Annotated in this window: 696 protein-coding genes, 4 tRNA genes, 2 other RNA genes and 12 pseudogenes (1 of these 714 cut by a window edge); 346 read left to right on the top strand and 368 right to left on the bottom strand. The window is 61.8% G+C overall.

Features of this window, described 5'->3' with window-relative positions; all coding sequences use genetic code 11:
- Positions 1–57: 57 nt before the first annotated feature.
- Positions 58–1,092, bottom strand: a complete 1,035-nt coding sequence (gene xylF, locus ACXYMS_RS06040) for a D-xylose ABC transporter substrate-binding protein (protein WP_458904518.1) — start codon at positions 1,090–1,092, stop codon at positions 58–60.
- 226 nt (positions 1,093–1,318) lie between these two features.
- Here xylF and ACXYMS_RS06035 point away from each other — a divergent pair, with 226 nt between their 5' ends.
- From ACXYMS_RS06035 to ACXYMS_RS06020, 4 genes are all read left to right on the top strand, one after another.
- Positions 1,319–2,551, top strand: a complete 1,233-nt coding sequence (locus tag ACXYMS_RS06035) for an ROK family protein (RefSeq protein WP_458904517.1) — start codon at positions 1,319–1,321, stop codon at positions 2,549–2,551.
- A 206-nt stretch (positions 2,552–2,757) separates the two neighbouring features.
- Positions 2,758–4,185, top strand: coding sequence for a mannose-1-phosphate guanylyltransferase/mannose-6-phosphate isomerase (locus ACXYMS_RS06030; protein WP_458904515.1), 1,428 nt, complete (start codon positions 2,758–2,760; stop codon positions 4,183–4,185).
- A 25-nt stretch (positions 4,186–4,210) separates the two neighbouring features.
- Positions 4,211–5,110, top strand: coding sequence for a UTP--glucose-1-phosphate uridylyltransferase GalU (galU, locus tag ACXYMS_RS06025; protein WP_458904514.1), 900 nt, complete (start codon positions 4,211–4,213; stop codon positions 5,108–5,110).
- Between the two features lie 214 nt (positions 5,111–5,324).
- Positions 5,325–5,400, top strand: a tRNA-Thr gene (locus ACXYMS_RS06020).
- An 81-nt stretch (positions 5,401–5,481) separates the two neighbouring features.
- Here the strand turns inward: ACXYMS_RS06020 and ACXYMS_RS06015 are convergent.
- From ACXYMS_RS06015 to cysD (ACXYMS_RS06005), 3 genes are all read right to left on the bottom strand, one after another.
- Complete coding sequence (locus ACXYMS_RS06015; protein WP_458904513.1) at positions 5,482–5,652, bottom strand: hypothetical protein; 171 nt, start codon at positions 5,650–5,652, stop codon at positions 5,482–5,484.
- Positions 5,653–6,109: 457 nt separating this feature from the next.
- Complete coding sequence (cysN, locus tag ACXYMS_RS06010) at positions 6,110–7,999, bottom strand: sulfate adenylyltransferase subunit CysN (protein WP_458904512.1); 1,890 nt, start codon at positions 7,997–7,999, stop codon at positions 6,110–6,112.
- Between the two features lie 11 nt (positions 8,000–8,010).
- Positions 8,011–8,919 carry a sulfate adenylyltransferase subunit CysD gene (cysD, locus tag ACXYMS_RS06005; RefSeq protein ID WP_458904510.1) on the bottom strand — a complete coding sequence of 303 codons (909 nt, stop codon included), beginning with the start codon at positions 8,917–8,919 and terminating at the stop codon, positions 8,011–8,013.
- A gap of 1,108 nt (positions 8,920–10,027) precedes the next feature.
- Between cysD (ACXYMS_RS06005) and ACXYMS_RS06000 the strand changes: the two genes are divergently transcribed.
- The 4 genes from ACXYMS_RS06000 (at position 10,028) to ACXYMS_RS05985 (ending at position 15,245) form a co-directional block, all read left to right on the top strand.
- Positions 10,028–12,169: a Wzz/FepE/Etk N-terminal domain-containing protein gene (locus tag ACXYMS_RS06000; RefSeq protein ID WP_458904508.1), complete on the top strand. Its 2,142-nt coding sequence runs from the start codon at positions 10,028–10,030 to the stop codon at positions 12,167–12,169.
- A gap of 196 nt (positions 12,170–12,365) precedes the next feature.
- Complete coding sequence (locus tag ACXYMS_RS05995) at positions 12,366–13,040, top strand: hypothetical protein (RefSeq protein WP_458904507.1); 675 nt, start codon at positions 12,366–12,368, stop codon at positions 13,038–13,040.
- A gap of 10 nt (positions 13,041–13,050) precedes the next feature.
- Complete coding sequence (locus tag ACXYMS_RS05990) at positions 13,051–14,460, top strand: O-antigen ligase family protein (RefSeq protein WP_458904505.1); 1,410 nt, start codon at positions 13,051–13,053, stop codon at positions 14,458–14,460.
- 2 nt (positions 14,461–14,462) lie between these two features.
- Complete coding sequence (locus ACXYMS_RS05985; protein WP_458904504.1) at positions 14,463–15,245, top strand: metallophosphoesterase family protein; 783 nt, start codon at positions 14,463–14,465, stop codon at positions 15,243–15,245.
- Between the two features lie 161 nt (positions 15,246–15,406).
- Here ACXYMS_RS05985 and ACXYMS_RS05980 read toward each other — a convergent pair whose 3' ends face one another.
- The 3 genes from ACXYMS_RS05980 to ACXYMS_RS05970 form a co-directional block, all read right to left on the bottom strand.
- Positions 15,407–16,033, bottom strand: a complete 627-nt coding sequence (locus tag ACXYMS_RS05980) for a sugar transferase (RefSeq protein WP_458904502.1) — start codon at positions 16,031–16,033, stop codon at positions 15,407–15,409.
- Between the two features lie 512 nt (positions 16,034–16,545).
- Positions 16,546–16,893 carry a hypothetical protein gene (locus ACXYMS_RS05975; RefSeq protein WP_458904501.1) on the bottom strand — a complete coding sequence of 116 codons (348 nt, stop codon included), beginning with the start codon at positions 16,891–16,893 and terminating at the stop codon, positions 16,546–16,548.
- Between the two features lie 322 nt (positions 16,894–17,215).
- Positions 17,216–17,782, bottom strand: a complete 567-nt coding sequence (locus tag ACXYMS_RS05970; protein WP_458904499.1) for a transglutaminase-like cysteine peptidase — start codon at positions 17,780–17,782, stop codon at positions 17,216–17,218.
- 292 nt (positions 17,783–18,074) lie between these two features.
- Here ACXYMS_RS05970 and ACXYMS_RS05965 point away from each other — a divergent pair, with 292 nt between their 5' ends.
- Complete coding sequence (locus ACXYMS_RS05965; RefSeq protein WP_458904497.1) at positions 18,075–18,836, top strand: NAD kinase; 762 nt, start codon at positions 18,075–18,077, stop codon at positions 18,834–18,836.
- Positions 18,837–18,880: 44 nt separating this feature from the next.
- Here the strand turns inward: ACXYMS_RS05965 and ACXYMS_RS05960 are convergent, their stop codons facing one another.
- The 4 genes from ACXYMS_RS05960 to ACXYMS_RS05945 all read right to left on the bottom strand — a co-directional run bounded on the left by ACXYMS_RS05960 (position 18,881) and on the right by ACXYMS_RS05945 (position 21,952).
- Positions 18,881–20,080 carry a DUF2336 domain-containing protein gene (locus tag ACXYMS_RS05960; RefSeq protein WP_458904496.1) on the bottom strand — a complete coding sequence of 400 codons (1,200 nt, stop codon included), beginning with the start codon at positions 20,078–20,080 and terminating at the stop codon, positions 18,881–18,883.
- 122 nt (positions 20,081–20,202) lie between these two features.
- Positions 20,203–20,355 (bottom strand): hypothetical protein, encoded by a 153-nt coding sequence (locus ACXYMS_RS05955; RefSeq protein WP_458904494.1) that lies wholly within the window; start codon positions 20,353–20,355, stop codon positions 20,203–20,205.
- Between the two features lie 116 nt (positions 20,356–20,471).
- The gene (locus ACXYMS_RS05950) at positions 20,472–21,284 is read right to left on the bottom strand and encodes a lysozyme family protein (protein WP_458904493.1); all 813 of its coding nucleotides are present in this window, start codon (positions 21,282–21,284) and stop codon (positions 20,472–20,474) included.
- A gap of 62 nt (positions 21,285–21,346) precedes the next feature.
- Positions 21,347–21,952, bottom strand: a complete 606-nt coding sequence (locus ACXYMS_RS05945) for a nitroreductase family protein (RefSeq protein ID WP_458904491.1) — start codon at positions 21,950–21,952, stop codon at positions 21,347–21,349.
- 189 nt (positions 21,953–22,141) lie between these two features.
- Between ACXYMS_RS05945 and ACXYMS_RS05940 the strand changes: the two genes are divergently transcribed.
- Positions 22,142–23,110 carry a hypothetical protein gene (locus ACXYMS_RS05940; protein ID WP_458904489.1) on the top strand — a complete coding sequence of 323 codons (969 nt, stop codon included), beginning with the start codon at positions 22,142–22,144 and terminating at the stop codon, positions 23,108–23,110.
- Positions 23,111–23,885: 775 nt separating this feature from the next.
- On the opposite strand, the gene ACXYMS_RS05935 is transcribed toward ACXYMS_RS05940, so the two are convergent.
- From ACXYMS_RS05935 to ACXYMS_RS05920, 4 genes and pseudogenes are all read right to left on the bottom strand, one after another.
- Entirely contained in the window at positions 23,886–24,266 is a 381-nt protein-coding gene (locus ACXYMS_RS05935) for a PIN domain-containing protein (RefSeq protein ID WP_458904487.1), read from the bottom strand.
- Entirely contained in the window at positions 24,266–24,478 is a 213-nt protein-coding gene (locus ACXYMS_RS05930; RefSeq protein ID WP_458904486.1) for an AbrB/MazE/SpoVT family DNA-binding domain-containing protein, read from the bottom strand. Before ACXYMS_RS05930 ends, ACXYMS_RS05935 begins: the two co-directional genes overlap by 1 nt.
- 376 nt (positions 24,479–24,854) lie before the next feature.
- A pseudogene (locus ACXYMS_RS05925) lies at positions 24,855–24,998 on the bottom strand (MFS transporter); the annotation flags it as partial.
- A gap of 205 nt (positions 24,999–25,203) precedes the next feature.
- Complete coding sequence (locus ACXYMS_RS05920) at positions 25,204–26,193, bottom strand: fatty acid desaturase (protein WP_458904484.1); 990 nt, start codon at positions 26,191–26,193, stop codon at positions 25,204–25,206.
- Positions 26,194–26,369: 176 nt separating this feature from the next.
- Here ACXYMS_RS05920 and ACXYMS_RS05915 point away from each other — a divergent pair, with 176 nt between their 5' ends.
- Both ACXYMS_RS05915 and ACXYMS_RS05910 read left to right on the top strand, forming a co-directional pair.
- Positions 26,370–27,119 (top strand): glycosyltransferase family 32 protein, encoded by a 750-nt coding sequence (locus ACXYMS_RS05915; protein WP_458904483.1) that lies wholly within the window; start codon positions 26,370–26,372, stop codon positions 27,117–27,119.
- A gap of 365 nt (positions 27,120–27,484) precedes the next feature.
- Positions 27,485–27,988 (top strand): hypothetical protein, encoded by a 504-nt coding sequence (locus tag ACXYMS_RS05910; protein ID WP_458904481.1) that lies wholly within the window; start codon positions 27,485–27,487, stop codon positions 27,986–27,988.
- Here the strand turns inward: ACXYMS_RS05910 and ACXYMS_RS05905 are convergent.
- The 3 genes from ACXYMS_RS05905 to ACXYMS_RS05895 are packed head-to-tail and all read right to left on the bottom strand — an operon-like array spanning position 27,972 to position 31,439.
- Complete coding sequence (locus ACXYMS_RS05905) at positions 27,972–29,291, bottom strand: ABC transporter ATP-binding protein (RefSeq protein ID WP_458904479.1); 1,320 nt, start codon at positions 29,289–29,291, stop codon at positions 27,972–27,974. The genes ACXYMS_RS05910 and ACXYMS_RS05905 overlap by 17 nt on opposite strands.
- Positions 29,291–30,586 (bottom strand): ABC transporter ATP-binding protein, encoded by a 1,296-nt coding sequence (locus ACXYMS_RS05900; protein WP_458904477.1) that lies wholly within the window; start codon positions 30,584–30,586, stop codon positions 29,291–29,293. Before ACXYMS_RS05900 ends, ACXYMS_RS05905 begins: the two co-directional genes overlap by 1 nt.
- Positions 30,576–31,439 (bottom strand): ABC transporter permease, encoded by an 864-nt coding sequence (locus tag ACXYMS_RS05895; protein WP_458904475.1) that lies wholly within the window; start codon positions 31,437–31,439, stop codon positions 30,576–30,578. Before ACXYMS_RS05895 ends, ACXYMS_RS05900 begins: the two co-directional genes overlap by 11 nt.
- Before the next feature lie 130 nt (positions 31,440–31,569).
- On the opposite strand from ACXYMS_RS05895, the gene ACXYMS_RS05890 reads away from it, so the two are divergent.
- From ACXYMS_RS05890 to ACXYMS_RS05880, 3 genes are read left to right on the top strand one after another with little or no spacing between them, the layout of a single operon-like run.
- Entirely contained in the window at positions 31,570–32,937 is a 1,368-nt protein-coding gene (locus ACXYMS_RS05890) for a glycosyltransferase family 4 protein (protein WP_458904473.1), read from the top strand.
- Positions 32,938–32,944: 7 nt separating this feature from the next.
- Entirely contained in the window at positions 32,945–33,700 is a 756-nt protein-coding gene (locus tag ACXYMS_RS05885) for a hypothetical protein (protein WP_458904471.1), read from the top strand.
- Positions 33,694–36,570: a non-ribosomal peptide synthetase gene (locus ACXYMS_RS05880; RefSeq protein ID WP_458904470.1), complete on the top strand. Its 2,877-nt coding sequence runs from the start codon at positions 33,694–33,696 to the stop codon at positions 36,568–36,570. Before ACXYMS_RS05885 ends, ACXYMS_RS05880 begins: the two co-directional genes overlap by 7 nt.
- On the opposite strand, the gene ACXYMS_RS05875 is transcribed toward ACXYMS_RS05880, so the two are convergent.
- Entirely contained in the window at positions 36,545–37,804 is a 1,260-nt protein-coding gene (locus ACXYMS_RS05875) for a cytochrome P450 (protein WP_458904468.1), read from the bottom strand. The two genes, ACXYMS_RS05880 and ACXYMS_RS05875, sit on opposite strands and share 26 nt — an antisense overlap.
- Positions 37,779–38,912, bottom strand: a complete 1,134-nt coding sequence (locus ACXYMS_RS05870; RefSeq protein WP_458904466.1) for an amidohydrolase family protein — start codon at positions 38,910–38,912, stop codon at positions 37,779–37,781. The genes ACXYMS_RS05875 and ACXYMS_RS05870 overlap by 26 nt, the downstream gene beginning before the upstream one ends.
- 187 nt (positions 38,913–39,099) lie before the next feature.
- Between ACXYMS_RS05870 and ACXYMS_RS05865 the strand changes: the two genes are divergently transcribed.
- The 3 genes from ACXYMS_RS05865 (at position 39,100) to ACXYMS_RS05855 (ending at position 40,908) form a co-directional block, all read left to right on the top strand.
- Positions 39,100–39,714 (top strand): CDP-alcohol phosphatidyltransferase family protein, encoded by a 615-nt coding sequence (locus ACXYMS_RS05865; protein ID WP_458904464.1) that lies wholly within the window; start codon positions 39,100–39,102, stop codon positions 39,712–39,714.
- A 7-nt stretch (positions 39,715–39,721) separates the two neighbouring features.
- Positions 39,722–40,177 carry a phosphatidylglycerophosphatase A family protein gene (locus ACXYMS_RS05860; protein ID WP_458904462.1) on the top strand — a complete coding sequence of 152 codons (456 nt, stop codon included), beginning with the start codon at positions 39,722–39,724 and terminating at the stop codon, positions 40,175–40,177.
- Between the two features lie 77 nt (positions 40,178–40,254).
- Positions 40,255–40,908, top strand: coding sequence for a polysaccharide deacetylase family protein (locus tag ACXYMS_RS05855; RefSeq protein ID WP_458904461.1), 654 nt, complete (start codon positions 40,255–40,257; stop codon positions 40,906–40,908).
- Here the strand turns inward: ACXYMS_RS05855 and ACXYMS_RS05850 are convergent.
- Entirely contained in the window at positions 40,905–41,753 is an 849-nt protein-coding gene (locus tag ACXYMS_RS05850) for an SDR family NAD(P)-dependent oxidoreductase (protein WP_458904460.1), read from the bottom strand. The two genes, ACXYMS_RS05855 and ACXYMS_RS05850, sit on opposite strands and share 4 nt — an antisense overlap.
- On the opposite strand from ACXYMS_RS05850, the gene ACXYMS_RS05845 reads away from it, so the two are divergent.
- The 6 genes from ACXYMS_RS05845 to ACXYMS_RS05820 all read left to right on the top strand — a co-directional run bounded on the left by ACXYMS_RS05845 (position 41,724) and on the right by ACXYMS_RS05820 (position 46,285).
- Positions 41,724–42,773 carry a phosphatase PAP2 family protein gene (locus tag ACXYMS_RS05845; RefSeq protein WP_458904459.1) on the top strand — a complete coding sequence of 350 codons (1,050 nt, stop codon included), beginning with the start codon at positions 41,724–41,726 and terminating at the stop codon, positions 42,771–42,773. The two genes, ACXYMS_RS05850 and ACXYMS_RS05845, sit on opposite strands and share 30 nt — an antisense overlap.
- An 88-nt stretch (positions 42,774–42,861) precedes the next feature.
- Positions 42,862–43,959: a hypothetical protein gene (locus tag ACXYMS_RS05840; protein ID WP_458904457.1), complete on the top strand. Its 1,098-nt coding sequence runs from the start codon at positions 42,862–42,864 to the stop codon at positions 43,957–43,959.
- Complete coding sequence (locus ACXYMS_RS05835; protein WP_458904456.1) at positions 43,943–44,263, top strand: phosphopantetheine-binding protein; 321 nt, start codon at positions 43,943–43,945, stop codon at positions 44,261–44,263. The genes ACXYMS_RS05840 and ACXYMS_RS05835 overlap by 17 nt, the downstream gene beginning before the upstream one ends.
- Positions 44,260–45,471: a beta-ketoacyl-[acyl-carrier-protein] synthase family protein gene (locus ACXYMS_RS05830; RefSeq protein WP_458904455.1), complete on the top strand. Its 1,212-nt coding sequence runs from the start codon at positions 44,260–44,262 to the stop codon at positions 45,469–45,471. Before ACXYMS_RS05835 ends, ACXYMS_RS05830 begins: the two co-directional genes overlap by 4 nt.
- Positions 45,471–45,869 carry a hypothetical protein gene (locus ACXYMS_RS05825; RefSeq protein ID WP_458904453.1) on the top strand — a complete coding sequence of 133 codons (399 nt, stop codon included), beginning with the start codon at positions 45,471–45,473 and terminating at the stop codon, positions 45,867–45,869. The genes ACXYMS_RS05830 and ACXYMS_RS05825 overlap by 1 nt, the downstream gene beginning before the upstream one ends.
- Positions 45,866–46,285 (top strand): MaoC/PaaZ C-terminal domain-containing protein, encoded by a 420-nt coding sequence (locus ACXYMS_RS05820; protein WP_458904451.1) that lies wholly within the window; start codon positions 45,866–45,868, stop codon positions 46,283–46,285. The genes ACXYMS_RS05825 and ACXYMS_RS05820 overlap by 4 nt, the downstream gene beginning before the upstream one ends.
- Here ACXYMS_RS05820 and ACXYMS_RS05815 read toward each other — a convergent pair.
- From ACXYMS_RS05815 to ACXYMS_RS05800, 4 genes are all read right to left on the bottom strand, one after another.
- Complete coding sequence (locus ACXYMS_RS05815; RefSeq protein ID WP_458904449.1) at positions 46,230–47,402, bottom strand: LptF/LptG family permease; 1,173 nt, start codon at positions 47,400–47,402, stop codon at positions 46,230–46,232. The two genes, ACXYMS_RS05820 and ACXYMS_RS05815, sit on opposite strands and share 56 nt — an antisense overlap.
- Complete coding sequence (locus ACXYMS_RS05810) at positions 47,399–48,562, bottom strand: LptF/LptG family permease (protein ID WP_458904448.1); 1,164 nt, start codon at positions 48,560–48,562, stop codon at positions 47,399–47,401. The genes ACXYMS_RS05815 and ACXYMS_RS05810 overlap by 4 nt, the downstream gene beginning before the upstream one ends.
- Positions 48,563–48,568: 6 nt before the next feature.
- A complete protein-coding gene (locus ACXYMS_RS05805) occupies positions 48,569–49,825 on the bottom strand; it encodes an aminotransferase class I/II-fold pyridoxal phosphate-dependent enzyme (protein ID WP_458904446.1) in 1,257 nt (418 codons plus the stop codon).
- Positions 49,826–49,896: 71 nt separating this feature from the next.
- Positions 49,897–50,973 carry an inositol-3-phosphate synthase gene (locus ACXYMS_RS05800; protein WP_458904619.1) on the bottom strand — a complete coding sequence of 359 codons (1,077 nt, stop codon included), beginning with the start codon at positions 50,971–50,973 and terminating at the stop codon, positions 49,897–49,899.
- Between the two features lie 196 nt (positions 50,974–51,169).
- Between ACXYMS_RS05800 and ACXYMS_RS05795 the strand changes: the two genes are divergently transcribed.
- The 9 genes from ACXYMS_RS05795 to ACXYMS_RS05755 all read left to right on the top strand — a co-directional run bounded on the left by ACXYMS_RS05795 (position 51,170) and on the right by ACXYMS_RS05755 (position 61,491).
- Positions 51,170–52,072 (top strand): lysylphosphatidylglycerol synthase domain-containing protein, encoded by a 903-nt coding sequence (locus ACXYMS_RS05795; protein WP_458904444.1) that lies wholly within the window; start codon positions 51,170–51,172, stop codon positions 52,070–52,072.
- Positions 52,069–52,821, top strand: a complete 753-nt coding sequence (lptB, locus tag ACXYMS_RS05790) for an LPS export ABC transporter ATP-binding protein (RefSeq protein WP_458904443.1) — start codon at positions 52,069–52,071, stop codon at positions 52,819–52,821. Before ACXYMS_RS05795 ends, lptB begins: the two co-directional genes overlap by 4 nt.
- Positions 52,822–52,847: 26 nt before the next feature.
- Positions 52,848–54,050, top strand: a complete 1,203-nt coding sequence (locus ACXYMS_RS05785; RefSeq protein ID WP_458904441.1) for a glycosyltransferase family 4 protein — start codon at positions 52,848–52,850, stop codon at positions 54,048–54,050.
- A gap of 524 nt (positions 54,051–54,574) precedes the next feature.
- Entirely contained in the window at positions 54,575–55,699 is a 1,125-nt protein-coding gene (gmd, locus tag ACXYMS_RS05780; RefSeq protein ID WP_458904439.1) for a GDP-mannose 4,6-dehydratase, read from the top strand.
- Positions 55,700–55,703: 4 nt separating this feature from the next.
- Positions 55,704–56,657 (top strand): GDP-L-fucose synthase, encoded by a 954-nt coding sequence (gene fcl / locus ACXYMS_RS05775; RefSeq protein ID WP_458904438.1) that lies wholly within the window; start codon positions 55,704–55,706, stop codon positions 56,655–56,657.
- Entirely contained in the window at positions 56,654–57,925 is a 1,272-nt protein-coding gene (locus ACXYMS_RS05770) for a WcaI family glycosyltransferase (RefSeq protein WP_458904436.1), read from the top strand. Before fcl ends, ACXYMS_RS05770 begins: the two co-directional genes overlap by 4 nt.
- Entirely contained in the window at positions 57,922–59,247 is a 1,326-nt protein-coding gene (locus ACXYMS_RS05765; protein WP_458904434.1) for a flippase, read from the top strand. The genes ACXYMS_RS05770 and ACXYMS_RS05765 overlap by 4 nt, the downstream gene beginning before the upstream one ends.
- Before the next feature lie 56 nt (positions 59,248–59,303).
- Positions 59,304–60,179 carry a sulfotransferase family protein gene (locus tag ACXYMS_RS05760; protein WP_458904433.1) on the top strand — a complete coding sequence of 292 codons (876 nt, stop codon included), beginning with the start codon at positions 59,304–59,306 and terminating at the stop codon, positions 60,177–60,179.
- A 55-nt stretch (positions 60,180–60,234) separates the two neighbouring features.
- The gene (locus ACXYMS_RS05755) at positions 60,235–61,491 is read left to right on the top strand and encodes an O-antigen ligase family protein (RefSeq protein ID WP_458904617.1); all 1,257 of its coding nucleotides are present in this window, start codon (positions 60,235–60,237) and stop codon (positions 61,489–61,491) included.
- A gap of 179 nt (positions 61,492–61,670) precedes the next feature.
- Here ACXYMS_RS05755 and ACXYMS_RS05750 read toward each other — a convergent pair.
- A pseudogene (locus tag ACXYMS_RS05750) lies at positions 61,671–62,210 on the bottom strand (IS3 family transposase); the annotation flags it as partial.
- 88 nt (positions 62,211–62,298) lie between these two features.
- Between ACXYMS_RS05750 and ACXYMS_RS05745 the strand changes: the two are divergent.
- Positions 62,299–62,664 (top strand): transposase, encoded by a 366-nt coding sequence (locus ACXYMS_RS05745; protein ID WP_458904431.1) that lies wholly within the window; start codon positions 62,299–62,301, stop codon positions 62,662–62,664.
- Positions 62,661–62,978, top strand: coding sequence for an IS66 family insertion sequence element accessory protein TnpB (tnpB, locus tag ACXYMS_RS05740; RefSeq protein ID WP_458904429.1), 318 nt, complete (start codon positions 62,661–62,663; stop codon positions 62,976–62,978). The genes ACXYMS_RS05745 and tnpB (ACXYMS_RS05740) overlap by 4 nt, the downstream gene beginning before the upstream one ends.
- Here tnpB (ACXYMS_RS05740) and ACXYMS_RS05735 read toward each other — a convergent pair.
- Positions 62,968–64,179 (bottom strand): annotated as a pseudogene (locus ACXYMS_RS05735) (IS256 family transposase); the annotation flags it as partial. The gene tnpB (ACXYMS_RS05740) and the pseudogene ACXYMS_RS05735 overlap by 11 nt on opposite strands.
- Before the next feature lie 48 nt (positions 64,180–64,227).
- Between ACXYMS_RS05735 and ACXYMS_RS05730 the strand changes: the two are divergent.
- Positions 64,228–64,566: pseudogene (locus tag ACXYMS_RS05730) on the top strand (IS66 family transposase); the annotation flags it as partial.
- A gap of 21 nt (positions 64,567–64,587) precedes the next feature.
- Here ACXYMS_RS05730 and ACXYMS_RS05725 read toward each other — a convergent pair.
- Both ACXYMS_RS05725 and ACXYMS_RS05720 read right to left on the bottom strand, forming a co-directional pair.
- Positions 64,588–65,150: pseudogene (locus ACXYMS_RS05725) on the bottom strand (transposase); the annotation flags it as partial.
- Between the two features lie 58 nt (positions 65,151–65,208).
- Complete coding sequence (locus ACXYMS_RS05720) at positions 65,209–66,021, bottom strand: sulfotransferase family protein (RefSeq protein WP_458904428.1); 813 nt, start codon at positions 66,019–66,021, stop codon at positions 65,209–65,211.
- A 418-nt stretch (positions 66,022–66,439) separates the two neighbouring features.
- Here ACXYMS_RS05720 and ACXYMS_RS05715 point away from each other — a divergent pair, with 418 nt between their 5' ends.
- A complete protein-coding gene (locus tag ACXYMS_RS05715; protein ID WP_458904426.1) occupies positions 66,440–67,612 on the top strand; it encodes a glycosyltransferase in 1,173 nt (390 codons plus the stop codon).
- A gap of 363 nt (positions 67,613–67,975) precedes the next feature.
- On the opposite strand, the gene ACXYMS_RS05710 is transcribed toward ACXYMS_RS05715, so the two are convergent.
- The 11 genes and pseudogenes from ACXYMS_RS05710 to ACXYMS_RS05660 all read right to left on the bottom strand — a co-directional run bounded on the left by ACXYMS_RS05710 (position 67,976) and on the right by ACXYMS_RS05660 (position 78,797).
- Positions 67,976–68,248, bottom strand: a complete 273-nt coding sequence (locus tag ACXYMS_RS05710; protein WP_458904424.1) for a hypothetical protein — start codon at positions 68,246–68,248, stop codon at positions 67,976–67,978.
- Positions 68,249–68,299: 51 nt separating this feature from the next.
- Entirely contained in the window at positions 68,300–69,844 is a 1,545-nt protein-coding gene (tnpC, locus tag ACXYMS_RS05705; protein WP_458904422.1) for an IS66 family transposase, read from the bottom strand.
- A gap of 69 nt (positions 69,845–69,913) precedes the next feature.
- Positions 69,914–70,237 (bottom strand): annotated as a pseudogene (gene tnpB / locus ACXYMS_RS05700) (IS66 family insertion sequence element accessory protein TnpB).
- 26 nt (positions 70,238–70,263) lie between these two features.
- Positions 70,264–70,653 carry an IS66-like element accessory protein TnpA gene (gene tnpA, locus ACXYMS_RS05695; protein WP_458904420.1) on the bottom strand — a complete coding sequence of 130 codons (390 nt, stop codon included), beginning with the start codon at positions 70,651–70,653 and terminating at the stop codon, positions 70,264–70,266.
- A 75-nt stretch (positions 70,654–70,728) separates the two neighbouring features.
- Positions 70,729–71,117: pseudogene (locus ACXYMS_RS05690) on the bottom strand (transposase); the annotation flags it as partial.
- 59 nt (positions 71,118–71,176) lie between these two features.
- A pseudogene (locus tag ACXYMS_RS05685) lies at positions 71,177–71,891 on the bottom strand (IS630 family transposase); the annotation flags it as partial.
- 90 nt (positions 71,892–71,981) lie between these two features.
- A complete protein-coding gene (gene cysN, locus ACXYMS_RS05680) occupies positions 71,982–73,856 on the bottom strand; it encodes a sulfate adenylyltransferase subunit CysN (protein ID WP_458904418.1) in 1,875 nt (624 codons plus the stop codon).
- 11 nt (positions 73,857–73,867) lie between these two features.
- Positions 73,868–74,776, bottom strand: a complete 909-nt coding sequence (gene cysD / locus ACXYMS_RS05675; protein WP_458904417.1) for a sulfate adenylyltransferase subunit CysD — start codon at positions 74,774–74,776, stop codon at positions 73,868–73,870.
- 15 nt (positions 74,777–74,791) lie between these two features.
- A complete protein-coding gene (gene cysQ, locus ACXYMS_RS05670; RefSeq protein WP_458904415.1) occupies positions 74,792–75,592 on the bottom strand; it encodes a 3'(2'),5'-bisphosphate nucleotidase CysQ in 801 nt (266 codons plus the stop codon).
- A 224-nt stretch (positions 75,593–75,816) separates the two neighbouring features.
- On the bottom strand, positions 75,817–77,592 hold the full coding sequence (locus ACXYMS_RS05665) for an SLC13 family permease (RefSeq protein WP_458904413.1): 1,776 nt from the start codon (positions 77,590–77,592) through the stop codon (positions 75,817–75,819).
- 242 nt (positions 77,593–77,834) lie between these two features.
- Complete coding sequence (locus ACXYMS_RS05660; protein WP_458904411.1) at positions 77,835–78,797, bottom strand: endonuclease/exonuclease/phosphatase family protein; 963 nt, start codon at positions 78,795–78,797, stop codon at positions 77,835–77,837.
- A gap of 369 nt (positions 78,798–79,166) precedes the next feature.
- Here ACXYMS_RS05660 and ACXYMS_RS05655 point away from each other — a divergent pair, with 369 nt between their 5' ends.
- Both ACXYMS_RS05655 and ACXYMS_RS05650 read left to right on the top strand, forming a co-directional pair.
- Positions 79,167–79,538, top strand: a complete 372-nt coding sequence (locus tag ACXYMS_RS05655) for a hypothetical protein (RefSeq protein WP_458904410.1) — start codon at positions 79,167–79,169, stop codon at positions 79,536–79,538.
- 2 nt (positions 79,539–79,540) lie between these two features.
- A complete protein-coding gene (locus ACXYMS_RS05650) occupies positions 79,541–80,485 on the top strand; it encodes a tyrosine-type recombinase/integrase (RefSeq protein ID WP_458904408.1) in 945 nt (314 codons plus the stop codon).
- Positions 80,486–81,386: 901 nt separating this feature from the next.
- Here the strand turns inward: ACXYMS_RS05650 and ACXYMS_RS05645 are convergent.
- Together ACXYMS_RS05645 and ACXYMS_RS05640 are read right to left on the bottom strand one after the other, a co-directional pair.
- Positions 81,387–82,232: a hypothetical protein gene (locus ACXYMS_RS05645; protein ID WP_458904407.1), complete on the bottom strand. Its 846-nt coding sequence runs from the start codon at positions 82,230–82,232 to the stop codon at positions 81,387–81,389.
- A complete protein-coding gene (locus ACXYMS_RS05640; RefSeq protein ID WP_458904405.1) occupies positions 82,229–82,723 on the bottom strand; it encodes a hypothetical protein in 495 nt (164 codons plus the stop codon). The genes ACXYMS_RS05645 and ACXYMS_RS05640 overlap by 4 nt, the downstream gene beginning before the upstream one ends.
- A gap of 116 nt (positions 82,724–82,839) precedes the next feature.
- Here ACXYMS_RS05640 and ACXYMS_RS05635 point away from each other — a divergent pair, with 116 nt between their 5' ends.
- Positions 82,840–83,787 carry a hypothetical protein gene (locus ACXYMS_RS05635; RefSeq protein WP_458904403.1) on the top strand — a complete coding sequence of 316 codons (948 nt, stop codon included), beginning with the start codon at positions 82,840–82,842 and terminating at the stop codon, positions 83,785–83,787.
- Between the two features lie 265 nt (positions 83,788–84,052).
- Complete coding sequence (locus ACXYMS_RS05630; protein WP_458904402.1) at positions 84,053–85,252, top strand: hypothetical protein; 1,200 nt, start codon at positions 84,053–84,055, stop codon at positions 85,250–85,252.
- A 492-nt stretch (positions 85,253–85,744) separates the two neighbouring features.
- Here ACXYMS_RS05630 and ACXYMS_RS05625 read toward each other — a convergent pair whose 3' ends face one another.
- From ACXYMS_RS05625 to ACXYMS_RS05615, 3 genes are all read right to left on the bottom strand, one after another.
- On the bottom strand, positions 85,745–86,488 hold the full coding sequence (locus ACXYMS_RS05625) for a hypothetical protein (RefSeq protein WP_458904400.1): 744 nt from the start codon (positions 86,486–86,488) through the stop codon (positions 85,745–85,747).
- Positions 86,489–87,075: 587 nt separating this feature from the next.
- Entirely contained in the window at positions 87,076–89,079 is a 2,004-nt protein-coding gene (locus tag ACXYMS_RS05620) for an AAA family ATPase (RefSeq protein ID WP_458904399.1), read from the bottom strand.
- 93 nt (positions 89,080–89,172) lie between these two features.
- Positions 89,173–90,363, bottom strand: a complete 1,191-nt coding sequence (locus ACXYMS_RS05615) for a hypothetical protein (RefSeq protein WP_458904397.1) — start codon at positions 90,361–90,363, stop codon at positions 89,173–89,175.
- A gap of 259 nt (positions 90,364–90,622) precedes the next feature.
- On the opposite strand from ACXYMS_RS05615, the gene ACXYMS_RS05610 reads away from it, so the two are divergent.
- Entirely contained in the window at positions 90,623–90,871 is a 249-nt protein-coding gene (locus ACXYMS_RS05610) for a hypothetical protein (RefSeq protein WP_458904395.1), read from the top strand.
- A gap of 14 nt (positions 90,872–90,885) precedes the next feature.
- Here the strand turns inward: ACXYMS_RS05610 and ACXYMS_RS05605 are convergent, their stop codons facing one another.
- The 3 genes from ACXYMS_RS05605 to ACXYMS_RS05595 are packed head-to-tail and all read right to left on the bottom strand — an operon-like array spanning position 90,886 to position 92,645.
- A complete protein-coding gene (locus tag ACXYMS_RS05605) occupies positions 90,886–91,683 on the bottom strand; it encodes an FG-GAP-like repeat-containing protein (protein ID WP_458904393.1) in 798 nt (265 codons plus the stop codon).
- Positions 91,684–91,685: 2 nt separating this feature from the next.
- Entirely contained in the window at positions 91,686–92,090 is a 405-nt protein-coding gene (locus ACXYMS_RS05600; RefSeq protein ID WP_458904391.1) for a hypothetical protein, read from the bottom strand.
- Positions 92,091–92,111: 21 nt separating this feature from the next.
- On the bottom strand, positions 92,112–92,645 hold the full coding sequence (locus ACXYMS_RS05595) for a peptidoglycan-binding domain-containing protein (RefSeq protein WP_458904389.1): 534 nt from the start codon (positions 92,643–92,645) through the stop codon (positions 92,112–92,114).
- A gap of 158 nt (positions 92,646–92,803) precedes the next feature.
- Between ACXYMS_RS05595 and ACXYMS_RS05590 the strand changes: the two genes are divergently transcribed.
- Entirely contained in the window at positions 92,804–94,594 is a 1,791-nt protein-coding gene (locus ACXYMS_RS05590; protein WP_458904388.1) for a hypothetical protein, read from the top strand.
- Positions 94,595–94,621: 27 nt separating this feature from the next.
- Here the strand turns inward: ACXYMS_RS05590 and ACXYMS_RS05585 are convergent, their stop codons facing one another.
- From ACXYMS_RS05585 to ACXYMS_RS05550, 8 genes are all read right to left on the bottom strand, one after another.
- Positions 94,622–96,043 carry a phosphohexomutase domain-containing protein gene (locus ACXYMS_RS05585; protein WP_458904386.1) on the bottom strand — a complete coding sequence of 474 codons (1,422 nt, stop codon included), beginning with the start codon at positions 96,041–96,043 and terminating at the stop codon, positions 94,622–94,624.
- The gene (locus tag ACXYMS_RS05580) at positions 96,044–97,051 is read right to left on the bottom strand and encodes an SDR family NAD(P)-dependent oxidoreductase (protein WP_458904384.1); all 1,008 of its coding nucleotides are present in this window, start codon (positions 97,049–97,051) and stop codon (positions 96,044–96,046) included.
- A gap of 20 nt (positions 97,052–97,071) precedes the next feature.
- Entirely contained in the window at positions 97,072–98,415 is a 1,344-nt protein-coding gene (locus tag ACXYMS_RS05575) for a UDP-glucose dehydrogenase family protein (RefSeq protein WP_458904383.1), read from the bottom strand.
- 160 nt (positions 98,416–98,575) lie between these two features.
- Positions 98,576–99,007, bottom strand: a complete 432-nt coding sequence (arfB, locus tag ACXYMS_RS05570; protein ID WP_458904381.1) for an alternative ribosome rescue aminoacyl-tRNA hydrolase ArfB — start codon at positions 99,005–99,007, stop codon at positions 98,576–98,578.
- Between the two features lie 8 nt (positions 99,008–99,015).
- The gene (locus ACXYMS_RS05565) at positions 99,016–99,246 is read right to left on the bottom strand and encodes a hypothetical protein (protein ID WP_458904379.1); all 231 of its coding nucleotides are present in this window, start codon (positions 99,244–99,246) and stop codon (positions 99,016–99,018) included.
- Entirely contained in the window at positions 99,246–101,237 is a 1,992-nt protein-coding gene (gene thrS / locus ACXYMS_RS05560; RefSeq protein ID WP_458904378.1) for a threonine--tRNA ligase, read from the bottom strand. The genes ACXYMS_RS05565 and thrS overlap by 1 nt, the downstream gene beginning before the upstream one ends.
- A gap of 344 nt (positions 101,238–101,581) precedes the next feature.
- Positions 101,582–101,893: a membrane protein insertion efficiency factor YidD gene (gene yidD, locus ACXYMS_RS05555; protein ID WP_458904616.1), complete on the bottom strand. Its 312-nt coding sequence runs from the start codon at positions 101,891–101,893 to the stop codon at positions 101,582–101,584.
- Entirely contained in the window at positions 101,893–102,345 is a 453-nt protein-coding gene (locus tag ACXYMS_RS05550) for an iron-sulfur cluster assembly scaffold protein (protein WP_458904376.1), read from the bottom strand. The genes yidD and ACXYMS_RS05550 overlap by 1 nt, the downstream gene beginning before the upstream one ends.
- 151 nt (positions 102,346–102,496) lie before the next feature.
- On the opposite strand from ACXYMS_RS05550, the gene folE reads away from it, so the two are divergent.
- The 4 genes from folE (at position 102,497) to hisI (ending at position 105,170) form a co-directional block, all read left to right on the top strand.
- Entirely contained in the window at positions 102,497–103,120 is a 624-nt protein-coding gene (gene folE / locus ACXYMS_RS05545; RefSeq protein WP_458904375.1) for a GTP cyclohydrolase I FolE, read from the top strand.
- 48 nt (positions 103,121–103,168) lie between these two features.
- The gene (locus tag ACXYMS_RS05540; protein ID WP_458904373.1) at positions 103,169–103,747 is read left to right on the top strand and encodes a putative immunity protein; all 579 of its coding nucleotides are present in this window, start codon (positions 103,169–103,171) and stop codon (positions 103,745–103,747) included.
- A gap of 39 nt (positions 103,748–103,786) precedes the next feature.
- Positions 103,787–104,623: a helix-turn-helix domain-containing protein gene (locus ACXYMS_RS05535; RefSeq protein ID WP_458904372.1), complete on the top strand. Its 837-nt coding sequence runs from the start codon at positions 103,787–103,789 to the stop codon at positions 104,621–104,623.
- 94 nt (positions 104,624–104,717) lie between these two features.
- A complete protein-coding gene (gene hisI, locus ACXYMS_RS05530) occupies positions 104,718–105,170 on the top strand; it encodes a phosphoribosyl-AMP cyclohydrolase (RefSeq protein WP_458904370.1) in 453 nt (150 codons plus the stop codon).
- Here the strand turns inward: hisI and ACXYMS_RS05525 are convergent.
- Complete coding sequence (locus tag ACXYMS_RS05525; protein WP_458904368.1) at positions 105,167–105,901, bottom strand: rhomboid family intramembrane serine protease; 735 nt, start codon at positions 105,899–105,901, stop codon at positions 105,167–105,169. The genes hisI and ACXYMS_RS05525 overlap by 4 nt on opposite strands.
- Positions 105,902–106,080: 179 nt before the next feature.
- Between ACXYMS_RS05525 and ACXYMS_RS05520 the strand changes: the two genes are divergently transcribed.
- The 3 genes from ACXYMS_RS05520 (at position 106,081) to ACXYMS_RS05510 (ending at position 108,252) form a co-directional block, all read left to right on the top strand.
- Positions 106,081–106,734: a PAS domain-containing protein gene (locus tag ACXYMS_RS05520; RefSeq protein WP_458904367.1), complete on the top strand. Its 654-nt coding sequence runs from the start codon at positions 106,081–106,083 to the stop codon at positions 106,732–106,734.
- Between the two features lie 109 nt (positions 106,735–106,843).
- Positions 106,844–107,476 (top strand): PilZ domain-containing protein, encoded by a 633-nt coding sequence (locus ACXYMS_RS05515; RefSeq protein ID WP_458904365.1) that lies wholly within the window; start codon positions 106,844–106,846, stop codon positions 107,474–107,476.
- Between the two features lie 161 nt (positions 107,477–107,637).
- Positions 107,638–108,252, top strand: coding sequence for a transglutaminase-like cysteine peptidase (locus tag ACXYMS_RS05510; RefSeq protein ID WP_458904363.1), 615 nt, complete (start codon positions 107,638–107,640; stop codon positions 108,250–108,252).
- 105 nt (positions 108,253–108,357) lie between these two features.
- On the opposite strand, the gene ACXYMS_RS05505 is transcribed toward ACXYMS_RS05510, so the two are convergent.
- The gene (locus ACXYMS_RS05505; RefSeq protein ID WP_458904362.1) at positions 108,358–108,678 is read right to left on the bottom strand and encodes a DUF6949 family protein; all 321 of its coding nucleotides are present in this window, start codon (positions 108,676–108,678) and stop codon (positions 108,358–108,360) included.
- 113 nt (positions 108,679–108,791) lie between these two features.
- Here ACXYMS_RS05505 and ACXYMS_RS05500 point away from each other — a divergent pair, with 113 nt between their 5' ends.
- Positions 108,792–109,472 (top strand): hypothetical protein, encoded by a 681-nt coding sequence (locus tag ACXYMS_RS05500; RefSeq protein WP_458904361.1) that lies wholly within the window; start codon positions 108,792–108,794, stop codon positions 109,470–109,472.
- 6 nt (positions 109,473–109,478) lie between these two features.
- Here ACXYMS_RS05500 and ACXYMS_RS05495 read toward each other — a convergent pair whose 3' ends face one another.
- The 3 genes from ACXYMS_RS05495 to ACXYMS_RS05485 all read right to left on the bottom strand — a co-directional run bounded on the left by ACXYMS_RS05495 (position 109,479) and on the right by ACXYMS_RS05485 (position 111,493).
- Positions 109,479–109,697 (bottom strand): DUF3126 family protein, encoded by a 219-nt coding sequence (locus ACXYMS_RS05495; RefSeq protein ID WP_458904360.1) that lies wholly within the window; start codon positions 109,695–109,697, stop codon positions 109,479–109,481.
- A gap of 116 nt (positions 109,698–109,813) precedes the next feature.
- Positions 109,814–110,641, bottom strand: a complete 828-nt coding sequence (cysE, locus tag ACXYMS_RS05490; RefSeq protein WP_458904358.1) for a serine O-acetyltransferase — start codon at positions 110,639–110,641, stop codon at positions 109,814–109,816.
- An 81-nt stretch (positions 110,642–110,722) separates the two neighbouring features.
- Positions 110,723–111,493, bottom strand: a complete 771-nt coding sequence (locus ACXYMS_RS05485; protein WP_458904356.1) for an alpha/beta fold hydrolase — start codon at positions 111,491–111,493, stop codon at positions 110,723–110,725.
- 133 nt (positions 111,494–111,626) lie between these two features.
- Between ACXYMS_RS05485 and ACXYMS_RS05480 the strand changes: the two genes are divergently transcribed.
- From ACXYMS_RS05480 to ACXYMS_RS05465, 4 genes are all read left to right on the top strand, one after another.
- Positions 111,627–111,872 carry a zinc-finger domain-containing protein gene (locus ACXYMS_RS05480; RefSeq protein ID WP_458904354.1) on the top strand — a complete coding sequence of 82 codons (246 nt, stop codon included), beginning with the start codon at positions 111,627–111,629 and terminating at the stop codon, positions 111,870–111,872.
- Between the two features lie 9 nt (positions 111,873–111,881).
- Complete coding sequence (locus tag ACXYMS_RS05475) at positions 111,882–113,066, top strand: FAD-dependent monooxygenase (protein WP_458904352.1); 1,185 nt, start codon at positions 111,882–111,884, stop codon at positions 113,064–113,066.
- A gap of 104 nt (positions 113,067–113,170) precedes the next feature.
- The gene (locus ACXYMS_RS05470; RefSeq protein WP_458904350.1) at positions 113,171–114,508 is read left to right on the top strand and encodes an MFS transporter; all 1,338 of its coding nucleotides are present in this window, start codon (positions 113,171–113,173) and stop codon (positions 114,506–114,508) included.
- Positions 114,480–114,968 carry a GNAT family N-acetyltransferase gene (locus ACXYMS_RS05465; RefSeq protein WP_458904348.1) on the top strand — a complete coding sequence of 163 codons (489 nt, stop codon included), beginning with the start codon at positions 114,480–114,482 and terminating at the stop codon, positions 114,966–114,968. Before ACXYMS_RS05470 ends, ACXYMS_RS05465 begins: the two co-directional genes overlap by 29 nt.
- Here ACXYMS_RS05465 and ACXYMS_RS05460 read toward each other — a convergent pair.
- A complete protein-coding gene (locus tag ACXYMS_RS05460; protein ID WP_458904346.1) occupies positions 114,965–115,258 on the bottom strand; it encodes a hypothetical protein in 294 nt (97 codons plus the stop codon). The genes ACXYMS_RS05465 and ACXYMS_RS05460 overlap by 4 nt on opposite strands.
- 72 nt (positions 115,259–115,330) lie before the next feature.
- Positions 115,331–116,749, bottom strand: coding sequence for an NADP-dependent phosphogluconate dehydrogenase (gene gndA, locus ACXYMS_RS05455; protein ID WP_458904345.1), 1,419 nt, complete (start codon positions 116,747–116,749; stop codon positions 115,331–115,333).
- A 214-nt stretch (positions 116,750–116,963) separates the two neighbouring features.
- Here gndA and ACXYMS_RS05450 point away from each other — a divergent pair, with 214 nt between their 5' ends.
- Both ACXYMS_RS05450 and ACXYMS_RS05445 read left to right on the top strand, forming a co-directional pair.
- On the top strand, positions 116,964–117,737 hold the full coding sequence (locus ACXYMS_RS05450) for an SDR family oxidoreductase (RefSeq protein ID WP_458904343.1): 774 nt from the start codon (positions 116,964–116,966) through the stop codon (positions 117,735–117,737).
- Positions 117,706–118,269 carry a gluconokinase gene (locus ACXYMS_RS05445; RefSeq protein ID WP_458904341.1) on the top strand — a complete coding sequence of 188 codons (564 nt, stop codon included), beginning with the start codon at positions 117,706–117,708 and terminating at the stop codon, positions 118,267–118,269. The genes ACXYMS_RS05450 and ACXYMS_RS05445 overlap by 32 nt, the downstream gene beginning before the upstream one ends.
- A 6-nt stretch (positions 118,270–118,275) precedes the next feature.
- Here the strand turns inward: ACXYMS_RS05445 and ACXYMS_RS05440 are convergent, their stop codons facing one another.
- The 5 genes from ACXYMS_RS05440 to ACXYMS_RS05420 form a co-directional block, all read right to left on the bottom strand.
- Positions 118,276–118,659 (bottom strand): DUF1622 domain-containing protein, encoded by a 384-nt coding sequence (locus ACXYMS_RS05440; RefSeq protein WP_458904339.1) that lies wholly within the window; start codon positions 118,657–118,659, stop codon positions 118,276–118,278.
- Between the two features lie 72 nt (positions 118,660–118,731).
- A complete protein-coding gene (locus ACXYMS_RS05435; RefSeq protein ID WP_458904337.1) occupies positions 118,732–119,643 on the bottom strand; it encodes a DMT family transporter in 912 nt (303 codons plus the stop codon).
- 75 nt (positions 119,644–119,718) lie between these two features.
- Positions 119,719–120,492: a MerR family transcriptional regulator gene (locus ACXYMS_RS05430; RefSeq protein ID WP_458904335.1), complete on the bottom strand. Its 774-nt coding sequence runs from the start codon at positions 120,490–120,492 to the stop codon at positions 119,719–119,721.
- A 37-nt stretch (positions 120,493–120,529) separates the two neighbouring features.
- On the bottom strand, positions 120,530–121,015 hold the full coding sequence (locus ACXYMS_RS05425; RefSeq protein WP_458904333.1) for a CYTH domain-containing protein: 486 nt from the start codon (positions 121,013–121,015) through the stop codon (positions 120,530–120,532).
- A gap of 2 nt (positions 121,016–121,017) precedes the next feature.
- Entirely contained in the window at positions 121,018–121,554 is a 537-nt protein-coding gene (locus ACXYMS_RS05420; RefSeq protein WP_458904331.1) for a methylated-DNA--[protein]-cysteine S-methyltransferase, read from the bottom strand.
- A 111-nt stretch (positions 121,555–121,665) separates the two neighbouring features.
- On the opposite strand from ACXYMS_RS05420, the gene ACXYMS_RS05415 reads away from it, so the two are divergent.
- Positions 121,666–122,325, top strand: a complete 660-nt coding sequence (locus ACXYMS_RS05415) for a pseudouridine synthase (protein WP_458904329.1) — start codon at positions 121,666–121,668, stop codon at positions 122,323–122,325.
- Positions 122,326–122,333: 8 nt separating this feature from the next.
- Here the strand turns inward: ACXYMS_RS05415 and ACXYMS_RS05410 are convergent, their stop codons facing one another.
- Complete coding sequence (locus ACXYMS_RS05410; protein WP_458904328.1) at positions 122,334–122,618, bottom strand: ASCH domain-containing protein; 285 nt, start codon at positions 122,616–122,618, stop codon at positions 122,334–122,336.
- Positions 122,618–122,998, bottom strand: coding sequence for a RidA family protein (locus ACXYMS_RS05405; RefSeq protein ID WP_458904326.1), 381 nt, complete (start codon positions 122,996–122,998; stop codon positions 122,618–122,620). Before ACXYMS_RS05405 ends, ACXYMS_RS05410 begins: the two co-directional genes overlap by 1 nt.
- 77 nt (positions 122,999–123,075) lie before the next feature.
- Between ACXYMS_RS05405 and ACXYMS_RS05400 the strand changes: the two genes are divergently transcribed.
- Both ACXYMS_RS05400 and ACXYMS_RS05395 read left to right on the top strand, forming a co-directional pair.
- Positions 123,076–123,160, top strand: a tRNA-Leu gene (locus tag ACXYMS_RS05400).
- 24 nt (positions 123,161–123,184) lie between these two features.
- Positions 123,185–123,844 (top strand): chemotaxis protein CheW, encoded by a 660-nt coding sequence (locus ACXYMS_RS05395; protein WP_458904324.1) that lies wholly within the window; start codon positions 123,185–123,187, stop codon positions 123,842–123,844.
- 166 nt (positions 123,845–124,010) lie between these two features.
- Here the strand turns inward: ACXYMS_RS05395 and ACXYMS_RS05390 are convergent, their stop codons facing one another.
- From ACXYMS_RS05390 to ACXYMS_RS05380, 3 genes are all read right to left on the bottom strand, one after another.
- A complete protein-coding gene (locus ACXYMS_RS05390; protein ID WP_458904323.1) occupies positions 124,011–124,196 on the bottom strand; it encodes a hypothetical protein in 186 nt (61 codons plus the stop codon).
- A gap of 70 nt (positions 124,197–124,266) precedes the next feature.
- Positions 124,267–124,764, bottom strand: a complete 498-nt coding sequence (gene gpt / locus ACXYMS_RS05385) for a xanthine phosphoribosyltransferase (protein WP_458904321.1) — start codon at positions 124,762–124,764, stop codon at positions 124,267–124,269.
- Between the two features lie 77 nt (positions 124,765–124,841).
- Positions 124,842–125,615 (bottom strand): competence/damage-inducible protein A, encoded by a 774-nt coding sequence (locus tag ACXYMS_RS05380; RefSeq protein ID WP_458904319.1) that lies wholly within the window; start codon positions 125,613–125,615, stop codon positions 124,842–124,844.
- Positions 125,616–125,730: 115 nt separating this feature from the next.
- On the opposite strand from ACXYMS_RS05380, the gene map reads away from it, so the two are divergent.
- The 10 genes from map to ACXYMS_RS05330 all read left to right on the top strand — a co-directional run bounded on the left by map (position 125,731) and on the right by ACXYMS_RS05330 (position 132,720).
- Positions 125,731–126,564: a type I methionyl aminopeptidase gene (gene map, locus ACXYMS_RS05375; protein ID WP_458904317.1), complete on the top strand. Its 834-nt coding sequence runs from the start codon at positions 125,731–125,733 to the stop codon at positions 126,562–126,564.
- Positions 126,564–127,001, top strand: a complete 438-nt coding sequence (locus ACXYMS_RS05370) for a UPF0758 domain-containing protein (protein WP_458904316.1) — start codon at positions 126,564–126,566, stop codon at positions 126,999–127,001. The genes map and ACXYMS_RS05370 overlap by 1 nt, the downstream gene beginning before the upstream one ends.
- Positions 127,002–127,081: 80 nt before the next feature.
- Entirely contained in the window at positions 127,082–127,342 is a 261-nt protein-coding gene (locus ACXYMS_RS05365) for a hypothetical protein (protein ID WP_458904315.1), read from the top strand.
- Complete coding sequence (locus tag ACXYMS_RS05360; protein WP_458904314.1) at positions 127,320–128,843, top strand: AAA family ATPase; 1,524 nt, start codon at positions 127,320–127,322, stop codon at positions 128,841–128,843. The genes ACXYMS_RS05365 and ACXYMS_RS05360 overlap by 23 nt, the downstream gene beginning before the upstream one ends.
- Before the next feature lie 268 nt (positions 128,844–129,111).
- Positions 129,112–129,960: a hypothetical protein gene (locus ACXYMS_RS05355; protein ID WP_458904313.1), complete on the top strand. Its 849-nt coding sequence runs from the start codon at positions 129,112–129,114 to the stop codon at positions 129,958–129,960.
- A gap of 92 nt (positions 129,961–130,052) precedes the next feature.
- Positions 130,053–130,583 (top strand): hypothetical protein, encoded by a 531-nt coding sequence (locus ACXYMS_RS05350; RefSeq protein ID WP_458904312.1) that lies wholly within the window; start codon positions 130,053–130,055, stop codon positions 130,581–130,583.
- Positions 130,583–131,140 carry a hypothetical protein gene (locus ACXYMS_RS05345; protein WP_458904311.1) on the top strand — a complete coding sequence of 186 codons (558 nt, stop codon included), beginning with the start codon at positions 130,583–130,585 and terminating at the stop codon, positions 131,138–131,140. Before ACXYMS_RS05350 ends, ACXYMS_RS05345 begins: the two co-directional genes overlap by 1 nt.
- Before the next feature lie 185 nt (positions 131,141–131,325).
- Positions 131,326–131,874 carry an HK97 family phage prohead protease gene (locus tag ACXYMS_RS05340; RefSeq protein WP_458904309.1) on the top strand — a complete coding sequence of 183 codons (549 nt, stop codon included), beginning with the start codon at positions 131,326–131,328 and terminating at the stop codon, positions 131,872–131,874.
- Between the two features lie 244 nt (positions 131,875–132,118).
- Positions 132,119–132,457 (top strand): P27 family phage terminase small subunit, encoded by a 339-nt coding sequence (locus tag ACXYMS_RS05335; protein WP_458904307.1) that lies wholly within the window; start codon positions 132,119–132,121, stop codon positions 132,455–132,457.
- Positions 132,457–132,720 (top strand): hypothetical protein, encoded by a 264-nt coding sequence (locus ACXYMS_RS05330; protein ID WP_458904306.1) that lies wholly within the window; start codon positions 132,457–132,459, stop codon positions 132,718–132,720. The genes ACXYMS_RS05335 and ACXYMS_RS05330 overlap by 1 nt, the downstream gene beginning before the upstream one ends.
- Before the next feature lie 329 nt (positions 132,721–133,049).
- Here the strand turns inward: ACXYMS_RS05330 and ACXYMS_RS05325 are convergent, their stop codons facing one another.
- The 6 genes from ACXYMS_RS05325 to ACXYMS_RS05300 all read right to left on the bottom strand — a co-directional run bounded on the left by ACXYMS_RS05325 (position 133,050) and on the right by ACXYMS_RS05300 (position 136,114).
- Complete coding sequence (locus tag ACXYMS_RS05325) at positions 133,050–133,661, bottom strand: DUF3800 domain-containing protein (RefSeq protein WP_458904305.1); 612 nt, start codon at positions 133,659–133,661, stop codon at positions 133,050–133,052.
- 144 nt (positions 133,662–133,805) lie between these two features.
- A complete protein-coding gene (locus tag ACXYMS_RS05320; protein ID WP_458904303.1) occupies positions 133,806–134,417 on the bottom strand; it encodes a type VI secretion system-associated protein TagO in 612 nt (203 codons plus the stop codon).
- Positions 134,414–134,677 (bottom strand): excalibur calcium-binding domain-containing protein, encoded by a 264-nt coding sequence (locus tag ACXYMS_RS05315; RefSeq protein ID WP_458904302.1) that lies wholly within the window; start codon positions 134,675–134,677, stop codon positions 134,414–134,416. Before ACXYMS_RS05315 ends, ACXYMS_RS05320 begins: the two co-directional genes overlap by 4 nt.
- Positions 134,674–135,156: a CC0125/CC1285 family lipoprotein gene (locus ACXYMS_RS05310; RefSeq protein ID WP_458904300.1), complete on the bottom strand. Its 483-nt coding sequence runs from the start codon at positions 135,154–135,156 to the stop codon at positions 134,674–134,676. The genes ACXYMS_RS05315 and ACXYMS_RS05310 overlap by 4 nt, the downstream gene beginning before the upstream one ends.
- Positions 135,157–135,320: 164 nt before the next feature.
- Positions 135,321–135,653, bottom strand: coding sequence for a hypothetical protein (locus tag ACXYMS_RS05305; RefSeq protein ID WP_458904299.1), 333 nt, complete (start codon positions 135,651–135,653; stop codon positions 135,321–135,323).
- Between the two features lie 11 nt (positions 135,654–135,664).
- Entirely contained in the window at positions 135,665–136,114 is a 450-nt protein-coding gene (locus tag ACXYMS_RS05300; RefSeq protein ID WP_458904297.1) for a hypothetical protein, read from the bottom strand.
- 115 nt (positions 136,115–136,229) lie between these two features.
- On the opposite strand from ACXYMS_RS05300, the gene ACXYMS_RS05295 reads away from it, so the two are divergent.
- Entirely contained in the window at positions 136,230–136,442 is a 213-nt protein-coding gene (locus ACXYMS_RS05295; RefSeq protein ID WP_458904295.1) for a hypothetical protein, read from the top strand.
- A complete protein-coding gene (locus ACXYMS_RS05290) occupies positions 136,442–138,286 on the top strand; it encodes a hypothetical protein (protein WP_458904293.1) in 1,845 nt (614 codons plus the stop codon). The genes ACXYMS_RS05295 and ACXYMS_RS05290 overlap by 1 nt, the downstream gene beginning before the upstream one ends.
- Before the next feature lie 829 nt (positions 138,287–139,115).
- Here the strand turns inward: ACXYMS_RS05290 and ACXYMS_RS05285 are convergent.
- The 5 genes from ACXYMS_RS05285 to ACXYMS_RS05265 all read right to left on the bottom strand — a co-directional run bounded on the left by ACXYMS_RS05285 (position 139,116) and on the right by ACXYMS_RS05265 (position 142,015).
- Complete coding sequence (locus ACXYMS_RS05285) at positions 139,116–139,307, bottom strand: hypothetical protein (RefSeq protein WP_458904291.1); 192 nt, start codon at positions 139,305–139,307, stop codon at positions 139,116–139,118.
- Between the two features lie 1,009 nt (positions 139,308–140,316).
- Positions 140,317–140,646 carry a helix-turn-helix transcriptional regulator gene (locus tag ACXYMS_RS05280; RefSeq protein ID WP_458904289.1) on the bottom strand — a complete coding sequence of 110 codons (330 nt, stop codon included), beginning with the start codon at positions 140,644–140,646 and terminating at the stop codon, positions 140,317–140,319.
- A 15-nt stretch (positions 140,647–140,661) separates the two neighbouring features.
- Entirely contained in the window at positions 140,662–140,919 is a 258-nt protein-coding gene (locus ACXYMS_RS05275) for a helix-turn-helix domain-containing protein (RefSeq protein WP_458904287.1), read from the bottom strand.
- Positions 140,920–141,179: 260 nt separating this feature from the next.
- Positions 141,180–141,515, bottom strand: a complete 336-nt coding sequence (locus ACXYMS_RS05270) for a hypothetical protein (RefSeq protein ID WP_458904285.1) — start codon at positions 141,513–141,515, stop codon at positions 141,180–141,182.
- 206 nt (positions 141,516–141,721) lie between these two features.
- Positions 141,722–142,015: a helix-turn-helix domain-containing protein gene (locus ACXYMS_RS05265; RefSeq protein ID WP_458904283.1), complete on the bottom strand. Its 294-nt coding sequence runs from the start codon at positions 142,013–142,015 to the stop codon at positions 141,722–141,724.
- Positions 142,016–142,110: 95 nt separating this feature from the next.
- On the opposite strand from ACXYMS_RS05265, the gene ACXYMS_RS05260 reads away from it, so the two are divergent.
- The 3 genes and pseudogenes from ACXYMS_RS05260 to ACXYMS_RS05250 form a co-directional block, all read left to right on the top strand.
- Positions 142,111–142,362 carry a hypothetical protein gene (locus ACXYMS_RS05260; protein WP_458904281.1) on the top strand — a complete coding sequence of 84 codons (252 nt, stop codon included), beginning with the start codon at positions 142,111–142,113 and terminating at the stop codon, positions 142,360–142,362.
- 218 nt (positions 142,363–142,580) lie between these two features.
- Positions 142,581–143,561 (top strand): hypothetical protein, encoded by a 981-nt coding sequence (locus tag ACXYMS_RS05255; protein WP_458904280.1) that lies wholly within the window; start codon positions 142,581–142,583, stop codon positions 143,559–143,561.
- An 80-nt stretch (positions 143,562–143,641) separates the two neighbouring features.
- Positions 143,642–143,941: pseudogene (locus ACXYMS_RS05250) on the top strand (JAB domain-containing protein); the annotation flags it as partial.
- On the opposite strand, the gene ACXYMS_RS05245 reads toward ACXYMS_RS05250, so the two are convergent.
- The gene (locus ACXYMS_RS05245) at positions 143,927–145,168 is read right to left on the bottom strand and encodes a GNAT family N-acetyltransferase (protein ID WP_458904278.1); all 1,242 of its coding nucleotides are present in this window, start codon (positions 145,166–145,168) and stop codon (positions 143,927–143,929) included. The pseudogene ACXYMS_RS05250 and the gene ACXYMS_RS05245 overlap by 15 nt on opposite strands.
- A gap of 160 nt (positions 145,169–145,328) precedes the next feature.
- Positions 145,329–146,069, bottom strand: coding sequence for a cytochrome c biogenesis CcdA family protein (locus ACXYMS_RS05240; RefSeq protein ID WP_458904276.1), 741 nt, complete (start codon positions 146,067–146,069; stop codon positions 145,329–145,331).
- 241 nt (positions 146,070–146,310) lie between these two features.
- Between ACXYMS_RS05240 and ACXYMS_RS05235 the strand changes: the two genes are divergently transcribed.
- The 5 genes from ACXYMS_RS05235 (at position 146,311) to ACXYMS_RS05215 (ending at position 147,958) form a co-directional block, all read left to right on the top strand.
- Complete coding sequence (locus ACXYMS_RS05235) at positions 146,311–146,538, top strand: DUF378 domain-containing protein (RefSeq protein WP_458904274.1); 228 nt, start codon at positions 146,311–146,313, stop codon at positions 146,536–146,538.
- A gap of 369 nt (positions 146,539–146,907) precedes the next feature.
- Positions 146,908–147,114 carry a cold-shock protein gene (locus tag ACXYMS_RS05230; RefSeq protein ID WP_458904272.1) on the top strand — a complete coding sequence of 69 codons (207 nt, stop codon included), beginning with the start codon at positions 146,908–146,910 and terminating at the stop codon, positions 147,112–147,114.
- Positions 147,115–147,173: 59 nt separating this feature from the next.
- The gene (locus tag ACXYMS_RS05225; protein ID WP_458904271.1) at positions 147,174–147,428 is read left to right on the top strand and encodes a hypothetical protein; all 255 of its coding nucleotides are present in this window, start codon (positions 147,174–147,176) and stop codon (positions 147,426–147,428) included.
- Positions 147,425–147,673, top strand: a complete 249-nt coding sequence (locus tag ACXYMS_RS05220; protein WP_458904269.1) for a hypothetical protein — start codon at positions 147,425–147,427, stop codon at positions 147,671–147,673. The genes ACXYMS_RS05225 and ACXYMS_RS05220 overlap by 4 nt, the downstream gene beginning before the upstream one ends.
- Positions 147,674–147,706: 33 nt before the next feature.
- Complete coding sequence (locus ACXYMS_RS05215; protein ID WP_458904267.1) at positions 147,707–147,958, top strand: hypothetical protein; 252 nt, start codon at positions 147,707–147,709, stop codon at positions 147,956–147,958.
- Positions 147,959–147,966: 8 nt separating this feature from the next.
- Here the strand turns inward: ACXYMS_RS05215 and rpsU are convergent, their stop codons facing one another.
- On the bottom strand, positions 147,967–148,218 hold the full coding sequence (gene rpsU / locus ACXYMS_RS05210; RefSeq protein ID WP_458904265.1) for a 30S ribosomal protein S21: 252 nt from the start codon (positions 148,216–148,218) through the stop codon (positions 147,967–147,969).
- 773 nt (positions 148,219–148,991) lie between these two features.
- Positions 148,992–149,444, bottom strand: coding sequence for a hypothetical protein (locus tag ACXYMS_RS05205; protein WP_458904263.1), 453 nt, complete (start codon positions 149,442–149,444; stop codon positions 148,992–148,994).
- Positions 149,445–149,674: 230 nt separating this feature from the next.
- Here ACXYMS_RS05205 and ACXYMS_RS05200 point away from each other — a divergent pair, with 230 nt between their 5' ends.
- The 6 genes from ACXYMS_RS05200 to ACXYMS_RS05175 all read left to right on the top strand — a co-directional run bounded on the left by ACXYMS_RS05200 (position 149,675) and on the right by ACXYMS_RS05175 (position 154,664).
- Positions 149,675–150,226: a methanogen output domain 1-containing protein gene (locus tag ACXYMS_RS05200; protein ID WP_458904262.1), complete on the top strand. Its 552-nt coding sequence runs from the start codon at positions 149,675–149,677 to the stop codon at positions 150,224–150,226.
- Complete coding sequence (locus tag ACXYMS_RS05195) at positions 150,226–151,224, top strand: sensor histidine kinase (RefSeq protein WP_458904260.1); 999 nt, start codon at positions 150,226–150,228, stop codon at positions 151,222–151,224. The genes ACXYMS_RS05200 and ACXYMS_RS05195 overlap by 1 nt, the downstream gene beginning before the upstream one ends.
- Before the next feature lie 9 nt (positions 151,225–151,233).
- A complete protein-coding gene (locus ACXYMS_RS05190; protein WP_458904258.1) occupies positions 151,234–151,710 on the top strand; it encodes a response regulator in 477 nt (158 codons plus the stop codon).
- 191 nt (positions 151,711–151,901) lie between these two features.
- Complete coding sequence (gene rpe / locus ACXYMS_RS05185; RefSeq protein WP_458904256.1) at positions 151,902–152,585, top strand: ribulose-phosphate 3-epimerase; 684 nt, start codon at positions 151,902–151,904, stop codon at positions 152,583–152,585.
- Between the two features lie 199 nt (positions 152,586–152,784).
- Positions 152,785–154,116, top strand: coding sequence for an adenylosuccinate lyase (gene purB, locus ACXYMS_RS05180; RefSeq protein WP_458904254.1), 1,332 nt, complete (start codon positions 152,785–152,787; stop codon positions 154,114–154,116).
- Entirely contained in the window at positions 154,113–154,664 is a 552-nt protein-coding gene (locus ACXYMS_RS05175) for an RBBP9/YdeN family alpha/beta hydrolase (protein ID WP_458904252.1), read from the top strand. Before purB ends, ACXYMS_RS05175 begins: the two co-directional genes overlap by 4 nt.
- Positions 154,665–154,720: 56 nt before the next feature.
- Here the strand turns inward: ACXYMS_RS05175 and ACXYMS_RS05170 are convergent, their stop codons facing one another.
- On the bottom strand, positions 154,721–155,044 hold the full coding sequence (locus tag ACXYMS_RS05170) for a DUF1476 domain-containing protein (protein WP_458904250.1): 324 nt from the start codon (positions 155,042–155,044) through the stop codon (positions 154,721–154,723).
- 204 nt (positions 155,045–155,248) lie between these two features.
- Between ACXYMS_RS05170 and purC the strand changes: the two genes are divergently transcribed.
- Together purC and purS are read left to right on the top strand one after the other, a co-directional pair.
- Positions 155,249–156,013: a phosphoribosylaminoimidazolesuccinocarboxamide synthase gene (purC, locus tag ACXYMS_RS05165; RefSeq protein WP_254674147.1), complete on the top strand. Its 765-nt coding sequence runs from the start codon at positions 155,249–155,251 to the stop codon at positions 156,011–156,013.
- 17 nt (positions 156,014–156,030) lie between these two features.
- Entirely contained in the window at positions 156,031–156,273 is a 243-nt protein-coding gene (purS, locus tag ACXYMS_RS05160) for a phosphoribosylformylglycinamidine synthase subunit PurS (RefSeq protein ID WP_458904248.1), read from the top strand.
- Positions 156,274–156,456: 183 nt separating this feature from the next.
- Here the strand turns inward: purS and ACXYMS_RS05155 are convergent, their stop codons facing one another.
- From ACXYMS_RS05155 to ACXYMS_RS05145, 3 genes are read right to left on the bottom strand one after another with little or no spacing between them, the layout of a single operon-like run.
- Positions 156,457–157,905: a hypothetical protein gene (locus ACXYMS_RS05155; protein ID WP_458904246.1), complete on the bottom strand. Its 1,449-nt coding sequence runs from the start codon at positions 157,903–157,905 to the stop codon at positions 156,457–156,459.
- Entirely contained in the window at positions 157,906–158,595 is a 690-nt protein-coding gene (locus ACXYMS_RS05150; protein ID WP_458904244.1) for a class I SAM-dependent methyltransferase, read from the bottom strand.
- On the bottom strand, positions 158,592–159,569 hold the full coding sequence (locus tag ACXYMS_RS05145) for a glycosyltransferase family 2 protein (RefSeq protein WP_458904243.1): 978 nt from the start codon (positions 159,567–159,569) through the stop codon (positions 158,592–158,594). Before ACXYMS_RS05145 ends, ACXYMS_RS05150 begins: the two co-directional genes overlap by 4 nt.
- A 207-nt stretch (positions 159,570–159,776) precedes the next feature.
- Between ACXYMS_RS05145 and ACXYMS_RS05140 the strand changes: the two genes are divergently transcribed.
- Entirely contained in the window at positions 159,777–160,847 is a 1,071-nt protein-coding gene (locus ACXYMS_RS05140) for an acyltransferase family protein (RefSeq protein ID WP_458904241.1), read from the top strand.
- A 54-nt stretch (positions 160,848–160,901) separates the two neighbouring features.
- On the opposite strand, the gene ACXYMS_RS05135 is transcribed toward ACXYMS_RS05140, so the two are convergent.
- Positions 160,902–161,057 (bottom strand): hypothetical protein, encoded by a 156-nt coding sequence (locus ACXYMS_RS05135; RefSeq protein WP_458904239.1) that lies wholly within the window; start codon positions 161,055–161,057, stop codon positions 160,902–160,904.
- A 175-nt stretch (positions 161,058–161,232) separates the two neighbouring features.
- Here ACXYMS_RS05135 and purQ point away from each other — a divergent pair, with 175 nt between their 5' ends.
- The 11 genes from purQ (at position 161,233) to ACXYMS_RS05080 (ending at position 170,601) form a co-directional block, all read left to right on the top strand.
- Positions 161,233–161,901: a phosphoribosylformylglycinamidine synthase subunit PurQ gene (purQ, locus tag ACXYMS_RS05130; RefSeq protein ID WP_458904237.1), complete on the top strand. Its 669-nt coding sequence runs from the start codon at positions 161,233–161,235 to the stop codon at positions 161,899–161,901.
- Between the two features lie 10 nt (positions 161,902–161,911).
- A complete protein-coding gene (locus ACXYMS_RS05125; protein ID WP_458904236.1) occupies positions 161,912–162,544 on the top strand; it encodes a Pr6Pr family membrane protein in 633 nt (210 codons plus the stop codon).
- 27 nt (positions 162,545–162,571) lie between these two features.
- Positions 162,572–164,797, top strand: coding sequence for a phosphoribosylformylglycinamidine synthase subunit PurL (purL, locus tag ACXYMS_RS05120; RefSeq protein WP_458904235.1), 2,226 nt, complete (start codon positions 162,572–162,574; stop codon positions 164,795–164,797).
- 88 nt (positions 164,798–164,885) lie between these two features.
- Positions 164,886–165,482, top strand: coding sequence for a hypothetical protein (locus ACXYMS_RS05115; RefSeq protein WP_458904233.1), 597 nt, complete (start codon positions 164,886–164,888; stop codon positions 165,480–165,482).
- Between the two features lie 91 nt (positions 165,483–165,573).
- Positions 165,574–165,807 carry a BolA family protein gene (locus tag ACXYMS_RS05110; protein WP_458904231.1) on the top strand — a complete coding sequence of 78 codons (234 nt, stop codon included), beginning with the start codon at positions 165,574–165,576 and terminating at the stop codon, positions 165,805–165,807.
- A 2-nt stretch (positions 165,808–165,809) separates the two neighbouring features.
- A complete protein-coding gene (locus ACXYMS_RS05105; protein ID WP_458904229.1) occupies positions 165,810–166,130 on the top strand; it encodes a DUF6665 family protein in 321 nt (106 codons plus the stop codon).
- Positions 166,127–166,756 (top strand): HAD family hydrolase, encoded by a 630-nt coding sequence (locus ACXYMS_RS05100; RefSeq protein ID WP_458904227.1) that lies wholly within the window; start codon positions 166,127–166,129, stop codon positions 166,754–166,756. Before ACXYMS_RS05105 ends, ACXYMS_RS05100 begins: the two co-directional genes overlap by 4 nt.
- A 40-nt stretch (positions 166,757–166,796) precedes the next feature.
- Positions 166,797–167,339: a hypothetical protein gene (locus ACXYMS_RS05095; protein ID WP_458904226.1), complete on the top strand. Its 543-nt coding sequence runs from the start codon at positions 166,797–166,799 to the stop codon at positions 167,337–167,339.
- Positions 167,340–167,443: 104 nt separating this feature from the next.
- Positions 167,444–167,779, top strand: a complete 336-nt coding sequence (gene grxD, locus ACXYMS_RS05090; protein ID WP_458904224.1) for a Grx4 family monothiol glutaredoxin — start codon at positions 167,444–167,446, stop codon at positions 167,777–167,779.
- Positions 167,780–168,019: 240 nt separating this feature from the next.
- Positions 168,020–169,237, top strand: coding sequence for an MFS transporter (locus ACXYMS_RS05085; protein WP_458904222.1), 1,218 nt, complete (start codon positions 168,020–168,022; stop codon positions 169,235–169,237).
- A 107-nt stretch (positions 169,238–169,344) separates the two neighbouring features.
- On the top strand, positions 169,345–170,601 hold the full coding sequence (locus ACXYMS_RS05080; protein ID WP_458904220.1) for a multidrug effflux MFS transporter: 1,257 nt from the start codon (positions 169,345–169,347) through the stop codon (positions 170,599–170,601).
- A gap of 3 nt (positions 170,602–170,604) precedes the next feature.
- On the opposite strand, the pseudogene ACXYMS_RS05075 reads toward ACXYMS_RS05080, so the two are convergent.
- The 6 genes and pseudogenes from ACXYMS_RS05075 to ttcA form a co-directional block, all read right to left on the bottom strand.
- Positions 170,605–171,231 (bottom strand): annotated as a pseudogene (locus ACXYMS_RS05075) (ATP-dependent Clp protease proteolytic subunit).
- Positions 171,232–171,275: 44 nt separating this feature from the next.
- A complete protein-coding gene (locus tag ACXYMS_RS05070) occupies positions 171,276–171,623 on the bottom strand; it encodes an SRPBCC domain-containing protein (RefSeq protein ID WP_458904219.1) in 348 nt (115 codons plus the stop codon).
- Positions 171,620–171,934, bottom strand: a complete 315-nt coding sequence (locus tag ACXYMS_RS05065) for an ArsR/SmtB family transcription factor (protein ID WP_458904218.1) — start codon at positions 171,932–171,934, stop codon at positions 171,620–171,622. The genes ACXYMS_RS05070 and ACXYMS_RS05065 overlap by 4 nt, the downstream gene beginning before the upstream one ends.
- A 42-nt stretch (positions 171,935–171,976) precedes the next feature.
- Positions 171,977–172,267 (bottom strand): DUF4287 domain-containing protein, encoded by a 291-nt coding sequence (locus tag ACXYMS_RS05060; RefSeq protein ID WP_458904217.1) that lies wholly within the window; start codon positions 172,265–172,267, stop codon positions 171,977–171,979.
- A gap of 60 nt (positions 172,268–172,327) precedes the next feature.
- A complete protein-coding gene (locus ACXYMS_RS05055; RefSeq protein WP_458904215.1) occupies positions 172,328–173,140 on the bottom strand; it encodes an inositol monophosphatase family protein in 813 nt (270 codons plus the stop codon).
- Between the two features lie 4 nt (positions 173,141–173,144).
- Positions 173,145–174,014, bottom strand: a complete 870-nt coding sequence (gene ttcA, locus ACXYMS_RS05050; RefSeq protein WP_458904214.1) for a tRNA 2-thiocytidine(32) synthetase TtcA — start codon at positions 174,012–174,014, stop codon at positions 173,145–173,147.
- 167 nt (positions 174,015–174,181) lie between these two features.
- Here ttcA and sbmA point away from each other — a divergent pair, with 167 nt between their 5' ends.
- Positions 174,182–175,477 carry a peptide antibiotic transporter SbmA gene (gene sbmA / locus ACXYMS_RS05045; protein ID WP_458904212.1) on the top strand — a complete coding sequence of 432 codons (1,296 nt, stop codon included), beginning with the start codon at positions 174,182–174,184 and terminating at the stop codon, positions 175,475–175,477.
- 109 nt (positions 175,478–175,586) lie between these two features.
- Here sbmA and rpsD read toward each other — a convergent pair whose 3' ends face one another.
- The 6 genes from rpsD to ACXYMS_RS05015 all read right to left on the bottom strand — a co-directional run bounded on the left by rpsD (position 175,587) and on the right by ACXYMS_RS05015 (position 180,795).
- On the bottom strand, positions 175,587–176,204 hold the full coding sequence (rpsD, locus tag ACXYMS_RS05040; RefSeq protein WP_458904210.1) for a 30S ribosomal protein S4: 618 nt from the start codon (positions 176,202–176,204) through the stop codon (positions 175,587–175,589).
- A 201-nt stretch (positions 176,205–176,405) separates the two neighbouring features.
- Positions 176,406–177,323 carry a DMT family transporter gene (locus ACXYMS_RS05035; RefSeq protein ID WP_458904209.1) on the bottom strand — a complete coding sequence of 306 codons (918 nt, stop codon included), beginning with the start codon at positions 177,321–177,323 and terminating at the stop codon, positions 176,406–176,408.
- A gap of 20 nt (positions 177,324–177,343) precedes the next feature.
- Positions 177,344–178,582, bottom strand: coding sequence for an MFS transporter (locus ACXYMS_RS05030; protein WP_458904208.1), 1,239 nt, complete (start codon positions 178,580–178,582; stop codon positions 177,344–177,346).
- A gap of 54 nt (positions 178,583–178,636) precedes the next feature.
- On the bottom strand, positions 178,637–179,443 hold the full coding sequence (locus tag ACXYMS_RS05025) for an RNA methyltransferase (RefSeq protein WP_458904207.1): 807 nt from the start codon (positions 179,441–179,443) through the stop codon (positions 178,637–178,639).
- A gap of 59 nt (positions 179,444–179,502) precedes the next feature.
- Positions 179,503–180,099 (bottom strand): GNAT family N-acetyltransferase, encoded by a 597-nt coding sequence (locus ACXYMS_RS05020; protein ID WP_458904205.1) that lies wholly within the window; start codon positions 180,097–180,099, stop codon positions 179,503–179,505.
- A gap of 117 nt (positions 180,100–180,216) precedes the next feature.
- Positions 180,217–180,795, bottom strand: coding sequence for a GNAT family N-acetyltransferase (locus tag ACXYMS_RS05015; protein ID WP_458904203.1), 579 nt, complete (start codon positions 180,793–180,795; stop codon positions 180,217–180,219).
- Here ACXYMS_RS05015 and ACXYMS_RS05010 point away from each other — a divergent pair.
- The 6 genes from ACXYMS_RS05010 (at position 180,784) to ACXYMS_RS04985 (ending at position 186,024) form a co-directional block, all read left to right on the top strand.
- On the top strand, positions 180,784–181,332 hold the full coding sequence (locus tag ACXYMS_RS05010; protein ID WP_458904201.1) for a GFA family protein: 549 nt from the start codon (positions 180,784–180,786) through the stop codon (positions 181,330–181,332). The genes ACXYMS_RS05015 and ACXYMS_RS05010 overlap by 12 nt on opposite strands.
- Positions 181,329–181,664 carry a TfoX/Sxy family protein gene (locus ACXYMS_RS05005; RefSeq protein WP_458904199.1) on the top strand — a complete coding sequence of 112 codons (336 nt, stop codon included), beginning with the start codon at positions 181,329–181,331 and terminating at the stop codon, positions 181,662–181,664. Before ACXYMS_RS05010 ends, ACXYMS_RS05005 begins: the two co-directional genes overlap by 4 nt.
- A gap of 121 nt (positions 181,665–181,785) precedes the next feature.
- Positions 181,786–182,997, top strand: coding sequence for an NADP-dependent isocitrate dehydrogenase (locus tag ACXYMS_RS05000; protein WP_458904198.1), 1,212 nt, complete (start codon positions 181,786–181,788; stop codon positions 182,995–182,997).
- Positions 182,998–183,170: 173 nt separating this feature from the next.
- Complete coding sequence (locus tag ACXYMS_RS04995) at positions 183,171–183,905, top strand: head GIN domain-containing protein (RefSeq protein WP_458904196.1); 735 nt, start codon at positions 183,171–183,173, stop codon at positions 183,903–183,905.
- Between the two features lie 150 nt (positions 183,906–184,055).
- Positions 184,056–185,066 (top strand): glycerophosphodiester phosphodiesterase family protein, encoded by a 1,011-nt coding sequence (locus tag ACXYMS_RS04990; protein ID WP_458904194.1) that lies wholly within the window; start codon positions 184,056–184,058, stop codon positions 185,064–185,066.
- Between the two features lie 73 nt (positions 185,067–185,139).
- Positions 185,140–186,024 (top strand): DMT family transporter, encoded by an 885-nt coding sequence (locus tag ACXYMS_RS04985; protein ID WP_458904192.1) that lies wholly within the window; start codon positions 185,140–185,142, stop codon positions 186,022–186,024.
- 214 nt (positions 186,025–186,238) lie between these two features.
- On the opposite strand, the gene alaS is transcribed toward ACXYMS_RS04985, so the two are convergent.
- Together alaS and recA are read right to left on the bottom strand one after the other, a co-directional pair.
- Positions 186,239–188,878, bottom strand: coding sequence for an alanine--tRNA ligase (gene alaS / locus ACXYMS_RS04980; RefSeq protein ID WP_458904190.1), 2,640 nt, complete (start codon positions 188,876–188,878; stop codon positions 186,239–186,241).
- A gap of 174 nt (positions 188,879–189,052) precedes the next feature.
- Complete coding sequence (gene recA, locus ACXYMS_RS04975) at positions 189,053–190,126, bottom strand: recombinase RecA (protein ID WP_458904188.1); 1,074 nt, start codon at positions 190,124–190,126, stop codon at positions 189,053–189,055.
- A 276-nt stretch (positions 190,127–190,402) separates the two neighbouring features.
- Here recA and araD1 point away from each other — a divergent pair, with 276 nt between their 5' ends.
- From araD1 to ACXYMS_RS04955, 4 genes are all read left to right on the top strand, one after another.
- Complete coding sequence (araD1, locus tag ACXYMS_RS04970; RefSeq protein ID WP_458904186.1) at positions 190,403–191,398, top strand: AraD1 family protein; 996 nt, start codon at positions 190,403–190,405, stop codon at positions 191,396–191,398.
- Positions 191,399–191,596: 198 nt separating this feature from the next.
- Positions 191,597–192,616 (top strand): aldo/keto reductase, encoded by a 1,020-nt coding sequence (locus ACXYMS_RS04965; RefSeq protein ID WP_458904185.1) that lies wholly within the window; start codon positions 191,597–191,599, stop codon positions 192,614–192,616.
- 59 nt (positions 192,617–192,675) lie between these two features.
- Positions 192,676–193,029: an ArsR/SmtB family transcription factor gene (locus ACXYMS_RS04960; protein ID WP_458904183.1), complete on the top strand. Its 354-nt coding sequence runs from the start codon at positions 192,676–192,678 to the stop codon at positions 193,027–193,029.
- A 59-nt stretch (positions 193,030–193,088) separates the two neighbouring features.
- Entirely contained in the window at positions 193,089–193,532 is a 444-nt protein-coding gene (locus ACXYMS_RS04955) for an SRPBCC domain-containing protein (protein WP_458904614.1), read from the top strand.
- A 4-nt stretch (positions 193,533–193,536) separates the two neighbouring features.
- Here the strand turns inward: ACXYMS_RS04955 and ACXYMS_RS04950 are convergent, their stop codons facing one another.
- From ACXYMS_RS04950 to flgB, 8 genes are all read right to left on the bottom strand, one after another.
- The gene (locus ACXYMS_RS04950) at positions 193,537–193,932 is read right to left on the bottom strand and encodes a DUF2237 family protein (RefSeq protein WP_458904181.1); all 396 of its coding nucleotides are present in this window, start codon (positions 193,930–193,932) and stop codon (positions 193,537–193,539) included.
- Between the two features lie 93 nt (positions 193,933–194,025).
- Entirely contained in the window at positions 194,026–196,596 is a 2,571-nt protein-coding gene (gene cckA, locus ACXYMS_RS04945; RefSeq protein WP_458904179.1) for a cell cycle histidine kinase CckA, read from the bottom strand.
- A 351-nt stretch (positions 196,597–196,947) separates the two neighbouring features.
- Positions 196,948–198,036 carry a flagellar biosynthesis protein FlhB gene (gene flhB, locus ACXYMS_RS04940; protein ID WP_458904177.1) on the bottom strand — a complete coding sequence of 363 codons (1,089 nt, stop codon included), beginning with the start codon at positions 198,034–198,036 and terminating at the stop codon, positions 196,948–196,950.
- Positions 198,037–198,039: 3 nt separating this feature from the next.
- Positions 198,040–198,807 (bottom strand): flagellar biosynthetic protein FliR, encoded by a 768-nt coding sequence (gene fliR, locus ACXYMS_RS04935; protein ID WP_458904176.1) that lies wholly within the window; start codon positions 198,805–198,807, stop codon positions 198,040–198,042.
- A 2-nt stretch (positions 198,808–198,809) separates the two neighbouring features.
- On the bottom strand, positions 198,810–199,076 hold the full coding sequence (gene fliQ / locus ACXYMS_RS04930; RefSeq protein WP_375597031.1) for a flagellar biosynthesis protein FliQ: 267 nt from the start codon (positions 199,074–199,076) through the stop codon (positions 198,810–198,812).
- 170 nt (positions 199,077–199,246) lie between these two features.
- Complete coding sequence (locus ACXYMS_RS04925) at positions 199,247–199,582, bottom strand: flagellar hook-basal body complex protein FliE (protein ID WP_458904174.1); 336 nt, start codon at positions 199,580–199,582, stop codon at positions 199,247–199,249.
- Positions 199,583–199,603: 21 nt separating this feature from the next.
- Positions 199,604–200,014 carry a flagellar basal body rod protein FlgC gene (flgC, locus tag ACXYMS_RS04920; RefSeq protein ID WP_458904172.1) on the bottom strand — a complete coding sequence of 137 codons (411 nt, stop codon included), beginning with the start codon at positions 200,012–200,014 and terminating at the stop codon, positions 199,604–199,606.
- 31 nt (positions 200,015–200,045) lie between these two features.
- The gene (gene flgB / locus ACXYMS_RS04915; RefSeq protein WP_458904170.1) at positions 200,046–200,453 is read right to left on the bottom strand and encodes a flagellar basal body rod protein FlgB; all 408 of its coding nucleotides are present in this window, start codon (positions 200,451–200,453) and stop codon (positions 200,046–200,048) included.
- 221 nt (positions 200,454–200,674) lie between these two features.
- Between flgB and ACXYMS_RS04910 the strand changes: the two genes are divergently transcribed.
- Together ACXYMS_RS04910 and fliP are read left to right on the top strand one after the other, a co-directional pair.
- Entirely contained in the window at positions 200,675–201,304 is a 630-nt protein-coding gene (locus ACXYMS_RS04910; RefSeq protein ID WP_458904168.1) for a FliO/MopB family protein, read from the top strand.
- Positions 201,267–202,058 (top strand): flagellar type III secretion system pore protein FliP, encoded by a 792-nt coding sequence (gene fliP, locus ACXYMS_RS04905; protein WP_458904166.1) that lies wholly within the window; start codon positions 201,267–201,269, stop codon positions 202,056–202,058. The genes ACXYMS_RS04910 and fliP overlap by 38 nt, the downstream gene beginning before the upstream one ends.
- Here the strand turns inward: fliP and ACXYMS_RS04900 are convergent.
- The 5 genes from ACXYMS_RS04900 to ACXYMS_RS04880 form a co-directional block, all read right to left on the bottom strand.
- Positions 202,055–205,342, bottom strand: coding sequence for a hypothetical protein (locus ACXYMS_RS04900; protein WP_458904165.1), 3,288 nt, complete (start codon positions 205,340–205,342; stop codon positions 202,055–202,057). The two genes, fliP and ACXYMS_RS04900, sit on opposite strands and share 4 nt — an antisense overlap.
- Positions 205,343–205,589: 247 nt before the next feature.
- On the bottom strand, positions 205,590–206,555 hold the full coding sequence (locus ACXYMS_RS04895; RefSeq protein WP_458904164.1) for a MotE family protein: 966 nt from the start codon (positions 206,553–206,555) through the stop codon (positions 205,590–205,592).
- Positions 206,552–206,980 carry a DUF6468 domain-containing protein gene (locus tag ACXYMS_RS04890; protein WP_458904162.1) on the bottom strand — a complete coding sequence of 143 codons (429 nt, stop codon included), beginning with the start codon at positions 206,978–206,980 and terminating at the stop codon, positions 206,552–206,554. Before ACXYMS_RS04890 ends, ACXYMS_RS04895 begins: the two co-directional genes overlap by 4 nt.
- Positions 206,980–208,170, bottom strand: a complete 1,191-nt coding sequence (fliM, locus tag ACXYMS_RS04885; RefSeq protein ID WP_458904160.1) for a flagellar motor switch protein FliM — start codon at positions 208,168–208,170, stop codon at positions 206,980–206,982. The genes ACXYMS_RS04890 and fliM overlap by 1 nt, the downstream gene beginning before the upstream one ends.
- Positions 208,170–208,667, bottom strand: a complete 498-nt coding sequence (locus ACXYMS_RS04880) for a flagellar basal body-associated FliL family protein (RefSeq protein WP_458904158.1) — start codon at positions 208,665–208,667, stop codon at positions 208,170–208,172. The genes fliM and ACXYMS_RS04880 overlap by 1 nt, the downstream gene beginning before the upstream one ends.
- A gap of 287 nt (positions 208,668–208,954) precedes the next feature.
- Here ACXYMS_RS04880 and flgF point away from each other — a divergent pair, with 287 nt between their 5' ends.
- From flgF to ACXYMS_RS04840, 8 genes are all read left to right on the top strand, one after another.
- Positions 208,955–209,692: a flagellar basal-body rod protein FlgF gene (gene flgF / locus ACXYMS_RS04875; protein ID WP_458904612.1), complete on the top strand. Its 738-nt coding sequence runs from the start codon at positions 208,955–208,957 to the stop codon at positions 209,690–209,692.
- 18 nt (positions 209,693–209,710) lie between these two features.
- Positions 209,711–210,496: a flagellar basal-body rod protein FlgG gene (gene flgG, locus ACXYMS_RS04870; RefSeq protein WP_458904156.1), complete on the top strand. Its 786-nt coding sequence runs from the start codon at positions 209,711–209,713 to the stop codon at positions 210,494–210,496.
- 11 nt (positions 210,497–210,507) lie between these two features.
- Complete coding sequence (gene flgA / locus ACXYMS_RS04865) at positions 210,508–211,455, top strand: flagellar basal body P-ring formation chaperone FlgA (RefSeq protein ID WP_458904154.1); 948 nt, start codon at positions 210,508–210,510, stop codon at positions 211,453–211,455.
- Positions 211,456–211,472: 17 nt separating this feature from the next.
- Positions 211,473–212,219: a flagellar basal body L-ring protein FlgH gene (flgH, locus tag ACXYMS_RS04860; protein WP_458904152.1), complete on the top strand. Its 747-nt coding sequence runs from the start codon at positions 211,473–211,475 to the stop codon at positions 212,217–212,219.
- Between the two features lie 238 nt (positions 212,220–212,457).
- Positions 212,458–212,628 (top strand): hypothetical protein, encoded by a 171-nt coding sequence (locus ACXYMS_RS04855; protein WP_458904151.1) that lies wholly within the window; start codon positions 212,458–212,460, stop codon positions 212,626–212,628.
- Between the two features lie 50 nt (positions 212,629–212,678).
- The gene (locus ACXYMS_RS04850) at positions 212,679–214,175 is read left to right on the top strand and encodes a carboxypeptidase M32 (RefSeq protein ID WP_458904149.1); all 1,497 of its coding nucleotides are present in this window, start codon (positions 212,679–212,681) and stop codon (positions 214,173–214,175) included.
- The gene (locus ACXYMS_RS04845; RefSeq protein ID WP_458904147.1) at positions 214,172–214,708 is read left to right on the top strand and encodes a hypothetical protein; all 537 of its coding nucleotides are present in this window, start codon (positions 214,172–214,174) and stop codon (positions 214,706–214,708) included. Before ACXYMS_RS04850 ends, ACXYMS_RS04845 begins: the two co-directional genes overlap by 4 nt.
- Before the next feature lie 161 nt (positions 214,709–214,869).
- Entirely contained in the window at positions 214,870–215,292 is a 423-nt protein-coding gene (locus tag ACXYMS_RS04840; protein ID WP_458904146.1) for a YciI family protein, read from the top strand.
- 64 nt (positions 215,293–215,356) lie between these two features.
- Here the strand turns inward: ACXYMS_RS04840 and dksA are convergent, their stop codons facing one another.
- Positions 215,357–215,773, bottom strand: coding sequence for an RNA polymerase-binding protein DksA (gene dksA, locus ACXYMS_RS04835; RefSeq protein ID WP_458904145.1), 417 nt, complete (start codon positions 215,771–215,773; stop codon positions 215,357–215,359).
- 166 nt (positions 215,774–215,939) lie between these two features.
- Positions 215,940–216,359: a flagellar assembly protein FliX gene (locus ACXYMS_RS04830; protein ID WP_458904143.1), complete on the bottom strand. Its 420-nt coding sequence runs from the start codon at positions 216,357–216,359 to the stop codon at positions 215,940–215,942.
- 245 nt (positions 216,360–216,604) lie between these two features.
- Here ACXYMS_RS04830 and ACXYMS_RS04825 point away from each other — a divergent pair, with 245 nt between their 5' ends.
- The 8 genes from ACXYMS_RS04825 to flaF all read left to right on the top strand — a co-directional run bounded on the left by ACXYMS_RS04825 (position 216,605) and on the right by flaF (position 223,786).
- The gene (locus tag ACXYMS_RS04825) at positions 216,605–217,729 is read left to right on the top strand and encodes a flagellar basal body P-ring protein FlgI (RefSeq protein WP_458904141.1); all 1,125 of its coding nucleotides are present in this window, start codon (positions 216,605–216,607) and stop codon (positions 217,727–217,729) included.
- Positions 217,729–218,067: a rod-binding protein gene (locus tag ACXYMS_RS04820; protein ID WP_458904140.1), complete on the top strand. Its 339-nt coding sequence runs from the start codon at positions 217,729–217,731 to the stop codon at positions 218,065–218,067. Before ACXYMS_RS04825 ends, ACXYMS_RS04820 begins: the two co-directional genes overlap by 1 nt.
- Positions 218,064–218,531, top strand: a complete 468-nt coding sequence (locus ACXYMS_RS04815; RefSeq protein ID WP_458904138.1) for a flagellar protein FlgN — start codon at positions 218,064–218,066, stop codon at positions 218,529–218,531. The genes ACXYMS_RS04820 and ACXYMS_RS04815 overlap by 4 nt, the downstream gene beginning before the upstream one ends.
- A gap of 97 nt (positions 218,532–218,628) precedes the next feature.
- On the top strand, positions 218,629–218,970 hold the full coding sequence (locus tag ACXYMS_RS04810) for a hypothetical protein (RefSeq protein ID WP_458904136.1): 342 nt from the start codon (positions 218,629–218,631) through the stop codon (positions 218,968–218,970).
- A 156-nt stretch (positions 218,971–219,126) separates the two neighbouring features.
- Positions 219,127–220,956, top strand: a complete 1,830-nt coding sequence (locus ACXYMS_RS04805) for a flagellin N-terminal helical domain-containing protein (RefSeq protein ID WP_458904134.1) — start codon at positions 219,127–219,129, stop codon at positions 220,954–220,956.
- 189 nt (positions 220,957–221,145) lie between these two features.
- Positions 221,146–222,921: a flagellin N-terminal helical domain-containing protein gene (locus tag ACXYMS_RS04800; protein ID WP_458904132.1), complete on the top strand. Its 1,776-nt coding sequence runs from the start codon at positions 221,146–221,148 to the stop codon at positions 222,919–222,921.
- A gap of 114 nt (positions 222,922–223,035) precedes the next feature.
- Positions 223,036–223,461, top strand: coding sequence for a flagellar biosynthesis repressor FlbT (gene flbT / locus ACXYMS_RS04795; RefSeq protein WP_458904130.1), 426 nt, complete (start codon positions 223,036–223,038; stop codon positions 223,459–223,461).
- Entirely contained in the window at positions 223,412–223,786 is a 375-nt protein-coding gene (gene flaF, locus ACXYMS_RS04790) for a flagellar biosynthesis regulator FlaF (protein WP_458904128.1), read from the top strand. Before flbT ends, flaF begins: the two co-directional genes overlap by 50 nt.
- Positions 223,787–223,969: 183 nt before the next feature.
- On the opposite strand, the gene ACXYMS_RS04785 is transcribed toward flaF, so the two are convergent.
- The 3 genes from ACXYMS_RS04785 to ACXYMS_RS04775 all read right to left on the bottom strand — a co-directional run bounded on the left by ACXYMS_RS04785 (position 223,970) and on the right by ACXYMS_RS04775 (position 229,666).
- Positions 223,970–225,970: a hypothetical protein gene (locus tag ACXYMS_RS04785; protein WP_458904126.1), complete on the bottom strand. Its 2,001-nt coding sequence runs from the start codon at positions 225,968–225,970 to the stop codon at positions 223,970–223,972.
- Positions 225,971–225,984: 14 nt separating this feature from the next.
- Positions 225,985–227,823 carry a flagellar hook-associated protein FlgK gene (gene flgK / locus ACXYMS_RS04780; RefSeq protein ID WP_458904124.1) on the bottom strand — a complete coding sequence of 613 codons (1,839 nt, stop codon included), beginning with the start codon at positions 227,821–227,823 and terminating at the stop codon, positions 225,985–225,987.
- Positions 227,824–227,890: 67 nt separating this feature from the next.
- Positions 227,891–229,666, bottom strand: a complete 1,776-nt coding sequence (locus tag ACXYMS_RS04775; RefSeq protein WP_458904122.1) for a flagellar hook protein FlgE — start codon at positions 229,664–229,666, stop codon at positions 227,891–227,893.
- Between the two features lie 246 nt (positions 229,667–229,912).
- On the opposite strand from ACXYMS_RS04775, the gene ACXYMS_RS04770 reads away from it, so the two are divergent.
- Positions 229,913–230,779, top strand: a complete 867-nt coding sequence (locus ACXYMS_RS04770; RefSeq protein WP_458904121.1) for an ATPase — start codon at positions 229,913–229,915, stop codon at positions 230,777–230,779.
- 70 nt (positions 230,780–230,849) lie between these two features.
- Positions 230,850–231,761 carry a homoserine O-succinyltransferase gene (locus ACXYMS_RS04765; protein ID WP_458904119.1) on the top strand — a complete coding sequence of 304 codons (912 nt, stop codon included), beginning with the start codon at positions 230,850–230,852 and terminating at the stop codon, positions 231,759–231,761.
- A gap of 48 nt (positions 231,762–231,809) precedes the next feature.
- On the opposite strand, the gene ACXYMS_RS04760 is transcribed toward ACXYMS_RS04765, so the two are convergent.
- Positions 231,810–233,792: a PhoX family protein gene (locus ACXYMS_RS04760; RefSeq protein ID WP_458904117.1), complete on the bottom strand. Its 1,983-nt coding sequence runs from the start codon at positions 233,790–233,792 to the stop codon at positions 231,810–231,812.
- A 168-nt stretch (positions 233,793–233,960) separates the two neighbouring features.
- Between ACXYMS_RS04760 and ACXYMS_RS04755 the strand changes: the two genes are divergently transcribed.
- Positions 233,961–235,412, top strand: coding sequence for a YcjX family GTP-binding protein (locus tag ACXYMS_RS04755; RefSeq protein ID WP_458904115.1), 1,452 nt, complete (start codon positions 233,961–233,963; stop codon positions 235,410–235,412).
- Positions 235,409–236,428 (top strand): YcjF family protein, encoded by a 1,020-nt coding sequence (locus ACXYMS_RS04750; RefSeq protein ID WP_458904113.1) that lies wholly within the window; start codon positions 235,409–235,411, stop codon positions 236,426–236,428. Before ACXYMS_RS04755 ends, ACXYMS_RS04750 begins: the two co-directional genes overlap by 4 nt.
- Here the strand turns inward: ACXYMS_RS04750 and ACXYMS_RS04745 are convergent.
- The 6 genes from ACXYMS_RS04745 to cysG form a co-directional block, all read right to left on the bottom strand.
- The gene (locus tag ACXYMS_RS04745; protein WP_458904111.1) at positions 236,425–236,745 is read right to left on the bottom strand and encodes a 2Fe-2S iron-sulfur cluster-binding protein; all 321 of its coding nucleotides are present in this window, start codon (positions 236,743–236,745) and stop codon (positions 236,425–236,427) included. The genes ACXYMS_RS04750 and ACXYMS_RS04745 overlap by 4 nt on opposite strands.
- Before the next feature lie 114 nt (positions 236,746–236,859).
- Positions 236,860–237,885 (bottom strand): NAD(P)/FAD-dependent oxidoreductase, encoded by a 1,026-nt coding sequence (locus tag ACXYMS_RS04740; RefSeq protein ID WP_458904110.1) that lies wholly within the window; start codon positions 237,883–237,885, stop codon positions 236,860–236,862.
- A gap of 142 nt (positions 237,886–238,027) precedes the next feature.
- Entirely contained in the window at positions 238,028–239,302 is a 1,275-nt protein-coding gene (locus ACXYMS_RS04735; protein WP_458904108.1) for a phosphoadenylyl-sulfate reductase, read from the bottom strand.
- Positions 239,289–240,947, bottom strand: coding sequence for a nitrite/sulfite reductase (locus ACXYMS_RS04730; protein ID WP_458904107.1), 1,659 nt, complete (start codon positions 240,945–240,947; stop codon positions 239,289–239,291). Before ACXYMS_RS04730 ends, ACXYMS_RS04735 begins: the two co-directional genes overlap by 14 nt.
- Positions 240,934–241,257 (bottom strand): DUF2849 domain-containing protein, encoded by a 324-nt coding sequence (locus ACXYMS_RS04725; protein WP_458904106.1) that lies wholly within the window; start codon positions 241,255–241,257, stop codon positions 240,934–240,936. The genes ACXYMS_RS04730 and ACXYMS_RS04725 overlap by 14 nt, the downstream gene beginning before the upstream one ends.
- 2 nt (positions 241,258–241,259) lie before the next feature.
- Positions 241,260–242,630 carry a siroheme synthase CysG gene (gene cysG, locus ACXYMS_RS04720; protein ID WP_458904104.1) on the bottom strand — a complete coding sequence of 457 codons (1,371 nt, stop codon included), beginning with the start codon at positions 242,628–242,630 and terminating at the stop codon, positions 241,260–241,262.
- 222 nt (positions 242,631–242,852) lie between these two features.
- On the opposite strand from cysG, the gene ACXYMS_RS04715 reads away from it, so the two are divergent.
- On the top strand, positions 242,853–243,305 hold the full coding sequence (locus ACXYMS_RS04715) for a hypothetical protein (RefSeq protein WP_458904102.1): 453 nt from the start codon (positions 242,853–242,855) through the stop codon (positions 243,303–243,305).
- On the opposite strand, the gene ACXYMS_RS04710 is transcribed toward ACXYMS_RS04715, so the two are convergent.
- The 6 genes from ACXYMS_RS04710 to ACXYMS_RS04685 form a co-directional block, all read right to left on the bottom strand.
- A complete protein-coding gene (locus ACXYMS_RS04710; RefSeq protein ID WP_458904100.1) occupies positions 243,306–243,626 on the bottom strand; it encodes a 2Fe-2S iron-sulfur cluster-binding protein in 321 nt (106 codons plus the stop codon).
- Positions 243,627–243,648: 22 nt separating this feature from the next.
- The gene (locus ACXYMS_RS04705; RefSeq protein WP_458904098.1) at positions 243,649–244,818 is read right to left on the bottom strand and encodes a class I SAM-dependent methyltransferase; all 1,170 of its coding nucleotides are present in this window, start codon (positions 244,816–244,818) and stop codon (positions 243,649–243,651) included.
- Positions 244,815–246,416 carry a peptide chain release factor 3 gene (locus ACXYMS_RS04700; RefSeq protein WP_458904096.1) on the bottom strand — a complete coding sequence of 534 codons (1,602 nt, stop codon included), beginning with the start codon at positions 246,414–246,416 and terminating at the stop codon, positions 244,815–244,817. The genes ACXYMS_RS04705 and ACXYMS_RS04700 overlap by 4 nt, the downstream gene beginning before the upstream one ends.
- 145 nt (positions 246,417–246,561) lie before the next feature.
- Complete coding sequence (locus ACXYMS_RS04695) at positions 246,562–247,161, bottom strand: outer membrane protein (protein WP_458904094.1); 600 nt, start codon at positions 247,159–247,161, stop codon at positions 246,562–246,564.
- A 78-nt stretch (positions 247,162–247,239) separates the two neighbouring features.
- Complete coding sequence (locus tag ACXYMS_RS04690; protein ID WP_458904092.1) at positions 247,240–248,034, bottom strand: nucleotidyltransferase domain-containing protein; 795 nt, start codon at positions 248,032–248,034, stop codon at positions 247,240–247,242.
- A gap of 203 nt (positions 248,035–248,237) precedes the next feature.
- Positions 248,238–248,627 (bottom strand): Hpt domain-containing protein, encoded by a 390-nt coding sequence (locus ACXYMS_RS04685; RefSeq protein WP_458904090.1) that lies wholly within the window; start codon positions 248,625–248,627, stop codon positions 248,238–248,240.
- A gap of 355 nt (positions 248,628–248,982) precedes the next feature.
- Here ACXYMS_RS04685 and ACXYMS_RS04680 point away from each other — a divergent pair, with 355 nt between their 5' ends.
- Positions 248,983–254,295: an apolipoprotein A-IV repeat region-like domain-containing protein gene (locus ACXYMS_RS04680; protein ID WP_458904088.1), complete on the top strand. Its 5,313-nt coding sequence runs from the start codon at positions 248,983–248,985 to the stop codon at positions 254,293–254,295.
- A 139-nt stretch (positions 254,296–254,434) separates the two neighbouring features.
- Positions 254,435–254,686, top strand: coding sequence for a hypothetical protein (locus ACXYMS_RS04675; protein ID WP_458904086.1), 252 nt, complete (start codon positions 254,435–254,437; stop codon positions 254,684–254,686).
- A gap of 611 nt (positions 254,687–255,297) precedes the next feature.
- On the opposite strand, the gene ACXYMS_RS04670 is transcribed toward ACXYMS_RS04675, so the two are convergent.
- The 4 genes from ACXYMS_RS04670 to acs all read right to left on the bottom strand — a co-directional run bounded on the left by ACXYMS_RS04670 (position 255,298) and on the right by acs (position 260,727).
- The gene (locus ACXYMS_RS04670) at positions 255,298–256,497 is read right to left on the bottom strand and encodes an MFS transporter (protein ID WP_458904085.1); all 1,200 of its coding nucleotides are present in this window, start codon (positions 256,495–256,497) and stop codon (positions 255,298–255,300) included.
- A gap of 135 nt (positions 256,498–256,632) precedes the next feature.
- The gene (locus ACXYMS_RS04665; protein WP_458904083.1) at positions 256,633–257,433 is read right to left on the bottom strand and encodes a UDP-2,3-diacylglucosamine diphosphatase; all 801 of its coding nucleotides are present in this window, start codon (positions 257,431–257,433) and stop codon (positions 256,633–256,635) included.
- Between the two features lie 91 nt (positions 257,434–257,524).
- Positions 257,525–258,607, bottom strand: coding sequence for a glycoside hydrolase family 3 N-terminal domain-containing protein (locus tag ACXYMS_RS04660; protein WP_458904081.1), 1,083 nt, complete (start codon positions 258,605–258,607; stop codon positions 257,525–257,527).
- Between the two features lie 170 nt (positions 258,608–258,777).
- Entirely contained in the window at positions 258,778–260,727 is a 1,950-nt protein-coding gene (gene acs / locus ACXYMS_RS04655) for an acetate--CoA ligase (protein ID WP_458904079.1), read from the bottom strand.
- A 194-nt stretch (positions 260,728–260,921) separates the two neighbouring features.
- On the opposite strand from acs, the gene ACXYMS_RS04650 reads away from it, so the two are divergent.
- On the top strand, positions 260,922–261,485 hold the full coding sequence (locus ACXYMS_RS04650) for a hypothetical protein (protein ID WP_458904077.1): 564 nt from the start codon (positions 260,922–260,924) through the stop codon (positions 261,483–261,485).
- 3 nt (positions 261,486–261,488) lie between these two features.
- Here ACXYMS_RS04650 and ACXYMS_RS04645 read toward each other — a convergent pair whose 3' ends face one another.
- From ACXYMS_RS04645 to ACXYMS_RS04625, 5 genes are all read right to left on the bottom strand, one after another.
- The gene (locus ACXYMS_RS04645) at positions 261,489–262,814 is read right to left on the bottom strand and encodes a lipopolysaccharide biosynthesis protein (RefSeq protein WP_458904076.1); all 1,326 of its coding nucleotides are present in this window, start codon (positions 262,812–262,814) and stop codon (positions 261,489–261,491) included.
- Positions 262,811–263,986 (bottom strand): lipid II:glycine glycyltransferase FemX, encoded by a 1,176-nt coding sequence (locus ACXYMS_RS04640; protein WP_458904075.1) that lies wholly within the window; start codon positions 263,984–263,986, stop codon positions 262,811–262,813. Before ACXYMS_RS04640 ends, ACXYMS_RS04645 begins: the two co-directional genes overlap by 4 nt.
- A 181-nt stretch (positions 263,987–264,167) precedes the next feature.
- Entirely contained in the window at positions 264,168–264,866 is a 699-nt protein-coding gene (locus ACXYMS_RS04635; protein ID WP_458904073.1) for a YjbE family putative metal transport protein, read from the bottom strand.
- A gap of 344 nt (positions 264,867–265,210) precedes the next feature.
- Positions 265,211–265,286, bottom strand: a tRNA-Lys gene (locus ACXYMS_RS04630).
- Positions 265,287–265,442: 156 nt separating this feature from the next.
- Complete coding sequence (locus ACXYMS_RS04625; RefSeq protein ID WP_458904071.1) at positions 265,443–265,640, bottom strand: hypothetical protein; 198 nt, start codon at positions 265,638–265,640, stop codon at positions 265,443–265,445.
- A 288-nt stretch (positions 265,641–265,928) separates the two neighbouring features.
- On the opposite strand from ACXYMS_RS04625, the gene ACXYMS_RS04620 reads away from it, so the two are divergent.
- Entirely contained in the window at positions 265,929–267,038 is a 1,110-nt protein-coding gene (locus ACXYMS_RS04620; RefSeq protein WP_458904069.1) for a pyridoxal phosphate-dependent aminotransferase, read from the top strand.
- On the opposite strand, the gene ACXYMS_RS04615 is transcribed toward ACXYMS_RS04620, so the two are convergent.
- The 11 genes from ACXYMS_RS04615 to ACXYMS_RS04565 all read right to left on the bottom strand — a co-directional run bounded on the left by ACXYMS_RS04615 (position 267,023) and on the right by ACXYMS_RS04565 (position 276,488).
- The gene (locus ACXYMS_RS04615; RefSeq protein WP_458904067.1) at positions 267,023–267,967 is read right to left on the bottom strand and encodes an endonuclease/exonuclease/phosphatase family protein; all 945 of its coding nucleotides are present in this window, start codon (positions 267,965–267,967) and stop codon (positions 267,023–267,025) included. The genes ACXYMS_RS04620 and ACXYMS_RS04615 overlap by 16 nt on opposite strands.
- A 146-nt stretch (positions 267,968–268,113) precedes the next feature.
- On the bottom strand, positions 268,114–269,667 hold the full coding sequence (locus ACXYMS_RS04610) for a 2-isopropylmalate synthase (RefSeq protein WP_458904065.1): 1,554 nt from the start codon (positions 269,665–269,667) through the stop codon (positions 268,114–268,116).
- Between the two features lie 118 nt (positions 269,668–269,785).
- The gene (locus ACXYMS_RS04605; RefSeq protein WP_458904064.1) at positions 269,786–269,914 is read right to left on the bottom strand and encodes a hypothetical protein; all 129 of its coding nucleotides are present in this window, start codon (positions 269,912–269,914) and stop codon (positions 269,786–269,788) included.
- Between the two features lie 102 nt (positions 269,915–270,016).
- On the bottom strand, positions 270,017–270,445 hold the full coding sequence (locus ACXYMS_RS04600) for a hypothetical protein (RefSeq protein ID WP_458904063.1): 429 nt from the start codon (positions 270,443–270,445) through the stop codon (positions 270,017–270,019).
- A gap of 65 nt (positions 270,446–270,510) precedes the next feature.
- Positions 270,511–271,392, bottom strand: a complete 882-nt coding sequence (locus tag ACXYMS_RS04595; RefSeq protein WP_458904061.1) for a PhzF family phenazine biosynthesis protein — start codon at positions 271,390–271,392, stop codon at positions 270,511–270,513.
- Complete coding sequence (locus ACXYMS_RS04590) at positions 271,389–271,886, bottom strand: heme-degrading domain-containing protein (RefSeq protein ID WP_458904059.1); 498 nt, start codon at positions 271,884–271,886, stop codon at positions 271,389–271,391. The genes ACXYMS_RS04595 and ACXYMS_RS04590 overlap by 4 nt, the downstream gene beginning before the upstream one ends.
- 3 nt (positions 271,887–271,889) lie before the next feature.
- Positions 271,890–272,354 (bottom strand): GFA family protein, encoded by a 465-nt coding sequence (locus ACXYMS_RS04585; RefSeq protein WP_458904058.1) that lies wholly within the window; start codon positions 272,352–272,354, stop codon positions 271,890–271,892.
- Between the two features lie 272 nt (positions 272,355–272,626).
- On the bottom strand, positions 272,627–273,649 hold the full coding sequence (gene ilvC, locus ACXYMS_RS04580) for a ketol-acid reductoisomerase (RefSeq protein WP_458904056.1): 1,023 nt from the start codon (positions 273,647–273,649) through the stop codon (positions 272,627–272,629).
- 32 nt (positions 273,650–273,681) lie between these two features.
- Positions 273,682–274,329, bottom strand: a complete 648-nt coding sequence (locus tag ACXYMS_RS04575; protein WP_458904055.1) for a TetR/AcrR family transcriptional regulator C-terminal domain-containing protein — start codon at positions 274,327–274,329, stop codon at positions 273,682–273,684.
- An 843-nt stretch (positions 274,330–275,172) separates the two neighbouring features.
- Positions 275,173–276,036: a hypothetical protein gene (locus ACXYMS_RS04570; RefSeq protein WP_458904054.1), complete on the bottom strand. Its 864-nt coding sequence runs from the start codon at positions 276,034–276,036 to the stop codon at positions 275,173–275,175.
- Between the two features lie 146 nt (positions 276,037–276,182).
- Positions 276,183–276,488, bottom strand: coding sequence for a TM2 domain-containing protein (locus ACXYMS_RS04565; RefSeq protein WP_458904052.1), 306 nt, complete (start codon positions 276,486–276,488; stop codon positions 276,183–276,185).
- A 143-nt stretch (positions 276,489–276,631) separates the two neighbouring features.
- Here ACXYMS_RS04565 and ACXYMS_RS04560 point away from each other — a divergent pair, with 143 nt between their 5' ends.
- Positions 276,632–276,820 (top strand): hypothetical protein, encoded by a 189-nt coding sequence (locus ACXYMS_RS04560; protein ID WP_458904050.1) that lies wholly within the window; start codon positions 276,632–276,634, stop codon positions 276,818–276,820.
- On the opposite strand, the gene ACXYMS_RS04555 is transcribed toward ACXYMS_RS04560, so the two are convergent.
- Positions 276,817–277,701, bottom strand: coding sequence for an alpha/beta hydrolase family protein (locus tag ACXYMS_RS04555; protein WP_458904048.1), 885 nt, complete (start codon positions 277,699–277,701; stop codon positions 276,817–276,819). The two genes, ACXYMS_RS04560 and ACXYMS_RS04555, sit on opposite strands and share 4 nt — an antisense overlap.
- Before the next feature lie 150 nt (positions 277,702–277,851).
- On the opposite strand from ACXYMS_RS04555, the gene ACXYMS_RS04550 reads away from it, so the two are divergent.
- Positions 277,852–278,973: an NADH:flavin oxidoreductase/NADH oxidase gene (locus tag ACXYMS_RS04550; protein ID WP_458904047.1), complete on the top strand. Its 1,122-nt coding sequence runs from the start codon at positions 277,852–277,854 to the stop codon at positions 278,971–278,973.
- A 107-nt stretch (positions 278,974–279,080) separates the two neighbouring features.
- Positions 279,081–279,512 carry a hypothetical protein gene (locus ACXYMS_RS04545; protein WP_458904045.1) on the top strand — a complete coding sequence of 144 codons (432 nt, stop codon included), beginning with the start codon at positions 279,081–279,083 and terminating at the stop codon, positions 279,510–279,512.
- Between the two features lie 34 nt (positions 279,513–279,546).
- On the opposite strand, the gene ACXYMS_RS04540 is transcribed toward ACXYMS_RS04545, so the two are convergent.
- The 5 genes from ACXYMS_RS04540 to ACXYMS_RS04520 form a co-directional block, all read right to left on the bottom strand.
- Positions 279,547–281,469, bottom strand: a complete 1,923-nt coding sequence (locus ACXYMS_RS04540) for a potassium transporter Kup (RefSeq protein ID WP_458904044.1) — start codon at positions 281,467–281,469, stop codon at positions 279,547–279,549.
- Positions 281,470–281,627: 158 nt separating this feature from the next.
- Entirely contained in the window at positions 281,628–282,245 is a 618-nt protein-coding gene (locus tag ACXYMS_RS04535) for an NADPH-dependent FMN reductase (protein WP_458904042.1), read from the bottom strand.
- Between the two features lie 242 nt (positions 282,246–282,487).
- Positions 282,488–283,228, bottom strand: coding sequence for a pyridoxine 5'-phosphate synthase (locus ACXYMS_RS04530; protein WP_458904040.1), 741 nt, complete (start codon positions 283,226–283,228; stop codon positions 282,488–282,490).
- Between the two features lie 91 nt (positions 283,229–283,319).
- Positions 283,320–283,874, bottom strand: a complete 555-nt coding sequence (gene ilvN / locus ACXYMS_RS04525) for an acetolactate synthase small subunit (protein ID WP_458904038.1) — start codon at positions 283,872–283,874, stop codon at positions 283,320–283,322.
- A 24-nt stretch (positions 283,875–283,898) separates the two neighbouring features.
- A complete protein-coding gene (locus ACXYMS_RS04520) occupies positions 283,899–285,668 on the bottom strand; it encodes an acetolactate synthase 3 large subunit (protein WP_458904037.1) in 1,770 nt (589 codons plus the stop codon).
- A 381-nt stretch (positions 285,669–286,049) separates the two neighbouring features.
- Here ACXYMS_RS04520 and ACXYMS_RS04515 point away from each other — a divergent pair, with 381 nt between their 5' ends.
- Positions 286,050–287,555 (top strand): inorganic phosphate transporter, encoded by a 1,506-nt coding sequence (locus ACXYMS_RS04515; RefSeq protein WP_458904035.1) that lies wholly within the window; start codon positions 286,050–286,052, stop codon positions 287,553–287,555.
- Positions 287,556–287,561: 6 nt separating this feature from the next.
- On the opposite strand, the gene ACXYMS_RS04510 is transcribed toward ACXYMS_RS04515, so the two are convergent.
- The 3 genes from ACXYMS_RS04510 to ACXYMS_RS04500 all read right to left on the bottom strand — a co-directional run bounded on the left by ACXYMS_RS04510 (position 287,562) and on the right by ACXYMS_RS04500 (position 288,937).
- Complete coding sequence (locus ACXYMS_RS04510) at positions 287,562–288,020, bottom strand: NUDIX hydrolase (protein ID WP_458904033.1); 459 nt, start codon at positions 288,018–288,020, stop codon at positions 287,562–287,564.
- 106 nt (positions 288,021–288,126) lie between these two features.
- A complete protein-coding gene (locus ACXYMS_RS04505; RefSeq protein ID WP_458904032.1) occupies positions 288,127–288,342 on the bottom strand; it encodes a cold-shock protein in 216 nt (71 codons plus the stop codon).
- 319 nt (positions 288,343–288,661) lie between these two features.
- Positions 288,662–288,937, bottom strand: coding sequence for a hypothetical protein (locus tag ACXYMS_RS04500; RefSeq protein ID WP_458904030.1), 276 nt, complete (start codon positions 288,935–288,937; stop codon positions 288,662–288,664).
- Positions 288,938–289,122: 185 nt separating this feature from the next.
- Here ACXYMS_RS04500 and ACXYMS_RS04495 point away from each other — a divergent pair, with 185 nt between their 5' ends.
- Positions 289,123–290,535: an MATE family efflux transporter gene (locus ACXYMS_RS04495; RefSeq protein WP_458904029.1), complete on the top strand. Its 1,413-nt coding sequence runs from the start codon at positions 289,123–289,125 to the stop codon at positions 290,533–290,535.
- Here ACXYMS_RS04495 and miaA read toward each other — a convergent pair.
- On the bottom strand, positions 290,532–291,425 hold the full coding sequence (miaA, locus tag ACXYMS_RS04490; RefSeq protein ID WP_458904027.1) for a tRNA (adenosine(37)-N6)-dimethylallyltransferase MiaA: 894 nt from the start codon (positions 291,423–291,425) through the stop codon (positions 290,532–290,534). The two genes, ACXYMS_RS04495 and miaA, sit on opposite strands and share 4 nt — an antisense overlap.
- Positions 291,426–291,452: 27 nt before the next feature.
- Between miaA and serB the strand changes: the two genes are divergently transcribed.
- Positions 291,453–292,325: a phosphoserine phosphatase SerB gene (gene serB / locus ACXYMS_RS04485; protein ID WP_458904025.1), complete on the top strand. Its 873-nt coding sequence runs from the start codon at positions 291,453–291,455 to the stop codon at positions 292,323–292,325.
- 75 nt (positions 292,326–292,400) lie between these two features.
- Here serB and hflC read toward each other — a convergent pair whose 3' ends face one another.
- The 7 genes from hflC to ACXYMS_RS04450 form a co-directional block, all read right to left on the bottom strand.
- On the bottom strand, positions 292,401–293,522 hold the full coding sequence (gene hflC / locus ACXYMS_RS04480) for a protease modulator HflC (RefSeq protein WP_458904024.1): 1,122 nt from the start codon (positions 293,520–293,522) through the stop codon (positions 292,401–292,403).
- 3 nt (positions 293,523–293,525) lie between these two features.
- Positions 293,526–294,626 (bottom strand): FtsH protease activity modulator HflK, encoded by a 1,101-nt coding sequence (gene hflK, locus ACXYMS_RS04475; RefSeq protein WP_458904023.1) that lies wholly within the window; start codon positions 294,624–294,626, stop codon positions 293,526–293,528.
- Positions 294,627–294,689: 63 nt separating this feature from the next.
- Positions 294,690–295,211 (bottom strand): dihydrofolate reductase, encoded by a 522-nt coding sequence (locus ACXYMS_RS04470; protein WP_458904021.1) that lies wholly within the window; start codon positions 295,209–295,211, stop codon positions 294,690–294,692.
- Between the two features lie 246 nt (positions 295,212–295,457).
- The gene (locus tag ACXYMS_RS04465; RefSeq protein WP_458904019.1) at positions 295,458–296,693 is read right to left on the bottom strand and encodes a PRC-barrel domain-containing protein; all 1,236 of its coding nucleotides are present in this window, start codon (positions 296,691–296,693) and stop codon (positions 295,458–295,460) included.
- A gap of 430 nt (positions 296,694–297,123) precedes the next feature.
- Positions 297,124–297,663, bottom strand: a complete 540-nt coding sequence (locus ACXYMS_RS04460; RefSeq protein ID WP_458904017.1) for a GNAT family N-acetyltransferase — start codon at positions 297,661–297,663, stop codon at positions 297,124–297,126.
- An 82-nt stretch (positions 297,664–297,745) separates the two neighbouring features.
- The gene (locus ACXYMS_RS04455; RefSeq protein ID WP_458904016.1) at positions 297,746–298,756 is read right to left on the bottom strand and encodes a DUF4424 domain-containing protein; all 1,011 of its coding nucleotides are present in this window, start codon (positions 298,754–298,756) and stop codon (positions 297,746–297,748) included.
- Positions 298,757–298,871: 115 nt separating this feature from the next.
- The gene (locus ACXYMS_RS04450) at positions 298,872–299,666 is read right to left on the bottom strand and encodes a thymidylate synthase (protein WP_458904014.1); all 795 of its coding nucleotides are present in this window, start codon (positions 299,664–299,666) and stop codon (positions 298,872–298,874) included.
- 117 nt (positions 299,667–299,783) lie between these two features.
- Here ACXYMS_RS04450 and ACXYMS_RS04445 point away from each other — a divergent pair, with 117 nt between their 5' ends.
- Positions 299,784–300,065 (top strand): YdeI/OmpD-associated family protein, encoded by a 282-nt coding sequence (locus ACXYMS_RS04445; RefSeq protein WP_458904012.1) that lies wholly within the window; start codon positions 299,784–299,786, stop codon positions 300,063–300,065.
- 2 nt (positions 300,066–300,067) lie between these two features.
- Here the strand turns inward: ACXYMS_RS04445 and ACXYMS_RS04440 are convergent, their stop codons facing one another.
- Both ACXYMS_RS04440 and ACXYMS_RS04435 read right to left on the bottom strand, forming a co-directional pair.
- Positions 300,068–300,640 carry a CxxCxxCC domain-containing protein gene (locus ACXYMS_RS04440; protein WP_458904010.1) on the bottom strand — a complete coding sequence of 191 codons (573 nt, stop codon included), beginning with the start codon at positions 300,638–300,640 and terminating at the stop codon, positions 300,068–300,070.
- Between the two features lie 58 nt (positions 300,641–300,698).
- Positions 300,699–301,247, bottom strand: coding sequence for a thermonuclease family protein (locus ACXYMS_RS04435; RefSeq protein WP_458904009.1), 549 nt, complete (start codon positions 301,245–301,247; stop codon positions 300,699–300,701).
- A 65-nt stretch (positions 301,248–301,312) separates the two neighbouring features.
- Between ACXYMS_RS04435 and ssrA the strand changes: the two genes are divergently transcribed.
- The 3 genes from ssrA to ACXYMS_RS04420 all read left to right on the top strand — a co-directional run bounded on the left by ssrA (position 301,313) and on the right by ACXYMS_RS04420 (position 302,505).
- Positions 301,313–301,671: a transfer-messenger RNA gene (gene ssrA, locus ACXYMS_RS04430) on the top strand.
- A 112-nt stretch (positions 301,672–301,783) separates the two neighbouring features.
- A complete protein-coding gene (locus ACXYMS_RS04425) occupies positions 301,784–302,272 on the top strand; it encodes an SspB family protein (protein ID WP_458904007.1) in 489 nt (162 codons plus the stop codon).
- Positions 302,273–302,298: 26 nt separating this feature from the next.
- Entirely contained in the window at positions 302,299–302,505 is a 207-nt protein-coding gene (locus ACXYMS_RS04420) for a ribbon-helix-helix domain-containing protein (RefSeq protein ID WP_458904005.1), read from the top strand.
- Between the two features lie 81 nt (positions 302,506–302,586).
- Here ACXYMS_RS04420 and ACXYMS_RS04415 read toward each other — a convergent pair whose 3' ends face one another.
- Positions 302,587–306,225 carry an AsmA family protein gene (locus ACXYMS_RS04415; protein WP_458904003.1) on the bottom strand — a complete coding sequence of 1,213 codons (3,639 nt, stop codon included), beginning with the start codon at positions 306,223–306,225 and terminating at the stop codon, positions 302,587–302,589.
- A gap of 140 nt (positions 306,226–306,365) precedes the next feature.
- Positions 306,366–308,549, bottom strand: coding sequence for an esterase-like activity of phytase family protein (locus ACXYMS_RS04410; protein ID WP_458904001.1), 2,184 nt, complete (start codon positions 308,547–308,549; stop codon positions 306,366–306,368).
- A 206-nt stretch (positions 308,550–308,755) separates the two neighbouring features.
- Here ACXYMS_RS04410 and ACXYMS_RS04405 point away from each other — a divergent pair, with 206 nt between their 5' ends.
- On the top strand, positions 308,756–311,092 hold the full coding sequence (locus tag ACXYMS_RS04405; protein WP_458904000.1) for a UvrD-helicase domain-containing protein: 2,337 nt from the start codon (positions 308,756–308,758) through the stop codon (positions 311,090–311,092).
- 116 nt (positions 311,093–311,208) lie between these two features.
- Here the strand turns inward: ACXYMS_RS04405 and ACXYMS_RS04400 are convergent, their stop codons facing one another.
- Positions 311,209–311,499 carry a putative quinol monooxygenase gene (locus tag ACXYMS_RS04400; RefSeq protein ID WP_458903998.1) on the bottom strand — a complete coding sequence of 97 codons (291 nt, stop codon included), beginning with the start codon at positions 311,497–311,499 and terminating at the stop codon, positions 311,209–311,211.
- 116 nt (positions 311,500–311,615) lie between these two features.
- On the opposite strand from ACXYMS_RS04400, the gene ACXYMS_RS04395 reads away from it, so the two are divergent.
- Complete coding sequence (locus tag ACXYMS_RS04395; RefSeq protein WP_458903996.1) at positions 311,616–312,485, top strand: 50S ribosomal protein L11 methyltransferase; 870 nt, start codon at positions 311,616–311,618, stop codon at positions 312,483–312,485.
- A gap of 192 nt (positions 312,486–312,677) precedes the next feature.
- Here ACXYMS_RS04395 and ACXYMS_RS04390 read toward each other — a convergent pair whose 3' ends face one another.
- Both ACXYMS_RS04390 and ACXYMS_RS04385 read right to left on the bottom strand, forming a co-directional pair.
- The gene (locus ACXYMS_RS04390) at positions 312,678–312,809 is read right to left on the bottom strand and encodes a hypothetical protein (RefSeq protein WP_268905699.1); all 132 of its coding nucleotides are present in this window, start codon (positions 312,807–312,809) and stop codon (positions 312,678–312,680) included.
- 118 nt (positions 312,810–312,927) lie between these two features.
- Positions 312,928–313,059, bottom strand: coding sequence for a hypothetical protein (locus ACXYMS_RS04385; RefSeq protein WP_269467981.1), 132 nt, complete (start codon positions 313,057–313,059; stop codon positions 312,928–312,930).
- A 121-nt stretch (positions 313,060–313,180) separates the two neighbouring features.
- Between ACXYMS_RS04385 and ACXYMS_RS04380 the strand changes: the two genes are divergently transcribed.
- The gene (locus ACXYMS_RS04380; RefSeq protein WP_458903994.1) at positions 313,181–315,004 is read left to right on the top strand and encodes an aminopeptidase P family protein; all 1,824 of its coding nucleotides are present in this window, start codon (positions 313,181–313,183) and stop codon (positions 315,002–315,004) included.
- Positions 315,005–315,034: 30 nt separating this feature from the next.
- On the opposite strand, the gene ACXYMS_RS04375 is transcribed toward ACXYMS_RS04380, so the two are convergent.
- From ACXYMS_RS04375 to ftsZ, 7 genes are all read right to left on the bottom strand, one after another.
- Positions 315,035–315,508: a DUF3828 domain-containing protein gene (locus ACXYMS_RS04375; RefSeq protein WP_458903992.1), complete on the bottom strand. Its 474-nt coding sequence runs from the start codon at positions 315,506–315,508 to the stop codon at positions 315,035–315,037.
- Positions 315,509–315,560: 52 nt separating this feature from the next.
- The gene (locus ACXYMS_RS04370) at positions 315,561–316,814 is read right to left on the bottom strand and encodes a hypothetical protein (protein WP_458903990.1); all 1,254 of its coding nucleotides are present in this window, start codon (positions 316,812–316,814) and stop codon (positions 315,561–315,563) included.
- A gap of 28 nt (positions 316,815–316,842) precedes the next feature.
- Complete coding sequence (gene ligA / locus ACXYMS_RS04365; RefSeq protein WP_458903989.1) at positions 316,843–319,017, bottom strand: NAD-dependent DNA ligase LigA; 2,175 nt, start codon at positions 319,015–319,017, stop codon at positions 316,843–316,845.
- Between the two features lie 95 nt (positions 319,018–319,112).
- Positions 319,113–320,783 carry a DNA repair protein RecN gene (gene recN / locus ACXYMS_RS04360; RefSeq protein WP_458903987.1) on the bottom strand — a complete coding sequence of 557 codons (1,671 nt, stop codon included), beginning with the start codon at positions 320,781–320,783 and terminating at the stop codon, positions 319,113–319,115.
- Positions 320,784–320,950: 167 nt separating this feature from the next.
- Positions 320,951–321,796 carry an outer membrane protein assembly factor BamD gene (locus tag ACXYMS_RS04355; protein WP_458903985.1) on the bottom strand — a complete coding sequence of 282 codons (846 nt, stop codon included), beginning with the start codon at positions 321,794–321,796 and terminating at the stop codon, positions 320,951–320,953.
- Positions 321,797–321,892: 96 nt separating this feature from the next.
- Entirely contained in the window at positions 321,893–322,849 is a 957-nt protein-coding gene (gene lpxC / locus ACXYMS_RS04350; protein ID WP_458903983.1) for a UDP-3-O-acyl-N-acetylglucosamine deacetylase, read from the bottom strand.
- A 108-nt stretch (positions 322,850–322,957) separates the two neighbouring features.
- Positions 322,958–324,622 (bottom strand): cell division protein FtsZ, encoded by a 1,665-nt coding sequence (gene ftsZ, locus ACXYMS_RS04345; RefSeq protein ID WP_458903982.1) that lies wholly within the window; start codon positions 324,620–324,622, stop codon positions 322,958–322,960.
- Between the two features lie 233 nt (positions 324,623–324,855).
- On the opposite strand from ftsZ, the gene ACXYMS_RS04340 reads away from it, so the two are divergent.
- Entirely contained in the window at positions 324,856–325,137 is a 282-nt protein-coding gene (locus tag ACXYMS_RS04340) for a hypothetical protein (protein WP_458903980.1), read from the top strand.
- An 18-nt stretch (positions 325,138–325,155) separates the two neighbouring features.
- Here the strand turns inward: ACXYMS_RS04340 and ACXYMS_RS04335 are convergent, their stop codons facing one another.
- The gene (locus ACXYMS_RS04335; RefSeq protein WP_458903979.1) at positions 325,156–326,097 is read right to left on the bottom strand and encodes a LysR family transcriptional regulator; all 942 of its coding nucleotides are present in this window, start codon (positions 326,095–326,097) and stop codon (positions 325,156–325,158) included.
- 96 nt (positions 326,098–326,193) lie between these two features.
- Between ACXYMS_RS04335 and ACXYMS_RS04330 the strand changes: the two genes are divergently transcribed.
- The gene (locus tag ACXYMS_RS04330; protein ID WP_458903977.1) at positions 326,194–327,219 is read left to right on the top strand and encodes a zinc-dependent alcohol dehydrogenase family protein; all 1,026 of its coding nucleotides are present in this window, start codon (positions 326,194–326,196) and stop codon (positions 327,217–327,219) included.
- On the opposite strand, the gene ftsA is transcribed toward ACXYMS_RS04330, so the two are convergent.
- The 13 genes from ftsA to rsmH form a co-directional block, all read right to left on the bottom strand.
- The gene (ftsA, locus tag ACXYMS_RS04325) at positions 327,177–328,490 is read right to left on the bottom strand and encodes a cell division protein FtsA (protein ID WP_458903975.1); all 1,314 of its coding nucleotides are present in this window, start codon (positions 328,488–328,490) and stop codon (positions 327,177–327,179) included. The two genes, ACXYMS_RS04330 and ftsA, sit on opposite strands and share 43 nt — an antisense overlap.
- Positions 328,487–329,368, bottom strand: coding sequence for a cell division protein FtsQ/DivIB (locus ACXYMS_RS04320; protein WP_458903974.1), 882 nt, complete (start codon positions 329,366–329,368; stop codon positions 328,487–328,489). The genes ftsA and ACXYMS_RS04320 overlap by 4 nt, the downstream gene beginning before the upstream one ends.
- The gene (locus ACXYMS_RS04315; RefSeq protein ID WP_458903972.1) at positions 329,356–330,276 is read right to left on the bottom strand and encodes a D-alanine--D-alanine ligase; all 921 of its coding nucleotides are present in this window, start codon (positions 330,274–330,276) and stop codon (positions 329,356–329,358) included. Before ACXYMS_RS04315 ends, ACXYMS_RS04320 begins: the two co-directional genes overlap by 13 nt.
- Positions 330,273–331,691: a UDP-N-acetylmuramate--L-alanine ligase gene (murC, locus tag ACXYMS_RS04310; protein WP_458903970.1), complete on the bottom strand. Its 1,419-nt coding sequence runs from the start codon at positions 331,689–331,691 to the stop codon at positions 330,273–330,275. Before murC ends, ACXYMS_RS04315 begins: the two co-directional genes overlap by 4 nt.
- Positions 331,688–332,806 carry an undecaprenyldiphospho-muramoylpentapeptide beta-N-acetylglucosaminyltransferase gene (gene murG / locus ACXYMS_RS04305; RefSeq protein ID WP_458903968.1) on the bottom strand — a complete coding sequence of 373 codons (1,119 nt, stop codon included), beginning with the start codon at positions 332,804–332,806 and terminating at the stop codon, positions 331,688–331,690. The genes murC and murG overlap by 4 nt, the downstream gene beginning before the upstream one ends.
- Positions 332,803–333,963, bottom strand: coding sequence for an FtsW/RodA/SpoVE family cell cycle protein (locus tag ACXYMS_RS04300; protein ID WP_458904610.1), 1,161 nt, complete (start codon positions 333,961–333,963; stop codon positions 332,803–332,805). The genes murG and ACXYMS_RS04300 overlap by 4 nt, the downstream gene beginning before the upstream one ends.
- 205 nt (positions 333,964–334,168) lie before the next feature.
- Complete coding sequence (locus ACXYMS_RS04295) at positions 334,169–334,918, bottom strand: DUF4394 domain-containing protein (RefSeq protein ID WP_458904608.1); 750 nt, start codon at positions 334,916–334,918, stop codon at positions 334,169–334,171.
- 146 nt (positions 334,919–335,064) lie between these two features.
- On the bottom strand, positions 335,065–336,150 hold the full coding sequence (mraY, locus tag ACXYMS_RS04290; protein WP_458903966.1) for a phospho-N-acetylmuramoyl-pentapeptide-transferase: 1,086 nt from the start codon (positions 336,148–336,150) through the stop codon (positions 335,065–335,067).
- A gap of 26 nt (positions 336,151–336,176) precedes the next feature.
- Complete coding sequence (locus tag ACXYMS_RS04285) at positions 336,177–337,574, bottom strand: UDP-N-acetylmuramoyl-tripeptide--D-alanyl-D-alanine ligase (RefSeq protein ID WP_458903964.1); 1,398 nt, start codon at positions 337,572–337,574, stop codon at positions 336,177–336,179.
- Between the two features lie 159 nt (positions 337,575–337,733).
- A complete protein-coding gene (locus tag ACXYMS_RS04280) occupies positions 337,734–339,170 on the bottom strand; it encodes a UDP-N-acetylmuramoyl-L-alanyl-D-glutamate--2,6-diaminopimelate ligase (protein WP_458904607.1) in 1,437 nt (478 codons plus the stop codon).
- Between the two features lie 30 nt (positions 339,171–339,200).
- Positions 339,201–340,910 carry a peptidoglycan D,D-transpeptidase FtsI family protein gene (locus ACXYMS_RS04275; protein ID WP_458903962.1) on the bottom strand — a complete coding sequence of 570 codons (1,710 nt, stop codon included), beginning with the start codon at positions 340,908–340,910 and terminating at the stop codon, positions 339,201–339,203.
- On the bottom strand, positions 340,910–341,293 hold the full coding sequence (ftsL, locus tag ACXYMS_RS04270) for a cell division protein FtsL (protein ID WP_458903961.1): 384 nt from the start codon (positions 341,291–341,293) through the stop codon (positions 340,910–340,912). Before ftsL ends, ACXYMS_RS04275 begins: the two co-directional genes overlap by 1 nt.
- Positions 341,290–342,291: a 16S rRNA (cytosine(1402)-N(4))-methyltransferase RsmH gene (rsmH, locus tag ACXYMS_RS04265; protein WP_458903959.1), complete on the bottom strand. Its 1,002-nt coding sequence runs from the start codon at positions 342,289–342,291 to the stop codon at positions 341,290–341,292. Before rsmH ends, ftsL begins: the two co-directional genes overlap by 4 nt.
- A gap of 204 nt (positions 342,292–342,495) precedes the next feature.
- Between rsmH and ACXYMS_RS04260 the strand changes: the two genes are divergently transcribed.
- Genes ACXYMS_RS04260 through ACXYMS_RS04250 form a run of 3 tightly spaced genes read left to right on the top strand, consistent with a single transcriptional unit; the run spans position 342,496 to position 345,470 of the window.
- Positions 342,496–343,992, top strand: coding sequence for a sensor histidine kinase (locus ACXYMS_RS04260; RefSeq protein WP_458903958.1), 1,497 nt, complete (start codon positions 342,496–342,498; stop codon positions 343,990–343,992).
- Complete coding sequence (locus ACXYMS_RS04255) at positions 343,989–344,432, top strand: response regulator (RefSeq protein WP_458903956.1); 444 nt, start codon at positions 343,989–343,991, stop codon at positions 344,430–344,432. Before ACXYMS_RS04260 ends, ACXYMS_RS04255 begins: the two co-directional genes overlap by 4 nt.
- A gap of 6 nt (positions 344,433–344,438) precedes the next feature.
- Entirely contained in the window at positions 344,439–345,470 is a 1,032-nt protein-coding gene (locus tag ACXYMS_RS04250; RefSeq protein ID WP_458903954.1) for a histidine kinase dimerization/phosphoacceptor domain -containing protein, read from the top strand.
- Here the strand turns inward: ACXYMS_RS04250 and ACXYMS_RS04245 are convergent.
- The 3 genes from ACXYMS_RS04245 to ACXYMS_RS04235 all read right to left on the bottom strand — a co-directional run bounded on the left by ACXYMS_RS04245 (position 345,467) and on the right by ACXYMS_RS04235 (position 347,205).
- On the bottom strand, positions 345,467–346,459 hold the full coding sequence (locus ACXYMS_RS04245; RefSeq protein ID WP_458903952.1) for an NAD(P)-dependent alcohol dehydrogenase: 993 nt from the start codon (positions 346,457–346,459) through the stop codon (positions 345,467–345,469). The two genes, ACXYMS_RS04250 and ACXYMS_RS04245, sit on opposite strands and share 4 nt — an antisense overlap.
- Positions 346,460–346,534: 75 nt before the next feature.
- Positions 346,535–346,771: a helix-turn-helix transcriptional regulator gene (locus ACXYMS_RS04240; protein ID WP_458903951.1), complete on the bottom strand. Its 237-nt coding sequence runs from the start codon at positions 346,769–346,771 to the stop codon at positions 346,535–346,537.
- 5 nt (positions 346,772–346,776) lie between these two features.
- Positions 346,777–347,205 (bottom strand): hypothetical protein, encoded by a 429-nt coding sequence (locus ACXYMS_RS04235; protein WP_458903949.1) that lies wholly within the window; start codon positions 347,203–347,205, stop codon positions 346,777–346,779.
- A gap of 273 nt (positions 347,206–347,478) precedes the next feature.
- On the opposite strand from ACXYMS_RS04235, the gene ACXYMS_RS04230 reads away from it, so the two are divergent.
- The gene (locus ACXYMS_RS04230) at positions 347,479–347,892 is read left to right on the top strand and encodes an MAPEG family protein (protein WP_458903947.1); all 414 of its coding nucleotides are present in this window, start codon (positions 347,479–347,481) and stop codon (positions 347,890–347,892) included.
- A 731-nt stretch (positions 347,893–348,623) separates the two neighbouring features.
- Here ACXYMS_RS04230 and ACXYMS_RS04225 read toward each other — a convergent pair.
- The 8 genes from ACXYMS_RS04225 to ACXYMS_RS04190 form a co-directional block, all read right to left on the bottom strand.
- Complete coding sequence (locus ACXYMS_RS04225) at positions 348,624–349,910, bottom strand: saccharopine dehydrogenase family protein (RefSeq protein WP_458903946.1); 1,287 nt, start codon at positions 349,908–349,910, stop codon at positions 348,624–348,626.
- A gap of 44 nt (positions 349,911–349,954) precedes the next feature.
- Positions 349,955–351,055: a carboxynorspermidine decarboxylase gene (locus ACXYMS_RS04220; protein ID WP_458903944.1), complete on the bottom strand. Its 1,101-nt coding sequence runs from the start codon at positions 351,053–351,055 to the stop codon at positions 349,955–349,957.
- Positions 351,056–351,214: 159 nt separating this feature from the next.
- Complete coding sequence (locus ACXYMS_RS04215) at positions 351,215–351,367, bottom strand: hypothetical protein (protein WP_458903943.1); 153 nt, start codon at positions 351,365–351,367, stop codon at positions 351,215–351,217.
- Positions 351,368–351,495: 128 nt separating this feature from the next.
- Positions 351,496–351,881, bottom strand: an RNA gene (gene rnpB / locus ACXYMS_RS04210) — RNase P RNA component class A.
- Between the two features lie 32 nt (positions 351,882–351,913).
- Complete coding sequence (locus ACXYMS_RS04205) at positions 351,914–352,690, bottom strand: TerB family tellurite resistance protein (RefSeq protein ID WP_458903941.1); 777 nt, start codon at positions 352,688–352,690, stop codon at positions 351,914–351,916.
- A gap of 60 nt (positions 352,691–352,750) precedes the next feature.
- Positions 352,751–353,527, bottom strand: a complete 777-nt coding sequence (locus ACXYMS_RS04200) for a hypothetical protein (RefSeq protein WP_458903939.1) — start codon at positions 353,525–353,527, stop codon at positions 352,751–352,753.
- 126 nt (positions 353,528–353,653) lie between these two features.
- Positions 353,654–354,547 (bottom strand): methylenetetrahydrofolate reductase [NAD(P)H], encoded by an 894-nt coding sequence (gene metF, locus ACXYMS_RS04195; protein ID WP_458903937.1) that lies wholly within the window; start codon positions 354,545–354,547, stop codon positions 353,654–353,656.
- On the bottom strand, positions 354,540–355,511 hold the full coding sequence (locus ACXYMS_RS04190; protein WP_458903936.1) for an ArsR/SmtB family transcription factor: 972 nt from the start codon (positions 355,509–355,511) through the stop codon (positions 354,540–354,542). Before ACXYMS_RS04190 ends, metF begins: the two co-directional genes overlap by 8 nt.
- A 155-nt stretch (positions 355,512–355,666) precedes the next feature.
- Here ACXYMS_RS04190 and ACXYMS_RS04185 point away from each other — a divergent pair, with 155 nt between their 5' ends.
- From ACXYMS_RS04185 to ACXYMS_RS04170, 4 genes are all read left to right on the top strand, one after another.
- The gene (locus ACXYMS_RS04185) at positions 355,667–356,020 is read left to right on the top strand and encodes an ArsR/SmtB family transcription factor (RefSeq protein WP_458903935.1); all 354 of its coding nucleotides are present in this window, start codon (positions 355,667–355,669) and stop codon (positions 356,018–356,020) included.
- Between the two features lie 2 nt (positions 356,021–356,022).
- Entirely contained in the window at positions 356,023–356,493 is a 471-nt protein-coding gene (locus tag ACXYMS_RS04180; RefSeq protein ID WP_458903934.1) for an SRPBCC family protein, read from the top strand.
- 138 nt (positions 356,494–356,631) lie between these two features.
- On the top strand, positions 356,632–357,057 hold the full coding sequence (locus ACXYMS_RS04175) for a DoxX family protein (protein ID WP_458903932.1): 426 nt from the start codon (positions 356,632–356,634) through the stop codon (positions 357,055–357,057).
- 35 nt (positions 357,058–357,092) lie between these two features.
- Entirely contained in the window at positions 357,093–357,719 is a 627-nt protein-coding gene (locus ACXYMS_RS04170) for an MBL fold metallo-hydrolase (protein ID WP_458903931.1), read from the top strand.
- A 216-nt stretch (positions 357,720–357,935) separates the two neighbouring features.
- Here the strand turns inward: ACXYMS_RS04170 and ACXYMS_RS04165 are convergent, their stop codons facing one another.
- The 5 genes from ACXYMS_RS04165 to katG all read right to left on the bottom strand — a co-directional run bounded on the left by ACXYMS_RS04165 (position 357,936) and on the right by katG (position 365,418).
- Positions 357,936–359,603, bottom strand: a complete 1,668-nt coding sequence (locus ACXYMS_RS04165) for an ABC transporter permease (RefSeq protein ID WP_458903929.1) — start codon at positions 359,601–359,603, stop codon at positions 357,936–357,938.
- A gap of 35 nt (positions 359,604–359,638) precedes the next feature.
- Complete coding sequence (locus ACXYMS_RS04160) at positions 359,639–360,667, bottom strand: extracellular solute-binding protein (RefSeq protein WP_458903927.1); 1,029 nt, start codon at positions 360,665–360,667, stop codon at positions 359,639–359,641.
- 146 nt (positions 360,668–360,813) lie between these two features.
- Positions 360,814–361,866 (bottom strand): ABC transporter ATP-binding protein, encoded by a 1,053-nt coding sequence (locus ACXYMS_RS04155; RefSeq protein WP_458903926.1) that lies wholly within the window; start codon positions 361,864–361,866, stop codon positions 360,814–360,816.
- 56 nt (positions 361,867–361,922) lie between these two features.
- Positions 361,923–363,047 (bottom strand): DUF2336 domain-containing protein, encoded by a 1,125-nt coding sequence (locus ACXYMS_RS04150; protein ID WP_458903924.1) that lies wholly within the window; start codon positions 363,045–363,047, stop codon positions 361,923–361,925.
- A gap of 187 nt (positions 363,048–363,234) precedes the next feature.
- Entirely contained in the window at positions 363,235–365,418 is a 2,184-nt protein-coding gene (katG, locus tag ACXYMS_RS04145; protein ID WP_458903922.1) for a catalase/peroxidase HPI, read from the bottom strand.
- Positions 365,419–365,510: 92 nt separating this feature from the next.
- Between katG and ACXYMS_RS04140 the strand changes: the two genes are divergently transcribed.
- A complete protein-coding gene (locus tag ACXYMS_RS04140; protein WP_458903921.1) occupies positions 365,511–366,407 on the top strand; it encodes a hydrogen peroxide-inducible genes activator in 897 nt (298 codons plus the stop codon).
- A 45-nt stretch (positions 366,408–366,452) separates the two neighbouring features.
- Here the strand turns inward: ACXYMS_RS04140 and rarD are convergent, their stop codons facing one another.
- A complete protein-coding gene (gene rarD, locus ACXYMS_RS04135; RefSeq protein ID WP_458903919.1) occupies positions 366,453–367,397 on the bottom strand; it encodes an EamA family transporter RarD in 945 nt (314 codons plus the stop codon).
- A gap of 196 nt (positions 367,398–367,593) precedes the next feature.
- Here rarD and ACXYMS_RS04130 point away from each other — a divergent pair, with 196 nt between their 5' ends.
- Entirely contained in the window at positions 367,594–368,043 is a 450-nt protein-coding gene (locus tag ACXYMS_RS04130) for a host attachment protein (protein ID WP_458903917.1), read from the top strand.
- A 160-nt stretch (positions 368,044–368,203) separates the two neighbouring features.
- Here the strand turns inward: ACXYMS_RS04130 and ACXYMS_RS04125 are convergent, their stop codons facing one another.
- The 5 genes from ACXYMS_RS04125 to ettA all read right to left on the bottom strand — a co-directional run bounded on the left by ACXYMS_RS04125 (position 368,204) and on the right by ettA (position 373,161).
- On the bottom strand, positions 368,204–369,046 hold the full coding sequence (locus ACXYMS_RS04125) for an alpha/beta fold hydrolase (RefSeq protein WP_458903915.1): 843 nt from the start codon (positions 369,044–369,046) through the stop codon (positions 368,204–368,206).
- A gap of 5 nt (positions 369,047–369,051) precedes the next feature.
- Positions 369,052–369,390: a hypothetical protein gene (locus ACXYMS_RS04120; RefSeq protein WP_458903913.1), complete on the bottom strand. Its 339-nt coding sequence runs from the start codon at positions 369,388–369,390 to the stop codon at positions 369,052–369,054.
- A gap of 128 nt (positions 369,391–369,518) precedes the next feature.
- Positions 369,519–369,887 carry a response regulator gene (locus ACXYMS_RS04115; protein ID WP_458903912.1) on the bottom strand — a complete coding sequence of 123 codons (369 nt, stop codon included), beginning with the start codon at positions 369,885–369,887 and terminating at the stop codon, positions 369,519–369,521.
- Positions 369,880–371,322: a sensor histidine kinase gene (locus ACXYMS_RS04110; RefSeq protein ID WP_458903911.1), complete on the bottom strand. Its 1,443-nt coding sequence runs from the start codon at positions 371,320–371,322 to the stop codon at positions 369,880–369,882. The genes ACXYMS_RS04115 and ACXYMS_RS04110 overlap by 8 nt, the downstream gene beginning before the upstream one ends.
- Before the next feature lie 183 nt (positions 371,323–371,505).
- On the bottom strand, positions 371,506–373,161 hold the full coding sequence (gene ettA, locus ACXYMS_RS04105; protein ID WP_458903910.1) for an energy-dependent translational throttle protein EttA: 1,656 nt from the start codon (positions 373,159–373,161) through the stop codon (positions 371,506–371,508).
- Between the two features lie 141 nt (positions 373,162–373,302).
- Between ettA and ACXYMS_RS04100 the strand changes: the two genes are divergently transcribed.
- Entirely contained in the window at positions 373,303–374,934 is a 1,632-nt protein-coding gene (locus ACXYMS_RS04100) for an alpha-amylase family protein (RefSeq protein WP_458903909.1), read from the top strand.
- A 134-nt stretch (positions 374,935–375,068) separates the two neighbouring features.
- Positions 375,069–377,222, top strand: a complete 2,154-nt coding sequence (locus tag ACXYMS_RS04095) for an AI-2E family transporter (protein ID WP_458903907.1) — start codon at positions 375,069–375,071, stop codon at positions 377,220–377,222.
- Here the strand turns inward: ACXYMS_RS04095 and ACXYMS_RS04090 are convergent.
- Positions 377,219–379,396: an FdhF/YdeP family oxidoreductase gene (locus tag ACXYMS_RS04090; RefSeq protein ID WP_458903906.1), complete on the bottom strand. Its 2,178-nt coding sequence runs from the start codon at positions 379,394–379,396 to the stop codon at positions 377,219–377,221. The two genes, ACXYMS_RS04095 and ACXYMS_RS04090, sit on opposite strands and share 4 nt — an antisense overlap.
- Positions 379,397–379,527: 131 nt before the next feature.
- Between ACXYMS_RS04090 and ACXYMS_RS04085 the strand changes: the two genes are divergently transcribed.
- On the top strand, positions 379,528–380,052 hold the full coding sequence (locus ACXYMS_RS04085) for a superoxide dismutase family protein (RefSeq protein ID WP_458903904.1): 525 nt from the start codon (positions 379,528–379,530) through the stop codon (positions 380,050–380,052).
- 36 nt (positions 380,053–380,088) lie between these two features.
- Here the strand turns inward: ACXYMS_RS04085 and ACXYMS_RS04080 are convergent, their stop codons facing one another.
- The 6 genes from ACXYMS_RS04080 to ACXYMS_RS04055 form a co-directional block, all read right to left on the bottom strand.
- On the bottom strand, positions 380,089–380,904 hold the full coding sequence (locus ACXYMS_RS04080; protein WP_458903902.1) for an ABC transporter permease: 816 nt from the start codon (positions 380,902–380,904) through the stop codon (positions 380,089–380,091).
- Entirely contained in the window at positions 380,901–381,692 is a 792-nt protein-coding gene (locus ACXYMS_RS04075; protein ID WP_458903900.1) for an ABC transporter ATP-binding protein, read from the bottom strand. The genes ACXYMS_RS04080 and ACXYMS_RS04075 overlap by 4 nt, the downstream gene beginning before the upstream one ends.
- A 149-nt stretch (positions 381,693–381,841) precedes the next feature.
- On the bottom strand, positions 381,842–382,873 hold the full coding sequence (locus ACXYMS_RS04070; RefSeq protein ID WP_458903898.1) for an ABC transporter substrate-binding protein: 1,032 nt from the start codon (positions 382,871–382,873) through the stop codon (positions 381,842–381,844).
- Positions 382,874–383,013: 140 nt separating this feature from the next.
- Positions 383,014–383,478 carry an Lrp/AsnC family transcriptional regulator gene (locus ACXYMS_RS04065; protein ID WP_458903896.1) on the bottom strand — a complete coding sequence of 155 codons (465 nt, stop codon included), beginning with the start codon at positions 383,476–383,478 and terminating at the stop codon, positions 383,014–383,016.
- 425 nt (positions 383,479–383,903) lie between these two features.
- The gene (locus tag ACXYMS_RS04060; protein ID WP_458903895.1) at positions 383,904–384,833 is read right to left on the bottom strand and encodes a response regulator; all 930 of its coding nucleotides are present in this window, start codon (positions 384,831–384,833) and stop codon (positions 383,904–383,906) included.
- Positions 384,820–388,191 carry a hybrid sensor histidine kinase/response regulator gene (locus tag ACXYMS_RS04055; RefSeq protein WP_458904605.1) on the bottom strand — a complete coding sequence of 1,124 codons (3,372 nt, stop codon included), beginning with the start codon at positions 388,189–388,191 and terminating at the stop codon, positions 384,820–384,822. Before ACXYMS_RS04055 ends, ACXYMS_RS04060 begins: the two co-directional genes overlap by 14 nt.
- 237 nt (positions 388,192–388,428) lie before the next feature.
- Here ACXYMS_RS04055 and urtA point away from each other — a divergent pair, with 237 nt between their 5' ends.
- The 5 genes from urtA (at position 388,429) to urtE (ending at position 394,235) form a co-directional block, all read left to right on the top strand.
- Positions 388,429–389,730: an urea ABC transporter substrate-binding protein gene (gene urtA / locus ACXYMS_RS04050; protein ID WP_458903894.1), complete on the top strand. Its 1,302-nt coding sequence runs from the start codon at positions 388,429–388,431 to the stop codon at positions 389,728–389,730.
- Positions 389,731–389,916: 186 nt separating this feature from the next.
- On the top strand, positions 389,917–391,536 hold the full coding sequence (urtB, locus tag ACXYMS_RS04045) for an urea ABC transporter permease subunit UrtB (RefSeq protein WP_458903892.1): 1,620 nt from the start codon (positions 389,917–389,919) through the stop codon (positions 391,534–391,536).
- A gap of 37 nt (positions 391,537–391,573) precedes the next feature.
- A complete protein-coding gene (gene urtC, locus ACXYMS_RS04040; RefSeq protein WP_458903890.1) occupies positions 391,574–392,779 on the top strand; it encodes an urea ABC transporter permease subunit UrtC in 1,206 nt (401 codons plus the stop codon).
- A 5-nt stretch (positions 392,780–392,784) separates the two neighbouring features.
- The gene (gene urtD / locus ACXYMS_RS04035; protein ID WP_458903888.1) at positions 392,785–393,534 is read left to right on the top strand and encodes an urea ABC transporter ATP-binding protein UrtD; all 750 of its coding nucleotides are present in this window, start codon (positions 392,785–392,787) and stop codon (positions 393,532–393,534) included.
- Positions 393,531–394,235 (top strand): urea ABC transporter ATP-binding subunit UrtE, encoded by a 705-nt coding sequence (gene urtE, locus ACXYMS_RS04030; protein WP_458903886.1) that lies wholly within the window; start codon positions 393,531–393,533, stop codon positions 394,233–394,235. The genes urtD and urtE overlap by 4 nt, the downstream gene beginning before the upstream one ends.
- Positions 394,236–394,286: 51 nt before the next feature.
- On the opposite strand, the gene ACXYMS_RS04025 is transcribed toward urtE, so the two are convergent.
- Positions 394,287–394,679, bottom strand: a complete 393-nt coding sequence (locus ACXYMS_RS04025) for a hypothetical protein (protein ID WP_458903884.1) — start codon at positions 394,677–394,679, stop codon at positions 394,287–394,289.
- Positions 394,680–394,796: 117 nt separating this feature from the next.
- On the opposite strand from ACXYMS_RS04025, the gene ACXYMS_RS04020 reads away from it, so the two are divergent.
- The 12 genes from ACXYMS_RS04020 (at position 394,797) to ACXYMS_RS03965 (ending at position 402,443) form a co-directional block, all read left to right on the top strand.
- Positions 394,797–395,600, top strand: coding sequence for an urease accessory protein UreD (locus ACXYMS_RS04020; protein ID WP_458903882.1), 804 nt, complete (start codon positions 394,797–394,799; stop codon positions 395,598–395,600).
- Between the two features lie 9 nt (positions 395,601–395,609).
- Positions 395,610–395,912 carry an urease subunit gamma gene (locus ACXYMS_RS04015; protein WP_458903880.1) on the top strand — a complete coding sequence of 101 codons (303 nt, stop codon included), beginning with the start codon at positions 395,610–395,612 and terminating at the stop codon, positions 395,910–395,912.
- Positions 395,913–395,924: 12 nt separating this feature from the next.
- On the top strand, positions 395,925–396,503 hold the full coding sequence (locus ACXYMS_RS04010) for a HupE/UreJ family protein (protein WP_458903879.1): 579 nt from the start codon (positions 395,925–395,927) through the stop codon (positions 396,501–396,503).
- An 11-nt stretch (positions 396,504–396,514) separates the two neighbouring features.
- A complete protein-coding gene (locus ACXYMS_RS04005) occupies positions 396,515–396,823 on the top strand; it encodes an urease subunit beta (protein ID WP_458903877.1) in 309 nt (102 codons plus the stop codon).
- A gap of 256 nt (positions 396,824–397,079) precedes the next feature.
- Positions 397,080–397,469 (top strand): hypothetical protein, encoded by a 390-nt coding sequence (locus ACXYMS_RS04000; protein ID WP_458903875.1) that lies wholly within the window; start codon positions 397,080–397,082, stop codon positions 397,467–397,469.
- 93 nt (positions 397,470–397,562) lie between these two features.
- Positions 397,563–399,272: an urease subunit alpha gene (ureC, locus tag ACXYMS_RS03995; RefSeq protein ID WP_458903873.1), complete on the top strand. Its 1,710-nt coding sequence runs from the start codon at positions 397,563–397,565 to the stop codon at positions 399,270–399,272.
- An 84-nt stretch (positions 399,273–399,356) separates the two neighbouring features.
- Positions 399,357–399,776, top strand: a complete 420-nt coding sequence (locus tag ACXYMS_RS03990) for an MliC family protein (RefSeq protein WP_458903871.1) — start codon at positions 399,357–399,359, stop codon at positions 399,774–399,776.
- Between the two features lie 16 nt (positions 399,777–399,792).
- Entirely contained in the window at positions 399,793–400,266 is a 474-nt protein-coding gene (locus tag ACXYMS_RS03985; protein WP_458903869.1) for an urease accessory protein UreE, read from the top strand.
- Positions 400,263–400,919, top strand: a complete 657-nt coding sequence (locus ACXYMS_RS03980; protein ID WP_458903868.1) for an urease accessory protein UreF — start codon at positions 400,263–400,265, stop codon at positions 400,917–400,919. The genes ACXYMS_RS03985 and ACXYMS_RS03980 overlap by 4 nt, the downstream gene beginning before the upstream one ends.
- The gene (locus ACXYMS_RS03975; protein WP_458903866.1) at positions 400,916–401,347 is read left to right on the top strand and encodes a DUF3995 domain-containing protein; all 432 of its coding nucleotides are present in this window, start codon (positions 400,916–400,918) and stop codon (positions 401,345–401,347) included. Before ACXYMS_RS03980 ends, ACXYMS_RS03975 begins: the two co-directional genes overlap by 4 nt.
- Entirely contained in the window at positions 401,344–401,973 is a 630-nt protein-coding gene (ureG, locus tag ACXYMS_RS03970; protein WP_458903864.1) for an urease accessory protein UreG, read from the top strand. The genes ACXYMS_RS03975 and ureG overlap by 4 nt, the downstream gene beginning before the upstream one ends.
- A gap of 2 nt (positions 401,974–401,975) precedes the next feature.
- On the top strand, positions 401,976–402,443 hold the full coding sequence (locus tag ACXYMS_RS03965; protein WP_458903862.1) for a GNAT family N-acetyltransferase: 468 nt from the start codon (positions 401,976–401,978) through the stop codon (positions 402,441–402,443).
- A 22-nt stretch (positions 402,444–402,465) separates the two neighbouring features.
- Here the strand turns inward: ACXYMS_RS03965 and glgX are convergent, their stop codons facing one another.
- The 8 genes and pseudogenes from glgX to ACXYMS_RS03925 all read right to left on the bottom strand — a co-directional run bounded on the left by glgX (position 402,466) and on the right by ACXYMS_RS03925 (position 416,928).
- Positions 402,466–404,469, bottom strand: coding sequence for a glycogen debranching protein GlgX (gene glgX / locus ACXYMS_RS03960; protein WP_458903860.1), 2,004 nt, complete (start codon positions 404,467–404,469; stop codon positions 402,466–402,468).
- Between the two features lie 12 nt (positions 404,470–404,481).
- Complete coding sequence (locus tag ACXYMS_RS03955; protein WP_458903858.1) at positions 404,482–406,116, bottom strand: alpha-D-glucose phosphate-specific phosphoglucomutase; 1,635 nt, start codon at positions 406,114–406,116, stop codon at positions 404,482–404,484.
- Positions 406,097–407,557, bottom strand: coding sequence for a glycogen synthase GlgA (gene glgA, locus ACXYMS_RS03950; RefSeq protein WP_458904604.1), 1,461 nt, complete (start codon positions 407,555–407,557; stop codon positions 406,097–406,099). Before glgA ends, ACXYMS_RS03955 begins: the two co-directional genes overlap by 20 nt.
- The gene (glgC, locus tag ACXYMS_RS03945) at positions 407,557–408,828 is read right to left on the bottom strand and encodes a glucose-1-phosphate adenylyltransferase (RefSeq protein ID WP_458903857.1); all 1,272 of its coding nucleotides are present in this window, start codon (positions 408,826–408,828) and stop codon (positions 407,557–407,559) included. The genes glgA and glgC overlap by 1 nt, the downstream gene beginning before the upstream one ends.
- 57 nt (positions 408,829–408,885) lie before the next feature.
- A pseudogene (gene glgB / locus ACXYMS_RS03940) lies at positions 408,886–411,081 on the bottom strand (1,4-alpha-glucan branching protein GlgB).
- Between the two features lie 102 nt (positions 411,082–411,183).
- Entirely contained in the window at positions 411,184–413,655 is a 2,472-nt protein-coding gene (locus ACXYMS_RS03935) for a glycogen/starch/alpha-glucan phosphorylase (RefSeq protein ID WP_458903855.1), read from the bottom strand.
- Positions 413,656–413,752: 97 nt separating this feature from the next.
- Entirely contained in the window at positions 413,753–415,609 is a 1,857-nt protein-coding gene (locus ACXYMS_RS03930) for a monovalent cation:proton antiporter-2 (CPA2) family protein (protein ID WP_458903853.1), read from the bottom strand.
- Positions 415,610–415,677: 68 nt separating this feature from the next.
- The gene (locus tag ACXYMS_RS03925) at positions 415,678–416,928 is read right to left on the bottom strand and encodes an AI-2E family transporter (protein ID WP_458903852.1); all 1,251 of its coding nucleotides are present in this window, start codon (positions 416,926–416,928) and stop codon (positions 415,678–415,680) included.
- A gap of 132 nt (positions 416,929–417,060) precedes the next feature.
- On the opposite strand from ACXYMS_RS03925, the gene ACXYMS_RS03920 reads away from it, so the two are divergent.
- Both ACXYMS_RS03920 and ACXYMS_RS03915 read left to right on the top strand, forming a co-directional pair.
- The gene (locus ACXYMS_RS03920) at positions 417,061–418,008 is read left to right on the top strand and encodes a nucleoside hydrolase (RefSeq protein ID WP_458904602.1); all 948 of its coding nucleotides are present in this window, start codon (positions 417,061–417,063) and stop codon (positions 418,006–418,008) included.
- Positions 418,009–418,337: 329 nt separating this feature from the next.
- Positions 418,338–418,691, top strand: a complete 354-nt coding sequence (locus ACXYMS_RS03915; RefSeq protein WP_458903850.1) for a hypothetical protein — start codon at positions 418,338–418,340, stop codon at positions 418,689–418,691.
- Positions 418,692–418,741: 50 nt separating this feature from the next.
- On the opposite strand, the gene ACXYMS_RS03910 is transcribed toward ACXYMS_RS03915, so the two are convergent.
- On the bottom strand, positions 418,742–420,319 hold the full coding sequence (locus ACXYMS_RS03910; protein ID WP_458903848.1) for an ABC-F family ATP-binding cassette domain-containing protein: 1,578 nt from the start codon (positions 420,317–420,319) through the stop codon (positions 418,742–418,744).
- A 183-nt stretch (positions 420,320–420,502) separates the two neighbouring features.
- Between ACXYMS_RS03910 and ACXYMS_RS03905 the strand changes: the two genes are divergently transcribed.
- From ACXYMS_RS03905 to ACXYMS_RS03895, 3 genes are all read left to right on the top strand, one after another.
- Positions 420,503–421,114, top strand: coding sequence for a LysE family translocator (locus ACXYMS_RS03905; protein ID WP_458903846.1), 612 nt, complete (start codon positions 420,503–420,505; stop codon positions 421,112–421,114).
- Between the two features lie 60 nt (positions 421,115–421,174).
- A complete protein-coding gene (locus ACXYMS_RS03900) occupies positions 421,175–421,396 on the top strand; it encodes a hypothetical protein (RefSeq protein ID WP_458903844.1) in 222 nt (73 codons plus the stop codon).
- A 148-nt stretch (positions 421,397–421,544) separates the two neighbouring features.
- Positions 421,545–421,730 (top strand): hypothetical protein, encoded by a 186-nt coding sequence (locus ACXYMS_RS03895; protein WP_458903842.1) that lies wholly within the window; start codon positions 421,545–421,547, stop codon positions 421,728–421,730.
- A gap of 97 nt (positions 421,731–421,827) precedes the next feature.
- Here the strand turns inward: ACXYMS_RS03895 and ACXYMS_RS03890 are convergent, their stop codons facing one another.
- The 6 genes from ACXYMS_RS03890 to ACXYMS_RS03865 form a co-directional block, all read right to left on the bottom strand.
- On the bottom strand, positions 421,828–422,349 hold the full coding sequence (locus ACXYMS_RS03890; protein ID WP_458903840.1) for a DUF2087 domain-containing protein: 522 nt from the start codon (positions 422,347–422,349) through the stop codon (positions 421,828–421,830).
- A gap of 208 nt (positions 422,350–422,557) precedes the next feature.
- Positions 422,558–423,760 (bottom strand): mandelate racemase/muconate lactonizing enzyme family protein, encoded by a 1,203-nt coding sequence (locus ACXYMS_RS03885; RefSeq protein WP_458903839.1) that lies wholly within the window; start codon positions 423,758–423,760, stop codon positions 422,558–422,560.
- Positions 423,761–423,768: 8 nt separating this feature from the next.
- On the bottom strand, positions 423,769–424,095 hold the full coding sequence (locus ACXYMS_RS03880) for an NIPSNAP family protein (protein ID WP_458903837.1): 327 nt from the start codon (positions 424,093–424,095) through the stop codon (positions 423,769–423,771).
- 4 nt (positions 424,096–424,099) lie between these two features.
- Positions 424,100–425,461 carry a mandelate racemase/muconate lactonizing enzyme family protein gene (locus ACXYMS_RS03875; RefSeq protein ID WP_458904600.1) on the bottom strand — a complete coding sequence of 454 codons (1,362 nt, stop codon included), beginning with the start codon at positions 425,459–425,461 and terminating at the stop codon, positions 424,100–424,102.
- A complete protein-coding gene (locus ACXYMS_RS03870; RefSeq protein WP_458903835.1) occupies positions 425,458–426,627 on the bottom strand; it encodes a mandelate racemase/muconate lactonizing enzyme family protein in 1,170 nt (389 codons plus the stop codon). Before ACXYMS_RS03870 ends, ACXYMS_RS03875 begins: the two co-directional genes overlap by 4 nt.
- A 52-nt stretch (positions 426,628–426,679) precedes the next feature.
- Positions 426,680–427,393, bottom strand: a complete 714-nt coding sequence (locus tag ACXYMS_RS03865; protein WP_458903834.1) for a GntR family transcriptional regulator — start codon at positions 427,391–427,393, stop codon at positions 426,680–426,682.
- A 198-nt stretch (positions 427,394–427,591) separates the two neighbouring features.
- Between ACXYMS_RS03865 and ACXYMS_RS03860 the strand changes: the two genes are divergently transcribed.
- The 6 genes from ACXYMS_RS03860 (at position 427,592) to ACXYMS_RS03835 (ending at position 434,048) form a co-directional block, all read left to right on the top strand.
- On the top strand, positions 427,592–429,073 hold the full coding sequence (locus ACXYMS_RS03860; RefSeq protein ID WP_458903832.1) for an ABC transporter substrate-binding protein: 1,482 nt from the start codon (positions 427,592–427,594) through the stop codon (positions 429,071–429,073).
- A 74-nt stretch (positions 429,074–429,147) separates the two neighbouring features.
- Positions 429,148–430,107: a carbohydrate ABC transporter permease gene (locus ACXYMS_RS03855; RefSeq protein ID WP_458903830.1), complete on the top strand. Its 960-nt coding sequence runs from the start codon at positions 429,148–429,150 to the stop codon at positions 430,105–430,107.
- Entirely contained in the window at positions 430,104–430,985 is an 882-nt protein-coding gene (locus tag ACXYMS_RS03850; RefSeq protein WP_458903829.1) for a carbohydrate ABC transporter permease, read from the top strand. Before ACXYMS_RS03855 ends, ACXYMS_RS03850 begins: the two co-directional genes overlap by 4 nt.
- 12 nt (positions 430,986–430,997) lie before the next feature.
- Complete coding sequence (locus ACXYMS_RS03845) at positions 430,998–432,095, top strand: ABC transporter ATP-binding protein (RefSeq protein ID WP_458903827.1); 1,098 nt, start codon at positions 430,998–431,000, stop codon at positions 432,093–432,095.
- Positions 432,096–432,118: 23 nt separating this feature from the next.
- Positions 432,119–433,279 (top strand): mandelate racemase/muconate lactonizing enzyme family protein, encoded by a 1,161-nt coding sequence (locus ACXYMS_RS03840; protein ID WP_458903825.1) that lies wholly within the window; start codon positions 432,119–432,121, stop codon positions 433,277–433,279.
- A 25-nt stretch (positions 433,280–433,304) separates the two neighbouring features.
- The gene (locus tag ACXYMS_RS03835) at positions 433,305–434,048 is read left to right on the top strand and encodes a ribonuclease activity regulator RraA (protein ID WP_458903824.1); all 744 of its coding nucleotides are present in this window, start codon (positions 433,305–433,307) and stop codon (positions 434,046–434,048) included.
- A gap of 50 nt (positions 434,049–434,098) precedes the next feature.
- Here the strand turns inward: ACXYMS_RS03835 and ACXYMS_RS03830 are convergent, their stop codons facing one another.
- From ACXYMS_RS03830 to ACXYMS_RS03770, 13 genes are all read right to left on the bottom strand, one after another.
- Positions 434,099–435,256 (bottom strand): mandelate racemase/muconate lactonizing enzyme family protein, encoded by a 1,158-nt coding sequence (locus ACXYMS_RS03830; RefSeq protein WP_458903822.1) that lies wholly within the window; start codon positions 435,254–435,256, stop codon positions 434,099–434,101.
- Positions 435,257–435,765: 509 nt separating this feature from the next.
- Positions 435,766–436,473, bottom strand: a complete 708-nt coding sequence (locus ACXYMS_RS03825) for a hypothetical protein (RefSeq protein WP_458903820.1) — start codon at positions 436,471–436,473, stop codon at positions 435,766–435,768.
- Between the two features lie 365 nt (positions 436,474–436,838).
- The gene (locus ACXYMS_RS03820) at positions 436,839–438,056 is read right to left on the bottom strand and encodes an acetyl-CoA C-acetyltransferase (protein ID WP_458903819.1); all 1,218 of its coding nucleotides are present in this window, start codon (positions 438,054–438,056) and stop codon (positions 436,839–436,841) included.
- Positions 438,053–438,709, bottom strand: a complete 657-nt coding sequence (locus ACXYMS_RS03815) for a 3-oxoacid CoA-transferase subunit B (protein WP_458903817.1) — start codon at positions 438,707–438,709, stop codon at positions 438,053–438,055. The genes ACXYMS_RS03820 and ACXYMS_RS03815 overlap by 4 nt, the downstream gene beginning before the upstream one ends.
- Positions 438,709–439,422, bottom strand: a complete 714-nt coding sequence (locus tag ACXYMS_RS03810) for a CoA transferase subunit A (protein WP_458903815.1) — start codon at positions 439,420–439,422, stop codon at positions 438,709–438,711. The genes ACXYMS_RS03815 and ACXYMS_RS03810 overlap by 1 nt, the downstream gene beginning before the upstream one ends.
- Positions 439,423–439,433: 11 nt before the next feature.
- On the bottom strand, positions 439,434–440,402 hold the full coding sequence (locus ACXYMS_RS03805) for a branched-chain amino acid ABC transporter permease (protein WP_458903813.1): 969 nt from the start codon (positions 440,400–440,402) through the stop codon (positions 439,434–439,436).
- Between the two features lies 1 nt (position 440,403).
- Complete coding sequence (locus ACXYMS_RS03800; RefSeq protein WP_458903811.1) at positions 440,404–441,291, bottom strand: branched-chain amino acid ABC transporter permease; 888 nt, start codon at positions 441,289–441,291, stop codon at positions 440,404–440,406.
- Between the two features lie 75 nt (positions 441,292–441,366).
- A complete protein-coding gene (locus ACXYMS_RS03795; protein ID WP_458903809.1) occupies positions 441,367–442,563 on the bottom strand; it encodes an ABC transporter substrate-binding protein in 1,197 nt (398 codons plus the stop codon).
- A gap of 41 nt (positions 442,564–442,604) precedes the next feature.
- Positions 442,605–443,336 (bottom strand): ABC transporter ATP-binding protein, encoded by a 732-nt coding sequence (locus ACXYMS_RS03790; protein ID WP_458903807.1) that lies wholly within the window; start codon positions 443,334–443,336, stop codon positions 442,605–442,607.
- Entirely contained in the window at positions 443,329–444,087 is a 759-nt protein-coding gene (locus tag ACXYMS_RS03785; protein WP_458903805.1) for an ABC transporter ATP-binding protein, read from the bottom strand. The genes ACXYMS_RS03790 and ACXYMS_RS03785 overlap by 8 nt, the downstream gene beginning before the upstream one ends.
- On the bottom strand, positions 444,084–444,869 hold the full coding sequence (locus ACXYMS_RS03780) for a 3-hydroxybutyrate dehydrogenase (protein ID WP_458903803.1): 786 nt from the start codon (positions 444,867–444,869) through the stop codon (positions 444,084–444,086). The genes ACXYMS_RS03785 and ACXYMS_RS03780 overlap by 4 nt, the downstream gene beginning before the upstream one ends.
- 171 nt (positions 444,870–445,040) lie before the next feature.
- Complete coding sequence (locus tag ACXYMS_RS03775; protein ID WP_458903801.1) at positions 445,041–446,450, bottom strand: sigma-54 interaction domain-containing protein; 1,410 nt, start codon at positions 446,448–446,450, stop codon at positions 445,041–445,043.
- Between the two features lie 25 nt (positions 446,451–446,475).
- The gene (locus ACXYMS_RS03770) at positions 446,476–447,033 is read right to left on the bottom strand and encodes a helix-turn-helix transcriptional regulator (protein ID WP_458903800.1); all 558 of its coding nucleotides are present in this window, start codon (positions 447,031–447,033) and stop codon (positions 446,476–446,478) included.
- A gap of 215 nt (positions 447,034–447,248) precedes the next feature.
- Here ACXYMS_RS03770 and ACXYMS_RS03765 point away from each other — a divergent pair, with 215 nt between their 5' ends.
- The 7 genes from ACXYMS_RS03765 to ACXYMS_RS03735 all read left to right on the top strand — a co-directional run bounded on the left by ACXYMS_RS03765 (position 447,249) and on the right by ACXYMS_RS03735 (position 453,899).
- Complete coding sequence (locus ACXYMS_RS03765; protein WP_458903798.1) at positions 447,249–448,439, top strand: substrate-binding domain-containing protein; 1,191 nt, start codon at positions 447,249–447,251, stop codon at positions 448,437–448,439.
- A 71-nt stretch (positions 448,440–448,510) separates the two neighbouring features.
- Positions 448,511–449,281, top strand: coding sequence for an ABC transporter ATP-binding protein (locus ACXYMS_RS03760; RefSeq protein ID WP_458903796.1), 771 nt, complete (start codon positions 448,511–448,513; stop codon positions 449,279–449,281).
- Positions 449,281–449,997, top strand: a complete 717-nt coding sequence (locus tag ACXYMS_RS03755) for an ABC transporter ATP-binding protein (protein WP_458903795.1) — start codon at positions 449,281–449,283, stop codon at positions 449,995–449,997. Before ACXYMS_RS03760 ends, ACXYMS_RS03755 begins: the two co-directional genes overlap by 1 nt.
- A 7-nt stretch (positions 449,998–450,004) precedes the next feature.
- A complete protein-coding gene (locus tag ACXYMS_RS03750; protein ID WP_458903793.1) occupies positions 450,005–451,024 on the top strand; it encodes a branched-chain amino acid ABC transporter permease in 1,020 nt (339 codons plus the stop codon).
- 13 nt (positions 451,025–451,037) lie between these two features.
- Entirely contained in the window at positions 451,038–452,159 is a 1,122-nt protein-coding gene (locus ACXYMS_RS03745) for a branched-chain amino acid ABC transporter permease (RefSeq protein WP_458903791.1), read from the top strand.
- A complete protein-coding gene (locus ACXYMS_RS03740; RefSeq protein ID WP_458903789.1) occupies positions 452,156–452,995 on the top strand; it encodes an alpha/beta fold hydrolase in 840 nt (279 codons plus the stop codon). Before ACXYMS_RS03745 ends, ACXYMS_RS03740 begins: the two co-directional genes overlap by 4 nt.
- Positions 452,996–453,491: 496 nt before the next feature.
- A complete protein-coding gene (locus ACXYMS_RS03735; RefSeq protein ID WP_458903787.1) occupies positions 453,492–453,899 on the top strand; it encodes a hypothetical protein in 408 nt (135 codons plus the stop codon).
- Between the two features lie 297 nt (positions 453,900–454,196).
- Here the strand turns inward: ACXYMS_RS03735 and ACXYMS_RS03730 are convergent.
- Positions 454,197–454,272, bottom strand: a tRNA-Ile gene (locus ACXYMS_RS03730).
- Positions 454,273–454,421: 149 nt separating this feature from the next.
- Here ACXYMS_RS03730 and ACXYMS_RS03725 point away from each other — a divergent pair.
- From ACXYMS_RS03725 to ACXYMS_RS03680, 10 genes are all read left to right on the top strand, one after another.
- On the top strand, positions 454,422–455,177 hold the full coding sequence (locus ACXYMS_RS03725; RefSeq protein ID WP_458903786.1) for an IclR family transcriptional regulator domain-containing protein: 756 nt from the start codon (positions 454,422–454,424) through the stop codon (positions 455,175–455,177).
- A 310-nt stretch (positions 455,178–455,487) separates the two neighbouring features.
- Positions 455,488–456,525, top strand: a complete 1,038-nt coding sequence (locus tag ACXYMS_RS03720; RefSeq protein ID WP_458903784.1) for a substrate-binding domain-containing protein — start codon at positions 455,488–455,490, stop codon at positions 456,523–456,525.
- A gap of 63 nt (positions 456,526–456,588) precedes the next feature.
- Positions 456,589–457,968, top strand: a complete 1,380-nt coding sequence (gene pstC, locus ACXYMS_RS03715) for a phosphate ABC transporter permease subunit PstC (protein WP_458903782.1) — start codon at positions 456,589–456,591, stop codon at positions 457,966–457,968.
- A 10-nt stretch (positions 457,969–457,978) separates the two neighbouring features.
- The gene (pstA, locus tag ACXYMS_RS03710; protein ID WP_458903780.1) at positions 457,979–459,262 is read left to right on the top strand and encodes a phosphate ABC transporter permease PstA; all 1,284 of its coding nucleotides are present in this window, start codon (positions 457,979–457,981) and stop codon (positions 459,260–459,262) included.
- A gap of 97 nt (positions 459,263–459,359) precedes the next feature.
- A complete protein-coding gene (pstB, locus tag ACXYMS_RS03705) occupies positions 459,360–460,142 on the top strand; it encodes a phosphate ABC transporter ATP-binding protein PstB (RefSeq protein ID WP_458904598.1) in 783 nt (260 codons plus the stop codon).
- Positions 460,143–460,167: 25 nt separating this feature from the next.
- On the top strand, positions 460,168–460,878 hold the full coding sequence (phoU, locus tag ACXYMS_RS03700) for a phosphate signaling complex protein PhoU (RefSeq protein WP_458903778.1): 711 nt from the start codon (positions 460,168–460,170) through the stop codon (positions 460,876–460,878).
- A 92-nt stretch (positions 460,879–460,970) separates the two neighbouring features.
- A complete protein-coding gene (gene phoB / locus ACXYMS_RS03695; RefSeq protein ID WP_458903776.1) occupies positions 460,971–461,672 on the top strand; it encodes a phosphate regulon transcriptional regulator PhoB in 702 nt (233 codons plus the stop codon).
- 49 nt (positions 461,673–461,721) lie between these two features.
- Positions 461,722–462,450 (top strand): phosphotransferase, encoded by a 729-nt coding sequence (locus ACXYMS_RS03690; protein ID WP_458903775.1) that lies wholly within the window; start codon positions 461,722–461,724, stop codon positions 462,448–462,450.
- Positions 462,451–462,533: 83 nt separating this feature from the next.
- Positions 462,534–463,019 carry a DMT family transporter gene (locus tag ACXYMS_RS03685; protein WP_458903773.1) on the top strand — a complete coding sequence of 162 codons (486 nt, stop codon included), beginning with the start codon at positions 462,534–462,536 and terminating at the stop codon, positions 463,017–463,019.
- A gap of 3 nt (positions 463,020–463,022) precedes the next feature.
- On the top strand, positions 463,023–463,445 hold the full coding sequence (locus tag ACXYMS_RS03680; RefSeq protein WP_458903772.1) for a DMT family transporter: 423 nt from the start codon (positions 463,023–463,025) through the stop codon (positions 463,443–463,445).
- Positions 463,446–463,506: 61 nt separating this feature from the next.
- Here ACXYMS_RS03680 and ACXYMS_RS03675 read toward each other — a convergent pair whose 3' ends face one another.
- Together ACXYMS_RS03675 and ACXYMS_RS03670 are read right to left on the bottom strand one after the other, a co-directional pair.
- A complete protein-coding gene (locus ACXYMS_RS03675; protein WP_458903770.1) occupies positions 463,507–464,946 on the bottom strand; it encodes an aldehyde dehydrogenase family protein in 1,440 nt (479 codons plus the stop codon).
- 55 nt (positions 464,947–465,001) lie between these two features.
- A complete protein-coding gene (locus ACXYMS_RS03670; protein ID WP_458903768.1) occupies positions 465,002–466,150 on the bottom strand; it encodes a fumarylacetoacetate hydrolase family protein in 1,149 nt (382 codons plus the stop codon).
- A 192-nt stretch (positions 466,151–466,342) separates the two neighbouring features.
- Between ACXYMS_RS03670 and ACXYMS_RS03665 the strand changes: the two genes are divergently transcribed.
- Entirely contained in the window at positions 466,343–467,059 is a 717-nt protein-coding gene (locus tag ACXYMS_RS03665; RefSeq protein ID WP_458903766.1) for an SIMPL domain-containing protein, read from the top strand.
- A 353-nt stretch (positions 467,060–467,412) separates the two neighbouring features.
- Here ACXYMS_RS03665 and ACXYMS_RS03660 read toward each other — a convergent pair whose 3' ends face one another.
- Positions 467,413–468,243 (bottom strand): sulfite exporter TauE/SafE family protein, encoded by an 831-nt coding sequence (locus ACXYMS_RS03660; protein WP_458903765.1) that lies wholly within the window; start codon positions 468,241–468,243, stop codon positions 467,413–467,415.
- Between the two features lie 2 nt (positions 468,244–468,245).
- Positions 468,246–468,665: a secondary thiamine-phosphate synthase enzyme YjbQ gene (locus ACXYMS_RS03655; RefSeq protein WP_458903763.1), complete on the bottom strand. Its 420-nt coding sequence runs from the start codon at positions 468,663–468,665 to the stop codon at positions 468,246–468,248.
- A gap of 258 nt (positions 468,666–468,923) precedes the next feature.
- Between ACXYMS_RS03655 and ACXYMS_RS03650 the strand changes: the two genes are divergently transcribed.
- The 3 genes from ACXYMS_RS03650 (at position 468,924) to ACXYMS_RS03640 (ending at position 472,720) form a co-directional block, all read left to right on the top strand.
- The gene (locus ACXYMS_RS03650; protein WP_458903761.1) at positions 468,924–471,095 is read left to right on the top strand and encodes an OmpA family protein; all 2,172 of its coding nucleotides are present in this window, start codon (positions 468,924–468,926) and stop codon (positions 471,093–471,095) included.
- 293 nt (positions 471,096–471,388) lie between these two features.
- Positions 471,389–471,796, top strand: a complete 408-nt coding sequence (locus tag ACXYMS_RS03645; protein ID WP_458903759.1) for a hypothetical protein — start codon at positions 471,389–471,391, stop codon at positions 471,794–471,796.
- 171 nt (positions 471,797–471,967) lie between these two features.
- On the top strand, positions 471,968–472,720 hold the full coding sequence (locus ACXYMS_RS03640) for a tellurite resistance TerB family protein (RefSeq protein WP_458903757.1): 753 nt from the start codon (positions 471,968–471,970) through the stop codon (positions 472,718–472,720).
- A gap of 190 nt (positions 472,721–472,910) precedes the next feature.
- On the opposite strand, the gene ACXYMS_RS03635 is transcribed toward ACXYMS_RS03640, so the two are convergent.
- Together ACXYMS_RS03635 and ACXYMS_RS03630 are read right to left on the bottom strand one after the other, a co-directional pair.
- Positions 472,911–473,222 carry an SRPBCC family protein gene (locus tag ACXYMS_RS03635; RefSeq protein ID WP_458904596.1) on the bottom strand — a complete coding sequence of 104 codons (312 nt, stop codon included), beginning with the start codon at positions 473,220–473,222 and terminating at the stop codon, positions 472,911–472,913.
- The gene (locus tag ACXYMS_RS03630) at positions 473,186–473,356 is read right to left on the bottom strand and encodes a hypothetical protein (protein ID WP_458903755.1); all 171 of its coding nucleotides are present in this window, start codon (positions 473,354–473,356) and stop codon (positions 473,186–473,188) included. The genes ACXYMS_RS03635 and ACXYMS_RS03630 overlap by 37 nt, the downstream gene beginning before the upstream one ends.
- A gap of 108 nt (positions 473,357–473,464) precedes the next feature.
- On the opposite strand from ACXYMS_RS03630, the gene ACXYMS_RS03625 reads away from it, so the two are divergent.
- Positions 473,465–474,688 carry a helix-turn-helix domain-containing protein gene (locus ACXYMS_RS03625; RefSeq protein ID WP_458903753.1) on the top strand — a complete coding sequence of 408 codons (1,224 nt, stop codon included), beginning with the start codon at positions 473,465–473,467 and terminating at the stop codon, positions 474,686–474,688.
- A gap of 34 nt (positions 474,689–474,722) precedes the next feature.
- Positions 474,723–475,364, top strand: a complete 642-nt coding sequence (locus ACXYMS_RS03620; protein ID WP_458903752.1) for an NHL repeat-containing protein — start codon at positions 474,723–474,725, stop codon at positions 475,362–475,364.
- Here ACXYMS_RS03620 and ACXYMS_RS03615 read toward each other — a convergent pair whose 3' ends face one another.
- From ACXYMS_RS03615 to dnaG, 5 genes are all read right to left on the bottom strand, one after another.
- Positions 475,365–475,586, bottom strand: coding sequence for a hypothetical protein (locus ACXYMS_RS03615; protein ID WP_458903750.1), 222 nt, complete (start codon positions 475,584–475,586; stop codon positions 475,365–475,367).
- 78 nt (positions 475,587–475,664) lie between these two features.
- Complete coding sequence (locus ACXYMS_RS03610) at positions 475,665–475,955, bottom strand: HlyU family transcriptional regulator (RefSeq protein WP_458903749.1); 291 nt, start codon at positions 475,953–475,955, stop codon at positions 475,665–475,667.
- Between the two features lie 12 nt (positions 475,956–475,967).
- Positions 475,968–476,258 (bottom strand): DUF2442 domain-containing protein, encoded by a 291-nt coding sequence (locus tag ACXYMS_RS03605; protein WP_458903747.1) that lies wholly within the window; start codon positions 476,256–476,258, stop codon positions 475,968–475,970.
- A 9-nt stretch (positions 476,259–476,267) separates the two neighbouring features.
- Positions 476,268–478,325 carry an RNA polymerase sigma factor RpoD gene (rpoD, locus tag ACXYMS_RS03600; RefSeq protein ID WP_458903745.1) on the bottom strand — a complete coding sequence of 686 codons (2,058 nt, stop codon included), beginning with the start codon at positions 478,323–478,325 and terminating at the stop codon, positions 476,268–476,270.
- Positions 478,326–478,516: 191 nt separating this feature from the next.
- Positions 478,517–480,457: a DNA primase gene (dnaG, locus tag ACXYMS_RS03595; RefSeq protein ID WP_458903744.1), complete on the bottom strand. Its 1,941-nt coding sequence runs from the start codon at positions 480,455–480,457 to the stop codon at positions 478,517–478,519.
- A gap of 58 nt (positions 480,458–480,515) precedes the next feature.
- On the opposite strand from dnaG, the gene ACXYMS_RS03590 reads away from it, so the two are divergent.
- From ACXYMS_RS03590 to ACXYMS_RS03580, 3 genes are all read left to right on the top strand, one after another.
- Complete coding sequence (locus ACXYMS_RS03590) at positions 480,516–480,908, top strand: hypothetical protein (RefSeq protein WP_458903742.1); 393 nt, start codon at positions 480,516–480,518, stop codon at positions 480,906–480,908.
- Between the two features lie 319 nt (positions 480,909–481,227).
- Positions 481,228–482,418: an MFS transporter gene (locus tag ACXYMS_RS03585; protein ID WP_458903740.1), complete on the top strand. Its 1,191-nt coding sequence runs from the start codon at positions 481,228–481,230 to the stop codon at positions 482,416–482,418.
- Positions 482,419–482,544: 126 nt separating this feature from the next.
- The gene (locus ACXYMS_RS03580) at positions 482,545–483,684 is read left to right on the top strand and encodes a GGDEF domain-containing protein (protein ID WP_458903738.1); all 1,140 of its coding nucleotides are present in this window, start codon (positions 482,545–482,547) and stop codon (positions 483,682–483,684) included.
- 4 nt (positions 483,685–483,688) lie between these two features.
- Here ACXYMS_RS03580 and ACXYMS_RS03575 read toward each other — a convergent pair whose 3' ends face one another.
- The gene (locus ACXYMS_RS03575) at positions 483,689–484,141 is read right to left on the bottom strand and encodes a GatB/YqeY domain-containing protein (RefSeq protein WP_458903736.1); all 453 of its coding nucleotides are present in this window, start codon (positions 484,139–484,141) and stop codon (positions 483,689–483,691) included.
- Positions 484,142–484,291: 150 nt separating this feature from the next.
- On the opposite strand from ACXYMS_RS03575, the gene carA reads away from it, so the two are divergent.
- Genes carA through ACXYMS_RS03560 form a run of 3 tightly spaced genes read left to right on the top strand, consistent with a single transcriptional unit; the run spans position 484,292 to position 486,590 of the window.
- Complete coding sequence (gene carA, locus ACXYMS_RS03570; protein ID WP_458903734.1) at positions 484,292–485,542, top strand: glutamine-hydrolyzing carbamoyl-phosphate synthase small subunit; 1,251 nt, start codon at positions 484,292–484,294, stop codon at positions 485,540–485,542.
- Between the two features lie 30 nt (positions 485,543–485,572).
- On the top strand, positions 485,573–486,292 hold the full coding sequence (locus ACXYMS_RS03565) for an AzlC family ABC transporter permease (RefSeq protein ID WP_458903732.1): 720 nt from the start codon (positions 485,573–485,575) through the stop codon (positions 486,290–486,292).
- Complete coding sequence (locus tag ACXYMS_RS03560; protein WP_458903730.1) at positions 486,285–486,590, top strand: AzlD family protein; 306 nt, start codon at positions 486,285–486,287, stop codon at positions 486,588–486,590. Before ACXYMS_RS03565 ends, ACXYMS_RS03560 begins: the two co-directional genes overlap by 8 nt.
- A gap of 71 nt (positions 486,591–486,661) precedes the next feature.
- Here the strand turns inward: ACXYMS_RS03560 and ACXYMS_RS03555 are convergent, their stop codons facing one another.
- The 3 genes from ACXYMS_RS03555 to ACXYMS_RS03545 all read right to left on the bottom strand — a co-directional run bounded on the left by ACXYMS_RS03555 (position 486,662) and on the right by ACXYMS_RS03545 (position 489,786).
- The gene (locus tag ACXYMS_RS03555; RefSeq protein WP_458903728.1) at positions 486,662–487,174 is read right to left on the bottom strand and encodes a cupin domain-containing protein; all 513 of its coding nucleotides are present in this window, start codon (positions 487,172–487,174) and stop codon (positions 486,662–486,664) included.
- Between the two features lie 51 nt (positions 487,175–487,225).
- Positions 487,226–488,149: a KPN_02809 family neutral zinc metallopeptidase gene (gene ypfJ / locus ACXYMS_RS03550; RefSeq protein ID WP_458903727.1), complete on the bottom strand. Its 924-nt coding sequence runs from the start codon at positions 488,147–488,149 to the stop codon at positions 487,226–487,228.
- A gap of 164 nt (positions 488,150–488,313) precedes the next feature.
- Positions 488,314–489,786: a mannitol dehydrogenase family protein gene (locus tag ACXYMS_RS03545; RefSeq protein ID WP_458903725.1), complete on the bottom strand. Its 1,473-nt coding sequence runs from the start codon at positions 489,784–489,786 to the stop codon at positions 488,314–488,316.
- Positions 489,787–489,918: 132 nt separating this feature from the next.
- Between ACXYMS_RS03545 and ACXYMS_RS03540 the strand changes: the two genes are divergently transcribed.
- Together ACXYMS_RS03540 and ACXYMS_RS03535 are read left to right on the top strand one after the other, a co-directional pair.
- Positions 489,919–490,827, top strand: coding sequence for a sugar kinase (locus ACXYMS_RS03540; RefSeq protein ID WP_458903723.1), 909 nt, complete (start codon positions 489,919–489,921; stop codon positions 490,825–490,827).
- Positions 490,828–491,063: 236 nt separating this feature from the next.
- A complete protein-coding gene (locus ACXYMS_RS03535) occupies positions 491,064–493,049 on the top strand; it encodes a bifunctional 2',3'-cyclic-nucleotide 2'-phosphodiesterase/3'-nucleotidase (protein WP_458903721.1) in 1,986 nt (661 codons plus the stop codon).
- Between the two features lie 62 nt (positions 493,050–493,111).
- On the opposite strand, the gene ACXYMS_RS03530 is transcribed toward ACXYMS_RS03535, so the two are convergent.
- Together ACXYMS_RS03530 and ACXYMS_RS03525 are read right to left on the bottom strand one after the other, a co-directional pair.
- Positions 493,112–493,309, bottom strand: a complete 198-nt coding sequence (locus ACXYMS_RS03530; RefSeq protein ID WP_458903719.1) for a hypothetical protein — start codon at positions 493,307–493,309, stop codon at positions 493,112–493,114.
- 132 nt (positions 493,310–493,441) lie between these two features.
- Entirely contained in the window at positions 493,442–493,882 is a 441-nt protein-coding gene (locus tag ACXYMS_RS03525) for a MarR family winged helix-turn-helix transcriptional regulator (protein ID WP_458903717.1), read from the bottom strand.
- A gap of 101 nt (positions 493,883–493,983) precedes the next feature.
- Between ACXYMS_RS03525 and ACXYMS_RS03520 the strand changes: the two genes are divergently transcribed.
- From ACXYMS_RS03520 to ACXYMS_RS03505, 4 genes are all read left to right on the top strand, one after another.
- Entirely contained in the window at positions 493,984–494,418 is a 435-nt protein-coding gene (locus ACXYMS_RS03520; RefSeq protein WP_458903715.1) for an organic hydroperoxide resistance protein, read from the top strand.
- A gap of 74 nt (positions 494,419–494,492) precedes the next feature.
- Positions 494,493–495,245: an ABC transporter ATP-binding protein gene (locus ACXYMS_RS03515; protein ID WP_458903713.1), complete on the top strand. Its 753-nt coding sequence runs from the start codon at positions 494,493–494,495 to the stop codon at positions 495,243–495,245.
- Positions 495,242–496,819, top strand: a complete 1,578-nt coding sequence (locus ACXYMS_RS03510) for a permease (RefSeq protein ID WP_458903711.1) — start codon at positions 495,242–495,244, stop codon at positions 496,817–496,819. Before ACXYMS_RS03515 ends, ACXYMS_RS03510 begins: the two co-directional genes overlap by 4 nt.
- Positions 496,782–497,249, top strand: coding sequence for a GNAT family N-acetyltransferase (locus ACXYMS_RS03505; protein ID WP_458903709.1), 468 nt, complete (start codon positions 496,782–496,784; stop codon positions 497,247–497,249). Before ACXYMS_RS03510 ends, ACXYMS_RS03505 begins: the two co-directional genes overlap by 38 nt.
- Before the next feature lie 21 nt (positions 497,250–497,270).
- On the opposite strand, the gene ACXYMS_RS03500 is transcribed toward ACXYMS_RS03505, so the two are convergent.
- Positions 497,271–497,444 (bottom strand): DUF1328 family protein, encoded by a 174-nt coding sequence (locus ACXYMS_RS03500; RefSeq protein WP_458903707.1) that lies wholly within the window; start codon positions 497,442–497,444, stop codon positions 497,271–497,273.
- Positions 497,445–497,581: 137 nt separating this feature from the next.
- Between ACXYMS_RS03500 and ACXYMS_RS03495 the strand changes: the two genes are divergently transcribed.
- Positions 497,582–499,906, top strand: a complete 2,325-nt coding sequence (locus tag ACXYMS_RS03495; protein ID WP_458903705.1) for a putative bifunctional diguanylate cyclase/phosphodiesterase — start codon at positions 497,582–497,584, stop codon at positions 499,904–499,906.
- Positions 499,907–500,023: 117 nt separating this feature from the next.
- Here ACXYMS_RS03495 and ACXYMS_RS03490 read toward each other — a convergent pair whose 3' ends face one another.
- Positions 500,024–500,944, bottom strand: coding sequence for a flagellar motor protein MotB (locus tag ACXYMS_RS03490; RefSeq protein ID WP_458903704.1), 921 nt, complete (start codon positions 500,942–500,944; stop codon positions 500,024–500,026).
- 55 nt (positions 500,945–500,999) lie between these two features.
- Entirely contained in the window at positions 501,000–501,863 is an 864-nt protein-coding gene (motA, locus tag ACXYMS_RS03485) for a flagellar motor stator protein MotA (RefSeq protein ID WP_458903702.1), read from the bottom strand.
- A 178-nt stretch (positions 501,864–502,041) separates the two neighbouring features.
- Here motA and ACXYMS_RS03480 point away from each other — a divergent pair, with 178 nt between their 5' ends.
- Both ACXYMS_RS03480 and ACXYMS_RS03475 read left to right on the top strand, forming a co-directional pair.
- Entirely contained in the window at positions 502,042–502,491 is a 450-nt protein-coding gene (locus ACXYMS_RS03480; RefSeq protein ID WP_458903701.1) for a hypothetical protein, read from the top strand.
- A 144-nt stretch (positions 502,492–502,635) separates the two neighbouring features.
- A complete protein-coding gene (locus ACXYMS_RS03475) occupies positions 502,636–504,621 on the top strand; it encodes a glycoside hydrolase family 43 protein (RefSeq protein WP_458903699.1) in 1,986 nt (661 codons plus the stop codon).
- A 15-nt stretch (positions 504,622–504,636) separates the two neighbouring features.
- Here ACXYMS_RS03475 and ACXYMS_RS03470 read toward each other — a convergent pair whose 3' ends face one another.
- The gene (locus ACXYMS_RS03470) at positions 504,637–505,029 is read right to left on the bottom strand and encodes a YciI family protein (protein ID WP_458903698.1); all 393 of its coding nucleotides are present in this window, start codon (positions 505,027–505,029) and stop codon (positions 504,637–504,639) included.
- A 184-nt stretch (positions 505,030–505,213) separates the two neighbouring features.
- Positions 505,214–506,080, bottom strand: a complete 867-nt coding sequence (gene yghU, locus ACXYMS_RS03465; protein WP_458903697.1) for a glutathione-dependent disulfide-bond oxidoreductase — start codon at positions 506,078–506,080, stop codon at positions 505,214–505,216.
- A gap of 146 nt (positions 506,081–506,226) precedes the next feature.
- On the opposite strand from yghU, the gene ACXYMS_RS03460 reads away from it, so the two are divergent.
- The 3 genes from ACXYMS_RS03460 to ACXYMS_RS03450 all read left to right on the top strand — a co-directional run bounded on the left by ACXYMS_RS03460 (position 506,227) and on the right by ACXYMS_RS03450 (position 508,241).
- Positions 506,227–507,336: a THUMP domain-containing class I SAM-dependent RNA methyltransferase gene (locus ACXYMS_RS03460; protein ID WP_458903696.1), complete on the top strand. Its 1,110-nt coding sequence runs from the start codon at positions 506,227–506,229 to the stop codon at positions 507,334–507,336.
- A 229-nt stretch (positions 507,337–507,565) separates the two neighbouring features.
- Positions 507,566–507,934 carry a response regulator gene (locus ACXYMS_RS03455; RefSeq protein WP_458903694.1) on the top strand — a complete coding sequence of 123 codons (369 nt, stop codon included), beginning with the start codon at positions 507,566–507,568 and terminating at the stop codon, positions 507,932–507,934.
- A gap of 106 nt (positions 507,935–508,040) precedes the next feature.
- Positions 508,041–508,241 (top strand): CsbD family protein, encoded by a 201-nt coding sequence (locus ACXYMS_RS03450; RefSeq protein ID WP_458903692.1) that lies wholly within the window; start codon positions 508,041–508,043, stop codon positions 508,239–508,241.
- Positions 508,242–508,299: 58 nt separating this feature from the next.
- On the opposite strand, the gene ACXYMS_RS03445 is transcribed toward ACXYMS_RS03450, so the two are convergent.
- The 5 genes from ACXYMS_RS03445 to ACXYMS_RS03425 form a co-directional block, all read right to left on the bottom strand.
- Positions 508,300–509,523 carry a PQQ-dependent sugar dehydrogenase gene (locus ACXYMS_RS03445; RefSeq protein ID WP_458903690.1) on the bottom strand — a complete coding sequence of 408 codons (1,224 nt, stop codon included), beginning with the start codon at positions 509,521–509,523 and terminating at the stop codon, positions 508,300–508,302.
- Between the two features lie 80 nt (positions 509,524–509,603).
- A complete protein-coding gene (locus tag ACXYMS_RS03440; RefSeq protein ID WP_458903688.1) occupies positions 509,604–509,996 on the bottom strand; it encodes a VOC family protein in 393 nt (130 codons plus the stop codon).
- A gap of 156 nt (positions 509,997–510,152) precedes the next feature.
- Positions 510,153–510,473, bottom strand: a complete 321-nt coding sequence (locus ACXYMS_RS03435; RefSeq protein WP_458903686.1) for an ArsR/SmtB family transcription factor — start codon at positions 510,471–510,473, stop codon at positions 510,153–510,155.
- Between the two features lie 105 nt (positions 510,474–510,578).
- Positions 510,579–511,529: a CAP domain-containing protein gene (locus tag ACXYMS_RS03430; protein ID WP_458903684.1), complete on the bottom strand. Its 951-nt coding sequence runs from the start codon at positions 511,527–511,529 to the stop codon at positions 510,579–510,581.
- A gap of 11 nt (positions 511,530–511,540) precedes the next feature.
- Positions 511,541–511,867: a hypothetical protein gene (locus tag ACXYMS_RS03425; RefSeq protein WP_458903682.1), complete on the bottom strand. Its 327-nt coding sequence runs from the start codon at positions 511,865–511,867 to the stop codon at positions 511,541–511,543.
- A gap of 100 nt (positions 511,868–511,967) precedes the next feature.
- Here ACXYMS_RS03425 and ACXYMS_RS03420 point away from each other — a divergent pair, with 100 nt between their 5' ends.
- Positions 511,968–512,318, top strand: a complete 351-nt coding sequence (locus ACXYMS_RS03420) for a DUF2200 domain-containing protein (RefSeq protein WP_458903680.1) — start codon at positions 511,968–511,970, stop codon at positions 512,316–512,318.
- A 198-nt stretch (positions 512,319–512,516) separates the two neighbouring features.
- On the top strand, positions 512,517–512,999 hold the full coding sequence (gene greA, locus ACXYMS_RS03415; protein ID WP_458903678.1) for a transcription elongation factor GreA: 483 nt from the start codon (positions 512,517–512,519) through the stop codon (positions 512,997–512,999).
- 108 nt (positions 513,000–513,107) lie between these two features.
- On the opposite strand, the gene ACXYMS_RS03410 is transcribed toward greA (ACXYMS_RS03415), so the two are convergent.
- Both ACXYMS_RS03410 and ACXYMS_RS03405 read right to left on the bottom strand, forming a co-directional pair.
- Entirely contained in the window at positions 513,108–513,404 is a 297-nt protein-coding gene (locus ACXYMS_RS03410; RefSeq protein WP_458903677.1) for a helix-turn-helix domain-containing protein, read from the bottom strand.
- The gene (locus tag ACXYMS_RS03405) at positions 513,401–513,739 is read right to left on the bottom strand and encodes a type II toxin-antitoxin system RelE/ParE family toxin (protein ID WP_458903675.1); all 339 of its coding nucleotides are present in this window, start codon (positions 513,737–513,739) and stop codon (positions 513,401–513,403) included. Before ACXYMS_RS03405 ends, ACXYMS_RS03410 begins: the two co-directional genes overlap by 4 nt.
- A 535-nt stretch (positions 513,740–514,274) precedes the next feature.
- Here ACXYMS_RS03405 and ACXYMS_RS03400 point away from each other — a divergent pair.
- Both ACXYMS_RS03400 and carB read left to right on the top strand, forming a co-directional pair.
- Positions 514,275–514,616 (top strand): DUF6968 family protein, encoded by a 342-nt coding sequence (locus ACXYMS_RS03400; protein WP_458903673.1) that lies wholly within the window; start codon positions 514,275–514,277, stop codon positions 514,614–514,616.
- Positions 514,617–514,795: 179 nt separating this feature from the next.
- Complete coding sequence (carB, locus tag ACXYMS_RS03395) at positions 514,796–518,107, top strand: carbamoyl-phosphate synthase large subunit (protein ID WP_458903671.1); 3,312 nt, start codon at positions 514,796–514,798, stop codon at positions 518,105–518,107.
- Positions 518,108–518,210: 103 nt separating this feature from the next.
- Here the strand turns inward: carB and ACXYMS_RS03390 are convergent, their stop codons facing one another.
- The 4 genes from ACXYMS_RS03390 to ACXYMS_RS03375 all read right to left on the bottom strand — a co-directional run bounded on the left by ACXYMS_RS03390 (position 518,211) and on the right by ACXYMS_RS03375 (position 522,290).
- On the bottom strand, positions 518,211–518,810 hold the full coding sequence (locus ACXYMS_RS03390; protein WP_458903669.1) for a TetR/AcrR family transcriptional regulator: 600 nt from the start codon (positions 518,808–518,810) through the stop codon (positions 518,211–518,213).
- A 9-nt stretch (positions 518,811–518,819) separates the two neighbouring features.
- Entirely contained in the window at positions 518,820–519,635 is an 816-nt protein-coding gene (locus ACXYMS_RS03385; protein WP_458903667.1) for an SDR family NAD(P)-dependent oxidoreductase, read from the bottom strand.
- A gap of 191 nt (positions 519,636–519,826) precedes the next feature.
- A complete protein-coding gene (locus tag ACXYMS_RS03380; protein ID WP_458903665.1) occupies positions 519,827–521,131 on the bottom strand; it encodes a lipopolysaccharide biosynthesis protein in 1,305 nt (434 codons plus the stop codon).
- The gene (locus tag ACXYMS_RS03375; RefSeq protein ID WP_458903664.1) at positions 521,124–522,290 is read right to left on the bottom strand and encodes a GNAT family N-acetyltransferase; all 1,167 of its coding nucleotides are present in this window, start codon (positions 522,288–522,290) and stop codon (positions 521,124–521,126) included. Before ACXYMS_RS03375 ends, ACXYMS_RS03380 begins: the two co-directional genes overlap by 8 nt.
- A 212-nt stretch (positions 522,291–522,502) precedes the next feature.
- Here ACXYMS_RS03375 and ACXYMS_RS03370 point away from each other — a divergent pair, with 212 nt between their 5' ends.
- Entirely contained in the window at positions 522,503–523,018 is a 516-nt protein-coding gene (locus ACXYMS_RS03370; RefSeq protein WP_458903662.1) for a hypothetical protein, read from the top strand.
- Between the two features lies 1 nt (position 523,019).
- Here the strand turns inward: ACXYMS_RS03370 and ltaE are convergent, their stop codons facing one another.
- Together ltaE and ACXYMS_RS03360 are read right to left on the bottom strand one after the other, a co-directional pair.
- The gene (ltaE, locus tag ACXYMS_RS03365) at positions 523,020–524,036 is read right to left on the bottom strand and encodes a low-specificity L-threonine aldolase (protein WP_458903660.1); all 1,017 of its coding nucleotides are present in this window, start codon (positions 524,034–524,036) and stop codon (positions 523,020–523,022) included.
- 49 nt (positions 524,037–524,085) lie between these two features.
- Positions 524,086–525,063, bottom strand: coding sequence for a methyltransferase (locus ACXYMS_RS03360; RefSeq protein ID WP_458903659.1), 978 nt, complete (start codon positions 525,061–525,063; stop codon positions 524,086–524,088).
- A gap of 497 nt (positions 525,064–525,560) precedes the next feature.
- Between ACXYMS_RS03360 and ACXYMS_RS03355 the strand changes: the two genes are divergently transcribed.
- The 6 genes from ACXYMS_RS03355 (at position 525,561) to ACXYMS_RS03330 (ending at position 532,452) form a co-directional block, all read left to right on the top strand.
- A complete protein-coding gene (locus tag ACXYMS_RS03355) occupies positions 525,561–525,770 on the top strand; it encodes a cold-shock protein (protein ID WP_086470158.1) in 210 nt (69 codons plus the stop codon).
- Between the two features lie 353 nt (positions 525,771–526,123).
- Positions 526,124–526,597, top strand: coding sequence for a transcription elongation factor GreA (gene greA, locus ACXYMS_RS03350; RefSeq protein WP_458903656.1), 474 nt, complete (start codon positions 526,124–526,126; stop codon positions 526,595–526,597).
- A 237-nt stretch (positions 526,598–526,834) separates the two neighbouring features.
- Positions 526,835–527,785 carry a thioredoxin-disulfide reductase gene (gene trxB / locus ACXYMS_RS03345; protein WP_458903654.1) on the top strand — a complete coding sequence of 317 codons (951 nt, stop codon included), beginning with the start codon at positions 526,835–526,837 and terminating at the stop codon, positions 527,783–527,785.
- A 114-nt stretch (positions 527,786–527,899) separates the two neighbouring features.
- Complete coding sequence (locus ACXYMS_RS03340; protein WP_458903652.1) at positions 527,900–528,793, top strand: LysR family transcriptional regulator; 894 nt, start codon at positions 527,900–527,902, stop codon at positions 528,791–528,793.
- A gap of 300 nt (positions 528,794–529,093) precedes the next feature.
- Entirely contained in the window at positions 529,094–529,801 is a 708-nt protein-coding gene (locus ACXYMS_RS03335) for an HAD family hydrolase (RefSeq protein ID WP_458903650.1), read from the top strand.
- A gap of 1,529 nt (positions 529,802–531,330) precedes the next feature.
- Complete coding sequence (locus ACXYMS_RS03330) at positions 531,331–532,452, top strand: hypothetical protein (RefSeq protein ID WP_458903649.1); 1,122 nt, start codon at positions 531,331–531,333, stop codon at positions 532,450–532,452.
- Position 532,453: 1 nt separating this feature from the next.
- Here ACXYMS_RS03330 and ACXYMS_RS03325 read toward each other — a convergent pair whose 3' ends face one another.
- On the bottom strand, positions 532,454–533,656 hold the full coding sequence (locus ACXYMS_RS03325) for a pyridoxal phosphate-dependent aminotransferase (protein ID WP_458903647.1): 1,203 nt from the start codon (positions 533,654–533,656) through the stop codon (positions 532,454–532,456).
- A gap of 130 nt (positions 533,657–533,786) precedes the next feature.
- Positions 533,787–534,848, bottom strand: a complete 1,062-nt coding sequence (locus ACXYMS_RS03320; protein WP_458903645.1) for a LacI family DNA-binding transcriptional regulator — start codon at positions 534,846–534,848, stop codon at positions 533,787–533,789.
- 145 nt (positions 534,849–534,993) lie between these two features.
- On the opposite strand from ACXYMS_RS03320, the gene ACXYMS_RS03315 reads away from it, so the two are divergent.
- Positions 534,994–535,191 carry a hypothetical protein gene (locus tag ACXYMS_RS03315; RefSeq protein WP_458903643.1) on the top strand — a complete coding sequence of 66 codons (198 nt, stop codon included), beginning with the start codon at positions 534,994–534,996 and terminating at the stop codon, positions 535,189–535,191.
- On the opposite strand, the gene ACXYMS_RS03310 is transcribed toward ACXYMS_RS03315, so the two are convergent.
- Entirely contained in the window at positions 535,188–535,604 is a 417-nt protein-coding gene (locus ACXYMS_RS03310; protein ID WP_458903641.1) for a DUF4864 domain-containing protein, read from the bottom strand. The genes ACXYMS_RS03315 and ACXYMS_RS03310 overlap by 4 nt on opposite strands.
- Positions 535,605–535,792: 188 nt before the next feature.
- Between ACXYMS_RS03310 and ACXYMS_RS03305 the strand changes: the two genes are divergently transcribed.
- Together ACXYMS_RS03305 and ACXYMS_RS03300 are read left to right on the top strand one after the other, a co-directional pair.
- Positions 535,793–536,050 carry a hypothetical protein gene (locus ACXYMS_RS03305; RefSeq protein ID WP_458903639.1) on the top strand — a complete coding sequence of 86 codons (258 nt, stop codon included), beginning with the start codon at positions 535,793–535,795 and terminating at the stop codon, positions 536,048–536,050.
- A gap of 134 nt (positions 536,051–536,184) precedes the next feature.
- Complete coding sequence (locus tag ACXYMS_RS03300) at positions 536,185–536,613, top strand: CBS domain-containing protein (RefSeq protein WP_458903637.1); 429 nt, start codon at positions 536,185–536,187, stop codon at positions 536,611–536,613.
- Positions 536,614–536,618: 5 nt separating this feature from the next.
- Here ACXYMS_RS03300 and ACXYMS_RS03295 read toward each other — a convergent pair whose 3' ends face one another.
- Complete coding sequence (locus ACXYMS_RS03295; protein ID WP_458903635.1) at positions 536,619–537,005, bottom strand: GNAT family N-acetyltransferase; 387 nt, start codon at positions 537,003–537,005, stop codon at positions 536,619–536,621.
- Between the two features lie 123 nt (positions 537,006–537,128).
- Between ACXYMS_RS03295 and ACXYMS_RS03290 the strand changes: the two genes are divergently transcribed.
- The 3 genes from ACXYMS_RS03290 (at position 537,129) to ACXYMS_RS03280 (ending at position 540,150) form a co-directional block, all read left to right on the top strand.
- Positions 537,129–537,749, top strand: coding sequence for a Spy/CpxP family protein refolding chaperone (locus tag ACXYMS_RS03290; RefSeq protein WP_458903633.1), 621 nt, complete (start codon positions 537,129–537,131; stop codon positions 537,747–537,749).
- A 170-nt stretch (positions 537,750–537,919) separates the two neighbouring features.
- Entirely contained in the window at positions 537,920–539,152 is a 1,233-nt protein-coding gene (locus tag ACXYMS_RS03285; protein WP_458903631.1) for an aminotransferase class V-fold PLP-dependent enzyme, read from the top strand.
- Between the two features lie 92 nt (positions 539,153–539,244).
- Positions 539,245–540,150: a DMT family transporter gene (locus ACXYMS_RS03280; RefSeq protein WP_458903629.1), complete on the top strand. Its 906-nt coding sequence runs from the start codon at positions 539,245–539,247 to the stop codon at positions 540,148–540,150.
- Here the strand turns inward: ACXYMS_RS03280 and ACXYMS_RS03275 are convergent.
- Positions 540,147–540,536: a DUF2147 domain-containing protein gene (locus tag ACXYMS_RS03275; RefSeq protein WP_458903627.1), complete on the bottom strand. Its 390-nt coding sequence runs from the start codon at positions 540,534–540,536 to the stop codon at positions 540,147–540,149. The two genes, ACXYMS_RS03280 and ACXYMS_RS03275, sit on opposite strands and share 4 nt — an antisense overlap.
- A 355-nt stretch (positions 540,537–540,891) precedes the next feature.
- Here ACXYMS_RS03275 and ACXYMS_RS03270 point away from each other — a divergent pair, with 355 nt between their 5' ends.
- The 5 genes from ACXYMS_RS03270 to ACXYMS_RS03250 all read left to right on the top strand — a co-directional run bounded on the left by ACXYMS_RS03270 (position 540,892) and on the right by ACXYMS_RS03250 (position 544,261).
- The gene (locus ACXYMS_RS03270; RefSeq protein WP_458903625.1) at positions 540,892–541,485 is read left to right on the top strand and encodes a thymidine kinase; all 594 of its coding nucleotides are present in this window, start codon (positions 540,892–540,894) and stop codon (positions 541,483–541,485) included.
- A gap of 3 nt (positions 541,486–541,488) precedes the next feature.
- Entirely contained in the window at positions 541,489–541,878 is a 390-nt protein-coding gene (locus ACXYMS_RS03265; RefSeq protein WP_458903623.1) for an acyl-CoA thioesterase, read from the top strand.
- A gap of 228 nt (positions 541,879–542,106) precedes the next feature.
- Positions 542,107–542,772 carry an SH3 domain-containing protein gene (locus tag ACXYMS_RS03260; protein WP_458903621.1) on the top strand — a complete coding sequence of 222 codons (666 nt, stop codon included), beginning with the start codon at positions 542,107–542,109 and terminating at the stop codon, positions 542,770–542,772.
- Positions 542,773–542,881: 109 nt separating this feature from the next.
- On the top strand, positions 542,882–543,454 hold the full coding sequence (locus ACXYMS_RS03255; RefSeq protein WP_458903619.1) for a peptidase inhibitor family I36 protein: 573 nt from the start codon (positions 542,882–542,884) through the stop codon (positions 543,452–543,454).
- Positions 543,455–543,619: 165 nt separating this feature from the next.
- Positions 543,620–544,261, top strand: coding sequence for an SH3 domain-containing protein (locus ACXYMS_RS03250; RefSeq protein WP_458903617.1), 642 nt, complete (start codon positions 543,620–543,622; stop codon positions 544,259–544,261).
- A gap of 73 nt (positions 544,262–544,334) precedes the next feature.
- Here ACXYMS_RS03250 and ACXYMS_RS03245 read toward each other — a convergent pair whose 3' ends face one another.
- The 3 genes from ACXYMS_RS03245 to ACXYMS_RS03235 all read right to left on the bottom strand — a co-directional run bounded on the left by ACXYMS_RS03245 (position 544,335) and on the right by ACXYMS_RS03235 (position 548,034).
- Entirely contained in the window at positions 544,335–544,853 is a 519-nt protein-coding gene (locus ACXYMS_RS03245; RefSeq protein WP_458903615.1) for a hypothetical protein, read from the bottom strand.
- On the bottom strand, positions 544,853–546,955 hold the full coding sequence (locus tag ACXYMS_RS03240) for an autotransporter domain-containing protein (protein WP_458903613.1): 2,103 nt from the start codon (positions 546,953–546,955) through the stop codon (positions 544,853–544,855). Before ACXYMS_RS03240 ends, ACXYMS_RS03245 begins: the two co-directional genes overlap by 1 nt.
- Before the next feature lie 98 nt (positions 546,956–547,053).
- Positions 547,054–548,034 carry a helix-turn-helix transcriptional regulator gene (locus ACXYMS_RS03235; RefSeq protein WP_458903611.1) on the bottom strand — a complete coding sequence of 327 codons (981 nt, stop codon included), beginning with the start codon at positions 548,032–548,034 and terminating at the stop codon, positions 547,054–547,056.
- A 210-nt stretch (positions 548,035–548,244) separates the two neighbouring features.
- Between ACXYMS_RS03235 and ACXYMS_RS03230 the strand changes: the two genes are divergently transcribed.
- Positions 548,245–548,619: a hypothetical protein gene (locus ACXYMS_RS03230; RefSeq protein WP_458903609.1), complete on the top strand. Its 375-nt coding sequence runs from the start codon at positions 548,245–548,247 to the stop codon at positions 548,617–548,619.
- A gap of 24 nt (positions 548,620–548,643) precedes the next feature.
- Here ACXYMS_RS03230 and ACXYMS_RS03225 read toward each other — a convergent pair whose 3' ends face one another.
- Positions 548,644–549,144: a hypothetical protein gene (locus ACXYMS_RS03225; protein WP_458903607.1), complete on the bottom strand. Its 501-nt coding sequence runs from the start codon at positions 549,142–549,144 to the stop codon at positions 548,644–548,646.
- Entirely contained in the window at positions 549,134–549,700 is a 567-nt protein-coding gene (locus tag ACXYMS_RS03220) for a response regulator (RefSeq protein WP_458903606.1), read from the bottom strand. The genes ACXYMS_RS03225 and ACXYMS_RS03220 overlap by 11 nt, the downstream gene beginning before the upstream one ends.
- 211 nt (positions 549,701–549,911) lie before the next feature.
- On the opposite strand from ACXYMS_RS03220, the gene ACXYMS_RS03215 reads away from it, so the two are divergent.
- From ACXYMS_RS03215 to ACXYMS_RS03195, 5 genes are all read left to right on the top strand, one after another.
- Positions 549,912–550,937, top strand: coding sequence for a TRAP transporter substrate-binding protein (locus ACXYMS_RS03215; protein WP_458903604.1), 1,026 nt, complete (start codon positions 549,912–549,914; stop codon positions 550,935–550,937).
- A gap of 77 nt (positions 550,938–551,014) precedes the next feature.
- On the top strand, positions 551,015–551,596 hold the full coding sequence (locus ACXYMS_RS03210; protein ID WP_458903602.1) for a TRAP transporter small permease subunit: 582 nt from the start codon (positions 551,015–551,017) through the stop codon (positions 551,594–551,596).
- 1 nt (position 551,597) lies between these two features.
- Positions 551,598–552,911, top strand: a complete 1,314-nt coding sequence (locus ACXYMS_RS03205; protein WP_458903600.1) for a TRAP transporter large permease — start codon at positions 551,598–551,600, stop codon at positions 552,909–552,911.
- 72 nt (positions 552,912–552,983) lie between these two features.
- A complete protein-coding gene (locus tag ACXYMS_RS03200) occupies positions 552,984–555,797 on the top strand; it encodes a class I SAM-dependent DNA methyltransferase (RefSeq protein ID WP_458903598.1) in 2,814 nt (937 codons plus the stop codon).
- Positions 555,764–556,303 (top strand): hypothetical protein, encoded by a 540-nt coding sequence (locus ACXYMS_RS03195; protein ID WP_458903596.1) that lies wholly within the window; start codon positions 555,764–555,766, stop codon positions 556,301–556,303. The genes ACXYMS_RS03200 and ACXYMS_RS03195 overlap by 34 nt, the downstream gene beginning before the upstream one ends.
- Before the next feature lie 9 nt (positions 556,304–556,312).
- Here the strand turns inward: ACXYMS_RS03195 and ACXYMS_RS03190 are convergent, their stop codons facing one another.
- Complete coding sequence (locus ACXYMS_RS03190) at positions 556,313–556,624, bottom strand: ArsR/SmtB family transcription factor (protein WP_458903594.1); 312 nt, start codon at positions 556,622–556,624, stop codon at positions 556,313–556,315.
- 78 nt (positions 556,625–556,702) lie between these two features.
- Here ACXYMS_RS03190 and ACXYMS_RS03185 point away from each other — a divergent pair, with 78 nt between their 5' ends.
- From ACXYMS_RS03185 to ACXYMS_RS03165, 5 genes are read left to right on the top strand one after another with little or no spacing between them, the layout of a single operon-like run.
- The gene (locus ACXYMS_RS03185) at positions 556,703–557,128 is read left to right on the top strand and encodes a YeeE/YedE family protein (protein ID WP_458903592.1); all 426 of its coding nucleotides are present in this window, start codon (positions 556,703–556,705) and stop codon (positions 557,126–557,128) included.
- Position 557,129: 1 nt separating this feature from the next.
- Positions 557,130–557,576 carry a DUF6691 family protein gene (locus ACXYMS_RS03180; protein WP_458903591.1) on the top strand — a complete coding sequence of 149 codons (447 nt, stop codon included), beginning with the start codon at positions 557,130–557,132 and terminating at the stop codon, positions 557,574–557,576.
- Positions 557,577–557,588: 12 nt separating this feature from the next.
- The gene (locus ACXYMS_RS03175) at positions 557,589–558,491 is read left to right on the top strand and encodes an MBL fold metallo-hydrolase (protein WP_458903589.1); all 903 of its coding nucleotides are present in this window, start codon (positions 557,589–557,591) and stop codon (positions 558,489–558,491) included.
- Between the two features lie 25 nt (positions 558,492–558,516).
- Positions 558,517–558,840: a protein tyrosine phosphatase family protein gene (locus tag ACXYMS_RS03170; RefSeq protein WP_458903587.1), complete on the top strand. Its 324-nt coding sequence runs from the start codon at positions 558,517–558,519 to the stop codon at positions 558,838–558,840.
- Positions 558,841–558,860: 20 nt separating this feature from the next.
- Complete coding sequence (locus ACXYMS_RS03165; protein ID WP_458903585.1) at positions 558,861–559,646, top strand: sulfite exporter TauE/SafE family protein; 786 nt, start codon at positions 558,861–558,863, stop codon at positions 559,644–559,646.
- 56 nt (positions 559,647–559,702) lie between these two features.
- On the opposite strand, the gene ACXYMS_RS03160 is transcribed toward ACXYMS_RS03165, so the two are convergent.
- Entirely contained in the window at positions 559,703–560,074 is a 372-nt protein-coding gene (locus ACXYMS_RS03160) for a DoxX family protein (protein ID WP_458903583.1), read from the bottom strand.
- Between the two features lie 227 nt (positions 560,075–560,301).
- Here ACXYMS_RS03160 and ACXYMS_RS03155 point away from each other — a divergent pair, with 227 nt between their 5' ends.
- The 4 genes from ACXYMS_RS03155 to ACXYMS_RS03140 all read left to right on the top strand — a co-directional run bounded on the left by ACXYMS_RS03155 (position 560,302) and on the right by ACXYMS_RS03140 (position 563,162).
- Positions 560,302–560,976, top strand: a complete 675-nt coding sequence (locus tag ACXYMS_RS03155) for a polyamine aminopropyltransferase (protein WP_458903581.1) — start codon at positions 560,302–560,304, stop codon at positions 560,974–560,976.
- Between the two features lie 287 nt (positions 560,977–561,263).
- Positions 561,264–561,467, top strand: a complete 204-nt coding sequence (locus ACXYMS_RS03150; protein ID WP_458903579.1) for a hypothetical protein — start codon at positions 561,264–561,266, stop codon at positions 561,465–561,467.
- A 517-nt stretch (positions 561,468–561,984) separates the two neighbouring features.
- Positions 561,985–562,500 (top strand): PepSY domain-containing protein, encoded by a 516-nt coding sequence (locus tag ACXYMS_RS03145; protein WP_458903577.1) that lies wholly within the window; start codon positions 561,985–561,987, stop codon positions 562,498–562,500.
- The gene (locus ACXYMS_RS03140; RefSeq protein ID WP_458903575.1) at positions 562,500–563,162 is read left to right on the top strand and encodes a response regulator transcription factor; all 663 of its coding nucleotides are present in this window, start codon (positions 562,500–562,502) and stop codon (positions 563,160–563,162) included. The genes ACXYMS_RS03145 and ACXYMS_RS03140 overlap by 1 nt, the downstream gene beginning before the upstream one ends.
- On the opposite strand, the gene ACXYMS_RS03135 is transcribed toward ACXYMS_RS03140, so the two are convergent.
- Positions 563,116–563,304: a hypothetical protein gene (locus tag ACXYMS_RS03135; protein WP_458903573.1), complete on the bottom strand. Its 189-nt coding sequence runs from the start codon at positions 563,302–563,304 to the stop codon at positions 563,116–563,118. The two genes, ACXYMS_RS03140 and ACXYMS_RS03135, sit on opposite strands and share 47 nt — an antisense overlap.
- On the opposite strand from ACXYMS_RS03135, the gene ACXYMS_RS03130 reads away from it, so the two are divergent.
- The 7 genes from ACXYMS_RS03130 (at position 563,213) to ACXYMS_RS03100 (ending at position 572,502) form a co-directional block, all read left to right on the top strand.
- Positions 563,213–564,496, top strand: a complete 1,284-nt coding sequence (locus ACXYMS_RS03130) for a sensor histidine kinase (RefSeq protein ID WP_458904595.1) — start codon at positions 563,213–563,215, stop codon at positions 564,494–564,496. The genes ACXYMS_RS03135 and ACXYMS_RS03130 overlap by 92 nt on opposite strands.
- A 657-nt stretch (positions 564,497–565,153) precedes the next feature.
- The gene (gene uvrB / locus ACXYMS_RS03125; protein ID WP_458904593.1) at positions 565,154–567,529 is read left to right on the top strand and encodes an excinuclease ABC subunit UvrB; all 2,376 of its coding nucleotides are present in this window, start codon (positions 565,154–565,156) and stop codon (positions 567,527–567,529) included.
- A gap of 1,063 nt (positions 567,530–568,592) precedes the next feature.
- The gene (locus ACXYMS_RS03120) at positions 568,593–568,949 is read left to right on the top strand and encodes a hypothetical protein (RefSeq protein ID WP_458903572.1); all 357 of its coding nucleotides are present in this window, start codon (positions 568,593–568,595) and stop codon (positions 568,947–568,949) included.
- The gene (locus ACXYMS_RS03115; protein ID WP_458903570.1) at positions 568,946–569,392 is read left to right on the top strand and encodes a hypothetical protein; all 447 of its coding nucleotides are present in this window, start codon (positions 568,946–568,948) and stop codon (positions 569,390–569,392) included. Before ACXYMS_RS03120 ends, ACXYMS_RS03115 begins: the two co-directional genes overlap by 4 nt.
- 365 nt (positions 569,393–569,757) lie before the next feature.
- Positions 569,758–570,048 carry a hypothetical protein gene (locus ACXYMS_RS03110; RefSeq protein WP_458903569.1) on the top strand — a complete coding sequence of 97 codons (291 nt, stop codon included), beginning with the start codon at positions 569,758–569,760 and terminating at the stop codon, positions 570,046–570,048.
- 1,184 nt (positions 570,049–571,232) lie between these two features.
- Positions 571,233–571,712: a DUF421 domain-containing protein gene (locus ACXYMS_RS03105; RefSeq protein WP_458903567.1), complete on the top strand. Its 480-nt coding sequence runs from the start codon at positions 571,233–571,235 to the stop codon at positions 571,710–571,712.
- A gap of 421 nt (positions 571,713–572,133) precedes the next feature.
- A complete protein-coding gene (locus ACXYMS_RS03100) occupies positions 572,134–572,502 on the top strand; it encodes an SH3 domain-containing protein (RefSeq protein ID WP_458903565.1) in 369 nt (122 codons plus the stop codon).
- Positions 572,503–572,690: 188 nt separating this feature from the next.
- Here ACXYMS_RS03100 and hemH read toward each other — a convergent pair whose 3' ends face one another.
- From hemH to ACXYMS_RS03085, 3 genes are all read right to left on the bottom strand, one after another.
- Positions 572,691–573,713 carry a ferrochelatase gene (hemH, locus tag ACXYMS_RS03095; RefSeq protein ID WP_458903563.1) on the bottom strand — a complete coding sequence of 341 codons (1,023 nt, stop codon included), beginning with the start codon at positions 573,711–573,713 and terminating at the stop codon, positions 572,691–572,693.
- 82 nt (positions 573,714–573,795) lie between these two features.
- Positions 573,796–575,394, bottom strand: a complete 1,599-nt coding sequence (locus tag ACXYMS_RS03090; protein ID WP_458903562.1) for a HoxN/HupN/NixA family nickel/cobalt transporter — start codon at positions 575,392–575,394, stop codon at positions 573,796–573,798.
- Positions 575,395–575,403: 9 nt separating this feature from the next.
- Complete coding sequence (locus ACXYMS_RS03085) at positions 575,404–576,303, bottom strand: LysR family transcriptional regulator (RefSeq protein WP_458903561.1); 900 nt, start codon at positions 576,301–576,303, stop codon at positions 575,404–575,406.
- A 146-nt stretch (positions 576,304–576,449) separates the two neighbouring features.
- On the opposite strand from ACXYMS_RS03085, the gene ACXYMS_RS03080 reads away from it, so the two are divergent.
- Both ACXYMS_RS03080 and ACXYMS_RS03075 read left to right on the top strand, forming a co-directional pair.
- Positions 576,450–576,872 (top strand): hypothetical protein, encoded by a 423-nt coding sequence (locus ACXYMS_RS03080; RefSeq protein ID WP_458903559.1) that lies wholly within the window; start codon positions 576,450–576,452, stop codon positions 576,870–576,872.
- Positions 576,873–576,982: 110 nt separating this feature from the next.
- Positions 576,983–577,444, top strand: coding sequence for an SH3 domain-containing protein (locus ACXYMS_RS03075; protein ID WP_458903558.1), 462 nt, complete (start codon positions 576,983–576,985; stop codon positions 577,442–577,444).
- Between the two features lie 60 nt (positions 577,445–577,504).
- On the opposite strand, the gene ACXYMS_RS03070 is transcribed toward ACXYMS_RS03075, so the two are convergent.
- From ACXYMS_RS03070 to ACXYMS_RS03060, 3 genes are all read right to left on the bottom strand, one after another.
- Positions 577,505–577,948 carry a hypothetical protein gene (locus ACXYMS_RS03070; protein WP_458903556.1) on the bottom strand — a complete coding sequence of 148 codons (444 nt, stop codon included), beginning with the start codon at positions 577,946–577,948 and terminating at the stop codon, positions 577,505–577,507.
- A gap of 82 nt (positions 577,949–578,030) precedes the next feature.
- Complete coding sequence (locus tag ACXYMS_RS03065) at positions 578,031–578,954, bottom strand: DMT family transporter (protein ID WP_458903555.1); 924 nt, start codon at positions 578,952–578,954, stop codon at positions 578,031–578,033.
- Positions 578,955–579,021: 67 nt separating this feature from the next.
- Positions 579,022–579,342, bottom strand: a complete 321-nt coding sequence (locus ACXYMS_RS03060; RefSeq protein WP_458903554.1) for a hypothetical protein — start codon at positions 579,340–579,342, stop codon at positions 579,022–579,024.
- A gap of 182 nt (positions 579,343–579,524) precedes the next feature.
- Between ACXYMS_RS03060 and ACXYMS_RS03055 the strand changes: the two genes are divergently transcribed.
- From ACXYMS_RS03055 to ACXYMS_RS03005, 11 genes are all read left to right on the top strand, one after another.
- Positions 579,525–580,313, top strand: a complete 789-nt coding sequence (locus ACXYMS_RS03055) for an SDR family oxidoreductase (protein ID WP_458903552.1) — start codon at positions 579,525–579,527, stop codon at positions 580,311–580,313.
- An 11-nt stretch (positions 580,314–580,324) separates the two neighbouring features.
- Positions 580,325–582,193 carry an excinuclease ABC subunit UvrC gene (uvrC, locus tag ACXYMS_RS03050; protein ID WP_458903551.1) on the top strand — a complete coding sequence of 623 codons (1,869 nt, stop codon included), beginning with the start codon at positions 580,325–580,327 and terminating at the stop codon, positions 582,191–582,193.
- A gap of 73 nt (positions 582,194–582,266) precedes the next feature.
- Entirely contained in the window at positions 582,267–582,695 is a 429-nt protein-coding gene (locus ACXYMS_RS03045) for an ion channel (RefSeq protein ID WP_458903550.1), read from the top strand.
- A 70-nt stretch (positions 582,696–582,765) separates the two neighbouring features.
- Complete coding sequence (locus ACXYMS_RS03040) at positions 582,766–583,770, top strand: ABC transporter ATP-binding protein (protein WP_458903548.1); 1,005 nt, start codon at positions 582,766–582,768, stop codon at positions 583,768–583,770.
- A 129-nt stretch (positions 583,771–583,899) separates the two neighbouring features.
- Complete coding sequence (locus tag ACXYMS_RS03035) at positions 583,900–584,184, top strand: ABC-2 family transporter protein (RefSeq protein ID WP_458903546.1); 285 nt, start codon at positions 583,900–583,902, stop codon at positions 584,182–584,184.
- 2 nt (positions 584,185–584,186) lie between these two features.
- A complete protein-coding gene (locus ACXYMS_RS03030; protein WP_458903545.1) occupies positions 584,187–584,987 on the top strand; it encodes an ABC transporter permease in 801 nt (266 codons plus the stop codon).
- Between the two features lie 87 nt (positions 584,988–585,074).
- Positions 585,075–585,578, top strand: a complete 504-nt coding sequence (locus ACXYMS_RS03025) for a pyridoxamine 5'-phosphate oxidase family protein (protein WP_458903544.1) — start codon at positions 585,075–585,077, stop codon at positions 585,576–585,578.
- Between the two features lie 296 nt (positions 585,579–585,874).
- Positions 585,875–586,948 (top strand): 3-deoxy-7-phosphoheptulonate synthase, encoded by a 1,074-nt coding sequence (locus ACXYMS_RS03020; protein ID WP_458903543.1) that lies wholly within the window; start codon positions 585,875–585,877, stop codon positions 586,946–586,948.
- A 212-nt stretch (positions 586,949–587,160) separates the two neighbouring features.
- Complete coding sequence (gene pgsA, locus ACXYMS_RS03015; protein WP_458903542.1) at positions 587,161–587,727, top strand: CDP-diacylglycerol--glycerol-3-phosphate 3-phosphatidyltransferase; 567 nt, start codon at positions 587,161–587,163, stop codon at positions 587,725–587,727.
- Positions 587,724–587,975: a MoaD/ThiS family protein gene (locus ACXYMS_RS03010; protein ID WP_458903541.1), complete on the top strand. Its 252-nt coding sequence runs from the start codon at positions 587,724–587,726 to the stop codon at positions 587,973–587,975. Before pgsA ends, ACXYMS_RS03010 begins: the two co-directional genes overlap by 4 nt.
- 59 nt (positions 587,976–588,034) lie before the next feature.
- The gene (locus ACXYMS_RS03005) at positions 588,035–588,481 is read left to right on the top strand and encodes a molybdenum cofactor biosynthesis protein MoaE (RefSeq protein ID WP_458903540.1); all 447 of its coding nucleotides are present in this window, start codon (positions 588,035–588,037) and stop codon (positions 588,479–588,481) included.
- Between the two features lie 209 nt (positions 588,482–588,690).
- On the opposite strand, the gene ACXYMS_RS03000 is transcribed toward ACXYMS_RS03005, so the two are convergent.
- Complete coding sequence (locus ACXYMS_RS03000; protein WP_458903539.1) at positions 588,691–589,581, bottom strand: branched-chain amino acid aminotransferase; 891 nt, start codon at positions 589,579–589,581, stop codon at positions 588,691–588,693.
- A gap of 134 nt (positions 589,582–589,715) precedes the next feature.
- On the opposite strand from ACXYMS_RS03000, the gene ACXYMS_RS02995 reads away from it, so the two are divergent.
- Both ACXYMS_RS02995 and ACXYMS_RS02990 read left to right on the top strand, forming a co-directional pair.
- Positions 589,716–590,231 carry a MarR family winged helix-turn-helix transcriptional regulator gene (locus ACXYMS_RS02995; RefSeq protein ID WP_458903538.1) on the top strand — a complete coding sequence of 172 codons (516 nt, stop codon included), beginning with the start codon at positions 589,716–589,718 and terminating at the stop codon, positions 590,229–590,231.
- A 114-nt stretch (positions 590,232–590,345) separates the two neighbouring features.
- Complete coding sequence (locus tag ACXYMS_RS02990) at positions 590,346–590,822, top strand: hypothetical protein (RefSeq protein WP_458903537.1); 477 nt, start codon at positions 590,346–590,348, stop codon at positions 590,820–590,822.
- Between the two features lie 9 nt (positions 590,823–590,831).
- Here ACXYMS_RS02990 and proC read toward each other — a convergent pair whose 3' ends face one another.
- From proC to ACXYMS_RS02970, 4 genes are all read right to left on the bottom strand, one after another.
- Entirely contained in the window at positions 590,832–591,656 is an 825-nt protein-coding gene (gene proC, locus ACXYMS_RS02985) for a pyrroline-5-carboxylate reductase (protein ID WP_458903536.1), read from the bottom strand.
- Positions 591,656–592,156: a type III secretion system chaperone family protein gene (locus ACXYMS_RS02980; protein ID WP_458903535.1), complete on the bottom strand. Its 501-nt coding sequence runs from the start codon at positions 592,154–592,156 to the stop codon at positions 591,656–591,658. The genes proC and ACXYMS_RS02980 overlap by 1 nt, the downstream gene beginning before the upstream one ends.
- Before the next feature lie 405 nt (positions 592,157–592,561).
- Entirely contained in the window at positions 592,562–593,161 is a 600-nt protein-coding gene (locus ACXYMS_RS02975) for a metallophosphoesterase family protein (protein WP_458903534.1), read from the bottom strand.
- A gap of 4 nt (positions 593,162–593,165) precedes the next feature.
- Entirely contained in the window at positions 593,166–593,417 is a 252-nt protein-coding gene (locus ACXYMS_RS02970) for an accessory factor UbiK family protein (RefSeq protein WP_458903533.1), read from the bottom strand.
- A 353-nt stretch (positions 593,418–593,770) separates the two neighbouring features.
- Between ACXYMS_RS02970 and ACXYMS_RS02965 the strand changes: the two are divergent.
- From ACXYMS_RS02965 to ACXYMS_RS02955, 3 genes and pseudogenes are all read left to right on the top strand, one after another.
- Positions 593,771–593,959, top strand: a pseudogene (locus tag ACXYMS_RS02965) (hypothetical protein); the annotation flags it as partial.
- Positions 593,960–594,313: 354 nt separating this feature from the next.
- On the top strand, positions 594,314–595,102 hold the full coding sequence (locus tag ACXYMS_RS02960) for an alpha/beta fold hydrolase (RefSeq protein ID WP_458903532.1): 789 nt from the start codon (positions 594,314–594,316) through the stop codon (positions 595,100–595,102).
- Positions 595,095–596,270, top strand: a complete 1,176-nt coding sequence (locus ACXYMS_RS02955) for a PAS domain-containing sensor histidine kinase (protein ID WP_458903531.1) — start codon at positions 595,095–595,097, stop codon at positions 596,268–596,270. The genes ACXYMS_RS02960 and ACXYMS_RS02955 overlap by 8 nt, the downstream gene beginning before the upstream one ends.
- 27 nt (positions 596,271–596,297) lie before the next feature.
- On the opposite strand, the gene ACXYMS_RS02950 is transcribed toward ACXYMS_RS02955, so the two are convergent.
- Positions 596,298–596,426: a hypothetical protein gene (locus ACXYMS_RS02950; RefSeq protein WP_458903530.1), complete on the bottom strand. Its 129-nt coding sequence runs from the start codon at positions 596,424–596,426 to the stop codon at positions 596,298–596,300.
- On the opposite strand from ACXYMS_RS02950, the gene lgt reads away from it, so the two are divergent.
- The 7 genes from lgt to ACXYMS_RS02915 all read left to right on the top strand — a co-directional run bounded on the left by lgt (position 596,420) and on the right by ACXYMS_RS02915 (position 602,611).
- Positions 596,420–597,244 carry a prolipoprotein diacylglyceryl transferase gene (gene lgt / locus ACXYMS_RS02945; RefSeq protein ID WP_458903529.1) on the top strand — a complete coding sequence of 275 codons (825 nt, stop codon included), beginning with the start codon at positions 596,420–596,422 and terminating at the stop codon, positions 597,242–597,244. The genes ACXYMS_RS02950 and lgt overlap by 7 nt on opposite strands.
- Complete coding sequence (locus ACXYMS_RS02940; RefSeq protein WP_458903528.1) at positions 597,241–598,332, top strand: class I SAM-dependent methyltransferase; 1,092 nt, start codon at positions 597,241–597,243, stop codon at positions 598,330–598,332. The genes lgt and ACXYMS_RS02940 overlap by 4 nt, the downstream gene beginning before the upstream one ends.
- Entirely contained in the window at positions 598,329–599,096 is a 768-nt protein-coding gene (pgeF, locus tag ACXYMS_RS02935; RefSeq protein ID WP_458903527.1) for a peptidoglycan editing factor PgeF, read from the top strand. Before ACXYMS_RS02940 ends, pgeF begins: the two co-directional genes overlap by 4 nt.
- 111 nt (positions 599,097–599,207) lie before the next feature.
- Positions 599,208–600,140 (top strand): ribose-phosphate pyrophosphokinase, encoded by a 933-nt coding sequence (locus ACXYMS_RS02930; RefSeq protein ID WP_458903526.1) that lies wholly within the window; start codon positions 599,208–599,210, stop codon positions 600,138–600,140.
- A 147-nt stretch (positions 600,141–600,287) separates the two neighbouring features.
- Positions 600,288–600,914: a 50S ribosomal protein L25/general stress protein Ctc gene (locus tag ACXYMS_RS02925; RefSeq protein ID WP_458903525.1), complete on the top strand. Its 627-nt coding sequence runs from the start codon at positions 600,288–600,290 to the stop codon at positions 600,912–600,914.
- 69 nt (positions 600,915–600,983) lie between these two features.
- Positions 600,984–601,691: an aminoacyl-tRNA hydrolase gene (pth, locus tag ACXYMS_RS02920; RefSeq protein WP_458903524.1), complete on the top strand. Its 708-nt coding sequence runs from the start codon at positions 600,984–600,986 to the stop codon at positions 601,689–601,691.
- A 536-nt stretch (positions 601,692–602,227) separates the two neighbouring features.
- A complete protein-coding gene (locus ACXYMS_RS02915) occupies positions 602,228–602,611 on the top strand; it encodes a hypothetical protein (RefSeq protein ID WP_458903523.1) in 384 nt (127 codons plus the stop codon).
- On the opposite strand, the gene ychF is transcribed toward ACXYMS_RS02915, so the two are convergent.
- Positions 602,563–603,660, bottom strand: coding sequence for a redox-regulated ATPase YchF (ychF, locus tag ACXYMS_RS02910; protein WP_458903522.1), 1,098 nt, complete (start codon positions 603,658–603,660; stop codon positions 602,563–602,565). The genes ACXYMS_RS02915 and ychF overlap by 49 nt on opposite strands.
- Positions 603,661–603,830: 170 nt before the next feature.
- On the opposite strand from ychF, the gene ACXYMS_RS02905 reads away from it, so the two are divergent.
- The 7 genes from ACXYMS_RS02905 to ACXYMS_RS02875 all read left to right on the top strand — a co-directional run bounded on the left by ACXYMS_RS02905 (position 603,831) and on the right by ACXYMS_RS02875 (position 607,904).
- A complete protein-coding gene (locus ACXYMS_RS02905) occupies positions 603,831–604,310 on the top strand; it encodes a MaoC family dehydratase (protein WP_458903521.1) in 480 nt (159 codons plus the stop codon).
- A complete protein-coding gene (locus ACXYMS_RS02900; RefSeq protein ID WP_458903520.1) occupies positions 604,307–604,864 on the top strand; it encodes a MaoC family dehydratase in 558 nt (185 codons plus the stop codon). The genes ACXYMS_RS02905 and ACXYMS_RS02900 overlap by 4 nt, the downstream gene beginning before the upstream one ends.
- A gap of 31 nt (positions 604,865–604,895) precedes the next feature.
- Complete coding sequence (locus ACXYMS_RS02895) at positions 604,896–605,240, top strand: hypothetical protein (protein ID WP_458903519.1); 345 nt, start codon at positions 604,896–604,898, stop codon at positions 605,238–605,240.
- Positions 605,241–605,388: 148 nt separating this feature from the next.
- Complete coding sequence (locus ACXYMS_RS02890) at positions 605,389–606,408, top strand: TerC family protein (RefSeq protein WP_458903518.1); 1,020 nt, start codon at positions 605,389–605,391, stop codon at positions 606,406–606,408.
- A gap of 354 nt (positions 606,409–606,762) precedes the next feature.
- Complete coding sequence (locus ACXYMS_RS02885) at positions 606,763–606,936, top strand: hypothetical protein (RefSeq protein WP_458903517.1); 174 nt, start codon at positions 606,763–606,765, stop codon at positions 606,934–606,936.
- Between the two features lie 96 nt (positions 606,937–607,032).
- Positions 607,033–607,425: a VOC family protein gene (locus ACXYMS_RS02880; protein ID WP_458903516.1), complete on the top strand. Its 393-nt coding sequence runs from the start codon at positions 607,033–607,035 to the stop codon at positions 607,423–607,425.
- Between the two features lie 77 nt (positions 607,426–607,502).
- Entirely contained in the window at positions 607,503–607,904 is a 402-nt protein-coding gene (locus ACXYMS_RS02875; protein ID WP_458903515.1) for a GFA family protein, read from the top strand.
- A 3-nt stretch (positions 607,905–607,907) separates the two neighbouring features.
- Here the strand turns inward: ACXYMS_RS02875 and ACXYMS_RS02870 are convergent, their stop codons facing one another.
- The 5 genes from ACXYMS_RS02870 to petA all read right to left on the bottom strand — a co-directional run bounded on the left by ACXYMS_RS02870 (position 607,908) and on the right by petA (position 611,602).
- Positions 607,908–608,441, bottom strand: a complete 534-nt coding sequence (locus ACXYMS_RS02870) for an adenine phosphoribosyltransferase (RefSeq protein ID WP_458903514.1) — start codon at positions 608,439–608,441, stop codon at positions 607,908–607,910.
- Between the two features lie 27 nt (positions 608,442–608,468).
- Positions 608,469–608,663, bottom strand: coding sequence for a hypothetical protein (locus ACXYMS_RS02865; RefSeq protein WP_458903513.1), 195 nt, complete (start codon positions 608,661–608,663; stop codon positions 608,469–608,471).
- Positions 608,664–608,943: 280 nt separating this feature from the next.
- Positions 608,944–609,795 (bottom strand): cytochrome c1, encoded by an 852-nt coding sequence (locus ACXYMS_RS02860; protein ID WP_458903512.1) that lies wholly within the window; start codon positions 609,793–609,795, stop codon positions 608,944–608,946.
- A gap of 14 nt (positions 609,796–609,809) precedes the next feature.
- Positions 609,810–611,060 (bottom strand): cytochrome b, encoded by a 1,251-nt coding sequence (locus ACXYMS_RS02855; protein ID WP_458903511.1) that lies wholly within the window; start codon positions 611,058–611,060, stop codon positions 609,810–609,812.
- A gap of 14 nt (positions 611,061–611,074) precedes the next feature.
- The gene (gene petA, locus ACXYMS_RS02850; protein ID WP_458903510.1) at positions 611,075–611,602 is read right to left on the bottom strand and encodes a ubiquinol-cytochrome c reductase iron-sulfur subunit; all 528 of its coding nucleotides are present in this window, start codon (positions 611,600–611,602) and stop codon (positions 611,075–611,077) included.
- Between the two features lie 227 nt (positions 611,603–611,829).
- On the opposite strand from petA, the gene ACXYMS_RS02845 reads away from it, so the two are divergent.
- From ACXYMS_RS02845 to ACXYMS_RS02830, 4 genes are all read left to right on the top strand, one after another.
- A complete protein-coding gene (locus ACXYMS_RS02845) occupies positions 611,830–612,300 on the top strand; it encodes a tRNA (cytidine(34)-2'-O)-methyltransferase (RefSeq protein ID WP_458903509.1) in 471 nt (156 codons plus the stop codon).
- Between the two features lie 17 nt (positions 612,301–612,317).
- On the top strand, positions 612,318–613,190 hold the full coding sequence (gene hemF, locus ACXYMS_RS02840) for an oxygen-dependent coproporphyrinogen oxidase (RefSeq protein ID WP_458903508.1): 873 nt from the start codon (positions 612,318–612,320) through the stop codon (positions 613,188–613,190).
- 50 nt (positions 613,191–613,240) lie between these two features.
- Positions 613,241–614,374, top strand: coding sequence for an AAA family ATPase (locus ACXYMS_RS02835; RefSeq protein WP_458903507.1), 1,134 nt, complete (start codon positions 613,241–613,243; stop codon positions 614,372–614,374).
- Positions 614,375–614,441: 67 nt separating this feature from the next.
- Positions 614,442–614,636: a DUF1059 domain-containing protein gene (locus ACXYMS_RS02830; RefSeq protein ID WP_458903506.1), complete on the top strand. Its 195-nt coding sequence runs from the start codon at positions 614,442–614,444 to the stop codon at positions 614,634–614,636.
- A 56-nt stretch (positions 614,637–614,692) separates the two neighbouring features.
- On the opposite strand, the gene ACXYMS_RS02825 is transcribed toward ACXYMS_RS02830, so the two are convergent.
- From ACXYMS_RS02825 to ACXYMS_RS02815, 3 genes are all read right to left on the bottom strand, one after another.
- Positions 614,693–615,868, bottom strand: a complete 1,176-nt coding sequence (locus tag ACXYMS_RS02825) for a CCA tRNA nucleotidyltransferase (protein ID WP_458903505.1) — start codon at positions 615,866–615,868, stop codon at positions 614,693–614,695.
- Complete coding sequence (locus ACXYMS_RS02820; RefSeq protein ID WP_458903504.1) at positions 615,865–616,491, bottom strand: CoA pyrophosphatase; 627 nt, start codon at positions 616,489–616,491, stop codon at positions 615,865–615,867. The genes ACXYMS_RS02825 and ACXYMS_RS02820 overlap by 4 nt, the downstream gene beginning before the upstream one ends.
- A gap of 74 nt (positions 616,492–616,565) precedes the next feature.
- Positions 616,566–617,114 carry a GNAT family N-acetyltransferase gene (locus ACXYMS_RS02815; RefSeq protein ID WP_458903503.1) on the bottom strand — a complete coding sequence of 183 codons (549 nt, stop codon included), beginning with the start codon at positions 617,112–617,114 and terminating at the stop codon, positions 616,566–616,568.
- Positions 617,115–617,470: 356 nt separating this feature from the next.
- On the opposite strand from ACXYMS_RS02815, the gene ACXYMS_RS02810 reads away from it, so the two are divergent.
- Positions 617,471–618,430: a glutathione S-transferase family protein gene (locus ACXYMS_RS02810; RefSeq protein ID WP_458903502.1), complete on the top strand. Its 960-nt coding sequence runs from the start codon at positions 617,471–617,473 to the stop codon at positions 618,428–618,430.
- A gap of 106 nt (positions 618,431–618,536) precedes the next feature.
- Here ACXYMS_RS02810 and ACXYMS_RS02805 read toward each other — a convergent pair whose 3' ends face one another.
- Complete coding sequence (locus ACXYMS_RS02805) at positions 618,537–619,010, bottom strand: NUDIX domain-containing protein (RefSeq protein ID WP_458903501.1); 474 nt, start codon at positions 619,008–619,010, stop codon at positions 618,537–618,539.
- A 113-nt stretch (positions 619,011–619,123) separates the two neighbouring features.
- On the opposite strand from ACXYMS_RS02805, the gene ACXYMS_RS02800 reads away from it, so the two are divergent.
- Together ACXYMS_RS02800 and ACXYMS_RS02795 are read left to right on the top strand one after the other, a co-directional pair.
- Positions 619,124–620,014 carry a metallophosphoesterase family protein gene (locus tag ACXYMS_RS02800; protein WP_458903500.1) on the top strand — a complete coding sequence of 297 codons (891 nt, stop codon included), beginning with the start codon at positions 619,124–619,126 and terminating at the stop codon, positions 620,012–620,014.
- 177 nt (positions 620,015–620,191) lie between these two features.
- Positions 620,192–620,593: a DUF1801 domain-containing protein gene (locus ACXYMS_RS02795; protein ID WP_458903499.1), complete on the top strand. Its 402-nt coding sequence runs from the start codon at positions 620,192–620,194 to the stop codon at positions 620,591–620,593.
- Here the strand turns inward: ACXYMS_RS02795 and ACXYMS_RS02790 are convergent, their stop codons facing one another.
- Positions 620,594–621,247, bottom strand: a complete 654-nt coding sequence (locus tag ACXYMS_RS02790) for a glutathione S-transferase family protein (RefSeq protein ID WP_458903498.1) — start codon at positions 621,245–621,247, stop codon at positions 620,594–620,596. It lies immediately after the preceding gene.
- A gap of 131 nt (positions 621,248–621,378) precedes the next feature.
- On the opposite strand from ACXYMS_RS02790, the gene ACXYMS_RS02785 reads away from it, so the two are divergent.
- Together ACXYMS_RS02785 and murD are read left to right on the top strand one after the other, a co-directional pair.
- The gene (locus ACXYMS_RS02785) at positions 621,379–622,710 is read left to right on the top strand and encodes a hypothetical protein (RefSeq protein ID WP_458903497.1); all 1,332 of its coding nucleotides are present in this window, start codon (positions 621,379–621,381) and stop codon (positions 622,708–622,710) included.
- Complete coding sequence (gene murD, locus ACXYMS_RS02780; protein WP_458903496.1) at positions 622,700–623,998, top strand: UDP-N-acetylmuramoyl-L-alanine--D-glutamate ligase; 1,299 nt, start codon at positions 622,700–622,702, stop codon at positions 623,996–623,998. Before ACXYMS_RS02785 ends, murD begins: the two co-directional genes overlap by 11 nt.
- A 42-nt stretch (positions 623,999–624,040) precedes the next feature.
- Here the strand turns inward: murD and ACXYMS_RS02775 are convergent, their stop codons facing one another.
- Positions 624,041–625,795 (bottom strand): hypothetical protein, encoded by a 1,755-nt coding sequence (locus tag ACXYMS_RS02775; RefSeq protein WP_458903495.1) that lies wholly within the window; start codon positions 625,793–625,795, stop codon positions 624,041–624,043.
- A 282-nt stretch (positions 625,796–626,077) separates the two neighbouring features.
- Between ACXYMS_RS02775 and ACXYMS_RS02770 the strand changes: the two genes are divergently transcribed.
- Positions 626,078–626,524, top strand: a complete 447-nt coding sequence (locus ACXYMS_RS02770) for a response regulator (protein WP_458903494.1) — start codon at positions 626,078–626,080, stop codon at positions 626,522–626,524.
- A 278-nt stretch (positions 626,525–626,802) separates the two neighbouring features.
- Here ACXYMS_RS02770 and ACXYMS_RS02765 read toward each other — a convergent pair whose 3' ends face one another.
- Together ACXYMS_RS02765 and ACXYMS_RS02760 are read right to left on the bottom strand one after the other, a co-directional pair.
- Positions 626,803–627,309: an MgtC/SapB family protein gene (locus tag ACXYMS_RS02765; protein WP_458903493.1), complete on the bottom strand. Its 507-nt coding sequence runs from the start codon at positions 627,307–627,309 to the stop codon at positions 626,803–626,805.
- Between the two features lie 65 nt (positions 627,310–627,374).
- Positions 627,375–627,533: a hypothetical protein gene (locus ACXYMS_RS02760; RefSeq protein ID WP_458903492.1), complete on the bottom strand. Its 159-nt coding sequence runs from the start codon at positions 627,531–627,533 to the stop codon at positions 627,375–627,377.
- 134 nt (positions 627,534–627,667) lie between these two features.
- On the opposite strand from ACXYMS_RS02760, the gene ade reads away from it, so the two are divergent.
- Positions 627,668–629,377, top strand: a complete 1,710-nt coding sequence (gene ade, locus ACXYMS_RS02755) for an adenine deaminase (RefSeq protein ID WP_458903491.1) — start codon at positions 627,668–627,670, stop codon at positions 629,375–629,377.
- 35 nt (positions 629,378–629,412) lie between these two features.
- Here ade and ACXYMS_RS02750 read toward each other — a convergent pair whose 3' ends face one another.
- Positions 629,413–629,580, bottom strand: coding sequence for a helix-turn-helix domain-containing protein (locus ACXYMS_RS02750; protein WP_458904591.1), 168 nt, complete (start codon positions 629,578–629,580; stop codon positions 629,413–629,415).
- 140 nt (positions 629,581–629,720) lie between these two features.
- Here ACXYMS_RS02750 and ACXYMS_RS02745 point away from each other — a divergent pair, with 140 nt between their 5' ends.
- Entirely contained in the window at positions 629,721–631,349 is a 1,629-nt protein-coding gene (locus ACXYMS_RS02745) for a CocE/NonD family hydrolase (RefSeq protein ID WP_458903490.1), read from the top strand.
- A 215-nt stretch (positions 631,350–631,564) separates the two neighbouring features.
- Entirely contained in the window at positions 631,565–633,229 is a 1,665-nt protein-coding gene (locus tag ACXYMS_RS02740) for a tannase/feruloyl esterase family alpha/beta hydrolase (RefSeq protein ID WP_458903489.1), read from the top strand.
- A 184-nt stretch (positions 633,230–633,413) separates the two neighbouring features.
- On the opposite strand, the gene ACXYMS_RS02735 is transcribed toward ACXYMS_RS02740, so the two are convergent.
- The 11 genes from ACXYMS_RS02735 to uraH form a co-directional block, all read right to left on the bottom strand.
- The gene (locus tag ACXYMS_RS02735; protein ID WP_458903488.1) at positions 633,414–635,576 is read right to left on the bottom strand and encodes a malate synthase G; all 2,163 of its coding nucleotides are present in this window, start codon (positions 635,574–635,576) and stop codon (positions 633,414–633,416) included.
- A 55-nt stretch (positions 635,577–635,631) separates the two neighbouring features.
- Positions 635,632–636,933, bottom strand: coding sequence for a guanine deaminase (gene guaD / locus ACXYMS_RS02730; RefSeq protein ID WP_458903487.1), 1,302 nt, complete (start codon positions 636,931–636,933; stop codon positions 635,632–635,634).
- Positions 636,930–638,147 carry a urate hydroxylase PuuD gene (locus ACXYMS_RS02725; protein WP_458903486.1) on the bottom strand — a complete coding sequence of 406 codons (1,218 nt, stop codon included), beginning with the start codon at positions 638,145–638,147 and terminating at the stop codon, positions 636,930–636,932. The genes guaD and ACXYMS_RS02725 overlap by 4 nt, the downstream gene beginning before the upstream one ends.
- Before the next feature lie 96 nt (positions 638,148–638,243).
- Positions 638,244–639,329, bottom strand: a complete 1,086-nt coding sequence (locus ACXYMS_RS02720; protein WP_458903485.1) for a BMP family ABC transporter substrate-binding protein — start codon at positions 639,327–639,329, stop codon at positions 638,244–638,246.
- 56 nt (positions 639,330–639,385) lie between these two features.
- Positions 639,386–640,309: an ABC transporter permease gene (locus ACXYMS_RS02715; protein ID WP_458904589.1), complete on the bottom strand. Its 924-nt coding sequence runs from the start codon at positions 640,307–640,309 to the stop codon at positions 639,386–639,388.
- Positions 640,310–640,311: 2 nt separating this feature from the next.
- Positions 640,312–641,391 carry an ABC transporter permease gene (locus ACXYMS_RS02710; RefSeq protein ID WP_458903484.1) on the bottom strand — a complete coding sequence of 360 codons (1,080 nt, stop codon included), beginning with the start codon at positions 641,389–641,391 and terminating at the stop codon, positions 640,312–640,314.
- On the bottom strand, positions 641,391–642,908 hold the full coding sequence (locus ACXYMS_RS02705; RefSeq protein WP_458903483.1) for an ABC transporter ATP-binding protein: 1,518 nt from the start codon (positions 642,906–642,908) through the stop codon (positions 641,391–641,393). Before ACXYMS_RS02705 ends, ACXYMS_RS02710 begins: the two co-directional genes overlap by 1 nt.
- 1 nt (position 642,909) lies before the next feature.
- The gene (xdhC, locus tag ACXYMS_RS02700; protein ID WP_458903482.1) at positions 642,910–643,770 is read right to left on the bottom strand and encodes a xanthine dehydrogenase accessory protein XdhC; all 861 of its coding nucleotides are present in this window, start codon (positions 643,768–643,770) and stop codon (positions 642,910–642,912) included.
- The gene (xdhB, locus tag ACXYMS_RS02695; protein WP_458903481.1) at positions 643,767–646,094 is read right to left on the bottom strand and encodes a xanthine dehydrogenase molybdopterin binding subunit; all 2,328 of its coding nucleotides are present in this window, start codon (positions 646,092–646,094) and stop codon (positions 643,767–643,769) included. The genes xdhC and xdhB overlap by 4 nt, the downstream gene beginning before the upstream one ends.
- Positions 646,094–647,560 (bottom strand): xanthine dehydrogenase small subunit, encoded by a 1,467-nt coding sequence (xdhA, locus tag ACXYMS_RS02690; RefSeq protein ID WP_458903480.1) that lies wholly within the window; start codon positions 647,558–647,560, stop codon positions 646,094–646,096. Before xdhA ends, xdhB begins: the two co-directional genes overlap by 1 nt.
- Before the next feature lie 3 nt (positions 647,561–647,563).
- On the bottom strand, positions 647,564–647,914 hold the full coding sequence (gene uraH, locus ACXYMS_RS02685) for a hydroxyisourate hydrolase (protein WP_458903479.1): 351 nt from the start codon (positions 647,912–647,914) through the stop codon (positions 647,564–647,566).
- Between the two features lie 112 nt (positions 647,915–648,026).
- Between uraH and ACXYMS_RS02680 the strand changes: the two genes are divergently transcribed.
- The 7 genes from ACXYMS_RS02680 (at position 648,027) to puuE (ending at position 652,530) form a co-directional block, all read left to right on the top strand.
- On the top strand, positions 648,027–649,007 hold the full coding sequence (locus ACXYMS_RS02680; protein ID WP_458903478.1) for a LysR family transcriptional regulator: 981 nt from the start codon (positions 648,027–648,029) through the stop codon (positions 649,005–649,007).
- Between the two features lie 73 nt (positions 649,008–649,080).
- Entirely contained in the window at positions 649,081–649,404 is a 324-nt protein-coding gene (locus ACXYMS_RS02675; RefSeq protein WP_458903477.1) for an ArsR/SmtB family transcription factor, read from the top strand.
- Positions 649,401–649,619, top strand: a complete 219-nt coding sequence (locus ACXYMS_RS02670) for a hypothetical protein (protein WP_458903476.1) — start codon at positions 649,401–649,403, stop codon at positions 649,617–649,619. Before ACXYMS_RS02675 ends, ACXYMS_RS02670 begins: the two co-directional genes overlap by 4 nt.
- Complete coding sequence (locus ACXYMS_RS02665; RefSeq protein ID WP_458903475.1) at positions 649,612–650,061, top strand: DUF1801 domain-containing protein; 450 nt, start codon at positions 649,612–649,614, stop codon at positions 650,059–650,061. Before ACXYMS_RS02670 ends, ACXYMS_RS02665 begins: the two co-directional genes overlap by 8 nt.
- Before the next feature lie 10 nt (positions 650,062–650,071).
- A complete protein-coding gene (locus ACXYMS_RS02660; protein WP_458903474.1) occupies positions 650,072–650,494 on the top strand; it encodes a DUF1801 domain-containing protein in 423 nt (140 codons plus the stop codon).
- Positions 650,495–650,505: 11 nt separating this feature from the next.
- Positions 650,506–650,934, top strand: coding sequence for an SRPBCC family protein (locus ACXYMS_RS02655; RefSeq protein ID WP_458903473.1), 429 nt, complete (start codon positions 650,506–650,508; stop codon positions 650,932–650,934).
- Between the two features lie 177 nt (positions 650,935–651,111).
- Complete coding sequence (gene puuE, locus ACXYMS_RS02650; protein ID WP_458903472.1) at positions 651,112–652,530, top strand: allantoinase PuuE; 1,419 nt, start codon at positions 651,112–651,114, stop codon at positions 652,528–652,530.
- 9 nt (positions 652,531–652,539) lie between these two features.
- Here the strand turns inward: puuE and ACXYMS_RS02645 are convergent, their stop codons facing one another.
- Both ACXYMS_RS02645 and ACXYMS_RS02640 read right to left on the bottom strand, forming a co-directional pair.
- The gene (locus ACXYMS_RS02645) at positions 652,540–652,680 is read right to left on the bottom strand and encodes a hypothetical protein (protein ID WP_458903471.1); all 141 of its coding nucleotides are present in this window, start codon (positions 652,678–652,680) and stop codon (positions 652,540–652,542) included.
- 53 nt (positions 652,681–652,733) lie between these two features.
- Positions 652,734–653,192, bottom strand: coding sequence for an SRPBCC family protein (locus tag ACXYMS_RS02640; RefSeq protein ID WP_458903470.1), 459 nt, complete (start codon positions 653,190–653,192; stop codon positions 652,734–652,736).
- Between the two features lie 51 nt (positions 653,193–653,243).
- On the opposite strand from ACXYMS_RS02640, the gene ACXYMS_RS02635 reads away from it, so the two are divergent.
- The 5 genes from ACXYMS_RS02635 (at position 653,244) to ACXYMS_RS02615 (ending at position 656,458) form a co-directional block, all read left to right on the top strand.
- Positions 653,244–653,567, top strand: a complete 324-nt coding sequence (locus ACXYMS_RS02635) for an ArsR/SmtB family transcription factor (RefSeq protein ID WP_458903469.1) — start codon at positions 653,244–653,246, stop codon at positions 653,565–653,567.
- A gap of 73 nt (positions 653,568–653,640) precedes the next feature.
- Entirely contained in the window at positions 653,641–654,459 is an 819-nt protein-coding gene (locus ACXYMS_RS02630) for a bifunctional allantoicase/(S)-ureidoglycine aminohydrolase (RefSeq protein WP_458903468.1), read from the top strand.
- Between the two features lie 3 nt (positions 654,460–654,462).
- Positions 654,463–654,975, top strand: a complete 513-nt coding sequence (locus tag ACXYMS_RS02625; RefSeq protein ID WP_458903467.1) for an ureidoglycolate lyase — start codon at positions 654,463–654,465, stop codon at positions 654,973–654,975.
- Between the two features lie 73 nt (positions 654,976–655,048).
- Positions 655,049–655,828: an META domain-containing protein gene (locus tag ACXYMS_RS02620; protein WP_458903466.1), complete on the top strand. Its 780-nt coding sequence runs from the start codon at positions 655,049–655,051 to the stop codon at positions 655,826–655,828.
- A gap of 6 nt (positions 655,829–655,834) precedes the next feature.
- Entirely contained in the window at positions 655,835–656,458 is a 624-nt protein-coding gene (locus tag ACXYMS_RS02615) for a nucleoside deaminase (RefSeq protein ID WP_458903465.1), read from the top strand.
- On the opposite strand, the gene ACXYMS_RS02610 is transcribed toward ACXYMS_RS02615, so the two are convergent.
- A complete protein-coding gene (locus tag ACXYMS_RS02610; protein ID WP_458903464.1) occupies positions 656,455–656,577 on the bottom strand; it encodes a hypothetical protein in 123 nt (40 codons plus the stop codon). The two genes, ACXYMS_RS02615 and ACXYMS_RS02610, sit on opposite strands and share 4 nt — an antisense overlap.
- Positions 656,578–656,792: 215 nt before the next feature.
- Between ACXYMS_RS02610 and otsB the strand changes: the two genes are divergently transcribed.
- On the top strand, positions 656,793–657,605 hold the full coding sequence (gene otsB / locus ACXYMS_RS02605) for a trehalose-phosphatase (protein WP_458903463.1): 813 nt from the start codon (positions 656,793–656,795) through the stop codon (positions 657,603–657,605).
- Between the two features lie 63 nt (positions 657,606–657,668).
- A complete protein-coding gene (locus ACXYMS_RS02600) occupies positions 657,669–659,084 on the top strand; it encodes an alpha,alpha-trehalose-phosphate synthase (UDP-forming) (protein WP_458903462.1) in 1,416 nt (471 codons plus the stop codon).
- Here ACXYMS_RS02600 and ACXYMS_RS02595 read toward each other — a convergent pair.
- Positions 659,063–659,971, bottom strand: coding sequence for a 2-dehydropantoate 2-reductase (locus ACXYMS_RS02595; protein ID WP_458903461.1), 909 nt, complete (start codon positions 659,969–659,971; stop codon positions 659,063–659,065). The two genes, ACXYMS_RS02600 and ACXYMS_RS02595, sit on opposite strands and share 22 nt — an antisense overlap.
- A 66-nt stretch (positions 659,972–660,037) precedes the next feature.
- Positions 660,038–661,498 carry a DEAD/DEAH box helicase gene (locus tag ACXYMS_RS02590; RefSeq protein ID WP_458903460.1) on the bottom strand — a complete coding sequence of 487 codons (1,461 nt, stop codon included), beginning with the start codon at positions 661,496–661,498 and terminating at the stop codon, positions 660,038–660,040.
- Positions 661,499–661,817: 319 nt separating this feature from the next.
- Between ACXYMS_RS02590 and ACXYMS_RS02585 the strand changes: the two genes are divergently transcribed.
- Positions 661,818–662,216: a GFA family protein gene (locus ACXYMS_RS02585; RefSeq protein WP_458903459.1), complete on the top strand. Its 399-nt coding sequence runs from the start codon at positions 661,818–661,820 to the stop codon at positions 662,214–662,216.
- Here ACXYMS_RS02585 and ACXYMS_RS02580 read toward each other — a convergent pair.
- Both ACXYMS_RS02580 and ACXYMS_RS02575 read right to left on the bottom strand, forming a co-directional pair.
- Positions 662,213–663,004 carry a molybdopterin-dependent oxidoreductase gene (locus ACXYMS_RS02580; protein ID WP_458903458.1) on the bottom strand — a complete coding sequence of 264 codons (792 nt, stop codon included), beginning with the start codon at positions 663,002–663,004 and terminating at the stop codon, positions 662,213–662,215. The genes ACXYMS_RS02585 and ACXYMS_RS02580 overlap by 4 nt on opposite strands.
- Positions 663,001–663,849, bottom strand: a complete 849-nt coding sequence (locus ACXYMS_RS02575) for a cytochrome b/b6 domain-containing protein (RefSeq protein WP_458903457.1) — start codon at positions 663,847–663,849, stop codon at positions 663,001–663,003. The genes ACXYMS_RS02580 and ACXYMS_RS02575 overlap by 4 nt, the downstream gene beginning before the upstream one ends.
- 190 nt (positions 663,850–664,039) lie before the next feature.
- Here ACXYMS_RS02575 and ACXYMS_RS02570 point away from each other — a divergent pair, with 190 nt between their 5' ends.
- Both ACXYMS_RS02570 and ACXYMS_RS02565 read left to right on the top strand, forming a co-directional pair.
- Complete coding sequence (locus ACXYMS_RS02570) at positions 664,040–664,564, top strand: sigma-70 family RNA polymerase sigma factor (RefSeq protein WP_458904588.1); 525 nt, start codon at positions 664,040–664,042, stop codon at positions 664,562–664,564.
- Complete coding sequence (locus ACXYMS_RS02565) at positions 664,561–665,199, top strand: NrsF family protein (protein WP_458903456.1); 639 nt, start codon at positions 664,561–664,563, stop codon at positions 665,197–665,199. The genes ACXYMS_RS02570 and ACXYMS_RS02565 overlap by 4 nt, the downstream gene beginning before the upstream one ends.
- Positions 665,200–665,349: 150 nt before the next feature.
- Here the strand turns inward: ACXYMS_RS02565 and ACXYMS_RS02560 are convergent, their stop codons facing one another.
- The 3 genes from ACXYMS_RS02560 to ACXYMS_RS02550 form a co-directional block, all read right to left on the bottom strand.
- Positions 665,350–666,000, bottom strand: coding sequence for a ThuA domain-containing protein (locus tag ACXYMS_RS02560; RefSeq protein ID WP_458903455.1), 651 nt, complete (start codon positions 665,998–666,000; stop codon positions 665,350–665,352).
- A gap of 63 nt (positions 666,001–666,063) precedes the next feature.
- Positions 666,064–666,699 carry a class I SAM-dependent methyltransferase gene (locus ACXYMS_RS02555; protein WP_458903454.1) on the bottom strand — a complete coding sequence of 212 codons (636 nt, stop codon included), beginning with the start codon at positions 666,697–666,699 and terminating at the stop codon, positions 666,064–666,066.
- Positions 666,696–667,175, bottom strand: coding sequence for a GtrA family protein (locus ACXYMS_RS02550; protein ID WP_458903453.1), 480 nt, complete (start codon positions 667,173–667,175; stop codon positions 666,696–666,698). Before ACXYMS_RS02550 ends, ACXYMS_RS02555 begins: the two co-directional genes overlap by 4 nt.
- A gap of 227 nt (positions 667,176–667,402) precedes the next feature.
- Between ACXYMS_RS02550 and ACXYMS_RS02545 the strand changes: the two genes are divergently transcribed.
- Complete coding sequence (locus ACXYMS_RS02545) at positions 667,403–669,010, top strand: bifunctional metallophosphatase/5'-nucleotidase (protein ID WP_458903452.1); 1,608 nt, start codon at positions 667,403–667,405, stop codon at positions 669,008–669,010.
- Between the two features lie 65 nt (positions 669,011–669,075).
- Here ACXYMS_RS02545 and ACXYMS_RS02540 read toward each other — a convergent pair whose 3' ends face one another.
- Positions 669,076–669,327: a GlsB/YeaQ/YmgE family stress response membrane protein gene (locus ACXYMS_RS02540; protein ID WP_458903451.1), complete on the bottom strand. Its 252-nt coding sequence runs from the start codon at positions 669,325–669,327 to the stop codon at positions 669,076–669,078.
- Between the two features lie 168 nt (positions 669,328–669,495).
- On the opposite strand from ACXYMS_RS02540, the gene ACXYMS_RS02535 reads away from it, so the two are divergent.
- Complete coding sequence (locus ACXYMS_RS02535) at positions 669,496–670,065, top strand: hypothetical protein (RefSeq protein WP_458903450.1); 570 nt, start codon at positions 669,496–669,498, stop codon at positions 670,063–670,065.
- A 51-nt stretch (positions 670,066–670,116) separates the two neighbouring features.
- Here ACXYMS_RS02535 and ACXYMS_RS02530 read toward each other — a convergent pair whose 3' ends face one another.
- The 6 genes from ACXYMS_RS02530 to ACXYMS_RS02505 form a co-directional block, all read right to left on the bottom strand.
- Complete coding sequence (locus tag ACXYMS_RS02530; RefSeq protein WP_458903449.1) at positions 670,117–671,160, bottom strand: Gfo/Idh/MocA family protein; 1,044 nt, start codon at positions 671,158–671,160, stop codon at positions 670,117–670,119.
- Between the two features lie 127 nt (positions 671,161–671,287).
- A complete protein-coding gene (locus tag ACXYMS_RS02525) occupies positions 671,288–672,076 on the bottom strand; it encodes a ThuA domain-containing protein (protein WP_458903448.1) in 789 nt (262 codons plus the stop codon).
- Between the two features lie 234 nt (positions 672,077–672,310).
- Positions 672,311–673,315 carry an ABC transporter ATP-binding protein gene (locus ACXYMS_RS02520; protein ID WP_458903447.1) on the bottom strand — a complete coding sequence of 335 codons (1,005 nt, stop codon included), beginning with the start codon at positions 673,313–673,315 and terminating at the stop codon, positions 672,311–672,313.
- 12 nt (positions 673,316–673,327) lie between these two features.
- Complete coding sequence (locus tag ACXYMS_RS02515) at positions 673,328–674,146, bottom strand: carbohydrate ABC transporter permease (RefSeq protein ID WP_458904586.1); 819 nt, start codon at positions 674,144–674,146, stop codon at positions 673,328–673,330.
- Positions 674,147–674,172: 26 nt separating this feature from the next.
- Positions 674,173–675,153 carry a carbohydrate ABC transporter permease gene (locus ACXYMS_RS02510; protein WP_458903446.1) on the bottom strand — a complete coding sequence of 327 codons (981 nt, stop codon included), beginning with the start codon at positions 675,151–675,153 and terminating at the stop codon, positions 674,173–674,175.
- A gap of 91 nt (positions 675,154–675,244) precedes the next feature.
- Positions 675,245–676,513, bottom strand: coding sequence for an ABC transporter substrate-binding protein (locus ACXYMS_RS02505; protein ID WP_458903445.1), 1,269 nt, complete (start codon positions 676,511–676,513; stop codon positions 675,245–675,247).
- A 490-nt stretch (positions 676,514–677,003) separates the two neighbouring features.
- Between ACXYMS_RS02505 and ACXYMS_RS02500 the strand changes: the two genes are divergently transcribed.
- A complete protein-coding gene (locus ACXYMS_RS02500) occupies positions 677,004–678,023 on the top strand; it encodes a LacI family DNA-binding transcriptional regulator (RefSeq protein WP_458904584.1) in 1,020 nt (339 codons plus the stop codon).
- A 282-nt stretch (positions 678,024–678,305) separates the two neighbouring features.
- Positions 678,306–679,139 (top strand): 3-mercaptopyruvate sulfurtransferase, encoded by an 834-nt coding sequence (gene sseA, locus ACXYMS_RS02495; RefSeq protein ID WP_458903444.1) that lies wholly within the window; start codon positions 678,306–678,308, stop codon positions 679,137–679,139.
- A 3-nt stretch (positions 679,140–679,142) separates the two neighbouring features.
- On the opposite strand, the gene ACXYMS_RS02490 is transcribed toward sseA, so the two are convergent.
- Entirely contained in the window at positions 679,143–679,811 is a 669-nt protein-coding gene (locus ACXYMS_RS02490; protein WP_458903443.1) for a class I SAM-dependent methyltransferase, read from the bottom strand.
- A gap of 234 nt (positions 679,812–680,045) precedes the next feature.
- On the opposite strand from ACXYMS_RS02490, the gene ACXYMS_RS02485 reads away from it, so the two are divergent.
- Positions 680,046–680,756 carry a DNA helicase gene (locus ACXYMS_RS02485; protein WP_458903442.1) on the top strand — a complete coding sequence of 237 codons (711 nt, stop codon included), beginning with the start codon at positions 680,046–680,048 and terminating at the stop codon, positions 680,754–680,756.
- A gap of 54 nt (positions 680,757–680,810) precedes the next feature.
- Here the strand turns inward: ACXYMS_RS02485 and mmsB are convergent, their stop codons facing one another.
- Positions 680,811–682,094, bottom strand: coding sequence for a multiple monosaccharide ABC transporter permease (mmsB, locus tag ACXYMS_RS02480; protein ID WP_458903441.1), 1,284 nt, complete (start codon positions 682,092–682,094; stop codon positions 680,811–680,813).
- On the bottom strand, positions 682,091–683,481 hold the 3' portion of the coding sequence (gene mmsA, locus ACXYMS_RS02475; protein ID WP_458903440.1) for a multiple monosaccharide ABC transporter ATP-binding protein. Its footprint extends 142 nt past the window's final position; 1,391 of the gene's 1,533 nt are visible here — the last part of the coding sequence; its start codon lies beyond the right edge, outside the window; its stop codon occupies positions 682,091–682,093. Before mmsA ends, mmsB begins: the two co-directional genes overlap by 4 nt.

Below are 683,481 nucleotides of genomic sequence, written 5' to 3'. Positions count from 1 at the left end.
CCCCCCCCCCCCCCCCCCCCCCCCCCCACTTCTTTACCAGTCTAAATCAAGACAGTATCAGTTACACGCAGCAACCGAACCGGTCGTCACGCCCTGGCAGACCACATCCTTGGCAACCCAGCCGGCGTCGATCACGACGTTTAGGTTGTCCTTGGTGATAGCCACGGGGGCAATGAAGAAGGCGTTCATGGTCACGCCCTTTGGCCCGCCAGCGAAGGGAACCACGCCGGTAACGGCGTCGAGCGCCGTGCCGCCAGCCAGCTCGAGGGCCACTTCAGCGGCCTTCTTGCCCAGCTCGCGGGCGTCTTTCCAGACTGAAACGGTCTGGGTGCCCAGTGCAATGCGGTTCAGGGCGGCATGATCGCCGTCTTGGCCCGAGACCGGCACTGCGCCGGCAAGACCCTGGGCACTGAGAGCAGCAATGGCGCCGCCGGCAGTGCCGTCATTGGAGGCGACCACTGCGTCGACCTCGTTATTGTTGGCGGTCAGGAACTGTTCCATGTTCGCCTGGGCGACTTCGGGATTCCAGTTGTCGGTATAGGCTTCGCCCACATTGACGATGGTGCCCGCGTCGATCCCGGCCTGGAGAACTTCCATCTGGCCTTCGAACAGGAAATCGGCGTTGGGATCGGCCGAATTGCCCTTGATGAAGACATAATTGCCTTCAGGCTGGACGGCAGCGACACCGGCAGCCTGCAGACGCCCGACTTCCTTGTTGTCGAAGGTCAGGTAGAAGGCGTCGGGGTTCTCGATCAGGCGGTCATAACCAACCACCGGAATGCCTTCGGCAACGGCGGCGGCCACGGCCGGGCCGACAGCTTCGCTGTCCTGCGCCAGGACGATGATGGCGTCGGCGCCCTGGCTGATCAGGCTTTCGATGTCGGTCAGCTGCTTGGAGGCGGACGACTGGGCGTCAGCCGAAATATACTGGGCGCCAGCGGCTTCGAGCACGGCCTTGATGGCGCCTTCGTCAGTTTTCCAACGTTCTTCCTGGAAGTTGTTCCAGGAAACGCCGACGACGATCTGGTCCTGCGCAATTGCGGCCCCGCAAAGAACCGTCGACGCAAGCAGGATCGCTGCAAATTTGTTCATGATGTCCTCCCAATGGGCAGCACGCTGCCCGCAATGCAAGTTGGCGGCATAACCCCAACCAGGCGCCGCCTCCTGCGCCCTTGAGCATTATTTTACTGCTCGAAAAAACCTCTCGCATGTGGCCAAGCGCCATGTCAACTTCAATTTCGAGGCTCGAAGATAATCACCGGTTGCGATATGGCCCATTGAGTGATGATTTGGACGCCGGGGTTGGGGAGGAGTGCGCTTGACGCGAAACGTCAGCGATAGTGATAGCGTCCGGCGACAGAATCGCGGGCTGATCCTGGCCGCGCTGCGGTCCGGTGGACCGCAATCACGTACTGCCCTGGCGGGCGTCACCGGTCTCAGCCATGCCAGTGTGACCGCGATCATGCAGGATCTACTGACGCAGCGCGCCGTTGAGGAACTCACCAACCCCGAGCGCACCGATGGGCGCATGCGCGGTCGGCCTGCTACGCTGGTGGGGTTCAGGCGCACCGCGTCCTACGTCGCGCTGTTCGAGCTCGACGTGAACCGGCTGCGCGCGTCCTTGGTCGACTATGCGGGCATCTTGGTGGACCGCATCGAGACCAGTGTGACCCCCCGAACTTTCCAGGATCTTACCCCGACAGACTTCTTTGACGAGCACCTCGAAAGCCTGCGGCAGCGGACCCCCAAGGCCGCGCCCAACCTGCGCCGCATCGCCATTTCGGTTCAGGGCATTCTCGACCGTGACGGCAGTGGCGTGAAATGGTCGCCCATCGCCCATCTGGCCGGAACAGCCTTCGCCACCGACTTGGCCAGTCAGTCCGGCCTCCAGGTGACCCTCCACAAGCGCGGCCGGTTGCTGGCCGAAGGAACGCGCTGGCTCGACCCGAACCTGCATGATGCCAGCGTCGCCACGGTCTTTATCGGCTCGACGGTCGCCATGGGGCTCAGCCTGCGCGGCCAGATTACCGGACGTGGCGAAGGCGGCGGCACCGAATTCGGCCATATGAACCACACGCCCAACGGCGCGCTCTGCCGCTGCGGTATGCGCGGCTGCATCGAGGCCTATGCTGCGGACTATGGCGTGCTGCGAACCAGTTATTCCGTGCCTGAGAACACGCCCCCTGCCCCTGCCGTTCCGGCACAACAGTATGAGTCTTTGGTGCAGCGCGCCGAACAGGGTGATCGGGCCGCGACCCACGGCTTCAATCTGGCGGGCCGGGCGATCGGCTTTGGCCTGAGCCGCATGCTGGCAATGTTCGACCCGTCGCACATCCTTCTCGTCGGCCCCGGCGCCCGCGCCCTCCCGCTCATGCGATCCGAGATCGAGGCGGCCCTGGCCACCTCGCTTGTATGCAGCATCAACGGCCTGCCAGCGATTTCCGCCCATCTGGACGAGAAGGAACCGATCTTTCGCGGACTGATGATGAAGACCCTCAGCGCGCTCGACCAAGGGGACATCGCCGCCCTCGAAGCGGGCGTCCGACTCTAGAGCGAATCGGGATGCCGAATTTGCATGGGTGTGTCTCCAATTGCGCAATAGCCAGGTCGCCTTGATCGTTTATCTTGCGGCGCGAGGCAGTTAACCACCGAAGTAATTCGCGTCGATTGTCTTAGGCATGACATGGTATCAGGTCCATGAATTGAGGACGGTACACTGGTGCCGTGGCGACGTCTAATGATTGGGGCAGATCGATCGTGAGCGAAAAAATTGTACCGGTAATCCTGGCCGGCGGCCAAGGCACGCGTCTCTGGCCGATGTCACGGGCGGCCAGACCAAAGCAATTCCTGCCGCTGACCGGCGCCAAAAGCCTTTTCCAGAATACCCTTCTCAGGGTCGCCGACGACAGACGTTACACGGCCCCCATAGTGGTGACCAACGCCGAGTATCGCTTCATAGTCGCCGAGCAGGCGGCGGAGGTGGGGATCGCGCTCTCGAGTATCCTGCTCGAACCGGTAGCGCGGAACACCGCCGTGGCAATCGCGGTCGCGGCCGTCCAGGCGGGCGAGTTATTCGGCCAGGGTTCGGTTCTCCACGTGCTTCCCTCCGACCATGACGTGGATGCCGATGCCGGCTATTGGCTGGCCGTCGCTCATGCCCGCGACGCTGCCGCCGAGGGTCAGCTTGTTACATTCGGGGTCCAGCCCGCCCATCCCGAGACCGGATTTGGCTATATCAAGTCGGACGCCGCCATTGGCGAGGGCGCCAGGCCCGTCCAGCGTTTCGTGGAAAAACCCGATGCGGAGGGCGCCGCCGGCATGATCGCGGAAGGCGGATACTTCTGGAACTCCGGAATGTTCATGATCGCGGCGGGCACGTTTCTCGATGAATGCAAGACCCTGGCTCCCGACACACTGTCCAGCGCCAGGGCTTCGATCGACAAGGCCAGGACCGATCTCGACTTCGTCCGTCTCGACACCACCGCATTTGCCGCCGCCCCCGGCATTTCGGTCGACTACGCCATCTTCGAGAAGACGCAAAAAGCCTCTGTCGTGGCTGTCGATTTCGGGTGGTCCGACCTTGGCAGCTGGGACGCTGTCTGGAAAAACGGAAGTCCCGATGGCGCCGGCAACGTGACCCAGGGCGCGGTGACCCTCGATGGCGTTACGGGATCGCTCGTCATTTCCGACCATGCCCATGTCGCGGTCAGCGGCCTCGATGACGTGGCGGTCATAGCCACCAATGACGCGGTCTATGTCGGACGCCTGTCGAACGCCCAGAAGGTCGGGGACATGGTCAAGCGCCTGCGCGCCGACACCAAGACTGCCGGCCTGACCGAAATCCATCGCACTGCCTATCGTCCCTGGGGCGGATATTCCTCCATCCTCAATGGCGATCGTTTCCAGGTCAAACGCCTCTTCGTCAAACCTGGAAAAAAACTTAGTCTCCAAAAGCACCACCATCGTGCCGAGCACTGGATCGTGGTACGCGGCACCGCCGAGGTGACCGTGGATGGAACAGTGACGACCCTGAGCGAGAACCAATCCATCTATCTCCCGCTCGGTTGCGTTCATCGTCTGGCCAATCCAGGCAAGATCGAACTCGAACTCATCGAGGTCCAGACCGGCTCTTATCTGGGAGAGGATGACATCATCCGCATCGAGGACGAGTTCGGTCGCGCCTGACCGATCGAGCAACCAGGAGACCACCATGTCCAAACGCGTCCGGACCGCCGTCTTTCCCGTCGCCGGGCTTGGCACCCGTTTTCTGCCGGCCACCAAGTCCATGCCCAAGGAAATGCTGACCGTGGTGGACCGCCCGCTGATCCAATATGCGGTGGATGAAGCGCGCGAGGCCGGCATCGACCATTTCGTCTTCGTCACCGGCCGCAACAAGGGGGTCATCGAGGATCATTTCGATCGCCAGTTCGAGCTGGAGGCGACGCTGGAGGCCCGCGGCAAGACCGAAGCGCTCGACGAACTCCGCAAGGACCTGCCTTCGGCTGGCCGCACCAGCTTCACCCGCCAGCAGGAACCGCTGGGCCTGGGCCACGCGGTCTGGTGCGCCCGCGACATCGTTGGGGACCAGCCCTTTGCGCTGCTGCTGCCGGACATGATCTTCCGCGCCAAGCCTGGCGTGCTCAAGCAAATGATGGACGCCTATGAGGAGCGCTCGGGCAATATCATCGGGGTCGAGGAATGCGCCTGGGAGGATGTGTCTTCTTATGGCGTGGTGGTGCGCGGCGATGGCCCGGACCAGGGCTTTGCGATCAATGGCATGGTGGAAAAGCCCAAACGCGAAGACGCGCCGTCGAACCTGTTCATCTCAGGCCGCTACATCCTGCAGCCCGAGATTTTTGCGCTGCTGGCCGAGCAGACGCGCGGCGCGGGTGGCGAAATCCAGCTGACCGATGCCATGCAGACATTGATGGGCCAGCAGCGCTTCACCTGCGTCAAATATGAAGGCAAAGTCTATGACTGCGGCTCCAAGCTGGGCTTCCTGACTGCCAATGTGGTGTTCGCCCTCGACCGCCCCGACATCCGCCCCGGCTTCATCGAGGAATTGCACAAGCTCGGTATGTTTGAGGCAATGAAGGCCGCCGCCGAGTAACCCTTCGTGATCCCATTCGTAGTCAAATGACATCAACTGGCCGCCAGAAGCAGCGCTCCTCCGAATTGGAGCCACCACGAAGGGCCGCAGGCTGGCGGATAGGCATCACATCAGGAGTTGAGACCCGCCACGGATCTCTCCAGGCCCTGATACCGCAAAAGCCTGTGTTACCCCGCTTGTTTGTAGAAGTCACGAATGCTAGACGCTTCCTCGCGCCGGTATAGCTCAGTTGGTAGAGCACCTGATTTGTAATCAGGGGGTCGCGGGTTCGAACCCTGCTGCCGGCACCAGATTTCTCCAGCATTTGCGTGCTCTTCAGTTGTCTGCATGTTGGTAGTGATAGGCTCTCGGTTTACAATTTCAGGCGTGGTTTACAGTTTGGTGGGTTTAGCTGCGAACGCACCAGCTGACTGAAGCTTTAGAATTGCCTCATCAGCGCCGCTTGCCAGATAGTGTTGGCGGATTATCCGCTCGCACTCTTTTTCATCATGACCACTGGCTTCAGCAATGTCCTTGATCGCTGCACCGGCCTGATAGGCCACCGACCACGCTCGGCCGGCAACAATGACCCTACCAGCGCCCACTCATCATCAGTCAGATCGCCCCGAGCCAAAACTGCCTCCTCTGAAAGAAAGCCTTGAATCAGTCAGGCAGCGATTTGAGAGCCCCTTTTGCCAACACAGCCTAGGCTGACGCAGCGTCTGGCGACGCACATTGGAACACGATAAGGTGCCTGAGCGGAGTTGATACTTCGTCTTGTCTTGGCCGCGATCGCAGGCTTTGCCTGCGGCCTCACCTACTTCTATGTAGGCAAGGCCTTATTGATACCTGACCGGAGCGCTACAGCGGCCGACAAATCCACGGCTCACAATACCTCAAGCATACGGCCTCTCGCGCCCGAGGCAATTGAATCCATTAATTTGCTCGAGCGATCCCATAATGATGCGAGTTCAGCCACATGACTTCCGGACAGGTGCGACTTGGCCTTTCGGCGTGGGATCACTTTGGTAACAGCGACCGAATAAGCTTGTTATAAAGCGCGTCGGCAAGCACTTCAGGGAGGTCGCCTCCGCCTTGGAGCAGCACGTCGGGATTTGCCGGTGCCTCGAACGGCGAGTCGATACCGGTGAAGTTCTTGATCTCGCCTCGGCGCGCCTTGGCATAGAGACCCTTGGGGTCGCGCGCTTCGACCACCTCCAGCGGAGTATCGACATAGACCTCGGTAAAACCGATGTCTCCGGCGATCTCACGGGCCAGGCGCCGCTCGGTTTCGAAGGGCGAAATGAAGGAGACAAGGACGATGAGGCCGGCATCGGCCATGAGCCTGGCCACCTCGGCGACACGGCGTATGTTTTCCACGCGCCCCGCCTCGGTGAAGCCGAGATCCTTGTTGAGGCCATGGCGCACATTGTCACCATCGAGGATGTAGCAATGCCGGCCCTCGGCGGTGAGGCGCTTCTCGAGCAGATTGGCGATCGTTGACTTGCCTGATCCCGACAGGCCCGTGAACCAGACGATATGGGGCTTCTGGCCCTTCATCTGGGCGCGGACATCCCGGTTCACGTCGAAGGACTGATAGGTCAGGTTCTGCGCCCGGCGCAGCCCGAACTCGATGGTCCCTGCCCCCAGCGTCGCGTTGGTCAGCCGGTCGATGAGGATGAACCCGCCGGTCAGCGGATTGGTCGCATAGGGGTCGAAGGCGACCGGACGATCGGTGGCAATGGTGACCGTCGCGACCTCGTTGAGATCGATCTTGGTCGCCGCGGTCTTTTCCAATGTGTTCACATTGGTGCGGAACTTGAGATCAGTGATGGTCGCCGGCACCACTTGCGTGCCGAGCTTGAGGAGGTAAGAGCGCCCCTGGAAGGCGGCCTCCTCGTTCATCCAGATCAGGCGCGCCTGGAACTGGTTGGAATATTCCGGCGTCTCGCCAGGCCGCGAGAGGACATCGCCGCGAGAGATATCCACTTCCCGGTCCAAGACCAGCGTTACGGCCTGCCCGGCCACGGCGCGGTCGAGGTCACCATCCATGGTGACGATGCGCTTGATCGCGGCAGGTTTCCGCGAGGCCGCGACCAGCACCTCGTCGCCGACAGCGATCTCGCCGGAGGCGAGGGTCCCCGAGAAGCCGCGGAAGTCGAGATTGGGACGGTTGACCCATTGCACCGGGAAGCGAAAGGGGCTCGTGGTGCGGTCTTCTTCGACCGCTATGGTTTCGAGATAGGGGACCAGGGCACTGCCCTTGTACCAGGGCGTCTTGGCACTGGAGGCAAGGATATTGTCCCCGCGCAGCGCCGAGACCGGAATGGTGGCGAGGGTCTTGAAGCCCAGCGGCTCCGCGAACGCGCGGTACTCGGCTTCGATCTGGTCGAAGACGGCCTGGTCATAGTCGACCAGGTCGATCTTGTTGATCACCAGCACCACATGCTTCACGCCCACCAGCGAGAGGATGAAGCTGTGGCGCCGGGTCTGGGTGAGGACGCCCTTGCGGGCATCCACCAGCACCAGGGCAAGCTCGGCATTGGAGGCGCCGGTGGCCATGTTGCGGGTATATTGCTCATGACCCGGGGTATCGGCGACGATGAACTTGCGCTTGTCGGTGGAAAAGAACCGATAGGCGACGTCGATGGTGATCCCCTGCTCCCGCTCGGCGGTCAAACCATCCACGAGAAGCGAGAAGTCGATACCCTCATCACCCACATGGCGGTTGTGGCTCTCTTTCTTAAGGCTCGCCAATTGGTCGTCCAGCACCAGCTGGCTGTCATAGAGCAGCCGGCCGATCAGGGTGGATTTGCCGTCATCGACGCTGCCGCAGGTCAGGAAACGCAGGAGCGACTTCTCCGTCTGCTGCGCCAGCCAGAGATCGAGATCGGTGTTGGGACTGGGCATGGCCACGCTCATCAGAAATACCCTTCCTGCTTTTTCTTTTCCATCGATCCCACCGAATCGCTGTCGATCAGCCTGCCCTCGCGTTCCGAGGTGCGGCTGGCCTGCATTTCCATGATGATCGAGGGCAGATCGGCCGCGTCCGAGCGGATCGCCCCGGTGAGCGGATAGCAGCCAAGGGTGCGGAAGCGCACCATTTCCTCGCGTGGCACCTCGCCCGGATTGAGCGGCATGCGCTCGTCATCCACCATCACCAGCGTGCCAGAGCGCTCGACCACAGGCCGGCGCTTGGCGAAATAGAGCGGTACAATGGGGATCTCCTGGTCATAGATATAGGTCCACACATCCAGCTCGGTCCAGTTCGAGATCGGGAACACCCGCATGCTCTCGCCCGGATTGAGCCGCGTGTTGAACGTCCGCCACAGCTCGGGGCGCTGGTTCTTGGGGTCCCAGGCATGGCTGGCATTGCGGTGGGAAAACACTCGCTCCTTGGCCCGGCTCTTTTCCTCGTCGCGCCGCGCCCCGCCGATCGCCGCGTCATACTTGCCGGCATTGAGCGCCTGGCGCAGCGCCGCGGTCTTCATGATGTCGGTATAGCGCGAGGAGCCATGGTCGAACGGATTGATCCCGTCGCGCACGCCGTCCTGATTGGTGTGGCGGATGAGGTCGAACCCGTATTCTTCCGCGGTCCGGTCGCGAAAGGCGATCATCTCGCGGAACTTGAAGGTTGTATCCACATGCAGAAGCGGAAAAGGAATCTTGCTGGGATAGAAGGCCTTGCGCGCCAGGTGCAGCAGGACGCTTGAATCCTTGCCGATCGAATACATCATCACCGGCCGCTCGAAACTGGCCGCCACCTCCCGAAGGATCTCGATGCTCTCGGCCTCGAGGGCATCGAGATGGGTGCGCTTGACCGTATTCATCCTAAACTCCAAACATCAGACGGCATCCGCCATCTGAGCGAACCGAACATCGCCATAGGCGATAAAGAAGGGATTGGCGAAGTCAGTATCGTCGGCCGGGCGCGCTTATCAAAGGAAAGTCGGTTTTCATTTCGACACGCCGTCTTCCACTCGGTCGTGAGGCCTTTGTCAGCCCTCGGGCCAGGCGCCCTGGTCAGGAAACACGCCAACCGATGAGGTGCATAGCTCCCATACCCCAGCGGAATGCTCAAGAGCTCCGCACCGAATACCATTACTTCCTCGCCCAATTTCTGAGAAAAAGTTTCTTCGCAAAAATGCTATCGAAGAATGGAAAGTAATGATCTAGTATACTCGGCACCCTGCATTTAATTCACCCATCAACTACAATCAGCAACCGTTCAACGTCGCGTGCGTGGATCGTCGGTCTCTATGGTAGTCCCTATCGCCTCATCCCGTCCGGCCCCGGGCCTCCGAGAGAAGCGCCCCCCTGTAAGCCCCTATTCTTTCACGGTAAATTGTAGTAGAGCAACCTGTCGCAAAATTCCGATATGTCTGAAAAAACTGGGATCGCGACGTCCGTCGCGCCACTTGGCAGCGGCCTTGAGTGCCGCGATTTAGTCTGGCGAAACGAGGAGGAACGGCCAACAGTTCTTTATGGGAGGATCAGAGTCGCCTGCGATCGTTCGATAGTGACGAAACAATTTAACTCTAGTCATAGCTTCGTCGGACAATGGATGGAAAGTCGTATCGATCCATGGCAATTTGCGTCGCGATCGATCTGGTTGGGACTGTTTGTTCTTGCGCTGTCTCCATTTAGCGCGAACGCTTCCGACCACCAGCGTCGGACAAAGGCGTTAGGTTTTATCGAAGAGGGAACGTGCAATACTCACGAAGCAAATCGATCGCTACGGGCATCCCGAAAGACAACTTGTGACATCTGCATTGGCCGTGAGAACCATTAATAGGCACCAAGGGGTACTCGATCAGGTCGAACCACTTCTGGCCTGCATCGGGCAAGTGCCTTGCAGTCTTACCTGGGGCTTTCGCGCCGGGCATGCCGACAATACAAAGACAATTCTGAACAACGCAGCAGGATACGGAATTAGTAATGGAAGAGAGTGAGATCGACATCCGCGGGATTCTCGGACTGCTGCGGAGACGCCTGTTGCTGATCCTGGCGACCACCGTTCTCGTGGTCAGTGTTGCCGCGGCGGTGGCCTTCACCCTGACCCCACTCTTTTCCGCATCCGCACTGGTGCTGGTGGATCCCTCACGCAAGAACATCCTCGATGACGCGACCATGCCCGGTGCCAGCTCGGCTGCGGACAATGCCCGGATTGATAGCGAGGTGGAACTGGCCCGTTCCGACAACGTCCTGATCAAGGCCATTGAACGCGAACGACTGGTTTCGGACGAAGAGTTCGGTGTTTCCATCGGTCTGAGGGCGCGGCTGCTCTCGTTTTTCGGTGTGCCGATCCCGGAGCTTCCCTCGGGGGACGAAGCGCTCAACCAGACACTGGCCAAGCTGCGCAATGCCGTGACGGTCCAAAGACGTGGGCTGACATATCTTGTCTCCCTGCAGGTCCGCTCGGAAGACGCCCAGAGAGCGGCAAACCTGGCCAATGCCCTGGCCGAGGTCTATATCGAGGATCAGCTTTCCTCCAAGGTGTCGAGTGCCCTTGCCTCCCTCTCGGTCATCCAGAGCCGGCTCGAGCAGGCCCGCACCGCGATCGTCACGTCGGAAACCACATATGACGATTTCATCGCCGAAAACATCGACGCGATCGCGCGCGACAGTGGCAGAAGCGATCTGACAAACCTGCAGGGCCAGATCGCGGCCTTGGAAGCAGCGCGCGAACGATCCGCCTCGCTGGCCAACACCGTACAGGTCGCCATCGCCGGCAGTGACATCAATGCGATCGTCACCAATCTGCAATCCGAGGCACTGAGCACGCTTGAGGCCCAGCGCCAACGCCTCCAGCAGGATCTCGACACGACAACGGACAGCACGACTGAACTCAACCTCAGGCAAGAGCTGGAGAACATTGAGCGCTCTATTGTCGAGGCGGCGAATACCGAGGTCTCGGCCCTCCAAAGCGAAGTCCAACAGGCTCAGGACCAAAGCGCCTCGCTTCGCCAAACGCTGCGCGGTGAGGTCATCAGCTCGGCCCTTTCGGCCGACACCCTGACGCAAATATTCGAGCTTCAGCAAAACGCCGAACTGGCGCGGCGCCAGTATCAGACATTGTTGTCTCGTGCCCAGGACCTAGAAGCCCAGGCGGATCTTCAGCTTGCCGATAGCCGCATCGTGTCGACGGCACTTGCTCCCAATGGCGCCTCTTTCCCCAATACAAGGCTCATCCTCCTCCTTGCCGGCCTGGCCGGTCTTGGACTTGGTGTCGCCCTGGCATTCCTTTATGAAAACCTCATTGGAGGCTTCACGACCGACGAACAGGTTGCCACCGTGCTCAAGCGTCCGGTTGCAGCAACCATCCCCCGTCAGCAGGGAAAAACCGAGTCAGCAAGCCACGCCGACCTTGTTGTGACCTCACCCCTGTCGATCTTCTCGGAATCGGTCCGCAGGGCCAGGGCAGCATTCGATCAGGCCATCCGCAAATCGAAACGCCGCGACCCCGGTCAGGGGAACGGCAATGTGTTGATGGTGACATCGTCCAACCCCAACGAGGGCAAGACCACCTTGTCGCTCGCCATCGCTCGTTCCGCTGCCATGTCCGGACAGTCGGTCCTGCTTATTGATTGTGACCTGCGCAAGCCCTCGGTCCACCGCCACCTGGGCATCGAGCCGGACACGGGCCTTCTCGAACTTCTCCAATCCGACGAAGGCGATCACGTAACCGCCCTGCCCCGGATCGTCGTCAAGGACCCGCTCTCCAAGATGTCCGTCCTTGTCGGCTCGAGGCGCAGCGATATACCGACCGACCAATTGCTCGCCAATCCTTCGTTCCAGCGCATCCTCAGGGCGGCGCGTCGCACCTTCGACCTTATCGTCCTCGATACACCGCCCGTGGGCCCCGTGGTCGACGCGCTCTATATTTGTCAGCAGGCGGACGCGATGGTATTTGTCGTCAAATGGGCCAGCACCTCGCAGAGTGACGCGAGGCGGAACATCTCCGCTTTGGTCGACGCCGCTGGCGAAGACCTCCCCCTCCTTGTCGCACTGAGCCAGCAGGAGCAGTCCCGGTCCGATTACTATAAAAAGTACGGCGGATACTATTCCTATAGCACCTAACCCGCGATCGGGAGACCGACCGACTGCTATGGATCATTCCGTTTCTCCAGGTGGCCAATTTTTTCGGCGACACGGTTCCTCGACTGTATTCTTGAGCGCTGGAAGGTTTCGTCAATCTGCGTTGGGTATATCCGGTGGACAAATACACCTAGATTGGGCGATACCGACCCCGATAATGGACGGTTGAGTGATCAGCATGGACCAAAAGCAACGGCCGCTCTTGTGGACACTTGTCGCCATATCGGCGGCAACATTTGCACTGGGCGTCTTTGCCCTAAGGGCCGAGGCTGAAACCACGGCGCTGGGATCGGGAACGTCCCGGCTGCCCACATTCATTGGCATGATATCCGACCAGGCGAGCATGCCACTTTCCGTGCAGGGCCGCCGGGTCCTTCTGGACATGTGCGAAATCGGAATGCAGTCGACGCCACCGCTCCTGCTCCGCTTTGCGAGCGAACAACAACGTCAGTTGGTCCTGCCCTTCTGCGAGCGCCTCGCCGGCAATGCCGTAGCCGCCGCCAGGACGGATTCCTACGCCTGGCTCGTCCTGGCCATGGCGCAGATACGTCACGACGACCTGGAAGCGGCGAGCCAGAGCATTGTCTGGTCGGGCCGGACCGGGTCGACGGAAAGCTGGATCGCCAGATCGAGGTTCAGTCTGATCCAGGATCACCATAAGGGCCTCTCTCCATCCGCCCGCGAGATCGGCGACGCCGACACGATCCTCCTGGTCTCGACCAACAAGGGCGCCGACGTCGCAAGGCGCTATCTGGAGGACCCTGCGTTCCGGCAGCGCGCGGAGGCGCTCATCGAGACCCAACCGCAAGCCGTGCAGCGCCGCTTTGTCTCGCTGCTCCGGCGTCAGCTCTAGGAGAGGCGCGATGACATTGTCCGCTGCCGGCTTTGGTATCTCTTCTCGTCGCACTGCCATCCCTGACCAGGCTGGCCGCCGGCCGCAAAACGGCTTCGCGCTCTGGGCCCTGCTGCTCCTGCTCGCCCTGGTGCCCCTGCCCCTGGCCAGTGCCCGTCCGTTCCTTTGGACATTATGGGCCAGCTATGTCGGGCTGGTTTCGATCGTATTCTTTTCCTGGCAGATCAGGTCCGGCAAGGCCCTCCGCCTCAGTCCGCTTGAATTCAGGGTTCCGGCCACTCTTGTTGGCCTGACCCTTGTTGGTTTGCTGGTTCAGCTCCTGCCACTGGGCGCCTTACCCATCATCGCAACGGAGGGATCAGAACTCGCTGCCTCCCAGATCAGCGTGGCGCCAGGTCAGACCATTCTGATGCTGGCCCGGCAATTGACCTACGCCCTCGTCGCAGTCCTTGTCCTGCAGGTCGCCGTGAGCGACAGGCGTCGCCCCCTTTTCCTCCACGGGCTCATCGCGATCGTCTTGGTTTATGGCGCCTATGGCCTGGTGGCGTTGCGCACGGGCGACACCATCCTCGGATTACCGAAATGGGCCTATTTCGGATCAATTACAGGCAGCTTCGTCAACCGGAACTCCTTCGCCACGTTCCTTGGCTTCGGCGCGGTGCTGACCCTGGCCCATGGTTGCGGCGTGCTCAAGCGTCAGGCCGAACGTCACCGTGACGACGGGATGGTCGCCGGCCTTTTCAGCCATGCCGTCCTCTATGGCGCCGCCTATGTCTTCCTGATCCTTGTGACCATTGGAACCCAGTCCCGCATGGGCCTCTTCGCTGCTCTTGCGGGCTCCGCGGTGGTCATTCTTGCCACCCTGATCTCGATACGCCGCCTGGGCCTCATTCTCCTGGTGAGCCCCCTGGCCCTGGCGGTCCTTGGCGCCCTTTTCTGGCTGATCGGCGGCAACCTGCTCGAACGCATAGAATCCCAGGGCTTTGCGTCCAACGACCGGTTGACGCTCTATGAACAGGTGGGGAACCTGATCGCCCTCCGACCTTTCACGGGTTTCGGTGGCGGGACCTTCGAGATCGCCTTTCCCCTTGTTCACCAGCTTCCCCTCCGTGCGGATGTGTCCTGGAACCTGGCCCACAACACCTATCTCGCCCTCTGGGCAGAGCTGGGCCTGTTAGCCGGGTCTTTCCTGATTGTCGCGGTGGCCGCGATCGCCATCCGCCTCCTGTTCGCGCTGAAGCGAAGGAAGGGATCATGGACCGCGCAGATAGCGGCGCTGGCGGTTATCGTGCAGATCGCCATCCACTCGACCGTTGACTTCAGTTTAGAAATTCCGGCTAACACCATGATGTTCGTGGCAATTGTCGCCACGGGCCTCGCGACGACGGCGGGGATACGGGCCAGTGGCGCCGGGAAATGACATTGAATGCACTCAAAAGGCTCTTCGGATCCAACAAGCACCAGCCGACGCCGCGTTCGACGTCCCGCCACCTGAACCTTGAGACGTCGCCATCGGCGGTCTACGCCATAGGTGACGTACACGGATGCCTTGATGAACTGCGTGCCCTCGAGCGCAAGATCGCCGAGGACAGCGCTGGCATCCCGGGCGATAAGCTCCTCGTCATGCTCGGGGACTATATCGATCGGGGTCCCAACTCGGCTGGGGTACTGGATTATCTGCTCGTCGGGCCCCCTCCATCCTTCAAGCGAATCTGCCTGATGGGTAATCACGAGGTCATGGCATCCGCGTTCATGGACAATCCGCATCCGCGGTCTGACTGGCTGCAGTTCGGGGGAAGTGAAACGCTACTGTCCTATGGTCTGTCCCATGCGACTGTGGAGACAACCAAGGCCCGGCAATGGGGCCAGATGATCGGTGCATATGTACCGCAGGAGCATGTGGACTTCCTCCGCTCGTTGCCTTGGACCTTAAGCCTTCCTGGCTGGCTTTTCGTGCATGCAGGCGTTCGACCAGGCGTCGCCCTGCTCGAGCAAAGCCCCGACGATCTGTTCTGGATCCGTGAGGAGTTCTTCGAGGCGACCGAACATACCGGGGCAATTGTGGTGCATGGTCATACGCCTGCCGCCGCACCGGTTGTGACCCCTGCCCGCATCTGCATAGACACCGGCGCCTACGCGACCGGCATCTTGACGGCGCTCAGGATCACTCCGGATGGAAAGACCGCCATCCTCCATTCAAGCTGACAATTGCATCCGTTTGGCAGGCCCGGATTGGCTGACGGGCAAAGGACCCTCTGGTCCGAACTGCCGGGGCGAGGCCCAGGCAGTCATTGTGCGCAAGGACGGAACAAAGCTGAAATCAACCTCAGCGACCCCGCTGCCCGCCGTTTCAATGGCCCGTCGTTTTAGTGGCCACTTCCGGTGACGAATTCGCGGACCAACGTCCTCACCAGGATATTCATGTCGAGCCAGATCGAGAAATTTTGGATATAGGCCAGGTCGTGATCCACGCGTTCACGCGCCAGCCGATTGTCATGAGTTGGACCGCGCAAGCCATTGGCCTGCGCCCAGCCTGTGATCCCCGGCCGCATGGCCAGGCGATCGCCGTAATAGGGCACGAGGTCACGATAGGCCTGCCCACCTGCCAACATGCCCGGAACATGCGGCCTCGGTCCCACCAGTGACATGTCCCCGACAAGGACATTCACCAGCTGGGGCAGTTCATCGATGCTGGTCTTGCGAATGAAACGGCCAACAGGCGTCAGACGGGCGTCATTCTGGACGGTCTGGGCGATGCCAGAAATGTCGCAGCTATCGACGCGCATCGACCTGAACTTGAGCACCTGGAAACTCTTGCCATCAAGCCCTTCGCGGTCCTGGCGGAAAAACACCGGGCCGGGACTGGTGGCCTTGATGACAAGGGCGACGATGATCAGCAAAGGAGCAAGGAGCGTCAGACCCGCGACTGCACCAACGATGTCGATCACCCGCTTGAGCGTCAAATTGAAGCTGCGCACGGGTGTATCCTCCATGATGGCGGAGTCCCGGTTCAAGGGAAGCCCCGAATGCCAGGTCACGCTGATCTGCCGCTTGGTGATCCCAGTGGACCTATAAGCGGGTTGAGAGCCCTCCAGACCATAGCCGCCGATCTGAACAGTCTCCCCACCAGGCTCCGAACGAACGATACTACCCATACTGCCGATCCCTCTGCACAAGGATTATCAACTGAAATTCTCAAGCCGCCAGATATACTTACCAGAAAGTTTCCGAGATCAAAACTATAATGACGAACCCGGTTAATCCCGCAAGCGACGCCAACGACCACGGCGCAAAAAATTTCTAGGACTTGACTCTGGACGACACCTGACGGAGCAAACTAGTGGATCAGGCGCACGAAATTTCCAATTCGACCCAAGCCATGCCGAACCCGCATCCCTGCCCTGTAGCTCCTGCAAGAAGGTGTTCGAAATAAAAGAAGTGTCCAAAAAAAAGGCGCGGATAAAAACCCGCACCCCTGTATCCTGTAGAGAAACTACTCGACTTGTCAGACCGGGCTGGCTGCAGCGACCGCACCGGACTCCGGCAACAGTTCTTCAAACAGCGCCTCGATCACGTCACCACCACCGGCCGCAGCCACCTCGGCACGCAGTTCAGTGAACGACTGCAGCGCAACCGCCGGATCGACACCTGCAGCGATCAGAGCAGCAGAATAAGCATTGATGGCGGCTTCACACGCAGCCGGACTTGGCGCCACACCGCCAGACGGCGTGCAGGCTGCAAAGACAGCCTGGTATAGGGCTTCGAAACCCGGAACGGGAGCAGCGAACGGGCTGGAAACTGCTGAGAGCCCCATCACACCGGCTACGCCAAGGGCAGCAATGAACTTGCGCATGTTTACATCCTCACATTGTCGCCGCAGCAGATTACTACGACGCTAGGTTTTTATCCGTCAACTCACATTTAGACTTCATTTACCGAGCTGGCAACTGCAGTCCTCCAAATAGGTAAATGTCGAAATCGTTCCCGCCAACCGAATAAGTCAGGCAAAAGGCCGTCAGCCAAGGATTTTCGGCCTTGGATCACCAGCGCCTTAGGACGGCGGCGCCTGAGGATGGTCAGCCATGCGGAAAACGCAGGGCTGCTCTTATTCTCTAAATTGAAAACAAACAGGCCCGCGGGTGACACGGGCCTGCTGCAATTACTGGTTCCGATGCTTAGCCGGCAGTCCAACGGGAGGGATCTGACGAGGACATGGACCGGATATTGTAGCCCGATGCACGAAGCGTTTTGACCGAATTGCTCAAATTGTCGAGCACATAGTCGCCCTGGCTGGTGCGGACCACGAGGACCGCATGGGGTTCGCCGCGGCGTGTATGGGTATAGGCGATGCGCAGGGATCCGGCCGAAACCCCGTTCCGGATCAACATGCTGCGCTTGCTCAGGACATAGTCCTCACAGTCGCCCTCCGTCGGGTTGAGCTCCCATATGTCGGCATTGTCTACACGCGGCCTGATGGCGCGGTTGACATGCACATTGACCTGCTGCAGCACCGCCATGAGATTGGGGGTCATGGTCGCTTGGCCGCTGCCGCCACCGCGGCACTCAGCCCGGTTCTTGGCGCAGAAATACTGCATCGACAGAGGCGTGATCGCAGCGGTCTGGACCACGGGGGCGAACCCCTTATAGGCGTGATCATTGATGTATGCCGCCGCCGTGCCGACGGACGCCATGGTGAGAGCGAGGACCAGGCCTGCCATCTTGAAGTTAAACTTGGTGTTCATTTGCGCCATCCCTGAAGCTTTTGATGGCCTCAGGATGCACGCAACAGATTGCTTGCCCATTTGCGCGGTAGATACAATTTTATTCAATTTGGCGCGGTTCCGGCCGCCCCTTCGAAGCCTCCTAGACCGCCCGCCGTAAGGCCGTCTTGATGTCGGCGGGCCAGTTTGATGCGATATGTCATCGTACTTGATTCGAAAGCGAGCGGTCCCCGCAGGGGCAGACCGCGCTGGCAGGCATTTCCGGCCCATGATAGGCACGACCCGACATCCCGCCTGCGAGGACAACCGTTCCATGAGCAAGATCTGCGTCGTGACCAATGAAACCCCCGCCGCCGAGGAAGCCGCCACCCGGCTCCGCCAGCGCTACGGGCATGCCGGTCTGGAGGAGGCCGAGTTTGTCGTTGCCCTGGGCGGCGACGGGTTGATGCTGCTGACATTGCATCGCGTCATGGGCACCGCCAAACCCGTTTACGGGATGAATTTCGGGTCGGTCGGCTTCCTGATGAATACGTTTAGCGAGGATAATCTGCCCGCCCGCCTGGCCGCCAGCCAACGCACCTCCATCTACCCGCTGGCTATGACGGTCCTCGACGCCTCCGGCAACAGCCGGACTGCCCTGGCGATCAACGAGGTGTCGCTGTTCCGCTCGACCTATCAGGCTGCCAAGCTGCAGATCGTGGTCGATGGCGAGGTCAGGCTCGACGAACTCATCTGCGATGGCGCGCTTCTCGCGACCCCGGCCGGCTCGACCGCCTATAACCTCTCGGCCCACGGCCCCATCCTGCCGATCGAGGCCCCCCTGCTGGCCCTGACCCCCATTTCGCCGTTCCGGCCGCGGCGATGGCGGGGAGCGATCCTGTCGAACCGCGCCAGTGTCAAATTCATCACCCGCGAGGCCGACAAGCGCCCTGTCAGCGCGGTTGCCGACAATGTCGAATTCCAGAATGTCCTGGAAGTGACCGTGAGGGAAGATCGCACCAGTGGGGTGACCCTGCTGTTCGATCCCGGAACGAGCCTTGAGGAAAGGGTGTTGAGCGAGCAGTTCCGCTTTTAAGGCGCAAACGGTATCGTGGCGCCCCGCTGGTCGCAGCGGACCTATCAGGCGGCTGGCAAATGCAATTGCCTAGCTTGGGCTGGACAGGGCAGGCCAGAGGTCGACCCTCCCGCAAACGCCGCCATGACACCCTGCGCGGCCTTGCGGGCGAGCGTTATGTTCTGCTCATTGAGATAGCCAAAAATCTCCTCGAGCGCCTCGGGAATGTCGCCCTCATATTGGTCGATCAGTTCTTCGGTCAGCGCCGTGACCACGTAATGGCGGGCCGCGACATCGTCAGCCAGGTCGATCGAACGGGCAAGCATGACCAACCGCACCAAAAGCCCTCCAAAGGCGGCATCCAGCCCGCAGCGGGAAAAGAGCGCGACCAAAGCGGCGCGGCTCCCCGCTTCGAGCAGGGTGTAGACCTTGTCGCTGCCGGTGCCAGCCAGCCCACCGACACATGCCGAAAAAAACAGGACGCGTCCGGTGACCAGGGAATGGAGAAGAAGTCGCGTATTGACCTGGTCGGTCCTGACAAGACGTTGGACATAGGCAGCCCTCGAACCATCCGTCTCGGCCTCGCCGATGGCGGCAAGGGCCGTATCCGTCCCGTCGCGCACCAAACGCGCCAACCGTTCGGGCGCCAGGGAGCCCTTGACCAATCGGCAGGTCGTGAGGCTCTCCGTCACGCGCCGGACGAGGACCAATCTTGCGGAGCCGGGCAGGTCCGCCCGCCCCAACAGCGCCCCCCGCACTCCCGCGTCTTCGGCCCATCGTTGCGCCGTCTCATCGAGCACGTTTGGAGTGATCGAGACGTCCTTGCGCCGGAGGAGACGCAATGCAAGCCCCCGGCCCCCCCGCGCGAGCAGAGCCCCGGCGAGCCGGGTGCTGATCGACCCGCGCTGCGAGATCGCCACCAGGACGCTTTCCTCCCCATGCCTGACCAGTGGGAAAAGGTCTGCATCGACCAGGACGGGGGAATATTGCAGCACGGCCCGCGAAATGATGGCGCTGTCCCGAAGAAGGGCCAGCATTACCGGCCGCGGGGCCCGCGTTGAATGGAGGAGCCCATAGGCCAGGGCGGCCCTTACCTTGACCGATGTATCATCGAGAAAGCCTATCAGGGCGGCGTAGAGCGCCGCGCGCTCGTCGGCGGGGCCGAAATGATCGAGATAGGCGAGGGCAGCCAGATGCGCGGCGTGGCCCCTTTCGTCACTGTCATGCGACAGGGAAAGTTCCGAAAACGCCTCGTACCCGACCATGACTTACTCCACTCCGACAAGGAGCGAGGCTAGCGGGCATTCTTTAAGGAACGGTTCACCATGATCTTGGAATAGTCCCGCAAAGGGCACAGGTCCGGCGGCAATATAGGCGGGAGGCTCGGCTAGGCGCCGATGATAAAGGTGAAAGCCGAGCTCATGGCATTGAAGCCAAGGATCACGAACGCCCAGGACAACATGGCAAAACCGGCGATCACCAGGCCGCGCGGCGGCAGGGAGAGTGCCTCTGCCCTTGCTCTATTGATGGGATGCGCCATGTCAGACCCTCCGGAACGCCTTGCCTTTGAAAATACCGATCCATCTAGCCCCCCTAAATATTAACACCCCTTGAAACCATTTCGTTGCAATGTGCGCATCGGGGTCTGGGCAAGGGTCACTGGTTGTAGAGTTGCGTAAAAAACGCCGCTCCCGGCTGTCCTTCTTCGCGGGGTTCCTCCGCCTCGGTCTTGAAAAGCCCCGTAAAACTCATGTTCTCCCGTGAGAACCGCGAGGGAAGCGGTGGCACGACCTCTTGTTCCGGCGCGGCAGCGGCACCCTGCCCGCTGATCTGCTGGGCGGCAAAGGCGGCATTGCCGCCACCCTCATGCTTGGCCACGAGGACCTGGTAGACCTGGCGGATCGTGCGGGCCTGACCCTCCCGGTCGTAAAAGATCGCCCTGTTGGCGGCGGCCTGGCGCGGGAAGAGGCCCACGGCGAGCTGCTCGGGATTTTCGAGGCCCGCCCGGAACATCCTCTCGGCGCCCTGGGCCCCCAGGAAATGGGCGATATAAAGCTCGCCCGCGCTCGGCATGCGCCCGAAGGCGCCACGCAGATATTCGCCATTGGAGCGCGTGAAGGCGGCGGCCAGATCCGCCGCGACTTGCGGGGTTTCCCGAAGAGCAAGGATCTGCGCTCTCTTGGCCCTATCCGCCACGGCATAATCGCCGTCGCCGGTCCGGCTGATCTGGTCTGCATAGGCCTGGTAGCCGAGGCGCGGCCCCTCTTCCTTCATCACCTGCAGCCAGGTGCCCTCGAGGAACTGGAACAATCCTACCGCCGAGGAGGTGCTCGCCCGCGCCTGGGGATCAAGGCTGCTCTCGCGCATCGCCGTCTGGACGAGATAGCCGAAATCGACGCCACTGCGTTCGCCTGCCGCGGTGAGGGCATTGGCCAGACTTTGCGGTATGGATATCGGCTGCACACCCATGACGGGCTTTCGGATCTCGAATCGGGTGCATGAGTTTATCAGCTCGCCCCATTAACGCATCGTTAACCAGATGCGCCACCTGGCGGGACTGGCGCTTCCCAGCGCGAGACCACGGCGTCAAGCTCGGGCCGCGGCCGATCCTCGGGCTCCATGGTGGGCGTCCCGACATGGACAAAGCCCACGAAGCGCTCGCCAGGCAAAGCCCCGAGCATGGCGGCGGCCTCGGGATCGAACGAAAACCAGCGGGTCACCCAACTGGCCGCAAAGCCCATGGCAAAGGCGGCATGGACGAGGTTGAACGCCACGTTTCCCGCCGAGAGCAATTGTTCGAGCTCGGGGATCTTCTCGCTGGGCTTGGGCGAAGAGATCACCCCGATCGTCAGCGGCATGGGGAGGAAGCGGTTGCGCTCGATCTCAAGGCTCGCTTCGTCAAGGCCCGGATTTGTCCGGGCCGCGATGGCGGCAAGCTCATTGCCGGCCAGCATCCGGTCCTCGTCCGCGATCACGACCAGGCGCCAGGGCGTCAGCTTGCCATGGTCGGGAACGCGGGTGGCTATGGTCAGCATGGTCCGCAATTGGTTCTCGTCGGGCCCGGGCGCCTTGAGGAAGGCGGCGCCGACCGAGCGGCGGGAGAGGAGATAGTCGCGAAGGACGCGATTGGCTTGCATGGGAAACTCCTTTACCCCCTCGATTAGCCAAAGTCGCGCGCCACAGCCAGTTCATCGCGGGAAAATTCCGCCCCTGACCACCGAGGCGGTTTCAAAACCCTCTCGGTTGTGACACAGCTTTTCCCCAATCATGGCCTACTTGCACCGGAGAGTCGGGCCTTGGACAACAAAGCGGCAGCCGGAGATAACATGCGCGGGGCAAGGAATATTGCGATTCTCATGGGACTAGTGGTCGGCTTCGCCATGTTCCTGCCGAGCGCCGCCATCCAGGCCCAGGAAAGCGTCGACATCCCGCCCCTGCCCCGCCCCCGACCCGAGCGAGATGCCGCAACGCCAAAGGCTACTGCCCCGTCCGAGCCAAGCGCCGCCACCGAAGCGATCGCCGCGGTCTCGAGCGTACCCCAGCCCGTCACCTTGACGGCCCGCATCACCCAGGACGGCACGCCGATCCCCGAGGGCCTGGTCTGGCGCATCTTCGAGAGCACGCCCGGCCCCGACGGGGAGATGGCGCTGGTCGCCAAATCCGATGCCGGCGCGGCCGAACTCGCCCTGCCCCCGGGCGATTATGTCGTCCACGTCGCCTATGGACAGGCGCAATTGAGCGAGACCCTGTCCGTGGTCCCGGGCGACAATGCTTTCGAGGCCATTCTCGAGGCCGGCGCCCTGCGCCTCAATTCGGCCGTCACCGGCGACATCCCCATCTCCCCGGCACTGGTCCAATTCGACATCTATACCGCGGGCGACGAGGCCAGCAGGGCCCTGGTCGCCGACAATCTGCCGCCCAACGAGATCGTCACCCTCAATGCCGGCACCTACCAGATCGTCTCCCGCTTCGGCGCGGTCAATGCGGTGGTGAAGGCGGACCTGAGGGTCGAGCCGGGACAATTGACCGACGCCACGCTCTACCACCATGCCGCAGAGATCTCGTTCAAACTGGTCTCGGAGGAAGCCGGCGAGGCCATCGCCGACGTCGAATGGACGGTCAAGACCGCCGATGGCGCCACGGTCTTTTCCGAGCGCTCGGCCTTCCCAGCGACTGTGCTGGCCGAGGGGGATTACCTAGTCCTCGCCAAACTAGGCGACCAGGTATTCAACCGCGAGATCCAGGTCCAGCCCGGCGGAAGGCGCGAGATCGAGGTGCTGACCACCGTCTACTAGGTGAGCTTGCGCTTTAGCGAGGCCCTGTCCCGGCATCCGAGGCACTCGTTCCGGAAACAGGAGTCACAATTGTCGACTTGGCTTTGCGCAAATCCCCCGGCATAGGGGAGCTTGTGTACCAGCGCCATTTCCGCACATAGCCGACTTCGTCTTATACCATTTTTGCGAGAACGACTTCTGACTGTCCTGCCCGCGGTTTCCTGAGGGGTAGGTTTCCGTGCCGGCCCAGTCGGCAAATAGCGCTCCACCTGCACCGCGTTTACTGAAGCGGTTCGCCAGTCCGGGAACACTGATCGCCCGCTGTCGCTTACCTTTGTCGGCGCGACTGGCATATGGCAAGCCTCGAATGGAAATATGTAGTCGCGACCGCCGTCCGCCACAAAAAGCATGCTTGCAGCTCTATGATGCGGGCGCGCGTTTAGGCTCCCGATCGGACCTGAACTAACGATACTACCGACTGGCTCTCCGAGCCACGGCGCCCCCCGCCCCCCAAGCCCAAGCCAACACCGTGCCCAAGTTTCTTAGGCCAGCACGGCTTGTTATCAGCGCCAGCAGTGCCGACGCCCCAAGCAAGGTCGGGTTCACCAGGAAGCGATCAATCCAGTTCGGAACCACCAGTATTGCCATGGCGCCAAACCGGTCGATAGACAGCATGGTGTCGGACGCTGCGGAATAGAACGTGACCCCGAATGCCGGCAACCTCCTTCCGGACCTGCAGGCATCCGATTATCCAAATCTGGTTCGGTTGTACCGATCGGTCCCAAGCCAGCTGCGGTCAGGATGGGATTTTTGCGAGGACAGTAACGTTGGGCAAACCATCGAAATGTCCATCGCAGGTGATCAAATCGGCGCCGTGAACCTGGGCGCTTGCAAAGACAACCGCATCAGCGGTTGCCAGCTTGTGTTTTCGGCAGAATTCCCCCGCAAGCAGTGCGATTTCTGTGTCAAGCGGAGCGATCCGGCAAAGCTGAGTGAAAGCTATGACCTGGTCTGATTTATCCTCCCCAACCTCCCGAACGGTCCATTTGGCAAGTTCGAGCTGTACCATTGTCGGCACCAGCCACTCTTCTGGTTCGGGCAAATGTGCGGCCACGACCTTGCCGGTCGGTGAGCCGACCAACCACTCGATCCATGCCGATGTATCGACCAGTCGCATCACGTCCGATCCGCGCGGTCGCGATAACCGCTTGTCGCCGCGCCTGGCGCAAATCCTGCAATGGTTTCGCGCTTAGGCACGGGAACAAGGAGAACTCCAGTTCCTTTTGGGATGAACGCGAATGTGGTGCCCGCTTTCCAATGCTGAGCAGAACGCACAGCCTTCGGAATCGAAATCTGGAATTTAGATGACAAGGTGGCGATGTCGGCCATGTTTACTACCCTTGTGAGATCGATACGCAATATGTAAGATAAAAAGAACTCGTGCGCAAGTAATGGCGACTTCACAGGTGGAACAGCCAGCGTCTCACGGGGTTAGATCAGGCATCGGACCGATCGCCGCGCGCATGGCACCGTCTCCGTCGCACTCTGGCGCAACTTTGGGAATTTCGACATCGCCCCGTGCTCTCACCTCTTACATATTGGCAACGGCAATGAGGTGTTGTCTCGGGTCCGACGACATAAGCGCTGTTGGCGCTCGGCATCACTTGCGGCTTGATCAGCAGGCCGTCCTTTTCGATCATGGGCCCCATGAAACTAGTCCACTTTTCGGAACTTTCGCTTTCCCCGACGGCAAGGAGCTCACACGTGCAACACATTGAAAGGTCAGCGTCACCAGGCCGATCTGCACGTAGTCCAGACCATAGCTGATCTTAAGGATCGGGTAGATTGCGGCGAGCAGCGACTGCATGACGTCATTGATCAGGTGACAAGCACCCACGGCAAGGATGATGGAGAGCGTGGTCTTGCCAGCGACGCTGCTTTCAGTCGTGCTTGTTACGAGCGTGCTACTCGCCGACGTGTTGGGTGCGAATGTCATAGTGCTGATACAGAGGACCGTGGTGAGACGTTGTCATGGCTGCTGTCCGCGCTAACATGTCAGCTGATTCATGTCCTCCCATCTTCTTCGCGAGGGCCGAACAGAGAAAGCCCCATTATCACGTGGTGGGGTTAATCGTGGACGGAACCAGCGTCAAAGGTGGAGTCTTCGGCGCCCGCATCACACGGGAGTGTAGGGAATACTCGGGATTGAAAACGAAGGAGCACACCAATCGAGTCCAAGATGCATAGGACTGTAAGGAGATATAAAACTCGGGAGCTATTCTGCGTAGCTCAGGTAACCGGTTCCACGGAATTGACGGGAAGTCGTGGTGCTCATTGTGATAGCCCACGTTCAACGCCAGCAGATTGAGAGGCCCGTAATAAGAAAACGTCTCCTGCGAAATATCGTTGGTGTAGTGTTCCTGAATCCAGCGCCCCCCGAGGGGGTGCAAACCCACGGAAAAGAACATCGAAGCACCAAGATATATCAGGGCAATCCCACCGCCGATCACGTAGAGAGCTGACGCAAACGCAGCCGCCAACGCAATGCTCAGGGCAAACCATGGGGACAATAAGGGTTTCCGATCGACCCGAAGCAGTCGAGTGGTTTCGAACACTGGGAATAGAAGGAGCCAGAGCGCCTTCATGTACCAGGCGTTGCCGATCAGCTGCGCTTCCCACTCGCTGGACAGGTCCATGTCCTTATCGTATTCGCCTTGATGCGCGTGATGCTTGAGGTGATAGACCGAGAACCCGATTGCTGCTGGAATCAGGTTGGGCAGGTCTGCTAGAATAGCGACAACCTTATTGAGCCAGCGGTTGGCGAAAATCAGATTATGGCTGGCTTCGTGGATCACCACGTAGAGGCAGTGGTTTGCGAAGGCTCCGAAACAATATGCGACGATCAGCGCGAGCCAAACGTGGCCAAAACCTAGTTGTCCAAACGCTATGGCAATCGTCACCTGAGCCACGAACAGGACAAGCATAATGAGTGCGGTCCACGGATTGCGGCCCATCAGGCGGCGGATCTCAGGATATCGTTTGAGTATTGCGCCGGTGCGACCAAGATGGGGTTGATCCGATGTTGAAAACAGGAACCCTGACATTTTACCTGCTGTGCCGTTTGCTTCGCATATCAAGCACTTATCGCCGATGGGAACCTGCGAACACAAGCGGGCCAGTTGCAGATTGTACCGCTTGACTCGGTCTAACGACGCGTAGAGATTTCCAGCCCCAGCGCGTCACACTGATAACCACAAGCGCCTGCGCGGAGCGCTTCCTAGTGATCCCACCAATCCTCTCCCAGACTTGGAAATCCTATGATTTGCCGGCCGAAGGCGCTAGGTTAGCTGCCACTTGGCGCGCCCTCAATCCAGGACTGAACTATCGTCTCTATGACGATGACGACGCTCGCAAAGTTTTCGCCGACACATTTCCCGACTTCCTTGGCGACTACGATCGGCTACCCTTGCCCATCCTTAAAGCCGATCTTTTCCGCTATGCCGTCTTGTGGCGCGACGGCGGCATCTATGCCGATATAGACATGGAGTGTTTGCGTCCCATCTCGCATCTGCTCGCGCACGGCACTTGCTTGTTCTCAATAGAGGCGCATTTAACCGCCAGAAGGCAGGCAGAGCTAAACTACTCCCGACCCATCCAGGTTGCCAATTGCATCATGGCGGCTCCCCCTCGCTCCCGGATATTCGCGAAACTCGTTGAACATGCAATCAGCTGCGTCCGGGCCACCTCCAGCATCGAACACGCCAATGTGGAGGATATCACAGGTCCGCGGATGCTGACGCGGTTCTTGCTCGCCGGCCGCCATGCCAACATCCATATTTTGCCCCAGATTATCTTAATGGCGCCCCTACACTATCCGTTTGTCTTCCCGCTAAGCCGAAACATGCATGCGCGCCATCGCACGTTTGGCACGTGGAAAAACGCGGGACCGCAGCCCCCTTTGCAGCGAAGGATTATCGAGCGCAACAGGTGGCCACAGCCCTTCCCGCGCCACATGAAATTCGAGCTATAACCGCCGTGAACCTCCCTACTTCGCGAGCTCTCCGTCGGAACGCTTCCCGTACGATGGCCCGCTACGGTAACGTGACCTACAAGAACGCTTTGAAGCTATATTGGCGAGCGCTCAACCTGCACTGGCGCCTGCCGCCAAGGGCGTTATCGCCCCCCCGTCCCGAGCGGGTCGTCGTTGCGCTCTCCACAATACCATCGCGCCTCCCTCACCTTCGCCCCGTGCTTCGAAGCCTGCTCGACCAGTCGGTTCCTGCCGACCGAATTCTTCTGGCCCTCCCGAGCTTTTCACATCGCGAAAGCTGCCCCTATCCTTCCCCGTCTGACCTGGACCTTCCCCCGGGGGTAGATACTCTGGCTTGCGAAGATTTGGGACCGGTCACCAAACTCATCCCCGCACGCGAGGCAGAGCCGGAGGCAGCGATTATAATTGTTGACGACGATGTGATTTATCCCCGTCGCTTCATCGAAACCTTGCTCGACGCCCACCGCGCCTATCCAACGTGTGCACTGGGCTACCGTGGCGTGCGATTCACGCCCGGAGTGTCATATCCCGACCTCGAGCACGTGTTTTCAAGCGCCCTGTCGGTCGCGCACTCCGTCGACGTACTCTTCGGCACTTGGGGGTACATGCTGCCACCCAACGTCCTTACACACCTGCGCAGCGACACTGTACCGAATGCCCTGCGTTGGGTCGATGATGTTCTGGTCTCTGGCACCCTCGCACAAGCGGGAGTGCCGCGGATGGTGGTTCGAAGCGAGGATTTTCCTATCGAAACCGCCGCAGCCATGCGCAATGCGCTTTCCGGCAACTTGAACCGTGATGGCAGCAATGACCAACGCGCCGTGCAAGCATTCAAGGACTATTGGTAGTGTTGCAATCAGGCGTGACCGGAGACACCGTCGCATGCAAAACCCGCACGCCGACCCGACCATGACGCACGCTGTCGCCGGTTACGGTGAGCACGAGAGCGTCTTCGAGCCAATTGACATGAAAGTGCCGCTCCTGGGTCCCGGACAGAACTGATGGTGCCAGTGTATATGTGCCCCGCGGCAGCAACGGCATGCGGAATGCTAACTCAGCTTCAAGCGCGCTGCTGGCCGCGAGCAGAATCTTCGTGTTGCGAAATCTGGCGAACGTATTGTCTCCAAACAAGTTTTGGCCGGCTGCATTTCGTAACATGAAGCCAACAATGGGACTGGCGAACGCTCTATCCACCTGCACCTGCATGCGCAGTCGCACGGGCGTTCCCCCGGTTATGCGCCGCATTGGCCGTCCCTCCCCGTCAATAAAAGCGCAATCGATTATTCTAGCTTGTCCGGTGCCATGGCTGGCGCACAAGCGATTGAACGAGCCGACGTCGATCAGGTTCGGACCAACCGGTCTTAGATCCGGCGCGTTAGGATTTGAACGTGCCGCCTGCAGCCGCCGCTGCGGAGCTGGCGTGGGCGCGCTTGGTTCAAGGCTTTCGACATAGTGCGCGAGAATGGTTCTCGTTGGTCCAAATCCAGCCTGGCGGCCACGCTCCAGCCAGAGGGCCTGTTCGCACGACGCCAATACAGCGTTCGGATCGTGCGACACGAACAGGAGAGCCCCTTTCTTCCGGAATTCCGCCATGAAGCCGTGACATTTGCGCTGAAACGCGGCGTCGCCCACGCCTAAAATCTCATCCACAACCAGGACATCGGCATCGACATGGGCGCAGACCGCAAAGGCGAGGCGCGCATACATTCCAGACGAGTACTCGCGGACCGGACGGTCAAAATAAGCACCTATGTCCGCGAACGCTTCGATGGCCGGTATGCTCCTATTGATCTCGGCCTCAGTGAGCCCGTAAACCCCTGCCGAAAGCAGGACGTTTTCGCGTCCGGTAAAATCGGGATGAAAGCCGGCGCCCAGCTCCAGCATCGCCGCGATGCGTCCGCGTACTTTCACGCACCCCGCGCTGGGCGCAAGTGTTCCGCAAATGAGCTGCAACAAGGTGGACTTGCCAGAGCCATTCCGTCCAACAACACCCAACGACTGACCGCGTCTGAGCTGGAGGGAAACGTTGTGCAGCGCCCAGAATGGGTCTTTCGGGGCGCCGCCCGCCATGACCCGTGCGAATGCCTTGAGCGGATTGCGTTGTCGATCGAACGACTTGCCCACCCCTTTGACCTCGACGACCACATCCATCACGGCGCTATGGTCATGCCGTTGATACGAAGTTCTGCTGCAGCCGGAGCGGAATTGGCCAAGCCTGCGGAAACGTGCTGAGACAGGACTGAGAAGTGCTGGGCAATCGGCTCACGGGCCAGCAGTTGTGGCACGCGACCGGAGCAGTCGAACAGCACTAAGTCAATCGCATAAGTTCCGCTCGGCAGATAGGGTAGTTCAAAGGTAAATTTGGCCTCTAACTGCGCACCGCTTGTTGGCACCGTAAGACCGAGTTCGCAGCTCTCGGTGGCAAGCACTGTTTCTCCAAGGCTATCGCGCACAGCAAATCCCACCAGCGGACGCCCCACCGACCGATCAAGCCGAAAGCGGACAGCCAATACTGCCTCTTCTCCGCCGGATGCAGAACCAAGCGCCTCCCCGACGCTCTCAAGCCAGCAGCTCAGGATTGAGGCTCCTCCGACCGGCACCGGCAGATGATCAAAGTCGATCCCATGTTCTAATTCGGCCACCGCCGGCACGACACCGGGCACACTGAGATTGAAAGGGTGTCCGTCCGCTTCGAAGGCGCCAACCGGCGCAGCCGTTAACCGTGCTGTTTCCGTATGATAGGCGTGCATGATCACTCGCGGCGAGCCGCGCAGTACGATGCGCCCCCCTTCGAGCCATATGGTGTGTGTGCAGAGGCTCAGGATCGCATGCTCGCTGTGGGAAACCAGTATGACAACGCCGTGCTGTCGAAAGCGACGGATGAACTCAGCGCAGCGCTGCTGAAACTTGAAGTCGCCGACCCCAAGGATTTCGTCGACGATGAGAATGTCTGCATCGACGTGCGCTGCCACTGCAAAGGCAAGGCGCGCAAACATGCCGCTGGAGTATTCACGCACCGGTCGGTCGATAAAGCCGCCGATATCGGCCAGGCCCTCGATCTGGCGCATGCGCGCTGTCACCTGCGAAGCTGACAGACCGTAGAGAGAGGCGGCAAGAAAGACGTTCTCGCGCCCGGTGAAGTCTGGATGAAATCCAGCCCCCAGCTCCAATAATGCGACCACACGCCCTCTGATCTCGGCAGACCCTTCGCTGGGTGTGAGGGTCCCGGCCAGAAGACTAAGCAACGTCGATTTACCTGAGCCATTACGCCCAACGATTCCCAGGCATTGTCCCGGAAACACCTCAAAATGGACGTTGCGCAGCGCCCAGAACTGCGACCTGGCCTGCACTGGAAAAAATTGCTTGAGCAGATGGCCAGCGGGATGGCGAAAGGAATCAAAGTGCTTGCCAAGATCGTCCGCTTGGATAGCGATTTCAGACGACATCGGCAAAGCTGGGCCGTGCCCGTTCAAAGAAGTAGAAGCCAACAATGAGAACCACCAGGGCGCTCAGGCAATAAGCGAGCCAGCTGTGCCAAGGCAGATTTCCGTCCAGGAAGAGCACCTGTCGCGTTGCCTCAAGCGGGAAAGTGAGCGGATTGATCCAATAGATGGGACGAAAGGCAGAGGGCACCTGATCCAGGCCATAAAAGACCGGGCTGACGAACATGATGACCGGGCCAATAGCGACCAGGACATGCCCAAGGTCTCGAATATAGGCGCCGGTAGCTGACAAGATCCAGGCGATGCCCACCAGCATCAAGACCAATGGGACCAGCACGATCAGCACAGCAAGCATGGCGTATGGCGGTTGACCTAACAACACCATGCCCAGTACCCACAGCAATGTCAGCCCGACCAGCATTCTTGCGCCCGACGCGCAGACCATCACCCAGGCCAGCAGATGAAGTGGAAACACGACTTTTTTGACATAGCTGACATGGCTCCGGATGTTGCCTGGCGCCCGATTCAAGACCTCAAACGAGAAAGCGAATATGCTGAGCCCTGCGAAGTACATCAGCGGCGCCTCCAGCGGCGTACTGCTTTGTGACGCCCAAGGAGATTCCATCACCACACCGAAGACGAATGTGTAGATTGATACGAGGACTATCGGGATCAGCACCATCCAGAACAGCCCCAGCGCACTTCCTCGGAACTGGGCCTGGATTTCGCGCGCAAGAACCCGAACGAACAGGTCTCGGTTACGCCAGACACAGCGGCCGGGCTCTGTCAAGATATCCCACGCCCACAGGGCCATTTGGCCTATGGAACGATCTGGAGGTGTCAGGCGGTCGCGCATTCATTGCCTACAACGCGGGATAGACGGTGTGCCAGGTTACCGACCAGGCGCCCACTTGAGGTACCCTGATCGAGAACGGGGCGCAAGTGACCCGAAGAATGCTCTTGCTCCGCTCACCGCAGGCGGCATATTGACCAAGATCTCCGCGCCGCCCTATGGGTTGAAGGCATCAACTGGGAGCCCACAACTGTATTTCTCCTCTGTCAGCGCCCCCTCTCGTCTTTGGATCGAAATCGACGATCTGGTGCGCTATTTCGATGGTTCATCAACGCCCACCGGAATTGGGCGGGTCCAGTTAGAGCTGCTTCCGCGCCTGATCGAGAGCTACGGAAACCGCGTCTCGCTATGTCGCATTGGCCGCAGCGCCAATGATGTGCAGATGGTGAGCCCCAAACGCCTTAGTGCGCTGATCGGCGGACTGGACGTAAAACACGCTGGTAGACCGGCTAAACATTTACAAAATCCGCTCACGCGCGCGTTGCTGCGTCGGTTACGCGCAGCCCTGGACGCAATGCTGCACGCCCCCCATGCCCGCGCCAGCTTCGTCAACCTTGTTAAGCGCGCGGATGTGCTCGTCTCCCTAGGGGCGAGCTGGACCCATCACCGCTACGGCCATTCGGTCCGAGCCCTGCGCCAGCGCTACGGCATGCGGTTTGCGCTGCTCATTCACGACATTCTTCCAATATCACATCCGCAATATGTGCATCAGGCACATATCCCCAATTTTCGGCGTTGGTTGGACGATATGTCACTGGGCTGGGATGTTGTTCTTACCCCGTCCAGAGCTTCTGCCGACTTTCTGACCGATTTCTTGATATCAGAGGGTGCCACCCCACCTCCAACATTCCCCATTCCTTTTGGATTCGGGTTTAGCCCGATGGCCGAGAGCTTCGCATCGCCCCTTGAAACAGATCCTTACGTGCTGTTCGTCTCCACCATTGAGATCCGCAAAAATCATATCCTGGCCCTGCGCGTCTGGCAGCAGCTGGTTGCCCGCCACGGTCCGGAGCGTATTCCCAAGCTAATATTTGCTGGCAAAATGGGATGGGGCGTAGACGAGTTGCGCCGTGCCTTAGCAGCCTGCAATAACCTTAACGGAAAATTGCGCATCGTCAGCTCGCTCTCCGATGCGGAGATCGCACGTGCCTACAAAGACTGCTTATTCACCATCTTTCCAAGCTTTTGCGAGGGGTGGGGACTGCCTGTGTCTGAGAGCATTAAGCTGGGTAAGTTTTGTGTAGCCTCAAATGCCACCTCGATCCCTGAAATCGCCGGCGGCGCCATTGATTACTTTGATCCCAATGACGAACAGGACGCGTTCTCGGCCATAGAGCGGGTGATATTGGAGCCAGACTATCTCCAGCGCCGCGAGGATTTCTTGCGCCAAGAGATGCGGATCCCCACCTGGGACGACACCGCAGAGGCAATCGTATCTATCTTGGCAGGCGAGCTGACGGGGAATGTTCGGCCGCATCCGCCGTACGTTGCTCTAACCTGACGGTCCCATGCTTGTGTTAGCTTACTGGCTGATCCCCCTGGGTATGATGCTGGGTGCGATTGCCCTCGTCGCGCGACACATCAACCTCGTTCATCAACGAGATGAAGCTTGGACAACCTTACTGAGCATGACGCGGTGGGAACAAACCAAGCTTTCAGCTGATGTCCTAGCGGCTTTGCCTCAAGGGGCGCAACGCTTCGTCAGCCAAGCCATACCGGCGCATCTGCCCGTGCCAACGGTTGTCACCGCGTTGACCCGCTCGCCCCAAGGAGCCTGCCTTCGTATCCTTGCGGCGCCTGACGGTGGCGTTTGGCGGTGGCGGGCGGTTAACATGGCAGGACGCAGCGCACTCGACATGCTTGTCGACGGCAACTCCTCGCGCCAAAGCTGGATATTGCGCGTCGTGCCGTGCCCCTCAAACAATTGTGCGAACCTTTGGGAAAACCTTCTGATCGAATCCCTGCTATGGACCCCAGGATCGATCGTCCACGGGGGTCTAGTATGGACAGATCTATCGAACGGCTGGGCCAAGGTGCGACTGGGCAATGGCCAGGGCGACGCCATAGATATTGAGCTTTACCCTGACGGGCGGGTGCGAAAGATTGTTGCCCCAGACCGGATTCTTGACGTGGTGGCCTATCAGCCCTGGGATGGCCACATGCTGCCCACGCAGCTGGTTGAGCACAGAGCCGGCCTGGCTTCTTCGATCACGCTCGACGCTATCCGCTACGCTGGAAGCTGGAAGGACGCCACCCATTGCTGACCCTGCCCTCGTCCCGCGACCTGCTCGCCCCGATCCGGCGCTGGCAACTAGACCAGCCAGACAAACCTGCCCTCTTGGCCGAAGGTCGCCCCGCTGCTACTTTCGACCATGTGATCAGGCAGGTGGACGCCACCGTGGATGCGCTGCTGCGGGCCGGCATTTCACCGGGTCATCGCGTTGCCCTCGTGCTGCCGAATGCTCCAGAAACGGCTTTATGTATTCTTGCGGTGGCGAGCCATGCGACTTGCATCCCTTTTAATCCGACCCACACAGCTGATGAGCTCCTACGACTCATAGCCGCAGCCCGCGTAGATGCCGCGATTATTCTTCATTCAGACAATGACGCGGCAACGTCCTTACAGGCGGCGGGCGTCAACCGGGTTTTGATGATGACGCCGACAAGAGAAGGTGTCACCGGCGAATTCGCCCTTCGCTCTTTAGGGCGATCGCCGCGACCTCCACCGGCAGCAACTGCCGCAGCTCCGTCCCTGGTTCTTCACACCTCTGGTTCAACGGGAACCCCTAAGCGTGTGCCGCTTAGCGTTCAGCACCTGCTTGCCTCCGCACACAATGTAGCTCGCTCGCTCGAGCTGGGAGAACATGATGTGGGCTTGAGCATGATGCCAATGTTCCACATCGGGGCACTGGTCGACTTGCTGCTGGCGCCACTCTCGGCCGGCGGTGCAGTGTGCTTTGCCCGCGAGATCAGCAGCGCGGCTTTCTTCGACGCGCTCGCTCGCTTTGCTCCAACCTGGTTCCAGGCGGTGCCGACGCTGCTGCGCGACTTGTTAGCTTGGAACCTCGGCGCTGAGGATTACGAGCGCATGGCGAGATTGGGTTTCATACGGGCCGTTTCGCAGCCCCTGCCCCCGGCCTTGCAAGAAGAATTTGAGACCCGCTTTCGTGTCCCGCTGCTCCCCATGTTCGGGATGACCGAGACCGCGGGCGTGATCACCAGCATGCCACGCGGAGACCGGCGTCCTGGCTCCGTCGGCGTGCCCTTTGGCGCTGAGGTGCGCATTGCGGACCATCAAAACAATGCGGTACGCCCTGGCGAACTCGGAGAAGTATTGGTAGCCGGTAGGACCGTGATGGACGGCTATGAGGACGATGGTGACGCTGGTGCAACGTTCTCGGGGGTGTGGCTGCGCACCGGTGACCTCGGTTACGTGGACGAGGATGGCTATCTGTTTCTGACGGGACGGAGCAAGGACCAGATCAATCGCGGCGGAGAAAAGATCGCACCGACGGAAATCGATCTGATCACCTGTGACCTCCCGACTATACTGGAGGCGGCTGCCTTCGCGGTGCCGCATCCGAGCTTAGGTGAGGATGTTGCGCTGGCGATCGTTGCCAGACCTGGCACTACGGCTGACGTCGACGCGCTTGCAGCGCATTTGCGCCAGCGCCTGGCGCCGCATAAGGTGCCGCGTCACATCTATGTTCTGGATCGCCTTCCGCGCTTGCCAAGCGGCAAGCTGAATAGACGGGCGCTACCTGAGCTCGTCAAAGCCATACCAGCGCAAGCGACCCGCACATTGCCGCGAACACGCATCGAGCGCGAGGTGGCGCGCATTTGGTCGCAAGTGCTCGGCGTCGAAGAGATTGCGCTCGAGGATGACTTCTTTGAGTTGGGTGGAGATTCGTTGCGGGCCACCACCCTATCCCTGGAGCTTGAAGCCCGGTTCGGCGCGACGTTTGCCCCCGGCGCGCTGTTCGATACGCCCACCTTGCACGAGATGGCCAAAATTCTGGGGCGTGTCGACAGGCAAGCAAGTGCCCGAGTTGCCCTTGACCCGCGTCTGCATCGCAGCCTTCAGCGGATAACGGCTGGCTGGCGCGGTATGAGGCAGCCCGGATCGCTCATCGTTGGGCGCAACACCTCGGGGAGCAAACGCCCCTTTTTCTGGATCCCACAATCCCTACATGGCCTCGACGCGGTGGCGACCAATCTGGACGCGAATCGTCCAGTTTACAGCATGCCGACGCTGTCGCTTACCGGAGCCAAGACCGAGGCGAACACCCGCAAGCTCGCCGCTTATCTGGCCCACGAAATCACCAACATCGATAACGAAGGCCCCTATCTGCTGGGAGGATTTTGCCAAGGCGCCGTCGTCGCATTCGAAGTCGCGAAGGCGTTAAAAGCCATGGGGCGGACCGTCCTGCTTCTATGTCTGCAAGACCGATTTGTTCCCAAGCCTTATGGCGGCGCAGTCGCCCTGCTCTCGGGCAAGCGCGGATTTCATTGCTCGCACTACGTCAACTACGTGCCGCAAAACACTTGGCGACGCTATTACGCTGGACCGATCTGGTTCCGGACGCTCGATGCGGACCACGAGCAGGTACACAATCCTCCCCATGCCCAACAGTTCGGCCGTCAACTTGAGGAATTGTTCACGCTGGCCGAGGCAGCCATGGCAAAACCAGCCAAGCAAGTCCAAGTCCAAGTCCAACCCGCGCCATCACCAGTACCCGGTCTCATCAAGTGCCGGGTGCGCGCCAAGCTACCTTTGCTCCTGCGCCAAGGCGAAGAAAGACGGCTGGAGATTGTGGTGACCAATCGGGGTGCCGACGCCTGGCAGCCCTACGACGTGAGTGGTCTGGTTTTGGCCGCCCGATGGACTGTCTGGCGTTCGACCGAGAGCTTGAGAGACAGTTTTGTTCCGATTGGTGAATCGCTGGCGCCCGGCCGTTCCAGACATTTTGAGCTCCCCATTCGTGTACCGATGCGCGGCCTGCCGCTGTATCTGGAACTGACGGTCGTTGAAGACGGCCTAAGCCACATGCAAGAGCGCGACATTCCGGCGTATCGCAGACTTGTCCTGCCACTGACACCAGAAGGTCTTATTGCATCTGCAGGTCAACGCTGAGACGGCTCAGCCAGCGATGACCAAAACGGGGCTCCCATGCCAGGCGGGATTCCGCCAGTTGAATGCCCTTGCTGCTGGCGAGCAGCACTGAGAGCGCTGCCACCAATTGGTGCTGGACCAGGGGCGCGCCCAGGCAAGCATGTCGGCCAAGGCCGAACGCCAGGTGGCTGGGTTGCTCAGGCCGGTCCAGTCGAAACCGATCTGGTTCACTATATTCCCGGTGATCCCGGTTTGCCGAACCGAGCGCAAGCAGCACTGCCGCGTTCCTTGGGATAGTCACCCCCGCCAATTCAATATCGTCAAGCGCAACCCGGGCAATCAATTGGCCGGGCGGGTCGTATCGCAGCCCTTCCGCAACTGCCCTTTCGGCAGCGACCTCGCCACGGCGCACGCTCTTAAGACATTCCGGCGCCTGAATAAGCGCCAGGACGAGATTGGCAAAAGCTCGGTCGACATTGCCCAGACCGTCGGCGAATAGCAGCATGGCATGGTCCACGACCTCAAGGTCGCTCAAGGCGCCGTCATCATCGCGCGCCAGGCACAGGGCGGACAGCAAATCATCCCCCGGCGCGCGACGGCGTTCTTGAAGCCGCTCGAGCAAATAGGCCCGAAACTCGGACAAGGCCGCATCGGTCTGTTCCAAGGCGGCGCGACTGGGGAATGGCGCAAACAGGCTAAAAAATTGTTCGCCCCAGAGGGCGAGGATTCTGGCGTCCGACACTGGCAAAGCAAGGAGCTCTGACATCGTCCAGATTGCAAGGGGACGCGCGTAGTCCGCACAAAGGTCCAGGTGAGGAGCTGCGCCCCGCAACAATATCACTGCCCTATTGGCGATATTCGGCGTCCGCTCGCGCAAGATGCGCCGCCAAACCGAGCCAACCATCCGGCGAGACCGGATATGTCGCGGTTTATCCAGAAATGGCAGGATATTCTGCGCCACATCAGCTGCGCTGGAGACGGCAGCGTTCTGCACCCTGAGCGGGGATCGTGAAGAAGGTGCGTTCGACAGGCTTGGGTGCGATAGCGCGGCGAACACGTCTTGGTATCGTGTAATCAGCCAGCCGCCCGCTTTGGTGCGATGGATAGGGTCTTGCTCTCGAAGCTGGGCATAATACGGATACGGGTTCGCAATGAACGCCGGGTCCAGCAGATCCAGCCCCTGCGGATCAAGTCGTATCGGTTGAATCGGCGCTGACGATTGGAACCGCTCAATTAGAGCGCGCAGCGGCAGCATGGAGCACCTTGTCAATCTCTAGGTCATTCTTGTGCAGATGTTCCTTAATGAGTCCGCGCTCGTCTTCACTCAATTTCTGCCCCGCAGCCAGTCGTGCCAAGATATCGATCTGGTAGTAGCGCACCGCCGCTGAAAGCACGAAGAGCTCGTCCATGAGATCAGCCGTGGTGCTGGGCGAGCAGATATCGGCGATATTGTCCGAGCCCAGGCGCACATGCACACCGGAGGCGGCCAACTCCAGAATACGTGGAATTGAATTGGACGTTGGTGAGTTCAGTGGTCGCAATTGGCGCATGCCGAGGGCCGCCGATGGACACGAGATGACCCCGACATTGCATTCGAGCAGCCCCTCCACGAGCCGGGCGTGGCGCGGCTCGTCATAGGTGGTTGGCGAGATCATGTGCACCGCCCAAATCATCGGCGCGCCATCCGCTGAAGCGACTCCGCCCTCCTTGCGGATTACCTCCAGCAGTCGCTCGGTACCACGCTCGCCGGACTCGTTGCGTTGGTCGACATGCACATGCACAAGCCGTTTGAGACGGCGACCAAGATCGAGGACGCGCACCAGCTGCTCTTCAAACCCGATGTGGTCGGGATAGTCATCCCGATCATCCGCCTCGGGCAAGCAACCGAGAAAGTCTGCGCGCTGCGCGGCCTGTTCATAAAGACGCCAACGGCCCGGCTCACTGTCCTTGAAACCCAAGGGGGTATAAGCCGCAAGTTTGAGCTCGATCTCACCATGACGGGCGTCGCGAATGCCGGCGAGCATCTCCAGTGCGGTCAAGCCAACCTCATCGTCGGTAACATCGACCATGGTGTCTACTCGGGCGGTATTGCTGGCCACCATGATATCGAGCGTTGCATTTGCCCGGCGCTCTAGATCATCCCGATGATAGGCCGGCCCAGCATGAATGCTGGCGATCAAGTGATGCTTTTGCTGCAGCGAGATGTGCGAATTTTCGAGGATCTGCAACGTGCCTTTAAAGTAACGATCATCGAGCGTCCCCGCGCGGTCCAGATGCACATGGGCGTTGAACATGCCGCCCAAAGAGTTAATGCGTTCGCGCAGCTGTGCAAAAAACGGCGAACGGTCTGCAATGTGTTTCATAGCGTAATGATGGCCTTCCCCTCGGCGACCTCTGCCGACTCTAGCCGAGAAATTATCCTGACCATCAATTCAGACAAGACAATTGTGGGCAGTGCATGCCGCTCGCTTGACTTGCCGCACCGCTCCGGCACTGACTAAGTCCCAAACGGTCAGAACGGCTGGCCAGAACCATGATCGGCAAGACGTCATGCCTCAGAACAGTTGGACCTTGCGATCTGCAGAACGGCTTTACGCGCGCGTGCTCGGTGCGATGGCGCGCCTGTTGGCGCGCACCGGCTTACATCCCAACGTGGTCACCGCTCTTTCGCTACTCCCCGCGCTGATCGCCGGGATCGCGGCAGCTGGAGGCGAAATGGTCTGGGCGGCGGTATTCATGCTGCTCAGCGGCCTTTGCGATATTCTCGACGGCGCTTTGGCTCGAGCCAGCGACAAGGGTTCACGCTTTGGCGCGCTGCTCGATTCCTGTCTTGACCGGATCAGCGATGCGGCCGTGCCGGCCGGACTGGTGGTGTTGTGGGGAACGACGTCGCTGGTGCTCTTACCCATTGTGTTGTTGGTCTCAGGCCTTTGGATTTCTTACATCAGAGCGCGCGCCGAAGGCCTGCACATCGAGTTGCCACGGCTCTGGATGCGGCGCGAAGATCGCCTGCTTGCGACAGTAGCTGCGCTGTTGCTCTGGCCTATCGATCTACCATTGCTCGGCGGTCCGGGCGCTGTGACGATCACGGTCCTGAGCGGCGTAGCGATTTTGAGCGTATTGGCGGGAGGTGCGGCACTGCTTGCGGCGGCCAAGCGAGCCTGAGCGTGCAATGAAGGCCTTCAATTCTCGCGCTCTGGCATTTGCCTACGCCAGTTGGTTCGGTGCCGGGTATTGTCCGCTTGCACCAGCAACCGTGGGCACGTTACTCGCGCTGCCGCTTTACGGCCTGCTCACGCTTTTGCCGTCGCCCCTGCAGTGGGTCGTGCTTGGGATCATGACGCTGGCCGCCTACAAGGCGACCGAAATCGTGGTTGGATTCGAAAGCGAGCACGACCCACAATTAGTGGTCATCGACGAGGTCGTGGCCATCCTGTTGGCTCTGATCATAGCTGCGCCCGATGATCTGTGGTCGCTGCTGGTGGGCGTGGTTTTGTTTCGCTGTCTCGACATTTGGAAGCCCTGGCCGATCCACTTGGCTGAACGGCTTCGTCCAGCAGCTCTGGGCATTCTGGCAGATGACCTGCTCGCCGGCCTTGGCGCTGGGATTGTCGTGCTGCTTCTCTAAAGGACATCACCGTGCGGATTGCGCTAACAATAGACCTCGAACACGACTGCCCCCCTTATCTGCGGAGCTACCAGGGCATGGAAGAGGGGTTTGAAGCGTTTCTCAGCGTGCTTTCAGCGGCAGGCATTCCGTGCACCTGCTTTGCCACCGGCGACGTCGCGCGGCGCTATCCAGGGGCGATGGACAAGCTGTTGCAGTGCGGCCACGAGCTGGCCAGCCATGGCGATACGCATAGGCGTTTCAGCACCATGAACTACGAACAAGCTCGTGCCGAAATTGCCCGAGCGGACGCGGAATTGCGGCGTTTTTCCCCCATCACCAGTTTTCGAGCGCCAAATCTGGATTTTCCAGATCGTTTCATCCCGTTTTTGGAAGAAGTGGGCTACACCATCGACTCTTCCATTGCCGCCTACAAACCACACAAGGGGCACCCGCGAGCGCCACTTCGGCACGGCGCGATCACGCGCCTTCCAGCATCGACCATGCCATCGCTGGTTCGCCTCCCCGGCTCCCTGCAGCGCTTGGTTCTCGCGCCGTTGCGCGATGCAAGCGTACTATTCTTCCACCCCTGGGAGTTTGTGGATCTGCGGCGCGCGCCCATCCCCTGGGACTGTCGCGCCGGCACCGGTTCCCATGCGCTTGCCAGTCTGGAGACGGCCATTGCAAACCTTGCAGCGCGAGGCGCACATTTTCTGACCATGCGCGACCTGGCCGCGCGCCTGGCCATCTAGGGCGCTGGTTCCCTAGGGGCGCGGCGCTGCTGGCGCACAAAGCTGGCAGATAGCACCCGATCGGTTAAAGCAGCAGGCAGCATCGCCTGGGCAGCCAGGGCAAGGCGAAGCTGCCAAGGGAAGACCGAGTGGCGCGCAGATCGAGCGACATCTCGCGCGATCCGTCGGGCCGCGACATCAGCGGGCCAACACCAGGGACGTGCCACTTTGAGGGACCTGCTCATCGGCGTGTCGATGAAGCCTGGAAGAACGGTCGTAACCTTGACGCCAGAGGACCGCGTCAAACGCCGCAGCGCGTCGCCATAGATACGCACCGCTGCCTTTGTCGCACAGTAAAGCGGCGAGTGCGGCAACCCGAGCTCTCCGGAGATCGATCCGATCAACACGACGGCACCGCGGCGCCGCGCCACCATGCGTGGCAACATGGCCGTCACCGCGTGGACCACGCCGAGCAAATTCACCCCCACGATCTGCTGAGCAAGCTTTGCATCCTCGCCACTCGGGCCAGCCATGACCGTGTCGCCGCCGATACCCGCATTTACAAACAACAGGTCGACAGGGGCCAATTGGTCGCATTCCTGCAGCCAGCCGGATACGCTGTCTTGGTCGGTTACATCGAGGCTGCGCCACGCGACCCTCGCTCCCTTGGCTTCGCACCGAGCGGCGATGTCTGCCAATCGCTGCTGGTCGCGACCGCACAGGGAAAGAATCACCCCGTAAGCGGCATAGTGTTCCGCAAGCGCGCGACCCAATCCGCTGCTCGCCCCGGTTAGCACAACATGCGACGGTTTCAGCACGGGTTGGCGATACCTCCCTTGGACAAGAGCACGATTGCCGCTTGTCATCCTCGCCGGTTTTGTGACATGCCGCTTGGCGCGGGCAAAGGGGCCTCGCGCGAGCGGAACGCCGATATGGCATTCAAACGACATTTGCGGGCGTTGTGGGGTCCTTCTTGGCCGGTCGTGAGCTTGCCGCCACTTATCGCCCTTGTGCTGGCTGGCATGGGCGGTTTGCGCAGCGAAATTGTAATCGTCCTGGCGCTTGTTTCCATTTTGGCAATTGCCACTCCCCGCAGCAAGGCCTTTCTGGTTACCGCAGCACCAGGTCTCGGTATTGCTGTTGGCTACGAGGCGATCCGCTATTTGCGCCCGCTGTTTGTGACTGCCGAGCGGGTGCTGGGTTGCGAGCTCAGGGAGTGGGAACTTCGGTTGGTCTCGTTGGACGGTTACGCGACGGCGGCGGATTACTTCAACGTGGTCCATACTCCCCTGCTCGATCTGGTCTTTGCGATCCCCTATGTCAGCTTTTGGGGCATCGCGATCGTCTATTGCACGGCATTGTTTTTCATCAACGTGGAGCGGGCCAACCACTATTTGCGGGTGCTGGCACTGACCCACGCGATTGCCTTTGTCTTATGGCTGGCGGTGCCCGCCGCTCCGCCTTGGTACATCCGAACGTTCGGGTGCGAGATCGACATCAACGCCCTACCCCACGCTGCGGCGCTACTGCGCGTCGACCAATTGCTCGGCATCACCTATTTCGAATCCTTCTACAGCCGGGCCCCGACAGTCTTCGGCGCACTTCCGTCCTTGCACTGCGCATTTGCTGCGGTGGGTCTGGTGACAGCCTGGCGAGATGGAGGCTGGTTAGAGCGGTCGGCGCATATCGGCTATACGCTCTGGATGGTCCTGGCCAGCGCCTATCTCGACCACCATTGGCTGCTTGACGGCATGTTGGGCATAGCCTTAGCCTTCCTTGCGAATGCGCTAATACGGGGCATCGGTTCGTGGATAGACTATCGTGCGCCCATACTGAATGCCGAGGGGGCAGGTACGCTGACGGACCGCTCCGGCAACAACCCTTGAGCGCATGATGTCGGTCACCCTAGCCCCCGCTAATTTTGGGCGAAACCTAGATTTGTTCCTACGCCTCCCGGAGCGCCTCTATGGGTCGATGCAGGGTTTCAGCCCCAGGCTCACCGTGGAGCAACAAGCGCTGCTGCATCCCGCCAAGGCGCCGTTCTTCAAGCACGGCAGAGCGCAATACTGGCTGGCGTTCAAGGACGGCGAGCCGGTTGGACGCATTTCGGCGCAGATCGATTCCGTGCAGCCATCCGAAGCTTTTGGCGGCGGCGGCACTTTTGGTTGCCTGGACGCGACAGACGATCCAGCAATTGTCAGCGCCTTGGTGACCGGGGCGCGAGCATGGCTTGCTGAGCAGGGCATGCAGCGCCTGACCGGACCGTTCCAGCTCTCGATCAATAGCGAGCCTGGCCTGTTGGTGGCGGGCCATGACGAACCTGCCTTGTCAATGGTTGCCTGGCACCCGCCTTATTTAGAGGCACACCTGCGCGCTTGTGGCCTTCAACCGATCAAGGACCTGCACTATTGGCGCCTCGAGCAGCCCGCAACCCGCCTTGCCTGGTTGCAACAGCGACTGCGCGCAACCGAGCGCGTGCGTGATATTACGTTTCGCTGCCTGGACATGAAGAACCTCTCACGCGACGTGGAGATCATTCGGCAAGTCTATAACAGAGCCTGGCAAGCCAATTGGGGATTTGTGCCCTTGCATCCAGCTGATGTCAGTGCCATCAGCGGCGACCTGCGACCTTTCGTGCATGGGGATATTGGCGTCATCGTCGAACGCGCCGGCAAGCCGATCGGGGTGGCGCTGATCTTTCCAAACCTTTTTGAGGTGACTAGGGGCTTAGGGCCGCAACCCTCTTTGATCGGGTGGTTGCGATTGGGCTTTCGGACCCTTCGACGGCGCTTTCGGACCGGCCACGTCATCCTTTTAGGCATTGATCCGCAGACCCGGAAAAGCGTCGCCGGCACGCTGATTGCTTTCGGCATGATGGAGCGCCTGCTCACCCAGCTGGCGCGTTATGGCGACGGCAGTGGCTGGATTGAGGCCGGCTGGGTGCTAGAAGACAATTGGGAATTGCGCAAAATCCTGCAACAATTCGGATTTCGACAGGTGCGAACCTTGCGCTTGTTCAGTGCAGACACTGTCCTAGGCACAGGAGATGATAGTTTTGACAGCAGACCTTAGGCCCAATGCGCCCGCCGAATGGCCGCACCTTGAAGACCCCACACTTCTGGATCGCATCATTGAGATCGTGGCGCAAGAAGGCGACATCGATCGGGCGCTGATCGTTCCCGAAGCGACGCTGGACACCTTGGGGATTGCCTCCATGGAGGTGGTTATGATCCTCATGGGCATTGAGGAAAAACTCAATGTCTACATCCCCATTGAGACCGATCTCAGCACGGCCAAAAACTTGGCCGAACTCATTACCGCCATCACCAGCGCCATGACAGCAGCGCCTGGACGGGCCGCGGACGCACAAGCGTGAAACAGGTCGCCATCACCGGCTACGGGGCGATCAGTGCTGCGGGGCTCGGCACTAAAGCGCTTTGGCGTGCGGCCGTGACCGGAACCAGCCAGGTGCGACCACTATCTCTGCCACGCGGCGATAGCCTGCGCATTCGCATTGCCGCCAGCGTCCAAAACTTTGATCCAACAGAGCATCTTAGTCCCCACATATTGCTCAGGTGCGACCGGTTTACGCAATTCGCTCACGTCGCCGCAGAAGAAGCGCTGCGACGGGCCGGGATGGGCGCAACGGATCTATCCGGATCGCGAACCGCGGTCATCGTCGGCACGGGTATCGGTGGCATGAATACGCTTGATGACGGATGCTACGACTTCTATTCGGGCAAGACGCGCGCCCACCCCTTGAGCATTCCGCGGCTCATGCCCAGCTCAGCGGCCTCGCACCTCAGTATCCAGTATGGAGCGACTGGCCCATGCTTTAGCGTCAGCAGTGCGTGTTCCTCGGCCGCCCAGGCCATTGGTCTCGCCAGCCAGATGATACGCGCCGGCATCATCGACCGGGCCTTGGTTGGGGGTAGCGAAGCCTGCCTGACACCGGCAACAATTCGCGCATGGGAGGTCATGCGCGTGCTCAGCCCCGATGTCTGTCGCCCTTTTGCTAAGGATCGGCATGGCATGATCCTGGGCGAAGGTGCTGGCATTCTGGTTCTCGAGTCTGAAACTGCGTGCCAGGCGCGAGGCGGGGTGCCGTTAGCGTGGCTTGCCGGCTATGGTACTTCGAGCGACGCTCGCGACATCATTCAGCCCGACGTACGCGGTCCAGTAGCCGCCATGCGGGCCGCGCTTGAGGAGGCAGGGCTTCCGGCCGAGGCGATCGGCTATATCAACGCGCATGGCACCGGAACCGTGCGCAACGATATTGTCGAGGCGGAGGCAATCGGTCAGGTGTTTGGGCCGCGGAGCACCGATCTCCCAGTATCATCGAGCAAACCGGTCATAGGACATACGCTGGGCGCCTCAGGTGCGCTTGAGTTCATTATCGCCCTGATGGCGTTGCGCGCCAAAACCATTCCTCCGCATATCAACATGACTGAGCAGGATCCGTCTTGCCCGTTGTCTCTGCCTCCCGCTGCGCTCGAGACGCCAGGATTGAAGGCCGTGCTGTCCAATTCATTCGCGTTTGGTGGGGTGAATGCCACACTGCTGGCGCGTGGTGTGGAGGCCTGATGACGTTGAGCCGCGTCGGCAGCTTTGCCGTGCACACTGACCCTTTGTCCGTCGCGGCGTTCCGGAACGCCCTTCGCGGGCGGGAGCAGCGAGATCCAGCCCTCCCGTTTACCTACCCCATTGTCTGGCTCAACGCCCCTTCGGTGCGCGAGGCTATCGAAGATCACCTTGTCCAAGAGTACGGACACTCTGGCGCCATCCTAATGCATGTTGGGCAAGAGATCCGGTACGAAGCCGCACTGAAACACGATGTTGGTTACACCATCGCCGTTGACCTCGCTGTCGAACCGGAAAAGGCAAGTATGACGCTGGAGGCGCAGGTTCACGATACTTCGTACCAGAGGATCTGCCACCTGAAAAGCCACATTGCTCTGGTATGGCCGGAGCAGAAAGGGTGATCAGCTGGCTTGGGAGTTTCCCCACCCAACGCAGCTTTGTGCTTTCCCCAGCGCAAGCGCAAGGGTATGCGGTTGCGGCCAACGATCCCAACCCGTTGCACCAGGACCCTACCCTCGCCCGGGCGTTGGGTCTGGATGCGGTTCCCGTGCCGGGTATGCTGATCATGGGGTTGATAGCGGAATGGGCTCAGGATTGGCCCGTTACGGTCAAGCAGCTGAACGTACGGTTCCTGGCCCCGATCGGCGAAACCGAGCAGCTTGTGGCCCAGGCCCGCGTGGCAGCTGAAAAGGACGAGATGGCAACAATCCGCATCAGCGTTAAGAACGGCACGCGCCTAACCGTGCTCGGAGAGGCTGTGGTCAGTCCGCGGCGGGCACGCTCGATCGGCGCTGGGGCTCCGGCCATCCCACGCTGATGAGAGCCGTCACGTTGAGGACGATCGGCACCGCCCACGCCGCTACACCGGCCGGCGCAGCGCCGCTGGCCCCAACCATGGGTATGGCGAGCAAAAACACGTAGGCGGTGCCTCCGATGATGGCACAGATCAATACCTGACGCGGCGCCGTTCTGGGCCCAAACAACGTCATGGCGAGCGCACCGGCTAGAAGCGCCATGCCGATTGCACCCGGAACGGCGGCGTAGCGGTGGTGCAGCGCCGCCTGATAGACAAAATTGCGCGGAATGATGGGGTTGTACGCAAAACGAGCCAAGAGGTCGTGTGGCATCAAGTCTGGCGGCACGCGAGAATGGGTTAGCCATATAGGGTCGAGGTTCAAGGGCCGCCGGAGGATGGTATAGGGCGCCGCTGTCATGGCCTGCGCTCGTCCCGAGTTCTCGGTCGTATTCCAAAGCGCGCCTTCATGAAGCGCCCAGATACCATTTCTTTCGGGCACCGCGCTTTGCGCGACGCTCACCAGCGCAACCGACGAGGTGTCCGCGATCTGAAACAACTGGACCTCCTCGAGCATGACCCGTTCTGGTTCGAAACGGATGCGAGCACGCATCATCTCGTCTCCCAAAGCTATCCAGGTGGCCTCACCGACATGCGGGGTTTGATAATAGGGCCCGAAATAACGAAAACGCGCTTCGCCCTGTGCCTGTGAAACGGCGGGCCGCACCTCCGCGAGCAGATAAAACTGCGCCAGCCCGATCAGCGTGCCGAAGACCAAAGCGGGCAACAAAGTCTGAAAACGCGAGCGCCCAGAATTACTGATCATGAGGCGCTCAAGCGAGGTCGCCAAGCTGTGCTCGGCCCATAATGGCCCGGCAAAGGCCGCAACGGGCAGCAGGGACGGCAGCACGTAAAGGGCCCGAAGACCGAGATAATAACCGCTAACGGCCCAGCTTGGCTGCGCCATCTCCGCTTGCTGTTCGACAATGCGCGAAAGATGCGTGGCGGCATCGAGGGTGAGGACGATGGCGAGCGCAATGAGGACAAAGAATATCGTCCGCGTGACATAGAGGCTAACGACATAGCGAATATGCCGCGTGTCGCCCAAGACCCCGCTCAGCACTTTTGTGGCGACGCTCACAGCCGCACGCCTGCTGGCACGATGCACTGCGTGCCTCGCCGAGCGACCATGCAACAGGCTAAAACACCTAAGCCCGTGCCCGAAAGCAGAACCGCCGGACCCGATGCGAGGGCACCCATGGCGCCAATCAGCTCAGCGAGGTCGCGAAGGAAGAAGGTTGCAGCCAGCAGTCCTCCCGCCACGACCGGCAAGGCAAACACTACGCTGCGCCGGCCGGTCCATCCCAAAGCCGCCAGCGCGAAGAGGGGTGCAAGGGCACACAGGACCGCATGCAGCACGTGGCGAATGCCGGCGTTCAAAGCGTCGAAACGGTCCAACGCTCGCAGTAGCAGCTCACTGAGCGACCAATAGTAGATCTGATCAAGGCGAACGCCAGGTTGCTCGGGTTCAAGTTCAGGCACAGCCACTGCATGCCGGCTCGCGGTTAAGATCTGCTGCGGCCTTAGCGAGGGTCGCGTGAGGCCCACAGCATCGCTGGCCGTGCTGAAATCGAGCAGCCGCGCCTGTTCCAGCAAGAACTGCGGCGTACCTGTTTTGAGCTCCAGGCGGATCACCCGGGGCGAGGTAATGACACGATAACGCTCCCCCTCCAATTCTTGATGCACAAAGACACCTCCTGCTTCGCCGCCAAAACGCCCTTCGGCTGCAAAAACGACAAGATCGTCCACCGGGTAGAACTGGCCAGCCGGGAGGTTCCCGCGGCGCAGCGCTTCAAATCGCGCATGGTCATAGCTGGTGGCGGCCGCGTAGCTCGCGAGCGGCGCTATATGCCCCGAGACCACTACAGAGGCTATTGCGCCGAGCGCGCCGATTAGCAGCGAGAACCTGATCAAGGCGTGATAGCCAACGCCGATGCCGGCCATGGCGATGAACTCTCCCGCCTCGCGCCGCCGCAGCAAAACGATATAGACCCCGATGCTCAAAGCCAGCGGCAGGGCGACGGCAACGCCATCGGGAACGGAGTAGACGACCAACTGCGCCATCTGCGCCCAACCCGCATTGACCTCGAGCACCCGGGGTAGGATGTGGGAGATCAGAAGCTCGGACAGAAAGACCCACTCGACGCAGCCCAAAATGACCAGAGTGGACCAGGCTGAAGCCAGCATGAGCTGCCGCTGGTAGCGCCCTGCCACGCCGCACGGATCGAAAGCGGCTCGCATCTCGCCCTATAGTCCCTCCGGGCGTCGATCCGACCCGTCGTATGCGGCAAGGCTCGCGGCGACGGCGCGGACACCGCGCTCTATGGCCTCGCTGCTATGGCTGGCCGAGAGGAAGAAACGTAGTCGCGTGCGGTTTTTGGGGACCGCCGGGTAACCGATAGGCAGGGCCAGGACACCCTGCCGCATCAAGTCCCGGGCAAGAAACGCGGCGCGACGCGGTCCGCCCGCCATGATCGGCACGATGGCTGAATGCCGGTTGGCCTGGCCGATATCGAGCCGCAGTTCCCCGGCCAGCTGGTGGAATAGCGCGGCATTCGCCCGAAGCCTGGCTATACGCTCTGGTTGAAGCCTCATTTGCTCGAGCGCCGCGAGCGCCGTTGCGGCCATGGGGGGGGCAATACCAACGCTAAACACAAACCCAGGCGCGGTGTGGCGCAGATAGGTAATAAGTTCACGCCGCCCACCGATATAGCCGCCGCAGCTTGCCAGAGACTTGCTCAGCGTCCCCATCCAGAGATCAACCGCGTCAGGCGCGACCCCATAATGCTCGGCCAGCCCGCGTCCGGTCTCGCCCAGCACCCCGAGCGAATGCGCCTCGTCTACCATTAGCAGCGCTTTGTACTGCCGTTTGAGGTCGATCAGTCGCGGCAAGTCGGCCAGATCGCCATCCATACTATAGACGCCCTCGACCACGATCAAAACCTGCCGCACGCCGCGGCTGTGTCTGATCAGCAATCGCTCCAGCAGATCGAGACGCCCATGTGGGAATGGACGCGCTTGCGCACCTGATAGCCGAATACCCTGCCGGATGGAGGTGTGCGCCAGTTGGTCATAGAGGATAAGGTCATCCGGTCCCATCAGATGACCGATGGTATCGGCATTGGTGGCATAGCCGCTCACAAACACCAAGGCGTCCTCGACGCCCATCCAGTCTGCCAGCTCGCTTTCTAGCGCTTGATGCAGTGGTCGCTCCCCCGACACCAGCCGCGACGCCGACACGGAGGTGCCATAGCGAGCGATAGCGGCATAAGCGGCCTGGGAAAGTTCGGCTGAACCATTCAAGCCAAGGTAATCATAGCTGCAGAAGTTGAGGTATAGGCGGCCAGCGTGGACCGCGTGAGTGCCGTTCAGTCCGTCAAACGACTGATAGAAAAGGTCGGCAACATTGTCGACGGCGTCAACGTCGAGTTGCCGCTTATGTTCAGAATAGCTCTCAGGGAAGGCAAATCCGCCCCGCGCCGTGTCAGCAGGCTGCGTGCGCATGGGTGTGCCATGCTCGGACGTCAGGGGCGCCTCGTGCCCGTCGTGGTTCGGTATGGCTGACAAGGCTAACGTCACTCAGCGCCAAGAATAAAAGCTTCAGTGCGTTTTTGCGCCTCGTGGTCGCTGTATTGTTCGGGCGGCGACTTCATGAAAAAGCTCGAAGGGCCTTTGAGCGCGCCGCCGATCCCGCGATCGAGCGCCAGCTTGGCGCAGCGTATTGCATCGATGACCACCCCTGCGGAATTGGGCGAGTCCCAGACTTCGAGTTTGAGCTCGAGGTTGAGCGGCGCGCCACCGAAGCCTGTGCCTTCCATACGAATATGCGCCCATTTGCGGTCCTCGAGCCACGGCACATGATCGCTGGGCCCCACGTGTATCTGGTCCGCCGCGAGCTGCTCTCGCACCCGGCTGGTGACCGCCTGAGTTTTCGATATCTTCTTCGATTCCAGCCGCTCCCGCTCCAGCATGTTCAGGAAATCGGTGTTGCCGCCGAAATTGAGCTGATACGTCCGATCCAGCTGCACGCCGCGCTGTCCGAACAGCTCCGCCAGCGCACGATGCACGATGGTTGCCCCAACTTGGCTCTTGATATCATCGCCGATGATGGGGAGCCCCGCTGTCTCGAAGCGACATGCCCAGGCCGGATCAGAGGCAAGAAACACCGGCATACAATTGACCACCGCGCATCCCGCGGCCAACGCCTGTTCCACGTAGTACCGGCTGGCTTGTTCCGAACCTACGGGAAGATAATTGATAAGCACTTGTGTGCGCGTGCTGCGTAGCACCTCGGCCACATCGACATCCGGCGCTTTACTGACCGGCACCACTTCGGACAGCCACTTGCCCAACCCGTCGAGTACCGGACCTTTTGACACGGTCACCCCCGTGGGGTCCACCTCTGCAAAACGCCTGGTGTTGTTGGGCCCGGCGAAGATGGCGTCGGCGATGTCGGCGCCGACCTTGTCAGCATTGACGTCGAATGCACAAACGATGTCCACGTCGCTCAGGTGATAATCGCCAATCAGGACGCTCATGACACCGGCCGGCGGTTCGTTGGCACCTGCAGCCTTATAGTAGCTCAAACCCTGAATCAGGGCAGAGGCGCAATTGCCAACGCCCACCACGCCAACGCGTATTTTTTCACCCATTGCCAGCCCCCAGCCAATGACCGTTTTTTGCTCGACCATAGTTGTGGCAAGGCTATAAGCCAAGAAACAAGTGCCCACCATGCGGTGGCGCACGTTTCGACAGATTTTGGTGTTGATGAGCGCTGCTGACAAAAACGAGGGTTTCTGGCACGGCTCTCCAGCCAGACGCGTTCTGGCGTCGCTGTTGATTGCACTCATGCTGCTGCTCGCCATCATGGCAGTAAGCGCTGGATGGACCGGCATTGTTGCGGCCCTCAGCCGATCGCAGCCGGCGTGGCTGGTAACCGCGATCATCCTCAGCGCCGGGGTTTTCCCCTTGTGGTCCTGGCAATGGCGCGTGCTCATCGCAGGATCTCCGGCCCCCGGGCACAAGGCCATGTTGGCGGTTGTTAGCGCAAACTCCATCGTCAGTAGCTTCCTGGCCCCCGGCGCCGGCGCGGCACTTGCAGCGCTCATGCTAAGCGAAAAAGGCGTTCGGGCGCCAAGCATCGCCGCGCTGTTGCTGGTTGATCAATTGATGACCGGCGCGTCAAAGCTGCTGGTGCTTGTTCTTGCCCTATTGTCGGCACCCCTGCCCTCGGCCCTTGCCGCAGGTGGCCCGGTCATTGGCATCACTATGGCCTTGCTGTTGGCCTTGCTTGCGGCGCTGGTACGATTGGGGCCGCGGCAGTGGCCCTCAACCCGCTTGGCGTGGCCGCCTCTGGCTTTGGTTTCGACCTTCTTAGGCGCGGTAGCGCGGGCGCTGGCCGCGATTGGCGACAGCAGGACCATAGCTCTGGTCGCGGGTCTGGCTCTAGGTAAAAAGGTGCTGGAATGGACGATGATCACTGCCGTGCAGCTATCTTGCGGCATGGGATGGGCGCCGGAGCTCGCGCTATTTGTCCTGGCTGCTGCCGGCGTCAGCACCATGTTACCGGTGATAGGAGGCGTCGGCTTGCTGGCAGCAGGAACGGCCGGGGCCTACCTTGTGCTGGGTATCCCAGCGCCCACGGCCATTGCCGTCGGAATTCTCATCTCGATTGTCGACCTGCCCGCTGCCATCGCGTATTTCACATGGGGTCACGTAAGACGGCTCGACTACAAGAATTTCAGACCATGAATGCAGAATCGAGTCCGATCCCCGCGACCGCAGGCCTTTCGGGCCGCGCCATAGGCTGGAGTGCGCAGGGCCGCACCATTCTGCAGCCGCTCGACATCACGGTGCGACGCGGCGAGGTCGTGGCCCTATTGGGACCCAATGGCGCTGGTAAAACAACGCTGATGAACCTGCTGATTGGCGTCCACCGACCGCAGACCGGGGCGATCCTGATCGACGGCCATGACAGCACGCAGCTTCCAATCCATGCGCGCGCCCGTCGGGGCGTCAGCTATTTGCCCCAGGAAAGTTCGGTGTTTCGCGGTCTGTCTGTGGAAGACAATATCTTGTTTTACTTGGAGCGCGTGGTGCCTGCGCGCGCCGAGCGTCATCGTCGGCTCGACCTCCTCTTGGGCGAGTTCGACCTGTTGGCGATCCGCAAGCAGAACGCTGCCCGCTTGTCCGGCGGGCAACGCCGGCGCTGTGAAATCGCTCGCGCGTTGGCGGCCGATCCGCGCTATGTGTTGCTGGATGAGCCCTTCGCCGGGGTGGACCCACTTTCGATCAACCAGGTCAAAGATCTGGTGCGCCGGCTGCGCGACCGCGGTCTTGGCGTGCTGATCAGCGACCACAATGTGCGCGAAACAATTTCGATCGCAGACCGCGCATATGTCTTGGTTGGCGGGCGTCTTTTGGCACACGGCGCGCCGGAGATCGTGGTCAAAAACGCAAATGTCCGTCGCCATTATCTTGGCGACACGCTAGACAGATGACATCGCTCGCTCCAGTTGCCAAGCGCGTGGCCTTTGTTTCTGACTGGTATTTGCCACGTTTTGGTGGCCTGGAGGTCTATCTCGATGGGCTCGCGCGCCGACTGTTCGAAGCGGGAACGGCGGTGGAGGTGTTCACGCCCCTGCCCGGACCGACGCAGCACTCCGGTATCCGCGTGCATCGGCTCTGCGGCGCAGATGCGGCGACCGGGGGGTACCGGTTTCCGCCGGCCCCGACGGCGTCAAATGCCAATGACTTGCTCTACCTGCTCAATCTGTTGGGGTTTCCGCCTGCCGAACCGGCGTTGCGGCAGCTGCATCAGGGCCTCAAAGCGGGCGATTTCGACGCGGTACACGTGCATCTGGGTAACACGCCCTTTGCCTATCTGGCCGTCGAAGTGGCCACAAAGCTAGGCCTGCCAACTGTTGTGACATTTCATTCCATGCTGATGCCGTTGGAGGCGGGTATCGCGCGATGTGTCGCGCCGCTACTCCGCTCGGCGCGGTGGCACGAACATGCGGTATTGACGGCCGTCAGCAGCGCTGTGGCCCTAGGCCGGCAATCCATGTTGGGCGGCGTCGACGCGGGGTTGCTCTTCAATGCCACCGAAAGAGCGCTCTGGGAACCGGTCCGGCGCCAGAGGTTATCGCGAATGTCTCAAGCCGGCCGCGGGCTGCAGGTAGTGGCGACCATGCGACTACATCCCCGCAAGCGACCGCTGGCACTACTTGACTTGATCCGGCAAGCCGGACCGGCGCTCGACGCGTCCTCTGGTGGGGTGCGCCTACATATTGCCGGCGATGGTCCGTTGCGAAAAGCCTTGCAGGACCGCATCGCGGCGTGGAGGCTTTCTGACCGCGTGGTGCTTCATGGCCGCCTCTCGGTGGAAGACCTGAAAACGCTATACGCGCAAGCCGACTTGTTTGTGACCTCAACAAAACTGGAGGCGTTCGGCCTTGCGGCGCTGGAAGCGCGACTGGCGGGCGTGCCGATCCTGGGCATGGCCGACTGTGGTCTGGACGATTTTATCACAGACGGCCAGGACGGCATTCTGGCCAATAGCGACGCGGGGATGCTTAGGGCATTGCGCGCCTATCTGCGCGATCCGGTGCAACAGGCGCGGCTGGCCAACGGCGCTATAGTGCCACTAATGGGCTTTGACTGGGCCGATGCGGTCAGCGCTTGTCACCGAGCCTATGGTGCGGCGGGCGCGCGCTCCCGGCAGCGATAGTCATGGACATAATCACGGAGACCGGTTGCGATGCCGTCACATCGGAAAACTATGCTCTCCTTGCAGTCCGCGCCGATGTGCCTCCTACACGCGCGTGCTATCTTACCCTCTCGACAGAAGTGACAACTGGCCGTCCGCAGGTGTATGCAAACTTGCCTTTCTGCACGTGAGTGAAAACTCTCTTTTGCGCACATCCCCCGGCAAAAAAGCCGTTGTGCGCCAACTTGCTTTTCCGCACGTGAAGGGCTGCCGCGCGGCGCGGCACGACTTCCCTCGGCCCTTTCATGCGAAGATTGCAGGGGGCCCATGCAGAATTGCCGCAATGTCAATATTCCTGAGCGTTTGAAGGCATTTGCTTACCCTTCGCGCGCTAACCATTTGCTCCGATTAACAAATGACCGGGTTCTCGTCCGGTGCATTTGCGTGTAGCTGTCATTTGTCTGTGGGACCATTGGCTTCGTGTCGATTTGCCGTCTCGACGGCACGCGGGTCAATTTGCTGAAAACGTTTCTTGAGGGTATTGCATGAGTTCGGGCAAGGTTGCACTGATCACCGGTATCACAGGCCAGGACGGCTCCTATCTCGCAGAACTACTGCTCGAGAAGGGCTACGAGGTTCACGGCATCAAGCGCCGGGCCTCGCTGATCAATACCCAGCGCGTCGACCACATCTACGAGGATCCGCACTCCAAGAATGGCCGCTTCAAGCTCCATTATGGAGACCTGTCCGACACCTCGAACCTCACCCGCCTCATGCGCGATATCGAACCGGACGAGGTCTATAACCTCGGCGCCCAATCCCACGTCGCGGTCAGCTTCGAGGCGCCGGAATATACAGCCGATGTCGACGCGATCGGCACCCTGCGGCTGCTCGAGGCCATCCGCTTCCTCGGGCTCGAAAAGAAGTCCCGGTTCTACCAGGCCTCGACCTCGGAACTCTTCGGCCTCGTCCAGGAGACCCCGCAGCGCGAGACGACACCCTTTTATCCGCGCTCGCCTTATGCCGTGGCCAAAATGTATGCCTATTGGATCACGGTGAACTACCGCGAGTCTTATGGGATCTATGCCTGCAACGGCATCCTTTTCAACCACGAGTCCCCGCGCCGCGGCGAAACTTTCGTGACCCGCAAGATCACCCGTGGCCTCTCCAATATCGCCATGGGCCTCGAGCCTTGCCTTTATATGGGCAATATCGACGCGTTGCGCGACTGGGGCCACGCGAAGGACTATGTGCGCATGCAGTGGATGATGCTGCAGCAGGACAAGCCAGAGGATTTCGTCATCGCGACCGGCGTGCAGTATTCCGTACGGGAGTTCATCCACTGGACGGCCAGGGAACTCGGCATCACCCTGGAATTCTCGGGGTCCGGCGTCGACGAGATCGCAACGGTGGCGGCAATCGAGGGTGATATGGCCCCTGCCCTCAAAGTCGGCGACGTAATCGTGCGCATCGATCCGCGCTATTTCCGTCCCGCCGAAGTCGAGACCCTGCTTGGTGACCCCAGCAAGGCCAAAGAAAAGCTTGGCTGGACCCCCGAGATCACCGCCCAGGAAATGTGCGCCGAAATGGTGCGCGAGGACCATAAGGCTGCGCGCCGCCACGCCCTGCTCAAGCAGCACGGCCTCGATCTCCCCGTGAGCGTGGAATAGCGGAATGACCTTTGACCTGACCAACAAGCGCGTCTATGTCGCCGGACATCGCGGGATGGTGGGTAGCGCCGTCGTGCGCCGACTGGCTTCGGAAGGCTGCGAGGTGATCACCGCCGGACGTGATGTCGTTGACCTCAAGCGCCAGGCCGAGGTCGAGGCTTTCATGCGGGACGCCAGGCCCGACGCCATCGTTATGGCAGCAGCAAAAGTCGGCGGCATTCTTGCCAACGATACCTATCCGGCCGACTTCCTCTACGACAACCTGATCATCGAAGCCAACATCACCCAGTCTGCCTTCGAAAACGACGTGCAAAAGATGCTGTTCCTTGGTTCAAGCTGCATCTATCCCAAGATGGCGGAGCAGCCGATCACCGAGGATGCACTGCTGACTGGCCCTCTCGAGCCGACCAACGAATGGTATGCCATCGCCAAGATCGCCGGCATTAAGCTCGCCCAGGCCTATCGCAAACAGCATGGCGTCGATTTCATTTCAGCGATGCCGACCAACCTCTACGGCCCCGGCGACAATTTCGACCTTAAATCGAGCCATGTGGTGCCGGCGCTCATCCGCAAGGCGCATGAAGCCAAAAAACGGGGCGACGCTTCTATTACGATATGGGGTACGGGCTCGCCGCGCCGGGAGTTTTTGCACGCAGACGATTGCGCCGATGGATTGGTGTTCCTACTAAAACAGTATTCGGGTTCCGAGCACGTCAATGTCGGCTCGGGCGAGGATGTGACAATTCTCGAGCTGACCCAACTGGTCTGCAAAATTGTGGAGTTTAAGGGGAAGATCGCGCACGACCTGAATAAACCCGATGGCACGCCGCGCAAGTTAATGAGTGCAGACAAGCTTCAGACCATGGGCTGGAAGCCGTCGATCCAGCTAAAGGAGGGTATTGCGAAAACCTACGAGTGGTTCTTAATGCACGAGATGGGTCAGGACAGCACCGTATGAAAATTCTCGTGCTCGGCCTCAACTACGCTCCAGAAAAGGTTGGCATCGCCGTGTATACGTCGGGCATGGCGGAATATCTTGCCGAAGCAGGCCACGACATGCGTGTGGTAGCCGCTAAGCCTTACTATCCCGCTTGGCAGGTCCTCACAGAGCACTCAGCCTGGGGCTGGTCCAGCACTATAGAAAATGACGTGCGTGTCATACGCGTTCCACACTACATTCCCAGGGATCCGACCGGCGCCAAACGTCTCCTTCACCATTTCAGCTTTGCCCTTTCAAGTTTTCTGCCCGCCCTTTGGGCCGGCCTGACCTGGCGGCCTGATGTGGTCTTTACGGTTGCTCCGTCGCTCATCGCAGCTCCAGTCGGACGACTCGCGGCGCTACTAGGAGGAGCCAGAAGCTGGCTCCACATCCAAGATTTCGAGGTTGAGGCCGCCTTCGCAACCGGGCTGCTCAAAAGCGACAGTTTTTTTGCAGGCCTTGCCCTGGGGTTCGAGACTGGGATCTTCAGTAAGTTTCAGACCATATCCACCATTTCCCCGCAGATGTGCAGAAAGCTGATTGAAAAAGGCATTCCCGAAGATCGCATCGTTGAGTTCCGAAACTGGGCTGATATCGAGGCGATAAGGCCCTCGGTCACTCCGTCTTCATTTCGCTCCGAATGGGGCGTCACGACGCCAAATGTCGCGCTCTACTCGGGCAATATAGCCAACAAGCAAGGCATAGAGATCGTTGTCGACGCGGCCCGTCTTCTCAAGGACCGCAAGGATCTGACTTTCATCGTTTGCGGTGAGGGGCCTAACCGGTCCGGTCTTGAACGGCGGGCCGAGGGCCTCAGTAACATCCAGTTCCATAACTTGCAGCCCAAGGAAAAGCTGCACGAACTAATGGGGCTATCAACCATCCACTTGCTACCACAAACGGCGGGCGCTGCTGATCTCGTCCTTCCTTCGAAGCTCACCAATATGCTGGCATCTGGACGTCCGGTAGTTGCCACGGCCGCACTTGAAACAGGACTCGCCAAAGAAGTTGAAGGGTGCGGAATCATCACTCCGCCAGGCGTACCCCGCGACCTGGCCGCAGCGATCGAGCGCCTAATAGACGATCCCAAACTTTATGCTCAATGCGCAGGGGCCGCGCGACAACGTGCCGAAGCACGCTGGGCCAAGGATGTTGTGCTAAACTCTTTTCACAAGCAGTTGCACTCAGCATCTCTCAGCGATGGCAGCAACCAAGAGCCCACGGCGGAAACGGAGAGTAAGAGTTGACCGGTGCCCCCAGCAAAGAGCCTCGTTTCCTGACAGTTTGGCTAGAACAACTGCCAAGCCACATTGTCTCTTCGCAGCTGGCCAAATCGTTCGCCGGCACATTCGCTGCCGGCATTGCCGCTCGACTGGCCGTGCTGTTCATGACCATTGTACTGGCGCGAAATTTGTCACCCAGCGGCTATGGCGAGTTCATTTTCGCCATAGGCACCGCTGCACTTGTCGCCCAGATTGCCGTTTTGGGCTGGCCGTCCCTCATGCTACGCATAATCCCGACCTACCGCGCCAAGGGCGAATACTCACTACTTCGCGGTGTACTTCGCTCGGCCGACATGGTGGCCCTGACAGGAGGCCTAGTCGCAGTGGGTGCGGTAATCACGATCGCATCTTTACTCAGTTCAGATGTTGAGTTGGTCGCCGGCCTAATGCTGGCTTCACTGATGGTAATTCCAGCCGGTTTCAATTTCCTTCGCCGTGCACAACTAGCAGGATCGAAACGCGCTGGGATGGGGGTTCTGCTTGACGAAGGCCTGCCGCCCCTTGCTGTCTTGGCCGCAGCTCTCGCGTTCGGCATAGGTGGGCCGAGCGATGCGGTGCTTATTTATGTTGGCGCGATGTGCATTGGAGTGGTCTTGGCGAGCATTTACTTTCACCGCACGCTGCCAAATGAGACTTGGACCGCGCCTCCGGCATTTGAAATTCGTGGCTGGATGCTAACAGCCCTGCCCCTCCTCGTTGGACTGTCATCCAAACTCATGATGAATCGGATGGACGTCCTTATGCTAGGACCATTGGCCGGGCTAACAGAAGTGGGTTACTATGGCGTGGCTTTTCGCGTGACCTATTTGCTTACATTTCCACAAATCATGATTATGACAACAGTCACGCCGTTTCTTGCCGAGAGCATCGCCAACAAAAACGCACGATCAATGTGGCGCTATTTCGGAATTGCACTGGCAGCATCGCTCCTAATTACGGGGCCCGTATGCATTTTTCTAATCGTATTCGCCGAGCAGATCATCGAGTTCATATTCGGCCAGCAATTTGCACAGTCAGCGGCTCCTTTGGGCATCCTCGCCCTGGCACAGTCATTCACTGCGATATCGCTACCGATTAGCGGCCTGCTTATTGCGTCGGGTAGAGGGATGCACTTCGGAGTGATAAACGCGGCGGCTGCCCTTATGAATGTCGGGTTGAATTTTCTTTTCATCCCTCATATGGGCGGTCAGGGTGCAGCATGGGCGACCACAATCGCTTCTGGGGTCGTTCTGTTGGCGCAAACAAGCTTCCTTCTGATTCATAGGAAACGCCTCATCGAAGTCTAGATAGCCGATTGCTTGATCAGACAAGCATCAAAATTAGTACTTGAGATCAGAACAAAATGGCAGCACATCCTCGGTTCATTTATATCGGCGCCCCTCGATCCGCCTCAACTTGGTTGTTTCGAGTACTCCAGGAACATCCAGACGTGTACATACCGCCGATGAAGGAAATAGGATACTTCTCGCGGTATTATGAACGTGGCGCGCGCTGGTACGAGCAGCAATTTTCCGGCGCGAGCGTTAACGCAATCACTGGCGACATGACCACTTCATACTTACATCATCCTCACGCCGTGGATCGCATATTTGCGGACGCTTATGGAGCGAAGGTAATCGTATCGTTGCGTAACCCGATCGAACGAGACTATTCAGCGTATCTACATAATCTCAGGAATGGCAAAGCCCAGGGTAGTTTCTTTGAGGAACTTCAGAGTCCGACCAGCGAACATTACGGATGGATCGTACAAGCCGGCCAGTACGCCACCACCATAAAAAAGCTGAGGCAATTTCCGCCCGAAACAATACTTCCTATTATATTCGACGATATAAAAAAATCTCCTGCTGACGTAGCTAGCTCCGTGTTTAGTTTTCTAGAAATCAGAAACTTAGAAATCGGAGACACATTGACGAAAAAAGTCAACGAAACAAAGTCAGCCCGAAATATACCGCTTATCTCGGTCGCTCGCCTGATCCGTAAATTCATGCGCGACAACAATATGGACAGGATGTACTCTCGACTTCGAGACAGCCGGTTGATTACAAGCGTTCTATATGAAAACTCCAAATACAAAATCCCCCAGTCAGCTATGAGTTTGGATGAATTTGAAGCAATGAAAGGGTATTATGAACGTCAAATTACTGCTGTCGAGGAGTTCGTTTCCCGTCCATTGCCCCATTGGCGGGAAACGCCTTCCTTTGTACGAAAGGCCGTTTGATTGCACAATCGAGCCGAATTAATTGCGTCCTATTCTCTAATATCTTGTGTTATGCATGAATAGTTCACTTACTGAACAGAAACGAGGAGAGCCTTCCAAATCAAGTATTGGACCCGCGAGTAAATCTGGATATCTACTTACATTTTTTATCGGATTGATTCCTCTCATCGCGTCTTTGCATTACGCTGGCCTAGTCGACTACCATGTTCGCACTGAAACTACCGCAAATACTGAGCTAGTTGGTTCGGCCTTCGCTCTCTGGCTTGGGCTTAGCATCGCCTATATCATTCAAACCAAAATTCGTATCAGACTAAACTACCATCAAATAGCAGTTGTTGCGTTCTTTTTGTATTGCTTATTTACCTCCATAGCATCCGTGTCTCCAATAAATTCCGCGGTGGCGTCGATATTTTATATGTCGGTTGTTATAGTCACATCCATTATGTGGCCCGTTCTAATAAAGTATCGGATAGCATTTTGGCACGCGGCGATAGTGCATACCGTTTTTATTTTGTTTTTGATTTTTGAATTAGGCGTACGCCCGAGCGGGACAGTCGGCGGAATTCAACCAAACCAATTCGCCAAGCTTGGAATAATCGTTTTAGTACTGACCTATTTGTCAGGAACTAACCTAAAATGGATTGGGGTTTCTATTTCAATTTTAACTTGTACAATTGCCACGTCTCGCGGGGGGATATTGTACATGTCAACATTCTTGTTAGTATACTACGCCAATCGGATCAACTTAAGATGGCTGTCAGTTGGAGCCGTTGGATTGATGATAATGTTGCCTCTGTTATTGTTCGTAGAAAGTGTCGCGCGCATTCCCACTGTCGGGCTCATTTACAGTGAAATCCTACTGTTGGACGATCCGCGGTTCAACTTTGAAAGTGGGTTTACTGGACGTTCGGATCGCTGGGCGGTAGGGATGGATTTGATCGGTGAGGCGCCATTTATTGGAAACGGCTTCTCTACTCGGACGACAGTTGAAAGCTTCGATCCACGAACCATAAATTCGCACCAAGGGCATTTAAATTTGATCTTGGACGTAGGTTTTTTTGGGTACTCCTTGTTTTGCTTGTCGGCCATAGCTGCACTTAACAACTTGCTCCGGCGTTGGGTTAATAGCAGTATAATGAGAACTTCTGGTGCGGCTGTATTTTCGTACCTGGTGTTGATGCTAATCGACCCGACGCATTTCGGCCCCATCTTCCCGCTTTCGATCCTGTTTGTACTTTGCTTGACGGCTTCCGCTCCCGTGGAGAGCGAATCTGGACACCCGCAAAAGCCCTCGCGCTTATCGCAGGCATGACAATGACACCACCGTGCCGATCCGGGCCAAGGGCAAAACCACGACCGGCCGGGTGTGGACTGACGTTGCCCCCAACTTCTATCCAGCGTGATGTAGACTCGAGCGGTTGTATTGGCCGATTTGGCCTGTGTGAGCGACGGGGGCTGACGCGGAGCCAGCAATTGAGCGCAGCGGCAGTTCCCGTCGCGGGTTGAGGTGTTGGCGTATTCGGATGGGGTCATCCAGCCGAGCCGCGAGTGAGGTCGGTTGACGTTGTAGTCCATGCGCCAGCCTGCGACCGCCGCCCTGGCATAGGAGAGCGAGGGGAAGAGGGTCTCGTTCAGCAACTCGTCTCTCAACCGACCATTGAAGCTCTCGATGAAGGCGTTCTGCATGGGCTTGCCCGGCGCGATGTAGTGCCAGTCGATGCGATGGCGATCAGCAAAGCCCAGGATCGCGTTTGAGGTGAACTCCGTCCCATTGTCGCTGACAATCATCTTTGGTCGGCCACGGCTGGTGATGAGCGTTTCCAGTTCGCGGGCAACCCTGAGCCCCGAGAGGGATGTATCCACCACCAGGGTGAGGCACTCGCGGGTACAGTCATCAACCACGGTCAGCACCCGGTAGCGCCGGCCATCGGTAAGCTGGTCGGAGACGAAGTCGAGGGACCAGCGCTCGTTGGGCGCCACCGGCACCAGGATGGGCGATCTTGTGCCCATGGCCCGCTTGCGGCGTAAGCGCCAAGGCGCCTCCGTCTGACACAAGAGCCACGGTTGGGTTATTGGCACCGTAGTTTCGCTGACGGTGTGAGTTCCTATGTCTGCGCATATGCCCAGTGATAGAAGTTTCCAGTTGCTCGAGGTCGTGCCTGGTCGGATGGAGAACAGTCCGGCGGTGGCGCGGCGCAACTGGCCGGACGAGACCAAGGCGCGGATCTTGGAAGAGGCGCTGGCCCCGGACGCGAACGTCTCGGCGGTGGCGCGGCGATACGGGATGTCGCCCTCGCAGTTGTTCGGCTGGCGGCGCAAAGCCATTGCCAAGGGCCAGGTTGAACGGCGTGAGGCGCCTGGCGAAGAGGCTGGCACCTCGGGCGGGGTCATCGAGATCGGCATCGCAGGTGCCATGGTCCGCGTCGGCCCCATGGTGGGCGAGGATCACCTGCGCCGGGTCCTCCGCGCCGTCCGCTTGGCATGATCCCCTCGGGCGTTAAGGTGTTCCTGGCCAGCCAGCCGGTGGACTTCAGGAAGGGACCCGATGGCCTGGTCGGTCTGGTTCGGGATGCCGGCGCCGATCCGTTCAACGGCTCGCTTTACGTGTTCCGCGCCAAACGGGCGGACCGGATCAAGATCGTGTGGTGGGATGGGACGGGCCTGTGCCTTTACGCCAAGCGGTTGGAGAAGGCGGCGTTCTGCTGGCCGCGGATCGGGCACAGCCGGGTGCAACGGGAGTGTCAGCAATTTCGTGTGTGGCGGGCGGATTTGATGTTACGCCGCCATTTGCGCGGATGAAGCGTTCGCCGAAGATTACGGCAAACTGCGCCTTGGCCATTGACCATTCACGTGGCGGCATTTTCCACTCTTTCTCTGACCGGTTCAAGATCAGATACAGCAGCTTTGTCGCAGCGTCGTCGCTGGGGAAGTGCCCCCTGGCCCTGACGGCGCGCCGCAGCTTTGAGTTCAGCGCCTCGATGGCGTTGGTGGTGTAGACGATCCTGCGGACCTCGTCGGGGAAGGCGAAAAACGGGATGACCTCACCCCAGGCGCGCCGCCAGCTCTGGCCGATGGCGGGATAGCGCTGGCCCCAGGGACCAGCATCGAAGGCAACCAGCGCCTTTTCGGCGGCTTCGGCATCGGTGGCGCGATAAATCTGCTTGAGCGCCGTCGCCAGCCCCTTGCGGTCCTTCCAGGACACAAAGTCCATCGAGTTTCGCAGCAGATGGACGATGCAGGTCTGAACCACCGTCTCGGGGAACACGGCGGTAATCGCCTCGGGGAAGCCCTTGAGGCCATCAACAACAGCAAGCAGGATATCCTCGGTGCCGCGGTTCCTGAGCTCGTTCATCACCCGCAGCCAGAATTTGGCCCCTTCGTTCTGCTCGAGCCACAGGCCGAGTATTTCCTTGGCACCATCGGCGCGCACCCCCAGCGCGATATGGATCGCCTTGTTGCGCACCATGCCTTCGTCGCGGATCTTGACCCGGATGGCGTCGAAAAAGACCAGCGGGTAAACCGGATCGAGCGGCCGCTGCTGCCAGGTTGCGACTTCATCCAGGACCGCGTCGGTCACGGTGCTGATCAGGTCCGGCGATACGTCGATGCCGTAAAGATCGCGCAGGTGTCCGGCAATCTCCCTGGTGCTCATGCCCCGGGCGTACATCGACACGATCTTATCGTCGAAGCCTGGAAAGCGGCGCTGGTACTTGGCGATCAGCTGCGGATCGAAACTGGCCTGCCGGTCGCGTGGCACATCAATCTCCAGCTTGCCCGTCTCGGTCGTCACCGTCTTGCGGCCATAGCCGTTGCGCGTGTTGCCGGCGCCATCGTCACCGGCCAAATGGTGATCCATCTCCGCGTTCAATGCACGTTCGGTCAGCGCCTTCTTGAGTGAATCCAGCAGGCCGCCTTGTTCAAACGCCGCACTGGCAGCGCCACCAGCAAGCAGCTGATCGAGAAGTTCATTTGGGATCGCAGGCTCTTTACGTCGAGACATAGGGGACTCCTTGTTTACCCACTATGCTCGCCACACACGGAAATTCCGACACTCCCGTCGGGCAAATCCAAACTGGCTGAGATCATCCGCTATACCCTGAGCCGCCGGGCGTCCTTGGAGCGCTTCCTTGCCGACGGCCGTATCGAGATCGACTCCAACATCGTCGAACGCGCAATCCGGCCGCAGACAATTACCCGCAAGAACGCGCTCTTTGCCGGCTCCGATGGTGGTGGGCGGGCCTGGGCCACAATCGCAACGCTGCTCACTACCGCCAAGATGAACGGCGTCGATCCTAATGCCTGGCTGACACAGACCCTCGAACGCATCGCAGGGGGCTGGCCAAACAGCCAAATCGCCGACCTCATGCCTTGGAACTTCAGGCAGTAACGGCCACGGCTACGCGCTTACCTTGCGGCCACCTCGGCGGTGCACTGTCAGCTTTTCCTCGCGGTAGATGCGGAAGAGCCGCTTATGATTGACCTCGTAGCCTTCCCGGCGCAGCGAAACGTGCAGCCTTCGATAGCCGAACCTGCGTCGCTCATGAGCGATAGCCTTCATCCGCTCGCGCAACGCCACATCATCGGTACGAAGCGCCTGGTAGCGCATCGTCATCCGGCAACAGCCCAGCACTCGGCACGCCCGCCGCTCGCTCATCCCGTAAGCAGTCTGGAGATGGGCGACAGCTTCCCGCTCGGCGGCGGGCGCTAACATTTTTTTCCAAGAAGATCTTTCAACGCGGCATTGTCGAGCATGCTGTCAGCCAGCAGCTTTTTGAGCCGGGCATTCTCGTCCTCGAGCGCCTTCAGCCGTTTGGCCTCGCTGACGTCCATGCCGCCATACTTGGCCTTCCACTTGTAGATGCTGGCGCTGCTCACGCCATGCTTGCGGCACAGCTCGGCGATTGGAATGCCGGCCTCGTGCTCCTTCAAGACACCGATGATCTGCTCTTCGGTAAATCTGGTTAGTTTCATCTCTGGTCCTCGTTGGGCCAGAGCCTACTTCAAACTGGATTAGGTGCAGCGGGCAACGTCACATCCGGTTGACCGCCTCATCGAACTTTAGCTTGGTTTCCATGCTTATCTTAGTTTGAGCCGAACGAGCCCGGACCAGGACCCGCGAAGCCACCATATCCCGTAGTTTCCAAGGCAGTCGTGGTTTGATGACACGTTGGTATGTCGGCGACGCAATAAGCCTTTTCCAAGGACCGGTGGGGATTAGTTTGCCATCGTTTGCGTTAAACGCGCGGTCAGCTTGAATGGGCGGTAGCTTTGCGGGATCGATCTTCAAAAAAACACAGACCCGATCGATTGTTGCCTGACGGTTAACTATATAATCTTCAAAAGAAAGCACAAGCAAATTTGCCTCCCCAAAGGTTTCACGCCAAGGTGCAAGCTGCCACTGGTACCTCCCGTAAGAAACATAACGCTGATGCTTCAATAGCGCCTCGTCGATGCCTTCCGATACCTGACCCGCCCCATATTCATGTCGATATTGGCTGATCGCACGCTTAATGGGGTCTCGGGTTAGATAGATCAGTTTTAGATCGGGCCCGCAGACGCGAAGTGCGCATTCAGCAACACCCTCAAAATCAGGCCTTTTCGAATAAGCAGTAGACGCCTCGCCACGCAGTTGGCCATGCCTAGCTGGCGCGAAAAGTGAGGCGAACTCCTTCATCATCCTAGTCCGATCATCGCTATGTCTTGTCAGTATCTCGGGCTCTTTCTCCTGAGGCAGAAAAATGTCTGGATGCTCCACTAGGTCGCGAAACAAAGTGGTTGTCCCGGCCTTCATCGCACCAATGATCAGAAAGTGCGGAACGGGTCCAATAGGTGCAACGCCCATAGTTTGAATTCCTTGCAACTAACACAATTTTTCAAAGTCCATCACGAACTCGGACACCAAGGTGCTGCATATCCGTTATACGCGTCTTCGCAGCAACCTATTTCGGATTGGTCTGAATGGCTACGTGCAATTAGGCGAGTCTCGATCTACAGAGATAAGAAGTTCGGGATTGGTCGGTGCTCGCGGGCCGGTTACAGATGTGGAGAGTATTTGTCGATATCCATACCTTATGCAATAGCAATGGACTGGCGGGCGTCCGTCTCGACTTGCAGATCCGCTTTCGCAAGGCAGCTTTAGTCCGCAACGTGCTTAATGTGTCGACTACGTCGAAACCCGTCTTTTCGAGAGCGTTTTGAACCAAATGCTATATGTCTGATGTCAGGCCTTTTAAAAATCAAGCATCAGAAAGCAGGTCGGCATGCTAAACGCCCGGACGGTTCTTCATATTGTTCCTAGCTTGGACGAAACTTACGGAGGCCCCGCAGTGTCCGTACCTAGCCTCGGCTTTGCAAGTGAGAGTTTTGGATACCAACCGGTCTTTGTGTCGGTCGCCCCAAGGGGCCGCCATGGGCACAACACGCTGATAGAACGTGGAGAATGGCACGAGGTGCCGCCCATGAAGCTACTCAGAAAAGGGTATTATTCTAGAAAGATGGCCGGCAAGCTCGAAGAATTGGTCGAAACTACGAAACCGTCGATCGTTCATCTGCATAGCGTCTGGGCCCATCCCTCTTGGGTAGGATATCGAGTTGCAAGACAGCATAATATTCCGCTGATCATTTCGCCGCGTTCTGAGTTGTATCCTAGGTCGATGGATCGCTCAAAGTTCCTGAAGGCGATTGCTCGCCCGGTTGTTGCAGACAATATGTTGCGTTATGCCGCTGGCTTCCATGCCACAGACGAAAAGGAACGTAGCCATCTACTTGCTGCGGGCATCACGGCGCCAATACTGGTGTCAGGGAATGGCGTAGATCTAGAAATCGGTTCTAACCTGCCCGATCGAGAAGTCGCAAAGGTTAACCTCGGTCTTCGTCCGGACCTCCGCTACATGTTATTTCTATCTAGAATTCATCCGAGGAAGCGCCCGGACCTTTTCATCAAAGCCGCAATTGCGAGTGGCCTGTTGCAGGCAGGCTGGGGACTGGTCCTAGCGGGGCGTGTTGAGGACGCACAAATGGTCGAAGAGCTGCGCGATTACATTCGCGCGAAAGGCGTTGAAGATCGGATCCACTGGCTCGGCCATGTAAGTGGACTAAAAAAGCAGTCGAGCTATGCGGCGTCTGACCTGTTTGTTCTGCCGTCGGAATTTGAGAATTTCGGAAATGTGATAGCAGAATCGTTAGCCTGCCGGCGGCCGGTCCTTACCTCTCCAAATACGCCCTGGGGTTACTTAGCTCCTTCTGGTGCAGTAATTGTGGCGGAGAATGAAGTGATGCCAATAGCTGACGCTATGCTGAGGTTCGCCTCACTATCCAAGGCTCGGATTCTTGATCTCGGCGAGATTGGGTTTCAAGAAGTACAGCGTTTTTCTTGGGAGGCAGCGGGAGAGGCGATGGCAAGATTCTACAATAAAATCTGCGCAGGAGCGTAAAAACGCGAGTGCGTAAAAAGTGCATCGCTGAATTAAAGCTGAACGCGATACTGGGCTTCGCTATTGGCTGGCTAGAGCGTGTCCTTTGGTGGCTGAATCGGATTTGGGATTCCTTGCAGAGGGCAAATCAGATTCGGCTAGACTCTGTCATGTTTTGGCGGAAGCGTATCCTGAGTTTTGAATGTAAGCGGCGCATTCGCTTGGCTCTATGCTTTGGACTGAATAGCCCCGCGTTCTGTAGACACCTTCGGGGTCAGATCTAGTGTCGCCGTTCGAACTCGACGGGTGAGAGCATACCGTTGCGGACGTGCTTGCGGGTCGGGTTGTAGAACATCGTAAGCGGTGTTCTGCGGCCACGTAGGTTCAGGGTCGCGGGAACTGCACGACGTTGTTGCCGCGCATAAAGGCGATGGCTCCCTCGCTTTTCAGTGCGGCCAAGGCAGCATCACGCGCCTCGCTGTCGGTCTGGAACTGATTGTCCCAGACGTGGCTGTCGTTCTGGTGATCCACAACCTCAAGGGTCCAGGTCTCATCCGTTTCGAGCCGATGGATATTGATCAAGAAGGCATAACCATCGACCACTACCCGCTGGCTTTTTCCTGATGTGACCAGGTTGGGGTCGTCTTGATCGTTCATGGGGGCCTCGTTGCTGGTGGTTTTCTGACTATGCCGCCAGAGCCAACAGCGTCAATCACCCAGGCTTGCAGGATAGTTCCAAGGGAGCAGTTCGTTGATCAGGCTCTGCCTATGTCCGGTGACGATGGCATGGAGTGTCGCGGCCAGCCAAGCGTGAGGATCCACGCCGTTCAGCTTGCAGGTTTCGATCAGCGAGGCGATGACGGCCCAGTTCTCAGCACCGGCGTCGTGACCGGCAAAGAGCGCGTTCTTCCGGTTCAGCGCAATCGGACGGATAGTCCGCTCGACAGCATTGTTGTCGAGTTCGATGCGCCCATCGGTCAGGAACAGCTCGAGCCCGACCCAGTATTTGGCGATGTAGCTCAGTGCCTCCCCGAGCGGCGCTTTTGCGGAGACGCGGGCGCGATGATAGTCGAGCCATTCTCTTATTCGTGCGGCGACCGGTGCTGATCGCTGCTGGCGAGCGGCGAGGCGGTCATCCGGACACAAGCCTCGGATATCGGCTTCAATGGCATAGAGCTCGCCGATGAGCCGCACACCCTCTTCTGCAATCGGGGCAGTGCCGGCGCGTGTGATCTCAACCAGCTTGCGCCGAGCATGGACCCAACAATAGGCGAGCTGGATACCCGGGCCGACGCGGCCGGGCGCGATCAGCCGATTGTAGCCGGCATAACCGTCGACCTGCAGAATGCCGCCAAAGCCCTGCAATATCCGTTCGGCATGAAGGCCACCTCGGCCCGGAGCATAGGTGAAGGCCACACCGGGTGGTGCGGTGCCATTCCAGGGACGATCATCGCGGGCCAAAGCCCAGAAGTATCCGGTCTTGGTTTTTCGCGCCCCAGGATCGAGCACCGGCGCGCGGGTTTCGTCCATGAACAGCTTCGATGACCGTTTCAGGTCTGCCATTAGGGCATCGTAGACCGGACGCAGCTCGAATGCGGCCCGACCGACCCAATCGGCAAGTGTTGAGCGATCCAGATCAACACCCTGACGGCTGTAGATCTGCGCTTGGCGATAGAGCGGGAGGTGATCGGCATATTTGCTGACCAGGACATGGGCGACCATGGCCTCGGTCGGCAGCCCGCCCGGGATCAACCGCGCAGGTGCGGGAGCCTGCACCACGCCGTCGGTGCATGAGCGGCAGGCATACTTGGGACGACGGGTGACGATCACCCGGAACTGGGCCGGGATCACGTCGAGCCGCTCGGACACGTCCTCGCCAATGCAATGCAGACCGCCGCCGCAGCCACAGACCAGGCTTTCGGGTTCGATGATCTCCTCGATCCGCGGTAAGTGCTTGGGGAGCGAACCACGATTGGCGCTGCGCCACTTGGCCGGGCGGCGGGCGGCGCGATCCTCGGCTTCGTCCTCGGCGTGGACGGCAGCGATGGCCGTTTCCAGATCTTCCAGCGCCAGCTCGAACTGGTCCGGATCGCTCTTTTCCGATCGGCGCCCGAAGGCCGCTTGCTTGAACGCGGCAACCAGCTTTTCCAACTGGGCGATCCGCTCGTCCTTGCGCTGATCGCGCAACGCCGCAGCCACAAGCATCGCCTTGAGGGCGGCAATGTCGTCGGGGAGTTCGGCGGTATCGAGCATGACCGGAATCTACCAGATCAGGCGCCGCCATTCCCGCAAAAAGAGAAGCCCTGAGTCATCCTGCCGCAGTCATTCCACGGCTTCTGGAGCCCGCGCTTCCACCGCCCGAACCCGCCGCCAGTCGAGCCCGGAGAACAGGGCCTCGAACTGCGCGTGGCTAAGCGTCATCAGCCCGTCCTTCACCGCAGGCCAGGTGAACTCATGCTCTTCGAGCCGCTTGTAGGCCATGACCAACCCGGTGCCATCTCAGTAGAGCAACTTCAGCCGGTCGGTCTTCTTGGCGCGGAACACAAAGACCGTGCCGGTGAACGGGTCCTTGTGCAGCTCGTTCTTCACCATCGCTGCCAGGCTGTCGTGGCCTTTACGGAAGTCGATAGGCTTGGTCGCCACCATGATCCGCACCCGGTTCGAGGGGAAGATCATGAGACCGCCATCAGCGCGTGGACCACCGAGGCAATCCGGGCCGCCGAAGCGCCTGGCTCCAGCCGGATGGTCGCCGAACCCACCACGACCTCCGGCCCAGCCGATGCCGCCGGCTCCGCCGTCATTGCCTCATCAACCGGAGAGACCATCAGCGTCGCAAACTCCACCGCATCCTCTGGTGCCGGCAGCACCAGCTTCCCGTTCCGCGCGAGGGTTCGCCAAGAGGAGACATGGTTGGCCTTCAGCCCATGCCGCTCCGCAACTTCACCAACGCTCGCCCCCGGCCGCAGTGTCTCGGCGACAATCCGCGCCTTCTCTTCATCGGGCCACTGCCGATTGCGACGCCGCCTCCCGCCACTTGTGAGAAGCTCCATTGGAGCGTCCATGGAGAAACTCCCGCACTGACATCAATCAGTGCGCAATCTCATGGCTCACAGCATGGCAGAAGATGGGGGTGGGACAGCGCTTACGCTCAGGGGGCTCTTGAGCCAGGCATAGAAGCCGCTGGGATGGATCGAAAGGCACCGGCACATGGTGCGCACCGAGAATTGCTGGCGATGCTCAGCAACGAACGCGTACCTCACTTTGCATCCTTGGCGAAGTACGCGGCCGCTTTTTTTAGGATGTCGCGCTCCTCGGTGACCCGCGCCAGTTCTCGCTTCAGCTGCCGGATCTCCTCGGACCGTTCATCGCCCTTGCCGACATCAGGTGCGTACTTCTTGCGCCACGCGTAGAGCGAATGGGCACTCACCCCCAGACGCTGCGACACCTCCGAAACCGGATAGCCTCGCTCGGTGATCTGACGCACCGCGTCACGCTTGAACTCGTCGCTGAAATTGCCTTTGCCCATATAGGCCTCCTTGCCTCAAAATTAGGGAAGAAGGCGTCTACAAATCTAGGGGCTATTCAGATGGCAGCTGCCTTGTGGCTCCCGAGGTTGTCCATGATGACAATATCGCCAGCCATGAGAGTGGGGACGAGAACCTGTTCGACATAGGCGCGGAAGGACTGAGCGTTGGTCGGGCCGTCGAAGAAACAGGGCGCAGTGAGGCCGTCGCAGCGCAACGCCCCCAGGAAGGTCATGGTGCGCCAGTGACCGTGAGGGGCGAAGCCGCGCAGGCGCCTGCCACGTGGCCCATCCCCGGACCGGGGCCATGTTGGTCTTGATCCAGGTTTCGTCGATGAAGACCAGCCGTTGCGGCTCAAGCCGGGGCTGCCAGCTCTTCCAGCGCTCACGCCGCCGGGCGATGTCTTGGCGCGCCTGCTCCATGGCGAACAGCGCTTTTCTGAAGCTGAGGCCCTCGCGTCTGAGGAATTGCCAGACCGCATGGCGCCACACTGTCACGCCATGCCCGTCCAGCATCGGCAGCAAGCCGCGCACCGTCAGGTGCGGTGTGGAAGCCATCGCCTCCAGGACAAAGCTGCGATGGGCCTCAAGTATGAACTTACGATGCCCGCCCATCTTGGCAGGGGCAACTGAACCGGTCGTCCGGTAGCGCTGTTGCCATTTCACCACCGAAGAAACGGCAATATCGAAACGCTTGGCCACCGAGCGCGTCGGTTCACACGCAACCACCGTCGCAACGGCCCACTCTCGAAGATCGTTGGAATAAGCTCTGGTCATGCATGCTGGCCTCCGCCCAGCACACTAGCTGAATCTTATTTGCGCCCCGCAAGGAATCCCAAATCCGATTCAGCCATCAAAGGACACGCTCTAGTCACTCAACATTCCGTAAAGCCTGTTCGCCATCTCTTCAGGCGTTTCACTGCCGCCACGGAGGAGCACATCGGGATTTGCTGGAGCCTCGAAGGGCGAGTCGATGCCGGTGAAGTTCTTGATCTCCCCGCGCCGCGCCTTGGCATAGAGACCCTTGGGGTCGCGGGCTTCGACGACCTCGAGCGGCGTATCGACATAGACCTCGGTGAACCCGATATCCCCGGCGATCTCACGGGCCAGGCGCCGCTCGGTCTCGAAGGGCGAGATGAAGGACACGAGGACGATGAGACCGGCATCGGCCATGAGCTTGGCGACCTCGGCGACACGGCGGATGTTTTCCACGCGCCCCGCCTCGGTGAAGCCGAGATCCTTGTTGAGGCCATGGCGCACATTGTCACCATCGAGGATGTAGCAATGCCGGCCCTCGGCGGTGAGGCGCTTCTCGAGCAGATTGGCGATCGTTGACTTGCCTGATCCCGACAGGCCCGTGAACCAGACGATATGGGGCTTCTGGCCCTTCATCTGGGCGCGGACATCCCGGTTCACGTCGAAGGACTGATAGGTCAGGTTCTGCGCCCGGCGCAGCCCGAACTCGATGGTCCCTGCCCCCAGTGTCGCATTGGTCAGCCGGTCGATGAGGATGAACCCACCGGTCAGCGGATTGGTCGCATAGGGGTCGAAGGCAACCGGTCGATCGGTGGCGATGGTCACCGTCGCGACCTCGTTGAGATCGATCTTGGTCGCAGCGGTTTTTTCCAATGTGTTCACATTGGTACGGAACTTGAGATCGGTGATGGTTGCCGGCACGACCTGCGTGCCGAGCTTGAGGAGATAGGACCGGCCCTGGAACGCGGCCTCCTCGTTCATCCAGATCAGGCGCGCCTGGAACTGGTTGGAATATTCCGGGGTCTCGCCGGGCCGCGCCAGCACATCGCCGCGCGAGATATCGACTTCCCGGTCCAAGACCAGCGTCACGGCCTGCCCGGCCACGGCGCGGTCGAGGTCACCATCCATGGTGACGATGCGCTTGATCGCGGCAGGCTTTCGCGAGGCTGCGACCAGGACTTCGTCGCCGACGCTGATCTCGCCGGACGCGAGGGTCCCCGAGAACCCGCGGAAGTCGAGATTGGGACGGTTGACCCATTGCACCGGGAACCGGAACGGGCTCGTGGTGCGGTCTTCTTCGACCGCTATGGTCTCGAGATAGGGTACGAGGGCACTGCCCTTGTACCAGGGCGTCCTGGCGCTGGAGGCAAGGATATTGTCCCCGCGCAGCGCCGAGACCGGAATGGTGGCCAGCGTCTTGAAGCCCAGCGGCTCGGCAAAGGCGCGGTACTCGGCTTCGATTTGGTCGAACACCGCCTGGTCATAGTCGACCAGGTCGATCTTGTTGATCACCAGCACCACATGCTTCACGCCCACCAGCGACAGAATAAAACTGTGGCGCCGGGTCTGGGTGAGGACGCCCTTGCGCGCATCCACCAGCACCAGGGCCAATTCGGCATTGGAAGCGCCGGTGGCCATATTGCGGGTATATTGCTCATGACCGGGCGTATCGGCGACGATGAACTTGCGCTTGTCGGTGGAAAAGAACCGATAGGCGACGTCGATGGTGATCCCCTGCTCCCGCTCGGCGGTGAGACCATCGACCAGAAGCGAGAAGTCGATGCCCTCATCGCCCACATGGCGGTTGTGGCTTTCCTTCTTTAGGCTCGCCAATTGATCGTCCAGCACTAACTGGCTGTCATAGAGCAGCCGGCCGATCAGGGTGGACTTGCCATCATCGACACTACCGCAGGTCAAAAAACGCAGCAGCGACTTGTCCGTCTGCTGCGCCAGCCAGAGATCGAGATCGGTGTTGGGACTGGGCATCACGGCGCTCATCAGAAATACCCTTCCTGCTTCTTCTTTTCCATCGATCCCACCGAATCGCTGTCGATCAGCCTGCCCTCGCGTTCCGAGGTGCGGCTGGCCTGCATTTCCATGATGATCGAGGGCAGATCGGCCGCGTCCGAGCGGATCGCGCCGGTCAGCGGATAGCAGCCAAGGGTGCGGAACCGCACCATTTCCTCGCGCGGCACTTCGCCCGGATTGAGCGGCATGCGCTCGTCATCCACCATCACCAGCGTGCCCGAGCGCTCGACCACAGGCCGCCGCTTGGCGAAATAGAGCGGTACGATGGGGATCTCCTGGTCATAGATATAGGTCCACACATCCAGCTCGGTCCAGTTCGAGATCGGGAACACCCGCATACTCTCGCCCGGATTGAGCCGCGTGTTGAACGTCCGCCACAGCTCGGGGCGCTGGTTCTTGGGGTCCCAGGCGTGGCTGGCATTGCGGTGCGAAAACACTCGCTCCTTGGCGCGGCTCTTCTCCTCGTCGCGTCGCGCCCCGCCGATCGCCGCATCATACTTGCCGGCATTGAGCGCCTGGCGCAGCGCCGCGGTCTTCATGATGTCGGTATAGCGCGAGGAGCCATGATCGAACGGGTTGATCCCGTCGCGCACGCCGTCCTGATTGGTGTGGCGGATGAGATCGAACCCATATTCTTCCGCCGTGCGGTCGCGGAAGGCGATCATCTCGTGGAACTTGAAGGTCGTGTCCACGTGCAGCAGCGGAAACGGGATCTTGCTGGGATAGAAGGCCTTGCGCGCCAGGTGTAGCAGGACGCTTGAATCCTTGCCGATCGAATACATCATCACCGGCCGCTCGAAACTGGCCGCCACCTCCCGAAGGATCTCGATGCTCTCGGCTTCGAGGGCATCGAGATGGGTGCGCTTGACCGTATTCATCCTAAACTCCAAACATCAGACGGCATCCGCCATCTGGGCGTACCGAACATCGCCATAGGCGATAAAGAAGGGATTGGCGAAGTCAGCATCATCAGCCTGCTGCCGCTTGCCATAGGAAAGCAGGCGTCCCTCGAGGCACTCGACACGCCCGCCGGCCGCCCGCAACACAGCGTCGCCCGCCGCCGTGTCCCATTCCATGGTGCGCCCGAGACGGGGATAGACATCCGCCTCCCCAGCCGCCACCAGGCAGAATTTGAGCGACGAGCCGGCCGACACATAACTGCTGATGGGCAGGCGCGACAGGCGCTCATCCCCTTCCCCGCTGCCATGCGACCGGCTGCCCACGGCGCAGAGCCCCTGCCGTGCCGCGCGCACCTTGATCTGGCGCGCCTCGACGATCTGGCCGTCAACGACCTCGGCCGCGAAACTGCCCTTGCCGTTCTCGCCCCACCAAATCCGCCCTAGGGCCGGCGCATAGACCACGCCCAGCACAGGGTGACCTTGCTCCACCAAGGCAATGTTGACTGTGAACTCGCCGTTGCGCGACACGAATTCCTTGCTGCCATCGAGCGGATCCACCAGGAAAAACCGCTCCGCCATCTCCGGCGCTGCGCCCGAAGACACCGCTTCCTCCGCCACAACCGGCACACCCGGATCGAGTTGAGACAGGCCTTCGAGGATGATCGCTTCGGCTGCGATATCGGCCAGGGTCACCGGTGACTGGTCCGCCTTCACCTCGACAGCGAAGTCCGTGCCATAGACCCGCATCACTTCCGCACCGGCTTCCAGCGCAATCCCGCAAATTCTTTCAATCACAACCCAAGCCGCCTTCTGCTATCGATTTCGCCAATCCGTACTGCAACTGCCATTCCGGTCGCCAGTGGATATTGAATAAATGGTTATCGTCCAACCGGACTAGAGCAGAGGACCTCTCGCGCCTTTACGCCAGCACGTTGAGTACATGGCTCCCATAACGTAAACGCATGCCGAAGGCCGCGTCGTATGCCGGGCCCGATTTCGAGAAACACCGGTCCGATATACTACAGCGGGAAAAATATCGGGATGACGACAATGGCCACGCTGGCAAAAATAACGTTGAGCGGCAGCCCCACGACCAGAAAGTCCCTGAACTTGTATCCACCCGCACCATAGACAAATGTGTTGGTCTGGTAGCCGATCGGAGTAGCGAAACTGGCAGACGCCGCGAACATCACCGCGATCAAGAACGGGCGGGGATCATATCCGAGGTGGGTTGCCAAAGCGATCGCAAGCGGCGCCACCAGCACCGCGACCGCGTTATTGGAAACCATCTCGGTCAGCACACTGGTGAGGATGTAGACCGCCGCGAGCATGGCCAAGGGTCCGGCATGAGCAAAATTAGCAGCAACAAGGTCGACGACGACTTGCAATGTACCGGTGGTTTCCAGCGCCCGCGAGAACCCCAGCATCCCGAAGATTAGAAACAGGATACGCCAGTCTATAGCGTCGAACGCGTCCTGGGCATCGATGCATTTGGTGACCATAACGACAACCGCGCCGATGACCGAAAGCCCTGCTATCGGCAATATATCGAAGGCCGCGAGCAATACCACTCCGAGAATGGTGAGGACAGCGATCGGTGCACGGTCGCGGCGGATCGCCCGCTCAGAGGGCGCGCTCAGATTGACCACTCCTCCGTCGTCCATGAGGCGCCGGATGCCCTCTGGTGGGCCTTCAAGCAATAAAGTATCGGCAAACTGCAGGTGCAGGGCCTGAACATTTTGCGAGATGTTCTGCTCCTGTCGGTGCACGGCAATCAGGTAGACGCCATATTTGCGCCGCAGCTTGAGCTCCAGGACCGGGCGGCCGACCAGATGCGAATTCGGACCGACGCTAGCCTCCATTAGCACCGTCTGCTCTGCCGTCACCGGCTCAAGGCCGCTGTCTTCCACTTCGCGGAACTCGATCTGGCCGTTTTCCTTCAAACCCAGGATTTCGCCGGTGTCGGTCTTGACCACAACCCTGTCGCCGGGTTGGAGGATCAGTTCCTCCAGCCTGCGCCGCATCGATGTCTCACCCCGCACGACATCAAGGATCCGCGTTGTCGAATCGTGGAAGGGCAAGTCCTTGAGCATCTTGCCGACATATTTTGACCCGTGCGGGATCAGGAACCGGGCCATGAAGCGCCGCTTGCCCTCCTTGGAGAGCATGCTGGCCATCGAGGCCCGATCAGGAAGCAGGAACCGCCCAGCAAACATCATATAGACGAGCCCCACGACGACAAACACCGCGCCGACAGCAGTCATTTCGAACATGCCGATTGGCGCCATACCCGCCTTCTCGGCCACACCACTGACGAGTACGTTGGTGGATGTGCCCACAAGAGTCAGGGTGCCGCCGAAGATGGCCGCATAGGACAGGGGGATAAGGAGACGCGAGGGTTGGACGCCGACCGAACTTGCCACAGAGATCATGATCGGGGTGAGAAGGACCACCACAGGTGTGTTGTTGATGAAGGCAGAGGCTGCTGCAGCGCCGACCATCATCACGAGAAGCGCACGCAAAAGCGACCCGCGGGCGATAGTCTTGATCGCCATGCCCACGACATCGAGCACTCCGGTTCGCTCGAGCGAGGCCGAGATGATGAACATCATGGCGATGGTTATAGCCGCCGGGGAGCTGAAGACCGCCAGGAACTCATCGGTCGACAGAATACCCGTCGCCAACAAGATGGCCGAGGCGCCAAGGGCCGTGACTTCGGGGGGGTAGATTTCTTTAACAAAGCTCAGAAAGACCAGGCCGAGGAGGACAAGCACGAAGATCTGGTCCAGCGCCATATTTTCCGACCCCAAATAGAAACGCCGTCAGAAAGCCGGCTCAACAATGCTTGCAGGTGACAAGCGGTTTTCGGCCCCATCGGTATCGCGGTAAGACAAGAAGTTCAACATGTCAGTGTGTTAAAGTGCGAAAAGTAAGGTTGGCGATCGTAAAGGCCGCCGCCTGACCTCGGGCATTGCGGCGCCCTCCCCCGGACATGCATCACCACCTCCGCCACAATCGGCGGGTGTCCGGCCCGCTACTACTGGCCCGCCGGCGTCAGTGCGATGCCAGCGGCAAGCCCGCGGTGATTGGAGCCGAAATGGTCGGGCAAGGCCGTGAGCGACGATAGCGCGACATCACCAGAGACCAGTATATGGTCGATCGGAGCCCCGAAATCGCCCAATTCCGCCGGCCAGGTCCCTGGCTCGATAACGGCCCGCGTGAGCCCGGTGGTGCGGAGCAGTTCGGTGAAGGGGCCGAACCATGCCGTGGCGTTGAAATCGCCGGCCACCAGGGTTGGACCCGACAATTCATCGACCAGCCGTCGCAAGGCGACAAACTCGCTCGTCTGGTGCTCGCCGAAATAGGGCCGCAGAAAATGGGTAGCCACCACATTGAGTGACTTGCCATCGATCTCGATACGGGCGGTGATGGTCTGATGCCCCGACGCACCCGTGAGGCGCTTGATCGATGGCTCCTCCAGTGCGAGACGCGACAGCAAGAGGACATCACCGCACGATCCGGAATTCGCACCAGGATCCCCGCAGCCCAGTTGAAAGGGAAAACGGCTCTTGAGTTCCTCCAGAAAAGGTATGATGGGCCCGGACTCATTCAGGAGCACCAGGTCGGCATCCGATTGCTCGAGAAAGGCGGCAATGGCCGGACCGTTCTCGACATTGGTGCCCAGCATGTTGAAGGCGATGACCTTGAGCTGTGGTTCGGCCGCCGCCATCGCCCGGGAAGATGGCGCGATATCGCGGTAGACTAGGGCCAGAGCAAAAACCGCGCATCCAAGAAGGACCGTGCCGCGCATCCCTGCCCTGCCCGCCATCAGCAATAGCGCAACCAGCACAAGAAGTGCAGACAAATGCACCCGCAGGTTGTTCAGGATCATGATGATGGGGTCGTGCCAATCCAGGTGACCGAGAGCGATCAGGCTTGCCAGGAGCAGGCCCACGAAAAATAGGGCGCCGCGCGTTTCTATTCTGATCGCGCGCCACATCGCTAGCCCCCTGTTCTGTGCGTCCGACTTGATATCTGGCCTTTTAATCAAAGGCCAAATTTAACCCAGACTACGCAAGATATTTGCGATGTTCTCTTTTTGTGCCATCATGCATGCATCGAGGCTGATCATGGCCTCGTGTCGGGCTGGGTGTGCCGCTTGCAATAAGCGGCCGCCCCGGTGGTGGAACACCGAGACGGCCTGACCAGAGCAACCCCTGCGTGTACAGGAGTATACCATGGCTACTCACAGCCCTAGCGCGCTCGCGCGCATTCTTGAAGGCGTTTTCGCCTCCATCCGCCGAAATTCCCATCCCACGAGCAATCTGCATTCGCTGTTGTCCTTCTCTATGGGCAGGAGGGTGGCAAAATGAAGATGCTCGTCATTGCCGCAGATGGCGACGGGGCATTCCGGTGCGCCCTGGTGAGGAACCCCGACCTTTACCGCCGGCAAATCGCTCGGGAGACCGGCGCAGCATTCATCGTCTGGGCCGGGCTTTCCATACTCGCCTGTGACGCAGAACATATGCTGGCACAACTGGCATGCAAGGTCCTTCCCTGCTTCACCGCGCGTCCGCAGCTCCAGCATGATCCCGTCTTCGTGGCGGCCCTAGGTTGGGCGCTTTGGGGCCGTCCGTTGGTGATTGCAGTTTGGCGGAATGCCATTCGGCGCCTGCAGAAGTCGATCCAGCGTCTGTCACCGTCGCGGTATCTGCGCCAGTTCCGTCAGGCAGGAGACTGAAGATGCCCCTTGGCAATTCATCGGCCACCGGCGGGCAAGCGCTAGGCGCCCCGACCTGTTCCCATGATTGGCAACTCGCCCTTCAGGAACTCGAAGGCGCCTACGCCGCCACGACAATCAGCGGGTATACAAGTGACTTCGCATTGTTCGTGGACTGGTGTCACGAAAAGCGGTACTGCCCCCTGCCCTGCTCAGACCGAACACTTGCATGCTATCTTGACGAGATGATCCTCACTCTCAAAGCCACGACCTTGGTAAGGCGGCTGGCGGCGGTGGTGCGGGTGCATCGGGTGCTCAACCTGGAAAACCCCGCTGAGAGCGAGCGCGTTCGCCTCGCGCGGCGCCGTGTCCAACGATACCGTCCAAGTCGTCCCCGTCAAGCGCATGGGATCGACAGGGACTTGCGCGCGCAAATGCTCGCGGCCTGCACCGACAGTCTCGCGGGAAAACGAGACAAGGTCCTCGTGGCCCTTGGCTTCGAGGGATTATGCAGGCGATCCGAGATCGCCGTTCTCGACCACACCGATCTCGTGACCGATAGGCGCGGAAATCCAGCTATCCTCATCCGTCGCGGCAAGGGCGATCAGCTCGGCGAAGGGCGGGTTATCACGCTCTCTTCCGAGACGGCGGCAATCGTCGATGACTGGATCGGCGCCGCCGAGATCACCAATGGATCACTGGTTCGGCCGGTGTATCGCGGACGAACGATAGACCGCTCGATGGCCGGATTTTCGATTTCCCGGCTGCTCAAGTCAATTGCCGCACGGGCGGGGCTTCCTCCCGGAACTGTCGCCGAAATCAGCGGTCACTCTTTGCGGGTAGGCGCCGCACAGACCCTGCTTCAGGACGGACACGATGTCCTGCGGCTGATGCGGGCTGGTGGTTGGAAGTCGGCAGCGACGGTTTCGCGATATGTCGAGCGGGCCGAGGTGGATGTCTGGACCTGAGTGATCCGGCGATCGGGTTAACCTGTCCACGATGATTGAAACAACGAATGCGCTCACAGGCCTGCCGCGGACCACATAACTTGTTTGGGGGCGTACAAAGACGTCCGCCGCCCCATGGGCGACGAAAATGGACTGGTCCTGACCAACCCTGAGAGGAATTTGTAGGTCTGAGGGTTAGCGTAATGGTGGCGGACGGCGCGATTGCTACATGTTACGCTTTCACGAACGCAGAGAGACCGCCAAGGCCGAGCGATGTCTTGGTGGTCTCTCCGGGTCCGAAATGCGCATTTGGTCGAACAGCGTCCGCTGAGGCGCGGCCCTGTGGGCACCGATCGACTACGAGGACTGACGCTTGCGGGGTCCTGGTTGTCGGCCCTTCCTCGTGAGAGGTCGTCCGTCACCATGGGGCCAAGCACGACACAGATTTGTGCTCGCCCAACTGACCAAGGCACCGTCTCTTCCGAAAATGCCGTTCCAGCATTTTCTCCGCGCTGCGAACCCTGCTCGGAGCTTGGCGCAGACGATGGCGGTCAAGGGCAAGGCCACCACGACGTCACGGAGAGATACGGCGGCCGGCGAAACCGCATGGATGTCGGTGCGGACAGGGCGCGCGAGCTCCTCGGCAACACCATTAATGGCCCTGCGGGACCGCCCCGCGATCACGCGGGCCAGTCTCGGATAATCGCCTGCAAGACCGGCGGCCCCGCACTCATGCAGACGCGCTGCCAGGACATGGTCCTGGGTCATTCTCAGCCGCTGCCGAATCGCCTTGAACACCGCAAGCTGCGTGTCGGGGTGCAGGTAGTTATAATGACGGAAGAGAAAGCCGATGACCTCGGCATCCCCCTCGATGAGCCGATCAAGGGCACCACGGACCAACAGCGCGGATTGCGTTCGGTAGCTATCCATCTTGGCGCCTAGGCAGCGGAACGATATCGAGCTTGGCCAGCTCATCGACCATGATCGCCACCATTTCCGCGACAGCCGCGACCACTAGGCCCGCCTGACCCTGGGTGCAGCCAAGGCTGTCGCGCACGGCGCGGCGGACAGCGAGGGAGGTCGGATCGGTCAGGTCCGATAGGGGCATGGGCAGACGATCGAGGTGGCCGCAGATTGCCGAAGGGATGTAGGGAAGGCGAATCACGCCGTGCTTGGCCCGTTCAATGCACTTGAAGAAGTCGTGGCCGCGGGGGCGCGAAGCGATATCGGCATCCTGGGCGATGACCACGGGGACAATGAGCTGTCCTGGCATGGCGGTTTCCCCCGCCTCCATTGCGTAGAGTGCACCTGCTGCCACGTCATCGGTGGGCCGGAGCGGCACGAAAACGACGCCAGACCGGTCATGCTCCGCCAATATCTGGGCGTAGAGATCACGCAACAGCACCGTCGGCAGGCTATCTCCGGCGGCGGCCGAGCTGTCATAGAGGACGGCGCTGCGGGGGCGCGGCAACAACTGCTCCAAGAGATTGATCAGTATCTCGTGCCGATCCAGGTCAAGGGAAATGCTGCCCTCGATCATATCGTGCGTCGTCGCCAGTTCGATACGGACGGATTTGAGATAGCGCTCTAGACGGGAATGCTCGTCATTGCGCAAGGCCGCGATGTCATAACCGAAGCTCAACAGCGTGCTGCAGAGGAGATCGGTCAGCGTGGACTTGCCCGACTTCTTGGGCTGCAACATCAGGATGAACCCGACCGGTGGCAAGGACGACGGCGGGGTGAACGGGGGCAGGATCAGCTTGGTCATGTCGAGGACTTCTTCAGTTTCTTGAGCTTGTCGAAATAGGTCTCAGTGGTCTCGCGTGCGCCGTGCGGCACAACCACGGGCAAGGCCCCGGTGCCATTCGGCATGTCCGGCGCACGCTGCGGACCGGCCCGGATCGCAGGCATGCGATCGCGAAGGATTTCACTGGACCCGTACTTTCCCAGCGGGAGCGGCATCATCTGTTCCCTGACCCGGCTCTCCTTGCTGTCCTTGTGCTCCTCCCGGACGATCCGGGCATAGGCGGATCGCACCGGCCCGAGGGATTGACCCGCCCAAGCTGCATCCACTTCATCTTCATGCGGAATGGGCTCTTCAATGCCTCTGGAGCGCACACGCTCGATGCGGGCGGCGATCCAGCTCCACGAAGATCGCGTGCCACGGAGTGCCTCGATCGTGGGGCGAGCAAGCCGCATCAGCTGCGTGCGGCTCATCCCAGTCCCCCCTTTGAGGATGGCGTCATACAGTGCTTGCATCAGTCTCTCATGCGCGGTCATGCCGGTCCGTCGAATCTACAGTACATGTGTACTTTTTATCGTCTGGTGTATGGCCACCCTTGTCAAGCGCATGATTCGCGCGCCATGGATCGGGCATGGAAGAGAAGAAGTGGGTACGCACCGCGATAGAGGCCCGACGCCGGCTGGGCACCGGTGGCGATGACCTTTCAAGGCTTGGTGATCGCGGCCCGCGATTCTGGACGCGGCCTTCCGGCAAAGGCCGGCTGGCCAAGATCCACGCGATTGCCCGTGATCTGGGGATTTCAGGCCCGACCCTGCGAAACTACCTGATTGCCCTCGCGGATCTGGAAGCCATCCGCGACGATAAAATGGCCCGGCTTCTGAGCCAGCACTCTGCCGTCGCGGTGACCGCTTTCTGCCGGTGGGTAAGGCGAGAGTCTTGGAGCGCGGAGGAATTTCTTCGAGCCAACCCGCGCGCGCCCCTTGCCCAACTGCTCGCGGCGGAACGGGCCCAGCGCATGCATGGCAAACAACGGGACGGTGCGCGACCCAGGCCCGAGCTGAACGATGCGCTGATTTCCCGGCTTTCTCCCGGGCCGCGGTTCCTGACCGCCCTGGGTAGACATTCCGAGGTCAGGCTGGGCCCCGACACCGTCCTCGTGGAGATTGTTCCGGCCCCATACAAGTTCGCCGGGCTTGACCGGCTCATCACGCCCAGCGGCGGCCCCGATCCCGAAAAAATGGCGCCCATGAACGTTCCCGGCGCGATCACCTTGCCCCGCTTGGCCGTTCTCGATGACTACGCGAAAAGAAGCCGGGAGATATGGTGGCGCGCCAGCAGTGCCTCGGCATTGTGCCCCTTGGTGCTGGTGGTCTTCCCCGGGCCCGCGGCAAGGCGACGCTTCCTGGGGGCATTGCCGTCACCTCAGGGCCCGGGCAAGGACATCTTTGCCGGTCTGCCCCAGGCACCGAAATCAGGAACCGGCTCGGCCTCCCGGCCGCTCTTTTTCCGGACCGGTGCGGGACACGGCCTCATTGTAATTACCAGCACGCTCACCCTGGAGCGTGACATCTCTTCATAGAACAGGCGCGGGAAACCTCCCGTGCCGATGCACCCCAAGTCCATCCAGCGCAACTTGTCCGGCGGAATGCGGCGCAATGCGGCGCAATGCAGCGTAAGGCAACGATAAGCAGCGTTCCGCAACGGAATGCAGCGCCGTGCAGCGCTATGGAGCAACTTGCAGCGTCCATACCCCAGATTTTCGGAGCATACCCGGGAGAATTTCCGTGGAGTAATGCATGAAATGGCGCTACAAAGCGTGGAGTAATGCATCGGAGGTGAGACATATGCCCCGCACCCTTCCGCCCCCATCCGGTCCTGCCGCACCTGAGACGATCAAGGAGCATCTCCGCATTGGCAGGCGATGGATCAATAGGGCCAAGACGGCTCATCCGGATCTGCGGACCGAAGATGCGCTCGCCCTTTCGCTCGAGGGCGGGGACCTCGACCCCTCTACAATTGGCCGCTATCGCGCCGATCTCAGATATGCGCTTATCGAGCACATGACGGAGGCCGGGAGGCTCCCGGACTTTCAGTCCGCCTGGACGAAGGTCGACACCGCCCTCACCAAACGCAAGAACTTCATTCCCGAAGAGAACCGAAGGACCTCGGCCCTCAAGGTTGAAGACCCGACCGAGGAGGAGGTTCGCTCCCTGTTCCGCGAACTCAAGCGACACGCCCTCAAACACGGAAATCCCAACGCCATCTTGGCCGCCTTGTTTACCCTCGTGGCCGGGCATTGCGGTTTCCGGCCGATCGAGCTGCGCGGCGCGCAGCTTGTGGGGACACGGCTCACCATGCCCAACGCCAAGAAACGCCCCGGCCACGAAAAGCTCAGGACCATGGACCTGGCCGGTTTGCATAAGGATGTCCTGGTCGGCCTTGGCCTCATGCTCGACCTGATCGACGACGGCCTGAGCAAGGCCGAATTCGCCAGTTGGGAGAAAGTGCTTGCCGGCCAGATCCGTCGCGCCTGCATCAGGATCGGCATCAGGAAGTTGTCGCTCTATTCGTTCCGGCACGTCGCCATCGCCAGCTGGTCAGCAGCCGGCCTCCCGCCCGAGGAAATCGCCCGGCTCTGCGGTCACCTTTCCATCCGCACCGCGCACACCCATTACGCCCGTGCCGCCAAGGGCCATAAGCGCAAGGCCGTGGCGCGGGCTATGCCCGCGGCGGCCCATGAGCCGACATTGCCCTTGCCCCTCGATGTCGCGCCTGCCGGGGATCGGTCCATGAGTGAGGGCCCGGCGCCAAAAAGTGTGGCCGGAGAAGCCGATCCCGGCTTTTTTGAGGAAATGCCCGTGCCGGTCCCTAGGCAGGACCGGTCGCGGGTCACGGTGCCGGGCGCCGAGGCCCTGCGCCACTTCGAACGCGTGGTAGACCCTCGCGATCCCGAATTGATCGCGGACAATATCGCCAGAGCGCGCGCGGCCCGCGAAGCGGGGGGCGCGCCCGAGGGACCTGACGAGGCCGAACCGACGGGCTGACATAAGCGCCATTTCGCCGATGCACTCAAGTCGCCATGTCGACCGGCCATGGACCACGACCGGGTCCTTGGCGGTTCCGGTCTGAGTCGGGTGCGGACGTCGCTCTCGAGGCGCCTCGCCCTGGGGCCGTTCCCGCCATCGGCTACCATGCCGGGTAGGCGCGCGCGAAAGGGCACAGATAGGTTTGGCGTGGCCGAGCACACCGGAGCCGGGAGAGCCCAACATCCCCCTGTCAGCTGATCTGACCAGTCCTGCGAGGGGCCCGATCGGCCCCTTCCCTCAGCTCACCTCTGCAAACGCCCGTCCTGCACTTGGCACCCCTTCAAGGGTCATGTGCGGAAACACCACTTGTCGCACGTGGTGCGCGCGGATTGGTAGGAGTGGACGAGACCTAGGCCATTGGACCGCAGACCTGACACGCGTCCTACCTATCCGGCTCGCCCGGGCGTGGCGGGCGGCACGGGACAATCTCGCGCGCGCCCGAACCCGGTCCTATGCCCTGCCAGTCCCGGCCGGAGCATTGACGCCGGGCAGGACCAGGTTGCGCAAGCTCCTGTCCGCGACATCGGAGCGGAGGGCTTCGAGGGGGACCTGGAAAACCGTGACCGTGCCGTCCATATCCTCGAAAACCCGCAGGTTTTCATGTCCACTGGCTAGCACCAGGGCAAGGGCGAGCATGCGCATCAGCGTGTCTTTCGTTGGCGTCTTGCCCTGGCGCGCCTCGTGGACCCGCTGGACCAGAGCGTTGGCCGCGTCCCCTACGCTCGTCTGGGGGAAGCCCGGACTTTCAAGGACGTCATGGAGGACGATCTCATGCACATGACGGCCGCCTTCGAGCTGGACCACCACAAAGGCCGAGGCCCGGGCAGCAACCGGCGGCGCCAGATCGAAGCGACGCAGCACGTGCACGGATGGCAGATCACCGCCACCGAAGATTTCCGATGGTCCGAGCGCGAGCACCCTGCCCACGGCTTCCTGAAGGGCCCTCAGCTTGCCGGGAGCGAGGGCCTCGATCTTCGCCAGTAGCCGGGTGTTGTCCACTTCGAGACCGGCTCTCGCCTTGACGAGCGACAATGTCGAGTTCGGGTTTTCCAGCTGGGGGCGCAGGCTGTCAGCGATATGGCGCTCGCTGGTATCGGTGCCAAGCACGCCGGCGACGATGACCTGCACTTCTGCCAGGGAGAACTCGCGCTTGATATTGTAGTGCGGCGCGGCGGGCAAGGTTTTGTCGTTCATGTTGAACCCTTGTGACCCGATGAGAAACACGACAGGGAAAGGTGGGGTCAGGCGTCCTTATCCCTGGCGCCGCCCCCACATGAGACGGCCCGCACCGGCGCGTCGCGCCGGAAGTGAGAGATAAGGACGGAAAATGCCGGAACGCCGTCGCTTCAACCGTTCGCCCGTTAGGGCCGCCTCCAGATTGGGGGCCTGCAGCGCGTGGAAGCTAGTACACGGGCCTATTTGTGGCAATTCCTGCCTTTTGGCGTGGTTACCAAAATTCGACGCATTGCCTGCCTCATGCCCGGCGAGTCGTGAAAGTATCGCGCACCTTCTGGCGAACGTGTACTCCGTCTCCGAGGCCAGCGGGTAGCCATCGAGGCCTCCCGTGTCGGACGGAACATGAGTTCCGTTGAACAACGGTCAAGTCCAGGTGAACGCTCGCCCTCAAGAGTTCGGGCTGTTGTTCGACGCGGCGTTGCCGGTAAAGGCGGCACGCGCCGAGCGCGACCATTTCAATCCAGCACAAACCGCTGCGGCATGGCCGCAGCGATTGACCTAAATAGCGCCATCGAGGTGATGGACTTGGAGAGCCCGGGGCTCTGTTACTCGGCGGCACCCTTGCCGATGAGCTTGGGACCTCGCTTAGTCTGGCCGCCGGGCCGGGTCCTTGCCCGGCCTGCCTTTACCTTGGTCCCCGCCGTGTGCTCAGGGGCCTTTTCGACCAGGAGATGCAGCGCGAGCAGGTCCTGCACCTCATCGGCCTTGAGCAGGCGCTTTTCGACCAAAGCGTCAGTCAGGACTGCGAGGGCCTCGCGGTGGTCGGCGAGCAGACGCAGGGCACGTGCCAACAGGCGCTTGATGGTGCGCTCGAGGAACACGGCCACCTCTTCGCTGCCGGGATCGAGCTGTCCCGCGATGCCATAGAGCCCCCAATGACAGCATGCCTGCCCGAGGATGGTCCGCGCCATCTCGATGTCCAAAGCCGCTCCGGAATGGCTGCCCCTCCCCAGCGTCAGGTCGGCCGCGCGTCCGCCGAGATAGGCGGTCGCCAGATCCTCGACTTCTGCCCGTGTGAGGGCCGACGTCAATTCTGCGGTTCGGGTCATGCCCCCTACCCTTCCGCTCGAGATGATGGAGACAGAAACCAGGTCGAGGCCGAGCAGGACCGCCACGAGCGCATGCCCCGCTTCATGGATGGCGACCTCCCGGATTTCGGCGGGGCCGCGGGTATCGGCCGGGGCGATGACCCCGAACAGGTCCGCGACACCAATCGCCCTGCCCTCGCGCCGCGCGACGGCCCGGGCCGTCCGCGCCCAGCCGGCGATCGATGCCGGGGTGGCGCCGAAGACGAAGCGCGCCAGGGGCTGCAGGGCGTCCCTTGATATCTCGGCCTTCACATGGTGCGCCAGGACATCGAGCGCCTCCTCCTCGGTCTGCGGCCCCAGAACGGTCACGCGCTGTTCGAGCCGCCCTCCCCGGACCAGGGCGGGATCGAGGAAATCATAGAGATTGGTGGCCGCCAAAAGCAGGACCCGCTTGCCGGAGAGGCGCAGCCGATCGATCTGCGTGAGCATCAAATTGACCACGGTGGTCCACCATTGGCGGTCACTGGCATCGAGCGCGATTCTCGACGGAAAACTGTCACATTCATCAACGAACCCAACCACTCGGTCAAACTTGAGCAATTCGTCGAAGTAACCGACAATGGCCTTGCTGACGCCGCCGAGATTGCCGTCGCTGGAATTGAACCAGTCCCCCAAGGAGGCTGACTGGAACCGCCAGCCGGCCGAGCGCGCCAGCGCTCCCGCGATGAGGGTCTTGCCAGTGCCCGGGGGTCCCTCGAGCACGCCGTGGCGCAGTTGGTCAGGCGACAGATCGCCCCTGGTCACGGCCTGGAGGTCTGCCAGCATATCCCGGGACCAGTCGGCGATCGCGGCCGGTAGTGGCAGGTCCTCGAGGCGCGGACCGATGTCACTTCCGGACTGGGACTTGAGGCGGACCTGCGCCACGTTGCGGATGCGCTCCACGCATTGGCCCGCGGTGCTCCCCTGGCGCAGGCAGAGGACAAGGTCGGGAAAGTCGAGCTCTGCCAGGTCCTCATCCTTGAGGCCTGTCGCCCGCTGGCCCGTGAACAGACGAATGGCAGCGCGCATCATTGCCGCATCGACCTGTGGCAAAGCCAGTTGGAAATCAACGGCCCGGGCAACGGCGGGCGGCAAGAGCTCCGATGCGTCGGTGCAGGAAATGATAGTATGCCCGCCATGGGATAGGCGGGCCAGCAATTGGACCAGCAACCAATCATTGCCGCTCTTGTTGCGCTCCGTCACGGTGACCGCGACCAGCTTGTCATAGGAGCGGCCAATTTCGTTGGAGACCGCCTTGGCCCAGGTCGCGGAGGGCGCCACGAGCTGGATGACCTGGGGCACCTCGCACTTGAGGAATTCACGGATCGCGGCCGTGTCGGCTGTCTTGAACAGCGCCGCAACCAGCGCCCGGTCGGCGCTCAGCGTCTTGCCCGAGGGCTTGGCCCCGATATCGGGCCTTTGGGGAGCGGCGTCTTCGCCGTCAGCGATCAGATAGTCGAAATCGTCGTGTTCGTCGGACATGGATGATCCTTTGGGGGCTGCGATCGCGCCGCGCCCTTCGTGTCAATGGTCTGGAGGATGGCAGGCGGCGGCGATGCCGCCCGAAGGGAGGGTCTATGGCCGTGGCGGGGCGGTCGGTTCGGCCGGGATCGGTTTCCACGCCCCTGCCCGGACGCGCGAGCCGGCCACGAAGCACCCGGCGGCGACGGCGGTGTCGAAGGCCAGGTCTTCGGTCAGCACCAGCACATCGCCCGTGGTGACCAAGCCGCCTTCGTGGAGGAGTTCCGTACGCAGGCGGAAGGGCGCACTACCGGAAGATGGGGCCGGATCGGGTCGTACCTGGCTTCCAGCCAGGACGATCCACTTGCCGTTTTCCTGGCGGGCCCTCGCCCTGATGCCGCAGGCATCAAGACTGAAGACACTCTCCATACCAGGTTCCTGCTCGAGGTCCGGTTCCGTAACTGGTGCCGGTACATCGGCGTGTGCGTCCGAACCAAACAGCCCCGCGGCAAGGACCCTTTCGAACACTGTGTCGACAAAGCCGGCGGCGCCGGCATAGGCAATTGGGCCCAGCCGGTCACCGACCGGCAGGGTATCGTTGACAAGGGCAAGATCCGTTTCCTTGACCACGCGACGGGCCGCAAGGCGCTCGCAGGCCCGCATCTGGGCCTCGCTCAGGGCCCCCTTACGGTCGACGGCGGCAATGATGCGCTCGGGCAGGCCGTGGCGGCGCAAATGGGCACCCCAGGCAATGCGGCAGGCCGTGTCACCGGAGCGCCCGACATAGACACCATCACAATAGATGGCGAAGTAGATGCCGCGCTGGCGCAAGCGCGCCTCCGTGACGAAGTAATTCCGGTCAATGCCGATGGCAAAGAAGATGTCGGGCTCAGGTGCCAGGACCTGCAGGTGGTGCACCTTGCCCCTGTCTCTGTGGTTCACCTGGTCCGCGAAACTCGGCCTGGCCCGAACCGGCTGGACACGGCGCGACACCAGGCTCTGGGCGTCGATGAGGCCTGGTTCGACGACGAGCACGCCGAGACGCAGCATGGCACCGATGGCCTGAGCCGGCGCTTCATGACGTTGCAGGATCGAGATGAGATCGCCCATGCTGGCCGAACCCGTCTCGTCGACAAGGGCGAGCACGGCGATCTGGGTGTCGAGATCGACGAGCGGATCGGCGACCAGTCCCGCGAGCGCCGCGGAGACCTCGTAGCACTGGAGGCCGGTGTCGATAGGGGTGGTGATATCGCTCGAAGCGGGCTTGCGGCCGGCATGGTCCGCGCCCAAAATGGCTTCAGCCATGGGTGTCTCCTGTTCACGCAGTGACTGCCCTTGGTTAGGCCGGCAGGGTGGTGCAAACACTCTGTCGGTCGCCTCTGGTCCTGGACTGGATCAGCGCCCCATATGGGGGCAACGGCCTCGGGATCGGCCCGGAATTGGGTCGATGGCGCAAGGTGAGCTCTTGGCCGTGCAGCTGTCAACAGAAAAATGTTCCGCCTTCGTTCATGCGGTTAACGGGAGGCGATCGCGGCTTGCATTGAGGCGACGCGCAGGTACCCTCATGCCGGTCGATCTGCCGCTATCGGCAAACGCGGATCTCTCGATCAAGGATCATCTGATGATGGCGGTCGGTGCATTAAGGCTTTCAGACAACGGCCGGTGCCCGACACATGGACCTCACCCAGCCGCCGAGAAATCGCATGTGTCGCTGCCACCGCACCTGCTGATCGTCACAACCGGTGAGGCCAAACCGGACATCACCCGCCTCGTTGCCAAAAGCGGCACGCGACGACATTGTCGGCCCGAATAAGACACCACCTGCCGCTATGGTGCGCCCAGCAATATGCGCGCCGAATATTCGCTGCGATTGGGTCGTCCGTTGCCGACGAGATCGGCTATGCCATCACAGTTGATATCGCCCGTGGTGAGCATCGCGAGATCGCGCGTGGGATCCGCGCTTGCCGCGACAGGCATGAAGCTGCCATCGACATTGAGATAGGCCGAGGCCCTGAAACGGGAATGGTGCATATGGTCCGGGGTCTGCACCAAAAGGAGCAGGTCCTTGGCGCCATCACGGTCCAGATCAACCATGGCGGCACCAATCAAGGGGTCGGTTCTCTTCATGCCAGCATGAAGATTGGCTGGCTGATGCGGTACCACTTCCGCAGTTACATCGGTGAATTGCCCATCATCATTGCGGAAAAGGCCGAAGCCGCTTGTATGCCAGCTGGAGTTTGAACTGGCGAAATAGCCGACCAGAATGTCCAGGTCACCGTCGTCATCGAAATCGATGAGCTCGACATTGGACGGCGCGGAATAGGTCCAGACCCCGCCACTGGAATAGCCAGAGTCTGCATCAAAACCCAATGCGTTCTGCAAGCCGTAAGCCGCCCAATGCCACTCATCCATCACATGCGTGCCCAGACGTGTGAATTGAAGCTGATCGAGTGACTTGCCTGGCTCACCCAGTGCAATGGCAAGCGTTCCGTGCTCACTTGCCCGAGCCGGAGGGATCTGCTTCTGGCGCACATAGTCGGTAGCGGTGATGAAGACGAAATCGTCCACATCGTCCCCGTTGAGATCGGCAGAATAGGCGTCGAAGATGACCTCGCTTGGCAGCACATTCAGCCGCACCCGTTCGGAAAACCCCCATTGCCGTCGCCAAGCACCGCGTAGCGCGCGTTCCCCGGGCCTTCCGATATGGCAAAGATGTCCGGCACCCCGTCGCCATTCACGTCTCCCACGAGCCCGCCATGCGCGTAAGTCTCATGCGGCGTGGCCCAGGCATCCCCGCCCTGGGGGATAACAATTTCATGCTCGGGACTGGGAACATATCCCATGCCATCCAGGCCATGGGGCGCCGTAAAGCCCACGAAGTCCGGCTTGCCGTCGCCATCGACATCCCGGATCGCGGCATTGCGAATGGAGCGTGACTTCGGAATATCGGTCGCAAGCTCCGCCAGGAACGCGCTTGCCTCGGCATCACCGGGGCGACCGCGAATGATATAGGGGTGCGCGTTGGAGTCCATGAACTGGACGAGAATGTCGTCTCAACCATCGCCGTCGAGATCGTGGACATAGGGATGGAGCACCGCGAGGTTCCGTTCCTCCCGCGCAGGCGTATCCGCCCCCTCGGCAAACGCATACTGCGCAGGGAACCAGACGTCCTTGCCGGCCTGGAAGCGCGCAGCAAGGTTCAATGGCCGGGCATTCTCGGATGGATATCGCGACAAGATCTCATTTTCGAGCGCCGCCAACAGCGTCCCGTAGTCCCGCACGCCCAATTGACCGGAAAATTCGCGCCCGAGCCCAGCATAGTACACTTCGAGAGCAGTCCGCGTCTTACTGCCCCATGCGCCATCCACCGGACCAGGATCGTACCCCAATAAGGTCTGGCTGACTGAACTGATGCAGTACCCTGAGCCAATGTCACGCCGGACGTTGAAGCCAATATTGCGAGAGTAATTGGACCAAGAAATGTCAATACTGCTCCCCCAGTTGAAGCCATTCGAACATTCAGGGGCGAGCATGTCAAATTTGATGGATATGTGCCGCATCTTGAAGCACACCGGAAGCGAACGCAATTCGACTCCATTCCTCTGCCGCCATCTATTGCCCCGACGTGACACGCACAGAAGGCCATCTGTGTCCTCAATTGCACATTCGACCAGGGACAGATAATTCTGTCCTTGAATGACAACGGGCACGCGCCCAAATGCCAAGCATGGAACGGGAGAACACCATGTTGATCAAGACGCACACCAGCCGCCGCATGGCGGCATTCACCGCTGCCTGCCTTATCGGCGTGGCCCTGCCCGCCGTAACCGTCGTCGCCAAGGAAAAGGTCAAGCCGGCTGCCGCGCAACCGGCCGCCCTCGAGGTTGACTACAGGGTCTCCATCCCGACCATTGATGCGGTGGATTCAAGCCTCTCCGATGCCATCCTGTCCGAAGTTCTCGGCGGCAATATCGTCGATCATGCAGAAGATCTGGCGGACCTCGACGCCACCAGCATCGCGGTGCCCGAGATCATCGTCAGCGTTACATCGCAGTCCGACGATGGCCCGGAGGAAGCCACCCTCACCTTCACCGACCTGATGCTCGATGACGTGACCGACGGCCAGGCCGCCACTGTGAGCCTCGCCGGTATCAGCCTGGTGACCGACGAAGGCACCTTCGAGTTTGGCGCCATGTCGGCGGCCAATCTCGATATTGGCGGCATCCTGGGGATTTATGGCCTGGTCGACCGTAGTGAGCAGACTGAACTCGAAATCATCTATACCGACCTCGTGGCCGAGGGCGGCACGCTCGTAGCCGAGGACATTTCCTGCACCATCGGCGCCATGACGGGCGCCGAGTTCAAGGGACGCCCCCTCAGGACCTCCTTTGGCGAGATGATGGCCATTGCCCAGTCCATGGAAGATGACCGGGAGGCCGCCGACCCGGTGCTCATGGGCCGCTTCGTCAAGATGTACGCTGACATCCTGACGGCATTTGAAACTTCCGAAGTCACCTTTGACGGCCTCTCCTGCGAGGGTATCGACGAAGAGGGGCAGGTCATGAGCTTCGCCTTGGCCGGCATGACGATGGGCGGCATGAGCCCCGGCGTCTATCCGTCCATTTCCATGGACGGGTTCAGCTTGGTGGTCGATGGCGACGGCGCGATGGCGCTCGACAACTTCACCGTGAAGCCGATGGACCTCAGCACCACCATCGCGACGCTGGAGGCCGCCCCCGAGGCCGTTAACGAGGCCTGGTTCGAGCAGAACGTACGCGCCCTGATCCCGGCCATGGAAGGCTTCTCGTTCAGCGGCCTCGATATCGATATTCCGGACCCCGACGCGCCGGACGCGCGCATCCAGGCCAAGATCGGTTCATTCGACCTAGCGCTGGCGGCCTATCTCAACGGCATCCCTACCGACCTCGATATTTCCGCGGCCAATATCCAAGCGCAGGTTCCCACCGATAGCGGCGACGACAGCTTCGAGCAGCTCCTTGCCCTGGGCATCACCGAGATCGATGCCGGCTTCCGTATCGCGGCCGCATGGGATGCGGCGACCGATACCATTGCGGTCGAGGAAGTGTCGATGAGCGCCGTCGATCTGGCGACGGTCGTGCTGGCCGGCACCATCGCAAACGCGACAGAGGAGCTATTTGCGCTCGACACGGACACCTCGCTTGCCGCGGGCATGGCGATTGCCATCAAAAATCTAGACCTCACCGTCACCGATGCCGGTCTGTCCGACATCATCCTGGCCGTGGTCGCTGCTGAACAGGGCGCCGATCCGGCAACGCTGCGCCCGGTCTTTGCCGGACTGGCCCAGGGCAGTGTTATCGGCCTGATGGCTGGTGCCGCCGATGCCGCCAAGCTTGGGGAAGCCATCAACGCCTTTGTCTCGGGCAAGGCCAAGACCCTGATCATCGGCATCGAGGCCAAGACCGAACCGGGCCTGGGCATGATGGACTTCATGGAGGCGGAAACCGATCCGACGACGCTTCTGGGCAAGGTCAGCATCCGCGCCGAGGCCAAATAGACCAAGAAGGGCCGCCCCCGGGCGGCCCTATCTCATTGATCGAAGACGACCCACTTCCCGTGCCGCGGTCTCCAGCCCCCAGGTCAGCAGCGTCCTTGCGGCCTCGGCGGTGTCGGCCTCCACATAGCACCGGAGTTCAGGGGCATTGCCCGAGGCCCGGAAATGCACCATGGCGCCGGACCGCGTCCAGAACTGCAGACCATCAATCGACGCCGACCGCGATATCCCGTGCGGCGCGAAGATCGACTCCGCATAAGCGTCGTCACCCTGTAGCCTCATGAGAAAGGAAGTGCTCTCTTCACTCGGCACGTCCTGGAGGCGATCCGCGAGGGCATGCTGCAATGGCAGCGCTGAAAGCAGCTGGGAAACCGGCTTTCGCTGCCGGACCGCTTCGCCCAGGGTGCACAATAGTGGCAGGATGGCGTCTCGCGTCGCCAGCGGTGCCACAGCTTGGCCATTCGCCGACAGTCCCCCACCGGTAAAGGTTCCGCCATTGGCCTCGAAGCCCACGACACCAGGCCCGGCCTCGGCCATTGCCCCGACCACATAAGGAGAACCAACGCGGGTACGCAGAACCTGTTCGAACAAGCCGGTGCGCTCGATCGCCGAATTGGAGGTCACCGGTGTCACCACCGTCCGGGCGCCAAGATAACGGGCCGTCAAAAGGCCCAACACATCGCCGCGCAGGAACTGACCGGCTTCGTCCATCAGCAGCGGACGGTCACCATCACCGTCGGCAGACACGACGGCGTCGAGACCGTGTTCCCGCACCCAGACTTCCATTGGCTCAAAGACCGGGTCCGCAAATGCCTCGGTATCGACCGGCACGAAACCCTCGATCCGGCCAAGCCGCACGACCGTGGCCCCGAAATGCTCCAGCACCGCGACCAGCAGGTCGCGCGCGACCGTGGAATGCTCGAAGACTCCGACGCGCATACCCGTCAGGGCGCCCTGCGGCATGAGGGCCGCGAAGTGGTTGAAATAACGCGACGCTGCAGCGTTTTTTTCATCGCGCAGAACAACATCGCTGCCCTCTATCGAGGCGTCGTCGAGTGCAGCGACAATGCCGGCTTCATCGACCTTGCTGATCTCGCCTGTGGGCAGGTAGAATTTGAGGCCATTGCGGTCGGCCGGAATATGGCTTCCCGTGACCATGATCGCCGCGCCACCCCGGGCCATGGCGTGCAGGGCCAGCGCCGGTGTCGGCAGCGTCCCGCAATCGACCGGCACCATGCCCGCCGCACTGATGGCGATGGCGCAATCTGCCATGATGGCAGGACTGGACCGCCGGAAATCAGCGCCGAGATAGACCTCACTTATGCCAGACATGGTCTGTCGTTGCGCATATCGCAGGAAGGCCGCGACGTAGTGCCGTGCCGCTATCCCCTCGAGATCTGTCGCCAGCCCTCGCAGCCCGCTTGTCCCGAACTTGAGGCTCGTCGTAGCCATCTAGCCTGCCCTCTCCGGTCGATATTCGCGGAACCAAGAGACGAACCGGTCTATCCCTTCGTCCAGCGGCGTCGCTGGCAGGTCGCCCACCAATGTCTTGAGCAGACCCGTGTCTGCCTCGGTCGCAACCACGTCGCCGGGCTGCATGGGCAACATGTTCAGTTTCGCCTTCCGATCCATAGCCCGTTCGATTGAGGCAATGAAATCCATTAGTTCGACCGGTCTTCCCCCACCGATATTGAGGAGGCGGAACGGGGCCACCGCGGAGAAACTGTCACCGTCTACCGGCTGCCCCATAACGGGTGCGCGGGACATGATCGCCGCCATCGCCGTCACCAGGTCTCCGACATAGGTGAAGTCCCTCTGCATCCGGCCATTGCCATAGACATCAATGGCCTCGTCTGCCGCTATGGCATTGGCGAATTTCAGAAGCGCCATGTCGGGGCGGCCATAAGGCCCGTAGACCGTGAAGAAGCGCACACAGGTCGAGGGGATCGCCCAAAGATGCGAATAGGAATGAACCAGCGCCTCGCAGGACTTCTTGGTCGCCGCGTAAAGCGACAGAGGCGCGTCCGCACGATGCACCTCGGCGTAGGGCATGGTCTGGTTACCGCCATAGACCGAGCTGGTGGAGGCAAAGACCAAGTGACCTGGTCGATGGCGGTGCAGGGTTTCCAGCAGATTGACCGTGCCCACCACATTGGACTGGATATAGCTCTGCGGGTTTTCGATGCTGTAGCGCACACCGGGCTGGGCCGCGAGGTGGAACACCACATCGGCCCTAGCTTCCGCGACGAAGGCCTCCAGCGCCGCCGGGTCGGTCAAATCGACCTTGGCGAACACGAACCTGTCCTCTGCCAGGAGCAGGTCCAGCCGCGTCTTCTTGAGGACGGGGTCATAATAGTTGGTGAGGGCATCGAGACCGAAGACCCCGTGCCCTGCTGCCAGAAGCTTGCGCGCCAGGTGAAAACCGATGAACCCGGCCACCCCGGTGACGAGGATCCTCATGCCGACGCCTCCCCTGTCTCTCACTCGGCTGCGTCGTGAATGGCGTCACCGGACTCGTTGTCGGAGCGACCGATGCTGACATAGGTGAAGCCGTGACGGCGCATTTCGTGCGGCCGGTAGACATTGCGCAGATCGATGAAAGCCGGCGATTTCATGAGGGTCTTCAGCCGCTCCAGGTCAAGGGAGCGGAACTCGTTCCACTCGGTGACCAGCACCAGGGCATCAGCCCCTTCGGCCGCCTCATAGGCGCTCTCGACGAATGTGACGTTTTCCATCATCTCTCGCGCGGCCTTCATGCCTTGCGGATCGAAGGCGACGACTCTGGCGCCGCGGTCCTGGAGCCCGCGGACGATATCGAGCGCCGGTGCCTCGCGCATGTCGTCGGTGTTGGGCTTGAAGGTCAGGCCGAGCACGCCGATGGTGCGGCCGCGCACATCGCCGCCACAGGCCGCGACAACCTTGCGCGACATGGCGCGTTTGCGCTGGTCATTGATGGAGACCGTCGTTTCGACCAGGCGCATCGGGCTACCGAAGTCCTGTCCGATCTTGACCAGGGCCGTGGTGTCCTTGGGAAAGCACGACCCGCCATAGCCGGGTCCCGCATGGAGGAATTTCGAGCCAATTCGGTTGTCGAGGCCGATGCCACGGGCCACCTGCTGCACATCGGCGCCAGTGGCTTCACAAAGATCGGCGATCTCGTTGATGAAGGTGATCTTCATGGCCAGAAACGCATTGGCCGCATATTTGATCAGTTCGGACGTCCGCCTGTCGGTGAAAAGCAGGGGCGCCTGGTTGAGGTAGAGCGGACGATAAACCTCCGTCATGACCTCGCGAGCGCGCTCATCATCAATTCCGATGACAATGCGGTCCGGACGCTTGAAGTCGTCGATCGCCGCGCCCTCGCGAAGGAATTCCGGGTTGGAAACCACCGCAACATCAGCGGCCGGATTGTCGTTCTTGATGATGTGGGCGACTTCGTCCCCTGTCCCCACGGGAACCGTGGATTTTGTGACCACAACCGTGAACCCGGAGACCGCGGCTGCGACTTCCCGCGCGACCGCATAGACATAGCTGAGGTCAGCATGACCGTCGCCGCGGCGGCTCGGCGTACCAACGGCAATAAAGACGACATCGGCCGCCGCAACGGCCGGCCCCAGTTTCGTGGTGAAGGCAAGGCGTCCGCCCTCGACATTGGTCTTCACCAGCTCGGAGAGGCCAGGCTCGTAGATCGGGATTTCCCCACGCTCCAGGGCCGTGATCTTGGCTTCATCCTTGTCGATGCACACGACATCGTGGCCGAAATCCGCGAGACAAACACCGGTGACAAGCCCGACATAGCCCGAACCAACAACTGCAATCTTCACTGGGGAGCACTCCGTTGCGCCGATCCCGCAAGAGGAGCGACCATGTTCACCTGAATTCCTGTCGTGCCGCGCGGCACGCTTCATTCAGCACAAAGCACTGGTGATAAATCAAGACCATGACATCATTTGCAACCCTGCCCTGCATTAACAGTAAATGGCGTCAGTCGCCCTCGCCAGGCCGCGTCCGCATCTGCTTTACGCTGGAGCGCGCCGCTTTCCCTTCGAGACGCCGCTTCTTCGACGCCAGCGTCGGTCGCGTCGCAAGGCGCGGCTTGGGCGCATAGGCGCCTTCGCGCAGCAAAGCAACCAGCCTGGCCTGTGCCTCTGCCCGGTTTAGCGGCTGGTCCCGATGCGAGTTGGAAGTGATGATGATCACCCCCTCCTTGGTCATGCGACTGCCCGCCAACGCGGCGACGCGTCGCTTCATCGGCTCCGGGATGTTTGGCGAGTTGAGAAGGTCAAAGCGCAGTTGCACCGCGCTTGCCACCTTGTTGACGTTCTGCCCGCCCGGCCCAGAGGAGCGGACAAAACTCTCATCCAGCTCGGCGGGATCAATGGAGACAGTTCGGGTGATGGCGATGAGTTCGGCCATAACGCCCCTCAGCGCTTCCAGCGACCGGTGAAATAGACTTCCTCGTCATGAATGACGCGGCCCTTCTCGGTCGTGCGGTATTTGCCCGGTACGCCTTCGGCCGCTTCGACCCACTTCTTCTTGAGCATGCTGGCAAAGACCTTCTCGCCGACATCCTTGAAGTCATCCGGGCCAAGGACCTTGTCCTCGCCCAGATGATAAAGAGCCTTCATTTCGCGATTGGACGGACGTTGTGGCATCAGGCGGCCTTTTCGGCGTCGTCCTTGAGGTCCGGCGGGGTCGCTTCAGCCATCAGGGAAACCAGGGCATCCATGAACGGCTCGACCTTCTGGCCCTCGGTGCCGAGTCGACGCACCGAGACAGTGCCTTCCTCGGCCTCGCGCTTGCCCACCACGAACATCAGCGGCACCTTCTGTACGGAGTGCTCGCGCACCTTGTAGTTGATCTTTTCATTGCGGGCATCGATCTCGGCGCGGATGCCGGCGTCGCGCAACTGGCGCACCAGCTTCTCCGCATAGCCATCAGCTTCCGACACGATAGTGGCAACCACAACCTGGGTTGGCGCCAGCCACATCGGCATCTTGCCCGCGTGGTTTTCGATCAGGATGCCAATGAAGCGCTCCAGTGATCCCAGGATCGCCCGATGCAGCATTACGGCGAACTGCCGCGAGCCGTCCTCGGCAACATAGGTCGCGTTGAGGCGCTCGGGCAGCACATAGTCGAGTTGCAGCGTCCCCACCTGCCAGGACCGGCCAATGGCGTCCTTGAGGTGGAATTCGAGCTTGGGCGCATAGAATGCACCCTCACCCTCGGCAATCTCGAAGTCATAACCCGTGGCGCGCAGGGCATCACCCAGCGCCTTTTCGGCGGCATCCCAGCGCTCCACAGTGCCGCCGAACTTCTCCGGCCGCGTGGCGAGCTTTATAACCACATTGTCAAAGCCCAGATGCCCATAGACCGAATAGAGCAGATGCACGAAATGCTCGGTCTCGGACTGGATCTGGTCCTCACGGCAAAAGATATGCGCGTCGTCCTGCGTCATCTGCCGCACGCGCATCAGACCATGCAGCGCGCCATGCGCTTCGTTGCGGTGGCAACAGCCGAATTCCGCCATGCGCAGAGGCAGATCGCGGTAGGACTTGATGCCCTGGTTGAAAATCTGCACATGTGCAGGGCAGTTCATGGGCTTGAGCGCAAGCAGGTCGCCGACATCCTCGAAGACCGGCTTGTTGTCTTCCGTATTCGGCACCTGGTCGGGCACCACGAACATGTTCTCGCGGTACTTACCCCAGTGCCCCGACTGTTCCCAGAACTTGGCATGCATCAGTTGCGGCGTTTTGACCTCGACATAGCCCGACTTGTTCAGCCGCCGGCGGATATAGGCTTCCATCTGGTTGTAGATGACGAAGCCGCGCGGGTGCCAGAATACCGAGCCCTGCGCCTCTTCCTGCAGGTGGAACAGGTCGAGGTCGCGGCCGATCTTGCGATGATCGCGCTTCTCGGCCTCCTCCATCATGTGGAGATAGGCCTCCAACTCTTCTTTCGTGGCAAAGGCCGTGCCGTAGATGCGGCTCAGCACCTCGCGATCGCTGTCGCCACGCCAATAGGCACCGGCCACTTTGGTCAGCTTGAAGGCCTGGCCGACATCCTTGACGGTCCGCATATGCGGACCCCGACAAAGGTCGATCCACTGCCCCTGCTTGTACATCTTGAGAGACTGATCAGCCGGGATAGCATCGACCAGCTCAACCTTGAAGTCCTCGCCCTTGGCCCGGAAGAAATCCTTGGCCTGGTCGCGGCTCCACACTTCCTTGGTGAAGGCAGCGCCGCGCTCGATGATTTCGCTCATCTTCTCCTCGATGACGCGCAGTTCGTCTTCCGTGAAAGGCCCGGCCTCGCGGTAGAAGTCATAGTAGAAGCCGTTATCGATCACCGGGCCGATCGTCACCTGCGTCTCGGGCCACAGCTCCTGCACGGCTTCGGCGAGCACATGCGCGGCATCGTGCCGGATCAGCTCCAGCACATCCTTCGAACCGCTGTCGCGCGTCACGAACTCGATCTTGCCATCGGCCTCCAGCGCATCGGAAAGGTCCGACAGCACGCCGTTCCACTTCATGGCCACAGTCTTCTTGGCCAGCGACTTGGAGATACCTTCCACGATCTCGGTGCCGGTAGTGCCGCGCGAATAGTCGCGAGCAGCACCATCGGGGAACGTCACCTTGATCGACATTTTGAGTCTCCATTGAACGGTATTATGTGCAGCGCCTGTCGCTACAAGGCGGCCTGAATAGCATGATTGCCCAACATTTCCAGTCTCTCTGGTTTAGAACCTACTGGCGAGGCATTCGGACCGGTCTGCTGTCGAATAGTCTTCGGGCCAATAATGCGTATCGTTGAGCTCGGTGTGAACAATGTCGGGCCCGTCTCGTAGCGGCGATGGAACGGATGCGCCAACTGAACGAAAAGCCGGCAATGGGGCGGCCAGGCACCTACCTCGACGACCTGATTACCCGCCGCAATTTCGTCTCTTAGTATCGCCATAAGGCTGGCGGACAATTCGGGGGGTGGGTTCATTTACCGCCACCGGCCATAGAGCCACGGCTTGTACCATCGCCCCGCCTCTGGCAGCGCGTCGGGGACGGGGTTATAGCCATGCGTTCCGCCCGGTCGGCACCGATAGATGCGCGCGAGGCCCATCCAGCCGCCCGGCCAGAACCCGTACTTCCAGATCGCGTCGCGCGTGAATTCCGAGCAGGTCGGCGCGTGCCGGCAACTGCGCCCGGTAAAGGCCGAAAGCGTGTAGCGATAGACCGTGATCAGGAACACAGCCGCGATTCTGAACGGCAGGTCGATGCACCGCCACATGAGGTCGATGACTCTCTCCATCACCGCCCCGCCGCAACCGCCTGTGACGACTCAAGCTTTTCGAGCGCCGCCGCCACGGCATCGAACACCAGCAGCGTCGAGACATGCCGGTTGGGATAGTCCCGCACCGGCTCGAGATATCTCAGGTCTTCCCATTTGCCCGAAGGCGGCGTGCCATCGGCCTTGAGCATGTCGTGCATTTCCTGCCGGACGGACAGGAACTCAGTCACCGGCGTGCCGACGATCTCCCGTGCCACCACCGCCGCCGAGGTCTGTCCCAGCGCGCAGGCGGAGATTTCGTGGCCATAGCCAGTGACAATTCCGTCCTTCACCCCGATATCCACCTCGATCACCGAGCCACAGACCCGGCTCACCTTGCGCGCACTCGCATCCGGCGCATGGAGCCGCGCAGGCTGCCGGGCGTTTCCCGCCAGATCGAGAATCCTTTCGGAATAGAGATCGCTCAGCTCCATAATCCCGACAATTCTGTTTCTTGTTCCGGTCTCGTTCCGCTTCTATATAGGACGTCTCCACTGGACTGTCAGGAGGTTGTGCTCCTGTCGAAATCTGACGCGTCGTTCGTCGCGTAGTGAGCAACGGTCGTAACGCAAGGAGCCGGACCCCATGGACGCCCAAGTCAAGCCGCTTGTCGCTGCGCAGAATGCCCAAACTCGCCCTGCCCGGCCGAGCCGGGAAGAGGCGGAAGCGGCTGTCCGCACGCTGATTGCCTGGGCTGGCGACGATCCGACCCGCGAAGGCCTGCTCGAGACTCCCGCGCGCGTCACCAAGGCCTATAGCGAGCTGTTTGCCGGCTATGACCAGGACGCTGGAGAGGTGCTCTCCAAGACCTTCAAGGAAGTAGGCGGCTATGATGACCTGGTCCTGGTCAAGGGCATTCCCTTTTACGCCCACTGCGAACACCACATGGTGCCGTTCTTCGGCCAGGCGCATATCGCCTACCTGCCGCATGACGGCGTGGTTGGCCTCTCCAAACTCGCCCGGCTGGTAGAAGTTTTTGCAAGGCGCCTCCAGACCCAGGAAACCATGACGGCGCAGATCATCGACGCCATCAACGAAAATCTTGGGCCCCGCGGCGCCGCCGTCATGCTGGAAGCCGAGCACATGTGCATGACCATGCGCGGCGTAAGGGCTCATGACGTCAAGACCGTCACCCATCGGTTTACCGGCGTCTTTGCCGAGGACCGCGTGGAGCAGGACCGGTTCTTTGCCATGGTGGGCCGCAAATAGTCCGCTACGCTCAGCTTGATTTTCTGTCCGGCGTGTTATTGGCAATGCATGGCGCAATCTTCCCAAACCCTCAAGGAGTCCGATCGGCGGCTGGTCGCCGCCTGGGCGGCGGATTGCGCCGAACGGGTGTTGCACCTCTTTGAAGCCGCCTCGCCGGGCGATCATCGCCCAAGGACCGCCATCGCCAGGGCCCGCGCTTTCGCCCGCGGAGAATTGAACACCGCCACTGAAATTCGGAAGCGTTTCGGCGGGGGTAGTGCCGCGCGCGATGCGGCAACGCCGGCCGCAGCCGCCGCAGCGAGGTCCGCAGGCCAGGCCTCGGCAGTTTGCCATATGGGTGCCCACGCCTTGGGCGCGGCTGCTTATGCCGCCCGGGCAGTGGGCCTTTCTGTGCCCGGCGGGCCAGATGCCATTGCCGCTGAAGTTCATTGGCAAAGTCAGCACATGTCGAAAGAGGTCCGCGCTGCGCTTGTCACTCTGCCTCCGATAGGCGAGGACCGCTCGGGGCCGCTTGGGCCCGGACTTCTCGCCACGGGACAGATGCTGACAATCATCCAGACCCTCCAGTCAAAGATCTCCGCCACGACCCTTGCTGATGACAAGCACGATCAAGTGGACCTGCGCTGAACGTGACATAGACTACGCGCCTCAAACCGAGTCCGTGCCATGTCCGTTATTGCCGAAATGCTCTGGGTTCTAGAAAGCCGCTCGCGCGAGCCGTTGGACTTGGAGGAACTGGCATCGGTTACCGGGCGGTCCAAAAGCTATCTTTCAAGGCTCTTTCCCTTGGTCACCGGTCACTCCGTCACCGGCTACCTGCGGGCACGACGCCTGAGCGAAGCTGCGCGTGTTCTGGCCGATGGCGCCCCCGACATCCTGTCGGTGGCTCTGGATTCCGGCTACGGCTCGCATGAGGCATTCACCCGCGCCTTTCGCGATCAGTTCGGGGTCACCCCGCAAATGGTCCGCCAGCGGCGTAGTCTCGATGGTATCATGCTCGTGGAGCCTCTCAGAATGGATACGACCACCTCTGCCCCTGTTGCACCGCCTCACTTTGAAAAACGGCCAGAAATGCATTTCGCTGGCATTGCCGACCGCCACAAGATGAGCATGCCAGTTGGCATTCCCGAACAGTGGCGGCGCTTTCAGCCCTATATCGGCAATCTCGACGGCGCCATTGCCGGAGCCGCCTATGGTCTTGTCGGCGACATCACCTCCGAAGGCCTCTTCGACTATCTCGTCGCCGTGGAAATGCGCGCCGGGGCCGAGGTGCCGCCCGAAATCACCATGGTCACGGTGCCTGCCCTGCGCTGGGCCCGGTTCACGCATGCCGGCCACGTCTCGGCCCTGCGCCAGACCATCGGCGCCGCCGAACAATGGCTGACGGCCAATGGCCACGAGCCGAGCGAAGCAGTCCACAGCTTCATCGAATATTACGGCCCCCGCTTTGACACCCGCACCGGCAGCGGCGATGTCGAAGTCTGGTTCGGCCTGGCACCCTGACTATCCAGCGCTGCATGGACCACCCGGCTTGTCTGGGTGGTCCATGCAGCCTATGGATTGCCCTTAGCTATCGGCCCCCAGACTGCAGGCAAATATGACCCCCACCTTCACCGACCCCAAGGCACTCGACCACGATGCTCTCGAGGAAGGCAGCGTCTTCGCGCCGGGCTTTGACGCCCACGGTCTGCTGACAGTGGTGACAGTCGAGGACGGCACCAACACCGTGCTCATGGTCGCGCACATGAATGCCGAGACCCTGTCGCTGACGCTGGAAACCGGCATCGCCCATTATTGGTCCCGCTCCCGCAAAGCAGTCTGGAAGAAGGGCGAAACCTCAGGCGAGCTACAGGAGGTGATCGAACTGCGGACTGATTGCGACCAGGATTGCCTTGTCATGCTGGTGCGCCAGACCGGCCGTGGCGCTGCTTGCCACACCGGCCGCAAGAGCTGCTTTTATCGCAAGGTCGTGTCAGCCGACGGAACACCCGCGCTTGAAGACACCGGATTGCCTCGCCTGTTTGATCCCAAGGCCGTTTACGGCAGCTAGATCCTCCGCTCGAACAGCCCGACCAGCAGGAACCCGGCGGCGAACCCGCCAAGGTGGGCCTGCCAGGCTATGCCGAGCGAGGTGCCGGTCAGGAGCGGTACCAGCGGCACCAGGGCATTGAGCAGCAGCCAGATCAGCGTGAACCAGCGCGAGGGTGGATTGGCGAAGACGCCCGCGATGCTCGCCAGCCGCCGGCCCAGCATGACCGGCTCCCCGGTCTCTGGATGACGACCCATGAGCACCGGCTGGAACATGAACCGTATAGCCGCCCCGGTCAGCCCTGCCACACCGCCCGAGGCACCGATCAGATAGACCTGGCTATAAAGCGTGCTGACAGCAAAAAGCGCCGCGCCACCAGCCGCCGAGAGCAGGAACAGCGCCAGCATCGGCCCTGCCCCATAGCGCCTGACCACCGGAGTTGCAAAAATGACCAGCCAGGCCAGATTGATCAGCAGGTGATCCCAACCGGCATGCAGGAAGGCATGCGAGAACGGCGTCCACAACAGTGGGATCGCGATGCCCGGATCCATCCCACCCAGCACAATCCGGTAGGGCTGGAAGGCGAACCAGAACAGCAGTTGTGTCTGCCCGTCCGGGTTAAGAACCAAGGTTGACGCAAGATGAATGGTGACGAGGACACCAGCCAGAATGGTAATGGCATTGGGTAGCAGGAAGACCGGCTCACGCCCCTGAGGCCCCGGCGCGACGGGCTTTTGGTCTTGTTCACTCATCGATGATGTCCTGAAACAGCGAGCCGGAGCCGGGTTGGTTCAGCTTTTCCACATTTGGCCACAGACGTTAACCTTAACTATTCTTTAAGCGCGCCTTCGGGGCCGCATTTTGCGATTGTCAGGGGCGCGGCGGACTCCCTTTGAGGACGCCCTATCGACTCCAGATGCGGACTTAAATGATGCAGATGCCGAGCACGAAGACCCTCTATACCTACTGGAACACGATTCGTGGCTCCCGCAGCGCGCCTGACCGTCGCGACATCGACCCCACACGCATCCGTGAGGCACTAGCCAACACCTTCATTCTCGAACTGGATGGACAGGACAAGTTTTCCTTCCGTCTCGCCGGGTCGCACCTGTGCACCAGCTATTGCCGCGAACTGAAGGGCCGCTCCTTTTCGGCGCTCTGGCATGATCGCGACGGCGACGCCATGGACACCCTGCTCCGCGCCGTGACCGAAGACCACGCCGTTGCGCTGGTGACATTCCAAGGCACCACGGCCCTCCAGACCAAGGTCACCTTTGAGACCATCCTCATGCCGCTGCGTCACAACGGCTCGACCCACACCCGCATCCTGGGCGCCATGACGTCCCTCGATGAGCCCTACTGGCTCGGTGTACAGCCGGTTCTCGAACAGCGGATCACTGGCCTCCGCCTGATCTGGCCGGACGAGATCTCGGCCGAGGAAACCGCGCGCGAAGTTCTCGCCAGCGTCGTCAACGATGTCGATTTCGCGCCCTCCGGCGCCGCTTCCGGCATGCCGACGACGGTCTTTGGCCGCACGGCGCGCCGCTACGCGCACCTTGCAGTGATCGACGGTGGTCGCAACTAGACAAATAGTGGGCCTTTGAGTCTTTTCGGCGCGCCGAGTCTCATCAAGCGTTAACCAAGAGCCGCTAACGTTGCTGTGGATTTCCCCAGTGCGTGGAACAGGTTGACGCATGCTGACTGACGACACTACAGCGCCTCAGAGAGCCCTCAGCCTGCATTCTGGTGCCGGCGACAGGCGTTTCCAACGCGTCAGCGTGTCGATCCTCGGCCGCTACATGCTGGCCGACCGCCGGGAATTTCCCTGCCAGGTCCTCTCGATGTCCCCCGGGGATGCGGTGGTCATCGCCCCTGTGCCCGGCATCATCGGCGAACGCATCATTGCCTATCTCGATCACCTGGGCCGCATTGAAGGCACGATCCTCTCGCAGGTCGATGGCGGCTTCGTCATGGACATCGCCGCCTCGCCGCGTAAGCGCGACAAGATGGCTGCCCAGCTAACTTGGCTAGCCAACAAGGACCTGCTCAATCTGCCCGAAGACCGGCGGCACGAGCGTGTCGTCCCCGATATCCGGCATTCCACCGTCGTGCTCGACGATGGCCGCCGCTACAACTGCAAGATCATCGACATCTCGCTCTCGGGCGCGGCAGTTGAATTGGACGTGCGCCCCGCCATGGGCACGCCCATCACCCTTGGCCGTATGCGGGCCCGCGTCGTCCGCCACTTTCAGAACGGCGTGGCTGTCGAGTTCGCGGCCGCCCAGGAAATGCTCACCGTCGTTCAGCAGAACCTGCGCATGAACTGAGGCGCCAAACGGCGCCTGCCCAGGCCAGTATGCCCAACCAGTTTCACATGGTGAATCAATCCCTCCAACTATCGATAAAACACGCATAAAAACTGCGTGGTAGTTTTCGGATCGGGGCAACAGCGCGCCCCTAATGTGGTCTCCATCAGGGAGACTACACGATGTCATTCAACAAGAAGGGGCTGCTCGCAGGGCTGATTTTCGCCCTCGCCGCACTGACCCCGGCCGTCGCACTCGATCTCAGCAATGTCGCCTTTGTGCAGACCGCCTCGGGCACCACCTCCATTCCGGTGGGCCATCTCGAATTCTGCTCCAAGCATCCGGGCGATTGCCGCCCCAATGATCGCGTCGTCCCGGCCATGGCCTTGACCGACAGCACCTGGCAGCAGCTGGTCTCGGTCAATGCCTATTACAATCAGAACGTGGTTCCGGTCACCGACCAGGACCTCTACCAGGTTGCCGAGTTCTGGACCTATCCGAACGGCTATGGCGACTGCGAGGATTTTGCGCTGGCCAAGCGCCGCGACCTCATCAACTCCGGCTGGCACCCCTCGACGCTGATGATCGCCGTGGTCAAGGAGGCCAATGGCAACGGCCACGCGGTGCTTCTGGCCCGAACCGATCGCGGTGACCTCGTGCTCGACAACCAGGATGGCGCGATCCACCTCTGGAGCGACACCCCCTACAAGTTCATCAAGCGCCAGTCCCAGGCCAATGCCGGCCAATGGGTCGACATGATCGACGATCGCGTCCTCGTGGTCGCTGCCGCCAGCTGATCAGTTTCCGGACCCCGCCCCAAGCCTATCCCTGATAGGGGTCTGAAGAGAAAGGCCGGCCCGCGCAAGCGGAGCCGGCCTTTCTGTTTCCCGGATATCCCGACCCTATTGGCGCAGGGCGATATAGGCGCTGAGGAACAACAGGCCGGTGATGAACGCCCAGCCGAACGACACCAGTGCCGAAAGCAGGACCGATGTCATCGAGATCGTGCCGTCATCCTCGTGGCTCCAGCCGAACTGGAGCAGGATATAGGGCCCACATATAAAGCTCATCGCCAGATTGCCCAGCGAGGCCAGATATGTGGCGCCGTCCATGCGCAGCACAGCCTGCTGCCTTGTGACCCACTGGTAAAGATGCGTCCCCGCACCAGCCACGCACAGCCCGACGCCCATGATGAATGCCGCAAGCAGAAGTTCTCTGGTCATGCCTAGCCGTCCCCGCGCCGCCGCGTCTGCCGATCAATTATTTACACTTTGTTAAGCATATTGATCCCCCTAATGGCTGTCACCCCATTGCGAGAATTCTGGTTAATTTCGACATGTCGATGCCACACACGCCAGCGCAGCCGGCCTCCATTGGGCGCAGCCAGATCGCCTACAATCTCGCGGGGATCACGGTTCTGGTCTTGCTGGCGGCTGTAGGCATTGCCTATGCCATCGATCAGGCCGGCCGGAACGCCCGTCCGGCACAGCCGCTGTTTTCCGATGACAATCGTGTCATCCAGACAATAGCGGGCGAAGAACTCTCCATTCCCGCGTCCTGGTTTCGCTTTGGCGAAGATATGAAGCCCGGCTTTACCAGCCAGGTCGACCTGACCCTGAGGCTCGCCCTGGAGCCCGGCCAGCCCGCCTATGCGGTCGAGGCGACTCTGCTGCCGCGCAGCGGCGCCCTGTCCAGCGGCGCCCTGCTGGACGCCGTGTACCTGCATCAGTTTGCCGATGACTCGGTGGGCGGCATTCCGGGGCTGGTGGGAAAGCCGCTACTGCCCAGCGAAGGCTATGCGGGCGAAACGGTCTGGTATGATCCGCTCTCGCCCAGCCCCTTCGTGGCAAAATGTGTTGCTGCACCGGAGCCGACGCGCCGAGACAGGTGCCTCCGGACCATTCACCTGCCGAACGGGCTGGCAGCTGTCCTGAGCTTCGACGCTGAAGCCCTGGGCGCATGGAAACGCTTCGATGAGGAACTGGCCCTTTGGTTGAGCCGGATCGGGGCGCTTTAGCCGCGCCTACTCGATATCTTCGAGGTCGATGTCCAGGATCGACATGGAGAACATGTACGACTTGTCGCCGTCCTCGTCGTCCAGATGGATCAGCCCGATCGACTCTTCGCCGACAAAGACTTCCACGGAATCATTGAGCTTGGGGCGGGGGCGGACATCGATATTGCGGTTGTTGAATTTCTGCTGCAGGAACTTCTGCAGCTTGATGATCTCGGGATGGTTCACGGAAGCATGTCCTGCTGATTGCGTTGAGCCGGCAATCTAGTGTCTCGCCCGGCGCTGGCAACCCCTGCACCGGGCAATTTACCGGGAACAACGGACGGCCGCCCCTTGCCTAGCCCCTAGCTATTGCTGTCGTGCACCAGCACCATCTGGTCCATCACCAGCGCCGGCTGGGCACAACCGGCCTCGCCGATCACCTTCGCCGGCACGCCGGCCACGGTGGTCCGGGGCGGCACTTCCTTGAGCACGACCGATCCTGCGCCCACGCGCGAGCAATCGCCCACCTTGATATTGCCCAGCACCTTGGCGCCGGCACCGATGAGAACACCATTGCCGATCTTGGGGTGCCGGTCCTGGTCGGCCTTGCCGGTACCGCCAAGGGTGACATTCTGCAACATCGACACATTGTCGCCGACCACTGCCGTCTCGCCGATGACCAGCCCAGTACCATGATCGAGCATGATGCCCCTGCCAATCGGAACCGCCGGATTGATGTCCACCTGGAACACCTGGCTGGAGCGGCTTTGCAGATAGAGCGCGAAGTCCCGGCGCCCAGCCCTGTGCATGGCATGGGCGAAGCGATGGGTCTGGATGGCCTGATAACCCTTGAAATAGAGCAGCGGCTCCACCGCCCGGTGGCAGGCCGGATCGCGTTCCAGCGTCGCCGCCAAATCCACACGCGCCGCTTCGCCAATGTCCGGCTGGTCGCGCAGGGTTTCGGCAAAGGCCTGCCGGATCATGTCGGCCGATACGTCCTCATGGTCGAGGCGTGCCGCCAGCCGATGCGCCAGCGCTTCCTCGAAACTGTCGTGGTTGAGAATGGTGGAGAGCACCATGTTGCCCAGCGACGGCTCGCCGTCCAGAATCTGCTGCGCGCCGGCACGAACGGCCGCCCATACCGGATCGACTGCCTGGATCTGGGCCGACTTCTTGGCACTGCCACTCATCGCGCATCGCTCCGCTTCATCGATAACTGACGATATAAGCCAGTTCGTTACTCTATTCAAAGCCAAAGCAGGGCCTTTGGTTCACGAAACGGGTACATTCGAGAAAGTCCGGCCGAGAAAGTCCAGCGCCGCCGCCTTGAACACCTTGTCGCCCGTGGCCCGCATGTGGTCGCGCTTGGGAATGACCACGGCCTCGCCATGAGGCAGCAGTTCGGCAAGCATTTCGGGCGGTCCCGCCATCTCGTCCGCCTCACCGACCGCCACCAGCACCGGCACCCCTATCCGACGCACATCGGCCCGCGCCATCGGCTGGCGTGAGGTTTCCATGCAGGCTGCCAGCGCCTCGCGATCCGAGCCGGTATGGTCGGCAAAGATGCGGAATTGCCGCGCCGTCGGATGGGTCAGGTCGGCCAGAGCCGGCGCCCGCAGCCCGGCAATGATGTCATTGCCGTCGGTCAGTCCGTTGACGAGGTTCATCCCCATGCCGCCGAAAACCACACTGGCAACGCGCTCGGGATGAGCGAAGGCCATGAAGGCTGCGATTCGAGCGCCCATCGAATAACCGATGATTGCGGCCCGGGCGATGCCAAGATGGTCGAGCAGGGCGACGGCGTCCTCGGCCATCTGCGTTGGATAGTAGAGCTCAGGATCGTGCGGCTTGTCGGACTGTCCGTGTCCCCGATTATCCAGCGTGATCGCCTGATAGCCCGCATCTGCCAAAGTCTCGACCCAGCCCGTATCCACCCAGTTGACCTTACCACTGGACGCAAAGCCGTGGATAAGCAGCACTGGCGGCCCAGCGCCTGCCAGGCCGTAGTCGAGCGAAAGTCCCGAAGTGGTGAAGCTGGGCATGGAACGTCCTCTTTGCAGCGCCGTCCGGGTTTTGCGGCTTCGGGGCATAAAATCAAGCACCCCTTTGCCCTTTTCTTGCCCTGGGGCTTTGGCTATGGTCGCGCCAAATCAAACACCATCCAGGTTCCCACCCATGGCCCACGGCTCGACCCCGCACTTCCACAACACCCAAGGCCTGCGCGCTATCGAGATCGGCTCCCGGGAATTCCAGTGCGTCGGCGCCCTGCCCCCGTTCGACCATCCCCATGTCTATCTCGACATGGGCAAGGACAGCGAAATCGTCTGCCCCTATTGCTCGACCCTTTATGTGTTCAAGGCAGAACTGGGCGCCGGTCACGCCAACCCGGCCTCCGCCATCTTCCAGGTCGACGCCGCCTGAGGCATGACCATGCCCGCCACGGGCCGCAGCTACGTCATTGCAGGCGCAGGCATTGCCGGCATGACCATGGCGCTTGCGCTGGCCAAGTTCGGCGCCACCGTGGTGGTGCTCGAGCGCAGCCCCAATGTGCAGGAATTCGGCGCCGGGCTCCAGATCAGCCCCAATGCCCGCCATGCCCTCAACAGGCTGGGCCTCAGCGACGCACTTCAGCGCGCCAGCCTTGAACCCCGCGCCCTCGATGTCTATGCCCAAGGCGGTCGCAGGCCGCTGGTCAGCATGGAACTGGGCCCCATCATGCGCGAGCGCTTTGGCGCCCCCTATGCCGTCATGCACCGGGCCGACCTTGCCGATGCGCTCTACAAGGCCTGCCGGCGCTTTGCCAATATCGACCTTCTGTTCGGCGTCCGGGGCTGGGATGTCGTCTCCCATGCGCGCGGCGTGACCGTGGCGATAGACGAGGCCAACGGCCAGAGCCGGACCAGCCGGGCCAATGGCTTCATCGGCGCCGATGGCGTCCATTCCCGCACCCGCATGTCGGTGCTGGACGGTCCCCAGGCCGAGTTTCGCAATCGCATCGCCTGGCGAACCCTGGTGCCCATCGACCTGGTATCGAGCCAAGTGGCGCCCGACCGGGTATCGGTGTTCTTCGGCAGCGGGTTTCACCTGGTCTGCTATCCCCTGCCCCATCGCGGCCAGGTCAACCTGGCGCTGTTCATGCCCGGCAAGACGCCCGAGACCGACGCGCAGCCTCGCCCGCTACGGCCCGGCCCGCACGTCGATGCGATTCTCGCCGCGGCTGGCCAGAACTGGACCCCCTGGCCCATGTACACCGTCGATGCGCCGGTCTGGCACCGGGGCAATATCGGCATCATTGGGGACGCGGCCCATGCCATGGTGCCCTTCCAGGCCCAGGGCGCGGCCATGGCGATCGAGGATGCCATGACCCTCGCGCCCCTCCTGGCGGGAACCGAAAGCGCCGAAGCGGCCTTTTCCCACTATGGCGAACTGCGTCGGCCCCGCACCCGGCGCGTCGCCGCACTTTCGGCCCGGAACGGCCGCATCTTCCATCTGCCGTGGCCTGTCAGCACCGCGCGCGATCTGGTCATGCGTCTTCAGGGGCCGCGCGCGCATCTGAAACGACTAGATTGGATCTATGCGTATGATCCGGGCGATGGCCTAACCGGGTCGGATTAGAGGGCAAGGCCGGCCCGCATGCTGTGCGCTTGCCTTGTCGGCGCGCGCCGTGTCAATTGCATCGCACCATTGAGGTGGGACAAAGAAAAGGTAAAAGCCACCGCATGCAAGCTGCTACCCGTTCTCGCCTGACACTCGCCTGCATCCTGATCACCGTGCTGCTCGACATGATTGGCGTGGGCATCATCGTGCCTGTGCTGCCGGAACTGCTCGAAGACCTGACCGGCGGCAGCATTGCGCAGGCTGCGGTCATTGGCGGCTACCTGGTCTTTGCCTATGCATTCATGCAGTTTGTGTTTTCCCCTGTGCTCGGAAACCTGTCGGACCGGTTCGGCCGCCGTCCCGTTCTCCTGCTATCCCTTTTGGGCCTCACCTTCGACTACCTGATGATGGCGATCGCGCCCTTCGTCTGGTACCTCTTCATCGGCCGCATCATTGCCGGCATTGCCGGGGCAGCTCTGGCCACCGCAACGGCCTATATGGCCGATATCACGCCCCCGCATAAGCGTACCCAGCGCTTTGGCCTCATCGGCGCCGCCTTTGGCCTCGGCTTTATCATCGGGCCGGTGATCGGCGGGGAGTTGGGCGAATTCGGCCCACGCGTCCCGTTCTTTGCGGCGGCAGGGCTCGCCTTTGCCAACTTCCTCTTCGGCCTGATGGTCCTGCCGGAAAGCCTGCCCAAGCACTCGCGTCGCAAGTTCGATATCCGCCGCGCCAATCCGCTCGGCGCCGTGGTGGCGCTGCGCCAGTATTCGTCGGTGCTGTGGCTGCTGGTGGTGCTGTTCTTTCTGCAATTAGCGACGCAGGCGCTGCCGACGATCTTTAGCTATTTCACGGTGGAGGTGTTCAATTTCACCTCCTCCACCATCGGGCGCACGCTCGGCGCCTTCGGCATCGGTTTTGCCTTCAGCCAGGCCGTGCTTGCCGGACCGCTGTCCAAGGGCATGGGCGAGCCGGCCGTCGGCATGATCGGCCTGTTTGCAGCCGCGATCGCCTTTGCCGGCATCGCGTTCTCGGCAGATGTCTATCAGCTCTACCTCTTCATTGCCGTCGGCTGCGTAAGCGGTTTGGCGCCCCCGGCCATCAATGGCGTGCTGTCGCGCCAAGTGCCGGACAATAGCCAGGGCGAATTGCAGGGCGCGGTCAACGCCGCCAGTTCACTGGCAACAATCATCGGCCCGCTCGGCGCCACGCAGATCTTCTCGTATTATACGAGCAGCCCTGCATCCGGGCATTACTTCCCCGGCGCGCCCTTCATCGCCTGCGGCATTGCCGTGGTGCTGGCGCTGATCGTCTTTGCCATCTCGGCCTGGCGGTTCGATCTGGGGCGGCGGCCCAGCATTGCCGATCACCCCCATGTGCCCGAAATGGCCCCGCCCGGCCAGGTACGCGTGGCTCCGCTGGAAGACGACGATGACATCGACAATTCGCCCGGCCGCTGATGCTGACTGGCCTGCCATTCTCCGTATCGTCAAGCCCGTGCTGGCTGCCGGCGAAACCTATGCCATAGACACCGATCTCGACGACGAAGGCGTTCGCGCCTATTGGCTGATGTCGGCACACGAGGTTTTTGTGGCTGAGATCGACGGCCTGGTGGTCGGCACCTATTATCTGATGCACAACCAGCGCGGCGGTGGTGCCCACGTTGCCAATTGCGGCTACATGACCGCGCCCGAAGCCCGTGGCAAGGGTGTCGCCGGCGCCATGTGCCTCCATTCGCTCGAGCGGGCCAGACAGCGCGGTTTCCGCGCCATGCAGTTCAACCACGTGGTCTCGACCAATACCGGAGCCGTCGCCCTCTGGCAGAAATTGGGCTTCCACATCGTCGGCACCCTGCCCAAGGCGTTCAACCATCCCGTCCATGGCTTTGTGGACAGCTATGTGATGTTCCGGGCGCTCTAGATTGCCGCAACCATTTCAGCTGACTTTTTCGTCGGATAGTATTGCTTCTTGAAGTCGAGTTCATAGAACAGGGTCCCATGAATGCCCTGCACCATCTCCTTCTCGACGCGCTGTGACCACATCTTGTCCAGCAGCCTCTTCAATTCCCTTGAACTCGACCTCTCCCATAGGTCGGAGGCAAATTCGATATCTTGACCGTCCGGGAAGATCACAAGGAAATCTGGATCGTCTATAGCGAATATGTCGTAGGTGCAGTTCATAGCACCATCGATCACTTGCACGTTCTTCATACTGCACCTCCAAATAGAAAGAGCGCCGGCCAAGGCCAGCACTCTAACTTCGCTTCAACGTATCAAAGCAGCTTACTTGCCTAGAGTGCTCGGCCAGGTGCCGTGCAGGTCGGTGCCGCGGCCTTCGATTTCGAAGCCATGGGCGCCGAAGAAGTCGCGCTGGCCCTGGGTGAGGTTGGCCGTGCCCTGGGCCTGGCGATAGCTGTCGAAATAGCTCAGCGAGGCCGAGAGGCAGATCATCGGGAACTCGCCCATGGCGGCCGCAGCGATCACCTTGCGAAGGCTCGGGTGGCTGTCCTTCATGATGGAAACGAAGTCCGGCACCACCAGCAGGTTCACGGCTTCGCCCTTGGCATAGGCAGAAGCCATCTGATCGAGGAAGCGCGAGCGGATGATGCAGCCGGCGCGCCAGATCTTGGCAATGGTGGCCAGCGGCAGCGACCAGCCGAATTCTTCGGATGCCTTGGCAATGACGGCAAAGCCCTGCGCATAGGAGACGATCTTGCCCGCCAGCAGCGCCTTCTCGAGATCGGCTAGCGTCACGTCGGTCTTGGGACGGTTCGGCTTGCCATAGATGGCTTCGGCAGCCACGCGTTCGCCCTTGCGCGAGGAAATTGAGCGGGCGGCCACGGCGCCCTCGATGGCGGTGGCAGGCACGCCCATCTGCTGGGCGACAATGGCGGACCAGACGCCGGTGCCCTTCTGTCCGGCCTTGTCGAGGATCAGCTCGACCAGCGGCTTGCCGGTCTGTTCATCAACGGCATCCAGGACATGCCCGGTGATCTCGATGAGATAGGAATTGAGCGGACCCTTGTTCCACTCCCTGAAGACATTTGCGCATTCCTTAGGCGACATGCCCAGGCCATCGCGCATCACGCCATTGATTTCGGCGATCATTTGCATGTCGCCATATTCGATGCCGTTATGGATCATCTTGACGAAATGGCCGGCACCACCTTCGCCCAGATACGCGCAGCAGCTTTCGCCGTTGAACTGGGCGGCGATGGCGGTCAGCACCGCCTCGGCATTGTGCCACTGCTCCTTGGAGCCGCCGACCATGATCGAGGGGCCATGGCGGGCACCCTCTTCGCCGCCGGACACACCGACGCCGAGATAGCCGATATTTTTGGGCTTGAGATAGTCGAAGCGCCGCTGGGTGTCGGTATAGAGCGAATTGCCGCATTCGATGATGGCATCGCCCGGCTCCAGGAGGGGCAGCAGCTGCTCGATCATCTCATCGACCGGCTTGCCAGCCTTGACCATGATGATGATCGAGCGCGGCGCTTTCACCGTCTGCACGAAATCGGCCAGGTCGTATTTCGGGATGGTCTTGCCATCCAGGCCCTGCGCCTTGGCTTCGGCGACGTGTTCGTCGATCCGGCCAGCCGAACGATTGTGAACGGCAACAGTATAGCCCTTCTCGGCGATATTGAGGGCAAGGTTGGAACCCATGACCGCCAGGCCGATAAGGCCAATATCCGCTGTCGACATACAAACAGTCCTTCTAAAGCTCTTCCGTGTTCATCCCGGCGCCGAGGGCACGGCACGCGGCGGGAAATGACCACAAACCGCTCTCCGAAGAAAGGGCGGATTGGACAATTCCGGCCAGATCGCATAGCTTGTATGGAAGATCAAGGGGGTCGGCTTGCGCTGGCAAGGCAGCTAAACTAACAAACGTGCAGCACAAAAAGCAAAGTCCGGCGCCATGAGCACTCCAAAATCACCCTTTGACCTGACCGGGCGGCGTGCACTGGTCACCGGCTCCAGCCGCGGGCTGGGTCTAGCTATGGCGCGGGCACTGGCCGGTGCCGGCGCCAAAATCGTGCTCAATGCCAGGGATAGTGTCGCCCTTGGTGCCGCCGCTGCCGACCTGGCAGCGACCGGCGCAGAAGTGGCGGCAGTGGCCTTTGACGTCACCAGTCCCGACAGCGTCGGGGGCGCCATCGCCCATATCGAGGCCGAGATGGGACCCATCGATATCCTGGTCAACAATGCCGGCATCCAGATTCGCGGGGCGCTCGATGCCTATAGCCACGACAATTTCGAGACGATGCTGAGCACCCATGTGGTCTCGACCTTCTCGGTCAGCAAGGCGGTGGCCCAGCGCATGCTTGAGCGCGGGCACGGCAAGATCATCAATATCTGCTCGATCCTGACAAACCATGCCCGCCCCACCGCCGCACCCTATGGCGCCGCCAAGGCAGCCATCGCTAACCTGACGCGCGGCATGGCCGCCGATTGGGCGCCCAGGGGGCTTCACATCAACGCCATCGCACCGGGCTATTTCAAGACCGACCTCAATACTGCGCTGATGGCAGACGCGACCTTTGACAACTGGGTCAAGCAGCGCACCCCCATGGGGCGCTGGGGCGAAGTTGAAGAGCTTGGGCCCACCGCCATTTTCCTGGCCTCTGATGCCTCAAGTTTCGTGAACGGACACATTCTATATGTCGATGGCGCCTTTACCGCAGTCGTCTGAGCCGGCCCGCATCATCATCGTGATGGGTGTCAGCTCCTCAGGCAAATCCACCGTGGGCGCGGCTCTCGGCCGGGCGCTGCATGCACCTTTTTTGGATGGCGACGGCTATCACCCTGAGGCCAATGTCGAAAAGATGCGGAACGGCATAGCACTGACCGACGAAGATCGCTGGCCATGGCTGGAGGCTCTAACCGTTGCGCTGAAGGCCGCGGCGGAGAAGAAGGGCGTCGCCGTAGGCGCCTGTTCGGCACTCAGGCGCGCCTATCGGGATTTCATCACCGAGAAAGCCGGCGAGCCGGTGCTGTTTGTCTATCTGGATGGCAGCCGCGAGGTCATCGGCGAGCGCATGGCCCGCCGCAAACACGAATACATGCCCGCTAGCCTGCTCGACAGCCAGTTCGCGACCCTCGAACTGCCGGACCCGGCAAGCGAAAACGTGCTGGTGGTGCCAGTGACCGACAGCGTGGACAAGATCGTGCGCACGGTGACCGGCGCGCTCGATCATCTCAAGAAATTCAAACGCTGGCAGTGAGCCAACTCATCTGGATTCCTGGCGCTCCTTGACTTCGGAACGCGGCTGCTGCCAAGGCCAGCGGCCTGACACCTCCACCTCCAGCGACAGGCTGAGAAATGTTCGAATCATGATGATCCCGGCAAGAATCGCCAGGCTCTGCAAGCTGGGCTCGATAGCTACGGTCGCTATGATATCGGCTGCCACCAGAAATTCGAGCCCGAGCAGAATGCCGCGCCCGGCATCGGCCCGATAGCGGCGAAAGCGCGTTTCGTCTGCCTCCCCCGCAATGAGTGCCTGCAGAAAGCGAATCGAGCCGAACAGCAATCCGCCAATGATGACTGCAATCCCGCACCATTCGATGGCGCGCGTGATCCAGTAAAGCAACATTGGGGTCAATCCGTCGTTCATGCGCGCCCTCAGCATCAGGTCCCTTTGACCCAACGCCTGCATGGCCGGAATCGATCCGAAACAGACTGGGCCTCAGGAGCTTCCGGCGGTGATGGAAATTGTGCGCCGGAACGTTCCCTGCCCGACGGCGACAAGGATTGCGGCGACAACGATGACGGCGGCGCCCGTCACGTTCCAGGCATCCAGATGCACGCCGAGCAGCACTGCATCAAAGAAGAAAGCCCAGAGGATGCCGGTATATTCATAGCCCGCGAGCAGCGAGACCGGCGCCCGCGCCACCGCCTCCATCATAATCACATGGCCAATGCCGCCCAGGAGCCCTGCCCCCACCAGCAACAATTGCGTCTGTCCGTCCAGCGGCATCCAGCCGAACAGAAACGTCACGCCACCCACGAAGGTACTAAGCAGCCCGAACGACAGGGCGATGCTCGCCGGCGGATCGGTGCGGGTCAAATCCTTCACCTGCACGCGGGAGAGGGCATTGGTCGCGGCCATGCCAACGCCAGCCGCAATGCCGATCAGCGCGCCATCGCGCACATCGCTGCCCACCAGCGCCGGGAACAGCATGATGAGCACGCCGACAAAGCCGAAGGCCACGCCCAGGACCACCAGCACGGAGCTGCGTTCCTTGAGCAGTAGCATGGCGGCGAACATCGAGAGGATTGGCGTTAGATAGCTCAATGTCGTCGCGACGCCGACCGAGAGATAGGCCAGAGCGGTGAAGTTGAGCGCCATCACCACACAACCTAGCACGCCCCGCACCAGATGCTTGCCCGGCCGTCTGGTGCGCACCGACATGCCGATCTGCCCCCGCAGGGCCAGATAGGCGATGATCGGCGGCAGGGCGATGGCGCTGCGCCAGAAAATCAGCTGGCCCAGGGTCGCGTGCGGTGCGGCCTCATGGATGATTGCCGACATGGCGATGAGGCACACCAGGCCTCCCGTCGCCAGGAACAGCGCTAAGCGGGGATTGTGAACAGGCATGCTAGTTCTATCGACGCCAAATCCCGCTCAGGCAATAGAAATTAAGGGGACGCCCGCCCGGCGCCCCCAACAGAGTTAGCCGATGTGTCGGCGTGCCCAGGCTTTCATTGCGGCAATGAGATAATCGGCAAAGCCTGGCTCGATAGACTCGTAGCGAGACCGAAAATCTGGATGCTTGTACATGTCCGCCAGCCCCGCATAGGCTTCGGGCGGGCAGTCCCTGCCCCAACTCCTGGCGACCCAGCTACGATGCCGCTCGATCATCGGATCAAGCGCCTTGGCCTGTGGCGGCAATCCCTTGCGCAACCCCTCAGCCAAGCCTTCTTCGATGTCCTTGAGCTGGGCCATCCAGGCCGCCCGTCCGGCCTCGCTCATGGCGCTGACCGCATTGCGGCTGGATTCGATCTCGGCCTCCATGTCAGGTCCGTAGTGGTTGACCAGCCAAGCCTCGTATTCAGCCTGCTTTTCGGGCGAGACAATGCCCGAATACAAATCTGCGTCTTTCATTGTGCGTTCTCCTTTGAGACGGGAGATCGTGCGGTCGATCGTCCTCACCATTCCGGCGTAACGCTTCGCCTGTGCTTCCAGACGTTCCCGCTGACTTTGCAGCGTCTCGAGCCGATCAAAGCCTGGCGCATCGAGGATGGCGCCGATCTCGGCCAGGGGAATGCCCAGTTCGCGATGGATGAGAATTTGCTGCAGGCGCAGCAATTCCTCGTTGCCATAATAGCGATAGCGGTTCTCGCCGGTGAATGCGGGGCCGAGCAGGCCGATCTCGTCATAATGATGCAATGTCCGCACCGAGACACCCGCAAGTCGGGCCAGTTGATTGACGGTATAGGTCTTCATCGCTCTCGCATCCTCCGCGAGACAAGGGGATAGTCCCTCACGCCACGTCAGGGTCAACAGCGGGCACGCCCGGATGGCGCGACAGGCTGGCATTGGCGTAACGGTCGTCATGACTGACCTCCCGGCCCGCCCAGTCTGGCAGTGTGAAGAACTGGTACGCCGAGGCCAGTTCCACCTCCGCCATCACCAGTCCCTGATGGGCGCCTTCGAAGACATCCACCTCCCATGTGCAACCGTCATGGGGCACCAGGTAACGGCGCTTCTCGACGACATTCGGCCGCGCCATCTCCAGCAGTGCAAGCCCGTCCGACAGCGGCACCGCGTACTCGAACTCGGCGCGGCTGATGCCGGAGGTCGGGCCCTTGAGGGTCAAGATGGCCCGCTCATCGTCCACGATACGGATGCGCGCAGTGGCTTTGGCGCTGCTGGAGAGATAGCCCTGCCGCAGAGCAGCGTTGCTGGTTGCCGCGTCCCGCCACCCCTCCCCCGACACCAGGAACTTGCGCTCGATCTCTATGGCCATCACTAGAACCCGAAATTCATCTGCCCGGCCGGAGCGCCGAGGCTGACCCCTTCCAGCGTCAGCATGCGGACCTTGGACACAGCGCCACCCGGCGCCGAAAATCCGCCCGGCTTGCCATCGCTGGCCAGCACCCGGTGACAGGGGATGACCAGTGGGACAGGATTGGCACCCATGGCCTGCCCCACGGCGCGCGACAGGCCGACATCACCCAATCGGCGCGCCAGATCACCATAGGTCAGCGTCTGCCCCCAGCCCACCTGAAGCAGCAGTTCATAGGCGCGACGGTGAAAGTCAGGCAGGCCGGCAAGGTCGAGCGGGGTATCGGAGAAATCCACAACCGCGCCCTCGGCATAATCCTCGATGCGATCAAGCACCCGTGCGACATACCCATCCGGCTCACCCGGGGCAAATCCACGCGAGACCTGCAATTGCCGCAGATCGTCCGGCGTCGGACCGGGCAGCCAGACGCGACAGATGCCGCTATCGGTCCATCCCAGCCCGAAATGCCCCAATGCGGTATCGAAGACAGTCGCCAACATGGCTCGAAACTGGCACGCAATGCTTCGGCGTGCCAGCCGGAAATGCGCCGCGCCGATCACCCTGCTTGGCCTGCGCCCCAAGTCCTGCTAGATGGCCTCATGCTCGGTCCCATGCCCACGCTCAAAGACTACTTCCCGCCAACCGACCCCTACCTGAACATCATCCACGTCGATGACGACATCCTGGTGGTGGACAAGCAGTCGGGCCTGCTGAGCGTGCCGGGGAAAGACCCCAGTCTCTGGGATTGTGTCGAATACCGGGCTCGCCAGAGCTATCCCGGCGCCGGCATGTGCCACCGGCTCGACAAGGACACTTCGGGCGTCTTGGTGCTCGCGCTCAACAAGCGCGCGCATGGCCGCATCGGCAGCCAGTTCGAGCACCGCAAGACCACCAAAAGCTATATCGCGCGGGTCTCAGGGATCATCGCCGAGGACACCGGCCTCATCGACCTGCCGCTGGGAACCGACTGGCTCAACAAACCGCGCCAGAAGGTCGATCACGACCATGGCCGCGCGGCGCAGACCGAATGGCGTGTGATCGAGCGCGAGGAAAACGCCACGCGGGTACGGCTGGTGCCGCTGACCGGACGCACGCATCAATTGCGGGTCCACATGAAGGCCATCGGCCATGTGATTCTTGGTGATGCCTTTTATGCCGATGGCGAGGATCTCGCCGCTGCCGACCGCCTGCAACTGCATGCGGCCGAATTGGGGTTCACGCACCCCACGACCGAGGTATTTACAACCTTCGTGGCGCCCACGCCGTTCTGAGTGCGCCCCTATTCTTCCCCCAGATACCCCACCTCGATGCGCTGGAAGAGGCTCCCCTCCTTCATCGAATCCAGCCAGCGGCGGAAAGCGGCCACGTCCTCGAAGCCAGCACGCTGCGCCTCGGAATCGGTGACATCGTCGGGCGACATGTCGGTGATCGACTTGATGGCGAGAAGGCCCACCTTGGTCTTGAGCGTCCCGCCGGGCTTCACCGTCGGGCGGTTCCAGCGGCGGAAGATGAGATCGACCTTGCCGGCCTTTATGTCTTCGAGCAGATCGCGCTTGAGCAACATCAGTCGAGTACCGCCGTGGCTGTCATTTCAATTCGGAGGCCCTTGGCCAGCAATTCCTTGACCACGACCGTGGCCCGGACCGGAAAGGGTTGGGTCGTGAAGAGCTCGCGATAGACCGCGTTCATGCCCGGTGCGTCGGCGCTGTCGACCAGGAATATCTGCACCATGACGAGGTTTCGTAGGCTCCCGCCGGCCGCCTTGACCGCGATCTCGAGGTTCTGGATGCAGCGCCGCGCCTGCGCCTCAATATCGTTCTCGACGATTTCGCCTGTCACCGGGTCCTCGGCAATCGCGACGAGCCACACATGCTTGCGGGCACGCACCGCGTCGTTGATGGGCGCGCTGGATGGCGCAATGCCGGTTTCGATGCGTTCGATCATCTAGCCTCCGGGGAAGAATCGCTGCGACGCAATTGTCTTGGCGAAGACCTTGTGACAAACACGGGCAGCCGAGCCAAGCGGGCGTGGTGGAATTGGTAGACACAAGGGACTTAAAATCCCTCGGCGCTAGCCTTGCGGGTTCGATTCCCGCCGCCCGCACCACTCAATAACCTCCCGACAACCTTTGTGGCGGACAATGACGCAAAGCCCTTCTGGGCGCGGCACGTCGTGGCCGCGCGGATCGAGTACAACGTCGCAATGACAGACAATCAGGCCGCAATGGATGTTTTCACCGGCGCTGGCGAGGCTGAGGCTTCCGCCCGTCAGTTCATCACCTTTGCCTGTGCGGGCCAGACCTTTGGCATCGACATCATGTCGATCCGCGAAATCCGCAACTGGTCGCGCCTGACCCCGATGCCGGCTAGCAAGCCCGACGTGCTGGGCCTGATGGAAATCCGCGGCCGCGTTGTGGCGGTCCATGATCTGGCGCTGCGCATCGGCTGCACCGCGAATCGCGTCACCGACCAGGCTGGCCAGGTCATCCTCATTCTTTCGGTCCGCGGCAATGACATGGGCCTTCTGGTCGACAGCGTCTCCGACATCGTCGAGGCCCAGGAAGCCGACATGCTGCCCGTCCCACAGATGGACGCCTCCGCCGCCCGCTTCCTCGCCGGCATCGCCCGCGTGGGCGACGAACTGGTGGCAATCCTCGACGAACAGGTGGTCCACGACCACGCGGTCGACCGGACACCGGTTTCCACTACCGCCCATGCGGATATGACCGACGACGCAGCCGTTGAAGTGGCCGCGCCGGGCGAGGGTGGCGAACTCGTCTATGTGGATTAGGGCCAGCTGACGGCCCTTAGCTCAGTTCGAACGGGAATGGCGAAGGCTCCCAATAGCGCTCAATACGACGCGTCCTGGCGCCGATGGCCTCCCATTCATGGAGCAAAGCAGCGATCGTCTTCGCCAACCGTGCGCCAAGTGTAGTGGGTACTTGCCCTGCCGTTGCTCAGCGCCTTGATCGAGAGCTGGCGCAGAGGTCGAGGAATTTCTGCTCATCGGATGCCGCCGCCGAGAGGGCGACGAATACCTCGGGAACGCCGCCGCGGCGAATATAGCTTTCGAAGGCCTTACGTTCGGCAATTCTCGCCAGCGCCTTGCGGCCTGAATGAAGTCTTGCGGATAATTCGGCCATGCCCTGCCCTCGCGTGAATGCGAAAGCATGGTCTCATGGCTTCAGGAGGCGGGGATAAGCCGACCTGTGGTCAGTCCGTTCCGCCCGAGATCGGCGCGACATAGGCGACATCCAGATCCCAGGGGAAGAAAATCCAGGTGTCCTGGCTGACTTCCGTAATAAACGTATCGACCAGTTCACGGCCCTTGGGTTTGGCATAGACCGTTGCAAAATGGGCGCCGGGGAGCATGTCGCGGACGACGCGGGCGGTGGCGCCGGTGTCCACGAGATCGTCGACGATCAGCACCTTGCCGCCGTTGCGCACCAGGTCCAGCACCGGCGGGCTGATTTCCTTGAGCACCTTGATGCCGCCCTGGTTCTGGTGGTCATAGCTCTTGACTGCGACAGTTTCGACGGTGCGGATATTGAGTTCACGCGCCACGATGGCGGCGGGGACGAGACCCCCCCGGGCAATGGCGACCACGGCGTCGAAATTGCCCATGCCGGCAAGGCGCCAGGCCAGCGCCCGGCTATCGCGATGGAACTGGTCCCAGGTGACGGGAAACGACTTCTGGTTGGGGTTGCTCACGCTTGATGTCTCCTGGCGGGGCAGCGCCCCAGCAATTGTCTCGGTTCGTCCTTAGCAAAGCCAGGTGGAAAGGCCAATCATTCTGCGTCCGGCGGGGCAATGCCGGCCTTTTCATGGGCTTCCGCCACCATGGCGCGAACCGCCTTGGCTGCCACGGCCAGCCTGGCTTCATCGGATGAACGCAGAACCAACTCGGTCATCACGCGGTCCTTTCCCATCTGCGGGTAGGAGCCCATCTTAACATCCGGGTATTCGGCCTGCAGGGCGCCGAGCGGGCCACCCACGGTGCCCTCGCCCACCGCCGCCTTGATGGTGATAGACGAAACCTTCTTGCCGCCCTCGAGGGTGGGCGCCAGCGCCTCAAGCATGGAACGCATGATGATCGGCACCCCAGCCATCACATGCACGTTGCCGATACGGAAACCCGGCGCGGCTGAGACCGAATTGACAATGAGATCGGCGCCTTCGGGGATGCGGGCCATGCGCAGGCGGGCTTCGTTGACCTCGGTGCCGGTCTGCTTCCAGCGGCTTTCCAGCATGGCGCGGGCTTGAGCATTGACCGGCAGGGCGACGCCAAAGGCCGTCGCGATGGCATCGGCAGTGATGTCGTCATGGGTGGGGCCGATACCGCCCGTGGTGAACACATAGGTGTAGCGAGCGCGCAGCGCGTTGACCGCTTCCACAATGGCGTCCATCTCGTCGGAGACTATGCGCACTTCTGTGAGATCGATGCCGAGGTCAGTGCAGAAATCCGCGACCGCACCGATATTGACGTCCTTGGTCCGCCCCGAGAGGATTTCATCGCCAATCACGATCATGCCGGCGGTGATGCGCGTGTCTTGCTGGGTCATTGGCTGGTTTCCTTAACGGATCTGTGGATGCCTTTACGCCGGTGGCGAGTCAACGGTTCACCACCCTTCCCTTCACCGGTTTAAGCCCCTATTTTGCGCAGCAGGAGACCTTTGCATGATTACCTATGTCGACGCTGCCACCAAAGCCCGCCGCACCCCCGGCGTCATTCCGCTGCATGGCGCGGAAGGCTTTGAGGGCATGCGTCGCGCCGGCGCCCTGACCGCGAGAGCATTGGATGAACTGACGCCCTTCGTTGAGGCGGGGGTACCGACCTCGACCATTGACCGGGTCGCTTATGAATTTGCCCGCGACCACGGCGCCGTCCCTGCGACGATCTTCTACAAGGGCTATCGTCACTCGCTCTGCACGTCGATCAACCATGTGGTCTGCCATGGCATCCCCGACGAGCGTCCATTGCGCGAGGGCGACATCGTCAACGTCGACCTGACCCTGGTGGTTGATGGCTGGCATGGCGATTCGAGCCGTATGTATCCGGTGGGTGAAATCTCGCGCAAGGCTGAACGGCTGATCGAGATCACCTATGAGAGCCTGGAGGCCGGTATTGCTGCGGCAAAGCCGGGCAATACCACCGGCGACATCGGCGCCGCTATTCAGGCGGTGGCGGAAGGCGAGCGCATGAGCGTGGTGCGCGACTTTGTAGGCCATGGCCTGGGACGCTTGTTCCATGACGAGCCCAACATCCTCCATTTCGGAACCGCTGGCAGTGGCGTCCCTTTAAGGCCGGGCATGATCTTCACCATCGAGCCGATGATCAATCTGGGACGCCCACATGTGAAAATCCTCTCCGATGGCTGGACTGCCGTGACCCGCGACCGGACGCTGTCGGCCCAATGCGAGCACTCCATTGGTATCACCGAAACCGGCTGCGAGATCTTCACGCTCTCCCCTTCGGGACTCTTCAATCCGCTGCCCAAGCGGGCGGCCTGATGAGCGACCGGCCTGACGAATTCGCCGAGGCCGCCTATCCGGCCCTTGAGCATGACGATCACGCCGGCCACCGCCAGCGGGTGCGCGAGCGCTTCCTGCGGCTTGGCGGCGACGCGCTGGAAGACTACGAATTGCTCGAACTGGCCCTGCAACTGGCCATTCCACGCAAGGACACCAAGGGCCTGGCGAAGGCCTTGTTGCGCGAATTCGGGTCCTTCTCAGCCGTGTTCAATGCCAATGGATCCAGGCTCGAAAAGGTCAAGGGCCTCGGCCCGACCACGGTTGCCCATCTCAAGGTGATCCAGGCGGTTGCCGCGCGCTTTGGCCGTGACCGCATCGACAGCGACAAGCCGATCCTGTCCTCATGGAGCCAGTTGATCGACTATTGCCACAGCCAGATGGCCTTCGAGAGCATTGAGCAGTTCCGCATCCACTGACAAATCATTGATTTTGTTGGCCCGCGTCCCTGAGACCATCTAGCCACCCTGCCCTACATCGCTAAACCATGGAGGCGCCCATGCGCATTCTGAACCTGCGTCGCTTCAGCGACGCGGGAAGCCTCGTCGCTATTTTCGACCTGGAGGCCACGCCCGAAATCACGCTCAATGATTGGCAACTAAGGCGCACGCCAAAGGGCTTTAGGGCTTTCCCGCCATCCCCTCGACATGGGCGCTCCACTGCACAGGTGGCGCCGCTCACATTCACAGAGATTGGCCGTCTGGCCGCAGCAGCATTTGAGATGGAGGGCAGTGCCCATGAACGTATCCGCGCAGCCTGAGACGCCGCTCGACTTGATCGAAGCCGGCGAACTGGACCGCTTCGGTGACTACTTTTGGGCCATGGCAACCACTGGCCAAGGTGTCGTCCAGGTGGCCAACGTTGGCACGGACTGGGACTGCGTCACCCCAGCGGACTTCAGCCCTGCTGAAACTGACCCTGTCGACGGCCACGAAGCGATGCGGTGGTGCGTGCTGTTCGACGACATATTCGAATGCGACAGCGAAACCGCAGTGATTGCTTATCTCGACCCTAGTGCCGGCAGTATGGTGATGCAGACGATATCTGGGCCGGAGCACGACCACCACGTGGCAGCTCGGGCAATAGCGGCCCGCATCGGCGCAACATCTTTGTCCGGCCTGCCAGTCGGCCCCAAGTGGGCAGACCGCGTTCGCGCCAAGCGAGCCACCACACCAGCCCCTAAGGTCGAGAAAGCCGCGCCGATGAAAGCCGCAAACGATAATGAGCCGGCAACCAAGCGTTTCTCCGCTATCGACGCTGAGACCTTATTGGGCATGCACTTCGCCCCGGTCAAATACGTGATCCCCGGTTTCGTCGCTGAGGGGCTGACCATTCTCGGCGGGCGCCCGAAACTCGGCAAGTCGTGGCTGGCTCTTGGGTTTGGCGTTGGTGTCGCGACCGGAGGCCCATGCCTCGGTGTAACCTGCGACCAGGGCGATGCACTCTATTTGGCCTTGGAAGATAACCAGCGCCGCCTGCAGGACCGACTGCGCATTGTACTTCCGAAGTTCAGGCGTCCCGACATGTCCCGCCTGTGCCTGCAGACAGAAGCTCCGAAAGTCGGCGCCGGCCTAATCGAGATGCTGGATGCATGGCGCAAGTCGGTCGAAGATCCCCGTCTGATTATCATCGATACCCTGGCGATCGTCCGCCCGCCCAAAAAAGGCAATCAAGACTCCTACGCCGCGGACTATGAAGCACTATCGCCATTGCAGCGATTTGCCAGCGAACACCGCCTAGCCGTGGTCGTAGTGACCCACGTGCGAAAAATGGAAGCTGCCGATCCGCTCGAAATGATCTCTGGCACGAACGGTCTAACCGGGGCTGCGGATAGCATCATGGTGCTGGACCGAAACACCGACGGCGCCAAGCTCTATGGGCGCGGACGCGATGTCGAGGAGGTCGAGAAGGCCCTCAAGTTCGACAGCGGGATATGGACCGCCCTAGGAGATGTGGACGACGTTAAGCGCTCTGACCAGCGTCGGCAAATCATGGATGCGCTTGCCTTGGCAGGAGAGCCCATGAAGCCATCTGACGTTGCCAAGGCCACAGGCATGACCGTTGCAAACGTAACGTATCTGTTACGCAAGATGGTCGAGGCCGGCGAGGCTGAGAAGCAGGGTTACGGACTCTACACCCCCGCCTCAGACCCCTCAGACTCCTCAGAGTCTGCTGAAATCAATTCTCCCTCAGTCTTTGACTCTGAGGAGTCTGAGGACTCTGAGGGGGGTGGTGAGAGTGATTTGGAACTAGCAGCATGACGGCCGGGGCATAGGGGGCATGCAAAGTCCCCCACCGCGCCAGACCCACACCGCGCCCATCCCACAACAATAACGCTATTACAGATAATCCTCATGCGTACGCGCGCGCAGTGCACGCGGGCGCTAGGGGCCTGAATCAAACAAAAACACCAGATCAAGTACCAGTTTGCCGACAAGGCACAAAATACGGGATGCCAGCGACCCTGAATCGTCGCACGCTGGTTGACCTAGAGGCGCAAAGCCCGACCCCCAACCCTGAGGAACAACAATGAAACTTGCGCATAAGGCGCCGGGCGATTTCGTGCCGGCCAATGACAACAATTGGGACGGCCGTCGCGTGTTGGCCTGGCCTACCGCCAAGCGACTAGAGACCAGTGGCCGCACCGAAGACCTGGCCCTTCTTTGGTCTTACCGGGCATTGGTCGACATAGCGTTCAGCGAACCCGCAAACGATAACTACCGCGATCCAGCGCCCGATCTTTCCGACGGTGCGACAGACGACCGCGCAGCCTGCGAAATTATTGTTGAAGTGGACCGCCTTCCACCCGAATTCCTGCCGTCCATAGAAGACATGCAGCGTGCCACCGGGGTCGAGCCTGGGGAACAATGGCCAGAATTGGCACGTCCAGTCACCGCCGCCGGCAAGGTCGGTGGCCAAGTACCTCGCCCGGTCATTACGCAGGTCGACCACAAGACCGGCGCTGTCCGTCGCGAGTTAGGTGGATTGGCGTTTGTGGATGGCAGCCGATTGCTAGAATACAGGCTCGATCCTAATGCGAAGAAATGGAAACGACCGGCCACAGTTCATGCGCACCACAAAAGCAAGCGCAAGCGGCCGTCGCCAACGGTAGTTCCGAATAGCAGCGGGGTGTTTGGGCTGGAGGAGCAGATTGCCGCCAGGGAGGAGTTGCGCACCATCTATGATGCCATCCCGGCGTCAAGCGTGCGCATCCTCGAAATCGCCTGCGGACCCACAAGGGCAAAAGAGATTGGCGAGGCGTTTGGCAAGCGGGAAAAGACCGCCGAAAGGTTTGGTGTTCGGCTAATCGATAGGGCAATAGCCCACCTCCGCGAGCACTGGGCGTCCCCAAATTGCAGATTAATCCCGAAAGAGTAAGGGGTTGTTTCCTCCCCCGCACTTCAGCCCCGCTTCGGCGGGGTTTTCTTTGACCACTCAACCGCAACTTTGAAAATTTCAGGAGGCCACAAGTGCCGACTATCACCGCCGCGTTGGCCGCCCTGGAGCGGTACACAGGCTTTTCCCAATCGCGCAGCAGAACCGTTGCACGTCGACTGCAGGAGGCCGGGATATTGCCGCTGGGTTCGCCCGGCTCAACGCCTCTGCTTGACCGCGCCGGCTTCGGCGCCCTGTTCGTAGCCCTTGCGGCCGACACTACACTTCATGCCGCCGCAGACCGCGTTCGCCAGTACTTCGCGCTCACGCCAGGCGGCGTCTCGCTCGAAGGGGCCCCCACATTGATCGGCACGGCCCGTTCCGAATTGCTCGCCCTGATCGACACCGCCATCGACGCACCCGACGACCTGCGGCACGTCCAGATCGAGTTGGTGTCGAACTTCCCGGAGCTCGCGCTCCACTGGGCAGACGGCACTGTCCAGCGTTACCAGCCGGTCGGAACGGTTTCCAACCATTGGCAAACCGACACTCACCGCAAATCCACAACCGTCACAGGGCGCGCGTTCCGCGACGCCGTGCGCGCCACCTTCATGGGAGCCCGATAATGACCAAGTCAAAGCCCTACGCTGTCCAGTCCCTCGCGGACTCGCACGCCGACTATGGCGTGCGAGTCAGTCGGCTCGCTGAGTTGCAGGGAGCGCTCAGCGCTCTTCGCTCCGAAGCGGTCGCACTCGAGCGCGAATTGGGCCGCACGCCGGCACCAGTAGTCCGTCCGTCCGTGGCCGCACTGCTCGGCGATGAAGTTGTCGATGAGCGCTCAGGTAAAGCATCGCGGCTGGCTGAACTCCGACGCACTATCGCCGACCATGAGGCTGCCGTTCAACTGCAGACTGCCCGCGCCGACGAAGCCAAAGGGGTTGCGACGCTCGCAGCTTGCGAGGCTGCAAAACCAGAATACGGACGCCGCGTCGCAGCACTAGCTGCAGCCCTTGAGGCCGTGGCCGTTGCCCGAGCCGACTATCAGGCGCTGGTCAGTGCCTTTGATGCAGAGGACATCTCTTGGACTCGCCTTGGCGTGTTCGTGCCGAATTTCCTTGGCCCCCTGGGCGACGGGCACATCGAGCGGTTCGCCAAGGAAGCGAAGGGGTACGGTTATGTCTGAGACAGCATTAAGGCAGACGTCCCATGGCCAGGACGGCGTGAAGATCACCTTTGGCGGCAAGACCAGCACGCGGGCTGGCTTCGATCCTAAGGCATTCGCCGGAGCCATCAAACGATCACGGCGTCGCCCCGGCGGTAAGTCGATTGCAGAGAGAGAAGCGATACAGGCTGCCTTGGAGGCCAGGGTTGGCAAATCGTGAAATCCGCGAAGGTATGCTCTCGGCAGGCGGCCACACTGCTTCCGGGTTCGCAGCCGTCTACAACACTTGGACGAACATTGGCGGCGCTTTTGAAGAACGGCTAGCTCCCGGCATCTTTGCTCGATCGCTACGGGAAGAACCGGACGTTTTGGCTCTGTGGAGCCACAAGTATGATCTAGTGCTGGGGCGAACGACCTCCGGTACCCTGCGCTTGTTCGATGAGCCGATAGGCCTGCGTTTCGAACTAGACCTGGACGAACGCACTTCCGATGGCGCCCGTGCTATCGGCACCGTTGATCGGGGCGATGTCGCTGGCTGCAGCTTCCAGATGGTGCCCGTCGCCGAGACCTGGGAGGACAATGGCATCGGCCTTCCGCGCCGTACCATTACCGAGGCCTACCTGTTCGAGATCACCCTTACGCCTATTCCTGCCTATCCGCAGACATCGGTGAAGCTCACATCGCGCGCTGACAACCGAGCCAACGCATACCGCCGGCGCGCAGAAGCAATGCGGCGGCGCGGCATCTCAATATAGAAAAAGGCCCCGGCAGCAATTAAGCGCCAGGGCCTTCTCTTTCGCCAGCGCTGCGGAGGGCTTCGCGCACCGGCTTGATGCTTAGATGGGTGGCCAAGGCTCCCGTTCAATGCCGGTCGCGGTCCTGTGATCTCATGGGTGGGAGGGGGTGCCTAGATCCCAGTCCAAAGCCCCTTTCACCTACCGCCGCCCCCGCAACGCATTTGCGGGCATTGCCCCGGTTCAACAAAAAAATGGAGACCACATGGCCAACACAAAGCCACCTGGCCATCTGCAGCCGGCGACCAGGAAATGGTTCACTTCGGTTCTTGCCGACTACGATATGGATCCGCACCACATTCGCCTGCTTACACTGGCTGGCGAAGCTTGGGATCGTGGCCAGGCAGCCCGCGAAATTATCGATCGCGATGGCATGACCTTTGACGACCGCTTTGGCCAGCCAAAGGCAAGGCCTGAAGTGGGCATCGAACGCGACAGTCGAATTGGCTTCGCCCGGCTCCTGCGTGAACTAGCCCTCGACGTGGAAGGCCCAACAGAAACACCACGCGGTCCGCGCACCGCAGACTATGGGAGCCGCCGCTAATGCCCGTACGAGCCAGAAAAAGCCGGCGCCGTGACGTGCGTGCCGAGAAGGAAGCCTGGTCAATGTTCTTCCAGAGTGGGTTCGACTTTTTCAATGACCTGCGGGACATGGGTGTTGAGACGAACCAAAATGGAGTGCCTGCCGACGACGTGGCCCGCGAAGCGTGGCAACGTCTGGGCAGGCGTTTTCTTGACGAATTTGAGGGCCAGCCTAGCCAGCACGGGCACTACGGTGTGCGGGTGTTTGGTGAGCCGGGGCGGTGATGGATGCCGATGGTGGGTTAGCCGGAAATAGATCAAGCTGATATGCTTGCGAGCCCATCGGCAGGTTGACAAAATACAGTATTCATGGTAGTGCGCATCGCACTTTGTGCGAGACCGCCCTGTGGGCGTGCGCACTGCCAGCACAACTGTGTTACTGGGAACTTCTCAGTCAACCAAGAGTTGACAAAGTGAGCTACTAGACGCATATACAGCTCGTGACCTGTTTAGGCTCCGCGCCTATCGGGCACAGTGGTGACCCGGACCTTACAATAGGGCCGGTTGCTAGCCACAACCCAAACCGCTTGGTACTCGCCAAGCGGTTTTGCGTTTCAGAGTACATCAATCCGATAAGCTTCGCGCAAACCTTTGGCATTGGCATCGCCATTGTTGATCCATGATCGGGAATGCGCCACGACATCGGCCAATTGCAACATTCTCGATACTGCAGAGTCGATGGCTACCACTCGCGTAACAGCACGAAACAGACCATCGTTCACGATCGCTTGCCTGATGGCCTCCTCAAAGGTGTGATGGGTGTTCTGTTCATTTAGGTCGACTATGACCTCAATGTTGTTGATCTGCTTCCCAAGCCCCTGGTCGTCACGGAACCTCTTTGCAGCGACCTTCACAGTCTCAATCAGCGTATTGGCGTAAATTTCCGGCCGAGAGCCTACCGTAGAGCTGGATCTCTTGTTCATCATCAAGAGGCCTTCGGGCATTTCAGTTTGTGCATAGCGAGCCAGCAAGCTTTGGAGATTTGTGCGATCCCAGGATGCGGCGTGAACCTCATTGGCCGAAGCAGGTAGCAAATCACTGAAGGTCTTATCGGCCTTCCCGCATTGACTTGCCCACACTATCGCCAGTCCCAGTGCAAACCCTTCTTCTCCGGCGGTGCCGTACTCATCCACGAAGCAGATGATCTTTCGATTCAGTCCGGGCATCTAAGTTTCGGTCATCCACTATTATAGGCCAACTGCTACTTATCAGCCCCAAACAGCTTCGCCACCCCAAAACATTTTAACCCGCCCTCGCCGGCGGGTTTTTCTCTAAAGCCCATCGTAAAGAGGATTAATTTCGCGGTGGCTTCACCATCCACAGGCCTCGCGCAGCGGCGCAATCGCCTCCTCAAGTCCTGCGATCGGCATGTAGTCACTGACTGCGTTCTCGCTGTACGGCGTGGCCTCAACGTACATCTTGGACCCGCCGAAGAGCGATTTGATCCATGGAATTGACGTTCCGCCATTCCAAAGCCCCAGCGCCTCATGATTGTTCGATTCTGAAAAAGACTTGGTCTGTGCAGCTTGAGTATCCACTCGGTAGGTCACCCGCCCCGCACCATTGAGGTCAGACATAAATAGACCGCCGAAGTTCAGAATGGCCGCAGTCACGTTTTCCCGGCACGCGAGAGTCAACGTTATTTCCGACTCGCGGCCGTACTGATCTGTTATGCCGTCCGTTCCTGTCACTTCGAGAAAGACGTTCTTGGAGTCGTCCACAGGGCTCGTCTGCACGTGAGTAGTCCATTTTCCCTTTGTGGGTGCAGCAACTGCTAAAACCGCCGCCTCCGCTAAGCCGTCGTAGCATGCCAGCCGCGTGGCATCTGGCTTAGCCGCGCATGTCTGTAAGGTTTCTGCAGACGATGTAGCAACCGGCACCAAGGCGGCCATGGCTATGGCAAATGACGCGATGGCTTTCAATTATTGCTCCCGCAAAGTTGTTCACACGGAGCGCCGTCGCTGTCACCGTCTAAGCGTCCGCCCCAACTGCAATTGTTCAGGTACCAACGTGCCTCCTCGCAGGAGCCAATCTGGCTGCATGTTCGCCGCGGCTGACAGCTGACTTGCGCGACCTCAATTTTGTAGATCGACGGGTCAGCCTGGCTCTGCTCTTGGGCTAGGGCGCCGCTAAACACCAGCGCCAGTGCACAGAGGCCGGCGAGAGCCTGCCGCGCGATCATGACTTCGTTTCGGGCCGCTTCACGCGGGGATTGATGTTGTTGAACACTTCCTGTGCGTTGTACGAGTTCGGTCCGCCGGTGTTTGACACCCGGATCATTAGATCCTCTCCGGGCTTTACGATCTCATAATTGAAGCCGGGGCTGTAAGAGACGCCCCCGAAGATACCGCGCCCAAATGTGCCGGCGGTCTGCTGCGTCACATTGCTTGTGGCGTCGCGATTGTTCACGACTTCAAAGTGGGTCTTGCCGGCGGCCAATGTGGTCTCAGCAGCTTTGAGCAATACATAGTCCTGAATTGTCGTGGCGTCTGTATAGCCATTGCCTCGCGCCGAGATCCGATACACGTCGTTCGTCACCGGCGCAGCCATTACCCCGCCCATCGCGCCCATGTCGCTATAGGTGGTGGCGCAGCCCGACAAAATCACTGACGCAGCAAGCATCGTCATCGCGCCAAGCGCGATTACCGTCTTCTTGAACATGGATAGTCCCCCAAATATTGGGACAGACTGCCCATGTAATCGGGTGCCCGGCAAGCACAATGTTTACGCTTCATTAATCATTGGGATTTGTCCCAATATAACCCCCGCCCTCGCCGGCGGGTTTTTCTTTGGTCGAGGCTTTGTGGCTATCCCCCACAATATGGCTAGTCCTTGAGTATAAGGACGCGCAAATACGGCTCGACGTCATCGACATCTGGCGCGTAGCAGGACGCGGGCACGACACATTCGACCGTAATGGACTCGATGATTCCGTTGCGTTCAGCACTTTCCCCCAGTGCCGCTAAAACCGCGCCCGCGTACTCGTTGCACTCCTGCACGGTGCCATGGACGTCAGCGGACACCACTTGCCCCACCGCGGCAGCCATGGATCGAGATGTGCCGGTGCTGACGATCTTTAGAACACACGCCTCGGCGGTAGATGCTAACCCACCGCTGATCGCCAACAATAACAGGACCAAACCGGCGCGACGCTGCACTTGTCGGCCTCCTAGAACAGCATCTTGTAGACATTGCCATCGCTGTCCTTGGCCACGCCGTACCCGTTTGCAGTGCCGCTGCCGGTGTAAAACTCGGCTTGAACGGTCGCGCCGGATGAGCAGGCCAGGAATGCCTCACCGCGGTTGGTGCCCGGCATATTCGCCACGGATACCGAGTTGAAGCCGACAGACGACCCATAGGTCGAGAATAACGAGCCGCTGCTCGCAACCACCATTTGCGGGGCAACTGACGACCACCGGCCAGAGCAGAGGTCATCACCTGGCCGAACCATGGTGATCTCCCCGGTGTTGGACTCGATGCCCTTCGCTGTTGCCTGGATCGTTGGCAGCGGCGCCATCCGGGACAGCGGCCCCTCAACGGGAAACATCGACACCTTGGTCGACATACAGCCGGCCAACAACAAAGCGGCACCAGCCGCGGCAGCAATTGCTCTGATCATCTGAAGCCCCACCTCTTCAATGCAGACAACAGCATTGCGGTTGGCTTCGCAAGTTCTATCCCGCCGGGCCAGCGCACCGCGGCTAACCCGCGCCCACCCAACCAATGGAGGCCAAATGGCCAGAACTGCCAAAACTCGCTTCGGCGAGCGCTTCGACTCGTACCTCATTTCGACTGACCTGCCCGACGAGACCCTAGTGGCAATCGAGGCCGCATATACCGCCGCCGACCAACTCGCCGTCGACGCTGCTAATCTTGCGAACCAGAACCCGGAAAATCTCATGAACTATGTCACCGGCGCACTAGCAGCCCAGTCGGGGGCAAACTGATGACCACTCCAACCGTCGACGACGTTTTCCGCGACTATAACACCCCCAGCGTGCCCTCTTCCGGCGATCACACGCCCAAGAAATCCGAGATCCGTCGACTTCTGAAGTCCATCCTTGGCGGCACGGCTGCCATTGGCGATTTTGAGGGCGCATGGGACGTTGGTACGACCTATGTCACCTCTGCCTACGTTGAGCACGGCGGGTCTTTGTGGCTGGCACTACGCGAGACCGTCGGCGACACCCCGACAGAGGGGGCAGACTGGACGCTGCTGCTGCCCGGTGTGTCTGTGGCTGACGGGGCGGTATCACATGTCAAACTGTCGCCCGACGTTCAAGAGCGGCTCGGTGCCACTTTCGACACTCTGGCCCTGGCCCAGGCTTATCAGCCCCTGGTGGCGCCTACGGCCATTCGCCTGCGCGGCTTCTACGCCGCTGGCGACGGTGGCGGCGCGCTGTACAAACTTGCGGCGTCCGAACCAAGCCACGCCGGCAAGTTTTCCATCACCCTCTCCGATGGCATCACCGTGGCTTGGTTCGACTTCGCCGAAGAGCGCGCCCACGTCCGACAGTTTGGCGCGATCGGCAATAACGTTGAGGCTAATGCGGCGGTAGATCGCGCCGGCATCGCCAACGCTTGCGCATGGTCGACTGCCAAAGGCGTCACCATCTCCGGGCTGGTCGGTTCCGGCCGGGGTCATGCCCCCGAGGTGCACTTGGGCATCGGCCGGTACTATGTAGACGTCGGCGATATTCCTCTTGGCCCCTATGCCACCATCATCGGGGAAGGAGCTATCATCCGCCCAGCGGCAGGCTTTTCGGACAGCAACATCTTCATCAGCGACGGGCCGTCGTGGCGCCAGCGTTTCGTCGGCTTCCAGACGATGGACACACCTCGCGCCTTCTATCTCAATTCCAACAACCAGAACCGTGGCGAGGTCCTGTTCGAAAACTGCAAGTTCTACAACCACACCACCGAAGCGATCTATCTGGACGAGCAGTCCACCACGACAGTATTCGACAATTGTCATTGGCACGAGAACCTGCACATGCTCCGGATTACGCGGGGCGACGTCGTCATCATCCGCGGCGGCTGGGTCACTGGCCAGGTGTTCGATACGGCCCGCGATGCGGCCATCGTCTCGATCCACGAATGGAGCCGGCTGAGGCTGGAAGACGTCGCCTTTATCCCTAAGGCGCAGACCGTCAATTCAACCGCCTGGGTGCGGCTAGAGAATGGCGCGTCCATGCGAGCCATCGGTTGCCGGTTCGGCGGTGAGAATGGCGGTCATGCTGTCGTCAACAACTACTCGAGCGCGGATCTGACCGGCACTATCGACCCTTGTTACGTCGATATCCAGGACTGCGACATCTCGGCGGCTGATACCGATCGCGGCGCCATTCGGCTTTACGCGATTCCGAACCAAATTTTGTTCAAGGGGAACAAGGGTCTTCCGGCGGGGCGCTATATCACGTGGGGCTCGACCTTGGACGGAACGGCTCAGCAGGCCCTGATCGATGCGATCACCGAGGTGCACATTAACCAGGGCTATGTCCGCATCGCCATCGAGGACAACGTGACCGAGTTCGGCGTTGAGTCCGCAGTTGAATTGCGTGTCGTGCCAGTCAACCTGCAGCGCCTGATCTACACGTCCCATATGTCTGGTATCCGTATCACGGACGGTCTCTCAGGAAACGTGCTGATCACCGCAGGCTCAGGGTCTCCAGAGGGCGTGATTTCTGCAAAAACCGGATCGATGTACCTGCGCATCAACGGCACTGCCGGATCGATGATTTACAGCAAGACATCCGGGACTGGGAACACCGGGTGGACGGCAGTGGCATAACTTCAGCCGGCGCTTTCAGGGCGCCGGTGTGTCGTGATTTGACCGCCCCACCAGACTCGTCTTTCCGGTTTTGTTCTGGAGAAAGAACCATGACCGTGACTCCGACCAACACCCAGCCACTCACCGTCGACGAGGTGGTCCACCTAGACCGCCTCAGGCGGCTGGGAAAGCCACAGCCATCATTCCCGACGCAGCGGGAGATCAGGGAGTGGCTGGAGCGGAGCCGATACCTGGTGGAAGATAAGCCGTAGAACAGAAGGGGCGCCCCATCTCTGGAGCACCCCTTCATCATCAGGTCAACGGAACAGACCGACGAACCATGAAACCAGCGAGAGCAAATTGCACTCGAGGGCAAAACGGAACTTGGCCCCGTTCGGCTGGCTGGTTTCGATTGTCAAAGATACCATACGGCACCTCCTCTAATCGGCGCGGTCTCTTGATGAGCCGAATAACGCGCGCTTAGACCAGCAGGGACAGTTTCAGACCGTTAAATCAGCTGGTGCGGCTGTCCCCGTGCCTTCGGCTGACTCTTGTTGCCATGGAGATGGTTGTTGGCATGAACTTGTGCAAGAGCCGAGGCAACAAAAAGGGCAGCCCGAAGACCGCCCTTCGTTCTCACTACGATGTGTGGCAGGCCCGGCAACACCAAAAGCAACCATTGGCCCGAGAAAAGGTCAACTTCGCTTTCGCTACAGCCGGATAGCAGGTTGAGTACTCGCCCAAATATGTCTTGTAGAGCGGCATATATGAGCAACCCTCGACATGGACCTCGTGGTCCCCGTTCGACTGCTGGTTGTGATTTACGTAGTACGACGCCATGATTGCCCCCTTAAAGCGCGGTCGCGCCATTCGCCGGCGGTGCCGGCGGAATATGCGCGAAGCGCTTTCCGGTGTTGATCTCAGAGATCCGGCCGGAATTGATGTCGAACCGAGCAGCAATGCGGTGCTGCAACTCGCCATTTGCCAGGAGGTACTTGATCTCGCCGATATCCTGCGGCGTCAGGTCGCTGATGGATGCCATCGGCATATCCTTTCATCAACTGTGACAGCAGTACGCTTGCCAAACAGTGAGAGAGGCCTATGCTCGCCTTTGTTCAGGAGGTGGAGCAATCCATCCCACACAGTTTGACCCAACCAAGCGCACCTTGGTTACACACGGTCAGAATGTGCAAAGGGCGAGCCATTGGCTCGCCCTTTTCTCTGTGGACCCCCTCTGCGCATTCAGCGACGGAAATGCCAGCGTCACGTTCCACACCAACCATGTCGGCGTGTCGTGACTTGTCGAGCATTTCTAGCGCCCGTCCCGAATCCCCTCCTCCAAGGTTCAGAAACAGCATACGGGGTATGTTCATAGCGCATAGCTACGACGGTCCGAACGATTCGTCAACGAATCCTTAAGATGTCCGCCCCCCCCTTCAACACCCCCGTTATCTCTTCAAGATGAGTGGAAGATCCGGAGTTCTGCAACACTTATCCGGAACGTCATCGGACTTTTAGTCCGATGGTGATTTCCGGGCGCGCCAGTAGTTCATCGCCTCGCGTCCCTTCCTTTTTGCTCCCTCTCCCACTTCAAGTATGGATCTTCCTCCTCAACTTGGTCGGGCGGCACCCATGATTGCCCGGCCAGTGCGCGTTCTAGTTGGATGCGGCTCCAGCGTTTCGTCCCCATGATCGGTGGCGGTACCACGCCGCGCCGCACCCACGCGTCAAACCCAGACGGCGATAGCCCGCAGAGCTCGGCGGCTTCGGCCCTTGTTAGCGCGAGAGCATTCAAGAGCGGGGGCCCTTCCCGGCAAGGAATGCCTTCGCCCGCTGCTCCAGGTTCCGGTCCGATAGCGAAATAGTTGGGGCTTTTGCTTTTGCGGGAACCCGCATGGCCTCCCAGATGGCGACCAAGTCTGCCTCGCCAAATAGTAGTGAGCGTCCGACCACCGAGCAATTCCCGGTGCGCCTGGCAATGCGCGCCACGGCATGCCTGCTGGATCGCAGACGCTCCGCAGCCTCAGCTAGGGTAAGGATCGCTCCTGGTGTCATGCTACGGCCCACTCATCGTCTTGGTCGTCCTCGTCTCCCGGCAGCGCAGCAAACGCTTTCTCGATCGCCGCGCGAGACCAGACCCGGCGGCTGTCAATGTGCTTTGGCTTCGGCATGCGTTTGTCCTTCACCATCTCGTCGAACTTGGACGGCGACACTCCAATGAATGCGGCCGCGATCTCTCGAGATAGGCCGATGGGTGGCAACGAGGCAGGTAATTCGGCTGGTTTTTTCATACCGGCAGCATCACCGCCGGTGAACGTGAAGAAAAGGCCCGGCTTCACGTAAGCGCGGCTAAGCCCCACCGCGTTGTGGACAACATCCAAGCTAAGAGGAACCGCTTATCGCAGCCTGACGCCGATCCCGCCGATAACGGATTCACCGTCGTCAAGGAAGGTCACTCCGGCGGCACTCAGTGCCGCCTTGATGGCGACGATAGTTTCTGGACGCCCCCCGATGCCTTCACCAATGTCCGCTGATTCCAGGCGTTTGATGGTAGGGAGCGACACGCCACACTTCTCGGCCAGAGTGGCTTGTGACCAACCGATTAACGCGCGTGCGGCCTTGATCTGGCGAATTGATACTTTCGGTATTGACATCGTTCTCTCCAAATTTGATACTTTTAGTATCACGACTCATATGGGGTCGCAATTGAAGGAGACGACTATGCTTAACGAGAGCGCGACCACCACCCACTTCCGCCCCGCGACCCTTCTGATCCCCGGAGAGGCGCCGCGCCAAGTCGTCGTGACGATCGAGCGGCCGGCAAAGAAGTAGCGGGCCGCTTCCGCGAACTTTCCGTTTGGTAATGAGGATAGAAAAAGCACCCGCCTTGTGAGCGGGTGCCAGCGTGTACTGATTAGGCGGCGACGCGCATCTGAAGATAGCGCTCAATCCACGCCCTTACTTCAGGGCGACTCTCGTAGCCGGCAACGCTTCCGATCTCCGCGACCATGAGGCTGTCGTTGCCATCCATGTAGGCGGCAAGACGGTCGCGCAGGGATACGGCACTATGAAAAGACGGAACCCACCACAGGCTTTGCTGGATGCGAATGCCATTGTTGCGGATGAGCTCGTCGATCAGACCGGGGTAGTCCTGACCGTGGATGCGCAGGTCATAGCAGACTGCATACAGAGTCGGCGGACCGGTAAGCACGGATCCAAGGAAACTGGTGGATACGGGGAGATGTGACAATTTGGTGCTCCTTTTGAGCTTGTCGTGGAAAATCCCCGGCGCTATGACGTAGCTGCTAGACGACGCATAGCGTCCGGGGGAGGGGCGCGTCTGCACTCCTCCCCTATTGCCTTACCTAAATTTTTGTTAACGGCACAACGGTGAATCGCGCTTAGATCACAGCCCAGTGGTGATTTGGCCGGTCGGTTGCTGCTGCCTCGCGGCAGTCACCTCTTCTGCTTGATACCAGTCGGCACATACTCGGGCGGCGGATAGCTCTCGAAGCTCACGCCCAATTCCCCAAACTCGATCCCTGCAGCCGCCAACTCTTGGACTAGAACAAAGAGCGTCGCGGGATGCGGCGCTCGCTTGTTCGACTCCAAGTCGGCGATGGTCGAGCGTGCCACCCCGATGCCCTCGGCTAGGTAGGCCTGGCTCCAGTTTAGGAGCCCACGGGCTGCGCGCACCTGCGCTGCAAACAGTTCGGGGTTCTGGCTGGCAAAGTCCATGACGTCGCGCATAACGACTCAAATCCTACAAAATGATTGATAAGCGAATTCGCTTATGCTACTTTGTGACGGATATCACGCGAAATGGCGTAGGTCTAGGAGGCTCCATGAAGGCAGCAAACGACAATAGCTTGTACCTTTCTGAGGCGGCCATCGCTCAGCGCGTGCTGGGGACGGGCGCCCTGCCCCGCTGGAGTGGGCTCTCTGTGGTTCTGGAGCGCGAGGGCCTGCCGCGGGTAGATCCTCTTACCGGCTGCCGCTATTGGCCTGCTGTTAAAGCCTTCCTGGACCGACGGCATGGGCTGGGCGTTGGCAGCCTACTGCCCTCGACCGCTGATGGGGCGGAGAACTGGAATTGACTGATTTCCCTGGTCTTAAGCGGAAGCGAAATAAGGATGGATCCGAGCGCCTTTATTGGATGGCGAGATCGGACCTAGTCGCGCGCGGGTATCGCCCCTCGAGTGTTCGCCTCCATTTGCCTGATACGCCTGATGGTCGCGGGCAGCTATCCGCACGCTGTTACGTGCTGCAGGCGGAGATGCTGACTTGGGCTGCTGGCACTGAGAAATCTAGTGTAGTGTATGATGGCACCATTAAGAGCCTGTCTCGGCTTTACCAAACCGACGAAGACTCTCCCTATCGGGGGCTAAAATGGAACAGCGCGGCGAACGTGACAAAGACTCTCAAGATCATCGAAGGCACCGTGGGCGCGCGCCAGGTCAACAAGCTGCTCGGAAACGACTTCAAGGGTTGGCACCGTAAATGGGGTGAGCCCAAGGGACCAGATGCCCCACCCCGCCCTTGGCGTGCCAAGCACGCAATGGACACGGTTCGCCAGCTGATAAGCTACGGAGTAACTTTGGGTTTCGAGGACTGCTTGAGGGCGGACACTATTCTGTCGAAAATTCGGTTTGCAACGCCCCCTGCCCGTACCGCCATTATGACTGCCGGCCAGGTAGAGGCTATCCGCGCGACCGCGCATGCACAGGGCTGGCACTCGATAGCCCTAGGGACCGTTCTGCAATTCGAACTGACCATGCGGCAGAAGGACGTAATTGGCGAATGGGAGCCGGTAGATAGTGGCCAGGGTGGCATCCGTCACCGCGGCACTATGTGGGTGAACGGCCTCCTTTGGTCGGATATCGACAACGAGATGATCCTGCGGAAGGTGCACACTAAAACAGGCTTCCCGGTGGAGCACGACCTAAAGCTGCACCCCGCGGTACTCGAGGAAATCGCCTTCATACCAGCCGACAAGCGCGTTGGACCAATGATCATCGCCGAAAAGACAGGCGAACCTTATAAGCACCGGAACTACACGCAGCGCTGGCGGCAAGTAGCAAATGCTGCGGGTGTTCCGAAGGCGGTCCAGAACATGGACGCTCGTGCAGGTGCAATTACGGAAGCGTATGATCTCGGGGCAGCCGAGACAGACGTCATGAAGTCGGCCGGTCACAAGAATCGGCAGACCAGTGCTCGCTATAATCGCGGCACCATTAAACAGACAAGCCGCGTTGCGATGATGCGGCTGGAGAAACGGACAGGGAACAAGGACTAGGGGACGCCAGAGGGACGTTTGGGGGACGTTTTCGGTAATGGCTTGATTTATAGAACATAAAGCCTGCCGAGAAACACATCCGCATCCTGTTTCTCGACAAGAAGAATAGGCTGATTGCCGACGAGGTGCAGCAGACCGGCACAGTCGATCACACGCCGGTCTATCCCCGCGAGGTCATCAAGCGGGGCCTTGAACTCTCGGCAACAGCGCTGATTCTGGTGCACAACCACCCATCAGGCGATCCGACGCCCTCATCGGCCGATATCCGGATGACCCGCGAAATCGCCGATATCGCCAAGCCACTGGGGATCGTGCTGCACGATCACATCATCATCGGCAAATCCGGCCATGCCTCGCTGCGCGGGCTAAAGCTGATCTGAAACGCCTGCGCCCATGAGGCGGTCTTTCAACTGGTGGACCGAGCGTAGCAGCGACCTGATTGCGTCATTGCCCTTCGCCCATGCCCGAAGCTTCTGGTACGACTGGTGGCCGGCAATCACCACACTCCCCAGCGGCGACAGGCCGACATAATGCTGGCGCAACGGGATCTGCACATTGCACCAGTGACGCTTCTCGTCGGTATAGCCACACCCCATATCGAACACGGCAATCTCCTGCTCGAACACAGTCTGCATGACCCGCAGCAGGCATTGCTTGCCGGGCGAACCGCCCTGAATGCGGGCGCAGTCGCTCATCGAGGAGATCAGGCAGAACATGCGGTCGCCCTGCACCACATTGTAGCGCACCGCGACGATCTCGCCATCCAGCCGCAAGGCATGCAGGCGCACATCCACGCCCGATCCGGGATCGAGGGCAGCATGGTAGAAACCGACGAGATTGTCCGCAACAAAGGCATCGCGAATGCCCTGGGCGCGGAACCGTGCCGAGCGCTGCGCAAACATGATGTCGACGGCCGCATGGGCAGCCGCAAGATCGGTGATCTCCTCGAACGCAACCGTACCCAGAGCTGCGAGACGATCCCCCTGCTGTCGATCATGCTTGCGCCGGGAGCGACTGCGCTGTTCACTGTCGCAATGCTCCCAGGAAGAGAACTGCGCGCGATAAAGCGCCTCGACGGTCAGGTTCGAACCCAGCTCATCGAAGAGATTCTGGTGCCCGTTGATCTCGAGCGGCATTGAGCGGGGGTAGACAAGGTCGGCGCCCGAAAGGGCGCGGGTCATGGCCGACCACAGAGCCGCCCGGCCGGCCGGGCCGAGGGTCGCCAACCGCGCAGTGTCAGCGACCGGGGCATAGCAACCTGCATGAGGACCGGGAAACCAAGTAAAGAGTTGCATGCCATGCACGCGTTTCAAATGCAGCGGCAGGATCGCCACCGGTTCGCCATCGACGGAGCCGACCACATAATGCTGTTCCCGCCGCGGAATAGCGCGCTCCGCGACCCAGAGGCGGATGAAATCATAGCTTTGGCCCGGCGATTCCACGCCCGACGCGTTGAAGCGGCGCCAGAGTGTTTCGACATCCTCGATGCAATTGAACACCGCGACGGAAAATGAACCGCTCAAGGCCAGCGGCGCATTGACCGCACCGCCCGTCTCGTCGTCCATCTGATCTACCGCCCGAGCCATGGGCTGGCTGTTCGCGTTCACTTTGTTCAGTCCCTCGCCCGAAACAACGCCATACTGGGAGCGAGACGTAAACTGGACCTGAAAGCCGAGCAGCGAAAACCCATTGTGCTCTCGAAACCGTGAACAGGGTTAACTCGGTCCTGTTATTTGGCCGCATTCGAGGGACATTTCCCAAGCGCGCTCAGCCGAAATTGGCGAGGACCGGGAAGGTATCTAGGAACCAGTAGGAAATGCGGGTGAAATTGCCGGTGAGAAACAGCACGCCGGTCACCACCAGCAGCCCGCCCATGACCCTTTCGACCGTGCCCAGATGCTTCTTGAAGCCATTGAAGAAGGTGAGGAAGGGCCCGATGGCAATGCCGGCGAGGAAAAAGGGTATGCCCAGCCCCAGCGAATAGAGCCCCAGCAGCGACGCGCCCTCCCAGGCCGTCTCCCGGCTGGCCGCGACCGAGAGGATCGCCGCCAGCACCGGCCCGATGCAGGGCGTCCAGCCAATGGCAAAGGCGAGGCCCAGCAGGAACCCGCCCATCGGGCCGGAGGCCGCGCCGGGGCCATGATGGCGCAATTGCCGGTCGAGAATGCCGATGCGGTAGAGCCCGAGGAAATGGAGGCCCATGGCGATGATCACCAACCCGGCCACCGGCGTCAGGATGGGCAGCAACTGGCGGAACACCTGGCCGAAAGCGGTAGCCGTGGCGCCCAGGGTGATGAAGACGACCGAAAAGCCGAGAATGAAGAAGATGGATGTCAGCGCCACCCGGCCCGTCAGGCGACCCGCGGAGCCGGACACCGCCTCGGCGCGCAACTGGTCATAGCTCGCGCCGCTCATATAGGTGAGATAGGGCGGCACCAGGGGCAGAACGCAGGGGCTGAGAAAACTCAGGACACCCGCGCCGATCACCAGAGGCAGGGAAAACTCCACGCAGGACGCTCCTTGTTGCTGCCCCCTGTTTAGCGCGGCCTACGGGGAAGGCAATGAGCCGCAAAGCCGCATCGCGGCGAAGTGAGGTGGAAGCGGCAGCCAATTCACTCACGGCTGAAGTGTTCCGGTCACAAACCATGCGCCCTGCGCTTTCGCACTTTCTGCGACCACCGCGAAATAATAGGATTGGAACCAACTACGCACTCAAGTTTTAAAGTGAAGACGCTTAGTGGAGATAGAAATGAAAGCCATCAATATCATTACGCTTGTTGTGGTCATCGTTGGCGGGATCAACTGGGGGCTGGTTGGCTTATTCCAGTTCGATCTTGTAGCGACGATTTTCGGGGGGCAGGACGCTTTGCTTGCGCGCATCGTCTATATCCTCGTGGGTATTTCCGCCCTCTGGCAGATTTATCCCTTGATGACAGGGTCCGAACATCGTTCGACATCAGAGCGCCGGACCATGTAACTCCGTCTACCGCTGCCATAGTGCGACGCACTCTGCGTCTGGTTCCGGAGCTTGCCCCACGGAACTGGACGCCTCTCGGCCTAAGGCGACGCCCCGATCACCCGCCGAGAAGCTGGCGGCGGGTTTGCTACGATTCCTTCCAGCAACCGCTTCACCAAGTCTCTTCAGGTCTCCAGCCTTGACTTCACGCCATTTGAAGTAGAAGGTACATCCCATACGTTTCTGCCACTGTTGGCAAACTCAGCCTGCCGGCTTGCCGGTCGCTTGGCTTACCTTCCGAACTGCAAACGTTGATAGGCTCCTGCCGCACTGTGCGCAGGGGAAACCTGCTCGCTTGCTTTGCTTCGAGCCAATTCGAAAGGCGCCAACATGATCAACGGCACCGTGAAATTCTACAACTCCACCAAGGGCTTTGGTTTCATCACGCCCGACACCGGTGGCAAGGACGCTTTCGTCCACGTCTCGGCTCTGGAACGCGCTGGCATCAACAGCCTCGCCGATGGCCAGAAGGTTACTTTCGACCTGGAAAAGGGTCGCGACGGCCGCGAAAGCGCCATCAATATCGCGCTGGCCTAAGCCCAGCGACCATGGGGGCGTCCATGACGCCCCCATTCTCTTGAATGAAGGAGCGCACCATGCCGCACCTCTTTAAAGTCGGTCAGATGCTGGAATTGCGTTCAGCCCCGCGCCATAGCAACCGGCCTGCCGGTCCCTGCGAGGTCATCTCCTGTCTGCCCCATGACAAGGGTCCGGTGCTCTATCGGGTGAAATCCTGGGGCGAGAGCAATGAGCGCGTCGTGGAAGAGGCCGACCTCAGCCCCAGCGCCGCCATGAAGACCGTGTTTTCCGAGAGCGAAAACGCCTTCTCCATCGCCATTTCCAAGCGGTGAACGCGGACCTCGACTGGTCCGCACCTGCCGAGCTCTATTCGAGCGTTGCGACGCTGAAGACCCGCAACGCCCGCTACTTCAGATTTGACACAGCCGCCGAGGCGGTTCGCTTTGCCATCGAAGACATGCCCGGCGCAGCTTTGCGCGGCATAGTGATGGAAAGCGGTGACGATAGATTTGAGGGTGACACAATCCGCGCGCTTTATGACGCGAAGGATTATCCCCTCCAGCGCCCCAAGCGCTGAGACACCGGCCAGACGCCGGAAGAAAGACGAATAATGAATACCGAACTTCTGAACGCCCCGGGGGAATTGTTCCTCGGCAGCGATATTGCAACTGCGCGCGCCCAGGGTGCCCGCCATTTCGCCTCGGCCGCCAAGGCCATCCGCTTTGCCATGGAACAGGCTGCGCCTGTGAGCCTCAAGGGCGCCATGCTGCGGATCGGCGACCGCATACTGGAACCAGGGCAGATCCGCCATTTGCACCGGCAGATGGAAACTCTCGGCCAGGCCAGAAGGCCCGGCCGCTAGAGGGGGATTTAGCCGCGCGAGGGCATGCCCGGACGAGCCGGACGCTTGGGCGCGGCGATCAGACCTTCACGAATAGCCTGCTTGCGCGCCGCCTTGCGATTGCGGCGGATAGCTTCAGCCTTCTGGCGCACGCGCGCCTCGGAGGGCTTTTCAAAATACTTGCGGAGCTTCATCTCCCGGAACACGCCTTCGCGCTGGAGACGCTTCTTCAAGACGCGGAGCGCCTGTTCGACATTATTGTCGCGAACCTGAACCTGCAAAAACTTTCCTAACTTTGCTTTACGCCTCGCCGATGGTTTGACGGACGGATGCGACCGGACGGTCGCCCGCGCGTGGGGTATCACCATTCGGCGCAGAATCCAAATCCGGGATCGGATTTGCGCACAATAGACGTGAAGGCGCGCCGGACGGCCAGAAATCGGGCCTCCGGTAAACGGCAGAGCGGGGTCCCGAGACGTCTCGCGTCCCAAAGAGTAGATAAAAAACGAAACGAAAGCCGTCTCGGGACGCCGGGGTTTCTCGTTAGGCAGGACCCTGGTGAACTGTCCGACGCGCCCGCCACAAAGGCACGCGCTGTCGCTGTCGATCTGCATCGACAGAGGCCGAACTCTCATCCACCGCCCACCAGACCATGGCGACAAGCGACTGCCCCATGCCCGGCTTTCTCTCCCGCAACCGTTCGCTGCAGTCCGCCCTTTCACGGGAGAGATGAGTGCGAGTATGGGGCAGGTTTTGGTGCCGGGGATAAATTTTGGGGCACACTCGATGTGTCACTCCCCCCCTCGCGGGGCTTCGATCCGGCCCGCAGGCAAAATTACGCCAGTGGCGTGATTTTAGGTGATAAGGCCATGAGAGCTCTGCTCGAATGGCTGGGAGGCGGGCCCGACGAATGAAGGCCAATGGAGACCACCTATGCGTGAGCACCCCCACCAGCTGCGCCATGGCCTCGCGGCCAAGCTTCGCTACCTCCCCCGTCAAGGGGGAGGTGTCGCATCGAGTCCGCCTTGGCTCCAGGCGCACATCCTCCCATTCCCTAAACCATGCCCTTGGTGATGGCATTGATGCGCGTTTCCAGCAGCTTTCGGAGTTCGCTGGCCTTGGGGTCCTTTTTGGGCCGTGGCGACAGGGTTGAGAGCGGGCGCAGGCGGCGAATGGGCGCGGTGCCATACCTGAGCAGCCACAGCCGCGCATTCTGATCCTTGTCCCAGGCGCTGTTCTGCGCCTCGAAATCCTCCAGCCGCGCCCGCGCCTGACCCAATTGCAGCAGCAGGTCAGCCCAGTCGGCCGCGGGCGCCGGCGAGGCTGACGCCGAACTGTCGAACCACGCCACTTCACCCAGAACCGCCCCAGCCAACGCAGCCGCCGCCTCCGAAACCGGCGCGCCGGGACGCTTGGCTGCCATCGACTGATCCATCAAGGCACAGAGACGCACAAACAGAGCCTCATGAGCCTTCGCCTTGCGCAAGGTAAGGTTGGATTTGGACATGGCAGTCTCCGGTCAGGAAAAGGGGTTTTGACTGGAGAGGATGGCATGAGCTGGAGGGGGCGGGGATAGGTTGGGGACTAATTACGAACTGGGCAATAGCCCCTCATTGGACATTGAGGGGCCTGTCTCACCGCCCTGAAACACCCGGGGCCTAAGGGCCACGTTGTCTTGACCCTGACCTCATGCGATACCTTCTTGGCTTTAGTTGAGATCGATCCAGGAGTTTCGTAATGCCCGAGGCAGGCAGGCAGTTGACCGACGCCGATCAGATCGTTCAGGAAATTAGTGTCCCACTGGAGCGAGACGTGTTTCTGCGCTCTCTCCTGCGTGAACTGGCTGGGACGCTGGAGGATGTCGTTGGTATCGAAGAGGCGGCCGGCTATATCAGCGTCGTCGGCGGTTCCATCGGCGAACAGATCAACCAGACCTATCGACAGGCTCTGGGCGTGAACAATCTGACGAGGGACCAAGTCGCTGCCGTACTTGTGGATCTGAAGAGACGCATTCAGGGCGATTTTTACATAATTGAGGAGCGCGAGGACAGCATTGTGCTGGGTAACAACGCGTGTCCGTTTGGCAGGTTTGTCGAGGGTCGACCTTCGCTATGCATGATGACGTCCAACGTATTCGGCTCCATTGCTGCCGACAATCTCGGCTACGCCCGCGTCGAGATCAGCGAAGCAATTGCTCGCGGTGATCCGGGCTGCCGCGTGGTCGTGCATCTAAAGCCTGCAGACGCACCTGACCCGTATTCTCGTGAGTATTTCAGGAAAGCGGAGTGATGCTGCGTGAGATGCAGGACGCAGTGCTCGATGCGTTAGAAGAGCCGGCATTCCTCGTCGACCTTAAGGGCAAGATTGCGTTCTCAAATCAAGCCGCGGGAAGCCTATTCGGCTCGTCTCGCGGGGGTGGCAACCTTCTGGATTTTGCTGAGCAGCCTCACGACTCGCTAACAGAGTTTCTTCGCCGCTGCTCCGGAACTACACAATCCCTTCCAGGTGCTGCGACCCTTCGTGACGTCAGCGGGACACCAGTCAGGTTTAGACTGCGCGGTACCAGAACCCAGATACATGACTCACCCTTTATCTTTGTCCGCTGTCTCCATCCGCATCGGGACCAGTTTCCAGTCCTCGCCGCGAAAGTCCGGGAGCTCAACTCTGAAGTCCATCAACGCCGCCGGGTTCAGGCTGCACTGGAGGAGTCCCTGCGTAGCAATGAGATTTTGCTTCGCGAACTGCATCATCGAGTGAAGAACAACCTGCAGATGCTTATTGCCCTGATGCACGGGGCACAGCGGGAAACCAACAGCGCAGAGGCGCGCCTCATCCTGGAGGAGGTTATTCAGCGCATCGCGGCGATTGCATCACTGCAGCAGTTGATGCACGAGTCCCAGGATATCGAGACGATATCCTCCGCCGCTTTCGTCCATGCAATTTGCGACGCGACCAGCACGACCATCAGCGGCGGGCTACGCATAGACGTTCAAGTGGACGATGGCGAATTGGCCCACGAGACCGCCACGCCTCTGGCGCTCATTTTGAATGAGCTTCTGACAAACGCCGCCAAACATGCCAACGGCAGTGTGAAGGTGACCTTGGTCAAACACCCTGATGGATGGGAGCTCGTGGTCCATGACAACGGGCCTGGGCTCCCCCTGGACCCCAAAAATCGCCGGTCATCCGGGCTGGGCCTGGTGAAAGGTCTGTGTCGGCAGTTGGGAGCCTCGCTGTTGATGGAAAATGCTGATGGCGCTCGCTTCGTCATCCGCTTTGATGAATAGGATGACATTTTGCACGCAGAGCATCTCACTTTCGCCCCCCGTGACCGCCAGCCGCTGCCGACTTTCTCGCAAAGCGATGACGACGGCCTGTCTGCGCCTGTGAGGGCCGATACGCTTCGGGTCATGGTTGTTGAGGATGAATGGATCGTGTCCCTCGAAATCGAAGCGGCGCTTGAAGACGGTGGCCACGACTGTGTTGGTGTGGCGGCCACTGCGAGAGAAGCGCTCGCCTTGGCTGAATCCACTCGCCCCCAACTGGTCTTGATGGATATTCGACTGAAGGATAGGGACGACGGTGTAGAAGTTGCCAAGGAACTGCGTCGCCGATTTGGCCTGAGTTCCCTGTTCATCTCCGCTCACGCAGATGCGGCCACCAAACAACGAGCAGCGGATGCTGAGCCGCTTGGCTGGCTGCAAAAGCCGTTTTCTGGGGCCCAACTGCTTCAAAAGATTGCGTCTGTAAAAGCCGGGCTCGGGCAGAAATAAGCAGCGTCCTCGGTTAGGCCTCTGATCCACCAAATATCGGCCAATGTCCGGCTCGATGGCGCCGCCCAAGAAAGTCAACGGTCTCGAACTCCCTGTTCTATCGACGCTCCACCAAAGTCCCACCACCCGCCCCTTGCCCGTGCCCCGCTCCCACGCTACAGCACCAGCATCCGTTTTTCGCCGAGGTGCCCATGACACTCACGCGCCCGCTTCGCATTGCGCCGTCTATTCTCTCCGCTGATTTTTCGCGGTTGGGGGATGAGGTGAAGGCGATTGTCGAGGCTGGGGCCGACTATATTCATGTCGATGTGATGGACGGGCATTTCGTGCCCAATATTTCCTTCGGCGCGCCGGTGATGCAGCGCATTCGCGGCGTGACCGACAAAGTCTTCGACGTGCATCTGATGATCGCCCCGGCGGATCCCTATCTCAGCGATTTCGCCAGGGGCGGCGCCGATATCATCACCGTGCATGCCGAGGCCGGGCCGCATCTGCATCGGTCCTTGCAGGCGATCCGCGCGCTGGGCAAGAAGGCCGGCGTGGCGCTCAACCCGGCGACGCCGGTTTCGGCCATCCAGCACGTGATCGATGATGTCGACCTGGTGCTGATCATGAGCGTCAATCCGGGCTTTGGCGGGCAGAGCTTTATTCCCGAGACCCTCGACAAGCTGCGACAGGCCAGGGCGCTGATCGGCGGCCGCGATATTGACATCGAAGTCGATGGCGGCGTCAGCGCCGACAATGCCCGCGCCATTGTCGATGCCGGCGCCAATGTGCTGGTGGCCGGGTCTTCGGTTTACGGCGGGAATGATCCCGCCACCTATGCTGGCCGCATCAAGGCGATCCGCGATTCGGCCACGGGGATGGTGGTTTAGGCGTAGCTTCGAGTGCGTGGCTCCACCCCCTCCCTACCTCCCCCATCAAGGGGGAGGTGCCAGATCGAGTCTGAGGCTCGGTCTGATCCAGAACACCGGCCCGACACCTCCCCCTTGATGGGGGAGGCCGGGAGGGGGTGATCGCGAATTTCGCGTCACCTCGAACTGAATCAAACTCTGACCTTGCAAGGCTAAACCCATGATTCCGCGCTATTCCCGTCCCGAAATGGTTGCCAATTGGTCGGCCGAGAGCCGCTTTGCGATCTGGTTCGAGATCGAGGCGCACGCCACTTCCAAGCTGGCCGAACTGGGCGTCGTGCCCAAGGAGAGCGCCGAGAAAATCTGGGAGGTGATGAACGCGCGCAAGGCCGAGCGCGGCGACTATGGGTTTGACGTGGCGCGCATCGACGAAATTGAGCGCACCACCAAGCACGACGTCATCGCCTTCCTGACACACTTAAGCGAGATCGTCGGGCCGGAAGCGCGCTTCGTGCATCAGGGCATGACCTCGTCGGACATTCTCGACACGACGCTCTCGGTGCAGATGAAGCATGCCGCCGATATCCTGCTGGCCGATATCGACGCCCTGCTGGCGGCGCTGAAGAAGCGTGCCTATGAGCACAGGGACACGATCACCATCGGGCGCAGCCACGGCATTCATGCCGAGCCGACCACCTTTGGCGTAAAACTGGCCGAAGCCTATGCCGAGTTCTCCCGCAACCGGACCCGCCTTGTGGCCGCCCGCGACGAAATTGCCACCGCCGCCATTTCCGGCGCCATCGGCACCTTCGCCAATATCGATCCCTCGGTGGAAGAATATGTCGCCGAAAAGCTCGGGCTCTCCATCGAGCCGGTGTCCACCCAGGTGATCCCGCGCGACCGCCACGCCATGTTCTTCGCCACGCTGGGCGTCATCGCCTCTTCGGTCGAGCGCGTCGCCGTGGAAATCCGCCACCTGCAGCGCACCGAAGTACTCGAAGCCGAGGAATTCTTCTCGCCCGGCCAGAAGGGCTCGTCGGCAATGCCGCACAAACGCAACCCGGTGCTGACCGAAAACCTCACCGGCCTCGCGCGCCTCGTGCGCGGCATGGTGGTGCCGGCGCTGGAAAACGTGGCGCTCTGGCACGAGCGCGACATCTCCCACTCCTCGGTCGAGCGCATGATCGGCCCGGACGCGACCATTACGCTCGACTTCGCACTGGCGCGGCTGACCGGGGTGATCGACAAGCTGGTGGTCTATCCCGAAAACATGCGCAAGAATCTCGACCTGCTCGGCGGGCTGCACAATTCCCAGCGCGTGCTGTTGGCGCTGACCCAGGCCGGCTACAGCCGCGAGGACAGCTATGCCGCCGTGCAGCGAAACGCCATGAAGGTGTGGGAGCACCGTGGCGAGCGCGCCGGGCTCTTTGCGCAGAACCTCAAGGACGATCCGGAAGTGACTCTGAGTGATGCGCAAATCGACGCCATGTTCGATGACGGCTATCACCTCAAGCATGTCGACACGATCTTTGCCCGGGTTTTTGGCGCATGAGAATTGCCGATGCAGATATCATGATCCTGCCGGGCCTGGGCAGTTCCGGGCCCGGGCACTGGCAATTGCGCTGGGCCGAGAAGATGTCCACCGCCGCCATCCTCGAACAGGCCGACTGGGACGATCCGGACCCGGAAGACTGGACCGACACCATCATCAAGGCGGTGGAACTGGCCGAACGGCCAGTCGTGCTTGTGGCCCATGCGCTGGCCTGCATCGCCGTGGTGCAGGCCGCCCCGCGCCTGCCGGAAGGCAAGGTCAAGGGGGCGTTCCTGGTTTCGCCGCCCGATATCGAGAGTAATCGGGACGTCCCGGAGGAGGCCCGCGCCTTTGGCCTCGTGCCGCGCGATCCCCTGCCCTTTCCCTCGCTGCTTGTGGTCTCGGACAACGACCCCTTCTGCTCGCTCGAATGCGCCGCCGACTATGCCGGCGCCTGGGGCTCGGACTTCCACCAGGCCGGCAATGCCGGACACATCAACGTCCATTCCGGGCACGGCCCCTGGCCCGAGGGGCTGCTGATGTTCACGCGGCTGATGCAGCGGCTGTAAACAAAAGGCCCCGCCGGTTTCCCGACAGGGCCTTGTTCTTTGCTGCGGCAATGCGATCAGCCTTCGGAGGCGATCTGCTCGCTGGCGACGGCGATGAGCGTCAGCATTTTTTCGCGCACCACGTCATCGGTAATGGTGATGCCCTTGGCCTTGAGATCGCCCGACACCTTGCGGAACACGTCCTCGTCCCCGGCTTCCTCGAAGTCAGCGGCGACCACCTCGGCGGCATAGGCCTTGGCAGCTTCGGCTTCGAGGCCCATCAGCTCGGCGGCCCACAGGCCCAGCAGCTTGTTGCGGCGCGCCTCTGCCCTAAACTTCTTTTCCGCGTCGAAGGCGAACTTGGCTTCCTGGCCCTTCTTGCGTTCGTCAAACCCGCTCATGGTCACTCCCACTTGGCTGTGCTGCCGTCCAATCGGCTTTCGCCTGAGGACATAGGCGGTTCGCCGCAGCAAATCAACGGCAGGCGCATGACTGCGACCGCATGCCCCGCGCCTTGGGAAGGACGAAAGCCCTTGCTTTTTTGTGCCGTTCTGGCGCATGAAGCGCCCAACTTACCCCTCCTCTTTCAAGGCACCGGATTCGCCATGAACCGTCGACGCAAAATCTACGAAGGCAAGGCCAAGATCCTGTTCGAGGGTCCCGAGCCGGGCACACTGGTGCAGTACTTCAAGGACGATGCCACCGCCGGCAACGGCGCCAAGCACGAAGTCATCGACGGCAAGGGCGTGCTGAACAATCGCATTTCCGAATTCGTCTTTTCCAAGCTCAATGACCTGGGCATCCCGACCCATTTCCTGCGCCGCATCAACATGCGCGAGCAGCTGATCAAGGAAGTCGAGATCATCCCGCTCGAGGTCATCGTGCGCAATGTCGCCGCCGGCTCGCTGGCCAAGCGCCTCGGCCTTGAGCCGGGCACGCGCCTCCCCCGCTCGATCATCGAGTTCTGCTACAAGGATGATGCGCTGGGCGACCCGATGGTGTCCGAAGAGCACATCACCGCCTTTGGCTGGGCCACTCCGGCCGAACTCGACGACATCATGAGCCTTGCCGTCCGCATCAACGATTTCCTGACCGGCCTGTTCATGGGCGTCGGCATCCAGTTGGTCGACTTCAAGATCGAATGCGGACGCCTCTACGAAGGCGACCTGATGCGTATCGTGCTGGCCGACGAAATCAGCCCGGACAATTGCCGCCTGTGGGACATCAAGACGCGCAACAAGATGGACAAGGACCGCTTTCGCGAAGGCCTCGGCGGCCTGGTCGAGAACTATCGTGAAGTCGCCCAGCGCCTGGGCATCCTGGTGGAAAACGACAATGCGCTGACCACCGGTCCGCGCCTGGTCCAGTAGGTGCAAGGAAAGCTGCCATGAAAGCGCGCGTCACAGTTACGCTCAAGAACGGCGTTCTCGACCCCCAGGGCCAGGCCATCGAGGGCTCTTTGGCGAGTCTCGGCTTTGCCGGGGTGTCCGGCGTCCGGCAGGGAAAGGTGTTTGATTTCGAATTAACGGGAACCGACGCCGAGACCGCGCGTTCCCAAATCAATGCGATGTGCGACAAGCTCCTCGCGAACACTGTGATCGAAAACTACTCGGTCGAAATCTCAAATTAACGCCTCACGGCTACAACTCAAATCGCGCCTCCTCCCGGCGCAGGACCGACTTATCATGCGCAAGACCCAGATCGCCCTCTCCGTCATGTTTTTTGCCTCTCTGGGTCTGCTGTTCGCGGCCTACGCATCCGTGCCGGTCTGAACTAACGATTCGCCCCGACGGCCCCCGCTCGAAGAGGGCTGCTAAAGACGACGCCAGACCTCTAACGGCGTCGCCTCTGGACCCAGCGTCACCATCAGTTCATAGCCATCGAGCAGGACTGCAAGGTCTGCGTCCTGTCGCGCCCAGCTGATCCAGTCAAACCTGTCTGCGCCGGCAAGGATGATGTCTGGCGGATTGGCCGACAGGTCGGCCCCCAATCTGGCACGCTCCCACGCCTCCAGCGCACGCATCTGCGCTTGCACACCGGCATCGTCCGTCGCGATGGAGCGCCGCGTGGCCCCGAGGGTGATCCACAAACAGGGCCCCGCATTGACCAGCGTGGCGTCGAGCTGGCGATGCAGCGGACTGGCGACACTGAGATGAGCCGTTAAATTGGCAATGGCGAGGCCCGGTCCCAAAGGCCGAAGCGCCGCCATTACCTCGATGCGCACCGGATCCCCACGCAGTCCCATAAGGCCCGGGAAAGACAGCACCACCACTGCCAGAACCAGTAGCACCTGTCTTCGCGCCCCCTGCCCGTTGCGTTCGATGAAGCACTGGGCGAGCACCATGGCCGCGAGCGCATTGCCGGGCAGCAGGTGATAGACAAAACCCTTGCCCTGGATGATGTAGACCAGAAAAAATCCAATCGACGCCACAAGCAATGGCGCCTTTGGCGGCGACATCACCTCGCGGCGATAGAGCAGCAGGAGCCCCGCCAGCATCAGCCAGAATGGAAGCGTTGGCAGACCGAAAACCAGAAGTGCAGGGGGCCAGCGGTCTCCGACATAGGCGGCCGACGCAACAGGCAGCATTTCGGTGAAAAAACTGGAGAACCAGACCAACACCACAAGCCCATAGGCAATGAGAACCAGCCCCGCGACCACATGGGCCGGGTTGAACATCGGACGCCAGGACCGCGTCCATGCGGCGCCATAAAGCGCAACGAGAAGGATCGGCAGGGCGAAATGCGGCTTGATGGTCATGACAAGGCCGGCTGCGAGGCCGGCCAGCAGTTCGGCGCGGATGCCGGGCAGTCCGCCCTGTTGCCTGACCGCTCCGACAGCAAGCAGGGGCAGCATGAGAATGAGCGCGACATGCTCGCGCTCGCCAAAGTTCACCCCCGGAAACACGATCATCACCATCACGCCGATGATCCACCAGAGACCCGGATCACCCAGGAGATCACCGCGGCGCAGAATTTTCGACGCACCGCGCAGGCAGACAAGTGTCAGCAGCAGGATAGCGCCGACCACCAGTGGCTCGGGCGGCAGGCCAAGCCAGCGCCCCAGCACCACCATGGGCAGGTAAAGCAGCGCCGACATCGGCGGATTGAGCTCGTGGATATCGGTATAGAGCTGCTGCCCGTCCAGCATGCGCTCGCCAACCGTCAGCAGCCAGGAGACGTCCGGATTTAGGCCGCTGCTGACCTGCGCCCAGAATGTGAACAGAGTGGCAAAGAGGGTAACGAGAGACGCGGCGAGGCGCATTCAGGCCGTCCCGATAGCGGCGTATTGAGCCCCCAGGGGAAGCCACTTGAAGGCCTGCTCGAACCGGCGCGCAGCCGGAGCAGCTGTGGGCAGGAAGAGGAAATTCTGCGTCTGGGGGCGGGCGAAGCCGGCCTCGAGCAACAATCTGCGGCTCTTGCCCGAAGACAGCAGCACCGCATCGACGTCGAATGGACACCGGGCTACGGCCAGGCGCGTCAGCGGATTGAACGGGTTGTGCTCGATGATCACGGCAACGCCGCCCGGGCGCAGGACGCGGCGCATCTCAGCAAGGAACGACACCCATTGGGCCGGCGGCACGTGGTGCATGACACACGCGGTGAGCACAATATCGAAACCTGCATCGGCGTAAGGCAGCCCGCTTTCAGCGCTGACGGCATAATCGGCAAAGGGATTGTCGCGCCGGGCCCGCGCCACCGATTTTTCCGAAACGTCGCATCCGCTAATCGAGGCAAACTGGCCCTTCAGATGAGGGTGGAGGCGCCCCACCCCGCAACCGACATCGAGCAGGTTGAGATTCTGCCGATCCGGGAAATGGCTGGCAGCGATACGGCCAAGCAGGTCGGCCTTGGCCGCCATGAAGAAATCATGACCGAGCCCGGAGAACTCGATGGAGCGCTCGACGAGTTCTTCGTACTGGCTTTCGATACGATCGAATTCGGTGTCACTCATCGCGCAACCCGCTTGCCAATGGCAGGCCGGACGGCCGCCACGTTCTCGAAGCCCACCTTGCGCGACACCACATAGAGCGGGCGCCGTTTCACCTCGTTGTGGATGCGGCCGATATAGAGCCCCACAATGCCGGTCAGCAGCATGTTCACGCCCGATAGCAGGGAGATGACGGCGACTGTCGAGGCCCATCCATCCACCAGCCCGTCAGACCAGAGCAGCGCGCGCGCCACGGCGTAGCCGCCATAAGCAAGGGCAGCGATGGAGACCAGCGCCCCGATCCAGATGACAAAGCGCAACGGCGCATCGGAGAAGCTGATGATGGCATTGGCTGCCAGGCCAATCATCTTGCGCAAATGGTACTTGCTGACACCGGCAGCGCGTGCATCACGCTCATAGGGCACCGCCGTCTGGTTAAATCCGATCCAGGCGAACATGCCGCGCACATAGCGATTGGTTTCCGGCAATTGCAGGAAAGCATCCACCGCAGCCCGATCGACAAGGCGGAAATCGCCGACATCGCGGGGAATTTCAATGGCCGCCAGGCGGGTCATCATGCGGTAGAACAGATGCGCGCTAGCGCGCTTGAACGGGGATTCGACTGCTCGTGAGACCCGCTGCGCATAGACCACCTCATAGCCTTCACGCCATTTGGCGATCATCTGCCGCACCACTTCCGGCGGGTCCTGGAGATCGGCATCCATGATGATGACGGCTCGGCCGCAGGACGCTTCCAGCCCGGCGGTAATGGCGATCTGGTGGCCGAAATTGCGCGCCAGCCGCAAATAACGGTAGCGAGCGTGTTCACGCGCAAGATTGGCCAGAAACAACGAGCCGGAATCCCGGCTGCCGTCGTCCACGAAAATGACTTCCACACTGCCGTCAATCGACGCAATCAACTGATCCAGCCGCCGCAGCAGCAGGGGAATAACCGCCTCCTCATTGTAGACGGGGATGACAATACTGAAATCGGTCATGTTGAAAGCGTCCGCAAACCTGACCGCTACATTCGCCACCAGAGCTTAAGCCGCGCTTAATTCCGCGCTTCGATTGGACGATTGCGCCCCTGCCGAATCCCGGCGGCACCGGGCTTGGACACTTCCTTAAGGCTGAGAGCAGACTTTGGTGGGGTCGGTAAGGACTTGCCCCTATGCTGCTCGCGTGAATTGTGGAGGCGATAGCGCATGGATAGCAACAGAACCCGCCTGGACTGGGTGGATATGGCCAAGGGCCTGTCGATCTTTCTCGTCGTCACCATGTACTGCGCCGCCAGCGTTGGCGAGGACACCGGCCAGACCGGCTTCCTGCACTGGACCATCGCCTTCGCCATGCCCTTCCGCATGCCGGAATTCTTCCTGCTTTCGGGACTGTTCCTGAGCCAGGTGATCGACCGTCCCTGGAAGACTTTTGCCGACCGGCGCGTGGTCCATTATGCCTATTTCTACGCGCTTTGGGCGGTCATCCACATCATCTTCAAGGAAGGGCTGATCGCCCGCGATCCCGCTGGAGCGGTGACCTCGCTCGCCTGGGCGGTGATCGAGCCCTATGGGGTCCTGTGGTTCATCTACATGCTCGCGGTGTTCGGCCTGGTGAGCAAGCTCCTCCACGACATCAAGGCACCAATTTGGGGCGTGCTGGCGGTGGCGGCGGTGCTGCAAATGGCCAGCATCCATACCGGCAGCTATGTCGTGGACCAGTTTGCCGAGTACTTTGTCTATTTCTACGCGGGCGCCATTTTCGCGCCGCAACTTTTCCGGCTGGCGGACTGGACAGCGAGCCATGTCCTGACGGCGCTCGGCGTTCTGGCGATCTGGGTATTGGCCAATGCAGTAATGGTGTTCTCGCCCGGCTTCCGCATGGACCCGGTGCATATCGAGATGGGCTGGGGCGCCCTGCCCGGCCTGCACCTGCTTTTGGCGTTGGCCGGTTCGGCGGCAATCTGCATGGTGGCGGCCCTGCTGGCCCGTGTAGCCTTCATGAGTTGGCTGCGCTGGCTGGGCTCGAAGTCACTGGTGATCTATGTCGCCTTCGTGCTGCCCATGGGCATTGCCCGGACGATCCTGCTCGGACTGGGCATCGACGAGGTCAACCTGGTGAGCCTGCTCACCATGGTCGTCACCATCACCGCGCCCCTGATGCTGTGGTTGATCGTGCAGAAACTCAGCTTTGGCAAGTTCCTGTTCGAACGTCCCGGCTGGGCCCATCTCCCCGGAACCGCCAGGCAACCGGCAGGCGCCGCCGCGCCGGCTGAATAGAAGAAAGGGCCGGTCCTGCGACCGGCCCGTTTTCTTTTCCAGGTAATGCCGAACTCAGTCCGGCGTACGGAAAATCGCCGGTACGATGGGCCGGATGCGCCGCGGCGGCACTGGAGTGGACTGCCGCTTCATGTCAGAGGCCAGATGGGGCCTGCCGTCGGCCCCGCGGATGGTCATAGGCTTGCCGCTGGGTGGGGTTTGCGCCTGCATCGAAATTCTCCCTGATAGAACACAGGAAGCCAACGGCCAAACATGTGACAGGGTTCCCAAATTGTGCCGTATTCCTTGGGCATTTCGCCCCGTCCGGCGCGCAGGCCCCTTGCCTTTTTGAGCAAGAGCCACCACAAGGGCCTCGCACATCCCTGACAGAGATAAGGATTGACCGATGAAGGCTGCTGTCATCGTGTTTCCGGGCCTCAACCGTGACCGTGACATGATCGCGGCGCTGACCAAGATCGGCGGCGTGACGCCATCCGTGGTCTGGCATCAGGATGCCGATATTCCCGACGCCGATCTCATCGTCATTCCCGGTGGCTTTTCCTATGGCGACTATCTGCGCTGCGGCGCCATCGCGGCCCGCTCGCCCATCATGGACAAGGTCCGCGAGCGCGCCGCAAGGGGCGTGAAAGTGCTCGGCGTGTGCAACGGCTTCCAGATTCTGATCGAAGCCGGCCTGCTACCCGGCGCCCTTATGCGCAATACCTCGCTCAAATTTGTCTGCCGCGAGGTCAAGCTCGAGGTGGTCAATGCCGACACCGATTTCACCCGCGGCTATGCCAGGGGCCAGATCATCCGCTGCCCGGTGGCCCATCACGATGGCAATTACTTCGCCGACGCCGAGACGCTCAAGCGCATCGAAGGCGAAGGCCGCGTGGCCTTCCGCTACGCCGAGGGCACCAATCCCAATGGCTCGATCCACGACATTGCCGGCATTTTCAACGAAGGCAAGAACGTGCTCGGCCTGATGCCGCACCCGGAAAACCTGATCGAATCCGCCCATGGCGGGGACGATGGGCGCGCCCTGTTCGCTGCCGCGCTCAAGCAGGTGGCGTGAGGGCGGCGAGATGCTGAACCGCGCATTGACATGGGCCGGACTGCTGCTCGGCGTCATTGCGCTGGGCCTGCAGTTCTCGATCTCCATCCCGGCCTATCTGGCCAATGGCATGACCCTGGTCGAAGCGCTGGTGCAGTTCTTCAGCTTCTTCACCATCCTCACCAATATCACCATCGCGCTGATCTACCTCTCGGCGCTGGTCGGCTGGACCTGGCTGGGCTGGTTCCGCGCGGCCGTGACCCGCGCCATGATGGCCGGCGTCATGGCCCTGGTGATGATCTTCTATCATGTGCTGCTGCGGCCCATCTGGCAGCCCGAGGGGCTGTTCCTGGTCTGCGATTACCTGCTGCACTATGCGGCGCCGATCCTTTACCTGCTCTGGTGGAGCGTGACGCAGAAGCACGGCACGCTGGACTATGCCGCCCTGCCCGCCATGCTGGTGCCGCCGCTGGTCTACCTGGCCTATGTCATGGTGCGTGGCGCGCTGACCAATGCCTATCCCTATCCCAACCTCAATGCCTTCGAACTGGGCTATGGGCAGGTGGCCATCAATATCGTGCTGGTCGCCCTTGGGCTGTCCATCCTCTATCTCATCACCATCGGCATCGACCGGGCGCTGGCGCGCCGGCCTGCCGCTTCCTGAGTTCTCCTCCCCGGGACCCTATCTCTGATGACCCTTCGCAACGACATCGCCATCACTCCCGAGCTGGTCGCCAGCCATGGCCTGAAGCCGGATGAATACCAGAAGATCCTCGACCTGATCGGGCGGGAGCCGAGCTATACCGAGTTGGGCATATTCTCGGCCATGTGGAATGAGCATTGTTCATACAAGAGCTCCAAGAAGTGGCTGCGCACCTTGCCCACCAAGGGTCCGCGCGTCATCCAGGGACCGGGCGAGAACGCCGGCGTCGTCGACATCGGCGATGGTCAGGCGGTCGTCTTCAAGATGGAATCCCATAACCACCCGAGCTATATCGAGCCCTACCAGGGCGCCGCGACCGGCGTGGGCGGCATCCTCCGCGACGTCTTCACCATGGGCGCGCGCCCCGTGGCGGTGATGAACGCGCTGCGCTTTGGCGCTCCCGACCACGAAAAAACCCGGCATCTGGTCAATGGCGTCGTCGCCGGCGTCGGCGGCTATGGCAATTCATTCGGCGTGCCGACGGTGGGCGGAGAGGTCGAATTCGACGCGCGCTACAATGGCAATAACCTGGTCAATGCCTTTGCGGCGGGCCTGGCCGACACAGACAAGATTTTCTACTCCGAGGCCAAGGGCGTCGGCCTGCCCGTGGTCTATCTCGGCGCCAAGACCGGCCGCGACGGCGTCGGCGGCGCAACCATGGCCTCGGCCGAATTCGGCGACGATATCGAGGAAAAGCGTCCCACCGTACAGGTCGGCGACCCTTTCACCGAAAAGCGCCTGCTCGAAGCCTGCCTTGAGTTGATGGCAACCGGCGCCGTCATCGCCATTCAGGACATGGGCGCGGCGGGCCTGACCTGCTCGGCCGTCGAAATGGGCGCCAAGGGCGATCTCGGCATCGAGCTCGACCTCGACAAGGTGCCAGTCCGCGAAGAGCGCATGACCGCCTACGAGATGATGTTGAGCGAAAGCCAGGAGCGCATGCTCATGGTGCTCCACCCGGAAAAGGAACCCGAAGCCCGAAAAGTGTTCGAGAAGTGGGAACTGGACTTCGCCACTGTCGGCAAGACCACTGACGACCTGCGCTTCCGCGTCTTCTGGCAGGGCGATGAAGTCGCCAATCTGCCAATCAAGGACCTCGGCGACGCGGCTCCGGAATATGACCGTCCCTGGACCGAACCCAAGGCGCCCGCCGCGCTGGCCGGCTCCGACATACCGCAGATGGACGTGGCCGAAGCGCTGCTGGCGCTGGTCGGCGGGCATCAATGCTCCTCGCGACGCTGGGTCTATGAGCAATATGACACTCTGATCCAGGGTAATTCCATGCAGCGCCCTGGCGGCGATGCCGGCGTGATCCGCGTCGATGGGCATGAGACCAAAGGCCTCGCCTTCTCCTCTGACGTCAATCCGCGCTATTGCGAGGCTAACCCCTATGAGGGCGGCAAGCAGGCCGTGGCCGAATGCTGGCGTAACCTGACGGCTACCGGTGCCGAGCCGCTGGCCGCCACCGACAATCTCAACTTCGGCAATCCCGAGCGCCCCGAAATCATGGGCCAGTTCGTCAAGGCCGTCGAGGGCATTGGCGAAGCCTGCCGGGTGCTGGAATTCCCCATCGTTTCGGGCAATGTCAGCCTCTACAACGAAACCAATGGCCGCGGCATCCTCCCGACGCCGACCATTGGCGGCGTTGGCCTGCTGCCGGACTGGACGCAGAGCGTCGGCATCGGCTTCACCGCAGAGAACCAGCCCATCCTGCTGATTGGTGGTCCGGCTGAGCGCGGCACGCATCTCGGCCAGTCGATCTATCTGCGCGACCTGTTCGACCGCCGCGATGGCGACGCCCCGCATGTCGATCTCGCCGCCGAAAAGAAGACCGGTGATTTCGTGCGCAAGCTGATCCGCTCGGGCGTGGCTACAGCCTGCCATGACCTCAGCGATGGCGGGCTTGGCGTGGCGCTGGCCGAAATGGCCATGGCCGGCGGCATCGGCGCGACCGTGACCGATGTGGAGGGTAATGACCCGATCCTCACCTTCTTCGGCGAAGACCAGGGGCGCTACCTGGTGACCATAAATCTCGATCCACAGGGCCCCGAAATCGCGGCCCTCTGGAAAGAGGCGGAAGCGCTGGGCATTTTTGCCCCCTGGATCGGCACCACCGGCGGCAACGCGCTGACCCTTGGCGCCGCCCGGCCGGTGCCCGTGGCCACACTGACCGCCGCCCATGAAAGCTGGTTCCCCAGCTATATGAACGGCTAGGCTGGCAATTCACCGGTGCTGCCATATGATCGCCGTTCTTTGGGGCGCTTTGCTGCCTCGATGTATGGCGTTCTCACAGGAGTTGAAGATGAAGCACACAGCGGTCGCGGCACTCGCCGTCCTGGGCCTTGTCTTGTCTCCGACGCTGGCCGCGGCGCAAAATGTCAACGTCGTCCGCTCCATCCTGCCGACCCTGCCCTATACGCTGATCTATCCCGAGCCGATGACGGCGAGCGGTGGTGGCGAGGCTCCCATCACCATCAATCACCCCGAAGCGCCGCTTCAATGTGAAATGAGCGTGGTGCCAGTGGAAGATACCACCTGGACCGCCGAGGAGGCCCTGAACGCGCTGGACGATGGCGAAGTTGCTGCGTCATGGTCCGAGATCATGCCCGGCTTTGCCCTGACCAGCAAAGGCCTGACGGACTATCAAGATGCCACAGCCCTGATCTATGACGGCACCAGCCCTGAATCGGCCATGGGCGTGCCGTTGACCGTGGTGCATACCGAAACGGTCTCCAATGGCCGCGGCTATGTGCTCGATTGCCTGTTTGCCACCGATCAGGCAGAGCAGGCTCGCCCAGTGGTCGACTTCATCATCGCCAATTTCGCCACGGCTTCGGATGCCGACTGCTGCATTGGCGCTACAATTGCGCCTGAGCCTGAGGCCGTCCCCGCCCAATAGGGCCGGTTGAAGACGCCTCTGCCGCATGCCATATCAGGCGCATGGCCCGGACCCTGCCGGCGCCATCAGTTTTGACAGCGGGAGAGAACACATGGCCATGGACGCAAGCGAGATCGAGCGCCGCATCAAGGCTGCCCTGCCCGATGCCCAGATCGAGATCCGCGACCTTGCCGGCGACGGCGACCACTACGCCGCAACGGTGATTTCCGAAGCCTTCCGCGGCAAGTCCCGGGTGCAGCAGCACCAATTAGTGTATGCCGCGCTGCAGGGCGACATGGGTGGCGCGCTGCATGCCCTGGCCCTCCAGACCAACGTTCCGGACTAACCATGTCGGGCCTGCGCGACTCGCTTGACCTGATCCGCACGGTGCGGCCCGAAGCCGGCACCACAGCGCCTGATCACGAAATCCTGGCCGAACGCGCCAGTTCGCTGAGCGCAGCGGAACGCCGGGTTATCAAGGCCGTCGCAGGGCTGGAAAGCGGCGAGGATCGCCAGACCTGGCTGGGAGAAGCGCGAGAAGCCGTCTGGGCCTATTTTGTGCAGCGCGAACTGATCGGCTTTCGAAGGCACGCCGAAGTCATCCGCGACCTCCGTATCCCCACCGAAGTCCTGAATGGGTTGGGTGCAATGCCGGCCAAAGTCAAATGACCCGCGCCGTGGTCTTCGATGTCGATGGTGTGCTGGTGCATGGCTATCACGCCCGCCCCGAGCGGCAGCGGCGCTGGGATGAGAACCTGCTCATCGATCTGGGCGTCGATCCCGACCGCTTTCGTGAAGAGTTCATCTTCGACATCTTCATCAAGAAGGTGGTCATCGGTGAAATGCCGCTGATCGAGGCGCTGGACAAGCGCTTGCCCGGCCTGGGCTACAGTGGCTCGCCCATGGCCTTCGCGCAGTATTGGCTGGCCAATGACAGCAAGGTGAATGCTGAACTGCTGGAGGCCATCCGGCGGCTCAAGACGCATGCGGATGTCCGCCTGTTCATCGCCACCAACCAGGATCACATGCGCGCGCAATGGCTCTGGCAGACACTTGGCTTCGGCGATATATTCGAGGACATCTTCTATTCAGCCCGGATCGGTATGACCAAGGCGCATAAGGGCTTCTTCGCCTTTGCCGACCACCGTATGGGGCGCATTGAAGGGCCACCACTATTCTTTGACGATACGCAAAAGGTGATCAATGTGGCCCGATCGGCCGGCTGGGAGGCGGTGCTGTTTGATACAAACGCCCAGTTCTTCGAACATCACTGGATCGCCAGCCGCCTCGCCTGACGCCTGATACCAGCCTTTCACCAACCGTCCGGAGTTCCCTATGTACCGCCTTCCCCTGATTGCGGCATCCCTGCTGGCCCTGAGCGCCGGCCTGGCCATGGCCCAAGACGCCCAGTGCTTCCAGAATGAAGACTATCTGGTCATTGCCCAGGAAAGACTGGACGATGTAGGCACGGACATCCTGGTCCGGCAGCCCACAATGGGGAAGATCGACTGCACCTACACGGAAAAGGACGGAGATTTCGTCGTCAATTTAAAGGATGAGCCGCTCTGGTACGAGGGCCTCCTTGGACAATATTTGGTGCTGACGCGCTCGACCGGCCCAGACGGAGATATTGTCATCCTTGACCTGGCCGCCCGGCAGGTGGTGGTGGACGAAGGCGTAGGCGACGAGGTCTCCCTCTCCGATGCCAGTGTCACCTACTGGCAGCGCTTCGAACAGGGCGATATCGACAACTGTCCGAAGTATCACGAATATACCAGCAACGGGCTCGGCGCCGTGATCACCCGCGAGCAGGTTTTTGACGTCGCGACAGGTGTGGCAACAGCCACAGGCATGGAACAGTGCTCCGCCACGCAGTAAGTATCGCTATCTCCGGACGCTACCCTCGACAGCACGCCGGAGCTATCCTATTTAAGGGCGAATTCAGCCGGCCCTTGAAACCGGACTTTTGAAAGGCTCCGCCCATGACCGACATCAATGCCTTCATCGACGACAAGGTGAAAAACAACGACGTCTTTCTGTTCATGAAAGGCTCCCCGGACTTCCCCCAGTGCGGCTTTTCCGGCCAGGTCGTCCAGATCCTGAACTATCTCGGCGTCGATTATTCCAGCGCCAACGTTCTCGAAAGCGACGAGCTGCGCGACGGCATCAAGGCCTACACCAACTGGCCGACAATTCCCCAGCTCTATGTGAAGGGCGAATTTGTTGGCGGTGCCGATATCGTGCGGGAAATGTTCCAGTCCGGCGAATTGCAGACGCAATTCCAACAGGCCGGCGTGGAGGTCAAGCAGAGCGCCTGATCCCGTTCGAAGTGAATCAGATTTTGAAGGCCCTGCCCTAACCGGCGGGGCCTTTTGGTTTTTTCGGCGCTGCGGCCTGACAGGCACCTTCCACTTCAGCTCCTACCACCGGGCGTTTTGGGCCGCACAAGCAGGAGCTCGCCCTTATCACAAACTCTGATCACCCCCATCAGCTATTATCGCTTTGCGTGATGAAACGGCGGGCGTAGATTGCGCGGACCTCACGCTGAGACTCCCACCATGACCGTTACCGCCGCCCGCCCTGCAGTTCCCCTGCCGCTCGTCATCATCGCCGGCTGCATCATAGCAGCCATCGGCTTTGGTACCCGTGGCTCGTTCGGTCTGTTCACCCTGCCGGTGACCGAGGACCTGGGCCTGTCGCGCGAGCAATGGGGCATGGCCATGGCCATCCAGAACCTGGTCTGGGGCATCGCCCAGCCCTTTGCCGGCGGTATGGCCGACCGTTACGGGTCGGCGCGGGTCCTGGCGGTGGGCGGCGTCATTTATGCGATCGGCGTGCTCGGCATGGCCTTTTCGCCCGATACGCTGACCATGACGCTCACCGCCGGGCTTGTGACCGGCGTCGGCATTGCCATTGCCTCCTTCGGCGTGGTGATGGCGGCCTTTGGGCGCGTGGTGCCGGCCGAGAAGCGCAGCTTCGTCTTCGGCATTGCCACGGCCGCGTCGTCGGCCGGTCAGTTCATCTTTGCCCCGCTTGGCCAGGGCTTCATCTCCGCCTTCGGCTGGCAGATGGCGCTGGTCTATATCGCCGTGCTGCTGCTGCTGATCATTCCGCTTTCGGCCGCCCTGCGCGGTCGGGCCGAGTCGGTGCCCGGCCAGGCTGACCTGCCCTTCATGCAGGCGCTGTCACGCGCCTGGGGCTTTGGCTCCTACCGGCTGCTCGTGATCGGCTTCTTCGTCTGCGGCTTCCACCTGGCCTTCATCAATGTCCACATGCCGGCCTATCTGGTGCAGTGCGGATTGTCGCCGGAAGTGGGCAGCTGGACCATTGCCGTCATCGGGCTGTTCAACATTGTCGGCTCGCTGATGTCCGGCTGGCTTGGCTCGCGCCTGCCCAAGCAGATGCTGCTCGCCCTGATCTACTTTCTCCGGGCCATCGCCATCGCCGCCTTCCTGATGTTCCCGGTCAGCGAGTTGACGGCCTACACCTTCGCCGCAGCCATGGGCCTGCTCTGGCTCTCCACGGTGCCGCTGACGGCGGGCCTGGTCGCCATGTTCTTCGGGCCGCGCTATATGGGCATGCTTTATGGCATGGCGTTCCTGAGCCATCAGATCGGTTCGTTTGTTGGCGTCTGGCTGGGCGGCTTCGTCTATGACCTCACCGGCGCCTATGACCTGGTCTGGTATCTGGGCATCCTGCTCGGCCTGGCCTCCGCGGCCATCCATATTCCCATCAATGAGCGCGTCGACAGCAATTTTGCGCTCAAGCCGGCATAGCCGATCCATCGGCTTTTGCCGATTGATCGCTTGCCAAATTTATTCAGGAGGTTCATGGTCCGGCCATTCCTTTGGCCGGTCTCCCTCGGCTTTGACGAGTTTCAATCATGTCAGATCACTTTACGCGGGTTCTCTCGCGCCCTGAATTCATTGCCCTGATGGCTGCGCTCATGGCGCTCAATGCCCTGGCCATCGACGTCATGCTGCCGGCCCTGCCCTATATGGGCGAAGCACTTGGCGTCAGCCACGAGAACGAACGGCAATTCGTCATCACCTCCTATATGATCGGCATGGGCGTGGCCCAGCTTGCCTTCGGCCCGCTCACCGACCGCTTTGGGCGCCGCGCGCCTCTGCTGGTGGGCATCGGCGTCTACATCGTTGCGGTGATCTTTGCCGCCTTTGCACCCAGCTTCGCCATGCTGCTGGTACTGCGGTTCATTCAGGGCATGGGCGCCGCCAGCGTGCGCGTCATCACCACCGCGGTGGTGCGCGACCGGTATTCGGGCCGCGAAATGGCCGAAGTGATGTCGCTGGTGTTCATGGTGTTCATGGCCATTCCGGTGATTGCCCCCAGCATCGGCCAGGTGCTGCTGCTGACGGGACCGTGGCAGACTATCTTCATCTTCATGGGCGGGCTGGCACTGGTCTTCTGGGCCTGGACCTTTCTCCGCCTCCCCGAGACGCTGCCGCTCGACAAGCGGCGCCCGCTGAGCCTGCGTGGGGTGACCGATGGCTTCCGCATCGTCTTCACCAACCGGGTTGCCATCTCCTATGGCCTGGCCGGCACCTTCCTCTTCGGCGCGCTGTTCGGCTTCATCAGCTCGTCCCAGCAGATCTATGTCGATATCTATGGCCTGGGCGTTTATTTTCCGGTGGCCTTCGCGGCCATGGCCGGGCTGATGGCGGTGTCGTCCTTCACCAATTCCAAGGTCGTGCGCCGGGTCGGCATGCGGCGCCTGTCGCATGGCGCCATGCTGACCTTCACCATCGGCTCCGGCGTATGGCTGGCCTTTGCCATGTCCGGCTTCCTGCCGCTCTGGCTGTTCTTTGGCCTGCTCTGCATCATCATGTTCTCGTTCGGCTGGTCCGCCTCAAACATGAACTCGCTCTCGATGGAGCCGCTTGGCGCTGTCGCCGGCACGGCCGCTTCGGTCTTCGGCTTCATCCAGACCGTGGGCGGCGCGCTGATCGGCGGCTATATCGGCCAGCTCTTCGACGGGACCACAATTCCCGCCGCCACGGGCTATTTCACCATGGGCATCTTGTCACTGGTGTTTATCCTGATCGCCGAAAACGGCCGCCTGTTCGGCGTCGGCGAGCAATATGCCGACGCCAAGGGTGAGCCGATGATGGACGCCCACTGAACCCTAAGTCAGGTCCGGTCCCGGCAATTCGAGCTGGGACCGGTCCGAATAGACGTGATCGATCAGTCTCCAGGCGCGCGCTTCTTCCGGCGCCATGTAGCGGTCCCTCTCCAGCGCCGTCCCGACTTCTTCGTAAGTCCGACCGCAGTGTTTTGCGTAAATTTCGTTGGTCAGCCGCTTGAGCCTCATGCTCTCCTCGGCATGGATCAGGATATCCGTCACCTTGCCCTGATAGCCGCCTGAGGGTTAGTGCAGCATGATAGAGGTGCTCGGCAGCGAGGCACGATGCCCCGCCTCGCCCGCCGCCAGCAACAACGTCGCCGCCGAGGCCGCCATGCCCATGCAGAGCGTGCCGACCGGCGCCCGGATGAACTGCATCGTGTCGTAGATGGCCAGGGCCGCCGTCACCACGCCGCCCGGCGAGTTGATATAGAAGTAGATCGGCTTTTTCGGGTTCTCGGCCTCGAGAAACAGCAATTGCGCATTGATCAGCGAGGCCATGTTGTCCTCGATCTGGCCGTTGACGAAGATGATCCGCTCGCGCAGCAGCCGCGAATAGATGTCGAAGGCGCGTTCGCCGCGGCTGGAATTCTCCACGACCATGGGGACGAGTTGCATCATGTCGCGCATGGGCGACCTCCTTGATTTTGCGATGTGGGCGAAGGGGTGAGCGGTCAGGCGGCCAGCATGAGAACCGGCCCGGCCCTCTCATTGGTATTGGCAGCCACGGGAACGACGACCGGGGCATGGGTCAGGCGGAACCAGGTGCCGCCATTGGCCTCTGGCGTCAATTCGAAGGTGACGAGGCTTTCTTCCGGGTCGACAGCCACGCCCTGCCCCGGCTCCCGCCAGCGAAATGTGAGGCTCTTGTTCTCGTCCGAGGCAATGACGTCAATCTCCGCATCCACCGGTTTTTTCAACCAGCGCTCGCGATATTCAGGGATGGTCAGCGCCCGCCACACCTTTTCCGGCGGTGCATCGAGCATCGTCTCAAAGACCAGAATGTCTGCGCCATCGCTCATTGATCCATCCCCCTCAGCAGGTCCTTGAGATTGTCGATCTGGCTGGGCCAGAAGGCCCGATAGCGTGCCAGCCAGCCATGGAGCGGCGCGAAACCCTCCGGATCGACGCGGTAATGGGCATAGCGCCCCGCGCGCCGTTCGCTGATGAGCCCCGCGCCCCGCAGCACCGCCAGATGCTGGCTCATCGCCGGCTGGGTGATGGCAAAGCCCTCCCTCAGGTCGGTGGCCGTCATCTCCTCGGCCGCAAGGCGTTCGAGAATGGCCCTTCGAGTCGGGTCGGACAGGACTTTGAAAATATCGGCTTCGCTCATACTTTACACATAAGCACAGACTTATGAGTCGTGGCAAGCGCCTCAGATTAGCTTGTTCGCGGCCCCATCCAGCCAGAGCATATTGCTCTCGTCGCGATGCACGCCGTCCGTGCCAACATGCTTCATGTCGATCTCTGGCCCCTTGCGGATGACATGCACCAGCGCCATGCCATGGCCACGGCCCAGGTCATACTCGACCTTGAGCCACTCCAGAATCTGACCAGCCTTCACCTTTGGGTCGTCAAATCCCCTGGCCTTGGCCTGGTCGACAATTTCGCGCGGCGTCTTGCCGGTCTTGATCTCAACCGCGTCGAGATAGGCTTGAAAGGACATGGTGGTGCTCTCCTGTGTTCACTGGCACCATGACGAAGCAGCGCGCCGGTTTTCGACGGCCTAGACGGTAAAGACCTCGCGGCGCAGCACATTCCAGCTGTCCTGGTCCGATGCCACCAGCAGCCCGCCGCCGAGATCGCCGGGACGATAGGGCGACCCGTCGAACTTGGCGACATGGGCGCCGCATTCGCGCATCAGCAGGGCCCCGCCGACATGGTCCCAGGGCATCAGCTTGTTATACATCATGAAATGCACATGGCCGCCGGCAGCATAGCGATATTCATGCCCAGCGCAGCGATAGCCGGCCAGCATCTTGACCTTGGCGAGGTTCCCCAGGACCGTGCGGCGCTGCTCGAAGGGCAGGAACGACGTCGAGGCAAGACCACCCATTTCGGCCAGCGGCACCGCATCCGCAAATTTCATGCGATTGCGGCGACCATCGGGAAAGACCTGCCAGGTGCCGCAGCCTTTTTCACCCATCAGGAAGTCGTCCCCCATCGGATCATAGATCACCCCGGCCACCGGCTCGCCATTCTGCACCACCGCCGCCATGACCGCGAACAGCGGCAGGCCGCCAGCGAAGTTGGCAGTGCCATCAACGGGATCGACATAGATGACGATTCGATCCTCGAAGCTGGCCTCGAGCAGTTTTGGATTGGCGGACACCGCTTCTTCGCCGATCACTACAATATCGGGGGAATGCGCCCGGATGGCTGCGGTGATGAGGCGCTCGGAACCGGTATCGGCTTCGGTAACGAGGTCGAAGGCGCCGGACTTGGTCTTGATCGTCCCCTCGTCCAGTCGCCGGAAGCGCGGCATGATCTCCTCTTGTGCGGCCTGTTTCAGAATGGCGGCGAGGCGATCGATATTCATGGGCTCAGGCGTCCTTCTTCTGGGTGGATAGTCCCGCGAAATCGAACAGGCGCGGGTCGAGCATGTGGCTGGGATTGATATTGCCCAATGCGCGGATCATCACATCCTTGCGCCCGGGCATAGCGCGTTCCATGTCGCTCAGCATGGCCTTGGTGACATTGCGCTGCAACCCGTCCTGGCTTCCGCACAGATCACAGGGGATGATCGGGAAGGCCATGGCATCGGAGAAGCGCTGCAAATCCTCCTCGGCGCAATAGATCAACGGCCGCAGCACTTCGAGATCACCCTCGTCATTGACCAGCTTGGGCGGCATGGCGGCGAGCTTGCCCCCATGAAACAGGTTCATGAAGAAGGTTTCGAGACTGTCATCGCGATGATGCCCGAGAACCAGCGCCGTACACCCCTCCTCCCGCGCAATGCGGTAGAGATTGCCGCGCCGCAGCCGCGAACAGAGCGAGCAATAGGTGGCGCCCTGTGGCAGCTTGTCGGTGACGATGGAATAGGTGTCCTGGTATTCGATGCGATGCTCGATGCCGAGGCCGGTGAGGAATTCCGGCAGGATATGCTTTGGAAAGTTCGGCTGTCCCTGGTCGAGATTGCAGGCCAGCAACTCGACCGGCAGCAGGCCGCGCCATTTGAGATCGAGCAGCAGCGCGAGGAGGCCATAGCTGTCCTTGCCGCCGGAAAGGGCAATCAGCCACTTCTCGCCCGGCCGCACCATGGCGAACTTTTCCAGCGCCTCCCGCGTGTTGCGGATCAGGCGCTTCCGGAGCTTGTTGAACTCCACCGAGCGCGGCGCATAGGCAAAGATCGGGTGCGCGCCGATGTCGGTGTCTTCGTCCGGCGTGGCGGGGGCGTCCATCACCGCATTCATGGCGAAACTCTCGTTTGAGGTGTTGCGTAGCTGATAGCGTCCAAAGCTTGGGATGGGAAGTCAAACCGGCGGTGCACAACCTTACCAATGCTTAACTTCCGCGCCTTGTTTTAAGCTGTTCGCCACAGTTAGATGACAGCATCTTCACGACACCCTGGAGTCTCCCGGTGTTCCGCTCATTTTTCCCTGATCCGAAAATCTTCTTCTCGTCGGCCGCACTGTGGATCATTGCCGCCATGGCTATATGGTTCACGGCGGGCGATGCCCTGTCGAGCGTCATCGGACTGGGCCAATGGCTAGGCGTTCAACCCACGGAAGCGGTGCCTGACCCGTTCCTGTCCCCCGATAAAATCTGGCTCTACCAATATGTGCTGATGACGGGCTATTCCTTCTGCTTGTTCTGGTATGTCTACAAGCGCCACTACTGGTATTGGTGGTCGGTTGTCGGCACGGTGACCATTCTGGAGGTCACATATTTTACGGTTCAGTGGGATGCCTGGAGCAACGGCTGGAATGGCATTTTCTTCGATCTCTTGCAGCGGGGATCGTCCAATCCCGGCACAGTCACTTTCGACCAGATTGCCGAGCAGACCTATATCTATGCCGCAGTAATGGCGCCTTATATCTTGTTGATCGTCGCCCTTTCATTCTTCACCTCGCACTATGTGTTTCGGTGGCGGCGGGCGATGACCTTTTACTATATGAGCCAATGGCAGCAATTGCGGCACATCGAAGGGGCATCCCAACGCGTGCAGGAAGATACCATGCGCCTCGCACAAATTCTCGAGGGCCTGCTGGTGGCGTTCTTCGATTCCATGATGGTTCTGGTGGTCTTCCTGCCCCTCCTCTATGGCCTTTCCGCAAACATCACCACCATTCCGATCATCGGAAATGTCGATGGCGCGCTGGTTTGGGTGGCGCTGGTATTAGCCGCATTTGGCACCGCTTTGCTGGCAGCTGTGGGCTATAAGCTGCCGGGCCTGCAATTCCACAATCAGCGCGTCGAGGCGGCATTCCGTAAGGAGCTGGTCTATGGCGAGGACGATTCGGAACGTGCCGAGCCCGTTTCGGTTCGGCAGCTCTTTGCCAGCGTGCAGAAAAACTATTTCCGGCTCTATTGGCACTACACCTATTTCAACCTCGCCCGTTTTTCCTACGGCAATGTCGCCAGCATTCTGCCGATGCTGGTCATGGCCCCCTCGCTGGTGGCGGGCGCCATGACCATGGGCACCTATCAGCAGGTCGTTCTGGCCTTCAACCGCGTGTCGGCGTCATTTCAATTCCTGGTCTCGGCCTGGCCGACGATTGTCGAGCTGTTATCGGTGCATAAGCGCCTGCGGGCGTTTGAAAGTCACATGCCGCCGGATGTCCCGCTAGTCGTTGATGCCGACCTACCCGACCACCCCCTGCCGCACGAAGCAGTGGTGGATGTGGGCGTGGCCAGCAAACCGGGTGACCCGTGACTTTGACGAGGCCGCTCGGACGGGCGGCCTCGGAACGGTGAACTGCGTAAAACAAAAGGGCCGCTCCCAAGGAGCGGCCCTTTCCAATTCGATAGCTTCGTCGTCGCGATTAACGCGAGTAGAACTCGACGACCAGGTTCGGTTCCATCTGGACCGGATATGGCACGTCCGTCAGGGTCGGGACGCGGGCATAGGTCGCGGTCATCTTGTTGTGGTCGACTTCCACATAGTCCGGAACGTCACGCTCGGCGAGCTGGACGGCTTCGAGGACCACGGTGAGCTGCTTGGAGCGCTCGCGGATTTCGACCTTGTCGCCGATCTTGACCTGGTAGGACGGGATGTTGACGCGCTTGCCATTGACCAGGATGTGGCCGTGGCTGACGAACTGGCGGGCCGCAAACACGGTCGCCACGAACTTGGCGCGATAGACGATGGCGTCCAGGCGCGACTCGAGCAGGCCGATCAGGTTCTCGCCGGTATCGCCCTTGCGGCGGTTGGCTTCGTCATACAGGCGACGGAAGCCCTTCTCGGTGATCGAGCCGTAATAGCCCTTGAGCTTCTGCTTGGCGCGCAACTGCAGACCGTAGTCCGACAGCTTGCCCTTGCGGCGCTGACCATGCTGGCCGGGGCCATAGGCACGGGCGTTGAGCGGGGACTTGGGACGGCCCCAGATATTTTCGCCAAGACGGCGGTCAATCTTGTACTTAGCTGAATGACGCTTCGACATCGCGTATCCTTTAAATCGCGCTCGACCCCGAAGAGCCTCGGGCTCCTCGGTAACGGCCATGCGCTGGTTGACATGGATCACGCCCTCCTCTGCCCTGACTTGCGCCAGGACCGACAGACTCCCAACAGAGAATCCCGGGTGCGCCTATGGGCCAAAAGGCCGGAATAGGTGCGGGCGTCTTAGAGGGACGAACCCGGCGAGTCAAGCGTGACCGCGCGCGGCCTGCCTTTCGCGATGAAAGACATAGAGCCCGGCCGCAAGGATGATGGCCGTACCCACCCAGGTCCAAACATCAGGGAAATCGCCAAAGGCGACATAGCCCACCAGCGTTGCGCCGACGATTTCGAGATATTGAAACGGCGCCAGAGTGGAGGCCGGTGTCCGCCGGAACGCTTCAGTGAAGAGAAAGAAGGTAAAAGCCGACAACGCCCCCATGAGCGTGAACTGGGCCCAGGGCCCGGACAGGTCAAGGCCCGAGGCCGAGACCAGCTTCAATCTGTCAAAGGTCAGCAAGCCCGCACCGAGCAGGACGACTGCGACTAGGGTGAACCAGAACTGGATCGAGACCGAGCCCATGCGGGTCGAGAGCGCGCGCATGGCGATGGCATTGACGGCAAAGGCCAGCGCGGCCAGGAGCGGCAGCAGGGACGCCCAGCCGAAAATATCCCAGCTCGGCCGGATAACGACCAGCACGCCGCCGAGGCCTACGGCTACTGCCAGATAGCGGCGCCAGCCCGTTTTTTCCTTGAGGAACAATGCCGAGAGCACAGTGAGCACCAGGGGCTCGACAAAGAAGATCGCAATCGCCGTGGCGATTGGCATGGTGACAAACGCGCCGATCAGAGCGCTGAGCGTGATGGCCGAGGTCGCGCCGCCCAGGAGGATCAACCCCAATGGACCTTGCTCCGGCCGGCGCCGCATCACGACCAGCACCAGCCCGAGCACCGCCAGTTGAAAACCGAAACGCCAGAAGGCGATTTCGAACGGATTGAGTTGCGATGTCAGCGATTTGGACAGCGCATCGCCTATGGGCACGATGGTGACAGCCAGGACCATGATCGCCATGCCGCTGCGCGACAGGGCATGGCTATTGGCAGACTGTAGTACCGAATCCGTCATGACCCCGGTTTAGCGCAAACTCAGGCCATGCGCTTGTCGATATGCCGCTGTTCGCGCAATTCGGGAAAGATGCGGCTCCAGATGACGGCCACGGCCATGGCGCCGAACCCGCCAATGACCACGGCAGGCACCGGCCCGATCAGATGCGCCACCGTGCCGGCGCGGAATTCGCCCAATTCGTTGGACGCCCCGATAAAGACCGAGTTGACCGCATTGACCCGGCCACGCACCTCTTCGGGCGTCCAGAGCTGCATGATGGTTTCGCGGATGGTGACGCTGACCATGTCCGCTGCGCCCACCAGCGCCAGCGCCGGGATGGAGAGCCAGACTGTGGTGGAAAAGCCGAGAATGACGGTAAAGGCGCCGAACAGCCCCACGAACAGGAACAATATCTTGCCCGCATGGTCGCGCACCGGAAAGCGCGTCAGCCAGAGCGCCATGACAATGGCGCCAATGCCCGGCGCCGCGCGTAGCAGGCCAAGCTCCACCGGGCCGGCATGCAGGATATCCTTGACATAGACCGGCAGCAGCGCCACCGCCCCTCCCATCAGCACCGCGAACATATCGAGCGAGATGGCGCCCAGCACCACCCTGTTGGAAAAGATATAGCGAAAGCCGCCGAAGATGGTCTCGATACTGGTCGCCTGATGCGACTGGCGCTGCGCCGGCCGCGGAATGAGCAGCACGGTCACCACCGCGCAGAGCAACAGCACCGCGCCGGTGCCGAAGGCAAAGGTCGGCGATATGCCATAAAGCAGCCCGCCCGCGGCCGGGCCGGTGATGGAGGCGAACTGCCATGCCGAGGCATTGACGGTGATGGCGTTGGAGAGCGCCTCGGAGGGCACCAGATTGGGCGCCAGCGACTGGGCCGCCGGCCCCCAGAAGGCCCGGGCCGTGCCCAGAACAATGAGCACGACAAAGATCGGCCAGACCTCATGCGCCTCGGCGTTGACCAGCAGCAGGAAGGCCAGCGCACAGCCCAGCTCCACGCTGAGGCAGATCGCCATGATGCCGCGCCGGTTAAAGCGGTCGGCGGTCAGGCCGGTGACCAGCATCAGCAGCAGCGCCGGCAGGAACAGGCACAGGCCGACAAGGCCCAGAAGAAAGGCATTGCCGGTGACATCGTAGATCTGCCAGGCAATCGACACCGACATGATCTGCACCGCGAAGCTGACCAGCAGCGTCGTCAGCCAGAAAAAGCGGAAACCGATATAGGTGAAGGCGAGCTTGGATGGCTCGGTGGGGGTGGGCGCGCTCATGGTGCACCGCTCATCGCATTTCGGCGATGAACGGTCAAAGGGGAAGTGGAGGCGCTACTCTTCAGCTTTCTCCGCCTTCGTCATCCGATTAGGATTGGGCCGCTCATGCTTGCGGTCGATGGAGGAGATGACGCCACGCAGGGTGCGGATTTCCTGGGCGGTGAAGCGGCCGCGGGTCAACGCAGTACGCAGATTGTTGACCATGCTGGGCTTCTTGTCGGGCGTCGTGAAGAAGCCGCTCTGCTCCAGGACCCCTTCAAGATGCTCGAACAGGCCCACCAGCTCGCTGCGCGGCGCAGCTTCCGCCAGTCCGTCGGAAAAGGGCAGCGCCCTGCCCTCGGCACTGGTGCGGCGCCATTCATAGGACATCAGCAGCACGGCCTGGGCGATGTTGAGCGAGGCAAAGGCGGCCTCAACCGGCAGGGTGACAATGGCATCAGCCATGGCGACTTCTTCATTGAGTAGTCCCCATTTCTCGCGCCCGAACAGCAGTCCTGCCCTGTGTCCGCCCGTGATATGGCCGGCCATGTTGGTGGAAGCCTCCTCGGGCCCCAGCACCTCTTTCTGCATGTCGCGCGAGCGCGCCGTGGTCGCATAGACCAGGGTCAGGTCGCCAATCGCCTCTTCCAGCGTCTCGAAAACGCGGACGCGTTCCAGCACATGGTCCGCGCGCGAGGCGGCGGCGATAGCCTTTTCATTGGGCCAGCCATCACGTGGGCGCACGAGGCGCATGTCCCACAGCCCAAAATTGGCCATGGCGCGCGCCGCCGCCCCGATATTCTCACCCAGTTGCGGTTCGCACAGGATGATCGCCGGCGAGGGCGCAAGGGTGATAGGTTGAGAGCTGTCGGTGCCTGCCATTGCCGCCAATCCGCTGGAAACTGGCGGCGACATAGCTCAATTGCGGCGGCGGGGCAAATTCAGGCGACGCGGTCACGCCGGGGCAGTTCATGTACCTTGGCGCTCGGCCGCCATTCACGGTCGAGAATGGCGAAATGCAATTCCTCGTCCCACTCGCCCTGGAACAGCGCATGCTCGCGATAATGCGCCTCGAGCCGCAGGCCCAGTTTCTGCATCAGCTTGATCGAGTGGTGGCTGCGCCCGTCGCACCGCACCATGAGCCGGTGAATGCGGAAATGATCGAAGGCGAGGTCGATGAGAGCCGTGAGAGCCTCGGTGAGATAACCCTTGCCGCTCTGGGCCGGGTCGATGGCAAAGCGCAACTCGCCCTGCCCGGCCGTCGCGTCCGACCATTTAAGGCTCACCTGCCCGAGCAGGTGATGATCTCCCTTCCGGACCATGGCGAGGGTCAGCGTATTGCCCGGGCGATGCAGTTCAACCTGGCTGCGCATGAGTGCCACGGCCGAGGCAACATCCTCGGGATAGCGGGTGGGCCGCTCGACATAGCGCTGGACGGAAGGAAGCGTGTGATAGCGCCGGACGGCATCGACATCGCTACGCTCGAAGGGCCGCAACAGCAGGTGGTCGGTCTCGATGGGCAGGCGCAATGACGACATGATCCGACTTCCTCCGCTGGCGATCAACAGGCACCAGATCGAGAACGTCGGGTGCAGTCTGAAGTTCCTGTGCGAGAAGGAAATATCTTCCCAATCTGACGCTGCGCTGACAGAGCCTCAAGGCGCGCCGGATTGCCGCAAGGCGCGCCATTCATCGCGCAGCATGGCGTAGTAGAATTCCTCGTCCCAGCCGCCTTTGAACAGGGCGTGTTCGCGAAAATGCGCCTCGCGCCGCATGCCCAGCCGCTCCATCAGCCGCCATGACCGGTCATTGCGTGCATCGCAGCGGGCAAAGACGCGATGCAGGTCCGCCGCCCCGAAGCCCAGGTCGAGCATCCTGTTTGCGGCCTCGCTGGCATAGCCCAACCCCTGATGGGCCGGATGGAAGATCCAGCCCAACTCGCCCTGCCGCGCCTCCACCGACCGCCAGATCAGCGAAACCTCACCCACCAGTGCTGTGCTGTCGAGGGTCTCGACCGCCAGCACCACGCGGTCGCCCTCCTGCTCGAGCCGGGTCTGGGACGTGCGTTGCTGGATAGCTAGGGCACATTCCTCGCGGCTGAGCGGGGTGTCGAACAGGTATCGCGCCACATCCTCCCGCCCGCGATAGGCGAACACCGCATCGACATCACCCCGAGTGAACGGGCGCAACGATAGCCGTTGGGTGGTCAGTGGATAATCTGGATGCAGCGCCATTGTCTCTCCCGGCAAGGCCCCGGCACTCTTGCGCCTGTGGCCGGCGATGGCAAGCTCTTGCAGAGGGGTCCGGCGCGTGCCAGCCTGGCCGCCATGAGTGCCAAACACATGCCCGACCTGGACCTTTCCGGAAGCTGCGATTGCGGCGCGGTGACCCTTGCGATCAAGGGACGGCCGGTTTCGATGTTCCAGTGCTCCTGCCACAATTGCCAAAGAGCCTCGGGCAGCGGTCACTCCTCAATCGTGCTGTTCCCGGCTGATGACCTGGCAGTAAATGGAGCGACGACAAGCTACGCCAGGCCAGCCAATTCCGGCGCGACCTTCACGCGGCACTTCTGCCCCGAATGCGGCACCACACTGTTCGCCTTGTCGTCCCGCGCCCCTGCCCTGCGCCTCGTGCCCGCCGGGCTCTTTGCCGGCCGGAATGATTGGTTCGCGCCCAATCAACTGATCTTTGCCCGCAGCCAGGCGGCTTGGGACCTGATCGACGAACACATTCCCCATCACACCGCCTATCGACCGGAGAGATCGTCATGAGCATGGCATCCGAGGAATTGGCCGAGCGCATCCGGGCCATTCTGCCCCCAGAGGAAAATATCCGCGAACAGAAGATGTTCGGTGCCATTGCTTTCATGCTGGATGGAAACATGCTGGTCGCCCCGACCAAGGAGGGGTCAATGTTGGTCCGGGTCGGCAAGGATGGCATGGAGGCGGCACTAACCCAGCCGGGGGCCATCGCGATGGAGATGGGCGGGCGGGCCATCAGCGGTTTCGTGGAAGTGAGCGGGGACGCCATAGAGGAGGATTTCGTCCTGGGTGAGTGGCTCGACCGCGCCCGCGCCTTCGTCAGAACCCTGCCGAAAAAGTAGCTCCGGCCCAACCGGCAAGCCCCCATGCCGAGCCTGTCTTTGCGCTTTGCTCTGGCGGTGCTATACGGGCGACCGAACTTGGCCCAGGGCCGAAAAAGCGTATTTGCAAGGGAGCAATTCGATGAGCAAGATCAAAGTCGCCAACCCCATCGTCGATCTTGATGGCGATGAGATGACCAGGATCATCTGGCAGGCGATCAAAGACAAGCTCATCCATCCCTATCTCGACCTGCCGATTGAATATTACGACCTTTCGGTCGAGAACCGCGACGCCACCGACGACCAGGTGACCGTGGACTCGGCCCATGCGATCAAGAAGCATGGCGTAGGCATCAAATGCGCCACCATCACCCCCGATGAGCAGCGCGTCGAGGAGTTCAAGCTCAAGAGCATGTGGCGTTCGCCCAACGGCACCATCCGCAACATCCTCGGCGGCGTGATCTTCCGCGAGCCGATCATCTGCAAGAACGTACCGCGCCTCGTGCCCGGCTGGACCCAGCCGATCATCGTCGGTCGCCACGCCTATGGCGACCAGTACCGCGCCACCGATTTCAAATTCCCCGGCAAGGGAAAGCTGACGATGAAATTCGTCGGTGAAGACGGCACCGTGATCGAGAAGGATGTGTTCGACGCGCCCTCCGCCGGTATCGCCATGGGCATGTACAATCTCGACGATTCCATCGCCGACTTCGCCCGCGCCTCGCTCAACTATGCGCTGCTGCGCGAAGTGCCCTGCTACCTCTCGACCAAGAATACCATTCTCAAGGTCTATGACGGCCGCTTCAAGGACATCTTCCAGGAGATCTACGAGGCAGAATTCAAGGAACAGTATGAAGCCAAGAAGATCTGGTACGAGCACCGCCTGATCGATGACATGGTGGCAGCGGCCCTCAAGTGGTCCGGTGGCTATGTCTGGGCCTGCAAAAACTACGATGGCGACGTGCAGTCCGACACCGTGGCTCAGGGCTTTGGCTCGCTTGGCCTGATGACCTCGGTGCTGATGACCCCCGATGGCCAGACGGTCGAAGCCGAAGCCGCCCACGGCACCGTGACCCGTCACTATCGCCAGCACCAGCAGGGCAAGGAAACTTCGACCAATTCGACCGCGTCGATCTTTGCCTGGACCCGTGGCCTCGCCCACCGCGCCAAGCTCGACAACAATGCCGAACTGGCCAAGTTCGCATCGACGCTCGAAAAGATCACGGTCGACACCATCGAGGAAGGCAAGATGACCAAGGACCTGGCGCTGCTTGTCGGTCCGGATCAGCCCTGGCTGACCACGATCGGCTTCCTCGACGCCATCGACCTCAACCTGCAGAAGGCCATGGCGTAAGCCATAGTCAAAGGAACTTCGAAAGCCGGGGCATGCCCCGGCTTTTTTGTTGCGCCATAGGTTACACTCATGTGCCTATCAAGAGGCGCGCTACGCGTTTTTCCGTTATGATTCCGGTTGAACACAATACGTGCCGCCCCATCTCACTTTTATCGCAGCAAAGGGAGATTGCCATGCGTCGCGCCAGGCCCTTCATCGCCGCCGGAATTGCCGGCCTCGCCCTCAGCACCCCTGCGCTGGCGCAGAGCCGGGATTTTGATCTCGATGGCTTCGACAAGATCGACATCGCCACCGGGCTCGATGCGCGGGTAACGCTTGCGGACACATTCTCCGTTCACGCTGCATCACGCTCAGACGATGCACTCGACAACCTTCAGCTCAGCGTCGAGGGCGGCGTGCTGGTCGCCCGCATCGAAAGCAGCTTCCTCGACTTTATTTTCAGCGGTGGGCTTGTGGGCATGCTGTTCAGCAGCGGCAATGCCGTGACGCTGGACATCACCTTGCCCGCACTCACGGCGGCAACCGCCAGCTCCGGCGCTGACATTTCGCTCAAGGCGATTGCGGGCGATACGCTCAAGCTCGACGCATCGAGCGGGGCCGATATCGTCCTAGAGGACGCAAAGCTGCGCCAGTTCGATGCCAGCGCATCGAGCGGCTCGGACATCGATGTTTCCGGCACGGCCGAAACGGTTAATCTGGACGCCTCCAGCGGCTCCGGCATCGACGCCGAGAACCTCCGGGCCGAGATGGGCAACCTGCAGGCCTCGAGCGGCGCCAATATCAGCGCCCACCTTGCCGAACAGGTCCGGGCCCAGGCCTCCAGCAGCGCTGATATCGACGTTTCCGGCAATCCTCGCCAGCGCGATGTGGATGCGTCGAGCGGTGGTGATATCAGTTTCGACGACTGACAATAAAGGGCGCCTTGGGGGCGCCTCTACCCGCTTCACCATGCGCCATTTGCAACTGCGACACCAACCTTCGACGACAACAGCAAACGTGGACCCGGCCGCAATTTCGTCCTAAACACGGGCGCTTCATCGCGCTGGCGGGGGGACTTCATGAAACGACGCTATTGGGTAGGCCTCGCCGTTCTGGCAGCAGGCGCCGGCATCTACGGTTTCAACGCCAGTTGGCGCGTCGGGCCGCAGGCGGATGTGGAGATTCGTCTCATCGCCCATCGCGGCGTTTACCAGACCTTCAACCGCGAAAATCTCGACAACGACACCTGTACGGCCGAGCGTATCGACGCACCGCGCCATGCCCTGCTCGAAAACACGATGGCCTCGATGCAGGCAGCCGTCGCTTCCGGCGCCGATATTGTCGAGCTGGATGTCCACCCCACCACCGATGGCCAGTTCGCCGTCATGCACGATTGGACCGTGGACTGCCGCACCGAGGGCTCGGGAGAAACCCGCGCCCATTCCATGGCCCAATTGCGCGCCCTCGATATCGGCTTTGGCTATACCGCTGATGGCGGACAGACCTTTCCGTTTCGCGGCACCGGCACAGGCCGGATGCCGGAACTCGAGGAGGTGCTCCGAGCGATGCCCGACCGGCAATTCCTCGTCAACTTCAAGAGCCGTGAGGCCCGCGAGGGCGACATGCTGGCGGCGCTGGTCACCGGCCACCCCGAATGGCGCAGCCCCATCTGGGGCGCCTATGGCGGCGATGAGCCGACCTACCGCGCGGCCACCTTGATCAAGGGGCTCAATGTCTGGTCGCGGCGCGGTCTGGTCGATTGCCTTGGTCAATATCTGGCGCTGGGTTGGACTGGCCACGTTCCCGGCGCCTGCGAGAACACCAAGGTGATGATCCCGATCAATATCGCCCCCTGGCTCTGGGGCTGGCCTAACCTCTTGCAACAGCGCCTGGCCGATGCGGGCAGCGAAGTGATCCTGCTCGGTCCCTATGGCGCCGGCGACCCCGGAACTGCGGGTATCGACGATGTCGACACACTGGCGCAAGTCCCGCAGGATTTTGATGGATATATCTGGACTAACCGCATCGAAATCGTCGGTCCTGCACTCAAGGGCATCGAACCGGTGCAAATCCCGCCCCCGCCCCAATGACGGATGGAATTGCCGCACGTATGGTAGCGCCATTCCTTCCCGAGTCCGCCCCTTTCCTGTCTGGATAATTCGGATGCCCATCGGCGTCGTTCTCGCCTTTCTGGCCTATGCCATTTTTTCGGTGGCCGATGCCCTGATCAAGACCACCGGACCGGGTCTCTCCGTGTTCGAGATCGCCTTTTTCACCACCAGCTTTTCCATCATCCCCGCCATGCTGACCAAGCGCGGCGAGCGCTGGCGCGACGCCTACAGGCTGCACCACCCCTGGCTGGTGCATCTGCGCTGCCTGACCGCCATTTCGGGCACGGCCTGCGTGATGTATGCCTTCACCCACATTGCCTTTGCCGATGTCTATTCCATCGGCTTTACCACGCCCCTGTTCGTGACCCTGCTCTGCGTGCTGTTGCTGCGCGAGCATGTGGCACTGCATCGATGGGTCCTGCTGTTCATAAGTTTCCTGGGCGTGGTCCTGGTCATCCGGCCGGGGCTGCGGGAACTCGAAACCGGGCATTTCGTAATGATGGCCGGCGCTGTCCTTGGCGCCATCACCACCACCATTCTCCGTCATGTCGCGCCCAGGGAACGCCGCGTCAGCCTTGTGGGCCTGCAGGTGCTCTATTCGGGCATCGTCAATTTCGTGCTGATGCTGCCCACCTTCGTGGTCCCGACGCTCGAACAACTGGCCCTGCTGCTCGGGATTGGCCTCCTGGGCGGCATGGGCGGCCTGCTGCTGATCCAGGCCAGCCGGCAGACACCGGCCAATCTCATCGCCCCAGTGCAATATAGCCAGTTAATCTGGGCGATCCTGTTTGGCGCGCTCTTCTTCGGCGAATATCCCGACTGGATAGCCGTTGTCGGCATGCTGGTCGTGGTCGGCGCCGGCCTGCTCAATGTGCTGACCGAGAAGACCCCGATCCGCTGGAAGCCCCGCATCTTCTTCTTCCGCATCGGGCTCTGATCCGACAGAGCTAGTGCACGGCGCGGTCCCAGTGATCCTGCCGCTGCACGATCACCGGCCGCGCGAGCAGCTGGTGCGCTTGGGCATCTTCGCCAGACCCTCCCAGTCCTGACGCTTAATCTAAGGCATCAGATGTCGGTCGCACACGCAAACTGCCGCTGAGCGTGGGTTCGCGCTGAACGGCAGCCGTAAAATTGTCCGCAAGTGCTTCCGGCTAGATCAGCGCCCGAATGGCGGCGATGGCCGCGTCGGCCTTGCTGCCGTCCGGGCCGCCGCCCTGGGCCATGTCCGGCCGGCCGCCACCGCCCTGCCCGCCCAGCGCCGCCGTGGCGGACTTGATCAGCGTGCCGGCGGCATAGCGGCTGGTGAGGTCATCGGTAACGCCGATGGCCACCGTCCCCTTGCCGTCCTCGCCCTTGAGCACGATGGTAACGACCCCCGAGCCGATGCGCTTCTTTTCAGCATCCACCACCGACTTGATGTCCTTAGCGGCCACGCCTTCAACGACGCGTCCGACAAAGGTCACCCCGTTGACAGTCTCACCGGCACTGGCAGCCTCGCCGCCGCCGCCCAGCGCCAGTTTCTGGCGGGCGTCCGCAAGCGCCCGTTCCGACTTCTTGACCTGATCCTGCAACGCCTCGATGCGATCGAGCACCTCATGCGTGCCGGAGCGAAGCAAGCCCGCAGCAGAGGCGACGATATTGATATTGTCATTGCCCCGATGGCGCGCGGCCTTGCCGGTGAGCGCCTCGATACGACGCACCCCGGCGGCGACGGCGCCCTCGCCGACCACCGACACAAGGCCGATATCGCCGGTGCGGCGCACATGGGTGCCACCGCACAATTCGACCGACCAGCCAAGGCCATTTCCGGTGGGCTCGCCCATGGAAACAACGCGCACCTCGTCGCCGTATTTTTCGCCAAACAGGGCACGCGCGCCCGAATCCTTGGCCTCCTCGACCCCCATCAGCCGGGTTTCGACCGGCGTATTCTGGAGGATGATGGCATTGGCGATGTCTTCGACCTCGGCCATCTCCTGGGGGCTCATTGGCTTGGTATGGACAAAATCAAACCGCAGACGGTCTGCCGAAACCATGGACCCCTTCTGGGCGACATGGTCGCCAAGCACCAGGCGAAGGGCTTCGTGCAGCAGGTGGGTGGCCGAGTGATTGGCGCGGATCGACGAGCGGCGATCATGGTCGACCAGCAGCTCGACCGCCTGGCCGCGCTTCAGCACCCCCTCGGTCACCGTGACCTTGTGGGCAAAGATGCCATGATGCTTGCCCGTATCCGTTACCTCGGCCACGACCCCCTCGCCCCTGATGGTGCCAGTGTCGCCAACCTGTCCGCCGCTTTCGCCGTAGAACGGGGTCTGGTTGACCACCACGATACCGACCTCGCCGGCCGAGATGGCCTCGACCTCTGCACCGTCCACCAACAGTGCCGTGATTTCGCCTTCGGCGATCTCGGTTTCGTAGCCAAGGAATTCGGTGGGCCCGAGCTTGTCGGCCAGGCCATACCAGACGCTGTCGGTCGCCGCTTCGCCCGAACCAGCCCAGTTCTTGCGCGCCTCGGCCTTTTGCTGAGCCATGGCGGCGTCGAAACCGGCCTGGTCGACGCTGATATTGCGCGAGCGCAGCGCATCCTGGGTCAGGTCGAGCGGAAAGCCATAGGTGTCGTAGAGCTTGAAGGCGGTCGCGCCGTCGAGCGTGGCGCCCTCGCCAAGGCTAGCCGTCTCGGCTTCCAATATCTGCAGGCCGCGCCCCAGCGTCTTGAGGAAGCGGCCCTCTTCGAGGCGCACCGTCTCGGCGATCATCGCCTCGCCGCGGCTGAGTTCGGGATAAGCCTGGCCCATCTCCCGGACTAGCGTCGGCACCAGCTTGTGGATCACTGGCTCATTGGCGCCGAGCAGAGTGGCGTGGCGCATGGCACGGCGCATGATGCGCCGGAGCACATAGCCGCGACCTTCATTGGAGGGAAGCACGCCCTCGGCGATCAGGAAGCTCATCGAACGCAGGTGATCGGCTATGACGCGCAGGCTCCGGTTGCCCGGGCCGCTGACATCGGCATTGGTGGCATTGGCCGCGGCCCCGATCAGCGCCTTGAACAGGTCGATGTCGTAATTGTCGTGTACGCCCTGCATGACGGCGGCAATGCGCTCCAGCCCCATGCCGGTATCGATCGAGGGACGTGGCAAGCCGGTGCGCGAGCCATCCGGATGCTGCTCGAACTGCATGAACACCAGGTTCCAGATCTCGATCCAGCGGTCGCCATCTTCTTCCGGGGAGCCCGGCGGGCCGCCCCAGACCTTGTCACCATGGTCATAGAAGATTTCCGAACAAGGGCCGCAGGGACCAGTATCGCCCATCTGCCAGAAATTCGACTTGGCACCGAGCCGCACGATGCGGTCTTCGGAGAGACCAGCGATCTTCTTCCAGAGCGCCATCGCCTCGTCATCGTCTTCATAGACGGTGACCATGAGCTTTTCCTTCGGCAGCGCCCACTCCTTGGTGAGCAGGGTCCAGGCCAGTTCGATGGCCTGATCCTTGAAGTAGTCCCCAAAGGAAAAATTGCCCAGCATCTCGAAAAAGGTGTGGTGGCGCGCGGTGAACCCGACATTATCGAGGTCATTGTGCTTGCCACCGGCACGGACGCATTTCTGTGCCGTGGTCGCGGTCGAATAGGGGCGCTTCTCGACGCCGGTAAAGACGTTCTTGAACTGCACCATGCCCGCATTGGTGAACATCAGCGTGGGATCATTGCGCGGCACCAGCGGGCTGGACGACACCGCCTCATGGCCGTTGCGGGCAAAATAGCCGGTAAAGCTCGAACGGAGATCGTTTACGCTGGTCATGCAGAGGCTTTCATGGCGAGCGGACGCGGACGCGCCCAAAGGAAATTTTGAGGCTTTCTATCCCGCAGGCCTTGGGCCTGTCCAGCATTGCGAGGCCGCTCCACGCCGCCAAGGGACAACAAAAAAGGCACCGGATGACCGGTGCCTCAATTAGGGAGCATGGGATCGGGGAGGTTACTCGTCGCTATCGCTGTTATCGTCCCCGCCGGCCACCAGCAAAACTTCACCAAGAAGGCCAGAACTCTCGCGCACGCCGTGCTCGATGGTCGCCGCAATTTCGGGATTGTCCTTGAGGAACTGGCGTGAATTCTCACGGCCCTGGCCCAACCGCTGGCTGTCCCAGGAGAACCAGGCCCCCGATTTCTCGACAATGCCGGCCTTGACGCCCAGATCGAGCAATTCGCCTGTCTTGGAAATGCCTTCGCCATACATGATGTCGAACTCGACCTGGCGGAACGGCGGCGCCAGCTTGTTCTTCACCACTTTTACGCGGGTCTGGTTGCCCACGATCTCCTCGCGGTCCTTGAGCGCGCCGATGCGGCGGATATCGAGACGCACCGAGGCGTAGAATTTGAGCGCATTGCCACCCGTTGTCGTCTCGGGCGAGCCATACATGACGCCGATCTTCATACGGATCTGGTTGATGAAGATGACGAGGCATTTCGACTTGGAAATGGATGAGGTCAGCTTGCGCATGGCCTGGCTCATCAACCTGGCCTGGAGGCCCGGCAGGCTGTCGCCCATTTCGCCTTCAAGCTCGGCACGCGGGGTGAGCGCCGCCACCGAATCGACCACCAGTACGTCGATGGCGCCGCTTCGGACCAGCGTATCGGTGATTTCAAGCGCCTGCTCGCCGGCATCGGGCTGCGAAATCAGCAGGTCATCGACATTGACGCCCAGCTTGCGGGCATAGATCGGATCGAGCGCATGCTCGGCATCGACAAAGGCACAGATGCCGCCCTTGCGCTGCGCCTCGGCAATTACATGCAGCGCCAGCGTCGTCTTGCCCGAGCTTTCCGGCCCGAAAATCTCGACGATACGACCCTTTGGCAGGCCGCCAATGCCCAGCGCAATGTCGAGACCGAGCGAGCCGGTAGAGATAGATTCGACCTCGATGGACGAAGCCTCGCCCAGGCGCATGATCGAGCCCTTGCCGAAATTCCGCTCGATCTGGCTCAGCGCGGCCGCGAGAGCCTTGTCCTTATCCATCGATCCACCCTCAACAACGCGAAGCGGCGAAGCTGCCATAATGCTGTCTCCTTATTTCACGCTCTCGAAACCCGTGCAACGAGAGGCGGCTGATGCCTGATGTGTCCAATTCGTGCTTTATTTGTTCTCATTTTGTTTCGGTCACGTCAAGAGACAAAATGAGAACATCGCCCGCTGGAGCCGAAGACGGCGCTCGCCTGCTGGTAGGGCGATTCTGGCCTCTGCGTCTTCACTTCATTAAAAGTATGATTTTTGACTGGACAGTTCGGTTGCGGACACGTTTTATGCCGCCAAATTTCTCCAAAGGACCGCTCCATGCACCTCATCCAGTATTTCGACGACAAGGGAAACCGCGCCGTCGGCGTGACGCGCAATGGCCAGACACACCGCGTCAATGGCGTGACCAGTGTCTATGACCTGGTGCAGAGCGCGTTTGCGGACGATATTGGCCTGTCTGCCGCTGTTGATTCCAGCGGCCTCGGCGAGGCCGTGGACAAGCAGGCGCTGGCCAGTGAAGGCCGCCTCCTCGCGCCCATCGACCATCCCGATGCCGCCCATCTGCACGTCACCGGCACCGGTCTTACTCATCTCGGCTCGGCCGCGACGCGCGACGCCATGCACAAGGCCAATGGCGACAAGCCGGCAGGCGAGTTGACCGACAGCATGAAAATGTTCCGCATGGGTCTGGAAAACGGCAAGCCGAAAGCCGGCGAGAAGGGCGTGCAGCCCGAATGGTTCTACAAGGGCAATGGTCACATTGTTGCCAATCCGGGCAGTGCCATTCCCTCCCCCGCCTTCGCGCTCGACGCTGGCGAGGAGCCCGAAATCGCCGGCATCTATGTGATCGACCCCAATGGCCAGCCGCGCCGCCTCGGCTTTGCCCTGGGCAATGAGTTCTCCGATCACGTCACCGAGCGGATCAACTATCTCTACCTCGCCCATTCCAAGCTGCGCGCCTGTTCCTTCGGCCCGGAGCTGCGCGTCGGCGACCTGCCGCGGCATATCGAGGGCATGTCGCGCATTCTCCGCGACGGCAAGGTGCTGTGGGAAAAGCCCTTCCTCTCGGGCGAGGACAATATGAGCCACACTATCGCCAATCTCGAATATCATCACTTCAAGTATGACCTGTTCTGCCAGCCCGGCGACGTGCATGTGCACATGTTCGGCACGGCGACGCTGAGCTTTGCCGATGGCATTTCCACCCAACCCGACGATGTGTTCGAGATCGAGGAAAGCCAGTTCGGCCTGCCGCTGCGCAATCCGGTGCGCGTCGAAGCGGAAAAGCCGGTGATGATTGACGGGGTTTACTAGGCCGCCCCCACACACTCGGCGCCGCCCTCGGGCTCGACCCGAGGGCCGCTATCCAGTGGCAGGACCCATAAATTGGAGCTCCCGATCTGGCCCTCGGGTCAAGCCGAGGGCGGAACCGTGTGGGATAGGGCGCCACGCTCCGGCTTTACTCCCACCAACTAACATGTCAGTTATCCGGCGCCTGCACGGAGGACCGCCATGACCGCCCGCACATTGGAAAAACGCCGCATCGCCCAGACCGATCTGGCGGTGACGACATTGGGGCTGGGCGGCGCCAGCCTTGCCGGCATTTTCTCGGCCGTGCCGGCCGAACAGGCCCGCGCTACCGTGGCCCACGCGCTCGACATGGGCATCACCTATGTCGATACGGCCCCGCAATATGGTCTTGGCCGCTCCGAGCATCTGATGGGCGATGTCGTCCGCTCGGCCACGCCCCGCCCGATCATTTCCACCAAGGTCGGACGCCTGTTACGGCCCGTCTCCCCTGCTGCGCAGGACAAGGGCAATTGGATCGATCCCCTGCCCTTCGACCAGCACTATGACTATTCCTATGACGGGGTGATGCGCTCCTACGAGGACAGCCTGCAGCGCCTGGGCCTCGAGCGCGTCGACCTTCTCTATGTCCACGATATCGGCGTGGCCACCCATGGCGTCGAAGCTAACAAGCCCCTGTGGCAGCAGCTCGCCTCGGGCGGCTACAGGGCGCTGCGCGAACTGCGCGAAAGCGGCGCGGTCAAGGCCATCGGGCTCGGCGTCAATGAGTGGGAAGTGCTCATGGACGCCTTTGCACTGGGCGACTGGGACGTGTTCCTGCTGGCCGGCCGCTACACCCTGCTCGAGCAGACAGCGCTTGCGCCGTTCATGACCACCTGCCTCAAGCGCAAGGCTTCGGTGGTGGTCGGCGGCCCGTTCAATTCCGGCATCCTGGTGGGCGGCGACAAATTCAACTACGCCAAGGCTCCCGATGACATCGTGACCAAAGTCCGCGCCATCGAGGCGGTGTGCAAATCCTTCAACGTGCCCCTGCCCGCCGCCGCCCTGCAATTCCCGCTGACCCATCCGGCCGTTTGCAATGTCCTGCCCGGCCCGCGCTCGCCCCAGGAGCTGGATGGTATTCTCGACTGGTGGGACATTCGCATCCCGGCCGCGCTCTGGAGCACCCTGGCCGACGAAGGCCTCCTGGCTCAAGGAACGCCCATTCGCGGCGGCTCCGCTTGACCCAACATCCGGGCAGACCTTATAGATAACTATATGGTTTTGTAACGGGATCGTTTTGAATGGCCGACACCGCGCGTCTCGACGCCACCTTTCACGCCCTGTCCGACCCGACGCGGCGGGCCATTCTGGCGCGGCTGGCGCGCGATGGCGACGTGACCGTCATGGATCTCGCCGAACCCTTCGCCATGAGCCAGCCGGCCATCTCCAAGCATCTCAAGGTGCTGGAAAAGGCCGGGCTAGTGTCGCGCGGCCGCGACGCGCAGAGGCGTCCGGTGCACCTTGAGGCCCAGCCGTTGGCCGAGGCCACGCGTTGGATGATCGACTACCGCAAATACTGGTCGGCGCAGTTCGGTCGGCTCGATGGGCTCCTCGACGAATTGCAGGCGCTCGAAGCCATGGCCGGCAGGACTTGAGGAGGCAGGCATGATGTTTGGCGACCCGCTCTCGGTAAGCGCCCCCAACCGACACCCAGATCGTCATTGAGCGCGGTTTCGCGGCGCCGCCGCATCTGGTCTATGCCCGCTACACCCAGCCCAGCCTGATCCGCCGCTGGCTGACCGGCCCCGATGGCTGGACCATGCCGGTCTGCACCTATGACGCCCGCACCGGCGGCGCCTACCGCTTCGATTGGCACGGCCCCGGCGGTGAAGGCTTCCTCGCCGTCTCGGGCGGCATCAGCCAGATCGACGCCATCCGCTATGTCGACAGCCAGGAAGTGTTCGACACCGGCGTCATGGGCCCCGCCTATCGCGCCGAACTCCTGTTCGAACTGGATGAGCGCGGCACCAAACTGGTGAACACCCTGACCTATACCTCGCTCGCCCACCGCGACATGGTCGCGGCCACCGGCATGGCCGATGGCATGGAGATGAGTTTCCAGAGCCTTGATCGGCTGTTGGCGTCGGAGCAGGACTGAACTGCTAGTTCAAATCCATCGCATAAGCCTTGAGAAACTCGAGCGGAACCAGATCTAGCACGCGCTGATTGGTCGCCCGCAGATAGACGCGTGGCGCCTTGCCGGCATTGTGCGCCTGGGCCCAGCGCGCGGCGACGAGGCACCAGCGATTGCCGGCGACGAGGCCGGGAAAATTGTAGTCCGGCATGGGCGTCGAGAGGTCGTTTCCGACACTGGCCGAGTAGGCGAGAAAATCGTCCGTCACCGCTATGCAGACCAGATGCACCGCCATGCCCTCGGGCCCCGCCGCGCAATAGCCCGATCGGAAATAGCCGGTCAGCGGATCGTGTGAACAGGGCTGCAAGGGTTCGCCCAGGACATTGAGCTCGGACTGGCCTTCGATCCGGGGGACGACGTTCATGATTTTGTCCAATCCCAAAGTTCGCGTTCTTTGCCCGCCCCGCCCTTGATCCCTTCCCATCGAGGGGAGGATCAAGGCTCCGTGTGACTGCAGTCAACCATCCGTCTTGTCGATCCGCCGCAGCACTTCCTTGACCTTGGAATTGATCTGGTCGAGCGAATAGGGTTTGGGCAGGAAGTCGACGCTCTGGTCGTCCTCTATATCGCGGCGCACGCTTTCCTCGGCATAGCCGGAGACGAAGATGATCTTGAGCCTGGGCATCTTTTCGCGGATGACCTTGAGCATGGTGGGGCCGTCCATTTCCGGCATCACCACGTCGGAAATGATCAAGTCGACCTGGTAGTCGAGATCGGCCAGTACCTCCAGCGCTTCCTCGCCCCCATCTGCCTCGAACACTTCATAGCCGGTCGCCTTGAGGGCGCGGGCCGAGAAGGCGCGCACGCTTTCCTCGTCCTCGACCAGCAGGATGCGCTCGTGACCGGTCAGGTCCTTGACGGGTGCGGCGGCAATGGCGGCCTTGGCGGCGGTTTCTTCGGCGCTGGGAACATAGCGGGGCAGGAAAATCTTGAACGTGGTGCCTTCGCCAAGCGTCGACACCGGATAGATATAGCCCTCGGTCTGCTTGACGATGCCATAGACCGTCGAGAGGCCCAGGCCTGTGCCCTTGCCCAGTTCCTTTGTAGTGAAGAAGGGCTCGAAAATCTTGCTGATCACCTCCGGGCTCATGCCGGTGCCGGTGTCCTCGACATCGATGAGAACGTAGTCGGCCGGAACCATGCCCTCGAACCTCATCCCCGTCGTCTCTGCCTCGGTGACATTGGCGGTGCGAATGGTGATCGCGCCGCCATTGGGCATGGCATCGCGCGCATTGACCACCAGGTTGATGATCACCTGTTCGAGTTGCACCACGTCGGCACGCACCGGCCAGATATTGCGGCCATGCTCGACCGTCAGATTGTTCTTCTCCCCAATCATGCGCTTCAAAAGTACGGTCAGGTCGTCGACGATCAGCGGCAGTTCCAGCACCTGGGGCCGCAGCGTCTGGCGGCGCGAAAAGGCCAGCAATTGCCTTGTGAGGCCGGCAGCGCGATTGGCATTCTGCTTGATCTGCATCAGTTCGTTGAACGAGGGGTCACCCGGCTTGTGCTTGAGCAGCAAGAGGTCGGAAAAGCCGATAATGGCCGTCAGCAGATTGTTGAAATCATGCGCCACCCCGCCGGCAAGCTGGCCAACGGCCTGCATCTTCTGGCTCTGGGCGAACTGGGCTTCGAGCTTGCGCTGGTCGGTCATGTCGAGCGCATAGACATTGATCTGCTCGGGCGACCCGGCGCTGACTTCGGAGGCCGAGATATAGAGACGCACGGCGTGGTCGCCCTCGGCGCTGAGGACGGCATCGACCGGCTCGATCTCGGAGCGCTGCGCCGTGGCGTCGGCCAGCGCGCGGATCAACTTGTCGCGGCTGGCCTCGCCGATCAGGTCGTGCAGCGGCTGCAATTCGAGGCTCTTGTCCTCGCCCGACCAGCGGAAAATACGCCCGAACGGCGCATTGGTGCGCACGATGCGCCCCTCGCCATCGAGCGTGGCAATGGCAAAGGGCGTGTCGTTGAAAAAGCGCGAGAACCGCACCTCGGCGGCGCGCAACTCTTCCTCGACATCCGGCGCGCTCGACTGATCGAGGACGAGTGTCCGCGTCTCGCCCAGTTCGCCATCGGCCAGCCTTGCCGCGCGATGCAAGAGGCGCACCGGCAGCGTCGTGCCATTGCGGCGCACCAGGTCAATATCGATGATTTCGGTGCGGATTTCCCCATCACCCCTGCCCCGCATCAGCAGCGAAGCCCCATCGCCCCGCACGATATCGGTCAGCGCCAGCTGCCCGGCATTGAACTCGGCCAGGTCATAGCCGAGCCAGTCGGCCAGGGTCGAATTGAGATATTGAATGCGGCCATGCGCATCCGCCGAGAAGAAGCCCGAGGGCGAATGATCGAGATAGTCGATGGCGCGCTGCAGGTCGCGGAAGGCGGTCTCGTTGTTCTCGCGGTCGCGGGTGATGTCCTCGACCGACCAGGCCACCAGCGGCTTGCGGCTGTCCTCGGTCTGCGGCAGCGGCCGCACCGAAACCCGGTACCAGAACACCCGTGTGGCCTCGGCCTGCGAACCGCCAAGTCCCCCGGGTACGCGAATATCCTCGACAGCACTGCGCCCGTCCCGCGCCGCCCTCGACAGCCTGTAGATGGCCTCTCCGGCATCGGCATAGCCGGAGAACAGGCGCGGCACGCCCACCGGCACACCATTGGTCATTGCTCCGGGAAAGCTGCCATAGTGATGGTTCACATAGGAAATCTTGCCCTCGCGGTCGGCAATCACCGCGCCGAACGGCAGGCTGTCGACAACGGCGTGGCTCAGCGTGCGTCGCTCCTCGCTGGTGGCAAAGCGGAACAGCCCCGCAGCAAGGCCGAACAGGAAAAACACCCCGGCCACCGCCAGCACGCCCACAAAGGTCATCACCAGTTCGGACGGGATACGGTCGCCGAACAGCGAAAAGACCACGGCCACGATCACCAGGATCAGGCCGAGCACCACCACCCGCCACAGGCCGGCGCCACCGCGCCCTGCATCCAGAACCGGTTCGGGATAGCTGTCCTCGCCGAGCGGCGTCGATGCCATTATGAATTGCTCCAGCGCGCCGGGGCGTAATCAGCAAAAGTCGCAGGCTTTTGCGTTTCGATCACGCGACCAACAAAAAAGGTTGTCCCGAATCAGGACACACCAAGAGGTCTATCAAATGGTCCGCCCGCGTGGGAGTGCGAAGCGGCTTTTCAACATGGCTGTGATCCGGTTTGTTCCAAGGTTCACTCGCATTTGAGATTTTCAGCCGCTGGATCATTAGCGAGGAGCATTCTTTCGAGTCTCTCCGAGCAACTCTCGCGCCCCCACTCCGGCGCCAATGCGATGAAGACAATCGCGGCGAGCGTTACCAATGCAATCGCCAGCAGAATCGAGAAATCACTCCCCCTTCTACGCACTCGGCCGCCAGCCGCCACCCGGACGCTTGAGGCCCATCACAAAGCCGATGACCTCGGCCACCGCCTTGAAGTGATCGGTCGGAATGGTTTCATCGATCTCCACCGAGGCGAACAGCGCTCGCGCCAGGGGCGGGTTTTCGACGATGGGCACGTCATTGTCCTTGGCCAGTTCGCGGATGCGCAGGGCCACCGCGTCGGCGCCCTTGGCCACGCATTTGGGCGCAGCCATGGACTTGTCGTATTTGAGAGCCACTGCAAAGTGGGTCGGGTTGGTGATGACCACGGTCGCGTCTGGCACCGCCGCCATCATGCGGCCTCGGGCACGTTCCTGGCGAAGCTGGCGGATACGACCCTTCACATGCGGGTCGCCTTCCATCTGCTTGTATTCCTCGCGGGTCTCCTGCACCGTCATCATCTGTCGCTTCCACCATTTATGACGAACGTAGAAGAAGTCGGCGGCGGCAATCGCGGTGATCACCGCCAGCACCGCGGCAAAAATCTTGATCCCGATTTCCTGGAAGTCGAGCAGGATCATGATCGGATCGGCCGTCATCATGGTGTCCAGCCGGTCTCGCTCGGGCCAACACACCACCACCACGATGGTGCCCACCACCCCGATCTTGATAAGCCCCTTACCGAAATTGACCAAGGCATCGGTGGAGAACAGGCGCTTCGCCCCGGCAATGGGCGAGAGCTTGGAGAGTTTGGGCGTGATCGGATCATAGGACCATACCGGGCGGTGCTGCACCAGATTGGCCAGCACCCCACAGGCCAGCAGTACCACGAGCGGGATCAGTGTGACGCCGATCAGGGTGAAGGCCAGCCCGTTGAAAAAGCTGGAAAAGCCGGCGCCTTCCACATCGAACTGATCGGCATTCATGATGATCAGGCCGAGGGACGAGCTGATCTGCTGGCTGGCCCAGGGCGAGACCATGGTGAAGACGATGGCCGAACCCAGCAGCATGAACCAGGTTGTCACTTCCTGGCTTTTTGCGACATCGCCCTTCTTGTGGGCGTCCTCCAGCTTCTTTTGGGAGGGGTCTTCTGTTTTGGAGTCCTGATCGGGGGCTTCGCTCGACATGGATCAGCCCCTCCACATCGCCAGGTGATTTTCGAAAGAGGTGATGTACCACCCCATCATCATCACCAGAAGGATCGCGAACAGCAGCAGCCCGACGATGATATTGGCCGGCATCAGCACGAAATAGACCTGCAATTGCGGCATCAACCGCGCCAGGATGCCGGCACCAAGGTTGAACACCAGGCCGAAGACAATGAAGGGGGCGGCCATCTGCACGCCGACCGCGAAAGCGCTGCTGACCGTTCGCACCGCCAATTGCATGGCGTCCTCGAACATTAGCGGATCGGTGGGTGAAAACACCATGTAACTGTCATAGATCGCTGCCAGCGCCATGTGGTGAAGGTCCGTGGCAAAGATCAGCGTAATGCCCAGGAACGACAGGAAGCTGGAGAACACCGCGCCCTGCACGCCCATCTGGGTCGGGTCGGCTGCCAATGCGCCGGAAAGGCCGGCTTGGAAGGCCACGATCGTGCCTGCCACCTGCGTGGCCATGACGGTGATGCGCACGATGGCGCCGATGATCAGCCCCACGGCCAGTTCATGAAACAGGATGCCCACCATGCCGGCGAGGTCCGCGGGCATGGCCGGGATCACCTCGGCCAGCAGCGGATAGACCACCAGCGTGAAGGCCAGCGCAAATCCGAGGCGCATCCGCACCGGAATGGTCTGTTCGCCCAGTGCCGGCATCAGCATGAGCATGGCGGCGATGCGCGCGAATAGAATGATATAGGTAAAGGCGGTGGCCGGCAGCCAGTCGAGGCTGAGCGTCACCCTCAGCCACCCACGATGATCATGTCGACCACCCGGTCCATATAGCCGGCCATAGTGGCGCCCAGGAACGGCAGGGTGATGAGCATGGTAATGAAGATGGCGATGATCTTGGGAACGAAAACCAGGGTCATTTCCTGGATCTGCGTCAGGGCCTGGAACAGGGCGATGACGACGCCCACGATCAGCCCGACAAGCATCATGGGCATCGAGACGATGATCAGCGTCCAGATGCCCTGGCTGGCAATGTCGAGCACTTCTGCGCCGGTCATGGCTCAAACCTTCTTCGAATCGCCCTGCAGTCTAGCAGACCACCGAGCCCACCATCACCTCCAGGCCGTCCTCGGGCTCGACACGGGGACTATTTTCAACATCCATTGCAATGGAGATTGGCGCCCGGGTCAGGCCCGAGGGCGGCACAGTGGATGTTGAGGCGACCGGTTTAGATCGGCATCCGCATGATTTCTTCATAGGCCGAAATCACGCGGTCGCGGATCGTGACCATGGATTCGATGGCCATTTCGGTTTCCGACAGCGCCGTGACCATGTCGACCACATTGGCCTTGCCGCTGACCATGTCCATGGCCATCTGGTTGGTCGCATTGCCCTGGTCGACGACGCCCTGCACGTTCTGCGCCAACAGGTCGGCAAAATTGCCGCCTGCTGCCGGGGCTGTGGCCGTCAGATCGGCGCTGGGCTTCGCCGCCTGGTTGATCAGCCGGCTGGCATTGCCATAGGCGGTGGCGGCAGCATTGAATGGGGTCGTATTGATGGCCATGGCGAGGGCCCTCCTGATCTATCAGCCGCGCAGGATGTCGAGCGTGCGCCCGAGCATCTGGCGAGTCACGGTGACCACGTTGAGATTGGCTTCGTAGCTGCGCTGGGCCTCGCGCATGTCCACCGTCTCGATCAGCGTATTGACGTTGGGATACTGCACATAGCCAGTCTCGTCCGCCGCCGGATGGCCCGGCTCGAACCGCGAGGTGAAGGGGCTTTGGTCGAGGGCGAGGCGTCCGATCTCGACCACGCGCCCGCCAACATCGGCATCAAAGCTTGTCTCGAAGGTCGGAATGCGGCGGCGGTAGGGTTCTTCCCCCGGCGCGGTGCCGGCGGAATCCACATTGGCGATGTTCTCGGCGATGACGCGCATTCGGGCGGTCTGCGCATGCAGGCCCGTAGCGGCGATGCGGAGCGAGGAATTGAAGTCCATGATCTACCTCTGGGATGCGTCTTGAAGCGCGCTAGACATTCTTGCCCATTGCAACGCGCAGGATGCGGATGGATTTCTGGTAGAGAGACGTGGCGGCCTGGTAGTCCATCATATTGGTCGTGACCTTCATCATCTCGTCTTCCAGGGTCACCCCGTTACCCTCGGGGGTAATCTCGAAATTGGCCATGCGCTGCGCATCGAACGCGCCCCCCTCGCCCGACGAGGCCGAGAAGTGCATGGGCTGGGTCACCGTTGTCATCACGGCCGATGAACCAAGCATCGCCCCGCGATCGGCAAAATCGTATTGCTTGAGATCGCGGCCGCGATATCCCGGCGTTTCGGCATTGGCCACGTTTTCGGCAAGCAGGCCTTGACGGGTCTGGTGCCAGCGCATCTTGTCGGTCAGAGCCGAAAAGACTGGCATGTCCATGAGGCCCATCGGCCGAACTCCCGCAAGTGCTGCAACAGGGCAATTCTTGCCGGGTGAATGGTTAACCAAGCGTTAAGCGCGCCTTGGCCGGCGCCAAATCCAGCTGCAATTTGCAGAATTGACCGCTCTGCTGGGCAAGAAGTGCCGATCCGGGGTCTGCCGCGGCTATTGCCGGGCCCGGAATCGCGCTATGGCCTAGCCTAGGCGAAATGCTCTTGGAGGTCTTGCGCGTGCAGTTCATCACCGGCCTGTTCGGCGGCAGTGGCAACACCATCCTCACCATGATCTTTGCCCTGGGCATTGTCGTGGTGCTCATCATCCTGGCGGTCTGGCTGCTCAAGCTCCTGTCGAAGTTTTCCGGCAATGCGGTGCGCGGGCGTAACCGCCGGCTTTCGGTCGTCGATACGCTTTCCATCGACCCGAAACGGCAATTGGTGATCATCAGGCGCGACGATGTCGAACACCTGATCCTGACTGGCGGACCGCAGGATGTGGTCGTGGAAACCGGCATTGCCATCCAGGAGCCGGCCCAGGCGACGCCCCAGCGGCGTCCCCTCCCCGCCATCGTCACCCGCAAGCCCGCCCCGGCAAAAATGCCCGCAGCAGCACCTGAACCGGTGCCGGAATCCGAGCCCGCCTCGACCCCGCCGGCCGAAACCACCGTTCGCCGCGGCACCCGCTCGCTGCGCCATACAGGGCTCTTGCGGCCCGTCAGTGTCCAGGACCCCACCGTGACCGGGCAAAACCCGGACATTTCAGCCGAGCCGCCTGCCGACTCAGCTAAAGAGGACGACAACGACAAGGTGAGCGAAGGCGAAGCGCTTGAGCACGAGACCGGCAATCCTGCCAACCGACCCTGATCCGGCGCGTACCCCGCGCTGGAAACGCCTTCTGCCATTCCTGGTAGCCGCAGGCTTCGCGATTGCCCTCAGCGGACGGGTCTATGCCCAGGACCTCTCAATCGATTTCGGTGACGACACGACGCTGACCGAGCGGGCCATCCAACTCATCGGGCTGATCACCCTCCTGTCGCTGGCGCCCTCGATTCTGGTGATGGTGACCAGCTTCACGCGCATCGTGGTGGTGCTGTCCCTGCTGCGCACCGCCATCGGCCTGCAGACCGCACCGCCGAACACAGTCATGGTCTCGCTCGCCCTGTTCCTGACGCTCTTCATCATGCAGCCCACCCTGCAGCAGAGCTACGACCAGGGCATTGCCCCGCTGATGGCCGCGGAAATCGAGTTTGCCGAGGCCTTTGACGCAGGCGCGGCCCCGATCCACACATTCATGCGCGCCAATGTGCGGGACAAGGACCTGGAACTCTTCTACGACCTGACCGAAGCCGAGCCGCCAGACGAGCCCGAGGCCATCCCGCTGCAACTGCTGGTCCCGGCCTTCATCATCTCGGAATTGCGCCGCGCCTTTGAGATCGGCTTCCTGCTGTTCCTGCCCTTCGTGGTCATCGACATGGTCGTGGCCTCGGTGCTGATGAGCATGGGCATGATGATGCTGCCGCCGGTCGTCATCTCCCTACCCTTCAAGCTGATCTTCTTCGTGCTGGTCGATGGCTGGTATCTGGTGGCCGGCTCGCTGGTCCGAAGTTTTGCGAGTTAGAGCGAAGCGACCGCCGCTTCGGCCTTGCTGGCCTTGAGCGGGGTCAGGGCCCCCTCGCCGGCATAGGTTTCCCGATATGACGCCAGGAACGCCGAGAGGCTGTCCACGGCGGCCACTTCGGAGGCGACCCTCTTGAATTCGAGACTCGTTGTCTGGATCGGACCGGTGACAAAGTCGAACATCGGCCATTCGGGCGAGGCAACCATCTGCTCTCCAAACTTGCCGCGCAGGCGCGACAGGCCGAAATCATCGCTGGCCAGAACATAGCCCACGGCGGCCTTGATCAGGCTCATCCGCGCCACCAGGTTAAGTGGCTTGCCTGCGGGCGCATTGCCGTAGATCGCCTCGATCATTTCGCCCGCCTGACTGTAGCGTCGGGCCTTCCAGTGCGCATCGATCCGCAGCAGTTCGACATCCTTGCCGTCCATATTGCTGATCAGGTCCAGGGCCAGTTGATCACGGCCGCCATCGATCATGGCGCGAGCTTCCAGTATGCGGCGCTGGCGCTGCAGGGAATCGGGCAGCCCCGGCAGTTGCGTGTCCCGGAGCACGCGCATGGCCTCGTGCGGCTTGCGGTCGGCCAGGTAGATCACGGCCAGGTCGGAAGCGATCTGGGTGCGGGCAACACCGCGCAGGCGATTGTCGAGCTGATATTGCAGTAGGTCTGCGGCCTGGGCGAGCAGATCCACGCGCACGAGGCGTCGCGCCAGGTTACGGATCATTTCGTCGCCGCGTGCGCCTGGCGGGGTCAGGTGCTGGAAATCGTAGTAGATGGCCATCGCCTCGACAGCGCCAATAGAATCGGCGACGCCGTTCAGGAACAGGTCCGCAAACATCGACTGCGCCTGGTCGCGCAACGCGTTCACCGGCGGACTTTCGGGATAATTGGCCACGGCCGCTTTCACCGTCTCGAACCCAAGCCGGTAGTCGCCATTGCGGAAATAGAGCTGTGCCAGCAATGTTTGCATGTCCGCTTCGAGAGCATCTCCACGCCACAGAAGGGTTTCCGCCGCCAGGGTCTGCGTCCCCTTGGCCAGATCCAGCCGTCCTTCCTGGTCGAGCAGCAGCAGGGTGCGATAGACCGCCTCGGCGCGCGTCGGGCGCACTTCCGATACGATCACCTGTCCATAGGTATCAAGGGCTTCCTGGTTGCGCCCCTCGGCTTCGTCGATGCGACCCGAGAGGAGGTGGAACATCGACGCATCCTCGACACTGATGCTCGCAAAGTCGATGGCATCGAGCATGCGCTGGGCAAGGCTGGAATCGCCGGCCTCCACCGCCGATCGCGCCGCGGCCAGGCGGAAGCGGTTGCGGGCCCACTCGGGGTAGTTATCGGCAATTGCGCGGGCTTCCATGGCGTCGAAACGGGCACCACGATAGTCCTGGGTCTCTGCACGGGCGATGGTGCGCCAGAACAGGGCATCCACCTCCTGGTCCAGCGAGGCGGCATTGAGCAGATGCAGTGCATCGCGCGGCCGTCCCGCCAGCACATTGGCAATAGCGGATGTGCTGCGGATTTCCCTTGTCAGGTCCGCGGCCTTGAGCTCGTCATCCAGCACCTTGAGCACGCCGATCGCTTCGATTGCGAACCGGTTGGCCACCAGATACTGGGCAAGCCGCAACCGGGCGATGTCGCGATTGCGGCCTTCGCCGGCCGCAGCAGCGGCCTCCAGACGGTCGCGGTTGTCGATAAAGGCCTGGGGGCTGCGCTCTTCCAGCGACACAAGATCGAGATAGCCGGCGCGCGCTGCTTCCTGCGCCTCCGAACCGGTATTGCGCAAGGTGTCGATAGCCGAGACGGTAAGGCCTCCGGTGGTGGAAATCACCGCTTCGGGACTTTCAATGGCTACGGACAGGTTCGCCGACTTGGGCTGCACCACCAGGCCATGTACGCTACGCAGCGCGCTGAAATCCACATAATCGAGCGACCGCGTCAGCCCCCGCGCTGGTGGATAGGCCGTCACCACCTTGAGCACGTCACCAACCAGCGGATCACGGAAGTCATGCACCCGGCCCGGACGGACAATGTCGACCACCATCTCGAACGAGCCTTCGATATCGCGCCGCCGTGACAAAGCCATCGGCTCGGTGGGGCTGAGCATCATGTCGCCGAGCGAAAGCACCCAGGCCATGCCCTCGGACCCCAGGGTCGCCAGCCGGTCCTGTGCGAGATCGAGCCTGACCACCTGCGTGTCGCCAGAGGACACAACGGTGAATTCCTGCGCCACGCTGTCCAACTCGCTCGATCCCAGCGGGGCGACAATGCCGCTCACCGTATCGAAGATCATCCACACGGAGTTACCGCGCCGGAAAACAGCGGCCGGCGTATCCTGCTCAAACGGGAACACCACCCGCACCGTATTGCCGAGCACGCTGACGAACGGGGTAATGCTTTCCGACGCCGCCGGCTGCAAGGCAGCAATCTGCGGTGCCTCGGCGACCTGCGCCTCGATCTTGACGTCAGCCGCGATTTGCTCGGCCTCCGCCGACAGGTCGGCGCGGGTCAAGGCCGGCAGTTCGGTACCGGCAATATCGATGTCGAGCACATATTGCGCGGGGGAGATGGCGTAAAAGCGCGGTTCAACCCCTTCGGTGAAAAGGAAGGTGGCCACGGCGCCATCGGCAGAAGAGCCTGCCTGCACCGAGACCAGTTCCTCGGGGAGATTGCCTGCGAGGGCGCTCATATCCATCTCGACTGGCCATTCGAACTTGGCCGCGCCCAGTTCCCCGGTCTGGGTAAATACCCCCTCAGTAGGCACGGACCAGTCGAACTGCAGCCGCATGAAAGTGGCGTTGCGGCCAACGCGAATATCGACCTTGGGATCCAGTTCCGCCGCGAGGCGCGCCTTGCGATCGCGCTCGGCCTTGATGGCCGCCATCCGAGCCCGCTCAGCCAGCTCGTCGATAATCTCCTGCGGTAGTGCCGGTGGCATGCCCTGCCAGCTGACCGGCATCAGGTCGATAAACAGCTTCTCTCCGGCCTCGATGCGGTTGAAATTGAACCCGCTCTTGAGAGCCAGCCGCAGGCCGCGGCCATCCGGATCGACGCGGGCCATGGAGAGATAATTCGGCAGGGTGACCGCGACATCGGGGAGAAGAATCTCCACCGGGTTCGCGAATTCGACCGAAAGCACGCCATTGTCGACGCGAAACTCATATTGGGGGAGTTCATCGAGTGAGGGAAAACTGAGAATAAGGCGCGCATAACCCTCTTCCTCGGTGGCATAGAGCTGGCCCTGATCCTGCGCAACAGCCGGCAATGCAAGGGCCAGAATGCTGGCCATTGCCGATGCGGCCAGGACAATAAATGTCCCCCGCCAGCCTGACTTGTTTGCGGTCTTCACCGGCTTCTGCCCGCCCGACGCATGATATCGCGCTTGTGGGACGGGAACGGCAATTCCCGGGATCCTCAATACGCGAGGGGTTACAACACTCCATGGCGCAACCGTCTTCTTGACGGCCCAACGCCTTGACTGCGCAACCCTAGCGATGGGTACTTAACACCCCCCTAAGGGGTGGACCGGCAATTATCTATTGTCCGACGATTTGTGGCAGCGCCGCGAGGTCTTCCGGTGCCATCTGGTCAAGCGGGTCGGTGCTCGCCGAGGCCATGCGCACCGTCAATTCCTGCGCCCGCATGGTGTCCATCTCGGCCAGGATGGGCGCCATCTTGCGCGGGGACATCATCTTGGCCACGCGCAGCAGAACCTCGATATCCAGGGCATTGAAGATATTGGCGGCATCCTTGGGCTTCATCGTCTCGTACATGGCAACGATGCCGGCAAACTGACCCTCCTCCATCTCCTTGCGCTGTTCGACCAGCGACGCAATCTGCCCCTCAATTGCCTGAAGGGTCTGTTGCCGCTCGTCGATCCGCTTTTCGGCGGCTTCAACCAGCGACGCGCGCATGGCCAGTTCCTGCTCGAAACTGTCGAGTTCGGTGCGACGGGCAGAAAGGCGCTCCAGGAGTGCCTGCTCGGTCAGCGTCGACTCGCCGGCCGTCAGGGGCTGCGCGCCAGCGGGTGTCAGCACTTGCGGCAAGGCGTCAGCCAATGGCGGGCACTCGGCGGGAATAACCAGGAGTTCACCCTCGCTGGTATCCACTTCCCCGACTTCGGCGACCGGACGTGGGTCGCATGCATTGTTATCGACAATCGTGTTGGCTGCCGCTTCCTCGTGCGCCGCCTCGGCCTCACCCCCTTCGGTTGCACCATGACTGGCAGCTGGCTCGCCGTGGCCGCCGGAAACAGGGTGTTCGCCCAATGTAGGGGTGCTGTCGTCAAGCGTGGGACTGGTGTCCTCGATCGTTGGTTCATTGGGCAGCGTTACCGTTTCGCCCGGCGTTGCACCGCCACTGCCCGATCCGCCGCCTGCCGCCTGGGCGACACTGACGCCGCTCAGGACATAGCCGCCATTGGTTGCCAGCCCCAGGGTCTTGAGGACCAGCAGCGCGGCGACGGCCATGATGACAATCGGCAGCAGGCGAATATTGGTCACGCAGCGGCTCCGCGACTACGCACGCGCTCGGACAATTGCTGCAGGGCATTCTGCACCTTGTTCGGCGGCTCGACCGGTTCGATGGCCTGGCTGTGCCGGGCAACGCTGGTGATCTTGGCGATGCGCTCCATCAGCACGGTGCCCGCAGTCACGTGATTTGCCAGCTCGATGCCGAACCGCTCGCCCTCTTCCAGCCGGGCTGTCAATGACAGATCGGCTTCGACCGCCGTGGACTTGAGTTCCTTGATCGCCTGGTTGGCCAGATTGGTCGCGCTGACCAGGTCCGCCACCATCTGGCGCATCGCATCCTTGTCCTGATGCAAAAGCTTGAGGCGCTGGTTCAGGAGCACGCAATAGCCAATGGTCAGGGCCAGCAGGATTGCCACAGCGCCTTCCACGAAAATTCCAAGAGGCAGCCCGAACATCATCGTCCTTCCATCGTCTCGTCGATTGCCTCGAAGGCCGCCATGGTGACCTTGGGCGGGTTGAGCGGGTGGGTCACCCGCACGGAAACATTGTTGCCGATATGGCCCATGATGGCCTCGGTCAGCTCGACATCGCCACAGCGCAGGCGCACCGGGTCGTTTGGGCTGCGCTCGAACATCAGCGTCTGCCCCGGCTTGAGGCTCAGCAGCTTTGAAAGCGGCAGTTCCTGCTCATGCAGCACCGCCTCGATCTCCACATCGGCCTGGAAGATCTCTGTCGCCAGATGCCCCTCCCAGATCGGGTCGCGGCCGAATTTTTCACCCATGAACATCTGCAGCAGCTGTTCGCGGATCGGCTCGATGGTGGCATAGGGCAGAAGAATTTCGATCTTGCCGCCGCGATCATCCATCTCGATGCGCAGCTCGATCAGGATAGCGGCATTGCCCGGCCGCGAAATGGCGGCAAAGCGCGGATTGGTCTCCATGCGCTCGAGCTTGAAGTTGATCTGGGTCACCGGTTCGAAGGCGCGGTGCGTGTCCTCGAGGATAATCTCGATCATCTTGCGCGCCAACGCCATCTCGATGGTCGTATAGGGCCGCCCCTCGACGCGGATATTGCCGCCGATACGACGACCGCCGAGCAGCACGTCGATCATCGAGTAGATCAGATTGGAATCGACGGTGAGCAGGCCGTAATTCTCCCACTCCTCGGCCTTGATGACCGACAGGATAGCGGGCAGCGGGATGGAATTGAGATAGTCGCCGAAGCGGACCGAGGAGATCGAGTCCATCGTTACTTCGACATTGTCGCTCGTGAAATTGCGCAGCGAAGTCGTCGCCAGCCGCACCAGGCGGTCGAAGACGATTTCGAGCATGGGAAGGCGTTCATAGGAGACCAGGGCCGAATTGATGAGGGCCTGGACACCCGTCAGCTCGACATTGCTGCCGGCGCTGGAGTCGAAGCCGAGCAGGCTATCGATCTCGTCCTGGTTGAGCACGCGGTCTGCACCGCCCTCCCCGTCGCCATCGCCGCCTTCGAGCATGGCAGCCCATTCGGCGGCGGCGGCGGCGGCCCGCTCCTCGTCATTCATGTCGCTTTCATCGACCGCAACGGGCGTATCCGAAGCCGCGCCGAGATCGTCGAGCCCCCAGTCGTCCGTCAATTTGTCCTGATCGCTTGGTCCAGCCATTACTGCACCAGGATTTCCTTGAAGAGCACGCTCTCCACATGGGCCGGATAGATGGCGAGGTTCACCCGCCGCAGCAATTCTTCCTTGAGCCTGTAGATACCTGCCGACCCTTCGAGGTCGCTCTTGCGCAATTCGCGCATATAGACCTGGAACGCGTCGATGACCTTGGCGAGGCGCGGCTGGATTTCGGTCATCATCTGTTCATCAGCGACCTCCAGGGCAATGGTCAGCTTCATGAAGGATGAGGCTTCACCTGTCGTATTGAGGTTCACCATCATGGGCGGCAGGTTGAAGATGAAGGTGTCGTGCACTTCCGAGGCGGACGAGGAGCCATGGCCACCCGCCACTCCCTCCTCGCCACCCGAGGACGAGAGAAAGAAGAACAGCCCCGCCCCGCCGATCAGCAGGACCGCCAGGGCCGCACCAATGATGATGAAGAGCTTCGGGATGCCCTTCTTGGCCGGCGCTTCAGTTCCTGCTTCTGCTTCCGCAGCCATATCAGAGGCCCTATTAGATGCCCGCAATCCGGACGATTCCGGCTCACGGACCAGCTAAGGCCCAGTTGGTTAACGAATAGTTACAAAGCACGCCAATGCGGCAGTTTTTGCCGGGCAGCTTTTGCCGATTGCACAGGTAAAGTCTGCCACATGTTAACCTCGGCGGATCACTAACACATTGATTTTACACAGATTGTCGCTCTGGCACGGTTGCTGCAAAGTAAATCGGCGAGGCGACAGGCTTGGGGAAGCAGGCCGTCTCGGGGACCAAACCGGGGACTATCATGATCGAGAACGCGCAACTCATCGGCCTCAGTCGGCAGATCGCGCTGCAGCGGCAGCTGGATGTGGTGGCGAATAACATCGCCAATCTCAATACCACCGGCTTCAAGGCCGAGCAGATCCTGTTCGAGGAATACATGATGCCGGTCGCCCGCGACCGCACCTTCCCAAACCAAGACCAGCCTCTTTCCTATGTCCAGGACTGGGCGACCATGCACGACCTGTCGGGTGGCGCGGTCGTCCAGACCGGCAATGAACTCGACGTTGCACTCAATGGCGATGGCTTCTTTGCCGTCGAGACCGCCGGCGGCGAACGCTGGACCCGGGCCGGCTCGTTCCAGCTCAATAACAACGGCACCCTGGTCGACCTCTCCGGTAATCCTGTGCTCGGCACGGGCGGCCCCATCCAGTTCGGCCCCGAGGAAATCGGCATCACCATAGCCAGTGACGGCACGATCTCCTCAAGCGCGGGTCCCAAGGGCCAGTTGCGCATCGTCGAATTCGCCGATGCGCAGGACCTCAAGCGCGAAGGCGCCAACCTGTTCTCCGGTGGCGACCCTGAGGTCAATGTTGCGACCCGTATCATGCAGGGTCATGTCGAGCGCTCCAACGTCTCGGGCGTCTCCGAGATGGCCGAACTGATCAAGGTGCAGCGGGCCTATGAATCCGCCGCCTCTCTCGCCCAGAAGCAGGATGAATTGCGCCGCACGGCCATCCAGCGTCTTGGCGACGCCAACGCCTGAACCTGAAGAGATCACGCCATGAAAGCTCTCTATATCGCATCGACCGGCATGGGCGCCCAGGAACGCAATGTCGAAGTCATCTCCAACAATATCGCGAACATGCGCACCACCGGCTACAAGCGGCAGCGTGCGGAGTTCCAGGACCTGCTCTACCAGCAGATCACAAGGGCCGGCTCGCAGACCTCCGACCAGGGCACCATGGTGCCGGCGGGCCTCGAGATAGGCTCTGGTGTGCGCACGGTGTCCACACCCCGCGTCATGAGCCAGGGTTCGGTGAACCTGACGGAAGGCGAGCTGGACGTCGCCATTCGCGGCGAAGGCTTCTTCATGGTGCAACTGCCCGATGGCCGCACCGCCTATACCCGCGATGGCTCCTTCGAGCGCGACCCCCAGGGCACACTGGTGACTTCCAGCGGGCATCCGCTTGATCCGGGCATCACCATTCCGGGCGAAGCGCGCGGCGTTGCAATATCACCAGATGGCACGGTGGAGGCCTATCTCGGCACCGACGCCACCGCGACCCAACTTGGCCAGTTGCAGCTGGCACGCTTCGTCAACAAGTCGGGCCTTGAATCCATGGGCGACAACCTGTTCCTCGAAACCGCAGCCAGCGGCGCCGCCCAGGTCAGCGTTCCCAATGTCGATGGCACGGGCGACCTGCTGCAGAACTATCTCGAAATGGCCAATGTGAACTCGGTCACCGAAATCGCCGACCTCATCGCCGCCCAGCGCGCCTATGAGATGAACGCCCGCGTCATTTCCGGCGCCGACCAGATGATGCAGGCCACAAGCCAGCTGAGCTGAGGAGACTGACGATGAAAACTCTCCGTATTGCCGCCCTGGCTCTTGGCATGGCTCTGGTATCCGACATGGCCTTGGCCGCCCCCGTGCTCCGCGCGGACATCAATGTCAGCGCCCCGGTCGTCACCGTGGGCGACATGTTCGAGGATGCCGGCGTCCTGGCCGAATTGCCGCTGTTCCGCGCGCCTCTGCCCGGCACCACCGGCAATGTCGACCTGGCCGCTGTGCGTTCGGCAACGGCGCGCATCGGCCTCACCAGCTTCGAGGCGAACGGCCTCGCCCAGGTCCGTGTGTCCCGCGCCGCTGCCATTGTCGACCATGACCTGCTTGCGGGCCTGATTGCAGAAGACTTGCGCACCCGCGGTATTCTGAGCGACGCCATGAGTGCCAACATGCTATTCGCAAGCCCTGTCGATATCATCAACGTCGCCACCGGCGACACCCCGGCGCGTTTGGAAAGCCTGCGCTACCTGCCCGGCAATGGCACCTTCGCCGCCCGGTTCCTGCTTGCCGGCATCGATCGGCCGCTCGACATGTCGGGTACCATCGAGATCAGCATCGAGGCGCCGCATCTTGTCGACGGGCTGCCCGCAGGCACCATACTGCGCCCCGAACACATCACCATGCGCCCCCTGCCCATCCAGCAGGCTGATGCGCAGGGCGTCGCCTCGATGGAACAATTGGTCGGCATGTCGCTCAATCGCCAGAGCCGCAACGGCATGGTCTTGCGGGCCAGCGATGTCAGCACCCCGCTGGCCATCGCCAAGAATGATCTTGTCACCATCTACTATCGCCAGGGCCCGATGACCCTGACGGTGAAGGGACAGGCCGTGAGTAGCGCCGCGACCGGCGCGCCGCTGCAGGTGCTCAACCTGATCTCCCGGCGCGTCATCAGCGCCACCGTTATCGCGCCCGGCGCCGTGGAAGTCTCCACCTCGCCGGTCACTCTTGCCGGCCTCTAGTATCGGGACAGATGAAAATGAACATCGCCAAGATCGCCACCATCCTGACCCTCACCGCCGCTTTGGGCGCCTGCAGCACCATGGATCGCCTTGCCAATGTCGGCCAGGCGCCGGTCCTGACGGCCATTGCCGATCCCACCACCACTGCAGGGTACCAGCCCGTGCGCATGCCGATGCCGGAACCCATTGCCGATACCTACCAGGCCAATTCGCTCTATCGCACGTCGGCCAAGGGCTTCTTCAAGGATGAACGCGCCCATCGGGTCGGTGACATCCTGACGGTCATGGTCACCATCGACGACAGCGCCCAGATCAACAACAATACCCAGCGCTCGCGCAATTCGACCAATAGCGCCGGCATGGGTGGTCTGTTCGGCGCCGTCTTCTCCAGCGCCACCGATGCCGCAAAAATCAATGTCGACCCACAGGCCGCTATCGACTTCAACTCCGGCATCCGCGACACCGGCGCCGGCTCGGTCAATCGCAGCGAAGCCCTCGAAACCTCGGTCGCCGCTGTCGTCATCCAGGTGCTGCCCAATGGCAATCTGGTCATCGAGGGACGTCAGGAAGTACGGGTGAACTTCGAGGTCCGCGACCTGATCGTGACAGGCATCGTCCGTCCCTCGGACATACAGGCCAACAACACGATCCCCTCCACCAAGATCGCCGAAGCCCGCATCTCATATGGTGGCCGCGGCCAGATCACCGATGTGCAGCAACCCCGCTACGGCCAGCAGGCCATGGACGCGATCCTGCCCTTCTAGCCATTATTCTTCTCCGGCGGCGTTCCATCCCCATGGGCGCCGCCGCTTTCCCCGCCGTGCCAGAATGGTGCGGCACGGTCCCGCCAGCAGAAGCGGCAGGACCGAATACCCCAGGCTCCTGCTGTCCCAGGCGCGGAGCCCCTCCCCACGAGGCGCAGCTTCCCCGGCTGCGCCTCTCCTCTTTTGGCAACCCACCATGGCTCATTCGAGTTGGCGTTCGAGGAGGGAGGATGAATCCATGAACCTTGGAACCGGAATTGCCATTGGCATCGCCATCGGCGCTGCTATCGGCGCTGCACTCGACAATATCGCCTTGGGCATCGGGGTCGGTATGGCCATTGGTATCGCCATTGGCCTTGCCTCCAATGGCAACCGCTCAGATAAGGCGCCGCCAGCCGACAAGCCTTGATCGTCCTTTCGGGCTGTGGAACAGATCAGGCTCAATATTCGGAGCCTGAAATGTCCTTCCAGAAACTCGATGAGCTGGGCCGCAAGCTCGAGGCGCTTGAGCATGCCCTTTCCATCCTCGGAGCCGACGAGGCCACGCATATGGCCGTCGGTGGCGGGGAGAAGCGGGCGGAGGCCATGGCCAACCTGGCCGGCATGTATCACGCGCAGGCCACCGCTCCCCAGATTGCCGACTGGATCGATGCGGCCCGCAACGCAGACCTTGATACCGATCAGATGCTGGCGCTCGCCGAGTTCGAGCGCAACTACATCAACGCCACCTGCCTGCCGACCGAGTTCGTGGAGCGGCGCACCGCCGCCACCATGCGCTCCGAGCAACTTTGGCGCGATCTACGGCCAAAGGGCGACTGGGACAGCTTCCTGCCGGCGCTCGAAGGCGTGATCGCGCTGGTCCGCGAGGAAGCGGCTTTGCGCTCGGCAGCGACCGGGCTGGCCGCATATGATGCGCTCATGGATCAATATGATCCGGGCAACCGCACCGCTGATATCGATGTCGTGTTCACCGATTTGAAGAGCTTTCTCAAGGACTTCGTCCCCGTCGCGCTCTCGGTGCAGGAACAGCGCCTCGCCGCACGGCCGCGCAAGGCGCTCAACGCCCCCTTCCCGATCGAAAAACAGCGGGAATTGGGACTGGCGGCAATGCGGGCGGTCGGTTTCGACTTCACCCATGGCTCCCTTGCTGTCTCGCATCATCCCTTCTGTGGCGGCGTGCCCAGCGATGTGCGCATGACCACGCGCTATCGCACCGACCAGTTCCTCACATCGCTGATGGGCGTGCTGCACGAAACCGGCCACGCCCTCTATGAACAGGGCCTGCCCAAGGACTGGTCGCATTGGCCGCTGGGCAAGGCGCGCGGCATGGGCATGCATGAAAGCCAGAGCCTGTTTGTCGAAATGCAGCTCGCCCGAAGCCCCGAATTCTGGGAATTCATGCTGCCGCTGGTGCACCAGCACCTGGGCGATCAGGCCATTGCCGGCTGGGACATCACTGATGTCCTTAACGAGGTCAATTTCGTCGAGCGCGGCTATATCCGCGTCGATGCCGACGAAGTGACCTACCCGCTCCATGTCATCCTACGCTACGAGCTGGAGCAGGATCTGGTCTCTGGCAAGCTCGAAGCCAGCCAGATTCCGGAGGCCTGGGATGCCAAGATGACCGAGTATCTCGGCATCTCGACCATCAATGACCCCAAGGATGGCCCGATGCAGGACGTGCACTGGCCCGGTGGCGCCTTCGGCTATTTCCCGAGCTATACGCTGGGGGCCATGATCGCGGCACAACTGGCCAATTCCATGCAGCGCGACGTTCCCGACATGCACGATCAGATGCGCAAGGGCGAGTTTGCCGCGATCAACCAGTGGCGGTCGGACAAAGTCTGGTCGCAGGCCTCGCGCTATTCGACCCCTGACCTGATCACCCGCGCCACCGGCGAACCGCTCAATGCCGACCACTTCAAGGCCCACCTCAAGCGGCGCTACGGCCCATGAGACCGCAGGGTTTCGAAGCGCTCTGGAGCCGGGACCGGGCGGCGCAGAATGCCGCCTATGCCGCCATCCTGCCAATGGCCGAAGCCCCGCTGGACTGGGCCTATGAAGTGTGGGACGAGGTGGTCGCCCGACTGGCAAGCGCCGACAATCACGACCGGGCCATTGCCGGACAATTGCTGCCGCGCCTGGCGCTGAGCGATCCGGAAGGCCGCATTGTCGGCGACCTGCCCCGGCTTATGGCCGTGACCGATGACGAGAAATTCGTCACCGCGCGCCACACCATCCAGTCCCTCTGGCGCATCGGCTTGGCCGGCGAAGCGGCAAGGACCGCTTTGCTGGCGGCGGTCGAACGGCGCTTTGCCGACTGCGCCAGCCACAGGAACGCAACCCTCATCCGCCATGACCTGCTCGACGGACTGCGAAAACTGGCGGACGCGACTGAGGATAAAGCCATCCGCCCCCTGGCGGAGCGTCTCATCGCCAGCGAACCAGACGAGAAATATCGCAAGAAATACAAAACTCTGTGGCGCTGAGCGGACTCATTTTGTTCGACCCGCGCCGGTCCCATGAAGCCAGACTTTGCATTTTCCTGCTGAAGCGCGAAAATAGAGAAGAAAAAATGTCGAAGCGGGTCGCCTCGGCTCGTCGGCTCGGCAGGAGGGCAATTTCGCCCCTGCAATTGAGGAGACAGTAAATGCGCGTTATCGTATTCGTCAAAGCCACCGCCGACAGTGAAAATGACGTCCTGCCCAACACCGAGCTTCTTGAAGCCATGGGCAAGTACAATGAGGACCTGATCAATGCCGGCATCATGCTGGGCGGGGAAGGCCTAAAGGGCACGCGGCATGCCAAGCGGGTGCATTTTTCCGGCTCGGATCGCTCCGTCATCGACGGCCCCTTCACCGAAACCAAGGAACTGGTGGCCGGCTACTGGATCTGGGAAGTGCGCGACATGGACGAGGCAGTCGAATGGGTCAAGCGCTGCCCCAACCCGATGTTCAGCGAAAGCGACATCGATATCCGGCCGGTCTTCGGGCTTGAAGACTTTGCCAGCGAAATGACCCCGGAAGTGCAGGCCATCCACGACCGCAATGCAGAGCGCGTGCCGGGCAGCTGATAACCCGGAATGACAAAATAAAAAGCCCGCATCACTGCGGGCTTTTAATCTCTTCTGGGCGCGCCTATTCGTCGCGATAGACCTTTTCGCGGCGCTCATGCAATTCCTGGGCTTCCAGGCTCAGCGTGGCCGTAGGACGGGCATCGAGCCGGGCAAGCCCGATCGGATCGCCCGTCTCTTCGCAATATCCGTAAGTCCCATCGTCGATGCGCTTGAGCGCAGCGTCGATCTTGGAGATCAGCTTGCGCTGGCGATCCCGCGTTCTCAGTTCCAGTGAACGATCACTCTCAGAACTTGCCCGATCCGCCATATCGGGATGATTCTGGCTTTCCTCCTGGAGGTTTTCGAGAGTCAGGCGGCTTTCGCGCAAGATCTCGTCCTTCCAAGCATGCAGCTTGTTCCGGAAATATTCCCGCTGGCGCGGGTTCATAAACGGCTCGCCCTCGCTGGGTCGATAATCCGTAAGTTCAACCGAAGACATCAGCAGACTCAACTCCAATGCGCCCTTGGCGGCCTATATATGCGCGTCGTCCGCGCCCGGCAAGCACACAACTAACCTCTCGTTAACGCAGCAATACCCTGCGCGAGAGGCGCGTAACCCGGAACTGACAACATCTTGATGACAGATGTGCTTTTGCCGGTCGCCATCAAAGCTGGGGAAATCGTCCCAACTTGGCCAGTTCGACCCGCACCCGAAGCTCGATATCATCGATCAGTGCGTCCAGGTCCGGCTCGACCTGTTCCCGTAGCGTGCCGAGCTGGGTCACCATGGCATCGAGCCGCACCGGGGTAACTTTCCCGACCAGCAAATCGGCCTTCATCTCTTCGAGCAGATCAAGCAGGCTTGAAGCGCGTTTGACCGCCTTGCGCCGGCCCTCGGTAAAATCGCCCACGGCCTGCAATGCCAGGATTGCATCGAGCCCCGCCGCCTGGGCAAGGGGCGCCGTATTATTGACCCGCGCCGCGCCGTGCTCGCCGGCGGGCATGAAGGCGGGGCTGCTGCCGGCTTTGCCGACGGCGCTCCGGCCAGCCACTCCGCTGGAACGATTGGTGGCCTCTATACGCAAGGATTCTGACTCACTTGGGGCATCTCGATACGGCAAAATCTGCCCAGCGGAGTTAACAGAGCCTTAACAAGCCCGGCAAGAATTGCAGCCCAATCCGGATTTGACTGGCCCTCGACCGCAAGAGCTCATAAATTATTGTTAAATATCAATGGTATGACCCGACAATCCGGATGTGGCACGCTTCTGGCATTGCAGGATGGCAAGGCCGCGCCATGGGGATGGAGCGGCGTCATTCGGGGAATGAAATGCCAATGCGCCTGTTTCGCACCATCGCAGCCACAATCCTGAGCGCGGCCCTGACACTGTCTTCGCTCACGCCCATCCACGCCGCTCCCGCGCGTATCAAGGACATCGTGGACATGGAAGGCATTCGCGAGAACCAATTGGTCGGCTACGGCCTGGTAGTTGGCCTCAATGGCACCGGTGATAGCCTCAACAACTCCCCTTTTACCAGGCAGTCCCTGCAGTCGATGCTGGAGCGGCTGGGCGTCAATACCCAGGGCGAGAATGTGCGCACGGCAAATGTTGCCGCTGTTATGGTCACCGCCAACCTGCCGCCCTTCGCCACCCAGGGCTCGCGCATGGACGTGTCGGTAGCAGCCCTTGGCGACAGCGACAGCCTTCAGGGCGGAACATTGCTGGTGACGCCCTTGCTCGGCGCCGATGGCGAGGTTTATGCCATTGCCCAGGGACCGGTGCTGATCAACGGCTTCAGCGCCCAGGGCGACGCCGCCAGCGTCATCTCCGGCGTCCCGACCACCGGCCGCATTTCCTCGGGCGCCCTGATCGAACGCGAAATCGATTTTCACCTGGGCTCCCAGCACACGCTGCGGCTGGCCCTGCGCAATCCGGACCTGACCACGGCGCGGCGCATCGCGCTGGCCGTCAATGACTTCATCGGCGCGCCAACTGCGGTCCCGGAAGACCCGGCCACGGTCCGCCTGACCCTGCCGCGCAATTTCAACGGTAATATCGTGGACCTGCTCACCGATATCGAGCAGCTGATCATCCAGACCGACCAGACCGCCAAAATCGTCATCGACGAGAATTCCGGCATCATCGTCATGGGCAAGGATGTACGCGTCTCCAGCGTCGCCGTCGCCCAGTCCAATCTCACCGTGACCATCGCCGAGAACCCCGAAGTGGTGCAGCCCAATCCGCTCACCCTTGGACAGACGGCCGTCGAGCCCAACACCAATCTCAATGTCAACCAGTCAGACATGGCCCTCCAGGTGGTGCAGGAGTCGGTGACGCTCCAGCAATTGGTCGATGGCCTCAATGCTCTGGGCATCTCGCCCCGCGATCTGATCGCCATCCTCCAGGCCATCAAGGCCACGGGCGCGCTCCAGGCCGAGATCGAGGTGCTGTGATGAACACAATCGACCCGACAGGCTCCAACCTCTCGCCCAACCAGTTGCTGCGCATCCGCACCCAGGCCGAAGAGCTCGAAGGCGTGTTTCTCAACATGCTGACCAAGGAGATGTTCGCCTCCATCAAGGGCGACGAGAATTTCGGCGGCGGCTTCGGCGAGGAGACATGGCGCTCCATGCAGGCCGAGCAGCTAGCTAACACCATGGCTCGGGCCGGCGGCGTCGGTATTGCCGATGACCTGATGGGGCAGATGATCGCCCTGCAGGAAGCCGCCAATGCCAGTCGGGGTCTGACCAGTTCCAATATTATCGCAAGTACCGGAGTGTACGGAAAATGACCGCTGCCGCCCGTTTAGCCGCCCTCGACGCCATGCCGGCGGAAGAGCTCTGCACGCATGCCGAGCAGGCCCTTGCGGCCCTGGTCGATGTCATGAACCAGGAAACCACCCTGCTCCGCGCCGGCCACCTGCGCCAGGCAGGCCAGTTGACGCCGGACAAGACCAGGCTCGCCCAGGACTATGTCACCTTCGCCCGCGCTATCCAGCGTCAGGGCGCCCGGCTGGCCACCGAAGCCCCCGGAGCCATAGAGCGCCTGCGCGCCGGCCACGAGAGCCTCGCCACCCAGATGGCCGAGAACCTTCGTGTACTGGCGACCGCCAAGTCGGTGACCGAGGACGTGCTGACCGATGTCGCCCGCATGGTTGGCCAGCAGAACCGCGCCAAGACCTATGGCACGGCCGGCAAGGTGGCGACCGACGCCAATTCGTCTGCCAAGGGGATCGCCGTAAACCGGGCTCTTTGAAGATAGGCATTTGAATCAAAGACCGATGTCGCTGTTGAGGTGGGGATAAGAAGCTCAGCATAGGGTTTCCGCGAATAGGTGCATTCGGGGGAAGGTTATGGTTACAAGCCTCGCCATTGAGCCTGTATCTTCGGGCGCGACACATATGACGGATTATCGCTATCGTCCCTCCATGGGCGAGCGCACCATATTGCCTGACAGCACGCAGAAGTCTCCAACCTCCGCAAAGGCCGGAGACCGGAACGCCCATCTGTCCGACGACAAGCGCCCGGAGCCGCCCGTCGAGGTGGAACGCGACCGCACGTCTGACTTTGCTGCTGCGGTCATCGCGGGTGCGCTCTCGCCCAAGCCCCAGACCATGGAGGAATTGCTGCGTCGGATCGGATCGGCGGATATTCCCGAAGAATCCCAGGCACGGCTCAAGGACCTTCTCGCTTAAGTTAACATTTCCCTAGACCTTCCCAGGTCGAGTATTGGAAAAGGCCCCGGTTCCGGGGCCTTTCTCTATTTTGGCTTGTGAACTCGAAACAAGATTTTGCCCAAAGTTTCATCAGCGACTTAACCCTTCTTTATAGCCTCCCGTTAGAGGATCAGCGTGCCTCAGGAGAGGCGTTTTTGTTTGCGTAATCCTAGAAAAGGATCTGCCAAAATGGCTGATATCTCTCTTTCGAAAGCCGTCCGTTCGAACCTGCTCTCACTCAAGAGCACTGCCGACATGATGGCCTCGACTCAGAACCGCCTTTCGACCGGTAACAAGGTCAACTCGGCTCTGGACAACCCCTCCAGCTGGTTCACTGCCAAGGGCCTCACCAATCGCGCCAGCGATTTGGGCTCCTTGCTCGACTCCATGGCCAACGGCGTCAAAACCCTTGAAGCCGCGGACAACGGCTTGTCGGCCATGACCAAAACCCTGGAGTCCATGCAGTCGACCTTGCGTCAGGCCCGTCAGGACAAGTCTTTCCAGACCCACTCCATGACTATGGGTTCCTTTGACCCTAACGATGCGGACCTGGGTGCGCTCGTTCTTTCGGGTGGCTCGGTGGGCAACCCAACTTCGGTTGCGCTGACCAAGTCGGGCACCGGTGCTCAGGTTGAGATGGCTGCGGCCTTCGAAACCCCGATCGCTGCGCGCACCGCTTCGCTGGTCGGTGACGTTGCCAATGACGACGCAGCTGCCGTTGCCGGCAAGACTTTCGAGATTACCTTCGGTGATGAGACGGTCTCGTTTGTCCTGGCAGCCGACGCCGGCAATACTCTCGCCGACTGGGAAGCCATGATCGAGGAGACCCTCGACAATTCTGCATTATCCGGCGTGGTTGAATTCTCCTCGGCTGGTGGCAAATTCACCTTCGAAACCGTTGACAACGTCGACGGCGAAATCACCGTGGACGGTGGTGATGCCGCTGCTGTGATGGGTGCTGTACCCGCTGACCCGGATGACCCGCAAGCCGGTGATCGTGTGTCGACCGCTGGTTCTGACGGTCAGTACTCTTTGACCATCAACAACCGCGAGATCACCATTGAATCGGGTGATACGGTTGAGGATGCAATCGACACCATCAATGCCGCTCTGGAAGGCAAGGTCGATTTTGAAGCCTATGAAGCTACTGGCAACAAGATCGCTCTTCGCGCCACATCGGCAGACGCTGGTACCCTGACCATCGGCGGAGACGACGCCGCGCTATTCGGCACGGTCGATGCCGCAGCATCACTTACTTTCGCTCGCAGCGTCGACGAAATGGTGGCTGCAGTGAACATGACCGCCGACCTGGAAGGCAAGGTCCGCGCCTCGAACGACAATGGCAAGCTCCGCATCGAGAACCTCTCGACTCAGGATCTTGAAATTGAGGGGCTCGATGCCAACGGCGCCCTTAACGGTGGCGTCGGTACTGCCGAGGTCTCGGGCAACTCAGTCCGCGCCGGTCTGGCTGCTCAGTTCAACGAACTGCGCGATCAGCTCGACAAGCTGGCTGACGATGCCACCTTCAATGGTATCAACCTGCTGCGTGGCGACAAGCTGTCGATCACCTTTAACGAAACCGGTACGTCGTCGATCGATATCCAGACCAAGGATGGCGAGACCGTCAACTCTTCCAACCTCGGTGTCTCGACCACCCTGGAAGAGTCGGATCTCGACAGCGACACCACCATCGATGGCGAACTGACCAAGCTCAAGAACGCCCTGAATGAAGTGCGTTCGCAGGCTTCGACTTTCGGTTCCAACCTCTCCATTGTGGAAAATCGCCAGACCTTCACCAATGCGATGATCAATACTCTGGAAGATGGCGCCGGCGACCTGACCCTAGCCGACATGAACACGGAAGCTGCAAACCTTCTGGCCCTGCAGACCCGTCAGTCCCTGTCGCAGAACTCGCTTTCGCTGGCGAGCCAGGCCGACCAGTCGATTCTGCAGCTCATCCGTTAATCGCGTCAGCAGCACATCACCCAATAGGAAGGGCGGGCCGCAAGGCCCGCCCTTCCCTTTTATGCCCAAGGGCCGGCATTTTTTTATGGTGTATAAGACGTCAATCCGCATGGTTAACGGCCCTTTAAGAAATGACGGTTAACTCTTTGGGCAAGCGGCCGGAACGGCCTGAGGCAAGGATTGCAATAGATGGCGGACATCTCACTTTCGAAGGCCGTTCGGGCCAATCTTCTCTCGCTCAAGGGCACCGCCGACATGATGGCGACGACGCAGAATCGTCTTGCCACCGGCAACAAGGTCAATTCGGCCCTTGATAACCCGTCCAGTTGGTTTACCGCCAAGGGCCTGACCAATCGCGCCAGCGATCTGGGCGCCCTGATCGACTCCATGGCAAACGGCATTCAGACTTTGCAGGCTGCGGACAACGGCCTCAGCGCCATGACTAAGACGCTCGAATCGATGCAGTCGACGCTACGCCAGGCCCGGCAGGACAAGTCGTTCCAGACTCACTCCATGGCCATGGCAAAGATCGACGCCAATGATCCGGCTCTCGGCTCCCTGCTGATTTCCGATGGTGCTGTCGGTAGCCCGACCACTGTTGCCCTGACGAAGTCCGGAACGGGTGCACAGGTACAGTTTGCCACCGCCTATGAAACGCCCGTTGCCGCACGCCAGGCATCGGTCGTAGGCGATGTTGCCAACGACGACGCTGCTGCCGTCGCCGGCAAGACCTTTGAAATCACCTTTGGCGGCGAGACGGTCCAATTCGTCCTGGCTGCCGATGCCGGCAATACCCTGGCCGACTGGGAAGACATGATCGAAGAAACGCTGTCCAACTCCGCGTTGGCTGGTGTAGTCGAGTTCTCCTCGGCCGGCGGTGAATTCAGCTTTACCACCGTGGACGACATCGATGGTACCATCACGGTTGACGGCGCCGACGTCGACGCCGTGTTCGGCACCCCACCGGCCGACCCCGACGCACCGGGGGCTGGCGAGCGCGCCCTGACACCCGGTTCGGATGGTCAGTACTCCTTCATGATCAACAATCGCGAAATCACTATCGCGTCTGGTCTCGACATCGACGCCGCAATTACCTCGATGAACACCCAGCTGGGCAGCAATTCCAAGTTCGAAGTGTACAAGGAAGTCGGCAACCTGATCGCCATCCGCGCCATCAAGGACGATGCAGGCACGCTGACCATTGGCGGTGACGACTCGGGAGCCTTCGGCGCCGTTGATGCCGCCGCCGCCCTCACCTTCGCCCGCAGCACCGACGAAATGGTTGCTGCCGTCAACGGCCATGCCGACCTGACCGGCAAGGTGCGCGCGTCCAATGACAACGGCAAACTGCGCATCGAGAACCTCTCGACTCAGGATCTGACGATAGAAGGCCTTGATGCCAATGGCGCGCTGAACGGCGGCGCCGGCACTGCCTCGGTGCTTGGAAACGCCGTTCGTGCCGGCCTGGCCGACCAGTTCAACGAACTACGCGATCAACTCGACAAACTTTCGGATGACGCCTCATTCAACGGCATCAACCTGCTGCGCGGCGACAAGCTGACCATCACGTTCAACGAGACCGGCACGTCGGCTATCGACATCCAGACCAACGATGGTGAGACCGTAAACGCGCTCAATCTGGGTGTGCCGACCCAGCTTGTGGAAAGCCAGCTCGACAGCGACGTCACCATCGATGGCCTACTCTCCGACATGAAAGCTGCACTTGACGAGGTCCGCTCTCAGGCATCGACCTTCGGTTCGAACCTCTCCATCGTGCAGAACCGCAAGTCGTTCACCGAGGCGATGATCAACACGCTCGAAACCGGCGCCGGAAACCTGACCTTGGCCGACATGAACACGGAAGCGGCCAACCTTCTGGCCCTGCAGACGCGCCAGCAGCTCTCGCAGAACTCGCTGTCGCTGGCCAGCCAGGCCGACCAGTCGATCCTGCAGCTCCTGCAGTAATCCGCTTACCAAAGACGCGTTTGAAGGCGGGCCATCGGCCCGCCTTCGTTGTTTTCGCCTCAATGTAGGGATAGACAGAAGTTATACCTCCCCTGACTTTCGGAGACATGTCAGATGGCGCTCAAGGTTGAACTCAAGCCCGGCGAAAAACTGCTGGTGGGCAATTGCATCATCACCAATTCCGACCAGAGGACGCGCCTGTTCATCGACGGCAATGCGCCCATCCTGCGGGAAAAGGACATCCTCACCTCGGAGACGGCCAATACCCCGGCCAAGCGCATCTATCTGGCGGTGCAATTAATGTATATCGACGAGGACACGCTCAAGGCACAGTCGACTTACAACGAGCTGTCAAAGGACTTTGTGGCCGCAGTGCCCAGTTCTCTACCGATTGTGGACCAAATCAATAACGAGATATTAACCGGGTCCCTGTACAAGGCTCTGAAAGCGTCCCAGAAGCTCATCGAATACGAACAGGACCTGCTCAGTCATGCATCAAACCGGCGCCCAGGCGTATCAACAGACGGCGAAAGTCGTTGAATCCCCACGCCAGCGCGAGTCGGCCCTGTTGATGAAGGCCGCCGCCGGACTACAGAAGGTCAAGGATGAATGGGAGACCTCCACCCAGGAGGAACTCCGCTCCGCCCTGACCTTCAACCGCAAGCTGTGGACGATTTTCATGTCTGCGGTGACTCAGGAAGACAGTCTCCTTCCCCCCGAAATTCGCCAGAACATCGCCAATCTGGGCATGTTCGTGATGAACCAGACCCGCGAGATCCTGCATGAGGGTCCCCCGCAGGCCGAACAGATCACTGTTCTGGTGCAACTCAACCGACAGATTGCGGCGGGCCTGCGCGGCATGTAGCCGTAGGGTCATGACCAGTGAAAAGCCCCGCATCGCTGCGGGGCTTTTCTTTTGGCAGATTGAGGGTTTCGTGAGACAGGCAACGCCCTGCCGCGATATCGCAACGCCAGCATTGTCGCCTTCGGGTCGACCGCGGCGCGTCGGGCGTCGGAAGCAATTGGCTCCAACGCCCTCAGCAAGGCCTTACAGGTAGTTCACGAGGCTGAGCTGGCTGATCATCGCGGTGACCTGATAGCTGGCGGTCAGACGGGTCTGCAGCGCCAGGATCTCCATGGCCACGTCTTCCTTGCTCACCGTCTCGACATCACTGAGGAGATTGTCGAGCTGTGCCTTGTAATTGGTATGTCGGTTGCCGGCTGCCTGCAGGGCTGCGCGGGCCACGCCCATTTCCATGGTGATCAGCTCGATCGAACCGCGTTCAGCATTGCGCCCTTCCGAGAGTTCGAGCTGCTGGCGGCGGGCCATGGCGTCAAAGCGCTGCTTGGCCGGGTTGAGATCGACCGAATTGGGGTCCGCTGCATTGGTGATCTCTGGATAGGTCTCCACCGTCATGGCGGCCAGCGAGCGCATCATCCGCAAATAGCCGCTCTCATTGGCCTGCATGCCATAGGCGACGCGCCCCGAATCCTCCACCGTCGCTGTCACCGACTGGCGCGGATTGCCTTCCGCCAGCGCCGCGGTCTCGGTCACCGAGCGGATCATCGCCTTCTCGAAATTGGCGGCATTCTCGGCGTCGCGCAGCAACGGGTCCGCATTGGTACTGATGGTGAACTGTCCAGAGCCGGCCTTGCCGGTCACGGCCGTAAGCGTAACCTGCCGGGTCGTGCCGTTCGGCTCGGTCAGCGTCAGCCTGACATTGTCTCCGGCCGTCAGCGCCTGCGCATTGTCGAAAGTGACCGTCATGTCGGCCGGGGGGCCAGCATTGCGCACGGCGTCGAGCGCGCCCGCATTGGCCGAGGTGAAGGCGACATTGCTGATCTGGAAGCCATGTGCCGTGGAGACTGGACTGTTCCCGGTCAGGGTGACGACGCCGGCATTCTTCTCCGAAGTCAGTCGCCCCATGCCGATCGCGGACACCGCAGCAGTCTGGCCCGAATACCACATGACCGTGTCGGTCTTGGTGGCAACCCGCAGGCTGGTCGCCGTAAACGGATCGGCGCCATCGACGCGCAGCACCGGCTCACCGGCCGCGTTGAAGAAGTTCTGCGAGGCGGCAAACGTGGAGGCGGCCTTGAGCTCGCTCTCCGCCGTTTCCTGGAGCGTGGCCTTGAGCGCATTGTCGAAATTGGACGCCGTGACGAGCGTTGCCGTGGTCGGATCGTCGCCGATGACAAACTCATTGGTCGCGCCCGTGGCATTGGCCGCCGACACCGCCTTGAGCGTGATCTGTGTCTCGGTCCCGTCCGGCAGGGTGAAACCCAGGGTGACGCTGTCGCCTTCTGCCACCGTGCCCGGATCGCCCGGGAAGGTGAACGCGATATCGGCTGGCGACGCCGTAAAATCGGAAACAACTCCGATATTGGCGCCAACCGCCGACACCGTGGAAAGCTTGAACCCAAATGGGTGGTCGCCATCCTCGGCCAGTGTCACGGTCACCGGATCGGTTTGCAGCGCCGGTGCAAGCGGATTCACTACAGTGACCAGTCGCCCCTGCTCCAGGGTTCCCAGGTCGGCCGCCTGGCGTTGGGTCACCACGCTCCGATATCCCGCCCGGCCGCCGGCGCCATCGAGCAGCTCGGTCGTAGTGGGCAGCGGCGCCTTGTCTGTGACCTTGCCACCGAACAGATAGCGGCCCGCCACATCGGCATTGAGCAGTGTCACCATCTCGTCGAGGCGCGCCTTGGAGAGGCCTGAAATAGTGGCCATGTTGATATTGCTCGACCCGTACTGGCCCTGAACGGCCGAATTTCGCGCCTGGCCCTCGATCTCGTCGAGGCGGGTCAGCGCATTGTCGTAAAAGCTCAACCGCAGATCGACCTGCTCGATGCTGGCATTGTAGCCCGCGATCGTGGTCAATCGCGAGCGAACTGAAAGCGAAACCGGCAGGTCTCGGGCCAGGTCGGACAGGGTCTGCGCCTTCAACCCGGTACCCAGCTGCATCTGCAACGTGGCGAACTGGTCCTGCATCTTGGAGATGACGGAAAAGCCCGTCTGCAGCGGAAACATCGACTTGTTGACGATCATGACGCGCTACTCCCTCAAGTCGACGCAAATAAGGTGTCGAGCAGTTCCTTGACCACCGACACAACCCGCGCATTGGCGGCATAGGCACTTTGCAACTCGGTCAAGCGCGCCATTTCCTCGTCGATATTGACGCCATACTCGCTCTCCATCTGGGTCGAGATGGTGTCCAGAGTCAGCTGCCGGTTGTCGCGCGTGCTCAGCGCCGAGCCGATCATCGTGCCCTGATAGTTGAGCACCTGCTCGATCAGTTGCTGAACCGTGCCGTTGAGCTGGTGACGTCCTTCATTGGCCGCCGGGGACGTCCCGGACGCGAAGTTCATCGAATTGATCTGGTTCAGGATATATTCGGGCCGCGCTGCATCGCCCAGCGTCCCGTCGATGTCGAATTGCACCAAGAGCCGGTTGTCGCTGACAACGGCCGGGTTGACCGAGATACGGGCCGCAAAGCCCATGATCTGCGGCGGATCGGTGTCGAGATTGCCGGTATAGGCCGAATTGCCCTGGTCGACGAACAGCGCCATGGCCAGTTCGCCCTGCTGCGTCCCGGTTGCCGACCCGCGCGTGGTCAGCCCGGTCACATCGCGAATACCACCGGTGCCGTCGTCCAGGACCTGCAACACCCCGGCGCTGGGGCTGGTAATCGCGAGCCCGGGCAACTTGCCCTGCAGCGTGGCAGCCGCCGCACTGGCGTCCGAAAGATCAACCGAGATCACCCGCTGGCCGCTGGAGTCGATGAAGTCCTCGCCATTGGTACTGTTGACGATGCGGACCCGCTGCTGCGCGCCGTTCTGCGTATAGGTAAGCAGGACATCATTGCCGGGCTTGAGGTGGGAGACGTCGGCCGACAATCCCTCTGCGCCGCCGCCGCCAGTGGCCGCCGTGCCCGCTGAGGTGATGGTATTGAATGCCGATGCCAGGCCTGCTGCGATTTCGTCGAGCTGGTTCTGGGCTTCGACCAGGATCTTGTCGCGCAACTGCACGAGGCCCGCCAGTTCGCCGCCCTGCAGCACGCCCTGCTGCACCATGTCTATGGACAGTCCGGATGGCGTGGTCAGGGTAAGGGTCCCCACCTTGCTCTTTCCCGGGTCGATGTTCGCCTGGGACGTGGGCGACAGGGCGCCCGCGGTCGAAAACTTGAGCGTGCTGAAGCCGTTGTCGATGAGGCCGACGCCGGAGCGGGTCATCAGCGCCACTGTACCGTCGGGTCGATACTCGGCCTGCACGTCCATGACCTCGGCAACCGCTGCCACCAGTCGGTCGCGCTGGTCGAAGAGCTGAGCGCGCGCCGTGTCGGTCATTCCCAGGTCGAGCATGCGGTTGTTCACCTCGTTGAGCGAGATGAGCATGGAGTTGACCTCGGACACATCGTTGGCGATGCGCGTTTCCGATTCCTGGCGCAATTGCTGGATCACACCGGAAAGTGTGTTCAACTGCTGGGCAAAGGACTGCGCCTCGGCAACGACATTGGCTCGGGTGGAATAGTCGTCGGGGCTGGTCGAGAGCGCCTGGAGCGAGTTCTTGAACGAGCCGAACATGGTGTCCAGCGAACCTGCCGTACCGGGCTTGCCGAGGAACCCCTGGAGCTTGTTGAGATAGTCACCCATGACGTTGGACATGGATGTGTCCGAAACCTGCCGGTTGTAATAGGCCTGCAGGCTCTGGTTGAACGCGCGGTTAACACCAGCCGAGCGGGCATAGGTGCTGTTGACCGAGTTGTAGTCGATAATGTTCAGCGACTGCCGGTGATAGCCCGGCGTCCCTGAATTGGCGATGTTCCGGCTCAGGACCGTGATGGAATCCTGGCTGGTCCTCAGACCCGATACAGCGTTCGATAATGACGAAACCAGACCCATGACCGTGGCCCTCAAACTGAAATTCGGCCCGGAGCCTCACGCCCCGGACCGCTACTCACGGCCCGCCTCAGCGGATCATGTTCAAGGCTTCCTGCAGCATCTCGTCAGCGGTCGAGACGATGCGCGTGCCGGCCGAATAGGCCTGCTGAGTGATGATCAGCTTGGTGAATTCGTCCGAGATATCAGTGTTCGAGGCTTCGAGCGCACCACCGATAATACCAGAACCAGACAGGTCGAAAATCGGCTCACCTGACTCCGACGTAGCCTCGTAGAGGCCTCCATCCAGACGCTTGAGTGCGTTGATGCCGTTGAACTGTGCCGTCACCACCTGCGCCATTTCAATGCGCTCACCATTGGAATAGGTCGCCACGACGCGGCCACTATCGGTAATGGCCACCGAGAGGAATTCGCCAGCGCCATAGCCGTTCTGGTTAAGCGTCGAGACGGTCACCGTGCCATTGACGTCAGCAAACTGGGAGACACCATTGCTATCGTGGGCCAGTATGACGTCGCCGATCAGCACGCCGTTGACGCGCAGGTCATCAATGGTCGCCTGGGGGACGCTGGTTGAGAGCGAACCACTGCTGCCGAACTCATAGTCCTGCCCGATATTGGTCCAGGCCGGTGAGCCGCCAACGGCCGTGCTGTCGGAAAGATAGAACATGTTCCAGCGATCCGCCCCGCCCGATGCTGCGCTGTCCATCTTGGCCCAACGCATCTGGACGTTCACCGGTGCACCATTGCTGGCATAGACCGTGATCGCGCCGCCCGAGATTGAATTCGCTACAAAATCGTCGGCGTCATCGGCCGAGATGAAGTCCACATCGGCGAGGGTTGGATCGGACGAAGCCTGCGGGTCCGTCAGGCCCAGGGCCGCTTCCAGGCCTGCACTGACGCCGGAGATGGAGAAGCTGGCGTGATAGTCCTCGTTGAGCGACACATTGAACTGGTTGGAGCCGTTCAGTGTAATCAGGGCCGAGCCCGCTGCGCCGCCACCGAAATCGCGCAGCCCTTCCTGCATGCTATCGAGGACGTTCTGGATGGTCCGCGGGCCAGTAATGTCGATGGCCACGCCATCGGTCGGCACCGGCGACGGGCTTTCGTAGAAATTGAACTCGACGGCGATGCCATTGACGTCAATGGTAATGGTGTCGCCATCGGTGAACACCGTGTCGGCCAGGTTCGCGCCCGCGTTTATGCCCAGGTTGACCGTGCCATTTGTGGTGGCCGGGGTCGAACCGCCGGCAAATTTCTCCGCTCCCAGCAACTCGCTATTATAGACGGTCGACTTGTAGCTCGCCGTCTTGGGCAATTGCGGCAGGTTGGCCTTATAGTTGATTGTCGTCGACCGATTGGCCGGAAGGAAAGCATTGGATAGCTTGATCACTTCGGGCACCGAGCCCGAAATATTGCCGGTCGCCGGATCGATCGGCAGGCCCTTGAGGTAGTAGCCGGCGCCATTGGCCAGCAGGCCGTCCTTGTCGATCTCGAAGTCGCCGCGGCGGGTGAAGTAGTTCGATCCGGCAAACACCGAGTTACCGTCCGACTGGCCCACCTTTGGCTCTACCACGAAGAAGCCGTTGGCGTTGAGCGCGATATAGGTCTCGTTCGAGCTGGTCTGAATATCACCCTGGATATTGTTGGTGCCGCGCGATTGCGCCAGCACGGCGCCCGGCACCTGCGACTTCAGCGGAGCATCGGGGATCAGGTCCATGAAGCTCGTTTCGATGCGCTTGTAGCCGGTGGTCTGCGAATTCGCGATATTGCCCGATATGTTTTCAAGTGCGTGGGACTGTGCCCGCAGGCCGGTCACCGCACTGGAAAGAGCCCCATAGATACCCATCTGTAACTCCGTAATCCCCGTTGCACCGCAAGGCGCGTTCGGAACCAGAGATGCAAGGGCAATGCCAACCCGATGAGCCTTTGATTTTGCTTGTGTTTCTGGCCCACCAGCCCGGAATTGCGGCGATAGAGCGGCAAATGAGTCCGGGCTAGCGGCAGTTTTTGCCGGTTGCTTGAGATCGGCGCGGGCTTGCTTTAAACGCAACACAGGCAAAGGGCCGCATTGGCCCCGGCGGAGCGTCAGTGAATGCTGTTTTCCAGCGTCGATGAGTTTGTGAAGGCCCCGCGCCGCGCAGTGACCGTGTTCGGCATGGCCGGCGTGGGCAAGACGCGGCTATCCAATCTGCTGCGGGCCAATCACTGGTTCCACTATTCGGCCGACTACCGCATCGGCACGCGCTATATGGGCGAGTATATCGTCGATAACTTCAAGCATGAGGCCATGAAGGTGCCGTTCCTGGCCCAGCTTCTGCGCACGGACTCGATCTATATCTCGTCCAACATCACCTTCGATAATCTCGATCCGCTCTCGACCTATCTCGGCACACCCGGCGATCCTGATAGGGGGGGCCTGCCGCTCGCCGAATACCAGCGCCGGCAGGAACAGCACCGCGTGGCCGAAGTGGCCGCCCTGTGCGACGTCCCCTATTTCATCGAGCGGGCCAGGGCCCTCTATGGCTATGACGACTTCATAGCCGACACCGGCGGCTCGTTGATCGAGGTTGTCGATCCCTCCAACCCCGAGGACCCGGTGGTCAAGGCGCTGGCAGCCCATACCGCGCTTCTCTATATTCGCGGCACCGACTCCGACGCCACCGAACTGGTCCAGCGCTTCAGGAAGTCGCCCAAGCCCATGTATTACCGCCCGCCCTTCCTTGTCGAGAAATGGGCCGAGTACAAGCTGATCCAGGGCATTCACGACGACAATGACGTCGATCCCGCCGGGTTTGGCGCCTGGGGTTTTGAGGCCCTGCTGCATGACCGCCTGCCGCGCTACCAGGCGCTGGCGGACAATTTTGGCTATGTCGTGGAGGCATCGGACCTGGCCACGGCCCGCGATGGTGACGAGTTCGTCGACCTAGTCGCCGCAGCGATTGAAAAGCGAATGCGTTAGCGCGTCTCCCACCCGGTTGACGCGCAAAGCCCTGAATCGCTTTTTCATCGTACCCCTTTAAGAGGCTGACATGCCTATCAGAATTCCCGACGACCTACCGGCTCGCAAGACGCTTGAAGAAGAGGGCGTCAACGTCATGGATTCCAGCCGCGCCGCGCGGCAGGACATCCGCCCGCTCGAATTCGGCCTGCTCAATCTAATGCCCAACAAGGAGCGGACCGAAACCCAGTTCGCCCGTCTGATCGGCGCCACGCCGCTGCAGATCAATCTGAGCCTGGTGCGGGTGACCGACCACCAATCCAAGAACACTCCCGAAGACTACCTCAATTCCTTTTATCAGACCTGGGAGGAGGTGAAGGAGCGCAAGTTCGACGGCTTCATCGTCACCGGCGCCCCCATCGCCAACATGCCCTTCGAGGACGTGCGCTATTGGCCTGAAATGCTCGAAATCATGGAATGGACCCGCACGAATGTGCACCATACCATGTTCATTTGCTGGGGCGCCCAGGCCGCCTTGCACCATTTCCATGGCGCGCGGCGCTACCGCATGGACAAGAAAGTCTTCGGCGTGTTTCGTCACAAGGTGACCGGCCCGCGCTCGCCCTTTCTGCGCGGCATGTCCGACAGCCCGATGATCCCGGTCTCGCGCTATAACGACATCGATCGCGACAGTTTGGGCGACGGTCTCGATGTGCTGATCGACAACGATCAGATCGGTCTTTGCATGCTCGGTGACCGCAATGAGCGGGCTGTCTATTTCCTGAACCACCTGGAGTATGACAACCGCTCGCTGGCCGATGAATATGAGCGCGACATCGCCGCCGGTCTCGACACGCCGCCGCCGGCGAATCTTTTCCCTAATGGCGATACCAGCGCGGTTCCCGAGAACCGCTGGCGCAGTCACGCCCATCTCCTGTTCCAGAACTGGATCAACGAGATCTACCAGACAACGCCATTCGATCTGAACAAGATCGGGCAATAGAAAAAGGGGCCGCTCTGGCGGCCCCTTCGGTCTCTGTCAAACAGCCAATTAGACGGCGATCTTGCCGCCGCCTTGCTTAGTCACCACGACCACAGCCGGACGCACGGGCATGTCGTCCTGGAAATCGGGCCAACGCGTCGCCGGATCCTCGTAATAGGAGGGACGCCCATGGCCGTCCCAATCCTCGCCACCATCGCCGGGATGCTGAATGGCCAGGAACAGCGACTCACCGTTCTCGGTAAAGACCGGTCCGCACATTTCGGCGCCAACCGGCACGCGGTAGAACAGGCGAGAGGTACCGCGAGCAGCGCCCTCCGTATCCACGGCCCACAGGCCGTCGGTACGCCCCGTGTCGGTAGGATTATTGCCGTCGGTGGAGACCCAGAGACGACCGTCGGAGTCGACGGCAGCGTTATCTGGCATGCCGAACCAGCCGTTTTCCGTGGTGTCGGTGGTGAAGGTGGCACCGACTTCGGCAATCGAGGGGTCACCGCACTTGAGCAGGATTTCCCAGGTGCCCGATGTGGCGGCGAAGTCGCCATCAGCCTCAGCGATCTCGATGATATGGCCGAAGACATTGTCCGGACGGGGGTTCGCGACGTTGACGTCTTCCTCCGTGCGACGGGAATTGTTCGTCAGCATCACATAGACCTTGCCATTGGTGGCATTGGGCTGGATGTCTTCCGGACGGTCCATCTTGGTTGCACCGAGCAGGTCGGCCGCGCGCCGGGTCTCGATCACGATGTCGGCCTGGCTCGCAAAGCCGTTTTCTTCGGTCAACGGACCTTCGCCATGCACCAGCGGCATCCATTCCATCGAACCGTCTTCGTCGAAACGCGCCACGTAGAGCGTACCCTCATCGAGCAGGTCCATGTTCGCGGCACGATCATCGGCGTTGTAGGTACCGGCGGTGACGAACTTGTAGACATAGTCGAAGCGTTCGTCGTCGCCTGAGTAGAGCACGACCTGGCCATTCGGTGCGACGATGGATTCAGCACCTTCATGCTTGAAGCGGCCCATTGCGGTGCGTTTCTTGGGAACCGAAGTGGGATCCATCGGATCGACCTCGACGATGTAGCCGAAGCGGTTCATCTCGTTCGGCTCCTTGGAGACGTCGAAACGATCGTGGAAATTGTGCCACTGGTACCAGCCGCCCGGCGCACCGAGGCGGGCATAGTTCTCAGCTTCGGCATGGTCCGCGGGGAGCTCACCGGCGAAATAGCCGTGGAAGTTTTCCTCAGCCATCAGATAGGTGCCCCAGGGGGTCACGCCGCCAGCACAATTGTTCAATGTGCCCAAAGCCTTGGTTCCGGTCTCATCGTCGCTGGTCTTGAGGCGGTCATGTCCGGCAGCGGGACCAGTAATCAGCGTCTCGGTGGTGCCGGTGATGCGACGGTTGTATTTGCTGTCGGCAACCCGGCGCCATTCGCCATCGACCTTTTCGATCTCGATGATCGAGCCGCCATGCGCGGCAAGCTCGATATTGACCTGCTCTTCGCTAAGATCGCCCTGCACCACTTCACCATCAATGACCTGCACCAGGCCGGGGAACATCAGGTGGGGGTTGGTGTATTCGTGATTGACGACAAGCAGGCCATGCTCATCCGAGCCATCAAGCGGGATGTAGCCGACATAATCGTTATTGTAGCCGAACTGACCAGCCTGCGCTTCAGCGTTCTGGTTGTTTGGGTCGAACTCTGGAGCGCCATTGGTGACCGGATCGCCCCAGCGCATCAGCACCTTCACGTCGTAGCCTTCGGCAACGTGATGATCGGCATCGACACCGGCAGTCACTTCAGGAAAAGAAAACGCCGATCCACCTTCCTGGGCTTCCGCGCGCGGCGCGCTCAGCAGGGCAGCCGGGCCTACGGTGGCGGCAATGGCCGAGACCGCCAGAGACCCCTGCAAAAACCCGCGGCGCGAGAAGCGTGCGGCAATAACCTCGCCCATTGTGCGGTTACCCGAATGGTTGGTCGGGTCAAATTCAGCAGATTCCAGGCCTTGGGTGGGAAACGTCGGTTTCTCGTTCATCTTTGCTCCTCACAGCAAATCGGGCCCTATGCGGGCCGGGACACGAGGGGATGCATAAGCCTGTCGATTAACGGATCGAACACAGCTGCATGACACTTGGGTGACACGTCCGGGTCCTTGCATTCGCCGCATCAGGCCCTACCTTGCTGGAACACGGGGACACGATCTTTGCCGCAGCCGCCGACCACCATCACCGACGAACTGGGCATCGCCCTGGCGAACCTTGCCGACAGCGCCACCGGGGTCCTCACGCCGACCCTGCGCCTCGGCGTCACCGGCCTTAGCCGCGCCGGCAAGACCATCTTCATCACCGCCCTTGTTCACAACCTGCTCACCCAGGGCCGCCTGCCCGGCTTTTCGCCGCTGGCGGACGGGCGCTTCATCGGGGCGCGTCTGGCCGAATATCCCGACGCGACCATTCCGCGCTTCGCCTATGAGCAGCACATGTCCGCACTCACCGCCAATCCGCCCGTCTGGCCGGAAAGCACGCGGCGCATTTCCCAATTGCGGATCGTCCTCAAGTTTCAATCTGCCAAGTGGTGGGCAGGCATGGCTGGCCCCGCCACGCTCAATCTCGACATTGTCGACTATCCCGGCGAATGGTTGCTCGACCTGCCCCTGCTCGGTCTCACCTTTGCCGAGTGGAGCGCCGAGGCGCTGGCCCGGGCCCGCCAGCCGGGTCACGACACCGAGGCGGCTGAATTCCTGAAATCGCTCGACAGCATGGACGTGGGGAAGGACGCGACCGACCGGGATGCGGAAAAGCTGGCCTCCGCCTTCACCACCTATCTGCGCCGCAGCCGCGAGCATGGCGCGCTGTCCACCCTGCCGCCGGGTCGTTTTCTGCTGCCCGGCGATCTTGAGGGCTCACCCGCTCTCACCTTCGCGCCCCTGCCACGACCCGCCGGCGCAATGCGCAATGGCACGCTCTATGCCATGCTCGAAAGCCGCTTCGAGGCCTATAAGGCCCAAATCGTGCGCCCCTTTTTCCGCGATCACTTCGCCCGGCTCGACCGGCAGGTCGTGCTGGTCGATACGCTGCGGGCGCTCAATACCGGTCCCGAGGCCGTCAACGACCTCGAAACCGCGCTGACGGCGGTGCTGGCCTGCTTCCGCCAGGGCGAGGCCAATCCGCTGCTGCGCCCCTTCACGCGCCGCATCGACCGCATCCTCTTTGCCGCCACCAAGGCCGATCATGTGCATCACACCAGCCATGACCGGCTGGAAGCCATTCTCAACCGCCTCGTGGCCAATGCCAGCAAGCGCGCCCGCTTTGCCGGCGCAACGACCAAATCCATCGCCATGGCCGGTATTCGCGCCACCAGCGAAGGCACCATCCGTGAAGGTGGCGAAATCCTGTCCACCCTGGTCGGCACCCCGCTCAATGGCGAAGTGCTCGATGGCGCCACCTATGACGGGAAGACCGAAATCGCATTGTTTCCCGGGGACTTGCCGGAGCGCCCGGATTCACTCTTTGAAGGCGGTGAGCCGGTCTCCCTCAATTTCCTGCGCTTCACCCCGCCGCAAAAGCTCGAGCGCAATGCCGCCGGTGACCCGATATTGCCCCATATCCGGCTCGACCGGGCCTTGGACTACCTCATCGGAGACTGGATGGCATGAAGCGTCCCGTAGCACGCCCCACCAGTCCTGCGGACGCAGCCGCGCCGTCCTCCCGCGCCCCGCGCGCCTTCACGCCCGAGCGCGCTGAAATCGTCGAGATCGCCTTCGAGCCCGAGGCCGAACCCGATCTGTTGGCCCGGCCGCCGCGCCCTATGGGCTGGATCGGACGTCTTGCCTGGACCACTGGCGGCATTCTCGTCTCGGCCGGACTTGGCCTTGCTGCTGACCGCCTGATCCGCGACCTGTTCGCCGCCAATGAATGGCTCGGCTGGCTGAGCCTGGGCGTGCTGGGCGCGTTCATGATCGCCCTCCTGGCACTTGTCACCCGCGAGTTCCTGGCCCTGCGCCGCCTGCGCGTTCTCGATGCCCTCAAGGCCGATGCCGCCCGCGCCACGCTCGACAATGACCGCAAGCGCGCCGGAGCCGTGGTCGAGGACCTTCTCGCCATCTATGCCAACCGCCCCGATCTGGCCCGTTCTCGCCAGTCCCTCGCCGACCACCTCCCCCATCTCTTTGATGGCAATGAGGTTATTGCGCTGGCTGAGCGCAGCCTGATGGCCCCGCTTGATGCGCGCGCCAGGACACTCACGGCCGCTTCGTCCCGTCGAGTGGCATTGGTCACCGCCGTGTCGCCCCGCGCCCTGGTGGATATAGCCTTCGTCATCTACGAGAGTGTCCGTCTTGCCGGCGCCATCGCGGCACTCTATGGCGCCCGTCCCGGCTTTTTCGGCTTCTGGCGGCTGACCGGCGCGGTGCTGGCCCATCTGGCCGTCACCGGTGGCCTCGTGCTTACCGACGGCGTCGTCGAACAGCTGGTCGGTCAGGGGCTTGCGGCAAAACTCTCGGCCCGGCTGGGAGAAGGCGTCGTCAACGGCCTGATGACCGTCCGCGTCGGCATCGCCGCCATGCGCGTCGTCCGCCCCCTGCCCTTCGAAACCCAGAAACAGCCAATGGTGCGGGATTTCATTACCGACCTGGTGAATGTCACCAGTGAGGCGGGCAAACCTGCGACCTAGTCCTTGGCGGCGCTCGGCGCCAGCGTCAGGGTCAGCCCGTCTAGCGCATCCGAGCAGAGGATTTGGCACGAGAGGCGCGAATTCGACTTCACGTCGCCGACGCTGTCGAGCATGTCTTCTTCCTCGTCATTGGGCGCGCCAACGGCGTCGAGCCAGCCCGGATCGACATAGACATGGCAGGTGGCGCAGGAGCAGGCACCGCCACACTCGGCCTTGATATTGAGGCCCCAGTCGCGAATGACCTCCATGACGCGCCAGCCTTCGAGCCCTTCGAGCTCGTGCACGTCGCCTGCCTGGTCGGTAACATTGATCTTCATGGAGCGCTCCTCAACAGCGCGAAGGGGATAGCGGCTAACGAAAGGGGCTGCAAGTGCGCCTCTCCTCCATCTCCACCGGCTGCATCCCGGTGACATTCCGTGGATTGTAAAGCGCTAAGCGACACCCAGCTTCTTTTGCAGCTTGGTGGAGCTGGTGGTGTACTGGAACACCACGCGCTCGCCCGGCGAGACAATTGCCTTGGCCGCCTGGGCCATCAGCGCGGCCTCATGGAAGCCCGAAAGGATTAGCTTGAGCTTGCCGGGGTAATAGTTGATGTCGCCAATGGCGAAGATGCCCGGCACCGAGGTCTGGAACTTCTCGGTATCGACCACGATGGTATTGTCATTGAGTTCCAGGCCCCAATCGGCCACCGGCCCCAGCTTCATGGTGAGGCCGAAGAACGGCAGCAGCCGCGTCGCCGGAATGGACAGGTCGCCTGCTTCGGTAGTCAGGTGCACATGGTCGATCTGGCCGTCCTTGCCGTCGAGCTTGGCAATCTGCCCGAGCTGGAAATTGACCTTCCCGTCAGCCACCAGCTCCTTCATCTTGTTCACCGAAGCCGGCGCCGCCTTGAAGGCATCGCGGCGGTGCACCAGCGTCAGCGTCCGCACGATCGGCTGCAGGTTGAGGGTCCAATCGAGCGCCGAGTCGCCGCCGCCCACGATCACCACGTCCTGCCCGCGGAAGTCTTCCATCTTCCGCACGGCGTAGAATACCGAAGTGTTCTCGAATTCCTCGATGCCCGGCACCGGTGGGCGCTTGGGCTGGAACGAGCCGCCACCAGCGGCAATCACCACGACCTTGGTGAAAAAGGTCTCATCCGCGTCGGTCTGCAGCTTGAACGAGCCGTCCTCCAGTTTCTCGATGGAATTGACCATGCGCGAGAAGTGGAATTCGGGCGAGAACGGCGCAATCTGCGCCATCAAATTGTCGGTCAGCTGCTGGCCGGTCACCACCGGGAAGGCGGGAATGTCATAGATCGGCTTTTCCGGATAGAGCTCGGCGCACTGCCCACCGGGGCGATCCAGAATGTCGATGAAATGGCATTTTATGTCGAGCAGCCCGAGTTCGAAGGCCGCGAACAGCCCGCAAGGGCCCGCGCCAATAACGACAACATCGGTGGTGATCTCAGTGCTCATTTCATCTGTGTCCAAGCTGACCGGGGACGCCCTGACTGCCTCGGTGTCATTCCCGCAATGGCGGGACGTTCTGTTTAGGGATACCGGACACGCGCTTAAGCACGGCGTCCGGCGGTAATATGATCGAGGCGCTCCACTTACCTCAGGAGACGCGGCGAAGGAAGGGACGCGTGCCCAAGGGAATTTCCGTGACCCCCACGGGCTGGTAGAACAGCGCCATGTCCGGCAAGCGGTTTTCGACCAAGGCTTCGCGCGTCGGCTCATGGGTCACCACCAGAGCGTTGAAGCCACAGCGCTGCATATGCGGAATCTGGTCCTGCAAAACGTCGCCCAAGGCCCTGATTTCGCCCGCATATTTGAACCGCTCGACCAGGAGCCGCGCACTTGAATAGCCCCGCCCATCGGTAAAGGCCGGGAACTTGATGGCGACCGAGGCAAAGCGCGACAGATCGTCGGCCACGTCCTCGACCTTGTCGCCGGGCGACACAAGCAGCCCCAGCGGATGCGGGCTGGCGAGATAGTCCGCCCGGTTGGCAAGGAATTCGCTGACCGGCACATGAACATAGCGCGCCTCCGAAGGGCTGGTCCCTTCGGCCCATGCCTTGAACGGGTCGGCAATGAAGGCCCCATCTTTCCACAGGGTATGGCGGGCGGCAGCGGTCATCGGCGAGGCAATGGCTCCGTTGAAGTCATAATGGATGCCGCATTCCTTCTTGTTGAGGCCGCGCCACCGGCCGGCACGCGGGTCCTCGCCCTCGGCAACAATCGAGGTGCAGGGGGCGCAGCCAATGGATTTGTAGCCTTTGGCATAGAGCGGGTGCTCGGGCAAGCGATGAGCCTGCCGATATTCAATGACATCGGCATCGGAGAAATAGGCCAGCGGATTGACCTTGATGCGATCGTCGCTGGTCAATTCGAAATGCGGCAACACCCCGCGCTCGCTGGTCTGGTAGCGCTTGCGGCCGGTGACCCAGCCACCATATTGCTCGGTGATCGGCTCCAGCGGCTCCGTCTTGCGGATGTGGCAGCACGAATCCGGGTCTGTTTCCCAAAGGTCGCCATTGGGATCGAAGCGCTTCACGTCATCAGCATTGGGATGAATGGTGTGAACATTGTGCAGCCCTAGTGTCGTCCTGAGGGTTTCGACATAGTCCAGTGTTTCCGGGAAATGCTTGCCGGTTTCGAGAAAATACACCGGCAGCGACGGATCGGCCTGCGCCACCATGTGCAGGAGCACAGCCGAGTCAGCGCCAAAAGACGAGACAATGGCCAGATCGCCCGGCAGCACGTCGCTGATGGCGTAGCGCAGCACGCTGACAGCATCCATTTCATCGAACATGCCGTTGAGAGCGAGAATACCGAGCGCCCGCAGCTTGTCGTTGGCGGCCGGAACGGGCACCAGATTAGGCTGTGCCATACAGCGCCTCCTTGAACGGCGCTTCGCCGAGCCGCCGATAGGCGTCGAGGAAGGATTCATCCGTGCCGGTCCGCTGGGCGATGTAGAAATCCACCAGCTTTTCGATGGCGCCCGGCACCTGGTCGGCCTCGAAGCCCGGCCCGATGATCTTGCCCACCGAGGCGCCCTCGGTAGCGTCGCCACCCAGCGTAATCTGGTAGAGCTCGCCGCCCTTCTTCTCAACGCCCAGAATGCCGATATGGCCCACATGGTGATGGCCGCAGGCATTGATGCAGCCGGATATCTTGATCTTGAGATCGCCGATGTCCTTCTGCCGCTCGGGCGCAGCGAAGGTCTTGGAGATTTCTTGCGCGATGGGTATCGAGCGCGCATTGGCCAGGGCACAGAAATCGAGGCCAGGGCAGCAGATCATGTCGGTGATCAGGTTATTGTTGCCCTCGGCCAGTTCATTGGCCACCAGCACGTCATAGACGGCGCGCAGGTCCGAGACTGCGACATGGGGCAGAACCAGGTTCTGCTCATGGGTCACGCGCAGCTCGTCATAGGAGTATTTTTCGGCCAGGTCCGCGACCACATCGATCTGAGTGTCGGTCGCGTCACCCGGAGCACCGCCGATGGGCTTCAGGGAAATCGTCACCGAAGCATAGCCCGGCTGCTTGTGTGGATGCAGGTTGTTGTCGAGCCAGCGCCCATAGGCTGGGTCGATGATCGACTGATAGGCGACATCGATTGTGTCGCTCGAGCGGTCGGCAAAATCCGGCGGCGCGAAATAGGCACTGATCCTGTCGAGCTCTTCCTGCGGCAGCGTCAGCACACCACCACGCACTTCGGCGAATTCGGCCTCGACCTGACCCTTGATGCTCTCAAGACCTTCCTCGTGAACGAGAATCTTGATGCGCGCCTTGTACTTGTTGTCCCGGCGGCCATAGCGATTGTAAACGCGCATGATGGATTCAAGATAGGCCAGCAGGTGCTCATTGGGCACAAACGCATTGATCAGCTTGGCGATCATCGGCGTGCGCCCGAGGCCACCGCCGACCCAGACTTCCCAGCCGATTTCGCCGGCACCGTTCACCGCCGCCTGCAACCCGATATCGTGGAAGCGGATGGCAGCCCGGTCGTTGGGCGAGCCGGTCATGGCAATCTTGAATTTGCGCGGAAGATACGAAAATTCGGGATGGAGGCTCGACCACTGGCGGATGATCTCGGCCACGGGCCGCGGATCGATGATCTCATCGGCAGCAGCACCGGCAAACTGGTCGGTGGTGACATTTCGGATGCAATTGCCCGAGGTCTGGATCGCGTGCATCTCGACACTGGCCAACTCCTCCAGGATCACCGGAATGTCCTTGAGCTTGGGCCAGTTGAACTGGATGTTCTGCCGCGTCGTGAAATGCCCGTAGCCACGGTCATAGGTCCGCGCGATATGAGCGAGCTTGCGCATCTGGCGCGAACTCAGCGTACCATAGGGCACGGCGATGCGCAGCATATAGGCGTGAAGCTGCAGGTAGAGCCCGTTCATCAGCCGCAGCGGCCGGAACTGGTCCTCGGAAAGCTCGCCCGAAAGGCGGCGCTTCACCTGATCTGAAAACTGCGCCGTGCGACCCGCTACGAAAGCGGCGTCGAATTCGTCATATCGATACATGCCCGTCTTCACCTAAGTGCTGGCGATCATACGCCTGCCCGTTGAGAGTGAGGGGAGCGGTGGGGCCCGCCGCCCTGATGCGTTCGCGCAGGCGCTTGGGCACAATCATTCCCTCGACCTGCTCGACTTCTTCGATTTCAAGGCTGATGACCCGTCCCGTCGCCTTGGTCGCGGCCAGCGCGCCATCGCGCTCGGCCTGTTCGTCCTTGGCAAACAGCCGCGCTGCCTGCAGGTCTTCTATCCAGTTGCCGCTTGCATCCAGATAAACGGTGGCGCCGGAAGTCAGCTCATTGCCCGTCAGGATTTCCATCGTCACGCTACCTTGAAATTATGTGCAGCCGCTGCAGCGGCCTCGGTCCAGTCGCCTTGGGCCACGGCCCGCCCGACAAGAATGACGGCGGGACCATCAACGAATTCGACCGCGCCATTCGCCAGCGCGCCCAACGTGCCCGCATAGGCGGTGCTGTCCGAACGGCCGGAATTCACCACGATGCCTATGGGCAGATCCGCGGCGGCGCCATGCGCCATCAAACGGCCAGCGACCTGGGCAGCGATGGCCTTGCCCATATAAAGCGCCAGAGTCAGGCCGGACTGCGACAAAGCCGCCCAATGCGTCAGATCGCTGTCATCGGCGCCATGCGCCGTGGCCACCACGAAGCCGCTCGACACCTTGCGCAGCGTAACCGGCGTCGCCGTATCGGCAGCGGCCGCCAAGGCAGCGCTCACACCCGGCACGACCTGATAGGCAATACCCGCCTTGCGCAAAGCAGCGATTTCTTCGCCAGCGCGCCCGAAGATCATCGGATCGCCCGACTTCAGCCGCGCCACCTTCTTGCCCTCGCCGGCCAGCCGCACGATCAGCGTATTGATCTGCGCCTGCGAAAACGAATGATGGCCCCGCGCCTTGCCCACGCAGATCTGCTCGGCATCGCGACGGCCCATCTCCACCACCGCGGCGGGCACCAGCTGGTCGTGCACGATCACATCGGCCTGCTGCAACAGCCGCTGCGCTCGCAGCGTCAGCAGGTCCTCGGCACCAGGGCCGGCCCCGATCAGCCACACCACGCCCTGCCTCGAACCTGTGGAGGCATGATCAAACAACAGCGCCTCAGCCGCGCCGGCGTCCATTCCGGGGCGCGTGACAAGGTCCTCATAGAACCGCCGCCGCGCCGCACCGTCGTGAATCAGGCTTTCAACCCTGCCCCGCAAACCACCGGCGAGACTCGCAATTTTTCCGATTCCCGGCGCCAGCAGCGCCTCGATCTGCGCCCGAACCAGCCGCGCCAGCACCGGCGCATCGCCCTCGGTCGAAATCGCCACCGTCAGCGGCGCGCGATCAACGATGGAGGGCGTGTAGAAATCGCACTGGTCCGGCACGTCGACCACATTGAGCGGAATACCCAGCCGCCGCGCCTCGGCCTTGGCCAACTCCGCGTCCGCCCCCTCTTCGGCCACAAACACCAGCGCCGCCCCGGCAATGTCCTCGGGGCGAATTGCACGCGCATGTACTGCCGCGGGAAACGCAGAAAAATCGGCAACGACCTGCCGGGAATAAATCTCTACCGATGCAGTCGTCTTAGAAGCCAATCGAACCTTGTTGAGGGCCTCGTCGGTGCCACCGACGATGACAATGCGTTTGCCCTTGACCTTGAAGCTCAACGGAAATGTGTTGAGAAGTCCCATTGTCGTCCTGTTGGTGAGATGAGGGAAAATAATCCAATTCGGCCCTGTCCAACAAGACCTTGAAAATCAATAGCTTTTATATTTCCCTTCCAGCGCCGCCCGTGGAAACCGCAGCGCCGCACGGGCCCTTCCCCGCCAAATGAATCTTTCGCGGCGCCTCGGATAGAATAATTTGCCTACATCTATCCCGCGTCCGCTGCCGTCATCACAAAGGCCATGGCAATGCCCGCACACACAACCAGCCTCATCGGAACCGCCCTCTTTCTCCTGGCGCTCGGCTCAACCACCGCCATGGCCCTCACCCCGCTGGCGCGTCCAACAGGCCATCCGGATATCGCCTTGGGCCAGTCCGCGCCCTTCGTCGGCGCATGGTCTGTGACCCTGCCGACCATGGAAGTGACCGAGCCCAGCACCGGTCTCGCCATCTGCGCCTTGCCGGTGCGCATCCAGGCAGCCGATGATCGGCATATCTTCTATCTGGGACCCAGGGAAACCGAACCGGATGCCGCCATCGCACTGGTCGCTTCGGATGACGGAACCGAATGGGAGCCGATTGCCGGCGGCCCGGCCTTTTTCGCCATCTGGATCAACCCCGACAGCTTCTACCTCTATGACGCCATGGCTGACGGCGACCCGGACTGGGGCCAGCCCTATATCTACGATCGCTGTCCCTGATCAGCCCTGCCGGCTGGGGACATGCACCACCAGCCCATCGAGCGCATCACGCACCTTGATCTGGCAGGACAGGCGACTCGAATCTTTCACGTCGAAGGCAAAGTCGAGCATGTCCTCTTCCATCATCGAGGGGCCCCCAACAACCTCGCGCCAGGCCTCGTCCACATAGACATGGCAGGTGGCGCAGGTGCAGGCGCCGCCACACTCGGCCACGATCCCCGGCACCGCGTTCATGATCGCGGTTTCCATCACCGTGGAGCCGTTCTGCCCTTCGGTTTCAATCCGTTCGCCATCATTGGTGACATAGGTGATCTTGGTCATGGGGAGCCTGTAACTATTCCGATCAGAGGCCGAGCAGGCCCTCGAGATAATGCTTGTCGATACCGAACAGTGTCTTGACCGCCGCCACCCGGTCAAGCGCCGCCTGGCGAGAACCCGCATTGCCCTTTTGCGCGACGATAAGATTGTTTTTCGGCGTATGTGCGTCCGAGACGAACTCGAACACTTTCGTACGATAGCCGCTGGCCTCCAGCAGCAGTGACCGCAACCCGTCGGTCACCATCTCGGCCTGCTTTTCCATGAAGGTGCCGTGCCGCAGCAGGAAATCGAGCCGCGCGTCGGCACTGCCGCTGGTCATCTCACGGCGGATTTGCTTGTGGCAGCAGGGCGCCACCGCAATCAGCGCCGCCCCCGACTTGATGCCCTGGTAGATCGCGTCGTCCGTCGCCGTGTCGCAGGCATGGAGCGCAATCACTGCATCGGCGCCAGAGGCGTCATAGTCGAGGATGGAACCGGTTTCGAAGCGCAGGCTGGCAAATCCGCTCTTCCGCGCCAGCGCATTGCCGTCCGCCACCAGCTTGTCCCGCAGCTCGACCCCGATGATCTCGGCACCTTTCCCTTGCCCGACAAGGTGATCGTAAAGCGCGAAATCAAGGTAGCCCTTGCCCGCACCCATATCCACGATGCGCGGATTCTCTGCCTTAAGCGCTTGAATCAGCGGGGCAAAGATTTCCACCATCTTGTTGATCTGGCGGAACTTGTCCTGAGACGCCGCCAGCACCGCGCCGTCCTTGCCGGTTATGCCAAGCGCGTGCAGCCACACGGCCGAAGTGTCTGACAGTGGCCGCTTTTTAACCCGATCATGGCTGGCTTCGACCGCTTCACGGCCCGTCACTTCGGTGCGCTTCAACCGCAGCTTGTCGTTCTGCCGCTCGAACTGCAGGTCAAATCCCGTGGTCTCCAGGCGCGCGCTGCGATAGCCGGACGCCAACCCCTTCTCGAGAAAGCCGATAGCGTCCTCCAGGGTGACATTCTTCGTGATGTCAGTGGTCTTGTAGCGGAACACGAAGCTCAGCCGTTCGCCGGCCTTGATGCTGACCCGCCGCGCCTCGACCGATTTGAGATCGGCTTCCTCGCCATGATAGCCACCCAGTTTCAGCCGGGTCAGCGAGCCGTCGTTGAACGTCTCCGCCACGGCGGCCGTGAATTCGGCAATACGGTCGGGGGCGCTCAATGGCGTTCCTTGGTTGTCAGGAACCGGATTTTCGGCCAGTCCTGCTTGGCCCTGTCCGCCCACCACGCGTTCTGCGCCAGGAACACCGGCGCCTCGCTCCGGTCCTCGGCCATATTGACCTTCTGCGCGGCGATGAAGCGCTTCAATTCCTCCGGATCATCACTCTCGACCCAGCGCGCCACCTCGAAACCCATGCTCTCGAAAGTGATCGGCACGCCATATTCCTTGGCGACGCGCGCCGACAGCACTTCGAGCTGCAACTGGCCCACCACGCCCACGATCCAGTCCGAGCCCATCATGCGGCGGAACACTTGGGTAACGCCCTCTTCGGCCAGGTCCGACAGCGCCTTGGCCATCTGCTTGGTCTTCATATGGTCGACCAGCCGCACCCGGCGGATGATTTCCGGCGCGAAGTTCGGAATGCCGGTCACATTGATATTGGCGCCCTCGGTCAGCGTATCGCCCACCGACAACGTCCCGTGATTGGGAATGCCGACAATGTCGCCTGCCACGGCCTCTTCGGCCAGTTCGCGATTATTGCCGAAGAAGAACATCGGGTTGGAAACCGCCATGTCCTTGCCAGAACGCACATTCTTGAGCCGCATGCCGCGCTGGAACGTGCCCGAGCACAGCCGTACAAAGGCAATGCGGTCGCGATGGTTGGCGTCCATGTTCGCCTGCACCTTGAACACGAAGCCGGTGACCTTCTTGTCCGAAGGCGGAATAGGCGCCGGAAGCGCCGGCTGCGGCCGCGGTTCCGGGCCCCAGTCACCCAGCGTGCGCAACAGTTCGGCCACCGACACACCCTTGAGCGCCGAGCCGAACAGCACCGGGCTCAGATGTCCCTCGTGGAAGGTCTTGAGATCGAAGGGGGGCAGCATCGACTGCGCCATTTCCAGCGTTTCAAGCGCAGTCATGAACACCGGGTTGTCGACCAGTTCATCGACCGCCAGCAAATCTTCGAGCTGCTCGTAATCGGCAATCGTCTTGCCCTGCGGGTTGAGCACGCGCTTTTCGACCAGGTCGATATAGCCGCCGAAATCCACGCCCTGCCCAATCGGCCACAATACCGGCGTCACGTCGAGCGCCAGCTTGCCCTGGATCTCGTCGATCAGTTCGAGTGGGCTGAGGCCCTCGCGATCAACCTTGTTGATGAAGGTGATGATGGGAATGTCGCGCAGGCGGCAGACTTCGAACAGTTTGAGCGTCTGGCTTTCGATACCCTTGGCGGCGTCGATCACCATGATGGCGGCGTCCACCGCCGTCAGCGTACGATAGGTATCCTCGGAAAAGTCCGAGTGCCCCGGCGTATCGAGCAGATTCAGCGTCAACCCGTCATAGTCGAAAGTCATCACCGATGAGGTTATGGAAATGCCGCGCTGCTGCTCCATTTCCATCCAGTCCGACCGGGTCGAACGGGCGCCGGCCTTGCCGCGCACCATGCCGGCCTGCTGGATCGCTCCGGCAGCCGCGAGCAGCCGCTCGGTCAGCGTCGTCTTGCCCGCGTCCGGGTGCGAGATGATCGCGAAGGTGCGGCGCAGGCGATAGGGGTCGGTGGCGGGCCGGGGCGAAACCTCGGCAACATCGGTCAGGGACATGGAAACTGCTGGAGTGTGCGGCCGATGCGACATGCAGGGCGGCCCGATTTCATCTGGCCGCTCTATAAGCGAAACACCGCTATGCGGTCAAACCGCGCGCACCGGCAGGCAGTCACGACCAAGCGACCGGCGCGTGCCCAGGCTTTCAGAAACGATAACCGATGCCCGCCCGCACTGCATGCGATGTCACGCCGGTTTCGCTTGGGTCCGCCCAGGCATTGGCCGAGCCCAACGCTGTATAGCGATACTCGGCACGGGCAAACCACGCATCGCTGAAGGCAACTTCGGCGCCCACGCCGGCCGTCCAGCCCAGACCACCGACCGCAGCACCGGCGAGGCCAGCTGTAGCATAGGCGTGGAAACTGTCGGTCGCATAACCAAGACGCGCACGCAGTGAGCCCTGGACATTGCAATACCAGTCCGGATGATCACAAGCGGCGGTCTGATCATAGCTATTCCACTCGACATCGGCTTCGGCACCCAGCACCAGCCCAGTGTCCTCCTGGAAGTTCACGCCGGCAAAGATGCCGCCGATGAGGCCGTAGCCCTCCAGAACCCCACCGCCACCAGGCAAATCGATCCGTGTCCGCTGCCCCCCGATTGTGGCCCCGAGATACTGGCCGGACCAGCCATAGCTAGGTGTTTCGCTGAAATCGGACCACTCATAGTCGGGCATGTACATGTCCGCGGCCATTGCTGGAGATATGGCGGCAATCAGGGCGAAACCAAGCAGCAATTTACGCATATCAACCTCCAGCGCTTTCACTGGACTGTCGGCGCTTATGCTTAATGTCCCCTTAAAATCGCTTGCGCGGAGAATACCTTACTCGATCAACTTTACACCAGGGACCGAATTGGCGTCGTCCCGCGATCTCTCCACACCCGTCACTTCGGACACGCGCCTGTAGCCGTCAAAGACCGCTCCGCCATGGCGGTAGAGTTCCTCGACGCATAGGGCCAGCAGCGCATCGCCATTGCCTCGAGTGGCCATCACCATGGCTACTTCCAGCCTGTCGGCCAGCGCTCCGTTGAAGGCGCGAAGGCGTCGCGGCATCCACTTTCCGGTGCCGGTCCAGCATCCTCGCCCCAGCAGCATCAGGTCGACCAGCTTGGGATAGACCGCCACCGCAATGGCAATCACCTCTTCCCGACTGCGATGGCCGCGCAAATCGTCGGCCAGGTCCGACACCAGATATCTGAGGGTTTCCAGCCGCTCATCATCCAGCACCGCAGGGCCGGCCGCCAGCATGGCGCGGGCCCGCGCCCGCAATGCCAGCGCGCCCTCAAGATGCCTCCCGACGATGCGCCCCTCGGCCACGAGGTTGATCATCACCGGTCGGCCCGAAACCACGTCTCGTTCGAGGTATACCGCCAGCGTCGTTGGGTCATGGACAAAGGCCTCAACCGGAAAGCCATCCGCCACAAAGGATTCCCGCCACCCACGCTCCAGGCTCGGATAGATCACGACAATATCGATGTCTGACGCGGTGGTGCCCTGCCCGCGCATGATCGAGCCAGCCACGAACGCAAAGCTGGCGTCTCGATATCGGGTTTCCAAGATCCCCGCGGCCACGGCCAGGGCCTGGTTCGCGATAAAGTCGGGAAGCATCTCGTGCATGGCGTGTCGCCCTTGATATGCAGGCCGGGCGGGCACAAAAAACCCCGCTCGTTTCCGGCGGGGTTGGTGTCGTCATCTCTGAAGAAAATCAGCTCATGCGATCCTGCGCCCCCGCAATGCGGTGGTGGTGGACATGGTGCGCATGGTCATCTTGGTATTCATGGGCCGAACCTAGACAGGCCGGCAGGACAGGTCAATGCCGCTCAGGCCTCTTCATTCGCCAGCATGCGGGCAATGAAGTTACGGACTTCCTCGACGGCCATACCCAGGTCCTCGATACGCTCGGGGGGCAGCGGCCGGCCCGCCTTGAGATCCTTTTCCAGCGCCGTGGCGAGGTCGGATACGCCCCAGGCACCAACGCCACCCGAGGCCCCCTTGATGGAATGGAGATTGATGGCCAGATCATCAAAGCTGGTGGCCAGCCTGAGGCGCTCGAAATACGTCGCGAGGGTCGTATCGAACATGCGCAGGATTTCCAGTTCGAGGTTCTCGTCGCCCAGGCACTGCTTGGCCAGGTGTACCAGATCCACCGGCCGCATCGGCCGCCCTTGGGTTTCGGGAAGCGCGTGCTCGACAATTGCTCTCTGCGCCATTCTGGCTTCTCCTGGCTCATTCAGGCACCCAAAACGAAGGGTCCCTGTGTGCAAGCTAAGGCCGAGGGCGTGAACAGGGGATTAAGCCACATCTTTGCCTTTGTTTGTCCGTCCATTCCTTAACGTTTCCCACCCAAAAATTAACCTTTGGGTAAGAAACCGTTCGGTTTGCATAAAATTGAATGTATGAATGAGCTTTGAACCAGCGCGCGGCGGCGAGGGTTGGGGGGACGATGCGGGGCATTTGCATCGAATTGTTCCGGTTTGGCGACCGGCCCGGAAAGGGCCATCCTGCCATGACTACTCGTAAAGTCCGCCGTGTTGCTGCATTGCCGACGCGAGAGTTGTAAAGAGTATGGCGAAAAACCCGACCCCCCAGAACGACCCGGCCGCATTGGCCTTCTCGGCTGTCGAGGATGCCCTCAAGGATTCCGTGTTCAATCTGGACGCGCCATCCCAACCCAGCCAGGAGAAGCGCTCGGACAGGAAGCCCGACGCCGCTCGCTCGGAGCGCCTGCGCGCTGCTGATCGTATTGCCCAGCAGGCCACCGCCGTCGCAAATGACGACCGCGTGTCCACGTCCAAGCTTCTTTATAGCCTCCAGGGGCGCTCCTCTTCAGCGCCGACCTGGCTGGCCCTGCTGCTTTCGCTTCTGTGGACTGCTGCCGTTGGCGTCGTCGCCTGGATGCGCTTCGGGCCGCAGATCGCCAATTTCGGCACCTTCATGAGCTCGATCGAATTCGTGGCGACACTCGCCATCATGGTGGTCCCCGTCCTGGGCTTTTTTGCCGTGGCAACCCTCTTCCGCCGCGCCGCCGACCTGCGCAACGCCGCCTCCTCCATTACCCAGGCTGCCATTCGCCTGGCCGAGCCCGAAGTCACAGCCGCCGACAAGGTTGCCTCGGTGGGTCAGGCCGTGCGCCGCGAGGTCAATGCCCTGGGCGATGGCCTCGAACGCGCCCTGTCGCGCGCCGGCGAACTCGAAGTGATGATCCACAACGAGGTCACCGCGCTGGAACGCACCTATTCGGACAATGAATCGCGCATGCGCGCGCTGATCGCCGAACTGGCCAGCCAGCGCGAAAGCGTGCTCACCAATACCGAGCGCGTGCGCGAGGCCATCACCGAAAGCCATACAGGCCTGGTCTTCGATCTCGACATGATCAGCCAGCGCATCGCCGGCACCATCGTGGAAAGCGGCGGTAACCTCACCCGCGCACTGGAAACCGCTGGCAATACCCTGACCACCGGCTTCTCCGAGCGCGCCGACGGCTTCGTCAGCCTCGTCGACAACCGCACCACCGATTTCCTCACCGCGCTTGACGAAAGCACGGGCAGGCTTTCGATCAGCTTTCAGGACAACGCCGACACGCTGGACAAAAGGCTGGATGCCCGTGCCAGCGAGATAAATTCCGGCATCGAAGACCGTATCGGCAAGCTCAGCCAGGCTCTTGACCACCACGCGGATAACATCGCCCTTGCGATGGAATCGCGCACCAATCAACTCGTGGACCGCACCGAGACACTGACCGGCACCTTCGAAGACCGTACAAACACAATTACCACGCTCATCGAGTCTCGCACCGGCGCACTTGCCAGCGTCCTCGACGAGCGGACGCAGGCCCTGTCAAACCTCCTGGCCGACGGCGGCACTAACCTGATCGACCAGTTGCGCGATCGCGGCTTGGAAGTCAGCGAGGCCCTCCAATCCATCGGCGCCCGCGTTTCCGGCGACATTTCGAGCCGCACCTCGGAAGCCGAATTCCTGCTGGCCACCCTCAGCCGCCAACTCGACGAATCCGTCTCCATCCAGCTCAACGCGCTGGACAGCCGGCTGCAATCCGCCATCATCGAGATCAATGGCGCCCTGGACGACACGTCCGAACGTGCCCGTTTGACCCTTTCAACTGCCGGCAAGGATTCGCTGAGCCTCTTCGATACCCGCCTGACCGAAATCACCGGTCTTCTCGATGACAAGCTGCATGCCCTCGACAATGTCATCGGCGACAAGGGCGATGAACTGGTGCAACGACTCGACAAGCAGGGGGTCAGCTTCGCCGCCCGGGCCAATGTGCTCGAACTGGCGCTCAACGAGGAATCGGGCCGCTTTGACGATATCGTCTCCGAGCGCACCCGCGAAATGAGCGAAGTGATCGGCGCTAAAACCAAGGCCATCACCGAGACCCTCACCAACCGCACGCAGGAAATCTCCGACAGCCTGGATGGTCGGGCTGAACAGCTCAGCGAGACGCTCGAAAGCCGCACTGGCCAGCTCGACCAAATTCTCTCGGCCCGCACCGGCGAGCTGGAAGAAGCCCTGGCCAACCGCAGCGCACAGCTGGGCGGAATTTTGTCCACCCGCACCGGCGAGCTGGAAGAAACCTTGGCCAGCCGCAGTGCTCAGCTTGGCGGAATTTTGTCCACCCGCACCGGCGAGCTGGAAGAAACCTTGGCCAGCCGCAGTGCTCAGCTTGGCGAAGCCATTCGCCTGCGCTCCCAGGAACTGGGCGATACGCTCCTGACCGGCTCGCAGACCTTCGACCAGGCCATTGCCGGCCGCACCCAGCGCCTTGCCGAGACCATTTCCGAGCGCACCAATGCGCTCTCGCTCGAACTGGAAACCCGCACCGGCGATTTCGCCAGCCAGATCGACGAACGCACCATTACCCTCGTCGACAAGCTCGACGAGCGGACCCAGGAAATGGCCGGCGCCGTCAATACCCGCACCCAGCAGCTTTCCGAAGCCCTGGCCGGACGCACCCAGGCCCTTTCGGACACCCTGGCGACCCACACCGCCTCCATGGGCGAAACCCTGGGCCTGCACACCAGCGAACTGGCCGATACGCTCGACCAGCACAGCGCCAGGGCCGTCCAGAGCATCGAGGGCTCGCTTCGCCAGGTCTCGACCAGTATGGAAGCCCGCCTCGATGATCTTTCTGAACGGGTTGCAGGCAAGGTCAGCGAAGTCAACACCACGCTGGGCGCCGGCCTGGACGATGCCATCATTCGCATTTCCGATGCCGAGGCCGGTGTCGCCGCGCGCATCGAAAGCGCCAGCGCCACCGTGGGCGACAGCGCCCGCCAGGCTGCAGAAATCATCGAGACCGGCGTCAATTCCGCCCGCAAGGCCATTGCCGACATGGTCGACCAGCGCCTGGGCACCCTGCCCGAGGCCATCACCGCCCGCGCCGACATTACCGCCGAGCGCCTGGCCGCGCTCAACGCTTCGATCAGCACCTCGATCACCCAGTCCATGGCCGATCTCGAAGCCGGTGCCGACCGTATCGAGGAAACCATCGCCACCCGCATCACCGCGGCCACCGGTGCGATCTCGGCTGACGTGGAAAACACCGCCAACCGCATGGACATGGCCGTGCGCGGCGCGCTCGAGCAAATCCGCCTCGCCGCCACCAATATCGATGAACTCGTCTCCGTGAAGGCCGTCGGCGCCGCCGACGCCATCGAGACCCGCCTCGACACCATCAACCGCACGGTGGAACAGCAAACCAGCCACTTCGCCGATCTGGTCAGCACCAAGTCGGACGAGCTCGAAAACGCGCTGGCCAGCCACGGCAATCTCCTGCGCGACGCCCTCACTGGCAATGCCAGGGAAGCCGAGGAGATCATGTCGGTCTCCACCTCGCGCATCCTCGGCGATGTCACCAACGCGCTCAACAAGCTCAACGATTCCAACCTGTTGCTGCAGCGCGTGCTCGATGCTTCCACCGCCAATCTGGCGAGCCTGGAAACCAGCGTTGCCCAGCAGACCGCCAGCTATTCCAACACCATGCGCGAAGCCATGGGCCAGACCGAGCAGGCCGGCACCATGGTCACCCAGCATGTGGGCGCCCTGCAGAACACCATCCGCGGCATGGTCGAGCAGTTCTCGTCCATTCTGGGGCGCCTCGACGTTGAAGCGGCTGGCCTCAACCAGGCCGCCCAGACGCTCGACGCCTCGAGCTCAACCGCGCTCGAAAACCTCGAGGATCGCCGTGGCGCCATGGATGCGCTGGCGCATAGCTTCGCCTCCCGCGCTGACGACATCGATGGCCGTATGCGCCTCTTCGCCCAGACCATTGCCGACACCGTCAACGATACCGAACGCCGCCTAATCGGCGCCCGCCGCGCAATGGACGAGGCACTCAACGCCACGGCCCATACCGTGACGGACACCTTGAGCCAGACCACGACCACGGTGACCCAGGCGCTCGAGCAGAACGCCAACAGCGTCAACGACGCGCTCTATGCCACCAATGAGCGCTTCTCCAACGCGCTCAGCACCAATGTCTCGCAGATGGACAACGCGGTGCAACGCGCCGCCGAGGCCGCTGCCGCGGCCCTCAACCAGACCTCGCAATCGGTGCGTATGGCCCTCAGCGAACAGTCCAGCCAGGTCAATTCGGCTCTCGAAGACACTGCCGGACGCGTCAATTCGGCCCTCGAGGACACTGCCGGACGCGTCAACTCGGCCCTGGAGGACAATGCCAATCGCGTCAGCGACGTGCTGTCCTCGACGGCGGGCAGCGTCACCGACGTCCTCACCTCCACCACCAGCACGCTGGCCGACACGATTTCGGACTCGACCAGTTCGGTTCGCAATGCCATTGCCTCCAATACAGGCCAGCTGCGCCGCGCACTCGACGAAACCAGTGGCGAAGTCACCGGCAAGCTGGGCGAGTTCCACGAGACCGCGGACGCCGAAGGCCGCCGCGCCAACCAGGCTCTGCAGGAAGCCCAGCAGCGCATGGTCATCGAGATGCAGCGCGCCATCGAGGAAGCCACCCAGCGCTTCAACGACACCGCCCGCGCCATGCGCGAGACGGCTCGCGAAGTGGGCAGCGAACTCGAATCCACCCGCGCCGAACTGGCGCGCGGCGTCAATGAACTGCCCGAGGAAACCCGCGCCAGCGCCGCCGCCATGCGTCGCGTCGTGGCCGAGCAGATCGAGGCCCTCAGCGAACTCAACGCCATCGTGCGTTCGCAGCCGGCCAGCCACGACCTCACCGATCGTCGGGCCCCCCAGCGCGCCCCGCGCCAGGTGGAAACCCGACAGGTGGAAGCCCGCCAGCCTGAGCCCCCGGCCTACCAGCCGCCACGCCAGCCCGAGCCCGCGCGCCAGACCTATCGCCCCGAGCCGGCCCGCCAGACCCTGGTCGACCCGATCCGCTCCAGCACCGTCATCGAGCAGCCGGCGCCCGCCGCTGCCCCTGCCCCTGCCCCTGCCCCGGCACCCGCACCGGCTCCCCTCCAGGCCCCCGAAGGCGAAGGCGGCGGCTGGCTGCGCGACGTGCTGCGCAATGCCTCGGCCAAGCAGGCCGGTGGTCCCGCACCGCAGGCCCTCTCCGGCCTCAGTGAGGAAATCGCCCGCTCCATCGACGACGCGGCTCTGGGCGAAGCCTGGGCCCGCTACCAGGCTGGCGAAAGCAATGTCTTCACCCGCCGCATCTATACGCTCACCGGCCAGGGCACCTATGACGAAGTGCGCAAGCGCATCCAGCGCGACGCCGAATTCGCCAAGACAGCGCAAGCCTATATGAGCGAGTTCGAGCAACTGCTGAAGCGCGCCGCCGCCGGCCCCAACCCGGCCGCCGAAACCCGCGAATACCTGCTTTCGGACAAGGGCAAGGTCTACACCACCCTCGCCCACGCGAGCGGCCGGCTGAACTGATCGGCTGAGCAATGAATGCAAAAAGGCCCCGGAGCAATCCGGGGCCTCGTTGTTTGTCAGGGGCAGAAATGGGGTGGGTTGCGGACTGGCGGGTTTCAGGCAGAATTGACGCCAAGCAGAAGTAGGCGGGGTTGTAGAAGTGAGTCGTACCCTTTTTGGCGTTGTGCTGGTGCTACTAATCCTGTCCATCGCAATCACGAGTATGCTTGGATACTTGACGGCATCCCTTTTCATCCGCGTTGGCGAAATCTGTCCGGATTTCTTTGACTGCGAAGATGCGACAAGTGCCGCCTGGATATTCGCGGCGCTTACTGTGCCCGCCGCCATTGTTTCGGGCGTGCTGACGTGGGTCTTGAAGAAGCTGGCGCGGCCAAGCCAAATTGACAGATGAGTTTGTCCGCTTTGGAGCCGAACTTCGCATAGCGCCAACGACCGCATCGGGGTCGGAAGCCGCCAATCTTGCTTTTTGCCAGTTCGCTACCACACCCACCGCGCGTCACCCTCGGGCTTGACCCGAGGGGTCTGTACTTTCTGAGCAAACACCTCCATCCGGCCTCCCCTTGAAGTAGGGGGAGTGCATCGAGTTTGACACGGTATCAGCAAGAACCACCGCGCTACTCCTCCCCCTATCAGGGGGAGGCTGGGTGGGGGTATCCCTTCAAAGTGCGCCTGTCGGAAAAAAAATAATCCCCGGTCCCAAAACCTCCCCCATACTCCCCCCATCACTCCCGCGCGGACGGACTGCAGCGAACTTTGCGGGGGGAGCCGGGCGCAATTGGGTCGCTCCAGTTGCGCGATTAGGAAGCGGTCACCCTGCGACGAGCGTTCAATGGGGACCGAGTCCTCTGCGAAAAACCGGCGTCCCGAGGCGGCGACGTCTCTATATTCATTAGCTTTACTGAGACGCACGCGCCTCGGGACACGTCCAATCTCACAACCGGAGGCTTCCACGCCGACCGGCGCTGCGTTACGCCCCGACAATGCCGGCCACCCGCAATACCCCTACCCCACCAGCGACTTGGGTGGACGCATCTTCAGCGACAGCAGCACGCAGCCAACGGCTAGTAGCGAGGTGACGGTCGAATAGAAGAACGCATAGGCGGCAAAGTGCTCGACCAGCACGCCGAACACGATCAGCGCCGTCATCGCCATCGCCATGTTGAGCATATTGGCAAAGCCCTGCGCCTCGGCCGCATTGGCCTCATTGGTCCAGTTGGCGATGAAGTGCACCACGCCGAAATAGCCCAGGCCAAAACTGAAGGCATGCAGCAATTGCGTCATGAACAGCACTTCGACGGGCGGGTTGAAGGCCATGATGGTGAAGCGGACGAGGCCCGCGATGGCCCCGGCCAGGATCATGTTACGGGCAGTGACCCGCCCCCCGAACCGCCGCCACGCAAACATCAGCACCGCCTCGCCCACAGCGGCAAAGCCGAGGAGAGGTCCAAGGAAATAGCTCGGAATACCATTTTCGTGCCAGAGCAGCGCGCCAAAACTGCCGATGATCGCATTGGACGAGTTGACCAGCGCAAAGGCCAGCAGAGGCAGCACGAACCAGGGCTGCAAGGCATCGCGCAACCGGCTGGGCGGGGCCACGACATCGGCCGCGGCGTCGGCCAGCGTTACCTGTGGCGCCGGAGCGCGGAAGCGCGGCAGGAGATAGGCGAGCCCAGCCCGCGCCACGACCATGATCACATAGAGCGTCACGAAAGCCTCGGAGCCCAGCGTATTGAGAAACAAGCCCAGCCCGCCCGCACCAAACACATAGCCTACCGTGGCCCAGGCGCGGATGACCCCGAAATCGGTGCCATTGCGGCGCGTCATGCGCACGGTTGCCGCATCGATCACCGGCGCCACCAGCCCATTGCTGGTGGCGCACAGCGCCCAGACCAGCAATATGCCCCAGAACTCGGAGGCGAAATAAAGCGGCAGCGGCGCCAGCGCCGACAATATGGAAATGACGATCAGCGCCGAACGCCAGTCATCTGCCTTGTCGGCGACCCGCCCCACGATCATATTCAGCAGCAGCAGGCACAGGGTCGGCAGCGCGTTGATGATGCCGATCTGGTCGGCGGGGATGCCATGCTCGCTCAGCCAGATCCCGAGGAAGACAGAAGCGACACCGCCGGGCAGATAGACGGTAAACTGATAAATGGACGCGCGCAGCTCGGGCGAATCCCAGCGCGAAAAGGCCGACGGCATGGAAAAGGACTCCCGGCGCGAGGAAATTGCGCCGCGTTTCCTCCAGTGACTCGGAAGCGCCCCCGAGGCAAGAGGCAATTGCGCCTGCAGGACCGCTTTTGCCCGCAGAGCCTAGCAACGTTACAGATTGGCAATTTATTGCCCCGAAACGCGACGCAATTTCAGCTTCCGGGCTTCCCCGGTCACCATTTCGGTCCACTTGATCAGCTCGAATGCGCCATCGTGCGTTTCGGCAATGGCCGTGCAGCTTTCCACCCAGTCGCCGGTATTGATGTACTGGATGCCCAGCCGGTCATGGATGTCGGCAAAATGGATATGGCCGCAGATCACCCCATCGACGCCGGACTCCTTGGCTTCATGCACCAGTGCCTCCTCGAAGCGCCCGATCACCGACACGGCATTCTTGACCTTCTGCTTGGCCCAGGCGCTGAGCGACCAGTATTGCAGCCCCAGCCGCCGCCGCACCCAGTTGATGGCGATATTGACGCGCAACGCCGCGTTATAGGCCCAGTCCCCCACATGGGCGAGCCACTTGGCATTCATCACCACCACGTCGAACTGGTCGCCATGGATGACCAGATAGGTCTTGCCGGTCGCCGAGGTGTGGATGGTACGGTCCACGAGCTCGATCTCGCCGAAATAGGTGCCCAGATATTCGCGCAGGAACTCGTCATGATTGCCCGGCAGATAGACGATGCGGGTGCCGGCAGCGGCCTTGTCGAGCATGATCTGGATCAGCTCGTTATATTGCGCGGGCCAGTGCCATTGCTTGGCCAGTCGCCAGCCATCGACAATGTCGCCGACCAGATAGATGGTCTCGGCCTCGTGCTGGCGCAGGAAATCGGTGAGTTGTGCGCAGCGGATCGGCTTCATGCCCAAATGGACGTCGGACAGGAACAGCGCCCGAACGCGCCGGATCTCGCGGTCTTCCGACATCAGCCTTGGGCCTCCTGGTCACGGGCACGCATCCTACAGGCCAGGACTGGCTCTGGAAACATCGGCGAGGAGAAAGCCGGGGAAAGCCGCATCAGTCGAGCCGCGCCTTCAGTGCAACAATGCGGCCATAACTCTCTTGAATTCGCGCTGCAAAAGCCGGATCGGCCTCGGCTTCGGTCAGCAGGATATCCAGCACCTCGCTGGCCAGCCCCGGGCTATAGTCCGCCGTGTTGGAAAACAGCAATACGTCCATGCCGGCGCGGACCGCCTGGACAACCGTCTCTTCGAGCGTGAAATGGTCGCGGATGGCGCCCATCTCAAGATCATCACTGATGACCACGCCGTCGAAACCCAGCTCACCGCGCAGCACGCCGTTGATCCAGCGCGGCGATAGCGACGACGGGGTCTGGCCATCATCGTCGGCATAATCGGCATGGTAGAGATGGCCCACCATCACCATGTCGGCCAGACCCTGCTTGATCAGCACCTCGTAGGGCCGCAACTCGTCGGGCGACCAGGTCCTGGTGATATCGACAAATCCTTCATGGCTGTCGGCCGTGGAGGAGCCGTGCCCAGGAAAATGCTTGAGCGCAGTTACGAGGCCCGCAGCATGATGAGCCGCGATGAAGGCCGCGTCATAGGCGATGACCGTGTCTGGATCGGCCGAAAAGGACCGGCCAAAGCGCGCGATGATCTGGTTGTCCTGATTGGTGTTGAGATCGGCCACCGGACCGAAATTGACCGAAAATCCCTCTCTGGCAATGCCCGCTGCCATGCGGGCGTAGATCGCCTCGGCCTCCTCCGGACCATTGTTGGCGGCCAGTGTGGCGGCGTTGGCAATCTCGGTAAAACCAACATCTTTGGTCAGCCGCTCCACAGCCCCACCCTCCTGGTCGAGCGTGATGAACGGCGGCAGGTCAGAGGCAGCAGCGCGGAACACGGCATTCATCTCGCGCACATTGGCAAGGCTCGAGACGTTCTTCCTGAGATACATCACCCCGCCCAGCCGCCCGGCAGCAATATCCTCCGTCACTGCACCGACACCGGCATCACTGGCGCCATCACCCTCGAAACCAACAATAATCATCTGTCCCGCCATCTGCTCGAGCGTGGCAGCCGAGGCGGCGGGAGACAGGACGAGCAGGGCGAACAATGCAAGAAAAGAACGCAGCAAACGAGGCCACCGGATTGTGAATCGGGAGTGGCACATTGCCCAGCAAACGGCGGCAAGACAATGGTCCCGCGATCGATTAGGGCGCAGCCGGGACCGCCATCAAGAGAAGGTGTTTCAACAGGCCAAGACAGGGCGGGGCCAAACAGGACCCCGCCCAAATGTCGATCCGTTCAGGCCGGCTTGTTCTGCCGATTGGCGATCAGGTCGTCGACCACCGTAGGGTCCGCCAGTGTTGATGTATCGCCCAGCGAGCCAAAATCGTTCTCAGCGACCTTGCGCAGAATGCGGCGCATGATCTTGCCCGAACGGGTCTTGGGCAGGCCTGGCGCCCACTGGATGAAGTCGGGTGACGCAATCGGTCCGATTTCCTTGCGCACCCAATTGCGCAGCTCGACCCGCAGTTCGTCGCTGCTGCTCTCACCTGCCATCAGGGTGACATAGCAATAGATGCCCTGCCCCTTGAGATCATGCGGGAACCCGACGACTGCCGCTTCCGAGACCTTGGGATGGGCAACCAGAGCGCTTTCCACTTCGGCAGTGCCGAGACGGTGACCCGAGACATTGAGCACGTCGTCGACGCGACCCGTGATCCAGTAATAGCCATCCTCATCGCGACGACAGCCGTCGCCGGTGAAGTAATTGCCCTTGTAGGTTTCGAAATAGGTCGAGACAAAGCGCTCGTGGTCGCCCCAGATGGTGCGTGCTTGCGCCGGCCAACTGTCCTTGATCACCATGACGCCCTCGGCCTTGGTCTGCTCCTGCAGCTTGCCTTCGGGCGAGAGAATTTCAGGCTGGATGCCAAAGAAAGGCTTGGTCGCTGAACCCGGCTTGGTGGCGATGGCGCCGGGGAATGGCGCGATCATGTGGCCGCCAGTTTCGGTCTGCCACCAAGCATCGACAATGGTGCAGCGCTCCTTGCCGACATGCTTGTTATACCAGAGCCAGGCTTCGGGATTGATCGGCTCACCCACCGTGCCGAGCAGGCGCAACGTCGGCATGTCATGCTTGTCGACGAAGTCGGCGCCAGCCCCCATCAGCGACCGGATGGCCGTGGGTGCGGTATGGAAGATGTTGACCTTGTGCTTTTCCACCACCTGCCAGAAGCGGCTGGCGTCGGGCCAGGTCGGAATGCCTTCGAACATCAGCGTGGTGGCGCCATTGGCGAGCGGACCATAGACGATATAGGTGTGGCCGGTGATCCAGCCGACGTCGGCGGTGCACCAGAACACTTCGCCATCGCGATAGTCGAAGCTGAGCTGATGGGTCAGCGACCCATAGAGCAGATAGCCGCCGGTGGTGTGCAGCACGCCCTTGGGCTTGCCGGTGGAGCCGGAGGTATAAAGGATGAACAACGGATCTTCCGCATTCATCGGCTCGGGCGGGCAGTCGGCCTCGACCTTGACGGCCTCATCGGCATACCAGACGTCGCGGCCATCCTGCATGGCGACAGAATTGCCGGTGACCTTGACCACAATGACCCGCTCAACACCATCGACCTTGGTGAGCGCCTCGTCGACGTTCTTCTTGAGGGCAATGGTCTTGCCACCACGGCGGCCTTCATCGGCAGTGAGAATGATAGTGGAGCCGCAATCCTTGACGCGACCGGCGATGGAATCGGGCGAGAAACCGCCAAAGATAACCGAATGCACCGCGCCGATGCGCGAGCAGGCCAGCATGGCCACGGCGGTGTCGATGACCATGGGCATATAGATGGTGACGCGGTCGCCCTTGTTGACGCCATTGGCCTTGAGCACATTGGCGAAACGGCAAATCCGCTGGTGCAACTGCCGATAGGTCACCTTGTCGTCGGTGCCGGGAATATCGCCTTCCCAGACGATCGCCGTCTGGTCGCCGCGGGTTTCGAGGTGCCTGTCGATGCAATTGTAGGAAACATTGAGCACCCCGTCCTCGAACCATTTGATCGAGACATTGGGATATTCGAACGTGGTGTTCTTGATCGTCCTAGGAAACGTCACCCAATCGAGGCGTTTGGCCTGCTCAGCCCAGAACCCGTCAGGGTCCGTGATCGAGCGCTGATAAAGCGCGTCATACTGCTCGGCCGTGGTATGGGTGCGCGCGATCGCGGCCGCGCTTGGCTGGAATAAGAGCTGGTCGCTCATCGTCATCCTCCCTAGTCTCTCCCGAGAACCGTTCTAGAGACGCGCCCCCATGGCGGCAAGTGCTTGTGCCTGCGACTCAATAGGTTATTCGGGCAAGACCCAGTGCCGATGCGGCAGGGCACAGGGTGTTAACCGCAGCCAATTATGCTGTTGCAAGGGCGGCGCAGTGGACTGCCGCCGCAAGGAGCCGCCCCATGGCCGAAATGACCATCCGCGCCGCCACCCATGCGGACATCGATCTTGTCCATCGCGAGCTGAGCGATGTGATTCAGCAATCGCCGCACTACAACGACCGCTTCAAGCAGCACGAGACTGACCGGCTTAACAAGACATTCCTCAAGGGCCTGCTGGCTATTGACCCCTGGCACATCATGCTGATGTGTGCCGATGGTGTGCCGGGCGGCGCCATGGTCTCGGGCCCCGAATGCGGATCGCTTTTTCGCTATTGGAGCTGGGTGTTCCCCAGCCATCGCCAGACCAAGCTGGGCATGTTCGGCATGCGTGAATTCGATGCCCATTGGGACAATACGCGCTTTCATAAGGCCTACACCTTCGTGCGCCCCGAAAACGAGGTCGCGCGCATGCTGCTCAAGCGCTACGGCTACAAGGAAACGGCACTGCTCGAACAACACATTTTTGGCCAGGACTACCTGTTGATCGAGAAGTTTTACACCCGGCTCGACGTTGGCTATGACAGCGGCTATGTCGGCAGGCTGGGCCGGATCAAGAACCGGATCAGGGAATTGGTGGGCGCCTGAGAGTTACTCCGCCGCTGCCACCGTCCGTCGCGACTTGAACCACTGCAAAATCGAAACGTCGATCTTGGCGGTCCTGAGCGCCACCAGCCAGAGAGACACCGACCAGACAGAAATGGCGATGATGGCCGCCATGGCCGCACCAACCAGGTGGAATGGCGGCACCAGTAGGACATTGCCCAGAGCGAGCGTGCCCATGCCCAAAAGCACGGCCGGTAGACTGGCCCAGGGACGGTCATGGATGGACAGCACCATCGAAGCAGGACCCATGGCCGACCGAACGACAAGAGCCAGGCAGAGGATTGCCAGGGGCAGCGCGCCGGCGACGAAACTCGGACCGAACAGCAACAGAGCAAAGGGCGCACCGATGACCACGAGCACGAACAGGCTAATCGACACCAGGCTCGCCGCCAGATTGGCTTCGCCTACCTTACGATGGAACGACGCGCGATCGGCATTCGCCTCGCTTTCGAACATGTCGGGCAGGATTACGGCATAGACCGCCGCCACGCCAAATGAAACCAACGAGAAGATGCGGGTACAGACGCCGAAGATAGCGAGTTCCTCGCGGTCCAGGAGACCAGCTAGCAGCAGCAGGTCGATATCGAAGAAGAAGTCGGTCGCCAACGTGATGAGCACCCAAGGCGCGGCGAAGCGCCACCAGCGCGGAGTTTCCGCCGACCGCACCGCGGCCGTCTCATCCAGACGGCGAAGAGTGGTGATGACGAAGCCAAGATGCACCAGCGCGATGAGGACATAACCAGCAGCGGTGACCCAGAGCATGGCGGCAAAGGCGTTGATCGGCGCATTCAGCATCGCCGCGCAGCCCAGCACGGTCGCCAGCACCATCATCGGGCGGAAGATGCCATCGGCGAAGAAGCCGGCAAAGGGGCGTTTGAGGCCGACCAGCACCGCGCCATTGACGTAAACCAGCGCCGTAGCAAGGGCCAGGAACGCCACCGGCACGAAGTGGGCGGCTACCACGCTTTCACCCTGGCCCAGCCAGCCGAGCAGCGTCGGCCCCGCCGCCAGTAACGCCAGGAAGACGATGGCTACGTGGCCATAGGCCCGCATGACAAATGCCACGAGCTGTCGCCGATCGCCACGGGCGCGGTATTCAGCAGCAAAATAGGTGCCAATGGTTTGGAACCCGAGCGGCATGGCGACAGCGATCAGATTCACGGTCGCTATGACGATCAGATATTCGCCCAGGATGGCTGCGCCCCAAGCGCGCGCAATGAAGGCCTGCACCAAAAAGATAAGTCCGGCACCAAACAGGCGTCCGCCAAAGATGATGCTGGATTGCGACGCCAGACGCCGCGCTAGGCTCATTGGAATTCCACAGGCAATGGCGAGGGCATCTGATCGGGCCGGGCCCTAGAGGGCCGGACCAATTCAATACGACGCCGCAAGGCGTTAAAGGCTTCGCGCGCCGCAAAGGCCCCTGCCCCAAACGCGTAGGCCAGCGGTCGCGAGGCAAAATTGGCGACCGGCGGAACCGGCCGGATCAACCCGGCGTCGCCCACCATGCCCTTCTTGAACTGGTGCAGGCCCTGAAAGCCATCAGTGCCGCCTAGGTCGTACCAGCTGGCGCGGGTGTGGTCGCGCAGCCAGCGGATAATGTGCCAGTGCATGAAATAGCCGGCGCGCAACGGCAGCGCCCTTTCGTTGGTGGCCCCATAGAGATAGACGGCTCGATCTCCCGCCTTGAAGATTAGCGCCCCGGCAACCAGTACTCCCTTGTGACGCACGAAGAACAGTTCGGGCCGCAACTGCTCGTCCATGGCCATCAGCGCATCAAGCGTGTCGAAGGCGGAATAGTCCGGGAACTGCTTGCGATCACTCATCGCCGCATAAAGGGTCTTGAAATCGTCCAGGCGCTCGGACCCGGCATGTTCGAAACTGAGATCGGACTTGGCTGCCTTGTTGAGCTGTCGCCGCCAGGTCTGACCAAAACTCTTGCGCTGCGCTTCATCGCTGAGGCGCAGGTTGACCAAATAGCGTTCGGGAAAGCGCAGCAGGGCGCCGCGTTTGAAGCCGCGCGCGCGCAGGCGCTGATACTCGCCATTATGCTCCAGCACCGAGGCGTGGGGCAGGATGGACAGCATCATGCCGCGCTCACGCGCATACTCGGCAACCAGGGACTCGATCATGCCAGCATACAGCGCTGCCGCATTCGCGGCGTGGGCATCTGCCAGCATGGGCCCCCATTTGATGATGGCGATACTGGCCAGCCCGAGGGGCAAGCGCTGCACCATGACCAGCGCGCCACCAACAATTCGACCGTTGCGTTCGAACAGTCGAGGCTCGGGGGTGACCCCCGGCCAGCGGATCGAGGCAAAGGCAAAAAGCTGTTCCTGGCAAATGCCATCAAAGCCCGAGATGATGGCATCCCAGTCTCGCCCATCGACCTTGCGCGTGATCAGCGCCGGACGATCGGCGCGTTCCATGGTTTGCAACGCGGACGACGTATGGTCTTGATTCATTCCGGCGGTGATGGACATGGCGGCGCTTCCGGCTAGATGCGTTCAGCCGAAAACTAGCCCCGCAGGGTGTGTAAATCCCTATCCCTGCGAAGCAAATGCCGCAAACCTGCGGCATTGGTTACCAAACTTCGAACCGCCCAGAGGGGCCAACCACGCCAGCGGCGTGACTGGAGACGCAATGCTCGAACGGCTCACGCCGTTAGTGCGCAGCGGCAGCGCCCAGTTCATGCGGCGTATAGAGCAGCGGAATGGCCGGAATGTCGACAAAGGCGCCCAGACCTTCGAGCGTCATGCGGACGGCCACGAAGAGGATGATGACCAGGCCGACCCAGGCAATCCAGCGGAAGCGATGCAGCAGGCGGGCAATAAAGGTCGCCGCGACACCCATCAGCACCACGGAGAGCGCGAGGCCAAAGATCAGCGCTTCGGTGTGGTGCTGCGCTGCGCCGGCGACGGCAAGCACATTGTCGAGCGACATCGACACGTCGGCGATAATGATCTGGATGATGGCCTGACGGAGAGACTTCTTCGGCGCCTTGCCAGCTACGGTACCATCGGCGTTGTGGTCAGCGTCCGAGAGCGCTTCGGTCGCTTCGCCTTCCTCCGCGTGCGAGACGCTGAGCTCACGATACATCTTCCAGCAGACGTAGAGCAGCAGGATGCCGCCGGCGATCAGCAGTCCGCCGCCAAGCGAGAGGAGCTGAGTGGTGATGAGCGCAAAGCCGATGCGCAGGCCGGTCGCAGCCAGAATACCGATGAGAATGGCCCTGCGGCGCAAGTCTGGGGCAAGCCCCGCTGCGGCAAGGCCGATCACCACCGCATTGTCCCCCGCCAGCACCAGGTCGATCATGATAACCTGCATGAGCGAAGTTAGAAAACTCGGATCGATACCGAACATAATATGTCCTTGCGGGGAAACCACTGAGAAGTGCCACGCTGCTACCGCCGCGCGGCCTGCACATCAAGGGGGCATGATGCCCAAACAGACGAAAGTTCAAGATTAGAGGGGGTTTCAGCCCGGACTGGACAGCTTGGTGACAGGCTGGACACGAGCCGAGCAAAAAATGGAACAGGCCGTCATCAGCTACCCCGACAAACCACCCGCCATCTTGGGCAATCGGCAATCATCAAATCCGTCCGGCAGCGTCAGCGAGACAACCTGGTCGGCGCTGCTATCATCCAAGACGCGCGACCTCACCGAAGTGAGAGCATCTGACCAAGAAATTCAAATGGGGGAGACTTTGGTGGGTGCACAAGGGCTCGAACCTTGGACCCGCTGATTAAGAGTCAGCTGCTCTACCAACTGAGCTATGCACCCGAGGGCGGTTTGTGAACCGCCGTCACCAAAGTGGCGCCTCTCTACCAAAGCGATTCCACACTGTCCAGCACTCAAAGGCAGATTGTGTGGATAATGTTTGAGGCCCGCAATTCGGAGTCCCGTGCGGCACCCGGCCGGGGAGGCCGGGCGCCAAGCTTACTGACGTAAATGCCGATAGTCATCCAGTTCCAGCACGTTGCTGGTGGATGTCGGCTCTTCGGGCCGAAATTCTTCCATGAGCCCGATGGTTCGCTCGATGATGTGACGCAATTGACGCGATCGTTGGTCCGCCCCCTGCAATATGGTGGCGGCCCGCTGAAGATGGTCTCGCGCAAGCACGTAGGTGGGAGGCACGCGCAGTCTCCTTGAGATGAAATGATCGCAGAATCGCCTTGCACAGGCGCACTTCCAAACTGGGCTGCCATAGTTCTCGACATCTTGCGGCCGCAGATCGCATTTAATTCAAAATGCCGGATGACGTCTTTGTGCCTCAGCCCCCCGGATGACGGGGATTCCGCAATGAACGATAGAGCTTAGGCCTGTGCAAAACACCGGGGGCAGAAAATTCTGGACCTCGGCTCATGGCTGCCATGCGCCGCGTGCTGGGTTAAGATCGCTGGAATCGCAGTCCAGGGTCTTGCCGTGTCTCATCCCCCCTTTACCACCATCATCGATCCCCTTCCCGAGACCGTTCCCTTCGTGGGGCCGGAGACTATTGAGCGCCGCACAGGAATAGCAACGCGCGCCCGCATCGGCGCAAATGAGTCCGGCTTCGGGCCCAGCCCCCGCGTGATTGCCGCCCTGCGCGAGGCAGCCCCGGAATTCTGGACCTATCCCGATCCAGAGAACTATGCGCTGCGATCGGCGCTGGCCGCGCATTTAGGCGTTGCGAATGACCAGGTGACGATCAGCGAAGGCATTGACGGGCTGATGGGACTGCTGGTGCGCCTGTTCATCGCGCCGGGCGACATTGTGGTGACCTCGCTGGGTGCCTACCCCACCTTCAACTATCATGTGACAGGCTTTGGCGGCGACCTGCGCTTCGTGCCATATAAGGGTCTTCATGAAGACCCCGAGGCGCTGGCTGCCCTGGCGCGCCAGACCAATGCACGCATGGTCTACCTCGCCAACCCCGATAATCCCATGGGCTCGTTCTGGCCCGCTGCCGATATTGAGCGTTTCATTGCTGCCGTGCCGGAAAGCTGCCTCATCGTTCTCGATGAAGCCTACATGGAGACCGCACCGGAGCCTCCGCTACCCATCGACGCCGAACGCCCCAACCTCTTGCGCCTGCGAACCTTCTCAAAGGCCTATGGTATGGCTGGGCTGCGCTGCGGCTATGCCATAGGCCATCGCCGGCTGGTGGGCGCATTCAACCGCGTCCGCAATCATTTTGGGGTCAACAAGGCCGCACAGGTGGCGGCCCTCGCGGCCCTGGATGACCAGGCCTATCTGCGCTGGGCGGTGGACGCCATCGGCGCGGCGCGGACGCGCATCGCCCACATTGCGACGCAAAACGGTCTCCTCGCACGGCCTTCGGCCACCAATTTCGTGGCCATAGACTGCGGACGCAACGGAGTGTTTGCGGTGTCGGTGTTGGAGCGCCTGGCCGAACAGGGCGTTTTTGTCCGCAAACCTGCGGCGCCGGGGCTCGACCAGCACATCCGCATCAGCGCCGGCCCCGAGGCCGCGCTCGATATCCTGGCGGAAGCCCTGCCGATTGCGCTCGGAAAGGCTCAGTCGGCGCCGTAAAGCCCGACCTCTGCCCAGAGCGGGCGATGGTTCGAGCCAAGGCTGTCGCCGGCTTCTAGGGTGATGAGTTGCGCCGAACCACGGGTGAAAACATTGTCGATGGGCACGCCTAGAGGACCGAACGGAACCGGCCAGGTTGCCGGCTGCGTCGGTCCAGGCGCCAACCCCTGCCGCTGCCCGACCCGCGCCAACGGTTCCGACCAGGATGCCGAATTGAAGTCCCCGGCCAAGACGACGGGACCGTCAATACCGCTGAGAACCCGATCAATGCTGCGCAATTCGATGTCCGCCGTGTTGTCGTAATAGGGTTTGGTCAGATGCACACCGACCATCGTCACGGGCTTCTCGTTGATCCTGATACGCCCCACCACCAGCCTCTCGCGACCCAGCGGCGGCAAATTGGTCACCACCACATCCTCGAACGGGAAACGGGAATGCAGGGAAATGTCGCAGTTCTGCGGCATGTCGCAGCCGGCCTGATAGGGCAGGACTTCGGCCAGCCGTGCCAGGTGCTCCTCGACCCCGGGCGTCTCCATGACCAGCATAACGTCAGGTGGATCGGCCAGGACCGTCTCGACCAGTGCCTCTGCCCGCCGGTTGTTGGCGAGCACGTTGAAGCTGAGAAAGCGGAACTGCGCCAGCGGGGCGGCGGCATGCCCGACCCGTCGGCCTTGGAACTCCATCACATAGGTCAACCCATGCAGACCTGCCGCCAGTACAATGGCCAGCAAAACCACGCCACGCCAGCGCGCCCCCACCAATATGACGGCGAGTGCCAGCAAGATGCCGCATGCGACGAGATGAAAACGCAGAGATTGCAGCAGCAACTCGCCCGGCAGTCCGGGCCGAAAGGCAATGACTGCGAGGACGAAAACCAGAAGTGCGCCGAGCGCCAGCAGCGCCCCACGAAACTCGCCCCAGCTCAACATGCCATCGTCCGAAAAACCCCCGCGCACCAATCAGGCTAGACCAGCTTTCGGTGCTGGCCGCAAGCTGTTCGCCCACGTGCCAGCCCTGCATCCATGTACAATCTGGACCCGACCACGGTCGGGTTCTTCTGCGCCCCGCGATGGGGTCACCCCGCCAGCGCGCCCTGGGCCGAAGCCCCACGCTCGATCATCACACGGTTGAGCGCATTGAGATATGCGCGGGCCGAGGCCACCAGCGTATCCGGCTCGGCGGCATTGCCCGAGGCGATACGCCCGTTCATTTCCAGGCGCACATGGGCTGAGGCCTGCGCATCGGTGCCGCCTGTGACACCGTCGACCGCGTAGAGCACCAGATGAGGGGCTTGTCCCGAAGCCGCCTTGATGGCGTTGAAGATCGCGTCCACCGACCCCGTCCCCTCATAGGACACCTTGGTCTGTTCGCCATCTATAGTGACCGTCAGATCGCACCGATGCACGCCGCCAGTCTTTGAAACGACTTCCATGTCCACCAGCCGGATGCGGTCGCCGACCGAGCCCACCTCGTCATCCACCAATGCGATGATGTCGGCGTCGTAAACATGCTTCTTGCGGTCCGCCAGGTCCTTGAAGCGCTGGAACGCCTCCTGGAAGGCATTGTCGCCCAGTTCGTAGCCCATTTCCTTGAGCTTGTCCTTGAACGCAGCGCGGCCCGAATGCTTGCCCATGACCAGCGTGGTTTCCTTGATACCGACACTGGCCGGGGTCATGATCTCGTAGGTCTCGGCATTCTTGAGCATGCCGTCCTGGTGGATGCCGCTCTCATGGGCGAAGGCATTCTTGCCAACGATGGCCTTGTTGTACTGCACAGGGAAGTTCGATGCCGCCGACACCACACGGCTGGCGCGCGCCAGATGGGTGCTGTCGATCTCGGTATAGAACGGCATGGCGTCGCCACGGGTGCGCAGAGCCATCACGACTTCTTCCAGCGCTGCATTGCCGGCGCGTTCCCCGAGCCCGTTGATGGTGCATTCGATCTGCCGCGCGCCACCGGCCACACCGGCCAGCGAATTGGCCACGGCCATGCCCAGGTCATCATGGCAATGCACCGAGAAGATCGCCTTGTCGGCGCCGGGAACACTCTCGATGATGGTCTTGAACATCGAATAATGCTCTTCCGGCACCGCATAGCCAACCGTATCGGGCAGATTGATGGTGGTGGCACCAGCCTTGATGGCGGTTTCGACGCAGCGCTTCAAGAATTCCAGCGGCGTACGGGTGGCGTCCATCGCCGACCATTCCACATCGTCGACCAGGTTGCGGGCCTGCGCCACGGTACGCGCGATGATTTCGATCACTTCGTCTTCGGTCTTCTTCATCTGGTGCGCCAGATGAATGGGCGAGGTCGAGACAAAGGTATGTATGCGGCCCTTCCTGGCATGCCGAACGGCCTCGCCGGCACGGTCGATATCGGCGGTGATGGCACGGGCGAGGCCCGCCACGGTGGCATTCTTGACCTGCCTGGCCACGGCCACGACAGCCTCGAAATCGCCATTGGAGGCGATGGGGAAACCGGCCTCGATGATATCGACGCCCATTTCGTCCAGCGCTTCGGCAACCTGGAGCTTTTCCTCCAGCGTCATCGTGGCGCCAGGCGATTGCTCGCCGTCGCGCAGGGTGGTGTCGAAGATGAAGACGCGGTCTTTATTGCTGTCGACGGACATTGTCGTTCTCTATTCCTATCGGCCCCGGCGCAATGGCTCTCTGGACCGGACATTGCTGGATGTTCGGTTGATGGCGCATTCCCCTGACGACCCGCTCGACTGTTCGAGCTGCCGGTGATCAGGGGCTGATAAGAAGGAGAAGAAGCGCGGCGGGCAGCAGCAGCAGGCCAGCAGCAATCATCAGGGCGCGGTTACGCTCCTGAGTTTGTGCGATGGCCATGGCTTTGGCGCTGCGGCGCTGCATCATATACGCTCTGGTACGCTTTTCGGTGAACCAAACAATGCGCGAATCCGCCTGTCGGTGCAAGTCCGCGCGCTCGGATAATGTTACTTTTCTTTGACCGTCCGGTCAGTTGAAGGCGAAGACCGCCGCCAGCAGGACACCGAGGAAAGACAGACCCGTGATCTTGTGCGCCAGGCCGGCCTTTTTCCCCGCTTCGATGTCGCCACCCTGCGATTTCTTGAACTGGATGCCGCCATAGATGATGGACGCCAGCATCAGGGCCACCAGTGCCGTCTTGATCCAGAACCAAATCGAGGCGCCGCCCAGGCCACCATATTTCATGAATATGATCAGCGGGCCGGTGACGAGCAGTGCTACCATGGCCACTTTGCCCACCTGCGCCAGCGCATTCATCACCCCGAAATAACCTGCCTGCTGTTCAGGCGAAGCACCAACCATGCGAGCACCGATCACCGGGCCGACAACAGAATTGGATCCGCCGGCGACAAATGCCACGATATGTGCCCAGATGAGTAGATTGATGACGATGTCCATCGCCTGTCCCACTGTTGCTAGTCCCCAAGGCGGATATTAGCACTCTCGGCGGTTGGCGGGAAAGGTCATTCGAGGTCAAGCACCCCTTCACCCACCACCACCGCATGTCCACCAATGGCGCCGTGCACGAGTTGGTCGCTTTCCTTGCGCGACTGCAGGGTGATCCGGCAGGGCCGGCCCATTTCATGACCCTGGCGCAGTACATAATCCGCCTGGCCGGTGCCCAGTTCCTGCTCGGCCAGCAGCCCGATCAGGGCCGCAGCAGCCGAGCCAGTGCCAGGGTCTTCTCCCAGCCCCATGCCGAACATGCGCGCGGCGATGTCATTGTCCCGCTCCTCTGGAGTGAGGGTGAAGACATAGGCCGAATGATGGTCGTGTTGGAACACGCTGTTCCAGGCCGTGCGGTTGACGCTGATCCGCTTAAGAACTTTCCCGTCGCGCACCGGGATCAGGTGGAAGGTGACCCCGGCCGAGAAGACAGCCGGTTTGAACATGTCGCAGCCGATCTCATCGACCTCGATCCCCAGCGCCTGTGCGATGCCCAACCGGTCAGGCAGGTCCGCAATGCGCGACGGCAGGCGCGGCAGGGTGAAGCGCGCCTCGCCGGTACGCCGGTCGATCCGCTCGAACAACGCCGTCACCAACCCGACCTTTTCCTCCATGCGAATGGCGGAAGCGCGGCTGTTGAGGCCCAATGTCACAGCGGCGCCTACGGTTGGATGCCCGGCAAAGGGCAATTCTTCAAAGGGTGTGAAAATGCGCAGGCAGGCGCTGTTTCGCTCGTTCTGCGGCTTGCAGATGAACACCGTCTCGCTGAGGTTGAACTCGCGGGCAATGGCCTGCATTTCATTGTCCATCAGCCCGTCGGCCTTGGGCACAACGGCCAGGGCATTGCCCTTGAGTGGCGTCCGGGTGAACACATCGAGGATCAGATAGGGTAGCTTCAATTTGCAACCTCTGGCAGGGCATAGTCGGCACGTGACATGCTCAGGTGGTCACAGAGAGCGTCAACAGCAACGCCGTGATCGCTGCGGCCCGGCAGGCCGGAAATGGTCAACGCGCCGATAATCCCTGCCCCTGCCACGCGGATCGGGAAGCCGCCGCCGGCGATGACATAATCTGCCGGATCGACGCCCGATTGCACCGAGAATGGCCCCTCGCCACGTTCAAGCACCAGCCGGTAGGTGGCGCGCTGGAAACGGCGAACTGAATTTATCTTGCGACGCACCCATTCGGTATTGTCGGCGCCGGTGCCTGGTGTGGCCGAAAAGAACAATTGCCGGTCCCAGGTCCGCAGATCCACAACCAGCGACAGGTTCTCTTTCAATGCCCGGTTCCAGATCATCGATCCGATCTTGAAGGCCACGGCCTCGTCAAATTCGGGCAGCATCAGTTCGGTTTCCTGGCGCTTGACCAGCACGATCTCTTCCGGGGTATTCATGTCTCAATCCTGGTGGAAGCGCGTCCAGGCATCGAACAGCGGCGTGCGGTCCGCGATGCCCTTGTTGAAATTGGCCTGGGTCGGGTCGATTTGTGCCCAGGCGGCCTTGCTGTCGGTCCAGATATTGCCCACCGGCGCGGCCCAGTCGAGATTGTCGAGCGAACCAGCGCGCACCACCTTAATGCCTCCGGCAGGCGGCACATTCCAAAGCCAGGTATGGCAATTGGCGCAGAAATGCATGGCAATGACATTGCCGCTGTCGGCAGTGCGGTCATAGCGCTCGGTCTCGCCCGACAGCACCTCGAAATCATCGTCCTTGACGATCATCGACATCGACCAGCCCGCACCCGAATAGCGCTGGCAATCCTTGCAATGGCAATTATAGACCGACAGCGGCGACACCTTGAGGCGGTAGCGCACCGCGCCACACGAACACCCACCCTCGACCGGAAATTCTGGCAACGCCATGACTCGCCTCCTAATGTGCCCGAACTTCTAGGACTTTTACGCGCGGATGAGAAGCCGAGTGAGATTGCAGGTTTCGTCTCGCGAGCCATCACCGCACCTCCCGCGTCAATAAGGCTCCCCATTGCGCCGCTTCAGGGGCTTGGGGCCCTTTGCGGCTTTGTCTGCTTCATCCTCCACGAACGGCTCTGGGCGCGCATTGCCTGGGGCCGCCGCCCGCAATAGCAAAAGGCGGGCCCGAAGACCCGCCTTTCAATTCAATCGATCAAGTCGACTTAGTTCTTCGCCTTGTCGACCAGGGCGTCGGCCTTGATCCAGGGCATCATGTCGCGAAGCTTGCCGCCGACTTCCTCGATCGGATGCTCGTCGGCCAGGCGACGGGTCGCCTTGAAGCGGGCGCCGCCGCCGGACTTGATTTCCTGCATCCACTCGGAGGTGAACTTGCCCGACTGGATGTCGTGCAGCACGCGCTTCATCTCGGCCTTGGTTTCGCTCGTGATGATGCGCGGGCCGGTGACATATTCACCCCACTCGGCGGTGTTTGAGATCGAGTAGTTCATGTTGGCAATGCCGCCCTGGTAGATCAGGTCGACGATCAGCTTCACTTCATGCAGGCATTCGAAATAGGCCATTTCTGGCGCATAGCCGGCTTCCACCAGCGTCTCGAAGCCGGCGCGGATCAACTCGACCAGGCCACCGCAGAGCACGACCTGCTCGCCGAAGAGATCAGTCTCGCATTCCTCGCGGAAATTGGTCTCGATGACGCCTGAACGGCCGCCGCCAACGCCCGAGGCATAGGCCAGGGCGATGTCATGGGCATTGCCCGAAGCATCGTGATGGACGGCGATCAGGCACGGCACGCCGCCACCCTTCTGGTATTCGCCGCGCACGGTGTGACCCGGGCCCTTGGGGGCGATCATGATCACGTCGACGGTCGACTTGGGCTCGATCAGGTTGAAATGCACGTTGAGACCATGGGCGAAGGCCAAAGCGGCGCCGTCGCGGATATTGGGCTCGATATGTTCCTTGTAGATGTCGGCCTGCAGCTCATCGGGGGTGAGCAGCATGATGACATCGGCCCAGGCGGACGCCTCGGCAACGCTCATGACCTTGAGGCCTTCGCTCTCGGCCTTCCGGGCGGACGGCGAACCGGGGCGCAGGCCCACGGCGACATTGGTGACGCCACTATCGCGCAGGTTCAGCACATGGGCATGGCCCTGCGAACCGTAGCCGATAATGGCCACCTTGCGGGACTTGATGATGTTCAGATCGGCATCACGATCATAATAGACGCGCATTGGGGTTCTCCCTGAAATTTGTGCGATTTGTTTCAGCTATTCGCCTTGGCCCCGTAAAGGGCCAGGAACTGATCCGCCGCGGCCTTCACATCGGCTTCGATGTTGGCTTCGACATTGGATTGGGTCAGGGCCTTGTCGCCGAGCAGCAGACGGATCTGCACATCGCGAACGACCAGGCCAAAAAAGGTGCGATAGGCTTCCTCGCTCGAGGGGAAGCGCAGCAGCCGCGCGTCACGCGCTGCTTCGAGAATGGGCTTCAACCGCCGGCGAATGGCCATGGGGCCGTTTTCCAGCACGATATTGCCCAGATCATCCTTTTCCTGCGCCGCATGGGTGATGGCGGTGCGGTTGAGGGTGATCGAGACTTCCCCGATGATGGTGGTCAAGAGGTCACGCGCAAACTGTTCGAGACTGGCGCGCAGGGCCTTGAGGTTGAGATGGCTGCGGTCGACAAAGGGCATGCGCACCTTGGCCGCCTGCCATTGCACGGTGGCGGTGAGCAGCCCGTCGCGGTCGCCGAACCACTTGTAGAGCGTTTCCTTGGAGCATGAGGCGCGCCGCGCCACCGCTGTCATGGTGAGGCCATCGCCATTCTCGACGAGCAAATCCAGCGCCGCCGTCAGCACTGCCTGCTGCCGGGGGGTGAATGTCTCTTCGTTGACCTTGATGGCCAGGGCCACGACAACCTCTTCGCTTCAAAGGACAGCCAAATGCCGCGCTGCCTTTCCTGATTAAGGGCGTACCGTACGGTACGGTTCGTGGCAAGTGGAATTTTGGGGCTTGTGGTGGAGGTGGTGTGTCTTTCCGGGCAATGGACGTGGCCGCGCGCCGGATCGCCTCGCGGCCTCCGGTTCTCGAAAATGGACGTGTCCCGAGGCGCGTGCGTCTCAGTAAGTTTTAATAGATAGAGACGTCGCCGCCTCGGGACACCGGTTTTTCGCATAGGTCTCGGTCCCCATTGAACGCTCGTCGCAGGGTGACCGCTTCCTAATCGCGCAACTGGAGCGACCCAGCTACGCCCGGCTCCCCCCGCAAAGTTCGCTGCAGTCCGTCCGCGCGGGAGTGATGGGGGGATTATGGGGGAGGGTTGAGAGGGCGGGGATAAGTTTTTGGATTGGCATACTCGATCCGACTCCCTCCCCCTCGCGGGGAGGGCTGGGGTGGGGGGATCGCGAGCAGGATGTCAGTTGCTCGCGACCAGTGCGTGATGCACCCCCACCAGCTCTGCTACGGCCCTTCGGGCCCAGCGTCGCTGCCTCCCCCGTCAAGGGGGAGGAGAAGCCTCGCGTTTGGCTCGCTATCTGTGAAGGCCCCAAGCCTGCTCCTCCCCCTTCTTCAGGCGGAGGCCGGGTAGGGGTTCACGCGTTACCTAGTCGGCCGGATTCGACCCATCGCGGTCGTTAATTGCGCTACGGGCATTCCCGAAAGTTGCCGGTGCCCAGACACTCGGAGAGCCACGTCAAAGCGGGCGCGGCAAATTGGCTGACCGGCGACGAGAATGTCGAAGGCACGGCCCATCCAGTCTACTGAGTACGCAGCGTTGCGGCCAGTTGGGACGGGGACACGGGGGCGACCGCGATGTTGAGATGTCTGTACACGTACGTATCGCGGACCAAGTCGGGAGGCACGTCCATCTGCTTTTCTGTCACCGCCACGAGATACCTTACCGATCGGAGCTCTCGTCCGCCCAGTACGCCTTGAGCATAGGCATCGGACTGGATTGCCGCATCATGCAACTTGGCATCTACGCCCGACTGAGATTTTACGACTTTCCATTCGGTGAGCACCATGCCCTCTGCGGTACGCGAAGCGACGATCTCATCGACAGGCTCGTGAGATATCAAATCTGTTCTCGCCGATTTGGAGTGCGCCTTGAAGGCGTAGATTCCATGCTGCAACAAGTGAACAGCGCCGAGCGCCTCGCAAGCAGTCTCTCCCGATTCATACGCGGCTTGCCACCTGCTTCGGGCGACATCGTCGGTGGCAATCGACCACCGCAAATGAAGTATCGCCCTCTCAGTGCGCGACGTCAGGTCAGCCTGACCATCGCTCAATAGCTGGGTCACTTCTGCGGCCAACGCTTGGAGAAGGACCAATCCTTCAAGTAGAAGCATCGCTCGCATCTGCATGCCGGGTTCGCTCCGAGTGATGGCTCGCAGCCTGTCTTGTCGCCCAAACGCGTCGAACAAGGGCTTGGGCATCGAGGGATATTGAACCCAGGTGAACTCCTCAGTTAGCTGAACAATTTCGACAAGTCGCGCAAATAGCGACTTGTCGATGGCGGACAGGTTGGTCTCCTTGTGAGCCAACTCATTCGCCAATCGAGCAGAGGCAATGAGGGCGTCAATACGCGCCCTGATAGCAAACCAATCTTCTCGCAACGACATCAGCACACCACCCCATGCTCCAGCGAGCGGAGACTAACTGGTGATCCGCCAATGAGTAAGCCCGCACCACAAATCAGAACCGTCAGCCCGGTAAAGCGTCCGTCTGAAACTCACCCCAAAAGTCGATTCTTTCGGCTCAAGCCCCCTCACCTTCTCCCCAGCACCCGATCCGCAATCTGGCTATTCCTTCCCGCAGCGATGCCGGGGATGAGGAGGGCGTCGATGAGCCACCAGAGGCCGACAATGGCCCAGAGGAAGCCGAGCACGCCGAAGCTGATGAGGGTCAGCACGAGGATGACGCCGGAGAGCGCCAGCATGACCAAGCCGCTGAGCGGGCGACCGAGATAGAAGCGGTGCGCGCCGACATAGCCGAGGAAGAACCAGAGCAGATAGGCGACGAGAAGCGACTTCTTTTCGATATCGTACTGGGCGTAGTTGCGGTCGGCGGTCATCGGGTCTCCTTGGTTGTGTCTCACGTGGAGACCTGAGCCGCTCCATTCAAGACTTTGGCCCGCTGGCGCATCGGGTCCGCCCCGCCACAATCTGGGCACGCCCCTGCCCTAGACACCAGCAACCCGTCCAACAGAGACTTTCCATGCCGACCGATTTTTCAAGCCTTTTCGTCCTCGGCATTGGCGCCGCGATCCTGCTCTGGCTCGTCTTTTCGGTGATGAAGAAACTGTTCGGCCTGGCGCTGATCGCCGCGCTGGTGTTCGGAGGTTATATGCTCTGGACCAATCCCGACCTGCTGCGCGGGGCCATGGACTTGGTCGGCCTCGCCTAGGCCAGATATTTCGCGAAAAACTCCAGCACCGCCGCCCGCATGCGGGGCGTTTCCTGGTGGCCGATGCCCGGTTCGCTGACAAATTCCAGCCTGTCCGGCGTTTCGGCATAGGCCGGGCGCAGATCCGCCATGGCGCGGGCGACCGCCTCGGGCGGGCTGAGATGATCGGCTTCGCCCACGCAGATCAATTGCGGGCGCGGGGCAATCAGCGCGGCAATGGCGCCGCCATCGGTCTCCCGTAACAGGCCCGGCACGGTGAGATAGATACCGTGCCCGTCATGCGCGCCCAGGGCAATCATGGTGCGGAAATCGGCAAAGCAGCAGAGATGCGCCACCGCCGAAATCCGCCTGTCCACGGCCGCCAGCCAATAGCTCAGCACGCAGCCCATGGAGAGGCCGAAGGCCCCGATCCGGCCCGCATCGACATCGTCGCGGCCCATCAGATAGGTCAGCGCCGCGGCATGGTCGCTCAGCATCTGCCCGAACAGCGACTTGCCCTGCCAGAGCAGCGCCTTGGCGGCAAAGCTCTCGGTCACCGTCGCGCGCTCGCCGAAGATGGGCATGTCGATCGAAAGGGTCACATAGCCTGCCCGAGCAAAGACCGGCCCCAGCGGGCTCACCAGATAGTCCCGCCCATCAAGCAGTTCGCGCGCGCCCATGGCATAGAGGCCGCCATGGGAATGACCGTAGAGAATGGCCGGCAGCGGCCCCGAGATCTCTGTCGGGCGGGTGAGAATACCGCGCACGACGTCCTCGCCAATCCTGAGGCGCAGATGCTCGATGAGATAGTCGCCCATCGATACGGACTCGCTCGACACCAGGGTGACGCCGCGATCCTCGAAAGAGAGCAGCTCGCGAAACCGCCGGGCGGTGATGGTCATGACGTCTCCGGACAGCTGCAATCCGCCCGAGCCTACTCTCAGGCCTGCCCCCGCCGCAACACAGTGTTCAATCATCGGCACTTGCCGATGGAGTGCGAAACAGGCATGTAGGGTCTATTGACTACAGCCCCGTTCGGCCAAGGAAATTTCATGTCCAAGCTTCTCTCGCCCGTCACCCTGCGCGGCCTCACCCTGCGCAACCGCACCGTGGTGGCGCCCATGTGCCAGTATTCCTCCATCGACGGGTTCGCCAATGACTGGCATTTCGTGCACCTGGGGCGCTTTGCCCTAGGCGGCTTCGGGCTGGTGATCGTGGAAGCCACCGGCGTCGTGCCGGAGGGGCGCATTTCCTATGGCGATATGGGCCTGTGGAAGGACGAGCAGATCGCCCCCCTCGCCCGCATAGTCGACTTCCTGCATAGCCAGGGCGCCGCTGCCGGCATCCAGCTGGCCCATGCCGGCCGCAAGGCCTCGACGCCGGTCTCCTGGCGCGGGCCGGATGACCTGGTGACCGAGGAGCAACGCCAGGCCGCCGGCTATGAGCATTGGCAGCCGGTTGCCCCCAGCGCCGAGTCGCACGATCCCGCCAATCCCGATTTCCAGGTGCCGACCGCACTCGACGCAGCCGGCATCAAACGGGTGATCGATGGTTTCGTCGCCGCCACCTTGCGCGCCGAAAAGGCCGGGTTCGATACCGTCGAAATCCACGCCGCCCATGGCTATCTGCTCAACCAGTTCCTCTCGCCGCTCTCCAACCATCGGTCCGATGAATATGGCGGGAGCCTCGAAAACCGCATGCGGCTGGTGCTCGAAATTGCTGAGGCGGTGCGTGCCGTCTGGCCCGAGGACAAGCCGTTGCTGGCCCGTTTCTCGGTCAGCGACAATGCGCCGGGCGGCTGGACCCCGGAAGACAGCGTCGTGCTGGCGCGCGAACTCAAGACCCGCGGCGTTGACGCCATCGATTGCTCCAGCGGCGGTTTCGCCCAGGGGCGTATCGCCTCGACCGCGGCCTATCAGGTGCCGTTCTCGAAAACCGTCAGGGCGGGCGCCGGCATCCCGACCATGGCCGTGGGCCTGCTTGGCGATGTGGCGGCCGCCGAGGCCATTCTCGAGCGGGGCGAGGCCGATTTCATCGCCTTGGCCCGTGGCGCCCTCGATGATCCGAACTGGGCTGTCCACGCCGCGCGCACCCTCGATGGCGATTATACGCTATGGCCGGTACAGGCACGTCGCGTCGAGGGTCACGACAAGGCTTTGGGCATCCGCACGTAAAGCCGCGGCAGCGACACAGGGCGAACCAAATTTTGCCCTGTTCACGCGGCTACCCTTGCAGCCTGCTTGACTGATGCCCACGTGAGGCAGGAGCACGGGAGAATCTCATGGATACCAAGGCCGCCATTTTTGCCCTGATCACCGTCTGGGGCGTCGGCGCCTGCGCGGCCGTTCCGACCATCGCCCAGGAAGCCGAACCAGCCGCCGAAGAAGGCGATGTCCGCGAGGACAATCCTCTGCTCAACCGGGTCTGGGTAAAGCAGGACGATGCCTCCGCCCTGCCCGGCGTCATGCACATCTTCCTGGCCGACGGCACCATGGTGTCGGATTCCTGCTGGGAGACCTATCGCCTCTCGAAATGGCAGCAGGTGTCCGAGACCGAGATTTCCTGGGAAGAGGATGGCATGACCATCAGCGCCGACATCTCGTCGCTCACGGCGGACGAGCTGGTGCTCAATCTCAAGCTTGTGGGTGGCGCCGAGGCCCAGCGCTTTGCCCCGGCTCTGGTTCCCTACGTCTGCCCCGATATGGAAAAGTGAAGCCTTTGAGACCCCACTGATCCGATCCGCGCAGCTAGATGATCACCTGCGTCCCGATTTCCACGACCCGCCCGGTGGGGATGTGGAAATACTCGGTCGCGTCGCTGGCATTGCGTGCCAGCCGGATGAACAGCCGGTCCTGCCAGAAGCGCAGCGGACCCGACTTGTTGCCCAGCTTCAGCGAACGCCGTGACAGGAAGAACGAGGTCGACATGATGTCGAACTTCCAGCCCAGCTTGCGGGCCAGCGCCAGCGCCTTGGGGATATTGGGCTCCTCCATGAAGCCGAAGGTCACGACGACGCGGAAGAACAATTCGTTATAGGCGTCGATGGTTACCTTCTCGTCGTCCGGCACGCGCGGCGAAGTCGAGGTGCGCACGGTCAGGATGACATTCTGCTCATGCAGCACCTTGTAATGCTTGAGGCTGTGCAGCAGCGCGGTCGGCGCGCCTTCCACATCGCTGGTGAGGAAGATGGCCGTGCCCGGCACCGTAGTCGGCTTCTTCTTGGCCAGGTTCTCGACGAGGAATTCGAGCGGCACCTCGTCGCGGCGGGTCTTTTCCGCAAGTCGCCGGCGACCCATCATCCAGCTGACCATCACCACCGACACAACGATTGCCACGGCGACCGGCACCCAGCCACCCTGGAATATCTTGGCCGAGTTGACCGCGAAGAAGCCGCCGTCGATGACGAGGTACAATGCGCCGAAGGCAACAACGGCGCCCATTGGCCATTTCCAGTTGCGCCGCATCACCACCAGCAGAAGCGCGAGCGTCACCGTCATGATGCCGGAAACGGCGATACCGTAGGCGCTCGAGAGGGCACCCGAGCTGCCGAAGCTGACCACCAGAATCAGCACCATGATCATGATCATCGTGTTGATCTGCGGCATGTAGATCTGTCCGCGCTGCGCCTGCGAGGTGTGCTGCACGATCATGCGCGGCAACAGGTTAAGCGCGATGGCCTGCTGGGTCAGGCTGAAGGCGCCCGAGATCACCGCCTGGCTGGCAATGATCGTCGCCATGGTGGCCAGAGCCACGAATGGACCCAGTGCCCAGTCCGGGTGCATCTCGAAGAAAGGGCTAATGACGTTTTCCGGGCCGACGCCCAGGACGAAAGCCCCCTGGCCGAAATAGTTGAGCAGGAGGCAGGGAAAGACCAGGCCAAACCAGGCAATGACAATCGGCTTGCGGCCAAAATGGCCCAGGTCGACGTAAAGCGCCTCGGCGCCGGTAACGGCCAGGAACACGGCACCCATGACCACAAAGGCGATGCCGGAATGGGTGATCAGAAAATCAACGCCATGCCAGGGGTTGAGTGCCCAAAGCACATAAGGATTCTGGATAATGTGGTAGAGGCCGATCCAGCCCATGACCAGGAACCAGATCGCAGTGATCGGGCCGAACACCACGCCCACCTTGCCCGTTCCGAAGCGCTGGACGAAGAACACGCCCAGAATGATGACCAGGGTAATCGGCACGACCCAGCGGGTCATGTGCGGCGCGACCAGTTCCAGGCCTTCCACGGCCGAGAGCACCGAAATGGCGGGCGTGATCATAGCGTCGCCATAGAACATCGCGGCCCCGGCCACGCCGAGCGCCGTGATCCAGACCGGCGGGTTGTCGAAAGTCTTTCGCGCCAGCGCCATCAGCGACAGCGTGCCGCCTTCACCATTATTGTCCGCGCGCGTGACGAAGAACACATATTTAAGGGCGACGGTGAGCGCCAAAGCCCAGACAATGAGCGAGAGCAGGCCGAGCACTTCGGTTTCCGTCGCGGCCACGCCAGGCCGCACCGCCATCGCCTGCCGGAAGGCATAGATGGGGCTGGTGCCGATGTCGCCATAGACGACGCCGATGGCTCCCAGAGTGAGGAGGGGCAAACCGGATGTTGGGTGGCTGGCCTGGTCGGTCGCTACGTCACCGGCCTGTTGGCCGGCAGTTTCCGCATGCGTCATGAGCTGGGGGGCTCTCGCTGTTTCAGGGCGGGCGCCGCTATACACCCGTCACCCGTCACACACAACACCCGCAACCCTTAATAGTTCACACGCAAACAGGGGCCGCTCCTTTCGGAGCAACCCCTGCCTGGCAAACGAGGACCTGGAGGTCTTCGCATTTATTCGGCGGCCTCGGCCGTCTTGATCGCGTCCTCGTCGCGGGCGGCCTTGATGGCGGTGCCCCACCAGACGAGCTGGTCCAACATGTCCTTGGTGGAGTTGCCGATTGAGCCTTCAAGATCGTCCAGTGTCTTGGTGCCACCAAAGCCGGGGTGAACAGCCATGAAGTCCGCGCCGGCGATATGGACCGCAGAGCGAGTCGATACCATCTGCAATTCAACGCCAATGGTGCGCAAGTTCTCGATGGCGCGTGCGCCGCCCACCGTGCCGTAACCGACAGTGCCAAACGCCTTCTTGTTCCATTCCACATAGGCCTGGTCGATGGCGTTCTTGAGCGCGCCGGTAATGGCCCGATTGTATTCAGCGACCACGAAGATGAAGCCGTCGAACTCGGAAATCTTGTTCTGCCACTTCACAGCATTCGGATTCTGCGACGGCATCCAGGCATTGGACGCCATTTCATCGAAGAACGGCAAGTCGAAGTCGCGCAGGTCGACGATCTCGGCAGCGAGCTCGGGGCGTTCATTGGCCTTGTCCAGGATCCACTTGGCCGGGATTTCACCGAAACGGGTGGGACGGGTGGATGAGATGATGACGCCGATCTTGAGCTTGGACATTGGTGTGCCTTCCTTGGTAACAAAACGTAACTGAGGCGATATATGTGCCTGTCACGGAAAGCCTCAAGAGGGCACGTTTCTGTCAGCCGGCTACATTGGCGTGACCCGGGCACAGCGATGTAAGTATAGGAAATTCCATCATTTTCGGACAGAATGGCATGAACGCCGCCGGAAAGGGCGGCTTTACCCCGCGCTGGCCACACGGAGTGTTCTCGCCGGGTGAACAATGCGCCAGGCGCAGTTCAGCCAAGCACCGCGATATAGCGCCGGGTTGCCTCGGCAAAACCCATCAGCAGGGCATCGGCGGTGATTCCGTGACCGATGGACACCTCGGAAACGCCCGGCACGGCGGCTTGAAAAGCCGGTAGGTTTTGCAATGTCAGATCGTGCCCGGCATTGACCTCGAGCCCAGCGGAATGCGCGGCCCGGGCGGTGTCGGCAAGCGCGGACAATTCGCGCTCCGCCTGTTCGGCATTGTCGAAACAGGCGCCATAAGGCCCGGTAAACAATTCCACCCGGTCGGTGCCGGTGGCCTTGGCGGCGGCAATGCCCGCCTCCCCGGCATCTGGATCGCAGAACAGAGCGATGCGCCGGTCCGGGCGCTTGAGGCGCTGCACCACGGAAGTCAGGAAATTGCCTTTCCCCCCGAAATCCCATCCATGGTCCGACGTTGCCTGGCCCGGATCATCGGGCACCAGGGTGACCTGTTGCGGGTTCACCAGCTCGATGAGGTCGAGGAAATCGTCGCTGGGATAGCCTTCGATATTGAACTCGATCTGCGGATAATCGGCACGCAAGAGGGCCGACAGGTCGAACACATCGCTGCGCCGAATATGCCGCTCGTCAGGGCGCGGATGAATGGTAATGCCGCTGGCCCCGGCGTCGAGCACCACGCGTGCGATACCGGTCACACTCGGCCAGGGAAGGTCGCGCCGGTTGCGAAGCTGGGCGACGGCGTTGAGATTGACGGAGAGGAGGGTCATGGCAGGCGCTCGAGACTATATCCGCCTGCCATACACCAGACTGGGCGCGCCGCCCAATCGAACCTTGTGATAAGAGCGATCAGCGTTTGAGCTACATGCCCTCGGGGCCGCGACTGATGGCGGCCAGGCCCGTGCGCACCACCTCGACCAGCCCGAGTGGCTGCATAAGCGTGATGAAGCTGTCGACCTTGGACGGCTTGCCAGTCACTTCGAAGACGAAGCTCTCCACAGTCGCATCGACGATTTGCGCGCGGAAGGCATCGGCCAGCCGCAGTGTTTCGGCGCGGCTGTCGCCCGAGCCGTTGACCTTGATCAGCGCCAACTCTCGCTCGAGATAGGCGCCCTCGGCAGTCAGGTCATGCACCTTGTGCACCGGCACCAGCCGCTCGAGTTGAGTCTTGATCTGCACCAGCACCTTGGGCGTGGCGATGACGACGACAGTGATGCGACTAAGTCGCTTGTCGTGTTCGGTCTCGCTGACCGTGAGGCTCTCGATATTGTAGCCACGGGCCGAGAACAGGCCGACGACGCGGGCGAGAATGCCCGGCTCGTTATCCACCAGCACGGAAAGGGTGTGACGCTCGGTCTGCTGGGTTTCCTGGGTCAGGAAATAGGCCGAGCCGGTGGGCTGCAAATGTGCGTTCATGTCTCTGTGTCCTCCGCGGCCGGCCTAAACCAGCTGGCGTCCCTTCTCGTCGATGATGGAGCCGATATTGGCGGTATCGGGCAGGATGATCTCATTGTGCGGCTTGCCCGAGGGGATCATGGGCAGGCAGTTCTCGTCCTTTTCGACGATGACGTCGAACAGCACGGGGCCGTCATAGTCGAGCATCTCGGCAATGGCGGCGTCGAGCTCGGCCGGGTTCTCGCACCGAATCCCCTTTCCGCCGTAAGCCTCTGCAAGCTTGACGAAATCGGGCAGCGATTCCGAATAGGAATGGGCATAGCGCGAGCCATGCAACAGGTCCTGCCACTGGCGAACCATGCCCATGCGCTCATTGTTGAGAATGAAGATCTTGATCGGCAACCGATACTGCACCGCCGTCGACATCTCCTGCATGGTCATCTGCACCGAGGCTTCGCCGGCAATATCGATCACCAGCGCATCGGGATGGGCAACCTGCACGCCGACGGCGGCCGGCAGGCCATAGCCCATGGTGCCCAGCCCGCCCGAGGTCATCCAGCGGTTCGGCTTGTCGAAGTGGAAATGCTGGGCCGCCCACATCTGGTGCTGCCCGACTTCGGTGGTGATATAGACGTCCTTGGACTGCTTCCTCGTCGCCTCATAGAGACGCTCGATAGCGTATTGTGGCTTGATGAGCGTGTCCGAGTTCTTGTAGCCGAGCGAGTCAACGGCGCGCCACTTCTCGATCTGCTTCCACCAGGGCGCAATGGCCTCGGTGCGCGGCTGGTTGGTCCTGCTCCGCCACACCCGGACCATCTCCGACAGCACCCGCTCGCAATCGCCGATGATCGGGACATCGACGCGCACGACCTTGTTGATCGAAGAGGGATCGATATCGACATGGATCTTGCGGCTATTGGGCGAGAAGGCATCGATGCGGCCGGTAATACGGTCGTCGAAGCGCGCGCCGATATTGATCATGACGTCGCAGTCATGCATGGCGAGGTTCGCCTCGTAGGTGCCGTGCATGCCCAGCATGCCCATCCACTGCGAATTGGACGCGGGGAAGGCACCGAGGCCCATGAGCGTCGAGGTCACCGGGAAGCCGGTCAGTTCGGCCAGCTCGCGCAGATGCTCGGAGGCCTGAGGACCGGCATTGATGACACCACCGCCCGTATAAAAGATCGGCCGTTCGGCCTTGAGCATGAGGTCGATCGCCGCCTCGATGGCTGCGGCGTCACCGTCCAGCTGCGGGCGATAGGACTGGTGGCGCAGGGTCTCGAGATCGGGCTTGTAATAGTCACCCAGCGCAAACTGCACGTCCTTGGGAATATCAACGACCACCGGGCCCGGCCGGCCGGTCGTGGCGATATGGAAGGCTTCATGCATGATGCGCGGCAGGTCTTCCACGCGCTTGACCAGATAATTGTACTTGGTGCAGCTGCGGGTGATGCCGACCGTGTCGCATTCCTGGAAGGCGTCCGAGCCGATCAGCGTCGTGGGGACCTGCGCGGTGATGCAGACCATGGGGATGGAATCCATCAGCGCATCGGTGAGGCCGGTGACTGCATTGGTGGCGCCGGGGCCGGAGGTGACCAGGACCACGCCGGGCTTGCCGGTGGAGCGCGCATAGCCCTCGGCCATATGGGTCGCGCCCTGTTCGTGCCGCACCAGGATGTGTTGGACAACGTCCTGCTGGAACATGGCGTCGTATATCGGCAGCGCGGCGCCACCGGGATAGCCGAAGATGTGCTCGACACCCTGATCGGTCAGCGCCTGGATCACCATTTCAGCGCCGGTCATTTTCTCGGCCATTGTCAGCCCTTCCTAATTCTGTTGCCCAAAAGGGCTGTCCCTGCCTGCCGCCTCTCCCGCGCAGCGGAAAAAAGGCAATAAAAAAGGCCCCGTTTGGGACCTGTTTTCGGCGCACCAGCTTTCGCGCGGGGTTTTACCCCACGTTGCCGATGCGCCTGCCTACTACGAGAATGAGTGCCCGCACTGGACCGCTCCAAAAATTCTAGACGGCGCATTGATAAAAGCACTGCCGGGGCGAAGTCAAGCCGCCACACACCTGCTCTATCGTGGACGGACGACGAATCTGGTGCACACCCGCCCTTCTATCTTCAATTTGGGGCTGGCAGCGAGCCGACGAGATGCTAATGGCGGAACCAATGCCATTTATGACAGTTCGGTGACATGAGCAAAAGCGCGCTCGACAAGGATCTTCAGCGGGTTACGGGCCTGGAAGCCGCCACCCATGACCTTTCCCGGTCGCTGGCAGCGCCGGGCATAGCCCTGGTGTTCCTGCTGGTCGCGGGTGTCTGGGCCAGTTTCGTAATGGGCCAAGGTCCAAACACCTATGTAGTCGTCATAGCCGCGCTGATCGCCGGCTACATGGCGCTCAATGTCGGCGCCAACGATGTCGCCAACAATATGGGCCCCGCGGTGGGCTCACGTGCCCTCACAATGGTCGGCGCGCTGGTCATCGCCGCCATCTTCGAGGCCGCCGGGGCGTTGCTGGCAGGCGGCGATGTCGTCAACACCGTCGCTCGTGATCTGCTGATCTCGCCCGAGATGGAGGCCCGCACCTTTATCGTGGTGATGATGGCGGCCCTTCTCGCTTCGGCGCTCTGGGTGAACCTGGCCACCGTTATCGGCGCGCCGGTCTCCACCACCCATGCCGTGGTCGGCGGCGTGGTCGGCGCCGGCATTGCCTCGACCGGCTTTGCCATCGTCAACTGGCCCATGATCGGGGCGGTCGCGGCCAGCTGGGTGATCTCACCGATGATGGGCGGCATCATCGCCGCGATCTTTCTGATCATTATCCGCGCCACCATTACCACCCGTCTCGACAAGATCACCTCGGCCCGCATCTGGGTGCCGGTCTTTGTCGCCGTGATGACCGGCATTTTCGCTATGTACCTGGCTACCAAGGGGCTGAGCCGTGTCTGGAAGCCGGGTTGGGGCGTCACCTTCCTGCTCGGCCTGGGCTTTGGCGTACTGGGTTGGATTGCCGCCATGCCCTGGGTGCGGCATCAGTCGCGCCACATGGAAAATCGCAAGAAGCACGTGGCACATCTGTTCCGCCTGCCGCTGATTGTTTCAGCCGCCCTGCTGTCCTTCGCTCATGGCGCCAATGACGTTGCCAATGCCATCGGCCCCTTCGCGGCCATCGTCACCACCATCCAGACCGGCCATGGCGAAGTCGCCGGCATCGCCCTGCCCTTCTGGGTGCTGGCCATTGGCGCCATCGGCATCTCGCTCGGCCTGGCGCTTTTCGGGCCACGCCTGATCCGCACCGTGGGCGAGCAGATCACCAAGCTCAATGAAATCCGCGCCTTTTGCGCCGCGCTCTCGGCTGCCGTCACGGTGCTGATCGCTTCGGCGTTCGGCATGCCGGTATCCTCGACCCACATTGCCGTGGGCGCCGTGTTCGGCGTAGGGTTCCTGCGCGAATACATCTCGCGCCGCGACCTCGAGGGTACTGCCGTGCCGGTCAATGCCCGCTTCGTGGATGCCAGCCAGCTCAACGCGACCCCGGAGGAAGCGCTGGCCAATGCTCGCCAGGTGGAAACGCGATTGCTGGTGCGCCGGCACCACGTCTATTCCATCGCCGCGGCCTGGGTAATTACGGTTCCGGCCTCGGCGATATTGTCCGGCCTGCTGTTCTGGGGCCTGCGCCTGCTGATTGGCCAAGCCTGACGGGCGCTAGTTGCCGGCAACTTTTGCGTGCAGGCTCGCGGCCAGGCGTCCCAGCACAGGATCAGCGAGCAAACGCCTGGCCTCAGAGAGCGTTACCCAGTGGCGCAGACGCTGGTCCTTTTCGCGCCAGCTGTCGTGCTGGGTGGTAACTTTCAGCGGAAAAAGATCGACATCAACCAGGATGGCGCCATCGCCGCCCGTGCTGGCGCGGTAGCTGCCCACCGGCTCGCTGTCGATTTCACCGGACACACCCGCCTCCTCCAGTGCCTCCATGGCAGCGCTGTCCCAGGGCGTGGTGTCGGGCTCGATGGCGCCCTTGGGGAAAATCCATTTGCCGCTGCGCCGCGAGGTGATCAGCAGAAACGTCACGCGCCCATCGAGCAGGGCATAGGGCATCGCGCCTGCCTGGCGCAAGTCACCATGGGTCTGAACCCGAGGGCTCCAATATCTCAAGAAGTCGCGCATGATCTGTCCGCTGGCAATCGGTCTGACGGCTCTGTCGCACAGCCGCATCGATGGAGTCTACCACGCCAAGAGAAAGGGCCCCTAGGGGCCCTTCCAATCCTGGGGATTAGCTCAGCAGGGTCAATTCGGAGGCCGAAACCTTGCCATCGCGGCCGGTCTGCAATTCGAAGCTCACCTTGTCGCCTTCGTATAGGCCCTGCAGGCCCGACCGCTGCACAGCGGAGATGTGAACGAAGGCGTCTTTTTCGCCATTGTCGGGCGAGATGAAGCCGTAGCCTTTGGTTGTATTGAAGAATTTCACGGTCCCGGTAATGGCGGCCATGGTCTTGGTCCTCTAGGTCTGTTGTACCGCAACATGCGGCGGAAGGGTTTATCCGGGAGTGTGCAACTCTTCCGGACTTACGGTTCACAAGATCAGGAGGTAGCCAAGTTTCCGGACAGGCCGGTCGTTCAGATAGCGCAAGACAAGTGCCACGTATGGCCCAATTATCTCCGATTGCAGCGACATTTCAAGACCGGTTTCGGGTGCAAAATGGCATGGCCGATCTGCGCAAAAGAACACCCGGTCGGGGGGGCCAACCGGGTGTCTGGCGCCTGGGGGCGCTTGACCGCAGGGGGCGCTGCGGCATGGCTTCCCGCGTTTATCCGCGCGGGCAGGTATCGATGTAGCGGGTGCCATCCGGGCGCTCGTAGACGCAGCGGTCGCGGCTGGTCCCGTAATAGCCGAGGACTTCGCCAGCGGCCGCGCCCGCTACGGCACCGATGCCAGCACCAACGGCCGTGCCGACTACGTTGCCGCCGGTCGCGGTGGCGCCAATGATGCCACCACCAATGGCGCCGACGGTCGCGCCCTGCTGGGTGGTGGTGCAGGCTGCCAGGGACAGCGCAGTTGCGGCGATAATCAGGATCTTGTGCATGTGTTCCTCCAACGAGATGCTCGCACGGAAGAATGCACGGTGCCGTGAATGGTTCCTCGGCAGTTTTATTCTCTATTGAGTCAATCAAACCCCGCCCGGCACGATGGGCTGCTGACGACTTGTTCGCCGCTTTCGCGTCGCCGCCAATTGGAATAGAGCATTGGGTGCGAGTGAGAGAACAGAATATGAGCGAAAACGTCGCGCCGGCTATTCCGGCCGCGCCAATCCCGCCATCCCTGCGTGGCTGGGGCGATGAATTCCGTGCCACCTTTGCGCTGGCCTGGCCGCTGGTCATTGCCCAGATTGCTCAGAACGCCTTGCAGGCCACCGATGTCCTGATGATGGGCTGGCTGGGGCCGCAGGCGCTTGCTGCCGGAACCCTGGCATCGGCTTTCATCATGCCCCTGTTCCTGTTTGGAGTCGGGGTCGTCGGCGCTGTTGCCCCGCTTACCGCGCAGGCTCGTGGAGCCCGTGACATCAAGGCTATTCGTCGCGTCGTGCGGCAGGGATTCTGGGCGGCAATCCTCCTCGCCCTGCTGCTGGCGCCGATCGTCCTGCAGATCCGTACCGTTTTTGGCTGGCTCGGCCAGGACGCGGTTCTCTCGGCCCGCGCCGAGGAATACATCCAGATCGCGGTGTTGATGCTGGCACCAGCCATGGGTGTATTTGTTCTACGCTCGCTGCTCTCCACCTTCGATGCCACGAGAGTCATCCTGGTGATCACGGTGGGTGGAGTTATCTTCAACGCCGGAGCCAACTATCTGCTGATGTTCGGCAATTTTGGCCTGCCGCGGCTTGAACTGCGGGGCGCCGCCATCGCCACCGTGCTGACCAATATCGTCATGCTGTGCCTGATGCTCGGCTACGTGCTGCGGCACCGGCGATTTAAGCGCTTCAACATCCTGATCCGCTTCTGGAAGCCCGATTGGCCGCGTTTTCGCGAAATATTCCGCATCGGCACACCAATCGGTTTGACGGTCATGGCCGAGGTGGGCCTGTTTGCCGCCGCTGCCATGCTGATGGGTCGGCTGGGTACCGACGAACTGGCCGCCCATGCCATTGCCCTGCAATGCGCCTCGCTGGCTTTCATGGTGCCGCTGGGCCTGGGCATCGCCGCGACGGTGCGCGTGGGCATCGCTTATGGCCGCAAGGATCCCGAGGCCATCCGCAAGGCCGGCTGGACCAGCTTCATGCTGGGGACAGGCTTCATGGCCGTGTCGGCGCTGGCTTTCGTCCTGCTGGGCCCGGCAATTGTCTCGATCTTCCTCGACCCCGGCCGGCTCGAGAACCAGAACGCCCTGATCCTTGCCGCGTCGTTCCTTGCCATTGCCGGATTGTTTCAACTGGTCGACGGCGCGCAGGTGGTGGCCGCCCATGCGCTACGCGGCCTGAGCGACACCAAGGTGCCCATGGTCATGGCCATATTCGGCTATTGGTTTGTCGGCCTGCCCGTCGCCTGGCTGATGGGATTTGTCCTGGGCCTGCGCGGCATCGGCATCTGGCTGGGCCTGGCCGCCGGGCTGGCCTTTGTCGCTGTTCTGCTGGTCGGACGCTTCGCGCTGCGCGAAAGGCTGGGGCTGCTCAAGACCATCAGCTAAAGCGGCGCGCCTTCCAGGCCCAGCAGCGGCCAGTCGCCCATGCGGTTACGAAACCAGGTGCGCTGGCGCTTGGCATATTGATGCGTGGCAATGGTGGCGAGTGTAATCGCCGCGTCGCGACCATGGACGCCATCGAGCCAGTGCGAAATCTCGCGCACGCCGATGGCCTTCATCGCCGGCAGCGACGGGTCGAGGTTTCGCGCCCGCAGTGCCTCCACCTCCTCGACAGCACCATTGTCGAACATGGCAGCGAAGCGTCGCGCTATTCGCCAACGAAGCACGTCACGGTCAGGCGCGAGCACCATGCGCTCCACCGCCCATCCGTCCAGAAGACCAGGTTGCTGGTCGTCCTGAAAACCTGACAGCGCCCGGCCGGTGGCCCGCTGGACGGCAATGGCGCGGGTGACCCGCTGTGGGTCGGCCACCTTGAGGCGCTGTGCCGTCCCGGGATCGACCGAAGCCAGCAGCGCCATGCGCTCGGGCTCTGCGAGCGCTTGAATCTCTTGTTGAACTTCAAGTGTCAGCGCCGCCGAAATCTCGGGCACATCCGCGAATCCATTTGTCAGCGCATCGAAGTAAAGTCCCGTCCCGCCGACGAAAATCAGTTCGCGAGCCGCGTCGGTTTCGTCCATCAACGCCTTGACAGACCGGATCCACTGCCCTGTCGAGAAGCGCTCGGACGCGGGCACCACGCCATAGAGGCGATGCTCGGCCAGGGCTTCATCCTCAATGCCCGGACGGGCCGTGACCACCCGCAAGGTGTCATAGACCTGCATGGCGTCGGCATTGACGATCAGGCCACCGGACTGCCGTGCCCGCGCGAGCGCCAGCGCCGACTTGCCGCTGGCAGTCGGACCCGCTATCAGCACAGCGCGCCTTTGGCTCGTCACCGAACTCTCCCGAAAGTTGCTACCGCCATGCCGGTTCTCTCCCTCATTGCCAATCCCGCAGATTCAGAACTGGATCCGGCACTGGCCCAAACTGTGGTGGCCCAAACCGGCGGAGAACTCAACTGGCTGAACCATGGCGTCGCCTGCGACATACTTGAACCAACGGCTCCCCAAGCACTTGAACTGGCGCGTGAAATCATCGGCACCAGGGCCGTCGACGCCAATGTGGTGCCAAGCGAAGGGCGGCGCAAGCAGCTGCTGGTGGCCGACATGGATTCCACCATGATCGAGCAGGAATGCATTGATGAGCTGGCTGCGGCACTCGATCTCAAGCCGCAGGTGGCTGAGATCACCGACCGGGCGATGCGCGGCGAACTCGATTTTGCCCAGGCGCTTGATACGCGCGTGGCTCTGCTCAAAGGGCTAGAGCGTTCGAAAATCGAGGAAATTCGCCGCGAGGCGATCACCTTGGCGCCGGGCGGCCGGGCATTGGTGCAGACCATGAAGGCCTATGGCGCCTACACGTCCTTAGTGTCTGGCGGATTTACACTTTTTGCCGACTACTTTGCCCGGCGGATCGGCTTTGACGAGGCTATCGCCAATGTGCTGGAGTTCGATGGCGACCGCCTCACCGGTACGGTCAGCAAGCCCATCGTCGACAAGGACACCAAGCGCAAGCGGCTCCTGGACCTCGTTGATGAACGAGGTCTGAACCCCTCCCAGACCCTGGCCGTCGGCGACGGCGCCAATGACCTGGACATGATCGGCGTTGCGGGCTTCGGCGTGGCGCTGCATGCCAAGCCCGCGGTCGCGGCGGCGGCAGGGATCCGCATCGACCATGGCGACCTGACCGCCCTGCTCTATCTGCAAGGCTATTACGACGACGAATTCGTGCGCTGACGTTTCATCGATCGTAGGAAAGTAAAAGGCCGGCGCAGTCTCCTGCACCGGCCTTCATATTGAATGGACAACCGCCTACTGGCTGGTTGCCGGAGCCTCTGTCGGCGTTGCGCCTTCGACCGGAGCCGGCGGCGTTTCTTCGGCCGGAGGGGGTGCTTCGGTCCCGATAGTCGGCTGCAGTTCCGAACCGTCCTCCAGGGTCATGGTCGGCGCCACGGTCTCCTCGATACCAAGGCCGTCCAGCGCCGGCTCGTCCGGGCTGGTCGTGGCCGCTGGTGCCGATTGCGGTTGCAGTGGCGTCCCGAAAGTGGTGCTGGCCGCGGGGATTTCGCCATCCGAACCGAAATAACGGAAGAAGGCGCTGTCGGGCGACAGGATCATGGTGGTCCCGCTGGAGCCAAGGGCCGTGCGGTAGGACTCCATCGAGCGATAGAACTCGAAGAATTCCGCGTCCTGACCATAGGCCGAGGCATAGATGCGGTTGCGCTGGGCGTCGCCCGTACCACGAATAATTTCCGCATCACGGGTGGCCGCAGCCACGATTTCCACAGCCTGACGTTCGGCAATGGCGCGCAGGCTCTGGGCCTGTTCCTGACCACGGGCACGCAGCAGCGCAGCCTCGGCCAGACGTTCAGCCCGCATGCGCTCGTAGGTCCGCTCCGACACTTCATCGGCAAGGTCGGTACGCAGGATACGCACATCGACAACCTCGATGCCCAACTGGGCCATTTCGGGACGGATGAGGTCACGGGCCTCGTCCATCATCTGCGGACGCTGCTCGGAGAGAGCCGCATTAAACTCGCGCAAGCCATAGACCTGACGCAGAGCCGCATCGAAACGGGTCGCGATACGATCCTGAGCCACCGAAAGCTGGCCCAGGGCACGCTGACGGAACAGTACCGGGTCAACAATCCTGTAGGTCAGGAAGGCGTCCACTTCGTAGAACGCACCGCCCGAGACCTGCACGGTCATGTCGGCAATGTCCTGGCGCAGCAGCCGGTCTTCGATGATCTGTACGCTGTCCACGATGTCGGTCGGGATCTTGAAGTAGAGACCCGGCTCATCGCGGACATCGGTGATCTGGCCGAAACGCATGACGATGGCCTGTTCGCGCTCATTGACCACATAGATCGACGAAAACAGGACGTAGAGAGCCGCCACGACGACGGCACCGATGATGAAAAGACGATTGCTCATGGCTTACTCTCCCGTACCGGTGGTCGTGTTCGTGCGGGAGCGCAGTTCCGGCAAGGGCAGATAGGGCACGACACCCTGGCCACCGGCACCATTTTCGACGAGCACCTTCTCCGAGGCGCTCAATACCTGCTCCATGGTTTCAAGGAACAGGCGCTTGCGCGTCACTTCGGGGGCGTTGACATATTCGGCATAGACCGAATTGAAACGCTCTGCCTCACCGGTCGCTTCCTGCACCACGCGGTTGGAATAGGCAGCGGCCTCTTCGCGCAGCGCCGCGGCCTGACCACGCGCGTCACCCAGAAGGGTATTGGCGTAGGAACGGGCTTCTTCCTGCAGGCGGTCTTCGTCCTGCTCGGCGCGCTGCACTTCGTTGAAGGCATCGGCCACTTCAGCCGGCGGCGCCGCATTTTCGATGGAGATCTGCTGGACCGACACGCCCATGCCATAGGAATCCAGGATATTCTGGGTGATCTGCTGCACCTCGATGGCGATGCCCGCACGATCATCACGGAAAATATCCTGGGCCGGACGACGACCCACCACTTCGCGCATGGCGCTTTCAGCGGCGTTGCGAACCATTTCCTCGGGATCGCGGACATTGATCAGATAGTCGATCGGGCTACCGACCGACCAAAGGACCGCAAAGCGAACATCGACGATGTTCTGGTCGCCCGACAGCATAAGGCCGTCATCGGCATTGGAGCGCGAGCCCGCGCCGGTAGCCGTGCCAATCGAGGTCTGGTTCTGCGAGGTATTGACCTTCTCGACCGTCTCGATGGGCCAGAGGTGGAAGTGCAGACCGGCGGTGGACAATTCCTGCTTGGGCGCACCCAGGCGGAACTCCACGCCGACTTCCGCTTCCTCGACTGTATATACAGAATTCAGCACCCAGAAGGCGCCGAGCACGAGAATACCGCCAACAATCAGCCAGCGACCGCCCGGCAGGCCACCGCCGAACTGGGCGCGCCCACGGTTCAGGATGTCTTCGAGATTGGGAGTGTTTCCGCCCGGACGGCGTGGACCGCCGCCGCCTCCACCCGGCGCCTGGCCCCACGGTCCGCCAGTGTTACGGCCGCCTCCGCCACCATTATTCTCCCAAGGCATCGCATTCCTTTCGGTGTCTGAGAAAAATCGTTGTTGCCATATATAGGCAAGCAGGGCCCGCGATCAATGCGCGGAGCCGTGAACACGTTCGTAAACCCGGATCGTATAGTCCGCGTCATCCCGCTCGGAGCGCGGCACCTCCGGCTCGGCGACAACCCGCCACTCTGCGGGGTCGACAGGCGGAAAATGTACATCCCCCTCCGGCGCCAGATCGACATGGCTGATATAGAGGCGGTCGGCCAGCGGCATGGCCTGTGCGTAAATGTCGCCACCACCGATGACCATGATTTCGTTCTGGTTGCTGGCTTCCGCCAGCCGCCGCGCCGCCGCCAGCGCCTCTTGCAGGCTGTGCCGCACAAGCACGCCCTCGGGTCGGTAGTCGTGCTGCCGGCTCACCACGATATGCGGCCGCCCCGCCAATGGCTTGGAAAAGGTCTCGAACTGTTTGCGGCCCATCACCATGGGCTTGCCCATCGTGGTCTGCTTGAACCAGGCAAAATCGGACGGAATGTGCCAGGGCATGGCCTGGTCGGCACCAATGACATTGTTGCGGGCCACGGCCGCGATGAGGGCGATTTCTGACATCTAAGAGGACTTAGCGGGTTCGGGGCAAGAACGTAAGGCAGAAAAGAAATCACTCGTGGACCAAGTGCCAAGCGGTTTTGCGCGCCCACTGCTCGCCTGCCATCCGCTTTTTTATCTCACGGCGAGCTTGGAAACATCGTCGCAAGCCAGCTTGGCAGCGTACCGATGAACGAACAACACGCCAGTCGCAAAACAGCGAAAAGCCGGCCCTTGTGGGGCCGGCCTCAAGTCGGAATCTACCTCGTTTTAAAGTGTCCCGATCTGCACTTGCCCGTCGATCGGCTCAGCGTTCTGGCTGTCAAAGGCCGGCATCGCGTCAATATCCTGCTGGGTCATGCCCCGCATGACAAGCTGACCATCCATGACCGAAACCGAGTCGAGAGGAATGGCGACTTCGCGTTCTCCGAAGCCCAGGAACCCGCCTTCGGCAAGAACCAGATACTGCCGATTCGCAGAGTTTACGACGCGGTCTACCGTGCCGAGTTCATCCCCGCGAGCATTGTGTAGTTCCCGACCGGTGAGGTCAGCAACATTATACTGAAGCGCCCGGCCAGCTTCCATGGGCTGGTCCTCGCGCAATAGCTGGTTTGCTCGTTCGGTGTCGACCTGAGCGTTGACGCCCGACGCATTCTGCCGCTGCGCCGCATCCTCGCCTGACGCCCGGCCCTCTTCGAAACGGATATTGGGCTCACCGGTCTGGTTGAAGCGGATTTCCGGTTCACCTTCCTGCTGGACCTCGATGTTCGGCTCGGCCGCTTCATACTGGATCGAGGGATCCTGACGCTGCACATCGATCTGTGCGTTGCCGGTGCTCCGGACTTCCACCTGCGCTTCCTGACGCTGAAGCTCAACGTCAGCGCCTTCGCCCTGGGTTGCCTGTTCTGCCTGAACGGAGACCTGGGGTTCCGGCTGGCTGACGCTCACCTGAGGCGGCTGCTGGCGCACTTCGACCTGGGGTTCGGGATTGGTCACGGCCACATCTGGCTCGGGCATCCGCACTATGATTTCGGGCTGCGGCATGTCGATTGTGATTATTGGCTGCGGTACCTGCACGCGCACGTTCGGCGCCGCCTGGCGGACGATGATCTCAGGCTGGCCCTGGTTAACCCGGACCTGCGGCTCCTGCTGTGTCACTGAAACCAACGGCGCGCGCTGCTGAACGTCGACTTCAGGGTCAGGCTGGGTCACAACAATCTGAGCGGCGGCATCCCGGTCGACATCCTGACCATCGGAGCCCAGCGCCCGATTAGCCTGGTCAAAGTAGGTCAGGCAACGATCCTCATCGCCGGCCTGGACGATACCGCGACTTTGCTCGATCCATTCGGGCCGCAAGCGTTCGCCCTGGTCTCGCGTCAGATCATTCAAGGCCTGACAGTGCTGCTCCTCCTGAGCGGAGCCCGCCGGCGTCTGGGCAAAAGCAACCGGCGTCAGCATTGTCGCGCCAACGGCCGTGGCTACTAATGTTCGTTTGAGATTAATCATCTTTGCGTTCCTTTCATTGTTCGGAACCGACTTAGCAAGGTTCCGGATTTTTGAGCGAACGGGACCGACGGCGCGCTGGACGCCGTTGCAACCTGATGATCATTTGCAGTCCGGATCAGCACAGGACCCGGCTCTGTCGTGTCACAACTGCGAAGCAGAAGCGCCACTCATGGCGCCAAGCCTCCCACGCGCGATTGTCCGCCCTGAGCGTGCAACTTGCTGCACTGCGGCAGCTTCTCCATGCCCTTAGGCACATCGCCCAACGGGTGCAGCCGCGATGGGTTCCCGGCAATTCCACACGAACGAAAATCGTGTTCGGCTATGGCCACGTGTGCATGCAAACTTGATACGCTGACGCGCCTGCTGAGCTGGAAGGGCGAGAGCAGAAATCAGCCTCTGAGTACTGACTTCTGTAGTAGGCTAGGGCTGCTTAACCCGACCCCAGCTTCAGCAACGCCGCCCCATCCACGCGCACCTTGGTCCATTCATCCTGCATGACGCCACCCTGGCTCTTGTAGAAATCGATGCTCGGCTGGTTCCAGTCGAGCACCCACCACTCGAACCGGCCCAGCCCCTCCTCTACGCAGCGCCGGGCCAGATGCACCAAGAGAGCCTTGCCCACGCCTTTACCGCGCATGGCCGGATCGACATAGAGGTCTTCGAGCCAGATTCCATGGCGGCCCTGGAAGGTGGAATAGGTGTAGAACCAGAGCGCAAAGCCCACCGGCTTTCCCTCCCACTCCGCAATCTCGCAGAACACTTTTGGGTCGGGCCCGAACAGGTCGCGGGCGATGTCGACCTCGGTGGCTTTGGCCTCGTGTTCGAGTTTCTCGTAGGCGGCAAGCTGGCGAATGAAGTCGACGATGAGTTTGGCGTCGGCGGTGGTGGCGGGTCGGATGGTGAGGGGTGACTTTAGGCTCAAGGGTCGTTCCTGCATACGGTGCTGCCCTCTGACCTGGCTGAGGACCAATTGAGACGTCCAACTCGTTGAAACTGGCCCTCGGGTCAAGCCGAGGGCGGTGCGGTGGGTGGGAGGACGTCAAGCCAGCGCCTCACTGCATCTCAAACCGCTCCAGAATCAGGATTTCCAATTCTTCCTGCGGCCAGAAATCTTCCTTCACCATTTCGAAGGTCGTCGGGCCGATCTTGGTGACGCCCTCGCCGCAGAAAGACACGAGATTATCCGCGCTGCCCTTGTCGACCACCAGCCGAAATTTCTCGATGCCGCCACCGGCCCAGTTGCCGCCCGTGGTCAGGATGTAGGAAATCCAGCTTTCGGTGAAGGGCGCGCCCCAGGGCTCGTCCTGATTGGGCAGGGTCTTGCGCACGGCCGCAACGAAGCTCTCGTCGGTGCAGTATTTGCGCAGATATTCGGCGGCCGGATCATAGCCATCCTCATAGGGTTCGGAGAGAAAGCTGACGCCCGTCGTGCCGCCGACGCTGGGCTTGTAGCGATGCTCGACCACCACCCGCTCCCGGGCTGGGAAGCTCGCCTCCCAGGTATAGGTTGCCCGATAGGTCCAGTTGGGCCAGTGGTGGATTTCCCAGCCCTCCCCGGCGTCGAATTCGTCCGGGACGGCCATGCCCAGATGCAGCAATTGCGCGGTGGCCTCGTCATCCAGCGCATCGACCGCGTCGATGGCCTCCTGGCTGATCGGGACAATGGGCAGGCCCAGCTTGGTCAGGGTCTTGGTACGGTCCACACCGGCAGCATAGGCATATTCGTGCAGCGTTGCGCGGACCGGGGCGCCGTTGAAGGTCGTCTCGAACGCGAACAGATTGTCGGACGGCCCCATAGGAAAGGCGATCGGCGACCAGTGATTGGGCACGATGTCGGGCATCGGGAAGGCCACCAGGAGGTCGTGGTCCACGTCGCTGTCATTGCGAAACGTATAGACGACCCGGATCTCCTCCTTGGAGATGAACAGCTCTTCGCTCTCCATGGCGATCTCGCCATGCGAGACGAATTCCAGCCCGCCCGTGGTCAGCACCGCGGCGGTGTCATTGGCAAAGGCGGGCGGCGCAAACGCGAGCAAGCCGCAGGCAAGTGCAGAAAAGCGCATGGACCCTGCTCCCTCTGGATCAGGCGTAGTTCTAGCCGGTCTTATGGAGGGAAATCGAGAGCAATCTGAAACGTGGTGCGGAGCGGGGGATAGGGAAATTCTATTCCCAGCCGTCCTAAACCGCGATGGGCGCGGCAATGCGGGGATGCGGGTCGTAACCCTCGAAGGCGAAGTCCTCGAAAACAAAGTCCTCAAGCCGCTTGCGCTCCGGATTGATCACCAGCCTGGGCAGCGGGCGCGGCTCGCGGCTGAGTTGCAATTGCGCCTGCTCGAAGTGGTTGGAGTAGAGATGCGCATCGCCCAGCGTATGGACGAAATCACCCACCTCCAGCCCGGTCACCTGCGCCATCATATGGGTCAGCAGCGCGTAGGAGGCGATGTTGAACGGCACGCCGAGGAAACTGTCGGCTGAGCGCTGGTAGAGCTGGCAGCTGAGCTTTCCATTGGCGACATAGAACTGGAACAGGCAATGGCAGGGTGGCAGCGCCATCTTGTCCACTTCCGCCGGGTTCCAGGCCGAGACGATATGGCGGCGCGAATCCGGCCTGTCGCGGATTGAGTCGACGAGGTTCTGGAGCTGGTCGATATGCCGGCCATCCGGCGCCGGCCAGGACCGCCACTGCGAGCCATAGACCGGGCCGAGATCGCCGTTCTCGTCCGCCCATTCGTCCCAGATGGTCACGCCCCGCTCCTGCAGCCAGCGCACATTGGTCTCGCCGCGGATGAACCAGAGCAGTTCATAGATGATGGATTTGAGATGCAGCTTCTTGGTGGTGACCAGCGGAAAGCCCTTCGAGAGATCGAAACGCATCTGGTAGCCGAACAGCGAGCGCGTGCCGGTGCCGGTGCGGTCCGACTTGTCGGCGCCGTTTTCGAGAATGTCGGAAAGTAGCTGAAGATAGGGCTGCATGAGCCAAATCTAGCGCGATTCGCGCGACAGGACGCGGGCTCAGGAATTCAACTGACAATTATCGCGCATCCGGGCTGTTATGGTGCCCGCAGAAGCCACGAACCACAGGAGGATCGGATGGGTAGGCCCAAGACCGATCTCGACCACCACATTCTCGGCTCGCCCATTCCAGGCAAGCTGTTTCGCCCGCTCCAGCCCATGCCAGACTTCGTGCGCACAGCGCTTGAGGCGCGGGACCTGACGGCGCGCTACGAGGCTCGCCCGGCCTATCAGCGCAATGACTATCTGATGTGGATCAACAACGCCAAGCAGGAGGCGACCAAGCAGAAGCGCCTCACCCAGATGCTGGACGAACTGGAGGCGGGCGGGGTGTACATGAAGATGAAGTGGAACGGCTGACCTTACGCCAAGGCCGACTGGAAGACGGTGTCGTCAGGCTCCCACTCATGGGTCTGGTCGATATGGGACAGCGACCAGGCGAAGATCTTGTGCATGGCCCGCAGGTCCCGCGCGGCAACCGCATCCTCCAGCAGCTCGTTGATGCGCATCTTGGCAGGCAGGTGACCGGGCGGACCAAGCCGCTCGAATTCGACGCCCACGCCCTGCTCGACCCAGGCGCCGATCATCCCGGCAAAATCTTCCGACACGAGAAAAGATGACAGGCGCAAGACGAGCAAGGTCACCACGTCCTGATCGAAATGCTCGGACCGAAGCACCACCCCGCTCCGTTTGGGATGCCATTCGGGCCCCAGTTCGGGCAGGAAGAACCAGCCGCAGAAGAACCCCTGGCAGACCCCCGGCCGGACCGCATAGACCGAACAGCCCTGCCCTTCGACACAATGCGGGCAGAGAATATTGGCAGGTTTCTGCAGCGTATCGGTATGAATGGGTGGAAAGGCGCAACAGGCCGTACAGCCTTCGCATTCCCGCCCACTTATCGGCACCAGCGCCATGATGTCATTCTCCGCACACACCAGCAGAGCCCATCACCGGCCTCTTGTCCAGCAGAGCTCATAGGGCTGTAAAGCCTCTTCAGCACCAGCTTTCACGACGGCCCTGCCATTCATGCGCCAGTCCTTCGGCCACCAACTGGCCGCCCAGCGACTGGCCGCCGCGTCTCACGATCCTGAGTTTGCGGCCGTACTGATCCTCGTCTCGCTCGACGCCGGACAGCGTGAACGGCCCCGCACTCAGCAATTGCGCCAGCCGATCGCTCGCCCGGCGCCCCAGCAAGGCTTCATGCGCGCATTGGGGCGCGGAAATCTCGGGCGTGTTGATGTCGGCGATCCGGATCCTTGTGCCATCAAGCCAGAATGTGTCGCCATCGACCACGCAGGTAAAGCGGTGGGAGCCGCAGGGGCCGAAGCTTCGCACCACGGCCGCATCGATCGTGGGCGTTGCTGCCGGCAAGGCCTGCGACAGCCATGCACCAAGCCCGGCGTACTCAAGACTCAGCACCGCAAGGGAGCCAATCATCATTGCCAGCATGGCAGTGGGCACTATGGACAGCCGGGCCAGAAGCGCGTTGACGCGCCGCCTGCGGCCGCGACGCCGCCAATAGGCCTGGTTGCTGGTCTTCATCGGCCCCTCCATTCGGGCCGCCAGCATGCATTGGTGCGGTTAATCGGGACTGAATTGATCGGGGCGCGTTTGCATCCGTCGAAGGGCTCCCCTATATAGAGAGTGCCCGCAAGGGCTATGGCGATAAACGGTCATTGTAATAAACCCATCGGACCCGGGGGCAGTACCCGGCGTCTCCACCATCTCTCCTCTTCAACGGGAAGAGCCAATGGGGACGAAACAGGATCGACGAGGGCGTAAAGAGTGTGCTTTTGCTCGGTGAGGTACCACCGTTATCGGTCCGAAACTTATAGTTGCAAATGACAACCATAAGGCTCCGGTCGCTCTCGCCGCGTAAGCGGTGCTAGCACTGGGAATTAAGTCCTCCGCTCCTAGCCGGGCGACAGGCGGGGTTCGCAGGCACCTGGCAACAGAAGCCTGCACTCAATTCCATTTGCGTGAATTTCCTGCGGCCTTTGTTCTTGAATTATCCGGGAACGTAGGGCTGATATGGGCCGTTCGGATTCTGTCCGAGAGACGATTGGAGCGAGGGCATTATGGCCGAAGACCACATGCGATACGACATTCTCGCCCAGGAAGCCCTGCGCGGCGTCGTGCGCAAGGTTCTGGCTGAGGTGTCCCGGACCGGCCTGCCCGGCGAACACCATTTCTTCATTTCCTTCGCCACCCGCGCGCCTGGCGTGCGCATCAGCGAAGAACTGCTCAAGCAGTATGACAAGGAAATGACCATCGTTCTCCAGAACCAGTACTGGGACCTCAAGGTCACCGAGAGCAGTTTTGAAGTGGGCCTGAGCTTCAATGGCCAGCCCGAAATGCTCCATGTGCCCTTCTCCGCCATCAAGGGCTTTTTCGACCCCTCCGTACAGTTCGGCCTGCAGTTCGATCCGGCAACCGCTGCCGATGACCGTGACGAGGCGGAGGACGAAGCCGACGCCCGCACCGAAGAGGCTGCAGAGGATGACGCAAGCGGCGAGACCCCCGGTGAAAAGGTCGTCAGCCTCGACTCGTTCCGCAAGAAGCCCTGAACGCCAGACCATGACATGATCCGGGCATGGAAAAGCGCTCCTTCTCGATTGCCGGACACCGCACCTCGATTGCGCTCGAACCCGCGTTCTGGCACGGTCTGGAGGATATAGCGGCGAGCCGTCAATTGAGCCTCGCCGGCCTCATCCGCGAAATCGACGAAAGCCGCGAGACCACCAATCTCTCGTCCGCCGTGCGGCTGGCGGTGCTGGCCTGGTATCGCAACGCGCGCTGACCGGATCATTGTCTGTTGCGCTCCCGATCCTTCGTATCAGGTCCGAGGAGCAAAACATTTGCCACTTTTGCTCGAAGAGCTCTACTGCCCGGGGATTAGCTGCGTCGGCTGGTTGACGCTGTTACCAATGGGCTGATTGACTCCTGGCTGAAAGCCCAGATTGAGCGGGCCATCCACGGGCCCTTCACCGGGTACGGCCTCGCCCTCCTCCTCATCGAGCAACCGCTCCTCCTCGAGACGCTGCGCCTCTTCCTCGGCCGCCAGTCTGGCAGCCTCTTCTTCCGCAGCCCGGCGGCGCTGCTCCTCGATCAGCCGGTTGCGCTCCTGTGCAGCGGCTCGCTGCCTTGCCTCATCCTCGAGCCGCAGGGTTTCGAGCCGATCCACTTCCAGCTCATTGGCGCGCACCTGGATAGCCGCCACCATTTCGCTGAGATCAAGCGTGATTTCTGGCATCAGGAGCGTCCCGCCGACCCGCACGACGATCCGAGCACTATCGGTTTCGACCAGGCCATTAGGGTCGACAAAATCACGCGGCGTCATGACGAAACTGCCATTCAGACCGAGCCGCTCCAGCATCAGGTTGAGACTGCCCGCCAGCCGTCCGCCGACGCCCTCGACGATGAAATTGGCCAGCCGCACCGTGCCGCCGGCAATAGTAAAGGCGCCGCGCGCCTCGTCAGCGACGAACTCGCCTTGTGACAGTCCCAACCCGATCAGTGTTTCGAGCGTATCGGCCTCGGTATTGAGAACATCCTCGATCGTTGCGATGGACGGGAAAACCGTGGGAGAGAGGCCCGTGACGGCAAAGTCCCCTATGGCGAAATTGCCTTCGCCCGTCAGGCTGCGCATGGCGTCGGCAAGACTGGCGCCCGTGCCTTCGAATTGCAGGCCACCATCGAGCCGGCCAGCAAGGCCCCGGCCAATTGCAGTTGGTGCAATGGCATCGAGGTCGACGCCAGTCAGCGTCACCTGGCCCGATATGCTTCTTTCGGCCAGCGAGCCGGCACAGCATTGCTCCACCGACAATCCGAGCACGCCACCGCCCAGGTCGGCTGAAAGACCTTTGATGGAAACCGAGTCCGGGTTCCAGGCATAGGTGAAACTCGTATCGCCCAGAAGCAAGCCACCATTGCTGGTGACGCTCGCAGACGTAACGGCGATGTCGCCCCGCGACGGGCGCGGGACAGCATTGGCGGCCAGTGGGCCTTCGGGCCAGAACCCATCGCCGGTCCCAATCAATGCCTCTGCGCCAAAGAGCGCCGCGACGATGCCCCCGACGTCGAGACTGTCGACGCTGAACCGTCCGTCAAAGCTGGGCAATTGCCCCAGAAGCTGCATGCTGACCGAGCCGCCAAAACCGCTATCGCCGGCAATCCCGGCAATATTGTCGAGCGAAAGGGTCCGCAGCCCGGCAAAGGCAATACCGGCGCTGGCCTCGATACCCGGCAGGCTGGCGCCGCGCGCGCCGATCAGCGCCACGAGGCCACTCGCCTCGTCCAGCGCCATGTCCAACGTGCCCTCGCCGCTGACTTCGCCACCGGGCGATAGCCGTAACCCACCAAAATAGCTGATCGACTGTTCGCCCTGGCTGAGAGCCAGACGCCCGTCAAAGCCTTCAGACCCGCTGCCTTCCACGAAAAGACTGGCCACCAGCGGATCATCGCCGGCAAAGAGCGGGCCGGACACGAGGCCGAATTGTTCCAGCGCAGCAGGGCCGTCCTGCGCCTCAAGTGAGACCACCAGCCGCATGTCGTCGCGCGACAAACCCGCAAGCCCGCCGGACATTTCCGCCCGCAGGTCGAGCGCCGCCGCGCCAAGCTCACCACCCAGGGTGAGGACCTGGCCAGTCCCCTGCTCGGCATCGGAGAGAATGAATTGCAGATCGGCCGGCCACACACCCTCTAGTCCCTGCTGCCAGCCAAAGGGCACGCCAGCCATCTCGTATATGGCAGCCAGCCCCGGCGACCCCGGCGAGGTATTCGCCAGTTTCCCGGACCCTGTCACATGCGGCTCGGCCAGCGAGCCGGAAAGGCGCAGGGTGGAATTGATGCCAAGGCCGCCCCAATCACGGGCCACCAATTGCGAAAAGCGGATGGCCGCCGGGGACCATTGCGCCTCGGCCACTAGACCATGCGCCGACAGGCCCAGCACATCGACCATGCCCGCGGTGATGGAGAAGCTGCCATCGGGGAAGCTGATGCCGAAATTGCTCTCGCCGGTCACATCGGGCACCAGCGCCAGCAGGGCATCGGTCTCGCCCGCATCAAGTTCCCCGAGCTTGAGCACCGTATCCAACCGCGGTTCCGGGCCAAAACCGAGGCGCAGTTCCAACCCATGCTCCTCGCCGTCCAGCGTCAACCGACCATTGCTCAGCCCGAATGCGTCGCCGGCCAGCATCAGGCGGCCGTGCAAGGCGCCGGGCATGTTGAAAAGCGGGTTGTCCTCCTGTGGCCGCTTCCATAGTTGCGACAGCGCCTCCAGCCGGGCCACCTCCACGCTGATATCCCCCTTGAAACCAACAATGCCTCCATCATTGGTCACCTGGCCCGAAAGGCGCAGTTCGGTCTCGCCGGGCAGCCGCGCCACTGACTGTTCGACCGTCCAGCTGCCGCCATCGGTGGTAGCGTCGAGCCGCACTTCGCGCAGGGCGAAGCCCCGCAGGCCCACTTCGGCCAGGTCAATGCCCAACCGTCCCGGCATGGGCGGCAGGGGCGGCGCGGGGATTTCTGAGAGCAGGCGCACGAATTCAAACGGCAGCTCGCCGGAAACCTCGGTGGCGTCGCGCGGCGGCAGCGAGAACACGCCCCCTGAGATCACCGCATCAAAGCTGCGGCGCATGCCCAGCTGGATGCTGGCGGCCCCGGTCAGGCGCATTCCGGCCCGGTTCTCGTCGGGGTGCAAAGTGTATCCCGACAGCACGACACGATCCGTCGAGACGGTCATGGCGCTTTCCAGCAGCAGGTCACCGCGGATGTCGTCGGCTCGCTCGGCCTCGGGCGGCGCCTGGCGATAGGCCAGATTGCCCTCGAAGCGCGGCGCCGCACCCGCGGTCAGCACGCCCTCGACTGTTACTGAAAACGTGCCCAGCGCCTCGCGCACATAACTGGAAATGCGGGCGCGGCCTTCGGCGTCGGCACTGCCCGAATTGACCCGCAAATCATAGCGCGCCTCGCCGTAATCGGCGCCACCCTGGAACTGGAAAGGCCCGGAAAAACTCGACAGCCGCAGATCGCCATCAATCCGGTCCACGACAAATGTCTCGGCCGAGCGCAGATCTTCGAGCCGGATACTGCCATTGGCAATGCGCGCATGTTCGAGCGCCACGCCGCTGCCGGCGCCGCTGAGATCGACGCCACTGCCAAAGAGGCCATTTTCATCCACCGTGAGATGCACCACCGGCGCTTCAAGGCTGAGCGCGGTGACATTGTAGATGTCGCGCAGGAAGTCCATCAGCACGAACTCCGCCTCGACCGCGCCGACCGTGGCCGCTGGCCCCTCGGGATCCCCCACCACCACATCGGAGAAGGCCAGGCGCGGAGAGGGCAGTAGCGAGAACGAGATATCGCCCCGAATCGTGACGTCGGCGCCCAGCACGCCACTGGCCAGCACCTCCATGCGGTCGCGATAATCGCCCCACTGGATGAAGCGCGGCGCAATGAATGCACCGGCCAGCACCAGAATGGCGAACATGCCGACCACGATATAGATGCGATTGAGCACTGTGCCTGAACTGCCCCGGCTGGAAACGGACGCGAGTGTAGGCACTTGGCCAGCAGGCGCAAGGCCGATGAGGCCGAATTGAGCATGTGGAAACGGCCGGGCTGAGGCCCGGCCGCGCTCGAAGTCAGGGAATGTGAGCTTTAGAGATTGAACGACCAGAAGAAGGTTTCGCCCGAAGAGTCGTCCACGCCGTCGTTGTCTGTAATGACATAGGCCTTGCCGTCTGCATCGATCGCGAGGCTCTCGACCTTGTCCACTACATAGCCATTGTTGGACGCCAGATGAGGGACAAGATCGCGCACCAGTTCCTTGCTGACCGTCGGCAGCTCGCCGCCGAGTTCGCCCGGTACCATGTCGCTGACCGGCACGCGGTAGATGGCCTTGAGCGCTGCGCGCTCGGCAATCTGGTTGTCGCGCTCGATGATATAGACGTGGTCACCATGTGCGGTGATTTCGGAGAGGCCAATCCAACCGGCGGTCGGGGTCTCGAGCGGATAGCGCACGGCGCCCCATTCTTCGCTCGACGGTTTGTAGGAGACGAGCTTCACAAATCCCTTTTCGTCATCCTTCCATTCGCGCTGGATGGCGATCCACAGGGTCATGTCGTCGCCCTCGCCAATGGCGGTGACGCCTTCCGAACCCGAGCGGATTTCACTGCCCAGGAGCTCTGCCGGGAAGGCGATCTCGTCTTCGATCTCGCCGTCGGCATTGACATGGTAGAGGGCATGGGGCGTCAGCGCAGCAGTATCGCCTTCGGACGCCAGCCAGAAGCCGCCTTCGCCGTCCTGGGTGATGCCTTCAAGGTCCAGCTTCTGAGCCGGAACGCCGTTGCGAGTGACGACGGTTTTCCTGACGATACGAGCCGGCATGGCTGTCGCGTCGATCTCGTAGATCGCCGCCTCAACAAAAGCACTATCGCTCACGGCATGCAGCGTGCCCGGCTTGCCGGCATCGGCAACGGCGCCCGAGAGCGCGGCCCAGCCAATCGGCAACCCGTCCGCGCCCATGTCCGACATGATCTGCGGATAGTTGGGCGCATCCACGTCCTGCAACTCGAAGATCATGACATGGGCTCCCGCCAGGCCGTCGACGCTGAGATCGGTCTCATTGGCGGTGACGTAGAGATTGCGCGACGGGATGGCCAACGCGCCTTCCGGACCGACGCCGGACGGCAGCGACTGCCAATATTCGGGATCGGCGCCAGTGTCCTTGTAGACGCCGACCAGCGAGGAGCGCTCCTGGTTGACGAAGATGAAGTTCGTGTCGCCAAACATGCCCACTTCCATGCCTTCGGGCTCTACACCCTTGGCGTCGGACCGGCCGTCAGGATAGTGGCCGAGCTGAGCAGCGATATATTCCATGGACGGGCCGGACTCGTAGAGCTCGGTGCCATCCTTGTGGAAGATGGTGAAGCCGCGCGAGCCGCCATTCCAGTCACCCTCATTGGCGGTGACGATGCGGTCATCATCGAGCCATTGCAGGGCATCGGGTTCGCGCAGGCGATCGGGCTGGCTTTCGGTAAAGCTCAGGCGGCCATCGTCGGAAGCGTCAATGTTTTCAAGGGAAGTGGAACCGGCCGAGAAGTGGCTGGTGACTTCGCCGGTCTCGCCATTGATGACGATGATGTGGTTGTTTTCCTGCAGGGTGACGGCCAGTTCGTTGGCGCCGTTGAAATCGGTGTATTCGGGCTCGGGGTCTTCGCCGGCAATATCAGCCAGGCCGGAAATATCGGTGACGCGCATGGTGGCGCAATCAACAGCGCCTTCAGAGACGTCGAAAAAGGTAATATTGCCACTCGGCAGCTGTGGCAGGCCGCCATCACCGAAATCCTCGTCGCGCTGGTTTTCCATTGAAATGGCAACCAGCGAACCGTCCTGGTTCTTGGCAATGGCGTCGGGCTGTCCACCCAGATCGCAGGTGGTTTCGACGGCCTTGGAGGCCAGATCGATCACCGACAGATAGCCGGTGGGTGCGGTGAAATCTTCAGTCGTGTCGACCGTGACGAGGATCTTGCCGCCGATGACGGCGACCGAGGTAGGCGAGCCGTCGAGCGCGATGAAACCGCCGGCCTTGGGGGCATTGGCGTCGGCGATGTCGATGAGGCCGACGCCGCCGACCAGCGCGTTTGAATAGACAAGCATTGTGCCGTCTTTAGTGGCGGTGATGATCTCGGCGGAATTCTCGACCGAGCCGATTTCGACGTCAGGTGTGTTGAGCGCCACAGCGAAGCTCGCGATGCGATTGAAATACTGCTCGGCCTGCACGCCGGCAGTAGAAAGGAGCAGGGCTGCGCTCAGGGCAGCAAGACGCTTTTGAACAATCATGATGGGTCCCCCGGAATGATGCCGGCCCCGCTTAGGCCCGGGGGAAAACACTCCGATGACGCTGTCATGACGCTTCGGTGACAGGCCCCGCTTCTATACAGGCGCAGCCGCGATGCCTATATTGCCCAGGAGAACAAAATAAGATTCGTCAAGGCTTGGCCGCGTGTCCGCCCCGACACAAGCGCCCGGCAAACCGTCAAGAGCATATGGCCGACACCGCACCCCTGCCCCGCCCCCAAGGCGGGCCGATCACCAGTCAATTGAACCGGCAGGCGCCGGACTATCTGGCCGGGCTCAATCCCGAGCAGCGCGATGCCGTGCTCTCGACCGAGGGGCCGCTGCTGGTGCTGGCAGGCGCCGGAACCGGCAAGACGCGGGTACTGACAACGCGCATCGCGCATATCCTCAGCCAGCGCAAGGCATGGCCATCTGAAATCCTGTCGGTGACCTTCACCAACAAGGCCGCGCGCGAGATGAAGGATCGCATCGGACGGCTGGCGGGTGACTCGGTGGAAGGCATGCCATGGCTTGGCACGTTCCACTCGATTTCGGCCCGCATCTTGCGCCGCCATGCCGAACTGGTCGATTTGAAGCCCAGTTTTACCATTCTCGATACCGACGACCAAATCCGGCTGATCAAGCAGTTGCTGGCGGCCGAGGATATTGACGAGAAGCGCTGGCCCGCGCGTCAATTCGCGGGCATGCTCGACGCCTGGAAGAACCGCGGCCTCCTGCCCAAGGACGTGCCGGCGGCCGATAGCGGCTATTTTGCCAATGGCAAGGGCGGCAAGCTCTATTACGACTATCAGGCGCGGCTGAAGACGCTCAACGCCGCCGACTTTGGCGACCTGCTGCTCGAATGCATTCGGTTGTTCCGCGAGAATTCCGAAGTTCTGGCTGAGTATCACCGTCGCTTCAAATACATGCTGGTGGACGAATATCAGGACAGCAATACCGCCCAATATCTCTGGCTGCGGCTGCTGGCGCAGGGCAAGCCAGCCAGCGAGGCCAATATCTGCGTGGTGGGCGACGATGACCAGTCGATCTATGGCTGGCGCGGCGCCGAGGTCGATAATATCCTGCGTTTCGAGAGCGATTTCCCCGGCGCCAAGGTCATCAAGCTGGAGCGCAATTACCGCTCCACAGCCAATATCCTCAAAGCCGCCTCGACCCTGATCGCCTTCAACGAAGGCAGGCTAGGCAAGACGCTGTTCACCGATATCGCCGAGGGCGGCGAGCCCATCTCGTTCACGCAGGTCTATGACAGCGAGGAAGAGGCGCGCACCGTCGGCGAGGAAATCGAGCAATATCAGCGCCAGGGCGAAGAGCTCAACTCCATGGCAATCCTGGTGCGCGCCTCCTTCCAGATGCGCGAATTTGAAGAGCGCTTCATCACGCTGGGGCTCAATTACCGCGTCATCGGCGGTCCGCGCTTTTATGAGCGCAAGGAAATCCGCGACGCCCTGGCCTATCTACGGCTGGTCGCGCAGCCAGCCGATGACCTGGCCTTCGAGCGCATCGTCAACGTACCCAAACGCGGCCTCGGCGATTCCACCATCAAGCTGCTGATGGAGGCGGCGCGGGGCATGAAGGTGCCGCTGCTGACCGCCACGCGCATGCTGGTGGAAACCGAGGAGCTAAAGCCCAAGCAGCGCACCACCCTGCGCGCGCTGGTTGCCCAGTTCGACGACTGGGCCTGGCGCAGTGAAAATCTTCAGCCCTATCAGCTGGTTGAGCAGATTCTTGAAGAGAGTGGATATACCGACATGCTGACGACCGATAAATCGGTCGAAAGTCAGGGGCGCAAGGAAAACCTCAAGGAACTGAGCCGCGCCATGGAGGATTTCGAGACGCTAGGCGGCTTCCTCGAACATATTGCCCTGGTCATGGACCGCGACAGTGCCGACGCCAGCGACGCAGTGACCATCATGACGCTGCACTCATCCAAGGGGCTGGAATACAACACCGTCTTCCTGCCCGGCTGGGAAGATGGCACTTTCCCCAGCCAGCGCTCGATGGATGAATCCGGCCGCGCCGGCCTCGAGGAAGAGCGGCGCCTGGGCTATGTCGGCATCACAAGAGGCCGCAAGCGCGTGCGCATCTCCGCTGCCCAGAACCGCCGTATCCATGGCCTCTGGCAATCGGCCGTTCCCTCGCGCTTCATCGATGAACTTCCCGCCGACGCGGTGGAAGTCACCGACAAGGGCTCGGCCTATGGCGGCTATGGCTATGGGGGCGGCGCCGCCAGCCGATTCAACAAGGCCGACCCGTTCGAAAGCGTTTACGAAACCCCCGGCTGGCAGCGCGCCCGCGCCAACCAGGCCAACCGCAAGGGCGGCGGCCCCCTGACCATCGACGGCGACCTCGTCGCCCGCTCGGTCGACCTCGGCGGCCAGTCCAGCGGCTACAAGCTCGGCGAACGCGTCTTCCATCTCAAATTCGGCTATGGCCAGGTGATGAGCATCGAGGGCAACAAGCTGACCATCGACTTTGAGAAAGCGGGCACCAAGAAGGTGCTGGAGAGCTTCATCAGCAGGGGCTGAGCCTTCTTGGGCTTGAGATACTCAACAATTGGGAGATTCTCTGGAATTCTTCCAGCGATGGAAAGGCCCCTCACCCGGCGCCGAGCCTGTCCTCTTGCGCGAAGGGACACTGGCGCCTAAACCCCGATCCCGCCCATCGGCTCGGTCTCGAACCGCTGATCAAACCCTGCGATCAGGGGGCGTGCCTGGGAAATGGTCGCCTGCACATGCGGCAGGTTGAGCGAGGCCATGTGCTGCTCCTGGCTGTCCCAGACCTCGGTGATCCAAATTCCGTCGGCACTGGCCGGATCGCGGGCAATGATATAGCTGCGGCAGCCCGGCATGGGGGCATTGCCCTCCAGCATGATGGCCAGCAATTCCTCACGCTTGCCGGTCTCGGCCAGCATGCGTCCAATCAGTCCATACATTGCGCTCTCCCTCTCTTGAACAAATCAAGAACATTACCTGCCATCCGTCAAGTCCCGTCCTTGACTTGCCTCAACCCGTACCGCAAGGAAACCTCATCATCCAGCCGAGGCCTACCATGTCCGTTGACCAGCTTTCCCTTTCGCTCACCAAGGACCAGGCCTACGCGCTGGTCGATGCCGTTTCGGAGCGCGACGACCTGGCGCTGACCGCTTCCGCCCACGAAAACGAGGATGATGGCGAGTGGGTTTTCGAGGCCACCTGCGACAGCCCCCCCGATATCGCGGCCTTTGCCGAGCTGGCGCGACAGGTGCTGGGCGGCGAGGTGGAGTTTACGGTCTCGCCCATCGATCCTGAGGTGAACTGGGTCGCCAAATCGTTCGAGGGCCTGGCTCCGGTGATTGCCGGCGGATTCTATGTCTATGGCAGCCACGAGACCGGCCCGATCCCCGAGGGATTAACGCCGATGAAGATCGACGCCGCCCAGGCCTTCGGTACCGGACACCACGAAACCACCACGGGATGCCTCGAAGCCATTGAGGCCCTGCTCGAAGCACGGACCCCGGCTCGCATGATTGATATCGGCACAGGCACTGGCGTCCTCGCCATTGCCCTCGCCAAGCGGCTCGAAGCGGTGATCCTGGCGACGGATATCGACCCGATTGCGGTTGTCACCACGGTAGAGAACGCGGTGGAGAACGGCGTCGGCGACCAGATCCATGCGATCGAAGCGACCGGCCTTGACCACGAAGAAGTCGCCGCCCGCGCGCCCTATGATCTGGTGGTCGCCAATATCCTGGCCGGCCCACTGACCGAGCTGGCGCCCGGAATCGGCATCATCACTCAGAAGGGTGGCACCGCCATCCTCTCGGGCATTCTCAACACCCAGGCCGATGGCGTCATCGCCGCCTATGAGGCGGCGGGCTTTTCGCTGACCGAGCACCTCAAGCGCAAGGAATGGACGACACTGGTGCTGGAAAGGCGCTGAAGGGGCGGCGCTTGATCTCCCCCTGAATTGAGTTCGCACAACCGCTGGGCCAATCGAGCCTAGCTCTCATGCCTTTTTAGCCTCAGATAGCGCCACTGGCGCGATCTACCCTTTGGGACGGTCGAACAAAGCAAAATCCCCGAAGCGGGCTTCGGGGATCGACTATTGATCGTCAGCAATGTTGCAGCGGCCTCAGGGGCGCTTGGTCACCGCGCCGATCAGCTGATGCTGCATGCGATAGCTGACCTGGCGGGAGGCTTCGCGACCACGAGCGTCGATGAGACCACCCAGTGCGCTGCGGAAACCGTTCTTGCTCTCAGTCATTTTCTACTCCATGCGACGGACAATCTGTTGCCCTCCGACATCGTTTATCTAGGCTGTTCGCATCGGCCCGGTAAGGGGTCTGCCGGCAAGCCTGCCATGCCGATCCTGCAAGGCAGGATTAACGATCGTTTACCTTGCGGCCCAGATCGTGATCGCGCTCGAAGCGGGCGACGAAACGCTCGGCCTGGCGAGTGCGGCCTTCGACGATGGCGTTGACGGCGCGCTGGAAGAGATTGTTCTGCTTGCTCATTTCAAGTGTCTCCTGTTCTCTGGCTTAAAGATAGGCTTTGCCCGGCGCAAAACCAGACACAAGACAACAAGACAGCCATGTCGGATATGCATTGCCCGATAGGTGCGCTACGGACCCAGTAATGACCATTGAAACCTCTAAACCCGCCGTTTTTCAAAGCTTTGACGAGAAATCCGATCCTTCTCAGGTTGCACCTCGGCTCGCTTCATTGAGGGCAGCTATGCAAAAAGCGGGTATCGACGCCGTGCTCATACCGCGAGCCGATGCCCATCGTGGCGAGTCGGTGCCCGCTAGCGAGGCACGGTTGGCCTATGTCACTGGCTTCACCGGCTCGGCCGGCATGGCCGTGGTTGGGATGCGCAAGGCGGGGCTGTTCATCGACAGCCGCTATACGCTCCAGGCGCCCGCTCAGACCGACACCAGCAAGATCACTGTCCACGAGGTCAACCAGGGCGGCGTCAGCGCCGATATAAAGCTCTATGTTCCCAAAGGCGGCAAGCTCGCCTATGACCCCTGGCTGCATACGCCTGGCGAGGTCCGTGACATCACCGACAAGCTCGCCGGCCATGCCGAGGTGATCGCCCATGAAAACCTTGTGGATGCCATCTGGGCCGACCGTCCGGCCGCGCCGGTCAGTCCCATCGAGTTTCTCGGCCACAATCGCGCCGGCAAGACCACCGCCGAAAAGCTCACCGAACTGCGCCTGAACCTCGGAGCAGACAAAGCCGACGCCGTGGTGCTGACCCTCCCCGAATCCATTTGCTGGTTGTTCAACATGCGCGGCCGCGACGTGCCCAACACGCCTTTCGTGCTCGGCTTTGCAATCGTACCGAAAACCGGCCTACCGACCCTCTATCTTGACGCCGCCAAGATCACCCCAGAACTGACCAAGGCCCTTGATGGAATCGCCAGGATTGCCAAGACCACGACGCTGGGCAAGGCGCTCGAAAAACTCGGGCACGGCAAAAAAGCCGTCATTGTCGATCCGCAGAGCGCTCCCGTAGCCGTGGCCGACACGCTGCGCCACGCCGGCGCCAAGCTCCTCGAAAAGCGCGATCCGGTCCTGGGACCGAAATCACGCAAGAACGACGCGGAACTCGCCGGCATGCGAGAGGCCCACCGGCTCGACGGGGTGGCTTTGGCCAAGTTTCTCCATTGGTTTGACCAGGAAGCGCCAAAGGGGAACCTTACCGAAATCGGCATCGTCACCGCGCTTGAGGCCTTCCGTCGCGAGGAGGAAAGCTGCGTCGACGCCAGTTTCGACACCATTTCCGGCGCGGGCCCCAATGGCGCCATCGTCCACTATCGCGTGACCAACAAGACCGACCGCAAACTGAACGCCGGCGAACTCATGCTGGTCGATTCTGGAGCACAATATCTCTCGGGCACCACCGACATCACCCGCACGCTCTCTACCGGTTCCGCCACCGCCGAGCAAAAGGACCGCTTTACGCGGGTGCTCAAGGGGATGATCGCCATCTCCACGGCGCGCTTCCCCAACGGCACCACCGGCGCGCAGATCGACGTGCTGGCGCGGCAATATCTCTGGCAGGATGGCGTCACCTATAATCACGGCACCGGCCACGGCGTCGGGGCCTTTCTCGGCGTCCACGAGGGGCCGGTGGGCATCTCTTCGCGCTACACCACCCCGTTCGAGGCGGGCAATGTGCTGTCCAACGAGCCGGGCTATTACAAGACAGGCGAATATGGCATCCGCATCGAAAACCTGATCGTGGTGCGCGAGGCGGACGGCTTTGCGGGCTATCTCGACTTCGAGACCATTACCCTGGCGCCAATCGATACGCGGCTTGTCGATCTCACCCTGATGACGCAAGCCGAACAGGACTGGCTCAACGCCTATCACGCCCGCGTCTGGAGCGAGATTGGCCCGAATGTGTCGGGCAAGGTCAGGGATTGGCTGAAACAGGCTACGGAGGCGATCTGATAATCGGCGGCGCCGGAAGTACCGGCGCCGCTAGTCCTGCCAGAATTCCTTGGCGTCCTCGAACATCTCGCTCAGCCGATAGGAGAATTCCGGGTTGACCCCTTCGAGGTCGTGGATCCGCCAGCCGCCATTCTCGAACACTAGGTCATAAGTGATCAGGCGCGGTTCCCCGAAATTGGTGAAGCTCACCTCCACCAGTGCCGTGTCGCCGGCAATATCGGGCGCGCCGATGGCAAAGTCGGCAATGTCGTAGTCCTGCCCGTCGATATAAGGGTCGAAGCCCAGTGCGCCCATTTCGCCCTCAGGCGTGTTCTCGAGATCAGCCGCATACATGGCGTTGAGCGCCTCGGAACGGAAAACACTCTCGTCCGCCCCAAATGCGCCGCCGAAATAGGGCTCGTAAAAGGCTTCGAGCAGTGCTTCTGGCGTGTCGAAGTTCTCGGCCGCGACCAGCGTGGTCAGGGCCAGGAAGGCGGTGGCGACGGCAGCAACGAGCAGGCGCATGGGTGTTCCTTGTCAGACGTGCTGGTCAGCCTCGCCGGTCCCCGTAACGCAGTCAATTGAACCAAATGGCGAAATCGGGCCAGTTGTCGCCAAAGACGCTATTGCCTTCGGCAAAGCTTTCGGCATCGGCAATCGGCCCGTCGCGGAGGAACGGCAATGCCCCCTGCCCGGTCAGCAACATGACGACATCGGTTTCGGTGGCCGTCTCGAAGAACAGCTTGAGATCGAAGCCCGCTGCGAAGCGCCAATGCGGAATAAGCAGTTCGCCGTCCAGGATCTGGTCGATGCTGTCGAGCGTGTCCATCCAGGCATCGACATGCGCCTGGGTGACGCTGAGGTCAGGCACGAGCGAAGTCTGATCGGGCGAGGGCACCAGTTCGCGATTATCGTCGGTCTCGAGGAGGATTTCCTGCCAGTTCAATCGCGAGAACGCCGTCACTGCCTGGAGCCGCGCCAAGACGCCCTTGAAGCGGACAATATCGGTTACCGGAAAATCCGAGGTGTGGATCGCCGCGATCAGGTCGGCAATGAAGGTATCGGTCTCCGGATCCATCATCAACGTCCCGCCCCGCGAGAACTCCTGCATGGGCAGCCCCGCCTCGGGGAAGACCCTATGGCCAATCGCGTCGAACAGTTGGGAGAAATCATGGGCCAGCAGCAGGTCGATCGGCGCCGCACTCACCTGGCTATAGCCGGCAAACCAGAAGGCATCGGCCTGGTCAAAGCCTATTGTGGTGTCAGGCACTGAGGTCTTGTCGCCCTTGGTCTTGCCCTGCGGCAGCGCCATGGCCTCGCCCATCAGCGTCGCCAGCGTCTCCCGCTCGCCCACTTCGCCGTCGCCATCAATGTCGAAACGGACCCGCAACGGGTCTATGGTGATGACAAAATCCCCCGCCCGCCCGGCCGCCTCGAAATTGTCCCGGGCCAGGTCGAGACCGGTCACAAAATCATCGAGAATGGTACGCAGCCCTTCATAGTCCAGCGGCTCCGGGTCGGGATTGGCCGAGGCGGCGGGGAGGTCGGCATCGATGCCGAACATCATTGCCGCCGCCGGCAGGCGCGGCGTCACCGCACCATGACGATAGAAGGCCTGCGACAGGCCTTCCACGGCACCGATCATGTCGATCAGCCCCAGCCCGAAACAGGCATCCATATGCATCTGCGCGCACTGCTCGTCAAAGAGCGCGCGGTTCTCGGTCGCCGTTCCAGCATAGAGCAGGTCGGAAAGCTGATTACCCGCGGGGCCGGCGAAGGCAAGGTTCGGCACGACAATCGCGGCCATGGCCGCGCCTACCAGTCTGCGCATGGCGCACTCTCCGTTGAAACGGCGGCGGCTACTGGCCGACGCGCTCGAACCATTCATCCTCGCTGATGACCTCGACCCCGAGCTCCTCGGCCTTCTTGAGCTTGGAGCCGGCGCCTGGACCCGCCACGAGGATATCGGTGGCGCTCGAAACCGAACCAGCCACCTTGGCGCCCAGGCGTTCGGCCATGGCCTTGGCTTCCGATCGTGTCATTTTCTCGAGCGAGCCAGTGAACACCACAGTCTTGCCGGCCACCACGCTGTCGGCGGAGATGACCACCACATAGGGTTGGGGTTGCACTTCGACCAGCAGGCCGTCAAGCGCCTGCACATTCCTTTCATTGGCGAAGAAGGCCATGATCGACGAGCGTACCGTCTCGCCAATGCCGCCGATCTCGGGGAAGACCGAGTGGCCATCCTCGTGGTGCGCGGCGGCAAAGGCCACATCGCGGAATTTCTCCACTGTGCCGAATTCCTTGGCCAGCAGCGCCGCAGTGGTTTCGCCCACATGGCGGATGCCCAGGGCGTAGATGAAGCGATCCAGTTCCGGTGCGCGGCGCGCATCGATGGCGTCGAACAGCTTTTTTACCGAAACCGGGCCGAAACCATCGGCATCCTTGAGCTTCTTGACTGAACGCTCATCCCGCCCCTTGAGGGTGAAGATATCGGCTGGCCGGGCAATGCGGCCCTCGGCATAGAACTGAGTAACCTGCTTGTCGCCCAGCCCGTCAATGTCGAGCGCATCGCGCGCCACGAAGTGCTTCAAATTCTCCACCGCCTGGGCCGGGCAGATCATTTCGCCGGTACAGCGGCGCACTGAATCCAGCTTGCCGGACTTTTCATTGAGCTCGCGCACCGCCTCCGACCCGCAGGCCGGGCAGATATGGGGGAAGACGAAGGGCGCGGCCCCTTCAGGACGCTTGTCCAGCACCACATCGACAATCTGCGGGATGACGTCGCCGGCGCGCTGCACGGTGACCGTGTCGCCCACCCTGAGGTCGACGCCATTACGGATCGGCTCGCCATTATTGCCGATGCCCTTGATATAATCCTCATTGTGCAGCGTGGCGTTCTCGACCACCACGCCGCCCACGGTTACCGGCTGCAAGCGCGCCACGGGCGTCAAGGCGCCGGTGCGCCCCACCTGGATATCGATGGCGGTGAGAATAGTGATCGCCTGTTCGGCCGGGAACTTGTGGGCAATGGCCCAGCGCGGCGCACGGGCGACAAAGCCCCAGCGTTGCTGCAGGTCGAGCCGGTCGAGCTTGTAGACCACGCCATCGATATCGTACCCCAACGTGGCGCGCTGCGTTTCGATCTTGCGGTAATGCGCAATCAGCTCTTCTGCGCTCTGGCTGCGCAGCATCAGCGGATTGGTGGCAAAGCCCCATGTCTTGAACTTGTCCACCACCTCGGCCTGGGTCGCCGCAGGGGGCGTCGGATTGCCGTCCCCATCCTCGGCAATGCCCCAGGCATAGGCGAAGAAATTAAGATTGCGGCTGGCGGTGATCTTGGGGTCCTTCTGACGCAGGGAGCCGGCGGCGGTATTGCGCGGATTAACATAGTCCTGACCGCCGAACTTGGCCGAATGATCCTTCAGCCGCTGGAATTCGGCATGGGTCATATAGACCTCGCCGCGAATTTCGATCACAGCGGGCCAGCCGGCGCCCTTCAGCTTGTGGGGAATGTCGGCAATGGTCTTGAGGTTCTCGGTGATGTCCTCGCCCACGGCGCCGTCGCCCCGCGTGGCGCCGCGCACGAAAACGCCGTTCTCGTAGCGCAGCGAAGCCGACAGGCCGTCGATCTTGGGCTCGGCCGTGAAGGCCAGGACGAATTCAGGATCGCGCAGAATATCAGCCCCGAAGAACTTTCTGGCTCGCGCCACGAAATCGGTGACGTCCTCGTCGGAAAACGCATTGGCAAGGCTGAGCATGGGCACGCCATGGCGCACCTTAGCAAAGCCCTCGGCCGGGGCCGCACCCACGCGCTCAGAGGGACTGTCGCTCCGCACCAGATCGGGAAAGCTCTGCTCGATGGCGTCATTACGGCGCTTGAGCGCATCGTAATCCGCGTCCGAAATCTCCGGCCGGTCCTGCTGGTGATAGGCGATATCGGCAGCGTCGATGGCCGCAGCTAGCCGTTCAAGCTCGATTCGGGCCTCATCCTCGGAGAGATCGGAAACGTCTTTGCGGGAAAGATCGGACATGGAGATACTCGTCAGAGATTCTGGCCAAGAGGATAGCCCCACCTGACCTCCTCCTGATAGGGGCAGGAACAGATCAGAGCCCCGCTGGTAAAATGTTATCCCACCGCGCCGAGCAATTTCTTGGCAGCAGCGCGGGCTTCGCTGGTAATTTCGGCACCGGCGAGCATGCGGGCAACTTCTTCCTGCCGGCTGCCCTTGTCCAGCGGCCGCACATGGGTGCGCATGAAGGCGCCCTCCTCGATCATCTGCTTTTCGATGAGCAGGTGGCGATTGGCGCGTGCGGCGACTTGGGGCGCATGGGTGACAGTCAGCACCTGCACGGTGCTGGCCAGCCGAGCCAGGCGACGACCGATGGCGTCGGCCACTGCCCCGCCGACCCCGGTGTCGATTTCGTCAAAGATCAGCACCGGCGCCGAGCCACGATCGGCAAGCACTACCTTGAGGGCCAAGAGGAACCGGCTCAGTTCACCGCCCGACGCGACCTTGAGCAGTGGTCCCGGCGTGGTGCCCGGATTGGTCTGCACATGAAAGGCAATCTGGTCGAACCCATTGGCCGAGACGCGTTCGCCATCGGCCTGGTGGTCGACGATGAATTTTGCCGCGCCCAGCTTGAGATCGGGCAATTCCGCCTCGACCGCCTTGCTAAGTGCCTTGGCAGCCTTCCTGCGCCCGGCGCTGAGGATATCGGCGGCCTCGCGATAGCGGGCCCGCGCCGCCAGTTCCTCGCTTTCCAGCGCCTTGAGCCGGCTTTCCCCGCCTTGCAGCGTTTCGAGGTCGCTCTCGAACTTCGCTAGCACGGCGACGAGTTCATCCGGTGTCGTTTGATGCTTGCGGGCCGCCGCACGCAAGGCAAAGAGCCGTTCCTCAACGGCCTCCAACTCGCCCGGATCAAAGGCCATTTCGCGCTTGAGTTCCTCCAGCGCATCGGTCGTGCGGTCCAGCGTCACCAGCGACGCATCCAGCGCATCGACGACGGGCTGGAAGAGGTCCGCCCCCCCATCGATCTTGCGCATCAGCCGCCGCATCAGCGAAGCCAGTGCCGGGGTCGGCGCATTGGGGCCGTTGAGAATCTCGTCGATCTCCACCACGTCGGACGCGGCTTTTTCAGCCTGTTGCAATTGCTGGCGCCGCTCCGCCAGTTCCTCTTCTTCCCCGACCGCGGGCTTGAGTTTGCCCAACTCCTCGACCGTGTGGCGGGCATAATCCTCCGCGGCCAGCGCCTCGTCCACCAGCGCCCGCTGCTCCTGAACCGCCTGTTGCGCCTCGACCAGCGCCGCCCATAGATCGCGCACCGCATTGGCCTGCACGCCCAACTCGCCAAAGGCATCGAGCGAAGCCCGATGGGTCGCTACATCGACCAGAGCGCGGTCATCATGCTGGCCGTGGATTTCTACGATCTGCCCGCCGACCTTCTGCAGCAGCGAGGCCGAAACCGGCTGGTCATTGATGAAGGCACGGGTGCGCCCATCGGCAAACTGCACGCGCCTGAGGATGACATCCTCATCATCGGCAATGGCATTGTCGCGCAGCAGCGCCCGCGCAGGGTGGCTGGCAGCCAGTTCCAGCACGGCAACCACCTGCCCGCTCTCCTGCCCCTGGCGCACCAGCGAGGCATCGCCCCGGCCGCCCAGGGCCAGGGTCAGAGCATCGAGCAGGATGGACTTGCCCGCGCCGGTCTCGCCGGTGAGGACGGTCATGCCGGAATCAAGGGCGAGATCGAGCTGGTCGATAAGAACGATATTGCGGACTGACAGCGCGTTGAGCATGCGCAAACTTCCCGGAGCTGCACCACTGATCGTTGCCGCTTGTACCATCGCCTGCCCGATGGGGCGCCCCTACCGAGCACCCATCCACAGCAAAGGCTGAACAAACGAAACCGGGACGCATGATAGCGCCCTGGAACAAAATAGCAACATCGATTATCTGGTAGCGGTCAGGTCCGCACGGCGGCGAGCCAACTGCCCGAATTGAGCTGCGGGGCAAGACCCTGCTTGCCGAGCACCTCAAAGGCGCGCTTGTACCAGTCGCTGGACGGGTAATTGTGGCCAAGTACGGCAGCGGCCGACATCGCCTCATTGGTCAGGCCCAGCAGCAGATAGGTCTCGGTCAGGCGGAACAGGGCTTCCTCGATATGGGTCGAGGTCTGCCAGCGTTCCACCACTTCGCGGAAGCGGTTGATGGCGGCGGCATATTGCCCATTGCCCTGGTAATAACGGCCGACCGACATTTCCTTGCCGGCCAACTGGTCATAGGCCACCAGCAGCTTTTCCTTGGCATCGATGGCATGCTCGGACTGCGGATAATTGTTGATCAAGAGGTTATAGGTGTCGATGGCATCGCGCGACAATTGCTGGTCGCGGGTGATGTCCTTGATCTGCGCGTAGTAGGCGGTGGCCTTGATCCAGAGCACATAGGGCACTTCCGAACTCTGCGGATAGAGTGCCAGGTAGCGGTCCGACGCCAGGATCGCCTCGTCGAACTGACCGATGCGATAATTCGCATAGGCCTGCATCAACTTGCCCTTTTCGGTCAGCGGATCACGCGGATGCTGGCGTTCCAGCTTTTCGAGCTTGGTTATGGCCGTCTGATAGTACTGGCGATCCATGTCCTCCAGAGCGCCTTGATAGAGCGCCTGAGCGGGCACGATCGGCTCTTCCTTGATCTTGACCGGACCGAACAGGCCGCCGCCCGCGCAGGCGGTCAGCACCGCGGCCATCAGGCCCATGGCAGCAAACCGGATGGCCCGGCTGGAAAACTGGCTCACAACGTCAAGCTTCACGAACTGCCCCGTTCAAAATCATACCGCAGCAAGACTGCGGGCCTATTTGGCAAATGGATCAAAACTGTGGCGCGGCCGAAGGGCTCGGTAGCCCTCTCAGCGTACGGACCGCAAGTAGTGATGGACTTCAAGACCGTCCGGCTGGTCCTCGAAACTCTCGAATTCCAGCGGCAGGTCTTCGGCGCTGACTATTTCATAATTGGCTTCGCTGGAAAAGAGCGACGCCAGGACATGCGCATTGAGGGCATGTCCACCCTTGTAGGAGCGGAACTTGCCCCAGATCGCCAGCCCGCCCAGCGACAGGTCGCCAATGGCGTCGAGCAGCTTGTGGCGGACGAATTCGTCCTCGTAGCGCAGCCCGCCAGGATTGAGCACGCGGTCTTCATGCACGGTGATGGAATTATCCAAGCTCGAGCCGAGAGCATAGCCGGCCTGGCGCAGGATCTTGGCGTCGCGCACAAAGCCGAAAGTGCGGGCCTGGGATACGTCCTCGAAATAGCGCCGGGGGGTCCAGTCGAAGATCATGCGCTGGCGGCCAATGACCTTTGAATCGAAGTCGATTTCCAGGTCCAGCGCCCTTCCGTTATAGGGCTCGAGCGCGGCAAAGGCGTCATTGTTGCGCACGGTAACAGCGCGCAAGATCTTGAGAAATTTCTTCTGCGCCGGCTGCACTTCCATCCCGATCTCAAGAATAGCCGAGGCAAAAGGATAGGCCGAACCGTCCATGATCGGGCATTCAGGCCCATCAAGCGTGATCAGGGCATTGTCCACGCCCATGCCCGAAAGCGCCGAGACCACATGCTCGACGGTCGCCACGCTGACACTGTCACCCAGGTCCAGCGTCGTGCACAACGTCGTGCGGGTCACGCGCGAATGATGCACCTGCACTGGCTTGGTGAAGCTGCCATTGCCCAGATCGCGACGGATCGAATAGCCATTGTCAGCAGCAGCCGGCGCCATGGTCAGGGTCACCGGCTGCGCACCATGCACACCGTAACCAGAGAAGCTGACTTCGCCGGCAAGCGTGCGCTGGCGCGTGGAAAGTTTGTTCATGCCTGGAAATGCTCCGCCCGGACGTTCACGCTTACAAAACTGTTAGCCAAAAAAAACTCGGTGCGGAAGCCGCACCGAGGGAGCTTTTTGGAAAAGATCAACGAAGGATCAACCGTGCTTGCGCAGGAAAGCCGGGATTTCCAGGTGTTCCTTCTGCGCCGGAGCAGCGGGCGCGCGTCCCTGATTGTCCAACTGGCCGCGGGCACCCTCGCTAGCCGGTGCAACGCGGGAAGTCCTTGCCACACCTGCCTCTATTGCACTGCGTGCAGCGGCATCGTCTGCCAGGCTTGCCTGCGGCTCGGGGCGAGCCTCCGCCTGCTGCGGGCCCAGGTTCAGGCCGACATTAGAGGCCAGGCGCTTGAACAGGGCACGTGCATTGCGCGGCTCGGCGTCATGACGTTCCTGCCCATCCTGTGACCGGCGCGCAACAACCGGCAGTTCCTCGGTCCGCGGCATGCGGCGCTGCCCATCGGGGCGGGCAGCGTGCGAGGGCACATAAACGCTCGGAATCGGTTGCTCCTGCGTCATCGATGCTTCTTCCGGCTCCATCATGGATTCGGCTTCCGGCATATAGGGCTCGACTACGATGCCATCGTCTTCCATGGCGTAAGACTGGGTCGGCTGATGAGCAGCAAAGGCCTCAGCAACGGCAGTCTCGACCTGATGACCGATTTCCTCGGCTTCGAACTCGGCAGTTGCGGGCATCACTGTCTGCGGCACCACCGATCGCTCGGCTGGCACGTGCCGCTTGACCGAAAGCGGCGTGCGCGAGGCATGCGGCTTGGCCGGCTCCATGGCCTGGACCATGGTGGCATCGGTTCCGGTGGCAACGACGGAAACGCGCAGGGTGCCTGTCAGGCTCGGATCGTAGGTCGCGCCCAGAATGATGTTGCAGTCGGTATCGACTTCCTCGCGGATGCGGCTGGCAGCTTCATCGACTTCGTAAAGGGTCAGGTCCGGGCCGCCGGTGATGGAGATCAGCAGCCCCCTTGCACCATGCATCGACACATCATCAAGCAGCGGATTGGCAATGGCGGCTTCGGCGGCATGACGGGCACGATCCTCGCCCGACGCCTCGCCGGTCCCCATCATCGCCTTGCCCATTCCGCGCATCACGGCGCGCACGTCGGCAAAGTCGAGGTTGATCAGGCCTTCCTTGACCATCAGATCGGTAATGCAGGCGACGCCGGAGAACAGCACCTGGTCGGCCATCGCAAAAGCGTCGGCGAAAGTGGTCTTCTCATTGGCCACCCTGAACAGGTTCTGGTTCGGGATGACGATCAGCGTGTCGACATGGCGGTGCAATTCATCAATGCCGTCTTCGGCCAGGCGCGCACGCCGATTGCCTTCGAAATTGAACGGCTTGGTGACCACGCCAACCGTCAGGATGCCCTGCTCACGAGCGGCGCGGGCCACGACGGGTGCAGCGCCTGTACCGGTTCCGCCGCCCATGCCGGCGGTGATGAACACCATGTGCGATCCGGAGAGATGATCATTGATCTCATCCCAGCTTTCCTCGGCGGCGGCGCGACCCACTTCGGGGTGCGATCCGGCGCCCAGGCCTTCGGTAACGCCGACGCCAAGCTGAATGATGCGCTGGGCCTTGGAAAGCGCCAACGCCTGTGCGTCCGTATTGGCAACGACGAAATCGACACCGTCCAAACCGGACTCGATCATGTTGTTGACGGCGTTGCCGCCGGCGCCGCCCGTACCGAACACGGTAATGCGGGGCTTCAGTTCCTGGATGTCCGGTATGGTCAGATTGATGGTCATAGGTGGCCCCATAGTGGCGTGGTTGATTAAGATTTACGCAGCCATTCGTTAACTCCAGCCTAACAAGTGAGTCGGTCCGGTTAACTTTCCCGCAAAATGCGACACGTTCCGGTTACCCCTTCACACCAAGTTAACCACGCCATACCGCGCACGCGCCGGGACACAGGACGCCCTCCATATAACCAATGCGTAATATATCCGATTAGCAATCTACCAACGATGGAGAGAGACCAATGACAAAAATCTTTCCCTGCCTCTGGTTCGACAACAACCTCAAAGAGGCCATCGAATTTTACCGTACACTACTGGAATGGCCTTCTCGCCAATGGCGGCAAGGAAAGCATGTGCGGCTGGCTAAAACACAAATTCGGCCTGAGTTGGCAAATTATCCCGAAGCCCTCTACCGGACCGTAGGCGGCAGCGACCCCAAAGGCGCCAACCGCGCCATGCAGGCCATGCTGCAGATGCGAAAGATCGATATCGCGGCCATCGAGAAGGCCTATGCGGGGGTCTGACCGGGTAAACACGACCGCTCAACGCGAGCGAGCATCTTGCGAATGTTGCTGCGCGTCAAAGCGCAACGGCAGTTGCGCCGCCAATGCATCAATGGCTAGTCGCAGCTTCGGCGCGATATGGGGTGTTCGCCGCCAGACCGCGTAACTTTCATAGGAAAGCCCCTGCTGGTCTTCCATTACCCATATCAGTCGGCCATCGCCAAAAGCATCCGCCACCAGCCAACGCGGTAGCCATGCCAGCCCCATTCCTGCCTGCGCAGCATCTGCAATGGCATCGAGATCATCGAACGCCAGCCTGAATGGCGGCGTGATCGTCTGGACCGCACCCGCCAATGGAAAGCGCCAGGGGCGCACCTGCCCTCCCCGCACATAGATAATGCCCTCGTGGTTCGCGAGATCGGGCAGTCCCGCAGGATGACCACGCTGCGCGAGACAGATTGGCGATGCGCATACGACCATCTCCTGACGGGCAAGCATCCTGGTCGACAGTCCGGCGCGGTTCTCGAGCCCGTCATTGCGCACCGCAAAACTTCGCACCGCCAGATCAAATCCGTCTTCGAGATCGATGAATTGATCGGTCAGCGAAAGCACCAACTCAAGCCCCGCGTGCTGCTGCGCAAGATCCACAAGGATCGGTGCCACGCACCGCCTGCCCAATAAGGCTGGCATTGTGACCCTCAAGCGGCCCCTAGGCTCATCGCGCTCCCGTTCAGCCAGTGCTTCGGCAGCGTCAGCCTCTGCGAGCACTATGCGACACTGCGCGTAATAGGCGCGACCGATCGCTGTAAGGTTCTGCCGGCGCGTGGTCCGTTCGAGTAACCGCACATCCAGTCGCTCCTCCAGGAACCGCAGATGCTTGCCCACCATCTGCGCCGAAATGCCCAAGGATTCCGCGGCAGCCGTCAGAGACCCTGCATCCACCACCCGCACAAAGGCCTGCATGCTGGCAAGACGGTCCATTACAAACTCCAGGTTTCAGAAGAAGGTCGTTTTCGGCGATTTTTCCCAGATAAGCGCTCTGTCACCTTCTTTCCACACCGTCTTCCAGGAAATCAAATGCCACGCTTCGTTCGTTTTCACACCATTGGCGCTCCGGAAGTCCTTCGGGTTGAGGAAGCCTCGGCCCTGGAGCCGGGCCCTGGCGCCGTGCGCATTGCCGTACGCGCCATAGGACTCAACCGAGCCGAGGCCCTGATGCGCTCTGGCCGCTATATTGAAGCGCCGCCCCTGCCATCCGGACTTGGACTTGAGGCCTCAGGTGTCATCGACGCCATTGGCGCCGGTGTCCCAGTGCTGGCTGTGGGCGATGCTGTAAGCGTCATTCCAGCCGTGACCATGGCCGACTCCCCCACCTATGGGGAGAGCATTATCGTTCCTGCCGAACGCGTTGTTCTTCACCCGCCGCTGCTCGGGTGGGAAGAGGCCGCAGCGCTATGGATGGCCTACCTCACTGCCTATGGAGCACTGATCGAAGTGGCGCGCATCGGTCCTGGAGACCTTGTGGCTATTACGGCACCGTCAAGCAGCGTTGGCCTTGCCGCCATTGCCATTGCCCGCGCCGCAGGTGCCGAACCCATCGCCATTACTCAATGCCCGGCCAAGCAGAAGGCGCTCCTCGCCCATGGCGCCGCGCATGTTGTCGTCAGCTCCAGCCGATCAGGCGCACTTGACGTGCCAGGTGCCGGCAAGCTTGCAGTCGCGCTGGACGCTGTCGGCGGGGGGATGGTTTCCCGTCTGGCGCCCCTCATGGCCCCGGGAGGGATCATTATCGAGTATGGCGGTCTCGATCCAGCGCCGATGGTCATACCATTCAATGACCTGCTAGCGCGCCAATTGACCGTGCGGGGCTATCTCGTCCACGAACTTACGACTCGAAAAGACCGGTTGGCGACTGCGGTCAAATATATCAACGAGGGCGTCACGGCGGGACGTTTCCGGCCGGTGCTGGCGCGTATCTTCCCCTTCGAGGCGATAGTGGAGGCACACCGTTTCCTCGAATCCGGCACCCAGTTTGGCAAAGTGGTCGTCAGCCTGCGCCCTCAGAAGCTTGTGCGCAGCCAGTTGCCGACGCGGGCGATATAGCCGTCCGTGCCGGTCAGCTTGCCCCTGCCGCGGGGCTCGACATATTCCTGAGAGCAGACCTGCGGATAGACCAGCATGCCCGCCATAGTGGCGAAGGCCGCGCCCTTTGCGATCTCGGGCAGGCCGGCAATACCCATGGGGCGGCCATTGCGCACATTGCGAGCGAGGATGCGCCGCGCCACTTCGGGCAGGCCGGTCATCTCGCTGGCGCCGCCCGTCAGTACAAAGCGGCGGCCACACACATCCATCATCCCGGTTGCCTGCATGCGGTCGCGGATGGCGGTGAGGATTTCCTCCATGCGGGGCCGCATGATGCGGGTCAGCACCGCACGCGGAATTTGCCCCGGCGCCTCGTCATGCGACGCGCCAACCGGCTGGATGGCGATCATCTCGCGCTCGTCGGTCAGGCCCGGCAGCACCGAGCCATGAAGGGTCTTCAAGCGCTCCGCATCGGCCACGCTCACCGAAAGCTGGCGGGCAATGTCGAGGGTCAGGTGATGTCCGCCAATGGCGATGGCGTCTACATAGACCATGTGCCCGTCATTGAAGACCGAGACGGTCGTGGTCGCCCCGCCAAAGTCGATACAGGCCACGCCAAGCTGGGATTCATCGTCGACCAGCGTCGCCAGTCCCGATGCATAGGGTGTCGCCACCAGCGCTTCGATCTGCAAATGGCAGCGATGCAGCACCAGTTCGAGATTGCGCATGGCCAGCGTCTCGGCGCTGACCACAGCAACATCGACGCCCAGCTTTTCGCCCACCATTCCCTTGGGATCGCGGATGCCCTTTTGCCCATCTAGCGCATAACCGATCGGCAATGCGTGGATGATTGAGCGTTCCGGGCGTATCGAGCGGGCATTGACCGCTTTGAGCACGCGGAAAATGTCGGTCTTTTCCACTTCCTGCCCGTCGAGCGAGACGGCAGCAGAAAAGGTTTCCGAGCCCAGCCGCCCGGCGGTCACGTTGACCAGCACACTTTCAAGCGTCAGCCCCGCGGCGCGCTCTGCCATGCCCACCACATTGCGAATGGCGTGCTCAGCCTTTTCGATATCGGTGACCACGCCGCTCTTGACGCCTGCGGCGGGACCATAACCAAAGCCGATGACTTCGGCCTGATGGGTCCGCCCCTTGAGCGCCCTGCCCTCGGGTCGCGGCGACAGGCGCGCGATCACGCAGCAGATCTTGGTGGAGCCGATGTCGAGCACGGCCACCAGCGTCGTCTTGCCGGGCTGGACCGGCCGCAGTCGGGAGGTCATTGCATCGGTGATCATGATTGTTCGGGGTCTTCGTCGGTCTGATTGGGGCGCACGGCGACGACACTGTCGATCCGCAGATCGATGATGGAGACGTCGCGATCAAGGAGCTGGTAGTCACTCTGGTAGGAAACGAGGCGGGTCATGGCCTGCGCCACGCCCTGCTCGGGCAGTTGCACCCTCAGCCCGGTGTCATAGATCAGGTCCCAGCGGCGGTCGGCGATGCGCGACAGCGCCACCAACCCGTCCTCGAGCATGGGAAAGCCCTCAAGGGCGCGGATCATGGCAAGGGCATCGTCTGCCGCCCCATCCCCGATCACCAGCGGCAGACCGGCATAGCCCTCCCCGGCCTCGCCGATCTGTTCGCCCCGACCGTCGATCAGGAAGGTTACCCCGTCGACCGCCCAGCGCGCCACGGGCGCCTTTTCGGTGACCAGCACGGTGACATCACCCGGATAGGTTTTGCGCACGGTAACACTGTCCACCGCCGGCAGTTCTGCAACGCGCTGCCGCGCGGCCTCGACGTCAAAGCCAAGTGTGGACGTATGCGGCTCAATGCCCAGGGCGTCGAAAATCTGCTGTTCGCTGGTCAGCGTCTGCCCGGAAATCTCAATCTCCCCGATGGCAAGTCCTGCCTGGGCAAAATTGCCCTGCGCCATGCCGCCCAGAGTATTGACGAGTTGGCCGGTTGGCTCGCGCACTTGATAGAGTGCCAGCCCGGTTGCCAAGATGGCGGCCACCATGGCGCCGCGGCGGATCAGCCCGCCATGCAGCACGAAGGCGCGGTTGAAGCGATTGGCCAGCCGCCGACGCGGCGTGCGAACGGGAACAGGCAGTGCGCGCGGATCCACCAGTCGCGCTCCGGCGAGAAAGGCCTCGCTCTTTACCTGTTGCAACTCGCGTCCTCCACCATCCAGGAGACCAGTTCTTCGAAGGAATGCCCCGCATGAGCAGCCTGCTCAGGCGCCAGTGAGGTCGGTGTCATGCCCGGCTGGGTATTGATTTCCAGGCAGACAAGTTCCCCGTCTTCACCCACCGCGTCGTTGTACCGGAAATCTGTCCGGGTCACGCCGCGGCAACCAAACACCGCATGGGCCTTCAGGCTCAACTGTTGCACTTTGTCGTAAATTTTAGGTTTCACCTGCGCCGGGATAATATGGCGCGAGCCGCCCTCAATGTACTTGGCCTCATAATTGTAGAAGGCCAGGTCGGTCACGATCTCGGTGACACCCAGAGCCACATCGCCCATGACGGCGCAGGTGAGTTCACGCCCTGGAATATAGCGCTCGACCATCACTTCTTCGCCCGAATTCCAGTCCTCGCGCAGGATTTCCTGCGGCGGATGGTTCTGATCACCCTTGACGATGAATACCCCGAAGCTGGAGCCGTCAGAGATCGGCTTGATCACATAGGGTGGCGCCATGACATGATTGCGCCCGGCTTCGGCACGAGACACGACAAGGTGATCAGTGACAGGAATACCCGCGGCCTTGAGCATGATCTTGGCCTGGTGCTTGTCCATGGCCAGAGCCGAGGCCAGCACGCCCGAATGGGTATAGGGAATTTTCAGGAGTTCGAGCACGCCCTGGATCATGCCGCTCTCGCCGAACGGCCCGTGCAGCGCATTGAATGCCACGTCTGGATTGAGGGTGACCAGCACCTGGGCCACATCCCGCCCGACATCGACCTCGGTGACCAGATATCCCGCGCGCCTCAATGCGGCAGCGCATTCATGGCCACTGCTGAGCGAAACTTCTCGCTCGTTGGACCAGCCCCCCATGAGCACGGCGACATGTTTGGTCATTTTGCGGCCTCGCCCATCAGCGCTTCAAGTTCACCCGGCAGGCCGGCGGCCCATTGGGTGATGTTGCCGGCGCCGAGACACACGACGTAATCGCCCTCCGCCACCCGGCTCGCCAGGAGCGGCGCCAGGGCATCCGGACCGTCGATGACGCGCGCGTCGCGATGGCCGCGGGCGCGGATGCGGTTGACCAGCTCTTCATGGGTAACGCCTGGCAGCGGCTGCTCGCCCGCCGCATAGATCGGCGCCACGATGACCGTATCGGCATCGTTGAAGCAGGCGGCAAAATCGTCGAACAGGTCCTGCACCCGGCTATAGCGGTGCGGCTGTACCACCGCGACCACGTCGCGCCGCGCCGACTGCCGTGCGGCGCGCAGCACCGCAGCGATCTCCACCGGATGATGCCCGTAATCGTCAATGATCGTCACACCCGCGACCTCGCCGGTCTTGGTGAAGCGGCGCTTGACCCCAGTAAAACCCTTGAGGCCCTTGCGAATGGCCTCGGCAGGCACATGCAACTGGTCGGCTACGGCGATGGCGGCCGTGGCATTGAGCGCGTTGTGGATGCCCGGCATAGGCAGTTCCAGCCCATCGATGCGCAATTGCGTCTGGCGGATGCGGTCGCGGATTTCGACTGCGAAATGCTGCACGCCGTCCCGGTTTTCAAGGTCCGTCAGACGCACATCGGATTGCGGGTTCTGGCCATAGGTGATGACGCGGCGGTCGCGAATGTCGCCCACCAGCGCCTGCACTTCAGGATGGTCGAGGCACATTACGGCAAAGCCGTAGAAGGGCACGTTCTCGACGAACTGGTGGAATGCTCTCTTGACCCCTTCGAAGTCGCCATAATGATCGAGATGCTCGGGGTCGATATTGGTCACCACGGCGACGTCGGCCGGCAGCTTGACGAAGGTGCCGTCGCTCTCGTCGGCTTCCACTACCATCCACTCGCCGCCCCCGAGGCGCGCATTGGTGCCATAGGCATTGATGATGCCGCCATTGATCACGGTCGGATCGAGATTGCCGGCGTCCAGCAGCGTCGCCACCAGCGTCGTGGTGGTAGTCTTGCCATGGGTGCCGCCAATGGCAATGGCGGTCTTGAAGCGCATGATCTCGGCCAGCATCTCCGCACGCCGCACCACCGGCAGGGCGCGGGCCCGCGCCGCCATCAGTTCGGGATTGTCCTTTCGGATGGCCGAGGAAATCACCACGACCTCGGCCTGACCCAGATTGTCGCCGCTCTGGCCGATCTCGACCTTGATGCCCATGTCGCGCAGGCGCTGCACATTGGGGTTGGCCGCCATGTCAGACCCCTGCACCACATAGCCCTGGTTGTGCAGGATTTCGGCGATGCCGCTCATGCCGATGCCGCCAATGCCGATGAAATGAACCGGCCCGATATTGCGGGGCATCTTCATGGTGTGGGTCTCCCTTCGATATGGGCATGCTTGCCGGCCAGCATTTCGGCCAGGTCAGCCAGCTTCTCGACGGCGCGCGGCTGGCCCAGCGACAGGGCCGCCGCAGCGGCGCGGTTGAGGCGGGCCGGGTCGGTCAAAAGCTCGTGAAGTCGAGTGGCAAGCGATTGCGGTGAAAGCGTGGCCTGCTCAGCTACCCAACCACCACCACCCTCTTCCATGAAGAGGCCGTTGTGCTTCTGGTCGGAGTCCAGCGATCCCGGCAGCGGCACGAGAATGGCCGGCCGGCCAATGACGCAAAGCTCGGTAATGGTCGAGGCGCCGGCCCGCGCGATCACCAGATGTGCGGCGGCAATGCGTTCTGGCAGGTCCGGAATGAATGCGGCCAGCTCCACGCTGGTGCGCGACTGGCGATAACTCTCCGCCACACGGTCGATATCCTCTGGCCTGGCCTGCTGCACGATCTGCAAGCGGTGGCGCAGATCATCAGGCAGCAGCGCGACGGCGGCCGGGACGATGTCGGACAGCACCCGCGCGCCCTGGCTGCCGCCGGTCACGACCAGGCGGATCGGCCCCCTGTCGTCCAATTGAGGATATGCCTTGCCCGCCAGCGGCCGCAGGCGGTCGCGTACCGGATTGCCGGTAACGACCTTTTCCAGCCCGTGCTGGTCGGCAAACCGGGTCGTCGGAAAGCTCATGGCCAGAATATCGGCGAAGCGCGCCAGCGCCCTGTTGGCCCGGCCCATGACTGCGTTCTGTTCATGCAATATGCCGGGGATGCCCAGGAGGTTCGCGGCAATGAACGGCGGGAACGTGGGATAGCCGCCAAAGCCGACCACCGCGTCGGGTCGCAGCTTGCGCAGCCTGGTCCAGGCCGTGCCGATCCCGCGCGTGATGGTGATGCCCGCCCCCACCAGCCTGACCGGATTGGCGCCTGACGGCGTGGCCGCCGGGACGATATGGATTTGTCGGGCCGGAAAATCGGCGCCGTAGCGCTCCACGCGGTGATCGGTCATCAGCTCGACCGCATGGCCGCGCCGGATCAACTCCTGCGCCAGGGCCATGGCCGGAAACAGGTGCCCACCCGTTCCCCCTGCAATAAGGACGAAGGTTTTCATTCGGCGGGGGCTACCACGGCGCTGCGATAGGTGGGAAGGCCGGTCACCATGCGTTCCTCAGGCTTTGTGCGGGTCAGGGCCAGCATTAGCCCCATGCCGAAGGCCACGGCAATCATAGACGTGCCGCCATAGGAGACGAAGGGCAGCGTCATGCCCTTTGCCGGAATGAGATTGAGGTTCACCGCCAGATTGATGCCCGACTGCATGGCGAACTGCACCGCAAGGGTGGAGGCGGCAAGCCGGGCAAACAGCCCCGACTGCCGCTGGGCCGCCAGCAGCGCCCGGATGGCGATGAAGCCGATCAGGCCGACCAGGCCCATGCAGAAGAGAATGCCGAATTCACCGGCAGCCGCCGAGAAGACAAAGTCGGCATGGGCGTCGGGAATGAGCCGGTTTGCCGTCGACTCGCCCGGCCCTCGACCAAACCATCCCCCCTCCATCAGCGACTGCATGGCGCGGTCGATCTGATAGGTATTGCCATCTTCAGGATTGACGAAGGAATCGATGCGACGGGCAAAGTGCGGGAAAAATGTATAGGCGCCCACCAGCAGGCCGCCAGCCGCGCCGCCAAGGCCAATGATGACCCACCAGGAAATCCCCGAAAAGAACAGCAGCACCGCCCAGGTCGCCATGACCAGGGCTGTCTGCCCCAGATCCGGCTGCAGCAGCAGAGCGCCGACAATGGCCAGCATCAGTACCGTCGCCAGGACCCGCCCAGGCACATTGCGATGCAGCATGGATTCAGAAAAAAGCCATGCAGCGATGACGGCAAAGGCCGGTTTGACGAATTCGGTTGGCTGTAGGGACTGCCCGCCCAGGTTGATCCAGCGCCGCGCACCCTTGACCTCGGTGCCGAAATGCAAGGTGGCCCAAAGGAGCATCGTCATGACGACGAGCGTCCCGAGTGCAGCGAAGCGTGCCTGACGATGGCTCAAAAGCGAAGTGGCGATCATGACCGGGACCGCGACCAGGCAGAACATGGCGTGGCGGATGACGAAGTGCCACTCATCCAGGCCAATGCGCTCGGCCACGGCCGGGCTGGCGCCAAAGCTCAACACCATGCCGCAGGCCAGCAGCATGACCAGCGAACCCAGCAATTCGCGGTCAATCGACCACCACCACTCGGCAAGCGGGGTTTTTTCGGCACGGGAAAACATCATGGGGAGCGGACCAGGTACGCGATACAAACTGTTTCCAATTGTACCCGCGCTTTGGTTACCGATTTGCCAAGCCGTTTTGCGTTTTGCGAATCCGGCACAAAGTAAGGGTCCCGGCATTGCCGAGACCCTCTCCTGCGTCACAGGTTGCGCTAAATACGCGGAGCCTCGTAAAAAGGTTCCATCGCATCATTCGCGGTTTTGACTATTGCAGGATGGCGATGTCGCTGATCATCCCGTCAACGCCTTCGATCGACCCCCAGGCTTCGGCAGTGCCGGTTTCAAGGTCGACGATGTGCAACACATTGTCGACCACCAGATAGGCAGTGTTCGTCAGGTCTTCGGTCGCCGCGATATCGAACGCATAGGTCGAGCCTTCCACGCCCAGCTTGCCGATGGCCGCCAGCGTGCCGTCATTGGGCGAAACCTGCTGGATCAGCGCCGCAATAGTGGCGTCGATGTCATACATCGCCGTCGCCTCCGGCTTGCCGATGGAATTGATATAGGCGGCAGCGACAATGGCCGGGGTCTCTCCCGCATGCATGTCGGCGTCCTCATAGGCAAGCGAGCCATCCACGGTGACCATGCCGTCATCGACATTGACGCGGTGATTGATGCCGTCGGTGCTCATCAGGCGCAGGCGGTCAGCCATCGGGTTGAAGTCGACAATGGCGCCGTCATAGCTGGCGAGCTTTTCTGACGCGGTGGATTTGACTGTCGCAGCGCCCGAAGCGGTATCGATGGTGACGATTCCACCATCCAGGGTAACGCCATAAAGCATCTTGTCGGCCGGACGGACGTCGATGCCGGCCAGGCTATCGACACCTGTTACATCCATGGTGCCCGAGACGGTGCGCGTCTCGGTGTCGAACATAACAAGCGTCGCCCCATCCACCAGCCCGACGGCAGGAGCGGCATGGGCCAGGGTCGTCAGGGAAGCGGCGCCGGCAAGCATGGCGGCGGAAAGGGCAAGGCGGGATTTTGCGGTCACGTGAAGTCTCCTCGTTGTCCGGTCACGACAGCGGACGCGACCCGAAATGGCTGTGACGATTTCTTTCGTCGCAACCAGTTACGAGGCAAATGAGGAGAGAGTTTCAGAGCCTAGCGCAGTTTCAGGCTCGACAGGCCGATCAGCGCCAGAACGAATGAAATGATCCAGAAGCGGATCACCACCTGGCTTTCCGTCCAGCCCAGATGCTCGAAATGGTGATGGATCGGCGCCATTCGGAACACCCGCTTTCCGGTCAATCGGAAGGACGTCACCTGCACGATCACCGAAACGGTTTCGAGCACGAACAGCCCGCCAATGATGGCCAGTACGATCTCGTGCTTGGTGGCCACCGCAATGGTGCCCAGCGCGCCGCCCAGGGCCAGCGAACCGGTATCGCCCATGAAAATCTGCGCTGGCGGCGCGTTGAACCACAGGAACCCCAGTCCGGCACCGATCAGCGCACCGCAGACTACGGCGAGTTCAGCTGTGCCCGGAACCGAGTTAAGCAGCAGATAGTCGGCATAGTTCTGCGATCCGACGAGATAGGCGATCAGCCCGAAACAGGCCGCCGCCACCATGACCGGCACGATGGCGAGGCCATCGAGGCCATCTGTGAGGTTGACCGAATTGCCCGCCGCCACCACGACGAAGCCGCCGAACAGAATATAGAAATAGCCCAGATTGACGGCCAGGTCCTTGACGAAGGGGAAGAGCAGCGAGGTGCCATAGGCTCCCGAGGCAAGCTGGGAGATGGCAAAGGCCGCAATTCCGCCGATCAGGGCTTCCAGGATCAGCCTTTGCTTGGACCCGAAGCCCGCATGGCTCATGCGCTTGACCTTGAGATAGTCGTCGTAGAAGCCGATGGCGCCGAAGCCGATGGTCACGAACAGCACCACCCAGACATAGCCATTGGTCAGGTTCGACCACAGCAGGGTCGAGATCACCGCACCGGAGAGGATCATCAGCCCGCCCATCGTGGGCGTGCCCTTTTTGGTGAGGAGATGCCCCGCGGGTCCATCCTCGCGAATAGGTTGGCCCCTACCCTGCTTGACGCGCAGCAGGGCGATCATGCCCGGCCCGAACAGGAACACGAAAAACAGCGCCGTCACCACCGCTCCGGCCGTGCGGAAGGTGATGTAGCGGAAGACATTGAAGGCGGCGATCTGCTCACCGAGCTGGCCGAGGAAATAGAGCATTCTGTGGGGCTACTCTTTTGGGTGTGTCAGCTCTGCGCGAACCGCGTTTTGATTTCGGTGACGATGCGCGACAGGCCGACACCATTGGACCCTTTGACCATAAGTGCGTCGCCATAGGCAAGGTCGGCAATGATGACGTCCACGGCATCGACAACGCCCGCGAAATGGCCGGCGACGAGGCCATTGGGCAAGGCCGAGGCCAACGCCGCAATGTGATCCCCCACCAGATAGACTTGGTCGGCCCCGCTGGCCGTGACCGCATCCGCCAAGCCGGCATGATGGCTATCGGCCGCGGCACCCAGCTCGAGCATGTCTCCGAGCACTACGATCTTGCGCCCGCCCGGCGCTGCAACGCCCGCAAACACCTCCAGGGCCGCCTCCATCGAGGCAGTATTGGCATTATAGCTCTCGTCGATGACCAACAGGGGTTTTTCTGCAGGTCCGAATACCATTCGCTGCCCGCGGCCCGGCTGCGCGCCGAATCCGGCTAGAGCCCGCAGCGCCACCTCCGGCTCGATACCGGCAATTTGCGAAACCGCCAGCGCCGCCGTGGCATTTGACAGCATGTGCCGGCCGGAAACACCCAATGCCAGCGCGTGGCGCTCATCACCATGTACGATTGTAGCAAAGCCCCGGTCAGCGGCGGTTTCGGGCTCGGTGATCTGCCAGTCGACCCCGCGCGCAAAACCATAGGTCACGATGTTGGTGACGCCGGCGGCGGCTGCAGCCTCCAGCAACAGGTTGATCTGCTTGTGATCGGCATTGAGCACTGCCGTGCCCCCCGGCTCCAGCCCTTCGAAGATTTCCGCCTTGGCCCGGGCGATGTTTTCTATACTCCCCAGCTTTTCCAGATGCGCCGGGGCAATTGTGGTGATCACCGCAACATGCGGGCGCACCATTTGGCTGAGGGGCCGGATTTCGTCGGGCGCATTCATGCCCATTTCGAACACGCCGAACTGCGCCGTCTCGGGCATTCGCGCCAGCATCAGCGGCACGCCCCAGTGATTGTTGAAGCTCTTGATCGAAGCATGGGTTTCCCCGGCCGCCTCGAACACCACCCGCAGCGCTTCCTTGGTCGTGGTCTTGCCCACGCTGCCGGTAACGCCCACGATAAAGCCGCGGCTCCGCTCGCGTGCGGCCCTGGCGAGGTCGCGCAATCCGGCAAGCGCGTCTTTTGCAATGACGCGACCTGGGCCTTCACCGCGTCCTTCACTGACAAGCGCGGCAACGGCCCCATTGGCCAGCGCCGTTTCAACAAAGTCATGCCCGTCGAAGCGATCACCCTTGATAGCGACGAACAGCGCGTCCGGGCCTAGCTCGCGCGAGTCGATGGAGATCGAATTGATCGCATTGGCCGAAACGCCGGAGGCAGTGCCACCTGTGGCCGCAACAACGGCGTCGAGTGTGAACAGGGGTGGGGTCATGAGGATTTGCCGCGCATGAGATACAACTCCCTCCCCCTTGCGGGAAGGGTTGGGGTGGGGGGCCGTTTACAACGAAACATCGTGCTCGACCACCACCTTTTCCCAGCCTCCCCCGTCCTGGGGGAGGAGCCGGACCGCGCGTGCGGCAAGTCGGCGACTTTATTTCTTGACCGCTTCTGCGACCACTTCATGGTCCGAAAAATGCGACTTGGTCGTGCCGATGATCTGGTAGGTTTCGTGGCCCTTGCCCGCAACCAGCAGCACATCGCCGGCCTTGAGGCCCTTAACTGCTTCTTCGATGGCTTGCCTGCGGTCCCCAATTTCGCTTGCCCCCTTGGCGCCGCCCATGACTTCGGCGCGGATCGCCGCCGCATCCTCGGTGCGAGGATTGTCGTCGGTGACGATCACCACATCGGCAAGTTCGCTGGCAATTTCGCCCATTTGAGGGCGCTTGCCCTTGTCCCGGTCGCCGCCACAGCCAAACACCACATGCAGCTTGTTCTTGGCATGGGGACGCAGGGTCTGCAGCGCCGAGCGCAGGGCCTCGGGCTTGTGCGAATAATCGATGAAGATGGCGGCGCCATTGTGCTCGGCCACCAGTTCCAGCCGGCCGCGCGCCCCCACCAGCTCAGGCAGGGCGCCAAAGGCATCGGCCTTGTCGACACCCGCCGACATGGCCAGCGCGGCCGCGATCAGGGCATTGGAGACCTGGAACTCGCCGGGGATCTTGAGGTGGAAACTGACCTTTTCACCGATATGGCGAACCTCGACGCGCTGCCCATAGCCTTCCGGCTTGATCGAGAGGATTTCCATGTAGGCGCCCTCGCGCCCAACCGTCAGCAGCGTGGCACTGGCCGACAGGGCCGCGAACATGAACTGCTCATGTTCGGGATCGTCGACATTGACGATGGCCGCGCCACCATCGACCAGGAGATCGGTGAACAGGCGCAACTTGGCGTTGCGATAGGTATCCATGTCGCCGTGGTAATCGAGATGGTCGCGGCTGAGATTGGTAAAGGCCACTGCCTCGAAATGCACGCCATCGAGCCGATGCTGGTCGAGGCCATGGCTGGAGGCCTCAAGCGCCACATGATCGATGCCCTGGGCCTTGAGGGCCCGCATCGCCTGGTGCAGCGTGCGCGAATCCGGCGTGGTCAGCGCGCCCTCGATCACCCGCTTCGAAGTCTCGATGCCCAGCGTACCGATGCTGGCCCCCGGCAATCCGGCGTGATCCCAAATCTGTCGCACGAAGGACGCTACAGAGGTCTTGCCATTGGTACCGGTCACGGCCACGAGGATTTCCGGCTGCGGTTCGAAGACGCGGCTTGCGGCGCGCGCATAGGCGGCGCGCACATCCTTGACCACGATCACCGGCACGCCGGGATCACCGGGCGGGGCCGCATCGGTCACCACAGCCAGGGCGCCGCGCTGCACGGCGTCCGCTACGAACTGGTTGCCATGCACCTTGGCGCCGGGAAGCGCGAAGAAGATGTCGCCCGGTTCGATCCTGCGGCTGTCTGAATTGAGCCCGAAAATGGCGCCCAGCCCCTTCTTGGGGCGAGCTCCAGAGCCTTCGAGCAGTTGGGTAACGCTAATGGACACGACGTCAAATCCTTCTGGATCGATCTAACGGAGGATGGGCGGGATAATCTGTTGATCTATGGCTTCGCTGAAGTCTGGCGCGACGCCGAGCATGGGGGCTACGCGCTGGATGACGCGGCCGGAAATTGCGCCGGCATTCCAACCGGCCGTTGTCCCCGATTGCGGGTTTTCGGCCTTGGGCTCATCCACCATGATGACCATGGCGTAGCGCGGATTGTCGAGCGGGAAGGCCGAGGCAAAGAAATTGGTGACCTTGCTGGACGAGTAGCGCCCATCCACCACCTTTTCGGCGGTACCGGTCTTGCCGCCGACGCGATAGCCCTGCGCCGCCTTATTCATCTGCGAGCCCGACCCTTCGAGCGCATTGAGCCGCATCAGATAGCGCATGGAGTCGCTTGTCTGGGGACTGATCACGCGTTCATAGAGCGCCTCGGCCGCCGCAATGTCCCGCTTATAGAGCGTGGGCGCGATGTAATTGCCGCCATTGACGAAGGCCGCATAGGCAGTGACCATGTGCAGCGGCGACACCGACAGGCCATGGCCGAACGAGGCCGTCGCCGCACCCACTTCGGACAGTTCACCAGGGACGGTGGGCACGCGCATTTCGGGCAGTTCGAACTCGACGCGCTCATCGAACTTCATGCGGGAGAGAAAGGCGCGAAAATTATCCTTGCCCAGCGCCTGCATGATGCGGATCGTGCCGATATTGGAGGAATATTTGTACACCTCCGGCAGCGTCAAAATGCGGTGCTTACCGTGGAAATCGTCGATGGTATAGCGCCCGAACCGGATACCGTATCGCGCGTCGAATTCGTCTGTGATAGACACCGCGCCGCTGTCGAGCGCCCCGGCAATGGTCACCGTCTTGAAGATCGAGCCCGGCTCGAAAATGCCCGAAGTGATGCGGTTGAAGGTGTCCTTGACCAGCGCCGAGGCCGGCTCATTGGGATTGAAGTCCGGCACCGAGGCGAGCGCGACGATCTCGCCGGTATGGATGTCCATCATCACCCCGGCCGCTGCGATGGCCTGGTAGCGCGTCATCGCATCCACCAATTGCTCATGCATCACATGCTGCACCCGCATGTCCACGGACAGCTCTACCGGCGTCAGCGCGTTACCGCGCGCCAGCCCAAGCTCCTGCAATAGCGCCACGGACTCGCCATCCATATGCCGCTCGATGCCGGCAATGCCCTGGTTGTCGACATTGGTGGATCCCAGGACATGCGCAGCCTCGCTCATGGCCGGATAGAAGCGCTTGGATTCGGTGATGAAATCTACGCCAGGAATGCCCAGCCGCATGATCGCGTCCTGGATCGCCGGGGTCAGCTCGCGCTTGACCCAGACAAAGCCCTGGTCCCCGGTCAGTCGATTGCGCAGCCAGGTCTCGTCGAGATCGGGCAGCACCGAGCGCAGGGCCTCTACGGCTTCCTCGACATCGATGATCCGGCGCGGCTCGGCGTAAAGCGATGGCACGCGAATATCCACGGCCATTTCGAGCCCGTTGCGATCCAGAATTGGCGGCCGCGTCGCGGTAATCACGTCGCGCGCCTGCCCCTCGATGGTCTGGTCGGTCTCGACCATGCCCAGTTGCACGAGGCGGCCGCCCACCAAGGCAAAGCCGAGCACCACGGCCAGGATCATCCAGCGGATACGCGCCTGGGTCAGGTTGCCGCGCTGCTTGCGGGCCCCCTCCAGCGCGATGGTCGGCACGAAGTTCTCCGAAGCGAGGGCCATTATTCGATGCCTTCCATCTGGAGGATTGCGTCGATGGGATCAACGCCGTCGGCGATGGCTGCAAACAATGCATCCATGCCAGCCGTATCGGGCCGAACCGGACGCATCGGCAGGGCGGTGAAGGAACCGAACTGCTCCTGCTGCACAGGACCGATAGCCAGTACTTCGGAATGACGCTGCACGATGGGGTCGATATGACCCGGCTGGTTGAGCACGGCCCAGTCGGCCTTGAGCAGGGACAATTGTCCCTCCTGATCTTCGATCTGGGCGCTCAGCGCCGTGCGCTCGGCAGCCGTCCCCTCGATGGCGAATTTTAGCGCGTAGACCCCGGCCAACATGGTGACCGAGACAAAGAGCAGTAAGATGTTGATGTTCCGGATCATCCCGCACCCCGGATTTGCGGAACGCCAAGCCCCTTGAGGTCAACCGGACGCGCAGCATCGGCGGTACGAATGCCGCTGCGCAAGACCGCGGACCGCGCCCGCGGATTGCGCGCCAGTTCCACCGGGCCGGACTTGATGGCCTTGAAGGCCTTGTGCCAGCGGCGCGGCGCCATCTCGACTTGCGGCAGGTGCCGTGACGCCGTGGGGCCGCCCTTTTCAGGATCGAAGAAGCGCTTGACGATGCGGTCCTCGAGCGAGTGAAAGCTGACTACCGCCAGGCGACCGCCCTCGACCAGCAGGCGTTCGGCGGCAAACAGCCCCTCGACCAATTGATCGAACTCGCCGTTGACGGCAATGCGCAGCGCCTGGAACGAGCGAGTCGCCGGATGCGCGTCGCCCGGCTTGCGGCCGATTGCCTTCTCGATGATGCGAGCCAGTTCCAGGGTCGTGGCGATCGGCGCGGTCTCGCGCGCAGCAACGATGAACTGGGCAATGCGGCGGGACTTGCGTTCCTCGCCATAGGCGTAGAGCAGGTTGGCCAGGTCTTCGGTTTCAAGCTCGTTGACGAGGTCGGCGGCACTGGCGCCAGAACGGCTCATGCGCATGTCGAGCGGCCCGTCGCGCATGAACGAAAAACCGCGCTCGGCCTGATCGAGTTGCATCGAGGACACACCAATATCGAGCACCACCGCATCGATTGGGCCATGATCTGCGGCCAGCGTATCCAGTTCGGAAAACGTCCCCGGCACAAAGGTGAAGCGATCTGAGAAGGCCGCACTGAGGGCTTCCACATGCGGTGCAACCGAGGGATCGCGATCAATGCCGATGACGTTTGCCCCGGCTTCCAGCAGCGCGCGCGAATAGCCTCCAGCCCCGAAGGTGCCGTCGACTATACGGCAGCCCGCGACCGGAGAAAGAGCCGACAGCACTTCCTCTAGCAGCACGGGCACATGCGGCCCGCCCGGTACATCGGTATCGGGCAGGGAAGGCTTGCCCATATCCGCTACAACTCCACTCCGGCCAAATCGGCCGGTTGCATAAACTCGTCTCCGATCTTGCATGCCGACGCTTAAGATTCTGTTTCCCATTTCTGATCCGCCATTCCCTGCCCCACCTTCAGAAAATCCGACATTCAATTAATTTATGCATATTGCCCTTGCCGACGGTTCGGGCGATGAAATCCAGAGTCACACGGGGATTCCATGCCTATAACCAGCAAGACATTCGTGCGGACCACCGCTCTTCTGCTGCTTGTGGGCCTGCTGGCCCTGCTCGGCATTGTCGGCACGACGCTCTGGCTGAGCGAGCGAACTCAGGTCTACTTCAACGAAGTGGTCGAAGCGCGCGAGGCGAGGGGCGCCACTGTCGACCTGCGCGCCCTGTTGCAGGACGCCGAGACCAGCCAGCGTGGTTACATCATCACCCTGGACGAGCAATATCTGGCACCCTATGAAGCCGCCCTACCGCAGATCGACGAGAACCTGGCCCGGCTTGACGCTGTGCTGCTGCCCTACCCGCAGGCCGCAACCCCACTCCAGCAATTGCATGACGACATTGCGTTCAAGCGGGACGAAATGGCCAACACCATCGAGCTTGCGCGGCAGGACCGCCGCGCCGAGGCTGTGGAGATCGTTCGAACCGATGCTGGCAAGGAAGCCATGGATCGCTCCCGCGCCTTTTTTGCGGGACTGATCGACGCTGCAGATGCGCGTCTCGCTCAAGGCGTAGAAGACCAGCGCAATACCGCCGCTCTCCTGCGGGTCGTCTCCATCGTTGGAGCCCTGGTGATTTTCGCCGTCATCGCCGGCGTCATCTGGGCCGTCCTCAGCTATACTCAGGAACTGGCCAATGCCCGGCGGGCTGTCGAGGAGGCCAATTCGGGCCTTGAAGCCCGGGTCAAGGAGCGCACGGCTGACCTGGGCAAGGCCAATGAGGAAATCCAGCGCTTCGCCTATATCGTCACCCACGACCTGCGCGCGCCGCTGGTCAATATCATGGGCTTCACCGCCGAACTGGAAACCAGTGTCGATGCGGTGAAGACCTATATGGACGCACAGCCTCCTTCCGAAACCGACCTCGTCGCCGAAGAGGCCCGCGTGGCAGCCCTCGAAGAACTGCCCGAGGCGATATCCTTCATCCGCGCGGCCACCCGCAAGATGGACGGGCTGATCAATGCCATTCTCAAGATCTCCCGCGAGGGCCGCCGCCAGCTGAATCCCGATAGCGTGGACCTGGGCGAAGTCGTCGAGGCTAGCGCCGCAGCCGTGCACCACCAGGTTGCCGAGGGCAAGGGCGAAATCACCACCGATATCCGCGTCGGCAAGATCATCACCGATCGCCTCTCGCTCGATCAGATACTGGGGAATATGCTCGACAATGCCGTCAAGTATCAGGAACAAGATCGGCCGCTGCGGGTTTCCATTCGGGCGCGGCATGTACCGGGGAACCGTATTATCATTGAGGTCGAGGATAATGGGCGCGGCATTGCCGATACAGATCACGAACGTGTCTTCGAGCTGTTTCGTCGCTCAGGCTCTCAGAACAGCCCCGGGGAAGGGATCGGCCTTGCCCATGTGCGCACCATGGTGCGCAGCCTTGGCGGCGACGTCACCCTGACCTCGAAACTGGGGGAAGGCACGACTTTCATAATCAATCTGCCGCGCGATGCGCGCAGCTATCTGGGGAGTTTCGGCGCATGAACAACGCACGGCCCGTGACCATCATCATGGTCGAGGACGACGAGGGGCATGCCCGCCTCATCGAGAAGAATATCCGTCGCGCCGGTGTCGCCAACGAGATCGTGCCCTTTGGCAACGGCACCGATGCATTGGCCTACCTGATGGGGCCGGACGGCTCCGGCCTGGTCAACAAGGGGCGTCAACTCCTGGTCCTGCTCGACCTCAACCTGCCGGACATGACCGGCATCGACATCCTCGAAAAGGTCAAGAACAACGAGCACACCAAGCGCTCGCCTGTCGTGGTGCTGACCACCACTGACGACCAGCGGGAAATCCAGCGCTGCTATGACCTCGGCGCCAATGTCTATATCACCAAGCCGGTCGATTATGATGGCTTCGCCAACGCCATCAAGCAGTTAGGCCTGTTCTTCTCGGTCATGCAGATTCCCGAGACCGAATAGACCGCCATGCCCAATCGCACGCCGCATGTTCTTTATATCGACGACGATCCGGGCCTGACGCGCCTGGTCGAAAAAGCCATGCAGCGACGCGGCTATATCTTCGATCATGCCGAAACCGGCGAGGCGGGACTGGAAATCATCCGTCGTGGCGGCATCGATGTGGTCGCGCTCGACCATTATCTGCCCACCGGCACGGGCCTGGATGTACTGCTCGGCATGGAAGGCATGGTCGACCGACCCAGCGTCGTCTATTGCACCGGCTCGGAAGAGACCGCAATTGCCGTTGCGGCGCTCAAGTCGGGCGCTACCGACTTCGTGCCCAAGACGCTCTCCGAAGAGTTCATGGAGTTGCTGCTCGCCTCCATCGACCATGCCATCGACCATGTGCGCCTCAACCGCGCCAAGGCCAAGGCCGAACGCGAAGTGCACGAGGCCCGCGAGCGTGCCGAAATGCTGCTCGGCGAGGTCAATCATCGCGTCGCCAATTCGCTGGCCATGGTCGCGGCCCTCGTGGGCCTCCAGGCCAATGCCGTAGAGGATTCCGAAGCCAAGCGCGCCCTTTCCGAAACGCAGGCCCGCATCCAGGCCATCGCCGGTGTGCACCGCCACCTCTACACCTCCGACGATGTCGGCACCGTGCAGGTTGGTGACTATCTCAACAGCCTTGTGGGCGAGCTGGAAAATACCCTCCAGGCCGAAGGCCGCACCGCCAGCATCCGCGTCGATGTCGAGGGCTTCCCCATGCCGACAGAGAAGGTCGCCTCGCTCGGCGTCATCGTCACCGAACTGGTCACCAACGCTCTTAAATATGCCTATACCGACCAGGCGCCGGGCGAGGTGCGCGTGCGCATGAGCCGCGAGGATAGCCAGGTCCGCCTCTCGGTCGAGGATGATGGCATTGGCTGGACCGGGACCGGCACGCCCCAGGGCACGGGCCTGGGCAGCCGCATCGTCAAGGCCATGGCCCATAGCCTCGGCGCCAGCGTCAGCTATGGGGAGGGTCCCGGCACCAGAGTGCTCGTGACCTTTGAATATTAAGGCGCGACGAGTACCACCGGCATGGCCACTACCACATCGCCCGACTTGACCTCGCTCTCCACATAGCGATGCGCCGCGACGATCTCGGCCAGCGGAAACACGCGGTCCGTCACCGGCCGCACCGCGCCCTCGACCAGAAGGTCGTTGAGCACCTCCAGATCCTTGCGCTTGTCCGCTTCCGGCCGCAATCCGGTGGTGGCGAGCTTGCCGCGCTTGCCGCCGCGCTGCCCACCAGTCAGCATCAGCCAGAAAATGCCCCAGCCCGGCACCGTGGTGAGATAAATGCCCCCTGCCCTCAGCGCTGGCTTGCTGCGGGCAAAGCTCGACTTGCCGACGGCATCGAAAATCACGTCAAATCGTTCGCGCTGCCGGGTGAAATCCACCGCATGCCGGTCGATGAAGTGATCCGCGCCCAATTCACGCGCCAGTGCCTCGTGACGCGCTGACGCCACCGCCGTCACCTCGGCTCCGTAATATTTGGCCAGCTGGATGGCCACGGCCCCAACGCTGCTGCCCGCGCCATTGACCAGCACATGGTCGCCCGGCTTCACCTGGCCCTCGTCGCGGATGAACGGCATGGCGGTCAGGTAGGAATAGCTCAGCCCGCCCAAGTGCACGAGATCCTGCCCTTCCGGCGCCTTCACCAGCGCACCGCTTTCCTTGACGCAGGCATATTCGGCCATGCCCCCCAGGCTCCCGCCCACCGATCCATGCACACGGTCACCCACGGCAAACCGCGTCACCTCCGGCCCGACCGCCGCTACGACGCCGGCAATATCGTCCCCCAGCACGTCGATCTTGGGCCGGAACAGCCCGGCAAAGAACCGGACGATGAACGGATCGGCCTTGCGGAAGGCGCAATCGGCCAGCGTGACGGTGCTGGCATGCACTTCCACCAGCACCTCCCCCGCCTTCGGCACCGGCCTCGGGCGCTCGGCAATGCCGATGACCTCGGGACCGCCATAGCGGCTCTGGGCTGCAACCTTCATCGATAAAATCTCCATGCGTCATCGCTCACGCGGCCGCTTCCGCGATGCATCATTGCTGCGGCTGACAGTTTCAGGTCAGGCTTGATCCGGGCCCGGCGGGGACCACTGGAACACCTCGTCTATGCCCACGCCGAACACATGGGCGATGCGGAAGGCCACCTCCAGCGAGGGCGAATAGCGCCCCTGCTCGATGGCCACGATGGTCTGCCGCGTCACGCCCGCCTTCTCGGCCAGCGCCGCCTGGGTCATCTCCCCGGCATGAAAGCGCAGCGTGCGAATGGTATTGCTGACATTTGGCTGTCCCTTGCCCATGGCGCTCAGCTCGTCCGGTAATAATAGAGTTCGGACAGCGCGTTGATCGTCCCGCCGATCACCGGCGCGGCAAACAGCGCATAGACCGCAAAGCTCGCCTCCGCCCCCATGGCCAGCGGGATCAGCGCCAGCGCCGCCGCGATGGATGTGGCAATGGCGCTGTTACGCTGGCTCCTGGCCGATACCAGGTGATCGCGTTCATCCGAAGGCTCGTCGCGCAGCTCCGCCCGCTGGATGATCGAGATCACGATGGTCGCGATGATCGTTCCGACAATGTTGAAGGCGATCATTGCCCCCACCGCCCAGAGCAGCTTGATGGCAATCTCCACCGTCGAGCCCACCGCACCACCATTGAGCGCATCCCAACCCAACCAGCCGCCCACCACGGCCACGCCAAGCAATTGCACCCCGGCCATCATTTCCTTGAACGTCATCTCGCATACCCCGTGGCTTCATCGACCACACAGGTAATGCAAACCCGACACGATGTCAATTAGTTCATACATCGAGTCGCGTAAAGTGGACTTTGAACGCTTGGGGTCGAGACAAGAGGTCCCCTGCCGTTCCCCATCCCGGTGTGGTTTGCGGTAGGCCGAAAAGGGGTCAGGGTCTGAAATGGGGTGGAAAACGGACTGGCGGCTTTCAAGCAAATCGTTCGCGTAACCCGGCTTAGGTGCTACCGTTCGATCGCTTACTACAGGGATCCTATGGAGACTTATTCGTTCAGTATCATCGGGGTGCTGGTTCTCTGCCTAATATCACTCGGACTGGCCATCTACTCTGGCGCCTCGAAAGGAAGGGCTGGTTTGCTTTCCGGACCGGTCGAAGACGCTCGCGACGAGAATCCTCTCTATCGCATCGACCGAGTTCACCTGAACTCGGTAGAGGCTCTGGGGCCTTTTGCCATCTCTGCTGTTCTGGCGATGCTGGTTGGGGTCGGCGCCACGCTGCTTGCGTCGCTTGTGTGGCTGCACCTTGTCATCCGGTTCGTTCACATGATTGTCTACCTTCGTGGCGGGGAACCGGCAAAAGGTGGCAAGCTGAGGACAATCCTGTACGTGCTGTCGGGCCTAGTCACCATCGCGCTGATCGTCACCACTGCTTGGACCTCGCTCATTTGAGGGTCGCGCTCGGATAAGGTCCATCATTGGTTGCGATTATGCCGGACAGAAATCTCACGTTTGAACAATCCCTGCAACGACCGCTCCTGGCAAAGGCGCACCCTACCGCCAATGACCGAAACGGGGTCGCTTTCCGCCCTCGTGGTTCGAGGCTCCGCTGCGCTGCGCACCTCACCTTGAGGGCCAATGAGACACCGCATTCTCATCAGCCCTCATCCTGAGGTACCGCGCAGCGGCCTCGAAGGGCGAGGGCGCCCAACCGTGAACTCTACCAAACATAAAAGTAATCCCCGCCCCCTCAACCCTGCCATATCCTCTACCCATCACTCCCGTGCGGACGGACTGCAGCGAACTTTGCGGGGGGAGCCGGGCGTAATTGGGTCGCTCCAGTTGCGCGATTAGGAAGCGGTCACCCTGCGACGAGCGTTCAATGGGGTCCGAGACCTATGCGAAAAACCGGTGCTTTGATCCGTCCCGAAGGGCAAATCTCTCCGGTGGAGAGATTTGAGGTGAAAAGGCCATAAGCGCTACGCGCGAATGGCTAGGGCGGCGACGTCTCTATTTTCATAAGATTTACTGAGACGCACGCGCCTCGGGACACGTCCATTTTCGCAAACGGGGGCCGTGAGGCGATCCGGCTCTTCGGCATGCCTTCTGGCCTGCGGAAGGCTCTTTAAACCCTCCACAAAGCAAAACGGCCGGGAAATCCCCGGCCGTCTGCATTGAAAAAATCAGGCGCCGCGGACGCGGGCTTCCCGTCCGGGGCGTTCCCGGAATTCGGCCGGGTTGAATTCCCGGTCGCCCTTGGCGTCGCGGATGCGGGTGCTCAGCCCGATCCGGCCCAGCAGTTCGATGAACGGCACCGGCGGCAATTCCTCGACATTGGCCATGCGGTGGCAATCCCACTCGCCCCTGGCGATCAGGATCGCGGCCGCGATGGCTGGCACCCCGGCGGTATAAGAAATCGCCTGGCTGTTGGTCTCGGCAAAGGCCTCTTGATGATCCGCGATATTGTAGACCAGCAATTCGGTCTCGACCCCGTTCCGCACGCCCTTGACCAGGTCGCCGATGAAGGTCTTTCCGGTGTAGTCCGGGGCCAGCGACATCGGATCGGGCAGCACGGCTTTGACGACCTTGAGCGGCACAACCTGCTGGCCCTCGGCTGTGGTCACCGGCTTTTCCGAAAGCAGGCCCAGCGTGTTGAGCACGGTGAAGACATTGATGTAGTGGTCGCCAAAGCCCATCCAGAAGCGGATATCGGGCACGCCCAGATTGGCCGAGAGCGAATGCACTTCGTCATGGCCGGTGAGATAGGTGGTGTGCGTGCCCACGACCGGCAGATTGTCGGTCCGCTTCACCTCGAACATTCTATTGGCCGTCCACTGGCTCTGCTGCCAGCTCCACACCGTGCCGGTGAACTCGCGGAAATTGATCTCGGGATCGAAATTGGTCGCGAAATAGCGGCCATGGCTGCCGGCATTGACGTCGATGATGTCGATACTGTCCACCCGGTCGAAATAGCTGTTCGCCGCCAGAGCCGCATAGGCATTGACCACGCCCGGATCAAAGCCCGCGCCCAGGATCGCCGTAACGCCCTTGCGCTCGCATTCCTCGCGCTGCTTCCACTCGTAATTGCCATACCAGGGCGGCGTTTCGCACACCTTGGCGGGGTCCTCGTGGATGGCCGTGTCGATATAGGCGGCGCCCGTATCCATGCAGGCGCGCAATACGCTCATGTTGAGGAAGGACGAGCCTGCATTGAGAACGATCTGGCTCTTGGTCTGCCGGATCAGGGCCTTTGTCGCCTCGACATCCATGGCGTCGAGCTGGTGGGCGGCCAGAATACCCGGGCGCCTGAGCGCCTTCTTGTCCAATATGCCGGCGACCAGCGCCTCGCATTTGGCAATCGTGCGGGAGGCAATGTGAATGTCTCCGAGCACATCATTGTGCATTGCTGCCTTATAGGCAGCGACCTGCGCGACACCTCCGGCGCCGATAATCAGAACGTTCTTTTTCAATTGGCACGAAACACCTTTTGCAAGCGCGACGGGATCAGCCCTGTTTATGACAGGCTGGCGACATAGTCGGCATAATCGAAGCTTTGCACAAGTTCGATCGCGCCGTTTTTTCTGCGGATGGCTATAGCGGGCATTGCCACGCCATTGAACCAGTTTTTCTTCACCATGGTATACCCCCCCGCATTAAGCAGGGATATCCGATCCCCAACCGCCAGCGGCGCGGGAAAATCAAAAATGCCGAACACATCGCCTGCAAGGCAGGAATTGCCCGCAACCTGATAGCGATGCGGCCCCGCATTGGGCGCCACCGCGCCACTTTCGCGATAGACCAGCAGATCCAACATATGGGCCTCGACGGCGCTATCGACAATGGCCACGGACATGCCATTCTCGACAATGTCCAACACCGAGACTTCCAGTGTCGTCGTATCGGTGACCACCGTATCGCCCGGTTCGAGATAAACCTGGACATTGAACTTCTCGGCAAAGGCCCGGAGCCGCGCGGCGAGGCCGTCTATGTCATAGCCGGGCTTGTTAAAATGAACGCCGCCGCCCAGGCTCACCCAGTCGAGCCGCATGAGCAGATCACCAATCTTATCCTCGATCTGGTCCAGCAGGGTACAAAAGGCGGCAACAGAGTCGTTCTCGCAATTGCAGTGCAACATGAAACCGGAAACCCGCTCCATCGCCGCTTCTACTTTTTTACGGTCACTTTCGCCAAGGCGGCTGAATTTGCGAGCCGGATCGGCCAGATCGAAATGCGAATGGCTGACGCCCGGATTGACCCGCAGGCCAATCGGCAGATGCGCCGCCTTGCCACCGAAACGCTCGAGCTGGTTGACGGAGTTGAAGATGATCTTGTCGGCATTGGCGATAGCCTCGTCGATCTCCCCGTCAGGCCAGGCGACCGAATAGGCATGCGTTTCCCCGCCGAACTTTTCGCGCCCCAGCTTCAGCTCATTGAGCGAGGACGAGGTGGTGCCATCCATATGCGGGGCGATCTGTGGAAAGGTCGACCAGGTGGCAAAGCATTTGAGCGCCAGAAGGCACTTGGCGCCCGAGGCCGCGCGCAACTGATCGACCCGCTCCAGGTTTCGCGCCAGCGCGGTTTCATCGATCAGGTAATAGGGGGTGGCCAGGGGCATCGCGCCAAAACTCCGAAGCGTGTGCCCGCCGGAAATGCGGCGGAGGAAAGCCGCAGGGTTTAGCGACGAGTGGCGTCATGATCAAGTACTGTGTAGAACGATGCAGTCCCCGAGGTTGAACCCCGGGGACATGGAAGTGAGGCCATCGGCTCGCCGTGATCAGTCGTCGTCGGTGGTGTCAAGCAGCGACTTGGAAACGTCGCACATGGACTTGTCGGTGAAGGGACAATTGTCCGCATCCCAGGCGAAGGCCGGGGCGGCAATGCCGGCAGCCAGGGTCAGGGCAAGGAGGGCGGCGAGGATCTTTTTCATTTGGGGCTCCTGTGTTCGTGAACAGGCAGGAGCTTGGCAGCCTCAACATTACAACAGGATTGCCATAGTCTATCCGTTGCTTGCCGTGACATTAAACCTTTGTCACCACATGGCAATCCGGGGAAATCAACGCCAGTTGACCTGTAAGCCGGGTTCTGTAGGGCCGCGTTGCCGCGACGTGGTGACCATTCATCTGAGGCGGCTGTTGCCAGCGCGCTCGTGCAACCAACCCGGATGACATGGCCTCGAAACAGGCTGGAGCTTGCGCCCCGCGTCATCCCTATTTGGTCTTGCTCCCGGTGGGGTTTACCGTGCGGCCTCTGTCGCCAGAAGCCCGGTGCGCTCTTACCGCACCCTTTCATCCTTACCCCGGCATGCCGGGGCGGTTTGCTTTCTGTGGCACTTTCCCTAGGGTCGCCCCCGGCGGCTTTTAGCCGCCACCGTGTTTCGATGGAGCCCGGACTTTCCTCCAGCGGACGGTTACCCACCCGCCAGCGGTCACCCGGTCAACTGGCGCGGCTTATGTGCGGGAGCAATGCTTCGCCGTCAAGTGAGCAGCGGCTGCGCCTTGGGCTTGGTGATGGCCTGATAGGCCAGGTTGATCGCCGCCATGCGCGCGGTGGCGACGTCGATCAGGTCCTCCGGCACACCCTTGGCGATCAGCCGGTCGGGATGATGCTCGGCCACCAGCAGACGATAGACCCGCCGCACTTCCTCGGGCGGCGCATCATGGGTGAGGCCGAGCACCGTATAGGGATCAACATCCTCGCCCAGCATGACGTGCTGGGAGGCAATCTGTTCAAAGCGAGCATCATCGAAACCGAAAATGCCGCTGACATCACGCAGATATTCGAGTTCGGCTTCGTGCACGAGCCCATCGGCAGTGGCAATGAAGAACAGGCTATCGAGCACGTGTTCGAGCGTGTCGGGCGTTTCGGCAAAGAAGCGCGCCACCTTGCGGGCATAGGAGTCGTACCCGGCAACATCCTGCTTGGCGAGATTGAAGAGCCGCTCGACCTGCGGCTCGCTGCCCTTGGCGATCTCCACCGTGGCGTTGAAGGCGCGCACTTCCGAGGCCGTCACCGCGCCATCGGCCACCGCCATCTTGGCCGAAAGGGCAATCAGTGCCAGGGTGAACGCGGCCTCGCGACCGCCCGGCAGCCAGGTGTCGGGATCAAGAATATTGGCAACGTGACCGGCAACGCCGGTGCGCTGCGAAAACGAGCCCAGGAACTGGGCCAGCTTCTGCCAGACATCGCGATTGTCTTCGGCCTTGCGGACGCAACACAGCATTTTGACGCCTTTTTCATCCCGCTGGGTCAACACCACTACCCTCTTCGCTGCCGCCGGTCCACGTCCGCCTGGGCATAGCCGCCCTGCCGTCTATTCAAAGGGATAATACTCGTCCTCGTACGCCCGAGGGAAGCGCTGCGCCCGATTTCGGCTGTTGGGGCCTTGGTCGAGGAAAAAGCCGTCCGGATCGTAGTCGGGCGTGACCTGCCCCGACCCGCCCTGCCTGCGGGCCAGAAAATCCGAAAGCGGTCCGCTTTCCCAATCCGCGAGATCGGCATCGGTGGTGATCGGCGCCGGCGTGTCGATGACCAGCGGGGGTTGCGCGGCGACCTGCGGGCGTTGCACCGATGCTGGCCGCTGGGAAACGGGCGTGGGGAAGCTCACCTGCTGCGCCCGCGATACTGTCGCCACGGATTCGACATCGCCCTCGTCTTCGGGCGCCGCCACGTCCGGCTCGACCGCCGGCTCCGGTGTCACGGCCGCGCCCGCAACGCCGCTGATATAGCTGGGCAACGGTCGCCCCGCTTGCAGATAGGAACTGACGACATCGTCGCCCGCGGCCTGTCTCCCGGTATTGGCGGTGACTACCGGATCCGCTTCGATCGCATCTTCCGGCACAGCGGCGGTAGCGACCGGCTCCACTGGCTTTATCGGGGCCGTGACAGGCTTGGCCACATTGGGTGGTCTCTGGGAAAGCGGCGTCGGCAGAATTGGCGCTTCTGGTTCCGGCTGCGTTTCGACCAAGGCGATCTTCGGATCGGTCTGCGGCTCGAACTGGCGCAGGGCGACATCGGCTGCGGGCACTGCAACCACGATCAAGGCGCCGGCCCAAGCCAGCCCATTGGTGATACGGCGATCTATCGGCATAGAATTACGACTTCCAACATGCTCCGCCCGAGCGCGGGGACTTCGCCCTTTTTCATGGCCACAATATGAAGGGCGACGGTAATGCTGGGGTGTCCCACCTGAACGCAGGCTGAACGGACATCGCCGCTATGATCGCCGCCCCAGGAGCCGCGCCAGGGCAAGCACCAGGTTGGAGCGATTGAGCGTATAGAAGTGGAATTCCGTAACGCCCTCGTCGAGCAGCTCGGTGACCTGTTCGGCGGCAACGGCCGCGGCAACGAGAGCGTGCGTCTCAGGATCCTCCTCCAGGCCTTCAAACCGTTCGGCCATCCAGTCCGGTATTGAAGCGCCGCAGCGCGAGGCGAATCCGGAGATCTGCTTGAAGGAATGGATCGGCTGGATTCCCGGCACGATGGGGGCCGTCACCCCAGCTTTTCGTGCGCGCTCGAGATAACGCAGGAAATCGGAATTGCGGAAGAACATCTGGGTGATGGCGCGGTCGGCGCCGGCATCGATCTTGCGCTTGAGATTGTCGATATCGGCATCCCAGTCCGCGCTTTGCGGATGCTTTTCTGGATAGGCCGCAACGGAAATATCGAAATTGCCGATGCGGCGAATGCCGGCCACGAGGTCGGCAGCGTTCTGATAGCCCTCGGGATGCGGAGTGAACGGCTGACCCACGCCCTCCGGCGGATCGCCGCGAAGGGCAACGATGGAGTTGACGCCCGCCTGCTGATAGCCGCGCACCACCGCATCGACTTCATCACGGGTCGCGCCCACGCAGGTCAGGTGGGCAGCGGCAGCGACGCCGGTATCATTGGTGATCCGGCTGACCATGCGCAATGTGCGCTCACGCGTCGAGCCACCGGCGCCATAGGTCACCGAGACGAAGCGCGGGCTCAGCGGCGCCAGCTTGGCGATACTGTCCCAGAAGCGTTCTTCCATAGCGTCGGTCTTGGGCGGGAAGAATTCGAAGGAGAGCTGCAGGTCCGGGCGCTGGTCAGCGGTCTTCCGGCTGGCGCGCAGATTGTCGTCAAGCATGGGTCTGGTCCATCCTGTTGCGGTCGCCGAGGTGCCAGAGGCAGACCGTCAGCCCGCGATCCTTGGTGTCGCTGGGAAAGGCCCGCATCGAGAGCACATCAAGCCCCGCCACGGCCGCCCAGCCATTCATCTGCTCCTGCGACAGCCCCAGACGCCGATGGGCGTGTTCGGCGCGCAGGAATTCGAGGTCATGCGGGGCAAAATCCACGATGAGGATTTCCCCGCCAGTCTTGAGCAGGCGTCGAGCCTGTGCCAGCATTCGGCCCGGATCGTCGAAATAGTGCAGCACCTGATGGATGACGACGACATCGGCCGGCCCGATGGAAGCATCGAGTGCAGCGATGTCGCCCAGCCGCACCTGCGCATTGTTGAGGCCCGAGGCCACAAGGCGCGACCGCGCTACGGCCAGCATTTCGCGGCTGGCATCGATTCCGACGCCATTTTTATAGGCCGGCGCCAGCACTTCAAGCATCCGTCCGGTGCCGGTGCCCAGATCGACGAGAAGGTCGACGCTGCGCCCGCCCAGTTCGGCCAGCACCGCCGCCTCGACCGCCGCTTCGGGGACATGCAGGGTCTTGAGCAGGTCCCAGCTCTTGGCGACCTTGGCGAAATAGTCTGCCGCCAGAGCCTGCTGTTCGGCCCGCGCCTCGGCCTGCCGCGCCCGGTCGCGCTGACGCTCGGGGTCATTGGGGTCGACGCGCGCGGTCAGCCAGCGCGCCAGTTCCGCGCCCTGCCCTTCCGGCGCCAGCCGGTAATAGGCCCAGGCGCCTTCGGCATGACGCTGCACGAGGCCCGCATCGGCCAGGAGTTTCAAATGCCGCGAGACACGGGGTTGGCTCTGGTCGAGGATTTCCGTGAGGTCCTTGACCGAGTGATCGCCATCGGCCAGAAGCGCGAGAAGACGCAGGCGGGTATCCTCCCCCGCCGCCTTCAACACCCCGACAATTTCACTCAGTCCACTCATCGCGCCCTCGGATATAAAGATATCTTTATATCTAGTTTGGAGGCGGGGTCCAGCACCTTTTTGAGCATGCTGCCGCGCCGCTCCCCAAAGCGGACTGTTGATTATATATCAAGAATGTTATATAGCTGTCGCAACATATACAACCAGGATATGCGATGACCTCGTTTGATCAATCATTCGCTGCTCTGGCCGACCCCACCCGACGGGCAATAGTCGCTCGTCTGGCCGAGGGGGAGGCCACTGTACAGGAACTCGCTCGACCGTTTTCTATTAGTCAGCCGTCCATCAGCCGGCATTTGAAGGTGCTCGAGGATGCGGGACTGATCGAAACACGAGTTGAGGGCACTGCCCGGCCGCGCCGCCTGAAGCCTGAAGCCATGGGCATGCTTTGGACTTGGCTCGGACAATATCGCGCGCTCTGGGAGGCGCAGTTCCAGAAGCTCGATGCGGTGCTCGAGGAGCTTTCCAAGGAGGAACAACAAGTGCCGCACGACCCTAAGGAGGATTGATTATGAATAGTGCCGTTAGCATCGAACCGTTGCAGGTCGCTCACGAAGGCGACACGGATATCATCGTCCGGCGCAGTTTCAATCATCCACCCGAACGTGTCTGGCGGGCCATGTCTGATCCGAAGCTGATCCCCAAATGGATGGCGTCGGTGGATACGATGACACGATGCGACATGGACCTGAGACCTGGCGGAAGTTTCCGCTATGAATGGGGCAATGCATTCTACTTCTCTGGCCCGATCATAGCTGTAGAGGCGCCCCATCATATGACGCATGTGGAGCACTTCAACGGTGATACGGAGTCCGGAACCACTGTAATCACCGACCTGGTTGCACGGGGCACGGGAACCCGCATGACCATCGTGATGCGCTATGCCAATGCCGAGGCTCGGGCCGCAGCGGTCCAAATCGGTATGACGGACGGCTTTGATGAAGTCTATGACAGGCTCGAAGCGCTGCTAACCGAAACTTAGCACCACTATCGCTGGCTGGGCAGCCACAAGCCGAGCCAGCAACTCCCAAACTCCGCAATTCCACCACGTGTAGCGACTGGCTTCGCCACGCTCGCCTCTACACGCCCTTGTTAATGCAAGTTCAGAAGGAACGACATCATGAAAATAGCAATAATCGCCTATTGGGCAAACACGGCTTTGCTAAGCTTGATCTATGCAGGAGGAGCGTTGGCCTACTTAACGCAGCGGGATATGGTCGAAGAAGGCTTTATCCACTTTGGGTTTCCCGCCTATTTGATTACCGTTCTAATCGTTGCCAAGATTGCCGCGCCACTGGCGATCCTCACGCGGGCCTCTGTCTTGCTCAGTGATCTCGCCTATGCAGGCATGTTGTTCCACCTGCTCCTTGCGGTTTCAGCCCATCTCAATGCTGGCGACGGCGGCTTCATCCCGGCCCTTGTTGGGTTCGTTCTACTGGTCACCTCATTCCTCACTCAGAACGCTGCCCGCAAACGGCCTTCCCCCAATGTACCCGGTGCCTTCAGCTCACACGAGTTCCAGCCTTGGTCGCGAACATCACCGTAGGTCTAGCCAAATTTGAACGGAACTGGAGACCAGAGATGAGTACTCGCCGACCTATCAAAATCACGCCGATCTTCGTTGCAGACCTTCTGGTGGAGGATGAACGCATGCCAGTGTACGTGCATGTTATCGACCACCCCGACGCTCGGATTCTCGTGGATACGGGCATGACCGAACTCCATCCAACGGCGGCGGCTCTGAACCCGTGCCTTCACCCCCTCAACAAGCAGAATTTCGATGTGGGGAGCGTCGATATCGTCATCAACACCCACCTGCATGCTGACCATTGCGGTGGCAACCACTTGTTTGCCGGCAAGCCCATCTATGTCCAGCGCCGCGAGTTAGAAGACGCACGCACCAAAAGGGACGAGTACCCCATTAGAGAGTGGGTTGATGCGCCTGGCGTTGAGTATTTGACCGTCGATGGCGAGTTCGAACTGCTGCCTGGATTGCGACTGGTTCCAGCGCCAGGACATACAGACGGTATGCAGGTCGTAGTGATCGAGACTGAAGGACGTCCGATCGTAGTTGGCGGTGACGTCGCGGTATGGTTCGGCGAATTGGAGGAACCGCACAGCGAGGGCCAGTTGCGCGTTCTGGCAATGAATCCGGAGTTGATCTGGCTGGCACATGAACACGAGCCATGGCGACCGCGCCCCGCGTGAGTGTCATTTGGGGCGAAAATCACTCACCTCGGCCTAAGTGGTCGTGCGGCTAGGGCCACTCAACCATCAGGATGCGTGTGTCCGCTTTCTGGCAAATCGGACCCTACAGCGGACCGTCCGCATCCCATCCCATCGCTGCCATTGCCAGCTTCTGGTCGGTTGGTGCCGGGCGGGTAACCGACGTTCCATTTCCAGCACCGACAGGCGTCCAGACCACTACCGGATCGAGCGGGATGTATGGGCGAGCAGAATGACCGGCAGGATGCCGATGGCCACGATGATGAGCGCGGCGAGGGCCGCGTCTTCATAGGTGCCGCGCGCGGCTTCGCCATAGAGGAGCGTTGCGAGGCTCTCGAAGTTGAGGGGGCGGAGCAGCAGGGTTGCCGGCAATTCCTTCATGCAGTCGACGAACACCAATAGACCGGCGGCGATCAATGCCGGGCGGGAGAGCGGCAGGTGGACGCGGACCAGCGTGCCCGTTGCCGAGTGACCAAGCGTGCGGGAGGCGTGGTCGAGGGCCGGTGAAATGCGGCTGAGACCAGCGTCGATACCGCCGGCCGAAATGGCGAGGAAGCGGACGGAATAGGCGTAGATCAGCGCTGCGCCGGAGCCGAGCAGCAGCAGGCCGCCCGGCAGGCCGGTCCAGCTGTGCCAGAGATTGCCCATGGTGCGGTCCAGCGCCGCGACGGGTACCAATATGCCAATGGCCAGCACCGTCCCCGGCACGGCATAGCCCAGCGAGGAAATGCGCATGGCCGCGCCGGACCAGCGGCCGGCATGAAGGCGCGCCGTATAGGCGGCGACAAAACCCAGCGTGAGGATGACGATAGTGGCCAGCGCCGACATACTGACGGTGTTGAGCGTGGCGCGCACGAGGCTCGACGAGAGGCCGGCAAATTCGAGCCGGCGCAGCGCGGCCACGATGAGGTAAAGCGCCGGCCCGGCAAAGCCGATCAGGATAGGCGCCGCGCCCAGGGCCAGCGCGATGAGCGCAGGCAGGCCCTTGAGGGCCTGGCGCGGCATGGGGCGGGAGCTCTGTGCATTGGCGGCAAAGCGCTGCTTGCGGCGGGCCCAGCGCTCCAGCATGACCAGCGCCAGGACCATGGCCAGCATGCCCATGGCGATCTGGCTGGCACCGGCGAGATCCGTGCGCACGATCCAGGTGGTGTAAACTGCCGCCGTCATGGTGCGCACGCCGAGAAATTGCGAGGCGCCCACATCGTTGAGCACCTCCATCAGCGCCAGCGATACACCCACCGCAATGGCTGGCCGGGCCATCGGCAGCGCCACGCGCCAGAAAATGCCCGAGCGCGGGACGCCCAGAGTGCGTGCCACCTCGACCACATTGGCGGTCTGGGTGAGGAACATGGCCCGGGCCGTGAGATAGACATAGGGGTAGAGCACGAAACCGAAGACGAGGATCGCGCCCCACATGGAGCGGATATCGGGCAGGCGGAATTCGCGCGGGCTGGAATAGCCCAGAACCCAGCGCAGCACGCCCTGCACCGGCCCCAGCGGGTTGAGGATGTCGAGATAGGCATAGGCCATGATGTAGGTGGGCACGGCGAGGGGCAGCAACAGCGCCCACTCGAGCACGCCCCTGCCCCGGAAATCATAAGCCGAGACGATCCAGGCCGCCCCAGTGCCCACCATGGTTGCGATGAGACCGGCGCCGAGCAGCAGGACGAAGGTGTTCCAGGCAGCCTGCGGCAGCACATGGGCCAGCACATGACCCCAGAGCGAACCGGTATCGGCGATGGCGATATAGGCAATTGCCGCGACAGGCAGAACGGCAAGAACCGCCGTGACGCCTGCCACGACGGCCCAGGGGCTGATCCTGATGTTCGGACGGTGACGCACCGTCCCGGCATTGACATCTGCCATGGAAAATTGCGGCGGCAGGAGCCGCCGCATCTGCTTTAGTAGCCGAAGGTATCGAAGTTGACTTCGTCGACCAGCTCGCTGGCGCGGGCGCGGAACGGCAGCACCTCGCTCAGCGACTGCCCGTCCACCTGCAACTCGCCGAAACCGGCAATGAGCGGGTGCACCTCGGCGCTGGCCGAAACCGGATATTCGAAATTAGCTTCGGCATAAAGCTTCTGCGCCGCGTCCGACACCAGATATTCGAGCAGTTGCACGGCTTCTTCGCGGTTGGGGGCATGGGCGGCAACGGCAGCGCCGCTGACATTGACCAGCGTACCGCCACCCTCGAAGGTCGGCAACAGCACCTTGACCGCATCCGACCAGGCCTTCTGCTCATCGCCACCGGCGCCGCTGGCCATCAGGCCATAATAGTAGGAATTGGCCACGGCGATGTCGCAGACACCGGCCGCGATGTCGCGCGCGCCATCGCGGTCGCCCCCGGCGGCAGCGCGGGCCTGGTTGGCCTTGATGCCTTCGAGCCATGCCTTGGTGGCCTCTTCGCCATGCTTGGCCATATAGGCCGCGAACAGGGCGGTGTTGTAAGGATGCTGGCCCGATCGGATGCAGAGCTTGCCACGGAACTGCTCGTCGTCGAGCTGCTCATAGGTGATGCTGTCGAGATCGAGGTCCTTGGCGGCATAGACGACACGCGCACGGCCCGAGAGGGCAAACCAATTGCCGTTCGCATCGCGCAGCGACGCCGGGATGGCCGCTTCCAGCACCTCGGACTGTACCGGCTGGGTCACGCCGGCACCAACCAGATCAATCAGCGCGCCGAAATCGACAGCCATCAACAGGTCGGCCGGCGAGCTCTCGCCTTCGGCCTGCACGCGCTCGATCAGGCCGCTCTCGAGAAACACCGTGTTGACGGCAATGCCGGTCTCGGCCGTGAACGCGTCCAGGATAGGCTGAACCAGGCCAGGCTCGCGGGTGGTGTAGATATTGACCTCCTGCGCGATGGCAGGCATCGCAGCACCCAGCGCCAGGAGGCTGGTGACGCTGATTGTCCGGAACAGATTTCGCATGATGTTTCCCTTGGTGACATGACATCGAGGGCACGGGAGGCCTGACGCGCACCGCTCATGGGCGGCAAAAGCCATAGTAGAGGACGAAAGTCAAGTTATGCAGGAGAAGCTTAGAATGAGTCTAAGCTATTGATTGTCTTCAATATTCAAACAGACGCTTCGTCCTCGGGGAAAATCATGACGCCGTCGGCATTTACCTGAAGAAACACATCGTCCCCCTGTCGCACATCGTGTCGGGATGTGCCGCGCATGATCAGCGGACCATCCAGCCCATCGACTGCCAGGGTCAACTCCTCGATCTCGCCCAATATTGAGCGCTCCAGCACGCGCGCGGCGATACCGGTGGAGGCAAGCGACAGGGCCTGCGGCCGCAGCAGCACCTTGGGCACACCTTCCTTGAGGGCCGCAGCCGGGAACCGCCCGAGCGGGGTCTGCAAGCCCTCCGCCGACAGGATCGCCGGGATAGTGTTGACGCGGGAAAAGAACGAGGCGGCATAGGCCGTCCAGGGCGCATCATACATGCGCTCCCCGGTCCCCGCCTCGATGAGCCTTCCCTTTTGCATCAGCGCCACCATGTCGCCGATGGCCAGGGCCTCTTCAGGGTCATGGGTCACCACCACGGCAGTCATGCCCAGATCCCGCACGATGGACATGGTTTCGAGCCGAACCTTGTCGCGCAGGCCACGATCCAGGTTGGAAAAGGGCTCATCCATCAACAGCAGCCGCGGTCGCGGCGCCAGCGCCCGGGCGAGGGCCACGCGCTGCTGCTCGCCACCGGAAAGCATGTGCGGGTATCGATCCGCCAGCGCGCCAATGCCGATGCGCTCGATGATATCGGCGACCCGGCTTTCACGCTCACCGCGTGTCAGGCGTGACAGGCCAAAGCCGACATTCTGACGCACGCTGAGATGGGGAAACAGCGCATAGTCCTGGAACATGAAGCCGACATGGCGGTGTTCCGGCTCGACAAAAACGCCAGCCCCGGACACCGGCGTGCCGTCGATCAGGATGCTGCCCCGGTCCGGCACTTCAATGCCGGCAATGGAGCGGAGCAGAGTAGATTTTCCGCAGCCCGAATGCCCCACAAGGCACACGGTCAGTCCTTCGCCGACTTCCAGCGACACATCGCGCAAGGCGGCGACATCGCCGAAATGGCGGCTGACACCGTCGAGAACGAGCATGGATTTGGCGGAACTCATGCCCTGCTAGTGGCGGTCGCAGCCCCGCCTTGTCAAGTGCGGGACTGTCGCGCCGATCAGGCCGTCTGGCGGTCTTCGCTCATGATGCGCTTGCGGAAGGAATGGGCCCGCCAGAGCTCGAAGATATGCTTGGCGTCTTCACCATCCAGCGCCTCGAAGCGGCACAGCACCATCTTCTTGTCGGCATCGCTGGGCATGTCGCGCCAAGGTAGCGTCGCAACGATGGCGTCGAACAGGTCGGGGGCCATATCGGCCGCCCGCAGCGCGACGATGACGGCCACATAGTCCTGGCCGGCCAGCCATTTGACCACGATTTCGGGCGACACCTGCAACATCACTGCAATGGCGGCGGCGGCGTGGTGGCCATAGCCGAAGCGGGCAAAACGCGCCAGCGCGCGGTCATTGAGCTGCTTGCGGTCGGCCAGCCCCTTGACCTGGTTATAGGCGACCTTCCACTCCTGCGCATTGAAGCCCGCGCGGTTCCGGATGCGGTTATAGACCACCGTGTTGATCTTGCCGGCGGCGACCGGATCGACATGGCGATCCATATTGCCCAGCGTTTCGAGCACCTTGCCGGCGACATTGTCGATCTCGCCGCGCAGCGATTTCCAGTCAATATCGGTCCGGCCGCGCAGGTCAGCCGCGATCTCGGCATCCTGTGTGGCGCGATGCACCAGCTTTTCCAGCGTCGCGCGATCGAATTCGGCCTTGGGGTTGCGCACCAGGCGGACAACCGAGGCGGTCTTGCCGTGCTCGACCAGCGCCTCGCCCACCCGCTCGGTCAGGGAGGCGCGGCTGGCGATGGCGATGCGATGCTCTTCGCTACGGCGGGTGATGATGTCGATCAGGTCATCATCACTTAGCACATTGGAAAATTCGAGCAGCGGCCGGGCGACTTCGATGATGTCATTGGCGAGCTTGACCAGCACCGTGCCCGGCGCGCGGTCTAGAGGCGCGAGCAGCTTGGCGACATGCACGCGGGCCTCGACCTCGACCAGTTCGGCCAGCTGGCAGAGTACCTCGTCATACTGGGCGACCTGGTCGTCGTCACAGCGATCCGAGACATAGCTGAACAACTGTGCCGTAGTGCGGAACAGCTGCTCGCGTTCAAACTGGTTGTCCTCACCATTGAGAACGCGGAAATTCGCGAACGCCCGGTGGCCTTCTTCGAACTCGGTCATGGGTCGATCTCCCGGCTTCTGCCGCTACATTCAGGGCCAGACTGACCCGGACATGCTTGTGTGGACTGAAGGTGAGCCTGGAGATTTGATTCAAATTGAACGGACGCTGGGACAATCCCTGCAGGCCTGCAACGAAAAGCCCCGGGGGCGACCCCGGGGCTTGGCATCGGCAGACGGTTCGGCGCGCCTAGCGCAGGTCGAAGCGATCCGCGTTCATGACCTTCACCCAGGCGGAAACAAAGTCGCGGGCAAATTTGGCGCCCGAGTCCGCCTGGCCATAGACTTCGGCATAGGCGCGTAGATGCGAATGCGAGCCAAAAATCAGGTCGACCCGCGTACCGGTCCACTTGAATGCACCGGTTTTACGGTCGCGGCCTTCATAGATGCCATCATCATCGGCCTTTGGCGCCCAGACCGTGTCCATGGTGAGCAGGTTCAGGAAGAAGTCATTGCTGAGCGTTTCCGGACGATTGGTGAACACGCCATGGTCGTTGACGCCCGCCTTGAGAACACGCAACCCGCCCAACAGCACGGTCATTTCAGGACCGGTCAGACCCAGCAACTGGGCGCGATCAACCATAGCCTCTTCGGGCTGCATGAAGCGGCGCGGTCCCAGATAGTTGCGGAACGCATCGGCACGCGGCTCGAGCGCTGCGAAAGACGCCACGTCTGTCTGTTCGAGCGACGCGTCCATGCGGCCGGGCGTGAAGGGTACGGATACGGCCTGACCGCCTGCATGCGCAGCTCTTTCGAGTGCAGCAGAGCCCGCCAATACGATCAGGTCGGCCAGCGACACCCTCTTGCCGCCAGCGGCCGATGCATTGAACTCGGACTGGATGGCTTCGAGCGTGCTGAGGACTTTGGAGAGCTGCACCGGCTGGTTGACTTCCCAGTCCTTCTGCGGCGCCAGGCGAATGCGGGCACCATTGGCACCACCGCGCTTGTCCGACTTGCGGAAAGTCGAGGCCGAGGCCCAGGCGGTCGAAACCAGTTCGGACACCGAAAGACCTGATGCCAGCACCTTGGACTTGAGCGCAGCAATGTCGGCGTCATCCACCAGCGGATGATCCACCGCCGGAATGACATCCTGCCAGATCAGGTCTTCAGCAGGTACTTCAGGGCCAAGGTAGCGAACCTTGGGACCCATGTCGCGATGGGTCAGCTTGAACCAGGCGCGGGCAAAGGCGTCGTTGAAGGCTTCCGGATTTTCCAGGAAGTGGCGCGAAATCTTTTCATAGGCCGGGTCGAAGCGCAGCGCCAGATCGGTCGTCAGCATGGTCGGAAGACGCTTCTTGTTCGGATCGAACGGGTCGGGAATATTGGCTTCCGCCCCCTTGGCGACCCATTGCTTGGCGCCCGCCGGGCTGGCCGTCAGTTCCCACTCGAACTTGAACAGGTTCTCGAAGAAGTAATTGCTCCACCGCGTCGGGGTCTGGGTCCAGATCACTTCCGGCCCACCGGTGATGGAATCCGCGCCAATGCCGGTGCCATGCTTGCTTTTCCAGCCCAGGCCTTGGTCTTCGAGATCGGCGCCTTCCGGATCGGCCCCCACCAGCGACGGATCACCCGCGCCATGGGTCTTGCCCAGCGTGTGGCCGCCGGCGATCAGCGCCACGGTCTCTTCGTCGTTCATCGCCATGCGGGCAAAGGTGTCACGGATATCGCGCGCCGCCAGCAGCGGATCGGGATTGCCATTCGGCCCTTCGGGATTGACATAGATCAGTCCCATCTGCACGGCCGCCAATGGCTCTTCCAACTGGCGCTCGCCGCTATAGCGCGAATCCCCCAGCCAGGTACCCTCCGGGCCCCAATAGAGCTCTTCAGGCTCCCACACATCGGCACGGCCACCGGCAAAACCGAAGGTCTGGAAACCCATGGATTCAAGCGCGACATTGCCGGTGAGGATCATCAGATCGGCCCATGAAATGGCATTGCCGTATTTCTGCTTGATCGGCCAGATCAGGCGGCGGGCCTTATCCAGATTGGCATTGTCCGGCCAGGAATTGAGCGGCGCAAAGCGCTGCTGACCCATGCCGGCGCCGCCGCGCCCGTCGGTGATGCGATAGGTACCGGCACTGTGCCAGGCCATGCGGATGAAGAGGCCACCATAATGCCCGAAATCGGCCGGCCACCAGTCCTGGCTGTCGGTCATGAGGGCCGTGAGGTCAGCCTTGACCGCGTCCAGGTCAAGCGCCTTGAAGGCTTCGGCATAGTCGAAGTCCTGGCCCATCGGGTCTGAGAGCGGCGAATTGGCGTGCAGCACCTGCACGTCCAGCGCCTCGGGCCACCAGTCGCGATTCTTCGGAGCCGACTTGCCGCCATGCGGGAACGGGCATTTGCCGGCTTCGGAACTGGGGTTTGGATCGGTCATGGCGGGGCCTCCTATAGGATATGCGCGCGTTATAAAGGCGTGACATTCATTAGACCAATCGATAATTCTTCGCATGACAATAGGAAGAACTTATGACGACCGTCACCCTGAAGCAGATGCGCTATGCCATTGCCGTGGCGGCAAACGGCCATTTCGGCCGAGCCGCCGAGGCCTGTGCCATATCCCAGCCGGCGCTCTCCCAACAGATCCAGACCCTTGAGGGCCTCTGCGGCACGCCACTGTTTGATCGGCTCAAGACCGGCATTCGGCTGACCCCCTTCGGCCGGGATTTCATCGTCCTGGCCAGGGAGGCGGTGAAAGCGGCGGAAATTCTCGATGATTTCGCACTGGGCCGCACCGGACGGCTCGACCGCACCCTGCGGTTCGGGATGATTCCCACCGTCGCGCCATACCTCCTGCCCCGCATCTACCCAGCCCTCACCCGAAGCCTGCCCGAGATCAGCTTTTCCGTAAGTGAGAGCCGCACCGAGGCGATGCTCGACGCCCTGCATGACGGGCGGCTGGATCTGGCCCTCATCGCCACCGAACCGCCCCCGGGCGGCCCGCGCCTCGTGACGCGCCCCCTGTTCGATGACCCGTTCGTGCTGGCCACGCCCATGGCGGAAACCACCGCTGAGCCCATTTCGCTGTCCGACCTGCCGCGCGAGCGCATCATGCTGCTCGACGAAGGACATTGTTTCCGCGAGCAGGCCATCGCGGCCTGCCGGCTCGAAGGGGAGCGGGGACGGCACGCCTTTGCCGCCACATCACTGGCGACCATTGTCGAGTTTGTCGCCAACGGTCAGGGCGTTACCCTTCTGCCAAGCATCGCGCTGCAGAAGGAAGCCAGCGATCCCCGCATTGCCGTGCACGCGCTCAACGACCCGGCCGCCTGCCGTCAATTGCGCCTGGTCTGGCGCGAGGCCACCCCCTATGCCGCGATCTTCGAGCGCATTGCCGAGGTCATCCAGAACGACGATTCGCGCTGAGTCGGCGATCGCCTGTTCCCGACCGGGTCCAAGCCGCAGGGCAATCTACGCCATTCGCGCCCGCCGCCTTCGGAAACTGTCCCAGGAAAACACCACCAGCGACAGCCAAATCAGCACAAAGCTCAGCAGTCGCAGGGGATTGAGCGCCTCGCCAAACAGCAGGATGGCGAGGAGGAACTGAATGGAGGGCGCCAGATACTGGAACATGCCGATAGTGGTCAGCCGCAGCCGTCGCACGCCATAGGCAAAGAGCAGCAGTGGCACGGCAGTCATCGGACCGGACAACATCAGCAACAACATTATGGTCGGGTCAGCATGCACGCCGATCCCGTTTGTCGCCAGATCGAACACGACATAGGCCATGGCAAAAGGCGCCACGATCAAGGTTTCGGCAAACAAACCAGTTGCCGGACCCGCATGCGCGGTCTTGCGGATGAAGCCATAGAAGCCAAATGAAAACGCCAGTCCCAGGGCGATCAGCGGCACCCGGCCCAGCCCCGCCGTCTGGATCAGGATCGCCACCACGGCGATGGAAATGGCGATGGTCTGCATCCGGTTCTGCCGCTCTCCCAGAACGAGCATTCCGATGGCGATATTGACCAGCGGATTGATGAAATAACCGAAGCTGGCCTCCAGTACCTGGCCAGTCGCCACCGCCCAGACATAAAGCAGCCAATTGCCCACGAGCAACACGGCCGAGAGCGCGATGACGCGAAGGCGCTTGAAATCGACCAGCACCGCGCGGGCTTCGGCGAAGCCGCCAGCAAACGCCAGGAATATTGCGAGCAGCACCAGAGACCACAGCGTCCGCTCCGCAACAATCAGCACCGCCCCAGCCTGTTCCATCAGGTGAAACAGGATGGGAAGGAACCCCCACAGCAGATAGGCCGAGAGCGCGGCGATCACGCCATTGCGAGTCTCTATGGGATCGACGGCAGGTATTGGCACCGCCGGTGCAGCAATTTCCGGCGACTGTTCTGGAAGGGTCATGAAAAGCTCCGCGCCACAACGGGCGCCTCGTCCCTCTAGCAGCGCCTCGCGAATGCCGCCAATCAGACTTTGTGATCGCCGACCCTTGCAAAGATGATGGCATCGACCCAACCTTTGCCTGTGTCGGGCGTTGGCCCCCAGGAAGCGCCGACAGGTTCGTTGCGCTTCACGCCAGTCCCAATTCGAGGAGCAGCAGATGAAAAAGACCGTTACCTGGATCCTGATCGCCGACGGCACCCAGGCCCGCGTGCTGGAGCATGGCGGACCCGGCAAGGGGCTCGCCACCATCAAGGGCCTCGATTGGTCCATCCCGCCGCTCCAGACCCAGGACATCAATGCCGACCGGCCCGGCCGCAGTCACTCCTCGGTGGGTTCCGGCCGCAGCGCCATGGAGCCCAAGACCGACCCCGCCCAGCACCGCGAAGCAGAATTCGTGCGCTCGGTCGCCGGGGTTCTCGATGACAAGGCAAAGTCAGGCGCCTATGACCGCCTCGTCATTGCCGCCGCCCCCATTGCCTTGGGCAATCTGCGCAAGGTGCTGTCGGAGCATGTCAAGAAAACCGTGGTCGCCGAACTGGACAAGGACCTGACTAATGTCCCCACGCCCCAACTCGATCGGCATTTTGACGGCATTATCGCTGTCTGACACGGAAACGCAAATAAACCTATTGTATTCAGACCTTTAGTTTGGATTTCACATATACAGATTTAATGTGTTGAATCAGTCTTTCAACGACCGGAATCAAACTCTGACGTCGTTGAATCAGATTCTGCAACCAGCCGGCGCGATGCCTGGCATCGCGCCGCTAATCTTCTGATCCTTCGTCGCTTTCTTCGCCATCAAAGGCGTCGAGAAACTGCAGGATCAGGGAATTGACCAGTTCCGGCTTTTCGATGCTTGGAATATGCGCCGCCCCTTCCAGCACCACAGCAAAGGCGTTGGGCATCGTCTCGGAAAGCGTCTCGTGGCGGTCCACCAAGGCGGTAAAGTCCTCTTCTCCGACCACCAGCAGCGTCGGCGCAGTGACCTGCGCCATGCGACCCCAGGCGTCGGGCATCGGCTCTTCCTGCGTCAGTTGCGGCTTGGTCAGCACCACCCCGTTCATCTCCAGGAACAGGTCGCGCACCGCGCCGCCAACCCGGCCGCTGCGGGCACGCGGCCCATCCAGCCACGCATGTGCGTGTACCTTGTTGAGCAGATCGATATCGCCTCGCTCCCAAGCGTCTTCCTCGGCCATTTCTATGGCCTGCTCTTCGGCCGTGCTGCTCCAGGGCGCTCCGTTTATCGAGGTCCCCACCAGCACCAGGCCAATGACCCGACCAGGATGGGCGAGCGCAAAATCGACGGCCAGCTCGCCACCCATCGAACAGCCCACCAGCACGGCCGCATGGATGTCGAGCGCGTCGAGCACACCCACCAGATCGTCTAGATGACTGAAGGGCTCGTCGGGGCTGGTGGCCTCGCCGAAGCCGCGACGGTCATAGGCCAGGGCGTGCCAGCCAGCGTCTGACACGGCCTGCATCTGGTCAAGCCACATGCGCTTGTCGCAGACCCCCGCATGCAGGAACACCACCGGAAGACCCTCGCCCTGCTCCAGTCCGGATAGTGTCGCGCCGCCGATATCGATGGCAAAGGGCTCGGCCGTCATGGGAGCTACTGGACCAGTGCCGCGCAGAAAGCGATATCGTCCTTGTCGCCTAGCCAACACCCGTCCAGACCCTCGACCGGCACGAACCGGCCCAGTTCCTCGGGATAGCGCCCCGGCTGCGGATCTGCGGCAATCAAATAGCCCAGGCCTTCGCCGTTCGCTTCATGCGCGAACACGAAGGTTTCTCCGCTTGGCAGCGCAAAGGTGATGCCCCCGCCATCGACATTAACGTCGCAGTCGAACGGTTCATAGCCCGTCATCGAACATTGCCCCGGCGCAGCAGCGGCCGGAGCGGCGAGGGCAAGGCCTATCAGAAGCGCCGCCCCCGTCATAAAAATCTTCATTCAGTCCCCCAAGAACCGATCCTGACCGGGGTGGTGCCCCATTTGCGCGCAGCCTATTGCATGAATGCGCGCGAACCCAACGCTTTTCACAGATCGATGGAGGTTTGGTAAAGGGCCTGAACCCAGTTTCAGGCGGCTGCGCCGACCAATCGCTCAAGTGCCTGCGCAATATCGCGCTGCGTATAGGGTTTCACGATGACCGCGCTGTGCTGCCATTCGGGCGGCAGGCCGTCCCGGCCATAGCCGGTAGCGAACAGGATAGGCACCCCGCGATCAGCCAGGATACGTGCCGCCGGAAACACTGTCGTCCCCCCGATATTGACGTCCAGGATCGCTGCATCGGGTTGTTCGACGCTCGCCGCAAGCCGTTCTGCATCGGGCAGCCACATGGCATGTGCCGCTACCGACCAGCCCAGTTCATCAAGCATGTCCTGGAGATTGATAAGCACCAGGGTTTCATCCTCGACTACGAAAACGCGACGCTGGACGCTAGACAAACTGGGCCTCCTGTACTTGATAGGCCGGGCGCGGGATCGTCAGGCGCGCGCTCAGGCCCACTGGATCATAACGCACATCGAGGGCACCGCCCATCTCGCCGGTCACCACCGTGCGCAGGAGGCGCGAACCGAACCCGCCCTTGTGGGGCGTGCTGGTAGGCGGTCCATTCCGCTCGATCCATTCCAGAACGAGGTTATCGCCCTCCCCTTCGAGCCAGTTCACCGCCAAGGTCCCCTCGGGAACCGAAAGGGCGCCATGTTTCGCCGCATTGGTTGCCAGTTCATGCAACACCAGCGCCAGCGCCACCGTCGCCTTGGCATTGACCACCAGCACCGGCCCTCCATAGCGCACCTGTTCGCTGTCGAAGGCACTCAGTTCCTGGCAGATCAGGTGGCCGATCTCGGTGTCGTGCCACTGCCGGTCGCTGAGCATGGTATGGGCCTTGGACAGCGCGATGATGCGCGCCTCGAAGGCCTGCCGCGCCGCGTCTACATCGCTGGTGCTGCGCAGGGTCTGGCTCGCGATCGACTGCACCGTCGCCAGCGTGTTTTTCACCCGATGGTTCAACTCGTCGATCAGGAGGCGCTGGCGGTTGACGGCCCGCACCGATTCCGTGCGGTCCATACCCTGCACGAAGACGCCCGTGATGACGCCCGCGCCGTCCCGGATGGGATTGTAGGAAAAATCGAGAAAAGTCTCCTGCGCAGGGCGGCCCGGTTCGTTTTCCAGCATTACCCGCGCGCCCTCGGCCGCGTGCACTTCTCCCTCCAGATAGACCCGGTCCAGCACATCGACAAACCCCTGTTCGACAACTTCGGGTAGGGCTTGTGCAACGGACTGGCCAATGACATTTCGTCCGCCAACGAGGCGGGCATAGGAGTCGGAGGCGAATGTGAAGACATGCGCTGGCCCGGAGAGCACCGCGAAGAAGGCCGGGGCCTGCTGGAACAGCCGCCGGAAATCGGCGCTGGCGGTTTCGGCCTCGCGGGTACGCTCGATCAGCCGCGTGGCCGCCGAGAGCGAATTGAACGGCAGTGTCGCCGCCTCCCGCAACCGCGCGAACTCGGTGACGTCCACCGTGTTCTGCATTACGAATTCGGGCCGTCCATCGGCTCCGAATATGGGAACATGCACGGCCGTCCAGTAACGGTGCTCGACGGCACCGTCGCCCCGCGCGATCGGATAGGCCAAATAGGGCAGTGTGTCGCTCTCGCCTGTGGCCAGGACGCGTTCCAGCGACACCTTGAGCCGCTGGCCGCTCTCGTCCGCATTGGGAAACATCTCAAACAGGCGCCGCCCCAGCAGAGTCTCCCGGTCCCGGCTGAGGGTATCGAGATAGGCCTGGTTCACCGCGACATAGCGCAAATCGCGATCGAGAATCATAAACGGGCTGGGCAGCGCCTCAAATATCCGCGCGAAATCCAGCTCAGCCATACGTGTAAAAGCCCCCAAAATCAAAAACGGGAACCTGTTCCCGCTGAAGCAGTTTAACGCTGTTTTGAGAGGAGGGTTCCAGACCTATTGGGATTTTTTCCGCTTGATTGGACCTACCGACAAGTCAGGGCTGGAGCTGCCGTCGCCGGACAAAAGGCGCGGTTTACACCGCGCCTTCAGGTTCTACCGCGTCAGCGGCTTATACGTCGCCCGCTTCGGATTGACCGCATCTGCCCCCAGCCTGCGGACCTTGTCGGCTTCGTAATCCTGAAAATTGCCTTCGAACCATTCGACATGGCTGTCGCCTTCGAAGGCCAGCATGTGGGTGGCAAGGCGATCCAGGAACATGCGATCGTGGCTGATGATCACGGCGCAGCCGGCGAACTCCTCCAGCGCCTCTTCGAGCGCGGCGAGGGTTTCGGTATCGAGATCGTTGGTCGGTTCGTCAAGGAGCAGGACGTTGGCGCCGCTCTTGAGCATCTTGGCCAGATGCACGCGATTGCGTTGCCCGCCCGAGAGATTGCCCACCTTCTGCTGCTGGTCGCCGCCCTTGAAGTTGAACGAGGACGTATAGGCGCGCGAGTTCATTTCGCGCTTGCCCAGCATCAGGATTTCGTCACCCTCGGAGATTTCCTCCCAGACAGTCTTGTTGGGGTTGAGGCTGTCGCGGCTCTGGTCGACATAGCCCAGATTGACATTCTCGGCGACGGTGACCGAGCCGCTGTCGGGCTTTTCCTGACCAGTCAGCATCTTGAACAGCGTGGTCTTGCCCGCGCCGTTCGGTCCGATGATGCCCACAATGCCGCCCGGCGGCAGCTTGAAGCTCAGATCATCGATCAGCAGTCGGTCACCAAAGGACTTGGAGAGATTTTCGACGGTGATGACATTCTGCCCAAGACGTTCGCCGGGCGGAATGATGATCTGGGCCGTGCTCGATTGCGTGCGCGCGTCGTTGATCTTGACCAGTTCGTCATAAGCCTTGAGACGCGCCTTGGACTTGGACTGGCGGGCCTGGGGAGACTGACCCATCCATTCCTTTTCGCGCTCCAGCACCTTGGCGCGCGCCGCATCCTCGCTCTTTTCCTGCGCAAAGCGCTTGGCCTTGGCGCCAAGATAGGCCGAATAATTGCCCTCATAGGCAACGCCGCGACCACGGTCGAGCTCGAGAATCCAGCCAGTCACATTGTCGAGGAAATAGCGGTCGTGAGTGATGATCAGCACAGCACCGGCAAATTCGCGCAGATGGCGTTCGAGCCAGGCGGTGGTTTCCGCATCCAGATGGTTGGTCGGTTCGTCCAATAGCAGCAGGTCGGGCTTTGAGAGCAGCAATGCACACAGCGCCACGCGGCGCCGCTCGCCACCTGAAAGCTTGGTGACATCGGCATCGCCCGGCGGGCAACCAAGGGCCTCCATCGCCACTTCCACCTGGGATTCGAGGTCCCAGAGGTTCTCGGCGTCGATCTTGTCCTGCAGCGCCGAAGCCTCGTCTGCGGTTTCGTCGGAATATTCCATCATCAATTCGTTGTAGCGATCAACGATGGCCTTCTTCTCTTTTACGCCGGTCATAACATTGCCCAGCACGTTCAGCGCCGGGTCAAGCTCGGGCTCCTGGCTCAGATAGCCGACGCGGGCGCCCTTGTCGGCCCAGGCCTCGCCCTGAAACTCGGTGTCGATGCCGGCCATGATCTTGAGCAGCGTCGACTTGCCCGAGCCATTGGGGCCGAGCACGCCGATCTTGGCATCGGGATAGAAGGAGAGATGAATGTTATCCAGCACCTTCTTGCCGCCGGCATAGGTCTTACTCATTCCGTGCATGTGATAAATGAACTGGCGCGCCATGGGCAAATACCTCTTCGAGGGTGTTCGGGGATTGGCGCCTATGTAGGGCAAGCCGCTTGGCGGGGCAACGGGTGCATCCCCATTCCCCTGGGAACATCTGTGCCGCCCTGCCCGTTCGTTTTGCAGCAGCAAGGAGCGGGCATGGCCAACCTCTGGTACAAGAACGCCATCGTCTATTGTGTCGACGTCAAGAGCTTCATGGATGCCAATGGCGACGGCACGGGGGACTTCATCGGCCTGGCCGACCGGCTGGATCATCTTGAACGGCTCGGGGTCACCTGCGTCTGGCTCAACCCGTTCTATCCCTCTCCCCGCCGCGACAATGGCTATGACATCTCCGACTACTACGGCATCGACCCGGAACTCGGGACGCTAGGGGATTTCGTGGAGTTCATCCAGGCGGCCGAAGACCGCGGCATGCGGGTGATCGTCGATCTTGTCGTCAACCACACATCCGATCAGCATCAGTGGTTTCAGTCTGCCCGCTCCGACCCGAAATCGCCCTACCGGGATTGGTACGTCTGGCGCGAGGAAAAGCCCGACAACATTACCGAAGGCATCGTTTTCCCCGGCGTGCAGAAGGGAACATGGTCCTACGATCAGGCGGCCAAGGCCTGGTACATGCACCGCTTTTACAAGTTTCAGCCGGATCTCAACACCCACAACCCGGCCGTGCGCGCGGAAATTCTCAAAGTCATGGGCTTCTGGCTGGCGCTAGGCGTATCAGGGTTCCGGGTCGACGCCGTGCCGTTCCTGATCGAGCCCCGCGGCGTCTTGACCGATGAACCTGTCACCGAGCCCCATGCCATGCTGACGGAAATTCACGACTTCCTGTCCTGGCGCAAGGCCGAGGCCATCCTGCTCGCTGAAGCCAATATCAGTTACGAAGAGGCGCCCAAATATTTCGCAGCCGGAGACCGGATGACCATGGTCTTCGATTTCGTCGGTAATCAGCAGCTCTTCTTGTCGTTAGCCCGTCAAACAGCGGCTCCGCTGCGCAAGTCGTTGCAGTCGCGTCCCGAACCCGGCGGCATGGGCCAATGGGCGGTGTTCCTTCGCAATCACGACGAGCTCAATCTGGGTAATCTGACCGAGCAGGAGCGCGAAGAGGTCTTCGCCGCGTTCGGCCCCGACCCACGCATGCATCTCTATGACCGGGGTCTGCGCCGCCGGCTCGCCGCCATGTTCGATGGCGACCACGACCGGCTGAAGATGGCTTTCTCGCTGCTACTCGCGCTCCCAGGCACACCCGTCATGTGGTATGGCGACGAAATCGGCATGGGCGAAGACCTGGCACTCAAGGAGCGCGAAGCCGTGCGAACGCCCATGCAGTGGTCCCCACACAAGAATGGCGGGTTTTCGAGCGCCCCGAAAAGCAAGCTGGTCCGCCCGGTCATCGACCATGGCAGGTTCGGCTACAGCCAGGTCAACGCGGCGATGGAAGTCCAGCATCGCGCCTCGTTCTTCCACGCCATCGCCGACATGGTATCCGCGCGGCGCTCTTCACCTGAAATTGGCTGGGGCGGCGTCGATCTCGTCGATGTCGGCGACGATGAGGTGCTGGTGCTATCGAGCCAGTGGCGCGGCAATCGGGTGATCACAGCGCACAACTTTTCGGACCAGCCCAAATCCTTCACCCTGTCCGATGAAGGGATCGTGGACCTTATGCCCATGCTTGCGGATTCCCCATCGGAGCCCATGCATGGCGACGAAAAGATTTCGCTTTCACCTTTCGGCTATTGCTGGTTCCGTTGCAATGGTGAGCGGCGCTGACACCCCTGCGAGGCAGGATGGATTGAACAAAATGGTCAAATCATTGGCTGCAAATTCTATTGGCGTCGGCGCCAGGTAATTAGGGGAACAATTTCCGGCTCCTCGCATTCATGTGTGGAATGAGGGAAATACTTGTGCACGGCAATTCCACTTCCCCGACCTTCTCGAAACGTCGACCGAAAGCCGTTGAAAGCATAGCTGCGTTCGGGATCGTAACGCTACTCCTCTATTTCGGTGCGGGAATATTCGTTCCATTGGTATTGGCGACGTTGCTTGCCTTTGTTCTAAACCCGCTGGTCTCCTGGATGAACCGGCGTGTGGGGCTGCCGGATGCCGTCGCGGTCATCCTTGCAGTGGCGCTTGCCATTGCCATAATCGCCAGCTTCGCCGCCCTCGCCGGCACTCAGATCACCAACCTCGCTCAAGAACTGCCGCGATACCGCTTGATCATCCAGGACAAGATTGGCCTGTTGCAGGAACAGTTCGGCGGTCTGGTCTGGCTGGATCAGATCAACGCCATGGTTGCCAATGTACAGGGCAATCTCGGCGAGGATCCCGCCCCGGGAGAGAGACAACCGGTCCCGGTGACCATCTCCAACGAACTGGGACCGTTGAGCATCCTCACGTCCATCATGGGTTCGATCGTCGGGCCTATCGCCACGGTCGCCATCATCGTCGTGTTCCTGATTTTTCTGTTGCTCGGGCGTGCAGACCTGCAGGATCGCTTCATTCGTCTTGTCAGTGCCGGCCGTTACTCGCTGACCAACCTCGCGATCTCCGATGCCAGTCGCCGGGTGGGCCGATATCTGATCGTCCAGCTGACGGTGAACATCACCTATGGGACCATATTCGGCATTGGTCTCTGGCTGATTGGCGTCCCCAGTGCCCCACTCTGGGGCCTGCTGATCGTGCTTTTTCGCTACATCCCCTTCGTTGGGGCACTTATCATCGCGGTGGTGCCTTTTGCCTTGGCTTTTGCAGTCGACCCAGGCTGGAACATGCTCTTGATGTCCGTAGCCCTGTTCCTGGTCATCGACCTGACTACCGCCAATGTGATTGAGCCTCGGCTTTACGGGTCGAGCACGGGCGTGTCGCCCCTTGCCATTCTTCTGTCGGCCATGTTCTGGGCGACCCTCTGGGGGCCGGTGGGATTGATCCTGGCCACGCCCATGACGGTTTGTCTCGTGGTGATCGGACGCCACCTTCCACAATTCCAGTTTCTCGAAACGCTGCTCGGTAGTGAACCCGTACTTGCTCCTCCGGAACGCCTGTATCAGCGCATGCTCAAAGGCGATGCCGAAGACGCTTTGGAGATGAGCGAGGAGTTCATGGAAAAGCACGGAAGGCAGTCGCTGGTTCGCGACCTGATGCTGCCGTCGCTCCGGCTGGGCACATCGGAATTGTCCGACCGGCCGGACAGCGTGCCTCAACGCCGCAGGCTTATCGAGGCGTTTGAAATGGTTCTGGAGGTGGCTCTTGAGCCGGTCTGGAGCGATACAGCGCCGATCCTGATCATCGGTGGTCGCACCGAGATCGATGAGGCAGCGGCTCGTCTCATCGCCCTCGAACTGGCCGAGCTTGAGGTCAGTGCCCACGTATTGCCGCCTGGAGCCATACGCCAGGAGGCCATCGGGAGGCTTGACCTCGACAACGTTCACACGTTGGTTCTGGTGTTTGTGGGTGCAGACTTGAGGGCCCAGTGCCGATATGTATCGCGCCGCATCAGGAAGATGGCGCCCGATGTCCATATTGCCGTTTGTATCTTGAATGAAAATGGCGAAGCGGAAAGCAGCGACACGCTTCATGTCGACGCTGTCCTGCGCGATTTCGACAGCGCGATCGAGCGCATTGGCACAATGCACATGCCCTCCACGCCCCCGAACGTGCCACAGAAGAAACCGTTCTCCGGGCTTGGCCGCGGCGATGATGAACTCGGTCAGCAACTTGATGCAATTGCAGAGCGCTTCAATGTCCCCGCTGCACTCATCAATCTGCTGGATGATGAGCGGCACAGAGATGACGAGGATTCCTACCGACTGACCAAGCTGGTGGTCGATCAGAACGAACCGTTGATCATTCATTCTGCCTCGCCGCAGAATGGCGCCCGTGACAACACCTATCTGGTCACCAACGGAATCGATTTTTACGCCGGAGTGCCGCTTTCCTCGCCGGAATTCGGTGAGGTGGGAGCGCTGGTACTTCTCAATTACGAACCACACGAGTTCTCCGAGCAAGATATCCAGCGGCTTCAGGAGGAGGCGCGCGAACTGGTCCGACGTTTCGGTTAGTTCGACCCGGGCATCACCCTGACCGGCACCGATTTGAAGGCGGGCGTCCTGCTGCGCGGATCGACCGCCGTGCCCACCAGCACATTGGCCTCGGGGTAATATGCCAGGACCGAGCCACGCGGCAGGTCGAAACGTGTGGCAACCCCCTCCATCTGTCCGGCATCGGAGGACACCATGACCTTCTGCCCTTCTGTCAAGCCGCGCTCGACCATGTCGTCCCCATTGAGAAACACCGAGAGCCGCCCCGCCTTGCCGCGATAGCTGTCGGTCTCCTCGTAGATGATGGAGTTGAACTGCCCTTCGCTGCGCACCGAGGCCAGCATCAGTTGCCCGCCGCGCACTTCGGGCATGGGCGTCACCACGAAATGCGCCTTTCCATCCGGCGTGCCGAAGCTGGGCGTGTGCATCACCCGGTTGCGGATGTGGAATTCACGCTTGGCAACATCAATGTCGGCCAATTCCTCCATGCCCGGCACGATGGCGGCAATGGCGTCGCGAAGCCGGGCGTGGCCGGAAAACGCCTCGAAATCGATGGGTGACCCCGGCAGCATGCGCTTGCCGAGCTGCCCGAGAATCCAGCTTTCCGGCCGAACCGTCTCCATGCGGGAAATGCCGCCATCGGAAAGGCGCACGAAGTTGAACATGGATTCCTGTGTCGTCGGCTCCCATTCCTCGTCCCGCGCCGTCACCGGCAGGATCATCGCCTCGCCATGCCCCAGCCCGTTCACATGGCCCTGGTTGAGAGTGGTGGTGAGAAAGAGCTTGAAGCCGATCTGACCCATGGCGCGGGTCGAGAACGCCGTGTCCGGAGTCGCCGCCCAGAGATTGCCGCCCATGATCACGGCCGCGTCGATTTCCCTGCTTGCTGCCGCCTGCATGGAGGCCATGGTGTCGAGACCCTTTTCTTGCGGAATGGTGACACCGAACGCCTGCTCCATTTTGGCGAGCACATCACGCGCCAGCACCGGCTTGACCCCGATGGTGCCGATGCCCTGCACATTGGAATGTCCCCGTAGCGGCAACAGGCCCGCGAAGGGTTTGCCGATCATGCCGCGCAGCAGCGCCAGATTGGCAATGGCCTCGACATTAGCGACACCGTGCACATGGTGCGTCATGCCCATGCCCCAGGCGAAGACGGCGTGTTTCGAGCGACCATACGCGGCAGCGACACGTTCGATGTCGGCACGGGAAAGGCCGCAGGCGGCGGTGATCTCGTCCCAGCCCAGGGCGTCGAGATCAGCTTCGAATACCGCGAACCCGGCGCCATGCGCGGCGATGAAATCCCGGTCCGCATTGCCTTGCGCCAGTACGGCCTTACAGAGCCCCTTGAAGAGGGCAATGTCCGAGCCGATGCGCGGCTGCAGATAGTCCGAAGCAATATCGCTCCCGCCCTTGAGCATGGATGAAGGCGATTTCGGCACCGCGAACTTGACCAGGCCCGGTTCTTTCGCCGGGTTGATGACGATCACCTGCCCGCCCCGCTCGCGGCAATTTTTCAGCATGTGGATGAAGCGCGGATGGTTGGATGAGGGATTGGCTCCGATGACGAAGATCAGGTCCGTCCCGGTCAGGTCCTCCAGTTCGATAGTCGCTGTCCCGGTGCCGATCGTGGTTTTCAGCCCCTCGCTGGTCGCCTGGTGACAGTAGTAGGAGCAATTGTTGACATTGTTGGTGCCAAAGGCCCGCGCCAGCAGCTGGAACAGAAAACCGGCCTCGTTCGATGAGCGGCCGGAGGAATAGAAGAAGCTGCGCTGCGGATCGGTTTCGGCCAGCCGGTGGGCCGCATGATCGAGCGCACTATCCCAGTCGATGGCTTCGAACCGCTCCGAACCGGCGCGGCGAAACAGTGGCGTATCCAGCCGCCCCAGCCGCTCCATTTCCCTGGCACTCAACTCGGCAAGGTCGGCAATCGTATGCTCGAATATGGGGTGCGGAATCGGCGCCTGCACATCGGAGGACTGCGCCTGCACGCTCTTGTTGCAGACCGAGGGGAACTCGCCCAGTTCATTGGTCATACCGCCCCGCTGCCCGCCCATTCCATAGGCGCATGCCTTGCAGGTATTCTTCGCAGTCAGGGCTTTGGCGGCCTTGCCCACACCCATCTGACCGATGGTCGCCAGCGTATAAAGGACCTTCTTGGGGCCGCCGCCCACGATATGGCTGGTGTCACTCACGAAACGATCTCCTCGACCCATTGTCGCAGGTTGGCCCCTCGAGGCAAGCCATCAATCACTTTGATCAAGCCTGGGAACGGCTGAGCAACGGCACCGTTGCAGTCGCATCCGACACAATTCAGGAGGACAATATGCGCCGCATTCTCGGTTTCTCTCTCGCATCGCTCATGCTTGCCACGCCCGCACTGTCCCAGGAGGCAATGGGGACGTTTATGGACACCAATGGCGGTGAAGCAGGCACCGTGACATTGTCACAGACGGAAGGATCAGTCTCGATTTCGGGCGAAGTGTCCGGCCTTTCAGCTGGCGAGCACGGCATTCACTTCCATCAGACCGGCGATTGCGACCCGGCGAACAAGTTCAAAAGTGCTGGCAGTCACCTCAATCCCACCGATCACCAGCATGGCCTTGAAAATCCCGAAGGGCCTCATGCCGGGGACCTGCCCAACCTGAAGGTCGGTGACGACGGCATGGCCATGATCGAGCTGACCTCGGATATGGTCTCGCTGACGGAAGGCGACGAGGGCTATCTCTTTGACGAAGACGGCACTGCCCTGGTCATTCACGCCAGCGCTGACGACCAGATCACCGATCCCTCCGGCAATTCCGGCGACCGGATGCTGTGTGCCTTGATCGAAGCCGCACCGGCCTCCTAGGGCAATCGGGCTCCGCTGCTCAGGCAGCGGAGCCGCTCAATTGGATATCGTGCTGCGATGTGCCCATCCGGTCATGCGCTTTTCGACCCAGGCCATCAGTGCGTACATAACGATGCCCTCGACGGCGAGCATCAACAGGCCTGCAAACACCAGCGGCACGTTGAAATTCGACTGCGCCGAAGCCATCATATTGCCCAGCCCCGAATTGGAGGCGACGGTCTCGCTGACCACCGAGCCGACAAAGGCCAGTGTGATCGCCACCTTCAACGATCCGAAGAAATACGGCATTGAACGCGGAATGCCGACCTTGAGCATGATATCGAGCTTTTTGGCCCCCAGCGCCCGCAACACATCCTCGGTTTCCGGTTCAATAGTGGCAAGCCCAGTGGCGACATTGACCACAATGGGAAAGAACGAGATCAGGAACGCCGTCAGCACGGCCGGCACCGTGCCGATGCCGAACCAGATGACCAGGATTGGCACCAGCGCCACCTTTGGAATGGCGTTGAACCCGACCATGATTGGATAAAGTCCGGCATAGATTGACTTCGACCAGCCGATGAACAGCCCTATCCCCAGCCCCGCCACCACGGCGATCAGGAAACCCAGGACCGTGGTGTAAAGCGTCTGCACCGAGTTCTTCCAGATCGGAGACCAGTACTGCACGATTGCCTCGAACACCCGCGTCGGCGTCGGGAAAATGGTATGCGGCAAGCCCGACAGGCGCACCCCGATCTCCCAGATGAAAAACAGGCCGATGGTATAGAGCACCGGCGATAGCCGCACCCAATCGACCTTGAAGACCGGCCTGGGCGGCGCGGCGATGGGCGTCTGTGTTTCCAGCGCACTCATGCTGCGGCCCTCGCGGTGGCGATCTCGCCGTGCAGCCTCTGCACCATCTCGTTAAAGGCCCGCTCATAAAGCAGGTCGAGCTGGCGGGGCCTCTCGAATGGCACGACATGTTCGGACACCACCCGGCCTGGCCGCGCGCTCATCACCACCACCTTGTCGGCCAGGAACACGCTTTCTCTGAGGTCATGGGTCACCAACACGATAGTCACGTCCTGGCTGGCATGCAGGTCCCGGATGACGCACCAGAGTTCTTCGCGGGTGAAAGCGTCGAGCGCCCCGAAGGGTTCGTCGAGCATCAGCAGTTCCGGCTCATGGATTAGCGCCCGGCAGAGATTGGCGCGCTGCTGCATCCCACCCGACAATTGCCAGGGAAACTTGTCGCCAAAGCCCTTGAGGCCGACTGTCTCCAGCAGCGCCTCCGCCTTTGCGACATATTCCGCCTTGTGGCGGCGCAGCCGGTGGCGGTGGCGCTCGACGATCTCGAGCGGCAGGAGAATGTTTTCCAGCGTCGTCCGCCAGGGCAGCATGGTCGGGTTCTGGAACGCCATGCCGACAATCGAGACCGGCTTGGTCACCTGGCTGCCAGCCACGATCACCGTGCCGGATTGGGGAATATGCAGCCCGGTGGTCAGCTTCATAAGCGTGGACTTGCCACAGCCCGAGGGGCCGACCACAGCGACGAATTCGCCACGATCGATTCTGAGGTCAAGTCCGCTCACCGCCAGCGTGCCATCCGGCCCGCCATAGCGCATGTCGACATTGTCGATGGAAACCAGGGGCGTAGCCATTTCGCCTCGCAATAGCTTGAGAATAGGACCCGCCCCGAAACCATTCCCGTTCCCTCGGAAGAATGGCTCGGGGCGGATAGTCCGGGCGTCCCTAATCACCCGGCATCTTCCTCTCCCGTTGAGGGGAGAGGAAGGAAGCTCGTTCAGCCCTAAGGCAGCATGCGCTCTTCGGCAGGCGGTAGATATTGCGCGTCGAAGATGTCAGCGGCGGTGACATTGCCCTGGAGGCCCATGGAAATCTTGAGCGTTTCGATGGAAGCAGCGAGCCGAGCTTCATCAATGCCGCCAAAGCCATTCTCGACCACATAGGGGGTCTTGATGTTCATCTCATTGGCCATTTCGAGACGCTCGGTCTCGGTGTCGATATTGAGCGTTTCGTTGCGAGCAAGAACTGCGGCAGCGCCGGCAGCCGGATCGGCCACGGCATCGGCAAAGCCCTTGGCCAGCGCCTTGAGGAAGCCCTTGACCGCTTCCGGGTTCTCCTCGGCAAAGGCCTCGTTAACCATGATGGCATTGCCATAAAGGTTCAGCCCGTGATCAGCGAAGAGGATCGGCACGATGTCCTCGTCCGGCACGCCATTGGCCTTGAGATTGAGGATCACCGAGAAGGCGAAACCGAACACACCATCGACGTCGCCTGAAGCCAGCATCGGCTCGCGCACCGGGAAACCGATGGACTCGAGGGTGATGGCGCTGTCGTCGATGCCCGCGACTTCCTTGAACGCCGCCCATTGAGCAAAGGCGCCGTCCGGAGGCGGCGCACCCAGCTTCTTGCCCTCGAGTGACTTGGGATCTTCGGTGATACCGAGCGACCGCCGGCCGATAACCGAGAAGACCGGCTTGTCATACACCATCATGATGGCCTTGACCGGTTGGGTCGGGTCTTCGTCGAGGAACTTGATCAGCGAGTTGATGTCTCCGAAACCCAATTGGTAGGCGCCCGTGGACACGCGCGGGATCGCTTCGACCGACCCATTGCCGGTGTCGATGGTGACATTGAGGCCTTCCTCGGCGAAATAGCCATTGTCCTGTGCCAGCAGGAACCCGGCGGCCGGCCCCTCGAAGCGCCAGTCCAGCGTCAGCTTGATATCGGTCTGCGCAAAGGCGGGCAGCGCCACGCCCGAAACGGCGAGGCCGGCGGCCAGCGCCATTGCAGTGGAAAAGCGGCGGCGTGAAAGCATGATGATGACGTCCCCATATTGTTATGGGAAGAAATCAAGCCCAGCCGATTCCAACACGCAAGCAGATTCCGACCAAAATGACGCCAGAATTTTTGTTCGCCCAAATGTTAGGCAAAGTGCCGCTTTCTTGGCGGCATGGGTTACACCGGCAGGCCGGTTCGCGCCTTTACCCGCCTGATGCTCATATTGGAATGGATGCGGGCCACGCCAGGCAGGCGGGCGCTGAGCCGGCGGTGCAGGCGTTCGAAGTCCTCGTGGTCACGACAGACGACGCGCAGGATGTAGTCCGAATGTCCCGCCATCAGATGGCATTCGAGCACTTCGGGAATGTCCTGAACTGCTGCTTCAAAGGCATCCAATGCCGCTTCGCTCTGGCTGGTCAGGCCGACCTCGATAAAGAACTGCAGGGCAAAGCCCAGCCGAGCCGCATCCAGTTCGGCCCGATATCCGGTCACATAACCCGCCTCTTCAAGCGCCTTGATGCGGCGGTGACAGGCCGATGGCGACAGACCTACCGTTTCGCCGAGGACTTGCACGCTACGATGGGAATCGCGCTGCAACTCACGCAGGAGCTTTCGATCTGTGGCGTCGGGCTGAAGGGGCATGGTGAAGACTCCACCCAAGTGAGGGTTGCCCCGACCATGGGATGCAGATGCGGCCGAATTCAAGCGCGCCACACGGATGACGCAGTTCTGTGCCTGTGTCGCCGGTTATTCTGGTGAATGGACGCTTAACGTTCACAGGCGGCTCAAGAGAAGACCTGGCAAAGAAAACAGGGCGCGGAACCGAAGTTCCGCGCCCCTCCGGGGCGGCCAACAAAGGAGCGTCAACCTTTGCAGCCGACCGCCGATCGGTTGGTGGAGGCTCTGTTGGCGTTCCACCAGGTTCCGTCCGGGTCGTGGCAATGTGCCCGGTTCGCTTGCTCAACGGACGGCGGCTGCGCCGGTTCCCGCCAATTCTGATCCGGGGGATTTTGTGATCGCTGCGCGGTAAAAGCGGCCGGGAAACCCGGAACGACGCGACCGCCTCACTACAGTTCGAACGGAGCCTGGAGCGCTTGGATGGCCTTGATGGCCGCCGACGCGCGGTTCTCCACCCCCAGCTTGGCATAGACCTGCTCAAGATGCTTGTTCACCGTACGCGGGCTGAGGCCAAGAATGTCGCCAATGTCCTTGTTGGATTTGCCTCGGGCAATCCACAGCAGCACATCGCTTTCACGCGCGGTCAGTCCAAAATGCTGGCGCAGCAATTCCTCCTGGCCCTCCTCCTGGGCGCGGGCAATTCGAAACAGGAACTCGTCGCCACCTACCACGCCCAGATAGGAAAACTGCAGAATGGGTGCGGCGCGCACATTCAGCTCGAAGCTGCCGCCCGGTATCAGCCGGTCGCCCTCGCCTCTGCGCCAGGCCACGAAACTGCGCGACATGTCCGGCTGCAATGCCGCGTCAACGCCCGAGCGTTCCAAAAGGCGATTGGCCTGCGGCGTCGACCACAGCACGGCCCCTTCGGTCCCGAATGCCACGAGGTGCCGCCCTGCCGCATCAAGCGCAATGCGCGCGCTTTGGGCCCGTCGGGCATTGGCCAGGTGCACCCTTATGCGCGCCCGCAGTTCATCGACATTGATGGGCTTGCTGAGGTAGTCCACGCCGCCGCTTTCGAGTGCATGCACGATATGCTCGGTCTCGGTCAGCCCGGTCATGAATATGATGGGCACATGCACAAGCGGGGCAAGTGCCTTCATGCGCCGGCAGGTTTCGAACCCATCAAGGCCCGGCATGACCGCATCCATCAGCACCACGTCGGGCGTGACCCGCTCGACGATCTTGAGCGCTGCCTCACCGCTACGCGCCACGAGAACTGTCACGCCAGCCTGTTCCAGCGCCGTGGTGAGAAAGCCCAGCGACTCGGGCGAGTCGTCGACCAGCAGAACGATATCCTGTTCCTTCTCAATCCGGCTCATGGCCCACCCGCTCCAGTGTTTCGGCGAAACCGTCGAAATCGAAGTCCTGCATATGCCGCCTCAAGGCATCCACCAAGGGCTGATTGGCCGGATCGGCCGCCAGTTCGCCCAGCTTGGCGTCGATCCCCCGCACATGACCGATTTGCCCCATGCTGGCGAGATCACGCAAGTGCTCGGCGCCGGGCGAGCGAATCTGCTCGTCACGCCGCTCCACTGCTGGCGGGTCGGCATGGGTCCATTCCAATCCCAGATGGGTCCCCAGCTTGTCGATCAGCTGGCTGAGATCGAAGGGCTTGGCCAGGGTATCGCTATGTCCGGCATCGGCATTGGTCGGGTTGGCCCCGTCCCCGATATTGGCCGAAAGCATAATGATGGGGGCGACAATTCCACGCTCCCGCATCGCGCGCACCAATTCCCAGCCGCTCATGCCGGGCATGCGAATATCGATAAAGAACAGGTTCGGCGTCGCTGTATCAAGCGCGGCAAGACAGCTTGGACCATCCACGGCCATCAGCACAGCAAAGCCGAGCGGCGTCAGCATCTCGCGCATCATTCCGCGATGATCTTCATTGTCATCGACCACCATTATGGTGCGCGGGTCGCCGCGATAGCCGATGATCTGCTGCACCGGCGCCAGGCGCTTGGCCGGTCGCTCCACCTTGGCCAGCATCAGGCGCGCCTGGAACCGCGTGCCCACGCCCACTGTACTGGAGACGATGATTTCCCCGCCCAGCGTCTCGGTTAGTAATTTGGTGATGGTCAGCCCCAGCCCCAGCCCCGGCGTAAAGCGGTTGCGCTCGGCCTCGCCGCGCACGAAGGGCTCGAAGATGTGCTCCAGATCGGCCGGCGCAATGCCGCTTCCGCTATCCTCGACGGTAAAACTGGCCACCTGCATGCGATAGGACACCTCAAAACTGACATGGCCGGCGCTAGTGAACTTGATGGCGTTGGACAGGAGGTTCACCAGGATCTGCCGCAGCCGCTTCTCGTCGGTGCGCACATGGACCGGCAGGGCCCTGGACCGCACATGCCGGAATTCCAGCCCCTTGGCATCCGCCTGGAGACGGAACATGTCCACGATCTGGTTGAGAAAGTCCTGAATATTGATCTCGCTCGAATAGACCTGCAGCCGCCCCGCTTCGATCTTGGAAATATCGAGCAGCCCATCGATCAGCCCCGACAGATGCTCCGCGCTGCGCCGGATGACTTGGGCCGACCCGCGTCGGTTCTCCGGCAACTGGGCGTCGCGCTCGAGGATTTGCGCGTATCCCATCACCGCATTGAGCGGCGTGCGCAATTCGTGGCTGAGGCCGACGACATAGCGCGACTTGGCCAGGTTCGCCGCCTCCGCCTTCTCCTTGGCGCGCTGCAATTCCGCATCGGTTTTCGAGTGCGCGTCGATTTCCTTGAGGAGCAACGTATTCTGGCGCGAGCTTTCCTCTTCGGCCACCAGGCGACTGTCATGGGCCAGCACCAGGAACCAGGTCATGACCCCGGCGGCCACCGCAAAGACGAAGAACACGACCAGCAGCGTTCCACCCACCACATCGGCCGTGTTGGGCGCCGAGCCGATGGCGAAATAATAGATCAGCCCCAGAATACCCCCCAGGATCGCCGTGGCGATGCCCATGGAAATGCCGTAGCGCCCCAGCCGGGTCTGCAATTTGTCAATCATCCATTGCGGCATGATGCTCGATGCCACGGCGTGGGTCTGCGCCCGGAAATGCGCATGTGGCTTGCACATGTCATGGCAGCGCGCATCGAGCGAACAGCAGAGCGAGCAGATCGGCGCCGCATAGGCCGGGCACCAGGCCATGTCCTCGGGCTCGAACGGATGTTCGCAGATCGAGCAGGTGAGCGAGGGCTTGTCGGCCCAGGCCTTGCGCGGCTTGCGAGCCAGATAATACTTGCCCTTGGTCGCCCAGGCGATGGTTGGCGAGGCGATGAAGCACACCACCAGCGCAATATAGGGCGCCAGCGCCGCCGCCATCTCGCCAAAGGCCCCGAAATGCGCCAAAAGCGCGATAGCCGCCGACAGCAGCATCGAGCCGACCCCAACCGGATTGACGTCAAAGAGATGGGCGCGCTTGAACTCGATGCCCGGCGGCGCAAGGCCCAAGGGCTTGTTGATGAACAGATCCGCCGAGATGGAGCAGAGCCAGGCCATGGCGATGATGGAGAAGATGCCTAGCGTCTCTTCCAGCAACCGGTAGATGCCCAGCTCCATCAGCAGCAGCGCAATGGCCACGTTGAACAGCAGCCACACCACGCGCCCCGGATGGCTATGGGTCAGACGCGAAAAGAAGTTCGACCAGGCGAGCGAGCCGGCATAGGCATTCATGACATTGATCTTGAGCTGGCTGACCACCACGAAGACCGCCATCAGCATCATGGCCACGAACTCATTGGGGATCATGTAGCCAAAGGCCACCGCATACATGTAGCCCGGCTCGGCGGCGTGCTCGGGCGCCACCCCCACCGAGAGGGCAAGGAAGGCCAGGAACGACCCCGCGATCAGTTTGGGCGCCCCCACCACGACCCACCCCGCCCCGGCGAGGAAAATGCCGATCTTGTGCCGCCATTTCGGCGCCCCCTCGGCCGGAAGGAAGCGCAGGAAGTCCACCTGCTCGCCGATCTGGGTCATCAGAGCCAAAATCACCGCCGAGGCGGCGCCGAACTTGGACACCTCGAAGGCAGCAATCGTCCCGGCTGCGCCCTCGGGCTCGCCCAGTCCGCCAAAGGCTCGCCACAGGTCGAACTTCTCCCAATCCATGAAGGCGATGAAGAAGAAGGGCAGGATGTTGAGCACGATCCAGATCGGCTGGGTCAACATCTGGAACGAGGAAATCATGCGGATGCCGTGTGTCACCAGCGGGATCACCGCGACGGCAGAGATGATGTAGCCGATCCAGAGCGGCAGCCCGAATGCCAGCTGCAAGGCGCTGGCCATGATCGAGGCTTCGATGGCAAACAGGATGAAGGTGAAGCTGGCATAGATCAGCGAGGTGATCGTCGAGCCGATATAGCCAAAGCTCGCGCCGCGGGTGAGCAGGTCCACATCCACGCCATGCCGCGTTGCATAGCGCGAGATCGGCACGCCGACGATGAGAATGGCAATCGAGGCGATCAGGATGGCGATCAGTGCATTGGTGGTGCCATAGCTAAGCGTGATAGCCCCGCCAATGGCTTCGAGCGCCAGAAACGAGATGGCCCCGATGGCTGTCTGCGAAATCCGGTCATTGGAAAAGCGCCGCGCCGACTTGGCGGTAAAGCGCAGCGCATAGTCTTCCAGGGTCTGGTTGGCCACCCAGCGATTATACTCGCGCCTGATCGGAATGATCCGCTGCCGTGCCATTATTCGCTCAAGCCTTAACCAATCCGGCGCGCTGCCCAAAAAATCGCCAAGGCCTGAATACCATGAATTTTGCGAAAATCACGCGGTTTTTCAGGGCTTTCACACCGGTCGCACCGACCATCGCCAATGCAGCTACGTCAATCGACGTATAGGGCGCCCGTTAAGATGTGTCCCACAGTCAACACCAGACGCCTCCCAAACGGTGTCTTCGGGGCTCAACAGTCTAGAGGGACTCAACACATGAACATTCTCAGCGCAAAAAGCGCTCTGCTCGCTGCGGCTCTGGCCGGCAGTGTCTCGCTGTCCGCCGTACCGGCTATCGCGCAGGACGACACCATCAAGGTCGGCATCCTGCATTCGCTCTCGGGCACCATGGCGATTTCGGAAACCACGCTCAAAGACACCATGCTGTTCCTGATCGAACAGCAGAACGCCAAGGGCGGCGTCATGGGCAAGATGCTCGAACCCGTCGTGGTCGACATTGCGTCGGACTGGTCGCTGGCCGCCGAACTCGCCCGCCAGCTGATCGAAGTCGACGAAGTCGACGCGGTGTTCGGCTGCTGGACCTCGGTTTGCCGCAAGTCGGTTCTGCCGGTCTTTGAAGAACTCAACTCGCTGCTCTTTTATCCCGTCCAGTACGAGGGTGAAGAATCCCAGCGCAACGTGTTCTACACCGGCGCCTCCCCCAACCAGCAGGCCATTCCCGCCGTCGACTACCTGATGAGCGAAGACGGTGGTTCGGTCGAACGCTGGGTCCTCGCCGGCACCGACTATGTCTATCCCCAGACCACCAACAAGATCCTTGAGCAATACCTGCTCGACAAGGGTGTGGCCGCCGAAGACATCATGATCAACTACACGCCCTTCGGTCATTCCGATTGGCAGACCATCGTTTCGGACATCAAGGCCTTCGGCTCCGCCGGCAAGAAGACCGCCGTGGTCTCCACCATCAATGGCGACGCCAACGTGCCGTTCTACCGCGAACTGGGCAACCAGGGCGTCATGGCCGAGGACATCCCGGTCGTTGCCTTCTCGGTGGGCGAAGAAGAACTCTCCGGTTTCGACACCACCCCGCTGGTCGGCCACCTGGCTGCCTGGAACTACTTCATGAGCGTCGACACGCCCGAAAACGAAGCCTTCATCGCAGACTGGCAGGCCTTTATCGGTTCTGAAGACCGCGTCACCAATGATCCGATGGAAGCCCACATGATCGGCTTCAACCTCTGGGTTGCCGCTGTTGAAGCTGCTCAGTCGACCGAAGCCGACGCCGTCATCGACGCCATTGTCGGCCTCGAAACCCCGAACCTGACCGGCGGCACCGCCAAGATGCTCCCGAACCACCACATCACCAAGCCCGTGCTGATCGGTGAAATCCAGGACGACGGCCAGTTCTTCGTGGTCTGGGAAACCGAAGACCTCGTCCCCGGCGATGCCTGGTCCGACTTCCTGCCCGAGTCCAAGATGCTCGAAGCCGATTGGACCGCGCCGATCAACTGCGGCAACTACAACACCGAAAGCAGCACTTGCGGTTCGGCGATGTAAGGCGATCCGCCTGGCGCCTTTGACGGGGGCGGTTCGCCGCCCCTGTTCTCTCATAGACCTCATGGTGAGGCTCTCGAACCACGAGGTCGCGGCCTCAGTGTCTCCGACCTCGCCCTTCGCCAAGCTCAGGATGAGGCCTGCGGGAAAACTTCCTGACCCAAGTGACCGACAAGGACTTGCCCTGCGATGCTGATCCTCCGCGCCCTCCGCCTGGTATTGCTGGCTTTGCCGTTCCTGCTGCTGCCCACAACCGCTCTGCGTGCCCAGGACGCTCAAATCGACATCGCGGCCTCGATCCAGGTCCTGGGCGAAGCGAGCCTGCGTGAACTGGGCCAGCTCGTGTCTGACCTGGCCTCGACCGGCGACAGCGTCGTCGTTCCGACCCTCGATGCCCTGGCCGACGGCAATCTCTATCTCGACGAAACCTCAGGCCGCGTGGTCATCCAGACCGGTTCGGCGCTGACCGATCCCCTGACCGGCGAAGCGGTCGAACTGGGCGCCGATGCCGACCTTTCGCGCATCCGCGTCAACAACAGCCTCAGGCGCGACATCGCCACCGCCATCAGCGGCATGACCCTGATGAGCGACAATCCGGCCACCCGTCTCACGGCCGCACAAGCCTTCCAATCCGCCGCCGATCCCGCAAACCTGCCCCTGCTCGACGAAGCCATTGCCGCCGAGTCCGACGCTCCGGTCCTGCAGGCCCTGCAAACCGCCCGCGCCGTGACCATCCTTTCCGATGATGAGGCGAGCCTTGAGGACAAACAGGCAGCCGTGCCGGTGGTCGCCACCAATGCAGGTCGCAACGCCATCACCATCCTGACCGGCGCCCGCAGCTCGGCGCCTGAAGAAATTCACCCGGCCATTGATGCGGCCCTTGCCGGTCTCGAACAGGAGCGCGCTATCTGGGGCGCCCTTCAAAACGTCTGGTTCGGCATCTCGCTCGGCTCGGTGCTTTTGCTGGCCGCCATTGGCCTCGCCATCACCTTCGGCGTCATGGGTGTCATCAATATGGCCCATGGTGAGATGGTGATGCTGGGCGCCTACACCACCTTCATGGTGCAGTTGATCATCCGCCAGAGCTTTCCCGGGCTGCTCGACTATTCCCTGCTCATCGCCCTGCCCGCCGCCTTCCTCGTCACCGGCGCCATCGGCGTTGGCATCGAGCGCGGCGTCATCCGCTGGCTTTATGGCCGCCCGCTCGAAACCCTGCTCGCCACCTGGGGCCTGTCCCTGATCCTGCAGCAGACCGTGCGCTCGATCTTCGGCCCGACCAACCAGATGGTCATTGCCCCGACCTGGATGTCCGGCTCGACCGAGTTCTACGGCCTCTCGATCACCTATGGCCGCTTCTGGATCGTTATCTTCGCGCTGATCGTCTTCTTCATGCTGCTGATGATCCTCAACCGCACGCCACTCGGTCTGCAGATGCGCGCGGTGACCCAGAACCGGCGCATGGCCTCGGCAATGGGCATCCGCACACCTTTTGTCGACGCCATGACCTTCGGCCTCGGCTCGGGCATTGCAGGCCTGGCGGGCGTCGCGCTGACCCAGATCGACAATATCTCCCCCAATCTTGGGCAGAACTACATCATCGACAGCTTCATGGTCGTCGTCTTTGGCGGCGTGGGCAATCTCTGGGGCACGCTGGTTGGTGCCCTGACCCTGGGCATCGCAAACAAGTTCCTCGAACCCTATGCCGGCGCAGTGCTAGGCAAAATCCTGATCCTCGTCCTCATCATCCTCTTTATCCAGCGGCGTCCGCGAGGCCTGTTCGCACTCAAGGGCCGGGCGGTGGAAAAATGACAATCCTCGCCCGCGTCCAGACCACTGGAGACCTCGCATGCTGACCCAAGCCCTGTTTCGCGCACTCGACAAGAAGGCCATCTGGGTCATCGCCATTTTCCTCGCCGTCGCCATAGTCGTGCCTATGGCCAACCTGCTGATCCCTCCGGGCCAGTTCGGCCATGTGCCGACCTATCTCGTCTCCCTGATGGGCAAGTATCTCAGCTATGCTATCCTGGCGCTCGCCCTGGACCTTGTCTGGGGTTATTGCGGCATTCTCTCGCTCGGCCATGGCGCCTTCTTCGCGCTCGGTGGTTATGCCATGGGCATGCATCTGATGCGCCAGATCGGCAGCCGCGGTGTTTATGGCAATCCGGTGCTTCCCGATTTCATGGTGTTCCTCAACTATTCGGAACTGCCATGGTTCTGGCAGGGCTTTGACAATTTCTGGTTCGCCATGGCCATGGTGGTCTTCGTACCTGGCCTGCTCGCCTTTATCTTCGGCTTCTTCGCCTTTCGGAGCCGCGTCACCGGCGTCTATCTCTCCATCATCACCCAGGCGATGACCTTCGCCCTGCTGCTGGCGTTCTTCCGCAACGACATGGGCTTTGGCGGCAATAACGGCCTTACCGATTTCAAGGACATCCTGGGCGCGCCTGTGCAGGCCCAGACCACCCGCGCCACCCTTTTCGCTGCCACTGCCATCGCCCTCGCGCTTTCGGTGCTGGTCTGCTCGATGATCGTCAATTCCAAGCTCGGCAAGGTCATGGTCGCCGTACGCGATGCCGAGAGCCGCACCCGTTTCCTCGGCTATCGCGTGGAGTATGTGAAGCTCTTCGCCTTCACCGTGTCCGCCATCATGGCGGGCATTGCAGGCGCCCTCTATGTGCCGCAGGTGGGCATCATCAATCCGTCCGAGTTCGAGCCGGGCAATTCCATCGAGGTGGTGATCTGGGCCGCCGTGGGCGGGCGCGGCACGCTGATCGGTCCGATAATCGGCGCCATCGTGGTCAATCTGGGCAAGTCCTGGTTCACCACCACCTTCCCCGAATTCTGGCTCTTTGCCCTGGGTGCGCTGTTCATCTTCACCACCCTCTTCCTGCCCAAGGGCATCGTGGGGCTCTGGGCCCAATTCTTCGGCAAGCGCGGCCCGACCGACAGCCATCAGCCCGCTGTCCCGACGCCGAACCAGTCTGCCGATATCGAGCGCAGCGAGGACCCGACCAGCTTCGGCGACAATCCCCAACCCAAGCCGGCGGAGTGAGAGCCATGAGCACAGCCACCGACACCATGCTCTACCTCGACGGCGTTTCGGTCGCCTTTGACGGCTTCAAGGCCATCAACAACCTCTCCATCATCGTCAAGCCGGCCGAAATGCTGGCCATTATCGGCCCCAATGGCGCGGGCAAGACCACCATGATGGACATCATCACCGGCAAGACCAGTCCGGATGCCGGTCAGGTCCTGTTCGATGGCCGCACCGACCTCACCAAACTGGACGAAGCCGCCATTGCCAATCTGGGCATCGGCCGGAAATTCCAGAAACCCACCGTCTTCGAGAGTCACACCGTCTGGGACAATCTGGAGATGGCGCTGAAAAAGCCGCGCGGCATCTTTTCGTCCCTGTTCTACACCGCGAGCGATACCGACATCGCCCGCATCACCGAGATTCTCGAAACCGTGCGCCTCATCGCCCGCAAGGAAGACCTGGCCGCCAATCTCAGCCATGGCCAGAAGCAATGGCTCGAAATCGGTATGCTGCTGGCCCAGGACCCAAAACTGCTGCTGGTCGATGAGCCGGTAGCCGGCATGACCGACAGCGAAACCGAGGAAACCGCAAAACTCCTGCGCGAAATCGCCACCACCCGCTCGGTGGTGGTGGTCGAGCATGACATGAGTTTCGTGCGCGACCTGGGCTCCCGCGTCGTCTGCCTCGCCGAAGGTTCGGTGCTGGCCGAGGGCTCACTGGATCAGGTCAGCGCCAATCCCGTTGTCATCGAAAGGTATCTGGGACGATGAGCACCGCCCTTTCCGTCAACACCATCGACCTGCACTATGGTGCCGCCCAGGCACTCAAGGGGATTTCCATAACCTGCCAGCCCGGGCGCATCACCGCCGTGCTGGGGCGCAATGGCGTGGGCAAGTCCTCGACGCTGCGCGCCATCACCGGCATCAACCACATCTCCTCGGGCGAAATCACCTTCGGGGAAGACGTGCTCAAGCGCAGTCCGCCCTACAAGCGGGCGCGGATGGGGATCGGCTATGTGCCTCAGGGGCGCGAGATTTTCCCGCTGCTGACGGTCAAGGAAAACCTCGAAACCGGCTATGCGGGCCTGGCCCGCTCCGAGCGCAATGTGCCGGACTACATCTTCGAGCTGTTCCCCGTCCTCAAAGCCATGCTGGGGCGGCGGGGCGGCGACCTTTCGGGCGGCCAGCAGCAGCAATTGGCCATCGGCCGCGCGCTGGTCACCCGACCCAAGGTTCTGGTGCTAGACGAACCCACCGAAGGCATCCAGCCCTCGATCATCAAGGATATCGGCCGCGCGCTGCAATTCCTGCGCGACGAGAAGGGCATGACCATCCTGTTGGTTGAACAGTTTCTCGATTTCTGCCGCGAGATCGCCGACGACATCTATGTAATGGACCGCGGCGAGATCATGCATCAAGGACCGGCCAGCGACCTAGATCGGCCGGAGGTGCGCCGACACCTTATGGTCTGACAAAAAAAACGCCCGGCCGAAGCCGGGCGCCTTGCTAGGAAATCGTGGGGCTTACATTGCGTCCAGCCAGCCGTCGGCTTCACACTCTGCAAGCGTAACAATGTCCAGGTCGACATGGAGCGCAGTTGCACCATCAGCTTCCGGCTCGGAGGTTGTCACATCGTCTTCGGACACGTCGCCGGTACCTTGGTCATCATTGGTGTCGTTTTCGTCACCGTCGTCGATGCTGTCGGTGCTGTCTGGCGGAGTGCGGGTGCCGGAAAGCGAATCGGTGCTCTCTGCCAACTGCAGCTGCTCGCAACGCGCCTTTACGGCGCCAGCATCAACGTCTGAGACCGTCTGCGTACCAATCATAGTCGGCATGGTGGAGGTCTGACCCATAGCCGGGACAGCAACGAGGCCGGCGGCCAGAGCGACAACGGAAAGTGCGGATTTGATGGTCATTTTATATAACCTCTTGAAAAGTATCTCTGAAAGAGCGCTTGCTCACCCCCACAACGGCATGAGGGCAGGATCGTTGCAGTGAATTTGGCGCAGCCGGAAAATGTGATCGCTCCGAGAATGCAGCGGGCCCGCGGCGTGGGGCGCATTTCCACCAAGCAGGGCCAGGGGCGCACTCGCCTCGACACCCTGTTCCAAGAGGGGTGCGGGAAGATCCGCCTGCCCAACACCCATTCGACCAGTCTTGAGGCCGTCCTCATCAATACCGCCGGAGGCATAACCGGCGGCGACCATCTGCAATGGGGCGCCGAAGTGGCGGCGGGCGGCCATCTCGTTCTCACCACCCAGGCATGCGAGCGCAGCTATCGCTCGACCGGTGATTTCGCCCGAGTCGAAACACGTTTGCGTATCGGCGCCGGCGCACATCTGGACTGGCTGCCGCAGGAAACCATCCTCTTCGCCGCCAGCAAGCTCGACCGCAGGCTGGAGGTCGACCTCGAAGACGGCGCCACCCTGACCGCCATCGAGTCCGTGCTGCTCGGACGCGACGCCATGGGAGAGGACGCCAGCGACGCCCTCCTGCGAGACAATTGGCGCGTCCGCCGCGATGGCAGGCTGGTTCATGCCGAAGCCACCGAACTGCGTGCCGACCCGGCCGAACGCGAAAGCCTGACCCTGCTCGCGGGAAACCGAGCCTTTGCCTCGATCCTTCATGTCGCGGCAACCGAGAACCAGGCCGAGGCCCTCTGCACCCGCATTCGCGCCGCTTTGCCCGACAGGGGCGCCATTGCCGCCAGCGCCAATGGCGAGCGTCTCGTCATACGTGCCATGGCGCGAACCGGGCTTGCCTTGCGGCGCATGATCGTACCAATTTTGATTGAACTGACCGGCGCCGGCTCACTGCCGCGCCTCTGGCATCTCTAGGACAATGCGATGAACCTGACCCCTCGCGAAAAAGACAAACTGCTGATCTCCATGGCCGCCATGGTCGCACGCAAGCGCCTGGAGCGCGGCGTCAAGCTCAACCACCCCGAAGCCATCGCGTTGATCACCGATTACGTGGTCGAAGGCGCTCGCGATGGCCGCGCCGTATCCGACCTGATGGAAGCCGGCGCCCATGTCATCACCCGCGATCAGGTGATGGAGGGCATTGCCGAGATGATCCACGACGTTCAGGTCGAAGCCACCTTTCCCGACGGCACCAAGCTCGTCACCGTCCACCAGCCGATCCGATAGAGAGGGACACCAATGCTCAAGCGCAGCCTGCTCACCCTGGCCATCATTCTTTCGGCCACCATGCCGGCCTTCGCCCATCTCGATCCCGGCGAGCACGGCTCCTTCGCCGCCGGGTTAAGCCACCCGCTGTTCGGGCTGGACCATATCCTGGCCATGGTCGCAGTCGGTCTCTGGGCCGCGACCCAGGGCGGTCGCGCTGTCCTGATGGTCCCGGCGGCCTTTGTGGGCACCATGGCCGTGGGCTTTAGCGCCGCCATTGCAGGCATGCCCCTGCCCTTTGTCGAGCCGGTCATCCTGGCCTCGATCATCTTCATCGGCATCGCCATTGCCCTGGCCCTCCCCGTCCCGACATCGGCAGTCGCCGCCATGGTCGGCTTTTTCGCCTTCTTCCATGGCCATGCCCATGGTGGGGAACTCGGCGCAGCCGGCGCCTGGGAATTCGCCATCGGCTTCGTTCTGGCCACCGTCGCTCTGCATGCAGCCGGCATCGCCCTGGGCCTGCTGCTGGGTCGCTTCGGCGGCAGGACGCTGGCCCGCACCGCCGGCGGCATCACTGCTCTTGGCGGCATTTTGCTGGCCATGGGCGTTTGAGGATGAGCACAATGATCCCCGGAGAAATTTTCCCCGCCGCCGGCGAAATCGAGCTGAACCAGGGCGCCGAGCAGCTTTTGCTCGAAGTCGCCAATACCGGTGACCGCCCGATCCAGGTCGGCTCGCACTATCACTTCTACGAATCCAATGCCGGCCTGAGTTTTGACCGTGAACGCGCTCGCGGCATGCGCCTCGACATCGCCGCCGGCACGGCCGTGCGCTTCGAGCCGGGGCAGGCCCGCGAGGTGCGGCTGGTGCCCATTGGCGGCGACCGGCGCATTTTCGGGTTCCGCCAGCAGGTCATGGGTGCGCTGGACTGACGCGCCGAAGAGCAATAGCTCGTGCTAGTCTCCCTTGGGGGAAGCATGAGCAGTTCTGGGCATTGCGGATTCGGCGCATACACGGCCTTGTTAGGCTGTTCATCGGCAGTTTTGTCCTGCTCCATCTGGCGGCCCCGATCGCCTTCGAGGTTGCCCAGGACTATCCGGAAACCTGCAACATCTTCCGGTGACCCGGTGGCGCGCTCTGCCAATCTCCTCTATTGAGCGGGCACACCGTGCATAGGACCATACACCGATGACCAGGGAAGAAGACCTCAAGCAGCGACTGGCAATTGTGCTCCAGGATTTGCATGATGGCGCCGTCAAGGATCCCGAGGCCATGATATTGGTCGGCTCGCTCGCGTCTGACCTGGCCGACCAGCTCGAACAGAAGAGCTGGACCGCCGCCAAGCAGGCCATGACGCCCACCGCCTATGATGCCCTGCTTGCCTCCTTCCAGAAACGCGGCAACGACCATCACCAGAATGGCCGCACCAGGCACGCCTACGCCATTCAGATGCTGGGCATCTCTCTGGTCTGCTCCACCCAGCGCCAGGACGTCGATATTGCAGCCGGCGAAAAGCTGCTCGACGAGATCATCGACCGGGCCGTTGCGCTCTATCGCAAGCGCCGCAGGAAGAACTAGAAAACTCGCCAGCCGGGCCTTGCCAGCGTCGACGCGACACGCCAGAGTGAGCCCCGGGAAGCCTTTGTCTCCGGGCAATTTACGGGACACGACATGCCAGCACGGATCTCTCGCGCCACCTACGCCGATATGTACGGCCCTACCACTGGCGACCGTATCCGCCTTGCCGATACCGAACTCTTCATCGAGGTGGAGAGGGACTTCACCACCTATGGTGAAGAGGTCAAGTTCGGTGGCGGCAAGGTTATCCGCGACGGCATGGGCCAATCCCAGCGCACACGCGCCCGGGGCGCCGTCGACACCGTCATCACCAATGCGCTGATCGTTGACCATACTGGTATTTACAAGGCCGATATCGGGTTGAAGAACGGCCTGATTGTCGGCATCGGCAAGGCCGGCAATCCCGATACCCAGCCCGGCGTCGACATCATCATCGGCCCATCCACCGAAGCCATTGCCGGTGAAGGCAAGATCATCACTGCTGGCGGCTTCGACGCCCACATCCATTTCATCTGCCCTCAGCAGATCGAGGAAGCGCTGATGAGCGGCGTTACCACCATGCTCGGCGGCGGCTCCGGCCCGGCCCATGGCACGCTGGCCACCACCTGCACCGGCGCCTGGCATATCGAGCGCATGATCGAGAGCTTCGATGCTTTCCCGATGAACCTGGCCCTGGCGGGCAAGGGCAATACCGCCCTGCCCGCGGCGCTGGAGGAAATGATCCTGGCGGGCGCATCGGCCCTCAAACTGCACGAAGATTGGGGCACCACCCCGGCCACCATCGACAATTGCCTGTCGGTCGCCGACGCCTATGACGTGCAGGTGATGATCCATACCGACACGCTCAACGAGAGCGGCTTTGTCGAGGACACGATCGGCGCCTTCAAGGGCCGTACCATCCACGCCTTCCACACCGAAGGCGCCGGTGGCGGCCATGCCCCCGACATCCTCAAGGTCGCAGGCCTGCCCAATGTCATCCCCTCCTCGACCAATCCGACCCGGCCCTACACAGTCAACACCATTGCCGAGCATCTCGACATGCTCATGGTGTGCCACCACCTCGACCAGTCGATCCCCGAGGACGTGGCCTTCGCAGAAAGCCGCATCCGCAAGGAAACCATCGCCGCCGAAGACATCCTGCACGACATGGGGGCGCTTTCGATCATCTCGTCCGACAGCCAGGCCATGGGCCGCGTCGGCGAGGTGCTGATCCGCACCTGGCAGACCGCCGACAAGATGAAGCGCCAGCGTGGACGCCTTGCCGATGAAACCGGCGACAACGACAATTTCCGTGTTCGCCGCTACATCGCCAAATATACCATCAATCCCGCCATCACCCACGGCATGAGCCAGCACATCGGGTCGGTGGAAGTGGGCAAGCGCGCCGACCTGGTGCTCTGGAACCCCGCCTTTTTCGGCGTGAAGCCCGAAATGGTGCTGCTTGGTGGCTCCATCGCTGCTGCGCCGATGGGCGATCCCAATGCCTCTATCCCCACGCCCCAGCCCATGCACTACCGGCCCATGTTCGGCGCCTATGGCAAGCTGGTCAGCCGCTCCTCGGTGGTGTTCATCTCGCAGGCCGCTCATGATGCGGGGCTTCGCAACCGTCTCGGTGTCGACAAGCAGTTGGTACCGGTCTCCAACACCCGCGGCGGCATCGGCAAGGCAGCCATGAAGCTCAACAGCGCGACGCCCGATATCGATATTCACCCCGAGACCTACGAGGTTCGCGCCGACGGTGAACTCCTGACCTGCGAGCCGGCCACAATCCTGCCCATGGCGCAGCGTTATTTCCTGTTCTGAGCAGGCTTGCGTGGTCCCGCAATCGACATGATCGTGGGGTGAGCTGGCGGACCTGCCAAGCTACCCCTCCGGAGGAATAATTTCATGCTGGTGAGACATCTGCTCGCGATAACCGCCCTTGGCGCCACAATTCCCGTCCTGGCGCAAGAAGACCCAGCGCCGGGTGCCACGGCTCCGCCGCCTGCGGCGACCGCCTCGGCGGCCCTGACATTGACGCTTGAGAGCGTGAGCGACATCGAGCGCCGCACGGTCAGCTATCAGTGCGACAACGAGCAGGCGCTTTCGGTGCAATATATCAACGCCGCGCCCAACTTCCTCGCCATTGTCCCCGTCGACGGGCAGACCCTGATCTTTGCCACCACCATCGCCGCTTCCGGTGCGCGCTATGTTTCCGGCCCCTATGAATGGTGGAGCCACCAGGGCGAAGCTACCTTGCGCGACCTGATGCAGGACGAGGACGCGGACCCGCTCGCAACCTGCACCGAAATCCGCAACACGCCCTGACCTGCCGAGTATCCGCATGCATCGCGCCACTGCCCACCTGCCCGCCGACCACGCCAAGAGTCCGTTTGTGGACACCATTACCCTTGCCTATGACGAGCGCCGCCTGCGCCGCAAGCTGCTGACCGGCGCCAGGGGCACCGAAATCATGGTGGATTTTCCGGCCACCATTACGCTCGATCATGGCGGTGCGCTGGAACTCGAAGACGGTCGCCTTGTCGGCATATTGGCCGCCGACGAACTGCTCTACGAAATCCGCGCCAAGGATGCGGGACATCTGCTGCGGCTGGCTTGGCATATCGGCAATCGCCATACGCCGGCTCAGCTCGAAACGGGCCGCATCCTCATCAAGCGCGACCATGTGCTCAAGACTATGCTGGAGGGGCTTGGTGCAACACTCAGCAATGTCAGCGAGCCCTTCTTTGCCGAACACGGCGCCTATCACAGCCACAATCACACCGATGTCGGCCACGCTCTTTTGAACCGCACATGAGCGCCGATCTGCAAAAACTGCTGACCTGGCTATCGCCCGCCTTTCCGATAGGCGCCTTCGCCTGGTCGGCGGGACTGGAGACTGCCATCGTCCAGCACAAGGTGATCGACCGCCCCACCGGGCAGGACTGGATCGCCGGTACGCTCAACCATGGTGGCCTCAGAACCGACGCGATCCTCCTGGCGCACGCTCACGCTGGCCACGCTGATGCTCAAAGGCTTTCCGAACTGGCGGACCTCTGCCTCGCCCTGACCCCGGCTCGCGAGCGTCACGCCGAAACCGTCCTCACCGGCAATGCCTTCGTGCTCGCCAGCCCCGCCTGGCCCACCGAAGCACCCCCAGCCTTGCCGAAGCCCTGCCCCTACCCCATTGCCGTCGGCGCGCTGGCTGGCGCACATGGCATCGACAGGCGCGATACACTCGTTGCCTTCCTCACCGCCGCCGTCCACAGCCAGGTCTCCGTCGCTGTGCGCCTGGTGCCCATCGGTCAGAGTGACGGCCTCGCCATCATGGCAGCGCTGGAACCAGCCGTAGCCGATCTGGCCGATCTGTGCCTTCATGCCGCACTCGATGCTATTGGCAGCGTCGCCTATGGCGCAGATATTGCACAGATGCAGCACGAGACCCTGACGACGAGGATTTTCCGTTCATGAACATGCTCCTGGCCTCCTTCATGTTCATCGGACTGCTCGCCGTTTCCACGGCGCACCTCATGTGGTCTCTCGGCCGCACCTGGCCGATCCGCAACGAAAAGCTGCTGGCCCAGACCGTCGTCGGCTTCAAGGATATCGAGCGCATGCCCCCGCGCCTGGCCTCTCTGGCGGTGGCCGTCGCCACCTTTTCGGCGGGCTGCTTCGCTCTGGCGCTGGCCGATCATGACAGCGGCGGCTGGCTGCTTGACCTTGTCGGCCTGGCACTCGCAGCGGTGTTCCTCGCGCGCGGCATTGTCGGCTTCACACCCTGGTGGGCGAGCGTCACGCCCGAACCCAATTTCCGCCTCAACGACCGCCGGGTCTATTCCCCGCTCTGCCTTTTCCTGGGCCTGGGCTTTGTCGGTCTCATCGTCCTGAGGTTGCTATGAAATCTTTGAATGGTCCCCTGCGCATCGGCATTGGCGGGCCCGTTGGCTCAGGCAAGACGACCCTGTGCGAAATGCTGCTCAAAGCCATGCGCGAGCGCTATTCCATGGCCGTGGTCACCAATGACATCTACACCCAGGAAGACGCGCTGATCCTGGCCCGCGCCCAGGCCATTTCCGAGGACCGCATCGTCGGGGTCGAGACCGGCGGCTGCCCGCACACCGCCATTCGCGAGGACGCATCGCTGAACCTGGCGGCCATCGACGACCTCAACCGCAAATTCCCCGATCTCGACATCATCCTGATCGAAAGCGGCGGCGACAATCTGGCCGCCACCTTCTCGCCGGACCTGGCCGACCTCACCATCTATGTGATTTCGGTGGCCCAGGGCGAAAAAATCCCGCGTAAGGGTGGCCCGGCCATTTCCCGCTCGGACCTCCTTGTCATCACACATACCGACCTCGCGCCTTATGTGGGCGCCAGTCTCGACGTGATGGAAAGCGACACGCAAAAGGTGCGCGCAGGCCGACCCTACGTCTTCACCGACCTCCTGCGTCGCGAGAGCCTCAACCAGATCATCGGCTTTATCGAAAAGCACGGTGGCTTCGCTGCTCAGGCTGCGGAATAGCGATGATGCTTGGCCACGTTCGGATGCGCAAGCTGTTGGCTAGCGGCGCGGCTGAACGTGTACCGCCGGCAGGCGTGGTCCTGATGCCGGTGACCCGGTTCCGACCGGTCGATTTGCACAGTCTGCTGAACCGCTCTTATGCGAAGGGTGGAGGCGAGGTCCCCCCAGTCGAAGATTGGTGGTGGTCCATGATACGGGATGCCGAATTCGATCCCGACCTGATGATTATTGCCGCCGACGACGAGGGCGAACCAATCGGCCTTCTGCATTGTTGGACCAGCAGCTTCATCAAGGACCTTGTGGTTGAGCCGCATAACCGTGATCGCGGTCTCGGCAGTTTTCTACTGCAGGCCAGCTTTGCAATCTTGGCTGCACGCGGCAACGCTGCTGTCGATCTGAAGGTGCACACGGACAATCTTGGTGCCCGGCGCTTCTACGCCCGTCATGGCATGGTCGAGCTACCCGACTGACCGCCGCAAGGCCTCAGGACCGTCAGCCCGGTCGCACCAGCGCAACCACGGACCTTGGCGGCAGCGTCGCGGTACCCTCGGTTATCGGCACTTCCGAACCCTCGTCGGACTGGATGCCTACGGCCCAGTCGCCATCCGGAAGGCGCGCCACGACAGGCTCGACACGACGATTAAACCACACCAGCACCTCATCGTCCTTGTACCGTAGGTGCATGCCCAGCACCGAGGCGGCGCTGTCGTTCCAGTCGGCCTCACTCATTTCGCGCCCGTCGGGATGCAGCCACACCACATCGCGCACGCCATTGCGATCCTGACCGGTCAGCCAGTGGTCGTGGCTGATAGCCGGATGTGCCTTGCGGAAAATATTGATCGCCGCAACGAAATCCACCAGCGCCCCGTCGGCGCTTTCCCAGTCGACCCAGGTAATTTCATTGTCCTGGGCATAGGCGTTGTTATTGCCCTGCTGGGTCCGATACATCTCGTCGCCCTGCTGCACCAGCGGGGTGCCCCGCGACAGGAACAGCGTGAAAAGCAGCGCGCGAACATCGCGCTTGCGGGCGGCATTGACGCTCTCATCGTCGGTCTCGCCTTCGACGCCGCAATTCCACGACTGATTGTTGTTGTGACCGTCCTTATTGTTCTCGCCATTCGCTTCGTTGTGCTTGTCGTGATAGCTGACGAGATCGCGCAACGTGAACCCATCATGCACGGCAAGCATGTTGACGCCGTGTTGGGGCTTGCGGCCAGCATAGTCGAACAGTTCCGCGGAGCCGGAAACCTTGCCCGCCAGTGCGCCGATCTTGCCTGGTTCGCCCCGCCAGAACGCGCGGACTTCGTCGCGATACGTGTCGTTGTGCTCCTGGAATTCCTTGCCGAATTTGCCGACCGCATAGCCGCCCGGACCCGGATCCCACGGTTCGGCCACGAGAATGACCTTGCTCAGGACCGGATCGGCCTTGATCTTCTGAAGCATCTCGGCTTCGGGATTGAAGGCCGGTTCGCGCCCCAGCACTGTGGCCAGATCGAAGCGAAAGCCGGCAACACCCAGTTCCTCGACATAATAACGCAGGCTCTCGATCACCAGGCGCTGCACGGCCGGATGATCGCACCGTAGCGTATTACCGGTGCCGGTATCGTTCACGAGGTGCTTTTTCCCGTCCACATCGACCCAGCGATAATAGGTCTGGGGATCAAGACCCATCAAAGACAGAATTGGTCCCTGCTGGTCACCCTCGCCGGTGTGGTTATAGACCACGTCGAGAATCACCGAGATACCCGCCTTACGATAGGTATCGGTCATGAACCGCAATTCCTGCGGCCCGCGTGGCACTAGCCGAGGGTCGACCGCGAAATAAGCGACAGGGTTATAGCCCCACGCATTGGTAAGGCCCAATTGCGGCAAGTGCCCTTCGTCGATCCAGGCGGCCGTGGGCATGAGCTGGACAGTATCGACGCCCAGATGCTTGAAATGGTCGATGACCCGGCGCGTCGTCAACGCCGCAACGGTGCCGCGCAATGGTCCCTGCACGCTCGGATGGCGCATCGTGAAACCGCGCACATTCAATTCGTAAAACAGATTTGGCGTCTTCTTGCGACGCGGCTTCGCCGGCTCTTCGGCAACGCCACGCACGATCGCCTTCGGCACCAGCGGCGCGGTATCAACCGCGTCTTCGCGCGCCAGTCTTAGGCGCGGCGAGCGCACAAACACCCGATCGAGGTGTCGCGCATAGGGATCGACCAGCAGCTTGTTCGGATCGAAAAAGTTCCCCTGGTCGGGATCATAGGGGCCATCGGCCCGCAAGCCATAGCGCGCGCCCGGCCCCACATTGGCGATCAGCCCCGCCCGGATATGGTTTTCATGGACATCGAGCTCGAAACGCTCGACTTCCTGATCTGCCTCGTCGAATAGACAAACCCATATTTGGGTGGCGCTTTCCGAATAGACTGCGAAGTTTACCCCGTCGGGCGTCACACTCGCGCCAAGAGTGTCGGTTCGCCCGGCATTGGGCACCAATTCTGGTTTCATGGAGACGCCGATCTAGGTAATGACGCTGGGCTCTGAGCGCCCGGTTCTGGACTTGATCCCTGCCAGCTGTTCGGCGATCCGGACGAGAGGTTGGAGGGCGATCTGGCTGTCGACATCGTGACGTCCATCAGCGGCCTCATAGCGTTCGAGGTAGACGCGCAACGTGGCGCCCACCGTCCCAGTCCCTGAGAGGCGGAGGACCATTCGGGATCCATCAGTGAAGCCGATGCGAATGCCCTGGCTGGCGCTGTTCGAACCATCGACCGGGTCGTGATACGTGAAGTCATCGGCATAGGCGATCTGCAGGTCTTCCTCAAAAGTCTTGCCGGGAAGCGACGGCAATTGTGCCCGCAGTTCCTCGACCAGTGCCCCGGCAATGCCGGCGTCCACCTCTTCATAATCGTGCCGCGTATAATAATTGCGGCCATAGGTCTTCCAGTGTTCGCGGACGATCTCATCGACGCCCTGCTTGCGGACGGCGAGAATGTTGAGCCACAGCAGCACAGCCCAGAGCCCATCCTTCTCGCGCACATGGTCCGAGCCGGTGCCCGCGCTTTCCTCGCCGCAAATAGTCACGCGACCCGCATCCAGCAGGTTGCCGAAGAATTTCCAGCCCGTGGGAGTCTCATGCATCTCGATGCCGAGCTTTTCCGCCACCCGGTCTGCCGCGGCGCTGGTCGGCATGGAGCGGGCAATGCCGGCAATGCCATTCTTGTAGCCCGGCGCCAGATGCGCATTGGCTGCCAACAGCGCCAGCGAGTCCGAGGGCGTCACAAAGCGGTTCTTCCCGATGATGAGGTTGCGGTCTCCGTCGCCGTCCGAGGCGGCGCCGAAATCAGGGCCATCGGCGGTCATCAGCAGGTCGTGCATGTCCTTGCAATAGACCAGGTTCGGATCGGGATGCCCGTCATTGAAGGTGGGCGAGGGCGTGCCATTGATCACCGTACCCTTGGGCGCGCCGAGCATGCCTTCGAGGATGGTATGTGCGTAGGGGCCAGTGACTGCGCTCATGGCATCGAAGGTCATGCGGAAGCCGCCAGCGAACATGGCGCGGATGGCGTCAAAATCGAATAGCGATTGCATTAGCGCCGCATAATCGGCCACCGGATCGATCACCTCGACCACCATGTCGCCAACCCGCTGCGTGCCAACGGCGTTGAGGTCGATGTCGGGCGTCTCCAGCGTCTTGTAGCTGTCGATCACCTTGGTCCGCGCATAGACCGCATCGGTAATTTTCTCCGGCGCCGGACCGCCATTGCCGATGTTGTACTTGATACCGAAATCGCCATCCGGCCCGCCCGGATTGTGGCTTGCTGACAGCACAAGGCCCCCATAGGCCTTGTTGTGGCGGATCACATGGCTGGCAGCCGGCGTCGACAGAATGCCACCCTGCCCGACCAGCACCCGCCCAAAACCATTGGCGGCGGCGATACGTATCGCCTTCTGGATGGCTACATCGTTGTAGAAGCGTCCGTCGCCGCCGATCACCAGCGTCTGTCCGGCAAAGCCGTCGAGGCTGTCGAAGATCGCCTGGATATAGTTTTCGACATAATTGGGTTGCTGGTAAACGCTCACGCGCTTCCGCAGGCCCGAAGTGCCTGGCTTCTGGTCCGAATAGGGCGTCGTCTTAGTCACTTGCACTGTCATCTGTCGCATACCCGATCAACGAGGCGTAAAGGTGGGCGTAGCGGGCAGCGCTGGCTTCCCAGCTCACATTCGATTTCATCCCGCGGCGCTGCATTTTCTTCCAGGATTTCTCATCGGCATAGAGCGCCAGCGTCCTGCGAATGGCGTCGGCAAGGGCCGTTTCACTGGGCGGTGCAAACTGCACGCCTGTGGCAACTTCCGCCTGGATCGCCGCCACATTGGCGTCGATCACCGTGTCATTGAGCCCGCCGACGCGGCTCACCAATGGTACGCAGCCATAGCGCAGCGCATAGAGCTGGGTCAGCCCGCATGGCTCGAAGCGCGACGGCACCATCATCACGTCGGCCCCGCCCTGCACCAGATGGCTGAGCGTCTCATCATAGCCGGTGACGAGGCCCACCTTGCCCTTGTGCGTCACCGCGGCACTGCGCACCGCGTTTTCCAGTTCCGCATCGCCCGAGCCCAGCACCGCCAATTGCCCGCCCGCCTCGACCAGCAGGTCGATATTGGCCGCGAGCAGGTCGATGCCCTTCTGCCAGGTCAGACGGCTGACCACCGCGAACAGCGGACCATCCAGGGTATCAAGGCCGAAAGCCTCCTGCACGGCGCGCTTGTTGACCAGGCGCCCCTGCATCGTGCTCGCCGTGTAAGTCTGCGCCAGCGCCGCATCGGTCGCCGGGTTCCAGGCGTCCATGTCGATGCCGTTGAGTACGCCGAATACACTGGAAGAGCGGTTATTAAGCAGCCCTTCAAGCCCCATGCCGAAGGCTGGCGTGCGGATTTCGGCAGCATAGGTGGGCGACACCGTGGTCACCACATCGGCACATTCCACTCCCGCCTTGAGATAGCCGACGCCGCCATAATATTCGACGCCATCGACCGAGAAGGCATGTGCCGGCAAGCGCAATTGCGCGAAGGTCTCTGCCCCGAACGTGCCCTGAAATGCCATGTTATGAACGGTCATAACGGTCTTGAGGGAGGACGACGGGCCATATTTTACATAGGCTGGCACGAGGCCCGCCTGCCAGTCATGGGCATGGATGACCTGCGGGCGGTACCCTTCGACCAGGCCCAGCCCAAGTTCGGACGCGACCCAGCTAAGCGCCGCAAAACGCTTCCAGTTGTCTGGCCAGTCCCAGCCCTCAGGCCCCATATAGGGATTGCCGGGCCGGTCATACAGCGCTGGCGCGTCGAGCACGATCAGGTCCAGCCCCTCCACCCGGCCCGCGATCAGGCGCGCGGGAACTCCGAACAGGTCCTCAAACCGCGCGACCTCGCGCCCGCCACTCATCTTGTCGGTGACGGCAGGATATCCGGGCACCAGCGTGCGCATGGTGACACCCGAGCCGCTGAGCGCACCGGGCAATGCTCCAGCGACATCGGCCAGCCCACCAGTCTTGATCAGGGGATAGACCTCAGAGGTGACCGATAGGACTTCGATCATCGATCCGCCAGATATTTGTTGACCATGGCTTGGGTGATCAGCGTCACCCCGTCGTCGGTGCGGCGGAACCATTTGGCGTCGAAATCGGGATCTTCACCCACTACCAGCCCTTCGGGAATGTTCACGCCACGGTCGATGACCACTTTTTTCAGCCGCGCATTGCGCCCGATATCGCAATAAGGCAGCACCACCGCCTCTTCGAGCATGGAATAGGAATGCACGCGCGAGCCTGTCGACAGCAGTGTGCGCTGCAGGTGTCCGCCCGAAATGATGCAGTCGCCCGAGACCAGCGAGTTGACGGCCGAGCCCCGACGGCCGTCGAAGTCATGCACGAACTTGGCCGGCGGGGTAATCTCCGCATAGGTCCAGATTGGCCAGTCGCGGTCATAGAGATCGAGCTGTGGCTTGATATCGGTGAGGTCGATGCTTGCCTTCCAATAGGCGTCGATCGTACCGACGTCGCGCCAATAACTGACCTCCTCATTGCTCGAGCGCACGCAGGAGCGCGGAAAACGGTGCGCCCAGGCGGTGCCGTTCTTGACGATATAGGGAATGATATCCTTGCCGAAATCCCGGTTGGAGCCTTCGGTGGCCGCATCACGCTTGAGCTGTTCCATCAGGAACCGCGTCTCGAACACATAGATGCCCATCGAGGCCAGGGCCATGTCCGGCTTGTCGGGAATGCCTGGCGGGTCCTTGGGTTTCTCGACGAAATCGACCACCCGGTCACGCCCATCGACATGCATCACGCCAAAGCCCACCGCTTCCATCCGCGGCACCTCCAGGCACCCGATGGTGACGTCGGCGCCAGTGTCCACATGCTGGCGCAGCATGATTTCGTAGTCCATCTTGTAGATATGGTCGCCCGCCAGGATCACGATGTAGCGCGCGCCAGAATCCTCGATAATGTCCATGTTCTGGTAAACGGCATCCGCCGTACCGGCATACCACATGTCCTCGCGCACCCGCTGGCTTGCCGGCAACACATCGAAGCTTTCATTGCGTTCGGGCCTGAGGAAGTTCCAACCGCGCGACAGATGGCGGATCAGGCTGTGCGCCTGATATTGCGTGGCCACCGAGATACGGCGGATGCCCGAATTGATGGCGTTGGAGAGGGCAAAGTCGATGATGCGGGATTTGCCGCCGAAATAGACCGCCGGCTTGGCGCGCCGGTCGGTCAACTCCATCAGGCGTGTGCCGCGTCCGCCTGCCAGCACATAGGCCATGGCCTCGCGGGCCAGCGGCGATGGTACTCGATAGTCAGCCATTATATTTCCCTCCGCTAGTGCCCGAATTTCCCCGGGTCTTGTTTCGTCCCAGCCGCCTCACGCCGGCTCGAATTTCAGGAACAGGGTGGCCAGGGGTGGCAAATAGAGTTCCGCCTCCGCCGGCCAGTGCTGGCCTTCCACAGCCCTGGCCACAACGCCACCCTGGTTGCCGGTGTTCCCCCCGGCATACCATCCAGCATCTGTATTGATGCGTTCCACCCAGCGCCCGGCCTTGGGCAGTGGCACCTTGTAGCCGCTGCGCGGCACCGGCGTCAGGTTGGAAATGACCAGCACCGGATCGGCATCCGGCGCCTTTCGAATCCAGGCCAGCACCGAATTGGCTTGGTCATTGCCGATCACCCATTCGAACCCGTCCGGTTCGCAATCGCGCTCATGCAGCGCGGGCAGGCTGCGATAGGCCGCATTGAGATCGGCAACCAGCCGCCGCATGCCCTCGTGGCTGGGTGCATCGAGCAAATACCAGTCCAGCGCCCGGGCCTCCGACCATTCCTCGCGCTGTGCGAACTCCTGGCCCATGAACAGCAGCTTCTTGCCCGGATGCCCCCACATGAAAGCGAGATAGGCGCGCAGATTGGCAAATTGCTGCCAGTCATCGCCGGGCATCTTGGTCAGCAGCGAGCCCTTGCCATGCACCACCTCGTCATGGCTGAGCGGCAGCACGAAGTTCTCGCTGAACGCATAGACCAGCCCGAAAGTCATGTCATTGTGGTGAAAGCGACGGTGTACTGCCTCTCGGCTCATGAACCGTAGCGTGTCGTTCATGAACCCCATGTTCCACTTAAACCCGAAGCCCAGCCCGCCCGCATAGGTCGGCGCACTCACGCCAGGCCACGAGGTCGACTCCTCGGCGATCATGAACGCGCCGGGAAACTGCCGATAGACCTCGGCATTGACCCGCTGCACGAAGGCGACGGCTTCGAGGTTCTGGTTGCCGCCATGCTGGTTGGGCACCCACTCGCCGGGCTGGCGCGAATAGTCGAGATAGAGCATGGACGCCACCGCATCGACCCTGAGCCCGTCAATGTGGAACTGGTCGAACCAGAACAGCGCATTATTGGTCAGGAAGGCCGAAACCTCCTTGCGCCCGAAATTGTAGATCGCCGTGTTCCAGTCCGGATGGAACCCCTGCCGCGGGTCTTCATGCTCATAAAGTGCAGTGCCATCGAAATGGGCAAGGCCGAACTCGTCGGTGGGGAAATGCGCCGGCACCCAATCGAGAATCACACCCAGCCCGGCCTCATGCGCCGCATTGACCAGCCGCGCAAACCCGGCCGGGTCGCCGAAGCGCGCCGTCGGCGCATAGAGGCCGGTCGGCTGATAGCCCCAGCTCGGGTCGAATGGATGCTCGGACACCGGCATGAATTCGAGATGGGTATAGCCCATGTCCGCCGCATAGGGCACCAGCTGCTCGGCAAGCTGGTCGTAGCTCATGAAGCCGCCATCCGCCCGCCGGCGCCAGGACCCCAGATGCACCTCGTAGATCGACATCGGGGTGCGGCGCTAGTCGCGACTGGCGCGCTCTTCCATGTATTTCTGGTCGGTCCAGGTGAAGGGCGTGGGATCGGGCACGACCGAAGCCGTGCGCGGCCGCATTTCGGCCTGGCGCGCGAATGGGTCGGCCTTGAGCGGCAGCACCTGGCCGTTGGGCCCGACAATTTCGTATTTGTAGATCGTGCCGGTCCCCAGCACCGGGATGAACACTTCCCATATGCCTTGGCGATTGCGCATGGGATTGCGCCGCCCATCCCACTCGTTCCAGGGCCCCACCACCGAGACGCGCTGCGCATTGGGGGCCCAGACGGCAAAATGGGTGCCATGGATGCCCTCGAACTTCATCTCGTGGGCGCCCAGCTTGTCGAACAGCCGCAAATGGCTCCCCTCGCCGATATAAAAATCGTCCATCGGCCCAAGCACTGGCCCGAAGGAATACGGGTCATAGACCGTCCAACTGCCACCGGCATTTTTGGCCTCGTAGCGCACCGGCTTCCGCGCCGAAATATCCACCTTGGCCTCGAAAAACCCCGCCGCATGGCGCGGGATCATGTGGCCGAGCGGTTCGCCATCAAGGGTAAAGGCATGAAGCGTCTCGGCATGGGGCACGAAGGCGCGGAGCACCCAGTGCCCTTCCACCTCCTGCAGGCCCAGAAAGGCGAAGGCATTGCTGTGGCGACCCGCCACGATCGCCTCGACTTCCCGTCCGTCGGCCTGCCAGTTTTCCTTGCTCACGCTCACACCCAAACTCCCCACTGGCCTGCCGTTTATCCTGGCAGGCCCAACTGCACATTGTGCGCGGACCTGGTCTTGCCGCCAGGCAGTCTCCGCGCCTGCCAACGCTTATGATGTCGGCACGTTCCAGATTTCTTCTGCATATTGCCGGATCGTCCGGTCGGACGAGAAGAACCCGACGCTCGCCGTGTTGCGGATCGCCATGGCCGTCCAGCGCTTCCTGTCGCGCCAGATGCTGTCCACTTTGGCCTGCGCTGCCGCATAGGCGTCGAAGTCGCGCGCCACCATGAACCAGTCATGGTCATAAAGACCCCCGATCAGGTCGCCATAGCGATGCGGGTCATCCGGCGAGAATACGCCCGAGGCAATGGAATCGAGCGCCTCTCGCAACCGCGGGGACCCATCGATGGCCGAGCGCGGCACTTCCGAACGCCCGCGCTTGTCCTCGACCTCGTCAGTGGTCAGGCCGAAGATGACGATATTGTCGTCACCGACTTCCTTGTGCATCTCGACATTGGCGCCATCCATCGTGCCGATAGTGATGGCGCCATTGGCCATGAACTTCATGTTGCCGGTGCCCGAAGCCTCCATGCCGGCCGTGGAAATCTGCTCGGACAGATCGGCCGCCGGCACGATCACTTCGGCAAGGCTCACATTGTAATTGGGCAGGAACACCACCTTGAGCAGGCCCCGCACCGCCGGGTCATTGTTGATCACCCGCGCCACGTCGTTGATCAGCTTGATGATCAGCTTGGCATTCCAGTAGCTCGGCGCCGCCTTGCCCGCGAAGATCTTCACCCGTGGCACCCATTCCTTCTCGGGATGGGCGCGAATTTCGTCATAAAGCGCCACGGCATGGATGATGTTGAGCAATTGCCGCTTGTATTCGTGGATGCGCTTGATCTGCACGTCGAACATGGCATCCGGCGAAACGGTGATGTTGAGCCGTTCCTTGATCAGCTTGGTCAGCTTCTTCTTGTTGGCCAGTTTGACCGCGGCGAACTGCTTCTGGAAGCCCGGGTCCTCGGCATGCGCCAGCAACTGGTGCAGCTTGTCCACATTATCGAGGAAATCGGGGCCGATCCGCTCGGTCACCAGCTTGGTCAGGCCCGGATTGCACTGCATCAGCCAGCGGCGCGGCGTGATGCCATTGGTCTTGTTGTTGATGCGCTCGGGATAGAGCTTGTGCAGGTCCGCAAACACCGTCTGCTTCATCAGTTCGGTATGCAGCGCCGAAACGCCATTGATCGAATGGGAGCCAACAAAGGCCAGCTGGCCCATGCGCACCCGCCGCCCGCCATGCTCGTCGATCAGCGAGACCGCCGCGATCTGCTGGTCGGTAAAGCCCTTCTTGGCGCGCGCCTCGGCCAGAATATCGGCGTTGATCTGATAGACAATCTGCATGTGGCGCGGCAGCAGCCGCTCCAGCAGCGCCACCGGCCAGCTTTCCAGCGCCTCGGGTAGCAGCGTGTGGTTGGTATAGCCGAACGTGCCCTTGGCAATCTTCCATGCCCTGGCCCATTTGATGCCATTGTCATCGACAAGGATGCGCATCAGCTCGGCTACCGAAATCGCCGGATGCGTATCGTTGAGCTGGATCGCCACCTTGTCTGACAGCGACCCCAGGTCGCCATATTGCTGGAGATGCCGCCGCACGATGTCCTGCAAAGACGCCGAGGAGAAGAAGAACTCCTGGCGCAGGCGCAGTTCCTGTCCGGCCGCCGTGGAATCGGCTGGGTAGAGCACGCGGGTGATGGCCTCGGCCTTAGAGCTTTCCTCCAGCGCGCCGATATGGTCGCCCGAGTTGAACTTGTCGAGCAGGATCGGATCGATCGGCTGCGCGCTCCAGAGCCGGAGCGTATTCACTCTGGAGCCGCGCCACCCCACGATCGGCGTGTCATAGGCCACGGCCAGCAGGTGCTGGTTGGGCCGCCACTCCTGGCGCTCGCTGCCATCGGGATCGGTCACCGGCTCGACATGACCGCCAAACCCGACCTCATAGGCGCTTTCGCGGCGCTCGAATTCCCAGGGATTGCCATGCGCCAGCCAGTCCTCCGGCAATTCCACCTGCCAGCCTTCGCTCATTTCCTGTCGGAACAGGCCATGCACATAGCGGATGCCATAGCCATAGGCCGGGATTTTCACCGAGGACATGGATTCAAGAAAACATGCCGCCAGTCGCCCGAGGCCGCCATTGCCCAGCGCAGCATCCGGTTCCAGCGCAATCAGGTCGCCCAAATCGACATCAAGGTTCTTGAGCGCCTCGGCAACCGGCTCCATCAACCCGACATTGCTCATGGCGTCGCGCATCAGCCGTCCAATGAGAAACTCGAGGCTGAGGTAATAGACGCGCTTGTTCGAGGTCCGCCAGGTCTCGCGCGAGCTCTCCATCCAGCGATCCATGACACGATCACGCACGGCAAGGATGGTGGCCCTCAGCCAGTCATGGGGTCGGGCAACGATGGGATCCTTGCCGACCGAATAGATCAGCTTTTCAAGGATTTCGGCCTGGATGGCCTCAACTGTGGTAGCGCGGGGTTCTGGGGTGAGCGCATCGTAGACGATCGGCTTTTGCGGCATTTCGCAATCCAGTGTTCATGACGATGTTCCCCTCAGAATAGGGATAGTCTTGCACTTAATTTGTGCAGGGGAAAGCCCCCCGCAGCGCCGCGCGCGTTTAGCTGCCCTGCATTGGCCGTGCAGATTTGCGGGCTGCCGCCTCTGCAGCTTCCTTGGCCACCGAAATGCCCCCCTCACGCGCCTGTTCGCGGGCATTGCTGATCAGCAATTGCCGTCCAACCCGCCAATCGTCGCCATTCAGTTGCAGGTCGAACCGCTCGCTGTCGCGCTCCCGCACTCCGTCTAGAACATCGGCGATCTGCTGTTCATCGGCGCCCATTATGCGGATCGCTTCGCCACCAAAGGTCACAGCGGAGTCGAATAGTTCGCGCCGCTGGAAATCGACACCGGCGCGGACCAGTTCGATGGCATGGGCACGATCAAACGCCCGCGCCATAACCCGCGCCAAGGGGAACTCGTCACGCAATAATTCCACAATGCGCGATGTCTGTTCTTTCTTGTCGGTGCACACCAGGATCAGATTTGCGGCGCCGGCACCCGCAGCATGCAATATGTCGAGCCTGGTGCCGTCCCCGTAATAGACCTTGAAGCCGATCTGCGCTGCCGCCCGGATCATCTCGGTATCGTTGTCGATGATGGAGACCGAATGGCGCAGCGCCAGCAGCGGCTGGCTGGCAATCTGCCCGAAGCGCCCGAAGCCGATGATCAGCACCCGTCCCGAAAGACCTTCCGCTGCCTCCACCCCATCCATCGACTGCACCAATTTCGGCATGAACGCGCGCATGAAGATAATCATGAACGGCGTCAGCACCATGGAAATGATGACCGTGGCGGTGAAGATGGCATTGGTGGGCGCATCAATCAGCCCGCTCGAGGCCGCTGTCGTATAGAGTACGAAGGCGAATTCGCCGCCCTGCCCCATCAGCACCGCGCGCTCCAGCGCCTCGCCATGGCTCGATTTGAGCACCCGCGCGATAACGTAGATCGCCGCCGCCTTGACCAGCATGTAGGTCACCACGCTGAGCGCGATGATCTGCCAGTTCTCGCCGACCACGTTGAGATCGAGCGACATGCCGACGGCCAGGAAAAACAGGCCCAGCAACAGGCCACGGAACGGTTCCACGTCAGCTTCGAGTTGGTGCTTGAAGGTCGAGGTTGAGAGCAGCACACCGGCAAGGAACGCCCCCATGGCCATCGACAGCCCGCTGACCTGGAACAGCAGTGCCGCTCCCAGCACCACCAGCAGCGCCGCCGCCGTCATGACCTCGCGCACCCGCGCCTGCGCCAGCAACGAGAAGAACGGGTTCATGATCCGCTGCCCCAGAAAGATCAGCAGCAGGATGGCGCCCATGGCGATCCCGAGCGACACCAGTCGCGTCAGCAGGCTGACATCATCGGTTGTCGGCGCCAACAGCGCGACCATTGCCAGCAGCGGCACGATGGCCAGGTCTTCAAGCAGCAGGATGGATACCATCTTCTGTCCGCTCTCGGTCGCCAGCTCGCCGCGCTCTCCCAGGATCTGCATGACAATCGCCGTCGAGGTCAGCACGAATCCCATGCCGAAGACAAAGGCCACCACCGGCGCAAAGCCGAGCAGGACACCGATTCCGGTCAGCAGTGCACCGCTGATGGCAACCTGGAGCACACCCAGCCCGAATATCTGCTTGCGCAGCGCCCAGAGCCGGCTCGGCTCCATTTCAAGGCCGATAATGAAAAGGAACAGCACCACGCCCATTTCGGCCGTGGCCAGCACGGAGGCCGGGTCGGAAATCAGCCCGATTCCCGAGGGGCCGAGCAGCAATCCAGCCGCCAGATAGCCAAGCACCGAGCCAAGGCCGATGCGGCGAAAGATCGGCACGGCAATGGTGCCGGCTGCCAAAAGGGCCACCACCGGCACCAGGTCGACACCATGATGTGCCGCCTCACCCGCATGCGCAAGAACTTCTCCCGCCATTCACAATCCCCGTGTCGCTCAATCCGACACTGGTTCCCGCGAATGGCTCCGTCAAGCAGGCACAGCAATCATCCTGTGCTCGGCTCGACCCCGGTTGGGCCGGTGCCTTGTGGCGGCTCCTCGCGCTCGTGCTTGCGGCTTTCCGCCTCGTCCTTGCGGCGCTCGCGGATAACCTGGGCAGCATTGGCCAATACTTGCTCGCGATCAGTCATATTACCCGTGCGTTGCACCGGACGCCGGGGCGCCACCGGCTTGCTGGGCAAGGCATGAGCAATGGTGGACTGGGCAATCAGCAGCGCCGGCACGGCCACCAAGCCGCCCACAGGACCCCAGGCCCAGATCCAGAAGGTGATCGAGAGGAAGATGATGAAGGGGTTTAGGGTCAGCGAGCGGCCGATGAAATGCGGGGTGAATATCTGTCCCTCGACGAAGTTGATCGCCGCATAGCAGGCCACCGGCAGCAGGATTTCGGGCAGATTGGTCTGCGTCCCCAGCCCCACGGCAATCAGCACAGTCACCATGATTGCCTGGCCCACATAGGGAATGTAGTTGAGCACAGCGGCCATGGCGCCCCACAGCACGGGCGAGGGCATGCCGATGATCCACATGGCTAGCGACACTGCCGTGCCGACGCCGAGATTGATCATCGTTACCGAAAGCAGGAACCGGCTGACCTTTTGTTCGACATCGCGAAACACGTGCGCGGTGCGCCAGCGCATGCGCCGCGTCACGCACATGGACAGCACCGACATTCGGATATGGTCGCGCGTGGCGACGAAGAAATAGAGGCTGGCGAGGAAAATCGCGATCTGCGCCAGCACCGCCGGGGCCAGCATGGCCATGCCGGTCACCGTGCTGCCATCCTCAACCTGCACCGACATCGCGCCATCCGAACCCAGCACGGATGAAAGCTGCTCCTGGAACGCGCCAATGGACTCGAGAGGCTCCCTCAGATTGGCCAGTTGCGCCTGCAGTTTTTCCCAGATTAGCGGCGCCCTGGCCACCCATTCGCTCAATGGCACCGCAAACAATAGCCCAAAGCCGAAGATCACGGCGAGCAACAACAACACGACGACGCCGGCAGAAAGGGCTGGAGGCACACCCCAGCTTTCCACCCGGTCAGCCACAGGGCCGAACATCAGCCCCACAACGATAGCCAGTGTCACCGGCGCCAGAATCACCTGCCCCGCCTGCAGCACCATGAGCAGCACGGCAAAGGCGATCCCGATTACGGCGAGCCTCGCCGCATTGCTGAGCAGGCGTTGAAACTGGCTTTCGTCGACCGCGACGGGGACAGGACCGGTGTGAAGGTGACGCATTGGAATTCCATAGGCTGGAAGTCCCGAAAACGTCCCGCTCATGCCTTTCGTTCCGCTGCGACCCGCTGGCCCGTCGACCCCGCCCCGGCGCTTGGATAAGCTCGCGGCGAAATGCTTCCCGAGTCGACGGAAATTCCCATGTCCCGCAAGATCATCATTGATACTGACCCCGGCCAGGACGACGCCGTGGCCATTCTCCTGGCCCTCGCCTCGCCCGCCGAACTAGACGTGCTAGGCGTCGTTGCCGTGGCCGGCAATGTCGGGCTGCATCACAATGCCAACAATGCCCGCAAGGTTGTCGAACTGTCCGGTCGGACCGATGTCCCTGTCTATGCCGGTTGCTCGCGCCCCATTCGCCGGCACTTGGTCACCGCCGAGCACGTGCATGGCGACACCGGCCTTAACGGCCCCGACCTGCCCGACCCGGCCATCCCCCTACAAGCTCAGCACGGCGTGGACTTCATCATTGAGACGCTGATGAAGGCGCCGCCAAAGACCGTCACCCTCTGCACCCTGGGCCCGCTGACCAATATCGCCATGGCGCTGGTCAAAGAACCGGCCATTGCCGAGCGCATCCAGGAAATCGTCATGATGGGCGGCGCCTATTTCGAGGTGGGCAACATCACCCCTGCCGCCGAATTCAACATCTATGTCGATCCCGAGGCCGCCGATGTAGTGATGCGCTGCGGCGCCCCCATCACCATCCTCTCGCTTGACGTCACCCACATGATCCAGTCCACCCCCGCCCGGCTCGATGCGATCCGGGCTCTGGGCAATCGCACTGGCGAGGCGGTTCATGCCATGCTCACCTTCTCGGAAACCTTCGATCTCGAGAAATACGGCTGGGACGGCGCACCCCTGCACGACCCCACGGTCATTGCCTGGCTGCTCCGACCCGAGCTGTTCGAGGGCCGACACTGCAATGTCACCATCGAAACCGCCAGCGAACTCACTGTCGGCATGACCGTGGTCGACTACTGGCACGTCACCGGCCGCACGTATAACGCCACCTGGCTCCGCACCGGCAACGCCGATGGCTTCTATGACCTGCTCACCGAGCGTCTGGCGCGGTTGCCATAGCCAGTCCAGACGTCAGGGTGATATAGGATTCAGATGGAACTCTGGAACATTCTCGTCACGGAATGGCCGACCCTTAAGGGGGCCGCAACTAGCGTTGGATCTATCGTCGCGGCTTGCCTCGTTTTCGGTTGGGTTGCTGGCAGGTTCATGTATGGACAACGAATTGAGGGCTTAAGGATAGCCTCACCAACGCCGACCGGCGAATTGCCGAGTACAAGGAGAAGCTGGAGGGCAAATCACCGGAGGAAGCCCAACAGCAGATCGTTTGGCTTCGTGAGGAACTGGCTACATTGGCGTCTTACGGACTGCCTGACCAAGCGCAAGAGCGTATGAAGAGCGCATTGGCCGGGGTGTCCGGCAACATCAAGATTGTCAGGGACTCAGACGCATCCGATGCTGATCGTCTTTATCGACAGACCGTGAGCATCTTCCGCGCGGCTGGTCTGAGCGTAAAGTCTCACTCCATCTTGGGAATAGATGACCCTCCGGACAGTGGTCTGACATTAGTTTGGTGGAATAAGACCGACCATGCACTTACTGCCAAAGTGCGCCTTGCCCTCCAAGTGGCGGGCTTGGACGCCAATGAGTTGGAGAATCCTGAGGGCTGGGGTGACGACTATACTTTGACGGTCGTATTTTCTTCCCGCGATCCAGATTGGGTTCCTGCTGCCCGCTGGTCGTAGCCGAACCCCTTCAATGCCGGATTAGAACCATCCTCTTGGAGCAGAGACACCTACCCCAACACCACTTCCCGCTCCACCCCCACATTCTCCAGAAACGTCCGGTCGTGGCTGATCACCAGCAGCGCCCCGTCATAGGCCCGCAGCCCGGCCTCGACCACTTCGATAGCCTCGATGTCGAGATGGTTGGTCGGCTCGTCGAGCACCACGAGCATGGGCGGCGTCGCCCCGCCTAACACACAGGCCAGCCCCGCCCGCAGCATCTCGCCGCCGCTCAATGTGCCCACCATTTGCAGGGCCGCATCATTGCGGAACTTGAACGCCGCCAGCACCGAGCGGCAATCCTGGACCGTACTCGCGGGATTGAGCCGCCGGAAGTTCTCGAGAATGGATTGGCCTCGGTCGAGCACACCCACCTGTTGGTCCAGAAACACCATTGGCCCACCAATTTGCACATTGCCCGACACCGGCTCCAACTCGCCGGTGAGGAGCCTGAGCAAGGTGGTCTTGCCAACCCCGTTCGGCCCAGTGATTGCCACCCGCTCGGGCCCGATCAGGTCGAGCGCAAAATTACGGATCACCGGATTTTCGGGAACATGCCCCCCGGTCAGGCCCGATGCCCGTAACACCACCTTGCCCGACGGCAGGCCGCTCGGGGCCAGCTTCAGCGCAAAGGGCGTCAGCACTTCGATTTTTGCCCGCGCCTCTGCCGCCTGCACCTGTGCCATATCAGTCTGCTTCTCCGCCAACCGGCTCAAGCCACCCACAGTTTCTTCGGCCCGACGCTTCAACGCCCCCTTGAGGATCTTGGGCATGTCGCCCTTGGCACCCTTCCTGCGCCCGCCAGCGTTGCGTTTGTCCTGCTTTTCGCGCGCGTCCTGCGCGGCCCGCGCCGCGTCCCGCACCTGCCGCTCAGCCACATTGAGGTCATGTTGCGCCGCGTTCAGCTCCAGCGCCCTGCGCTCCCGATAATGGCTCCAATTGCCCCCATAGGTGGTGGCCCCCAGCCCCGTCAGTTCGACAATGGCATCCATGTTCTCCAGCAGGTCGCGGTCGTGGCTGATGACAATGGCCGCCCCGCGCCAACCGGCCAGCATCTGCGCCACGGCGGCCCGCCCATCCGTGTCGAGATTGTTGGTCGGCTCGTCGAGGAGGATCAGGTCCGGAGCCTCAAAATTGAGCGCCGCCAGTGCCGTTCGCGTCCGCTGCCCGCCCGAAAGCGTCGCCAGCAATGTGTTCGGCTCGACCTCCAGCGCCAGTGTCTGTAACGCGGTCTCCAACCGCGCCTCCAGCGTCCAGTCGGCCTCAACCAGTTCGTCGGCACGCGCCACCCCCGCCAGTGCACGATCCAGCAACGCCAGCCCGGCGCGCACGCCGAACAAGTCAGCAATGGTCTCGCCCGGCTCTGGCTGCACCTGCTGGCGCAACACACCGATGCGTCCCGAAACGCTGACTGTCCCGGACGATGGCGACAAATCGCCGGTGATCAGGCGCAGCAAGGTGGTCTTGCCGACGCCATTGCGCCCGACAAGGCCGGAACGCCCGGTGCCAAAACTCAGATCAAGACGGGAGAAAAGCGTCTGGCCGTCAGGGCCGGAATAGCTCAGGTTCGAAAGCGTCACGGAAGGCATGGTTCGTCAGTTCCCCAAAGGCAAGGCAGGTCGGCATTGCTGTGAGGGTGCGATCCATTAGGAACCGTCCGGTCGGGTTGCGATCCATCTTAAATATCCGCTTGAACCTCTGCGTCAAGCACGCGCTGGCAAATCACGAGTTTGAGGCGTAGTGTCCGCCGGCTTAATGCCGGATGTCATGCCATGGATATTTTCACCCTCACCGCCTTCACCATTGCCTACGCCATAGCGGTGCTTGTCCCCGGCCCCGGCGTGGCTGCCGTGGTTGCCCGTGCCTTGGGCGGCGGCTTCAAAGGCGCGTTCCCTATGGTGCTGGGCATCCTGGCCGGCGATCTGGTCTATTTCTTCTTCGCCGTCTTCGGCCTGGCGGCTATTGCCACCTGGTTCGGCCCGGTCTTCACCATCGTGCGCTGGGCCGGCGCGGCCTACCTGCTATACATCGCCTACAAGTTCTGGACCGCCCGCCCCGGCTCCGAACAGATGAGGCCCAAGAATGAAGACCCCTGGAAGACCTTCCTTGCCGGTTTCTCGCTGACCATGGGCAATCCCAAGACCATCGTCTTCTATCTTGCCATCCTGCCCACCGTGGTGCCTTTGGGCGAGATGAATCCCATTGCCTTCATCGAGCTGACCGCCATCGTGATCATCGTGCTGCTGATCATCGGCTGCGGCTACGCCTGGCTGGCCTCTGCCGCCCGCGAGATGTTCCGGAGCGAAAAGGCTCTTGGTCGCCTCAACAAGACAGCCGGCACCATGATGGCCGGCGCCGCCGGCCTGGTGGTCATGCAGCACTAGCCGTTCGCGCTTTGCTAACCATTTAACCGCCGGTTAACCATAATCAACGAAGCTTTCGCCATGGCTTATGGCGATACCAAGATCAACCGGTACAACATGCATCAGCTCTCCCCCTATGAGCGGATCCAGTATCAGCGCGAACGCCGGGCCGCCGCCGCCGAGATCGCCCAGAAAAACGCCAGCATGGCCAATAGCTTCGCCTCGATCCAGGCTAACAATGCGGTCGAGATGGGCAACATCATCTCCAAGATGGCCATGCAGCGCATCTCCAAGACGGCGTAGTCAGGACCGGCACAACACTTCGTCCTCCCGCGCTCAACGCGCCTCAGCCGCAAATTACCAGAATGTGCGTGCCGCGATTAACGTCTCGTCAGCAATCCCCACACAAACTCAAGCCATGTCCATTTCCGGCAAAATAACACGCTTTAACATGCACGAACTCTCATCCTATGAACGGATGCAGTTTCTGCGCGGGCGCCGGGCCGAGGCACTGGCTGCCGCCCAAAAGACCATGAATCTGGCCAACAGTTTCGCCAGTATCCAGAACAATCAGTCAGTGGAAATCGGCAACCTGATTTCCCGCATGGCCATGCAGCGCATCTCCAAGCGCGTCTAGGGCATTTCACCGTTTGATGCAGCGATAGACTGTCCTTGGTCTTTATTTGTCGCGCTTCTGAACCGCAATACCTCGGCCACTCTCGATAGCGGCGCATTCAGCGCTCTTTCGGCCCGATCCGCTTCAGCAACATCGACAGCTCGGCCGGCGGTTTCTGCTCGATCCGGCGATAGGTTCTGCCGTCCGGCGTGCGGGTCACGTAGCCCATGTCGGCCATGGACCGCCGCAACAGCGCATGATCGCCAAAGCTGGCCCAGGCGTTGAGGAGGTCGGTATTTTCGCGGTCGGCATAGTCCCGCCCCGGCTCCATGCGTGCCCACAGCGCCCAAAGGCATAGCGGCTGCAGGCTGTTCTTAGAGGGCCAGCGCATCAGCACACCATTGGCGTCAAAATGCCGGCTGACTTTTTCGACCAGAGTCAGGTCGACCGGATCGGCCTGCGGCGCATCTTCGGTCACGGCCTTGAAATGCTGGTAGTTCCGAAATCCGGCGGACCGCGCCAGCATGTTGAGCATGTCAACATGGCTGGGCTTGTCGTCCAGCCTGGTCAACTGTTCGCGCAGGCTTTTGGCAAAACCCGAGAGGTCGGCAATATGAAGGGAGTGGGTCTGTCTCGACATGGCTCATCCTCGAGCGTGCCCGCATCCGCACCAAGGCGGTGTCGTTGGTCGCCGGCTTGCGACGGGGCACCAGGACAAGGTGCGTGTCGAAGATTATGCTGAGCAGGTTTAGCTTCCCTTGCGGGACGGCGACGCCTCGGTGAACTGCAGACCGTCTCTGCAATTAGCCCGGAACCGGGTCAATATCAACAAGCGTCGCCAGCACCCGTTAAGGCGCGAAAAACCCGGCATCTTCCTCCAGAAGGTACTTGCCTGCCGCCTCGGCATCGATGTCGAGGCCCAGCCCGGGCGCCTCGAGCAGGTCGACCATGGAATTGGTGACGATCTGCTCGGGCAGCCCGATCACGATGTCCTCCCACCAGGGGTCCGAGGCGCTCGGATATTCAAAGGCAATGAAGTTGGCCGGCAGCGTCGCACACACATTGATCAGCGCCCCCAAACCCAGCAACCCATTGGCTGTGCCATGCGGCGCCATCATGATGGAGTGCATGTAGGCGTGCTCGGCCACCCATTTGAGTTCGGCAATTCCCCCGATATCGGCCGGATCCGGTCCGATCACCCGAACGGCCTGGGTCTCGATCAGCTCCTTGAAATTGTGCCGGAGATAGATCTGCTCGCCGGTATGGATCGGCGTCGTGGTGGAGGTGGTCAGTTCGCGATAGGCCTGCGGATTGACCCATGGGACATAGTCCCCGGTCAGCATGTCCTCGAGCCACATCAAATCGTATTTCTCGACGGCATTGGCAAAGCGGATGGCATCGTTGAGGAACCAGCCGGGGCCGCAATCGAGCGCCAGGCTGACCTTGTCGCCGAGCACTTCCTTCATCGCCGCGACGCAGTCGAGCATGTGGTTGAAGCCGCGCTCGGAGATTTGCCCCTGGTCCATGGCGCCGTGATAACCCGCGCTGTTCAGTTGCACGCCATAATGGAAGTCCTCGAACGTGTCCTTCATGTTGGAGTGGAAGCTGATCCCCTGCTTGACCATGAAGAAGTTCTGAGGCTGCTCCATCATCCATTTGACGTCTGCGGCATAGTCCTCCGGCCGGTCGCCGCTCCGCTTGCGCCGGATCGAGCCATTATAGACCCGGACCTTGTCACGCACCTTGCCGCCCAGCAGCTTGTAGGCCGGCACATTGGCCGCCTTGCCGGCAATGTCCCACAGGGCATGCTCGATGGCCGAGACGGCGGCGCCATAGGGCTTGAAGCTGCCACGCTGGCGGATCTTGAGCATGCAGCGCTCGACATCGGTTGGGTCTTCGCCGATCAGCGCCTCGCGAAAGTGCAGCACGAAAGGCTTGAGATAGGTCTTGGTGAACTCCACCTCGCCCAGCCCGTAAAGGCCCTCATCGGTGACAATGCGCACGATAGGGTGCCGGCCGATAACCGCGCAACGTAGGTCCGTGATCTTCATTCCGGCCCCTATTTCACCGACGAGAACGCCGTCGGCGCCAGCAATTGGCTGCTGACGTTGGCGAGGATCGGGCCATCGCGCTCCGAATCGTCCCGCGCCTTTATCCAGGCCGGATCAGCGATGAAATTGGCCCAATTGGCCTCGCGCGCGGCAAGGCTCTCCCAGGCCAGGAAATAGGTCAGCCGATTGCTGTTCTCGCCGATCACGGTGGTGAAGAACCCCGCCTGGTTGATGCCATGCCGCTCCCAGATGGCCAGCGTATGGTCGTTGAACCGCCTGAGCAGCGCCGGAAGACGTCCGGGCAGGCAATCATAGACACGCATTTCATAGATCATGTTCTTAGCTCCAGGTCCGGTCCCAGGAATATTCATTGTCCCAGCGGTCGGTCGGCTGCCAGATGCCGGTGACCCCCGGCTGCAGATGCTGGCTGATGATCTCGTCGACGACGTCATCAATGCCTAGCCCCGGCTTGTCCGGCACCGTGATGAACCCGTCCTGGACAAGCGGCTTGGGCAAGCCCGTGACGATATCGTCCCACCAGTCGACTTCGACGCTATGATATTCGAGCGCCATGAAATTCTCCGTGGCCACCGCCACATGCGCCGCCGCCATGGCTGCAATGGGACTCTCGGCCATGTGGATGGCCATGGCCACGCCATGGTCTTGCGCCATGTCGCCGATCTTCTTGGTTTCGAGAATTCCGCCCGAGGTCAAAAGGTCCGGGTGGATCACCGAAATCCCGGTCTTGAGCAGGGGCTCGAAACCTTCCTTGAGATAGATGTCCTCGCCGGTGCAGATCGGCACCGTGGTCGCCTGCTGAAGCTCCCTATATTGCTCGGTATATTGCCAGGGGATGACATCCTCGAGCCAGGCCGGCACATATTTCTCGATGCGCCGCGCCAGGCGGATGCCGTTCTGCAGCGAAATATGCCCCACATGGTCGATAGCCAGCGGCACCTCATAGCCGACCACTTCGCGCACCTCGGCAATATATTGTTCTAGAAGGTCCAGCCCCTTGTCCGAAAAGTGCAGGCCGCTGAAGGGGTGGCGCACATTATGCGTGTCATAAACCGCGTTCCGCATCCGCCGATCTTCCATCGACCGGGCCGGGCCATGGCCGGGATGGACGCGATAGCCTTCGAGCGTGCCGGCGGGCGCCACCACGGCGCCGGGCACATCGGCAATCTGCATCAGCCCCAGATCCATCTTGAGGAAGGTAAAGCCCAGGTCCATGCGCGCCTTGAGCCGCTTGCCCGTCTCCGTCCCGCTGGGCCTGTCGGCGTCCGTATCGCAATAGACCCGCACCGTATCGCGAAACTTGCCGCCCAGCATCTGGTAGATCGGCACGCCATAGGCCTTGCCGGCCAGGTCCCAGAGCGCGATCTCGATGGCCGAAACGCCGCCCCCCTGCCGTCCATGCCCGCCGAACTGCTTGATGCGGCGAAAGAGCCGGTCGATATCGCAGGGATTTTCGCCCAGCAGCCGGCTCTTGAGCATCAGCGCATAAGTGGCGCTGGCACCGTCGCGCACCTCCCCCAAACCCACAATGCCTTGGTTGGTATAGATCTTGACCAGCGCCGAGGTGAACGGCGCCCCGACGATTTCGGCGACGCGCAGATCGGTAATCCGCAACTCGCTCGGTCGCGACGCCGTGCGGACATTGCGCTCAATACTTTCGGCAGCCCCCTGTGCATCCATCAGTCGAACTCCACCACATTGGCATCAAGATAGTCCCGGTTCATCTCAATCCCGAGCCCCGGCGCCTTGTTGAGTTTGAGGCTGCCATTGGAATTGTCGAGCGGCTTATCGATCAGATGATCATACTTGGAGAGGTTCCATTCCGACGTTTCCAGCCGATAGAAATTCGGCACCGTCATCATCACCTGCGCCCCGGCTACAACATTGATCGGCCCCGCCGCGTCATGGGGTGAAACCGGAATGTAATAGGCCTCGCACAGCGCCGAGATTTTCTTGAGCTCGGTAATGCCGCCGGTCCAGGTGACATCGGGCATGATGTAATCGGCCAGCCGACCTTCGAGGATGGGCACGAAGTCCCATTTGGTGTGCCCGCGCTCCCCCCACGATATTGGCACGCTCACCTTGTCGCGCACCTGCCTGAGCGCATTGACGCTCTCGGGCGGTACCGGCTCCTCGAACCAGTCAATGTCGCCGGCCTCTTCAAGGCTCCGGCACAGCCGGATGGCGGTGGGCACGTCAAAGCGCCCATGCGCGTCGATCAGGATCTCGATGTCCGGGCCCGCAGTCTCGCGGATGAGCGCCGTTAGCTCCGCCGCCTCGCGCTCGTCCTTGCGGCTCATCGAGCCATCCAGATAGCCCTCGGATTGCTCGCGGGCGATGCCGTTCCGGTCCCTGGGGCGCTGCTGCGGATACGGGTCGAACTTCAGCGCCGTATGGCCCGAGGCGACGATATCGCGAATTTCCTGCACCACCCCTTTCTTGCTGGTGAACTTGCGCTGGTCGGGATGGGTATAGAGCAGGATATCGTCGCGCACCGGTCCGCCGAGCAGTTCATAAATCGGCTGTCCAAGCACCTTGCCCCTAATGTCCCACAGCGCGATGTCGATGGCGCTGACGCATTCCACCGCGGCCCCGCGGCTGCCCATATAGGTGAAGTTGCGGAAGATCTTGTGCCATATGCGCTCGATATGGGCCGGATCATCGCCCTCGATGATCTTGCCAATCTGCCGCAGCATCAGGCAAAGCGCCCGATTGGCCACGAAGGTCGTGGTGGTGATTTCACCCCAGCCCGACACGCCCGCGTCCGTGGTCACCTCCACGAACAGGAACTCACCCCAGTATGAAGCCTCTGACTTGATGAGCCACGGCCTGACGCCCGTGATTTTCATTTCTGTTGCCTTTCATTGGGCTTTGGTTTTCGGCAAGTCCACCCGCCGTGCTCTATCCGGCCCTTGCAGCATTATGCGCGCGCATCTGCTCGAGGATATGCCGACCCGATCCTTCGACGTGACGGGCGACGCACTCGGCGGCCTTGTCGGCATCGCCGGCCTTGACCAGTTCGATGAGTTCGCGATGCTCGCGGATAACCTGCGTCCGCCGGGCCAGCGTATAGGCGAAGCGCTGCGTGACCGCGCGCAGCACCTGGCGGTGCTTCCACCAGATTTCGGCGGCGTGGCGATTGTAGTGGCGCTGGTAGACCACAGTGTGGAACTGCACGTCGAGGCCACTATGCAGCACCGCATCGACGAAATTGTTCTCTTCGATCAGTCCCTGGATACGCTCCAGTTCTGCAATGTCTTCATCGGTGGCCATTCCGACGAACCAGCGGGTCAGCGCTGGCTCAATCAGCGTGCTGATCTCATAGATATTGCGCACGAAGTCATGGTCGATCGGCCGGACACGGGCGCCGCGATTGGGCGAAAACATCACGTAACCCTCGCCGCGCAGCATCTGTAGCGCCTCGCGAATGGGGTTGGTCGAGGTGCCCAGCCTCTCGGCAAGATCGGCCACCACCAGCCGCTCATTGGGCTCCAGCCGCCCCGACAGGATTTCCTCGCGAATGGTCTCGTAGAGCGAAACCGCGCGCTGGCTGGAGACGTCGATCTCTTCCATCCCCGCCGGCGGGGAAATCTTGAATTCACTGGTGCTCGCCAAATCGCACTCCTTCGCGTCCGCCGATCACTATCATACATAGACACCCGCAAACAATGTACGATCCTTCCATGTTGACACAGAATATCGCTTCTGCAACGGTGCATACAAGGCGCATTATACATAAGAGGCAAAGCCCGTGTATCCCGCCGGAAAGGGACCTGACGCGCAAGGACGCGAGCAGGGAGACAGGAGGACGTTATGAGGAACTACCGTTTGGGTCGTGCGCTTGCGCACGGCGCAATTGTTTCTGCGGTCACTGCGTCGATGCTGACCACTTCGGTTCTGGCCCAGGCCGTCGATCTCAGCCAGTGGTCGCCCGAATATGTACGATCCATTGCCGGCACCGAGGAATATGACACTGCCGAGCAATGCGGAGCGGTCACCCCGCTCGACTACGAGGGCAAGCTGACCTTCTGGTATCAGGGTGTGTTCGAGGGCGACCCTGACCTGCTACGCCAATATTATCGTGACTTCTTCGAAGCCTTCCGCGCCACCTATCCCAATATCGAGCTTGAAGAGCAGGCGCTCACCTATAATGACCTGCTCGACAAGTTTCGCACCGCCCTGCTCGGCAATGCCGGCCCCATGGTGGTGCGCCTCCAGATCCTGGGCGGTGTGGAGTTTGCCTCCAAGGGCTACCTGCAGGAGCTGAGCCCCGAAGATGTCGGCTGGAAGACCGAGGACTTCTGGCCGGGCGCCATGAAGTCGGTCATGTGGGAGGGCAAGGCTTATGGCATCCCGACCAACAACGAGACCATGGCCCTGATCTGGAACGCCGACATATTCGAGCGCGCCGGGCTGGACCCCGAAAGCCCGCCCGAGACCTGGGACGACGTCGTCGCCTATTCCAAGCAGATTCACGACAAGCTCGGCGTGGCCGGCTATGGCCTGGTCGCCCGCAAGAATGCCGGCAACACGCCGTACCGCTTCATGCCGCAGCTTTGGGCCTATGGTGGTGGTGTGTTCGACGAAGCCGACCCAAACCCGACCTATGACGAGGTCCGCCTCGACAGCCCTGAGAGCATAAGGGCGCTCCAGGCCTCCTACGACATGTATGTCCGCGACCAGTCGGTCCCGGTTTCGGCCCTGACCAATCAGCAGGCCGACAACCAGCCGTTGTTCCTGGCCGGCCAGCTCGCCATGATGATCTCGCACCCGTCCGATTATAACGTGATGCTCGATCTTCAGGCCAAGGCCACCGGATCGGACCAGGAAAAGGCCCAGACCGTTATCGACAACATGCGCTACGGCCTGATCCCCAAGGGCCCGGACGGCAAGCGTGCAGTGGTCTTTGGCGGCTCCAACATCCACATTTTGAAGCCCGAATATGTCGAGGGTGGTGTTGTCGATGAAGCCGCCGCCAAGGCAATGGTCTGCTTCTGGACCAGCCCGGAATGGTCGCTGAAGATGGCCTATGCCGGTTCCAACCCCGGCAATCTGAACGGCTTCAAAACCGTCTGGATGAAGGAACGCCTGGACTCCATCAAGTTCCTCGATGTCACGACCTCGATGCTGCCTTACGGCATCCCGTTCCCGACGCTGCCGGAAACGCCCGAGATCATGAACATCATCATCCCCGACATGCTCCAGAACGCGCTGACCGGAGCCATGACCGTGGAAGAGGCGGCGGCTGACGCGGCCCAGAAGGTTAGGGACGTGGCTGGAGGCGGCGGACTCTAGCGCTGCCCGCCTACTCGAAGCGACCGGCGGTTCCCAACGCCGCCGGTCCACCTGCCTCGACAAGGAGCACCACGATGACCACCCTCACCGGCAGCCCCGGCGCGCCCCGCAAGGGTCCGACGGCGCCGCCCGGATTGTTCCAGCAGATGTGGGCCAGCCGCGCCGACTATCTCTATGTGCTGCCCGCCATCGTGGTGATGCTCATCGTCATCGCCTACCCCGTCTATTACACGATCGACCTCTCCTTCTTCAGGACCCCGCCTGGCCTGCAATTGCGCGACAAGGTCTTTGTCGGGGTCGAAAACTACCAGACCATCCTGGTCAGTGATGTGTTCTGGAAGGTCACGGTCAACACCGTGATCTGGACGATTGCTTCGACGCTGATCGCCTTTGTGTTGGGCTATGGTGCCGCGCTCGCCCTGCACCGCGATTTCGCCGGCCGCGCCATCCTGCGCGCCATCCTCATCATCCCGTGGGTCATCAGCGCCGTTGCTGCCTCTTATATCTGGAAATGGATGTACCATTCCGATTTCGGCATCATTGGCGCGGTGCTCGTGCAGATGGGGCTCGTCGACCGTCAGCCCAATTTCATCGACAATGTCCACACCGTGCTGCCCTCGCTGATCGTGGTGAACATCTGGCGCGAGTTTCCCTTCGCCATGATCATGATCATGGCCGGTTTGCAGACCGTGCCCGAACAGCTCCTGCGTGCCGCCAGGGTCGATGGCGCCTCGGCCTGGCAGCGCTTCTGGCATGTCACCTTCCCGCATCTGCGCGGGGTGTCGACGGTGACTATCCTGCTGCTCGCAGTGGCCAATTTCAATTCCTTCATCATACCTTGGATCATGACCGGAGGCGGGCCATCAAATGCCTCTCACATCTGGATCACCCATATCTACGAACTGGCCTTCGGGCGTCAGCGCTGGGGCGTGGCCGCCGCCTATTCGGTGCTGCTGTTCATCATCGTCATGTCGCTCGGATACTTCTATGTCCGCGCCTTGAGCGGAAACGAAAGGAAGGAGGGCAGCGCATGAGCACGACATCGCAAAGCGCAGCGCGGCGCAGCCGCAAGGGCGTTGATGGCTGGCGCTGGACCGGTCGCATCTTCCTGGCGATCATGCTGGTTTACACGGCTCTACCCATGATCTGGATGCTGCTGACTTCGATCAAGTCCGGCTTTGCCGCCATGCAATTTCCTCCGCAATGGTGGCCCGCCGAACCGACAATGGCCAGCTACCAGAAGCTCCTCGACCCGCAAAACAGCGTCGGGCAGGATTTCCTCCGCTTCTTCTGGAACAGTCTCTTCGTTTCGTTCATCACGACACTCCTGGCTGTCGCCGTAGCAGTCCCGGCCGCCTATGCCTTCTCCCGTTTCAGCTTTCCCGGCCGAAAGTTCCTGTTCTTCGCGGTCCTGCTGCGCAACATGTTTCCGGCCGTGATCTTCCTCGTACCGCTGTTCATACTGATGCGCTGGCTGGGCCTGGTGAACACCCACGGCTCGCTGATCCTGACTTATCTCACCTTCGGCCTGCCGCTCGCCATCTGGCTTCTCAAGGGGTTCTACGACAATATTCCCATCCAACTTGAACAGGCCGCTCGCATCGATGGCGCCACGCGTTTTCAGGCCTTCCTGCTGATCGTCACCCCTCTCTCGGTGCCCGGCATCATCGCCACCGCCATCTACTCCTTCATCGGCGCCTGGAACGAATATATCTACGCCGCTACCTTCCTCACCAGGAACGAGCAGCTCACCCTGCCCGTGGGCATCCAGCGGTTCTTTTCCGAGAACACCACTGACTTCCCCGGCCTGATGGCGGCCAGCTTCATGATGAGCGTGCCGGTCGTTGTGCTTTTCCTGATCCTCCAGAAATACTTCGTGCGTGCCCTCACCGAAGGCGCCGTCAAACACTAGAAGGTTGCATCCATGGCCCAGGTGGTTCTCAAGGATCTCGTCAAGACCTACGGCTCCGTCTATGCCGCAAAAGACGTGTCGCTGACGGTCAATGACGGTGAGTTCGTCGCGCTGGTCGGCCCATCAGGCTGCGGCAAGACCACGACGCTCAACCTGGTGGCCGGGCTGATCCCGATCACCTCGGGCGACATCGTCATCGGCGACCGCGTGGTCAACGACCTCGACCCCAAGGACCGGGACATCGCCATGGTGTTCCAGAACTATGCGCTTTATCCGCAGAAATCGGTGTTCCAGAACCTGGCCTTCCCCCTGCAGATGCGCAAGCTCCCCCGGGCCGAGATCGAGGCCAAGGTGCAGGAAGCGGCCAGGGTTCTCGACATCACCCACCTTCTCGAGCGCAAGCCGCGCGAACTCTCCGGCGGCCAGCAACAGCGCGTCGCCCTGGGCCGGGCGCTGGTGCGCGATCCGGCCGTGTTCTTGATGGACGAACCCCTTTCCAACCTCGATGCCAAGCTGCGCGTGCAGATGCGCTCCGAGATCAAGCGGTTCCACCAGGATCTCAACGCCACCATCATCTACGTGACCCATGACCAGCTCGAAGCCGTGACCATGGCCGACAAGATGGCGGTGATGAATGGCGGACTCTTGCAGCAATACGACACTCCGGCCCAGGTCTTCGCCAACCCGGTCAACATGTTCGTTGCCAGCTTCATCGGCAGTCCCGCCATGAGCCTGGTGCCCTTGCAGGCGACCATTATCGATGGCCGCACATCCCTCACCAGTGCCGAAGGCTGGCACCTTCCGCTCTCGGATCACAATGCCCGCAAGGTGGCAGCGTCCAGCTCGAAGAAGATCGTCTTGGGCGCGCGGCACTCGACGATCAGGCTGCACAAGACCCAGGTTAACGCCTCGGTGCCGGCCAAGGTCTATACGGTCGAGCCAACCGGCGACATCACCTTTGTGCAGGCCTTCCTCTCCGGCGCCATCGTCAATATCAGCCTCCCGCCGACGGCCGAGGTCGAGCCCGACGACATGGTCTGGCTCGAATTTGACCAGGACCGCATTCACCTGTTCGATGGCGAAACCGAAATGGCGCTCCGCGCCGATTGACCCTGCGCCACCCCGAGACCGAAATGTCCCTCAAGCTCAAGATCACCGCTATCAAGCCCTACCCGGCCCGGGTGGGTATCAGGAACCAGTTTCTGGTCAAGATCGAGACCGACCAAGGCATATTCGGCTGGGGCGAAAGTGGACTGACAGGGCGCGAGAAGGCCGTTGCCGGGGCCATCGAGCACTACCGCGAATTTCTCATCGGACAGGACGCAATGCAGATCGGCCGCATCTGGCAGGAAATGTATCGCAGCCAGTATTTCGAGGGCGGGCGCGTGTTGCAGTCCGCCATTTCCGCCATCGACATCGCCTTGCACGACATCAAGGGCAAAGCACTCGGCGTCCCGGTCCATGACCTGCTCGGAGGCCGGCAGCGCCATGTCGTCCCCACCTTTGCCTCCACCGGCGACAGCGCTGGCGAGGGCGCCATCGAGCGCGCCCGGGAGCTCATGACTATGGGGTTCGACGCCATCCGCTTCTTCCCCATCGGCCAGGACAGCCGCGACATCTTCGAACCGCGCCAGTCCATCGCTGCCACGGCCCGTATCCTCAACAGGGCCCGCGAGGAACTGGGCAGCGAAGTGGTTCTCGGCATCGATTATCACCACCGTCTCTCCGTCGCCGAGGCCGCCAGCTTCTGCAACAAGCTCGACAAGGGTGTGCTCGATTTCCTCGAGGAGCCCATCCGCGACGAGACGCCCGAGGCCTATGAATCCCTCCGCACCATGACCGACATCCCCTTCGCTATCGGCGAGGAATTCGCCAGCAAGTGGCAGTTCGCGCCCTATATCGAGCGCGGCATCCACCAGTTTAATCGCCTCGACGTGTGCAATGTCGGCGGCCTCACCGAAGCGATGAAGGTGGCCGGCTGGAGCGAGGCGCATTATGTCGACCTCATGCCGCACAATCCCCTGGGCCCGGTCTGCACGGCGGCCACCATCCACTTCGCCGCAGCCATCCCCAATTTTGCCTGGCTCGAAACCCGCGCCCCCGAGCGCGCCCTCGGCTTCGACAACAGCGACTTCTTCCCGGTGCAGCCGCAATTGCAGGGTGCAGTCTATCCGGTCAGCGATGCGCCGGGCCTGGGCGTCGAGGTCAACGAAGAGTTCCTGGCCAAACAGAGCTTCAAATTCTGGGAAGCGCCGCATCTCAGACGCAATGACGGCTCGGTAACCAACTGGTAGTCTGAGCCAAACCGGAGGGGACAAGATGACCAAGAGCGCTGATATCGAGCGTCCACCAAGACACCTGATCGAGGGGCTCAAGAGCCTCGGAGCCGCAACCATTGCCGGCACGCTCGGCCATATGGGCTTTCGCAACCCGCATATGACCGGCATCCTGCCCCAGACAAAGGGCAAGGCGATCTGCGGACCGGCACTGACCCTGCAATGCCTGCCGCAGAGGCCGGACCTGTTCAGCGAGGGCGAGTATTCGGACCCCGAGACCCAGCTGCACCGACACGTGCTCTATCATGTGCAGGAGGGTGACGTCGTGGTGGTCGATGCGCGCGGCGACATGCGCTCGGGCATCTTTGGCGACATGATGTCGACCTATTTCAAGGGCCGCGGCGGCGCTGGCATCATCATCGACGGCGTCATGCGCGACCGGCCGAACGTTGAAAAGCTCGACCTCTCGCTCTGGCTCAAGGGCTGGTCCCCCAATTACCACGTACAGACCGACATCTATCCCAATGCTGTCAACGTCACCATCGCCTGTGGCGGCGTGACCGTGGTGCCCGGCGACATCATCGTGGCCGATGATGACGGCGCTGTGGTCGTGCCGGTCTCCATGGCCGAACGCGTCCTCGAAGACGGCCAGAAGCATGCCGAATGGGAAGAGTTCTCGCGCATGAAGCTGATGGAAGGCGCGCCCTTGCAGCGCTACTACCCGCTCCATCTCGACGCCGAGGATGAATACCAGGCCTGGCGCAAGCTCAACGCTGCAAAGCCCTGACCTGTCTGGAGGCCGGCGCCCATGCCGGCCTCCGTCCCCACATCACCCGATCAGGCGAACCAGGTCGTCCCCGGATATTGGTGGGCCTTGGCCACCTCTTCATTCAACTCAAGCCCGATCCCCGGCCGGTCGCTCAAGGCAATCTTGCCGTTCTTGATGATGTCGCCGCCATCGGTGATCGTCGACCAATAGTCGCGGTGGAACCAGTGGAATTCCAGCACCAGGAAGTTGGGAATGGTGGCGCAGACATGCGCCGATGCCATGGTCCCGATGGGCGAGGACACATTGTGCGGCGCAAAGGGGATTGAATAGAGATCGGCCAGTTCGGCGATCTTGCGGCATTCCGACAGCCCGCCGCATTTGGGAATATCGGGCATGATGATATCGACCGCCTGCTGCTCGAGCAGCTTGCGGAAGCCGTGGCGGAGATAAAGGTTCTCGCCGGCACATATGGGCGTCGAGGTGGAGCGAGTAATCTCGGCCATGACGTCGATATTTTCTGGTGGTATGGGCTCTTCGAGCCACATCAGTTGGAGATGCTCCAGATCCCGCGCGAGGCGAATGGCGCTGTGCTTGTCGAGCCGTGTATGCAAGTCACACGCGACCTCCACGCCCTTGCCCGCGGCTTTCACCACCATCTCGGCCAGTTGCACCATGCGGTCATGCTCCCACTTGTTGGGAGTCATGTTGAACCCGTCCTTTTCATACCAGCCGGTTTCCGTGCCGGTATGGCCATAGGCGCGGATGTCTAGGTCGACCTTGAGCGCGGTGAACCCCGCCGCCAGCACCTGATCCACCTCAGCCTGGACCTCGTCCATATTCATGCCGGGCGAGACTTCGCAGTCGCAATAGACGCGGATATCGTCGCGGAACTTGCCGCCCATCAATTCATAGATCGGCACCTTGAGCGCCTTGCCCTTGAGGTCCCAGAGCGCGATTTCGACCCCGGTCAGCGCCGTGATCAGCGCCCCGGCAAAGCCGCCCTCGAACACCAGGCTCCTGCGGATCTCTTCGAAAATGGCGTCGATGGCAAAGGGATCGCGGCCAACGAGCTTGGCCGCCAGTTCCTTCTCGATAATGGCGATGGCCTGATGTCCGCCATGCACGCATTCGCCCAGGCCCGTGATCCCCGCATCGGTCTCGATCCGGACCCACAGATGCATGCAATGGCCGACCGTAGCCGCCGTCTTGACCGATGTGATCTTCACTTGTCCCCCCAGAATCCACACGGCCTCCCGCCGTCCCTTCTTTCTAGCGGAACGCGGCGGTATGGTCGAGGAAACTGGCGTGGAAACATCAACCAGCGACGCGCTTTCCCCATCTTCGGGCTGACGTTCGAGCGGTTCGGCGATCAAGCAATTCTGGGGTGTCGGGACATTCCCCAGGCAGCGCGGGCACCTCCGATGTGTCGGATAATCTCGCTTCGTTCCGGTATATTTGTCCCCATCCTGTCCCGCTATGATGTCCTCCGGGACGGGCGCGCTTCGGCTTGTCGGGCGTCGCCGTGCTCCAGCGCTTGATTGCCCTGCAGTCCGACCTGCCCTCGCGGCCTGCAGCGTCGGCCGCCTAGGTGCGGAAGTCGCCGCGCCCGACCGTCTGGAAGTCCGTCCACAGCGTGCCGCCGAGGAACCTAGTGCCGTCCAGAACGACGCTGCGTCGAGGAAAAGATGAATGCCTAGCTTGTCGGCAAGCTCTCGGCCCGCGTCGAGTTGCTCCGTCATTGTGTAGCTGCCCTGGTCCGCGACATAGAAGTCATGGTTGCGCCGGCGAAGCGATTGCCGATCCAGGCCAGCGACTTCGTGAGCGGGACAACGATGTCCCCCGCCAAGACGACGACATCGAACCCTTCCTCCGGCGTGTGATCGGCGGATCGGACGCCGTGTGCGAGTCGTCCTGGACGCCGGGCTCGCGCGCCGACCGAGTGGCTACCCAGCGTCTCGCGACGGATGGGGTCCTTGAAGAGGTCGGCTCGCTGGCCCAGCGGCTTGATGAAGTGGCGCATCTCTGGCTCGTCCATGAAGTAGATGCCGCGTCGGCATCCATCGGCGACGATGAATCCGCACGGGTAGGCGCCGTTGGTGACGAACTTGATGTCCTTCGCCGTCTTCATCGGCGGGATTTCTTCCATGAAGCGGCGCATTGAGGACAGGATGCCGTCTACGCCGAAGTCCGAGACCGTCTTGCTATCGCTCATGCCTGTTCTCGCGCCGGCGCAGGCCATAGCGAGACCGAGGACGGGGATGACCGACATCCCGAGCGACGGGCCGGCCAAGACCAGGACGACCATTCCGACAGCGAAAATGCAGCCGCCCCAGACCTGGGCCTTGGCGCCCTGTTCACGGTTGCGGGCGGCCTGTCGACGACCCAGCTCTGGTTCAGCCGACCCGGCGCTGGCTTGGCGATCCGCGCCGGTCGTGGCGGCCAAGCCCAGGTTCGTCGACGACCCGGCGCGAACGGTGGATGACCTCATTCGTGGCCTTCTGCTGGCTGATTGCGATGTGGATGCAGATGAGTGGCCGTTATTGCCCGATGCGCGTTGCGCCCCCGTTACTCCCTCTTTCGCCATCACATGTTGCAAGCTGCCGTCACGCACCACTTGTATTGGGTGGCTTCAGCCCGCCCGTTTCTAGTTGCGGGTCCGACAAAGCGGCCACTCATACAAAACGGAGCCTTGACAGCAATGCGCCCCGTTCGGGCCGCTCAACTGGCTTTGCCGGCTGCCCGATAGCGGACGTCGAGTCTCAGGTCAGATGGTAACGTCGTACCGTCGGTGATCAATTGGGCCCACCGTCATGTCCTGTGCGAAGGAGGTATCGAGGCAGCGGGTTGGCTCGGCGATCGCTCCACGCACATTGCCACGCCCATGCCGCCGCCGATGCAGAGTGTGGCGAGCCCCTTGCTCCGACCGGTCAGCGCCAGTTCGTAGAGCAACGTGACAAGGATGCGGGCGCCGGAGGCGCCGATGGGGTGGCCGATGGCAATGGCGCCGCCGTTGACGTTGACGATATCGGGGTCCCAGCCCATTGCCGCGTTGACCGCGCAGGCCTGGGCCGCAAAGGCTTCGTTGGCCTCTACCCGGTCGAGGTCGCCAATGGTCCAGCCAGCCTTTTCAAGGGCCTTTTGCGAAGCGGGGATCGGCCCGGTGCCCATGATGGCCGGATCGACGCCAGCGGTGGCCCAACCGGCAATGCGCGCGAGCGGGACGAGTCCCCGCCGCGTCGCCTGGTCGGCCCGCATCAGCACCAAAGCGGCAGCGCCATCATTGAGACCGGAAGCATTGCCGGCGGTGACCGAGCCGTCCCTGTCGAAGGCCGGGCGCAACTTCGCCAGGGCCTCGGCGCTGGTATCGGGCCGCAGGTGGTCGTCGGTATCGACGGTCAGCGAGCCCTTGCGGGTCTCGACGCTGACCGGGGCGATCTCAGCCGTGAAGTGCCCCGCAGCCCATGCGGCGGCAGCCTTCTGCTGGCTCGCCAGCGCGAAGGCATCCTGCAGGTCGCGCGAAATGCCGAACTGGCGTGCGACGTTCTCGGCAGTGATGCCCATGTGGTAGCCGCCAAAGGCATCCTGCAGGCCGTCAATGACCATGGTGTCGACCAGGCCCACCGGACCCATCCTGGTGCCCGACCGCAAATGCTGGCAATGGGGTGACAGCGACATCGATTCCTGCCCACCTGCGACAACAATATCAGCGTCGCCGCACAGGATCTGCTGCATGCCCATGGCTACGGCCCGCAGGCCGGAGCCGCAAACCTGGTTGATGCCGAGTGCCGTCGTTGACTTGGAGATACCGGCCTTGACGGCCGCCTGCCTGGCCGGGTTCTGGCCGGCGCCAGCAGTCAGAACCTGGCCGAGAATGACTTCATTGACCTCGTCCGGCGATACGCCCGCCCGCTGCAGGGCAGCGGCGATGGCAATAGCACCCAGCTCATGGGCTGGGACCGTGCTCAGCGGCCCGAGAAAACTGCCGACCGGGGTGCGGGCGGCGCCGACAATGACAATGTCGCTCATGCCGCTTGCTCCTCTAGGGCCACGCTGAAGCGGGCTTCCGTCTTGGCCTTGATCTCTTCGACACTGACCCCTTCGGCCAGTTCGATTAGTCGCATGTCGACGTCACCCCGGCGGGCAATGGAAAAGACACCGAGATCGGTGATGACCAGGTCCGCGACGCGCTTGCCGGTCAGGGGCAATGTGCATGCGGTCAATAGCTTGGCCTGACCCTTGGCCTCATGCTCCATGACCACGACGACGCGCTTGACGCCTGCCACCAGATCCATGGCGCCGCCCATGCCTTTGACCATCTTGCCCGGGATCATCCAGTTGGCGAGGTCGCCGTTCTCGGCCACCTGCATGGCGCCCAGGATCGATAGATCGATATGGCCGCCCCGGATCATTCCAAAGCTGTCGGCGCTGGAAAAGAAGCTGGTCTCGGGAAGGGCGGTAATGGTCTGCTTGCCGGCATTGATAAGGTCGGCATCTTCTTCGCCTACAAAGGGAAATGGCCCCATGCCCAGCATGCCGTTTTCGCTCTGCAGACGTACGTCCATGCCATCGGGAATGTAGTTGGCCACCAGCGTCGGAATACCGATGCCGAGGTTGACGTAAAAGCCGTCTTCGAGTTCACGAGCAGCGCGTGCTGCCATCTGATCGCGGGTCCAGGCCATCAGACTGTCTCCTCCTGGCGCTGGCGCACGGTACGCTGCTCAATATGTTTGGTGGGGTTGGGGACATGGATCATGCGATCAACAAAGATGCCCGGCGTATGGATGTGATCGGGGTCGAACCTGCCGGTCTCGACCAGTTCCTCGACCTCGGCAATTGTGACCTTACCGGCTGTTGCCATAATCGGATTGAAGTTCCGCGCCGTCATTCGATAGACCAGATTGCCTTCGCGGTCGCCCCTCCAGGCGTGAACGATGGAGACATCGGCGACCAGACCAGTTTCCATGACATAGTCATCCTCGCCGAAGCGGCGGACTTCCTTGCCCTCGGCAATCAAGGTGCCGACGCCGGTCCTGGTGAAAAAGGCAGGAATACCGGCGCCACCGGCGCGTATGCGCTCGGCCAGCGTACCCTGCGGGTTGAATTCGAGCTCAAGTTCGCCTGACAGATACTGCTCGGCAAAAAGTTTGTTTTCACCCACATAGGACGAGATCATCTTCTTGATCTGGCGCGTGGCGAGCAGGCGCCCGAGGCCAATGCCGTCGACCCCGGCATTGTTGGAAATAACCGTCAGTCCCTTGGCGCCCGAGGCTTCAATACCCTCGATCAGCGCTTCGGGAATGCCGCAGAGACCGAAACCTCCCGACATGATGGTCATGCCGTCGGCTAGCACATCTGCCAGCGCCTCGGCAGCGTTTGAACGAACCTTGCGCATGCGCGGTCCTCCTATAGGGGTTTCTTTGTCCAGCGTGAGAGGACGCCAATGATCCCTTCGCGGAACAGCATGACGCTGACCACGAAGATGGTGCCCTGCAGAACAGTCACCCAGGCGCCGAAGCTGGCGAAGTAGTTCTGCATGGTGACGATCACCGCTGCGCCAACCAGCGGCCCGAAGATCGTGCCCATGCCGCCCAAGAGGGTCATCAGCACCACTTCACCAGACATCGACCAGTAGACGTCGGTAAGCGAGGCGAGCTGGAACACCAGCGCCTTTGTCGAACCGGCCATCCCCGCCAGCGTGGCCGACATGACGAAGACGGCCAGTTTGTAGCGGTTGACCTTGTAACCCAGCGAAATCGAGCGTGGCTCATTGTCGCGAATGGCCTTGAGCACCTGGCCGAAGGGCGAATGGATGATGCGGTAGATGGCGAGCAGTCCGCCGAAGACAATGGCCAGCACGACGAAATAGAGTGTCATGTCATTGTTGAGCGAGATCATGCCGAAGAGATTGCCGCGCGGCACCGCCTGGATGCCGTCTTCGCCGCCGGTAAAGGGCGCCTGAAGGGCAAAGAAGAACACCATCTGCGCAAAGGCCAGGGTGACCATGGCGAAATAGATGCCCTGACGGCGAATGGCGAGGGCACCAATGACAAGGCCGAGGAAGGCGGCGGCGGCCATGCCAAGCAGGATCGCCACTTCGGGCGTAAAGCCCCAGACCTTGGCGGCATGGGCGGTGACATAGCTGGCCGAGCCGAAAAATGCAGCATGGCCGAACGAGAGCAGCCCGCCGAAGCCGAGCAGCAGGTTTAGCGCCGAGGCAAAAAGCGCAAAGCACAGGATCTTCATGACGAAGACCGGATAGAGCACGAAGGGCGCTATCAGCAGCAATACCAATAGGCTAGCGAAGATGATGATGTGATGACGCGGCGTGCCGATGGGCATGGCGGCGGTAGTGTATTCAGTGGTCACGCTCATACTACGCGGTCCTTCCGAAGAGGCCTGCCGGCTTGACCAGCAGCACGATGGCCATGATGACGAAAATCGCGACCGACGACGCCTCGGGATAGAAAACCTTGGTCAGTCCCTCGACGATGCCGAGGCCGAAGCCGGTGAGGATGGCTCCCAGGATCGAACCCATGCCGCCGATCACCACCACGGCGAAAACGACGATGATCAGGTCAGCGCCCATGTTCGGGTTGACCGAATAAATTGGCGCCGCGAGGACGCCGGCAAAAGCGGCTAAAGCGACGCCAAATCCGTAGGTTAGCGTGATCATGCGGGGGACGTTGATGCCGAAGGCGCCGACGAGCGTGGGGTTTTCGGTGGCGGCGCGGAGATAGGCGCCCAGGCGGGTGCGCTCGATGGCGAACCAGGTGCCGAAGCAGACGAGGAGCGAGGCCACAACCACCCAGGCGCGGTAATTGGGCAGGAACATGAAGCCCAGATTCTGCCCGCCACTCAGTTCCGCGGGAATGGCATAGGGGAGCCCTGATACGCCAAACCCATTGCGGAACAGGCCCTGGATGATGAGGGCAAGGCCGAAGGTCAGCAGCAGGCCGTACAAATGGTCAAGGTGATAAAGTCTTGAAATCATTACTCGTTCTATGACGACACCAGTCGCGCCAACGACCAGCGGCACGATGAATAGAGCGCCCCAGTAGGGGATGCCGAGATAGGTCAGTGCCATCCAGGCGACGAAGGCTCCCATCATATACTGGGCGCCATGGCTGAAATTGATGATGTTGAGCAGCCCGAAAATGACCGCCAGACCCAGGCTGAGCAGGGCATAGAAGGAGCCGTTGATCAGTCCCAGCAGCAGCTGGCCGAACAGGGCCTGTGGGGGAATTCCCAGGAGCTCGAACATGTTTTGTCTTTCGCCAACCAGTGCGGGAGGTGCCCCGGCCAGGGGCCGGGACACCGTTCATGAACGGATTATGAATTACTCGACGAGGGCGCAGCCGCCGTCTTCGAGCGGGCGGAAAGCGATCTCCGACGGGATAGTGGAGAGCAGCTTGTAATAGTCCCAGTCGCCGGTGGATTCGGCCGGCGACTTCACCTGGAACAGGTACATGTCGTGGATATGCCGACCATCGGCCCGCAACTCGCCTTCACCAAAGACGGTGTCCGAAGAGGCATTGGATTTCATCCAGCCCATGACGGCCTCGGTTTCCTTGCTGTCGGACGCTTCCACGCCCTTGAGATAGTGGGTGACGGCGGAATAGACGCCGGCATGCACCATGGTGGGCTTGGATCCACCCATTTCAGCCGAGAAGCGTTCCGACCAGGCGCGAGTGTCGTCGTTGAGATCCCAGTAGAAGGCTTCGGTCAGCACCAGGCCCTGAGCCGTTTCAAGACCGAGCGCATGAACGTCGGTGATGAAGATCAAAAGACCTGCAAGTGCCTGACCGGCCTGGGTAATGCCGAATTCGGCAGCCTGCTTGATCGAGTTGACGGTGTCGCCACCGGCATTGGCCAGACCGATCACGTCAGCGCCGGAGGCCTGGGCCTGCAGCAGGAAGGACGAGAAGTCGGTGCCGGGGAAGGGATGACGAACCGAGCCGACGACGGTGCCGCCCGAGGCTTCGACCACCTTAGAGGTGTTTTCTTCGAGCGAGTGACCAAAGGCATAGTCGGCGGTTAGGAAGTACCAGTTCTTGTAGCCGTTATCGACCATGGCCTTGCCTGTGCCATTGGCCAGCGCATAGGTGTCATAAGTCCAGTGCGCGGTGCCCGGAGCGCACTGTGCGCCGGTAAGGTCGGTCGAAGCGGCGCCCGAATTGAGGAAGATCTTGCCCTTTTCGCGGGTGATTTCATTGACGGCAAGTGCGGCCGAAGAGGTCGGAACGTCGACAATGGCGTCAACGCCTTCCTCGTCATACCACTGGCGGGCAATGGTGGAGGCAACGTCGGGCTTGTTCTGGTGATCAGCCGAGATCACTTCGACATTGATGCCTTTGGCAGCGGCTTCGAAATCTTCGATGGCCATGCGGGCTGCGACCACCGAGCCTTCACCCGAAAGGTCGGCATAAACGCCGGAGCGGTCGTTGAGCACGCCGAGCTTGACGTCGACGGCCATGGCCGAACCGGCCATCAGCATGGCGGCAAGACCCGCTAGAGTTGCTGTCTTGAAGTTCATTGGTTTCTCCTCCTTGTCGGCCCTCTCCTGGACCGGTTTCGTTACACGCCCAGATAGGCGTGCAGCTTTCCCAGATTGTTCTGGATTTCAGTGTTGGGGATCATGTCGATGACCCGGCCCTGCTCGACCACGTAGTGGCGGTCAGCGACAGAGGCGGCGAAATGGAAATTCTGTTCGACCAAGACGATGGTGAAGCCCTGTTGTTTCAGGCTCGCCAGGGTCCGGCCGATCTGCTGGACGATCACCGGGGCGAGGCCCTCGGTGGGTTCGTCGAGCAGCAGGAATTTGGAGCCGGTGCGCAGGATGCGGGCGATGGCCAACATCTGCTGCTCGCCACCCGAAAGCTTGGTGCCCTGGCTGGAGAGGTGTTCCCGCAGATTGGGGAACATGGTCAGCACATCGTCGCGGCTGAGCCCGCCGGGCTTGATCACCGGCGGCAGCATCAGGTTTTCGTCGACCGAGAGCGCCGAGAAAATGCCGCGCTCCTCGGGGCAGAAGGCAATGCCGGCCTTGGCGATGGCGCGGGCCGGCAGGCCGATGAGTTCCTGCCCCTCGAATTGCACCGAGCCGGTGCGCTTGCCAATGAGCCCCATGATGGCGCGCAGGGTCGTGGTCTTGCCTGCGCCGTTGCGACCGAGGAGGGTCACGACTTCGCCGGGCGCGACGTCGAAATTGACGCCATGCAGGATGTGGCTTTCGTCGTACCAGGCCTGGAGTTCACGGACGGCGAGGGCGCTCTTGGCGATGTCGAGATTGCGTGCGGCTTCAGCCATGACCGGCTCCGATATAGGCTTCGATGACGCGGGGGTCTTTGGAGACAGCTTCGTAAGGCCCTTCGGCCAGCACTTCGCCGCGGGCGAGCACGGTGATCTTGTCCGAAAGGTCGGCGACAACCGAAAGATTGTGCTCGACCATCAGGATGGTGCGTTTGGTGGCGATGCGACGGATCAGCGCCGAAATGCGGGAGACGTCTTCCTGCGCCATACCGGCCATCGGCTCGTCGAGCAGCAGCATTTCCGGTTCGAGCGCCAAGGTGGTGGCGATTTCGAGCGCGCGCTTGCGGCCATAGCTGAGTTCACCCGCTGTCTCACCGATGAACTCGGTCAGCCCGACTTCCTCGACGCGCTCGCGGGCTTCCTCGTCATAGGCATTGAGCACCTTCTGGTTGCGCCAGAAATCAAAGCTGTCGCCACGACGGCGCTGGAGGGCGATCCGGACGTTTTCGAGGACGCTCATGCGCGGGAAAACAGCCGAAATCTGGAAGGAGCGCACGACGCCCAGCCGGGCGATGGCCGCCGGGGCCAGGCCGGTGATGTCGCGGCCATTGAAGCTGATATTGCCCGCGCTGGGCTGCAAAAACTTGGTGAGTAGGTTGAAGCAGGTGGTCTTGCCGGCGCCATTGGGGCCAATCAACGCGTGGATCGTGCCGCGCTCGACGTCGAGATCGACGCCATTGACTGCGGTGAAGCCGGAAAAGCGCTTGGTCAGCTTGCGGGCCGAGAGGATGATATCGGGCGAACTCATTTGGCGGTCCAGCCTCCGTCGATGGAAATGGTCGAGCCGGTGATGGACCGGGCCCAGTCCGAGCAGAGATAGGCCGCCATTTCGGCGATCTCCTCAGGCTGCACGAACTGCTTGGTGGGTTGCGGCGCCAGGATTACCTGACGCACCACCTCCTCTTCGGAAAGGCCATGCACCCTCGCCTGGTCGGCCACTTGCCTGGCAACCAGTGGCGTCCAGACATAGCCCGGGCAGATGGCGTTGACGGTGACACCCTTTTCGGCTGCTTCCAGCGCTACGGTCTTGGTGAGGCCGACGACGGCATGTTTGGTCGCAACATAGGCCGACTTGAACGGCGAGGCGCGCAGGCCATGAGCCGATGCGATATTGATGATCCGGCCCCAGCCACGCTCGGCCATGCCCGGCAGGGTGGCGCGGATGGTGTGAAAGGCAGAGTCGAGGCTGACGGCCACGATGCCGTGCCAGTCTTCGTCGGCAAAATCCTCGATGGGCGCGACCTTTTGGATGCCGGCATTGTTGACGAGAACATCGACGCGACCGAAGTAGTTGATGACCTGACTGGACAGATCGCGACTGGCCGAGGCGTCAGCCAGATCGGCCTGAAAATAGGCGACGCTGCCGGTGCCAAGGGCCTCTAGTTCATCGACAAGACCCGTGACCGTCTCAGCGGGCTCAAAGCTGTTGAGCGCCACGTCATAGTTCATCTGTGCAAATTTATGCGCGATCGCGAGGCCAATGCCACTCGTCGATCCCGTCACCAGCGCAACGCGCTTTGACTCGACCACTTACTCTCCACCCTGTCATCGGCCTTTTGGCCTGATTGTTGGGGAAGTCATTGCACGAAGCGTGCCAGTCGAGGATTTGTGGGGGTTGGCGGTGGTCCGGGTGCCACTGGGTGAAGACGTTGTCCGGAAAATCAGACAGACTATGGCCGGTCTGTCCGGAAGATCGAACAGTCAGTCCAGGCTGTGGCGTTTCAGCTTCTCATACAACTGTGACCGGGAAACGCCCAAGCGACGTGCCGCGGCGCTCTTCGAGCCATCCTCGGCTGCCAGAGCTTCGATCAGTGCGACGCGCTCTGCAGCGGCCAATCGTTCCGACAAATCGCTGGCAATCGGCGGCGCCGGATCGGCACTGGCGCCGCGCGGCAGCGATTTGGTGATGAGGTCGATATCGATCAGTTCCGAGGGCGCCATGGCGGCGGCGCGTTCGAGCACATTGCGCAATTCGCGTACATTGCCGGGCCAACGGTAGCGGGTCAGCTGCGCAATGGCCTCGGTGGTGATGACCCAGCCATGCTGGTCACGGGGGCGGGGAATGGTTTCGAGCAGGGCCTCGGCGATCAGCCCGATATCGTCGAGCCGGTCGCGCAGGGGTGGCACGTGAATGGCCAGCACGGCGATGCGGTAATAGAGATCGGCGCGGAAACTCTTGTCCTCGATCTTTTGCTCGAGCGGCTGCGAGGTGGCGGCGATGATGCGGACATCAACCTTCTTGACTGTGTTGGAGCCGAGCGGTTCGAACTCGCCTTCCTGCAGGGCGCGCAGCAGCTTGGCCTGCAGGGCGGCGGGCATGTCGCCAATTTCGTCGAGAAATAGCGTGCCGCCATGGGCCAGCTCGAACTTGCCTTTTCGTGGTTTTCTATCGGCGCCGGTGAAGGCGCCGGGAGCGACGCCGAAGAATTCGGCTTCGAGCAAGGCTTCCGGGATGGCGGCGACATTGACGGCAACGAAGGGCCCATCGGCGCGGTCGGACTGCTGGTGAATGGCATGGGCCAGCAATTCCTTGCCGGTGCCGGTTTCGCCCAGAATGAGGGCGGCGCCGTCGCGTAGCGCGTAGCGGCGCACCATGGTCTTCAGATCGCGCACAGCGTCGGAGGCGCCGACAAAGTTCGACAGCGAATATTTAGCCTGGCGCTCGCGGGTGAGGGCGGCCTGGGCACGGCTGAGCTGGCGCTGCATGGTCTCGAACTTTTCGAGAATGGGCGCCAGATAGTCGATTTCCTCGTAGAACACGAAACCGACGGCGCCCTGAATGTCGCCCTCTTCGTTGCGCAGCGGCAGGCGGCAGACGACGAATTGCTTGTCGTCAAAGGCCATGATGTCGATCAGCATTGGCCGACCGGTTTCGACCACGCGGCGCAGCAGGGAATGGGGAATGACCTGTTCCACCGGCAGGCCGACGAATGCTGCATCGGGCGCGATGCCCAGCAGTTCGCAATAGCGATCATCGATCCAAGTGATCCGCGCACTGGCATCGACGGTGATGGCGCCCTTGAAACTCTCGCCCAGAGAATTGAAGGCGCCGAGAACCGTGGCGACGGATTTTGGAACACTGGGCTTTGGGGACATGAAGGTCCTGGTCATCGGGTCATTTCAGGCAGGGCGCGCACTAGCCCGGCATCGAACTCAGATGCGAAAGCAGCTCCGCCACATTGTGGGCATTGTACTTCTTGAGCAGCCGGGCGCGATAGCTCTCGACGGTTCGCGGCGAAATGTCGAGGGTGCGGGCAATTTCCTTGGAGGTTCGTCCTTCGCCCAGATGCATGACAATCTGGCGCTCGCGGCCCGAGAGGTTGAGCACATTGCGGGTTTCCGAAAGGTCGGCAAAGCTCCAGACGGCGCGGCGCAGCGGATCATCATCTCGGGTGAGCGAATGACCGCGCACCCGGCACCAGAAAAGGCTCCCATTCTTGCGTGCCATGATCCGCTCGTCTGAATAGCGATTGGTGCGCTTGAGCGGCTCTACCCCGACATCGCGGATGCGCTCGAACTCTTCAAGCGAGGGGTAAAGAATGGCGAAGGACCGCTCCAGCAGCTCGGCCACGCCATAGCCGAACATGTCGGCAAAGGCCGGATTGCAGCTCTTGATGACGCGGCTCTCGGTCACCACCAGCCCGATCGGCGCATTGTCGAAGGCGAGGACGCTGAGGTCAATTGGATCGGTCATATGGGGTGTTTCTACGGTATTGTCCGTCCGCTAAAGGCTTGGGGATAATAGCCACCAATTCGCTCCGCGCCAGTCAAAGCCGGAATCGGCATGCCGGAGTGAACAGGAGGAGGGACGTGTTGCGCGCATGATGCCGCACCACTTTTCCCTGCAAAGCGAATACGGATCGGCGAGGCGCCTCGGGCCCGTTGCCGCCGGTTGAGGGAGGACTCGAGATGAAATCCATATTGGCCGCACTGGCTCTATCGACGGCGCTGACGTGCACTGCCTTTGCGCAGGATGCCGCGCGCATCGCCCTGCTGCACGGCCTGTCGGGCTCGCCGCTGGAGGCCTATTCCAAGCAGACCCACACCGGCTTCGAGCTGGGCCTAGAATACGCCACGGGCGGCACCATGATGGTCAAGGGCAAGCCTATCGAGCTGATCATCAAGGATACCCAGTTCAAGCCCGACATTGCCCGGGCGCTGCTGGCCGAGGCCTATGGCGACGATGATGCGCTGATCGCGGTGGGTGATACGTCCTCGGGCGTGGCGCTGTCCATGCTGCCGGTGGCCGAGGAATATGAGCGCATCCTGCTAGTCGAGCCGGCAGTGGCGGACGGGCTGACGGGCCCCGATTCGAACCGCTATGTGTTCAAGACCTCGCGCAATTCGTCCATGGACATGCAGGCCCAGGCCCTGGCGCTGGCGCCCGACGAAAACCTTTATATTGCCACCCTGGCCCAGGACTATGCCTTTGGGCGCGATGGCGTTGCCGCTTTCAAGAGTGCGCTGGAAGGCTCCGGCGCGAACCTCGTGGCGGAAGAATATGTGCCGCAGCAGACCACCGATTTTACCGCCACCATCGAGCGCCTGTTCAACGCGCTCAAGGACCAGCCGGGCCGCAAGGTGATCATGATCTATGTCGCCGGCATCGACGCCATGACACCGCTGGCTTCGGCGGACCCATCGCGGTTCGAGATCGAGCTTTCGACGGGTGGCAATATCCTGCCGGCGTTGGCCGCCTACAAGCAGGTGCCCGGCATGGAAGGCGCGATCTACTATTATTACGAAGCGCCGGACAATGCCGTGAACGACTGGCTGGTGGAAGAGCATATGGCCCGTTTCGGCACCCCGCCGGACTTCTTCACCGCCGGCGGAATGGCCTCGGCCATGGCGATTGTCAAGGCGCTGGAGACGGCTCCCGATTGGGAAACCGAAACGCTGATCGAGACCATGGAAGGCATGACCTTCGATACGCCCAAGGGTGAGATGACCTTCCGGCCCGAGGACCATCAGGCGCTCCAGGACATGTATCACTTCAAGATCAAGGTGGAAGACGGCGTCGATTGGGCCATCCCCGAACTGGTCCGGGTGATCGCGGCCGACGAGATGGATATTCCCGTCGGCCGCAATAATCAGGAATAGTCGCTAGCGACTTTCAGACGCGTTCGGCGGGTGCCTCCTGCCTGCCGGACGCACCATTTTCCGGATATGCTGTGACGACAAAACCCTCCATTCGCACCGAAAACCTGACCATCCGCTTTGGTGGCCATGCTGCGGTGAACAATGTTAGCTGCGCCTTTCATCCGGGCGAGCTGACGGTGATCGTCGGGCCCAATGGGGCCGGCAAGACCACTTGGTTCAGCCTGGTCTCGGGTCAATTGCGGCCCAGCGAAGGGCGGGTTTTGCTGGGCGAGCGCGATATTACCGCGCTCTCTCCCTCGGATCGGGCGAGGGCCGGGATCGGCCGCGCCTTCCAGTTGACGACACTGTTTCCAAAATTGAGTGTTTTCGAGAATGTCCGCCTGGCGGTGCAGGCGCGGGCGGGACAGGGGCATCGGCTTTTCACCAAGACGGCTTCGCTCACGGGGCTCGCTGACAAGGCCATGTATTATCTCGAACAAACCAATCTCGCATCTGTCGCCGACCTGCCCGCAGCGGCGCTGCCGCATGGTGATCAGCGCAAGCTCGAAGTAGCGATGCTGCTGGCGATGGAGCCCGACATTTTCATGTTCGACGAGCCGACTGCGGGTATGTCGGTGGATGAGGCGCCGGTGATCCTCGACCTGATCGCGCGGATCAAAGAGGACAAGGCGCGGACCGTGCTGCTGGTGGAGCACAAGATGGACGTGGTGCGGGCGCTGGCTGACCGGATTGTCGTGCTGCACAACGGCGAGCTGGTGGCCGATGGCGAGGCGGGCGAAGTGATGGCGCTCGATCTGGTGCGGGAAATCTATCTCGGCGTCGGCGCCGATGAGGTGGCGTGATGCCCCCCATTTTGCGCCTGGAAGATGCTCATACCAATATCGCGCAATACCAGATCCTGCATGGGGTGAGCCTTGATGTGCCCGAGGGTGGGGTGCATGTGATCTTGGGGCGCAATGGCGCAGGCAAGACCACGACGCTGCGCACCATTATGGGGCTGTGCAAGGCGCGCCAGGGCGCGATCCAGTTCCGTGGGCAGGACATAACAGCACTCAAAACCCCCGATATTGCCCGGCTCGGCATTGCCTTCGTGCCCGAAAACATGGGCATTTTCGGCGGGCTGACGGTCGAGGAAAACATGCGACTGGCCACCAATGACGGCAGCTTCGACGCCGAGCGGCTGACGCGCATCCACGCGATTTTCCCGGCCATTGCCCAGTTCTGGCAAAAGCCGGCGCATGCGCTGTCGGGCGGGCAGAAGCAGATGCTCGCCGTCTCCCGCGCCATCATCGAAAAGCGCGACCTGATCCTGATCGACGAGCCGACCAAGGGGCTGGCCCCCGCCATCATCCGCAACATGATCGCCGCCTTCCGCGAGATTGCTGCGGAAACGACGATCCTCTTGGTCGAACAGAATTTCCACTTCGCCAAGGCCCTCGGCCAGACCGTCGCCGTCATCGATGACGGCCGCATCGTGCATCGGGGCACCATGGCCGAACTGGCCGGGGACGCCGAGTTGCAGAGCCGGTTCCTGAGCCTGTCGCTGGAAGCCCATTGAGGACGCCATGACCCTAAACACTGCTTCCCTCCCGGCCCGGCTGACGGCCAGTATCGACCGCTTCGGGGGCGTGCTCTGGCTGCCTGTGGTACTGGCCGTCATCGCGCTGATCCTCATCGGCCAGCCCTCGACCTGGGCGACCTTGACCATTGCCGGCCTTGCCATGGGCATGATGATCTTCCTCATGGCCTCGGGCCTGTCGCTGATCTTTGGGCTGATGGACGTGCTCAATTTCGGGCATTCGGCCTTTGTGACCGCTGGCGCCTTCATCGGTGCGACGGTGCTCGCCTGGTTGGGTTTCTGGGTCACCGGCGGCAATCCGGCGCTCAACCTCGCGGGCCTGTTGATGGCCATCGCCGCAGCGACCATATTCGGCGCGCTGGCTGGCTGGTTCTTCGAGCGGGTGGTGATCCGCCCGGTCTATCAGGATCACCTGCGGCAAATCCTCATCACCGTTGGCGCGCTGATCGTGGCCGAAGAACTGGTGCTGCTGATCTGGGGTGGCGCGCCCATTCCGGTGCCGCGCCCGGCCGTGCTCACCGGTTCGCTGGTCTTTGCCGGCGTCTCGGTCGAAATCTATCGCATCTTCGCCTTCCTCCTGGGTCTGCTCGTCTATGTGGCCATGTATCTGGTGCTCAACCGCACGCGGCTGGGCTTGCTCATCCGGGCCGGGGTGGAGAACCGCGAAATGGTCGAGGCGCTAGGCTTCCGCATCGACCGGCTGTTTATTCTGGTCTTCATGGCCGGCTCGGCGCTGGCGGCCATGGGCGGGGCCATGTGGGCCGGCTATCAGGGGCTGATCACCGCCGCGCTCGGCTCGGAAATGATGATCCTTGTGTTCATCGTCGTCATCATCGGCGGGCTGGGCTCGATCCAGGGCTCGCTGCTGGGCGCGATCCTTGTGGGACTGATGGCGAACTATGTCGCCTTCCTCGTCCCCAAAATGGCGCTGGCATCCAACATGCTGCTGATGATGGCCATTTTGCTGTGGCGGCCCTATGGGCTGCTGCCGGCTGTGAAGCGGTGAAGCGGAGATGGCTATGACTTATCAACACGCCGCAGCGGCAAAAGCACAGCGCCCCGGCCTGACCCGCAGCGATAACCTGGCCGGGCGCGTGCTGGTCTATGGCGCGGTCGCGATTATTGGGCTGGCGCTGGCCTTCGCGCCATTCATCTTCCCCGATGTGCGTAGTCAGGAAGTGGCCGCCCGCATTTGCGTCTTCATCGTGCTGGTCGCCAGCTACGATCTGCTGATCGGCTATACGGGCATCGTCTCCTTCGCCCACACCATGTTCTTCGGCCTCGGGGCCTATGGCACCGCCATCGCGCTCAAGACCACGGGCTCGGGATTCGAGGCCATCCTCCTTGGCGGTGGTGCCGGGATCGTTGCGGCGCTGGTGCTGGCGCTGCTGATCGGCCTGCTTTCGCTGCGGGTGAAGGCGATTTTCTTCGCCATGGTCACTCTCTCGGCGGCATCGGTGATGATGGTGCTGGCCAGCCAACTCTCGGATTTCACCGGCGGCGAGGACGGGATCACCTATTCCATTCCCAAACTGTTTTCCCCCGCGACCGAATTGCTGACCGACGCGGACGGCAAGGCTTTGAAGGTCTTCGGCGTGGCGCTCAACGGCAAGCTGGCGCTCTATTACTTCGTGTTTCTGAGCGCGCTGGCGCTGTTCTTCGCCATGACCCGTATCGTCGCCTCGCCGCTGGGCTCGGTGCTCAAGGCCATCCGCGAAAACGAGGGACGCGCCGAGGCCATCGGCTATCGCGTGGTGTTCTACCGCACGACCATTTTCTGCATCGCTGCCGTCATGGCGGCCTCCGCCGGTATTCTGCGGGCGGTGTGGCTCAAATATACCGGGCCCGAAGTGGTGCTCTCCTTCGACATCATGATCGACATCCTGCTCATGGTGGTAATCGGCGGCATGGGCACCATGCTCGGCGCGGTTATCGGCGTCGCCCTGATGACGCTGGCGCAATATTACCTGAAGGACCTCATGGCCCTGGGCGCTCAAGCCACCGCCGATTTGCCCGTGGTGCCTGACCTGCTCAATCCCGAGCGCTGGCTGCTGTGGCTGGGGCTGGGCTTTATCCTCTTGGTCTATTTCTTCCCCTCGGGCATTGCCGGGACCTTACTGGGCAGGGGAGGAACGAAATGACCGGGCCGCGCTCCAGCTTCCTCGACGCCGCTGGCTTTGAGATGCATGTCACCGCATGGGGTGATCCTGGCAGTCCGGCCCTCGTCATGTGGCATGGTTTGGCCCGCACCGGCCGCGACTTCGACGAGGCCGCCAGCGCGCTGTCGGAAGACTATTTCGTGCTCTGCCCCGACACACTCGGACGCGGGCTGTCTGCCTGGGCGCGGCGTGGGGCCGCCGACTACACTTTTGAAACCTATGGCAACATGGCCAGCGCCATGCTTGATCACTTCGGGGTCAACCAATTCGGCTGGGTGGGCACCTCCATGGGAGGTCTGCTCGGCATTACGCTGGCGGCAGGCGATCTGGGGCAACGCATGACCCATCTGGTCATCAATGATGTCGGCCCTGACATCCCGGTCGACAGCGCCCGGCGCATTGCGGACTATGTGGGAAATCCCCCGACCTTCGACACGGTCGCCGACTACGAGATCTGGCTGCGCAAGACCTATGCGCCCTTCGGCACGAACAGCGAGGCCTTCTGGCGGCGTATGACGGACACGTCGCTGCGCCGCAGTGACGCCGGCAAAGTCACGGTCCACTACGATCCCGCCATTGTCTCGCTGATGGGCGAGAATAAAGCCGATCTCGACGTCTGGGAGGCCTATGACGCGGTCTCGACGCCAACCCTGCTGATCCGGGGCGAGCATTCCGATGTGCTTCCGCCAACTGTTGCGAGCGCCATGCGAATGCGCGGACCATGCCCGCAACTGGTGACGATGCCCGACTGCGGGCATGCCCCAACGCTGGCCGACGATCGGCAGATCAGCGTGCTAAGGGAGTTCTTGGCGCGTTGATTTCGGACTATCGGATTTTTCAATACAAGCGTCTGCTGGTGCCACAGCTGATTTTGAAGCCGCCGGTCCGCAATCGGCCCCCTTCAAGCCGAAATCCGAATGTCTTTGTAGTGACAGTTTTCGGGCCGCGGGCAACTAAGCTGAACGACCGGACAGGGGAGCCAGCGGTCGGCAATCACTACGGGTTAATCAAAAGTTGACGCGTAGTGGCGTGAAATTTAGGTCGATGCACGAAAAGCGAAGCTAAGGCGTGTTAACCTCCAAACTGGCCCCAATTGGGTCCTGATACGGGTAGTTGAATGAGCAGCCCCTCCTGCTGCTTGTTCATCTGGAGGATCTGTTCGTCGAGCTGAGCGATACGTCCGGCGTGACTGGCGGGAAGGAGGAATAGATGCCCCGCCGGAACACGTTCGACTACAACCGCGCCGCCGAGACCATCATCCTCGCGTGCTAGGAGCCCCTCTACTATCTGTACGATCTCGGCGACTGTGGCGACGTGTACCGCAACCGCGATCTGGTCACCCTGTTCGAGGGCGTGGAGACGATCGGCATCAACCGCGTCACACCCCGCTTCGTCGAGTTCAAATGCGACCGCTACAGCGAGGCCTTCGAGGCGCGCCGCGCCGGCGAGGTCCTACGCTGGGCAATGGATCGCGGCATCGTCGAACGGATCGTCGAAGTAGGCCAGCCGGCATGGCGCATCCTAAACCGCGAGATGCACTACCTCGCAATCGGTCCCGCCAAGCGGCAGCAGGCGATCCGTGTCCGAGGCCGTCGAGGCAAACCGGCTGGCGAACCGCGAGTACAAGCTGAGGTGCGCATCCATGAAGTGCGCCCATGGACCAAATACCGCAGTACGCCCCCGATCCTGTCCTGCCGGACGACCTCGATCGCTTTCGAGTGATCGGCCCCGGAACGACATTCGCAGATGCTCAGCTGTTTTTGATCGCAGCCGTTGCGGAGGACAAAGACGACGGACAAGTTCTTGGCTGCGTCGATGCAATTGCTAGGGAACTGCTGTTCGATGAGTCAAGTGCGGTCAAGCAGCGAGGAAATCGACGCCCGCAATGCTGCCTGATGACGACGATGAAGCCATGGGAGACATCGATTTCTAGAGGTTATCCTGTCCCCGAAACTGTCCCCGCCGGTGTCGCTGCCGGCAGGGATCGTTCGGAAATCGTAGGATTTCCGTAGTGTTCGGTGGTGGGCCCACCAGGACTCGAACCTGGAACCAGACCGTTATGAGCGGTCGGCTCTAACCATTGAGCTATAGGCCCCCGCCCGCGTCATATCAGGGTCGCTGCTGCTGTCAAATGTTCAATGCACGGCCGGCGTCCACATCCCTCTGACGACGCGCCGCCCCTTCCCTGTCTGCGTCGAAAAAGGCTACTCTGTGCGGCAGGCGCCCAGACTTCGGATAACGAACATGCGCGACGGTGACATTATTCATGGCCTGCTTCGTGGCCTCTCGGTCATCGAGTGTTTCGATGAGGAACATGCGCGCATGTCGATCACCGATGTGGCTTTGCGCACCGGGCTCGAACGGGCCACTGCCCGACGGTGCCTGCTCACCCTGGTCCATCGGGGTTATGCCACATATGACGGGAAATTCTTCCAGCTTACCCCGCGCGTGCTCAATCTGGGCCATTCCTATCTGGCCGCGACACCGCTGCCCCGGCTGATCCAGCCGTTTCTCGAAGAATTGTCCCACGCTACCAGCGAAAGCACTTCTGCTGCCGTGCTGGAAGGCACCGACATTCTTTATGTCGCCCGCGCCTCGACCCGTCGGGTCATGTCGATCAATCTGGGCGCCGGCGCGCGCCTGCCCGCCTATTGCACCTCCATGGGCCGCACCCTGCTCGCTGCCCTGCCCCGGGACGAGGCCCAGGCGATCCTCGATCGCTCCGACATCGTGGCTTATACCGAGCGCACCAAGGCCGACATGGCCACCATCACCACCGAGCTGGCCGTCATTGCCGCACAGGGATTTGCCGTCATCGATCAGGAACTGGAACTGGGCCTCTGTTCCATCGCAGTGCCACTATACAACGCCGCCGGCCAGGTCGTGGCCGCCATCAATATCGGCGCCCAGAGCGCCCGAGCGCCCACCTCGCGCATGATCGCTCATTTCCTGCCCCTCATGCGTAAGGTCCAGGCCGAAGTTCGCCCGCTCTTGCGCTGATCGGCATCGGTCATCCCGGCTGCGCTTGTGTCCCCAAACTGTCGCATGGCTGCACTAATGTGCCCTCAACCGAGTCCCGGACGGGGCCGTCGAATTCCTTGAGAAACCGTCACACAGACACTCACGACAGACGCACGGATTCCGCGATGCTGTCGGAATACGCCTTTATTTACAATGGCGTACCATGTCATAAACCAGTCATGCAACTGCAATAAAACTGTCGCCGGGCGCTCCTATGGTCTGCCGCGTCAGAGGGCAGCCCAACGACTGGCTGGCCAAGCTTGCAAATGAATTCCGGAAGGGACATTCCATGAAGACCGCACTTTACGCCAGTGCCGCTGTACTCGCTCTCGCAGCGCTCGGCGCCAATGCCGCCTACGCCCAGTCGCGCGACCAGATTCGTATCGTAGGTTCGTCCACCGTGTTCCCCTACACCCAGGCCGTGTCCGAGCAGTTTGCTGCCATGACCGGTGGTGCTGCCCCCGTCGTGGAGTCCACCGGCACCGGCGGCGGTATGCAGATTTTCTGCGGCGGCGTTGGCCCGGACCATCCCGATATCACTGGTGCTTCGCGCGCCATGACCCAGTCTGAATATGAAACCTGTCAGGCCAACGGTGTCGACTCGATCACCGAAGTGCTGATTGGTTACGACGGTCTCTCGGTTGCTCATTCCAACCAGGGCCCCGAGCTTGCCCTCACCAAGGCCCAGATCTTCCAGGCCCTGGCCGCTCAGGTCGAAGTTGACGGGGAGATCGTCGACAACCCCTACATGAACTGGTCGGACATCGACGCTTCGCTGCCCGACACCGCCATCACCGTGTTTGGTCCCCCGCCGACCTCCGGCACGCGCGACGCGTTCGTCGAGCTGGTCATGCATGAAGGCTGCGAAGCCTTCCCCGCGATCGATGCTCTCGAAGGCGATGCCAAGGATGAGGTCTGCGAGCGCATGCGTCAGGACGGTCCTTTCATCGAAGCCGGTGAAAACGACAACCTGATCGTGCAGCGTCTGAACGCCGATCCGAACGCCCTGGGCATCTTCGGCTATTCGTTCCTCTATGAAAACAGCGACACCCTTAAGGCTGTTGCCGTTGATGGCGTGCTGCCCGCCCCCGAGACCATCGCCGATGGTTCCTATGGCGTGTCGCGTCCGCTGTTCTTCTACATCAAGAACGCCCACAAGGGCGTGATCCCCGGTCTCGACGAATTCGTCACCGAATACGTCTCCGAGGAATCCTTCGGTGAAGGTGGCTACCTCTCCGAGCGCGGCCTGATCCCGCTCCCGGCTGCTGACCGCGACGCGACCCGCGAAGCCGTCTCTTCGGGTGCGCACTTCTCCCGCTACCAGTAGGCCCAATGGAAGCCGGGGTTCGCCCCGGCTTCCTTTCTCTCGTTTCAAGCTGGAGGCCCAGTCGTGGTCGGATACCTGTTCCTGGCAATTCTGGTCTTCTCGCTCGCAGCCTTTTTTGTCGGCCGCTCCGCCGGCCTGCGGTTCGTGGCGTCCAACGGCGCAGCGACCCACTCGCTTCCCGGCTATCACGGCGCCTTCGTCGCCGTCTGGGTGGGCGTTCCCGCTCTTGTGCTGCTGTTGCTCTGGCTCATGGCCCAGGGGTCGGTCATCGACAATCTGCTGCTCACCACCCTGCCGCAGGCATTGACCGAAACCGCGACGGCCGCCGAAAAGAGCCTGCTGCTCTCCGAAATCAAGAACGTCGCCGCTGACCGTCTTTTTGGCGAGCCGTCTCCGGAAGTCACCGCCGCCGCCGAAACACTGGCGCGCTGGCAACAGATCGCCTCTTGGCTGATGGCCGTGGTCGTCATCGCCGCCATGCTGTTGACGATGTTCTTTGCCTATTCCCGTCTCGCTCCACGCTTTCGTGCCCGCAACGGCGTCGAACGCTTCACAAGCGGCATCATGATCGCCTGCTCCATCGCAGCGATCCTGACCACGATCGGCATCATCGCCTCGCTGCTCTATGAGAGCTTCGAGTTCTTCAAGCTGGTGCCGCTCCACGAATTCCTCTTCGGACTGCGCTGGGAACCTCAGATCGCCATTCGCGAAGACCAGGTCGCCGGCAATGGCGCCTTCGGCGCAGTTCCAGTCTTTCTTGGCACCATCGTCATCGCCACCATCGCCATGGTCGTGGCCACGCCCATCGGCATCTTCACGGCGATCTACCTGACAGAATATGCGTCGGACCGGGTGCGCAACATCGTCAAGCCGATCATGGAAATCCTGGCCGGCGTGCCCACCGTGGTCTACGGATTCTTTGCTGTTCTGACCGTCGCCCCGGCAATCCGCAACGCGGGCAGTCTTCTCGGTATCGCCACCTCGCCCAACTCGGCCCTCGCCGCTGGCGCGGTCATGGGCATCATGATCATCCCCTTCATCTCCTCGCTGTCCGACGACGCCATCCGTGCCGTACCCCGTACTATGCGAGACGGCTCGCTGGCCATGGGCGCCACCCGCGCCGAGACCATGACCAAGGTGCTCTTGCCTGCGGCATTGCCGGGCATTATGGGCGGCTTGCTGCTGGCACTCTCCCGCGCCATTGGCGAGACCATGATCGTGGTCATGGCGGCCGGGCTCATCGCCACGCTCAACATCAATCCGCTCGACTCCGTCACCACCGTCACGGTGCAGATCGTGACCCTGCTGATCGGCGACACCGCTTTCGACAATCCCAAGACCCTGGCAGCTTTCGCGCTGGGTCTGATGCTCTTCCTGGTCACCCTGGCGCTCAATGTCATTGCCCTGACCATCGTCCGCAAATATCGCGAACAATACGATTGAGGCCCGCCAAATGACCGAAGCCACCACCATGCCCCCGGTTCAGGGCACAAGGGCCCAGCATCAGAAGATGCGTGCCCGCCGCCATGCGGCCGATCTGCGCCTGCGCCTTTACGGCATCGCCGCGATCAGCTCGGCCATCGGCCTGCTGGGCATCCTGCTCTTCACGCTGATCCTGGGCGGCTATTCGGCCTTCGTTCAGACCCACATTCGCGTGGACTTCCCCATCTCGGCCGAGAATGTCGACGCATCGGACCCGGCGGCCGGCAATTACCGGGCCGTGGTCAGTGACGCCATGGCAGCATTGCTGCCTGCTGATAACCCGGCCCAGACACGTCAGATCGCGCAGATCCTGACCAGCAATACCCAGTTCTTCGTGCGCAACGCCGTGGTCGCCAATCCCTCCGTCATCGGGGGCACACTAACCCTGGACGTTCCGGCTGCTGACATTTTCGACCAGCTCAACAAGGGCAATATTAGCCGCGACACGCCCGAGGAAAACCGGCGCGTCGACAACCAGCAGATCGTGTGGTTCGATACGCTGGTCGAGCAGGATCGCGTGTCGACCCCGTTCAACTGGGGGCTGTTCTTCAACGCCGACAGCCGCTTCCCGGAAATCGCCGGCCTATCGGGCGCCATTACCGGCTCTTTCTACGCGCTGTTGGTCTGCCTCCTGATCAGCTTCCCGGTCGGCATCGGCGCCGCAGTCTATCTCGAGGAATTCGCACCAAGGAACCGCTGGACCGACATCATCGAGGTCAATATCAACAACCTCGCAGCCGTCCCCTCCATCGTCTTCGGCCTCCTCGGCCTCGCCGTGTTCCTGCAGATTTTCGGCCTGCCCCGTTCCGCGCCGCTGGTTGGCGGCATGGTGCTGGCGCTGATGACCCTGCCGACGATCATTATCGTCACCCGCAACGCCCTCAAGGCCGTGCCCCCCTCCATCCGCGAGGCAGGTTACGGCATGGGTGCCTCGCCGCAGCAGGTCATCTGGCATCACGTCCTGCCGCTCTCCCTGCCCGGCATTCTTACCGGCACCATTATCGGCTTGGCCCAGGCCCTGGGGGAAACAGCGCCGCTCCTCCTTATCGGCATGAACGCTTTCATCACCAGCCCTCCAGGGGGCATCATGGAGGCCTCCACTGCCCTGCCGACCCAGATTTACATCTGGGCCGACAGCCCCGAGCGCGGCTTTGTCTCGCGCACCTCGGCCGGCATTCTCGTCCTGCTCGGCTTCCTCCTGGTGATGAACGCCATCGCCATCTTCCTGCGCCAACGCCTCGAACGGCGGTGGTAAAATGACCGGAACCGGAACATTCACCTCTCAGGAAAGCGCCAAAATGGATATGCTCGCCGGCAAGGTTAAGAAGAGCCATCACACTGTGGACCACATCATGAACCCCGAAGCCGTCCTCGAACGCCAGACCCGGCTTTCCGCCCGCGACGTTACCGTGCATTACGGCGCCAAACAGGCCCTGCATGGTATCTCGCTCGACATTCCCGATCGCACGGTCACCGCCTTTATCGGTCCCTCGGGCTGCGGCAAGTCGACCTTCCTGCGCTGCATCAACCGCATGAACGACACCATCGAAGGTGCCCGCGTCGGCGGCAAAATCCTGCTCGATGGCGAGGATGTCTATTCGCCCGATCTGGATGTGGTCGAGCTGCGCGCCCGCGTCGGCATGGTGTTCCAGAAGCCCAATCCATTCCCCAAGTCCATCTACGACAATGTCGCCTATGGTCCGCGCATCCATGGTCTCGCCCGCAACAAGGCCGATCTGGACGAGATCGTCATCTCCTCGCTGCGCAAGGCGGGCCTGTTCGAGGAGGTCAAGGATCGCCTGGCCGAGCCCGGCACCGGACTTTCCGGCGGCCAGCAGCAGCGGCTCTGCATTGCCCGCGCCATTGCCGTCGGCCCCGAAGTGATCCTGATGGACGAGCCCTGCTCCGCCCTTGACCCCATCGCCACCGCCATTATCGAAGAACTGATCGATGAGTTGCGCGAGAACTACACCATTGTCATCGTCACTCACTCCATGCAGCAGGCCGCCCGCGTGTCGCAGAAAACCGCCTTCTTCCACCTGGGCAATCTGATCGAGCAGGGCGACACCGAGGACATCTTCACCAATCCGGTGAACAAGCAGACCCAGGACTACATCATGGGCCGCATCGGCTGATCGCGGCGCCAGAAGGACAAGCATCATGCCAAATACCGGCACCGACCACATCGTCACCTCCTATAACGAGGAACTGCTCGCCCTCGCCCAGGCCATTGCCGAAATGGGCGGCCAGGTCGAACTGGCCGTCGAAAACGGCACCCGCGCCCTTCTGAAGCTCGACCGCGAACTGGCCGACCTCACCATCATTGCCGATCAGCGCATCGACGACATGCAGCGCAATATCGATGAAATGGCCGTCTCCATGATCGCCCGCCGCCAGCCCATGGCCAGTGACCTGCGCGCCATCATCACCGCCATCCATGTGGCCTCCGATCTCGAACGCGTTGGCGACATGGCCAAACAACTGGCCCGCCGGTCGCTGAAGCTCGAAGGCCTCAGCCTGCAGCCCACATTCTACAATGGCGTCAAGAACATGACCGCCCTGGTGCTGAGGCAGGTCAAGGACGCGCTCGACGCCTATGGCAATCGCGAGGCCGCCGCCTCTGTCGATGTGTGTAATCGCGACGACGAGGTGGACGCCATGTACACCTCGCTCTTCCGCGAACTCCTCACCTACATGCTCGAAGACCCGCGCAATATCACCACCTGCACTCACCTGCTGTTCTGCGCCAAGAGCCTGGAACGCGTCGGCGACCACGCCACCAATATCGCCGAACGCGCCTATTATCTCGCTACCGGCAAGCAACTGACCAGCGACGTCCAGGAACTGCAGCGCCAGCAGATCAAGGCTTAGCCACCGGTCTGCGCAGCAGATGAAAGGCTCCAGTGGAGCCAAAAATTGAACTCTCGGCCCCTGCCGCAGGCGCCGACCGACGGAGCACATCCATGCCCGCGACGATTCTCGTTGTCGAAGATGAAGGCGATATCGCCATCCTGCTGCGCTATAACCTCGAAGCCGAGGGTTTTCGGGTGGTCACCGCCGAAAGTGGCGACGAGGCCCAGCAGGCCATTGCCGAAAAGCTGCCCGACCTCATCCTGCTCGATTGGATGCTGCCCGAGATTTCTGGCATCGAACTCTGCCGGCGCCTGCGCGCCCGCGACGAAACCGCCCGCATCCCCATCATCATGCTCACCGCCCGCGGCGAAGAAGAAGAGCGCGTGCGCGGCCTGTCCACCGGCGCCGACGACTACGTTGTAAAACCCTTCTCGGTCCCCGAACTGGTCGCCCGCATCCACGCCCTGCTGCGCCGCGCCAATCCCAACCTGGTGACCACGGCTCTCAAGGTCGGCGACCTTGAACTCGATCGCACCACCCACCGCGTCCGCCGCGCCAATCGCGACGTCCATCTCGGGCCCACCGAATATCGCCTGCTCGAATATCTCATGCGCCATCCCGGCCGCGTCTATTCGCGCGAACAGCTCCTCGACGGCGTCTGGGGCAATGACGTCTATGTCGACGAACGCACCGTCGACGTCCACATCGGCCGCCTACGCCGGGCCATCAACCGCGGCAAGGAATCCGACCCGATCCGCACGGTCAGGGGCGCCGGCTATGCCTTCGACGAGAGGTTTTCCGCGAACGCTTGACCTTGCCCGGCCCTCGTCCTGCACTATTGTAGCGCCGAGGGAGCCGATGATGCCAGAAAACGAAATCCCGTTGCAGGGTGGTCAGGTCAACAACGTCGTCCGCATCGGCGACACCGTCCGCCGCGCTACGGCGCGCGACCTGAATCTGCAACACGCCCTCTTCGGCCATCTGGCCGAAAAGGGCTTCGCTGCCGCCCCGCAGTTCCTTGGACACGATGAGCGGGGCCGCGAAATCCTGACCTTCCTGCCCGGCCACGTCCCGGTTGGCGAAGACCATTTCACCGACGATCAACTGGCGGCCGGGGCGCGACTGCTGCGCCGCTACCACGATGCCACCCTCGATTTTCTCCCGGTGGTCGCGGCCGGCGCCGAAATCCTCTGCCACAACGACTGGACCCCGGCCAATTCCGTCTTCACCGATGGCCTGCCCGCCGCCATGATCGATTTCGACACCGCTGCCCCCGGCACCCGCCTCTGGGATCTGACCTATAGCGTGTGGACATGGCTCGACTTGGGCGAGCCACGATGGGCCCCCGCAGAACAGCGCCGCCGCATGACCCTGTTCGTTGCTGCATATGACCACCCCGCCTGCACGGTCTCCCTCGTCGCCGCCTGCCTCCCCACGCGTCAGGCCGGGCGGCTCCATTGGGCACAAAGGCAGGGCGTGCAGCCTGCCGTCGATTGGGCCGGACAGTGCCTGCGGTGGACTGTGGAACACATCACCGGCTTCTATCATCCGGACGGCATGCCGCAACACTTCCCTGATCGGCTTCCATAACGCCGTGCATTCCCACTCACCTGCTCCGCCGGAGTACATGAGTGGGATAAGCTGTTCCCGCATTTCCTGAGTCGGACTTTTCAATGACCTCGCCCATTGCGCAGCGCACCAATCCGCTGCATCTCCTCGCCGCCTTTGCTTCGGGTGGCCTCCTCACCTTCGCGGTCTTCTTCAACGCTGAGGCCGGCCGTCACGGCGGCGCACTGTTCTCGTCATGGTTGGCCCATGGCACCGGCACGGTCGCGGCGATCATCGTCCTGGCTCTGCTCTGGTTCCGCGACAAACCGGCCGTCACAGCCATTGCCAAGAAGGCGCCACTCTGGGCCTATTTCGGCGGCATCTCCGGCGCCGCCACGGTCATGCTGACGTCCACAGCGGTCAACACCCCCCTTGCCCTCGCTGGCACCCTCGCTCTTGGCCTTGCCGGCCAGGTCGCCTTCGGACTTGCCGCCGATCAATGGGGGTTCTTCGGCCTTCCCAAGCGTCGCCTTACCCGGCGCGACGCCGCCGCCGCCCTCTTGATCACTGCTGGCAGCCTACTCATCATTCTCGTCGGCATGGGAAGCTGAGCCATGACCCTCTATATCGCTTACGCCATCATGGCCGGGCTGCTCGTGGGCGTCAGCCGCCAGCTCAATGGCCGGCTTGCGCTCTCGACCACCCCGCTTATCGCCTCGTTCTTCAACCACATCGTTGGCTTCGTCTTCCTGACGATCCTCGGACTGGTCTTGGGCAATCTCATCTTGCCCGGCGCCGCCGGCGCGCCCTGGTGGGTCTATTTCGGCGGCCCCATCGGCGTGATCTTCGTTACTGCCGGCTCCTGGCTCATCCCGCGCATCGGCGCCGCTAATTCGGCCCTGCTGGTCATCGGCGGTCAGATGGTTTCGGGCGTGATCTTCGATCTGGTCCGGGGTGCACCGATGACCTTCTGGGCCAGTGCCGCCGGTGTCGCGCTGATCCTGGGCGGAGTCGCGCTGACGCAGCGCGCGCGATGAAGCGCTCGCAATCAAAAACGGGGCCCAAAGGCCCCGTCTTGAATTCTTGTCCCCGCAATGATCAGCCGGCAGCAGTATAGGCCGTCTTGACGATGGTGAAGAACTCGGCGGCGTATTTGCCCTGCTCACGCGGGCCATAGCTCGATCCCTTGCGCCCGCCGAACGGCACGTGGAAGTCGACACCTGCCGTCGGCACATTGACCATCACCATGCCGGCCTCGGCATTACGCTTGAAGTGCGTCGCGTATTTTAGCGATGTCGTGACGATGCCGGCGGAAAGGCCGAACTCGGTGTCATTGGCCGTGGCCAGCGCTTCTTCATAGTCCTTCACCTTGATGACCGCTGCCACTGGCCCGAAAATTTCCTCGCGGGCAATGCGCATGGAATTGGTCGCCTCGGTGAACAGCGTCGGCTGCAGGAAATAGCCCTCCGTGTCCTTGCTGACGCGTCCGCCACCGGCCGCCAGCTTGGCGCCCTCGCCCCTGCCGATTTCGATATAGTCGGTGTCCTGCTTGAGCTGGCTCGGATCGACCACCGGGCCAATGTCCGTGTCCTTGTCCAGCGCATGGCCAACCCGCAGACCGGTGGCCCGCTCGGCAAGCGCGGCCACGAACTTGTCGTGAATGCCTTCGGTGACAATGACGCGGCTCGACGCCGTGCAGCGCTGGCCGGTCGAGAAGAAGGCCGACTGCGCCACGGACTCCACCGCCACCTTGAGATCGGCATCGTCCAGCACGATGGTGGGGTTCTTGCCGCCCATTTCGAGCTGGAACTTACGCCCATGTTCCAGAGAGGCCGTCGCCACGCGCTTGCCCGTGCCCACCGAACCGGTGAAGCTGATGGCGCTGACATCCTTGCTGTCGAGCATGGTCTGGCCGACCACCGAACCCTTGCCCATCACCAGGTTCAGCACGCCCTTGGGCAGGCCCGCGCGCACCAGGATATCCACAATGGCCCAGGTCGAGCCCGGCACCAGGTCTGCCGGCTTGATCACCACCGTATTGCCATAGGCCAGCGCCGGAGCAATTTTCCATGCGGGAATGGCGATGGGGAAATTCCACGGCGTGATGATGCCGACGACGCCTACCGGCTCGCGGGTGATTTCGACGCCGACGCCCGGCCGCACCGAAGGCAGAACTTCGCCCGACAGGCGCAGCACTTCACCGGCGAAAAAGTCAAAGATTTGTGCGGCGCGGGTCACCTCGCCAATGCCTTCGGGCAGGGTCTTGCCCTCTTCGCGGCTCAGCAATTCGCCCAGTTCAGCCTTGCGCGCCAGGATTTCGTCCGAGGTCTTGCGCAGGATGGCGTGGCGCTCAAGGATGCCCGAGCGCGACCAGGCTGGGAATGCCGCCTTGGCTGCGGCGATGGCCTGCTTGGTTTCCTCGGCCGTGGCGCGGGCATAAACGCCCACCACTTCCTTGATATTGGACGGGTTGATGTTCTCGACGCCGTCCGAGCCGACCCATTCGCCGTCGATCAGGTTCTTGTGCAGTTCGGTCATGGAAAAGGCCTTTCAGAAGGGGGCGACAGCCAGGAGGAGTTGGCAGCGCGGGAAGTCAGAGAAGGTTGGCGCGTGCTAGATCGCGCAAGAGATGGCTGGTGCCATAAGTCCAGGGCGGACATTTGGTAGATAGATTCACCCGGTTCGAAAGTGTACCCAGGCTCGGTGTCGAAATGGAGACGACATCGCCCAGCTTGTGGGTAAAACCCTTACCCTGCCCGTCGCGATCCTTCACTGGGGCGAACATGGTACCCAGGTAAAGCACCAGCCCGTCGGGATATTGATGATGCTCGCCCACCGTGGTCGCCACCAGCGATTCCGGCGTGCGCGAAATCTGCGCCATGTTGGACTGGCCCTCGAGCACGAAGCCGTCGGTTCCTTCCACGCGCAACGCGATTTCGGCCTGCTTGACGGTGTCGAGTGTGAATTCATCGTCGAATAGCCGCACAAACGGCCCCAAAGAAGCCGAGGCATTGTTGTCCTTGGCCTTGCCCAGCAGCAGCGCCGAGCGGCCCTCCACGTCGCGCAGGTTGACGTCATTGCCCAGCGTCGCGCCGATGATTTCGCCCTTGCTGGTCACGAGGAGTGCCACTTCCGGCTCGGGATTGTTCCAGCTCGAAACCGGGTGCAGGCCGACTTCAGCGCCATGCCCAACCGCACTCATCGGCTGGCCCTTGGTGAAAATTTCCGCATCCGGGCCGATGCCGACTTCCAGATACTGGCTCCACACGCCCTTTTCGATCAGCGCCGCCTTGACCTTCATGGCCGCGTCCGACCCTGGCACCAACTGGCTGAGATCGGTGCCGATGAGATCGAGAATTTCGCCGCGCAGCGCCTCAGCGCGTGAATTGTCGCCCCGCGCCTGTTCTTCGATCACCCGCTCGAGCAGCGACACCACAAAGGTCACGCCCGACGCCTTGATAGCCTGGAGATCGATAGGACACAGCAATTGCGGCAGGTCATCCGCCCCGGCAATAGCATTGGCCATCACGGCGCCAATTTCGCCCACTGCCCGACCGGCTGCAGTCCGCACATGCTCGGCGGCGCGGCCGCTCTCCGCAATGTCACGGACTGTTGCCATACCGCGCGCGGTAATATCGACGAGTTGTCCGTCGCGTACTGTGACGATCCGGGGGTGGTCGAAATCGGCAATCCGTGCCCGTCCAACCAAGACACCACTGGGAATGTCGTTCACGCTCATCATCTGTCCCCTGACATGTCAGCCAAGTGACTAGCCCACCGCGTCCGCCTTGTGCAAGCGAAGAACCGCTTAAATCATACTTTTTGCCGAGCCGTATATTCGCACCAAGCCGTTCAACCCCGGTTCATCTGCGCCGCAATACTGACGCATTGCCTCGGGACATCTATGCCCCGAATTCGACTCAAGGAGTTTTCAATGCGGCCCCTCAGCTTCCTCATTCCCTTTGCCCTGCTCGCCACCGCCCTGCCCGCACATGCCGGAACCATTGCCATAGAGGGGCGCGGCGAAGTGCGCGCGGCCCCGGACATGGCCACCATCAATTCCGGCGTCACCAGCCAGGGCGCCACTGCGCGCGAAGCGCTCGACGCCAATACTGCCGCCATGAGCGAACTGATCGCCACCCTCAAGCAAGCCGGCATCGAAGCGCGCGACATTCAGACCTCGGGCTTTTCGGTCAACCCCAACTACGTCTATTCAGACGAGCGCGATGCCAATGGCTATTCGCTGCCCCCACGCATAAATGGCTACCAGGTGTCCAATTCAGTGACTGTGGTGGTGCGTGACCTTGAAGACCTCGGCGCCATTCTCGACCAGTCCGTCACTGTGGGCGCCAATACGGTCAACGGCGTCAGCTTCTCGGTCGCCGATCCGTCCGAACTGCTCGATGAGGCCCGCAAGGCCGCCTTCGCCAATGCCCGCGACAAGGCCGAGCTCTATGCCGGTGTCGCCGAGGCAACACTGGGCGATCTGCAGTCGATTTCCGAGCAACAGAGCTTTGATTCACCCCAGCCCTACCCCATGTACGCCCGTGCCGAGATGTCGGCCGCAGCCGATGTGCCGGTCGAGTCAGGCGAGATGAGCTTTGCCGTCACCGTCAACGTGTCGTGGGATTTGAACAACGGCGCCAACTAATCGGTGCACAAATCCGCCTTCGCCATGTTTTGGCCAAACCTGAACGGCCAATCGCGCGTTGTAAGTTTTCAGGGGCGGGTCGAGCGATCGACCTGCCCGTGAGTTCCCGATCCCCTCTTGCGAGGGGGCTTGGGCGGTGGGGGCGGACGGAATACCGTAGTCACCCGTCCCCACCAACCCCAAACCGGCGGCTGCGCCGCAAAATCGCTCCGGTGGAGCGATCTGTGGTTTGGGGGCCATGAGAGCTACGCTCGAATGGCATGCTCGATGGCGACAATGGAATCTCGGCATGACCTGTTGTATGGCGGAGGGGAGGATACAAGACCTGTGGTCGCGCGGCAGCGCGACTGCCCTTAGCCCAGTACCACCTTCCACAGCATATTCAGCCCGACCGCGACCAGAAATGCGGCGAACACATATTTGAGCGTCTTCTGGCCCATGCGATGTGCCAACGCCGCGCCCCATGGGGCGCAGATGGCGGCGAGCACGCCCACCAGTGCCAGCGCCAGAAGATTGATATAGCCCAAGCTGAGCGGCGGCAGCCCATCGACACTCCAGCCCGAAATCAGGAACCCCGCGGTGCCGGACACGGCAATGGCCACCCCGATCGCTGCTGAAGTGCCAACGGCTTTGTGCATGGTCTCGCCGAAGGCCACCAGCGTCGGCACGGTCAACGAACCGCCGCCGATGCCCATCAGCGAGGAGATATAGCCCACCACGAGGGCCGATATCCGATGTGTCAGGCTAGACCCCCTCAGATGTCCCATGAGCCTTGTCTGGAAGGCGAAGATGATATTGGCGGCGATGACAAAGGCCATGATTGCAAAGACGATGCGCAGCACATCGCCCGAATAAAGACCGGCCATCAGCCCGCCGATAAAGGTGCCGACGACAATGAATGGTGTCCAGAGCTTGAGCGCATCCAGGTCCAGCGCCCCGCGCTTGTGGTGAGCGCGCGCGCTCATGATACCGGTGGGGATGATGATGGCCAGCGACGTCCCCACCGCCACATGCTGCACCACCTCGGCGTCATAGCCCATCAGCAGCAGCGCATTGGAGAGCGCCGGCACGATCACCGCACCACCGCCGATGCCCAGCAAACCCGCCGCGATGCCCGAAACTACGCCCGTGGCCATCAGACCCAGTACAAACGGCCAGTAGCCGGCGAGGCTTCCCCAATCCATGTTCATTCCCCGATGATGTGCAGCACCAGTTCGCGCCGGTGCGGACGCCTGCGATGCTCGAAAAGATAAAGCCCCTGCCAGTTCCCCAGAGCCGGCCGTCCGCCGGTCACCGGGATGCCGACGGAGACTTGCGTCAGCGCCGCCCTGATATGGGCTGGCATGTCATCCGGGCCTTCGGTGGTATGCACCAGCCAGTCCATGCCCTCGGGTACCAGGCGACGGAAGAACCCCATCAGGTCTGTCTGCACGTCTGGGTCGGCATTCTCCTGGATCAGCAGGGAACAGGACGTGTGCCGCACATAAGCTGTGAGAAGGCCGGTCTCGATGCCCGAATTGGTGACGAAAGACTGTAGGCCCCGAGTCACCTCATAGAGACCCTGCCCCTGCGTTTTGATGAGGATGTTGTCGATAGCCTGTCGCATGGCATCCGGCCTAGCATGTCAACGCGCCCCGCGGAAAGCCACGCTTGGAGCCATCGGTCTATTCTGCCCCATTCGCGCCGCAATGGCCGCGTCCTGCTCTCGATAAAATCCACTGCGGAACCCATCGCTCAAGCCCCGCGTTCTTGGCCTTGCGGGGACTGTCGTAGGTATCCCTGGCCTGTCCACAACGTTCATATGACGTTCAGGAACAGGCCACGATGCTCGGCAGCTAGTGTTCATACACAAAGGATACGAACAATGCGCCTCAAGAACTGGCTCCTTACCGGAACCAGCATCGGCCTTCTGGCCTTTGCACCGCTCTCGGCCCACGCCCAGGACGCGGAACTGCGATCAGCCTACCAGGCCTATCTCGATGCTCAGGCATCAGGAGATGCTGAAGCTCTGGAATCCGCGCAGACGAACCTCACGGAACTCTGCATTGTCGGCGGCTATGCCAGCCTCGACGAATGTATTGCCGCTATTGAAGCGGCCGCCGCTGCACCCGCCGCCGAAGAACCGGTGGTCGAGGAAGAGGCTCCTGCCGAGGAGCCGGTAGTGGAAGAGCCCGTGGTGGAAGAAGCCGCCCCCGCCGAAGACCCCGCTATTCAAGAAGCGCCGGCTGCGCCTGTTGCTGAAGAGCCTGCTGCGGAAGAGCCGACGGCCGAAGAACCGGTTCCCGAGGAACCAGTGGCTGAAGAGCCTGTACAGGAGGAGCCCGTTTCCGAGGAGCCTGCGGTCGAAGCCCCTGCCACGGCCGAGGAACCTGCCGTTCAGGAACCCGTCGCCGAGGAAAGCGCCCCGGCTGAAGAACAACCCGCCGAAGATCCCGCCGCAGAAGACCAGGCTGGTATCGACGCACAGCTCGCTGCGCAGGTCGACGCCCATAACGCCGCCGTGGCTGATCTGGCAGCTGGCGATGCAGAGGCTCAGGCCCGTATTGACGCTGCCCTCGCTGAGATCACCGCCATTTGCTCGACCATCGGCTACGACGACATCAATGCCTGCGTCGCCGAGTTTGGCCTGACCCTCTCGCCGCTGCCCGAGGGCACGCCGGCCGAAGAACAGCCGGCGTCCCCGGCCACTGAAGATGAACAGCCTGCACCTGCAGAGGAAACCACCTCGGATGGCCAGCCTGCCGAAGTGATCGAAGATATGCCTGAAGGCGTAACCCAGGAGCAGATTGCCCCGGTACTCGACAGCGCCAAGGACGAGGATTCCGCTACGGAGGAACCGGCTCAACCGGCTGAGGGCGAAGCCACCGTCGACGCCGACGCCGACGCCGAGGCCGAGGCCGAAGCCGAAGCCGAGGTTCAGGCCGAACCTGCTGCCCCGGCCCCAGCGAGCGATGAAGAAGCTCAGTCTGAGGTCACCCGCACGCTTTCCGCCCAGCCGCTTGCCGCTGTGACAGCGGAAGAAGGTGAGGAAGTGACCGCAGAAGGTGACACGACCGTCAATCAGACGGTCATCAATAACTACGTGACCAACATCACAACCAATGTCACCGGCGACAACAATACCGTCACGACCGGTTCCCAGCAGACACCGGTTACCGTGGTTGAAGCGCCGGAAGTTCGGACCGGAGGCGGCGACGCTTTCGCTCAGATTGTCTTGCAGTTTGGCACACAGCTGATTGTCAATTCGATCGGTCAGGACACCGACCGCTTCTATGATCCTCAGGAAGACGAGATCTACTACGAGCGCCTCAGCAATGACCGTGTGCGTGAGGTGATCACCCGTCCTGACGGCACCCAGATCATCACCGTGCGCAATCGCAATGGCGACATCCTGCGCCGCTCGCGCATCACGCCTGATGGCCGCGAATATGTGCTGGCCTATTTTGACGACCGTTACTACGACGATCTCGTTGAATGGCGTGATCCGGCTGCCGATCTGCCGCCGCTGCGTCTCAACATTCCGGTGCGCGAATATGTGCTGGATGCCCGCTATGCCGACGAGGAAGAACTTGAAGTCTTCTTCAGCCAGCCACCGGTGGAGCAGGTTGCTCGCCTCTACTCCATCGATGAGGTGAAGCGTTCGGCCCGTCTGCGTGACAGTGTGCGTCGTCTCGAAGTGGGCAATCTCACCTTCGATACCGGCGAGGCCACCATCGGTCGCGATCAGGTTCAGTCGCTCTCCGGCGTTGCCAACGCAATGCTGGCATTGCTTGAGAGAAACCCGAACGAAACCTTCCTCATCGAAGGCCACACCGACGCGATCGGTTCGGATATATCAAACCTGCGCCTGTCCGATCTGCGTGCGGCGACCATTGCCCGCGTGCTGACCGACTTCTATGGGGTGCCGCCGGAAAACCTGGCCACCCAGGGTTATGGCGAGCGCTACCTCAAGATCCGCACCGAGGCAGCGGAGCGCGAAAACCGTCGCGTCACCATCCGCCGCATCACGCCGCTGATCACGGTGGCGGCGCGATAATCGAGCTTGTCTCCACGCTCCAGCGAAGCTGGCAGACGTACAAATATGAGAGGCCGGGCCCTGTGCCCGGCCTTTTCGTGTCCGCCAGTCTCCAAAGCGAACGCAGTCCGATAACGAATTCTTGAAAAAGCCACAATGAATCGCGGCGAAGTGGATCATCGCCCATCGACTAAGTCATTGAATCAGAAGAAGATAAATCGAAAAATTGCGCCATCTCCGATGGGTTCACAACTCCGGGAACCACGCCCTGACAGCCGCGTTTATTTGCCAGCGTTGAAACATAGGAGCAAATGATGGCTACCCCCGAACGCGATACTGTCTATACCCGTGACGGCAACCGTACCGTCTACACTCGTGAGAGCAACGGCACCGGCTGGTTCGTCGGTATCATCGTTGCCCTGGCCCTGCTGGCCATTGGTTACTTGGTGTTCTCGGCCAATTCCGGCCCCTCGACCACGGTCGACGTGAACGGCGCCCCCGCCGTTGAAACTCCGATGACCGATCCGGCTCTCGCCCCGGCCCCCATGACCGAAGCCCCTGCCGTTGAAACGGCGCCCGCTCCGGCCATCGAAGCCCCGGCCGCTGAAGCCGCCCCAATGACTGAGGCTCCGGCCGTCGACGCCACCCCAGGCGCTGAGGCCCCCGCTGGCACTGAAACTGAAATTGCCCCTGCTGCCGAACCGGCTGCTCCGGGCGCCTAAGATCAGTCCGTCCCCCGCCTTGGCCCCTCCCTCCAAGGCACACGAGACCCCGGCTCAGGCCGGGGTCTTTTGTTGTGTGCCCTCGTTCTCGCCTGCGTCACTGCATGCTGTTCACGCCGGTTGCGAAGCGTTGCCGCCATCCCCATCTTTCTCAAAACAGCGGGAGCCGACATGTTCAATATCGACCAGATTCTGAAAACCCTGCAAACCGACCAGAACGTCCAGAAGACAGCCATGACTGGTGCCGCAGGGCTGGCGGCCGGCATGCTGCTCTCGGGTGGCAAACCCGGAAAGCTTCTGGGCAATGCCGTTACGATGGGCGCTTTGGCCGCTGTCGGTGGCCTTGCCTACAAGGCGTGGCAAAACCATCAGCAGAACCAGGCCGGCTCAGGACCCGCACCGCGCGAGGATGCCTTCATTCCCGCCCCTGCCGACACCGCCGCTCAGGAGGAATTGGGCAAGTCGCTTGTGCGCGCCATGATCTCCGCAGCTAAGGCCGATGGCCGCATCGACGCCGAAGAGAAGGAGGCAATTTTCGAGCGCCTCAAGACCATGCCTCTCTCCGCCGAGGAAAAGGCCTGGGTCTTCGATGAACTCTCCACCCCGCTCGACATCAATACCGTCGTTGCCCGCGCCGATACCCCTGAGCATGCGGCCGAGATTTACGCCGCCTCCTTGGTCGCCATTAGCGCCGACACCGCGGCCGAGCAGGCCTATCTCGAAGCCCTGGCCGGCAAGCTCAGGCTCGACCCGGCTCTGGTGGCCGAAATCCATCGCCAGGCCGGTGAGAAAGCGCCGCAACCGGCCCCTGCGCCAGTGTCGCCCTGGGCCATACCCCTAACAAGAGCAACGTCTGACTCCGGCAGCCGCGCGATATCCCGCGCGGCCGTTGCTCCCGCCTTTCCCCCGCTGAAATCCAGATGACGCCGTTCAGGACTTCTGCTTGAATGGTGCCATCCGGAGGGTGCGTCATGTCTGAAGATGGACCGTCCGATCGGCTGAACTTGCGCCTCTCCGATCACGGAATCACGCCGTGGCCGGTGCGATGTGCTTCGCCCGCGATAGCTGAGCGTCCCTGAACAGATAGCTGGCGGGGATCATGGCCGTGGTTCTCTCAGTTCCAGTTGTCGATTTTCAGGTCATGGGGATGCGCCTGACCCTTGCCTGTTTCCAGCAAGGATTTGAGACTCATCAGGAAGACAGCCCATTTGGTGCTGCAATGGTGCATGCCCTCGCTCGGCTCGGCCCAGCCGGCATGCTTGAACATCACGATGGTGTAGTCACCCGACGTGGAGATTTCGAAGGTGATCGTGGTGCCGATCCAGTCCTCCGGGCCATCGGCGACCTGCCAGCGGACAAGCCGGCCTGGAGCCTCCTCCAGAACATCCATCACGAAAAAACCCGCTTCGCCGAAGGTAAAGCGGATTTGCCTGCCTTTGGCATTTTCGAACCGTGTATCGCTGGTCCACCAGCCTGAAAGCCTTCCAATGTGGTAAGGGCCACATAGACCTCTTGCGGGCTCGACGTCTTGATACCAACCTTATGTAGAATATCGGGCATGGCTGCTCTCCTTGTGTTGCGGTCATTTGCCGGCCGCTCCTTGCGGTTCGCTGACACGTTAGGGGCAGGACAGATAATGGCGGGAGTGACAGATGTGGCGGGATTTGTATGGACGCCCTGATCGCTGCTGCGGGCCACGCCCTTGCCCGAGGCGATATCCTGGGTGCGCTCAAGCGGGTGGCGCTGAGGGATGACCCGCCCGCCTTGGCCCTGCGTGGCATTGCGATGGCCCAATTGGGCGATCTGGAACGGGCCCGCATACTGCTGAAAAAGGCCGCGCGCGCCTTCGGTACCAGAGAACCCGTCGCCTGGGCCCGATGTGTCGTCGCCGAGGCCGAAATCGCCCTGGTCTCGCGGGACTTGTCCTGGCCGCAGGACAGACTTTCAGATGCGCGACAGACGCTGGAACGCCGGGCTGACCTTCTCAATGCCGCCCATGCGCGCCACCTCGAAGCGCGCCGGCTTCTCCTGCTGGGCCAGTTCGACGCGGCCGAAGACCATCTGCAGTCCATTGACCGCACGCCACTCACGCCCGTCCTGAGTGCGGCGCACGCCCTGGTATGGGCTGGCATTGCCATGCGCCGGCTGCGCCCTGGCGAGGCACGCGAAGCTATCGCACTGGCCCGCAACGCGGCGGAAGCTGTCCGAATGCCGGCCCTGACGGCCGAAATCGATGCCGCATCCGCTCTTCTCGCTGCGCAATCGGCCCGGATTATCACCCGCCACGGCGAGCGCCGCCTGTCCATGGATGGTGTCGAGGAGGTGCTGTCTGCAAACCACCTCCTTGTCATCGATGCTTGCCGCAACGCGGTGCGCGGCGCCGGCACCATTGTGTCGCTTGCCAGCCGCCCGGTGCTGTTTGCGCTGCTGCGCACCCTGGCCGAATGCTGGCCCGACGAGGCCACGCGCGGATTGCTCCTCGCCCGGGCTTTTGGCGCCAGGTTCACCGATGAATCGCATCGCGCCCGCTTGCGCGTCGAGATCGCCCGCCTGCGCGCATTGCTTGGCTCGATTGCCTCTGTCGAGGCGACCCGGCAGGGATTTGCGCTGGTGCCACCACCGGGGATCGAGGTCGCCGTGCTGGCGCTGCCCGTCGAAGAACGTCATCCGACACTTATGGCGCTGCTCGCAGACGGCGAGGCCTGGTCAAGCTCGGCCCTTGCAACAGTTCTCGATGTCAGCACTCGGACAGTGCAGCGCAATCTCGAGGAGTTGGCCGCCGACGGCAAGGTCGAATCCTTTGGCAAGGGACCTGCCCAGCGCTGGATTACCCCGCCGCTTCCCGGCTTCCCGACACTCTTGTTACTCCCCGGGCCGCTGCCCGGCAGTTAGACTTGGCGCATCCAGACCAAACAGGAGGACGGTCATGAAAACTGCTCCAGCTGAGATCATCACGGAATACGGACCCTATCCCGGCGTCTCCGACATCCATGGCGTCACCTATGACGGCAGCAATGTCTGGTTCGCATCGGGCGAAAAGCTTAATTCGGTCGACCCGGAAACCGGTGCCGCCCGGCGGTCCATCGATGCCACGGCCTATGCCGGCACCGCCTTTGACGGCACCCATCTGTTCCAGATCGCCGAGGACCGCATCAATCGCATCGATCCAGAAAGCGGTACGATAGTAGCGAGCATTCCGACTCCCGGTGATGGGGCCTCGGGCCTGGCCTGGGCCGAGGGCGCCCTATGGGTGGGCGAATATCGTGCCAGGCGCATATACCAGGTCGATCCCGGCACCGGCGCTGTGCAGCGTACCATCGAGGCCACCCGCTTCGTCACCGGCGTCACCTGGGTTGATGGCGAACTCTGGCACGGCACTTGGGAGGACGACCGAAGCGACCTCCGCCATATTGATGCGCAGACCGCAGAAGTCCTCGAAATCCTGGAAATGCCAGCCGGCGCCGGTGTGTCGGGCCTGGAGTCCAATGGCGCTGATCGCTTCTATTGTGGCGGTGGCAGCAGCGGCATGCTGCGCGTGGTCCGCCGACCGCAGCGCCGGTCGGCCTGACTACTTGCCGCTGCGCTTGATCGACTTGATTTCCAGCGGCGGTACGCCCGACTTTTCAGAGATGGCCCGGTCCTGGTCCATGATGGCGGTCCGCGCTGGCTCGTCGCCATCCAGGCCCCCAAGCAGATTGGCGTCGACCTTGCGGTTCGATCGCTGCGAGCCATCCTCATAGACTATGTCGAACATCACGAATTCGGTGCGGGCGGTCGGTTTCTTGGCCATTCCTGGCATCCTTTCAAACAGGAAACCGCGAGCCTGGAGAGCTCGCGGTCGTCAGTGCAATGCAATTCAATACGGGACTTAGCGGTAGATCTGCTCGCCCTGCTCGTCGATGATCTGCCGGCCCTTTGCCAAGGCCAGCGCCACAAGGTCATCGCGCGACGTCATGCGTTCGGCGCGAATATACCGGTAGCTCTTGAGCTCGCCGCCGGTTTCCTTCTCGATCAGTCCGGCCAGCTGTAGTTCGGCGCCAGCCTTCATCTCGATGGCCTTGATGACAAAGCCCTTGTAGCTCTCTTCGCCCATTACCTTATCGCCAGATGGTTCGCTGCTGGCCGCTCCACCGCCAAAGAGTTTCTTGAAAAAAGACATGGCGGTCCTCCTCTAAAATCGTGCCCTGCGCGCGGGCCGGGGTCTCTCCAGCTCGCCGTTTTTGTCCATCTCCTCCTGCAACCAAAGCGGAGAGATGTCAAAATAGTTCGGCCAGATCGGCTTGCCATTGACCAGATCGACCCTGGCGAAATAGGCCCGGTCCCGCAAAGGCTCAGTGCCCTCGCCCCGCTCAGCCAGCATCGGAGCCGCATTAAAGGTGCCGAACGTGCCGTCCGAAAACGTCACCACCAGCTTGAACGGAATGGCCGTACGCAACGCCGTGAGCTTGAGTGGAGCAGCCACGATCTGCTCCTAGTTATCTAGGAAGCTCCGCAGCTTCCTCGACCGGCTCGGATGCTTCAATTTCCGTAGCGCCTTGGCCTCGATCTGGCGAATACGCTCGCGGGTCACCGAGAACTGCTGACCCACTTCTTCGAGCGTATGGTCGGTGTTCATCCCGATGCCGAAGCGCATGCGCAGCACGCGTTCCTCGCGCGGGGTCAGGCTCGCCAGCACGCGGGTCGTGGTCTCGCGCAGGTTCGACTGGATCGCCGCATCGATCGGCTGGATAGCGTTCACGTCCTGGATGAAATCTCCCAGGTTGCTGTCTTCCTCGTCGCCAATCGGGGTTTCGAGCGAGATCGGTTCCTTGGCGATCTTGAGGACCTTGCGCACCTTGTCGAGCGGCATCTGCAGCTTTTCGCTCAGCTCTTCCGGCGTCGGCTCGCGACCGATTTCGTGCAGCATCTGGCGGCTGGTGCGGACGATCTTGTTGATCGTCTCGATCATGTGCACCGGAATACGGATGGTGCGCGCCTGATCGGCGATCGAGCGGGTAATCGCCTGGCGGATCCACCAGGTCGCATAGGTTGAGAACTTGTAGCCCCGACGGTACTCGAATTTGTCGACCGCCTTCATCAACCCGATATTGCCTTCCTGGATCAGATCAAGGAACTGCAACCCGCGGTTCGTGTATTTCTTGGCAATCGAGATCACCAGCCGAAGGTTGGCTTCCACCATCTCCTTCTTGGCGATGGCTGCCTCGCGTTCGCCCTTCTGCACCTTGTGCACGATACGACGGTACTCACCAATATCGAGACCGGCCTCTGTGGCGATGGTGGCGATGTCATTGCGAATGTCGGCAATGGTATCGGTTTCGCGCCGCGCGAATTCAGCCCAGCCCTTGCCGTCAAAGCTCTCCAGCGACCATTCCCAGCTTGGGTCCAGTTCGCGGCCGTAATAGTTCTCGAGGAACTTCTCGCGCTTTACGCCATAGCTCTCGGCCAGGCGCAGCAACCGGCCTTCCAGGCGCACCAGACGCTTGTTGATATCGTAGAGCTGTTCAACAAGGCTCTCGATACGGCCATTGTTGAGCGAGAGCGATTTCACATCGGTGATGACTTCGGCACGCAGAGCGCTGAGCCGGTTCGTATCGGCGTCGGAAACCGCCGCCGTGCGATCTTCCGCGTGCCGGTCCTGCATTTCGCGCATCTGCCCATAGGCGTCAGCGATACGATCGAAGGTCTCGACCACCTGCGGCTTGAGCTCGGCTTCCATGGCCGAAAGCGACAGAGCGTTGTCGAACTCATCGTCGTCCTCGTCCTCTTGCGGGTCCTTGGGTGCTTCGGGCTCTTCGGGCACGTAATCGTCGTCTTCGCCCCCCGCGGCACGCTTGGGCGCGGCCCTGGGCTTCTCCTGAACCGGCTCCGGTTCAGTCTTGGGCGGCGCGACATGCACTTCCGGAGCCGCCTGCTTGGCGTCGGGGCCGGCATAGGTGGCTTCGAGATCGATGATGTCGCGAAGCAGAATTTCACCCTGCGCCAGCTGTTCGCGCCAGATGATGATGGCCTGGAAAGTTAGCGGGCTTTCGCACAGCCCCTCGATCATGGTCTCTCGACCGGCCTCGATGCGCTTGGCGATGGCGATTTCGCCCTCGCGGCTCAGCAGCTCTACCGAGCCCATCTCGCGCAGATACATGCGCACGGGGTCATCGGTCCGGTCCGAGCCGGACTTTGTATTGGAGGTATTGGCGACAGCAGTGCTGCTGGAGGTCGCGACTTCCTGGCCGCTGTCTTCCTCGTCCTTCTCGACCTCGGTCTCTTCAACCTCGTCCTCATCGACGACATTGATGCCCATTTCCGAGAACATGGACATGAAGTCTTCGATCTGCTCGGAACTCACCTCGTCCGATGGCAGGACGGCGTTGAGTTCCTCATAGGTCACATAGCCACGCTTCTTGGCGACCTTGATCAGCTTCTTTACGGCCGCATCGTTCTGGTCGATCAATGGGCTGTCGTTGGAAGTCTCCGGTGCGCCGGATTCCGGCTTTTCGGTTTCCTTGCTGGCTTTGTTCGCTGCCTTGGTGGCCATCTGGTACTCCTCGGGATCCATGGACGGATGGTCCCGGCTGTGTCTTAGGTGGTGACAACTCAAGACAAGGTAAAGGGTTGGTCACTAGAGCGTTAACGCGTCAGGCGGCCCTTGGTCGCTTTCGGGGGTTTTGACGGTGATTCGCCACAACGCAAAATCGCGCAGCGTCGCCAGTCACTAGAAAAATATTTCTAGAAACTGCGAGTTGCGCGTCCCGATAGCGAACCAAATCCTTCGATCAATGCCTCTGTGCCATCGACAGTGGTAATCTGGTTCTTGATATCTCGCAGCCTTTCAAAGGTTTCTTCGCTCGGGTCTTCGCCCAGCGCGGCTTCGGCTGCCTTGAGTTCCCTATTTAGCTGAACTTTCTTGTTATGCAAGGCCAGCGCGTGGCTTAATCCGGTCTGGGCGTCGGCCAGGGCGGTCTCCGGACCCACCTGCCACACGCCCTGATGGGTCAGCGATTCGGTCATTCGCGCGAGAGCCGGCCCATGTCCACGCACGCCAAGGGCCGACCGCAGGTCGTCAGCCGAAATATCGTGGTGCCGTACCGCCAGCGCGAGAATGTCGCTCAGCACCTTCTGGGCCAACGCCGTTTCACAATCGAGCGCCGCCAGCGTCTCGAAATGATCCTCGACCAGCGCCGGGTGGTTGACCAGCGTCAGGATGATCGTTGCCTCGCGCGGGGAGACATCGGCCACTGCTCCCGTCCGCAGCAGGCGCGAATTCCTCAGCGTATCGGACACCACCAGCCGTGGCGTGCCCCTGCCCGGATAGCCATAGGCGCCGCTCTGCCCATAGGCCGGCTTGCCCCCGCCCCGCCAGTTGTCGCGGCCGCCCTGCCGCAAAGGCGCAAAGAATGCCTTCAACTTCTCGTCGAACGCCTGCGCATAGTGGAAGCGCACGGTCGAATCCTGGATCGAATTGGCCCGCTCGCGCATTCGCGCCTGCAAAGCCGCACGCTCCTCCGGTGCCTCTGGCACCAGCCCGCCGGTTTCGAAACTCCAGATCATGTCCGAGAGGCTGCGCGCCTTTTCGATTACCTCGGCGAAGGCGCCACGGCCCTGCGCCTTGATCAGGTCGTCCGGGTCCTGCCCCTCGGGAAGCGTCGCGATCTTGACGCTCTTGCCCGGTTTCAGATGCGGCAGGATCAGGTCCGCCGCGCGCTCGGCGGCCTTGAGGCCCGCCTTGTCACCGTCAAAGCACAGGATCGGGTTGTCGCTCATGCGCCATAGCAATTGAATATGCTCTTCGGTCAGCGCAGTGCCCAGCGGCGCTACCGTTCCCTCGAACCCCGCCGACACTGCTGCAATGACGTCGAGATAGCCCTCCACGACGACAACGTTGGCGCCTTCGCGCGCCGCCGTCTTGGCGGTAAAGCCATTGTAGAGCGTCTGCCGCTTGGAAAAGAGCTGGGTCTCAGGGGAGTTGAGATATTTGGCCGGTACGTCTGCGCTCAACGCCCGCCCGCCAAAGGCAATCACCCGCCCGCGGAAATCCGTTATGGGGAACATCACCCGGTTGCGGAACCGGTCATAGGTCAGCGGATCATCGTCGCGGCTGGTCACCAGCCCCGTATCGACCATGGCCTGCGCCGAAACCCCATTGGCCGCCAGATGCTCCTTGAGACCATTTCGGCTATCAGGGGCAAAACCGACGCGGAACCGCGCCTGGCTGGCGGCCGATACGCCGCGCTCGAACAGGTATCCCCGCGCCCGCGCCCCGATATTGTGGCTCAGCGCCGCCTCGAAATATTTCGTCGCCAGTTCCATCACGTCGATCAGCGTGCGCTGCGCCGCCTCGCGTTTTTCCACGCGCTCGTCGCGCGCCGGCATCGGCACGCCCGCCATGCCGGCCAGCTTTTCCACCGCCTCTGGAAAGCTCATCCCGGCCTTTTCGGTCAGAAACCGAAAATGGTCGCCGCTGGCACCACAGCCGAAGCAGTGATAGATGCCGCGCCGGTCGTCGGCATGAAAGCTCGGGCTCTTTTCGGCGTGAAAGGGGCAGCAGGCCCACATGTCGCCCTTGCCCGGCTGGCTCTTGCGCTTGTCCCACAGCACATGCTCGCCCACCACCTGCGTGATCGGCAGGCGCTGACGGATCTCGTCCAGGAAAGTGTCGGTAAAACGCATATATGCTAGGTAAGCATTTCGACTGCCAAAGTCACGAACTAGGAACTTATCCACACCCATGGCTCGCACGACCAAGATGCCAATCGGCGTCCTCCTCGCTCTCACCATCGGCCCCGCCATCGCCATCGGCATGACGCTCTGGTTCGTCAATGACCTGGTCCCGGAATGCATAATTATCGAGCACTCTCGCGAGACCGCGCCCGACGCTCAGTTCGACCTTGTCACCTTCTCCCGCGCCTGCGGCGCCACGCCGCCCAACAGGCAGGCGGCCCTGGTCCCGCCTGGCGACGAGATCGTCTTCGACGCCGCCAGCTTCGTCTCCATCGCCGCCGATGCCGATCTCGCCCCCCGCTGGGACGCCTTCGGCAGTATCGAAATCACCCTGCCCGAGGGCGCGGGCATCCTGCGCCAGGACGAGGCCGTGGCCGGCGTCACCGTGATCTACCATTGACCAGCGGCTAGCTCCGCCCAGTCATCTCCCGCAGCAAGGCCACTCCATTCTCGCGATATCCCCGCCCATTGCCATCAAACACATCGAGCGCGCGCCTCCATGGGCCAGATCAACCGCATAGAGGCCCGCCAGCCGCATCAGCAGCCCCCGCATGGCCGTCGCCGCTTCCCGATCCACGCCCACGACCCTAGCGCGCCACGGAGTCGCCCAAGCACCCGCTCTCTATAGTTTTTCTAAACTCGCATTGGCAAAGTGTGGATTGTGCGAGACGCCGGTCCGTGAAAAGAGCCAGCCTGCACATTTCGGTTTGAAAATTCCCATGTCCTTGCCGCTATTCGCCCTTTTCCTGGCTGCCTTCTCCTTTGGGACGGCCGAGTTCGTCATCGCCGGCGTCTTGCCCGATGTGGCGCTGGGTCTGGGCGTCTCCATCCCGGTCGCCGGCTATTTGGTCTCGGGCTACGCCATCGGCATTGCCATTGGCGGACCGGCACTGGCTGTCCTGACCAAGAAGATGAACCGCAAGCTGCTGGTGGTCCTTCTCGGGCTTGGCTTCACCTTCGGGCAGGCTCTGTGCGCCATCGCGCCCAATTTCGAACTCCTGCTGCTCGCCCGCGTCTTCGTTTCCGTCCTGCATGGCGCCTATTTCGGCATTGCCTTCGTCATCGCCAACAGCATTGTGCCGCCAGACCGGCGGGGCTTTGCCATGGCGCTGATCCTCTCCGGCCTCACAGTCTCAAATGTGCTCGGCGTCCCCGGCGGCACGGCCATTGGCACCGCCCTGGGCTGGCGCGCCACCTTCTGGGCGGTCGGCCTTCTGGGTCTCTTCGCCTCGCTGGTGATCGCTGCCCTGCTGCCGGCCCGGGCCGGCGAAGCCACCAGCCAGGGCAGCCTCCGGCGCGAGTTTGCGGCGCTGGGGCGCCAGCAGGTGTTCCTGGGTTTTTCCATAGCCATCCTGGTCATGATCGGCCAATACAGCCTCTTCACCTATATCGCTCCGCTGCTGCTGACCATCACCCATCTGCCGGTCGAAGCCATCCCGGTCATCCTGCTGCTCTATGGCGCCGGCGCCACCATCGGCGTCTTCATCGGCGGGCGATTGGCCGACTGGCGGCTGCTGCCCTCTCTGATCGTCATACTCTGTCTGCAGGTAGCGCTGTTCATCAGCGTCTATTTTGCCAGCCCCTATGCCATCCCTATGTCCATTGCGGTCATCCTCTGGGGCGGCGCCACCTTCGCTTTCGGCTCGCCCCTGCAATCGCGCATGCTGATGTGGGCGGCCGACGCCCCCAACCTCACCTCGGCGCTGATCCCGGCCGGCTTCAATATCGGCATAGCCATTGGCGCCATTTTGGGCGCCGGGCTGCTCGATGCCGGCATGGGCTATCAGGGCCTGCCGCTGATCGGGGCTGTCTCGCTGGCATTTGCCGTCGCCATAGCCCTCTGGTCGGCTCTCTGGGAGCGGCGCACTGCCGCCCAGCCGCCCCTTCCCGATGGTGTTGCAGCGCAATAGAACGATCCCTGTAAGACCTCACACACCATGGCGGCATTTGCGGCTGGCGATGTAACGGTCTGTTGGGCGAATCCGCGCTAAGTGAGCGTTTTTACGGGCCATGTTTGGCCCCGTGATGGCTGGCAAATGATCGACAATGCGTCGCTGCTTATCGGTATCGCTTTTTCCGGCGCCTCACTTGTGCTGGCGCTGGTCATCGGCTGGCTCAATGCCCGCGCCGAAACCTATCTGATCCATGGCGCAACGGGCATCGGCCTGATAGTCTTGGCATTGATGGGCCTGGGGCTGCGCAACGGTTCCTATGACCTGCTCCAGCAACTGGTCCCTTTTTCTGTGATGCTTGCGGGTTTCTCCTTCATCCATTCCGGGTCGCGCCTGTTCAATCATCTCGCCCCCCGTCCCGCCTTCATTGTCGGCGCGCTGACCATTGCCGCCACGGCGGTGCCACTGCTGCTGGGCTACTCCGGAATCGGCACCATTCTGCTCAACCTTGGCGCGGGTCTGATCATGGTGCTGTGCGCGGCAGAATACTGGCGCGGTCGCGAAGACGCGCGACTGGCCATGGTGGCCAATGCCCTGCTCTACAGTCTTCTCTCGCTGTCGTTTCTCATCTGCGCCCTGGTGCTGGTCGGCAATGGCCAATGGGTGCTCGACGCGCCGCCGGACAATTGGGCCGAAGACCTCAATTCAATCCTGTCTCTGGTCGGCCTGACCGGCATCGGTGCTATCACCCTGACACTGCATCATGCCCGCGCCGCGCGCCGTCATCACATCGAGGCGACGACCGACTCGCTGACCGGCGTGCTCAACCGGCGAGCCCTTTTCCAGCGCTTCAGGGAAAGCGACGTGATCCCCGGCCTCGCTGTGATCATGTTCGACCTGGATCACTTCAAGCAGATCAACGACCGCCAGGGCCATGCCCACGGCGACAAGGTCCTGCAGCAATTCGCTGACGTATTGCGTAGCGAGTTGCACGACAGCGATATCATCGCACGCCTGGGCGGAGAGGAGTTCTGCGCGCTTCTGCCCGGTCGGGACTGGGAGACTGCCCGCGCCATTGCCGAGCACATCCGAAAGGCCTTCGCAGACCTGCAACTGCCCATCGGCGTTGGTACAGAAATCGCCACGGTCAGCGCCGGCATGGCGACCGGAGGCAAGGAAGAACCCTTCTCCTCGGTCCTCAGCCGCGCCGACGCGGCACTCTACAAGGCCAAGGAATCAGGGCGCAACCAGGTCCACGTTGCCCCCTTCCGACTGGTGGCATAAGTGCTCAGGCGCTCAGCGCCGCCCGCACCTGCCCGCTGACCTTGCCGAAATCGATTCGCCCCGGATAGTCCGCCTTGAGCTGGGCAATAACTTTGCCCATGTCCTTGGGGCCTTCTGCGCCGGTCGCGGCAATCGCAGCGGTAATCGCTGCCGCCACCTCGTCCTCGCTCAGCCCCTTGGGCAGGAACTCGTTGAGAATGTCGATTTCTTCCTTTTCCACCGTGGCCAGGTCCGCGCGCCCCGCCTGCGCATAGATCGCAAAGCTTTCCTCGCGCTGTTTCACCATCTTCTGGATGATGGACAGGATTTCGTCATTGGTGGCAGGGCCCTTGCCATCGCCGCGATTGGCAATGTCGCGGTCCTTGATCGCCGCATTGATCGACCGCAACGTCGCGGTGCGGCGCTGGTCGCGGGCCTTGAGCGCCAGTTTGAGCCCTTCGCTGATGTCTTCGCGCATATGTCCTCTGGCTCCTTGCTATGCAGATGCTTGCCCCCATATAGGCAAGAAACGCGGGTTTCGCCACTTGCGCTGCCCGCCTTGGCCTTCTAAGAGGAGGCCTCAACCGACATCACCGCCGCGCATGTGGAAGGCCTCCCGCCACCACTCATGCCGCGCGACCACACGAACCGCGCTTGGAGACCCGAAGTGACCGGCTGGCAGCAAACCCCCGCGACCGCAGTTCTGATCCTGGCAGATGGCACGCGCCTGGAAGGCTTCGGGCTTGGCGCCATTGGCCATGCCGCCGGTGAAGTCTGCTTCAACACGGCCATGACCGGCTACCAGGAAGTGCTTACCGACCCGTCCTATGCCGGGCAGATCATCACCTTCACCTTCCCCCATATCGGCAATGTCGGCACCAATGACGAAGACATCGAGACGGTGAACATGGCTGCCCTTTCGGGCGTACGCGGCGTCGTGCTCAAGGCCGACATCACCAATCCCTCGAATTATCGCGCCGCCGAAAAGCTCGATGCCTGGCTCAAGAAGCGCAACATCGTGGGCATCGCCGGCATCGACACCCGCGCCCTCACGGCGCTGATTCGCGAAAACGGCATGCCCAATGGCGTCATCGCCCATGAACCCAGCGGCGTCTTTGACGAAGGCTCGATCATGGCCGAGTTGAAGGCCTTCCCGGGCCTCGAGGGCCTCGATCTCGCCAAGGAAGTCACCACTGCCCAGACCTATCACTGGGACCAGATCGGCTGGCAGTGGGACAAGGGCTACGGCACGCTTGAAAAACCCGATTTCCATGTCGTCGCCATCGACTACGGCGCTAAGCGCAATATCCTGCGCTGCCTCGCCGATCAGGGCGCAAAGGTCACCGTCGTGCCGGCCACCGCTTCGGCCCAGGATGTGCTCTCGCACAATCCCGACGCCATCTTTCTCTCCAACGGCCCCGGCGATCCGGCCGCCACCGGCAAGTATGCCGTCCCCACCATCCAGAAGCTGATGGAAACCGGCAAGCCGATGTTCGGCATCTGCCTGGGGCACCAGCTCATGGGCCTCGCCCTTGGCGGCACCACCTCCAAGATGCACCAGGGCCATCACGGCGCCAATCATCCAGTCAAGGACCTGACCACCGGCAAGGTCGAGATCACCTCGATGAACCATGGCTTCGCCGTGGATTCCGTCAGCCTCCCCGCCGGCGTGACCCAGACCCACATCTCCCTGTTCGACGGCTCCAATGCGGGCCTCGCCGTGGACGGCAAGCCAATCTTTTCGGTGCAGTACCACCCCGAAGCCAGCCCAGGCCCCAAGGACAGCCATTACCTCTTCACCCGGTTTCTCAACCTGGTGCGCAAGGAAAAGGGCATGGCGGAAAAGGCCGAATACACCGCGCCGGGCGAAGCCGCGTAACGCAACTCTCCCGTCCGGGAACGAAATTAGATGAGCAGGCAGGACGTCCTTGATGGGATGAAGGGCGGCGCAATCATCGCGCTGTCCGCATCCCCCTTTGCCGTTCTCTTCGGCGCGGTCGCCGTCGACAACGGCCTGACGGTCCTCGATGCGGCGCTGATGAGCGCCACCATCTATGCCGGCGCCAGCCAGTTGGTCGGAATTGAGCTGTTCGGGCAGCAAGTCGCGCCCTGGCTGATCATCCTCTCCATCTTCGCGGTCAATTTCCGCCACATCCTCTATTCGGCGGCCATCGCCCGCCACATCCGCGACTACACCCTGGTGCAGAAGGCCATTGCCTTTTTCTTCCTGATCGATCCGCAATTTGCCGAGGCGATCCGGCGCGGCGAGCAGGGCAAGTCTGTCAGCTTCGCCTGGTACATGGCCTTTGCGCTGGTCATCTATTTCCCCTGGTTGCTGTTTTCGACGCTCGGTGCCTGGTTCGGCTCCTTGCTCGGCGATCCGCGCGTCTGGGCCATCGATGTGCTGCTGCCCATCTATTTCATGGGCCTGGTGGTCGGCTTCCGGCGCAAGCCCGGTTTCTATCCGGTCGTGGCCGCCGCCATGGCAGGCTCGGTCGCCAGCTATTACCTGGTTGGTTCGCCCTGGCACGTCAGTATTGGCGCTGCCTGCGGCGTTCTCGTCGCGGCCCTGCTGCCACTGCCGGCAAAGCCCGCCACCCCGCTCGACGAGGCCACGCCCGATGCCTGACCTCTCCACCCTCTGGCTGATCCTGGCGGCCGCCGCAGCCACCTATCTCACCCGCATCGGCGGCTATGTGCTCATCACCCGCCTGCACACCTTACCGCCGCGGCTTGAGCAGGCGCTTAATGCTGTGCCCGCCGCTGTGCTGACAACGCTGTGGGCGCCGGCCTTTTTCACCAGCGGCTGGGATGTTCGCCTTGCCCTGATTGTGGCGGCATTGGTCAGCCTGCGCCATCCGGGCCTCGTCATGCTCGCCGCCGGCTGGGCCGCCGCCCTGGCGTCGCGGCACCTGTTCGGCTTCTGACGCCCTCAAGACCCCCGGGTCCGTTGAGCGGCAGCACAAAGGCGCCGCTCTTTGGAATAGTCGCCGCCGCGCTACCCCCACTTCTCCAGCACCGGTCCACCCTGACCGCCGACCGGATCGGTCTGCGGCAGCGGCACCTTGGCGATACGCTGGTCGGCCGCCGGCCGCTCATTCGCCTCGCCCCTCAGCAGGTCCGAGCTGAACCCGGGCGGATAGGCACCAACCACGAGAAAATCCACGCTTGAGGTGAGCTTCTTGTGCCCAACCCCGGCCGGCAACACGATCACGTCGCCCGCCGAAACATCGAACACCCGCCCCTGCGCGCCACCCAGTTGCAGCCGCGCATGGCCTTGCGCGACGCCCAGGCATTCATGGGTATTGGAATGGTAGTGATGAAAGTCATAGACACCCCAGCGCCAGGCGCTGGGCCAGCCATTGGCGTCGAACAGCGCTTCCAGCGCCTCCGCAGAAACCGCCTCTCCCGCGATGGCCTGCCGGTAGATCACCACCGGCAGCACATTGTTGGGAATGGCTCCGTCGTCGGCGAAATGCTCGAGGCCGATATCGGCCAGATTGCCCTGCATGCGATCCTCCTGGTCTGATCGCGCAACGCCTCGATCCGGCCGTCGGTTCGATCACACATTCCCCGAAAGCGTATCGCAATCGCCTGGATTGCCGGATTGGTAGCCCCGCTCGAACCACGCCTTCCGCTGCGCCGACGTGCCATGGTTGAAAGTCTTGGGCACCGCAAAGCCCTGCATGCGCTTTTGCAACGTATCGTCGCCGATCTGGTTGGCGGCGTTCAGCGCTTCCTCGACATCGCCACTGTCCAGCAGGTTCTGCTGGCCGGCATAATTGGCCCAGACACCAGCATAGCAATCGGCCTGCAGTTCCACCCGCACCGAATAGGCATTGGCCTCTTCCTGGCTCATGCTCTGGCGCATCTGGTTGAACTCGGGCAACACGCCGGTCAGGTTCTGGATATGGTGGCCGACCTCGTGCGCCAGTACATAGGCCTGGGCAAAGTCGCCCGGTGCCCCGAACTGGCGATGCAACTGGTCGTAGAAGGAGAGGTCGATATAGACCTTGCTGTCACCCGGACAATAGAACGGCCCGACCGAGGCATCCGCCATGCCGCAGGCTGAATTCACCTGGTCGGTGAACAGCACCACGGCGGGCTCTGGATAATCCTCGCCGATGGCCGCAAACTGCTCATTCCAGAGGTCTTCGGTTTCCTTGACCACCACACCGACAAAGTCGGCCAGTTCATCCTGGCCCTCGACCGGCAATTGTGTCGATGTAGCGCTCGAAGTGGTCCCGGTGCCCGACCCGCCGGTCAGCATGTCGAGCGGGTTCTGGCCCGTGGCGAACCAGATAATGCCCAGCACCACCACAATGCCGACCAGGCCGGAAATTCCGCCGCGGCCGCCGCGGCCCCCCGTGGGAAGGCGAATGCCGCCACTTCTGCCTCCCAACCTGCCAAGGCCACCCAATCCGCCCGTCCGCTGCCCGCGCCGATCCTCGATATTGGAGCTGCGCTCCCGACCCCGCCACTTCATTGCCCGACGCCTTTCAAGATTTCGATGACGCTAGCAGTAAGTGCGGCCCGCGGAAACGGGTTCCACGCGACGAGCACGGAGCCACGCCGCCCCTGCCAGGGGGAGGTAGCAGTGCTGGTCCCAAAGGGTCTTAGCAAAGCTGGGAGGGGCCTTCTTTTCCTGAATCACCCCGCCACCTTCTTCACCGTCGCCCGCGCACCTTCATCGAACAGGCTTTCGAGATGCCCCACCACTGCCCCGCGGAACACCGCGTTCCCCGCCAGGTCCGACCCGAACACGTCGCTCAGCCCCACCAGTCCATCGAACAGCGCCTCGGCATCATCCCCCGCATCGGCGGCGATGGCATGCATCTTGAGCGCATGGGGATCGCGCACATCGATCTCGCCGCCATCTTCGGCCACGCCGGTCACATAGCGCATCCAGGCCGCGACGCCGAGGGCAAGCCGCTCGAACCCCTGCCCGGCCCTGAGCCGGTCGCGGATCGTCCCCAAGAGACGCTGCGGCAATTTCTGTGTCCCATCCATGGCGATCTGCCAGGTACGATGCTTGAGCGCCGGATTGCGGAACCGCTCCAGCAGTTCGTCGCGATAGGCGGCAAGGTCCACCCCCGGCATGTCCAGCGTCGGCATCACCTCCTCGGTCATCAGCCCATGGATCAGCTTCACATAGGCCGCATCACCCATCACCTCGGCGATATATTCATAGCCCCCGAGATATCCCGCATAGGCCATGGTCGAATGCGACCCGTTCAGCATTCGGAGCTTCATGTGCTCGAACGGCTCGACATCTTTGACCAATTGCGCGCCGACCGTCTCGAAAGCGGGCCGCCCACCGGGGAAATGGTCTTCGATCACCCATTGGGTGAAGGGCTCGGTCATGATCGGCCAGGCGTCTTCCGCCCTGATCAGGCCCGTGACTTCCGCCCTGTCGGCATCTGTGGTCGAGGGCACAATGCGGTCCACCATGGTCGAGGGGAAGGCCACTGCCTTCACCCATTCACCCAGCTCGGCATTCCGCAGCGCCGCAAACCGCGTCACGATGCGCTTGGCTGTTTCGCCATTGCTCGGCAGGTTGTCGCAGCTCATTACCGTGAACGGCGCCAAACCGGCCGCCTTGCGCCGCGCCAATGCCTCGACCAGCATGCCGGGCGCTGACTTCGGCGCTGTCGGGTTGGCCAGGTCATGCACGATGTCCGGATGCTTCTCGTCCAGTTCCCCGGTTGACGGGTCGTGGCAATAGCCCTTTTCGGTCACCGTCAGCGACACAATGCGGATTGCCTTGTCCGCCATAAGCGTCAGCAACTCTTCGCGCTGGCTATTGGCGTCTATCACCGAAAGGATCGAGCCGATCACCCGCGGATGCGTTCCCGCCGCATCGCGCACGGCAATGGTATAGAGGCCATCCTGCGGCTCCAGCGCCTCCTTGGTGTCCGGCCGCCTGAGGCTGGCCCCGACAATGCCCCAGCTCGGATCGTCCGCCAGCAGATCATCGACATAGACCGCCATATGCGCCCGGTGAAACGCTCCGATGCCAAGATGCACAATTCCCGGCGTCACCTTCGCACGATCGTAGCCGGGCTTGGCGATGTCCCCAGCGAGGGTGGCAAGGCTGACTGAATTGAGGCGCGGGCTGGACACGGAAAATCTCCTCGAAGCAGGCGCTCCATCTTGTATGGAAGTTGCGCGCAGTTTAGGAGCCTCTTTAGTTCGAACCCCTTGCCGGAGCAAGCCCGCCCCGGCATAACCCGCGTGAGGCTGAGGAGGAACACCGTGGCAAAGCGCATCGTCTCAATCGGGGAATGCATGATCGAGATGAGCGGTGGCGAGGACCGCACCTATCGCCTCGGCTATGCCGGCGACACGCTCAACACCGCCTGGTATTTGCGCGCCCTGCTCGGCAAGGACTGGTCGGTCGACTATGTCACCGCGCTGGGCGAAGATCGCTATTCGGCCGATATCCGCGCCTTTCTCGAGGACAACGATATCGGCACCGGCCATATCCAGACCATTCATGATCGACGTCCTGGCCTCTACATGATCCACCAGGAAAAGGGCGACCGGCACTTCACCTATTGGCGCGACAGTTCCGCCGCCAAGCTCCTGGCGGATGACAAACCGGCACTCGCCAGGGCCGTCGAGGGCGCCGAACTGGTCTATTTCTCCGGCATCACGCTCGCCATCCTCGCCCCCCGCGCCCGTGGCCGCCTGCTCGGCGCTATCGTCAAGGCCCGCGACAATGGCGCGAAAATCGCCTTCGATACCAATCTTCGGCCCGCGCTCTGGTCCTCCCCCCGCGTCATGGCCGGCGTCCTCACCGCCGCCGCCAGCCTCTGCGACATCGTCCTGCCCACCCATACCGACGAAGCCCCTCTCTTTGGCGACAAGACCATTGACGACACCGCCGATCGCTATCTCGAACTCGGCGTCGAAGAGGTCGTGGTCAAGGACGGTGCCGGGGAAGCCCTGATCGCCACCGCCCACGAGCGGGTCCGCATCGCCCCGCCTTCGGGTGCGAAACTCGTGGACGCCACGGGCGCCGGCGACAGCTTCAACGGCGCTTACCTCTCCGCCCGCCTCAATGGTAAGTCCCTCTCCGAAGCCGCCGAGGCCGCTCACCGCACCGCCGGCATCGTCATCGGCCACAAGGGCGCCCTGGTGGATCCAAAACTGGTCCGCTAACAGCAGCCCCTCCCCCCGCAAGCGTGAAGGGGTCTGCATTCACCGTCATCAAACTGTCATAAATTGACCAACCGGTAAAAACTTCATAGCGTCTCCATCCAGCCGTCATGCGCGCGTCATTTCAGCAAGGCATGAGCGGTCTGCTCCCCGTGGACGGGGAAGCGCCAAGAACCGGTCGAAAACCGGCCGCCGGGAGCACGCCCCCGGCAGAGCGGCACTTCATTGGAGACGATCAAATGAACTTCTTCCCAGCCATTTCCCGGCGCAGCTTCCTGGCCGGTTCCGCCAGTGTGGGCGCCATGGTCGCCATGCACCCCTTCGCAGTCCTGGCGCAGGCCAATCAGGCGCATCTGCGCATTATTGAGACCACCGACATTCACGTCGCCATCCTGCCCTATGACTATTATGCCGACGCTCCCAATGACACGATGGGCCTGGCGCGCACTGCGGCCATCATCGAGGAGATTCGCGCCGAGGCCGGCAATGCCGTGCTCTTCGACAATGGCGACCTGATCCAGGGCAACCCGATGGGCGATTACATGGCCTATGAAAAAGGCCTCGACGAGGGCGACATTCACCCGGCCGTCGCCGCCCTCAACACGCTGGGTTACGACGCTGCCACCCTGGGCAATCATGAATTCAATTATGGCCTGGAATTCCTCGACCGGGCGCTTGAGGGCGCCAACTTCCCTCTGGTTTCGGCCAATCTGGTGCGCGGCACCGAACTGGGCGACAATCCACTTGAGGATGACACCTATCTCGATCCCTACCGCATTTTCGAGAAGGAACTGACCGACGGCTCGGGCGCCACCCATACCATCAAGATCGGCGTCATCGGCTTCCTGCCTCCGCAAATCCTCACCTGGGATTCCACTCATCTGACCGGCAAGGTCGTGGTCCGCGACATCGTCGAGGCAGCCGAAGCCTGGGTGCCCAGGATGCGTGAAGAAGGTGCCGACATCGTGGTCGCCCTCTCTCACTCCGGCATCGACGGCAGCGAATATGTCTCGGGCATGGAAAATGCCTCGCTCTATCTGGGTGCAGTCGAAGGCATCGATGCCGTTCTGACCGGTCACCATCACCTCGTCTTCCCCGGCCCGAACTATGCCGACGTCGCTGGCGCCGACATCGAGGCCGGAACACTCAACGGCACGCCTGCGGTAATGCCGGGCTTCTGGGGCTCACATATGGGCCTGATCGACCTGCTGCTCGAAGTTAACGCCGACGGCAAGTGGTCGGTCGTCTCCCATACTTCCGAAGCCCGCCCTATTGTCGAGCGCATCGACAACAAGAATGTTCCCACGGTCGAATCCGTCCCGACTGTCGAGGAGGCCGTTGCCGCCGAGCACCAGGAAACCCTCGACTATATTCGCCGCCCGGTCGGCGAGACCGCCGCTCCGCTGCACTCCTATTTCGCGCTCGTCGCCGACGATCCGTCCGTGCAGATCGTGTCCCAGGCTCAGTCCTGGTATATCGAGCAGATGTTGAAGGGCACCGAATGGGAAGGCCTGCCGATCCTGTCGGCTGCTGCGCCCTTCAAGGCCGGCGGCCGTGGCGGTCCGGATTATTACACCGACGTTCCCGTCGGCCCGGTTGCCATTAAGAACGTGGCCGATCTTTACCTCTATCCCAACACCATCCAGGCCCTGGTCGTGTCCGGCGCTGACGTAAAGAACTGGCTGGAACGCTCGGCCGGTATCTTCAACCAGGTCGAGGCCGGCGCAACCGACGCCGATCTGATTAACCCGGATTTCCCCTCTTACAATTTCGACGTGATCGACGGCGTCACCTACAAGATCGACCTCACCCAGCCCTCCAAATATTCTTCGGACGGCAAGGAAGAGATCAACCCGGACGCCAACCGCATCGTCGAGTTGATGTATGATGGCGCCCCGATTGACCCCGAGGCCAAGTTCGTCATCGCCTCGAACAACTATCGCGCCGGCGGCGGTGGCTCCTTCCCGGGCACTGGTGCCGAAAACATCATCTTCATAGGTCCCGATACCAACCGCGACATCATCGTCCGTTTCATTATCGAAAACGGCACCATCAACCCCAAGGCCGACAGCAATTGGTCACTCGCCGCGATTGGCGACACCACCGTGCTGTTTGCCACCGGCCCCAAGGCCGCGGACAAGATTGCCGATGTTACCGCTGTCAGCATCGAAGCGACCGGCGAGACCGACGAAGCCGGTTTCGGCATCTACCGCATCACACTCTGACGTCTCCGCAAACAGAACGGGCGCCCTCTCGGGCGCCCGTTCTCATGTTCTGTAAGATGGCCTCACTGCCCGTCGGGCGCCACATCCACGCTGACGGCCGGAACATCGACATCAACAGTGCCGCCGCCCGAGCCGTCGCCATTGAAGAACACCATATAGCCTATAACGAGCAGAGCAATGACCACGATGATCCCGATGATCATCCCGGCACCACCGCCACCGCGGTCAACGACTACAGTTTCACGATCCGGCTCAGACATGTTCGCCTCCATCAATTGTGCGAATAGAACGGGCCAACGGCTCGGAACGTTCCGCCGCCCCGCAGGTATCAGCCCGGCACCAGGTTACAGCTATGACCCCCGTCGTCGCCCGAGGCGCGAGGGTGATGGGAGCTACGCCGCTCCATCTAGCCGCTGCCGCAGCGCCAGCAATTCCTTCCGCATCCCTTCGGCTCCCTCCGAAGACAGCCCGGTTCCCTCGGCCACCGCCAGCGGCACCGCCTCCGCCCTTGCCTTCAGTGCCCTGCCATCAGCTGTCAGCCTGATCCGAACCTGCCGCTCATCTTCATCGTCGCGCCGTCGCACGACCAGCCCACGCGCCTCCAGCCGCTTGACCAGCGGGGTAATCGTCCCGGAATCGAGGAACAATTTATCCCCCAGCGCTTTGACAGTGATATCGTCCTTTTCCCAGAGCACCAGGAACACAAGATATTGTGGATAGGTCAGCTCCAGCGCTTCCAGCCGCGGTTTGTAGAAACGCGTGAATGCGTGCCCGGCCGAATAGACGGCAAAGCACAGCATTTGGTCGATCGTCGGCATCTTCTGGTCAGCCATGACATTTCTCTCGATCCGCTGTGAAGGTAACATAAGAAATTCGATTGCACACAATTTAATTGCGCGCTACATAACTCTCATTCAACTAAGGAGCAAGGCTCATGAGCATCAAGTCAGCCGTCTATACCGCCCACGCCCACACCACTGGCGGCCGCGCCGGCGGTACTAGCAAGACCGACGACGGTCGTCTGGAAGTCACTCTCGACACCCCCAAGGCAATGGGCGGTAATGACGGCCCGGGCACCAATCCAGAACAGCTTTTTGCCGCCGGCTATTCGGCCTGCTTCCTGGGCGCCCTCAAGGCCGTCGCCCGTGGCGAAAAGGCGAAACTGCCCGACGAGACCACCATCGACGCCGCAGTGTCCTTCGGCGAAAACGCCAACGGCGCCGGCTTTGCCATTGCAGTTGAACTCAAGATCAACGTTCCCGGCTTTGACCACGCGGAAGCCGAAGCCCTCGTCGAAAAGGCCCACCAGATCTGCCCCTATTCCAACGCCACCCGCGGCAATGTGGACGTGACACTGACTGTCGTCTGATCAATCCGTTAACGATTGCCATTCACTTGCCTGAAAGGGCGGCAGGCTAGCGTAACCGCAATTGTGGAGCCGCCATGCCTGCCGCCCTTGCCCTTTCCGGCCTCGCCAAGTCCTTCGACCGCCCCGTCGTCAGGGGCGTGGACCTCACCATCCAGTCAGGCGAATTCTATGCCCTGCTCGGCCCCAATGGTGCCGGCAAGACCACGATCCTGCGCATGGTGGCGGGCCTGCTCAAGCCCGACACGGGTTCCGTCTCTATCTTTGGCATCGATGCCCGGGCCAATCCCGTTGCCGCCAAGCGCCTCATGGCCTGGGTCTCCGACGAACCCATGGCCTACGACCGCCTCACCCCGCTCGAATATCTCGATTTTGTCGCCGGCCTCTGGCAGGTTGAACCAGCACGCGCCCGCCGGTCTGCCCATGAACTGATCGACTGGCTGGGCCTCGCGCCCCACGCCAACGAGCTTTGCGGCGGCTTCTCCAAGGGTATGCTGCAAAAAGTCGCCCTTGCCGGCGCCCTTGTGCACGATCCTCAATTGATCATCCTCGATGAACCCCTGACCGGCCTCGACGCCGGGTCCGCCCGACAAGTCAAGGACGTGCTGCGCCAGCGCACCGCGGCGGGCGTCACCGTCATCATGACCACCCACATTCTCGAAGTTGCCGAGCGCATGGCCGAGCGCATCGGCGTCATCGCCGAAGGACGCCTGATCGCCGAAGGCACGCTGGCCGAATTGCGCACCCGCATCGGCCGCGAAACCACGCTCGAGGAAATCTTCCTCGATCTGGTCGGGCAGAACCTCTCGGGCGGACAGGACGCGGCGTGACCTTCCCTCCTGCCTCCCTGCCCTGGCTGGCAGAACACGAGTTCCGCCTCGCCTGGCGCGATGCCCTCGCCATGATGACCGGCGGTCGCCGCACCCGCCTCATCGGCTGGATCGTTGGCGGAGGCGGCGTCTATGGGCTCATGCTGCTCATCGCCTGGTTCTCGGTTCGCCCCTGGACCGAGACCGGTATCGTGCTCGACAAACAGGCGCTGCTGCTGATTTCCGGCACCGGCCTCCTGTTCTGGACCGTCACCCTGTCGCAGGCGCTCGAGGCGGTCACCCGGGTCTATTACGGTCGTTCCGACCTTGACCTGATCCTCTCCTCTCCGGCGTCCAGCAATCGCCTCTTTGCCGTCCGGGCCGGCGCTGTCTTTGTCACCACCACGGCGCTGGGTGCATTGCTAATCTCGCCGCTGGTCCTGGCCCTGGCCTTTCAGGATGGGCCGCGCTGGCTGTCCGCATTCCTGGTGCTGGCAGCCCTTGCTGCGCTGTCCGTGGCCATCGCCATGGCCATCACCCGCCTACTGTTTCGCCTTGCCGGCCCACGACGCACCCGCCTTATCGCCCAAATCGTGGCGGGCATTGTCGGCGCCGGCTTCGTCATCGGCATCCAGGCCGCCGCCATCCTGTCCCATGAGGGGTTCTCGCGCTTCGCCTTCTTCCAGTCCGATGCTCTGATTGCCGCAGCGCCCGGTGAAACCAGCCTCCTCTGGCTGCCAGCCCGCGCCACTATGGGCGATCCGATCCCCGCGCTGATACTGGTCACCGCCAGTCTCGGTATCCTGGCAACCGCCATCGCCCTCATAGCCCCCAGCTACGGGCGCCTCGCCACCTCGGCCGCCGGCCTCAATCACATTTCCAGCCAACGCCGCCCATCGGCGCGCGCTTTCCGCACCACCACACAGCGCCAAGCACTCAGGCGCAAGGAATGGAAGCTGCTTCAGCGCGATCCCTGGCTGCTTTCGCAAACCCTGATGCAACTGCTCTATCTGGTGCCACCGGCCCTGCTGCTCTGGATCAACTACGGCTCGGGGTCCGGCGAAGCCACCTTCATCGTGATTGTCCCGGTTTTGGTCATGGCCTGCGGACAATTGGCGGGGGGCCTGGCCTGGCTCGCCATTTCCGGCGAGGACGCCAACGATCTGGTCGCCACGGCTCCCCTGGCACAGGCCACCACCCTCCGCGCCAAGATCGAGGCCGTGCTCGCCGTCATTCTCGTGGTGCTGACGCCAATTCTCCTGATGCTGGCCGTCGCTTCCTGGCACATGGCCCTGATCACCGCCATCTGTGCACTGATTGCCGCATCCGCCTCCACCGCCATCCAGCTCTGGTTCCGCGTCACCGCCAAACGCGCCATGTTCCGCCGCCGCCAGGTCGCCTCTCGCGCCGCAACCCTCAGCGAAGCCTTCTCGTCTATCCTCTGGGCAGCCACCGGCGCACTCTGGGCAGCCGGGTCCATCCTCGCCGTTGGCCCCGCCATCCTGGCCCTGGCAGTGCTAGGATTGGCGCGACTCATCGCCCCAAGGCCAGCCTTATATGACCGCTCTCACTTTCCGCGACGCCAGCCCTGCTGACATTCCCGTCATACTTGAGCTCTGCCATGCAGGCGATGCGCGCGGCGCCGACACCCCGCCGCTGGATCCCGCAACGCTGTCCGATCCGCGTTACCGTGCCGCCTTCGATGCCATTGCCGCCGATCCCAACCATCGCCTCATCGTCGCCGAGCGTGATGGCGAAGTGGTCGGCACCCTGCAGATCAGCGTGATCCCCGGCCTGCCCCGTTTCGGCATGACCCGAGCTGTTCTCGAAAACGTGCATATCCGTGCCGACCAGCGCGGCAACGGTCTCGGCTCCGAAATGGTGCTTTGGGCCGTTGAGCGCTGCCGCGAGGCCGGTTGTGGCATGGTGCAGCTGACATCCAACAAGGTGCGGCTCGACGCCCACCGCTTTTACCGCAAGCTGGGCTTCACGGCCACGCATGAAGGCTTCAAGCTGTTCCTCTGACGCCTACGCAGCTTCTGCCGTCTAGAACAGGATGGCGAGCCCCATGAAGGCAAGCAGCAGGATCAGCACGATACCGACCAGCATGAGCGCCGCCACGACCTTGGCCAGCGTCGCCGCCGTTCCGGCCAGTCCGGTGAAGCCCATGGCACCGGCAACCAGCGCGACGACGATGAGGATGAGCAGCAATTGCAGCATGGTGAAATCGGACCTTCCTGATTGATCGCATGAAAAACGGCTCTACCCGCCCGGCGTTCCATGAGCGCCAAAACTGCGCCCGCCTTAACCCCGTGTCAGGTCTCATCGGTTACGATGGAGCGGGTGGGAGAGAGCATTTGAGACAACTGATCAGATGGAGTGTCGCACTGGCGGCGATGCTGGCGCTTTGGGGCATGTCCCAGAGCGGCATGCTCGCGTCCCTCGACATCCGCCTGAGCGATTGGCGTCTTGCGGCCGTCACTACGCCGGCCAGCGGTAGCACTATTCTCGTCGAGATCGACAGCAAGAGTCTGTCCGAGATAGGTGTCTGGCCATGGCCGCGCAGCCTTCATGCTAGTCTTCTCGACCACCTCATGGAGGCTGGTGCCGAGGAGGTCGCCTTCGATATCGATTTCTCCAGCGCCAGCGTCCCTTTTGACGATTCGATCTTTTCTGCCGCACTGGAGCAGGCCGGCGGCTACGCCTGGCTGGCCGCATTTGCGCAGGCTAGTCCTGACGGCAGCATGAGCTTCTCGCGTCCCTTGCCGGAATTCGCCGCTTCGGCCGATCCGGTTCTCGTCAATGTCCTGGTCGACACCGTCACGGGTCGCGCCCATAGCCTGCCTGTTGCCGCTACGGATGCGGAAGGCACGATCGTCGCGCTGCCTGCACAATTGGCTCGGCCGGCAGTGACTCTGCCTTCTATACTGGAGATCGATTTCAGCCTCGACATGGCCGGCATAACCCGCCTCAGCTTCACCGATGTGCTCTATGGCCGGGTCGACCCGGCCATAATCACGGGCAAGCAGGTCATCGTTGGCGCTAGCGCCATCGAGCTGCGCGACTTTTTCACCGTGCCGCGCTACGGAGTCATTTCCGGCCCGATGTTGCAGGCCATGGCGCTGGAAACTCTCAAGGCCGGACGCATCTTGGCGCATTGGGGCAGTCTTCCGGGGATATTGGTCATCGTAGCCTTCGCCATCACCCTGTTGATGGCGCGTCGTCGTAGCGCGAACTTGCCTCTTGTTGTCATTTCGCTTCTTGCGAGCGCTGCGATCGGCGAAGCGGCAGCCCTGTTGGCCTATAGCTACTTTGACGTCATCATCAACACGGCCGGATTGCATGTGGGGCTGCTGTTCCTGCTTGGCCTGGTTTTGGCCGACAATGGCTACTTGCACCTGCTGGGCCGCCGAGCCGCCCAGCAACGGCTGCAATTCCTCGCCACCCACGATCCCGTCACCGGCCTTCTGTCCCGCCAGGGGCTGCTTGACCTGCCCGACACCGATGCGGGTCTCGCCATGGTCGTGCTCCAGATCCAGTCCCAGGACGAGTTGCACGCCACTCTCGGACACGAGGTCGTCGAGAGCCTGCTAATCAACTTCGCGCATCGGCTCGGCCATAGCGGTTTCAAGGATGTCGCACGCACCGCTCCGGCCATCTTCGCCCTTGCCGATATCGACGACGGCGACCATACGCGCCTGTCGGAGGCGGTCCGACAGCTGACGGTGACGCTCTCGGGCACGTACAATGTCAGCGGCCACAACCTGCATGTGGACATCATCGCTGGCTATGCCACCGGGTCGGCCAGTCGCGCCGAATTGCTCAATCGGGCCGAGATAGCACTGATCCAGGCGCGCACGGACCGCACGGCGGTGCGTGGCTTCAGCCGAGCGGACCAGGAGGCTCTGGATCGTCATCGTCGTCTCGACAGTGATCTGCGTCGGGCTCTGGGACGCAACCAGTTACGCCTCATCTTCCAACCTCAAATCGATTTGCGCACACGACAAATCATTGGGGCCGAAACGCTGTTGAGGTGGGAACATCCCGAATTTGGGCTCGTGTCCCCAACCGAATTCATTCCTCTTGCCGAGGAAACCGGTCTCATCATCGACCTGGGCCGCTTCGTTTTATGGGAGGCCTGCCGTCAGGCCGTCTTTTGGCCCAGTCCGATTACGGTGGCCGTAAACGTGTCACCGATCCAGTTCCAGCATGCCGATCTTATCAAAACAGTGGAAGCGGCGCTGAGCCGATCAGGCTTGCCTGCTTCCCGCTTGGAGCTCGAGATTACTGAAAGTTCAAGCGTTACCGAGCCCGGCAGGGTGCGTGACGTGATGTGGCGCCTTCAGGCCCTGGGCATCCGACTGTCCATCGACGATTTCGGCACCGGCTATTCATCCCTGAGCTATTTCCGCGACCTGCCCTTCGAGACGGTCAAGATCGATCAGGGTTTTGTACGCGGCCGCACTTCAGAAACGGACAGGACACTGCTGGCTGCCATCATCGAACTCTCCCGAAAGATGGGCAAGCTTACCATAGCGGAAGGGGTAGAAGACGAGGCCACTGCCACCCTGTTGACGCAGATGGGCTGCACGATGGGCCAGGGCTATCACTTCAGCCGTCCCATTCAGGGCGATGAACTATGTGCATTACTGCTCGCCGAACAGCAGCGGGAACAGGCCTAGCTTCGCCCACGTGATCTGTACTGCGATTGCCGATCTTGCAACCGCCTTTCGCGGCGCGCCGGAGTGCTCACATCTGGCGCAGAGGTTGGTACCGCTTACCGGAAAAACCCCAATATGTCAGGGTTGCAATCCGACAGGCACCGGTGGCGGCGCATGCAGCACCGTAATGCGCACCCGTTCATTGGCCGACATGTAGGGATCATTGGGGAAGAAAGGATCATCCGTCGCCCGGCCCGACACCGCCTTGAAGCGATCATCGCTCATGCCGAATTCGCCCAGGATCGAGCGCACCACGTTGGCGCGGTCTGCCGACAGTTCCCATGGCCCGTAGCGCGGATTGTCATAGCGCCCGCCTGCTGCGGTATGCCCCGAGATCGTCACCTGCGCATTGAGCTGCTGCAGGATCGGGCCGATCGCCGCGATGGCGGCCCGCGTCGGCTCCAGCGGATATTTCGACCCTTCGGGGAACATTGGGCGCCCCTGCTGATCGACGATCTGGATGTCGAGACCTTCCTCGGTCTCTTCAATGAGCAGGTTATCCATGAACGGTGTCACTTCCGGCAGCGACTGCCAGGCCTGCTTGATACTGGCGGCAGCGCTGTGGAAGGCCTGCGTGTCGATGGCCTTGAGATTGAATTCGCTGTCGCTGTTTGCCTGCCGCTCGCTGCCCTGCTGGCGCGCCGGTCCACCAATATGGGTATCGACCGTGCCTTGGTCCGAGCTTTGCGGCGAAGCCGGGCGATTGTCGATGACGTCGGCAGACGATCCAGACATCTGGTTGCCCGAATTGTCCATGGCGCTGCCGCCCATGACCCCGCCGGCGCCGCTGGTGGACAGGCTCAGCGCCGCAGGAGCAAAATAATCTGCCAGGCCTTCCTTCTGCTCGGGGGTCGTCATGCTGATCAGCCAGAGCAGCAGGAAAAACGCCATCATCGCGGTCACGAAGTCGGCATAGGCGATCTTCCAGGCGCCGCCATGATGAGCGTGCTTGTGCTTCTTGATCTTCTTGATGATGATCGGCTGGTCGTAATTCGCCATTCTGGCTTACCGGCTTTCTGGAGCTTGGATCGGCGGAGGGCTTCGCGCTCCCGGATCAGGTCGTGGCTGGCAAGGCAGCCGTGGCGGCTTCCACTTCGTTGAAGGACGGACGCACTTCGCTCATCAGCGCCTTGCGGGCAAACTCGATGGCCATAACCGGCGGCTGTCCGCCGATATGGGCCAGCAGGCCCACCTTGAGCGATAGAAAATACTTCGATTCCGCTTCAAAGGTGTTCTTGAGCGACTGGGCGAAGGGTCCGAAAAAGCCATAGGCCACGAACACGCCGAAAAACGTGCCCACCAGCGCGCCGCCGATCAGATGACCGAGAACTTCTGGCGGCTCGGTAATGGCGCCCATGGTCTTGATCACGCCCAGCACGGCGGCCACGATGCCCAGCGCCGGTGTGCCGTCGGCGATGGCCTGAACGGCCGAGACGATGCGGTCCTGCTCCTGGTGATGGGTTTCCAATTCCTCGTCCATGAGCGCTTCCATCTCATGCACATTATTGGACCCCATGGTCACCATGCGGATGTAATCGCACACGAATTCCACGGCGTGGTGGTTCTTGGCGAAGGTCGGGAAGGCATTGAACAGGGTTGAATTATGCGGGTCTTCGATATGCGGCTCGATCCCGAGAATACCCTTCTGCTGAATCAGCTTGTACATCGAGTACTGCATGCCGAGCAGTTCGACATAGGCGGCCTTGTTATATTTCGGCCCCTTCATCAGCGTGCCGAACATCTTGGGCACGGCCTTTAGCACCGGGGCGCCATTGGCGATCACGAACGCACCCACCGCAGCCCCCAGGATGATGACGAATTCAAATGGCTGCCAGAGCACTTCCACATGCCCGCCCATTGCCGCATAGCCACCAAAGACACAGGCAAACACGGTAATGACGCCGATTATCATACGCATTGGGCTTACTCGGATTCGAAAGCTGCACAGTGCGGCAGGCCAACAGGCCACATCCGCGGGGGCATAATGGTCCGCTCAGGCTTAACAGGGGGTGTATTCTCGTGCTCCGCTCTTGCGTCCGCCACGATTTTGGAGTGCTGATGAGAGGGTGCATTCCGCCACGCCACACGAGAACCCCATGTTGCTCCGACCCGTCCTCGCCTTCCTCGCCGTCGCACTGCCTCTGTGTGCGCCCCTGCCCGCCGCCGCCCAGTCCGAAGAGGATATTTATGCCAGCATCGAAGCCATCCATGGCAATGCCGACGGCTTCTTCGAGGTGTTTTCGCTGCTTCAGGATGCTGTGATGTTCGGCGACCCGGTGACCTTAGGTCAATACTCCTTCTTTCCGCTGACGGTGAACGCAAACGGCGAGACCTATGACGTTCTCGAAGAACAGGACCTGCTCGACAATTTCGACATGTTGGTCTCAGCCGACATGCTGCAGGCCGTGCTCAACCAGGACGTCGCCGATCTCATCGTCACTTCGGAAGGCGTCGGCATCGGCAATGGCGCGATGTGGATCACCAATATCTGCCTCGACGACGATTGCGCCGAAACACAATGGGGCATCATCGCCATCAACAACTAAAGGCTAAAAATCACATTGCATGATCCATATCAGGCATTAGGATGAACTCAATTGCGGGGCGGCACGTACTATGCGCCCCGGCCTTTCCGTGCCGGCGCACCTTTACCCAGAGGCTGCGCATCCTCGTTCTGATGGATCGATACTATGACCGGCCCGACCTGGACCGCCGACAATGGCAATGGCACCTACACCAACCCATTGTTTTACGAGGAATTCTCGGACCCGGACATCATAAGGGTGGGCGCCGATTTCTACATGACCGGCACCACCATGCACACCATGCCGGGCCTGCCGGTGCTGCACTCCACGGATCTGGTGAACTGGACCCTGCTTTCCTACGCCTTCGATACTCTCGACCTGGGCCCCGAGTTTCGCCTCGACGGCGGCGAGATTTATGGACAGGGCATCTGGGCGCCCTGCATCCGGTTCAGGAACGGTCTCTTCTACATCTTCTCCAACGTCAACAAGCACAAGACGCAAATCTACACCGCTACCGACCCCCGCGGTCCGTGGACGCATTCCGAGGCCGAGTACAACTACCATGACCTCACCATCTTCTTTGACGACGATGGTCGCTCCTATGTCGTCTGGGGTTATCGCAATCTCAAGATTGCCGAACTGGACGACAGCCTGCGCCGCGTCATTCCAGGGACCGAGCGAGATCTCACCCCGCCAGAAAGCCTGATGGGCGAAGGCGCCCACTTCTACAAGGTGGACGGGAAATACCTCATAACCAGCGCCTGGTTCGCCGGCCGCATGCGTATGCCCTGCGCCCGCGCCGATCACCTGCACGGTCCCTGGGAGATCAATCCAGCCATCTCCATTGACGAGGATTTCGGCCTCATGGAGGGCTACAAGATCAGGGACGCCAGCATCCCCTTCACGCTTGATCCCCCCTTCGAGATCGTGCAGCCCAATCCGGCTGCCAATGGCCGGCTCAATCTCCATCAGGGCGGCATCGTCGACACGCCAAACGGTGAGTGGTGGGCGTGGTCGATGATGGACTACAATTCCCTTGGCCGCCTCACCTGCCTCTCTCCGGTCACCTGGCAGGATGGCTGGCCCTATTTTGGCCTGCCGGGCAATCTCGGACGCACACCGCGCACCTGGGTAAAGCCCGCCACCGCCTTGCCCTCCGAGATTGCCGTGCCCTGGCCCAGCCGCGACGACACATTCGGCGGTCCGACGCTCAACCCGCTCTGGCAGTGGAACCACGTCCCGGTTTCCGGCAAATGGTCACTCGCTGAGCGCCCCGGCCATCTGCGCCTCCACGCAATGCCGGCGTCTGACTTCTGGCGGGCTAGGAACAGTCTCACCCAGCGCGCCATCGGACCCGTGTCCACCGTCACCGCCAGGCTCGACGGCGCCGGTCTGCGACCCGGAGATGTCGCGGGCCTTGGCCTGCTCGGCATGCCCTGGCGTTGGATCGGCCTCGCCCATACCGGCAGCGGCCTTGAGCTCCAGCTCTTCGACTACCAGACCGGCTACACCAAGACCGCCGCCTTTTCCGGCACCGAAATCTGGCTCCGCGCCGAATGCGACTTTCTCACTGAGGAGGCCCGGTTCAGTTACTCAACCGATGGACAGCACTTCCAGAAGCTGGGCGAGCGGATGATCATGATCTTCCAGCTCAAGACCTTTCAGGGCATCCGCCATGCGCTCTTCGCTTATAACGCCGAAGGCAAAGAAGGCGGATATGCCGACTTCAACGATTTCGTTGTTCATGAGCGCTATCCAGGAGGCCTGATGCACCTCATTCCCGGCGGTCAGCGCGGCGCCCTGGTCCTCGCCAATGCGCCGACCTCAGGCTTTACGGCAGAGCTCGGCACGGTCCTGGCCGGCGCCCCCATGGACTTGACTATCGAGGCCATCGAGCTTGGTCGCGTTATCCTGCATCACGCCGAAGGACCACTCTCGGTGACCGCATCCGGCGTCGTCACCATCGGCGGCCTCCACGGCAGTGCCACGCACTGGCAATGGATGGAAACACCCACCGGCGAGGTCATCCTGATGTCCCTTGCGACCAATCGCTTCCTGCGCATCCATCCCGATGGCAATGTCCGCGCCGATAGTCCCGGCCCCACGCCCGATGGCATGGACGGCACACGGTTCCATTTCGTCTCGGCCTGAGTGAGACGCGTAGCCTCAGGCCAGCTTGAAATCAGGCCGCCCTTCGCCCGTCTTGCTATGCGTGTGCGCCACCAGGGGCCGGATTTCCATGCGCCCGTATTTGAGGATCGGGTCATCCTCGAACAGCGGCGTCAGCGCCTCGATGCTCTCCGCCTCGAGCAGCAGGAAGCCCGCCACAACCTCTTTGGCCTCGGCATAGGGGCCGTCCGTGGCGATCAGGTCACCATTGGCATAGCGCAGCACCCGCCCGCTCTCGGGATCCGCCAGCGGCGACGCAAAGATCAAATTACCGCTTTCCCGCAATTTGCGATCATGCGCGATGGTCGCGTCATCGAGCTCTCGAAAGTCAGCCTCATTCGTCCCGTCCATCGAACCGGGTTCGATATAAACCAGTGCCATGAAACGCATCGTCGTCCTCCAGATAAGATCTGCTCACACGACGAACGAGAACAGCCGATTTCGACTGAAGAACAGCGTTTTTTGGCCTTGGCCCCGCCGCACCGCCCCTCTCCCTCCGGGAGAGAGGGTTGGCGTGAGTGGGCCTAAGGCAAACGCCCGAGCTTTGGTGCCCGTACCCAACCCCTTGGCAGTGTCAAACCGTCCCGCGTTCCTTGCGCAGCGCAACTACCTTGTCCACATCAGCCGCAGAGTGGCGCTCATATAGATGCTCGTCTTCCGGCCCACCGGCTGCATTGACACTGCGACCGCGCTTGACCGGCTCGCGCGCATCCACCTGCTTGGCCCAGCGCGTGAGGTTCTTGTAGCTGGTCACGTCGAGGAACTCCCCGGCATTATAGGCCCGGCCCAGAACCATGCCGCCATACCAAGGGAAGATCGCCATGTCGGCGATCGTGTATTCATCGCCCGAGACGAATTCCTGCTCCGCCAATTGCCTGTCCAGTACGTCGAGCTGGCGCTTGGTCTCCATGGCATAGCGATTGATCGGATATTCGAGCTTGGTCGGCGCATAGGCGTAGAAATGCCCGAAACCGCCACCCACGAATGGTGCGCTGCCCATCTGCCAGAACAGCCAGTTCATGGTCTCGGCGCGCTTGGCCACGTCTTTGGAGAGGAACGCATCGAACTTGTCGGCCAGATAGACCATCATTGAACCGCTCTCGAACAGGCGGATCGGCTTGTCTGGACCATAGTCCATCATCGCCGGGATTTTCGAATTCGGATTGACCGACACAAAGCCCGAGCCGAACTGGTCGCCCTTGCCGATATTGATGAGATAAGCGTCATATTCCGCGTCATGTCCGGCCGCCAGCAGCTCCTCGAGCATGATGGTCACCTTCTGGCCATTGGGCGTCGCCAGCGAATAGAGCTGGAGCGGATGCTCGCCGCGCGGCAATTCCTTGTCATGGGTCGGCCCGGCAATCGGCCTGTTGGTGCTGGCAAATGCCCCACCATTTTCCTTGTCCCAGGTCCAGACTTTCGGCGGCACATATTCGGTCATCGCGAACTCTCTTGGTAGGATTGTCTCGTGGCGAACATTCATCGCCTTTTGCCGATATAAGCACAGATCGACCCGTGCGTAACCCTTCAGCCCCGGATTCTTCCAACACCATTGCCAGCTCCCCGCCCCAAGGCTAAGCCTCCGCCATGAACACGCCCGCCCCTTTCGAGATTTTTCTCGTCGCAACGCCCGGCCTCGAGGCTCCCTTGGCCGAAGAAGCCCGCGCCGCCGGCTTCACCGGGGCCACCCCAACCGATGGCGGCGTGACCTTTTCAGGCACCTGGCCCGATGTCTGGCGTGCCAATCTGGTGCTTCGCGGCGCCACCCGCATTCTGTCGCGCGTCGCCTCCTTCCGCGCCATGCATCTCGCTCAGCTCGACAAGCGCGCGCGCAAGCTTCCATGGGCCGAATATCTTCGCGCCGATGTCCCGGTTCATGTCGAAGCCAGCTGCAAGCGCTCGCGCATCTATCATGACGGCGCCGCCGCCCAGCGCGTCGCCAAGGCCATCGCCGAGGAGCTTGGCGCCCCCATTGCCGAAGATGCCGCCCTCCGCATCATGGTGCGCATAGCGGACGACCTCGTCACCATCAGCATCGACACCACCGGCGAGTCGCTCCACAAGCGTGGCTTCAAGGGGGGCGTGGCCAAGGCCCCCATGCGCGAAACCATGGCGGCGATGTTTTTGGCGCAATGCGGCTATAGAGGCACCGAACCGGTGCTCGACCCCATGTGCGGCTCGGGCACCTTCGTCATCGAAGCGGCCGAAATTGCCCTCGGCCTCCATCCCGGACGCGAACGCAGCTTTGCCTTCGAACAATTGCCCGGCTTCAATGTCAGGGCCTGGGCCGATCTTCGGAAGCCCCCCGCGCCGATCCCGACCCCGCCGCTCTTTTACGGCTCCGACCGGGATCCCGGCGCCATCCGCATGGCAGGCGAAAACGCCGCCCGCGCCGGCGTCGCCGACCACACCCGTTTCGAGCTGAAATCCATCGAAGACCTGACCCCGCGCGAAGGTCCACCGGGCCTCGTCATCGTCAATCCGCCTTACGGCACCCGCATCGGCACCAAGGGTCCATTGATCGGCCTCCACCGTACCCTCGGCACCGTCCTCAAGACCCGCTTTTCCGGCTGGCGCGTCGGTATCATCACTGCCGACAAGCAACTCGCCCAGGCCACCGGCCTCACCTTCGAGCCGCCCCTACCCACCGTCCTCCACGGCGGCATCCGCATCGCGCTTTATCGGGCAAATCTCTGATCGCTGCCGGCGTTGGAGCGAGCCCGGTTGAAAGCGCCAGCAGCGCAAACGGTCTGCGATTTGGTCCTGCCGAAATCGGGGCAGGCCCTCGCTCAGGGTTCACGAGCCGCGAATGCTGCCAATTTAAATCAATTGCTAACCATGTGATCAGCCATGCGCCCCCCGCATGCAACGATCACCGCGCGAACGCCTTGTCTCCCCGGGTACCGCGGTATCGAAAGGAATCGAAATGTCAGTCATGTCTCGCATTCTGGTGGTCGAAGACCAGCCCTTGCTGCTGCTCGACCTCATGGACCAGCTGGTCGAACATGGGTTCGACGTGCTGCCTGCTGGCAATGCCCGCACGGCTGCGCGCCTGCTCGACACCAATATCGATGCCCTCATCACCGATATAGAATTGGGCGACGGCCCGAATGGTCTGGCCCTGGCACGCCTCGCCGCCAGCGGCAATCCCCGGCTACCCATCGTCGTGGTCTCGGGTGGCGTGCGCCCGGCACAGGCCGACCTTCCCGCCGGCGCAGTGTTCATCTCAAAGCCTTACACCTTCAGCGCCATACTCGCGGCGCTTGATCGACAGGCTCTTTCGAAGGCCGCCTGACCCATGACCGCGTCCGGCGCGCCCGCGCCGCTGCGACAATCTCAGGCGCTGGAACATACTTCCCTTGCTTTTCGTTCTTCAGACAGACCTAACAAGGAGCTAGATCATGGATTGGAACCGTATCGAAGGCAGTTGGAAGCAGTTTTCCGGCAAAGCCAAGGAACAGTGGGGCAAGCTCACCGATGACGATATCGCCGAAGTTAACGGCAATCGCGAGCAGCTCGAAGGCAAGATCCAGGAACGCTACGGCAAGACCAAGGACGAGGTCCGCAAGGATGTCGATGACTGGTCCAGCCGCATGAACTGATCGGATCGGCCCGAATAATAATAAAGGCCCGGCGTTTGCTCCGGGCCTTTTTTCGTTTCTAGTCGGCTTTGGTGATCTTGACGATTGTCGAGGCTCCGCTGTCACGGTCTTCGGTCACCGCATAGACCGCGCCATCCGGCCCGACGCGCACGTCACGCACCCTGGCCCCGACATCCACGCGCTCCTCGTTTGCAACGCGCTCGCCGTCCATATGAAGGACCACAATACCCTGCGAGACCAGCCCGCCAACGAGGAAAGCGCCATCCCATTCCGGGAACTCTTCACCCTCGTAGTAGGCCATGCCTGAAGGCGCAATCACCGGATCCCAATAATAGACGGGCTGCTCGGTTTCAGCGCTCTGGGTGACGCCACCCTCGATGGGTTCGCCACCATAAGTGATCCCATAGGCGACTTCCGGCCAGCCGTAATTCATCCCGGCTTCGGGCTTGTTAAGCTCGTCGCCACCCCTTGCGCCGTGCTCCACCGTCCACAGTCGCCCCTCATCGTCCAGCGTCGCGGACTGCACGTTCCGGTGCCCAAGGCTCCAGATTTCCGGCAGCGCATCCGGCGTATCGCTATAAGGATTGCCCTCGACCGGCTCGCCCTCAGGTGTGATCCGGAAGATCTTGCCCAGCCCGCTTTGCAGCTCCTGCGCCTGATCCCGGATTGGGTCATCGGAACGTTCGCCCACCGTTACATAGAGATTGCCCTCTTCGGTCGGCACGATGCGCGAGCCAAAATGCAGGTCTCCGTCATAGGTCGGCTCCTGACGGAAAATCACCTCGACATCTTCAAGGGTCCCGCCGCCGGCTTCGTCGAGCACCAGCGTCGCCGCCGCCACGGCCGTGCCATTGCCACCCTCGCGCGGCTCGGCGAAGGACACATAGATGCGCCCAGAGCTCCCGAAATCATTCGCCAGCGCCACATCGAGCAAACCGCCCTGCCCGGCCATATCCACCTCGGGCAGACCGGTGATGGCTTCGCTGGCCTCACCCTCGGGCGTAATGATATGCAGCGCGCCCTGCTTGGCCGTAACCAGCATCCGCCCGTCGGGCAGGAATTCCATCGCCCACAGATGCGGCAGCCCCTCGGCGATGACCGCCTGATCCACTGCCTCGGTCTCCTCCGGTTGCGGCGCGCGGGTTTGCCCCTCGAAAGCCGGGGTCTGGTCAGGGGCATTGGGTGGCGCTGTTTCAACGGACTGGCCCTGTGCCAGTGCGGGCGTCGCCAGCAGCGCTGCCGAAAGCATGGTACTCGCCAGGAGCCGTGATGTGAGGATCATTGGAAATCTCCGTTATTCGTCAGATATTTCCTAAGCCCCTCACTTTCCCCTTCGTTGCGCGCCCGGCATTCACGATAAGGTCAGCCCTTCATCTGCACGATCTGGATCAGGTTCCCGCAGTTGTCATCGAACACCGCCATCAGCACCGTGCCGGCATTCATCGGCTCCACCGTGAACTGCACGCCCTTGTCCTTGAGCCGCTTCACCTCTTCTGCCATGTCATCGACCATGAACGAGGTAGCCGGGATCCCGTCCGCTACCAGCGCCGCCTTGAACGGCCCCACTGCAGGGTGCCCGCTCGGCTCCAGCAGCAATTCGGTCCCCTCGGGATTATCCGGCGACACCATGGTCAGCCACCGATCCTCCCCACCCAGCGGAATGTCGTGCTTGACCACGAAACCCAGCCTGTCCCGATAAAATTCCAGCGCCACGGCCTGGTTGTCGACAAATACGCTCGTCACATGGATTTTCATTCTCTTTGGTCCTTTCGATTCAATCTGGCTTTGATCACCCCACCCTCATTCCCTCCACCAAGAGGAAGGAGGCGCAGGCCGCGGTGCCGGTATTCACCAACTTTCTCCCCCATTGTGGGGACGGTAGTGCAGCTGGTCCCGGTGGGCGTAGCGAAACTAGGGTGGGGGGTTCTCCTCGCTCGACACATCGAGATACCGCCCCAGCCATGCCGCCTGCGCCGCCCGCAACGGTTCAAGCTCCAACCTGTGCAGCTTGGTCCGTCCCGACCAGCTCACGCTGACCAGCCCGGCCTTTTCCAGCATGTCCAGATGCTGGCTCACCGCCTGCCGCGACAACACCGGCTGCCCCTCGGCAACCGCCGCCGCGCACAATTCGAACAGCGATTGGTTCGGCCGCGTCGCCAATCGATCCACGATCCGCCGCCGCGTCGGATCGGCAATCGCCTTGAAAATCCGGTCCAGCTGTTCTGCGTTCATCAGTCAGCCATTATGCAAGTGTTTCATTGCCTTTTTATATGCTAGGAAATCATTGCATGTCAACATGACAGGCACCCTTCCGAAAAGTCCTGTGTGCGGGCAGTCTTATCGCTGCGTGCCGAGCACCAGCAGAGCCACCTTGCGCCCCTCGCCATCCGCCCGGACGATCACCCCGGCGGCGCCGACCTCGGGGTCAAGCAAGGACTGGCGGTATTGCGGCTGATCCAGCCATTGGCTGGCGAAGCTGGCCATGTCAGTATCGGTTGGCGCGATGCCGCAACCCCCGCATGCGCCTGCAAGGGTGAACAGGCTCGACCATTGTGCTTGCGCGTCTGCGCCAAGCGCGTCGAACACATTGCCGATGCCATCAAGGACAAATTCTTCGAGATTGACAGGAACAAGGCTTTCGGCTGCGCTCTCGAGCGCCGCATTCGGTTCAATGGGATCTAGTCCGGCCTCGATCCGGGCCGCATTGACCGGCTCAAGCAGCGCCGCCGTCATGGCCCTTCGTTCTATCGGGCGTGCGGGCGCACCCGCCTCAAGTCCGCGCGAAGTTCCCGGGCCGGCAAAGGTCTGGACCGCATAGAGCCCCTGTTCCGCATCGGTGATAATTCCAAACCCGAACCGCGCCAGGCCCTTCGCCATGATATTGGCCCGGTGCTCGGGGCTATCCATCCAGCCTTGGTGCAACCGTTCCATGGCGGCCATATCCGGCGTATCAGTGCAGGCTGCACAGCGCGCGATATTCTCGGCCACCAATTCCCAGCGACTGCCTTCTTCCGCCAGGAACCGGTCCTGCACGGTGTCGCCCTCCGGCGAGCTGTGGGCATAATAATCACGCTCCAGCATGTCCCGGGCATGGCCCTGCGCGGCGGCATTGAGCCTGTCACCAGGCCCGAGCGCCGGCAGATCGGCTTCGGCGCGACTGGCATTGACCAATTCGAGCGCCCGCTGGCGCAGTCCGGCAAGATCGCCGCTCTCCTGCGCTCCGGCGCCGCTCGCAGCCAGACCCAACATCAGCAGGCCCAGTGCAAGCAGCGCCGGGCGCCGCCGCACATCACGGCCCATTATTGCAGCGCGGCTTCGAGATCACTGCACTCCACCCACCATTGGGTCGGGAATGCCGCGTCCCGCAACCGGCCAAGGAAACCCTCATCGGCGCCAAAATCGATCAGACACAATTCGACGCTGTTTGACATCAGCCGGCTAACGTCAATCTCTATGCACTCTTCGGAGAGAATGCTGCCCTCGCTGCTGATCGCCTGTTCCAGCTCCTGCTGGCTTGGACAGGCCACCGGCGAAGTGTCGATAATGGTGTCCTGCGCCATGGAGGCAGGCATGGAGGCGGCTGCAAAAACCAGGGCGGCGGCGAGAATGGCAGTGTGGCGTGACATGATGCATCTCCTCTGAATGTCTCATAAGATCACGCGATCGGCGCCACTTGGTTCCCACCGAACCAACAAAACTCTCGCTGTCAGCTTCAGGACAAGTCGCATGGATAATCACCGGGTCTTTTCGATCAGCGTCGCCAGCGTCTATCCGCACTACATCACCAAAGCGGAAAAGAAGGGGCGTACCAAGGCGGAAGTCGACCAGGTCATCCGCTGGCTCACCGGCTACGACCAGCCAACGCTAGAAGCCGAACTGGCCAACAAGACCAGTTTCCGCGACTTCTTCGCCAAGGCCCCCGCCCTCAACCCCAACCGCTCCCTCATCACCGGCGTAATCTGCGGCGTCCGCATCGAAGACATCGAAAGCCCCCTGATGCGCGAACTGCGCTACCTGGACAAACTCGTCGACGAACTCGCCAAAGGCCGCAAGATGGAGAAGATTCTTCGCGGTTAGCACCGGCCCCTTTCACCTCCCCCTCGACGGGGGAGGTAGCGGCGCTAGGCCCAACGGGCGTAGCAGAGCTGGGTGGGGGTGCGCCACGCCCGACCATTTCATCTCGCCGCTGGAGCACCTACATATCTGGATCTAAGGGAACGCCGGGAAAACGTGATTGCGCCACCCTTCATGTCAGCCGGAATCAGGAGTGTTTCAGTGAGCGTAGCTTTTACCAAGGAAGACAGCGCCGAGACGGCCGCCGAAACCACGCTGCCGGAAAAACCCATTCCAGCAGGGCCCAACCTCGTGACCGCCGATGGACTGGCCGCGCTGGAACGGCAACTTGCCGAAGCGACCGCCGCCTATGAAACCGCCCTTGCCATCGAAGACATCAACGAACGCCGCCGCCATTCCGCCAATCCCTACCGCGACCTCCGCTACCTCGCCGAACGCATCCGCACCGCCCAGATCGTGCCGCCCCCGCAAACCAACGACACCGTCGCCTTCGGCTCCCGCATCACGGTTCAGCGCGACGACGGCCGCACCCAGACCTACACCATCGTCGGCGAAGACGAAGCCGACCCCAAATCCGGCACGCTTTCCTTCGCCTCACCGCTGGCCCGGGCGCTTATGGCCAAGGGTGTGGGCGACACGGCTGTGCTGGGCGAGGCAGAGGTGGAGATTGTGGGGATTGGGTGATTGCCTGCAATCATCACCTCCCCCTCGACGGGGGAGGTAGCGTCGCTAGGCCCATCGGGCCGTAGCAGAGCTAGGTGGGGGTGCCGGCGCGCACTTCACCCCCGAGAGCTACGCCTCTGTCAGCGCCCGCAACACCGCCTCAGGCTCTTTCTCCATCACGCGCAACAGTGTCCGGGCCGCGCCGCTCGGCTGGCGCTCACCTTGTTCCCACTTGCGATAACCAGACGTGCTCGTGCCCAGCATGAGCGCCATCTGCTCCTGCGTCAGATGCAGAGACTTGCGGATGGACCGGGCATCAATGGCTTCAAGATCAACCCGATGCTCGACCACGCCCGTATTCGCACCCTCGGCATAGGCCAGCACTTCGCTCATCGCTTCGATCAGGTCCTTGCCAAACTTGCTCATGCCTTGCTCCTGTATGCCGTCTTGATCGCCACTGCGATCGCTTTGACTGCCACCTTTTCGTCTGCCGACAGATTGGCCTTGCCGCCCTTGCCATAGACTAGCAGGGCAAAAATCGGCGCATTCTCGTCAAACACATAATAGATGACGCGTGCGCCACCTCGCTTGCCCCTGCCATGTGCCGCCACGCGAACCTTGCGCACACCCGCCGTGCCGGGAATTTCATCGCCTGCATAGGGGTTGCTCGCCAGAAACGCGATCACTGCCGCCTTCTCATCCGCGTCAAACAGGCGCTCGGCCTGACGGATGAAAAGGGAGGTTTCAGCGACGGTTTGCATGAATAGTGATATACCCCATTGGGGCAGTAACATCAAGCTTGCGAGTTCACTTGCGTCCAGCCTTGATCCTGATTAGCGGCGAAACGCTGCCGACACTGAGGCCGACAACTCGACTTATCCCCAGGGCCCCAATCGATGCGAACATTGTCGGGAAAATGGAGCGGTGATGACTATGACCAGACTTCCCACATTGAAAGAACTTCTGAGCACGCGCAGTTCTCTCCTGGATTTGAAATTGTATTCCCTATCCCTTCAGATCCAATCGATGCTGCGCAAGTATCGACCGGACCAACCGAGAGTTCCGGCCGGCAATCCCAACGGTGGACAATGGACCGATTATGATGCCCACAGCGAAAGGGACCATGTAGCCGGCAAATATGATCCCGCTCGTGCCGAGTTGTGCGATGCCCAGCTGCTGTTGGACGAGGAACTGTGCAGGATGGCCGGAAGTGCGCGATGCTGGTCCCTGTCCATGGACAGGCATGCGGCATGTATGAAGAACAATTACGTTCCTAGACTGAGGTTCTAAACCAAAATGACGTTTATCACCCGAACCTTGACCACCAACACGCCCGATGGCGATGTTTACGTCCCCATCCACATACACGCCCCCATTGAAGCCGATCGGTGCTGGGAGTGCAGCTTCTCAATTGGTTGGCCAGATGGGGACCGCAAGGCCGTCGTCAGGGGCTTTGATAGCGTGCAGGCCGTCTATCTCACCATGCAGCGCATAGCCGTGGAACTCTATGGCAGCCCTTACCATGCTTCAGGGACCTTGCGCTGGGACAAGCCAGGCGAGGGTTATGGCTTTCCCATGCCGAAACCCGGTTATGAGGACCTCATCGGCGAAGACCGCATCGCACAGGTGCCGGAGTGACTCCTCCCCCCTTCCCTTTCGCCACCCTTTCCGCTAAACCGCCCGCTTAACCACCATGTTCGGTCTCTTCCCTGCGCCGCAGTGCTCAACTGCCACGCGGGTTTCGCGCGGACAGGTGTGTTCGGGCGATTCTCTTCCTCGCCCGCCAGCGTCCGACAGTAAGCCGAGCGAGCACAAAAATGCCAAAACGTACCGACATCAAATCGATCCTCATCATCGGTGCGGGTCCGATCATTATCGGGCAGGCCTGCGAGTTCGATTATTCGGGCACCCAGGCGTGCAAGGCGCTCAAGGAAGAGGGCTACCGGATCATCCTGGTGAACTCGAACCCGGCCACGATCATGACCGATCCGGACCTGGCCGACGCCACCTATATGGAGCCGATCACCCCCGAAGTGGTCGCCAAGATCATCGAGAAGGAGCGCCCCGATGCGCTGCTCCCCACCATGGGTGGCCAGACCGCGCTCAATTGCGCGCTGTCGCTCAGGAAGATGGGCATTCTCGAAAAATACAATGTCGAGATGATTGGCGCGACGGCGGAAGCCATCGACAAGGCCGAGGACCGCGAGCTGTTCCGCGATGCCATGAAGAAGATCGGGCTCGAAACCCCGCGCTCCATGCTCGCCCACAACACCATCGAGGCGCTGCAGGCGCTCGAGGTCATCGGCCTGCCCGCCATCATCCGCCCCAGCTTTACCCTCGGCGGCACCGGCGGCGGCATTGCCTACAATCGCGAGGAATATCTCGCCATCTGCGAAAGCGGCATCGACGCCTCGCCCACCAATGAAGTGCTCGTTGAAGAGAGCGTGCTCGGCTGGAAAGAGTACGAAATGGAGGTTGTCCGCGACAAGAAGGACAACTGCATCATCATCTGCTCCATCGAAAATATCGACCCGATGGGCGTCCATACCGGCGACTCGATCACCGTCGCCCCGGCCCTGACGCTGACCGACAAGGAATACCAGATCATGCGCGACGCCTCCCTGGCGGTGCTGCGCGAGATCGGTGTTGAAACCGGCGGCTCCAACGTCCAGTTCGGCATCAATCCGGCCGATGGGCGCATGGTCGTCATCGAGATGAACCCGCGCGTCTCGCGCTCCTCGGCGCTGGCGTCGAAGGCCACCGGCTTCCCCATCGCCAAGGTCGCTGCGCGCCTCGCCGTCGGCTACACCCTCGATGAACTCGAAAACGACATCACCGGCGGCGCCACCCCGGCCAGCTTCGAGCCCACCATCGATTATGTCGTGGTGAAAATCCCGCGCTTTGCCTTCGAAAAATTCCCCGGCGCCGACAATCGCCTCACCACCTCGATGAAGTCGGTGGGCGAGGCCATGGCCATCGGCCGCACCTTCCAGGAATCACTGCAAAAGGCCCTGCGTTCGCTCGAAACCGGCCTGACCGGCCTCAACGAGATCGGCATTCCAGGCCTGGGCGAAGGCGAGGACAAGAACGCTATCAAGGCCGCCCTCGGCACCGCAACGCCCTCCCGCCTCCTCCATGTCGCCGAAGCCATGCGCCTGGGCGTCTCCAACGAAGATATCTTCGAGGCCTGCAAGATCGATCCGTGGTTCCTTGAACAGATGCGCGGCATCGTCGACATGGAAGCCAAGGTGAAAGAGTTCGGCCTGCCCCAGGACGCCGCCACCCTACGGCAGCTAAAATCCATGGGCTTTTCCGACGCGCGCCTCGCCCAGCTTGCCGGCCTCAAGACCAATGATGTGCGCAAGCTGCGCCACAGCCTCGAAGTGCGTCCCGCCTACAAGCGCATCGACACCTCGGCAGCCGAATTCGCCTCGCCCACTGCCTATATGTATTCGACCTATGAAATGCCTTTCGCCGGCAAGGTCCAGGACGAATCCCGTCCCACCGACCGCAAGAAGGTCGTCATTCTCGGCGGCGGCCCCAACCGCATCGGCCAGGGTATCGAGTTCGACTATTGCTGCTGCCATGCTGCCTTCGCGCTGGCCGATGCCGGCTATGAGACCATCATGGTCAATTGCAATCCCGAGACCGTCTCGACCGACTATGACACCTCCGACCGTCTCTATTTCGAGCCGCTGACCGAGGAAGACGTCATCGAGATCCTGCTTACCGAAAAGCAGAACGGCACCCTCCATGGCGTCATCGTCCAGTTCGGCGGCCAGACCCCGCTGAACCTGGCCGAAGCCGTGCTGAAGGCCGGCGTGCCGATCCTGGGCACCCAGCCCGACTCCATTGACCTCGCCGAAGACCGCGACCAGTTCATGAAGCTCCTCAACAAGCTCGAACTGACCCAGCCAAAGAACGGCATCGCCTATTCGCTTGAGCAAGCCCGCCTCGTTGCCGAGCGCCTCGGCTATCCGCTGGTCATCCGCCCCTCCTACGTGCTGGGCGGCCGCGCCATGGCCATCGTCCATTCGGCCAAGGAATTCGAATCCTATGTGCAGGACACGCTCACAGGCCTCGTCCCGCCCGACATTCTCCAGCGTTACCCCAATGACAAGACCGGCCAGATCAATTCGGTGCTGTCCGACAATCCGCTGCTGTTCGACGCCTATCTCTCCGGCGCCACCGAAATCGACGTCGATTGCCTTTGCGATGGCAAGGACGTCTTCGTGGCCGGCATCATGGAGCATATCGAGGAAGCCGGCATCCATTCCGGTGACTCGGCCTGCTCCCTTCCCTCGCGCACCCTCTCGCCCGAGATCATCACCGAACTCAAGCGCCAGACGGCCGAACTTGCTTTCGCCCTTAAGGTCGGCGGCCTGATGAATGTGCAATATGCGCTTAAGGACGGCGTCATCTACCTCCTCGAAGTGAACCCCCGCGCCTCCCGGACCGTACCCTTCGTGGCAAAAGTCATCGGCGAGCCCATCGCCAAGATCGCCTCGCGCATCATGGCCGGCGAAACTCTCGCCAGCTTCAACCTCGTCGAGAAGAAGCTCAAGCACATCGCGGTCAAGGAAGCCGTCTTCCCGTTCAACCGCTTCCCCGGCGTCGACACCGTGCTCGGTCCGGAAATGAAGTCCACTGGCGAAGTCATCGGGCTCGACACCGATTTCGCCATGGCCTTTGCCAAATCGCAGATGGGCGCCGGCCAGAAGGTGCCCACCTCGGGCAAGGTCTTCATCTCCGTGCGTGACGATGACAAGCAATATATCGTCGACATGGCCCGCCACCTGGTCGAAGCCGGCTTCGAGATTCTGGCCACCGGCGGCACCCAGCGCTACCTGGTCGACAACAATGTCCCGGCCACCAAGATCAACAAGGTGCTCGAAGGCCGTCCGCATATCGTGGACAGCATGAAGAATGGCGGCGTGCAGCTGGTCATCAACACCACCGATGGCCTCAAGTCGATTTCCGACAGCCGCGACATCCGCCGCACTGCGCTTCTCTCCAGGATTCCCTATTACACCACCATCGACGGGGCCCTGGCCGCAGTCGAAGGCATAGTCGCCCTCAAGCAGGGCAGCCTCCAGGTCCGCGCCCTCCAGGACTACTTCGCGGCGTAATATCAGCATAAACCACTCACTCTCCTCCCCCTTTTCGAGGGGGAGGTAGCGACGCCAGGCCTGAAACGGCCGTAGCGGAGCGGGGTGGGGGTAATGCAATCTATTAATGCGCGCGGCCTGTGCCGTCCCCCAACTCCCGCAACCAGCCCTGCAACCGCCGCCCTTCCCGCACCAGCAATGCCGGCTCGCCCAGGCTCTGCGCCAATAGCGACGCCCCCTGCAGCGACGCCTGCAATTGCAGCGCCAGGTCCGCTGCCTTCTCGCCAAACCCCATTTCGGCAAACTGGCGCTCCATCCAGGCCATCGGCCCGCCCAGCAATCCCTTTGCCTGCCCGGACCATTCGTTGCCATCCTTGCTCATTTCGGCACTCAATGACCCCAGCGGACAGCCCAACTCGGCCACCAGTGGTGCATTGCCGATGGAATTCTCGACGAAGGCCAGCAGCCGCTCCAGCGCTGTCGGCAGGCCCGACAGCATCTGTTCCATCCCGGCGACCTCGGCCAAGCGCTGCTCCAGCACCGCCCGGCCGATATCGTCCTTGCTCTTGAAGTAATAATAGATATTGCCCAGCGGCACCTGGGCGGTCATGGCCAGGTCCGCCAGCGTGGTCTGGCGATAGCCTTGGCGATGCGCCAGTTCCACCGCTGCCCGGGTCAGCCGCTCGCGCTTGCCGCGAGGGGCCGGTTTGCCTGTGTCAGCCAAGGCGTGCTCCTAACCCACGAATGTTGTACTCTGCCGCATCATATTCGCGGTCATCGCCCGCACCAAGCTGTGCGGCATCACGGCATTCATGATCTGGTAGAACCGCCCCGGCACCACAACCATCTTCTTCCGCTTCACGCCCACCAACGCCTCGGCCACGCATTTGGCGACCGGCATCGGCTTCATCGGCATGGGCGAGGCATCCAGCCCCATCTTCTTGATCAGCGGGGTTTCGGTTGGTGTGACGATCAAAACCGTCACACCCACATTGTGTTCTTTCAACTCGGCATGAAGACTCCGCCCCAGCGTGTTCACTAGCCCCTTGGCCGCTGCCGGATTGGCGTGGAAAGGAATACCGCTATCCGCGCCTAGCGCCGATACCAATAGCGTCGCGCCTCGTTTCTGCGCCGCAAAACGGCGGCTGAAATGGTGGGTCAGCAACATATGGGACACCCCGTTCAGCTGTGTCTGGCGCAACAACTGCTCGCGCTCGAAGGCCAGGAATGCGCCTGGCTGCCCGGTGCCGGCACTGGAAATGAAGAGACCGATTTCGAGATCCTTCGTTTCCTCCGTCACCACCTGCTCGCCACCCGGCTCACTGAGATCGGCCTCGACCACCCGATAATCGATCCCGTGCCTGCGCTTGAACGCCTCCCCCACCGCCTCCAGCGCGGCGCCCCGCCGCGATACCAGGACCAGATTGATCCCTGATGCCGCAATCTGCCGGGCAAATTCATGCCCGATCCCCGAACTTGCCCCGGTCACCACGGCCCATGGCCCGAACCGTTTGGCGTCCAGCCGCGTCATCCATTTTTCAGCACTCATCGTCTCACTCCTCAAATTTAGTCAGTCACCTAACTGACTTTGGAGTGAACTGTCAAGCATACTGCCCATTGCTGTCATTCGCGGTTCACATGCACCACCCTCAGTGACGACGAATTGCTGTCATCGCCTTCCGCCGCGCCGAAGCCGGGGATTCAGTCTATCTGATGGGCTCGGGCCAGCCGCGCTAGGCCTCAGCCTCTGGCGATCCTGGGGAAGCCGACCGAGACAATCCGCAGGCCCTCGGTCCGCCACAACACCAGCGCCAGCGCCAGCGTCCGCATAGCCATGGCCACGGCGCTGGCCATTGCGGCGCCGACAATCCCGAACATGGGCACCAGTAGCAGCGCCAGCGCGGCTGTTACCGCCAGCACGCCCAGCCCCACCAGCACACCAGCACGTTGTCGGCCCAGAACGATCATCGCCTCGCTGGCCTGCCCGCCAAGAGCGCGCAGCACCATGCCACCGCCCAGCACCCACATCACCACCTGCCCTGCCACGAATTCCGGGCCGAACGCGGCCAGCAGGAACGGTCCGGCCAGCAGGGCCAGCGTCACGGCTGCAATCGTGGCCCACAGGGTCAGCCGCGTGCTCTCCAGCATACTGGTCTGCAATTCGGCCCGCGATCGCCCCGCGACGTCCAGCGCAAAGCGGCGTCCCGCTACCAGCGTCATCGCATAGGCAACGAACCCAGCCAGTGCCAGGCTTCGCGCCGCGGCAAAATAGACCCCCACCGCCTCCGGCTCGGCCAGCAATGTCAGCATCAGCACGTCGGCATAGCTGCTGAGGTCCTCCAGTCCCGACAGCAACAGCAGAGGCAGCGAGGCCATAAACCACATTTTTTTCTGCCGTTCACTCGGCGCCTTTCGGTCGCCGGCGATGCGTCCCAGTCGGCGCGCCAGCAACAGCGCCAGCCCGGCCGCGACCGCAGCCATGGACCCGATCAGCGCCGCCCCGACCACCGGCAGTCGCAATTCCACCCCGGCCAGCGACAGACCCAGGCAGGCCAGTCCAATCAACACTGGCCGCACGATATAGACCGGCACCGCCGCCAGCCGGAACCAGCCAAAACAGCGCGCCACGCCCTCGAGATAATATTCGATAGCCAGGAACGGCAGCCCCAGCGCCACTAGCAATACAGTCAGCCCCGCGCCATCACCGGCCCCCATGGTCAGGGCCGCGCCGATGGCCACCAGCGCCAGCACCACGCTCGCGCCAATCACCACGCCAAGGCCAAACCGCCAGTATTGGCCGATGGCGACCACCTGCCCGCGCAAGTGATAGCGCGGCAGGAAGCGCACACTCGATTCCGCAAAGCCCAGCGCCGCAAAGCTGCCGAGCGCCAACATCCAGGTCCACAGCGTCACGAAGCCGCCATAGCCTTCCGCCGGCATCAGCCGGGCCAGCAACACCTGCAACCCGAAGATCAGGGCGGCGCTGGCCACCCGAATGGCGAGCGCAATGGCTGCGTCCAGGGAGCCGGAATTCCGGTCAGACATAGAGCAGCAGGCATGCGGCGGGTCGCAGAAAACTGCTGATGCGCTCCAACAGCCACGGCCAACGCGCATGTAGCCGCTTCAGCGCCGGCCGCACGCTGGGCAGCCAGGCATGAGTATAGACCTGTCCCTTCCAGCTCAGCGCCTCCGCCCGTGTCACCACCGGCACCGTCCTGTTGGTCCAGCTGCCCTTGTAGCCGGCGGGGTTAATCAACAGGTCATAGGCGGCGACACCATTGTCGATCAGCCAACCCACCGTCATCTCCATCTGCACCTTGCCAGGTGACAGATCGCGCAAGTCCCAGTCGAAGCCGCCCACATAGGCGTAGTAATGGCCCTGACGGAGGAACCCCAGCTCCAGAGCCACCACCTGCTCACCGGCCCGCAGCACAAAAAGGCAGGCGCCCTGCATACCGGCAGCGTCGCCGGGCAGCCCCGCCAGGAAATCCTCATAACCCTCGGCCGAAAAGCCGGTACTGAAGCGGCCGGTCTCCGCCAGCCAGCGGCGCTTCATCTGCGTGCAGAGCCTGACCAGTTCCGCAAACCGGCCATCACCTGGCCAGATCACCTCGAAACGCAGGTCTCCCAGCCGGGCCAGGTGATTGCGCCGCCGGTTGCGATTGCGCTTCTGCAGCTTGCCCAGGCCTGCCATGTAACTTTCGGCCGAGCCATAGCCGGAGAGATCGAGCACCGACGCTGAGTTTTCGGTGCCGGGCACGTCGGGGCGGTCGGCCAGGATGTCCGCCAGCACGCTCCCCTCGGGCATGGCCCGGCTGATGGTCACATCGCACTGCGAAACGCGTGCGGCTTCGCGAAAGCGGCTCGCAATCTCATGCAATGGGACGGCCCCGCGCCGGACCAGCGCCCCGCAATATTGGCTATGCGGCGTGCCGAGGGTTTCAAGCCGCCTGATCCCCGCTGCCTCGACAATCATCAGCGGCCACAGGGCCAGCAACCGCTCTCCGCGCCACACGGTCACCACATAGGGCTGCCCGATGGCGCCGGCGAATTGGCGGACCCAGTTGTGACACCAGTCATAGCTCTGGAAATAGCCCAGTGGATCGGCGCAATGCCTGTCGAGACCGTGCCACTCTGCGGCAATGGCCTCGATCTCCTCCAGCGTGCCCAGCACGCGTGTGACAATGCTGCCTCTTGGCCGCAACTGGCGTCTCCCCCACAATTTCAACACAGGTTAGACCACAGTCCTGAACATGCCGTTGCCCAACACGTTGAACAAAACATTTCCGCGCAGTTCAAACTAGTGCCCGCCTGGGGGACAAGCGACGCGCAATAGAACGCGATAGCACGCGCGCTGATCGCTTGACGTCAGTCTGCTTCGGACCGATCGTAGTAACGTGTTGAGGAGTATTGCCTATGCGCCTGCTTCTGGCTCTCTTGCCGTTCACCTGCACCACGCCACACGCCATCGCTCAGACGGATACTTTCGACCTCTATCAGGCCGTGCTCGATCGAATGCCCATTGAGCAGGCCAGGCCACTTCTGGAGGCCGAATTTGGCCCCTTGGAGGACGCCGGACCAACCATGCGCGCCAGCTTCGCAAACGATAACGTAATTGCTCTGTTCGGTCCCGCCAAACCCGCGCCAGGCATCTTTGTCTTCTGCGAAGAGGAGTTCTCAGGATTTTCGGCAGCCCTGCCTCCGGACAAGGCCGCCAGAATACTCAATCCGCACACCGCGCGAGACCAGCCTGCTCCCGAGGTCTATGCCAGCGGCAACAATGTGAGCATCCACCTTCCCGCTGCCGACATCACTTTCTACTATGGCGGGATCAGCACCAAGAGCAGCCATGTCAGCGTGACTCATCCAACGCGGCCATTCTTGACCTTCAAGCTTGCCGATATCTGCGAGGCGGGTTCAAGCAAGCCCTAGGTCAGGCGAAGAATTGGTCCACAATGGCCAGTGCTCTGTCGACATCTTCGTTTCCGAAATCGAGATGCGTCACCCAGCGCTGCCGGCCATAGCGGCCGCTAATGCCAACGCCATGCTCGGCAAGAAAGGTGGTCAGGCGCTCGCCCCGGTCAGCATCCATGTCGACCCAGAGGATATTGGTGTCAGGCATGGTGACCGTCAGCGCTGCGTGACGCGCCAGCCCCTCGGCCAGTTGCCGCGCCCGGCGGTGATCCTCCGCCAGCCGCGCCACATTGTGCTCCAGCGCATAAAGCCCCGCCGCGGCGAGAAGACCCGCCTGCCGCATGCCACCCCCGAGCATCTTGCGATGCCGCCGTGCGGTATCGATCAGGTCCTGGCGCCCCACCAGCACCGAGCCGACCGGCGCGCCGAGCCCCTTGGAGAGACAGATGGAAACACTGTCGAAGGGAGCAACGAAATCGCCGATCTGCACCCCCAGCGCCACGCAGGCATTAAACGCCCTGGCGCCATCCAGATGCAGTCCCAGCCCATGCCGCTGCGCGACGACCGCCACGGACTGCATATAGTCCACCGGCAGCACCCGCCCGCCAAAGGTGTTTTCCAGCGCAATGACTTGCGTCGTAGCAAAATGGCTGTCGCCGGATTTGATGGCGGCCTCGATGTCGCCCAGCGCCATCGTGCCGTCGGGCTGGTGGGCAATGGGCTGCGGCTGGATCGACCCCAGCACCGCCGCGCCACCGGCCTCGTATTTGTAGCAATGCGCATCCTGCCCGGCGATGAACTCGTCGCCACGCCCGCAATGGCTCATCAGCGCCAAAAGATTTGATTGCGTCCCGGAAGGCACGAACAGCGCCGCGTCCTTGCCCAGCATCGCCGCCATGCGCTGTTCCAGCAGGTTGACACTCGGGTCATCGCCGAACACGTCGTCGCCAACCTCCGCCTCGGCCATGGCCGCCCGCATCCCGGCACTAGGCTTGGTGACCGTATCGGATCGGAAATCATGGCGAATATTATTCATGGAGGGCTCCGGGTTAGCGTCCCCTTTTGCCAAGCCTCACGCCAAAATGCTAGGCCGCGACGTCGCCACCCTCCATCTCGTCATTGGCGGCAGTCAGTTCCACAGCCGGCTTGCGCGCCACCACCAGGATGCCGGTGATCGGCGCGCCGCGATCGAACCGCAGCACGGCTGTCTCGAACCGCAGCACCTCCAGTCCCGCCACCACCAGCGCATCGCGCGTGGCCTCGACGCCATGGGCGTAGCGCAGGCTGGGACGCAAAAACACCTCTTCCTGCCCGTCATGCGCTTCGAGCGAGAAGGCCACCAGGCCGCCCGCCCGCAGCGCCGGCACCAGCGCCGCCAGCACCGGGCGCAGCGCGCCGCAATAGATTAGCACGTCTGCAGCGGTCATCAGGTCGGCATCGGCGCGGCGCGCATTGAGCGTTGCCACGAGTTCGGCCTTCTGCAGGCTGTCATAAATGCCCTTGCGGGCCGTCTCGGCAATCATCGCGGCGGAAATATCCACCCCTTCGAGATGATTGACCTTGGCGCGCAGCCGCTCGCCCATCAGGCCCGTGCCGCATCCCAGGTCCAGCGCCCGCTCGAAGCCGGCAATGCCCAGGCGCGCCATCTCCTCTTCAACGAGGTCGTCCAGCAGGTCCGGCACCCGATAGCCCAGCTTGCCCACCAGCGCGTCCTCGAACTGATGAGCATACTGGTCGAACAGTGCCTCGACATAGCCCACCGCCGTGCCCTCATCCGCCGGACCGGCATCGTGTACGGCCAGCTTCAGCCTTGCGCCGAACACGCCCTCGTCATCCAGGGCTTCCAGCCGCCGCCAGGCCGCAATCGCACCCGCTAGGCATCCGGCCTTCTCGTGATAGCTGCCAGCAAGATTCCAACCCGCTGCCCACTCGGGCGCCAGGTCCAGCGCCTGTACCATCAGCTCGGCCGCGGCAGCATGGTCACCCTGCTCGGCCAGCATGCGAGCATAATCCGCGCGCCGGTCGGCGATCACGTCACCGGAAGAATAAAACGCCTTGGTCAAGACGAAGTGCTTTCGAGAGAACCGGCCCATCTGGCACAGCGCGCGGGATGTGCCGCAAAGCACGGCGAAAGGCAAGCAAATTGCTCCGCACCGGCGCTGCGACCAATTGTTCCCCTTTCAAATCGCGCAGTCTTGGCTAGTATGACACTCGTCGAATTCCGGTCAGATCATCCCCCTGGCCGATTGACGGTCGCGCCTTCATGCGCCGGCCTGTCCGGGTCACAAGCGACACCGGGCATCTTTGCGCCTAAGTCATTATTGCCTCGACAGAAACCTCCGTTCTGCCGAGCCTTTCTGCATGCCTACACGACATATTGATGCCTGGTGGATTTCAGGCTAGGCTTCGCCCCATCGAATATTGCGGCCGACTGATCTGAAGACGCGAATTCCATTCGCAACTGCTGACGTCATCTTCCGATATTTCGATATCAACTAGGTTCTGGCCAGGTGCATGGCCGGGACCGCTCCAGCAGCGACTGCACGAGGGAACGCGCATCATGGCAACTGGTACCGTTAAGTGGTTCAACGGCCAAAAAGGCTATGGCTTCATTCAGCCGGACGAAGGTGGGGCGGACGTGTTCGTCCACATCTCCGCCGTCCAGCGTTCGGGCCTCAATGGCCTGGATGAAGGCCAGAAGGTCAATTACGAGATCGTCAAGGACAAGCGGACCGGCAAATCCGCCGCCGACAATCTCACGGCCTCCTGATCCACTCAGGCTGACGAACGGGGGGCGTATTCCAGACCGGAATGCGCCCCTTGCTATTGAGCCCTCCGGCATGCTGGGCCATTAGCGGTGCAAGGGACTTTGCAACGGCATGTGGACACCCTATCTGCCTTTTGCGCAGCCGCTTGACCGAAGCGCGCCGTGCGGGCAAGCTGACACAATCTCCTAAAGACTTGTCGTGAAGCGTTGGCCGAACGGACTTGGCAGGGGGAAACCGTGTCGTCGGGCCTGTGGCCGGGACGCGGACTATCACCAGTTTCTGGCTGTCGCGGTCCCGGAAAGTCCGGCCGCGCGACGGTCTTTTGTTTTGCGAGCCGATTGGAGGCAGCACGATTATGGACAAGATCCCGATGACGGTTCAGGGGCACAAGGCCCTTAGCGCAGAATTCGAGCACCGCACCAGCAGCGAGCGCCGCCGCATCATCGACGCCATTGCCGAGGCGCGTGCGCATGGCGACCTGTCCGAGAATGCCGAATATTCGGCTGCCAAGGAGCAGCAGAGCCTCAACGAGGGCCGGATCAAGGAACTCGAGACCATGCTGGCGCTGGCCGACATCATCGATGTCAGCAAGCTGAGCGGCTCGACGGTCAAGTTTGGGGCGACCGTGACCTTCCTCGACGAGGATACCGAGGAAGAAAAGACCTATCAGGTCGTGGGCGATCCCGAAGCCGACGCCTCGGGCGGCCGCATCTCCATTTCCTCGCCCATCGCCCGCGCCATGATCGGCAAGGAACAGGGCGACTCTTTCGAAGTCGCCGCTCCCGGTGGCGCCCGGAGCTACGAGATCATCAAGGTCGTATATGCGTGAGAATCGCGCGGGGAAAACGGAGGCCCTTTCCCGCGACAGCGGTTCGACAAAGAGCCAGGGCCGCGTCTGTTGAGCAGCCTGACGCTCATAATTTGGGCATTATCCGAAAATCCTGTGTCTTTCCTGCTCACTCCCGCGCGCATCTGCTCTGCGGGAGTGACTTTGCCTTGAAACCTTTCCCCTTCGGCCCTTAACTAGGCTCAGAGGGAGATTCCTGACCTGTTGGAGAGCGTCGCGATGCACGCGAAAGTCATCATCATTGGCTCCGGCCCGGCCGGCTATACCGCTGCGATCTATGCGGCGCGCGCCATGCTGGAACCACTCATGATCCAAGGCCTGCAGCCCGGCGGGCAGCTCACCATCACCACCGATGTCGAGAACTATCCAGGCTTTGCCGATGTCATCCAGGGCCCCTGGCTCATGGACCAGATGAAGGCACAGGCCGAGCATGTCGGCACGCGCATCGTCAACGACATCATCACCCATGTCGATTTTGACCGCCGTCCCTTCGTGCTCACCAGTGACAGCGGCGATACCTACACCTGTGACAGCCTGATCATCGCGACTGGCGCCCAGGCCAAGTGGCTCGGCATTCCCTCCGAGCAGAAATTCCAGGGCTTTGGCGTCTCCGCCTGCGCCACCTGCGATGGCTTTTTCTATCGCGGCAAGCAGGTGCTGGTGGTCGGCGGCGGCAATACCGCCGTCGAGGAAGCATTGTTCCTTACCAATTTCGCGGAAAAGGTCATCGTCGTGCATCGCCGCGACGAGTTCCGCGCCGAGCGCATCCTTCAGGATCGCCTGTTCAAGAACCCCAAGATCGAAGTGCGCTGGAATACTGAAGTGGCCGAAGTCGGCGGGTCACCGATGCCCCCTTCGGTCAACACCGTCACCCTTCGCAGCACCACCACCGGCGAGACCTACGAGCAGCCTATCGACGGCATTTTTGTCGCCATCGGCCATGCGCCCGCCACCTCGATCTTTGCCGGCAAGCTCGACATGAAGCCGGGCGGCTATCTGCAGGTGAAGCCGGGCTCCACCGAAACCAATATTCCCGGCGTCTTTGCTGCTGGCGACGTGACCGACGATGTCTATCGTCAGGCTGTCACCGCCGCCGGCATGGGCTGCATGGCGGCGCTTGATGCGGAGCGATATCTGGCAGCGCATGAACTGGCGGAGGCGGCGGAATAGACGTGCAAAATCTCGGCCTAAGTCACGCTACTGTCACAATTATTGCGCCTCCCTCGCCTCGTGCGAGGGCCAGCGTTCGCCCTGGCTGAGAGTTAACAAGGAAAGCGTCACACCATGCTCGACTGGGACAAGCTTCGGATATTTCATACCGCCGCCGAGTCGGGCTCTTTCACCCATGCTGCCGAAAAGCTGGGCATGAGCCAGTCGGCCGTCAGCCGCCAGATTTCGGCGCTCGAAGACGATCTGGGCCTGAAGCTCTTCATCCGCCACGCCCGCGGCCTTGTCCTCACCGAAGTCGGCGAACAGCTCTTCCGCACCGCTCATCGCATGCATTGGGAACTCCAGCAGGTCGAGACCCAGATGTCCGAGAGCCAGGACATCCCAACCGGCCCGCTCATCGTCACCACCACGGTGGGTATCGGCTCCACCTGGCTCAGCTCGCGCCTCGATGAATTTCTCAAGCTCTATCCGCTGATCCAGCTCGAAATCCGCCTCAACGATGCCGAGCTCGACCTGGCTATGCGCGAGGCCGACGTCGCCATCCGCCTGCATCGTCCCAATCAGTCCGAGATGATCCAGCGCAAGCTGTTCACGGTCCACAACCACTTTTATGCCAGCAATGCCTATATAGATGAACACGGCACGCCCGCCTCGCCCGAGGACCTCGACAATCACCGGGTCATCAGCTTTGGCGAACCCGTCCCCTCCTATCTGGGCGACATCAACTATCTCGAGCGCATGGGCCGCAGCGATTCCAGCGCCCGCCGCGCCGCGCTCCGCGTTAACGCCATCTATGGCATGATGCAGGCCTGCCGCGCCGGCATCGGCATCGCTATGCTTCCCGACTATGTCACCGAAAAGGAAGATGGCCTGGTCCAGGTCATGCCCGAGATCGAACTGCCGCACTACGAGGCCTATTTCGTCTATCCGCCTGCCCTCAAGAACTCCAAGCGCGTCGGCGTCTTCCGCGACTTCCTGGTGTCCAAGGCGAGGGAGTGGAGCTTCTAAGACGAGATCATTCGGCAGCGCTTCCTACGACTGGCTCGAAGAGTCCCACAAAAGGGAAATCTGGCTTGACCAGACGCCACAGTTCGCCGCTATCAAGGTGTCGGAACCACTCCTCGTGGAAGCTGGCCCCAATGTATGGAGAGCGTACAGGCAACTTGATGGCCATCCCGCATTGCACTTGCTCCTCGATCCAGGATTCAAATCGAAAGAATTCTCCTGGGCTGCGAAAGTCATCGATTCTCGTCCAGTAGCTTGTCATCTCGGTTCCAAACAGAACACTAGAGCGCATAGTACAGATCAATGCCCCGCATCACTACCATCGCCCTCGATGCCGATGACACGCTCTGGCAGAACGAACAGTTCTTCCGCCTGACCGAGCAACGCTTTGCCGACCTCCTGCGCGATTATACCGACGCGCCTGATCTCACCGAGCGCCTGATTTCCGCTACAGCACGCAACCTGCAATTCTACGGCTTTGGCGCCAAGGGCTTTGCGCTCTCCATGGTCGAGACCGCCCTTGAGGTCACCGATCATCGTGTCCCCGGCACCGTCATTGCCGAAATCCTCGCCGCCGGCCGCGAACTGCTCGATTATCCGCTCGAGACCCTGCCCTATGTCGATGCGGCACTGGAACAGTTACAACAGCGCTACCGGCTGATCCTTGTCACCAAAGGCGACATCTTCGATCAAGAGCGCAAGCTTGCCGCCTCTGGCCTGGCCGAATACTTCGCCGCCGTCGAAGTCGTTGCCGACAAGACCGAAGCCGTCTATCGCCGCATCTTCGCGCGCCACACCGAGGGCGCCGAACACACCATTATGGCCGGCAATTCCCTTAAATCCGACATTCTCCCGGCCCTGGCCGCGGGCGCCTTTGCCGCCTATGTGCCGCACGATCTCACCTGGTCCTATGAGCGCGCCGAAGAACCAACCGATGAACCGCGCTACGCCCGCGTCGCCCACCTTGGCGAATTGCAGGCCGCCATCAACCGCCTCGAAGCCTCGGACTAGGCAGCCCCTGTAAACTGTGGCCCAGCTTCACCCCTCCCTCCCCATCGTGGGCTTCGAGGCGTCTCGCAGGGCACATCGCTCCGGTGGAGCGATTTGAGCGGAGGAGGCCAGGAATTCTATGCCTTACAGGGATGGTAGCGGCGCGAGAGCATTGCTCCGTAGGCTGACGCCGGTTCCCTCTCTCCCCCTTGAGGGGAGGGTTGCGACGCTGGCGGGCAGGCCCTAGCAAAGCCGGGGTGGGGGTTGGCGACTTACCATGACGCCGAATCCACGGGTCGTGCCAGCACCCCACGCCGGGCCCATGAGCCACTCAAGCCCGGCGAGCGCCCTGCTCCTCCACCGCCCACTCCCAAAAAACTCTCCACCCCCTGTGGCAGCGGGTCGCAGCCCCTTCTCCAAACACTGATTTCATTGAATAAATTCAGCCGGCATGCACAAATCGCATGGCTGACATAACCTCTGGCCAATAGGCGGACGGACTAGCCACCCCTATATGCCCCTCATCACAGCGGGTGTTTCTCCTCCCTCCCTTGCGCTCGCTGCGTTCCCTCCTGACAGATCCCTGATCTGTCCTCCTTAGGGCTCCGCTCTCCCCTCGAGCGGAGCCTTTCTTTTTGTTTGGTGACATAACAATCCCTTGCAGAAACGCATGGCTGACATGTCAGTTTCGGGATTGTCTATCGAACCAGTAGAGTTCATATATGTCCTCGTTGCTGAGGCGCACTCCGATCTCCTCCTCCCTTCGGACCCCGCATCGCAACACCGGACTGCGGATCATCTCCTCCTCCCTTGATCCAAGGTCCATGGCAGAGCGGCATACTCCTCCTCCCTTGCTCTCTGCCCCACTTTCGATTTGGCTTCGGCCCTATCATCAGGCCCCATCCTCGGATGGGGCCTCTTTTTTCCATGAGCGGCATTCCTGTCGCCAACCTGTCGACCTGCCTAGAAAATGGACAGGTTGTCGCTGTGCCTAATGCATAGCAGTTATGATCAGGTGTGCATTGCTGACCAAACGGTCAAAACCTATATTGGCTTTGTCGCTGGTGAAGCCGCTCCGTATCCTCCTCCCTCGGACCCGCTTCTTGCGACACCGGATCGAAACCGAATCCTCCTCCCTCGGTGACGGTCCACCGGTCAGGCGCATATCCTCCTCCCATGCGCAGGACCAAAACTCGCGATTTGGCTTCGGCCCTATCATCAGGCTCCAACTTCGGTTGGAGCCTTTTTTTTTGCTGCTCCCACGCGAATCTGCATGGCAGCACTTCCAATTGCGCGTTTGTGCGTCAGGTTCAGGCATCCGATACTGGCTTCAACGGCGGTGTTCGTGGTGACCCGCCCCTCCAAGGTCAGCGGCTTCGGTCGTGGACCGATGGCCCCGCCCATCCCCTCGGGCGGGGCCTTCTTTTTTGCCCCCTCCCCGCGGCGAACCGGCACATTTTGCCGCCGCCGGGCGATCCATCCCTTGAAATTGCTACGCTTTTTTCGGCACGTCGCTTGCAACGCCTGTTTTGTTCACCGGGAGAAAGCTCATGGCCAGCGTCAACGCCGCCGCGCCCTATTCAGCCTATCAGGGCTATGGCACGAGCTATCCCGCGACCACCGCCAAGACCACCACGACCGCGACCACTGCGGCGGCCACCACCAAAACTGAGAGCGCCGCAACCGCCGTCACCCTCTCCGATCAGGCCAGGGCGGCCCTGGCCGAACGGGATCTCACCGCCGTTCTGGCCGATGCGCGCCACAAGCTCACCCAGGTGCTCGACGATGCCGACCGCACCTCTCCGCTCAGCGATGGCAAGCTGGCGGTCGACCTGTCGAGCCTCGACCAGCGCGAGCTCTATGCGCTCTCCAGCGATGACAGCTTCACCCCTGACGAGCGCGCAGCCGCGGGCCTTGAAATGCAGCGCCGCTTCGAGGCCGCCCTCTCCGGGCCCTTCGCCATTGCACAGGTTACCAGCAGCTTCATCGGGCTCTACAAGGCCGCAGCCGCCTATCTCGACGCCCTGGGCCCGGAAGAACGCGCCAGCGCCGACTGGAAGGCCGGACGCGACGCGCTCACCGAAGGGCTCAAGCAGCTCAAGTCCGCGCCCGACACCCTGCCCGATGCCGGCGCCAGCGATCCGGTCGCCCTCTATCTGGTCCTCACCGACACTGGCGACACTGCCGCACCCCCATCGATGATCGATCTGGCGGCCAATGTGCGCACCACGCTCGACAAGCTCTATGAAGACGCAAGGGCCAATGGGCGCGTACCCACCTTCAACCGTGCCACCACCATCGGCACCTATATCGACGTGTCCGGTTTCTCCAGCCGCGCCCTCTCCGCCATGGTGCTCGACAGCGAGGGCACCTTCACCGGCGAGGAAGTGCGCGCGGCCAATACCGCACTCCAGGCCAAGAGCGGCGCCACCCTGCTCGCCGGCTTCCAGAGCGCCAGCAAATCCGGCGACCCGACCGCCTTCAGCCAGAACATCATTGCTGCATATTCCTCGCTGAGCGAAGAAGAACGCCTCGCCACAGGCTGGTCCGACCAGCTCTACCAGGCGGCCATGGAGAGCTATGCCAGCACCTCCAAGCTGATGAGCATGTTCACCCAGGCCACCGGCAATTCCAGCGCCGGCGGCCTGGCCACGCTGCTGGGCCGTCAATAGGTTAGCTGATCCCCGCGCAGAATCCCTGGATGCGCTTGACCGCCTCTTCCAACTCTGCATTGCTCGCCGCATAGCTCAGGCGGAAATGCCCCGGCAGGCCGAACGCCGTCCCATGCACCAGCGCCACCCCCGTCTCCTCCAGCAGCGCCAGCACGAAATCCTCGTCGGTCATGAGCCTGGTGCCGCCCGCACTCGTCTTGCCCAGCAGCCGCTGGCATGACGGGAACACATAGAATGCGCCCTCCGGCGTCAGGCAATCGAGCCCGGTATTGGCATTGAGCCCGGCTACCACCATGTCGCGCCGCGCCTGGAACACGTCGCGCCACTCCTTGAGGAAATCCTGCGGCCCGTTCAGCGCCTCGACGGCCGCCCATTGCGAAATGGACGACGCATTGGTGGTCGATTGGCTCTGCAGCTTCACCATGGCGGCCAGCAGCGGCTTCGGCCCGGTGCAATAGCCGATGCGCCAGCCGGTCATCGCATGCGACTTGGAAACTCCGTTCATGGTGAGGGTCCTGGCCTGCAGCCGGGGCTCCACCTGGGCAATGGTGGCAAAGCTCTTGCCGTCATAGACCAGCACTTCATAGATGTCGTCGGTCAGGATGTGGACATGCGGATGCCGCATCAGCACCTCGGCCAACCCCTTCAATTCATTGGCTGAATAGGCCGCACCGGTCGGATTCGACGGTGTGTTGAGAATCAACCACTTGGTCTTGTCTGTGATGACCGATTCCAGCATTTCAGGCGCCAGCTTGAACCCCGTCGAAGCATCCGCAACGGCAAACACCGGCTCGGCCCCGCACAGCCGCACGATTTCGGGATAGCTCACCCAATAGGGCACCGGCACCACCACCTCGTCGCCGGGGTTGAGCGTGGCCATCAAGGCATTGAAAATGATCTGCTTTCCGCCCGAACCGACAAAGCAATCCGCTGCCGTCACATCCAGTCCATTGTCGCGCCGGAACTTGGCCGCCACCGCTTCCTTGAGTTCGGCAATGCCGTCCACATTGGTGTAACGCGTCTTGCCCTCGTCCATGGCGCGCTTGGCCGCGTCGCGGACATGTTCCGGCGTATCGAAATCCGGCTCACCGGCCGAGAGCGCGATGATGTCCTTGCCTTCGGCCGCCATCACCCGCGCCTTCTGGCTGATCGCCACGGTCGCGGACGGCGCCACGCGCCCCAATGCCTCGGACAGGAACCCCATCATTGCCTCCGGTTAGAGCATGCCGCCTGAAGGCAATGACACGCGAAGAACGAAACTCGGCAAAGGTTTTAGCCACCCAATCGGCAAACGCGAAGAGGGTTTCGGAGAACCGCGCGATCCGAACCGGAAATCAGCCAGCTACCGGACCGGTACTGCCCCGCACCACGAGCGGCAGCGGCAATTGACGCGCGCTGTCGATTAGCTCTCCCTCCAGAATGGACGACACCGCTCGCTCGGCAATCTCGTCAAACGGCTGCTGCACGCTGGTCAAACCCGGCACCGCATCGCCGGCCTCGGGCACACCATCAAAGCCGATCACCGAGACCTCCTCCGGCACTCTCCTGCCTCGGCTCGCCAGCCATCCCATTGCGAACAGCGCCGTGCGGTCCGACATGCCCAGGATGGCGGTTGGCGGTTCGGCCAGAGCGAACAGCCGGTCCATTGCCGCCCACACCACCTCTTGCGTGCCGTCCGTATCGGCATAGGCGATGTCAGCCGCCGGCACACCCACACTGGCCATGCCGGCCCAATAGCCCTCGACGCGGTCGCGCACCGTCAGATACGGCGTCTGCAACACCTGTTCGGGTGTGGCCAATGTGCCGTTCCATTGCTCCCCGATCCCCAGTATCGCCACCCGGCGATGTCCAAGTCCGGCCAGATGTCGCGCCGCCGCCTCCGCCCCACCGCGATTGTCGATGCCGACGCCAGGCGTATCGCCCAGCCCCTCTTCCATGCCCAGCGCCACAAAGGGCAGTTCGCGCTTTTCGGTCTCCCCGATCAGCGCCCGCCCCTCTTCGGCGCAGAGCAGCACCAGCCCGTCCACCAGCGCATTCTGGATATTCCAGGCCAGCCGCTCATCGTTGACGCTCGACACCAGTGACAACCCGGCGCCCCGCCGGTCACAGGCAGCGGCCAGCGCTGCCATCATGGCGCGCGCCCATTGGTCCTCAAAGAAATAGGTCAGCGGTTCGGCCGTGGCCACGCCAATCGCATTGACCTTGCCCGCCCGCAGCAGCCGGCCCGTCAGGCTCGGCCCGGCATAGCCGAGGTCCCGAGCCACGGCCTGCACCCGCTCGCGCACTTCAGGCCGCACCACATCGGGCCGGTTGAACACATTGGAGGCTGTTCCCTGCGACACGCCGGCTGCCTTGGCGACATCCCGCAACTTCACTTGCCCGGCTCGAGGGGTCATTCTTCGCGCTCCGTTGCCCTCCTGTAGCAAATTTTTTGTATCGGTTCAATTCCACTTGACCTTCACACTGTCATCCTCCATTGATTGAATCGGTTCAAGAAAACTATGCCTGCAACTTGAATCGATTCAATGACGGAGAGTGAAAATGATCCCCGCCAGCTACCTGTTCAAGGATGTATTTCAAAAGACCTGGTACGACCCCGACATAGAAGCCGCTATCGAGCGACAGGAGCCCCGCGGAAACGGCGTGATATCATGGCTCTCGCGTCTGGCCGGCGCCCTGCGCCGCAACACCCCTGCCCCTGACCTATGCGAAACCAGCGCCGCCGCGTTGCGACGCTAGATCCCTAGGCTCTCCGTGCTGCGCAGCACCACGCCCTGAACGCGCCAGCCTTCGTCGCGTTCGTCGGCCAATTGGTAGATCGCTTCCCAGACGCGCCCGTCCGTTCCGACAAACTCCACCTCCTGGACCACCACGCCGGTCGTCAATTCCCGATAGGCGCCGAAACTATGCGAGCGCGAACTTGCAATCGGCCCATAGCCGGAGCGCGCGACATCATCGATGAACCGCTGCGGATCATCATAGGCCGCCCGGAACCCGGCACCCGCAAGGGACAAGGCAGTGACGCCATCGCCACTGCGCAACGCCGCGATCTGGCCGGTCACAGTCTCGCGCCATAGAGGCTCATTGTCCTGCTGCGCCACGGCCGGCATCAGCATGAAAACACTCAGCACCATCATCCAGAATACGCGCATCACTTGGCCTCCTGGCTCCGGCGCCAGCTCGGAGCGCCACGGTTCTGCCTTCAAATGGTCCAGCAACGCCCCTCTTCGCTTCACAGTCCAACCGCTTTTGCGTGATGATGTGGCAGCATTGGAAACGAGGATACGACGTCGATCCCATGCACATATCTACGTCCCCCAGGCGCAAAAGTTTCAGGTTGATGGCCTTAGCCGGCGCTCTTGGTTCTGCCCTGGTCGCCGCTGGAGCGCTTATTGCCGGCGTTTCTCCGGCCCAGGCCGCCAACTTCGCCAGTCAGCCCGATACACAGGTCGCGGTCTTCATGGTTCCGCTCACCCTGCTGCTACTGGTCCTCCTTTTCGAAGTCGCCCGCTTTGTCTGGCGCGGCTCCGTGCCTGCCCGGGCACCCTTGCCTACACCCCGCCCCACCAATTGGGCGCGGACCGCTGAAGACAGCTGAGCCCGGCCACTTTGTTTCCCCCTGACGACCACCTTGGCCGGCGCCCCGCGTCGGCCTTTCTTTTTTGACTAACGGCCTATTGCGATGCAGCCGGGGCCGGTTCACACTTCCTTTTCTTTCAGGAGGACTGGCCAATGCATGTCGATACCATCCTGCAAACCAAGGGTGTCGCGGTACACACCCTTTCCAAGACCGGCACGCTCGCCGATGCGGTCGCCCTGCTCAATGCCCACAATATCGGCGCGGTCGTCATCACCGATGACAAGGCCCGCATCGTCGGCATCCTGTCCGAGCGCGACATCGTCCGCCAGCTCGGCAGGAACCCCACTGGTGCCCTTGCCCTTTCGATCGGCGACTGCATGACCAGGGATGTGGTCACCAGCGAGCGCACCACGACGATCGACGAGGTGATGGAACGCATGACCCGGCGCCGTATCCGCCACATGCCCGTGGCCGAGAATGGCATTCTGGTGGGCATCATTTCCATCGGCGACGTGGTCAAGCTCAAGATCGCCGAAGTCGAGCACGAGGCCGAGGCCCTGCGCGAATATATCTCGAGCTAAGTGCCCTAGCGGAGGCGGATCAGCCCCGCTGCCGTCGGTTTGAACCCGCATTGGCGATACAAGTCCTCCAGATGCGATTCGAAATCCACATGCAGCCATTCGGCGCCGCGGTCCCGCGCCAGCGCCGTCGCGCACCTGACCAGGCGCGTGGCGATCCCCTGCCGTCGATAGTCGGGATCAACTGACGTATCGAGGATGAAGGCATGCACGCCGCCATCCCAGGCGACATTGACAAACCCAACCAACCGTTCGTCATCCATAGCCACAACATGCGCCAGGCTGCGTGCCAGCACATCGTGATAGGCCTCCGGAAATGCCCCACACCACGCCCGGCGCCAGAATGCCGCCAACAGCGTCCTGTCGGGAAATGAGTCCACCACCATTTCGATCATTGCCCGCTCACCTTACCAACCTCTCCAAAGCTTCATCCCATCGCAAGGTCGTGAAGAGCTTGCCTCTTCTAGTGTCGTTCTCGCGCCGGCTGCCGGCCAGTCCCATGCAAAGGATGAACGACCATGAAGACGATTTCCACCACCGCCATTGTGGCCCTGATGACCGCCTCTATCGGCCTTGGCGCCGTGGCCCCGGTCCTGGCCCAGGAAACTGCCCCGGCGGCACCCGCTGCCCAGTCCCAGTCGAGCGAGGCTCCCGCTGCCGAGCGCGGCTTCCGCAAGGGCCCCGGCATGCGTCAAGGCGGCGGCATGGGCGGTCTCTTCAATATCGAGCGCGGTGCCGAAGCCATCGAGATTGCCATTGTGCGCCTCAGCCACGCCATCGACCTGACCGACGAGCAGACTGTGCTGCTCGAAGCCCTCAAGACCGACGCACTGGCCGCCACCGCCGCTTTTGAAGCCGCCACCGAAGGCCTGCGTCCAACCCCGCCGGCCGAAGGCGAAACCGTCGAGCGTCCCGACATCTCCGAGCGCTTCGACAACCGCATTGCCGTCCAGTCCGCTCGACTGGCGGCCCTCGAAGCCTTGCAGCCAGCCTTCACCGCTTTCTTTGACAGCCTCACCGAGGAGCAGCAGGCCGAACTGGCGCCCGAGCGCGGCGACCGCCACGCCGGCATGGGCAAGCACCAGGGCGGCTTCGGCCAGCATGGCGGCATGCGCCCCATGGGCCCGGGCAATCGCTGACCCTCTACACCCAAACCGATCCGCCGCGCTCCTTCGTCGGCGGATCGCCCTGCGGTGCCCCTCGTCTCTTTCGACCGGCGGCGCCGCCGGACCCCGGCTCTCAACAGCCGGGGTTTGCTTTTGTCCGCACCTCCATTACCAATCGCGAGACCAGTTTTCGCGGACATAACATGACCAGCCTTCCCCTCGACCCGGCACGTATTCGTGCGCTTTTTCCTGCCTTTGCCGAACCGAGCCTTTCTGGCCAGGCCTTTTTCGAGAATGCCGGTGGCTCCTATACCGCACAGGCCACGCTTGATCGGCTCGATCAATATTATCGCGCCACCAAGGTCCAGCCCTACGGCGTCTATCCGGCGTCCGAGACCGCCGGCCAGGCCATGGACCACGCCTACCAGCGTCTCGCCCAGGCACTCAATGTCCCTGCTGACTGGATCCATATTGGCCCCTCCAGTTCTGCCAATACCTACGTGCTAAGCAATGCCTTCGCCGGCTGGCTCAAGCCCGGCGATGCCATCGTCGTCACCAATCAGGATCATGAGGCCAATACCGGCAACTGGCGTCGCCTGGCCAATCGCGGCATCGAGGTGCGCGAATGGCAGGTGGATACCGAAACCGCCTGCCTCTCGCTTCCCGCCCTCGACGCATTGCTCGACGACAAGGTGAAACTGGTCGCGGCCCCGCACTGCTCCAATATCGTGGGCGACATCAACCCCGTGGCCGAGATTGCCGCCCGCGCCCATGCCGTAGGTGCGGTCCTTGCCGTAGACGGCGTCAGTTACGCCCCCCATGGCCTGCCCGATCTCGCCGCGCTCGGCGCCGACATCTATTTCTTCTCAGCCTACAAGACCTATGGGCCGCATCAGGGCGTCATGGCCATCCGCCCCGAGCTTGCCCGCGCCCTTCCCAATCAAGGGCACTTCTTCAACGACACCAAGCTGCGCTATCGCCTGACCCCGGCAGGCCCCGATCACGCCCAGATCGCTGCCACCGCCGGCATTGTCGACTATCTCGAACAGATCGCCGCCCTGGCGCCCGCTATCATCGAAGGCGTCGATCCCTTCCGCCGCGCTCATGCCGCCATGCGCGCCCAGGAAATCGCCCTGGCCGCGCCCCTGCTCGATTATCTGCGCAGCCGCAACGACATCCGTCTCATCGGCCCATCCGAGCCGACCGAGCGCGCGCCCACCATCTCGGTGCTGCACGCCGAGCCGGGCGTCGCGCTGGCTCGTCGCCTCACCGGCCACGGCATTATGGCCTCGGGCGGTAATTTCTACGCCGTGCGCCTGCTCGAAGCCCTGGGCATCGACCCGCACAATCACGGCGTCCTCCGTCTCTCCTTCGTGCATTACACATCGCCCGAAGAAATCCAGCAGCTGATCAAGGCGCTCGACGCCGTATTGTAAGATCCGCTGCGCCACCCTTCCCGTCTCCCCTTGTGGAGAAGGTGCCCGAAGGGCGGATGAGGGGTACGCTTCAAGTAAATTCGAGTTTCCCCATGTCCCGTCCCGTCGCCACGCTGCTGCTGTTGATTTGCACCATGTTCTGGGGTCTTGCGTTTATCGCGCAGAAGTCAGCCCTCGAAACCATGGGGCCACTGACCTTTACCGGCGTGCGTTACTTGCTGGGTGGATTATTGGTACTGCCGCTTGCGCTGCACGAGCGACGGCGTCGACCGGTCCAACTGACGCGGACGCATTGGCTTTACATTGGCGCCGTGAGTCTGGTGTTTTTCATCGGGTCGTGGCTGCAGAACGCAGGTCTTGTGACCACCACCGCTACCAATGGCGGGTTTCTCACTGCACTTTATGTCTTCTTCGTGCCGCTGCTGGGCTATGTGCTGTTTCGCACCAAGCCTCATCCGATCATTTTTATCGGCGTGCCCCTGGCGCTGGTCGGTACATATTATCTGAATGGCGGCGGGCTGGAGAGTTTCAACAGCGGCGATTGGATGATCACCGTCTGCGCTGTTTTCTGGGCGCTGCATGTCATCCTGTTGGGGCACATTGCAAGGCTGACCGGATTGCCGATTTTCGTTTCCGCGATCAGCTTTCTTTCCGCTGGCGCGGTGGCCTCCGCCATCGCGCTAGTCACCGAAGCGCCGACCCTGGCAGCGGTCGCTGCTGGGTGGATCGAGATCGTCTATGCCGGAGTGCTGGCAACCGCAGTGGCCTTTACATTCCAGGCCATCGGCCAGCAGCACGTGCCGCCGGCCAATGCTGCCATCATCCTTTCGGCGGAAAGCCTGTTTGCCGCTCTTGGCGGGGCGCTTATTCTGAGTGAGCGGCTACCGGCCATCGGTTATGCCGGCGCGGCACTGATTTTTGGTGCCATCCTCCTCGTAGAGGGTGTGCCGCCAATCTGGGCGCGGCGCAGACCGCACGCGCCCCGGATCACAAACTAATCGTCGTAGCGATACATCTGATAAGTCTTGCACACGATGAAGGCTACGCAGCCCTTGAGCGTGATTTGGTCGGCGCTCACCTGGGTAATGGTCCCGGCCGCCCGCTGCCCGTAGATGTGCAACTCACCCTTCCACTGATTGGCCCGCGTCTGTCGCGCATGGTCGATCAGCAACGTGTTAAAATAAGGCAGGTTCTCGGCATTGTCGGCGCCATTGCCTAGCCACACCAGTTCCGCGCACAGCTGGGAGCCGTCGCCACACAGGCGCACGTCATAGCGCGAATCCCGCATCTCGATTTCCCACATCCCCACTGGCGATGCACTGGCCGGCACCACGGCCACGAGGCAAAGCGCAAGACCAAGAGCCATCCGGGCAAGTCGCGTCATGATAATCTCCCGCAAATACACTGTCTCAAGTGTGGTTTTTCCTGCCTGAACCGAAGCTGAACGGCTCCTTCGCCCCGTTTTCAACAGACATAAGCGCCGTCACGTCCCTGTCATCTTGCCCCCATAGGGTCTGGCCATCCCGGCTCCCCCCATAGGCCAGGATGTGCCCGCCCCGCGTCCCCAACGCCGCGCCGGCATTGGAAAGCCCGGTCCGCCAACCCCGCGCTTTCCGGACCGATCCTTTTCGGTCCTGGCCGCCTGCGGGCGGCCTCTTTTTTTGTGGAGCGGTCCGCATTATGCCTCGCACCCGCCCGCGCCCTGGGTCACAACAGAAACCGAACTTTCGGGCGCGACCATGGCCAAGCTCTATTTCTCCTACGCGGCGATGAACGCCGGCAAGTCCACCCTGCTGCTGCAGGCCGCCTATAATTATCGCGAACGCGGCATGCGCCCTCTGCTGTTCACCTCGGCGCTTTACGCCCAAGATGGCGAGGGGCTGATTACCTCCCGCATCGGCATCGCAGAGCCAGCCGAACTCTACGCGGCCGGCGACGATCTCTATCAGTCGGTCCGCGACCATGACGAAGAATCCAAGGTCGATTGCGTCTTTGTCGACGAAGCCCAGTTCCTTACCCGCGATCAGGTCTGGCAACTTGCCCGCGTCTCCGACCGCTTGGGCATCCCGGTCATGTGCTATGGCCTGCGCACTGATTTCCAGGGCAAGTTGTTTCCCGGCTCGATGGAATTGCTCGCCGTAGCCGATACACTGCGTGAAATCCGCACCATCTGCACCTGCGGATCCAAGGCCACCATGGTGGTGCGCCAGGACATGTCGGGCCGTGTGCTGACCAATGGGGACCAGGTCTCCATCGAAAAATCCGTCTATCTGTCCCTGTGCCGGAAGCATTGGGAAGAGGCCGTGGGCCGCTGGCCTGTGAAGGGACCCTGAACCATGCACACCGACAACACCGAGCCCAGCGGCGCGCTGACCATCCGCACCCTCGCCATGCCCGCCGATACCAACCCCGCCGGCGACATCTTCGGCGGCTGGGTGATGAGCCAGATGGATATTGCCGGCGCCATCGCCGCCGTCGAACGCGTCAAGGGCCGCGTCGTCACCGTAGCCGTCGATTCCATGACCTTCATCGCCCCGGTCAAGGTCGGTGACGTGCTCTGCGTCTATACTGAAATCCAGCGGGTTGGCACCACCTCCATCACCGTGGGCCTTGAGGCCTGGGTACGCCGCAACCGGCTGGCCGACCGCACCAAGGTCACCGAGGCGCGCTTCATCTATGTCTCGCTCGACGAAAACGGCGAGAAGCGCCCCATCCCCGCGGACTGACCCAAACCTGGCAATCTGTTCAGCCTGCGTTCAGGCTGGCTCTGATTACTTGTATTGAAAGCGCCTGTCGGTGCCTTGGGGCGATATCAACCGTCATCTCCAAATCGCATCGCCGGAACTCTTTGCACATCGACTCCGTTTCTGGAGTCATCAACAATTGGCTTGGTTGCCGAAAAGCGTCGTCCCGGATGTCCGGGACCGGAAAAACCGAGCCGGAGGGAGCACGTCATGCATCGTCAGACTCGTAGAAAACTTCTCAACTTGGCCACCGGCGTAGCAGTTGCGGCCGCTGCCGTTGTTGTCTTTCTGCCAGCCGCTCAAGCGGCCCCCGGCACCGTGACTGGCAATGTCAATGTCCGCTCCGGCCCGGGCACCAATTATGGCGTTGTCGACGTTGCCCGCACTGGCCAGCAGGTCGATGTGCAGCGCTGCCAGGGCTCGTGGTGCTACATCACCAAGCCTGGTCCGGATGGTTGGGTCTCTGCCAGCTATCTCAATGCCAGCGGCCGCCCGGTCAACCCATCCAATCCCAACCTCAGCTTCGGCTTCACCATCGGCGGCCCCAATGGCCCGCAGATCAGCATTGGCATTGGTGACCAGCCTCAGCAGCCGCCGCGTCCCGGCCCACGTCCGCCGGTGATTCAGCCGGTATATGACGAGGTCTGCTTCTACGACCGCACCCGTTTCCGTGGCGACAGTTTCTGCATGGAACAGGGCGAAGCCGTGCGCGATCTTGGCGGCTGGACCGACCGGATTTCCTCCTTCGACAATGCCGAGGGCCTTGAAGTCCAGGTCTGCTCGCAGCCCAATTTTCGCTCCTGCCGCGTCTATACCACCGGCGCCTCGTCGCTGGGCGATTATGATGACTACATCGCCTCGATCCGCGTTCGCTAATAGCCGCACCAGACCAGCATGTTGCGCCGTCCCTCGGGGCGGCGCTTTGCTTTGCATCTGCCAGCGTGCCGCGCTAACCTCCGGCCATTCTTAAAGGTGGATATTACCGATGCGCTCGCTTCTCGCCCTTGGACTGGCCCTTGCACTTTGCCTGTCGCCCGCTACGCCGGCCCTCTCAGGTTCGGAAGCCGGTAGCCATGGCTGGAGCCGCGAAACGCTGGTCCTGCGCGACGGCCCCGGCGAGCAATACGCCGTCACCGGCGAAATACCGGCTGATGCTGCCATAAAAATCCTGCGCTGCCAGAATATCTGGTGCGTGGTCGATGGCCCGGGCGGCCGTGGCTGGACCGGCAATGGCGCTGTCGACTTCGGCAAGAACCCACACTGGCCACTCCTGGATAGCGATAATGAATGGCCCGACCTCGCCGGTGGCCAGCTCTGCTTCTATGAGGGCGCCAATTTTACCGGCCGTTCGTTCTGCGCCGGCACGGGCGAAGTTTTCATCGACCTGGCAACCTGGGGCTGGGACAATCGCATCGCCTCGATCGAGGTGATCACCGCCACCAGCGCCGCCATCTGCCGGGACCGCGACTTCCAGTCCTATTGCGAGCGCATCGCTTCCAGCCAGCCCATGCTCGATCCTCTGCTGGCGCGCAATCTTTCCTCCATCCGCATCTACTGAGCCCACCCCCGTTCAGCTTGGACAGGCCGAAGCCCCCGGTTTCCGGGCGCTCCGCGGCGCGTGCCTAAACGCGGCATTCAGCGCCGGTTCAGCGCCGCAGGCGCCTTATAGCCCTCAGAAACGGACGGCCTTGGGCGGTTCGTCACACAAGATGAGGGAAACAAAATGATCAACAAGCGCATCACTTTCGGCACCAGTCTGGCTGCCATCACCATGCTCACCACCCTGGCCGCATCGGCCGCGCCGGGTATCGCCACCGGCACTGTCAATGTCCGCACCGGTCCCGGCACCGGCTATGCCAAGGTCGGCACCCTGCCCTCGGGCGAAGTCGTCGACGTCAAGCAATGCCAGGGCTCCTGGTGCTTCGTCGACCGCGACGGCGGCACCGATGGCTGGGTCTCCAAGAATTACCTGGCCGCCTATGAGGGCGGTGGCGGCAACGACGGAAACGATGACATTCCGATCAACTTCGGTATGAGTGTGGGCCCCGGCGGCCCGACCTTCTCATTCGGCATCGGCGACGCGCCCCCGCCGGCTCCGCCCCCGGCACCGGTAACTCCGGCGGAGGTATGCTTCTTCAAGGGTCCAAATTTCACCAGCACGCAGTTCTGCGTTCCAGCGGGCACCGACGATCCGAGCCTGCCCGGCGGCTGGAACGACTCTATCTCGTCCATTCGCCTGGAGGGCGGCGCCGAGGTCACCGTCTGCATGGGCAACGTCTATACCGGCGCCTGCAGCACCTTCTCTTCCGACAAGCCCAGCCTGGGCCTCTTCAACAACCAGATATCCAGCTATCAGGTGTTCTGATCGCTCGCCCCTGATGCAAGAAGGCGCCGTCCACTGGACGGCGCCTTTTCTTCCACGCGAGATCGTATCAGACCTATTCGTCAAACGCGCCGTGGAACAGCGCGTAGAGCCGGTCTTCGAAGGGCCGCAGGACCTCGACATGAGGCATGCCGGACAGGCGTACCGCCTGTGCCTCTGCGATCAGCATGTCCACATGCTCGCGGATCATCGCCTTCTGATCCTCGGGCAGTTCCGCAGCTTCGAGCTGGGCCAGCGGCTCCTCGAATACCGCGTCGAACTCGCTCTGCGGCATCGACGCCATATAGCCCGACGCCACCGCGTCATAGGCCGCGCTCCAGCTCGCCAGGTCGAAGCCCGCCGCCGGAATCAGCGAGGCGCCCAGCGAGTCATAGTCATAGAAAATATCCGCAGCATCGACTGTCATGCCTTCGCCCATCTCGACGACTAGCGACTCCATGATCGATACCACGGTCTCCGCTTCACTTGGCTCCAGCGCCAGAACCGGCGAGGTCGCCACCAGAAAGGCCAGGCTCGACGAGGCCAGGCCGACCGCCATGGACAGGAAGGCTGCGTGGATAAGGTTTCGCATCATCAGAACGCTCCCTTGATACCGGCGGATGCGGTAATGGACGGATCGCGGCCGTTGCTCGCCAGGTGAATTGAAGTCGAAAGCGAAAGATTGTCGTTAAGCGAGTGGTCGAGCTCTGCGCCCACCCGCGCCCAGGTCTGGGAGTAGCTGCCCCCGCCCAGCGAGAAATCGAACAGCCCCGACACGGTCCCGGTCGCTGCCGCTGCGGTGCCGGTGCGGTGCGCCACCTCAAGCGTGGTCGACAGCTTGGTCTGGGCCGAGAGTTCGGTCACCGCCGTCACGCCCAGGCGGATGTCGGCATGGCTCGTCGTTTGCGCATTGAATACCGCTGGGAACGGTCCGCCGCTCTCGCTATAGCCATTCACACGCATGCCGCCAAAGCCCAGAGAGGCATAGGGATTGATGCTGGTATTGCCGATCACGGCAGCCTCCAGCCAGTCCGCCCGCAGCCGCACCACGCCGCCAAAAGCATTGGTCTCGCCACTGGATATCGCCGTCGCCGCGCCGTTGGAATAAGCCCGGTCGATATTGGCCTTGTAGGTTCCCAGCATACCGGTCAGGCTCAGCAGCAGCGGCGTGCCATCGGGCTGCCAGTCGATCTCGCTGAGCACATATTGCCCTTGCATCCGCGCCGACCCGCCCAGTGCCAGATCCTGCCACGATCCGGTAGTGCCCATCGCCCCGCCAACCCGCACATTGCCGCCAGCCAGATCGGTACAAGCGCCGATCTCTGCAAGCGCCAGCCCGGTGGACGACGCGCCATGATGCGCAAAGTCCCCCGTCGCCCAGGCACACATATCCCCGCTCAGGTCTGGCGTCAGCGTCAGCGGCCGGTGATGCGCCCCATTCATCGGCAGCCAGGTCAGGAATTCCCCGGTATTGGCAATGCCGGCGGCCGAATAGAGGGTCTGGTGATATTCCTCGATGTTCATCAGCCCGCCGCCCGAGCCGCTCACGGCTCGCGCCAGGTATCCGCCCCCTTCGCGGTGCTCGCCATACATGTGCCCGACCACCACATTGCCGTCGTCGGAAATTCCTTTCGCGGTCTGCAGCACATATCCCGCCGTGGACACACCATGTCTATCGAGCCAAGCCGCCACCGACTCCATGCCGGCATCTTCAGACCAGCGGAACGCGTGATCATAGGCATCTTCGGTCTCGGCCATTCCGACGACCCAGCGCCCGTCGCGCGAAACAGCTTCTGCGGTTGCGCTCTGCCCTCCAAGGTCGCCCAGATCGAGCATTTGCACATTGTCCGACACGCCATTCGTGGCGCCTTCACGCCAACGGAAGGCACGCGTGCGGCCATCGGCGTCCTCAGCCTCCCCCACCACAACGCTTCCGTCACCTGACACTGATCTCGCAAAGGAGTAACCAACCATGCCGGTCAGCGACCCCAGGTTTTCGACACTGGCCGCTCCCCCCGCGCCAAGGCTGCTCAAGTCCCAACGCGCGGCCTGCCGGGCAAAGCCAGCGCCATCGCTCCACCCAACGGCATAGGCGCCATCGCCGGAAATCCCCAGGGCACCGGTGCGGTCGTAGCCGCCGGACAAACCGTCCAGCGCATACATCTGTTCATTGCCCGCCACGCCGCCCGTTGCACCCTCGATCCACACGAAGCCGCGCTGATTGCCTTGCCAGGCCGCTTCGCCCACGACACGTCCGCCGGAATCGGCCACGCCATGCGCACGGCTCGACGCGGAACCGATCAGGGGGGTGAGGGTCCCGAGGTCAGTTGTCACCCCTCCCGACGTGTCGCCGACAAACCGAAATGCCCGTGCGCTTGAGCCGTCGAAAAATTGTCCAACGACGACATTGCCCGTGCGATTGATGGCACGGGCCTCCATCATCACCCCTACCGGGTCGGGCAATTGCAGCTCGTCACCATTGATATTGGCGATATATGCCGAGGTGGGACCATTGCCGAGATAGGTCCGGCCGTCGCCACTGACACCGACAATGCTCCAATCCCATAGGGTAACCCCCGCATCCTGCGCCTCTGCTTTCGGGGTCATGATCATCGCCGTAGTCGCCATCAGAATGCCGGCCAGCAGCCAACGCCCCTCGTTCCGCTGTTTCCGTATTCCAAATGCCCGCTCAGTCATGAAAATCTCCCGAAAGCAGAAAGCCGGCCCACAGGGACCGGCTTTGCGAACTAGGAGACTCGATAACCTATCTCAACGCATGGGGCGTTCAGGCATAATCATTCCCTACGCGCATAATCGTGTTCACTCTCAACACGATAGCTTCCCGGCGTGACGCCGAACCGACGCCGGAATGCGGTCACGAAATTGCTCACCTGGCCATAGCCCAGCTCCCAGGCCAGTTGCTTGAGCGGCAGCGGTGTCCCCGCCTCCAGCGCCCTGCGCGCCGCGTCCAGCCGCGCGTCCCGCAGATAGGTGAAAACAGTCGTTCCATAAAGTTCCCGAAAGCCCCGATTGAGGCGTTTGGCGGCAAGCCCCACCTCCCGCGCCAGCGTTTCGAGGTCAGGCGGATCGCGCAGATCGGACAGCAGCCGGTCCCGCGCCGCCCGCACCTTGACGAGCTCCCGCGCATTGAGCCGCTGCCCCTCGTTCACGCCGCCAAAGGCGGAGAACTGATGCGCCAGCATTTCAAGCACCTTGGATTGCCGGAACAGGGTCTGCATCGGCCCCTCATAGGGAGAACGCAGCAATGTGTGCCCTAGCGATCGCAGTGCACTGGGCAGCGGAGCCATATCGGACAGATCGTCCCTTGTCCCCTCAAGCACCTGCCTGGCCACGTCAGGGATCACGCCGTCGCTTCCCAGAAGGTCCAGCGCCCGCGCCTCGAGCCGTATGGCCACCAGGCGCCACCCGCGCTCCGCATCGATTTCATAGCGTACGCGGCGCTCGGTGGGGGAGAGTACATAGAACCTTCCATCGTCGCGCCAATGCTGGTCATCGCAGCCTTCCATATTGACCAGCCCTCGGCTGGCCAGCATCGATCCCAGGATCAGGCGTCCACCCTCGGCCCCGCCACCCTCGACGCCGATGCCGAACTGGCTCTGCCCGTTTGCTTCTCCACGATAGAGCCATATGCCGGGCAGGATGGGAGTTTCCGCTAGATAGGCACGGACCGCCCCACGCCGAAACCTGACCTGTTCCATCTCGGCGAAGTCATAGGACATCGCGCAATTGCCGCTTGAGAACAACCAGTCAGCCATGGATCCCTCAATGTTGGCAGGTCGGAAAAACTATGCTGTTTTTGTGCACTGTCCACGACTTACCATATTGCGCGCCGGACAACACAATACCTTGCTCGCGCACGAAGCGAATACAAATCCCTCTTTCGCTTTTTTGCAGCAAGCATAAATTGCCGCCGTGCGCCGAGTCTCCGCACTGGCCCTCGCCGCACCTTTGGGGGAACTGTCAATATGCCAAATCTGGCGAATCTTTATTTCCGCACGGCGATACTCTTCCTGATTGTCGGCATTTGCGTCGGCATCTACATGTCCATGAGCGGCAATCGGGCCGTTATCGGCGCACATGCCCATATCAACCTGCTCGGCTGGGTCACCAGCGCCCTGTTCGGCACCTATCTGGCGTTGAATCCGGCCAAGGCGGCAGGGCTGCTGCCACGCCTGCAATATGGGGTCTATGTCCTGGGCGTCATCGTGATGAGCGTGTCGCTCTATCTCATGCTTGAAGGCAACACTGCCCTGGTGCCCGTCGTCGCGGCGGCCTCCATCATCACTTTTGTCGGAGTGCTGCTGTTTGCCGTCATCGTCTTCATGCCCGCGCGCAATTGAACCGAATTGGCGCGCTGGCTCCGGTCAGCGCGCCGCCGCCGCGACCGGCGCCGCACGGCTGATTACCCGGCTTGTCAGTTTCTCGAGATCCTTGAGCAGCGCCTTGTAGGGCTCCAGGTCGCCGCCCCGACACAGGTCCAGTTGCGCAAAGACCAGGGCATCGGCATAGACGGAGGCCTCGTCGGGCCGCATCTCCACCCCGTCGATCAGCACTGCGTCGAGACAGTCGAAACTGTGCATGGCGACTTCCGTAAGAAGGTGTAGGCCCGCAAGTCCCGCCAGATCGCGGGCGAGCGCCGCCCATTCGCATCCCTTGCCGGCATCGGCCGCATTCCAGTTGCGCAACAGCGCCACCAGCGGCGCGACCGCGATTTCGATCTGCTGCTCGACTTCGGCCTTGAGCGCCTTGACGGAGCGGTCCGACGCCATGTTGGCGCCGCTGCGATTGATGCCGCCGGGTCGGACGGCCTCGCGATGGAACTTGGTCTTGACCGTAACCAGTCGGCCATTTTCCTCACTCGGCATCGGCATCCTCCAGGGCAATAGTATCGGCGTCGCCCTGTCGCCGCTTGGGTACGCCGTCATACTCTTCCTCGCGGAAGCGCCGGTCGGGACCAAAATAGCTCTCGCTCTCCCAGAAAGGGCGCGGCTTGCGCGCGATCCAGTTGATGCGGTCATAGAGCACCGAAGGCGCTACCGGCTTGGACATCACGAAATTGGCGCCGCTGTCGCGGGCCTGGCCGACACTGATGCGTCGGGCCGTGCCCATGGTGATCACCATCGGAATGGCGCGCCTGGGATGCTTGGTATCGAGCCGGATGGCGCGGACGAAATCGACCCCACTGCCCATCTTGCGCTCCCTGCCCGGACCGGGCAGATCCACGGCGCAGATCAGGAAATCCACCTCCCGATCGCCCATCAATCGCATCGCCGTCTGCCCTTCGGCCGCCTCAAGCACGGTCTTAGCCCCGAAGCCGAACAGCAGCCGCCTGAACAATTCGCGATACAAATCGCTTGGATCGGCTACCAGAAAGCCGATTTCCGAGAGATTGACCGAGTCTTCCGCGAACTTGAGCGCCATGAGGGCAATGCCTAGCGGAAAACTGCTGACACTCCCTTAAGCGCGACAGCGGGTTTCGCACATGAAAGATCAGCGCGTCCTCCACAGCCATCAATACGTGTAGTTGATCGCAGCGTGGATACGTGCACACTCGTGGTCAAGTGTCGCAGACGTCCAGAGTGCGCTTCTGCGGCACCTACACGAAAAACAAGAACCGAATTGGGAGGACACCGTGATTTTTGCCAAGTTCATAGTGGGGACGACTGCGTCTGCCGCAGCGGCCCTGATGCTTTGTGGCGTTGCACTCGCTGCCGATTATAACTGGACTTTTCAGACTTCTGAAACCGCCGGCGAACCCGGCTTTGTCAACAAGACCAAGTGGGCCGAGAATGTCGGCACACTGTCCGGTGGCCGAATCGAAATCGAGATTCTGCCCATCGGCGCCGTGGTCCCGCATACCGACACGCTTGAGGCGGTCGGCACCGGCATCCTTCAGGGCCACCTCACCGATCCGAGTTATTTCTCTGGTCGCGATCCTGCATTCGCCATGATGGGCAATCTTGTCGGCGCCTGGAGCGATCCGTTCGAACTGCTTGGCTTCATGCAGTCCGGCGGTGGCCATGAGCTTTATGCCGAACTCGTCGAGCCCTATGGCGTTCACTTCATCGGCGCTGCCGCGACCGAGCCGGAGGCCTTTGTCGCCGGCGTCCCGATTCGCACCGTGGAAGACCTCCAGGGTGTCAAACTGCGTGCCCCGGAAGGCATGGTCTTTGAAATCTTCTCCAAGGCCGGCGCTGCCCCGGTGGCCCTGCCCGGCTCGGAAATCTTCTCGGCACTCGACAAGGGCGTGGTTGACGCGGCCGACAACACGGTCTTCGCCACCAACCAGGCGCTGGGCATGAACGATATTGCCCCATACCCGCTCTATCCCGGTTTCCACTCGCTGCCGCTGATCGATATTTCGATAAACAAGGAAATCTGGGACGGCCTGCCCGAGGATCTTCAGGCTATCCTGACAGCGTCGGTCGACCAGTTCATCTTCGACCACGTCTATTCGGTGCGCATGCTCGATGCCGAGGCCGTGGCTGAAGCCAAAGCCAACCCGGATATCGAGATCATCAACTGGTCGGGTGACGAACGCGCCAAGTTCCGTCGCATCGCGCAGGAAGAATGGCAGAACTGGGCCGGCCGCAGCGACATGACCCAGCGCTATTACGACGCCGTCATCGCCTATCTCGAAGGTCGCAACCTGCTCTAGACAGGCAAGCCGCCCAAACATGACCCGCGTCCGGCAGACCGCTGCCGGACGCCTCATCGCGCATCAGGAGACGCCGGATGTCTGAGGATCCCGAGATAGCTGCCCAGGCAGACCAGGACGACGCCGAGATCCGCACAGGTCTTGACCGAGCCGTGACCGGCGCCACCAGGATTTTCGCCTGGGCGATCTTCCTGGCTTTCGTGGTCACCGTCTTCGAAGTCATCTCGCGCTACCTTTTCGATAGTCCCACCTTCTGGGCGCACGAGACGACCACCTTTCTCATCGCTGCCATCTTTCTCGTCGGCGGTCCCATCGCCCTTGCCCGCGACAAGCACATTCGCGTGCGCATGTTCTATGACAGCGTCTCCCCCAGGGGCCGCCGCCGGTTGGACATCGTCAATTCCATTCTGGCGTTGATCTTTTTTGCCGGCCTGTCATATGCCGCCTGGATCATGTCGTCCAAGGCCACCTTTACCCCTTCCGGCGAATTCCGCCTTGAAGGCACAGGCACCGCCTGGAACCCGCCGACGCCAGCCATGCTGAAGGTGCTGGTGCTGATCTGCGTCGGCGTTATGTTCATCCAGACGCTGCTCCATCTCATCGACGCCATCAGGCGCAAGCCGGCCGCTCCGGTCGACAACAGCTCCGGGGAGCACTGAAATGGGTCTCAGCGGTCTCGGTATCGAGCTCGGCTCCTATGTTCTGGTCGGCAGCATTTTTCTCCTGCTGCTCACCGGCCTGCCCCTGGCCTGGGTCACGGGTCTGATCGCCCTCATCTTCACCTTCGGCTGGTTTGGCGGCTCTGCCCTGCCATTGGTGACCTCGCGCATTTTCGGCTTCATTACCGAGTATTCGCTCGTTGCCATCCCCATGTTCATTCTCATGGCTGCCCTGTTGGACCGCTCGGGCATCGCCCGCGACCTGTTCCGCGGCATGCGTATTCTCGCCGGGCGCCTCCCCGGCGGCGTCGCCGTGCAGACTCTGATCGTGGCCATCTTGATGGCCGCTATGTCCGGTGTTATCGGCGGCGAAATCGTGCTGCTTGGTATTCTCGCTTTGCCGCAGATGCTGCGCCTCGGCTACGACCGAAACCTCTCCATCGGCGTCGTCGTCGCCGGCGGCTCGCTGGGCACAATGATGCCGCCGTCCATCGTGCTGATTATCTATGGTCTGGTCGCTAGCGTTTCGATCGCCGATCTGTTCGTCGCCGCAATCACCCCGGCCCTGCTGCTGCTCGCCTTTTACGTGGCCTACGTGCTGTTCATCTGCCTGCGCAACCCGGCCATGGGCCCGCCCATGTCGCGCGAGGAACTGGCTGAGGAGTCCCTGGGCAGCGCCTTGCGTTCGCTTGCCGCCCCGCTCTTAATCGTCGTGGCCGTTCTGGGCTCGATCTATGGCGGCGTCGCCTCTATCACCGAAGCGGCCGCGTTGGGCGTCTCCGCCGTCCTGCTGATCTCCCTGCTGCGGCGCGAACTGAACCTCAAGATGCTCCAGGCGAGCCTCGTCCATACGCTTGAGACCTGCGGCATGATCATCTGGATCGGTATCGCCGCCGCAGTTCTCGTTGGAGTCTACAATCTGATGGGTGGCAATCGCTTCGTATCGAGCGCCATCCTCGGCATCGATGCGCCACCGGTCGTCATCATCATGGTGATGATGCTGATTCTGTTGGTCTTGGGCATGTTCCTCGACTGGATCGGCATTGCCCTGCTGACCCTGCCGATCTTCGTGCCCATCGTCATCCAGCTCGGCTACGACCCGATCTGGTTCGGCATCCTGTTTGCGGTGAACATGCAGGTTTCTTACCTCACGCCTCCCTTCGGCCCTGCAGCTTTCTATCTTAAAAGTGTGGCGCCCAGGCAAATCACCCTCAAGCACATCTACACGGCGCTCCTGCCCTTCATTGCACTGCAGCTAACCGTGCTGGCCATCCTGCTGTTCTTCCCGCCGATCGCCACCTGGGCGGTGAATTGACCAAGGGGGTCAATGGCTAAACTGCTTGCAAATGCACTCATGCCCGCTAATTTGCGCCCGTTGGGGGCATGAGTGACAGCAGCAGTCGAAAACTTCATCGCCCGCTGGCAGGGCCAGACCGGCGGCGCCGAGCGTGCCAATTATGCGCTGTTCCTCACCGAACTGTGCGGCCTGCTCGACGTCGAACCGCCCCAGCCCGCCTCCGCCGAACACACTGCCAATGACTATGTCTTTGAGCGCGCGGTATCCTTTAAGGAAGCCGGCAACAAGATCGGCCATGGGCGCATCGATCTCTACAAGCGCGGCCATTTCGTGCTCGAAGCCAAGCAGTCCCGCCAGAAAGGCGGCGGCAAGGCTATTGCCGGACAGGAAGAACTGTTCGCGCCCAGCGCAGCCCCTGCGGGCCGCCGCTCCGCCAGCCGCAATTGGGACATCCTGATGCTCAATGCCCGGCGTCAGGCGGAGGATTATGCCCGCGCCCTGCCCGAAAACCACGAATGGCCACCCTTCATCATAGTCTGCGATGTCGGCCACGCCTTCGAGATTTTTGCCGACTTCACCGGCAAGGGCCGCAACTACACCCAGTTCCCCGACCGCCAGGGCTTCCGCATCTATCTCGAGGATTTGCGCAAAGACGACGTCCGCGAACGGCTCCGGCTGATCTGGACCGACCCGGCGTCACTCGACCCCACGAAAAAGGCCGCCCGCGCCACGCGCGAGGTCGCCGAACGCCTCGCCAATGTCACCCGCCTGCTCGAAGCGCGTGGCCTTGATCCCGAGCTTGTCGCGCAATTTCTTATGCGCTGCCTTTTCACCATGTTCGCCGAGGATGTGGAACTGCTGCCCAAGGGCAGCTTTCAGCAGGTGCTGCAAAAATGCGCCGCCGATCCGCAGAAGTTCAAACCCATGGTCAGCCAGCTCTGGGCCGCCATGAACACTGGTGACTTCGCCTTTGCCATCGAGGCGCAGGTCAAAAAGTTCAATGGCGAGTTCTTCCGCAATCCCGTCGTGCTCGACCTGCAGCGCGAGGAGATCGGCGAATTGCTCATGGCTGCCGGCAAGGAGTGGCGCGATGTCGAACCGGCCATTTTCGGCTCCCTGCTCGAAGGCGCGCTGAACCCCAGGGAGCGCTCGAAGCTGGGCGCCCATTATACGCCCCGCGCCTATGTCGAGCGGCTGGTTATTCCCACCATAATGGAGCCGCTACGCGCCGACTGGCGCGATGCTGCCGTCACCGCCGAAAAGCTCATGGCCGAGGGCCGGCGCGAGGAGGCAATAGACACCGTCTCCGATTTCCACAACCAGCTCTGCCTCACGCGCGTGCTCGACCCGGCCTGCGGCACCGGCAATTTCCTCTATGTCGCCATGGAACTGATCAAGCAGCTTGAGGACGAAGTCATCGACGCGCTGGTCTCCATGGGCGGTCAGGCGAGCCTGGCGCTGGCCGGTCACACCGTCGATCCGCACCAGTTCCTGGGGCTCGAAGTCAATCCTCGCGCCGCCGCCATTGCCGAATTGGTGCTCTGGATCGGCTATCTACAAATCCACTATCGCGCCACCAGCGATCATCCCGCCGAGCCGATCCTGCGCGCCTTCCACAATATCGAATGTCGCGACGCGGTGCTGGTGTGGGACGGCTACCCGCTGCCCCAAATTGTCGACGGCCAGGAGACCTATCCCAACCCGCGCAAACCCGATTGGCCCATGGCCGATTTCATCGTCGGCAACCCGCCGTTTGTTGGTGGCAAGGACATTCGCTCGCGCATGGGCGATGCCTATATCGAGGCGCTCTGGGCCGCCCATCCCAAGATGAACGACAGCGCCGATTTCGTCATGTATTGGTGGGATCGCGCCGCCACCCTGCTGACGGCGAAAAACACCATTCTGCGCCGCTTCGGCCTCGTCACCACCAATTCCATCACCCAGGTCTTCCAGCGACGCGTCATCGAACGGCACCTGAGCGACACCAGACCCGTCTCTATCATCATGGCGATTGCCGACCACCCCTGGACCAAAGCCAGCCGCGACGCCGCCGCCGTGCGGATCGCCATGACCGTGGTTCAGGCAGGTCCCGGGGAGGGTGTTCTTTATGAAGTCGTCAGCGAGGCGGGATTGGAGACGGACAATCCCGAGATTGAACTGGTGGCCCAGAGCGGAAAGGTGAACGCCGATCTCACCGTCGGTGCCGACGTCACCCAGGCGCGCGAATTGCGCGCATCTTTTGGGCTTTGCTCACCCGGCGTGAAATTGCACGGCTCTGGCTTCATCATCGATCCATCGCTCGCTGCCGAACTCGGCCTTGGGACAAGCCCCGGCCTCGAGAACCATATCCGGCCCTACCGCAATGGACGCGACCTTATGGCGACCCCGAGAGGCGTCTTGATCATCGACCTTTTCGGCCTTACCTCCGAGCAGGTCCGCGAGCGCTACCCAAGGGTCTATCAACACCTATTGCAGGCGGTTAAGCCCGAACGCGACGCTAACAACCGTGAGAGCTACAAGCGCTTATGGTGGATTTTCGGTGAGCCGCGCAAGGATTTACGCCCCGCCCTCGAAAACCTCCCCCGCTACATTGCCACCGTCGAAACCGCCAAGTTGCTATTGCATCTGGAGACGCATTTCATCTTGGGGTGTTACACTCATCGTCACACGCAACTTGGGCGACCGCCACAGGCGGCCTGCTGGAGGACCGCCCGGTATACGTCAAATCTCAGTGCTTTGATCCCTTCCCCTTCCCCGATCCCGACGAGACCCAAAAGTCCGAAATCGCCCGCATCGCCGAAGCCCTCGACGCCCACCGCAAGCGCGCCCAGGCCGACCATCCCGACATCACCCTCACCGAGATATACAATGTGCTGGTGGCTCTGCGCGCCGGAACGGCGCTGACTCCGCGTGAGGAGGATATCGAATCCCGCGCCCTCATCCTGATCCTCCGCGAACTCCACGACGAGCTCGACGCCGCCGTGCTCAAGGCCTATGGCTGGCCGCAGGGGCTTTCCGAAGGCGAAATCCTCACCCGCCTCGTCGCCCTCAACAAGCAACGCGCCGCTGAGGAGGCCACCGGCCACGTCCGCTGGCTGCGGCCCGATTATCAGCGCCCCCGCTTTGGCACCGCCGCCCAGAAGGCGCAGAAAGGCCAGCTCGATCTGGTCGCCCCGGCCGACAAGGGCAAGCCCGCCTTCCCGACAGACGACCGCCGCCGCACCTCCGCGATTTTTGCCATTCTGGCCAGCGCCCCCGCCCCGGTGTCCGCCGCTGACATCGCCGCCCGTTTCCGGCGCGGCAAGTCTGTCGAAAAGGAAATCGCCCTCACCCTGCGCGCCTCCGTGCGCTTCGGCGATCTCGCCTCCCCCGATGGCGGCCAGACCTTCCACTTCCGTCAGGTAGCCTGAACGCCGCCCCTATTCCGCCGGTGCGCAATAAATCGCGTACAGCGTTTCGAGCACCTGCCGCACATTGTCTGACGCCAGGCTATAGCGGATGGATTGCCCGTCGCGCCGCGTCTTGACCAAACCCAGCGCTCGCAGCTTGGACAGATGCTGTGACAGCGGCGATTGCTCCAGCGCCACGATCTCCGCCAGTTCCCCCACGCTGCGCTCCCCTTCGAGCAGATTGCACAGGATCAGCAGCCGCTTGGTGTTGGCCATGGCGGTGAGCAATTGCACGGCCTCGTCGGCCCGCGGTTCAAGTTCGGTGATATCCATGCTTGACATATTAGAACATTCGAATATTTAGATGCAACACAATATTGCTCCTGGCCGTTATGGTCAGACAACAGCGCCTCAAGGATCATGCTAACAGAATTCACGCCTTTTCACGCCCTTGCTGGCGGCACCCTCATCGGTCTCGCCTCCGTCGCCCTGATGGCTCTGCACGGCCGAGTCGCCGGCATGACCGGTATTGTCTCGGGCCTGTTCGTCAAAGGCGATCGCCCCTGGCGTCTGGCTTTTCTCGTCGGCGCGGTCGCCGCTCCCCTGTTCGTCTGGCTGGTCAGTGGCGCGCCCCTGCCCTTCGCCAGCGATGTGCCGCTCTGGGCCGTGCTGGTCAGCGGCCTCATCGTCGGCGCTGGCGTAACCTTTTCCGGCGGCTGCACCAGCGGTCATGGCGTCTGCGGCAATGCCCGCCTCTCGCCGCGTTCTGCCGTCGCCACGCTCACTTTCATGGCCACGGCCTTCACCACCGTCTTTGTCATTCGTCACTTGTTGGGAGGCTTCTGACATGCTGCGTCTCGCCACCAGCCTTCTCATCGGCCTCGTCTTTGGCACCGGCATCATCATCGGCGGCATGAGCAATCCGGCCAAGGTCCTCAACTTCTTTGATCTCTTCGGCACCTGGGATCCCAGCCTGCTGCTGGTCATGGTTTCCGCGCTGGTCGTCACCTTCATCGGCTATCGTCTGGTCTTCCGCCGCACTGCGCCGCTGTTCGACATCCGCTTCCACCTGCCGACCAAGCGCGACATCGACTTGCCCCTGGTTGGCGGCGCGGCCCTGTTTGGCCTCGGCTGGGGGATTTCCGGCTTCTGCCCAGGCGGCGCCATTCCCGCACTCGGTTTTGGCGAACCGCAGGTGCCACTTTTCCTCGCCGCATTGGTGGGCGGCATTCTGGCAACCAACGCCCTACGCCGCTCATTTGCCCCAACGCTCAATCCGTCCCCCCGAACCTGAGAGGATCTACCCATGTCGACCTTCCAGCCCCTGCCCTTCACGCCCGAGCTTTCGGTCAAACCCGAAGTCGTCGCCTTTTTCGACGAGCCGACCAACACCATCAGTTATATCGTGCGCGATCCGTCATCCGATGCCTGCGCGGTGATCGATTCCGTCATGGATTTTGACTATGCCTCCGGCCATATCGCCTATGAAGGCGCCGACCGGATCATCGCCCATATCCGCGATCATGGCTGGCAGCTGCACTGGCTGATCGAAACCCATGTCCACGCCGATCACCTCTCCGCCGCCCCCTATATCCAGCAACAGCTGGGCGGCAAGCTGGGCATCGGCGACCAGATCTGTGTGGTGCAGGACACCTTCGGCAAGGTGTTCAACGAGGGCACCGAATTCCAGCGCGACGGCTCCCAGTTCGACCGCCTGTTTGCCGATGGCGACAGCTACCAGATCGGCAACCTGACCGCGCACACGCTCTTCACCCCAGGTCACACCCCCGCCGACATGGTCCATGTCATTGGCGACGCCGTCTTTGTTGGCGATACCCTGTTCATGCCCGACGGTGGCTCGGCCCGCGCCGACTTCCCCGGCGGCGACGCTCGTACCCTCTATCGCTCAATTCAGCGCCTGCTGAGCCTGCCAGGCGAGATGCGCCTCTTTATGTGCCACGACTACGGCCCCAATGGTCGCGATATCCGCTGGGAAAGCACGGTGGCCGAACAGCGTGACCACAACATCCATGTGGGCCACGGCACCAGCGAGGACGATTTCGTCGCCATGCGCGAGGCACGCGACCAGACCCTGTCTATGCCCAAGCTCATCATTCCGTCCCTGCAGGTCAACATGCGGGCGGGACAACTCCCCCCCAAGGACGACGATGGCAAGACCTATCTCAAGGTCCCCATCAACGGCCTCTGACCCACACCATAAAGGAAACACCCAGATGAAGATCACCAAGGTCAACGACCAGTTCGCCACCAGCCCGCAGATCCAGGTTAGCGATATCCCCGAGATCGCGGCCGCGGGCTACACCGCCATCGTCTGTGCCCGCCCTGACGACGAAGACCCCAATCAGCCGGCCTTCGCCGAGATTGCTGCTGCCGCACAATCCGCTGGCCTGAAAGCTTTTCATATACCGGTCTCCGGCCCCTTGGGCGAAGGCCAGTTGATCCGCTTTGAGCAGGCTGAGGCTGAAGCTGGCGGTCCGATCCTGGGCTATTGCCGCTCCGGCGCCCGCGCCGGCAGCCTCTACCAGGCCACCCGCTAACTTGCTGGATTTTCAGGCCAATGTTGCTCGAACCCCTTCAATACCTGCTCGGAACCCTCTCGGGCGGCCTGATCGGGTTCAGCCTTGGCCTCTTCGGCGGCGGCGGCTCCATTCTGGCGGTACCGCTGATGGTCTATGTGGTTGGCGTCCCCGCACCCCACATCGCCATCGGCACGAGCGCCTTTGCCGTGGCCGCCAATGCCGCCACCAATCTGATCACGCATGCCCGGCGCGGCAATGTGTTGTGGCGCTGTGCCCTGGTCTATACCCCGGCCGGCATCCTCGGCGCCTTCTTCGGCTCCCTACTCGGCAAGGCGCTTGATGGTGAGCTGCTGCTGCTTTTCTTTGCGGCCCTGATGCTGCTTGTCGGCACCCTGATGTTTTTGGGCCGCCACGATCCGGGCACTCCCGGCGCCCGCTGCAATCGCGAGAAGGCACCCAAGGTCATCGCCTATGGTGCTGCAACCGGCGCCTTCTCGGGGTTCTTTGGCATCGGCGGCGGTTTTCTTATCGTCCCCGGTCTCGTCGCCTCCACTGGCATGCCCATCCTCAATGCAGTCGGCTCGTCGCTGGTCGCGGTTACCGCCTTCGGCCTCACCGCCGCCCTGAGCTACGCTTTTTCCGGCCTCGTCGATTGGCCGCTAGCTGCTGTCTTCGTGTTTGGTGGCATCCTCGGCGGTCAGCTCGGCACCCGCGCAGCCACCGCGCTGGCGAGCCGCAAGGGCGCTCTGAACACTGCCTTTGCAGCTCTCGTTGTGCTCGTCGCGCTCTACATGGTCGTGCGGACGCTTCCCGCTATCTTCTAGCGTTTCCAGCAAAAGTGGCCCCGGTTTCGCGCTTCGGAAACGTGGCAAAGGAGGGCTCAACGCACCAGCGGAAACACCGCCCGCACCTTCTCCTCGCGCAGCCACAGCGCCACCCACACCGCGACCCCGAGATAGATCGAGAACAGTGTGTGGCTGAACAGCGGATTATCCACCCGCAGGTTTGCCGCCAATGCCGCCCCCAGCAATCCGGTGGTCAACACCGCGCCCAGCAATGCCGTGCGCGGAATAAGAAACAGGGTCACACACCCCACCTCGATACAGCCAATTAGCAGCAGATACTTCACCGGCCAGCCGACCACTTCCAGTGGCTCCAGCGCCGCCTCGATCGCCATGAACTTCGGCAGTGCCGAAGCCAATGCCAGAAACAGCCCGATCAACCCGCTCAAGACCCAACCCGCAATTTTCATTTTGTCACACCCGTGCCGGCAGCACCGCGCCGCCCTCTGCCCATGCGACGCAGATCAAGCTGCGATTTCGACAGAGCTCAAAAAAAAATCAGGCCAGACCAGCCCATCGTTATGGCCGCTGACCCTCCCGGCCTCAGAGACGGGCCTGGTGGCGGTCACCCCGCCACCCCTTGCTCATAGTCCACGCTTCCTGATACCCACGCCAATCGGCCACCCAAGGAAGTCCCATGCTGCCCTGGCAAAAACTCGGCGAGACCACCATGCCCGGCGGCGGCCCGATGACGCTGATGCAGCGCGGTACCGAGTTCTCTGTCATGTCCGGCGTCATCACGCTGATGAACAGCCGCATGAGCAATTCGGAGGAGCAGCTCGCCAATCTGTCGGCTGCCCGCATCGGCGCGCGATCCGCTGCGCGCATCCTCATCGGTGGCCTCGGCCTGGGCTTCACCCTGCGTGCCGCGCTCAAATGTTTCGCTGCTGACAGCGAGATCGTCGTAGCCGAGCTCGTGCCCGAGCTTGTCGAATGGGCGCGTGGACCGCTTTCGCCCTTGCACGGCGATAGCCTCGACGATCCGCGCGTCCGGATCCACCTGGGCGATGTCGCAACGGCCATCACCGGCGGCAAGCCTTTCGACGCCATCCTGCTCGACGTCGACAACGGCCCCGACGGCCTCTTCCGCCCCGCCAACGATCGCCTCTACAACGCCGCCGGCCTCGCCGCCGCCCGCGCCGCGCTGACCCCGGGCGGCCATCTGGCGATATGGTCTTCGCACCCCGACGCCCGCTTCACCAGGCGGCTCAAGCAGACCGGCATGCAGGTCGAGGAAGTGACCGTCCGCGCGCGCAGCAACGGCAAGGGCGACCGTCACACACTCTGGTTCGCCACAAAAACAGGCCGCTGAGCCGGGCGCGACCATATGACCAGAGTGCCAGAGCACAAAAGAACCACCTCGAGGCTGCCTCATGCATCGTCTGTCGCAGCCGCAATTGCGCGGCACCGCTCCACCCGCCGGAGCGCCTGGCTGAATTTCCTGCCGGCGCTTGCAGACATGCGATCCTGGTGAAGCTCGGCTTACAATTCCCTGACACTCGATAACATCGAAATATAATAACAATTCCAGATGCTTAATGGAAACTCGACCTCGCTCCGCACGTTGTCCGAGCATCCCTAGATGCACTGGAAACGTCCATGTCTTATGAGCGCGAAACGATTGTCGAAAAGCCTGTCCACCGCGAAACGGTGGTCACGGGCGGCAGTCCCGCTGGCCTGATCGGCGGCATCATCGCGGCAATTGTCGCGGTCCTGCTGATCCTGTGGCTAGTCAATGGCGGCATGTCCACCACTGGCGACACAGTCAGCGTCGATTTGCCCGAAGTCACCGTCACTGAATAACACCACCTCGCTCAAGGCAAAGTGGTCATCCGCGCCGGTCTGTCAGAAGCCGTCGCGCTCCGATGCGCCGCCCTTGACCAAATGGAGGCGTCCATATGTTTATCACTCGTCGCCAACGCGAACTAAGAAAGAAGCGACTGGCCGCCGCCGCCATTGCCTGCGCCGGTATCCTGTTTCTACTTCCCCGCGATCTATCGGGCGTCGGTCAGCTTTTGGGGACCTTCAATCCGGTTGCCACAGTTGAGGCAGCCGAGCCTGCCAACTCAAATTAGCATCGAAAAAAATGAGGCCCTGGTCTCCGGCGAACGGGGGGCGGATGCCGGCGGTCAGGGCCTCATTATGCTAACGTTTTCCTGCATGGGTGGACGTCAACACCTCCACCACTATCATGCAGTGCCTGATGGCCAGCTTCACCCCCCTGTAAGCGATTTGTCAGTTTATAGCGCCTATCTTCTTCCAGATGTTGCTGCGTCTTGCTTGCACACTCCTGTTTGTCCTTGCCTGCGCTGCCCCGGCCTTGGGACAGAGCAACAGCGGCAATGCACCGGGCAATAGCGGTAATGCACCTGGCAATAGCGGTAATGCACCTGGCAATAGCGGCACCGGCAACAGCGGCAGTGCACCGGGCAATAGCAGTAACGCCCCGGGTAACAGCGACAGCGCATCCGGGCCGGGCGCTCGCCCGCAACCACCGGCGGGCACAGGCGCACCCATTGCCGACCATTCCCGCCCTTCGGGCACTGCGCCGGGCAGCAACAGTGCGCCGGGAGACGCGCCTTCTGTCTCCCCGCCCGATACCGTGACGACGCTGTCGCCGGACCAGGTCCGCGACGCCGTCGATGCCCGCCAGGCCATGCCGCTTGCCAGGCTCGGCGATGTAATCCGGTCTCGCGGCGGCGGCGAGATTGTCGACGCAGACCTTGTGCGTGTTGATCGCATGCTGGTCTATGCCATCAAGGTTATTGATCCTCTCGGCCGGCTGTCGGTTCAATACTTTCACGCCCGCTCCGGCGTTTATATCGGGAGCGAATAATGCGCATTCTCCTGTGCGAGGACGATATTCAGATCGGACAATCCATCCAGGAAGCGCTGGAGAAATCCGGCTTCCGTGTGGAGCGCGAGGCGGATGGCGAAGCCGCGCTTTTCCGCGGCGAGAGCGAAAGCTTCGACGCGGTGGTGCTCGATCTCGGGCTGCCACAGATGGATGGTCTGACAGTGCTCAAGCGCTGGCGTCGAGCCGGCCTGACAATGCCGGTGCTGATCCTCACTGCCAGGGGACAGTGGGAAGAGCGGGTGGAAGGCATTGAGGCCGGAGCAGACGACTATGTCGTCAAGCCCTTTCACATCATGGAAATCGTGGCCCGCCTGCGTGCACTGATCCGTCGCGCAGGCGGTCATGCCTCGGCCCGCATCCCTTTCGGTCCCTATGAACTGGACACACGCATTCAACAGGTGACGCGCGACGGCATGCCACTCGACCTTAGTCCCCAGGAATACAAGCTGGTTTCCTACCTGCTGCACAATCGCGGCCGCGTCGTCTCCCAGCTCGAAATCACCGAGCACCTTTACCGCCAGGACTACGAGCGGGAATCCAACGCCGTGGAAGTGCTCGTCGCGCGGGTGCGCAAGCGCCTGACTCCCGACATCATCAAGACGAGGCGGGGCTTCGGCTACATGCTCGGAGACGGCTATTGAGTCGCCTCTCGCTCAAGCTGCGACTCATGGCGCTATCGGCCCTCTGGGTGATCGGCTCGCTTGCTGCCGCTGCGATCATTCTCCAATACCTGTTCACCACCACACTCGAAAGGAGCGTACGCGAGGACCTCGAAGCGGCCATGACCCGCCTCATAGCTCTGATCGATCTCGAAACATCCGATCTGGCACTGACCGCCCCAATGCCCGACCCGCGATACGACACGCCATTGGGCGGACGCTACTGGCAGATCGAGAACACCCACACAGGTGAAATGCTGCGATCTCGATCTTTGTGGGATACCGTCATCCCCGCGACAGCGGGAGACGCCGATGGTCACCAGCACTTCGCCGGCGATCAGGACCTGCACCTGATCTACATAACCCGTTTCATCACTGCAGACGGGCGCCCCCTCCAGGTCAGTCTCGGCGAAGATCATCTTCCGGTGCATCTGGCCACAGTGGATTTCCAGCACGACGTGTTCCGGCTTTTTCTGATCCTCGGCGCCGTAATTCTCGCCGCCGCCTGGTTGCAGCTTTCGCTGGGCCTGGCGCCGCTCAACCGCTTGCGCCGAGCCATCGACGAAATCCGGCAGGGCCGCACTCTCAGGCTTGGTCAGGGTTTCCCAGGCGAGGTTCGACCGCTGGTCAACGAGGTCAACGCGCTGCTGGACGAACGTGAAACCAATATCCAGCGCGCCCGGCAACGCGCCTCGGACCTGGCCCATGGTCTTAATACGCCGCTCGCGGCCCTTCACGGTATCGCTCAGCGTGTGCGCGACCGGGGCAATGCTCCCGACGCCGACCTCATTGACGACCTCGCCTTCGAAATGTCCAAGCGCATTGATTATCAGATGCGGCTCAGTGCCCTTCGCCTGCGCACCGGCAACTACACTGAGAGCGCCTCAATCAACACTGCCATCCTGCGCACCATCACTGTGCTCAAGAAGACCGGACGCGGCGAGCGACTGCACTGGGTCGCCGAAATGTCGGGGGATTGGCAGGTGGACATTCACAGGCAGGACCTGATCGAGCTCGTCGGCGTGGTCCTGGAAAACGCCGCCAAATGGGCCACCTCGCGTGTTGTGGTTCACACGACTATCTCACCGCAATCCGTCACCCTGCACGTTGCGGATGACGGCCCTGGCATTCCGCCAGAACAACTCGCGCAACTGGGCGAGCGCGGCCGCCGCTTTGATGAAACCATGCCCGGTAGCGGCCACGGACTCGCGATTGTTTCTGAAATCCTGGTGATCAACAACGGTCGAATTGAATTCGGCCGCTCTGAACAGGGTGGCCTCCTGGTGCGTGTGACTCTCCGGCGTGCCGACCACTGAGCACGGGGAAATCAGGACGCATCTTGGCCCGGGGCCTCCTGGGCAGGCAGTAACAGCGACGCTGCGGCGATGCAGCCGACACTCAAGCAAATGGCGAAAATAGCAAGACTGAGCATGATCGGTCCCCTTCGTTCGTGCAATGGGCAGGGGTCGTGTTGACGTTTCGGACAGCCCCCTGCCGCCATCCGACACACCTACAACGCTGCTCCGGGGGCATCGTTTCGATAACATGCTGGTTTTATTATTATATTTCTCCATCAACCGATGTCAGGTTTTTGTCAGCAAGGCGCCCCTTCGTCGCCCGTTCCCATTCCGTTCGCCTCGTGCTAACACTCGTGATCCATTTCCCTGCTGACATTGCGTGACAGAGCACCCATCTATGGGTTCATCTGTACCCGTCCCTGTTGCTGATCTTGCGAGCGCGCCATGCCCCCCAAATCGACACGCCCCGGCAAGGCCGAATTTTCCATCGACGAATTCTTTGCCGAGATCGAGAAGGCTGAGGACATTGTCGCCTCCAAGCCGCTCTATGCCGAGCGCATGCGCAACAAGCGCGCCCTCGACCGCGCCGACGCCGCCGAGAAGGAAGCTGCCGCCCCCAAGACCGCCCTCGAAAAGCGCCGCACCACCAAGTCCAGCCATGACACCGCCACCGGAATGGCGAAAAAGACCGGCAAGACCAAGATCAACTCGGTCGACCGCGTTGATTTCGACGGGATGGGGGAAGCGCCTCAGGCCGGCTTCGGCCATATGCCGGCCCAAAAGCTGACAGCCCGCGAGATTTCCCGCGCCGCCGCCGCCGATCCGGAAACCCAGGCCAAGCTGCGCGAAGCCCTCGACACAGCGGTCAAGAAGAACAAGGCCAAGAAGGGCGAGAGCCTCGAAAACGCCACCACGGTCGGCATCACTGCCACGGTCAAGGCGCTCGAGCAGATCATCCTCCATGGCCGCAAGGAGGTGGAAGGCTCCGCCCCCTGGGCCCCGCATCGCCCCGAGCGCCCGGCCAAAAGCGGCGCGTCAAAACCCTTCCGCCTCGACACCACCTATACCCCCGCCGGCGACCAGCCCACTGCCATTGCCGAACTGGTGGAAGGCGTCGAAAACGGCGAGACCGACCAGGTCCTCCTCGGCGTCACCGGTTCGGGCAAGACCTTCACCGCCGCCCAGGTCATCGCCCGCACCCAGCGCCCCGCGCTGATCCTCGCGCCCAACAAGACCCTCGCCGCCCAGCTCTACAGTGAGTTCAAGGGCTTCTTCCCCGACAATGCGGTCGAGTATTTCGTGTCTTACTACGATTATTACCAGCCCGAGGCCTACGTCCCGCGCACCGATACCTATATCGAGAAGGAATCCACCATCAACGAGCAGATCGACCGCATGCGCCACTCGGCCACGCGCGCGATCCTCGAACGCGACGACGTCATCATTGTCGCCTCGGTCTCCTGCATCTACGGCATCGGCTCGGTGGAAGACTACACCGCCATGACCATCGACGTGCAGAAGGGCGAAAAGATCGACCAGCGCCAGCTGTTGGCGAAACTCGTCGCCCTGCAATACAAGCGCGGAGACACCGGCTTCGTGCGCGGCACCTTCCGCGTCCGCGGCGATACGGTCGAAATCTTCCCGGCCCACTATGAAGCCGCCGCCTGGCGCGTCTCGCTGTTCGGCAACGAGGTGGAATCGATCACCGAATTCGATCCCCTCACCGGCAAGAAATCTGCCGACCTCACCTTCATCCGCGTCTATGCGAACTCGCACCACGTGACGCCGCGCACCACGATGAACCAGGCCCTGAAACTCATCAAGGCCGAGCTCGCCGCGCGCCTCCAGGAGCTCAACGGCGCCGGCCGGTTCCTCGAAGCCCAGCGCCTCGAACAGCGCACGCTCTTCGATCTCGAAATGATGGAAGCCACCGGCTCCTGCGCCGGCATCGAGAACTATTCGCGCTACTTCAGTGGCCGCAAGCCCGGCGAGCCACCGCCGACCCTCTTCGAATATCTCCCCGACAATGCCCTGGTCTTTGTCGACGAAAGCCACGTCACCATCGGCCAGCTCGGCGCCATGTATCGCGGCGACCTGCGCCGCAAGGCGACGCTCGCCGAATACGGCTTCCGCCTCCCGAGCTGCATGGACAATCGCCCCCTCCGCTTCGAGGAGTGGAACGCCATGCGCCCGCAATCGGTCTATGTCTCGGCCACCCCCGGCTCCTGGGAAATGGAACAGACCGGCGGCGTCTTCGCCGAACAGGTCATCCGCCCCACCGGGCTGATCGATCCCCCGGTCGAGATCCGCCCGGCCACCCATCAGGTCGACGACGTCATCGACGAGATCCGCACCACCATCAAGGCCGGCTACCGGACCCTGGTCACCGTCCTCACCAAGAAGATGGCCGAGGACCTCACCGAATATATGCACGAACAGGGCATCCGCGTGCGCTACATGCATTCGGACGTCGACACCATCGAGCGCATCGAGATCATCCGCGACCTGCGCCTTGGCGCCTTCGACGTGCTGGTGGGCATCAACCTCCTCCGCGAAGGCCTCGACATCCCCGAATGCGGCCTCGTCGCCATTCTCGACGCCGACAAGGAAGGCTTCCTCCGCTCCGAAACCTCCCTCATCCAGACCATCGGCCGCGCCGCCCGCAATGTCGACGGCAAGGTCGTCCTCTATGCCGACCGTGTGACCGGCTCCATGGAACGCGCCCTGGCCGAAACCAACCGCCGCCGCGAAAAGCAGATCGCCTACAACACCGAACACGGCATCACGCCGCAATCGGTCAAAGCCCGCATCAACGACATCGTCGACTCCGTCGCCGAACGCGACCACGTCACGATCAGCATTGGCAAGGGCAAAGACGGGAAAGAAAAGGTCGTCACCGGCGACAACCTCGCCACGGTCATCAAGGACCTGGAACGCGAAATGCGGGAGGCGGCGACGAACTTGGAGTTCGAGAAGGCTGCGCGGTTGAGGGATGAGGTGAAGCGCTTGCGGGAGATGGAGCTGGATACGCTTGAGGGCGAGGTCAGCTAACCCCCACCCCGCCTCCCCCTGTCAGGGGGAGGAGTCCATCGAGTTGGTCGCCGCTCTGGTGACGAGCACTCCACTGCTCCTCCCCCTATCAGGGGGAGGTCGGGTGGGGGTATCCCACGAAAAAATGCTCTCAATGCCTATGCCCTCCCGCAGCCCTCATGGTGAGGTGCGGAGCGCAGCCTCGAACCATGAGGGCGACCAGAACAACAGCTGTCCCCCCCCCCCGATCGTCAGCCAGCAAAAGCTGGGCCCAACTTGAGATCCTAAGATGGATCCCGGCGTAGGCCCGGGATGACAGCCGGTGGTTGCTGACGCCTTTGATACCAACCAAGCAATGAGCAAATTTCTCCGGGAGAGATTTGAATGGACGGGGCAATGAGAGCTGTGCCCAAATTGGGGGAGGTCAGTTAGCTGCTGGCTCCTCACCCCCGGCGCGTTACCCTCGGACCTGAACTGAGGGCTCTGAACTTTTGCTTGCAAAGGGCGCCTAGCAGTGCTGCCCCTGACCTTAAGGCACTCTCCAACGTCAGAGAGCCGCGATGTATAGCACGCTAGTCATGAGGCCCTTGATCCTCGAACGTGTTTCGCGCATTTTCACTCATGCACTCCCAACACACGGAGCCTTGAGAAACCGTTGCGCAAACCACGAGAAGCTCAAACAATAAAACTCTCAACGGCACCCCTTCACACAGTATTCGGGGCAACTCTTGGCGTATTACTCGCAACATCAAGTGTGTCCAATGCAAGCAAGAACCTAGATGTTACAGCGTTTGTCGTACCGATCCTGCTAATTGCGTGCATGGCAGTTATATGTGAACTTGTATTTGTTAGAATAGCAAATAGGAAAATTTTTAAACTTGAGGCTTCGCTCGCTATATTGTGTTGCGTAGCGTTTCTTTTTACTTGGCCGTCAAATTTGCAGTCCTACTCAACAAACATTTCTAATGAAAATTCCGGATTGAACATCGGATTCTACGTAGACAGTAGCAGCGCCTTTGTATGCACATTGATGTTTGTTTGGTTTATTAGTTGCTTTGCTATCGGCTACATGGAAAATGAATAGATGAATATGACCTACGCAATTGGGATCGCACTTTCGGCAATTACGTTGGTGTTAGTTTTTTATGCTGTAAGGGCGAGAAAATCCGAAGCCAAAGCGACAAATTTACATGATTTTGGCCCACTACTATTTCACGGAATTCACAAAATTCGAGTTACTGACCGACAACTCCCCTACTCATTCAGTTTTCTAAATATTGAACAGAAGTTTCCTATCCAAAAGACCGAAAGCACCCCAAATTCAGAAAGCAATTATAAAGTTGGAACTAAATTTGAATACTCTGACTCCTTATTGAATCACAACAATAACAAGTACTTTGCTGAGACGTCGGAAATAGGCAGGAAGACCGCAAGACCATGAATGCCACAGATAAAATCGAAGAAACTGCAGAAGAGCGCTCGAACCGCATTTTCACTGACAAACTCAGCTTTTATGAGCAGCTTTCATTCCAGTTCCTGGATGATGTTAATTCCTATCCAGTGCACATCCCGGGAAGGGATGGAGGGGCCGGCCTTTTTGGCAACAATATATCCATTTGTATTTCTGATGGCAGTGAAACGGCCTTCAGCGCAAATATACCGATCGAAGCTAACATAATTCTTGTTGCTCAAATGGTAGAGGCTATGGAAGAAAGCATGAAAACAGCCATGTCATCAAAGCTGTCAATAGACACATTAGTTTATTCCAGAATTACCTTACACAAGGCGTGCTTAGCAATTCAGGAACACGCCTCGAGACTTGATGCCATCATTGACCAAGTGATAGTTGATGACGGCGAAACTGCACCCAAGAAAACGCCATAATCTAAGGGATAATTGAGAAAGTATTTCGAGTGACCGTTTGGGTGGCGAGAACGTGCTAATTTACGCGCCGCGAAAGTAGGAAAGTTTTTATCACCATTGGGTAAGAACCGCATTGGCCGCTATTTCGTACGGCTTCGCGGCCACTCGCATCGGGGATCAAAAGCCAAGGTGTGGTTGTCCAGGTCGCCGAGACCCCCGCGCTGTGTGCGAACGGTGCCCCTCCGCCGGCTCCGGGTTCCAGAGCGGACTGACACCTCCTATCCCTTATCCCCTTAAGCGGATAAAGGCCCTACATAACCCCGCCCTATCCCCCCAATAAAAATCCTTCGTTGGACGCCCAGCCCCTCCAGCGCCACACTCCCTGCATGACCACCGCGCTCCTCTCCAACGGCGGCCCGCCGCTTGATGATGACGACAGTCACACCCCGCCCTGGGGCAGGAATGGCATTGGCCGCTACTTCGAGTGGGCGCAGGCGAAGAAAAAGGCCTTCGACGCGCCGTTCGACATTGCAAAACTCCGCGCCCAGCGCGCCGCGCTAATCGGGCTGACCTATGAGGAATATGTGCTGGAGATCCTCGAACGCGGGCGGTATCTCGCCGCCAGCGATACGGAGCGGATTGCGCAGATCGTGGCCAGGCGCGGGGTAAGGTATTGAGGGCACGACCTCGCCACAACCACCAGCGCGGCACCTCCCCCTTGACGGGCTTCGAGCCGGGCCGCAGGCAAACTCTCCCCTGTGGGGAGAGTTTAGGCGAGAAGGCCATGAGGCCTATGGCCGAATGGCGGGGCCGGCAGCGACGCTAGGCCCAAAGGGCCGTAGCAGAGCTGGTGGGGGTGCGCCACGTGCTGGTGGCCCCCACTTGAAAACCTGCCCAAACACCCCCCACCCCAGCCCTCCCCGCGAGGGGGAGGGAGTTGGATCGTGGCCAGGCGCGGGGTAAGGTATTGAGGCACACTTCATCCACCCCACCGCACGTCACCCTCGGGCTTGACCCGAGGGCTCTGCACTTTGGCGTATGGGCACTCCCCGACGGAAGGGAAGTACAACGCCCTCGGGTCAAGCCCGAGGGTGACGATCGAGGATCGCGAGACCTCCCTGCTCCCCAAAAACTTATCCCCGCCCCCTCCAACCTCCCCCATAATCCCCCCATCACTCCCGCGCGGACGGACTGCAGCGAACTTTGCGGGGGGAGCCGGGCGTAATTGGGTCGCTCCAGTTGCGCGATTAGGAAGCGGTCACCCTGCGACGAGCGTTCAATGGGGGCCGAGACCTATGCGAAAAACCGGTGTCCCGAGGCGGCGACGTCTCTATCTATTCAAATTTACTGAGACGCACGCGCCTCGGGATACGTCCATTTTCGAGAACCGGAGGTCGAGAGGGCCGGCCGGCGCTCGCCCGTGCCCGCAGCGCCCCTATGGCCATGGCCCACGGCACCGGATCGCCTTGCAAAGGCCACACCCATCCGGCATGCGGGAAAAAATTATCCAGGAGGCCCCCATGCGCTCTATGCGCGAATGGTGCCCACCGCACGCTCGAAGCTTGGACAGGCACAGATACCCCTCATCCGCCCGGAGCCTGCCCCTGGGCGCGAAGCGACCCGTGGGGGCACCTTCTTCGCCTTCTATCGCTCCACTGGAGCGATGAATTGATGCGCAACCGGCTCGAAGTCCCTCAAGAGGAGAAGGGGAAGCCCCAGCCCCCTCGCATCGGCCCCTAAACTCCACCATCCCCAGGCAGCGCCAACCGAGTTGCAAATGCCTCGCATATGCAAAAACGAACATGCATCCCCTTGCCCCCTCATTCATTCCCCTCCTGTCCCCACACACAGGAGCCGCCCCATGAACATTTCCGAAATGCTGTTTCAGAGTTGGGAGGACATTGTCCGCACGCTGCTGGTTGGCGCCCTCGCCTATATCACCCTGGTGCTGTTCCTGCGCCTCTCCGGCAAGCGGACGCTGGCCAAGCTCAATGCCTTTGATCTCGTGGTCACCATCGCGCTGGGGTCGACGCTATCCGCCATTCTCCTGCAGGAATCCATCGCTCTGGCCGAAGGGGCCACCGCCTTTGCGCTGCTAATCGCGTTGCAATATCTGGTCGCCTGGGCCTCGGTGCGCTCCAGCAAATTTGCCGCGCTGGTGCGCTCCGAACCCGCCCTCCTCGCCCGCGACGGACAATTCTGCCGCGCCGCCATGCACCGCGAGCGCATCACCGAGGAAGAAGCGATCAGCGCCATACGCCGGGCCGGCGCCAATGACGTCGACGAAATCGCCTTCCTGATCCTTGAAACCGACGGCTCGATCAGCGCCGGGCTGCGCTAGAATTGCAAAAGACCAAGCCGGAACTGAGCCTTAAAAAAGTAATCCCCGCCCCAAAATCCTCCCCCATAATCCCCCCATCACTCCCGCGCGGACGGACTGCAGCGAACTTTGCGGGAGGGGCCGGGCGCAGTTGGGTCGCTCCAGTTGCGCGATTAGGAAGCGGTCACCCTGCGACGAGCGTTCAATGGGGATCGAGACCTATGCGAAAAACCGGTGTCCCGAGGCGGCGACGTCTCTATTTACTTAGTTTTACTGAGACGCACGCGCCTCGGGATACGTCCATTTGCAACCGGAGGCCGAGAGGGCCGGCCGGCGCTCGCCCGTGCCCGCAGTGCCGCCGTGGGAATGGCCCACGGCGCCGGGTCGCCTTGCAAAGGCCACACCCATCCGGCATGCGGGAGAAAGCCATACAGGAGGCCCCATGCGCGCCCTCACCCGCCTTGCCATCGCCACGCTTGCCGCCATCGCCCTCGCGACGCCGGCTTTGGCGCTCACCATCACCGCCCGCGTCGCGGGCGGCAACATCGCCGTCCATGCCGGACCGGACGATCGCTTCGATGTGGTCGGCTATGTCCGCGACGGCGAGGAAATCCCCATCGACTCTTGCACCCAGGTCGATAGCGACAGCCGCCGCGGCACCTGGTTCGGCGATGCCGGCCACACCCTCTGGCCCTCGGGCGCCACCCAATGGTGCCGCATCCCCGACTATGGCTGGGTCAACCGCGCCTACCTCACCGGTCGGGGTCTGGTGAACGTCACCCCGCCCGATTTTCTCGGGCCGGGATGGTGAGGGGCAGCGTTGGAAATTGGAGTGAGGCGGGATGCCGCCTATTCTTCTCCCCTGAGGGGAGAAGGTGGCCCGATAGGGCCGGATGAGGGGTTCAGCGTTGCAGGTTTACCGACAGGCCTTCACCCCTCACCCCGGCCCTCTCCCCTGAGGGGCCGAGGGGGCGTAGGAGGCGAGGGTTGTGGACTTGCCTAAAGCCACCCCGCCAATTCCCGCCGCACCATGGATTCGATAAAATCCATGCCACCGGGCGAGGCATTCAGGCACGGGATATAGGCGAACTTCTCCCCGCCCGCTTCCATGAAGCTATCCTTGCCGCCCATGGCGATTTCTTCGAGCGTCTCGATGCAGTCCGCCGAAAAGGCCGGGGCCAGGATGGCGACCTTCTTCTTGCCCTGCCCCGGCAGCGCTTCCAGCGTCTTGTCGGTATAGGGCTGCAGCCATTCGGTCGGCCCGAACCGGCTCTGGAAAGTGACCATCAGCCGGTCCTTGTCCCAGCCGAGATATTCGCGCACCAGCCGCGTCGTCTTGTAACACTGGCAATGATACGGGTCGCCGCGCTTGAGATATTCCACCGGCATGCCGTGATAGGAGGTGATCACCACATCCGGCTCGAAATCGAGCTTTTCGACACCCTCGCGGATCGAATTGCCGAGCGCCGCAACATAAGCCGGGTCGTCGAAATAGGCCGGCGCCGTCCGCACCGCCGGTTGCCACCGCATGGTCTTGAGCGCATCGAAAGCCTTGTCATTGGCCGTCGCGGTCGTCGTTGCCGAATATTGCGGATAAAGCGGCACCAGGAGAATTTTCTGGCACCCCGCCTTCTGCATTTTCTCCAGCACGCTCTGGGTCGAGGGATTGCCATAGCGCATGGCAAATTCCACCACGATATCCTCGCCAGCCAGCCGCTGTGCTAGATTTTCCGTCTGTTCCCGCGTGATCACCCGCAGCGGGCTTTCGTTCTTTTCCTTGTCCCATATCTGGGCATAGGCGTGCCCGCTCTTTTGCGGCCGGAACGAGAGGATCACCAGATTGAGCAGCGGCCACCAGATCCATCTGGGCGTCTCGATAACGCGCGGATCGGAGAGGAATTCCTTGAGATAGCGACGCACGCTCCAGTAGGCGGTTCCATCCGGCGTCCCCAGGTTGAGCAGCAGCACCCCGATCTTCTGCTGCGGCACGGACGGATGGTCGGGCGGGAGGTGTGCGGACATGGGGGCCAGTTTGGAAATGTTCCAGAATTGGCCGGCACCATACCCGTTTGCCGTTTGATCGCAAGGCGGCGATGGGTCGCGCTTAAATGCTGGCCACCAGCAGCAGCACGCCGAATGCCAGCACCACCAGGGCGCCGGCCAGTTCCGCCCACCACACCAGCGTCCGGGCGATGGCGCTGTCGGCACCACCGATCCGTCCGGCCAGTCCCTTGGCCGTCACCGCCAGCGTCGCCAGCGCCGCCACCGTGATCGCCGTCCCCAGCCCCATCAGCAGCACGGCGGCAATGCCCGCCGCCAGCAAGCCCTGCGACAGCGCAAAGACCAGCACCACCAGAGCCCCCGAACAGGGCCGCAGCCCCACGGCCACGACCACGCCAAGCTGCTCCCGCCAATTGCCGCGAATATCCCCGGGCCCCACAGCGTGGTGCATATTGTGCCCATGGTCCTGATGCGCATGGGAGTGGTGGTGATCGTGGTCATGACCCTGATGATCGTGATGGTGGTCATGATCGTGGCTGTGACCCCAGCCAAGCACCTTGCGCAGCACCAGCCACAGCCCCAGCAGCGCCACCATGGCATAGGAGACGACGCCCACCCAATGCGCCGCCTCGCCCATCGCCGTGCTGGTCAGGTTGAGCAGGCCCGCCAGAACCAGCACGAAGCCGATCGCCACCAGCGATTGCGTCAGCGCCGAGAGCCCGCTGAGAACGATTCCCTGCCGCAATTGCTGCTCATTGGCCAGCACATAGGACGAGATGACCACCTTGCCATGCCCCGGCCCGGCCGCGTGGAAAATGCCATAGAGAAAGCTCAGCCCCCCCAGCACCCAGAACGCCGTCCAGTCGGTGCGCAGCGCATCGAGCGATGCCGTCAGCGCCGCGTAGAAGTCACGCTGCTGGGTCTGCAACCAGCCAAAAAATCCACTGCGCGGCAGGGTAAGCCCCACTTCGGGCGGCGGCCCGCCAAAGGGTGCAGCCGGGCGGGCAGCGGCCATTTGTTCTGTCGCCTCCATCGCCGTCGTGGCCGTATTTGCAGCGCCACAACTCAACACCACCATCCCTTGTGTTCCCCGCATGGCGGCGGCCAGATCCGGCGGCAGTTCGAGCACTTCCGGCCCAAGGGAATACAGGCGCTCCTCAATCTCCGGGGGCATCGGCACCGGCGGTTCCAGGCGCACGGCGCACCCTCCCGGCGCGTTCTCCAACACCACATCCGAGGGCTGGTTGACCGAGATCGCCACATAATATTCCGGGTCGTAGACCCCCAGTTCAAACCGTTCGCCCACCGGCTGCGGTGTCGTCGCAGTGATGGTGTAATCCAGCGTCACCCGATTGTCGGCATAGACCATTTTCTGGTCGCCGATCGCGGTGAAGTCCATGCCGTCTCCGGCATAGGTGTAAAATCCGTAGTCGGCCAATCCAAGCATGTTCTCGTCGGCCAGTTCCTGCATTTCTGCCGCGGTAACGACGCCGTCGCCGTCGGTGTCCAGCCCCTGCACCATCCACACCGAAAAGGCGGTATCGAAGGTCCAGCTGTGATGCAAAGCCGTAACGCGACCTGCTTCATCGAGGCGAACCACCGCCTTGGCATCGATCATGATGTGCGGATGTGCAAATGCAGGCTGCGCCAAGCCCAGTGCGACCAATGCCGCACCGATCAATCGCGCCGAAAGTGTGGTCAAGAACAGCCCCTAATGGACGGGATGGGTGGCGAACCACTCCACCAGATGATCGATCAAGGCCCGCACCTTGCCGGCCAGGTGCCGCCGGTGCGGATAGACAGCCTGCAGGGTCTGCCCGGTCGGCAGATAATCCACCAGCACTGGCACCAGTTCGCCCTGCTTCACCGCCGGTTCAGCCAGATAGGAGGGCAATACGACAAAACCGAGGCCCATTGCTGCCGCCGTGCGCGCCGCCAGGGGCGAATTGACGCGAACCGGCCCCGTCACCGGCACCGAGATGGTCTTGCCATCCTCGGTAAAGCGCCAGTTCGACTGCCCCTGCAGATTGACATCGACAATGCAGGGCAGGTGCCGCAGGTCCTCGGGATGCACCGGGGTGCCGACCCTTTTGATCAACGCGGGCGCCGCGCCTACCACGACATGCATGTCGGCAATCTTGCGGGCGATCAGCGAGGAATCGGCCAGCGTCGAGATGCGCAGTGCAACATCGATCCCCTCGTCGACCAAGTCGACATACCGGTCTTCCAGCCGCAGGTCGAGCGTCACCTTGGGGTATTTCGCGAGATAGCCGAAGATGGCCGGCGCCAGTGTGCGCTCGCCGAAATTGCGCGGCGCCGACACGCGCAACAGGCCGCGCGGCTCAGTGGTCTGGTCAGCAATATTGGCATCGAGATCATCAAGCTGCTGCAACAGGCTCGAGGCTTCCCGATAATAGCCCTCGCCGGCCTCGGTCAGGCTCAGCCGGCGCGTCGTGCGGTTCATCAGCCGCACCCCGAGATAGTCCTCGAGATCGGTCACATATTTGCTCAGCAATGCCTTGGAGCGGCCATGCTGCCGGGCGGCGGCCGAAAATCCGCCAGCGTCGAAGACCTGCACAAAGGCACGGATGCGAGAGAGGTCTTGCGACATGGCGTGTCCGTTCAGCCCAAGATGGTCAATGGACGCATAACTCATCTGCATGGGGTGAACAATAACGCCCCTTGGTCGTTGAGCGATTAACGATAGGATGGAACCGCAATCGACGGCGACAAGGAGATCGGACTATTTTCCCGCCCATGTCCAGACCCTCTCCCCGCTCCGCGCTCTACCGGCTCATCCAGGCGGGCCAACTCGCGCACAAGGCGCTGCTGGTGCCCGTGGTCGAGAAAGGTCTCGAGCCGGGCGACGACGCCGTGCTGTTCGTCCTCGGTCGGTCGGGCACCACCGAGGCCGAACTGGCCACCGAGCTGGGGCTGTCTGCCGATATGCTTGCCGGCCGTCTCGAGCGTCTCGCCAGCCGCGATTTCATCACCCGCCAGGCAGTAGGCCCGGAACTCGAGCCCGGCCTGGCGCTGACCGAGCGCGGAGTCCGCATCCGCAATGCGCTGGCTGAACACTGGGCCCAGGTGGAAGAGGCGCTTATGGGCGAACTCAAGCCCAAGCACCGCAAGAAATTCGCCGAGGCGCTGGGCCGTTTCGTCGATCTGCTGCGGCTTTAGCACGGCCACCGCGCCGCAACCTTAATAGTTCGTTCAGCTTGGGTTCATCCGCCATGGGCTTTTCTATGGGCAAGGCGTCAAAGCCAACCCAAAGGGAAAGGACCTTGCCCATGACCCTCCGGAATAAACTCCTCGCATCCGGCCTCGCCACGCTGGCTGTCATCGCCACCACCGTCGCTGCGTCTGCGGCTCCAGCCGTCGCCACGGGCAATGTTAATGTCCGGTCCGGCCCTAGCACGGGCTTTCGGGTTGTCGACACGCTGCGCCGCGGTGAACGTGTCGATGTGCAACATTGCCGCGGCAGCTGGTGCTTTGTCGAAAAGCGCGGCCCCGATGGATGGGTCTCCGCCAATTATCTGAGCAGCGGCCGTCCGAGCTGGGACAATGACTGGGATGACGATCACTGGGAGCGCCCGCGTCCCCCCCGTCCCCCACATTGGAATAATCCGCGGCCGCCGCGCCCGCCGCACTGGAACCCGCGTCCGCCGCGCCCGCAGCCCATCTACCCGAGCAATCCAGGCGCCAGCTTCTGCTTCAATGGCCCCAACGGATATTTCTGTGTCGGCAGCTGATCGCCAGCCACTGAACTCCAACGCCGCCCCGCAAGGGCGGCGCGTCCCATTGCGGCCGGCTTATTCGACCATCAGCCGGTCGATATCGACGCCACGCCGCTCCAGCGGCGCCCGCATGCGCCGCGCCAGATATTCATTGGCGCCGTAACCCACGATAGCGCCGATGGCCGCAACCGCAGCAAATCCCTGCCACCCCCCGTCCTGGCTGCCCACCACCGACGCAGCCAGGACCGTGGCTACGCCGATCCCGAGCACGGTCCAGCTCCTGCGTTGCTCGGCGACCTTGAGGTTCCGCGCGCCCGAATGCAGGAGATCACGCAATTCGGTGTCGCTCATCGCGGCCAGTTCGGGCGACCTGCGCTCGCGCCTTATAGTTTCGATATAGGCATCGACCCGCCGCATGGTCAGCGCTTCACGCTTTTCGCTCTGCTTGCCGCGCGTCAAAATGGTCCAGCCGCCGCCGACCAGCAAAAGCACCAGGGCTATCTCGATAAGCCAGATCATTGCGTGCTCCCCATAGCGCGACCAACCAAAATCCATCCTGATGCACACATGCCCTCTGAGACTTTCAAGTTCAAGGGCTGGGCTATTCCACGGCGGGAAGCGCCTCCTGCGCGACCTTGGGCACCCGTTTCGCCCTTTCGCGCGCCATCACCACCAGTCCAGCCGCCACGATGACGGCTGCTCCAAACAGCGAAATCGCGTCGATCCACTGCCCGAACACCACCACGCTCAGCAGGATCGCCCAGGGCAGCGAGAAATAGTTGAATGGCTGCAGCACACTGGCCGGCGCCATGGTGAGGGCTATGGTCATCACGCCATGACCGGCACAGGTGGTGATCATGACGATCACGACCAGAACGACATCCACCCAGCCCATGTTCTGCCAGAAGAACACGCCGACGCCCGCCGACATCACGAAGCCCACCAATGCGGCATAGGTCATGCTGGTGGCAGCGCTGTCGATGGCCGCGACCCTGCGCGTGACCACGATATAGAGCGCATAGAGCGCCGAGGAGGCCAGTGCAAACCCTGCGCCCCAGTCGAGCGGCACCCCGCCAGGCCGCATGATGATCAGCGCCCCGGCAAAGCCGGCCCCGACAGCCGCCAAGCGAAACCATCCGACCTTCTCGCCCAGCACGGGAATGGCGAACAGCGTTACCAGCAGCGGATAGACGATGACGATGGCCTGCAATTCGCCCAGCGGTACCGTTTGCAGTGCCAGCGCAAAAAACCAGATATCGGCCATCAGCAGCACACCGCGCAGCAGCTGTAACTTCGGGGTTCTTGAACGCAGGGCCTGCCGCAGGGGCGCCTGCCGCGCCACCAGTAACAGCGCAAAGGCGGCAAAGCCCCAATAGCGCATCATCGTGATCTGAAAGGGAGAGTAGTCCTGGACCAGCGTCTTGGCGATGGCGTCCTGGATGCCGAAAACGCCGATGGTCACAAGAGTCAGGACAATTGCGGGCCCGACCTGATCAGGGCGCTGTACGTCGGAAACAGGGGACATGAACGACTCGAATGAAAGACGCTCCGCGATCACAGGATCGCGGGGCGCCGTGAGACTATTGCAAGCCTCAGCTCTTCGCCATGGCCGACTTGATGATGCCGGCTATTGCCGTCAGCAGGCCGCCGCCGACCAGGCCAGTCGCGCCCTGTCCGGCCAGCGCACCCAGGTCGAGAGCACCCGCAGTTCCCGCTGCGCCATTGGCTGCACCCACCAGCGTGTCGAGTCCGGGGATCATGCCGGCGAGCCAGGTTCCGGCAAGCCCGCCAATCGCGCCGACAATGGTATTGCCGGCAGTGCCGAGATCAAGTTGCTTTGCCAATTGTCCGATGACATTGCCGCCAGCACCGCCAGCGATCAATTGCGCCAGGATGGGCACAATTACGTCCATAACCAGTCCCCCTCTTCTTGTGCAGAACCTCCCGTCCCGCAACAACAGCAGGCTACGCCCGTTATAAGTTCGGGCAAAGCACAAAACCCTGCTGTCAGCGGGTGACGCGCGCGAGACCTATCGCTGCCCGGCCCCGCAAGCCTGATTGATGCCCGGACCTGTTCCGGCCTATGGTCCGACCAATGTCCAAGACGAACAAAACCCTGTCGAATCAGCAACCCGGAGTGGCGCTTGTCACCGGTGCGGGAGACCGTATCGGCGCCGCTATCGCAATGGCCCTGGCCCAGGCCGGCCATGCGGTCATCATCCATTATCGCTCGGACGCGGACGGCGCCAGGGCGCTGCGCGGCCGCATCCATTCTACGGGCGGGCAGGCCGAAATCCTCAGCGCCGACCTCACCAGCCGTTCGCAGCGGCGCACCCTGATCTCCCGTGCCGCAGGCCTGCTCGGCCCTCTCACGGTCCTCGTCAACAATGCTTCCACCTTCGAGCCGGACAGTGTCCACGATGTCGATGAATCGCTTTGGGATACCCACTTCGCCGTCCACGCCGAAGCGCCGGTATTTCTTGCCCGCGACTTTGCCGCCCAGCTCCTCGACGGAACCGAGGGCAATATCATCAACATTGTCGACGAGCGCGTGCTGCGGCCCAGCCCGGCCTATTTCAGTTATTTCCTGTCCAAGTCGGTGCTCTGGACCGCCACCCAGACGCTGGCGCAATCGCTGGCGCCGACCATCCGCGTCAATGCGATCGGTCCAGGCCCGGTCCTGCCCAGTGCTCGCCAGAGCCAGGCCGACTTCGACCAGTCGGTCGACAATCTGCCGCTCAAGCGCCATGCCGACCCCGAGGCCATCGCCCAGGGCGTGCTCAACATTCTCTCAATGCCGGCCTTTACCGGACAGATGCTGGCGCTCGATGGTGGACAGCACCTGAGCTATTCCGCCCGCCGCGCACCCACGCCTCGACCATGACCGACGCGACCATGCCCCTCCCATCCGGCCCGGATGTCATTCGCGCCTTTGTCCGCACCCTGCCGGCAGCGCCGGGCGTCTATCGCATGCTCGATGCCGAAGGCGCGGTGATCTATGTGGGCAAGGCCAGAAGCCTCAAGGCACGCGTCACCAATTATACGCGGCCCGAGGGCCTGCCGGTGCGCATCCAGCGCATGATCGCGGCCACCGTGGGCATGGAATTCGTGCGCACCGAGACCGAATCCGAAGCGCTGCTGCTCGAAGCCAACATGATCAAGCGCCTGAAGCCCCGCTTCAACGTGCTGCTGCGCGACGACAAGAGCTTCCCCTATATCCTGATCACCGGCGACCACGAGGCGCCCGAACTCACCAAGCATCGCGGCTCCCGCCGCCGTCCAGGCAATTACTTTGGCCCCTTTGCATCCGCCGTTGCCGTCAGCCGCACCATCGCGAGCCTGCAAAAGGCCTTCCTCCTGCGCAATTGTTCGGACAGTTTCTATGCCGCCCGCACGCGGCCCTGCCTGCAATACCAGATCAAGCGCTGCGCCGGCCCCTGCACCCGCGAGATCAGCCTCGAGGGATATGCCGAACTGGTCGAAGACGCGCGGCAATTCCTCTCCGGCAAGTCTGACGCGGTGCGCAATCATCTGCAGACCGACATGAACAAGGCCGCCGAGGACCTTGATTTCGAGCGCGCGGCGCTGATCCGCGACCGCCTTTCGGCGCTGGCGCTGATCCAGTCGCAAGGCGACGCAACGGCTCGGTCGGTGGAAGAGGCGGACGTTTTCGCCATCCACCACGAAGGCGGACAGTTCTGCGTGCAGGTCTTTTTCTTCCGCGCCTTCCAGAACTGGGGCAATCACGCCTTCCGACCCAAGGCCGATGACAGCCTCACTGATGCCGAAGTGCTTGAGGCTTTCCTGGTCCAGTTCTACGAGGATCGCACCCCGCCGCGCCTGGTCTTGCTGAGCCACGACATGGCCGAGCCGACGCTGATTGAAGAGGCGCTTTCGAGTCGCGCCGGCCGCAAGGTGCGCATCGAGACGCCGCAGCGTGGGGAAAAGCGCGACCTCGTTAATCACGCCCTCAACAATGCCCGCGAGGCCCTGGGCCGCCAGCTCGCCGAAGGCGCCTCTAACCGCACTCTCCTCGAAGGCGTAGCCGAAACCTTCGGCCTTGAGGACGTTCCACGGCGCATCGAGGTCTATGACAATTCCCACATTTCCGGCACCAATGCGGTGGGTGGCATGATCGTCGCTGGCGAGGAGGGCTTTTCCAAGAAGCACTACCGGACCTTCAACATCAAATCGACCGACATCACCCCCGGCGACGATTTCGGCATGATGCGCGAAGTGCTGACCCGCCGTTTCTCGCGCCTCGCCGCCGAAAGCGAGACCGACGCCGAGGACGAAAATACCGGCATGCCGGACTGGCCCGATGTCGTGTTCATCGACGGAGGCGCCGGCCAGCTCAATGCCGTGCGCGAAGTCATCGCCGCGCTGAACCTGCCCAAGGAGGTGATCTTCATCGGTATCGCCAAGGGCGAGGAGCGCGACGCCGGTCGCGAGAAATTCTTCATCGAGGGCCGCGATGCCTTCATGCTGCCGCACCGCGATCCGGTGCTCTACTATGTCCAGCGCCTGCGCGATGAAGCCCACCGCTTCGCCATCGGCACCCACCGTGCCCGTCGCAAGAAAGACGTGGTGAAAAACCCGCTCGATGAGATCGAAGGCATCGGCCCTACCCGCAAGCGCGCCCTGCTCAACCATTTCGGCTCCGCCAAGGCCGTCTCCCGCGCCTCGCTTGTCGACCTCGAAGCCGTACCGACCATCTCGAGGGCGATGGCGCAACTGGTTTACGATCACTTCAACCGCAGCTAACGGCAGGCCGATTTGCCAGAAAGGGAACAGACAAGCTTGGTTTCCATTTTGCTAAGGCAATGGAGATTCCGGCATGAGCATCGTTCTAGCCACCCTGATCGGCTTCGCGGCAATGGCCGCCTCTGTGCTGCTGCACTACCAGTCCATGTTAGTTGGGCGCACTATTCTACAAGGCAGCGGTCTGTCGCGGCGAACCGGCGTGTTTGTCGGGATGGCTAGCGTTACCGTCGCGCAAATAATCGGCGTGTTCATATACGCGGTGATATACTACCTGATGAACCTGCAACCCTTCTTCGGCTCCCTTGAAGGAGAGTTGCAAGGTGGTTTCCTAGATCCACTCTACTTTTCCTTGATGAGCTACACTACACTTGGCGTCGGTGACATCTACCCAATGGGCGCTCTGCGGATCATCTCCGGAATCGAGGCTCTGAACGGCTTCGCCCTGATCGGCTGGACCGCGTCCTTCGCCTATACCCTGATGCAGCAGGGCTGGTCCGACTAAGTTTCGCTGCCACCATTGCCGCAATTCCCCGAGAATCAGTTAGCTTCCCTTCCCCAGGGGAGCCAACCCGATGTCACCGATCATTTCCGCCACTGGCGTGAGCAAGACTTTCCGCCAGCTCAAGCGCCTTTCCGGTTTCGGTGGCGCGCTCAAAAGCCTGGTCTCCCGCGACTACACGGAAATCCGCGCCGTCGACGGCATCAGCTTCGCGATCCAGCCCGGCGAGGTGGTCGGCTATCTCGGGCCCAACGGTGCCGGCAAGTCGACCATGATCAAGATGATGACAGGCATCCTCGCCCCCAGCGCCGGCGCCCTCTCGGTTCTGGGCCGCGAGCCACATGCCAATCGCATGGTCAACGCCCGCGAGATCGGCGTGGTCTTCGGCCAGCGCAGCCAGCTCTGGTGGGATCTGCCGGCGCGCGACAGTTTCGCGCTCAACCGCCATATCTACGACATTGCCGAACCGCGCTTTGCCGGCAACCTTGCCTATCTCACCCAGATGCTCGACATGGCGTCTTTCCTCGATCGCCCGGTGCGCCAGCTGAGCCTGGGCCAGCGCATGCGTGCCGAGATCGCCATGGCGCTGCTGCACGATCCGAAAATCCTGTTCCTTGACGAACCGACCATCGGCCTCGACGTCGTCGCCAAGGACGCGGTGCGCAAGTTCCTCTCCGAGGTCAACAAGCAGCGCGGCACCACCATCATTCTCACCACCCACGATCTGGTCGACATTGAGGAGATCTGTCCCCGCCTCATCATGGTCGACGACGGCATGCTGCTGTTCGATGGCGAGCTCAGGCACCTCCGCGCCACCCTCGGCTCCCGCCGCCGCCTGACGCTCGAGTTCGCCACCGATCCCGGCCCTATCACCCTGACCACCGCCATGCTCGCCGCCGACGAAGGCGCCGCCAAGCACTATCTGCTTGAGGACGAAAACGTCTCGCTTCTCGACGTGCTGGGCGAACTCGGGCGCGGTCACGGCCTCAAGGACGTCAAGCTTGAAGAGCCCGACATCGAGGAGGTGATCCGCACCTTCTATCAAAACAAGCCGAATCTGACCGGAGCAAGGGCATGAAGCTCAGGGCCTACCCTGCCTTCACCGCCACCGCCTTCCAGGCGCGTCTCGCCTATCGTAACCAAGTCTGGTCGGGGGTGTTCGGCGAACTGGTCTTCATGTTCGCTGGGGCTGGCCGCCTTCTGGCTGATGACCACCGACTCGCTCGACTGGTTCTTCAATTCCATCATGACCTTGCTCGCCGGTGGTCTGGTCCCGCTTTGGTTCTTTCCCTACTGGTTGGCCGCAATCGCGGGCCACCTGCCCTTTGCCTGGGTCTCATATTACCCGGCGGCCGTCTATATCGGGCAACTGGGCGTCACCGAATCCGTGCTCTATTTCGGCATCGGCCTCTGCTGGTTCGCCGTGCTGCTCGCCTTCCTCGCCTGGCTCTGGGCGAAGGCGCGCCATCGCCTCATCGTGCAGGGTGGCTGACCATGACACGTCTGCACATCATCATTCCGGCCCTCGTGCACACCTTCGTCAAGAGCAAGGTTGAATATCCGGGCGCCATGATCCTCGGCTGGCTCTCCCAGTTTGCCGCCTATGGTTCGATGTACACGGCCATCGCGCTGATTCTGGCGCGCTTCGGCACCCTAGGCGGTTGGGAATGGCCCGAAATGGCCCTGCTGCTGTCGTTCCACCTGCTCGCTTACTCGCTCGGCGCCTCGCTCAGTTTCGTGCAGTTCCGCGAAATTGAGGACAAGGTCCGGATGGGGACGTTCGATGCCATCCTGGTCAAACCCATCGGTCCCTGGACCTATCTGGTCTTTTCCGGGCTCAATATCGGCTATGCCGGCCACATCGTGCTGGCCATCGGTCTCATGTTCTGGTCGCTAACCCAGGTCGACGTGACCTGGACACCGCTGCTGGCGCTCTTCGTGCTGGGGTGCCTCGTCAGCGCCGCCATGATTGTGGCAGCCCTCATGACCATGATCGGCGCGACGGCGCTGGTTTGGGTCAAGTCCAACCACCTTTACCAGATCTTCTTCGGCTTCTGGGAACTGGCCCGCTACCCGCTCAACATCTTCCCCCTTCCCCTGCAGGTTCTGATGCTGACCATTGCGCCATTGGCTTTCCTCGCCTATGTGCCCGTCGCCGCAATCCTTGGAAAATCCGTGCCGTTGATCGGCGACATGGCGCCCCTCGCCGCCATTGCCGCTGGTCCATTCTGCGTCCTTATTGCCATGGCACACTGGCGCTGGTGCCTGCGCAACTACCAGGGCGCCGGCGGCTGAAGCGCGCGGCATGAATTGATGGGACATTAGTTGTCGCAACTCTTCCCCGCTTGGGCCGTTCGTTCACAGAACCACGGAGCACCCATCATGACCGATCAGCACGCCGACACGCTCTCGCCGGAAGAAGCCAATGACCGCATCTGGGAATTGGCCGACAAAATCAACATCTGCATGCTCACCACCTGGGACGGCGAACAGCAGCGCAGCCGCCCTATGGGGTCTCGCGTTCGCCGCGACGAACACGCCATTTACTTCCTCACGGACATTGAGGGTCACAAGCTCACTGAAATCGACAAGTTCCCGCACGTGTCCCTCGCCTGGGCCGACAATGGCGGCCACAAATATGTGGTGATTGCCGGTGAAGCGGTGGTCTCAAACGACCGCGCCAAAATCGAAGAGCTTTGGACGAATTTCGACAAGGCCTGGTGGGACGATGCAAGCGACCCCCAGATCAGGCTGCTGAAAGTGACCCCGGAGGACGGTGAAGTGTGGGACAGTCCCAACATGCTGGTTGCTGGAGCCAAGATGCTCGCCGCTGCTACCACCGGCGCGAAGCCCGACATGGGTGACACCGGCAAGGCGCAAATGTAACGACCTCGGCGTTCATAGATCGTCCCCCCCCTCGACCCGGTACGAGGGGGGACCAAAGAGTGAAGTCCTGCTCCCTACCAAAGTCGGGACTCGACAACCCCTCGCATCCTGAACTACAAATTGCCCATGACCAACGCCGCGACCTTCTTCTGGTATTTTAGCTATCCGCTCCCAGCGGAGGCTATCGCGCGCGTGTTCTGACCCCAGACCAAAAACACCAGATCGCAAGCCAGCCGCCCGACTTCCGAGGCGGCTTTTTGTTGGCCCCTCGCGTAAAATCGAGAAAGACCAACGAAATGCTCAAGTCCACCGACGACCTCCGCATCACTGAAATCAAGCCGCTGCCTACGCCCATCGAGGTGATGCGCACCCATCCGCGGACCGACGGCGCCACTCGCACCGTCATCGCCGCCCGCCACGACGTCCACAATATCCTCACCGGCCAGGATGACCGCCTCGCCGTCGTTGTCGGACCCTGCTCCATCCATGACCCCGCCGCCGCCATGGATTATGCCGGCCGTCTCTTCGCCCTGCGCGAACAGCTTGGCGACCGGCTCGAGATCATCATGCGCGTCTATTTCGAAAAGCCGCGCACCACAGTGGGCTGGAAGGGTCTGATCAACGACCCCGATATGGACGGCAGCTTCAATATCACCCAGGGCCTGCACTCCGCCCGCGCCCTGCTGCTCGACATCAATAATCTCGGCATCCCGGCAGCCTGCGAATTCCTTGATATGACGACGCCGCAATACCTGGCCGACCTGGTCGCCTGGGCCGCCATCGGCGCCCGCACCACCGAAAGCCAGATCCACCGCGAACTGGCCTCGGGCCTTTCCTGCCCGGTCGGCTTCAAGAACGGCACCGATGGCAATATCAAGATCGCGCTCGACGCCGTCCTTTCCGCCGGCCAGCCGCACCATTTTATGGCCGTCACCAAGGATGGGCGCTCGGCCATCGCGGCCACCACCGGCAACGAGGACTGTCACATCATCCTGCGCGGCGGCAAGACCACCAATTACAGCGCCGACAGCGTCGAGGCCGCCGCAAGTGCTGCGCAGAGGGCCGGCCTCAACCCGGCGATCATGATCGACGCTAGCCACGCCAATTCCTCTAAAAACCCGGAAAACCAGCCTCTGATCCTAGCTGATATCGGTGCGCAGCTCGCCAATGGCGACAGGCGCATCATCGGCGTCATGGTGGAATCCAACCTGGTCGCCGGCCGCCAGGACCTCGTCCCTGGCCAGGACCTGGTCTATGGCCAGTCCATCACCGATGGCTGCATCGATTGGGACACCACCGTCACCGCCCTCGCCGAACTCGCCGACGCCGTCGAAAAACGCCGCGCGGTCAACAGGAAGGCGGTGGCGTAACAACCCGCACCCTAATTCCCTCCCCACAAGGGGGAGGGCGCAGGGTATGGCGCCTCGGTTCCTCCTCTCCTCCTCCTTGTGGGAGAGAAGCTGAGCAGGGCTTAGCCCTTGCGAACTCCGTCGCGAAGCAGGGCGGGGTGTCGGCCTTTCAAAGCGCTCCTGTCTTTCGCATCGTACTTGACCCCCACCCCGCCATCCTGTTCTCTCCGGCCATGACCAGAAATCCGCTGCTGCTCGTTCCCAACATGATCACCATCGCCCGCATCCTGGCGATCATACCCATCGCTGCCCTGGTGATGTCTGGTCCACCTGCGGCCCGCTCGATCGCCTTGTTTCTCTATATTGCAGCCGCCGTCAGTGACTGGATAGATGGCTATCTGGCCCGCGCGATGGGTCAATATTCCGATCTCGGCCGCATGCTCGATCCCATTGCCGACAAATTGCTGGTCGGCGTGCTCATCGCCGTCCTCGCCTGGGACAGCAGCCTCTCGGCCCTCGACATGTTTCCGGCCATCGCCATCCTGCTGCGCGAATTCTTCATTCCGGGTCTGCGCGAGTTTTTGGGAAACAAGACCGTGGTCCTCAACGTCAGCAAACTTGCCAAGTGGAAGACCACTGCCCAGCTCATGGCCCTCGGCCTCATCCTGGCCGAGCCCATCGTTCCTGGTCTCGTCCTGGTGTCCGATCTGGTCCTCTGGATTGCCGGCGTCATCACCATCTGGACCGGCTGGGAATATCTGCGCGCCTCTTGGCCGCACCTGTCGGGCACGGGCAAATGAAAGTGCTCTACTTCGCCTGGCTGCGCGAGCGCCTCAACCGCGGCAGCGACGAGGTTTCGCCTCCTCCCGAAGTCGTCACCATGGCCGATCTGGTGGCCTGGCTGCGGAGCCGGGACGAAACGCTTGACCTTGCCATGACCAATCCGGCCATCTTCAAGTTCGCTCTCGATGCCCGCATTGTAACCTGGGACGCGCCCATTGCTGGCGCCAGCGAAATCGCCATCCTGCCGCCCATGACCGGCGGCTGATCTCTCAAAGACCTCATCCTGAGCCTGTCGAAGGGCGATGTCGCGGAGTGGAGTTTTCGATGATTATCGTCACCAGCGCCCCTTTCGATCCCGGCATCGAAGCCAATGCCTTCCAATCCGCCCATACCGAGGCAGGCGCCATGGTGACTTTCACCGGCATCGTCCGCTCGCGCCCTGACGACCCCATCAGTGCACTGATCCTCGAATGCTATCCCGAACTGGCCGAAAACGAGCTCGCCGCCATCCGCGACATCGCAATCGACCGCTTCGGCCTGATCGACGCCGCGATATTCCACCGCCACGGGCGCCTCGTGCCCGGCGAAACCATCATGATGGTCCTCACCCTAGCCCCTCACCGCCAGCCCGCCTTCGATGGCGCGCAATTCCTGATGGACTATCTCAAGACCGACGCTCCTTTTTGGAAACAGGAAGAGACCGCGACAGGACTTCGCTGGGTCGAAGCGAAGGCGGAAGACGATGCGGCTCGGGAGCGGTGGGCGAGTTAAGGCATTTATGCTCGCTCGACATCTCCATACACACGATCTTCACCCTCGGGCTTGAACCGAGAGCTCTTCACTTGCCGACACTTCAAGAAAGTACAGCATCCTCGGGTCAAGCCCGAGGATGACGATCTGTGGAGTGGCGGCAGATGTGACCAAAACAAAAAAGGCCGGACCTCTTGGCCCGACCCCATAAGTCCAATCCAGCGAAATCCTTATTCCGCCGCCGCCCGCTTGGGCTGGACGGCCACCGCATAGGCGTCGATGAGCGTCCGGCATCCTTCGCCTGGGGTAAACTTGTAGTCCCCGACCACCGAAACCGGTGTCACTTCGGCCGCTGTGCCGGTCAGGAAGCATTCGTCGAACTGGCTCAACTCCTCGGGCATGATATGCCGCTCGGTGACGGTGAACCCGTTCTCCTTGGCCAAGCTGATCAGCGTCTGGCGCGTCAGGCCATTGAGGAAGCAATCGGGCGTCGGAGTGATGATGTCCTTGCCCTTGATGAAGAACACATTGGCGCCGGTCGCTTCGGCCACATAGCCGCGATAGTCCAGCATCAGCGCATCGGCATAGCCATTGGCCATGGCCGCGTCTTTCGACAGCGTGCAGATCATGTAGAGACCTGCCGCCTTGGCCGAGGACGGAATGGTTTCCGGGCTCGGGCGCTTCCACTTGCTCCATTCAAGGCGAATGCCCTTGAGCTTTTCCTCTACAGAGAAATAGCTCGGCCACACCCAGGCGGCGATGGCCACATGCACCTTGTTGTTGCGCGCCGGCACCGAGAGCTCTTCCGAGCCGCGCCAGGCAACGGGACGCACATAGGCGTCGACCAGATTGTTCTTTTCCAGCACCAGGCGCTTGGCCCCCTCGATCTCGTCGACCGAATAGGGGAATGGCATGTCCAGCGTGGCCGCCGAGCCTATCAGTCGCTCGGTATGGTCGCGGGACCTGAATATCTCCCCGCCATAGGCGCGCTCGCCCTCGAATACGGAGCTGGCATAGTGCAGACCATGCGTCAGCACATGCACTTTCGCGTCTTTCCAGGGTTTGAGTTCGCCGTCAAACCAGATCCAGCCTTCACGCTGGTCCATAGGCAGGCCTGCCATCGTTCCTCTCCGAAATCTGTTCCCGCGCCGTTCTTGTGAACCGACCATTCCGTCAATCATGCATCAGGGTCATACCCTTGGCAAACCGGAATGGCTTTGGGATAAGACGAAACAGCGGCGCTGACGGAGGAACCATGCCAGCGGATCAAAACAATGTCAACATAGCTGACATAAATTCCCTGGCCGATCAGGCGCATCTTCCCCTCGACATTATGGGACTGTTCTTTTTCGCCTATCGCGACTTCACCGGCGACGCCGATGCCTTGCTTGAAAGGCAGGGGTTCGGCCGTGCCCATCACCGCGTCCTCTACTTCGTCAATCTCCGGCCCGGCATGCCGGTGGCCGACCTGCTCGACATACTCAAGATTACCAAGCAGAGCCTGGCCCGGGTACTGCGTCAGCTCATCGACAATGGGTATGTCGAGCAGCGCACCGGCCACGCCGACCGGCGCCAGCGCCTGCTGCACGCCACCGACAAGGGACGGGCCTTTTTCGCGCAATTATCGGCAACGCAAGCAAGTCGTATTGACTCGGCTATAGCGGCCATGCCACCGGAAGCGGCCCGTACCGTCCGTCAGTTTCTTGTCGGAATGGTCGACCCTGCTGATCGGCCGGTATTGGACAGGCTCAATCTTACGGCCAAGCTCTGACTTTGCACTTCGGTGTCATCGACTGAAGACCATTCCATCCGTCGAGGGACGACCGAGGATGATATCGTGACGGCAATGGCTGTTCCCCACCCCAAAGGACTGGATCGAGAGCAGGTGCTTGACCTTCTGACGACCGCCGAGGGGCATATCCGGGCCGATCGCCTCTCCGAGGCTGCAACGCTTTATCGGCAGGTCCTGGCCGAACCGGCCCTGGATGATCTTCCTACCGCCAAGACCGAAGCATTCGCCAACTACGGCGCGCTCCTGCTGCACGAGGTCCGCTCCGGTCCGACAAGCCCGGACCGGGAACGCATGCTGACACTGGCGATCGACCTGCTCACCCAGGCCCGCATGGGGCATAACCTCGGCAAGGGCGACGGCAGCAGTGCAGTTTCCGACACCAACCTGGCGTTGGCCTATTTTCAGCGCCACCTGGTCAATGGAGAAGACGGCGATCTGATGTCGGCCCATATTGCTCTGGATAGTGCTGAGAGCGCCGTCGCGGCCGAAGACTGGGACATGCTGGAGTGGATCAGGTCCATTCAGGCCCAGTTCTCGCAGAAAACTGACCGCCGCAGCGATCCGCGCTAACCCGGCTGTTTAGCCGCGGCCCAGTTCCTCGCTGCGTTTGCGCGCCGCATCCACCGCCCGCCCCACGAGCGGGGTCAGCCCGTCACCGGCCATTAGCACAGCAAGCGCTGCGGCCGTGGTGCCATTGGGAGAAGTCACATTCTGCCGCAACACGCTGGCCGGGGCCGGGTCGGCCTCCATCAGCGCCGCCGAACCAATCACGGTCTGGCGCGCCAACTGCATGGCCACATTCTCTGGCAGCCCCTGTGCCACCCCGGCTGCCGCCAGCGCTTCGACCAGGTTGAACACATAGGCTGGTCCCGAACCGGAAACTGCCGTCACAGCATCGAGATCACCTTCAGTATCGAACCAGGCCACCTGCCCCGCTGCTGACAGCAGTGCGTCCACGGCCACGCGATCGTCCGCTCCAATATCCGGTCCCGCCACCGCGCCGGTGATGCCTTTGCCGATCTGGGCCGGCGTATTGGGCATGGTGCGGACCACGCGGCCGGTTTCGAAGCCGCCCGCCAGTCGCGCGATGGAAATGCCAGCGGCGATTGACAGCACCAATGTCTGCGGTCCCACGACGGGCGCGAGGCCCTCCATGACCGTGTCGACGCTCTGCGGCTTGACCGCCAGCACCAGCACATTGGGCTCTAGCCCCGCCGCCTCGGCATGGATGATTAGGTCATAGTCGGCCGCCAGCGCCTTGGCCCCTTCGCTCGGCGAGGGATCGATCAGCACCAGATTGCCTGATGGCAGGCCCGCATCAAGCCAGCCGCGCGCCAGCGCCATTCCCATCTTGCCGGCGCCAACCAGCATCACGGGCCCCAAGCTTCGGAGGTTTTGTGTCATCAGGCTTCGCCTACCGTCTCGAACATCACATGGCTCAGCGCGTCGGCAGCGGACTTGCCCGCCCAGACCACGAACTGAAACGCCTGGTAGTAGAGATCGCAGCTGTCGGTGGCCGAGCGCAGCAGCGCCTCGCATTGCTGTGGCGACACATCAGCGCCGCCGGTCAGCAGATGCGAATTGCGGAACAGCACCACGCCTTCCTTATTCCAGATATCAAAATGACCAATCCAGAGCTGCTCGTTGATCAGGCTGATCAACTGCTTGATCTCGGCCCGCCGCCCATCGGGCACCTTCAGGTCGAAGGCGCAGGCGATATGGAGCGACTCGAGGTCCTCCATCCAGTTGAACGACACGTGATAATCGCTCCACCCGCCACGGACGGAAATGGAGATTTCGTCGGCATCCTGCCGTTCGAAATTCCAGTCGTTGATCGAAGCGATGTGCTCGACAAGATCCACGGGGTGGGACGTCCGGTCGGGCTCGAATTCAATCAGGGACATGCAGATAGTCCGTCCTCAAAAGGCGTTTTTCGTCCACGCGGCCTCTTGGCCGCCACTCTTCGGATACGCTGGGGAACAAACATCGCCGCAACAGCGGCATTCGAATCGTCCTCCGCAATCAACCCTACACTGCGTCACTGATTCAGGGGACGCGACGGGATCGGAGAACACCATTTCCTTGTGGATGATGATCGCGGCCCAAGGGTTAACGGGCGATTAACAGGCGGATCACACCTGTGCCGGATTGGGTCTTGTTCACAGCCAGGGTCAGCCCAGGCCCTACCCCAGGCTCTCCGGCCCCGCCCAGCCGAAACGGATCGCCTCGCCCCAGCCCGGAAAGCCGTTCGCCTTGGCCAGCCGCACCGCGGCGTCAGTGTCATAGGGCACCCCGATCAGTGCCGTCTGTCAGCCATTCTGCCGCTTTTCGATCACAGCATAATGGGCGTCCGGCGTACCGCGCGCCAATTGCATCCCTACCGACCCGGGATTGACGATCCGTCGCCCATCGGAAAGCCGCAGCGTGCGCGCAATATGCGTATGCCCGCAAAGGATCACGCTCTGCGCGATCCCCGCAGCCTCCCGCGCCACTTTTTCCTCCGAGGGCAGTATAGTGCTGCGGTCATTGTAGAAATTGTCGAGCCACGGCGCCTCGTCGTCGCCGGGCGTGCCGTGGCACAGAAAGACATAGTCGCCCAGGTTCTCCGTCGCCTTTAATGCGCCCAACCAGCCCAACTGCCCGGTGCTCAAACGCTCGCGGGCAAACATGTCGACCGACCACGGATCGCTCCGCAGTGACGGGTCCAGAAACCAGCGATCATGATTGCCGCGGATGCACAAAGCCCCGAGCGCCACGATCCGCTCCAGCGCGCCGGCCGGATCGATGGGACCGCTCACATGGTCGCCCAGGCACACCACCGCGTCAAAGCTTTGCCGCGCCATGTCCGCGAGCACGGCGTCAAGCGCAGGCACATTGCCATGAACGTCGGAGAGAACCGCGACCCGCAAAAGTTCAGGGCTTGCTCTCGCCGCCCGAAAACGCCGCCAGTTCCTTGCGCAGCGCCTCGATTTCCTCGCCCTGCACCTGCACAAGTTCGCGCAAAGCGTCAAAATCCTCGCGTTTGACCAGGTCCATATCGTTGACGATCCGCTGCGCCTGGGATTTCACCACGGTCTCGACTTCCCGCCGTACGCCGTCAGCGACTCCCGCCGCCTCATTCATCACCCGGCCCAGCCCGTCGAAGATCCTGTTGTTCTGGTTCATGGCTCAGCTCCGCATCGTGAAGGGTTTGCTCTGGCCTGATATGTAAGTCACGGGCAGCGGATTGACCAGTGCGGTGGAACGTAGCGGCGGCAGCCTGCGGTCCCAGCGCCCTCCTCGTCGCCAAGCCTTTCTGGTGGTAATAGCTCTTTGCTGCCAAACCAAAATTCTTGCACCCAGAGATGCCTACAATAAAATTTCTACTAAACCTTCTTGTAGTCTTCGTAAATTGAGCTCGGAGCAAGATGAAAAACCGCAGCTACTTCATCGACATAGACCATAGCGCACCCGTTCATGGAGCGGGCCGGCGGACCCGCAATACAAGCGCGTAGGCCACTCTCGCGGACGGCTCTTACCCCTCCCATTCCGACATCGTCGTCAGCGTCGCCCTGGCCAAGGGCATCCTGGAAACCATCGGCGGCAATGTAGGCGGCTCAGTCGGCCGCAAGCGCGTCGACATCGACCAGAACGGCCTCCGGCTCCCCCGCAAGGAGGGTGGACAGACCAATCCCTGGATCGCGGTGCTGAGGCTCGTCGGCGAGTGAAAGCTGGCCGTGTCCCTGCGCTGAGTGCTGTCCTCCTTGCACCTGGCCGATGCATCTCCTTGACGATTCCGACGCGCTTGTGGAACGACGGCGACCTTCACCCTGCGCTGAACTCCGCCAGCACCCCAAGCGCCGCATTTGTCACGCGCTCCGCTCCTCGTGAGCCCGATGTTCTGGTCCGTAGTGAATTCCATTTCACTAGTGCCGTTTTTCCGTACATAACTAGGCTGGTTTCCTCGCCCGTACTTGAGCATCCGACGATCGCGGGGACCGCGTCGAGCATAAAAATCGCGTTCGGTGCAGCTTTTGTTCGGTCTGAACGGAACCAGAGTCAGAATGACCAGTGGAGAAATTATGTCGACTATCACTCGAAACCATATCCGCATTAACGGATCAGGGGACAGAACCATGATTTTTGCTCATGGTTTCGGATGTGACCAGAACATGTGGCGATTCGTTGAGCCGGAATTCCGGGATCAGTTTCGCACCATCTTGTTCGACCATGTCGGTGCTGGCCAATCGGACCTATCCGCCTACGATCCCGCGAAATATGACAACCTGGACGGCTATGCCTCGGACCTTGTGGAGATTGGGCAGGAACTGGACCTTGAGGACGCTGTATTCGTGGGCCACTCAGTCAGCGCCATGATCGGCGCCCTGGCCTCCATCGAAGCACCTGGCATGTTCGGCAAGCTCGTCATGGTCGGACCCTCGCCGCGTTATATCGATGATGGCGATTACGTCGGAGGCTTCAGCGCTGCCCAGATCGAAGAATTGCTCGGGTCGCTCGACGATAACCACATGGGCTGGTCGGCAGCCATGGCGCCGGCCATTATGGGGAATCCCGACCGTCCGGAACTCGGCGAGGAATTGACCAATAGCTTTTGCCGAACCGATCCGGAAATTGCCAAGCAGTTCGCCAGAGTGACATTTATGTCTGACAATCGGGAGGACCTGAGCCGGATCACGGCGCAAACCTTGATATTGCAATGTAGAGATGACATCATTGCGTCCGAACAAGTAGGCGAATACGTTAACCGCGCTATTTCGGGCAGTCAGATCGTCTATCTCGATGCCAGCGGACATTGCCCTAACCTGAGCGGTCCGGATCAAGTTATATCGGCGATCCGAAACTTTGTGTGAAGACGGGCCCATCGAAAATCTCGAGGATCTATATGAGAATGCCCCGTGCGGGTACATTTCGATTTGGCCGGACGGTCGGATTGCGAAGGTCAACGCGACTCTTTGCGACTGGCTTGGCAAGCCGCGTGAGGAAATTGTCGGCAAGCGCCTGCGGCATCTTCTGAACGTCGCCGGTAGTATTTTCTACGAGACGCATTTCGCGCCGCTTCTGCGGATGCAGGGCTTCTTTCACGAGGTTGCCCTGGATTTTGTCAAATCGGACGGCGAGGTTCTGCCCGTCCTGGCCAACGCGGCCGAGCGCAGGGATTTGACCGGTGCAGTTGTCTTTACGCGGCTGACCATCTTCAAGGCGACAGGCCGGCGGCGCTACGAGCGCGAATTGGTTGAGGCTCGCGCTTCGGAACGGGAAGCGCGTCGGCGTCTTGAAGAAATGGTGACATCTCTTCAGGCCGGTATGGCCGAGCAGGTCGCTATTCTCATGAAGGAGAAAGAAGCCTCGGAACTGAAGGAACAGTTCGTAGCTGTCCTTGGACACGACTTGCGCAACCCCCTGGCCGCCATCGACGCGGGGATCGGCAAGTTGTTGCGCGACGACGCTTGGACCGACCGGACGCCGGTCATTCTGCACCTGATGAAGAACAGCGTTTCGCGGATGAGCGGACTAATCGACAATGTCCTGGATCTCGCGCGCAGCCGGCTCGGCGCAGGGATCGTTCTCGAAATCGAGAATGATCGACCTCTACAGCCCACCCTGAACCAGGTGGTGGAGGAGATACAAGCGGCCAACCCCGATCGGATCATCCACGCAGACCTGCGCATCGACCGTCCATTGAGCGTGGATCACGGCCGGATCGCGCAGCTGCTCTCCAATCTGCTCGGCAACGCCGTTACCCATGGGGCAGAGGAGGGCACGATTGAGGTTCGGGCATACATCGGGGAAGATGGGGCTTTCCTGCTCAGCGTCTCCAACCCCGGCAAGCCTATACCGCAGGAAATGGTCGAGCACTTGTTCCTTCCATTTCATCGTGGGCATGTGCGTAGCAATGCGCGGGGACTGGGCCTCGGCCTCTATATTGCTTCGGAAATTGCGCGCGTCCATGGCGGAACTATCGACGTTTTATCGGATGGGCAGTCGACCAGTTTCACCTTTCGAATGCCGTTACACTAAATTCTGCAGTCGGGCCTCTGGCCGCATTTAGGCGAAGGAGAGCATGTCCGCGTCATCCCCGCCCTTGAACCACCAGCAGCATCGCGTTACGGCACACATGGTGCTGCCATAATCGCCCGCCATGCCGGTCGGAGCTGCGGAGACGAGACTTGCCATTTCCCAATATCGACCCCATCGCCATAGCCATCGGCCCGATTGCCATTCGCTGGTATGCGCTGGCCTATCTTTTCGGGGTGCTGCTGGGCGCGGCCTATGGCTATCTGCTTTTGCGCAATCAACGTCTCTGGCATCGCGGGGCGCCGCCCTTTCCCGCCAAGGATATATGGGACTTCGCCTTCTGGACCATGCTGGCCATCGTCATCGGCGGCCGCGCCGGCTATGTCCTGTTCTATAACCTCCCCTATTATCTCGAAAATCCGGGCCAGATCATCAACACGCTTGATGGCGGCATGTCCTATCATGGCGGCATGCTCGGGTTGATGCTGGCCGTTATCCTGTTTGCCCGCTCCAGGGGCGGCAATTGGCTTTCGGGCCTTGATCTCATCGCCGCCGTCGCCACGATCGGCATCTTCCTCGGCCGGATCGCCAATTTCATCAATGCCGAACTCTATGGTGCGCCCACCGATGTACCCTGGGGCGTCGTCTTCCCCACCGATCCGCTGCAGGTCGCCCGCCATCCCAGCCAACTCTATGAGGCCGTGCTGGAGGGCCTCCTGCTCTTCCTCATTATCCGCATCGCCACTCATGTCTTCTATGCCCTGCGTAAGCCCGGCCTCGTCGCCGGCATCTTCGCCATCGGCTATGCCCTCTCGCGCATCGCCGTGGAATTCGTGCGTCTGCCCGATGTGCAGCTTGGCTACCTCTATGGTGGATGGCTGACCATGGGCCAGGTGCTGAGCCTGCCCATCCTGCTCGGCGGTCTTATTCTCGTCCTCTATGCGGCCTCCCGTCGCGAAAACCCATTGCGCCCATGACCGACATGACACAAGACGGCCTCACGCTCGAACAGCAGATTGACCTCCAAATCGTTGCCTCTGGCCCCATCTCGGTCGCCACCTATATGGGTCACTGCCTTACCCATCCCTCCAAGGGCTATTACCGCGCCGCCGAGCCCATCGGCAGCGGCGGCGATTTCATCACCGCGCCGGAAATCTCTCAGATGTTCGGTGAACTGATCGGCTTCTGGCTGGTCAATCTCTGGCAGCAGATGGATGAGCCCAAATCCTTCACCCTGCTCGAACTCGGCCCCGGCCGCGGCACGCTGATGGCCGATATACTGCGCGTCGCCTGTCGCGCCCCTGGCTTCCGCGATGCGCTCAACCTGCGCCTGTTTGAAACCAGTCCGCTGCTCATCGCCGAGCAGAAGGCGCGGCTCGAACCCTATGACCCGAAATGGCTGCAGGATTTCGAGAGCTTCGATGATGGCCCCGTACTGGTCGTGGCCAATGAATTCTTCGATGCCCTGCCCATCCGCCAGTTCGTGCGCAAGGAAGATGGCTGGCACGAACGACAGGTTGGTCTCGTCGAGGGCAAGCGCGCCTTCGGCCTTTCGCCCGCGCCAATTCCCGCTGCGTCCATGCCCGACGCCGTTGCCGATGCCGAACTCGACACCATGCTTGAAGTTTGCTTTGCCGCCGCCGAAGTGTTGACGCGGCTGGGCAAAGTGATCGCCAAGCACGGCGGCAGCCTCCTTGCCGTGGACTATGGCTATGGTGCAACTCAGACCGGCGACACCCTCCAGGGCATCCGCCGCCATGCCTATGCCGATGTGCTGGAAGCCCCCGGCGAAACCGATATCTCCGCTCATGTCGATTTTGGCGCCCTCTCCAATGTGGCGCGCAGCGTGGGCCTTGCCACCCAGCCCCTCGCCACACAGGGCCAGTTCCTCACTCGCCTGGGAATTGGCGAGCGTGCTGCGGCCCTTTCCGGCGCCAATCCCGCATCGGCGCCGGACATCCGGACCGCACATGACCGCCTGGTCGGGCAGGACCAGATGGGCAACTTGTTCAAGGTGTTCTGCACCCATAGCCCCGGCCTCGCGCCCGTTGGATTCGTACCGTGACGCCCCCATTCGAAGAGGCTCCGGCCCTCACGACCATACCCCACTTGCGCCACGGCTTTTTCGGGCGTGAGGGTGGCGCTTCGACTAACGAGTTTGCCGGGCTCAACATGTCTCTCAACGTCGGCGATGAGCCCGGCGCGGTCGAGGTCAACCGGCTCTCTGTCGCTGCTGCAATGGATATCGGCCCGCTTGCTATTCTCCGGCAAACCCATTCCAACCGCGTCGAAACGATCTCCGCGCCCATCGCCGCCGGCTCGGTCGATGCGGACGCGATGGTTACCACCACGCCAGGCCTGGCCCTTGCCATCCTCACTGCCGATTGCACGCCGATCCTCTTTGCCGACCCCGAAGCCGGCGTCATCGGCGCTGCCCATGCCGGCTGGCGCGGCGCTGTCGATGGCATTATCGTCAACACGGTCACGGCAATGGCCGCACTCGGGGCTACCCCCTCGAACATCCGCGCCGCCATTGGCCCCACAATCCACGCCGCCAATTACGAGGTCGGGGACCAGTTCATGGCCGACTTCCTCGCCCGTTATCCCGCTGGCGCCCATCATTTCCACCTGCCAAAGGGAAAGCGCGCCCATTTCGACCTGCCCGGCTTCGTCACCGCACAGCTCCGGGCAGCCGGCATCGCCAGTATCGATCAGCTCGGTTCTTGTACCTATGCCCAGCCGAAGCGCTATTTCTCCCATCGCTACGCCACCCATCAGGCCACCCGCACTGGACGTCAGGTTGCTGTCATCGGCATGACACAAGTTTAATTTACCCATCCGCCCAAAGTGGCGTTGCGAGTCCCCGCTCTGTTCGCTAAAGCTGCCCGCGAAACTGGAAGGTCCCGCCCCCGAGGGACCGGTTGAGACAGGATCGCGCCCATGAAGCTGGTGACCGGCAACTCGAACCGCCCCCTGGCTCAGGCGGTTGCCAGCTATCTCGAACTTCCCCTCACCGATTGCACCGTCAAGCGCTTCGCCGACAAGGAAGTCTATGTCGAGGTGCACGAGAATGTGCGCGGCGAGGATGTGTTCATCCTTCAGTCCACCAGTTACCCGGCCAATGACAACCTGATGGAACTGCTGATCATCGCCGATGCGCTGCGTCGCTCCTCGGCCCGCCGCATCACCGCAGTGCTGCCCTATTTCGGCTATGCGCGCCAGGATCGCAAATCGGCCCCCCGTACCCCCATCTCGGCCAAGCTGGTCTCCAATCTCATCACCCAGGCAGGCGCCAATCGCGTGCTGACGCTCGACCTGCATGCCGCTCAGATCCAGGGCTTCTTCGATATCCCCACCGACAATTTGACCGCCGCACCGGTCATGGTGCGCGACATCAAGGATAATTACGACGTCAAAAACGTCATGATTGTCTCGCCCGATGTCGGCGGCGTGGTTCGTGCGCGCAATGTCGCCAGCCGTATCGGGGCAAGCCTGGCCATTGTCGACAAGCGCCGGCCGCGTGCCGGTGTTTCGGAAGTCATGAACATCATCGGGGATGTGGAGGGCCAGACCTGCATCCTCATCGACGATATCGTGGATTCGGGCGGCACTTTGGTCAACGCTGCCGAAGCCCTGCTCAAGGCCGGCGCCAAGGAGGTCTCGGCTTATATCACCCACGGCGTGCTGTCTGAGGGCGCCGCTGAGCGCATTGCGGCCAGCAAGCTCAAGGAACTGGTGGTGACCGATTCCATCCTTGCCACCGAGGCCACCACGGCGGCGAGCAATATCCGCCCCATGTCCATCGCCCCGCTGATCGGCGAGGCCATTGCCCGCACCGCCAGCGAACAGAGCGTCTCGAGCCTGTTCGACTAGGCCTTTGTGCCTCGATAGCACCGCAATCGCTTGCTCCCGCGGGGCCTTTCCTCTATAGCCCAGCGCCATGAAGCGCTCGTCACCCCTGGAGGACGGGCGCGTGTGTCGTTGTGATAACGCCATACACCAACCAAATGGATGATTTCCATGGCTGAGACCAAAGTGCTCAAGGCACAGGCGCGTGAGGGAGTGGGCAAGGGGGCCGCTCGCGAAACGCGTCGTCAGGGACGTGTTCCCGCTGTTATCTATGGTGACAAGAAGCCCCCCGTCACCGTTTCCGTGGCCTATAAGGACGCGCTGAAGTTCATCTATTCCGGTGGCTTCAAGTCGCACATCCTTGACCTCGACGTCGACGGCACCGTCCACAAGGTGATCCCCCGCGATTACCAGCTCGACGTCGTCATGGACCAGCCGGTCCACATCGACTTCCTGCGCGTGTCGGGCAATTCCAAGCTGCATGTCGAAGTGCACGTCCAGTTCATCAACGAGGAAAAGAGCCCCGGCCTCAAGCGCGGCGGCACCCTCAATGTTGTGCGCCACACCGTCGAACTGATCGCCCCGGCCAACGAAATTCCCGAGCATGTCACCGTTGACCTCTCGGGCTATGAAATCGGCGACTCGATCCATATCTCGTCCGTGACCCTGCCTGCCGGCGTGAAGCCTGCGATCACCGATCGCGACTTCACCATCGCCACCCTGGTCGCGCCATCGGGCCTCAAGTCCACCGGCGGCGCCACTGCCGATGGCGACGAGGAAGCCGAGACCGAGGAATAATCCTCGGTCATGCGACAGACTTTTTGAGGCGGCCAATGGCCGCCTCATTGCTTTGCTGAGGTCGCCATCATGAAACTGCTTGTTGGTCTGGGAAATCCCGGCGCCCAATATGCCGGCAACCGCCACAATATCGGCTTCATGGCCGTTGACGCCATCGCCGCCGCCCATGGCATTTCTACCTGGAAGACCAAGCATGGCGGGCTTCTGGCAGAAGGCAGCGTCGGCGGCGAGCGCGTCCTGCTCCTGAAGCCCCAGACCTTTATGAACAAGTCCGGCGACAGCGTTCAACAGGCCGCCCGCTTCTTCAAGATTCCGGTCTCCGACATCGTGGTCTTCTACGACGAACTCGATCTCGCCCCCGGCAAGGTGCGGGTCAAGACCGGCGGCGGCAATGGCGGCCACAACGGCCTGCGCTCGATCGATCCCCAGATCGGGCTTGACTACAAGCGCGTGCGCCTTGGCATCGGTCATCCTGGCAAGGAAAATGTGACCCATCACGTGCTGGGCGACTTCGCCAAGGCCGACAAGGCCTGGCTCGACCCGCTGCTCCACGAAATCGCCCGCCAGGCGCCGCTGCTGCTCAAGGGCGACGATAGCGGCTTCATGAACAAGCTGGCACTGGCCGTGAAGGGCGATGAGCCGCCCCCCAAGCCGGCAAAGGCGGCTCCTCCTGGCCAGAGCCATATCCGCCAGGCCCGCCCCGCCAAGCCACAGGCCGAACTGCCCAAGAGCGGCCCCATGGCCAGCATGCTGAACAAGCTGTTCGGCAAGGACTGAGCAAACACCGGACATGCTGCTGTCTCGGCCGGCATCGCTGCCTCCGGTTGTTGCAATGGACGTGTCCCGAGGCGCGTGCGTCTCAGTAAATCTAATGAATATAGAGACGTCGCCGCCTCGGGACACCGGTTTTTCGCATAGGTCTCGGACCCCATTGAACGCTCGTCGCAGGGTGACCGCTTCCTAATCGCGCAACTGGAGCGACCCAATTACGCCCGGCTCCCCCCGCAAAGTTCGCTGCAGTCCGTCCGCGCGGGAGTGATGGGAGGGAGTATAGGGGTGGATTGAGGGGGCGGGGATTACTTTTTTTGCGGGCGGCGCGCGTTGAAGGGAATACCCCCCAGCCCCCTTCGGGTGACGGAAAGGGCTCGGCGCAAAGCCATGCACTCAGACAGGTCCGCTTTCTGGCTGTCTATTCTTGGGAGCAGACTATCCGCAGCACACCCCATACCCACCCTCCTCCGCACTTCCTCGCATCCCCGCCCTGACCCCGGCTTAATCTCATTGGCGCAGCCTTCCATTCAGGGAGACACCCAATGCGCGACAGATATTACCGGCTCGCAGCCCCGTCCGACCTGCTGCCCGGGGCGGCCCTGATCCGCATCTATCGGCGGGACGGGCAAATTCTGGCTTGGCTCTATGGCGACGAGGAAGAGGTGGAAGCCGAGCCCGATCTCATCCTGTTTCGCGCTGCGCTGCTGCGGCTGCGGCAGGACCTGGTCGGCATATTTGTCTGGCTTGAAGACAGTGGACTTTGGAACGCCGACTGGGGCGATCTGGTCGACTATCGCGGCGGACGGAAAAGCGAAGGGCCGGCGCCCCGTGAGACGCCGGCCCTGCTCATCGAACCAGACGTATCGAACGCCTGGGACTATACGTTAAACTTGAACAGCATCACGTCACCATCCTTGACGACATAGTCCTTGCCTTCGTCGCGCGCCTTGCCCGCTTCCTTGGCCGGCACTTCGCCGCCCAGGGTGACGAAGTCATCATAGCCAATGGTTTGGGCGCGGATGAAACCGCGCTCGAAATCGGTGTGGATGACGCCTGCTGCCTGCGGGGCGCGATCACCCTTGTGGATGGTCCAGGCGCGCGTTTCCTTGGGTCCCACGGTGAAGTAGGTCTGGAGGTGCAACAGGTCATAGGCGGCGCGGATCAGCCGGTTGAGGCCGGGCTGCTCAAGGCCGAGCGAGTCGAGATATTCGGCCTGCTCATCATCGGGCAATTGCGCCAGCTGGCTTTCGATTTCGGCCGAGATGACGACCATGCCCGCGTCATGGGCCTTGGCGTAGCCCTCGACCCGCTTGGAAAGCTCATTGCCGGTCGCGGCCGAGCCTTCATCGACATTGCACACATAGAGTACCGGCTTGCTGGTGAGCAGTTGCAGCTCGTTGAAGGCTTTCTCCTCCTCCGGGTCGCGCTTGACGAAGCGGGCCGACTTGCCGTCGCGCAGCAGCAGCAGCGCCCGGTCGATCAGGTCGAGGGTCAACTTGGCTTCCTTGTCATTGCCCTTGGCCTTCTTCTCGACGCCAGCGCGGCGCTTTTCCAGGGATTCGAGGTCGGCCAGCATCAGTTCGGTCTCGACCACCTCGGCATCGGCGAGCGGATCGACCCGGTTGGAAACGTGAATGACGTTGCTGTCTTCAAAGCAGCGCAGCACATAGGCGATGGCGTCGGTCTCGCGGATATTGGCGAGGAACTGGTTGCCCAGCCCTTCGCCCTGCGAGGCGCCCTTTACCAAACCCGCAATATCGACAAAGCTCATGCGTGCCGGCAGAATCTGCGCCGACTTGCCAATGGCAGCCAGCTTTTCCAGCCGCGCATCGGGCACCGACACCTCGCCCACATTGGGTTCGATGGTGCAGAAGGGGAAATTGGCGGCCTGTGCGGCAGCGGTGCGGGTCAATGCATTGAAAAGCGTCGACTTGCCGACATTCGGCAGGCCGACAATGCCCATCTTGAAGCCCATGAATATCTCCGGGAAACTGTTGGGCTCCAATTGGGTCGGATTGGCGGAGATGTCAATCTTTGCGGCGCCGCTGCCGTCCAAACCGGGTTCCCATCAGCCGGTGCGAGCATGTATCTCTTGCCTGCGATCGAGCAGCATGGCAAAAGTGCGTTGACGTATAGGGCAAGTAAATGACCAATCCTGTCACCAAAGATCGGCGTCATTTCGAGGATCTCGCTGTCGGCGAGGTCATCGACCTCGGTCGGACCACGGTCTCCAAGGAGATGATCGTCACCTTTGCCCGCGAGTTCGACCCCTTTCCCTTCCATCTCGACGAGGAAGCGGCCAAGGCAAGCCTGCTCGGGGGCCTCGCCTCCAGCGGCTGGCAGACCGGCGCGCTGAGCTTGCGGATGCTGGTCGACAGCTTCCTCTCCACAGTAGCCTCCTGCGGCGGGCTGGGATTCAAGGACCTCAAATGGAAGACGCCGGTCATGGTCGGCGACACCATTGGCGGCACGGTGACCATTGCAGAATTGCGCCGCTCCTCCACCCATCCGCAATGGGGCATCGTGACGCTCGATTTTGACATCCGCAACCAGAAGCAAAAGCCGGTGATGACCATGCGGCTCGCCAACCTGGTCGAGTGCCGCAAGGCTGAGGCGCCAGCATGACCCGCTGGTTCGAAAACATCGTTATCAACGAGGATTTCCCGCTCGGCAGCCACACCTTCACGGCCGAGGAAATCACCCGCTTCGCCACGCTCTACGACCCGCAATATTTCCACACCGATCCGGAGTTGGCCAAGGCCAGCCATTTCGGCGGGCTGATTGCCTCGGGCTGGCACACGGTCAGCGTCGGACACCGCAAGATGGTCGACGCGCTCTTTGCCGAGGAGGAACGCCTGCGCGGCCTCGGGCAGGAGCCGGGCCTCTCGGGCCCCTCCCCCGGTGTCAATTCCATGGAGTTCAAGGCACCGGTTCGCCCCGGCGACACCGTCACCTATACGCTGACGGTCACCGGCAAACGTGCTTCGAACTCCATCCCCGGCTGGGGCCTGCTCTTCAATCGCCTCGTTGCCGTCAACCAGCATGGCGAGCTGGTCTATCGCTCCGATCTGGTCGGCTTTTCAAAACTGCGCGACTATCGCATGCCTTTAAAGCTCAAGATGTTGCTCGCGCTCAGCAAGGTGCCTGTTCTCGGAAAGCTGATCCGTCGCGGCTCTTGAAACCGGGCGGGCGCATCGGCACTCTGGCCACATGCGCCGATTCGCCCTTTGCCTCGCCCTCACCGTCCTGTCCGCCACGCCTGCCTTCGCACAGGCCTATCAGGGCAATTGGAGCTGCCGCGACGCCACCACCAGTCGCGTCGGAATCCTGACCATCTATGGCGATGTCTATGGCTGGGCCTCCCGCACCTTAGGCGACGCCAATTCGGGCACTGGCTCGCTGACCGGCTATCAGGACGGCGTCGGCTTCAATGACGGCAATCTGCGGTCCAATGGTGCCGTGCAGGCCGGGCGGCTGGTCGATGACGCCAATTTCGGCACGGCACTGCAGCTCGAAACAGCCGACGCCATCATCATGCTGTGCCATCCGCGCTGATCTGCTGAACGCCCCTTCGAAGGTGGGGGTTGAACTTTTCGGCCGCCTCCCGCATTTATGGGAGGCAGTGCCGGGCCCCTCTGGTCATAGCCCCTTGCTATGGCGATGTCGGAACTGCTCCAATTATTCACATGGAGAAGGTCCGGCGATGGAATCGCTTCTTGCCGCCCTTTCGGGCGATTTTCTCGGTACACCAATTTATTTCTGGGTCGCGTTTATCACGATTGTGATCGCGCTGCTTGTCTTCGACCTTGGCATCCTGCACCGGGATGAACACGAGATCGAAGCCAAGGAGAGCCTGCTGCTCTACGGCTTTTACGTGCTGATAGCCCTGGCCTTTGGCGCCTGGGTCTGGTTTCAGCGCGGCGCCCAGGCGGGCCTCGAATTCTATACCGGCTATCTGATCGAACAATCGCTGGCGATGGACAACATGTTTGTCATCGCCACCATATTCGGCTTCCTCGGCATCCCCCGGCTCTACCAACATCGCGTGCTGTTCTGGGGCATTCTGGGCGTCATCCTGTTCCGCGCCGTGCTGATCGGCGTCGGCGCTGCCCTGGTCTATCAGTTCAACTGGGTGCTGTTCTTCTTCGGCGCCTTCCTGGTGTTCACCGGCATCCGCATGTTCAGCCATTCCGATGACGAGCCGGACATTGAGGCCAACCCTGTCCTGAAGTTCCTGCGCAAGCGCTTCCGCATCACCAACGAGTTGCGCGGGCGCCACTTTGCGGTCAAGGAACCCGATCCCAAGACCGGCAAGCTGGTCACCTGGCTGACCCCACTGGCCGTGGCCCTGATCATGGTCGAGGTCGTGGACCTCATCTTTGCCGTCGACTCGGTCCCCGCCGTGTTTGCGGTCACGCAGGACACCTTCATCGTCTATACATCCAACATCTTCGCCATTCTCGGCCTGCGAGCGCTCTACTTCGCGCTGGCGGCAGCCATGAACCGCTTCCGCTATCTGCAGGTCTCGCTGGCAATCATCCTGGTGCTGATCGGCATCAAGATTTTCCTCGTACCCCTGCACATCCATATCGACACCCTGCTCTCGCTGGTCGTTACCCTCGCGATCCTGGCGGGCGGCGTGCTCTATTCCTTGTGGAAGACCCGCAACGAACCGCCAATTAGCGCCGAGGAGAAGCCGGAAACCGGCCAACTGGAGCCCTGAGGCACCGGCCACAGCATTGTTTCAAAATCAGGGGCCGGCGGTTGACGCCGGCCCTTTGTCTTGCCTATCTTTCCCGCTCCATTATGGAGGTGCGACACCGAAATGATCTGAGAACTCGTCCCGGACGCCCGCCCCACACCCGTTCCGCGCCCAGCGCGCGACCGGATTGTGCTGGCTGCGACCCACGGCGATGTTGTCAGAATTGGTGTCATGAAGGCCTGATCCGGCCTCTCCCCGTCTGTCCCGGCCACCGGCGTCCTTTCAAAACCTGCACGCATCCGCGCGGCGTCTCCGCGCATCGTTTCACGTCAGCCAGCCCGCGCGATGACCTCGCCGGGCGGGAAAGGAAAACTTATGCCCAAAAACCAGTTCCAGCGACCACTTCCGGTCAATCATACCCATCAGGTCCCCCGGCACGGCAAGGCGCCACCGCCCGTCGTCAAGCCTGGCGGCAAGCCTCCGCTCAAGACGCCGGCCGCCACACTGCCGCCCCTGGCGGCCCTGCTGGACAAGACACCGCCAAAGTAACAACCCGGCCCCGGCGCTCAGTCGCCGGGGTCATTGCACCAGTCTTGCCGCAATTGCCCGTTAACCAATGGTCAAACGACAAAGGAGTTCGGCAGAATGGGTGCCATCCACGAAATCGTCTTTGACTGTGTCGAGCCAGCCGTTCTGGCCCCTTTCTGGGCAGATCTGCTCGAGGGTTATGCCCTGCGCGAAGCCGATCCCACCAATGCCGCGGTCAGCGCCGCCCTGGGCCTCAGTCCCGAAACACCCGCTACGCTCGTTATCGACGGGCCCGGGCCATCGATCTGCTTCCAAAATGTCGATGGCCAGCGTCCTGACAATAATCGCGTGCATTTCGATGTGCAGGTGGTGGATCGCGCTGGTGAAGTCGAGCGGCTCAAGCAGGCCGGTGCCGTCGTGGATCGCGTACTGCCCACCTATACCATCATGCGCGACCCGGAGGGAAACCAGTTCTGCCTGGTTGACCGACGCGAGGCCATGGCCGCCTGAACATTTGCGGCCCCCGTGCTGACAGAACCTGTCATCCCGGCGCTCCATGGTCGGCAAACGATCAACGGAGCCAAGCCATGACCCTGACAGCATCCTGCCATTGTGGCGCCGTCCGCATCGCCCTGCCCGAACACCCGACGGAGGGCGGCGAGTGCAATTGCAGCTATTGCGCGCGCACGGGTGCCGTCTGGGCCTATTACAGTCCTGGCGAAATGCAGTTTCTCTCTCGCGAGGGAGAGCGGCTCTATTCCACCAACCCCGAGATGCATCAGCACTATTTCTACGGCACCTGTGGCATGCAGACCTGGGGCGATGCCCCCGATTGGTCGTCCATGTACAACGATGACGGCACGCCCAAGGGCGATGACCCCCATGCCATTCCGACAGCCCGGAAACAGGCCGTCAACCTGAGGCTGGTGGATGATCTGGTTTGGTCGAGGATTGAAGTCACAAAGCTCGACGGTCGCAATAGCTGGTAAGGTTCAATGGCCCTCGAAGGCCATGAGCGAGCTCACCTTGACACCCTCGGATTCCAGCTTGGCTGCCCCGCCAATTTCCGGCAGGTCGATCACGAAGGCCGCGTCGTCGCACACGGCCCCGGTGCGCCGCAACAAGCCTGCGGCGGCGATCGCCGTGCCACCGGTGGCGATCAGGTCGTCGACCAGGAGCACTTTGTCGCCTGCACCGACCACGTCGGCATGAATTTCTATGGTATCGACACCATATTCGAGGGCGTAGTTCTGCCCGATGGTCTCGCCCGGCAACTTGCCCTTCTTGCGAATGGGCACAAAGCCGGTGCCCAGGGCAATGGCAACGCCTGCCCCGAAGATGAAGCCCCGCGCCTCGATGCCAGCGACATGGGTGATCCCCAGTCCGCGATAGGCGGCGGCAATGCGCTCGACGCTTTCCTTGAACCCTTCCGGATGCTCGATCAGCGTGGTGATATCCCGGAACAATATCCCTTTCTTGGGATAGTCAGGGATCGTGCGGACGAGCGACTTCAGGTCGAGCGACATGGATGGCCTTGAATGCAAAAGCAGATGTCAGGTCTTGTTGCGGCCCAGCACATGCCGGGCGATGACGCCGGCATTATAGGCTACGTTGCGCGTCGTGCTGATCGCCGTCTCACGCGCCTTGGGGTTGCTGACCACGGCCAAAACGCCGGCCCTGACCACCGGATGGCGGCTCATAGCTATGGCAGTGCTGACCACGGTAACGGCAAGGCGAACGGCGGACATCGCGGCTTCCTTCAACAACCCGAACTGCTGGCAATATCGCGATTGAGAGGCGTAATGGCAAGGGCCTCACGCCACCGGATCAAACAAAAGGGGCCTATGCGAGGCCCCTTTCAAATTCCTCTGTCCCTGCATGCCCTGCTGCCACTCGACCATAGGTCTCGTGGCCTGCTTGCCTAAAATTGCTCCCCTGGAGCAATTTTGCTTGCGGCACGGCGCGCAGTCTCCGGGGCTGACTTCCTCAAATCGCTCCACTGGAGCGATTCGCCCTTTGGGATAGAAGTCAGTGCTCGATGCCGGACCAGAGCTTGCGCTTGGTGCCATACATCAGGCCTGCGAACAGCACGAGGAACAGCAGCACCACGAAACCGGTCTGCTTGCGGCTGACCAGGTGGGGTTCGGCCATCCACATCATGAAGGCCGACACGTCGGTGGAATACTGCTCCAGCGTCTCGGGCACCATCACGCCATCTTCATTGGGCGTATAGGTCACCGACCCATCGGCCAGCGGCGGCGCCATGCCGATAGCGTGGCCCGGGAAATAGTCATTGTAATACTTGCCTTCAGGCAGTTCGAACCCTTCGGGCGCTTCCTCATGGTAGCCGTTGAGCAGGGCGTGGATATAGTCCGCGCCACCCTCCTGGTAGCCGGTGAAATAGTTGAAGACCCAGGTGGGGAACGGATCAACGACGCCGCGGGCCTTGGCCAGCACCGAAAAGTCCGGCGGCAGCGAACCACCATTGGCGTCGCGGGCCTCCTGGTCATTGGCGAATGGCGAGGGCCAGCGGTCGGCGGCAACGCCGGCGCGGCGCCCGCCTTCCGCAGTGGGATCAGCCACTTCATATTCGGCAGCCAGCGCCTTGACCTGAGCCTCGGAGAATCCCGGACCACCGGGCTCCGCCAGATTGCGGAACGAGATCAGATGCGCGCTGTGGCAGCTGGCACAGACCTCGCGGAACACCTGGAAGCCGCGCTGCAGCTGGTGCTCGTCATAGGTGCCGAAAATGCCGGCAAAGCTCCAGCCCTGCCGCTCGATATGCGGCGTCGAATGGCTGTCCTCGGCGGCCTGAACCGGCAGGGCAGCAAAGCCTGCCAGTGCGGCGAAGGCGGCGATGATGATCTTGGTCTTGAACATGCTCTTTGCCCCGATCACGCGTGTGCCTTGCCGAGAACGCTCTCGGAAATGCTGGTCGGCAGCGGCCTGGGGGTCTCGATCCGCGAGAGCACCGGCAGCACCACCAGGAAGTAGAGGAAATAATAGGCCGTGCACAGCTTGGCCAGGTGCGTATAGGGCGCTTCCGCCGGCTGCGCACCCAGATAGGTGAGCGCGACGAAATTGATTACGAACAGCCAATAGAACCACTTGAACAACGGACGGAAGTTGCCCGAGCGGACCTTGGACGTGTCGAGCCATGGCACCACCAGCAGCATCACCAGCGCGCCGCCCATGGCGATCACGCCGCCCAGCTTACTATCGATGAACAGCACGTTGAAGTCGATGGCGCGCAGGATGGTGTAGAACGGCAGCAGATACCATTCGGGCACGATATGGGCCGGCGTCACCTGGCTGTTGGCCATGATGTAATTGTCGGGGTGACCGAGGATATCGGGCGCGAAGAACACGAACCACGCAAACGGGATCATGAACAGCACCATGCCGTAGAGATCCTTCATCGTGTAGTACGGGTGGAAGGGGACGGTATCGCGGCTGTCCTTCACCTCGACGCCGATCGGGTTGTTGTTGCCCGGAACATGCAGCGCCCAGATATGCAACGCCACGATGGCGGCAATCACGAATGGCAGCAAATAGTGCAGCGAGAAGAAGCGGTTGAGCGTCGGGTTGCCGACGGCAAAGCCGCCCAGCACCAGCTGCTTGATCTGCTCGCCAACCACCGGAATGGCCGAGAAGATGTTCGAGATCACCGTGGCGCCCCAGAACGACATCTGGCCCCAGGGCAGGATATAGCCCATGAAGGCGGTGGCAACGGTGAGGATGAAGATCAAGACGCCCAGGATCCAGATGATCTCGCGCGGCGCCTTGTAGGAGCCGTAATAGAGGCCGCGGAACATGTGGATATAAAGCGCCACGAAGAACATTGAGGCGCCAACAGCATGGACGGCCTGGATGACCCGGCCGCCATTGACGTCGCGGCGGATATGCTCGACCGAGTCGAAGGCCATGCCGACATTGGGCGTGTAATGCATGGCCAGGATGATGCCGGTGACGATCTGGATACCCAGGCACATGACCAGGATCGCGCCGAAGGTCCACCAGTAGTTGAGGTTCTTCGGCGTGGGAAAGTCCATCAGGTGCTCTTTGGAGAACCGGATGATCGGCAGGCGGTCATCGAGCCATTTCTCGACGGCGCTGCCCGGAGTGTAGGTGGAATGTTCTGACATCGGGAAAGCCCCCACTAACCGATCTGGACCAGCGTATCGCTGACGAATTCATAAGGCGGCACGACCAGGTTTGTCGGCGCGGGACCGCGACGGATGCGTCCGGCAGAATCATAGTGCGAGCCGTGGCAGGGGCAGAACCAGCCATCGAAATCACCCGATTCACCCACCGGGATACAACCCAGATGCGTGCAGTTGGCGATCATGATCAGCCACTGCTCGTGGCCTTCCTTGACGCGCTGCTCGTCGGTCTCAGGATCCTTGAGATCGCTCAGCGGAACGGCCTTGGCTTCCGCGATCTCGGCGGCGGTACGATGCCGCACGAAAACCGGCAGGCCGCGCCAGGTGATGGTCACCGACTGGCCTTCGGGAATGGCGGCGACGTCGAACTCGATGCTGGCGAGCGCCAGTGTCGAAGCGTCGGGATTGAGCTGATTGATCAGCGGCCAGACCACGGCGGCCGCGCCAACCGCGCCGACGGCGCCGGTTGCGACGAACAGGAAGTCCCGCCGGTTGGTGGATGAATGTTCTGCTTGCGTGGCCAAGGTCCGTATCCCCGTACGATGCACAATTGACGGAGCCGGCCCCGGCCGTGTCGCCCGCGTAAACGGAATCGACCGCCGTCCGCCCTCAAGCGGCCCGTCAGGTCAGGTCTTTTTGCACTGTCACATGAACTTGTCCAGTGCGCGCGCCGTGACAGACCACAACTGCGACACTATACCCGAGCCAGTCGCAAAATCCCGCCACGACCGGCCGACTCGAGAAAGCCAGAATGACCGTCGCCCTTGCCCTCTACCAGCCCGACATCGCTGCCAATACCGGCACGCTGTTGCGGCTTGGCGCCTGTCTCGGGGTCAGTGTTCATCTCATTCACCCGGCCGGATTCGCGCTGACCGATCGTAACCTGGCGCGGGCCGGCATGGATTATCTCGACAAGGCAGCTCTGGTCGAGCACGCCAGCTTTGCCGCCTTCGACGGTTGGCGCATGGGCGAGCAAAGGCGGCTGGTGCTGCTCACTACCAAGGCCACCGACTCGGCCTATGGGGCGAGCTTTACTCCGGGTGATATCCTGCTGCTGGGGCGAGAAAGCGCTGGCGTCCCCGAAGCGGTGGCCGAGCAATGCGACCTGAGGCTACGCATTCCCATGCGAGCCGGTTTGCGCTCGATCAATGTGGCAGTCGCCGGCGCCATGATACTGGGCGAGGCCCTACGGCAGTCGCAGCACTTTACAGAATTGAGCTGAAGGTCCATTTCCCCGTCATGACCCTCCCCGCCGATATCGACACTAAAAAGACCATCGCCAGCGCCTGGTTTCGCGCCCTGCGCGACCGCATCTGCGCTGAACTGGAAGCCATCGAGGCCGAAGTGACCGGTCCCCATGCCGAAATGCCGGCGGGTATATTCGAGCGCACCCCCTGGGACCGCGCGGCGGGTGGCGGCGGCGAAATGTCGATGCTTCATGGAAGGGTGTTCGAGAAGGCCGGCGTGCATATCTCGACCGTGCATGGGAACTTCACTGAGGAATTTGCCCGCCAGATGCCGGGCACGGAGGCCGGGACGGCTTTCTGGAGCTCGGGCATTTCGCTGATTATCCACCCCTGGAACCCCCATGTTCCGGCGGTGCACATGAATACGCGCATGATCGTGACCGGCAGGCAATGGTGGGGCGGCGGCGCTGACCTGACCCCGGTGCTCGACAACCGCCGCACCCAGACCGATCCGGACAGCCGGGACTTCCACGCCGCCATGAAGGCCGCCTGCGACAACCGCCCGGGGGTCGATTATGAACGGCTCAAGGCCTGGTGCGACGAGTATTTCTTCCTGCCCCACCGCAACGAGCATCGCGGCATTGGCGGCATCTTCTACGACCAGTTCAACACTGGCGACTGGGACGCTGATTTGGCCTTCACTCAAGCCGTCGGCGAAGCGTTTCTGGACATCTATCCAAAACTGGTGCGCCGCAACTTCGAGAAGAACTGGACCGATGCCGAGCGCGACGAACAACTCATCCGTCGCGGCCGCTATGTCGAATTCAACCTGCTCTATGACCGCGGCACCACCTTCGGCCTCAAGACCGGCGGCAACGTCAATTCCGTCCTCAGTTCAATGCCCCCTGCCGTGAAGTGGCCTTGAGACTTATCCCGAGCTTGGCAGGGGATGGGCGACGCCCCTAATCTGAGGCCATGTCCCTCACCGATCTCGACATCACCGGCTATCGCTCCATCCGGTCCATCCGCTTTCCATTGAAGCGCCTGACCTTGCTGGTGGGTGGCAATGGCGTGGGCAAGACCAATCTCTATCGTGGCCTTGAACTGGTTCATGCCGCCGCCACCGGGGACCTTGTCCTCAGGCTGGCGCGGGAGGGCGGTCTCGCGTCGGCCATGTGGGCAGGACCGCGCAAGGTCAGTGACAAGCCCCGCCTGGTCTTCGAGGTCGGGCTCGACACCATTCTGCCCGGAGACGACGAGGCCGCCTTCGTGCCCCGCTATGCGGTCGAGGTGGGGTTCGGCGACCGCTACGAGGCCGTGTTCGAGCAGGAGCCGCAGATCAAGGCCGAGAGCCTGATCCTCCCCGGCAGGCGCAGTGTCACCTTGCTGGAGCGCAAGGGGCCTTCTGCCTGGTATCGTGGCGAAGACGGGCGCATGCGCCAGCTCGATCACCCCCTCCTGGCCAGTGAGTCCGCCCTCTCGGCGCTGCGCGGCACCCTGCCTGAGCTCGATGCCGTGCGCCACCTGCTGGCAGAATGGCGCTTCTACCATGGTTTTCGTACCGACGCGGGTTCGCCGCTGCGGCGCCCATCGCTGGCTGTGACGTCGCCCACCCTTGATGCCGACGGGGGAAATCTCGGCGCCGTTCTAGCAACGCTGCGTCATATAAGGGGTGATACCGTCGATCTTGACGCGGCGATCGACCAGGCCTTTCCCGGCGCTCGCCTCGACATTCCTCCGCCCGAACGCGATGCCAGCTTCTCGATGATTTTCCCGGAAGTGCCGCATCGTCCGTTCGGCCCTGCCGAGCTCTCGGACGGTACGCTGCAGTTCCTGGCGCTGCTTGGGGCCCTGCTCGCCTATCGGCTGCCGCCTTTCATTGCTCTGAACGAGCCTGAAACCTCGCTCCACCCCGATCTGTTGCCGGCCCTGGCCCGGGCCATTGCCCGCGCCGCCGAACGCACCCAGGTCTGGGTGGTCACCCATTCCATTCCCCTGGCCGAGGCCATCGCCGAAAAGACCGGCATCATCCCCCGCACCATTATCCGCCGCGATGGCGCGACCTGGATCGAGGGCCTGTCCGATATTGGCATCTTTCCCGACGAATAATGGAACCGTTTCCGCACCCCTGCATTTCCTCAGACCTGCCAATGCGAGTGACATGAGGAGATATGCGATGAAACGCTTTGATTCCGGCACGCTCATTCCAGGGTCCACCTGGCGCGCCGAAGCTGACTCAGAAGCCGAAGTGGTGCGCCGCGCGGTCGAGAACATGCGAAATCTCAATGGCGAAACCGAGATACGCCCCGAAATGGTTGAGCGCATCAAGGAACGCATAGTCGACGTCGACGATCAGGAGACGCGGCACTAGGTCTGAACAATATATTCAGCCCCCGGTCCTGACCGGGGGTTCTGTTTTGGCGGGGACTAGTGGAAAATACGCTCCAAAAGCGCGTCGCGGTCGAGTGAGAACTCGCTCTCGACCCAGACCCGCTCGAGCAGCGCCAGGGCGGCACCCATATCCGGTCCGGGCTTCATGCCGCGCGCTTCAAGATCGCTGCCGCTTACCGGCAGCGGCGCCACCGGCAGGCGTCCCAATTCGCGCGCCACTTCCGCCAATTGCTCGCGCGGCCAGTTCTCTTCTGCTGCGGCGACGGCCAGTCCTTCGACCGCATCCTCGCCAAAACGATAGGCCGCCCAGCCCGTATCGCCCCGGCGCAAAAGGCTTGCTGCCTCGGCAACGTGCTCGGCATGGGCCACGACGGCCTTACTCAGGCGCCAACTGCCCTGACGGCGCTCCAGGCCCTCACGGCCCATCAAAGCAAGGCGTGCCGACGCCGCATGCCCGCCCAGGTCTTCATAGCGCAGCAACGCCGCAACGGCGCCCGGTTCGATGCAGAGCAGCCCGAGCCTGTCCATGACCCCAAGCGTCTTGCCGACCTTTGGCAAGGCGAGCATCCGCATCATCTCGGCACCGACCCGTTCGCGGGATATATGATCCAGCTCGCCGGCCGCATCACGGCAGGCCGCCAGGCCCTCGGCATCGAAATGCTCGCCGCCATGGCTGGCCGAGAACCGGAAGAACCGATAGACCCGCAGCCCATCCTCGGCGATGCGCTGTGATGCCTCGCCGATGAACCGGACCCGTCCATTGACCAGATCCGCGGCGCCATCCAGCGGATCGAACAGAGTGCCATCGGCATGGCAATAAAGTGCGTTGAGTGTGAAGTCGCGCCGCGCGGCATCAGCCACCCAGTCCGTGCCGAACTGCACCTGCGCGTGCCGTCCATCGGTGACGACGTCCTGGCGCAGCGTTGTCACCTCGACATTGGTGTCGTCGAGCCGCAGCGTAACGGTGCCATGATCGATGCCGGTAGGATAGGCGGATATAGAGGCGGCCTTGGCCCGCTGCATGACCGCAACGGGCAGCAGTTCGGTCGCCATGTCGATATCGGCATGTTCGCGCATGCGGCCGATCAGGCTGTCCCGGACCACTCCGCCCACCGCACGCGTGCGCCCTTGGGCCCCATCGAGCGCCGCAAAGATTGCCTGTACGGCCGGACGCTCTAGCCACTCTGCCCCCGCCAGTGGATCCGCAATCACGCCGCCACCTCGGCCACGACCAGATCGCGGAATAGCCGCGTCAAATTGGCGGTAATGCCCCAGATGACATGCCCGTCATGGTCGATCTGCCAGGTCGAGTGCTCCTTGCCGCCGCGACTGATGCGGAAGCGGCCATAGGTCTCTGCATCGAGAATGCGGCTCAGGGGCACCTCGAAAACCGAATGAACTTCACCCGGATTGGGCACGAAGGGGCCGCTGGGGGTCACTTCGGCAATGACCGGGGTAATGAGATAATTGGTGCCGGTATAATAGGTCGGCATATAGCCCAGGATCACCGCATCGCCGGGCACCATTCCCACTTCCTCATTGGCCTCGCGCAGCGCCGCTGCCGCCGCACCACCGTCGCTGCCATCGATCTTGCCACCGGGGAAGGCCACCTGTCCCGAATGGGCGCGCAGATCCGGCGATCGCTCGGTATAGAGTACGGTATGCCCTTCTGGCCGCCGCACCAGTGCAATCAGCACCGCCGCCAGAACCGGTGGCCGCTCGAACGGCCTAAGCGGCTGCCAGTCCGGCACCAGTTCCCGCGCCGGCGTCAGCGCCGGCGGTTCGGACAGCAACCGGGCAGACAGGGTCTGAGCAATGTCGAGATCAAGGACCAAGGAGCACACTGATTACGGCAAGTTCGCCGCCAAACCTTAGTTCAGCAGGTTGGTTCGCGCACCCCTTTTTGGCGTCACTGCCCCGTGTCAAACGCAGAAATAGTGCCCTTCAGCGACTTGGCAAGATCCTTGTCATCGGACAGCAGCAGCACGCGGCTGGGATCGACCGGCCCAGGGAATTCGATATTGCCCGGCGTAGTGATCTCCCACCCCAGCGGGCAATAGTAATCTTGGTCGCCGACCAGCAGCACGAAATCACCCTCGCCCCGCGCCAGCGCCATCCGGCTGACTTCGCGCGCCAACAGCTTGCCGGCGCCCCGCTTGCGGAAATTGGGATGGGTGGCCAGTGGCCCGAGCAGATAGCCCTTGCGCCCGTCGACGCTGATCGGTGTCATCCAGACCGAACCGCAGGGTGTGCCGTCCACATCGGCGATCAGACTGAGGCTGGGATCGATGGGGAACCGCTCGCGCACCCGGAAGGCCGTACGTGCATACCGCCCCGGACCGAAGGCAATCGCCTGCAGGTCCTCGATAAATACATCATCGGCTGGGGTCGCGAGCCGCACATGGGGCTGGCCTGCGACAGGGGGAGCAACGGCCTCGGCCGCAACGAGCGTGGTCATGGGTCTGGTCCAGAAAAGATGTGCAGAGCAAGGCGCGGCCAGCCCTTGGGCTTACCGCTCGAAACGACCGCTTAGGGTCGTCGGTTCCACTGCAATACCTTTACCATCCTGGACGCCTCCACGTCTGTTGCCGCATTAGCACCCGTCCGGCTGGCCGTAAATGGGAATGTTGAGTCATGCCGCGAAAATCCTTTAGGCGCCGCCTCTGTGTCATGAATGCATAACGCATTGTTGCATCATCACGGCCTTATCCCATCGGCGCTGTCTCACTAGATGATGACGAATACCGCAACGCTTGCGGCATCCGGGCATTTGACCCTGCAATGCCCACAGCATGATGACCGAAAGAGAGACGAATGGGACAATTGATCGACGGGAAATGGTCGACCCAGTGGTACGACACCAAGAAGTCAGGCGGTAAGTTCGTCCGCTCGCAATCTGGCTTCCGCAACTGGGTTACGCCCGACGGCGCGTCCGGCCCATCGGGAACAGCTGGCTTTGCCGCAGAGCCCGGCCGCTACCACCTCTATGTGTCCCTGGCCTGCCCCTGGGCTCATCGCACCCTGATTTTCCGCAAGCTCAAGGAACTGGAGAGCCTGGTCACGGTCTCGGTCGTGGCGCCAAAGATGCCCGACGAGACTGGCTGGAATTTCGACAAGGACGGCGGCTCGACCGGCGACGCGCTGTTTGGCAAGGACAACCTCTGGCAGGTCTATACAGAAGCGGTTCCCGACTATACCGGCCGCGTCACCGTGCCGGTGCTCTGGGACAAGAAGACCGGTGCCATTGTCTCGAATGAAAGCTCGGAAATCATCCGCATGTTCAATTCGGCCTTCAACGACTTGACCGGCAACACCGAGGATTACTACCCCGAGGCCCTCCGTCCGCGCATCGACCAGATCAATGCCCGCGTCTATGACGACATCAACAATGGCGTCTATAAGGCTGGCTTCGCCACCACCCAAGAGGCCTATGACGACGCCGTCTCAAAGCTGTTCGAGGCGCTGGACTGGGTGGAAGGCCTGTTGGGCGAAACGGCCTATCTTGCCGGTGACAGCATCACTGAGACCGACTGGCGCCTGTTCACCACGCTGGTTCGGTTCGACGCAGTCTATGTCGGCCACTTCAAATGCAATCGCAAACGTATCGCCGATTATCCCAACCTCTCGCATTATCTCAAGGCGCTCTACGAGGTGCCTGGCGTCAAGGAAACGGTCGATCTCGACCATATCCGCACCCACTATTACTGGAGCCACACGACCATTAACCCGCACCGCATCATCCCCATTGGGCCGGAACTGCCCTTTCTGGGTTGATTAAAAAACTGGTTGACTGCGGGTGACCCGACCCTCAATCCCTTCCCCCTTGGGGGGAGGGTAGCGACGTCAGTCCGAGAGCTTTGGCAAAGCTGGGTGAGGAACCTCAATACCCCCAGACCGACCGCTTCTCCTGACCATCAAAATATTCGTCGATCCGCTGGCTGGTGGCGGGGGTCACAAGCTCGGGCAGGTCGTGGCGGTCGAACCAGCCGACTTCGGCAATCTCATGATCCGGCTTGCGCTCGGCGACAAACTCAAACCTTTTTGCAACATAGAAGGCCACATGGTCCCGGTCTGTGACGGGGCTTGAATTGTGGTAGAGCCCGAACAAGTCCATCGGGCCAATGACGCGATAGCCGGTTTCCTCCAGCGTCTCGCGCGCCCCGGCCTCCTCGAAGGTTTCACCCGGCCCGACGCCGCCGCCCGGAAACTGCCAGCCCGGCACATAGGCATGGCGGATGAGCAGCACCTTGTCGCCATCGACCACCATGACCCTGGCGCCCACAGTCATCCGGTGCCACAGGCCCTTTAGGGTGAGGAAAACCTTGGCGCGCCCGCGCTGGAAGCGATTCATCATTCTATCTGGCTCCGTTCCTGCCTCTTGGCTATCAGAGCTTTGACCGCGACAAAATCGTGCGTTGTGACGATTGAACGTTTTCTTGCCGCATCCGTTCTGGCACAACCCCCGCGATGATCACCCTGGCGCATATCTCCGATATTCACTTGTCGCCCATGCCCGCAGTGGGATTGCGTGATCTGCTGGGCAAGCGCCTGACCGGCTTTCTCAACTGGAAGCTGAAGCGCCACGGCGAGATGAACACCGAGACATTGTCGCGCCTGGTTGCGCATATGCAGCAGCAGAATGCCGATTTCACCGCCGTTACAGGCGACTTGACCAATCTGGCGCTCGACAGCGAGGTCGAACGCGCCGGGCAATGGCTGAAGGCTTTGGGCAGTGCTGAAAAGACCATTGTGTGTCCAGGCAACCACGACGCCTATGTCCCCGGCGCCCTTGACTATGCCAAGGACCAGTGGGGCGATTATCTCAAGGGCGAGACGATAGAAGGCGAGGCCTTCCCCTTTGTTCGTCGCGTTGGCGAGATGGCCATCATCTCCTGTTCCAGTGCCGTGCCGACACCCCCCTTCATGGCCATCGGACGATTCGAGGAGAAGCAGGCGGCCCGCCTTGCCCGCATTTTGAAACTGCTCGGTGACGCCGGCTATTTCCGCGTGGTGCTCATCCACCACCCGCCCAATGCCGAATTGCAGCACCCATCCTTCGGCCTCAAGGGCCATCGGCTCTTTCGTCAGGTCATTGCCAATGAGGGCGCCGAACTGGTGCTGCATGGGCACACGCACCGCTCCTCGATCCACCACATTTCGGGCAAGGCGCACGAAGTACCCGTGATCGGCGTTGCCGCCGCCAGCGCGGCGCAGGGCGGGACGCTGGACGATCCGGCCCGCTACAATCTGTTCCGCATCGAAAAATCCGGAGAGGACTGGCGCTGCACCATGCGCGAATTCGGTTTCCAGCGCCTGGGCACCGACATTGTCATGCGCATGCAGATGCGGATCTACTAGCTTCGAACCGGCCGCAGGCAAAATCAGGCCAGTGGCGTGATTTTAGGTGAGAAGGCCACGAAGGCTGTGCCTGAGTGGCTGAGCGCATCGCAAGGCCGCAAACGCCAACCCCCGTCGAAATCCCCACCCCTCCCTCGTCGTCCCGGTATAATCTGCCGCATGAGGGAGGCCAAACCCATGACGACGACCAAGCCCACCACCATCGACGCCTATCATGCCGCGCAGGACGAGCCATATCGCGCAATCTGCGACAGGCTGCGCCGCCTCATCGACGAGCGCCTGCCCGATGCCGAAAGCAAGATCTGGCATGCCCATCCCGTCTGGTTCCTCGATGGCAACCCGATTGTCGGCTATTCCAAGCTCAAAGGCCCGGTGCGACTGCTGTTCTGGAGCGGCCAGTCCTTCCAAACGCCGGGGCTTGAGCCGGAGGGCACTTTCAAGGCCGCCGAGGCTCGCTTCACCGCACTCGAACAGATCAGTTCCAATGCCATGGCCAGCTGGCTCGAAGAGTCCCGGACTGTGCAATGGGACTACAAGAACATCATCAAGCGCAAGGGGCGGCTGGAGCGGCTGATCTAGCTACCCCGGCACCGGTCCCTCGCCATTGACCAGCCATTGTGCCGCAAAAGCCCTTTTATAGGCCGGTCGCGCCTTGCCGCGCTCGACATAGGCGACAAGGCTCGGAAACTCCGCAAGCAGCCATTCATCGGCCCGCCGCAGCACCATGACCATCATCAGGTCACCCGCGCTGAAGTCCCCATCGAGCCATTCCCCCTTGCCCAGCCGCGCCGCCAATTGCCCGAGGCGCACCCGGATCCGATCCTCTAGAAAGGCGAAGCGCTCTGTGCTGAACCAGCTTTGGCCCTTGTCCGTGAAGGTAGATTGCTCGCGCTCCACGATGGGTGACTCGACCGTGCTGACGGCGGCGAACATCCACATGACGGCCCGCGCCCGAGCCTCCGGATCGACCGGCAAGAGGCCACGATGTTCTCCGGCAATATGCAGGATGATCGCCCCGCTCTCGAACAGCACCACTTGTTCGGCCTCATAGGTGGGAATTTGTCCGAAGGGGTTGCGCTGCACATGCGCCTCCTGCCGGAGCTCGCTGAATGGCACCAGGCGAACATCATAGTTCTGCCCTACCTCCTCCAGTGCCCAGCGCACCCGCATGTCCCGCGCCAGACCCTGACCACCGTCGGGTGACTTTTCGAATGCGGTGATCATCGGTGTCATTATTCAGCCCCTGCACGCATTTCACCCAGGCGACGAACCGCATCCGGCATTCTCGACAGAGTGGATCGCAACGCCACACTCCCACCATCGCCGCAAATCACCTATATGGAAGGTAAGCCAGCGAGTAACCCGTGACCGAATTCTTCCGCATCGAACGTCCTTCCTTCAACCCCGCCAGCGGCGAGGCGCGCTTTTCCTATGGGCTCAACGACCTGGCCTTCAGCGAAGTGCTGATACTGCCACAGGGCGCTGACGTCGAAATGACCGGTTCGGCCGCCTTCGAGAAACTCCTGGGCCTCACTGCGCTGGTGCTCGGCGTCAGTTACTTCAAGCTGCGCGCACCCCTTGCTATCCAGGCTCCCGACATTCCTCTCTCCGAAGCCGAGCGGGCCTTTGTCATCGATGTCTATGAGAATGGCCTGGGGGAATTCTATGCCCGCAACAATCTGGCGCGTTTCGGCAAGCTGGTTCTGACTGCTCCCCACGATAAGGATGCCTGCAAGCCAGCCCCGGTACTGCCCGAGCGCACGCTGCTGCCGATTGGTGGGGGCAAGGACTCGCTGGTCAGCGTCGATCTCCTCACCCATACCGGACAGTTCTTCACGCCTTTCGCCGTCAATTCTAAGGGGCCGATCCTGGCCTGCGTGGAAACCATTGGCACCGCGCCGCTCTATGTCAGCCGGAGGCTCGACGCCGAGATGATCCGGCTCGGCCAGGAACCCGGCTTCTTCAATGGCCATGTGCCCTCGACTGCCATCAATTCCATGATCGCCTCGCTCTGCGCGCTGCTCTTTGGCTATGACCAGATTGTGCTCTCCAATGAGCGCTCGGCCAGCGAGGGCAATGTGGTGTTCGACGGGCGCGAGACCAATCACCAATATTCCAAGTCGCTGGGCTTCGAACTGCTGATCGCCGATACGCTCGCCAATGCCACCGGCGGCGCGCTGAAATATTTCTCCCTGCTCCGTCCCTATTCGGAGGCACGCATCGCCTCGCTTTTTACCAAGGAGAGCAAGTTCGACGCGGTCTTTTCCAGCTGCAACCGCAATTTCCGTCTCACCGGCAATGACGGGCATTTATGGTGCGGCGAGTGCCCGAAATGCCATTTCGTCTTCCTGATCTTTGCCCCCTTCATGGCCAAGGATCGCCTGCTGCGCATTTTCGGCAAGAACCTGCTCGATACGCCGGCCAATGAACAATCCTTCCGCGAACTGGCGGGGCTGACCGGCCAGAAGCCCTGGGAATGCGTGGGCGAAATCCTGGAAGCCGCCGCCTGTTTCTACACCCTTACCCGCCATGCCGACTGGCATGAGGATGCCATCGTGCGCAGCGTCAAGGCGGACCTCTTTAACCAGTATGGCGAGGAGAAGCTGCAAAGGGCCATGGCGGAATGCCTGACCGACAGCCACGACCATCACATTCCCCCCGCGCTCGCCGCCAAGGTGGCAGCCTATGCGGTTTGAAGAGCCGGTCCTGCTCTATGGCGCCGGGCGCGAGGCCCTCTCGACCCGCGCCTTTCTCAAGGCGCGCCAGCCGGATCTCATGGTTTTTGTGACGGTTGACAGCGGCACCGCCGACATTCCCGAGACCGAGCAGATCGCCGTGGCCAACCTGCCCGCCGCCATCGCGGCCCATCGCTTCGGCGCAATCGTCAAGAGCCCGGGCGTTTCGCGTTACAAGCCGGTTCTCGAGTTGGCTCGTGCCGCCGGCATTCCGGTCACCTCCAACCTCAATCTCTGGGGCGCCGCCTTTCGGCATAACCGGACCGTCATCGCCATCACCGGCACCAAGGGCAAGTCGACTACCGCCACACTGACCCATCTGATGCTGGCCCGCTCCGGCATCAATGCGGGCCTCGCCGGCAATGTCGGGCTAGCCCCGCTCGACATTGCCGACAAGCATCCGGTCGTGGTCTTCGAACTCTCCAGCTACCAGACGGCCGACATGAATTTCCTGCCCGACGTCGCGGCACTGACCAATCTCTATCCCGAACATGTCGACTGGCATGGGTCGGTCGAGCGCTACTACGCCGACAAGCTGCATCTAATCGACCGGGACGGCGACTTTGCGGTGGCTCTGGGCGCCACGGCGCGCGGCAATGCGATGGTCGCAAAGGCGGTTCGCGACCATCGCCGCCTGCTGCCGGTCCTGGCGCCAGAGACAGCCTTAGCCATCGAAAGTGCGGTTGCGCGTTCGCGCCTGCGCGGCGCCCACAATCTCGACAATGCCCTGCTCGCTGCCCAGATCACCCTGGGCGTCGGTGGCACCCTTGACGGCATCCTCCAGGGTATCACGGCCTTCCGCCCCCTGCCCCACCGCCTTGAAGAACATCGGATCGGCGCAGTGACCATCGTCAACGATTCCATCTCGACCACGCCCGAGGCCACCAAGGCCGCACTGGCCGCCTATCCGGGCCGCCGCATCGCCCTGATTGCCGGCGGCCACGAGCGCGAGCAGGACTATGCCGAACTGGCATCGCTTCTGGCCCAGCGCGGCGTCACGACGCTGGTCACCCTGCCGGTCACCGGCGAACGGCTGGCGCGCGCCACCAACGCCATCGCCAAGGACATTCTCGTCATTGAGGCACCCGATCTGGAGACAGCTGTCGCTTCGCTGGCCGGTCAACGGGACCGTTTCGATACGGTGATCCTCTCCCCCGGCGCCCCGTCCTACAACCAGTTCAAGAATTTCGAGGAGCGCGGCACTCGCTTTGTCGAATTGTGCCGAACACATTTCCCAACCGGCGCGTGAGGCGTGGCTTGTGCGCTAGCGATGCTGCGCGCAGCACACGGCTCAGTAAGGGCCGACAAGGCTTTTTTCGGGGACCCCGACCTTGAGTAGGGTGAGCTCAATCTGCCCCAGCAGAGCCTGATCGGTCATGCGGCGCTGCAGCCGGGTCATGATGCCGCTACTGCGAAAAGTCGGCACTTCAAGGATCCTGGGCAACACCTGCCCTACCGCCGCCACATCCCCGGCGCCCTGAGCAATGAGAATGGAGAGGATCGGACCCAGCTCGGTGTCCACCTGCCCGCATTCCTGAGCGAGGCGCTGCGCGCGCTGGAACATGTTGTTTTCCAGCGCCGCCATGGCCGGGACGCAATTGAACCAGTCGGGAACCTCGAGCGGAGGCACTGCGATGATCGCCCGCTGCGCCAGTGGAATGGCTTGGTCCAACCGCCCAATCAGCGCCAGATGACGCGCATGGGCAGCCGTGGCGTCGATATTTGCGGTGCTGAGTTGCAGCGCCGTTCCATATGCAGACTCGGCCTCCTCATGCAGACCCATGGCTTCATGCACGCGGGCCTGTTGTTCCCAGACGAAACTGCTCGTTGGAGCAATGCGCAACGCCTCGGCAAGAAGCGCCTCTGCCTCACGATACCGCTCGATCTGCTGCTCGCTGTTCCATGCCCCATCAAGCGGCGCCTCGGCCAGCAGGCTGGCCCGCGCGGCGATGACATTGCCGTTGGCCTGATCTGCCGCAGGCAAGGCCCTCAGGCAGGAGTTCAGTCGCAAGGTATTGCCCGTGGTGGGGGCCGCCCGGTATGCTCCGAACAGCACGCCACACAGATAGGGGTTCTCCTGGCCGGTTATGTCGGTCCTGTCCAGGAAATCCCTTGCCCTCTCATGCAGAGGACCGCGGGGCCCACCCAATCTCAGAATGAGCTCCTGCGAGATAAAATCTATCCCTCCACGCCTTGCAATCTGATCGCGTGGAATGTCGGCCGACCAATTCCAGACGACATTGTTGTCGATCGTATCGGTCAGGATGGCGTTGAACTGGAACTCTCCAGTCTTGGCACTGCTGTTGCGCACAATGCCTGTGAGTAGGAAGTCATCCTGTCGATCGGTCTCCGCAGTGACGCTGCCGCGACCACTGAAGACTGTGTCCACAAGCAGCACCTGTTCGAAATCGGAAACAAGTTCAACTGCGAGGGCGGCGATGGAGGGTGTCAGGGACAGGTCGCCGGTAAGGTTCTGGAACTCCATGATCCGCAGCAGCGGCATCTGGATCGCTCCCGCAGCAACCACCTGCCGCTCCAGACGCGGACCCAATGTCGCCAGTGAATAGGTGATGGCCGTCGCGCCAAGGGCCAGCACCAGCAGCACGAACCAGGATATCGTGACATGGCCACGCGGATGTTTATGGGACACCGGAGGAGCAATAACACTGAGCTCACGGCCGGTGGGCTTATCCGACGGCTCCGTCGCCGAGTCGACAAAATCAGGGACATAGCGGCCGATCGGCAACTCGATGCGTAGCGGATCGTCACTGCCGGGACCCCGATAGTACTGGTCGAGCAGCCCCCTCAGCCGGCGCGCCTGCACCCGCACAATGGGATCGGCCTGCGGATCGAAGTCCGGGGAGCGACCGAAAACATCCACGGCGATGGAATAGGCCTTGATCGATTGGGCATCCCCGACAAGCCGGCGCTCGACGATATAGCTCAGGAAGTTTGCCAACTGAGGCGAGCGGGCGATGTCCGGCCAGGCCAGCACGCGCGCCAATGCCTGATTTACTCCCTCCGTGTCAGCATCGCCGTCCAACACACTCAAACTCCCGCCACTTAGGGTAGTTTGCGCTTCTTTACATGTAAAATACAAGGGCCGCTTACCCCTGTTTTACCCTGTTTTGCCTCCCCTCGCGGCGCGACTTCAATCATATGCCGCCCTGTCGATGTCACGAACTCGACATGTTTCCCGAGCGGTCAGGCCCCGCCGGGCGTGTTCTACAAACCGTATAAACCACTCTGCCCGAGCGAATACGGCTTTCGGACAGCGATGGCGTTTTGTTGTGTTCGGACCCCGTGCGGCACGGGGATGAGGTGACTATTGAACGTTGTTTCAGACGATACGCCTTTCATCGCGTTGATTGATGATGACGGGCATTCGGCGCACCTGCTGACCCGCATGTTGCTGGCCCATGGCGCTCCGGAAGTCAGGCATTTCAGTTCGACTGCATCCGGCGAGGCCTTTCTGGCAGCGACGCTGGCAGACACGAGCCGCGAATGGCCAGGCATGGTGATCGTTGACCTGAAGGCCCATAGCGGCGCGAACCTTGAGTTCATCGCTCGCAACCAGGCTCTGCTCCGGCAAAAGGGTATCCCCATTGCCGTCATGACGCAGACCACGGACCGGGTCGGTCGCCAGGCACTGCATGAAGCAGGTGCTGCGGCGGTATTTTTTCGGCAGGCCGAACTCGATGCCTATCGGCATGAGGCGGCGGCCATAGTCAGTTTCTGGGCGCGCAATCAGCGCCTGGATGCGGTTGGCATGTGACTCCTGCGTCCACAGGTTACATGCCGATTGGCGGAGAGTAATGCTGCGCGTTGGTCCTCGGGCCGGCCTGCATTCCCAAGTGTTCCTCTCCGCCGTTCGAAAAGGTCGGCGGTCTGCACCACCGTCGATCCTCTAGCGGTGATCCTGCTTGCGGGGTCTCGCTCACGGGCACGGATACGACACCTCCCGGTCGTGTCCGTACCGGGGGGAGAAGCATAACGTCGGTGGCGCGGTCCCTCAGCGCTGCCTGGCACGCCTGTTTGCTTCTCCCCGCGGCCCTACACGGGCTCGCCGCCATTCTTGTCCTCGCGGCCGCGAATGACGCCGTGCGCAAGGGCGCGCAGGGCCGCCATAACCAGTACCGCCAACAATGCCACGCCAGCCGCAACCAGGTAATAGCCGAGCGAAGTTGCGACGCCCACCGCACCGGCAAGCCACATTCCCGCCCCGGTCGTCAGCCCCTGAACACCCGCTCCGCTGCGAAAGATCGCGCCAGCGCCGAGAAACGCTATGCCCGCCGTAACCGCCTCCACTGCACGGATCGGGTCGGCTTGCGGCCCCTGAGGTCCGATATCGAGGGTGTGGAAAATTTCAAAGGCAAGGATGGTGAAGAGGGCCGCGGCGACCGACACCAGGATATGCGTCCGCAGTCCCGCCTCGGCAGTATTCATCTCCCGCTCGACGCCGATCAGTCCCCCAAGCACGGCCGCAATGACCAGCCGGATCGCGATGATGTGCGCCGGAAGATGGGTGTCCACCCAACCAAGACTATTGCCAATGTCCATGATGCCTGCCCGGTGAAGTGACGCTGGGGAAAGAACCCCCGGGCCCATCCCAGGTTCCCCATCGGTTATGCTGGTGCCGGCTGCATCATACCGAAGACCAGGTAGATAACGGCGAACAGCACCACAATACCGATCAGCGAGAAAATCAGCACGCGCAGGTTCATCCGTCGCGGATTGGCCTGCCGCACCTCGGTCTTGTTCTTGTTCGGATCATAGGTTTCCATCAGACGCTCCTTGTTGCCGTATCAGAACCAACGTGGCCCGGGCGCCGCCGGTTCCTTACCATGCAAGCACAAGGGCTTGACGGGGCAGGTCCGCAGGCTGACTTTTCGACATGACCAATAAAGAGAACAACATCATGACCAGTCCTGCCCTGCTCACCCGCATGATCATGGCCGGGCAAAGCAAGGCCCCGGCAGACCTCGTCATCCGCGATATCGGGCTGCTCGATGTCATCACCGGCGCTGTAACCATCACCGACATCGCTATCGTCGCCGACCGCATTGTGGGCACTCATGCCCGCTTCGAAGGCGCGCAGATCATCGACGGCGCCGGCCGCTTTGCCGTGCCTGGCTTCATCGACACCCATCTCCATATCGAGTCCTCGCTGGTTACCCCGCTCGAGTTCGACCGCTGCGTGCTACCCTATGGCGTTACCACAGCGCTCTGTGACCCGCATGAAATCGCCAATGTGCTGGGCGCGGAGGGCATTCGCTATTTCCTCGACAGTGCTGAGCGCACCATCATGGACGTGCGGGTCAATCTCTCGTCCTGCGTCCCCGCGACCCCGTTCGAAACGGCGGGCGCGCAACTGGAAATCGACGACCTTCTGCCATTCCGCTCCCATCCCAAGGTAGTGGGCCTGGCCGAGATGATGAATTTCCCCGGCGTGCTCAATGCCGATCCGGGAATCATAGCCAAGCTCGTCGCCTTCCAGGACGGCCATATCGATGGCCATGCGCCGTTGTTGCGTGGCGAAGCGCTCAACGGGTACCTCGCCGCCGGCATCCGCACCGACCATGAAGCCACCAGCGCCGCCGAGGCGCGTGAAAAGCTCGCAAAGGGCATGGCCATCCTCATTCGCGAAGGCTCGGTTTCGAAAGATCTTCAGGCCCTCGCCGAAATTCTCGACGAAAACACGTCGAGCTTCGTCGCCCTCTGCACTGACGACCGCAACCCTCTCGACATCGCCGAGGAAGGCCATCTCGACAGCTCCATCCGCCGGCTGATCGCCATGGGGCGGCCATTGCACCACGTCTATCGCGCCGCCAGCCACTCGGCTGCCCGCATCTTTGGCCTCAAGGATCGCGGCCTGATCGGCCCAGGCTGGCGCGCCGATATTGCCATTCTGGACAGCCTTGAGAATTGCCAGGTTACCGACGTGATCGCCGGCGGGCGCCTGGTCACGCCCGAACTTTTCGATACGCGAGGCCATGTCGAGCCGGTCGGCCTTCATTCCGTCAAGGCCAAGCCTGTCACCGCCGAGGCTTTCATCACCGCTCCTCGACCAGGCCAGAACCGCGTGCCCGTGATCGGCGTGCGGCCCGGCCTCATCCTCACCTTCCGCGAGGAGGCATCCCTCGCCGTCACCGAACAGGGCCTGCAACCCGATCTCGACGCTGACGTCATCAAGGTCGTCGTCATCGAGCGGCACGGCAAAAATGGCAATATCGGCCGCAGCTTCGTCACCGGCTTCGGATTGAAGCGCGGCGCCATCGCCTCCTCGGTAGGGCATGACAGCCACAACATCACCGTTGTCGGCACGAGCGACGCCGACATGGCCGTGGCAGTCAACCGATTGATCGAGCTGGGCGGCGGCTTCGCGGTTGCCGATGGCGGCGAAGTCACGGCGGAACTGGCCCTGCCCATTGCCGGACTGATGAGCCTGAAAGGCTTCGAGGCGGTAGCCCGCGATCTCGACCATCTGCGCGACGCCGCCAAAGCGCTCGACTGCGTCCTGCCCGAGCCATTTCTGCAGGTGGCATTCCTCGCTCTGCCGGTGATCCCGCATCTCAAGATGACCGACCAAGGCCTGTTCGACGTCGACAAATTCGACTTCGTCAACTGATCAGTCCGTTGCCAGGCCCCGGGCCAGAAGGCCGGTCACGGTCTCGATCTCGGCAGCTGATCCAGCCCCGTTGGCACGACGATCCGTCCGGCCAACGGCTTGACGATGCGCACCAGGAGATCCGTCTTGCTAGGAAAGTGCCGAAAGTTCCCGGCTTCCGAGACGCCAGCGCGGTCGGCAATGTCGCGCGTGCTGGTGGCCACACTCACTTACAGGCAAACCCCTTGGCAGGACAATGCCACTGGATCAGACTCGGCGCGCGCCACTTCGGCCAGGCCAGAAGGATCATGATGCGTTTCCCCTCACCCACCAGATCGCAAGACAGTTCGAGGCCAACCCCGTCATGAGCCTTTCTTCGCTCTATCTGGCCTGGGTGGAAGACCTGCCGCCGCGGCTCAATGGCGTGCGCCGGAAACGCAGCATTCCGGTGATCATGGCCGATGGGGTGGTGCTGAAAACCGACCATTATGCGCCGGATTCGCCGGGGCCTCATCCGACCATATTGATGCGGCTTCCTTATGGAAGGCGGGGGTTTGCGCCGATTGCGGAGGCCTATGCCGAGCGCGGGTTTCATGTGGTGATTCAAGCCTGTAGGGGTACCGAGCGCTCAGGTGGGGAGTTCGATCCCTTTGCCAATGAGCGCGCCGACGGCCTGGCGACCCTGGACTGGATCAGGACCCAGGAGTGGTTTGATGAACGGATCGGCCTGACCGGGCCGAGCTATCTCGGATATGCCCAATGGGCCATCTGCGACGCCCTGCCCCCCACCGCGGCAATGGCCACCAAGGTGACCACGACGAACTTCCGGCCTGTGGTGTTCCCCTCGGGCGCCTTCCACCTCAATCTCTGGCTTTCCTGGGTGCAGGTGGTGGAGGGGTTGCGAAGCCGGACGCTGGCGACGGCGGCCCGCATGTTTTCGGGCGATATCGAGCGCCGCACCGAGAGAGCAGCCGCCGTCTTGCCGCTGATCGAGGCCGACAAGGCCGTGGTCGGCCACGAAATCGGTTTCTGGCGGCACTGGTTCGAACATGCCATCGGCAATGATGATTTCTGGGCCGACCTCGACCATCGGCACCGCCTGAGCGAGAGCACCCCACCGGTACATTTCATTTCCGGCTGGTACGATTTCATGCTCGACCCCCTGCTGGCCGATTATCAGCGGCTGGTCGCGCTGGGCCATCGGCCCTACCTCACTATCGGCACCTGGTTCCACATTGCCGAGGAATTGCAGCGCGACAATCTGCGCGAGACGCTGGCCTGGATGCGCGCCTGGCTGATGGGCGACCGTTCCGGCCTGCGAGCGCGACCTGTGCGCCTTCATGTTTCGGGGCGCAATGCCTGGCACGAATTCGACACCTATCCGCCCGGCGTCGCCGCACCGCAGACCTGGATGCTGGCCGCCAATGGTAATCTTGTGGACCACGGCTCCGCCGGAACCGGCAGCGACACCTATCGCTATGACCCTGCCGACCCGACGCCGAACCTGGGCGGCGCCATCTTCGCCTTTACCGGCGCCGGCGCGGTGGACAATGCTCCGCTCGAGGCGCGCCTAGATGTGCTCACCTATACCAGCCGGGTCCTCACAAGCGAGGTGACCATTATCGGGCAATGCATGGTCACGTTGAAAGCGCGCGCCAGCCTGCCCGATGTCGATTTCTTCGTGCGACTCTGCGACGTGGGACCGGATGGCTTTTCGCGCAACATCTGCGATGGCTTTACGCGTGTGACCCCCGACAACCCGACCGAAATCGATGGCAGTTGGAGCCTTTCCATCCCGCTTCATGCGACGGCCCACGGCTTCCTGCCCGGGCATCGCCTGAGGCTGCTGATCGCCTCAGGAGCCCACCCGCGTTATGCGCGTAACATGGGCACCGGCGAGCCAATTAACACCGCCACGACAATGCGCGCCAATGACGTCGAAATCCTCCAGTCCGGCTCCACGATCACCCTGCCGACATACGCGTTGGATTGACGAACGTGCCTCAAATCTCGGCCGGAAAAATTTTCCACAGCCTTGGCCAAGCCCATTGCTAAATCGATAAAGCCTAGCCCGTTGAACGGGTTCGCGTTTTGTCGACAGAGAGGGCACGTCGTCGCAAGACAGCCTCACATCACACCAGTGCCCTTGCCTATTTTGTTATTCTGCATAACCATATCCGGGCATCACAGATGCATTGGGAGGATGAGATGAAATCAGGATGGCGGAATTCCGTCGCGCTGGGCGCGATGCTGGCGGCGGCCTCATGGGCCGGCGCGGCACAGGCGCAGGCGCTCGACTGCGCTGACGTCGCCACGCATGACTTCGGGGTCGAGGGCCTCGTCGTCACCGAGGCACTGGCCGAAGCTTTGGGCGAGAACGCGCCCGTCGCCCATTGCCTCGTGCGGGGCCATGTTGGCGAACGCACCGGCATTGACGGCAACACCTACAGGATCAGCTTCGAAATGCGCCTGCCGAACGACTGGAACGGCCGGTTTGTGCATCAGTTCAATGGTGGCAATGACGGGTCCGTGGTTCCGGCCATGGGCAATCTGCTCAACGCCGATCCCGCCGACTCGGCACTGGCGCGCGGCTATGCCGTGGTCTCCAGCGATGCCGGCCATGATGGCGCCGCCCAGCCCGATGCCGGCCTCGCCGCCGGCGCCAAGTTCGGCTTCGATCCCGAGGCCCGCAGCGACTATGGCTATGGCGCGGTGATGAAGCTCAATCCCGTCGCCACCGGCATGGTCGAAGCCTATTACGGCGACGAGATCGCCTATAGCTACGGTGTCGGCGGCTCCAATGGCGGGCGCCATGCCATGGTGCAGGCCACCCGCTCGCCCGAGGCCTTCGACGGCATCCTCGCCGGTTATCCCGGCTTCAACCTGCCTCGCGCCGCCGTGCAGCACGCCTGGGACGTCCAGAGCTTCCACGCCGTCAATGGTGATGTCCGCAAGGCGTTCACGCCCCAGGACCTGCAAATCGTCGGCGACGCTATCGTCGCTGCCTGTGATGGCCTGGATGGTCTCGAAGACGGCATCATTGCCGACAGCCCGGCCTGCCAGGCAACCTTCGACATCTCCAGCCTGGCCTGCGCGGCCGGCACGACCAACCAGTGCATCAGCCCCGAACAGGTCGAAGCCCTTCGGCGCATCCATGCCGGTCCGACCAATTCCAAGGGTGAAGCGCTATACACAAACTGGGCCTGGGATCGTGGCATCGCCACCGGCGACTGGCGCTTCTGGAAGCTCGAAAGCCCCATTCCGCCCTGGGACAATCTCCCGCTGATCGCCACCATGGGAGCATCTTCGCTGGCCATGGTCTTTTCCAATCCGCCAGTCGAAGTCGGCGGCGATCCAAGCTCGCTGTTGCAGTTCCTGCTCGATTACGACTTCGACACTGATGCGACAGTCACGGCAACTGACGCCACCTTCACCGAGTCGCCGGTCGAGTTCATGACCCCCACCGATATGGAAAATCCCGAACTAGCGGAATTCCGTGAGGCCGGCGGCAAGATGATCGTCTTCCACGGTATGAGCGACCCGGTCTTCTCGGTGATGGACACCATCAACTGGTACAAAAAGCTCGACACCAATAATGGCGGCAATGCCGAGGACTTTGCGATGCTCTACACGGTGCCCGGCATGGGCCATGGGCCCGGCAGCCCGGCAACCGACAAGTTCGACGCCTTCAACGCCCTGGTGGACTGGGTCGAGAACGGTTCCGCACCGAGCCATCTGGTGGCCGAAGTCACGCCGGACAACCAATATGTCCCCGAGATGATCGGCATCACCCGCAAGCTCTGTCCCTATCCGGCCATTGCCCGCTATACTGGCGGCGATGAAGCCAGCCATGAAAGCTTCACCTGCGAGTGAAGGTGAAGCGGAGCGCGGATGTTTCCACACCCACCGGCGCGACACCTCCCCCTTGACGGGGGACGATGGGTTGGGGTGTGCACGCACTGGGTGCCCGGGGCGGAACCACCCCTCCCCAACCCTCCCCGTCAAGGGGAGGGTGCTCTATCGAGTGCGACCGGCCATTTGAGAAAAGTTGGAGACGCTAGTTTCCGGTCCGTGCCTTCACCTTGCGCCGGGCCGCATGCAGCAGCGGCTCGGTATAGCCCGAGGGCTGGTCGGCGCCACGCAGCGCAAGGTCCAATGCGGCCTGAAACGCGACGGACTGGAAATTGTCGGACATCGGCCGATAGAGCGGATCACCGGCATTCTGCTCGTCCACGACGCCCGCCATGCGTTCGAATACCGTCGTCACGTCGTCGCGGCTGACGAGGCCATGCCGGAGCCAATTGGCAACGGCCTGCGAGGAAATGCGGCAGGTGGCGCGGTCTTCCATCAGCCCCACATTGTTGATGTCGGGCACCTTGGAGCAGCCCACGCCCTGCTGCACCCAGCGCACCACATAGCCCAGGATGCCCTGCGCATTGTTTTCCAGCTCGCGGGTGATCTCTTCGCGGCTGAGCGAATAGGGCACCTGCACCGGCATGGAGAACAGGTCGCTCAATTGCGGCACGGCCTGGTTGTGCCGGCGCTTCTGCGCCTCGAACACGTCGACCTGGTGATAATGCAGCGCATGCAGCGTCGCCGCAGTGGGCGAAGGCACCCAGGCGGTATTGGCGCCGGCATTGGGATGGCCGATCTTGGCCTCCATCATCGCTGCCATGTCGTCGGGCCGCGCCCACATGCCCTTGCCGATCTGCGCCTTGCCGGAGAACCCGCAGCTAAGGCCGATCAGCACATTGCGATCCTCGTAGGAATGGATCCACTTTTCGGACTTGATCTCGTCCTTGCGCAGCACGGCGCCCGCTTCCATCGAGGTGTGGATTTCATCGCCCGTGCGATCGAGGAAGCCGGTATTGATGAAGAAGACGCGATGGCGCGCCTCGTAGATCGCCGCCTTGAGATTGGCCGATGTGCGCCGCTCCTCGTCCATGATGCCGATTTTGATGGTGTTGGGCTTGAGGCCCAGGAACCCTTCGACCGAGGCGAAGATGGCGCAGGCAAAACCCACCTCTTCCGGCCCATGCATCTTGGGCTTCACCACATAGATCGAGCCATGGCGCGAATTTCCGCCCTTGTCGTGCAGCGCACAAAGGGCCGTGAGGGCGGCATCCATCAGACCTTCGCCCACAGGCTTGCCATCGTGCAGCACCGCGTCGGTGGTCATAAGGTGACCCACATTGCGCACCAGCAGCAGCGAGCGGCCCTTGAGCACCAGCGGCTTGCCGTCGGCGCCATTGTAGTCCCGGTCGGCCTTGAGTGTACGGGTGACGGTTTTGCCGCCCTTTTCGAACGTGTCCGCCAGCGTGCCGGTCATTAGCCCCAGCCAGTTGCGATAGACCCCGACCTTGTCCTCGGCGTCGACAGCGGCCACGGAATCCTCGCAGTCCTGGATCGTGGTCAGCGCCGCCTCGACCAGGACATCGCTGAGCCCTGCCGCATGGGTCGCGCCGATGGCGCTGGTCGGATCGATCAACAGCACCGCATGCAGGCCGTTGTGGCGCAGCACGATCTCGGCCTTGCCGCCCTCGCCGGAATAGCCAACGAAAGCCGCGCCGTCCTTGAGCGTTGCAGGCCCATTCTTGGTATCGATGACGAAATTGGCCAGGCCCGCCTGCTCGGCCACCACATAAGCTGTGACGTCGGCATGGCTGCCTGTCGAAAGCGGAAAGGCTTGGTCGAGAAAAGCTGCCGCTCGCGCCACCACGGCCGCGCCGCGGGCCGGATTATAGCCCTTGGCCGGCGCCAGATCGCCATCGCGACCAATCACATCGGTGCCGTAGAGCGCATCATAAAGGCTGCCCCAGCGGGCATTGGCGGCGTTGAGCGCATAGCGGGCATTGGAGACCGGCACCACCAGCTGTGGCCCGCAAACGGTGGAAATTTCCGGGTCGAGCCTGTCGGTTTCGATGCTGAAATCCGCGGGCTCGTCGACTAGGTACCCGATGTCCTTGAGAAAGAATTCGTAGCCCTGCGGATTGTTCGCCACTGGGCCATATTTGCGATGCCAGTCATCGATCCTGGCCTGGAGATCGTCGCGCTTGGCCAGCAGCCGCGCATTGGTCGGCACATGCTCGCGCATCAGGCCCGCCAGGCCATCCCAAAACTGATCTGCCGATACCGCCAGCCCCGGCAGCGCTTCCTTTTCGACAAAGTCGACAAGAAGGGGGTGCACAGACAGGCCGGATTTCGTCAGATAGTCGGTCATGTTGGGGCTCTCTAGAAGGGAACGTGTGCAAGGTGTAGGCCAAAGCCCACCGGGTTCACAACCCGACCAAAGTGGACTTCGCCCTTGCGCCGGCCACATAGACCTCCGCCACCGCGCGGTCATCGCCAAGCGTCTGGAGCAGGAACAGTTCCTCGGCCAGCGTCTCGACCGTCGCCCTGCGCATGCGCATGGTCGGGGTCGCGCCGGCATCGAGAATGATGAGATCGGCCGCGTGACCGGGGGCTATCGACCCAATTTTCTGTTCCAGCCCCAGCGCCTCGGCATTGCCGCGGGTTGCCATGTGGAAGGAGGCGAACGGATTGAGCCGCTGGCCCCTCAGTTGCAATACCTTGTAGCCCTCGTCCAACGTGCGCAGCATGGAAACGCTGGTGCCCCCGCCAATATCGGTAGCAATCCCGACGCGCACTCCGTTGCTCATCAGCCGCTCGCGGTCGAAAAGGCCCGAGCCAAGAAAGAGGTTCGATGTCGGGCAGAACACCGCCACCGAACCGGTCTCTGCCAGCACTGCCGTCTCGCGGTGATTGAGATGAATGCAATGTCCGAGCAGCGTCTTGCGGCCCAGCAGCCCATAATCCTCGTAGATCCCTGTATAGTCCTTCGCGCCGGGATAAAGCTCCATGGAATAGGTGATCTCGGCGTCGTTCTCGCTGAGATGGGTCTGCACATGGCAATCGGGATGCTCGGTCACCAGCGCCTGCGCCGCCGACATCTGCTCTGGCGTCGAGGTAATGGCAAAGCGCGGCGAGATGGCATAGAGCGCCCGTCCCCGCCCATGCCAACGCGCAATCAGCGCCTTGGTGTCGTCGTAGCTCGACTGCGCCGTATCGCAGAGCCCCTCGGGTGCATTGCGATCCATCATCACCTTGCCGCCGACCATCAGCATGTTGCGCCGCTGCGCTTCGGCGAAAAAGGCATCGACGCTGCGCGGATGACTTGAACAATAGGCCACGGCTGTCGTCGTGCCATGCCGGATCAGTGCGTCGTAGAAATCTACTGCCACCGCATCGGCATGCCCCTGCTGGGAGAATTTCTGTTCTTCGATGAAGGTATAGGTATTGAGCCATTCGAGCAGCGAACCGGCATAAGCGGCCATCATCTGGCTCTGCACATAATGCAGGTGCGGGTCGATGAAACCAGGCAGGATCAGATTGGGCCGGTGGTCGATGATAACTGCGTCGGCGGTATTGATGGTCGCGAAATCACCGACGTCGACGACCAGCCCGTCCTCAATACTAACGGCCCCGTCTTCGAGATAGAGGTAGCTCTCTGCATCGTCGATGCCCTGTGGGGCGCGATGAAAACTCAGCACTCGCCCGCGCAGGATTGTGCGACTCATGAGCCGGACCCTTCGCGATACCACTCGACCAGCAGGGCCCGCTCGGCCGCAGTCATCTCGGTGACATTGCCCGGCGGCATGGCGTGGCTCCAGCCGGCCTGCATGGCGATTTCATGGGCGTGGTTGGCAATGGCGACATCATTGTCGAGAATGACATTCTTGGGCGCCTGGTAGACCCCTTCCCATACCGGCTCGGCTGTATGGCACATGGCGCAGCGGGTTTGCACCGTCAGGCTCGCAGAGGCGAAATGCTCAGTCGCCATGAATTTTTCGCCCGTCGCGGTGGCCAGGTTCTCCACCGGCAATCTGGGTGAGGTCGAAAGCCAGGCGATAACCAGCATCAGGATCACAGCGATGGCCCAGGTCCAGTGCGGATTGCCCTTCCGCGCGTGGCGGGTGTTGAAATAGTGTCGGATGACCACGCCGACGAGGAAGATCAGACTGGCAATGATCCAGTTCCACTGCGTGGCGAAGGCCAGCGGATAATGGCTCGAGAGCATGAAGAAGATGACCGGGAGGGTCAGGTAGTTGTTGTGCAGCGAGCGCTGCTTGGCGATCTTGCCATATTTGGCGTCGGGCACCCGCCCGGCCTTGAGATCCCCCACCACGATCTTCTGGTTGGGGATGATGACCATCGCCACATTGGCGGTCATGATGGTGGCGGTGAACACCCCCATATGCAGCATGGCCGCGCGGCCTGTGAACAGCTGCGTATAGCCCCAGCTCATGGCGACGAGGATCGCGAACAACACCAGCATCAGCCCGGTGGTCGACTGCCCGATGGGGGATTTGCACAGCGTGTCATAAAGCAGCCAGCCCAGCACGATGGAGCCGGCCGAGAGCAGAATCGCCACCCAATTGGGCACGTCGAGAACATTGCGGTCGATCAGGAACAGGTCAGCCCCGACATAGTAGAGCAGCGCCATCAGCATGGCGCCCGATAGCCAGGTCGCGTAGCTCTCCCATTTGAACCAGGTCAGATGCTCGGGCAGGAATTCGGGCGCCACCAGATACTTCTGGATGTGATAAAAGCCCCCGCCATGTACCTGCCACTCCTCGCCATGCGCCAGCGGCGGCAGGCTCGGGGTCTTTCTCAGGCCCAGGTCAAGCGCGATGAAATAAAAGGACGAACCGATCCAGGCGATGGCCGTGACCACATGCAGCCAGCGCGCTGCAAACATCGCCCATTCGTAGAAGATTGCCAGATCGCCCATCACTTCATCCTGTATTCCGCCCTGTTCCTCTCCCCGAGGGAAGAAGAAAAAGGGCGGGCCAAAACCCGCCCCTCTCAAATCGCATCGGCCAACCAATCAGGCCGGCGGAATGACGCCTTCGACATACCAGTCCATGCTGAGCAATTCCGCATCGGTGAGCGTTACGCCGGCCGGGACGCGCTCGGCGCCGGTATGGTCGTTGATCGGGCCGGTGAAGATGTTGAACGTGCCATCGATCTGACCCTGACGTACGGCTTCAGCAGCCGCCTTGACGTCTTCGGGAACCTTGGGTCCGTAAGGCCCGATCTGCACTTCGCCTTCCTTGAGGCCGGGCCAGCTGTCCTTGCTTTCCCAGGTGCCGTCGATCACCGCCTGCGCGGTCTTGACATAATGCGGACCCCAATTGTCGATGATCGAGGTCAACTGGGCCTGCGGGGCAAAGGCGCTCATGTCGGCGCCCTGGCCGAAGCCGCCCACGATGCCGCGTTCCTCGGCAACCTGCAGTGCGGCGGGGCCGTCCGTGTGCTGAGTGATGACGTCGATACCCTGATCAATCATCGCCCGGGCGGCGTCGGCTTCCTTGGCCGGGTCGTTCCAGGTCGAGATGTAGACCGGGGTCATGGTAAAGTCAGGGTTCACCTGGCGGGCCGCAAGGGTAAAGGCGTTGATGCCCATCACCACCTCAGGGATCGGGAAGGAGCCGATGTAGCCGCCCTTGCCGGTTTCCGACATATGGCCGGCAACAGTGCCGGCGACGGCACGGCCCTCATGGAAGCGAGCATTGTAGGTCGCAACATTGTCGGAACGCTGGTAGCCGGTCGCATGCTCGAACTTCACGTCCGGGAACTGCTGGGCGACCTTGATGACATAGTCGCCATAGCCGAAGCTGGTTGCAAAGATCAGGTCATGGCCCGACTGCGCCAGTTCGCGCAACACGCGCTCGGCATCCGGACCTTCGGGTACGTTCTCGACATAGGTGGTCTCGACCGCATCGCCCAATTGCTCTTCAAGATAGAGCCGCCCTTGGTTATGCGCGTAGTTCCAGCCATTGTCGTTGATCGTGCCGATGTAAATGAAGCCGACCTTGAGCGGCTCGGACTGAGCAAGGGCGACGCTACCGAGCAGCGGCAGCATGGCGACCGTTACGCCGGTCTTGAGGATGGTGCGACGATTGATTGTCATTGGCTTTCTCCTGAATGACTCTTCGTTGTGAATTGGGACGATCGTTTCACGCCGCCTCAATTGCTGGGCAAGAACGGCTTGCCGAGGCAGGCCGGAGCATTGGTGGACGCGTCGCGGCGCAGCGATATCAGCACCAGTACCACGACGGTGGCAAGATAGGGCATGGCGGCCCAGAGTTCGGCGGGGATGACCGAAAGCGGCCCGCCGCTGGCCTTGGCATAGAGTTCCATGGTCATGACGAGGCCGAAGAGATAGGCGCCCGCCAGCAGCCGGAACGGCTTCCATGATGCAAACACAACCAGCGCCACGGCAATCCAGCCGCGGCCGGCCGTCATCCGCTCGGCCCATTGCGGGGTCAGCAGCAGCGGGAAACAGGCCCCGCCAATGCCCGCCATGGCACCGCCGAACATCACCGCCATGTAGCGCACGCCGACCACCGAATAGCCGATCGAATGAGCCGACAGGTCGTTCTCGCCGACGGCTCGAAGGATCAGCCCGGCGCGGGATTTCTTGAGAAACCACCACACCGCAACGACCATGGCGAAGGAGAAATACACCAGCGCCGAATAGCCGAACAGCACGCGCCAGATGGGATGCGTCGCCAGCTCGGCCGGAAACATTGGGCCTAGCAGGGTCACCGGCCGGGCGGAATAGCCCTGCCCCGCCAATGCAGAAAATCCCGTTCCGAAAATGGTCAGTGCCAGACCGGTGGCCGTCTGGTTGGCCGAAAGGCTCAATGTCAGGAAGCCGAAGATCAGCGACGTCGCCACCCCGGCGGCGGCGGCCAGCAGAATGGCGAGATAGTGGTTGCCGGTGGTGAACAGCACGACGAAGGCGGTGATCGCACCCACCAGCATCATCCCTTCGACGCCCAGATTGAGCACGCCGGACTTCTCGACCACTAGTTCGCCGAGAGCGGCAATCAGGATTGGGGTCGAGGCGCCCACAACGGTGACGATGATAGCAATGACGAGTTCAATCGTCATGCGCGGGCCTCCCCCTGTGGGGCGACCCGCCTGATGCGGTAGCGCACCAGGATGTCGCCGGCGAGCAGGAAGAACAGCATCATCGCCTGGAACACGCCGGTTGCCGAACTTGAAAGCCCGATAGTGGTCTGCGCCACTTCGCCCCCCACAAAAGTGATGGCCATGACGATACCGGCAAAGATCACGCCCAGCGGATTGAGCCGCCCGAGAAAGGCAACGATGATGGCGGTAAAGCCGTAATTAGTCGGAAAGCCGGGGACCATGCGCTGGAACGGCCCGGACACTTCAAGCGCACCCGCAAAGCCAGCCAGTCCCCCGCTGACCAGCAGCGCCAGCCAGATGGTCTTTGTTTCGGAAAACCCGCCATAGCGGGCCGCGTGCGGGGCCGCGCCCACCACCCGCATGCGATACCCGAATACCGAGCGCGACATGATGAACCAGGCGATCAGCGCCACGATGATGGCAATGGGCACGCCAGCATGGACGATGGTGCCCGGGAAGATATTGGGCAGCAGCGCTTCGCTGGCAAAGCGCCGCGTCTGCGGGAAGCCCATGCCCATCGGATCCTTCCAGGGCGCGCGGACCAGATAATAGATCAGTTGCACCGAGGCATAGGTAAGCATCAGCGAGGTCAGGATTTCATTGACGTTGAGGCGCGTGCGCAGCAGTGCCGGAATGGCGGCATAAGCCGCGCCACCCGCAACGCCCGCCAGCATCATCAGCGGCAGCGTCCACCAGCCGCCCATGCCATGGGTCGCGAGCGCCACCCAGGTCGCGGCCAGCCCACCCACGATGTATTGCCCCTCGGCGCCGATATTCCACACATTGGCGCGATAGGAAATCGACAAGCCCACCCCGATGATGATCAGCGGCGCGGCTTTGACCCCCAGGTCCTGCCACTTGAACGAATTGGTCAGCGGCGTGAAGAAGATTTCGCGCACCGCCCCAATGCCGTCATAGCCAATCGCTGAGAAAATGATGGCGCCCATCACCATGGTCAGGACGACCGCCGCGACCGGGGTAGTATAGAGCATGACCCGCGAGGGCTCGCGGCGCTTTTCAAGACGAAACTGCATCACGCCGCTGCCTCCTTGCCGTGCACGCCACCCATCAACAGGCCGATTTCCTCCACGCTAAAATCCGCAACCGGCCGGGCCTCGCTCAGCCGGCCCATATTGATGACCGCCAACGTATCGGAAAGCGCCCGCAATTCATCAAGGTCCTGGCTGATGACGACAATCGCCGAGCCGGCCGCCGCCAGGTCCACCAAGGCCTGGTGAATGGCTGCTGCCGCCCCTGCGTCGACGCCCCATGTCGGCTGGCTGACCACCAGAACCGTGGGCTTTTGCAGGATTTCCCGGCCCATGATGTATTTCTGGAGGTTTCCGCCCGACAAGGATCCGGCCGTCGAAGCTGGCCCCAGCGTCTTGACGGCGAATTCGGCAATGACCCGCCCCGTATAGGTTTTGGCGGCGCCCGAATTGATCAGCCCCAACACCACCATGCCCAACCGGTCGCGGGCGGTCAGTACGGAATTGTCTGAAAGACTGAAATCGCCCACGGCAGCATGGCCATTGCGTTCCTCGGGCACAGCGCAAAGCCCATATCGACGCCGCTCAGTGGTCTCCATCAACCCGATGCCCAGACCATCAATGGTGATGGCGTCGCGCTCCTCGCCCTTGATTTCACCCGACAGCGCATCGAGCAAGGCATTCTGCCCATTGCCGGCCACCCCAGCAATGCCAAGGATCTCGCCGGCCCGCACGGTAAAGGTCACCCCATCGACGGGCACATCGAAATGCCCGGTCTTTTTGGTGCGCAACCCGTCCACCACCAGCTTGGGTTCGCCAATACGGCGCCCGGCCGGTTTGACGATGTCCTTGAGATTGGTGCCGATCATCTTCTCGGCCATGGAGCGGCTGGTTTCCGCCTTGGGATCACAGGTATCGACCAGCTTACCGCCGCGCAGGATCGTCGCAGTATCGCACAGCGCCTTGATCTCATGCAGCTTGTGGGAAATGTAGAGGATCGAGCAGCCTTCCGAGGCAAGCTTGCGCAGCACGGTGAACAGCTGCTCCACCTCCTGCGGCGTCAGCACCGAGGTGGGCTCATCCATGATCAGGAGTTGCGGCTCGAGCAGCAGGGCGCGCACGATTTCGATGCGTTGCCGCTCCCCTACCGACAGCGTGGCCACTGTGCGGTGCGGATCGAGCAGCAAGCCATAGGTCTGCATGACGGTGCGAATGCGTTGCTCAAGTTCTCGCGAGGGTATCTTCGCATCCATGCCCAGGGCGATGTTCTCGAACACAGTGAGGGCTTCAAACAACGAGAAATGCTGGAACACCATGCCGATGCCCAGCTTTCGGGCGGCCTTGGGATTGGGTACCACCACCGTTTCGCCATTCCATCGCATTTCGCCGGCATCTGGCGCCATGATGCCGTAAATCATTTTGACCAGGGTGGACTTGCCCGCACCATTCTCGCCCAGAAGGGCGTGGATTTCACCCGGCTTGACGGCAAAGGATACGTTGTCATTGGCGAGAACGCCGGGAAACTGCTTGGTGATGCCGCTCAATTCGAGCCGATTGGGCATATCAGATTCCACTCGCCACCCCCTCTTTACTGGGGGTGGGCATCTGCCCGATCAAAACTTCCCGTTTCCCAATCTGGACCATAACTTCAGCAGCCGCCAGTGCCGCAATCACCGAAGGGCGTTTATCCCCAATCCCTTGCGCACCAATAGGCAGTACAAGCCGGTCAAGTGCGGCGCGGTCACCACCCTGTTCCAGGAACCAGCTGGTGAATTTTGCCCGCTTGGTCCTGGACCCAACCATGCCGACATAAGGGCTGTCCGTACGGGCAAGCGCTTCATTTGCAATGAGAAAATCGAGCGCATGATCATGTGTGAGGATGACATAGGCGCTACCCCTCGGAGCCGTGCGCACCACCGCCTCGGGCATGGCGACGCGTCGATGCGCAATGCCGGGGGGAAGCATGTCCAACTCCTCCTGTCGGGTGTCGATAACCTCGACCCTGACTGGCAACAGCACGAGAATTTGCGCCAGAACCCGCCCGACATGGCCTGCACCGAAGATGTAGACATGGGCCGCCGAAGCGTCCTCGGCCATGGTCCGCCCCAGCAATTCCCGCCTTGTATCCGCATCCGCGTAGCGCAGGCTGACCCCGACCCGCCCGCCGCAGCATTGGCCGATTTCCGGGCCAAGCGGCACATCCATGGCGGCTTCGGCACGGCCTTCGGCAATGAGGCGCCGGGCGTGGTCGATGACCATATATTCGAGCGCGCCGCCCCCGATCGTGCCGAAGATGACCTCCTGGCCTACGATCATGAACGTCCCCTGCTCACGCGGCGACGACCCCCGCACCGAAGTCAGTTCGCAGGCAATCGCGTCGGGATTGGCAGCGAAGAAAACCTCGAGTGCGGAGGAGGAGGTCATGGGATGGACGCCCTCATTCTTTCGACCCCCATCAGCACCCGCTCGGGCGTCACCGGCGTATCAAGCTGCGGGGCGACGGCGTAACCGGCCACGCTCGCCACCGCCATGCCCAGCGCCTCGACGACGCTCATAGCCAGCATGAGGGGTGGCTCACCCACGGCCTTGGAGCGGCCAATGGTCGGCTCGCGGTTCTCCGACCATTCGGCCAGCTTGACCTTGAAGACGGGCGGCACATCTGAGGCGAGCGGGATCTTGTAGGTGGAGGGCGCGTGGGTCCGCAACTGCCCCTTGGCATCCCACACCAGCTCTTCGGTCGTGAGCCAGCCCATGCCCTGGATGAAGCCGCCTTCCACCTGGCCGATATCGATGGCCGGATTCAGCGACTTGCCCACATCGTGGAGGATGTCGACGCGGTCGACCAGGTACTCGCCGGTCAGGGTGTCGATAGTCACTTCGCTGACCGAGGCGCCATAGGCGAAATAGTAGAAGGGATGCCCGCGTCCGGTTGCCCGGTCCCAGTGGATTTTCGGGGTCTTGTAGAAGCCCGCAGCGGAGAGCTGCACCCGGTTGAGATAGGCCGAGGCCGCCAGCTCGGCGAAAGGCACGATCTTCTCGCCGGCCTTGATGCCGCCCTGCACCCACTCGACTTCGCCCTCATCGCATTGATAGAGCTGCGCCGCATGAGTGGCGAGCCGCGCCTTGATCTCGGCGCAGGCATTGAACGCCGCCATGCCGTTGAGATCGGAGCCCGAAGACGCCGCCGTGGCCGAGGTATTGGGCACCTTGCCGGTCGAGGTCGCCATGATCTTGACCGTATCGAGATTGACCCCGAAGGCGTCGGCGACGACCTGCGCGACCTTGATATAGAGCCCCTGCCCCATCTCGGTGCCGCCATGGCTGAGATGGATCGAACCATCCTTGTAGACATGTACCAGTGCCCCGGCCTGATTGTACCAGGTGGCGGTGAAGGAGATGCCAAACTTTACCGGCGTCAGGGCAATGCCCTTTTTCAGCACCGGGTTGGACCGGTTGAAATCGAGGATCGCCTGGCGCCGCGACTGGTAGTCCGAACTGGCTTCCAGCTCATCCACCACGCGATGGACGATATTGTCCTCCACGGTCTGGTGGTAGGGCGTCACATTGTTCGTGTCGGTGCCGTAGAAATTGGCCTTGCGGATATCGAGCGGGTCCTTGCCCAGCGCATAGGCGATGTCTTCCACCCAACGCTCCGCCGCCATCATGCCCTGAGGGCCGCCAAAGCCGCGAAAGGCCGTGTTTGAAACGGTGTTGGTATAGAGCGGCTCGGACCGGACGCGCACCGCTGGATACCAATAGGCATTGTCGGCATGGAACAGTGCCCGGTCGCTGACCGGCCCGGTGAGATCGGACGAAAAACCGCCGCGCGCGCCATAGACGGCGTCCACGGCGACGATCTTCCCGCTCTCGTCATAGCCGACATCATAATCGACCACGAAGTCGTGGCGCTTGCCGGTGGCCTGCATGTCGTCGTCGCGGTCAGGACGGATCTTGCAGGCGCGGTTCCACTTCTTGGCCGCCACGGCAGCGACCGCCGCAAAGAGATTGCCCTGGGTTTCCTTGCCGCCAAAGCCGCCGCCCATGCGCCGCACATTGACGGTGACAGCATTGTGCCGGATGCCCAGCACCTGGGCGACCATGAGTTGCACTTCGCTCGGATGTTGGGTGGAGGAATGGACGACGACGTCCTCGTCTTCCCCCGGAACGGCAAAGGCGATCTGCCCTTCAAGGTAGAAATGATCCTGTCCGCCAATGGTGATGGCGCCCCTGGCCCGGCGTGGCGCGGCGGCAAGGCCGGCATCGACTTCACCCCTTTCCAGCTTCAGCGGTTCGGTGACCAACTTGCCGCCTGCCTGCTGGGCGGCCCGGACATCAGAGATGAAATCCAGATCCCGATATTCGATCTTTGCCAGATGCGCCGCCCGCCGAGCGGCATCGCGCGTTTCCCCGATGACCGCGAATATTGGCTGACCCCAGAACTGCACCTTGCCCTCCGCAAAGATCGGCTCGTCATGCTTGTGGCTGGGCGAAACGTCGTTCTCGCCCGGTATGTCCTCGGCGGTCAGCACGCCAATGACGCCCGGCGCCTTGCGCACTGCATCAAGATTCATCGACACGATCTCGGCATGCGGCCTGGTCGACAGCCCCAGATAGGCATGCATCGTGCCGACCGGCTCGATCATGTCGTCGATATATTCTGCCGTGCCGGTGACATGCTTGGGGCCGCTGTCGTGGCGGGTATTGGTGTGGAGCGTGGCGAGGGAAATGGGGGTGGAGTGCTTGTTCATCACGCCACCGCCCGCTTGAGACGTACGCCTTCGCCCTGGCTTTCGAGGTAAAACCGCTTGAGCAGGTTTTGCGCGGCCAGCAGCCGGTATTCGGCGGAGGCGCGCATGTCGCTGATGGGCTGAAAATCCTCGGCCAAGGCGGGGATGGCCGCTTCGATGGTTTCCATTGTCCAGGGCTTGCCGATCAGCGCCGCCTCCACCGCCCTGGCCCGCTTGGGCGTGGCCGCCATGCCACCGAAGGCGATCCGCACCATGCCCAAAGTCCCGGCATCGTTGACGAAGACGCGGAACGCGCCACAAAGCGCCGAAATATCTTCCTCGCGCCGCTTGGAAATTTTGTAGGTGGCAAATTTCTCGCCCGCCGGCAGCAGCGGAATGGTGACGCTCTCGACGAACTCACCCTGCTGGCGGTCCTGTTTGCCATAGGCGAGGAAATAGTCTTCGAGCTTGATTTCGCGACGATGCTCGCCCCGGCGCAGATGCAACTTTGCTCCGAGCGCGATAAAGGGCGGTGGCGTGTCGCCGATGGGCGAGCCATTGGCGATATTGCCGCCAATCGTGCCCATATTGCGGATTTGCTCGCCGGCAATCCGATCCCAGAACTCGCCGAGTTGCGGGAAGGTGGCGGCGATCACTGGAATGGCTTCGGAGTATGAGACGCCAGCATAGAAACGCACTTCGCTGGCGTTTTCGGCGATGCGTTTCAGTTCCTGCAAATGGCCGATGAAGATCACCGGGCCAATGGCGCGCATGAACTTGGTGACCCAAAGGCCCACATCGGTCGACCCGGCAACAATCCGCGCCTCCGGATTGGCCTCATAGACGGCGGCAAAGTCATCGAGCGAAGCGGGAATGATGATCTTCGCGTCGCCCTGGCCGACTTCCACCCGGCGCCCATCATGGATCGCCATGATCCGGTCGCGGACCGCGATGCGCTCGGCCCACAGCGGATCGCCTTGCGGCTGACCATAGTTGCCCATGGCCTCGCCGGCACGGATGATCGGGGCATATCCAGTGCATCGGCAGAGATTGCCCTGCAAGGCCTTTTCGATGGCAGCGCGCGATGGATCGGGATTGCGCATCCAGAGACCATAAAGGCTCATGACAAAGCCCGGCGTGCAGAAGCCGCATTGGCTGCCATGGTGATCAACCATGGCCTGCTGCACCGGGTGCAGATTGCTGTTTTCGCCGCGCAGATGTTCGATGGTGACCACATGGGTGCCGTGCAGGCTCCCCACGAAACGGATGCAGGCGGTGACCGAGTCGTAGATGATCTCGTCACCCATCAACCGCCCGACCAGCACAGTGCAGGCGCCGCAATCGCCCTCGGCGCAGCCTTCCTTGGAGCCGCGCAGGCGTCGGTCGAGCCGCAGCCAATCGAGCAGGGTCAGGTCCGGCGCCACATCGGTAAGAGTGATCTCCTCGCCATTGAGGAGGAAGCGGATGGCGTTGGAGACCTCGACCATGGCTCAACTCCCCCGATAGGTCGAATAGGCGAAGGGGCTGACCAGGAGTGGCACGTGATAGTGCTTGTCCTCGGAAATGGTGAAGCGGATCGGCACCACGTCGAGAAAGGGCGTTTCCGGCCCGGCTCCGATGCGCTCGAAATACTGGCCCACATGGAAGCGGATTTCATATTCGCCGTGCTGAAATTCGTCGCTCAGCAAGGGGGCATCAACCCGTCCATCGGCATTGGTATAGCTGTCGGACAAGTGGTGGGTGTGATCGCCATGCACATAATGCAGCTCCAGCCGCATCCCTCGCGCCGGCGTGCCGTGCATAGTGTCGAGAACATGGGTGGTGAGGGCTCCGCCGGCCATGCTTGCTGCTCCATTCTCGTTCCCCAGAGCAGCACCTTAGCACGCGCTATTGCTCTTGATACTCTCAAATTGGGAGCAGTATGATGCCGATATGGCAGCAGAGGATCGCCCTATGGAACCCCGCATCCCGCTTGATCGCCCGCGCGAGCACGCCCTCTCTGCCAATCTGTTGGCCCGGGTCTTCCACCAGCCGTCCTTGCTATATTTCAACGCGGTAGCCACCCATTTGTCCATCCGCGAAGCGGCGCGGCGGCTCAACGTTGCCTCGTCTGCAGTTACGAGACAGGTCGCACAACTCGAAGACGCCTTGGGCATTGCCTTGTTCCTGCGTGAAAAGCGCCGGTTGCGCCTTTCACCGGCCGGTGAAATCCTCTTTCGCCATTCCCGCCGCCTGGTTGCACCCATGGAGGCGGCCGTGTCGGAAATCGAATTGCTGCGCGGGGTGCGTGCCGGGTCGGTGCGTATCGCCGCTGCAGAGAGTGTCGGGCTGTCCTTCCTCCCCAGGCTCATCACCGATTTCGGCATGCGCTATCCGCGCCTCACGCTCGACGTCTCGATCATCCCGTCCTCCGAAGTGGTCGAGCGGCTGGTGGACGAGCGCATCGACATCGGGTTCGGCTTCATCGCCAAGCCGCCGCGCCAAGTGGACATTGCCTTTCGCCGCGATGTGTCTATCGGCGCGGTCATGGCGCCCGACCATCCTCTGGCCGCTGTCTCCAATCTGACCATGGCACAATGCCTCGAACACCCGCTGGCCGTGGCCAAGCCTGAAATCTCCATCCGCGAGGTAATCGAGCCTTTCCTAAAATCTTCGGCCAGCATCACCCCGCCGCTGGTGGAGGTCAATTCCATCCGCCTGCTGGTGGAACTGGCGCTGGGCGGCCACTATGCCTCGATCATGACCCCTATCGGCGCGCAGAACGAAATCGCGGATGGCCGGCTGGTCTTCCGGCCCCTCCACGATGGCGGATTGCCCACCAATCGCTTCGGCATCCTGGTGCGCTCAGGTAGCGCCCTGCACCTGGCGCCGGCCATCTTCTATGAACATGCCAAGGCCTATTTCGAAAGCCTCAGCCTGCCGGGCGCCATCTAGGCACCGGACCCCGTTGACATTCATAGCTCTTCGGCTATAGGTTCAATCCATAGCCAAAGATGAATGCATTGCCATGAATGAAACATCCGACGCCCTGTTCCGGTCCCTTGCCGACCCGACGCGGCGCGCCATTTTCGAGCAGCTCTGCCGGCAGGGCGAACAGACCGTGGGCACGCTGACCAGCATAGCCGGCGTGGCCCAGCCGACCGTGTCCAAGCATCTGGCCGTGCTCAAGCAGGCCGGGCTGGTCCAGGATCGGCATGCCGGCCGGCAAACCCATTACACCGCCAGGGTCGAAGCCCTGGCGCCACTTCTCGACTGGACCAGGGAAATGACCGGCTTCTGGGAAGCGCGGCTCGACGCCCTCGAAAATTTGCTCACAAGGATAGACCAATGAACTGGATCCGCCCGTTCCACCGCTGGACATCGATAGTCTTCACCCTGACGGTCATCGCCAATTTCGTTGCCATTGGCTTCATGGGCCAGGCCAGCGTTCCGCCGCTCGTGACCTACTCGCCGCTGTTGCCGCTGTTCCTGCTGATGTTCTCGGGCCTCTTCATGTTCTTCCACCACTATCTTGGCCGTCGCCGGGCCGGGGTGAACCGTGCCTGAGGGCAAGGCTAAACGGCCGCCACTCAAGCCTGGCCCCGATGGCATTGTCCGCCTCAGCGGCGGCAATCCTCAGATCGCCAAGGGCTACGGGGACGAAGTGGTGCAGCGTTATATCGCCGCCATGCCGGGTTGGCAGAGCGATGTGGGCAAGAAGTTGGACGCCATTATCGAAAAGACTGTTCCTGGCATCCAGAAGGCGGTGAAGTGGAACACCCCCTTTTACGGCTTGGAGCAGGACGTCTACTTTGTCGGCTATCACTGCCTGAGCAAATACGTGAAAGTCGCCTTTCACGATGGTGCAGAGCTCGATCCACCGCCTCCGGGCACTTCCAAGCAGCCCAAGGTGCGCTATCTCGACATCTATGAAGGCGACACGATCGACGAGGATCAGTTCGCCGACTGGATCAAGCAGGCGAGCCAGCTGCCCGGCGAGAAAATGTGAAAGGCCAGCCATGAATTTTTCCAAGAACAGCGCCGAGGGCCTGGCGACCGGCGCCTCCCCGACGGAATTGATCGACCAGCGCATCGCTGCCCTGCCCGATTGGCGCGGAGAGAAACTCGCCGAAATCCGCAGGCTTATCCATGAGGCGCTACCCGACGTGGTCGAGGAGTGGAAATGGGGCAAGCCGGTCTGGTCGCATGATGGCCTCATCTGCACCGGCGAGGTCTACAAGACGGCGGTGAAAACCACCTTCCCGAAGGGCGCCTCGCTGGACGATCCCGATCATCTGTTCAACTCGAGCATGGAAGGCAATGTCCGCCGCGCCATCGATTTTTTCGAAGGCGGAGCCATCGACGAGGCCGCCTTCAAGGGCTTGATCAAGGCCGCGGCCATCGCCAATGGCGACGCGGCCACCAAAAAAGCGAAGAAGTAGGAATTTTCGCCATGACCACCGCCACCCAGACCCGCGCCGTCGTCGTCGAGCGCGAAATTGCTCAACCGGCCGCCAAGATCTGGAAGGCGCTGACCCAGTCGCACCTCATCTCCGAATGGCTGATGAACAATGATTTCAGCCCAGTCGTGGGCCACAAGTTCAAGCTGCGCGGCGAATGGGGCGGCGTACTGGATTGCGAAGTGCTGGCCATCGAGCCCGAACGGTCCCTGTCCTATTCCTGGGACTTCGATAATGATGATCCGGCTTTCGGTCTCAAGAGCGTCGTCACCTATACGCTGACCCCCACGGCCAGCGGCACGCATCTGCGGGTCGAGCAGGCCGGCTTCCGCCCCGAGCAGAAGCAGGCCTATGGCGGCGCCCATGCCGGGTGGAAGCAATTCCTGGAGAAGCTGGAAGAGGTTGTGGGGGCTCAAGGATAGGGCCCAAGTCCGCCCAATATGCGATGCCGCCCTCGGGCTCGACCCGAGGGCCAGTCAAGGCAGTCCCGACAGTTGAGGCATGGCCTCGGGTCATCCAGAACTGCGTTCGACACCTAGCGCCCCACCTTGGCTTCTGATTACCATCGAGTCTTCTGCTTGACGTTTCAGAGACCCGATATGAACCGATACCCCCGCGACATGCACGGCCACGGCCAGACCCCGCCTCATGCCAACTGGCCCGGCGGCGCCCATGTGGCGGTGCAGTTCGTGCTCAATTACGAGGAGGGCGGGGAGAACAATATCCTGCATGGCGATGCCGCCTCGGAGGCCTTCCTGGTCGACGTGCTGGGGACCGCGCCCTGGCCCGGCCAGCGCCACGCCAATGTCGAGAGCATGTATGAATATGGCGCCCGCGCCGGATTCTGGCGCCTGCATCGCCTGTTCACCGAGGCCGAACTGCCTGTCACCGTCTATGGCGTCGCCACCGCGCTGATGCGCGCCCCGGCCCAGTTGGCCGCCATGCAGGAGGCGGGCTGGGAAATTGCCAGCCATGGCCTCAAATGGGTGCAGCACAAGGACATGCCGCCCGCCGAGGAAGCCGCGCAGATCGCCGAGGCGATCCGGCTGCACACCATCGCCACCGGATCACGGCCCAAAGGCTGGTATACCGGACGGTCCAGCCTCAACACCGTCGACCTGGTCGCCGACCATGGCGGCTTTGCCTATATTTCGGACACCTATGACGACGACCTGCCCTATTGGAAAGTCATCGGCGGGAAGCCGCAGCTCATCATTCCCTACTCGCTCTCGACCAATGACATGCGCTTCGTCACCGGACCGGGCTTCGACAATGGCGAAGAGTATTTCCAGTTCCTCAAGGACAGCTTTGACTGCCTCTATGCCGAGGGCCAGGCAGGCGCGCCCAAGATGATGTCGCTGGGCCTGCATTGCCGGCTGGTCGGCCAGCCCGGACGCTATCAGGGCCTGAGGAAATTCGTGGACTACATCAAGGGCTTCGACAAGGTCTGGATCCCCACCCGCCTCGCCATTGCCGAGCATTGGGCCGCCGAACACCCCTATATTGCGCCGGAGGTCGTCCCCAGCCAGCTCGACAATGCGACCTTCGTCGACCGCTATGGCTCGATCTTCGAGCATTCCCCCTGGATCGCCGAGCGCGCCTGGGAGAGCGAGTTGGCACCGGCCAATGACACGGCCATTGGCCTCCACTTCGCTCTGAGGACCCAGTTCCGCATGGCCACGACCGAAGAACGACTAGCTGTCCTCCGTGCCCATCCGGACCTCGCCGGCAAGCTTGCCGCCGCAAAGCGCCTGACCGCCGATTCCACCTCCGAACAGGCGTCGGCAGGCCTCGATGCCCTGACCGATGACGAACGGGACACGTTCACCGCGCTCAACAATGCCTATGTCGAAAAATTCGGCTTCCCCTTCATCATCGCCGTGCGCGACCACGACAAGGCGTCGATCCTTGAGAATTTCGAGCGGCGCATTGCCAGTTCGGCGGAAGAGGAATTTGCAACCGCTTGCGCTCAGGTGGAACGGATCGCGCTGCTGCGGCTGAAGGCCGTATTGCCCTGATCAGGTCGATCAGTCGTCGAGGCGCTGTTCCGGTGCCCCGACGTCGTCGCGATCAAACCCGAAGACCAGCGCCAGCACGGCCAGCCAGGGCAGGTTGTGCTGCACCCAATGGTGCGGTGAAACGCCGATACTCAACAATACTTGACGCATGATCCTTCGACCATAGCGCCAAATGTTGAAGATTGCGTAACCTTAACCGGCCCCTACTTGTAGAACCCCTCGCGCAGGTTGATGCCATGCTCGACCCACACGCGCATGGCGCAGAGCATGCCCGTCCAGCCCTCGCAATTACCATAAGAGGCCTTCTGGCCCGCCTCGTTATCGCGCCAGCCCGCTTCATGAATGGACACCAGCGTCCGCCCGTCCTCCAGCGCCTCGAAGCCCATGGTCACAATGGTCTGGTAATTGCCAGCCGGATCGTCATCGGGCGGTGCATCCCAGGTCAAGACAATCTTTTCGTCCGGCACGACTTCGACCACCTGCACCGGGAAGGCGCCAGGAAAGTCATGGAAATCCCAGGTGACCGTCGCGCCCGTCTCCAGCCGCCCCTTGGCCCCGCCCGTGGTGAAATAGGCCGACAATTCCCTGGGGTCGGCCACCGCTTCAAACACCTCATGCACTGGGCGCGAAATGCGGCCCCTGACCGTGAATTCATACGCCATTGCAGAGCTCCTCAGCTTGACTGAGGGCATATTATGTTATAATTCTATAACATGTCAAATGACGACGCAGATGACCTGATTTTCAAGGCGCTCGGCCACCGCGTAAGGCGGCGCATTCTCGATCACCTCAAGACCGAGTCCCGCACCACCGGCATGCTCTGCGACCTGTTCCGCGAGCTCGACCGCTGCACGGTCATGCAGCATCTGGGCGTCTTGGAAGAGGCCGGGCTGGTGGTGGCGGAGAAGCGCGGCCGCGAGCGCTGGAACCATCTCGACGCCCTGCCCGTCCACGCCATTCACGAACGCTGGATTGGTCCCTATGCAACCTATGCCGCTGCCATGCTGAGCCGGCTTAAGCAGAGTATTGACGCCTGAGGGCTCCACCCCATGGCGTCATCTCCCTGAAGTCTTTAGAGTCAGTCCGAAGCGACATCATGTGAAGCGATTCATGGCCTCTACCTACGCCTCTCCCCCCGCCGGCCTGCCGGGCCAGATGGCTCTCCATACCGGCCGCGCCACCTTCACCGAGGCATACGCCTTGATCCCCCACGGCGTGATGCGGGATATCGTCACTTCCTATCTGCCGCATTGGCGAGAGAGCCGGGCGTGGATCATCGCTCGCCCGCTGAGCGGCTTTGCCGAGACTTTTTCGCAATATATCGTCGAAGTCTTCCCCGGCGGCGGCAGCGAGCATCCGGAAGAAAACTCGGAAGCCGAAGGCGTGCTCTTCGTGGCCTCGGGCCAGATAACCCTGACACTGGAGGGCAAGACCCATCTCCTCAAGGAGGGCGGCTATGCCTTCCTGCCACCGGGATGCGCCTGGAGCCTGGTAAACAAGTCCACCGACCCGGTGCGTTTCCATTGGGTACGCAAGCGCTATGACGCAGTGGACGGCATCGAGACTCCTGCGCCCTTCGTCGCCAACGAGCAGGACGAACCCATCATCTGGATGCCGGGCACCAACAACAGCTGGGGCACCACCCGCTTTGTCGATCCCGCCGATGTCCGCCACGACATGCACGTCAATATCGTCACACTCGAACCGGGCGCCGTCATTCCCTTCGAGGAAACCCATGTCATGGAGCATGGTCTCTATGTGCTCGAGGGCAAGGCGGTCTATCGGCTCAATCGCGACTGGGTCGAGGTCGAGGCCGGCGACTTCATGTGGCTGCGCGCCTTCTGTCCCCAGGCCTGCTATGCGGGCCCCGAGCGCTTCCGCTACCTCCTCTATAAGGACGTCAACCGGCACGCCAAATTACCGTTCTGAGCCATGACCCACGCCCGTTCCATTATCGTTGAGCCCTTGACAGCCGACGCCTTCGCTCCGTTCGGGCAGGTGATCGAGCGGGACGGCGCCCACCACTATCCCATCAATGCCGGCATGACCGAGCGCTACCACGACCTGGCGCGGGTCGAACTGGGCGGTGTACATCCGCGCCCGCTCATCTCCATTTTTCACGGACAGCCCTATGCGCTGCCACTCGCGCTCAAGCTGGTGGAACGCCACCCGCTGGGCAGCCAGGCCTTCTATCCGCTCTCGGACGCACCCTGGCTGGTCATTGTGGCCGAGGACGAGGGCGGCATGCCGGAGCGCCTGCGCGCCTTCCGCCCTGCCCCGGGCCAGGGCGTCAATATCGCCATGAACACCTGGCACGGCGTGCTGACGCCACTGGAGCGCGAGAGCGACTATCTGGTGGTCGACCGGGGCGGCGAGGGCAATAATCTCGAAGAACACCACTTCGAGACACCATGGCTGATCGAGGCACCCGCACAGCGGACCTAACCTTAATATCTCAGCTGTCTCGCAACCAATATGCGCCTGGAGTAGTCTTGTCTCGGAAGGGATGGAGGCGAACATGCAAACGCGCACAGTCTTGCGCGCCCTGGCGGTACAGCTGCTGATGCTCACACCAGCCTGGGCCGGAACCATCACGCTCAATGGCAATGTGACCTATCGCGAGCGCATCACCCTTCCGCCCGATGCCTGGTTGCGTGTCACGCTGATCGAGCTGGACAATGCAGCGCCCATTATCGGCGCCAGCGCCAGCATCCCCGCCAGGGGACAGGTGCCACTGGCTTTTTCTCTCAACGTCCGAAACACTCTCGAAGCCGACACCGCCTATGGCCTGGTGGCAGAAATCAGCAGCGCTGGCGCCGTACTATTCTACAATCCTGTTCCCGTGCCGGTAGCGCCCAGGTCCGGGCACGTTCCGGACATTGTCGTCAATTTCGTCCCCCCGCCACCAGACCCAAAGCCTGGCCCGCTGCCCGATCCACCGCCCGAGGCACCCATATTTCAAGCCGATCTTGTGGACATTGTCTGGACCGTCACCAGCATCGGCGGCCGGCCGGTGAGTGGCGATCGCCCGCTGACGCTGTCCATCGCCCCCGATCATCGCGCCGGCGGCTTTGGCGGCTGCAACAACTACTTCACCGAGACCAGCATCGAAGGCAGCACCATCACCTTTGGCCCGGCAGCCGCCACGCGGATGGCCTGCGACGCCGTGACGATGGGGCAGGAAGCCGGCTATTTCGCTGCGCTCGCCGCCGTGGCATCCTATGAACGCGATGAACATGGCTTGCGCCTGCGCGACGCGGCGGGCGTCCCGCTCATCGGACTGATTGGCACGGAGTAGTCTCGTTTGGAAACGGCCGCACTGATTTCACGCCTTCTCGATGTCATCGAGCGGGACATCGCCCCTGTTACAGCAAAGGGGGTACAGCGTGGCAACAAACTGTTCGGCGCCGCCGTCCTGCGCAAGTCCGACCTATCGGTCGTGATCGCCGAAACCAATAACGAGGTGGAAAATCCGCTCTGGCATGGTGAGATGCACGCCATCAAGCGCTTCTTCGAATTGCCCGAGGACCAGCGTCCGGCCACAAGGGACTGTCTGTTTCTGGCGACGCACGAGCCGTGCTCGCTGTGCCTGTCTGGCATCACCTGGTCGGGCTTTGACAATTTCTACTATCTGTTCAGCCACGAGGACAGCCGCGACAGTTTCGCCATCCCTTATGACATCCAGATCCTCAAATCCGTCTATGCCGTGCCCGATCCCGAAACGGGCGCGGTCTCGCCCGAACGTGACCTCTATAACCGGCGCAATGATTTCTGGGTCAGCCACGGCATCCAGGACATGATTGCCGGACTCGACCGCAGCAATCGCGAAAGCCTGCTGGCGCGCGTCGATGACCTCAACGCGCTCTATGGCGAGCTGTCGGAACGCTACCAGAAAGACAAGGGCACCAGGGGCATTCCTCTGGCTTAGTGGCTCGTGGAAGTGATGGCCGGGGCTATCTCGCTGCGGGGCGCCTCGGCAAACGATGCCGCAAAGGTCAGGAAACTGATCGACAGGGCGAACAATGCGGTGAGCAATAACTGGGACATGATCTGAAGAGGCCTCATCTTGACGCTGGCTGGTGCCGGAGCTTTGCCCCGTCCGCCTTGCCTCCTTTTATTCATTCCGGTTTGAACTCCGGCCAAATGACCCATTAACCCAGCGTTCATAAATGCCGTCTGGCGCATACCAGCCATGTGGTGCGAACTTTTTGCACTCCTCCGCGTTGCAAGCAGTGACCACCAATGCAACCAAAGGGGCAGCCATGTCAGAACCGACAGCACATTCCGGCGGCGCGGCACCGTTGCTCGCCATTTTCACCGATTTCGACGGCACGCTCGTCGAGATCGCCGAAACGCCCGATGCCGTCGAAGTACCCACCGAGCTGACCGGCCAGCTGGAGGTCGCCGTACGCGATTTTGACCATGCCTTCGCCGTCATTACCGGTCGCGAGATTGCCGACATCGACAGGTTTCTCTCCCCGCTTCATCTGCCCGTCGCCGGAGCCCACGGCGCCCAGCGCCGCCGCGCCGACGGCAGCATGCTGGAGCTCGATGAAACCATCAGCCAGTCTGCCCAAGCCATTGCCACTGCCATTGCGCCCTTACTGGCCGAACACCCGGACCTGATTCTCGAACCAAAGGATGGCGCCGTCGCGCTGCACTTTCGTCAGGCGCCCGAGCTCGAGGAGGAATGCCTCCTCGCGATGCAGGCCGCCATTGCCGACCAACCCGAATTCACCCTGGTGCCCGGAAAGATGGTCATTGAGGCGCGACCGGCCGGCTTCGACAAGGGCAGCGCGCTCCGTGCCTTCATGCAGGAAGAACCTTTTGCCGGCCGCACACCGATCTTCATCGGCGACGACACCACTGACGAGGACGGCTTCCGCGTCGCCCAGGAATTGGGAGGCATCGGCATCAAGCTCGGGTCGGGCGAGACCATTGCCCGCATGCGCATCGCCGACGTCGCCTCGGTCCATGCTCTTTTGCAGGGTCTGGCCGAAATGTCTGCGCGACCACAGGCATCCAATGCTCTGACGGATGAAGAGCCGATCCTGGCGGATACAACCGCCCACTGATTTCCAGGCGAGCCGGACCGCCGGCTTGTTGCACGTTGAACCAGCCACGGGGGCACCAGTCACATGAGCCGCATCGTCATTGTATCGAACCGCACGCCCGGCAAGGGTCCCGCCGCTGGTGGGCTTGCCGTGGCGCTGCGCAAGGTGCTGAGTGAACGCGAGGGCTTCTGGTTCGGCTGGTCGGGCAAGCTCACCGACGAGCCCGCAAAACAGGCGCGTTTCGAGGATATCGACGGCATGAGGATCGCCCAGATCGACCTCACCCGCGATGACCACCACGCCTATTATGCGGGGTTTTCCAATTCCATTCTCTGGCCCAGCTTCCACCTTCGGCTCGACCTCGCGACCATCGAGAGCCATTGGTATGAGGGGTATCGCCGGGTGAACCAGCAGTTTGCCAAGGCGCTGCTGCCATTGCTCAAGCCCGACGATGTGGTGTGGGTCCACGATTACCACCTGATCCCGCTGGCCTCCGAACTGCGCCAGCTCGGTGCCCGCAACCGCATCGGCTTTTACCTGCACATCCCCTTCCCCACCGCGGACGCGCTTTACGCCATCCCGCACCATGAGGAACTGATGCGCGATCTCTCGCGCTATGACCTGGTGGGCATGCAGGCGAAACGCGACGTGTCGGCCTTCGCCGAGTTTGCCGAGCACCAGGCCCCCTCCACCTTTGGCGGTCATAAGGTACAGGCCATCGACTTCAGCCGCACCGAAGTCGAGGCCTTTCCCATCGGCTCGGACCCCGACGCCTTCGCCCGGATGTCGGTCAGTTCGGCGGGCACCAAGATGGTGCATCGCATGAAGCGCGCCATGGGCGATCAGCGCTTGATCCTGGGCGTTGACCGGCTCGACTATTCCAAGGGCCTGCCGCAGCGGGTGGAAGCCTATGAAAAGCTGCTCGCGAACAATGCGCGCCTGCGCCGCTCGGTGCATCTGTTACAGGTCGCGCCGCCGTCGCGCGATACAATCAAGGAATATCAGGAGACCAGCGACACGCTCGACGCAATCTGCGGTCGCGTCATGGGCCATTTTGCCGAGCCGGATTGGCAGCCCCTCACCTATGTGAAGCGCGCCTATGGCCAGCCCAGCCTGGCCGGTCTCTATCGCCTCGCTCGGGTGGGTCTCGTCACGCCGCTGCGCGATGGCATGAACCTGGTGGCCCATGAATATGTCGGTTCACAGAACCCCGAGGACCCCGGCGTTTTGGTGCTATCCCGCTTTGCCGGCGCCGCCGAGATTTTTCCCGAGGCGCTCCTGGTCAATCCATTCGACACCGACGAGACGGCCGAAGCCCTGCGCATGGCGCTCGACATGGATCTCGACGAGCGCAAGCAACGCTGGCAGGCGCTGATGGAAGCTGCCCGCAAGCACAATGTCGACGACTGGGCCCTCAGCTTCCTGGATCGACTGTCCCCGGAAGCGGCGGAAAAATCCAGCGCCACCCGTGATTTTCTCTACCTCGCCTCGGTGGCCTGAGGTTTCATCCATGGGCTACCGGCAGCGCCCAACAGGGTGACGAGCATGCGGTTGACCGGCGTGGTGATGCGGTGCTTTTCGCCCAGCCTGACAATGACGCCATTGCGAGCGTCGATTTCCATCGGATTGCCGGCCAGCCGGTCGGCATGAATGGAGCCACCAACCGCGCCTTCCTGCATGTTGCGCATATTGGCAATCGTGCTCTCCACCACGCTGTGCGGAACCTCGGCACCTTCTGCGCGACCGACTGCGGCGCATTCTTCCGCTAGTCCCCGAACGATGGCCTCAAGTTCGGCATTCCAGACCGGCCCCGTCGCCCGCAGCGTCAGCGCCGGCACGATAGACGCGCAATTGCCGCAAAGCTTGATCCAGACCTGGGACAGGAAATCGGCGTCTGCCTTTGCCTCAATGGCCGTATTGCCGAACAGGGCCGCAAAGTCCTCGCCATCACGGCCTGCCGGCACCGAGATAATGCCATCGCGGCTCTGCACGATCCGGCCCGGCGCGGTCCGCGCCGCCGGCAGGTTGATCATCACCGGCACGAGACGCGCGACGAGGACCAGGTGCTCGAACAGCCGCACATGCTCGACCCCGTTCTGGATGATCGCCACCCGCGTCCCGGGGCCGACTAACCGTTCAAGCCAGGGCCCGGTCGAATCGACGCTATAGGTCTTGGTGGCGACCATCACCCAATCGACCGGTCCGGCCTGCGATGGATCTGTAAACACCGTCGGGGTTGCGCGGATCGTGCCCTGCGGCGTTTCCACCACGAGGTCAGTGAGGGGCGTACGGGCGCAGACGGAAATGTTGAAACGCGGATCCTGCGACAGCCAGGCAGCGAGCGTACCCCCGATGGCGCCCGGTCCAACAATGGCAATGCTGGTCATGGCGTAATCTCCAAAACAGAATGGGCGACCCAAGGGCCGCCCATTCTTCTAGCCTATTTTGCTGATTCAGGCGCTGGCGCGACGGGCGCGGCCCGCTTCGCGCTGGCCCTTGTTCCAGCGCGGCTTGCCGCTCTTGGCGCCAGCCGGCTTGTTGCCGATGGGCTTGCCGGTCTCGGGGTCACGGCGCACATGCTTGACTTGGCCGCTCTTGCGGGTCTCGCCATCGGCAATGGCGGCCCCCTTGCCACCCATTTCCTTGGCAAACTCGGCGAACGGACGGCGCGGCCCGGCGGGACGGCGCACGGCCTCCGCCTTGGGATTGCGAGCGCCACGCTGGCCGGGACGGCCGGCATTGTTGCGGGGCTGGCGGGGAGCACTGGCTTCCTCGACCATGTTGAGATCACCCGAAACCGGCAGCGTGCGGCGGATCAGCCGCTCCACATCGCGCAGCTTGCTGCGCTCGGTACCATCACACAGGGTGATGGCAATGCCCGAGGCGCCATTGCGACCAGTGCGGCCGATACGGTGCACATAGTTTTCCGGATCGTCCGGCAGGTCATAGTTCACCACATGGGTGATGCCTTGCACATCGATGCCGCGCGCCGCGATATCGGTGGCGACAAGAATGCGCACATTGCCCGAGGAGAAACCCTTCAGAGCCGCCTGGCGGGCATTCTGGCTCTTGTTGCCATGGATGGCGGCCGCGTCATGACCGTCGATTTCCAGGTTCTTGGCGACGCGGTCGGCGCCATGCTTGGTGCGGGCAAAGACGATGACCCGCTCCATGCCTTCCTTCTCGTCGGCGAGCAGGTCGTTGAGCACGCCGCGCTTGGCCTTGGAGCCGGAAAGGATCACCCGCTGGTCGATCTTGACCACGGTGGAGCCCTGCGGCGCTGCCTCGACCTTGATCGGGTCCTTCAGCAGCGTCTTGGCCAGATCCTCGACCTCTGCCGCCATGGTCGCCGAGAACAGCATGGTCTGGCGCTTGAGGCCGATCTGCTTGGCAATGGCGCGCACCGGGGCAATGAAGCCCATGTCGAGCATGCGATCGGCCTCGTCCAGCACCAGCCAGCGCGTTTCATTGAGGCGGATCTTGTTGTCGTCGAGCAGGTCCTTGAGGCGACCCGGCGTAGCAACGACCACGTCGACACCCTTGGCGATCTTCTGGACCTGATGGTAGCGCGACACCCCGCCCAGGACGAGCACGGTATCGAGCCGCATCTTGCCGCCAGCGAACTTGCGCAGGTTCTCTTCGATCTGCACGGCCAGTTCACGCGTCGGCGCCAGGATCAGCGCGCGCGTCGTCATCGGCCGCGGACGGCCGGTCAGGGTCAGCAGGCCAGCCAGGATCGGCAGGCCGAAGGCCGCCGTCTTGCCAGAGCCGGTCTGGGCAATGCCCATCATGTCCCGGCCTTCAAGCAACTTCGGGATGGCCTGGGACTGGATCTTTGTTGGCTCGGTGAAGCCGCCGGCTGTCAGGCTGTCGGTGAGAAGGGTCGGCAGGCCGAGCGAAATGAAATCGGTCAAACGTTTGTCTTTCCTGTTGCGCGAAACCGCGCATGCGCCACGCCGCAAAGCGGCTGGCGCGTCTTGATAAGTGCAATCGGGCGAAACGGGATGTATCGCGCGGGTGCTGGCTCAAACCCGGACCACTTTCAGGTCTCCGGGTCGACTTCGCCGCTCACCGCATGAGTAAGGAGAGAAGTCCATCGACGGTCATTCTGCCGCGACGTAGCCCCCATATGGGGGAAATGCGCGCAAAAGGCAAGTGACCCCCACGCGGACCAGCAATGCGCCGGGGAACTGCAGGAGGGGTGGGGCGTTCGGCGAGCAGGAGGAAACAACGATGCTTTGGACCGGCGGATGCCTGTGCGGCAGGCGACACTATCAGATCGAGGCGGAGCCCGTAGCGGTTGGTCTTTGCCATTGCACCATGTGCAGGAAGGCCACGGGCGGACCCTTTGCCGTTCTCGTCCGACTGCCCCACGCCGAGCTCCGCTGGACCAATGCGAGACCCGCCATCTATCGCTCATCGCCCATCGCAACCCGGGGCTTCTGCCCCGATTGCGGCACACCACTCTACCTCAACTACGACGATGACGAGTTCATCCGCCTCACCGTCGGCTCATTCGATCACCCGGAGCGCCTGCACAGGCCCGAAGGACACTATGGCGTCGAGAGCCGCATTTCCTGGGTCGACTGCTGGAACGACCTGCCCGGCGAGACCACCAAGGAAGTATTCTAGATCCCGCCATACCAATCGTAGCCATTGTCCGGCCAATAACCGCCCTTGCCCTGGCCGAAGGGCGTCAGGTCATCGACCAGTTCGATCGTGTGCAGATATTTGGGCTGCTTGTAGCCCAGCGCCCGCTCGATCCTCAAACGGATCGGCGCACCATTGCTGACCGGCAGCACCTCGTCATTGAGACCATAGGAGAGGATGGTCTGAGGGTGATAGGCGTCGATCAGGTCCGAGCTTTCGTAATAGAGAATATCGCCGGTCAATCCGCGCTGGATATTGTCATAGCAGTGATAGACGCAATAGCGCGCCTCGGGCTTCACCCCGGCCTGGTCGAGCACCGGCCCCAGCGCAGTGCCCGTCCACTTGGCAATGCAGCTCCAACCTTCCACGCAATCATGCCGGGTGATCTGCGACCGGGCAGGCATATTGCGCAATTCTTCGAGCGAGAAACTGACCTCGCGCTCCACCATGCCTTTGACGGTCAGCCGATAGGGCGCGAAATTCTGCATGCGGAGGAAGGTGTATTCCGCCGTCGTCGGTTCGGTGGAGCCATTGGGCTTCATGCCCTGGCGGATTTCGCTGGCTGCGTATTCGCGGGCCAGCACCTGGTCTCCGATCAGCGCCCGCTGCGCCGAATAGGTCAGCACATTGGCCTGTTCCATCACCTGTCGCACCGGATTGCCGCGCTGCCCGAGGAAATCAAACTGGTTGCAGCCCGATAGGGCGAGCGAAGAGCCGATGGCCGCCGATCCGGCCAGGAACTTGCGGCGATTGACGATCAGCCGGCTCATGGCTTGTCTCCCTTCTGTGCGGGCGTGCCCGGGCTGGTGCGATACCAGCCGGTGATCATGGAGCGCAGCTCGTTGAGCGGCCCGGCCAGCAGCACCATGACGATGTGGACGATAAAGAACAGCACCAGCAGCACCATGACCCCGAAGTGAATGGTGCGCGCCGTTTGCCGCCCGCCGAAAATGTCGAGCAGCCAGGGCCATGCCGCATCCATGCCCGGGCTCATCGTCAGTCCGGTGAGGATGATGAGCGGGAAGAGAATGAAGAACACCGTGAAATAGCTCAACTTCTGCAATGGCGTGTAGCTGCGCCCATGATGGAGGCGGAAGCGCGCATGATCGAGCGCGTCTCGCGGCAATCCCTTCACATCGGCGCCATGGGGGACGATGTCGCGCCGCAGATGCCCGTTGATGAAGCTGGCGAGGAACCAGACGAACAGCGCCCCGACAAAGATCCAGCCAAAAAAGAAATGCACCACCCGGCCGGTGGCGAGGTCACGGAAGGACGGAATAGTCACCGCGCCCGGAAAGCCCACGAATTGCGGCCGCTCTGCGGACCCGCTCATCCCCAGCACGCCGGTCGTGTCGAATTTCTGTCCGAACACGGTGGTCTGGCCGCGCGCCCCCTCGGGGGTATTGGCCGCCCCGATCCTGAGGACCGAATTATCGAACTCGAACCCGGATTGCTCACCGATATAGAGATTGGGATGCGCATTGAAGATCTGCAGGCCAGAAAGCAGCAGGAAGAAGAGGCAGATCGCCCACACCCAATGGGTCAGGCGCGTCCAGATCGACTGACGATAGATCAGCGGCCCTCGGGTCGGCGGCAATTCCTGTGGCGACGTCATGGTCTTCCTCCGAGCCCCTCAATTCCCTATAGCTACGCTAGCGCGCCAAGGCTGTGCGGGTCATCACTGAAATGTCATGGCTCATTCGTTCCACACCGGCCTCTGGTTACCGTCAAAAAGCCCGTGTAACCTTGTCGCGTGACGCAGCGAATGGAAAGCGATGGTGAAGTCTGATCCGATCGAGGAGCGCCTGCGCAGCCTGATGCTGTCCTCGATTGAGGGCGATGGCGCGGCCTATCGCACGCTTCTGTCCGAACTCGGTCGGCATCTTCGCCCCTATTTTTCGCGACGCCTCAGCGCCGCCCACACTTCGCATGCGGAGGACCTCGTGCAGGAAACCCTGCTGGCTATTCATTCGCGGCGCATGACCTATGACACGACTCGGCCCTTTACCGCCTGGCTGCATGCAATTGCCCATCACAAATTTGTCGATCACGTCCGCCGCCATGCTATCCGCCCCACGGTCCAGCTTGACGATGATGCGCCAGTGTTTGCGCGGGACGACAGCGCCAATGCCGCTGACCGGCATGATGTGGAAACCGTGCTCAGTACCATCTCCGGCCGCACCGCCGATCTCATCCGCCAAACCCGCATCGAAGGCGCCAGCATTGCCGAGGCCGCCGCGCGCCAGGGCATGACCGAGACAGCCGCCAAGGTCTCCATTCATCGCGGTCTCAAATCGCTGATGGCCCGCTTTGCCGGGGGTGAGAAATGACCGACGATCTCATTGCCCGCCTCAGTTCCGATCTGAAACCTGTTCCACCCCGCGCCCTCGAGCGCCGGCTCTGGACCGCACTTGCGGTCGGCATTGCGGGTAGCCTCCTGCTCGGCCCGCTCTTTCTTGACCTGGTGATGGGCCGCCCCTTTGGCGGCGCCTGGGGCAGCGCCATGTTCTGGGGCAAGCTGGCCTTCACCCTGGGGCTGGGCCTGCTCGGCCTCATCGCGGTGCCGGCCCTGTCGCGCCCCGACGGGCGCCTTGTCTGGCCGCTGCTCGCCGCCGTCGCCCTGGCGCTCTCGGCCTTGGCAATGGGAACCATGGGCTGGATGCAGGCCGACTGGGCCATGCCTATGCTGATGGGCGGCACGGCCTTGGTCTGCCCCTGGCTGATCATCCTCACCGCGGCACCCATGCTGGCCATGCTGCTCGGCGCCATGCGGCGCTTCGCCCCTGCCTCCCCGACCCTGGCGGGCCTCGCCGCAGGGCTGCTGGCTGGCGGCTTCGGCGCCGCCGCCTATGCCTTTTATTGCGGCGAGACCAGCATGATGTTCATGGCCGTCTGGTATTCGCTGGGCATCGCCCTGACTGCGCTGCTGGGCGCGGTTCTCGGGCGGTTCCTGCTGCGCTGGTAGCGCCGGAAAAACGCATCGCGCTGCTGGCAAGGCCGAGGCGAAAATGTTGGCTCGCGAGAACCGGAGCGCAGCGTACCGCAGTACGTGAGCACCGGAAGCGGAGCGGGTCGACGTTTGCAGCCCGGCATCGTCAGCAGATCGTCGCGTTTTTTACTCGTCGCGCGCGGCCCAGTTCAACCCACGGCGCATGATGGTGGCCATGTTGGAATTCTCGAACTCCTTGGCCTGATGCCCCAGCGTCATGTGGAAGACCCGGCCCTGGCCGTAGCGATGCTTCCACACCACCGGCACGACGGCGCCATCGATCCAGGGGGCATGATCGCCGGTAAAGGTCGTCGTGGCCAGCACCTCGATCATCGGATCGACATGCATGTAATATTGCTCGGACTTATAGGGAAAGCTCGGCTTGATGCCAGCCATGATCGGATCGTCGGGCTTGGTCACATCGACCGTGTAGTCGATGATATCGCCTGGATGGGCTACCCATTGGCCTCCCACCATAAATTGGTAGTCCACCGCCTCGCGGAAGGCATCGCTCATGCCGCCGTGATGCCCGGCCAGGCCCACGCCACCGCGTACCGCCTTGGTGAGGTTCTGGACCTCTTCCTTCTCGATCTTGCTCATCGTAAAGATCGGAATAATCAGCGACAGGTCGGCAATGGACGGATCGGCGAAGGCACTGGTTTCCGTGGCGGTGCGGACCGAAAAACCGTCCTCATGCAGCCACCGGCGATAGATGGTGGCACATTCCTCCGGGTCGTGGCCTTCCCAGCCGCCATAGACAATCAAAGCACTGCGCATGAGCATTTCCCCGCAAATCAAACGGCGCGGAGAATACCCTAGTGAGCCGGTATTGAAAGCCCGTCAGGTGCGATTGATGGGCACGAGGCAGTTCACAAAATGCAGACGCCGCTCGAAAGCCCAGCTCAGCGGTGCCGGATAGAGCCCCAACCGGCCGGCGCGCCGCGCCTCTTCCAACCCCGCCTTGACGAACGCCGCTGACCACTCGCCGCCGTCGAGATAATTATAGGGCAGGCGCACATCGTGACCGCGGTTGCCGACCCAATCCATCAGCCTGAGGGTCGGACCGGCGAGCCAGCCCTCACGCAGATGGTCCTTTATCACCACCGATTGCCGCGCCACCCGCGCCGCCTCCGACAGCACGGCTGCCGGATCATCGGTGTGGTGCAGCACGTCGACAATGGTGACATGGTCAAAGCTCTGATCCGCGAATGGCAGCGTCGACCCGTCATAGGCGGTCACCGGAATATGGGTGACCGGCCGCACCAGCACGTCGACCCCCTCGACAGCCAGTTCCGGGCGACGCTGCATCAGCGCCACTGCCACCTGTCCGTCGCCGCATCCGAGGTCGAGCACCTGCCCGGTGCCCGCCGGAATAGCGTCCGCCAGCGCATCGGCGAGCGCCTCGACGCGCCGGCCGAAGATCAGCGCACCATGCACCGCATTGAGGAACTGCTTCCCCTGGGACGCGCCACTCATGCCGCTGCTGTGGCCATGCGTCGTTCATGGGCAAAGGCCCAGCCTTTGAGCACCATGTAGTTGACGCCCGAGGTGAGCAGGATGACCAGGATCGCCGCCGGCAGGCTGGGCAAGTGCAGCGCACCGTGAAACACGACGCCGAACAGGCTCGCCAGCACGAGCGCCATGGCCTGCACCGCCGCATAGCGCGGCAGCGCCTGGCGATGCGCGGCGGCCGAAGCGAAGGTGAAGCGCCGGTGCAGCAGATAGATCGGGATAATATAGGCCCCGTAGCAGGCGGTGCTGACCATCCAGGCCTCCAGCATGGTCAGGTGGGCGATCAGGAGGCTGCTCAGGACAACGAAACTCGCCGCAGCGCCGCCGCCGATCAGCAGGAAGGAGAGAATGCCCCCTCGGGGCCTCTCGCTCAAAGGGATGGTGGGTGGCTCGCGCATCAGGCTTTCAAGGGCGGCATTCATCGGCAGGCGATCCAGCATTTCACAACGAGAACCACAGCAATACGCGCGAACTCTTGCAGCCGCGTTTACGCAACAGGCGGGTGGCGATAACGCCATTGGGTCAGAAATTTTGACCAAAAGGTCCACTTTCCACTGTCACAATTACCTGATTAACTGTTTAGCGACGCTGCTGGCCGGCCTGAAGGCGTCAGGGTCGCACTGGCGGAGGTAACGTCGTCTGCAAAAAGCAAAAAGGGATATCAGGGATGAAGAAACTGCTTCTGGGCGCGACTGCGCTTACCCTCTGCGCCGGCTTCTCCACAGCCGCCTATGCCGAGTTCACGCTGAACATTCTGCATATCAACGATTTCCATTCCCGCTTCGGGCCGATCACTGGCACCGATTCCAATTGCGATCCCGAGACGGACGCTGCGGGTGAGTGCTTTGGCGGCATTGCCCGTCTCAAGACTGCGATCGACGCCAAGCGCGCCGACCTGGACGGCCAGAACGTGGTGCTCGTCGATGCCGGAGATCAGTTCCAGGGCTCCCTGTTCTATACCCAGTATCGCAGCGAGATCATTGCCGAGTTCGCCAACGATCTGGGTATCGAAGTGATGGCCGTGGGCAACCACGAATTCGACGATGGTCCTGAAGAGCTCGCCAAGCTGCTCGACGCCGTGAACTTCCCGATTATCTCGGGCAATACCAATGTCGAGAACGAGCCACTGCTGGCTGGTCGTATTCCGGGCACGCATGTGCTGGAGATCGGAGGCGAGAAGGTTGGCTTCATATCAGCCCTGGCCGAGGACACCGACGAAACCTCCTCTCCGGGTGACAATGTTCAGTTTGAAGACACCATCACCAGCCTCTCCACCCAGGCGGAAGCCCTCGCATCGGCAGGCGTGAACAAGATCATCGCCCTTACCCATGTGGGCTACGCGCAGGACCTGCAGATTGCTGCCAATGTTCCGGGCGTCGACGTCGTTGTGGGTGGTCATTCCCACACACTCCTGTCGAACACCGATGAAAGTGCCGCTGGCCCCTACCCGACCATGGTCAATGGTACCGATGGCACGGAAGTCCCCGTCGTAACGGCAGGCGCCTATGCCAAATATCTCGGCGATCTGGTTGTCACCTGGGATGACGAAGGCAACGTGGTGTCTGCTGACGGTGCACCCATCATCATGGATGCGTCGGTTACACCAGATGAAGGCTATGTTTCCCGCCTGGCTGAGCTCCAGGAGCCGATCAACTCGCTCATGGAAGAAGTCATCGGCACGTCCACCGATGCCATCGAAGGTTCGCGCGAAGTCTGCCGCGTCGAGGAATGTTCCATGGGCAACCTCGTCGCCGACGCGATCCTGGACGCGGCGTCAGGATCGGGCGCCACCATTGCCATCCAGAATGGCGGCGGCCTTCGTTCGTCCATCGATGCGGGCGAGATCACCATGGGTGAAGTGCTGACGGTCCTGCCCTTCTCCAACACGCTCGCAACCGTGGATATCTCTGGTGCCGACGTCATCGACGCGCTTGAGAACGGCGTGTCCGACATCGAGAACGGCGCCGGGCGCTTCCCACAGGTCGCTGGCCTGACATATGCCTACACTCTGGCCAATCCGGCCGGGGACCGCATCAGCGATGTCATGGTCAAGGGTGAAGGCGACGAGTGGGTGCCGATCGACGAAGAAGCGACGTACACAGTCGTCACCAACAATTACATGCGTGGCGGCGGCGACGGCTATGGCACCTTTGCCGAAGGCGACAATCCCTACGATTTTGGCCCGCCGCTGGAACAGGTTCTGGCCGACTACATCGCCAAGCAGGGTGGTGAATACACCCCCTATACCGACGGCCGCATCACCGTCGTCGAATAGGCGTCAGTGTCGCGAAATGGAAAAGGGCGCCCTCAGGCGCCCTTTTTTGCTGTTGCCTTCGGCCGTTAAGCCCGGCGAGCGATCTGACCCCAAGCCAGGAGAATGATCACTGCGCCGACGACTGACGCGATGAAGCCAGCGCCATCGCCCTGATCGTACCAGCCGATCTGCTGGCCAAGCCAGGTGGCCAGGACCGAACCGACGACGCCTAGCACTGTGGTCAGGATGAAGCCACTCGGCTTGTTGTCACCCGGCGTGATCCACTTGGCGATGAGACCGGCGAAAAATCCGATGATGATGGCCCAGACAATACCCATGCGACGCTCCTTTTCTGCTGCAAATAGAAATTGGTACAGCGTCAGAGGGTTGCAAGTGCACACATGGTTTGTGAGCCGATTGTGATCGCATGGGTCGCAACCATCAAGGGAACCTGTCGTTGTCTGGCTGTCCAAGTGGGGGGCACATCCCACAACAGGAGACTGAAAATGAAGAAGACCATTATCGCAACGACCGTCGCCGCACTGCTTGCTTCGAGCGCTCTGCCGGCTATCTCGCAGGATGCAAATGTCGGCGTCGATGCCGGCGCTGGCGTTTCTGTCGACACCCCGTCGCTTGACGCTGAAGCCGGCACCGACACCGGCGCGGATGCCGGAGTGGATTCTGGCACCAAGGCCAATGCATCGTCCACCACGGGCGTGAATGCCAATGCCAATGCCAATGCCAATGCCAATGATATGGCTGACGATACCTATGGCTCTGTCATGTCCTCGATCAAGGCTTCGGCCGATCTGGACCTGACCAGCATCACCGACGAGTCCAAGGTCTCGATCGTGCTGATTTCCTCTCTCAAGGGCAACGCAGAGACCGAGAGCGCGGCGCTCGACAATGAGCTGACCGCCAATGCGGACGCTCAGGCCGGCCTGCACACCCGCATTGAAGACAATGCCACCATCAAGGCTAAGCTCGAGGCTGAAGGCCACGCCGTCGAGGACGTGGTCAGCATCAAGACCAAGGCCGATGGTTCCGTCATCGTCTATGTTGATGACCGCGACTAAGCGCTCGGTCTGAAACAGAAAGGCCCCGGCATTTGCCGGGGCCTTTTCAGTTTAAACCCTGTGCTCCGCCCGGTCCCGGTCGGTTGCCGTCGCCAGATCCAGAACCTTCTGAATATTGGTGGCATGCCGGAAGCTGGGTTCGAGGTTCTTGCCCATCCGGCAGGCCTCGATGAAACGTTCGTAATTGGTAGGGACAGGATCGACTTCGACCTCGGTCCAGCTGCCGGTTTCGGCATCCGGCCCAAGGCAGGTAAACAGCTTCGACCAGTCGTGCCGGTGCTGCACCTCCACCGAGCCCTGGTCGCCATAGACGCGCAGACGCAATTCGTTGAAGTGCCCTGTCGCCCAGCGCGAGGCGTGCACAACCCCCAGCGCGCCATTTTCCAGCTGCGCCGTCATGGCGAAGCTGTCATTGGCATCCAGGTCATATTCGCCAATCTGGTTGCCCGGCGCCTTGTCGAAAGTCTCGAGCCGGCAAAATACTTTTGAAAAATCGCTGCCCGCGCCATAGGCGGCAAAATCGAGAATATGCACCCCGATATCGCCCAGCACGCCGTTCGAGCCGTGTTTTTTGGAGAGGCGCCATAGCCACTGGCTTTCTGTGCGCCAGTCGCCCCAGGCCTTGGACACCAGCCAGCTTTGCAGATAGCTTGCCTCGAAATGCTTGACGGTGCCGATCTGGCCCGACTGCACGATTTCGCGCGCTTTTTGCAGTTGGGCCACATTGCGATAGGTCAGGTTGACCATGTTCACGAGACCCAGCCGCTCGGCAGCCTCGGTCATTTCCTGGGCACGGGCGTGATCGGTCGCCAGCGGCTTTTCGCAGAAGACATGCTTGCCCGCCGCCAGCGCCGCCATGGTGGTTGGGTAGTGAACGCTGTCGGGCGTCACATTGGCCACCGCATCGAACTCGCCCCACGCAATGGCCGCATCCAGCGAGCCGAAGCCTCGCTCTATGCCATGTGCCGCGCAAAAGGTTTCGACCCGCGACGGGTCGACATCGACACCGCCGGCCAGGGTCACGCCTTCGATGGCCGCAAAGCTCTTGGCATGCGTATTGGCCATGCCGCCGGTACCCAAGATGAGGATACGCATAGTCTTATTCCCTGGGGTCACCGCCCCGCTTGAGATCTCACTGGTCATCGCCACAAAGCGCTGACCCATATTTGCACGCCACCACGGGAGGTCCCCGCTTGCGCGGGAACACTCCGTGGCATGGACGTTACGACTTCACTTCGCCGGCATGATCTGCGGACGAGAGCTTTGCGCCGCGCTCCTCGATCTTTTCGATGGCCTCGCCGACAGGCGTATTCGGCGCCTTCATCAGATGCGCGTGGCGATCGCCCTGATAGGCCCAGTTGACTGCATTGCGCAGCACCTGACCCACATTGGCGTCGTGATAGGTCGGGTAAGTCTCGTGGCCGGGGCGGAAATAGAAGATATTGCCGGCACCGCGGCGATAGGTCAGGCCCGAACGGAACACCTCGCCGCCCTGGAACCAGGACACGAAAACCGTTTCCAGTGGCTCCGGCACCGTAAAGGGCTCACCATACATTTCCTCGTATTCGAGTTCGAAATAGGCTGGCAGCCCCTTGGCGATGGGATGACCCGGATTGACCACCCAGAGACGCTCGCGCTCTCCGGCCTCACGCCAGTGCAAGTTGGCAGGGGAGCCCATGAGGCCCTTGAACACTTTCGAATGATGTCCCGAATGCAGCACGATCAGCCCCATGCCCTGCCAGACATGCTCCATGACGCGCTTGACGACGGCATCATCGACCTGGTTATGCGCGGCGTGACCCCACCATAGCAGGACATCGGTCTCGGCCAGAACCGCTTCGGTCAGGCCATGTTCGGGCTCCTGCAGCGTCGTCGTCTTGGTCGACAGGTTGCTGTCTTCCGACAGCAGCTTGGCAATCTGGTTGTGCATGCCGTTGGGATAGTTCTCGGCAACAACCTTGTTCTTCTGTTCGTGGACATTCTCGCCCCAGACCAGGGTACGGATCGGCATGAAATTCTCCTGAGCTTCGTCTGACCCTGCCGCGCGGTGGGAGTCCGGCGGCCCGGGTGGTTTCCAGGGCGCGACCGCGGTCGCGCCCGATCTTCAGTCAATGGTGGGCAAACCCAAGCCCGGGTCGCGAGCACCAATGTGTTCAAGGGAAGTGACGAGGATATGGCCACGTCCGATTTCCTGCACCAGCCCCTTCCGCAAACTCGTGAGCGCGACACAGCGTCGCCGCCTGCCTCAGCGGATCGGCTTGCCGGCTTCGTCGAACCGGTGGATCCGGTCTTCCATCGGTGAGACCCGCAGGACTTCGCCACTGCGATGCTCCGCGGCACCCTCAAGCCGCACCACGACCGGCTCCTCAGTGCCCATCTCGAGGTAGACATAGGCGTCGGCGCCCAGGTTCTCGGTGTGGATCACCGTGCCTTCCCAGATGCCATCATTCTTGATCAGCATGTGTTCGCCGCGGATGCCCAGGGTGGCACAATTGAAGGCAGCAGCCTTTTCTCCGGCGATGAAATTCATCTTGGGCGAACCGATGAAGCCCGCCACGAAGATGCTGTCCGGCTTTTCATAGAGCTCCATGGGCGTTCCGACCTGCTCGACCAGACCATCGCGCAGCACGCAGATGCGGTCGGCCAGCGTCATCGCCTCCACCTGGTCATGCGTCACATAGACCATGGTCACCTCGTGCATGCCTTCATGCAGTTTGGCGATCTCGATGCGGGTGGCCACGCGCAACGCCGCATCCAGGTTCGACAGCGGCTCGTCGAACAGGAACACTTTCGGATCGCGGGTAATGGCCCGGCCGATAGCGACGCGCTGCCGCTGCCCACCCGACAATTGCTTGGGCAAGCGGTCCAGATACTGCCGGATTTGCAGCATATCCGCAGCCTTTTCCACGCGGTGGCGGATCTCTTCCTTGTCCTTGCCCTTTTCCAGGGTCAGCCCGAAAGCCATGTTCTCATAAACGGTCATGTGCGGGTAAAGCGCATAGGACTGGAACACCATGGCAATGCCGCGCTTGGACGGCGCCAGCGCATTGACCACCTTGCCGTCGAACAGCATCTCTCCCGAAGTGATGTCCTCAAGGCCTGAGATCAAGCGCAGCAGCGTGGACTTGCCGCAGCCCGATGGGCCGACAAAGACCATGAATTCACCCTTGCGGATTTCCAGGTCCACCCCCTTGATCACCTGCACTGCGCCAAAGGCTTTGCGGATATTGCGAAGCTCGATGCTTGCCATTGTTTTCTCTCCCTAACCCTTGACGCCGCCGGCGGTCAGACCGCTCACGATCTTGCGCTGGAATATCAGAACCAGCACCACCAGTGGCACCGTAACGATCACCGATGCGGCCATGATGGCGCCCCATGGAATTTCATATTGCGAACCGCCCGACAGCAGCGCGATGGCCACCGGCACGGTCCTGGTGTCATTTGACGAGGTGAAGGTTAGCGCGAACAGGAACTCGTTCCAGGCACCGATAAAGGCCAGCAGGCCCGTAGTGACAAGGGCCGGCCACATCAGCGGCATGAACACGCGGGTGATGATAACCCAGGGCGTCGCCCCGTCGACAATCGCGGCTTCCTCGATTTCGACCGGCAGCTCGCGCATGAAGGTGGTCAGCACCCAGACGGTGAAGGGAAGGGTGAAGATCGTGTAGGAGAAGATCAGCGCCCAGGGCGTGTTGTAGATGCCCAGGAACCGGATCACCTCGAACAGACCCGCCAGCACCGCAATCTGCGGGAACATCGAGACGGCCAGGATTGTCATCAGCAGCAGGCTGCGCCCGCGGAATCGCACACGGCTCAGCGCGAACGACGCCGTCACCGCCAGGAACAGCGCCAGCAGCACCGTGACGGAGGCGATGAACACCGAATTGAGGAGATTGCGCGGAAAGCTGCCCGTATTGAGCACAGACTCATAATTCTGCAGGCTGAACGAGGTCGGCCAATAGGTGATGCGGAACAGGTCGGTACCCGATTTGAAGCTGGTCAGGATCGCGTAGTAGAACGGGAACACCGACACCACCACGATGACCACGACCAGCAGGTAGAACAGGGCTGTCTTGGTCATTTTCCACAGATCGAACGTGCCGGTCATCAACGATCTCCTCCGTCGAAATTGACCTTGCCCAGCCAGATATAGAGGATAGTGAAGATCGCGATGATCAGGAACAGCAGCGTCGACTGCGCTGACCCATAGGCGAAATTATCAAAATCGAATAGGTTTTCGCGCGCCAGCACGCTCATGGTTTTGGTCGCCGCGCTATTGGGCGTCAGCACATAGATCAGGTCGAAGATGCGCAGCGCATCAAGCACGCGGAAGATGATCGCCACCATCAGCGCCGGACGCACTAGCGGCAGGGTGATCTTGAAGAACTGCTTGACCGGATGCACGCCATCGATGTCGGCGGCCTCATAGATGTCCTTGGGGATCATCTGCAGGCCGGCCAGGATCAGCAGCGCCATGAAGGGTGTGGTCTTCCAGATGTCGACTACAAGCACGGCCGTCATTGCCGTTTCGGCTGTTGCAGTCCAGGCGACTTTTTCACTCAAGAGGCCCAGGCGCAGGCCCAGGTCGTTGAGAATGCCGAACTGGTCGTTGAGCATCCAGCCCCACATGCGGGCTGAAACGATGGTCGGGATGGCCCAGGGTATGAGGATTGCGGCACGGACAATGCCACGCCCCCTGAACTCTGCGTTGAGCACCAGTGCCACGATCATGCCCAGTACGGTTTCCCAAAGCACGGACCAGAAGGCGAAGCGCACCGTATTCCAAACTGCATTCCACCAGGCAGAGTCGACCAGCAAGCCACGATAGCGCACCGTGCCGCTCTCGAGCACGCTCCACCGCAGGTAATTGCCAAAACCGATCCACTCGGCGCCATAAAGGTTGTTGAGAGACGCATCGGTGAAGGAGAAATAGATCGATCGCAGCAGCGGCCACCCGGCCACGATCGCCAGCGCAACCAGCATGGGCAGCAGGAACCACCGCGCGGCCCGCACACGCTGTTGCATCAGTTCGGACTTGATCTTGGCTCCGGTCGCAGCAACCGGTGACGTCATTGTCTCAGTCGCCATCACGTCCCCTCCCCCTTTTGTTGTCCATCATTGCGCGAAGCGGGCGGCAGGGAAAGTCCCCGCCGTCCGCTTGCTTGGGCCCTGGGAGGACTTACCAGGCGTCGCCCTTGAGGTCGGCCAGGTCGGCCTCGAGCATTTCGAGGTTTTCCGCGGCGGAACCGTTACCGGACAGCGTGTTGTGCACCGCGCTCCAGAACAGCGACGACACTTCGTTGTAGCTGGTCTTGGTCGGGGCGGACGGACGCGGCACGGCGTTCTGGAAGATTTCCTTCCAATTGGCCATGAACGGGGAGGCGTCCAGCACGTCGGTATCTTCATAGAGCGCTTCGATGGTGGGCAGGTTCGACTGGTTGATCGCCCGCTCCTTCTGGACTTCCGGGGAAGCCAGGTAGAGGGCCAGTTCGATGGCAGCATCCGGGTCCTGGGAATACTTGGACACCGCATAATTCCAGCCACCAAGCGTCGCCGCCGAACGGGCGTCAGCGCCTTCGCCGGCGGGCAGCGGAGCAACGTCAAACTTGCCCTTCACAGCCGAGTCGTCGCTATTGCCCAGCGAGTAGGCATAGGGCCAGTTGCGGTGGAACACGGCATTGCCGAGCTGCCAGACGCCACGGCTTTCTTCTTCCATGTAGCCCAGCACGCCATCGGGCGCGATCGTACCAACCCAGCCTGCTGCCATTTCGATAGCGGCCGCAGCCTGGTCGTTATTGATCGAGATTGAGCCGTCGGCTTCCACGATCTGGCCGCCGCCATAGGACTTGACCCATTCCAGGGCGTCGCAGGTCAGGCCTTCATAGGCATTGCCCTGGAACACGAAGCCCCACATGTCGGGGTTACCCTCCGCACGTTCGGCATCCATGATTTCCTGCGCAGTTGCCGTCATCTCGGCCCAGGTGGTCGGGACTTCCTTATTGTACTTTTCGAGAAGGTCGGTGCGGTAGAACAACGCCGGCGCGTCGGTGAAGGCCGGGACGGCAACCAGCCGCCCGTCCACGGTCTGCGACTCGATGATCGAGGGGAAATGCTCGCCGACGACGTCGGCAGCCGCTTCGCTCAGGTCGAGAAACTGGTCGGCGAGCTGCGGCGCCCAGATCACGTCGGTGGTGTACACGTCGATATCGGTATTGCCGGCAGCCAGCCACAGGCGGTACTGGCCGAACTGGTCGGTGGTCGAGGACGGCATCGGCACCACGGTGACGGTATGGCCAGTCATCTCTTCAAACTTTTCCAGCTGGGACTGCAGGAACGCCAGACCATTGCCGGTATCGCCCGAAACCACGGAGAGCTCGGCGGCCTGGGCGGAGCCCGCCACCAGCGTCACGGTCGTCAACAGACCAACGAGCAGCTTGTTCATCTTCATTGGAAATCCTCCCGAAAGAAACATGTCACGGAGGAGGCGCGTTGGACCGATCCTGCGCATTGTGCCGGACCAGACCTCCTCCCCTTTCAAAAGCACCCTACCGAACCGATTTGCCGTTCAGTTTGAAAGCGCTTTGGAAGCCAACCAACCAGAGCCTCCAATTTCTGTCAAGCGGAGCCTCCTGTGATTTTCAGGTCTTTTCAACGCTAGGAAGATTTTACCGCTATATTTCAATTGGTTGAGTTCAGGCCTCGCCCGAGAGCGCTAAAATTCCCTGGATTTAGGATGATGTACGCACCTCAGAAATCTGAAACGATTTCCACCTCTTGCGCCAAAAATTGAAATCGCTTTGAATAGCCGGAGGAGGAGAATGACGGTAAGCCCTGTTCAAAGGGAGCCGCCTGCCCTAATGGCTGAAGCGACCGGGGTTTTTCGCGCCGCAACCGGCGGCGAGGCCGGAGCGTCAGAGCATACGGGCCGTATCGCCGCCATGAGATTGAAAGACCTCGCCGAGCATCTCGGCCTGTCGCAAACCACGGTCAGTCGTGCGCTCAACGGCTATCCTGAGGTCAAGGAGGCCACGCGGCGGCGCGTTGCAGAGGCGGCCAACATGCTTGGCTACCGCCCCAATGCCAGCGCCCTGCGCCTGGCGACCGGCCGGGCCGGCGCCATTGGCCTTGTGTTGCGCGGCGCCGACGAGTTGGGCCCGCACATGTCCGAATTCCTCTCCGGCGTGGGCAGCTACATGGCCAGCCAGGAAATCGACATGCTAGTTTCCACTGTCGCCAGCCACCAGGAGGAACTGGCGGCCTATCGACGCCTGGCCGCCAGCCAGAAGGTGGATGCCGTGATCCTTCACTCGCCCACGGTCAGCGACGAGCGCGCCGAATTGCTGATGGATCTCGATATCCCCTTCGTGCTGCATGGCCGCACCAATATCGGCCGTCCGGTCTCCTGGCTCGACATCGACAATACCGGTGCCCTGGAGCGCGCCACCAGCCACCTGCTCGATCTCGGCCATCGGCGCGTTGCCCTGCTCAATGGCGTCAAGGGACGCACCTTTGCCGAACATCGTGAAATCGGTTATCGCGCTGCCCTCACCGCGCGGGGCCTCCCGGTCGATCCGGCCTTGCTTGGCAATTCGGCCTTCACCGACGAAATCGCCTTCCGCATGGCCCAGGCCATGCTCGAACTGCGCCCCCGCCCCACCGCCTTCCTCGCCGGCTCGATGATGACGGCGTTGGGCGTCTTCCGCGCCATTCGCCAGGCCGGGCTGCAATTGGGCACCGACGTCTCCATGATCGCCCATGACGACGTCTTCCCCTATCTCAACGCCGACAATATGTACCCATCCATGTCGACAACACGCTCCTCCATCCGCCAGGCCGGCACGCGCATCGCCGAGCTGATCATGCAGTTGATTGCTGGCAAGCCGCAGGGCGACATCCACGAGCTCTGGCCGGTGGAACTGGTCCTGCGGGAAAGCTCGGGACCGGCGCCCCGCGCCTGAACAGCGTCGCCGCATTGCCACAAAGCCCCTCCTGTCCCTCCGCCTCCCAGACGTGTCCTCATGCGTTCGAAGCTGGCGGGAACTCCGGTTTGCCGCGGCACGTTCAGTAGGCAGGTTGGCCCACCGCCTCATGGGTCCGAGGTCGCAGTCTGCCTGCCTGTGGCCGATCTCATGATGTTGCCGCAATAATCATTTGCGCTGACATCGCCGCAATAGCGCTTGCTGGCCTCCTGCCAGCAGGGCTACCACAGGGCGCAGTGCTGCGGCCGCGGAGACAAGCGCATGAACCACCCCTTCTGCTCCACTGACTGGCTCGCCAGCCATCTCGCGGCCCCCGATGTGGTTGTGGTCGACGCCAGTTGGCACCTTCCGAACGCGGCCCGCAACGCGCAGGCGGAGTACCTTGCCGGCCACATTCCCGGCGCTGTGTTCTTCGACATCGACGGCATTGCCGACTCGACCACCGACCTGCCGCACATGTTGCCGGCGCCGTCCGATTTCGCCCGCGCCGTTGGAGCACTGGGCATTTCGGCGGACATGACCATCGTGATCTACGACGAGGTGGGCCTGTTCAGCGCCCCGCGCGTCTGGTGGACCTTCCGCACTTTTGGCGCCCGGAACGTCGTCATGCTCGAGGGCGGTGGCCCCAAATGGCGTGCCGAGCGCCGTCCTGTCGAAGCCGGTCTGGTCAAGCGCGACAAAGTCCTCTTCGAGACCGATTTCGATCCCCACGCCGTAGTGGATTTCGATGCAATTGCCGCCAATCTACGCAGTCACACTGCGCAGGTGATCGATGCCCGCCCGGCTCCGCGCTTTCACGGGGAAGTGGCCGAGCCTCGAAAAGGCCTCAAGCCCGGTCATATTCCCGATAGCCTCAACGTTCCGGTTTCGCTTCTGACAGAGGGCGGAAAGCTCCGCTCGCCCGAGCAATTGCGGGTCATCTTCGCCGATCGCGGCGTCGATCTCACGAGACCCATCGTCACAACCTGCGGTTCCGGGATCACCGCTGTTACACTGGCCCTCGCCCTCGAGCAGGCCGGCGCCACAGATGTCGCTGTCTATGATGGCTCCTGGGCCGAGTGGGGCGCCCACAAGGACGCCGAAATCGAGATCTGATGTTTAGCTTGCATAGGCAATCCAGCCCCTGAAATCGAACGCGGCATAGAAAAGGCTCACATCGCTGAACCCCGCTTCGGCCAGCATCGCCTCTTCATCCTCGGGCGACAGGAAATGCAACCGGTCCAGCATCATCTGCTGCGCCGACTGGGCGCTGAGCGCGTCCACCCCGTTCGAGGCTGCAAAGGCGGCGTGTCGCTTGGTCCAGAGCCGCCGGCTCGTCTCGTCCTGGGCAAAACTCATATGGGCCACAACCAATGGCGCCCCCGGCCGCAGGCGCCGGTGTAACTGCTGCAAGGTCGCCAATCTCTGTTCAGTCGGAATGAAGTGAAAGGTCAGCAGGCACGTCGCCCCGTCAAAGGGCCCCTCCGGGGCATTCTCTATATAGCCCTCGTGAAGGCGCACCCGCCCGGCATGCGCCGCCAGCGCTGTCCGCGCGGCCTCCAGCATCGGCGCCGATGGGTCGACCCCGTCAAAACTCCAACCGGGATGCGCCTCCGCCAGCGTTGCAAGCTCCATACCGCCGCCGGCGCCCAGCACCAGCACACGCCCCGTCTCCGGCACGCGCTCCGCCAGCAGCAATTGCATCATCCGGTGCAGCCCCGCCAAGCCTGGCACCTGCTTTGGTGGACCTTCGGCATAACGCGAGGCGGCATGGTCAAACCCGGTCATTCCACGATCCTTCGCTTAATAGGTAACTTTTAGTGTTACATTTGTTTACAGCCGTCAAGGCCCAGATCGCCGCCCGCCGAGATTTGCGCTATGCTCTGATTCTGGCGCGGCCCGCGCCTCCCCCCTCCACCGGGAAAGCAGTTGTCCTGCCGGGCCAGTTAATCGCCAAACCGACATGTCGCGCGACAGCAAAAGGAGGGATTGCCTGGATCGACCGCGACAGGAGGTTTTATCATGACGCTATCTGCTCCCATATTTCGTTTGAAACGTCTCGCCCGCAAAACGGCGCGCGAACAATCAATCCCGCTCCATGCCGCGCTCGACGGCATTGCCGCCCAGAATGGCTACCCCAGCTGGAGCTTGCTGGCGGCCCGGAATGCCGGGCAATCCACCACGGCAGCAAATTTGCTGACCGAACTGAGAAGGGGTGAACTGGTGCTCCTGGCGGCTCGTCCGCAACAGGGCAAGACCATGCTGGCATTGCAATTGGTTCTGGAGGCAATTGCGGCCGGGCGGGCGGCCCATTTCTTCACGCTGGACTACACGCCCAATGAAGTTATCGAAAATCTCACCCAGCTTGGGGCAGGCCCGTCGGCAATCGCCGCCATCGGCGTGGACTGTTCCGATGGCATCTGCGCCGATCACATCATGACCAGCCTCGACCGGACCTTTGCGGGAACACTGGCCGTAGTGGACTATCTGCAATTGCTCGACCAGAGGCGCAGCAACCCGCCGCTCCAGGAACAGATCGAGGCCCTGTCGCGATTCGCGCGCCAGCGTGGTCTCACCCTGATCTTCATCGCCCAGATCGACCGGACCTTTGAGGGTGCGGGCGACGCCCATCCGGACCTCTCCGACATAAGGCTGCCCAACCCGCTCGACCTGTCGCTGTTCGACAAGGCCGTGCTGCTGCATGCGGGCGAGGTGCGGATCACCGTCCCCTGAATGCGAAAGGCCGCCGGATCGCTCCGGCGGCCTTGTCATACTTGCGCTCGGAAATCAGGCCGAGCGGTTCTTGTTGTAGAGATCGAAGAACACGGCCGCGAGCAGCACCACGCCCTTGATCATCTGCTGCCAGTCGATATTGACGCCCATGATCGACATGCCATTGTTCATAACGCCCATGATGAAGGCGCCGATGACGGCACCCGCCACTTGGCCGACACCACCCAGTGCCGAAGCCCCGCCGATAAACACGGCCGCGATCACGTCGAGCTCAAGGCCCTGCCCTGCCTTTGGCGTCGCCGAATTGAGGCGGGCCGCATAGATCATGCCGGCAAGAGCCGCCAGCGCGCCCATGATGGCGAAGATGTAGAATGTCGTGCGTTCGGTCTTGATGCCCGAGAGCGCCGCCGCCTTGAGATTGCCACCCAATGCATAGATGCGGCGGCCAAAGGTCAGGCGTTTGGTCATGAACACAAAGCCCGCGATCAGCACGCCCATCACCACCAGCACATTGGGCAGACCGCGATAGGAGGAGAGCATATAGGCAAAGAACAGCACTAGTGCCGTCACCACCACGTTCTTGATGATGAACAGGCTGAACGGCTCGACATTGTAGCCACGGGCAATGCGGCGGGCGCGCGTGCGGATGGAGAAGAAGATCATGCCCACGATTGCAAGGATGGCGATGACCATGGAGGTGGTGTGCAGCACCACATTCTGCCCATTTTCTGCTAGCCAGGGCATAGTGGTGGGCCCCACGACGTCGGGGATGAACCCGGCTGAAAGCATCTGGAATTCAGCCGGGAACGGCCCGACTGACTTGCCGGAGAGAATGGCCAGCGACAGCCCCTTGAAGATCAGCATGCCGGCCAGCGTCACGATGAACGCCGGGACCCGGTGATAGGCAATGATATAGCCCTGCGCCGCGCCTATGGCCGCACCGGCTACCAGGCATATGGCGCCTGCTACGAGGGGATGGGCGAGAAAAGCCAGCTCTGGCGGAAAATCCCACCCCACCATTAGCATGGCGGCCAGGGCCCCGACAAACCCGGACACCGAGCCAACGCTGAGGTCGATATGCCCGGCCACGATGACCAGCAGCATGCCCAGCGCCATCACGATGATATAGCTGTTCTGCAGGATGATATTGGTCAGGTTCACTGGCTTGAACAGCACGCCATTGGTAAAATACTGGAAGAACAGCATGATCAGGATCAGCGCCAGCAACAGGCCATAATCGCGCATATTGGCGCGCAGGGCGCCGACCAGGGTCAACTCCTGGGACTGGGCCGGCTGGGCGGCCGGGCTGGTTCCGGTCGAAACAGTTTCGGTGGTCATGATGCCTTTCCTTCAGCGCGCACGATGGAGCGCATGATCTTTTCCTGGCTCGCCTCGCTGGTGGGCATCTCGCCCACGATGCGGCCTTCATTCATTACGTAGAGTCGATCGGTGATGCCGAGCAGTTCGGACATTTCCGAGGAGATCACCAGGACCGCCTTCCCCTGTGCGGCGAGCTGGTTGATGATCGTGTAGATTTCGTACTTGGCGCCCACATCAATGCCGCGGGTCGGCTCATCGAGAATGAGCACGTCCGGGTTGGCGTAGAGCCATTTCGACAGCACGACCTTCTGCTGGTTGCCGCCTGAAAGATTGCCCACCACCTGATAGACGCTCGACGAGCGGATATTGGTCTTCTTGCGATAGTCATTGGCCACGTCCATCTCGGTCAGATCGTCAATGACGCCCAGTTTCGAGACACCCCGCAGATTGGCGATGGTGGTGTTGTGCTTGATATGGTCGATCAGGTTCAGGCCATAGGTTTTGCGGTCTTCCGTGGCATAGGCAATGCCGTTGCGGATGGCCTTGTCGACGGACGAGGTGTCGACCTTCTGGCCATTGACCAGAACCTCGCCGCTGATCCTCTGCCCATACGACTTGCCGAAGACGCTCATGGCGAATTCGGTCCGGCCCGAGCCCATTAGCCCGGCAATGCCCACCACCTCGCCCTTGCGCAGGGTGATGTTGATGTCCTTCAGTATCTGCCGCTCGCGGTGCTGCGGGTGGTACGCATTCCAATTCTTCACCTCCAGCACCACTTCACCCACCTTCGGGGTGCGGGCAGGATAGCGGTCGCTGAGGGCACGGCCCACCATGGACGTGATGATGCGGTCCTCGGTGATATGCTCGGTATCCATCGTCTCGATGGTCCTGCCATCGCGGATCACCGTCACCCGGTCGGCAACGCGGGAAATCTCGTTGAGCTTGTGACTGATGATGATCGAGGTAATGCCCTGGGTCTTGAATTCGAGCAGCAGCTCGATCAGCGCCTGGCTGTCCTTCTCCGAGAGCGATGCGGTCGGCTCATCGAGAATGAGCAATTGCACCTGCTTGGAGAGCGCCTTGGCGATTTCGACCAATTGCTGCTTGCCCACGCCGATATTGGTGATCAGCGTGTCGGGGTCTTCGTTGAGGCCCACCATCTTGAGCAGCTTGCGTGCGCCATCGCGCGTCTCATCCCAGTCGATCACGCCGCCCTTGGCCTGCTCATTGCCCAGGAAGATGTTCTCGGCAATCGAGAGCAGCGGCACCAGCGCCAGCTCCTGATGGATGATGACGATGCCCTTGTGCTCGCTGTCGCGGATCGACTTGAAGTGCTGTTCCTCGCCCTTGTAGACGATCTGCCCTTCATAGGAGCCCGCGGGATAAACCCCGCTCAGCACCTTCA

The organism is Devosia sp. CAU 1758 (assembly GCF_054482695.1).
This window is presented reverse-complemented; position numbering and strand designations above follow the sequence as displayed.

Excerpts from the sequence above, each read along its gene's own strand:
- uvrC (WP_458903551.1), top strand. The coding sequence starts at position 580,325 with ATGCCCCTCCCATCCGGCCCGGATGTCATTCGCGCCTTTGTCCGCACC.
- ACXYMS_RS05390 (WP_458904323.1), bottom strand. The coding sequence starts at position 124,196 with ATGGCCGAATTATCCGCAAGACTTCATTCAGGCCGCAAGGCGCTGGCG.
- ACXYMS_RS03460 (WP_458903696.1), top strand. The coding sequence starts at position 506,227 with ATGAACACGCCCGCCCCTTTCGAGATTTTTCTCGTCGCAACGCCCGGC.
- ACXYMS_RS05505 (WP_458904362.1), bottom strand. The coding sequence starts at position 108,678 with ATGACCAGAGAACTTCTGCTTGCGGCATTCATCATGGGCGTCGGGCTG.
- ACXYMS_RS03265 (WP_458903623.1), top strand. The coding sequence starts at position 541,489 with ATGCACACCGACAACACCGAGCCCAGCGGCGCGCTGACCATCCGCACC.
- murC (WP_458903970.1), bottom strand. The coding sequence starts at position 331,691 with ATGAAGATGCCCCGCAATATCGGGCCGGTTCATTTCATCGGCATTGGC.
- ACXYMS_RS05760 (WP_458904433.1), top strand. The coding sequence starts at position 59,304 with ATGGCAGCACATCCTCGGTTCATTTATATCGGCGCCCCTCGATCCGCC.
- katG (WP_458903922.1), bottom strand. The coding sequence starts at position 365,418 with ATGACCGATCCAAACCCCAGTTCCGAAGCCGGCAAATGCCCGTTCCCG.
- ACXYMS_RS04810 (WP_458904136.1), top strand. The coding sequence starts at position 218,629 with ATGGTTACAAGCCTCGCCATTGAGCCTGTATCTTCGGGCGCGACACAT.
- ACXYMS_RS03100 (WP_458903565.1), top strand. The coding sequence starts at position 572,134 with ATGCGCGCCCTCACCCGCCTTGCCATCGCCACGCTTGCCGCCATCGCC.
- ACXYMS_RS04540 (WP_458904044.1), bottom strand. The coding sequence starts at position 281,469 with ATGACGCATGCGGAAACTGCCGGCCAACAGGCCGGTGACGTAGCGACC.
- ACXYMS_RS03490 (WP_458903704.1), bottom strand. The coding sequence starts at position 500,944 with ATGGCGAATTACGACCAGCCGATCATCATCAAGAAGATCAAGAAGCAC.
- ACXYMS_RS05770 (WP_458904436.1), top strand. The coding sequence starts at position 56,654 with ATGAAAATTCTCGTGCTCGGCCTCAACTACGCTCCAGAAAAGGTTGGC.
- lptB (WP_458904443.1), top strand. The coding sequence starts at position 52,069 with ATGAATGCAGAATCGAGTCCGATCCCCGCGACCGCAGGCCTTTCGGGC.
- ACXYMS_RS03290 (WP_458903633.1), top strand. The coding sequence starts at position 537,129 with ATGAAGACGATTTCCACCACCGCCATTGTGGCCCTGATGACCGCCTCT.
- ACXYMS_RS04690 (WP_458904092.1), bottom strand. The coding sequence starts at position 248,034 with ATGCACGAGATGCTTCCCGACTTTATCGCGAACCAGGCCCTGGCCGTG.
- ureC (WP_458903873.1), top strand. The coding sequence starts at position 397,563 with ATGCCAGCACGGATCTCTCGCGCCACCTACGCCGATATGTACGGCCCT.
- ACXYMS_RS04700 (WP_458904096.1), bottom strand. The coding sequence starts at position 246,416 with ATGTCCCTGACCGATGTTGCCGAGGTTTCGCCCCGGCCCGCCACCGAC.
- ACXYMS_RS03840 (WP_458903825.1), top strand. The coding sequence starts at position 432,119 with ATGTCCCTCAAGCTCAAGATCACCGCTATCAAGCCCTACCCGGCCCGG.
- ACXYMS_RS02560 (WP_458903455.1), bottom strand. The coding sequence starts at position 666,000 with ATGCGCAGTGCTTTGATTGTCTATGGCGGCTGGGAAGGCCACGACCCG.
- ACXYMS_RS03335 (WP_458903650.1), top strand. The coding sequence starts at position 529,094 with ATGCCCCGCATCACTACCATCGCCCTCGATGCCGATGACACGCTCTGG.
- ACXYMS_RS02895 (WP_458903519.1), top strand. The coding sequence starts at position 604,896 with ATGCGCCGATTCGCCCTTTGCCTCGCCCTCACCGTCCTGTCCGCCACG.
- ACXYMS_RS03160 (WP_458903583.1), bottom strand. The coding sequence starts at position 560,074 with ATGAAAATTGCGGGTTGGGTCTTGAGCGGGTTGATCGGGCTGTTTCTG.
- ACXYMS_RS03320 (WP_458903645.1), bottom strand. The coding sequence starts at position 534,848 with ATGACCCCTCGAGCCGGGCAAGTGAAGTTGCGGGATGTCGCCAAGGCA.
- ACXYMS_RS02530 (WP_458903449.1), bottom strand. The coding sequence starts at position 671,160 with ATGCGTATCCTCATCTTGGGTACCGGCGGCATGGCCAATACGCATGCC.
- ACXYMS_RS05805 (WP_458904446.1), bottom strand. The coding sequence starts at position 49,825 with ATGCGCACGCAGCCTGCTGACACGGCGCGGGGCGGATTTGCCTTCCCT.
- ACXYMS_RS05195 (WP_458904260.1), top strand. The coding sequence starts at position 150,226 with ATGCTGCGTGAGATGCAGGACGCAGTGCTCGATGCGTTAGAAGAGCCG.
- ACXYMS_RS05155 (WP_458904246.1), bottom strand. The coding sequence starts at position 157,905 with ATGCGCCTCGCCGCGTCTCTCGTTACCCTCTTTGCCACTCTGTTCACA.
- ACXYMS_RS04255 (WP_458903956.1), top strand. The coding sequence starts at position 343,989 with ATGAACAACGCACGGCCCGTGACCATCATCATGGTCGAGGACGACGAG.
- ACXYMS_RS04185 (WP_458903935.1), top strand. The coding sequence starts at position 355,667 with ATGACCTCGTTTGATCAATCATTCGCTGCTCTGGCCGACCCCACCCGA.
- ACXYMS_RS03210 (WP_458903602.1), top strand. The coding sequence starts at position 551,015 with ATGTCTGAGGATCCCGAGATAGCTGCCCAGGCAGACCAGGACGACGCC.
- ACXYMS_RS05330 (WP_458904306.1), top strand. The coding sequence starts at position 132,457 with ATGCCCGTACGAGCCAGAAAAAGCCGGCGCCGTGACGTGCGTGCCGAG.
- uraH (WP_458903479.1), bottom strand. The coding sequence starts at position 647,914 with ATGGCCGGCGGAGCCCTCACCACCCATGTTCTCGACACTATGCACGGC.
- ACXYMS_RS03575 (WP_458903736.1), bottom strand. The coding sequence starts at position 484,141 with ATGCGCGAAGACATCAGCGAAGGGCTCAAACTGGCGCTCAAGGCCCGC.
- ACXYMS_RS04570 (WP_458904054.1), bottom strand. The coding sequence starts at position 276,036 with ATGTCGTTGCGAGAAGATTGGTTTGCTATCAGGGCGCGTATTGACGCC.
- ACXYMS_RS03500 (WP_458903707.1), bottom strand. The coding sequence starts at position 497,444 with ATGCTGCAATTGCTGCTCATCCTCATCGTCGTCGCGCTGGTTGCCGGT.
- ACXYMS_RS03685 (WP_458903773.1), top strand. The coding sequence starts at position 462,534 with ATGACCTCGCCCATTGCGCAGCGCACCAATCCGCTGCATCTCCTCGCC.
- ACXYMS_RS05370 (WP_458904316.1), top strand. The coding sequence starts at position 126,564 with ATGAGCGACCGGCCTGACGAATTCGCCGAGGCCGCCTATCCGGCCCTT.
- ACXYMS_RS05585 (WP_458904386.1), bottom strand. The coding sequence starts at position 96,043 with ATGGCTACGACGAGCCTCAAGTTCGGGACAAGCGGGCTGCGAGGGCTG.
- cysG (WP_458904104.1), bottom strand. The coding sequence starts at position 242,630 with ATGGGACTTCTCAACACATTTCCGTTGAGCTTCAAGGTCAAGGGCAAA.
- ACXYMS_RS02810 (WP_458903502.1), top strand. The coding sequence starts at position 617,471 with ATGGGACAATTGATCGACGGGAAATGGTCGACCCAGTGGTACGACACC.
- ACXYMS_RS05300 (WP_458904297.1), bottom strand. The coding sequence starts at position 136,114 with ATGATCAGAGCAATTGCTGCCGCGGCTGGTGCCGCTTTGTTGTTGGCC.
- ACXYMS_RS02890 (WP_458903518.1), top strand. The coding sequence starts at position 605,389 with ATGGAATCGCTTCTTGCCGCCCTTTCGGGCGATTTTCTCGGTACACCA.
- ACXYMS_RS04175 (WP_458903932.1), top strand. The coding sequence starts at position 356,632 with ATGAAAATAGCAATAATCGCCTATTGGGCAAACACGGCTTTGCTAAGC.
- ACXYMS_RS03135 (WP_458903573.1), bottom strand. The coding sequence starts at position 563,304 with ATGGCCGCTTCGAGGTCCTCGCGTACGCTCCTTTCGAGTGTGGTGGTG.
- ACXYMS_RS04120 (WP_458903913.1), bottom strand. The coding sequence starts at position 369,390 with ATGAAGATTTTTATGACGGGGGCGGCGCTTCTGATAGGCCTTGCCCTC.
- flhB (WP_458904177.1), bottom strand. The coding sequence starts at position 198,036 with ATGTCGAGCGAAGCCCCCGATCAGGACTCCAAAACAGAAGACCCCTCC.
- tnpC (WP_458904422.1), bottom strand. The coding sequence starts at position 69,844 with ATGCTCGATACCGCCGAACTCCCCGACGACATTGCCGCCCTCAAGGCG.
- ACXYMS_RS05100 (WP_458904227.1), top strand. The coding sequence starts at position 166,127 with ATGACCCGCGCCGTGGTCTTCGATGTCGATGGTGTGCTGGTGCATGGC.
- ACXYMS_RS04435 (WP_458904009.1), bottom strand. The coding sequence starts at position 301,247 with ATGAAGACCAGCAACCAGGCCTATTGGCGGCGTCGCGGCCGCAGGCGG.
- ACXYMS_RS04110 (WP_458903911.1), bottom strand. The coding sequence starts at position 371,322 with ATGGCTGAGCTGGATTTCGCGCGGATATTTGAGGCGCTGCCCAGCCCG.
- ACXYMS_RS02995 (WP_458903538.1), top strand. The coding sequence starts at position 589,716 with ATGCCAGCGGATCAAAACAATGTCAACATAGCTGACATAAATTCCCTG.
- ACXYMS_RS02660 (WP_458903474.1), top strand. The coding sequence starts at position 650,072 with ATGAATTTTTCCAAGAACAGCGCCGAGGGCCTGGCGACCGGCGCCTCC.
- ACXYMS_RS04670 (WP_458904085.1), bottom strand. The coding sequence starts at position 256,497 with ATGCCGTCGGCCTTTTCGCGCTGGGATTCGCCCGAGCTGCGCGCGTCC.
- glgX (WP_458903860.1), bottom strand. The coding sequence starts at position 404,469 with ATGAAACCAGAATTGGTGCCCAATGCCGGGCGAACCGACACTCTTGGC.
- ACXYMS_RS03755 (WP_458903795.1), top strand. The coding sequence starts at position 449,281 with ATGCCCCCCATTTTGCGCCTGGAAGATGCTCATACCAATATCGCGCAA.
- ACXYMS_RS05460 (WP_458904346.1), bottom strand. The coding sequence starts at position 115,258 with ATGAAGAACGTGCAAGTGATCGATGGTGCTATGAACTGCACCTACGAC.
- ACXYMS_RS04015 (WP_458903880.1), top strand. The coding sequence starts at position 395,610 with ATGAACCTGACCCCTCGCGAAAAAGACAAACTGCTGATCTCCATGGCC.
- ACXYMS_RS02790 (WP_458903498.1), bottom strand. The coding sequence starts at position 621,247 with ATGACACCGATGATCACCGCATTCGAAAAGTCACCCGACGGTGGTCAG.
- ACXYMS_RS02670 (WP_458903476.1), top strand. The coding sequence starts at position 649,401 with ATGAACTGGATCCGCCCGTTCCACCGCTGGACATCGATAGTCTTCACC.
- ACXYMS_RS03065 (WP_458903555.1), bottom strand. The coding sequence starts at position 578,954 with ATGTCCCCTGTTTCCGACGTACAGCGCCCTGATCAGGTCGGGCCCGCA.
- ACXYMS_RS05170 (WP_458904250.1), bottom strand. The coding sequence starts at position 155,044 with ATGAGCGGGTTTGACGAACGCAAGAAGGGCCAGGAAGCCAAGTTCGCC.
- ACXYMS_RS03445 (WP_458903690.1), bottom strand. The coding sequence starts at position 509,523 with ATGATCCTCACATCACGGCTCCTGGCGAGTACCATGCTTTCGGCAGCG.
- ACXYMS_RS05420 (WP_458904331.1), bottom strand. The coding sequence starts at position 121,554 with ATGTTGGCGACTGTCTTCGATACCGCATTGGGGCATTTCGGGCTGGGA.
- ACXYMS_RS04515 (WP_458904035.1), top strand. The coding sequence starts at position 286,050 with ATGAGCAAAAGCGCGCTCGACAAGGATCTTCAGCGGGTTACGGGCCTG.
- ilvN (WP_458904038.1), bottom strand. The coding sequence starts at position 283,874 with ATGAACGCACATTTGCAGCCCACCGGCTCGGCCTATTTCCTGACCCAG.
- ACXYMS_RS05590 (WP_458904388.1), top strand. The coding sequence starts at position 92,804 with ATGTTGATCAAGACGCACACCAGCCGCCGCATGGCGGCATTCACCGCT.
- ACXYMS_RS04160 (WP_458903927.1), bottom strand. The coding sequence starts at position 360,667 with ATGCGAAATCTGTTCCGGACAATCAGCGTCACCAGCCTCCTGGCGCTG.
- ACXYMS_RS05920 (WP_458904484.1), bottom strand. The coding sequence starts at position 26,193 with ATGTCAGGGTTCCTGTTTTCAACATCGGATCAACCCCATCTTGGTCGC.
- ACXYMS_RS04000 (WP_458903875.1), top strand. The coding sequence starts at position 397,080 with ATGACCAGGGAAGAAGACCTCAAGCAGCGACTGGCAATTGTGCTCCAG.
- ACXYMS_RS05065 (WP_458904218.1), bottom strand. The coding sequence starts at position 171,934 with ATGAGCGAAGCCGATATTTTCAAAGTCCTGTCCGACCCGACTCGAAGG.
- recN (WP_458903987.1), bottom strand. The coding sequence starts at position 320,783 with ATGCTCAACGCGCTGTCAGTCCGCAATATCGTTCTTATCGACCAGCTC.
- ACXYMS_RS03615 (WP_458903750.1), bottom strand. The coding sequence starts at position 475,586 with ATGGCCAAGAAACCGACCGCCCGCACCGAATTCGTGATGTTCGACATA.
- ACXYMS_RS04850 (WP_458904149.1), top strand. The coding sequence starts at position 212,679 with ATGTCCTTCCAGAAACTCGATGAGCTGGGCCGCAAGCTCGAGGCGCTT.
- ACXYMS_RS04950 (WP_458904181.1), bottom strand. The coding sequence starts at position 193,932 with ATGAACGTCGTCCCCCGGATCGAAGGCCAGTCCGAGCTCAATGTCCTG.
- ACXYMS_RS05975 (WP_458904501.1), bottom strand. The coding sequence starts at position 16,893 with ATGCGCAAGTTCATTGCTGCCCTTGGCGTAGCCGGTGTGATGGGGCTC.
- ACXYMS_RS04765 (WP_458904119.1), top strand. The coding sequence starts at position 230,850 with ATGCCTATCAGAATTCCCGACGACCTACCGGCTCGCAAGACGCTTGAA.
- ACXYMS_RS05235 (WP_458904274.1), top strand. The coding sequence starts at position 146,311 with ATGAAAGCCATCAATATCATTACGCTTGTTGTGGTCATCGTTGGCGGG.
- murG (WP_458903968.1), bottom strand. The coding sequence starts at position 332,806 with ATGAAAACCTTCGTCCTTATTGCAGGGGGAACGGGTGGGCACCTGTTT.
- ACXYMS_RS03650 (WP_458903761.1), top strand. The coding sequence starts at position 468,924 with ATGCGCCTCAAGAACTGGCTCCTTACCGGAACCAGCATCGGCCTTCTG.
- ACXYMS_RS03895 (WP_458903842.1), top strand. The coding sequence starts at position 421,545 with ATGCACGAACTCTCATCCTATGAACGGATGCAGTTTCTGCGCGGGCGC.
- ftsA (WP_458903975.1), bottom strand. The coding sequence starts at position 328,490 with ATGATCACCGATGCAATGACCTCCCGACTGCGGCCGGTCCAGCCCGGC.
- ACXYMS_RS04965 (WP_458904185.1), top strand. The coding sequence starts at position 191,597 with ATGACCGCCCGCACATTGGAAAAACGCCGCATCGCCCAGACCGATCTG.
- ACXYMS_RS02980 (WP_458903535.1), bottom strand. The coding sequence starts at position 592,156 with ATGTCCCTGATTGAATTCGAGCCCGACCGGACGTCCCACCCCGTGGAT.
- ACXYMS_RS04635 (WP_458904073.1), bottom strand. The coding sequence starts at position 264,866 with ATGTTCGGTATCGATCCGAGTTTTCTAACTTCGCTCATGCAGGTTATC.
- ACXYMS_RS05635 (WP_458904403.1), top strand. The coding sequence starts at position 82,840 with ATGGAAGAGAAGAAGTGGGTACGCACCGCGATAGAGGCCCGACGCCGG.
- ACXYMS_RS03420 (WP_458903680.1), top strand. The coding sequence starts at position 511,968 with ATGGATAATCACCGGGTCTTTTCGATCAGCGTCGCCAGCGTCTATCCG.
- ACXYMS_RS05970 (WP_458904499.1), bottom strand. The coding sequence starts at position 17,782 with ATGAACACCAAGTTTAACTTCAAGATGGCAGGCCTGGTCCTCGCTCTC.
- ACXYMS_RS05500 (WP_458904361.1), top strand. The coding sequence starts at position 108,792 with ATGTCGATGCCACACACGCCAGCGCAGCCGGCCTCCATTGGGCGCAGC.
- ACXYMS_RS04825 (WP_458904141.1), top strand. The coding sequence starts at position 216,605 with ATGCCAATGCGCCTGTTTCGCACCATCGCAGCCACAATCCTGAGCGCG.
- ACXYMS_RS04590 (WP_458904059.1), bottom strand. The coding sequence starts at position 271,886 with ATGAATACCCCGGAAGAGATCGTGCTGGTCAAGCGCCAGGAAACCGAA.
- ACXYMS_RS05200 (WP_458904262.1), top strand. The coding sequence starts at position 149,675 with ATGCCCGAGGCAGGCAGGCAGTTGACCGACGCCGATCAGATCGTTCAG.
- ACXYMS_RS04130 (WP_458903917.1), top strand. The coding sequence starts at position 367,594 with ATGAAAAAGACCGTTACCTGGATCCTGATCGCCGACGGCACCCAGGCC.
- ACXYMS_RS03140 (WP_458903575.1), top strand. The coding sequence starts at position 562,500 with ATGCGCATTCTCCTGTGCGAGGACGATATTCAGATCGGACAATCCATC.
- ACXYMS_RS02635 (WP_458903469.1), top strand. The coding sequence starts at position 653,244 with ATGTCAAATGACGACGCAGATGACCTGATTTTCAAGGCGCTCGGCCAC.
- ACXYMS_RS05415 (WP_458904329.1), top strand. The coding sequence starts at position 121,666 with ATGCCCACGCTCAAAGACTACTTCCCGCCAACCGACCCCTACCTGAAC.
- ACXYMS_RS03805 (WP_458903813.1), bottom strand. The coding sequence starts at position 440,402 with ATGAGCGTGACCACTGAATACACTACCGCCGCCATGCCCATCGGCACG.
- ACXYMS_RS03815 (WP_458903817.1), bottom strand. The coding sequence starts at position 438,709 with ATGGCCTGGACCCGCGATCAGATGGCAGCACGCGCTGCTCGTGAACTC.
- fcl (WP_458904438.1), top strand. The coding sequence starts at position 55,704 with ATGACCTTTGACCTGACCAACAAGCGCGTCTATGTCGCCGGACATCGC.
- ACXYMS_RS05710 (WP_458904424.1), bottom strand. The coding sequence starts at position 68,248 with ATGAACGATCAAGACGACCCCAACCTGGTCACATCAGGAAAAAGCCAG.
- ACXYMS_RS03230 (WP_458903609.1), top strand. The coding sequence starts at position 548,245 with ATGCCAAATCTGGCGAATCTTTATTTCCGCACGGCGATACTCTTCCTG.
- ACXYMS_RS05465 (WP_458904348.1), top strand. The coding sequence starts at position 114,480 with ATGACATCGACAATTCGCCCGGCCGCTGATGCTGACTGGCCTGCCATT.
- ACXYMS_RS02875 (WP_458903515.1), top strand. The coding sequence starts at position 607,503 with ATGACCCTGACAGCATCCTGCCATTGTGGCGCCGTCCGCATCGCCCTG.
- ACXYMS_RS05600 (WP_458904391.1), bottom strand. The coding sequence starts at position 92,090 with ATGGACTCCAACGCGCACCCCTATATCATTCGCGGTCGCCCCGGTGAT.
- ACXYMS_RS03155 (WP_458903581.1), top strand. The coding sequence starts at position 560,302 with ATGCTGCCCTGGCAAAAACTCGGCGAGACCACCATGCCCGGCGGCGGC.
- ACXYMS_RS03665 (WP_458903766.1), top strand. The coding sequence starts at position 466,343 with ATGCGGCCCCTCAGCTTCCTCATTCCCTTTGCCCTGCTCGCCACCGCC.
- carB (WP_458903671.1), top strand. The coding sequence starts at position 514,796 with ATGCCAAAACGTACCGACATCAAATCGATCCTCATCATCGGTGCGGGT.
- ACXYMS_RS02610 (WP_458903464.1), bottom strand. The coding sequence starts at position 656,577 with ATGTCCCAGTTATTGCTCACCGCATTGTTCGCCCTGTCGATCAGTTTC.
- ACXYMS_RS02860 (WP_458903512.1), bottom strand. The coding sequence starts at position 609,795 with ATGTTCAAGACCAAGATCATCATCGCCGCCTTCGCCGCACTGGCAGGC.
- ACXYMS_RS03795 (WP_458903809.1), bottom strand. The coding sequence starts at position 442,563 with ATGAACTTCAAGACAGCAACTCTAGCGGGTCTTGCCGCCATGCTGATG.
- ACXYMS_RS03110 (WP_458903569.1), top strand. The coding sequence starts at position 569,758 with ATGACCACCGCGCTCCTCTCCAACGGCGGCCCGCCGCTTGATGATGAC.
- murD (WP_458903496.1), top strand. The coding sequence starts at position 622,700 with ATGCGGTTTGAAGAGCCGGTCCTGCTCTATGGCGCCGGGCGCGAGGCC.
- ACXYMS_RS05755 (WP_458904617.1), top strand. The coding sequence starts at position 60,235 with ATGAATAGTTCACTTACTGAACAGAAACGAGGAGAGCCTTCCAAATCA.
- grxD (WP_458904224.1), top strand. The coding sequence starts at position 167,444 with ATGACCGACATCAATGCCTTCATCGACGACAAGGTGAAAAACAACGAC.
- ACXYMS_RS04200 (WP_458903939.1), bottom strand. The coding sequence starts at position 353,527 with ATGCCGATAGATCGCCGTATCACCAATGGGCTGGCTTGGGCCGGCGCC.
- ACXYMS_RS05285 (WP_458904291.1), bottom strand. The coding sequence starts at position 139,307 with ATGGCATCCATCAGCGACCTGACGCCGCAGGATATCGGCGAGATCAAG.
- ACXYMS_RS04020 (WP_458903882.1), top strand. The coding sequence starts at position 394,797 with ATGCAGCGGGCCCGCGGCGTGGGGCGCATTTCCACCAAGCAGGGCCAG.
- ACXYMS_RS03580 (WP_458903738.1), top strand. The coding sequence starts at position 482,545 with ATGATCGACAATGCGTCGCTGCTTATCGGTATCGCTTTTTCCGGCGCC.
- ACXYMS_RS03630 (WP_458903755.1), bottom strand. The coding sequence starts at position 473,356 with ATGCCCGATATTCTACATAAGGTTGGTATCAAGACGTCGAGCCCGCAA.
- ACXYMS_RS05640 (WP_458904405.1), bottom strand. The coding sequence starts at position 82,723 with ATGCAAGCACTGTATGACGCCATCCTCAAAGGGGGGACTGGGATGAGC.
- ACXYMS_RS04745 (WP_458904111.1), bottom strand. The coding sequence starts at position 236,745 with ATGAAGATCAATGTTACCGACCAGGCAGGCGACGTGCACGAGCTCGAA.
- ACXYMS_RS05450 (WP_458904343.1), top strand. The coding sequence starts at position 116,964 with ATGAGCACTCCAAAATCACCCTTTGACCTGACCGGGCGGCGTGCACTG.
- ACXYMS_RS02500 (WP_458904584.1), top strand. The coding sequence starts at position 677,004 with ATGAGATTGAAAGACCTCGCCGAGCATCTCGGCCTGTCGCAAACCACG.
- ACXYMS_RS05515 (WP_458904365.1), top strand. The coding sequence starts at position 106,844 with ATGCTGACTGACGACACTACAGCGCCTCAGAGAGCCCTCAGCCTGCAT.
- ACXYMS_RS03565 (WP_458903732.1), top strand. The coding sequence starts at position 485,573 with ATGAGCAGGCAGGACGTCCTTGATGGGATGAAGGGCGGCGCAATCATC.
- ACXYMS_RS03800 (WP_458903811.1), bottom strand. The coding sequence starts at position 441,291 with ATGTTCGAGCTCCTGGGAATTCCCCCACAGGCCCTGTTCGGCCAGCTG.
- ACXYMS_RS05440 (WP_458904339.1), bottom strand. The coding sequence starts at position 118,659 with ATGAACGACGGATTGACCCCAATGTTGCTTTACTGGATCACGCGCGCC.
- ACXYMS_RS03740 (WP_458903789.1), top strand. The coding sequence starts at position 452,156 with ATGACCGGGCCGCGCTCCAGCTTCCTCGACGCCGCTGGCTTTGAGATG.
- ACXYMS_RS04315 (WP_458903972.1), bottom strand. The coding sequence starts at position 330,276 with ATGACCAAACATGTCGCCGTGCTCATGGGGGGCTGGTCCAACGAGCGA.
- lpxC (WP_458903983.1), bottom strand. The coding sequence starts at position 322,849 with ATGAACAAACTTTCCACGCGCCAGCGCACGCTTGCCGGCGAAGTCAGC.
- ACXYMS_RS05475 (WP_458904352.1), top strand. The coding sequence starts at position 111,882 with ATGCCCGCCACGGGCCGCAGCTACGTCATTGCAGGCGCAGGCATTGCC.
- ACXYMS_RS02550 (WP_458903453.1), bottom strand. The coding sequence starts at position 667,175 with ATGCTGGATCGCCTGCCGATGAATGCCGCCCTTGAAAGCCTGATGCGC.
- ACXYMS_RS02655 (WP_458903473.1), top strand. The coding sequence starts at position 650,506 with ATGACCACCGCCACCCAGACCCGCGCCGTCGTCGTCGAGCGCGAAATT.
- ACXYMS_RS05995 (WP_458904507.1), top strand. The coding sequence starts at position 12,366 with ATGGACCAAAAGCAACGGCCGCTCTTGTGGACACTTGTCGCCATATCG.
- pstA (WP_458903780.1), top strand. The coding sequence starts at position 457,979 with ATGACCGAAGCCACCACCATGCCCCCGGTTCAGGGCACAAGGGCCCAG.
- ACXYMS_RS05795 (WP_458904444.1), top strand. The coding sequence starts at position 51,170 with ATGCTGCTGCTCGCCATCATGGCAGTAAGCGCTGGATGGACCGGCATT.
- ACXYMS_RS05620 (WP_458904399.1), bottom strand. The coding sequence starts at position 89,079 with ATGTCCGACGAACACGACGATTTCGACTATCTGATCGCTGACGGCGAA.
- dksA (WP_458904145.1), bottom strand. The coding sequence starts at position 215,773 with ATGTCTTCGGTTGAACTTACGGATTATCGACCCAGCGAGGGCGAGCCG.
- ACXYMS_RS03250 (WP_458903617.1), top strand. The coding sequence starts at position 543,620 with ATGATCAACAAGCGCATCACTTTCGGCACCAGTCTGGCTGCCATCACC.
- glgC (WP_458903857.1), bottom strand. The coding sequence starts at position 408,828 with ATGGCTGACTATCGAGTACCATCGCCGCTGGCCCGCGAGGCCATGGCC.
- ACXYMS_RS04740 (WP_458904110.1), bottom strand. The coding sequence starts at position 237,885 with ATGAGCACTGAGATCACCACCGATGTTGTCGTTATTGGCGCGGGCCCT.
- ACXYMS_RS04600 (WP_458904063.1), bottom strand. The coding sequence starts at position 270,445 with ATGGACATCGTCATCAATCTACTCATCTGGGCACATATCGTGGCATTT.
- ACXYMS_RS03260 (WP_458903621.1), top strand. The coding sequence starts at position 542,107 with ATGCATCGTCAGACTCGTAGAAAACTTCTCAACTTGGCCACCGGCGTA.
- ACXYMS_RS03745 (WP_458903791.1), top strand. The coding sequence starts at position 451,038 with ATGACTTATCAACACGCCGCAGCGGCAAAAGCACAGCGCCCCGGCCTG.
- ACXYMS_RS03625 (WP_458903753.1), top strand. The coding sequence starts at position 473,465 with ATGGACGCCCTGATCGCTGCTGCGGGCCACGCCCTTGCCCGAGGCGAT.
- ACXYMS_RS04710 (WP_458904100.1), bottom strand. The coding sequence starts at position 243,626 with ATGACCAAGATCACCTATGTCACCAATGATGGCGAACGGATTGAAACC.
- ACXYMS_RS03725 (WP_458903786.1), top strand. The coding sequence starts at position 454,422 with ATGCGCGACGGTGACATTATTCATGGCCTGCTTCGTGGCCTCTCGGTC.
- ACXYMS_RS03675 (WP_458903770.1), bottom strand. The coding sequence starts at position 464,946 with ATGACCGAACTGCACAAGAACCTGATCGACGGCGAATGGGTCGGCTCG.
- ACXYMS_RS03030 (WP_458903545.1), top strand. The coding sequence starts at position 584,187 with ATGACACGTCTGCACATCATCATTCCGGCCCTCGTGCACACCTTCGTC.
- tnpB (WP_458904429.1), top strand. The coding sequence starts at position 62,661 with ATGATCCCCTCGGGCGTTAAGGTGTTCCTGGCCAGCCAGCCGGTGGAC.
- ACXYMS_RS03660 (WP_458903765.1), bottom strand. The coding sequence starts at position 468,243 with ATGGATTGGGGAAGCCTCGCCGGCTACTGGCCGTTTGTACTGGGTCTG.
- ACXYMS_RS02870 (WP_458903514.1), bottom strand. The coding sequence starts at position 608,441 with ATGTCGCTCGACCTGAAGTCGCTCGTCCGCACGATCCCTGACTATCCC.
- ACXYMS_RS05850 (WP_458904460.1), bottom strand. The coding sequence starts at position 41,753 with ATGACAAGCGGCAATCGTGCTCTTGTCCAAGGGAGGTATCGCCAACCC.
- flgA (WP_458904154.1), top strand. The coding sequence starts at position 210,508 with ATGAAAACTCTCCGTATTGCCGCCCTGGCTCTTGGCATGGCTCTGGTA.
- ACXYMS_RS05665 (WP_458904413.1), bottom strand. The coding sequence starts at position 77,592 with ATGGCGCTGGACCAGATCTTCGTGCTTGTCCTCCTCGGCCTGGTCTTT.
- ACXYMS_RS05110 (WP_458904231.1), top strand. The coding sequence starts at position 165,574 with ATGGCCATGGACGCAAGCGAGATCGAGCGCCGCATCAAGGCTGCCCTG.
- ACXYMS_RS03880 (WP_458903837.1), bottom strand. The coding sequence starts at position 424,095 with ATGATCTATGAAATGCGTGTCTATGATTGCCTGCCCGGACGTCTTCCG.
- ACXYMS_RS04330 (WP_458903977.1), top strand. The coding sequence starts at position 326,194 with ATGCCACGCTTCGTTCGTTTTCACACCATTGGCGCTCCGGAAGTCCTT.
- ACXYMS_RS03355 (WP_086470158.1), top strand. The coding sequence starts at position 525,561 with ATGGCAACTGGTACCGTTAAGTGGTTCAACGGCCAAAAAGGCTATGGC.
- ACXYMS_RS04775 (WP_458904122.1), bottom strand. The coding sequence starts at position 229,666 with ATGGGTATCTATGGGGCTCTTTCCAGTGCGGTGACCGGCCTGCGGGCA.
- ACXYMS_RS03770 (WP_458903800.1), bottom strand. The coding sequence starts at position 447,033 with ATGACCGATCCAATTGACCTCAGCGTCCTCGCCTTCGACAATGCGCCG.
- ACXYMS_RS05615 (WP_458904397.1), bottom strand. The coding sequence starts at position 90,363 with ATGGCTGAAGCCATTTTGGGCGCGGACCATGCCGGCCGCAAGCCCGCT.
- ACXYMS_RS03310 (WP_458903641.1), bottom strand. The coding sequence starts at position 535,604 with ATGCGCGTATTCTGGATGATGGTGCTGAGTGTTTTCATGCTGATGCCG.
- ACXYMS_RS04555 (WP_458904048.1), bottom strand. The coding sequence starts at position 277,701 with ATGACCATCACCGCCCGGCGGTTTCGCGAGCTGCTCTCTTTCGAGGAT.
- ACXYMS_RS02705 (WP_458903483.1), bottom strand. The coding sequence starts at position 642,908 with ATGCCCAATCGGCTCGAATTGAGCGGCATCACCAAGCAGTTTCCCGGC.
- guaD (WP_458903487.1), bottom strand. The coding sequence starts at position 636,933 with ATGAGTCGCACAATCCTGCGCGGGCGAGTGCTGAGTTTTCATCGCGCC.
- ACXYMS_RS05015 (WP_458904203.1), bottom strand. The coding sequence starts at position 180,795 with ATGGCGCTGCATCCAGATTATCCACTGACCACCCAACGGCTATCGTTG.
- ACXYMS_RS02805 (WP_458903501.1), bottom strand. The coding sequence starts at position 619,010 with ATGATGAATCGCTTCCAGCGCGGGCGCGCCAAGGTTTTCCTCACCCTA.
- ACXYMS_RS02675 (WP_458903477.1), top strand. The coding sequence starts at position 649,081 with ATGAATGAAACATCCGACGCCCTGTTCCGGTCCCTTGCCGACCCGACG.
- ACXYMS_RS03900 (WP_458903844.1), top strand. The coding sequence starts at position 421,175 with ATGGCTTATGGCGATACCAAGATCAACCGGTACAACATGCATCAGCTC.
- ACXYMS_RS03035 (WP_458903546.1), top strand. The coding sequence starts at position 583,900 with ATGACCACCGACTCGCTCGACTGGTTCTTCAATTCCATCATGACCTTG.
- ACXYMS_RS03980 (WP_458903868.1), top strand. The coding sequence starts at position 400,263 with ATGAGCGCCGATCTGCAAAAACTGCTGACCTGGCTATCGCCCGCCTTT.
- ACXYMS_RS03185 (WP_458903592.1), top strand. The coding sequence starts at position 556,703 with ATGCTAACAGAATTCACGCCTTTTCACGCCCTTGCTGGCGGCACCCTC.
- uvrB (WP_458904593.1), top strand. The coding sequence starts at position 565,154 with ATGGCGAAAAAGACCGGCAAGACCAAGATCAACTCGGTCGACCGCGTT.
- araD1 (WP_458904186.1), top strand. The coding sequence starts at position 190,403 with ATGCACCTCATCCAGTATTTCGACGACAAGGGAAACCGCGCCGTCGGC.
- ACXYMS_RS05520 (WP_458904367.1), top strand. The coding sequence starts at position 106,081 with ATGCAGATGCCGAGCACGAAGACCCTCTATACCTACTGGAACACGATT.
- ACXYMS_RS03470 (WP_458903698.1), bottom strand. The coding sequence starts at position 505,029 with ATGCGTTTCATGGCACTGGTTTATATCGAACCCGGTTCGATGGACGGG.
- ACXYMS_RS02645 (WP_458903471.1), bottom strand. The coding sequence starts at position 652,680 with ATGCGTCAAGTATTGTTGAGTATCGGCGTTTCACCGCACCATTGGGTG.
- ACXYMS_RS04640 (WP_458904075.1), bottom strand. The coding sequence starts at position 263,986 with ATGTCCATCACCGCCGGAATGAATCAAGACCATACGTCGTCCGCGTTG.
- ACXYMS_RS03775 (WP_458903801.1), bottom strand. The coding sequence starts at position 446,450 with ATGACCAGGACCTTCATGTCCCCAAAGCCCAGTGTTCCAAAATCCGTC.
- ACXYMS_RS05380 (WP_458904319.1), bottom strand. The coding sequence starts at position 125,615 with ATGACCCAGCAAGACACGCGCATCACCGCCGGCATGATCGTGATTGGC.
- ACXYMS_RS03075 (WP_458903558.1), top strand. The coding sequence starts at position 576,983 with ATGACCCTCCGGAATAAACTCCTCGCATCCGGCCTCGCCACGCTGGCT.
- folE (WP_458904375.1), top strand. The coding sequence starts at position 102,497 with ATGGACGCCCAAGTCAAGCCGCTTGTCGCTGCGCAGAATGCCCAAACT.
- xdhA (WP_458903480.1), bottom strand. The coding sequence starts at position 647,560 with ATGGTCGAGGTCTCCAACGCCATCCGCTTCCTCCTCAATGGCGAGGAG.
- ACXYMS_RS04025 (WP_458903884.1), bottom strand. The coding sequence starts at position 394,679 with ATGACCATCAAATCCGCACTTTCCGTTGTCGCTCTGGCCGCCGGCCTC.
- ACXYMS_RS03860 (WP_458903832.1), top strand. The coding sequence starts at position 427,592 with ATGAGGAACTACCGTTTGGGTCGTGCGCTTGCGCACGGCGCAATTGTT.
- puuE (WP_458903472.1), top strand. The coding sequence starts at position 651,112 with ATGAACCGATACCCCCGCGACATGCACGGCCACGGCCAGACCCCGCCT.
- ACXYMS_RS03620 (WP_458903752.1), top strand. The coding sequence starts at position 474,723 with ATGAAAACTGCTCCAGCTGAGATCATCACGGAATACGGACCCTATCCC.
- ACXYMS_RS04800 (WP_458904132.1), top strand. The coding sequence starts at position 221,146 with ATGGCGGACATCTCACTTTCGAAGGCCGTTCGGGCCAATCTTCTCTCG.
- ACXYMS_RS05720 (WP_458904428.1), bottom strand. The coding sequence starts at position 66,021 with ATGGGCGTTGCACCTATTGGACCCGTTCCGCACTTTCTGATCATTGGT.
- ACXYMS_RS04375 (WP_458903992.1), bottom strand. The coding sequence starts at position 315,508 with ATGCGCCTGCTCGTTGCTGCCGTCGCCACCGCCTTCCTGGCCCTGACC.
- ACXYMS_RS04925 (WP_458904174.1), bottom strand. The coding sequence starts at position 199,582 with ATGGCCATCAATACGACCCCATTCAATGCTGCCGCCACCGCCTATGGC.
- ACXYMS_RS03270 (WP_458903625.1), top strand. The coding sequence starts at position 540,892 with ATGGCCAAGCTCTATTTCTCCTACGCGGCGATGAACGCCGGCAAGTCC.
- ACXYMS_RS05345 (WP_458904311.1), top strand. The coding sequence starts at position 130,583 with ATGACCAAGTCAAAGCCCTACGCTGTCCAGTCCCTCGCGGACTCGCAC.
- ACXYMS_RS04005 (WP_458903877.1), top strand. The coding sequence starts at position 396,515 with ATGATCCCCGGAGAAATTTTCCCCGCCGCCGGCGAAATCGAGCTGAAC.
- ACXYMS_RS04380 (WP_458903994.1), top strand. The coding sequence starts at position 313,181 with ATGACCATTGAAACCTCTAAACCCGCCGTTTTTCAAAGCTTTGACGAG.
- ACXYMS_RS03115 (WP_458903570.1), top strand. The coding sequence starts at position 568,946 with ATGAATGCCACAGATAAAATCGAAGAAACTGCAGAAGAGCGCTCGAAC.
- ACXYMS_RS02710 (WP_458903484.1), bottom strand. The coding sequence starts at position 641,391 with ATGCAGTTTCGTCTTGAAAAGCGCCGCGAGCCCTCGCGGGTCATGCTC.
- ACXYMS_RS04465 (WP_458904019.1), bottom strand. The coding sequence starts at position 296,693 with ATGATTAATCTCAAACGAACATTAGTAGCCACGGCCGTTGGCGCGACA.
- ACXYMS_RS03170 (WP_458903587.1), top strand. The coding sequence starts at position 558,517 with ATGAAGATCACCAAGGTCAACGACCAGTTCGCCACCAGCCCGCAGATC.
- ACXYMS_RS04730 (WP_458904107.1), bottom strand. The coding sequence starts at position 240,947 with ATGTATCGATATGACGAATTCGACGCCGCTTTCGTAGCGGGTCGCACG.
- cckA (WP_458904179.1), bottom strand. The coding sequence starts at position 196,596 with ATGGCATCGACGCCGCTCGGCGAGGACAGCTATCCCGAACCGGTTCTG.
- ACXYMS_RS05940 (WP_458904489.1), top strand. The coding sequence starts at position 22,142 with ATGCGCGGGGCAAGGAATATTGCGATTCTCATGGGACTAGTGGTCGGC.
- ACXYMS_RS03435 (WP_458903686.1), bottom strand. The coding sequence starts at position 510,473 with ATGAACGCAGAACAGCTGGACCGGATTTTCAAGGCGATTGCCGATCCG.
- ACXYMS_RS03645 (WP_458903759.1), top strand. The coding sequence starts at position 471,389 with ATGGCTACCCCCGAACGCGATACTGTCTATACCCGTGACGGCAACCGT.
- ACXYMS_RS04155 (WP_458903926.1), bottom strand. The coding sequence starts at position 361,866 with ATGAGTTCCGCCAAATCCATGCTCGTTCTCGACGGTGTCAGCCGCCAT.
- ACXYMS_RS03400 (WP_458903673.1), top strand. The coding sequence starts at position 514,275 with ATGACGTTTATCACCCGAACCTTGACCACCAACACGCCCGATGGCGAT.
- ureG (WP_458903864.1), top strand. The coding sequence starts at position 401,344 with ATGAAATCTTTGAATGGTCCCCTGCGCATCGGCATTGGCGGGCCCGTT.
- ACXYMS_RS03295 (WP_458903635.1), bottom strand. The coding sequence starts at position 537,005 with ATGATCGAAATGGTGGTGGACTCATTTCCCGACAGGACGCTGTTGGCG.
- ACXYMS_RS05470 (WP_458904350.1), top strand. The coding sequence starts at position 113,171 with ATGCAAGCTGCTACCCGTTCTCGCCTGACACTCGCCTGCATCCTGATC.
- ACXYMS_RS04390 (WP_268905699.1), bottom strand. The coding sequence starts at position 312,809 with ATGACTGAGAGCAAGAACGGTTTCCGCAGCGCACTGGGTGGTCTCATC.
- ACXYMS_RS04180 (WP_458903934.1), top strand. The coding sequence starts at position 356,023 with ATGAATAGTGCCGTTAGCATCGAACCGTTGCAGGTCGCTCACGAAGGC.
- ACXYMS_RS05905 (WP_458904479.1), bottom strand. The coding sequence starts at position 29,291 with ATGGATGTGGTCGTCGAGGTCAAAGGGGTGGGCAAGTCGTTCGATCGA.
- ACXYMS_RS05865 (WP_458904464.1), top strand. The coding sequence starts at position 39,100 with ATGCCTCAGAACAGTTGGACCTTGCGATCTGCAGAACGGCTTTACGCG.
- ACXYMS_RS04370 (WP_458903990.1), bottom strand. The coding sequence starts at position 316,814 with ATGCGCAGACTGGTAGGCGCGGCCATGGCCGCGATTGTCGTGCCGAAC.
- ACXYMS_RS04725 (WP_458904106.1), bottom strand. The coding sequence starts at position 241,257 with ATGGAAATCCTGACGGGCAATGAGCTGACTTCCGGCGCCACCGTTTAT.
- ACXYMS_RS03325 (WP_458903647.1), bottom strand. The coding sequence starts at position 533,656 with ATGGGGTTCCTGTCCGAGGCATTGGGGCGCGTGGCGCCGTCCGCGACC.
- ACXYMS_RS02800 (WP_458903500.1), top strand. The coding sequence starts at position 619,124 with ATGATCACCCTGGCGCATATCTCCGATATTCACTTGTCGCCCATGCCC.
- ACXYMS_RS03905 (WP_458903846.1), top strand. The coding sequence starts at position 420,503 with ATGGATATTTTCACCCTCACCGCCTTCACCATTGCCTACGCCATAGCG.
- purS (WP_458904248.1), top strand. The coding sequence starts at position 156,031 with ATGAAAGCGCGCGTCACAGTTACGCTCAAGAACGGCGTTCTCGACCCC.
- ACXYMS_RS02535 (WP_458903450.1), top strand. The coding sequence starts at position 669,496 with ATGAAGAAGACCATTATCGCAACGACCGTCGCCGCACTGCTTGCTTCG.
- ACXYMS_RS02925 (WP_458903525.1), top strand. The coding sequence starts at position 600,288 with ATGGCTGAGACCAAAGTGCTCAAGGCACAGGCGCGTGAGGGAGTGGGC.
- ACXYMS_RS04605 (WP_458904064.1), bottom strand. The coding sequence starts at position 269,914 with ATGATGCAGCGCCGCAGCGCCAAAGCCATGGCCATCGCACAAACTCAG.
- recA (WP_458904188.1), bottom strand. The coding sequence starts at position 190,126 with ATGGCAGCTTCGCCGCTTCGCGTTGTTGAGGGTGGATCGATGGATAAG.
- ACXYMS_RS03925 (WP_458903852.1), bottom strand. The coding sequence starts at position 416,928 with ATGCGTCACCTTCACACCGGTCCTGTCCCCGTCGCGGTCGACGAAAGC.
- ACXYMS_RS05430 (WP_458904335.1), bottom strand. The coding sequence starts at position 120,492 with ATGAAGACCTATACCGTCAATCAACTGGCCCGACTTGCGGGTGTCTCG.
- ACXYMS_RS02930 (WP_458903526.1), top strand. The coding sequence starts at position 599,208 with ATGAAGCTGGTGACCGGCAACTCGAACCGCCCCCTGGCTCAGGCGGTT.
- ACXYMS_RS04470 (WP_458904021.1), bottom strand. The coding sequence starts at position 295,211 with ATGTCAGAAATCGCCCTCATCGCGGCCGTGGCCCGCAACAATGTCATT.
- mraY (WP_458903966.1), bottom strand. The coding sequence starts at position 336,150 with ATGCTCTATTTCCTCGGCCAGCTCGGTGAGCAGATCGCCGCCTTCAAT.
- ettA (WP_458903910.1), bottom strand. The coding sequence starts at position 373,161 with ATGGCGCGCCAGTTCATTTATCACATGCACGGAATGAGTAAGACCTAT.
- ACXYMS_RS02680 (WP_458903478.1), top strand. The coding sequence starts at position 648,027 with ATGGAACCCCGCATCCCGCTTGATCGCCCGCGCGAGCACGCCCTCTCT.
- ACXYMS_RS05095 (WP_458904226.1), top strand. The coding sequence starts at position 166,797 with ATGTACCGCCTTCCCCTGATTGCGGCATCCCTGCTGGCCCTGAGCGCC.
- ACXYMS_RS05035 (WP_458904209.1), bottom strand. The coding sequence starts at position 177,323 with ATGACGGATTCGGTACTACAGTCTGCCAATAGCCATGCCCTGTCGCGC.
- ade (WP_458903491.1), top strand. The coding sequence starts at position 627,668 with ATGACCAGTCCTGCCCTGCTCACCCGCATGATCATGGCCGGGCAAAGC.
- ACXYMS_RS04075 (WP_458903900.1), bottom strand. The coding sequence starts at position 381,692 with ATGGCTACGCCCCTGGTTTCCATCGACAATGTCGACATGCGCTATGGC.
- ACXYMS_RS03410 (WP_458903677.1), bottom strand. The coding sequence starts at position 513,404 with ATGAGCAAGTTTGGCAAGGACCTGATCGAAGCGATGAGCGAAGTGCTG.
- ACXYMS_RS05660 (WP_458904411.1), bottom strand. The coding sequence starts at position 78,797 with ATGTGGCGCGCGATCAGAATAGAAACGCGCGGCGCCCTATTTTTCGTG.
- ACXYMS_RS03680 (WP_458903772.1), top strand. The coding sequence starts at position 463,023 with ATGACCCTCTATATCGCTTACGCCATCATGGCCGGGCTGCTCGTGGGC.
- ACXYMS_RS04285 (WP_458903964.1), bottom strand. The coding sequence starts at position 337,574 with ATGACCCCACCCCTGTTCACACTCGACGCCGTTGTTGCGGCCACAGGT.
- ACXYMS_RS04685 (WP_458904090.1), bottom strand. The coding sequence starts at position 248,627 with ATGGCGCAGAGAGCAATTGTCGAGCACGCGCTTCCCGAAACCCAAGGG.
- ACXYMS_RS03120 (WP_458903572.1), top strand. The coding sequence starts at position 568,593 with ATGAATATGACCTACGCAATTGGGATCGCACTTTCGGCAATTACGTTG.
- ACXYMS_RS05175 (WP_458904252.1), top strand. The coding sequence starts at position 154,113 with ATGAGAATTGCCGATGCAGATATCATGATCCTGCCGGGCCTGGGCAGT.
- ACXYMS_RS02830 (WP_458903506.1), top strand. The coding sequence starts at position 614,442 with ATGAAACGCTTTGATTCCGGCACGCTCATTCCAGGGTCCACCTGGCGC.
- ACXYMS_RS02580 (WP_458903458.1), bottom strand. The coding sequence starts at position 663,004 with ATGAGCCGGCTGATCGTCAATCGCCGCAAGTTCCTGGCCGGATCGGCG.
- ACXYMS_RS05825 (WP_458904453.1), top strand. The coding sequence starts at position 45,471 with ATGACGTTGAGCCGCGTCGGCAGCTTTGCCGTGCACACTGACCCTTTG.
- ACXYMS_RS04275 (WP_458903962.1), bottom strand. The coding sequence starts at position 340,910 with ATGGCCCTCGCTTCGGAGAACTTCGTGCCGACCATCGCGCTGGAGGGG.
- ACXYMS_RS03010 (WP_458903541.1), top strand. The coding sequence starts at position 587,724 with ATGAAAGTGCTCTACTTCGCCTGGCTGCGCGAGCGCCTCAACCGCGGC.
- ACXYMS_RS04615 (WP_458904067.1), bottom strand. The coding sequence starts at position 267,967 with ATGTTGAGCTGGGGCGAGTTTCGTGGGGCGCTGCTGGCGCTCGGCGCA.
- cysD (WP_458904417.1), bottom strand. The coding sequence starts at position 74,776 with ATGAATACGGTCAAGCGCACCCATCTCGATGCCCTCGAAGCCGAGAGC.
- ACXYMS_RS02515 (WP_458904586.1), bottom strand. The coding sequence starts at position 674,146 with ATGACCAAGACAGCCCTGTTCTACCTGCTGGTCGTGGTCATCGTGGTG.
- ACXYMS_RS03285 (WP_458903631.1), top strand. The coding sequence starts at position 537,920 with ATGACCAGCCTTCCCCTCGACCCGGCACGTATTCGTGCGCTTTTTCCT.
- ACXYMS_RS02540 (WP_458903451.1), bottom strand. The coding sequence starts at position 669,327 with ATGGGTATTGTCTGGGCCATCATCATCGGATTTTTCGCCGGTCTCATC.
- ACXYMS_RS04335 (WP_458903979.1), bottom strand. The coding sequence starts at position 326,097 with ATGGACCGTCTTGCCAGCATGCAGGCCTTTGTGCGGGTGGTGGATGCA.
- ACXYMS_RS03105 (WP_458903567.1), top strand. The coding sequence starts at position 571,233 with ATGAACATTTCCGAAATGCTGTTTCAGAGTTGGGAGGACATTGTCCGC.
- ACXYMS_RS03180 (WP_458903591.1), top strand. The coding sequence starts at position 557,130 with ATGCTGCGTCTCGCCACCAGCCTTCTCATCGGCCTCGTCTTTGGCACC.
- ACXYMS_RS03640 (WP_458903757.1), top strand. The coding sequence starts at position 471,968 with ATGTTCAATATCGACCAGATTCTGAAAACCCTGCAAACCGACCAGAAC.
- pstB (WP_458904598.1), top strand. The coding sequence starts at position 459,360 with ATGAACCCCGAAGCCGTCCTCGAACGCCAGACCCGGCTTTCCGCCCGC.
- ACXYMS_RS03330 (WP_458903649.1), top strand. The coding sequence starts at position 531,331 with ATGGCCAGCGTCAACGCCGCCGCGCCCTATTCAGCCTATCAGGGCTAT.
- ACXYMS_RS03240 (WP_458903613.1), bottom strand. The coding sequence starts at position 546,955 with ATGACTGAGCGGGCATTTGGAATACGGAAACAGCGGAACGAGGGGCGT.
- ACXYMS_RS05425 (WP_458904333.1), bottom strand. The coding sequence starts at position 121,015 with ATGGCCATAGAGATCGAGCGCAAGTTCCTGGTGTCGGGGGAGGGGTGG.
- ACXYMS_RS04565 (WP_458904052.1), bottom strand. The coding sequence starts at position 276,488 with ATGACCGCCGACCGCAACTACGCCCAGTACGATATCGAAAAGAAGTCG.
- ACXYMS_RS02960 (WP_458903532.1), top strand. The coding sequence starts at position 594,314 with ATGTCGACTATCACTCGAAACCATATCCGCATTAACGGATCAGGGGAC.
- ACXYMS_RS04845 (WP_458904147.1), top strand. The coding sequence starts at position 214,172 with ATGAGACCGCAGGGTTTCGAAGCGCTCTGGAGCCGGGACCGGGCGGCG.
- ACXYMS_RS05990 (WP_458904505.1), top strand. The coding sequence starts at position 13,051 with ATGACATTGTCCGCTGCCGGCTTTGGTATCTCTTCTCGTCGCACTGCC.
- xylF (WP_458904518.1), bottom strand. The coding sequence starts at position 1,092 with ATGAACAAATTTGCAGCGATCCTGCTTGCGTCGACGGTTCTTTGCGGG.
- ACXYMS_RS05980 (WP_458904502.1), bottom strand. The coding sequence starts at position 16,033 with ATGGAGGATACACCCGTGCGCAGCTTCAATTTGACGCTCAAGCGGGTG.
- ACXYMS_RS03810 (WP_458903815.1), bottom strand. The coding sequence starts at position 439,422 with ATGCGCAAGGTTCGTTCAAACGCTGCCGAGGCGCTGGCAGATGTGCTA.
- ACXYMS_RS05625 (WP_458904400.1), bottom strand. The coding sequence starts at position 86,488 with ATGAACGACAAAACCTTGCCCGCCGCGCCGCACTACAATATCAAGCGC.
- arfB (WP_458904381.1), bottom strand. The coding sequence starts at position 99,007 with ATGGCCGAACTCATCGCCATCACCCGAACTGTCTCCATTGATCCCGCC.
- ACXYMS_RS05140 (WP_458904241.1), top strand. The coding sequence starts at position 159,777 with ATGGATAGCAACAGAACCCGCCTGGACTGGGTGGATATGGCCAAGGGC.
- ACXYMS_RS02600 (WP_458903462.1), top strand. The coding sequence starts at position 657,669 with ATGAGCCGCATCGTCATTGTATCGAACCGCACGCCCGGCAAGGGTCCC.
- ACXYMS_RS04420 (WP_458904005.1), top strand. The coding sequence starts at position 302,299 with ATGGAAAAGCGCTCCTTCTCGATTGCCGGACACCGCACCTCGATTGCG.
- ACXYMS_RS04385 (WP_269467981.1), bottom strand. The coding sequence starts at position 313,059 with ATGAGCAAGCAGAACAATCTCTTCCAGCGCGCCGTCAACGCCATCGTC.
- ACXYMS_RS03765 (WP_458903798.1), top strand. The coding sequence starts at position 447,249 with ATGAAATCCATATTGGCCGCACTGGCTCTATCGACGGCGCTGACGTGC.
- ACXYMS_RS04445 (WP_458904012.1), top strand. The coding sequence starts at position 299,784 with ATGGGTAGGCCCAAGACCGATCTCGACCACCACATTCTCGGCTCGCCC.
- ACXYMS_RS02725 (WP_458903486.1), bottom strand. The coding sequence starts at position 638,147 with ATGGGCGATCTGGCAATCTTCTACGAATGGGCGATGTTTGCAGCGCGC.
- ACXYMS_RS05885 (WP_458904471.1), top strand. The coding sequence starts at position 32,945 with ATGCTTGTGTTAGCTTACTGGCTGATCCCCCTGGGTATGATGCTGGGT.
- ACXYMS_RS05955 (WP_458904494.1), bottom strand. The coding sequence starts at position 20,355 with ATGGCGCATCCCATCAATAGAGCAAGGGCAGAGGCACTCTCCCTGCCG.
- urtE (WP_458903886.1), top strand. The coding sequence starts at position 393,531 with ATGAGCACCGCCCTTTCCGTCAACACCATCGACCTGCACTATGGTGCC.
- ACXYMS_RS05145 (WP_458904243.1), bottom strand. The coding sequence starts at position 159,569 with ATGACCGATTTCAGTATTGTCATCCCCGTCTACAATGAGGAGGCGGTT.
- ACXYMS_RS03450 (WP_458903692.1), top strand. The coding sequence starts at position 508,041 with ATGGATTGGAACCGTATCGAAGGCAGTTGGAAGCAGTTTTCCGGCAAA.
- urtA (WP_458903894.1), top strand. The coding sequence starts at position 388,429 with ATGAACATTCTCAGCGCAAAAAGCGCTCTGCTCGCTGCGGCTCTGGCC.
- flgB (WP_458904170.1), bottom strand. The coding sequence starts at position 200,453 with ATGGGCCTCATGGACATGCCAGTCTTTTCGGCTCTGACCGACAAGATG.
- ACXYMS_RS02855 (WP_458903511.1), bottom strand. The coding sequence starts at position 611,060 with ATGTCAGAACATTCCACCTACACTCCGGGCAGCGCCGTCGAGAAATGG.
- ACXYMS_RS03340 (WP_458903652.1), top strand. The coding sequence starts at position 527,900 with ATGCTCGACTGGGACAAGCTTCGGATATTTCATACCGCCGCCGAGTCG.
- ACXYMS_RS03475 (WP_458903699.1), top strand. The coding sequence starts at position 502,636 with ATGACCGGCCCGACCTGGACCGCCGACAATGGCAATGGCACCTACACC.
- ACXYMS_RS02630 (WP_458903468.1), top strand. The coding sequence starts at position 653,641 with ATGGCCTCTACCTACGCCTCTCCCCCCGCCGGCCTGCCGGGCCAGATG.
- ACXYMS_RS03670 (WP_458903768.1), bottom strand. The coding sequence starts at position 466,150 with ATGATGAGCGTGAACGACATTCCCAGTGGTGTCTTGGTTGGACGGGCA.
- ACXYMS_RS04520 (WP_458904037.1), bottom strand. The coding sequence starts at position 285,668 with ATGGCCGAGAAAATGACCGGCGCTGAAATGGTGATCCAGGCGCTGACC.
- ACXYMS_RS03750 (WP_458903793.1), top strand. The coding sequence starts at position 450,005 with ATGACCCTAAACACTGCTTCCCTCCCGGCCCGGCTGACGGCCAGTATC.
- ACXYMS_RS05860 (WP_458904462.1), top strand. The coding sequence starts at position 39,722 with ATGAAGGCCTTCAATTCTCGCGCTCTGGCATTTGCCTACGCCAGTTGG.
- ACXYMS_RS04715 (WP_458904102.1), top strand. The coding sequence starts at position 242,853 with ATGCCCGCACACACAACCAGCCTCATCGGAACCGCCCTCTTTCTCCTG.
- ACXYMS_RS03835 (WP_458903824.1), top strand. The coding sequence starts at position 433,305 with ATGACCAAGAGCGCTGATATCGAGCGTCCACCAAGACACCTGATCGAG.
- ACXYMS_RS04855 (WP_458904151.1), top strand. The coding sequence starts at position 212,458 with ATGAACCTTGGAACCGGAATTGCCATTGGCATCGCCATCGGCGCTGCT.
- ACXYMS_RS02595 (WP_458903461.1), bottom strand. The coding sequence starts at position 659,971 with ATGACCAGCATTGCCATTGTTGGACCGGGCGCCATCGGGGGTACGCTC.
- flgC (WP_458904172.1), bottom strand. The coding sequence starts at position 200,014 with ATGGACTTCAATTCCTCGCTCCGCATCGCCGCTACGGGCCTGCATGCG.
- ACXYMS_RS05535 (WP_458904372.1), top strand. The coding sequence starts at position 103,787 with ATGTCCGTTATTGCCGAAATGCTCTGGGTTCTAGAAAGCCGCTCGCGC.
- ACXYMS_RS05225 (WP_458904271.1), top strand. The coding sequence starts at position 147,174 with ATGCCGCACCTCTTTAAAGTCGGTCAGATGCTGGAATTGCGTTCAGCC.
- ACXYMS_RS03975 (WP_458903866.1), top strand. The coding sequence starts at position 400,916 with ATGAACATGCTCCTGGCCTCCTTCATGTTCATCGGACTGCTCGCCGTT.
- ACXYMS_RS05875 (WP_458904468.1), bottom strand. The coding sequence starts at position 37,804 with ATGCTGCCGCTGCGCGCTCTAATTGAGCGGTTCCAATCGTCAGCGCCG.
- ACXYMS_RS03175 (WP_458903589.1), top strand. The coding sequence starts at position 557,589 with ATGTCGACCTTCCAGCCCCTGCCCTTCACGCCCGAGCTTTCGGTCAAA.
- ACXYMS_RS03720 (WP_458903784.1), top strand. The coding sequence starts at position 455,488 with ATGAAGACCGCACTTTACGCCAGTGCCGCTGTACTCGCTCTCGCAGCG.
- ACXYMS_RS04500 (WP_458904030.1), bottom strand. The coding sequence starts at position 288,937 with ATGCACAAGATCCTGATTATCGCCGCAACTGCGCTGTCCCTGGCAGCC.
- ACXYMS_RS03025 (WP_458903544.1), top strand. The coding sequence starts at position 585,075 with ATGACCGATCAGCACGCCGACACGCTCTCGCCGGAAGAAGCCAATGAC.
- ACXYMS_RS04610 (WP_458904065.1), bottom strand. The coding sequence starts at position 269,667 with ATGTCCGTCGACAGCAATAAAGACCGCGTCTTCATCTTCGACACCACC.
- ACXYMS_RS05565 (WP_458904379.1), bottom strand. The coding sequence starts at position 99,246 with ATGCCACAACGTCCGTCCAATCGCGAAATGAAGGCTCTTTATCATCTG.
- ACXYMS_RS05085 (WP_458904222.1), top strand. The coding sequence starts at position 168,020 with ATGACCGTTACCGCCGCCCGCCCTGCAGTTCCCCTGCCGCTCGTCATC.
- metF (WP_458903937.1), bottom strand. The coding sequence starts at position 354,547 with ATGCTTGACGACAATCTGCGCGCCAGCCGGAAGACCGCTGACCAGCGC.
- yidD (WP_458904616.1), bottom strand. The coding sequence starts at position 101,893 with ATGGAGAGAGTCATCGACCTCATGTGGCGGTGCATCGACCTGCCGTTC.
- ACXYMS_RS03845 (WP_458903827.1), top strand. The coding sequence starts at position 430,998 with ATGGCCCAGGTGGTTCTCAAGGATCTCGTCAAGACCTACGGCTCCGTC.
- ACXYMS_RS04735 (WP_458904108.1), bottom strand. The coding sequence starts at position 239,302 with ATGGCACAGCCTAATCTGGTGCCCGTTCCGGCCGCCAACGACAAGCTG.
- ACXYMS_RS05810 (WP_458904448.1), bottom strand. The coding sequence starts at position 48,562 with ATGCGAGCCGCTTTCGATCCGTGCGGCGTGGCAGGGCGCTACCAGCGG.
- ACXYMS_RS05445 (WP_458904341.1), top strand. The coding sequence starts at position 117,706 with ATGTCGATGGCGCCTTTACCGCAGTCGTCTGAGCCGGCCCGCATCATC.
- map (WP_458904317.1), top strand. The coding sequence starts at position 125,731 with ATGATTACCTATGTCGACGCTGCCACCAAAGCCCGCCGCACCCCCGGC.
- ACXYMS_RS05800 (WP_458904619.1), bottom strand. The coding sequence starts at position 50,973 with ATGGGTGAAAAAATACGCGTTGGCGTGGTGGGCGTTGGCAATTGCGCC.
- ACXYMS_RS03455 (WP_458903694.1), top strand. The coding sequence starts at position 507,566 with ATGTCAGTCATGTCTCGCATTCTGGTGGTCGAAGACCAGCCCTTGCTG.
- ACXYMS_RS04535 (WP_458904042.1), bottom strand. The coding sequence starts at position 282,245 with ATGTCCAAGCTCAAGATCGGCGTCATCATCTCATCCACCCGTCCCACC.
- ypfJ (WP_458903727.1), bottom strand. The coding sequence starts at position 488,149 with ATGAAGTGGCGGGGTCGGGAGCGCAGCTCCAATATCGAGGATCGGCGC.
- trxB (WP_458903654.1), top strand. The coding sequence starts at position 526,835 with ATGCACGCGAAAGTCATCATCATTGGCTCCGGCCCGGCCGGCTATACC.
- ACXYMS_RS03910 (WP_458903848.1), bottom strand. The coding sequence starts at position 420,319 with ATGCCTTCCGTGACGCTTTCGAACCTGAGCTATTCCGGCCCTGACGGC.
- ACXYMS_RS04665 (WP_458904083.1), bottom strand. The coding sequence starts at position 257,433 with ATGTCGGAAGACCGCGAGATCCGGCGCGTTCGGGCGCTGTTCCTGTCC.
- ACXYMS_RS04770 (WP_458904121.1), top strand. The coding sequence starts at position 229,913 with ATGCTGTTTTCCAGCGTCGATGAGTTTGTGAAGGCCCCGCGCCGCGCA.
- ACXYMS_RS04245 (WP_458903952.1), bottom strand. The coding sequence starts at position 346,459 with ATGAAGGTTGCAGCCCAGAGCCGCTATGGCGGTCCCGAGGTCATCGGC.
- ACXYMS_RS05410 (WP_458904328.1), bottom strand. The coding sequence starts at position 122,618 with ATGTTGCTCAAGCGCGATCTGCTCGAAGACATAAAGGCCGGCAAGGTC.
- purB (WP_458904254.1), top strand. The coding sequence starts at position 152,785 with ATGATTCCGCGCTATTCCCGTCCCGAAATGGTTGCCAATTGGTCGGCC.
- ACXYMS_RS04100 (WP_458903909.1), top strand. The coding sequence starts at position 373,303 with ATGGCCAACCTCTGGTACAAGAACGCCATCGTCTATTGTGTCGACGTC.
- ACXYMS_RS02815 (WP_458903503.1), bottom strand. The coding sequence starts at position 617,114 with ATGACCACGCTCGTTGCGGCCGAGGCCGTTGCTCCCCCTGTCGCAGGC.
- ACXYMS_RS02865 (WP_458903513.1), bottom strand. The coding sequence starts at position 608,663 with ATGTCCGCCGTTCGCCTTGCCGTTACCGTGGTCAGCACTGCCATAGCT.
- ACXYMS_RS02795 (WP_458903499.1), top strand. The coding sequence starts at position 620,192 with ATGACGACGACCAAGCCCACCACCATCGACGCCTATCATGCCGCGCAG.
- ACXYMS_RS05310 (WP_458904300.1), bottom strand. The coding sequence starts at position 135,156 with ATGTTCAAGAAGACGGTAATCGCGCTTGGCGCGATGACGATGCTTGCT.
- ACXYMS_RS03165 (WP_458903585.1), top strand. The coding sequence starts at position 558,861 with ATGTTGCTCGAACCCCTTCAATACCTGCTCGGAACCCTCTCGGGCGGC.
- rarD (WP_458903919.1), bottom strand. The coding sequence starts at position 367,397 with ATGACCCTTCCAGAACAGTCGCCGGAAATTGCTGCACCGGCGGTGCCA.
- cysN (WP_458904512.1), bottom strand. The coding sequence starts at position 7,999 with ATGCCCAGTCCCAACACCGATCTCGATCTCTGGCTGGCGCAGCAGACG.
- ACXYMS_RS02760 (WP_458903492.1), bottom strand. The coding sequence starts at position 627,533 with ATGGAAACCTATGATCCGAACAAGAACAAGACCGAGGTGCGGCAGGCC.
- pth (WP_458903524.1), top strand. The coding sequence starts at position 600,984 with ATGAAACTGCTTGTTGGTCTGGGAAATCCCGGCGCCCAATATGCCGGC.
- ACXYMS_RS04750 (WP_458904113.1), top strand. The coding sequence starts at position 235,409 with ATGAAGCGTCCCGTAGCACGCCCCACCAGTCCTGCGGACGCAGCCGCG.
- ACXYMS_RS03790 (WP_458903807.1), bottom strand. The coding sequence starts at position 443,336 with ATGGCTGAAGCCGCACGCAATCTCGACATCGCCAAGAGCGCCCTCGCC.
- ACXYMS_RS04395 (WP_458903996.1), top strand. The coding sequence starts at position 311,616 with ATGTCCGTTGACCAGCTTTCCCTTTCGCTCACCAAGGACCAGGCCTAC.
- ACXYMS_RS05275 (WP_458904287.1), bottom strand. The coding sequence starts at position 140,919 with ATGTCAATACCGAAAGTATCAATTCGCCAGATCAAGGCCGCACGCGCG.
- ACXYMS_RS04070 (WP_458903898.1), bottom strand. The coding sequence starts at position 382,873 with ATGCTTTCACGCCGCCGCTTTTCCACTGCAATGGCGCTGGCCGCCGGC.
- ACXYMS_RS03965 (WP_458903862.1), top strand. The coding sequence starts at position 401,976 with ATGATGCTTGGCCACGTTCGGATGCGCAAGCTGTTGGCTAGCGGCGCG.
- ACXYMS_RS02510 (WP_458903446.1), bottom strand. The coding sequence starts at position 675,153 with ATGGCGACTGAGACAATGACGTCACCGGTTGCTGCGACCGGAGCCAAG.
- ACXYMS_RS05025 (WP_458904207.1), bottom strand. The coding sequence starts at position 179,443 with ATGGCAGGCACCGACAGCTCTCAACCTATCACCCTTGCGCCCTCGCCG.
- ACXYMS_RS03610 (WP_458903749.1), bottom strand. The coding sequence starts at position 475,955 with ATGTCTTTTTTCAAGAAACTCTTTGGCGGTGGAGCGGCCAGCAGCGAA.
- ACXYMS_RS03870 (WP_458903835.1), bottom strand. The coding sequence starts at position 426,627 with ATGAAAATCACGGGCGTCAGGCCGTGGCTCATCAAGTCAGAGGCTTCA.
- tnpA (WP_458904420.1), bottom strand. The coding sequence starts at position 70,653 with ATGGACGCTCCAATGGAGCTTCTCACAAGTGGCGGGAGGCGGCGTCGC.
- ACXYMS_RS04450 (WP_458904014.1), bottom strand. The coding sequence starts at position 299,666 with ATGCAGCCCTATCTTCAGCTACTTTCCGACATTCTCGAAAACGGCGCC.
- ACXYMS_RS04060 (WP_458903895.1), bottom strand. The coding sequence starts at position 384,833 with ATGAGCCGGATTGAGAAGGAACAGGATATCGTTCTGCTGGTCGACGAC.
- phoU (WP_458903778.1), top strand. The coding sequence starts at position 460,168 with ATGCCAAATACCGGCACCGACCACATCGTCACCTCCTATAACGAGGAA.
- ACXYMS_RS04545 (WP_458904045.1), top strand. The coding sequence starts at position 279,081 with ATGGATACCAAGGCCGCCATTTTTGCCCTGATCACCGTCTGGGGCGTC.
- ACXYMS_RS05295 (WP_458904295.1), top strand. The coding sequence starts at position 136,230 with ATGGCCAGAACTGCCAAAACTCGCTTCGGCGAGCGCTTCGACTCGTAC.
- ACXYMS_RS05070 (WP_458904219.1), bottom strand. The coding sequence starts at position 171,623 with ATGAGCGATGGCGCAGACATTCTGGTCTTTGAGACGATGCTCGATGCA.
- xdhB (WP_458903481.1), bottom strand. The coding sequence starts at position 646,094 with ATGAACAAGCACTCCACCCCCATTTCCCTCGCCACGCTCCACACCAAT.
- rpsD (WP_458904210.1), bottom strand. The coding sequence starts at position 176,204 with ATGTCGAAGCGTCATTCAGCTAAGTACAAGATTGACCGCCGTCTTGGC.
- ACXYMS_RS05230 (WP_458904272.1), top strand. The coding sequence starts at position 146,908 with ATGATCAACGGCACCGTGAAATTCTACAACTCCACCAAGGGCTTTGGT.
- ACXYMS_RS05895 (WP_458904475.1), bottom strand. The coding sequence starts at position 31,439 with ATGCGCGACCGCCTGACACCTCCAGATCGTTCCATAGGCCAAATGGCC.
- ACXYMS_RS03300 (WP_458903637.1), top strand. The coding sequence starts at position 536,185 with ATGCATGTCGATACCATCCTGCAAACCAAGGGTGTCGCGGTACACACC.
- sseA (WP_458903444.1), top strand. The coding sequence starts at position 678,306 with ATGAACCACCCCTTCTGCTCCACTGACTGGCTCGCCAGCCATCTCGCG.
- ACXYMS_RS02720 (WP_458903485.1), bottom strand. The coding sequence starts at position 639,329 with ATGACAATCAATCGTCGCACCATCCTCAAGACCGGCGTAACGGTCGCC.
- hflK (WP_458904023.1), bottom strand. The coding sequence starts at position 294,626 with ATGCCTTGGGAGAATAATGGTGGCGGAGGCGGCCGTAACACTGGCGGA.
- ACXYMS_RS04340 (WP_458903980.1), top strand. The coding sequence starts at position 324,856 with ATGACAAAAATCTTTCCCTGCCTCTGGTTCGACAACAACCTCAAAGAG.
- ACXYMS_RS03525 (WP_458903717.1), bottom strand. The coding sequence starts at position 493,882 with ATGGCTGACCAGAAGATGCCGACGATCGACCAAATGCTGTGCTTTGCC.
- ACXYMS_RS03915 (WP_458903850.1), top strand. The coding sequence starts at position 418,338 with ATGAAGAGCGCATTGGCCGGGGTGTCCGGCAACATCAAGATTGTCAGG.
- ACXYMS_RS05630 (WP_458904402.1), top strand. The coding sequence starts at position 84,053 with ATGCCCCGCACCCTTCCGCCCCCATCCGGTCCTGCCGCACCTGAGACG.
- ACXYMS_RS04820 (WP_458904140.1), top strand. The coding sequence starts at position 217,729 with ATGAACACAATCGACCCGACAGGCTCCAACCTCTCGCCCAACCAGTTG.
- ACXYMS_RS04085 (WP_458903904.1), top strand. The coding sequence starts at position 379,528 with ATGCGCCGCATTCTCGGTTTCTCTCTCGCATCGCTCATGCTTGCCACG.
- ilvC (WP_458904056.1), bottom strand. The coding sequence starts at position 273,649 with ATGCGCGTCTATTATGATCGTGATGCCGATCTGAACATCATCAAGTCC.
- ACXYMS_RS04140 (WP_458903921.1), top strand. The coding sequence starts at position 365,511 with ATGACGACCGTCACCCTGAAGCAGATGCGCTATGCCATTGCCGTGGCG.
- ACXYMS_RS02970 (WP_458903533.1), bottom strand. The coding sequence starts at position 593,417 with ATGAACCAGAACAACAGGATCTTCGACGGGCTGGGCCGGGTGATGAAT.
- ACXYMS_RS02640 (WP_458903470.1), bottom strand. The coding sequence starts at position 653,192 with ATGGCGTATGAATTCACGGTCAGGGGCCGCATTTCGCGCCCAGTGCAT.
- ACXYMS_RS03425 (WP_458903682.1), bottom strand. The coding sequence starts at position 511,867 with ATGTCACGCCACACTGCCATTCTCGCCGCCGCCCTGGTTTTTGCAGCC.
- ACXYMS_RS02490 (WP_458903443.1), bottom strand. The coding sequence starts at position 679,811 with ATGACCGGGTTTGACCATGCCGCCTCGCGTTATGCCGAAGGTCCACCA.
- ACXYMS_RS05485 (WP_458904356.1), bottom strand. The coding sequence starts at position 111,493 with ATGCCCAGCTTCACCACTTCGGGACTTTCGCTCGACTACGGCCTGGCA.
- ACXYMS_RS05435 (WP_458904337.1), bottom strand. The coding sequence starts at position 119,643 with ATGCCTGTTCACAATCCCCGCTTAGCGCTGTTCCTGGCGACGGGAGGC.
- ACXYMS_RS03385 (WP_458903667.1), bottom strand. The coding sequence starts at position 519,635 with ATGAGTGCTGAAAAATGGATGACGCGGCTGGACGCCAAACGGTTCGGG.
- ACXYMS_RS05215 (WP_458904267.1), top strand. The coding sequence starts at position 147,707 with ATGAATACCGAACTTCTGAACGCCCCGGGGGAATTGTTCCTCGGCAGC.
- fliQ (WP_375597031.1), bottom strand. The coding sequence starts at position 199,076 with ATGACCGGCGCAGAAGTGCTCGACATTGCCAGCCAGGGCATCTGGACG.
- ACXYMS_RS05135 (WP_458904239.1), bottom strand. The coding sequence starts at position 161,057 with ATGCAGGCGCAAACCCCACCCAGCGGCAAGCCTATGACCATCCGCGGG.
- ACXYMS_RS02940 (WP_458903528.1), top strand. The coding sequence starts at position 597,241 with ATGACCGACATGACACAAGACGGCCTCACGCTCGAACAGCAGATTGAC.
- ACXYMS_RS04295 (WP_458904608.1), bottom strand. The coding sequence starts at position 334,918 with ATGCTTGCCGGCGCCGCTTCCCTGACGACCCTGGCCCATGCCGCTCCT.
- ACXYMS_RS05655 (WP_458904410.1), top strand. The coding sequence starts at position 79,167 with ATGAAGATGCTCGTCATTGCCGCAGATGGCGACGGGGCATTCCGGTGC.
- ACXYMS_RS05840 (WP_458904457.1), top strand. The coding sequence starts at position 42,862 with ATGCAGGGTTTCAGCCCCAGGCTCACCGTGGAGCAACAAGCGCTGCTG.
- ACXYMS_RS04550 (WP_458904047.1), top strand. The coding sequence starts at position 277,852 with ATGTCCAAGCTTCTCTCGCCCGTCACCCTGCGCGGCCTCACCCTGCGC.
- ACXYMS_RS03305 (WP_458903639.1), top strand. The coding sequence starts at position 535,793 with ATGGCCTTAGCCGGCGCTCTTGGTTCTGCCCTGGTCGCCGCTGGAGCG.
- cysN (WP_458904418.1), bottom strand. The coding sequence starts at position 73,856 with ATGCCCAGTCCCAACACCGATCTCGATCTCTGGCTGGCGCAGCAGACG.
- rpe (WP_458904256.1), top strand. The coding sequence starts at position 151,902 with ATGACACTCACGCGCCCGCTTCGCATTGCGCCGTCTATTCTCTCCGCT.
- ACXYMS_RS04065 (WP_458903896.1), bottom strand. The coding sequence starts at position 383,478 with ATGCCCCTTCAGCCCGACGCCACAGATCGAAAGCTCCTGCGTGAGTTG.
- alaS (WP_458904190.1), bottom strand. The coding sequence starts at position 188,878 with ATGACCAGCGTAAACGATCTCCGTTCGAGCTTTACCGGCTATTTTGCC.
- ACXYMS_RS04560 (WP_458904050.1), top strand. The coding sequence starts at position 276,632 with ATGCCGACCGATTTTTCAAGCCTTTTCGTCCTCGGCATTGGCGCCGCG.
- ACXYMS_RS03225 (WP_458903607.1), bottom strand. The coding sequence starts at position 549,144 with ATGCCGAGTGAGGAAAATGGCCGACTGGTTACGGTCAAGACCAAGTTC.
- ACXYMS_RS05290 (WP_458904293.1), top strand. The coding sequence starts at position 136,442 with ATGACCACTCCAACCGTCGACGACGTTTTCCGCGACTATAACACCCCC.
- ACXYMS_RS04410 (WP_458904001.1), bottom strand. The coding sequence starts at position 308,549 with ATGATTGTTCAAAAGCGTCTTGCTGCCCTGAGCGCAGCCCTGCTCCTT.
- ACXYMS_RS04680 (WP_458904088.1), top strand. The coding sequence starts at position 248,983 with ATGGCGAAAAACCCGACCCCCCAGAACGACCCGGCCGCATTGGCCTTC.
- ACXYMS_RS05105 (WP_458904229.1), top strand. The coding sequence starts at position 165,810 with ATGTCGGGCCTGCGCGACTCGCTTGACCTGATCCGCACGGTGCGGCCC.
- ACXYMS_RS04010 (WP_458903879.1), top strand. The coding sequence starts at position 395,925 with ATGCTCAAGCGCAGCCTGCTCACCCTGGCCATCATTCTTTCGGCCACC.
- ACXYMS_RS04455 (WP_458904016.1), bottom strand. The coding sequence starts at position 298,756 with ATGCGCTTTTCTGCACTTGCCTGCGGCTTGCTCGCGTTTGCGCCGCCC.
- ACXYMS_RS05005 (WP_458904199.1), top strand. The coding sequence starts at position 181,329 with ATGAGCATGGCATCCGAGGAATTGGCCGAGCGCATCCGGGCCATTCTG.
- ltaE (WP_458903660.1), bottom strand. The coding sequence starts at position 524,036 with ATGAATAATATTCGCCATGATTTCCGATCCGATACGGTCACCAAGCCT.
- ACXYMS_RS04840 (WP_458904146.1), top strand. The coding sequence starts at position 214,870 with ATGCGCGTTATCGTATTCGTCAAAGCCACCGCCGACAGTGAAAATGAC.
- ACXYMS_RS03150 (WP_458903579.1), top strand. The coding sequence starts at position 561,264 with ATGTCTTATGAGCGCGAAACGATTGTCGAAAAGCCTGTCCACCGCGAA.
- ACXYMS_RS04995 (WP_458904196.1), top strand. The coding sequence starts at position 183,171 with ATGCGTCGCGCCAGGCCCTTCATCGCCGCCGGAATTGCCGGCCTCGCC.
- ACXYMS_RS03315 (WP_458903643.1), top strand. The coding sequence starts at position 534,994 with ATGATCCCCGCCAGCTACCTGTTCAAGGATGTATTTCAAAAGACCTGG.
- ACXYMS_RS02740 (WP_458903489.1), top strand. The coding sequence starts at position 631,565 with ATGAAATCAGGATGGCGGAATTCCGTCGCGCTGGGCGCGATGCTGGCG.
- carA (WP_458903734.1), top strand. The coding sequence starts at position 484,292 with ATGCCGCGCGACCACACGAACCGCGCTTGGAGACCCGAAGTGACCGGC.
- ACXYMS_RS03380 (WP_458903665.1), bottom strand. The coding sequence starts at position 521,131 with ATGTCTGACCGGAATTCCGGCTCCCTGGACGCAGCCATTGCGCTCGCC.
- ACXYMS_RS05080 (WP_458904220.1), top strand. The coding sequence starts at position 169,345 with ATGTCAGATCACTTTACGCGGGTTCTCTCGCGCCCTGAATTCATTGCC.
- flgG (WP_458904156.1), top strand. The coding sequence starts at position 209,711 with ATGAAAGCTCTCTATATCGCATCGACCGGCATGGGCGCCCAGGAACGC.
- ACXYMS_RS02555 (WP_458903454.1), bottom strand. The coding sequence starts at position 666,699 with ATGAGTGGCGCGTCCCAGGGGAAGCAGTTCCTCAATGCGGTGCATGGT.
- rsmH (WP_458903959.1), bottom strand. The coding sequence starts at position 342,291 with ATGGGCAAGCCTTCCCTGCCCGATACCGATGTACCGGGCGGGCCGCAT.
- ACXYMS_RS03060 (WP_458903554.1), bottom strand. The coding sequence starts at position 579,342 with ATGGACGTAATTGTGCCCATCCTGGCGCAATTGATCGCTGGCGGTGCT.
- ACXYMS_RS03275 (WP_458903627.1), bottom strand. The coding sequence starts at position 540,536 with ATGACGCGACTTGCCCGGATGGCTCTTGGTCTTGCGCTTTGCCTCGTG.
- ACXYMS_RS02545 (WP_458903452.1), top strand. The coding sequence starts at position 667,403 with ATGAAGAAACTGCTTCTGGGCGCGACTGCGCTTACCCTCTGCGCCGGC.
- otsB (WP_458903463.1), top strand. The coding sequence starts at position 656,793 with ATGTCAGAACCGACAGCACATTCCGGCGGCGCGGCACCGTTGCTCGCC.
- ACXYMS_RS03555 (WP_458903728.1), bottom strand. The coding sequence starts at position 487,174 with ATGCAGGGCAATCTGGCCGATATCGGCCTCGAGCATTTCGCCGACGAC.
- purL (WP_458904235.1), top strand. The coding sequence starts at position 162,572 with ATGACCCTTCGCAACGACATCGCCATCACTCCCGAGCTGGTCGCCAGC.
- pgsA (WP_458903542.1), top strand. The coding sequence starts at position 587,161 with ATGACCAGAAATCCGCTGCTGCTCGTTCCCAACATGATCACCATCGCC.
- ACXYMS_RS04645 (WP_458904076.1), bottom strand. The coding sequence starts at position 262,814 with ATGAGCCTAGCGCGGCGTCTGGCGTCGCAATCCAGCATCATCTTTGGC.
- ACXYMS_RS03655 (WP_458903763.1), bottom strand. The coding sequence starts at position 468,665 with ATGCGACAGGCTATCGACAACATCCTCATCAAAACGCAGGGGCAGGGT.
- ACXYMS_RS05260 (WP_458904281.1), top strand. The coding sequence starts at position 142,111 with ATGAAGGCAGCAAACGACAATAGCTTGTACCTTTCTGAGGCGGCCATC.
- ACXYMS_RS03515 (WP_458903713.1), top strand. The coding sequence starts at position 494,493 with ATGCCTGCCGCCCTTGCCCTTTCCGGCCTCGCCAAGTCCTTCGACCGC.
- ACXYMS_RS05580 (WP_458904384.1), bottom strand. The coding sequence starts at position 97,051 with ATGAGGATCCTCGTCACCGGGGTGGCCGGGTTCATCGGTTTTCACCTG.
- purC (WP_254674147.1), top strand. The coding sequence starts at position 155,249 with ATGAACCGTCGACGCAAAATCTACGAAGGCAAGGCCAAGATCCTGTTC.
- ACXYMS_RS03985 (WP_458903869.1), top strand. The coding sequence starts at position 399,793 with ATGCATCGCGCCACTGCCCACCTGCCCGCCGACCACGCCAAGAGTCCG.
- ACXYMS_RS04585 (WP_458904058.1), bottom strand. The coding sequence starts at position 272,354 with ATGGCGTTGCCAGAATTTCCGGTCGAGGGTGGGTGTTCGTGTGGCGCG.
- ACXYMS_RS05405 (WP_458904326.1), bottom strand. The coding sequence starts at position 122,998 with ATGATCGAACGCATCGAAACCGGCATTGCGCCATCCAGCGCGCCCATC.
- ACXYMS_RS05030 (WP_458904208.1), bottom strand. The coding sequence starts at position 178,582 with ATGAGCGCGCCCACCCCCACCGAGCCATCCAAGCTCGCCTTCACCTAT.
- ACXYMS_RS05525 (WP_458904368.1), bottom strand. The coding sequence starts at position 105,901 with ATGAGTGAACAAGACCAAAAGCCCGTCGCGCCGGGGCCTCAGGGGCGT.
- ACXYMS_RS05610 (WP_458904395.1), top strand. The coding sequence starts at position 90,623 with ATGCCGGTCGATCTGCCGCTATCGGCAAACGCGGATCTCTCGATCAAG.
- ACXYMS_RS04890 (WP_458904162.1), bottom strand. The coding sequence starts at position 206,980 with ATGTTCGGGCTGCCTCTTGGAATTTTCGTGGAAGGCGCTGTGGCAATC.
- ACXYMS_RS04985 (WP_458904192.1), top strand. The coding sequence starts at position 185,140 with ATGCCCATCGGCGTCGTTCTCGCCTTTCTGGCCTATGCCATTTTTTCG.
- ACXYMS_RS04495 (WP_458904029.1), top strand. The coding sequence starts at position 289,123 with ATGAGCGAAAACGTCGCGCCGGCTATTCCGGCCGCGCCAATCCCGCCA.
- ACXYMS_RS05540 (WP_458904373.1), top strand. The coding sequence starts at position 103,169 with ATGGCGCAATCTTCCCAAACCCTCAAGGAGTCCGATCGGCGGCTGGTC.
- ACXYMS_RS02885 (WP_458903517.1), top strand. The coding sequence starts at position 606,763 with ATGCCCAAAAACCAGTTCCAGCGACCACTTCCGGTCAATCATACCCAT.
- ACXYMS_RS03885 (WP_458903839.1), bottom strand. The coding sequence starts at position 423,760 with ATGAAGATCACGGACCTACGTTGCGCGGTTATCGGCCGGCACCCTATC.
- ACXYMS_RS03690 (WP_458903775.1), top strand. The coding sequence starts at position 461,722 with ATGCCAGAAAACGAAATCCCGTTGCAGGGTGGTCAGGTCAACAACGTC.
- xdhC (WP_458903482.1), bottom strand. The coding sequence starts at position 643,770 with ATGACCTCCTCCTCCGCACTCGAGGTTTTCTTCGCTGCCAATCCCGAC.
- ACXYMS_RS04250 (WP_458903954.1), top strand. The coding sequence starts at position 344,439 with ATGCCCAATCGCACGCCGCATGTTCTTTATATCGACGACGATCCGGGC.
- ACXYMS_RS04505 (WP_458904032.1), bottom strand. The coding sequence starts at position 288,342 with ATGGCCGCCATTACCGGGACCGTGAAATTCTTCAATACAACCAAAGGC.
- ychF (WP_458903522.1), bottom strand. The coding sequence starts at position 603,660 with ATGGGCTTCAAGATGGGCATTGTCGGCCTGCCGAATGTCGGCAAGTCG.
- ACXYMS_RS04510 (WP_458904033.1), bottom strand. The coding sequence starts at position 288,020 with ATGCGCGACTTCTTGAGATATTGGAGCCCTCGGGTTCAGACCCATGGT.
- ACXYMS_RS05335 (WP_458904307.1), top strand. The coding sequence starts at position 132,119 with ATGGCCAACACAAAGCCACCTGGCCATCTGCAGCCGGCGACCAGGAAA.
- ACXYMS_RS05315 (WP_458904302.1), bottom strand. The coding sequence starts at position 134,677 with ATGATCGCGCGGCAGGCTCTCGCCGGCCTCTGTGCACTGGCGCTGGTG.
- ligA (WP_458903989.1), bottom strand. The coding sequence starts at position 319,017 with ATGTCCGATCTTTCCCGCAAAGACGTTTCCGATCTCTCCGAGGATGAG.
- proC (WP_458903536.1), bottom strand. The coding sequence starts at position 591,656 with ATGACACAAAACCTCCGAAGCTTGGGGCCCGTGATGCTGGTTGGCGCC.
- cysE (WP_458904358.1), bottom strand. The coding sequence starts at position 110,641 with ATGAGTGGCAGTGCCAAGAAGTCGGCCCAGATCCAGGCAGTCGATCCG.
- ACXYMS_RS04650 (WP_458904077.1), top strand. The coding sequence starts at position 260,922 with ATGGCCGAAATGACCATCCGCGCCGCCACCCATGCGGACATCGATCTT.
- rpoD (WP_458903745.1), bottom strand. The coding sequence starts at position 478,325 with ATGGCCACCAAGGCAGCGAACAAAGCCAGCAAGGAAACCGAAAAGCCG.
- ACXYMS_RS04165 (WP_458903929.1), bottom strand. The coding sequence starts at position 359,603 with ATGGCAGATGTCAATGCCGGGACGGTGCGTCACCGTCCGAACATCAGG.
- ACXYMS_RS04170 (WP_458903931.1), top strand. The coding sequence starts at position 357,093 with ATGAGTACTCGCCGACCTATCAAAATCACGCCGATCTTCGTTGCAGAC.
- ACXYMS_RS02880 (WP_458903516.1), top strand. The coding sequence starts at position 607,033 with ATGGGTGCCATCCACGAAATCGTCTTTGACTGTGTCGAGCCAGCCGTT.
- ACXYMS_RS02900 (WP_458903520.1), top strand. The coding sequence starts at position 604,307 with ATGACCCGCTGGTTCGAAAACATCGTTATCAACGAGGATTTCCCGCTC.
- ACXYMS_RS02950 (WP_458903530.1), bottom strand. The coding sequence starts at position 596,426 with ATGGCAAGTCTCGTCTCCGCAGCTCCGACCGGCATGGCGGGCGATTAT.
- ACXYMS_RS03235 (WP_458903611.1), bottom strand. The coding sequence starts at position 548,034 with ATGGCTGACTGGTTGTTCTCAAGCGGCAATTGCGCGATGTCCTATGAC.
- ACXYMS_RS05645 (WP_458904407.1), bottom strand. The coding sequence starts at position 82,232 with ATGACCAAGCTGATCCTGCCCCCGTTCACCCCGCCGTCGTCCTTGCCA.
- ACXYMS_RS02845 (WP_458903509.1), top strand. The coding sequence starts at position 611,830 with ATGACCGTCGCCCTTGCCCTCTACCAGCCCGACATCGCTGCCAATACC.
- ACXYMS_RS04300 (WP_458904610.1), bottom strand. The coding sequence starts at position 333,963 with ATGTTTTCCCGTGCCGAAAAAACCCCGCTTGCCGAGTGGTGGTGGTCG.
- ACXYMS_RS03935 (WP_458903855.1), bottom strand. The coding sequence starts at position 413,655 with ATGCCGCAAAAGCCGATCGTCTACGATGCGCTCACCCCAGAACCCCGC.
- ACXYMS_RS04900 (WP_458904165.1), bottom strand. The coding sequence starts at position 205,342 with ATGGCCAGCATTCTGGCCCTTGCATTGCCGGCTGTTGCGCAGGATCAG.
- ACXYMS_RS03405 (WP_458903675.1), bottom strand. The coding sequence starts at position 513,739 with ATGCAAACCGTCGCTGAAACCTCCCTTTTCATCCGTCAGGCCGAGCGC.
- ACXYMS_RS05325 (WP_458904305.1), bottom strand. The coding sequence starts at position 133,661 with ATGCCCGGACTGAATCGAAAGATCATCTGCTTCGTGGATGAGTACGGC.
- ACXYMS_RS05060 (WP_458904217.1), bottom strand. The coding sequence starts at position 172,267 with ATGTCCTTTCAAGCCTATCTCGACGCGGTTGAGATCAAGACCGGCAAG.
- ACXYMS_RS03045 (WP_458903550.1), top strand. The coding sequence starts at position 582,267 with ATGAGCATCGTTCTAGCCACCCTGATCGGCTTCGCGGCAATGGCCGCC.
- ftsZ (WP_458903982.1), bottom strand. The coding sequence starts at position 324,622 with ATGACCATCAATCTGACCATACCGGACATCCAGGAACTGAAGCCCCGC.
- hflC (WP_458904024.1), bottom strand. The coding sequence starts at position 293,522 with ATGAGCAATCGTCTTTTCATCATCGGTGCCGTCGTCGTGGCGGCTCTC.
- ACXYMS_RS05010 (WP_458904201.1), top strand. The coding sequence starts at position 180,784 with ATGCAGCGCCATTGTCTCTCCCGGCAAGGCCCCGGCACTCTTGCGCCT.
- ACXYMS_RS03990 (WP_458903871.1), top strand. The coding sequence starts at position 399,357 with ATGCTGGTGAGACATCTGCTCGCGATAACCGCCCTTGGCGCCACAATT.
- ACXYMS_RS03220 (WP_458903606.1), bottom strand. The coding sequence starts at position 549,700 with ATGGCGCTCAAGTTCGCGGAAGACTCGGTCAATCTCTCGGAAATCGGC.
- ACXYMS_RS02905 (WP_458903521.1), top strand. The coding sequence starts at position 603,831 with ATGACCAATCCTGTCACCAAAGATCGGCGTCATTTCGAGGATCTCGCT.
- ACXYMS_RS03190 (WP_458903594.1), bottom strand. The coding sequence starts at position 556,624 with ATGTCAAGCATGGATATCACCGAACTTGAACCGCGGGCCGACGAGGCC.
- ACXYMS_RS03280 (WP_458903629.1), top strand. The coding sequence starts at position 539,245 with ATGTCCCGTCCCGTCGCCACGCTGCTGCTGTTGATTTGCACCATGTTC.
- ACXYMS_RS02525 (WP_458903448.1), bottom strand. The coding sequence starts at position 672,076 with ATGCCGATCCGTACCCTGGTCTGGGGCGAGAATGTCCACGAACAGAAG.
- hemF (WP_458903508.1), top strand. The coding sequence starts at position 612,318 with ATGACCCTCCCCGCCGATATCGACACTAAAAAGACCATCGCCAGCGCC.
- ACXYMS_RS04230 (WP_458903947.1), top strand. The coding sequence starts at position 347,479 with ATGGAGACTTATTCGTTCAGTATCATCGGGGTGCTGGTTCTCTGCCTA.
- flaF (WP_458904128.1), top strand. The coding sequence starts at position 223,412 with ATGCATCAAACCGGCGCCCAGGCGTATCAACAGACGGCGAAAGTCGTT.
- ACXYMS_RS02745 (WP_458903490.1), top strand. The coding sequence starts at position 629,721 with ATGAGCCTTTCTTCGCTCTATCTGGCCTGGGTGGAAGACCTGCCGCCG.
- hemH (WP_458903563.1), bottom strand. The coding sequence starts at position 573,713 with ATGTCCGCACACCTCCCGCCCGACCATCCGTCCGTGCCGCAGCAGAAG.
- ACXYMS_RS02585 (WP_458903459.1), top strand. The coding sequence starts at position 661,818 with ATGCTTTGGACCGGCGGATGCCTGTGCGGCAGGCGACACTATCAGATC.
- ACXYMS_RS02735 (WP_458903488.1), bottom strand. The coding sequence starts at position 635,576 with ATGACCGACTATCTGACGAAATCCGGCCTGTCTGTGCACCCCCTTCTT.
- ACXYMS_RS02485 (WP_458903442.1), top strand. The coding sequence starts at position 680,046 with ATGACGCTATCTGCTCCCATATTTCGTTTGAAACGTCTCGCCCGCAAA.
- phoB (WP_458903776.1), top strand. The coding sequence starts at position 460,971 with ATGCCCGCGACGATTCTCGTTGTCGAAGATGAAGGCGATATCGCCATC.
- ACXYMS_RS05000 (WP_458904198.1), top strand. The coding sequence starts at position 181,786 with ATGAGCAAGATCAAAGTCGCCAACCCCATCGTCGATCTTGATGGCGAT.
- ACXYMS_RS06000 (WP_458904508.1), top strand. The coding sequence starts at position 10,028 with ATGGAAGAGAGTGAGATCGACATCCGCGGGATTCTCGGACTGCTGCGG.
- mmsB (WP_458903441.1), bottom strand. The coding sequence starts at position 682,094 with ATGACCACCGAAACTGTTTCGACCGGAACCAGCCCGGCCGCCCAGCCG.
- ACXYMS_RS05355 (WP_458904313.1), top strand. The coding sequence starts at position 129,112 with ATGAAACTTGCGCATAAGGCGCCGGGCGATTTCGTGCCGGCCAATGAC.
- ACXYMS_RS03000 (WP_458903539.1), bottom strand. The coding sequence starts at position 589,581 with ATGGCAGGCCTGCCTATGGACCAGCGTGAAGGCTGGATCTGGTTTGAC.
- ACXYMS_RS03370 (WP_458903662.1), top strand. The coding sequence starts at position 522,503 with ATGCGCCTGCTTCTGGCTCTCTTGCCGTTCACCTGCACCACGCCACAC.
- thrS (WP_458904378.1), bottom strand. The coding sequence starts at position 101,237 with ATGTCGATCAAGGTGACGTTCCCCGATGGTGCTGCTCGCGACTATTCG.
- ACXYMS_RS02565 (WP_458903456.1), top strand. The coding sequence starts at position 664,561 with ATGACCGACGATCTCATTGCCCGCCTCAGTTCCGATCTGAAACCTGTT.
- ACXYMS_RS03245 (WP_458903615.1), bottom strand. The coding sequence starts at position 544,853 with ATGATGCGAAACCTTATCCACGCAGCCTTCCTGTCCATGGCGGTCGGC.
- ACXYMS_RS05935 (WP_458904487.1), bottom strand. The coding sequence starts at position 24,266 with ATGCGACTGGTCGATACATCGGCATGGATCGAGTGGTTGGTCGGCTCA.
- ACXYMS_RS04220 (WP_458903944.1), bottom strand. The coding sequence starts at position 351,055 with ATGCCCCTGGCCACCCCCTATTACCTGATCGATGAAACCGCGCTGGCG.
- ACXYMS_RS03530 (WP_458903719.1), bottom strand. The coding sequence starts at position 493,309 with ATGTCTGAGCCGGATCGTGAAACTGTAGTCGTTGACCGCGGTGGCGGT.
- ACXYMS_RS05265 (WP_458904283.1), bottom strand. The coding sequence starts at position 142,015 with ATGCGCGACGTCATGGACTTTGCCAGCCAGAACCCCGAACTGTTTGCA.
- serB (WP_458904025.1), top strand. The coding sequence starts at position 291,453 with ATGCCGGTTCTCTCCCTCATTGCCAATCCCGCAGATTCAGAACTGGAT.
- ACXYMS_RS03855 (WP_458903830.1), top strand. The coding sequence starts at position 429,148 with ATGACCACCCTCACCGGCAGCCCCGGCGCGCCCCGCAAGGGTCCGACG.
- ACXYMS_RS03055 (WP_458903552.1), top strand. The coding sequence starts at position 579,525 with ATGTCCAAGACGAACAAAACCCTGTCGAATCAGCAACCCGGAGTGGCG.
- ACXYMS_RS04405 (WP_458904000.1), top strand. The coding sequence starts at position 308,756 with ATGGCCGACACCGCACCCCTGCCCCGCCCCCAAGGCGGGCCGATCACC.
- ACXYMS_RS05150 (WP_458904244.1), bottom strand. The coding sequence starts at position 158,595 with ATGAGTGACACCGAATTCGATCGTATCGAAAGCCAGTACGAAGAACTC.
- ACXYMS_RS03785 (WP_458903805.1), bottom strand. The coding sequence starts at position 444,087 with ATGAGTTCGCCCGATATCATCCTCTCGGCCCGCAAGCTGACCAAGCGC.
- ACXYMS_RS05950 (WP_458904493.1), bottom strand. The coding sequence starts at position 21,284 with ATGGGTGTGCAGCCGATATCCATACCGCAAAGTCTGGCCAATGCCCTC.
- ACXYMS_RS05360 (WP_458904314.1), top strand. The coding sequence starts at position 127,320 with ATGAACGTATCCGCGCAGCCTGAGACGCCGCTCGACTTGATCGAAGCC.
- ACXYMS_RS05650 (WP_458904408.1), top strand. The coding sequence starts at position 79,541 with ATGCCCCTTGGCAATTCATCGGCCACCGGCGGGCAAGCGCTAGGCGCC.
- acs (WP_458904079.1), bottom strand. The coding sequence starts at position 260,727 with ATGAGCGACCAGCTCTTATTCCAGCCAAGCGCGGCCGCGATCGCGCGC.
- hisI (WP_458904370.1), top strand. The coding sequence starts at position 104,718 with ATGACCCCCACCTTCACCGACCCCAAGGCACTCGACCACGATGCTCTC.
- ACXYMS_RS03560 (WP_458903730.1), top strand. The coding sequence starts at position 486,285 with ATGCCTGACCTCTCCACCCTCTGGCTGATCCTGGCGGCCGCCGCAGCC.
- ACXYMS_RS04400 (WP_458903998.1), bottom strand. The coding sequence starts at position 311,499 with ATGTATGGACTGATTGGACGCATGCTGGCCGAGACCGGCAAGCGTGAG.
- ACXYMS_RS05365 (WP_458904315.1), top strand. The coding sequence starts at position 127,082 with ATGCGCATTCTGAACCTGCGTCGCTTCAGCGACGCGGGAAGCCTCGTC.
- fliM (WP_458904160.1), bottom strand. The coding sequence starts at position 208,170 with ATGGCTGGACCAAGCGATCAGGACAAATTGACGGACGACTGGGGGCTC.
- ACXYMS_RS04150 (WP_458903924.1), bottom strand. The coding sequence starts at position 363,047 with ATGACCGAGTTCGAAGAAGGCCACCGGGCGTTCGCGAATTTCCGCGTT.
- ACXYMS_RS02835 (WP_458903507.1), top strand. The coding sequence starts at position 613,241 with ATGTCCCTCACCGATCTCGACATCACCGGCTATCGCTCCATCCGGTCC.
- ACXYMS_RS02520 (WP_458903447.1), bottom strand. The coding sequence starts at position 673,315 with ATGGCAAGCATCGAGCTTCGCAATATCCGCAAAGCCTTTGGCGCAGTG.
- ACXYMS_RS05900 (WP_458904477.1), bottom strand. The coding sequence starts at position 30,586 with ATGTCGTCTGAAATCGCTATCCAAGCGGACGATCTTGGCAAGCACTTT.
- purQ (WP_458904237.1), top strand. The coding sequence starts at position 161,233 with ATGAAGGCTGCTGTCATCGTGTTTCCGGGCCTCAACCGTGACCGTGAC.
- ACXYMS_RS05930 (WP_458904486.1), bottom strand. The coding sequence starts at position 24,478 with ATGGCCGACATCGCCACCTTGTCATCTAAATTCCAGATTTCGATTCCG.
- ACXYMS_RS03890 (WP_458903840.1), bottom strand. The coding sequence starts at position 422,349 with ATGTCGAGACAGACCCACTCCCTTCATATTGCCGACCTCTCGGGTTTT.
- dnaG (WP_458903744.1), bottom strand. The coding sequence starts at position 480,457 with ATGCGTTTTACCGACACTTTCCTGGACGAGATCCGTCAGCGCCTGCCG.
- ACXYMS_RS04785 (WP_458904126.1), bottom strand. The coding sequence starts at position 225,970 with ATGATCGTCAACAAGTCGATGTTTCCGCTGCAGACGGGCTTTTCCGTC.
- ftsL (WP_458903961.1), bottom strand. The coding sequence starts at position 341,293 with ATGATCCGGAACATCAACATCTTACTGCTCTTTGTCTCGGTCACCATG.
- motA (WP_458903702.1), bottom strand. The coding sequence starts at position 501,863 with ATGCGTATGATAATCGGCGTCATTACCGTGTTTGCCTGTGTCTTTGGT.
- ACXYMS_RS04695 (WP_458904094.1), bottom strand. The coding sequence starts at position 247,161 with ATGCGTAAATTGCTGCTTGGTTTCGCCCTGATTGCCGCCATATCTCCA.
- ACXYMS_RS04190 (WP_458903936.1), bottom strand. The coding sequence starts at position 355,511 with ATGAGTGGACTGAGTGAAATTGTCGGGGTGTTGAAGGCGGCGGGGGAG.
- ACXYMS_RS03955 (WP_458903858.1), bottom strand. The coding sequence starts at position 406,116 with ATGACAGTGCAAGTGACTAAGACGACGCCCTATTCGGACCAGAAGCCA.
- ACXYMS_RS03080 (WP_458903559.1), top strand. The coding sequence starts at position 576,450 with ATGTCCAGACCCTCTCCCCGCTCCGCGCTCTACCGGCTCATCCAGGCG.
- ACXYMS_RS03850 (WP_458903829.1), top strand. The coding sequence starts at position 430,104 with ATGAGCACGACATCGCAAAGCGCAGCGCGGCGCAGCCGCAAGGGCGTT.
- ACXYMS_RS05960 (WP_458904496.1), bottom strand. The coding sequence starts at position 20,080 with ATGGTCGGGTACGAGGCGTTTTCGGAACTTTCCCTGTCGCATGACAGT.
- ACXYMS_RS04080 (WP_458903902.1), bottom strand. The coding sequence starts at position 380,904 with ATGAGTGCGCTGGAAACACAGACGCCCATCGCCGCGCCGCCCAGGCCG.
- ACXYMS_RS04960 (WP_458904183.1), top strand. The coding sequence starts at position 192,676 with ATGGCCGACACCGCGCGTCTCGACGCCACCTTTCACGCCCTGTCCGAC.
- ACXYMS_RS03520 (WP_458903715.1), top strand. The coding sequence starts at position 493,984 with ATGAGCATCAAGTCAGCCGTCTATACCGCCCACGCCCACACCACTGGC.
- flgH (WP_458904152.1), top strand. The coding sequence starts at position 211,473 with ATGAACATCGCCAAGATCGCCACCATCCTGACCCTCACCGCCGCTTTG.
- ACXYMS_RS05965 (WP_458904497.1), top strand. The coding sequence starts at position 18,075 with ATGAGCAAGATCTGCGTCGTGACCAATGAAACCCCCGCCGCCGAGGAA.
- yghU (WP_458903697.1), bottom strand. The coding sequence starts at position 506,080 with ATGACCGAATATGTGCCGCCGAAAGTCTGGACCTGGGACAAGGAAAAT.
- ACXYMS_RS03480 (WP_458903701.1), top strand. The coding sequence starts at position 502,042 with ATGTTGCTCCGACCCGTCCTCGCCTTCCTCGCCGTCGCACTGCCTCTG.
- ACXYMS_RS04125 (WP_458903915.1), bottom strand. The coding sequence starts at position 369,046 with ATGACGGCCGAGCCCTTTGCCATCGATATCGGCGGCGCGACACTATCC.
- ACXYMS_RS05550 (WP_458904376.1), bottom strand. The coding sequence starts at position 102,345 with ATGGAGCTGAGCGATCTCTATTCCGAAAGGATTCTCGATCTGGCGGGA.
- ACXYMS_RS03440 (WP_458903688.1), bottom strand. The coding sequence starts at position 509,996 with ATGAAAATCCATGTGACGAGCGTATTTGTCGACAACCAGGCCGTGGCG.
- ACXYMS_RS03505 (WP_458903709.1), top strand. The coding sequence starts at position 496,782 with ATGACCGCTCTCACTTTCCGCGACGCCAGCCCTGCTGACATTCCCGTC.
- greA (WP_458903656.1), top strand. The coding sequence starts at position 526,124 with ATGGACAAGATCCCGATGACGGTTCAGGGGCACAAGGCCCTTAGCGCA.
- ACXYMS_RS05510 (WP_458904363.1), top strand. The coding sequence starts at position 107,638 with ATGTCATTCAACAAGAAGGGGCTGCTCGCAGGGCTGATTTTCGCCCTC.
- galU (WP_458904514.1), top strand. The coding sequence starts at position 4,211 with ATGTCCAAACGCGTCCGGACCGCCGTCTTTCCCGTCGCCGGGCTTGGC.
- ttcA (WP_458904214.1), bottom strand. The coding sequence starts at position 174,014 with ATGAATGCGGTGATGGACGCCCCCGCCACGCCGGACGAAGACACCGAC.
- ACXYMS_RS02620 (WP_458903466.1), top strand. The coding sequence starts at position 655,049 with ATGCAAACGCGCACAGTCTTGCGCGCCCTGGCGGTACAGCTGCTGATG.
- ACXYMS_RS02625 (WP_458903467.1), top strand. The coding sequence starts at position 654,463 with ATGACCCACGCCCGTTCCATTATCGTTGAGCCCTTGACAGCCGACGCC.
- ACXYMS_RS03820 (WP_458903819.1), bottom strand. The coding sequence starts at position 438,056 with ATGAGCGACATTGTCATTGTCGGCGCCGCCCGCACCCCGGTCGGCAGT.
- ACXYMS_RS03590 (WP_458903742.1), top strand. The coding sequence starts at position 480,516 with ATGGCTCGCACGACCAAGATGCCAATCGGCGTCCTCCTCGCTCTCACC.
- flbT (WP_458904130.1), top strand. The coding sequence starts at position 223,036 with ATGGCGCTCAAGGTTGAACTCAAGCCCGGCGAAAAACTGCTGGTGGGC.
- ACXYMS_RS02765 (WP_458903493.1), bottom strand. The coding sequence starts at position 627,309 with ATGGACATTGGCAATAGTCTTGGTTGGGTGGACACCCATCTTCCGGCG.
- ACXYMS_RS04425 (WP_458904007.1), top strand. The coding sequence starts at position 301,784 with ATGGCCGAAGACCACATGCGATACGACATTCTCGCCCAGGAAGCCCTG.
- ACXYMS_RS05870 (WP_458904466.1), bottom strand. The coding sequence starts at position 38,912 with ATGAAACACATTGCAGACCGTTCGCCGTTTTTTGCACAGCTGCGCGAA.
- ACXYMS_RS05945 (WP_458904491.1), bottom strand. The coding sequence starts at position 21,952 with ATGCAAGCCAATCGCGTCCTTCGCGACTATCTCCTCTCCCGCCGCTCG.
- ACXYMS_RS02575 (WP_458903457.1), bottom strand. The coding sequence starts at position 663,849 with ATGACGTCGCCACAGGAATTGCCGCCGACCCGAGGGCCGCTGATCTAT.
- ACXYMS_RS03255 (WP_458903619.1), top strand. The coding sequence starts at position 542,882 with ATGCGCTCGCTTCTCGCCCTTGGACTGGCCCTTGCACTTTGCCTGTCG.
- ACXYMS_RS03085 (WP_458903561.1), bottom strand. The coding sequence starts at position 576,303 with ATGTCGCAAGACCTCTCTCGCATCCGTGCCTTTGTGCAGGTCTTCGAC.
- ACXYMS_RS03005 (WP_458903540.1), top strand. The coding sequence starts at position 588,035 with ATGATTATCGTCACCAGCGCCCCTTTCGATCCCGGCATCGAAGCCAAT.
- ACXYMS_RS05055 (WP_458904215.1), bottom strand. The coding sequence starts at position 173,140 with ATGAATATCGATCGCCTCGCCGCCATTCTGAAACAGGCCGCACAAGAG.
- flgK (WP_458904124.1), bottom strand. The coding sequence starts at position 227,823 with ATGGGTCTGGTTTCGTCATTATCGAACGCTGTATCGGGTCTGAGGACC.
- ACXYMS_RS05715 (WP_458904426.1), top strand. The coding sequence starts at position 66,440 with ATGCTAAACGCCCGGACGGTTCTTCATATTGTTCCTAGCTTGGACGAA.
- ACXYMS_RS03930 (WP_458903853.1), bottom strand. The coding sequence starts at position 415,609 with ATGGCGGGAGAAGTTCTTGCGCATGCGGGTGAGGCGGCACATCATGGT.
- ACXYMS_RS04240 (WP_458903951.1), bottom strand. The coding sequence starts at position 346,771 with ATGGGCAAGGGACAGCCAAATGTCAGCAATACCATTCGCACGCTGCGC.
- ACXYMS_RS03070 (WP_458903556.1), bottom strand. The coding sequence starts at position 577,948 with ATGATCTGGCTTATCGAGATAGCCCTGGTGCTTTTGCTGGTCGGCGGC.
- ACXYMS_RS05745 (WP_458904431.1), top strand. The coding sequence starts at position 62,299 with ATGCCCAGTGATAGAAGTTTCCAGTTGCTCGAGGTCGTGCCTGGTCGG.
- ACXYMS_RS04260 (WP_458903958.1), top strand. The coding sequence starts at position 342,496 with ATGCCTATAACCAGCAAGACATTCGTGCGGACCACCGCTCTTCTGCTG.
- ACXYMS_RS05115 (WP_458904233.1), top strand. The coding sequence starts at position 164,886 with ATGAAGCACACAGCGGTCGCGGCACTCGCCGTCCTGGGCCTTGTCTTG.
- urtB (WP_458903892.1), top strand. The coding sequence starts at position 389,917 with ATGCTGATCCTCCGCGCCCTCCGCCTGGTATTGCTGGCTTTGCCGTTC.
- urtD (WP_458903888.1), top strand. The coding sequence starts at position 392,785 with ATGAGCACAGCCACCGACACCATGCTCTACCTCGACGGCGTTTCGGTC.
- ACXYMS_RS04235 (WP_458903949.1), bottom strand. The coding sequence starts at position 347,205 with ATGACGTTCAAGGAAATGATGGCCGGGGTGCAATTGCTTGGCGTGGCC.
- ACXYMS_RS05020 (WP_458904205.1), bottom strand. The coding sequence starts at position 180,099 with ATGTCGTCATTGCGCCTGCCCATCGAGACCGACCACCTGCTGTTGCGG.
- ACXYMS_RS04880 (WP_458904158.1), bottom strand. The coding sequence starts at position 208,667 with ATGGCTGCGGAAGCAGAAGCAGGAACTGAAGCGCCGGCCAAGAAGGGC.
- ACXYMS_RS04815 (WP_458904138.1), top strand. The coding sequence starts at position 218,064 with ATGACCGCTGCCGCCCGTTTAGCCGCCCTCGACGCCATGCCGGCGGAA.
- gmd (WP_458904439.1), top strand. The coding sequence starts at position 54,575 with ATGAGTTCGGGCAAGGTTGCACTGATCACCGGTATCACAGGCCAGGAC.
- ACXYMS_RS04760 (WP_458904117.1), bottom strand. The coding sequence starts at position 233,792 with ATGAACGAGAAACCGACGTTTCCCACCCAAGGCCTGGAATCTGCTGAA.
- ACXYMS_RS04215 (WP_458903943.1), bottom strand. The coding sequence starts at position 351,367 with ATGAAAAAGATCCTCGCCGCCCTCCTTGCCCTGACCCTGGCTGCCGGC.
- cysD (WP_458904510.1), bottom strand. The coding sequence starts at position 8,919 with ATGAATACGGTCAAGCGCACCCATCTCGATGCCCTCGAGGCCGAGAGC.
- ACXYMS_RS02505 (WP_458903445.1), bottom strand. The coding sequence starts at position 676,513 with ATGAAGATGAACAAGCTGCTCGTTGGTCTGTTGACGACCGTGACGCTG.
- ACXYMS_RS03585 (WP_458903740.1), top strand. The coding sequence starts at position 481,228 with ATGTCCTTGCCGCTATTCGCCCTTTTCCTGGCTGCCTTCTCCTTTGGG.
- ACXYMS_RS05125 (WP_458904236.1), top strand. The coding sequence starts at position 161,912 with ATGCTGAACCGCGCATTGACATGGGCCGGACTGCTGCTCGGCGTCATT.
- ACXYMS_RS03040 (WP_458903548.1), top strand. The coding sequence starts at position 582,766 with ATGTCACCGATCATTTCCGCCACTGGCGTGAGCAAGACTTTCCGCCAG.
- ACXYMS_RS02915 (WP_458903523.1), top strand. The coding sequence starts at position 602,228 with ATGCGCGACAGATATTACCGGCTCGCAGCCCCGTCCGACCTGCTGCCC.
- ACXYMS_RS03020 (WP_458903543.1), top strand. The coding sequence starts at position 585,875 with ATGCTCAAGTCCACCGACGACCTCCGCATCACTGAAATCAAGCCGCTG.
- ACXYMS_RS05205 (WP_458904263.1), bottom strand. The coding sequence starts at position 149,444 with ATGTCCAAATCCAACCTTACCTTGCGCAAGGCGAAGGCTCATGAGGCT.
- ACXYMS_RS03535 (WP_458903721.1), top strand. The coding sequence starts at position 491,064 with ATGAACTTCTTCCCAGCCATTTCCCGGCGCAGCTTCCTGGCCGGTTCC.
- ACXYMS_RS04990 (WP_458904194.1), top strand. The coding sequence starts at position 184,056 with ATGAAACGACGCTATTGGGTAGGCCTCGCCGTTCTGGCAGCAGGCGCC.
- ACXYMS_RS05480 (WP_458904354.1), top strand. The coding sequence starts at position 111,627 with ATGGCCCACGGCTCGACCCCGCACTTCCACAACACCCAAGGCCTGCGC.
- gndA (WP_458904345.1), bottom strand. The coding sequence starts at position 116,749 with ATGTCGACAGCGGATATTGGCCTTATCGGCCTGGCGGTCATGGGTTCC.
- ACXYMS_RS03205 (WP_458903600.1), top strand. The coding sequence starts at position 551,598 with ATGGGTCTCAGCGGTCTCGGTATCGAGCTCGGCTCCTATGTTCTGGTC.
- ACXYMS_RS04530 (WP_458904040.1), bottom strand. The coding sequence starts at position 283,228 with ATGACCCTCCTCTCCGTCAATCTCAACGCCGTCGCCCAGCTTCGCAAC.
- ACXYMS_RS05855 (WP_458904461.1), top strand. The coding sequence starts at position 40,255 with ATGGAAGAGGGGTTTGAAGCGTTTCTCAGCGTGCTTTCAGCGGCAGGC.
- urtC (WP_458903890.1), top strand. The coding sequence starts at position 391,574 with ATGCTGACCCAAGCCCTGTTTCGCGCACTCGACAAGAAGGCCATCTGG.